Raw genomic sequence first — 783,255 nt, 5'->3', positions numbered from 1 at the left:
ATAATATATACTCTTTTTTCATAATTGGTAAATATTATAGCTAAATATTTATGAAAAAATTATCAACACAGTGAATAAATTTTAAATTTTGTGTGAAAAGAATGATAATTTAAGTGAATATTTATAAAAGATTGACGATTATACCACACTTTAAACATGTGAATAAAGTGATTTAACCATAAGTGAAAAGATGAATAGATAATTTTTATGTGATGAATAAAAGGTGAATAAGTAGTGAAAATATTAGGAATAGATCCAGGTACAAGAAACTGTGGATATGCAATAATTGAAAAAAATGGAAGAAATATCAAGCTTTTAGAAGCTGGTTTAATAAAAATAAAAACAAAGATTTTACAAGAACAAATTGTCGAAATGACAGAAGGACTTGATATGATTTTTAAAAAGTTTGATATTAATGAAGTTGCGATTGAAGATATGTTTTATGCTTTTAATCCAAAAACAGTTATAAAATTAGCACAATTTAGAGGAGCAATTTCATTAAAAGTTCTTTTAGAATTTGGAAATTTTGCAGAATATACTCCTTTGCAAGTAAAACAAGCAGTAACAGGAAATGGTAAAGCTGCAAAAGAGCAAGTTGCATTTATGGTAAAAAGGTTATTAGGTATAAAAAAAGAGATAAAGCCATTAGATATTACTGATGCAATTGCAATAGCAATTACTCACTCACAAAGAATAAAATAATTTTAATGGTTTACATCTTAAAGTTTTTTTATTATAATCTCAAATTTATTTAAGGTAGGCTATGAAAAAAATAGGAATTCTTTCATCTCATAATGGTAGTGGTTTTGATTATATTCAAAAAGCATGTGAAGATAAAATTTTAAATGCACAAGTTGTTGTAATTATTTCAAATAATAGTGATGCAAATGTTTTAAAAAAAGCAAGTAGTAAAAATATTCCAAATTATATAATAAATTCAAAAAAATATGATGACACTGATGAAGAAATTACAAATTTACTTAAAAAGTATAAATGTGATTATATATTTTTATCTGGATATATGAAAAAGATTGAATCAAAACTATTAAAAGAGTTTGAAAATAAGATAATAAATACACATCCATCACTTTTACCAAAGTTTGGAGGAAAAGGGATGTATGGAAGAAATGTTCATGAAGCAGTTTTAAAAGCAAATGAAAAAATTTCAGGTGTCACTTTACACTATGTAAGCAAAGATTATGATGAAGGAGAATTTATTTTACAAAACTCTTTAAAGCTTAATGAAAATGAAACTATTGAGTCACTTGAAGATAGAATTAAAGCTCTTGAAAAAAGAACTATTATTGAAGGATTGAAAAAAATAATATTATAGAATTTGACACAATTACCTAAAATACTAATTTCAAAGTTAATAAAATATAAAACAAAAGAGTAATATAATTTTTAATAATTAAGATAAACTTATATGAAATATCATAAAATTAGGAAATTACAATGATAGATATATCTTTTTTGAAAACTCTTTGTATTTTATATGTAGAGGATCATTTTTCAACGCAAGAAGAATTAGGCAAAATCTTTAAAACTTTTTTTAAAAAAGTTTATATTGCAAGTGATGGAAAAGAGGGATTAGAACTTTATTTAAATAATAAAGATGAAATAGATGTAATTATTAGTGATATAAATATGCCAAATCTTTCAGGAATTGGTATGTTAAAAGAGATTAGAAAACTAAAAATTGATGTTCCATTGATTTTTGCAACTGCTTATTCAGAATCAAAATTTTTACTTGAAGCTATCAAACTTAATACTTCTGCTTATATTTTAAAACCTTATGATGTTGAAAATATGATATTAAAAGTACAATCAATAGCAAAAGAAAAAGAAAATTCAAAGCTTGTAGAATTTCAACAAATTGAAATGCAACAGTATATTGATGTTATTGATAAAGTTGCTATTATATCAAGAACAAACCCAAAAGGAATTATTACTTTTGTAAATGATAAATTTTGTAAAACATCTGGATATGAAGAAGATGAACTACTTGGAAAAGCACATAATATAGTAAGACATCCAGATATGCCAAGTGAGATTTTTAAAGGCTTATGGAGTGATATTCAAAGTGGAAAAATTTGGCAAGGTAAAGTTAAAAATAAAGCAAAAGATGGAGAATCATATTATGTAAACTCTACAATTATACCAAGGTTCAATTCAAAAAAAGAGATTATTGAGTATATAGGAATTAGATTTTTAATAACAGATGAAGAAAATGAAAAAAGAAAGTTTAAAAAAAATATATTAACTAATATAAAAGAATCAAGAAAAAAAGAGAGTCAATATCTAACAGAGATAAGAGAGCTTGAAAAAAAAGTTAAAAATTTAGAAGATGGCTTGATTTTAAAAAATGAAGTATTAAGTAATGAAAAACAAAAAAGTGCAAAGCAACATTCACAATTACTTTATTATGAAGATGAAATAAAAAGTTTAAATACACAAATGGAAAATATAAAAGTAGAAAGTTATAAAAAAGTTTTAGAAGCAGTAACTAAAATGAAAAAATTTAAAATTACAAATGATGATTTAAAACAAAAAAATGAAACTTTAGAAAATGAAGTAAATTTAAGAAAAGATGAGTTTATAAAATTGAATGAGCAAGTAAGTGAACAAGCAAAAATTATTATTAATTTAAAGGATGTAATAGAGCATAGAGAAAGTCAACTAAAACAATATACAAAATAGATTATAGTCTTGGTAATTGCCATTTTTTGTAATAAGCTAATAATCTTAAACTAACACCAAAAATAAAAACTATAATAAGAGTAAAAAGATTCATTAGATTAAATAAATTTAATGTATAAATTATCAAGCCAACAATAATCGCAACTGTTGCATAAAACTCAGATACAAGTATAAAAGGAACTTTATTTATTAAAATATCTCTTGTTGTTCCTCCTCCAACTGCTGTTAAAAAAGCAAGTATTAAAACACCTAAAAAGTTAAAATTATTTTCAATTGCTATTAAAGATCCAGTAATTGCAAAAGAGGCTAGTCCAATTGCATCTGAGACTATAAATGCAGTCTTTCCTTCTATGTTATTAATATTGTGAAGTTTAAATATAAAAGAGAGAAAAATAGTACTTACTACTAAAATAATAGGAGTGGTATTAGTAAAAATAAATGGAGTTTCATTTGAGATTACATCTCTTATCATCCCACCTCCCAAAGCTGTTAAAAAAGAAGAAATTAAAACACCTAAAATATCAAGTTTATAATGAACTGCAATTAAAAAACCACTAAGAGCAAAAGATATAATACCTATAAAATCAGCTAATTGCAGTGCACTCATTTTAATCCTTATTTATGTTTAATAAAAATTATACATAAATTGTACTTAACTAGATAAGGATATTATAAAGTTAACTTTTTCGTTTTTATATTTATATGATATTTTAAAATTATGTTTTTTTAAAATTTTTTGAACAATACTAAGACCTAATCCAAAACCATCCCTTTGTGATAGTTCTTGAGTAAAGGGCTTAAAATAATATTCTAGATTTTTAGTTAATTGTTTTGCATTATTAATTATATGGATTTCTTTATTTATAACTTTTATTTCTATTGGATAAGAAATAGCATATTTTAAAGCATTATCAATTAAATTTTTAAGAGCCATTGATAAGTAATATAAATCACCTTCTATTAAAAAGTTTTCTTGAATATCAATAGAAATTAGATTTTCATTCTCTATATAAAGTTTATTCAAAGCTTGTATAATCAAAGTTTCAATATCAAAAGTTGAATGTTCTAACTCTTTAGAGTTTAGCTTTTCTAACTCTATTAATTCATTTGTAAGTAGTTCTAAATCATTAAAAATTGTTTTTAAAAGCTCCTTTTTAGAAAAATCTTCAATTTTTTCGATTGCAAACTTTCCTTTTGCTATAGGAGTTCTTAACTCATGCCCAATATCTTTTAAAAGTTCTTGTCTTGTTTTAATAAGTTCTTCAAGAGTTGAGGCCATTTTATTAAATGCAATACTTAATTGACCAATTTCATCTTTTGATTTTACATTTAATCTTCTAGTTAAATCTCCATTTGCAAATTTACTTATTTCTAAACTTATATTTTTTAAAGGCATTAATAACTTGATTAGATATAAAAAAATCAATACTAATACAAATATATCTAAAAAAACCAATCCATTTAAAATCATTTTATCTTTTAAATTATCTTCATCTTGAGTCTTTAATAAATATTTTTCATCTAAATAGTTTATTTCTACTATAAATTCATCTTCAAAACTTTTTTTTGCAATTAAAATATGACCAAAAGTAAACTCTTTGAAATAAAGAGTTTGAGTGTTTTTGGGTTTTTCTTTTATTTTTTTAAGATTATGATTTTTTAAAATTTTATCAATTTTTGCCTTGTTATCATAATTTTCTAATATATTATTTGCAACTTTTACATATTTTTCTTTTATTAATTTATCTATTCTTTTTGAGTTTATATTATCAGTCCAAATACCAATAATTATCATAAGTGTTAAACTTATAAGAAATAATATAGAGATTTTTTTTAAAATAGACATATTAACCTACAAACTTATATCCAATACCCCATATAGATTTTATATATATAGGGAATTTTGAATCATCACCAATTTTTTGTCTAATATTTGAAATATGCATATCAATAGTTCTATTTTTAGTATTAATATTTAAAGAAGTTGCATTAACTATTTGTTCTCTTGAAGAAACTTTATTTATATTCTCACATAAAAAAAGAAATATTTCATACTCTATTTTTGTTAAATCAATAGGATACTCTTCTAAGAAAACCTCTTTATTGATTTTATCAATAATAAAATCAGAAATGAAATGTTTTTCATTTAAACTTTTTTTTAAAATGTTTTCAATTCTTAAAACAAGCTCTCTTGGTTCATAAGGCTTTGCTAAATAGTCATTAGCACCAAGCTCAAAACCATGTATTTTATTTCCTATATCTGCTCTTGCAGAAGAGATAATTATAGGAATATTAGAAATTTTTTGGATTTGTTTAAATAAGTCAAACCCATCCATCTCGGGCAACATTAAATCTAGTATGATTAGATTGAATTTTTTAGATTCTAATAATTTTAAAGCTTTTTTAGGATGAGAAATAGCAGTACAATCAAAATTATAATCTTTTAAGTATTCTACTATTAAACTCTGCATTTGAATATCATCTTCAATTAATAAAATTTTTTTATTCAACTTTCCACTCCTGTAGATAATGTGAAAATTTTTTTCTTTGTTCTTTTGTCAATATTTTATGTATTTTTTTTAATGTTTTAACTTCAAGCTCTACTGCTTCTTCTTCTATCTCTTCTGCAATATCTTCATATTTATCTTCATCAAAATAATCTTTTTTTATTAACTCTTGAAGCTTTTTTTCTTCATGTTGTCTATAATAATAAAACTTTTCATACCTTTTTTTATGAGAAATTAAAATTTTTTTTAATTTATGTTGTTGTGACTTATTAAGATTTAAAAAATCAAGATTTTTATAAATGTGGTTACTATCTTTTGCAAATAAAGTAAGACTATTTAATATTACTAAAATTATGAATACTCTTAATATCTTCATCTTCAATTAGTCCTTTTTCTATATTTTTATGACAAGCATTACAATTTGCTTTGGATTTAACTAAACTATTTAAAAAAATTGCTTTTCCTATATTTCTATGTTTTTCTTTCCAATAAATAGTATCTGTAATAGCTATTATATCTTTATTTTTTAAAGAATCCAAAATCATTACACTAGCTTCTTTTGTAGAAGTTTCAGCACTATTTTGTTCTAAAAACTTTAAAATTATATTATGCGTTTTTTTATCAACAGTTGCATCATCTCCAAAATGATTTTCTAAATTATTCATTAAATTATTCCATGAGTCTTTAGGTAAAAGAAAGGGAGGGATAAAGAGTATGACATGAAGCACACTCTTCGACAAAAAGCTCATTTTGTACTTTATAATTAATTGGCTTGTTAATTGAAGCTACTAAAATATTTTTTGGATTTATTAGATTAAATATTAAAAATGAAATTAATAATATAAACATAAGAGCTGCAAAAAGTTTTTGAAAAATATTTAGTTTTATACTTTTATTTTCTTTACTATTTTTATAGCCAGTAAAAATTGATTTTAAAGTTTCTACTTCTTTATGTAAAAATTTATCAAGTATAATACCAACTAGATGTAGAACAATTAAAAATATAAAGAAGTTTGCAAAAAACTCATGTAAGTCATCCATACTTTTCATATTTTTAAAAAAAGTCTCATTTAAAAAACTTAAGATACCTTTTCCTTCTTGTATCCCATATGTTAATACTCCTGTTAAAATGATAAGTAAAGTACAAACTAGCATAGTAATCATTACATATGAGGCTGCTGGATTATGACCTATATATTTTGACTCTTTTTTTAAGATATTTGAAGAGTATTCTTTTATCTTTTTTGTTGGAAAGTCTTTAAATTTTGAATATTTAGGTCCAAAAAATCCCCATAAAATTCTAAAAACTAAAAGAATTAATACAGCATAACCAACTATTGCATGATAGTTTAACAAATGGTCATCATCTGTTAAAAAAGCTATTAAAATTCCTACTACAAAAAGCCAGTGAAAGGCTCTTGTAGGAAGTGACCAAATATATGATTTATTCATTTTAATCCTCCCATTTTCCATAGTTTGGAATATCTACGTCATCATCATTAAAAATAGCTTTTTTTGCACCTTGATGACAAGCAGTACAATTAAATAAACCTTTTACTTCTTTTTGAGTAATTAGATGTTTTTTAATTTCTTTATGTTTTTTATGAATATATGGTGTTTTTGAAATAGCAATATAAATTTTATTTTTTGGAATACTTTGTACTATCTTTCTACTTCTTTTATAATTCATATTTTTTTCAGCACTATTTTCCTTTAAAAACTTTGATAGAGTTTGAAATGTTTTTTTATCAATTGTTGCATCATCTCCAAAATGATTTTCTAAATCAGACATTAATTTTTCCCAAGAATTTTGAGGTAAAAGTCCAGGAAAATATGCAAAATGACAAGCTCCACACTCATTTATATATAAGTCATTTGATACTAGTGGAACATCTTTTTTTATATTATTACTAAATAAAGATAAGTTTATAAAAATTAATAAAATTAAAGTTTTCATTTTTATCCTTACTTATTTAAAATATAAACTAGTACATCACCTTTTTCTTGTGCTGTACCAACTCTATTATATACATCTTTGAAATTTCTTCTTAGCCATTTTTTCACTTTTTTTACATCAGTTAATCTTGTAGGGTTTACTTTTTTTGATAAAGGTTCTATCTCTTTTGCTGTAAAATAGTTTTCACTTTTTTTTGTTAAATCTATACCATGGCATGAAGTACATGCAATCTTTTTCCCTTTTTTCCCAATATGTTTAGAAGTAAAGATTCCTTCACCTCTTTTAATATTAAACTCTTTAAAGTTTGGATTTTCTTTTGTTGCTTCTTTTTTTAAATTGCTTAAATAAGTATTTAGTTCACTACTAAAAGAGAAAGTAGCAAAGATAAATATTAGAAGTAAATTTTTCATCTTAATTCCTTTGTATTTCGTATTATTTTGAAAGTATAAAGGAATAGTTTAAATTTTTTATGTAGAGTTTCTTGACAATTTCTTTACATTTAAAAGATTGATAGTTTAGTTTTTGATGTAAATAGTTCTAAAGCTTTTGTTCCAGCGTGTGAATTTCCTTTTGCATTTAATCTTGGTGAGTAAACACAAATTGACATTTTTTTAGGAACCACTGCTACTATTCCACCTCCAACGCCACTTTTACCAGGAAGTCCCACATGAAAAGCAAAATCTCCTGATGCATCATAGTGACCACAAGTTAACATTAAAGAGTTAACTCTTTTTGCTCTTGATGAGTTTATATAAATCTCTTTTGTTATTGGATCTTCTCCATGATTTGCTAAATATAACATTGATTTTGCTAATTGTTCGCAGTTCATCATCAAAGAACACTGTTTAAAATAAGTATCTAAAGTATTTTCTATTGGATTTTTTATATTGTTAAAACTTTTCATTAAACTTGCTAAAGCTTGATTTCTATATCCATGTTTTAACTCAGAATCAAATATTTTTTCATCATATGTGATATTTTCTTTGCAAAGAGTGTTTATAAAGTTATTAATTGCTTTAAAGGCTTTTTCTTTTGTTTTATAGTATGAAAGTAAAGTATCTGTTGTAACTATTGCACCTGCATTAATAAATGGGTTTCTTGGTATACCTTTTTCATACTCTAATTGAATAAGTGAGTTAAAAGGGTTACCTGATGGTTCATGCCATACTCTTTTATAAAGTTTAGTTGAGTAAAGTTCTAAAGCCATACTAAAAGTAAAAACTTTTGAAATACTTTGAATGGAAAATTTTTTATTATATGAGCCAATATTATAAGATCTACCATCTAGTAAATGAATACTCATGGCAAAATCATCTGCATCTACTTGTTTAAGTGCTGGAATATAACTAGCAACTTTTCCTTTTGTAAGTTCTGGTTGTATTTGTTCATAAATTTCTTCAAGAATAGTTTGATAGTTCATTTTAATCCTTTAGAGGTATTATACCTCTAAAAAGACTATTTTCTAATTACGTATTTAATAGTTGGACCACTACTATCTACTTCTAAAACTTCATATCCATGATTTTTTGCATCTGCTGGAATATTATTGATACTTTGTGGACAATCACTAATTACCTCTAATATTTCACCTTTTTTTAAATCTTTCATTGTTTCAAGTGCATTTACTGCTGGATATGGGCAAGGTTCCCCTTGCATATCAAGTCTATAATCTGGAACAATTTCATCTTTTTTCATTTTAATTCCTTATTTATCTATTTATTGATTTCTTTAAATATCTTTTTTCTAATACTAAAATAAGTATAAAAAGAAGAACTAATAGGCCATAATTTAAGAATAATCCACCATAATTACCAAATGATTCAAGTAAATTAATTTTTGGCCAGCTTGTAGCTAATTGTAATGATAAATCATCCCAAACAAAAGCTAGTAGTGTTGAACCTATAACATTTCCAATTCCAACTACCCAAAAATGAACTTGTCCTTCAACAGCTCTATACATCCAACCACATTCGCAACCACCAGCTAAAACAATACCAAATCCAAATAAAACACCGCCAATAATTGCATTTGGTCCTGCCCACATGATTTTTGCAGGTTGTCCCATTGTAATATATGAAAATACACCAATTGTTGCAACTACCATACCAATAACAATTGCTTTTGCCATTTGGCTTCTACCTGTTGTAAAAATATCTCTAAATGCAGATGTAAAACATATTTGAGCTTTTGCAATTGCTAAACCAAAAGCACTACCAAATAACATTGCCATTCCAAGTTTTGTACTACCTTGAACAAAAATTAGATAAACTGCCCATAAAAGAACTGCAATAAATACTATGCTTCCTAATTTAAAAAGATTATTTACTCTTTTTTTATCAGTATGTAACTCTTTTGAGCACGATACTTTTTTTAGTTTAATTTTTGATTGGAAAAATGGAAGTAGTGAAAATTTAGCACCTAAATATACCCCTAAAATCATAGCAAGAGTAAACATCCAAGCATGAAATGAAAATTGTGGAATACCAGTAAAGAAACTTGCAAGGTTACAACCCATACCAAGTCTTGCTCCAAAACCTGCAATAATACCACCTATTAAAGCTTGATAAACTCTAGTACTACTTACAGGCATTCTAAGTTTTACATTATTTCCCCAAAATGCAGCAGCAATACAACCTGCAAACATACCAATAATCATAACACCATCAATTCTTGTAAAAATATTACCATCCATATTCATGATTTTGTAATATCCCCAAGTAGATAAATCCACACCAAAGGCTTCAAGAATATGTCCACCCCATCTAGTAAATTCACCAGTTACAGCCCAATAAGTTCCAGTAATACCAAAGTAATAAGCCGATAAAATTCCAAGTGCAATAACAGCAGGAATAGGTGCCCAAAACTTAACTAAAAAATCTCTTTTGAAATTTTGCCAAAAGTTCATATATACTCCTAAGAGTTAAAAAATAATAATTTTAAAAATAGTAATGAAAAGAAGAAATAAGTATTTTTACTATTTTAAAATGTAAGATAAGACAGAACTTGATAGTTTGTTCAAGATGTCAATTTGTACCACAAATCTGAACGAAATAATAACTCAAATAACTTTAATATTAATTAAAAAAAAGTAATTTTTTTTTAATTTTTAATTAAGAAAACTCCATATAATAAGAAAAAATAATATTAGAAAAATAATATCTATAAGAAAAAATAATTAACTATTTAAAAGAGTCTTTAAATGTTTCTTTGATTTTTAAAAATTCATCTAAGTGGTCAAAGAAAATATCTACTAATTTTGGATCAAAGTGTTTTCCTCTTTCTTCTTTAAAAAGTTTAAAAATCTTTTCATTTTCCCAAGCTTTTTTATAACATCTATCACTACCAAGAGCATCAAATACATCTGCTAAAGCGGTAATTCTTCCATAGATATGTATTTTGTCTTCTTTTAAATTATTTGGATAACCTGTTCCATCCCATTTTTCATGGTGTTGTAAAGCAATAATTGCAGCAGTTTTTAATAAAGGTCTATTAGAATGTTTAAGCATTTCATAACCTATTTTTGCGTGAGTATTCATGATTTCTTTTTCTTTTTCATCAAATCTACCTGGTTTATTCAAAATAGAATCAGCAATTGCAACTTTTCCTATATCATGCATTGGACTTGCTTGTTTTAATAGTTCTGCTTCTTTATAAGAAAGACCATAATGAAGTGCTAATATTTTTGAATACTCAGCAACTCTTTTTACATGATTCCCTGTTTCTTTACTTCTACTTTCTCCAATAGCACCCATAGTAAAAACAACTTCTTTTTGAGTATCTTCTATCTCTTTATTTAAGTGTTTTATGGTTTTTAATCCTTCTTGTACTTTTAATTTTATTTCATCAAAACTAAGTGCAACATTTTTATTAACTTTGTATGCTAAAAAAATTATAAAAATAATAGTTAATATTAATAATACAATAACAAATGTATATGTAGTTTGAATGAAATCAGAAGATAAAATTTCAATTTCATCTTCTATTTTTGAATTTAATAGTTTATTTTTAGTAACAATTTTTTCAATTTTTGAATCTATTAGTTTCTCTTTTTCTTTTACATTTTCTAATTCTAATATATAATTTGCAAGAGTATTAATAATATTTATATAATTTAATAGTTTTGGATTATTGTATTCATTTTTTAAAGAGTTTAATCTTTCAATTATAATTTCTAAATATTTTTTATTTTTGTGTTGAAAAAGTAATTCTTTACTATAATATTTTATGTCAGAAAACTTTGTAATTAGTTTTAAATTTTTTGTTTTTAAAATATCAATTTCAATACTTTTTCTAATTTTACTCTCTTTTGGATACTCTTTTTTAAATAAGTTTTTAAGTTCAATTTTTCTTTTTTGTAAATTAAAAATTGTATCAAACTTCTCTTCAATTTTTTTTTCAGATTTTGAAAGCAATAATAAGTGTTTAAGTATATTTGGATGTTTATGAATATCTTGAATTAAATAATCTAAAGTATCGTCTTTATCATCTATTAAAAGTTTTTTCTTAATTTTTTCAAACTTTTTTTCATTTAGAGTAAACTCTTTTTTTATTATTTTTAATTCTTTTAGGTTTTTAGATGTAATAATATCTTTTACTAAAAGATTCATATTTTCTTGCATTAATACAAGTTTAGAAATATTTTTTCTTGAAAGTTCATTCTCTTTTAATTTTTTAAGAACTATGCTATTTACTAAAAAAATTGACAAAACTAAAAAAACTATTATTATAAAACTAATTTTTACTATTTTTTTAATATTCATAGTTTAGTTCCTTTAAATAAAAAATATACTTTTGTACCAATATTTTCTTCACTTTGAATTTTTATTTTTCCTTTGTGAATTTTAACAATTTTTTCTACGATGGACATTCCAAGACCAGTCCCTCCAGAATCTTTATTTCTACTTTTATCTGTTCTATAAAATTTATCAAAAATCTTTTCTTGATCTTGTATTGAAATGCCAATTCCTTCATCTTTTATGCAAATTATAAAGGCATCTTCTTTTTTATAGTTTGATATTGTTACTGTGTTATTTTTATAGCTAAAAATAATTGCATTTTTTAAAATATTTTTAATAGCAATTTTTAGTAATTCATGGTGACCATTTATTTGTAAAGGCTCTTCAATATCACATATAAGATTGATGTTTTTTAATTTTGCAAAAGTTTGCATTTGAGTATATGCTTCAAGTACTACCTCATCTAAATAAATTATCTCTTCTGTTTGTTCTAGGACTTCGTGCTCTTTCTTAGCTAAAAATAGTAAATCATCAATTGTTTGCTGGATAGTAAGAATTTCATCTAAGCAGTTTGATAAAGTTTTTTTATATTCATTTGATGTCCTATCTTTTCTTAATGCAATTTCAATTTCTCCTCTTATTATTGTAAGGGGAGTTTTTAACTCATGTGATGCATCAGAGCTAAATTGAGAAATTTTATTAAAAGATACTTCAAGTCTTTGTAAAAGATTATTTATCTCTTGAGATAGTAAGTTTATTTCATCATTTATATTTTTTGATTCTAATCTTTTTGATAAATCACTTGCATTTATACTTTTTAAATTTAAAAGAAGTTTTTCTATAGGTAAAAAAGATTTATAAATTAAAAAGTATCCACCAGTGATAGATAAAATTAATATAATAGGAACAATAAAAATCAAAATATAGATCAAATTTTCTAAAGTAGAATTAATAGCAGAAAAATCTGTAGCAACCTCAACTATATAATCTTTATTATCTATTTGAATTTTTATTTTACTAATAATGTAATTTTTTTGGTATTCAAAATTTATTTGATTTAATTTTAGTTTTTTTAAAGTATCAATATCTATTTTTATTTCATCTGTAAATGTTGTGCTTTTGATTATTTTATATTGCTCTTGTATTTTTAATAATCTTATATAAAGAGGTTTAAACTTATACTCTTTTTCTTCATCAAAATCTCTACTATTCATCTGTTCTTTATGCTCAATAATATCATCAACAACATCAAGTAGAATTACTTTTAATGTAGACTCTAGTTTATCTTTTGCTGATATTTCTAAAGTTTTGTATAAAGAGAATGAGAAAAGAAAAAGAATAAGTATCTGTATTATGATGTTATATAATAATAGTTTTCTTTTTATTGATATATTAATCATCACTTATTTTAAATCCTAAGCCTCTAATTGTTTTGATAAGCTTTTTTTCATAAGGCTTATCTATTTTATTTCTTAGTCTATAAATATATACATTTACTACATTACTTATATTCATATCATCCATATTACTTAAAGATGAACTAATTACACTTTCTGATAGAACTTTGTTTTGATTTTTTATTAAAAACTCTAAAAGTGCAAACTCTTTAGCAGTAAGGTTTATAATATCTTCTGCTCTTTTAGCTACTTTAGTCAAAAGGTCTAATTGTAAGTCAGCAAGTTTTAAAATTGTTTGGCTTTGATTAGTAGGTCTTAATTGTACTCTTATTCTAGCAAGTAGTTCACTAAATGAAAAAGGTTTAGCTAAATAATCATTTGCTCCAATATCTAAGCCTTTTATCTTATCTTCAATAGAGTCTTTAGCCGTAAGCATTATAATTGGAGTATTTATAGAATTATTTCTAAGTATTTTACATACTTCGATGCCATTTTTAATAGGAAGCATGATATCAAGAAGTATCAAATCATAACAATTTACACTAGCTAAATAAATACCCTCATCTCCATTTAATGAGAAATCAATAGTATAAGACTCTTCTTCAAGTCCTTTTTTTAAAAAGTTTATAATTTTTTCATCATCTTCTATAATTAAAATTTTCATAAATAAATTATAGTATAAAAATATGAATATAAAATGAATACTAATTATTTATTAGTTTTAAAAGAGTTATTTCACTGTTTGCTTTATATCTAAAATCAATGCCCCAAGTTCCTAATCCTTTGTTTACATAAATACAAGTTTTCTTTTTATAAAAAACTCCTGCTAAAAAAGGTTGAAAAAGTCTTACAAAGTAGTGAAAGGGAAAGATTTGTCCTCCATGAGTATGACCACATAAAAAAAGTTTTGTATTTGAGTTTACTGCTAAATAAAAATCTTTTGGTTGATGTGCTAGTAAAATTGAATTTTCATTATTGCTTAAAAAGTCAAAGACTTTTTTTTCTTCTCTTTTTTCTCTAAAAAACTTTGAAAACCTATCACTTAAACCAGCTAAGGCTATATCTTTATTTTTATATTTTATAAAAGTTGTTTTATTATCTAAAAAAATAAAGTTATTTAAAATCATTTTTAGTGGTTTTATACCATAAAATAAGTCATGGTTACCACTTATATAAAATACTTTTTTTAAAAGGTTTAAAGTTTCAAGTTGAGGTATTATTTTGTCTACTTTGCAATCAATAATATCCCCTGTAAGAGCTAAAAAATCATACTCTAAACTATTACAAAAAGCAACAAGTTTTTCAATATCTTCTACTTTTGTTTTTTTATTTAAATGTAAATCACTTAAATGAAGAATTTGTAAGCCATATAAATTTTTACTTTTTACTTTTAAATTTTTTATTTCAAGTTTTGGAAGTTTCATAAAAAAACTTTTTCTAAATCATTTTTTCTAATAAATTCAATACTTTTTATTACACCATTTTCAAGTCTATAAAGAGTTGACATTCCCTCTTTAGCTTTAAATCTATTCTCTCTTTCATCATAAATTAGAAGAATTTCATGTTTATATTTTCTCATTTTAGGCAATGCAAACATTTTTGTAATAAACATAGGCATTCCTGATATATTTGCTATAAAAACAGCATTGTGATTTTCAAGGAAATTTGGGTTCTTTTCCTCTAAAAATTCATTTACTTCTTTTCCTGTATTTTTTTCAAATGAAACAATTAAAATATTTATGTTTGAATCAATTGTTTTTTTCTGATTAAACTGATTAGCTAAAGAAAAGCTTGAAATCTCATCATTAATACTTAATTCTTCAGAATAAGCGAAAATAATTAGACTAAAAATTAATAAAAATTTTTTCATTTTCAACCTTTTATATAATTTAGATGGTAAGAAATATCTATTTTATCTCTGACTTTTAAAAACAACAGACTAGGTGGTTGTATATTAAATGATGTTAATTTTATGAAAAAATTCCCATCTAAAACAAGTTTTTCATTTTCTTGTTTTATTTGTGCACTTGTAGTAAGTTGTTTTTCTATGCCATTTAAAGTTAAAAAACCTTTTAATTCATAACTTTTTTTAAGTTTTTTTATAGATATTATCTTAAAAAATATTCTAGGAAATTTTGAAGAATTTAAAACCTCATACATACTAAAATCTCTTTCTTGATTATTGCTATGCAAAGACAAAGTATTTAAAAGAATAATCCCCTTTAAAGAATCAATATTTTTATCTATTGATAAGTGTGAGGTGATATTTTTTGTAGATGGATTAATATTACTATCTCCAAAAATTTCCGTGTGTGCTTTGATTTCTCCATTTATAAACTTTAAATCTTGTGCATTTGCAAAAATTATAAGGCTTGTAAGTATCAAAGTAAAAACTAATTTAACCATGGTAACTCCTTTTTTTGTGATTGTTGTGTTATTAAGATTTTTATTAAACATAGTAAAAAAATTACTGGGACATAAAATGTTAGATTTTCTAAAGATACAAATAATCCTGCACCTGATGCAAGCCAACCTATAAATACCATATAAATTGTTAATGTTTTAAAATGCTTTTTAACAATTGTTTGAAGTATTACTACATTGTAAAAAGAGATTACGAAAGGATAAATAATTGATAAGATTAAGGCCTCTTGTAAAAAATAAAAAAGATAAGAAAGGGCAAAAAGTATTAGTATTAAAAGTTCTTTTTGATTTTTTTCTATTTTTATAAAAAAAGCACTTGCAACTCCAATTAAGTGAAAAATGATTATTTCAAATGTAAAACCATCTCTCCAAATAGAAACAGTTAAATCCCTTGAAAGTGTTTCAAATAAAGTAGAATCAAGAAAAACCCATAAAACCATTACAAATAGTGAGTATGAATAGTTATTATTTGTTAAATCTTTATGCTCTTTTTGATTTAAAAATAGTGAAGCTATAATAGTAATTATTGTAAAAATAATTGCAATAGAGCCTCTTTTTGAAGCATCATAAGTAAACATAAATGTTCCTACAGCATATGAGATACTAAGGGCTAATCCTAATTGTAAACTTGAAGCTTTTTTTAGTTCATTTATAAGTAATGGTGCTAAAGCTCCTACGCTAATTCCAAGTATAAACAAAAGTAGGGCATTTAAGTTTGGGTAGAAAAAACTAACCGCTAACTGAGTAAGTAAAAATAAAAATATCTTATTTTTATTTGATGTTTTAATATAATAAGATAAAATAGAACCAATAACACCTCCAATAGGAAGTGGAGCTATAACAAATATATTTGAAGAAAAGTGTTCAACAATACCAGTTTGTGCTATAAGTAAATAGTAACATAACTCAAAAGCTATGAAAAAGACTAGGGCTAATTTTTGCATAATTGCTCCTTTTTATAAAAATAAAGTAGATAAAAAATCACCATTGAAATATCAAAAGCTGATATAAATAGTGCAACAATTTCTAAAGTTCCTGCTGTATAAAGTGAGAAAAATAGTGAGCTAATAAAAACTCTAATGAAAACAGTTATTTTTGTAAGTATTGATTCATACTCTTTATACTTTAAAGCTAAGAAGTGAATAAGTCCAGTTATACTTACAAAAGCAAAAACGATATATTCATATTTCCCTTCAAAACTAAAATTTAGACTTGGGTAGATAAAACTAGCAAGAAGGATTAAAAACACTCCCCCTAAACCATCATTTAAAAAGCCAAAAAGGTTATACTTTTGTAAGTTTGTAAGTTTGAACTTCATATTTACAAAGGCTAAAACTGAAAGAAAAGCAAATATTCCAAAGATAGTTCTTGCAATCCAAAAGTTATAAATAGAAGCATTTAAAACTCCTGCTTGAACAAATCCACTAAGAGATAAAACAGTAAATATTCCTATAATACCAAAAAGATAAAAGCTATAAAATTTCAGTGTTTGAAGCTCTTTTATATGCGAAACAAACATTGAGATAACCATAAAAAAAACAGAAATTCCCATAGCAACATGAGCATGAGCTACTATTAAATCATTTCTATGAAATAACCATCTAATTTGTGGAATAAACAAAATATTTCCTTCAATATCCACAAAAAGAAATGAAGCGATAGAAATAAGAAGTGCAAGTTTTGCAAATTTTTCTATCTTTGCATCTTTATACCATCTATATAATAAAGGTATATAAAGTAGTGTAAGATATTGGAAAAACCACTCTTGGTTATAAGTTAGCTCTCCTATAAAACTTCTATAAAGAACTGAGATAATATAAAAAAATAAAGGAGTAATCCAAAAAATATTCCATCTAGCTTTAAACTCATTTTGGCTTAGAAGTTTGATGATTAAAAAGTAAATTGGAATTAAAGCAAAGCTCATCCCTAGTGTATTGTCTCCATGGGGCCCAGTAACTGTTTTTTCTACTTGCCCAATTGTAGGATTCATAAGAACTAAAAGTGTAAGGGGAGCTGCAACTACAATATATAAAGAGACTTTAACCCATAAAGGTTTAACATCATATTGCTTAATAAATTTGTACAGAGCAATGATATAAAAAACTCCAGCAAGACTTAGAATAAAGTTTAGCTCATAGGGGAAATCATAAAAAGCTAAACCTCTTGTATTTCCAAAAAGAAGTGAAGAAATCATAAATATTAAAAAGATATACCAAAAGATAGTATATAAATTTAAGTAAAAAAGCCCATCTTTGCAAAAGCCCACTTCTTTGTTTATAAGTAAAAAAGGCAAATATGAAAGCATAAGTGGAATAAAACCATAAAGCATAAGAGAAATATGTAAGCTTCTTATATTTACTGGGTTTAATGTTGCTGAATCAATAAAAACACCAAGTAAATTTACAGAGTATAAAATACCAAAAAATAGACCTAAAAAGAAAAAAACTAAAGATATTCTAAACTGTTTTTCAATAAAAATATTAAAGTTGTCCATCTTTTACCTCCACTATATTATCAGCAAGTTTTGCTAAGCTTTTATCATGAGTAGCCACTATAATAGTTACCCCTTCTTTTGATAGTTTTTTAAAGATATTAAATACATTTAATGAGTTTTTAGAGTCTAAATTTCCTGTTGGTTCATCTGCAAAAACAACACGAGGGTTATTTATTAAAGCTCTTGCTATTGCAACTCTTTGTCTTTGGCCTCCTGATATTTCATTTGGGTAAGAATTAATGAGTTTTGAGATATCTAAAAGTGAAAGTAAGTTATTTATTTCTGCAAGACTTGCTTTTTCGTTTGCAAGAAGTATATTCTCTTTTACACTTAAATAGTTTATTAAATAGTGAAACTGAAAAACAAACCCAATATTTTTTTGTCTAAATTTATCTATATTTTTAATTTTATTATAGTTTACATTTTCAAAGATAATTTCACCAGAGTTTGGTTTTAATAAAGTTGATAAGATAGATAAAAGAGTTGTCTTCCCACTACCACTTTCTCCTATAAGTGCTGTAAAAGAACCTTTTTTTATATTTAGGTTTATATTTTTTAAAACTAGTTCTTTATCATAGTTTTTACAGATGTTTTTTAAAGTAATCATATTCTATCTCCTTGTATTAAAACCATTGGATCAGTTTTTGAAGCATTTAGTGCAGGAATAATTGAGCCTAAAATAGAGATAGCTAAAGTTGTAAAAAGAATAAAAATAGCTATTTCAAAACTAATTTCACCATTTACATAACCATGTAAAAAAGAACTGTTTTTAATAAAATATAAAACCAAACTTGAGATACCAAAGGCAATGATAAAGCTAAAAATTCCTAAAATTAGAGATTCATTAATAATTTGTAAAACTATCTTATTCATAGAAATACCAAGGGCTCTTTTAATTCCAAATTCACTTTTTCTTTGGTTTATAGTTATACTTAAAATTGAAGCAATAGTTAAAAGTCCCATACAAAAAGAGATAAATGAAATCACATTTGATGAGGTTTTTATTATTTTAAATTGGTTGTAGTTCTCTACAAAGCTATTTGTAGACTTTGCTTCAATATTTTTATCTAAAAGATTTATTTTGGATACTAGCTTTTCTATATCTGTGTCTATTTTGCTATTTACCATAATCATTGAAGTACTTTTGTTAAAAATGATACTTGCATCACTGATATTTAATACGACACCACCATTTTCAAAACCTATATCACTTTGAAATACTCCAGAGATTTTGTATTTGTTATTTGAAATTAAAACTTCATTTTTGTTTTTTAGATTCTCATATATTGATTTTCCTAAAAGCACTTCATTTTGTTTTGGATATGAACCTTTGATTAATTTGTAGTTTTCAAATCTATTTTTACTAACTCCATAAACAGCAACAATTGGTAAGTCTTCTACTATGGAAGCTGCAACAATTATTGCAGATGTTTTTGTAACTTCATTTAATGTCTTAATTTTCTCAATTAGATTTATATTAACATTTGAAAAAAATGTATCTGAAATCTTTTTTTGAGTAATTATGATATCCCCATCGCTTTTTAACATTGAAGAGTACATAGAAACTATCCCATTTGATATTGAAGTGATTAAGAAAATTGAACTAATAGAAAAAACTAAACTTAAGATTATAAGTGATGTTTTTAAGCTATTTGCTTTTATTGCTTTAAAAGCGTATGGCATTTTTTTCCTTTTTTTATTATTTATGAAAATTTATCAAGTACTAATGAATAGTTTATGAATTAAATATGAATTTTTATTCATCTAAAGGTAATTTATGAAAAAGAGCTTAATTTAAGTTGGTTTTTAGTATAATCGCGGAAAATTAACTTTAAAGAGAATAAATGAGAGATATTAGAAACATTGCAGTTATTGCACACGTTGACCATGGTAAAACTACACTTGTAGATGAACTATTAAAACAATCTGGGACTTTTTCTGCACACCAAGAAGTAGATGAAAGAGTTATGGATAACAATGATATTGAAAAAGAAAGAGGAATTACTATTCTTTCTAAGAACACTGCTATTGATTATGAGGGTGTAAGAATTAATATTATTGATACTCCAGGACATGCTGATTTTGGTGGAGAAGTAGAGAGGGTTTTAAAAATGGTTGACTCTGTATTACTTCTAGTAGATGCACAAGAGGGAGTTATGCCTCAAACAAAATTTGTTGTTAAAAAAACTCTTGAATTAGGACATAGACCAATTGTTGTTGTAAATAAAATTGATAAACCAGCTGGTGAACCTGATAGAGTTGTTGATGAAGTATTTGACCTATTTGCACAAATGGATGCAACTGATGAACAACTTGAATTTCCAGTAATTTATGCAGCAGCAAGAGATGGTTATGCAATGCATGAATTAGAAGATGAGAAAAAATCTTTAACTCCTTTATTTGAAACTATTTTAAATGAAGTTCCAAAACCAAAAGGAAGTGAAGAAAACGGTCTTCAACTTCAAGTATTTACACTTGATTATGATAACTTTATTGGAAAAATTGGTATTGCAAGAATTTTTAATGGTACTATTACTCAAGGTGAAACTGTTCTTTTATGCAAAGCTGATGGAGAAAAAGTTAAGGGTAGAGTTACTAAACTTATCGGTTTTAAAGGTCTAGATAGAGTTGAAGTAAAAACAGCAGGTGCAGGTGATATTGTTGCTGTTGCAGGATTTGAAACTATTGATGTAGGTGATTCATTGTGTGATCCAAATAATCCAATGCCATTAGATCCTATGCATATTGAAGAGCCAACTCTTTCAGTTACATTTGCAGTAAATGACTCACCATTAGCAGGTACTGAGGGTAAATATGTAACTTCAAATAAAATCCAAGAAAGACTTGATTCTGAAATGAATACAAATATTGCTATGAATTATGAGCAAACAGGTGAGGGTAAATTTAAAGTTAATGGTAGAGGTGAGCTTCAAATTACAATTTTGGCTGAAAATATGAGAAGAGAAGGTTTTGAATTTTCTATTGGAAGACCAGAAGTTATTACAAAAGAAGAAAATGGTGTAATATTAGAACCATTTGAGCATTTAGTAATTGATACACCAAATGATTACACTGGAACTATTATTGAAAAATTAGGAAAAAGAAAAGCTAATATGACAAATATGGTACCAATGGGTACAGGTTCTACAAGATTAGAGTTTGAAATCCCAGCGCGTGGACTTATTGGAATTAGAACTGAATTTTTAACTGATACTAAAGGTGAGGGTGTTATGAACCATTCATTTTTAGATTTTAGACCACATTCAGGTATGGTTGAATCTAGAAAACATGGTGCATTAGTTTCAATGGAAAATGGAGAAGCTTTAGGTTATTCTATTTTTAACTTACAAGATAGAGGGGTTATGTTTATTAAACCTCAAGATAAAGTATATATTGGAATAGTAGTAGGAGAGCACGCAAAATCAAACGATTTAGATGTTAACCCAATCAAAGGAAAAGCACTTACAAATGTAAGAGCAAGTGGAAGTGATGATGCTATTAAACTTGTTCCTCCAAGAGCTTTAACATTAGAATATGCACTAGAGTGGATTGAAGATGATGAACTTGTTGAAGTTACTCCAAAATCTATTAGAATAAGAAAAAGAGATTTAGATCCAACAATTAGAAAAAGAAATGCAAAAAAAGTTAAATTTGCTGATTAAATTCATTAGATAATATTAAATCTAGGGAAAGAGTATATCTCTTTCCCTTTTTTTATAATCACTACTTAGCACTTGTATTAAAAAAGTGCTAAAAAAATATAAAATATTAGCACTAACTCTTGACAAGTGCTAAAAATATTTGATATAATTACATTTACTTGATAAAAAAACTATCAAGAAGAATAACTTTTAAAAAAGGAGTTTATAATGTTACTTACAAGATTTGACCCATTTAAAGATATTGCAGAGTTTGAAAAAAGATTTTATAATCCAACACAAAAAGAAGGTGTAAGTGGATTTGTTCCTATGGTAAATACAAGAGAAGGTGAGTTTGCTTACCATATAGATGTTGATTTACCTGGAGTTAAAAAAGAGAATATTAAAGTAGATATAAATAAAGATGTTGTAACTATTTCAGGTGAGAGAAAAACAAAAGAAGAAATTAAAGAAGAAGATTACTATAAAGTAGAGACATCTTTTGGTAAATTTACAAGAAGCTTTACTCTGCCAGAAAATGCAGATAAAGAGAATATTGATGCTAATTATAATGATGGGGTTTTGGAAGTAATAGTCCCAAAATTAGCTGAAGATAAACATAAAAAAACTATTGAAATTAAATAATACATAATTAAAAGCACATATTTTTTGAGTAGCTCAAGTAAAGATTTTCTTTACTTGAGCATTTTTTTTAACTTTGATTTTATAGAATTAAACCCTAATCTAACACCACTATATTTCATTATTTTAGCAGTCTTTTTCCATTGAGGTTTTTCATAGCAAGGATTTGGACACTTTCTACATCTTGGCTTTATTTCATGTGGGCATTCTAGCAATCTTTGAAAACAGTATTCAATATCTTCTTTACATTTGGTGCATAAATGCAAATCTATTTTAAAAATTTCATCTTTATAAACTAAATTTTTTGTAAAAGAGTTTATATCTTGATGTTTATTTTTACAATAAAGTTCAAAAAACTTTTTTAAAGTATCTATTTCTATTTTAAATTTTTCATTTGTCATTGTAACTCTTTATTTAAGTTTTTAAATTTTATATAAAATTTAAAATAAAAACAATGATGTTAATCAATAGAAGTAAGTTTTAAAAGAGTAATTTCTGAACTAGCACCTAGTCTCATAGGTGGTCCCCAAAATCCTGTACCTTTATTTACATAAATTTGAGTTGTATTATTATGTTTATATAGACCTCTTATATAAGGTTGTTGAAGTTTTACTAAAAGATTAAATGGTACTATTTGTCCACCATGTGTATGACCACTTAAAATTAAATCAATCTCTTTTGTTGATTTTAATTCCTCTACATATTTTGGTTGATGGGACAATAAAACTGTTGGAGAGTTTTGTTTATTATTTAAAGCTTTTTTTATATCAGGTTGATAAGAACCATAACTATGTCCAAAGATATCATAAACTCCAACAAGGTTAAAGCCTAAATTCTTTTCTCCAATATAAACATTTTCATTTTCAAGTACTTTTATTCCTAAAGAGTTAACATAAGTTATAATATTTTTTACTTTATGAAAATATTCATGATTCCCAACTATAAAATAATTACCATATTTTGATTTTAATTTCTTTAATTCATTTAGTGCCTCTTTTGCATAAATTAGATTAGTATCTACTAAATCTCCTGTTATTACAATGATGTCAGCATTTAAAGTGTTTATTGTTTTAACAAGAGATGATACAAATTTTTTATCAACTAAACCACCAATATGAACATCACTTATTTGTACGATACTATAAGGTTTTTTTAAATCTTTTATCTTAACATCAACTTTTTCTATTTCTATATGTTTAGCATTATACATAGCTTTTGCATTAATAGATCCTGCAATTGCAATAGAGCCAATATCTAAACTTCTTTTAAAAAAATCCCTTCTTTTTTCATCTTTTATATTTGTATTAATTAAATAAGAAAAAATATCATATATAATTGCTGTTGAAAATAATAAGAATACTATGCCAATAGGAATACTTAACAGAAAATATATTTCATTTGGGACAATAGGATATCTTCTAAATATCATATATCCTATTATTCCAAAGATATTAATAATTAAGAAATAATTTAAATAGTTTTTATATCTTTTTTTAAAATGTAATTTTTTAATGAATCTTTTTGAAATATATAAACTCATTAAAATAAACACTATTGTAAAAATTGTTGCAAATATCATAAATCTCATAAAAAATATTATATAGAAAAAAAATAACGTTTACATAAAATTTATTTAATTAAACTATTATAAGAGAATAGAAGCTATAATATTTCAGAAATAATTATAATTTAAGGGAAGTAATATGAAAAATTTTTCTATTTCAAAGAAATTTACACTGGTCTCATTAAGTGTAACAGTTTTATCAATAGTTATTGGATACTTTACTTTAAACTACTATAAAAACCAGCTAACAAATGATGTTTATAATAGTATAAAAAGTGAGTTGTCAAAAAGCTCAAAAGATAGAATTAAAGCAAAATTTGATGTTGGAATATCAAATGCAATTTCAATTGCAAATGATAGTATGATAAAAAAAGCATTAGTTACAAATGATAGAGATTTAGCAATAAAAGCTTTAGCAAAGCTATCACAAAGTATGAAAAGTAATACTCCTTTTAAAAATATTAAAGTGCATATTCATACTAAAGATAATCATTCATTTTTAAGAAGTTGGAAAGCAAATAAATTCGGTGATGATTTAAGCTCTTTTAGAAAAAGTGTAGTAAAAGTTAATAATACAAAAAAAGCTATTAATACTTTTGAGGTTGGGAAAGCTGGGCTAAGTATAAGATCAGTTGTTCCTATATTCTCACAAGAGGGTGAACATATTGGTTCTTTAGAGTTTATGCAAGGAATAAATTCAGTTGCAAAAGCTTTTGATAGTAACAAAGAGGGATTTATTTTACTTATGGATAAATCTTTAGCTGTTACAAATATAAATAATAAAGATGTTTTATGGAACAAGTATCTAATTTCACAAAAATTTATAAATAATAATTTTTTAGAAGATTTAAAAAGTATTGATTTAACTAATCTTTTATCAGAAAAATTACAAAGTAGTGAAAAATATACATATACTTATATAGATATAAAAGATTTTGAAAATAATAAAGTAGGTATTGCAATCTCTGCTAAACCTAATAGTATTGTTCATCTAGCTATAAATAAAGCAACAAGTCTTATATTTGTTGCATTAATTATATTAATTGTATCGTTAATTATTACTTTTATAATCTCATTATTTAATATGAAAGCAAATATTATATCTCCTATTAAAAATTTAAAAATGGCAATTGATAATATAAGAAGCAATAATTCAAATGCAAATCATATTGATGTAAAAAATAAAGATGAAATAGGTGATGTTGTAAATAGTTTTAATTTGTACCTTAATTCTATACAAGAGGGCATTTCAAAAGATAGAGAAGTTATCCATGAAGCAAGTGTAGTAATAGAAAAAGTTAATGCTGGTTTATTTAATGATAAAATTAATAAAGAAGCAAGTTCTAAAGAAGTTGCCTTATTAATTCATGTTATAAATGATATGATTGAAAAAACTGGAAGTAATTTAAATATCATTTCTGATACATTAGTTGAGCTTTCACATGCAAAATATGATACAGAAGTTCCATCAATAAATGGAGTTACAGGTTTAATTGCTTCACTTTTAGATGGTTTAAAAGTAACTCAATCAACTATTTCAGAAGTAATGGCACTAATTGATGATTCAAATTATAAATTAACAAGTAGTTCAAATGAACTATCAGAAGCTTCTCGAAGATTAAGTGAATCATCAAATGTTCAAGCAGCAGGACTTGAAGAAACAGCAGCTGCAGTTGAAGAGATAACATCTACTATTTATAAAAGTGGTGAAAATGCTCAAAAAATGAGTCAACATGCAAATGAAGTTACAAAGTCAAATGATGATGGTAAAAAGCTTGCTCACTTAACAGTTGATACTATGGAAGAGTTAAGTAATGAGGTTATCTCAATTCATGAAGCAATTTCAGTGATTGATCAAATAGCATTTCAAACAAATATTCTTTCATTAAATGCAGCAGTGGAAGCTGCAACTGCTGGCGAAGCTGGTAAAGGTTTTGCTGTTGTTGCACAAGAAGTAAGAAACTTAGCAAATAGAAGTGCAGAAGCTGCAAAAGAGATTAAAGAGTTAGTAGAAAGTGCTACAACAAAAGCACAACAAAGTAAAGAAGTTACTGATAAAATGCTAAATGGTTATAACCAATTAGATGAAACTATTAAAACTACAATTGATTTAATAGCAGAAGTTGCAAATGCTTCAAAAGAACAACAAACAGCTATTACACAGATTAATGATACTGTAAACTCATTGGATAAAGCAACACAAGAGAATGCTTCACTTGCAACAAATATTAGTTCAATGGCTCAAAATACACAAAACTTGGTGCAAAACTTAAATAATGTAATTAGCAGTACAACATATAATGAGGATTCAAAGAAAAGAATTTGTGACCCAGCAATGATTTTCACACTAAATAGATTAAAATCAGACCATATAGTATTTAAAAATCATAATTTTTGTAAATGTAAACTTGGGGCAGATTTTAAAGTAACGAATCATCATAACTGTAAACTTGGAAAATGGATAGATGAACATGAAAATGAACCTTATGCTAAATCAAGTGAATGGCAAGAATTATTAAAGTTACATAAAGGTATTCATGAAAAAGTTCAAGTAACAGTTGATTATTATGGACAAGGAAGAGATAATAGTGAGATTTTAAATCAAGCACAAGAAGTTGAAAATGATATAACTAGAGTTTTTGAAGTTCTAGATAAAATTAAAGAATTACACTGTGAATAAAGATAGTATCATTTGATACTATCTTTGATAGCTTGAAGTAAGTTATCTATATCCTCTTCTTCCATAGTATAATGAACTGATACTCTAACCCAACCTGGTTTATTTTCTAAATCAAGTTTCTCAATACCTAATAAATCATGTCCATATGGACCAGCACATGAGCAACCAGCTCTTGTTTGAACACCAAAAATATTTGATAGTTTTGCACATAAATCATAAGGACTTAAATCTTTTATATTAAAAGAGACAATACCTATATTTTCAGCTTCTAAATTTCCATAAATTACAATGTTTTCAATCTTTTTTAATTTATTTATAAAATAGTCTGTAAGTCTATTTTTTTTATTTTTAATATATTCAAAACCTACTTCATTTCTAAGCTGGTAAGCAAGTGAGGCTCTAATAAATTGTAAAATTCCAGGAGTTCCTGCATTTTCTCTATTTTCTACTTTTTCATCATATTTTTGAGTATCTTTATTTACATATAAAACAGTACCACCACCTGCAAAAGTAGGGCTTATTTCATTGTTTATTAGGCTTTTCCTTATTACTAAAAGGCCACAGCTTCCAGGACCACCTAATAATTTGTGTGGAGATACAAATAAAGCATCATAATATTTACATTCAACATTCATATAAGGTGAACTAGCTGCTGCATCAAAACAAACAATAGCATTATATTTTCTTAAAAGTTTAGAAATCGCTTTATAATCACTAATTATTCCTGTAACATTTGAAGCAATACAAAAGCTACCAATGATTTCTCTATTTTCATTTTCTTTAAGTACTTCTTCTAAATGTAATAAATCAACTAATCCATTTTTATCTAATTTTATTCTAATAGATTCACATAAAGCTTCTCTGTAGCTAACATCATTTGAGTGATGTTCATATGGTCCAATTATTACTAAAGGAAGTTTTGATTTATCCACATTTATATTAAATCTTTGTTTTGTTGCTGGGGGGATATAAACTCCCATTAGTTCTTGAAAATGCTTTATTGCAGCAGTTGCACCACAGCCACCTGGCAAAATAGTGAAGTTTTCATCAAGTTCAAACATTTTTTTAAGATTTTCTCTTGCTTCTTCAAAATAATTACTAGTAGTATCAGCCATTGAAGCTTCTTTTGAGTGAGTATTAGCATAGGTTTGAAGAACTTGATTTATACGAGCTTCTATTGGTTCAAATGCCAATCCAGAAGCCGTATAGTCAAAATATAAATTTTTGTGTTGACCAATAATATGTTTTTTTAAATCTTTTGAATCAATAATTTTTCTGAATAGATTTCTTTTCATTATACAACTTTTTATAAAAATTTTATTCTAAAGCTATTAAATAAAAAACTAAAAGTTTTGTTTTAACTTTTTTTCAAATTCTTGCGCATTTTTAGTAGGTACATCTAAAACAATGATATTCTCTTTTGGAGTAATTTTAATTGTTGTTGCTTTATACTCATTTAAAAGTGTATATAGCTTTTCTAAACCTTGAGCATTTATATTTTTATCTTTTAATTCAAAGCCAACAAAACTAAAACCATCTTTATTACTATTATATACACCATAATAGTTTTCAAAATCTTTTTTTGTATCTATAAAGTCATAAGACTCTTTTATTTTAAATGTAAGTTCAGATTGCAAGACATTGATAAATCTATCAATTCCCCAATCTTTTACTAAACTTGCAAGTTTTGATTGTTTTTCATTTTCTCTAAATCCATAATCTCTATAGATTTTAGCCACAGCTTTAGCTAGTGAAACAACTTGTGATGGTGCAATATATCCAATATTATAAATTTTTTCATTAACACCAACATCAACTTTAAATTGAATTTTACCATTACAACTCTTAATTGCTTTAAAGAATAGATCATTATCTTTACAATCTTCATCAACACAACCACAACCATCAACTAAAATCTTCAATTCATTTGGCAGGTTTACAAAGTTTTTATTTGCTTCAAATGCTTCATTTAAATTTTCTACAAGTTCACTAACATCTGTTGCTTGGTTTTGGTTATACCCATTTATAGGACAAGACATAATATTTGTAGGTACATGACCACTTGCATAAATTGAGTTTAAATCTACACTATTTAAAAGATTGAAAATAGCAGGAATATCAAAAATTTTAATATTATCAAACTCTAAATTTTGTCTTGCAACAAATCTTGCACTATTATTTGTAAACTCTTTAGAAATAGTTGTAATCACTTTTAATTGTTCAAGTGTTAATTTTGCATTTATTATTTTTATTTTTAAAGTAAAACTTGCATTTGAAATATCATTATTTTGTAAAGTTAATCCATACCATTTAAGTCTTTGTATATCATCTTCTTGTAAGGGTTCACCAAGGACTGCATACAAATAGATGTCCGCAAGGACATCTAACCCACTTTTTTGTTTTTTTATTCTTTCTATTTCATCAAAATCTATTTTTTTCACCATAAGAGTACCTATTTATTTAATTATTTTTGCATCCCAATGGGGAAAATGTTTTCTAACTAAAGCATTAAATTCAATCTCAAACTCTGAGTATTCTGAACTTTTTTTACCTTGTTCTTTTGATTTATCCCTTATCATACCAGCACCAACTGTATTATTTGATATTCTATCAATTATAATAAAGCTACCCATTGTTTTATTTTGATTATATTCATCAAATGCAATCTCTTGGTCTAAATCTAGCTTTGCATGGGCAATTTCATTTAGATTTAAAATATTTGTGCTTTCATCTTTGTCAAGAGTATTAACATCTGTTTTATAATAAAATTTATCAATACTTCCTGTAGTGGTTGTTGTTGCTCTTTTAATATTATATGTTTTTCCTTTTGTTAAAGGTTCATCACTCATCCAGACAATATCAACATCTAAGCTACTTGCATGGTCAGGTTGTTCAGCACTTTTAACAATAACATCACCTCTACTAATATCAATTTCATCTTCAAGTGTAAGTGTAATAGCTTGTTCAGCATAAGCATAATCTAAATTACCCTCATATGTAACTATTTGCTTAACATGAGAACTTTTTCCTGATGGTAAAACTGTAATGGCATCTCCTACTTGAATAATACCAGAAGCAATAGTCCCACAAAAACCTCTAAAATCAAGATTTGGTCTATTTACATATTGAACAGGTAATCTAAAGTGTTGTAAATCTCTATCTTTTGCTATTTCAATATGTTCTAATGTGTGCATTAAAGTATCACCTTGATACCAAGGAGAAAATTCACTTTTATTTACTACATTATCTCCATTAAGTGCAGAAATAGGTATTAATATAATATCTTCAATTCCTAAACTTTTTGCAAATTTTAAATAATCAGCTTTAATTTGTTCAAATCTATCTTCACTAAAATCAACTAAATCCATTTTATTAACTGCAACTACAATATGTTTAATTCCAAGTAGTTTTGTAATAAATGAGTGTCTTTTAGTTTGTGTTTGAACTCCATATCTAGCATCAATTAAAATAATTGCTAAATTGGCTGTACTAGCTCCTGTTGCCATATTTCTAGTATATTGCTCATGCCCTGGAGTATCTGCAATAATAAATTTTCTTTTATCTGTACTAAAATATCTATATGCAACATCAATAGTAATACCTTGTTCTCTTTCACTTTGAAGTCCATCAACAAGTAAACTTAAATCAAATTCATTATTTGTTGAATTTGTTTTTTTTGAATCATTTTTAATTGCTGCTAATTGGTCTTCAAAAATCATTTTAGAATCATGTAAAAGTCTTCCAATAAGAGTTGACTTTCCATCATCAACACTTCCACAAGTGATAAATTTTAATAACTCTTTATTTTCATGCTCTTTTAAATACTCTTGTATATTTGATGCTATTAAATCAGATTGATGTGCCATTTTAAAAATACCCCTCTATTTTTTTCTTTTCCATTGACCCAGCTTGGTCACTATCAATTACTCTTCCTTGTCTTTCACTTGTTTTAGTAAGTAACATCTCTTGAATAATTTCAGGCAGAGTTGTTGCAGTACTTTCAACTGCACCTGTTAGAGGATAACAACCTAAAGTTCTAAATCTAACAATCTCTTCTTTTATCTCTTCACCATCTTCAATTGGCATTCTGTCATCATCTACCATAATTTTCACACCATCTTTTTCTACAACAGGTCTTTTTTTAGCAAAATATAATGGAACAATAGGTATTTGCTCTAAATATATATATTGCCAAATATCAAGTTCTGTCCAATTTGAAAGAGGAAAAACTCTTATTGATTCATTTTTATGTACTCTTCCATTATAAATATTCCAAAGTTCTGGTCTTTGGTTTTTTGGATCCCATCTATGATTTTTATCTCTAAATGAGTATATTCTCTCTTTTGCTCTACTTTTTTCTTCATCTCTTCTAGCCCCACCAAATACAGCATCAAATCTATATTTATTTAGCGCTTGTTTTAAACCTTGAGTTTTCATAATATCTGTATGAACTGCACTTCCATGGGAAAATGGTCCAATTTTTTGCTCAACTCCCTCTTGGTTTACATGTACTAATAACTCAACTCCTAACTCTTTAGCTCTTTTATCTCTAAATTCAATCATCTCTTTAAACTTCCATGTTGTATCAACATGAAGTAAAGGAAATGGCAGTTTTGCAGGTGCAAATGCCTTTACAGCAAGGTGAAGCATAACAGCAGAATCTTTACCAATTGAGTAAAGCATTGCTGGGTTATTAAACTCTGCTACAACCTCTCTTATAATATGAATTGACTCAGCTTCAAGTTGTTTTAAGTGAGTTAATCTTTTTGTATCTAACATAATCTCTCCATCAAATTAAAAACTATTTAATATATTTCAAATTAAAGGTTTGAATATACCACCACTATTTTTTGTGTAAACCACACTCTTTGTGTTCAGGGTTTTCCCACCACCATCTACCAGCTCTTATATCTTCACCGTCCTTAACGGCTCTAGTACAGGGTGCACAGCCAATACTTGGATAACCTTTATCATGAAGCTTATTATATGGAACGCTATTTGCTTTTATATAATCCCATACATCTTTTTCACTCCACTTTATTAAAGGATTTACTTTTATTAGTTTAAAAGCTTCATCCCATTCTACTAATTTCATATCTTCTCTTGTAATACTTTGTGAACTTCTAAGTCCTGTAAACCAAACATCAAGATTTTTTAATGCTCTTTTTAATGGTTCAATTTTTCTAATATTACAACATTTTTTTCTATTATCTATACTTTCAAAATGGCCGTTAATACCTTGAGTTTGGTATAACTGTTCTACCTTATCAAGATTAGGAAAATAAACATCAAGTTTTACACCATATTTTAAATTTGTTGCATCCATTACATCATATGTCTCAGGATTTAATCTTCCTGTATCTAATGTAAATACTTTTGAAGATTTATCAATTTTAAAAATTATGTCTGTTAAAACTTGATCTTCAGCTCCTAAACTTGAGGCTAGGGCAACTTTACTTCTATATTGATTTAAAAAAAATTCTATTACTTCTTGTGTAGAAGAGTTTTTTAATTGTTCATTTAATTCATCTATAATATTCATAAACATACCTAAATTTGATAATCATTTTGCGTAGGTTTTATTCTACCTAATGGAATTTTATTCCATGCTCTTTCATGAAAATAGTAAAGTATCATTTTTGTAACCACTTCAATAGAGCCAATTGATGCAGCCATTACTAAATTACCTGTAATAAAGTAAGATATAATCATAGTATCTAATGTTCCAAGTGTTCTCCAAGAAACTGATTTTACAATTGATCTATAGGGCTTTTCATGCATTTTATTTCCTCATATGTTTTAAGTTCTCCATATGAGGATGAGTATTTTTACTCATCGTCATATTCATATAGTCCTGAGCTTAGGTATCTTTCTCCTGTATCGCAAAGAATTGTAACAATTGTTTTACCTTTATTTTCAGGTCTTGAAGCAACTAATTCAGCTACTTTTACATTTGCACCAGCAGATACTCCAATTAATAAACCTTCTTCTTTTGCTAATGCTCTTGAAGCTTCAATTGAGTCTTCATTTGAAATTTGAATTACTTCATCATAAACTTTTGTATTTAATATCTCTGGAACAAAACCTGCACCAATACCTTGAATTTTATGAGGGCCTGGTTTACCTCCACTTAATACAGGTGATGCTTCAGGTTCAACTGCAATAACTTGAATATTTGGATTGTGTTGTTTTAAAACTTCACCTGTTCCTGTAATAGTTCCACCTGTTCCAATTGCAGCTACTAAAATATCAATTTTCCCATCTGTTGCTTCTAAAATCTCTTTAGCTGTTGTTTGTCTATGAATTTCTGGATTTGCTTCATTTGCAAACTGTTGTGGTACAAATGAATTTTCTATTTCTTGACTTAATTCATTTGCTTTATCAACAGCACCTTTCATTCCTTTTTCTGGTTCAGTTAATACAAGTTGTGCACCTAATGCTTTTAGCAACTTTCTTCTTTCAATACTCATAGAACTTGGCATTGTAAGAACTAATTTTATTCCAAGACCTGCACAAATTGAAGCTAATGCAATACCTGTATTTCCACTTGTTGGTTCAATTACTGTTGTATTTTCATCAATTAAACCTTTTTCAAGTGCTGATTTAATCATATTTGTTCCAATTCTATCTTTAACTGAATGAGTTGGATTCATAAATTCACATTTACCTAAAACTGTTGCTTCACTTCTTTTACTTGCACCTTGAAGTTGTACTAAAGGTGTATTTCCTATTAATTCTGTAACATTTTTTGCGTATTTCATTATAAACTCCTTGTAATTTATATATTATAGTGTAAGAATTGATTATATTTTTCTTGATATTCATCTAACTTTGAAAGACTAACATCAAAATATCTTTTCATATTTGCTTTCGCATCATCAAAGAAAAGATTTAATATAGGATTTTGACTTCTTTGATCAATCATTTTTAGTTCATCTTCTAAAACTGAAAGTATTTCACCTATATTTATCTCTTCTGGCTTTTGGGCTAAAATATACCCACCTTTTGCTCCTCTAATGCTTTTAACTAATCCTGCACGTCTTAATTTACCTAGAAGTTGTTCTAGGTAATTTTGAGGAATTTGTGCATTTTTTGAAATCTCTTTAATTTGCATGGGAGTATCCTTTTTGTGTTTACTTAACTCATGCATGGCCATAAGACCATATACTCCCTTTGTTGATATTAATGGCATTTAGTTTCCTACTTATTTATCGCCTGATCTAAATCAGCGATTAAATCAGTTGTATCTTCTAAACCTATGCTTAATCTAACTGTTGCTGGATTAATTCCTGCTTCTATTAACTCTTTCTCATTCATTTGTGAGTGAGTTGTACTTGCTGGGTGTGTGATAAGTGATTTGCTATCACCTATATTTACTACAACACTAAATAGTTTTGTACTATCAATAATCTTTCTTGCTTCTTCAAAACTTTCTGCTTCAAAAGATATAAGTCCAGATGCTTTTCCACCTTTAAAATATTTTTGAGCTTTTTCATGATGCTCGTTTGATTCTAAACCTGGATAGTTCACTGCTTTAACTTTTGGATTAGACTCTAAATATTTTGCAACTTCAAGTGCATTATCAGAGTGTTTATCAACTCTTAAAGCTAAAGTCTCTAATGTTTGAATTAAAAGCCAAGAGTTATGAGGAGATTGTGTTGCTCCAATATCTCTTAATAATGCAAGTCTAATTCTTAAACAAAAGTTTGGTAATGGAACATCTGTATAAACTAATCCATGATAACTCTCATCAGGTGTTGTAAAGTGATAGTATCTTTTGTCATTTTGTTTAAAAAATTCTGCAAGTCCATCTCTTTCAACAACCATTCCACCAATTGCTGTACCTTGACCATTTACATATTTTGAAGTTGAGTGAACAACTACATCAACTCCCCATTCAATTGGATTAAATAGTGCAGGTGTAGCAACAGTATTATCACAAACTGTTAAAACTCCATTTCTTTTTGCAATCTCTACAACTTTTTCAATATCAGTTATTGCAATTTGTGGATTTGATAGTGATTCAAAGAATATAGCTTTTGTTTTTTCATCTATTTGCTCTTCTAAATTACTAGCATCTTTACTTTTAAATACTCTTGCTTCAATTCCAAATCTTTTAAGTGTATGAGCAAGTAAAGTAACAGCTCCACCATAAAGTTTATCAGAAATGATAATATTATCTCCAGCTTCTGCGACATTTACAATGGCATAAAAAATAGCTGCTTGACCGCTTGCTGTACTAATAGCAGCAGCACCACCTTCTAAAGCTGCAAATCTTTGTTCTAAAACATCCGATGTTGGATTTGTTAGTCTTCCATAAATAGGACCTAACTCTTTTAGTGCAAATAAGTTTGCAGCATGTTCTGAATCTCTAAAAGCATATGCTGTTGTTTGAGCTATTGGAACACTCATTGATCCATAGCCTTCTTTTTTATCATATCCAGCATGTAGTGCAATTGTCTCTTTTTGCATTTTCTTCCCTTTTTGATTTTTATGTTGAAATTCTATACTATTTTATTTCTAATGTCAAGTTAAATAATTGGGTTTAAGCTAAAAGCTTCTCTTAGAGCCTTGTAAATATTGCCAATTATTTTAGTCAGGTTTATTTAATGAACTTTTATAAACTTATTCTAGATGCCAAAAAATAGTATGTTTAAAAGAGTAACATAAAATAAATAAAGATGAATATGATATGAAAAATAGTATGTAATAAATTTTTAAAAAAAGTCAAAATAATAAAGTTGATTAAATTAGTATGGATTAAATATGTGGAAAATTTAGTTTAATTTGTTATAATCTTATAACAATAAAGGATAAAAATGCAAATAGAAAATTTATTTGAAAATATAAAAATTGATAAAAAAGCAGAACAGTTTATCTCTTTATTTGAAAATAAAAATATAAAAATTGAAAAAATTGTATCAAATGGACAAACAAGTGCTAAAGATTTTTGGTACGAACAAGAAGAAAATGAGTTTGTATTACTTTTAGATGGATATGCAATAATAGAGTTTGAAGATGAACAAATAGAGTTAAATAAAGGTGATTTTATAAATATAAAGTCTTATAAAAAACATAGGGTAAAATATACTTGCGAAGAAAAGCCAACGATTTGGCTAGCAATTTATTACAAGGATTGATTTGAAAATAGCAATTATTGGTGGTGGTGCAGCTGGAGTTATAGCTGCAATTACTGCAAAAAGATTAAATAGAAAAATAGATATTGATATATTTGATATAAATAAAGGAATTGGAAAAAAAATACTTGCTTCTGGAAATGGAAGATGTAATATTTCAAATACTTCTATTACACAAGATAATTATATAGGAGAGAATCCAAGTTTTATAAATCAAGCATTAAAAGAGTTTGACTTTAAAGCCTTTGAAAATTTTTGTAAAAGTATAGGTTTGATTTTAGACATAAAAAGTAGTTGTAAAGTTTATCCTTTATCAAATGAAGCTAAATCTGTTGTTAACTTACTTGAAAATGAACTAATAAATTTAGGAATAAATCAAATATTAGAAACAAAAATAGTAGATATTAAAAAGAACAATGAAAAGTTTATTTTACAATCACTTAATAAAGAGTTTAATAACTATGATAAAGTTCTTATAAGTAGTGGTTTACAAGCAGCACCACAGCTAAACTCAACAGAAGATGGTATATCAATTGCTACAAATTTTAAACATAGTTTTAATCCTACATATCCATCACTAGTTGGTTTGCATACTAATTTTGAATTTAAAAGTAAACTACAAGGAGTAAAAAAAGAATCAACTGTATCTTTATATATAGATAAACAAAAAGAAAAAGAGATTACAGGAGATGTTCTTTTTACTAAATATGGAGTATCAGGATTTGCTATTTTAGATATATCTCAATATGCAGTCTATGCTTTGAGTTTATATCAAGATGTTGCTATTTCTATTAATTTTTTTCCAAATCTTACAAAAAATGAGTTATTAGGAACTTTAGAAAATCTATTTAAAACATTAAAACATAGTGATGCATATATAGCTTTAAGTGGTATTGTATCAAGAAAATTAGCATTAGTATTACTTGAACTAAATAATATTGATAAAGAGTTAAAAGCTAAAGATATAAATGCAAAACAAATAAGAGCAATAGTTAATAGTTTAACGAACTTAAGATTTAAAATAGAAGATACTCAAGGTTTTAAACATGCAGAAGCAAGTGGTGGAGGAGTAAGAACTGATGAGATTGATAATAAAACATATGAGAGTAAGCTTTGTAAAAATCTATATTTTGCAGGAGAAGTTTTAGATATAGTTGGAAATAGAGGAGGTTATAACCTTCATTTTGCTTGGGCTAGTGGATACTTAGCTGGAAAATCACTTGTAAAACTTTAGTATTTTATCTTACAAAAAAACTATATTAAAAAACTAAACTCTTAAATATATTATTGTTATGAAAGTAGCAATTAGTGCAAGAACTATTTATCATGAATTAAAGCAAGAAGAACAAAGAAGTTTTGAAAGTGAATCTTCATATTGGATATATTTTGAATTATTGTGGAGAGATTTTTTTCATTTAGTTATGTATTATTCAAAAAATGCACTATTTTTAAAAAAAGCTTTGCAAGATAAAGATTATAATTTTAAAACAACTAAAAGTTTAATAAATAATTTTATTAATGCAAATACTTGTATTGATATAATAGATGCAAGTATCGTGGAGTTAAAATCAACAGCTTGGTTAAGTAATAGAAACAGATAGCTTGTAGCTAGTTATCTTATTAAAAATCTGGGAATAGATTTTAGGATTGTTGCAGCATTTTTTGAAAGCTATTTAATTGATTATAATCCTGCTTCAAATTATGGAAATATTGCATATCAAGCATTTGTTGGAAACGATAAAACTTATAGAGTTTTTGATGTAATTAAACAATCTAAACAATATGGTGGAAGAGTTTATACAAACAAATGGCTAAACAAGAACCAAATTTTGATTATAAGAAAATGGATGATGAGGTTAAACAAACAGTTTATTATATTGAAAATAGTTCCCAATAATAACTTACAGTTAGATTATAATTATAAAAATAACTTTATTATAATAGAGTAATAATATAAGTTTAAATTATATTATTAGTGTTTAAAAATAAATTTTAACTAAAAATATCCTTAAATTTATCTGCAACACAGTTGCATTTAAGTATAATTCGCGAAAATTTTTAGGATGTGTTATGGCAGGAAGAGTTTTAAATCAAAAACAAGTTGAAGAGATAAAAGTTTTATTAGTTCAAAATAAAGAAAAAATAGAAAAAACATTAAGAACTATGGATACAGAACATGAGACATTAAATACTATGGATTTAAATGATGATGCAGACTTTGCAGCAGCTAGTAGAGATTACTCAACAGATATTCATATAAAACAACAACAACTAAAAGAGTTAGAATTAATTAACAAATCATTGAAGAAAATAGAAAAAGGCGAGTATACAGGTCTTTGTGATATGTGTGATAGTGAGATTACAATAAAAAGATTAAGAGTTAAGCCCCATGCAAGATATTGTATTGATTGTAGAAGTTATATAGATAATGAAAATTAATTTGTAAAAGTTAATTTTACTATTAATATATAAAGCTTTTAATTATATTTCTTGTATATAATTATAAGATTACTTGTAGCTTAAGGGAGAAATAATGAATATAGAAAAAGAGAACTTTGAAATTTCAAGTGAACCTATAACCAAAAGTGAAAAAAAATTAGTACAACAACAATTTAATACAAATGTAGCTTTTTATGTACACTTAAAAGAGTATAATAGTAGCGTAAGAGAAGAGCTTATTAGAAGAATTGAAGAGGTATTCTTCTTTGCAAAAGGTATTGACTGGAAGTTTGATAGTTTTGGTATTGAAAAAGCAGGTTCTAGAGGAACTAATATTCTTGGCTACTTTATATTTAGAAGTGCAGATGCGAAAAAATTACAAGACTTTTTTATACAAGAATTCAAAGATTATAATAATGCATTAAAAATTACTTGCTCTATTGCTAAATATGAAAAAGTAGATGAGAAGTTTTTTCAAATAGGAGTAGAATAAGTTTTAAGTAAAGAGAATAAACTCTTTACTTAACTTTATATGTACTAATAATTAAATAAGCAACTAATGAAATAGTTGCGATACTAGCTCCAATTGGCATTAATGTTTGAGTGTGAAACATCAAAGCAATTGAAGAAATCAATGCTCCTAATCCAAACTGCAATACTCCAATAACAGATGATGCAACTCCTGCATTTTTGGAAAAATGCTCCATTGCAAGGGCTGTTGAATTACCAAAAATAAATGCCATCATACTCATGTATATAGCAATTAAGATAACTGTAGTAACAATTGATATTCCTTGGGCAAAAATCATCAATAATATTCCAGCGACTATTTGAATAATTATTGTATATTTAATCAAATCTAATTGTGTAAAGTTTTTTAACAGCATAACATTTACTCTAATCATTGCCATTAATACCAAAAAGTTAATTCCAAAGAAAAATGGAAAATAATCAGTTGAGATATTAAAGTATTCAATATATATAAATGAAGATTTTGCAACTAAAATAAAAAAACCTGAAAAACAAATTGCTAAAGTAAGCATAGCTTTCATTGCCATTTTATTTTTTAGAACAGCTTTGTATGATTCGATTACTTTTTGATTAGTATAAGTAAAAGTTTCATTTAAATCTTTATAAACCCATAAAGCAACTAAAAGAGAGTATACACATAAAAATACAAATACTGCTTTCCATGAATAAAAATGTATGATAAATGAGCCAATTGCAGGAGCTGCAAGGGGAGCAATACTTCTTACTGTTCCAATTAATGAAAATATCTTAGCAGCTTCTTTACCATGGAATAAGTCTCTTACAACAGCATTTGCATTTACAACTACAAAACCGCCAAAAAATGCTTCAAAAAATCTAAATATCCATAATTCGTATACTGATGAACTTAAAATTATTAAAAAACTAAAAAAACTAAATCCTATAAGGCCTATAATTGAAGATTTTCTTCTTCCTATTCTATCTGAAAAAGTTCCTCCAAAAACTTGACCAATTGAAAAACCTATTAAAAATATTGATAATGTTAATTCTATTTTTTCTATACTTACGTTAAAGTCAGTTGCTATTGTTGGTATTGATGGTATGTATGTATCTATTGCAATAGGTGCAACTGAAGATAAAACGGCTAATAAAATAATTAAATATATATGACCTATTGATTTTCTCAAAAATCCTCCTTGATAGTATTTGATACTTTATTTAAAAGCTCAAATAATTTGTTTATTTCTTTTTCTTCTAAATTAGAGTTTATTCTTTTTCTAAACTCAGATACACAGGTTTGACTTGCTTGAAGTACATCTTTGCCTTTTTGTGTAAGTTTAATTATATTTACTCTTTTATCTTTTATTTGACAATCTCTTATTATTAAACCTTTTTTTTCTAGTGAGTTTAATGATCTGCAAATTGTAGTTTTATTTTTTCCTAATATTGATGCAATTTTTGTTTGACTAACTTCATTATCCTTGCTTATTATTTCAAGTGTTGCTCTTTGTTCTGGAGCAATCTCATATTGTGATAGTAATTGAACAAATTGATAATTTAGTCTATTTGCTGTTTGACTTATTTTAAAGCCAAGTGAGTTTTCAAGTTTATCATGCATTTTTAACTCCTTATGTTGCATTTGCAACTATTGCATATGCAACCTTTTAAAGAGTTTAAAGTTTTTTGTTAAGTATTATCAAATAGTTTTATTTGATAATACTTAAAATATCTAAAGGCTCTTTTACAATATATTTAGCACCATATTGTCTTAGTTCTTCCTCATCTCTAAATCCCCAAAGTACACCAATACTTATCATATTTGCATTGTTTGCAGTTTGCATATCTACTTTTGTATCTCCTACAAAATAAGTGTCTTGGCAGGGTACGTTAAAACTTTTTGCTATATTTATAGCAGCAGTTGGATCGGGTTTTTTAGGAATATGTCCTTTTTGTCCATGAACTTCTTTTAGATTGAATTCTTTAAATATTTTTTCAACATAACCTTGAGTAAATTTATGAGGTTTATTTGATAAAACCCCTATGTTGAAATTTTGATTTTGAAGCTCTTGTAGTAATTCACAAACTCCTTCATAAGCCTTTGTATTAGAGTGCAAAGTAGTTTCATAAACTGCTTGAAATTTTTCGCTAACTGTTTGTCTTAACTCTTCTGATGGATTTTTTAAGACATTATTTACTAATACATCAATCCCTCCACCTAAAAAGTAATTGTATTCCTCTATTTCATAACTTTTAAGATTTAACTCTTTTAACACTTCGTTCATACATAATGCAATATCTAATACAGAATCAATAAGTGTTCCATCTAAATCAAATATAATTGCTTTATTATTTTTCATAATTCTCTTACCTCATTGCTAAGTTCATTTATATCATTATCTTGAATTGGAAATTTATTTATTAGAGTTTTAGAGCATGAATTAATTGCTTTTAGATAGCCTTTTGATAGTTCATTGTTTTTAACATCTTTTATAAAATCATTTATAATATCTTCCCAATACTTATTATCTATTTTTTCTTTTATTTGTTTATCTGTTATTATTTCAACATATTTTTCATCTATTGATACAAAAAACATTATACCTTGTTTTGTTTTTGTGTTTCTTATCCCAAGATTTTGAAACTCTTTATTTGCTTTATATGAAGCTTTTTGATGTTTATATTTTTTTGGAATAAAATATAAAATTAAATCTTCAAAATAATAAAATAGACTATAAATAAGAGTAAAAACTACAAGTTGCAATTGAAAAAAGATAATAGTGCTTATGCTAAAAAACAGTGCAATAATTGAAACTATTGTTGTAATTGCTAAAGCTGTTAATACTTTTTCATATTTATACATTGATGAGTTTTTAGTAATAACTGCGACTAATTCTACTGAACTTTTCTTTTCTAGATTCTCAATCTCTTGAGAAATTAACTTCTTTTCATTTTCATTTAAATACATTACCAACTCCCACTGGCTCCACCGCCACCAAAACTACCTCCACCGCCACTAAAGCTACTTGAAGAACTACTAAAACTTGAAGAACTGCTAAAACTTGATCCACTATTGAAGCTACTATAAGAAGAGCTATTTGAAAAAGAAGCATTTTTAAATTTTATAAATAATGTAATAGATACAATTAGAAAAACTATAAAAAATACAATACCACTACTTGTTATAAGTAGTGCAAAAATACCACTTAAAAAACCAAATAATAAAGAAAACCCTATTAATCTTATTATTCTTGGTAAGAAAACAAAAATAAATAGAGTAATAAATCCTAAAAACTCAAAAGGCATAAGTGAGATAAAAGATTCATCTTTATAAGTTTGAGGTAAACTATTTTTTTTATATTCACCTTTTATACTTTTTATAATAGCTGTTGCACCTTTTGAAATTCCTTGATAATATTCACCTTTTTTAAATTCTGGTTTAATAGTATACTCTATTATTTCATGGGAAATTTTATCAGTTAATACGCCCTCCAGACCATATCCAACTTCAATTCTTAATTTTCTATCATCTAAAGAAACAAGTAGTAAAACACCATTGTTTTTATCTTTTTGACCAAGTTCCCAATATCTAGCAAGTTGGTAACCATAATCTGCAATTTCATAACCATCAAGATTTTTTAAAGTTAAAATAACTATTTGATTTGATGTTTGCTCTTCATGCTTTTTTAATATAGTAGTTAAATTTTTTATTTGTGAAGTAGTTAATATTTTTGCATTATCAACTACTCTTCCTGTAAGAGAGGGAAAATTAGCTTGTGCTAATAAATTACTAGTAAAAATAAAAAATGCTAAGATAAAACAATAAATAAAGTTCTTCATTTAAAATTCTACTTTTGGTACTTCTTGTTCATTTGGTGTTGCTGTGAATGTTTGTTTTATCTTTGCTTCTGGATATAAAATTGCAGCAACAAACTTACCTGGATAAGTTCTAAGTTCTGTATTGTACTCTTTTACTGTTTGTATATAATCTCTTCTTGCAACAGAAATTCTATTTTCTGTTCCCTCAAGTTGTGATTGAAGAGCTAAAAAGTTTTTATTTGCTTTTAAATTAGGATACTTTTCTACTACTAACATTAATCTTGAAAGAGCTGAACTTAGACTACTTTGTACTTTTTGAAACTGTTCAAATAGTTGTGGATTTGATAGCATATCTTCAGAAATATTAAGTTTTCCCACATTTGATCTTGCTTTTGTAACTTCTTGTAAAGTTGATTTTTCATGGCTTGCATAAGCTTTTACTGTTGATACTAAGTTTGGGATTAAATCAGCTCTTCTTTTATATTGATTTTGTACTTGAGACCAAGATGCTTTTACATTCTCATCTAGTTTTGGAATATTGTTAACATTTGTTGCAATTATTATAAAAATAGCTAATAAAATTACTCCAATTGCTATAAAAAATGATTTCATTTTAAACCTTCGTTTTTTTTAATTATGATATAGTATTTAAATTATTATTAATAAAGAATGAATAGTTATTGTTAAGGAGAAAAATGAACTCTTGGAAAGAAATAATTGATGATGAAATGAGTAAAGATTATTATAAAAAGTTAGAAGAACAAATAGATAAAAGGTATAAAACAACAATAGTTTTTCCAGAAAAAAAGAATATATTCAAAGCTTTTTCTCTAACAAATTTTGATGATTTAAAAGTAGTAATTTTGGGACAAGACCCATATCATGGAGAAAAACAAGCACAAGGTTTAGCTTTTTCAACTCCAAGTAATATTAAAAATCCTCCTTCAATGGTAAATATACTAAAAGAGATTAAAGAAGATTTACAAAATGATTCAATTTGTAAAGATGGAGATTTAACTTCTTGGGCAAAACAAGGAGTATTACTTTTAAATACAATTTTAACAGTTGAAAAGTCAAAACCAAAATCACATCATAAATTAGGCTGGGAGATTTTTACAGATAATATTATTAAATATATAAATGAGAATTGTAAAGATGTTATATTTTTACTTTGGGGAGCACCTGCTATTTCAAAAAGTAAATTAATTGATACTTCAAAGCATTATATATTAACTGCTCCACATCCAAGTCCCTTGTCTGCATACAGAGGTTTTTTTGGATGTAAGCACTTTAGTAAAGCAAATGAGATATTAAAAAGTAAAAATAAACAAACTATTTTATGGTAAATAATGAATATTATTTACTTAATTCTTCTAAGAATTTAGTATAGTTTCTTGTATGAATTCTATGTATTTGAAGATAAATATAAGCAACAATAATTACATTTAAGTGAATTAAAGTCTCTTCAAAAGAAAAAAGTAAAAATAGTATAGCACCAATTGTTATAAATATAGGGAATAATAATCTAGTTAATCCCTCAACCTTAACTAGTTTTTCACTGTATTCTTTTAAATTTAAATCAATATACTCTTTATCTTCTTTTGTTAGCTTAAGCATATCTTTTCTTCTATCCATCTCTTTTAGAACATCTAACTTCTGTTTGTATTGAAAAACTTTTATGAATATAGCTATAACTATTATTATAGAAAGTCCCGCTGATAAAAGTTCTAGTGGCAATTTCATTTCATCCATTCACTCTCCTTAAAATTTATATTTATATAATACATAATTTTGGCTAAATTATAAAATAATAAAGTATAATCAATACTTTAAATTTAAAAAGGATAAAAAATAGATTTAGTATATATAATATTTATTAGCATTATGACAATACCAGTTACATACTATACACTTGAGTTAATATTTTCAAATACACTTTATAAAAAACCAAATAAGGATAAAGATAAAATTAAACATAAAAGAAAACTTTAGTGATAATTTTTTATATTATTATGATATAATAAAATTTATTATTTTTATAAAGGGGAAATTATGAAAAAAATATTTTTAGGTTTATTGTTATCATTTGCTTTTTTATTAGCAAATATTGATTTTAATACTGCAAGTAAGCAAGAACTAATGGCTATTAAAGGAATTGGTGAGAAAAAAGCACAAGCAGTTATTGATTATAGAAAATCAAATAAAATCAATAAAATTGAAGACTTAAAAAAGATTAGAGGATTTGGAGATAAACTTGTTTTTAAAATAAAAAATAGCAAGGAATATAACTCAAAATAAAATTCAAGTTATATAAAAGTGATTTTACTTTTATATAACTTTTATAATTTAAATAACTTGTGATAGAATAATGTTTATATTAATTCACAAGGATACCTTTGAAAATATCGATAAATTCTAAATGCATATGTGGAAGTGATAAAAAATATAAGAAGTGCTGTAAAGAGCTTCATGATGGTAAACCTGCAAAAACTGCATTGGAACTAATGCGTTCACGATATAGTGCTTTTGCTTTATGTAAAATTGACTATATTATTGATACTACTCATTTTAACAACCCTGAATTTACTCAAAATAGAAAAAGATGGCAAAACGATATTTTAAATTTTTGTTCATATACTGATTTTCAAAATTGTGAAATTTTAGAAAGTATTGATGGTAAAGAAGAGAGTTTTGTCACTTTTAAAGCTACTTTATATCAAAATAATCTAGATGCTTCCTTTACTGAAAAAAGTAGGTTCTTAAAAGTAGATGGCAAATGGTATTATGTAGATGGAATATTTTTATAAAAGGGAAATTAATTGAAAATACTTTTAGCCCCAGCTGAAACTAAAAACCCAAATGGAGATTCAAAACCATATTGTGAAGAAAACTTTTTTTTAAAAGAATTATTTTCTAAAAGAGAAGAGATATTTGAACTTTATGAAAATCATATAAAAAGTTTAGATTTACAAGAGTTGTCAAAATGGTTTGGATTAAAAAAAATTGAAGAAGTAAAAAGGTATAAACAATCACTTAAAAATAAGCCCACAATGAAAGCTATTCAAAGATATAATGGAGTAGCTTTTGATGCATTAGCTTATGATAGTTTAGACAATAAGCAAAAAGCTTATATAGATGATAATGTAGTTTTATTTTCTAATCTTTTTGGTCCAATTAAAGCTTCTGATTTGATACCTGATTATAAATATAAGCAAGGTGCAAAACTACCTAATATAAATGTAGAAAAGTTTTATTTAGAAAACTTTAGTTTAGCTCTTGATGATTATTTAGGTGAAGAGATAATAGATTTAAGAGCAGGGCATTATGAAAAATTCTATAAAGTTAAAAAAGCAAATGTATTAACTTTTAAATTTCTAAAAGATAATAAAGTAGTTAGTCATTGGGCAAAACATTACAGGGGTATTTTATTAAAGCATTTAGCAACTAATAACATAAGTTCAATTGCTGAATTTTTAGCTTCAAATATTGAGGGTTTAAAGTTAGTTGAAATACAAGAGAAAAAGAATATTAAACTATTAGTTATGCAAATAGAGTAATCTTTATTTTCTATTGATAATTACTAAAAATGCAAGTGCTGAAAATATAGCACTATATAAAAATAGATTTGCTCCATATAACCAACCTGCTATTAAAGCACCTAAAAAACCTCCAAGTCCATATGCAACTCCATACATGAATTGTTGTGCAAGTTTTTTATTTTCGTATAAAGAGTAAAGGTATATTATTACAGCACTATGAAATAGTCCAAATGAAAAAGCATGTAAGCTTTGCGATAAGAATGTTATCATTAGTGAATCAGGATACAAATATAATAGTAACCATCTAAAAGTTGTTAGTAGTAAACAAAATTTGATTATTTTTATAAGATTTCTTTTTAACAAAGGTCCTTGAAAATAAAGCATTAAAATCTCACATATAACACCAAATGACCAAAGATATGATGTCATTTCTAGACTGATTCCATGTGCTGTTTCATAAATAGTGAAAAAATTATAAAAACCACCAAAACTTATTTGCATTAAAAATAAGCATACCCAAAATGTCCAATGCTTGGTAAAAGAAAAATTTTCATATGTATCTTGATTTTGAGTTTCATGTGAAACATCAAAACGAAGTAATATTAAAGAGAATATAACCATCATACTTATTACAAATAGATAAAAATCCAATGCAATTTTTGGCTGTGTTAGAAATCTTGCCAATATTAAAGAAATTAACATAAATCCAATTGAACCAAAAAGTCTTGATTTTCCATATTTATCTTTACCTAAATCTTTTATTGCCAAGATTTCAAGATAAGGTAAAATTAGGCTAAGACAAGCTCCTAAAATTGCATTATTAAACATAAATGCATAAAAATTATTTAGTGTAAAGTAAAAAAGTATTGCACAGAATATTGATGTAAATAAAGCAATTTTAAAAACCGTTTGATTTAAGTTTATATGTTTTAAGAATAAAAAAGGAGTTGCAAATCTCATTAAAGGAGCAAGTGCAAGTATAAAACCTATATCAAGAGCATCATATCCTACATCTTGTAATACCTTTGGTAAAAATATAACATAAATACCAACTGCTGCAAAGTAAAAAAAATAAAATGCAGATATACTAAAAAAAAGCATTGAGATTATTCATCAATTATAATTGTTCTTGATATCAAATCCTGAAAACTCTTTTTTTGTTTATGTAAAAAAGGTAAAAACATTAAGAAAATAGAAATAATTGAAACTAATGTAGCAATATATCTTAAGGCTGCTTGTAAAAAAGTTATTTTCTGATACTTTAAAGTTACAATTTTTAAAGAGTAAGCTTTCATTCCTGGTGTTTGTTGTTTCACATACCAAAAAAATAAAATTATAACTGCACTAATACCAAGAATCAGACTCCACCCATAAGCTCTATTTTGGGCAAAATCTTCTCCTCCGTTTAAAACTAAGTATATTACTAAGTAAGTAATAGGAGTAGTTATTAAAAATGAATCAGTTAGAAAGGATTTAAATCTAGAAAAAAGAGATGCACAAGGGTTTGAATTATCTTCTTTGATAATTGTCTCTTGTTTATTAGTTTTATTATGTTTTACATCTCTCCATCTCATAAACTTAGTTTCCTCTACTTCCTGGCTTGTATGCTACACTTCCTTCTTTACACATTGGACACTCTTCTGGAGAATATATCTCAAATGTAAAATCTTCAAGTGCAAAAAGTGGTTTATCAAGTGGTAATTTACAGTTTTCTTTTGCTTTAATATTACTTCCTTGTCTTGAACAAAAACCTCTATTTGCAAGAGCTGCATACGCAACAACATTTCCACCATTGTTTTCTATTTGTTTTGCGGCTTCAAGAGCTGAACCACCTGTTGTTATAATATCTTCACAGATAATATAATTTTCACCTTCTTGTACCTCAAAACCTCTTCTAATAGTCATCTCTTTTTCAACACGTTCTGCAAAGATAAATCTTACATCAAGTGCAGTTGCTAATGCAAAACCTGCTACAAGACCACCTAGTGCTGGAGAACATACTGCATCAATTTTGATGTTACTATCTTTTATTTGTTTTGCTAAAGCTTGTGCTAAAACCTTTGCAGTTTTAGGATCTTCTAAAACTTTTGCTGATTGTAAATAAAATTTTGAGTGGTTACCACTACTTAATTTAAAGTGACCTTCTAACAATGCTTGTGAGTCTTTATATATTTGTTCTACATTCATTCAATTATACCGTTAAAATTTCTTGTTCTTTATTTTTAAATGTATCATCTGCTTTTGTTACATATGAATCAGTAATTTTTTGAATTTCATCTAATGCTTTTTTATTTTCATCATCAGTTATTTCTTTATCTTTATGTAATACTTTTACTTTATCATTCGCATGTTTTCTTACATTTCTAATTGCAACTTTTGCATTATCTGTCATACCTTTTGCTTGTTTTGCAGCTTCATGTCTTTGCTCAACAGTCATAGGAGGGAAATACAACTTAACTGCTTCTCCATCATTATTTGGATTTACTCCAATATTAGCTTCATTTATAGCTTTTTCAATATCTTGAACAAGATTTTTTTCCCATGGTGATATAACTATTGTTGTTGCATCTGGTGATAGTACAGAAGCAACTTGGTTTAATTCAGTTGGTGTTCCATAATAACTAACTTTAATTCCATCTAATATTGAAGTTGATACTTTTCCCGTTCTTAAACTTTTGTAGTCTCTTCTTAAAGCTTCAATAGACTTTTCCATATGCTCTTTTGTTTCAGTATAAATTTCTTCTAACATTTTGTTCTCCTTTTAAATATTAATCTTTAATTATAATCTTGTTTGCAACTGTAAAGTAATCAGGACTTAATATAACTCTTGTTCTTGAGTTTTTTAACTTAAGATCTAATTTTACATCAATTATGCCATTATTTACTTTTACATCTTGCCATCCAAAACCTGTAATATATAGTTTTATAGTTTTTATCTTTGAATCAACTCTTGCATGAACTCTTTTAAGTACACCATCTTTAGGATATTTTAATGGTTCTAGCCATTGAGCTTCTAAAGTTTTATATCTTAATTTTTGTTCTAAGTTAACTTTCCCTACAAGAGCTATTCTGTTTATATCATAAACATCAGAATTTTTATTTATAGTTCCTATGCTTTGATTTAATATATAATCAAATTTAAACTCTTTTAATGTATTTTTGATTTGTTCATTATACTCTCCATAAGGATATGCATATGATTTAGGTTTAAAACCTAATTTTTCTTCAAATACTTCAAAAGATTTTTTTGTATCATTAAAAACTTTTTGTTTTGAGATTTTAGTAAGATGAGGGTGAGAATAAGAGTGTAAACCAATTTCTCCATATTTAGAAGCATCTTTTAACTCATCCCAAGTCATAAAATCTCCATAGCCTTTTTGAGTTGCTTCAACATATACATATAAAGAAAATGGATAGTTGTATTTTTTGAAAATTGGCAAACCATTTTTATAAAAACTTTTATAAGAGTCATCAATAGTTAATGCTACCCAGTTATCTGGTATTTCCTCTTTATTTTTAACTTTTTCAATAATTTGTGATAGTTTTACAACTTCATACCCATTGTCTTTAAAATACGTAAACTCTTTTTCTAGTTCTTTAAGTGTTGTATTTGTACTTGCATGTTTACTATCACCAAATCTATGATAAACGAATACATGCGCGTTAGCACTTAAATAGTAGTAAGATATTATAAGAAGTAGTAGATATTTCATACTTCTACTTCTTATTTTTATTTAGTTGCAGGAACACTAGGTGCAGTAGGTGCAGCTGGTGCTGACTGTTCATTTTTTTGTTCTGGTTTGTTAGGAATTAAAGTGTTGATTTTTACATTATCAATAGCACTTTTATTTCTTTGTTCATTGTACATATACCCAAGAACTAAGGTATTAATAACAAAAATTAATCCTATTGCCATTGTGGCTTTTGATAAAAAACTACCAGGTCCTTTTGCACCAAATAGTGAATCGTTACTTCCACTATAAGCACCAAGTCCAATACTAGAGCTTTTTTGAAGTAAAATTGTTATTGTTAATATAATAGCTAATACAAATTGAACTATTAATAGTGTAGAGGTCATATTTGTTGTCCTTTTTTAAAAATGCTGTTTATTTTATCTAAAACTTATTAAGATATAGCTAAAATGCAAAAAAATCTAAATAATAAACTTTAAAAGAGATAAAATTTTATATGTCTGTACAAAATGAATTTACAAAACATGCAAAAAATTATAATAACAATAATATTATTCAACAAATCATTGCAAAAGCATTAATTAGAGATATAAACAGTATGCCTAAAACTATTTTAGAGTTAGGTTGTGGTTCAGGCCAAGTTTATAAAAATATTGATTGGGAAGTGGATTTTTATTGTGCAGTTGACTTTGCTTCTTCAATGTGCAAGCTTCATCCACGAAATAAAAAAGTAAAAGTTGAGTGTTTTGATTTTGATACTGATGAATTTTTTGATTTTTTAAAAAATTATAAGTTTGATACAGTTGTATCTGCATCTGCTTTACAATGGTCAAAAAATCTACCAAAACTTGTATCAAAACTTGCAGAATCTACAAATAATATAAATGCAGTACTTTTTACTTCAAATACTTTTAAAAGCATTCAAAAAATAACAAATAAAAAATCACCAATATTAAATGAAGAGAGTATAAAAAAGGCATTTTTAAATAGTTTTGATTGTGAATTTGAGAAATATACTTATAATTTAGAGTTTGATAATAAAAAAGAGATGTTTGATTATATTAAAAATTCAGGAGTAAGTGGAGATAGCTCTTTATCTTTTAAAGATGCAAAAAAATTGTATAAAGAGTATAATTTAAACTACTTAGAGTTTGAAGTAATATTTGTTAGAACAATCTCTAAGTCATAAAGTTCATATCTAATATATTTAAAGTTTTCACTATCTTTACTAGAAACTAATTTACAAAACTCTTCTAATACTCTAGCGCTCTCTTGTGCACGCTTAAAATTTGCAATAAGTATTGATTCTAGGTTTTTTCTATTTTGTTCACTGTTTGTTGATTTTTTTAAAACATCATTTTTAATATCACGAGACTGAAGTAAATCTTTATAATTATCAATTCTACTTTGATGTCTTAACTCTTTTAATTTAGAAGCAGTTATTTTATCATCATAGATATATCGAAAGATATCTTCTACAACTCTAATACCCTCTCTTAATCTATTTAGATTAGCATCAATAAGTCTTAGATTATTTTTTTTCATAATTTATATATAGTAGTATAATACTAACTCCAAAAGGAGTTAGTATCTAGTCATCACTATTCATAATACCTAAAATCTGTAGTAAAGATATAAACAGATTAAAGAAATCTAAATATAGTGACAATGCAGCTTCAACAGGTGAATCATATCCACCTCTTATGATATTTTGTGTATCATAAAGAATGAATGCTGAGAAAAGAAGTGCTCCTGCACTTGCAATTACTAATTGAAACATTGATGATTGAATGAAGATATTAGAAATACCAGCAACAATCATTATAATTAATGCAATAAATAAAAATTTACCCATTGAAGAGAAATCTCTTCTTGTTGTCATTGCAAACATTGAAATCCCACCAAAAGCTACTGATGTCATTAAAAATGCTTGACCAACAATTGATGCACCACCTGGCATTGCAAATATTGCAGTTAATAATGGAGCGATTGTTAACCCAGTAATAAATGTAAATGCAAATAGTACTGCTAAGTTTACACCTGGAGTGTGTTTAACTCTAGGAATAACAAAGAAAATTAATCCTAATTCAATTGCAAATAATATCCACATTACTGGTCCGGCAATTATTGAAACTATATCAAGTCCAATATATGCTCCAGCAGTTGCTGCTAAAAGTGATCCCGCAAATAATTGATATGTAGCTTTTAAAAAGCTCATTATCTCAACTCTTGATGAGTCTTGAGCTGTATTTTTTTGAGATTGTTCTAGATAATCTCTATTATACATCTTTAATCCTTTGTTTAATTCTTATATTATGTAGTAATGAAATTCTAATATGTTATGCTTAATATTATCTTTAAATAACATACTATTACATTACACTATTGATATAATACATAATAAATGTAAATGAAATATTAACAATTAAAGAAAATAAAACTATCATACTATAAATAAACCCCATAAAATATAGAGAAAGCAAAAAATATAGGTAAAACCTCAAAAATTTAAGCCAAAATTAAGACTAAACCCTTGACAAAGGGAAAGAATTTGTCTATAATTCCCGTCCAAATTCGCTGAGGCAAACAAGAGATTGAGAGCTGAAGAAGGGATTGAGTTCTTTAACACAAAGTAAGTTTGTAAGAGAAGTAACTTTTATAAACTGAATATATATATGACAAGAAAAAAAAGAAGAATACAAATTCTTCGTCTATAATATCATACAAAAAAGTATGATAAAACAATGAGTAATTAATTTTGTATAGAAATACATAATTAGTCAGAGAACAAACACTTTATGGAGAGTTTGATCCTGGCTCAGAGTGAACGCTGGCGGCGTGCTTAACACATGCAAGTCGAACGAGAACGGGATTAGCTTGCTAATCTGTCAGCTAAGTGGCGCACGGGTGAGTAATATATAGGTAACGTGCCTTCAAGAGGGGGATAACAGATGGAAACGTCTGCTAAGACCCCATATGCCTTTAATACAAAAGTATGAAAGGGAAATATTTATAGCTTGAAGATCGGCCTGTACAGTATCAGATAGTTGGTGAGGTAATGGCTCACCAAGTCAATGACGCTTAACTGGTTTGAGAGGATGATCAGTCACACTGGAACTGAGACACGGTCCAGACTCCTACGGGAGGCAGCAGTGGGGAATATTGCACAATGGGGGAAACCCTGATGCAGCAACGCCGCGTGGAGGATGACACATTTCGGTGCGTAAACTCCTTTTATATAAGAAGATAATGACGGTATTATATGAATAAGCACCGGCTAACTCCGTGCCAGCAGCCGCGGTAATACGGAGGGTGCAAGCGTTACTCGGAATCACTGGGCGTAAAGAGCGTGTAGGCGGATAGATAAGTCAGAAGTGAAATCCAATAGCTTAACTATTGAACTGCTTTTGAAACTGTCTATCTAGAGTATGGGAGAGGTAGATGGAATTTCTGGTGTAGGGGTAAAATCCGTAGAGATCAGAAGGAATACCGATTGCGAAGGCGATCTACTGGAACATAACTGACGCTGAGACGCGAAAGCGTGGGGAGCAAACAGGATTAGATACCCTGGTAGTCCACGCCCTAAACGATGTACACTAGTTGTTGCTATGCTCGACATAGCAGTAATGCAGTTAACACATTAAGTGTACCGCCTGGGGAGTACGGTCGCAAGATTAAAACTCAAAGGAATAGACGGGGACCCGCACAAGCGGTGGAGCATGTGGTTTAATTCGACGATACGCGAAGAACCTTACCTGGTCTTGACATAGTAAGAACCATTTAGAGATAGATGGGTGTCTGCTTGCAGAAACTTATATACAGGTGCTGCACGGCTGTCGTCAGCTCGTGTCGTGAGATGTTGGGTTAAGTCCCGCAACGAGCGCAACCCTCGTCATTAGTTGCTAACACTTCGGGTGAGAACTCTAATGAGACTGCCTACGCAAGTAGGAGGAAGGTGAGGACGACGTCAAGTCATCATGGCCCTTACGACCAGGGCTACACACGTGCTACAATGGGGTATACAAAGAGCAGCGATACAGTGATGTGGAGCAAATCTAAAAAATACCTCCCAGTTCGGATTGTAGTCTGCAACTCGACTACATGAAGTTGGAATCGCTAGTAATCGTAGATCAGCAATGCTACGGTGAATACGTTCCCGGGTCTTGTACTCACCGCCCGTCACACCATGGGAGTTGATTTCACTCGAAGCGGGGATGCTAAGATAGCTACCCTCCACAGTGGAATTAGCGACTGGGGTGAAGTCGTAACAAGGTAACCGTAGGAGAACCTGCGGTTGGATCACCTCCTTTCAGAGAAAAGATTAAGAGAGTCAAAACTCTTAATCAAAAAGTCAATATATATTCAGTTTATAAAGGTTATTTAAAAGATAGGTGAGAGGGCCTATAGCTCAGCTGGCTAGAGCGCTCGACTGATAATCGTGAGGTCCCAGGTTCAAGTCCTGGTAGGCCCACCATGATTAAATAATCTTAAAAGAAGAGATTAAAAAGTTGGGGAATTAGCTCAGCTGGGAGAGCGCCTGCCTTGCACGCAGGAGGTCAGCGGTTCGATCCCGCTATTCTCCACCAACAAATAAGAAGAAGTTAAATATAAGTTCAATGAAGATTGAATTTATATTTAATTTTTTCAGAGATGAGAAGATTAAAGAGTTATTTAAAAATATAATGTTAAAGTCAAAAATTTTTCTAAGAAAAGAAAGCAATTTCAAGAAAAGAAGAAGAACACAACTATTTTATTAAATTTAATAAGATAGTAGCCAAGGAATAATTATCAAAAAAGGTTAGAGTAAGATCTAATTAAAAAAATAAGCTATTAAGGGCTAATGGTGGATGCCTAGACTGTAAGAGGCGAAGAAGGACGTACTAGACTGCGAAAAGTCACGAGGAGCTGTCAAGAAGCATTGATTCGTGAATATCCGAATGGGACAACCCAGTATATAGAGATATATATTACCCAGCAATGGGGGCTAACGTGGTGAAGTGAAACATCTCAGTAACCATAGGAAGAGAAATCAAAAGAGATTCCCAAAGTAGCGGCGAGCGAAATGGGAGCAGGGCAAACCCTATGCTTGCATAGGGGGTTGAAGGACCATAATATGAGACTAAAGATAATAGTAGAGATATCTGGAAAGGTATAGCAAAGAAGGTGAAACTCCTGTATACAAAATTATCAATAGCTCTAATGGTATCCTGAGTAGGACGGAACACGTGATATTTTGTCTGAATCCGGGGGGACCACCCTCCAACCCTAAATACTACTTACAGATCGATAGTGAACAAGTACCGTGAGGGAAAGGTGAAAAGTACTCCAGCGAGGAGAGTGAAATAGAACCTGAAACCATTAGCTTACAATCATTCAGAGCCCTATGTGAATTTATTCACAGGGTGATGGACTGCCTTTTGCATAATGAGCCTGCGAGTTGTGGTATCTGGCAAGGTTAAGTCAAGTACGAAGCCGTAGCGAAAGCGAGTCTTAAAAGGCGAAATAGTCAGATGCTGCAGACCCGAAACGAAGTGATCTATCCATGGGCAGGTTGAAGCTGGTGTAAGAGCCAGTGGAGGACCGAACCGATGGGCGTTGAAAAGCCCCCGGATGACCTGTGGATAGGGGTGAAAGGCCAATCAAACTTCGTGATAGCTGGTTCTCTCCGAAATATATTTAGGTATAGCCTCTAGTAGTAGCATGTAGGGGTAGAGCACTGAATGGGCTAGGGCTGCTTACCGCGGTACCAAACCCTATCAAACTTCGAATACTACATGTGCAAGCTAGGGAGTCAGGCGTAGGGTGATAAAATCCTATGTCGAGAGGGGAACAACCCAGACTAACAGCTAAGGTCCCAAAGTTACATCTAAGTGGAAAACGATGTGGAGTTACTGTGACAACCAGGAGGTTGGCTTAGAAGCAGCCATCCTTTAAAGAAAGCGTAACAGCTCACTGGTCTAGTGATTCTGCGCGGAAAATATAACGGGGCTAAGATGTACACCGAAGCTTTAGATTCATAATTTATTATGAGTGGTAGGAGAGCGTTCTATTCAGCGTCGAAGCTGTACCGGTAAGGAGCAGTGGAGCGGATAGAAGTGAGCATGCAGGCATGAGTAGCGATAATTAAGGTGAGAATCCTTAACGCCGAAAACCCAAGGTTTCCTACGCGATGCTCGTCATCGTAGGGTTAGTCGGGTCCTAAGTCGAGTCCGAAAGGGGTAGACGATGGAAAATTGGTTAATATTCCAATACCAACAATTAAGCGCGATGTGGGGACGCATAGAGTTAATCGAGCTCACTGATGGAATAGTGGGTCGAAGGACGTAGGTTGATACTTAGGTAAATCCGGGTATCACGAGACCGAGATCTAACAGGCTGAACAATCTCTTCGGAGAGCGTTTAGAATCGATGATACTGTCGTGCCAAGAAAAGCCACTAAGTATATTAATTGTTGCCCGTACCGCAAACCGACACAGGTAGGTGGGATGAGTATTCTAAGGCGCGTGGAAGAACCCTGGTTAAGGAACTCTGCAAACTAGCACCGTATCTTCGGTATAAGGTGTGCCTACTTTGGTATAGAGATTTACTCTCAAAAGCTAAAGAGGTTGCAACAAAGAGTCCCTCCCGACTGTTTACCAAAAACACAGCACTTTGCTAACACGTAAGTGGATGTATAAGGTGTGACGCCTGCCCGGTGCTCGAAGGTTAATTGATGATGTAAGCGTAAGCGAAGCATTTGATCGAAGCCCGAGTAAACGGCGGCCGTAACTATAACGGTCCTAAGGTAGCGAAATTCCTTGTCGGTTAAATACCGACCTGCATGAATGGCGTAACGAGATGGGAGCTGTCTCAACCAGGGATCCAGTGAAATTGTAGTGGAGGTGAAAATTCCTCCTACCCGCGGAAAGACGGAAAGACCCCGTGCACCTTTACTACAGCTTGACACTGTAGCTTGGATATTCATGTGCAGGATAGGTGGGAGGCTTTGATTACTAGACGCAAGTAGAGTATGAGCCACCCTTGAGATACCACCCTTGAATATTTGAGTTACTAACTGCGTACAATAAACTTGTATCAGGACAATGTCTGGTGGGTAGTTTGACTGGGGCGGTCGCCTCCTAAAAAGTAACGGAGGCTTACAAAGGTTAGTTCAAGGCGGATGGAAATCGCCTGATGAGTATAATGGCATAAACTAGCTTGACTGTGAGAGAGACAACTCGAGCAGAGACGAAAGTCGGTCATAGTGATCCGGTGGTTCTGAGTGGAAGGGCCATCGCTCAAAGGATAAAAGGTACGCCGGGGATAACAGGCTGATCTCCCCCAAGAGCTCACATCGACGGGGAGGTTTGGCACCTCGATGTCGGCTCATCGCATCCTGGGGCTGGAGCAGGTCCCAAGGGTATGGCTGTTCGCCATTTAAAGCGGTACGCGAGCTGGGTTCAGAACGTCGTGAGACAGTTCGGTCCCTATCTTCCGTGGGCGTAGGAAAGTTGAGAAGATTTGTCCCTAGTACGAGAGGACCGGGATGAACGTACCACTGGTGTACCAATTGTTCTGCCAAGAGCATCGTTGGGTAGCTACGTACGGATGAGATAAGAGCTGAAAGCATCTAAGCTCGAAGCCAACTTCAAGATGAACTTTCCCTGAAGATCCCAGTAAGACTAACTGGTTGATAGGCTAGATGTGTAAGCATAGAAATATGTTTAGCTGACTAGTACTAATAGATCGTTCGGCTTATTATTATACTTGGTTTACTATCTTATTAAGTTTACTAAAGTTGTGTTCAAAGAGACTTTAACATTAATATACTCAAAATATGAGTATAGAGTGAATAATAAAATTCATTGTATACTCATATTGCTGGTGGATATAGCGAAGTGGAAATACCCAGATCCATACCGAACCTGGAAGTCAAGCACTTCTGCGCTGATAATACTGCACCTTTCAGGTGTGGAAACGTAGGCCTCTGCCAGCTCTTGAGTTTTTTTAAGCCCTTATCTATTTTAACTTTTTTCAGTTATCTTAGTTATGGGCTTTTTTTTTACCCGCTTTTTTTATCCTATATTTTTTACTTTATATTTTCCTTACTAGTTTACCTTTCTTTTTTATTTATTGTTTCTTTTTTGCTATACTATTATTTAATTTATAATTGAGGTTGCTTTTTTGGAAAATGATTTTTTAAATCTTTTAGATAATATAAATGATAAACAAATAGATATTGTTGATAAACTTAGTTTAATTGTGAATTTTATTAGACCAAGTAAGTTTAATGAAATAGATGATAGTTTACATAAAATAGATATGATAATAGATTTTTTTAAAAAAAGTGATAATCTTGCTTTAACAATATCTAATGAAATAAATTTATTGTTAATAGAATCAAAAGTTTCTACAAATATTGTTAATTTAGGTATTCTTTCTAAAAATGGATTTAGTTATGAAATAAGAAATAGATTTTATAATAAGTTTTTACCTAATCCTCCTAAGAAGGGAGATTTTAGATATATTTTTGCAACGTTATTTAATAAAAAGAATGATTATAAATGGGTGAATAAAATAGATAATGAAAAATGGACAGAGTTTTTTTCTTCTATATTAATAAGTCATAAGTATACTGAAAGACTAAAAAATCATATTTATTGGGAATTGATTTATGCAGCTGAGATTTTATCTATATGGATTGCATCAGAAGAGTTTGATGATAATTTTCTTCGTTTGGATAAAAAACTTTTAAATAGAGACTCTGTATTTATCTCATTACAAAGGGATTTAAGTGATTTAATACATAAGTTACAACTTGAAAATGTAAATATAAACTCTATTAAAAAAGATTTTGAACATATAGATGTATTAATTGAACAATGTAATAAGCAAGTTTTATTGTTTAAGAAAAAATCTATTAATCATGGTATCTCAATTGATTTAACATATGAACTAGAAAGATTGACTCAAATAATAAGAAGATTGGATTATATTTTAGGTTTAATAAAAAGTTTTGATACAAATAAATTTCATATTTCTCTTGTGGAATTATTTAAAGAGTCTATAATAAAAAATGCTACAAAAAACTCATTGTATGAACTTTATGAGCAAAGTATAAAAATTATATCAAAAAGTATTACAAATAATACAAGTGAACATGGAGAGCATTATATTACAAATAATGTTAAGGATTATATAAAAATGTTTTTAAAAGCTAGTGGTGCTGGAATAATTATTGCAATAATGGCACTAATTAAAATAAATATTATGCAAAGTAATTTTTCTTATTCTTTTGAAACATTTTTTATTAGTTTAAATTATGGCTTAGGATTTGTAATTATACATTTATTTGGGTTTACTGTTGCAACAAAGCAACCTGCTATGACTGCATCTACTTTTGCAGAAGCCATAGACAAAGATGATGGAAGAAAGGCAAATCAAAATAAACTTGTTTCACTTATTTTTCAAGTAATTCGTTCACAATTTGCAGCTGTTGCTGGAAATGTAACTTTTGCTTTATTGTTAGCTTTTCTTATATCTTTTTACTTTATTAGCAATAATAGTGTAGTTTTAGATGCAAATGAAGTTGAATACTACTTAGATGGTCTAAAACCCTTTTCTGCTTTTTTCTTTGCAGCAATTGCAGGAGTTTGGCTTTTTTGTTCAGGTTTAATTTCTGGATATTTTGATAATCGTGCTGATTTATTGGAGTTAAAATCTAGATATTATCATCATCCATTACTTAAAAAACTACTTAAAAATAAAAAAAGAGAAAAGTTTGCAAATTATTTACATAATCATCATGGTGCAATTGCAGGAAACTTCTTTTTTGGAGTTCTTTTAGGAATTACACCTTTTCTTGGGTATATATTTAACTTGCCATTAGATATACGTCATGTTGCCTTTTCTACTGCATATTTAGGATATGCTTCAATGCATATCGATATTTCAATTAGTGAATTTTTATTCTATTTTATTTGTGTACTTATGATTGGATTTGTAAATTTAACTATTAGTTTTTCATTAGCTTTAAAAGTATCTTTACTTTCAAGGGAAGCATATTTTGGTAATTTATTTTCTTTTTTTAAACTATTAGTTATTGAAATATTTAAAAAACCACATCATTTGATTTTTCCTATTAAAGACAAAAAAAACTAAGTCTTGAGTTTTTTGTCTTTATAAGAAGTATTTGAAATGTGAGATTTTATATAAATATTTATTAATCCAACACAAAGGCTTAAAATTGCAGGGGCAATGATAATACCCCATCCTCCAAATACTCCAATACCAGCTAACATGGCTAATAATATAAATAGTTCAGTTAATGAATAATGCAATGAAAACTTTTTATTGATATATTTCATGAAAACAAGACGTAAAAGGTTATCAATTAATCCAGACATAATAACTATTGTAAATAGAACAATAATGATTGAAAAAAGATAATTTTGATTAAGTAATTCAACAATTGCAATAGGAAAAGCTATTAAATATGTTCCTACAATAGGTATAGCTGTCATAAAACCAGCTGCCATTCCAAAGTAAAAAGCATCATAATCTGTAGTAATATATAAAAATAATCCAAAAGCTATACCTTGTGTAATCATGCTAAATATTGTTCCAAAAAATACTGATGAAATTGTATTACTTAATTCATTGAAAAGAGTTCTTTTAAATTTTTTTATCATAGGAAGTAATCTAGTTGCTAATATAAAAAGTTTATAACCATAAATATTAAAAAGAAAATAAAAAAATAAAATCAAGAAGAATTGATATATTATGCCATTAATCTTCCAAAAAAATTGTGCAATATTATTTAATAATGATTTAACCATAGTAATATCTACATTTAATATATCAAATTCACCTAATATTGCATTGATAGATTCTTGAAAAATATCAAAAGGTTCAGGAAGACTTTTTAAATATCCAACTAAATTTTTTATATATTGCATAGATTGATCTGCATTAATACTAGGAATAAATTGGTATGAAAGTCCTACAAAGTAAATAAGAGGTAAAAATACAAATAAGAATAGGCACAATGTTAAAAAAATTGAGATTAGACTTTTTTTATAAGAAAAATTTGATTTTCTCATTAATATATCATAAATGGGTCGTGTAGCAATTGCTAAAATTCCTCCAACTATTATTCCCATTAAATAGTTTTGAAAAATATATCCAATGAAAAAGAAGCTTGCAATTAACGCAAATAATATAAAGTTTTTTGATATCATAAATTTATCCAATAATTTTTCTTTTAGTATATACATATGTCTCTTAATTTAGCTTAATAGTAATGTTTTTTTTCTATCTTGTAAAGATTTGTTTTAATTTTATAAATTATTACATTTTTATAAGCTTTATATTATATAATCATTTTTTACATTTTAAGGATTATATATATAATGTTAGGCAAACAGTTCCAACTTCGTAAAATTAATTTTTCAATTAAACATGCAGTTAGTAGATTTTTAATATCTTTTTTAGTTTCATTTTTAATAGCATATGTTCCTTCATATGAAGCTTTAAGTAGTGAAGCATGTTCAATGTTGTTTATCTTGTCATTTTCGGCTTTTTTGTGGATTACAGGTGCAATACCATCATTTGCAGTATCTTTTTTGATTATAGCTTTAGAAATACTTTTATTGGGATATCCTGATTTAAATTTTGATTCTAATTCAAAAGAGTGGTTATACTATTTAAAACCATGGTCTTCACCTTTGATATTTTTATTTTTAGCTGGATTTATTTTAGCAATAGCAGCAAGTAAAACAAAACTTGATTTGTGGCTTGCAAAAAAAGTACTATTATTCTTTGGAAATTCTCCCAATAGTGTATTAACAGGCTTAATGCTTACAACATTTGTTTTGTCAATGTTTATTTCAAATACTGCAACAGCAGCTATGATGATGACTATGCTTGTACCAATATTAAAAAATATGAAAGAGAATAATCCTTTTCAAAAAGGAATTATATTAGCTATTGTAGTTGCTGCAAATCTTGGAGGTATGGGAACAATTATAGGAACACCCCCAAATGCAATTGCAGTTGGTATCTTAGGTGATAATGCACCGTCATTTTTAGAATGGATGGTTATGGCTTTACCTCCTGGGATATTAATTCTTTTAATTCTTAGATGGGTAATATTAAAAAAGTATGCATCAACAGAAAAAATAATTAATATTGATAAAATTAAAAAAATATCACATTATGATGACTCTACAACAGATTTTTCCAAAATTCCAACAATTCCTAGTTGGAAAAAAAGTTTAGTAATATTAGTATTTATAATTACAATTTTATTATGGTTAACTGGGCCTTTGCATCTTGTCCCTACTACTGTTGTTGCTTTGTTCCCAATTGTAATTTTTACAATTTTTGGGATTATTACTAGTGATGATATTAAAGAGATTCGTTGGGATGTTATTATTTTAATTATTGGTGGTTTAGCTTTAGGTTCTGGGGTAGTTAAAACAGGTCTTGATGAATGGCTAGGATTACAAATAAATTTACAAAATCTAAATCTTTTTTTAATTGTCTGTTTATTTTCAATGATAGTAATTTGGGTTTCTAATTTTATGAGTAACACAGCTGCAACTAATATTATGCTTCCGTTAATTGTGGCTTTAGTTAGTTCAATGGGAGAAAGTATAGTATCTTATGTGGTTATTTCTGTTGCATTATGTGCTTCTTGTGCTATGATACTTCCTGTATCAACTCCACCAAATGCAATAGCTTTTTCAACTGGAAAGTTAAATTCAAAGGATTTTATTTTTATAGGTTTGGTCGCTGCTATTGTAGGACCAGTTTTTATATTATCTTTACTTAGTTTTTATACATAAAAAAAAGGCCAGTTAAAATAACTGACCTTTTTTTATTCGGAAATAGCGAAATACTACAGCCTAGATTCGTATCTTCTAAGCATGTATAATCTCTTAAGCATTTTCTTTCTAGCGTTAATTTTTTGTTTTTTTCTGATCTCTGTCATTGGTTCAAAAAATCTTCTAGCTCTAGTTTCAGTAACAATAAGATTTCTATCACATTGTTTCTTAAACCTTCTGTATGCTTCGTCAAATGATTCACTATCTTTAACTTTAATGCCTGGCACTAAAATCACCCACTTTCTTTTTAAATTTTGAATCGTGATTATATTTAAAGTTTACTTAATTCCTATTTAATTAATTTAAGATATAATCATAAATTAAAAAAAAGAGGCTAATATTTTGAACTTAACACATTTAGATGATAAAAATAGACCTAAAATGGTAGATGTATCAAATAAAAATGATACTACAAGAGTTGCTATTGCTTCTGGACAAATTTCGATGAGCCAAGAAGCTTTTGATGCAATAATACAAAATAGTACAAAAAAAGGTCCAGTATTACAAACTGCTGTAGTTGCAGCTATTCAAGGAGTAAAGAAGACATCGGATTTAATTCCTATGTGTCATCCTTTACTTTTAAGTGGAATAAATTGTGATATTGAAGAAATGCCAACATTACCAGGATTTAAATTATATGTAACAGCAAAGCTTACAGGACAAACAGGTGTTGAAATGGAAGCTTTAACAGGTGTTAGTGTAGGCTTATTAACTATTTATGATATGGTAAAAGCTATCGATAAATCAATGATTATTTCAAACGTACAACTTGAACATAAAAGTGGTGGGAAAAGTGGTGTTTTTGAAAGAGATAATTTATAATAGGAGTTATATTTGATTGATTTAAGTAAAGAGACATTAAAGCTTGATTATCCATGTAATTGGATATATAAGTTAGTATGCCATCATGATAAAGATATCAAAGAAATTATGAAAGATGTTTTGCAAGATAGAGAACATAGTGTAAAACAATCAAAAGTTAGTAGTAAGGGTAAATATAAAAGCTATGCTCTTGAATTATTAGTTCACAATGAAGATGATAGAAAAGAACTTTATAGACTTTTAGGTGAACATAAACATATAAAAATGATAGTGTAATTATTATGAATAGAAGAAGCTTTTTAAACTCTTGTAAAGTAGCTGCATTTAGTTCAGTTGCTTATCCTATAATATCAAGTGCAAGTAAAGATTTTGCAGTTGATTCTTTAGTTCTTGCAGATTCTGTTATTAAAAAAAGTGATTTATATATAGAAAAAAGTGACTTTGCACAATTTGAATCAGTGAGAAAAAAACTTTATCAAGTACAAAGATATGTTGGATATGGTAATTTTAATATATTAAGTTTTGATTTGATGCTAAAATATGCAAAATATTCTAATAGTATTCAAAATTTTACGCAAAAAGAGTTGGACTTTTTAGAAAAGATTTTTTATATTAATCCAACTCCTTATGGCTTTTATGGGAAAAAAGTTTCAGAAAAAATTACAAAAGCTATAAATAATAGAGAAGTTATAAAAGTTTCTGGTACAGGACATTATTTATTTAAAGGTAAGCCTGAACAAACATATAATGAGATGAAAAAAGATATTGGAGATACACTTACATTAACTTCTGGTGTAAGAAGTATTGTAAAGCAAATGAAATTGTATCTTGATAAGATAGATAGAACTGATGGCAATATTACTAAAGCTTCAAAGTCATTAGCTCCTCCTGCATATACTTATCATTCAATTGCAGATTTTGATGTAGGTAAAAAAGGTTTAGGTTATGATAATTTTACTGCAAGATTTGCCTTAACAAAAGAGTTTTCTCAAATGAGAAAATTAAAATATATTGAGATGAGATATACAATAAATAATAAGGATGGAGTAAGATATGAACCTTGGCATATTAAGGTTATTTAGTTTAATTTTAGTATTTACATCACTAATAAGTGCAAATACTGGAAAATTTGATTTTACTTTGATAAAAAAAGGTCAAGAAAATCAGAATACTTTTCTTATTATTGGAGGAATACAAGGGGATGAACCAGGTGGCTTTATGGCTGCTTCTTTAATCGCTACTCATTATGAGATAAAAAAAGGTTCTGTTTGGATTGTTCCTAATTTAAATTTTTATTCAATTATAAAAAGAAGTAGAGGACCTTTTGGAGATATGAATAGAAAGTTTGCTAATCTATCACAAAATGATCCAGACTTTGGTGCTGTAAAAAGAATAAAAGAGTATATTACTGATAATAAAGTCAAATTGATATTGAATCTTCATGATGGGAGTGGATTTTATAGAAAAAAGAGTATAAATAGCAACTATTCTCAAAATAAATGGGGACAAAGCTCAATAATTGACCAAAATAAATTAACTATATCTAATTATGGCAATCTAGAAGAGATATCAAGTAAAGTTTGTAATCATATAAATAGTAATTTGATTAGAAAACGAGATATTTATCATGTAAAAAATACCAAAACACGACTTGGTGATAAACAAATGGAAAAAACTCTTACATATTTTGCTATAAACAAAGGTAAAGCAGCTTTTGGAAATGAAGCTAGTAAGAAACTTCCCTTACATGAAAGAACATATTATCATCTTCTAGCAATAGAAAAATATATGGATATTATGGGAATAGAGTATAAAAGATCTTTTAACTTAAAACCATTAGAATTAAAAAGTGTAATTGATAATGATATTTCTATATCTTTTTATAATAATAAAATCAATCTACCTTTAGAGGGTATTAGAGATTTTGTAGGATATTTCCCAACAAGTAAAGATGAAATACAAAATTTTAAAGTAAGTAATCCTTTAATGACTGTAATAAAAAAAGAAAATTTATATAGTATTCGTTATGGAAATAGAAGAGTTGCTAGATTATTACCTGATTATTTTGATATCGAAAAAGATATGAATAGTGCAAAGATATTAATTGATGGAAAAGAATCACTAATAAATATGGGGTCAGTTATAAATGTAAAAAATGACTTTTTAGTAAAATCTCAAAAAGATATTAGAGTAAATATAATTGGATATGTAAATAAATCTAAGAAAAATGAGTCTGAATTGCTTGTTTCAAAAAATGAAATAATGCAAAAATTTTCACTTGATAAAAAAGGAAAAGTTTATAGAGTTGAATTCTATAAAAAAAATAAATTTGCTGGTATGGTTTTAGTAAATTTTGGAAGTAAAAATCTATTTTTAGCTAAAAATGGTTATTAGTTAGTATCTAGTTTATAGATACTAACTCTTTTTTGAATAACTCTTGATTTAATTTTTTGCAAGCAGTTTTGTATATCTCTTCAATTCTTTCTTCATCATCTTTCATGCTTCTCTTTAAATCTTCAATACTTTGACCTGATTCAATCGCTACAAATACTTTAAACTCTTTTTTTGTAAATTTTCTTTTTAAAACTTCTTGTAGTTCATCTTCTGATTTTAAAGTACCAACAAGTTTGTCAATATTGTTTGTAATTGATTTTGTAAAATTCATAATACTCCTTTTGAATTCATGATTATATATAAATAGACTTTATATTTAGCTATTTATCCAATTATTTAAGTTATTTATATCTTCATATGATGTCATGTCAAGTTTTATTGGACTAATTGATATGTAGTTTGCACTTACTGCTTCAAAATCACAATCTTTATTTTCGCTACTTTTCCAAATAAGTGGATGTAAACCTATCCAATAATACTCTTCTCCTCTTGGATTTAAATGTCTTGATGTATCATTTCCATACTCTCTATATCCAGCTTTTGTAATTTTTATTCCATTACATTCTTCTATTGAAATAGGAGGAATATTTACATTTAAAAATTTTCTTTCTTCAAGTGGAAATTCTGAGTTTAATATTTTTTTTGCAAGCTTAACTATAGTATCTTTTGCCAATGCAAAATCCCAACCGTTTTTTATGTCATGGCATCTATCTTTACAAACTTGAGATATTGCAATAGCTGGAACTTTATGTAAAACAGCTTCCATTGCAGCAGCAGCTGTACCACTATATGTAATATCTTCTCCCATATTTGCACCAATATTTATACCACTGATTACTAAATCAGGTTTGTATCCTTCTTTAAAAAGATTATGAATTGATATAAACATACAATCAGTTGGGCTTCCATCATCAATTTTATAAAAATCATCTTTTACATTTTGCATTCTTAGTGGTTTATCTAATGTTAAAGAGTGACCACATGCTGATTTGTTTTTAGCTGGAGCTACAACTGTTAGTTTTGCAATAGGTGATAAGGCTTTTATTAAAGCTTTTAATCCTATTGCATCAAATCCATCATCATTTGTTAATAATATTTGTTTCATTAGTCTATTTTATAAACTCCCTCAATATTTTGAATTAAATTTTCTACATTATTTGCAACTTTAAAACCACTTTCTAACTCAATATCTCCAAGTTTTGATTTAACTATTATTCTTAAATCTCTTTTACCTTGATTATGAGCAATAACATCAAAAAGTTTATACATAAGCTCTTCACTATTTGAGTAAGGAACAGCAATTGTTAATGGTGGTTCTATCTTTTGGGCTTTTTTAACTTTTTGTTTATCTTTTTTTGCATCATTTAAGTTCTCTATTTTTCTTAAACTCATTCTTGTAAATTGATCATCTTTGGAAATTTTTACTTTAAAAGCTAAAGGTTCATCTTCATATTTAAAATCATTTTTAAGCTCATTTAACTTATCTTCAAACATCATAAGTTCAATATTTCCATGTAAATCCATAAGATTTAAAATTGCAAATTTATTACCTTTTTTTGATATCTTTTCAGTGATTGTTTCTACTTTACCTACAAATAAAACTTCACTTCCATCATTTATTTCATCAATTTCTGAACTTAAAGTGTAAGTGATTTTATCAAGTTGATCTCTATAATCATCAAGAGGGTGACCTGATACATAAAAACCTAAAGTATTTTTTTCAAATTCTAAAATCTCTTTTGAATCATATTCAGGTAAATGCTCAAGTTCAACAGTTACAGTTGTTAGTTCTTCATCATCACCAAAAAGTGAACCTGTTGCCATCTTTTTAGCTTGCATTGCTTTTCCAGCGCCTTCAACTATTTGTTCAATTTGATCTAGCATGGCTTTTCTACTATATTCAAAAGAGTCTAAAGCACCAGCTTTTACTAGAGATTCTATAACTCTTTTATTTACTTTACTTGCATCAATTCTTGAAATAAAATCACTTAAGTCCTTAAACTCACCACCTTCATTTCTTGCTTTTAAAATGGATTTTATGGCTACATCTCCAGCACCTTTAATAGCACCCATTCCAAACATAACTACTTCTTTACCATCAATTTTCTTTGCAGAAAATACTAAATCTGATTTATTAATATCAGGTGGAAATAGATCTAATCCTAACCTTTTTACTTCATCTACATATCTTACAACTTTATCAGTATTGTCTTTTTCAAGTGTAAGAAGTGCAGCCATAAACTCTGCTGGATAATAACACTTTAAGTATGAAGTATAAAATGTTACTAGTGCATATGCTGCTGAGTGAGATTTATTAAATCCATATCCAGCAAACTTAACAATTAAATCAAACAGTTCTTCGCAATGGTCTTTGTTATAGCCTTTTTCTACTCCACCTTGTGCAAACTGTACTTTAAGTTTGTCCATCTCTTCTTTAATTTTTTTACCCATTGCCCGTCTAACTAAATCGGCACCACCAAGGCTGAACCCACCGATTGTTTGAACAATTTGCATAACTTGCTCTTGGTAAACAATAACCCCATATGTTGTTTCAAGAATAGGTCTTAATGGTGCATCAAACTCATCATAAAAATAGTTTATTTGAGCTCTTCCATGTTTTCTATCAATAAAATCATCAAGCATTCCTGATTCCATTGGACCTGGTCTATAAAGTGCTAAAACGGCAATAATATCTTCAAAATTTGATGGGGCTAATCTTTTACAAAGATCTTGCATACCATCTGATTCTATTTGAAATAAGCCTATAGTATTTCCTGTTTGAATTAAATCATAAACTCCTTTATCATTTACATCTGTTTTAATAAAGTCAATTCTTTTTCCATGTCTTTTTTCAATAAGCTTATTTGCTTCTTCAATTACAGTCAATGTTTTAAGACCCAAGAAGTCAAATTTGATCAAGTCAACATCTTCAACATATTTTCCATTATATTGAGTAGCAAGTGTATCAAGACCACTTGGTTTAAAAAGAGGTGTTTTTTTCCATAAAGGTTCATTTGATATTACAACACCAGCTGCGTGAGTTCCTGCATTTCTATTTAATCCCTCTAAAGCTAATGCAAACTCCCAAACTCTTTTTGCTTGAGGATCTATATCGCATAGTTCTTTTATTTTTGGCTCTTTGTCCCAAGAGTCTTTTAAATTTATTCCTAATTCATCTGGGATTAGTTTTGCCATGGCATCAGCTTTTGCATAAGGCATATCTAAAACTCTAGCAACATCTCTAATTACACCTTTTGCTAATAATTTACCAAAAGTAATAATTTGTGCAACATTGGCTCTTCCATATTGTTTAATTACATAATCAATAATCTCACCTCTTCTTGTTTGACAAAAGTCCATATCAATATCGGGCATTGATACCCTTTCTGGATTAAGGAATCTCTCAAAAAGTAAGCCATAAGGCATGGGATCAATATCTGTAATATATAGACTATATGCTACCAAGCTTCCTGCTGCTGAACCTCTTCCTGGACCTACTGGAATTCCCATTTGTTTAGCAACAATAACAAAGTCCCAAACAATAAGCATATATCCAGGGAATTTCATATTATTTATAATATCAATCTCTACTTGTAGTCTCTCTTTGTATTCTTGATGTTTTGATGAATCTACTATTTTTAGTCTATCTTCTAAACCTTTCCAACATTCATGAATAAATAGTGCTTTATCATTTTCTAAAGAGTACTCTTCTTCTGGATAAGGAATTGGTAAATTTGATTCTTCAAGTTTTTGTCTAGTAAATTTAAAATTTGGAGGAGTAGGGTTTCCTAGTTTTATCTCAAGATTACATTTATCTGATATCTCTTGTGTTGCTTCAATAGCTTCTGGAATATCTGCATAAAGTTTTGCAATTTGTTCTGGTGATTTTAAATAAAACTCATGAACAGAGTGTCTAAGTCTATTTGGATCATCATAAAGTTTATTCATTGCAATACACATAAATGCTTCATGGGGACCAGCATCTTTTTGTTCTAAGTAGTGTGTATCATTTGTTGCAACAAGTTTTATACCTGTTTCATGGGCTATTTTAAGAATCATATCGTCAACAAAAAGCTGATCAGGAATACCATGTCGCATAATTTCTAAATAAAAATCATCTCCAAAAATTTCTTGATATTCTAGTGCAATCTCTTTTGCTCTTTCATAACCTTTTGCACCATTTCTAACATTTCTTTCGTTATTTGTATTTAGATGCCAATTGATTTCACCTTGTAAACAAGCAGCAGAACATACAATTCCCTCAGAGTTTTCTCTTAAAAGTTTTTTATTAATCCTTGGATAATAATAAAAACCATACATATAAGCTTGTGAACTTAAGTACATAAGATTTTTATATCCCACATCATTTTTGGCATATAAACATAGATGAAATCTTTGTTTTGTCGTTTTATCATCTACTTCTTCATTGTTATGAATATAAGCTTCCATTCCTATGATAGGTTTGATTCCCTCAGCTCTCATGGCATTATAAAAATCAATAGCTCCAAACATATTACCATGATCAGTCATGGCAACACTTTTCATACCCATCTCTTTTACTTTTTTTGCTAAAGGTTTTATCTTATTAGCACCATCTAAAAGTGAATATTCTGTGTGTAAATGTAAATGTGTAAATTTTGGTATATCGGACATGTTTAAATCTCTATTTAATTAAGTTTTTTTAAGTATATCCAAAAAATGATTTTGAGCCTCTTTAAAACCAAGATTAAAACAATCATCAAGCTCTTTGAAAGTAAATAGAGAAAAACTCCTTATATGAGTACTTCCAAGATAAAAATTTGCATTGGAAATTGAGTAAGAGTGATTTTTATATAAAGTTTTAAAGAAATTTCTTTTAAAAGATGTAAGAAGTGAGGTTTTTTTCTTTTTGTTTGATTTTCTTTTAGGAAATAAATCAATTGCATAAATATCATATCCTTTATCTTCTAAAGGTTTAATAGGGACATTATCAAATAAACCTCCATCTATTAAATACATATTTTTATATTTTATTGGTTTAAAAAGTGGGATTAAGGCACTAGAAGCCATACATAAAGTAACCACATCACCACTACTAAAATAATGAAGTTTTTTCTTTTTTATATCATAAGCATTAACATAAACAGGTTTTGGTAATTCTTCAAGTTTTTTTATGGGAAAAAGTTCATTTATAATTTTATTTGAATAATCAATTTTAAAAAGACCATTTTTAAAATAATTAAATTTTATAGCTTTTTTTAAATCATTTGAAGCAAAAATTTTTAGTTGCTCCTTAGCACTTATTCCACTAGCATGAGATGCACTAATAATACTTCCAATAGACGAACCACTATAAGCTTTTATATCTATTTTATTTTTTTCTAAAAAATGTAAAGCACCTAAGTGAAATGCTCCTCTTGCAGCACCTCCACCTAAGGCTAGGGCTAAGTTTGTTTTCACTTATCTAACCAATCAATAATAATAAATTCACCTTCATAAGTCTCAGCTATTGCAGTACATGATTCTACCCAGTCACCACAATTTAAGTATTCAATACTACCGATTTTCCTGATTTCTGCTTTATGAATATGTCCACAAATAATACCATCATAACCTTTATTCTTTGCATGATTTGATAAAACTATTTCAAAATCATTTATAAATGAGACTGAAGACTTTACACTATCTTTTACATATTTTGATAATGACCAATATTTTTTAACTCCAACTTCTTTTCTAAAAAAATTTAAAAATGCGTTTAAATATAGAAGTAAATCATATCCATAATCGCCTAATATTGCAATCCATTTTTTTGTCATAGTAATAGAATCAAAAAAATCTCCATGGGTAATATAGTATTTCTTACCATTTATAGAATTGTATTCTAATTCATTTGTTATATTTAAAGAGTTACCTAAAATTAAAGGAACAAAGGGTCTTAAAAACTCATCATGATTACCTGTAATAAATGTAACATTGCAACCTTTCCTAGCTTTTTTTAGAATTTTCTGGATTACATCTGAGTGAGTTTGGGGCCATATAAGTTTTCTTTTTATTGCCCAACCATCTATAATATCACCTACTAAGATGAGGTTTTCACAATTGTTATGTTTTAAAAAACTAAGAAGATTTTTAGCTTTTGAAAAGCGTGTTCCAAGATGAATATCTGATATAAATATACTTTTGTATTTCATTTGTACAGTTTAAATTATAATGGTTACATTTAAACGACAAATGAAAATGCAATATTAGCCTAAGCTAATATTGCATTTTTAACATTTGAATAAATTTCATCACCTTTTAATGCTCTTACAATTTCAAGTGCAAATTGTGTTGCTGTTGCTGGACCTCTTGATGTTATTACATTATCATCAATTACAACATTATCATCTTTATGGTAACCATCTAGTCTTATTTTTTCTTCAAAACTTGGATAACAAGTATAGTTTTGATTTAGTACATCTGCTTTGTGTAAAGCATAAGGTGCTGCACAAATTGCAGCAATTAGTTTATTTTCTTGCTTCATTTCTTTTAAAATTTTTTGTACAAAATTATCTTCTGCTAGTGTAAATGCATTTGGTAATCCTCCTGATAAAACAATCATATCAAAGTCACCGTTTACATCTTCAAGTTTGCAATCTGCTGTAATTGTAATATTATGCGCACCTACTGTTTCTAACTCTTCAACAGCAGCTATTGTAACTTCAATTTCTGCACGTCTGCATATATCAATTATTGAAACAGTTTCAATCTCTTCAAACCCATTTGATATTGGTAGTAAAACTCTTGTCATATGGTCTCCTTTTTTTATATATATTTATAAATTATAATAAAAAAAGCTTGATATTTTCTCAAAGTTTGAAAAATTTCTTAAAAAGTTTTCAAAAGGGCTATTTCTTGGGTCTTCTAGCATCTCTTTTCAAGAGTTTATAAGTTTGATTTAAATAAAATTTAACTAATTATAAAAAGGGGAATACATGCTTAAATCTTTTATCAAGACTACTTTAGGTGCAATAGCTATAATTTTAATAGCTACAGGATGCGCATATACGCAAAATTCTGTTAATTCTAAACAAGATTCAAACTTACAAATAGAAAATCGAAAAGTTCAAGTAACAAAAGAGTATTTAAAAGTTGCACAAGATAAACAATTTCATGTGACTACACAAAGAACACTTGAGGGAACAATTGATTCTTTGGCTACTCAAATTATGAGAAATACTAAAATACCTACAAATAAACCTGTACTTTTTACTTCATTTGTTAGACTTGATAATCTTAAAAAAACTACAGAGTTTGGTAGAGTTATTAGCGAAAGTTTAATAAATGAATTATCAAATAGAGGTTTTAATGTAATTGAATTTAGAGGTCAATTAAATGTTTCTATTGATGAAGATGGTGAATATTTTATTTCAAGAGATATTAGTAAATTAAAAGAGAAAATTCCTAATACTTATGTTGTTGTTGGAACATACTCAAGACAATTTGGAAAGATTGTTTTAAATGCTAGAGTTGTAGATAATATTTCAGGAAGAATTATTTCAAGTTCAAGAGCAATTTATCAACACAATAAAAGAAATGATTGTGTAATTTTCAAAGATTGTAAACCTCCAAGAACAGTTAAAATTATAAAAGAAAAAAAGTAAGCATTTAGATGAAACACCCTTATTTTAAGATAATAAAGCAATTTTTTGCTTTATTATTTTTAGCTACAATTTTAACATCATGTGTTTATAAAAATATTGATGGTTCTAATAATTTTCACTCTTTTGTAAACTCATTGGTAGAAAAATCAGTAAAAAAATTAAATGAAAATTTATATCTTACAGATACAGTTTTAGTTTCTGATTTTGTAAATATAGATAGATTAGAAAATAGATCAAAATTAGGATTTTTATTATCTTCAACACTTAAAGATAGACTTCTTGCAAATGATATTACTGTAAAAGAGATTGAGTTACGAAAACATTTTACAATTGGCTCAAATGGTTTTAACTTATTAAGTAGAGAAGTAAATGATATAAATAGAAAAATCACAGATACAAGATATGCTTTTGTAGGTACTTATACATTAACTACAAAGAACTTAATTGTATTTATAAAGATGATTGATTTAACTACAGGAAATATTCTAAGTTCTTCTCAAGGAAGCATTATGATTGATGAAGAGATTATTCAATTAGAAAAAAAATCAGATATAACTCAAGTTTATGCACCTATGGTATTATAAAACTATATCCTCTATTAAAAACTGTGCATTTACCTCACCCCTAAATTCGTTTTTATTAATAGAAACTATAATATCAATAAACTCTTTGTTTATTGGTTTATTATAGTGAAATTTTAAAGCTTCAAAAATATTCCCATTGCTACTAAGTAAAAGCTTTAAATGATTTTTATCTTTTCCTATAAATTCAGATTTTAAAACCTTTGCATTGCTTATTTGAAAAATAGGTTTTTTATTTTCTAATCCATATGGTTCAAATTTTTCAATAATTGATAAGAACTCTAAATCAACACTTGATACATCAAGTTCTCCTAAACACTCATACTCTATATGTAAATCTTCTTGTTCAATATCAATTACAAGTGAGTTTATTTTTTCTTGAAAAGTTTGTAAATTCTTTTCTTCTAAAGATAATCCAGCAGCATTTTTATGACCACCAAAACCTTTTAAAAGTGATGAACATTGAGTAATTAGAGTATGTAGATTTATCTTAGCATTTGCTCTTGCACTTCCTTTTGCAATACCATTTTTAACAGAAAATACAAAAGCTGGTTTTTTAAAAGTATTTGAAAGTTTTGAAGCAACTATTCCTATAACACCCTCATGCCAATTTTCACCCCATACAACAATTACATTGTGTTCATGGTTTATTGCTTGTGTAGCTTTATTTGATATCTCTTCTTGCAAGCTTTTTCTATAATTATTTAATTCATCAAGTAAACTTAAAGAGTCATTTGCTTCGTACTCATTTTTTGATAATAAAAAAGATAGTGCAATCGAAGCATCATCCATTCTTCCTGCACTATTAATTTTAGGAGCAATCATAAAACCTATATCATCAGAAACATAAAACTTTTTAGCTAATACTTCATCAAGTTTTTTTAGTGAGGCTCTATTTGATTGCTTAAGTCTTTTAAGTCCATGCCTTACTATTGTATAATTTAGACTAGTCATAGGCATAATATCTGCAATTACAGCAATACACAATAAATCTAAAAAATCTGCCATATTTATTTGTAAGTTTAATTCACTTTTTATTGCAGCACATAAATACCACGCAACTTGTGCTCCACAAATCTCTTTAAAAGGAAAGGTACAATCATCTTGTTTTGGATTTACAATTGCAAGGGCAGTTGGAAGAGTGTCTCCTACAGTGTGATGATCTGTAATAATTAAATCAATCCCTTTTTGCATAAGCTCTTTTGAGGCTTGTACAGCACTAATTCCATTATCAACAGTGATAACTAAACCACTATCAATTAATTTAACAATCTTAGGAGATAAACCATATCCATGTTCAAATCTATTTGGAATTATGTGATTAACTTTATATCCTACTTTATTAAAAAAATCAATCATTATTGCAGTAGATACAACGCCATCAACGTCATAATCACCTACAATTGTAATAGTTTCATTATTTAAAATTGCAGTTTTAATTCTTTTTACTGCTATTTTGATATCTTTTAATAAAAAAGGATTAGGTATGTCACTTAGCTTTGCATAAGGATTATCCTTATGTCTAGCTAATAGAAGTTCAAAAAGTATCTGTTTTGTTACTTTTTGCATTAGTTAATATTTTTTGTTGCTTGTTTTACAAACTCTAATATAATTGGATTAGGTGTTTCTAAATGTGAAGTAAACTCTGGATGAAATTGTACTCCAACAAACCATGGATGATCTTTTATTTCAACTGCTTCAATAAGACCATTTGATTCACCAGATATAATCATTCCTGCATTTTCTAAAGCTTCTTTATATTTTGGATTTGCTTCATATCTATGTCTATGTCTTTCATAATAAATATCTTCATTTCCATAAGCTTTTTTAAGCTTTGTTCCCTCTTTTGGTTCAAATGGATACTCTCCAAGTCTCATTGTTCCACCCATTGGTGATTCATGAGTTCTTAACTGCTTTTCACCACTTTGATCAATGAATTCATCAATTAAGTATATTACTGGATTTTTAGAATCTGCATCAAACTCAATTGAGTTTGCATCTTCTATTTCTAATACATTTCTGCAATACTCAACAATAGCTAATTGCATACCTAAGCAAATACCTAAGTAAGGAACTTTATTTTCTCTTGCATATTTTATTGCTTCAAGTTTTCCTTTTACCCCTCTGTGTCCAAAACCACCAGCAACTAAAATCGCATCAGAATTTTGTATAACTTCATATGCTCCTACATCTTCAATTCTTTCACTATCACACCAATTAATATTTATTCTAGTATTTAAATGTGCTCCAGCATGAACTAGTGCTTCGATTAAAGACTTGTAAGACTCTTTTAAATCTAAATATTTACCTACAAATGCTATTGAAACTTCATGTTGAGGAAGAATAATATGTTTTACTAATGTACTCCATTTATCCATATTTGGTTTTAATTTTATATTAAAATGATTAGATAAAGGATTTAGTATTCCTTCTTTTATAAAATTTAAAGGAACTTGATAAATTGAGGCTGCATCACCACACTCTATTACTGCATCATATTCAACATCACATGACATTGCAAGTTTTCTTTTTAAATCTTTAGGAAGATCTTGTTCTGTTCTACATACTAAAACATGAGGAGTTATACCAATTCTTCTTAATTCTTGAACAGAGTGTTGTGAAGGTTTTGTTTTTAGTTCACCAGCTGCTGCTATATATGGGATTAGAGTAACATGCATATTCATAGTATTTGTTTTTGGTAAGTCATGTCTTAATTCTCTTATTGCTTCCATAAATGGTAAGCCCTCAATATCTCCTACTGTTCCACCAAGCTCAACAATTAAAAAGTCATGCCCTTCACCTGCATTTAGAATTCTATTTTTAATCTCATCAACTACATGAGGAATTACTTGAATAGTTTTACCTAAATATCCACCTTCTCTTTCTCTTTTTATAACTGATTGATATACTTGTCCAGTTGTAAAATTGTTTTTTGCACTTAAAGTAGCATCTATAAATCTTTCGTAATGTCCAAGATCAAGGTCAGTTTCTGCACCATCTGCAGTAACAAAAACTTCTCCATGTTCTAATGGACTCATAGTCCCTGGATCAACATTTAAGTAAGGGTCAATTTTAAGCATACTTACTTTAAGTCCAGATTGTTTTAATATTGTTGCAATTGAAGCTGAAGTGATCCCTTTACCTAAAGAACTTAGAACTCCACCCGTTACAAAAATGAATTTTGTCATTAATAACTCCATAAAAAATTGATAATAATAATTTCGCGATTATATCGTAATCTGAATTAAGAAGAAGTTAAGCAAAAGAGAGTTTTTCTCTTTTACTTAATTATTTAAATTTGTCTGCTCTTGGATAAATAAATACAGCTTCTCTAATAACGCTGATTTTTTTAGGGTCATCTTTTGCAAATGCTCTTATTGTAATAGTAATTGGAGTATCTTTTGAGTTATCAGTAACTAATCTTTTTTTAGTACTTAATACAACAACTTTTTTTCTTAATTTATTTGGTGCAAGAGAAAAAGGTTTAAATCTTTCAATTACAATGTCATCATTTCCTACTACTTCTAAATCATATGTATGTCTTTTTGAATCAGTATTTTGGAATAAAAATAAGAAGTTATTTGCAACTTCATTATCTTCTTTTATTTTATATAATTCAGTAGTTTTATTAATATTTAAAAGCATATGCTCTTTTTTTCCACCCATTATAAATAATAAAGCAACTACAACTAATAAAGCAACTGTGTACATAATAGTTGATTTTCTAACAATCTTTGTTTCATTATTATGCTTAATCTCATTTGTACTTGACCATTGAACAAGTGAAGGCTTCCCAAGTTTACCCATAACAGTTGTACATGCATCAACACATTCTAAACAGTTAATACATTCAAGTTGTAAACCTTTTCTAATATCAATATGTGTAGGACAAACAGTTACACACGCTTCACATGTGGTACACTCATTTTTTTCATCTGGTAAATCTTTTTGTTTGAAAATAACTTTATCATTTTTATCATTGTAAATATTACCACCTCTATTAGTAGAGTAAATTGCTTGGTATGTATTGTTATCATATAGTACAGATTGAACTCTTGAGTAAGGACACACATAAACACAGAAATCTTCTTTTAAGAAGATAACATCATAGATTAAAAAAGCAGCAATTGCTAAAACAAAACCAATTAAAAACATATGATCCATAGGGTTTTGTAAGTATGCAAAAAAATCTTCAGGAGGAACAAAATACCATAAAAAATCAGCAGCTGCAACTAAAGCTAAAACAGACCATATTAATATGGCAAGTAATCTTTTTGAAGCATTTTCAGCTTTTCTCCAATTTGGTTCTTTTTGTTTATTTTTTATTCTTCTAAGACCTAAAAGTTTTGTTTCAATTAAATCTCTGTAAATAACCCTAAAAATTGTTTGTGGACAGGCCCACCCACACCATGCTCTTCCCCCAATTGAAGTAGCAGCAAAAATTCCTAAAAATAGTAGCATTAATAAAAATGGCATTAAGTAAAGCTCTTGCATATCAAATGCTACACCTAATAAATGCAATTGTTTTTTGTCAAATGATAATAAAAAAATGTGATTACCATCAATTTTTATAAAAGGTACAACTAAAGCAACAATTGTTGCTAAAACATATGCATAATATCTTTTAATTCTATAAGGAGTCTTTTTTAAGTATTCATTTTTTTCTTGACTCATAATCTTTTCCTTTAATATAGTAACAGTATTGTTACAAATATTGTATATAAAACAACCTTATAATAAACATAAGTAAACATAAGCTTAACTTATAATAAATGCTTATATTGGATTAATTTGTTTTTTTAAGAAAAAATATGAAGAAAGAAAGTCTAAAAACTTTCCCAATCTTCATTTTTATTTGAGTTGATTATTTTTTGTTTTTTTAAAGGATTATTATCTTTTTTACTTTTTGTATCTATTATAGAGTTTTCTATTTTTTTTGCTTTTGTACTTTCTTTTCCTAAAAACTCTTTTTTATTTGTTTCTTCAACAATCTCATTTGCAATTATTTGTGTTTGATTAGCAATATCTTTTGTATCATTGGCAATTGATGCATTTTGTTGTGTTTGTCTATCTAGCATATTTACAGCATCATTAATTTGAGTTATTCCTGTACTTTGTTCTTTACTTGCATTTGAGATATCATCGATTAATTCTAAGGTTTTTGCTACATTTTCATTTAAATTTTTGTATCCATGAATCATTTTATCTGAAATATCTTTACCATTATTTGCTTTTACAGTAGCATTTTCAACTATGGATTTAATCTCTTTAGCAGCTTGCGCACTTCTACTAGCAAGGTTTCTTACTTCACCTGCAACAACAGCAAAGCCTTTCCCTAATTCACCAGCAGTTGCAGCTTCAACTGCTGCATTTAGTGATAATATATTTGTTTGGAAAGCGATTTGATCAATTACTGTTATCGCATCATTTATTGATGTTACTTGTGTATTTATTTCATCCATTGCAATAGTTGTTTGTGAAGCTAAAGTTTCACCCTCAGTTGCTGAATTTTTTAAAGTATTTGCATTTTGAGCCATTTTCAATACATTTTCATTATTATGTTTAATATTTGCTGTTATTTCTTCAATAGCCGCAGCTGTTTCTTCAATACTAGCAGCCGCTTCGTTTGAAGATTGACTTAAAGTACCAACATTTGATAATAAAATATTAGCACTATCTTGTAAAGTTAAACCATTTGTTTTATTCTCTATTAACATTTCATTTATTATATTTGCAAGTGCATTAAAACCATCTACCGTTTTTCCACTTGCATCTTTAATTCTATATGTAAAGTCAAGTTTTTGATATTTGCTTAGTGCTTCTTCTATTTTGTTTAAATCATCAGATATATTAGTAGAAATAGCTTCTATCATTTCATTAAATATTACTTTTAATTCTTCTAAACTTTGATTTTGTGTTGAGGTATTAATTCTATGTTTTAAATGTCCATTTTTTACTTGTGTAACCACTTCTTTAACATTTTGAATTAATTTATTATCTTGTTCAATTAATTCTTGTGTTTGATTTATATTGTCATTTATCATTTTTGACATTTTGCCAAATTCATCATTTGAGTTAATTTCTATTTTTGTATGCTCTTTATTCTCTTTATTTAAGTATTTAAAAAATGATTCTAATCCATTAGTAATTGTAGTAAGATTTTTACTTAGTGTTCTTGTTCCAATTAATATAACAAAAGCAACAACTATAAAACTAACAATACCAATTATTATAGAAAACAGTTGCATATCATTTGCATCTTTTAAATATTCATCTTTTGGCATTGTAAGACCAAGTGCCCATTTTACATCACTTTTCCCTAATTCAAAAGGTTCTATATGGTAGTAAGAGTAAGTGTTTGTTGTAGGTGTTTTTCTTTCATAATTAAAAGCTTTATTCTCATTTATCGATTTTATTATATCTTCTGCTTGTTTATAATCTTTGTTGTCAGATATATTTTTTGTTAATACAGTTTTATCTGGATGGCCTACAATTGTTCCTTTATCAGATAATAAAAATCCATATCCAGTCTCAAAAATCTTAATTTTTCCAATTTTCTTAACTAAACTATCTAAAGAAATATCAATTGTTGTAGCTCCTAAGAATTTATTTTTTGATGTAATAATTGGAGCTGAAACAGTAACCATTAATATATTTTTCCCATCAACTTCATAATTATATGGTTCTGTTACATAAACTTTTTGTGTTTGTCTTGGAACATCTACCCACTCTCTACCCTCAGATACAGTAGTAAGTCCCTCTAGTATGATTTTAGAGTTTGATTTGTATAAATAAGGAGCAAATCTACCTTCTTTATCATGACCATTTGTACTAGCTGATGATAAGTCATTTTCAAAAAGTATATTAGAATCTAAATCAACTGCCATTGCAAGGGCAAAATCAGCATTTACTAACATATCTTTTGTAATACTAGTAATTAGCTCTTTTGAATAACTATTGTTTTCATACATTTGTTTTATAACACTAGCTAATGAACTAACTGATGTTAATGCTTTTTCTAAATCCTGCTTTGACTCAAAGGCATATTTATTCGCAAGAGTGTCTATGTATTTTTTAGAAGATTTTTCTGATGAGCTATATGTATTCGATGAGATTAAAAAAATACTAATGACAGAAGATAGTAGTACAACTGATAATACACTAAGTAAAAGTTTTTTCGCAAACGTCCAATTTGAAAACATAAATTCTCCCTCTTTTGTTTCAATATTTACAAGAATTGTATCATTTTTAGAAAGAAAATCCAATAATTGAATTTAAAAAAGTAAGGTGAAATATTATCTGTATTTTAATCTTGCCATTTTGAGGTCCACTGTTTTTGTTCCTCTTTTGTAAGAAAAGTCCAAATGACAATTCTACTTATTTTTTGTCCTTGTTCCATCTTTATAGTTTCATACTCTATTGGTTTTATATAATCCAATGTATCATAGATAAATTTTAAATTATCTTTTTTTGATACGATTGTACTAAACCAAAAACAGTTCTTAGAATAGAGCTTACTTTGTTTTATCATAGTTTTTATAAAGGCTACTTCTCCACCTTTACACCAAAGTTCATTACTTTTTCCACCAAAATTTAAAGAAGCTTTTTTTACTACTTGTTTTGTAAGGTTTTGGACTTTTCTTTTGCTTCCCTCTTGCGCTTGGGCTTTTGATTTATGAAAAGGAGGATTACATAAAGTAAAATCGAATCTATCATTTTCTTTAATAATGCCTGTAAATATACTATCATGGCTTGTTTGTATCCTACACTGAACATTGCCTTTTAAAGAATTATTTGACTCTATGATTTTTTGAGATGATTTTATAGACTCTTTTTCAATATCGCTACCAACAAAAGACCAACCATAAACACTATTACCAATTATTGGATAAATACAATTAGCACCAATACCAATATCAAGACCTTTAATATTAGAACCTTTTGGTATTTTACTATTATTAGATTTTGCTAAAACATCAGCAATATAGTGAAGATAATCAGCTCGTCCTGGAATTGGAGGACATAAGTAACCATCTGGTATTGACCACTCTTTTATATTATAAAAATGTGAAAGCAGTGCTTTATTTAAAGTTAAAACAGCTTTTGCATTTGAAAAATCAATTGATAATTCATCATATTTATTTTTAAATACATAGTTTTTAAGTGTTGGTAAACTTTTTAATAGTTGTGGAAAATCATATCTATTATTGTGAAGATTTCTTGGATGTAAACTTTTTTTATGCTCTTTATATGCCATTTTATTTATCTTATAATTTTATTTTTTTGTATTGTACTTGTTTCTTCTTAGAATAAAATTTTATATTTTATACTTTTATATAAGACTTTTTTTAATGTGAGATGGCTAAAAGTTTACATCTTATACTTTTATAGTTTCATCCAATTTATAATGTTCTTATCATTTAGGATTATTAATTAGTAATTAATAATCCAAATGATGTAAGATTAAAATTTATATGAAATTGTTGCGTTAAGTTGATCTAAATCAGTGTAACTTGAATCTTCATCCATATTCATTCTAGTATATCCTAGAGTAAATGCAATGTTTTCATTGAAATTATAACCTAGCCAAATATCAAGTTCATCTGAGTCATATTTCCCATGTTCCATTAAACCGTATAAAGCAGTAATATTAGTTTTACCAAAACTTTTACTTACTTGTAAATATGTAGTTTTTGCATCTGCATCATAAGAAGGATCACCTTCTTCAAAAGGAACAATAGTTTCTCCAGTTTTAGCAATAGCTCCATAAAGATCACTATCTTTACCTGTCTCATAATAACCTAAAGTAGTAGTATAGCCCTCATAAGTCGCATATGCTTTAATCTCACTAAGCTCTTCGTCTTCATTTGGTAAGTCATCTTTAGAAGCCTCTATATATTGAACTTGAAGACCTGTTTTAACTTCTCCTATTTTAGTATCAAAGTTAATTTTTCCTCCTGTCATATCGTAAGCATCTGGTGCATCGAAATAGTATGCTTTTGCTTTGAAATTTTCATTGAATTTATATGCAAGGGCAACTTTATAAAGACCTTTATTTTCATTAATATCTTCTACAGGTCTAATATTTTTAATATCAGCTCTTCCTCTACCCTCTACATAAATTAAATCAAAATTCATATTCTCAAGTGGAGTTGTTCTTACTGTAATACCATCAAATAAGTGAGTTAATCCCATTTCATAAAGTTTCTGTCTACCAATTTTAACACTAACTTTATCAATATCATAAGCTAAATAAGTATCAGTTAAAAGTGAATGTCCATCATAATCGTAGAATCTTTCAGTTGAATCACCTTTACCATGTCCAGTATCAAAATTTTTATCATCTTCAAAAATACTAGTAAATGCTCTCATACCTATATTTAAACTAAAATTTTTGTATGAAGCAGTTTTATAGTATAATCCAATTGAACTAACAGCATATTCTGTGTCTGAGTAGTAAGTTGATGTCTCTTTATCTTGATTTCTTACCTCATAAGCTAAAGAGATGTCACCTGATGTTGTTCCATTTTTAAATGCCTCAATTAAACTATCAGCATTAACTGCACTACAGCTTCCAACAAGTAGGATTGTTGCTAAACTAAGTTTTACTTTTTTCATTTTGTTCTCCTTTTAAAGAATAATCCAAATTATGTGTATGGACTATTAAAGCTTTATAGCTTTTTCAAAGGCTATATATAATAAATTATAACCCTTGGAAGAACCATAATAAACAGTAACACTATTTAGGTGTTACTGTTTTAGGGTTAACCAAGTCTATATTCAACTCCAAAAGTTCCATTAGGGTATTCCCATTTTTTTAGGATTGTATCTTTACAAAGGATTCTACAAGTTCCACACTCTAAGCATCCAGCGTAATCAAAATGTATATTTCCACTTTCATCTTTTTTGTATAATCCAGCAGGACAAGCAAGTTCTAGTTTTTTAAACTCTTTCTCATCTGGATTATCAATTAATTCAATATGTGCTTCACCTTCATCAACAAAAAACTTATTTACACCTAGTTTTACATCTACATTTACTAACTTTTTCATATTGATTTTACTCCTTTAAATCCATCTTTAAGTAAGTTCATAAAACCTACTTTTTTAAGATGAGGCATAATCATTTTTCTCATAGGTACACTAGGACCATTAATTGTGAACATATCTTTCATAATTCCTGATACCATGTCAGGATAATCATTAAACATTCTTTCATTATCTAAAAATTGAGGAAGCTCTTTATAAAGTTTTAAATCTTTCATAACGAAGCTATCTTCTAAATTTTGTACATATTTATTTAAAGTGTTTTTAGAAAAGTCACTTTTTTTATTAGCTTCAATAATTGCATTTGCCGCTGCTTCTCCCGAAGCAATAGCTAAATCCATCCCTCTTACTGTATATCCTACATTCAAACAAAGTCCTGCTGCATCACCAACAATTACTACTCCATCTCTTACCATTTCTGGAAGCATATGTAATCCACCTTCTGGAACTACATGAGCTGAGTACTCTAATATTTCTCCACCTTCAACTAAAGGTTTAATAGTTGGATGGTTTTTAAAGTCTTCTAACATTTGAGGGATACTTTTGCTCGCTTTTTCAATATTATGAAGTCCAAATACAACACCTAAAGAGATACTTTCTTCATTTGTGTAAATAAATCCTCCACCCATATATCCATCAGATGGCATTCCTGCAAAAAGCCAAGCAGTTCCCTCTTTATCTGTACAAGCAAATCTATCATTGATTTGTTGTTTTGATAGTTTGATTACTTCTTTCGCACCTACTGCACAGTGATGAGGTGTTACTTTAGAAACCATACCTATCTTTTCTCCTAAAATAGAGTTAACTCCATCTGCAAGAATAACTACATCAGCTTCCATTTCTTCGCCACCTGCGATTACACCACAAACTTTATTATCTCTTACAATTAGGTCATCTACTCTAATCCCTGGGATTATTCCAACACCTGCTTCTTCGGCTTTTTGTGCTAACCATTCATCAAATTTTGCTCTTAAAACAGTATAAGATTTATCTTCATTATTAGAAGCTTCTTTAGTAGAGTAATCCATAGTTACACAACTATCATCATTCATAAAAGATATTTTTTCATGAACAATAGATCTCTCAATTGGTGCTTCATTAGCAAAATCAGGGAAGATTTTCTCAATACTATGAGCATATAATCTTCCTCCTGTCATATTTTTAGAACCAGAGAAGTTCCCTTTTTCAATTAAAAGAGTCTCTAATCCAGCATTAGCAAGCATGTATGCTGTGATACAACCTGCTAATCCTCCTCCTACAATTATCGCGTCAAATTTATCTTCAGACATAAATCACCTCAAATATTTTTTTTATTACCCTTTAAGTGCTTTTGTTACTGCAGGTAAAACAGTATATAAATCTCCAACTATTCCATAGTCTGCATAATCAAAAATAGGAGCATTTTTATCTTTGTTAATAGCAATGATAGTTTGTGAATCTTTTGCACCAACCATATGTTGAATTTGTCCAGAAATACCAATTGCTACATAAATTTCGGGTTTTGCCATAACACTTGAGATACCAATATATCTTTCATGTTCCATCCATTTTTCACCCTCAGCAATAGGTCTTGAACAACCAAGTTCTGCATCCATAACTTTACATAACTCTTCTGCTAATGAAATATCTTCTTGTTTTGAAATACCTCTACCAATAGCAACTATGCTTTTCGCTTTATTTAAATCAACACTACTTCCTTCTTTTGAAGTTTTTTCAATGCATTTTATTGAGTTTTTATTCTCTACAAAATCAACTTTTTGAGCTTCTCCTGTTTTACTTTCATCTTTTTGTATATTTTCAAAAGTACCACTAGCGATTACTGCAATAGAAGCTTCACTTGTAATAGTTTCTAAGCCATTTGCTAAACCACCATAAACCATATGTCTACAATTTATGTTATTATTCTCAATATTAATCTCAGATACTTCAGTTACTAGACCTGCTTCTAATTCAATACTTAATAAAGATGCCAATGATTTGCATCTTTTTGTTCCTGGCATTAAAATTAAAGATTTTCCTTCATTCATAATTACTTTAGCAATTGATTTTGAGTAGTTCTCAACAATATTCTTTGAGTCACTATTCTCAATTAAAAATACTTCATTTGCTCCATAAGCAAATGCTTCTTTACTCTCATCCTCAGTAAGAACAATCGCTTTTACATTTTCACCTAATTCTAATCCACCAGATATAACTTCTGCTAATCTTGAATAAGTATCACTAAAAACCCATACATTAGATAACTTGCTCATAAAAATTCCTTTACTTAAATAATTTTTCTTAAATTGTTTACAAATTCAGCGATTTGATCTTCACTATCACCTTCAATAATAATATGTGCTCTTTCTTTTTTCTTAGGAGCTTTAATCTCAACTAAATCAACTAAAGCTGAATCTTCAACTACAACTTCTTTAACATTTACAGGTTTTTTCCCTGCTGCTAAGATAGCTTTCATTCCAGGAATTGAAGGTTCATTAATATCAGCAGATACACAAATAACTGCTGGAAGAGGAACTTCTAGTACTTCTACTTCATTTTCTAAAGCTCTTTTTGCAATTATTTTATTTTCATCAATTGAAACAATTTCACTAATTCCATTTACAGTAGGAACATCTAATAATGCACCAAGTTTTATACCTGTTTGTTGTGCATATAAATCACCTGAACCATCTCCACATATTATTAAATCAAAACCTTGTTCTTTTGCTACTTCACTTAAGATTTTTGATGTTTGATGTGGTAATATATTTTCGTATTTTTCATTAGTAACCACTACAAGTTCATCTAAACCTCTAGAAAGCATATCTTTTCTAACTTTTACATTTTCAAGTTTTTTACCACCAACACTTAATGCAGTAATTGTTGCATTAGCATTCTCTTTTTTTATATCTACTGCTGTTTGAATAGCATTTAAATCAAACTGACTAATTTTTGGAGCAGCTTTGCTCGTATCTAAAGTTCCATCATTTTGAACCACAATATCTTGATCTTCTGGTACTAATTTGCAACCAACTAAAATTTTCATTTATTCTCCTTTATTTTTTAAATTATTTCCACTCAGCAAGAGCGAAGTTAAAATAGATCATGTCTGGGTCATTAGCATCAATAACTCTAAATCTAATAGAGTTATCATCCCATTTCCAGATTTGAGTTTTAACAGTACAACCAGGGAAAAGAGGTTTAGTAATTCTTGTTTTGAATCTTGTTAATCTATCACTATCACCATCTAAAATAGTATCAATGATATGTCTACAAGCAACACCAGCAGTACTAACAGCATGGCAATTAGGTTTAGGATAACCAACTTCTTGGGCATAATCCCAATCAACATGTTGAGGATGAGTATCACCAGAAAGTCTATAAATTAAAGCTCTATTTTCAGCAATTTTTTCAGTAACTTCAAAATCAGGTTTTCTCTCAGGGATTTCAACAATATCTTTAGGAGCTTTAGGACCATCCCAACCACCATCAAATATACAACAATCCCAACTTTCACAAGTGAAAAGTAAAGTGCCATCATCATCATAAGTTTCACCAATATGTTGAGCTAGAGTACCTCTACCTTCACCTCTGTCATATAAACCTTTTAATAAAACTTTAGTACTTAATTTACCTTCAAGCTTTTTCATAGGATTATGAAATTTAACATCAAAACTCCAGTGTAAAGAACCAGAATAATCATAACCCCAATCAATAGTTTTAGTAACTTCAGCATCAACAATAGGCATTGCACCAAAAGTAGGAAGCATTTTCATATTTTTTTCATAAACATATTTTAATCCAGTTTTACCATCAAATGCTGCACCACTTCCAAGTGCAAATAAACTTAATGATTTCCAGTCATAATCTCTTTGGAAAGGACCAAATGTTTGTCCTACCATCTCTGTTTTTATTGCCATCTTCTTTCTCCTTTTATTATTTAAAAGTCAATCTTATAATTTCATATAAAATATAATCAATAATTATAATCATGATTTTTTTATAATCAAAATAATACAATAATCATGATTTATTGTCAAGAACTTTTATAAAAAAATTAATTTTTAAAATAAAGTTTTTTTAAGAATAGCAAGGAAATAGTCATTTTAGAGCATTTTTATAATTATAAAAAATGCCCTAAAGATTCTTTTTTTATTTCTAAATAGTTTTGATTGTGTTTATTTGTAGGTGTAATTGAAGGAATTCTTTGTAAAATTTCAAAATTTTTTAAAGAATTTATTTTATTTGGATTGTTAGTTATCAAATTAATTTTTTTTATTTTATAGTAGTTTAATATATATTCAACAATTTTATAGTCTCTTAAATCAGTTTCAAATCCTAATTGATGATTAGCTTCAATTGTATTAAATCCTCTATCTTGAAGTTCATAAGCATTAACTTTATTAAATAAACCTATGCCTCTGCCTTCTTGTCTTAAATATATTACCATTCCATTTTCTTTTGAAATTAATTGTAATGCATGATGAAGCTGTGCTTGGCAATCACATTTTAAGGAACCAAGAGCATCTCCAGTTAGGCATTCACTATGAATACGAAGTAAAGTATTATCCAAAATGGGTTCTTTAAATATTACTAAATGCTCTTTATCTTTATCTTTAAAAGATTGAATCTTGAAGTCTCCATATTTTGAAGGAAGTTTTGCTATATTTGATATTTTAATATTCATCTTGAGTCCTTTATTGATTATTTTTAAAAAAATTTGCACTATTTTTTAAAGCTTTATTTGCTTCTGGCATAATTTTTGTATAGTGTAAAAAAGCATGCATAACTCCTTTAAATATTTGAAGTTCACAAGTAGTTCCATTTAACTCTAAGATCTCTTTCAATGTTATACTATCATCTAATAAAGGGTCAAGGTTTCCCACACACATGTAAGTTGGTGGAATCGAATAAGATAAATCAGCATTTAAACAATCATAATATTTTTTCTGTATTTCATCATCTTTAAAGTAACAAGCTTCATAAAATTCAATATCCTCTTTTGTTAAAGAGTCATGTTTATTTCCTAATAGTCTTCTTGAGGTAGAGTCGTTAAGCCCATAAATTCCATAATATAAAATCATTGTTTTTATATATGAATTATCTTTATATTCATCTCTTAAATAAAGATTTGTATTAAAAGCAATATTAGCACCAGCAGAATCACCCATAAGTGATATACTATTTTTATTTATATTAAATTCTTGTGCATTTTTATGTAAATAGTTTGCAATAAATGCACACTCTTGTATTGCTATTGGATATTTATACTCAGGAGATAGTTTATAGTCAATTGCTACAACTATGCTTTTACTATGTTTAGAAAAATATTTTATCATTCTTTCATGTGTTTTAGGGCTACCAACTATAAAGCCACCACCATGTATAAATAAAGTACAGTTTAGATTATTATTGTTATTTGGATAATAAATATGTAAAGTTATATCTCCATATTCTCCTTGAATAACTCTTTTTTCTTCTTTTAACTCAAGATTGTTTTCATTCCAGTATGCTCTTTCTTTTATATAGTTTTCTCTTCCTTCTTCAATACTATTTGAAATAGAGGGATTATTTTTAGCAAACTCTTCTTGATAGTCAAGAACTTCTTTCATCTGTTTTGTAATGTAATTGTTAATGTTGATTTTATTCATTATTCTAACCTATAATCATGATTTTATTTTTTGTATGTATTATATAATTATCATGATTACTTGTCAACAAAGAATTAGATTAGTTAGTTTAAATTAAATGACTATTTTACTTTTTCATTAATTTCTTATAATAATCTTCTAATATATGCTTATATTTTGGTTTTAAGTAGAAGCCAAAAAGTTGATAATAATACTTCATTGTTATTTGAATTGCTTCAGCTTTTGTCATATTGTCTTTTTTTACATCTTCTATTATGGTTTTTGTAAATCTTAAACAAATATCATTAAAATCATTTGCATTTTCTTCATTTAAATATCCATCTTTAATACAGTTGTCAAGCATTGTAAAACTTCTTGAATAGATATTATTTAAATGATACATTGTATTTAAAAATTGTGGAGTCTCTTTCTCTTTACTTGGATATAATTCATAATATTGATTAGTGTACTCTTCAAATTTTTCTCTATCTTGGGAAAAGAATAGTAATTCAAATATGTCAGGTTCACTATATGCATGTTCACTAAAGCATAAACATACTGACATATATACTTCAATAGAATTTTTACAATTAGCTACACTTTTATATAGATGTTTGTTATAATTTTCAAGATGGTTCATAGTTGCTAAAAAAATAAGGTGTGTTAGATTATCAAAATAGTTATATAAGGTAGCACTTGTATACCCCGCTAAGTCAGCAGTTTTTCTAATTGTAACAGATTCAATTCCTTCTTTTTGGATTATCTCTTCTGCTGATTCTATGAAATATTTCATTATTCTTTCTTGCTTAATTTTTACTCTTTTTTCTTTTTGTTCCAAAGTTTTCAATCTCCTTTAAAATTTAATTAATGATAATTTTTTTTACTTATATAAAATATAATCATGATTATAAATCAATTCATATTTTATATTGCTGAATAAAAGTGATTAACTTTTCATTGATAGTTTAAGATTTATTGCGTCTTCATAAGCAAAAGCCCAATAATTTATAAGTAAAATAGAGATAATAATTCCACTAATAATTATTATCCATGCAAATATCTTATCTTTTTTATAGTCTAATATATTGCTTTCTTTTTTAGGTAAAATGTGAAGAAATATTTGAAATTTTATTTCTTCTTTTGTTTTCATTTGATTTTGAGAACCTAAAATACCAGATAAAATACTTACAAATGTTGCAATAAAAAATGGATGTAAAAAATTCTCCAAAGGAATATCAAAATATTCTTTTAAAAATCTTGCAATAATAAATGTTAAAAAACCACTAATCATTGCATAATAAGCACCTCTTTCAGTGAGTTTTTTACTCCATACACTAGCAAATGCTACATATCCCCATGAAGCAGCAATTATTGTACTTGCAAACCATGCTAAAACTCTAATTGAAAGAATATTATAATGTGCAATAATTAGTATAATAATACTAAAAATAAAGAGAACTATTCTTGTAAAATTTAATTGTTTTTTTTCATTTTTGAATTTTATATCAAGAATGTCACTTGAAATACTAAAACTAACAACTGATAAGAATGTAGAAGCAGAAGAGAGTCCAGCTGCCATTATACCTGTAAGAAGAAGCATTCCTACAATCTCAGGCATTGCTTTATATGCAGCCCATATAATTACTTCTTCAGGTTTTTGCATATTTGGATTAATTTGGATAATACTAATTGCAATTAAATATAAATAAAAAAGGAACAAAACTGTTATCAATGCTGTTAAAACACCAGATCTAAAGATTACATGTTCATTTTTTGCCATAAGGTTTCTACCTGCTTGCCAAGGACTTACACTAACTGTAATCATCCAAATAATACCCATAGTAACTGCATAAAATAGTGAATTGTTATCAATCCCTTTATAGCTTAACATGCCATCAGGAGCTAAAGGATTATTTACTAAGTTTGTAACTAAGTTTGCAATTCCTCCAGTAGAGTTAAATACATAGCTTCCTGCAACAATTGTTACAGATAAAAAGAAAATACACATTATTGTATCAGTTAAAATTACACCCTTTGAACCAGAATAGAGTGTAAAAATCATAATACATCCCCAAGAAATCAAAAGAGCACTAGTTTCATTAAAGCCTGTAAGTGATTGCATTAAGATTGAAGTACCTTTTATAACACTTAGAAAGTATGCACTTAATGATATAACTGTTACAATTCCTGCAAAACGCTTAATTCTTAAGCTATTAAATCTTTTAAAAAAGTATGAAGGCATAGTATTAACTTTTGCTCTTCTAATGAAGCGACCAAAAAGAAGTGGACCAATTACATAGCCAGATGCACATATTGTATTAATTAAAACAATAGAAGTAATATATCCACTATATGCATAAGCTGTATCACCCATAAAGCCATTTATGCTAAGCATTGAGGCAAACATTGTTCCTGTGATTAAAAAAGTACTTGCATTTCTTCCTGAAACATAATAATCTTCAACATTTTTTACTTTTCTTCCAGCATAAAATCCTACTAGTAAATATATCAGTATACTAGTAATTACTCCCCATAAATAAATATTCATTAAGAGCCTAAAGTTTTTTCTGTTTAGAAGTTACTTTTTCTTGTTCTTTATTAAGGTTTAGAGTTAAAATTAAACCTGATAATGTTATGCAACTTCCAATCAAAATTGAATATAAAATCTCATTCATATCTATCCCTATCCTTAACTATTTTTCTTTAAGCTCTAGAGATGATTATATAGAAATCATGATTTTTTGTCAATTAATTTAACTTTAAATACTAAAATAAAATATTAAAATTAATTTAAGTAAATGAACTTATATTTCATTTACTATTGATGCAATATCATTATTTTCATTTACTAATACAACAGTTGGTTTATAAGTATCTAATTCAATTTCACTATATGAGGCATAAGCAATAACTATTATTTGATCGCCAATCTCTACCTTTCTAGCAGCAGCTCCATTTAAGCACATATCTTTACTTCCTGCTTTACCTTTAATTATGTATGTAGAAAATCTCTCTCCATTGTTGATATTGACAATATCAACTTTTTGTCCTAGCTTAAATTTTGCAGCTTTCATTAGCTCTTCATCAATTGTAATTGAACCTACATAATTCAAATTTGCATCAGTTACTGTTGCTCTGTGTATTTTACTATATAGCATAGAAAAATTCATTTTTATCCTTTATTTAAATATAGATGTTCCAAGGGCTTCATTATATGGAATTGCCCAGTATTTAATTAGAAAACTACTAATAACAAAACCTGCAAGTATTAGTGTCCACCCAAATATTCTATCTTTTTTATATTCATTTATTATACTTTCAGAACTAGGTATTTTGTGTAGATTATTAAAAAAATCCACTTCAGTTTTTGTTCTTCGTTCTTTATATGAGCCAAGTATTCCCAACGTAGCACTACCAAAAATAGCAAGGAAAAATGGGTCAAAAATATTATCAAGTGGTAAATTAAACATCTCTTTTAATATTTTTGTGATGAAAAATATTAAAAATCCACCAACCATTGAGTAGTAAGCACCTTTTTCTGTAAGTTTTTTACTCCATACACTAGCAAATGCTACATATCCCCATGAAGCAGCAATTATAGTACTTGCAAACCAAGCAATTATTCTAATTGAAGAAAGGTCAAGATATGCTAAGCCTAAAGCAATTAAGCTAACTATAAAAACAATAAGTCTAGTAAAATTAATTTTTGAACTATCTTTTTTGAACTTCACATCTAAAATATCACTTGAAGTACAAAAGCTAACAACAGATAAAAATGTTGAAGCAGATGAGAGTCCTGCTGCCATAATTCCTGTTAGAAGTAAAACACCAATCAATTCTGGCATTACTTCAAATGCAGCCCAAATAATAACTCTTTCAGGTTCTTGCATATTTGGATTAATTTGAATAACACTAATTGCCATTAGATATAAATAAAGTAAAAAAAATACACTTAATAAAACACCTATAGTTCCAGCACGAAAAATAATATGTTCATTTTTAACCATTAAATTTCTACCTGCTTGCCAAGGACTAACTGCAACAGTAATCATCCAAATTATCCCCATAGTAAAACCATAAAATAGTATATCAAAAATACTTTTGCCATTAGTATTTCCATGAAAACTTAGTAAACCATCAGGAGTATTTGGATTATTTACCAAATTTGTAATTAGATTCGATATTCCTCCAGAGGCATTAAATATATATTGACCAGCAACAATAGTTGCAATAAGAAAGAATATACACATTATTGTATCTGTAATTAAAACACCTTTTGAACCAGAGTAAAGAGTAAAAAATACAATACATGACCAAGCAAGTAACAAGCAAGTTTCCTTACTAAAACCTGTCATACATACCATTAAAATTGCTGTACCTTGTAAAACACTTAATAAATATGCACTTAGTGAGACTACAGTAATTATTCCTGCAAACTTTCTAATTCTTATGCTATTAAATCTTTGCCAAAAATATGTGGGCATAGTATTAGCTTTTGACCTTCTAATATATCGTCCAAAATACAAACCTCCAATAATATATCCACAAGCACAAATAGTATTTAATAAAACTAAAGTTGTAATATTTCCATTGTATGCATAGGCAGTATCGCCCATAAATCCATTTGTACTAAGCATAGAAGCAAACATAGTACCACTAATAAATATTGTAGTGGCATTTCTTCCTGAAACATAGTAGTCATTTATGTTTTTAACTTTTCGTCCAACATAAACTCCTACTACTAAATAGACTAACATACTAAGTAATACACCTATAATATAGCTGTTCATATTTTCTGTCTTTTTTTATTGATAGTTGTTGATAAGTTTTTTTGTTCTTTTAATAAATGATAGTTTAATAAAGAACCAACAAAGACTAAACAGCCTCCAATGAATAAAGAAAATACTATTTCACCCATAACTTTACCTTTATTATGAAAAAAATAGAGTTGGTTTTTACCAACTCTATATATAATTAAAAGTAGAGGTTTCTACTTAAGCCTTAAATTATTTCCACTCAGCAAGAGCGAAGTTAAAATAGATCATGTCTGGGTCATTAGCATCAATAACTCTAAATCTAATAGAGTTATCATCCCATTTCCAGATTTGAGTTTTAACAGTACAACCAGGGAAAAGAGGTTTAGTAATTCTTGTTTTGAATCTTGTTAATCTATCACTATCACCATCTAAAATAGTATCAATGATATGTCTACAAGCAACACCAGCAGTACTAACAGCATGGCAATTAGGTTTAGGATAACCAACTTCTTGGGCATAATCCCAATCAACATGTTGAGGATGAGTATCACCAGAAAGTCTATAAATTAAAGCTCTATTTTCAGCAATTTTTTCAGTAACTTCAAAATCAGGTTTTCTCTCAGGGATTTCAACAATATCTTTAGGAGCTTTAGGACCATCCCAACCACCATCAAATATACAACAATCCCAACTTTCACAAGTGAAAAGTAAAGTGCCATCATCATCATAAGTTTCACCAATATGTTGAGCTAGAGTACCTCTACCTTCACCTCTGTCATATAAACCTTTTAATAAAACTTTAGTACTTAATTTACCTTCAAGCTTTTTCATAGGATTATGAAATTTAACATCAAAACTCCAGTGTAAAGAACCAGAATAATCATAACCCCAATCAATAGTTTTAGTAACTTCAGCATCAACAATAGGCATTGCACCAAAAGTAGGAAGCATTTTCATATTTTTTTCATAAACATATTTTAATCCAGTTTTACCATCAAATGCTGCACCACTTCCAAGTGCAAATAAACTTAATGATTTCCAGTCATAATCTCTTTGGAAAGGACCAAATGTTTGTCCTACCATCTCTGTTTTTATTGCCATCTTCTTTCTCCTTTTAACAACAAGATTGTCTTAATACATCTTTTTTTAGTTTTCCTAAACATGTTTTAGGAAGACTATCGCAGATTTCAACTTTACTAGGGATCTTAAAATCTGCTAGATATTTTTGACAATAATCTATAATTTCATTTTCTGTTAAAACTTCACTATTTTTTAACACAACAAATGCTTTGATTAATTCACAGCATATTTTATCAGTGACTCCAATTACTGCACTTTCGAGTATTTTAGGATGGGAAGATAAAAGGGTTTCGATTTCACTAGCCGAAACATTCTCTCCAGCGCTTTTTATAAGGTTTGACTTTCTATCTACAAAATAAAAATAACCTTCTTCATCGACATATCCTGTATCACCAGTATGAAACCATCCATTGTTATTTAAAACTTTTTTTGTTTCATTTTCATCTTGATAGTATCCATTAAAAATAGTCTTTCCTGGTATACCTTTTATATAAATTTCGCCAATAGTATTAGGAGTTACTTCTTCATTGTTTTCATTTATAATTTTCACTTCATATGAAAAACCTACTTTTCCAATTGATGGCCATTTTCTTTTATCGTGGGGACGATCTCCAATAAGACCAACTATTGTTTCAGTCATTCCATATGATGTTAATAGTTTTACGTTAAATCTATCGATGAATGCATCTTTGTCTTTTGTAGGTAATGTTAAATAATAAAATACTTCTCTTAAGCAATGGTTTCTTTCCCATGCTTTTTTAGGCTGAAGAAGTAAAGTACAAATAATTTTTGGAATACATTCAGTGATTGTAGCTTTATAACTACATACTTGATTCCAAAATTTTCTTGCACTATATTTTTCTAACAATACAAGTGTTGCACCTGAGCTAAATGTTGGCATAGCAGCAGTACATTGGAAGTCAATATGCCATGCAGGCATAACTGTCATATAAATATCATTTTCTGATAGTTGACATTGCCATGATGTATAATGTCCAGCAAATAATAGATTGTAGTGGCTAATTACTACACCTTTTGGTAATGATGTCGTTCCAGAAGTAAATAAAATTTCTGTTGTATCTTGATTATTAATTTCAACTTTATTAAGTAGGGAAGTACTTTGTTTTTTATACGAATTGTTAAAATTGATGAAATTATCAAAACTCTTATCTTCTACTCTTGCAATTAAAATATTTTCTATAGTACATTTTGAATCTTTAATTATTCGTTTGTAAACATCTAAAAATATTTCTTCTGTAACAACAATTTTTGGTTTACATTTATTTATTATGTATGATGTCTCATTATATAAATAGTGTGCATTAATAGGAACCATAATGGCTCCTATTTTACAAAGGGCAAACCAACTGAACAAAAGTTCTGGACAATTATTAATATGTAATGCAACTCTATCTCCTTTTCTTACTCCTAAGCTAAGGAATAGATTTGCTGTTTTGTTTATGTTCTCATTCATTTTTAAGTATGAATATTTATATGTATTTGCGTTTATATCCTCAAAAATTAAAGCAGTTTTTAAACCATATTGCTTTGCTAAATGATCCCATAATTGTCCTACACTTTTTTGTTCAATAATATCCATTGAAATACCTCTTTACTAAATTTATCCTATATTAATAATTTTATTCTTTGCTAATTCATTAATGCTATCTTCTGAGTAACCAAGCTCATTTAAAATACCTTTAGTATCCATTCCGTAAGATGGTTTTGCTCTCCAGATTTTCCCTGGGTTATTTTTAAACTTAGGCATTACATTAGGACCTGTTACTTTTTTACCTTCCATTGATTCCCATTGAGTAAATGAATCTCTTGCAATATATTGTGGATTTGATTGAAGTTCATGAGCATCAAGAACTTTTGCTCCAGCAATTTTATATTTTGCAAGTAAGGCTAATGCTTCTTCAATTGTTAGTGCTTCAAAGTACTCATCTAATTTATCTTCAAAAAGTTGTGATGCTGACATCTTTCTTGAAATAAGTTGAGTACCTTCTGGAATTTCTTCTGTACCAATGTATTCTGAAATACCAAGTAGATTAAAAATCTCTTTAACTTGATTTCCTCCAACTACTTCAAATACGATATATCCGTCATTACATTTATATAATCCACAACCAGCGTATAGAGGGTCTTTCCCTTTAATCATTCTAGGACACATTTCACCACCGTTTAAGTAGTCCATCATGTAATATTGACCAACTCTTAACATTACTTCATACATAGCAACATCAATACTTTCACCAATACCTGTTTTTTCTGCATTATAAACTGCAGCTAAAACAGAACTAGTTACAGCAAATCCTGCCATATAATCAGCTGTATATGGAAATGCTGGCATTGGCTGATCAACATCTCCATTTTGCATTAAATAACCACTAAAAGCTTGAGCAATTGTATTATATGCTGCTAAATGTGTGTACTCTTCTGTACCGTATTGACCAAAACCAGATAAGTGCCCAATTACTAATTTTTTATTTTTTTCCCATAAAAGTTCATCTGTAATACCTCTTTTAGCAAAAGCAGGACCTTTACTAGCTTCAATAAATACATCAGCATCTTCTATTAGTTTTAAAAATACTTCTCTTCCTTCTTCTGAAAATACATTCAAAGATAATGCATGAAGATTTCTTCTTGATAACTCAGGATAATTTTCTTGCACTCTAATCGTATCAGGATACGCAGAATGTTCAATCCAAATCACTTCTGCTCCCCACTCAGCAAACATTTGTGCTGAAAAGGGACCTGCAATCTCAATTGCAGAAAAAACCACTTTCATTCCAGAAAGTGGACCAAATTTAGGTGTTTGTATTTTATTTGACATAATTTTCCTTGCTTATCTATATTTTTTTAGAACTTGTCGTCCTAATGTTAAGATTTGCATTTCATCAGAACCACCAGAAAGTCTATCAATTCTTAAGTCTCTCCAAAATCTTCCAACTCTATGACCTGTTACTCCAATACCACCAAGAACTTGCATTGATGTATCAATAACTTCAAATGCTGCATTCGCACAATAGTATTTGCACATTGCAGAATCACCTGAAGTTGCTATTCCTTCATCAGTTTTCCATGCAGTTTCAAAAATCATATTTTTCATTGAGTTAAGTTTAATTGCCATATTTGCAAATTTTTCTTGGATTAATTGAGTTCTACCAATTGCTTCTCCAAATTGAACTCTTTGGTTTGCATATTTTGCAGCATCTTCAAATGCACATAATGCAACACCATAGTTTGTGCAAGCAACTAAAAATCTCTCATCATCAAATTCAGCTTTAACTCTATTGAAACCTTCACCCTCAGCTCCAAACATATCTTTTTCTTCTAATTCAACATTATTAAAAACAACTTCACAACAACTATCCATTCTAAGACCTAGTTTTTCTAAAGGAGTTAATTTAATGCCTGCTTTTTTCATATCAATAAACCATTCAGAGAAAATAGGTTTTTCACTATTTGCATCTTTTGCCATAACAATTAAATATGGAGTATGTAAACTACTTGTAATAAAGCATTTTTGACCGTTTAAATAAACCTTTCCATTCTCTCTTTTATAAGTTGTTTGTAAACTTCCAACATCTGACCCTGCACTTGGTTCTGTAATTGCAGAGTTAAACATTTGTTCACCCGTTCCTCTAAATTCAAAGATTTTATCAATTTGTTCTTGCGTACCATGTCTTAAAATAGTACTAAATCCTGGCAACTGATATAAGATATAAGTAGGTGCACCATGTCTTCCTAACTCTTCCCAAATAGCAGCAAGTGTAACCATAGATTCACCCATTCCTCCATGCTCTTCTGGTAAAAGCATAGTATCAATACCAAGTTCGGCTAACTCTTTTACCCATTTAATTGGATATTCATGCTTCTCATCACATTGGGCAAAATAAGCTTCCCAATTTTCTCTTTCCATTAATTCTTTTACACCATCAACAAAAAGTTCTTGTTCATCAGTTAATTTAAAACTAATCATATTTATGTTCCTTTTTAAAATTTATTTTTTATTTTAATACCATTTATTTTTCTTGGAATCTTTAAAGAAAGAGACTAAAATCAAGATATTTACAAAGAATAGTGGACAACCACCAGCAATAATTGCAGTTTGAAGTGGTTTTAATCCTCCAAGTGCTAAAAGTGTAACACCAATAATTCCAACGATTAATGACCAACCAATTCTTACCCATAACGGAGGTTCACTATAACCTGAGGCTTCTTTACAAGTAGACATTGCAAGAGTATATGAACAAGCATTAATTAATGTAACTGTTGCAATAAAGCAAAGAATAAAAAATCCCCAAATAGTGATTGTTGCAAATGGAAGCGAAGCCCATGTTTCAATAATAGCTCTTGGAATACCTTCAGTTTTAGCAATTTCAGGTAAATTTGCTAAACCTTTAATCATTACATTAACTGTATTACTTCCTAAAATTGTCCACATTGCCCATGTAGTAAGAGTAAGTCCAGCAACCATATTTAAACAAATTTCTCTAACTGTTCTACCTCTTGAAATTCTTGCAAGGAAGATGCACATTTGGATTCCAAAAGTTACCCACCATGCCCAATAAAATACTGTCCAACCTTGAGGAAATCCACCTTCTCTAATAGGATCAGTATAAAAAAGCATTCTGCTTAAACTATCTAACATAACACCAACAGAATCTGTAAAATAATTAACTGTAAATGTAGAAGCCCCTACAATAAGTACCCAACCAAGCATAATAATTGTTAAATAACTTCTTATATCACTTGCAGCTTTAATACCTTTATTTAAACCAAAAGCAACACAAATTGCATTAAAAACTACCCATGCTGAGATAATCATTGTATCAAGTTGTAAAGTTCTTTCAATCCCAAATAACCATTCCATACACTCAGTTACAAGTGGAGTTGCTAAACCTAAACTTGTACCCATTGCTAGAATAAGAGCGACAATATAAAAATTATCAATAATTGTTCCTAACCAGCCATTTGCAAGTTTTTTCCCAACAGTTGCTTCAATACAACCACTTGGTCTCATTACATTGATTTTTTTTACCCAAATAAAGTAACCAAAAGCAACAGTCAATACAGCATAACCAGCCCAAGGTAATGGACCCCAATGGAATAAACTATATGCCAATCCAAACTCTTTTGCAGCAGGAGAAAATGCCTCATTTGCAAAAGGAGGGTAAGCTATATAATAGTAAGCTTCAATTGTTCCCCAGTAAAGTACTGCTGCTGAAGTACAAGAAGCAAACATTAAGAAAATCCAACTGAATGTACTAAATTCAGGTTTCTCATCACCTAAAGTATTGTTTTTCATTGGACCAAAAACTAACCAAGCCCAAATAATTCCAAATACAACCATATACCATTCAAAAGCCCAACCCCAGCTATTAGTAATGTAACTAAAAACTTTACTAATCATTGCATTTGAAGCATCTAAGTCTTGAACTACTAAATAACCAAGAATAACAACTACAATTAATGAGGGAAAAAAAATCTTAGGCTCAATACCTACTTTTTTTGTCTCCATTTTTAAACCTCCGTTTAAAATAAATTTTTCTTGCAAATAATTAATAAAATATATTTGAAAGAAAAAAAGAATTAAAACCATAAATTTAATCACGATATTAGAAATATCGTGATGTTTAAATAATCATGATTTGTTAATGAAAATGATACACTAATCATGATTTATTGTCAAGAACTTAAATATAAAAATTAATAAAAAAAATTAAATAAATAACTATTAAGATGTATTAATTTGTAAAAGTATTGTTAAGCGATAAATTTTCTTTTGAATAGATAGAAATATTTAAAATTAATAAAAAAATAAAATTAATTCTATGTGGTATAAAGTTTTGAATATTAATAAAAAAAGATATAAGATATGTATGAAGCAAATGCTACATACATAACTATTATTATTCTGAGAATTTGTTTTTTACATTCATATACATATGTAAAACATCAATTGCAGCAGGTGTTACTCCTGAGATTTCACTTGCATTGAATAGTGTAGGTGGTTTTGCTTTTTGAAGTTTTTCTATTACTTCATTTGATAATCCAGGAATTTCATTGTAGTTAAAATCTTCGGGAATTTTTAATTTAAGCATTTTTTGCATTTTTTCTATCTGTTTTTCTTGTTTTTTTACATATCTGTAATATTTTGCTTCAATAATGATTTGTTCTTTTAAGTATGGTTCAACATCTTTAAGTGATGGCACTAATTCGTCAAATTTTTCAGATGTTACTGTATTTCTTCCTACAATATCAATCAATAAAGCTCGGTCTTTAATTTTATCTTCACCTAATTTTGATAAAAGTTCAAGATTCTCTTTTTTTGAAGTAAACCATTCATTTTCCATAAAAGAGATTGCATTATTTATTACTTCTCTTTTATTCTCTATTTTTGACATAGTTTTATCATCAATAAGTCCAAGTTCATATCCATATTTACTTAGCCTTAAATCAGCTGTTTCTTCTCTTAAAAGTAATCTATATTCTGCTCTACTTGTAAACATTCTATAAGGTTCATTTGTTCCTTTAGTTACTAAATCATCGATTAAAACTCCAATATACGCTTCATCTCGTCTTAGTATTAAAGGTTCTTTATTATCAATTGATAAACATGCATTTATACTTGCCATTAGTCCTTGAGAAGCAGCTTCTTCATATCCAGTTGTTGCATTGATTTGTCCAGCAAGATATAAATTATTTACTTTTTTTGTTTCTAATGTATGTTTTAATTCTGTTGGATCAACATAATCATACTCAATTGCATATCCATATCTTATAATTTTTGCGTTTTCTAAACCTTTGATTGAATGTACCATTTGTTTTTGAACATCAATAGGTAAAGAAGTACTAAGTCCATTGATATAATATTCTGTACACATCGCAGTTTGAGGTTCTAAAAATAGTTGATGTCTGTCTCTTTCACTAAATCTATTTACTTTATCTTCAATACTTGGGCAATATCTTGGTCCATTACCTTTGATTTGTCCTGTAAATAAAGGAGCTCTATCAAAGTTTGAACTAATTGTTGAGTGAGTTCCCATATTTGTGTATGTAATATAGCATGGATATTGAGTAGGATTAAATTTACTTTTATCTGTTCTAAATGAGAAAGGTGTAGGTTTCTCATCACCTCCATGCTTTTCCATAACAGAAAAATCAATAGAATTTGAATCAATTCTTGAAGGTGTTCCTGTTTTTAGTCTTCCTACATTTAATCCCATCTCTTTTAATTGCGTAGATAGTGTTGTTGATGGAAGTTCCCAAGCTCTTCCTGCTTCATACTGGTTTTGTCCTATATGAATAAGACCTTTCATAAAAGTACCAGTTGTAAGAATAACTTTTTTTGCTAAGAATTCTTCTGTTAATTTTGTTTTTACTCCAATAACATCATTATTTTTATCTAATATAAGTGAAGTTACTTCGTCTTGATAAATTTCTAAATTATCAGTTTTGTGGCATACTTCTCTCATGTAATATCTATATTTATCCATGTCAATTTGTGCACGACTTCCTTGTACTGCTGCACCTTTTGAAGCATTTAAAACTCTAAATTGAATTCCAGTTGCATCTGTACAAAGTCCCATCTCTCCACCAATTGCATCTAGTTCTCTTACTAAATGCCCTTTGGCAAGTCCTCCAATTGCTGGATTACATGAAGCTGCTCCGATTTGTTCAACTAGCATAGTGATTAAAAGAGTTTTTTTACCCATTCTTGCACTAGCTAGTGAAGCTTCTATTCCAGCGTGTCCGCCTCCAACGACGATAATGTCATAGTTCATTTTGTCTCCGTAAAATTTCTGTTAAGTTTATTGAAAAACAGTATTATTGAGTCTAAATTATCTGTTTTCGTAAAGTTTTCTAGGTTTTGAAGCATTTTTGAATAGTTGTTAATTGTAATAAAAATAAGCTTCCAAATATTTTTTGTATAATACCAAAAAAATGAAATTATTCAAAATATTTTTAATAAAAAAAAGCTAATTTTTTAAATTTGTAGAAGGAAAGCTTTTAAAAGCTTTCCCATTCATTAGATTTTTCTATTTTTTTATCATGTTTCTTATGTAATTTTTCTATATCTTGGGTGTTTTGAATAGTATTACTTTTAATTTTTTGTGCTTTAACTTCAGTTTTCCCAATAAACTCTTTTGAGTTAGTATCTTTAATAATTTGTCGAGCAATAATATGAGTTTGGCTCGCTATATTTTGTGTTTGACTTGCAATATTTGCATTCTCTTGTGTTTGTTTATCTAAATGAGTAATAGCATCATTAATTTGAGTTATTCCACTTTCTTGTTCTTTACTTGCATTTGTAATCTCTTTTATTCTATTTGTTGCATCATTGATATTTACTAATAGTTCTTCATAACCTTTTATCATTTGAGTACTAATATCTTTACCATGATTTGCTTTTGTAGTTGCATTTTCTACAATAGTCTTTATTTCATTTGCTGCATCAGCACTTCTATTGGCTAAATTTCTAACTTCTTGTGCAACAACTGCGAAACCTTTTCCTGCTTCTCCTGCAGTTGCAGCCTCTACTGCTGCATTTAAACTTAAGATATTTGTTTGAAAAGCAATTTGATCAATTACTGAAATTGATTCATTAATTAAAGATACTTGTGCCGTAATCTCATCCATAGAATCAGTAGTATTTTTTGCATTATCTTGTCCTTCTTTAGCAGAAACCACAAGTTTATTAGCTGCTATACTCATTTTAGAAACATTTTCATTATTGTGTACAATAGCACTCGTGATTTCTTCTAAACTGGCAGCTGTTTCTTCCAAACTTGTGGCAGTTTCATTTGATGCTTTATTTAAAAAGTTTACATTATTATTTAATTCATCAGAAGCATTTCCTAAGGTTAAACCAACTTCTAAAGATTGTTGTAATAAGTTTGAAACTTCCTTACCTAAGTTATTGATACTTTGTTCAATTTGTGCATTTGCATTTGGAATAGCTTTTGTAAAATCATATTCTGAAAACTTATTTAATACTTCTAGAATAGTATTTATATTTTTTCCCACTTTTTTTTCTAATGTATTTAGCATATCATTGAAATTTTGAGTTAGTTTAATTAGTTCAGGAGTTGAAGCAGTTGCATCAATTCTTTTTGTAAGGTCACCATCATTAATATTTGAAACGACTTTAATAACATCTTCAACTGCCTTTTGGTCTTTAATTAGGCTAGTTTCAATTTTATCAATATTATTATTAATATCTTTTGCCATTTTTCCAAATTCATCTTGAGTTTTTAAATCTATTCTTTTTACATTACTTGTTTGTTTATTTAAATAATTAAAGAAATTTGATAATCCTAATGTAATCGTATTTAGATTTTTATTTAATATTCTTGTATTATAGATAATTATTAATGATACTACTAAAAAGCCAAGGATACTTCCAAAAATTGATATCATTCTGATATTGGTTGCTTCTTGAAGATACTCATTTTTAGGAGCATTTATTAATAAAGCCCAATTTACACCTGTGTTTGAGATTTCAAATGGTTCTAAATAAAAATGAGAAATTAAATTAGCATCATTTTTTTTATCAAATGTATAAGACTCATTATTTGAAATTTTCTCTGGAAGAGATTTCTCTTGTTTGTTTGAAGATATTTTTTTAATATTTTTCATAAGAAATTCTTTATTAGGGTGTCCTAGTATATTACCTTTTTCAGATAGTAAAATAGCATACCCAGTATCATAAAGTTTTATTTTAGAAATATCTTCTGCAATTTTCTCTAAAGATATATCAATTCCTACAGCTCCAATAAATTCCTTATTATTATAAATAGGTACTGAAATTGTAGTCATAAGTAGAGTTTGTCCATCTACATTGTACATATAAGGTTCAGTAATATACTCTTTACCACTTTTATATGGTCCAAAAATCCAAGGTTTCTTCTCTTTGGGACCAACTGTACCTGGAGTTACTTTAATATGTCCATTATTAGATTTAGTAAAAAACGGGCAATACTTACCATCTGTGTTGTAATATTTTTTTTCAGATATTCTTGTAAAGTCAAGTGAAAAAATCTTACCAGGTTCAGGTCCAATCCATGCACCAATAGCATAAGGATTTTTTTCTAAAGTGTTATACACCATTTTTGCAATTGAATCTTCTGAGTATACACCAGTTTGAATAACGGCTTCAATAGATGCAGCTAAACTATAAGCTGCAACTACAGCTTTCTCGGGAACTTGTTTTACTTTTTGTAAATCAACATTTGCTTGATTTATTAATAATTCTTCAGAAATATTTTCTGCACTATCAAACGATTTCGTTGTTATTACTAAAGTCGTAAGTAGATAAGATAGAAAAACAACACTTAAAACACTAAATAAGAGTTTTTTTGAAAAGCTCATTTTTTTTAACATAATATGCTCCATTTGTAAAATTATCATGATTTTTTATTGAAGTAGTATAATACAACTATCATGATTTTTTGTCAAGATATAAAATTACAAAATTAGTATAATTTTTTAAATATACTTATATTTTTGATTTTAAGACTATTTAAAAAGAATAATCTTATAATCACAAGGTATACAATTATTTATAAAATAAAAAGGAATATAGTGTTTACAGGATTAATTAGAGAAATGGCTGATGTTTTAAGCTTAAAAAATGGTTTTTTGACATTAAAAGCAGAGTATAAACCAAAAATAGGTGATTCAATTGCTGTAAATGGTGCTTGTTTAACGGTTGTAAGAGTTGCAACTGGCACTTTTACTGTTGAATTATCTTTAGAATCACAAAGAATCTTAGCAATGGAAAACTATAGAGGAAAGGTTCATATTGAGCCTGCAATGATGATGGGTGATAGATTTGAGGGACATATTGTTCAAGGGCATATTGATTGCTTGGGAACTGTTAGTTCAATAAAGAAAAATGGAACATCAACAGATTTTATTATAAGTTTGCCAAAAGATTATTCTAAATATATAATTCCAAAAGGAAGTATTTCTATTGATGGAGTTTCTCTTACTGTAAATGATGTCTATGATAAAAGTTTTAGGCTTACTATTATTCCACACACTATAGAAAATACTTTGTTTAAAACTTATAAAGTTGGAACAAAAGTAAATTTAGAAACAGATATGTTTGCAAGATATATTTTCAATATGTTCAAAAGTAATGAAAAGAAATTATCTTGGGATGATGTTGATAGTATTATGGCTAGTTATTAATGCACAGAAGAGTATTTTTAGTAAATAGTTCACTTTTTAGTGCAACAGCTTTGCTAAATGCAAAAGGGCTATTTGATGCTAAAAATTCTCTTTTATGGTCAGTGATTGAAGAGGTTTTGGAAATAGTTTTTCCAAAAACTAAACATATGCCAAGTGCAAGTGAATTTGGCGCAGTTGATTATTTATTGAAAAATATAAATCATAAAACTTTTGATAAAGATGATTTAAACTATTTACTACAAGGTGCAAAAGATTTTAACTCATCTTTTCCTAAATTTTTAAAAGCTTCACTTGAAGAAAAAAATAGAATTATTAAGCAAGTTTCACAAAACTCATATGGTCAAAACTGGTTATCTTATTTAATATATTATGGTATAGAAGCAATGCTTAGTGATCCTATATATGGTGGAAATAAAAATCAAATAGCATATGAATCTTTGAAATTTCAAGCAGGAGAGCCAAGACCTAAAGTTAAATATGGAAAAACTGATGGTTTATGATATTTGTATTATAGGAAGTGGTGCAGGAGCAGCACCTATTGCTTATGAACTTAGCAAAGCAGGTAAAAAAGTTGTAATTTTAGAAAAAGGTTCTATTTATACTGAAAATGATTTCTCAAAAGATGAATTAGCTTTTGTTCGAAAAAGTGTATTAACTCCAAATTTAAAAGAGCAATACCATACAATAGAAGAGTTTGTAAATAAAAAATGGGTCAAATTCCCCACTTATGAAACAGCTTGGAATTGGTGGAATGGAAGTTTACTTGGCGGTTCTTCAAATCTAATGAGTGGCTACTTTCATAGATTAAAACCAAAAGATTTTAAGTTAAAAAGTGTTTATGGAAAAATTAAAAATTCAAATATAGTAGATTGGCCAATATCATATGATGATTTAGAAAAGTATTACACAAAAGTTGAGGAAGTTGTAGGTGTTTCAGGAGAAGTTACAAACTATAAACATCAAGAACCAAGAAGTAAACAAAACTATGCTTTTAAACCTTTACAAGAACATCCTATCACAAAACTTTTTGATAATGCTTGTGAAGAGTTAGGTTATACCCCTTACAAGGTTCCAAGAGCAATTATAAGTGAAGATAAAAATCATAGAAAATCTTGTTATTACTCAAATTTTTGTGGAAGCTATGGCTGTAGTAGTGGTGCAAAATCAAGTGCAAGGGCTTCACTTTTAGTTGATGCTTTGAAAACAAATAATTTAACTATAAAAGCAAATGCCTTTGTTTATAAACTAAATAGTAATAAATCAAAAGTTACAAAAGCTTACTATTATACAAAAAATAAAAAAACACAAACAATTCAAGCAAAAATATTTGTTTTGGCTGCCCAAGCTGTAGAAACTTCAAGACTTTTACTAAATTCAAAAAATAGTTTTTATCCTGATGGTCTTGCAAATAGTTCAAAACAAGTTGGCAAAAATATGATTTTTACAGGTGGAGGAATAGGAAGTGCAGAGTTTAGTGAGAATGAGAAGTTAAATCATGAAGAGCTTTTTACTCAAGGTTTATTTGTAAATAGGGCATTAAAAGATTGGTATTATACTTCAAAATTTAAAGGTGGAACTATTGATTTTTTATTTGACCATGCAAATCCTATAAGAAAAGCAAACCTTTATAAAAAAGATGGTGAAGATAATTTTTTATTTGGTGAAGCTTTACAAGAGAATATTTATAAGAATTTTACTCAAAAAAGAGTTTTAAACTTTGAAATTTTTACAGACTGGACACCAAATGATAACTGTTTTGTAAGTGTTGATGAAAAATATAAAGATAAGTATGGAATACCCGTTGCAAATATTAGAATTGGTGCACATAAACAAGATTTAGAAGCTGCAAATTTTTTAGCTTTAAAAGCAAAAAAAGTATTAGTAAAGATGGGTGGAAAAAATATTAAAGTCAATATGAGTGCTTTAGCCTCTCAAAATCTTCAAGCAGGTGGTTGTAGATTTGGAAATAATAAAAAAAGTTCGGTTTTAAATAAATATTGTCAAAGTCATGATTTAAAAAACTTATTTGTAAGTGATGGAAGTTTTATGCCAACAGGAGGAAGTGTACCTCATACTTGGACTATTTATGCTAACTCTTTTAGGATAGCTGATTATATAAAAGCTATTGTTTCTTAATCTTTTTTTGTTCTTTTTTAAGATTTATAGTCTCATTTTCATTTTTTTGTTCTTTTTGTAGAAGTTTAGAAGTATAAATATAAAAAAATCTTCTTTTTAAGACTTTTGCATAAGGTTCAATAACGGCTTCTTGCATATCAGGCATTTTATTTATAGATACAACTTTTCCAACTTTTAAGCCTTTGAAAAAAATATTATCCATTCCTGATGTTGTTACTTCATCTCCTACATTTATATCAATCCAAATAGGAATATACTTTGCAACAATATATTTACTTTTTTTGATACTATGTGTAATTCCAGGGGCTTTATTTTTACCTATGTATACAGCATAATTTGATTTTTCATTTCCATTTAGTAATGCAAGTGCTTTATCATTTTTTTTAACTACTATTCCAGCTGCATAATCATCAATTACTAAACCTGAGATTTGATCATTTAATTTTTCTTTATCTAACCAAACTTTTGTAAAATCATCAAACTCAACATATGATAAAACTCTTGTTTGAATAAGCTTTTCATCTATTGGTTTTAATTTCTTTATACTATTTACTAAATCAGTTAGTTTTTGATTTTTACTTTCATAAAGAAGTCTAAACTCTTTTAGTTTTTCATTCTCTTGTTTTAGTTCTTCAATTGTACTTGCTTGATAAAAGTATTTTTCTGTGAAGTTAGTTATTTTTACTACTTTATGAATATAAAACTCTTTTATATTATTAAATAAAGTAAATTTTTCACCTAAAAGCTTGTTTACATCTAAGATGTATAACAAACTTATGGCTAGAAAAAGAATAAAGAAGATTAATTTATTCATTAGTTATCAGTTTTAATAGCTCCGATTGATTAAGTACATTACTTGTCCCATAAGCTACTGCTAGAAGTGGCTCATCGGCAACTTTAACTGGAAGCTTAATAATATCTGCTAAATATGTATCTAGACCTTTTATTAGTGCTCCACCACCAGTTAGGATAACTCCATTGTCAACAATATCACTTGCTAAATCAGGTGGCATGTCCTCTAGTACACTTTTCACTGCTGAAACAATCTCTTTTAGTGGCTCTTTAATTGCAGTTCTAACACCTTCACTTCCTAATTCAATTGTAGAAAGTAATCCAGAGTTATCTCTACCTTTTACTTTGATTTTTAACTCTTTTTCAAGTTTTATTGCAGTACCAATTTCTATTTTGATACTCTCAGCTGTTCTTTCACCAATATAAAGATTATAGTTTTGTCTTACATAATCCATAATTGCTTTATCAAATCTATCTCCTGCAACTTTGATTGATTTGCAAAGAACTAAACCACCAAGTGAAGTTACACCAATTTCAGTTGTACCTCCACCAATATCAACTACAACATATCCAGATGGGTCAGATACTGGAATTCCTGCTCCAATTGCAGCTGCCATTGGTTCTTCAACTAAGAATACTTCTCTAGCTCCTGCACTAATTGCAGACTCTTTTACAGCTTTTTTCTCAACTTGAGTAATTCCAAATGGGATACAAATAATAATTCTAGGTCTAATAAATGATTTTCTTGAGTGAGCTTTTTCAATGAAGTATCTAATCATTCTTTCAGTCATCTCAAAATCAGCTATTACCCCATCTTTCATAGGCCTTACAGCTTGGATATTTAATGGGGTTTTACCAATCATCTGTTTGGCTTCTTGACCAACAGCTAATATTTTATCTTTTCCATATCTATCATGCTGAACAGCAACAACAGAAGGTTCATTTATAATAATACCTTTCCCTCTAATAGAAACAACAGTATTTGCAGTTCCTAAATCTATAGCCATATCATTTGAAAATAGACCTATTAATTTATTTAACATTGTTATCCTTTATGCTACTTCTACTTCTTTTTCTTTTAATACTACATCTTTAGTAATTGTAATTTTTTTATCTTTGTATAAAGGTAAATCATACATAATATCTAACATAATATCTTCAAGAATTGATCTAAGACCTCTAGCCCCTGTTTTTCTCTCAATTGCTTTTTTCGCTACTTCTTTTAATGCATCTTCTTCAAAGCACAGCTCAACTTCATCCATTTTAAATAGTTTGATATATTGTTTTACTAAGGCATTTTTTGGTTCAGTTAAGATATGAACCATATCATCTTCACTTATTTCATTTAAAGTTGCAATCATATGAAGTCGTCCAATAAGTTCAGGGATTAATCCATATTTAACTAAGTCATGTGCTTCTACATCAGATATTATATCTTGTTTATCTTTAGTACTTTTCTTTTCTTGATTAAATCCAAGTACATTTGCACCTTGTTTTTTCTTAATAATCTCTTCAAGCCCATCAAAAGCGCCCCCGCAGATAAATAAAATATTTGTTGTATCTACTTGAATTGCATCTTGTCCAGGATGTTTTCTTCCACCTTTTGGAGGAACATTTATTGAAGAACCCTCAACAATTTTAAGAAGTGCTTGTTGTACACCCTCACCAGATACATCTCTTGTAATAGATCTATTTTCACTCATTCTTGCAACTTTATCAACTTCATCAATAAAGATAATACCTTTTTCAGCTTTCTTTACATCACCATTTGCAGCTTGTAAAAGTCTAGTAATTACATTTTCAACATCATCACCTACATAACCAGCTTCTGTTAAAGATGTAGCATCTGCTATTGCTAAAGGAACATCAAGATGTTTTGCTATTGTTTGTGCAAGTAGTGTTTTCCCACTTCCTGTTGGACCAATTAATAAAACATTTGATTTATTAATTTCTGTATCATCTTCATCATCTAAGTCTTTTCTAAAAATTCTTTTATAATGATTATATACTGCAACAGATAAGACTTTTTTAGCTCTATTTTGTCCAACTACATAGTCATCTAAAATCTCTTTTAACTCAGCAGGAGTTCTAAGCTTTACTTCTTCTTTTGCTTCTTCTAGTTCTTCTTCAGATAGATTATTATCTTGTGGTTCATTTCCATTTAGGATATCATGTGCAGCAGTTACACAACCCTTACAAATATATCCATTTTCACCTGCAATTATTGGATTATCTTTTGATTCCGTTACTCCACAAAAGTCACACTTTATTTTACTCATATTTTATCAACTCTCCACTATTTTCTATTAAAAGGTATTCCTCTTTTTGTATCAACAACAAATTGAGCTAACTCTTTTACATATTTGTTATTACTCTCTTCAAGTAATCTTTTTGCAACATCTGAAATAGACTCTTTTGATTGAAATATTGCTTTGTAAGCTTTTTTTATTTCATCTATATCTTCTCTATTATCAAGTCTTCTTCTTAAACCAGTTAGATTTAAACCTCTTAATACAGCACGATTACCCTCAGCTAAACAATATGGAGGAATGTCTTGTGTTACTACAGACCCTCCACCAACCATAGAATAGCTTCCTAGTTTACAAAATTGATGGACAGGAGTTAAACCACCAACAACAACTGAATCACCACACTCTACATGACCAGCTAATGTTGCTACATTTGCAAAAATACAATCATTACCTATGATACAATCATGGGCAACATGTGTGTATCCCATAAATAGATTGTTATTACCAATAACTGTTTTACTACCACCACCAATTGTTCCAGGATTAAATAATGTATATTCTCTAATTTTATTATTGTCTCCAATAATTAACTCTACATCCTCACCATTGAATTTTAAATCTTGAGGAATAGAACCTAATGTTACATGAGAAAAAATTTCATTATTTTTACCTATTGTAGTTTTGCCCTCAATTAGTGAATGTGAACCAATTTTTGTACCATCGCCAATTTTTGTATCTTTTCCTATAATTGTATAAGCACCAATAGTTATATTATCTCCTATTTGTGCTCCATCTTCAATTATAACTGTCTTATGAATGTTGTTCATATCAAACCTAAATTTATTTATCTACAACCATAGCTTTTAACTCAGCCTCAGCAACTAGCTTATCATCAACATAAGCTTTTCCATCAAGTACAATTAATGTACCTCTTAATTTTAAAATTTCAATTTTATATTCTAGTTTGTCTCCTGGTTTAACAGGAGTTCTAAATTTTGCTTTATCTATACTCATAAAGTAAATAACTTTATTTTTAAGTTCTTCTGCTGAAAGGTCATTGCTTTTTAATGCTAAAACTCCACCAGCTTGTGCCATACCTTCAAGAATTAATACTCCAGGGTAAATTGGATGACCTGGAAAGTGTCCCATAAAAGCAGGTTCACTAATTGATATATTTTTATATCCAGTGATACTTTTTCTTTTTTCCATATCAGTGATTCTATCAACTAATAAAAAGGGATACCTATGAGGTAATATCTCTTGAATTTCCATAACATCTAACATTCTTATTATCCTAATATTGTGTGTTTAAAATAGTCACATATTTTAGCTAAAAAAAAATTAGTTTTGTATTATTTGAGCAACATTTTTTGAACTACCATTTTTTAAATATTCTCTTAACACTTTTGAATTATCTAAAAATCTATTTTTGTTCATATTTGTGTATTCATCTAAAAGATTTTTACTAGTAACTTCTTCTTGAAAAAATTCTTTATGAATTGCATTTTTCCCCATTTTGTCAAAAAAGATATTTGCTAAACCAATATATGGAAGTTTTACAAACATTCTTCCTAAAAAATAGTCAAATTTTTTAGCTACATAGGACATGACAAAAGGAGTTCCAATTAAACTTGCTTCAAGTGTTGCTGTTCCTGAACAAATAAAACCAAACTCTGCATCTATTAAACTTTGATGAGCATCATTTGAAACAACAAAATCACTTATATCTCCATAAGTTTTTTTGATGTATGCATCATCAAATTTTGAAGGAATAATTAATATGTGTTGTTTATTTGGAATGGATCTTGCAATTTGCCTAAATACTGACATGTGATTTATTATTTCTGTTTTTCTACTACCTGGCATAAAAACAATTTTATCTGTTTTTTCATATGAGTGTTTAAATTGTGTTATCTCATCTAAAAGTGGATGTCCAACATAACTTATCATCTTTTTATTTGAGTATAATTCTTGCTCAAAAGGAATAATTGAACAAAGTTTTGTGCAGTATTGTTGAAGTTTTTCAACTCTTTTTTTCTTCCATGCCCAAGCTTGAGGTAATATATAGTAAATAATCTCTTTATTTGGATAAGTTTGTTTTAATTTTTTTGCTAAAGGAAGGTTAAACCCTGAGCTATCCATAAGTAAAACTTTATCGCAATCTTTTGCAAGTTCTACTAACTCATCTCTTAATTTAAAAAAAAATTTTAATTTTTTTAATGCATCTATAAATCCCATAATTGCAAGGGCAGTTAGATCATAAATAGGATTTCCTAACTCTTTATCAAATACACCAACAAGTTCAATATCTTCATTAAGATGTTTCTTTAACTCTTTTAAGTGAATATTTGATGAAGTCTCTAATGCACTTACTAAAATTTTCATATAATCTCTTCCTTTACATCATCATAAGTTTGTGTGTTTAGTTCTATTTCAAATTTACCTTCAATTATCTCATCAAGTACAATAACTGCACTTAAATCATATGCATTATTTAATATCTTATTCCTAACTTCTAATTCTTCTTGAAAGTTTAAAGGATTGTAGATTAACTCTTTTACATTTTTGTATGAACTTTTTGTTAAGGTATTAAATGTATCTAGTGTTATGACTTTAATTTCTTCTCTATTTAAATAATGAATACCATCTTTACAATACTCAACTCTTCCATTTGTTTTTGTTCTATTTATAGTTGAATAGCATAAAAAATAAGATGGAACAGTCTTTTTATTTATATCAACTTTTCCATTAAATAAACGATAATTTAAAAATCTTTGTTTTATTATCTTATATTCTTGATTTTTTTCTTCAAGTTCATTTCTTTTTTTATAAAGTTCAAGTCTTTGCTCAATTGATTCTGGAAGTATTTGATTTGAGATAGGATTAAACATCTCATCCATCACTTTTTTCTGTGCTTCTCTTTGTGGAGTTAATCCAAATAAACAACCACAATAATTTTGTCTATAAAGTGAGTGTTGTTTTACTACTTGTCCTTGAACTTGGGTACCATTTCCTGCTCTATAATCTTTGAATATAAACTCTAATCCTGTCTCATCTTGTAGCTTTGCACCTATTTTTTCAAGTTTTTCTTGTGATTTTTTAGGAGATATTAATAGTGTTGTTGTAAATTTATCATGACCTAACTCTATAGCTTTTTTTACACTATTTTCTAATCTATCATCATAACAAACTGTGCATCTATCACCTTTTTCAGGAAGATGTTCCATACCTTTTACTTTTTTTAACCATTGTTCTAAATTATATGGACCCTCAAGAAGTTTAATACCTAATTTTTTACATGAATACTCTACATCTAAATATCTTAATCTATACTCACCATATGGATGAATATTTGGGTCATAAAAATATCCAATTAACTCTTCATTTGGGTACTCTTCTTGAATCTTTTCTAAAAAGTAGTGACTATCTACTGAACAACAAATATGAACTAACAAAACAAACCTTTAATCTTATTTTTTCGCAATTATAGTAAAATAATCCAAAACAAAAGGAAAAGCTATAAATAAGTATATTTTTTTAATCATTACTTTACTTTTTAGTGCATGTGCAGTAAAACAACCAGTTAAAAGTAGCAGTGCTACAATTCTTATAAAAACTCCAACTATGAGATTTTATGATACTGGATTTATAAATAAATATCAAGATTTTACACAAGTTCAAATTTTTACTGCTGGTAAGAGTATATTAAATCTAAAAATGTATAAAAATCAAATATGTAGTGATACTTTTAGTTGCTTAGATTATAAAAGTTTTAATAAACAATATTTAAGTAGTACTTATAAAAAAGATTTTATCAAAAAACTTTTTGAAAAAGATGATAAAAATATCATCTTTAGAGATAGACAAAATAGTATTTTGATAAAAGTTAGAAAGAATTAGTTTAAACAATAGTGATGATTCTCACTTTGTTTTCACTAACTTCTTCTTTTATTAAACTTTTTAATTTTTAGATTTCCTCCAACCAAACTGAGATTTTGGTTTGAGTTTATCTTTCATATTTACATAAGTAGCTTCACCTGTTTGAGAATCAATACTTACTCCTGAAAGTTTTACTTCTGGAATCTTTGGATTATAATATGGAGTAAAAATATATTTATCATTTATAATAAAAAATAGAGGAGAACCAATAACTTTTTCTTCATTTTCTTCATAATATTTCAATTGTAAGTCCCAAGCTTTTTCTAAATTAATCGGAGCTTTTTTAACAAATTCTTCAAATTCTGGTGTCCCATATGCGATTATTTTCATTTTATCTTCCCCTTTAGTACAAGATGATAGTAGTAAAACTATTAATATTATAGCTAAATAGCTTTTTAATTTTATGGATTCCAATCTTCTGCCTCCTTTTTAATAAGTGTTATTATAGCTTTTTCATTTTTATGTTGGAATGATGTACTTTTTATCTCTGTTTGTAAATCTTCAAGAATTCCATCAGGAGTTAAAGTATCCCAATCAATATTATTAATACCCCCGTAAGCTAAAGCTTTTTTAACTGTTGTTGTACATTGTTCTCCTGTCCAAGGTTTAATACTATATATTTTTAAATGTTTATATCTATCTTTCCACCATTCAAGTATTCTATTTGATTGAGATTTTTTTATATAAAACTCTATTTTATATACTGTTCCATACACATTATTATTCCTCCAATTTGAGGATATAAAACTTAATACTTGAGATAAAGTTACATTTTTGGGTTCTTTTGAAATCATTTCAGCCCACCAAGGACGACCTGGAGCAAAATAGAATCCAGCATTTGGTATATCATCAATTTTTACATTATCTTCCATATCACCATCTTGATTTAAATCTGCTTGATATATTTCTTCATTAAATATTTTGTTGTTACTATAATCAGGCCCATAATCAAAAAAACGATTTCCAATTGCCATTGCTGTATGTCCAGCTAAACCTTTTGCTCCCCATCCTGTTTCTTTTGAATGGGGAAGTTCAACTATAATAGTAATTTTTTCTTCACCTTCAATTACTTCTATCCAAACTTCTTTTTCATACTCTCTTGTTATCTCTCCATCATCATCTGCATCAATCCATCCTGAAACATATTTAACTTTTGAGGAGTCTATATTTAACTCATTTGATAAGCTTAAGATTGTAAATCTTTTTTCTACGTTTGTATTTTCTTGTACTTTTTCTTTATACTCTTTTTGTTTTAATATTTTTTTATTTTCATCATAAAGTTTTAGGATTACTTTTACTTCTTGTCCTATTTGTACATTTACTGTTCTTGCTGTCAGTTTTATTTTATCATCTAATTTTTTACTTGTCATCTTTAAATCCTAAGTTACTTATATAATTAATTACATTGTTATATGTAAGTCTAATTTTAAAGGTATACTTATTTTTAATTCACTAATAGTGATATTGTCTTTGAGCTTAAAGTATCTTTTAAAAGTAATAGAAAATATTATCTAATAATAAGTTATAAAATTATTAATAAAGTTGGAAAGAATTAGTTAGCTACTAGTCTAAACTAGTAGGTTCACCAAAGTAGTATCCTTGAGAGTAATGTATTCCTATCTCTTTTACTTTTTCATATACATTTTTTGAGTGAATAAATTCTGCTATTGTTTCTATTCCCATTTTATTAGCAAAATCTATAATTGTTTCAGTTACCATTTGAGAATTTCTATTTGTGTCAATATCTCTTATCATTGAGGCATCTATTTTTATATAATCAACTTTTAATTTCATTAAATATTCAAAGTTTGAGTATCCTGTACCAAAATCATCAATAGAGATTTGGCAACCATAGTGCTTAACATCTTCAATAAAATTAAGTACTTCATCAAAGTTTTCAATTCCTTCTGATTCAATAAGTTCAAATACAACTCTTTGTCCAGAATTCGAAACTTTTAAGTGTTTGATTATGTAGTCATAAACTTCTTTATTTAAAATATCATCAACATTTAAATTTATAGATATTTTTTTGTCTATTTTACTTAATACTTCAAATGTTTTTTTAATCATTATCATTGTTAGCTGAGGATAAAGTTTATTTTTCTTAGCTAAATTTAAAAAATGAATAGGCGATATAAGTTCACCGTTTTTATCAACCATTCTTATTAATGATTCATATTTTACTACTTCTTGAGTTTTTGTATCAACAATTGGTTGGAACAATGGAATAAATCTATCTTCTTTTATTGCATCTTTAATTTTTTTACCCCATTTAAGATTTTGTTCATATTCATGCTCTATTTTCATAGAAGAATCATAAAGGATAAATTTTTGTCTTTTTCTCTTTGCAATTTTTAATGCTATATCTGCATTTGTAAGTAAAGCTTCATTGCCTAAGGCAATACCAATAGATACATTTACATGGGCTTCATTGTCTTCTTTTACTACAAATGCATTTTTTTCTATGCTTTCTATTAGATATAAGGCTAAACTTTTTAACTCTTCTAAAGATAGATCTTGTTCATAATATAGTGCATATTCATCAGCGTGAAGTTTAAATAATGTTGAAGATTTTGGTGAGTTTTCTTCTAATATATTTGAAATATAAACTAATAGTTCATTCCCAACTTCATCACCATATAAATCATTTATTTCTTGAAATTTATCTATATTTATAAGCATTAACGAAGCATATTTATCTCCATTTACTATTTCAAGAAGTTTTTTTCTATTTGGAAGGTCAGTTAATTCATCATTGTAAAATTGATATTCTAAAGAGTCTAGCATATTGTTAAATACTTTTTGCATAGAAGTTATTTCTTTGATTTTATTATCTATTTTTACTCTTTGTTTTATATCTTTATTTTCAGAAATATCATTTATTTTATCTACAAATATTTTTATAGGTTTTACTAAGTATTTGTCAAATTCAAAGTATAAAGATAAAAACACAATAAGAGAAAACATAACAATAAACAAAGCAAAAAAGTTTATCATTGTAGATAGTGATATTTTTAAATCATTTATTGGGTAAGAGATATCTATAACTCCAAGAACATCATCTTCTTTGGCATTTGTATGGCACTTAAGACATTGTTGTTCTGCGATAATTGGATAAAAGAATTGAATCATACTATCATCTATGATGTTTAAAACTTCTTCACTTTTCAAAGCTTGTTTTACAAAAGGATTTGCTTTTCTTGCTTTTGCATCTGATTTTATATCTCCATAAACTTCTGCAACAATTGGGCTTCTATAAACATTTACAATCATCTCATCATCAATTGTATTTATTCTATCAATAATATTTTTTAAGTCTTCTTTTGTCCAGCCTTTTTCCATCGCTGAATATAGAGATTGAAATACTAGTTTGCTGGTTTTTTTAGCATCAATCTTAGTTAGTTTTTCAATAGCATCTCTTTTTAAATACTCTCCATAAATAAAAGCTACTGAAAGTGTAATCACGAGTGTAAGAAGAATAATTTTTGTGATAAGATTCTTATATGTTATTGCTTTTTCCATTAGTGCCCAAAATTATTTTATTTACTAGTATTGTATACATTTGTTACTTAAGGTATTATTTTATTATAAAATAGCCCAGTTAGGCTATTTAATGCTGAAACTTTCTAAATCTGCTATAGCCTATATTAATAAGTTTAAGTAAAGGTCTTCTATATGAATGGAAAACAAATTTTTTAATGTAATATGCAAGTTTACCCTTTACATGAATAAGTCCAAAAAGATTTCCTGCTGCATATTCACCACCAAGTGCAATAAGTATTCCATCAAGTTTAGGATTAGTTTTAACTAGAGGTTTATTTTCAAGTGATTTTAAAACATTTTTTCCTGCTAATGAACCACTAATTCTAGCAATAGTAACATTTGGAGGCATTATTTCATCATCATTATTTCTAATTTCTGCAATATCTCCTATTGCATAGATATTTTCGTGCTCAAGTACTTGCATATGTTCATTTACAATAACTTGCCCTTTTTGGTTTGTTTTTATATCTAACTCAGAAGTAAGAGGAGAAGCTTCTACCCCACCAGTAAAAATAACAAAAGAGTGATTTATTCTTGTACCATTTGATAAAAAACAGTAACCATCTTCTACTTTTTCAAGTTTTGTATTAGTTATTATATTTATTCCTAAAGATTTTAATCTTTCTTGTGAAATATTTATAAGTTGTTGGCTAAGTCCTGGTAATATACTAGCTGAACTACTTACTAAAGATATCTTTAGATTCTCACAAGAGAAATTTCCTCTTTTAAAAAATTTATTTGAAAAGTATGCCATCTCTGCTGCAATTTCAACCCCTGATAAACCAGCGCCAACTACAAGAATACGCGTGTCTGCACACTGTTTTGCTTCATTCTTAATTTTTTCAAATAGTTGTTTCTCAAAACTTTGTTTAAAAACAATTGCTCTGTGAAGTTTTTTTATATCATCAGCGTGATTTAATCCAGATACTTGTGGAGGGAAAAAAGTCCTTGTTCCAGCTGCTAATATTAGATAATCAAACTCAACAATCTCTTTTTCTTCAGTGTAGATTTTTTTATCTTTTTTATCTATTTTTCTTACTTTTAAATTCTTAAATTCTAGGTGGTTGTGATCAAATCCCATACATAAGGTAGTTAAATCAATCGTAACATCTGCAAAATTTGATTTATTTGCGATTAGATCATAAACTTCTGGTTGTAAATTGTGATATGTATGTTTATCAATAAGTGTTATTTTGATATTTTTATTTTTAACCAATTCTCTTAATGCATAAATTCCTGCATATCCACCACCAATGATTACTATTTTTTTCATTAATGTTGCCCTTTTATCTTTTTTATATAACTCTTAATTTTAAAACAAATAGTAATTAAGAGTTAAAATATATTAATTAATTGCTTTGATTAAAACATGTTTTACATAAAAAGGAGTTGTCAAGTAAGATATAGTTTAAATACTTCAAATAATTTAAACTTTCATATAGTTTGTGAAATTTTATAGTTTTAAAACTATATTTTCTTTAAAGAAGCATTTTTGTATTATATTTTTAAAAATAGGAAATATAATGAAATATGTTGGAGCTCATGTAAGTGCAAGTGGTGGAGTTTATAATGCACCAATAAATGCAAAAGAGTTAGGATGTAAAGCTTTTGCTTTATTTGTAAAAAACCAAAGACAATGGAGAGCAAAAGATTTTGATACAAAAACTTTAGATAAGTGGTTTGAAGAGTTAGAAAAAAGTGGTGTTCAAACAAAACATATCTTACCTCATGATAGTTATTTAATCAATCTTGGACATCCAGAAGAAGAAAAAAGACAAAAATCACTTGATGGTTTTTTGCATGAAATACAAAGATGTGAAATATTAAAACTTGATAGATTAAACTTTCATCCAGGAAGTCACTTAAGAAAAATAAGTGAAGATGAGTGTTTAGATAGAATTGCACTATCTTTAAATCAAGCAATAGATGAGACAAATGATGTAAAACTTGTTATTGAAAATACAGCAGGTCAAGGAAGTAACTTAGGGTATAAATTTGAACATTTGGCATACTTAATTGATAAAATTGAAGATAAAAGTAGAATTGGTGTATGTATTGATACATGTCATATGTTTACAGCTGGATATGATATAAGAACTAAAGAAGCTTATGATAAAACATGGAAAGAGTTTGATGAAATAGTAGGCTCAAAATATCTTATGGGAATGCATATAAATGATTCAAAACCAGAACTTGGAAGTAGAGTGGATAGACACCATAGCCTTGGAATGGGACAAATAGGTTGGGATGCCTTTAAGTTTATTATGAATGATGAAAGAATGGATGATATCCCTTTAGTTCTTGAAACAATTGATGAAACAATTTGGAAAGAAGAGATACAATCACTTTATGATTTGGTTGAGAAGTAAAGATTTAGAATAAATTAATAGGAACTCTATGAAAATTAATGAAAAGTATTTAGAATCATTAAAAAGTTTTGATGATTATGTAACTGTTTCAGAGTGGGCAGAAGAAGTTGTTAAAAAATATCCAGAAATTCTAAAAAAAGCTGAAAAGAATGTTATTAATCATAAAGTACCTACAAGTGCACTACAGCAAGTTACTCGTCAAATAAGTTCTGAAATCACTAGAGGTAAATATGCCGAGTACATTAAAATAGATGATACAGAACGACCTCGTAGAGTAAAATATATTTCAAAAGAGGAATTAGATGAGAATACTACTCAGGATATTGAAGAAGATTTAGAGCCTTTAAATAGAAAAGAGATAGAAAAATATTCTGAAGATAAAATGGCTTTAAAAGAGTTATATCGCCTTGATGAGTTTAGAAATATCCAAAAGGCTTTTAAAACATTTTTTAAACTTGATTTTGAACTTGACCATGCAAAAGCACTTTTAAATAAGCAAGATGCAGGAGAACATCATCCTGATAACTTTCAACTTATTCTAAAATATCACAATGGTAAAAAATCAAATAATAATTGGAAAAGATTTACTATAAAAGAGCAAATAGAATATATAGAAAAAGCGATTGAATTACAAAGTTTGTTAGCTTCAAGATTGGATATAGTAATTGATAAAGCTATCTTAGATTCAATTCTTTCAAGATTAAAAGCAGTTTATTAAAATCAAAGTCGTAAAAGCACCATTTAGATAGAATATGATTTCTATTGATAAAAACAATAAATACAATAATATGAAAAAGAATATTTAAATGATACAACTATCAAATATAACAAAAAAATTTGGAACAAAAGAGCTTTTTTCTGATTTGAGTTTTAGATTAAACTCAGGAAATAGGGTAGGTTTAGTAGGTAGAAATGGTTCTGGTAAATCTACTTTATTTAAACTTATTTTGCAAGAAGAGTCTTGTGATGCGGGGGAGATATTAATTCCTAAAGGCTATAAGATTGGTGCTTTGAAACAACATCTTGAGTTTACCAAAAAGAGTTTAAGAGATGAGACTGCACTTGCTTTAAGTGAAGAGGATAAATATAGTATTTACAAAGTTGAAAAGATACTTTTTGGTTTGGGTTTTTCAAAAGAGGATTTAGAAAAAGATCCTTTATCTTTTTCAGGTGGTTATCAAATAAGAATTAATTTAGCAAAGCTATTGATTACTGAACCAAATCTTTTACTTTTAGATGAGCCTACTAACTACTTGGATATTTTATCTTTAAGATGGTTGAAAAACTTCTTAAAAAATTTTGATGGTGAAGTTATTCTTATTACCCATGATAGGGATTTCATGGATGCTATTACTACTCATACTATGGGAATTATTAGAAAAAGTCTATTTATTTTAGAGGGTAATACTCATAAGTTTTATGAACAAATTGAAGCAAATGATGAACACCATGAAAAGCAAAAGATTGCACAAGATAAAAAAAGAAAAGAGCTAGAGGAGTTTATTGCCAAAAACAAAGCAAGAGCTTCAACAGCAGCCCAAGCACAATCTAAAGTAAAACTATTAGAAAAGATGGATGAGATGGAGGATATAGTGCATGAAGCAACTATTGATTTTGATTTCAATTTTAAAAATACACCTGCAAAAGTATTATTAGATGTAAAAGATTTAAGCTTTGGATATACAAAAGATAATATTTTATTTAAAAATATCTCTTTTTCTTTAAATAAGTCAGAAACCTTGGGAATTATAGGTAAAAATGGTAAGGGTAAATCAACTTTATTAAATACTATTGCACAAGAGCTAAAACAAATAGATGGAACGGTAACTTATCATACTTCTACTTCATTTGCTCACTTTGGTCAAACAAATATCTCACATTTAAATCCAAAAAATACAATTATGGATGAGGTGTATCTTGGTAATTCAAAGTTACCAGAATCTACTGTTAGAAGTATTTGTGGTTCTATGATGTTTAGTGGAGATGATGTAAAGAAAAAAATATCATTACTTTCAGGTGGAGAAAAAAGTAGAGTTATGTTGGCTCAAATTTTAGCAAGAGATGTAAATCTTCTATTTTTAGATGAGCCTACAAACCACTTAGATATGCAATCAATAGACTCTTTGACAAAAGCTATTAAAAATTTTGAGGGTTCTTGTATTATTGTTACTCATAGTGAAGAACTATTGCGTCAAGTGTGTGATAGATTGATTGTGTTTGCAAAAGATGAAGCTATTTATTTTGATGGAACATATGATGAGTTTTTAGAAAAAATTGGTTGGGAAGACGAAGAAGTTGAAGAAAAAGTAAAAAAAGCTCCCAAGGTAAATAAAAAAGAGAATAAAAAAATAAGAGCTGCACTTATTCAAGAAAGAAATAAACAAACAAACCCTTTGAAAAAAGAAGTTGATAAATATGAGCAAAGAATCATACAGTTAGAAGATTTGATACAAAAAGAACAAGCAGAACTTATTCAAGCTTCAAATGCAGGAGATAATAGTAAGATAATTGAACTATCTCAAATAATTCTAAATTATGAAAAAGAAGTTGAAGAGAAGTTTGAAAAGCTTGAAGAAACTCAATTAAACCTTGATGCCATAATTCATGAATATGATGTAAAATTAGAAGAGATTTAATTTTTTAATCTTATGAAAAATTAAATTTTATTTATAAGAATATAGCTTAATTAAAAATATAAATAAAGGTTGTATAATCAACTTTTATTTTACAATTAATTGCTGTAGGAGAGTTTATGCAAACTATTGTAGTGGCACTTTTGCCTATATTTTTTCTTATACTACTTGGATATACTTTCAAAAAAATAGAGTTTCCAAGTTTAGAGTTTTGGCAGTATGCAGATAAATTTACTTATTATGCTCTTTTCCCTGCTTTATTAATATACAAACTATCAACTGCCTCTTTAGATGATATTAATGGAGTATCTTTTGTCTCAACAGGCTTGGTAACACTTGTTGTTTTAAGTATCTTTTTAATGTTTCTTTCAAAATATGTTTTTCTTTTTGAAGGTAAGGCTTTTACTTCTGTATATCAAGGTGCAATAAGATTTAATAGTTATGTTTTTTTAGCTTTAACAGATGCACTTTTTGGTGATAGTGGTTTAGTCTTAGCAGCTCTTCTTATGACTTTTATGATACCTGCTATAAATATACTTTGCATAGCAATCTTTTCAATATATGCTTCAAATAATAAGATAAATATAAAATCCTTTACTAAATCAATTTTAAAGAATCCTTTGATTTTAGGGTGTGTTATTGGTGGATTATTAAACTATTTTGGCATAAGTTTATTTACTCCTATTGAAAATACTCTTGGTATATTAAGTTCAGCAGCCTTACCATTAGGGCTTTTATCTGTTGGAGTTGGACTTCATATAAAGCATATAAAAGAGGTAAAATTAGAACTATTTAGTTCTTTATTTTTAAAACTAGCAATTTTCCCTGTAGTTATATTTTTTATTGGAACAAATTTTGGTATTACAGGTCAAGCTTTAACTATTTTAGTTTTATTTGGTTCGATGCCAACAGCTTCTAGTGCTTATATTCTTGCAAGGGAATTAGGGGGAGATTTGAAACTAATGTCTGCAATTATTACAACACAAACATTAGTTTCCATTTTTACAATTTCAACAATCTTGATGCTATTTCAAGACTATTTTTAAAGTAAGTAAGAAGTTCTTACTTACTTGATTAATTTTAGTTGAGTTTTAGCCTTTTTATAATTTGAAACTTTTAAGTAAGCTTTTGCTTTTTTCAAATCTTTTTCTATTTCACCTTTACCATATTGATAAATAATACCTATATTGTATGCAGCAATACCTTTTTGAGTTTTATCATCACTATTTCTAAAAGCTTTTTCATAGTATTTTAAAGCAGTTTTCACATCTTTTTTACCTAATAAACCTTTTTCATAAATAATCCCAAGTTCAATACTAGCACTAGCATATCCTCTTTCATCAGAAATTTTATAATATTTTACTGCTTCTTTATAATCTTTTTTATCATTGTAATATTCACCTAAATGAAAAGAAGCATATTTGTCATATCTATAAATTATTTTGAAAAGAGCTACTGCTTTTTCCATATCTTTTTTTACTGCATATCCCTTTTTATAAAAAACTCCAAGAAGATTTATAGAAGCGCTATTTCTTTCTTTTGCTCCTAGCTCTAAATACTCTTTTGCTTTTTCATAATTAAGTTCAATTATTTGCCCTTTATAGTCATCATTTTTGTAATATAACCAAGCAAGATTATAGTACGCTGATGTATAACCTTTTTTTGCAGCTTTTTCATAATACTCTTTAGCTTTTAATAAATCTATATCAACACCTTTTCCATAGTGATATGACCAAGCAATATTTGCATAATCTCTAGCTGAACCTCTTTTTTCTAAAAGTAGTTTAGAGTATTTAAAGCCTTTTTTATAGTTGACAATAGAGTCACTATCTTTACAACTTCCACAAAGGTAAAGATTTACAAGTCTATTAATTGAGTCTATATTTCCTTTTGAAGCTAAATCTTCATAAATTGCAAGACCTTTTTCAGGCTCTTTTTTGAAATCTTTAAGGTAATACGGAGGTTTTATATATAATTCTGCAAGCAGTCTTGTAGCTTCTAGGTCACCTCTTTTATGAAGATCTTCATACACTTTAATAGCTTCATTATATTTTTGTTGTTTTGAACTAAGATAAAATCTAGCAAGATTTTTTGCACTTTTTACATCACCTGCTGCTACACCCTTTTTGTAATATTCAAGCGCAATCTCAGGTTTTCTATATTTATTATATAAAGCTGATTTTCTAAGTTCTAAGATATCTGTTTTTTCATTTGTTGGAAGATCTTTTAATTTCTCTTTTGTTTCATTGAAGTAATTTCTATAGCTATATGAAGAAGTTAATTTTTTCTCTAACTCTTTTTTTAGTTCAATATCATCACTTTTTAAAATATAATCTTGCCATTTAAGAGTTAGTTTGTACTCTTCTGGATTGAAGTTATATTTTGATGGTTTTTTAGTAGCAAGTTCTAAAATTGCTTCTTTGTTTCCATCTTTTGCTAATTCATTATATATAGCATTTGCTTTTTGGTCAAATCTTTTTTTATCATAATATTTAGCAACAAATAGTTTACCTTCATTTGATTCTTCTAATTTTGATTTTATCTCAAAGAATTTGTTCATTAATTCTGGTTTTTCAGAGTAATATTTTAATAACTCTGCTGCTGCTTCTTTGTGTTTTAAAAGTGCTGCTTTTTCTAAGTATTTTGAAGCTTCATCTTTATTTCTTTTTAGTTTTTGTTTATAGTTGCCTTTTTTATACATTCTTGCAATTTCATAATATGCTTGTGCATTTGTATTATCTATTTTAAGACCAGCTTTATATGCTCTAATCGCTTCTTTATATTTATAATATCTTTGTAATTTATTTGCAAGAAGAAAAATCTTTTCTGAATCTTTTGTGTCAATCGTTTCATTAATAAAGCTATTTACTTCATTTGTCTTATTTTTGTATGCAGCACTTCTTAGATTTTTAATTGCAACTTCAAATGGCTCTTTGTAACCTTTTTTATCCATAACTTCTTTAATAGTAGCTAATTGATTTCTCTTATATTTGTTATTATAAAAAATATATAAATCAGCTAATTGTTTTTCTGATAGCTCATCAATTACTTTTTCTTGTAAAACTTTTGCTTTTTCATATTTGTAGTTTTTAGTATAATACTTAATAAGCTCAACAGTTGCATCTTTACTATTAAGTTCTATGGCTTTTTCATAAAGCTTTACAGTTTTAGCTTTACCATTTATGAACATATCATTATATTCTTCATAAATTTTTGCAATTTCTGTTAAATTTTCTGAACTTTTTACATTTAAAAGTTGTTTGTACCATTTGTTAAAATAGTATAATCCCTCTTTTGTTTTAGGGAAATTATAGTTTTTTGCTAATGAAAGAATCGCTTTTGTATCCCCATCATTTGCATCTTCAATTAATTCTTGTTTTGGCTTTACTTTACTTGTATCTAATCCAAGGTTCGCACACCCTGTAAAAAGTAATAAAGCAATAACTATTGATGATAAAAATTTCATATATCTCCTATCCTTTTTTGGTTTTTTTGAGTATAAATACCACCTAAGTTAGATTAACTAACTTCTTTGAATACTAAAATTTATAAGATATAAAACTATTAATTCTTCTTTAATTCTATAAATAAATATATAGTATATTTATAAGAAATAGAATTAAAAAGTTTGGTTTTAAAACTTATTGATAATAAAAATCAAATAATATGAAAACTAATCTTAAATTAAGATATAAGCCTATAAATATTTATATTTTAAAGCTCATAGATAGTTAAGAGATATTAATGTATTATCTTAAATTAATTAAAAAGAGGTGCTATGATTTTTATATTTTTTTTTAGTTTTATCGTTGTTTTATTAGTGGGTTTAAATATATACGATAATATGAATCTTAATAAACTAAAAGAGTACATTAAAAAGCAAGATTGTCAAATGTATATTTATTCAAAAGGTTCATATAAAGCTATTTGTCAAAACAAAGTTTTGGTTTTAAAGAATAGTTTTGAAATTGATTTGGATAAAAATAAAGTAGAGATTTTATACAAAAATATAAAAGAGACAAAGATTGAACAAAATAGTATTTTTATTAATGATACTAAGCTAGATTTTAGAGAAAAGAATAGTTTAGAAAAATTTTACAATTTATTACAGGATAAGTTAAACAATGAATGAAATAATCGAGTTTATTAAAGCAAAAGATGTAAGTAAAACAGCATTTTTTGCACAACTAAAATGTACTATTGAAGAAGCAAAAATACTTCAATTTCTTACAAAAGAGTATATTATTGGAAGAGATTCTTTAGTTGTTGTAGATGTTTTAAGTGAATTTTATGATGTAAAAAGTTTCGAGCATCTTTATAAAGTAGAAGAGATTAAATCACTTTTAGAACTTGGTTGGTTAGTTCACAATAGTTTTGAACATGTAAAAATTAGTGATATTTCAAAATTAGAGTTGTTAAATTCAAATATTTCTTTATCAACTGCATTTCTAAAACTTTTAGAAGAGGGGTCTTTAGAGTTTGTATTGCCAGAGATAAAAAAATATAGTGACCATTTAGAGTATCTGCAAGATCAATTTTTTAAAATTGATTTAGCAAAACAATTAAACATGGTAAAAAGAAATTTTGATGAGAATTCACCTAATAGAAATAGATTAAAATCAAAACTATTAATGCTTGAAAATAGAATAAAAGAGAGAGTTAAAGTTACAGAAAAAGATATTATGCTTGAAGATTTTTTTAAAGAGCACTCTTTAGAAGAACAAGAGCAAACAATATTTTTAGCACTTTTAAAAGAAGAATATTCAGGTGGTGATGGAACAATTAGAGATATGAACTCTTTAATTGAACTAATCTCAAGTGATGATTATGAAAAAATAAAATATAGAAGTTTGCTAGAAGAGAGTTCAAAATTAGTTTCAAAAAATTTAATTGATTATGATGAAGTTTTAACTCCTTTTGGAGGAATAAATAGAAACTTTTTTATTCCAGATGAGATTTTATATAAAATCTCTCATCCAACAAAGAAAAAGTCAAGAAGATCGAAATTAAAATTAAATACTGTTATAAAAGAACAAGACATGTTTGAGCTTATCTCAACTACTAAAACTTTAGAAGATGTAGTTTTAAATGATAAGACTAAAGAGACATTAAATTCACTTTTAAAGCAAGTAGATAAAAATGTTTTAAATAAGTTAAAACAGTGGGGCATAAAAGAGAAAAGAAGAGGAATTGATGCAAGGATTATTTTTTATGGTTTTGCAGGGACAGGAAAGACCCTAACAGCACTTGCTTTAGCAAAATCATTAAAAAGAGAAGTATTAAGTTTTGACTGTAGTAAGATATTATCTATGTATGTGGGTGAGAGTGAAAAAAATGTTAGAAGTATTTTTGATACATATAAAGATTTAGTAGAAAAAACAAAATCAGAACCAGTTTTACTTTTAAATGAAGCAGATCAATTTTTAAGTGCAAGAAGTAGTGGTTCAAATAGTGGAAGTGAAAAAATGCATAATCAAATGCAAAATATTTTCTTAGAACAAATTGAAAGATTTGATGGTATTTTAATAGCAACAACAAACCTTTTAGAGTCAATTGATACTGCATTCTCAAGAAGATTTAATTATAAAATTGAATTTAAAAAACCAACTTTAAAGCAAAGAGAAGAGCTTTGGAAAAAACTATTACCTGAAAAACTACCTTTAAGTGATGATTTTGATTTAGAGCAATTATTATCATATGAACTTACAGGTGGTCAAATAGAATTAGTTATAAAAAATACTGCTTATAAAGTCGCTTTAGATGAAGAGCCTATTTTTACAGTTGAGGCTTTTAAAGACCAAATTGAAAAAGAGTTAAAAGGTAATTTTGATAGTGAAAATAAAATGGGATTTATGAGCTAAAATATTTATAAGTTAAAGTAATCTTTATCTTAAGTTAATATAATTTAAAGTTTAAGTGATTGATTTCTTTGGTTTTAAAAATAGTTTAAAAAAATTTATTTAATTTAAGCAAAAAGCCCATAGTAGCATAAGTATAGCTTTAGTAGATATTAGATAGGATTAAAAAAATAATTAATCAACTTTTAAGTGTAAAAATTAGATCTTAAGGATATATGATGTCACATATGGAGTTTTCCCATCCGTATTTTGGTGTATTTGTTATGTTTGTTTTAACATTCACTGCTTTTATCTTAACTGTATATCTTGCAAGAGTAATAAGTAGAAAGATTGCAAGATTAAATACTGAAAAATTAAAAGTATCCTTATATGAGTGTGGACCTGAGGTTACTAAACAACCCAATACAATATCAGTACAATTTTATCTAATGGCATTATTATTTATTCTTTTTGATATTGAAATAATATTTATGTTTCCTTGGGCAATTAACTTTCAAATATTAGGTTGGTTTGGTTTTGTTGAAATGATATTATTTATTTTACTTTTAACAATTGGTTTTATATATGCATGGAAAAAAGGAGCCTTAGAATGGCACAGCATAAAGTAAACTATTTAGCTGATGGAGGAGCTCCTATTGCTCTAACAACAGTAGATAAACTTGTAAACTGGGGTAGAAGTAACTCTTTATGGCCTTTGACTTATGGACTTGCATGTTGTGCAATTGAGATGATGGCAACAGGTGCTTCAAGATATGATTTTGATAGATTTGGGACAATTTTTAGAGCAAGTCCTAGACAAGCTGATGTTATTGTAATAGCTGGAACATTAACTAAGAAACATGCTGAATTTATGAGAAGACTTTATGACCAAATGCCTGATCCAAAGTGGGTTATATCTATGGGTTCATGTGCAAATACAGGAGGTATGTTTAATACATATGCAACTGTTCAAGGTGCAGATAGAATAGTTCCTGTTGATATATATTTACCTGGATGTGCACCACGACCTGAAAGTTTGCAATACGCACTTATGATGCTTCAAAAAAAGATTAGAAAAGAATCAATCTTTAGATCAATCAAGAAAAAGAGGTTAGTATGAGAGAATACAAACCAAAAGATGATGTACAAAATAAATCATATTTTAGTGATAGGTTTTATATTACTCCATCAATTCCTAAAGTTGATGTTTGTCAAGATAAAATCTTTTTAGATGATGTAGAATTACTCTCTTCAAAAGTAAAAATACTTGATAAGTATATACAAAAAGAGCATTTGGTTATTTACATAAATCCAAAAGAGAATATAAATGCAATTGAGATTTTAAAAAATGAACTTCAATACGATATGCTTATTGATATTTCTGCTATTGATTATATTTCATCAAAGGGTGGCTTTGAAATTTTTTATGAATTTTTATCAATGAGTAAGCATAAAAGATTAAGACTTAAGTGTTTCATAGAAGAAAAAGAAGAGTTAAACTCTGTTTATTCACTTTTTAAAATGGCAAATTGGTCAGAAAGGGAGATGTATGATATGTATGGAGTAAAAATCATAAATCATCCAAATATGAAAAGAATACTAATGCCAAATGATTGGCATGATCATCCTTTGAGAAAAACATATCCTTTACATGGTGATGAAGCTGCATCGTGGTATGAAGTAGATAAGATTTTTGGAAAAGAAGCAAGGGAAATAATAGGTCCAGAAATTAGAGATGCTGCTGCTATTGATAGATATGATACTACAAGATTTGCAAGATTAGGTCATGAGGTTCCTTATGGCACAGATATTACTGATGGAAAAGAGCCAGAGCATACACCACTTGCTTATCAAGAAGAAGGTGGAGTTAAACTTATCAAAAAATTCAAAGAAGAAGATTCTGTGACTTTAAAAGAAAGAAGGTAAATAATGCAACAACAAACACCTAATAGATTAAAACCTTTTTTTGAAAATATTAACTTTGAAAGAGAAGATAATACAATGGTGGTTAATTTTGGACCACAACATCCATCTGCACATGGTCAAATGAGACTTATTTTAGAACTTCAAGGAGAAGAAGTAGTAAAAGCTAGACCTGATATTGGTTATTTGCATAGAGGTATGGAAAAAATGGCTGAAAACATGATTTACAATGAGTTCTTGCCTACTACTGATAGAATGGATTATATTGCTTCTACTTCAAATAATTATGGCTTTGCATTAGCTATTGAAAAACTTTTAGGAATTGAAGCACCAAGACGTGCTGAGATAATTAGAACAATACTTTTGGAATTAAATAGAGTAATTTCCCATCTTTTTTGGTTAGCAACACATGCGCTTGATGTTGGAGCTATGAGTGTATTTTTATATACATTTAGAGAAAGAGAATTTGCCATGGATCTTATTGAGGATTATTGTGGTGCAAGACTTACACATAGTGCAGTTAGAATTGGAGGAGTTCCTTTAGATTTACCAAATAATTGGTGCAAAGATTTAGAAAAATTCTTAAAAGTATTAGAAGTTGAAGTTGAAAAATATGAGGGCTTACTAACTGAGAATAGAGTTTGGAGAATGAGACTTGAAAATGTAGGTATCATAACTCCTGAACTAGCAAAATCTTGGGGAGTAACTGGAGTTGCTTTAAGAGCAACTGGTACAAAATGGGATTTAAGAAAAGAGATGCCTTATGGAATCTATTCTGAACTTGATTTTGATATTCCTATTGCAACTACATGTGATGCATATGGAAGATATAAATGTTATATGCAAGAAATGAGAGAATCAGTCAAAATATTAAGACAACTTATTCCAATGTATGAAGAAAGTAAATGTGAACTTATGGCTCATGCTCCTGATTATATTTCAGCACCAAAAGAGCAAATCATGACTCAAAACTATTCACTTATGCAACATTTTGTTTTAGTAACACAAGGAATGAAACCTCCAAAAGGTGAGGTTTATGTAGCAACAGAATCACCAAAAGGTGAATTGGGATATATGGTTGTAAGTGATGGAACACCATATGCTTATAAATTAAAAGTTAGAGCACCAAGCTTTTTTCATACAGGTCTTTTAGAAGATTTATTACCAGGGCACCAATTGGCTGATGTGGTTACTTTAATTGGTAACCTTAATTTGGTATTTGGCGAAATTGATAGATAGGGCTAGATTATGAAAAGATTTGACTTAAGATTACTAAAAGATAACTTTTATGACAGAATGTTAGAACTAATGAAAAATGATATAAAAGATGGAGAAAATGCTATTTTCTTATTTGAAATAGGAGATTTCTCAGCTGTTCAAAAAAGTGCAGATTTAATATATGAAAATGGCTATACACTTATGAATTCTATTAAGTTTAATGAAGTTGATTGGACAATAGTAGTAAAAAAAGTGCAACCTGAAAAAAAAGAGATAGAAACCAAAGAAGAAGAGTAAAAGTATGAAAAATTTAGATATTTTAAAAAAGAGTGATTATATTTTATGTTTTGGAGAGTTCTTAGCTAATACAAATGAACAAGTTGTAGATGCTATAAATGAAGCAAAAAAGAGTAATAACGCAGAAGTTATTTATATGCATGCAGTTGATAGTTTGGCTTTAAAAGATTTTTATACACAATTTATTAAGTATGAAGCTGGAAGTGAAGAGGGAATTAGTGCATTGTTATTGGATACTTTTACAAAAGATGTAAGTTCAAATATACAAGCTTATATAGATGATTTAGATATTGGTTATATTTCAGCAGAGTCAAGTGCAGGGGAAGAAGAGTTTGAAGAGGCTTTATTAAAAGCTTCTAAAAAGAGTTCTAAAACCATACTAGTTGGTGATGATATTTTTTCTCATGAAAGAGTTGATAATATTGTGAAAATCTTAAGTGCCATTGAAAAGTATAGTGATTTTAATATAGTTTCATCAAGACAAATCGATAATGAAGATGAAAACTTAGAAGAAGTAGCAGAGCTTTTACCTTATAATGGAACAGTTATTTACTCTTATGTAGATAGCTCAAAAGATTCAAATATAGTTTATGCAAGTGCATCTTTTGCAAGAATTGCAAAGGCTGAAGATGGTGCAAAAATAAAACTAATTTCAAAAGAGGGTGAAGTTTCAAAACTATTAGTAGTTGATGATACACTACAAAATACAATTGCAATTTGTGCTACAAATAAGAAAGGAAATGATTTCTTATCATGTGGTTATATTTATAAACCCGTAAAAATAGAAAGGCTGGAAGAGTGAGTGATTTAATATCTTTAGACATTGATGGGAAACTTTGTAAGGCAAAAGAGGGAGAGAGTTTATTAAATATTGCAAGGGCAAATGGAATATTTGTTCCAGCAATTTGTTATTTAACTAGGTGTTCTCCTACCCTTGCTTGTAGATTATGTCTAGTTGAGGCTGATGGAAAACAAGTATATGCTTGTAATGCAAAAGCTAAAGATGGAATGCAAGTAAAAACAACTACTGAAAATATTGCTAAAGAAAGAAGAGCAGTAATGGAAGTATATGATGTAAATCACCCTTTACAGTGTGGGGTATGTGACCAAAGTGGAGAGTGTGAACTACAAAATTATACTTTATATATGAAAGTTGATTCTCAAAGTTATTCTATTAAAGATGTGCCAAGACCAACTCAACATTGGGGAGTTATGAATTATGATCCAGGATTATGTATAGTTTGCGAAAAATGCGTAACTGTATGTAAGGATATGATTGGTTCAAGTGCTTTAAGTACTGTAAAAAGGGGTTCTGATGCAATCTCAAAAACTTTTAAAGATAGTATGCCAAAAGATGCATACTCAATGTGGAATAAGTTAAATAAATCTCTTATTGGCTTTGATGAAAGTTCATGTACAGATTGTGGAGAGTGTATCTCTGTTTGTCCAGTTGGAGCACTTGTATCAAATGATTTCCAATACAAATCAAATGCATGGGAGCTTACTAAAATTCCTGCTTCAAATCCTCACTCAAGTGATTGTGCTTTGATGTATTATGAAAGAAAGCATGAGTCTGTGCAAAACCATGATAAGTTAAAAATTTATAGAGTTACAAATGACCATCATTATGTGACATTAAATGGAGCGGCAAGATTTGCATATGATTTTGAAAATGAAATAAAACAAAAAGATGAAAAAGCTTTTATTGAAGCACTTGATGCATTTAAAAAAGCAAAAACTATAAAATTTAACTCATTTATTACAAATGAAGAAGCATTGATTTTACAAAAGTTAAAAGAAGAGTATAACTTTAAGTTAGTAAATGATGATGCTTTTAAATATCAAAGATTTTTAAAAGAGTATAGTTTAGTAAGTGGAAAGTCTTTATACGGTTCAACACTAAAAGATGTTCATGATTCAAATTTTGTAGTATCTATTGGTTCATTTTTAAAACATGACTTGCCACATGCAAGATATGCTTTTAATAACTCTATTATATTAAATAAAGGTTCAGGATTATATTTTCATCCAATTGCTGATCCAATTATGGAAAAGATTGGTAAAAAAGGTAAAACAACAGAGTTTATATATCATCAACCTTTAAAAGAAGAGGCTGTTTTATATCTTCTTTTAGACATCTTTGCAGATGAAAATTTACCTGAAGATATTAAGAAATACATTGAATCTTTAAAAGAAAAAAGAGTTAAAACTATTGTTGAAACAAAAAAAGAACAAGTAATAGAAAAAGTCTTAGATGAAGATAGTGGTGAAGAAAAAGAGCTTAAAAAGTTAGTAACAAAAAAAGAAGAAAAAGAAGTAGAGTATATCTACTCAAAACTTCTAGATGAAGTAGGGCTTGATGAAAACTTTTATGATTTAATTGATTCTATGCTTGTTAAAAAAGATAAGTTTTCACTAATTATTGGAGAAGATATAATAACTCATCCAAATTATAAAACTTTAGCAAAACTTTGTGCAATGATTGAAAAATATACTAAGTTTGAAATTGTAATTATCCCTACTAAAACAAATACCTTAGGTGTTAGTTTAATTTGTCAATTAGATGAAAAACAAGAGGGCTTTACTATTGGATACAATGAAAAAGCCGATTATCAATTAAGTGCTTTAGGTGATGGTAATTTAGATATGCCAGCACTAAATCAACAAGAGGGAACATTTGTAAATATTGATAAAAGAGTTATTTCTACAAATGCTGCTTTACCTTATAATGGTTATGTATTAAATGATATTGCAAATGAGTTGTTAGGAATTAAACAAGAAAATACAATTGATTACACTGTAAAACTTCCACTTTCAAGCGGATTTAAACAAGTAGAGTTTGATTCTTTAACAAACTATTTTTCAAATGATGCAAATGAGCATAGAGGTTATGAATTGCAAAATTTAGATACCAAGGTAAATGATATATTTGAAAGAACAGAGATTTTAGATGTACAAGTTCATGATGATGAATTTATTATTTATAAAGCAAATCCTATGAATTTATTTAATGAATTTGTAGCAAAATCCCATGAGTTTAAGCAAAAAGCAAAAACTGGTATTTATGTATCTCAAAAACTCTTTGATAGATTAAACTTACAAGTAAATGAGAAAGTAAGAGTTCTAACAAAAAATAAAACTTTTGATTTAGATGTTTTTGTTGATGAGCAAATTGATGGTGAAATAGCATATGTTTCTACATTTGATAAATCTTATGGAACTAAAGAGTTATTTGACTCATATAGATTTATTAGAGCTTCCCTAACAAAGGCTTAAAATGGAAACTAGTATTATAATTGAAACAATAATAAAAGCAATTGTTGTATTAGCAGTATTTTCTGCATTGGCAGGTTTTACTACATATATAGAAAGAAAAGTATTAGCTTATATGCAAAGAAGATTAGGTCCATCAAATGTTGGACCATATGGTCTTTTACAATTAGTTGCTGATGGAATAAAGCTATTTACAAAAGAGGATTTTATTCCTCAAAATGCAGCAAGACCTGTATTTATGATAGCTCCAATAATTACAGCAGCTACAGCTTTTATTGCAATGAGTGCGGTTCCTTTTTTTCCTGAATTTGAGTTATTTGGCTATGTAGTAAGACCAATTATTGCAGATGTTAATGTTGGTGTTTTATTTGTTTTAGGAGTTGCTTCTGTTGGTCTTTATGGACCACTTTTAGCAGGTATGAGTAGTGCAAATAAGTGGTCACTTTTAGGTGGGGCTAGAACTGCTATTCAACTTTTATCTTATGAGGTTGTTTCAGGACTTGCTCTTTTAGCTCCTTTGATGTTAGTTGGAAGTTTATCTTTAATAGATATTAATAACTATCAAGCAGGAGGATTTACTTCATGGTTAATTTGGTCACAACCTTTAGCTTTTATTCTTTTTGTAATTGCAGGTTTTGCAGAGACAAATAGAACACCTTTTGATTTATTAGAGCATGAAGCTGAGATTGTAGCAGGTTATGCTACTGAGTATTCAGGTCTTAGATGGGGAATGTTTTTTATTGGTGAGTATGCAAACCTTTTTACAGTTTGTTTTTTAGTTTCACTAATTTTTCTTGGTGGTTTCAATGATTTATGGTTTATTCCTGGTGGATTGGCAATTGTTTTAAAAGTAATGTTTTTAATCTTTTTCTTTTTATGGACAAGGGCTTCATGGCCACATATTAGACCTGATCAACTTATGTGGTTATGTTGGAAAATACTAATGCCATTAGCAGTAATAAATATTCTTATTACTGGTTTTGTGATGATGTTTTAGGAGAGTATGATGGGTTTAGAAGAGTTTAAAGATAGAAATATTGGTGTAAAAAACTATATAACTGTTCAAGATGATAACTATCCTAAAACTAATGGTGAAGTTTTCAAACAAATAGTTAAAAGAAGTTTAAAAGGTGAGCTTTTTACTGGGCTTAAAATCACATTTAATATGATGAGAGAAGCTTTATTTAAAGGTAAGATGCATACTGTTCAATACCCAGCAGAAAAGTTACCAATAGGACCTAGATATAGAGCTGTACATAAGTTATTGGCACTTTTAGAATCAGGAGAAAATAGATGTATTGGATGTGGACTTTGTGAAAAAATTTGTATCTCAAACTGTATTAAAATGGATACAAAAATAGATGAAAATTCAAGAAAAGAGGTCTTAGAATACACAATTAATATGGGAAGATGTATTTTTTGTGGATATTGTGCTGAGGTTTGTCCTGAACTTGCTATTGTTCATGGTCAAAGATATGAAAATGCAAGTGAACAAAGAGCTCATTTTGCATTAAAAGAAGACTTATTAACTCCGCTTGATAAGTTACATTTACAAAAAGAGTATGAAGGTTTTGGAGCAGTATCTCCTGATGCTGATGAAAAAATCCAAAAAACTCCACTTCAATATTAGGAGAAAAAATGTTGTTTGAAGTAGTAGCATTTTACTTATTTGCAAGCTTAACAGTTGTTATGTTTTTAATAACAGTATTTACAAACAATGCCCTTTATGCCTTAAGTGCTTTAGCAGCTGGAATGATATTTATTTCAGCATTTTTCTTTTTATTAGATGCTGAATTTTTAGGCGCAGTACAAATAGTTGTTTATACAGGTGCTGTTGTTGCGCTTTATGCCTTTGGAATGATGTTTTTTGACTCTTTATCCACAGTAAAAGAGAGTATTAAAAATCCAAGATTAGTATTTTTATTAAGTGGACTTATTGCTTTATTTATTGTAATTATTTTCACTTCACCTATAATTGGTCAAAATGTAGAAGCAAATCTTCCAATGCACCCAGAGTGGGGAAATGCACAAGATGTTGGAATTGTACTATTTACTAAATACTTAGTTCCATTTGAAATTGCTGCTGTTATGTTACTTGTTGCAATGATTGGTGGAATTATTTTAGCTGGTAAAAAGATGGATACCTCATATTCACAATTAAGTGAAAAAGAGATTGATGAGTTAAAGGAGGAGAAATGAGTTTAAATGCATATTTAATCCTTTCAACTTTGATTTTTTGTATTGGCTTATTAGGAGTAATTAGAAGAAAAAATCTTCTTATGCTATTTTTCTCAACAGAGATAATGTTAAATTCTGTAAATATAGGTTTAGCAGCTGTTTCAAAGTTTCATGCAGACTTAACAGGACAAATGTTTGCATTTTTTATAATTGCAATTGCTGCAAGTGAAGTGGCTATTGGTTTAGGTCTTCTTATATTATGGTATAAAAAAACTGGTACTATTAACTTAGATAGTATGCAAAGATTAAAAGGCTAATGATGGAAAAATATCTATATATAGCACTATTTGCTCCTTTAATTGGTTCTTTAGTTGCTGCACTTTTTGCAATGAGTAAAAAAAATCTTTTTACAGGTATTTTTACATCATTTATGTTAGCAGTTTCTACTATTGCTACATTGAATTTATTATATTTTGTATATAAAACAAATGAGATTATACATGTAAGAATGCTTGATTGGATTGTTGTTGGAAATATTGATATTCCTTTTGGTTTTGTTGTTGATCATGTAAGTGTAATAATGATGAGTGTTGTAACAATTGTTTCTACAATGGTACATATTCACTCAATAGGTTATATGGAACATGATAAAGGCTTTAATCGATACTTCTCTTACTTAAGTGCTTTTGTTTTTTCAATGCTTGTTTTAGTAATGTCTGATAACTTTGCTGGATTATTTATAGGTTGGGAAGGTGTAGGTCTTTGTTCTTGGTTATTAATTGGGTTTTGGTACCACAAGAACTCAGCTGCTTGGGCTGCAAATGAAGCTTTTATTATGAATAGAATTGCTGATTTAGGGATGTTAGTAGCTATCTTTTTAATATATTGGAATATTGGAAGTTTACAATATGATATTGTATTTTCAAATATTGATTCATTAAGTACTTTTATGATTACTGTTATAGGGATTTTTTTATTTATTGGAGCAATGGGAAAATCAGCACAATTTCCTTTTCATACATGGCTTGCTGATGCAATGGAGGGACCAACCCCTGTATCTGCACTAATTCATGCAGCAACAATGGTAACAGCTGGTGTTTACTTAATAGTAAGAGCAAATGAGATTTATACAACGGTTCCTAATCTTGGATATTTTATAGCTTGTTTAGGAGCATTTGTTGCTATTTTTGCTGCAACTATGGCATTGGTAAATAATGATATGAAAAAGATTATTGCTTATTCGACTTTATCACAACTTGGGTATATGTTTGTTGCTGCTGGACTTGGAGCTTATTGGGTCGCACTTTTTCATTTAGTAACTCATGCTTTTTTCAAATCAGTATTATTCTTGGGTGCAGGAAATGTTATGCATGCAATGAGCAATGAGCTTGATATTAGGAAAATGGGTGGATTGTATGAAAAGATGAAGCCAACTGCAATTATTATGATAATTGCATCAGTTGCGCTTGCTGGTATCTTTCCTCTTGCTGGATTTTATTCAAAAGATAAAATTTTAGAAGCAGCCTTTAATGCAGATGCAATATTTTTATGGGTGATTTTATGGATAACTGCTGGACTAACTGCTTTTTATTCATTTAGGCTTATTATGCAAGTGTTTTTTACAAAACCTAAATATGAAGAGTTTGGTTACCATCCACATGAAACATACCCTTTTGTTATTGCAGCTATGATTCCTCTTGCATTATTAGCAATCATTGCAGGATGGTTTGAACATACATTTGTAAATATGGTAACTTATATTTTACCTACATGGGAAGCTTCAAATATTAGTCATTCAACTGCTTATATACTTATATCAATCACAAGTGCAATGGCACTATTTGGTATAGTATTTGCAGTAATTAAATATAAAAATGGTGGCTTTTCTAATAAATGGGAAAATAGTTTTGTTTATAAGTTATTGATAAATCAATACTATATTCCTCAATTTTACGACAAAGTAATATGTAAGTCTTATTTTTGTTTATCAAAATTTGCTTATAGAATTATTGATATGAAAATTATTGATGCCACAGTTGACTTAATTGGTAAAACTGTTTATAAAACTGGAGTTCATTCATCTCCAATTCAATCAGGAAACTTGTCTCATACTTTAAAAATTATGGCATTTGGTGTAGCATTTATACTATTTTTAAGTGTAACACTTGCATTTATAAATTAAAAGGTTTAGTTATATGGATTATATTTTATCAATATTGATATTTTTCCCACTACTTGCAGCTTTAGTAGGGTTTTTAGTAAAAGATGACTCTATAAAAGCATATGGAATTTTAGCAACTGCATTGGAGTTTATTATAAGTATAATACTTTGGATAAATTTTGATGTTTCAAATCCTAATATGCAATTCTTACAGCAAGTATTAGTTATTCCTACATATGGAATAAATTATGTAGTAGGAGTTGATGGAATTTCACTATTTTTAGTGATTATGACTACTTTTATGACAATGATATCACTAGTTGCTCTTAGTGAAAAAAAAGCGCTTAAGAATTTGATTATTACAGTTTTATTTTTAGAAATGACAATGGTTGGAGTATTTTTAGCATTGGATGCAATAATATTTTATCTATTCTGGGAACTTTCGCTTGTACCAATGCTTTATATTATTGGTGCTTGGGGTGGAAAGCTAAGAATATATGCAGCTATTAAATTCTTTTTATATACATTTTTAGGTTCATTGGTTATGTTAATTGGTATGCTTTATTTAGGGTATATTTATTATCAAACTACTGGAAATTGGAGTTTTAATATTCTTGATTGGAATATGTTATTACTGCCTTTTGATATGCAACTTATGCTATTTCTTGCCTTTTTTGCAGGTTTTGCTATTAAAGTTCCAATGTTTCCATTTCACACTTGGCTTCCATATGCCCATGGACAAGCACCAACTATTGGTTCTGTAATACTTGCCGCAGTTTTATTGAAAATGGGAACATATGGCTTTGTAAGATTTTCTTTACCTTTATTTCCTGATGCAAGTGTTTATATGATAATACCAATGGCTATATTAGCACTAATAGCTATTGTTTACACTGCCATGGTTGCTTTTGCTCAAGAAGATATGAAGCAAGTTATAGCTTACTCTTCAGTATCACATATGGGAGTTATAATCTTAGGTATTTTTGCTTTAAATGTTGAGGGTATTTCTGGTGCAATTTTTCTTATGATTTCACATGGTATTGTTTCAGGTGCATTATTTATGCTTGTAGGAGTTATATATGAAAGAAGACATACAAAACAAATTAGTGAATTTGGTGGTTTAGCACAAGTGATGCCAAAATATGCAACTATTTTTGCAATTATGTTGATGGCTTCTATTGGACTTCCTTTGACTATTGGCTTTGTAGGGGAGTTTTTATCATTACTTGGATTTTTTAAAGTATCACCTTTTTTAACAATAATTGCTGGACTTACAATAATTTTAGGTGCTATTTATATGCTTGTGATGTATAAAAAATCTTTTTTTGGAGAGCTTACAAAAGATGAAAATAAAAAACTGCTTGATTTAAATAAAAAAGAGCTAAGTGCGCTTATTCCATTAGTTGCCTTGGTTATTATTTTAGGTGTTTATCCAAAACCAATTTTAGAACCTGTAAATAATAGTGTTTCTAAAATGATAGAAGTTATGAATGCTAAAACAGTTACGAAAGAAGCTCAAGCGAAGATTATTGATTTAAATAGTATCTCAGGAGTAGAAAAATGAATGATATACCAAAAATAGTTATTGACTTTGCAAGTTTAAACTTTAGTACTATTACTCCTATGATAATTGCTATTGTTGCAGCATTATTAATACTTTGTATAGATTTAGCAACAAAAAAACTTGATAAATCTTTTTATTTAACTTTGACAGTTTTAGCTTTAGTAATTGATTTGGGTTTTGTTCTTGGATTTAACTCTGATGTTAGAGGTTTTTTTGATTTATTGTTAATTGATGGTATCTCTATTTTAGCACAAGCTATAATAGTTATTGCTTCTACTCTTTTTGCACTTTTAGGTTTTGCAAAACTTAGATTTCAAGAGTTTAGATACCCTGAATATTTTGCACTATATCTTTTTATGATTGCTGGATTTCAGTTTATGGCAAGTTCAGATAGTTTAATACTTATTTTTGTAGCTTTAGAAACTTCTTCGTTGGCTTTATACACACTAATTGCGATGCATAATAGATTAAATGCAATTGAAGCAGCTATTAAATATTTTACAATGGGAGCTTTAACAGCTGCTTTTTTTGCCTTTGGGTCTATGATTTTATATGCACAAACTGGAAGTGTAGAGCTTGGACAAATTTCACAAGTATTAACTCAATCAGGATTTGAAAACTATTTTGTAATTTTAATAGCAGCTACATTTATAATAGCAGCTTTAGCATTTAAACTTTCACTTTTCCCTTTTCATTTATGGGTTGCAGATGTTTATGAGGGTTCAACTGCTGCTTTAGCAGGATTTATATCAGTTGTTCCTAAAATTGCTGCATTTGTAGTTGCTTTAAGATTTTTTGAGATATTTATAGTAAGTAATGATTTATTTATACAAACTATTTTATATACAATAGTTATTTTAACAATGACAATACCAAATCTTATTGCACTTTTACAAAATGATATAAAAAGAATGCTTGCATATTCATCTATATCAAATGCAGGTTTCGCAATGGGTGCTATTTTAATAGGCACGAATCAAGCAACACAAGCACTATTTTTATATTGGATTATGTTTTTTATAACAAACCTTGGTGGATTTACAATGCTTTGGTTAAATAGAACAAAAGATTATAGTAAAGAAAGTGACCATAGTATGCAAAAGTATGCAGGTTTAATAAAAACTTCTCCAAAAGTTGCAGTATTAATGTCTCTTTTTATGTTAACACTAGCAGGGCTTCCTCCTTTTGCTCTATTTTGGGGTAAATTATATTTAATCGGAAGTGCTGTAAATGCTGGTTTTATGTTTTTAGCTTTTATGATGATAATAAATTCAGCAATAGCAGCTTATTATTATTTGAAACCAGTTGTTTTTATGTTTTTAAAAGAGCCAGAAAGTGATATAACTTATCTTCAAAATACAACACCAATTATGAAGTATTTAGCTATTTTTTGTGCTATTTTGACAATTGGTTCAATTTTTACAATAGAACCACTTCTTCAAATAATTACTTATTACACGCAAATTTCAGGTTTTTAACAATCAAAATATCAATAAAATAACTTTTATTGATATTTTGATACACTATTATTTAAAATACACACAATAGGAAATCTTATGAAAAGAAATTATCTTATATCAATGAGTATAATTGTCTTACTTATGTTTGGATACTTTTACCAACTCCAAAATAAACAAGTAAAACAATTAAAGCAAGAAATTGTAAAATTAAACGAAAGAATAGATACTTTAGAAAAAAGTGAAGAGAGTTTAAAAGCAAAACTTGATGAAGCTTTAGAAAAAAGTAAACCAAAACCAATTCCTGTATCTGTAAAGAAAAAAAGATTTATTGATATGATGGTGCCTGCTTTAAATGAAGTATATGATGAGTTAAAGCAAGAGTTCTTTCAAGTTCAAGAAAATATAAAACAAAATAAAGAAACAGAAAAATTAAAAAAGCTAAAAGAGTTTTATAAAGTAGATACAAACCAAGAGCTTTTATATGCACTAAAACCACATCCCAAATCAATTGCATTAGCTCAAGGGGCGATGGAAAGTGCTTGGGGACAATCAAGATTTTTTAAAGAAGCAAATAATATTTTTGGTGTTTGGTCTTTTAATAAAAATGAACCAAGAATCGCAGCAAGTGGGAAAAGAGGTTCAAAAACTATTTGGCTTAAAAAGTATTCAAGTGTAAAAGAAGCAATTAAAGATTATTATATTACTTTATCAAGAAGTAGCGCTTTTAAACAGTTTAGAAAAACAAACTTTGAAAATCCAGACCCCTTTGTACTTGTTACAAAACTTGATAGATATTCTGAAAAGAAAGCTGCATATGGAAAAGAGTTAGCTGCAATGATAAAATATAATAACTTTACAAAATATGATGATAAAGAGTTTATAGTACAAAAAGAACAAAAACAATTAACAAAAGAAGATGCTAAAAAAGAAGAAGAGCTTGAAAAAAACGCAATAGAAAATAGTAATGATGAAGTTACAACTTCAAATGAGATTGAAGAAAGTACAAAAGAAGAAACAACAAATGATATGAATATAGAAAATGAAGAAGAAAAGAGTGATAATAAAGTTGTTGAAAAAAAAGAAGAAAAGAGTACTGAAATAAAAAAAGAAGAACAAGAAGTAGAAAATAAAGAAACTCCTATTAAAGCTAGTCAAAAAGAAGAACAAACAAAGTAGTTAAAACTACTTTGTTTATATCTAACCAAATAATAATTCATAAAGTGATACAATCTTTCTTTAATTAATTACTAAAAACTATAATATTAAGGACAAGTTTTGAAAACAATAACTGTTGCACATTCTCCAGATGCAGATGATATATTTATGTACTATGCTATTAAATTTGGTTGGGTTGGTGCAAAAGATGCCAAATTTGAAAATATAGCAGCTGATATAGAAACATTAAATCAGGCTACTTTAAAAGGTGAATATGATATTTGTGCTATATCATTTGCTTTGTACCCTTTTGTTAAAGATGATTATGCATTATTAAAAACTGCTGTATCATTTGGACAAGGTTATGGACCAAAATTAGTAAAAAGAAAAGATAAAAAACTCAAGAAAAACTTTAAAGTAGCTCTTAGTGGAGAGTTTACAACAAATGCATTACTTTTTAAAATAGCTTATCCAGAAGCTAGAATTACTTACATGAACTTTTTAGATATTGAAAAAGCTGTGATTGAAGGAACAGTTGATGCTGGTGTTTTAATTCATGAGTCAATTTTAAATTATAATGATGAACTTGAAGTCGAAAAAGAGATGTGGGATATTTGGGAAGATTTAAGTGGTGGAGGTTTACCCTTACCACTTGGAGGAATGTGTTTAAGAAGATCAATTCCTCTTCATAGTGCAATTGATTATGAAAATACTTTAATAAAAGCTGTTGATGTTGCGAATAAAAATAGAAAAGTTCTAGCTACAATGTTACTTGAAAAAGGTCTTATTAGAGTTGATGCTTCTACATTAGATAAATATTTAGATTTATATGCAAATGATGAATCAGTAAATTTAAGTGAAGTTCAGTATAAAGCACTTGATAAACTTTTTGAACTTGGATACAAACATGGATTTTATGAAAATTTAATCAAAGCAAAAGATTTTTTAATTCCAAGTGAGTATGAGGATTTAAGAAACAAGTGATTAAGCAAATAGATTTTTCAAAATACTCTTCAATTAAAATAGGGCCAATAGCTGATATAAAACTAATTGAAGAGATTGGTGATTATGATGATTATACAATAATAGGAAAAGCAAATAATATTTTAGTTTCAAATAATCATCCAAAGTTTGCTATACTTGGAAAAAATTTTGATTATATAAAACAAGAGAATAATAGACTTTATGTAGGTTGTGCAACAAGTTCTGGCAAGTTATTAAGTTATTGTAGAAAAAATGATATAGGACATTTAGAATTTTTAGCAAAATTGCCTGGAACAATGGGCGGTGTTGTAAAAATGAATGCGGGATTAAAATCATGGGAAATTTTTAATCACATTATTTGTATTAAAACAAAAGATGGATATATAAATAAAGAAGATATACAATACACTTATAGAAGTACAAAAATTAATACAATAGTTTATGAAGTAGTTTTAGAAGTACAAAGTGGATTTTGTAAAGATAGATTAAAGCAATTTAATAAAATGAGAGATAATCAACCTCAAATGGCAAGTGCTGGGTCATGTTTTAAAAACCCAAAAGGAGATTTTGCAGGAAGGTTAATCGAAGAAGTTGGATTAAAAGGTATGCAAAAAGGCTCAATGTCTTTTTCAAAAGAGCATGCAAATTTTTTAGTAAATAGTGGTAATGGAACTTTTGAAGATGCAGTTTATTTAATAAATTTAGCCCAAAAAAGAGTTAAAGAAAAATTTGATATAAATTTAGAAGAAGAGGTGATTATTTATTAAGCTTAATTATCTATTAATTAATTTATGATACACTTTCCACTTTAAAAAATAGCGTAAGGGTTGAAAAGTTTGAAGAATTTAGTAATAGTTGAGTCACCTGCAAAAGCAAAAACAATTTCAAAGTTTCTTGATAAAAGTTACACAGTTATGGCCTCTATGGGGCATGTTAGAGATTTACCAAAATCAAAATTAGGCTTTGATCCACAAAATAATTTTAAGCCTCAGTATTTGATTTCAACAGATAAAAGAAAAGTAATAGCAGATTTGAAAAAGCATATTACAAAAGATACAGTAATATACCTAGCTGCCGATGAGGATAGAGAGGGAGAAGCCATTGCCTGGCACTTGATTCCTGCTTTGAAAGTTGAAAAAAACCCTATAAAAAGAATTGTTTTTCATGAAATTACTAAAGATGCAATCTTAAAAGCTATTAAAAACCCCCGTGATGTTGATCAAAACTTAGTTGATGCACAACAAGCAAGAAGAATTTTAGACAGAGCAGTTGGATATGAATTATCTCCACTACTTTGGAAAAAAGTAAGATATGGACTTAGTGCTGGTAGAGTTCAATCTGTTGCTGTTAGAATTATTGTAGATAGAGAGAATGAGATTAGAGAGTTTAAGCCAGAAGAGTATTGGAAAATAAAAGCTGATTTTATTAATCCAAATTTAAAAGCAGAACTTGCAAAAATCAATTCAAAATCAAAAAAAGTAACAAATGAAGAAGAAGCAAAACAGATTGAGGCTTCTATTAATCAAGGAATTTTTGAACTTGTAGATATAGAAGAGAAAGAATCAAATAGAAATCCAGCAGCTCCTTTTACAACTTCAACACTACAACAAGAAGCAAGTAGAAAACTTGGCTTTTCTGTTAAACAAACAATGGTTATAGCACAACAACTATATGAAGGAAATGTTGGTAATATTCCAAATCATACAGGTGGTTTAATCACTTATATGAGAACTGACTCTTTAAACCTTTCAAAAGTAGCAACAAGTGCAGCAAAAGAAGTAATTGAGCAAGAGTATGGGAAAGATTATTCACTTAATAAGCCAAGACTTTATAAATCAAAAGCAAAAGGTGCACAAGAAGCCCATGAAGCAATTAGACCTGTTAATTTAGCACTAAAACCAAGTGATATAAAAGCTTATGTTGATAATGCACAATTTAAACTTTATTCACTTATTTGGAAAAGAACACTAGCAACACAAATGGCTCCTGCTAAAATGGCAAATACAACATATAAAATTGAAGCTGGAAAAGATAAAGAGTATGAGTTTCAATCAAAGGGACAAAGAATTATTTTTGCAGGATTTATGAAAGCATACACTGAGGGAAGTGATAATCCTGAAAGTGCACTTGATAGTAGTGAAAAAATCTTACCAACAATAAAAAAAGGAACTGTATTAGATTTAGAAAAACTAGATTTAGAACAGTTATTTACAAAACCACCTGCAAGATATACAGAAGCTAGTTTAGTAAAAAAACTTGAAAGTGAAGGAATTGGAAGACCATCAACTTATGCACCAACAATCTCAACAATACAACAAAGAGAGTATGTGGTAAAAACAGAAGATAAGAAATTAGCTCCTACTGCAACAGGTGAAATTGTAAATTCATTTTTAACAGACCATTTTGCTGAGATATTGGACTTGGGATTTACTGCAAAAATAGAAGAAGAGTTTGATAATATTGCTGAGGGTAAAATTGCTTGGGAACAAGTAATGCAAGATTTTTATGGTGATTTCAAAAAAAGAATTGAAGAAAAAGAGAGTAGTGTAAATAAAGAAGATTATTTACAAATAAGAGAAATAGGAATAGACCCAGAATCTAAAAAACCTGTAAGTGCAAGAGTTGGAAGATTTGGTCCTTTTATTCAAATTGGAACAAAAGATGATGAAGAAAAGCCAAAATTTGTTGCAATTCCTGATCATTTAAATATGGATACTATTACACTTGATGAAGCACTTTATTTATTTACTTTACCAAGAGTTGTTGGAAAAAATGATAAAGGTGAAGATATTATTGCTAATATAGGACGGTTTGGTCCATATTTACAAATTGATAGTAGATTTTATTCTCTTAAAACAGATGACCCATATAAAATAGAGTTACCAAGAGCTTTAGAAGTAATCAAAGAGCTTGATGAAGCAAAAGCAAAAGCAACAATTAAGATATTTGAAAAAGAAAAAATACAAATATTAAATGGTAGATATGGTGCTTATATTAAACAAGGAAGAAAAAACTTTAAAATTCCTAAAGGTAAAGTTGCAGAAGATTTAACTTTAGAAGAGTGTGAAGAGATAATCAAAAAAGACCCAAAATCAAAAACAACTAAAAAAACAACAACTAAGAAAGCACCTGCAAAAAAAACAACTACAAAAAAAGCACCTGCAAAAAAAACAACAACAAAGAAAAGTAGTACAAGTACTACAAAAAAATAAAATGAAAATAGGAATATTATCAGATAGTCACACAAAAAGTGACTATACTGAACTTGCAATAAACCACTTAAAACAAAAAGGTGCAAACTATTTAATACATGCAGGTGACTTATGTATTGAAGATAATTTAAAATTATTACAAAATTCAAAGTTAGTGTATGTTACTGTTTTTGGCAATAATGACAGGAGTTTATTATCTTTGTCAAATGAGTATAATATTCAAAAAGAACCATATTATTTTAAGATTAAAGATATAAAATTTAAGCTTATGCATCTTCCTTATTATTTAAATGCAGATAGTGATATTGTTATTTTTGGACATACTCATAAGTTTGAGTGTAGTTATAATAATGGTACTTTATTTATTAATCCAGGAGAAATATGTGCACGTGAAAAACCTTTGATTGAGTGTGCCTTGCTTGAAATTAATAAAAATGAGTATATAATTACTTACTATTATAAAGATATAAATACAAATAATTTTATGAAAGAAGAGTTTAGATATGAACGATAATAAAGAGATATTTTTATGTGCTATTTGTAATATTGAAAGTGGTACATGTAATGAAGACTGTAAGTTCTGTACACAAAGTGTTAAATATAAAGCTGATATTCAAAGATATAAGAAAAAAGCTATTGAGCAAATCGTAAAAGAGGCAAAAATGGCAAAAGAAAATAATGCAAATGGTTTTTGTTTAGTTACAGCTGGAAAAGGTTTAACTGATAAAAGATTGGCTTTTGTATGTGAAGCAGCACAAGCCGTTAAAAAAGAGAATCTAGGACTTATTTTAATTGCATGTAATGGAACAGCTTCAGTTGAACAGTTAGAAACACTTAAAGAAGCAGGAGTTGATGCTTATAACCACAATCTTGAAACTGCACAAGATTTTTATAAAGAGATTGTTACAACTCATACTTGGGAAGAGAGATATGAAACTTGTAAAAATGTAAAAGAAGTTGGTTTAAGATTAATATGTGGAGGAATTTTTGGATTAGGTGAAACACAAGAGCAAAGAGTATCAATGCTTGAGTCAATCGCTTCATTGGAACCTATGAATGTACCCTTAAACTTTTTTCACCCAAATGAGGCTTTACCTCTTGTAGAAAACTCTGTGAGTAAAGAAGAAGCTTTTGAATTAATTACATTAGCTAGAAAAATGGTTCCAAATGCAAAGAAAATAATGGTTGCAGGTGGAAGAGAGTTGATGTTTGGTGATGAGCAATATAAAATTTTTGAAAAAGGTGCAAATGCCTTTGTTATTGGTGATTATTTAACAACACAAGGAAAATCACCAAAAGATGATATGCATGAACTTGAGAAATTAGGTTTTAAAGTAGCAAGAGAAAGAAACTAAAGGTTTAATATGAGTGATGAAATTTTAATTATAGTAACAATATCCGTAATTATATTTACATCACCTCTACTTTCAAGAGTATTAAAAATACCAACAATTCCTATTGAAATTATGCTTGGTGCTTTTGCTGTATATTTTTCTTTATTAGTGGAACATCCACTATTAGAGCTTGTTGCTGAACTTGGCTTTTTATATTTGATGTTTTTAGCTGGACTTGAAGTTGATTTAAGAAAGTTAATAAATATCCCCTCAGTTATATTAAAAAAATCACTTTTTTACAATGTAATACTTTTTTCTTTATCTGCTGCTATTACTATGTATTTTAAACTCGGAAATATTTTTATTGTGACTTTACCTTTAATTTCCATTGGTATCTTAGCTGCATTAAAAAAAGAGTATGGTGATGTAGAATGGATAAGAATGGCAATTGTTGTGGGATTAATTGGTGAGATTGTATCGATTTTTGCACTTACAACAGTATCAGCGATTCTTGAGTTTGGTTTAACTTGGGAGTTTTACAAAACTATGCTTTTATTTATAGTTTTTATGATTTTAATGACTATATTGTATAAACTATTTAATAATGTAGTTTGGTGGTATCCTGAAATAAAAACATATTTAATGCCAACAGAAGATAACCAAGAACAAGATATACGAGTATCTATGGCTATTTTCTTTGTTATGATTGCAGTTATGATTTATTTGAAACTTGAAGTTGCATTTGGTGCATTTATTGCAGGTACTTTTATTACAACATTCTTTGAACATAATAAACAGCTACCACATAAATTGGAGCACTTTGGTTTTGGTTGGTTAGTTCCTATATTTTTCATTTATGTTGGCTCGTCATTTGAACTTGAAGAGCTTTTTCATGATGGACTTATAGTAACTGCCTTTTTAATTGTTTTTGCTATGATATTTATTAGATTAGTTGCTTCGTTGCTTTTTATAAAAGAGATGGGAGTAAACAAGTTTTTTATGTTAGGTTTATCTCACTCAATGCCACTTACACTATTAATTGCAGTAACTACACTTGCTTATCAAAGCCATGCGATTACACAATTTTACTATTACGCATTTATTTTAGCATCGATTTTAGAAGTTTTAATAGTAATGATAGTAATTAGGATTTTAACAAATTATTTAGGAATAAAAAAGGTAAAAGCTTCTTAAAGCAGATGTTTTACATCTGCTCTAATCTAAAAATTGTTACTTGACCATTTGTGTAAGTAACTTCATAATTATCAGGAGTGTCAGTTAACTCTACAACAACTCTAAAAAATTTATCTTTTTTATGATTGCCTACAGTTATTCTTGTAAAGTTTGTTGAGTTTAAGTCTTCTCTTTTTGTATAAAAATTCTCTTTTGCATGAAAATCTAAGATTATTTTATTTTGATTTGGTAATGTGAATTTCTTAAATACATTATATTTTGTATTTATTTGAAGTTTAACATTAGTATATTCAAACTTTAAAAACGGTAGTAACTCTTTTTCAAAAGATACATCTGTTCTAGGTTTTACATAAATAATCTCTTCTTTTTCTTGCTTTTTTAGCTCCTGTACAAACTTTTTAGTTTCATTTACAGTCTTTTCTTGAGCTTGAGTAATCAGTTTTTTGATTTTATCTTCTGTTAATTCAGAAGCTTTTATCTTTGCTTTTTTCTCTACATTTTTAGTATCTTTATTTATACTATTAGCTTTCATCTTTTCTTGAATTTCTTCTATGTAGATCTTTTCTTGATTTTCAAACTCATCAGGATAACTCTCTTTTATTTCCATAAGTCTTGCTACTTCTTCATTGTAAGCTTGTGTTGTTTCAAAAGGATTTTCCCTTGCACTTAAGCTTGATGATAGAATTAATAATGCTATAAATAAAGATATTTTTTTCATTGTTCTGGCTCCAAGTTTTTTAATTCAAAATACTCTTTTTGTAAGTGGGCATTCTCTTCTTGTAATCTTTTTATTTCATTGACTAAATATACCCTTTTATCTTTTAAAGAACTATAAACATCCAATGAATTACTTCCAAATAAAAGTATTGCTGCATGATAACTAAGAAAAAGTGTAATAACAACTGAGACAATTGCTATTACACTAAATTTTTTTAGCTCATGAATTTTTTGCTTCATCTAATTATTTAACAAAAGGAGTTTTCCCTAAATATTCAGCATAAGCAACTTCTGCACCGATTTCCAATAATCTATTGTACTTAGCGTTTCTTTCACCTCTTGAAGTTGCACCTGTTTTAATTTGACCACAATTTAATGCAACTGCAAAGTCTGCTATAAATGCATCTTCTGATTCACCTGATCTATGTGACATTACGCAATTATAGTTGTTTCTTTGTGCTAATCTAATAGTAAGCATTGTTTCACTAATACTTCCAATTTGATTTGGTTTTATTAATATTGAGTTTGCAATTTTTTTAGAGATACCTTCATTTAGTATTGATGCATTTGTAACAAATAAATCATCACCAACTAATTGAACTTTATCTCCTAATTTTTGCGTTAATATTTTCCAACCATCCCAGTCATCTTCACTTAGTCCATCTTCAATTGAAACAATTGGATATTTTGAACATAAATCTGCATAGTATTCTACTAATTCATCAGAAGTTAACTCTTTATTCTCAGATTTAAGAACATATTTTCCCTCATCATTGATTAATTCAGAAGCTGCAACATCTAAAGCAATAGCTATTTGCTCACCAATTTTATAACCAGCTTTTTCAACAGCTTTTATAATAACTTGAATAGGTTCTTCGTTTGATTTTAAATTTGGAGCAAATCCACCTTCATCACCAACAGCAGTACTTTCACCCATCTCATCAATGATTTTTTTAAGATTATGATAAACTTCTGATGCTGCTCTTAATCCATCATTGAAGTTTTCAAATCCAATTGGCATAATCATATACTCTTGAAAATCAACAGAGTTATTAGCATGCTCTCCACCATTTATGATATTAAACATAGGTACAGGCATAGTCATAGCATTTGCTCCGCCTAAATATCTATAAAGAGGCATATTTAAAGAAGCTGCTGCTGCTCTTGCATTTGCCATAGAAACTCCAAGAACTGCATTTGCTCCTAGTTTAGAGTAGTTATTTGTTCCATCAATATCTTTCATTGTTGCATCAACTTCTGCTTGGTTAAATGGGCTTAAACCAATAAGTTCATCAGCAATTAATGTATTTACATTTTCAACAGCTTTTAAAACACCTTTTCCTAAAAATCTATCATCACCATCTCTTAACTCTAAGGCTTCTCTTTTTCCTGTACTAGCTCCACTTGGAACAATTGCACTTTGTTTTGTTCCATCGCTTAAGATTACTGTCGCTCTTACTGTAGGATTTCCTCTTGAGTCTAAAACTTCATCAGCATAAACATTATCAATATATACCACTGTTTCTCCTATTTAAGTTACAAAATTTTTAAATATTATACAAAAAAGTTAATTGGTAATTGCTTTTATAAGATGTTTTAAGTTAGGTTTTATGAAAGAAAATATCAAAAAAGATTATCTTTTTTGATATTTAAAATTTAGTAAAGTTCTATTTTTCTTCTTCTGTAGTTTCAATTTCATGCATATTACTATCTAATCCCATAGCTTGTAGAATTTTTGCTTCAATTTCTGCTGCAATTTCAGGATTGTCTTTTAAGAACTGTTTTGAATTCTCTTTTCCTTGACCTATTTTTGAATCTCCATAACTAAACCAAGCTCCTGCTTTATCAACAATATCAAGTTTAACACCATAGTCAATAAGCTCACCCATTTTAGAAATACCCTCTCCAAACATAATATCAAATTCAGCTATTTTAAATGGAGGTGCAACTTTATTTTTTACAACTTTAACTTTAGCTCTATTTCCTATACTCTCTTCTGCTTGTTTAAGTGTTGCAATTCTTCTAATATCTAATCTTACAGAAGAGTAGAATTTAAGTGCATTTCCACCAGTTGTAGTTTCAGGACTTCCATATCCTGTCATTCCAATTTTCATTCTAATTTGGTTAATAAAAATTACTGTTGTTCCCATTTTGTTCATTATACTAGTAATTTTTCTTAAAGCTTTACTCATAAGTCTTGCTTGAACACCTACTTGTTGGTCGTCCATATCTCCATCAATCTCTACTTTTGGAGTAAGAGCTGCTACTGAGTCAATTACTACTAGATTAACAGCACCACTTCTTACAACTGTTTCTAAAATCTCTAAAGCTTGTTCTCCATAATCAGGTTGTGAAACAAGTAAGTTATCAATATCAACTCCAAGATTTCTTGCATATATTGTATCTAGTGCATGTTCTGCATCAATAAAGGCACAAACTCCACCTGCTTTTTGGCACTCTGCTATTGCATGTAAAGTTAGAGTTGTTTTACCTGAACTTTCAGGTCCATAGATTTCAATTACTCTACCTTTTGGAAGTCCTCCTACACCTAATGCTAAATCAAGTCCAAGTGAACCAGTTGAAATCGCTTCTGTTGGTACGACTTCTTTATCTCCAAGTCTAATTAAAGTACCTTTTCCAAAAGCTTTATCAATTTGCTTAATTGCTAAATCAAGTGACTTTTTTTGATTATCATCCATTATTTATCCTAATTTTAGAGTTTCGTTTTATTTATATGTGATTTTAGCAAAAAAAAAATAAATTACATATTTTTATTGCAAATTGTAAGATTTTTTATTGAATTTATTTAATTTTAATAATTGGATAGTAGATTAACTATAATAAAGAAAATATTAAGTAAAATAGAGTAAAAAATTAAGGTTTGTATTATGTTTAATGGAAAAAATATTTTAATAACAGGCGGAACTGGAAGTTTTGGTAAAAAATACACAAAAACTATTTTGGAAAAGTATAAACCTAATAAGATTATAATCTATTCTCGTGATGAACTTAAGCAGTATGAAATGGAACAAGAATTCAATGATAAATGTATGCGTTATTTTATTGGTGATGTTCGAGATTCAGATAGATTAAAAAAAGCATTTAAAGATGTTGATTATGTGATACACGCAGCAGCACTTAAGCATGTGCCAATTGCAGAATATAATCCAATGGAGTGTATTAAAACAAATATAAATGGTGCACAAAATGTAATTGATGCAGCAATTGAAAATAAAGTAAAAAAAGTTATTGCACTATCTACTGATAAAGCAGCTAATCCTGTGAATTTATATGGTGCAACAAAACTTGCAAGTGATAAACTTTTTGTAGCAGCAAATAATTTAGTTGGCGAGCAAGATACAAAATTTTCAGTTGTAAGATATGGAAATGTTGTTTGCAGTCGTGGTTCTGTTATTCCTTATTTTCAAAAACTTATTAATTCAAATGCAAAAGAGCTTCCAATTACAGATGAAAGAATGACAAGGTTTATAATTACACTACAAAATGGAGTGAACTTCGTACTTAAAAACTTTGAAAGAATGCATGGTGGAGAGATTTTTGTACCTAAAATTCCATCAATTAAGATAGTTGATTTAGCTAAATACTTAGCACCTACTTTACCTCATAAAATAGTAGGAATTAGACCAGGTGAAAAACTTCATGAAATAATGTGTCCAGCTGATGATTCCCATTTAACATATGAGTTTGATGACCATTATGTAATAACTCCAACAATAAAATTTACAAATGTTACAAACTTTAGTGAAAATAAATTAGGAGAAGTTGGAACGCATGTTAGCCAAGGTTTTGAATATAATTCAGGAAATAATGATAAATGGCTTAATAAAGAAGAGTTTTTAAATTTGATTAAAAATGTATAGGTTTTAAAATGAAAATTGCAATTTTTGGAAGTACAGGCTTATTGGGTTCTACTTTATGTGAACTGTATAAAAATCATGACATTAAATCTTTTTCTCGAGTTTTTTCTAAAAAAGAAGCAAATAATTATGTAATTGATTATTCTAAACTAGAAGAAGAAGTAAACTGTCATTTTGATAACTGGAAACCTGATATAGTAATAAATTGCATTGCTTTAGTAAATCTTGAAAATTGTGAAAATGATATTTCTTTAGCTAGATTATCAAATTATGATATTGCTATAAGTTTAGCAAATATAGCAAAAAAATATAACTCTTATTATATACATATATCTACTGATCACTATTTTAATGATAATAAAAAACTGCATACAGAAGAAGATAGTGTACAAATAATGAATAATTATGCTTTAACAAAATATGAAGCAGAAAAAGAGATACCTAAAATTTATTCTAATAGTTTAATAGTAAGAACAAATATTTTGGGATTTAGAGGGAAAAAAACAAAAACATTTTTTGAATGGTTACTTTATGGTTTACTAAATAAAGAGAGTATTCATTTGTATTCAAACTTTTATACTTCACCTATTTGTACTAATTTACTGGGTAATATTTTATTGAAATGTTATGATAATAATTTAATTGGAGTTTATAATATAACATCTTCTGAGCATATAAATAAGTATGATTTTGGATTAAAAACTGCAAAAAAATTTAATCTTGATTTTAAGTATGTAAAAAAAAGTCAAATAGATAATAATAATGTTTCAGTAAAAAGAGCATTAACCTTAGGGCTAGATGTTTCCAAAATTGAAAACGACTTAAAAATGAAAATGCCAAGTATAGATGATACTTTAAACTCTTTGTATCAAGATTTCTTAAAAGGAAAATTAAATGAATAATAATAGATTTAAAATTGGAGAAAATGAAATCTCTCATAATTCTAAAACATATTTTATAGCTGATATTGCAGCAAATCATGATGGAGATTTAGAAAAAGCAAAAGAGTTAATTTACATGGCTAAAGAAGCTGGTGCAGATGCTGCAAAATTTCAACACTTTAAAGCAAAAACTATTGTAAGTGATTATGGTTTTAAAAATTTAGGTTCAAAATCAAGCCATCAAAAAACTTGGAAAAAATCAGTTTATGATGTTTATAAAGATGCAGAAGTTCCTTTATCTTGGACACAAACGCTATATGAGACTTGCCAAAAAGCTAATATTGATTTTTTCACTTCTCCTTATGATATAAAAGAGATTGAAGATATTAATAAATATGTTCCTGCTTATAAAGTTGGCTCAGGGGATATAACTTTTCATGATATAGTTATGAAAATGGCACAATATCAAAAACCTATTCTTGTAGCCACTGGAGCTTCAAAAATAGATGAAGTAATCAATTTAATGGCTAAAATAAAACAGATAAATAAAAATATAGTTTTAATGCAATGTAATACTAACTACACAGCAAATAATGAAAACTTTAAGTATATTCAACTTAATGTATTAAAGGCATATGCACAAATGTTTCCTAATGCTATATTGGGCTTATCTGATCATACTTTAGGTCATACAACAGTTTTAGGAGCTGTGGCACTTGGGGCAAAGGTAATAGAAAAGCATTTTACAGATAATAATAATCTTGAAGGACCTGATCATAAATTTTCTATGAATCCAAAAACTTGGAAAGAGATGGTTGACAGAACAAGAGAGCTTGAATATGCACTTGGTGATTCAATAAAAAAAGTAGAAGATAATGAAAAAGAGACTCATATCTTGCAAAGAAGATGTTTAAGAGCAAGTAAAGATTTAAAAGCTGGCGAAACTATAACAGAAGATATGATTGAAGCTTTAAGACCTGCACCTAAAGGTGCAATATTACCATGTGATATTTATGAGATATTAGGAAAAACTTTAAATAATGATTTGATATTAGGATCAGAATTAAAATGGAGTGATATTAAAAATGCTTAAAGGAAACCATGTTGGATTAAGAGCCATTGAAAAAGAAGATCTTCCAAAACTTATGCAATGGAGAAACAATCCAGAATTAAGAAAATTTTTTAGAGAAACAAATGAGATTAATAGTATCAATCAGCAAAAGTGGTATGAATCTATTATTGATAAAAACTCTGCTCATAAAATGTTTTCTATTATTAATTTAGAAACAAATGAGCTTATGGGAGCTTGTGGATTATGTTATATTGACTGGGTAAATAGAAGTGCTGATTTTTCTATTTATTTAGGATATGATAACCTTTATATTGATAAGGTTTATGCCATTGATTCTGCTAAAATTATGCAAGAGTATGCTTTTTCAGTTTTAAATCTTCATAGACTTTGGGCTGAAATATATAGTATTGATAATGCAAAAAAAGAGTTTTTTAATACTTTAGGATTTACCTTTGAGGGTGAGTTTAGAGAGACTTACTGGTATGATAATAAATGGCATAACTCTTTATTTTATTCTTTATTGAGTAGTGATGAAAAATAATTTATTTATTATAATTCAAGCAAGAATGACATCTACAAGATTGCCTAAAAAAGTATTATTACCTTTATGTGGAAAAACAGTTTTAGAAGTTGTTATTGAGCGTTTAAATAAGTATAAAGATAATATAATTATTGCTACTACTGATGATGGAAGTGAAACCCCAATCCTTGAATTATGTAAAAAAATTGATGTTAAAGTTTCAAAAGGAAGTGTTAATAATGTCCTTTCAAGATACTATCATAGTGCAAAAGAGTTTGCAGCTACAAAAAAAGATATTATTGTTAGAATTACTTCTGATTGTCCACTAATTGATTGTACTATGATGGAAAAAGTGATTGATATGTATATTAATGGAGATTATGATTATGTTTCTAATAGAATCAATCGTACTGTTCCTGTTGGTTTAGATGTGGAAGTTTTTAGTTTTGAATTATTAGAATATATGTATATAAATGCAAAAGAAGATTTTGAAAAAGAGCATGTAACTCCTTATATTTATTTATCACATAAAGATAGTTATAAAATAGGAAGCTTTGAAGAGAATAAAGATAATTCAACATATAGATTAACTCTTGATGAACAAAAAGATTATGAAGCTATACAAGAGGTGTATAAAAAGTTTAATAATCAAACAGATTTTAGCTACAAAGATTTAATTACTATGTTGGAAAAAAATAGTTATATATCAAAAATAAATGAATCAGTAAAACAAAAACAAGTAAAAGAATAAAAGGAGCAGTATGAATTATAAAACTGAACAAGAAAACTTTTGGGCTTCTTCTGAGTGGGGGAAAGAGTATATTCAAAGAAATGGAAAAGAATTAATAAAAAACAATATTAATTTTTTTAGTAATATTATAAGAAAATGCTCAAATATTACCTCTATTATAGAGTTTGGTGCAAATATAGGCTTAAATTTACATGCCCTTGATAAACTTTTTAATAAAATTGATATTAATGCAATAGAGATTAATAATCAAGCAGTAGAAGAATTAAAAAAACTAGATTTTGTAAATAATATCTATCATGAATCCATCTTAGAGTTTGAAACTTCTAAAACATGGGATCTTGTTTTGATTAAAACAGTTCTTATTCATATTAATCCAAAGTATTTAGATATGGTATATGAGAAACTTTATAAAGCTTCAAATAGATATATTTTAATAGCAGAGTATTATAATCCTACTCCTGTTGAGGTTAATTATAGAGGGCATGAGGGAAAATTATTTAAAAGAGATTTTGCAGGAGAATTACTTGATAAGTATGAAAATTTGCACTTAGTTGATTATGGTTTTACATATCATAGAGACAATAATTTTCAACAAGATGATATCTCATGGTTTCTGTTGGAAAAAAGATAAAAAATATTAAGGTTTATATTATGTTTATAGGAAGAAATTTCTTGATAAGAAATAAAGTTAATAGTTTAAAAAAGTTTCATAAAGATATATAATGAAAAAAATTTATTACGGAAAACAAACAATCCAAAAAGATGATATAAAAGAGGTAGTAAAAGTATTAAAAAGTGATTTTTTAACTACTGGACCAAAAGTAAAAGAGTTTGAAAAAGCACTATGTTCTTATACAAACTCAAAATATTGTGTTTGTGTCTCAAATGCTACTGCTGCTTTACATATAAGCTCTTTACTTTTATTAAATGAAAATGACTTAGTATTAACTACTCCAAACTCATTTTTAGCAACTTCAAATGCAATACTTTATGCAAAAGCAAAGCCCGTGTTTGTAGATATTTGTGAAGATGGGAATATAAACTTAGATTTATGTGAAAAACTTCTTTTAGAAAATAAAAATATAAAAGCTATATATGTAGTTCACTTTTCAGGAAATCCCGTAAATCAAAAGAAATTAGCTTTTTTAAGAGAAAAATATGATATTAAAATTTTAGAAGATTGTGCCCATTCAATTGGTGCTGTTAACAATAATATAAAAGCTGGGAGCTGTAAAAATAGCGATATTTCTGTTTTTTCATTTCATCCTGTAAAACAGTTAACAACTGGTGAGGGTGGAGCTATCTTGACAAATGATAAAAAGATTTATGAAATGGCTTTACAGTTAAGAAATCATGGAATAGAATTAAAATCTGATATAGCACCATGGCATTATGAGATGAATAGTTTAGGGTACAACTACAAACTTACTGATATTGCTTGTGCATTGGGTTTATCTCAATTGAAAAAAATTGAAAAATTTATAAACAAAAGAAGAAAAATTGCAAATAGATATGAAAAATTTTTTAAAAAATTTGAATTTATAAAGCCTTTATATGAGTTTACTTTTGATAGTTCTTATCATCTTTATGTAGTTTTAATTGATTTTGAAAAGTATAAAATTTCTAAGAAAGATTTATTTTTAAAATTAAGAGAAAAAGGAATCTTTTTACAATATCACTATATTCCAATAAACCAACAAGCATACTATAAAAACTTAGGTTATGGAAATGAAAATACTCCTTTTATGGATGATTATTATAAAAAAGCAATTTCTTTGCCAATTTATCCAAAACTAAGTAAAAAAGAACAAAATTTTGTACAAGATTCAATAATAGAAATTTTAGAAAAAGGCTAAATATGACTTGGTTTTTATTGGAAAAAAATGAGTTTTAAAATAGTTATTCAAGCAAGGACTACAAGTACAAGACTTCCTAAAAAAGTTCTATTACCACTTGCAAATAAAACAGTATTAGAAGTAATGTTAAAAAGGCTTGAAAAGTTTAAAGAAAATATTATTATTGCAACTACAAATGATGGAACACAAAAAGAGATTGTAAAAATATGTGAAAAACACAATATAAAATATTATGAGGGTGATACAAATAATGTATTAAGTAGATATTATGAGGCTTGCAAAAAGTTTAATTTAAAAAGTGATGATATTGTAATTAGATGTACAAGTGATTGTCCTTTTATTGATACAAATTTAATAGAACAAGCAATAAAACTATATAAAACTTCAAAGGCTGATTATGTAAGTTTAGGAGCACATAGTGGTTTCCCAAGAGGTTTAGATAGTGAAGTATTCTCTTTTTTATTATTAAAAAATGCATTTTTTAATGCAAAAACAGATTATGAAAAAGAACATGTTACACCATATTTACATACAACAATAAAAAACAAATTAAAAATAAAATATTTAATAAATAAAAATAATGATTCAAAATATCGAATAACTTTAGATGAAATAGATGATTATAAAGCAATAGTGCAATTGTATGAGAAACTAGGCAATAATGAAAACTTTTCTTATGAAAAATTGATTTTAACATTAAAAAATAATCCTTATATTTTTGAAATAAATAAACATGTAGAACAAAAAAAGAGCTAATATGAAAAAGGTATTAATAAGAGCAGACTCTTCATCTTCTATAGGACATGGTCATATTATGCGATGTTTGGTTTTAGCAAAACAGTACTTAAATAAAGGCTATGATGTAAGTTTTGCAACTTTAAATTTAAAAGGCAATTTAAATAAAAAGATTTTGAAAAATTCTTATGATGTACATATTTTAAAATCAAATAATAATGAAGAGTTGATAAAAAAGATTAAAGAATTAAAAATTGATTTATTAATTATTGATAGTTATGATATAAAATATAAATCACAAAAGAGCATAAAATTAAAAACAGATGTTGAAATTTTGTGTTTAGATGATACTTATGAAAAACATTATTGTGATATTTTATTAAATCATAATATAGGCGCAAATAAAAAAAAGTATAAAAGCTTAGTTCCAAATTTTTGTGAAGTAAGATGTGGAGTAAAATATACTTTACTAAGAGATGAGTTTTATAAATACAAAAATATGAATTTAAAGCAAAATAATAAAACAAAAGTTTTTTTAGCAATAGGCGGAACAGATCATAGTAATATCAATATTAAAATACTCAAGGTTTTGTCAAAATTTAAAAATATCAAAGTTAATTTAGTAACAACAAGTGCAAATAGCAACTTGGATATATTAAAACAGTATTGTAAAGAAAAAGATTTTATTAAACTTTATATCGATACAAATAATATAGCAAAGCTAATGAAAGAGAGCAGTTTTGCAATAGTTAGTGCAAGTGTAATCTTAAATGAAGTATATTTTATGCAATTACCTTTTATTGCTATTAAAACAGCAAGCAATCAAAAGAATATATATAAGTATTTAAAAAAGAAAAAGTATCTTGTGATGAAAAAATTTAATAAAAAAAGATTAAAAAAATTAATAAAAAAGATGTAAATAATAGTATAATAAAAAAATAATTAATAATATTTTTAGAGGTCTATATGAAAATAAAAGATATAAAAGGTTTAAAGTATCCAGATGAATACTTTATAAAATACTTTTTTAAAAATAGTTTTTCTAGTAAAGAAAATCTTCTTTTTGCAGAGTTTGGCTGTGGAAATGGAAATAATTTGACTCTTGCTTATGAGTATGGATTTGAAGTATTGGGAGTTGATATAAATGAAAGTGCTATTGAAGATGCAAACTATAATTTCAATAAAATAAAAACAGATACAAAATTTGAATTTTATTTATGTGAAATGATTGATTTTGCAAAAAAAAATAAAGATTTACAAATTGATGTATTGCTTTTACCAAATGTTGTAAATTACATAAAAAAAGAGCAACTTCTTGAGTTTTTTAATATAATGCTTTTAAATAACAATATAAAAAAAGGTGCTTCTTTTTTTATAAGATGTAGAGAACTAAAAGATTTTAGACTTGGAATAGGAGAAAACTTAGGAGAAAATACATATTTAATGCCAAAAGATTATGATATTACTTCAGAAGCCTCTTGTGTAAATAAATTTTATAGTGAATATGAACTGATTGAAATGCTAAAAAAGAGTTTAAATTTGAAAGAGTATTTTATTTTTCATAATGAGTTTCAAAATTTACAAAAAGATAATACTTTAGTTTTTAATTCAGATATTATTTTGTGGGGAGTGATAAATTGAAATTAGCAATAATGCAACCCACTTTTAATCCATGGCTTGGATATTTTGACTTAATTGATTATGTTGATGAGTTTGTTTTTTTAGATACAGTTCAATTAGCAAGAAGAAGTTGGCAAGTTAGAAATAAACTGAAAGTAAATAATAAAGAGTATATGTTTTCTTTACCTATTAAAAAAGAGAAATCAAGAGATGAAACAATCTTAAAAGATACAAGAATAAGTTTTGAAAACTATGATTTTATTTCAAAAATAAATACTCTTCTTTTAAAAAACTATAAAAAAACAAAATATTTTAATGAATTACAAGAGAAAATTTTGAATATACTCTCTTATAAAACTGAATATTTATGTGAGTATAATATCAATTTTATAAAGGAAGTTTCAAAGCTTTTAGATATAAATACTTCTTTTAGTAAATCATCAAATTTAGAAAATCTAGAGGGTAATAAAGGTGATTTGATATTAAATATTTGTTTAAATAAATCTTGCAAAGAGTACATCTCAGCTTTGGGTTCAAAAGAGTATTTAAATAAATATTTAGAAAAATTTAAAAAGAATAATATAGACATTTTTTATCAAGATTATAAGCATCCTCCTTACAATCAAATAGGAGAGAATTTTATTTCTCAACTTGGAATACTTGATTTACTATTTAATGAGGGATTAGAAGCTTCAAAGCAGATAATATTAAAAGGAAGATATTTTGTCAATAATTAAAGCAAAATCTTTTCTTCATGAATATAAAATAAGAGCAAAAGATAAGGATATAAACTCTTTATCAGGTAGGCAAGGAAGAGCTGACTTAACATATTTTGTAAATATGAATATTTTCAATAGTTTAAATATTCAAGAGAATGAAGCAATTTTAGATATTGGTTGTGGTGATTTGACTTTTTTTAAAATCGTTGAAAAAAACTTTAATAATTGTACTTTAGAAGGTATTTTACCAACAAATGAAGAGATAGAAAAAGTAAATAAAGAGATTAATTTTAAAGAGTATAAAAATAAGACTCAGATTTCAAAAGCGTTTTCTTTTAAACTTCCTTTTTGTGATAATAAATTTGATAAAGTTGTTATAAATGGAGTTTTATTATTACTTAGCAAAGAAGAAGTTGATAAAACTTTAAACGAAATAAGTAGAGTTTCAAAAAATAATGCAACTATTTATATTGGTGAATTGCCTTTTGTTGATGAGTTTAAAGATAAATCATATGGAAATTCAATAATTAAATGGTTATTTTATGGTTTAAAAAATAGAGGATTTAGATATTTTTTTAATAGTTTAAAAACAGTATTTATTTCATTGTTTTCTAAAAAGCAAATGATTTTAGGAGTAAAAGAGCACTATTTTATAAATAAAGAGGATTTTATAAAAAAAGCAAAAAAGTATGATTTGCTACTAAAAGAGTGTTTTTTTAATAAACAAATTGATGTTAATAAAAATATCATAAACTCTTCTACAAGGTATGATTATATTTTTAAAATAGAGAAAAAAAGAGATTAATATGAAAATTGGAAACTTTAATTTAAAAGAAGATGGAACATTTATTATTGCTGAATTAAGTGCAAATCATAATGGTAGTTTACAAAATGCACTTGATACTATAAAAGCAGCAAAAGAGGTTGGGGCAAATGCAATTAAACTTCAAACATATACAGCTGATACTTTAACATTAAATTCAAATAGAGAGGATTTTGTGATTAAAGGTGGTACTTTATGGGATAATAAAACTTTGTATGAACTTTATGAAGAGGCATATACTCCATGGGAATGGCATAAAGAACTATTTGAGTATGCAAGAAGTTTAGATCTTGATATTTTTTCAACTCCCTTTGATAAAAGTGCAGTAGATTTTTTAAAACAGTTTAATCCAAGTGCATACAAAATAGCTTCTTTTGAAATAACAGATTATGCATTAATAGAATATACTGCAAAACAAAAAAAACCAATAATAATTTCAACAGGTATTGCCACATTGCAAGAGATACAAGATGTTGTTGATATTTGTAGAAGTGTAGGAAATGAAGAGATAATCTTATTAAAGTGTACAAGTGCTTATCCTGCTGCTTTAGAAGATGCAAATTTGAAGACAATTGCAAACTTAGCAGAAACTTTTGGTGTAATTTCTGGTTTTTCTGATCATACAATAGGTTCAACAGCACCAGTTGTTGCTGTAACATTGGGTGCAAAAGTTATTGAGAAACATTTTATTTTAGATAAAAGTATTGGTGGACCTGATTTAGAGTTTTCAATGGATAAAGAAGAGTTTAAACACATGGTTAAGTGTATAAAAGATACTGAAAAATTACTTGGAAAAGTAAGTTATGAAATGACAGAAAAAAAGATTAAAAATAGAGTTTTTTCAAGAAGTTTATATGTTTCAAAAGATATAAAAAAAGGTGATGAATTTACCCTAGAGAATATTAAAAGCGTAAGACCTGGTTTTGGTTTGCATCCTAAGTATTTAAAAGATTTACTTGGACAAAAATCAACAAAAGATTATAAGTTTGCAGATAGAGTTAAGCTAGATTTATAAGCTTTTAAAATATAGATTTAATTATTAGGAATACTTTATGGAAAAAAACTTTCAAAGACAAACTTGGGAAGATGAGTTTGGTAAAGAGTATCTTCAAAGAAATATTTATACTCCAAAACACTTAGATGAGTTTTATGAAAATAGATATACACTTTCAAGAACAGATTTAAATAATAGATTTTTAAAAAATATAAATAAAGATGCGAAAATCTTAGAAGTAGGTACAAATATTGGTAATCAATTATTGCATCTACAAAGTATGGGATTTAAAAATCTTTATGGAATAGAGATTCAAGAAAGAGCTATAAATTTTGCAAAAAAAAGAGCAGATAATTTAAATATAATAAAAGGTGATGCATTAGATATACCTTTTAAAGATGCTTATTTTGATTTAGTTTTTACAAGTGGAGTTTTGATTCATATCTCTCCTGATAATATAAATTTTGCAATTGATGAGATATATAGAGTAACAAACTCTTATATTTGGGGATTTGAGTATTATGCAAAGGAATATACTGATTTGATGTACCAAGGTAATAAAAATTTGATGTGGAAAGCAGATTTTATGAAACTTTATAAAGAAAGAAAAAAAGATTTAGTAAAATTAGATGAATTAAAAGTTTCATATACTGATGATAAAAATTTAATTGATCAAATGTTTTTATTACAAAAATAAAGGGCTATTATGAATATTAATGTATCTATTGAAGCTAGAATGACATCTTCAAGATTACCAAAAAAAGTTTTAAAACCTCTTGGAAATAGTACAGTGTTAGAAGTAATGATAAATAGAGTTTTAAAATGTAAACTTGTAAATAAAATAATTGTTGCAACTACAATTAATAAAGAAGATGATGGAATAATAAATCTTTGTGAAAAGAAAAATGTTGAATATTTTAGAGGAAGTGAAAATAATGTTTTCCAAAGAGTTTTACAAGCCCATGAAAAATTTGAAACAGATATAATTGTTGAGTTAACAGGAGATTGCCCTTTTATTGAACCAAGACTTATTGATGAGGCTATTGAGTTTTATTTAAACAATGACTATGATTATGTAAGTAATAGCATAAAAAGTACATTTCCTGTTGGGATGTCTATTCAAGTTTACTCTTTAAAAGCATTGCAAGAAGTATCAAAAAAAGAGTTAACTTCTATGGATATAGAGCATGTAACTCCTGAGTTTTATACTACAAAGCGATTTAAAACTTATAATATTGAAGCACCAAAAAATTTATATTTCCCCGAGTTATCTGTAACTTTAGATACAAAAGAAGATTATGAAATAATAACTAAGATAATGAATCATTTTAAAAATGATTATTTTACTATTGAAGAGATGATATCTTATGTAAGAAAGAACCCTAAGTTATTACAAATAAATAGTAGTATAAAAAGAAAAGGACTAAGTTAATGTTGAATGTTGCAGTGATTGGACTTGGTAATATCTCTTTACTTTTTGATTATGATAAAAACTCTAAAACTGCATATTCACATATAAAAGCTATATATTTACATAAAGAGTTTGAATTAAAATATGTAGTAGATATAGATGAAAAAAATTTATCAAAAGTAAAAGAGTTTTACAATGATGTTATTTTTTATAATGATTATGAAAAATTAATTGATAAGAAAGATATTGATATTTTAGTTGTTGCTACACCTACTAATACTCACTTTAAAATATTAAATAGTTTTAAAAATCATAAAAGTATAAAAAAGTTTTTGATGGAAAAGCCTCTTTTTTCAAATAAAAAAGAGTATGAGATTTTAGATGATTTTTTCAAAGATAAAATAGTTGTAAATTATACTAGAAGATTCCAAGAGCCAATAAAAAGATTAAAAGATAGTATTGAAAATAGAAGTTTAGAAAATTTACAAAAAATCAATTTAAATTATGTGAAAGGTTTAAAAAATAATGGTTCACATTTTATTGATTTGATTAACTATTTATTCTCTAATCCAAAACTATTAGATATAAAAATACTTGATGAAACAATTGGTTTTAATGATGAAGATAAATCCTATGATGTCTTTTTTAAGATTAAATATGATGAGAAGATTATTCCTGTATATTTTATTGCTTTAGATCATACAAAATACAATATTATTGAATTAACTCTTTATTTTGATAATCAAGTTGTAAATTATATAAATAGTGAACAAACAATTTATTATAAAAAAATTGTAGATAGCATAGAGTATAAAGGATATAAGTTTATAGATAAAGAAGCTTACAAAAAAGAAAAAATCTCAGAAAAACTAATCTATAATGTTTATGATGAAATATTTTTACAAATAAAACAAAATAGACAAAACTGCGCTTCTTTTAAAAAAGAACTAAAAAACTTAGAATTTATAACAAATATTCTAAATAGTAAGGAAAATAGATGCCAAAATTAGCTATTAATGGTGGAACTAAAATAAGAACAAAGTTGTTTCCTAGATATAATAATATAAATGAAAATGAAATTGATGAAGTTGTAAAAGTTATGAAAAAAGGTATTTTATCAAAATACTTAGGTGCTTGGCATGAAGATTTTTATGGGGGAGAAAAAGTTCAAGAGTTTGAAAAAGCTTGGAGTGAATATTTTAATATTAAACATAGTATCTCTGTAAATTCAAATACTTCTGGCTTAATAACAGCCTTAGGTGCTTGTGGAATTGGTCTTGGTGATGAGGTCATTGTTTCACCATACTCAATGTCAATTTCCGCAAGTGCTCCTTTATTTTGGAATGCAACTCCTGTATTTTGTGATTTAGAAGCTAATACTTACTCTTTTTGTATTAAATCCTTAAAAAAAGCTATTACAAAAAATACTAAGGCAATAGTTGTTGTACATATTTTTGGTTGTCCTTCTAATATGAAAGAGATACTAGAAGTTGCAAAAGAGCATAATTTATATGTAATTGAAGATTGTGCACAAGCTCCAGGAGCAAAATATGATGAAAAGTATGTTGGAACTCTTGGTGATATTGGAGTTTTTAGTCTAAATTATCATAAACATATTCATACAGGTGAGGGTGGAGTTTGTGTTACAAATAGTGATGATTTAGCTAATAAAATGCAACTAATTAGAAATCATGCAGAATCAGTTGTAGAAAATAAAGGTGAAACACAACTTTCAAATATGCTAGGCTTTAATTTTAGATTGACTGAAATTCAAGCAGCCATTGGAATAGAGCAGTTAAAAAAACTACAAAGTGAGTTAGAAGTAAGACAAAAGTATGCAAAAATGTATGATGAGGCTTTAGGAAAATATCCTTTTATAAAGACAACAAAATTAGAAAATAGAACACACTCTTATTATGTGCAAGCATTTGAGTTTTTAGAAGATATTGCAAAAGTTTCAAGAGATAAATTTATTATGGCTGTAAAAGCAGAACTAGAACCAGTGCAAGATAGAGAAAATGAAGGTGTACCAATAGGACAAGGTTATGTAAAACCTATCTATTTACTTCCTATGTTTCAAAATAAAATTGCATATAATAAACAAAACTTTGCTTTTAAAGATGAAATTTCATATGAAAAAGGAATTTGTCCAAATGTAGAAAAATTTCATTATAAAACTTTGTGGACACATGATTTTACTAGAAGTCCTTTAAGCAAAGAAGATGTAAAAGATGTAATTAATGCTTATGTAAAAGTTTGTGAAAATTTAGATGAACTCAAATAGTGAAATAAAAGTCTTTTCCTATGATGCAGGAGGAGCTAATTTGACCATGGCTTATGCATATTATATGCATGAAAAAGGTTACATTGTAAAGTGTTATCCTAAAGGTCCTGCTTTAAAAATATTTAAAAGACATATTTCTTTTTTGATTGATGAAAATGAAAATATTTTTAAAAAAGATGATATTGTTATTATTGGAACATCTGGTATTCACTCTGATTATGAAATAGAAAAATTAATAGAGGCAAAAAAACTAGGATTAAAAGTAAAATGTTTTTTAGATTCAATTTTAAACTTAAATATAAGATTTTCTATTAATAATAAATTTATAGATAGAAAGTATTTACCTGATATTATTTATTATGATAATAAAGTAGAATTAATCAATGAAGATATTAAGCAAAGAATACAATTTCATGAAAATTTGTATTTAAAATATATAAAAGAGGTCTTTTATGCTAAAAAATTAAAAACATCAAATAATTTAATACTTGAAAATAGAGGTAAATACGCACTTTTTTTATCAGAATATATATATGAACTATATGGAGATAAGTTTGGCTTTACAGAGTATGATAGTATAATTAATCTTTTAGATGCAATATCTAGTGTAGACTTAGATATTATACTTTTTATTAAATTTCATCCTGCAGAAGATATGAAAAAGTTTGATAAAATATTAAAAAAATACTCTTTTGTTAAAATATATAAAGGTGGATTTGATATACATGAAGTTTTATACAATAGTAAAATAGTATTTGGTATAGACTCTTCTGTATTTAAGGAATCTTTATTGTTAAATAAACAAACATATAGTTTGCAAATTGATGCAAAAGAAAGAATTGATGTAATTGAAAATGTTGATATTTTAGAAACAAAAGCACAATTAGAAACCATATTAAGGAATACATATGAAAAGTAAATTTTTAGAATCGCAAAGATTATATTTAAGACCACTTTGTATAGAAGATGCAAATACAAATTATGTAAATTGGCTAAATGATGAGGAAGTATGTAAGTTTAATGCACATCATAGATTTGTAAATACTAAGGAAAAAACACAAGAGTATATACAAAAGATTAATTCCTCAAATAATAATCTTGTTCTTGCTATTTGTTTAAAAGATAACAATCAACATATTGGTAATGTAAGTATTCAAAATATAAACTTTATTGATTCTAATGCAGAGTTTGCAATTATCATGGGAGAAAAGAAGTATCATGGAAAAGGTTTTGCTTATGAATCATCAAAGTTGATTATAGAACATGCTTTTAATAGTTTAAATTTACATAGAATTTATTGTGGAACAAGTCAAGAAAATATTTCAATGCAAAAACTTGCAAAAAAACTTCATATGAAAGAAGAAGGTATTTTAAAACAAGCAATATTTAAAAATGGAAAGTACTTAGATATAAAATTGTATGCAATAATAAAAAATCAAGAATAACTATTCTTGATTTATTATTACTTTTAGATCTTTTAATACTAAAATAGTAGAATCACACCAGTATCTTTTAACTTCAGATAAATTCTTTTGAGTATATAGTTGGTTTTGTTTTAAGTTTAAAAAGAAGTTTACATAAATATCTACTAACTCAATATATTTTAAAAATACATTTGCAAACATAGCGTTACTCATATGTTTTTTTTGCTGTAAAATCCAAATCATAATATCTAGTTTTTTTTGTAAGAAATCATCTCTTGAAGAGATTTTTGTTTTTTTAAATTTATTAACTTTAGTTATTATTCCACTTAATACTTTTGCATCATCTTCAAAATCAATATTTTCTACAGTACAACTTATATTATCTAAAATCTCTTTTACATTAAAATCTTTTTTTTCTAGGGTTTGTAGGTCAATATCTTTTATATCTAAAGGTATAAGACCTTCCATAAATGCACCATCTGATAGATTATAAGCTTTTAAAGTTTTTTTTGTTTCTTCATCTAAACTATGGATAAATAACTCATAGTCTCTTTTAAAAGTCAAAAGAGTTCTATTTGATTTTATTTTTTCTCTTAAATTTCCTTTTACTTCTAAAATATCATAATCAGAAACTATATTATCATCAATTATATGTTTTTCTTCTATAAGATCAGATATTTCATGTGAGCTATCACTTGCATATCTATCTCCTGTTTCTTGATTAAATGCTGCATCATTTCCAACTAAATATAGTTCATTTGCTTTTAAAAATACAGACATGGCAAATGAGAAAGTACCAACATTTGGAAGAGAAAAAGAGTATCCTAACTCTTCACATACAGGATATACTTGTGAAAAATAATAATTTAAATGCTCTACTTTTTTTAATACACTCTCTTCTTGTTGAGAAAGGAAGATAATAGCACTATTTTTTAAGAAGTTCTTATCCTCTGTTTTAAGAAATTTTCCACATTCAGGTGAGGGGTCAATAGAGACTACTATATCAGGTACAATACTATTTTTTTCTAATTTTTTTAAGATCACATCAACACAAACAATTACAAATCTATCTTGATATTTTTTTATCCATTCTAAATGATTATCAACAGATGGACCAGCACTTATTATTAGTACTTTTTTATTTTTTAAGGGCAATGTATCTTTTATTAATTGCTTTTTTATGAACTTCTCTTTATCTTTCATAAATCTAATAGTTCTATAAAGAACTTTTAAAACTACTCCAAAAGGAAAAGATGCAGGATGGTTAGTTGAGTAATAACTAATAAGTTCATCTAAAATATATTTATAATCTATCCAAAAAAGATGGTGCTTGATGTTATAGTTCATATAGTTGTGATGATGGGTGAACTCTTCAATGGTTTTTTCTCTTTGTATTGGTGTTTCACAAATTGATAGAAATAACTTTTTATTTCCTTGTTCAAAAACTGTATAATCAGTAGTAAATAAAGTAAGTCTAAAAAGTTCAAGTTCAGGCTCAATTATCAAAGTATTCATAGAGTTTACTTTTTTATAAACTTCATTTAAGTGAACTCCAGCACCAACACCAATAAAGATAAATTTATATATTTTTGAGAAAGTAACATTTGTAAAATCAACTTTATGATTTATATAATTAGCCAATGTTGCTACAATTCCTAAAGAGTGCATAATGGCTAGTTTTTTATTTCGTGGATCAATTCTTAATAAATCTAAAGAGTTATCTTTTGTAAAATTAGTTAACTCAGCTCTTTTATCTGCTTCTTCATAGCTATTAAAATCATAAAGAAATTTATCTTTTGTGTGGTCAAAAATATCAAAATAACCACCTTCTTTTATATACTCTAAAGTATATCTTTCTTTATGATTTTGTTCTTCAATATCTTTTGATAGTTTTTGTACTTTTTTATAAGTATTAGGATGTTTTTTTTCTAAAAATTCCATATTCTTTAAATATAAATTAAAAAGTGTTTGAGTTAAATTATCTAGTTCTTCTTGCATATAAAGCCTTATTGTAAGATAGTTTAATTTTACATTAAAATAACAAAACTTATTCTTAGGCTTATTATTTTAAAGGGAACTAGAATAAAATCTAGCCCTTTAAAAATTTGATAAAAGTTACAATTTTATTATAGACTACTGAAGTAATCTAAGTACATTTTGTTGAGAAGCATTAGCTTGACTCATAGCATAAGTACCAGCTTGTGCAATTATGTTCTGTTTATTAAAATTAGAACTTTCAGCAGCATAGTCAACATCTCTAATAACTGATTCAGCAGATTTAATATTTGTTTGCTGAGTCATTTGGTTTCTAATAGCTGATTCTAATTGATTTTGAGTAGAACCGAAGTCTGCTCTCCATCCATTTAGCGTGTTAATAGCACTATCAACTGTTGTCATAAAACCTCTAGCCCCAGCTGCATCAAATCCACCAGCAGATGTACCAGCACCAGCTGCAGATCTTAATCCACTAACTCCAAGTCCAATAGCATTTGCTTGAACACCAGCTGTTGTTTTAATAGTATCAGCTAACTTCTCACCCATTTGAAATGTAAGTGATGTTGCTGAACCTGTACCAGCAGCAGATGCTTGCAATAGTGTTGTACCATTGTAGTTAGTTTGCTTAGCAATATTATCTAACTGATCTAGTAATTTTTTTACATCTTTACCAATTGCTGCTCTACCTTCTTGTGAAGTTGTATCAGTTGCAGCTTGAACTAGCTTTGTTTTCACAATATCTAAAATATTAGATTGCTCTGACATAGCTTTATCAGCAATTTGTGTTAAAGAAACTGCTGAGTTACCATTTGAAATTGATTGACCAATTGAACTTGCTTGTGTTCTTAGTTTATCAGCAATTGCTAAACCAGAAGCATCATCACTTGCTTTATTGATTCTTAAACCAGTACTTAGTTTTTCTAACGAACTACTTACATTTTTTGTTGTGTTTGCAGCTGCTTCTTGAGCTATCAATGAAGCTGCATTTGTATTAATTCTCATAATAAATCCTTTTTATTATAAAAGATTTACCCATGATACGGGAGCCTAAAACATTCTTGTTTTACCAAGCATAGAGTCTAACTCTTCGGAATCCATTGACCCCTATATTGTTTATATGACCCACTTACAACAAAATACACCATACATATATTCCTAATATTAAAATTAAAAATAGTGTATTATTAAGAATAAATGCTTTAAAGGGAACTAGAAAAATCTAGCCCTTTAAAAATCTATTAATTATCTAATGTAACTTTTATCAGTACTAAATATTATAGACTACTGAAGTAATCTAAGTACATTTTGTTGAGAAGCATTAGCTTGACTCATCGCATAAGTACCTGCTTGCGCAATAATATTTTGTTTGTTAAAGTTAGAACTTTCTTGTGCATAATCCACATCTCTAATTACTGATTCAGCAGCTTTAATATTTGTTTGCTGAGTCATTTGGTTTCTAATAGCTGATTCTAATTGATTTTGAGTAGAACCGAAGTCTGCTCTCCATCCATTTAGTGTGTTAATAGCTGTATCAACACTTGCCATTAAACTTCTAGCACTTCCAGCAGAAGCAAATCCTGCATCAGCAGAAGCTTTAAGTCCATCAAGTGATAATCCACTTAAGTTTGCTCTAACACCAGCTGTTGTTTGAATAGTATCAGCAGCTTTTTCACCCATTTGGAATGTTAATTGTGCTGCAGCAGAAGCAGATGTTGCTCCTTGCAATACTGTTGTACCATTGTAATTAGTTTGACTAGCAATATTATTTAATTGATTTAGTAATTTACTAACATCTTTTCCAATTGCTTTTCTACCCTCATCTGATGTTGTATCAGTTGAAGCTTGAACTAACTTTGTTTTAAGAACATCTAAAATATTAGATTGCTCTGACATAGCTTTATCAGCAATTTGTGTTAAAGAAACTGCTGAGTTACCATTTGAAATTGATTGACCAATTGAGCTTGCTTGAGTTCTTAGTTTATCAGCAATTGCTAAACCAGAAGCATCATCACTTGCTTTATTGATTCTTAAACCAGTACTTAGTTTTTCTAACGAACTACTTACATTTTTTGTTGTGTTTGCAGCTGCTTCTTGAGCTATCAATGAAGCTGCATTTGTATTAATTCTCATAATAAATCCTTTTTATTATAAAAGATTTACCCATGATACGGGAGCCTAAAACATTCTTGTTTTACCAAGCATAGAGTCTAACTCTTCGGAATCCATTGACCCCTATATTGTTTTAATCCCAAGTTTAATCAATACAAAATAACTACAACAAAATATTACTTTAATATATCATTCGTATTTATTGTAATAATCTAGTAACGTTTTGTTGAATTGCATTAGCTTGACTCATAGCATAAGTACCAGCTTGCGCAATAATATTTTGTTTGTTAAAGTTAGCACTTTCTTGTGCATAATCAACATCTCTAATAACTGATTCAGCAGATTTAATATTTGTTTGCTGAGTCATTTGGTTTCTAATAGCTGATTCTAATTGGTTTTGAGTAGAACCAAAGTCTGCTCTCCATCCATTTAGCGTGTTTATAGCTGTATCAACTGTTGCCATTAAACTTCTTGCACTTCCAGCAGAAGCAAATCCTGCATCAGAAGAAGCTTTAAGACCATCTAGCGTTAATCCTGATACATTTGCTCTAACACCTGAATTAGTTTGAATAGTATCAGCAGCTTTTTCACCCATTTGGAATGTTAATTGATCAGCAGCTGCACCTCCAGAAGCACCTTGTAATAGTGTTGTACCATTATAATTAGTTTGGCTAGCAATATTATTTAATTGATCTAATAGTTTACTAACATCTTTTCCAATTGCTTTTCTACCATCATCTGATGTTGTGTCAGTCGAAGCTTGAACTAATTTTGTTTTAATAATATCTAAAATATTAGATTGCTCAGCCATAGCTTTATCAGCGATTTGTGTTAAAGAAACTGCTGAATTACCATTTGAGATTGATTGACCAATTGAGCTTGCTTGTGTTCTTAGTTTATCAGCAATTGCTAAACCAGAAGCATCATCACTTGCTTTATTGATTCTAAGACCAGTACTTAATTTTTCTAATGAAGAACTTAAATTTTTATTTGTGTTTGTTGCTGCTTCTTGTGCTACAAGTGAAGCTGCATTTGTATTTATTCTCATAATAAATCCTTTATATGATAAAAAGATTTACCCATGACACGGGAGCCTATAAACAATTCTTGTTTTACCAAGCATAGAGTCTAACTCTTCGGTATCCATTGATACCTATACATAAGTTCATAAATATTATGACACACCAATTCTTAATATTAGTTTAAATTAATATTAAGAATAGATGTTTATTCTAAATAATCAAGAGTATACCTCTTGATTATAATGCTACTAGTTATTGTAATAATCTAGTAACGTTTTCACAGAAACATCACTCGTTGCTTTGCAACTTCACCGATTATTGTAATAATCTAGTAACGTTTTGTTGAATTGCATTAGCTTGACTCATAGCATAAGTACCAGCTTGTGCAATAATATTTTGTTTGTTAAAGTTAGCACTTTCTTGTGCATAATCAACATCTCTAATAACTGATTCAGCAGCTTTGATATTTGTTTGCTGAGTCATTTGGTTTCTAATAGCTGATTCTAATTGGTTTTGAGTAGAACCGAAGTCTGCTCTCCATCCATTTAGCGTGTTAATAGCACTATCAACTGTTGTCATAAAACCTCTAGCCCCAGCTGCATCAAATCCACCAGCAGATGTACCAGCCCCAGCTGCAGATCTTAATCCACTAACTCCAAGTCCAATAGCATTTGCTTGAACACCAGCTGTTGTTACAATTGTATCAGCTGCTTTTTCACCCATTTGGAATGTAAGTGCTGTTGCTGAACCTGTACCAGCACCAGATGCTTGTAAAAGTGTTGTTCCATTGTAGTTAGTTTGACTAGCAATATTATCTAATTGGTCTAGTAATTTTTTTACATCTTTACCAATTGCTGCTCTACCTTCTTGCGAAGTTGTATCAGTTGCAGCTTGAACTAGCTTTGTTTTCACAATATCTAAAATATTAGATTGCTCAGCCATAGCTTTATCAGCGATTTGTGTTAAAGAAACTGCTGAATTACCATTTGAAATTGATTGACCAATTGAACTTGCTTGAGTTCTTAGTTTATCAGCAATTGCAAGTCCTGACGCATCATCACTTGCTTTATTGATTCTTAAACCAGTACTTAATTTTTCTAATGAAGAACTTAAATTTTTATTTGTGTTTGTTGCTGCTTCTTGTGCTACAAGTGAAGCTGCATTTGTATTTATTCTCATAATAAATCCTTTATATGATAAAAAGATTTACCCCAGTATTTGGGTGCCTATAGAACTTCTTGTTTTACCAAGCATAGAGTCTAACTCTTTGGCATCCATTGATACCTATACATTTATAAAATTATGACACACCAATTCTTAAAATTAGTTTAAATCGATTTTAAGAATAGATGTTTATTCTAAATAACCAAGAGTATACCTCTTGATTATAATGCTACTAATTATTGTAATAATCTAGTAACGTTTTCACAGAAACATCACTCGTTGCTTTGCAACTTCACCGATTATTGTAATAATCTAGTAACGTTTTGTTGAATTGCATTAGCTTGACTCATAGCATAAGTACCAGCTTGTGCAATAATATTTTGTTTGTTAAAGTTAGAACTTTCTTGTGCATAATCCACATCTCTAATTACTGATTCAGCAGCTTTAATATTTGTTTGCTGAGTCATTTGGTTTCTAATAGCTGATTCTAATTGATTTTGAGTAGAACCGAAGTCTGCTCTCCATCCATTTAGCGTGTTAATAGCTGTATCAATATCATCCAATAAGTTTCTAGCTCCTAATGCAGAACTAAATCCAGCACCAGCAGAAGATTTAACATCAGATAAAACTAAACCTGATACATTTGCTCTAACACCAGCTGTTGTAGCAATAGTATCAGCAGCTTTTTCACCCATTTGGAATGTTAATTGTGCTGCTGCTGAAGCAGATGTTGCACCTTGTAATAGTGTTGTACCATTATAATTAGTTTGTTTAGCAATATTATCTAACTGATCTAATAATTTAGTAACATCTTTTCCAATTGCTGTTCTACCATCATCTGATGTTGTATCAGTTGCAGCTTGAACAAGTTTTGTTTTGATGATATCTAAAATATTTGATTGCTCAGCCATAGCTTTATCAGCGATTTGTGTTAAAGAAACTGCTGAATTACCATTTGAGATTGATTGACCAATTGAGCTTGCTTGTGTTCTTAGTTTATCAGCAATTGCTAAACCAGAAGCATCATCACTTGCTTTATTGATTCTAAGACCAGTACTTAATTTTTCTAATGAAGAACTTAAATTTTTATTTGTGTTTGTTGCTGCTTCTTGTGCTACAAGTGAAGCTGCATTTGTATTTATTCTCATAATAAATCCTTTATATGATAAAAAGATTTACCCCAGTATTTGGGTGCCTATAGAACTTCTTGTTTTACCAAGCATAGAGTCTAACTCTTTGGCATCCATTGATACCTATACATTTTATTAATTTTTTTGACTACTAATTTTTGCAATAGCCTCTATTGTTTTGATATTACTATTAACTCTTTTTTTCATATTATTTTTTTTAATATGCTTTTGTAATATCTTGCTATACTTTTTATAGTTTCTTGAACCTTTATCAAAAGTACATAACTTCTTTTGGATCTTTAAAATGTTTTCTGGTATTGAATTTGTTGATTGCATTTTTAAATTCTCCTTTTCAAGTTATAAAAGTATTATGACACACCAATTCTTAAAATTAGCTTAATATGAAAGAAGTTATAAAAAAAGCCCGGAGTAGTTTCCGAGCCTATAAAATGGTAGTTTTAGAGTACTAACAGGGTGTTGAAAAAATAAAAATAAAAAATTATTGCAACAATCTTAGAACATTTTGTTGAACATTATTAGCTTGACTCATAGCATAAGTACCAGCTTGTGCAATGATATTTTGTTTATTAAATGTTGCACTTTCTTGTGCATAATCAACATCTCTAATTACAGATTCTGCAGCTTTAATATTTGTTTGTTGAGTCATTTGGTTTCTTACTGCTGATTCTAATTGGTTTTGAGTAGAACCAAAATCTGCTCTCCATCCATTTAGTGTATTTAGTGCACTATCTATATCATCCAAGAAACCTCTTGAATCACCTGCATCAAACACAGCTGATGTACCAGAAGCAGCTGCTGATTTTAAAGCATCTAATGTTAAACCAGACACATTTGCTCTAACTCCAGCTGTTGTAGAGATTGTATCATTTACATTCTCACCCATTTGAAAAGTTAATTGAACTGCAGCCGCACCACCAGAAGCACCTTGTAATAGTGATGTACCATTATAGTTTGTTTGTTTTGAAATATTATCTAATTGAACTAATAATTTATCAATATCTTTACCAATAGATTTTCTACCTTCTTGAGACGTAGTATCAGTTGATGCTTGAATAAGTTTAGTTTTAATAATATCTAAAATATTTGATTGCTCAGCCATGGCTTTATCTGCAATTTGTGTTAAAGAAATTGCTGAGTTTCCATTTGAAATTGATTGTCCTAGTGAACTAGCTTGTGTTCTTAATTTATCAGCAATTGCAAGTCCTGATGCATCATCACTTGCTTTATTGATTCTAAGCCCTGTACTTAGCTTCTCTAAAGAGTTAGTTAATGCTTTATTTGTATTGCTATTTGCTTCTTGTGCCATAAGTGAAGCAGTGTTTGTATTAATTCTCATATTTTACCCTTTGTTAATACTTTCATAATTACTTAAATTTTAGCTAAGCTAAAGTTAAAATTTGTTTAATACAACTGCGCTTTCTATATGCTTTGTATAAGAAAACTGGTCAAATAAAGCAAAATTATCAATTTTATGTGTTTTTGTAAGCTCTATTAAATCCCTATGTAATGTTTCTGGATTACATGAAATATAGATTATCTTTTCAAAATTTGATACTAATTTTCTAGTTGTTTCATCAAGTCCTGCTCTTGGTGGATCAACAAAAATAGTTGAAAAATTATAAGATTTTAAATCAATGTCTTTTAGTCTTCTAAACTCTCTTTTTTCTTCTAAAGCTTCTACGAACTCTTCACTACTCATTCTAATAAAATCGATATTTGATATAGAGTTTAATTGACAATTTTTCAAAGCTGATTTTATTGATGTTTTTGAAATTTCTGTTGCTAAAACATTTTTAAATTTAGTAGATAGAGGTATTGTAAAGTTTCCCCCTCCACAGTAAAGCTCACACAAATCTTTATTGCTTACTTCAAGTTTATCTAATACCCATTCAATCATTTTTATATTTACATGACTATTTGGTTGTGTAAATCCACCCTCTTTATATTCAAAAAAGAAGTTTTTATTATTTATTTTCAATTCTTCCTCAATATAATCTTTACTTAAAACAACTTTTTGTTTTCTACTTCTTCCAATAATTTTTATATTTAATTTTTTTTCTAAAAGTTTTGCTTTACTAATCCATTCATCTTCTAACTTTTTATGATAGATTAAAGTAATAAGCGTATCACCTTTTGTTGAGTTTAAAAATTCACATGCAAAAAGTTTATATTTAAGTGTTTCATCTTTTTGTAACTCATCTAATAGTTTTGGCATAAGCTTTGAAATATCTTCACTTACGATTTCACATGATTTTATTTCTAATGTATTTTTATCAAAATCATTCATAGCATAGTTTATTGTTATAGCTTCTTTATCTTTAAAATTTTTCCAAATTCTAAATTCTGCTCTATTTCTAAAGTTTTTATCTTGACTTTTTATAACATCAAATTCAATATTAGTTAAATCTTTAAATCTTTGTTTTTCTATATTAACTTTATATTGAAGTTGTTCCTCATATGATTTGTCATACAAAGTACAACTAGCACATTTTCCAAAATATATACAATTCATTAAATTACCTTATAATTTTTAATACTATATTATATAAAAATCAATATAATACGCCCATGAAAGATATACTCCAAAAACAGTTACAAAACTTATTAAATTGTGATTTAAAATCTCAGTTTCCTTTAGCAAGAAGTTTAAATAGAAAATTAAAATTTTTTGTTGGCCCTACTAATTCTGGTAAAACATACAGTGCAATGCAAGAGTTAAAACAATCAAATAGTGGTCTTTATCTTGCACCTTTAAGGCTTTTAGCACTTGAGGGTTATGAGGATTTAAAATCTTCAAATCTTGAAGCTTCTTTAATCACAGGAGAAGAACAAATTTTTGATGAAGATGCTTCTCATGTTTGTTCAACAATTGAGATGATTGATTTTGATTTGGATGTAGATTTAGCAATTATTGATGAAGTTCAAATGCTAGATGATGATGAAAGAGGTTGGGCATGGGTAAATGCTATTATTGGATGTCCCGCAAAACAGATTGTTATGACAGGTTCAGTTAATGCTTTAGATGCAGTAAAAAAGATTGCACAATATTTAAATGAAGATTTAGAAATAGTAAAATTTAAAAGAAAAAATGAACTTCATTTAATGGAAAAACAAACTTTATTAAAAGAGCTTGAACCTCAAACAGCTTTAATTGCATTTAGCAGAAATGATGTACTTAAATTAAAGCAAAAACTACAAAAATATCATAAGGTTTCAGTTATATATGGAAACTTATCTCCCGAAGTTAGACGTGATGAAGCACGAAGATTTAGAGAAAAACAAAGTGATATTTTAATTGCAACAGATGCAATAGCAATGGGATTAAATTTACCTATTAAGACTATACTTTTTACAAATCATAAAAAATTTGATGGAATATCAAGAAGAGGAATAAATGTAAATGAAATCGTTCAAATAGCAGGAAGAGCAGGTAGATATGGACATCATGAAGAAGGATTTATAGGTGCTACTTCAAGAGAAACTTTAAAACATTTACACAAAGAGTATGTAAAACCTGTTAAAACTATAAAACCACCTTTTAAAGTAAAAATCAGTGCACAACAACTTGAGGGATTAAGTGCTCATATTAAAACAAAATCTTTACAAAAAATATTAAAATTTTTCCTTGATAATATGTATTTTGATGGTCCTTTTATTGCATCAAATATTGGTTCAATGCTTACTACATCAAAAATTTTAGATCAAAAAAATAATTTAAAATTGGAAGATAAATATATGCTTTCACAAGCGCCTGTTACTGTAAAATCTCCAATTATTTTACAAGCTTATGATGCATATATTGCAGCTGTAATTAAAAATAAAGTAGTAAGATATAAACCCTCAATTACATTGCCTAAAAAAGCTATTACACAGCGAGATTTACTTTTAGTTGAAGATGAAGTAAAGAAAATATCGCTTTATTTATGGCTCTCATATAAGTTTCCAAAACTTTTTCCAGATAGTGTTAAAGCTAGTATTTCAAGAGCCAGTTTTAATAGTTTTATAGAAAAATCATTAAAACTAAATTTAAAAGACGAAAGAGAAAATAATAATAAAAAGTTTCCAAGTAAATTTCCACCAAGACGTAGAAAAAGATTTTAATGAATAATTTGTTAAAATATCTAAATGATTATAATAATCAAAGGATTTAAGCTTAATGTTGAACTTATTTAAACAAGATGTAACTGAAAACTTTCAAAAAGAGCTACTTAAAAACTATTTAAATGTAGAAAAAGTTCAAAAATTAATAGACAATGGTGCAGATATCCATAGATTAAATGATAAAGAACAAACATTATTATTCCCTTTAGTAAAGAAAAAAAGAATTGAAGCTATAAGAATTTTACTTAAAAATAAGATTGACATTAACCATGAAGATATGTATGGAAAAACAGTTTTAAGTGAAGCTGTTGAACGTGGTGATGGAGTAATGATTAGATTTTTGCTTGATAATGGCGCTTCAATAGATTATATAAACTCTTCTGGAAGAACAATTTTACAAGATGTTGCTTTAGAGGGAAATCATAGAGTATTTGAGATTTTACTAGCACATAAACCAAATTTAAATATTAAAGATACATATGGAAGAACAGTGCTTTTTGATGCTGTTGAGGGTGAAAATTTAAAGATTATAAGAGAAGTTTTAAATAATATAGAAAATCCAAATGCTGTTGATGAAAATGAACAAACAGCACTATTTTTAGCTGTTTTAAAAGAAAAACCAGAAGTAGCTAAATTTTTAATTGTAAATGGTGTAGATATACATGTAACTGATGAAAATAGAGAAAATGTACTTTTTAATGCTGTTGTTATGGGTGCTTCAAATATTGATGTTATAGAATTGCTTTTAGAAAAAGGCATAAAATTAAATATTAAAAATATAAATAATGAGACAATTTTAGATGAAATATTAAAAATATTAGAAATATTAAAAAACCCTAAAGAAAAAATTGAAGGAAAATATAAACTTGCAAACAAAAAAAGAAACTATTTAAAACTTACTTCTGTTTTAATTGAAAATGGCTTAGCCGTAAATAGAGTTGATAGTCAAGGTAAAACTGTTTTATATAAAGAAGTATTAAGAAAAAATTATAGTACGATCGATTTTTTATTAGCCTCAGGAGCTGATATAAATTCAGAAGATAAAAATGGAAGAACCGTTTTATTTGAAGCTATTTTTGATGGAATGAAAAATATTGAAATGGTTGAATATTTATTGACAAAGGGTGCTGATATTGACCATAGAGATATTTTAGAAAGAACAGTTGTTGATGAACTTTGTGAAATAATTTTGGTTCAACACAATAATAAAAAGCCTATTTCAAGAAGATATTTAGATATTGATGATGAAGAAGATTATTTTACACTTTTAAAAAGAGTTATAAGTTATAGACCAAAATTAAACAAACAAAGATCAACTGGAAAAACTACCATATTTGATTTAATTGTACAAAATAATCTTTCTTTGATTAAACTTCTTTTTAATTCAGGGGCAAATGCTAATATTATGGATGATAATGGAGATACTCCTTTAACTTTATTAGTTGATCATGGTTTAAAAGTAAAAAGTATTAGAAATAAAGAGCAATTTTTAGAAAAGTTAGTTTTTCTATTAAAATTTAGAATTGATGTTAATATTAGAGATAAAGATGGAAGAACTGTTTATCATAAAGCAGTTATTGCAGATGATATTGAAGTTGTAGAAAAACTTTTATCAAAAAAAGCAGATTTAAATATAAAAGATAGACAAGGAAGAACTGCACTGCATCATACCCAATGGAAAGGAAACTTTAAAATTGCAAGACTTTTAATTGCAGCAGGTGCGGATATAAATGCAGTTGATTATGCAGGATTTACTATTTTAAATTATGCTGCAATTTTGGGGCATACAAAATTAGTTGTTATTTTAATAGCTTCTGGTGTATTTATGTATAATCATAATAAAAAAAGCCGTTCTGTTGCACAATTTTTTAAAGAAAGAGAAAAAAATTTAGCAAAACTTTTAAATGGGAATATAACAGATCCTAAAATGCTTAGTGCAATAAAACAAGTAATAAAAAATCTAAGAGCAGAAATTGACGAAGCTTTAAAGTAAGGAAAAATATGAATAATTTATCAATAATAATACTTGCAGCTGGTGCTGGAACAAGAATGAAATCTGAAAAACCTAAGGTTTTACATGAAATTTCAGGAAAGCCAATGCTTTATTACTCAATTAAAGAAGCATTAAAATTAAGTGATGATATTACAGTGGTTTTATATCATCAGGCTTTAAAAGTACAGCAAACTATTGAAAAATATTTTGATAATATAAATTTTGTTATTCAAGATCATGAAAACTATCCAGGAACTGGTGGAGCTGTTATGAATATAGAACCTAAGTATGAGAAGACTTTGGTTTTAAATGGTGATATGCCATTAATACAAGCAAGTGAGTTAAAAAAATTTGATTTAAATGCAACAATTGTTATGTCAGTATTAGATTTAGAAGATGCAACAGGATATGGAAGAGTAATTTTAAAAAATGAAAAAGTTGTAAAGATTGTTGAACAAAAAGATGCAAATGAAGAAGAGTTAAAAGTAACAACTGCAAATGCTGGAATTTATCAGTTTCAAACATCATTTTTAAAACAATATTTACCACTTTTATCAAATAATAATGCACAAAAAGAGTATTATATTACTGATTTAATAGAACTTGCAATAAAAGATAATAAAACACTAAAACCATTAGTTGTAAGTGAAGAGAACTTTAAAGGTGTTAACTCAAAATATGAGTTGGCAAAAGCTGAAATAATACATCAAAATAGAATCAAAAAACAGTTTATGCAAAATGGTGTTATTATGAGACTTCCTGATACTATTTATATAGAAGAAACAGTTCAAATTGAGGGTGAATCTATAATTGAAAATGGAGTTTGTTTATTAGGTAATACAAAAATTATAAACTCAATTGTTAAAACAAACTCAATAGTTGAAGACTCAATATTAGAAAATTCTGATATTGGACCAATGGCAAGAATAAGACCTAAAAGTCATTTAAAAGATACTCATATTGGAAATTTTGTAGAGACAAAGAAAGCCATTTTAAATGGTGTTAAAGCAGGTCATCTATCTTATTTGGGTGATTGTGAAATGGACACGGGAACAAATGTAGGTGCTGGAACAATTACTTGTAATTATGATGGAGTTAATAAACACAAAACAAAAGTAGGAAAAAATGTCTTTATAGGTTCAGATACTCAATTAGTAGCTCCTGTAACTATAGAAGATGATGTTATTTTAGCAGCTGGAGCTTGTATTACAAAAGATGTGCCAAAAGGTTCTCTTGCTATTACAAGAGCTCCAATGAAAATAATCAAAAACTACTTTTATAAATTTTTTAAGAAGTAAATCATGTTATTAAAAGATAAAAATATATTAGTTGCAGTTACAGGATCAATTGCAATTTATAAAGCTTTAGAGTTAATAAGATTGTATATTAAAGCTGGTGCAAATGTAAAAGTTATTATGACAAAAGAAGCAAAAAGGTTTATAAATCCAATAACTTTTGAAGCTATCTCTCAACATAAAATCTTAGATGAGAATAACGAGTCTTGGGATAAAAATAGTTTGAGTAATCATATAGATACTGGAAAGTGGGCAGATGCTTTTGTAATAGCTCCTGCTAGTGTAAATACAATCAATAAATTAAGTAATGGAATTGCTGATAATTTATTAACTCAAACAGCAATTGCATATACTAAAGATAAGATTTTGTGTCCCGCTGCAAATACAAATATGGTACAAAATCCTATTACTATAGAAAGTATTAGAAAATTAAAACTTTGTAATTATGAAGTGATTCAAACACAAACTAAAGAGTTAGCATGCAAGGATGTAGGCGATGGTGCTATGGCTGATCCAGAAGAGATTTTTTATGCAACTTCACGATTGATTTTAAAAGATGAATATTGGAATAATAGAAAAGTTATTTTAAGTGGTGGTGGAACTATTGAAAAAATTGATGATGTAAGATATATTTCAAATTTTTCTTCTGGGAAAATGGCATCATCTTTAGCTCTTGCTTTATATTTAAAAGGTGCGGATGTGTCTTTAGTAAGTACAAGAGGACATGAAGCTTTACCAAATGCAATTGAAGTAATTGAAGTTAAAAGTAGTTTTGAAATGTATGAAAATTTAGTTGATTGTATAAATAGTGCAAAAAAAGGCAAAGTTTTAAAATCAAGTTTATTAAATAGTGGTGAAGAAAAAAAAGTTTTTAAAAAGCCTTTTTTATTTATGGCTGCTGCTGTTAGTGATTATGTACCAAACTCTTTCCAAGAGGGAAAATTAAAAAAAGAGTTACTTGGAACTACTTGGGATTTGAAATTAAAGCAAAATATGGATATTTTAAGTTCATTAAATAAAAATGATATTGTGTCAATTGGATTTAAAGCAGAAATGGATGAAACTGTAGCAAATGAAAATGCAAAAAACATGTTACATAATAAATCTCTTGATGGTGTTTGCTTAAATGTTTTAAGTAGTGATAATATGTTTGGTTCAAACAATAATAGTATTGAACTTATTTTAAAAGAGAAATCATACTCATTTTCTGCTTCTAAATTTGATGTATCAATGAAGCTTTTAAATTGTCTAGAAAAAGAGTTTGATGAATACAAGTAATAAAAAAGAGTTACCAAAGCATATTGCTATAATAATGGATGGCAATGGAAGATGGGCTAGTGAAAGAGGTTTAAAAAGAACTGCTGGACACGAAGAAGGTGCTAAAGTTGTAAGAAAAATTACAAATCATTGTAACAATATAGGTATAAAATATCTTACTTTATATGCTTTTTCAACTGAAAATTGGAGTAGACCAAAACTTGAAATCGAGTTTTTAATGAAGCTTTTGGAAAAGTATTTAAAAAATGAACTTCATATATATTTAGATAATAATGTAAGATTTAAAGCAATTGGTGATATCTCAAGATTTTCAAAATCACTACAAGAGATTATAAAAAAAACTGAGAATGCAACTAAAAATGCAAGTGGATTAACTCAAATTTTAGCATTAAATTATGGTTCTCAAGATGAAATTTTAAGAGCTATAAAAAGATTAAATGAGCAAAACTTAGAAGTAACAAAACAAAACTTTGAAAACTGTTTAGATACTTCTGGAATAGTTGATGTTGATGTTCTTATAAGAACAAGTGGAGAGATAAGATTATCAAACTATTTACTTTGGCAAAATGCATATGCAGAGATGTTTTTTGTAAATACATTTTGGCCAGAATTTACAACAAATGAGCTTGATGATATTATAAGTGATTATCAAAATAGAGAGAGAAGATTTGGAGGTATTTAGTTTTGTTTTTGGAGTGCTATTTGGTTCATTTTTAAATGTACTAATTTATAGACTGCCTAAACAAATATCCATTTTAAAGCCATCTTTTTGTCCAAATTGCGGAAGCAAAATAAAATATTTTGAAAATATTCCTTTAATTTCATATATATTTTTAAAAGCTAAATGTGGTTCTTGTAAAGATAAAATTCCTTTTAGGTATTTTCTTGTTGAGTTAATAACGGGTTTTTTGACTCTTTTTTTATTTTTACAAGTATCATTAAGTTTTGAATTTTTTTATTTGATAATACTTTTTTATACACTAATAGTATTATCTTTTATTGATATAAAATATAAAGCTGTACCTGATTATTTAATTTTAATTGCATTAATTATTGCCTTTTTTGCAACAAAAGATGAATTTTTGGTAAGTTTAGAAAATGCTTGTATTTTTGCAGGTTTTTTTGTTTTATTAGAGTTTATTATTACATTTTATATTCAAAATATAAAATCTAAACTAATAAAAGATGATACTTTACGTAATACAAAAGCTTTAGGGGAGGGCGATATTCCAATAATTGCAATAATTGGAGCAGTTTTAGGAATAAAAGCAGGAGTTATAGCTATATTTTTAGCAGGAATTTTTGCTATAATACCATCTATTTTGAATACTCTTTTAAAAAAAGATAGTCAAATTCCCTTTATTCCATTTTTAGTAATGGGATTTTTATTTGAATTTTTTATAAATATATCATCAAAGGTTTTTACTTGAAAATAAAAAGTTATCTTTATTCACAACTTTCAATCTCATTTCTTCCTATTTTTTTAGGATTATATTTTATTACTTCTATTATATTTTTAGTAAAGATTGCTTCCTTGACATCAGTTATCACAATTGATGCATTTGAGTTATTTAAATTGTATGGATATTCAGTTCCAAAAATAATATTTTTTACTGTTCCTATTTCATTTTTTATTTCACTTGTTATAACATTAGCAAAGCTATCAAGTGAATATGAGCTTATAGTAATTACTTCTTTTGGATTTAATCCTATGAAGATTTTAAAAATATTTTTTCCAAGTACTTTTTTATTATCTATTGCTTTATTAATAATCTCTGTTGGTTTAATTCCGAAAACTGATTATTTGATGAGTACCTTTTTAGATAAAAAGAAAAAAGAAGCAAATTTCAATATTAAAGCATCTGAGTTTGGTCAAAAGTTTGGTGATTGGTTAATATATATTGATAAAAAAGATGGAAAAAATTATGAAAATGTTAGATTATTTAAAACACAAGAGGGCTTAGATCAGTTTATTTTAGCAAATAAAGCAGTTTTAAATAATAAAGATGGAGAATTGAATTTTACATTAATTGATGGGAAAGCATTTTATATAGGAGATGAAGAGTTAAATCAGATTGATTATAGAACTATGGATATAAATGATTCTATTGTAAATAAAAAAGATTTTATTTTTACAGACTCGTATAATTATTGGAAATACTCTTTACAAAATAATTCAGACATAGATGATTTTACTTTTTTTATTTTAACGTCACTTTTTCCTTTAATTTCTCTTTTCTTAGTTATTACTTTTGGGTACTATAATCCAAGATATGAAAAAAATAGAGCTATTGGTTTATCTTTGATTGCAGTTGTTATTTATTATGTAATTACAAAATATCTTACAAAAAATATTGAATTGCACTCTTTATATGTAGCTCCAAGTATTTGGATTATGGGAACTTATTATTTATATATAAAAACAACAAAAAAACTCTATTAAGATGAATACTAAATTTACTATTTCATATGATGGCACACTATATCAAGGTTCTCAAATTCAGCCAAATGGTAAGAGTGTTGAGAACAAATTACAAGAGGCTTTTTTATCTTTAAATATAAAAACAAAAATAATTTTAAGTGGACGAACAGATAAGAATGTACATGCTACGGGACAAGTTTTTAATTGTATTTTACCTTCTTATTGGGAAGATTTAAAGAGATTAAAAGATATTTTAAATAGGCACTTACCATTATCAATTCGAGTTAACAAAATTAGTTTTGTAAGTGATGAATTTCATTCAAGATTCCATGCAAAAAAAAGAGTTTATCGATATCTTATTACACCAAAACCACTTACAGCTTTTAATTCAAAATATATATTACATGTCCCAAATATAGATGAACAAAAGATTAAAGAAGCAATTAAACTATATATTGGAGTTCATGATTTTGAGTACTTTCATAAAAAAGGTAGTGATAAAGAAAAATTTATAAAAGAGATTTTTGATACTTGTTTTTATAAATATAAAGATATATATGTATTTAAATTTATAGCAAATTCATATTTGCGTTCACAAATTAGACTTATGGTGGGATTTTTAATTAAAATTAATGAGGGTAAGTTAACAAAAGAAGATTTACTTTTACAACTAAATAAACAAAAGCATATCTATAAAACTCCAGCTAGTCCTTATGGACTCTATTTAGCAAAGGTATTTTATTGATGTTTTTAAAAAAGAAAAGATTTAATACTTTAAGCGATATAAAAAAGCATATTATATTAACACCTTTAGCTTTCGTTTTAATAATCGCAACCTTATCAATAGTGGTAGTCACACTTGTATTAGATTATAAAAAAAGTAATCAAATTGAATTATTAATACAAAAAGACAAATATAAAAAAAGAAATATTTTAAAATCATATATTAGCGATGTGAAGTATAACTCAAGTGCAAGTTTTGATGATATTGAAGATAAGTTAAATAGAAGTGTTTTTGAAATAAATGGACATATAAAAGCTTTACAATCAAATAACCATGAAGTAAAATTTGATGATATTAAAAATGCATTAAATAGTTTAGAAATACAAAGGGAAATTGATTTTGTTGTATTTAATTCAAATAGTTTTGAGATATTAAAGGGTGCAGATTTAATTTCATATTTGCAAACTTTAACAAATTCAAAAATGAAAACAGACTATTTTAAAAAACAGATGTTAAGAAATATTATTTATATGGGAGATGAAAACCTAATTTATTGGTTAGATAATCAAAAACGAGATATAAGACTTAGTTATTTTCAAAAAATTGAATCTAAAAACTGGATAATTGGGGCATTTTCAAAGATTGATGATATGCAAGCATTAACTAGAAAAACAATTGAAAACTCTATTGTCTCTAAAAGTAAAGCATATGAAAATACTTATTTATGGTTTTATGATTATGAAAATGGATATACTTATAATTATTATAATAAAGCTCATAAAATTGATGAAGAAAATCTTTTAGAAGAAGATAGAGTTAATTTTACAAAGTATATTAAAAAAGATTTTGAGCAATTAGAAGATGAAATTTATAATTTTAGAAAATATCAGTTTTTAGTAACAGTGAAAAGTTTTGAAATATATAAACAAATAAAACAGATAAATAAGCAATATCATACAAAACTTGCAGTTTCTATTACAGTTATAATTCTAATTGCATTATTTATGGTCTTTTTATCTGTTGCTTTTGCAAAGTTTGTAAATACACTATTTAATAGATATAACAAAAGATTAGAAACTAAAAACTCTTTGTATAAAAAATGGAAAGAAAGATATGAATTAGCAATTATTGCATCAAATGATGGTTTATGGGATATAAACCTTGATACAAAAGAGATATTCTTTTCAAATAGATGGCTTGAAATGTTTGGTTATAAAAGAGGAAGAGTTGAAAACTTTGATGAGTGGTTAGAGTTGATTCATGTTGATGATAGACCAAAAGTAAACTATCGTTTTAATGAACATCTAATAGGTAGAACAGAACATTTTTTATGTGAATATAGACTAAGGACTTTTGATAATAATTATAAGTGGGTTTTTGTAAGAGGAAAAGCTTTTAATACAAGTACAAAAAAATCAAATCGAATGCTTATGATGTCTATGGATATAGATCAAAGCAAGAAATTAACTAATGAATTACAAAATGTTGAACTACTTGTTGAGATGGGAAAAATAGTTATTTTTAAATGGAATAATGATGACAATTTAAGTGTTGATTATGTTTCTAAAAGTATTAACTCTTATGGCTATGAAACACAAGAGTTTAATTATAGTATTAATTATATCGATGTAATTCATGAAGATGATATAAAACCTTTAAAACAAAGAATAAAAAAAGCAATTGAAAAAGATGATTACTTTTTTACAATTATTTATAGAGTAAAAGATAAAAAAGGTAATACAAAATGGGTATTTAATAGAACAATTTTATTAAAAGATCATTTTGGAAAAGTAACTCATCTTTATGGATATATTAATGATATTACAAAAATGAAGATGACAGAAGAAGAGCTTAAACAAAAAATTGAAGATGAGGTTGAAAAGAATGTTGAAAAAGATAGACTTTTAGCACATCAAAGTAAACTAGCTTCTATGGGTGAAGTTCTTGGAAGTATTGCACATCAATGGAGGCAACCTTTAAATAATATCAATCTTTTAGTTCATTTTATTAGAGATAATTATGGAAACTTTACTAAAGATGAATTAAATGATTCAATTAAAAGTGCAAAGGTTCAAATTGATTATATGTCACAAACAATTGACGATTTTAGAAATTTTTATAAACCCACAAAAGATAAAGAAATTTTTGATATTAAAAAATCAATAGAAGCTTGTATCAAAATAGTTAAAGGGCAACTTGAAAAAGCAAATGCAACTATTGAATTAATTGGTGATGATGTAAAAATACATGGTTATCAAAGTGAATTTCAACAAGTTGTAGTAAATATATTAAATAATGCAAGTGAAGCAGCAATTATAAAACTTGAACAAGAGAAATTTAATCCAATAATACAAGTAAGAGTAACAAAAATAGAGAATAATGTAAAAGTCACTTTAAAAAATAATTGTGGAGAAGTTGAACAAGAGATATTAGAAAGAATGTTTGAGCCATATTTTACAACAAAGTTTGAAGACCAAGGAACAGGTATTGGACTTTATATGGCAAAAACAATTATAGAAAAGAATATGAATGGGAAAATTGAGGTGACAAATATAGATAAAGGGGTAAAATTTAGAATAATTTTACCAATTTAAAGAGCAAATTTGTTATTATAAAGTTTAACTATAAATAGGAATAGAAAATGGAAGCTTTTAATACAAGAGTTTTATTAGTAGAAGATGAAGAGTTAGCTAGAAAGACTTTGTCTTTTTATTTAAATACGATATTTGATGAGGTAGTTGTTGCTTGTGATGGGGAAGATGGTAGTCAAAAGTTTCAAGAAAACTATGCATTAAATAAATCTTTTGATTTAGTACTAACAGATATAAAAATGCCAAATAAAAATGGTATTGAAATGATTGATGATATATTGAAATTAGTTAATGATCAAAGGTTTATTATAGTAAGTGCCCATAAGAATGAAGATGATTTATTAAAACTTATTAACTTAAGAGTTTTAGGATATTTTGTAAAACCATTAAATATTGATAATATGATGGAAATGCTTCAAAAAGCAAAAGATGAAGTACTTGCAGATAGAAAAATAGAAGTAAATGAAGAACTTATAACAATTAATAAAACTTATACTTATAATAAATCAACAAATAAACTATATAACCAAGAAACAATAGTTAAGCTATCAAAAAAAGAAGCAGAAATTTTAAGTGTGCTTATTAATAATTTTGGCGAAGTTGTATCTGTTGAAACATTTAAAAAGCATGTTTGGAATGATATTAATACAAATGATTCAGCTTTTAGAACAGTAATGAAAAGATTGAAAGATAAAGTTAAAAATGATGATTTTATTATATCTCATAAAGGTTATGGATACATAATTGAAAAGCCTTTTATAAAATAGAAAAAAGAGTTCAATCTCTTTTTTCATTTCCTTTTTCATCCCAATCTTTCCAACCATAAAATTTTAAAGGTTCAACTTTATGTAAATTTTTAAGATGTGAAGACCAATCTTTTAAATTTTTTTCTAAATCTATTTTGAACTGTTCTTCACTTTTATATGTGAAATCTTTATTTTGAATCTCTGTTGACAAAAAAGTTGGATAAACGGTAAATCCCATATAGTGTAAAGAGAAAGTAATAGACCTAAGAATAGACTCTATTTCACCTCCACCTCTTCCATTTTGTGTAAAAGTAGATAAAGGGGCTCCTGAAGTAACAGAACAGATTGCTTTTTTCCCTTTGAAGTATCCTTGATCATATCTCATTTTACTAGTATAAAGACCACCAGCAACAAAAACTCTATCAAACCATCCTTTAAGCATTGCTGGTTGTTGATGCCACCATAAAGGAAATTGTAAAATAAGTAAATCGCACTTTTTTATTTTCTCTATCTCTTCTTTTACATCTTTTGCTAAAGTATCTGTTTTGTATGCATTTCTTTGTTCTGATAACACATCAAATCTAGAACTATTAACTCTATTTTTATAGTGTTCAGCTTTTTCAACAGGATCAAAATTTATTGCATACAAATCTGATATTTCTACACTATGACCTTGTTTTGTTAATGTATCTTTTGCTTTATTTGTTAAAGATGCGTTAAAAGATTTTTTTTCTGGATGAGAGTGAACTATTAATATATTCATAAGAAGTACTCCTTTTTTTAGATAAAGAGATAATTAATAGTTAATTATAATAAAGTATCCTAAATGGATACTTTATTTATAATTCTACTTCATATTTTGATGTATTATTTGCTTTTAATTTTGCTTTTTGGAAAAGATACAATAATACAAAAATTGCTAAACCAATTAAATATGAAATATAGTGACTTGGTAAGGCAAGTTTTGCTTCTACTATTTTTGGTAAAAACATAAATGGAACAATACCTAAAAATATAAATCTTTCTATAACATTTGTCCATGTTAAAAAATATCCTTGAGTAAAACAAGAGAATGCTAACATACCAATAAGTGCTGTTACAAATATAATTACTACTTGTAGTGGGTCTGTTATCCAAATCCATCCACTTGGATCTGATGGGTTAAATGAATCAACTCCTGAAATTAATAATAACTCTGGATTAAAAAAGAACATAAAAGGTAAAATTGCTGTTCTAATATCATATTTGAACCCTTGAATACCTGTTTTAATTGGATCAGATTTTGCAATACCTGCAGCTGCATATGCTGCAAGACCAACAGGAGGTGTATCATCTGCTAGGATACCAAAGTAAAATACAAATAAATGCGCAGCAATTGCAGGAATTAAGTATCCATTATCTTGTGCAAGTGTTAAAATAACTGGTGCAGTTAATGATGCCATAACAATATAATTAGCAGTTGTTGGTAAACCCATACCTAAAATAAGTGATACGATAGCTGCTAAAATAAGAATAATAAATATATTTCCACCTGAAATTGTTTCAATAACTTCTAGTAATACTTGTCCAAGACCTGTTAGTGTAATAGAACCTACTACAATACCAGCAAGCGCAGTTGCAACAGCAATTGGAACCATATTTTTAGCTCCACTTATAAATCCAGCTAAAATATCAATAAAACCACTAACCCAAACTTCTTTAGTAATTTTTTGTTTATAAAGAATTGCTCTAAATGGATGTTGAACAACCATTAGTAGCATTAAAAGAGAAATTGCATTAAAAGCAGCACTTGCAGCACTCTCTCTTAAAATCATTAAAGTATAAAGTAAAAAGAAAATTGGAACTAAATAGTGAATACCTCTTAAAAATGTTTGTAGTTTTGGAGGTAAATCTTCTGGATTTGCACCTTTTAAACCTAATTTTAATGCTTCTAAATGAACTATATAAAATAGTGCAAAATAAGAAACAAAAGCAGGAATAAAAGCAGCATAAATTACATCAGTATAACTTAATGCTAAAAACTCTGCAATAATAAAAGCAGCTGCACCCATAACAGGAGGCATAAGTTGACCATTTGTAGATGCTGCAACTTCAACCGCACCAGCTTGTTCTGGCCTAAATCCTGTTTTTTTCATCAATGGAATTGTAAATGTACCAGTTGTTACTGTATTTGCTATTGATGAACCACTCATAATACCTGTAAATCCAGATGCCACAACTGATGCTTTAGCTGGACCACCTCTAAATCTTCCTAGTAATGCAAATGCTAAATTAATAAAATATTCACCTGCACCTGCTTTATCTAAAAGTGAACCAAAAAGTACAAATAGAAATACAAAACCAGTTGAAACACCTAAAGGAACACCAAAAATACCCTCTGTTGTTAAAAACATATGTCCTGCAAGTTTATTAAAACTAGCACCTTTATGAATAATCAGCTCAGGCATATAAGGCCCAAGTACATCATAAGCTAAGAAAATAATTGCTATTAAACTTAATGCAAATCCTAATACTCTTCTTCCTGCTTCTATTAAAATTACAATACCTAAAAGAGCAACAGAAATATCAACCATTGTATAATCACCTGGTCTTAATGCTAAATCATTGTAAAAAAATGCTATATATCCAGCTGTACAAAGTCCTAATGTTGCAAATGTGTAACCAAACCATCTAACTTTTTTTAGAAAATACTCTTTTCTAAACATAGGATAGATTAAAAATGATAATACCAATGCAAATGTTAAATGTATTGATCTTGCAATTGTAGAGTTTAGTGGTTCTATTACAATATAAAGTTGAAATAGTGTCCATCCTAAAGCTATTGCAGAAATTAGCCAAAACTCAAAGTGTTGTGTTCCAAACACTCTTTGTCCTTCTAAATCATTAACTATATTCTCCGTTTCTTTTGCCTGTTCGACTTCAAGCTCATCAAGAGTGTGATGTTTGTCTCGTTCTATCATAGTAATACCTTAAGTAAATTAGAGTTATTGCCATACTTCATGTAAAAATAAACAAAAATGTGAATTAAATGAAATATGACAATATTGTTTCGAAAGCATAATGCTTTCGAAAACTTTATTGTAAAATACCTGCTTCTTTGAAGTATTTTTTAGCACCTTCATGTAAAGGAGCACTTAAACCATCAAGTAATGATTTTTTTGTAATATTTGCATATGCAGGATGTAGTTTTTTGAATTTTTCGAAATTTTCTAAAATTGCTTTAACTACTGTATATACAGCTTTTTCACTTACGTCATCACTAGTTACAAGTACCGCTTTTACACCAAATGTAGGAGTCCCATCTGGGTTACCCTTATAAATTCCACCAGGAACATCTGCTTTTGCAAAATAAGGATTTTCTTTGATTAATTTATCAACATTATTTCCCTCTAAAGGAACAATTTTTACATCAACAGAATTTGAAGCATCTTTAATATTAGCTGTTGGATGTCCAACCATATAAAAATAACCATCAATTTTGTTATCTCTTAATGCATCAGGCATTTCAGAAGCTTTTAAAGCACCAGCAAACGCTAAATCAGATTTTTTGATTCCACTTACTTTAAATAAGTTTAAAGCAGTAGCTTCATTTCCAGAACCTGGATTACCTAAGTTAATTCTTTTTCCTTTAACATCTGCTAAAGAGTTTATGTTTGCATCTTTTCTTGATACTAAAGTTAATAATTCAGGATAAATTGCCATTACTGACTTTAATTTTTTAACTGCATCACCTTGATATCTTCCTGTACCTTTTGATGCTTGATAAACAACGTCAGATTGCACAATACCAAAATCTAGTTCACCATTTTTAATAGTGTTTACATTGTAAACTGAACCACCTGTTGATTCTACTGAACATCTAATTTTAGTCTCTTTTTTGTATTGATTTACAAGTCTACAAATAGCACCACCTGTTGGGTAATAAGTTCCAGTAACTCCACCTGTACCAATTGTAATAAACTCAGCAGCAAATGCTGGAAGAGTTAATGCTCCTACTAAAGCAGCTGTAGCAAGCTTCTTCATATGTTCTCCTTTTTGATTTTTGTATGTTTGCAATGACATAATCACAACACAATTATTATATCATAAATGTATTATAATATATTTATGATAAATAATAGTATTAAAATTGTATATTAATTGCACAATAGTTGCAATAATTATAAAAATGTAACATATGTAAAATTTATGCAAACTTAAATAAAATTTTTACTTATGGTATAATCTAAAAATGAAAAATCAACAACTTATGATAATTATATATGTAATTTTAGTAGTATTCTCCATTATGTATGCAACCCAGCCATTACAGCCTTTGCTAGCTAAAGAGTTTGATATTAATATGATACAAGCATCACAATTTACTGCTGTAATTATGTTCTCACTTGCAATTGCACCTATTATTTATGGATATGTTTTAGAATCAATATGTCCTAAAAAAATGCTTTTTATTGCTTCAGTGATACTACTTGTAACAAATTTTATTTTATCTTACTCAAATAGTTATGAAATGTTTTTGACAATTAGAGTTATAGAATCACTTGTAATTCCAGCTATAATAACTTCTTGTATGAGTATTTTAGCAAATAGTGATAAAAAAAATGTGAAGTATAATATGGCAATTTATGTTGCAGCAACTGTATTTGGTGGAATGGTAGGGCGTGTAGTATCAGGATTTATTGCAACAGAGTTTGGATGGAGAGCTGTATTTATGTCTTTATCTATTGCACTATTTTTTGCACTATTTTTTATAAGAAAATTATCTTTTGAAGGAGATACTAATCTTACTAAAGCAAAATTAAGTGATGTAGTAGAAATTTTAAAAGATAGAAGGTTCGTTTTAATTTATTCCTTGATGTTTACAACTTTTTTTGTATTTGCAGGACTACTTAATATTTTGCCATTTAGAATGAAAGAGTTAATTCCAAATGCAACAGAATCTCAAATTGGATTACTCTATTTAGGTTATGGAATGGGTATTGTTGTCTCATTATTATCAAAAAAAATTATCAAAATTTTAAAAAATGAATCAAATACCATACTTGTTGGAGCTTTAATTTTTACATTAGTTAACTTTTCTTTTTTTAGTGATAATATGATTTTTGTCTTTTTTATGTTATTTATTTTTTGTATAGGAATGTTTACTATTCATAGTGTAAGCACAGGAATTGCAAACTCAATAAAAGAGTCACAAAAATCTTTAACTTCTGGTATGTACTTGACTTTTTATTATATTGGTGGAGCAGTGGGTTCTGTAGTTCCTGCAATGTTTTATCAATTAGTTGGATGGAATTTTACAATTATTTTATTTATTAGTGTACTAATTCTTATTTATAGTCTGTTTTTTATTTATAAAGATGATTTTTAAATAGATGAATAAACTTATTGTAAATAATAAAACAGATAATTTTTATAACTGTTTAACAACTCTTTTTAACTCTTGTAAAAGTTTTTATATTAATGTAGCTTTTATAAATTATAGTGGATTACAACTTTTACTTGATAGTTTAAAAAAGTGTGAACAAAAAGCAGTTAAAGGAAAAGTTTTAACATCAACATATTTAAATTTTACAGAAGTAAAAGCACTTAAAAAACTTCAAGAGTTTACTAATATACAATTAAAAGTCTTTGATAGTAGTGATGTGGGGTTTCATAGTAAAGCTTATATTTTTGAGTATGAAGAAGATTATAAAATAGTTGTAGGCTCTTCAAATATAACTGCAAGTGCATTTAAATCAAATGTAGAGTGGAATTTAAAAATAGGAAGTAAAAAACAAGATAGTTTTACTCTTGATGTTTTAAATGAGTTTGATTCTTTATTTAAGCAAGCATATTATGTAGATGAAGATTTTTTAAATTCATATGAAAAATTTTTAAAGCAGAAATTTGTAAAAGTAGATAAAAAATTTATTTTTGAAAAAAAGATAAAAGCCAATAGTATGCAAATTCATGCTCTTAAAAACTTAAAAGATTTAAGAAAAAACAATCAAAAAAAAGCAATAGCAATTTGTGCAACAGGAACAGGCAAAACATATCTTAGTGCTTTTGATGTAAAAGAGTTTGAAGCTAAAAAGGTTTTATTTTTAGCTCATAGGGAAAATATTTTGATTTCATCAAAATTTAGTTTTGAAAAAATTATAAAATCAAAAAGTTTTGGATTTTTTACAGGAAATAAAAAAGAGCTTGATAATGATTATATTTTTGCTACTATTCAAACAATAAGTAAAAATTTAAAACTTTTTAAAAAAGATGAGTTTGATTATATTATTTATGATGAAGCTCATCATATAGCAAGTGAATCTTTTCAAAAAGTTTTTTTATATTTTAATTCTAAATTTACTTTAGGCTTAACGGCAACTCCAAATAGAAGTGATAAACAAAATATTTATGAAGTTTTTGATGATAATGTTGCAATTGATTTAAGATTAAATGAGGCATTAGAACAGAAACTAATTGCACCTTTTCACTATTTTGGAATAAGTGATATTGTAATAGATTATGAAAATACAAACTTAGATGATCTTTCAAAGTTAGCAAAACTATTAAGTGTAAATAAAAGAGTTGAATTTATAATTGAAAAAATGAAATTTTATGCTCATGATAATAAAAAAAGAAAAGCTTTAGCTTTTTGTGTAAATAAAGAGCATGCAAAATATATGAATGATGAGTTTAATAAAGCAGGTATATATTCAACTACTCTTTTTGGAAGCGATTGTGTTGAAAAAAGAGAATTAACCATTGAACAACTTGAAAATGAAGATGAGAGTTTAGAAGTTATTTTTAGTGTAGACATTTTTAATGAAGGAGTTGATATACCAAAAGTTAATACTATTTTGATGTTAAGACCTACAAGCTCATCAACAGTATTTATTCAACAACTTGGACGTGGTCTTAGAAAAACACAAGATAAAGAGTATTTAACAGTATTAGATTTTATTGGAAATCACAATAGAGCTTATTTAATAGCCTTTGCACTTTTAGGAAATAAAGCAATTGATAAAGATAGTATAAAACTTGCTTTAAATAATAGCTTTGCAACAATATCTAATAATACATTTATATATATGGATGAAATCTCAAAAAAAAGAGTTTTAAAACAACTTGATGAAGAGAACTTTAATAGTTTTAGATATTTAAAACAGCAGTTTATTGAGTTTAAAAATGATATTAAAAAAGTTCCAACTCTTATTGATTTTATAGCTTATGAAACAACACTTAATCCTAAAGATTTTATTGATGAGAGTAAATCTTATATTGAATTTGTATTAAAAGTACAAAAACAAGAAAATGAATTTTCATTGAGTTTTTTAAAGATTATTAGATTTATTGATTCTCATATAAAACTAAAAAGAGTTCATGAGTTTGCAATATTAAAGTATCTTTTAAATCATGATTATATTGATTTAAAAACTGCACAAAATGAAGTTTTAAAGTATCAAGAAAAAGTTGATTTACAAACAGTAAAACATAGTTTTAGATATTTAAATCAAGAGTTTTTTGATAGCGCACAAATAAAAAGATATGAAAAAGTTGTATATTTAGAAGATGAAGTTTTAAAAGTTACTCAAGTTTTTAAAAAATGCTTAGAAATAAAAAAGCAAAAAGAGCTTATAAAAAGTAGTTTAGAGTATGGAGTTTTATTGTATGAAAAAGAGTTTGAAAGAGTTTATTATGGTTTACCATTTTTAAAACTATATGAAAAGTATAATATGAAAAATATAGCATTACTTTGTAGCTTAGATAAGATTCATAGCTCTTTTAGAGGAAGTGGTCAGTTAAAGCATAAGAATGATTATTTTTTATTTATAAACTTAGATAAACAAAATGCAATAAAAAGTAGAAGGTATAGTAATGTATTTTTTACAAATGATACTTTTTCTTGGCAAACAAAACCAAATGCAACTATTAACAAAGGTGATGGAGAAAAATTAATAGAAAATATCAAGCATAAAGTTAAACTTCATATTTTTGTAAGAAAATATATAACAGTTGATAAGAAGACTCAAAACTTTATATATTTAGGCTTAGCAAATACTATTAAATTTGAGGGTGAAAAACCCATCAACTTAACTTTAAAGTTAGAAAAGAAACTTCCTAAGTATTTATATGATGAGTTTACACTAAGTGTTTAAGCAGCTTCATCTATTATTTTGAAAATAGTTTTTTCTACTCTTTGCATTACTTCTTTTAAATCTTTATTTAGTTGAGGAAATATGAATGATGGCTTAACAACACATATATTTGTTTTCCCTTCATCTTCATATATAGAGATGCTACATGGTAAGATTGAACTAACACTTGGATCAATATCTAAAATTTCTTTAGCAATATGTGGTTGGCAAATATCTAAAATAAGACATCTTCTTCCAAGTTCAACCTCTTTGGCTTTAAGTTTTTCATGTACATTATGAGTATGTTGAAGTCCAAATTTATTTTCACTGATAGATTTTTGAAGTGCATCATAAGTCTCTTCTAAAGTCTTAGAAGTGCTAACTTGGTATTTCATAAATTTTCCTTATAATTAATTTTTAAGAATTTTATCAAAACTATTATTATATAAAGGTTTTGAAAGATATTTTAATTAATAAATATAAGTAATTATTTATAAAAATATATAAGTAAATATTATATAAATAGAAAAGAAAAGATGAAATATATTTTGTATAAAAGGTAAAAATAGGTATTTAAAAACTTTTATAAAAAAAGACTCAAAAAGTACTTGACAAATATACACTCAATAAGTTATAATACTTTAGCAGTTCAAGATAATGAGTGCTAAAATTCAAAAGATTGGTTTTTAATGATTGATAAAAAAGAGTTTTTATTACAGTCTATTATCAAAGCATATATTGAACACTGTGAACCTATTGGTTCTAGTCAGTTAAAATCAATGTATGATATTGCTTACTCACCTGCTACTATTAGAGGTTACTTTAAAAAGTTAGGTGATGAGGGTTATTTAGCTCAAGCACATGCAAGTAGTGGAAGAACTCCAACTACAGAAGCTTTAAAGCAATATTGGTATAGCAAATTAAATTTTAAACTATCTTTTGTTGATTTAAGAACTATTGAGTATTTGGCTCAAAATATTGGTATTACTGTGTTTATAAAAGAACTTAAAAATGATAAATTGGTAAATATTATTAATATTCAAGATAAATATATGATTTTAGAATTTGATAATTTTCCAATTACAATTAAGTTCTCATCAGCACTTTACAGATTTTTACAAGATATGATTGGTTTAGAAATCAATCATATAATAAAAATTTCAAAAGATGTAGGTGCTTATGAACTTTATGAACAAATTTCACAATTTGTGAAAAAAAGAGATCTTTCAATTTACAATACAAAAGAGTTTTTAAGATTAGCTCTTAGTTATGACTTTGATGAGACTATTATTAATTCATTTTTAAATGGAGAAGTTATAGATAGATGTGAAGAAGGATTATATTTTGAAGAGTTGTTGCCAATTGGTTACACTGCAATTTGTCATGAGTGTAATATCAAAGGATATAATTCTAAAATGCTAATAGTTGGCGAATTATCAAAAGATTATGAATATTTTTATAATCAAATTAGTATGTCTTAGGAGTAAAAATTGAGCGAAGAAAAAAAAGAAGAAATACAACAAGAAGTGGTAGAGAATCAAGAAGAACAAACTTGTGAAGACAATGCTACTAGTGAGGTTAAAGAAGAGACTGTAGAAAGTGTAAAAGCTGAACTTGAAGAGAAGTTAAAAGAAGCAGAAGATAAGTACTTAAGAGTTCATGCAGATTTTGAAAATATAAAAAAACGATTAGAAAAAGAGAAGTATCAAGCAATTGATTATGCAAGTGAAAAATTTGCAAAAGATTTATTAACACCAATTGATACTTTAGAAATGGCATTAGCAGCAGAAGAGTCTGCAAGTGATTTAAAAGCAGAAGAGTTACTTAAAAAATTAAAAGAAGGTGTTGAATTAACAATCAAAAACTTCTATACAGTTTTTGAAAAACATGAAATTAGTGTTATTGATACAAGTGGAGAGTTTGATCCAAATTTCCATGATGCAGTAATGCAAGTTGATAGTTCTGAACATGAAGATGGACAAATAGTTCAACAACTACAAAAAGGTTATAAGTATAAAGAGAGATTACTAAGACCTTCAATGGTTTCTATTTGTAAAAAATAGATAAGTTTGACCGAAATGTCATAAAACTAAATAAATTAGAAAAATTATTAAAAATAAAATTAAACTTGATAAGGAAATAAAATGAGTAAAGTAATTGGAATTGACTTAGGTACAACAAACTCTTGTATGGCAGTTTACGAAGGTGGAGAAGCGAAAGTAATTGCAAATAAAGAAGGTAAAAATACAACACCATCAATTGTAGCATTTACAGATAAAGGAGAGGTTTTAGTAGGAGATCCTGCAAAAAGACAAGCTATTACAAACCCTGAAAAAACAATTTATTCTATCAAAAGAATCATGGGCCTTATGATGGAAGAAGAAAATGCTAAAGAAGCACAAGAAAAAGTTGGATATAAAATTGTAAATAGAAATGGCGCAACAGCAGTTGAGATTGGAGATAAAGTATATACTCCTCAAGAAATTTCTGCAAAAATTTTAGGAAAATTAAAAGCTGATGCAGAAGAGTATTTAGGAACGACTGTAACTGATGCAGTTATTACAGTACCAGCATACTTTAATGATGCACAAAGAAAAGCAACTCAAGAAGCAGGAACAATTGCAGGTCTTAATGTACTAAGAATTATCAATGAGCCAACAGCTGCATCATTAGCTTATGGTTTAGATAAAAAAGGTGAAGAAAAAGTTCTTGTATATGATTTAGGTGGTGGTACATTTGATGTTACAGTTCTTGAAATTGGTGATGGAACATTTGAAGTACTTTCAACTGATGGTAATGCATTCTTAGGTGGAGATGACTTTGATAATAGAATTATAGATTGGTTAGCAAAAGAGTTTAAAGATGAAAATGGTTTTGACATTAAAAATGACAAAATGGCATTACAAAGATTAAAAGATGCAGCTGAAAATGCTAAAAAAGAGTTAAGTTCAGCAGAATCAACAGAAATTAACTTACCATTTATTTCAATGGGTAATGCAGGACCAGTTCACTTAGTAAAATCTTTAACAAGAGCTAAATTTGAGTCTATGACAGAAGATTTAATTAATGAAACTTTATCTCATATTAAAACTGCTTTAGATGATGCAGGATTAAATAAAAATGAAATTCAAGAAATTATCATGGTTGGTGGTTCTACAAGATTACCAAAAGCAAATGAAATTGTTAAAAATTACTTTGAAAAAGATTTAAACAAAGGTGTTAACCCTGATGAAGTAGTTGCAAAAGGTGCTGCTGTTCAAGCTGGTGTATTAAAAGGAGATGTAAAAGATGTATTATTATTAGATGTAACTCCTTTATCATTAGGTATTGAAACTTTAGGTGGAGTTATGACTAAATTAATTGAGAAAGGTACAACTATTCCTGTTAAAAAATCTCAAGTATTTAGTACAGCAGAAGATAACCAACCAGCAGTATCAATTCATGTAACTCAAGGTGAAAGAGAGTTTGCAAAAGATAACAAATCTTTAGGTATGTTTGAACTTTCAGATATTCCAGCAGCTCCAAGAGGTGTGCCTCAAATTGAAGTAACATTTGACATTGATGCAAATGGTGTATTAAATGTAAGTGCTAAAGATAAAGGTACTGGAAAAGAGAATAAAATTACAATCTCTGGTTCATCTGGATTAAGTGATGAAGAAATTGAAAAAATGGTACAAGAAGCAGAATCAAATAAAGAAGCTGATGCAAAAAGAAAAGAAGTAATTGAAGTTAGAAATCAAGCTGACTCTTTATTACATTCAACTAAAAAAACTTTAGAAGAGAATGAAAGTGCAGTATCAGAAGAAGAAAAACAAAAAATCGTAGATGCAGCAGCAGCTTTAGAAGAAGTTTTAAAAGATGAAAATGCAACAAAAGAGCAAATTGAAGAGAAAGTTAAAGCTTTAACTGAAGTTAGTCATAAATTAGCAGAAGCTATGTATGCTAAAGAGCAACAAGCTCAAGGTGGACAAGCAGGTGGCGCACAAGCAAATAAAAAAGCTAAAAAAGATGACGATGATGTAATTGATGCTGAGGTTGAATAATCTTGCATTTTAATTTTACATTTGCAAAGGGAAGGTAACTTCCCTTATGCAAACACTAATATTCCTACTACTTACTTTTTTATTAGTAATATTCTCTGTATTACTTTACTTTAAAACTAAACATAAACGAGTATCAAAGTTAAACTCAGGTGAGTGCCCAAATTGTGGGGAAAAATCAAGAACATTCTTTGATGAGAAAACTAATACTACTTTTAAAAATGAAGCTATTACAAAAAGAGTTTTGAAAAATCATGGCTGCCAAGGAGTTATAGAGTTTGAATATAGATGCAAACACTGTGGCTTAAAAGAAGTTCATCCTCAAGGTCAATAATTCTTTGTAATAAAACATTTACTTTAAGATGTTAAAATACTGCAAAATTAAAGGAGCAGTTTTGAGACAACTACTAATTTTTATAATTACTATTTATATATTTACTGGGTGTTCTGTAAAAGAGTATCAAAAGTATGATGATATCTCAAAGGCATCTTTAGAAAAAGTCAATTTTTATGATATTGAAGACTTTTATAATGATGATTTAGATTATGCATTTGAAGTATTTAAAAAAGCTTGTACACGTTCAAAAAGATATGAAATGTTTAAAGAAGTTTGTTTAAAAGCAGATGATGAAAATAATGCAAGAGACTTTTTTATCTCAAATTTTGAAGCTTATAAACTAATAGATAATAAAGGAAGTGATGAGGGTGTAATAACTGGTTATTATGAGCCATTACTTCATGGAAGTTTAACAAAAGATGATACTTATAAATATCCAATTTATAAAACTCCAAAAGATATGATCACAGTTGATTTAAGTAATGTTTACCCAGAACTTAAAAAGTATAGATTAAGAGGTAAATTAAAAGGAAATAAATTAGTTCCATATGAAGATAGAGCCCAACTTGAAAAGCATGCAAATGAGAACTTAGAACCTATTTGTTATGTTGATGATAAATTTGCACTTTTTTTACTTCATATACAAGGTTCTGGCAAAGTAAAATTAACAGATGGCACAATTTTAAATGTAGGTTATGCAAACCAAAATGGAAGAAGATATAAATCTGTTGGAAAGTATATGTTAAAAAATGGATTTATTGATAGAAATAGTGCTTCTATTCAAGGAATGAAAGCATATTTTGATAAAAACCCAGACAAAATAGATGAAATTTTAAATCATAATGAAAGTTATGTATTTTTTAGAGAGTCAAAACAAGGTGCAACAGGAGCATTAGGTGTTGAACTTACTTCAAAAAGAAATCTTGCTGTTGATAGAAGTTATATTCCTTTAGGTATGCCAGTATTCATTTCAACTTCAAACCCTGTTACAAAAGAGGATATAAACAAATTAATGGTTGCTGCTGATGTTGGTGGAGCAATTAAAGGGGAAATTAGAGCTGACTTTTTTTGGGGATTTGGTGATAAAGCATTTGAATATGCAGGTAAAATGAAAGAAAAGGGTAAACTATATATTCTTATTCCAAAGCAAGTATTAAATTAAATACTTTGCTTTGTAGTTTTAGAATATTTTTTATCAAAGAAATATAACATTGCATAAGAAATAATTATTGCAGCTACTGTTCTAATAGCAATTATAATAGTAAAATCAGCTCCAAAAATTACAAACAATAAAGTATCTTCAATAATAGCATGACAAATCATTAAAAAAGTACCAATAAAGAAGATGTCTTTTTTACTTAAACTTGTACCTTTTGCTTCTTCTATTAATATACCTGCTCCATATGTTATTCCTAAAAATACACCAACTAAGATTGAAAAACTTTTACTAATATTTTTCCCACTTTTTTGTATAAAATCTCTTGTTTTTATAAAATCCATTATAAAAATTAAAGCAGTAATTAAAGCAATAATTTTCAATGACAAAATAAAGGCATTATATGCTGAAATTTGAAGTAAAGATATTAAACTATCATAACTTTTTTCTTCAAAAGCTTCAATATTTATATTTGACATAAAATAACTAGCAGGAATAAAGGTAGTTAGATATGCAACTATTAATCCTGCAAAAAATCTTAAAAGATAAGAGTAAGTGTTTGATAAACCAATTTTTTTCATAATCACACTTTCAACTACTAAAGAGTGACAAATACCTAAAAACACTGCTAGAACAGTCCATTGTTGTGGGCTCATATCAAGTGGAGCTGCAAAAGCAACTGCTGCGTAAAGATTCAAAAACATTCCACTAATTATTGATAATGCTGCTTCTTTTGGTAAACCTAATATAGAAGTAAATGGTTCAACTAAAAATGATACATATGCTAAAGTATTATAATAAAACAGTATTTCAGCAAGTATATAAATTGGTATAACAAGTTTTAGTATAATCCAAATACTTTTTATTGAGGAGTTTAAAGTTTTTTTTAAATTCATAAAGACTCTTTTTTGATTTTTATAATTTTATCTAAATTTGTAAGATTTTATACAAAGTTGAGATGGAAGTTGTTAGCTACAACATCCATCTCCGCAACATGAAGATTTTTTAGGAGTAAAAAATGAAATAACAAAATTATTTTGCATCTCTTCAACTTGAAACTCATGTTTTCCACAGAACTCTTCATTCATTTTTTCTTTCATTTGTATTGCTTTTAAAAGAGCATCATCTTTTGAAGTAAAACTGATATTATTCTCAAGGTCACTTCTTTTAAAACAACCACATTGATTTGCTACTACGATTTTATGCATATAACTTTTCCTTATATATAATTTGTTTATTTAAGTAATGCAATATTAACTTAAAGATACACTAAATTATCTTACATTAGAAATTTATATTAATATTTTAAAAATCAAGTGATATTTTGATAGAATAGTTAATTAAAATGAATTATTAAGGAAAATAATGCACATTACAAACTTGATCTCGCAATATTTTGGAAAGTTTGCCAAGAAAGAGTTCCCCTCATTTTTTCAAAAATTTATTAACAATACATATGTTAAAATTTTTAAAATTGATATGAGCGAATTTAGAAATGCTAAGTATTATAAGTCTTTAACTGATTTATTTACAAGAGAATTGGCAATCCCAAGAGAAATTAATGAAGATGAAAATAGTTTTATCTCTCCTTCTGATAGTTTTATTACACAATCAGGGAGTTTACATAAAGAGACTCTTTTTCAAATAAAAGGTATGGAATATTCTGTTGAAGATTTACTTACTTATTATTGTACTGATACTTTCCCTATGGTAAAAGATGGAAAATATATGAATTTTTATCTTGCTCCAAGTGATTATCATAGGTATCATGCACCTATTGATTGTGAAATTAAAAAACTTATTCATGTTCCAGGAAAGCTTTATCCTGTTAATTTAAAATACTTAAATAAAGAACTTGATTTATTTGTTCAAAATGAAAGAGTGATTTTAGAGTGTTTTTCAGATAATAAAATTTTTTATATGGTTTTTGTTGGAGCTTTAAATGTAGGGCAAATGGTATTTGATTTTGAACCAAGTGTAGAAACAAATACTAATGCAAAAGATATAAAAGTAATTAAATATGACGATTTAAAAGTAAAAAAAGGTCAAACATTGGGTTACTTTAAAATGGGATCAACTGTTGTTATGGTTTGGGAAAAAGATAGTGTTGAATTAGAAGAATTACTAAATCAAAAAGTAAAATATGGACAAAAAATAGGAACACTAAAATAAAAATACTTTAATAAATACCTTTGAAGTATTTAAGCCTAAAGAAATTTAATTTAATTAAAAGTTAAGTTTTGTCAAAATGAAGAAAACAAAAAGGAATAGATATGTCAACAACTACGGAAATTGCAACACTTCAATTATCAGGAACAAAAAAAGGTAAGATAATTATTTCAAATATTACTGAGCCATATGGAAAAGAGACTTCAGATGTGGTAAGTATTGGTATTGCTTTAAATGGCAAAGATATTGAATGGAAATCTCATATTCCTTATGGAAGTCTTGATGAAGTAATTGAAGTATTACAAAAAGTAAGTCAAGAGAAAAAAGCATAAAACGCTTAAGTTTTAAGAGATAATAAAAATATTATCTCTTATTTATAATATTTTTTGTTATAATTTAACAACAAAGGATATACAATGAAATTACTTATTTTACTACTTACTTTTATTCCTCTTTTTGCAAATAGTGCAAAATCAATTGATGCTACTACTTTAGAAAAATATATTTCTAAAAGAGCGATTATTATAGATATAAGAACAAAAACAGAACAAAATCAAGAAGGTACAATTCCTAGTTCATATACGATTACTTATAAAAATAGCAGTGATTTAGAAATGAAAAGATGGAAATTTAAACTTTTAAAAGTTATAAAAAGTCCAAATCAAAGTTTTGCTCTTATAGATAAAGATGGTAAAAAATCAAAAAATTTAGCAAACAAGCTTAAAAAAGCAGGCTTTAAAAAAGTATTTTATTTAGAAGGTGGTTTTAATGCTTGGGTAAAAGAAGAAAAAAGAGTAATAAATTAATTAAAAACTGTTTCTCTTCTCTCATCAATCCATTGAGCAATACCTCCATGTAAATGAGCACAATTTTTATATCCTAAACTAATAAGATAATTACCTACGGTTCTTGTTCTATTTGCATGGGCACAAATAAGAATAAAAGTTTGGTTTTTATTTGTAACTAATTCTTCAAATTTTTTCATCCAGTTATCTAAATCATAATTTCCATAAATATCAAAAAATGTAAGTTTATGTGAGTTTTTTATAATGCCTGTTTGTTTAAACTCAATATCAGTTCTAATATCAATTAAAACTATATTGTCTTTATTCATTAAATCAACTTTTCTAGGAATTAAATCTATTACTTCATCTTGCATATTTTAGCCTTTTAAAAAAGAAAATTTTAACAAGAAAATATTAATAAATCTTATAAATTAAAAGTTAGTTTTATAAATACAAGTTTTTATTAACAAACTCTTTACAATTATTTACTATAATACTAAAAAATTTAAAGGTTAATGTATGAAAAGAGTAGTTTTAATTCTATTGTTTAGTTTTATTTCATCGTTTGCAGCGGAACATTTAACAGCTCAAAATATGGATGAAAAACTTCAAAATAAGAATGCAATTGTTGACTTTTATGCCACTTGGTGTCCTCCATGTAAGATAATGTCTAAAAATTTGAAAGAGTTTGAAAATTCAAACAATAGTGATGTAGTAATTTATAAAGTTGATGTAGATAAACAACCACAATTAGCACAAAAATTTGGAGTAAGAACAATTCCTACTACTGTTTATTTTAAAAATGGAGTATTTTTAAAAAAAGAAGTTGGTGTAAAAACAGTATCTCAACTACACTTAAATGTTAAAAACTATTTTTAGGAAAAGTTGATGATAAAAAGAGTTCTTTTAATATTTTTTTTAACTTTTAACTTTTTATTTGCAATTTCAAATGATGATTTTTTAACTCCTGAAGAAGCTTTTCAAACAAAATTTGATGTAAATAATGAAAATATATCTTTTAAAATAGAGCTTGGAAAAGATATATATTTATATGATAATATGTTAAAGGTTTTTATAAATAAACCTGAAAAAATAGAGATTACAAAAGAATTGAATATTCCTAAACCTGTTGAATATGATGGATTTATAGTTCATTTTGGAAATCAAAATATAGAAATCCCTTTGAATCTTTTAGAGTCTAAATTAAAAGCAGATAGCTATGAAGTTGAAGTTCAATTTCAAGGTTGTTCAAAAGCTGGCCTTTGTTATGCTCCTATGAGTGAAACATATACTTATTCAAAAACAGTTTCAAAAGCTCAAGAAGTAAAACCTTTAGAAAATAAACAAGCTCTAAGTGAGACTGATTCTATTGCAAATACCCTAGCAAGTGGAAATTTTCTTTTAGTATTAGCAACATTTTTTGGTTTTGGATTACTGCTTTCATTAACACCTTGTGTTTTTCCAATGATTCCTATCCTTTCATCAATAATTGTAAAAGCTAGTAACAATGAAAGATTAACACCACTTAAAGGTTTCTTCTTATCTTTTGTATATGTTTTCTTTATGGCAATTGCATATACTATTGCAGGAGTAGTTGCAGGCTTGTTTGGTGCAAACTTACAAGTAGCACTTCAAAATCCTTATGTTTTAGTTGTTTTTGCATTAATATTTGTAGCTTTAGCTTTTTCTATGTTTGGATACTTTAAATTAGAATTGCCTCAATCTATTCAAAACAGAATCAACAAAACAACAGAGGGAAAAGAGAAACAAGGAGTATTAGGAATTGCTATTATGGGATTTTTATCTGCTTTAATAGTAGGTCCTTGTGTTGCTCCACCATTAGCAGGTGCTTTAGTTTATATAGGTCAAACAGGAGATGCACTTCTTGGTGGTTTAGCTTTATTTGTACTTAGCTTTGGAATGGGACTTCCTTTATTATTAATAGGTGTAGGTGCTGGTAAGTTTATGCCAAAACCAGGTGGTTGGATGGATAGTGTTTCTAAAATCTTTGGTATTGTAATGCTTGGTATTGCAATTTGGATGTTAGAGCGAGTAATACCACAATATACTATGTATTTATGGGCATTTTTACTAATTGGGGCATCTTTATATTTACAAATATATAAACATATCTTAATAAGAACATTTACAATTGTTTTATTAGTTTATGGTGTTATTGCTTTTGTTGGGGCAATAAGTGGTGCAAATGATATATTAAAACCTCTTAATAAACTTAGTTTATCAACTTCAAAAGTAAGTAGTGAAAATGATATCAAATGGAAATATGTTAAAAATTTAGATGAATTAGATATGGCTATAAAAGAGTCTTCAAAACCTGTTATGCTTGATTTTTACGCTGATTGGTGTGTGGCTTGTAAAGAGTTAGAAGAGATAACTTTTACAGATGAAAAAGTAAAGCAAAAACTTCAAGAGTTTACTCTTTTAAAAGCAGATGTTACTAAAAATAGTGCTGATGATAAATTGATGCAAAAAAAATATGGTATTTTTGGACCTCCTGGATTAATCTTTTGGGATGAAAATAATAAAGAGATTAAAGAGGCTAAAATCGTTGGATTTAAAACTGCTAAAGAGTTTTTAGAAATTGTAAACAGAAGTTTTTAAAAAGGATTTTATCCCTTTTATTTAATCTTTATGCTCAATAAATTGATTTGTTAAAAAATCATATTTTAAATAGTGAGTTTTTAAGACTTCTTTTTCATCTATTGAAAAATCATATACTTCTATGTTAAGTATATTTTTTTCCCAATTTAAATGAGAGTCTAAAAAATCAATCTTTAACTCTTTATTAAACTCTTTAAAATATTTATCTTTGATTAGATCTCTCATTTTTACACCTAAATCAATATCTATATTTTGAGATCTTTTATAAAGATTTTCAACATGAGCACCTAATGCATAACCTCTTGCTTGTGACATTTGATTATCTTTATGTATTAAATAACTATTTACTACTCTATGTTCCATATCTTCATAAGTTTCATAAGAGATTTTAAAATAAGTTCTAAAAAGTATTGAGTTTAAAGTATCAGATGAATAGATAACTTCTTCTTTTTTTGATTTATCTAAATCTTTTATAAGGTCTGTTTTTTCATGTTGTGAGTAATAGTTTTTTGATATTTGTTCTTTAAAATATTTTGTATATTTTTTGGGCATTATTTCTATAATATCTTTTTGATTATCTTTTAAATAATTTTGTATTTTGTTAAACTCTTTTATTGCATATGTATTATCAAAATCTTTAATATCTAAAAAAGTAATAAATACATTTTTACTATAAGTTTCATCATAAATAATAAAAAACTCTTTATTATAATATTTTTTAAAAACTTTTGCTTTTTCTTTGAGATTGTCTATATACTTGATTTGATCTTCTATACTCTTTTTTATTTTCTCTATGATATCTTCTCTTGAATCTTTTTTTTTGCCTCTAAAGTCATGTGCAATTGTAAAATAAAAATCCTCTTTTTTATCATATAATATTACAAATTTAAAATCTTGAGGTAAAGGAACAATTGATGGAGCATACACTGTTTTGTATGAGATTAAATCTATTTTATTAGCAAACTCTTTTTTAAGAATATTTTTTATTTTATTTTTATTTATAAAGCTAGAAAAACCATAGTTTGTTTCATTTAATATTAGTAATAAAGCTATTATAGTAAGAATCTTCATAAGTAACCTTTTTGTAAATCTTTGAGATTTTACGGAACTTTTTCTAATACTATTCTTAATATATCAATTTTACAATCTTAAAATAAGCAAAGAAAAATATATTAAAATCCTATTTTTATCCCATATTTATTGTTATAATTTTTTATAGATATATTAATCTAATAATTGTCGCTTTTAAAAAGTCAATCATCTAATATATAAATAAAAAGGTTTAATATGAATACTATAAAAGAGCAAGATATAATAGACAGTATCGCCGGAGCCTGTCAATATATATCATATTATCATCCAGAAGATTTTGTAAAAGGAATGGTAGAAGCATATGAAAAAGAGGAGTCAGAAGCAGCAAAAAATGCGATAGCACAGATTCTAATTAATTCAAAGATGTGTGCAATGGGACATAGACCATTGTGCCAAGATACAGGGTCAGTAAATATTTTTATCAAAGTAGGTTTAAATGCAAAACTAGAGTTGTCAAAAGAGCTAGAAGAAGTATTAAATGAGGGAGTAGCAAAAGGATATACAGACCCAGATAATACATTAAGATACTCAGTAGTAAGTGACCCAGCAGGAGAGAGAAAGAATACAAAAAATAATACTCCAGCAGTAATACATTATAGTGTAGATAACTCAGATAAAGTAGAGATAACAGTTGCAGCAAAAGGTGGAGGAAGTGAGAATAAATCTAAGTTTACAGTGCTAAATCCATCAGATTCAATATATGATTGGGTAATGGAGAATGTAAGACAAATGGGAGCAGGATGGTGTCCACCAGGAATACTAGGAATAGGAATTGGAGGAAACCCAGAGAAATCAATGCTACTAGCAAAAGAGTCTTTAATGGATCATGTAGATATACATGAATTAAAGAAAAGAGGAGCAAAGAATGCAGTTGAAGAGTTAAGATTAAGACTGTATGAAGATATCAATAAAATAGGTATAGGAGCACAAGGACTTGGAGGCTTAACAACAGTATTAGATGTAAAGATATTAGATTATCCATGTCATGCAGCTTCAAAACCCGTAGCAATGATACCAAACTGTGCAGCAACAAGACATATACATTTTGAACTAGATGGAAAAGGTGCAGCAAAATTCGAGAAACCAGATTTGGATATATGGCCAGATTTAGAGATACCAATGGATAGTGTAAAAAGAGTAAATATAGAAGATTTAACAAAAGAGAATTTGTCACAGTTTAAATCAGGGGATACATTACTATTGTCAGGGAAGATTTTAACAGCAAGAGATGCAGCACATAAAAAAATTGTAGAGTATAAAGCAGCAGGGAAAGCATTACCAAATAATTTAGATTTAAAAGATAGATTTATATATTATGTAGGACCAGTAGATCCAGTAAGAGATGAGAAAGTAGGACCAGCAGGACCAACAACATCAACAAGAATGGATAAATTCACAAAAGAGATGATGGAAATAGGAATATTAGGGATGATAGGGAAAGCTGAAAGAAAGCAACCAACAATAGATTTAATAAAAGAGTATAAATCAACATACCTAATAGCAACAGGTGGAGCTGCATATTTAATATCACAATCAATAAAAGATGCGAAAGTAGTAGCATTTGAAGAGATGGGTATGGAAGCAATATATGAGTTTGAAGTCAAAGATATGCCAGTAACAGTCGCTGTTGACACTGAGGGTGTATCTATTCATACAACTGGACCACAAAAATGGAATAGTATTTAGTTTTTCTTGAAGACTTTTTTTATAAAAAAGTCTTCAATAATTAAGTTTATATGCTTTTAAATCTAAAAGAGGATAAAATAAAAAAAAGAAAAAAGATAATATATGTTATATAAATTGATTTTATTATTACTATTTCCTGTTTTTATATTTGCAAATTCACAAAAAGATATTTTGCTTTTACACTCTTATAATATTGGTTTAAAATGGACTGATAATATAACAAAAGGTGTAAAAGGTGTTTTTGAAAACCATCCTAAGTATGAACTTACTATTGAGTGTATGGATAGTAAAAAAACAACCTCAAAAAAATATTTTGAAACGCTCACAAAATTATATGAAGAAAAATTCTCATCAAGACACTATGAAGTAATACTTGTAGCAGATAATTATGCATTAAACTTCGTAATAAATAATCATGAAAAAATATTTAATAATTCTCCAATTGTATTTTGTGGAGTTGAAAACTTTGAAGATATAAAAATTCCTAAAAAAATAAAAGAGAAAATGACAGGAATAATTGAATATAAACAAATAACAAAAAATATACAAGTTGTCTCAAAAATAATACCAAACCTAGATACACTATATATTATAAGTGATGACACCTTATCCTCTTTGGCAATAAAGAATCAAATTATTCAAGAGTCAAAAAAGTTTGCAGATAGATTTAATATAATATACGATAATAAAATAGATATAAAAACAATAGTTAATAAAGTTAACAAACTACCAGATAATAGTGCAGTTTTATTTACAAGTTTATATAGGGATATAAAAGGAAAATATGTAACTTATAACAAATTAAGAGAGTTATTTAACAAATCAAAATATCCAGTTTTTGCAATAAATAAAATTCATTTAGGTGAGGGAATAATCGGAGGTGTTGTTGTTGATCCAGAAGAACAAGGCAAACTAGCAGCACAAAAAGCCTTTGAACTAGTAAAAGGAAAAGAGATTCAAAACATTCCAATAGATATACCTTCATCAAAGTACTATTTTGATTACAATATATTAGAAAAATTTAATATTGATTCTTCTTCTTTGCCTGAAAATTCAAATATTATAAATATACCAAAAACTTTTTTTGAAAAGCATAGAAAAATTATTGATAATACTTTTTTACTTATGCCAATATTTGTATTTTTGATTATGGGACTTATTGTAAATATAATAAAAAAGATAAAATTAGAAAATAGATTATTAGAACAAAGTAAGCTAGATAAAGTATTATTAAATAATATCCAAAGTATTGTGTATTGGGAGAGTACAGATAGCAAGCTTTTAGGTTGTAATGATGCTTTATGTACTTTTTTAGATTTCAAAAAAAATGAAATAATTGAAAAAGAAATAGGATATATTCTTCCTGAGGTAAATGATTTGTTTTATAAAAATGAAGACTTTATAGAAGAACTTGAAACTCAAATAAAATTAGGAACAAAAGAGTTTGATGCTTTAATAAGAAGAAAGAAGTATTTTAATAAAGATAATATAGAAGCAGGGGTTGTAACAATTATAAGTGATGTTACAAAAATTAAAAAATTGGAAAATCAAAGAAAAAAGAACGAACAGTTCTTAATTCATCGTTCAAAACTATCTGAAATGGGTGAGATGATAACATCAATAGCACACCAATGGAAAACTCCTTTAATAGAAATTTCAACAATAGCTCAAGAACTTTTATATAAAAGAAAAAAAATTTCAACAATTGAAGATACTAAGCAAACAGTTGATGATATAATGACACAAGTTAGATATATGACAGAAACAATTGATGATTTTAGAGACTTTGTAAAACCATCTGCAAAAAAAAGTAAATTTGAAATAAATGCAGCAATTTTTGAACTTTTAAAAGTTGTAGAGCATAATATAAAATATAACTACATAGATGTTAATTTAAATTTTAATAATAAATCATTTAAAGTTTATGGTTATCCAAATGAGTTTAAGCAGTGTATCTTAAGTGTGATAAACAATTCAAGAGATAGTATATTAAAAAGAAAAAAAGTAGAAGAAGATTTAGAAGCAGTGATAAATATTGATGTTGTTGATGAAGATAATTATACTTGTATTTATATAAAAGATAATGGCATTGGAATAAAAGAAAAGAATTTAGAAAGGATTTTTGAACCTTTTTTTACAAGCAAAAAAGAAGGTGATGGTTTTGGACTTTATATGGTTAAATTAATAATAGAGGATAAAATGGATGGAAAAATAGAAGCATTGAAATCTCAAGAGGGAGCAAAAATAAAAATTAGTATAAACAAGTAAAATTTGTAAAGGGAGATTATTTGAAAATATTACTACTAGAAGATAACAAGAGGTTATCAGAACTTATTATTGAAGCATTAGAGCAAAAAAATTATAAGGTAGATTGGTTCGAAAATGGTAAAGATGCAATAAATGCAATCTATGATGGGTATGATTGTTTTATTTTAGATATAAATGTTCCAGGAATTGATGGACTTACTTTATTAAAAGATATTAGAAGTATGGATGAAAATACACCTGCTATTATTATTAGTGCAAATGTTGAATTGGACACTATTAAAAATGCATACTCTAAAGGTTGTGATGAGTATATTAAAAAACCTTTTTACATATATGAATTAGAAACAAAATTAAAGAAATTATGTGTGCAGGATAAATCAGATATCTCTTTACCTGAAAATTATACTTATAATATAATAAATGAAACTTTATATGATGATAAAAATCAATTTATAAAATTAGCAAAAAAAGAGATTCTTCTTATGACTTTATTTGTTAAAAATTTAGATAAAGTAGTTACCTTTGATCATATAGAACAGTATGTTTGGCAAGGTGATTTAACTACAAATGAAAATATAAGAGCTTTAGTAAAAAGACTTAGAAAAAAACTTCCTAAAAATACAATTGTTTCTCAAGGTGGCATGGGTTATAAACTAAATATCAATTAAATATTTGTTATACTTTTGCAAACTTTATAAGAAAGGTTCTATATGAACTTTAATACTATTTTAGGTACAAAAGATTTTTTAGAGTATTTAAGAGGTAAACAAGCCTCTTTTTTACTAGCATGTTCTGTTACAAATACAGCTCAAATCAAGGGTATTTCACAAGCTGGTATTCCAGGAAAAATGTATTTAACTCCTACTTTAGATGCAGAGTTTCTAGCTACAAAAGAAGTACGTTCTTTAGATAATATTGCTACAACTACTAAAGGTATTCCAACACCTGCACTTATTACAAGAGCAGTTCACGAATTAAAAGCTTTCTCAAACTTAGAGTTTTTAAATTTAGGTTTTGAAATTTTGCCTAAATTTGAGTACTTTAAAATTCATGATTTTGATATAACCGCAAGTGAAAATATAAAAACAGGTGCAAATATTGATGCAATGGAAGTTTTTGAAAAAGGAGTTGAGTTTGGACAAAATTATAAGACTTCTAGTGAGTATACAATCTTAGCTGAAACTATTCCTGCTGGAACTACAACAGCAATGGCAACAGCGCTTGCATTAGGATATGATTGTAAAGAGTTATTCTCAAGCTCTTTTAAAAATAGCCCAAATAGTATAAAAGATGAGGTGTTAAAAAAAGCACTTGAAAATATAAAACCTAATATGGATATTTTTGAAAGATTATCATGTGTAAGTGATAATATGATAATTTTTAATGCTGGGTTTATTTTAGGTATTCAAGCAACAAAACATAAGTTAATACTTGCAGGTGGAACTCAAATGGCAGCAGTTTTATTGACTGTTAATTCAATACTTAAAACAATGGGTGGAGAAATTGATAGTTCAAAACTTGCACTTTGTACAACAAAATGGCTTTTTGAAGATGAAAGTTCAGATATAAAAGCACTTTTAGAGTTATTGGATTTTAAAATAAATGCATATAATTCGCAATTTGATTTCTCAACTAGTAAAAGTAAAGTCTTAAAACTTTATGATAAAGGTGAAGCAAAAGAGGGTGTAGGGGCAGGAGCAGCACTTGTCTATGCAAGTATAAATGGTATAAAAAAAGAAGATATTATTAATAAAGTAGAAGAGTTTTTAGGAGAGTAAATTGGAGTTTAGTTCGTATTTTATATCAATATATTTAAAAATGTTTTTTATTATGACACCATTTTTTGTTTTGTCTGTTTTTTTAACAGTTACAAATGAAAGTACAATAAAACAAAGACATGCACTTGCTATTAAAATTACAATTTCAGTTATTATTATGTCTTTAGTTTTACTATTTTTTGGTCAACATATTTTTGCAGTATTTGGAATTACTTTAGATGCTTTTAAAATAGGAGCAGGTGCCTTACTTTTTTTAACAGCTGTTGAACTTATAAATGGAAACAAAGATAGGCAAGAAATAAACAATAAGTCGGTTTTAGATTTAGCAGTTGTTCCTTTGGCGATTCCTGTGACTATGGGGCCTGGAACAATAGGGGTTTTACTTGTAATGGGTGCTGAGTTTAATACTTTTGCAAAATTAATGATTGGAAGTTTAGCTTTAGTTATGGCTATTTTTACAATTGGTGTGATGTTATATTTATCAAGCCATATTGAAAAAATTGTTGGAAAACAAGGACTTATGGTCATTTCTAAAATTACAGGACTTTTTCTTGCTGCTTTATCTGCACAAATTATTTTTAGTGGAATTAAAAGCTTTTTAAATTTAGGATAAGAATGAAATCATTTTACTTTGGTGGACAAAAATCAGGAAAGAGTTCATGCGCTAGCAAAAAAGCACTTATGCTTGCTAGTTCAAAACCATACTATATTGCAACTTATGATAATTCATATGAAGATAAAGCTATGCAAGATAGAGTTAATAGGCATATAAAACAAAGAGCTGAAGAGTTTATTACTATTGAAGAGCCAAAAGATTTAACTAAAGTAATAAAAGAAAAGCAGACTTATTTAATAGATTGTATGACTATGTATATACTAAATAATCTTGAAAATGGTTATGAGTTTATGGAAAAACAGCTTGAAAAGCTTTTTAAAATTGATTGTAATATTATTTTTATTTTAAATGACATAAACAATGGAGTAATTCCTATTGATAAATATAGTAGAGAGTTCGTAGATATTTCAGGTTTAATTGGGCAGTTTTTAGCAAAAAATTGTGATGAAGTTATAGAAGTGAAATATTCATTAGAAAGAAGATTAAAATGAGAGAGATTTTTAATGCTTTTGCTTTTAGTCTATCATATTTTACAGTTTTTCCCGTATTTGTAAAAGAGATGACAATTGATAAAAATACTTTTAAATATAGTTTGTTTTTTTTACCATTAATTGGAAGTTTAATAGCAATTGTTACTATCTTGGTATTTATGTTTTTAAGTAGTTTTTTTCATCCTTTGTATGCAAGTGTTGTAAGTGCTGTAATATCTTTTGTTTTATATGGTTATTTACATACAGAAGCAATTACTGATGTTGTTGATGCTTGGTTTGCAAGTTATTCTGGAAAAGATGCTTATAAGATTATGAAAGAGTCAACTATTGGTGCAATTGGTGCAATTGCTACTTTTAGTTTTGTACTTTTAAAAGTATCAATTATTGCTTATTTACTTTATGAAAAAAAGTATGAAATTATCTTAATAGTTTTTATGTTTTCAAGACTTAGTTTAACATATATTTTACCATTTTTTAAATTCAATAAAGACAGCTTTATGAGTCAAGCTTTTGAAGCAAATGGAGTTAATAAAGTTAGATTTGCTGTTTTAATTTTTTTAGTTTTTGCAATATATTTAAAAATAAGTGCATTTTTACTTTTTATTTTGGCATTACTGTTTTTATATTTAAATTTAAAGATTTTAAATAAAAGATTTGGTTTTGTAAATGGAGATTGCTTAGGATGTTCTATTGAAATAACAGAGTTACTTCTTTTAAATATAGGATTTTTTCTTTGAAAACTTTTGAGCATGGAGGTGATGTGCAAAGTTTTGCAAAAAGTATAAATTGTAAGCTTGAAGAAGTTATAGATTTATCTTCAAATATAAACTTTGTAAAGCCAGAAATAGCTTGTGATTTCAATAGTCTAGAAATATCTGCATATCCAAAATATGAAAAATTATATAGTAAAATAGCAAAAAATTACAAAGTAAAAGAGTTTGAATTAGAACTATATAATGGTGGAAGTAGTGCTATTTTTACACTTTTTAGGCACTTAGATTTAAATCACTGTACTATTTATTCGCCTGCTTATTTAGAGTATAAAAAAGCTTGTCATATTTATAAGTATGATTATAATCTTATAAATAGACTTGAAAGAGTTGATGTACCAATTGAAAAAAACACTCTTGTAGTCTTTGTAAACCCATCAACTCCTGATGGGACATATTATGAACTTGAAAAGTTTTTAAACTATTGGCAAAAACAAAATGCAACAGTTTTAATTGATGAGAGTTTTTTAGATTTTACAGATAAAAACTCTGCTGTAAAATATATACATAGATATGAAAAATTATATGTATTAAAATCAATGACAAAGTTTTATAGCAGTGCAGGAGTTAGAGTAGGTTCTATTATTTCTAATAAATTAAATATTGATGAGTTAAAGAAATTTGAACCTATGTGGAAGCTTTCTGCTTTTGATAGTGAATATTTACAAAAAGCCTTAGAAGATGAAAAATTTAAAAAAGTAGCAAAAGCAATAAATGTAAAAAATAAAATCTACTTAGAAAAAATCTTACAAAATAGTAATTTAGTCGAGTTTATATTTAATAGTAGTGCAAATTTTGTTTTAGCAAGACTTAAAAATCATACAGCAAAACAGTTACAAGAAAAGTTAAAAGAGTATAAAATAATGATACGAGATTGTAGTAATTTTGATTTTTTAGATGAGAAATTTATACGAGTTGCTGTAAAGTCTCAAAATGATTTAGATGCTTTTAAAAAGGCTTTAGATGCTATTTCAAAATAAGTTTATTTACTATATCTCTTTGATTATATCAATAGTATTTATAATAGTTGTATTTTATATGATATTTACATCTTTTAAGATTGTTGATAGACAGTTTTTAGATATAGATGATAAAACATATGTAAATCAAGTGAAAATTGATGAGTTTACTCACTCTTTAGCAAAAAAATTAACACTACATTGTAAAAATGATAAAATTTGTGAAGTTCAAAGTATGCTTGATTTTACTACAAATATTCCTTATAAAGTAAATGAAAGTATTGCAAGAAGTGCAAGAAAAGTAGTAAGCCAAAACTTTGGAGATTGTGATGATAAATCAAATCTTCTTATTTCATTACTTCATGTAAAAGGTTATGAAGCATATTTTGTCCTTGTGCCTAAGCATATTTTTGTAATAGTGCATTTAGATGTAAATCAAAGTTTGAATAAAAAAGCTTTATATGTAAATGGTAAAGCTTTTTATAAACTTGAAACAACTGCAACTAATTCAAAAATAGGCTTTCCTTTAAAGTATAGCTTTGAGCAAATAGAAGCAATAATAGATCCTTTTGAAAATAAAAAATTAGTAGTAAACTCTTTAACTTATAAGTGAAATGAGTATATGATATCTCTATTTTAATATTATAAAAATAAGGAAAGAACATATGAAAAGTATAAAAAAATTAGCTGTTTTGATTATACCTTTATATTTATTTGCAGGCTTACTATATGCAGAGATTAAGCACAATGGACTTACATACGGTACTATAAAATCACCTATTACAGGAAAAGTTTGGCTTGATAGAAACTTAGGTGCTTCACAAGCTTGTACATCTTTTGATGATAAGGCTTGTTATGGAGACTATTATCAGTGGGGAAGAGCAGCAGATGGTCATGAAAAAACAAATAGTAAAGTAGTTTCTACTCAAGCAAAATCCTCATCAAATGTAGGTCATGGAGACTTTATAAAGTCACCTTTTAGTGGTGAAAGATATGACTGGGCATACGAGGTGGATAAGGATGGCTCTATTAGAGAAGCAAACTGGAATCCATGCCCCAAAGGGTATAAAGTACCAACATCAGGTGAATTAATAGCTGAAAGGTATGGCATATATAATAAAGATGATGCTTATAATAAGTTAAAACTTCCATTAGCAGGTTATCGTAGTAGTCACTTAGGCTCTTTTAATAATCAAGGTTCACATGGATATTTATGGTCAAGCTCAGCTAAAGACTTTGATGCATATTATATTGATTTTGATAGTTCAAAAGTAGCATTGTATGATAACGACAGAGCTCTTGGATTATCAATTCGTTGTATAGAAGATTAAACTTTAATAATTTTAGGAAGGAAGTAAAATGATAGCAGTAGTTCAAAGAGTTAATTCTTCAAGTGTTACAGTTGATAATGAAGTTGTAGGTAAGATAAGCAATGGACTTAATATATTACTTGGTGTTAAAAAAGGTGATAAAAAAGAAGATATAACTAAACTTGTAAACAAAATAGTAAACCTAAGAATTTTCCAAGATGAAAATGACAAAATGAACCTATCACTTTTAGATATTAAAGGTGAGGCTTTGATTATCTCTCAATTTACCCTAGCAGCAAATGTAAAAAAAGGAAGACGCCCAAGTTTTGATAGTAGTGAAAAGCCTGACATAGCAAAAGAGATGTATGAACAGTTTGTAAAAGAGTTTGAGTTCTTAGGAGTTCATACTCAAACAGGTATTTTTGGAGCACATATGGATGTAAATATTCAAAATGATGGACCAGTTACTTTTATTGTTGATAGTAATGAATTAAATTAAATAAAAAAATTTAGGAATAAGATGAAAAATATCTCAATCTTTGGTACAAGTAGTGATGCTGGAAAATCTACTTTAACTTTTGTAATAGGAAAAATTTTACAAGAAGAGGGCTTTAGTGTTGCAGCATTTAAAGCACAAAATGTATCAAATAATTCAAAAGTTTGTGATGATGGAAGTGAGATTGCAATTGCTCAATATTTTCAAAGTGAGGTTTTAGGTGTTCCTACTTCATATCACCTAAATCCAATACTTTTAAAATCAGGAAGGGGAAGTAGTGCTTCACTTATAGTTGAGGGAAAAGTAGTTACAAACAAAGATGTGAGAGAATACTATAGGGATTTAGACCTTTTAAAACCAGCTGTAAAAAGATGTTATGAGTATTTAGATGAAAAGTATGATTGTATAGTAAGTGAGGGTGCTGGAAGTCCTGTTGAACTTAACTTGATGGATAAAGATTTATCAAATATTTTTATTGCAGATTATTATAATACAAAAATTATATTAGTAGCTAATATTGAAAAAGGTGGTGTTTTTGCTTCAATTTATGGGTGCTATCACTTGTTACCTAAGAAGTTAAGGCAGAATGTAATTGGAGTAATTATAAACAAATTTAGAGGAGATATCTCTTTATTTGATGAGGGTATAAGAATCATAGAAGAAGATTTTAAAATTCCAGTATTGGGAGTATTGCCTTATAGTGCATTTAATTTAGGATTTGAAGATAGCGAAAGTTTACAAAATTTTATTCAAATAAAGAAAAACTATAAAGTAAATGTAGGTGTGATTTCATATCCTACTATGAGTAACTACAATGATATAGAACCACTAATTGCTGATGAAGAGGTTTTTGTAGAGTTTATAAGTTCAAATATCTCTTTAGATAAGTTTGATTTGATAATACTTCCTGGTTCTAAGCTTGTAATAAAAGATTTAAAATGGCTAAGAGATACAGGACTTTTTGGAAATATTAAAGGGTTCAAAAAAAATATTTTTACAATTTGTGGTGGCTATGAGATGATGTTTGAAAGCTTAAATGATAAATACGCTTTAGAAAATGAAAGTGAAACAATAGAAAAAGGACTTGCTTTTATCGATGATAATATTATCTTTGAAAAAGAGAAAATACTAAAAAAGAGTAGTTATAAACTATTTGGCTTTGATGTAAGTGGATTTGAAATACACCATGGAGTCTCAAAAAAATATCCTTTAGAGTATGAAAATAAAAATCTAAAAGGGACATTTATTCATGGTATTTTTGACAATGATGAGTTTAGAACAAGCTATTTTAAATCTATTTGTCATGATTATGAAGGTTTTAGCTTTAAAGAGTATAAGAAAAGTAAAGTTGATGAATTTGTAAATAAGATGAAAAGTAAACTTGATGTAAAAAGGATACTTAAAAGTGTTTTATAGTCTTGCATTAATTGCATTTATAATAGATAAATTTTTTGGAGAGTTTGCTAAACTAAAAATTAAACATCCTATTATTTATATTGGTGATGTGATAAAATTTTTTGAGAATAAATTTTATAAAGATACAATTTTACGAGGATTTTTATTAGTTATCTTTACTTTAAGTATAGTTTTTATTGTTGTTTATTGTATAAGTTTTATTGAAAATATTTTTTTTCAAGGCTTTTTAGCTTCATTTACTCTTTCTTCAAAGATGTTATATGATTGTGTAAAAGATGTAGTTGAAAGTAAAAATATTGAAGATAAAAGAGAAAAGATATCAATGCTTGTAAGTAGAGATACAAAAGATATGACAAGTAGTGATATAAATAAAGCAAGTATTGAAACTTATGCTGAGAACTTAAGTGATGGAGTAATAGCTCCACTTTTTTATTTGATATGTTTTGGGCTTATTGGAGCATATTTATATAAAGCTATTAATACACTTGATTCTATGGTTGCATATAGAAATAAAAAATATGAAAAGTTTGGTAAAGTAAGCGCTAGATTAGATGATATTGCTAATTTTATACCAAGTAGAATTACAGCAATTTTAATAGCTTTATTATTTAAAAGTAAAAAAGCATTTAAAGAATTTAACAAATATGGAAGTAAACATGAAAGTATAAATGCAGGTCTTCCAATAGCCTCAATGGCTTTAGCAACTAATTTAAAACTAGGTGGAGATACTTCATATTTTGGCAAAGTTAAGCAAAAACCATATTTTGGTGGAGAAAAAGAGATAATTGAAGATAGTGATGTACATAAAGCACTTAGTATAAAAACATCACTTGATATGTTTATAATTATAGTATTGGGAGTATTATATGTCTTATATTGATTGGTTTGAAGCCCATGGAGAAAAACATGCAAAGATTATGGAAAAATTAAAGCATAAAAGTGATGATGAGGTTATAGAGTATTTTAGATTTGAAAATATGGTAAAAAATGAGCCAGATTTCTGTCCTTTGTATAAAGATAATAAAAAGTGCCATGATTATGAAAAACTAAACTGTTATTTATGTGCTTGTCCTAATTTTAGATTTAATGATGATGGCTTTGAAAAACAAGAAAATAAAACTTTATACTCATATTGTGGGATTGATTCAAAAGATGGAAGTCAATTTATTGGAGATACTTATATTCATCAAAATTGTGCAGGCTGTATAGTGCCTCACAAAGAAAAATATATTAAAAAGAACTTTTCAAGAAATTGGTTTGAAATAATGAATAAAGTTAAGCCTAAAATTTAGAGAAACTTAACATTTTTATTTAAAGAGTAACCAATTCCTTTAATTATTGTAATACTATCTTTAGGAAGCTTTTTCCTTAGTCTTTTTATCATAGAACGAATATTTGCCAAGGTTGTATATTCACCTTCCCATACATACTCTTCTATGTTTTCATAAGTAGCTACAAAATGAATATTTCTAGAAAAAAACTCTAAAAATAAAATCTCTTTTTTTGTTAATTCTATCTCTTCTTCATCTTTATAGAGTCTATGATCAATAAAACTATATCGATAAGACTCATCAAATATTAAATATTCTCCCTTATCTCCGCACAATTTTTTTACTTTTTGTAAAAGTTCAATAATATAAAAAGGTTTTTTTAAATAATCGTCACAGCCCTTTTCATAAGACTCTTTTACTTTATCTAATTCATGATTTGAACTTATTATTAAAACAGGTGTTTTTGCATGATTTAATCTTACATATTCTAAAATTGATATTCCATCGGTATTTGGAACATTAATATCTAAAATAAAACAAGAATATCCATTTCCTATAAACTCTAATGCATCATCACCATCAGAGAAACAATCGACTCTATACCCTTCATCTAGTAATGCATATTTCATAACATTTGATAATCTCTCATTATCTTCTAGCAATAGTATTTTCATCTATTTTGTACCAACCTTATAGTAAACATAGCTCCCCCTTCTACATTTTCAACCAAAATTTTCCCCTTCATTTTATCTTCTATTATAACTTTTGTCATATATAAACCTATTCCATGACCTTTCTTTTTTGTTGTGTAATAAGGTTCAAAAATTTTATCTATATTTTTAATTCCTTGTGCATTATCTTTTATTTTTATTATTAAATCTGAATTTTCATTAAAAATAGATATTTCTATATTCCTATTTTTGTAATGATTATTTAATAAAGCATCTCTTGCATTATTAATTATATTTAAAATTGATTGCATTACTTCATTTTTATAGCCATTTACCGTTAAATTTGTCTGTTCTTCTATATTTAAATGTATATTTATATTATTATATTTTAAATTATGATTAACTATTTCAAGCATTGATTTTATTGCATCTTGTATATTAAAATCAACTTTTGCATTAGATGGCATAATGAACTTTTGAAATTCATTTATGGTATCTGTCATATATGTTACTTGTTGCATAATATCTTTTACAAAACTACTGTCTTCATTGACATTTTTTGATCTTCTTGTATAAAAAAGTTCTTGTGCAATTGCTGTAATTTCTATTAAAGGAGTTTTCCATTGATGTGCAATAGATGAAAATATTTCCCCAATTTCTGCTAGTTTACTTTGTTGAATAACAAATTGTCTATTTTTTTGTTTTTCTAAAATAATTTCACGTTCTTTTGTTATATCTGTAAATATAGTAACATATCCTTCATATTTTATTTTTTCTTCTTTGAATTTTGCTTGTTTTATTAAATATGTTCTTTCTATTGAATTACTAGTTATAAATGTAAATTCATTATTATCTTTGTCAAGATTATAGTTATTCATAATTTCTATAATTTGTTTTGCATTATTGTTTTTATTTAAATCACTTAGTTTTTGACCATATAAAGAATCAAATGGTAACTTTAGTAGATTACAAAATCTATTATTTGAATCAACAATCTTTCCATTTGCATCTTGCCAAAAAATTGGACTATCAATGGCATTTAACATAGTTGCATCAAATTCAATTCTTTTTCTTAAATCTTTTTCTAAAATTTTTCTTTTATAAATATTATGTATTAATCCCAAAATTAAAAAAATGAAGAAAGGTGAAATGATAAATACAAAATCAATAAAATTTCTATAATTATCAAAAAAAGTTTTTTTCTTGTGAATCATTTTATAGGGTTCATCTAAATTAACAATTGTAAGTAAAAACTCATTTAACTTTTGATAATCAAAAAAATATTCAAACTCTTTATATAAAATAATTTTTGCTTTTTCTTGATTTAATATATCTAATGCCATCTCCCCAGCATTTTCACCTAGTTTGTATAAGTTAACTATTTTACCACCAGTTGCTCCTTTATCCATAAATAAAGAGTCTGTAACAAATATTGGAATTTTTGCATTTTTTACAAAATGTGAAATTTCACTATTTTTATTTAAATCACCATTTTTATTTTTATAAAATCTAATAAATAAAGCAGCACTATGATCTTCAAAAGGATAAACTTGCAAAGAGGATAAATCATCTTCTTTTAGATAAATTAATTCCAGACGACTTTTATAATTATGAATTAAATTGAAGATTAATGGTTCTGTGTGAAGTCCATTTAAACTTTTGTCATTTATTATATAAAGTTTTTTAATTTTATAGAAATTTTTTTCAATTATTTCTACATTTCCCTTTAAGTCTCTTTTTTCTAAAATTGCGGAGACTCTATTTTCAAGGGAAAGTTTTTTTAGTTTTTCATGGGAAAATTTTTCAATACCTACAGCTAAAACGCGTTTTTTTGTAAACAGTTCAGAATAGTTATTTATTACAAAATCATAAGCGAATCTATCAATAGGAATAATTAAATCATATTTTCTATTTTTTAATTGTATTTTATAAAGCTTTTTTAAACTATCAAAGTACTCTTTTGAGGATACTCTTTTTGAATCCATATACAAAATATTGAAATCAACATTATCTTTTTTAATTAAAACATCTTCTAAGCCTTTTATAACTTGATCACTCCATTGGTAACCTTTATGATAAGAATTGATAATTAAAACAGAATATGCAAAAACTTCTAAATTGATAAATATTAAAAATAAAAATACTTTTTTCATATATTTATTATACTAAATTGTATATTAATAACCACAAATCTTAAAATATATTTAAAAATTAAATTAAGTATATATTTTTATATATTCTTTACTTTGTCATATTAATGACATATTGAGTTATTACAATTCCAGTATGAATAACCATTCATATATGGAAAAAAAGGACAAATTATGGAATTTACAATTCAATTAATCATTGTTTTGGCTGTATTATTTCTAGGTGCTAGAAAAGGTGGATTAGCACTAGGATTATTCGGTGGTATTGGTGTTGTTATATTAATCTTTGGATTTGGAATGGAACCTGGGAATCCTCCAATTAAAGTAATGCTTGTTATGTTAGCAGTAATTACTGCTGGTGCAACACTTCAAGCTTCTGGAGGTTTAGATGTTATGCTTCAATTAGCAGAAAAGTTGTTAAGAAAACATCCTAAACACATTACATTTTTAGCTCCATTGACTACATTAACATTAACATTTTTATGTGGTACTGGACATGTTGTATATACAATGTTACCTATTATTTATGACATTGCAGTTAGAAAAGGTGTTAGACCTGAAAGACCAATGGCAGCAAGTACAATTGCAGCACAAATGGGTATTGTAACTTCTCCTGTATCAGTTGCTGTTGTTTCATTAGTAGCAATGTTATCAGGTCATGCTATGATCAATGGAAAAGAGTTAGATTTAGTTCAATTATTATCAATAACTATTCCTGGTGCAATTTGTGGTGTTTTAGTTGTTGGTTTTTGGAGTATGTTTAGAGGTAAAAATCTAGAAGATGATGCTGAGTTCCAAGAAAAATTGAAAGATCCAGAAATGAAAAAATACATTTATGGTGAGGACAAAACATTATTAAATAATAAATTGCCTCAAACTCAATGGAATGCAATGTGGATATTCTTAGGTGCAATTGCAGTTGTGGCAATTTTAGGTGCTTTCCCTGAGCTTAGACCTATAATAAATGGAAAACCTTTATCAATGGTTTATGTTATTCAAATGTTCATGTTATCAGCAGGTGCTATAATATTTGTTGTAGCAAAAGTTAAACCTTCTGATATTTCTAGTAATGAAGTGTTTAAATCAGGTATGGTTGCACTTATTGCGGTTTATGGTGTTGCTTGGATGACTAAAACAATGTTTGGTGCACATATTGGTGATATCAAAGAAGTACTTGGTGGAATTGTTGCTCAATATCCATGGGCATATGCAATAGTATTAATATTAGTATCTAAACTTGTTAATTCACAAGGTGCTGCATTAGCTGCAATTGTTCCAATTGCACTATCTGTAGGTGTTGATCCTGGTGTAATTGCTGCATTTGCTGCTGCTTGTTATGGATATTATATCTTACCAACATACCCAAGTGATTTAGCTGCAATTAGTTTCGATAGATCAGGAACTACAAGAATTGGTAAATATGTAATAAACCATAGTTTTATTGTTCCAGGGATACTTGGAGTAGGTACTGCATCAACTGTAGGATTTATTTTAGCAAAAATATATGGATTAATTTAATAAAGTCTTAAAAAGTTTAAAGAGAAATCTTATTCTCTTTATTCTTTTGTGAAATTTAGGCTGTTATGATTGAAAAGTAATTATAACCGTCTTTATATGAGTAGTTTAGTTTATATTTATGCATATTTACAATAGTTTTTACTATGTAAAGGCCAAGTCCAAAGCCATCTGCTCTTTTTTCTTCTTGTGAAAAAGGTTCAGTATAATAATCAAGCTTATATTTTAGTTTGCAACCTTTAGAGATTACATCAATTCTTTTCTTATCTACTATTACACTTACTTTTTTATCTGTTGAAAATTTAATCCCATTATCAATCAAATTTTTAAGAGCTACGCTAAAAAGACTTATATCAACTTCAAAAGTAAAATCATTTATCTTTGAAGAGATATTTGATGATTCTATCATCATAATTTCAAGAGTTTTTTTATAAATATTAAAAAAAGAGGTAACTTCTTTATATATTACAGATGTTTTAGACGTGATTCTTTCAACTGTAGCAAGCTCTTTAATAATATCATCCATTCTTTTAAAAGCTTTTTGAAGCATCATTTTACTTCTTTCATCTTCTAAAGTTTCTGCAATGAACATAGCCTTTGTAATTGGAGTTTTTAGTTCATGCATCATATTTCTCATAAAAAGATTTTTTGATTCTGTTTGATTATTTATAAGTGTTATTGCCGCATCAAAGTTTTTTGCAATTTCACCAATTTCATCATTTGATTTTGGTTTAATTTTTATATCTAAGTTACCTTTTGAAAATTTTGTTATCTCACAATTTAACTCTTTAAGTGGTTTTAGTTTTCTTTTTAGAATGATATATAAAAATAAAATAGTTGATAAAGATAAAACTAATATCAAAATAATTACTGCAATATTATATTTATTTGAATGTAAATCTTTTAACATTAAATTATATCCAAGTTGTTGTGCATATAAATAGTATTCAGAATCATATAAATATATTCTGTAAGTTCCCAAATAAGTTTTTTTTATTGAGAGTGCATATCCATAATTTAGTATATTTAACTTCTCTTCTCTACTTTTTACTTGTTTTACTTTAAATTGTTCATAAAGTTTATCTAATTGACTTTTTGAGGGTTTTTTATTGAAAACGGAAAGAAAGTTTTCTGCTATAATTTCATATCTATTTTTTTGCATTATTTGATGTTTTTGCATATCAAGATTTATAAATAGTGCAAAAGTAATTAAAATAGCAACAACTGCAATTGTAAAAATAGCATTAATAAAACTAGAAATAGATATGTTTTTAATCATATAAGTTGATATCCAATTCCTCTAACAGCTTTAATATAAGTTTTAGAATCATCTATTTTAGAGATTTTATTTCTAATTCTTGAAATTATTACATCAATATTTTTTAAACTACTATCATCTTCAATATGTTCACTTGCATAAATGAAATCTTCTCTTGCAACAACTGCACCATTTCTTTGAATAAGTAATTTTAAAATATCAAACTCTGCTAGTGTTAAACTAAGTGTTTGCTGTTTTAAACTAATTTGCATATCATCACTTTTTATCGTAAATGCAGTATTATTTGTAGTTTGTTCAACAGGTTCTTTTTGTGTAGAGATTCTTTTCAAAATAGCTTTTATTCTTGCTTGAAGCTCTCTTGGATTATATGGTTTTGGCAAATAATCATCGGCACCTCTTTCAAGCCCCATAACTTTATCTAGTATATCATCCCTTGCACTTGAGATAATAATAGGAATATCAGAAACCTTTCTGATTTTTGGTATTAATTCAAGACCATCTATTTCAGGAAGTGTTAAATCTAAAATTAATAGTTCAAAATCTTTTTGTATTTCTAGTGTTGATAGCCCAAGGTAAGGGCTATCAAAATTTGTTACTTCAATATCAAATGATTTTAAGTAATCACTGATGATTTGAGCTAATTCTAAATCATCTTCAATCATTAGTACTTTTATTATGACATATCCTTTATTTTATAACTAATAAAATAGTTTGCCCGTATCTATTTACGTAAACTCTTTTATGTTTATTATTATACTTTCTGATTGCTTGTTGCATGTTTACAAAAGATTCAATTTCCATATCTTCTATTTGAACAATTACATCACCTGGTTGAAAACCAACTTTTTCAGCTCTTGATTTTGGTTCAACTTCTGTGATTAGTACACCTTTTATATTTCTGTTGATTCTAAATTTTGCCATCATATTTGTATCAAGTTCTGCTAATCTTAATCCACCTAAGAACTTACCATTGTTTGCAGTTGATACTATAAGCCCATCTCTATTTCCTAAAACAATATTAAATGTATAGTTTTTCTTGTCTCTTTCTATTTGTAAAGTTATTTTTTGATTTGGCTTAAAAGATGCAATTATATTTTGTAAATCAGCTCTGTCTTTTACAGATTTTTTATCTATTGAATAAATTAAGTCACCTCTTTTTAATCCGTACTTTTCAGCTGGTGTATCAGGTGAAATATCTAAAATTAATGCACCTTTTTTGTGATTATATATTCTTGTTAGTTTTTTATCTAAATCACCAATAACTACACCTAGGTAACCTCTTGTAACTTTTCCATCTTTTATTAGTTTTTCAACTACATCTTTTACCATTGCAACAGGAATTGCAAAACCAATACCATCATTTCCTCCACCTTTAGAAATAATAGCACTATTTATACCAATCAATGCACCTCTGCTATCAATTAATGCCCCACCTGAGTTTCCAGGATTTATAGAAGCATCTGTTTGAATAAAGTTTTCATATCTATTGATTCCAACTTTATTTTTATTTAATGCTGAGATTATACCTTGAGTTACAGTACTTCCAATTCCAAAAGGATTACCCAAAGCAAAAATTATATCACCAATTTTTAGATTATTTGAGTAGCCTATTTTTATTGGTTGAAAGTTGTTACCCTCTATTTTAATAACAGCAACATCGCTATCAGCATCTTTCCCAATTACTTTTGCATTGTATTCTGTAGGATCATCACCTATTGTTACTATAATCTCTTCTGCGTTTTCTATTACATGATTGTTTGTAACAACATAACCATCTTTTGATAATATTACTCCAGAACCAAGAGATCTTTGAATTCTACTTTGTTGGAATTGATTTCCAAATTGATCACCAAAAAATCTTTTAAAAATAGGATCATTAAACATTTGTAATGGAAAGTTTTCCATTGCATTTACATGTCTTTTTGCAGAGATATTAACTACTGATTTCATTGCATCTTTAACGCTTGAATTAAAAGATAACAACTCTGTTGATGAAGTAGGAGATACTCTTTTAGTATCTTTTTGAGCCATATTAAAATCAATAGAGTTTGCAAATATATTAGTAGCTATTAGTGTTGAAATTATAAATAGTTTTGATTTCATATTTGTTCCTTTTTTTATTTTATTGTAAAAGTATAAGCTTTTAGTGTAAACTAATTTACAATCAAAGGTTAACAAAGAGTTAATAAAAGTAAAGAAAGGAAGTTTTCCTTTCTTTTTTAATTATAAGTCAGATTTTAAAATTGCTCCAGAACTTGCGTTTGTAACTAAACTTCTATATTGTCCTAACCATCTTGAGTTAAGAGGTTTTTTAAGTGGAGTAAACTCAGCTTTTCTTTTTGCTATCTCTTCATCTGATAAGTTTACTTCTAAGATATATTTATCAACATCAATATGAATTTCATCACCATCTTTTAATAATCCAATCATGCCACCCTCAGCAGCTTCTGGACTTACGTGACCAATTGAAGCACCTCTTGTAGCACCACTAAATCTACCATCAGTAATAAGTGCAACTTTATCTCCAAGTCCCATTCCCATTATTAATGAAGTAGGGGCAAGCATCTCTTGCATACCTGGACCACCTTTTGGCCCTTCATATCTAATAACAACAACATCTCCAGCTTTTACTTTCCCCTCAACAATACCTTTTATAGCTTCAGGTTGTCCATCAAAACATACAGCCTTTCCTGTTAATGCTCTATCTCCTGTAATTCCAGCAGTTTTAATAACAGCTCCTTCTTTTGCAAGGTTACCATATAAAATTGCAAGTCCACCAACTTTGCTATAAGGGTTATCAATTGTGTGAATGATATTTGTATCTTTAATATCTGCATCAGAGATTCTTTCTAGTATTGATTCTCCTGTGATTGTAAGATTATCAAGTAAGATATTGTCACCTCTTTTACTCATCTCTTTCATAACAGCATTTACTCCACCAGCTTTGTTTATATCTTCCATATGAACAGTACTTAAAGATGGAGAAATTTTTGCAATATGAGAAACTCTTTTTGAAATTTCATTGATATTTTCAAGATTGAAATTAACATCTGCTTCTTTTGCAATTGCTAGCATGTGTAAAACTGTATTTGAACTTCCACCCATTGCCATATCAACTGCAAAGGCATTTTTAACAGCATTTTCATTTAAAATATTTTTTAATTTAAATTTTTCTGTTTTTTGTTTATCTTTTGCTATTTCACAAATTCTTCTTGCTGCTTTTTTATACAGCTCTTCTCTTTGAGGTGTTAAAGCTAAAATAGTTCCATTTCCAGGTAAGGCAATACCCATAGCTTCCATAAGTGTATTCATAGAGTTAGCTGTAAACATACCTGAACATGAACCACCACTTGGACATGCATTGCACTCAATATCTTTTAACTCTTCCTCGTTCATATCCCCTTTTTCATATTTACCAACTGCTTCAAATGCTGTTGCTAAATCAATAGGGTTTCCATCTTTTGTGTAACCTTTTGCCATAGGACCACCAGAAACAAATACAGTAGGAACATCAACTCTTAATGCACCCATAATCATACCTGGTACAATCTTATCACAGTTTGGAATTGCAATCATTGCATCAAGTTTGTGTGCATTCATAACTGTTTCAATTGAGTTTGCAATTAATTCTCTTGATGGAAGTGAAAATAGCATACCATCATGTCCCATTGCTATACCATCATCAACACCAATTGTATTAAATTCAAATGGTATGCAGCCATTTGCTCTAATCTCTTTTTTTATAATTTCTGCTACTTTATTTAAAAAGAAATGTCCTGGAATTATCTCAATAAATGAGTTTGCAACTCCAATAAATGGTTTATCAAAATCTTCATCTTTTAATCCTGTAGCTCTTAATAGTGATCTGTGGGGAGTTCTCTCAAATCCTTTTTTTACTTCATCACTTCTCATATTTATCCTTTAGTGTAACTATAATTATTATAATTGAGATTATACTAATTTTGGTGTTTTATTTAGATAAAATATAAAAAAAAAGAAATTTTTTAATTTTTTTAAAAAAACTCTTGACAAATAAAAAATTTTCTATTATAATTCCAGTCCAATTTAAGAATAACAACTTTTAAAGATGTTAAAACTTAAGTTTAAAATGTGCGAGTGTGGCGGAATAGGTAGACGCGTGGGACTTAAAATCCCATTCCGGTTTCGGAGTGTGAGTTCGATTCTCACCATTCGCACCATTATAATAGTGTAGAGAGTTGACAGAGTTGGTCGAATGTACCGGTTTTGAAAACCGGCGAGGTTAACGCCTCCGGGGGTTCGAATCCCCCACTCTCTGCCACTTTTATTACTTAAGATCTCCCCTTTTTTTACTTTATAAAATATTATTTATACTTTGATTTTAAAATAAGCTACTTTAATTATAATACACCTCATGAAAACAGATATATTACAACAATCAAAAAGTGTAAATAAAGGTATGTTATTTATGCTATTAGCTGTTTTGCTTCTTCCTTTTACGGATGCAATCGCAAAATACTTATCAACATCACTTAGCCCAACTCAAATTGCATGGATTAGATTTTTTATGCAAGTAGTATTTATTTTTTTAATTAGCCTTTTTATAAAACAAAAAATTGAAAAATTTAGACTTTCTTATATTTTCTTAGGGCTTTTTGTTTCACTAACTATAATACTTCTTTTTTGGGGGCTTAGATATTTGCCCTTAGCAAATAATATAGCTTTATTTTTTATTGAACCAATGGTACTTACAATTTTATCAGTAATATTTTTAAAAGAGAAAATCTTTTATAATCATATAATTGCTGTATTAATAGGTCTAGTTGGAACTTTTATAATTATAAGACCAAATTTTGCTTTATATGGGATAGCTTCATTTTTACCTATTGCTTCTGCTATATGTTATGCTTTGTATCTAATGTCTATTAGAATGGCTTCAAATTTAGGAAATAGTATTAGTTTACAGTTTTGGGTAGGTGTTGTAGCTACTTTTTTCTTATCAATTGTAATATTATTTGGTGAGAGCTTTAATATTGAAGTTTTTAGTTTTCATAAAATTGATAGTTCAATTTGGTGGATTTTACTAATTTTAGGTATAGGAACAACAATAGTACAACTTCTTGTTTCAAGTGCATTTTTTCATGCAAAAGCTTCAACACTTGCATCATTTCAATACTTAGAAATAATAAGTGCTACTATTTTAGGATGGCTGATGTTTAATGAAATTCCTGATAGGTTTACAGTTCTAGGAGCAATGATTGTAATTTTTGCTGGAATATATTTAGTAAGACACGAAAGAAAGGCAAATAAAGCCCAAAATTTAAATCAAAATTAAGAAATCTTTGCTATAATTCTATTCCACTTTTTTGGAGGTATAGCAAAGTTGGTAATGCCCGGGATTGCAAATCCTGTATGCGTCGGTTCGAGTCCGGCTACCTCCTCCACTAATTTCAATAAAAATCCCAAAATACTTTTTACAATTAAATCAAAAAATAAATTATTATTTTATATACATATCTTCCCTAATCCTACATAATTTTAAATTTTACTATAATTCTCAGTTTTATATATTAAATTTAAGTAAAAATTTAAATTTACAAGTTTTCCAATTTTTATCCTAGCTTTTTTTGTTAACATTTTTTATCACAAAAAAGGAGTGAGAAATGTTTAAGAAAGGTATTGTGTTAATACTATTTGCCATACCTACTATGCTTTTTTCAAAGGAGTATGCTTCTAAAAATTTAGAAATACTTTCTATGAAGAATGAACCTGTAGGAGTACTTTATAAAGGTGCTAAAGTTAATGAGAATAAAGGTGATTTTACTTTATCTGGCTGGGTAATGGATGGAAATGAATATATTATTTTTTATTCAAGCAAAGATAGAATTAAATTGGCACGTCTTGAAGATGAGTTTACAAAAAACATGAAAGTTAGTGAAACAAAAGAAGATGTTTATGGTGTAAAATGGAAAAAAATTGATATTGATTTTAAACTAAAAAACTCAAAAGCATTAGTTACTAATGAAAATGAACTATGGAATAAAGAGGAAGAATTATACCAAAGATGTGGTTCTTGCCATAAGACATTTGAAGCTTACGAATACACACCAAATCAATGGCCATCAATCATGAAAACAATGAAAACTAATGCAGGCTTTTCGAAAAAAGAAACAAAAGCTGTTAGTGTTTATCTTCAATACGAATCATTAAAGGGGAAATAAGATGAAAACTTCAAGAAGAAATTTTATTAAAACTACTGGTATTTTAGGACTTTCAGCTCCACTAATGGGAGCAAACATGTCTTTACTTGAGAAAAGTAAAAAAGTTGTAACTGCTACACATTGGGGAACTAGTTTAGTTACTATAAGAAATGGTGTAATTACAGATAGTAAACCTTTAGATGTAGACGCACAACCTTCAATTATGGAAAAAGCATTAAAAAGTAGAACATATAATCAAACAAGAGTTGAGTATCCATATATAAGAGAAGGTTTTTTAAAAAATAGACATAAAAGTGATACGACAAAAAGAGGTAAAGAAAGATTTGTAAGAGTTTCATGGGAAGAAGCAAATCAAATTGTTTACGAAGAGTTATTACGAGTTCAAAAAGATTATGGAAAAGATTCAATTTATGCAGGAAGTTATGGTTGGTTTGGAGTTGGGAAATTAAATAACCCTCAAACACTTCTTAAAAGAATGCTAAATACTTGTGGAGTAAACTTTGTCGATTCAAAAGGAACATATTCAACTGGGGCTGTTAATGTAATTGCACCTTATGTTATTGGAACAAATCACCACCACAGACATACTTCTTTAGATTTAGTTGCAAAACATACTGATAATATTATCTTAATTGGTAATGATATGGTTAATACAAATGCAATTGATTGGAATGCTCCTGCACATAAAGCTTATTTAAAATATGAAAAAATTAAAGAAGCTTCTAAAAAAAGAAAAATGAATATTATTTCAATCGATCCACAAATTACAGATACTTCAAAATATTTTAATGCACAAAATATTCAAATTATTCCAAATACTGATGTTGCTTTATTTATTGGTATTGCAAACTACTTATATAAAAATAATTTACATGATAAAACCTTTCTAAAAAGATATACTGTAGGTTTTGATCAGTTTAGTGAATATATAGTAGGGAAAAAAGATAATATAGATAAAACTCCTAAATGGGCATCTAAAATAACTGGTATAAAAGAAGATGAGATAATAAATCTTGCAGAAACAATGGTTAATGGAAGAACAATGTTAATGATTGGTTGGGCACTTCAAAGAGGTGATCATGGGGAACAAACACATTGGATTGTTTATACTTTAGCTGCAATGTTAGGACAACTTGGTAAAGATGGAGGAGGATTTGGTTCATCATATCAATATTCTAATAATGGAGCAACTTTATATAACTCACCAGGTGTTCCAGGTATTACAGCTGGAAAAGCTAAGTCATTAGGTACTGGTTCTTATAATACTTCATTTTCTACTAAAGCTATACCTGTTGCAAAAGTTTCAGATATGCTATTAAATCCAGGGAAAAAGATTGAGTTTAATGGAGAAGAAGTTGAATTTGCTGATATCAAATTAGTTTATTGGGCAGGTGGAAATCCAATGCATCATCAACAAGATAGAAATAAAATGGTAAAAGCTTGGCAAAAACCTGAAGTAATAATTAATCAAGACCCATATTGGACAGCAAGTTCTAGAATGGCTGATATAATTCTTCCTGCTACAACAGAAATTGAAAGAGATGATATTGTAGCAATTGGAAGTAAAAGTGGGGCTGGAATTGTTGCAATTAAAAAAGGAATAGAACCAATTGAAGAATCTAAAAGTGATTATGATATTTTTAGAGATATTTGTAAAAAATTTGGTAGAGAAAAAGAGTTTACTGAAGGAAGAGATCAATTAGGTTGGGTAAAACATTTTTATGAAAGTTCTATAAGACAAGCAAAAGCAAGAAATATCAAACTTCCATCATTTGAAGAATTCTGGGAAAAAGGTTATGTAGAATTTAAAGAAAAAACATCTCAAGCAGATACTTTTAATTATATGGAAGATTTTATTGAAGATCCTTTAGAAAACCCTTTAGGTACACCTTCAGGAAGAATAGAAATATTCTCTAGAAAAATTGCATCATACAAATATGATGATTGTTTAGGACATCCTGCTTGGTATGAACCAGCAGAATATTTAGGAAATAGTACTAAAGATTATCCTTATCATTTAGTATCTCCTCACCCAAAATTTAGACTTCATTCTCAACTTAATAATACAATATTGAGAAATGTTTATGAAATTAAAGGTAGAGAACCTATTTATATTCATCCAAAAGATGCTAAGAAAAAAGGCATAAAAGATGGTGATATTGTTTTAGTTTCTAGTAAAAGAGGTAAAATATTAGCAGGAGCAATAATTACAAAAGATATTCGAGAAAAAACAGTATTAATTTTTGAGGGTGCTTGGTATGATCCAAAGTATATAGAAGGTTTAGGTACTATTTGTGTTCATGGTGATGTAAATGTATTAACTTTAGATAAAGGTACTTCAAGATTAGCGCAAGGTAATATTGCACATACGACTTTGGTTACTTTTGAAAAATATACAGGAAAAATCCCTCCAGTAACAGTATTTTCAAAACCAGAGATTATTTAAAATTTAAAAGACTCTAGTCTAACTAGAGTCTTTCATTTAATATTTTGATGCAATAGTCTATAATAGTTGATTGAAAAAGGAGAGATTATAGAAACAATAGCATTAGAAAAAATAAAAAAAATATCCGTTCTTTATGTCGAGGATGAAAAATATATTAGAGAGAAAGTAGCAGATACTCTTAAGTATTATGTAAAAAATATATATGTATCAAAAGATGGGCAAGAAGGCTATAAAACTTATCAAGAAAAATCTCCTGATGTAATTCTTTGTGATATTATGATGCCTATTACAAATGGTATTGAAATGATAAAAAGAATTAGAGAAATTGATTCTAAAACTCCCGTTGTTATGATAACTGCACATACAGATAAAAAGTATCTTCTTGATGCTGTTAAACTCCATTTGGAAAATTATATTGTAAAACCAGTCACTCTAAAAGATTTGTTAAATGCTTTATCTTTATGTGTAAATAAAATTCATCAAATGAATTCAGAAATATACTCTTTGTTAAATGGCTATAGATTTGACTTAGACCACAAAGTATTAACATATAAAGATGAGTCTATAAAACTAAATAAAAAAGAGTATATGTTTTTAGAGCTTTTATATAAAAATAGACATAGGGTTGTATATTATGAAGAACTTCAAGAAAATGTGTGGGGTGATAGTGTTATGACTGACAATGCTATTCGTTCAGTTGTTAGTAGTTTACGAAAAAAATTACCTAAAAATCTTATTATAAATCTTTCTGGTATTGGATATAGGCTAGATTATGATATATAAAATTTTATTTTATCTATTTTTTATTAATATAGCTTTATTAAGTGATACAAGGTATAGGGAAGATGATGCACATAAAATCTCTCTAGCAAAACAAATTAAAGGTTCACATATAAAAGTTTTTATACCTACTATGCCATATTTATATTTGTCAAAACTTATAAATGGAACACTAATCCGTTCTGCTGATAATGAAAATGGGTGGGAGTTTATGTTAGCAACGAATTTAAAAAGAGTTGGCGATTTAGAGTATATATTTACTTTAAGAGATGATGTGAAGTTTCAAGATGGTACAAAATTTGATGCAAAGTCAGTAATTGATAATTTTGAAGAGTTTATGAAAGGTTCAATGCTTTATAAACCTCTTCGTAGTAGATTGGAAAAAATTGAAAAATTAGCATCTAATAAAATAAAATTTACTCTAAATAAGCCTTACGAATTGTTTTTAGATAGATTAACTAGGTTTAATTTTTTTTCTTCTGTATATTTAAAGAAATTTGGATGGGGTATTGGAAATATTGACACTGCTGTAAATACTTTAGAACCTGGGAAATATGGTCTTGGTCCATACATCCTTGAAGAAGGATATGCTACAGGAAGAGAGCAAACTGCTATTATTAAAATTAGAGCCAATCCTTATTATTATGAAAAAAACAAACCTTATATTGAAAAAATAACTATATATACGGAATTATCAAATGAAGAAGTATTAAATATGGCATTAAAAGAAGAGGGTGGATTAGATATTTCCCCAATACCTTTTAATAAAAAAGTTGAAACAATTCTTTCTTCATATTCAAAACTAGTTACCTCAAAATCAAAACACAATATATCTATATTATTTAACTTACTAAAAAAAGACACATCTTTAAAAGATAAAAGAGTTAGAATAGCTTTAAATGAAGCAATTGATCAAGAAAAGTTATTGAAATTTGTTTACAAAGGAGAAGGACAAAAATCTCCTACTGCTGCAAACACAAATTACTATTCTGTTAATTTAGCTACTAAAGATTTACTTACACATCATGAAAAGATGATAAATGAAAAAAATGAAACAAAAAAATATCTAAAATCAATACTAAATGGTTTAGAATTAAATGTTTATACTATGGATAGATATATGTTTTTATGGAAAGGAATAGAGTTCCAACTGCTACAATATGGTGTAAAATTAAACTATATAATTACAAAAAGTGAAAAAGAGTTATTCTCTCAACTTTTTTCAAATATTAAAAATCCTAAAAAATGGGATATGATAACTTTAGGTACAGAATCTTGGTCAAGTAATAATCCTTGGACAGTTTTTTTTCATTATAGAATAAACAATATTTGGTCAGCAATTGATAAAGATGAATATTTATCAGAGTTGATCAATAAATACTCAGAAGTTAAGTTTAACAGTGAAGAGTTTTTAGATGTTGTTGATAATATAATACATAGAGTTTATGAAAAAGCATATACCTTAGCTGTACCTTCTCCAAATATAGTTTTGGCAGTGAATAAAGAAGTTGATTATGTTCCTCCTAAAGTATTAATTATGCCTTTGTGGAATACTAAGATTACACCTTTTCATCATTCAATAAGAAAAACTAAATATAGTAAAGATAGGATGCTACCAATTTTACCAAAGGTTATAAATGAAAAAACAACTAAAGATTAGAACAAAATTCATTTTTTTAGGAATTGTTGGTACGATAGCTTTGATTATCAATGTTTTTATGGCAATTGATATTAGTAAGTTAGGATTAAAAAGTGTTAATGATGTATTTAAAGATTCAACTGAAGTTCAAAAAATACAGCAAGAGTTAATTGCTCCAATGTATTATTTAAGAGAACTATCTTTATCTTTAGTAATTGCTCCAAATGATAATATTCGAGATAATATCAATATAAAATTAGAAAAAGTATTAAATAAATTAGATGAAAAATTTAAATTAGAAAATAAGCAAATAAAAAATGAGTGGTTTTCTTATAAAAAAAGACTTGAAGTTACAAGAGGATATATAAAAAAAGGTTTTGAAGAGGGAGCTTATATAAATGTAAATGATGATGAAAGAAAACAGTTTTTTATTTTAATAAGAAAGCTTTTAAATAAACAATCAAAAGAGTTACAAAAGTCATCTCGTACTTTTGAACAAGCAAAAGAAAATATAACAACAAGTAGGTTTGTCATTATTTTGGTATCTTTAATTTTAGGTATCTTTATTCTTTTTTGGGGATGGTTTGTTATTGTAAAAATTGCAAAATCAATAGAACAATTAAAAAAAGGTCATATTAAGTTTTTCAAGTTCTTAAAAGATAAAAATAGCGAAGATAATATCGGAATTATTTTAGATAGTGATGATGAATTAGGTGATATGGCTAGAATTATCAATAAAGAGATGGAAGAAGCAAAAGATGCTTTACATAAAGATTTAGAATTAATCGAGTCTGCAACAAAAATGTTAGAAGAGTTAAAACAAGGTAATTTGAATAGAAGAATTTTTGCAAATGCAAAGTCAAAAGAATTGAATTTATTAAAAAGAGTAATAAATGAAATGGTTGATAATTTAGAAAATAAAATACAACAAGAAATTAACCAAAGAATGCAACAAGAAAAATTATTGACCCAACAATCAAAGCTTGCTTCAATGGGAGAAATGATAGGAAATATTGCACATCAGTGGAGACAACCTTTAAGTGAATTAAATGCTATATTAATGAATGTTGAAACAAGATATAAATTTGGTGATTTTGATGATAAATTTATTGAAAATAGTGTTTTTGAGTGTAATGAGATTACAAGTTATATGTCAAATACCATAAGTGATTTCCAAAATTTCTTTAAACCTTCAAAAACAAAAGTAAACTTCAATATTACAAAAGCATGCAATAAAGCAATTGGTATTTTACAATCATCATTAAAACATCATAATATTAAATATAAAGGTAGTTGTGAACAAGATATATTAGTTTATGGATATCCAAATGAATTTTCTCAAGCAATTTTAAATATTTTATCAAATGCAAAAGATGTATTAATTCAAAGAAATGTTGAAAACCCATACATTCATATTGATGTAACTATTGGCAAAAAATATACTTTGATTCATATAAAAGATAATGGAAGAGGAATAGAAGAAAAATATTTAGATAGAATTTTTGAACCTTATTTTACTACAAAACATGCTAAACAAGGAACGGGTATAGGTCTTTATATGTCTAAACAAATAATTGAAGGAAATATGGATGGAATTTTAAAAGTAAGAAATAATAAAAAAGGAGCTTGTTTTACAATAAAATTGAAAAATAGTAATGACAATTATAAAGAGTAGTTAAACTCTTCAATTATAAAATATTAAAGAGTTATTGTTTTGTATTTTCTAATTCTTCATTTAAATTTAATTTAATTGTAAAAACTGCACCTTTGTACTCTTTATCTTTATATATAAAGGTTTCATTTTTATGACTTAATGTACCTCCCATATGTTTTTCAATTATTTGTTTAGACATATAAAGACCTATACCCGTTCCTTTATCTTCATCTTTTGTTGTAAAATAAGCATCATAAAGCTTTTCTTCAATTTCTTTACTTATCCCTCCAGCATTATCTTTAATTTGAATAATAACACTATCTTTATCTTTTTTGCTATTAATAAATATAAACTTCTCATTAGATTCTAGTTTTAATAATTCATCTCTTGCATTATTTAAAATATTCAAAATAACTTGTGTAAATTCATTTTCCAAGTTCAATATTGTTGTATCTTCTATCTCTTTTACAATTTGAATACTTTTATTTGTAAATTGTGCACTTACTAATTTTAAAGCTTTATTTATTATAAATTCAAGTGTAAAATTTGTTTTTACTTTATATGGTTTGAAAAAATTTCTAAAATCATCAATTGTTTTAGATAAATATTGTGCTGAATTATTAATTTGAGTTAATCCATTAATTAACTCATCATCTTTTAGGATATGCATCTCTTTTTGAATTTTCATACCTGTTGAGGCTGTTGTAATATTTGATAATGGTTGTCTCCATTGGTGCGCAATATTTCCTATCATTTCTCCCATTAAAGCCATTTTTGATTGCTGCGCTAAAATTTGTTCTGTTTTAATTCTTGAATTTACTTCTTCTTCAACTTTTTTATTTAATTGAGTATTTAATTCTTGAATTTCTGTTATATCTATTGCTATACATAAAAGATAAGTTCGTTTAAAAATATTGTAAAATGGTATTTTAACTCTTATCATTTCAAAATAGTACTTTTTTTCAGTATCAATATAAAATTTCTCTATGGTTTTTAATTTACCTTTTTCTAAGGCAAGTTCATCTTTGTCTTTTGAGTTTAAAGAGATAGGATTTAATATATTATATGAATCTTTTCCTATTAGTTGTTCTTTTCTTTTAAGATTATAAAGGTTAAGCATCTCTTGATTTACTATTATAAACTTTCCATTATTATCTTTTATAAAGAATGGATGGGGAATAGAATTTACTATATAATCAAGTAAAATAACATGTCTTGATTGGATATATGCAATTATAAGAGTAAAAGGAAAACCTATTAATGCTACTAAGAAAAACAGTGATAGTATATCTTTTTTTGTTTCTTTTATTGATGCATTATAAAATTTTTTCTTTATTGATAATATAATAAAAAAATTATGATCTGTTAAGTTGATTTTTTCTACATAATAGTTATTTTCTAAATCAAGTGTATTTTTTTTAATCAATGAGTCAATATTTTTAATTTCATCTTCTACTTTATAGTTAGTACTTAATTGGGTACTCCATGATTTATGACTATTTGGATGAATGAGAAATCTTTTTTCTTTATCCATATAATAAATATCGAAAAGTTTACTTTTTGTGATTTTATCAATTAAAACTTGTGCATTAAAATTTATAATAAATATACCTTCAAATCTTTTTTTCAATATTATAGGAGTTGAAACTCTTATTGTTGGTCTAAAAGGTTTTTCTATTTTCTTATTTTCAATATTTAAGTCTAAATTTGAAATATAAAACTCATTATGATTTAAATTTTTTGTTTTTTGAAAATAATATCTATTACTTTTATTTTGTAATTTCTTAGGTTCAATGATTTTATTATTAATATTTCTATCTATTCTAATAATCTCTTGACCTATTCTATTTATGTATCTTATTTGAAAAATTGAATGGTTTGCTTTTATAAGAATATCCATTTGTTTTTTTAAAGATTTTATATCTTTATTTTGATTTTGTTCTTGTATAGACTCAACTAGTGCACTTAGAGTATTTTTATATCTTTGAATAGTTTTTTCAATAGTTAATTTATTTTCTTTTATCTCATAATTAGCAAATTGTAGATTTTTTTTATAAATTTCTTCTTTTTGATAAGAAATTAAAAATAAATATAAAAAATATGAAATTATAGCACCAATAATTAAGATGCCAGCCATTGAAGTAAGTACATGTTTAAAATAATTGTTTTTTAACATGGTTAGCCTTTTATATTCCAAACTACTAACATCTTATAAAAATAAAAGTTAAATTAAATTAAAATATTTTTATTAAACTATAATTTGAAGTTTGTATTTTTTTAAATTAATAGATAATTTGTAAAAATTTGATAAAATAAAAATAAAATAAAAAGAGTTATATGTGAATTATAAAAATGAAAAAATATTAACAAAAATTATTAGATATAGTTTACCTTTATTGACAATAGTTTTGTCATTAGTAATTACATTGCTTTTATACTTAGAAAATAAAAGAACATATGAAAAAGAAAAAAATATATTAAATAGAACATATATAAAAAAGAATAAAAAATTAATTCAAGAAGAAGTACATAGAATTTATGATTATATTACGCATATGCAAAGATCTACAGAAAAAGATTTAAAAGAGTCAATAAAATCAAGGGTTTATGAAGCTCATGCTGTTGCAACTAATTTATACAATAAATACAAAGATAAAAAATCAAAAGATGAAATCTTTGAAATAATAAAAGAGACTTTAGGCTCAATGGTTTTTAATAATGGAAGAGGTTATTACTTTATAGATGATAAAACAGGAACAAAAAAGCTTCAATCTTTAAATAAGAAGTATGAAGGAAAAAACTTATCAAATTTTGAGGATGCAAAAGGTTATAAGTTTGTAAAAACAATAATAAAAACAATAAAAGAAAAAAGTGAAAGATTTGATACATATTATTGGTATAAACCCAATGATAAAAAACCATACAAAAAAATAAGCTTTTATAAATATTTTGAACCTTATGATGTTGTTATTGGTACAGGTGAGTATATAAAAGATTTTGAGAAAGAAGTAAAAAAAAGAGTTTTAGAGTATGTTAATTTAGTAAGATATTCAGATTTTGGATATATATTTATAATTGATTATGATTTTAATTATTTGAGCCATATTAGAAAAGATAACATAGGAGAAAATGTATTAAATATTGAAGATGGAAAAAATATCCATAGAGTACTCAAAGATATGAAGATTATTGCTCAAAATGGTGAGGGATATTACTCTTATATTCAATATAAAAAGCCAAAAACAAATCTACCAACTAGAAAAATTAGCTTTGTTAAAGGTTTGAATAATTGGGATTGGATGATTGGAACAGGGTTTTATCAAGATGATATAGAACAAAGTTTAATGAAAAAAGAAGAAGAATTAAATGAGAAGTTTTTTTCATATATTACTAATGTAATCATTGTTTCAAGTGCATTGTCTTTACTGTTTTTAGTAATTTCAATATATATATCTAAACTTTTAGAAGATAAATTTAAATCATATAAAAAAGAGATTGAAAATCAACAAAATGTTTTAGCTCAACAATCAAAAATGGCAAGTATGGGAGAGATGATTGCTAATATAGCACATCAATGGAGACAACCTTTATCTATTATTTCAACAGCAGCAACAGGAATTAGTTTTCAAAAAGAATTAGATAATTTAACGGATAAAGAGTTTTATGAAGCAACAGCAAAGATAAATGATTCAGCACAATATCTATCTAAAACAATTGATGATTTTAAAAACTTTTTTAGTCCTACAAAAACAGAAGTAGATTCAAATATAAAAGAGTTATTTAATAAAACTTTTAAACTTTTAGAAGCACAGTTTAAAACAAAAAGTATTTATATAATACAAGATATTGAAGATATAAATTTTAAAACTTTAGAAAACGAATTTTTACAAGTATTGATAAATATTTTAAATAATGCAAGAGATGAACTTATAAAATATGAGCATGAAAGATATATATTTATAAATGCAAAAAAAATAGAAGAAAATCTTAATATAGAAATTTACGATAATGCTGGTGGAATTAATAAAAAGTTTATTTCAAAAGTATTTGAACCATATTTTTCAACAAAAGATAAAAGTATTGGAACAGGAATAGGTCTTTATATGAGTCATGAAATAATTTCTAAGCATTTACATGGTACATTAACAGCAGAAAATACTAAGTATGAGTATAAAGATGAACTGTATAAAGGTGCAAAGTTTACAATACAAATACCAATTTATTAATTTAGGACAAAAATGTTAGAAAAAACAAATTTGAAATATTATTTTTTTTATATAGCAACTTCGGTTATTATAGTAGCTGGATTTAAAGCTGCATCAGAAGTTATTATTATACTTTTATTAGCAATATTTATTGCTTCAATTTTATCAGCTTTTTTAAATTTTTTAACTGCAAAAAAAATTCCAAAACTTTTAGCATATATGATTTTGATCTCTGTATTAGCAGTATTAATATTACTTTTAACTTATATGTTGAATTCTTCTTTAACAAATTTTGCAACCAATCTACCCGATTATGAACAAAAAATAAAAGATTCAATTGTTTTACTGATAAACTATGCTCAAGAGTTTGGCTTTACAGTAAATAAAGATGAAATTTTAAAAGCTATAAATTTCAGTTATTTTTTTAAATTTACTACAGATATAATTGGAAATATAGGCTCTATTTTTTCAAAAGCTTTATTGGTTTTCATAGGAGTTGCTTTTATTTTATCAGAAACAAAAGTTTTTGAAAAAAAGTTAAAAGTTATATTTAATAAAGATAAAACAAGATTATTAAATTTTAGATTATTCTCTCAAAATCTTCAAAAATATTTTACTGTTAAAACTTTTACTAGTTTTTTGACGGGTAGTTTTATTTTTATCACATTATTTTTCTTTAATATTGATTATCCAATACTTTGGGCAGTTGTTGCCTTTTTGTTTAACTTTATTCCTGTTGTAGGCTCAATAGTTGCAGCAATTCCAGCTGTTTTATTATCACTTGTTGCAGGAGATTTTGAAGTTACTATTTGGTTAATTGTTATTTATATGATTGTAAATATAACAATTAGTAATGTTTTAGAGCCTAAATTTATGGGTAAAGAACTTGGTCTTTCTCCTATGATAATCTTCTTTTCTCTTATTTTTTGGGGGTGGATACTGGGAATTGTAGGAATGTTTTTAGCTGTTCCAATTACTATGACTTTAAAAATTGCCTTTGAATCAGCTAATAATACAAGATGGATTGGAGTATTACTCTCAGATTTAAGTAGAAGAAATTCTAGAATTTAATCTTTGATATTTAATCTATATCCTATTTTAGAAATATTTACAATAGAGTCTTTGCTTATTTTATTTCTTAATTTATTTATTAAGTTTTTAAAAGCAGACTCTGTTACTTCATAAGAGTTTTCCCAAATTTGATTTTTTATCTCTTCATAAGTAACTATTTTATTTTTATTCTTTATAAAAAGATTTAGTAATTTTAACTCTTTTGGTGTTAATGGTATTTTTTCCTTATCAATAGTTAGTAACTCTTTATTTAATACATTAAAAAATAATTTTTCATTTATTTTTATCATATAATTACCGTTATTTATCAAATCTTTTGTAGCTTTTAAAAGTGCTTGAATCAATGTTTCATAATCAATAGGTTTTGGTAAATATTCAACAACTTTATATTTTATTGCATCAAATAAATATTGTGTTTCAATATAAGCTGTAAGCAAAATGATAGGTATTTTTTCATCTTTTTCTCTTATTTTTTTTATTAATTCAATTCCATTCATGTTGGGAAGATTGATATCTGTGATTATTATATGCACAGAATTTTTTTCATAATAATTAAGTAATTCCTCAGCAGATTGGAAATCTATACAGTTATTACAAAGAAGATTTAGTGTTTTGCTCATATTTTCTCTAATATTTTTTTCATCTTCTACGTATGCAATAGTAAGGCTATTGAGAATTTCATTAATTTCTTGATTTTTCAAGCATATCCTTTATCTTCATAGAATAACGTTTTTTATTATATAATATATTAATTTAAGTTAGTTTAAATACAAAATCTGAAATAATTTTGAATATTATTCAAAAAATATAAAGGTAAGACATGAAAAAATTATTATTAACTTACTGTATTTTTATCTTATTAGGTACATCATCTTATGGCTTTAGTTTAAAAGATTCAGTTCAAAAAACTTTGGTTTCTAATCCTGATGTAATAGCTGAGAGAAAAAACCAAGAAGCTTATAGATATTATGTTGATGAAAAACAAAGCAAATATTTACCAACTTTAGATTTTAATGCATATTTAGAAAAGTCAAGAGTCAAAGATAAATATGATGATAGAGAACACACTGATAATAGGAAAGATGGATATAATGCAGCACTTGTTTTAAGACAACTTATTTATGATGGTGGCTTAACCCCTAGTGAAATAAGTGAGATGAAACATCAAGATTTGGCAAATAAATATAGAAGTTTAAATGCAATAGAAAATATAGTTTTAGAAACTACAAAAGCCTATACTACTTTAGTAAAATATGATGAATTAATTGCATTATCAGATGGTATGATTAAAACAAATCAAAATAACTTAACTATTGCAAAAGAGAAAGAACAAATAAGTGGAGAGGTTCTTGAAACATATCAAGTTTCATCAAAATTGCATTTTGCAACAGATAAGTTTTATGAAGAGCAAAGTAACAGACAAGATCAATTAAATGCTTTGAAAAAGTATGTTGGGGTTGATATAACTCAAAAAGTTTGTAGACCAGCTATTGATGAAAGTGTACTTCCTTCAAATATGGAAACTTTACTAAAAAAAGCAGTTCTTAGTAATTATCAAATTAAAGAGCAAATTGAAAAAATAAAAGTTCAAAGGGAAAAAATAGCACAAAATAAAGCCTCTTTTTTACCAACAATTAGTTTTGAACTTCGAACAAGTATTGATGATGATTTAGAATTAGATGAAAATGGTAGAGAAGATGAAACATATGCAAGGCTTAATTTTGATTGGAATTTATACAATGGTGGTGTAAATAATATAAAAGATAAGCAAGAAAGAGTTTTTTTACAAGAGCAAAAAAAGAGTTTAGATGTAATAACAGATAAAATTGTAGAAGAGATAAAGAACCAGTATTTAAAATATCAAAATAATAAAAAAAGAGTTGATACACTTAAAAAATATATTGATGCAAATGCAAATATAGTTGAAGTATATAAAAATGAGTTTGAAGCAGGAACTAGAACATTTGTTGATATTTTAAATGCTCAAACAGAACTTTATCAATCAATTCAAAGTTTAATTCAAAGAGAATATGCTTTATATGATAACTATTATGACTTACTTTATAATTTGTCAATATTAGGAGATACAGTTTTAAAATCAAAAAATCAAAACTGTAAAAATATAAAAGCAAAAGTTTATAAAATTTCACCTGATAGGAAAAAAGAAGAGTTTTCTGATGAGTTAAAAGAACTTCTTGAATCATAATTTGGGTCTTATAAAAGAGATGAAATTATACCTTTATAAATTTAATTGTATAATAAATTTAATTTAAATTTAAAAAGGTAGGCTTTTGAGTACACCAGATATTAATACAAATCAAGATGAGCAAAGCTTAAAAAATTTAAAAGATAGAAGAGAAGTTGATAGTTTACTTGAGTGTTTGATTTTTTTATCAAAATATCACAAAAGAGAAACATCAGCTGAATCTTTAACTTTTGGACTACCTATTCATAAATCTTCAATGAATGTTGATATGTTTTTACAAGCTTCCCAAAGAATAGGCTTTACAACAAAAGTTGTAAAAAGGGATATTCCAAATATTACAAAATTAGCATTGCCTTCTGTTTTATTACTTGAAAAAGATAGATCTTGTGTTTTACTTGATTATGATATAAACAATGGTGAAGCACAAGTTATCTTACCAGGACTTAGTAAGGGTGTAACAACTATGAGTATGGAGAAGTTACAGTCTGAATATACTGGAAGTTTGATTATTATTAAACCTGAATTCTCTTTTAATAACAAAGTTGAAAAAGAGGTTGTTATTGATCAACCCAAAGATTGGTTTTGGGGAACATTAAAGCGTAATAGGGGAATTTATAAGCAAGTAATTATTGTATCTCTTTTTATAAATCTTTTTATTCTTGCAACACCTTTATTTACTATGAATGTTTATGATAGAGTTTTGCCAAATAATGCATTAGAAACACTTTGGGTTTTATTTATTGGAATATCTTTAGTAATGCTTTTTGATTTTATTTTAAAAATGTTAAGGTCATACTTTTTAGGAGTTGCAAGTAAAAGAGCAGATACTGTTATTTCAAATAGAATATTTAATCAACTACTAAATATCAAAATCAATGCAAAACCAGCTTCTACAGGACAATTTGTAAGTAGATTACAATCTTTTGAAAGTGTAAGAGAGTTTTTTACAAGCGCTACTATTGCTGCTGCTGTTGATCTCCCTTTTGTTATTATTTTTATCATAGTGATTTTTTATATTGGTGGACCCTTAGGTTATATTACAATTGCTACAGTTGTAATTTCTATGTTGGTTTCTTGGTATATGCAAAGACCTTTAAAAGAGATAATTGAAAAGTCAGTAAAAGAAGAACAAATAAAACATACAACTTTAATTGAAACTGTAACAGGTTTAGAGATTATAAAAAGTATTAGAGCCCAAAATAGAATGAGAACACATTGGGATCAATCAGTTAATAAAACAATCCATTATGCAGACAAGGGACAATTTTTATCTCAAACGATTACTTTTTTCACTGCTTTTATTTCACAGTTTTCAAATATATTAATTGTAGCAGCTGGTGTTTATCTTGCAAGTGAGGGAGAGATGACAATGGGTGCTATTATTGCAGCAATGATATTAAATGGTAGAGTTATCTCACCTGTTTCACAACTTGTTGGAATGATAATAAAATATGACAAAACAATGCTTTCTTTAGAAAATCTTGATGAAGTTATGAAAATGCCAGTTGAAAAAGAGAATAAAACTTATATAAGCAGACCAAATTTATCAGGAACTATTGAGTTTAAAGATGTTCAGTTTGCCTATAAAGATCAAAATCATCAAACCTTAAAAGATATAAATCTAAAAATAAAACAAGGCGAAAGAGTAGCTGTTTTAGGAAAAATTGGTTCAGGTAAATCAACACTGTTAAAATTAATTATGAGTTTATATGAACCAAATAAAGGTTCCGTTTTAATTGATAGTGTAGATATTAGACAAATAGATCCAGTTGATTTAAGGCAAGCAATAGGTGCAGTTCCTCAAGAACCATTTTTATTTATGGGTACAATTAAAGATAATATTACAATTGGAGAGCAGTATGTTTCTGATGAAGAGCTATTAAGAGCTTCAAAAGTTGCTGGTTTAAATGAGTTTTTAGGTAAACATGAAGCTGGATATGATTTAATTGTAGGAGAAAGAGGTGAGGGCTTAAGTGGTGGTGAAAGACAAGCTGTTACACTTGCAAGGGCACTTATTTCTAATCCAAATATTTTAATGCTAGATGAACCTACAAACTCTATGGATAGGCAAACAGAAAAAATGTTTATAGATAGAATAAAAAATATTATTGAAGATAAAACTTTAATAGTAGTTACTCATAAAACTTCATTGTTGCAATTAGTTGATAGGGTGATAATTGTAGAAGATGGTAAAATAATACTTGATGGACCAAAAGAAGAAGTATTTAATAAGTTAGGTAAATAATCATGGAAGAACAAGAAGATATTAAAAAGATTATTAATGAGGGGCAAAATAGTTCAATCCCTCAATCTAAAAAAGAGAATTTTGAAAATAAAAAAAATGATAGTTTAAAAAATAGATTCAAATCTATATTTGGATTAGAAGATTCATCTAATGATGATATGAACTTTGTATATACAAGCTATAGTTATGCAAATGAAGAACCTACAAATATCTCAAAAATAGTATTTATAATGATTACATTAATTTTTACAGCTTTTGTTATTTGGGCTTCCTTTTCACAAATTGATGAATTAGCAAGAGGTGAGGGTAAAGTTATCCCATCAGACAAGATTCAACAAGTACAATCATTTGATGGTGGTGTTATTTCTGATATTTTAATTAAACAAGGTCAAATGGTTCAAAAAGGTGACCCTTTAATAAAAATTGATACAACTAGGTTTCAAGCTTCTTTTGAAGAGAATAAACAAGCATATTTAGGTCTTTTAGCAGTTAGGGTTAGACTTGAAGTTGAATCTAAATTAGATATAACAAAAAAAATTCCAAAATTAAATTTTCCAGAAGAAATTTTAGAAATTGCACCTGAATACGCAGCTTCTGAAAGGCAACTTTTTAAAAGTAGAGTAAGAGAACTAAAATCATCTGTTAAAGTATTGCAAAATCAATTAGAACAAAAAAAACAAGAATTAAAAGAGATTGAAAATACAGTTACAAATTTAAAGAAAAGTTATAGAATTATAAAAGAGCAAAGAAAGACAATACAAAGACTTGCACAAAGAGGTGCAAAGTCTACTTATGATGTATTGGATATTGAGAAAGAGTACAATAAAGTAAGTGGTGATTTAGAAGCTGCATTATTATCAATTCCTCGTTCAAAATCAGCAATTGAAGAGATTAATTTTAAAATTGATGAAAAAATAAATATTTTTAAAAGTGAAGCTTCTGATTTATTACAAAAAACTTTAGGTGAATTAAATAAATTTAAAGCAAAGCTAGTTTCAGATAGAGATAAAGTTGCAAAAACAGTTTTAACATCACCTGTAGATGGAACTGTAAAACAAATATATCTTAATACAATAGGTGGAGTTGTACAATCAGGGATGGATTTAATTGAGATTGTTCCAAGTAGTGAAGCATTACTTGTAGAAGCAAAAATAGATCCAAAAGATATTGCTTTTATTCATCCAAAATTAAAAGTTATTGTAAAAATTACAGCTTATGATTTTTCTATATATGGTGGTTTAGATGGAAAAATTGTAGATATTTCAGCTGACAGTATAATGGATAAAGAATCAAAAGATGAAAAAAGTTATTATAGGGTTGTTGTAAGAACGGATAAAAACTTTTTAGAAAGAAATGGAGAAAAACTTCCAATTATTCCTGGGATGGTAGCAACTGTAGATATTGTAACTGGTAAAAAAACTATTTTGGATTTTATTTTAAAACCAATATTAAAAGTTAAACAAAATGCATTAACAGAGAGGTAGAGTTTATGAAAATATTTGTGGCAATTTTTATTATAGGGATATTTTTTAATGGTTGTATGAATGTTGAAAAAAACAAACAATTGACACTTAAAGATAATCTTTTAAAAACTGATGAACTGGGTGTTTTAAAAGAAATGAGTATATATGATGCAGCAAGAATCAATGATATAGAATTATTGAACTTTTTATTGTTACAAAATAAGTTAGACATAAACAAAAAAGATAGATATGGATATACCCCACTTCACTTGGCATCTAGATTTAATCATTTAGAAATTGCAAACATATTAATTGAAAATGGAGCTTTAGTTAATAGTATTGATAAATTTGGTGATACTCCATTGTTAGATTCTACTAGAAATGCTTATACAAAAATGTCAAAATTATTACTATGCAATAAAGCAAAAAGTGATATTAAAGATAAGTATGGCTTTAAAGCTTTTGATTATGCTGTTAAAACAAATGATCAATTAATAATAAAAATGTTAGAGAGTGAAAATATAAATAGCTTTTGTGAAAATAAAGCTAAAGCTAATGATGTAGATAAAAATATAAATGATATTGATACTGTAAGTCTTGTTGAAAACTTATTGCTTCCAAAAAGTTTAATTAAAATAAATGAGTATTATATTATCAATGACAGTACTCCAAAAATTTGTGGGAAAATATTGGGAAATCAAATTGATGAAGTTAATTTATATCTAAATGATATGGAGTTTAAAGGCAAAGTTAAAAATGATACATGGTGTGTAAACATTGATAAATATTTAAAAAATGGTGATTATAAAATAAAAGTAGTAGGAAAAAATGAAAATTTTATAGATGAAAAAAGTAGTACTTTTTCTATTCATGTTTTAAATTCACTTTATGAAGCACTTTATGAAGAGTTTGAAGATGATTTAGAAAATTGGAATGCACAACTTGATAAACAAACTTTAACATTTAGATTTCTAAATCCACAAGCAATGTTTTCATATGGAAGTTTAGACTTAAATGAAAAGTATAAAGGAATCTTAGAATCTTTTATACCAAGGTATATTGAAACTTTATATAAATACAAAGATCAAATAGTAAATGTTTTAATTCAAGGGCACACATCATCAGAATATAGTAGTGCAAAAAGTGAAGAAGAAAAGTTTGAAAAAAATATGCAATTATCCCAAAAAAGAGCACAAAATGTTTATAGTTTTATAAAAAGTATTGATGATAAAAGAGTTAAGGATAATATGATTTGGATAGAAAAGAACTTTTTTCCAGAAGGAAAGTCTTCTTTAGAAACTATTAAAAATAAAGATGGCTTAGAAAACTCAGAATTATCAAGAAGAGTAGAGTTCAAAATACAAACTGTACCAAAATAATAAGGAAACTTTATATGAAAAGAAGTCTAATTATATCTATTTTTATTTCTATATTTTTTCTTGCTTGTAGCTCAAAAGATAATTTGATAATAACAAGTAAAAATGAAAAATATGGAGTTTTTAGTAGTAAAGAAAACAAGTTTATAATAAAACCAATTTTTAATCAACTATCTTTTATTGATGGTATAAATACTAATAATGCAAATGAATATTTATTATATGAGTATAATAACTATTTTGGGATTATTTCTTTAGATAAAGTGATTTTTAAACCTGTTTTTAAAAAAGTTTCGAAGTTTTATAATAAATTTGCTGTTGTTCAAGAAAATGAAAAATTTGGTTATATTGATGAAAAGTTAAATTTAGTTCAAAAACCTATTTTTAAGGATGCAAGAGACTTTTTATTTGATGTTAGTTTTGTTCAGTCTTTTTCAAATAATAAATATGCTTGTATAGATAAAAATATGAATTTAATAACAGATTTTTCATATGATGAAATATACTCTTTTAGTAATGGTTTTGTAAGATTTAAAAAAGATAATAAATGGGGTTTTTTAAATAGAAAATGCGAAGAAGTTGTTTTAGCAAAATATGATTTTGTGTATGATTTTATTGATGGGGTAGCTAAAGTTATTGATGGTGAAAAAATATATTTTTTAAAACAAGATAATTTAAAGTAGGCATAAAATGAGACAAACAAAGCTTGATGAGTTCATAGAACTTGAAGAACAAAATAGAGAGTTAGAAGAAAAAATTCAAAAAGAAATAGAAAAAAATAGACAAAAGGAACAAATACTTTTTCATCAAAGTAAATTAGCTTCAATGGGAGAGATGCTATCTTCAATCTCTCATCAATGGAGACAACCACTTATGGAAATAAACTCTTTATTTTTACCAATTGAAATTAAATTAAGAGGTAATAAGAGTATTGATAATGATGAGGTTTTAGAAGCGATTTCTAAATTAAATGAAATTACTAAATATATGTCAAATACAATAAATGATTTTAAGAATTTTTTTTCCACAAATAAACAGTCTGTGAAATTTAGTCTTTCAACACAAATAAACTCTGCAATCAATATTTTAAGTACAAGTTTAAAAGATAATAATATTAATCTTGAGATTATTGTGAAAAAAAATCCAGAAGTTTTTGGAGTAAAAAGTGAATATTCACAAGTATTAATTAATATAATTAACAATGCCAAAGAGATGTTAATCTATAGAAAAATAAAAAATCCACTAATAAAAATAACAATTGATAAAAAAGAAGATATTGCAATTATTAAAATAGAAGATAATGCAGGCGGAATAAAACTTAAAAATATTGATGATGTGTTTAAACCTTTTTATACAAATGAAAAAAAAGATGGCTCAGGAATAGGACTTTTTATGTCGAAACTTATTATAGAAAAAAACATGGCAGGAATGCTAAGTGCTGATAATACAAATAATGGAGCACTTTTTACAATACAAACACCACAAAATATCATAAAATAAATAATTTCTTAATTTTTTTATAAAAAGAAACTTTATAGAGACTTTTTTTTACTATTATGATTATAGTAGAAAATTATAGGAGTCTATTATGTTAAAGTTAATGATTAAAGAGTTAAATGGTGAAGTTAAAAGTTTAGATGTTACTGAGAATTTAGTAATTACTCCAAAAGCTGGTCAACAGTTCTATTTTAATAATCTTGATGGGCATAAATACACAATGAATCTTCAAGATTCTGAAAAATCGGTTGTTTTAAATATGGATTTAGGAACAACAAAAGTAAAAATTGTATTTAAAAACATAGTAGATTTAATCCTTGAAGAAAATGTAGAAGATAAAAATATTTTAGGTATTATTAAAGATGAAGAAGGCCTTGAAGAATTAAATCAAACAGTATTAAATAATGATTTTAAAGGTGATGATGTAATTAAATCTTTAAAAGACTTATTGGCTCAATCATCTATAAATCCAGAAGAAACAAATGGAGTTATAATAGATGACTTTGGTTCTTTAACAAGTATGCTTGATGCTGCAGCTGCTGGTGGGGCTGAAGGTGATACTTCAACTTTTAGACCTATTAACTTTAATGATGCAGATGATGTAAATATATTAGGTGGAAGAAGTAGACTTGATACTCAATTAGATGGATTAGACTCAAATATTCCTGATAGAGACGGTACTCCTGGAGATGGTGCAGGGGATACAGAAGTAACTATAACATTAAGTGCAACATCACAAATTACAGAAGATGATAACTCAATAACATATACAGCCAATCTTTCTACTCCTGCATTAACAGATATGACTATTACATTAAGTAATGGTGCAATAATTAATATTCCTGCTGGATCAACTACAGGAAGTGTAGTTGCAAGTATTACTCCAGATCCTGATGTGTATAAAGAAGAAGATATCACAATTGAAGCAACAGTTTCTGGAACAGATGGCGGAGGCTTTGACATTGTAAATAGTGATACAACAGCTAGTACAACAGTAATTGATACAATAGATACAACAACAGTAAGTATAAGTGGAAATGATGTAAATGAAGATGCCGATTCAGTAACATTTACAATCCAAACATCAAATGCACCAGATGCAGGGACAAGTGCAACAGCAACAGTAGTAGTTGGTGGAGTAGAACATACAGTAACATTAGATGCAAATGGTGAAGGTACATTAACAATAGATACAAAAGATTCAGATGTATATAATGATGCTTCAACATTAACAGCAGAAGTAACAGCAATCAATGGTGGAAACTTCGAAGATGTAAGTGTAGATGGAGCAAGTAAAACAATAAATATCACAGATACAATAGATGAGACAACAGTAAGTTTAAGTGCAACAGATACAAATGAGGCAGCAGGAACAGTAACATTTACAGCTACATTATCAAACCCAGTATTAGCAGGTGATGATCCAGTTATAGTACATACAGAGTTAGGTGATATCACAATTACAAGTGGAACAACAGGAACACTAGAAGTAACAAACCCAAATACAGAAGATGTATATAATGATGCAAGTACATTAGATAATTCAATTACAAGTGTAGAGGGTGGAAACTTTGAACAATTAACACCATCTACAGATACAGTAACAGCAAATATAGCTGATACAATAGATGCTACAAAAGTAACACTTACAGCAACAGACAGTGTAGAAGCAGGTGAAGATATAACATATACTGCAAGTGTAGATAATACACCAGAGACAGATTTAGTAATCACATTAAGTAATGGAGCAGAGATTACAATCGAAGCTGGAAAAACTACTGGAAGTGTAACAGTAGCAAGTTCTGATGATGTATATGGACAAACAGATGGAACAACAGAGAACGTATCAATCACAGGAACTACTGGTGGAAATTATGAAAGCCTAGATACAAGTGATACAGCAACAACAACTGTAACAGAGCCAACAGCTGATGAGACAACAGTAAGTTTAAGTGCAACAGATACAAATGAGGCAGCAGGAACAGTAACATTTACAGCTACATTATCAAACCCAGTATTAGCAGGTGATGATCCAGTTATAGTACATACAGAGTTAGGTGATATCACAATTACAAGTGGAACAACAGGAACACTAGAAGTAACAAACCCAAATACAGAAGATGTATATAATGATGCAAGTACATTAGATAATTCAATTACAAGTGTAGAGGGTGGAAACTTTGAACAATTAACACCATCTACAGATACAGTAACAGCAAATATAGCTGATACAATAGATGCTACAAAAGTAACACTTACAGCAACAGACAGTGTAGAAGCAGGTGAAGATATAACATATACTGCAAGTGTAGATAATACACCAGAGACAGATTTAGTAATCACATTAAGTAATGGAGCAGAGATTACAATCGAAGCTGGAAAAACTACTGGAAGTGTAACAGTAGCAAGTTCTGATGATGTATATGGACAAACAGATGGAACAACAGAGAACGTATCAATCACAGGAACTACTGGTGGAAATTATGAAAGCCTAGATACAAGTGATACAGCAACAACAACTGTAACAGAGCCAACAGCTGATGAGACAACAGTAAGTTTAAGTGCAACAGATACAAATGAGGCAGCAGGAACAGTAACATTTACAGCTACATTATCAAACCCAGTATTAGCAGGTGATGATCCAGTTATAGTACATACAGAGTTAGGTGATATCACAATTACAAGTGGAACAACAGGAACACTAGAAGTAACAAACCCAAATACAGAAGATGTATATAATGATGCAAGTACATTAGATAATTCAATTACAAGTGTAGAGGGTGGAAACTTTGAACAATTAACACCATCTACAGATACAGTAACAGCAAATATAGCTGATACAATAGATGCTACAAAAGTAACACTTACAGCAACAGACAGTGTAGAAGCAGGTGAAGATATAACATATACTGCAAGTGTAGATAATACACCAGAGACAGATTTAGTAATCACATTAAGTAATGGAGCAGAGATTACAATCGAAGCTGGAAAAACTACTGGAAGTGTAACAGTAGCAAGTTCTGATGATGTATATGGACAAACAGATGGAACAACAGAGAACGTATCAATCACAGGAACTACTGGTGGAAATTATGAAAGCCTAGATACAAGTGATACAGCAACAACAACTGTAACAGAGCCAACAGCTGATGAGACAACAGTAAGTTTAAGTGCAACAGATACAAATGAGGCAGCAGGAACAGTAACATTTACAGCTACATTATCAAACCCAGTATTAGCAGGTGATGATCCAGTTATAGTACATACAGAGTTAGGTGATATCACAATTACAAGTGGAACAACAGGAACACTAGAAGTAACAAACCCAAATACAGAAGATGTATATAATGATGCAAGTACATTAGATAATTCAATTACAAGTGTAGAGGGTGGAAACTTTGAACAATTAACACCATCTACAGATACAGTAACAGCAAATATAGCTGATACAATAGATGCTACAAAAGTAACACTTACAGCAACAGACAGTGTAGAAGCAGGTGAAGATATAACATATACTGCAAGTGTAGATAATACACCAGAGACAGATTTAGTAATCACATTAAGTAATGGAGCAGAGATTACAATCGAAGCTGGAAAAACTACTGGAAGTGTAACAGTAGCAAGTTCTGATGATGTATATGGACAAACAGATGGAACAACAGAGAACGTATCAATCACAGGAACTACTGGTGGAAATTATGAAAGCCTAGATACAAGTGATACAGCAACAACAACTGTAACAGAGCCAACAGCTGATGAGACAACAGTAAGTTTAAGTGCAACAGATACAAATGAGGCAGCAGGAACAGTAACATTTACAGCTACATTATCAAACCCAGTATTAGCAGGTGATGATCCAGTTATAGTACATACAGAGTTAGGTGATATCACAATTACAAGTGGAACAACAGGAACACTAGAAGTAACAAACCCAAATACAGAAGATGTATATAATGATGCAAGTACATTAGATAATTCAATTACAAGTGTAGAGGGTGGAAACTTTGAACAATTAACACCATCTACAGATACAGTAACAGCAAATATAGCTGATACAATAGATGCTACAAAAGTAACACTTACAGCAACAGACAGTGTAGAAGCAGGTGAAGATATAACATATACTGCAAGTGTAGATAATACACCAGAGACAGATTTAGTAATCACATTAAGTAATGGAGCAGAGATTACAATCGAAGCTGGAAAAACTACTGGAAGTGTAACAGTAGCAAGTTCTGATGATGTATATGGACAAACAGATGGAACAACAGAGAACGTATCAATCACAGGAACTACTGGTGGAAATTATGAAAGCCTAGATACAAGTGATACAGCAACAACAACTGTAACAGAGCCAACAGCTGATGAGACAACAGTAAGTTTAAGTGCAACAGATACAAATGAGGCAGCAGGAACAGTAACATTTACAGCTACATTATCAAACCCAGTATTAGCAGGTGATGATCCAGTTATAGTACATACAGAGTTAGGTGATATCACAATTACAAGTGGAACAACAGGAACACTAGAAGTAACAAACCCAAATACAGAAGATGTATATAATGATGCAAGTACATTAGATAATTCAATTACAAGTGTAGAGGGTGGAAACTTTGAACAATTAACACCATCTACAGATACAGTAACAGCAAATATAGCTGATACAATAGATGCTACAAAAGTAACACTTACAGCAACAGACAGTGTAGAAGCAGGTGAAGATATAACATATACTGCAAGTGTAGATAATACACCAGAGACAGATTTAGTAATCACATTAAGTAATGGAGCAGAGATTACAATCGAAGCTGGAAAAACTACTGGAAGTGTAACAGTAGCAAGTTCTGATGATGTATATGGACAAACAGATGGAACAACAGAGAACGTATCAATCACAGGAACTACTGGTGGAAATTATGAAAGCCTAGATACAAGTGATACAGCAACAACAACTGTAACAGAGCCAACAGCTGATGAGACAACAGTAAGTTTAAGTGCAACAGATACAAATGAGGCAGCAGGAACAGTAACATTTACAGCTACATTATCAAACCCAGTATTAGCAGGTGATGATCCAGTTATAGTACATACAGAGTTAGGTGATATCACAATTACAAGTGGAACAACAGGAACACTAGAAGTAACAAACCCAAATACAGAAGATGTATATAATGATGCAAGTACATTAGATAATTCAATTACAAGTGTAGAGGGTGGAAACTTTGAACAATTAACACCATCTACAGATACAGTAACAGCAAATATAGCTGATACAATAGATGCTACAAAAGTAACACTTACAGCAACAGACAGTGTAGAAGCAGGTGAAGATATAACATATACTGCAAGTGTAGATAATACACCAGAGACAGATTTAGTAATCACATTAAGTAATGGAGCAGAGATTACAATCGAAGCTGGAAAAACTACTGGAAGTGTAACAGTAGCAAGTTCTGATGATGTATATGGACAAACAGATGGAACAACAGAGAACGTATCAATCACAGGAACTACTGGTGGAAATTATGAAAGCCTAGATACAAGTGATACAGCAACAACAACTGTAACAGAGCCAACAGCTGATGAGACAACAGTAAGTTTAAGTGCAACAGATACAAATGAGGCAGCAGGAACAGTAACATTTACAGCTACATTATCAAACCCAGTATTAGCAGGTGATGATCCAGTTATAGTACATACAGAGTTAGGTGATATCACAATTACAAGTGGAACAACAGGAACACTAGAAGTAACAAACCCAAATACAGAAGATGTATATAATGATGCAAGTACATTAGATAATTCAATTACAAGTGTAGAGGGTGGAAACTTTGAACAATTAACACCATCTACAGATACAGTAACAGCAAATATAGCTGATACAATAGATGCTACAAAAGTAACACTTACAGCAACAGACAGTGTAGAAGCAGGTGAAGATATAACATATACTGCAAGTGTAGATAATACACCAGAGACAGATTTAGTAATCACATTAAGTAATGGAGCAGAGATTACAATCGAAGCTGGAAAAACTACTGGAAGTGTAACAGTAGCAAGTTCTGATGATGTATATGGACAAACAGATGGAACAACAGAGAACGTATCAATCACAGGAACTACTGGTGGAAATTATGAAAGCCTAGATACAAGTGATACAGCAACAACAACTGTAACAGAGCCAACAGCTGATGAGACAACAGTAAGTTTAAGTGCAACAGATACAAATGAGGCAGCAGGAACAGTAACATTTACAGCTACATTATCAAACCCAGTATTAGCAGGTGATGATCCAGTTATAGTACATACAGAGTTAGGTGATATCACAATTACAAGTGGAACAACAGGAACACTAGAAGTAACAAACCCAAATACAGAAGATGTATATAATGATGCAAGTACATTAGATAATTCAATTACAAGTGTAGAGGGTGGAAACTTTGAACAATTAACACCATCTACAGATACAGTAACAGCAAATATAGCTGATACAATAGATGCTACAAAAGTAACACTTACAGCAACAGACAGTGTAGAAGCAGGTGAAGATATAACATATACTGCAAGTGTAGATAATACACCAGAGACAGATTTAGTAATCACATTAAGTAATGGAGCAGAGATTACAATCGAAGCTGGAAAAACTACTGGAAGTGTAACAGTAGCAAGTTCTGATGATGTATATGGACAAACAGATGGAACAACAGAGAACGTATCAATCACAGGAACTACTGGTGGAAATTATGAAAGCCTAGATACAAGTGATACAGCAACAACAACTGTAACAGAGCCAACAGCTGATGAGACAACAGTAAGTTTAAGTGCAACAGATACAAATGAGGCAGCAGGAACAGTAACATTTACAGCTACATTATCAAACCCAGTATTAGCAGGTGATGATCCAGTTATAGTACATACAGAGTTAGGTGATATCACAATTACAAGTGGAACAACAGGAACACTAGAAGTAACAAACCCAAATACAGAAGATGTATATAATGATGCAAGTACATTAGATAATTCAATTACAAGTGTAGAGGGTGGAAACTTTGAACAATTAACACCATCTACAGATACAGTAACAGCAAATATAGCTGATACAATAGATGCTACAAAAGTAACACTTACAGCAACAGACAGTGTAGAAGCAGGTGAAGATATAACATATACTGCAAGTGTAGATAATACACCAGAGACAGATTTAGTAATCACATTAAGTAATGGAGCAGAGATTACAATCGAAGCTGGAAAAACTACTGGAAGTGTAACAGTAGCAAGTTCTGATGATGTATATGGACAAACAGATGGAACAACAGAGAACGTATCAATCACAGGAACTACTGGTGGAAATTATGAAAGCCTAGATACAAGTGATACAGCAACAACAACTGTAACAGAGCCAACAGCTGATGAGACAACAGTAAGTTTAAGTGCAACAGATACAAATGAGGCAGCAGGAACAGTAACATTTACAGCTACATTATCAAACCCAGTATTAGCAGGTGATGATCCAGTTATAGTACATACAGAGTTAGGTGATATCACAATTACAAGTGGAACAACAGGAACACTAGAAGTAACAAACCCAAATACAGAAGATGTATATAATGATGCAAGTACATTAGATAATTCAATTACAAGTGTAGAGGGTGGAAACTTTGAACAATTAACACCATCTACAGATACAGTAACAGCAAATATAGCTGATACAATTACACCTATTGACGTGACAGTAACAGCAGTTGCAACTGCTCCAAAAGTTATTGATGTTGATACTGAGTTTGGTGAAGCTACGGGTATTAATGTAACTGCTTATGATGTATATGGCAATGAAGGGAACTTAGCAATTGTTAAAGGAACAAACCATGATGGTTTTGGTGTTCAAGGAAATACATCAGGTTCAGGAGCAAGTTCAGAGTTAGGTCATGGATATAATGGAGTTAGTGAAAAAATAGTTTTTGATTTTACTAATGATGCTGATTCATTAGATGTAGCTTTTGCTTGGAGACATAACGGTGAAACTGCTAAAGTTACATTTTTTAATGATACAGAAGAGTTAGGGTATGCAGAAGTTACTGGAGGTGGTTCTAGTACAGATGCGACTGTTAATTATTATGATGTAAATGGTAACTTGATTAAATCTGTTCAAGCTCAAGGTGGAACTGATAGAGTTGATTTATCTTATACTTTTGAATTTCCAGATGCAAATGGTGAACCAACAGCATTTGATAAAGTTGAGTTTAGTGCACCAGGACATGATGATGATTATTTAATAAATGAAATTTCATATACAGAAGTTATTGATCCTGAAATTACAGATATTAATACATCTGAAGGTAAAGTTACATTTAATATTCAAGTAGATGAAAACTATCCACCTCAAGGACAAGCAAAAGCTATTGTTGAAGTAAATGGTCAAGAGTATGAGGTTGATTTAAATGCTACTGGAAGAGGTGCTTTAACTGTTGATGCAAAAGATTTTGATGATTTATCTGATATTAATATTGTTGTAAAAGAGATTGTTGGTGGAAATTATGAAAAAGTAAATGGAACTGATAGTTCATTTGATTTAAGTGACTCTTTCAAAGATGATTTAAGTTCAACAAATGATAATATTGTTGTAACAGAAGATACAACATATGTATTAACAGAGACAGATTTTGGTGAGCTTGGAAAAGATGTAAGAGAGTTTAAAATAACACAAGTTCCTGAAAATGGAACTTTATACTATAAAGTAACAAGTGGACAAACTGTAATAGATAAAGAGGGTAATACTTATGTGGTTACAGAAGATACAACTATTGAAATTGCAGAAAATCAAGTTATCTCTCTAGCTGATATTGCTTCTGGAAAAGTTATTTTTGAACCTGATTCAAATAGTGATGAAGATGGTAGTTTTAAATTTGAAGTTTCAGATGGAACTACATGGCATGATGAAGAGTACACAACATCAGTTGAAGTAAAAGCAGTAGCAGATGCGCCAACTGCTTCAATCAATGTTAGTAATGCAACTGTAATAATTGATAATTCAGACTTTGATTATGACAATTATGTACAAGAGTTGAAAGATAATTCTGATACATATATTGAAGGTACTGAATCACATGGTGATAATTTATCAGCAGGTAGATTTAACAATACTGATGATTTTATTGATGGAAAAGACTTATCTGATAATATGATAGGTTATGATGGGGATGATGTATTCTTAGGACAAGAAGGAGATGACTCTATTTATGGAGGACATGAAGGAGCATTACCTTCTGTTTCAGATGGAACAGATACTGTAATATATAGAGGTAATTTTGATGATTATAATATTACATTTATTACTGAGGGTTCAAATGTTAGAATAAATGTAATTGATACTAGATATGATGCATCAAAAGGTTGGTCTCATCCTGACAATCAAGGTTTAGATACTTATGAAATGGGTGATAATTTATATAGTATTGAAAAATTAGTATTTAAAGATGGTGTTTATGATGTTATTGATGGAGAACTTGTAAAAGAGGGAACAAAAACATTTGAGTATGATGTAGATATTAGTGCTGCATTAACTGATACAGATGGAAGTGAAACATTAAGTGTAAAAATTGATGGAGTTCCTGAGGGTGCAACACTTGAAAGTATAGATGATACTTATACTATTACAAAAAATAGTGATGGTTCATATAGTGTAGAAGTTCCAGCAGATTCAACATCTATAAGTGACAATTTAAAATTAAAAGTTCCTGAAGATAGTGCAGGTGATTTTAATCTAACTATTACAGCAAGAGCAAGTGAATCAAATGATAATGAAGATGGAACAAACTATAAAGAAACAACAAACAGTGATGCAGTTCCTTTTGCACAAGATGAATCACAAGTATTGGATTTTGGAGATACATATAGTAAAACAGATGAAAATATTGTAATTGTTTTAGATATTTCAGGAAGTATGGATGATTATGTTCAACAAGAAGACGGTTCATGGATAACTAGATTACAATTAGCAAAAGATGCTTTACAAAATATGATAGATACATATAAAGAGTTCTCTAATGTAAAAATTAATTTAACTTCTTTTGCAAGAACTGCAGATGATTTAGATGATTCAACATATGTAGATGGTGAGTGGGTATCTCCTATTGATGGTTGGTATAGTCCAGAAGATGCATTAAAAGTTATAAATAAATTTGATGCAGGTGGTGGTACAAACTATGAAGATGCACTAGAAGAGACATATTCAAACTATACTCCTCCTACAAATGGAGAAAAAGCAACAGTTTATTTCATCTCTGATGGTAAACCAAGTGTTGAAAATAATGATGGTTGGTATGATGAATATGGAATTATTGATAGTAAATACTTAGAAAACTGGAAAGACTTTTTAGAAAACAATGCTAAAGAGTTAAATGTAATAGGAATAGGTAAAGGTATTACAGATACTACTTATTTAGATAAAGTTGCACAAGATGTTGGTAATGTAAAAACAAATGTGACAATCATAGAAGATGAAAATGATTTAAAAGATAGACTTGTTGAGAATGTTTATAAAAAAATTGAAGGAAATATTTTAGATAATATATCTGGAGGTGATGGTGAAATTTCTGTTGAGTCAATTGTTGTAGATGGAAATAGCTATACAATAGATGATGCATCAAATAATATTGTTACAATTTTAACTAGTTCAGGAGCTACTTTAGATTTTAATTTTCAAACAGGGGATTATAGCTTTGGTGGAAAATTTAATGATATAAAAGAGTTTACAGAAAGCTTTGTAGTAAATACTCAAGATGAAGATGGAGATAAAGCAAGTGTAAAAGTAAACATTAATATTGAAAATAATATTGATGATACTGTAACTACTCCAAGATTAGATTTTAGTGTAGAAGATAATGGTAGTCAAGTAATTAGTCATGATTATGATGTTACAAAAGATAATAGTGATTATTATGGAGAAAGATATACAAATGAGGCTGAGTATATAAAATATAATGATGATGTAAAAGGTACAGTTCAAACATTTGGTGGAGATGATGTTGTTTATGTTGGAGATGACATTAAAAGTAGAGGTGCTATATATCTAGGTAATGGAGATGACTTTATTACAGTTGAAGATAAAGTTTCTGGTTATGTATTTGGTGGAGAAGGTAATGATTCAATATATTTAAAAGATTATACATATAGTGATTATTATTACAATAAAGATTATATTCAAAATCATATTAAAGATTTTGAAAACATTAAATTTAAAGATGGTCATATCATAGGTGATTCAAATGCATTTAATAGTTCACCAATGAGTACAACTATTTATAATTATACTATTGTATTAGCAGCTGTATTAGCTGACAAAGATGGAAGTGAAACATTGTCAAATATTACAATTGAAAATTTACCTTCATCAATTACTAGTATAAAAGATAGTAGTGGAAATGAGTATACTGTTTCTAATGGAACAGTATCTTTACCATCAAATGAAGGTACACAACAAGAATACACGGTTGTATCATCAACAGAATTATCTAGTACAGAAATTAATTCAATGAAAGCAAGTGTAACTTCAACAGAGTCTTTTGATGGCGAAGAAAAAACTACTTCAACAACTGCAAAACTTGAAGTAGAAGAGTCTTCAAATATGATTGGAACTGATGCGGATGAAAAATTTGATTCTCATGGTTCAAATGCAAATATTAATGCAGGCGCAGGAGATGATGAAATTGTTTATCATGAGGGTGATATTATTGATGCAGGTGAGGGTGAAGATACTTTAAAAGTACTAACTGATGAAGATATAGATCTTTCAAATATAGCACCAAAAGTTGATAATATTGAAGCCATTGATTTAACAAATGATTTAGCAAATCATATTATTGTTGATGAACAAAGTATTGAAGATTTAACTGATGATGAAAATATCTTGAAAATATTTGGTGATGAGTCTGGTGAAGATAGTGTTAGGCTTGAGGGGAATTGGACAAAATCAGATGGGCAAATTTCAGATGATGATGGTAATACATTCAATGTTTATGAGGGAACTACAAGTGGAACTTCAAATATCAAAATTCTAATTGATGAGGATGTTTCAGTTGATCCTGATATTTAAAAAAGAAGAAGTTTAAACTTCTTCTTTTGATTTTTTAAGTTTAATTGCTTCATATTTTTTTTAAAGCTTTTTAGATATAATTGGCACTACTTTAAAAAAACTCCAACAATATAGGAAAATTATGTCGAAAGAACTACTCCAAAAACAAGCTAATACAATTAGATTTCTAGCTGCTGATATGGTTCAGCAAGCAAACTCAGGGCATCCAGGTGCACCAATGGGACTTGCTGATATTGCAACAGTATTAAGTAATCACTTAAATATTAATCCTTCAAATGACAAATGGTTAAATAGAGATAGATTAGTATTTAGTGGTGGTCATGCAACAGGACTTGTGTATTCACTTCTTCACTTATGGGGATTTGATGTAAGTATTTCAGATATTAAGAATTTTAGACAGCATAACTCTAAAACACCAGGTCATCCAGAGTATGGACATACACATGGTATTGAGATTACAACTGGTCCTTTAGGTCAAGGTATTGCAAATGCTGTTGGTTTTTCTATGGCTTCAAAATATGCACAAAATATTTTAGGAAAAGATGTTATAAATCATAAAGTTTATTGCTTATGTGGAGATGGGGATTTACAAGAGGGTATTTCTTATGAAGCATGTGCAACTGCTGGGCATTTAAACTTAGATAACTTAGTAGTTATTTATGACTCAAACTCTATTACAATTGAGGGAGATACTTCTATTTCATGGAGTGAAAATGTTAAAAAAAGATTTGATGCTATTAATTTTGATGTAATTGAGATTGATGGACATAACTTTACTCAAATTGACAATGCAATAACAAAAGCAAAAGAAGCAACTAAACCTGTTCTAATTATTGCAAAAACTGCTATTGGAAAAGGTGCTGCAACTTTAGAGGGAAGTCACCATACACATGGGGCACCTTTAGGTGAAGATGAGATAAGAGCTTCTAAAGAAAAAGCAGGATTTAATCCAGATGAAAAATTTGTTGTTCCTTATGATATTAAAGGTGCATTTGATAAATTAATCAAAGGTGTTGAAGCTGAAAATGCTTGGAATGAGTCTTTAAGTGAAGAGATAAAAACAAAAATAGAAGAGCTTAAAAATCCAAATTTTGATAATATTGAGTATCCAAAGTTTGAAGAGGGTTCAAGTGTAGCGACAAGAGGTTCAAATCATAAAATTTTAAATGCAATTGCAAAAGCAATTCCAGGATTTTTAGGTGGAAGTGCAGATTTAGCTCCATCAAATAAAACTGAACTTTTAGATATGGGTGATTTTCCAACTGGAAGAAATATACATTTTGGAATAAAAGAGCATGCCATGGCATCAATTTGTAATGCAATGAACTTATATGGTTTATTTAGAGTTTACAGTGCAACATTTTTTGTATTTTCTGATTATTTAAAACCAGCTGCAAGAATTGCTGCACTTGCAAGTATTCCTCAACATTTTATTTGGACACATGATTCTATTGGAGTTGGTGAAGATGGTCCAACACATCAACCAATTGAACATTTATCACAATTTAGAGCTTTACCAAATTTTTATGTATTTAGACCTGCTGATGCTAATGAAAATATTGATTGTTGGAAAATAGCATTGAAATTAAAAGCACCAAGTGCTTTTGTTTGTTCAAGACAAAATTTAGAAGTATTAAAATCAAAAAAAGAGTTTGGTGATGTATCAAACGGTGGATACTTACTTAAAAAAAGAGAAGGTGCAACTGTTACTATTATGGCTAGTGGTAGTGAAGTAATGCTTGCTCTTAAAACAGGTTGTGCTTTAGAAAAAGATGGTATTTTAGCAAATATTGTTTCTGTTCCTTGTTTTGATTTACTTCTTGAGCAAGATAAAGAGTATATTTCAAATATTATTGATAAAAATACAAAAGTATTTGCCGTAGAAGCAGCAAGAGGCTTAGAATACTACAAATATGCAGATGTAGTTTATGGCATGGATACATTTGGTGCAAGTGCTCCTGCAAATAAGTTATTTGAAGATTTTGGTTTTACAATTGATTCATTAACACAAAAGATTAAAAAAGACTTATAAAATAATATAAGGTAGTAAAAAATCTTTTTACTACCTTAATTTAAATTAAACAGACTTATTTCTACTTTTTTCCACTTTTTACTCTAAAATATCAAAATTAATTAAAATTTTTAAAAAAACTTACAAAAAAACGCAAAAAATACCTTTTATGTCATACTTTTCTTATAAAATTACTTAATTTAAAAAAATAAGTACTTTATAAGGTTACTTGGAGGTAATTATGGAAAAGGTAATTGAAGCATATACAGGTGTAACTACTCAAGGTAAAAAGAGTAGAACTCCTGCAAAAATGGATGTGTGGTTGACTGCTACTGGTGTAGTTTTAGCACTTTTTATGATGGGGCATATGTTGTTTGTATCAACAATACTTCTTGGAAAAGATGTAATGCACGCAGTAACAAAGGCTTTCGAGTTAGATTTTATATTTGAAGGTGGAATTCCTGCTGTTGTAAGTTTTTTTGTATTAGCTATAACAATTGTATTTATAATACATGCAATTTTAGGGTTAAGAAAATTTCCTACTAGTTATAAAACATATATCAAAATAAAAGAACATGCAAAAATGATGAAACACAATGATACATCAATGTGGATGTTTCAATGGGTAAGTGGATTAATCATGATGTTTGCAGCAATGATTCACTTATTTATTATGTTTACTCAACCTCAAAATATTGGTCCATTTGGATCAGCATATAGAGTTGTTGAAGATCATATGTGGTTACTTTATGTTGTTTTATTAATCTGTGTTGAGATTCATGGTTCTGTTGGATTATACAGAGCTGCTATGAAATGGGGTTGGTTTGATGGCGAAAACCCAAAAGCAACAAGAGCTAAAATGTTAAAAGTTAAAAAATTATTAAGTGTTGTATTTTTAACTTTAGGAGTTGTAACTTTACTTGCATATATTAAAATTGGATTAGAAAATGATATTGCACCAGGACAAAAGTATCAACCAACAAATAGTTCAAAAATTATAAACAATTAAAGGTTAGATTATGAAGATTAAATATTGTGATGCATTAGTAGTTGGTGGAGGTTTAGCAGGTCTTAGGGCTGCTGTTGCTGCTGCTGATAAGGGATTAAGTACGACAGTATTAAGTTTAGTTCCTGTAAAAAGATCTCATAGTGCTGCTGCACAAGGTGGTATGCAAGCTAGTTTAGGTAATGCAAAAATGAGTGAAGGTGATAATGAAGATGTTCACTTTTCTGATACTGTAAAAGGTAGTGACTGGGGATGTGATCAAGAAGTTGCAAGAATGTTTGTAACAACTGCACCAAAAGCAATTAGAGAATTAGCATCTTGGGGTGTGCCTTGGACAAGAATTAGAAAAGGTAACCATGAAGCAGTTATTAATACTAAAAAAACAAACATTTTTGAAGATGATAATAAACATGGTTTAATTAACTCAAGAGACTTTGGTGGAACAAAAAAATGGAGAACATGTTATACAGCTGATGCAACTGGGCATACAATGCTTTTTGCTGTTGCAAATGAAGCTTTAAAAAATGATGTTAATATTGAAGATAGAAAAGAAGCAATTGGACTTATTCATAAAAATAATAGATGTTATGGAGCAATTGTTAGAGATTTAATTACAGGTGATGTTGTAGCATATGTTTCAAAAGGAACATTAATAGCAACAGGTGGATATGGTAGAGTTTATGAAATTACTACTAATGCAGTAATCTGTGAAGGGATTGGTACTGCTATTGCACTAGAAACTGGAGTTGCAAAACTTGGAAATATGGAAGCTGTACAATTTCACCCAACACCATTATTCCCATCAGGTATTTTATTAACTGAAGGTTGTAGAGGTGATGGAGGTGTTCTAAGAGATGTTGATGGACACAGATTTATGCCAGATTATGAACCTGAGAAAAAAGATCTTGCAAGTAGAGATGTTGTTTCTAGAAGAATGATGGAACACATTAGAAAAGGAAAAGGTGTTGATTCACCTTATGGAAAACACTTATGGTTAGATATCTCTATTTTAGGAAGAGATCATATTGAAAGAAACCTAAGAGATGTACAAGAAATTTGTGAATATTTTGCAGGAATTGATCCAGCTGATGAGGGACAAAAAGGTTGGGCACCAGTTCATCCAATGCAACACTACTCAATGGGTGGTATTAGAACAAAACCAACAGGAGAATCTCCTACATTAAAAGGTCTTTTTAGTGCAGGTGAAGCAGCATGTTGGGATATGCATGGATTTAATAGACTTGGAGGAAACTCTGTATCTGAAACTGTTGTTGCAGGTATGATTGTAGGTAACTACTTTGCAGATTTTTGTAAAGATAATGAGATAGATATTGATACAAAAACTATTGAAGATGCAGTTGCTAAAAAAGAGAACTATATTAAACAATTAGTATCTTTAAATGGAACAGAAAATATTTTTAAAATTAAAAATAGAATGAAGAAAATAATGCAAGATTATGTTGGTATTTTTAGAGATGGAAATGGTTTAGAAAAAGCAGTTAAAGAGTTAGAAGAGCTTTATATTAAATCAAGAAATATCTCTGTTGAAAATAAACAACTAACTGCAAACCCTGAGTTAGAAGAAGCATATAGAGTTCCAATGATGCTTAAAGTTGCACTTTGTGTAGCAAAAGGTGCACTTGATAGAACTGAAAGTAGAGGGGCACATACAAGAGAAGATTATCCAAAAAGAGATGATGCAAATTGGTTAAAAAGAACTCTAACTTCATGGGAAGAGGGTAATACAATGCCAACTGTTGAATATGAAGAGTTAGATATTATGAAAATGGAAATACCTCCTGGATTTAGAGGGTATGGTGCTAAGGGTATGATTATAGAAAATGAATTATCAGCAGTAAGACAAGCACAAGTTGATGAGTTAACTGACAAATTAGAATCTGATGGTAAAGATAGATATCAAATTCAAGATGCTCTTATGCCTTTTCCTTTACAAGAAGAGTATAAAAGAAAAAATAAAAGATTAGGAGTTAAGTAATGGCACGGCAATTAACAATTAGGGTATTAAGATATGACCCACAAAGTGGAGATAGTAAACCATATTTCAAAGATTATAAGATTGAAGAAACAGATAGTATGACTATTTATTTAGCTTTAACATATATAAGAGAAAATATGGATGCAGGTTTGAGTTTTGATTTTGTTTGTCGTGCTGGTATTTGTGGTAGTTGTGCCATGATGATCAATGGAAGACCAAAATTAGGGTGTAGATCATTAACAAAAGATTTTGAAGATGTAATTACTCTTTTACCTCTTCCTACATTTAAACTAATCAAAGATTTATCTGTAAATACAGGTGAGTGGATGGATGGTATGAGTAAAAGAGTAGAATCTTGGATTCATACATCAAAAGAGTTTGATATCTCTAATCTTGAAGAGAGAATTGAACCAGATGTTGCAGATGAAGTATTTGAACTTGATAGATGTATTGAGTGCGGATGTTGTGTTGCAGGTTGTGGAACAAAACTTATTAAAGAAGATTTTGTTGGTGCAGTTGGTCTTAATAGAGTTGCAAGATTTGAATGTGACCCTCATGATGAAAGAACAATTGATGATTATTATGAATTAGTTGGTGATGATAATGGAATATTTGGATGTATGACTCTTCTTGGTTGTGAGGATACTTGTCCAAAACATCTTCCTTTACAAAATAAAATAGCATATATGAGAAGAAAGCTAGCTACTATAAAAGAGTAGAAGACAACCAGCATAGAAAAGCTTATCCCATCAAGCTTTTCTATTTTAATAATTTTGGATGTATAGCTCCTGGCTGTGAGTTTGCTTATCCAATAGTAACCTTGATATTTTTACGGGAAATGATAGGTTTATTAGTAAAATGACTATTTTTATAAAATAGTCGCCATCCTGAACTTATAAAAACTAATGTTTAATTAACGTAGTAGTAATATTAACTAGTATAACGCTCTAATAATACTAGACCTTAAATAATAATGCTCATTCATTTACTATAAAAAAGCACAAAACAGCCCAGACTCTCATTTTTTATCCTTATATTTAAAAAAAGTAAAAAAAAAGTAAATAAAATGAATGCTTATTCATAAAAAATCACTTTTAGTTCATTTTGGACTTATAGAATTACATTAAGTAAAAAATTAAAGCCTATTTTAAAGTATATGATGACAGACTTTAATTTTCAAATTAATTTAAAGGACATATTATGAGTAAAAGAATGGAGCACGATTTAATCGGTGAACGAGAAATAGATAATGAGTTTTATTATGGAGTACAAACAGCAAGAGCTCAAGATAACTTTCATATTACAGGTGTAACATTATCTCAATTCCCTACATTTATTATTTCACTTGCACAAGTGAAAAAAGCTTGCGCATTAGCAAACTATAATTTAAAACTATTAGAAGAGAACAAAAAAAATGCAATATGTGAAGCTTGCGATGAGATTATAAATGGTTCTTTACATGAACACTTTGTTGTTGATGTTATTCAAGGTGGAGCGGGAACTTCTACTAATATGAATGCAAATGAAGTAATTGCAAATAGAGCTTTAGAAATTTTAGGACATGAAAAAGGTGAATATGATTTCTTACATCCAAATAATGATGTAAATAAATCACAATCAACAAATGATGCTTATCCAACAGCTTTTAGAATTGCACTTTTTGAAAAACTATATGAACTAGTAGATTCAATGAAAGTTTTAAGAAAATCTTGCATGAAAAAAGCAGATGAATTTAAAGATGTTATTAAAATGGGAAGAACACAACTTCAAGATGCTGTTCCTATGACATTAGGACAAGAGTTTCATACATATGTAACTATGATTGATGAAGATATTGAAAGATTAATTGGAGCACAACAACTTGTAAGAGAGATGAATTTAGGTGCAACTGCAATTGGTACTGGTATTAACTCTCACCCAGAATATGCACATGAAGTAGAACAAAGATTACAAGAAGTAACTGGAAGACCATTTGTAACAGCAAAAGATTTAGTTGAAGCAACACAAGATACAGGTGCTTATGTACAAATCTCTGGAGTATTAAAAAGAGTTGCTATTAAAATTTCTAAAATTTGTAACGATTTAAGACTTTTAAGTAGTGGACCAAGAACTGGAATTAATGAGATTAACCTTCCTGCAATGCAACCTGGTTCATCAATTATGCCAGGTAAAGTAAATCCAGTTATCCCTGAAGTTGTAAATCAAGTTGCATTCCAAGTAATTGGAGCAGATGTTACTATTACAATGGCAAGTGAGGGTGGACAACTACAACTTAATGTATTTGAACCTGTAATCGCATATAACTTATTTAATTCAATTAATATGATGAAAAATGCATTTGAAACATTATCAGAAAAATGTGTTGATGGAATTACTGCAAATGAAGAGCATTGCAAAAATTTAGTTCTAAATAGTATTGGTTTAGTAACTGCACTTAATCCTTATATTGGATATGAAAATTCAACAAATGTTGCAAAAGAAGCTTTAGAATCTGGAAGATCAGTTTATGATATTGTATTAGAAAAACAACTTTTAACGCAAAGTGAACTTGAAGAGATTATTAGACCAGAAAATATGATTAAACCAAGAATTAAATAATTATTTACAGTATCAAATAACTCACAAGGAGGACGTTATGTTATTTTTAGAAATATTAGTAGTGTTAGGCGCTATTTATATGGGGGCTAGAATAGGTGGAATTGGAATTGGGTATGCAGGTGGACTTGGAGTATTAATCCTTTGTCTTTTCTTTGGTTTAGAACCAGGTAGTATACCAATCGATGTTATTTTAATTATCATGTCAGTTATTGCAGCAATTGCAGCAATGCAAATTGCAGGTGGGTTAGATTATATGGTAAAAATTGCAGAGGATATTTTGAGAAAAAATCCTAAGCATATTACTTATTTAGCGCCAGCAGTTACTTATTTTATGACATTACTTGCAGGTACAGGACATACAGCATATTCAACGCTTCCTGTAATTGCAGAAGTTGCAAAAGAACAAGGTATCAGACCATCAAGACCTTTAGGTATTGCAGTTGTGGCATCACAAATTGCGATTACTGCTTCTCCAATTTCAGCAGCAGTAGTATTTTTTAGTGGAATTATTGAGCCTTTAGGAGTTGGATATATTGAGTTATTAGCGATTGTTATTCCTACAACATTTGCAGCTTGTATGATTACAGCTTTTGTAAGTAACTTTTTAGGAAAAGACTTAAAAGACGATCCTGTTTATCAAGATAGAATGAAAAAAGGTTTAGTTAAATTAAGAGGTGAAACAAAAGTAGAGATTAAAAAAGGTGCAAAACTATCAGTTGGTATCTTTATTCTTACAATTATCTCTGTTGTAACTTATGCTACTTTAATTAGTAATAAAGTTGGAATTATTCAAGATCCATCACTTCCAAGAAATGCCGCTATTATGGTATTTATGTTAACTTGTGCTGCTATTATTACAATGGCTTGTAAAGTTGATTCTGGAAAAGTTATTACTGCATCAACATTCCAATCAGGTATGAGTGCTTGTATTTGTGTACTTGGTGTTGCTTGGTTAGGGACTACATTTGTAGGAGCTCATATTGATGAGATTAAAGGTTTTGCAGGTAATTTATTAAATAATTATCCTTGGATGTTAGCAATTACTTTATTCTTCGCAAGTATGCTTTTATATTCTCAAGGTGCAACAACAAAAGCATTAATGCCAGCAGCATTAGCTTTAGGTGTTGATCCTGTTACTGCAATTGCATCATTTGCAGCAGTTAGTGCATTATTTGTATTACCAACTTATCCAACGCTACTTGCAGCTGTTGAGATGGATGACACAGGTTCAACTAGAATTGGTAATTTAGTATTCAACCACCCATTTATGATACCAGGAGTTGTAGCTATTGCTCTTAGTGTTATATTTGGATTTATCTTCGCTGGAATAATTATCTAAGCAAAATATCTTCAATGCATACAAGATCGGTTCTTGTATGCATTTTTTTTAAGTATCATGTTAACTTTTTAAAGTTTATTATCCAATTACAATCAAATAAAAGGAGATTGTCATGAAGAAATTATTAAAATCAGTTGCGTTATTTGCCTTTGTAGGTACATCAGTACTTTTAGCTAAACCAAATATTACTATCTTAGCTACAGGTGGAACTATTGCAGGAGCAGGTGAGTCTTCTACAAAAAGTTCATATTCAGCAGGTGCAGTTACAGTTGATAAGTTAATCTCAGCTGTTCCTTCAATTAAAGAATTAGCAAATATAAAAGGTGAGCAAATATCAAATATTGGTTCACAAGAGATGAATGATAAAGTGTGGATTAAACTTGCAAAAAGAGTTAACACATTACTTAAAAAAGATGATGTTGATGGTGTTGTAATTACTCATGGTACAGATACTATGGAAGCAACATCTTATTTTCTTGATTTAACTGTAAAAAGTAAAAAACCAATCGTTTTTGTTGGAGCTATGAGATCAGGTTCATCTATGAGTGCTGATGGTCCAATGAATATTTTCAATGCTGTTAATGTAGCAATCGATAAACAAACAGCTGGTAAAGGTGTTGTTGTTGTAATGAATGATGAAATTCATAGTGCAAGAGAAGTTACAAAAGTTAATACATCAAGAGTAAATGCTTTTGCTTCACCAAATACTGGAAAAATTGGTACTGTTTATTATGGAAATGTTCATTATTATATGAATCCAACTAGAAAACATACATATAATTCAGAATTTAATATTGAAAAAATCAATTCTTTACCAAGAGTTGAGATTTTATATGCACACTCTAATGATAGTGATATTTTTGTAAATGCAGCAGTAAAAGCAGGTGCAAAAGGTATTATTCATGCAGGTATGGGTAATGGTAACTTATATCCAAGTACTCAAGAAGCTTTAGGTAAAGCTGTAAAAAAAGGTATTGTTGTTGCAAGAACTTCAAGAGTAGGTAGTGGTAGAACAAACTTACATGGTGAAGTAAATGATGAAAAATATGGTTTTATTGCAACAGATAATTTAAATGCACAAAAAGCAAGAATTTTATTAATGCTTGGACTTACTAAAACAAATGATAAAAAAGAATTACAAAAAACTTTTTTTGAATATTAAGATAAACAAAGAGATTTTTCTCTTTGTTTACTGTCATGATAATATTTTAATGTTATAATTTAAAATATTAAAAAAAAGGCTTAATATTGAGAAAATCTATATTTATACTACTAAGTACTTTTCTACTACTAAATACTTTAACTACTACATTATTTGCAAAAGAGATTAAAAATGTTTTGATAATAAATTCTTATCACAAAGGCTTTGAATGGAGTGATAGAGTAATTATGGGTATGGAAGACTTTTTTTATACTACAAATATTGATGCAAATGTTTTGTATATGGATTCAAAAAGAATCGCCTCAGAAAATTACTTTGACAAACTAACAGAACTTTACGATCTTCAATTAAAAAAACACAAATATGACTTAGTTGTTGCAGTTGATAAATTTGCATATGCTTTTATCTTGCAAAATATTAAAGAATTAGATATTACTCAACCTATATATTTTATAGGATTAGAACAATACTCAAAAAAAGAAATAAAAGATTATAATCTTGAAAAACAAGTTAGTGGAATGCTTGAAAAAAGAGAGATTAAAACAAACATAAAAATTATAAAAAGAGTATACCCTTCTTTAAAAAAATTATATATCTTAAACGATCAAAGTGCAAATGGTGATGATTCAAATAAATTCATTAAAGAAGCCATAAAAGAAATAAAAGGTAAGTTTGAAATTGAATATATTAGAAAAATCGAGTTTGATGCTTTAATAAATAAATTTTCAAAATATAAAGAGAATGAAGCACTATTTTTTGTAAGATTTTACAATGATAGTACTGGAAAATTATATCCAAATTATGAAATTGCTTCATTTATAAAAAATGCAAAGATTCCAGTATTTATCACTGATGATTTGTTTATAAAAAAAGGTGCAATTGGAGGTAAACTAGTTGATATAAAACAACTAGGAAGAAACTCTGCAAAAGAGATAAAAAAGATTATGGAAAATAAAAATAATATTGTAAGTATTAAAACTGATGATAGTTATAACTATATTTTTGATTATGAAAAAGTAAAAGAGTTTAATATAAATCCAAATTTGCTAAATGAAAAAATCAAATATGTAAATGAACCTTTGTCTTTTTTTGAAAAAAATCGGCTTTTTATTGATTTTGTTTTTATAATCTCTCCTTTTTTAGTTTTTCTAATCTTAGGCTTAATTCATAACTTATACTTAAGAATAAAAAGTTCAAAAAAGTTAAAACAAAGAATGCAATTTGATAAGGTTTTATTAGACTCAATAAAAAGTCCTATTGTATGGGAAGATGATAAGGGATTTATTGTTGATTCAAATGCAAAATTTGACGAACTTTTAGAAATGAGTACAAATATAATTGAAGGAAAACAATTAAAAGATTTTATAGAAAATAGAAATGTTAAAAAACTTTTAAATTTATTAAAAACATTTGTAGATAAAAACTGTTTTGAAAGTAATGCAATAGTTTTAAAATCAAAAGATAATAAAGAACATATTTATATGATTGATCAAACAGATTATACAGAAGATATTTATAGAACAAGTGGTACAGTAGTTGTATTTACTGATGTTACAAAAGAAAAACTTGCATTAAGAGAGAAAATAAAGAATCAAGAGTTTATGATACAACAATCAAAGTTAGCAGAGATAGGAGAGATATTTTCATCAATTGCGCACCAATGGAAGACACCACTTTTAGAGATAACAACAATAGCACAAGAACAAATATATTCAACAGATAAAAAGATAATAGATGAAGAGAATAATGCATTTGTAAATGATATCATGGTACAAGTTAGATATATGGGTGAAACAATAAGTGATTTTCAAAACTTTATAATGCCCTCAACAAGAAAAGTCACATTTAATATATCAGAAGCAGTTACAAAGATGTTAGAAATAATAAATCATAATATAAAATATAATTATATAAAGACAAATGTACAAGTACAAGAAGATGCAAATTTAAATATTTTAGGTTATAAAAATGAACTTATGCAAATACTGTTAAATATAGTAAATAATGCAAAAGATTCAATAGTAAAAAGAAGAAAAGAGAAAAGAATAAAAGAAGGAATAATAAATATAGATATAAAAAATATCCAAAATGATGTATTAATTCAAATAGAAGATAATGGCGGAGGAATACCAAAAGAACATATTAATAATATATTTAAACCTTACTATACAACAAAGGAGAATGGACATGGTATAGGGCTATATATGGCAAAACTTATAATTGAAGATAAAATGGATGGCACAATTGAAGTTGAAAATACTAATAATGGAGCTATGTTTAGTATTAAGTTAGGAGCAAATTATGAAAATACTACTATTAGAAGATAATGAAAGGCTTGCTACATTAGTAGCCAATGCCTTAAAAAGTGAAAATTATATTGTTGATATATTTACAGATGGGGAGGAAGCACTTGATAATTGTACAAATGGTTATCAATGCTTAATTTTGGATATAAATGTTCCATCACTTGATGGAATTTCTGTTTTGGAATCTTTTAGATTATATAATTTAACAGTTCCTGTTATAATTATTAGTTCAAACTATGAACTTGATAAGATTCAAACTTCTTATGAGATGGGATGTGATGATTATTTAAAGAAGCCTTTTTTTATGTATGAATTAATTCATAAAATTAAAAAACTTTGCCATAATGAAGCAAAACTATTAAAATTTAAAGATAATGCAGTATTTGATTATATAAAACACTCTTTAGTAAGAGATGATGAAGATATAAAATTAGCAAAAAAAGAGATTTTATTTTTAGAACTTTTAGGAAAAGATATAAATAGAGTATTTAGTTTTGATGAAATTGAAGAGTATGTATGGGAAGGGGAACCAACTACTTTAACAAATATTAGAGCCTTAGTTAAAAGATTAAGAAAAAAAATCCCAGAAGGATCTATAAAAATAGTAAAAGGATTAGGTTATTCTTTAGATCCAAATGAAGTTAAAATAGTACAAAAGTTAGATTAAAGTTTATTTCCTAGCACTTTTATAGTGCTAGGAAATTATTATTTCTCAATAAATCTTTTTTCTTCAACATCTTCTAAAATTGTTGTTGCAATTTTTTCTGTTTCTATAGCTATATCATTTGTTTGACTTGCTACACTTGCATTTTTTTGTGTTTGTTGGTCTAGTTGTGTTACTGCATCATTTATTTGAGTGATTCCTGATTCTTGTTCTTTACTAGCTGTTGTTATCTCATTAATCATTTCTGTTGATTTTCTGATATTTTCCAATAAATTATCATAACCTTTAATCATTTCTGAGCTTATGCTTTTACCTTCATTTGCTTTACTTGTCGCATTTTCTACTATTCTTTTTATTTCATTTGCAGCTTCTGCACTTCTACTTGCAAGGTTTCTTACTTCTGCTGCTACAACTGCAAAACCTTTTCCAGCTTCACCTGCTGTTGCTGCTTCTACTGCTGCGTTTAAACTTAAGATATTTGTTTGAAATGCTATTTGATCAATTACTGTTATTGCTTCTGCAACTGCTTGTGTTTGTTCATTCATCTCATCCATGGCAGTTGTAGTATCATTTGCCAAATTTTGTCCTGTTTTTGCAGAAGTTGATAACTCTTTTGCGTAATTACTCATTTTTGCTACATTTTCTGAGTTATTTATTATTGTACTTGTTATCTCTTCTAGTGCTGCTGCTGTTTCTTCTAAGTTTGAAGCAGATTCATTTGAAGAAGTACTTAAAATAGTTACTGTTTCTAGAAGACTTTTAGAGTTTTCTCTTAAGTTTATACCATTAGTTTTATTTTTAACTAACATTTCATTTATAGTATCAGCTAAAGAGTTAAGAGCAATAGCAACTTCACCTTTTGGATTTGAAATTCTATGTGTAAAGTTCATCTGTTTAAACTCTACTAAGGATTTATCTATTTCTATAAAGTTATTGTTTATTTTTGAAGAGATAGAATCAAGCATTTCATTTAGGTTTTGTTTTAAGTCCTCTAAACTTTTATTCTCTGTTTTTATAGTAACTCTATTTTCTAAATTCCCTGCATTTACTTCTGAAACAATATGTTTTACATTGTCGATTAATTTATAATCTTGGTCTAATAACTTATTTGTTTTTTCGATATTTTCATTTACAATAGTTGCCATTTGTCCTATTTCATCTTTTGTAATAATATCGATTCTTTCAGTATTGTCTTTTTCTTTATTTATATATTTGAAAAAATCCAATAAGCCATTTTGAAACTTATTTAAAGGTTTATTAATTTGATTATTTATAAAGAAAATAACAAATAGGGCTATAAGTACTGAAATAATAAAGGCAATTAAAACAATCCCAAAAACAATAGATAAAATTTTATCTGATGCTTCTTCTTCCATTGTTTTAATATGACCTTCAATTTTATCTGTATATACTCCTGTTCCTATCATCCATTGCCATGGATCAAAACCTGTGGCATAGCCTAATTTTTCTGACTCTTCATTACTTCCTGGTTTTGGGAAATCATATCTTACAATTGACCCACCTTCTTTAGCTGCATTTACTAACTCTTTTATAAAATAAATACCTTTTTTACTTTTTAGATTTATTATATTTTTACCTACTAACTCAGGTTTTGCTGGATGCATTAAGTTAGTACCTTCATAATCATAAATAAAGAAATATCCATTTTCACCAAACTTTAATTCAGATATTTCTTCTAAAGCTTTTTTCTTTAATGATTCAGATATATCATCTATATATGCACCTGTACCTATTATCCAATTAAAAGGTTTGAACATTCTTACATAAGATACTTTTTGTCTTGGTGGTTTATTAGGAACTGTTTGTTCATATGAAACTAGACCTTCGCCATTTTCAATTGCTAATTTAATAAAGTTTAGAATATGAGGTTTTGGATATCTTTTCCCCTCTTTTGTAGGATTTATTGGATGCTTTAAAACTATTGCATTTTCATTATAGACGAAAAAATAATCTTGATTTACTCCATATCTAGCTCCTGCAATAGCATCTAATAAAATTTTCTTTAATTCTTTATCTGGGACTTTACCACTTAATTCACTATAAAGCTTTTCTAAAATCTTAAATAAAAAATCTGTTTGTTTATCAAGGTTATTTTTTATATTTTCTTTTATTTTTTCAACATCAGATTGTTTATAATAGTTCTCAAGAATATTTTTTGCAAAGTTTGTATAAGAAGCTAAAGTTTCCTCTTCTACATTATAAGCAGTTTTCCTATAGTCTGCTATATTCTCTTTTGTTAAACTATTTAAAGAATGAATAGATTTTATTGCAATCATTGTTGCTACTGAAATTATAGTAAAAACTATAATTAGTATAAGCTTAGTTCTAATTGTCATGTTTTTCATGTTAAGTCCTTTTTGGCTTTATGCTTATAATTATACATTTTTTTTGCATAAATTCATAATTATACAGCTAGATTAGGACATTTTTAAGACTTTTATAGATGAGCTATTTTTTATTGATAGGAATAGTGAATTATTTCTCTTTTAACCATTTATAAATAGTGGCTCTTGATATATTTAATATATCGCATAAATATGATATTACATTTCTAATTGAAAAAATACCTTCACTATTTAAATACAAAATCAACTCTTTTTTTTCTTTTATTTTTAAATTTTTTAAATTTTTATTGTTAGTTTTTAAATAGTTATTTATTATTGTATTTGTGTGACTTTTCCAATCTTGTGTAAATAATAGATTTGGTTTTTCTTCACTGTTTTCTATATTTAAAAAATTCTTTAGTGAATGAAATATATTTTCAAATGTATTAATGTCAAAATTTATACACATTATTCCAATTACTTCATTATCTTCATCTCTTATTATAGAAGAAACTGTTTTTAATTTTTTACCATCTAAATTTACTTTTTCATAAGGACCTACAATATCTGATTTTAAAGATTTTATATCTTTTACATCATTTAGCATCTTATCGCCTACTTCTCTTTTTGAAAAGGCATTGCTAATATGAACTAGTTTCTCTTCATTTGTATCATGTAATACAACTTCAACATTTGGATAAAATAGTTTTGCAATTGCATCACAAGTTGTTTTATGTGTTTGTAGTTTTTTATTCATAAATGCATAATACTATAAAAGATACTTAAAATACAAAAAGTCTATATTATATTTATAAATTGACAAAATGTATATAAAAAAGTATAATTTTATTTTTTAAAGGATGGTAAATGTTAAAAGGAATAATTGTTTTACTTCTATTTCAATTTTTAGGTGAGTGCATAACTAAGTTATTTTCACTCCTTATTCCAGGCCCAGTAATAGGAATGATACTTTTACTTTTATTTTTAATGATAAGAAAAAGTAGTTTTAAAAGTTTAGATAATGCAGTATTTATTCATTTAAAATATCTTCCAATGCTTTTTATTCCAGCAGCAATGGGAATAATAACTCAAGCAGATATTTTGCAAAAAGAGTTTTGGGCAATATTGATTTCACTTGTTTTAGGAACAATTATAGCATTAGCTTTTAGTGCAAAACTTATGGATTATTTGACAGAAAAAAGAGCAAAAAATGAACTTTGATGCAGTAATACAATATATTCATACAACACCACTAACATGGCTTATTTTGACACTGGCTTCTTTTAAAATTGGAATTATTGTTTATGAAAAATTTAATAAAAATACTTTACTTCAACCAATAATAATAGCCTATGCTATTATTATGAGTGTGATTTTATTAACTAATACTTCTTATAAAGAGTATTTTGAAGGTGTTAAAATTATTCACTTTTTCTTAGGACCTGCTACTGTTGCTTTGGCTCTTCCTTTGTTTAATAATTTAAAGTATATTAAGTCTTTGTTTATTCCAATAATTGCCACACTTATTATTGCAGGAGTATTTTCTATTGCAATTGCAGTTGGATTACTTTGGGTTTTAGATGCAAAACTTGCAACAATTTTATCAATGACAACAAAATCAATAACAGCTCCAATTGCAATTATTACTTCTGAACAAATAGGAGCAATTCCTTCTTTAGCTGTTGGCTTTGTTATTATTACAGGAATTATTGGTGCACTATTAGGGACAATTATTTTTAAAGTCCTTAAAATTGAAAATGAAACTTCAAAAGGTTTTGCTCTTGGTTTAATTTCACATGGAATAGGAACAGCAAGAGCAATAGAAATAGGACAAAAAGCAGCTGCATTTTCTGCTCTTGCTATGGGTCTTAGTGGCATATTTACAGCAATTTTTTTGCCAATTGTTATTTCTTTTTTCAAATAAAGATAAAAGTAATTAATTTTTTACTCTATATATAGTATGCTTTGATATTAGATTTTACATAGGAAAAAAAATGTATCAAACCCGTAAGCGTACAAATAAAGGGCTAAGATGACCCTTCTTATTGTATATTTACTAATAGCAATATTAGTATCATTTTTATGTTCTGTTTTAGAAGCAGTTTTACTTTCAAGTACGAGTAGTTATATAGAATCTTTATCAAAAAAAGATGATTCAAAAGCAATAAAAATTTTAAAAAAATTAAAATCAGATATTGATAAACCAATCTCTTCAATTCTGATTTTAAATACATTTGCCCATACAATGGGTGCAGCAGGTGTTGGAGCTCAAGCACAAAATCTTTTTGGAGATGAATGGCAAACATTAATAGCTTTTGTTTTAACTTTAATGATTTTATATTTTTCTGAAATTATTCCCAAAACAATAGGGGCTATTTATTGGAAAAAACTATTAATTCCATCAGCTTATATAATCTCTTTTTTGATTAAAGTGTCTTACCCTTTAGTTTGGATATCAACTTTTATTACAAATTATATTTCAAAAAATAAAGATTGTAGTAACAATATTTCAAGAGATGAAATTATGACAATTATTGCAATGGGAGAAAAAGAAGGATCAATTTTATCAAAAGAGAGTACTCTTATTGCAAACTTATTTAAACTAAAAAATGTAAAAGCCAAAGATGTTATGACACCAAGAAGTGTAGTTTTTGCTTTTGATGAAAATACTACTATTAAAGAAGCTCTTGATAGTGATAAAATTTATATTTATTCTAGAATACCTGTTTATAAAGATACTATTGATGATATTGTAGGAATAGTTTTAAATCAATCAATATTAGAAGAGAGTATTGAAAATAGAGATAACAAAAAAGTAAAAGATATTGCTATGAATGTTTATAAAGTATCTGAAAATATCCCTGTTTCTAATTTGATTGATCTATTTGTAAAGAGAAAAACACATCTTTTTGTTGTAACTGATCAATATGGACAAACAAGCGGTATTGTAACACTTGAAGATGTTATAGAAGCACTTTTAGGAGTAGAAATAGTTGATGAACTAGATGAAGTGGAAGATATGCAAATATTTGCAAAAAATAGAAATAGAATTATTCAAAGCAAAATGATGATTCAAAAAAGGAAAAATAATTCATGAGTGAAACACTTTTTGTATATGGAACCTTAATGCCAAACTGTCCAAATGCACATGTACTAGAAAATATTGTAGGTAAGTTTGTTCCTGCAACAGTTAAAGGAAAACTAATAGATGCAGGTTGGAGTGCAGGAATGGGATATCCTGGAATAAGACTTGAATCAGGAGAAGATACAGTTCATGGTTTTTTGTTTTATTCAAATAATCTTTTAAATCATTGGGATAATTTAGATGAGTTTGAGGGTGCTGAATTTATAAGACAAGAAGTAACTGTTGAAAGATATGATGAATTAGATATTGATACATATATTTATGTATTAAAAGATGAAATTGAAGAAGAGTACTAAATAGAATTTGAAAAAATAGAAAGAATAAACTATATTTTTTAATAAGTTCTTTTTTTCTCACTTTTAGCTATAGTTTCAAAAAATTATAAAAAGATATTATCGTGAGTGAAAAAAAATTAGGATTATTATATGCACTTTGTGCTTTTCTTTTTTGGGGTTTAACTCCAATGTACTACAAGCAAATTACTATGGTTCCTCCATTTGAGATTTTAGCTCATAGGGTTGTTTTTTCTGTTGTAGTGCTTGTATTTTTACTATTTATTAGTAAACAATTTAATACTTTAAAGCCGATTTTTAAAAGTCTTGCAAAGATGAAGTATTTGATTTTTGCATCAATTTTAATATCAATTAATTGGTTTACATTTATATATTCAATTTCTGTAAATAAAATAGTTGAAGCAAGCTTGGGATATTTTATTACACCTTTAGTAACTGTTGCTTTAGGATTTTTGATTTTTCAAGAAAGGGTAAATAAAGCACAAGGTATTGCAATTGTTTTAGCAATAATTGCAGTTGTTTATCAGCTTGCAACACTAGGAACAATTCCTATAATTGCACTGACTTTAGCCTTTTCATTTGGATTTTATGGAATGGTTAGAAAAAAAATTGCAATTTCATCTATTCCTGGGCTTTTTATAGAAACAATAGTTATTTTACCAATAGCTTTGATATACTTAAACTTTTTAGTACAAAATGAGCAAAGTGTATTTAATACTTTAAGCTCTTATGATATGACAATACTATCTTTAAGCGGACTTGTAACAGTAGTTCCTCTTTTATGGTTCAATGCAGCTGCTACTAGAATGAGTTTAACAGCTTTAGGGTTTATTCAGTATATAGGACCAACCGTTGCATTTTTAGTTGCAGTATTTGTTTATGATGAGGTTTTAAATGTAAACAAACTTATTACATTTACACTTATTTGGATAGCTTTATTAATCTTTTCATTTGATGGTTTAAAAAGAAGAAAAGCTTAATCTTTTCTTCTTATCTAAATAAAAGCAAAGGTTTTTTCATCTTTGAAAGAACTTTTGATGTAAAGCTTCCAAAAATGAACTCTTTTACCCTTGAGTGTCCAAATGCACCCATTGCTAAAATATCACAACTATTTTCATTAAAATAGTTTATAAGTAAATCTTCACTTGTTCCATCTAAAGTCTTTGTTTCTACTTCATAATCTTTTTTAGAATAAATCTCTTTTGCTTCTTGTAGAAGTGTTGCTGATTCTATTTTATTGGTATTAAGATTTACTATATCTCTTTTTACATCTTTAAATAGTGGGTTACTTGATGTTTGTTGTAAAAGTTTTTTTGATTCACTTGAACCATTATATGCTACAAGGAGTTTTTTAGGCTCTACATAATCACTATTTACTAAAAGTACAGGTTTATGTATATTTCTAATAATCTCTTTTACATTATCTCCAATTTCATGCTCTTCTTTGCTTTTAATACCTATTACTAAAGCTTCAATTTCATCTTCAAGCTCTAAAATATTATCAATAACCTCTCCATGAATTTGAGATATAATTACTTCATTGTTACAAGTTTGTGAAGCTCTTTGTTTAAGTTCATTTAAAATCTCTTTTCCTGATTTAATTGCAGATTTACTTTGCTCTTCTTCTTCTTTTGCAAGTTCTTGTAATATATCATCTCTTTCTCCAAGAACTATACTTCCAGATAAATCAACTTTACTAGAGTAGTGATTGTGAACAACTATATTTAAAAACTTCAAAGGAAGATTCATATTATTTGAAATCTTAACTGCATAATCACAAGCAGAATAAGAGTAGTTTTTACCATCTACACAACATAATACATAAGCCATCTTAATGCCCTCCCATTACTTTATCAATCTCTTCTGGTCTATCATGTACACCAAATCTATCTATAATAGTTTTACTTGCTTCATTTTGTCCTATTACTACAACTTCTGTTCCCTCACGTCTTAGTTTTATAACTGCTTTATCTAATGCATAAACAGCAGATACATCCCAAAAGTGAGCTCTTGATAAATCTATTACAACTTTATCTAATACTTCTTTAAAATCAAATGTTTCATAGAACTTATCAGCACTATTGAAAAATACTTGTCCCACAAACTCATATGTTTTAATCTCTTTATTTTCATCGTAGCTAGTGTTACAATACATAAAGTGCGAGATTTTATTAGCAAAAAATAGTGAAGCAAGTAGTACACCTGCAACTACACCATGGGCTAAGTTATGAGTATAAACTGTAACTATTACAGTTACAATCATAACAATATTTGTAGATAATGGTAATGTCTTCAAGTTTTTAATTGAACCCCAATCAAATGTTCCAATTGATACCATAATCATAACAGCAACAAGGGCAGCCATTGGTATAATTGATATTATATCACTTAAAAATACAACCATAATAAGAAGTAAAAAACCTGCAATAAATGTTGATAATCTTCCTCTACCACCTGATTTGATGTTAATTACTGATTGTCCAATCATAGCACAACCTGCCATACCACCAAAAAAGCCAGAAACAATATTTGCAATACCTTGTCCCTTACACTCTTTATTTTTATCACTAGTAGTATCTGTTAAATCATCAACTATAGTTGCAGTCATCAAAGATTCAAGTAAACCAACTACAGCTAGTGAAACTGAATAAGGAAAAATTATTTGTAAAGTTTCAAAGTTAAATGGTACATCTGGAATTAAAAATATAGGTAAAGTATCAGGTAGTTTTCCCATATCCTCAACAGTTCTTATGTCAATTCCCATAAAATATACTATTAATGTTAAAATAATAATAGTTACTAAAGGTGAGGGTAAAATAGTTCCAATTTTAGGAATATAAGGAAATAGATAAATAATTGCTAATCCAAGAGCAGTTAATGCATATACATGCCATGTTACATCTATAAGTTCTGGAAGTTGAGCCATAAAAATTAAAATTGCAAGTGCATTTACAAACCCTACAACAACAGCTCTTGGAACAAAACTCATAAATCTTCCAAGCTTAAAATAGCCTGCAATAATTTGAATTAATCCTGTTAATAAAGTCGCAACAAGTAAATATTGAAGACCGTAATCTTTTACTAAGTCAACCATAAGTAAAGCCATAGCACCAGTTGCTGCACTAATCATACCAGGACGTCCACCAACAAAAGATATTACAACTGCAATACAAAATGAAGCATAAAGTCCTACTTTTGGATCAACACCTGCAATAATTGAAAATGCAATTGCTTCTGGAATAAGTGCAAGTGCAACAACAATACCAGCTAAGGAATCATTCTTTATGTTTCCAAACCATTCTTCTTTTTTAAAGTACCTTTTTACCATCTAGTTCCTTATTTTTGTTTTATTAAATTGATGTTTAAATAGACTAATTTGTAATGCAATAAATATTATTATGGATTTTTATTAAAATATTTTAAAATTGAGTGTTCTTAAAGTAGCCTTAAGATTTTTCGCAATTATATCTAAAAAAACTTTTATATAGGTTAGATTTTACATCCAACCTTTCTTTTTGAAAATATACAAAGGCGTTATAACTGATAGAGCCATTAATCCAAGGGAAAATAAATATCCATATTCCCATTTTAATTCAGGCATAAGTGCAAAGTTCATACCATATATACTTGCTATTAGTGTAGGAGGAAGAAAGACAACATTTACTATTGTAAAAATTTTTACAACTTTTGTTTGCTCAATACTTAAAACGCCAACGAAAACATTTTGTAAGTATTCTAATCTTTCAAAATTAAATTGAGTATAATCAACAAGTGAGCGAATATCTTTAAGCATAATAGAGATATCTTCTTTTATATCTTGTTTGCAAAGATGAGATTTTAGTAGTGAAGCTAAAATTCTTTGTTTATCTTTTAAGTTTTCTATTATTAGCATATTTAGTTCTTCAAGTTTTGATATCTTTCCTAAAATATCTTCATCTTTATTTTTATAATCTGTTAATACAAGTCTTCTTAGTTTTGTAATCTCTTTTGAAAGATCTTCTACAATATCAGCAACAGAATCAATTCTTATATCAAGTATGGCATTTAAAATATCATCACCACTTTTAAAAATCTTAAATCCAGATGAGGCTATTTTCCTAGAAATATCATCAAAAGTTTTTAATTGTGTATATCTAATTGAGATTAGAAGTTCATTTTTTAAAATAAATGAAACAGTTTCATTTTTTGCATAATCTTCTTTAAAGAGTAAAAAGAAACTATTTATTTCTATGCTTTCATTTTCTTCCCAATACCTTGAACTTATTTCAATTTCTTGACTCTCTTGTTTTGTTGGAAATTTTATATCAAAATTATTTTCTACTAATTTTAATACATCTAAAGCTGGAGAAACCATATCAATCCAATAAACATCTTTTAAGTTTTCTAAATCTGATAAGGCTTCAATCCCTAATGGCTGTCTTTTGTCTTTAATATAAAATTTTATCATAAGTAAAGCCTTTTGAACTATTTATTTTAGTAATTCTACAATGAATATAGTTATACTTACTTAAGAATATAAATTTTAAGAAGAACTATTCATTAAAGATATAACTTCTTGTTCATTTAAAAGTTTACCATTTGATTTTACTTTTCCATCAATTACAAGTGCTGGTGTACTCATAACATTGAAACTCATAATTTCTACAAGATCTTCAACTTTTTCAACTTCATGAAAACCACCAACTTTTGAAACTGCTTTTTTTACAGTTTCTTCTAAAGCTTTGCATTTAGGACAACCTGTTCCAAGTATTTGTAATTTCATTTTTTATCCTTTTTTGATTTATAATTTTTAATAAAGTTTTATAAAATCGCGTTAAATAAGTACCCAGTTAAAAGTATGGCACTTCCTACAATACCAAAAAATATTGATATTAACTTTATACTTAAAACCCTTTTTAAAATCATAGCTTCTGGAAGACTTAAAGCAACAACAGCCATCATAAAAGATAAGGCAGTTCCTAGAAGCATTCCTTTTTGTGTTAATACTTCTACAAGGGGTAAAATCCCAGCTGCATTACTATACATAGGAATTCCCATAATTACACCAACTATTGGAGCATACCAAGCATTTCCACCTGCATATTTTGTTATAAAATCAGCTGGAATATAGCCATGTATAAATGCACCAATACCAACACCTATAATTACATATAAATATATTTTTCTAAATATATCATCAGTATTTATCCATGCTTCTTTAAGTTTATAAGAAAAAGGTTCTTTCTCTTCTTGATATTGTGCATCAATAGGCTTTACTTCAATTAAAACCTCTTTGTCTAAATTCATACTTCCAATAATTAATCCAGCTACAATAGCAATAAGTACTCCAATACCAACATAAAGTAAAGCAATTTTCCAACCAAATAGTGAAAACAGTAAAGCAATAACAACAGCATCACTAAGTGGAGCTGAGATTAAATATGAAAAAGTAACTCCTAAAGGTATTCTAGCTTGTAAAAAACCTAAAAATAAAGGAATTGCACTACAAGAACAAAAAGGGGTGATAACTCCAAAAATTGCAGCTAAAAAATGACCAACAATCTTGTTTTTACCACTAATATACTCTCTTGCTTTTTCAATAGGAAAATAACTTCTTAAAAGTGTAACAATATAAATAATAGTAATTAAAAGTATAAAAATTTTTATAGTGTCATAAATAAAAAAATGTAAAGCTTCACCTAAATGGCTACCTCTTTCAAGATTTAAAGTGTCAAATACAAATATTGCACTTAAATTTACGAGCCAATCAAACATAAAATCTCCTAATGTAAAGTTTATTTATCAAGATGTATTGATAAATTAAAATAATAGTTTTTATAAAAGTGCATGTTTTACTTTAGGAAGTAATATTTCTTCTATTTCTATATATGTTTTTTTAAATGCTTCAAAATCTTTTCCATCTGGATCTTCAAATCCCACATGAATAACTTTAGTCTTTTTGGGAAACATAGGGCAAGTTTCATTTGCATTATCACACACAGTTACTATTAAATCGTATTCATTATCTATTACTGTATCAATTGTTTTTGAATGATATTTCTCTTGCCAAATTCCTTTATCTTCAAGAATTTTTTTAGCATTAGCGTTTACTTTTCCACTAGCTTTTACTCCACTAGAATCAGCACTTATACCATCACATTTTGCATTTATTAAAGCCTCTGCTATGATACTTCTACAAGAGTTTCCTGTGCATAAAATTAAAACTTTTTTTTCCATTTTTTACCCTTTTAAATTAATGTAAGTAGTACTATTAATAGTACTGGTGGTGTTATTATCATCCCAAATTTACTATATTGGGCAAAAGAGATATTTACACCTTTTTTTGCTAAGACATGAAGCCATAATAGCGTGGCTAAACTACCAAATGGAGTCATTTTTGGTCCTAAGTTACATCCTACTATATTTGCGTAAATCATAGCTTGATTTCCAATATCTTCTAAAGCTATATCCATAATCATAATTGTTGGCATATTATTCATAATAGCACTTAAAAATGCTGCAATAAAACCTGTACTTATAACTGCAATTGCATCACCTCTTAAGCTTAAATCTTTTAAAACTATTGTCAAATAATCAGTTAATCCTGCATTTTTAAGTCCATAAACAACTATATAAAGTCCAATACTAAACCATACAACTTGCCATGGTGCATCTTTTATAATAGTTTTTGGATTTACTGTTTTTGCTATACTTGCAATTATTAAGAAGATTATACCTCCACCTAAAGCAAATAAACTAACAGGCAATCCATAAATATCTCCAATAAAATAACCTACAAGTAAAACTGCTAAAAATAGCCATGAAAAATAGAATAGTTTCATATCTTTAATAGCAGTTTTTGGCTCTTTTAAAAGTGATATATCAACACTTTTTGGAATATCTTTTCTTAAAATTAGCCATAAGAAAAATATTGATGCTATTACACTTATAATATAAGGAATAAACATATCAAAGAAATATTGAGCAAATCCTATATTAAAGTAATTAGCAGTAACTATATTTGTAAGATTTGAGAATACAAAAGGTAAAGATGCACTATCACTTATAAATCCACCAGCAAGTAAAAATGCAATAATAGTTTTTAAATTTAGTTTTAATATTCTCATTTTTGCAAGTAAAATAGGAGTTAGTATAAGTGCTGCTCCATCATTTGCAAAAAGTGCTGAAACAAAAGCACCCAATAAGATAGAGTAAACAAACATTTTCAAACCATTTCCATTTGAAAATCTTGCCATTTTAAGTGCAGCCCACTCAAAAAAACCAATTTCGTCAAGTACTAAAGAAAGAATAATAATACCTATAAATGCTAAAGTTGCATCCCATACTATACTTGTAACAATTTGTACATCACTAAAACTTACAACACCTGCTATTAAAGCAATTATTGCTCCAATTACTGCTGTTGTTCCTATTTGTAAACCTTTTGGTTGCCAAATAACAAAAATAAGAGTTAGTAGAAAAATCCCACTTGCTAATATCATATAGTTGCTCCATCTTTTTCATTTGAGCAACTTTTTTTAAGTATAGGTATATTTAACTCAAGATAACTAATCTCTTTTAAAATAGATTGTCTAAATTCATCCATTGGAGTTCTTATATCATAATAAGCCCATCTTCCTTTTCTTTCAACACTTAAAAAACCAGCTTCTTTTAATATTTTTAAGTGTCTTGAAACTCTTGATTGAATCATATCAAAAGAGTTTTCTATATCACAAACACAAACTTGTTTATTAATGTCAATAAAGTTTAAAATTCGTAATCTTGTCTCATCATTTACTGCGCTTATTGTTTTTAAAAAAGTTTCCATTATTTAGACTCCTTGCAAAATTATAACATATTAATATTTATATATCAAGATATGTTGATGTATTTTTTAAATACAGTTTTAGTAAAATTAAAGAATATTTAATTAAAATCTTGTTTATTTTGTGACTATTAAGGTAAATATGAAAAATTATTCTAAAATTAAAATGGCATTTTTATTTGTTGTTTTTTGTAATGTATTCGTGGATATTTCCCATAAGATTATTCTTCAAAATATCGCATTTAAGGTTTTTGATGGCTCTACTCAAGTTTTTTGGATATCTATAATAAATCTTTTAATCATTATCCCTTTTATATTATTGTTTTCTTTTAGTGGATACTTAAGTGATAGATTTAATAAGCGAGATATTTTAATATATGGAGCATTTTCTTCTTTTAGTTTAAGCTTATTGATACTTCTTGCATATATGTTTTCAAGTTTTTACTTAGCAATGTTTTTTCTTTTTTGTTTAGCTATTCAAAGTGCTATTTATTCACCTGCAAAGTTTGGAATAATAATAGATATTTATGGTAAAAATAATATTGCTTTAGGAAATTCTCATTTGCAAGCTATTTCTATTATTGCAATTTTATTTACTATGGCTGTTTTTTCTTATATTTTTGAAACTTTTTATACTACATATAATTTAAGTATTCTTACAAATCAAAATGAATTATTAAATAGTGTAATGCCACTTGCTTTTTGTATTATTCCTATTGCTTTTTTAGAGCTTACAGTATCATTTTTAGTATTGAAAAAATTAAAAATAAACAAAAAAAGAAAAGCTTATGCTTTTGATTTAAAAAGATATATCAAAGGTGACTTACTTGCAAAAAATATAAAACACATTACATCAAATCATATAATATTTTTATCAATTATAGGTCTTAGTGTTTTTTGGGCTGTTTCACAAGGTATGCTTGCAGTATTTCCATCTTATGCAAAACAGTATTTAAATATACAAGATGTATTTATAATAAATATAATTTTAGCCTCAAGTGGAATAGGAATTGCATTGGGAGCATTTTTTTATTCAAAGTATTCAAGACATTATATTGAAGTAGGAACCATTCCTATTGCAGCCATATTTATGGCAACAACAATTTTCACTTCTACTTTACTACAAACGCCAACACAACTAATAATAAATTTTATATTTTTTGGTTTCTTTGGAGGCTTGTTTATTGTTCCTTTAAATTCATTGATTCAATTTAATAGTAAAAGAGTAAAACTTGGGACTATTTTAGCAGGAAGCAATTGGCTTCAATCAATTTTCATGTTTGCAATTTTAGTTATGACAACTATTGTTTCGTATTATAATTTAGATACTTTATATACAATTTATATTTTACTTGCAATTACTATTATTGGTGCTTTTTATACAGTTATATCAATTCCTCAATCTATGATACTATTTTTTTTAAAATTTATTGTTGGTTTAAAGTATAAGCTTGAAGTTAGTGGAGTTGATAATATTGATTCAAATAAAGGAGTTTTACTTTTAGGAAATCATGTTTCATGGATTGATTGGGCAATAATTTATATGGCAACTCCAAGAGATATTAAGTTTGTAATGGAAAAATCAATTTATGAAAAGTGGTATTTAAACTGGCTTTTGAAGTTTTTTAATGCCATATCTATTTCTAGTTATTCAAGCAAAAAAAGCTTTTCAATAATTGCAAATGAACTTGATAAGAAAAATGTAGTAGTGATTTTTCCAGAAGGAGCAATTACAAGAAATGGACACTTAGGAGAGTTTAAAAAAGGTTTTGAAAGAATTTTATCTTTAACTACACAAGATGTAGATGTGGTAGCTTTTTATATAAGAGGTTTATGGGAGAGTATGTTCTCAAGAGCAAATAAAAAATTTATTCAAAATAGAAGAACAAATTTAGTTACAGTTTCCTTTTCAAAACCAATAAAAAAAGATAAAGCAAATGCAAATAGAATCAAAAATGAGGTTTTAGATTTATCTACTACAGCTTGGGTAGAGCATATAAAAAATATGCAAACTGTTCCTTGTGAAATTTTTGATAGATTAAAGCAAGTAAAAACAAAAACTATAATTACAGATTCAACAGGACTTACATTAAGTGCATACAAATTTTTAACTGTTTCAATACTTTTTAAAAATCTTTTAAAAAAGTATGAAGAGAGTAGTATCGCTGTTATGCTTCCTGCAAGTGCTGCTGGAAGCTTTATAAATACAGCTTTATTAATGCTTGGAAAAAAAGTAATAAATGTAAATTATACAAGCTCTTTTAAAGTAGTTGTAAATTCACTTAAAAAAGCAGAAGCAAAAAGAGTAATAACTTCTAAAAAGTTTTTAGAAAAATTAAAAGATAAGGGAATAAATCTTGATGAATTAGAAAATAATTTTGAACTTATTATTTTAGAAGAGGAAAAGAAAAAGTTATCAAAATTAAAAGGATTAATAACTTTATTAAGTGTAGTTACCCTTCCAAGTTTTATATTGAAAACTTTTCATATAAAAAAAATAAAAAAAGATTCAACTGCACTTATTATGTTTAGTAGTGGAAGTGAAGATACTCCAAAAGCAATTGAATTAAGCCATGATAATATTGTTGGAAACTGTTCACAAATTGCAAATGTATTAAATGTAAATGATGAAGATATTATTTTAGGTTCATTACCCCTTTTTCATGCTTTTGGAACAGTTGTAACAACTTTTTTACCTTTAATGGAAGGAGTTTTCGCAGTTTGTAGTGCAGACCCAACTGATGGCCAGACTATTGCAAAACAAGTTAGTAAGTATAAGGTTACTATTATGTGTGGAACTTCTACTTTTTTTAGACTTTATACAAAAAATAGGAAAATAAATCCTTTAATGTTTGAATCTTTAAGGTTTGTAATAGCAGGTGCAGAAAAATTAAGTGAAAAAGTTGCAAATGAGTTTTATAAAAAGTTTAATAAGCAGATTTTAGAAGGTTATGGGACAACTGAAACTTCACCTGTTGCAGCTTGTAATTTACCTAATATTGTTGCTTCTGATTTTAGTATTCAAAAAGGAACATTAAAAGGAAGCGTTGGTATGCCAATACCTGGAACTATGATAAAAATAGTTAATCCTGAAACCTTTGAGCCTTTAGAAGTTGAAGAAGAAGGAATGGTTTTAATTAGTGGTATTCAGGTTATGAAAGGCTATTTAAATGATAAAGAAAAAACAAAAAGTGTATTAAAACAAATAGATGGTAGAACTTGGTATATCACAGGTGATAAAGGAAAAATAAATAGTGAAGGATTTTTGAGCATTGTTGATAGATATTCAAGATTTGCAAAGCTTGGTGGAGAGATGATAAGCCTATCTTTTATAGAAAGAAAAATTGAAAAACTTATTGATGATGATATTGAAATTGTGGCAAGTGTTATGAAAGATGAAAAAAAAGGAGAGAAAATAGTTTTACTTTTAAGTAATATCTCTTCTTTAAAACTTCAAGAGTTAAAGCAAAAAATTAAAAACTCTTTTGATAATAAACTTTTAATTCCAAGTGAATATAAAGTTGTAGAACAAATACCAAGACTTGGTAGTGGAAAGATGGATTTTAAAGCTGTATCTAAATTGGCTTCAAATGAAGATTAATCTTCATTTGAGCAAATAAGATTGATAATTTCATCTTGTTTCCCACAAAAAGTTCCATTTTTCTCAATCAAAATTAAATCTCTTGTGTAATTTTTAGTACTAGCAAGTTTAGCACTTTCAATTTCGATATTAAAATCATCAAATATTTTTGCAATATAAGCAAAAAGTCCCTTTTGATCTTTTGTTTTTACTTGAAGCGAAGCTAGATATGGACTATGGTTACAGTTTGCAATAACTTCATTTTTTTTGATAACAGGTTTTCTAGTTTTTGTTATCTTGCTCATATCAAATGAACTTTCAATTATTTGTTTAACAAGCTCAATATCTCCTTGGTCAACTTTTTCACTAAAAGTAATCTCAAAAGCTTTTTTCTCATCATAAAGTTTAAAAATATTCATACTAAAAATATTTAGAAACTCTAATTTTCCAAGTAAAAAACCTAAATTTAAAGGAATTTTTCTAATTATTCTAATAACCAATTGTTGATTATTTGTGATTTTATATATATAGCTATTTACATCTTTTGCTTTTATTGCAATATCTAAAATATCTTCAGCTTTTAATCTTAAGAAAATTTGATTTGATGAGATATACTTTATTTTTCTTTTCATAAGATTAGATAACTCTTTGTATCTTTTTAAATTTTTAATTGTATTGATTTTTGCAACCCTTCTTGAGCTTTCTTTTAATAACTCAAGATTCTCAAAAGCTGGAAGTGATTGAAAATAGAGTTCTTTTAAAAGTGAAGCCGTTGAGCTATTAAACACATTTTTACCAACTGCTGAGATATCAGCATAAGTTACAATATAAAGCATTTTTAACATTTGTCTTGATTTTACAATACCTGTAAATGCTAAGATTATTCTTTCAGAGTATATATCTTCATTTTTAGCATAAGCACTCATTTTATTATGATATCTTACTAATTGACTTCCCATTTGCACTTGTTTGCTATCAAAATCTAAAGAAAGCATGAAATTCTTAGAGAGTTTTTCTCCTGCTATATGATGATCTCCAGTTCTTCCTTTTCCTACATCGTGTAAAAGTGCAGCAAGTTTTGTGACTGATTTTTCACTAGGAGTTAGTGAATCATAAATCTCTTTGATAAATGTATCTTCAATATTTTCAATCTTTTTTAAGGTTTTTATTGAGTGTATATCAACTGGGTGTTGATGATATCCATCAAATTGAGGTTGATTTATTATTTTTTTTGTAATAGGTATTATTGCTTTAAATAAATTTGAATTATATAAAAGTTTTATTATTGGATATAAAGATGTTTTTAATAGCAAAGTTTTAATGTTTTTCTTTAATTCATTTGTTTGTTTTGTAGGAACTTTGATTTTACTTGCATAATAAATATAAGATCTATCAAAAGATTTAACTTCTTTTGGTAAAGAAATTAATTCTTTTAAAAATAGATTTAAACTTATAGGTTTTCTATGAAAAGATGTATAAACTTTTCCCTCAAATAAATAAAGGTTCTTTTTAAGTCTTGTACTTTTTAATAGTTTTAATTCAGTATTTTGTTTTAATAAAACTCTTGCAAACTTTTTTACCATTACAGTAGAAAAGAAATGAATATTATGCAATGAATACAAAAGCTTTGACATGCATTGTCTCTCTTTTGTATATCTTGGTTTATTTATAAAACCAAGTTTTGAGCTAAGCTCTGGTAATACATCAAAGTTTACAACATCTAATTTTCTTTTTGATATATTATGAAGTGCATTTCTAACTTGAAAAATATACTCTAAAGAACTTCTATATATTTTATGTTCTTCTTCTGTTATCTCTTTGCCTATTAAATCTTTAGTATTTTGTGTACCATAAAGAATATAAGACATCCAAGAAATCATATTTGATTCTCTAAGCCCTCCATATCCATCTTTTATATTTGGCTCCATTTTTAGTGGATATTTTAATAGTCTTTGTTTATGTTCTTCAAGTTTTTCAATTACAAAATCTTCTATATCTGTTTTTCTGATATTATTTAAAGTATTTTCATAAGCAAACCAAAGATATTTTGAACCACAAATTACTCTTGATTCAATGATTGAAGTTTTTATTGTAATATCTTCTTTCACTGCATCTTCTATTTCATTTAGTTCATGAACTCTTGAACCCAATTTTAATCCACAATCCCAAGCAAGAGTAATAAAGTCTTCCATAATCTCTTTTAAATTATAACCTTTAATATCCTCATAAAGTATCATCAAATCAATATCAGAATAGATACAAAGTTGTTCTCTTCCATAACTTCCAAGGGCAACTAAAGTAATAGGAATAGCTGTACTCATAGGTTGATATGAACCAAAATGTTTTCTTAGAATATATTTATATAAAGAAGTTAAAAATTTATCTGTATGTTTTGTATTTTTTACAAAAAAATCTTTTCCACCAGTAGTATCAAGTACAATATCTATTGATTTCTTGTACTCTTTTATGTGATTTTTAAATACTTTTGATATTTCAAAATCACTTGCATTATTTGATATTAACTCTTCTACTTTTAGATTTACTTTATTTAAATTAAATTCATTTATCATAATAACTCTTTGTGTGTATCTAGTTTTTTTCTTAGGGTAATTCTATTTAATCCTAAATATTTTGCCATTTGAACTTGCGACTTATATTTTTTCTTGGCTGCTTTTAATAAAGGTACTTCAAAAAGATACAAGAAATCTTTATAAGAGTTCTCTCCTTGTAAGTTTGTAAACATATAGTTTTCTAAAAACATAAGAATTTCATCTTCGCCTACTGTTTCAAAAAGATAAGAAAAATATATAGACTTTCTTAAACTATGGGCATTTTTATTTGTATTTAGCATAAGTTTTGAAGGAAGTATCTTCTCTGTTCTTAAAACTTTACTTGCTTCATTTGAAAACTTTTGAGTTAGTAGTTTTAAATCATCTTCTCTTTGGTTTAAAGGTGGAATTGAAAGGGTAATAGAGAAAAAATCATTTAATTTTTGATTTAGTTTTTTTGCTTGTGTTGTTGCAATTATTCTAATCTCATTCTCTTCTATCCAAGATAAAAGAAGATCAATATTGGTTAGTTCTTCTATTTTTTCTATAATAATAGTTTGTTTATTGATATCTAAAACTTTTTGAGAAATATCTTTTTGTAGTTCATAGCATGTAAATACTTTTGCATCAGGAGTAATAAACTTTGCTAAAGTTTTTTTCCCTACTCCTGTTTCTCCATATATTAAAGCATGAATATTTACAGCTTGTAAAAGTTTGGCTGAATTTAAAATCTCTTTAGAGTTTGATGATGCGGCTATAAACTCTTGCATTTCTTATCCTTTATTTTTTCTTTTTATCTAAATAAACAAATATTGCTAAAGCAACTAATATTATTGATACACCAGAGATTAAATATAATGCATTAATCATCTCTTCATATCCATCAATAGCTATTTTAAATACAACAATTAGGGCTTCAATTGATAAAGCAATAATAATAGTAATCAAAAATTTTGTTATCATTTTTGTTTCAACTCTTGAGCTTTTTGCATAGGATTTGAAAAATACCTCTTGTTCTAAAATGGTTTTTGCTAAATCAAAAATAGCCATACCTAAAGTAAGTGCTATTATTGGTTTAAACATAAACTCTAATTTAATATCTTGGTTTTGGAATAAATATAGTATAAAATCATACAATGAAAATAAGATTGTAATTACTGCTAGGGTAATCATTGAAAAACCTACAAAAAGATAAAAACTTCTTGTCATAGCATGAAAAGGCTTATGTAACTCAATCAAGTTTAATTTTTCAAGTAAGATATCTAATCTAAAATCTAAAAATATAATTTCATCATTTTCTTTAATTGATAGTGTAATACAATTATTTCTAGTGGCACTACTTATATAAGGTTTTGAAAAAGCTATATGATTATTTTTCAATTCAAGTTTTGAAATTAAATGTGATCTATCTTTATCTTTACCTCTATTGTCAGTCTTATTCTTATAAATATCATCTGAAGTTTGATGTTTTGTATTTTTATCTACAATATATACTAACTCAAGTGAAGGAAAAAGATTAAATAGTTGTGCAAAATTTATTTTTTTATGTGAAGATAATTTTCCTATATTTCTTAAACTCTCTTGTAAAAAATAATCAACTTTCTCTTGGTTCTCTTCATATACTTCTAAAAACTCTCTCATTAGTACTCCTTTTAATACTTTAATAATACTAAAATTAAAACCTATTTATATTATAAATTATGTATAAAAACTATTCAATTGTATATAAATTAATTTTATTTGTAAAGGTGTTAAATAAAAGATTTAAAACTAAATGAATAAAAAATATATAATATATTGTATATAAAATATACATAATATGTGTTTACAATCTAAAATTTATATTTTATACTGAAAGCATAAAAACCAAAAGGAGACTTATGGAAAATTTTGCTGATGTAAAATATATCTTAGATGGGTTCTTGTTTGTATTTGCAGGAATTCTTGTTATGTGGATGGCAGCTGGGTTTGCTATGTTAGAGGCTGGTCTTACTAGAACAAAAAATAATGCAACTGTACTTACGAAAAATATTGCACTTTTTGCAATATCTTGTATTATGTTCTATTTTGTAGGATATAACTTTATGTATGGAGATGGTTCATCATTTATTGGAAGTGGAGCAATGCTTTCAGGTAAAACAAATGAAGCTATGGGATATCCAGTTATGGCTGATTTCTTTTTTCAAGTTGTATTTGTAGCAACAGCAGCTTCTGTTATTTCAGGAACAATTGCAGAAAGAATGAAACTATGGCCATTTCTTATATTTGTAGTTGTATTAAGTGGTGTAATTTATCCAATTCAGGGTCACTGGACATGGGGTGGAAGTGAATTAGGTGGAATTCTTGCAGGATTTTCTGACTTTGCTGGTTCTACAATTGTACACTCTGTTGGTGGTTGGGCTGCACTTGCTGGAGTTTTAATTCTTGGAGCAAGAAAAGGCAAGTATGGTAAAAATGGTAATGTAAGACCAATTCCTGGTTCAAACTTAACATTAGCAACACTTGGTACATTTATTTTATGGATGGGTTGGTTTGGATTTAATGGTGGTTCACAATTAGCTTTAGGAAGTAAAGCAGATATTGATGGTATTGCTTTAGTTATTGCAGATACAAATATGGCTGCTTGTGCTGGTGCAATAGCAGCAGCAATATTAACACAATTAATTTACAAAAAAGTGGATTTAACAATGGTGTTAAATGGTGCTTTAGCAGGACTTGTTTCTGTAACAGCAGGACCTGATTTGGGAATGGTTATTTCTTTTATTGAAGGTATTGTAGGTGGAGTTTTAGTTGTAATTGCAGTTCCTTTATGGGATAAATTAAAAATTGATGATCCAGTTGGTGCACTTTCTGTTCACTTAGTTGCAGGTATTTGGGGAACATTAGCAGTTGGTATTTTTAATCCAGATGTTTCATTTTTTGCACAGATTAAAGGTGTAGTTGTAATTGGTATTTTTGTATTTGTTTCATCATTTATTGTATGGAAAGTTCTTGATTTAGTAATTGGATTAAGAGTTGATGAGGAGACAGAAATTAATGGTCTTGATATTCATGAAACAGGTTTAGAAGCTTATCCTGAATTTAAAAGATCATAATTATATAAAGGATTGACAAATGAAAAAAATTGAAGCAATTATTAAACCTTTTAAACTTGATGATGTGAAAGAAGCATTAGTTGAAATAGGAATTACTGGTATGACAGTATCTGATGTAAAAGGTTATGGAAGACAACAAGGACATTCTGAACTTTATAGAGGAGCTGAATATATTGTTGACTTTCTTGCAAAAGTAAAAATAGAAGTAGTTGTAAATGATGAAGATGTTGAGCAAACAATAAACGCAATCATTGAATCTTCTAAAACAGGGAAAATCGGTGATGGTAAAATCTTTGTTACACCCTTAGATGAGGTTGTAAGAATTAGAACAGAACAAAGAGGTTCTGAAGCCGTATAAAAAAGGGGCATGATGCCTCTTTTTAAACAAATGTATAAAATATATACAAAAAAAATAGTTCTACTTTTAAATTTCTTATTATAATTATTCTATATAAAAATCATTTAGAGGATAATTTATGGAGATTGAATCAATATCTTATGTGCTAGATACCTTCTTTGCTATTTTTGCAATGGTATTAATCATTTTTATGGTACCAGGTTTTGCTATGCTTGAAGCAGGACTTGTAAGAACAAAAAATGTTACAGCAGTCTTAACAATCAATACTTTAATTTATGCAGTTGCTTCTTTGGCCTTTTTACTTTTTGGGTACTCAATTGCATTTGGTGATTTTGGAAGTGATAGTATGAGTAAGTGGGCAGCTTTTCTTTTCCAAATGGCATTTGTAGGAAAAGTAGTAAATATTATGAGTGGAGGAGTTAGTGAAAGAGCAAAGGTTATTCCTTTAGCATTTTTTACAGTATTAATGGCATCTGTTATTTATCCTCTTGTAGTAAATGTTACTTGGGGTGCAAACTTTTTAGAAAATACAACATTAAATTTAAGTATGTATGATTTAGCTGGTTCAACTGTAATTCATAGTACAGGAGGTTGGGCATTATTAGCTGCAATTTTAATTATTGGAAACAGAAAAGGAAGATATCCTAAAACTGGAGGAGTTAGAGTAATTCCAGCTTCAAATATTCCTTTAGTTACTTTAGGTGCAATGTTATTATGGATTGGTTGGTTTGGATTTAATGGTGGAAGTGTTGGCTCAATTGCTAGTAAAGAGAGTGCAAATGCAGTTGCTCTTACTATTTTAAATACAAATACAGCAGGACTTGCTGGAGCTATAATGGTATCTATTATAATGTATATAAAATATTCAAAGTTAGATATAACAATGATATTAAATGGAGCTTTAGGTGGATTAGTTGCAATTACTGCTGGACCTGATTTATATAATATTTATACTCCAATATTAATTGGTGCAATTGGTGGAACATTAGTTGTATTTGCAGTATCATTTTTTGATAAACTAAGAATTGATGATCCAGTTGGTGCCCTTTCTGTTCATTTAGTAAATGGTATTTGGGGTACTTTAGCTGTTGGTATATTTGCTAGTAATGGTCAAGATATTACATTTTTTGGACAATTAAAAGGTGTACTTGTTATTGGTATATTTGCTTTTGTTGTTTCATATGTAGTTTTATTTATGTTAAATAAAATTGTAGCTCTTAGAGCGCATAATGAAGAAGAGATGCAAGGCTTAGATGTAGAAGAGTGCGGTCTTGAAGCATATCCAGAGTTTAAAAGAGCATTTTAATGCTTCTTTTGTATACTAAAATTTAAGATAATATTAATTTAAACAATTTTTGTTAAAATAGAAGAACTAAAAAAAGGAAAAATAGTGAAGAAAATAGAAGCAATTATTAAACCATTTAAATTAGAAGATGTAAAAGATTCATTAAGTGAAGCTGGTATTACAGGTATGACAGTTTCTGATGTAAAAGGTTATGGAAGACAACAAGGTCACTCTGAACTTTATAGAGGTGCTGAGTATGTTGTAGATTTTTTACCAAAGATTAAATTAGAGCTTATTGTTGCTGAAGATCAAGTAGATAATACAATCTCTATAATTACAGAATCAGCAAAAACAGGAAAAATCGGTGATGGTAAGATTTTTGTTAGTAGCATTGAAAAAGTTGTAAGAATTAGAACAGGAGAAGAAGACGAGGAAGCTATTTAAGAAATTTAAAGCTTCTTCTAAATCTATTTTGAAAATTAAATATAAAAATTAAACAAAACATAAATCTAAAATTATATTGCTAAGTTATAAATATAAAAGAATATACTTTTAAAGTACAAGTATCAATTGAAAAATCAAATAAAATAACAACGTATAAATTAATATATTTTTATAAGAAAAGTAAAATGGATGTATAGCAAGATTATCTATTTAAACTTAAAATGAAACTAATTTTCATATAAAAAATTATAAATAATAAATATTTTATTAAGATTAAAATAGTTATAATTATCAGTTTGCAAAAAAATAAGGGTTGTTTATGGATATAGTTTATAATAAGAAAGATCTTATCGGATTAAGAGAGTTGTCTAAAGAAGAAATTTTATATTTTTTAGATTCAGCACAGCAGTTTAAAGACTTAAACAATTCAGAAATAAAAAAAGATAAATTACTACATGGAAAAACAGTAATAAATGCTTTTTTTGAAAACTCTACTAGAACAAGAGTGTCATTTGAAACTGCTGCAAAAAGGTTAGCTGCAGATGCTATTAACTTCAGTTCTTCTTCAAGTAGTGTCTCTAAAGGTGAAACTTTAGTTGATACAATTAAAAATATGCAATCAATGAAAACAGATATTTTCGTATTAAGACATAGTGCATCAGGTGCCGCAAGTTTTGTTGCTAATAATATAGATGCCTCAGTAGTAAATGCAGGCGATGGAGCAAATGAACATCCAACTCAAGCATTACTTGATTTGTTTACTATTAAAGAACATAAAGGAACATTAGAAGGATTAAATGTTTCAATTATAGGAGATATTTTACATAGTAGAGTTGCTAGATCTAACATCTGGGCAATGAACAAGTTAGGAATGAATGTTAGGATTTTTGGTCCAGCAACTATGATTCCAAAATACTCTGAAGTATTTAATTGTAAAGTATGTAAAACTATGGAAGAGGCTGTTGAAGGAAGTGATGTAATTATTATGATGAGAATTCAATTAGAAAGACAAAATGAGTCTTTAGTTCCTTCAATTAGAGAGTATTCAAAGTTTTTTGGACTTAATAAAGAGCGTATCAAATTATCAAATAAAGATGCAATAATTATGCATCCTGGGCCTATAAATAGGGGAGTAGAGATAAATTCAGATGTGGCAGACTCACAAAGGTCAGTAATTTTAGACCAAGTTGAAAATGGAGTTGCTATAAGAATGGCAGTATTAAATATTTTGAATCAAAATAGAAAAGGGTAATTTAAATATGCGTTTACTAATAAAAAATGGAACAATAGTAAATAATGACAATACGCAAAAAGCAAATGTACTTATTGAAAATGATAAGATTATTGATATTATTAATCATGAAGATGTAACTGTTGATGAAACAATAAATGCAGAAGGTATGCTAATCGTTCCTGGATTAATTGATATGCATGTTCATTTTAGAGATCCAGGATATGAATATAAAGATGATTTAGAATCAGGAAGTAAAGCTGCTGTTGCAGGTGGTGTAACTACATGCTTACCTATGGCAAATACTAATCCATTAAATGACAATCGTTCTATTACAGAAGCAATGATAGCAAAATCTAAAAATATAGGCTTAATTGATTTACTCCCTATTGGAGCAATCTCTAAAGGATTTAAAGGAGAATCAATTGTTGAAATGGGAGATATGATTGAAGCAGGTGCTGTTGCATTCTCAGATGATGGATTACCTGTTACAGATAGTTCAGTAATGAGAAGTGCTTTAGAGTACGCTTCAAGTTTTAACTCATTTGTAATTTCTCACTCAGAGGATTGTTGCTTAGCACACAGAGGAGTTATGAATGAAGGTGAAATTTCAACAATACTTGGGTTAAAAGGTATGCCAAGTGAAAAAGAAGAAATTATGGTTGCAAGAGATATGCTTTTAGCAAAATTAACTGGCGGTCATATTCATATTGCACATGTAAGTTCAGAGTGGTCTTTAAAGTTGATTGCACTTGCAAAAAAAGAGGGAATAAATGTTACTTGTGAAGTTGCTCCACACCACTTCTCATTTACTGATAAAAAATTACTTACTTATGATACAAACTACAAAATGTCTCCACCTCTAAGAAGCCAAAGAGATATGGAAGCTATGAGAGAAGGATTAAAAAATGGACTTGTTGATGTTATTGCAACAGACCATGCTCCACACCATAGTGATGAAAAATTTGTAGAGTTTGAAAAAGCACCATTTGGTATTTTAGGATTACAAACATTAGTTCCATTAACTCTTAAATTAGTTGAAGATAATGTAATTTCTTTAAATAAAATGGTTGAATTAACATCTTATAAACCAGCTAAATTACTAAAACTAGAAAACAAAGGGAAAATTGATAAAGGTATGTTAGCAGATATAGCTATACTTGATCCAAATTTAGAATATATTTATGATGATAATTTAAATAAATCAAAATCTAAAAATTCACCTTTATTATATGAAAAGCTCAAAGGTGCTGCTGTTTATACTATAAAAAATGGGAATGTAGTTTATAAATTTCCAGAGTGCATAACAAAATAATTAAAAGTAACAGTTAATCTGTTACTTTTAATTTAACTAACTATTATTTCTCATTTGCAAGACTTAATAAAGAGTTTGCAAGAACATTTGTAGCTTGATAAATATCTTCTAAATTTATCTCTTCTTTTACATTATGACTTATTCCCTCTTTACATGGAACAAATATCATACCAGTATATTTTGATACTTTAGGCATATGCATTGCATCATGTCCAGCACCACTAGGCATTCTTAAAGATTTTATAGATAATTTATTTGCTTCATTTTCTAATAGTTGTACTATTTTATCATCAAGTTTTGTTGGAGTATCCTTACATAGTTGTGTTAGTTCATAAGTTAATCCATCTTCTGTAATAACATCTTTTATTAATTCATTTACTAATTTATCAACTTCAAATAATGAGTCTTTATCAATATCTCTAATATCAATGCCAAGTTTAACTTCTCCTGGAATTACATTTAATACCCCAGGAACTGCATTTGCATAACCAATAGTAGCTACTACTGTATCACTACCTTTATTTTGTGCAATATCTTGAACACCAATAATAATTTTACTTGCTGTAACAAGAGCATCTTTTCTCATACTCATAGGAGTTGCTCCTGAGTGGTCTGCTCTTCCTTTAATAACTAATTCATATCTAATAGGTGAAGCAATTCCTGTAACAATACCTACTGGAATTTGATGATTTTCAAGAACTGGACCTTGTTCTATATGTAACTCAATATATGAATGCATTGTATTTTCTTCTAAAACAGCTTTATTAAGTTCATCTACACTACAACCAAAATCTTTAGCTGCATCATAAACTGAAATACCTGTTTTATCTTTTAATCTTTTTAAATCATCAAGATTTAATTTTCCAGTTATAACTTTACTACCTAAAGTAGCCATATTAAATCTACTTGATTCTTCACATGAAAAAACAATTAACTGAATTGGTCTTAGATGTTTACAATCATTTTCTTTAATAGTTCTAATTGCTTCAAGTGCACACATAACACCCAGTGTTCCATCATAGCATCCACCAAGAGGAACACTGTCTAAGTGTGAACCAGAAATAACAGGTTCTAAATTTTCAGAACCTGTTAATGTTGCATAGATATTTCCTATTGCATCTTCTTCTATCTTTAAATCAATTTCAAGCATTAGTTTTTTTAAATACTCTCTAGCATTTTTTTCTTCAATAGAAAATGCAAGCCTTGTAATTCCTCCACCATCTAATTTACCAAACTCACTTATTTCAGCAAGTTCAGACTTTAATCTTTGTTCATTAATTAACATACTTTTTCCTATTTATTACATAACAACAAGTACAACATATGCTGTAATTAAAGCTAAGATCATTCCTAAAGATGTTCTTTTAACAACATCAATAGTAGAAACTTTTGCAAAGCCTGCACATACAATAGCTGCTCCTGCTAATGGTGACATTGTTCTACCGATTGCTCCACTTAATGCAGCAAGAGAACCCATATTTTCTATACTCATTCCTAAACTTTCAGCATGAGGTGTTACAACTTCATTAAATGCAAATGCTGCAGCATCTCCTGAACCTACAACAATTGCAAGTAAAAATGGACCAACCGTTGCCCCAATTCCTGCTAAACTCGGATTATTGATTAAGATTTGAATAAATGCATCAACAGCACCTAAAGCTTTAAGACCAGAAACAAAAACAGTAGCAGTAATGATAATACCTAAAATATTTGCATATGCTCCACCCATCCCATCAAAGAATTTTTTAGAAACTTCTGAAGGGCTTGTTCTTGTAATTATCACAGCTATAAATGCACCAATTAACATAGCTTGAGCAACACCCATTTTTAATGCAGGTACAGCTCCTGTAAATCCTAATATTAATATTACAAGAGGTACTATATTTACTAATGCAAATATTGGATTTACTTTAAACTCTGTATCTACTTTAAAATCTTCATCTGTACTTACATATCCTTTATGTTCTTTTAAATATATAGCTACTATTGCTAAAGTAATTGCAGCTACAACAATACTTGATATTGTTGCCATTTTATGAGCATTAATTACTTCTAATACTGGAACATTTGCTAATTTTGCTACAAAAGGGTTATGTGATAAACCTGGATTTAGCATACTTCCATAAGTTCCACTAAAAACTGCTGCTGCAGCCATAACTGGTCTTACACCAGAATAAATTAGTAAAGGAATGAAGATTGAACCAACAGCTGCAGCACATCCAGCAGCAGAAGGTAAGGCAATATTGATTGAAAAAGTTAAAAGTGTAGCTACAGGAACTAAGAAAATACCTGTTCTTTTTAAAACACCTGCTAACATATTAATCATATGTTTATCACAACCTGTAATTTTCATAACTGCTGCAAAACCTAAAACAGAACATATTGCTTGAATGAGACCACCCGTTGTCATTCTTTTTGCAAATGCATCAAATGCTGTCATTGGCTCTAATGCAACTAATGCCATAAAAACACCAGCAACTAATAAAACTAATTTAGTATCATATTTTTTTATTAAAAAATATACTACTGCAATAATTGTCGCAATGGCGATTAGAATTTTTAAAGTTTCCATGAATGTATCCTTGATTTTTTTTCTACAAATGTAGACTTAAAAAAAAGTTAAACTTTTTTATTAACTCCCTTTTATAAAATATTATAGTTTTAAAGTGAACTAAACGTGACTTTTAAAGTTTTAAGATATTGTTTAACTAGTTAATTTTAGTTAGGATACATTAATAGTATAAGAGGCAAATAAATTTGCCTCCTTTTTATTATTTTCTATTTAATTTAAAAGCTAATCTGTAGAATATATCAAGTCCAGATACAAGGCAGTTTTCATCAAAATCAAAAGCTTCATTGTGGTGTCCAGCTGCTAATTTTGTTCCAATCATTGCATAACCACTTTCTCCTCCATTTTTTTGTACAGTTCTCATAAAGTGTGCAAAATCTTCACAAGCTCCAAAATCAAACTCTTCTACAATTAAGTCATCTTCAATAAAAGGTGATTCTAAAGCAGCTTCTTTAAATAATTTTGTAATTTCTTTACTACTATCACCTCCAGCTGTACCACCAGTTTCAACTAATTTGTATTTAACTGAATGTATTTTTGAAACACCTTCTAAAATATCAATACATTTTTGTTTCATAAAATTATTTAACTCAGTAGTTACACCTCTTGTTTCGCATGCCATAAATGCATTAGGGGCAATTACATTTCTTCCTTCTCCTGCTTTTAAGACTCCAACATTGATTCTTGTTACTCCATCAGCATGTCTTGTAATTGCATGCATTTGAATTGCAGCTTCACTAGCAGCAAGTAATGCATTGCAACCTTCTTGAGGTGCTCCTGCTGCATGAGCAGATGTCCCTGTAAAATAAACATCAAATTTTGAAGTTGATAAAAATTTATTTATTCCACAAATAATACCTTTATTTTCTTTTGCTTGGAAACCAATATGAGCTCCAATAAGATAATCAACATCATTTAAAATTCCTGTAGGTTCCATTCCTACTGCACCTCTACAACCCTCTTCTCCTGGTTGAAATATAAAAATAAATTTTCCTTTAAATTTATCTTTATTTTCACTAATAAGTTTTGCAAGGCCTAAACCAATAGTAGTATGTCCATCATGTCCACAAGCATGAGTAATTCCTTCAATATCTGAAGAGAACCCTTCTTTAAATGGAATATGTGTATCATCTTTGCTTTCTGTTACATCAACACCATCAATGTCAAATCTAAAAGCTGTAGTTGGACCTTCTATATTTGTATCAATTGAAGCAACAACACCAGTTAGACCATCTTTCATTTCATCTACTAAGTGATGTAAATCATCATTTAATAAGCTCTTAGCTCTTTTTTTTGCTTGCTCAATTTGCTCTTTATTTCCAAGACCAAGTTGGTGTTGCACAGATACAATTTCATCTGCCATCTTTAAATCATATCCTAATTTTTTTAACTTATCTATAATAGTAGCTGTAGTAAAAAAAGTAAGCCAACCTGTTTCTGGGTGAGAATGGAAAAATCTTCTTGTTTCAACAAGCTCTTTTTCAAGAACTTTAACCTCTTCATGAATATTGCTCATTTGATACTCCTTAATATAATATAGTATTAAAAAAATTTTAACCGCTCAGAGTGAACTAAAAGTGACTTTTTATATAGCTAATATAATATAAACGGTAATTAAAGCTAGGACCATTCCAAAAGATGTTCTTTTAACAACATCAATTGTAGAAACTTTTGCAAAGCCTGCACATATAATAGCTGCTCCTGCTAATGGTGACATTGTTCTACCAATTGCACCACTTAGAACAATTAAAGAACCCATATTTTCAATACTCATACCAAAAGTGTTTGCATGAAAAGTAATAATTTCATTAAAAGTAAAAGAAGCAGCATCTCCAGAACCTGTCATTATGGATAGAAAAAAAGGCCCAAGAGTTGCACCAATTCCTGCTAAGCTTGGATTAGAGATAATAATATCAATGAATATATCTATTAATCCTAAAGCTTTAAGACCAGAAACAAAAACAGTAGCAGTAATGATAATACCTAAAATATTTGCATATGCTCCACCCATCCCATCAAAGAATTTTTTAGAAACTTCTGAAGGGCTTGTTCTTGTAATTATCACAGCTATAAATGCACCAATTAACATAGCTTGAGCAACACCCATTTTTAATGCAGGTACAGCTCCTGTAAATCCTAATATTAATATTACAAGAGGTACTATATTTACTAATGCAAATATTGGATTTACTTTAAACTCTGTATCTACTTTAAAATCTTCATCTGTACTTACATACCCTTTATGTTCTTTTAAATATATAGCTACTATACCTAATGTAATTGCAGCTACAACAATACTTGATATTGTTGCCATTTTATGTGCATTAATTACTTCTAACACTGGTATATTTGCTAATTTTGCTACGAATATATTATGAGATAATCCAGGACTTAATATACTTCCATAAGTTCCACTAAAAACTGCTGCTGCAGCCATAACTGGACTTACGCCAGAGTGGATTAATAAAGGAATAAAAATAGCTCCAATAGCTGCAGCACAACCAGAAGCAGAGGGAACAGCAATATTAATTGTAAAAGTTAAAAGTGTAGCTACAGGAACTAAGAAAATACCTGTTCTTTTTAAAATACCTGCTAACATATTAATCATATGTTTATCACAACCTGTAATTTTCACAACTGCGGCAAAACCTAAAACAGAACATATTGCTTGAATGAGTCCATTTGTAGCCATTCTATTTGCAAATGCATTAAATGCTGTCATTGGCTCTAACGCAACTAATGCCATAAAAACACCAGCAACTAGTAAAACTAGTTTAGTATCATACTTTTTTACTAAAAAGTAAACAACTGCGACACTAGTCATTAAAGCTAATAAAATTTTAAATATTTCCATTGTTATTTTACTTTTCTCATATTATATTTAAATATTATTAGAAAACTCTTTATAAAAGATAATATTAGAATTAATTATTTTTTTAATAAATTGTTTTTAACTTAATACTAAACATAGCTCCATTATTAGTATTTTCAACTTCAATTGTGCCATCCATTTTATCTTCAATTATAAGTTTTGCCATATATAACCCTATACCATGTCCACTCTCCTTTGTTGTATAGTAAGGTTTAAATATATTATTAATATGTTCTTTTGGTATTCCTCCACCATTATCTTCTATTTGAATTAATACATCATTTTGGATATTTTTTATATCTATATTTATTATTCCTTCTTTTATTCTTTTCTCTTTTCTTCTTTTTACTATTGAATCTTTTGCATTATTTACTATATTTAACAGTATTTGCATAAGTTCATTTTTATAACCTAAAATATTTAAATTTGCATCTTCTTGTACTTGTACATTTGTCTTTATATAATTATATTTTATATTATGATTTATTATTTCTAACATCTTTGTAACTGCTTCTGATATATTAAATGTGACTTTTCTTGTTGAGGGCATTATAAAGTTTTGAAAATCACTTATTGTTTCACCCATATATCTAACTTGTACCATGATATCATTTACAAATGCATTATTCTCTTCATCTATTATCTTTTTATCTGTTGAATATATTTGTTCTTGTGCTATTGTTGTTATCTCTAAAAGTGGTGTCTTCCATTGGTGCGCAATTGATGAAAATATCTCTCCTATCTCTGCTAACTTTGATTGTTGTATCATAAACTCTTGATTCTTTATTTTCTCTTCTAATGTTAGCCTCTCTTTTGTTATATCAGCAAAAACTGTAAATTTACCTTTTGTGTTAAATATACCTTCATAATATTCAGTTTCATTAATAAAATATATTTTATAAGTATTATCACTTATTAATGCTATTTCATCAGGATTATTCTTATATTTATTATATGTTCTTAATTTTTCTAATAGTAAGTTAAAATTATTATTTTTTAAGAATTCTTTTAGCGTTGTTTTTTTTAAGAAAGTAAGTTCTAGAAATTCTGAGAACTCAGAATTTGAATTTATTATTTCACCTTTGTCATTTTGCCATACAACAGGAGTCTTTATTGCATCTAATAAAACTTTGTCTACTTTAAGCCTTTGTTCGATTATTTTTTTATTTTTAATTTTAAAAAAAAGAATATATAAAAGTAAAAAAATCACTATTAATAAAAAAGGAGATATTATAAAAACAAAATTTATTAGAATATTGTCTTTTTCAAAAATTGATAAATAAGAATTTACATAAGTAAAAGGTTTATGCAATATTAAAGGGTTTACATTAAATTCTTTTACTTTTTCATAATCAAAAATATATATATAATCTTTATTAAATGTAATTTTTTCTTCTATTTTTTTATTATTTAATATTTTAATAAGAAGTGAAGATATCTGTTCTCCTATACTTCCTATATCAATTAGTTTACCTCCAATTGGACTTTGCCCACTATATATTGTATCAGTTATAAATATAGGTATTTTAAAAGAATTTAAGATTTTTTTAATATGATTGAAAAGCAATAATTCATTATTTTCATCTTTTTGTAACTTAATAAACAAAACTGCTTCATCTTTTTTAAATTTATTAAATCTGTATTTTAAAGAGTTGAGATTATCATACAATTGAAAGATAACTTTAATTTCTTTATTATTTATATTGAAAATTTTGTAGTTACTATTTTGTGTAGATGTTAAATTATTATTAATTATGTGTATTTTTTTTATATCAGGAAAAAATTTTTGTATTAAAGACACATTTCCTAATATATCCACATCTTTTATAATTCCATATGTTTTGTCAAAAAATGTATTTTCAGGATTACTTATTTTATTCCCTACAAAAACTATTTTCTGATTTTCTTTTGGTTTTTTATAATTTCTTTTTAAGAATTCATAAGCAGCATCATCAATGGCAACTAATATATCATAATTAATAGTATCTAACTCAATTAAAAATAACTTTTTTATTAGTTCTTCATACTTTTTTTTGTTTTTTCTTAAAGAATTTAAATAAATTATATTTGAATGAATATTATTCTTATTTAAATTCTTTAATATAGGATTAGTGATCTTATCACTTAGAGTGTTCCCTTTAGTATATGAACTTATAATTAATATATTATTTTTTGCATGGGATTCAACAAAGCAAATACAAAGTAAAGTAAATATCAAAAAAGAATTAAAATTGAATTTCATATTTATATTATATCAGATAATAATAAAACTAATCCTTTCAAATTGATATTTTAAATGAGTAATTTATAAATCAAAAAGTAATTTAAAATTTAGTTAAATCTATTATTTTAAAAGTATTATAAAGTAAGCCTTTGCTTACTTTTAATAAATACCTTTTTCTGCTAGTAAACGCTTGATATTTGCATTTGTTTCTTTTGCTTTTTGTTCTCTATCTTCTCTCATTATTCTTAATATATCTAGAGTTTCTTGTTTTTCATGATCAATATTTGCCTCAATTTGAACAGCTTTTCTATTATTTGAAATTCCAGAAAGTCCAACAAATTTTTCTTTGTTATTAATATAAAGTTTTGAAGATGAAGAAGTTGCATTTTTATTAAATACAATTACATCACCTTTTTTAAGGTTTAATATATCTTCAACATTCATCTCTGTTTCTGCCATAATTGCTTGAATGTGCATTTTTGCACCTGAAATAAGTGTTGTTATATCTCTTCTTCTACTGATTTTTCTATTTTTCCCCTCAGAGAAAATTCTTTCAACAATTTTATTTAAAAGTTGTTCAATATAAGAAATAGGGTAACAAATAGACAAAAAACCTGATTCTTCATCAATAGTAATTTCAAGCACAACAAGTAAGACAATTTCATGATCAGAAATAATTTGAATTGCATTGGCATTTGTATCTCTTGATTCTATTTTGAAATTTAAAGTAGTTACTTCATCCCAAGCTCTATACATATGTTTTACAAACATTTTATAAAAGTGGTCAAAAATTTCTACTTCAATCTCTGTTAATTCCCTATCTAAATTATCACTTGCAGCAACTGCTCCACTTCCTAGAAGTTCTGCAATTATTTTATGTGAAATTCCAGGGTTACACTCAATTACTATTCTTCCTTCAAGGGGTTTAATTGATAATGTATTAAGTGAAGTTAATTGAGGAATTGAAAGAATAAATTCTCCATAAGTCATTTGCTCAATTGAATAAAGTTTTATATCTACAATTTTTCTAAGCATTGCTGAAAGATCAGTAATTAAATCTCTTAGCATCTTATCATGTAAAGTAGAAAAAGCTTTAAATTGCTCATTTGAAATTCTATTTGGTTTTTTAAAATCATAAATTGAATAGTTTTTTTCTTTAGATATAGGTTTTTCTTCGACAGTTGTGTCGATATCTTCACCTTGTTCGGCAATATCTAAAAGGGCATCAATCTCATCTTGACTTAAAAATTCAGCCATTCTTATCCTCTTATTTCAACTTCAGCATCTATTGAACCTAAGTCTTTAATTAATTTTATAGTTTCAATTATATCTGTAATAGGTAATTTCATTACTTTCATTGCTCTCATTAAATCAGAAATTGTTGGAGCACTTTTTGTGTTAATTAAGGCATTATCTATATTTACTTCTGCTGGGTTATTTCCAACTTTTACATCATCACCAATGTCAACACCTCTATTTATAGCTCTATCATTCCAATCTTCTTCATTTAAGTTGGATTTTTTTACTCTTAAAGTAAAGTTATCTCTACTTATTGTAACGGGGTCAATTTTGATATCAGCACCCGCAATTATAATCTCTCTGTTCATGTCAATTATGATTTTTCTTTTAAATGAATCATCAAGTTCAATATTTTGAACAATTGATAAAAACTTAACAATAGACATTGTTGGTGGCTTTTTTATTTTAATAGTTCTTGTGTCAATTGCTTTTGCAAGTCTTTTACCAAATCTATCATTAACTTTTTTTTCAATTGCATCAGCATGTTTTGCGCTATTTTTAAATAAACTTAAAGTTATTTCTTCTTCACTTCCTAGTTTAAAATCAACTTCATTTTCTATTGTAGCACCATTATATATAAAACCAGTTGTTAAGTTTTTTAAATCAGCTACAACTGTACCTTGACCTAAAGCATATACATTTCCATCAACACCTTTTAATTGTGTTAATAAAAGTTGTCCATGGTCAATTGATTTTGCATCACCAATTGCAGAAACTTTAATTTTTATTTTATCCCCTTGTCTTGCAAAAGCAGGAAGTTTTGATGTTACCATAACTGCTGCAATATTTTTTGACTTTATTGAAGATGTTGGGATTTTTATGTATGAATTTCTAAGAAGATTTTGCAGTGATTGCATTGTAAATTGACTTTTATCACCTGTTCCTGCAAGACCAACAACTAAACCATAACCTATTAATTGGTTATCTCTAATTCCAACTACATTTGAGATATCTTTAATTGTTTGTGCAAAAATTGATGATGTTAATAATAATAAAATAGCTAATATATTTCTCAATGAAACACCCTTGTACAATTTCATTCAATTTTATCTAAAATTTTATAAAATAAAGGTATAATCTACATAAAAATTATTTTAGGGTACTTTTTGAATATATATATTTACGGAAATGACGACTTTAAAGAAGAGATAGATAATCTTCTTTCTCATGCAAATGTTAAATTCAGACTTGATGAAAACAGCTCTATTATTGAGCTAAAAGACATTGATGAACTTAAAGATGCAATAGAAGAAAATCCTGAAGATATATATTTAATTGATGATTCAAAAATTATAAAAAAGAAATCAATAAATTCAAAATTTAAATTTTTAAGACCTAAAGATGGAATAGAACAAGAGTATTTACTTGATCATGGAATAGGTGACATGTCCGTTGATTCTTTAGATGAATTAACAAAACATATTATTTATAAACTTGATAATGAACAAAATAGTATGGTTGAAGATGGTGTTGAAGAATCAATTAGAGATATAGTAGATGAGGCTTATGAAGTTAGTGATGAAGATTATCCTGAGCTTGATGATGAATTAAGCTCATTATTGACTCATATTGATCCAAATGACGATGATGATATGCAAGATTTTTTTGAAAAAAGTCCTAAACTAGATGATGATATAATTGCCACTTCATCTAAAGATTATTTTGAAGATTATATAAATGAAGAACAAAAACCTCAAACTTATGAAGATGTGAAGACTCATTTGGAAGAAAATAATTTAGATACACAAGGTTTAGATGAAGATGAATTCTTAAATGCTTTAGATGAACATGAAACTACTGAAGCGGATTTAAGTGATCTTGATGAGCTTATGAATCTTCCAGAAGAAGAGATTCAAAGTGATATAAAAGATGATATAATTAGTAAAGATGAAATTGAAAATATTAAAGAAAATATATCTTTAAAAGGAGAAAGTATGGCAAATGAGTTTTCAGAATTAGACAATTTAAATGAAAATGATGTTTTATCAGCACTTGAAGGCTTGAGTGATAATATTGAGCCAACAAACTCAATGCCAAGTATTGAAGAAGTAAAAAGTTCGCAAAATAAAACAGAAGATAATAATACAATAAAGCTTGATAGTAGTAACAGTGAAGATATTGTTGCTTTAATTCAACAATTATTAAATAATAAAACTTTGGAGATTACTGTAAAGATTAAAGATTAGTTATGGGAATGGATTTAATTGGTATTGCAGAAAATACTGTAAAGATTATTTTGATACTTGGAATGCCCTCACTTATTGTAAGTATGGTAATTGGGCTTTTGATTTCTATCTTTCAAGCAGTTACCCAAGTTTCAGATGCATCTTTAGCTTTTGTTCCAAAGATGATTTTTGTTTCTGTATTTGTACTTATATCATTACCTTGGATGGGAGATCATATAACTACATATACAAAAGAACTTTGGGATATTATGTTGATTTTTGGGAAATAAAATGATAGAAAAATTATATGATTTAAAAAAAACTCAAATTGATAGAAAATTAGTAGAAAAAGGTCGTTTGATGCAAGAAATAGCAGCAATTGAAGCTGAACTTACAATTACACAAACAAAAATCAATACGACTGGAGTTCAGCCTCATGGTGCAATTTCAGATTTTGCAATTTTACAAATGCATAAAAATAGTATGAAAAAACATATGTTTAATTTAGAAATAAGAAGAAAAAATTTAGATAGAAAGCATCAACTTGTGGTTGATGAATTAATTGAATTGCAAAAAGAGAGTGAACAATTTAATTATATATTACAAGAAGAGAAAAAAGAAAAAATAAGATTAGCATTAAAAGCAGAAGAAGAAGCTTCATCTGAATATATGCAAAGTAAATATATAAGGCTAAAAGGATAAATATTGTTTAAAATACTATTTTCAATCGTTGTTTTAAGTTCAACTTTACTGTTTAGTGCAGAAGATACAACTTCAAAATTTATAAAACAAAGAATTGAAATTAGGGAATTAAAAAAAGAGTTAAATGAGTTTTATAATACAAAAGAAACAGAATACAAACAAAGAAAAAAAGAGTTAGAGGATTTACTTTCAAAAATAGAAAAAGAGAAAAATAATATACAAAAATTAAGAGATCAAAATTTAGAAATACTTCAAGACATAAAAGGCGAAGTAAAAACAAAAACTGCAAAAATTTATAACAATATGAAACCAAAAGTTTCAGCAGAGATATTCAATAAAATGATTGATGAGGGTAATATAAATGAAGTTTTTGATATTATCTTGAAGCTTAAAGAGAAAAAAGTTACTCTAATAATGCGTTATTTAAGTATTAAAAATGCTTCACAATTAACTTTAATGTTAAAACAATTTAATGATAATAAGACTAAAGGATAAGTATGGCAGAAGAGAACGAATCAACAGAAAAAAGTGGAAAAGGTTTAATGGTTGTATTAATAATACTAATTGTAGTTTTATTATTAGCTGTTGGTGGAATGGCATATTTCCTTTTTTCAAAAGGTGCTTTACCAAACAATAATGCAAATGGACAAGAGCAAACAGAAGAAAGCACTGATAAAGCCGATAGTTATAAAACTGCAATAAATGATTTAGTTTTAAATATTACAAATTCAAGAGGTAGAGAAAAGCTTATGAAGCTATCTTTTACTTTAAAAAGTACAGAAGAAAAAATCGAATCAATAGTTGAAAATTATAAACCAGAAATAGTAGATATTGTTATTTCTCAAATAAGTGCAAGAAGTTCAGAAGAACTTTTAACTGTTGGTGGGAAAGCCCTTTTAAAAGAAGAGCTAATTGATGAAATAAACTCTGTTTTAAATGAAGTTACAGCTTCAAATGAAGATATACAAAAAGATAGTATTAAAAATTTGTATTTTACAACTTTTGTAATTAAATAGATTTAATTAAAGGTATTAAGATGATTATTGCAGTAAAAAGAGCTTCAAAAAAAAGAATGATTATAAAGATTATTTCTATTATTGCAGTAATAATTATGTTTATTGCTTACTATTTTCATTTAAGTGAAAAATTCGCAAAAGAAGAAAAACAAATAGAATTAGCACAAATTCAAAATGACAAAAAACTTGAAGAAAAAAGAAGAAAAGCAAAAATAGAAAAAATCATTTATAGAGAAGTAGAAAGTGCAGTTGATTTAATAGGCCAACTAAATGTAAGAAATGTAAAAATTATTTCAAATAAAATATTAATTGTTTGTGATCCAAATACAAATATTGATGCATTAGTAGTAAGATATGGTACTTTAGCTTTAGTAAAAAGAACTATTGAAGATATAAAAATAGCAATTGATTTAAAATATATAGTTGAGAGTAAGTTTAATGAAGAATAATTATAAAAATGTAATTCTTATAAGTTTAGTATTAGTTTTATTTAGTGCTTGTGTTACTACTGAAGAAAAATTAGACTTTACAAAACCAAAAATGCAAATTCCAAAACCTACGAAAGTTATTGAGAAGAAAAAAGGTTCTTTATATACGAGAAAAGGTCCTTCTTTATTTGCAGATAAAAAAGATTTACAAATTGGTGATATTATTCAAGTTAGAATTGATGAATCATTAACTTCTGATACAAATAATAAAAGAGAATTAACAAGAACAGATGAAACAAATCTTGGTGGTGGACTTTTGACTCCAATGGGTGGAAACACATTAGGAGGAACTGTTGATAAGTATGCAAATAAATTTAATAAAGTTGCAGGAGTTAATTTTAATACACAAAGTAATAGTTCAAATGAGGGTGAAGTTAAAACTACTTTAGATGAGTCTTTTTCAACTACAGTTTCAGTAATAATAGAACAAACATATCAAAATGGTAACTATTTTATAAAAGGTAATAAGCAACTATTAATTGATGGACAAAGACAAGAATTAATAATCACAGGAGTAATTAGACCTTATGATATTACACCTGAAAACTCTGTATTATCCTCGCAAGTTGCAAACTTAAAAATCTTATATAAAAAAGATGGGGCAGAAAAAGATGCGTTGAAAACACCATGGGGAACAAAGTTATTAAGAAAGATTTGGCCTTTTTAAACTAGTTTTAAGAAATGTAATGTGATAATTGGTAAAGTTATCGTAAAAAGGAGTATTTATGCTAAATTCATTGAATGTTGCCCAATCTGGCCTATATGCCTCTAAAGTGGCTGTTGAAAACGTTTCTAATAATATAGCTAACGAAAATACTCCTGGATATAAGAAAAGAGTAATTGATCAAAGAGAGCTAGAACATTCAGATTCAAGATTTTATGGTCGTGGAGTAGAAGCAAGTTCTGCTTATAGAATTACATCTATTTATATGTCTCAAAACTTAATACGAGAGACAACAAGAGAAAACTATTTTATACAAAAATCAGAAATGCTTGGTAATATTGAAACAGCATTTAAAGAGACAGAAGATAGTGGATTATCTAAAGATATAAATAGATACTTGCAAGCAGTTGAAAATCTAAGAACAAGTCCAACATCAGAAATATATAAATCTGACTTAATTACACATGGTAGTTTGCTAGTTGAAAATATGCAAACAATTTATGGAGATATAGAAAAAGCAGAAGAACTTACAAAAGCATCAATGCAAGAAAACATTGATAAAGTAAATGGGATTCTAAAAGAGATTGGAAAAATCAATCAGCAATTAGGTAAAAGCCAAATGGCTTCAAATGATTTACTTGATAGAAGAGATCAATTAGAATTACAATTATCAAAATATGTAGATATAAGTTCAGAAGAGTTTGCTGGAACTTATACTTTAAAAATTGGTGATATTGTAGCAATTGGTAATAATACAATTATTAGAGATATTACTGTTGAAGATACTTATTCTCCACAAGTTGATAGATTTCTAAAAGATGATGGTAAAACTAGTTCAATTTTAGATGGTGTTACATTTGATAATGATGATACTATTACTTATAAACTAAATAATGAAAATGAAGTATCAATTAAATTTGGTGAAGCAATTGATACAGATGGTGATGGTAATCCTGATTTTACTGTTGATGAAACTAACTATGTAAGAGGTTTAGTTAGCAAGATAAACAATGACCCAGAGTTATCAAAAACTGTTGTTGCTTATAATGGTACATATAGTGAAAAACCAGATGGTTCTAAAGTTACAAAGGATACACAAGATAACTTTTTATTAATAGAAGCTGCAAATCCTGGTGAAAAAGGTAAGTTTGAGGGAAGATTAACTGTAACTGAGCAAACAGATATAAATGATCCTACTAGTGTAACTTCAAAAAATACTGTATTTAGAGATGAATATCAAAGTAAAGATGGTGAAAATAGTGTACAGATTTTTGCATTTGATGCACCAATAGAGTTAAGATCTGGAATTTTAAAAGCACAAAGTGAAAATTTAACAACAAGTTCTCCTTCAAATAAATTTACAATTTATAAAGATAAATTAGATGCATTAGCACAAACTTTAAGTGACATAACTAGTAAGTTTGTAAAAACAGGTGATACTACATATATTGAAGGTGGAATATCAACTGATAGATATACAGGCAATCAAGATGATATTGTTGATATCAATCTTTTTTCTGGATCAAGTGTTAATACATTGAAATTTAATTCAAAAGAAGTAAATAATCTTGACCAAACAAAGTTAGATTATTTGGCTACTTTACAATGGAAAACAAATATCTCTTTTGAAGGAAAAGGACAAGATACTCCTGGATTAGAAGCTACATCTATTTCTGAGTATTTTCAAGAAGTTAGAATTAATGTGTCTTCTGATAAAGAAACAAGTGATTTTTTACTTAAAACTCAAAAATCTGTTAAACAATCAGTTGAGAGTAGTTACGACAACTTAGTAAAAGTAGATAAAGATGAAGAGATGTTGAACTTAATAAAGTTTAAATCTGCTTATACAGCAAATGCTAAAATAGTTACAGTAGTTGATGAAATGTTACAAACTATTTTAGGATTAAGATAGAAGGAGTTTATTATGGCTGAGGGAATTTTAGGACTAGGAAGTGGACAAGGTGCTTCGTTAAATCAAGAGTTAATTGATAAGTTAAAATCAGCAGAAAGAAAAGCTCAAGTAGAACCAATTGAAAAAAGTTTAGAAACTTGGGATTTAGAAAAAGAGAAGTTTGGAGAAATTCAAACAAAATTAAATGAATTACTTGAAGCTGTAAAACCTTTTGACTTATTTGTTAGTACAGGAACAGATGCTTTTGAACAAAAGATGGCTTCGACATCTGGTGATTCAGTGATTTTTGATGCACCTGATGCATCTAAACTTAATAATGGTGTTACAACAGTTAATGTTACACAATTAGCACAAAAAGATGTTTTTCAATCTAATAATGTTACAGAAGCTATAAAAGATGCAGCAATAAGTGCAGGTGATCTAGAGATTACTGTAGGGGGCGTTACAAGCACTTTTGATACAACAGATAAAACTTATGATGAACTTGCTGCAGAAATTAGCAAAAAAGAGGGAATGACTGCCTCTGTTGAGCAAGTAGGAAGTGATTCTTATAGATTGGTAATTAAAAGTGGTGATACAGGACTTGAGAACTCTTTGAGTATAACAGGTGATGCAAGTGCAGTTTTAGGATACACAACTGATGGTACAGTTGAAAATGCAGCAAATCATATATTAGAAGCAAAAAATATGAAAGCAACTGTTGATGGAATTGATTATGAAACAGCAACAAATAACTTATCAGTTGATGGTGGGCTAAAAATTACTGCTTTAAAACTTGGAGAATCATCAATTAATGTAAATGATGATACAGCACAAATTAATACGCAAATAACAGATTTTGTTGCAAAGTATAATGAGTTTGTAACAATGATAGATGATGAACTTGCAAACCAAGATACTCCAATTTCAGATAAATCTGCTTTAAGAGCTCTTCAAACAGGAATTAAAGATAAGATTTTTGGGACATATGGAACTGGTGATGATAAATCACTTTTTAATTATGGTTTTGAAGTTGATAAAGAAGGAAGACTAGCTGTAGATACAGCAAAATTTCAAGATGCAATTGATAATGACTTTGAGGGATTAAGAGAGTTATTTATTGGTAAAGCAGAAGCTAAAGGCTTAGGAACTCAATTAAAAGAGTATTTAACTGATTCAACACTATCAACGGGATTAGTTGGAAGATATGATACTTATCTTACAGATAGAAAAGAAACTTTAACAGAAGATAAAGATAAAGCAGTTAAAAGCTTGGATAGCAAATATAATCAATTAGCATTACAATTTGCTGAGTATGGTGCAATTATAAATCAAATGGAAGCTTCTTTTGCAGGACTAAAGCAAATGATACTTCAATCTACATCTCAAAATTAATAGGTAAAAATTTTACCTATTAATTATTCATAACTTCTTTTAAGTTAATATATAATATACTAAAATATCAAAGAACTAGACTTTTGGAGTTACTTAATGGGAATTGAAGCATACCAACAACAAAGTGCTATATCAGATGATCCTTATGTATTAATACTTAAACTTTATGAGGGATTATTAAAATATTTATCTTTTGTAAGAAGTGCAATGGAAAATGAAGATATAGAACAAAAATTTACATACATAAATAAATCAATAGCAATTTTTGATGAGTTAAGAAATGTATTGGATTTTGATGGTGGTGACGTTGCATACTACTTAGATGGATTGTATTTATATCAAATAGAAACATTATTTTCAGCAGGGATTGATGATAATGTTAATTCTGTAAACCAGGTTATGAAAGTAACTCAAGGTTTGATTGACGCATGGAAAGACGAGACTGGTCTTTAAAAGCCTTAAGTGAGTTAGTTTATATTGACTCACTTGATTCTTATGATAAAGCTCAAGCTTTAGTAAGATGGAACAAGGATTATTTAACTTCTTATAAAATTACTGACTTTGATTTGCCACTGGAAGATTTAGAAAAACTTTCAGAACTTTTTTTTAAAAATATAGATTTTTTAAAAGAGTATAGAAAAGAGACACAAGATGAATTAAAACAGACTCAAAAGTTAAAAGAGTTCGCTAAGAATAAATAGTTTTAACAATCTCTTTTTCATCTATTTTTCTATTAAAAATATAGGCTCTTGCTAATTTTGGTATTTTGTTTATTCTACAAAATTCTTTAAATTTCTTATTCATAGTTTTTATAACATATGGACAAATCCAAATAAACTCATCACTAATACATACTGAAACTTGATTTGATATTACTGTTTGTTGTTGTTTTAATATCTCATCTCTTTGAGCCTTTGATAGTAAAAAACCCTCTTTTTTTAAGTGCTTATCAATTACTTTAATATTTAGATTTTCATCATGTAAGTTTTTAAAAATAGTAAGACTTTTCTCTTTAAATATAGGAGTATAATTTATATTTAAAGATTTTAAATCTTTTTGTAAAAAATCAAAGCTTTTTGAGACACCATTTTCAAACTCACTTAAAAATCTATTTGAAAATTCGTGTCTAAAGTAGTTTCTTCTATATTTATCTTCAAAGTTTGATTTATCGACAAAGTATTTGATACTATTTTCTTTTAAAAACTCTTCAAGTTTTTGTTTTGAAGTATGAAGAAGTGGTCTTATAATCTTGTAGTTTTCTTTATCTATATACTCTTGTAATCCAAGAAGCTCTACTAAACCAGCTCCTTTTGAAAGTTGCATTAAGAACCATTCTAATTTATCATTTAGTTGATGTGCAGTAATTAGATTATCATAGTCGTTTTCCGTGATAATTTCTTCAAAGAAGTTGTATCTTATATCCCTTGCATTTTTTTCAATATTGCTTCCTGTTAATGTAACTTCTTTTATGAATATTTGTTTATCATATTTTTTTGCTAAACTCTTTGCATACTCTAATTCTTCTTTTGATTCTTCTCTTAAGTTATAGTTCACAATTGCAATATCAAACTTTATTTCATCTTTTAGTAAAAGAAAAAACAAAGCAGTAGAGTCAACACCAGCTGAAAATGCTAGTAAATTTTTCTTTGATGTTAACTCAGATAAATTTAATTGCATTTTTCTACTACTGTTGCTAGAATTTTATCACCTGCAAGTTGTGTTGCTTTAACTTTATAAATTTTTCCAAACTCTATTTGTTCTTCTAGCTCGTTGTCATTTATGAATACTTCTCCATCAATATCAGGAGCCCAAATTGTTTTTCTTGCACTTAATAGATATTCGTGCTCATCACTTTCTCCATCTACATAAACTTCAAACTCTTTTCCTATTTCCTTTTCAAGGGAGTCAAAAGTTGTATTTGTGATAATCTCTCCTAACTCTTGTGCTCTTGAATCAATAAGATCTTGTTCGATCTTTTCATTGCTTTTGCAAGCTGTTGTTCCCTCTTCATCTGAATAAGAAAATACATTTGCTCTATCAAACTTAAACTCTTCAACATAATCACAAAGCTCTTGAAAATCTTCTTGTGTTTCTCCTGGGTGACCTGCTATAAAAGTTGTTCTTACAAAAGAGTTTGGCTTTGATTTCATATGAGACATAAGTTCTCTTAATTTCTCAACACCTTTTCCTCTTTTCATAATCTTTAGCATAGAAGCACTGATATGTTGTAAAGGCATATCAAAGTAGTTTACAAATATTTTTGAATCTGCAATTTTGTCAATTAACTCTAATGATGTAGTTGATGGATATAAATATAATATTCTAGCTGTTTTTACACCCTTGATTTTTTCAATTTCATTAATTAGTGAAATAAGTCCATCTTTATAACCTAAGTCTCTTAGAAATGATGAAGAGTCTTGAGATACAAAAGAAAAATCAATATAGCCTTTGTTTACCAAAGATTTTACTTCTTTTACAAGTGATTCTAAAGTTCTTGAGTGAAGTTTCCCTTTAAAGCTAGGAATTGCACAGAATGAACAAGATTGGTTGCAACCCTCACTTAGCTTTACATAAGCGTGATAGTTTGAACCTGTAATTACTCTTTCATTAGTATCATTTACTAAAAACACTTCATCTTTAAAGTTTGATTGTTTTTGTTGTACTAGCTCATCAATTCTATCATAATCTCCAACACCTGTAAAAACATCAATTTCTGGTAACTCTTTTTGTAAATCCTCTTTATATCTTTCACTTAAACAACCAGCCATTACTAAAACTGAATCTTTTTTTCTTTGTTCATGAAGATTTAAAATTGTGTTTATACTCTCTTCTTTTGCACTATCAATAAATCCACATGTATTTACAATAATAACATCAGCTTTATCATTGTCATTTGTTAATTTGTATTGATTTAATTTTCCAAGCATAACCTCTGAATCAACAAGGTTTTTAGTACAGCCTAAACTTACTAAGTGTAAAGTTTTTGTAGGTTTTGTTTCGCTAAATTTCATTATTTTTTATCTTTGTTTAATTTTTTGCGAATTCTAGCATAATCTTAATTTTTTGTAAATATTAATCATCAAGTTGTTTATACTGTTTTTTAGTACATTTAGATAAAATAGAGATATTAAGAGTTAAAAGCTTTAATTTTTAAATCAAATTATTTCATAATGAAAGGATAAATCCTACTCCTTAAGGTAAATAATATATAATACACTTTCAAAATAAATTAAAAGGAGTGATTTTGAAAAATAAAATTGTTTTTTCATTATTTTTCATTGTAACTGTTTTTTTTACAGCTTGTAGTAATATAACTATTCAAAATGAATCTATAAAAGCAAATGTTTCATTTACAAATACATATTTTAAAGCTTTAATTTTAAATGATAAAAAAGTAGTGGTTTTCAATAAAGAACCACATATAAAGTTTCAAGAAAATGGAAAAGTTGTTGGATCTTTAGGTTGCAATAATTTTTTTGGAAGCTATAAAAAAGAAAAAAATACAATAAGTTTTCAAGCAATAGCTAGTACTAAGATGATGTGTCCAAATATCAAGACAGAAGATGCTTTTTCTAAAGTACTTCAAAATGTAAAAACATATGAAATAAAAGGTGAGTTTATGAGTTTTTTTGATAAAAACAAAAAAGAAATAGCGAAATTTAAAGCAGTATACTTTTAAAAGTATAGCTTATATTCACCCAAGAAAATGATAAAAACAGGAGGATAAAAAATGAGTAGAGCGAATTTAAAAATTTTATATGTAGATGATAGTACAACTATATTAGATATGTTATCTAGTTCGTTAATTGAATTAGGTTATCTTGATACAAAATCAGCAGAAGATGGAATAGAAGCTTTAGCTCTTTGTGAAGATGAAGAGTTTGATTTAATTATTACAGATATTAATATGCCAAATATGAATGGCTTTGAGTTTATTGAAAACCTAAGAAATAAATATAATTATATGAGTACACCTATTTTAGTTTTAACAACTGAGAGCAGTGATGAAATGAAAGAAAAGGGTTATCAAGTTGGGGCAACATCATGGATGGTAAAACCTTTTACCACAACTCTTTTAGATGCTTCTATTGAAAAGACAATTGAAAAAACTGAGCAACTAGATAGCTATTAGAAAGTTTTTTCTATAAATACAATTTCTATTTCATTGTCATTTTTGATAGGAAAATTTAAAGTGGTGTACTTTAAAAGTACACCTAAAAAGTATTAAATCCAAATATTATCAAGTAATCTTGTATTCCCAAATCTTGCAACTACTAATATTATTGTATTTTTTAATTCAATTTCTTCACTTTGAATAAAATCTCTATTTACAATTGCTATATATTCCACATCTAAATCTTTCATTATTTCATACATTTTAGCTTTTAAAACTTTTGATTTTCTTTCTTTTTTTCCTACTAGTGATGCAGCTTGATATAAAGATTTTGAAATTAAAAGTGCATCTTTTCTTTGTTTTTCATTTAAATATATATTTCTAGAACTAAGCGCTAAACCATCTTTTTCTCTTACAATCTCACATGGAACAATATTAATATCCAAAAATAGATTTTTAACCATTTGTTGAATAAGTGTTAATTGTTGGGCATCTTTTTTGCCAAAGTATGCATTTGTAGGTTTTGTAAGGTTAAATAGTTTTAATACTACTTGTAAAACACCATCAAAGTGACCTGGTCTAGTTTTACCTTCTAAAACATAGCTTTTACTTGGAGCTTTTATTAAGACTTCATCTTCTTCATACATTGTTGATATTTCAGGCATGAAAATATAATCAACTTTGCAAATTTCACAAATTTTTTTATCTGCTTCATCTTTTTTTGGATATTTATCTAAATCTTCTCCTGGTAAAAACTGAGTTGGATTTACAAAAATAGATACTATTACTATATCATTTTCTTCTCTTGCTTTTTTTATAAGTGAGATATGCCCATCATGCAATGCTCCCATTGTTGGTACAAGTCCTACACTTGCAGTTATATTTTTTCGTATATTTCTTAATTGTTCAATAGTTGTTAAAATTTCCAATTCTTTTTCCTTATTCATTATTATAATTTGGATTTAGTTTTAAAAGAACTAAATCAGCTAAAATATTTCCTAATAGCGTTAAAAATGCACCAATAATAAGTATTCCCATAATTACAGGATAGTCATGTGCAAGTGCACTTTTGTAAAATAAAAGTCCCATTCCATCAATAGAAAAAATTGATTCTAAAATAACACTTCCTCCAATAATTGCTGGAAGTGAAAGTCCTAGAAGTGTTATTACTGGTGGATACAGATTTGGTAAAATATAGTATCTTAAAAGTTGTTTTTTACTTAAACCTCTTGCTTTTGCAAAAAAAATATAATCAGATTTTAATATTTCAATTACAAGAGATCTTACATAAAGTGTTAAGCTTCCAATTCCTGCAAATACTATTACAAATATAGGCATGATTAAATGCCAAAGAAAATCTAAGTAGTAATTTAAGCTTCCATCATTTGCAACTGAATGTAATCCTGCTATTGGAAAAAGTTCTAAGTTTACAGAAAATACCAAGATTAAAATAAGTGCTAAATAAAAAGATGGCATAGAAAAACTCAATAGTGAAAGTTGTGTTGTAAACTTATCAAAGAGCTTTGATTTGCTAAAAGCTGCTTTTATTCCAAGATAAAGTGATAAAACAAAAATAAGAACCATTGAACTTATATTTAAAATAAGTGTAATTGGTAATCTTGTAATAATTTCATTTTTTACCATTGTTCCACTTGCAAAAGATATTCCAAAATCTAGTTGCAAAATAGCACTTAACCAAGAAAAATATTGTAAATATAAAGGTTTATCTAGACCATAAACAGCTTTTAGTTGCTCTATTGATTCTTTTGTTATATTAGGATTTAGCTCTCCACTTGCAAAAAATGAGTTTGGAGCTAAATTTATAGCAAAAAAAGATATAAGGCTTATAATAATAAGCATAACAATTAGGTATAATAGTTTTTTAAATACAATATTCATAAAAGTATTATACAAAAGATAGGTTTAATTATGATAGGAATTGATGTAGCTTCTATAAATAGAATAAAAAAAATGCATGATAGGTTTGGAATAAAAGCTTATGAAAAGTTTTTAAGTGATAAAGAAATTTTATTAGTTAAAAAAGTTGAAACTGCTGCTGGATTTTGGGCTGCAAAAGAGGCTGCTAGTAAAGCTTTGGGAACTGGTATTGGAAAAGAGTGTTCTTTTCATGATATAAAAATAAAAAAAAGTAAATTAGGTGCTCCAAAATTAAAATATAAAAAACATATAAGAAAGAAATTTAAAATAAAAAAATCTTACCTTTCTATAACTCATGATGAAGGATTTGCAATTGCAGTTGTTAACAACATTAAAAAATAGTTTAAAAGCATATAATTCTAATCGTATTTGTAATATGAGTACAACTGAGAGTTATTTAAGAATTCTCGTAGGAGTTGTATTATTTATTTTATCTTTAATAAATAATTGGAATGGGATACTTATATTTTCTGTTATTTTTGCATATACAGGAGTTATTAGATATTGTACTTTTTATAGAGTTTTTAATTTAAACAAAAAGATTGTTTTAGAATCTCTTTATTTAAAATATCTTCCAAAATATAATCCAAATCCTATTTTGATGTTAGATAAAATTGGGAATATTGTTTTTAGAAACAATCCTGCAAAAAAAGAGCTTGGTTTAGATGATTTATTAAAATTTTTCAAAGATGAACCTATAACAATAATAAAAGAAAATAAATCAGTTGATATAAAATATAAAACTGAAACTGGGAAGTATTTTTTAATTAATCTTCAAGGTGTTTCTAAAATAAATTATATTTTAGCTTATGCTACAGATATCACAGAAGTTGTAAAAGCAGAAGAAGAGATTATAAATACCCAAAAAGATATTGTGTATACTATGGGAGCTATTGGAGAAACAAGAAGTAACGAAACAGGAAATCATGTAAAAAGAGTTGCTTTATATTCTGAGATTTTAGCTTTGAAATATGGTTTAAGTAAAGAAGAAGCAGAGCTTTTAAAACTTGCTAGTCCCATGCATGATATAGGAAAAGTGGGTATTAAAGATGAGATTTTAAATAAACCTGGAAAATTAACACCTAAAGAGTTTTCAATTATGAAAACGCACTCAAAGCTGGGATTTAATATGCTTAAAAATTCAGATAAAAAAATACTCAAAACCGCTGCAATCGTTGCTTATGAACATCATGAAAAATGGGATGGTACAGGTTATCCTAGAAAATTAAAAGGTAAAGATATTCATATTTATGGAAGAATTACCGCAGTTGCAGATGTATTTGATGCATTAGGAAGTAAACGAGTATATAAAGATGCTTGGTCTTTAGATGAGATATTTAAGTTATTTAAAGAACAAAGGGGCAAACATTTTGACCCTTTATTAGTCGATATCTTTTTTGAAAATTTTGATGAATTTGATGAAATTAGAAAAAAATATATAGATAAATAAGTTATTTATTCAAATATCTTTCTAATATGATTTTTGCTGCAAGGGAGTCTACTCTTCCATCTCTTTTGTATTTTATTTGACCTTTCATCATATCCTCAGCTTCAATTGAGCTCATATTCTCTTCACAATACTCAATAGGAATATCAATATCAAGAAGAGTTACAAAGTGCTTTATTCTTCTTTGCATTTCTTCACTTGCGCTTGGAAAACCTACAATTAACTTATCTATCTCCCACTCTTTTAAAAAAGCTTTCACTTCATTTGCTGCTTGATTTCTGTTTTTTCTTAAAATGGCATTTTGTGGTGTCACAATATCAGAAGCAATATTAATTGCAACACCAATTCTTTTTAGCCCAATATCAATACTTGCTAGTTTCAAGCTAAAATCTCATCTGCTAAATCAAATTTGTTTGCAGTCATTAAATGAATTTTTGGATGAAGTTTTTTAATCTCGTAAAAAAGATCTTTACTTAATTGCATACCTACTTTATACTCTTCTTCTTCAGATATTTGATTTGCAAGTTCAAGTTTATCAACCCAATCTTGTGGAACATGAATTCCTGGAACTTGCGCAGATAAAAATAGTGCAGTTCTTAGTTTTGTTATTGGGAAAATTCCAAAAATTAGTTGTGCTTTTTTCTTATTGCCAACTACATCTTCTTTTGCATTTTCAAAAATTTCTAAAAGTTTTTTTGCATTGTTTACATCAAATACAGGTTGAGTGATTATTCCCATAGCTCCATTTTGTATTTTGTTGTGCATCTTTTTTTCTAAAGATGTAAAGCTTCTTGCATATGAGTTAGTAACTGCAAATGGATATATTTGTTTTGGTTCAATTTTAAAAGGTCTTCCTGCAATATCCATGCCATAATTGAAAGATTTAATCATTTTTAAAAGCATTGAAGAGTTTGATTCAAATACTCCTTTTGAGTGTGGTTGATCACTCATTTTAGCAGGATCACCTGTTAAGGCTAAAATAGCTCTTACATCAAACTCATTTGCACCTAATAAATCAGATTGAAGTGCAATTTTATTTCTATCTCTCATACTCATTGTTGCAATTACAGGTTTTTTAAACTCTTGTTGTAATCTTAAACTTGCAAAAAGTGCATTGTATTTTAATTTTGCAAGTGGATTGTCTGTTGCAGAAAATCCATCAACTCTATTTTGAAGATCAAATTTTTTAACTTTTTCTATAATATTGTGCATAATTGGTTCATGCTGAGGTGTTGTTTCTAGGGTTAAATACTTGTCTTCTTGTAACTTTTGAATAAGTGTTTCAAACATTAAAAAACTATCCTTTTAGTATATTTTAGATATTATTATACCCTTTAAAGTATAAAAGTATTAAAGCAATTAGGGAAAAATATGAAATTAGCGGTATTTGATTTTGATTCAACACTTATGGATGGAGAGACTATTGACTTTTTAGCAAAGCCTTTAGGACTTGAAGAAAAAGTAGCAAAAATCACAGAAGAAGCAATGGCTGGAAGACTTGATTTTTTTGAGTCATTAATTCAAAGAGTATCTTTATTAAAAGGGCTTGAATATAATAAAGCAGTTGAAATTTGTAAAGATTTACCTTTAATGCCAGGAGCTTATGAAACAGTAAGTGAATTAAAAAAGATGGGTTATAAAGTAATATGTTTTTCTGGTGGATTTAGAATAGGAACATCTCCTGCAAAGGAAAAACTTGGTCTTAATGCAGATTTTTCAAATATTTTACACGAAAAAGATGGAGTTTTAACAGGACTTGTAGGTGGAGATATGATGTTTGGATTTTCAAAAGGTGATATGATTCAAAGAGTTCAATCAATGCTTGGTGTATCAGTTGAAAATACACTAGTTGTTGGTGATGGAGCAAATGATGTTAGTATGTTTAAATATGCATCAAAAAAAGTAGCTTTTTGTGCAAAAGATGTATTAAAAAAAGAAGCAAATATAATTGTCGATAAAAAAGATTTAACACAAATCTTAAAAAGTATTTAAGGAGAGAGCAATGAGTTTAAAAGAAGATATTAATTTTTCACTTTGGTGTGATTTTATTGAAAGAGAGTTTTTAGAAAATAGATTTCAAGAAATGATTGAAGAAAAGACTATTTATGGTGCAACTTCAAATCCTGCAATATTTGAATCATCAATTACAAGTTCACTTGCTTATAAACAACAACTTGACATGTTAAAAGCAAATGATGCAAAAACTATATATGAAGATTTAGCAGTAAGAGATATAAAAAGAGCAGCTGAACTTTTAAAGCCTTTATATGAAAATAATACAAATGATGGTTTTGTTTCATTAGAAGTTGATCCTACATTATGTGATGATACACAAGGTACAATTGAAGAGGGAATTAGATTAAATTCAATGATAAATTGTGATAATTTAATGATCAAAGTTCCTGCAACAAAAGCTGGATATGTTGCTATGAAAGAGTTAACTAGTCAAGGTATAAATGTAAATGCAACTTTAATATTTTCAGTGGAGCAAGCAATTGAGTGTGCTAAAGCTTTAAATGAAGGTATTAATGAATCAAATATTGATACAAAAGCAGTTATTTCAATTTTTGTTTCTAGATTTGATAGACTTTGTGATGAAGAATTAGTTGCAAAAGGGCTTAAAAAATCAAAACTAGGAATAATGAACGCAACTAAATGTTATCATGAAATCAATAAGTTTGAAAATGAAAATATTAGAACACTTTTTGCAAGTACAGGAGTTAAAGGTGATGAGTTAACAGCAAGTTATTATGTCGATAACTTACTTTATCCAAATTCAGTAAATACTGCTCCTTTGGCAACAATTGAGGATTGGATAGTTGATGGAAGTAAAGAAGCTTCAAAAATTCCAAGTGAAGAAAAATGTGATAAATATTTTGCTGAGCTTGAAAAAGTTGGAATAAACATGGATGATGTTTATTCAAAACTTTTAACTGATGGCTTAGAAGCATTTAAAGTGTCATTTAGCGATTTATTAGCTAAGTTGACAAAATAGCCTATAAAAAGGCTATTTTCTTAAGAAAGTTTTTGCTAAACTTTACTTACACTAGAATAAGATAAAGGGTTTATAATGAATAACTGGAGTTCAAATAGTTGGAGAGATTTTCCTATAAAGCAACAACCAAACTATAATGACTTAGAAAAATTAGCTAAGGTTGAGGCTGAATTATCTTCATATCCTCCACTTATTTTTGCAGGGGAAGCAAGAAGATTAAAAAGTAAATTAGCAGATGTTGTAAATGGTAAGTCATTTTTACTACAAGGTGGAGACTGTGCTGAGTCATTTAATGCCTTTAATGCAAATAATATTAAAGATTTATTTAAAGTAATGATGCAAATGGCAATTGTTTTAACTTTTTCAGGTGGTTGTCCTGTTGTAAAAGTTGGAAGAGTAGCAGGTCAGTTTGCAAAACCAAGAAGTTCTGATTTTGAAGAGATAAATGGTATTTCACTTCCTTCATATAGAGGTGATATTGTAAATGGAATTGACTTTAATGAAGAAGCTAGAAATCCAAGTCCAAAAAAACTTTTAAAAGCGTATAATCAAAGTGCATCAACACTAAATCTTTTAAGAGCATTTGCAAGAGGTGGTATGGCAGATTTAAATAAAGTGCATTCATGGAATTTAGATTTTGTTAAAGGTAATACTTTAGGAGAAAAGTATGAACAATTAGCAGATAAAATTTCTGAAACATTAAATTTTATGAAGTCTTGTGGAATTACATCTGAGAATACACATCAACTAAGTGAAACAACACTATATACTTCACATGAGGCATTATTATTAAATTATGAACAAGCCTTGACAAGAAAAGATTCACTAACAGGTGATTGGTACGATTGTAGTGCTCATATGTTATGGATTGGTGATAGAACAAGAGGACTTGATGATGCACATATTGAGTACTTTAGAGGAATTAAAAATCCAATAGGTTGTAAAGTTGGACCTTCAATGCAAGAAGATGAGTTAATTAAGCTTATTGATAAGTTAAATCCAGAAAATGAAGCTGGTAGATTAAACTTAATCGTTAGAATGGGTGCAGAAAAAATTGCAGATCATTTTCCTAAACTTTTAGCTAAAGTTAAAGCTGAGGGTAAAAATGTTTTATGGTCAAGTGATCCAATGCATGGAAATACTATTAAAGCTGATAATGGATTTAAAACAAGAGATTTTGAATCAATCTTATCAGAAGTAAAACAGTTCTTCCAAATTCATAGGGCTGAGGGAACATATGCAGGTGGTATTCACTTAGAGATGACAGGACAAAATGTAACTGAGTGTACAGGTTCTTGTTCTTCTGCTATTACTCAAGAGGGATTATCTAGTAGATATCATACTCAATGTGATCCAAGATTAAATGCAGACCAAGCATTAGAGTTATCTTTTATGATAGCAGATACATTAAAAGAAGCTAGAAAAGATTTAGTAATATAAAAAAGAGGTTTTCCTCTTTTTTATTTATAAGAAAATATCTTTATACTCTTGCTCATTAAAACCTACAATTACTTTATTGTTATACTCAATTACAGGTCTTTTTAAAAGCATAGATTCTTTTTTTAACCACTTTTTTTTACCCTCATCATCAAGGTTTAAATCTTTTAATTTTAGATTTCTATAAGTAGCACCTCTATTATTAAATAGTTTGTCAATTGATGAGTTTTTAACCCAATAATCAATCATATTTGATGATACTTCTTCTTTTTTAAAGTCAAAAAAATCATAATCTATTAAGTTTTCTTTAAAAAACTTAAGAGCTTTCCTTACTGTATCACAATTTTTTATACCGTGAACTTTTATCATAATATTACTCTATAATCTTTGGTACTATAAAGTATCCATCTTCAGATTTTGGAGCATTTTCAATAATTTGTTTAGCTCTTTGTAAATCTTGTGTTGAGACGTCTTCTCTTAAAGGAGTTCCTCCCTCAACTGTGTTAAATGTAGCATCGATATTGCTTACATCAATTTCATTTAAATTCTCAACAAAATTGATAATATCTCCTAACTCAGATTTTAAACTCTCTTTTTTTTGTTCATCAATTTCTAAGCTAGAAAGCTTTGCTAATTTTTCTATTAGTTTATCATCAACTGTCATTTTATTCCTTTTAAATTTGTAAACTTTATTATTAAATTTAAATATTATAACAAAAAAGAGTTTTTAATGTTATAAAATAATTTAATCTATTTTTTAGCTCTTTTTTCATAAAAATTTTCTCTAAACTCTTCCCATTTATTCTCTAAAATCGCCTCTCTTGCTTTTCTCATAAGAGTTAAATAGTAGTTTATATTGTGTATTGAAGCAAGTCTAAAGTATGTTATTTCACCAGCTCTATATAGATGGCTTAAATATGCTTTTGTGAAGTTTTTACAAGTGTAGCAGTCGCACTCTTCATCAATTGGTAAAGCATCTTCTTTATACATAGCTTTTTTGATATTTACTCTTCCAAAGCTTGTAAATAAAGTTCCATTTCTTGCATTTCTAGTTGGCATTACACAATCGAACATATCTACGCCTCTGTGAATATTTTCTATTAAATCCTCAGGTGTTCCAACTCCCATTAGATATCTTGGTTTATTTTCAGGCATAAATGTTGTAGTCCACTCAACTGTATCATACATATCTTGGTTTGGTTCACCAACACTTAATCCTCCAATTGCATATCCATCAAAATCTTCTAATGCGCAAAGTTGTTGGGCACTCATTTTTCTAAACTCTTTATCTGTTCCACCTTGGATAATCGCAAAAATATTTTGATTAACTCCAATACCTTTTTCTTGTTGTTGCTTGTGATAAGTTATGGCTTCTTTTGCCCACTTTGTAGTTCTTTCAATAGATTTTTTAATTCGCTCTTTTGTATTTGGTAGGGCAACTAAATCATCTAAAATCATCATAATATCACTACCTAAATCATATTGAGTATCTAAAACACTTTGTGGTGTAAAATAGTGTTTACTTCCATCAATGTGAGATCTAAACATAATTCCATTTTCATCAGGTTTTGAATTATCACTAAGTGAAAATGCTTGAAAACCACCAGAGTCAGTTAAAAAAGAGTTTGGAAATTTTGAAAAACCATGAAGTCCACCAAACTTTTTAATTAATTTGCTCCCTGGTCTTAAGTATAAATGATAAGTATTACCAAGTATGATTTTTGCACCCATACTTAAAAGATCATTTGCATCAAGTGCTTTTACAGTTGCTTGAGTTCCAACGGGCATAAATACTGGTGTTTGTATTGTACTGTGAGCTGTTTTTATTGTACAAGCTCTTGCTTTATTTTGTGTTGCATCTATAGTAAATTGCATATAAAAAAAATCCTTATAAAATCTTCTTGTGATTGTATCAAAAAATTGGTAAAGAAAATGATTAGAGATAAAAAGATATAATATCTACTATGAAAAAGATACTTATTATATTAGATGGAATTGTCGCTAAAAACTTAATGCAAAGAATAGTTGAAACTAATACGGGTGAAAACTATTATGATATTGTTTATGTAAATGATGCAATAGTTCCTGATCAAAAATTGTCAAATGTTACATTTTACAAGTTCGATCCAACTTCTAAATCAAAACTTGCAATGGTTTTAGATAAGAATATTCATACAGAAGTACTTGTGGTACTTAATTCAAAAGATGAGATGTTAAGTGTTATTGAAAATATCAAATCACACAAGCATAATCTTCAACTGAATATTTTAGATTATTGGAATTTAGAACTTGATGATCCATATGTAAATGTCTATAAAGGTATTGAAGTTTTAGCAAATGGGATGGTAGAAAGACTACCAAATATTCCTGTAGTTGCTCAAAATATTGGATTGAAACATGGCGAAATAATGGAGATTAGAATTCCTTTTGGTAGTTCATATGCTTATAGATATATAGGTTCAATTGAACAAAAAAATTGGAGAATTTTTGCCTTATATAGAAATGAAAAACTCGAAGATTTAAAACCTTCTTTGATTTTAAAACCAAATGATACTATTTTAGTAATTGGTGAGCCAAAAGTTTTAATGCAAGTTTATAGTGCTATTGGTAAAACAAGAGGACAATTTCCTATGCCATTTGGACATAATTTGTATTTATATTTAGATTTATACTTAATGAAAAAGCATAGAGTTGAAAAAGCTGTTCATGAAGCAAAATATCTACATAAGTATTTAAAAAATAAAAAACTTGTTATTAGAATTACTAGACCAACAACAGTTGGTATAATGAATTTTATAAAAGAGCAATTTAGAGATGATGAATCAGTTATTATAAATATAGATTATCATAATTTAGGCTTTAGAAAAATCAGAAAAATGGATTTTAAAAAGCTTGATATAGGAATGATAATATTATCAAGTGAAATGTTTAAAAATAAAGAAATAGCTATAGAACTAGCAAATACAAAAGTTCCTTTATTTAAACTTGGGAAAGAACCAGTTGGTGCAACTAAAAATACTCTTATTGTTTTAAATGATACAAAATCATATGAACAAATTTCACCAATTGTATTTGACGTATCAAGTCAAATAAAAACAAAAACAAAAATTTTTGATATGGATCCTAATGGATTCGATGATAAATCGAAATTACTTGATCACTTTGAAAATCTTTCAAAAATATTTAGTCAAAAAATAGAGATTATTTCATGTGATAAAAATCCAATTAGACAACTTCGAAAAGAACAAAATATTTTACAAATTTTGCCACTTAAAAAAAGTATGTTTCAAAAAAGATTTTCTTGGAGTTTTATTTATACAAACTCAGATTTGATATCTTTTGATATGGCAAAATATAATCAATTACTTATACCTATTATAGAAGATTAAAGGAAATAAATGAAATTTGAGGCTTATCCCTTTGAAAAATTAAATAAACTATTATGTGATGTTATTCCAACATCAAAATATGAATTGTCATCACTTACAATAGGAGAACCACAGTTTGAAACTCCACAATTTATTCAAGATGAATTGAAAAATAGTTCTGAACTTTTAAAGAAATATCCAGCAAGTGCTGGACTTCCAAAATTAAAAGAGGCAATGATAAATTTTGTATCAAAAAGATTTAATATTTCTTTAGAAAATGAGCAGATTATTCCAACCTTTGGAACAAGAGAAGTTTTGTTTAACTTCCCACAATTTGCATTATTTGATAAACAAAATCCAGTTATGGCATTTACTAATCCCTTTTACCAAATATATGAAGGTGCAGCAGTAGCTAGTAAAGCTGAAGTTATTCATATAGACTTAACAAAACATAATGATTTTAAAGCAAATTTGAGTGATGAAAATTTAAAAAAATGTGATTTAGTAATTTTGAATTATCCAAATAATCCAACCTCTTCTAATATAAGTATTGAGGAACTTGAAACTTGGGTAAAAAAAGCTATAGAGTTTGATTTTATATTAATAAATGATGAATGTTATAGTGAAATATATTTTGATGAAAGTGATAAGCCAGTATCACTTCTAGAAGCTAGTATTAAAGCTGGAAATGAAAATTTTAAAAATGTATTAGTTATGAATTCTATTTCAAAAAGAAGTAGTGCACCAGGACTTAGAAGTGGTTTTATTGCAGGTGATTCAACAATTTTAAAAGAGTATATGAAATATAGAACTTATATAGGTTGTGCTAGTCCTGTTCCTTTACAAAATGCAGCAGCTATTGCATGGAATGATGAAAAACATGTCCAAAATTTTAGAGAAATTTATAAAAAAAATTTCCAACTTGCAAAAGAGATTTTAGATATAAATCCACCTAAAGCTACTTTTTATATTTGGCTAGAAGTTGAAGATGAATTAGAATTTACAAAAAAACTATATGAAAAAAAACATATAAAAGTTCTTCCTGGAAGTTTTTTAGGAAGAGAAGGCATTGGAAAAGGTTATGTAAGAATAGCCTTGGTTGAAAATGTAAATAAAACAAGAGAGGTATTAAATAGATTGAAGGATTTTATTAATGAATAAGCAAGAGTTAAATGAAGCTAGGACAAACCCGGATTTTATAAAGTATTTAGAAGAAACAAGAATTGATGCTTTAAATACTCAAAATATTTCGGCACTTTATGAAGTTCTTGACTCAATGCTTATCTTAGATTTAGATGAAAAAAAGATAAATGAAGTTTATGAAGAGATTTTAAAGATATCTTTTTTTGAAGTTGAAAAAATAGTAAATGATGGTAAAAAGTTAAAACTTAAAGAGAATGAACTTTATTATATAAGATCTTTTTATGAGCATGCTATTGAAAAGTGGAGTTTTCAAAATATCGATGGAGCAAAACAACTGTTTTTTGTACTTTATAATATTATTGATGATGAACTATTAGAAGATGCTTTGAAAATTCATGTAATTGCACTTTCAGAAGCTATGGATTTAGATACATTTTATGAGAAAAAAGTTGATGAAAATAGTGTATTAGAAGATGATTCACATGGATATTTTATAGTTAACTTTAAATTTGATATAAAAAATTTTTTAAAAGAAAATAGTACTGTTTTAGAAAAAGAGTATGAAAACTTAAAATATTTATTGGATTAATATATGAATATACATTTTATTGGAATTGGTGGAATAGGGCTATCAGCCCTTGGTAGGTTTTTAAAACATGATGGTCATTATGTAAGTGGTTCGGATATTAAAAGTTCTCCTATTACAAAACAGCTTGAATGTGAAGGAATTAAAGTAATTACTCCTCATAATGCTTCAATTATAAATAACCAAGATATAGTAATACATTCAGCAGCTGTAAAACCAAACAATGTTGAAATTTTACAAGCAGTTGAAAATGGAATAAAGACTATTCCACGAAAAGAGGCTTTGCCAATAGTTTTAGGTGATAAGAAAAACTATTGTGTTGCAGGAGCTCATGGGAAAAGTACAACAACTGCTATTTTAGCTTCAATATTAAAAAGCTCAACCTTAATTGGCGCAATTTCAAAAGAGTTTGATTCAAACTTTAGATATGTTGATAACTTAGTTGCTTTTGAAGCAGATGAGAGTGATGGGAGTTTTTTACTTTCAAATCCTTATTGTGCAATAGTAACAAATGCAGAACCAGAACATATGGAGTATTATAACTATGATTTAAAAAGGTTTTATCAAGCTTATGAATCATTTTTGAAAATTGCAAAAGTAAGAGTTATAAATGCAGAAGATGAATTCTTAGGAAGTTTAGATATAGAAGCTATAAAACTTCATCCAAGTATTGATATAACAGAAGTTTCATATACACTTAAAAATGGAGAACCCTATACAAAGTTTCACTTAAAAGATTTAGGTGAATTTGAAGTTTGGGGCTTTGGGTATCATATAGCAATTGATGCTTCTTTAGCAATTTTGGCAGCTTTAAATGAAATTCCTTTAGTTGAAATAAAAGATAATATTAAAAATTACAAAGGAATTAAAAAAAGATTTGATATTGTTCAAAAAAGTGAACAATTTGTAGTAATTGATGATTATGCACATCATCCAACAGAAATAGCTGCAACAATGAAATCTGTTAGCTTATATTCAAATTTAAAAAATATGGAAAAGATTGTTGTAGTTTGGCAACCTCATAAATATAGTAGAACAGTTAATAATCTTGAAGAGTTTAAAAAATGCTTCAATGGCTGTGATGCACTTGTAATTTTACCTGTTTATAGTGCTGGTGAAGAGATTGAAGAGATTGACTTTGAAAAAGAATTTTCTTCTTATAATCCAATATTTGCAGATAAAATTAAAACAAGCGATAATAAAATAGAACTTATTAAAGATGATAAAATAGTTTACACATATACAGATGGAATTGTTTTAGGCGTTGGCGCTGGAGACATAACTTACCAATTAAGAGTTAAATAATAATTTTAAACTCCTTCTTTTAAGCCCTTTTTAGGGCTTTTTCTCTTAAAAAATTAAATTTACATAAAATTTATACTTTAATATTACTATTTCAGTATATAAGAAATTATGTAAAGGATAACAAATGAGTAGTAATTATACAAGAAGAGATTTTCTTAAAGTTACTTCATGCTCGACTGCTATTGCTGGGATATCTTGTATGACAGGAACTCTTGGGAGTTTAGGTGCTCAAACTATAAGTGGAAGCACTAAATTTGTCAAAAGTTACTGCGAGATGTGTACTAGTAGATGTCAAATTGAAGGTAAAGTAGTTGATGGTAAAAGTGTATTCATCCAAGGAAACCAATATTCAAAAGGAATGGGTACATCAGTATGTGCAAGGGGTGCAGCAGGACACTCACAACTTTATGATCCACAAAGATTAGTTAAACCACTAATTCGAGTAGGAAAAAGAGGTGAGGGAAAATGGAAAGAAGCAACTTATGAAGAAGCATTAAATTTAATTGCTAAAAAAATGATGAATATCAAAGAAGAGTATGGTCCTCAAGCAGTTTTATTTTCTGCAAAAACAGGTGAACATTTTTCTCATTTGAGTACATTTTCAAAAGCATTTGAAAGTCCAAACTTATTTTCACATCATAGTCACTGTCCAATAGCATATAAAGTTGCTTTTAAACATACATATGGAACAGGTTTAAAAAGAGACTTTTCTAAATCAAAATATATTCTAAATTTTGGGCATAATTTATTTGAGGGTATTAATGTAAGCTCTACAAAAAAATTAGCAAAAGCTGCTGCAAGTGAGAAAACAAAACTTGTAGTTTTAGAACCTAGATTTTCAATAGTTGCAGCAAAAGCAGATGAGTGGCATAGTGTAAAACCTGGAACTGATTTAGCTTTTGTATTATCTTTAATGCATGTTTGGTTAAGAGATGGAAAATATGATAAAGAGTTTGTACAAAGATATACAGTAGGTATTGAACATTTAATTGAAAGTACTAAAACTACAACTCCTCAATGGCAAGAGAAAATTACAGGTATTAAAGCTGATGTTGCAGAAAGAGTTGCAAATGAATTATATAAAGCAGCTCCAAATTGTATTATTGATTGGGGACATAAAACAACAACTGGTCAAAGTGAGTATCAAAGAACAAGAGCTATTTTAATAGCAAATGCATTGATGGGTAATATAGAAAAAGAGGGTGGATTATTTTTTAAGAAAAAAGCAAAAACATGTAATAAACTTGCAGGTATTGATATTGCGCCAACTATAACAAACCCTGATAAACATTTCCAAACTCCTAAAACATTAAGAGTTGATAGAGCTTCACAAAAAGGTAGTGACAATGCTTTTATAGCTCGAAATCAAGGTGTATTAATGGATATACCAAAAGCAATTTTAAATAAAGACCCTTACGAAGTAAAAGGGTGGTTTATGATAAGAACAAATCCATTAATCACAGTTGCTGATCCTAAAACAATGAAAGAAGCTATGAATAAATTGGATTTTATTGTTGTAACTGATATTTATATGTCAGAAACTGCATTAATGGCAGATGTAGTTTTACCAGAAGCAACTTATCTTGAAAGAGATGAAGGAATTATGGATAAAAGTTCATCTAAACCAACATATATGATAAGAAATAAAATTGTTGATCCTATTAACAATACTTTAGCAGGTCATGAGATTTTTAGAACATTAGCTAAAAAAATGGGAATTGATAAAGACTATAAATGGGATAATATTTTACAATATAGAGTACAACAAGCAAAAGGTAATGATAAATTACTAAAAGAGCTTATGTCAAAAGGATATGTATCATACTCTATTCCAACTTTATATTATAGAGAAGAGAAATATATAAAAGATTTTGTAAATAAATATCCAAATGCTAAAAAATATTTAGATGAAGATGGATTAATGGGAAGTATGTTAGATAACTTAAAAACTCCAAGTGGAAAAATTGAGATTTTCTCACAACAAGTAGAAGAAGAGTTTAAAGGTTATGGTGTACCAAGAGATGATAATAATATGGATGTAACTAGAGGTTACCCTTATATTTTAACATCAGGAAAAAGTGCAATTCATACAAATGGTCATACACATAATGTACCTTACTTACATATGTTAATGAGTGATAACCCTGTTTGGATAAATCCTCAAACAGCTAAAAAAGAGAATTTGAAAAATGGAGATAAAATCTATTTAGAAAATGATATAGGAAAAGAGAAAGGTACAGTTTTTATAACTGAAGGAATTAGACCAGATACATTTTTTGTTTATATGGGATTTGGTAGAGAGTCAAGTGATTTAAAAAGAGCTAATGGTGTTGGAACAAATCAATCTAAACTATTACCATTAATTAAAGGTCCTGTTTGTTCAACAATGGTTACAAATGTGGGCGTAAAAATCACTAAAGCTTAAGGGGTAAGTTATGAGTAAAAAATATAGAATGATTCATGATGAAAATTTATGTATAGGTTGCCAAGCTTGTAGTGTTGCATGTAGAAGTGAAAACGATGTTCCAGATGATATTTTTAGACTACAAGTAAGAGTTGAAACAAAAGGAACTTTTCCAAATTTAAAAATGGATATGAGAAGACAATCATGTGTTATGTGTGAAGATGCACCATGTGTTGAGGTTTGTCCAACAAAAGCATCATTTCAGACAAATGATGGAGTTGTGCATATTGATGAAAGCACATGTGTATCTTGTAAATACTGTATTGTTGCTTGTCCTTATAATGCAAGATTTATGAATCCTGTTACTAAAGCAGTGGATAAATGTACTTTTTGTTATTCAAATAGAGTAAAAAAAGGTTTAGATCCAGCATGTGTAACAGTTTGTCCAACAGATGCATTAGTATTTGGAGATATAAGTGATACAAGTTCTGAAGTTTATAAAAAAGCAAATGAGAATAATTTATTGTATCCAAAAGCACATTTAGGAACTAAACCTAAAGTAGCCTTTGTTCCTAATAAAAGAGGAGTAAGTTATGAATAATATGTGGGGAAGCACAGCTCAATATGAGGTTATAAGTTGGCCTTGGCCAATTGCAGTATATCTATTTTTAGCAGGACTTAGTGCAGGTTCTATAATCATTGCACTTCTTGTAAAATGGAATAGACATGAAAAAGATAGTTCATCTATTTGGGATGCTATGGTTAAAGCTGGTGCGATAATCTCTCCTCTTACTATTTGTGTTGGATTATTGCTTTTAATTGTTGATTTAGGGAAACCTTTATCTTTTTATTGGTTATTAATAAGTTATAACTTTACATCAGTTATGACACTTGGTGTAATAGCTTTATTTATCTATACACCTTTAGCATTTGTTTTTATGGGATTGATTTTTGAAGATACGATTAAAGAAAATAAACTTTTATCTATTTTTTCACCAATAATTTCATATATTAAAAGTTTTGAAGTTTATGCAAAAAGAATTGAGTATGTATTGTTTGGATTGGCCTTAATAGTAGGAGCTTATACAGGGTTCTTATTATCAGCTAATATGACATATCCATTGTGGAATTCACCTGTACTACCTATTTTATTCTTAGCTTCTGGTATAAGTGCAGGTATTGCAGGAAATATTTTGGTTGGTATGCTTTTCTTTAAAAGTAGTATCAATAAAGAGAGTATTAAATATTTGTTGATTTTAGATTTAAGAGTTATTTTATTAGAAATACCTCTATTAATTATACTATTTGTTGGTATGCTTTATGCAGGTGGAAATGCTGAAGTTGCAGCAATTCAAGCATTAACTGTTGGAAAATGGGCTTCTATTTTCTGGTTTGGAGTTATTGGTTTTGGATTGATTTCACCTTTATTAATAGCATTTACTGCATTAAGAAACCATGCTTATAAAATTGGATTTATATTAATAAACTCAATGATTGTATTAGCAGGTGTTATACTACTTAGATTTTATGTGGTATATGCTGGACAATTGTTTACAGGAGCATAACTACTAGAGAGGTTTTTAACCTTTCTAGTTATATAATAACATATGAAAATATTACTTTTAGAAGATGATTATAATTATAATGAAAGTATTACTGAATACTTAGAGGATTTAGGGTTTCAAGTTGATAGCTTTTATGATGGGGAAGAAGCATTAGATGCTATTGTAGAAAATAGTTACTACTTGTTGATTTTGGATATTAAAGTTCCAAAATTGAATGGTCACGAATTAATCAAATATATAAATGAAATGGGAAATAAAACACCAATACTTATAATGACTTCTTTGGTTGATATTGATAATATGACTATTGGATATGAGTTAGGTTGTGATGATTATTTAAAAAAACCATTTGAATTAAAAGAGTTAGAGTTAAGAGTAAATCAATTAATTAGAAGTAAATATAATACAGATAAAAACTCAACATATAAACTAAAAGATGGTTATACTTTTGAGTTTATTTCAGGAATATTAAGAAAAGATGATATTGAAATAGAATTAACATCAAAAGAGATAGAGTTAGTAAGGTTTTTAATTAAAAATGCAAACTGTTACTGTGAAATTGAAAATTTAAGAGAGAATGTTTGGGAAGGAAAAGAGATACATTATGCAGATATTAGAATGTATATTAGTAAAATTAGAGTTAAAACTAGTAAAGAGTTCATAGTATCTTCACGAGGATTGGGATATAAAATTGAAATACCAAGTTAATGAAAAAAAAGTAGCCTATTTTTATACTTTTTTAGTGATGGTACTTTTTTCAATACCTACATATTTTGCAGTTGTTTTCTCTTTTGAAAAAGAGCTTATTTTAAAAGAGTTAGCCCTTGAAAAATTTACAAATGATTTAGAAAGAAAGATATATTCTGAAAATATGGATTTGTCAAGAAGTGTAAAAATAAAGTTTGCACTTTTTGATGAAAATATGCAATTAATCTCTTCAAATTTATCTAAAGAAATAGTCTATTATGATTTTAAGACATATATTGACTATCCTTACATGTATTACAAGCAAGAAATAGAATATAAAAATAAATATAATGCAAGATATATAATTAGTGAAGTACAAATAAATTATGCAAAAATGATTTTTATTGCAAGTTTGCTTTTTTTGGTAATACTTGCAAATATATATATTCTAAATAAAGTTATAATAAAAAGTACAGCAAGACCTTATGAGTTAATGCAAAAGTATACTAACTCTTTTTTTAATGATACTATGCATGAATTAAAAACTCCCTTGGGTGTAATTAATATAAATTTAGATTTACTTGTTCAAAAAAGTGAAGCAAATAAATATACAAGAAGAATGAAAACTGCATTAAAGCAAATACAAATCACCTATGAAGATATAGAATATCATATAAAAAATAAAAAAGTAAAATATATAAAAGAAAAACTTAATATATCAAATTTATTGCATTCAAGAATAGACTTTTTTGAGGATCTTGCAAATTCAAAAGCTATCTATTTTGATGTAAATATTGACAATGAATGTTATGTATTTATGAACTCTTTAGAGTTTCAACGAATAATTGATAATACATTAAGTAATGCAATAAAGTACTCAAATCCAAAAAATAAAATCGAAATAAAATTAGAAAATAAAAATGATATATCAAAACTTAGTATTAGAGATTATGGACATGGTATCAAAAATATTAAGTCAGCTTTTAATAGATTTGATAGACAAGATGAGGTTCAAGGAGGATTTGGACTTGGGTTAAATATTATAAAAAATATTACAAATAAAAATGGAATAAAAATAGATGTTGAGACAAAAGTAGATGAGGGTAGTACCTTTATATATGAATTTAGAAATTATAAAAAGAAGTTTTTAGATGGAGTTGAAGATGACAATTAATAAGAATTTTGTTTTTCTAATACTATTCGTTGCAATTAGTTCGTTTTTTCTATTTTGGGCATTTAATAATTATATGATTTATGAACAAAAAAGCAGTAATGAAGATACAATGGATGTATATCTTAATGATTTAGCAAAAGAGATAAAAAAAAATAAAGAGTTAGTATTAACTTCTGCTGTTTTAATTTCAAAAAATGATGATATAAAAAGGTGTTTAAAAACTAATAATAAACAAGACTGTATTAAATATTTACAAAAATCAAAACGAAGTTTAGTTAGTACTTCATTGTTTAAAGATATAAAAATTCATTTGCATAGAAAAGATTTAAAAAGTTTTTTTAGATTATGGGATTTAAAAAATAGTAAAAATGATTCATTAAAAGATTTTAGATACTGTTTGAAAATAGTAAAAAATGAAAAAAAAGCAAAATCCTGTATTGAAATTGGTCGTTTTTCCATGTTAATTAGAGGAGTTAGTCCTGTAGTTGATAATGGAGAATATTTAGGATCAATTGAAGCAATTATAGATTTTAGTTCAATTATTGAACATTTTAAAGAAAAAGATATCAAACTTTATGTACTTATGAATAAAGATTATTTATCTATACCTACAAAAGTTAAATTTAAAAAAGAACAAATTTTAAATAATTATGTCATATTAAACAATAAAATAGAAAATTTTTCTTTCTTGGATAATAAAAGATTTGAACATACAGGATATATAAAAAAATCAAATTATTATTTATTATATACTCCAATATACAATATTAGCAAGGAACAAATTGGTACATATGTATTAAAAATATATATATGATTAAAGAAGTACACAAACTCCATTTTCTACTTTGAAAATGCAGTTTAATTCATATTCAAAGATTTTATCATTGTATTTTATTAGTGCTTCTTCATATGTAGGTTTCGTTTTTAGATAATTTATTACTTCATCTTCTTGTTTAGAATTTTGATGTTTAAAGCTATTTACAAACTCATCAATATCATAAATTACTTCAACGAAACCTTTTTTAATATATTTGATAAGCCCTTTATTATCTTCAATCCTATGGGCGATTGTATATACTTTTTTATTCATTTTTAGAGCATACTCTAAGCTTCTAATACTTCCTGAGTTCTCATCTGCTTGCATTATAATTAATATATCACCTAAAGCTACTACTACTTCATTTCTATGTACAAAGGTGTATCTAGTAGCTTTAAAATCATCTTTATAAGTACTTAAAAGTAAACCTTGTTTTTCAATGGAGTTTAAAATATTTTTATTTACTTTGGGATATTTTATATTAAGTCCATTTGCCAATACACATATGGTATTATCAAAGCCTGCTCCTTGGTGAGCTATGGCATCAACTCCCATTGCTCCACCACTTATAATGCAAACTCCTCTTTGAGATAGTTTTGATGATAATTCATAACATAACTGTTTAGTATAGTTTATAGGTCTTCTTGTGCCAACTATTGAGATACTAGGTTTATCTAATAAATTTATATCTCCTCTAAAAAAGAGTTCATTTGGATATTTCTTTAATGAGTCTAATTTCTTTATATGAAAATCTAAAATTTCAGTCATAAAACCTCGATAATAATAATTTATATTATTATATCAAGGTTTTGGTAAAAATGGAAGTTCACTTAAATATATTAGTTCTAAATCTTTTAAAAGTGGTTTAGACTCTTTTAGTACTTTTAATGTAATACTATAAGGATGTCCAATGGCAATTGAATAACCACTTTTTTTAGAGATTCTAATAGCTTTTTTTAATTGATTTTGAATGTAATTAAAATCTTTTTTATTATCAATAAATATATTTCTTGCAATATATGGCATATCATATTTCTTTGCATATTTTTTTGCTACTGTTTTAGCTGTTGTTCTACTATCTACAAAAACTAAGTTATGTTTTTTTAATGCTTTAAATAAGTAATCCATACTTTTTTCATCTGAAGTAAATTTACTTCCTGTATGATTGTTTGTATAAACAGCGTCTGGATATGCTTGCTTTAGTTCTTTAACTCTTGCTTCAATTTTTTTATATGAGTCACCAACATGTAAGGTATTTTCTTCTTCAAACTTAAAAGATTGAGCTTGCATAGGAAAATGTATCATATAAAAAGGTAAGCCTTTTGCAACTTTTGATGAGTGTGGATGTTGTTTTGTTGGAGGTAAAAAAGACATTGTAACTTTATATCCAATATCTAAAATACTATCAACTTGTCTTTGAAGTGTAACATCATCAATTATAATAACAAGTTTAGATTTTTTATCTTTTTTTGGTTCTTTTTTTATTGTTTTTGAAACTTCATTTTTAATTTCTTTTTTTTCTAAATTTTTTGCTTTTTTGTGTATATACTCTTTGTCAAACTCTTTTGTATACTCTTCATATTTTACTTTATTTGATTCATCCATAAAATATTTTTCAATTTTTTTATCTGTATAATTATTTAAATCTAAATCTTTTTTAATTTCGACTTTTATTGTATTTTTGAGTTCTTTGTTATCTTTTTTTAATAAAAAGAAATAACTTAATACTGATGTAACTAGTGCTAATATAAGTATTAATAAAATTAGGTTTATTGTTTTTAGTTTATTATTGTTTTTTTGAGTCTTCTTTTTTCTATTTTTAGGTGAAGTGTTTTTTCTTGGGTTATTTTTTCTTGGTTTTCTTTTTGTCATATATATCAGTTAACATAAAAGTAAGGGGAACCTTACTTTTATTAGTTTTTCTCTTGGTCTACAATTTTATTTGCTTTAATCCAAGGCATCATATCTCTTAATCTTCTACCAGTTACTTCTAGTGGATGATTAAATAAGTTATTTCTTTCAGCTGTCATTCTTGGATAACCTGATTGTCCTTCTAAAATGAAATCTTTTGCAAATTTACCATTTTGAATTTCAGTTAAAATATCTTTCATTGCTTTTTTAGACTCTTCATTAATAACTCTTGGTCCAGAAACCATATCACCATATTCAGCAGTATTTGAAATAGAGTATCTCATATCATGAACTCCACCCTCAAACATTAAATCAACAATTAATTTTAATTCGTGTAAACACTCAAAATATGCCATCTCAGCAGGATATCCAGCATCTGTTAATGTTTCAAATCCAGCTTGAACTAATGCTGAAACACCACCACAAAGTACAGCTTGCTCACCAAATAAATCAGTTTCAGTTTCATCTTTGAAAGTTGTTTCAATAATACCTGTTCTTCCTCCACCAATTGCACTTGCATAAGATAATGCTATATCTTTAGTGTTTTGTGATGGATCTTGATGAATTGCAATTAAATCTGGAATTCCTCCACCTTTTTGAAATTCAGATCTTACAGTATGTCCTGGTGCTTTTGGAGCAACCATCATTACATTGATATTTTTAGCAGGAGCAATTCTTCCATAGTGAATGTTAAACCCATGTCCAAATGCAATAGTTGCACCATCTTTTAAGTTTGCTTCAATTTCACTTTTATAAATATCAGCTTGATTTTCATCTGGTAATAAAATCATTACAATATCACTTTGTGCAGTTGCTTCAGCTATAGTTTTTACAGTAAAACCTTTAGCCTCTGCTTTTGCCCAAGATGAACCACCTTTTCTTAATCCAACAATTACTTCAACACCTGAATCTCTTAAGTTTTCAGCGTGTGCATGACCTTGTGAACCAAATCCAATCATTGCTACTTTTTTTGACTTTATTAAATCAATATTACAATCTTTATCATAGTAAACATTTAATGCCATAGTTTTCCCTCTGTATTTTTAGTTTGCGTGCATTATACTCAAAAGAATCTAAAGTTTTGGTAATAAGATAGTAAAACAAGCACCTTTGTAAGTAGTGTTATTAACTGTTATTATCCTATTTTCAACATTTAATAAACCATTCATATGTTTTTGTATAATTTCTTTACTCATATATAAACCAATTCCAGTACCTTGTGTTTGATGTTTTGTTGTAAAGTAAGGGTCAAAGATTTTTTCAATATTTTTTATATCAATTCCTCCTGCATTATCAATTATTTCAATGATATTATATGCATCTTTTTCAAAAATATTTATGGTAACTTGTGGGGTTTTTATTTTGTTGTTTGTAAAAGCATCTTTTGCATTACTTAAAATATTCAAAAAAACTTGTGAAAGCTCATTTGGGAATCCAAAAGTGATATTTATATCTTCTTTGAAGTTTGTTAGTACATCAATATTTCTATCTTTATATGATGCTGCTGTTATGCTAAGACTATTTTTAAGTATTTTTTGTATATCAAACTCACTTTTTTCTTTATCTTCTTTAAAAAAGTTTCTAAAGTCTTCTATTGTTTGAGTCAAAAACTCGACATATGTAATTATAGATTCATAGGATTTTTCAATATCTTCTTTTTGATTAATGCCAAGTTCCATTTGAAGTTGCATTGATGAAGCTGTTGAAGATATAGCTGATAAAGGTTGTCTCCATTGATGAGCAATATTTCCTATCATTTCTCCAAGGGCTGCAAATCTTGATTGTTGAATCATTTTTTTATCTTTTGCTCTATTTTTTTCTAACTCTTCTTGAACTTTCTTTTCTAAGGTTTCATTTAAGTCTTGAAGTTGTTTTGTTTTTGAATCAACAATATTTTCTAAATTATCATTTAGTTTTGCTAATTGCTCTTGCACCTTTATCTCTTTTGAAATATCATTTAGTGATATTATGATTATAAAATTCTTATCATTTAAGAGTTTCTTTTTTGCTACTATTGAAAAATAGTGTAAGCCATTTAGATTTTTCATAGCTACTTTATGAAGTTTATTTGGATTTTGTAAAATATATTCATACCACATTAAGCCATCATAATCAATATCTAATATAAAGTCTTTTCTATTTATATCTTGAAAAAAATCACAAATGCATGCATGCTCATCTTTAAAATCATCAAATGTATTATAGCCATTGAAAAAATCTACTAAAGCACTATTCGCATCAAGCATCTCTTCGCCATTACTTACAACTACTATATTAGGTTGTCCATCTAATATACCTCTTGTTGCAGCTTCTTGCATTTTTAATTCTTGCATTTTTTTTTCTAATTGTGTATTTAAATCAAAAAGAGTTTTTGCATTTTTATTTATTTGTTTTACTATAAAATAAGTAAGTATTAAAACAATAAATATAATTGAAGCAATAAGAATTAGCTCTAATTTTTGATATTGCATTTTCTCTTTTTTAATTTGATTTTGTAATTTTTGAAGTGTAATCTCACCTTCATATTGCAATCTTCTTGTATTTTCTGTAATTCTAATAAAAAATGCAGGAGTTAATTTATAAAATCTTGTAATTTTTTTTGTTAATTTCTCAAACTCTTTATGATTTTTTGAAGATCTGTAAAGTTCTGCTTTATTTAAAAGTAGTTTTAATTGATTTGTCATATTAATAAGTTGTTCTAATTTTGGTCTTAAATCAATTGATTCTAAAGAGACAATACTTTTATTCTCTTTTATATAATTTATTTTTTTTATTGTATTATTGTGACCAACAATATTAAGTCTAAGTACTCTTTTTAATTCTCCACCATTTTCTAAAATGTCAAGGGCGTTTTTTATTGTTTTTACTCTTTGTTTTAATCTATTTAAAATTAACTCTCTACTTCTTTTATTTGTTGTGGTTGTTGCAATTTCATAAAAATCTGAACGGATTTTATATAAATCATTTACTATATATTCACCAATTTGTATTTTTGCTTCTTGATTTTTTGTTTTATCATCTAAGTTTTCTAATAAATTTAAAAAGAAAAAGTGAAGTACTATTAAACTTATAATTCCTATTAAAAATATACTAACTAATAAAATTAGTTTTGAAAGGGTATTTTGTTTATTTGCAAGTGATAGTTTTATCAAAATTTATCCTAATTTAAAATCCATATTCTTTCATTATTTGTTGACCTTGTTTACTTTTTGCAAACTCCATAAAAGCTTTTGCAATCTTTTTATTTTTTGAAAAACTTAAAAGATTTATTTCAAGTCTTTTTTTAGGAGCATATTTTTCATCAATTTCAATTACATCTATATGTTTTGAGTTTTCATTCCACATTGCAGTTGCTTTCCAATTAATAGTTATATTTGTTCTTTTTTCAATAAGAGATCTGTTTAAATTCCTTGAATCAGTTCCAATCTCAATTGCATTGTCGTAGGCTTCATTGAAAAAATCTTCACCTTTGTATGCAAGAAATATTTTTTTTGTCATTTTTCCAATACTACCTGAATTGGGATTACATAAAATAGAAGAGTTCATAGAATTTACAAATGCATCTAAATCTTTTATTTTTAAAGGATTGTTTTTTTCTACAAAAATAGCTGCTTGGTTATATCCTATAAAAGCACTATCAATTATAAGTGAATCTTTTTTATTTTTGATTCTATATGAATCACTTCCAGGAAGATATAAATCACCTTTTTTTGAATATTTCAATGCATCATATAAATCTTTTGACCCACCTTGTGAGATTTTGATATTACAATTGTATTTTTCTTCAATAATTTTAGCCATTTGTTTAATTGGTTTAACCATTGTTATTCCACAATAAAAAATTAAAGTTGGTTTTTGCTTTGCCATTAGTGTTGAGTTAATTATAAAAGTAGTAAATATTAAAATAAAAAATTGTTTAAACATTACAATAAGCCTTAAAAGGATTTTAGATAAGATACTATCATAACATACTTAAGGAAAAAAATTGTATAAACAACTATTTGAAAAGATAATAAATTCTAATAATACTTTCAATAAAGAAGAACAAAAAGTAGTTGATAAGCTATTAAAAGATTCAATTTTAACAAAACAAGAAGATAAATTTGAAATAAATTCAAAATTTAAAATTGCAAAAGTTAAATTTGAAAAAAATTATGCATTATTAGAAGATATAAGTAACGAACACAAAAATATAAAGCTAGAGTTTGATCTTTTAAATGGAGCATACGAAGGTGATTTTGTAGTAGCAAAAAGAATTTTTAATCCAAGAAGTAAAATTAAAGCAAAAATAGTACATGTTTTCTCTTCAAAAGTAAAAGAGCTTTTAGTTTATGTACAAGAAAATAGTTTATTTACAGTAAAAGAGAGCATAGAGTTAGATTTTAAAGTAAACAAAAAATATCAAGATGGGCAAATACTCCTAGTAAATAGTAAAGATTTTGAAACTATAAAAAATATAGGACATATAGATGATCCTAAAGTTGATGAGTTTATCTCTTTGTATTTATATCATGAATTAATAAGATTAGAGTCTGAACTTGAGATTGATGCAAAAATGAATGATACTAATAAAAGAGTGGATTTAACACATTTGAATTTTTGTACAATAGATCCAGCAAGTGCAAAAGATCATGATGATGCAATCTATTATGATGAAAAAAAACAAATAATATATGTAGCAATTGCTGATGTTTCATATTTTGTAAAAGAGAATTCACAACTTGATAAACTAGCATATATGAAATCAAGCTCTATTTATCTTCCCTCAAAAGTTTTACCAATGCTTCCAAGAAAGCTAAGTGAAGATATGTGTTCTTTAAGAGAAAATGAGAAAAGATATGCATATGTCTTTGAAATACATTTAGATACAAAAAATTTAGAAATAAAAAGCTCAAAACTATACGAAGCAATAATTGAATCAAAAAGAAAGTTCTCATATGGAAGAATTGATAGGGTTTTAGATGGCAAACTTGATAAATATACAACATTAGAAAAGCAAATATTTGACTCTGTTGTTAAATTATATGATGTGACTAAAGCATATAGAGCAAAAAGGCTAGAAAAAGGTTATGAATTTAGATCAAGCGAATTAAGATTGAAATTAAATCATAATAGTGAACTTGAATCTATTGAAGAAGAAAACTCAACTGCATCACATCAATTAGTTGAAGAGTGTATGCTTTTTGCAAATATTGAAGCTAGTAAGAAAGTTAATAGTGTAGGTATATATAGGATTCATGAAGAACCACCTTTTAAAGCTATTACAAAACTTGTTGATGAAGTAAATAGTTTAGGTGTAAATGTAAAGTTACAATCTACAATTCATGAAACAATTAATCATATACAAAATAAAGCAAAGCATACTACTTTATCAAAAGAGATTGATGAACTTATAATTCATGCTCAAACACAAGCAAAATACTCTTCAAGGAATTTAGGACATTTTGGTTTAGGATTTAGCTCATATTCTCATTTTACAAGTCCAATTAGAAGATATTCAGATTTAGTTTTACACAGAATGTTAAAAAGCAATCAAACACCTGATAATATAGAAGATATATGTGATTATATCTCTATTCAAGAAAGAAAAATTGATCAACTTGTTTGGGATTTTGAAGATAGAAAATATGCTAGATTTGCAAAAAAACATATTAAAGATGAGTTTAGAGTCTATATTACTGATAGTGAAAGAGGTTTAGCAAAAACATATGATAAAATGCCTGGAATGAGACTTATATTAGATAATTATAAAGGACAAGTAATATACTCAAAGTTAAAAGTTATTATAAAATCTGTAAATATAATTACAAAACAAATTGTGGCTTCTATTAAATACTAAGTTCTGACATTGTAGTAAAAAAAGAAGTTGATTTTTTTATAATATATTGTCCTAGAAGTTTTTTATCTTCATTTATAACTACTGGTGCAGTTAAGTTAACAACTGAATTTGCAACTGGATTATTTATAACAATAGAAAAATAAAAAGAAATTTTTGTATCTTCATCAATTTGCATTTTTTTTAAGAAACTCTCATCAAACTCAATATCAAAACTTTTTATTGAGTTTGATGAAATCATATGCATATTAGTATTGTCTTTTTCATCAATTTGTAAAATAGAAAAATCTTTGTCTAGTTTTTCTATATTCATGTATTTAATTTTATCAAAACCTAAAATAGGAACTTTTACTTCATACAACTTTATGCCTTTTTGATTTTAAGCTTAAGGATTTTATTAAAAAATAACTTAATCTTAGATATTATATCTTTATGTATAAAAATGAATTTGATAACTTATTAAAGCAAAATAAAAAGTTTGATGCGTATATGTTTTATGGGCAATCTACTTTCTTAATTGATTATTATAGTAATTTAGTTGCACAAAGTATTGCACATGAAAGTGATATTCAAAGAATATACTTTGATGAGTATGACTTTAAATTTATAAAAGAGCAACTTTTACAGTCATCACTTTTTTCATCTACTAATTTAATAATTATCAAAACAGAAAAAAAGATACAAAAAAAAGAACTTACAGAATTAATAAATGCATGCAATATTAATCCTGACTCTACACTTATTTTTTCTTGCCTAGGAGATATTGAGTTTAAGACAATGAGTAGTTCATTTAGTGCAAAAACAAATTCAGTTAGTGTTAGAATGTTTGCACCTTATATAAATGAGGCTTTAAAGCTTTTAGAAAAAGAAGCTAGAGCAATAGGTTTAGATTATGAAATGTCTGCTTTAAATCACTTATATTTTATGCATAGGCATGATTTGAGTTTGTGTATAAATGACTTGAAAAAATTAGTTATACTAGATAAAAAAATCAATACTAACCTTATAAATTCTCATTGTTTTGGTATTGGAAATGTATCTTTTGAAGATTTTTTAAATGATTTAATATTAGGAAACGACATCTCAGAAGAGTTACAACTTTTATTAGAAGAGGGAATGAATGAAATTTATTTATTAAATCAAATTACATCATTTGTTCAACAATTATTTATGATAAGCGCTTACACAAGAGCATTTGGTACTCCAAATGCAAAAGAGATTTTAGGATATGTTCCTCCTAAAAATATTTGGGAAAAAAAGAGTAAATTAGCAATTTCAATAAAACCAGAAGTATTTCAAGAAATGTTTGAATTTCTACTTGATTTAGAGTTAAAACTAAAATCTACAAAAATTAATAAAGAAAATCTATTTTTACAGGCAAGTCTAAGAAAATTTACAGTTATGTTTAGATAAAATCACGAACTTTACAAAAAATCCTTGCTGATATTTATGTAAAGATACCGGCACAAACTATAAGGAGCAATTAAATGTCAAAATTAAAGCATTATGAAACAATGTTTATTATTAAGCCAACTCTTACTGATGAAGAGACTGTGGCAGAAATCGAAAAAGTTAAAGCTAACATCGAAAAAAATGGTGGTGAAATCGTATCTTGTGATGATATGGGTTCTAAACAATTAGCTTATGAAATTGAAAAAAACAAAAGAGGTTATTACTTCGTAATTTACTTTAAATCACCTGCAAATGCTATTTTGGAGTTAGAAAGAACTTACAGAATCAATGAGCAAATCTTAAGATTTTTATTTATTAAATATGAAAACAAAAAAGAGATTACAGCTTGGACAAAAATGAGTGACGAGGCAGCTAAAAAAGCTAACTAATAACACATAAGGACCTTCAAATGTATAATAAAATAGTAATGGTAGGAAATCTTACAAGAGATATTGAGCTTAGATATTTACCAAGTGGTGCAGCAATAGCAAAATCAGCAATTGCGACTAGTTATAAGTATAAAACATCAAGTGGTGAGCAAAAAGATGAAGTTTGTTTTTTAGACTTTAATATCTTTGGAAGATCTGCAGAAGTTGCTAATCAATATTTAAGAAAAGGTTCAAAAGTACTATTAGAAGGAAGACTTGTATTAGAACAGTGGACTGCTCAAGATGGAACAAACAGAAGTAAACACTCATTAAGAGTTGATACTATGAAAATGTTAGATTCAAAAAGTGATAGTCAACAACAACAAGGTGGTATGGATAATGGTTATAATAACTATAATGCAAATGCATCAAATCCACAGCCTCAACAAAACCAATACAACCCTTCAAGTACTCAAAATGATTATGGACAAAAGAATAATTATGGTGGTATGAACTCGGCACAAAATAGTGCTCCTGAGCATAAAATACCTGAAATCGATATTGATGAAGATGAAATACCTTTCTAGAAAACAAGGATAAATAATGGCAGAAAAAAGAAAATACGGAAAAAAATATTGTAAATATACTGAAATGAAAATTGATTTCATTGATTATAAAAACACTAACTTATTAAAGTTATCAATGAGTGAAAGAGGTAAAATTATGCCTAGAAGACTTACAGGTAACTCTAAAAATGCTCAAGAAATGGTAGAAAAAGCTATTAAAAGAGCTAGACATATGGCATTAGTTCCATATATTGTTGATACTAAAAAAGTTACTGAACCAGCACACATTAGCTACAAATAAGTAATTTTAAAAGAAAGAAGTAAAACTTCTTTCTTTTTTTATGATTTAAAAACTATACCTTTTCCCAAACAACACCATTTGATGTATCCATTATTGATATATTAAAGCTACTTAATTCATCTCTAATTTTATCGGCTTGTTCAAAGTCTTTATTTTTTTTAGCTTCTACTCTTTTTAATATTAATTCTTCAATTTTATTAATTTGTTCTTTTGAAATACCAAATTGAAAATATTTAAAAGCATCATTTGAAGCAACACCTAAAACTTCTTCTATAAATTCAAAGTTTGCAACAAGCTCTTTTTTAAAGGCTTTGTTTTTAGGCTCTTTATCTAGTGTGTCATTTGCATTTGAAACCATTTCATCAACAATTGAAATAGCTTTTGATGTATTTAAATCATCATTCAAAGCATCAAGTAAATTCTCTTTAAATTGTTTATTTACAGAAGATTTTCCTATGCCATAAACTCTTTTTTTAACTCTATAAAGTTTATCAAGTCTTTTTTTGCTTACAATTAAATCTTCTTCATTAAAGTTAAAATCAGCTCTATAATGGGCACTTAAAAGATAATACCTTACCGCTTCACCAAAATATGATTTAAGTATATCTTTTAAGAAAAATGAGTTTCCAAGTGATTTACTCATTTTTTCACCATCAATATTTACAAAGCCATTATGCATCCAGTATTTAGCAAGATGTTGATTAGAAGAACATCTAGTTTGCGCAGCTTCATTTTCATGATGAGGGAAAATTAAATCAGCTCCTCCACCATGAATATCAATAGCAAACTTTTCATTTTTATATGCTAAATGTTTATCAATCATAGCTGAACATTCAATATGCCAACCAGGTCTTCCTCTTCCAAAAGAAGCAGGGTATGAGATCTCATTTGCATCTTTTTGAAATTTCCATAAAGCAAAATCTTTAGAATTTCTTTTTTCACTATTTGTTTCTACTCTTGCTTGTGAATTTTCATCACTTGCTCTATGGCTGATGTTGCCATAATCATTATCTTTTGATGTATCAAAATAAACACCATCGCTAATGATATATGCAATATCTTTTTTTTGCAGATCCTCAATCATTTCAATCATGATATCAAGATTTTGTGTGGCTTTTGGTTCTAATGTATTTTCTAAGATATTTAGTTTATTCATATCACTTTTGTATGAATTTATATAATATTGCGTAATTTCTTCAAGGGTTTGTTTTGTTTCTTTCATTTTTTTGATGATTTTGTCATCAATATCTGTAAAGTTTTTTGTCATTGTTACGTTGTAGTTATTTGCTTTTAAGACTCTATGTAGCAAATCAAATGCAATAGCACTACGTGCATGACCTAAATGTGCATCATCATACACAGTAGGCCCACACACGTAAACTTTTACATCATTATTTAAAATTGGTTCAAAAAGGATTTTTTCTTTTTTTACAGAGTCAAATAGATGTAATTTTTTCATTATTTAAATAGTGCCTCCAAATCAACTGGACTAGATGATTTTTTATTGTGTTCACCATCATTGGCAAAACCAGAAAGTGTATTTGTAGATTCAATTTCTTTTAATTCAATATCTGTTTTTGTAAGCATTGAAGCTAATCTAATATTTAGTCCAACTCTTCCAATAGCTTTTGATTTTTGATCACTTGGTATTGTTACAACAGCTTTTGAATTTTTTCCTGGAATTGCGCTTTTTTCAATAACTACGCTTGATATAATAGCAGGTGATAGTGCTCTTGATAAAAACATCTCTGGAACAGTAGAGTATTCAACACAATCTATACTTTCTCCATTTAATTCTTTACTTATAGAAGAGATTCTAACACCTTTTACCCCAACAACTGAACCAATAGGATCTATATTTGGCTCTATTGTTGAAAGTGCGATTTTTGCTCTGCTTCCTGGTATTCTAGCACTTGCTTCAATTGTAATTCTGTTATCTTTAACTTCTGGAACTTCTAATGCTATTAATGCTTCTAAAAACTTTGGTGAAGTTCTTGAAATTTCAATAATTAATCCTAATGATTTATCTATTTTTACAGCTTTTACAACAGCTTTTAAGTGATCACCAACTTTAAATATTTCACCTTTTATTCTATTCTTTCTTGGTAAAATTGCTTTAACTTCACCAATTTCAATAAATGTATTTTCAGCTCTATCAACTCTTGTTACTGAACCATTTACAATTTTTCCAATTTTATTTTTAAACTTTGTTACAAGATTTTCTTCTATAAATCTTTGTATTTTATATTCAAAATTATTATGAAGAATTGTTGCTGCATTTCTTCCCATATTTTCAAATTCTAAGTCGTAATCAACAGAGTCACCAACTTCTAAATCTGAATCGATTTTTTTTGCTTCATCAATACTGATGAAATTTTCAGGGTTAATTAAGTTGTCATATTGATCCAATGAATTACCAAGTAATCTTTCATCTTCATTTTCAACAACTTCTAACTTTTGAAAAAGCTCAAGTTTTTTATTTACTTTATCTATTTGCGAATCAAAATTTAATGATGGGTCAACCATCTTTTGAGCAGTTTTTATTAGTGCCTCTTTTAATGCCTGCTCTACATCTTCAACTTTTAGACCTTTTTCATAGGCAATTGAGTCCAAAATATCAATAATCTTATCCATTAAAACCCTTTGTTTGTTGACATTGAAATGAATGTTTTGATTTTCAATGTTGTTGTTAGAGTCATATTATATCTAAAAGTTCTTTTATAGAAATTAAAGCCATTTTAAGCTAAAATATATAGCTAATTTAAAAGATAAAAAAGGTTTAGTTATATGGAATTATTATTTGCAAGAAATGAGTTAAATGAAAAACCAAAAAAAGTGCAATTAGACAAAATTAAAGATGAGTTACAAAAATCTGGTGAAAAAATATTTTATTTTGATAGAGATAACTCTCATAAAGATATGATGGCTTTGGTTGATGCTTTAGAAGATGAAGGATTTAATGTTTATTTTAGAGAAGTAAAATATGGGTTAGCCGATGATGAGTATATGTATGAGGTACATGCACTTTTAATTAAGTAGGCAAATAAATGAGTAAAGAAGAATCAAAAAAGTTATTTATACAAACATTAGGTTGTCAGATGAATGATACTGACAGCCAACATATAGCTGCAGAATTAAAAAAATACAAAGATTATGATAAAACTGAGAATATAGAAGATGCAGATTTAATTATTATCAATACATGTTCAGTAAGAGAAAAACCAGTACAAAAACTTTTTTCTGAAATTGGACAATTTAATACTAAGAAAAAAGATGGTGCAAAAATTGGAGTATGTGGATGTACTGCAAGTCATTTAGGAAAAGATATTATTAAAAGAGCTCCTTATGTTGATTTTGTCGTTGGAGCTAGAAATATTTCAAAAATAAAAGATGTTGTTGATGTAAAAGGTGCAATTGAAATTTCAATTGACAATGATGAATCAACATATGAATTTGCTCCTGCAAAAACAAATAAATATAGAGCTAGTGTGAATATCTCTATTGGTTGTGATAAAAAATGTACTTATTGTATTGTTCCTAATACAAGAGGTGAAGAGATATCTATTCCTCCTGAAATGATTGTAGAACAAGTGAAAAAAGCAGTTGATGATGGAGCTATTGAAGTTATGCTTTTAGGACAAAATGTAAACTCTTATGGAAGAAGATTTTCTGATAAAAGAGAAAAATATAGTTTTACAAAACTTCTACAAGATGTTTCAAAAGTTGATGGATTAGAAAGAATTAGATTTACTTCTCCACATCCATTGCATATGGATGATGAATTTATTCAAGAGTTTGCAAAAAATCCAAAAATTTCAAAATGTATTCATATGCCATTACAAAGTGGTTCAACTGCTATTTTAAAAGCTATGAAAAGAGGATATACAAAAGATTGGTTTTTAAATAGAGCTAAGAAATTAAGAGACTTGGTTCCTAGTTTGAGAATTACAACAGATATCATTGTAGCATTTCCTGGTGAAACACAAGAGGATTTTGAAGATACATTAGATGTTGTAAATCAAGTTAAATTTGATCAAATCTTTAACTTTAAATACTCTCCTAGACCAGAAACAGAAGCTTTAAATTTTGAACATTTAGAAATAGATGATAAGATAGGTAGTCAAAGATTAACAACTTTAATTGATCTTCATAAAAGATATTTAGAAGAGCAAATGCCAAAATTTGTTGGAAGTACTGTAACTATACTAGTTGAAGCATTAAAACCAAATGGTGAGATTTCTGGATATACAGATAACTATTTGCAAGTATTTGCAAAAGGTAGTGATGAGTATTTAGGAAAATTTGTTAAAGTAAAAGTACTTAATGCTACAAGAACAGCATTAAAAGGTGAGATAATAAAATAAATATGAAAAAAAGAATCAAAACTTTTATCTCAATAAAAGTTATACCTTTTATTATGCAATTACTTGTAAGGTTTATTTATCTTACAAATAAAAAAGTTTTTCACCATGCTGATATCAAAGCAGATGAACCTATAATTGTCGCTTTTTGGCATGGTGAGCTATTAATGCAACCCTTTAACTATCAAAAGTTAAGACCCTCATCACTTGTAAAAGCAATGATTAGCCAACACAAAGATGGTGAAGCAATAACAAGAACTGTGCAATATTTAGGTATTGGTTCAATTAGAGGGTCTTCTTCAAAAGGTGGAGCTAAAGCATTAATTAGTACAATTAAAGAGTTAAAAGCTAAAAATGACATTGCTATCACTCCTGATGGTCCAAGAGGTCCAAGGTTTAGCATTGCAGATGGAATAGTTGCAATTGCAAAGAAAAGTGCTTGCAAAATCGTTATTTTTAATTGTAAACCAAGTAAATATTGGCAAATGAAATCATGGGATAAATTTGTAGTTCCAAAACCTTTTGGAACTATTGAGTTTTTTATTCAAGAGCCTTTAGATGTGACAGATTTAGATACTGAACAAGCAAAAGCATTAATAAAAGAAAAAATGCTTATTAATGCAGTAGTGTAGGAATAGAAATGTTTAATAAACACTCTTTATATATAAATGCTATTAAAAATAATAACTCTTTAAAACTTAACTTTAAAAAGTTAGAAAAAGCGGAAATAATAGATTCAAGTCAATCAGTATTTTTATCTAAAGATGAAATTTTACCAAGAGATGCTAGCCATAAAATAAATGCGCTACAAAATGAAATAGACAAAACATATATTTCAGCACTTTTACTTAGTGATGATACAAAGCTAGTTAAAAGAAATATTTCTAAAAGACTAAAAGAGTATGCAACCACAAATTTAAATAACGAATATGATGTTGCTGTTTTAAAAAATAAACTTTTTGAAACAAGACACTATTTTGAATCTACTGGTATTGATTATGTTTATTCAATTTTTCATGTGCTAAATCTTTTTATTGAAAAAAACCCTTATACAAACTCTTTAATATCACTATTTTTTAATAATAAAGCATATATTGTAATACTTAACTCAAAAGGTGAAATTGTTTTCGCAAAAGTTGTTGAATTTACATCTTTTGAAGATGTGAAAAATAGCAAGTTTTATGAAAGCGATGTTATTGGTCAAAAACTATTTGATGAAATTCATTTTTTTGAAGTTTTAGATAATATACATGCAATAATAAATGAATTTTATACAAATACAAATGATATTTTTATAGAAGAAATTAGATTATTATACACTGTAAAACAGTTTGATGATGAGCAAATAAAACAGATAAAAGATCAATTGATGCTTGATGTTTTTTATCATCCAATTTCAATAAATGAAGAGTTATTTGAACTAGTAAAAGATAAACACCAACATAAAAGTTTTATTGTGCCACGAAAAAAACCTAGTAAAAATAGTTCAAAAATTTGGCTTACAATATTATCAATTATTGCTATAGGTCTAATTGCTTATTTAACTATTCCAATAAATGACTTATTAAATGAAAATAGAAAAAAAATCCAAGAACAAACAGTTGAAGTTAAAAAGAAATTTAAACTACCAAATCATATTGAAAAAAATTTAATAGCAAAAAAAAGAGTTCAAGATATATTTGATATTATACCTTTTGATGTAGTTTTAAAAGATTTAGAAATAAGAAAAAATGGTTCTTCATTTCATGCAAATTTTTTAAGTGATGATACATATATAAAAGCTATGCAACCACAATTTTTAAAACTTTACAATAAGTCTTCGGTTGAATTTGTTGAAAATAAGAATGTAGTTTATGAAGGAATTGTAGAAAATATTGGGACTAAACCCATATCTACTTCGATGAAAATTTATAAAGAAACATATATAACTGATGAGTTTATACCTATTATTAGAGTAACAGAACAATTAAAAACACTATTTCCAAAAAACGCTAGAATCAATTTTAAATCAAGTTTTAAATCTGATGTTGTTACTTTTAATTATTTAATAAATATGACAGTTACTAGCCCAATGGCATTTTATGATATTGTTGATATGCTAAATAATGAGTTGTACTCTATTCATATCTCATATCCAATTAATTTTGTAAAAACAGAAGCTGGAATTGAGATGGACTTTATTTTACAATTTCATCAACCAAAGTAAATTTAAATTAGTTTGCTAGAATTTGAAATAAATTCTAGCAAACTAGTTACCAAACTTTTAGTTCGTTATAAATTGAGTCTCTTTCAACTGGAGTAAAGCCAGAATTTTTAATCAAATCAACAAATTGTTGAACTTGTACTCCATGAGCACTTTGAGCACCTGCTGCACTTTGTATTGATTCTTTTTCTATTGTTCCATCTAAATCATTTGCACCAAACTCTTGAGCTATTAAAGCAAGTTTTACTGTTGAAGTTGCCCAATAAGCTTTGATATTTGGAATATTATCAAGCAAAATTCTAGCAATAGCATATGTTTTTAATATCTCTTGTCCTGTAATTGGCTCTTTAACTTTTAAATAGTTATTTTTAGTTTGAAAAACAAGAGGAATAAAAGCATTGAATCCACCTGTTTCATCTTGTAATTCTCTTAATCTTAATATATGATCTACTCTATGTTCTCTTGATTCAATATGTCCAAATAACATAGTTGCATTACTTTTCTTTCCACTTTTATGCCAAAGTCTATGAATTTCAAGCCATTGTTGTGAAGTAACTTTTCCACCACAAATTCTTTTTCTTACCTTTTCATCAAATATTTCAGCTCCACCACCTGGCATTGAATCAACACCATGTTCAAGCATTTTATTTATAATATCTTCATAACTTAGGTTATATTCTGTTGCTAAAAAGTGAATTTCAGCTGCTGTTAATGCTTTTATATGAATATTTGGAAAATTATTTTTTATCTTTTTAAATACATCTAAGTACCATTGTAACCCTGTATCTGGATTATGAGCTGATACTATATGAACTTCTTTTATTCCATTTTTTGATGAATTATCAACTACATTCAAAATTTCTTCATGACTCATAGTATATGGACTAGGATTTTTCCTACTTGCACTATATGCACAGAATTGACAAACATCTTTACAGATATTTGTTGGATTTATATGTCTATTTATATTAAAATATGTTTTTTTACCATGTTTTTCTTCTCTTCTTTTATTTGCATAAAAAGAAAGATCAAAAAAATCTAAATCGTAAAGTTTCAATGCATCTTCGTAATCTAATCTTTCATTATTTTCTAATTTTTCTAATATTTTCATTTATACCTACTATTTACAATCAAAGTCTTCGTAATATTGATTTGAATTATCTTTATGTAAAAAACCAATACACTCTTGATTTGTTTTATCATTATAAAAAAGGATTTTATAAACTGAACCCTTTCTTCTTGTCTCTTTGTTCTCAACACTTAATTTATTTATTACTGTTACATTACTAATTTGTTTATAGCCAAGAGAGTTTAAAATCCCTGTTACTTTTAATTCTTTTAAGTAAGTTAACAATAAAAAGCATATAATAGCAATTAGAGCTAAAATTAAGATTATGATTTTACTTTTTTTGGGTATTCTTCTGACTTCATTTTCCATTTATACACTCTTCTAAATTTTTAAATTTTTGAGTTTCTTGATCATAACAATCAATTGAACCATCTTCTAATTTATAATACCATCCATGTATTTGTAAACTTCCATTATCAACCCTTCTTTTTACATCAGGATATGTTAATAAGTTCTTTAATTGATAAGTTACAGATATTTTTTCAGTTAGTCTATAAAGCTTTTCTTTGTCATTTGGGTCTTTAATCAAGCTTAATGTTCTCTCTTTTGCTTTTGAACCTAGCTCTAGCCATTTTTTAACATGAACAACTTTCTCTTTTTCTAAAGGAATTTCAGTGTATAAACTTTGACACGCACCACAATGAGAATGACCACAAACTATTATGTGTTTAACTTCTAAAACTGAAACAGCATATTCAATAGCAGCAGCACTACCATGATAATCTTCATCACACTTAAAAGGAGGTACAAAATTACCGACATTTCTTAAAATAAACATATCACCTGGATTAACATCAAGCATTATATCAGGAGTAACTCTACTATCTGAACATCCAATAAATAAAACTTCAGGTTTTTGACCATCTTTTACTAGTTTTTCAACATTTTCTTTTAATTCTGGGAACTTATCTTCTCTAAATCTTTTATTCCCTTTTATTAACTCTTGCATTTTAGTCTCTTTTTTTTATTATAATTTTGCTGTCTTGTTTTGTTAAAACAGTTATCTTTTTTATATTATCTTCATCATCTCTTCTTGCTTCTTTAGTTTGAACTATATAATCAAGTTTATGACAAGAAACTAAAGTTGTAAAATTTGAAAGTTTTACAATCTCACATTTTTTAGGTTGTATTATATTGTCTTTAGCATAAGTGAAAAGTGTGATAAAACAAAGTAAAACTATTTTTTTCATCTATTCTCCTTTAAAAAGTTACATACAAACTTTAAATTTTTCTCATTAATATCAATTTTTGCAATAAGTCTAATAATTGCACTTTTTACTGTAGGTTGACGTATCGCACCAACTAAGAAACCATGTTTTTTAAGTTCTTCTTGAATTTCTAAAACTTTTTTATTATCACCAATATCAATTGGAATAATTAAACTCTTTGAGTTTATATTTAATACATCTTTTACAATATTAAGTCTTGCTTTTATAGAAGATTTTAAATTTACTTTATTATTTAAAATATATTTTAAAGATTGCAAAGCTAAGCTAATATCAAATAGTGAGGGAGCAGTTGTGTAAATAATGGCTTTTGCTCTATTTTGCAAGTACTCAATTATATGAAAGCTTCCTAAAATATAAGCACCATAACTTCCATAAGCTTTTCCAAGAGTTCCCATTTTTATATGATTTTCTTTTGGCTGAATTTTATAGTAATCAAAAATACCTAGTAAGTTTTCTCCTATTACTCCACTTGAATGAGCCTCATCTACAATAAGTAAAGCTTTTACTTCATCAGCAAAATCAAAAATCTCTTTAGGGGCTAAATCTCCTTGCATAGAGTAAACACCTTCAATTGCTATAATATTTCTAGAGTCTGAAAATTCTTTGAATTTTTGTTTTAAATCATCAATATCATTGTGTTTAAAAGTTATTACTTGATTTTTATTTAGAAGTTTAGTTGCAAGTATTCCACTTGCATGATATTGTTCATCTATAAAAAGTCTATCTTTTTTTCTAACTAGTGCCTCAATAAGTGAAATATTAGCTAAAAAACCAGAACCAACTGTAATTGCACTTTCAAATTTATTTGCTTTGCAAAGTAGGGTTTCAAACTCTTTATGAATTTTATTATAGCCATTTACTAATTGAGAAGCTTTTGGTGCTGTGTAGTTTTCTTCTAAAACTCTTTCATAAGCTTTTTGAAAAAGTAGTTTATTCGTAGTAAGACCTAAATAATCATTTGAAGCTAAATCAATTAGACTTTCATCAAAAATCTCTCTTGTTCTAAAACGATTAGATTTTTTGATAGATTTAAGTTCTTTAGAATACAAGGCATCTCCTAAAAGTTTTAGTATTATATTTAAAAATATCTAAATTTTACTTAAAATTTTCATGTGCTACTGTTTTGCTATAGTGCAAAGTTATAATAATTTTGTACTAATTTTAGTACTCCTCCTCATATTAAAGTAGCTAGATATTCTAGCTACTTTATCTTTCTACATTTAGTAAATCAAACATTACAATTAGTGTCAAATTAAAACTTTAAGAGTATTTTAGAATAAAAAGCATATTACTAAATATTTTATAAAGTTAAGAAGTTTATGAATTTTCTTATTAAATGAATGAAAAGTGTATTTATTATAAAAAAATACTCATAAAATTATAGTTGATTTAAAATAATACTTTTCTATTACCATGAAATGATATAGTTTCATAATGAATAAAAAAAGGATTCAAAATGTTTAAAAATATAAATATAAAAACAAAACTTACAATTGCAACTGTGATTGCATTGATTTTTTTAGGTACTTTGATTACAGTAATATCTGTAAATAAATCAACTGAGGCTTTATTAGATGCTGAATTTAATAAGTTAATGACACTAAATACTGTAAAGAAAAAAGAAGTGTCCGATTATTTTATATCTTTAAAATCTCTTTTAGTTTCTCTTGCTAATTCTGAAACTACAAAAAAATCTTTTTTAGAGTTTGAAGATGGTTTTTATAAATTAGAAGAAGAGATAAATTTAGATATTTTTGAAGTGAAAAATCAATTAAAAAAAGATTTTTCAAAAAATTATTTAAATTCTGTAAATTATGATGTTCCAAATTCACAATCAAAAAAATCAATTGGAAACTATTTACCTACTTTAAATAGTGCTTTAATTGCACAATATATATTTATTACAGATAATAAAGAGAGTTTGGGTGAAAAGAACTCTTTGGTTTATAATAGTAAATATGATTCTTCTTATATGAGTGCGCATAAAAAATATCATAAAAGTTTTGATAAGTTTTTAACAGAATTTGGATTATATGATATTTTCATGGTGGATTTAAATGGAAATCTAATCTATACAGATTTTAAAGAAAAAGATTTTGCAACAAACTTAAAAACAGGAGTATATAATAATACTGGAATTTCAAAAGTATATAAAAAGGCATTAAATTTAAATAAAGATGAATTAGCTTTTGAAGATTTTGCTCCTTATGAACCAAGTTATAATTTGGCAGCTTCTTTTATTGCAACACCTATATATATAAATAATGAAAAAAAAGGTGTACTTATTTTTCAAATGCCAGTAGATAGAATTAATGCAATAATGGCTTTAGAGGGGAAATATAAAGATGCAGGTTTAGGTGAAAGTGGAGAAGTTTATTTAGTTGGTAGTGATTATAAGATGAGAAATAACTCAAGATTTATAAAATCAATTGATGATAAAATAGTACAAGAATTAAATTCTACAATTGGTGTTTGGGAAATAAAAACAACTTCAACTAAAAATGCTTTAAATAGTTTAGATAACAATAGAACTTTTAAAGAAATAATTAAAGATTACCGAGGTATTGATGTTTTAAGTATATCTAGTAAAATAGATATTTTTTCAACTACTTCTTGGACAATTATTGCAGAAATTGATAAATCAGAAGCTTTATCACCAGCATATGATTTAAGAAATTTAATAGCAATTATATCTATTGTAATAATAATTTTAGTATCAGCTGTTATACTATTTTTTATTAATAAAATAATAGTAAAACCTCTTAAAAGTTTTCAAGTATCACTTTTAGGCTTTTTTAAATATTTAAATAAACAAGCAGATGATATTGAAGAATTGAAAATCTCATCAAATGATGAAATTGGAATGATGGCAAAAGAAGTAAATAATAATATCCAAAAAGTAAAAATAGGATTAGAAGAAGAAAAAGCACTAATTAGTGATGCAAGTAGTGTAATTAATATTGTAAACTCAGGTGTATTAACAAATAGAATAAGTCTTGATTCAAATAATCAAGGTTTAAATGAGTTAAAAAATCTTATAAATAGTATGCTTGATAATTTAGAAGGAAATTTTGAAAATATTTTGAGTGTGTTAAATGAGTACTCAAACTATAACTACTTAAATAGTGTTGATAAAAAAGAGTTAAAAGGTGAATTGGCACAATTAATTGGTGGAATAAACAATTTAGGAGATTCGATAACTTCTATGCTTGTAGAAAATAAAAGTAGTGGAGAAAGTTTAAAAAATAGTTCTAATTTACTATTATCTAATGTAGATACTTTAAGTACTAGTGCAAATGAAGCAGCTGCAAGTTTGGAAGAAACAGCAGCCGCATTAGAAGAGATAACAAGTACAGTAATTAATAATTCAAATAATGTACAAAAAATGAATGACAATGCAAAGATGCTAACTACTTCTGTAAATGCAGGTGAAAAAATGGCTTCTGAAACAACTAAATCAATGGATGAAATAAATGAGCAAACACAACTAATTGCTCAAGCAATTACAGTAATTGACCAAATAGCATTTCAAACAAATATTTTAAGTTTAAATGCAGCAGTAGAAGCAGCAACAGCAGGTGAAGCTGGAAAAGGTTTTGCAGTTGTAGCAGCAGAAGTGAGAAATCTAGCAAGTAGAAGTGCAGAAGCTGCAACTGAGATTAAAAGTATAGTTGAAAGTGCAACACTTAAAGCAAATGAAGGTAAAGAAATTTCGACAAAAATGATTGAAGGGTATAAATCATTAAATGAAAATATAAATGAAACAATAGAGTTAATTGATGAAGTTAATGCCGCTTCAAAAGAGCAAAAAAGTGGAATTGAACAGATAAATGATGCTGTGACAATGCTAGATCAACAAACACAAAAAAATGCTTCAATAGCAACACAAACACAAGAAATTGCTATGGAAACAGATGGAGTTGCTACGAAAATTGTAGAAGAAACAAATGAAAAAGAGTTTAAAGGTAAAAATTAAAAGTATAAAGCTTTGCTTTATACTTAAAAAGTAATATTTTCTAAATGAGTAATTTGTTCATCAATAACAATAATTGCATCTAAAGTGTAAGCTGTGTTTAGATTTTTAATTTGTAAGTAGTAGTCTATGCTTCTTGTAAGTTTAGAAATTTTGCTTTTACTTATATTATTAATAGCAGTTTCATAATCATTTGCTGATTTTACTTCACAAAAATGATATATATTGTTTTTTTTTGCAATTATATCAATTTCACCAAGTTTTTTGGCATAAAAGTTTTTTTCAATTATTTTAAAGTCTTGTGATATTAAAAATTCACAAGCTTTATTTTCAGCTATATTTCCTTTGTTTTTACTCAAAGTTTTGCCTATCATCCACCACCAACAAACTGAAGTAACTCTAATTTGTCTTCGTTATTTAAAGTATAACTATTCCACTGATCTTTTTTTACAATCTCCATATTAACAGCAGCAGCCATAACTTTATCTTCAACTTGTAAAGATTTTATTATTTCAATTAGAGTGATATCTTCATTAAACTCTTTTGTTTCTCCATTAATTATAATTGTCATTTTAAACCTTTTGATAATTTACATAAAATTTTAGCTAATTAATCTTTATTGTCAATCAAAAAAATTTGCTAAATAATTTTCTAATTTGGTCTTTCTACCATATATCCAACACCTCTAACATTTATTATAAAATCTTCTTTTAGAACTTTTTTTACTCTATTTACTTCTGCTCTAATTGTACCTATATCTACATCATCATCTTCATATGCATATGTTCTAAACATATCATAATTTACAACTAAACTTCTATTTTTTGCAAGTAAAGCGATTATTAGAAGTTGTCTTTTAGGTAAAATATGAGGTTCATTGTTAAAGTATAAAGTCATCGTTTCTAAATCAAAACTATAATAATTTGATAATCTTTTATGTTGTAAAGGAATAACTTTATTTTGTAAAAGTCTATTAATTCTTAGATGTAACTCTTTTAAATGAAAAGGTTTTTTTAAATAGTCATTGCATCCTATATTAAAAGCTTTTGATATATCTTCAATATCTATTAATGCAGATATATAAATAGTTGGAACTGCTTTTTTCTTTTCATGTAATACTTCAAGAATAGTAAGTCCATCAATATTGGGAACATTTATATCTAAAATAAGTAAATCAAACTTCTTTTTCTCTACTATTTCAAGACACTCTCTTCCATCTCTTGTAGAAACTATTGCATGACCTACTGATTCTAAATACTGTTTTATTGCATTATTAAGCATAATGTCATCTTCTAATAATAAGATTTTCACTAGCTTCTCCTTTAAAAGTATATGTAAAACAAGTATTATTCTTGTCTGAAATAACATCAATTTGAATATTTTCTTCTTGACAAACTTTTTTTACTAAGTTTAAACCTAAACCCAAACCTTTTTTAGTTTTTTCTTCTCTATAATACTCTTCAAAAATTTTTTTAGGATCTTGAATCACACAAGAGTGGCTTGATATACTTAATATATAATTATTGTCTTCATTTTTTAAATCAATATAGATATTTTCATTTTCATAAGTATATTTAATTGCATTTGTTAGGTTGTTATCAATAATTCTTTGTAGTTTTGATTCACTAAAAAATATTGGCATTGTTTCTTGATTTGTATTTAAAATAAAATTGGACTTCACTTGCAGTGCAACTTGTGAAAAGAAATCAATTCTGCTTCTAATATAATCAACTAAATCAATTTGAATTTTATTATACACTAATTGGTCTTTTTTTATTAAAAAACTAAGGTCATCATAAATAGAAGAGATGTTTTTCATGGCAACTTCGATATTTGAAATATATTCATTTTTACCATTAATCATCTCATAAAGCTCAATATTCCCCATAATTACTGATAAAGGAGTATTTGTTTCATGTATTGCATGCCTTAAAAATTGTCTTTGTGATGCTAAGAGTCTATTTGAATATGCTTTTTGTTTATGTAATTTCTTTGTTTGTACATCATAATCTTGTGAAGATTGTTCTATTAAATGTGCAAGTGCTTTTATTGTTCTTGCATATTTAGTATCACTTTTATTATCAGTCTCTTTAATTTTTATTTTTTCATTATTGATATTTTCACTTAATGCAATGATAGTAAGGGTTTGATTTAAAAGTTCATTATGCCCTTTATTGTGAAAAAATTCTGCATATGTAAAAAATCCACTTGTTGAAGTTATATTTGAAAAAGGTTCAATCTCTACATTTATAAAGTTTGGCATAAATCTTCTTCTTGCCATGCATGAGTATAAAAAAAAGCTTTCTGGTTTAAACTCTTCAAGTAGATTTTTTAACTCATTTATTGGGTTTTGCATAATCATCTCTGCATTTCCAAAACCTAGTTTTACAATATCACCTTCTTTGAAATTTCCAGAAAAACTAAGACTTTTATCTTCGTGTTTTTTCAAAACTGCTCTTGCAGTTTTTAGTGAGCCATTCTCAATAATTAATGGAAACTCAATACCTGTACTTGGAAGCTCTTTTGCAACTTCATGCCCTAAATACTTTGCATAAAAATCTGTTGGTTTCATACCTGAGATACTATAAACTCTATTATCTTTTACTTTATCAATAGTATGTCCAACTCCAATTGTTGACCAGTTAAACCTATAATCATTATATACTTTTAATATTTTTGAATTTAAAGCAACTGCAACAGATCCTCTTTTAAATATTTTTTCATTACAAGAGATATATGTTTGAATAAATTCACTATTATCTCCTGCCATTCCACCACAAATAATAACTTTGTTATTTATAGATTCAATTCCTTTTAAAAACTCTTCTGCATTTGTAATTGTTCCATCTGTGAAAGTAATAAGAAGTTTTGTATCTTCTGATATTAGTTTTCTTGCTAAATCTTGACCATTTTTAAAAGAGTCTTTTATTGTGCTGTAATTGGTTTTAATAGATGTATCTTCAAATATTGAAATGCTTATGATAGTGTTGTTTGTTGTAACTTTGTTTTCAATGATTTCACCATCTGTTGTTGCACCAATACATTTTGCATTTGGTAGGTTTTTTAAAATTTCATTTGTGTAATATTGAAGTTTGGAGTCTCCACAAAATATTTGTACTAAAATATTTTCATATATTTTAAATTTTGAAAAGTTGATTATATTGTTTATATTTTGATTATCAATACTAAAATTATATGTTTTCATAGATAGATTTTAGCATAAAAATAAAAGTTTTTAATAAATCTTTTTAAAAGACATTGCCAAAGAGCCTTTAAATAGGCATTTATAGAACGCTATTTTCTTGCTATTTTAAAGCTAAACTCATGCTATACTTTTCTTGTAGAATTTCCTTTACAAAAAAATTTAAAGGACAAATATGGCATATTCAAAACCAACATTTAAAGAACAATATGAAAATTTTATTGGTGGAGAGTGGGTTGCTCCAAAAAGTGGGGAATATTTTGATAATACTTCACCTGTAGATGGAGAAGTACTTACAAGAATTCCTAGATCAAATGAAGAGGATGTTGAGCTTGCTGTAAGTGCTGCAAAAAAAGCTTTTGAAACTTATAAAAATACTTCAGTTATAGAAAAAAGTACAATGTTAAATAAAGTTGCAGATGCAATTGAAGCAAATTTAGAAAGACTTGCTGTTGCAGAAACTTTAGATAATGGTAAAACAGTTAGAGAAACATTAAATGCAGATCTTCCTTTAGTAGTTGATCACTTTAGATATTTTGCTTCTGTTATTAGAGGTGAATCTGGAAGTGTATCTGATTTAGACCAAGATACTGTATCTCAAGAGATTACTGAACCATATGGAGTTGTTGCACAAATTATTCCATGGAATTTCCCATTATTAATGGCAGCGTGGAAATTAGCACCTGCATTAGCTGCTGGAAATTGTATTGTAATGAAGCCAGCAAGTGCTACACCAATGTCAATTTTATTACTTATGGAAGTAATTCAAGATGTATTACCAAAAGGTGCAATTAATATTATAAATGGTGCAGGTGGAAAAATTGGAAAAGCTCTTTCTACTCATCCAGATGTTAAAAAAGTTGGCTTTACTGGTGAAACTACAACTGGTCAATTAATTATGCAATACGCAACTGAAAATATTATTCCTTCAACATTGGAATTAGGTGGAAAATCACCAAATATTTTCTTTGAATCAATCATGGATGCAGATGATGAATTTTTTGATAAAGCAATTGAAGGTTTAGTTTTATTTGCATTTAATAGTGGTGAAGTTTGTACTTGTCCATCAAGAGCATTAATTCAAGAATCAATTTATGAACCATTTATGAAAAGAGTTCTTGAAAGAGTAGAAAAAATCACTCAAGATAATCCATTAGATCCAAATAATATGATGGGTGCACAAGCTTCTGTTTCTCAAAAAGAGAAAATTTTAGAGTATATTAAAATTGGTAAAGAAGAGGGTGCAGAGTTATTAATTGGTGGTGAAGAGTATAGTAGTAAAACATTCCCTAATGGAAACTATATTAAACCAACAATCTTTAAAGGTCACAATAAAATGAGAATCTTCCAAGAAGAGATTTTTGGACCTGTATTAGCTGTAACTACATTTAAAGATGAAGAGGAAGCTTTAGAGATTGCAAATGATACAGTTTATGGATTGGGGTCAGGTGTTTGGTCAAGAGATGCGCACCAATTACATAAAGCAAGTAGAGGAATTCAAGCTGGTAGAGTTTGGGTAAATTGTTATCATATGTATCCATCACATGCTTCATTTGGTGGATATAAAAAATCAGGTATTGGTAGAGAAACACATATGATGATGTTAAATTCATATAGACATACAAAAAATATCTTAACTTCTTATAGCAAAAACGCAATGGGATTCTTTTAATAGATATTATTCATAGGGGCTTTATCCCTATGAAATAAAGGAGAGATCATGGAAGTAAAAAGAGTTGATGTAACTCCTGAAGCTTGTGAGATTATTGAAAAACTTAAAAAAGAGCATGGAGAACTTTTATTTAATCAAAGTGGTGGATGTTGTGATGGAACAGCACCTATGTGTTATGCAAAAGATGATTTTTATGTTCCAAGTAGAAATGTAAAACTTGGTGAAATTTGTGGGTGTGAATTTTTTATAGATAAAGATCAGTTTGAATACTTTAAACATTCACATATAACTATTGATGTGAAAAAAGAGACAGCTTTTGGTAACTCTTTTTCTTTAGAAATAGATTTAGGTTATCAGTTTTTAACCATATCAAGAATTTTTACAGATGAAGAATATAGAAATTTAGAAGATGCTAAATAGTCTTTATTTTTTTATAAATAAAGACTTAAATCTATCTCCCATACCTGTTGGTTGAATTAGTAACTTAACCTTTTGAACTTCTTTTAAATAAGTCTCATTTGAAACATGCTGCTTTAAAATCTCTAAAAGTTTTGTAATATCAAAATCTATTAATCTATTTGCTTGTGTATTAAAATCAACATTTTCACAACTACTAAATAAATCACTTAAATAGTTAAAATGAACATCATATGTTATATCGCTATTTTTATATAAGGATTTTAAATGTAAATCTTGCTCAAAGATAGGAAAAACTTTGTGGTTTTTATATACTCTACAAGAAAAGTCATTTCTTACAAGTTTATCTCCATAATCAAAAGTTAGAAAATAAAAATCATCTATATTTTTCATAATTGAATCTACAAAAGTTTTATATTCTAAACAGACTTCGCCTTTTTGTATATTATATCTTTTACAATGGCTTAATATCTTTTCATCTGTACACGTTTCAAATATAATCTTATCTTTTTTTATAAAAGCTTGTTGCAAAGTATTATTTTTTGTATATACTAAGTCACAAGCAAAAGCATCAAAAATCTCATTTGCAACAATAAATGCTTCTTTTAATCTTACTTCCTCAATACTTTGATAAAAGCTTAAGTTTATTTCATCACCAAAACAGTCTTGCAAATACTCTTTTTGTATCTTTTGTAAAGACTCAAATCTTTCAACAATTATAAAATTTAGAGTTTTTAAAAGCTTTGAATCAAGAGTATATATAAACTGTATTATATCAGCAAGTAAATATCCATGATGCGCTCCAATCTCTACAATTGATGTACTTTTGTCTAATTTTTTTTCTTTTATTAAAGATACTATTTTATTTGCTATTGCTCCACCAAAAAAGCTACTTGTAGATACAGAAGTAAAGAAATCTCCTTGCTTTCCTATTTGTTTGTATTTTGCATAATAACCATTTTTTTCATAAAGCCATGAGTTCATATAATCATTGAATTTTTTCATTTTAAGATTTTATCTAAAACTATGTTAGATTGTTTTTATTATCATTAATTACAGTGTTACTTCAATGTAATAGATTTTAGGTATAATGCTACAAAGAAAACAAATTATTAAAGGAGAAGCCCATGATAAAAAGAACTAAAATTTTAGCAACTTTAGGGCCAGCAAGTGATAGCGTTGAGGTAATTGAAGGGCTTATGAAAGCTGGTGCTAATATGTTTAGATTAAACTTTTCACATGGTGATCACAAGTATCACTTACAAACATTGAAAAATATAAAAACAGCTATGAAGAATTTAGATAAAACAGTAGGTATATTACAAGATATTTCTGGACCAAAAGTAAGAATTGGAGATATAAAAGAACCTTTTGAACTTCATCGTGGAGATATAATAACTTTTCTAAAAGAAGATATCTTAGGATATAAAGAGAGTAATAAAAGTTATGTTGTATCTATAAATTATCCAGAATTACTTGATAAAGTAAAAGAGGGTGAATATATTTACTTATATGATGGAACTATTAGAGCTAAAGTTATTGAAACAGGAATTGAGATAAAAGCTAAAGTAGAAAATCATGGAGTTTTAAGTTCAAGAAAAGGTGTGAACTTCCCTAATACTGTAATTGATATTGATGTAATTACGAAAAAAGATGAAGAAGATATAAAATGGGGAGTAGAAAATAAAGTTGATTATTTTGCTATTTCATTTGTACAAAATAAAAATGATATGGAAAATGCTAGAAAACTTCTTGGAAATTATAAAGGAAAATTAATTGCAAAAATTGAAAAATTTGATGCTGTTGAAAATATTGATGAAATCTTAGAAGCAAGTGATGGACTTATGGTTGCAAGGGGAGATTTAGGTATTGAAGTTCCTTATTATGAAGTACCTACAATTCAAAAAAATCTTATTCATAAAGCAAATCTTGCTTGTAAACCAGTAATTACTGCAACACAAATGCTTTTATCAATGACACAAAATGAAAGAGCAACAAGAGCAGAAATTTCTGATGTGGCAAATGCAGTTTTAGATGGAACTGATGTTGTTATGTTAAGTGAAGAGAGTGCAGTTGGAGAAGACCCAATAAATGTTGTAAAAACAATGAAAAATATTATTTCTAAAACAGAAGAGATTTATGCTTTTGATAAACAATCAAAAATGCATTATATTGATGAGTTTGATGTTATACAAGCAACTGTTACAAAGTTAGCTGATGATATAAATGCAAAAGGTATTTTAGCATTAACAAGCTCAGGACAATCTGCTATTAGAATGTCAAGATATAGACCAAAAACTAAAATTTATACTTTTGCACATAAAAAAAGAATATTAAGTTCATTAACTGCTGTATGGGGTATTTATCCAATTGGTACAATTAAAGAGTCTCAAGCTTCTAAAATGTTTCAAAAAATGCTTAAGACACTTGATGAAAAAGGTTTACTTGACAAAACAGGACCTTATGTTGCAACTGTAGGATATCCAGTAGGAACACCAGGAAGCACAAATACGATTAAAATTTTAACACAAAGTGAAATTAAATATTATTTAAGTTTACCAAGTAAAAAATTATAATTTAAACTCTACTTTTTAACCTACCTTGAATTATATTTTAATAAAGGTAGGTTATAAATCAAAATCTTTATATAAATAATTTATTATATTATTTTAGCTACTATGTTATACTATATTAATACAAAAACAAATAAACAGGAAAAATAGTATGCAAAATATAATAAAAACCCTACTAATAATATGTATAACAACAGTAGTATTAAATGCACAAGAATTAAAAAAAAGTGAATATGATATAAACCAATGCATAAAAATAGAATATACAAAAGAAGATATAAAAAAATATAAAAAACTAATACAAGAGGGTGAACTACAAGGATATAGTTGTGCAGGTATATACTATGCAAGACAAGGTAACTTTGATGAAGCAATAGATTACTTTAATAAAGGAAAAGAAAAAGGAAGTATAGAATCATATGCACAATTAGGAAGTCTATATTTAAGTTTTTTACATGATAATAAAAAAGCAGTTAAAAACTTTAAAGTAGCAGCAAATGCAGGACATGGAAAATCAGCACATAATTTAGGTGTGTATTATTATAAAAACTTTAAATATGATGAAGCATATAAATGGTTTATGAAATCATATGAAATGGGTGATATTAACTCACTAATTTCTATTGGACTGATGTATATAGACCAAAAAAAATATGATGAAGCAATAAGTACTTTTAAAAAAGTTGGAGAATTAGGTGAGCCAAGAGGTTATTATGAACTGGGGACTTTTTACCAATTAAATAAAGATATGCAAGATAAAGAAAAAGGAATAAATTATTATAAAAAATGTTATGAGATGGGATATGGAAAATGTGCCTCAGCAATAGGAGAGTATTATGAAGAAGACGAAAAAGATTACAAAAAAGCAATTGAGTGGTATAAAAAAGGTGTTAAACTTCAATATAGAGGTTCTCTTCAAAAATTAGGTCTTTTATATGCAACAATATTAAAAGATTTTAATAAGTCAATTTATTGGTATAAGAAATGTTATGAAGAATTTAAATATTCAGGATGTGCAGCTGATATAGGATATACATATCAAATAGATTTAAAAGATTATAAAAAAGCTGAAAAGTGGTATAAAATAGGATACAAATTAGGAAGTGGAAAAGCTGCAAATAATTTAGGATATATTTACAATTATACATATAAAGATGAAAAAAATGCAATTATATGGTATAAAAAAGCTGCTAAATTAGGACATAAAAAAGCTATTAATAAACTAAATGATTTAGGAGTATCATATGAGTAATGATATAACTAAAGGAAATGCATTTCATAAAGAGGGTGAAGTAGTACACTTAAATGAATTTTGTACCAAAGAGAATGAAGCAATAGAAGAAGATATAAAAACTAGAATCGCTTATATGGTTATATCAAATGAAGATATAAAAGAGTTATTGAATTCAACTGATGATAAACAAATAATCTTAGATAAAGTAATAGAAGAATATAAACCTTATTTGATAAAAGCTGTAGAAAAAGAGAGTACTAAAAATAATAAACCCTTAATTTTTGATGATTTACGTGGTATAACTGAACAAATAGTTGATAAAAAATTGGTAAAACTTTGTACCTCTCAATTGTATAACTCAAAATCTTATGGAAGTGTATTAAAAGCAAAAAAGTATCATCATGCATATAAAAAAGTACTGCAAAAAAATCTAAAAGAAAATCTTGAAAAAAAAAGTACTTCTGCTTTGACTTTTACTAAAGATAGTTGTAATGAAATTATAAAAAAAGAAGTAAATAAAACTTCAAAAAAACCAAATAAAGATGAACAGGCATATATAGTACTATCTATGCCATATGTTTATAATATAAAAGATGATTCTAAAACAAAAGAGTTAGAACTAATGTCTTATGAAGATAAAATAATAGCATCATTTATGCCTGAGTTAATAGTCGAATATGGAGTGTTTTTTGATGGAACAAATAATAATATATATAATATAGATTTTTATAAAAACTTTAAAAAGTTTTTAAAAGAGCCAGCAAAAGATATAGAAGATGGCTTAAATGGAAATGATGAATTAGAAGACAGAGAAAAACTAAAAGATAGAAAACAAGGAACAATTGAAGAATACATCCTTTCAATAGATAACCCAGAGTTTACAAAAAAAACAAAAAAAATGATTATAAATCAAATGAATAATGCTTCAATAAGATATTTTGATAGTAAATTAGTTCTTAAATTAGATCATGATGAAATTATAACTACTAAAAAAGCAGAAAAAGATTCAAAAAAAGTATTTGATTATTTACTTGATGTAAAAAATAGTAAAAAAGATGCCCAAGAAAAAACTATTTCTGATTATATAATAAAAGAAATACTTCCAGATGATAATGAAGATAGTAGCTTTACAAATGGTGAAACAAACATAAGTAGATTATATGAATTATATGATGGAGATGATGTAAAGAAAAACAAAGATGCTCTTCCAAATACTAGATTTAAACTTTATGAAAGTGGTTCTGGAACTTTTAATCCTTTTATACAAAAAGATTATGAAGATGACTCTGTAGTTGGACTGGGTCTTGGAATGGGAGAGAGTGGAGTAATAGCACATTGTTTATACTCTTGTATAAAAATGGTTGAATAATTAAGAAAAGATTCAATAACACATATAGATGAACTAGTTTTAGATGTATTTGGATTTAGTAGAGGTTCTACTAGTGCAAGACATTTTATTTGTACACTTTTGAAAAATACACAATTGGTAAAAAATGAAAAAAGAGAATATACAATAAAAACAAAAGATAGTAAAGATATTTTTTATGAATTTTTTGGAAGTAATGGTTATGTAAGAATTGGAAGTAAGACTATTTTTAATCCACTTAGAACAGATATAGAGTATATTAATCCAAATAACAATAATCATAGAGTTTATAATCCTTTTTATAAAGAAAAAGAGATAACAATTGAATCAATCTCTTTTAGATTTGCAGGATTGTTTGATACAGTAACACATTATGGAATTATGCAATCAAATGATTCTGATGATTTAAATATAAACTTTTTTGAAAATGATAATAATAAAAAAGTAGGGCATGTAGTTCATCTAATGGCAGATGATGAGTTTAGATATAACTTTGAAGCATACTCTATCTTTACAAATATAAATAAGCACTATTATAAAGAAAGTACAGAAAAAAGAGAAGATGGTGGTGCAAGATTTGAAGAGTTTTATGTTCCTGGAGCACATGCAGATGTAGGAGGGGGATATAATGAAGAAAATGAATTGGTTTATCTTGGTGATTTTATAATAGAAGAAAAAAAACTACCTGATTACTTAAGAAAAAATATACAAAAGTGGAATAATAAATATAATTGGTTAAAAAATAATGCATTAATACAAAAAGATTCAAAAAAAGAAATAAAAGAAATGAAAGAAAAACAAAAAGAAAGAGAAAGTGAAATAGAGAAATTAAAAAAAGAACTAGAAAAAGAAAATAAATCAAAAAATGAGAAAGAGAAACTAAAAGATGATATTGAAAAATTGGAAAATAAAGAAGGTTTTTATTACTATATAAAAAATGTATATAATTTAAATACAAGAGAAGATATTTGGGGAAACTCTTCAAATTGGGAATATCATTTACATTTATATATGTATAAACCAAAAGTATCAAATAAATATGAACATGTAGCTATGAGATTAATGTATGATAAAGCTATATATGTAGATTCAAAAACACAAAAAAATAGAAAAGATGAGTTTGAGATGGTTCCTTTTGGTAAATTTGATCATAGTTTTAAAGATGATGAAACTTTAAAAGAAACATATAAAGCACTTAAAGAGCACAAAGTTTTAAAAAAAGAGAATACAAAAATATATAAAGAGTTAAAAAACAACTATTTACACCACTCTTCACAAGTTGGAAACTTTGTAAATAAACCTTCAAATGAGAAAAAAGATGAATATGAGCTATATGGAAAGAGAGTTATTTATTCTACTGAGGGCAAAGAGTTTACTAGAGGGTGATAAGTATTTATTAAAATAATATCACAGTGTATCTTTTGCTACTTATTTTACACTTTGTTGAACTTATTTTATCCTAATTACTTAGAATAATTTAATTTATCTTAATAAAATAGTTTTTATTTCTTTTAAGCCTATAAATGAACCCAAACCAAATAAAATTGAGCCTGAAACTCTTTCTTGAATAACTTGTGCTTTTTTACTTTTATTGATTAAAGAAGCAACTTTACTAGAGAAAATAGCAACTGAAGTATCAATAGGAATTGCAGAAACAACAACTATAATTCCAAAAATAAATAATTGAAATGATATAGAACCAATTTCAGGATTAACAAACTGAGGTAAAAATGCGATAAAAAATAGTGCAGTTTTAGGATTTGTAATTTCTATTAAAACACTTTCATAAAAAATTCTTGAAAGAGGTTTATACTTTGATTTTTTTACTTTTATATCTTCATCACTAGAGTTTGTTTTAAAATATTTTATACCTAAATAAATCAAATAAACAGCACCCAAAAGTTTTACAGCAGTATATAAAGTAGGTGAGTGTTTGAAAATTGTGGCTAAGCCTAGTACTGTTGCAAGAACATGAAAAAGACCTCCTACAGCTAAGCCAATTGCAGCAGCAATTCCTCCCGATACTCCTTGTGAAATTGATCTGGCCATTACATATAAATTTGATGGTCCTGGTGAAATATGCATAATCAATGTAGCTAAAGTAAAAGTAAGAAGTATTTCTATTGATGGCATTTATAAATCCTAAATATTAATTTTGTAATTTTATCATATTTTAGTTTTAACACTATTTCTAAATAAATTCTTTGAAACTTCTCAAAATTTGTAAACAATGTTTTAACTGTTCTTTTTTAAAATTATTGTAAATTCTGCACCTTTATAAGATTTATTTTTATACTCAAAAATTTTATTTGCTGCATTTAATTCTCCATTCATATGATTTGCAATTATTATTTGTGACATATATAATCCAATTCCTGTACCTTGTGATTTGAATTTTGTTGTAAAGTATGGTTCAAAAATTTTATCTATTATTCTCTCATTAATTCCACCTGCATTATCTTTTATTTTTATAATTACTTGAGTATTGTTTTCTTCTTGTGAAATAAAAATATATTTCTCTTTTAAATTATCATTTTCTAATAATGCATCTTTTGCGTTATTGATAATATTTAAAAGTGCTTGGATTAATTCATTTTCTAGATTATAAATTTTACATTGTTTTGTTACATTTATTATTTCAATGTTTTTATTTTTTAAATTTGCGCTTATAAGTTTTAATACTTTATCTATTGACTTATTTATATCAAATACTATTTTTACTTTATCTTTTTTAAAAAAATTACTAAAATCATCAATTGTATTTGAAAGAAGTTTTGTATTTGAGATAATAGCATCTAAAGAGTCATTCATAATATCTTTTTTTAGAATATTCATTTCATCATGTAATTTTATTCCAGATGCAGCTGTACTAATTGCACTTAGTGGTTGTCTCCATTGATGAGCAATATTTCCTATCATTTCACCCATAGAAGCAAGTTTTGATTGATGATGAAGTATTTGGTCTTTTTCTAGGTTTTTTTGAGTTTGCTCATAAACTTTTTTTTCTAAATTTTCATTTAGTTCTTTTAGTTTTTGATTTTTTTGATGTAACTCTTTTTCATATTCTAAAATTTTTGATTGTATCTTTCTTGCAATTAAGGTCATGATTAAAATTAAAATAATAGTTATTATTGTAGCTACTAATATTATTGAGTTGATTGTATTATTGAGTTTTTCTATTAATAAAAGTTTTTTTTGTTTTATTTGCTTGTCTATTTTTGTTGTATATTGTCCTGTCCCAATTATCCACTTTAATGAAGGTATTATTGATACATAAGATATTTTTTTTGAAATATTTTCTTTCAAGTTATAGCTAGTAGGTGTATAATATATGAAACCACTATTATTTTTTTTAGCTTCTAATATAATGTTCTTTATAATTTTTTGTTCAATTTTAGATAAATTAGAAAATGGTATATTTATAAAATCTTTATTTATATGTGATATTGTAACTCCATTTTGTTTCAAAGCAAAAAGATATTCATCTTTGCCATATCTAATTGAATTTATAATCTTTAAAGCATCTTTTTCTATTTTGTTATTAATATCTTCTTCATATCTTGCCGTACCTATATAAATATTTAAAGGTTCAAAAACTTTTATGAAACCGATTTTCTTTTTATGCTTATTCTCTTTTGGTTTAGTCCAATACCAAGTGCTAAATCCTTCTTTCTTTGATTTTGCAATATTTGTCAACTCTTTTATAAAAAACTTTCCTTTAATATCTTGAATATCATCTAATTTTAACTCTTCATGTTCTTTAACTTGTGGTTGCATTATTACAGTATTATTTAAATCAATAATAAAAAAATATCCACTTTGATTATTATAAAATCTATGGTGTTCTAATTGCTTTTTTATTTCATTTAGTATTTGTTCTTTTGATAAACTATTTTTGTATCTTTCAAAGGTTTTTATTATTGTTTCATGTGCTATATTTACTATATTTTTTAAGTTCTCTTTTTCTTCATTTCTAGTTATTTCAATATTTGTTTCAATTATTTTTATTACTCTTTGGATACGTTTTTTTGTTCTTTCTTTAATCTCTTTTGTATAGTTTTTTTCAAGTTGTTTATTTTCTTGTTCGAATTTTACTTTTTCATATTTTATAAATTTGTAAGTAAATAAAAAAGAGGTGATAAAGATAGTAATAATTGGAAGAATTATAATCCAATAAGTTAATAATAATCTACTATTGAACATAAATCCTCCTACGTTAATAGTTATTCTATTTTAGCATAAAGTTTTAATAATTCTATTTGTTTTTCTAATTCATAAACTTTAAGTTCAATTTTTTTTACCATAGATGAGTTTAATAATGTATCAACATCACTTTTTGTTTTTAATCCAGCTAAAAATTAATTTGATACTTGTTCTTTCTAATTATATCAATTTGTGTATTTTTTGCAATATAAATTGTTTTTTTATTTTAAGCTCAATTTTATTTATATTAAATATCTATAATTCTTATTGCAATAATAAGATTTTAAATTATTTTTAACTATGATATGAAAAAATTATTAGGAAAATCATGAGTGATGAATATAATGAGTGTAAAAAAAATCTTTTCATTAAGAAATTTTTTTTTGATATAAGATTAGAAGAGAACCTTAAATCATTAGAGTATTATAAAAATGATACAAAAGTAATTTTATGGTATGAAAAAGCCTATACTCAAGGCAGTCAAGACTCACTAAATATTACAGGGCTTATTTATGAATTACAATTAAAGATACCAGGGTTTCCAGTAAGACATAAAGGTAGGATTTAATAATGGAATGTCCACATTGTAAAGAAGAAGGTCTGTCTTTTTTTGATGTCAATACTTTTAGTAGTAAAGAAAAAATATTAACTTGCAGAATATGTAATAAACAATCTTACTATCCAAATTTAAAATTCAATGAAGAAAATCCTATTATATTTATTGTTGTCTCTGTTTTGTTTTTCGTAAGTTATCTTTTAGCTCCTCCATTAAAAATAACAGTACTTATAATAATGTTATTTATAATTTTTAATATGTTATTTACTAGAAAAGTTTATGCTTTTAATACGCAAGAAGAATTAGAACTTCTAAAAAAATCTTTTTTACCTCAAGAAGAGATTATTGATGATAGATTAAAGGATTATCCTGAAGCATTAGAATATTATGAAAATAATAATGCTTTTAAATTAGCAATATTTTATGAAGAAATATTAAAAGATTATGAAAAAGCAATTTTATGGTATGAAAAAGCTTATATGCAAGGTAATGAAAATTCACTAAATATTATAGGACTTATTTATAAAAATAAATTAAATGATAATGATAAAGCAAAAGAGTTTTTCATAGAATCAGTAAAAATAGGAAATCTTGATTCTATGCAAAATTTAGCACTTTTTTATCATACGATTTTAAATGATAATGTAAGAGCAAGTGCTTATTATATAGCATTAATTGATATAAAATATTCAAAAGATGAAGTTTTAAAAATCTTAAGAGAAGATCTTAACATTGATGATGAAACAATAAAAAAAGGCTACGAACTACAACTAACAATGCCAAGACTTCCAAGAAGATATAAAGGAAAACTTAATTTAAAAATAAATATAAGTGAAGATAGTAGTTTAGAAAAAAAAGATAAAAAAACTATTAAAAATAAACCTAATAAATATAAATTAGATGGAAAAAAAACAATACCTTTCTTACTACTTCTAGTAATAGTAGTACTAGGTTTTATCTTATATATATATCCTTATGGATATGATGAAGAGTTAGAAAATTACCCACATGCAAAATTGTTATATGAAAATAGAGATGATGCTAATTCAACTTTTGAATTAGCATTATTTTATCTTAACCATGGCAAAAAAGAAAAAGCTATATATTGGTTCAAAAAATCAGTAGATCAAGAAAATCCAATGGCTGCAATAAGATTAGCATATACTGAAGAAAATAAAAAAGAGTATTGGTTTAATGAAGCTTATAAGCTAGGTTTTGATCCATTTAGTTTATATAAATTAGATAGAAGAAATTCTAAAAAATGGTTAAATATTGCTTATGAGAATGGTAATTGCGAAGCTGTAAAAATCAAAATTAAAGAATATAAAAAAGCATATATACGTGATGTTAATAATAATTTTAATCCTATTTCACTTGCTTATGCAGAAAAAGAATTTGGTGAAAAACTAGCTTCTTATAGAAGATTTTATTTCTCAGGTTGTAAAGAACTTGCTTATAATATTGGTGAACTTTATTTTATAAATCAGACTAGTTATTTAAGAACTTTACCTCTAAGTGGAGGAAGTACTATGATGTATCTAGATAAAATTGATAATAATATTAAATCTTCAACAAGAGAAAATATAAAAGAAGCTAAAAAATGGTTTAGAAAAGGAGTTGAGAACGGAGACCTAGCATCAAAAAAAATACTAGGTATTTTAAATAAAGATAAGACACTAAAAAAAACTACAAATATCAATAATGTAAATACTATAAAAAAAGTTGAAAAACCTATTTCAAATAATAATTCTAATGTAGATTATTATGGGATTACAGATAAAGACGTAACTGATTATTATAATAAAATAAGAGGGAATAATCCTTATTTAGATAAGTCTTCAGATCTTTATGATTCAACACAAGATCCAAAATCCAGATTTTATAATAATAAATTTGTAAAAAAATATATTTACTTTAAAAGAAAATATAAAAATAATCCAAAAGAAAAAGTTGATGAAATTGGTTATTCTGAGCTTATGAATGCAATTGATGATAAAAAATATATTAGAGTAAAAGTCCTTTTGGAAAATGGAGCAAATATTAATCATTATTCTCCAGATGGAAGAACACCATTAATTAGAGCTATATTTAGTAAAGATTTAAAAATATTTAATTTACTACTAAAGTACAAACCTGAATTAAATTTAGTAACAAGTAATATTATGAAAGAACCTATTTTTGTTGCACTTGGCTTTGGTCAATATAGTATGGTAAAAAGATTAATTGATGCAGGAGCAGATATTAATGTTACTGATGAGTTTAATAATTCATTATTACATTTATGTGTTAATCGTTATTCCCAGACATCAAAAAGTATCTTTTTAGATATTGCTAAAAGATTAATAAATAAAAAAATTGATTTTACTATTAAAAATGATAATGGCTATACAGCTTTAGAAGTTGCTAAATTAAGGAAGAATGAATCGTTTATCAAAATATTAGATAACAATAAATCTAAAATAAATAATGCAGGATTATAAAATGAATGTAAAAAATATACTTATGGTAGTAATGATTATTTCAACAATTTTAATTATAGGATTAATATTTCTTGATAATTTCCATCATTTTTTATTGGCAGAATATTTTAAATATTATATATTGCAGACTTTAGTTTTTTTTATGATTATTGCTCAGGCCTTATTAATATTTTATTTTTCTAAAGTACCGCAATATAATATAAAATTATTTCGTAACTTATCTTTAATAGCTTTGATTTTTACTGGATTAGTATTTTTAATGGATATAAGCCTTCTTATTGCTACTTATTCAAGTGAGACAGAACTATCTACTCAATTGAGCGATTTAGAATATCAGCTTGGATTTGTTTATATAAGGTATATATTTTATCAACTACCTTTTATTATTTTAATTCTTGGATTTTTTATTAAAACTCACTTTAATTTTGTAAATAAAAAAATTTATTTTTTAATTTTAATTTTATCAAGTTTCCCATTTTTATTTGCTATAAGTCTTTATATTAGTTTGAGTAATACAAATCTTTATATCTTAAATAATTTATTTGACATATTTAAACATTTAAACGAAATTATAAATCATTCATTTTTTATAACTATCTTTATATTTAGTTTTTCATTATATAAACAACTTAAAAATTAAGAGAAAAAGAGAAAATTTAAAAAAATAGATTTAAAATAGAATATATGACTATATATTTTAAGTATATAAATAATAATATATATTATATAAATTTAAAAGGAGTATGTAAATTATGAGTTTGTTTTTTTATACTATTATATTTGTAATAGGGTTGATATTATATAGAAGTTATTCTAACATAATATCAAATAAAAATTTTGGTGATGCAGCATATGCAAATATTGATGTTCAATTAAAAAAGAGGTATGACCTAATTCCAAATATTTTAACAATTGCAAAAAAATACATGGACCATGAAAAGAACGTATTAGTTGATATTACAAATATACGTACAAAACTTGAAAGAAACTACAAAGAAAATGATAATAATAAAAATATACAAGAGAGATTTAAATTAGAAGATGAGTTAGATTTAAAGATGAAAGAATTAAATATTTCTTTGGAGAATTATCCTGACTTATATTCTCATAAATTGTTAATAGAAGCTCAACAATCTTATAGTGAAGTAGAAAGAAATATATCTGCTGCAAGAAGAAACTATAATCAATCTATTGCATATTTAAAAAATAGTATTGAAATATATCCTGGAAAATTCATAAATGATGCTTTTTTAAAAGTAAAATCAAAACCAATGTTTGAGATAAAAGATGAAGAAAAGAAAGAGATAAAAGCAGAAGACTATTTATGATAAAATTTGATGATGAAGTGGTGATATTAGAAAAGTTAAGAAAAAAGCTAAAAATAAATCAAATAATTGATAAGTTTGTAGGATTTTTATTTTCAATATCATTTTTCATGATAATTATTAGTTACTTAGCAAATAATGTAGGAATTGGACTTCTAGGCGTATTACTTTTAGGTATATCTTTTATAATATTATTTAATAGTAAAACATATAAGCTTTATAGTGAATATCGTAAGCTATTAGTAAAACCCTTTTTAGTAAAAAAATTTAATGGCTTTTTTAGAGATAATAAAGATGAAGAATATAAAGAACTATTTTCTCAATTAGTTGATTTTGATTTTGATAAAGAAAAAGAATTTTCATATTATTCAAATAATATTTTTGATCTTAAATATAAAGGTTTTAGTTCTTTATTAGCTTATTCACATTTAACAATAGGTAAAGATAAATATAAAAGTACATTATTTGATGGAACTCTTTTTATTATGAGATTGCCTTTTTCTATAGATGATCTTATTATTATAAGAAAAGCAAAATATTTTGAGAATTCAATTAATTTTAGTAATAAAGATTTTATGAATAATTTTTATGTAAATGGAAGTGATGCAACTACTATAAACTTTATCCTAAGCCCAATAGTTATGGATAATTTAGTTAAATTAATAAATAAAAATATGAATAAAGAATTTGAAATTAATATATTTTCTAATAAATTAATTATACATTTTAAAAACTATAATATTTTTTCTATAAAAAAGGATTTATTTGAAACAGAAATTAATTCTCAAAATATTAATGAAAACTTAAAAGATATAGAAGAAAGAATATTTTTTATTTTTAAGTTAATTGATTGTTTTGAATTTACGTTATCATCTATAAAAAAGAGTTCTTATAATGAAACTTTAAAAATTGAAAAAAACAATATTTCTAATTTATTATTAAAAGAAAAAGATAAACAAATAGATGTTGATTTGAATGAAACAAAAAATAAAGAAAATACATCTTTAAATAAAATAAGTAAACTATCACAAGAAGATAAATTAAGCTTTAATATAAGTACAAATGTACCATCAAGAGATTCATATTTTAATTTATTCTTTGCTAATACAAATAGTCCATATGTTGGTGGTAGATTTATTTTTATTGCGATATGCCTTTGTGTTTTTACAATGATAAATTTTAATTTAATAAAAGAAAAGAGTTTTATTGATTCCGTTGATGAAAGACTTACATTGCTTTTCTATACACAGCCAAAAGTGATTACTAAATTCAAAGATTTAAAGAAAACATCAAGTTTTGAAGTTAATAAATTGTCTTTTAATGCCTTATGTACAAAGTTTAGTATACTAGAAAGATTTGCTAAATGTGAAGAAATAAGTTTATTAAAAGATAAAAAGAAATATGACTTATTAAAAAAACAGATATACAAATATAAGAATCTTTTTGAAGAATATTATAAGTTTATAGAGTCTTCATGGTATTTATTAGATGAAGGTAAAAATGTTCCCGGTAGTTTCTATAATAAAAATACAATATGGAATCTTAAAATAACTAATGTTACTAATAAGCTAACTAATGATTTAGAAAAATCACTTGAAGAGTTTGATGGTATAGAATTTGATAGAATAAATTACATTTTTTATAATTTATATTTTGGGAATAGATTTGATGCTTCAGATTCAATAAAAAGATGGGCAAAAAGTAAAAATAATATTAAGATGCTTGTTTATAGATATGATGAAATATCAGAATCAAAGAAAGATTACTTTAATGAAAGATTAAAAGAAGAATTGCAGTATATTTTTAAAGATGTTCAAAATAATCTTATAGAAAAATATAAAATAAATTATATTTTAGTCCCATATAAGAATATTAGACTTGATTTATTTAAAAAAAATATACCTATTGAAAAATCTAAAGATTTAAAAGACATGTCTTTATTAGTAGAGAATATTAAGCATCAAGAAAATAAAAATTATGTACTTGTTAACTCTATTGATTTAAAATATTCATTAGGAAATATATTTTCTATATTTTTATTATTTCTTATTTATACTAGTTTTATAGGAATAATTTTAAAGATCTATTTTGCTACTAAAGAAGATACTTTATGATTCAAGTATTTATCAGATTGATAATAATATCTATTTTATTTAAATATATAGCCAAGAAGCAGATGATGCAATAAAAATATAAAAAGCATGAGTTATAATTAAAAATATCAGGACTTCCAAAAAGAGACAAATGAGAACAATCTCATTTGTATATAAAATTTTGACTAAGGTAATTGGAAGAATTATAATCCAATAAGTTAATAATAATCTACTATTGAACATAAATCCTCCTACGTTAATAGTTATTCTATTTTAGCATAAAGTTTTAATAATTCTATTTGTTTTTCTAATTCATAAACTTTAAGTTCAATTTTTTTTACCATAGATGAGTTTAATAATGTATCAACATCACTTTTTGTTTTTAATCCAGCATTTTTTTCTTCAACTATTGTATCAAGTAATGAGTTGTAAAGTTTATAGTCATCTTTTGTTATTTCTATTTTTCTCTCTATTGTTTTTATCTTTTCAAGTTTTGTTTTGAAAAAATTTTGTTCTTCTAAAATCTTATTTTTTAAAGATAGTTTAGCTTTTAAATAATCAATTTGTGTTGATTCTATATCATTGAATGTTCTAACATCAAGTGGCATTGATATTGATATTCCTACATTATGTACAGAATCATCATCTATATTTGTATTTGTAGGACTAAACTTATGGTTTTTTGTATAATCAAAAGTTGCGCTTACTGTTGGCAAATATTTAGATAAAGTCATACCTTTATATTCATATTTAGTTTGTATATCTGCTTTTGCCTTTGATAATTCAAGGTTTTTATTTAAAAACTTTTTTTTACTTACAAGCTCAAAAGTAGGAAGAGAAAAAAGTTTATAGTCTTTACTTGCAAGATTATTAAAACTATTGATTAGCTCACTTTTTTGATATTTTAAATCTATTAGATTCTTTTTAGCAGTATTTGCATCTAAAATTGCATTATCTAAAAAAGAAGTATCTAAAAATCCATTTAATACTTGTTCTTTTTTTCTTATTACATCAATTTGTGCATTTTTAACAACATAATTTGCTTTTTTTATTTCAAACTCAATTTTATTTATATTAAAAAGAGTTTCATAGGCATCTTTTATTAGATTTTTTCTTTGTACATCTATATCCAAATTTGAATATTTTTCACTTGCATTGGCATATTTAATAGCTTTATAAATTCCACCACTTTTAAAGATTGGTTGATCAACTCTAATTACACTTTTTTCTGAGTCTGTATATTCTCCATCGATTTTTGTGTATGATAATGTAATAGGATTAATCCAGTCTTTTTTTAACTTGCTACTATCTTCAATTACCTTTTTTTCACTTAATTCAAACTGCTTTAGCCTATCTTGTGATAATATATTTTCATCTGTATTTGCATTTAAAAACATAGGTAAAAGACTACTAAGAAGTAGTCCTTTTCTAAGAGATTTCTTCAAGGGCATCACCTAACCTTTTAAAACCTTCATCAATTTCTTCTTTAGAAATTGTAAGCACAGGTAGAAGTCTTAAAGTATTTTTTCCAGCTTTTAATACTAAAACACCATTCTCAAAAGCTTTTGATACAATAGAAGCTAAAGTTTGTTCATCTCTTACTCTAAGTCCTCTCATTAAACCTAATCCAACACTTTCTAAAAATAGATTTGAATATTTTTTATATAAAGTATCTAATTTCTCTTCAAAGTATATTATTGCTTCATCTAATTTTCCACTTACTTTATAATCTTCTAAAATATTTAAAACTTCTAATCCAGTTGCTGTACTTAAGTAATTTCCTCCAAAAGTTGAACCATGATCTCCTGGTTCTAAAATATCTTTATGTTTAGTAATAACTGCTCCAATAGGAACTCCTCCACCTAAACCTTTAGCTAAAGTTATAATATCTGGCTGTATTTCATAAAGGTTTGAAGCTAGAAACTCTCCTGTTCTATAAACTCCTGTTTGTACTTCATCTACTATTAATAATATTTTATTATCATTTAAAAATTTTGCTAATTCTTGAATATCTTTTTTATCAAAAGGCTGAACTCCACCTTCTCCTTGAACTAACTCAATCATAACTGCAACTGTTTCATCATCAATTGAATTGTAAATATCGTCAATTGTATTATCATAAGAAAAACCATCTGGGTATGGAGCAAAATGCGGAGCATGAAACTTGTCTTGTCCTGTTGCTTTAACTGTAGTAATAGTTCTTCCATGAAATGAGTGCTTTAGTGTAATTACTTTGTATCTTTTTTTCTCAAAGTTTTTTTCGCCATATTTTCTTGCGATTTTAATTGCACCTTCATTGGCTTCAGCACCACTATTGGCAAAAAAAGTCCCAACTTCATATCCTGCAAGTTTTGTTATTTGTTGGGCTAATTTTATTTGAGGTTCAATCATATAAAGATTTGAAGTATGAGTAATATTGCTTACTTGTTTATATATTGTATCTGCTACTTGTTTATTCCCATGTCCTACTGATACTACTCCAATACCTGAAGTGAAATCTACATAGTCCTTGCCACTATCATCAAATAATGTAGCATTAATACCACTTTTAAAATTTGTATAATTTTTTGAATATGTGTTTAAAACATATTTTTTATCAATGTTTTTTAACTCTTCTGACATTTTTTTTCCTGTTAATGTTAATTTTAACTTTAAAATAGATTATATCTAATTTTATTGAACAAATTGTTAATCAAGAAAAATCATTTTTTTTGATTTTATGTTTTTATGTATTCTACTTTTCAATTGCTTTTAGATATAATCAAAACTAAAATTAAAGGAAGAAAATGCAACACTTGACATCTATTTCAGACTTTTCTAATGAAGAGATTTTAAAGTCATTATATCAAAGATTAGTAAATAGAAATATTGATATTAGTGATGAAATGTTGCAAGATTCAAGAAGTAAAGTTTTAGAGCAAGTTAGAAATGGAGTTGCTATTAGAATGGCAATTTTAAAGAAATTAATAAAGTAAGTTTTATTTGAGAAAAGAAATTATTAGACAAGAACTAAATAAAAATGGCTCATTAAATGAGCCATTTTTTTTTATGATATCATATGATTTATCAAGATATGAAATTTATAAACTAAATGAATTACCAAATGATATTAAATTTGAATTATCAAAAAATAGTAATTTTAAAAGCCTTGAAAAAATTGCTTTATCAAAATTTCCAATAGATTATAGTGCTTATAAAAAAGCTTTTACTTCCATACAAAATCATATAAAAGAAGGAAATTCTTATTTATTAAATCTTACTTTTAAAACTAAGATTGATACTTCTTTGAGTTTAGATGAGATTTATAAAAAAGCTCAGGCTTTATTTAAATTAAAATATAAAGATGAATTCGTATGTTTTTCTCCTGAAAAATTTATTGAAATAAAAAAAGATAAAATTTATACATATCCTATGAAAGGTACTATTGATGCAAAAGTTCCTAATGCCCAAGCAAAAATTCTTAGGGATACTAAAGAGATGGCTGAGCATACAATGGTTGTTGATTTGTTAAGAAATGACTTATCAATTGTCTCTTCAAAAGTAAGAGTTGATAAGTTTAGATATTGTGATAAAATAAATGCAGGAGAAAAAGAGCTTTTACAAATAAGTTCTAAAATATCTGGTGAATTAAAAAAAGATTGGCATAAAAATATTGGAGATATTTTAACTTCACTTTTACCTGCTGGCTCAATAACTGGAACTCCTAAGAAAAAAACTGTACAAATTCTTGATGAAATTGAAAACTATAAAAGAGATTATTATACTGGTATAGCAGGTATTTATGATGGAACTTCACTTTATAGTTTTGTTCTTATTAGGTTTATAGAAAAAATAGAAGATATCTATTATTACAAAAGTGGAGGTGGAATTACTTGTGATTCAAATATAAATTTAGAGTATGAAGAATTACAAGACAAAATCTATATTCCTTCTTAAATCTGTAATTATTCTGTAACTGTTATATTATAAACTCACTGTAATTTATAATTAAGCATTAAATATGTTACAGGAGACATATATGAGAACTAAAGTTTTTATCATTGAATACGCAGTTGGAAGTGACAAAGGTTTTGATGGATTTAGACCTGATACTAAGCCTATATTGAAAGAAATTCAAAATAATACTTCATATGACACAGAAGTGGTTTTTTATATTCCCAATAAAAAGCATAAGCTTTTTGATTATTTAAAAAAACATGCAGTTGCAGTTATTAGCAGAATAAATCCAGGTAATTTAAAAGAAATCGATGAATATTTTCAATTTTTAAATAAACTTAGTCAAGAAAATATTCATGTTCATACTCACCCTGATGTTATGATTAACCTTGACTTTAAAGATATTCTTTATAAACTTAAGGATACTTACTTAGGTGAAAAAAGCACTATGTTTTATCAAAAATTTGATGATTTTCAAAGAAGCTTCCCTTATGAATTAAAAAAAGAAAAGATAAGAGTTCTAAAAACTAACTATGGCTCAACAGGTGAGGGTGTTTATTTAGTTTGTTTAAATGAAGATAATAGTGTAACTTCTACAGAAGCTGTTAATAATGAAAAAATACACTTTAAAACATTAGATGATTTTATAACTGATTTTTCTTGGAAATTTGAAGAAGAGAATGAAAGTGCAGTATATTTTAAAGAAAAAAAAGGTTTTGTTTCTTGTAAATATTTAAAAAGAATAAAAGAAGGAGAAATTAGAGTTTTATTAGTAAATAATGAACCTATTTCTGTTGTGCATAAAAAACCACAAGATGGTGAGTTTTCTGCAACTCTTTTTTCAGGAGCACAATATAATTATGAATCGCCAAGAGAAGCAAAATGGAAAGATGTAATTGATTTAACATTAAAAGGTTTAAAGGATATTAAGCCATATTGCCAAGGACATGATTTTCCACTTTTATGGACAATGGATTATATTTTAGATTATGATGAAAATCAAAATGATATTTATGTTTTAAGTGAAACAAATTGTTCTTGTGTTGGTATAACAACCCATTTAGAGTATGCAAAAGAAGTAGCTAAAATTTTTAAAAAAGATATAATCATAGAAGATTTAGATAATATTTTAATTTCACAAGCAGTAAGTTAAATTACTTGCTAGTGTGAAATTTTAAGAAATTGACAACTTCTGGAATTGTATATTTATTTTCAATTACATTATGTTTTGTTTTAGGAAGTAAAACTACTTTTGCATTTTTAAATTCAAGTAGTGCCATTGCACAATGACCATTATTGTTATTCTCTTCATATGGAGAATATTTTCCAAAATATTGGTCGTGCGTACCTATTATATTTAAAAAAGGGTCTTTTTTTCGTGCACCTATTTTAAAGTCACGACTGTAATATCCATTTTCACATGCATATGCTGCAACAATTCTTCCTTTAAAGTCTTTTCCTTTGTATTGTGCAGCTGCTAATGCTCCCTCGCTACTTCCCATTAAAAAAATATTTTTTAAATCCAAAAAATCAAACTCTTTTAATCTTTTAATATTGTAAAAAACCTCTGCCACTCTTACTTTATGAACTTGTTCATAGTTTTGAATTTTAGTAGGTGTTTTATATGTTGGTCTATCTTTTAATTTATATGAGTTTGGGGCAAAGAAAATAAAATTCTCTTTTAAAACAGCATCTTTGTATTTTTTTCCATATGCAAGTCCTACTGAGCCGTGCATATAAAATAAAACTGGATATTTTTTCTTATTTTTAAGTGATTTAAATTTTTTTTTAAACTCTTTAATAGTTAAAAATATTGGTTCTTTTATTCCCTCAAATCCCTTTGGTAAACCAATATAACCTTGTTTATAAGTGTCTTCAAAATTGTCATATTTTTTAATTGTTTTTTTTATCTCTACCACTTTTAGTTATCCTAAAATTTTTTTTGTTATTATAACAAAACTAAAAAAAGTAAGGATTAAATAAAAACTATATGAATGGAACAATAAATTATTTTGAAACAATAAAATGTGAGGATTATGAAGTTTTTAATTTATCATATCACAATAAAAGAATCGCAAAAACAATTGCAAGAAATTTTGATTTAAGTGAATATATATCTCCTTTAAATGAAAAGTTATTAAGATGTAAAGTAATTTATAACAGTGATGAAATTATAGATATTAAATATTTTGAGTATAAAAAGAAAGAGATAAAAAATTTTAAAATAATAAAAAATGACAAGATAGAGTATTCAAAAAAATATTTAAATAGAGATTCCTTAAATAAGCTTTTTGAACAAAAAGAATCATGTGATGAAATAATGATATTTAAAAACTCTTTATTAACTGATACTTCAATTGCAAATATTGCAATTTTTTATGATAATAGTTGGATTACTCCAAAAAAACCTTTATTAAATGGAACAACAAGGCAAAGATATATAAATAGTGGTTTTATAAAAGAAGCAGATATTACATTAGCGATGTTGAAAAATGCAAAAAAAATTGCACTTTTAAATGCTATGATAGATTTTGATATTTTAGAAGATTATTCATTGTTTTCATAAACTCTTTTTAAAATATTTTCCCATTTATTCTCTTTCCCCCAGTCAACTTTTACTTTTTTATGAATCTTTTTATTTTTTAAAATAAAAGATTCTTTTTCATTAAAAATAAATTTTACTTTTAATTTAGGTCTTTTATTTAAAGGCACTACTTTAAAACTTAAGTTATCTAAAACTAAAGGCATAGAGTTTTTATTTTCAATATATAATAAAATCATGTGATAATTTGTAGCATTTTTAACTTTAACAACTGCAAGAAATAGTTTATTTTCTTTTATTCCTAAGCTTAGTAGTGTGAAGTATTTTGCTATTGCATAATCTTCGCAATCACCTCTTCCTTCAATCAAAAACTCTTTTGGTGTAGCCCAGTAATCATCAACTTGATATTTGGTTTCATCATTTATTGGTAGAATTTTATTGTAAAAACTATTTGTATATGATAATTTTTTTATTGTTGAAAAGTCTTTTGCTTTAGAAAGTAGTCTTTTATATTTTACTAATCTTGCTGATATTTGTGAAGCATTTTGCATTTTTAAGATATTGTTATACTCTTCTTGTGAAAGAGTAATGTTTTTTGCTTCAAGTATAAAAAAAGGTATTAAAATAAGTAAGATTATCTGTTTCATAAGTTATAATAACAAGTTAATTTATAAAAAAGGATAAATCTTAATGATTAGCAATATTATAGAACAAGATAGTTATAAAGAGTTAATAAATTCACAAATAAAAGATATTATTGATTACTTACTTGAAAACAATGAAGAGTTTGCAATAACTGCAAATATAGAAGCAATGGAGTTTACACCAGAATTGCCTAAAAATATAAAATCTCAATTGTCAAAATTTTCATTGTATATATTAGCAAATTATACATATACAACAATAGAGATTAATGATAAAAATATTATGAGTTTTGAAGCAGGATTTGGAAGTGAAAATTTTGGTTCTAAAGTACAATTACCACTTCATTCAATTTTTCAAATAATTATTGATGATGCAATTTTATATCTAAACCCTTTAGCAACTGTGGATAAGTTTAACTCAAATCCTAAAGAAAAATCACTTAATGTTTTTAAAAACAATCCAAAAAATAAAAATCTTATTAATTAATGAAATACGAAAAAGAGCTTAAAAAAGCTTTTTCTATTTCTATTCCTGTATTAATGGGATATATAGTTTTAGGATTTGCTTTTGGTTTATTATTAACAAGTTTTGATTATCCTTGGTATTTAGCACCAATTATGTCAATTTTTATTTATGCGGGAGCTTTACAGTTTGTTGCAATTAATTTTTTTAATGCAAAAGCTGGACTTATTGATATTGCAATTGCTTCTTGGTTTATAAATATTAGACAATCTTTTTATGGCTTGTCTTTGCTTAAAAGATTTAAAAATAGTGGAAAATTAAAACCCTTTTTAATCTTTAGTTTAACTGATGAAACATATGCTTTATTAACCACAATAAAAGATGATGAAACTTTAAATAAAAAGTATTATTATTTATTTTTAGGATTATTAAATCAATTTTATTGGATTATAGGATGTACAAGTGGGGCAGTTATTGGCTCATATGTAGATTTTAATACAGCAGGTTTAGAGTTTTCTTTAACAGCATTATTTGTTGTTTTATGTATAGAGCAATATAAAAGTTTGAAAAATATTTATCCTTTTTTAATAGGAGCTATTTCTTCAATCTTTGCATTGATTTTTATACCAAGTGATAAGATGTTAATTGTATCTATTATTATAGCTTTAATAATGATGTTTTTCTTTAGAAAAAGGATTGAAAAGTGACGGGTATAGAGATATATTTAGCAATTGGGGTTATGGCCTTAGTGAACTATTTTACAAGGGTTTTTCCTTTTATCTTTTTTATAAGAAAAGATCCTCCCTCTTCAATTATATTTATTGAGAGATTTTTTCCTGCAATTATTATGGTGATTTTAATTGTTTATACTTTAAAAGATATTGAGTTTGCAGTTTATCCTTATGGATTAAAAGAAGTATCATCAGTAATATTTACGGCATTTTTGCATTTAAGTATTAAAAATTATTTAATCTCAATTTTTGGTGGAACAATTTTTTATATGGCTTTAATTCAATATATTAATTAATCTTCTTCGACTTCTTCATCCCAAAGTATTGATACTCCATACTCTTCATGGGGTATTGCATATTTAAAATACTCTTTTGTTCCTTTTCTTCCATGTAATCTTATAACTACTTGTTCATCTTTTAATAGTCTTTTCATTTCATTTTCAGAAAAACTTCTTTTATTCCATTTTAAAAAGACATTTGAATATACTCTAAATCTACATGTTGAATCAGCTGTAAATACATATGAATCACTTTCATCATACTCTTTTTTTGAATTTTCACAAGTATAAAGCTTGATTTTTTTGCCTTGTGCAGTTATTTTTTTTGAAATTACATTTCCTTTACAATATGGACATGTGCCTAATATCATATTAACTCCTTAAAAAAGAATTGTACAAAAAATTTTAATAGATTGATTATTTTATTACAAAGTGTAAGATTAGTAAGGGCAAAGCCCTTTTACTAACTTTTTGGTGAGAATTTAAATAGTGCACTTCCCCATGTAAGTCCAGCACCAAAGGCATCAAAAAGTATTGTATCGCCTTTTTTAATTTTACCTTCTTCAAAAGCATAATTCATTGCCATTGGAATTGAAGCAGCTGATGTATTAGCATACTTATCAACTGTAACTACAATTTTTTCTTCTTCTAAGCCTAAAGCATCACCAACAGCTTTTATAATTCTATAGTTTGCTTGATGAGGAATAAAGTGAGTGATATCATTATTTGTTAAGTTATGTTTTTCAAGTAAAGTTTTAACATCTGATGTAAGTGTTTTTACAGCAAGTTTGAAAGTTTCATTTCCTTTCATTTTAATACAAGCCATTTTATTGTCTAATACTTCTTGTGAACAAGGATGTTTACTTCCTCCACCTGGAGTTTTTATTAAATCATCATAGTTTCCATCACTTGAACAACTAACTTCAGTTATAGCTTCATTTTTATCTTCTGTAGCAGATATAATAGCTGCTCCAGCACCATCTCCAAATATAAAACAAGTTCCTCTATCTGTATAATCTAAAATTGAAGAGTATGTTTCTGCCCCAATAATTAGAACATTTTTTTTCATTCCAGATTCAATAAATGCTTTTGCAATAGAAAGTGCATATACAAAACCAGTACAAGCTGCACTAATATCATAAGCCATTACAGGAGGTAAATCTAATTTTGATGCAATTAAACATGCAGTTGAGGGCATACATAAATAATCAGGTGTTACAGTTGCACAGATTACTAAATCAATATCTTCTTTTGCAATTCCCGCTCTATCAATAGCAACTTGAGCTGCTCTTGCACCTAAATCAGAAGAAGCTTCATTCTCTTCAGATAATCTTCTTTCTTTTATTCCTGTTCTTTTAGTGATCCATTCATCACTTGTATCAATGATTTTTTCAAAGTCTTGGTTTGTCATAATCTTTGGCGGAATATATGCACCAATAGATCTAAAAGCTGCGTAAGCCATTTACAAAATCCTTAATTGTTATTTATACTTATTTATTCTATCTTCTATATTATAACTCAAATTAGAACTTGCTGCAGTAATAGCTTGGAAAATTGCATTTTTAACTGCTTTTGCATTAGATTTACCATGTGCAATAATAACAGGAGCTTTTACACCTAATAGTGGAGCACCACCATATTCAGCATAATCAACTCTTACTTTTAAGTTTCTAAATACTTTTCGCATTAATACAGCACCGGCAATAGAAATAAGTGATCGTTTAAGATTTTTCTTTATAATTGTTCCAATGGTATCTGCAACACCTTCTGCAGTTTTAAGTAATATATTACCTATAAATCCATCACAAACAACAACATCTACTGAACCTTTAAAGATATCGCTTCCCTCTACATTTCCTGCAAAGTTAGGAATTTTTCTTATTAATTGGTAAGCTTCTTTACTAACTTCATTTCCTTTGCTTTCTTCTTCTCCATTGCTTAGTAATCCAACAATAGGTTCATCAAGTTTTAATACATCTTGTGCATAAACTTGACCCATGACAGCAAATTCATAAAGGTTTTTAGCATCACAATCTACATTTGCACCAACATCTAAAACTAAAGTGTTTTGATTTTCACTTGTTGGCATTAAAGTTGCAATTGCAGGTCTTGATATACCTTTGATTCTTCCTATTCTAAGAGTTGCAAGTGACATTGAAGCACCTGAATGACCTGCTGAAACAACAGCATCAGCTTCTTCATTTCTAACTAATTCAATTGCTTTATATATTGTAGAATCTTTTCTTTTTAAAGCATCAGTAGCACTATCTGTCATAGATATAACATCATCAGTATCAACTATTTCTATTCTGCTTAAAAAGTTACTAGGTATAAGGTTAAGTAGTTCTTCTTTTTTTCCTACAGCTATAGCTGTAAAATTAGTGTTGCTTCTAAGTGCTGCAACTAGTCCATCAACAATGGGTTCAGGACCAAAGTCCCCGCCCATCGCGTCAATAGCTATTTTAATCATTAGCTTTTATATTCACCCGTATTTGGGTTAACAGTATGAGGCATTTTCCAAGTTCCATCACTATCTTTAACTGGTCTTTTTAAAGCCACCTTATAATGAGTTCTTCTTTTCGCTGCTCTTGAATGAGATACTCTTCTCTTTGGTACTGCCATAATTTATCTCCTTAAAATTCTTTTTCTATTTTTTCGTTGTCCTCTAAACAACTTTTACAAATATGGTAATCACTTTCAAGTGATGAAAGTTCACTTTCACAAATTTGGTCAAAGTCAATTATACCATCTTCTACTTCTATAATTAAATCTTTTGATTCATTATTATAAATACCATCACTTAGTAGAAAAAATAAATTTTCATCTAAATTAATATTTTCTTCTTCACCACATCTTATACACAAAACAGAGCTTTGTCCTGTTAGTGTTGCATCAACTTTGATTAGAGTTGGCGACATTTTACAAAAAGTCCCCTCTAATTTTACTGAAGCAAAATTATTAGTAAACTCTTTTGGTGTTGTTGGTACTTTTCTAAACTCTATTTTCATAGATTAATTTTAATTTCTTAACAGATTTCTCTATCAGAGAAGAAAAATTTAATTTCATTAGCTGCATTTTCTAATGAATCAGAACCATGTACTGCATTTGCATCAATTGATTCAGCAAAATCAGCTCTGATTGTTCCCTCTGCAGCTTCTTTTGGGTTTGTTGCTCCCATTAATTCTCTATTTTTAGCCATAGCATTTTCACCTTCTAAAACAGTAACAACAACTGGTCCAGAAATCATGAATTCTACTAACTCTCCAAAGAAAGGTCTTTCAGCGTGAACAGCATAAAAAGCTTCAGCGTCAGCTTTGCTTAATTGTATTTTTCTTGTTGCTGCTATTTTTAGTCCAGCAGATTCAAATCTATCTAAGATTTTTCCAACAACGTTCTTTGCCACTGCATCAGGTTTGATGATTGATAATGTTTGTTCCATAAAGTATATTCCTCTACTAATTTTATTAAGTCGCGGATTATACCTAAAAAATAAAAAAAAGGCAAGTAGAGTTTAATCCACTTGCCTTTTTCTATATAAATATGTGTAATTTTTATCTGAAAATTAGTCTTCTACAACTGGTGTTCCAGCTTCACCTCTATCTGGGCTTTCAACAGAACCTGCACCTGGTGCATCCCAAACAATACATCCTTCTGTAGGACATGCATCTGCACATGCAGGAGAATCATGATGATCTACACATTCAACACATTTGTCAGAATATACATAATATATATCCTCACCTGTTGGGTTCTCATCATTGTCTACAATTGCTTCTACTGGACACTCATCTAAACAAGCATCACAACTAATACAGATGTCAGTAATTTTAACTGCCATATTAATCTCCTTGGAAAATTTTAGAAACTTTATCACACTCTTAATAAATCTATGTTTAAATATTGCTTATAAGTCTTAGCATATTGATAAATATATTTAATGAGTATTATTATAAGATTAGCTTATGATATTGGAAAAGTTTTATTATGAAGTAAGAATTTTCTTAATTATAAAAGCTAATTATAAACTAATGTTTTTTTTAGAAAAATTCAATATAATAAGTGTTAATTTAAATTAAAAAGGAAATCACATGTTAGTAACTAAAAAAGCTCCAGATTTTACAGCTAATGCTGTACTTGCAGACGGACAAATTGTTGAAGATTTTAATCTTTATGAAAACATTGGAGAAAATGGTTCAGTATTGTTCTTTTATCCATTAGATTTTACATTTGTTTGTCCATCAGAAATCATTGCATTTTCTAAAAGAGTTGATGAGTTTAAAGAAAGAGGTATCAATGTTATTGGTGTTTCTGTCGATTCTCAATTTTCTCATTTTGCTTGGAGAGAAACAGCTGTTGAAAACGGTGGAATAGGAAGAGTTAAATATCCACTAGTAGCTGATTTAAGCAAGCAAATTTCAAAAGATTATGATGTTTTATTTGATGAATCTGTAGCATTAAGAGGATCTTTTTTAATTGATAAAGATGGAACAATAAGACATGCAGTTATTAATGATTTACCATTAGGAAGAAACATTGACGAAATGATTAGAATGGTTGATACAATGTTATTTACTAATGAACATGGTGAAGTTTGTCCAGCAGGATGGAATAAAGGTGATGAGGGAATGAAACCTGATACAAATGGTGTTGCTGATTATCTTGCAAAAAATGAAAATAATTTATAATTTTTAATAAAAAAATTCTTAGAAGTACCTTTTAAAGGTACTTCTTCCGTTTAATTGACTTTTTAAAAAATAAAGACTACAATTACACAACTTAAAATTTTAAACTAAACTTCAAAAACTACATAACTTTATGTATATCGAAATTAAAAGGTTAAATAAACTTATGGAAGAGTCAAAAACTCAATCTAAAACAAAAAGTCCCAAAACAAATGGGAATTCTAGTAGAAAAACTAGAACTCATATTCCTGTTGAAGGGCACACAATTGAAAAATTAAGAGAATATCCTTTACAGGACCTTCTTAAAATAGCAAAAGAGCTAAGAGTTGAAAACCCACAAGAGCTAAAAAGACAAGACTTGATGTTCTCGATTTTGAAAAATCAAATCGATGCAGGGGGATTTGTCTTATTCACAGGTATTTTAGAAATAAAAGAGGGTGGATTTGGTTTTTTAAGGGCAATTGATGGAAACTTCTCTGATACTTCAAGTGATTCTTATGTATCAGCAACTCAAATTAGAAAATTTGCATTAAGAACTGGTGATATCGTAACTGGACAAGTAAGACCTCCAAACAAAGAGAGTGAAAAATATTATGCTTTATTAAAAATTGAAGCTATAAACTACTTACCTGTAAATGAATCAAAAAATAGACCTTTATTTGATAACTTAACTCCTTTATACTCAACTGATAAATTCAAATTTGAATATAATTCAAATAAAATGACAGGTAGAATACTTGATCTTTTTGCTCCAATGGGTAAAGGACAAAGAAGTTTAATAGTTGCTCCTCCAAAAACTGGTAAAACAGAGTTATTAAAAGAGTTAGCTCATGGTATTACAAAAAATCATCCTGAAACAAATTTAATGGTTTTATTAATTGATGAAAGACCAGAAGAAGTAACTGATATGCAAAGAAGTGTAAAAGGGGAAGTTTATTCTTCTACTTTTGATTTACCTGCTCATAATCATGTAAGAGTTGCTGAAATTGTAATTGAAAAAGCAAAAAGACTTGTTGAAATGAAAAAAGATGTAGTAATTTTACTTGATTCTATTACAAGACTAGCTCGTGCTTATAATACTGTAACACCAAGTTCTGGAAAAGTACTTTCAGGTGGTGTGGATGCAAATGCATTACATAAACCAAAAAGATTTTTTGGAGCTGCTAGAAATATAGAAGAGGGTGGCTCTTTAACTATTATATCAACTGCACTTATTGAAACTGGTTCGAAAATGGATGAAGTAATTTTTGAAGAGTTTAAAGGAACTGGTAATAGTGAAGTTGTATTAAGTAGAAATGCTTCAAATAGAAGAGTTTATCCAGCTTTAGATATTATTAAATCTGGAACTAGAAAAGAAGAGTTACTATTAACTCCTGAAGTTCTTCAAAGAACATGGATATTAAGAAATGCAATTTCACAAATGGATGAAGTTGAAGCTTTAAAATTCTTATATTCAAAAATGCAAAGAACAAAAGATAACGAAGAGTTTTTTAACTCTATGAATGAGTAGTAAACTTTTAATTTTAAACAAATAGACCTTTAAAGGTCTATTTGTTACTTAAGGCAATTAATCCATTTGCCAAATATATTTTCCATGCAAAATAGTCATGACCTCCAATAAACTCTTCATATGTTAAATCATAATTTTTTGCCACTAATACAGTTCTAAAATGTCTATTTGTTTCTAAAATATCTAAAGGTAAAAAGCCTGTTTCATAAGTTCCAGCATTTAAATAAAACTTAATATCTTTTTTCTTAACTTTTGAAAACTCTTTTGTTAGCCATTGTGCTTCATCTTTATTTTTAGGTGCCCACCAGTATGAACCTGATTGACTTAATACTTTTCCAAAAAAATCAGGATATAAAAATGCTATATATGATGAAGCTAATCCTCCATAGCTAGAACCTGTTATAATTGTATTTGAAGATTTATGAGTAAATTTAACTTTTGTTTTTATAAAAGGAAATAACTCTTTTACCATAAATTTTGCGAACTCTTTATTTGGAGGTAACTCTTTACTTCTTGACTTTTTTGAAGCATTATTAATAAAAATAGCAATTGTAGGTTTTATTTTATTGTTTGCAATTAAGTTATCTAAAATTAATGTAGTATTGATTTTATTTTGATAATTTTTTCCATCAAAAACAAAGAGTATATCATGCTCTTTTTTATAATTGTAATTGTGTGGCTTATAAATAGTAATATCTCTACTATTATTTAATATTTTGCTTTTAAGATTATATGTACTAGTTTCACCTTTTTTGTTTCCTTCTTCTACGCCCCAATCTTTAATTTTATCATCTTTTATAAAAAAAGTTGACAAAGCATGGTATTTATCTATATTTTTTTCTTTAGTATAAATATAAGGAGTTTTATTAAAAGGATCAGCTGTTGCATTTGATATTAAAGCCATTTTTTGAGTAAATCTTGGGGCATTAAGTTTAGGAATATCTGTGGCAATTTGATATGACATTCTAATTCCCTTTTTTACTATAAAACTTTTATACCATATTTCACTATTTTTATATCTAATAAAATCTGTATAATCAGCTGTAGGTCCACCTAGTAATTTAACATTGTAGTTTAATCCTTTGTGTAAAAAAGTCAAAATATATTCATCTGCTTTTAAATGCTCTATTAATGGAGTTCCTCTTTTTTTAACTTTTTCCCAAAAGGCTTTACTGCTTTTTGTTTTTTCTATATTTTTCAGTTCTTGTTTTAAAAAAGCACTTATAATTTTATTTTGAGGTTTTATCTCTTTTTGGTGATGAAAAATCTTGTCTATTTTTAGTTTAAGTCTACTTTGTTTATTTCTATTTTTTACTTTTAAATAATATTTTCCTGTGTAGTTAGCCACAAAGTAAAAATTACCTTGTGGCTTCTTATTTATTAGTAATGATTTTATAAAAACTCTATTTTTATCTAAAAGTTCAAGAGTCTCAAAACTTGATGTGGCTTTAAAACTTCCTGTTATAAAACTTCTTTTTTGTAGATTTAATTGATACAATTTTTCACTATTATGATTTAATATTTCATCTACTTCAAAAGAGTTTGCAAAAGAAAAACTATATAAAAAAATAGAAAAAAGCTTAAAAAGAGTTTTAAAATTTATACTCAAGTGCAGCTCCTATTACTCTTGGAGAACCAACTGTTGTTCTATTTGTTTCAGCTTTATAGATTACTTCTTCATCAGTAAGATTATTTACATATGTTCTAAATGTAAAATCTTTATATGTATAGCTTGCATGTAAATTAACTAATGTATATCCATCTAACTTTTGAGTATTTTCATTATCTGAGTAATAATCATCTGTAAAACTTACATTACCACCCCATTCAAGATTATTATGTATTTTATGAGTAAAGCCTAAGTTTGCACTATAAGTAGGTGTTGTTGATAGTTCATTTCCTTCTAACTCTTTCGCTTCTTTTACACTATTACTTATTTTTGTTTTTAAAAGCCCAATAGCAGCAAAGATATTAAATTTGTCTGTTATTTGTGCATCTATTTGAGTTTCTAAACCATAACTTTCAACTTTTGAAAGATTTCTAAATCTATTTGCAGCATCTGCTTGGAAGCCATCAAAATCATTATAAAATATATTTGAACTTAAATTGATTTTTTTATCATTTAGATAAGTTCTATAAGTTAATTCATATGAATTAACTTCTTCTTTATCATATTCATAATATTTTAAATCATCCCAATCTAATGAACCACCACCTTGGTTATATCCTTTTTGTGCAACTAAACTAATCATAGATTCAGTTGAAGGTTTATATGCTAAGCCGATTTTTGGCAAAAATATTGTTTCATCAATATCTTTTTTTAAATTTGCACCCCAAGATACTGAATCTCTTTTTTGATTCTCTTTTTCTAATCTTGCACCTAATAATAAATCAAAACTATTATTTAAAGCAATAGTATTATCTGTATAAAATGAGATAGATTTAATTTCATCATTACCTAAATGTAAAGGAAAGTATGATGGTTTTGGTAAGTGTGCATCTATATCTTGGTCTCTATCATAATAGTAAACTCCTGCAACACCTTTTATAAATGGTTTTTTGTATATTAATTTACTTTCAAATGTTTTACTTTTCTCATCAACAAAAACTTTTAAAGGACTTGGTACTTGTGTTATTTCACTATTATAATCTTTAAATGAAAGTTGCGTTTGTAAGCTTATGTCATCATTTATAATATAATCAATATTTGTAATATATGTTTTATCTTTTGAATCGTGATATCTTGAGTTTGTTCTATTTGCTTTACTTGCTTCAAATACATAATCTTTTGGATTTGTTACAAAGTTTAAATATCCACCTTCTGCTTCTCTATGATTTAAGGTAAATTTTAAAGATAAATTTTCCATTGATTTTGGAAGATAAAGTAGTTTTGCTCTAAGGTTTGTATTTGTTGATTCATTTAATCTATCATTATTTTTAAAATTTTTATATTTAATATATCCATCACCACTATTTCTATCAACTGCTAATCTAAAAGCTAATTGATCTTCAATTAATGGTCCAGAAATTACTGCAGCTAATTGATTTTTATTCTCTTGGTTTTCAAAAGCAGTTTTAATTTTACCTTCAAAATCAAAAGTTGGATCTTTTGTTTTCATTATTATAGAACCACCAATTGAATTTCTTCCTTGAGTAGTAGATTGAGTACCTTTTAAAACTTCAATTTGTTCTAAATCCCATAATTCCCCACTAATATAATTAACTCCAATCCATGTATTATTAACTCCATCTATTATTGTATTTACTCTTGGTCTTGCACCTGCCATTAAACTTTTTGTTCCCTTTGAAACTCCAGTAGAGTCTATACCTCTAATATTTGGAACACCTAAATCACTTAAAACTACATTTGGTAATTGTTCAACGATATTCTCAATTTTTTTATAATTACCTATATTTATTGTTTTTTCATCAAAAACTGATATAGCAGTTGTAGTTTCAAGAAGTGTTTTATCTATCTTTTCACCAGTTACTGTTATTTCTCCATAAGAGATTTCTTCTTTTGGCTCTATTTTTTCTTTTGCATATATATTGCTTGTTAATAAAGTAATAGCACAAAAAGACAAAATAATTTTTTTATTTTGATTCATTTAACTCTCCTTTAAAATGATATTGAGTATCATAACTGAAAAGAATGATAATAAAATTACGAGAATAGAAAAATGACAAAAATTCCAAATATTTTAAAAAAAGATATAGAAATTTTAATTGTAGAAGATGAAACAATATTAGCAATGGGTATAAAACTTACTTTAAATGAGTTTGGTTATAGTGTTTGTGGTATAGAAACAAGTGCAGATGATGCAATACAGCATGTAAAAAAACAAAAACCAGATTTAATTTTTATGGATATTCATCTAAAAGATAACTCTTCAGGAATAAAAGCAGCTAAGTATATTTGGCAATACTATAAAATTCCAATTATCTTTTTAACTTCTTATACAGATGATAAAACAATCAAAGAAGCAATGCAAAGTGAACCATATGGCTATTTAGTTAAACCATATAAAGATAAAGAGTTAGAAGTAACAATTCAAACTGCACTAAATAAACATAACTATTTTTTTAAACATAAAAGTAATTTAGATAAAGAAAAAAAACATATTTTTAAATTTGAAAATGAAATTATTTATGATAAAACAAATTCAGTTGTAACTAAACAAAGTAACTATTTAAAATTAACAGGAAATGAGACAAGACTTTTAGAGATTTTAAGTGATACTCCTACTCAACCAGTACCTTTTGAAAAAATACAGAACTATATTTATAGGGATGAAATTAATGATATAGGTAGATTAAGAGCATTAATATATAGACTTAAACAAAAATTTGAAATTAATTTCATAGAGAATGTATTTGATTTAGGTTACAAATTAAAACTATTAGATGATTAAAATAAACTCTTTAAACTCAAAAATTTTCTTAAGCTTTTTTATTTTAGGTATTTTTTTATTGTCTTTATTTTTCTTGCAAGTTATTCCTCAAATGAATAAAGAGGAAAAAAAGCATACAATAAAGCAAATAGAGAATATGATATATCTAACTAATCAACAAATAAAACTTGTTATGCGTTCAAAAAAGAATAATGGAGAAATAAGAAAAGAAGAGTTGAAATCTATAATTGAACATGAAGCAATTAGAATCACAAATAGATTAAATTTAGATAATTCAATATATAAAATAAAAGATAAATCATATCAGTTTAGTTCAAAAAAGATTAGTTGTAATACTTCTATTTTAAATAGTAATAAACATACTCTTTTTCAATTAAAAGATGAGAGTTTCAAAGAGTTTAAAGATGAATTAAAAGATTCAACTTTTTTAAGAAGAGATATAAAAAATAAATATATATGTTCAACTGGAATAAGAAAATTATACTATACAAAAAAGATTAAAAAACATAATAAATTTTTAGTTATCTCTTGTGATATAGATAATTTTTCTACAAAAGGTGAAGAGTTTGAATTAAAATTAAAAAAAGAGATACAAAAGAGCTTTTCATTGCTTGATAGTTTTCATAAAGGTAAAGCGTACTTAATGTGGCTTAATCCAAATATAAAAGATGATAAACCTTTATATAGTAAAGAAGATAAATATTTAAATGAAAAATATTGTTTGAGCAAAATATCAAATTTTACATTTCCCAAAACAGGAGATTTGACACCTAAAGAGATTATTCAAGCTATTGATAAAGAACCAATAAATCATTTACTAAATGGAAAAAAGAGTTTAACATGGGTAAAAAGTATTAATTTAAATGAAAATGAATATTTTTTATATCTTGTAACAATTTATGAAAAAGATTTTTTAAAACATGTAGGTTTAGCTTATCTGAGTATAATTCCTGCTGCAATTATCTCCTTTTTTATCGCAATAGTTGTTGCCCTTATTATATTTAATAGACTTTTTAAAAGTATAAATATTTTAAAAGATGTTGCATTTAAAGTTAATAAAGGAGAAAAAAATATAAGAAGTAATATAAAAGGTAAAGATGATATTGCAGTACTTGCAAAAGCTTTTGATAATATGCTGGACTCTATAGAAGAGAATATTTCACTTTTAGATAAAAAAGTTGAAATTAAAACAAAACTTTTAAGTGATTCTTTGAAAGAAAAAGAGACTTTACTAAAAGAGATACATCATAGAGTAAAAAATAATTTAGCAATTACAATAGATTTAATTAAATTAGAAAAATCAAAAATCAAAGATAAAAAGACAAAAGATACTTTAACAAATATACAAGAGAAAATTTTTGTAATGGAACTACTTCATAGAAAATTATATGAATCTAAAGATTTAAATCTTATTCCTTTGAAAAATTTTATTGAAGACATTTGCCAAGATTTAACTGCTAGCTATTTTGTTGAAGAAAAAATATCTATTAATACGGATATTGAGCAAGTACATATGAATATTGATTATGCATTACCTTTAGGTCTTATAATAACTGAGCTAATAACAAATAGTTTTAAATATGCTTTTAAAGATAAAGGAGAAATATTTGTAAGTTTAAAAAAAAGTGCTAAAAAGTATATTTTGGAAGTAAAAGATAATGGAAAAGGTCTTAATGAAAATATAGATGTTAATAATACTAAAACTTTAGGTTTTCAAATAATTTCAAATATTACAAAAGGACAATTATCTAGTAAACTTGAATATTTCTATGAAAAAGGAGCTAACTTTCAAATCATTTTTGAGATTAAAAGATAGCTTCTAATCCTTTTACTATTTTTCCTTAACAAAAACCCCTACAATCCAACTAAATATTGCAAATGATATAAGAGCAAATACAATAAATAGAAATATCTCTAATATTAACATCTTCCTGCCTTTAATTAAATGAACGCTCATTCACTTATTAATAACTAATTTTATGCCTTTTTTCATTAGAGATGAATTAACTGATTATGTAAAAGCTAACTTATATTCATCTACTCTAAAATCAAATGTAGAATAATTAGGATTTATTTTTTTTCTTTCTTTGTAAAAAGTGTTTGCACCAATTGATCGATTTGCAGCATTTGATGGAGATGTTAGGCTAAAAAGTTTAATGCTTCTATTATCAAAATATAATATTTGCTCTTTAATTTGTTTATTATTGCTTGTTTGAATATTTAAACAATGCTTTTTTATTAGTTGCTTGAAAAAATATTCTGGACCATTTTTACTACTTTTGCCAGTAAATACTATTTTATTTATATTTTTATATTTTTTTAAATAAAAAATTAAATCTCTTAATATTACATCTTTCATACCTAAATCACTTGCATTGATTTTTTCTCTTTTACAAGAATCAACAATATCGCATATACCTATATTATTCAAGATTAAAAAATCTTTTCTCATTTTTACTGCTTCTTGGGAATTGTCAAATAGCAAATTAAGTTTAAATATTTTATTAAGAACTTGCCAAAGAAGATTATCTTGCGAACCATAACAAAAATCAACATCTTTAGATTTGAAATCTTTTTTGCAAAATCTTGGAGGAGGCAAAGTTCCAATTATTAAAGTATTAGTATCTTCAAATATAAAAGGTTTATATGGATGAAAATGATTAAACATGATGTGCCTTTAAACTAGTATTTATAGATTTTACTTTTAATGTAATTATTTTAACAAAGTAGTTATCAATTTTTTGTTATAATCAGCCAAAATTGATATAAGGCAAAAGTTGAAAATTGGGGTTTTTGATTCTGGACTTGGCGGATTAACAGTAGTAAAAGCTATAAATAAATATTTTAAAGGTGCAGATATTTTATATATTGCAGATACTATTTTTGCTCCATATGGAAATAAAACCCATGAAGCTATAAAAAATAGATGCATCTTAATAAGTGAGTTTTTAATTAAGAATCACAATATTGAAGCTTTGATTGTTGCTTGTAATACTGCAACATCAGCTGCAATAAAAGAGTTAAGAAACTTATATCCAAATTTAATAGTAATTGGTACAGAACCAGGAATTAAGCCAGCAATTGAATTAACAAAAACTTTAAACATTGGTGTTTTAGCAACAGCTGCCACACTAAAAGGTGAAAAGTATCAACTATTAGTAAATCAGCTTTCAAAGCAAAAGCCTATTAAACTTTATGAACAAGCTTGTATTGGTTTAGTTGAGCAGATTGAAAAAGGTGAAATCAACTCTTTCAAAACCAATGAAATGTTAAAAAAATGGCTTAAGCCAATGATTGAAAATAGTGTTGATACAATTGTTTTAGGATGTACACACTATCCAATAGTTAGTGATAATATAAAAAATATAATGGGTGAAAACATCAATTTAATTGAAACTGGACAAGCAATAGCAAACAGGTTAGAATATTTGTGTAAAATAAAAGGACACTGTAATTTTGATCCTATTAAAATATCAATTTTACACACAGGAAATATAAATAAAAATATGATAAAGAAAATTTTTGAAAATAATAAAAATATAGATGAGATTAAAGTAAGGAAGTGTGAGATATGAGTGAATTAGATATTGAAAAAAAAGTATTAGCATTAAAATATAGACCAAAAAGATTTGAAGACTTAGTAGGACAAAGTACTATTTCACAAACTCTATCACTTGCTTTAGATTCAAATAGATTATCCCATGCATATCTTTTTAGTGGTCTAAGAGGTAGTGGAAAAACAAGTACAGCTAGAATCATGGCAAAAGCGCTTTTATGTACAAATGGTCCAACATCAAAACCTTGTGAAGTTTGTGAAAATTGTCAAAGTGCAAACTCAAATAGACACTTAGATATTATTGAAATGGATGCAGCTAGTAATAGAGGTATTGATGATATTAAAGATTTAATTGAGCATACAAAATATAAACCAAGTAGTGCAAGATTTAAAGTGTTTATAATCGATGAAGTTCATATGTTAACAACTCAAGCTTTTAATGCTTTACTTAAAACACTAGAAGAACCTCCAGGTTTTGTTAAGTTTATTCTTGCAACTACTGACCCTTTAAAACTTCCAGCTACAATTTTAAGTAGAACTCAACACTTTAGATTTAATAAAATATCAAATGCAGATGTAATACATCATTTATCACATATTTTAAATGAAGAAAATATTGATTATGAAACAGAAGCTTTAGAGATACTTTCAAGAAGTGGGCAAGGAAGTTTAAGAGATACTTTAACGCTACTTGATCAAGCAATTATTTTTTCAAAAGGAAAAGTAAATACAATATCTGTTGTAGAGATGTTAGGTTTGATTGAACCAAAAGTAATGGATGAAATTTTTGATATTGTTTTAAATAAAAAAGATATTACAAATTTAGTTAAAGAGTTAGAAAACTATGAAATTTCACAAGTTTGTGATGAAATAACTATTTATTTAAGACAAAAAATGCTTGAAAAAGATGCTAAATTTGATCTTTTATTATTTGATAGATTCTTTAGAGTTTTAGGTGATGCAAAACATCTTTTAGCTTTAAATTCTGATGCTAGTTTTGTTTTGATTTTAACACTTCTAAAAATGCAAGAAGCTACAAATTTAAAAAGTATTCAAGATATTATAAATCAAGTTGAACAAATTGAAGTTCAACCAGCAGTAAAAGATGCAATATCTAAACAAAAAGTTTTAGAGCATGCACAAAATGATACTGAACATGTTTATGAAGAAGCAAAAGAGAAAGACACTAGCGTAAATGAGATTGAACAGCAAACTAAAAATGAAGCAATATCAAATGTAGAGCAAACACTTCAGTCAAATATAGATACTAAACAAGAAACAAAAATAGTACAAGAAGAAAATCACAATGTTTTTGAAGAAACAAAAATACAAGAGCCAAATCTTGCAGATACTGCAATGTTTAGTGAAAACACTATTCCTTTAGATAGCATTGATGCAATTCCTTTTGAAACACCATTTGATGATGATATTGATGAAATTATAAATAATAATACTTCAATTGGTAAACCAAAAGAAGAGCAAATAGTTCCTAATACTACTACGGAAAGTATTTCAAATAATGAAAATAGTTCTTTAGAAGAAATGCAAGAGCCAACTTTAAATGAAAATGTAAAAGAAGATAATTTAGATGCTTTAGATGAAGCAATTAGTTCAAGATTAAATCAAGAAAGTGATCCAAATGAGAAGCTTTATGATCAAGTAATAAATAGAGTTTATGATAGAGATGTAAGACTTGGAGAATGCTTTGAAGATAACTTTGTATTTAAAAGTTTTGAAGCTAATAAACTAGAGATTATTTCATATGCAAAAGGTGAAGAAAGAAAATTTTTATTTAAACATTTTGGAATTTTAAAAACATTTATTTATGATGTTTTTGGAGATGAAACTGAATTGGATTTTATAAAAGATGAATCTGAAGTAGAAAGTCAAAAAAAAAAATCTAAAATAGAAAACCAAGAGAAACAAACAAATCAAGAGATTGAAAAAGAACAAATAGTTGAACCACAAGCAATTGAAGAAGATTTAGCTGGTGGTTCAGGTTGTGTTGCAACTATGCATAATAGTGCTAAACCAGAACCCTCACAACAAGAATTACAAATCAATGATATATTAAATTCAAAGATGTTAAATAAAGCAAAAGAACTTTTTGACATAAAAAAAATAACAGTAAAGACTAAAACTTAAAAAATGCTCTTTACTAATTGCATTTAAGTCATCTTTGAATATAATAATTCGAAATTTAAATAAGGAGATTTTATGTCTTTTATTTCAAAAATATTATTCATAAGTTTATTTTTAATTACTAGTATTTCTGCAAATAGTATTGATGATAAAATATTAGAGTTTGAAAAAAATAGGTTTTCAAATAATAAACGAGTTGAGATTAAAAACTTATCAATTAACTTTAAAAAATCCCTATCTGTAAAAAATTGGTATGGTTATATTATTGATATTGATGCTAAAATAGCTGATAAAAATGTAAAAGCTAAAGATATTGTATTCTCTAATGGAACAGTTGTTTCACCAGATTTATTTGATATTAAAACTGGTAATTCTTTAAAAGAGATGATGACATTACCTTTAACAAGCAAGTATTATGATAAAAAAAGATTAATTGCTGGTAATCATAATGCAAAAGATAAAATAGTGATATTTTCTGATCCTTTATGTCCATTTTGTTTAGATTATGTGCCAGATATTATTAAATTTGTAAATAAAAATAGCCAAAATATTGCTTTATACTATTATCACTTTCCTTTACTTCAAATACATAAAGCTGCAAATGCTTTATCAAAAGCTATGTTAGTTGCTTCTAATAAAGGCGTAAAAGATGTTACTTTAAAAGTTTATGAAGCAGATTTTGATCCATATTTTAACTCTAATGAGACAGATGAAAAAAAGATTTTAAATGCTTTTAATAAAGTTTTAAAAACTAATATTAAACTTGATGAAATTCAAAGTAAAGAGATTCAAAAAGAGATTGAAACTGATATACTTATGGGTGAATATGTTATGGTTGAGGGTACACCAACAATTTTTGTAAATGGTGAACAAGATAAAACAAAAAATAAATACAAACAATTAGGAAGGTAATATGAAAAAATTAGTAATAGCAACAAGAAAAAGTAAATTAGCTTTATGGCAAAGTGAATATATAAAAGAACAACTACTTAAGCATTATCCAGATATGCAAATTGAGTTAGAAACATTTTCAACAAAAGCTGATAAGATTTTAGATGTACCTTTAGCTAAAATTGGGGGAAAGGGTTTATTTACTAAAGAGTTAGAGATTGCACTTTCAAATAAACAAGCAGATATTGCAGTTCATAGTTTAAAAGATGTTCCAGTAGAGTTTGAAGATGGTTTTAAACTTGCAGCAGTTACAAAAAGATTTGACCCAAGGGATGCATTTTTAAGTCAAAACTATGATAGTATTGAAAACTTACCACAAAATGCAGTAGTTGGAACAACTAGTCTTAGAAGAAGAATGGAAATAAAAATGCTAAGACCAGATGTTGTGCTAAAAGATTTAAGAGGAAATATTAATACTAGAATTGCAAAACTAAAAGCAGGTGAGTATGATGCTATTATTTTAGCAGCAACTGGGGTACAAAAACTTCAAATTGAAGATGAAGTTAATTATTTTGTTCCAGTTTCAACAGAAGATATGACTCCATCAATGGGACAAGCAACACTTGGAATTGAAACTTTAGACAATAAAGAATTAATTGAATTATTATCTGTTTTACATGATGATGATGCTCATATTGAATCTACAATTGAAAGAGATTTTGTTAGAGTTTTAGAAGGTGGATGTCAAGTTCCTATTGGAATAAAAGCTACTTTAAGTGAAGATAAAAAAAGTATAAAAGTTGATGCAATCGTTGGAATGCCAGATGCAAGTGAATATATTCAAGATAGTATGACAGTAGATGTAAGTAAATATGAAACAGTTGGTAAAGAAATGGCACAAAAATTCATACAAAAAGGTGCAAAAGAGTTATTACTTAAAGCAGAAAAGGTTGCTTTTCAATAATTTGTGTATAATTAATGTCAATCTTAGATAAATTAGGAGTGACAATGAGAATAAATGTTGAACAGAGTCTATTTTGTTTAGTTGATGTGCAAGAGCGACTTTTCCCTCATATGAGAGACAATGAGCAGTTAGAAAAGCATCTTGTTACATTAATAAAAGGTCTTAAAATATTAGAAGTTCCTTTTATAGTTAATGAACAGTATAAAAAAGGAATTGGTGAAACTATTCCTAGTTTAAGAGAGTTTGTTGATGAAGATCCTCATTTTGAGAAAACAACATTTTCTTGTTGTAAAAATGAAACAACATTAGAAGCAATAAAAGCACAAAATAAAAAGTTTGTAATTGTTGCTGGTATAGAATCTCATGTTTGTGTCTTACAAACTTGTATAGATTTACTTGAAGCTGGATTACAACCTGTAATAGTAACTGATTGTATAAGTTCAAGAAAAGAGCATGATACAAAAGTAGCTTTAGATAGATTAATTCAAGCTGGAGTAGTTCCTACAACTTATGAGTCATTACTTTTTGAATTAACAGTAAATGCTAAAAATCCAGTATTTAAAGAGATTTCTTCATTGATAAAATAAAAGGTCTTGAATAATCAAGACCTTTTTATTAAAAAATATTAATCCATTGTTCCAGCAGGAACATATACATTACCATCCATAATAATTCTTGCACTTCTACTCATACTTGCTTTTTCTACAATATACTTTCCATCTTTTTGTGATAATGTTGCACCAACTTTAATAGTACCACTTGGATGACCAAAAGTAACTGTATTTTTTTCTCCACCACCACTAGCTAAATTAACTAATGTTCCTGGAATACAAGCAGCAACACCAATTGCAACTGAAGCTGTACCCATCATTGCATGGTGTAGTTGTTGCATAGATAAAGCTCTAACATGCAAATCCATTTCATCTGCTTTTAGTTCTTTTCCTGAAGATGTAGTAAAATCTTGCGCAGGAGATACAAATGCAATTTTTGGTGTATGTTGTTTAGTTAAGGCTTCTTTAGCATCAGAAATTAGTCCCATTTTAAGTGCCCCTGCAATTCTAATTTTCTCAAATTTCTCTAAAGCTTTAGTATCAGAGTTAATATCACCTTGAAGTTCAGTTCCTTTGTATCCAATCTCATCAGCATTTACAAATACAGTTGGAATACCAGCTGTAATCATAGTAGCTTTAAAAGTACCAACACCTTCAACTTCTAAGTCATCTACTAAATTACCAGTTGGAAATAACTCTTCGCTTGGATCAACTGGCTCAACAAACTCTAACTTAATCTCTTCTGCAGGAAAGGCAACACCATCAATTTCATAATCACCCATTTCTTTTACCATTCCATTTTCCATTGTTACATAACATAGAATAGTTTTTTTAATATTTGCTTGCCAAATTCTTACACAACAAACACCATTTTGAGGTACATTATCCACTAAACCTTCTTTTATGGCAAAAGGTCCAACTGCACTTGATAAGTTTCCACAGTTTCCACTCATATCTACAAAATCTTTATCAATTGCAACTTGACAAAAGTAATAATCTACATCATGATTTGGAACATCAGATTTTCCAACTAAAATAGCTTTAGATGTAGATGAAGAAGCTCCACCCATACCATCCATTTGTTTTTTATAAATATCTGGACTTCCTACGATTCTTTGAAGTAACTTATCTCTTTTTTTTGAATCTTCTAATGCTTCTTTTGGAAGGTCTTCAATATTAAAGAAAGTGCCTTTTGAAGTTCCACCTCTCATATAAGTAGCTTTTACTTTAAACTGTGGTTTATAAGCCATAATATATTTCCTTATTATTAGTCTTGTAATATCTTTTTGAATATGAACAATATTCACACTAAAAAAGATAAATTAAAGGGAATAAACCCTTTAATTTTTCTTATTTGTTTGCAACAACTTCTTTTGCAAATTTTTGTAAAATTCCACCAGCTTTATAAACTTCAACTTCTGCAGTTGTATCTAATCTGCAAGTTACTGGAATATCTATCTTTTCCCCATTTTCTCTTGTCATAACTACTGTTAAGTCACATCTTGGAGTTATCTTACCAATTACTTCATAAGTTTCACTTCCATCGATATTATATGTGTGTCTTGTGTCCCCATCTTTAAATTGAAGTGGTAATACACCCATACCAACTAAGTTAGTTCTGTGAATTCTTTCAATTGATTCAGCTATAAGTACTTCAACACCTGCAAGTCTTACACCTTTTGCTGCCCAATCTCTTGAACTCCCTTGACCATAGTTAGTTCCAGCAATAATAATAAGACCTTGACCTCTTTGTCTATATGTCTCAATTGCTTCCCACATTCTTGATTCAGTACCCTCAGGCATAACTTTTGTCAAAGAACCTTGTTTTACATTTCCATCTTTATCTTTTACCATTTCATTAAATAGTTTTGGATTTGCCAATGTTGCTCTTGAAGCTGTATGGTGATCCCCTCTATGTGTTGCATATGAGTTTAAATCTTCTACTGGTAATCCCATTTTTAAACAATATTCCCCTGAAGCAGAATCTGGTAAGATTGCATTTGAAGGAGAAAGGTGATCTGTTGTAATATTGTCAGGGAATACTCCTAAAGGTCTTAAATCTTTAAGTGCAGGCATTCCCATAAACTCATCTTCCCAATATGGTGGTTTTTGAATATATGTAGAGTTTGGATTCCAGCTATAAAATGGCTCAACTTTAATAGCACTCAAACCATCTCTATTGAACATTGGCTCATAAATATCATTGAACATTTGAGGTTTTACACATGATTTTTCAACTGAATCAATCTCTTCATCTGATGGCCATAAATCTTTTAATGTAATATCATTTCCGTCTTTATCTTTTCCTAATGAATCATTTTCAATATCAAATCTAATTGAACCTGCTAATGCATAAGCAATTACAAGTGCTGGACTTGCTAAAAATGCCTCTTTTACATAAGGGTGAATTCTTCCATCAAAGTTTCTATTTCCAGATAATACAGCAGTTGAATAAATATCTCTATCTATAACTTCTTGTTGGATTTTTGGATCAAGTGCTCCACTCATACCATTACAAGTAGTACATGCAAAACCAACTACACCAAATCCAAGTTTTTCCATCTCACTTAATAATCCTGCTTCTTTTAAGTAAACTTCAATTACTTTTGAACCAGGTGCTAATGAAGATTTAACCCATGGTTTTCTTGTAAGTCCAAGCTCATTTGCTTTTTTAGCTAATAATCCTGCAGCGATAACATTTCTTGGATTTGAAGTATTTGTACATGAAGTAATAGCAGCAATTAAAATTGCACCATCTGGCATCTTATCACCTTCTTGTACAAAATCTTTTACAATACCTTCTTCTTTTAAAGTTGTTGTAGGCACTAGTTTATGAGGTTTAGATGGCCCTGCTAAACTTCTAGTAACTTTTGATAAATCAAATTCAATAGTTCTTGCATATGTAGCATTTTCTAATTGACTTGCCCATAAACCATTTGCTTTTGCATACGCTTCTACAAGTTCAACTTGTTTTTGCTCACGTCCTGTTACTTTTAAATAATCAATAGTTTGTTCATCAATAGCAAACATACCTGCACTTGCACCATATTCAGGAGTCATATTAGCTATTGTTGCTCTATCTCCTAAATTAAGATATTTGATTCCATCACCAAAGAACTCTAAGTATGCAGAAATTACATCATTTTCTCTTAAAAATGAAGTCATAGCAAGGGCAATATCAGTTGCAGTTATACCAGGTGCTCTTTTTCCTGTTATTTTAACTCCAACAATATCAGGAACTCTCATATAAGATGGATTTCCAAGCATTACATTTTCAGCTTCTAAACCACCAACACCAACAGCAATTACACCAAGTGCATCAACATGAGGAGTATGTGAATCAGTTCCAACTAAAGTATCAGGACTTGCAATCCCCTCATTTAAATGAACAACTGGAGACATTTTTTCTAAGTTAATTTGGTGCATGATACCATTTCCAGGAGGAATAACATCTACATTATTAAAAGCTTCTTTTGTCCAGTTTATAAAGTGAAATCTATCTGCATTTCTTCTATCTTCAATATCTCTATTTTTTTGGAATGCATCTGGATCAAATCCACCACATTCAACTGCTAATGAGTGGTCAACGATTAGTTGAGTAGGTACAACTGGATTAACTTTATCTGGATCTCCTCCATCTCTTGCTACTGCTTCTCTAAGACCTGCTAAGTCAACAAAAGCAGTTAAACCTAAAATATCATGGCAGATAACTCTACTTGGATACCAAGGAAAATCTTTATCAGTTCTTTTTTCGATTAATTGAATAAGTGAATCTTCTAATTTTTCACTTGGGCATTTTCTAATTAAGTTTTCTGCTAATACTCTTGATGTGTAGTTTAGTTTTTCAAATGAACCAGGAGTAATCTCTTCAACAGCAGTTTTTACATCATAATATTTAACATCTAATTTATCTAATTGTTTAAGATATTTTTCATTTGTCATTTTATATCCATTTAGTTTGTATTTAAAAGGATAAGTTTTACTTACCCTTTTAGTATTTTTAAGTAGTGCACCATATAAGGTACTAAAGTTTTATCTCTCTTCTAAAGGAACGAATTTTAAATTTTCAGGACCAGTATAGTTAGCTGATGGTCTAATAATCTTTCCATCTTCTCTTTGTTCAATTACGTGTGCTCCCCATCCTGTAACTCTTGAGATTACAAAAATTGGTGTAAACATATCTGTTGGAATTCCCATTTGATTATATGAAACTGCTGAGAACCAGTCAAGATTTGGGAACATTTTCTTTTGTTCCCACATAATTGTTTCAATTCTTTCAGCTACATCATACATAAGCATGTCATTATTTTCTTCAGATAAATCTTTTGCAACTTTTTTGATAACAACATTTCTTGGGTCACTTGTAGTATATACAGGATGTCCAAATCCTATGATGATTTCTTTTCTTGCCATTCTTTCTTTGATGTCTTTTTCTGCTTCATCAGCAGAACTATATCTTTCTTGAATTCTAAAGGCAACTTCGTTTGCTCCACCATGTTTTGGACCTCTTAATGCACCAATTGATCCAGTTATACATGAGAACATATCTGAATTTGTTCCAGAAATTACTCTTGATGTAAATGTAGAAGCATTAAATTCATGTTCAGCATATAAAATCAAAGATACATGCATAGCTTTAACCCAAGATTCACTTGGTTTCTCACCATGTAATAAGTGTAAAAAGTGTCCACCAATAGTATCATCATCTGTTACAACATCAATTCTTTTTCCATTGAATGCATAGTGATACCAATATGTAAGCATAGAACCAAATGAAGCCATTAGTTTGTCAACGATATTTTGTGCTTCATCTTTTGGATGAGCTTCATCTTCTGACATAATTGCACCAAGAACTGAACAACCTGTTCTCATTACATCCATTGGATGAGAAGTTTTTGGTAATTGTTCTAATGCAACTTTAACACCATCTGGTAAATCTCTCATACCTCTTAATTTTTCTTTATAAGCTTTTAACTCTTCTTTATTTGGTAGTTTTTCATGTACAATTAAATGTGCAATTTCTTCAAATTCAGCTTTATCAGCAAACTCTAAAATATCATAACCTCTATAATGCAAATCATTACCAGTAACACCAACTGTACAAATAGCTGTATTTCCAGCAGCAGTACCTGAAAGTGCAACAGATTTTTTTGGTTTAAATCCTGTAGTTGTAGTACTCATAATTTTCCCTTTTCTATTTGATTTTTTTAATTTATTTTAGTTTGATTTGCTTTTTGCAAAAAGTTCATCCATTTTTTGTTCATACTCGTGGTAACCTAACATATCATAAAGTTCCATTCTTGTTTGCATTGTATCAAGAACACTTTCTTGTGTCCCTTTTTCTCTTAGTTCTTGATATACATTTAGCGCAGCTTTATTCATAGCTCTAAATGCTGATAATGGATAAAGTACCATATCAATACCAACTGAACCTAACTCATCAGTTGTAAACATTGGAGTTGCACCAAATTCTGTAATATTTGCTAATACAGGAATATCAATAGCGCTAGTAAACTCTTTATACTCTTTTAAAGTGTGAATTGCTTCTGCAAATATTGCATCAGCTCCAGCTTCAACATAAGCTTTTGCTCTAGTTATTGCAGCTTCTTGACCTTCACTTGCATGAGCATCAGTTCTTGCAATAATATAAAAATCAGGATCTAAATCTTTTTTAGCATCCACAGCAGCTCTTATTCTATCGCACATCTCTTCTATTGAAACTAACTCTTTATTTGGTCTATGTCCACATCTTTTAGCAGCAACTTGATCTTCTATATGAAGTCCAGCAGCTCCAGCTCTAATGAACTCTTTAACAGTTCTTGCAACATTAAAAGCATGTCCCCAACCAGTATCTGCATCAACAATTAATGGAGTATCACAAATTGATGTTACTCTTCTAATATCAATACATACATCCTCAATCATTGTCATACCTAAATCTGGTAAACCATATGATGCATTTGCAATTCCACCACCTGATAAATAAATAGCTTTAAATCCTACTTTTGTAGCTTGTAAAGCTTGGTAAGCATTAATTGTTCCTACAATTTGTAAAGGAGTTTCTTCCTTAAGTGCTTCTCTAAATTTTTTCCCTGCGCTCATAATAAAAGTTCCTTCATATTAAATTTATAAAACTATTATACACCATTCAAGAAACAAAAGATTGTATAATTATTGTATAGCAAAACTCAACTTTCTTGCGTAATAGTATATTATGTACAAAATTTGTTTTTATGTTTAAAAGTAGTACAATATGTGATAAAAATTGTTTAAGGATTTTAGTATGTCATATAAAACAGGAATAGAAAAAATTATTGAAATATATAAAAGATCTCATTTAAGTATATCAAAATTTTCATCATTAATTCAAAAAGATAGAAGAACTGTAACATCTTGGGTTGATGGATTAACAGACGTTGAACCAAATGATGAAGTTAAGAAAAAAATCTGTTCTCTTTTTAGGTACCCTGATTATATATGGGAAGATGGCTGTATGGATGAAGAATTTTTAAAATCAATTACTCAAATACCACAAAAAGAGGTTCGAATAATAGATGAAGATTATCAAGGTAGATTAAAATATATAATGGACATCGAAAAAAATAGAAGATTTGTAATCCAAGGACAATTTCCTGGACCTATGTATAGAGATACAGCAGTTCAAAGAGTATATAGAACAAGAACAGATAAAAACATAGAAGAGCTTAAACAAAATAGAATTGATCAAATGCTTAGATATGATTATGATACAACTGAGTGGTATTCAATCAAATCAATACTTAGTTTTTGTTATGCTGAAATTGGTAATTTCTTTACAAAAGAAGAAAAAATAAAAATATTAGAATTGATTTATGAACTTTTTAACAATAACTATAATAAAAAATTGTTTCTTTTTGACTCATTTTCAAGAAAAATTTATGGAATGGAAACTACATATATCTCTATAAATGTAAAACAAAAAATCTTATTTTTTAAATCACCAATTGAATCAGTTTTTATTGAAATTAGAAATAAAAACTTAGTAGAAAGAATGCATAGATATTACTCTTCACCAATTGAAGCGCCAAGTCATGTAAACTTTTTAGAATCAGTTAAAATTATTAAGATTTTACAAGATGCTTTAAAATATAATAACTCTTTAGCTCAAGCTTATGAAAATATAAATAGAACTACTGATTATGGAGAACTGTTTTTTAATAATCTATCTATAGATTTACAAAGACAAGTTAGTGCTCCAAAACAAGGACAAAGAAGAAATTAATGCAATATTTAGACCAATTTTTATTAATAGCAGTTGCACATATAATAGCACTTATGTCTCCTGGACCTGATTTTGCAATTATATTAAAACAAAGTATTACCCATGGAAGAGAAAAATCTTTATGGACTAGCTTTGGAATTAGTATAGGAATTTTGGTACATGTAAGTTATACAGTATTAGGAATAGGTTTGATTATTTCAAAGTCTATAATTATTTATACTATTATAAAATACTTAGCAGCTTTATATTTAATATACTTAGGAATTAAAGCTTTAAAATCAAACTCTTTTAAACTAGACAAGTTTGAAAAAGGTAAAACACAAAAAGAGATAACAAAATTTAAAGCATTTAGTATAGGATTTTTTACAAATGCACTAAATCCAAAAGCAACACTATTTTTTTTATCTTTATTTACTGTTATTGTGGATATAAATACTCCTTTATATATCCAAGGTTTTTATGCAATCTTTTTTGTAATATCTACTTTTTTATGGTTTGGTTTTTTATCATTTGTTTTAACAGGGAAAAAAGTAAGAGGTTTTTTTAACTCTTTTGGAAAGATATTTGATAAAGTAATAGGAGTGATATTAATTGCTTTAGGTATAAAAGTAGCGATGAGTGAAATGTGATAAGTAATCTATATTTTTCTCTTGAAGAACTTATTCTTCGTTTTCTTACTTTTTAATTGTAAAAAGTAAGACAAAAAGCAACCAGACAAGTTGATGAAGGCAAAGCTACCTTACAGTTATATATTTATTTTTGCCCTGCAAAACTCGCTAAAGAGTGCATTTAGCACTCTTTTTTACGCTCAAACAGTTTCGGGCTTTACCAAAATAAATATATAACTTCCAGCTTCATCAAAGTCTGGGAAGAAGAGAGTTTGAGCTATCATATGTAAATTTACAAAAGTGAAGAGTTAAGGTTTAGATATTGTTTAAAGAACAAATGTTCTATAAACAATTTATAATATTTTTTTACTAGGTCGCTTAGTTGCTAATTCAAGAATATAGCATGGAAAACCATCTGGATCTCTTACTCCAAATACTTTTCCAAAAGGAACCTCTTGTATTGCTAGACAAATTTCAGCTTTTTGTGAAAGAAAATCAAACACATTATCTATATCATTTACAAGCCAATATATTTCTTGTTTTGTTTCTGCACCCATTGGTTCATCTGTAGCAATAGCAAAAGTATCAAACTGTATATAATTTGGATGTTCTCTTTGGATATCAAGATTCATAGTTTCAACATAAAATTTTTTTGCTATATTTATATCTTTTACATACTCAACAACAAAGCCAAATTTTGGTTTTTCATTCATTTTAACTCCATAATATAAATTTGTATTATTATATTAAAATTTATTTAGTAAGTAAAAAAATATGGCAATATGCAATATTAATATCATACCTTTTAGCTTTCTTACTTTTTAATTGTAAAAAGTAAGACAAAAAGCAACCAGACAAGTTGATGAAGGCAAAGCTACCTTACAGTTATATATTTATTTTTGCCCTGCACAAAACTCGCTAAAGAGTGCATTTGGCACTCTTTTTTACGCTCAAACAGTTTCGGGCTTTACCAAAACAAATATTTAACTTCCAGCTTCATCAAAGTCTGGGGAGAAGAGAATTTAAGCTATCATATCAAGTCCAATTCCTCACTAATATCTTTTATAAGTTTTGAAAGAGGTCGTTTGTGCAAATCTTCATCTTTTTTATAATTACCAAGTAAATATCTATAAATCTCATCTTCACTAAAGTCAAAACCTTTTAATTCTTCTATATAGCTTTTTGGATAATAAGCTTTTTTTATCAAAAGCTCTAGAACAATATCTTTATGTTGTTTGTATAACTCTTTTAGTTTAAATGTTTCTATATTTTTATTTGTTGATACAAAATCTATTTCAAAACTATCATAATTGTATTTTTCTTTTTCTATATTAAAGAAATCAATATCATTTGGTATGTAAGTTAGTTTAAAATCATTTTCTTTTATTTCATATGGATTAAGTAAGTCTAAATTTACTTTATCTTTTTTTGTATGGTTACAAATAGAACAACTTGGTATAAGATTATAAAAACTCATTGCTAAAAAAGGATAAATTGACTTTGGATAAAAGTGGTCTATCTCTGGTCTTAACTTTCCATTTTTTTCATCTACTACAAAAGTATAATTTCTATTACAATAAGGACAAGATTTTAAATCCAAATCTTGAACAAATTTATATGCCCCATATTCTGTTCTTTTTGTCCAATTGACATACTCTTTTTCAAAAATATCTTTTCTTAGTATTTTATATATTCTTTTCCAGTTTTTTTCTTTTGTATTTATTTTTCCAATACTATTAGGAAAATTGTTTTTAAAATATTTTATAAATTCTTTCATTTTAGAGTTATTAGCTTCTAAAATATCTTTTAAATTATCTTTTATATAACTTAAACACTCTTTTTCTTTTTGCTCTAGATTTTTCATCAATTGTTTTTCAATAGACTTTTTTATTGATTTAGATATTTCTTTGATATGCGTATCAAAAAGTGTTTTATTAAATTTAATTTGAAGCATTTTTTAATCTTTTTATTTCATTTTCTAATTCTTTTATTTTTGCTTCATTACATTTTGGAAATTTAATTTCATACATTTTTAAAAGCTTTTCTTTTAAAAACTCTTCTCCAATAAACTCAATAATAGGTTTTAAATTTTTTTCAAAAAAGTTATTTTGTATTTTTAATGGAGGTAAAATTTTAACTTCTAAATCGATAAATTTATTTTCCTCACTTAAAAATTTTAATATTTTTGAAATTTTATTTTTTGCAAATTCACCCATAAGTCCATCTTTCATAAAAAAGCCATGTGAAAGTAATGTATGAATATTTGCTCCAAATGGATTTATATTAATAAACTTACTTACATTTAGACAATTTCCTTTTTCTAGTTTTTCAATATTAATTGAAGGATATTTGTCTTTTGTATTTTCATCTACTTTATCTAAAAATATTATATTTTTTTTTGGTAAGTCTGAAAGTAAAAAAGGTGAATGTGTAACAAAAATAAAATGAATGTGATTAAATTCAAACAATTGTAATAAACTATTTATATATTGTTTTTGCCATTGTGGATGTAAAAATAATTCTATTTCATCTAATAATATAATTTTATTACCTTCTTGAAATTTAGAATATATTTCTAAGTTTGATAGGAATAAGTTTTTTTCCCCTTCGCTAAAGCTGTTAAAAGATACTTCTCTATTATCGAAAAAATCAAAATTTAAGAGCTCTTTAAATTTATTAATTATTTCAATTTTTACATTAGATAATTGTATGTTTTTATAAAGATAGTTTTGTTCTAAATCAAAATAATCTTTACAGTCATTATAAAAAGTTTGATATCTTTGTTTGATAAATTTACTTTCAACTAATTCATCTAAAAAATCCTCTATAGAATTTATTCTTCTGACATTTCTAAAAAGATAATATATTCTTTGGTCTTTTATAAAATTTGTAAAAGGATTAATAGGTTTCTTTGAATTATTTTTTAAAGATATCAGTAAATTTATTAAATAATCTAAAAAATCTTTATAAAATTCATTCTGTTTTAATTTTGTTCTTAATGTTTTTTGTTGAATTTCATCATAAATTTCTGGGCTTTCTATATATTCATATTCATCACACAAAAAATTTATGTAAGTTTCATTATTAAAGTTTTCATTTATCAAGTTTAACACAAAAATATTTATTTTTAATAATTCTTTTTTTTGAATATTTTTGTTTTTTATATTTTTTAAAAGTTCTTCAATAATTTGTGATTTTTTTTCTTTATTTTCTGTGATTAAAATTGATTTTGGATTAAAATAAATATTTTCTACTTTTTCAAATATTGAAACAAAAAATTTAAATATATTATTTATATCATAACTTTTAGCATTTATTATTGTATTTTTAAAATTATAATTATTATTTGTAAAATAAAATTTATTAAGAGTGTTAAAGTTTGTAGGAGACATTTTCAAGTTAGATTTATAATACCTTATATTGTTTTCTATATATAAAAATAAAAAAGAATTTTTATTTTTAATATCTATAGATGTATTTATAAAGTCTATTAAAGAAGTCTTTCCAGTTCCATTCTCACCAACTATTGCAGTGAGGTTTATATTCTCAGGAAAAATACTTACATACTCTTTGTTTTCATCAATAGTTAATTCATTTGTTTTTTCATCATACTCACACTTAAATCTAGGAGAAAAGTTAAAACCTTGTTTTTTTATATTTTTATACTCTTCTACCCATAAATAAACCAATTCCATCATAACTCTTTAAATATAATTTTTTAAATATATTACAAGAATATTATTTAAAAGTTGAAATCTCTTATCATCTTCTTTATTCTCACAATCTTTCATACACCCATAACCCAAGCTATGATAAAATCTTCAAATGAATAATAAACACAAAATACTAAAAGATATATTTGGTCATGAATACTTTAGAAGTTTCCAAGAAGAAGTTGTAGATAGTATTATCCAAAAAAAAGATGTTTTAACTATCTTGCCAACTGGTGGCGGTAAGTCACTTTGCTATCAATTACCAACTTTGCTTATGGATGGAGTAACAGTAGTAATCTCTCCACTTATTGCACTTATGCAAGACCAAATAAAAGCACTAAATGATTTAAATATAAAAGCAGAGATGATAAGCTCTTCTCAAACAAATGATGAAAATAGTTTTACAATGCAAAAGCTTTTAGAAGGTAAACTAAAATTTATCTATGTAGCACCTGAAAGATTTACTTCAAATGAGTTTGTAGGAGTATTACAGCGAATCAATATTAACTATTTTGTTATAGATGAAGCCCATTGTGTAAGTGCTTGGGGACATGAGTTTAGAGCAGAGTATAGAAATCTTGATAAGCTAAAAAGATTTTTCCCAGATACTTGTATTGCTGCATTTACTGCAACTGCAACTAAAAAAGTAGAAGCTGATATTGCTTCAAGTTTAAAACTCAATGATGCTAAACATTTTCGTGCTAAAACACATAGAAACAATCTTGATATAAAAGTAGAACCACGAATTACAAATGGTAGAAAGCAAATACTAAATTTTCTTAAAACTCACAAAGGCTTATGTGGAATTATTTATACTTTTACAAGAAAAGAAGCAGAATCAACAGCGCAGTTTTTGTGTGAAAATGGCTACTCTTCAAAGGCATATCATGCTGGATTAAACCCAAGTATTAAAGATGAGGTTTATGATGATTTTGTATATGAAAAGATTGATATTGTAGTAGCTACTATTGCTTTTGGTATGGGTATTGATAAGTCAAATATTAGATTTGTAATACATACAAGTTTACCTAAAACCTTAGAGAACTATTATCAAGAAATAGGTCGTGCAGGTCGTGATGGTGATATGTCTTATGTTTATTTACTTTATTCAAAAGCTGATGAGGTAAAAAGAAAAATACAAATAGAAGATGCAATTGATACAGGCTATAAACAAACTGGACTTGATAAACTTGAAGCTATGTATAGATATTGTGTATCAAATAATTGTCGCCATAAGATTATTGCTTCTTATTTTGAAGATGAGATTGATGATTGTAAAACTTTGTGTGATAACTGTACAAAAGGTGAGATTGAACAAGTTGATGTAAGTGTTGATGCACAAAAGTTTTTAAGTGCAGTTTATAGAAGCGAACAGCGTTTTGGAACAAATCATATTATTGATATTTTAAGAGGCTCAAAAAATCAAAAACTTCTTGAGTTTGGACATGACAGACTAAATGTTTATGGCTTGGGAAGTGATAAAAGTAAAAATGAATGGATAGCAATTGCTGATAAACTAATAGATATAAAAGCAGTTAACTTAGGTGAATTTAGAGTCTTAAAAATAAGTGGTTTAGGAATGCAAATCCTTAAAGGCAAAGAAAAACTTCTAATAGATAGTGATAAGTTAGGTATTGCCCAAAAATTTGAAGAAGAGAATACACAGTTAAGTTTTGATGAAAAGTTATATGAAAAGTTTAAAAGCTTAAGAAGAGAGTTAGCACAAGAGCATGAAGTACCAGCTTATGTTATATTTGGAGATAAAACTTTAAAAGAGTTAGCTTCAAAACTACCTCTTACAAAAGAAGATATGCTTGATATAAATGGCGTTGGTCTTGTAAAATATGAAAAATATGGCAAGAATTTTTTAAGCTTATGTAAAAGTATAAAAGAAGAGTTTGGTGAAAAGTTAGAAGATAAAATTCCTTTAAAAAAACTTACAAAAACATACTTAGAAACTTTTGAATTAATACAAGATGAAAAAACAGTAGAAGAAATATCACAAATTAGAGATTTAGCAATAACTTCTATTCTTTCTCATATCTCACTTTTATTTGAACATGGTAAAATATCAAAAGAGAAAAAAGCACAACTTTTAGAACCTTTAACTATTCCAAGTGAAATTCAAAGATGGATTCAAACTGGATTAGAGCATGAAAGTTTAAAAGAATTAAGAAAATACTTGTATTTATATGAGTATTTAAATAAGGAAAACAATTGAAACAGTATTTAGATTTATTACAACATATTTTAGATAATGGAATAAAAAAAGAAGATAGAACTGGAACTGGTACAAGTTCTGTTTTTGGATATCAAATGAGATTTGATTTAAGTGAAGGCTTTCCTTTAGTTACTACAAAAAAGACACATTTAAAAGCAATTATTAGTGAGCTTTTATGGTTTATTGAAGGAAGTACAGATGAAAGAAGACTTGCAGAAATTCATTTTGATGACAAAAGAGAAAATCTAATAGATAAAAAAACAGTATGGACTGCAAATGCCAATAAACAAGGTAAAGATTTAGGTTATATAAATACTGATACCATAAAAGAGTTAGGCCCAGTTTACGGAAGTCAATGGAGAAGTTGGGAAGGTGCAAATGGTAAAAAAGTTGATCAACTTGCAGATGTAATTAATCAAATTAAAACAAACCCAGATAGTAGAAGAATCATTTTAAATGCATGGAATGCAGCAGAAATTGAGAATATGGCATTACCACCTTGCCATACTTTTTTTCAGTTTTATGTAGCTAATAATAAACTATCTTGTCAGTTATATCAAAGAAGTGCAGATGTATTTTTAGGTGTTCCTTTTAATATCGCTTCATATGCACTTTTAACTATGATGATAGCTCAAGTTTGTAAGTTAGAAGTAGGGGATTTTGTACATACTTTTGGTGATGTACATATTTATTCAAATCATATGGAACAAGTAAAACTACAACTTACAAGAACGCCATATGAAAAACCAACAATGAAAATAAATAAAGATATAGAAAATATAAATGATTTTAAAATGAGTGATTTTGAACTTGTAAATTACAAGTGTCATGAAGCAATTAAAGGGGAGATGGCAGTATAATGAAAATTTCAATGATAGTTGCATATGGTAAAAATTGGGAGATTGGTTTAGACAATAAAATGCTTTGGCATATCTCAGAGGATTTTAAAAACTTTAAAAAGATTACTTCAGGACATCATCTTTTAATGGGAAGAAAAACTTTTGAAAGTATTGGAAAACCTCTTCCAAATAGAACTTCATTAGTATTAAGTAAAACTGGCTTTAGCCATGAGGGTGTACATGCTTTTAGTGAAGTTCAAGATGCTTTTGATTTTGCAAGAGCAAATGGTGAAGAAGAACTTTTTATAATAGGTGGAGCAAATATCTATGAAACACTATTTCCTTACGTTGATAAAATGTATTTAAGCGAGGTTGACTTTGAAGGTAAAGCAGATGCTTATCTTAAAGAGATTGATTTTTCTTCTTGGGATTTAATTGAGCAAAAAGATTATGAAGCTATTTTAGAAGAAGATAGAATTAAAAGCCCAGCTTGGAGTTTTAAAGTCTATACAAAAAAAGATTAAGAATTTAGTATGAATACCACAAGAGAAAAACTTCTAACAGTAGCCTTTGATGAGATATATCATAATGGCTACTCTGCAACTTCTGTTGATAAGATTTTAAAAAAAGCAAATATGAACAAAGGAAGTATGTATCACTTTTTTAAGTCTAAAAAAGAGTTAGCTCTTGCTGTTATAAATGAAAAAGTAAATGCTTATATTGATGATAAGTATTGTGTATTATTAGATTATGAAGAAAATATCTGTGATGAGATGATGCAGATGATAAAAAAAAGAGATAACTTTGATTTTACATCTGGATGTAAACTAAATAATCTTATGCAAGAATTATCTCCTATTGACAAGGATTTTAAAGTAGCTTTAGAGATTGTTTATAAAAAATTTGAAAATATTTTTGAAAAAGTATTAGATAAAGCAATAGCAAAAAATGAAATCTCTCACAATGACACAAAAGCACTCTCTATGTATATAGTAGCTTCAATTGAAGGGTGTATAGGCACTGCAAAGAAGTCTCAAGATGCAAGTTGTTTTACAACTTGTATTTCTCAACTAGAACTTTTTTTAAACACACTTAAAAAATAAATTTTAAAAATCTTGACTAATCAGTCAAGACTTTGCTATACTTTTATTTGACTAAATAGTCAAGGAGAAAAATGTTTTTAAAATTAAAATCTTTTATAGTACCACTAGCTTTTATTACTCTTTCTGGTGCTGGTTTTGTATTTATTCAAATGGGTTTAACTTATGCAAGTAGTATGGCTTTTTTAGAGTTGAGATATTTATTTGCATTTATTGTATTGCTATTTGTTGTATTTGTATTTAAATTAAAATTTCCAAATAGCTTAATCGAAATATTTCATATTGGTATTGCTGGAATCTTATCTGTAGGAGTTTTTTCTATTGCATGTTTTAATTCAATTGATTATGGCTTATCACCTGCTTTTTGTTTATTGATTATCTCTTTACAGCCTATTGTTGTTTCATTTCTTGCAATGAGATTTTTAGGTGAATCTGTAAGTATTAAAGCATGGTTTGGATTATTATTTGGATTAGTTGGAGTAATTCTTGTATTGGGATTTGATAGTGAAATTAACAAAAACGAATTAATTGGTTTTTTATTTGCTGTATTAGGATTACTAGGTATGAGTTTTGGAAGTCTTTATCAAAAAAAATATTGCTCAAATATGAATTTGATTACAGGTGGAGTTATTCAGACTTTTGTTTCTGCAATTGTTGTATTGCCTTTATTATATTTTGAAGATATAAGGGTTTCATTTAATGGAGAATTTATAATTGCTTTATTTTATATGTCTGTGATTGCTAGTATTGGAGTTATGTCTTTGTTATATTATATGATTAGACATGGTGAAGTATCAAAAGTATCTTCATTATTTTATTTATTACCAGTAGTTTCAGTTCTTGTAGCTTATTTTGTTTTAGATAATAAAATAGAGTCAAATGTATTTATAGGAATTATTATTGTTCTTATTTCAATGGGATTAATAAACAAAAATTATTCTAAAAAACTTGTAATAAAGAAAGCTTAATTATGTATTTTTATATAAAAAGATCAATTTTGCCATTTTTCTTTATGTTTTTATATGGAAGTGGTTTTATCTTTTGTGAATATGGCTTAAAAAATTCATCTGCAATGGCTTTTTTAGAATTGCGATTTTTTATTGCTTTTTGTATATTATTTTTGATTACTATTGTTTTTAAAATACCTTTTCCAAAAACAAAAAAAGAGTTTTTTCAAATTGCATTTGCAGGTAGTTTGACAGTTGGAATATTTTCAATAGGAGGATTCTTATCTATTAGTTATGGAATCTCTGGTGCTACAAATGCCTTAATAATAGCTTTACAACCAATAATAGTAACTTTTTTGGCGTTAAAACTTTTAGATGAAGATGTAAATAAAAAAGTTTGCTTGGGTTTGATTATAGGTTTTGTTGGGGTTGGATTTGTTGTATATACAAAAATTGATTTTTCTTCAACAACTTTGCTTGGATTGTTTTGGTCATTTGTTTCTTTAATGGGTTTGAGTATTGGAAGTTTATATCAAAAAAAGTATTGTTCTCATATGAACCTTTACTCAGGTGGTACAATACAAACTTTAAGTTCAACTATTTTAGTAATACCATTTTTACTTTACGAAGATAGTCATATTAATTGGAATTTAGATTTTACTATTGCTTTATTATATATGACAGTGGGGGTTAGTATTGGTGCCTTGTCACTTTTATATGTAATGATAAAGAATGGTGAAATTTCAAAAGTTTCATCGATTTTTTATTTAGTGCCAGTAAGTGCAGTTGTTGTTTCTTTTTTCTTATTAGAAGAAAAAATAGAAGCTAATCAAATTATAGGAATTATTACAATAATAATAGGAATAATTTTAATCAATAAAAGGAAAATTTATGAATAAAGCATTATTAATTATAGATATTCAAAATGATTATTTTGAAAAAGGAAAAAATCCATTAGTGAACTCTAATGAAGCTAGTTTAAAAGCAAAAGAGATTTTAACGCACTTTAGAAAAAATAAATTACCAGTTTTTCACATTCAACATATAAATACAAAAAAAGATGCAACTTTTTTTGTTTGTGATACAAAAGGAGTAAATATACATGAAAATGTTGCTCCTTTATCAAGTGAGATTGTAATAAAGAAAAATTTTCCAAATAGTTTTTTAAAAACAAAACTACAAGAAGAACTTGAAAAAAAAGATATAAAAGAGTTGGTTATTTGTGGTATGATGAGTCATATGTGTATTGATTCTACAACAAGAGCAGCTTTTGATTTATCTTATAAATGCACAGTTTTAAGTGATGCTTGTGCTACAAAAGATTTAGAGTTTTTAGGTGAGAAAATTCCTGCAAAAACAGTTCATAACTCTTATATGTCAGCATTAAAAACTATTTTTTCACAAGTAATTAGCGTAAAAGAGTATATAAAAGAAGAATAAAAGCAAGATTATACAAGAAAGTTTAAACCTTTTTTTGTAAAATATGGAAAAAATTTGGATAGATGATGATTAAAAAAATTTCAATATTATTTCCTTTATGGGCAATTTTAGTATCAATTTTTGCATATTTTCAGCCTGAGGCTGTAGTTGGTTTTAAAAGTTGGATTATTCCACTTTTAGTTTTTATTATGTTTTGTATGGGTATTACTTTAAAGGTTGAGGATTTTAAAAGAGTTTTAACAAAACCAAAAATAATTGCAATTACTATACTTTTACAGTTTTTGCTTATGCCTTTGGCTGCTTTTGTTATTTCAAGGTTATTGAATTTTTCTACAGAGTTATTAGTAGGAATGATTTTAGTTGGTGCCGTTTCAGGTGGAACAGCTTCAAATGTAATTGCTTTTTTAGCAAAAGCTGATGTAGCTTTATCTATAACAATGACAGTAGTTTCAACACTTTTATCAATTGTAATAACTCCATATTTGACACTACTTTATGTGGGACAAACTGTACCTGTACCAGTATTTAGCATGCTTTTAAGTACTATGAAGATAGTTCTTTTACCTGTACTTTTAGGTCTTGTGTTAAATCATTTTTTTCATAAACATATTGCAAAAAGAGAAGAATTATTTGCACTTTTATCAATAGGTTCTATTATTTTTATAATTGCAATTGTAATTGGTTTAAATCAAGAAAGAATAAGTAGTATTGCAATTTCAATGTTTGTTGGAATAATTTTACATAATTTAATTGGACTTTCTGGAGGATACTATATTTCAAAACTTTTAGGATATGAGCATAAAGTATGCAAAACAGTTGCAATTGAAGTTGGTATGCAAAACTCAGGTTTAGCTGTTGCTCTTGCTACAAAGTACTTTACACCATTAAGTGCTTTACCAGGAGCTATATTTAGTATTTGGCATAATATCTCAGGTTCAATTATTGCAGGATATTGGTCAAAAAAAGCACAATAAGGATTTTTCGTGAAGTATGAAGATATAGATTTCAATGAGTTATATAAAAAACAAAAAGAGCTTACAACTTTTAAACCAAAAGCAAAAGAGGCTTGGGATGAAAAAGCTAGTTCTATGAATCAAAGAGTTCACAAATCAGTATATAATGAACAATTTATTCAAAGATTAGACTTACAAGAAATTGAGACAGTTTTAGATGTGGGATGTGGAGTTGGAAATCTATCATTAAAATTAGCACCAAAATTAAAAAAAGTTTATAGTTTAGACTATTCAACAAAGATGTTAGAACTATTAAATGAAAATGCAAAAAATAATGATATAACAAATATTAAAACAATCAATAAGTCTTGGTATGATGATTGGAGTGATGTTCCAAATGCAGATTTAGTTATTGCTTCAAGATCAATGGAAGTAAAAGATATGAAAGAAGCTTTGATAAAATTAAATGACAAAGCAAATAAAAAAGTTGTTATTTCATATAAAAAAGGTGGTTCTTTTGTAAGTGATGAAATCTTAGATGTATTAAACAAAGATATTATAAAAAAACCTGATTATATTTATGTGGTAAATATTTTGTATTCACTAGGAATTAAAGCAGAAGTTAACTTTATTGATAGTGAGGGAAGAAATACTATTTATAAATCAAAACAGAAGTTTGTTGATTCTATTTCTTGGAGTTTAGATTCTTTAAACGACGAAGAGATAAAACGTTTAGAACAACACTATGATTCATTAGATTTAACAAAAAAACAAGAACAAGACTATGTACAGTGGGCACTTATTTCGTGGAATAAGAAGGATTAAATCCTTCTTATAATAAATCTAATTCTAAAGCAAAATTTTTAGATATTTTTTCATAGTTTCTTACTTCAAGTAATCTTTTTTGTCCATTTATTCCTATTTGTGCTACTTCTTCTTTAGATAAACTAATAATCTCTTCAAGTTTTTCTTTTATTGATGTTTCATCAAATTTACAAAACCAAGCTTCATTATCACTTTTAAATAGCTCTTGATTATTTGTACTATTTGTCATAATACAAGGAATACCACTAGAATAGTAATCAAGAATTTTAACAGGTGTTGAACTATTAAATAGTGCAATATCAGGTAAGATAGATAATCCTACGTCAGCTTTTGCTATTAGTTGTAAAAGTTCACTCTTTGTTCTTGCATTATAAATTTCTACGCAGTTTTTTAAATTAGGAAACCTTGAAAGCATTTCTTCTGCATATTTTGGATCTTTAGTAGAGATTGAAAGTTTAAATTGATTGCTATTTATTTGGCTAAATGCTTTTAATATTGTTTCAAAATCTCTAAGTTTATCTAGTGTTCCCGCATAAAAAAATCTTTTGAAATCTTCTACATGCTGGATATTCTCATGTAAAACTTCTGGATCAATTGCAGGAGGAATTGTAAAAGTTTTTATTTTTATGTTTGGGAAAAACTCTTTTTTTATATGTTCAGAAGTAGGGATAAATATATCACTTTCATTTATAAGATTTGTTTCACTTATTGTTTTTATACTATTTCCTATAACATCAAAAATACTTTTTTTATTACTTACTTCATCTTCTTGTAGTTTTACAATTCTTTTTGAAAAAGATAATCTAAATCCAACTTTATAATTATGTTTGATTTTTCTTTTTAATATATGCTTTAAAGTGTCAAAATCATTTCTTACTACAATATAATCATATGAATCTATATCTATACCATTTTTTGATAACTCATCTAGTAAATCTTTTTTTAATTTTAATGGTAGTATAAATCTTTGTTCATCTTTTCTTTCAAAATCTGATTTAAATTCAGAAAAATAAAGAATATTTGTATCAAAATATTTACCTAGATATTTTTCAAAAAAGGCACCAATAAAACTATGATCAGTATATTCGTCTTGATCTGTTATATATAGAAACTTTTTCATAAGACTTCCTTTTTTTAAATTAAGTAATTATTATATAACTAAATAGTTGCATTAAAGAAGCATTTTTAAAAATGATAAATAATCCTTTTAGTCATATAAAAATTATCTATTAATTTGCCTTTAAATGACTATACAGTAAAATAATAGCTTCTATTTTTCAAAAAAGAGAGCTAATGGATAATAATGAAATAATAAAGATGAATAAAATCAATAAATATTTTGATGATTTTCATGTACTTAAAGATATAGATTTCTCAGTAAAACAAGGTGAAATTGTAGTTATTTGTGGACCTAGTGGTTCTGGTAAATCTACATTAATTAGATGTATTAATGGTCTTGAAGAAGTTGATGATGGTGAAATTACAGTTGATGATTTACATATTCATAATAGTAAAAAAAATTTAAAAGCTATAAGAAGTGAAGTTGGAATGGTATTCCAACATTTTAATCTTTTCCCACATTTAACAATTTTAGAAAATATCACAATAGCTCCAACTCTAGTTAAGAATATTTCAAAAAAAGATGCACATGAAATAGCAATGGAACTTTTAAAAAAAGTAAAACTAGAAGATAAAGCAAATGCATATCCAGCTGATTTAAGTGGTGGACAAAAACAAAGAGTTGCAATTGCACGAAGTTTAGCAATGAAGCCAAAAGTAATACTTTTTGATGAACCTACATCTGCACTTGATCCAGAAACAATAGGAGATGTGCTTTCAGTTATGAAAGATTTAGCAAAAGAGAATTATACATTAGTTTGCGTTACTCATGAAATGGGATTTGCTAAAGAAGTAGGAGATAGAATTGTATTTATGGATAATGGTGCAATTGTAGAAGAAAATACTCCCTTAGAATTTTTTAATAACCCAAAAAGTCAAAGAGCAAAAAAATTCTTAAAAGAAATATTAGTACATTAATACACAAGGAAAAATAATGAAAAAAATACTTTTAATAATGTTAGTTTTTTTAACTTCAACATTATGTGCAGGTGATTTGAATTTATGGAAAAATTCAACACTAAATAAAATTGTACAAAGAGGTGAGCTAAGAGTAGGGCTAGACCCTGGATATATGCCTTTTGAAATGAAAGATAAAAAAGGTAGACTTATTGGTTATGATATTGATATTGCAAGAATAATGGCAAGAGAAATGGGTGTAAAACTAAAAATAGTTCCTACTGGATTTGGAGGAATTATTGCAGGACTTTTAACTGATAAGTTTGATATTATAATTGCTGGTATGACTATAACTCAAAAAAGAAACTTAAAAGTTAATTTTTCAGATTCATATCTAGTAATTGGTCAAACTGTATTAATAAATAATAAATTTGCAAATGAAATTAAAGATGCAAAACAATTAGATGATAAAAAATATATAATTACAGCAAAACTTGGACAAACAGGTGAAATTGTTGCTAGAAAATTTTTTAAAAATGCAAAAATAAATACTTTTGATACAGAAGTAGAAGCTGTTTCTGAAGTGTTAAATGGAAATGCAACTGCATTTGTAAATGATAAACCTTATAACTCAATATTTATGGCTAGTAAAGGAAAAGGAAGATTAGTTCATTTGGATAAACCTTTAACATATGAACCTTTAGCATTCGCTATTAAAAAAGGCGACCCTGATTTTCTTAATTGGTTAAATAACTTCTTGAAACAAATTAAAGAAGATAAATTAGTAGATACTTATGATAAATTATATAAAAAATGGTTTGTTAATACAAATTGGTTAAAAAGAGTTCAGTAAATAATGAGTAAAAAACAGTCTTTAGCACAAAATAAAACACTAGGGCATATTATTGCTTTAGCGTTTTATATGGCAGTTGGATATTTTTTATTTACTGCTGCATCAAATATGAATTATGAGTGGAAGTGGACTTCTATTCCAAAGTATTTCGTTTATGAACAAACTCAAAGTGTAACTGCACCAGTTGGTGGTGTTTTGATAGAAGATAAAGGGAAGTACTACTTAGAAAATGATGATGGGAAAACCCTTTTAAATATTGATAGTAGTTATACATTTGAATATGAAATTGGTGCGGATATTTATGAATTTGATAATATTGCTTCTAGAACAACAACTAAAATTGGTCCTGTTTTAAAAGGCTTTTGGATAACTATCAAAATATCCTTTTTTGCAGCAATATTGACATATTTATTAGGTATTATAACTGCATTGATGAAATTATCTACTTTTGTATTTTTACGGGATATTGCAACAGTTTATATTACTCTTGTTAGAGGAACTCCTTTATTAGTTCAGATTTTTTTATTTTATTTTATAATTGCGAATATTTTTGGATTAGATAGATTTGTTGCAGGGGTATTATCTCTTGGTATATTTTTTGGTGCATATATGGCTGAAATATTAAGAGGTGCAATTCAATCAATAGATAAAGGCCAACTTGAAGCTGCAAATTCATTAGGAATTTCTCATTTTCAAGCCTTAAGACATATTATTTTTCCTCAAGCTTTGAAAAGAGCTTTACCTACACTTGTAGGAGAAATGATAGCACTTGTAAAAGATTCTTCATTAGTTTCTGTTATTGCAATTACAGATTTAACAAAGGTTGGAAGAGAAATAGTTGCAAATACATTTTCTCCTTTTGAAACATGGATTGTCATTGCTTTAGTTTATTTAAGTATAACATTTTCATTAAGTTATCTAGGGCATTTACTAGAAAAGAAATATAATGCAAAAGGTGGGATGTCATAAGTGGAAGATTACTTAGCTAATTTTCTGCAAGAAGCAATTACTTTTTTTGCTATTATGGATCCTATTGGAATTAGTGCTGTTGCTTTATCAATATTAAGTCCAAATATAACAAAAACCGAGATTAACAAAGTAGCTTATAAAACAACTTATACAATAGTTATCTCTTTTTTTGTTGTTATTATTGCTGGTGAGTTTGTATTAAAAGTATTTGGATTAGATATAAATTCATTGAAAGTAATGGGTGGATTAGTATTATTACTTATGGCACTTTCTATGATAAGTGGAAATATAAAAGTAAAATCAAATGATGAAGATAAATTAAATGAAGAATTAGCAATTATTCCAATTGCAATACCTATTGTATTTGGAACGGGACTATTTTCTACAATTATTATTTTTAAACATGAAGCAGATGGTTTTATAGATTTAGCTTCTATTAGTATTGCTTATTGTTTAAATGCTATTATATTCTATTTTATTTTTAAAAATTCTATTCATATTAAAAGATATCTTGGTCAAACTGGACAAAATGTTATTACAAAACTTATGGGTTTAATTGTAGGAGCTTTAGCAATACAGTTTATAATTAGTGGTGTTGTTACTTTGGCTAAAAGCTACTTAAATTGATTTAATCTCACTTAAAAAGGTCTATTTATGAGTGATTATATTGAAACTATTGGCTGCTTTGATATTGTTTTAGATCCATATAATGGAATTACAGTAGAAAAAAATACAATGCCAAATAACAGTATAGAGTTTGAAAAAAATCTACTACAATTAATAAATTACTGTTTAAAAAAACAAAGAAGACTCATATGGATAACTATTGATATAACAAAAAGTAGTTTTATACCAATTGCAGTAAAACATGGATTTGAGTTTCATACATGTGAGCATAATTATGTATTTATGGTAAAACAATTAGTGAAAAATGCCATAATACCAACTGCTGTAAATCATACTTTAGGTGTAGGGGTTGTTGTCATAAATGAAAATGAAGAACTTCTTGTAATAAAAGAAAAAATATCAAAAATAGGCTATAAACTTCCTGGTGGTCACATAGATAATGGTGAACTAATTTCAACTGCTGTGGCAAGGGAAACATATGAAGAAACAGGTATAAAAGTTGAATTTGAATCAATCATTAGTTTAGGACATTTTTATCCCCATCAATTTGAACAATCTAATTTATATATTTTATGTTCTGCAAAAGCACTTTCATATAATATAAATATTAATGATACTGATGAAATAGAAGATGCAAAGTGGGTAAATGTATATGAATACTTATGTGATGAAAATGTTTTTGAATATAATAAAGTTATTATAAATGCAGTTTTAAATAAAAATGGTTTCATCAGTAAAAACTTAGAGAGTTTTAAAAATATACCAAAAGATTATGAATTATTTTTTCCAAAAAAATAGTTCACTTTTATCTACTATTTACTATATAATTGTTATAAATACGCAATAAAAAAAGAGGTTAAATAAATATGGAATATGGAACACAAAGATTAGTTATGTATCCTCATTTAAATGCAGCGGGAATTTTATTTGGAGGACAAGCTTTAGCATGGATTGATGAAGAGGTTATCATCTTTGCAGCTAATAAACTTGGAACTACAAGACTTGCTTTAGTAAAAATGAGTGAGGTTAGATTTAAAAACCCTGCAAATATTGGGGATATTTTAGTTATTGGAACAGAACTTGTAAAAACAGGTAGAACTTCTATTACAGTTAGGTGTGAGCTTAGAAATAAAACTACAGATAAGGTTATTGTAAATGTAGATGAAGTTATTATGGTTGCACTTGATTATAATAAACAACCAACTCCACATGGCCTTCCAGAACCTGATTAAAGAGAAAATCTCTTTAATCTTCTAAAACTACTTCTTTAAAATCACTTCTAGTATTTTTAATAAAATTATTAGCTTTTGCTTTTACTGTATAAACAAATGATATTTTAGGTTTTTTTGTATTATTTTTATGTGCATGATGTAATGTTTTACAATGAAATAAAACAATATCACCTTTATTTAGATTATAATGAACTGCATTATTAATTAGCTCTTTATTCTCTTTTATATTATCTTTGAAATTTATTCTTTCATCAAATTGTTCTTTTTTTAAATTTAATTTATGAGATTTTGGAATAAACTCTAATAAACCATTATCTAAATACTCATCATCTAAACTTAACCAAATACTAATTAAGTCATCATTTTCAAAGTTCCAATACCTTCTATCTTGATGCCAAGTTGTTCTTGAACTATCTTTTGGCATTTTTGTCATAATTGAATTATGATGTGCAAGGGTTAAAACAGGCGTATCATTTAAAAGTTGCTTTAAAATAGGTCTTATTTTAGTATCTGTCATCCACTCTTTAAAAACATCTTCTCTATCATAAACTTGTCTTAATCTTCTAACCGTAATATTTCCTTCATTAATTTTTAAATACTCTTGTTCACTTTCAATTGGTTGGATTTTATTATCCAAATGGTAATTTGCTTTTTCTAAGATTTTATTACAAAGTTCTTCACTTGCAAAATTTCTAATTAGTAAAAAACCATTTTCATTAAACTCTTCTATTTGTTCATTTGTTAGTTTCATTTTTTATTTACTTCTAATAGTGCATCTTTTATATGTGTAATTGTTTTTACTGTTGTAACACCTGCTGCTTCTAAAGCTTTGTATTTATCTTCAGCTTTTCCACTTCCCCCATCAATGATTGCTCCTGCATGACCCATTCTTTTTCCTTTTGGTGCAGTAACACCAGCTATATAAGAAACAATAGGTTTAGTAATATGTTTTTTTATATATTCAGCCGCTTGTTCTTCTTTTGTTCCACCAATTTCACCAATCATTACAATTGATTTTGTTTGTTCATCTTCTTGGAAAAGTTTAAGCATATCAATAAAATCACTTCCAGGAATTGGATCGCCTCCAATACCTACACAAGTACTTTGCCCAAGTCCTGCAAGTGTTGATTGATTTACTGCTTCATAAGTTAGTGTACCTGATCTTGATACAATTCCTACACTTCCAACTTCATGAATTTGAGCTGGCATAATTCCCATTTTCCCAATTCCAGGAGTTATAACACCTGGACAATTTGGACCAATTAATCTTGCACCATTTGCATCAACTGCTGCTTTTGCTTCAAGCATATCTTTTACAGGAACACCCTCAGTAATACAAACAATAAGTTCGATTCCATTTTCAGCAGCTTCAATAATTGAATCTTTACAAAATGGAGCAGGAACATAAATAATACTTGCATTAGCTCCTGTTAAATCAATCCCACATCTAACACTATTATACATAGGCAATCCAAGATGTGTTAAACCTCTTTTTTTAGGAACAACACCACAAACCATATTTGTACCATATTCAAGTGCCTTTTGAGTATGAAATGTACCTTGTGTTCCAGTCATACCTTGACACATTATTTTTGTATTTTTATCAAGTAAGATAGACATTATTAATTCCCTTTTGTTAATTCTATTATTTTTTTAGTTGCTTTATCTAAATCTTGCTCTTCTTTTATATTTAATCCAGAATTTCTAATTAGTTCTAAGCCTTCTTTTGCATTTGTTCCCTCAAGTCTAACTACTAATGGAATATTCATATTCATTTTTTCAACTGCTGCAATTATCCCATTTGCTATTACATCACATCTTACAATTCCACCAAAAATATTTATAAGTATTCCATTTACTTTTTTATCTGATAAAATAATTCTAAAAGCTTCAATAACTCTTTGTTCATTTGTACTTCCACCAACATCTAAGAAGTTTGCAGGCTCACCTCCATATGTTTTAATCAAATCCATTGTTGCCATAGCAAGTCCTGCTCCATTTACCATGCAACCAATATTCCCATCTAATGAAACATAATTTAACTGCATTTTCTCAGCTTGTAATTCCCTTGCATCTTCTTGTGTTTCATCTCTAATTTCATTTAGTTTTTTATGTCTAAATAGTGCAGAATTATCAACTTGGATTTTCCCATCTAAACATACTAAATCTCCTTGTTTTGTAATAACTAAAGGATTTACTTCAATTAATGATAAGTCATTTTCCAAAAACATTTTATACATGTTTTGTAATAAAGGAATCATTTGTTTTACTTGATGGTCATCTAATCCTAAATCAAATGCAATTTCTCTACATTGATAAGGCATGATTCCAACAACTGGGTTTATTTTATTTTTTTTAATTTTTTTAGGGTCATTTTTTGCTACTTCTTCTATTTCTACTCCACCTTCACTTGAAGTCATAATAGTTATTCTTTGGCTACTTCTATCTACAAGAAAAGCTAAATATAGTTGTTTGTCAAATTCGCAAGGTTTTTCAATATATAGTGAGTTTATAGGTTGACCCTCTTTTGATGTTTGATAAGTTACTAATCTACTTCCAAGTAACCTATTTGTTACTTCTTTTGCTTCTTTTTTATTTTTTGTTAAAACAACTCCACCAGCTTTTCCTCTTCCGCCTGTATGAACTTGCGCTTTTATTACTAAGTTTTCTTCACCTAATGTATCTAATATATCATCTAATTGTGAAGAGTGAGTAAGTAGCTTTCCCTTTGTTGTAGGGATACCATATTTTTTAAATAGATTTTTTGCTTGATATTCGTGTAAATTCATTATTATTTTACTCCATAATTTTAAAGTATATAAATCATATATTTAAGTAAAGTTACTTCTTTAAATAAAATTTTTCTATAAACTCTTGAGTACTTCTTACATATAAACTTTTGTCATCAGCTTCATAAATTACAGCATCAATCCAAATATCATCTTTTTGAATTTTACAATAATTTATTGGTATGTAGGTCATAAGGTTTTTATAGTGTGTATATTCGTGATATAACTTTAGATTTTTCTCTTTCATTTGCTAATAATAACAAAAAAAAGATTAATAACTATCTAGATGAAGTATCTAAAGTAAGATAGATAATTTGTTTAGTAGATAAAAAGACACAAAGGAGTACTTTGTGTCTTTTAAATTATAATACTGGTGATTTAATAACCATCATTTTTTCGTTTGACATCTCTTCCATAGAGTGGTGAATTCCTCCAAGACCAAGTCCTGAGGCTTTTGCTCCACCAAATGGCATCCAATCAACTCTAAATGCAGTATGATCATTTACCATTACAGCAGTACCATTTAATCTTTTAACAGCATTTAAAGCTGTGTCAATATTTTTAGTAAATACAGCAGCTTGGAAAGATACTTCAAGCCCATTAGCTCTATTGATTGCTTCATCAATATCTGAATAAGAGTAAATGATTACAACAGGTCCAAATACTTCTTTTGTAGAAACAAGTGCATCATCAGCTGGATTTAAAATAACTGTTGGTTCATAGCAAGAAGCTGAAATTCTTTTTCCACCAGTTAAAATTTTTCCACCTTTTTGTACTGCTTCGTTAACCCACTCTTCAACTCTATCTACTTCATTATTATTAATTAGTGGACCAACTTCTGTTTTTGGATCCATTTGATCTCCAACAACTAAGTTTGAAGCATAGTTTGTTAGTTTAGTAGCTACTTCATCACAAATTGATTCATGAACATAAACTCTTTGAACTGATACACAAACTTGTCCAGCATGATAAAAACCACCTTTTCCTAAATCAGGAATCATTGCATCAATATCTGCATCTGGCTCAACAATTACAGGTGCAACACCACCATGTTCTAGTGCAACTCTTGTTCCATTTGATACTTTTGAGTTTAAGTACCAACCAACAGCACCTGAACCAATAAATGTTAAGAAGTCAACTTTAGGAGATGTTGCAAGTAATTCACCAGCATCTCTTCCACAAACTACAGCTTGTGCCCAACCTTTAGGTAGTCCAGCTTCTTCTAAAATTTCTACTAATTTAATAGCACTCATTGGAGTTTGAGTTGCAGGTTTAATAATAACTGGACAACCAACCGCAATTGCAGGAATTACTTGGTGTACTGCTAAATTGAAAGGGTGATTAAAAGCTGAAATTGCTGCAACTACCCCAATTGGTTCTTTAAATGTATAAGCCATTCTATTTGCACTTGATGGAGTATGACCCATAGCTATTTCTTTACCTTCAAAAGCACCTAAGTGCTCAATAGCAAGTTGTACACCATTGATTGCTCTATTTACTTCAACTTTAGAATCCATGTAAGGTTTACCACCTTCACTAGCACAAAGCTTTGTTAGCTCTTCTACTTGTGAAGACATAATTTTCATTACATTTTCTAAAATTTCAATTCTTTTAAATTTTGGTAAAGCATTTTTGTGGTCTAAAAAAGTATTTTGTGCTAGATCAATAGCTGCCTCTACTTCTTCTGTTGTACTAAATGGAACTTCTCCAACTACTTTACCATCAAATGGTGATGTAACTTCTATTTTTTTACTCATTATCTACTCCTTCTTCTAATAATGTTTCAGCATTTTTCACAAGGTCATTTAAAATTGCGTGGTTTAAAGAATAATCAACAGCTAAGTCAATTATATGAACACCTTTAGAATTAACACATTTATCTAAAGTTTCTGTAAACTCTTCACAAGATTGAGGTCTATGACCAATTGCACCATAAGCATCTGCATATTTTACAAAGTCTGGATTGTTATAATCTAAACCATAAGTATCAAATCCCATACCTGTTTGCTTCCATTTAATCATTCCATATGCATCATCATTTAATATTACAACAGTTAAATCTAATCCTAATCTTACTGCTGTTTCTACTTCTTGTGAATTCATCATAAATCCACCATCACCACAAACTGCAACAACTTTTTTATCTGGATTTACCATTTTTGCAGCCATTGCTGATGGAAGACCAGCTCCCATAGTTGCAAGAGCATTATCTAATATTAGTGTGTTTGGCATTGCACATTTATAGTTTCTTGCAAACCAGATTTTATAAACACCGTTATCTAATGTTACTATATCCTCAGGAGCTAAAATATCTCTAATTGTTTTAACAGCTCTTTGAGGTAAAATTGGGAATCTCATATCACCAAAATATTTTGTTAATCTTTTATTTATTGTTTTAATTATTAATTTATAAAAGTCAAAATCCCAGTGAGCTTGTGGAGATAAAGCTCTGTTTAAGTATTCAATACTTCCTGCAATATCACCAATTACATCTAAATGAGGGAAATATGTTGGATCAACTTCTGATGGGAAGAAGTTAAAGTGAATTACTTTAGTTGCTTCTGCACCTTCATGCATGAAAAAAGGTGGTTTTTCAATAACATCATGACCTACATTGATAATTAAATCAGCTTTAACTATTGCTCCATGTATAAAGTCATCATCAGATAATGCAGCTGTTCCTAAACATAATTTATGATTATCATCAATTACACCTTTACCCATTTGTGTAGTAAAAAATGGAATTCCAGTATCATTAACTAATTCAGTTAAAGCATTGCCAATTCTATTTCTATTTGCACCTGCTCCAATTAAGATTAAAGGACTTTTTGCTTGTTCAATCATTCTAACAGCATCTAAAATAGCAGTTTTATCAGCTCTTGGGTATCTTACTTCTCTTACTGGATATACAGTATCATCAGTTTCTTCTTCTGCAATATCTTCAGGAAGTTCGATATGTACAGCTCCTGGTCTTTCAGCAGTTGCAATTTTAAATGCATCTCGTACCATTGAAGAGATATTATTCCCATTAACAACTTGTTTTGCATATTTAGTCATAGGTCTCATCATATCAACAATATCTATGATTTGAAATCTACCTTGCTTTGATTTTTTGATTGGTTTTTGTCCAGTGATCATCATCATTGGCATACCACCAAGCTGTGCATAAGCAGCACTAGTTGCAAAGTTAGTAGCACCAGGGCCTAAAGTTGATAAACATACACCAACTTTTCCTGTTAACCTTCCATAAGTTGCCGCCATAAAACCTGCACCTTGTTCATGTCTTGTTAGTATTAATTTAATTGGTGATTGCCTTAGTGACTCAAGTAAGTCTAGGTTCTCTTCACCAGGAATACCAAAAATATATTCTACACCTTCGTTTTCTAAAGCTTTGATAAATAAATCAGATGCTTTCATCTTATCTCCAAATTATTGATTTAAAATTTAATTTGTGTTAGTTTCACACAAAATGTTTTAAATTGAAATTAAACTTATAATATACTTTATATTCGTAATACTATTTGAATGCAAATGACTATTTTTTAGCCATAAATGTAGTAATTACTATATAAAAAATATACAATAATTTGTTATTATAGCATAATATATGTAATTAAAACTACCAACAGCCCATAAAATGGCTCTTTTGTGTTTAAAAATTAGAAAAAAAAAGTGATTGTTACTTTTCTATACAAAATATGAGAATATAATTGTTTATATATATTTAAAATCAAATAAATTTATATAATTTATAGTTTTACTAAATAGATTTGTTTCTTTACTATAAGTAAAATTTTTTTATAATATCAATTACTTATAATAAAAATAAATTTATTTTATATAAAATATATAAGTATTAATGTAAAATATTAAAAAGTAGTAATTAAATAGGATTTAAAATGGAAAAAGAATTATCAAAACTTGAACAATTAAAAGCATCTAGAAATCCCTTGAGAGTTATAGATGATATTTATAAAGAAGCCAATGAGGGTGTACCTTTAAGTGAAGATTATATTGGTTTGCTTAAGTGGTATGGAATGTATCCTCATATAAATCATGACGATTTAGAAGACAAGAAGTATTTTATGAAAAGAGTAAAGTTAGTTGATGCTTCTATGAATCTTGAACAATTAAAAGTAATGGCTAAAATAGGAAAAAAATATGCACAAGGTTTAGTTGATTTTACAACAAGAGAAAATGTACAGTTTCATTATATACAAATAAAAGATTTACCTGAAATATTTAATATGTTAGAGTCTGTTGGTTTAACATCAAGAATGGCTTCAGGTGATGGACCAAGACCAATTGTTACATGTCCAGTTAGTGGATTAGATAATAATGAGATTATTGATGTAACAAAAATAGTAAAAGAGATTGATACTTATTTTGATACAAATGAAGATCAATTTTGTAATTTCCCTAGAAAATATAAATTATCTGTTAGTGGATGTGCATGTCATTGTTGTGGGCATGAAATACAAGATATTGCATTTACAGCTTTTGAAGAAAAAGATGAAATATTATTTGATTTGACAATTGGTGGAGGATTATCAAAATCAAAACAAATTGCATATAGAGCAAATAGATATGTAAAAGAAGAACAGATAAAAGATGTATCAATTGCCGTTGCAGAAATTTTTAGAGATAATGGAAATAGACATAATAGAAATAAAGCAAGAATTAGACACCTAATTAATGATTGGGGAGTTGAAAAATTTGTAGATGAAATTGAAAATAAAATTGGATATAAACTTCAAGTAGGTTTAGAAGAACCAGAAATTACACCAATTGAAAAAAGAAATCATTTTGGAATAAATAAATCTAAAGTTGAGGGTGAAAGTTTTATTGGATTTGCAACAATAGCAGGAAGAGTTCCAGGTGATGATTTTGAAAAATTTGCTACTATTTTAGAAAAGTATGATGCAAAAGGAATAAGACTTACAACTAGACAAAACTTTATTGTATATGGAGTGAAAGATGAAGTTGCAAAGCAGTTAGCTGATGAGTTTGATGCTTTAGGATATCCTTATGAACCAAATACATTTAGAGGTATAATACAAAGTTGTACGGGAAGAGAGTTTTGTAAGTTTGGAATTACTGAAACAAAAAACTATACAAATTCATTGATAAAATATCTTGAAGATAAATGTGCTGATTTTGATGAGTATATTAAAATATCTGTATCAGGTTGTGGAAATGCATGTTCTCATTCTCAAATTTCTGATATTGGATTAATTGGTTGTAAAACAAGAGTTGATGGTCAAAGAGTTGAGGCTTATGATATTCAATTAGGAGGACATTTACAAGGAACAATTAAGAGTAAATTTGCTCAATCTTCAAAATTGAAAATACCAGCAGATGAAGTACCAAGTTTTATTGAAAAATTAATCAATGATTATAAAAAAGATAACTTAAATAGTAAAAGTTTTAAAGAGTATTTAACAAAAATTGATTTAAATAACTAGAATACAAAAGAGTTAATCCTCTTTTGTATGTCTTATTATATTTTTAAGTCTTCTTCTCATCTTTACAATTTTTTCTTTACTTTTTGAAGATAAGTCTATATCGTTATTATCAAAATCTTTTCCAAATTCAATACTTAACATATCGGACTTTTTCATTTTTAATATTTGTGAGAAAAATATACTTCTATGTCCAGTAATTAAAAAACTAATAACAGCACTTATTGCTGCATAATGGGCTATTTCTACCCCAAAGAGTTCAACTGCCATAATAGTAGCTGCAATTGGAGCATTAGCTGCACCTGCTAATACACTTGTAAATCCTAAAGCTGCAAATAATGCAAGGTTATCACCAAAAAGTCCACCTAAAAAGTGTCCACTTGTGGCTCCAATATAGAATATAGGAGTAATTACTCCTCCACTACCACCAGCAGAAAGTGTTATGGAGGTGAATATGGTTTTCATAATAAATGCATACCATGGGACGTCTTCTGCTATACTTGGATCTGAATAAAGAACATCTGATATTGTATTAAGACCTAATCCAAAATATCTATCTCCTACAAAAAAAGATAAAACTACTAAAATTGATCCACCTAAAAAAGCTTTTGTATATATATTGATATCAATTCTTTTTATATAGTATTCAGATTTTTTAAAAGCTGTAATTAAAAAGTCAGAAACAATACCAAAAAATAATCCTGCAATTATAACTTGAAAAACTAAAGTTAAATCTATAGGAATTGCTTGAGAAAAATGTAAATTAAAATATGTATAGTTTACACCAAGCATTTTTGCGGTTGTATATGCAGCAAAACCAGAGATAAATGAAGGAAGAAGTACATCATACATAATGATACCTACAATTAATACTTCAACTCCAAAAATTGCTCCAGAAATAGGAGTTCCAAATACAGAAGCAAAACCTGCACTAATACCACAAATAACAAGTTTTTTCCTATCTTTTTTTGAAAATTTAAAAAGGTCAGATAAAAAAGAAGCACTGCCTGCACCAATTTGTGCACCAGGACCTTCTTTTCCAGCTGAACCACCAGCAAAAAGAGTTATTATTGTTGCAAGTAGTTTGATAGGAATAACTGCAACTTCAATTTTACCATCTCTTTTATGTACAGCTTCTATTACTTTTTCTGTTCCATGTCCTTTTGCATTTGGAGCAAATTTTCTAACAAGGTAAACACTAAGCATCAAGGCAAAAGGCAATAAATAATAATAATCAAAAGGAAGAAAATCTCTACTTACTTCTGCTTGGTGAATAGTATTTAAAAAAAATGCAATAATAAAGCCAATTGTTACACCTATAAAAGATGATAATAAAACCCATTTTGTAACACTAAAAAATATAACTGATTGTTCTATAATATGTTTTTTCATGAAAGTACTTAATAATTGGTTTTCTTTTAATTCTAACTAATTTAATATGAATTTAAGATTAGAAAAAAGAAAAATTTTAATATTTTGAGCCTATATTTTGGGACTTTGTTTTGAAAAAACAAAAAAAAATAAAAATCAATCACAAAAATCCTTAAATTTTGCTATAATATATGTAATTACTAAAATAAAGGGTAAGAGTGGAGAATTTAGCAAAAGAAATTTCTGAAGTTATAGTTTCAAGTAGAATAACAAATATTACAGATAATATGGATGATGTTATAGATATATTACAAAAAGATGAGGATTTATTTTATAAGGTAGAAAATCTATTAACAAAAGATGATATTGTTTGGGTAAACAAAAATAATAATAAAATATTCTTTGAAGTATCTTTTGATAATGACTATCCAAAATCTGTAAATAGTAAAATTTTAGATTTAGATACAGAAGTTAAGTGGATTGAAAATCAGATATGTAAAGAAGAAGAGTCTATAAATTGGGAAAACGTAAAATATAGATATAAAAGAGCTTTAAAAGAGTTAGGTTTTAAAAATGTAACTTACTATCAAAAAGTAAGAGAAGTAATAAAACTTGAAAAACCTACAAAGTGGAGATTTTTAAACAATAACTAAAATCATTAGCATATGCATATTCTAAGATTATTTAGAGTAAATTTACATATATAATTTACTTAGGAATATTTATGCAAGAAATAAAACTAGAATCAATTGAAACTAAGCTTTTTAAAGCTACATGGAGCCTTTATGAAGGCTCTTTTCCTTCAAATGAGAAACGGCAACTTACTACACAAGAAAAAATCTTTAAAAATCAAAATTATACTGCATTATGTTATATAAACAGTAAAAATGAATTAATTGCATTATTATTTTATTGGAAGTTTGATAACTTTTATTTTGTAGAACATTTTGCTGTCAATCCAGAGTATAGAGGACAATCTTACGGAACAAAAATATTAAATGATTTTTTAAAAGATAAAAATAATGTAGTTTTAGAAATTGAACCTGTATGTGATGAACAAACAAAAAAGAGATTAGAATTTTATAAAAGACTTAATTTTATAGAAAATAGTTATAAACACTTTCAAATACCTTTAAAAAAAGAGGATAAATCAATTATCTTAACTTTATTATCTTATGAAAAAGCAATCAATAATAAAGAGTATAGTAAACTTCATGAAATGATGCAAGAAAATCTTGCAATTTATTAGGAGATATTATGAATATATTGATTGCGAGTGATTCATTTAAGGATTCTTTAACTTCAATGCAAGTTGCCAATTCAATACAAAAGGGCTTTTCAAAAGTTTTCAATGATGCAAAATACAATAAGTTTTTTTTAGCAGATGGAGGAGAGGGTACTTTAGAATCAATTTGCACACAAACAGCAAATTGTGAAGAGATACAAGTTGAAGTATTAAATCCAATTGATGAAAAAATCACAGCTAAATATGCTTTCATAGATGAAAAAACTGCTGTTATAGAAATGGCACAAGCAAGTGGCTTAGAAATTGTTAAAAAAGAAAAAAGAGATATTATAAATTCTACAAGTTTTGGTTTTGGTCAATTGATTGCAGATTCAATAAAAAATGGAGCAAAAAAACTTATTTTAGCAATTGGTGGAAGTGCTACAAATGATGTTGGAATTGGAATGCTTCAAGCATTAGGTGTAAAATTTTATGATGAGCATAATGAAGAGATATCTGCTATGAAAATCTTGACTGCAAAAGATATATTTAAAATTGAAAATTTTGATATTAGTGCCTTGAGTGCTTTTAAAGATATTGAAATAATAATTGCTAGTGATGTTACAAATCCTTTGTGTGGAAAAAATGGAGCTACTCATATATTTGGAAAACAAAAAGGAGCAACTTCAAAGCACATAGAATTTCTAGAAGAGAGTATATTTAAATTTTCAAAAATCTGTGAGAAAAAGTTAGCAAAAAAAACAAAAGATGAGCAAGGCGCTGGAGCTGCTGGTGGAGTAGGCTTTGCACTAAATACATTTTTAAATGCAAGGTTTAAAAGTGGAATTGATACTGTAATTAAGTTAATAAATTTTGAAGAGAAAGTTAAGAATGCAGATTTAATAATTACAGGTGAGGGTAGAGTTGATGAGCAGACTATTTATGGAAAAACTATTACTGGAGTTTTAAAACTTTCAAAGCATTATAATAAGCCTGCAATTATTATAGCAGGAAGTTTAGATGAAGGGTATGAGAAACTCTATACTTTGGGAGCAACAGCAATTTTTGATATTACACCTGCTCCACTTAATATTGAAGATCTTTTGTCTCAAGCTGATAAAAATCTAAGTAGAATTGCATATTCAATTGCAAGTTTATTACAATTAGGACAAACTAATCTAAAGGTATAAACAAATCAGTTTTTGTTCTTCCATAAAGTAAGTTATTAAAATTGTTATGGTGAACTTGAAACGTTGGTTTTAAACTTATTTGAAAGTCATTTAAATGATAAAAAGTCTCATATATACAATAAAAAAATGAGTCTAATTCATTTAAATTACCTTCAAATTCAAATTTTGCATATCTACCACCTTCAACTGTTTTTCTTAAAAGCCTATTTTTAAATTTTTGATGTTTTTCTTCTTCATATAAAAGACAAGCTTCGTATCTAAGTTTGGAGTATTTTTTAGATATAGTTGGTTCATCATAACAAATACTAACATACTGAGGATTATTGTTAATTAAACTTGTATAGTTATTACTTAGTATTTTCCATGCTAAAGGTTCTGAAGTTTTGTAATTTCCAAATACTCTAATAAAAAATACATCAAATGGTTCAACTTCAATAATTTTATAAGTTGGAGTATCATTACAAAGAAACTTATCTTTATAAAAGCCTTTAAACTCCAAAGGAGAAATGTTATAATATCTTTTAAATGCTCTAGTAAAAGAAGTATTGCTATTAAAACCAGTTCTAATAGCAACTGTTGATATTCTTTCATATTGGTATTTGAGCATAAAAGCACCTTTTTCTATTCGAAGTCTTTTAATATAACTTCCAATGTTCTCTCCTGTGTACTCTTTAAATAATCTTTGAAAGTGAAATGGCGAGTATCCACTTATATTTGCAAGCTGTTCTATATATAAATTTTCATCTAATGATTTTTCTATTTTGCTTAGAGCTTTTTCTATATTGTAGTTATAATTAGGATAAATAATGTTACTCATATTTCCTCCTTTTCATAATGAATTATATTCTCTTCTTTTATAAATTAGTTTTAAAAATTTATCAAATGTTAAATAATAGCATTTATTGTAAAGCTAATTTTTTCAGAAAACCCTAGAATTTTAAAAATGAATGGCCATTCATAATAAAAATAAGGATTTACAATGGGACATGAAATTCACTGGGGTATTTTAGTTGCCTTATATCTGTTTTTTGCAGGAGCAGGAGCAGGAGCAATTTTTGTTAGTGCATATTATGTATTAGATAAAAAAATAGAAAAACCTAATTACTTTAGATTGGCAAAATATAGCAGTATTATAGGAACAGCTGTTTTGATTTTTGGTATTGCTATGATTGTTTTTGATTTAACTACTTTTAGAGATGGACTAAGTAGTTTTAATATGGATAAGCTATTAAGATTTCATAAATTATTTATGGTTTTTGTACCTAGTTCAATTATGAGTTGGGGAACATGGCTTTTAGCTTTAAGTGTTCCTTTTGCAGTTTTATTTATTTTTTCTTTTACCTCTATGTATAATTTAGGAAAATATAGAAAACTATTAGCAAGAGTAAATATGGTTTTGGCAATAGGTATTTGTACATATACTGCTTTTTTACTTGGCGATGTAATGCACAATATTATATGGAATAACAGTGCTTTAGTAGTACTTTTTATGGTTTCTGCTTTATCTTCTGGAGTTGCATTGGTAGTATTTTTAAAAGTATTTTTCTTTAAAAAAGATGATTTTAATGATGCAAAAACTTTCTCAAAAGTTGATGCTTCAATTTTAACTTTTGAACTTATTTGTGTAGTTATTTTTGCATATACAGTTATGATTATTTCAAAGTCATTTGATATTACTTATATTTTTACACTTAATAGTGTAGTTGGTCAGATTTGGTGGATTGGTGCAGTTGGTATAGGTTTATTACTTCCATTACTTATAAATATATATGTATTAGCAGGAAATAGAAAACTTAACCATGTAAGTGAATATATTTTAATTACTTCATTATTAGGTGGAGCTTTTTGTCTTAGATATTCAGTATTACTTGCTGGTCAAATGTATTAGGAGTTAATTATGCAAAGAAGAGAAATATTTAAATTAGCAGCAACAGCTTCTACTTTGGCATTAGTACCAGCTATTAGTGCTATTAGTAAAGTTAGAAAAGAAAATAAAAAACATCTAATAATGGTTATTGATTTATCAAAATGTAATGGATGCAAAGCATGTACTATTTCATGTGGAGTAGAGAATGGCAATAGTGCTTATGAGCATAGAACAGAAGTACATCAAAGTTCTATAAATGTATCAAATAAGCAGTATGTTTTTAACTTTCCAATGTTATGTAATCAGTGTGAGGAACCTTCATGTGTAAGTGTTTGTCCTACAAATGCAACATATAAAAGACAAGAAGATGGAATTATCGTAGTAGATAGTAAAACATGTATTGGTTGTAATTATTGTATTAAAGCTTGTCCTTATGAGGGAGTAAGATTTGAAAATACACAAACAGATACAGTTGATAAGTGTAACTTCTGTGTACATAGAACATCAAAAGGTATGCTTCCTGCTTGTGTAGAAACATGCATTGGAGAAGCAAGAGAGTTTGGAGATTTAAATGATAAAAATAGCAAAGTTTCAAAACTATTAGATAACTCATACCCTATGGTCTTACAAGCTCATATAGGGACAAAGCCAAATGTGTTTTATATAGGACTTCCTCAAGATAAAAGTAATCAACGATACAGTTTACATAACAATATTCAATGGCAAAGATAAGGATAAAAGATGAATAGAAGAAATTTTTTAAAAGCAAGTGCAGTTTCAACTGCAGCTTTTGCTACAACAACTTTAAATGCAAAAGAGAGCTTAAGTGATGAAGAGTTAAAAGCTATTTCTCCCACATCTTTAGAGGCTGAATTTAGTGTAACAGAAAATGGAAATTTAGAAATAAATAAGAATCAAAGATTGGCTTTTTCAAGATGTTTTGGATGTTTTGATACTTGTGGAGTAAGGGTTAGAATTGATAATAAAACTAATAGTGTCTTAAAAGTTTGTGGAAATCCTTATTCTCCTGCAACACAAGATAAGCCAATGGATTTAAATACTCCTGTAAAGGAAGCTTTTTTAAAATTAAGTGCTAAAAATGATGAGGGCTTAACAACAAGAGCAACTGTTTGTGGTAGAGGGAATGCAGTTTTAGATGCAATAAATGATCCACATAGAGTTACAAAATGTTTAAAAAGAGTTGGAAAAAGAGGTGAAAAAAAATGGAAAACTATCTCTTATGAGCAACTAGTAAAAGAGGTTTGTGAAGGTGGAGATTTATTTAATGAAGGTTATGTTGAGGGCTTAAAAGATATTAGAGATTTAGAAACTATAGCCAATAAAAATTATCCAGATTTTGGAAGTAAAGCAAATCAATTATTTGTTTCTGCAAACTCTGAACAAGCTGCTAGATGGAGTTTTATGACAAGATTTGCCCATAGTATTTGGGGAACTGTTAATATTGGATGCAAAGATGCATATTGTGGTCATCAACAAGTTGCAGGTTGTGGAATGGGATCATTTGATGGAACATCAGAAATGGCACTACCAAGTATTGATTATGAAGAGTGTAAATTTGCAATTTTTATTGGAACAAACCCTGGTTTGTCAGGAGTTAGTTTAAATGCAGTTGGTAGAAGATTAGCAAAAGCAAAACAAAGAGATGATTTTAAATATGTAGTTGTTGACCCAATATTAAGATCTCTTACAAATGAACCAACAAAAACTAATGGTGAGTGGATTCCTGTAAAGTCAGGAACTGATACAGCTTTTATTTTTGCACTTTTAAATTATATTATTAATAATAGACTATATTTTAAAAACTATTTAAAAACTCCATCTCAAGAAGCTGCTAATAAAATTGGACAAAAAAACTTTACAAATGCAACATATCTAGTGGTTAAAGAAAAATCTCACCCTTTATATAATAAGTTTTTAACAGCTGATAAGTTAGGAGTTGGCTCAAGTGAAGAAAAAGTTGTTGTAGATGAAAAGACAAATAATTATGTTTCTAGTTCATCTAAATCTCTTGCAAAGCTTTATGTAGATGATTTTGTTATGCTTAATGATGGAACAAAGGTTAAGGTTGTTTCTGCTTTTTCTTTACTTAAAAAAAGAGTAAATGAACAAACATTAGAAAGCTATTCTAAGTATTGCAATATTCCAGTATCAAAAATTATTCAGGTTGCAAAAGAGTTTACTAGTCATGGACAAAAAGTAGGAATTGAAACAAATACAGGTTGTAATGCAAGTGATGGAAGCCATTTTGCTTATGCTACAACTATATTAAATAGTTTGGTTGGAGCACATAATGCTAAGGGTGGTTTGCACCATATGGGTGGAGTTGGATTTGCATCTATGTATGATACAAGTAAAGAACCACTTTATAATTTGATGGCTTTTGAACATGCACACACAAGTGGTTTCCCTGCTGAACGATCAGGAGATTATGAACAAAGTTATGAATATAAACAAAAAGTTGCAAAGGGAATTGATCCTTATCCTGCAAATGAAGCTTGGACTACAACATACACTCAAGAAAATAGTGGTGAAGCTTTAATTGCACATGCTAATGGAAGTCCATTTAATTTTAAGGCTTGGATTTCTTGGTCAACAAATCCTTTATATAATTGTTCTGGCTTAAAACCACAAGTTATTGAATCAATTAAAGATGTGAAAAAGTTACCTTTATTTATTGCAATTGATCCTTATATTAATGAAACAAATATTTATGCAGATTATATTATTCCTGATACAGTGCAGTATGAAGAGTGGGCAAATGCAAGAATGTGGGGAAGTGAATATATAGCAGATGTTGCATGTGTGCCTGTTGTAGAACCTAAAACTATGAAAAATGAAAAAAATCAACATGTATGTATGGAACAATTTTTAATTGATGTTAGTAAAAACTTAAAACTTTCAGGATTAGGGAAAAATGCTGCAAAAGACAAATATGGTAATTTTATAGATATTCATACTCCAGAGGATTATTATATAAGATTGTTTGCTAATGTTGCTCATACAAATGAAGTCTTGCCTAATCCAACAAAAGAAGACCTTATTTATTCAAGTGTTCATAGAGTTCTTCCTTTATTAAATAGTAAATTAAAAGATAATGAAGTTGGTCCAACTGCTTTTATGTTAACAAGAGGTGGAAGATATGAAGATTTTGGTCAAAGGTATGAGGGTGAGTTTTTAACAAGTGCAATTAGAATGGATACACAGTTTCAAATATATAATGAAGGCTTAGCTAGTAAAAAAGACTCTTACCATGGAGAATATTTTGATGGACAGCCTATATTTGATGTTGATAGATTTTGGGATGGAACTAGATTAGATGAGTTATATGATAAAAAAGAGTATCCGTTTAGTTTTTCTACTTTTAAAAGTCAATTAAGAAGTCCATATTCTGTAGTTTTACCAAGAATTGTAGCTTTAACACCAACAAATTTTATACAAATGAATATAGAAGATGCAAGACTTCTTGGATTAATTAATGGTGATACTGCAAGAGTTATATCTGTACAAGGAAGATTCATTGAGGGGATTATCCAAGCAGATAATACAGTAGCAAGATATACAATTGTTATTCCAACTGGATATGGACATAGTGCTTTTGGTGTAGATGATACATATATTGATGGCAAAGTAATAAAAGGAATAAAACAAAGAGCTGGTGGAATTAGTGTAAATGAGTTTAATATTATAGATCCTAGTAGAAAAGGTGCTAGCTTATATAGAGATAAAATATTTGGCTGTACAGCAAGACATGGTGTACCAGTAAAAATAGCAAAAATATAAGGCCAAAAAATGAATAAATATATAATAAGTCTGTTTGCGACTACAATTTTAGTTAGTTCTTTAAATGCAAATAATAAAAAAGTTAATAGTTTAGATGAATATTTAAAAAGTATCGAAATTAGTGGTGATTTAAGATTAGGGTATTTGTCTTATGATTATAATAATGAAAAGGCATTAGGTGAAAAGAACTCTTATGAAACAGCAATAGGTGGAGTAGTTAGGTTTAATTTTCCTATATACAAAGATAATATAAGTATGACTTTAAGCCCATATTTTTCAAAATCTTTTAGTGAACTAAGTAATGATAACCTATTAAGTGATTATAAAACTTTTGCTTCTATAGATAGTGATTTTATGTTTTTAGGTGAGGCTAGTTTAAATTTAAGTTATGAAGATATTTCTTTTGTTTTAGGTAGGCAAATAATTAATACACCTTTAATGGGTGATGATGATATGAGATTAACTCCTCAAACTTTTCAAGGAGCTATGTTAAATTATAAGGTAAATGATTTCTCTTTTTATGTTGGATATTTTGATAAATGGCAAGGATATGATGCTGGATTATTAAGCGTGGAGAATAAAAATTTTAATGAATTCCAAAAAATGGGAACAAAAGATTCAAGTGGTACTGCACTATTTGGTACAGAGTTTAAAAAAGAGCTTAGTTTCTCAAATATTTTTAGTAGAGCATATTATTATGATATAGATAAATACTCAAAAGTTTTCTATTTAGATACAAACTTTAATAATCAAATAAATAATGATTTATCAACAGATATTTCTTTTCAATATTCAAATCAAAGTGAGGATAGAAATTCTGGTGTTGATGGATTTTTATATGGAACAATGTTATCCCTTACTTATAAAGATTTATATGTAGCAGCTGCATACACAAAAAGTTCTTTAGACAAAGAGAAATCTTTATTTACAGGCTTTGGAGGGGAGTTTTTTTATACAGCTATGAATGAATGGTCTATGGGGAATTTAAGTAGTGGTTATGATGAAGATGCTTTAGGTTTATACACTTCTTATGATATAACTAATAAATTGAACTTCTCTTTTTATACAACCACTTATGAAACAGATGTTGATGAGGTAAAAGAGAATGATTATATGATTAGTTATAGTTTTAATGAGAATTTAAATATTGAAGCTATGTATTTTGATATTAATGATGAAAAAGATAGTGATAATTCATATGACATCTTTTTAAGTAGATTAATTTATAAATTTTAAGATAAAAGAGAGTTAAATACTCTCTTTTATCTCATATAGCTTTTTAATTTTATTATTATATATATCTTTCTTTGATTCAACAAATTTTATTCTATCTTCATTTATCTCTAAATATTGTTGTTTAGAGTATTTTATAATTTTAAATAAATAGTTTCTTTTTGATGTTAGAAAATCTTCAATTTTTTCAAATCCAAAATTAACTTTTAATTTTGTAAGTATTTCATCTTCTCTTGGATGAACTACATTGAATTTTGTAGGTTCTTTTTTGTGTAATTCTTCTGATTCTTGTATTTGTTGTTCAAAGTGTGCTATAGTTGCTTGGGTTGTTTGTATATAAGAGTATGACAAAGCTCCATTAAAGTAAGCAAACTTTTTTCTAAGTGCAGAAATATTTTCTAATATAGTTCTATGATAATCAGATAATACATTTTCATATACTTTTGCAGCAAAGTGTCTAGTATTTGAAAACTCTAAATCTGATGCAATCTCTCTATGTTTTTTGATTTTCTCATATGCTTCTTGCCATTTATGAATTTCTGATTTTAATATTCTATAAACAGCTCTAAATGCTTCGTCTGTTTGTAATTCATTGTTTTTTAGCATTTTAATTGAACGTTTAAACATTTTGTCTACTGTTTGATCATCATAAAATAAGTTTTTATATACATTGTCACTATCTATCCAATAGCTAGTAAACTCTACTTTTTCTATTTTTTTTGATGATAAAAAACTACCTTTATTTTCTTGATATCTATAATCTGTAATTCTTTTCACATTTTTAAATGTTTCATTTGCAATTTTATCCATAATAGATTCTAATGAAGTATAGATATTAAATAAATCCTTAGAGTATTTTTTATATATATTATCAAATGCTTCAATTATTTGTTCTTGTGTTGATTTTAAAATATCTATTAAAGAATCATAAGTTCCAATAATTGTTTCATACTCTTTGATTAAAATATCACAAACATTTCTTAAATCTTTTTTTATAGCAAACTCTTTTGATTCTTTTGCTTGTGGTCTAATTGTATTATCAATAAATTCTAAAACTGAATTTATGTTTGATTCTTCAAGTTGTTTCATATCAAGTGAAGTATCTTTTGATTGAATATTATTTACTTTATTTTTAAACTCATCAAAATCTTTAGAGAAAAAATCAAGGGAATTAACTTCTAAATTTTCATTTAATTTATTTTTAAACTCTTTAGTTACTTCTTCATATGCACTTTCAAGTAAAATATTTTTTTGATGTCTTCTTGAATCAAGTGCTTGTTTTGCAGATATTGGAATAACTTCAGCAAAATATTTATTAAATCTATTTTTGATATATTTTGTTGTTGTTTGGATTTGTTCATTTGTAAATTTATCTTTTTGATTTAATACACATAAAGATTTATTTTTAAAATGTTGCATATACTCTTCTAAAACTTCTGCTTCACTCATTTTTCCTGCATTATCAATAAGAGTAAGCCAAATTATTCCTCCCACATCTCTTAATACTCTTCTAGTTGTTTCTGTATCACCTTGGCTTTGTGAGTTAAGTCCAGGAGTATCAACAAAAGATATATCTTTTAAAATATCCATTGGAGCATATAGTGTTAAATACTTTACTTCTTCAAGCTCTTCTTTTCTTTGGTCTGTAAAATCAGCAATTGCATCAATACTATAATATTCTTCTGCACCTGATTTGTAAGTGATTCTTAATTTATACTCTTCCCCATAATTTATAAAATTTACTTTTGATGTAACAGGAGTTATTCCAGTTGGAAGAATATTTCTTGATAATAAAGCATTTAAAAAAGTTGACTTTCCAGCTGAAAATTGTCCTGTTATTGCAACTTCCATTGGATATCTTGCTCTTCTAATAAATTTATCTAAAATTGATTTTAATTGAACTGATGGTAAAAAATCATCATCTAAAAGTAAATCCTTTACTTTTCTTATTTCTCCTTCTATACTATTTTCATAAACTACATCTTTTTTTATGTAAGCATCTTTATACTCTATTACAAATTGTTGTAATAACTTCATTTTTTACAACCTTTTTTTATTGTTTCTAATCTTTTTAAATTTTTATGAATTTCGATTGAAATTTTATCTTTATTTTTATCATTTTCTTTAAATGAATTAATCTGTTCTTTTAATATTTGCTCATTAGTTAATAATTTAGTTTCAAAACTTTTAAGTGGTGCATTTAATGTATCAAAAAATGTATCAATTAATTGTTCTGAAACTTCTTTTGCTTTTGTTTTAATACTTTTTTCAATACTTGTAAACTCTTCTTCTAAAACTTTTTGAATTTGTAAATCTAAACTTTGTATTTTTGATGCTTTTGATTTAGAAACTAAATTAGTGATTTTTAGAATTAATATATCATTTGAAGAAGTCAAGAATCCACTTTTAAAGTCTTGTTGAAAAAAACCTCTTGCATCAAAATTATCATTATCATGTTTTAATGAAAAACCAAAATCATGATATTTTTGCTCACAAATTTCACCAATATTTTGAGATTTTTTTATAAATTTATATCTATAATCTCTTACGACATCAATTATCCCATCTTTTAATGCTGTTTGTATAATATTTATTATTCTACTTTGTAGAGGTTTTTTCTTCTCTTTTTCAAATGTATATTTTACATCACTAACGACTCTTTGTCTGATAATATTTTGTAAGTCTATTAATTCTGTACTTAAAAATGCTTCCAATGATTCTATATAATTCTTTGCATCACTTTTATAATAAGTTATATCTTCTTGCATTGCTTGAAAGATTTTTTCATTTGCAGATTTCTTTTTATTAAACTCTTTTAATTCTGCTTCTAATTCATCTTTTGATTTTGCTAATAATCTTAACTCATAATTTAATGCTGAATATTGTTTATCAATTGCTTTTATTAGTTGTGATTTAGCACCTTTAATAATAAGTTCTGTTTTTGAACTATTTTTCCCAAATAATGATTCAAAAAGATAGTTTTCAATTTCCACAATACCTGTATCTTCAAGTTTAAATCCAGCTTCTAGTGCCTCTTTTTCTTTTCCTGTTCTATGAAGTAAAGCCATTTTCCCAGAAATTGGAATAAATTTGATAGTTTTTAAAATATAGTCTAGTTGACTATCTTTATTTAAATTATGAAGTTGTCTTTTAATTGAAGTTTTTGTGTAATTTATTACTTCTTCTAACTCTTCTTTTGATACTGTATCTGCTCTTGTGATTACTATTAATAGTTTTGAAATATTTTGATATAATAATGCATCCACAATAAACTCTACATCTTTTAAAGTTGCACTTTGGCTTACATTCATTAAGTGTAACATCATATCACAATTTGATAAGTACTCTTTAGTTATCTCTTCTCTTTGAATAACTGGATCATCAAGTCCTGGAGTATCAACTATTTCTATACCATCTTTTAAAAAATTTAAATCTGATTTTAATTCTACATATTTAACTAAATTACATCTTTTCCCACTAGCTTCTGCTGATGTGAAAGAAGCTAGATTTTCAATATCAACTTTATCACTTCTTGTGTCATCTTTTATATAATTATCTAACTCATCTTTAAACAATGATTTAGTTTCATTTACAAAATCTTTAATTGATTCTATTTCATTGGCACTATTTTCTATTTTATTCCACTCTTCTTTATTCCAATAAAATACATTTGCAGATGGATCTTTATCATATTTTACAATTGTTAAGTTTGCAGTTTCTGGTACAACTGCACTTCCTAATATCTCTTTACCCATAAGTGCATTTAACATTGTAGATTTACCAGCATTCATAACCCCAGTGATTCCAATTGAGAATTTTTGAGAATTTATGTAATTTATTGTATCTTCAAGCTCTTGTTTTAAATCTTGTTTATTAAATATCTCTTTTAACTCTTCTATGATTTTTGATATTTCAGCTTTATGTTCATTAAAGTTTAAATTATCATCTATAAAAATATCAGAGTTTATCTCTTTTTTATTAATTTCACTAGGATCAAATAAAGAAATCAGTTTTTCATTGTCAGAATTAGTAATTATTTTTTCATTTTTTAGATATTCAAATGCATTGTGCAATATTGATATATTATTATTTTCATAATTGATAATTTCTTCTATTAGATTGTATTGAAGTTGATAAAGTTCATTTATATTATTTGGTGTTTTGTTAATTATTTTAGTACACAAAGAGTTAAAAGAGTTTAAAGGTAAGTATTTTTCATAATTTTTTCTATTTGCACTTAAAATTAAAGCAACTATTTCAAAGAATTCATTTTTATTTGACTTTTTAATCTCATATGAAATCTCTTTTTTTATTAAAATTCCATGGTAAAGTAAAAAGTAGTCATTCGCTAGGTTCATTATGCCTCCATATAGCATTAAATATAAAAAGATAATTACCAATTTTGGTAATTATCTTTTTATATTGTTTTAATACGAAAAGGGAGGTTAATTCTTTTCGTATTAAAGAAGTTTTATTTAATTGAAACTAATTTTCTTCTTAAATAAGCAATTTTGTTTTGTAATGGTAAATGTTTAGGGCAATGATCTTCGCATGCCATTAATGACATACATCCAAAAATACCATCATCATCACCAACTAATTCATAAAAATCCTCAGTTGTTCTATTATCATGTGGATCAACTTCAAATCTTGCTACTCTATTTAACCCAACTGGACCAACAAACTCTGGTCTCATTAATATAGTACCACAAGAAGCAACACAAATACCACACTCAATACATCTGTCAAGTTCGAAAGTTTCATCAGCAACATCTGGATCAACTCTTTCTTCAAGTTTTGAAATATCTGGTTTTTCATTTGTATGAATCCATGATTCAACTCTTTTTGACATTTTATCCATCCATTTACCTGTATTAACAGATAAATCTTTAATAAGTTCAAATGCAGGCATTGGCATTAATTTTAATGTTCCTTCTGGATAGCTTGATGTAAGTGTTCTACAAGCTAGTGCAGGTTTCCCATTTACAACCATTCCACAAGAACCACAAATACCTGCTCTACAAACAAAGTCAAAAGATAAATCAGCATCAAAATTCTCTCTAATGTAATTTAATGCTATAAAAAGAGTCATTCCTGGAGTCTCTTCAAGTTTATAATCTACAAAGTGAGGTTTTGAAACCTTACTTCTAGGATTGAATTTAAGAACTGATATAGTTATTTCTCTACCTTTTTCTACACTCATTATTTGTCTCCTACTCTTTCATTTTTCTCTTTATAATTCATTGGTAATTCAAATGGCATTAATGCATCTTGAATTTCATGTCTATCTTTCCCCTCAGCTTCAAGTTTTTCTCTAATAGAGTCAACTTCTTCTTGCCTTTTTTCAGATAGTTCATTTTCAATAATCATACCCTTAGCACCATAACCTCTAAATGCTGGTGGCATTTCCATTTTCATAACATCAAGTGGTGCATATTCAAGTGTTGGTTCAATATCATTTGGATTTGGCCAAGTAGATAAAGTTCTGTTTAACCATTTTTCATCATCTCTTTTTAGATAATCCTCTCTATAGTGTGCACCTCTTGATTCTGTTCTATCTCTTGCACCTTTAGCTACACAAAGTGCAATTTTTAACATTTTAGGAACTCTATATGCTTCTTCAAGTTCTGGATTTCCTGCTCTTTCTTTAGATTTTACAGTTATATTTTTTGTTTTTTCTAATAGTTCTTTTAACTCTTCAACAGCCTCTTCTAAATGTGGACCATCTCTAAAAATACCAACTTTTTCATCCATGATATCTTTCATTCTATTTTTAATTTTAAAAATATCTTCGCTACCATCAAGAGATAATAATTCATCTAAGTATGCATCTTCTTTATCAACAAACTTTTGAATTGTAGCAGTTGGAATAGTAAGGTCATTTTCTTTACAAAAATCTGCAAAATAGTTTCCAATAATCATACCTGCAACAACAGTTTCAGATACAGAGTTTCCTCCAAGTCTATTAAATCCATGCATATCCCAACAAGCAGCTTCACCACAAGCAAATAAACCTTTTAGTCTTGTTGATTCACCAGTTGGTTTAGTTCTAATACCACCCATTGAGTAGTGTTGCATTGGTAAAACTGGAGCCCATCCTTTTTTACCCTCATCAGCAGGATCTATACCATTAAAGATTTGACAAATCTCTTGTACATCTCTTAAGTTCTTTTCAATATGCTCTCTACCTAAAATAGAGATATCTAACCATACATGGAAACCATAAGGTGATGGTACACCTTTACCATTTCTAATATGCTCAATCATTCTTCTTGATACAACATCTCTTGAAGCAAGTTCTTTTTTCTCTGGCTCATAATCAGGCATAAATCTGTGACCGTCAACATCTCTTAAGATACCTCCATCACCTCTACAACCTTCTGTTAATAAAATTCCAGATGGAACAATTGGAGTAGGGTGGAATTGTACAGCTTCCATATTAGAAAGTGGTGCAATACCAGTTTCAAGTGCAAGTGCTGCACCAATACCCTCACAAATTACAGCATTTGTAGTTTGTTTAAATACTCTTCCATATCCACCAGTTGCGATACATGTTCCTTTTGCAACATAAGCTTCTAATTCACCCGTAATTAAATCTCTTACAACTGCTCCATAACATTTTCCATCTTCATGAATAATTGAAATAGCTTCTTTTCTATCTCTAATATCAACTTCATGTTTTAAAGCCTCATTTGCAACACCAAATAGCATAGTATGTCCAGTTGCATCAGCTGTATAACATGTTCTCCATTTTTTTGTTCCACCAAAGTCTCTTGATGTAATAAGACCATGTCTATCTGCATCTTCTGTAATAGTAGTTTTTTTAGCATTGATAACTGCTTCTCTTGAACCTTCTCTAACTCTAGTCCAAGGTACACCCCAACCAGCTAATTCTCTAATAGCTTTTGGTGCAGTATGAACAAACATTCTTGCAACTTCTTGATCACATCCCCAGTCACTACCCTTTACAGTATCTGCAAAGTGTAAATCTTCATTATCTCCATCAGACATTTTTGAGTTACCTAATGAAGCTTGCATTCCACCTTGTGCAGCAGCACTATGTGATCTTTTTACAGGAACTAATGATAAAACAATTGTACTTAGTCCTTTTTTTTGTGCGGCAACAGACGCTCTAAGTCCTGCTAATCCTCCACCTATAACTAATGCATCACAGTAATTAATTTTCATATTATGCTAGCCTCCCAGTATTGTCAATTTTCATTATTTTTGCTGTTGGCACATATCTCTCACCATAATTAGCTTTGTGTTCAAGACCAATTTTCATATATGCTGCTAATGTAGCAAAACCTAGTACAAGAAAAAATATAGTTAATGCCCATTTAACTTTTTTAAGAGTTTTTCTTGTCTCTTTTGGATTGTTCCCATCAAACCAACCCCATTTAACACATAGTCTGTAAAGACCAATTGTCCCATGAAATTCAACTGCTAATAATAAAAGGATATATAAAGGCCACATCCAATCACTAACAACTCTATCCGATGATGCATATGGTCCAATTTCTCCTGGATTACTTAACATAATATATAAGTGTACAGAACCCAAAAAGAACATTGCAAAACCTGTAAATGCTTGTATAAACCATAATTTTGTGTCATCATGACCCATACTTTTTGCATGTGCTTTTACTACTTGATATTGTTTATAGTTACCAGGTAACTTTCTCATACCTAAAGCAGCATGAACAATAAATATAACAAAAATCACAGCAACAGCTGCAGATACAAATAGTGGATGTCCTCCCTCAATTATGAAACTTCCCTCTAATGCTTTTGTTACAGTATACATAAAGTCTTTACTAACTAATATCGAAGATACTAATAGCATGTGAGCCCACATAAAAAGAGCTAAAAATAAACCCGTTGCACTTTGAATATAATCAAGCCTTGCCGGAAGCCTACTCTTTTTTCTTTCAGTTGTAGTACCAATATAACCTTCAATTAGGTCACTCATTTTACATCCTTTCTAGTGATATTACTAATGTTTTTAACGTAAAAAGATAATAGCAAAAATCATCTTCAAAAATCATTATAAAAAGAAATAGTAAGCTTGTACAAATATTGTACATAAAAAAGTAAGTTAAATAAAAAAAGCCCTATTTCTAGGGCTTTTATAAGTAGTGGTTTAAATAAGAAAAATTAAAATATTATACGTTAATTGTTACATAATAACACATACTATTTTATAAATAATGATCTAACAGTCATTTGCGAAATCTCAATTATTGTATCAATACTTGGAATTGGAATAAAAAATACAATAGCACTACCAATACCACCTAAAATAGTAATAGTAGCTAAGAATGCAATTACATATGTAGAAACTCTTTTATCATTAAATCCTACACTTTCACAAGATGCATTTGCTGGATAAAAATACATTGTTGCAATAAGTCTAAAATAATAATAAACAGATACGATTGTTGCAAATATTGCTAAAATTGCAAGTGCTGCAAATCCTGCATTAATTGCTTCTGTAAATACATAAAATTTTCCAATAAAACCTATAGTTGATGGAATACCTGCCAAGCTTAAAAGAAAAATTGTCATCATTGCTGCTAAAAATGGTCTTTCTTTTGATAAACCTTTAAAGTCATCATATGTAACTCTTACACTTGTTTCAGAAATAATATGTGAAATTAGTCCAAATGCACCAATTGCTGTAACTAAATAAGCAATAAGATAAAACATTGTTGCATATGCTGCTTCACCATTTTGTCCCAATGCAAGGAATGCCAATAATAAATATCCTGTATGTACGATTGATGATGCGGCTAACATTCTTTTTACAATTTTTTGAGTTACTGCTAACCATGTACCAAATACTAAAGTTAAAATAACTAATACATACATTATAGTATCCCAAAAATCAATAATAGAAGCAATATCTTGTAAGAAGATTCTTAAGAAAAATGAGAAAATCGCTATTTTAAATACTGATGCCATATAAGCAGTAATAATCATAGGTGCACCTCTATATACATCTAATACCCATGATTGGAATGGAAATGCTGCAATTTTAAATAAAAATGTAAATAAAATTAAAGTGATACCTATATATACTAAGTTTAATTCTGCACCACTATGTGTTGCGATATATGTTGAAATTTCACTTAAGTTTGTTGTTTGTGTTGCACCATAAATTAATACAGTACCTAATAAGTAAAAGGCTCCTATAAAAGAACCTAAAACTAAATATTTAAAAATTGCTTCAACTCTTTTATTGTCATCACTGTTATATCCTACCATCACATATACTGAAAAAGAAGCAATTTCAAGGGCTATAAATGCTGTTAAAAGCTCATTTGAGTTAGCCAGTAAAATCATTCCAAATAAAGCAAACATTAAAATAGTGAAAAATTCACCTTTGAAATACTTTCTATGTAAAAAGTAATGTTCACCAATTAATATTGTAAGCAAAGTACCTAAGATAAGTAGTATTGTAAAAAAGTTTGAAAACGAATCAAATATAAGTACATTATTGAATATATCACCATAAACTTTTATTGAATACATATCTTCAAATGAGAAAATAGAAAAACCTAAAGCTATAATTAAAAACATCGATGATATAACAATAAAATTCTTTGTAGAATATTTGTCATATACACTTAAAAGCATTAATATAACACTTGCTGATAAAACTATTAAAATTGGCATTATTAAGATTAATTGATTCATTTCATTGCTCCAATTTTTAAAATGTCATTGATATAATGAGTCACTGTTGGCTCAAATTTATCTATAAATATATCAGGATAAATACCCATTAAGAATACTAAAATAACCCATGGAGTTAAGCCAATAATTTCTTTTATTTTTAAATCTCTCATTTTTAAGCATTCACCATCTCTATTTTGTAAAATAGCTCTTTGAAACATCCACAACATATAAGAAGCTCCAATAATTACTGTAAGAGCTGAAATATAACCTAAAGTATGATTAAATTCATAAATACCAAAGATAATTAGTAATTCAGATACAAATCCATTTGTTCCTGGTAATCCTATATTTGCAAATAACATAATTGCAAATATAACTGTGAATATTGGTGCTGTTTTTGCAATACCACCTAATTGTTTAATAGATTTTGTTCCTGTTTCCTCATGAATAATACCAACAAGTAAAAATAGTGCACCTGTTGCAATTGCATGGGCAATAATTAAATATAATGCACCATTAATTCCATACTCATTCAATGAAAAAATACCAGCAGAAATAAAACTTAAATGTGAGGCAGAAGAGTATGCAAACATTCTTTTTATATCATCTTGCATAAGGGCAGCTATACCAAAGTAAACAAGCCCAAATAAACCAAATATTACAAACCACATAGAAAACTCTACATAAATATCAGGAAAAATAGGAATCATAAATCTTACAATTGCATAAACACCTAATTTTGCCATAATTGATGATAATAAAAATACTGCACCAGTTGGAGCATTTTTATATGTTTCCATAATCCAAGTATGTAAAGGAAAAATTGGAATTTTAATAGCAAATGCTGCAAGAAATGCTAGAAATAGCCAAATATTCTCTTCGTAACTTAATGTTGTTATTTTCATAAGATCATTGTATTGAAATGACCAATAACCATATTCTGAATTAAATGCAACACCAAGATATAAAATAGCTACAAACATTAATAATGAACCTGCCATTGTATAAACAGTAACTTTTATTGTTGTAAATACTTTATTGCCAAAACCATATATACCAATTAATAAAAATACAGGTAAAAGCATTACTTCCCAAAAGAAGTAAAATAGTACAACATCAAGTGCTAAAAGTGAACCTGTAACACCTGTTTGTACTAGAAGTAGATTAATCCAATAACCTTTTGTTCTTCCTTCCCATAAAAGTAAATATGAAGTTGGAATTAAAATGGCAATCATCATTAAAATTGTTAATGAAAAACCATCAACACCAATGTAATAATTGATTCCATAACTACTAATCCATGAGGCATTTGTTACAAACTGCATACCTGCACTTGGTTCAAACTCTAAATATAGCTTTAACACTAAAGCTAAAACAACTGTAGTTGCTAAAAAAGCTATATTTCTAACAGCTTCAACATTTTTAGTTGTAACCATTAATCCAAAGGCTACAACTGCTGGTAAAAATATTATAAAAGATAAAACATCTGCACTCATACTACAATCCTAACAAAATATATAAATATACAAAGATACAACTCATCCCAACTAACATAAATCCTGCATAGAATCTAACATTTGCGTTTTGAATAGTTGCAACTTTTTTTCCAAATGAAACAAACTCATTGCAAACAGTCATAATAAATCCATCAATGATTTTCTCATCAACAACTTTATCAATAAATGTACTTAATTTTTTACTTGCTTGTACAAATATTTTGTCATAGAACTCATCAACAAAGAATTTATTTGCAATAATTCCTTTTTCACTCTCTGGCTTATAAATATCAAATTTTGCATATTTTTTATATGCAACAAAGATACCAGCAACTGCTACAATAATCGAAGCTGCCATTAATATGTACTCAGTTGAGTGAGACATATGAATTACATTTGAATTTAATTGAACAAGCCATGCATCAACCATTGTTTCTCCACCAAAAATTGCGGGATAGTTTAAAAAACCTGCTGCAATTGCACCAATAGATAATACTAAAAGTGGGAATGTAATTGTTTTAGATGTATAAATATGTTGTGAAACATTTTTTGTAGGAGCCACAAAAATGATAAAATATAATCTAAACATATAAAATGCAGTTAAAAATGCGGTAAACATTCCAATTCCCCAAAGTAAATACTCACCTTCTTGAAAAGCTGCTGCTAATATTGCATCTTTTGAAAAGAAACCTGAAAATGGAGGAATACCAGAAATTGCAATTACACCAACTAAGAATGTAAAATGAATAATTGGTAATTGAGCTCTGTGTTGTGCAATTTTAAAGATATTTTGTTCATGATGAAGTGCAATAATAATACCACCAGCACCCATAAATAGCATAGCTTTAAAAAATGCATGTGTAAATACATGAAATAGCCCTGAACTATAAAAACCAAGACCAACCGCAATAAACATATATCCTAATTGAGACATAGTAGAGTATGCAAGTATTTTTTTAATATCTTGTTGTTTTGTTGCAATTATAGCTGCAAATAAAGCAGAAAATGCACCAATATAAGCAATAAACAGACCAATGTTTTCAATTCCACTATATAAAAAGTGAAATCTTGCAACCATATAAACACCAGCTGTTACCATTGTTGCTGCATGAATAAGTGCTGAAATTGGTGTTGGTCCTGCCATTGCATCAGGAAGCCATACATATAATGGAATTTGTGCTGATTTTCCCATTGCTCCAACAAATAGTAAGAAACCAGATAGTATTAATAATTCACTTGAAGCATTTGATATATTTGCTTCTATTGTAGAAAAGCTAAGTGAATCTGCACCTACTGCAAAAAATAGTGTAACAACTCCTAATAAAAATCCAAAATCTCCGACTCTATTTGCTATAAAAGCTTTATTACCTGCAATAACATTCTCTTTATCACCATAGTAAAAAGCAATAAGTAAGTAAGAACAAACTCCAACACCTTCCCAACCAATAAATAAAATAACAGGATTATCTGCTAATACTAAGATTAACATTGATGCTAAAAATAAGTTAAAATAAGCAAAAAACTTTCCAAATGCATCATCACCTTTCATATATCCAATTGCATAAATATGAATTAGCCAACCAACAAATGTAACAAACATTGACATAAAAATTGCAAGGTTATCTCCAAGAAAGCTCATTTGGATTGTTAAATCACCAATTGAAATCCAAGTGAATAAATTTTGAGTGAAAATTACACCTTCTTCTTTCATCTGTAAAAATAGATAAAGTGTAATTAAAAATGCAATTAAAGGTGTTCCTGTACCAATAATAGAAAATATTTTATCAGAAATTTTTTGCTTTTTTATATGATAAAAATAAAATCCTGCATTTAATATAGCACCTAATAAAGGAGCTAAAATTATCCAAACTAATAAAGGAGTATTCATGATTTTTCTCCTTGTGTTAGTGTAGTAAATACATCTGTATCTAATGATTTTTTTGATCTAAATAATAAAATAATTACTGATAAGAAAATTGCAGCTTCAGCAGCAGCTATCGCAATTATTAGTACTGTCATTACTTGTGCATCTAAATTAAAATGATATCTAGCAAATGTAACTAAAAATAGTGTAATACCATTTAGCATTAGCTCTATTGACATATAAATTACAAAGATATTTTTTCTTGCAATAACCCCAATAACACCTATTGAAAATAGCATCATTGAAACAAATGCATATGATGATAAACTTATCATTATTGTTCTCCTTTATTTTCTTTAGGTTTTCTTTTTTTCGCAAGAACAATTGAACCTACTAGCGCAACTAATAATAGTATTGATATAAGCTCAAATGATACTAACCAATTATTATAAAGTGCCATACCAACAGGTTTTATATCTCCAAAGTTACCATCTACTATATTTAAATCTTTTTCAGGCAGATTTGATACTGCTTTTAAAACTAAAATATTTAAAGGTAAAACTAATAATATTCCTAAAGCTACCAATGAATATTTCTTTGGTTCTTTTGGTAAATCTTCTTCTTTAATATTAAGAAACATTAAAATAAAAAGAATTAGAGTCATTATTGCCCCAGCATAAACAATTATTTGAACCATAAATAAGAAGCTTGCGCTTAATAGGGCAAATAATCCACCAATTGATAGCATAGTTATCAATAGTCCTAATGCACTATAGATTGGACTTTTACTTAGTATCATTACAATTGCACCCGCTATTGCAAATATACTTAGGGCTACGAAAACTATATCAGTCATCATTTAAATCCTTTGAACGTTCATTTGACATTAAGTAGTCTTTATCAACTACAAATTCTTCTCTTGTTGAACCTGTAAATGAAAAGATTCCTGTGTCCATTCTAATTGCATCACAAGGACAAGCTTCAACACAATACCCGCAATAAACACACTCTAAAAGGTCAATTTTGAACTGTTTTGGTCTCTTTTCAGCAACTCCATCAAATCTTTCTTGGGCATCTATAAATATACAATCAGCAGGACAAGCTGTTGCACACATATAACATGCAACACATTTTTCACTTCCATCATCCCATTTTGTAAGTCTATGTACACCTCTGTATCTCTCACTTAAGTCATCAGGCTGTACTTCTGGGTATGACATTGTTCTAAGATTTGATGTATCTTTTAAATTCTTAACAAAGTGCTTAAAAGTTGTCTTCATTCCACCTGCAATAGCTGGTAGATAAAGTTTGTCTTTTAGTGACTTTCCATGTCTTGGTACTATTTTAATTCCCATATTAACTTCCTGTAACTACAATATATGTTGCTGTTATTACAATATTTAATAATGATAAAGGTAATAACACTTTCCAACCTAACATTTGAAGTTGGTCGTATCTAAATCTTAACAGTGTCCATCTAATCCAGATAAAAACTAAAGCAACAAGAAAAAACTTAATAATAAAAGTTAAAACTTGAAGTACTGCAACTGTAATTGCTACACCATTTTGACTTAATCCAGTTGATAAAAACCAAGCAAATAAAGCAATAGTAAGAATACCAATTGTCCAAAATACTTTATTTAAAATTCCAGTCTCTTTTGCTCTTATATCACTTGCATCTTCCCAGTTATTATTTTTTTTCATCCAAGAAGTTAAAATAAATATTTTTATAGGAACTAATATCATGATAGCAATCATTACATAATCAATATTACTTTTAAGAGTTTGAGTATCTAGCCATGGAATTTGGTATCCACCAAAAAATAGTGTTACAATAATAGCACTTGCTGCACATAGTGCTGCTAATTCACCAACTTGAAAAAGTCCAAATCTCATAGCTGAATATTCAGTATGATAACCTGCAACAATTTCAGATTCACCTTCTGCTAAATCAAAAGGAGCTCTATTAGCTTCTGCAAATGCAGTAACGATAAAAATAAGTGCTGCTAAAGGTTGTAAAAAAACACCCCATGCAGGAATAAAACCAAATAATAGTTCTCCTTGTGCTACAACCATATCTCCTAAATGAATTGAACCATATGTTAATATCATAGAAATAACTGATAATGCCATAGCCGCTTCATATGATATAACTTGTGCTGTTGCTCGAATAGAACTTAAAATACCATATTTACTTCCAGATGAATATCCACCTAAAATAATTCCATAAGTTGATAAACCAGCAAATGCTAAAAACCACATAATACCAAGTCCCATAGGCAATGCTTGCATCATATGTGATTGATTGTCGATTATTAAATCATCTGCAAAAGGTATAACACCAAATGTTAAAAATATACAAAAAAATAGTAGCACTGGAGCTAATGTAAAGAAAAATTTATATCTAATATGACTAGGCATAAAATCTTCTTTAAATACTAATTTTAACATATCTGCTATACTTTGTATAAGTCCACCAAGTCTAATTGGGCCAATATTACATCTATTTGGACCAGCTCTATCTTGAATAAAACCTGCAACTCTTCTTTCCCACCATACTAAAATAGGAGTCATTCCTGTTGCTAAAATCAATGCAATATGAATATTTATAATAATAACTACTAAAGAAACTGTTGTCATATATTTCCTTTTTCAACCATACTTTTCATCTCTTCTATTAAAGAAGTGATAGATAAAGCTGGATTTTCTTTATTCATTTTAGAGATAACTTTTTGTTTTACACCATCACAATTAATATAAGTACCACTTTTTTCATAAAATGATGAAATGGCAATTGCTACATTTGATTTTTTAATTGTCATGCAATTATGTGAGAAACAACTAACTACTTTTTTATTTTCTAATAAGCTTAAATTATCATTGAAAAAGCTACTATCAAATATTACAACTAGTGAAGATTTATCTAAATTTTCTTTAAACTCTTTTTCGTCTTCACTTATTTGATACTCTTTAAATGCAGCTCTATTTGCACTTTTATCATTTTTTTTCAAATAATCATCACCAAATGATTCATCAATATAGTTTGGAGAATATCCAGTTATATTTGCTTTTACCATAGTAGCTAAAGCTTTTATATTTTGTATTTCTTCACAAGAAAGATTTGGTCCTAGTACAAAGAATGCATCTTTATTTGTAGCAATAAGCTTAAACATTGAGGCAATACTATTTTCAACTGTTGATTCTTTTGCATCTACTATTGCATTTGTAAATCTATTTTTATTCTCATTGTGATAAGATAATCTTCCTTCATCACAAATAAAATGACCATTTACTTCTTTATTTACTCTTGGTCTAAATCTGAAAATTTGGTCATCTTTATATTTCTCTTTTCTATGATCAACATGAATATTACATCCTTTTGAACAGCCATTACAAATTGCATTAAAACTTTCAAGAAACCATACTCTTTGTTGGAATCTAAAATCTTTTGATGTTAGTGCTCCAACTGGACATAAATCTACCACATTCATAGCATACGGATTAGAAAGTGGTTTTCCAGGAAATGTTCCAATTACTGAGTGATCAGCTCTGTTTATTACACCTAATTCATTTGTTCCAGTTATATCAGAACAAAATCTTACACATCTTGTACAAAGAACACATCTTTCTTGGTCAAGCATAACATTTGCACCAAGATCAACTCTTTTTCTTGCATGATTTTTACTATCAACATTCACTCTTGAGTCATAGAAACCTGATTCCATATAGTAGTCTTGTAATTTACATTCGCCTGCTTGATCACAAGTAGGACAGTCTATTGGGTGATTTATTAGTTGGAGTTCTAAGATGTCTCTTCTAACTTTTTCTATATTTTCACCCTTTGTTCTTACACTCATACCATCTTTAATAGGTGTATCACATGCAATTTGAGGTCTTTTTTGTCCCTCAATTTCTACCATGCACATTCTACAATTTCCATCTTTCCCTAGTGCTTGGTGATAGCAAAAATGAGGAATATGAATATTCTCATCTAATAAAGTATCAATTAAAAGACTACCTTTAGTAGCTTCTAATTCTTCTCCGTTTACTGATATTTTAACCATTTCACTCATGTTTTGTTATCTCCTTTAGGTAACTATTTTTTAGTTACCTGTATATAATTGTCTTGGTCTAGCTATTTTGTGAGTTGGATCTTGTTTTAACTCAGACCATTGTGAAATCCATCCTGGAATTCTTCCAATAACAAAGATTGGAGTAAACATTGCAACAGGAATTTTAAGTGCAGTTAGTATTACACCTGAATAAAAGTCAATATTTGGATATAAACCTCTATCTTTAAAATAATCATCACTTAATGCTGCTTCTTCAACTGCATGTGCAATATCTAGTAATTTAGAATCAAGATTTAATTCTTCTTTTAATTTATCTTGTAATTTTTTTAGTGTTTCAGCTCTTGGATCTCTGTTTTTATAAACTCTATGTCCAAATCCCATAAGTCTGAATGGATCATTTTTATCTTTTGCTTTTGCAATGTAAGATGGAACATTTTTAACATCACCAATTAATCTTAATTGATCCATAACTTTTTCATTTGCTCCACCATGTGCACTTCCCCATAAAGCAGCAATTCCTGATGAAATAGCAACATAAGGATGAGCTTCTGTTGAACCTACATTTCTAACAGTTGTTGTAGATGCATTTTGTTCATGGTCAGCATGAAGTGTTAAAATTGCATCAAGTGCATCAACTTCAACTTGTTTAATCTCATCATTTTTTCCACCACCAAGGTACTTCATATTTCCACCTGGATAAGCTCTTAACATATATAAAAAGTTTTCTGTGAAATATTTATTTACATCTGGGTAAATTAATGGAGTACCAATAGAGTTTCTATATGCCATAGCAGCAATTGTAGGCATTTTAGCTAAGATTCTTCTTCTCATTGTTTTAAATTCTTCTTCATCTTCTAAATGTAAATGATCTTTATAAAATGCAGATAAAGCAGTAGTTGCAGCTCCCATTGTAGCCATTGGATGAGCACCATCTGGTAAAGCATCAAATAATCTAATAATACCTTCATTTAAAAATGATCTATGTCTAATCTCTAAATCAAAATCTTCTGATTCAGCTTTTGTAGGAAGTCTTCCCATCATAAGTAAATACGATACATCAAGATATGATCTTTTTCCAGCAAGATCAGCAATATCATAGCCTCTATATCTTAATTCAGAGTTCTCACCATCAATGAATGTGATTTTAGATTCACAAGAAGCAGTTGATGTATAACCTGGATCGTAAGTAAACATTCCAGAATCCTTATAGAAACTTCTAATGTCTACAACACTTGGTCCTCTAGTACCATCAATAATATTGTACTCAAAAGACTTTCCACTTCTATTGTCAGTTAATGTCATTGTATTCTTTGCCATAATTTTCTCCTAGGTTTATTTAAATTCTTTTACAAATTCATCTTTAAATTTGATAATTATACTTTTAATAATATCTTTAACTGCAGGTGCAAAAACACATATAGTTTTACCATTCATTGTTTCACATACTTCTAAAATAGTATCTAAATCTTTTTGTGTACCTTCACCAGCTAACACTTTTGCAAGTATTTTGTCAATCCATCCACAGCCCTCTCTACAAGGAGTACATTGCCCACATGATTCATGATGATAAAACTCAATTAAGTTTTTAGCTACATCAACCATACTCATATCTTCATCAATTACAATCATCCCTCCTGTACCAAGTGTTGAACCAATATCCCACATTGATTCATAATCTAATACTGCTTTTTCTACCTCTTGAGCAGTTAAAATAGGGCAAGATGAACCTCCAGGAATTACGGCTTTTAGCTTTTTGCCTTCTTTCATCCCTCCACCAATTTTATTAATCACATCAATCATCTTATTACCAAATGCTAGTTCATAAACACCTGGATTCTTAACAGGTCCACTCATAGCAAATAGCATAGTTCCAGGTGATCTTTCAGTTCCATATGCTGTATAAGATTCATATCCTTTTTCTACAATAAAAGGAACAGTTGCAATAGTTTCTACATTATTTACTGTTGCAGGATTATCAAAAAACCATTCACACTCTTTTTGGTGTGGTTTTAATCTTGGATGTCCACGTTTTCCTTCAAGTGATTCTATTAATGCTGATTTCTCACCACAAATATATGCTCCACCACCTCTATGAACTGTTATGTCCATTCTATAATCATGACCCATAACTTTTTCACCAATGATTCCAGCTTCATATGCTTCTTTGATAGCTTCATTTAATCTATCAATAAACCATTTATATTCACCTCTTACATAAATATATGCATCATGAATATTCATTGCATAAGATGAGCATATTATTCCCTCAATTAAAAGATGCGGATCATATTGAAAAATTTGTCTATCTTTAAATGTTCCTGGTTCAGACTCATCTCCATTAACAATTAAATATGCTGGTCGTGGATCATCTTTTGGCATAAGTTTCCATTTTGGTCCACATGGTGCTCCACCACCACCTTTACCTCTTAAACCTGATTTTGTAACTTCTTCTATTACATCTTCTGGTGCCATTGTAAATAGTTTTTCGATTGAAGAGTATCTTCCATTATCTTTTGCTACTTCTAATTTATGTGAGTTAGGAATATCAAAATTTTTACTTACTACTTTTACTAGCATTTTTGCACTCCTCAATTACATTTTTTAGTGAATCTACACTTTGATTTTCGTGGTATTGTCCATTTAATGCAAACATTGGAGCTCCTCCACATGCACCTAAGCACTCAACCTCACTAAAATGAAATAATCCATCTTCACTTGTTTCTCCTGGATTTATACCAATTGTCTCTTTTATGAATTTTTTAAGTTCAGGAGCACCCATTACCATACATGACAATGTTTTGCATAATTCAATATGATATGTTCCAATAGGTTTTAAATTAAACATTGTATAAAATGTTGCAAATTCATAAACCTCAATAGGAGATTTGTTTAATTTATCAGCAACAAAAATCATTGCATCTGGGCTTACCCAACCTTCTTGTTCTTGAGCTAACCATAAAGCTGGAAGCATCATAGAGTTACTATTTGGGTATTTTTTAATTTGTTCTTGAAACTTTGTTTCATTTTCAGGTGTATATTTAAATTTACTCATTATCTATCAAACTCCCCTGCAATAAAATTCATACTTGCCATTGTAATAACAGCATCTGCTAACATTCCACCCTCAACAATTCTTGCATATGCTCCAAGAGAATAAAAGCTAGGTGGACGACATTTTACTTTATAAGGTGTACCTGTTCCATCACTTGTTACATGAAAGCCTAACTCTCCATTTGCACCCTCAGTATATCCATAGTACTCACCTTTTGGAACTTTAATACCCTCAAAAGTAAGTTTAAACTGATTCATTAATCCTTCAATATTTCCATATACATCTTTTTTATCAGGAAGTAATACTCCTTGATGATCCACATTTAATGGTCCATCTGGAAGCTCTTTCATAGCTTGTTTAATTATTCTCATTGATTGTCTAATCTCTTCAAATTTAACCATTACTCTATCATATACATCACCATGGCTTCCAATTGCTACATCAAAATCAAAATTTTCATAACCATAATAAGGAGCATCTTTTCTTAAATCAAAAGCAACACCTGATGCTCTTAAATTAGGCCCTGTAACTCCTGCACTAATTGCGAACTCATCATTTATTACACCCACATCTTGTGTTCGGTCATGAAAAATTCTATTATGCTCTACTAATGATAAAGCATCATTTATCCCATTTTCTACATCTTTTAATACTTCATTTAAATCTTCTTCAAAACCATCATACAAATCAAATTCTAAACCACCAATTCTTGTGTATGAGTTTGTTAATCTTGCACCTGTTAATTTTGATAATAAGTTATAACTTTTATCTCTTGGTGCGAATAAGTACCAAAAGTTTGTAAGTCCTCCAAGGTCAACCATATTTGCTGCATTACATACTAAATGATCAATTATTCTACTTAATTCACCAATGATAATTCTAATCATTTTTGCACGGGCAGTTATATCAATTCCTAACATATCTTCAATTGCTTTTGAATATCCAATATTATTTAAAATAGCACTACAATAGTTAAGTCTATCAGTATAAGGAATAACTTGTGAATAATTATGTGTCTCACATGATTTCTCAAATCCTCTATGTAAGTATCCAACTTCTGTTACACAAGCCTGAATTGACTCTCCTTCCATTGCTAAAAAGTTTCTAATTGTACCGTGACTTGCTGGGTGAGATGGTCCAACATTTAAAAACATCAAATCTTCATGATCTTCTTTGCTATATCCATAAGATTCAAGTAATGGAATCATTTCATCCATTAAGTCTTCTGTTTGTGTACACAATTGTCTTTTAGTTACTGGATAATCTTTTCTTAAAGGGTGACCTTTAAATTGATGGTGGTTAAGAACTCTTTTTAAGTTTTTATGACCTTTGAAAATTATTCCATATTGATCATATACTTCTCTTTCTCCCCAATCTGCACTATAATACATATCTGAAATAGAATCAACTGTTAAAGTTATATCATCAACAAAAGCTTTTACTGTTATAAATTTTTTAAATGTATGATCTCTTAAAATATATACAATAGCAAATCTACTAGGAGTTACATCTGGATATTCTAAATAATCAATAGCAGTTATATCTAATAAAAGAGGATAGCCATCTTTTTTTAATTTAGAAATTGTATTTCTTATTTCGTTTGCATTAATTAAAAGTTCATTTTTATGCATCTAAAATTCCTTTGTACTCTCTTTTCGCTCTATCTTCAAGCACTGTTTCTCTTTGAGCTTTTTCTTGAACTCTCATTACTGCATCTAATACAGCTTCTGGTCTTGGAGGACAACCTGATACATATTCATCTACAGGAATAATTTCATCAATTCCTTGAACTGTTGTATAATTGTCATAAAAACCACCAGAACATGCACATGCTCCCATAGATATAACCCATTTAGGTTCACACATTTGATCATAGATTTTTTTCAAGATAGGTGCTTGTTTATATGTAATAGTTCCAGCTACTATCATTAAATCTGCTTGTCTTGGAGAAAATCTCACAACTTCTGCACCAAATCTAGAAAGGTCATATTTTGCACCAACTACAGACATAAACTCAATACCACAACATGCAGTACCAAATACCATCGGCCACAAAGAGTATGATCTACCCCAATTTACTGCGTGATCTAACTTTGTTGTGATTATTGAATCTCCAAATGATGACTCTGCTCCTAATCCCATGATAACGCCTTTTTCTTATAAATATAAATTAATCCTGCAAATAGTAATGCCATGAACATAAACATTTCTGCTAGACCTAAAAATCCAAGTTCTCTAATATTTACTGCCCAAGGAAACATGAAAATAATTTCTACATCGAAAATCACAAAAAGAATTGCTACTAAATAGAATTTTATTGAGAATCTAAGATTTGTAGTACCTATTGGGTTTGAAACCCCACTTTCGTATACTGTGTTTTTTTGTTTGTCATCCTTATTATTAGGGCCTAAGTATCTAGTGAGTACAAATACACTCGTTAATACTAATCCCATAATGATAAAGACACTTGACGCTAAAAGTAGTTCTGTTGACATTATACTTCTTCCCATATAGTTTAATTATGTTTGGATTGTACAATATTTTGTAGTAAGTATAAAGGTATTATAAGATTATTTTACACATTCGTCAAAATAGTGAGAAAAAATGTAATACTTTAAAAATAACATTTTTTCTAACTTAAATATGTCAATTAAATTCATTATTTAAATATGAAAGTGATTTAATTAATTCATTTTTACTTAATGCTATATTTAACCTAAAATAGTATTTTCCTTCTTTTCCAAATGTTGAACCATCATTTAATACAAGATTAGCATTATGTAAAAGTCTGTCAAAAATATTTTTGTGAGAATCTTTTATTTTTGAAAAATTCAACCAAAGTAAATATGTAGCTTCTGGTTTATTGAAAGTTATACTGTTATTATTTTCTTTTAAAAAATCATCAACATAATTTATATTGTCTTTTAAGTATTGAAGTAAAAACTCTAGCCACTCTTCACCTTTATTGTATGCTGATATAATTGATTCTAGACCAAATATATTAACAGAACCAATATGATGTTTGTTAATGACACTGTTTAATCTCTTTTTTAAAGTGGAATTTTTACAAATAATATATGAACTATTTAATCCTGCTAGATTAAAAGTTTTACTAGGAGAATTTAATATAACTAGATTATTTAAATATTTATCTTCAAGATGTAAAAAAGAGGTAAATTTTTTAAAGACTAAATCAGAGTGTATTTCATCACTTATTATTGTTATATTATTTTCATAACATATTTTAGCCAATTTTAAAAGTTCTTCTTTGCTCCATACTCTGCCTACTGGATTATGTGGTGAGCATAAAATTAAAAGTTTTGTTTTTGAAGTTATTTTATTTTCTAAATCTTTAAAATCCATAGTGTAATAATCATCAGAATTTTTTAATGGATTTAATATTAGTTTTCTATTATTGTCTTTAACAACAGAGAAAAAAGGAAAATATACTGGTGTTTGAATTATTACTTCATCATTTTCATTACTAAAAGCTTCAATACAAGCACTTAGTGCTGTAACAACGCCACTTGTCAAAAGGATATCATTTTCAGTAAAATTAGATAAATCATGTCTTTTTTTATACCATGAAATTATACTATCATGTACTTTATTACTAACTATTGGATAACCAAGTATCTTTTTGTCAAAAACTTTTTTTAAATCATCTAATATAAACTTTGGTGTTTGAAAGTCCATATCTGCAACCCACATTGGTCTTGCATTTTCTACATCAAAATATTTTTTTAAACCATCATATTTAACACAATCACTATTTTTTCTATTAATATACTCATCAAAATTATAATTTTTCATTTTACCTCTACCATAAACTATTTTTTATAGATATAATGATATAAAAATAAGATTAATTACTAATAAGGTTTTATATGAAAAAAGCAATTGAATTGTTAAAAAAGCATAATTTGTTGAAAATTATTGATGATGAGTTGGATATAAACTTGGAAATTCCGCATGTTGCTTATGTAGAAGTTAAGAAAAAAGATTCAAAAGCTATACTTTTTACAAATCCAGTTGATAAAAAAAATGGAAAAAAATTTGATATTCCTGTTTTAATGAATGTATTTGGTTCGAAAAAAGCTGTTGAACTTTTTATAGGTGATGGAAATAAAATTGGGAAAGAGATAGAGTCTTTATTAAAAATGAAGCCTCCAACAACTTTTAGTGAAAAGCTTTCTACATTTGGAAAACTATTTGCACTTAAAAATACAATTCCTAAGAAAAGTAAAGGTAAAGGGGAGTGTCAAGAAGTTATTAAACTTGGAAGTGATGCAAACTTAAGTGAATTACCAATTTTAACAACTTGGGAACAAGATGGTGGTCCTTTTATTACAATGGGACAAGTTTATACAACTTCTCTAAATGGTGAAATGAAAAACTTAGGAATGTATAGACTTCAAGTTTATGAAGATAATACTTTGGGCTTACATTGGCAAATACATAAAGATTCTAATCATTTTTTTCATGAATATAAAAAAGCAGGTAAAAAAATGCCAGTATCTATTGGAATAGGTGGAGATCCTATGTATATTTGGTGTGGACAAGCACCACTTCCTATTGGTATTTTTGAATTGATGTTATATGGTTTTGTTAAGAATAAAAATGCACAACTTGTAAAATCAATAACAAATGATATTTATGTACCAAGAGATAATGATTTTATAATTGAGGGCTTTGTTGATACAAGTAAACTAAGAATTGAAGGTCCATTTGGTGATCATACTGGATATTATACTTTAGAAGAAGAGTATCCATTTATGGAAGTAACTGCAATAACACATAAAAAAGAGCCAACATATTTAGCAACAGTTGTTGGTAAACCACCTTTAGAAGATAAATATATGGGTTTTGCAACAGAGAGAATTTTCTTGCCATTACTTAAAACAACAGCACCTGATTTAATAGATTATTATATGCCTGAAAATGGTGTTTTCCATAATTTCATTATTGCTAAAATCAAAACTTTATATCCAGGTCATGCAAGTCAAATGATGCATGCATTTTGGGGAGTAGGGCAAATGAGTTTTGTTAAACATGCAATTTTTGTTAATGCTGATGCTCCTGAACTTGAAGATCATGATGCTATAACTAGATATATTCTAAATAGAATTGATATTGATGAAATGTTAATTTCAAAAGGTGTAGTTGATGCACTTGACCATTCAAGTCCAAAATTTGCAATTGGTGGAAAGTTAGGGCTTGATTGTACAAATGAAGAGATTAATGAACTTGGAATTACACTTTTAAGTGACAATGAATTACTTTTAAAAATGCAAGAAATAACAGATGAGGTAAAAGATTTAAAACAGTATTACACAGATACTAAAAATCCAGTAACAGTTATAACTGTAGATAAAAAAAGAAATCAAAAGTATCTATTTGATGATTTAAAACCACTATTTGAAAATATTAAAATATTAATAATAGTTGATGCAAAAAATCAAAATGATGTTAATAATACATATATGTTACTTTGGAGAGTAGTTAATAATATTGATTCTAATAGAGATTTATATATTCAAGATAGTACGATTTGTTTAGATGGTACAAATAAAAATGAGTTAGATAATTTTAAAAGAAGATGGCCTGATGATGTTGATTGTTCAAAAGATGTTTTAGAGTCATTAAAACAAAGAGGAATTATTGATATTGATGAAGAGTTTCAAAGAAAATATCAATTATAATAAATAAGAGTTTTTTGACTCTTATTTATCTATTATTTTAATATCTTTTTTATCTATATGCATAAATGCTTCATCATTAATATTTAAATTTTCAATACTATGAGATTTTACTATCATATCTGTATTATCATAATCAAGTAAATTTAATACAAGTTCATAATACTCTCCACAAAATGAGATATCTAAAATTTTTACTTTACAGTTTGATTTATCTTTTGATATTTTACATTCATCAATTTTTATAATTGCAACTTTATCTTCTTTTATGTTTAATCCAATATCTTTTATATATCTATTTGGAAGTTCATTAACCTCACATAAAAAGTTTGCAACATATAAACTATTTGGGTTTTCAAACATCTTCTTTGCATTATCAAATTGAATAAGTTTCTTATCGTTTATAATTCCTATTTTATCTGATATTGACAATGCTTCTTTTTTATCATGGGTAACAAGAATTGCACTTAAATTCATCTGTTTTATTAAATCTTTTAACCAAATCTTTGTTTTATATCTTAGCATCGCATCTAAGTTTGAAAAAGGCTCATCTAAAAGTAAAATTTTTGGATTATTTGCCATGGCTCTTGCAATAGCTACTCTTTGTTGTTGTCCACCTGATAGTTGGTGTATTTGTTTATATTTATGATCAACAATATTAAATTGTTCTAAAAGTTCATCTACTCTTTTTTCTTTTTTCTTTTTTGATAGTTTATATAAAGCAAATGATATATTTTCATGTACGTTTAAATGTGGAAATAATGCATAATCTTGGAATATATATCCCACCTCTCTATCTTTTTTATAAACTTTTTTAGAAGAAACACACTCATTACCTATACAAATAGTACCCTCATGCTCTTTTTGTAACCCAGCTATTGATCTTAGTATTGTTGTTTTACCACATCCACTTGAACCAAGAAGTGTTACAATTTCTCCTGGTTTAACATCAAATGAGATATTTTCTAAAATTTTTGTATCATTAAATGATATACCAAACTTTTCTATACTTACCATTATTGTGCCTTATTCATATTTTTTGCTAGTAAAATTACTGAAACCATTCCAATCAATATAATAAACATTGATGGAACAGAAGATTCGACTATTTGAGATTGTTGTGTTAATTCAAGAGCTAAAATTGGCAATGTATCATAATTAAAAGGTCTTAAAATCATTGTCAAAGGAAGTTCTTTAATTACTTCAATAAATACTATTATAAATGATGCAAATGCAGAGTTTTTTAATAGTGGAATAAAAATTTTTACAAATGTTGTTTTTTCTCCAACATCTAAAATTTTTGCAGCATCATCATATGTTTGTGGAATTCTACTAAATCCTGCTTCAAAGTTATTTATACTAATTGCTAAGAATCTAACACAATAACCAAAAATAATAGCTATTATTGTGCCACTTATAATAAAAGTAGAAGAGAATAAATCTATAACATATTTATCTAAAATTGAAAAGAAAGATAAAATTCCAACAGCAACAACTGCACCTGGAATTGAGTATCCTAATTTAACAATTTGAGTTAAAGTTGATGACGTTTTATCTTGATGTTTTCTTACATTATATACAAATAACAATGCTAATGCAGTTATTAGTGTAGCACTACTAATTGCAAGAGATAGTGTTTGATAAAGTGTTGTCATAAAATCTTCATCTATTATATCTTCATATGAAATGCTAAACCAAAAGCAAAGTTGAATAAATGGCAATAAAAATCCAAAGAAAAATGGTATAAAACATGCTATAAATGCTAAAAATGATTTAATCCCAGTAAGTTTTTCTTTCTCAATTGGTTTAAAATCTTTTCCTGAACTTTTAAATACTTTGTTTTTTCTTTGAATTCTTTCTAAAATAATTAACAAAAATACAAAGCTCATTAAAATACTTGCAAGTTTTGCTGCATCTTCAACACTTCCCATTCCAAACCAAGTTTTAAAAATACCTGTTACAAATGTATTTACTCCAAAATAATCCATAACACCAAAATCAGCAACTGCTTCCATAACTGCAAGTGTTACTCCCGCTACAATTGCAGGTCTTGAAATTGGTAAAATCACTTTTTTAAATATTTGCCATGAAGAAAGATTGAAAGTTTTTGCTGCTTCAATAATCGAAGCAGATTCAAAACTTAAATATGTTTTACAAATAAGATAGACATATGGATAAAGTACTAATGACATTACTAAAATAGCACCTTCTATTGACATAATATCAAAGAATACTACTTCACTAAGGTCTTTATCTAAAATATCAAGAATAAATGTTGTCACTGTTCCTGTTATATTAAACATTCCTCCATAAATAAATGCAACAATATAAGTAGGAATAGCAAATGGTAAAATTAGACCATAATGAAAAAATTTTGAAAAAGCAAAGTTATAAAGTGATGTTAAATATGCTGTTGTAAAACCAAAAAGTGTTGTTAAAATAGCAACTCCAACCATTATATATAAAGAGTTGAAAATATATGTAAAAAGTAAAGTCTCTTTTAGATGTTGCCAATTATCACTGTGACCTATAAAAAGATAAAGAAAAATAATTATTGCAGGAGCTGAGATAAGTAGCGTTAATATAAAGCTACTTATCTTGATTTTTGAAATCGAATTTTTCAATTAATACTACTTCCAACCAGCTAAATCAAAAGCTTTAACTGCTGCTTTATTATTTTGACCTAATGTATTTATAGAAATATGGTCATCTTCAAATGTTCCCCATGATTTTACTAAATCAGATGCTTCAACACTTTTAAGTACTGGATACTCAAAATTTGCTTTTGAAAATAACTCTTGTGCATCTTTTGAAGCTAAGAACTCAATAAATTTTATTGCATTTTCTTTATTTGGAGCATATTTAGCAACACCTGCACCACTTACATTTATATGTGTTCCACCGTTTTCAAACTTTGGAAAAAATACTTTCACTTTTTTAACTGATTCACTTTGTGATAAATCTTTATTATCAACCATTTTACCAATATAGTATGTATTAACAATTGCTATTGAACCAATTCCACTTGCTATAGCTTTTACTTGGTATCTATCATTTCCTTTTGGAGCTTTTGCCATATTTGCAACAACACCTTTTGCCCATTTAATTGCATACTCTTCTCCATGATGAGCTATCATTGCTGCCATAAGTGATTGGTTATATATATTATTTGAAGATCTAACCATTATCTGACCTTTGAATTTAGGGTCAGCTAAATCTTCATATGTTGTAAGTTTTTTGTCCATTCCTGAACCAATTTTATAAGCTGTAACTCTTGCTCTTTTAGTAAGAGCAAACCATTGATTATCTACATCTCTTAGTTGTTTTGGAATATTTTCCATTAAATAATCAGATTTAATTGATTGTAAAAGATTTTTTGATTTAGCTTGATATAATCTTCCTGCATCAACTGTTATTAAAACATCAGCAGGTGATTTTTTACCTTCACTTTCAATTCTTTTAATTAATGCACTAGCTTTTGCTTTAATTACATTTACTTTAATACCAGTTTTTTCTTCAAACATTTTGAAAAGTTTTTTATCTGTATCGTAATGTCTATGCGAATAAACGTTTACTTCTGAACTTGCAAATACTGATGAAACAAGTATTGCAGTACTTAAAGCCAATTTTTTTAACATCTTTTTCCTTTTTTTGATAATAGTTATTGGAATTATAATTTTTTGAAACTTTTAAGTCACTGAATAATAAGTACTATTATCATTTTAATACTACTTTATTCAGTTTTATTTTTTCTTTGATATAATATGCTTTTATTTAAAGGTTAATTATGATTATATTTGAAGCTACTATAAAAGAGAATGGAATTGGTGGATGGTTTTTAGAATTAAAAGATACAACTTCTCAAAGAGTTGAAAATTGTGAAGATTTAAAAGAGTTTTCTGAAACTATAGAAAAAATGGGCTTAGACTATGGTGGACATGTAGATGAAGTAAAATGGATAGTGGATGAAAATGTTCCTCAAAAACATATAGTTGAAGTAAAAGAGCAAATGGCAAAAATACAAAAGGAATTATTTAATGATTCTAATGATTGATAATTATGATTCTTTTACATATAATATTGTTCAGTATTGCAAAGAGTTAAAAGCAGATTTAAAGATAATAAGAAATGATGAATTAAATATTGAACAAATAAAAGAATTAAATCCAAAAAAGATTATAATCTCTCCAGGGCCAGCTACTCCTGATGATGCGGGAATATGTTTAGATGCCATTAAAGAGTTTGCGGGAAAAATACCAATATTTGGAATATGTTTAGGGCATCAAAGTATAGCTCAAGTTTATGGTGCAAAAGTAATTAAAGCGCCCAATATGATGCATGGAAAAACATCAGTAATAAAAAGATGTTTTGATACACCAATATTTAATAATTTGCCAAATGAATTTACGCAAACTAGATATCACTCTTTAACAGTGGATAAAAATAGTTTAACTGATGATATAATACCAACATCATATAGTTTAGATGATAATGAAATTATGTCATTAGAAATAAAAAATAAAAAAATTTACGGAGTACAATTTCATCCAGAATCTATAATGAGTGAATATGGATATGAGATGATTGAAAACTTTTTGAAACTATGATAAATACAACAAATCAATACAATAAAACTATTTATATTACTCTTGCAATTACGACAATTGTATTGATTTTTGTTTCAAATACTCTTAGTATTTCTTATAAAGAGGCATTGAACTTTTTTGAAAATAATTCTTTATTATCTTTATTAACGAATATATCAACTACAATATTTGGTCAAAATGATATTGCATTAAGATTACCTTTTTTAACTTTTTACTTTCTTAGTGTAATTTTGATATATATTAATACTCGAACATACTTTAAATACCAAAGCGATAGAGCAATATCTACTATTATTTTTATGTTTCTTCCTGGTGTATTAAGTGCTTCTCTTTTAGTCAATAGTGCAATAGTAGTTACTTTTTGTACTCTTTTATATATATATTATTATCAAAAAATGCAAAAACATAATTATGCTTTTTTAATTGCCTTTTTATTTGTTGATAACTCTTTTGCAATATTCTTTTTAGCAATATTCTTTTATTCTTTAAATAAGCGTGATAATGCAATTATATTTATTAGTCTAATTTTATTTGGATTGTCTATGGGAATATATGGTTTTGAAAGTGGAGGAAAGCCTAAAGGATTTTTTGTAGATACCTTTGCAATATATGCATCAATCTTTTCACCTTTGCTTTTTTTATACTTTTTTTATTCAATGTATAGATTAGGAGTAAAAAATCAAAGAACACTTATTTGGTATATAAGCGCAACTGCATTAGTTTTTTCAATTATTTTTTCATTTAGACAAAAAATATATATTGAAGATTATGCCCCATATGTTGTAATTGCTATTCCTTTAATGGTAAAACTATTCTTTCATTCATATAGAGTTAGATTAAAAAAGTTTAGAAAAAAACATTATTATTTTGCACTTTTAGTATTTTTAACACTATTATTGAATATTTTTATTACAATCTTTAATAAACCATTATATATATTTTTAGAAAATCCTAAAAAACACTTTGTATATAAATATCATGTGGTAAAAGAATTAAGTAGTAAACTTAATGACTTAAATATAAATCATATAAAATCAAAAGATGAAGAGTTAATATTAAGACTTAGATTTTATAAAATATATGAAGGTAATAGTTATATTATATCATTAGATAAAATCAAAAACTATAATTTTAAAATACCTATTAAATATTATGGAGTTGAAATAGCAACTGCATATATAGTTAAAGTTGATGAATAAAAAATCATATTCTTTAATAGAATTACTTTTTGTTTTAACTTTAATAAGCATTATAACTGCATCATTTTATTCCAATATCAATTTTGACAAGTTTCAAAGTAATATTGACCTTGCAACAAATAGACTAATCTTATATCTAAAACAAACCAGATACCAAGCCTTAATAGATAACAAAGCAGAACAGAACCAAACGAAATGGCATAAAAAGAGATGGACACTAAAATTTTTTGAGTGTAGAGAAAAAATTGGAGGTCTATATTATGTTATATATAGTGATAAAAATATGATGGGACATCCAAATAAACAAGAAAGTTTAAAAGATCCTTTATCTAATAAATATATATATAGTTCAAATCAATGCTCAGTAGATAATGATACTTCAAAATATGTTTTATTGACAAAAGAATTTGGCATTGAAAAAATTGATGTAAGTTGTAAAATGGATTCTTCATTAGGTAAAATATCTTTTGGTGAAGATGGGTTTGTATATAAAAAGCTTAGTAATAACAAAAATGAACACTACAAATATAAGATTAATAAACCATGTATTATAAAGCTATATGATAAAAATAATAATACAAGAGAAATTGTAATTGAGCATACTACTGGATATATCTATCAAAAACCCCATAAAATATAGAGAAAGCAAAAAATATAGGTAAAACCTCAAAAATTTAAGCCAAAATTAAGACTAAACCCTTGACAAAGGGAAAGAATTTGTCTATAATTCCCGTCCAAATTCGCTGAGGCAAACAAGAGATTGAGAGCTGAAGAAGGGATTGAGTTCTTTAACACAAAGTAAGTTTGTAAGAGAAGTAACTTTTATAAACTGAATATATATATGACAAGAAAAAAAAGAAGAATACAAATTCTTCGTCTATAATATCATACAAAAAAGTATGATAAAACAATGAGTAATTAATTTTGTATAGAAATACATAATTAGTCAGAGAACAAACACTTTATGGAGAGTTTGATCCTGGCTCAGAGTGAACGCTGGCGGCGTGCTTAACACATGCAAGTCGAACGAGAACGGGATTAGCTTGCTAATCTGTCAGCTAAGTGGCGCACGGGTGAGTAATATATAGGTAACGTGCCTTCAAGAGGGGGATAACAGATGGAAACGTCTGCTAAGACCCCATATGCCTTTAATACAAAAGTATGAAAGGGAAATATTTATAGCTTGAAGATCGGCCTGTACAGTATCAGATAGTTGGTGAGGTAATGGCTCACCAAGTCAATGACGCTTAACTGGTTTGAGAGGATGATCAGTCACACTGGAACTGAGACACGGTCCAGACTCCTACGGGAGGCAGCAGTGGGGAATATTGCACAATGGGGGAAACCCTGATGCAGCAACGCCGCGTGGAGGATGACACATTTCGGTGCGTAAACTCCTTTTATATAAGAAGATAATGACGGTATTATATGAATAAGCACCGGCTAACTCCGTGCCAGCAGCCGCGGTAATACGGAGGGTGCAAGCGTTACTCGGAATCACTGGGCGTAAAGAGCGTGTAGGCGGATAGATAAGTCAGAAGTGAAATCCAATAGCTTAACTATTGAACTGCTTTTGAAACTGTCTATCTAGAGTATGGGAGAGGTAGATGGAATTTCTGGTGTAGGGGTAAAATCCGTAGAGATCAGAAGGAATACCGATTGCGAAGGCGATCTACTGGAACATAACTGACGCTGAGACGCGAAAGCGTGGGGAGCAAACAGGATTAGATACCCTGGTAGTCCACGCCCTAAACGATGTACACTAGTTGTTGCTATGCTCGACATAGCAGTAATGCAGTTAACACATTAAGTGTACCGCCTGGGGAGTACGGTCGCAAGATTAAAACTCAAAGGAATAGACGGGGACCCGCACAAGCGGTGGAGCATGTGGTTTAATTCGACGATACGCGAAGAACCTTACCTGGTCTTGACATAGTAAGAACCATTTAGAGATAGATGGGTGTCTGCTTGCAGAAACTTATATACAGGTGCTGCACGGCTGTCGTCAGCTCGTGTCGTGAGATGTTGGGTTAAGTCCCGCAACGAGCGCAACCCTCGTCATTAGTTGCTAACACTTCGGGTGAGAACTCTAATGAGACTGCCTACGCAAGTAGGAGGAAGGTGAGGACGACGTCAAGTCATCATGGCCCTTACGACCAGGGCTACACACGTGCTACAATGGGGTATACAAAGAGCAGCGATACAGTGATGTGGAGCAAATCTAAAAAATACCTCCCAGTTCGGATTGTAGTCTGCAACTCGACTACATGAAGTTGGAATCGCTAGTAATCGTAGATCAGCAATGCTACGGTGAATACGTTCCCGGGTCTTGTACTCACCGCCCGTCACACCATGGGAGTTGATTTCACTCGAAGCGGGGATGCTAAGATAGCTACCCTCCACAGTGGAATTAGCGACTGGGGTGAAGTCGTAACAAGGTAACCGTAGGAGAACCTGCGGTTGGATCACCTCCTTTCAGAGAAAAGATTAAGAGAGTCAAAACTCTTAATCAAAAAGTCAATATATATTCAGTTTATAAAGGTTATTTAAAAGATAGGTGAGAGGGCCTATAGCTCAGCTGGCTAGAGCGCTCGACTGATAATCGTGAGGTCCCAGGTTCAAGTCCTGGTAGGCCCACCATGATTAAATAATCTTAAAAGAAGAGATTAAAAAGTTGGGGAATTAGCTCAGCTGGGAGAGCGCCTGCCTTGCACGCAGGAGGTCAGCGGTTCGATCCCGCTATTCTCCACCAACAAATAAGAAGAAGTTAAATATAAGTTCAATGAAGATTGAATTTATATTTAATTTTTTCAGAGATGAGAAGATTAAAGAGTTATTTAAAAATATAATGTTAAAGTCAAAAATTTTTCTAAGAAAAGAAAGCAATTTCAAGAAAAGAAGAAGAACACAACTATTTTATTAAATTTAATAAGATAGTAGCCAAGGAATAATTATCAAAAAAGGTTAGAGTAAGATCTAATTAAAAAAATAAGCTATTAAGGGCTAATGGTGGATGCCTAGACTGTAAGAGGCGAAGAAGGACGTACTAGACTGCGAAAAGTCACGAGGAGCTGTCAAGAAGCATTGATTCGTGAATATCCGAATGGGACAACCCAGTATATAGAGATATATATTACCCAGCAATGGGGGCTAACGTGGTGAAGTGAAACATCTCAGTAACCATAGGAAGAGAAATCAAAAGAGATTCCCAAAGTAGCGGCGAGCGAAATGGGAGCAGGGCAAACCCTATGCTTGCATAGGGGGTTGAAGGACCATAATATGAGACTAAAGATAATAGTAGAGATATCTGGAAAGGTATAGCAAAGAAGGTGAAACTCCTGTATACAAAATTATCAATAGCTCTAATGGTATCCTGAGTAGGACGGAACACGTGATATTTTGTCTGAATCCGGGGGGACCACCCTCCAACCCTAAATACTACTTACAGATCGATAGTGAACAAGTACCGTGAGGGAAAGGTGAAAAGTACTCCAGCGAGGAGAGTGAAATAGAACCTGAAACCATTAGCTTACAATCATTCAGAGCCCTATGTGAATTTATTCACAGGGTGATGGACTGCCTTTTGCATAATGAGCCTGCGAGTTGTGGTATCTGGCAAGGTTAAGTCAAGTACGAAGCCGTAGCGAAAGCGAGTCTTAAAAGGCGAAATAGTCAGATGCTGCAGACCCGAAACGAAGTGATCTATCCATGGGCAGGTTGAAGCTGGTGTAAGAGCCAGTGGAGGACCGAACCGATGGGCGTTGAAAAGCCCCCGGATGACCTGTGGATAGGGGTGAAAGGCCAATCAAACTTCGTGATAGCTGGTTCTCTCCGAAATATATTTAGGTATAGCCTCTAGTAGTAGCATGTAGGGGTAGAGCACTGAATGGGCTAGGGCTGCTTACCGCGGTACCAAACCCTATCAAACTTCGAATACTACATGTGCAAGCTAGGGAGTCAGGCGTAGGGTGATAAAATCCTATGTCGAGAGGGGAACAACCCAGACTAACAGCTAAGGTCCCAAAGTTACATCTAAGTGGAAAACGATGTGGAGTTACTGTGACAACCAGGAGGTTGGCTTAGAAGCAGCCATCCTTTAAAGAAAGCGTAACAGCTCACTGGTCTAGTGATTCTGCGCGGAAAATATAACGGGGCTAAGATGTACACCGAAGCTTTAGATTCATAATTTATTATGAGTGGTAGGAGAGCGTTCTATTCAGCGTCGAAGCTGTACCGGTAAGGAGCAGTGGAGCGGATAGAAGTGAGCATGCAGGCATGAGTAGCGATAATTAAGGTGAGAATCCTTAACGCCGAAAACCCAAGGTTTCCTACGCGATGCTCGTCATCGTAGGGTTAGTCGGGTCCTAAGTCGAGTCCGAAAGGGGTAGACGATGGAAAATTGGTTAATATTCCAATACCAACAATTAAGCGCGATGTGGGGACGCATAGAGTTAATCGAGCTCACTGATGGAATAGTGGGTCGAAGGACGTAGGTTGATACTTAGGTAAATCCGGGTATCACGAGACCGAGATCTAACAGGCTGAACAATCTCTTCGGAGAGCGTTTAGAATCGATGATACTGTCGTGCCAAGAAAAGCCACTAAGTATATTAATTGTTGCCCGTACCGCAAACCGACACAGGTAGGTGGGATGAGTATTCTAAGGCGCGTGGAAGAACCCTGGTTAAGGAACTCTGCAAACTAGCACCGTATCTTCGGTATAAGGTGTGCCTACTTTGGTATAGAGATTTACTCTCAAAAGCTAAAGAGGTTGCAACAAAGAGTCCCTCCCGACTGTTTACCAAAAACACAGCACTTTGCTAACACGTAAGTGGATGTATAAGGTGTGACGCCTGCCCGGTGCTCGAAGGTTAATTGATGATGTAAGCGTAAGCGAAGCATTTGATCGAAGCCCGAGTAAACGGCGGCCGTAACTATAACGGTCCTAAGGTAGCGAAATTCCTTGTCGGTTAAATACCGACCTGCATGAATGGCGTAACGAGATGGGAGCTGTCTCAACCAGGGATCCAGTGAAATTGTAGTGGAGGTGAAAATTCCTCCTACCCGCGGAAAGACGGAAAGACCCCGTGCACCTTTACTACAGCTTGACACTGTAGCTTGGATATTCATGTGCAGGATAGGTGGGAGGCTTTGATTACTAGACGCAAGTAGAGTATGAGCCACCCTTGAGATACCACCCTTGAATATTTGAGTTACTAACTGCGTACAATAAACTTGTATCAGGACAATGTCTGGTGGGTAGTTTGACTGGGGCGGTCGCCTCCTAAAAAGTAACGGAGGCTTACAAAGGTTAGTTCAAGGCGGATGGAAATCGCCTGATGAGTATAATGGCATAAACTAGCTTGACTGTGAGAGAGACAACTCGAGCAGAGACGAAAGTCGGTCATAGTGATCCGGTGGTTCTGAGTGGAAGGGCCATCGCTCAAAGGATAAAAGGTACGCCGGGGATAACAGGCTGATCTCCCCCAAGAGCTCACATCGACGGGGAGGTTTGGCACCTCGATGTCGGCTCATCGCATCCTGGGGCTGGAGCAGGTCCCAAGGGTATGGCTGTTCGCCATTTAAAGCGGTACGCGAGCTGGGTTCAGAACGTCGTGAGACAGTTCGGTCCCTATCTTCCGTGGGCGTAGGAAAGTTGAGAAGATTTGTCCCTAGTACGAGAGGACCGGGATGAACGTACCACTGGTGTACCAATTGTTCTGCCAAGAGCATCGTTGGGTAGCTACGTACGGATGAGATAAGAGCTGAAAGCATCTAAGCTCGAAGCCAACTTCAAGATGAACTTTCCCTGAAGATCCCAGTAAGACTAACTGGTTGATAGGCTAGATGTGTAAGCATAGAAATATGTTTAGCTGACTAGTACTAATAGATCGTTCGGCTTATTATTATACTTGGTTTACTATCTTATTAAGTTTACTAAAGTTGTGTTCAAAGAGACTTTAACATTAATATACTCAAAATATGAGTATAGAGTGAATAATAAAATTCATTGTATACTCATATTGCTGGTGGATATAGCGAAGTGGAAATACCCAGATCCATACCGAACCTGGAAGTCAAGCACTTCTGCGCTGATAATACTGCACCTTTCAGGTGTGGAAACGTAGGCCTCTGCCAGCTCTTGAGTTTTTTTAAGCCCTTATCTATTTTAACTTTTTTACAGTTATCTTAGTTATGGGCTTTTTTTTTTGCCTTCGTTTTTGCCTTTTTTATCCTATATTTTTTACCTTCTTATTTTATTGTCTATTTTCTTTTTAAATATATTATTAATATACTTGCTAATATTCCTGTCATTATTAAAATAGATATTACAAAGTAAGTTCCATTTTCAAATTTTGTAAAAGGTAAAGACGTAGTATTCATGCCAAAGAATCCTACAATAAGATTTAATGGTAAAAAAATACCTGATAGAAGTGTTAGTACATAAACTATTTTGTTCATTTGTTCACTTGTTTTACTTTGATGAAAATTATATAATACATCAAGTTTTTCAAGACATAATCCAGTAGTTCTATAGCTTCTTTGTAGATGTTCTTGTATATTAGCAAAATTACGTTCTAAATAATCTTTTTCATTTTTATAAGTATCTATTAGGTTTTCTAAAGCTTCATTTGCTTTGTAAAGTATTCTATTTACTCTTATTAGTTCATTTTTGTATTCATACCAAGTTTTATTAAAAGTATCTTGCTTTTTATTCTCATAAACACTTTCTTCCAAGTCTAAAACTTTTGAGTAGTAATCATTAGTTAATTTCATTGTTGATTTTATTGACTTGTCTAAGTATAAATAAAATTCTTTAATACTATTTAATGAAATGATTTGTTTGTTTTGATTATCAAAATAAGCATATTCTTCATTTGTAATTATAAATGAATAGTTTAGAAATTCAAGTTTATTATTTAAAAAAGAGGGCAGTCTTAAAATAAATAAATCATAGTTTTTATCAGTATAGAAAATTGAAGGATGCAATGAGTTTTCTAAATCTTCTTGATGTAAAGAATCAATATCTTTAATTTTCATTGCAAGCCTTCAATATTAGTATATATTATAATTAGTTTTTATCTTCTTTAATTTCAATAGAAATAATTTTATCATCTTGAGAAATATTATCAAGTGTTTCAAAACTTGATTCATCATTATCTTCAATTTCTCCAAACACTGTATGAACACCATTTAAATGAGGACAACTATCAAAACAAATAAAGAATTGACTTCCTCCAGTATTTGCTCCTGCGTGAGCCATAGATAAACTTCCTTTTTTATGAACTTGTTTATCTGCATTTGTTTCACAAGCAATAGCCCAATCTGGTCCACCAGTTCCTGTTCCATTTGGACAACCACCTTGTGCCATAAATCCTTTTATTACTCTATGAAAAGTTAGGTTGTTATAAAAATCATCTTTTGCAAGTGTTGCAAAGTTTGCAACTGTATTTGGTGTCTCTTGATTAAATAGTTTAAGCCAAATAGTTCCTTTTTCTGTAGAGATTTTAGCATATTTGAAACTATCCATTTCTTCTTGTGAATAGTTATACTCTTTTAGTTCTTTTGAAAAACCAAACATATATTTCCTTTAAGTTATTATTTTAGTAATTAAACAAGGAATTATATCTATTTATTTTTAAAGTTCAATAACTAAATTATTCGTTATCTTTTTTTAAATAGTTGAGGCTTACCATATTATTAATAATTTCTTTAAAAACAGGAACAGCTGATTGAGCTGCATAATAATAGTACCAATATCTACCTCTTGAATTTGGCCTAAAAACTGTAACTCCAATTGTATAAGAGTTTTTTTTATCATTTACAAAACCAAAAAAAGATGAGATATACTCCCTTTGATAATTTCCTTGTCTTGCTACTTTTGCAGTTCCTGTTTTCCCTCCAATTTCAAGACCTTCTATTTGTGCGCTTCTTCCTGTACCATGTGTCACGGTTTTAACAAGCATTCTTTTTACTTCTCTTGCTGCTTCTTTTGAAACCACTTTTTCTTTTAATATATCATCAGGTTTGTATTTACCTGAATCCATTTCTAAGTATGAAACAATTCTTGGAGTTATACTGTATCCATCATTGTTAAAAACAGTAAATGCTTTCATGATTTGCATAAAAGTAGAAGTCATACCTTGTCCATAAGATACTGTTGCTTTATAAGCATTGTCTTTATCTTTATCTTCGCCTGCTGCTAGTTTATACACAGGAGGCATTTTACCAACTTTTTCATATGGAAGATCAATACCTGTTTTTCTTGTAAATCCAAATCTTTTATATCCTTCATATATTTCTGCACCTTTTAATCTTTGTGCTAATTGTAAAGTACCAATATTTGATGAAAATATAAAAATATCATCTAATGTTAAATAATGTTTTTTAAATCTATGATCATCTTTGATATAAAATCTATCAATTTTGTATCTTCCTTTTCTGTACTCACCTTTTGAGTTTGCTTTTCCTTCATTATATGCAAAAAACAGTTCATCTTTTTTAACTCTATTTTTATCTAATACTAAAGCAATTGCCATAGGTTTAATAACAGAACCTGGTTCAAATTGATATTCTATTGCATTTACATTTAATGATGGAATATCTTCTTGTTTTATACTTTCAGGATTAAATCTATTTGATGATGCAAGTGAAAGTACTTCGCCTGTTTTATTATTCATTATTGAAACTACTATTTCTTGTGCAGTTAATTTCTTTTTGTGTCTATCAAGTATCATTTCAATATTTTTTTGAAGTTTTAAAGGAATGTTTAAAACTAGTTTTGCTCCATCTTCTCTTTTTTTTATAATTGAGTCTTTGTTAAATGATATATATGAAAGAACATCACGATTACCTTTTAAAATACCATCTTCTGTTTTGTTTAAAATGGTATTGTATTTTTTTTCTAAACCTTTAATTCCTTTAACTTTTGTTTTTGCATCATCTGTTTCAAATTTTGTTATATATCCTACAACTGGTGTTAGAGTATTTTTATATGAATAAATTCTTTTTTCACCACTTTCTATAATACTCAAGCCTCTTAAAATTCTTCCTCCATCAATTTTTATTGCTTTAAAAACTTTTAATCTTCTAAGTTTAAAACCTAACTCTTTTAGGTTTTTTGCTGTTCTTGCATCAATATTATATGATAAAACTAAATTTCCTGGTTTGTACTTTATAGATCTATCAACTTTTCTTTTTAATTTAGAATAAGAAATATCGCTATAAATAGAGAATAGTTTTAAAAATAACTCTTTTTTATCAAGATCTATAAATCTTGTATCAATTGATGCTTTATACAATTTTTTAGATGAAGCAATTTTAAAATTATCAGCACTTACTATATCTCCTCTTACTGCTAACTCTTTTTTTGAACTTTGTAAAGAAGGCAATCTTCTTTTATCTGTTATTGTGTTAGCTACAGAGAATACTAAAATTATTAGAAATAATAAGATTAATAAAAATAAAATTACAATTTTTTTTGTTTTATTAATATTTTCGATTTTTTTTGAAGTCATATTTATCCATTATATATTATAATAGGGGATGAATTTTAGCACAAATAAGATTAAACCCAAAAAACAAAGTACAAATATTCAACCAGATTATATACTTTTCTTACTAGTATCTATTTTGATTATATTAAGTATCATATTTTCATACTCTTTAACTATTTATACAGTTGAATATTTTGGATATAACCAATTTCACTTTTTTCTAAGGCAGTTACTTGTTGGAACACTTTCAATTTTTGTAATGTGGACACTCTCTTTGATACATCCAGATAAAATTGTTGGAATTGTTGGGATGTCTTTATTTATTATATTTTTTTTACTAATGGCTGTTATGCCCTTTCTTCCCTCAAGTTTAGTAACAGAAAGTGGAGGAGCTAATAGATGGATTAGACTTCCTGGTGTCTCTTTATCTCCTGTGGAGTTTTTTAAAGTTGGATTTATTTATTTTTTATCATGGTCTTTTCATAGGCGTGTTATGGTAATGCCAAAAAAAATGACTTTAAAAGATGAACTTTTTTTATTGGCTCCATATTTTGGAGCTTTTTTACTTGTGGTTTTTATTGTTGCCTTTTTACAAAAAGATTTAGGACAAGTTGTACTTTTAGGTTTAATATTAATTGTACTTTTAGTATTTGCAAATAGAAGTTTTAAAGTTTTTTTATCTTTAGGTGCTAGTGCTTTAGTAGCTTTTATTTTATTAATAGTATCAGCTCCCCATAGAATTAATAGAATTTATTCATGGTGGGCTATGAATCAAGATGGAATATTAGCAATTATGCCCCATTGGGTTGATAATTATTTAAGAATAGATGAATTACCAGAACCTTACCAAGTTTCACACTCTTTAAATGCTATACATAATGGAGGTTTTTTTGGTCAAGGTATATCATTAGGAGATATTAAATTAGGGTTTTTATCAGAAGTTCACACAGACTTTGTTTTAGCTGGCATTATGGAAGAAATAGGTTTAATAGGATTGTTATTTATTATAATAATTCTTTTTTCTATTGTATGGAGAATATTTATAATTAGTAGAAGAGTAGATAACCCAATTTATCATCTGTTTTCATTGGCTATTGCACTTATGATAGTAATTGCTTTTTTGATTAATTCATATGGTATTTCAGGAATAATTCCAATTAAAGGTATAGCAGTACCATTTTTGAGTTATGGAGGTTCCTCAATGCTTTCCATGGCAATATCAATAGGTTTAGTTTTATCAATTAGTAGAACAGTAAAAAAGGAGAGAAAAAGTAAATGAAAGGAACAGTAGTAATAACAGGTGGAGGAACAGGGGGACATCTAAAAGTTGCTAAAGCATTTGTTGATGAGTTTCATAAAAGAGGCATATCTCCAATATTTATTGGATCTACAACAGGTCAAGATGAACAATGGTTTAAAAATGAAAGAAAAGTAAAAAAAGCATTTTTTCTAGATACAAAAGGTGTCGTAGATAAAAATCTTATAGGAAAATCAAAAGCAATCTTTCAAATAGTAAAAGAAGTAAATCATTGTTTAAATATTTTTGATAAAACAGAAGTAAAAACTGTAATTTCTGTTGGAGGTTTTTCAGCAGCACCTGCGACGTTTGCTTCTATATTATCTTTTGCTTGTAAACTTTACATACATGAACAGAATTCTAAAATGGGTAAATTAAATGAAATAACAAGTAGATTTGCAACAGAAATTTTCTCTTCATATCTTGATGATTCAAAGATTAAAGATTATCCAGTATCAAGTGAATTTTTTGATAATGCAAGAGTTAGACATGAAATTGAAACAATTATATTTTTAGGTGGTTCACAAGGTGCAAGAGCAATAAATGATTTTGCTTTAAGTGTTGCTTTAAAATTAGATGAATTAGGTATTAAAATCATTCATCAAACAGGTAAAGCAGATTTCCAAAGAGTAAAAAGCAAATATGATGAACTAAATCTTGATGTTGATGTTTTTGATTTTACTGATGATATCTCAAAAAAAATGAGTTTAGCAGATTTTGCAATAAGTAGAAGTGGAGCATCTACTCTTTGGGAACTTGCAGCAAATTCATTACCCACTTTATTTGTTCCTTATCCATATGCTGCAAAAGATCACCAATATTATAATGCAAAGTTTTTAAAAGATAAAAAGTTATGTTTTGTTTGTAGAGAAAGGAATTTAAAGCCTGAAGTAATTGATAAAATTTTAAAAGCAGATATTAAATCAATGAGTAAAGGATTAATTGATTCAATAGGCTATAACGCCATTGAATCAATAGTTGATGTTATTATTGAGAATAACCAAAAGTAGTATTCCAAAAGCAATTCTATAAATACCAAAACTTACAAAGGTAAAGTTTTCTAAGAATTTTATAAATAGTTTTATTGTTAAAAAAGCAACAAAAAAAGCAACTACAAAGCCTACTATTAGGTTTAATAAGTTTGAACTTTGTAGTAGTTGTTCATGATGTTTTAATAAGTCATATGCAGTTGTTGCACACATGACAGGAAAAGCAAGTAAAAAAGAAAATTCTGCACTTGCTTTTCTATTTAGTCCTACAAGCATAGCACCTATTATACTTGCTCCTGCTCTACTTGTACCAGGGATTAATGCAAAAATTTGAGCAATTCCTATATAAAAAGCTTGCTTAAAAGATACGTCTTCAACATCAGAAACTGTATGCTTACTTTCATCATAAAATCTTTCAACAATTAAAAATATAATTCCACCTACAATAAACATATAAGCAACAATTTCAATTGTAAACATTGCTTTTACATAAGAAGAGAATAAAAACCCAATTGCAGCAATTGGAAGGAATGCAATAAATATTTTAGTCCATAGATTTATATGTTTTGTATTGAATTTATCTGGATAGTTTAATATAACTGCTAATATAGCAGCAAATTGTATTATTACTTCATATGCTTTATTTATACTATTTTGTTCTAAGTTTAAAAATTCACTTGCAACTATTAAGTGACCTGTTGAAGAAATTGGTAAGAACTCTGTAATTCCTTCTATAATACCTAAGATAATCGAATCAAAAATTGTCATTATTTAATACCTTGTTCTTTTGTTAATTTAAAAAATAGTTTTAATGCACGTTTCTCTTTTATTCCAATATTATAATCTATTTTTGTTAAATATTCTAAGATATTCTTTCTTGAAATTCCAGAACGTTTTTCATATTTTTCTAAAATATATTGAGGGATTTTAGTATGTCTTTTATTGAAATTTTTCATGGTTTTTTTTAATAATTTAGCATTTTTGTTATACGATAATCTTGCAAAAACAAAAGGAAGATTATACTTATCTTGCCATGCTTTTGCTAAGTCAATAAAACCTGATTTGTCATTTTCATGGAAAAATTTCAATGCTTTATCTCCAATAATTACTTGTCCATTCAAATTTAATACTTTTGCAAGTGCATTTGATGTATCACTTTGAAAATCTTTTGAATAAACACCTGGTACTAATAATACTGATGTAACTTCATTTCTTGCAATAATTCCATAATCTAAAGATTTTTCACCTCTTGAAGCAATTGAAGAGATAAATGCAGATTCAACTGATCTTTTTTTAAATTTTTTATTTATTGCAGAGGGATAAGATTTTTTGTATTCTATAATTGCTTTTAATTGATTTGATTTTATATTTTTTTTCATATATACAGTTACAGGTAATAAATTAATAAAATCTATCTTTGCGAACTTCATTTTCTTTTCCTAAAAATTAAATTATTTTAGATATAATATTAAAAAATTGGTAAATAAGGGGTTAAAATGGTTGAAGTAGAATTCTTAGGACCTATAAATAAAGAAAAAATAAATTTAGATATTTCAAATTTATCACAATTAAGTGAAATATTAAAAGATGATGAAAAAATTAGCTTATGGCTAGAAAAATGTGCAGTTGCTGTAAATGATACACTTGTTTCTTCAAAAGATATGACTTTGAATGATGGAGATAAAATCTCTTTATTACCTCCTGTATGTGGTGGGTGAGAAATGCAGAATTTGCAATTATTTGAGGGTAGTTTACCTGTTGAAAGTATAACAAATTCTTGGTACGATGAATTTAGAAACTCTAATTATGGAGCGATTATTACTTTTGTAGGTGTAGTAAGAGATGAAGATAATATTGAAGGTTTGTCTTTTGATATTTATGAACCAATCTTAAAATCATGGTTTGATTCATGGCAGAAAAAAGCAAGTGAAAAAAATGCAATAGTTCTTATGGCACATAGCAAGGGTGATGTTTTAAATCATACTAGTTCATATATTGCTGCTGTATGTTCTCCAAAAAGAAGAGTAGCTCTTGAAATGATTGATGAATTTGTTGAGGATTTTAAAGCAAATGCTCCTATTTGGAAATATGACATAAAAGATGGAAAAAGAGTTTATGCAGAAGATAGAAGTACTCCAATAGATGGTGCTGGTTTGTTGAATTAATTATGAAAAGAATCTTAATTATTGAAGATAGCAAATCAGTTGCAAGTAGTTTAAGTCTTATGATAAAAGAACAGTTTGGATATAAAACTGTTCTTGGTTCATCTGTAAAAGAGTGTGCAAAAATTTTACTTGAGTATAAAGGGAAATTTGATGTTGCTTTATTAGATTTAGGTTTACCAGATAGTGAAAATGGTGAAATTGTAGATTTTGTAGCAAAGTTTAATATCCCTATAATTATTCTTACAGGTTCTACACTTGTAGAAGATGAAATAAAAAATAGAAGTAAGAATATTGTTGATTATGTGGTAAAAGATGGAATGTACTCTTTTAAATATGCACTGTCAGTTATAAATAGAGTTATTAAAAATGAAAAAGCTAAAGTATTACTAGTGGATGATTCTAATACTTTTTTAGAAACAACAAAATCATTAATTGAAAAATATAGATTAAATGTTTTTACTGCTACTAATGGTTTAGAAGCACTAGAAATACTTGAAGAGAATAGAGATATTAAACTTTTACTTACTGATTATTTAATGCCATATATGAATGGTTTAGATTTAGTAAGACACATTAGAAAAAAATATAATAAAGATGAGTTGTCAATTATTGTTACATCCGCAGTAAAGGATAAAAATACTGCTTCAAAATTTTTAAAGTATGGAGCAAATGATTTTTTATATAAAGGCTTTACTCAAGAAGAACTTTTTGTAAGACTTGGAGCTAACTTAGAACTTATTGAACTTTTTGATGAATTAAGAAATAGGGCAAATAAAGATTTTTTAACAAATATGTATAATAGAAGATATCTTTTTAGTAAAGGATTAACTCTTTATGAAAAAGCTAAAGAGAAAAAAGAGAAACTTGCTATTGCATTATTAGATATTGATAAATTTAAATATATAAATGATACATATGGACATGATATAGGTGACATAGCAATAAAAGAAGTTTCAAAAATTTTAAATCAATTTTTATACAATAATGAAATGTTAGTTAGATTAGGTGGAGAAGAGTTTTGTATCTTATTTCATAAAACTGATGAAGAAGAGATATTATCAAAGCTTGAATTGATAAAAGATGAGTTTGAAAATCATACTATAGATTTAGGAATACATAAATTAACATTTACTGTATCAATTGGTTGTAGTTTTACTTTATGTAATTCTTTAGATGAAATGTTGCAAAATGCTGATAAAGAATTATATAAAGCAAAAGATGCAGGAAGAAATCAAATAAGGTATAGAAAATGAGAGTAGATTTACATAATCATACTATTTTATGTAATCATGCACAAGGAAGTGTAGAAGATTTTATAAAAAGAGCAATAGAATTAAAAATTGATTACTATGGTTTTACAGAACATGCTCCTATGAATTTTGATGAAAAGTATAGAATGAAACTTACTGAAAAAGAGTTTTATGAAACAACAATTAAATATTATAAAGAAAAATATATTAATGATATTAATATACTTCTTGGATATGAAGTTGACTTCATGCAAAGTATTCCTATTCTTGATGAAATATTAAGTTCAAAAGTTGATTATCTTATAGGTTCTGTACATTTCTTAGAATCAAAAAATGAAAATACACCTTGGGGATTTGATAATCCAGAGTTTATAGGAAAATATAAAAATAAAGATATTGATTTAATATGGATTGATTATTTTGAAGCAATAAGATTATTGGCTAAAACAGGTCATTTTGATATTGTTGGACATTTAGATTTGATTAAGGTATTTAAGTTTTTACCAACAAAAGATATAAAATTAATAGCATTAGAAGCATTAAAACAAATCAAGAAATCAAATATGACAATAGAGATAAATGCAGCAGGTTTTAGAAAACCAATTAAAGAACAATATCCATGTGTGGAGTTACTTCAATTAGCTTATGAATTAGATATTGATATTACTTTTAGTTCAGATGCACATGCAGTTGATCAAATTGGATATGCTTATGATGAGGTAGTCTTGCTTGCAAAAAGTATTGGATACACTAAATGTACAGTTTTTAGGCAAAGAGAAAAATTATTTGTAGATTTTTAAGGGTTTAAAAAATATCAAACTGTATAAAAAATATACAATTAATTTATTTTCTTTTTTCTTTATTTTGATACAATGAATATAATAATAATTAAGGAGCTATAAACATGGGTAAGTTTGTAAACAATACAGAAGAATTTTTTGATTTTTGTAAAGAAAATGAAGTAGAATTTGTTGATTTTAGATTTTCAGACATGAAAGGTATGTGGCATCACCTTACATATATGATGGATGCAGTAACAGCAGAACAATTAGAAAGTGGAATGCCTTTTGATGGTTCATCAGTTGATGCATGGCAACCAATTAATAAATCAGATATGATTTTAAAGCCAGATGTAGATACTGCATTTTTAGATCCATTTACAGCAGATCCAACAATTATTGTAATTTGTGATGTTTATGATATTTATAAAAGCCAAATGTATGAAAAATGTCCAAGATCTATTGCTAAAAAAGCATTAACTCATCTAAGTGAGTCAGGTGCTGGTGATGTAGCTTACTTTGGACCAGAAAATGAATTCTTTGTATTTGATGATGTAAAAATTAGAGATGACATTAATGAATCTTATTATAGAGTTGATACAGAAGAGGGATGTTGGTCTGATGATACAGATTACGAAGTAGGAAACACAGGTCATAGACCAAGAACAAAAGGTGGATATTTCCCAGTTCAACCAACTGATTCTATGGTTGATTTAAGAGCTGAAATGATGCAAGTATTAAAGCAAGTTGGACTTGAAGTAGTACTTGGACACCATGAAGTTGCACAAGGTCAAGGTGAAATTGGAATTGTATTTGGAGATTTAATTGAAGCAGCAGATAATGTACAAAAGTATAAATATGTTGTAAAAATGGTAGCACATTTAAATGGTAAATCTGCAACATTTATGCCAAAACCATTATTTGGTGATAATGGAAATGGAATGCATGTTCATCAATCAATTTGGAAAGATGGGAAAAACTTATTTTACAAAGAGGGTGAGTATGGTAACCTTTCAGAAATGGCTAGACATTATGTTGGGGGAATTTTTAAACATGCAAGAGCAGTTGCAGCATTTACAAACCCATCAACAAACTCTTACAAAAGATTAGTTCCAGGATTTGAAGCACCATCAATTTTAACTTATTCTTCACAAAACAGATCAGCTTCTTGTAGAATACCTTATGGAGCTGGTGAAAAAGCAACAAGAATTGAAATGAGATTCCCAGACTCAACTGCTTGTCCATATTTAGCTTTTGCTGCAATGTTATGTGCAGGTTTAGATGGTATCAAAAATAAATATGAACCTATTGGTCCAATGGATGATGATTTATATGAACTGTCTTTAGATGAAATTAGACAAAGAAAAATTCCTCAAATGCCACATACTTTAAGAGGATCACTAGAAGCGTTAATTAGAGATAATGAGTTCTTACAACCAGTATTTACTCAAGATATGATTGATATTTATCAACATTATAAATTTGAAACTCAAGTTTGGCCAGACGAAGCTAGACCAACAGCATTTGAATTTAAATCAACATACTCTTGTTAATAAAAAATAAAAAATATAAAAGATAAAAGGCTTGAAAGTTTAACTTTCAAGCCTTTTTTTTTATTAAAATTGTATCTGATTTTCTTTTGGAATATCAATTGAGTTAGTAGGCAATTTTGATGTGTTAGTATAATACTCTTTTTTACCATTAATAATAGAAGTTCTTACTCCATCAGGTTTTTCAAACTCTCTTTTTATTTCTGGATGGAGTTTTAAGTAGTTTTTATAGAAATATTTAAATGCTGGAATTGCCGCAATACCACCTGTTTCACTTCTTCTCATTGGTACATTATTGTCATTTCCAAACCATACAATTGTTTGAATAGATGGTGAAAAGCCACAAAACCAAGCGTCGATATTATTATTTGTTGTTCCAGTTTTTCCAGCAAGGTCAAGTCCTTTAACTTTTGATCTTTTCCCTGTCCCCCTTATTACTGTATCATGCATTATATCTTTTGTCAAAAATGCTTGTTCTGGGCTGATAACATATCTTTTTTCTGGTTCAAAATTAATAATTGTTCCATTTCTATTTTTTATTGAATTAATTATATAAGGTTTAACTTCTGTACCATTATTTGAAATAATTGAGTAAGCTTGTGATAATTCAAATGGAGAAATAACAAATGAGCCTAATGTTATTGTTAAATCATAAGGCATATTCTTGAATCCATAATCCTTTAAAGTATTATAAACTATATCAATTCCAATATCTGTTACTAGATTAATTGTTGCAAGGTTTCTTGAATAAAGTAATGCTTCTCTTAAGCTAATTAAACCTTTATATCTTCCTCCATAATTTTTTGGTTTCCATTTTTTTGTTTCATCTGAATCTTCAACTTTATATTCATATGTTCTACTAATATCAGCAATTTTTGTTGCAGGTGAATATCCCATATTTAAAGCAGCTTGATAGATAAATGGTTTGATTGCAGAACCTGCTTGTCTTTTACTTTGAACTACTCTATTAAAATTGGAATCTTTATAATTAAGACCTCCTACCATTGCTAATATTTTTCCTGTATTATTTTCCATTGATATAAATGAACCATTTAAATTTTTTACAAATCTATCTTCACTTAATTCATTGCCTTTTTCATCATACTCTTTTTCAATGCCTCTTTTTTTATTTAAGTTTCTAAAATATTCATCTCTTTTTAAAATCTTTTCATGTGCTTTATTAAGTCCTTCTTTTGCAATTCTTTGTGCGTCTAAATCAAGTGTTAGATTTATTTCATAACCACCTGTTTTTATATCTTTAACTTCATCTTTTAATGTTTTTAATACATAATCAACTATATATGGTGCTTTATTTTGAGTAAGTGTTTTATCATATATTTTAGGAGTACTTTTCATAGCTTCTTCATACTCTTTAGCGTTTATCCATCCTAATGTATTCATTCTTTGTATAACTTGATTTGCTCTTGCTAATGAAAATTTTAAATTTCTAGTGGGATCATAAAAGCTTGGAGCTCGTGGAAGTCCCACTAATATGGCAATCTCTTTTAAGTTTAGTTCATATAACTCTTTATTAAAATAACCTCTTGCTGCTGTTTTTATACCATAATAACCATGACCAAAATAGACTTGGTTTAAATATCTTTCTAAAATCTCTTCTTTTGAAAGAACTGTTTCAAGTTTTAAGGCAAGTAAAACCTCTTTGATTTTCCTGATTATTTTCTTTTCTCTTGTTAATATTAATGTTTTTATAAGTTGTTGTGTAAGCGTACTAGCTCCCTCAACTAATGCTCCAGCTTTAATATCTTTTATTATTGCACGACTTATTGCATCAAGATTTATTCCATTATGTTCAAAAAAATGTGTATCTTCAATAGCAACTAATCCTTCAATTACTCTTGCAGGTATTTCATCATAGTTTACATATAATCTATTCTCTTTTGAAAATAAGTTTGAAATTAATTTTCCATCTTTATCAAAAATTTGTGTTGTTAATCTTGGATTGTAATTAATCACTTTGTCAAGCTCAAATCTTATATGTGAATACAAATACAATAGCCATGCACAAATTGCAAGTCCTATTATTGTAAAAAAGCTCAAAATATATTTCATATTATTTCCTAAATTCTCTAGTTTTAAAATTAGATTCAATTAAAGTTTTTGTATATTCATTATTTGGATTTTGTAAGATTTCTTGTGTTTTTCCATCTTGTACAATCTTACCTTTTCTTATAATAATCATATTTTCACATAAATCTTTAATTGAAGCTATATCATGCGTGATAAATAGTAATGTTAAATTAAACTCTTTTGCTAATTGTTTTATTAAGTCAATTATCAATTTTTTGTTTTTTTCATCAAGTGCAGTTGTTGGTTCATCAAGAAGTAATAGTTTTATTTTTTTACTTATTGCTATTGCTATAACTACTCTTTGCAATTGTCCTCCACTTAATTGGTTTGGAAATCTTTCTAAAATCCATGAATCAAGACCAACTTTTTTTAAAGCTAAAAGCATTGATTCTTTTTTACAAAAAAATTGATTTTTTATTTTTGTCATTGGTGAAAGTGATGTAAAAGGATTTTGTGGAATAAAACCAATATTATCATAATTTAATTCAAAATCTGAAGTATAATCAAAATCTGCAGATAAGTTTTGAGGAAGAAGATTTAATATAGTTTTTAGTGTCAATGATTTTCCACTTCCACTTTCACCTATTAACGCAGTGTTATTTGTTATGTTAAAATTCAAATCTAATAATGTATCTTTTTTTAATTTTATTTTTAGTTTATTTATATTTATTATTTTAGACATCTTTATACTAATTCATTTATTTTGTTTATTAATGAAATAAAATTAATTGGTTTTGAAAATATAGCATTTACTAATTTTTTATCTTCTTCTTTTAACTCTTCTTCATATGCTGTTATAACTACTATTGGTGTTTTAGAATCTTTTTGTCTTAATTTTTTGATAAATTCATTTCCATCCATATAAGGCATTCTAATATCAGTTAAAATTAAATCAGGTTTATTTTTATCATAATGTAATAAAGCTTCACTACCATTGGAAGCTAGGTCAATATTGTTTACAACCATTTTAAAAGTTCTATGCATTATATTTATAATATCTTTACCATCTTCAACTATTAGTATATTCAACTTTTTTAAATCTGCTTTAATTTCATCTAATGCCATTTTATACCTTTAAATTAATGGAGTATCCATTTCATTTGGAATTTCTAGTTTCATAAGTTTTAAAACAGTTGGAGCAATATTATTTAATCCTCCTGTATTTACTTTAGAAACATCATTTGCTAAAACAAAACAATACACATCTCCAACAGTGTGATTTGTTAATGTTTTTCCATCTTTATCTTTCATCTCTTCACAATTTCCATGATCACTTGTCAAAATTAAATTATAACCTTTTTCTTTTGCTTTTTCAATTATTAAACCAAGCTCTTTATCAACAGCTTCCACAGCCTTTACTGCTGCATCGTATATTCCAGTATGACCAACCATATCACCATTTGCAAAATTTACAACAATAAAATCATTATTTTCATCCATTGCTTTTCTTACAGTTATTGAAACTTCTGGTGCACTCATTTCTGGCTTTAAGTCATATGTAGCTACATTTGGTGAAGGGATTAATACTCTAGTTTCATTTTCAACGGGTTCTTCAACACCTCCATTAAAAAAGAATGTAACATGAGCGTACTTTTCTGTTTCTGCTGTATGAAGTTGACTTAATCCTGCACTTGAAATTACATCTGCAAGGGTATTTTTAGGTGTTTGTTTAGGATATAAAACTGGAATGGGAGTGTTTTTATCATATTGAGTCATTGTTGCTAAATTTAAATTTAGATTTTTTCTTTCAAATTCATTAAATTCATCTTTTACAAAAACAGATGAAATCTCTCTCATTCTATCACTTCTAAAGTTACAAAAAATAATTCCATCATTATTATTGATTCCTTCAAATGACTCAAATGCAGTTGGCTCTATAAACTCATCAAAAATCTCATTTTCATAAGAGTTTGCTAAGTAATCTAAAATAGTTTTTGAAGTTTTTGGTTTTGCAAATGCCATTGCATCATAAGCTTTTTTTACTCTTTCCCATCTATTGTCTCTATCCATTGTATAATATCTTCCAGAGATTGTAGCAATTATAATATTTTCATTGCATATAGCGTTGATTTGTTTAATGTATTTTTCTGCACTATTAAAAGATACATCTCTTCCATCTGTAATTATATGAATAAAAACTTTTTTATTAAAAGAGTATGCAATCTTAGCCACTTCAATAATATGATTTATATGTGAATGAACTCCCCCATCACTTACTAAACCAAGAAGATGAATATCATTTGAAGTTTCAATAGTATTTTTTAAAATTTCATTATCTTTTAATGTATCATCTTTAATAGCTAAATTTATTTTTACTAAATCTTGATATAAAACTCTACCACTACCAATTGTCATATGACCTACTTCACTATTTCCCATTTGTCCATTGGGAAGTCCAACAAAACTTCCATGTGTGTGAATTAAAGAGTAAGGAACATTTTCAAATAAATAATCATATGTGGGAGTATTTGCATTTGCAAATGCATTATATTTATCAGAATTATTGTGTCCAATTCCATCTGTAATTACAAGAATAGTCTTTTGTGTCATTTCAAACCTTTTTTATTTTCCAAGTAAAAATTTATCTAAATATTTGGTAATATATAATATAATCGCTCGATTATATCCAAACTAAGGTTTAATTTTGTTTTACTGGTTTTATAGACACCTAGACATTAATATTTTTCAGTATATCTCTGTTCGAGCAGGAATAGGTTTTTTTATATCATTTTTTTTAACTATGTATTTTTTACCAAAATTTATTAGGTGGGCAAAAGGAAAGAAAGCATCTCAACCAATCTATGAATATGCCCCTGATTCTCATCAAACAAAAATAGGAACACCAACTATGGGTGGTTTAGTTTTTGTATTTTCTACAATTATTGCTACAGTTTTAACTATTAAGTTAAATAATTTTTATGTGGTAGGTGGATTACTTACTTTAGGTCTTTTTTCATTAATTGGAATAAAAGATGACTATGCAAAAATATCAAATATGAAAAATGATGCAGGTTTATCTGCAAGAATGAAACTATTATTGCAAATTGTTTCAGCTATTATTATAGTAGCAATTTTATATTTATATGGACACACTACTGAAACTTATACACCATTTTATAAATTGCCTTTATTTGATATTGGCTTTTATATTACATTTTTTTGGATTTTAGTTATTATTGCTGCTTCAAATGCTGTAAATTTAACTGATGGATTAGATGGTTTAGCTACGGTTCCTTCAATATTGGCTTTTTTTACATTATCTACAATTATTTATATTACAGGGCATGCAATATTATCTTCATATTTGCTATTGCCAAATATTAAATTAACAGGTGAACTTGCAATATTAGGTGCTTGTATGATTGGTTCACTTATAGCATTTTTGTGGTATAACTCGCACCCTGCACAAATTTTTATGGGAGATAGTGGTAGTTTACCAATTGGTGCTTTTATGGGCTATATGGCAATAGTTGGAAAATCTGAAATTCTTCTACTGTTAATTGGATTTATTTTTGTTTTAGAAACAGTATCTGTTATATTACAAGTTGGTTCATATAAACTAAGAAAGAAAAGAGTTTTTCTTATGGCTCCTATTCATCATCATTTTGAACAAAAAGGTTGGAAAGAGAATAAAATCATCGTAAGATTTTGGATAATATCATTTATGACTAATTTAATAGCATTAATGAGTCTTAAAATTAGATAACAAATATAGTTAAGGTAATCGTAAATGAAATCAAGTGAAAAAATAAGAGTTCTTGGAAAAGGAATTACAGCACAAGCTATTAGTGAAAAGTTTGATAATGTAACACTTTATGATGATAATAACTTTAATGACTATGATATTAATAGTAATGAAATAACAATTGTTAGTCCTGGAATACCTCCTTTTAATGAAATGGTAAAGAATTCAACTAATATAATAAGTGATTATGATTTTTTATATGAAGATATTCCCTTTTCAATATGGATTAGTGGTACAAATGGAAAAACTACTACAACACAGATGTGTCAGCATTTATTAGAAGAGTATGGAAGTGTGGCTGGTGGAAATATTGGAACACCAATTGCTAAATTGGATAAGAACTCTAAAATATGGATTTTAGAAACTTCATCTTTTACCTTACATTATACAAATAAGGCAAAACCAAATCTTTATATACTTTTGCCTATTAGTGAAGATCATATAACATGGCATGGTAGTTTTAAAGAGTATAAAAACAGTAAACTTAAACCTCTTGATTTTATGAATGAAGGGGAAATAGCAATTGTTCCTAAAGAGTTTGAAAAATATAAAACTAACGCAACTTTAATTACATATGATAACAGTGATGAACTAGCAGAAAAACTAAATATTGATAAATCAAAAGTAAATTTTAAAGAACCATTTTTATTAGATGCTATATTAGCTTTGGCATGTAAGAAGATTATTTTTGATGAATGTGATTATAAAAAAATAAATCTTTTTAAAGTTGATGAACATAAAGTAGAAGAGTTTTATGATAAAAAAAATAGGCTTTGGGTAAATGATAGTAAAGCAACAAATATTGATGCAACTATGAATGCTTTAAAGTCGTATGAAAATAAAAAAATACATTTAATCTTAGGTGGAGATGATAAAGGTGCGAACATAGAACCATTGTTTGCTTCTTTAAAAAACAAAAATATAGAAATTTATGCAATAGGAAGTAATTATAAAAGAATATTTACTCTATCACAGAAGTATTTACTTAAGTGTAACAAAACAAATAACCTTGAAAATACAGTAAAAAAAATAGATGAAAAATACCAAGAAAACGATGTTGCAATACTATCACCAGCAGCTTCATCTTTAGACCAATTTAAGTCATATGCACATAGAGGAAAACTTTTTAAAGAACTTGTATATAGTTTAAGCAAATATTAATAAACTACTGTGTATAATTTCACTCCATTTTACGAAATGGCTCGGTAGCTCAGTTGGTAGAGCAAAGGACTGAAAATCCTTGTGTCGACGGTTCGATTCCGCCCCGCGCCACCATGTAATTTAGGACGCTGGTGTAGCTCAGCTTGGCTAGAGCAGCTGATTTGTAATCAGCAGGTCGGGGGTTCGAGTCCCTTCACCAGCTCCATTTATTGTCGTGCGTAGTCTTTAAAAGATCAGCGCTTGACCAGATTAATAATTTTCAACGGTGAGGTTGGAGAGTGGTCAAATCCAGGAGACTGTAAATCTCCCGCCTATGGCTTCGAAGGTTCAAATCCTTCTCTCACCACCACGCAAATGATTGCGGGAGTAGCTCAGTTGGCTAGAGCTTCTGCCTTCCAAGCAGATTGTCGCGAGTTCGAGTCTCGTCTCCCGCTCCATTTATTTATTGATACTGGGAGCTGAGTTATAAGCACATGTATATAACTCTGAATATGTAATCTCCCTGTAATCTTTTTTTTGATATAATGCAAATTTAATTCATACAGCTTAGAAGTTCTGCCTTCTTAAGCACAATTTCTAAGCTGTATGCTATAATAAAAAATAAATATAAACCCTCTGAATAGAGAAGCCTTAGGCTTATCTACTCAGAGGGAATTTTTAAATCTTTAAGGGGAATTTCAATGGCAAAAGAAAAGTTCGAACGAAGCAAGCCGCATGTTAACATTGGTACTATTGGTCACGTTGACCACGGTAAAACTACATTAACAGCTGCAATTTCTGCAGTTTTATCAGTTAAGGGTAGTGGAGAGCTTATGGATTATGATCAAATCGATAATGCTCCAGAAGAAAGAGATAGAGGTATTACAATTGCTACTTCTCATATTGAGTATGAAACTGACAAAAGACACTATGCACACGTAGATTGTCCAGGTCACGCCGATTATGTTAAGAACATGATTACTGGTGCTGCTCAAATGGATGGTGCAATTTTAGTAATTGCTTCAACAGATGGACCAATGGCTCAAACAAGAGAGCACATTCTATTATCTAAACAAGTTGGTGTTCCATATATCGTTGTATTTATGAACAAAGAAGATCAACTAGATGAAGAAGATAGAGAAGAGATGTTAGAGCTAGTTGAAATGGAGATTAGAGAATTATTATCTGAGTATGATTTCCCAGGTGATGACACTCCAATTATCGCTGGTTCTGCATTCCAAGCTTTAGAAGAAGCAAAAGCTGGTAATGTTGGTCCATGGGGTGAAAAAATCGTTGCATTAATGGATGCAGTTGATGAATATATCCCAACTCCAGAAAGAGATATTGACCAAGATTTCTTAATGCCTGTAGAAGACGTATTCTCTATCCCAGGAAGAGGTACAGTTGTAACTGGTAGAATTGAAAAAGGTACTATCAAAGTTGGTGGTGAGATTGAAATCGTTGGGATGAAAGATACTCAAAAAACTACAGTAACTGGTGTAGAAATGTTCAGAAAAGAGATGGAACAAGGTGAAGCTGGTGATAACTGCGGTATTTTATTAAGAGGTATCAAAAAAGAAGAAGTAGAAAGAGGACAAGTTCTTGTTAAGCCAGGAACAATTACTCCACATACTAAATTCAGAGGTGAAGTGTATATCCTTTCAAAAGAAGAGGGTGGTAGACATACTCCATTTTTCAGTGGATATAGACCACAATTTTATGTAAGAACAACAGACGTGACTGGTTCAGTTTATTTACCAGAGGGTGTAGAAATGGTTATGCCTGGTGATAACGTAGAAATGACAGTTGAATTAGTTGCTCCAATTGCTCTAGAAAAAGGTACAAAGTTTGCTATTAGAGAAGGTGGTAGAACTGTAGGTGCTGGAGTTGTTGCAGAAATCATCGAATAAGGATTGATTAATGGCAGCGATTAGAATAAAAATTGGATTAAAATGCGAAGAGAGTGGAGATATTAACTACACTACTTGGAAAAACCCAAAAACTCATAGCGAGAAATTTGAGGTTAAAAAATATAGTCCAAGATTAAGAAAACATACAATACATAAAGAAATTAAGTTAAAGTCTTAGGACTTTAACTTATATCTTTATTCTTTTAGGTCAGTAGCTCCAATGGTAGAGCGCCGGATTCCAAATCCGACGGTTGGGGGTTCGAGTCCCTCCTGGCCTGCCATAATAATTAATTTTTTTGAAAGTAGTTAAAAACTTTTTTTAAAAAAATTTATAGCTTAATACATACTGGAGTCACTTGTGAATAAATTCAAAACTTATTATAAAAATGCTAAAGATGAACTGTTTAAAGTAATTTTTCCAATTAAAGAACAAATTAGATCTGCATATTTATCTGTATTTGTTGTTGTTACTGTAATAACACTATTTTTAGCACTAATTGATACAGTAATGTCATTAAGCCTATCTTCAGTAATGAATTAAGGATTAAAATGGCACATAAATGGTATGCAATTCAAACTCACTCAGGTAGTGAATTAACAGTAAAAAGAGCTTTAGAAAAACTTGCTGATGAAATGGCAAATGATAAAATAGCTGAAGTATTAGTTCCAACTGAAGATTTAATTGAAATTAAAAAAAGTAAAAAAGTAATAGTTGAAAGACCATTATATCCAGCATATGCTTTTGCAAAGATTGATTTAGATACTGCATTATGGCATAGAATTCAATCAATGCCAAAAGTTGGAAGATTCATTGGAGAATCAAAAAAACCAACTGCATTATCAGATAAAGATATTGATCTTATCTTAGAAAAAGTTAATAATAGATCTGCTGCAAAACCTAGAGTATCATTTGATGAAGGTGAAATGGTTAGAATTAATGAAGGACCATTTGCAAACTTTAATGGTATTGTTGAAGATTTTGATATGACTGCTGGAATTTTAAAACTTAATGTTTCAATTTTCGGAAGAAATACTCCAGTAGAAATCTCTTATACGCAAGTAGAAAGAGTAGTTTAAAAAAATAATTTATAGGCATTAGGCAATACAAACTTGCTTCTTTTATAGTTTTATTGCCTAATGCCTATGGTTATAACAAATTTAGAAAAGGAATTTAGATGGCTAAAAAAGTAGAAGGTACACTTAAACTTCAAATACCAGCTGGTGCTGCAAATCCATCACCACCTGTTGGACCTGCATTAGGTCAAAGAGGTATTAACATTATGGAATTTTGTAAAGCATTTAATGAAAAAACAAAAGATAAAAGTGGATTTAATATTCCAGTTGAAATCACTGTTTACTCGGACAAAAGTTTTACATTTACACTAAAACAACCACCTATGACAGACTTAATTAAAAAAACGTCTGGAATTAAAAAAGGTAGTGACAATCCACTTAAAAACAAAATTGGAAAGTTAACTAAAGAACAAGTTTTAGAAATTGTTGATATGAAAATCGCAGATTTAAACACTGATGATAAAGAACAAGCTGCAAAAATTGTTGCTGGTTCAGCAAGATCAATGGGTATTGAAGTAGAAGCATAATTTCTAATAAGTCTTACCACCAGACTTTATAACTTGGCGGTAGCAAAATAAAAAAAATTGCGGAGTAAAATATGGCAAAAGTTTCAAAAAGATATAAAGCGTTATCAGAAAAAATTGAAGATAAAAATTATGAATTAGCAGAAGCTTGTACTCATTTAAAAGAGTTAAAGTCTGCTAAATTTGATGAAAGTATTGAAATTGCATTAAACTTAAATGTAGATCCAAGACATGCTGATCAAATGATTAGAGGAGCAGTTGTTCTTCCTAATGGTACTGGTAAAACTGTAAGAGTTGCAGTATTTGCAAAAGGTGCTAAAATGGATGAAGCAAAAGCAGCTGGTGCTGATATTGTTGGTAATGATGAATTAGCAGCAGACATTCAAGCAGGGAATATTAATTTTGATGTATTAATTGCAACTCCTGATTGTATGGGAATCGTTGGTAAAGTAGGTAGAATCTTAGGACCAAAAGGTTTAATGCCAAATCCTAAAACTGGAACTGTTACTATGGATGTAACTAAAGCTGTTAGCGATGCTAAAGGTGGTAAAGTTACATATAGAGTTGACAAAAAAGGTAACATGCAAGCAGCAGTTGGAAAAGTATCTTTTTCAACAGAAGCTATTAAAGAAAATGTTGAAACGTTCTTAGGAGCTATCAACAAAGCAAAACCATCAACTGCAAAAGGAAGATATATTTCAAATGCAGCAATTTCATTAACAATGTCTCCATCTATTAAATTAGATACTACAGAATTAATGGATATCAAATAAGGGTTATTCCTTATTTGAATTAAATAATATTCAAATATGTAGATAAAAATCTATATCTTTGAGTGTTATCAAAGCACTGATATAAAACTGGAGACAGCCGGTAAAAGACACCTCCGTCTTTTGTAAGACCTGCTTAAGTTTCATGTTTTGAAAGGAGGAAAACTATTATGACTAAACAACAAAAAGCTGAAGTTATTGATTTTTTAACAGCTGAATTTAAAGAGTCTCAAGCTATCGTAGTGTGTGATTATAAAGGTCTTACTCATAAAGAGTTAGAATCTTTAAGAAAAAGCGCTAAAGAAAGTGGAGCAAAAGTTCAAGTTGCTAAAAATACACTTGTTACAGTTGCAGTTAAAAATGCTGAGTTAGGAGATGTTGAGTTAAATGGAACTAACATTTTCTTATGGTCAGAAGATCAAATCTCTGCTTGTAAAGTAGCTGACAAGTTCGCATCTGAAAATAGCGAAAAATTTGTTATTAAATCAGGTATCATTGAAGGTGAACCAGCTGATCTTGATAGAGTTAATGCATTTGCTAAATTACCATCTAGAGATGAGCTTATTGGTATGTTACTTTCTGTTTGGACAGCACCTGCAAGAAACTTTGTTACAGGGCTTGACAATCTTAGAGAAAAAAAAGAAGAAGAGGCTGCTTAATTTATAGCGGTTAAAATTAATAAATATTATAAAAATAAAAATTAGAGGAAATAAAATGGCAATTTCTAAAGAAGATGTATTAGAGTACATTTCAGGTTTATCTGTATTAGAATTATCTGAACTAGTAAAAGAATTTGAAGAAAAATTTGGTGTATCTGCACAACCAACTGTTGTTGCTGGTGGAGCTGCTGCTGGAGCTGCTGAAGCAGTTGAAGAGCAAACTGAATTTGATGTAGTTATCACTGATGCTGGTGCTAAGAAAATTAATGTAATTAAAGTTATTAGATCATTAACTGGTCTTGGACTAAAAGAAGCAAAATCTGCTGCTGAAGAAACTCCATCAACTGTTAAAGAAGGTGTTTCTAAAGAAGATGCAGAAGCTGCAAAAGCTGAATTAGAAGCTGCTGGAGCATCTGTAGAAATCAAATAATTACTTAAATTAAAGATTATTGTATGCAAAGTAGAGCCTTCTACTTTGCATAAAAGACTAGCATCACTGAGGGCTAAGTTTAGAATTTTTTTAAAGAATTTTAAACTTATCCTTTAGGATGCTTTTTGCGCTTTATAAAAAAAGCTAAAAAACTAAACCAAATTATTAAGGTCGACAATGTTAAACTCTTTAAAATCTGGTAATAGACTTAGAGTTGATTTTGCAAAAAATCCACAACAAATAGAAATTCCAAATCTACTACAATTACAACAGAACTCTTATGATAACTTTTTGATGATAGGAAAAGATGAAAGATTTGATGCTGGTATTGAAAAAGTATTTAAATCAGTATTCCCTATTCATGACGCACAAAATCGAGTTACTTTAGAGTACTTAGGTTCAGAAGTTGGTAAACCCAAATATGATGTTAGAGAGTCAATGGTTAGGGGTCTTACTTATTCAATTCCATTGAAGATTAATATTAGATTAACTTTATGGGAACTTGACGAAAAAACTGGTGAGAAAATCGGTGTTAAAGATATGAAAGAACAATCTTTATTCATCAGAGAAATTCCACTTATGACAGACAGAACTTCTTTCATCGTTAATGGTGTTGAAAGAGTTGTTGTAAACCAACTACACAGATCTCCAGGTGTTATCTTCAAAGAAGAAGAAGCAAATACTTCAGGTCACAAGTTAATCTATACTGGTCAAATTATTCCAGATAGAGGTTCTTGGTTATATTTTGAATATGATGCAAAAGATGTATTGTATGTAAGAATTAACAAAAGAAGAAAAGTACCTGTTACAATTCTTTTTAGAGCATTAGGTTACTCTAAAGAAGATATTATAAAACTTTTTTATCCAATAATTAATGTAAAAGTTAAAAATAATAAATTTTTAACAAAATTTAATCCAGATGATTATTCTGGTAGATTAGATTTTGATTTAAAAGATGAAAAAGGTAATTTAATTTTAGCTGCTGGTAAAAGACTTACAGCTAGAAAAGCAAAAGCTTTAGTTGAAGGTGGACTTGAATTAGTTGAGTATCCAGTTGAATTATTAATGGATAGATCAACAGCAAGTACTATTTTTGATCCAGAGTCTGGAGAAGTATTATTTGATGCTTTAACAAATTTAGATGAATTAAAATTAAAAAAATTATTAGATTTAGGATTTGATTCATTTGATATTGCTAATGATTTAGCAACTGGTGTTGATGATTCAATTATCAATGCATTTAAAGCAGATAGTGAGTCTTTAAAGCTATTAAAACAAACAGAACAAATTGATGATGAAAATGATTTATCAGCAATTAGAATTTATAAAGTTATGAGACCAGGTGAGCCTGTAACAAAAGAAGCTGCTAAAGAGTTTGTTAGAAAACTATTTTTTGATCCAGAAAGATATGATTTAACAAAAGTTGGTAGAATGAAAATGAACCATAAACTTGGTGTTAATGTTCCTGAGTATGTAACAGTACTAACTTACGAAGATGTAATTAAAACTGTTCAGTATTTAGTAAAAGTTAAATCAGGTCACGGACATATTGATGATAGAGATCACTTAGGTAATAGAAGAATTAGAGCAATTGGTGAACTTCTTGCAAATGAGTTACATTCTGGACTTATTAAAATGCAAAAAGCTATTAGAGATAAAATGACTACATTAAGTGGTACATTAGAAGATTTAATGCCACATGATTTAGTAAACTCTAAAATGATTACATCAACAATTACTGAATTCTTTACATCAGGGCAATTGTCACAATTTATGGATCAAACTAACCCATTATCAGAAGTTACTCATAAAAGAAGACTTTCTGCACTTGGTGAGGGTGGATTAGTTAAAGAAAGAGCTGGATTTGAAGTAAGAGATGTTCACCCAACTCATTATGGAAGAATCTGTCCAGTTGAAACTCCTGAGGGACAAAATATTGGGCTTATTAATACTTTATCAACTTATGCAAAAGTAAATGATTTAGGATTTATTGAAGCTCCATATAAAAAAGTTAAAGATGGTGTAGTAACAAATGAAATTACTTACATGACTGCAACTTTAGAAGAAGGACTTGTAATTGCACCTGGTTCAACAAAAGTTGATGATAATGGTAAGATTGTAGAGCCTTTAATTGAAGCTAGACAAAATGGTGAAATTTTACTTATGGAAAGAAGTAAAGTAAGCTATATTGATATCTCTTCACAAATGGTTATGGGTGTTGCTGCCTCACTTATTCCATTCTTAGAACATGATGATGCCAACAGAGCACTTATGGGTTCAAATATGATGAGACAAGCTGTTCCATTATTAAAACCTAATGCTCCTATTGTTGGTACAGGTTTAGAAAAAACAGTAGCAAGAGATGCTTGGGAAGCTATAAAAGCCTCTAGAGCAGGTGTTGTTGAAAAAGCAGATGCTAAAAACATCTACATCAGAGGTGAAGATGAAAGTGGTGCATTTATTGACCATTATCAAATTAGCAAGAACTCAAGAACAAATAATAATACATCATTTGGACAAAGAGTTGCAGTAAAACAAGGTCAAGAAGTTGAAAAAGGTCAAGTTATTGCTGATGGTCCTTCAATGGATAAAGGTGAATTAGCTGTTGGTGTTAATGCAATGGTTGCATTTATGCCTTGGAATGGTTATAACTATGAAGATGCTATTGTTCTTTCTCAAAGATTGATAAAAGAAGATGCATTTACATCTGTACATATTTATGAAAAAGATGTTGAATGTAGAGAACTTAAACATGGTAATGAAGAAATCACTAGAGATTTACCAGGTGTAAAAGAAGAATCAATTTCTCATTTAGATGCGTCTGGTATTATTAAAGTTGGTACTTTTGTTAAACCAGGAATGATTTTAGTTGGAAAAGTTACACCAAAAGGTGAGATTAAGCCAACTCCAGAAGAAAGACTTTTAAGAGCAATTTTTGGTGAAAAAGCTGGGCATGTTATTAATAAATCATTATATTGTCCAACATCAATGGAAGGTACTGTAGTAGATGTTAAAGTATTTACTAAAAAAGGTTATGAAAAAGACGAAAGAGCAGTAGCAGAAATTGAATCAGAAAAATCTGAACTTGATGTTAAACATCATGATAAATTATTGATGCTTGATAGAGAAGAGATTTTAAAAATTAATGATTTATTATCAAAATCAGCATTAGATAAAGATGTTGAAGTAGATGGAACAACTTACAAAAAAGGTGATAATATACCATTTGATGTACTTTCAAATGTAAATAGATTTGCTATGAAAAAAGTAGTTGCTTCATATAACAGAGATGTTCAAAATGTTTATAACAATATTAAAGAGCATTTTATCAAGCAAAAATCTACATTAAGACAAGAACATGAAGAAAAGCTTCAAGTTCTTGAGCATGATGATATTTTACCAAGTGGTGTAATTAAACAGGTAAAAGTATATATTGCAACTAAAAGAAAGATTAAAGTTGGTGATAAAATGGCTGGTAGACACGGTAACAAAGGTATCGTTTCTAATATTGTTCCTCAAGTTGACATGCCATATTTAGAAGATGGAACAACTGTTGATGTAATTCTTAACCCACTTGGGGTTCCATCAAGGATGAATATCGGTCAAATTATGGAAGTTCACTTAGGTTTAGTTGGTAAAAGACTTGGTAATCAAATCCAAGAAATATTTGAAGCTAAACGAGCAGAGTTTATAATTGAACTTAGAGAAAAAATGTCTGAAATTGCAAGTACTGCTAAGCTTATGAAAGGTAAGGAATTTATGAATTCTTTAACTGATGAAGAACTAGTTGATTATGCACAAGATTGGGCAAAAGGTGTTAGATTTGCTACTCAAGTATTTGATGGTGTTGAAGTATATGAGTTTGAAAAACTTTTTGAATTAGCAAAAATTGATACAGATGGTAAATCAGCACTTTATGATGGAAAAACTGGTGATAAGATGAAAGAAAGAGTAAATGTAGGTTATATGTATATGCTAAAACTTCATCACTTAGTTGATGAAAAAGTTCATGCAAGATCTACTGGACCATATTCACTTGTTACACAACAACCAGTTGGTGGTAAAGCACTATTTGGTGGACAAAGATTTGGTGAGATGGAAGTTTGGGCATTAGAAGCATATGGTGCTACTAGTGTTCTTAAAGAGATGCTTACAACAAAATCAGATGATGTTGAAGGTAGAACAAGAGCTTATAGAGCTATAGCAAATGGGGAAAATGTTCCAAGATCAGGTGTTCCTGAAACATTCTTCGTATTAACAAAAGAGCTTAAAGCTCTTGGTTTAGACGTTGATATTTTTGACGAGGTAGAAGAGAATGAGTAAAACTGAAAAAGTATTAAAACCTATCGAAATAAAAGAGTTAGAAAGACCACAAGATTTTTCTGCTTTTCAACTTAGACTTGCAAGTCCAGAAAAAATTCTTTCTTGGTCTTGTGGTGAAGTTAAAAAACCAGAAACAATAAACTACAGAACTTTAAAACCAGAAAGAGATGGTCTTTTTTGTGCTAAAATATTTGGTCCAATAAAAGATTATGAGTGTCTTTGTGGTAAATATAAAAAAATGAGATACAACGGAGTTGTATGTGAAAAATGTGGAGTTGAAGTAACTTCTTCAAAGGTAAGAAGACACAGAATGGGTCATATTGATCTTGTTTCTCCTGTAGCACACATTTGGATGGTGTCATCTCTTCCTACAAGAATTGGTACACTTTTAGGTGTTAAATTAAAAGATCTTGAAAGAGTACTTTATTATGAAGCATATATTGTAAGTGAGCCAGGTGAAGCTTATTATGATAATGAGAAAACAAAAAAAGTTCTTAAATACGATATATTAAATGAAGAACAATATAGAACTATTTCTGATTTATTTGAACATACAGGATTTGAAGCTAATATGGGTGGAGATATTGTAAGAAATCTTTTAGAATATCTTGACTTGTTTGAACTTTTAGAAAAATTAAAATCTGAAATGTCATCTACTAAATCTGAAGCAAAAAGAAAAACTATTATCAAAAGATTGAAAGTAGTTGAAAACTTTATTAATTCAGGAAATAGACCAGAATGGATGATGTTAACTCAGCTTCCAGTTCTTCCACCTGATTTAAGACCATTAGTATCATTAGATGGTGGTAAGTTCGCAGTTTCTGATGTAAATGACTTATATAGAAGAGTTATTAACAGAAATAACAGACTTAAAAGACTTACTGAACTTGATGCACCTGAAATTATTATTAGAAATGAAAAAAGAATGCTTCAAGAAGCAGTTGATGCTTTATTTGATAATGGAAAAACTGCAAATGCAGTTAAGGGTGCAAATAAAAGACCTTTAAAATCATTATCTGAAATTATTAAAGGTAAACAAGGTAGATTTAGACAGAACTTACTTGGTAAAAGGGTTGACTTCTCAGGTAGATCTGTTATTGTTGTAGGACCATCTTTAAATATGGATCAATGTGGTATTCCTAAAAAAATGGCTCTTGAGTTATTTAAACCACACTTAATGGCAAAACTAGAAGAAAAAGGTTATGCAACAACTTTAAAATCTTCAAAAAGATTAATTGAGAGTGAAACAAATGAAGTTTGGGAATGTTTATCTGAAATAGTAAACGAATATCCAATACTATTAAATAGAGCACCAACTCTTCATAAATTGTCAATTCAAGGTTTCCACCCTGTATTAATTGATGGTAAAGCAATTCAGTTACATCCATTAGTTTGTGCTGCATTTAATGCTGACTTTGATGGTGACCAAATGGCAGTTCACGTGCCATTGTCACAAGAAGCAATTGCTGAAGCTAAGATTTTAATGATGTCATCTATGAATATTATTTTACCTGCATCAGGTAGAGCTATTGCGGTTCCATCGCAAGATATGATTTTAGGTATTTATTATCTTTCATTATCAAAAGATGGAGTAAAAGGTCAACATAAATTATTTACAGATGTAAATGAAGTTAAAATTGCTTTAGAAATGAAGCAAGTAGATTTACATGCAAAAATTAGAACAAAATTAGATGATAAAATCATTCATACAACAGTTGGAAGACTGATTGTAAAAGAGATTTTACCTGAATTTGTACCTGAAAATTTATGGAATAAGATTTTAAAGAAAAAAGATATTGGAACATTAGTTGATTATATTTATAAACATGGTGGATATAAAGTAACTCCAAGATTTTTAGATAATCTTAAAAACTTAGGTTTTAGATATGCAACGGATGCTGGTATTTCTGTTTCAATTGCAGATATTAAAGTACCTGAATCAAAAGCAGATCATGTAGTTAAATCTAAAAAAGAAGTTATTGAAGTTCAAAAACAATTTTCTCAAGGTTTATTAACTGAGCAAGAAAGATATAATAAAATTATTGATATTTGGACTGAAATTAATAATACTCTTGGATCAGAAATGATGGAGATTATTGAAACTGATAAAAATGGTTTTAACTCTATTTATATGATGGCTGACTCTGGGGCTAGAGGTTCTGCTGCACAGATTAGACAGCTTGCAGGTATGAGGGGTCTTATGGCTAAACCTGATGGTTCAATTATTGAAACACCAATTATTTCTAACTTTAGAGAAGGTCTAAATGTACTTGAGTACTTTATTTCTACTCACGGTGCTAGAAAAGGTTTAGCAGATACAGCACTTAAAACAGCAAATGCTGGTTATTTAACAAGAAAATTAATTGATGTATCTCAAAATGTGAGAATTACTACAGATGATTGTGGAACTCATGAGGGTATTGAAATTACTGATTTATCTTCTGGTAATGAATTAATTGAAAGTTTAGAAGAAAGAATTACTGGTAGAGTGATTGCAGAAGATATAATTGATCCTATTTCTAATGAAATTTTGTTTACAGAAGGGACATTAATTACAGAAGAAAATGCAAAAGTTGTTGCTGATGCTGAAGTAAAATCTGTTGTAATTAGAACACCTTTAACTTGTAAAGTAGAAAATGGATTATGTTCAAAATGTTATGGTCTGAATCTTGGTGAGCAAAGAAAAGCAAATCCAGGTGAAGCTGTTGGTGTATTAGCAGCTCAATCAATTGGTGAGCCAGGAACACAGCTTACACTTAGAACTTTCCACGTTGGTGGTACTGCAAGTGCTACTCAAACAGAAAGAGAATTAAAAGTTGATAAAGAAGGTTTTATTAGATATTACAATATAAAAACATATATTGATAAAGCAAATAGAATCATTGTTGCAAACAGAAGAAATGCTGGTGTTTTACTTGTTGAGCCTAAAATCAATGCTCCTTTTAAAGGTAAAGTAACAGTTGAAACTATACATGAAGAAACAATTTTAACAATTTCTAATGGAAAAGAGAACAAAAAATATTACCTAAGAAAGAATGATGTTGCTAAGCCAAATGAGCTTGCGGGTGTATCTGGAAAAATTGATGGTAAATTATATCTTCCTTATTCAAATGGAGATGAAGTTGGTGAAAATGAATCAATTGTTGAGATGATAAAAGATGGATGGAATGTACCAAACAGAATCCCATTTGCTTCAATCTTAAGAGTTGAAGATGGAGATCCAATTACATCAAATGTATTATCAAACGCGAAAGGTATTGTAAAATACTATAAGCTAAAAGGTGATTATTTAGAAAGAAGACATGACATTAAAGCTGGTGATGAAGTTGTTGAAAAAGGTCTTTTCTCTGTTATTGTTGATGCAGACGATAGAGAAGCTTTAAGACACTATATTGCAAGAGGTTCTTTAGTAGAATTTAGTGATGATAGTCCAGTTGAAAAAGACTCTATCATTGCAATTCCAAAAACACAAGAACAAAATGTTATTGCTGAGTGGGATCCATATGCAAACCCAACAATTGCAGAAGAAGCTGGTACAATCGCATTTGAAGATATTATTCCAGGTGTAACAGTATCTGAGCAATATGATGAATTAACTGGTACTTCAAAACTAGTTGTAAATGAATACATTCCAGCAGGTTATAAACCTACTATTTCATTGGCAACAAGTAATAAAGAAGTATTAAGATATTCATTAGAACCAAAAACTTCATTAAATGTTAGTGAAGGTCAAAAAGTTGAAGTTGCAGATGTTTTAGGTAAAACACCAAAAGCTACTCAAAAATCAAAAGATATTACTGGAGGTCTTCCAAGAGTATCTGAATTGTTTGAGGCTAGAAGACCTAAAAATATTGCAGTACTTGCTTCATTTGATGGTATTGTTTCATTTGGTAAACCACTTAGAAATAAACAAAGAATTGTTATTACTGATGCAAATGGTGCAAAAGCAGAGTTCTTAGTAGAAAAATCTAAACAGATTTTAGTACATGAAGGTGAGTTTGTTCATGCTGGTGAAGCATTAACAGAGGGACAATTAGCATCACATGATATATTAAAAATTCTAGGTGAAAAAGCACTTCATGGATTTATTGTATCAGAAGTTCAGCAAGTATATAGATCTCAAGGGGTAAATATTGCGGATAAACATATTGAGGTTATTTTATCTCAAATGTTAAGACAAGTTTCTATTTTAGATGGTGGAGATACTAAATTCATCGTTGGTGATATGATATCTAAGAAAAGATTTAAAATAGAAAATGAAAGAATTATCAAACTTGGCGGTGAGCCAGCAATTGCTGAACCATTATTACTTGGTATTACAAGAGCTGCTGTAACATCTGATTCTATTATATCAGCTGCATCGTTCCAGGAAACTACTAAAGTTTTAACAGAAGCTGCAATTTCTGCTAAGATGGATATGTTAGAAGACTTAAAAGAAAATGTTGTTATTGGTAGAACTATTCCAGTTGGAACAGGTTTATACAAAGATAAAAAAATCAAATTTTCTTATGGAGATAAATAAAAAGTAAGGAGTAATCCTTGCTTTTTTTTAAATATGGATATAATATCTTTATTTTTTCTTTTTATTGCAATTGAACTTTTTGAATCAAATTGGCAAAAGTCAGATACTATTTATGGATTATTATCTAATAATCTAGCTATTTTCAATAAGAATATAATTCTTTACTTCCTTTTAAACTCTAGCTTTATTTACTCTATTTTTTTAAGTGTTTATCTTAATAATTATAGTTTTTTAATGTTAAGTATAGTTGGTATAAAGTTTTTTGATATCGCTTTTAAACTCTCTATAATGCAAAAGATAAATAATGGAGTTTTAATAGAAGAGATAATGCCTAATATTAAAGTTTCTTTATTACTTAGATACTTTAATGCAATAGCTTATCCTACCACTTTTTTATTCGCTACAGATTATTTTCAATATTGATACTAATTATCAAAAAATATTAAGTTGTTTTTTGTTATATTATTATTATGAATAATATAGAATTTAAACACTTAATATTAACCGCAAAATACTTTACTAAGTACGAACCAATAATTGACACAAAGACAGATGATATCTATGCTTATGAGGCTTTATCAAAGTTTGAGATTGATAATAATCTTATCTCTACTGAGGATATTTTTAGGCACTTACATCATAACAATAAATTATTTTTTGAACTTGAAAAAAGAAATAAGCAGTTACAATTTGAAAGTTTTACAGAAAATAAAAAATTATTTTTAAATTTTGATGCAGATATATTTGTATCTTGTGAACAACAATCTTATTGGGAACTTTTTTTAAATAACAAAAAAGATGATATAGTAGTAGAAATTACAGAAAATGGTAGTGATGATGAAACAAGTGCAAATATAATGCGAAATTTTTCTTCATGGTTAAATAACAAAAATATAGAAACAGCACTTGATGATTTTGGACAAGATGGTTCAATGTTCTCTTTTTATATGATGAATGGAAGTAAATATATCAAAATTGACAAATCTTTTTTACGTCAAATCGAACTAAATTATAACTATATGCACTATTTAAAAGGTATCTTAACAACAATTAGACTAAATGGACAAAAAAGTATTATTGAAGGCATTGAAACACAGCGTGATTATGATTTAGTTAAAGAGCTAGGATGTGATTATATGCAAGGATATTTTTTCGAAGAATTAATGATTATTAAATAGTGTAATTTCAATATCATCTAAATATGATATAATTTAAAAAAATAAAAGGAATAAAAATGCAATACCTAATAATTGCTTATGATAATGATAATTCACTAGATAAAAGACTAGAAGCAAGAGAGGCACATGTAGAGGGTGCAAAAAAATTAATGGCTGAAGGTAAGATTATTGAAGCTGGAGCATTAATAGAAGAAGATCAAATGGTAGGCTCAACACTTTTTGTTGATTTTGAAAATGATGATGAATTAAATGAATGGTTAGAGAGTGAACCATATGTTACAAATAATGTATGGAACATGGACGAATTCCAAATCGTTCCTGTGAAGCTACTTCCTAAAGATTAATAAACAAACTAAGCCTCTTTTTTAGAGGCTAGATACTTAAGTATATTAAAATAATGTATTAACAAATATATTTGCTTGTTTAATTAATATTTTTACTTAGATATTAAATATTATATTTGATTTCTCCTAATCCTTCAATGGTGGTAGTTGCCATCCTTTATAGTATGCTATCATTCTTATTAAAATTCCAAGGGCTAATAATGTTATGATATAAAAAATTGTATTTAATCCTACAAGATGTAAGATATAATATGTTATACCAACACCAAAACTGATGGTTCCATATAGTCCTGTTCTCATAAACCATGGTACTTCATTTAGAAGGATATCTCTTAAAATACCGCCTCCTACTCCATTGAAAAATGCAACAAATGCAACTCCAAAGATATTAAAACCAAATTCGATAGCTATCATGGCTCCAACAATAGAAAAGCAAATAAAATCAATAGCATCTGCAAATATAAAAATGAACTTTTTTTCTAATTCTCCATATCTTTTATAAACTTTTAAAAATCTAGAGATAAATAAAACGATAATTACAATAAGTACGGGCATATAGTGAGTAAAAGAGTAGATATCTCTACCAACAAGTAGATCTCTTATTATTCCGCCACCTAGTGCTGTTAAAAAAGCTGCTATAAATAATCCAAGCCAATCACAACCTTTTTTTACACCAAATAAAAAGCCACTAAGTGCAGCTGATGCAATTCCTATATATTCAATAAATAATATTATGTCCATTTTTCCTACTTTATAAATTTAGTATTTTATACCTACTATGCATAAAAAAGGATAAATTTTAAACTATTTAATTAAAAGTGATTGTTTATAATGTTAGTTATTATTATGTAAGATAAAAAAGGCACAAATTTGTGCCTTTTTTTATAAGTTTTGAAGAATTTTAGGTTTTGTAAAAGCGTTGATTGGCTTTAAACTACCTTTGTATTTTTCTATCTCAACTAATGCAGTGTGTGCAATATTACTTTGAGCTAATTTTGATGTTCCTTTATCAATAGTAAGAACATTTACATTACCATGTTGACAAAGTGTTTTATCTCCTAAATTTTCAGGAGAATACCAAGCACCTTCACATAATGTAGCAACTTCATCTATTACAGCATCAGTTACATAAACACCAGCTAAAATTTCACCTCTATCATTGAAAACTCTTGCAATGTCACCTGTTTTTAAGCCTCTTTTTTTAGCTTCTTTAGGATTTATTAAAACAGGCTCTCTTCCACTAATTTCATATAAACCTCTAATAAATGTATTATTTAATTGAGAGTGTAATCTATATTTTGAGTGTGGACTAATAATATGCATTGGATATTTTTTAGTTTGTTTTTTATCTCCTAACCACTCGATTGGTTCCATCCAAGTTGGGTGTCCTTTGCAATCATCATAATTGAATTTTGCAATTACAGGAGAGTATATCTCTATTTTACCTGATGGTGTTCCAAGTCTATGTTTATATGGGTTATCTCTAAATTCAGTATATCTAGTATAGTTTTGAGTTGATTCATCATCTTCTTGGAATCTTACATAACCTTTTTCCCAGAATTTATCAAATGATGGCATTTTCATATTCATAGCTTTTGCTTTTTGAACAGCATCTTCATAGATATATTTAACCCATTCTAATTCAGTTTTTTCTTCTGTAAATACCTCTTCATAACCCCATCTTTTACAAAGTTCTCTACAAATCCAGAAATCACTTTGACTCTCACCTGCTGGTTTAATATGAGCTTTTCTTGCAATTATATACTCTTTTGTTCCACCTGTTTGGTCTATATCTATTCTTTCAAGTTCTGTTGCTACAGGAAATACTATATCTGACATTTTAGCAGTAGAAGTCCAGTAAGGCTCAGCTGTAATTACTGTGTCAACTTTTTTCCATTGTTCTAGCATATTGTTTACATCGTGGTGTCTTGTAAGTGGTGAACCTGATGCGTTATACATTAGTCTAATATGTGGTAATTTTATTTTTTTACCATTTTGGTCTAAATTTTCTCCTGGTCTTTGAATTGCTTCTATTGATCTTGATGATGGAATAACAACATCATGATGTTTTAACCAAGGTGCATTTGGATATTTGTTATTGTATTTTTCAGGAATAGATTGGCTAATACCTGTAATTGTTGGTGCTAGTTTATCTGTTGCTCCACTTGAATTATATGCAAGTGAGAACTCAATTCCACCACCTGGTAATCCCATATGTCCTAACATAGCTGCTAGTACTGTGCACATCCAGTGAGCTTGTTCCCCATGGTCTTGTCTTTGAAGTGCTCTACCACATAATAATACTGTTCTTTCTTTTGCTAATGTTTTTGCAAATTTTGCAATAGTTTTTGCATCAACTCCACAAATTTCAGAAGCCCAGTTGATATCTTTTGCTTGACCATCTTCTTTACCTAATAGGTATTTTTTAAATTTATTAAAACCAACAGTATATTTTTTGATAAATTTTTCATCATATAGTTTTTTTGTATATAAATAGTGTGCCATACCAATCATTAGTGCAACATCTGTATTTGGTTTTACTGCTATGTGTTCTGCATCTAAGAATTTTTGTGTATCATTTTTTCTTGGATCTACACTAAATGCTTTAATTTTTCCACTAAAAACTGCAGCTTGTAATTTTTCATAATCTTTAAAGCATCTATGAAGTGGAGTTGACCATGTTATTTGATTTGTAATTAATGGATCGCAACCCCAAACTACAACATTTTTTGCATTTTCTATTATTGATTTCCATTTAGTTGGTGTATCATAAACAGAAGAACCTCCTAAAACATGAGGCATAATAACAAGACCAGCACCAGTTGAATAATCACCTGATTCAGTTACAAATCCACCTAAGATTCTCATCATTCTTCTAGATACAGTTCGTCCCCAACTTACTCTACCAGAACCACCCCACCAGTAGCACTCTCCATAAATACTTTCAGGTCCGTGTTTATCAAATGTTTCTCTCATATGTTTTGCTGCTAAATCAAGAGCAACATCCCAAGATACTCTTACAAACTCTTCTTTCCCTCTTAGGTTATTATTTGATGGTCCTTTTGCTTTTAAAAATGACTTTCTAACCATTGGGTATTCAACACGTGTTTGATTTTGCAATCTATCTGCAACTGATTTTATCATTGGACTTGGAAAATAATCACCTTTAAAAGCTTTAGTTTCTATAACTTCTCCACTTTGTATTACTGCTTCAAACATACCAAATCTATTTGAACTTAGTACTGTTTTTCTATCATCAAAGTTAGTTAGGTCTGCCCAACCAAAACTATTTGCTTTTACAGTCGTTGCTGCACCAAGAATTGAACTACATTTTAAAAAATCCCTACGTTTCATTTTGTCTCCTTTATTTTGAATCAGCTGCATGTTGTTGCAGATATTTAATAATTAGATTTTTTGTATGTGGATCTAATGTTACTTGCTCCATCATACTTTCAATTTGTTGTGGCCATTGATTTACAGTGTACGCATTTGATGCTGGTAAATGATGACACATTGAACAACTTTGCTCATATGTTTTTTTAGCTTTAAGTTTTAATTTATCTGGGTTTTTTGCAATATTTTTTAAATCAATTGTAAAAACTCCTTCAACTTCATGCCAGATTTCACCATAATCATCTTCATGTTTTTTAACTGTTTTAAAAGATTCATTTGAACTTTTTTCATCTTTAAACTCAGCATATAATTCTTTTCTTTTGATATCTCTAAGAATCATTTGTGGATAGTTTTCTAATCTATAGCCTTTTACTTTGATAGTTACTTTACCTGCTTGTTTTTTTACTACGTCAACTGGAGTTAATATAGTTATAAAACCAATATCTTTTCCATTTTTAAATAGTTTTGTTCGCTCTTTAATAACAGAGTCTTGCGCTAAGGCAAAACTTGTAACTCCTAATATGCTTAAAAGTAACAAGCTTTTTTTAAGTATTCCCATTCCTAATCTCCTATATTTTGTGTAAAGAAATATTATTGGAATAGTATAAAAAAAGTATAATCTTTAATTTTTTTTAATAAATTTAATTAATTTTATTTTAAAGTGAGTTTATATCCAATACCTTGAATATTTTGAATTAGTTCTGTATAGGTCTTTTTTCGTAGCTTATTAATAAACATTCTTATAGCATCAGCAGTAGCACCACTATCTTTCCATACAAAGTTTTCAATAAGAGAAAAAGGAACAGTATGTTCATGGTGTTTGATAAGTAGTTCTAAAAGTCTTTGCTCTTTTTTAGTAAGATTGATTGTTTCATCATCATATAAAAGTTCTTTTGCTTCAAAATTATATTTAAAACCATTTTTCAAATCAAAAAATTTAAACTCTTCTTTAAATGAAGAAATTGCTAATATCATAGATACAAGTAACTGTTTTTTATCAAATGGTTTTTTTAAAACACTTTTACTTTTTAATTGTATTGCTTCAAGCATATTTTCATCTGTATCATAAGCAGTTAAAAAAATAATTGGTACATATGAATCTATCTTTCTTATTTCACTACACATTTTCAATCCATTCATTTTTGCCATGTGAATATCTGAAATTATTAAATCAATAGAGTTGGTTTCAAAACAATTTAATCCCTCCAGACCATTTTTTGCTGTGTATACATTTGTAGCATAATCTTGTATGGATTCAACCATAATATTTAATAAACTCTCTTCATCTTCAACTATTAAAATATTTTTATTTTCAAGTAATTCTTGAATTTTATCATACATCTTTAACTCCAATTTTTATTATAAATTTTGTTGGGTTTTGTAAACTATTTAAATATAAATTTCCATTCATTCTATTTTTTACTAATAAATCACATAAATATAAACCTGTTCCTGTTCCTTGGTTTTTTGTTGTAAAAAATGGTTTAAATATTTTATCTTTATTCTCTTTTAAAATACCTCTTCCATTATCTTCTACACTTATATAAAAATGCTCTTTTTTTCTATAAAGATTGATTTTTATTTTTGCTTCATAAAGTGGTTTTTGTCTTAAAATAAATGATAGTTCATCTTTTGCATTTCCAAAAAGATTAATTAAAACTTGTTTGATGTATGATGGATAGTTAGTACACTCATAGTCTTTATCTTTATCATAATCAAACTCTAATTCAATTCCGTTCATTTGCATTTGTGGAAAACTTATTAGTATAACTTCTTTTATGATTTTTATTAGATTAAACTCTTTTTTTCCGTACTCTTCTTTATAGAAGTTTCTAAATGCATTTACAGTTTCATTCATAAGTTCAATAGTATCTCTTGATCTTAATAAGTAGTTATGAGCTTTAGTTAATGAGTTTTTTTCTACAATCTCTTCTGCATTACTTATTAGCATTAAAAGAGTACTTAAAGGCTGTCTCCATTGATGTGAAATAGCACTTACCATCTCCCCTAAAGCTGCCATTTTACTATTTTGAATAAGAATTTGTTCATGTTCACTCTCTTTTTTTTCTAAGTATTTTTCATGGCTTATGTCATTTACTGTAATAATAGTACCTTCTAATTCTTTGTGAAAATTGTTTAATAAAGGAGTCATTTGGACTCTATACGTTTTATTATTTCTTTTTAGATTATAAGACTTTACAGAAAAAAGATTTTTTTTGATATCATCAAAACAGTCATTTTTATCTATTTTTTCATTTTTTATTAACTCTTTTATAGTACTTAGTGGTTTTTCATATAAGCTTTTGCTTTTTATATTAAATATTTTTTCAAATACTTTATTTATAAATAAAATATTTCCATTCTTATCTGTTAGTAGTATTCCCCACGTAGGACTTTTAGCAAAATGTCCTAAAAGCAAATGTTTTTCATAAAGTTTTTTTTGTGTTATAGATATAAATATTATTGTTCCTAAACCTAAAAGAAAAAGTATTAAAGAAGATATCAAGTTCATAAAAAGTTGCTGATTTAAAGTTTTAAATATCTCATCTTTTTGTAATACAGAAACAAACAACCAATCACTGTTTTTAAGTCTTTCAAATGTAAATATATACTCTTGATTGTCTATTTTAAAAGTTTTGTCGCCTTTTTTATTATTTTGAAATGTTTCTAAAAATTTTAATAATTTTTTATCTTCAAAATCAATTCCAAGTTTATTTGACTGGACAATTACTTGAGAATCATTTGTCATTAAAAAAGCAAATCCTTTTTTAAAAGGAAAAAATTTTGAAATCTCTTTTTGTACAGATTTTAGTTCCAAATCACTTGACATTACAGCTAAAAGGTTTTTATTTTTATCATAAATAGGAGAAGCTATACTTATATAAAGTTTATCTTCAAATCCAGCAGAACCAACATATGGTTTAGAGATTGTTGTTTTTCCTTTATTTACTGCTTGAACATACCAAGGTCTTGTTACTGCAATATAATCATCTGTATAATACCAATCGGTTCTTCCTGATATAGTGAAGTTATCTGGATAAGATATATATACACTTTTAAATCCATCCCCCGAAATCATTGCAGTTGTAAGCATCTCTTTTATGGAATTAAAATCTTTAAATCTATCTTTTTTTATTAGTTTTTTTCCCATTGTTTCAACAATTCTTTTTAATGCAGATAGTTTCTCATCAAACTTCTCTTTATATGAATGGACTAATTTTAGTTGTGTATTTATTGTATTATTTAATAAATATGTTTTATTTGTATTATATGTTGCAAAAATTATGAAAATATATAACAAAAAAAACACTATTGAAATAAGAATATAAACTCTATTATGTTTCATTATTTACCTTAAGATAATTTGTAGATTATTTATATATAAAAAGTATAATATAAATATAAATAATTTTACAATTTAGATTTTATATTATATCTATACTCTAATTATGTTCTTAAAAAATAGTTTAGCTCACTTTTTATTATTTTTATATATTAATTCCAAAAATACATAAGAGTTTAAAAAACTTATTATCTTGTAAAAATAATACTATTATAATAATTCAAATTAAGTCTAGGAGATATAATGAGAAATTTTTTAGTTTTTTTAGCATTTGCAGTTGCTGCTAATGCACATTTTTTGACGATGATACCAACAACGGATAATGTTAAGAGTAAAAGTGAAGCTAATATAAAAATAGAGTCTATGTTTATTCATCCTTTTGAACAAACAGGGATGAAAATGGTAAAGCCAGAGGGTATTTTTTTAAATGATAAAAAAAATGCATTAAGTTTAAAACAAATCAAAAGATTTGATAATTTAGCTTGGGAAACATCATATAAAATTAGAAGACCAGGGGTTTACAAGTTTTTTACTGTTCCAAAACCATATTTTGAACCAAGTGAGGGTAAGTTTATTTCTCATGTACCAAAAATAATAGTTAGTGCTTATGGTCTTGAAGATGGATGGGATGAGCCAATAGGTTTAAAATATGAGATTGTTCCTTTGACAAAGCCTTTTGGTTTATATGCAGGTAATATTTTTACAGGAAAAGTTTTACACAATTCAAAACCAGCTTCAAATGTAGAGGTTGAAGTAGAATTATATAATGAGTTTGGTTTAAACGCACCAACAGATGCTCATATTACACAAGTTGTTAAAACAGATGAAAATGGTAATTTTTCTTTTGTGATGAACCATAAAGGTTGGTGGGGATTTGCTGCACTTATAGAAGAGGGTGAAAAAGTTAATGATGGTAAAAAGTATCCAATAGAAAACGGTGCTTTACTTTGGATAAAAGCTTATTAGAAAGAAGAAAAAATGCATATATCAGATGGAATTTTAAGTGCTGAGGTAGCAACTACCTTAGCAGTAGTTGGTGGGGCTATGTGTTTATACTCACTAAAAGAGATAAAAAATGAAAATATTGCTTTAAGTGCAGCTATGAGTGCTCTTTTTTTTATAGCATCATTTATACATATACCTTTAGGGCCTACACAAATTCATTTAATTTTAGTAGGTGTTATAGGATTATTTTTAGGAAGAGTTAGTTTTCTTCCAATTTCAATTGCTTTAGTATTACAAGCTACTATGTTAGGTTATGGTGGAGTTACATCATTGGGTGCAAACATAGTCATAATGGCTTTACCTGCATATTTAGTATATTTACTTTATCATACAAAAATCGCACATAAATTAAATGAAAAAATAAGATTTTTCTTAGTTGGATTCTTGGGAGTGTTTTTTGCCACAGTTATTCTTGCTTTAGTACTTCTTTTTGCAAAAGATGAGTATTTAATAGCTTCATATGCTGTTGTTTTAGCAAATATACCAGCTATGATTTTAGAGGGTATAATTACGCTATTTTTATTGCTATATATTAAAAAAGCAATGCCTAATTTATTAAATGAGATTAAAGTATGAAGATTTTTTTAGCACTTAGTTTACTTTGTGTTTCACTATTTGCCCATAAACTAAATCTATTTACAGATTATGAAAATCAAACTTTATATATAAGTGCATATTTTGCAAATGGTAATGGTTGCCAAAATTGCGAAGTTAAAATTAAAGATAAAGATAAAAAACTTTTGCAAAAAACTTTTACAAATAAAAAAGGTGAAGTTTCAATAGATATAAAAGAAGATAATTTTTATGTATCTGTTGATGCAAAAGGTGGGCATATAGCTACAAAAAAGATATCTTTAAGTAAAGAAGAAAAGCAAGCTATAAAAGATAATAGTTTTAAATCTATTAATAAAAGTGATTTAGAAAAAGAGAATGAAAGATTAAAAGCTAAAGTTAAAGCTTTAGAATCAAAACTTGAAAATATGAATATTTTAAAAACTATTTTTGCACTTTTGGTTATAATAGGGTTATTTTATATATTAAAAAGAGTTAAAAGATGATATTCTCCCCTGCTGTTTCTATTTTAGCAGCACTTTTTTATTCTATTGTTGTAAGTTTTTCTTCTTATGAACTTTATTATTTATTGCCAACTTTTTATATTCTATATTTTTATAAAGAATCTATAGTTAAGATTTTCAAAACCTTGGCATATTTAAATGTTTTTATAATTGTATTGGCACTTTTATTAGTTTTGCAAAAAGAGTATGATGAAGCCATAAATATTTATATTAGAACAAATATGATAATTTTATTTAATTTGTCAATATTTTATAAATCAAGGGGATACGATATAGTAAGAGGTTTTTATATTTTGAAATTTCCAAGCAGTTTTGTATCAACTAGTTATTTTACATTAAAAATGATTGATAATTTAACAAATGATTTCAAAAATATTAAGAATACTTTAAAATCAAGAGGTTTTGAAGCAAAGACAAATATGTTTACTTATAATACTTTTGGCAATATTTTAGGTATGCTTTTTGTAAAATCAATAAAAAAATCGCAAAAGTTAAAAGACTCTTTTGAAGCAAGAGGTTTTAATAAACAAATTTATTTAAATGATAAGTTTAAAACAACAAAGAAAGATATTGTTTTAATACTTCTTATATTAATTGTAATAATTTTAAAGGTAAGCTTATGAGTTGTTCTATAACATTAAAACAAATATCATATAAAAATAGTTCAAATAGACTTTTTGAAAATGTAAATTTAAATGTTGGACATGAAGAAAAAGTTGCAATTGTTGGTGCAAATGGAGTTGGTAAAAGTACATTAATAAGAATAATTGCTGGACTTGAACATTCATACGAAGGAGTTTTAGAACTTTTTCATAATAAAATAGATTCAAAAAAAGAGTATAAAAAATTTAGAAGCGATGTGGGTTATTTGCCTCAAGATGTAAATGATTATTTTTTGTGTCCTGTTGTGATTGAAGATGTTATGTTTAATTTAAGAGCTAGAGGTGTAGATAAAGAAAAAGCTTATTGTGAAGCTTTGAAAATACTTGAGAGTTTAGAAATATCACATTTAAAAGATAGAACTATTTTTGAACTAAGTGGTGGAGAGCAAAAGATTGTTGCAATAGCTTCTATTCTTAGTACAGAGCCTAAAATACTTCTTTTAGATGAACCTACAAATGCTTTAGATGTAAATGCAGAAAAAAGGATTGTAGATATTTTAAATGGTATAAAAAAATCTATGATTATAGTGTCTCATCATAAAACTTTTATAGATAAATTAGCTCCTACAGTTTATACTTTAAACTCTACTGGATTAGAATTAAATTAAAAAATATTAATAAATTACTTTTTAAGTGTAAAATATAGTTTCAAAGTTATAATTATAGATATTAAGGAGAACTCATGGAAATAGGAAAAATACTAAAAAGAATTGGTATTGATGATGAGCCTTCATCTTTAAATCCTAATCTTGAAAATTTAAAAAAACTACAAGAGTCTTACATATTAAATGTGCCATATGAAAACCTTGATTTTATTTTTAAAAAAGAGTTTTCAGTAAATATATTAAAAATCTATGAAAAAATAGTGTGCAATAACAGAGGTGGCATTTGTTATGAATCAAATACTTTATTTGTATATTTATTGAAATATTTAGGTTATGATGCAAAGATGATATTTGCAAAAGTTGAAGATACAAGCTATATAGGAGCAAATTATCCACATTTGGCTTTACTTGTGACAATTGATAACAAAGACTATTTAGTTGATGTTGCAAATGGAAGAAATGTAAGAGTTCCTTTAGCACTTGATGAAGATACAATAGTTGAAAGTGAAGATATACAATATCAAATTCAACCTTGTGCAAATGGTGAGTATGCTTTGATGTATAATTATAAATCTAAAGGTTGGCAAATAAGATATCAATTCTCAACTAAGAAAAAGAGTATTACAGATTTTTCTTCTGTATTTGAAAATAAAAAAAATTATGAACAGTTTTCAAGTTATGCACCACTTTTAGTAACAAAAGCATTAAAAGATGGAAGAATAACATTAACAAATGATATGATAACATATAAAGAAAATAGTGATAAAAGAGTTTGGGGAATAAGTTTAGAAAACAGAGCTGAGGTTTTAAGGGACTATTTTAATATTCAACTATAAAGGCTATTTATGAATAACGTTATTTATCACTATTGTAATATTGATTCATTTAAAGCGATTATTCAAAATAAAACTTTATGGCTTAGTTCCATATATAATTTAAACGATTATAAAGAGATACATTGGATAAAAGATAAAGTATCAAATAGAATAAAAGAGCTTACAACAAAGCACAACTTTAAAAAGTATGAGCTTTTTGAAGAGATGTATTTAATACAACATCCTTTAGTTTATGTAGCATCTTTTTCTCAAGGTCAAGATTTATTAAGCCAATGGCGAGCTTATGCAAATGATGGCAAAGGCATTGCTATTGGCTTTAATTCAGAATATTTTGATTATACAAACAATATAAAAATTTCAAAGGTTTTATATAGTGAAGAAGAACAAAATAGACAAATTGAAGAGATATTAGACTCTATTGAGAATTTTGATAACTCTATAATTAAAACAGATTTTGATTGCTTTAAAAAAATATGTCAAGAAACAATTACAAAAATCAATAATCTTGCTGCAAAATCAAAAAGTGAACTTTTTAAAGAAGAACAAGAAGTAAGAGTAATTCATAATCCAATAATTACAAATGACAGAAAAAATTCTCGTTATAACTTTGAAAATAGTATTTCAAATATGAAATTTAGAACTTGTCATGATAATATAATTCCCTATTTTGAACTAAAATTTGATAAAAATAAAGACGATATTTCACCAATTGTTGAGATAATTAAAGGACCTAAAAATAGAGCAATTGACAAAGAGATAAGAATGTTTATGTCAATTAATGGTTTTCATGATATGAAAATTAAAAAATCAAATGCTTCATATAGATAGTATTAATTCTTTCTTTTATATAATTTGTAAAAAATAAAGAGAGTTAATGCAAGATTTTACAAAGCAAAGCATGTTTGAAATATATCAAACTTTACAAGAACTTCTAAAAACACAAAATAGAGTCAGTTTTACTGTTTTAAATCCAGACTTTTTAGCCTCAAGTTATGCAGGAGAAATCGTAGAAATTGAAAACAAAGAGTTTATATATAGAAGTTTTAACTCTTATGTTGATCTAGCTTTACTTTTAGATTGTAAGATATTAACACCAAAATATATAGATGAAAAAAAAGTATCAATAACACTAGAAAAAATCAATAAAGGCAAAAGTTTTCATAATGAAGACTCAAATGAAGAGAAATATGGAGCTTTATCTACTTTTAATCAAATAAATAAAAATGAAGAACCAGATTTTTTGATTAATTATATTAAGTGTTTAGAAAATACGAAAATCTCATCAAGAAAAAAAGTATTAAATCTTGGAGTAAATAGTGCAGGTGAGTTTGAAGTTATAAAGCAACTTTGTGAAAATTTTAATGATATTGAATTTGTGGGAGTTGATTATAGCAGTAGTGCAATAACTCTTGCAAAGGAAAAATTTAAAGAAAATAGTAATGTAAAGTTTTTTGCACATGATATAAATAAACTAGAGCAGTTAGATTTAGGTAAGTTTGATTTGATTATTAGTATTGGAACTTTACAAAGTTCTAATATGAATTTCAATGAAACTTTTATGAATATAGTTCAAAACTATATGGAAAAAAATGCAGCTATGATAATAGGATTTCCAAATTGTAGATGGCATGATGGACAGATGATTTATGGTGCTAAAGCAAAAAATTACTCTTTTTCAGAAATGTCAGTTTTATATAAAGATGCCATGTTTTGTAAAAAATACCTACAACAAAAAAAGTTTAGAGTTACGCTTACTGGAAAAAACTATATATTTTTAACTGCAACATCAATAAGAAAGTAAAATTGCAAATTTTTAGCTATACTTTCATAAAAACAATCGGAGTAAGATGAGATTTAAAGATTTAGAAGAAGAAACAAAAGAGTATTTAAATAAAGAAGTAACAACTCTTTCAAATAGTTTAGGTGGAGTTAATTTCTTTTTACAATTAATAGAAGATATGAAAAATGAGAAAATTAATCCACTTTTAAATAAGAGTTCAACTTTTCACTATAGCAAAGGAAAAGTTTCTTGGAATAAAACTATATATAAAGATACTTTAGTTTTATTATATGAGACAATGAAACTTGAAGAAAAAGATAAAGATTTTTTTGAAAACCTAAAACCTAAAGCTAAAAAAAATACAATAAATATGATGAAAGCATTAAAACCTATAAATATAGAAGTAAGACCTAAAAATCAAGCTGATGGTGAGGGATTTGAACTTACTATAATTGATGCAACAAATAGTGATGCAATAAAAATATCACTTTTATTTAAAGTAGTATTTTTTTACAATATAAGTTTTGTAAAAGAGATATTAAATTATAAAAAAAGTTTGTAAAATGGATAATAAAAAAAGATTTGATATAAAACAAGGTATGAATGTAAATATAGTCTTAAAACAAGACCAAAGAAGTGGAAAGCTTACAAAAGGAGTTGTAAAAGATATCTTAACAAACTCTCCTTTTCATCCCCATGGAATCAAAGTTAGATTACAAGATGGGCAAGTAGGTAGAGTACAAGAGATTTTATAATGATTTTATATGTAGATGGTGATGCTTTCCCTAATCTTTTAAAACCTATTCTTTTAAGAGCAATCGAAAGATTGGCTTTGCAAACTATTGTAATAGCAAACAAAAAAATAAATATTGGTAAATCTTCAAATATAAGTTATATGATAGTAGAGCAAGGAGCAGATGAAGCAGATGATAAAATAGTTGAGCTTTTACAAAAGGGTGATTTAGTTATTACTGCTGATATTCCTCTTGCAAATAGAGTTATAGAAAAACAAGCCCATGCAATAGATCATAGAGGCTTGGAGTATACAAAAGATAATATAAAAGAGTGCCTTGCTATTAGAAATCTAATGCAAGAAATACGCGATAGCGGAGAGATTACAAAAGGACCTGCACCTTTTACTCAAAAAGATGCACAAAGCTTTGCAAATCAATTAAACAATTTTTTTCAAAAATATCAAAAATAAAACTCTTTATTTTTGATGAATTTTTTAGGAGAAATATTAAATCTTTTAAAAAAAGCAGTAGTAAAATTACTTTGGTGTTTATATCCTATAAGCTTGGATATTTCATTAATTGAGTAGTTATTTGTTTCTAAAAGCTTTTTTGCTTCTTCAAGTTTTTTATTAATAATATATGCAAAAACTGTACTGTTATACTGTAATTTAAAATTTTCTTGAAGTTTTGTTTCGTTTGTACTTGCTACTTTTGCTAACTCTTTTAAACTCATATCTTCAAATAAGTGAGTATCTATGTATAAAAGAACTTTATTTAAATACTCTTTTTCTATATTGGGAATCCCTTTTTTATCATCTTTATTTATACTGTTAAACCAGTTATATAAAAGCTCTAAAGTTTGGCTTTGAAGTAACAAATTATCAAGCTTATTATTGTATGTTGTATTAAAAATAGTATTTAATGTGTTTAACGTATCAAAAGTACAAGGAGAGTCTTTTATAAACTCAAAAAAAGGTTTTTTATTTAGATTCTCAATTATTGTATTTAAATTACTATTGTCTTCTTGCAAAATTTGATTTTTTATAAATTGATTTGTGGCAACAATATTTATAATTTTTAATGAGGAACCTTTTTTATAAAAACTTTTACCATTTTCTTGATTTAAAGCTGAAACTGCTAAATGATTTGGTTTAAAAGTTTTTTTTATTTTAAAATCTTTATTTTCATAATTTATCTCTCCATTTAGAAAAGCTGAAAAAGAAAAAAGTGTACTTTCAAACTTGTTTTCAATAATAAAATCTTCTTTTACATCAATATGAAATTTATGAAAGTATAAGCCCTTTGTTATGGGGATAATTGATATTTCACCATTTGCAAGATTCTTTGGTATTTCAAAAATATTTGAATTAATTGAGTTTTGTTGATTAATCTCTTCAATGTTTTCAAAAGTAATTGTTTTTGTCATTTATTCTCTTTTAATATTTTAAGCATAAAAAAAATTATTTTTATAATAAATACGATATTGATATGCATTATCAAATTAAATATAATACAAAAATAATTTAAAACCCCTTAAGGAGAAATTTTGAAACGAGTATATATGAATACTTTATTACTTGCAAGTTTAAGCTCTACACTTTTTGCAAATGATGTAGTAAAACTTGAAGATATAACTGTAACCGCACAAAAGAAAAAAGAGTCTAAACAAGAAATAGCTTTGAGTTTAGATATTTTAAATAGTAAAGATATTAAAGAACAAAAGATTTTAGATACAGAAGATATTGTAAATAGTACTCCAGGCCTTTTTATGATAAAAACAAATCATCATGGAACAGCAGGTTTTTTATCTTTAAGAGGTATTACTCCTACTATGGAAGGTGAACAATCAATTGGATTTTTTGTTGATGATATATATTATCCTATGTTTGACAGTGAGATTTTAGATATAAAAAGAGTAGAGGTGTTAAAAGGACCTCAAGGTACACTTTATGGAAAAAATACAGAATCAGGTGTTATTAATATAATTACAAATAAACCAGTAAATGAAAATAGTGGAAATATTGAATTTGGTTTAGCAAATAATAATACTCAAGAGTATAAAGCTTTGGTAAATACTAAACTTATTGATAATGAGGTGTTTTTAAGAGCTGCTCTTAGAAAGTATAAAAGTGATGGCTATTTTGAAAATAAATACAATAATAATAAAAAATCAGATCATACAGATGGTATTGATGGTAGAGTTGCTTTAAGATATCTTCCAACAGATAATTTAGATTTTATACTTTCATATGATAGAAATGATTATGAAAATGGATATTCAGGTTTTAATACACTTAATGAAGTATTGAAAAATCCAGGAAAAGTTAATGTTGATTTTGATGGAAAAGGTGAATTTAAAAATGATAAATTTGCATTAAAATCTATTTATGAAAATGAGAATTTGACTTTTACTTCAATTACAGCAGCTAGTAATACAAAAAATATAGATTATAATGATTTAGATTTTACTACTAATGATTTGATGAGACTTAAAACTAATAGAGATATAGATTTCTTATCTCAAGAGTTTAGAGTTAATTCTTCTTATAAAAACTTAAAATATTTAATAGGCGGGTATTTTAGTAAAGAAGACAATAAGGAATCAGTTGACTTTGAGATGCGACAAGCAAATCCTTTATACGGAATGCCAAAATTTACTAAACTTACAAGTAGTGATGATAGTACAAATAATTATGCTTTATTTTCTCAAGCAAACTATGCTTTTAACTCTTTTTTTGATGTGACACTTGGACTTAGATATGATAAAGAGCATAAAGATTATAAATATAAAGTAGGTTATGATAAAGATTTATCAATGTTTGGTATGATAAAAGATTCAATTAAAAAAAGTAAATCCTCTTCTCAAGTATTACCAAAAGTTTCATTTAACTTTAACTTTGAAAAACATCTATTATATGCAAGTTATACAAAAGGGTATAAAGCTGGTGGGTATAACTCTTTAGCACCAATTAATAATCAAGAGTTTGAAGATGAACTTTCTAATAACTTTGAAATAGGTTTAAAATCTAGATTTTTAAATGATAGATTATTTACAAATTTGGCAATATATCAAATTTATATTGATGATCAACAAGTAGAACAACAGTATTATCCAGATTCAATTACTTCAAATGCTGGAAAATCAGAGATTAAAGGTTTAGATTTAGATATAACTTATCAAGCAACAGATAAATTAGTATTATCAGCAGGTATAGGTTATAACGATTCAAAATTTGATGAATATAAAGATAATATTTTAGATGGTTCAGGAAATATAATTGGACAAAAAGATTATAGTGGTAAAAGAGCTCCTAATACTCCAAAATATACATACAATATCACCGCAAAATATAATTTTTTAGCAGATACTTATATTCTTGCAAAATTAAATGGTGTAGGAGACATATATTATAATTTAGATAATAGTGTAAAACAAAAATCTTATGAACTTGTAGATTTAAGTTTTGGTACCTCTTTTAATAATTGTGATATAAGATTATGGAGTAAAAATATTTTTGATAAAACTTATACAACAAGAGCTTTTGAGATGAATAATGAGTGGTATGCAAGAGCTGGTGAGGGTAGAACTTTTGGTTTTGAACTTGCATATAAATTTTAGTAGAGAAGCTTATGTATATTTTTTCTAAGAAATCTAGTTTTTTATTGGTGTTATATACCACGCAATTTATTCCTTTAGGATTTTTCTTTGGTGCAATTCCTGCAATACTTGCAACAAATGGTGTATCAATGGAAACTATTGGAACTATTTATATGTTAGGACTTATCTGGGTAATAAAGTTTTTATGGGCACCTTTTATAGATAAAAATAAAATTAGCTTTTTAAAAGGACATTATCGTTCTTGGTTAATAGTAGTTCAAATACTTTTATCATTAAGTATGTTCATTTGTAGTTTTTATCCAATAACATCTTCTTTTACAGTATCACTTATTTTGATACTTTTTATTAACTTTTTCTCTTCTACTCAAGATATATGTGTAGATGGATTAGTTGTAAATAGTATAAAAAAAGAGCAGTTACAATATGCAAACTCAATGCAAACAGCTGGAACTTTTTTAGGTTCATTTATTGGACTTTGTTTACCTTTATATTCTTATGAAGTTTATACGTGGAAAGTTACACTTTCAATTTTGAGTGTTTTTGTTATATCTCCAACACTTTTGTTGCTTTTTTATAAAGAAAAGATTAATGATATTAAACCTGAAAGAGTAAGTTATTTTAAAATACTTGGTTTTTTAGGAAATAAGAAAGTTTTAAAACTTCTTATTATTATGACTCCTGCATATTTTGTAGTTGAGGGAAGTTTTTCTTTAATTCAACAACTATTGATTAAAAATGAATGGACTTTAATACAAATAGCTATTTCTCAAAATATTATTGGTTCATTTTTTGGTATTTTTGCAGCTTTTTTATCTGGATATATCATGGGATTTTTAGGAAAATATAAAAGTTATTTTTTGATATCGACTTTGATTTTATTTGATATTATTGTTATGATAAATTTAGAATTATTTGTAAATAACCATATTTTAACAACACTATTCCTTTCATATAATTACTTTTGTTTAGGTCTATTTATGACTTTATACTATACTTTTATCATGGAAAATAGCTCAAGAGAGTTTGCAGGAACACAAGTAAATATTCAACATGGATTGATGCTTTTTGTATCACTTGTTTTTACAAAAATATTTTTATCTATAAGTTCTATGTATGGCTTTAAAATAGCTTTTATTTGTTTAGCTTGTATTTATTTGTTTTCATATTTTTATGCAATTTGGAGATTTAAAAATGAAAACTAAAAAAGTTCAATTATTAAGACTTCTTCAAATAGCAAAAGCTAAAAAATATTTACTTTTTATAGCTTGTCTTTTTGCAGTTTTACATGCAATATTGACTTTGGCCCCTTATATTTTAAGTTATGAAATTTTAAATCAAACTACAAGTAATGACTTGGATATTAAATTATTAAAAACCTATGTATTTTATACAATAATTACAGTTGTAATATCATATTTATGTTTATATATTGCACTTATATTTTCACATATGGCAGCATTTGAAATTCTATATAATTTTAGAGTTTTAATAGCAAAAAAACTTGCAAGCTTGTCAATAGGTTATTTACAAAATAGGGCAACAGGAGAGTTGAAAAAAATATTAGTTGATGATATTGAAAAAATAGAGAAGTTTATTGCACATAATTTAATAGATATAATAAAAGCTTCTATAATGCCAATTATTATTTTAATATATATGTTTATTATAGATTATATATTAGCTATTGCAAGTTTAATTCCTCTTATAGTTTTTTTTCTTTGGCTTCTTGTGTTATTTAAAACAAAAGCTTTGCAAGAAATAACTAAACAATACTCTAAAAGTACAAAAAAAATGGATAGTGTTATTGTTGAATATATTCGTTCAATTGCTTTAATGAAAATTTTTAATCAAGATGCAAATAGATTTAAAAACTATAAAAACACAGTTGAAGAACATACTTCTTGTGTAAAAGAGTATATTGAAAAGAATAGTGGATTTTACGCAATTATAGTTTCATTTATTAGTAATTCACTTCTTCCTATTTTAGCTTTTGGTGTATATTTTTATTTTCAAAAAGAGATAAATTTTGCTACTTTGTTACTTTTTTTAATTTTAGGGGTTGCTTATTTAAAACCTGTATTAGCAATTTCAACTTTAGCAAATAGCATATTTATAACTTATGAAGCTGTGAATGAAATTGATAATATTTTAGAAGAGAAAGAGAAATTAATACTTAATAATAAAAAAGCAAATTTTAAAAACTATGAGATTGAATATAATAATGTAAGTTTTGCATATGGTAAAAAAGAGGTTCTTAAAAACATAAATTTAAAACTTAATCAAGGTGAAATAACTGCATTTGTTGGATTAAGTGGAGCTGGAAAAACTACTTGTGCAGAACTATTAGCAAGGTTTTATGATCCTCAAAAAGGTTATATTTCAATTGGAGGAGTTGATATAAAAAGCGTTAGTTACTCTTCTTTAATTGATAAAGTTTCTTTTGTTTTTCAAGATAACTTTATGTTCAATAGTACTATATTTGAAAATATTGCAATGGGTAAAGATGTATCTTTAGAAGAAGTTATAAGTGCTTCTAGAATTGCACAAGCCCATGATTTTATCTCTAAATTAGAAAATACTTATGAAACTGTCTACTCTAAAGAAGTCTGTTTAAGTGGAGGACAAATACAACGAATACAGTTAGCAAGAGTTGTTCTAAAAGATTCACCTATTGTCATTTTAGATGAAGCAACTTCTTTTTCCGATGCAAAAAATGAGTATGAAATTCAAAAAGCATTAAGTGAAGTTATTAAAAATAAAACAGTAATTATGATTGCACATAGACTTTCAACTATTCAAAATGTACATAAAATAGTAGTTTTTAATGAAGGTAAAATACAAAGTATTGGAAAACATGAAGAGTTATTAGAAGTTTGTGATACTTATAAATTTATGTGGAATAATTATATAAATAGTAAAGAGTTTGAGTTAAAAGGAAGTGATAAATGAGTTTTATTAAAAATATACTTTTTATAATAGGTAATTTTAAACAAGAGTTTTATAAAGTGGTCGCTTTTCATATGATTCACTCTTTTTTAATATCTTCTTCAAGTGGAGTTTTAGTAGCTATTTTATGGGAGCTTCTTAAAAAAGAACCTAATAGAGTTTTTGTTTACTCTTTAGTAGGCTTATTAACTTTTTTTTTATTATTACAACTTTTTATCTCAAAAATTACATATAAAAGAGGTTCTAAACTTACTTATTCAATCTCTAAAGAGTTAAGAATGAGATTAGGAACTCATATATATGAGTTGCCATTAGGTATATTAAATAAAAAACATAGTTCTTATTATTCTTCTTGCTTATTGCAAGATATTAGAATTTTTGAGAATTTTTTTTCCCATAGCATACCAAGTACCATAACAGGAATTTTTTCTGTTTTTTTTATACTTTTGTTTTTAGCTTTTTTAGATTATAGATTAGCTTTTGTTTTAACTTTAGGAATCTTGTGTATTGTACCTTTTATATATTTTGCAAACTTAATTGTTGTTTATTTTGGAAAAAAACATATTGAAGCAAAAGAAGAGATGTCAAAGCAGTTTTTAGAGTATTGTGAAGGAATGAAATATTTAAAAAGTTTTAATTATATTGACAAAAAATATAAGTTATTAGAAAAAGTCTTGTATGATTTTAAATTAAAATCATTTAAATTAGAGATGTTTCCAGGGCCATTGATTTTATTATCATTTGTTTTTTGTGAATTGGGATTTTTGTTTATGGTATTTTATGCATTAAACTATTTTAATGATAATAGTTTAAACTTAACTTTTCTTGTGGCTTTTTTAATAATAGGATATAGATTATTTGAACCAATAAAAGTCTTTTTAGTAGATTTTTTAGAGTTAAAATATATGAATAATGCAATTATTAGGATTAAAGAAATTTTAGAACTTAAAACTATAAAAAGAATTCCTTCTTTTAAAAAATTAAAAAACAGTGAGATAAAATTTGAAAATGTAAGTTTTTCATATGATAACAAGGAGCTTTTAAAAGAGATTAACTTAACTTTTCCATCAAATGATATTAGTGTTTTAGTTGGTTTAAGCGGAGAAGGAAAAACTACAATTTTAAGTCTAATAGCAAGATTTTGGGAAGTAAAAAGTGGAGAGATTAAATTAGCAGGAGTAAATATAAAAGATATTCCAATAGAAGAGCTTTACTTAAATATAAGTCAAGTTTTTCAAGATGTATATTTGTTTGATGATACTATTTATAATAATATACAAATAGCAAAAATAAATGCTTCAAAAAATCAGATTATAGAAGCTTGTAAAAAGGCAAATTGTTTAGAGTTTATCGAAAAGCTAGAGAATGGTTTTGATACAAAAGTAGGAGAGGGAGGTACAAAATTAAGTGGTGGAGAGAAACAAAGAATTAGTATTGCAAGAGCTTTTTTAAAAGATGCACCAATTTTACTTTTAGATGAACCAACATCTTCTCTTGATAGTATAAATGAGTATTTTGTACAAGAATCAATTTATAAACTTACAAAAAATAAAACAGTTATCATGATAGCTCATAAACTAAAGATGTTAAAAGGAATTAAAAATATTTATGTAATAAATGATAAGAAAATTGCACAAAAAGGTAGTTTTGAGCTTTTATCAAAAAGTGATGGTTTATTTAAAGATATGTTAGCTTACCAAGAGAAAAGTTTAACATGGCAAGTTATAAAATCATAGAAAAATAATATCACATTAAAAGATAGTTACCTTTTATGTTATAATTACAAAAATAAAATATAAAAGGCTTTACTATTATACTAAATGATAAAACATTAATAGAACAATTTAAGATATTTTGTGAAAAGAATAAACCAAAAGATATGCAAACAGCGGTAAATTACTTTGCTGTTTTTGGTGGATTAGATGTTAAAATTGATACATCAAAACCTCTTAGAACACTTATCATAAGGCATATTTTAGATGAGTATTATGAGATTCAAGAGAGTATAGAAAAACTAACTCAAAATAATGCTCCTTATCATAAAATATTAACAGGGCTTGCACTTGGAGATAGAAGAACAACAACAGCATTTAAAAGAGCTGATGTTGACTATGATGAGGGAATAGAAACAATTTCAAACTTAGCTCATTTGGGAATATTAACAAAAGAGACACCTGTTGATTTTGTACAAAGTGAAAAAATAAGAAATGAAAAATTAAATAAACTACTATTCACAACACCATTTTTAAGATTTTGGTTTGCTTTTGTATCTCCTTTGTATAGAGGAATAGCTAGAGAAGAGTATGATGAGAGTTTTGAAAGATTTAATAACTATCAATTAGAGTTTATGCACTTAATATTTGAACAATTAAGTCATGAGTTTATTAAAAGTGCTTTTGCTGATGATGAGATTGAAAAAATCGGAAGATATTGGGATGAAGATAAAAATGATTTAGATTTAATTGCCAAAACAAAAAGTGGAAAAATCTTAATTGGAAGCTGTAAATATACAAATACAAAAGTTAAGAAAAATGAACTAAATAGATTGCATGCAATTTGTGAAAAATTAGAAATTGTACCTGATTGTACAGTACTATTTTCAAAAAGTGGATTTTCAAATGAACTAAAAGCTGAAAAAGGGAATGCTTTAAAACTATATACAGTTAAGAGTTTAAAAGCACTAATACTTTAATTTATTCATGCTAAATCTTATTGATGAAACTTACATAAATAAAAAAGATAAAGAGCTTGTAGAAGAGTTTCTTTACTCTTTTACTAAAAAGAAATTTATTCTTGGAATTAATAAATATACAAAATCTATTCAAAAACATGTACAAATTGATGGAATAATTGATGATTTTACAAGGGTGCAAAGTTCAAGAAAAAAATCAATTTATAAAATTGATGAGGTACCAAAAGATGCACTTATTCTATCTGTATCAACAGGAAGTCCTTTAGAAGTAAAAAGTGTACTTGATAAAAAAGGTTTTGAAAATATAAATTATCTTAGCTTTTATAAATATAGTAAAATAGAAAAAGAACTCTTAGCAAAACCACCTTTTATAACTGACTTTGAGGATGATTTCAAAAATAATAAAATAGAGTATGAAAAAGTTTACAATCTACTTTGTGATGAAAAGTCAAAAGAGATTTTTACAAAAGTAATAAATTTTAAGATAAGTTTTGATTTTGATTTTATGCAAGGATTTACAAATAATCACAAAGAACAATACTTTGATAAAGAGTTAGTACCAAATATCAAAGATATAGTTTTTCTTGATGGTGGTTCATATGTGGGTGATACTATTCCTCAAATTATAAGTAATTTCCCTGATTTTAAAAAGATATATTGTATTGAACCAAATAATTTGCATATAAATATAGCAAAAAAGAATTTTTCTAAATATGAAAATATTGAGTTTATAAATTGTGGATTAGGAAATAAAAAAATAGAAAATATGACAAATCAACAACTACAAAATAACTGTGCACATGATTATCAAGCATCAAATATAAATACAATAGATAATTTGATAAATGAAAAAGTTGATTTTATAAAGCTAGATATAGAAGGTGCAGAACAAGATGCTTTAATTGGAGCAAAAAATACAATAAAAGAAAACCAAGCAATCCTTGCTATTTGTATATATCATAAAGCACAAGATTGGTATAAAATTCCTCAAATTGTACTAGATATCAATCCAAATTATAAAATTTATCTAAGACATTATATGGAAGGTATTTTTGAAACGGTTATGTATTTTATACCAATTAAAAATTAACTTTTACAAAACTTCTCTACTTCACTAGCAAAATAAACAGGACACTCTATCATTGGGTAGTGTCCTGCTTCCATACACTCTATGATCTTAAAATCATTATAATACTTTTCAAACTGTTTTTTGATGGTACTTTTATTAAAAGCTGGTAAGTCATGGTGTCCTAGCATTATTTTGATTGGTATATTTATATTTTTTACTTCATTTATAAAATCAGTTGTTAAATACATATTCATATATCCAGTTCTAGCTTCTAAAGTTGAAGAAGTATATCCCATTTTGATTCTATAATCTTTCCATTGTTGGTTGTATCTTTTACTTGCACTTTGTACTACTTGCTCAATTAGCTCTTTATTATCTTTCATTTTTTCTATTAGCTTAGCTTGGGCTTGTGGTTTCATTTTTATGCCAGCAGCTGAAATTGGTGTGATTAAAATTAGTTGTTTGATTCTATTATCAATTAGGGCTACTTTTTGAGCTATCATTGTAGACATTGAATGAGCTAATAAATTTACTTCTTTTAAGTTTAATTTTGTGATTAGATTCTTAATATCATTTGAAGCTTCAGCACAAGTATAGTCACCCTTTAACTCTTTTGATAAACCATAACCTCTTAAATCAATAAAATAGTATGTGAAATCTTTTGTATTTAAATATGGAAGTATTGCTTCATAGTTTCTACAATCTCCCATAAGTTCGTGTAGGAAGAAAATTGCTTTATTTCCTGAGCCTACTTTTTTATAATTTAGATAGATTTTTTATCCTTTGAAATTATATTTTTTCAAAAATATCGTACATAAAATTGCACCAATTAAAGCCATAAATGCACCAATTAAAGCTGGGTAGTTATAATCAAATCCTAAAAATAATGGAATACCACCAAAGAAGGCACCAAGTGAATTTGCAACATTAAAAGCAGCTTGTAAAAAAGCAGCACCTAACATAGCTGAATGTTTTGCACTATTTAACATAATCATATTAATAGGCGCTCCAATAGACATGGCTAAAGCCCCGCAAATAAATGTTAATATTATAGAGACAATTTGAATTGATGAGAAGAAGAAAACTAAATTTAAAGCTATTACCATACTTGATAATAAAAATATTGCTACTTTAATTGGATTTTTCTTATCTGCTAAATTTCCTCCTAAGATATTTCCAACAACCATACCCGCACCTGCTACAATCATAAGATAAGAAACATTTCCTTCATCAAAATTTGAAACATGAATTAATAAAGGTGCGATATAACTAAACCATGCAAATAGCCCTCCAAAACCAATTGCAACGATAAGTAAAATATGCCAAGCTTTTATTGTTTTGAAAAACTCTAATTCCTCTTTTAATGTTACAGTTCTTAAATGTTTTTGTTTTGGAAGATATTTATATAAAGATATTATTGTAATTATTCCTATTAAAGAAACGATACCAAAGGCATATCTCCAATGATAATGGTGCCCTATATATGTAACAAGAGGTACCATGGCAAGATTTGCAACTGTAAGTCCTGTGAACATGGATGCAATTGCTTGAGCTGCTTTTCCTTCTTTTGCAAGTTTAGCTGCAACTACAGTTCCTACACCAAAAAAAGCACCATGGGGTAAACCACTAAAAAATCTTGATATCATTAAAGTATTATAATCAGGTGCAATAGTTGATAGAAAATTAAAAAATGTAAATAAAACCATAAAACTTATAAGTACATTTTTAGGAGTAAATTTTGCACTTAATGCAACTAAAATTGGTGCACCAACTACAACACCAAATGCATATGCAGATATTAGATGTCCAGCAACTGGTATTGTTATATTTATATCATTTGCAACATCTGGTAAAAGCCCCATTATTACGAACTCTGTTGTGCCAATTCCAAGTCCACCTAAGGCTAATGGAAATAGTTGTTTTGTCATCATAAAATATTCTTTGTATTAATTTTTGCGAATTATAGTAATAATAGTTTAAATTAAAGTAATAGTATTGTATTAAAGTGATTTAATTATTAACTAAGTACTGTTTAAGATTAAATTAAGTATAATCACGAACTTTTTTAGAAAACTTCACGTTTCCTAGAATGGTAGTATCGTTTCAACAATATGTTGATTTGCACGAGAAGCATGAGCATTGCTTTAATTGCTCAAACCAATTTAAATAAAGGGAAAAAATGCCTACTATCAATCAATTGATTAGAAAAGAGCGAAAAAAGGTGATTAAAACATCTAAATCACCAGCATTAGAAAAATGTCCACAAAGAAGAGGGGTATGTACAAGAGTATATACTACAACTCCAAAGAAACCTAACTCGGCTTTAAGAAAAGTTGCAAAAGTTAGATTAACAACAGGTTATGAAGTAATTTCATATATCGGTGGTGAAGGTCACAACTTACAAGAACACTCTATCGTATTAGTTAGAGGGGGAAGAGTTAAGGATTTACCTGGTGTTAAGTATCACGTTGTAAGAGGTGCTTTAGATACAGCTGGTGTTGCAAACAGAACTGTTGCAAGATCTAAATATGGTACTAAAAGACCTAAGAAATAAGTAGAAGGATAAGAAAATGAGAAGAAGAAAAGCTCCAGTTAGAGAAATTATGGCTGATCCTATCTACAATAGTAAAGTGATCACGAAATTCATTAATACTGTTATGTTAGATGGTAAAAAATCAGTAGCAGAAAAAATTATGTATGGTGCAATTGCAAACTTAGATACTAGAGGTGAAGAAGCTGGTATTGAACTGTTTGAAAAAGCAATTGAAAATGTTAAACCACTTTTAGAAGTTAAATCTAGAAGAGTTGGTGGAGCAACTTATCAAGTTCCTGTTGAAGTTAGATCTGTAAGAAGACAAACTTTAGCACTAAGATGGATAGTAGAAGCTTCAAGAAAAAGAAACGAAAGAACTATGGTTGAGAGATTAGCTAATGAGTTATTCGAAGCAGCGAACGAAAGAGGTGCATCATTCAAGAAGAAAGAAGACATGCATAGAATGGCAGAAGCTAACAAAGCATTTGCACACTATAGATGGTAGGAATTATTAATGGCTAGAAAAACACCACTTAGAAGAGTTAGAAATATCGGTATTGCAGCGCACATTGATGCAGGTAAAACAACAACTACTGAAAGAATTTTATTCTATACAGGAGTTTCTCACAAAATTGGTGAGGTTCATGATGGTGCTGCAACTATGGACTGGATGGAACAAGAGCAAGAAAGAGGTATTACAATTACTTCTGCTGCTACAACTTGTTTTTGGCCACACCCTAAAACAAATGAGCAACTACAAATAAACATTATTGACACTCCAGGTCACGTTGACTTTACAATTGAAGTTGAAAGATCTATGAGAGTTCTTGATGGTGCAGTTGCAGTATTTTGTTCAGTAGGTGGGGTTCAACCACAATCTGAAACTGTTTGGAGACAAGCTAATAAATATAAAGTACCAAGAATGATATTCGTTAATAAAATGGATAGAACTGGTGCAGATTTTTTTAATGTTGAAAAACAAGTAAATGAAAGACTAAAAGCTAATCCTGTTCCAATTCAAATACCAATCGGTGCAGAAGAAAACTTCCATGGTGTAGTTGATTTAGTAAAAATGAAAGCTTTAGTATGGGACGAAGATGCTGCAATGGGTTCTGCTTATTCAGTAGAAGAAATTCCAGCTGAGTTATTAGAACAAGCACAAGAGTACAGAGAAAAAATGATTGAAGCAGCTGCTGAATCTTCAGAAGAATTAATGGAAAAATATTTTGAAGAAGGTGATTTAAGCGAAGAAGAGATTATTTCTGGTCTTAAAGCTGGTTGTTTAGCTATGAATATTACTCCTATGACTTGTGGTACTGCTTTTAAAAATAAAGGTATTCAAACTTTACTTGATGCAGTTTCTACATATTTACCAGCTCCAACAGAAGTTGCAGATATTAGAGGTGAAACTCAAGATGGTGAAGCAGTAATTGTTCCATCAACTGATGAGGGTGAAGTTGCAGCCTTAGCATTTAAAATTATGACTGACCCATTTGTTGGACAGTTAACTTTCGCAAGAGTTTATAGAGGTGTTTTAGAATCTGGAACATATGTAATGAACTCAACAAAAATGAAAAAAGAAAGAATCGGAAGATTACTTAAAATGCATTCAAATAATAGAGAAGAAGTTTCTCAATTATATGCTGGTGAAATCGGTGCAGTAGTTGGTCTTAAATCAACTGTTACAGGTGATACACTAGCTTCTGATAAAGATCCAGTGATCTTAGAAAGAATGGAATTCCCTGAACCAGTTATTTCTGTTGCAGTTGAGCCAAAAACTAAAGCTGACCAAGAAAAAATGGGTATTGCATTAGGTAAATTAGCAGAAGAAGATCCATCATTTAGAGTTGCAACTGATGAAGAATCTGGACAAACTATTATTTCAGGAATGGGTGAGTTACACTTAGAAATTCTTGTAGATAGAATGAAAAGAGAATTTAAAGTTGAAGCTGAAGTTGGTGCTCCACAAGTTGCTTATAGAGAAACAATTAAAAACCAAATTAAAAATGAATTTAAATATGCAAAACAATCTGGTGGTAAAGGTCAATATGGTCACGTATATTTAGATATTAAACCATTAGTTGATTCAGAAGATAACTTTAAATTCAACAACGCAATTAAAGGTGGGGTTGTACCAAAAGAGTATATTCCAGCTGTTCAAAAAGGTTGTGAGGAAGCTATGCAAGGTGGTATCCTAGCTGGTTACCCAATGGTTAATATTGAAGTAACATTATATGATGGTTCTTACCATGATGTTGACTCATCTGAAATGGCGTTTAAATTAGCTGCATCTATGGGTTTCAAAGAAGCTTGTAGAAAAGCTGATGCTCAAGCTATAATCTTAGAACCAATGATGAAAGTTGAAATTGAAACTCCTGAAGAGTATATGGGAGATGTTATCGGTGACGTTAACAAAAGAAGAGGACAAGTTCAATCAATGGATGATAGAGCTGGTGTTAAACTAGTTACTGCAATGATTCCATTATCTGAAATGTTTGGATACTCAACTGACTTAAGATCAATGTCTCAAGGTAGAGCAACTTACTCTATGTTATTTGATGCTTATCAAGAAGTTCCAAAAAATGTTTCTGAAGAAATTATTAAAAAAAGAAATGGTTAATAACCTTAAATAAAAGTCAATTTTGACTTTTATTTCTTCTATAAAAAAGCCTACTTGAAAGAGTAGGCTTTTTTTATTCTTATATAATCCATAAAATATTACAATTTGTTAATTTAAAGCAGTTTTATTAACATTTTAGGTAGAATTAACATAAATTTAAAAGAAGCGGATATGGGTTTGAAATCAACAATTACTAAAGAAAAACTAAAATCAAAATCAAAAGCGGGAATAGTTCTAAGACCTTCTACTCCTGAAATAAAAGATGACTATATAAAAATAAAAGGATATTTTGAGAAACAAAATATTGAAATATTTTTAGAAAAAAATAGTGCTAATATGATTGATGAAGAGGGTATTGATTTAGATATTTTATGTGATACTGTAGATTTTTTAGTTTCTATTGGTGGTGATGGAACTTTAATTTCAGTTGTTAGAAGAACCTTTAGATCTGGAAAACCCGTACTTGGAATCAATCTTGGAACCTTGGGGTTTTTAACTGATGTTAGTTTAAACGAACTTGAGTCATTTTTACAAAATTTATCTGATGATGAAAACTATAGAATTGATAGTAGAATGATGATAAAAGGAAATGCAAATTTAAAAAATTTTTTTGCTTTTAATGATATTGTTATATCAAGAAATTCATTATCTTCAATGATTAAAGTAGATGCTAAAATAGATGGTAAACCTTTTAATTCTTATTATGGTGATGGAATAATTATTTCTTCTCCTACTGGCTCAACTGCTTATAATTTGTCTGTTGGTGGTCCTTTGGTTTATCCTTTAACTGATGCTTTTATTGTAACACCTGTTGCTCCACACTCATTAACTCAAAGACCATTAGTATTACCAGCAGATTTTGAAATAGAGTTTACAATTACAGACAATCAAGGAGCAATGGTAATAGTTGATGGACAAGATATATATGAAGTAGAGCAAAATCAATCAATAAAGATTCAAATTGCATCAAAAAAAGCAAAGCTTCTTCATCGAAAAGAGAGAAACTATTTTGAAGTATTAAACGAAAAATTACAATGGGGAAATTAATATAAATGATTAGTAGAATATACCTAAAAGATTTTTTATCTTTTAATGAAGTTGATTTAGAGTTTGATAAGGGTTTAGTAGTTTTTACTGGACCTAGTGGTGCTGGAAAATCAGTTTTAATGGAATCGATTTTATCATTATTTGCAATACAAGAAGCAAAAGCTAGACTTGGGGAAGTTGTTCTTAAAAGTTCAATTAAAGATGAAGATTTTGATGTTAATATTGATGATGAAATTGTAATAAAAGAGATAAAAAAAGACAAAACTAGATATTTATTAAACAATCAAACAATATCAAAAAAAAGACTTCAACTATTTTCTTCAAATCTAATCAAGCATCTTAGTTTAAAAGATAAAACTGATTTTGAAAGTAATAAATTATTGGACTTTTTAGATTTATTATCAAAAAATAAGAATAAAAATTTTACAAAATTAAAAGATGATTTTACAAAAACATATAAAGAATTAACTTTATTAAAAAAAGAGTTAAAAAAGTTAACTGATGATGAATTAAAAGTAGAAGAGTTAAAAGAGTTTGCAAAATTTGAGATTGATAAAATAGAATCAATTGATCCTAAAATTGATGAATATGATGAACTTATGGATATAAAAAAGAAACTTTCAAAAAAAGATAAAATTGAAGATGCCATTAAAAATGCTTCTGCTATATTTGAAAATTCTCATCAAGTTTCTAATGCATTAGAACTTTTAGAAATAAATAGTTCTTTTTTTGATGATGCAATAAATGAGCTTAATAATCATTTTGAAAGATTTAATGATTCACTATTTGAACTTGAAGAGTTAGATATAGAAAATGTGTTAGATAGAATTGAAAAACTATCTTCTTTACAAAAAAGATTTGGTTCTATTAAAGAAGCAATTGAGTATAAAGAACAAAAAAAGCAAGATTTACAAAAATATGAGAATTTAACTTTTGAAAAAACAAAACTTGAAAATGATATTGAAAAAATAGAGCTTAATGTAAATGAATTAGCTTTACAAATTAGTCAACATAGAAAAAAATCTGTAAAAGATTTAGAAAAACGAATAAATCACTATTTAAAGTTTTTATATCTTTCAAATGCAAAAATAATTATAAATGAAAAACAGTTAGATTCAAATGGTATAGATGAAGTTATATTTGAACTAAATGGTGTTGATTTAGACACTATTAGTAGTGGAGAATTCAACAGATTAAGACTTGCTTTGTTAACTTCAATGAGTGAGTTTCAAATAGTTAAAAATGGAGTGCTATTTTTAGATGAAATTGATGCAAATTTAAGTGGAAAAGAGAGCTCAGCAATTGCTACAGTGTTGACACAACTTGCAAAATCTTATCAAATATTTGCTATTTCTCATCAACCTCAGTTAACTTCAAGTGCAAATCAACACTTTTTAGTAGATAAAATTAATCAAAAATCAAAAGTTAAAGTTTTAAATAAAGAAGAAAGAATAAATGAAATTTCAAGAATGATTAGTGGTGAAGATATCACAAAAGAAGCTTTGGAATTTGCTAAAAATCTTTTAGAGTAAAGCTAAATTTATAGCTTTACACTAAACTCTTTGACCATATTTTCTACTAATGTTTTCATTTTTAAGTGATCTGCTGGGTTTCTTGTATTTTCTAAAAGTGGTCTTAAATTTTTATGAAATTTCTTCAAGAAGTTGAAAATATAATGTGTCTTTTTATAAGGATTATTTACATAAGATCCTGAATCAATAAGCTCAATTACTAATTCGTTATATCCTAAAAATGCTGCATAATTAATAGGTAAAACACCAAACTTGTCAGGTTTATTTATCAGGTTTTTGTTATATGAGTATAAAAGTCTAAATACTTTTACTTTATTTTGCCACATTGCATTGTGAACCATATTTCTACCTTTATTATCTACTGCATTTATATCAGCACCTGCATTTATTAAGACTTTTATAGTTTGAATATCATTATCAAGTATAGCTTTATGTAAAGTTATTCCACCATAATCATCCCTTGAGTTTACATCAGCCCCTAAAGTGATTATATTTCTAAGCATTACAAGATAGTTTTGTTGCTCAGCAACTCTTCTAAATGAGATATTTTTTGACATATAATAATAAATAATATTATAACCATCTTTATTCTTTAGATTAATATCAGCACCATATTTTACTAGCATTTTAACTAAATCAATATTTCCATATTCAACTGCATCAAAGAAATATGGATTTCCTTGTGAGTTCAGCATTGTAAGATTTACTTCACCATTTAATAAAATCTCTTCTAATACTGATTTATAGTTTTCATTTTCATTTATATTTTGCCTTGCTTTCATTTTAAGTTTTTTTCTATTTCTTAAAAATAACTCAACTTCTAAAAGTTTTTCAATGATAGTTTTTCCATTTTCATCACTAATATTAGGTCTTGCACCATAATCTAGTAATAGTGCAACTAAATCAATATTTGATTTACCTTTAATTGCAGCTAATGCTAATGCTGTTTCATTTCTATCATTTATAAAGTTTGGGTCAACTTCATACTCTAATAGTGTTTCTACTAATTTTATATTTCTGTTTTTTGTAGCAAGCATTAAGGCATTATCACCGTTATTATTGCAGTGATTATAATCAACATGCTCATCTATTAGCCAAGGAATCATATCAAGTAGATTTTTTATAGTCTCTTTTTCTCTTGGGTTGATTTTTAGTATTTCTTGAATTAATGCCAGTAAAACGTTATTTCCCTCATCATCAATATGATTTATATTTGCACCTTTTTCAATTGCAAAATTAAAAGAATCAACATTTAAAGCACCATTTTGAACTAGATAAAAAAGAGGAGTTCTTCCTTTTTCATCTGTGATGTTTAAATCTATATAATCACCAAGAAATTTTAATACATTTGTATTTAAATAAGTGTCTGGATAGAATAAAATTTTCTTATCTATAGAATTACCTTGAAGTTTTATTACATCTTTTACTAAGTCTAAATTTTGACTATGAATTGCATCAAAAATTAAAGTGTATCCTTCTTCATCAGCATTGTCTAATTTTTTAGTTCTTTCTTTTAATAATACATATGAATCTTTTTTATTAAACTTCACTGCTTCTTGTATAGCAGTTCTTCCTTTTGAATTTACAATATTTGGATCTGCTTTTAATTGAAGTAGTGTTCTCACTGTTTGTGTTGCACCTTTTCTTGCTGCACAAATTAAAGCAGTGTCACCTTCTGAATCAGTATTATTTATAGCAACTTTTTTTGATACAAGCCATTTTACAGATTCTACAAGATTTTCTTCTGCAACTATATGCAGGTATGATTTATTAAATTCGTCTTTATAATGAATATCTACATCTTTTAATATTGAATCGGCTTTTGAGTCTTTAAAGGTTGAGTTTCTTAGTTCTTCGAGTAAATCTTCTCGTGTATATTTTTTAAAAAGTTTATTAAACATTAATTGTAACCTGTACCTTTTGAGTTTTAAATCTAATTCATAACATACCTAAAGTTTTCATAAAATAAAATAAAATTTTGATGGTGAAACAAAAGTAAACAAAAAATTATTATTTTATTCTTCTAATGTCATTTTATTGACTTTTTTAAGTTTGGATAGATAGAATATAAGATTATAAAAGGAGTGTTTAATGCTAGGTAACCTTACTATAAAATCTAAGCTACTTATGTTAGCTTTTTTAACAATTGTTGGGATTGCTTTGATTGTATCTATTGAGTCAATATATTCAATTAAAGAGTTTTCAAAAAAGAATGTTGAAAAATATAAAAAAGAAGCTTATGAAAAGAAAGAGGAAGAACTCAAAAACTATGTATCATTAGCTATGAAAACAGTTAATGCTTATCATAAAAGAACATCAATAGATAAAATAAAGCTAGAAGTACAAGAGTATTTAAAAGAGCAATCTGGATTTATTTTTTCAATTTTGGATGCTGAGTATAATAAACTAAAAGGAAAAGTACCAAATAGTGAGTTAAAGAAAAGATTAAGAGAGATAATTTCTGAAACAAGATATGGTAAAACAGGTTATTTTTGGGTTAATGATACAGATGCAGTTATTGTAATGCACCCTACAAAACCACACCTTGATGGAAAAGATTTGTCTGAGTTTAAAGATGAAGGTGGGAAAAAAATATTTTCAGTATTTGCTGAAGTTGGAAAAACAAAAGGTTCTGGATTTGTAGATTATTCATGGCCAAAACCAGGTTTTGATAAGCCTCAATTAAAGGTATCTTTTGTAAAACTTTTTAAACCATTTAATTGGGTTATTGGAACAGGCTCTTATGTTGCTGATGTAACTAAAAATATTCAAGAAGAAGCTTTAGAAACTATTTCTAATATGAGATATGGTACTAACGGATATTTTTGGATTAATGATACAAAACCTAAAATGATAATGCATCCTATTAAACCATCACTAAATAATAAGAATGTAGCAAATGTTCAAGATAAAAAAGGAAAGTACTTATTTAAAGAGTTTGTTACAGTTACTAATAATAATGAAAATGGTGCATTAGTTAAGTATATGTGGCCAAAACCAAATTTTGAAGAACCTCAAGAGAAATTTTCATATGTTCAAAAATTTGGACCATGGAATTGGATTATTGGAACAGGTGCGTATATTGATGATATAAAAGCAGAAATTGCAAGTATGGAAGAAACCACAAATGAAGAGATAGCTACTATTGTTAAGTTTCTTGTAATTTCTACATTAATTGCAGTAATACTTATATATATATTATATACATTCTTAATCAAAAGAGCCATCATTAATCCATTGAGTCAATTGGATTTTGCTATTGCTAATTTAGGTTCAGATTCTAATACAAATAATTTTATAGAGAAAAATTCAAATGATGAAATTGGGAAAGTTATTGATAGTTTCAATGCTTACATCAATAAACTAAAAGATGGATTTAAACAAGATGCAAAAGTAATTGAAGAAGTTGAAGACGTAATTACTAAAGTAAATAATGGATTCTATGTTTATAAGGTTCATAGTGACTCTCCAAATCCACAAATTCAAAAGTTAAAATTATCTATTAATTCAATGATTGATAAAACAAATGAAAAACTTGAAGAGATTAATAATATTTTAGTTGAATATGGTAATTCAAATTTTGATTATAAAACAAGTAAAAATGAGCACCATAATGCAAATGGAATTGTAGGTTCTATTTCTACTAGTACATCATTTATTGGAAATACTGTTTCTGAATTTTTAGCTATGATTACAACAAGTGGTAGAAAACTTAATTCTGATACAGAAGTTTTATCAACTGAAGTATCAAAACTTGCAAAATCAGCAAATGAACAAGCTGCAAGTTTAGAAGAGACAGCTGCTGCTGTTGAGGAAATTACTTCTATTATTAAATCAAGTGCAACAAAAGTGAACAAAATGTCAGTTCTTGCAAATGATTTAAATGGCTCAGCTAAAGAGGGTGAAAATTATGCAAATATGACAACAAAAGCAATGGATGATATTGATAAACAAGTAAAATCAATAAATGAAGCCATAAGTGTAATTGATCAAATAGCATTTCAAACAAATATACTTTCATTAAATGCAGCAGTAGAAGCTGCAACTGCTGGGGAAGCTGGAAAAGGCTTTGCCGTTGTTGCCCAAGAAGTAAGAAATCTAGCAAGTAGAAGTGCACAAGCTGCAAAAGAGATTAAAGATATTGTTGAACATGCAACACAAAAAGCAAATGAAGGTAAAACTATTTCAGATAAGATGATTGGTGGTTATACTGATTTGACTTCAAAAATCAATGAAACAATTACTTTAATTGAAGATGTTTCAAGTGCTAGTAAAGAACAAGAATCAGGAATTGTACAAATTAATGATGCAATTAACTCATTAGATAGAGCAACACAAGTTAATGCAAGTTCAGCAAGTGAGATAAGTGGACTATCTGATGGAGTTACAAAACTTTCAGCAGACTTAAATGCTATTTCGCAAAGAGCAAATTTTGATAAAACAAAAGAGAAACAAATTTGTGATATTGATTTAGTATTTAAAATTTCTAAAATAAAAAATGATCATATTTTATTTAAAGATACGAATTTTGCAAAAGTTGGACAAAAAGATGTAAAAACTTGGAGTGTTACTAAACATACAGATTGTAACTTTGGTAAGTGGATGGCACAAGAAGAGTCAAAAGGTACTGAATTTACAAAAAGTTCAAATTGGGCAAAACTAAAAGAGTATCATGAGTGTGTACATCAAAGAGTACAAGATTATGTAAATGAAAATGCAAATAAAGCTGAAAATGAAGTTTTATCAAGAATTTCAAAAGAAGTAGATGATTGTACATTTAAATTATTTGAGTGTTTAGATATTATTAAAATTGAGTATTGTACTACTTATGTTGAAAAAAAGGTTGAAAAAAGTACTCCTACATTAAGTAATACTAATAATAGTTCAAAACAAATAGATAAAAATCAAAGCTTAAAAACTAAAAGTTTTGAAAAACCTGAGAAAAAAGCAGAAGTAAAAAAAGAAACACAAAAGCCTAAAGAGTTTACTTCAAATGCTAGTGATGATGAGTGGGAAAGCTTTTAAAAGCTTTCTTACTTACTAGTATTAACTTTTTTTTATATAAAAATTCTACATTTAATGTAAAATCTTATTTATAAATATTATTTGATATAATTGCCAAAAAATTTAAAATGTGCAAAAGCACAAGGATTATTGATGAAGAAAAATAACGTAGAATTATTATCACCAGCTGGAAATTTAGAAAAATTAAAAATAGCTATTGCATATGGTGCTGATGCTGTTTATGGTGGGGTTAGTCATTTTAGTTTAAGAATTAGAGCAGGAAAAGAGTTTACTTTTGAAAGTTTTAAAGAAGGTATAGATTATGCTCATGCAAGGGGTAAAAAAGTTTATGCAACTATTAATGGTTTTCCTTTTAACTCTCAAATTGAGTTATTAAAAAAGCATATTATTAAAATGGCTGAATTAGAACCTGATGCTTTTATTGTAGCTGCACCTGGTGTGGTAAAACTTTGTAGGGATATAGCTCCTCAAATACCAATTCATTTGTCAACACAAGCAAATGTATTAAACTATCTTGATGCACAAGTTTTTTGGGATATGGGTGTAAAAAGAATTATTGCAGCAAGAGAGATTTCATTGAAAGATGTAAAAGAAATAAAAAAACATCTTCCTGATATGGAAATAGAGATTTTTGTACATGGTTCAATGTGTTTTGCATATAGTGGCAGATGCCTAGTAAGTGCAGTTCAAATGGGAAGAGTACCAAATAGAGGAAGTTGTGCAAATGATTGTAGATTTGAGTATACACTTTATGCTGCAAATGAGGATCATAGCTCGTTATTTAGACTTGAAGAAGAACCAGGTGTGGGAACATATATATTTAATTCAAAAGATATGAATTTAGCTTCTCATATGCAAGAGATTCTTGATTCAAATGCAGTTGATTCAGTTAAGATTGAAGGAAGAACAAAATCACCTTATTATGCTGCTGTTACTTCTTATGCTTATAGAGAAGCAATTGATGATTATTTTGAAGATAAATTTGATGCAAAAAAATATCAAGAGGAACTTTACACTACTAAAAACAGAGGTTTTACAGATGCATATTTGATTCATAGACCATTTGATAAAAGTGATACACAAAATCATGAATATGCACTAAGTAAAGGAAGTTATGAGGTAAGTGGTTTAGTTACTGAAGATGAAGAGTATTTTATGTGTAAATATAAAACTTATCCAGGTGATGAGATTGAAATTTTTGCTCCAATTGATGCACAAATCACTGAATGTGAGAATGAAATAGGTAAAATCTATAAAAAAGAAGATGGAAAGTATTATATAAATTTTAAAAAGATTTTAACTGATACAAATAAAGAGTTAGACTCAGTTCATAGTGGAAATACGAATAAAATCAAACTTCCTTCTAAATTACCATATTTAACTATGCTTAGAATTAAAAATGAAGATGAGGCAAGTTGTAATTATTAATGGTAATATTTAGAGTTACACAAAATATCAATATTAAAACTACTGATGGAACTTTAGTTTCTTATTTTAAACTAAAGAATCCATCAAACCTTATAAATGATACTTTATATATAACTACATATGAAGACTTTCTTGATTTAAAAAGAGTTTTTAAAAGTGTTGATAAGAAATATCAACTAAAAGTTATAGAAGAAACTAGATTAACTAGTGATAAGTATTTTCCAAAAGAGTTGGGAATTTTAAATAAAAATGAATTTAATACTATTATTCAAAATAAAAAAGCCTTAGTTACAAAAAATGTAAATTTTAGTGAAAACTTAGATTATTTATCAATATTTTTAAATGCTTCAAATAATAGTTTAAAAACACAAATTTCAAATACTTTAAAACAAGATGTAAAAGTTGCAATACTAGGTAATATGGGTTTTAAAGTAGGAGAGATGGTTAATAGTATAAGTGCTTTAAGGATTTTTTATGAAGAGCTAAAAAAAACATTTAAAACAGTTACTATTGATATATATTTAAACTCTTCTGAGAATAAACAATTTACAAGAGATAAACAAATTTTTTTAAATCAAGAATTTATTAATAAAGTAACAGCATTATCAATTAGTGTAAAAAAACTTTACGAGTATGATTATTATATAGATACAAGTTTAGTAACAAAAAAACCTTATTATAGTGAACTAAATTATGTAGATTCTTGGCTTTATAAATTTGGTATTGATTATAAAAAAATAGAAAACAATAGAAAATATAATACTTTATCTTTAAATAATTATAAGCCATCAAATGCTTTAAAATCAAAGCTTAATGAGATTAAACTTAAAGGAAAAATTCTTCTTTTTCATCCTTATTCTGCAAATGTAAATAGATCAATACCAAGAGATATTGCATCAGAATTACTTAAAAAAATGATAAAAAAAATGCCAGATTATACAATAATTTCTGTTTTACAAATTGATGGTGTTAAAGATGAATCTTATGTTTGTTTAAAAGATTATTCTAAGAGTTTTTTAGATTATTCTTATATTATTTCATGGGCAAATAAAATTATTACAGTGGATACTGCTACTTACCATATAAGTGATATCTTTTTTATTCCTACTGTTGTTATTTTTACTGATGAAAAACTTATAAAAAGAGTTGATTATTATAATAATGCAAAAGCTGTTTTAGTAAAAGATAAATCAAAAAATCTATCACTTTTTAATTTTAAAGAAACAAGCTTAATAGTAAATAGATTTGAAGCTTGGAAAGAGCTTAAAATAAAACAGATTATAAAACTATTAGATTAATTTAGATAAAATGATAAATTACAAAGTTAATTAAGGTAAAAAATGAAATTTGTTTCTATTATAATTGGAAGTAACTCAGATTTTGATGTTATGAAAAAATGTACCGAGACTTTTGAAAAGTTTAATGTAAATTATGAACTAACTGTATTGTCACTTTATGATTCAATAGAAAAAATAAAAGATTATATTAAATGTGCTGAAGAAAAAGGTGCTGTTTCATTTATTGTTGCTTCAAGCATCAATGGATGTTTGGCAAGTAGTGTAGCTTCTGGTACAACAAAACCGATAATTGCAGTACCAATAAAAGATAAAAATTTTGATGGTTCAACAGCTATTCTTTCTACAATAAATAAACCTTTAGCTATGCCAGTTGCAACTGTTGCATTGGATGAAGAAGGTGCTATAAACTCAGCTTATCTAGCTGTACAAATTTTAGCATTAAATGATAATGAGTTAGCAGTTAAACTTAAAGAAGATAGAATCGTAATGTTAAATAAAGTACAAACAGCTGCAAAAAATATAGAAGTACTTTTATAAAAATTATATAATTTAAAGAATTAACACAATAACTTACAAGGATTAGGACTTAGATAAATATGACTACTTTTTCACAGATATTATTAAAATTACAAGAGTTTTGGGCAAATCAAGGTTGCAATATTGTTCAACCTTACGATATTCCAGCAGGTGCAGGTACTTTCCATCCTGCAACAATACTTAGAAGTTTAGATTCAACTCCTTGGAGTACAGCATATGTTGCACCAAGTAGAAGACCTACTGATGGAAGATATGGAGAGAATCCAAACAGATTGGGTGCATATTATCAGTTTCAAGTATTGATTAAACCAAGTCCAGATAATATTCAAGATTTATATTTACAATCATTAGAGTATTTAGGACTTGATACTTCAAAACATGATATAAGATTTGTAGAAGATAACTGGGAATCTCCAACGCTTGGAGCATGGGGACTTGGTTGGGAAGTTTGGCTTGATGGTATGGAAGTTACACAATTTACATATTTCCAACAAGTTGGTGGTTTAGCTTGTGACCCTGTTGCTGTTGAGATTACTTATGGGACAGAAAGATTAGCTATGTATTTACAAGGTGTTGATTCTGTATTTGATATTGTTTGGAATGAGAATAAATATGGAACAACTACTTATGCAGATGTTCATAAAGAGAGTGAATATGAGTTTTCTAAATATAATTTTGAAGTAGCAGATACTTCTATGTTATTTAGACATTTTGATGATGCTTTTAATGAGTGTAAATCTTGTCTTGAAGCAAAGCTTCCTTTACCTGCATATGACCAATGTATGATGGCTTCTCACGCATTTAATACACTTGATGCAAGAAAAGCAATTTCAGTTACAGAAAGACAAAATTATATTTTAAAAGTAAGAGAGCTAGCTCAAGGTTGTGCTGTTTTATATAAAGAACAAGAAGAAGAACGAACAAAAAGAGTTGGAAGCTAATCTTGAAAATTTTAGATATTTATAATATTTTAGATGAAATTTCTCCTTTTTCTTTACAAGAAAAATGGGATAACTCAGGTTTATTAGTTGGAAATTTTGAGGATAAAATAAAAAAAATATATGTAAGTATTGATTTGGATGAAGATTTTTTAAATGAAGTAGAAGAGAACTCTTTAATTATTACTCATCATCCATTGATTTTTGCACCTCTTAAAAAGATAAATTATGATAATTATTGTACAAAATTATTAAAAATCTTAATTCAAAAAAATATTGCATTAATTTCAATGCACACAAACATAGATAAAACACACTTAAATATGTATGTTGCAAAAGATATTTTAAAACTTGATATTATTGAAAAAGAGGATATAAATGATTTTATAATTTATGCAAATGTAAATAAAGATTTTGATGAGTTTGCAAAAGAGATTACTTCAAAATTAGGTATTGAATTTACAAATGTGGTAAAGTGTAATGAAAGAGTTGAGAAAGTAGGGATTGTTACTGGTGCAGGAATGTCTTTATTAAGTGAGGTGAAAGCTGATTGCTTTTTAACAGGTGATATAAAGTATCATGATGCAATGGATGCAAAAAGTAGAAATATATCACTAATAGATATAAGACATTATGAAAGCGAAAAGTACTTCAATGAGCTTTTAGTCGGTGTTTTAGAAAAAAATTTGAAAAAAAATGAATTAAAAGCTATAATATCAGCTTCGAAAAATCCATTTAAGTTTTGTATACAAGGAGAAACAGTTGAATAAATATTTAGAGGATCTAGTTAAATTATCAAAATTTGATACACAAATTAGTATGTTTGAACCTCAAATCGAGAATGAAAAAGCAAAGTTAGCTACTTTTGTTGAAACAGCAGAGGCAATAAAAGTATCAATTAATAATACATATGTTCTAATAGATGAAGTAAAATCAAAAAGAACTAAAAATAATATTCATTTAGCAGAATTAAAAACTAAATTAGATGATATTGCAAAAAAGCATAAAGAAGTGCAAAATGAAAAAGAGCTAAAAGCTTTACAACTAGAAGAAGAGATTGCAAAAGAACAAATTTCATTTGCAAATGAAGAGATAGCTAGACTTGATGAGATTACAGAAGAAAGAGAATCACAATTAAAAGAGTTTCAAGAGAAATTAGCCCAAGAAGAAGAATCAATAAAAGATATTCAAATTGCAGTTGATAATCAAATTGAAGATATAAATAAACAAAGAAATGTTGTTTATCAACAAAGAAGTGAATTATTAGAAAAAGTTGATAGTAAAATTTTAACATTTTATGAAAAAATTAGAAGATGGGCAAAAGATACAGCTGTTGTACCTGTTAAAAAACAAGCTTGTTATGGATGCCATATGAAAATAAATGACAAAACTTATGCAGAGGTTGTTAAATCAGATGAGATTATAAATTGTCCTCACTGTGGAAGAATCCTTTATAAAGAAGATGAAACTGTAGAGGCTTAATTTTTGAGCCTCTTTTATTTTATTTATTATGTATTAGCAGTTATTTTATATATAATTGCTATTCCTATACTACTACTAAAACTAAGAAATAAAAAATATCAAATTGCAATTCCCGCGAAATTTTTTTTAAGAAAAAATCCAAAGTTTGAAAATGAAAATAAAATATGGTTTCATACATGTTCAATGGGTGAAACAAAAGCGATTAGACCTTTAATAGATGAGTTTAAAGATTGTAATTTATCAGTAATAACTAATACAGGTTATGATGAAGCAATTAGTACTAGTAGAAGTACAAGATATTTGCCATATGAAATATTTTTGCCATTTTGGATAAATAGACAAAAAGCACTCGTGGTTATGGAAGCAGAATTATGGTACATCTTATTTTTATTTGCTAAAAGAAAAGGTGCAAAAACATATTTGATTAATGCAAGAATTTCAGATAAGTCTTATAACTCATATAAAAAAATGAGTTGGTTTTATAAGTATATATTTAAAAATATTGATAAAATTTATGCTCAAAGTGAAATAGATAAAAAAAGATTAGAAGAACTTGGTGGAAAGAATATTGAAGTTATAGGAAATATTAAATTAGCACAATTACCAAAAATTACAAAAGAGTATAAAAAACCAAATTCTACTTTAATCACAGCAGGAAGTAGTCATGAAAAAGAAGAAGAACTAATTTTAAAAGCTTATAAAAAAGAGCATGGAAAATTAGTAATTGTTCCTAGACATCCTGAAAGATTTGATAAAGTATATGAATTAATTGACACATATAGTAAAAAAAATAATTTATCTTGCCATAGATTTTCACAAAAAGAAAATTTTGATTCTGATATAATTTTGATTGATAAAATGGGTGAGTTAAATAATATATACGCAATATCTGATGTTGTGATTTTATGTGGTGCTTTTGAAAAAATTGGAGGTCACAATCCTGTAGAACCTGCATATTTTGGATGTAAATTAATAAGTGGGAAACATATATTTAATCAAAAGTCATTATTTGATTGTATCAATAATTATTATATAATACAAAATGACGAACTTGAAAAATATTTAAATGATATTAAAAAATTAAAAAAACCAGTTTTAGCTAAAGCTGGTTCAATAAAGCCAATACTAAAGGAATTAAAAAATGTATGAAAAGGCGTATAAGCTTCTTGCAAAGCAAGAAAAAATCTCTAATTCAAAAGCAAAAGAGTTAATTGATAGAGGACTAGTAAGAGCATCTGGTAAAAAAGTTGTTATTGCAAGAGGAGAAATTAAAACTGATACAAAATTTGTTGTAAAAAAACTTGCTAATATAAAAGTTATATTTGAAGATGATGATATCTTAGCAATAGATAAACCTGCGTATATGACAACAGATGAAGTTTCAAATAAATACCAAGATTATTTTTTATTAAATAGACTTGATAAAGAGACAAGTGGGGTTATGCTATTTGCTAAAACTGAAGAGTTTCAAACAAAAGCTATTACTGAATTTAAAAAGAATAGGGTTTATAAAGAGTATGTTGCTGTTGTTGAGGGAAAAGTTATAGAAGAAACAACAATTGATTTACCTATTTTAACTATCAAAAATAGAGGTGTGGCTAAATCTAAAATAGATATGACAAAAGGTAAACCTGCAACAACAACTATATATCCTATGCTTATTGAGGGTAATAAATCAAAAATTAAAGTTGTAATTGATACTGGAAGAACACATCAAATTAGAGTACATTTAAATCATCTTGGTTTTCCTATTATAGGTGATAGTGTATATGGAAAAACTAATCCAAATGTAAATAGAGTTTTACTTCATTCAAAAGTTACAAGAATTTTTGATTATGAATTTGAATCACAAGAGCCAAGAGAATTTAAAGTGTTTGATTTTAATTAATTTTTAAGTTTAACTTTTAAGAAGAAAAGCCTTGATATGGGTTTTTCTTAACTCACTAATATTAAATTTACCTTAAAATATATCTTCTTTAAACTATTTTAAAGTATATAAACAATATAATTGCCAAAATTTTAAATAGTTGGAGATAATTTTGTTTGATTCAATAACAGGCTCACTTAGAAATTCGATAAATAAGATAAGACATAAAGATGATGCAGCAGCTTTAAAAAAAGCTACTACAGAACTTAAGAAATCATTATTAAAATCTGATGTACATCATAAAACATCAAAAGAATTAATAACTGAAGTTGAATTAGAAACAAAGAAAAATGGAATTGGACAAGACTCTTTTATAAATGCACTAAAAAAAGAGTTAAATAAAATATTATCAACTGAAGGTAATCAAGGGTTTGTTTTTTCAAGCACACCTCCAACTACAATATTAATGACAGGACTTCAAGGTTCTGGTAAAACAACAACAACAGGTAAACTTGCAAACTATTTAAAAACTAGAAAGAAAAAAGTTTTAGTAGCAGCTTGTGACTTACAAAGATTAGCAGCAGTTGAACAATTAAAACAAATTGCCAATCAAGTTGAAGTAGATATCTATTTTGATGATAATGAAAAAGATCCTGTTGTAATTGCAAAAGCTGCACAAGAAAAAGCTAAAAAAGAATTATATGATGTTTTATTAGTTGATACAGCTGGTAGACTTGCAATTGATGAAGAGTTGATGAATCAACTTTTTGAGGTAAAAAATGCAATAAATCCTGATGAAATATTTTATGTTGCAGACTCTTTAACAGGTCATGATGCAACTAAAACAGCAATTACTTTTAAAGAAAAAATTGGAATAGATGGAGTTGTATTATCAAAATATGATGGTGATACAAAAGGTGGAGTTGCTCTATCTATCGCACATCAAGTTGGAGTTCCTTTAAGATTTATTGGTGTTGGTGAAAAGATGCCAGATTTAGAAGTATTTATTCCTGATAGAATTGTATCAAGACTTCTAGGGCTTGGAGATATGGAAGGTCTTGCAGAAAAAACTTCAGCTGTAATTGATGAGAAAAAAGCAAAAGAAGTAAGTAAAAAGATTAAAAAAGGTGAATTTAACTTTAATGACTTTTTAGAACAATTAGCAATGATGAGTAAATTAGGTTCTATGAAATCAATTATTGGAATGATTCCAGGACTTTCACAAATGGCTGGACCTATTAAAGATATGGATTTTGAGAATTCTGATGAAATTAAAAGAATAAAAGCTATGATTGGCTCTATGACTCCTAAAGAAAGAGAACAACCAAGTTTAATTAATCCAAGTAGAAAAAGAAGAATTGCAAAAGGTTCAGGATTAAATGATGTTCAAGTTAATAAAATTTTGAAGCAGTTTAAAAGTGCTTCAAAAATGGCAAAAAAACTTTCATCAAAAGGTGGTATGAAAGGTTTAAGCAGTATGTTAGGTCAAATGCAAGGACCTGGTGGTGGAATGCCAAAAATACCTAGATAAATAAAATAATAAATAGTATTGAGTTGTAAACTTAAAACTTGAGTTTAGAATTCAATACTATAATAAAACAAAGGAAAAATATATGACAACAATTAGATTAACAAGAATGGGTAGAAACAAAAAGCCATTTTACAGAATCGTTGTAACAGATTCAAGAAAAAGAAGAGATTCAGGATGGATTGAATCAATTGGTTACTTTAACCCAGTATCTGAACCAAAAGTTTTAAAACTTGATGAAGAAAGATATAACTATTGGTTAAGTGTTGGTGCAAAACCAAGTGAAAAAGTTAAAAAATTAGCTTCAAAATAATTATAGCTTTTTATTATGATAGTAAATTTTATAGAAAACTATGCCAAACTTATTGTTAGCGAACCAAATGAAGTAAAAATTTCTCAAGAAAAAATTGATGATACTTTTACTGAAATAACTGTTTATGCAAATAGTGCAGATATTGGAAAACTAATTGGTAAAAATGGTAATATGATTAATGCATTAAAAGTTATGGCAAATGGTTGTAAAGCTAAAGATGGTGTATCTTATAAGATACAAGTATTAGCAAACGATTAAAAAGATGTCTATAGATAAAATTTACGTAGCAAGATTGGGAAAAACAGTAGGATTAAAAGGAGATTTAAAAATCTTCCTTGATTCTGACTTTCCTAATCAATTTAAAACTGGTGCTACATTCACAACTAACAAGAACCTTACACTAAAAGTTATATCTTATAATAAATCAAGACAAATCATAAAATTTGAAGATTTTGAAGATATAGAACTTGCAAAAAAATTAACAAATCAAGAATTATTCACTACAAAAAATAAAACCAAAGAAAATTGTCAATTAGAAAAACATGAACATTTTTGGTTTGATATTATGGATTGTATAATTTATGAAGATAGTAAAAAATTGGGTAAGGTTATTGATATTCATAGATATCCACTTAATGACTATTTAGAAATTAAAACTGATGAAAGTTTAGTAAAAGAAGGCTTGCCTCAAGTGTTTTTACTTCCTTATATTTTAGAAACTTATATTTTAAATGTTAATATAAAAGATAAAAGTATTGAGGTTCAAAAGGCATTTGACATATTAGAAAACTCTTAAAAGTTTTCTAATAGTTACATCTTTTATTAAATTCTTCTTTTGTTAAATCAACAAGCATAGCTTTATTGAAACCACTAGATAAAAATTTATTTAGTAGATTTTTTCTAGCACTTGGCATCTCATATGGACCTACATATATCTCAATGTTATTTTTATTATCTCTACATAACAAAATGTTTTTATCTATTTTTTCTACTTTTTCTAAGTAATCTTTTGTTAACTCATTTTTTATAATAGCAACGTTTATTAAAGGTAAAAAAGTATTTGAATGCATTTGTGTAGTATTTAAGTTTGTTTGCTCTACAGCTTCTTGAATTGGCTCTTGTACTATTTTTATTTCAGTATCAACCTTTTCATTGCTACTATTTTCAACAAGTTGCTTTAATTCCTCTTTTTTCTGCTCTACTTCTTCTAATAATTGTTCTTTTAATTTTACTAACTCTTCTTTTTGAGATAGTAATTCAGTTCTTCTATCTTCTAAGGCTTGTTTTTGATTATTTAATTCTTCTTTTAACTTTTCAATCTCTTCAATACGTTTTTTTTCTTCTTCTGCTTTTAACTTTGCTTCTTCTTGTGCTTTTCTTTTTGCTTCTTCTTGTGCTCGTTTAGTTTCTAAACTTGGATCATATTTAGTTAATCTATCAAATTTTTCATTTAACTTATCTGGATCAATATCTCTTGATTTAAAGTCGAATTTCTTTTCTTCTATCTTCTTTTCTACTTTTTTCTCAATTTTAGGCTCTTCTTTTTTTTCATCAAAAAAACCTAAAAAATATAATATTAGACCAACTGATAAGGTAATAAGAAGTATAGCTGCAATTGCTGTTAATATTTTTTGAAGTTTAGTTTGTTTTTTTTGAATTGAATAATCATCTAATTCTTCATCATCAAGGGCATACTCACTTATATCTTTTTCTTCATTTGAAGATAAATCTTCATTATCTTCTGGTGTTGCTTCTAAACTTTCACTAACTGGTTCAATCTCTACTTCATCTTTATCTAATGATAGTTCACTATTATCAAGATTAGAATCTTCTACATCAAGCTTTATCTCATCAACAATCTCATTCGAATCATCTTCAATTTTTATATCTTTTTCTGCCATTATTTACTCTTTATCTTTTTGTTGTTTTCTTCTTTTTCTTTGTTTTTCTAAGATTTTATCTTTATTCTTTTGATAATATCTTCTTCTATATTCCCTTAATTCTTCTTTTTTTTCTTCTCGATACTCTTTATCATACTGCAATCTTTTATCTTTATTCTCGATATAGTATTCTCTTTTTTTACTTTTATACTCTTTTATCTTTGCTACTATTCTATCTTTTCTATCATCTACATGTTGCTTTTGTTGCCTGATTATATCTTTTATTCTTTGATTAAAGTCAATACCACCTAAATGACTTTCATAATCAAATACTTCTCTTTTAGTAGATTTTCTTTCAAGCTTTTTTTCAAGTTTACTTTTTAAGTAATACTCTCTTTTTTTCTTTTTGTGAGCTAAAAAGTTTTCTTCTCTAAGTTTTTTTAATTCTCTTAAATCCATAATTATCTAGGCTAACCTACCAATTATCTTTTTAGTCTATTAACAATATCAAGCATTTCATCTGTTGTTGTTATAGCTTTAGAGTTGGCTTCATAAGCACGTTGTGCTGTAATTAAATCAACCATTTCATTTACTAATTTTACATTTGAAAGCTCAATCATACCTTGTCTTAGATTACCCAATTGATTTTCTGTTGGATTTCCATCAAGTGCTGCTCCTGATGCTTCTGTTTCTTTAAAAAGAGATTCTCCAATTGGTGCAAGTCCTGCTGGATTAATAAAATCTGACATTGTAATTTGCCCTAAAGTAACAACTGTTTCAGTTGCTTTATCAGTAGCTGTTATTAAACCATCTTTTGCAATTGTAAGTTTTATTACATTATCAGGAATTACAATTTCAGGATCCAATTGGTAACCATTAGCATTTACTATTGCACCCTCATCATTTACTTTAAATGCTCCACTTCTAGTGTATGCAGCTTCGCCATCAGGCATAGTTATTCTAAAAAAACCATTTCCCTCAATTGCAATATCAAGGGGGTTACCTGTTGATTTTAAATCACCTTGTAAGAAGCTTTTTTGTACACCTGAAACTCTAACTCCCATTCCCACATCAATTCCAGTTGGATTTCTTGTAGTTTCAGAAGTTTGCCCCGCTGTATAGTTTAATGTTTCATACATTAAGTCTTGAAACTCAGCTCTATCTTTTTTAAAACCTAATGTATTTACATTTGCGATGTTATTTGAAGTAACATCAATTTGACTCTGCTGGGAATTCATTCCAGTTGCAGCAGTGTATAAGCCCCTAATCATAAAAAATCCTTTTTTTAGAGATATTATTAAATTATATTTAAAGAATTTTTAAAGTTAGATAAAATTTTATTAAAATATTAAGTGTAAATTTAAAACAAATTAAATATAATAGTTAACAAATTTTTGAAAATAAAATGTTTTAAAGGCTTGAATAATGAAAATTTTAATAGTTGATGATAGTTCTACAATGAGGAGAATCATTGGTAATGTTGTAATGCAGTTAGGCTTTTCAAAAGAAGATTTTGATGAAGCAGAAGATGGAGTTAAAGCGTGGAAACTTCTTTCAGAATCACATTTTGATATAATCTTAACTGATTGGAATATGCCAAATATGAATGGACTTGAATTAGTAAAAAAAGTAAGATCAGAAGGTAATCATCAAAAAACTCCAATTATTATGATTACTACAGAAGGTGGTAAATCAGAAGTTATTACAGCTTTGAAAGCGGGAGTTAATAACTATATTGTTAAACCATTTAGTGCAGATATTTTAAAAGAAAAACTTGATGGAGTGTTGAAAAACTAAGTTATGGTTTTAGCAACTTTAAATAAAAAGGTTTAAATTATGAGTATGAGTCAAGAAGAAATAGAATCACTTATGAATGGGCTAGATTTAGATGAAAATGAAAATTCTGAAGAAGTTAAAATAGAAGAGAATGACGAAAATGAAACTAATGATGTTGAAGAAAATATTGATGAGCCTAAAGTAGATGAAACTGTTAATAAGACCGATGAAGCTAATGATACAGATACAACAGATACAGATTTAGAAGAAGAATATTCTTCAACTGATGATGGATTGGATGATATATTAGCTAATATTGATGATGTAGAAGATAATGAAACTGCAAGTGATGAAGATATTGATGAGCTTTTAAAAGGGATTGATGGAGTAGATGATGATTCTAATGATTCTTACTCATCTAATGAAAGTGAAATTGATAATTCAGATCTATCTAGTGAAAATGATGAAATTAGTGAAGAAAATTATGATGATATTTTAGCGGGAATTGATGGAATTACAGATAACGAGCCAGTAGAAACAAATACAGAATCAAAAAAAGAAAAAACTCCTAAAGTCGAAGATAAAACTGAAAAAGTTCAAGAAAGAAATAATGATCATGAAGAGCATATTGTGAGTAAAATAGATGAAGGGATTTTCCCTTTTCCAGCAGAAAAAGATACTAAAGTTGTTAATCAATTAAGCCAAGTTGCAAATGATTCAGAAGAAAAAGCCTCTAAAATTTTTGATGTATTAAGTTATGTACTTGATGATAATAATGATGTTCAAAAGTCTTTAAAAACAACAGACGAATTTTTAAATAAACAAACTGCACTTTTAGAATCTTTAAATAAAAAGTTTCCAAATATATCAATTTTTGAGCAACATTTAAATGAAACTGCAAAAATAAAACAAGAGATAGCTTCTGTAAGTGGAAAACTTGATGCTGAAAATATGCAAATATTTGAAGCAATGGAGTTAATGCAATTTCATGATATTAATAGGCAAAAAATTGAAAGAGTTATGACTGTAATTAGAAAACTTTCAATTTATCTTAATAACTTATTTGAAGATGAAGGTTCTCATCAAGAGATTGCAGTTGCAAGACATATTCATGGAGATAGTACAGCTGATGTCTTAGATGACGAAGATTTAGAATCATTAATTTCAGAGTTTGGGAACTAAGGAGATAGAATGAATCAAGGAACATACCCCCTAGCAGCAGCAATGGTAAATCAACTAAATAGAGTTGATATGATTTCAAATAATCTTGCCAATGCAAATACAAGAGGTTTTAAACAAGAGGGAATGACTGAGGGTTCATTTAATCACTATTTACAAAGAGCTGAGAGTGAGGGGTTTACTCCAAATAAAGTAAATACTATTACAAATACAGTTCCTAAATTAAATGGCAAATATATAAATGAAGAAGTTGGACCTATTGTTGCAACAGGAAATGCATTAGATTTTGCATTAAAAGATTCAAACTCTTTTTTTAAAGTTTTAAATGATAATGGTGAAGTTGAATACACAAGAGATGGTTCTTTTAAAATTTTAGATAATATGTTAGTTGATTCAAAAGGTAGAAATATCCTTGATAATAACAATGAACCAATTGCTACAGAAGATGAGTATATAAATTTAATTTCTGTAGTTAAAATTGATTTTAAAGATTTAGAAAAAGTAGGGTACAACAACTATAAGACAAAAGAAGGTGCACAAATTGAGCAACTTGAGCTAAATGATGGAGAAATACTCCAAGGTTCATTAGAAAAATCAAATATTAATACAGTTTCAACAATGGTTGCTTTAATTGATGCAAATAGAAGATTTCAACAAACTCAAAAAGGTATAACTACTATTGATGAGTTAAATGCAAAAGTTATTGATAAAATAGGAAATAATACTAGATGAAACCAAGTAGCGTAACAGATACATTATTTAATCAGCTAAACTTTAGAGGTGACAGACAAAAAGTTATTTCAAGTAATATAGCAAATATTAATACACCTGGATATAAAACAAAAGAGTTAGTTTTTGAAAGTGAATTAAAAAAAGCAAGTAGTCCAAGCTTGCAAATGTATAAAACTAATCCAATGCATCTTTCATCTTCTGATAATATTTCAAACCCTAATCAAAAACATCTTGTTGAAGTAAAAGGATTAGAAGAACAAAATGATGGTAATAATGTTAACTTAGATGCACAAATGAGTGAAATGTCAAAAAACAAAGTTATTTTTGATGCGTTACAAACAGCCATTAAAAAAGATTCAAGACTATTTAGATCAGTTATAGAATCTTCTGCAAAAAATTAATAGGATATATATTATATGGATCAACTTTTTAAGTTTGTAAATAATTTAAATGCTGCACAAAGAGCCGTGATAATTGGAGGTTTTTCTTTACTTTTTGTATTATTAGTAGGGTTATTAATTTACTCAAATATAAAAGCAGAAGATAAAAAATTTAATTATATAATTGCTTCAAACTTAACAAAAAATCAAGTAATGCTTGCAAGTAATGAGTTGGAAAATTCAGGAGTACCATTCTCTGTAATTGGAAATGGCAATGATTTGACTTTAAAAACTTCAAAAGAGTTTATTAATATTGCAAAAATAAAACTTGTTACAAGTGAAGCAGCAACTAGTAAACATGTTGGATGGGAGATTTTTGAAAAATCCTCTTTAGGAACAACAAATTTTGAAAATAAAGTTAAGTATTTAAGAGCTTTAGAAGGTGAACTCTCAAGATCATTAGAGTCACTTTCAGGTATTTTAAGAGCAAGTGTTAAAATAGCAATTCCTAAAGATACAATTTTTACAGAAAGAAAGACTGAACCAACAGCATCAGCTGTTTTGACATTAAAACCAGGAGTATTTTTAACTCAAAAACAAATTGATGGAATAAAAAACTTTATTGCTTCTGCTGTATCAGATTTAAAAGATGGAAATATAAAATTAATTGACCAAGATGGAGCTTTATTAGAACACTCTAAAGATGAGATTGATAACTTACAATCATTAACACAAAATAAATATAAAAAAAAGCTTGAGTCTGATTATGAAAAGAAAATAGTATCTTTGCTAGAACCAATTGTAGGCCCAAATAGGGTTGTAGCAAGGGTAAGTGTAGATTTAAATTTTACAAAAAAACATATTCAAGAAGAGATTTTTGATCCTGAGGGTACAATTAGAAGTCAAGAAACACAAGAAAATATCTCTTCTTCACAAGGTGGACCTGGAAATAATGGTGCAGTTGCAGGTGTTGATAGTAATATTGAAGAACCTCAAAATGGCAATGGCAATAACAATAGCCAATCTTCAAATGAATCAACAAAAACCTTAACAAATTATGAAATATCAAAAAAGATTATTGAAGAACAAGACAATAACTATTCACGTATTAAAAAAATAAGTGCAGCAGTAACTTTTGATTCTACAATACTTGAAGATTCTGAAAATAAAGAAGAGTTTTTAGCTTCTGTTGAATCAATTGTTGAAGAGACAATTGGTTATGAGCAAAAAAGAGGTGATAAGATTAGTGTAAAAAGCTTTAAGTTTGTTGGACTTAAAGCACTTGGGAATGCAGCTGGACAAAGAGTGGATGAAAATGGTAATATAATCCAAGAGCAATCAGCTGATACAATTACTATGATTAAAACTTTACTTAAAGAGTTTAGTGAATATATTCAATATATAATTGCAGCAATTTTATTATTTATTTTTTATAGAAAATTTATTGTAAATCATGAAGTTGTGGTATTAGGTGATGGAACTGCAAAGAAAAAAGATCAAGATGGCAATGATATTGATTTAGTTGGAGATATGCTTCATGGATATGAGGATGAATTTAATGCTCAAAGTGCTAAAGGAAGATTAAAAGCAAAAATCAAAAGTCAAATAATGAATAATTTGACTGGATTAGATGAAGAAGGCGCAGCTAAGTATGAAATCTTAATTGAAGAACTTGATAAAGAGATAAATACTAATCCATCTGATATGGCAAAAATGATAGAGTTACTACTATCAGAGGGTAATTCAAAATTTACATCAGGTAAGAAAAAAGGTAAATAATGTCAGAAGATATAGATAGAGAAGTATTAAAAGGCATGTCAATGTCTGAAAAGATTGCCCACTTTTTTGTACTTATAGGAGAAGATGCTACTGTTAAAATTTTCCAACATTTACCAAAAGATGTTGTTGAAGAGATATCTACTGCTATTACTCAAATAAATTCTGTTGACAAAGATGTTTCTTTGGCAATATTAGATGAATTTCATCTTTATACTAGAACAAAAGGATTTATTAGTTCTGGTGGATTTGATTATGCAAAAGATATATTATATAAATCTTTAGGAAAAGGTGAAGCTGATGATGTATTAGCAAAACTATCTAGAATGAAACTTGCTTCTCAATCATTTGCTTATTTAGATGCAATAAATCCAAAGCAATTATCTGACTTTATTAAAGATGAATCTCCTCAAACTATCGCAGTTATATTATCACATATGGAAGCTCCAAGAGCAGCAGAAGTTTTGATGCAATTAGAAGAAGATATAAGAGTTAAAGTAACCATGCAAATGGCTACAATCAAAGATGTTTCTCCTGATGTAGTAAGAACAATTTCTGTTATTTTAGAGAAAAAACTAGAGTCTTTATTGTCATCTATTGTTGATGTTGGTGGTGTAAAAGTTGTTGCTGATATGTTAAATAGAGTTGGTCCAAAATCTCAAGAAATTTTAAGAAATATAAATGGGGTTGATACTTCATTAGCTACTAAGATAAAAGAGAATATGTTTGTATTTGAAGATTTATTAAATTTAGAAACAGAGTATGTTATGAAAATCTTGCAAAATGTTGATACTGCTGATGTTGCTGTTGCTATGAAAAATGCAACAGAAGAGGATTTAGAAAAAATTACATCAGCTATGTCTCAAAGAGCAAGTGATAGATTTAAAGAAGAGTTTGAGATGCTTAATAAAGTCAAAATAAAAGATATTGAAGCAGCCCAAAGAAAAATGCTTGATGTAGCACAAAAGATGATTGAAGAGGGTGTAATCGATAGAGATATGGATGAGTAAAAATGGCAAATAATAATGTTTATTCAACAGCAAAAGTTATTAGTAGTGAAGATAATGTTCAAGATTATAAATTAGGGACTTTTTTACATAATAATACATTAGATAATAGTGCTCAAAAAGAGCAAATGCAAAATATTGCAACTTTAAGTGAAAGAGAAATTCCTTTAAGTGTAGATCCACTAGTTGAAGAAATTAAAAATATTTCAGCACAAATTGCAAATTTGAACCTAAAAGTTGATACTATTGAGCAAGGTGGTGTTTCTTCAAGGGATGTTGATAGACAAGTGGTAGAAGCTATAAAAGACTTAAAACATTATGCAACTTTTTTTGAACAAGCAACTTTTCAAATGGAATCAAAACTATTAAAAACATCTGTTGCACTAGCACAAAAAATAATCTCAATTGAAGTTGGAGAAAACTCTACAAAAATTGCAAAAGAGACTATATCTCATCTATTATCAAAAATCAAAACTGCTTCACGAGTTAAAATTCATCTTAATCCAAGGGATTATGAAATACTAAGACATGAATTGAAATTGGAATCTTTTATTGAGTTAACTGATGATATAAATGTTGCTCCTGGTGGAGTTGTAATTGCAAGTGACCTTGGTAATTTTGATGGAAATATAGAAGCAAAAGTTGCTTCAATGCTTGAAACACTTGATACTGTAATTTAATAATATTAAAAATTTTTTATATATACACTTCCTTTAACTCAAAATCTAAAACTTTGTGATATAATATATGCAAAACAAGAAAAAAGATAACTCATGGAAATTAGTGAAAGAGACTATGACTTACTAGTAGATACGGAAATAGTAGTTGATGTTATATTAGGAACTACAAGCATTACTATTAAAGAATTTCTTGATTTAAGTGAAGGTGATATTTTATCTTTGGATAAACAAGCTGGAACAGGTGGAGATATTTACGTAAACTCAAGAATCATAGGAACAGGTGATATTATTGTAATTGATGAGAAACTAGCAGTTAGAGTTCAAGATGCTATGGATTCTGATAATGTTGTTAGATATTTCTTTGAAGAAAACTTACTGTAGGAGATAAATCATGTACACAGGAAATTACACAGGAACATATGACGAAAGTAAATATAATCAAATAAAAAATAGAGATAATGATGGCTATACTACAAGAACTGTAAAAACAAAGAGTGCAACTGATGCTAGTGGAAATAGTTATACAACCTCTGTTAGTAATGATAAGTTAACTAATAAAGATTTTTTAAATCTTATGATTCAAGAATTAAAACTACAAGACCCAACTAAACCTATGGATTCTCAAAGAATGATGGACTCTCAACTTCAAATGTCAACAATGGAAACAAATAGAGCTATGGCTGCATCTATGGAAAAGCTTGTTGCTACTTTTAATCAAACTTCTTTATCAAATGCTACGAATTTAATTGGGAAAAATATTGAAGATGTAAACACAGATGAAAATGGAGTTTCAAAAGCATATAGTGTATTATCTGTTGAGACACTAAATGGTGAGATGGTTGTAAAAGCTAGACAAATTTTATATTATGAAGATGTTGTAAAAGATGCTGATGGAAATAGATTAGCATATGACGCAAATGGCTTTATTTATAATGAAGAGGGTGAAAAAACAGGGCAAAAAATTGTTCTTAAAAATCCTGGTGAAATAGTAGTTAATGAAGATGGAAAACCTGTTATTTTAGATGAGAATGATGAAGAAGTTGCTGAACATGATTTTGTATATGAGGGTAATTACACACCTGTGTATTCAAGTGAAATTTCAACAATTCCTTTTGAAAATATTACAAAAGTATTTTAAAGGATAGAAAATGATTGGTGGATTATGGAATGGAATATCTGGATTGAACTCATTTGAAAAAGCATTAAGTGCAGAATCAAATAATGTTGCCAATGTTAATACAATAGGACATAAATCTGATACTGTATCATTTGAAGATTTAATGTATGATGCTGGAGGTTATGGGAAAGGTACAAATATTCAAACAGTTGAAAAAAACTTTTCTCAAGGAAACCTTAAAATTACAGGAAATGAGTATGATGTTGCAATAGATGGACGAGGTTTTTTCCTTGTAAAAGAGCAACGAACAGATGAAGTTTTTTATACAAGAGCTGGTAATTTTAAAATGGGTTCTAATGGTACTTTACAAAGTAGTAATGGAATGACTGTTCAAGGTATTCAATCTCAAGGCACAATTGCAGTTGGAACTAATCCTAATGATACACAATTTAGTGATAAATATAACCAATTTCTAGCAAGTGATACAATTGTTTATGGAGATAATATTCAAACTATCAATGCAAGATCTACTAATTTTAGGCAAACAGCAGAAGCTAGTGGTGCATCTGGACAAGGATATAAATCAGCTTCTTCAAAAATAAATGATATTCAAGCATTAAGTACAAATTATAAAGAAAAATTAGAATTATATAGCTCTAATCCAACAGCAAATCCTGTTGAATCAGTTGCTGCTGTTACACAAGTTCCATATGGTAATTTGATAAATGATTTACAAAATGAAGATGATATTATAAAAGTAACTATTGGCAATATCACAGTAAAACAAAAATTTGACACTGATATTCAAACAACAATGAATAAATTTGCAGATGAAATCTCTGAAATTCAAGGAATTAAAGGAGAAGTTGACACAAATGGTTTAGTAACAATTACATCAATGATTCCAGGAAAAGATTTAAAAGTTACATATCCATCTGTAAATGATGGTAACGCACCTTCAGTTAATGAAGTGACAAAACCAGTAGCAGGTTCAGGAATTGGTTTAGTAACTTCTGCAAGAGATGCTTTAAAAGATGCTATTGAAGCAGCAGGTGCTGAGTTTATAGATTTAACTACAAATTTGAATACTGCAAACCAAGGAAATCTTGCAACTACTGATCTTCAACTAAAGCTTGACAATTTAAATATTTCAGAAAATGGTCTTGGTGAACTTGAAATTGATAATGGAAAGATATTTGTAAAAGATGGAGATAATAAATTTATTATTGGTTCTATTTCAACTGCATACTTTAATGATGAACTTAGTTTAAACCCAGAAGGTGATAATTTGTTTTCTAAATCAAATCTTTCAGGTGATGCAATTGATGCTAGTAATGCAAATACACTTGAGGGGAAAACTTTAGAATTAAGTAATTCAAATTTAGGTGATAACTTAACTAATCTTATGGTATATCAAAGAGCATTTGAAGCAAACTCAAAATCAGTTACTACTTCTGATGATTTTTTAAAAACAGCAATACAGTTAAAAAAATAATTAACTGTATTGCTTTAGTGTTTAGATATTAGTACTTTTTAAAGTATTAATATTTGAACATTTAAAGTTTAGATGTTTAAGATTTATATAAAAAGGATAAATCATGATTGGAGCACTTTGGACAGGTATTTCAGGGTTATCATCACAACAAACAGCATTAGACAATGAGTCTAATAATATAGCCAATGTAAATACAATAGGATATAAAAGTTCAAGAATCTCTTTTGCAGATCAAATGTACCAAGATAGAATTGGTAAAGGGTCAAAAATTTTAGATGCAGAAAAACTTTATGTGCAAGGGAACTTGAAGCTAACTGGTGTAAATTATGATATGGCACTTAGTGGAGATGGATTTTTTACAGTAAAAAATAAAACCCAAGGTGGAACATCAGAATCTTTTTATACAAGAGCTGGTAACTTCAGAATGGGTGATAATGGAACTTTACAAGATGCAGCAGGAAATGAAGTTCAAGGATGGGCTATGCGGCCACTTGATACTGAAACTGATGTAATTTCAACTAATCCAAATGCAACTTTATTTACTGATGATTATTCTGAATTATTAGGTTCAAGAATTATTAGGCATGACACTTATGTAGAAACAATTACAGCAAAAGCAACTGATTATGTTACAACAACTAGAGCTGATGCAAGTGATGCCTTTTCTGGAACAGGTCTTAAAAATAAAGCAGCAAAATTAAATGATATTGAAGTACTAAAAAAAGAGTATACAAGAAGACTACAAGATTTGAAAAATACTCCTGATGGCCCTTCTGCAACTTCAATTTCACAAAAATCACAAATAAGGTTTGAAGGTGATATTCTTAGAGGTGAGGGGCATCAAATTTCAATTACTATTGATGGGACAAAAATTGCTCAAAAGTTTATAAGTACAAATGCAACAGATGACTTTATTACTTCTTTAGTGGATTTTGCAGGTGGTGATACTGGTAATTCAGTAGTTGCAGGTTCAGGAACTACAACTATTACAAATACTATTACTGCTGCTAATAATACAAGATACTCTATGACTATTGATGGAACTGAAGTTCACTATGATTCTGATACAGATGCAACAATGCAAGAGATATTAGATGGTTTAGAAAATGCTATTAATACAAATGAGACTTTAACTTCAAGTACTAATCCTCCAACAGGTATTACAAAAAATAATGGTACAGGTACAATTGCAGTTACATTTGGTTCAAATGCAACTGCTACAGAAGCAACATATGCTAGTAGTGTAACAGAAGATTATGATTTAGTAGCTAGTAAAATAGCAACTTATAAAGCTTTAGCAGATGAAATCTCTTTTAGAATTCCTGGAATGGTAGCTTATAATGTAATTGATCCAGTTACTGCAACAGCAGTTGATCAAGGAAAGTTTGAAGAAAAAGATACTTTTAATGCAACAACAAATCCTTTAGATGTATACAAAGGTATGATAGAGATAAAATCTCTTATACCTGGTCAAGATTTTATTATTAATAGTGTTCAAGAAATGAGTTCAAGCACAACTGTAAGTGGTGAAGTAAATGATACTTTAAGTAGAACAAAAGCACAATCAGGAACAGGTGTTGGTGCATTGGAAAGTATTCAAGATGCCCTTGCAAGAGCAATAACTGGTAATCAAAGAAATGTATACGCTCCAGCTGATTTAGCAACTCTTGGTACAGGTATTGACCATACTTTAGACTTTTCTATATATGATCCAACATTGAAAAAGAATATTGAGTTTTCATTGACATTAGATGGAACAAGTGGTGGGGGTGATATTACAAATGTAGATGAAATGGTAGCTGCTATTCAAAATGGTGGAAATCCTACTGATACTCCAAAACAAGTTCAATTTAATAACTATTTCAAAGTTGAAAATGTAAATGGAAACTTAGTAATATCAACTAAAGATTCAAAATATGACTTAGAATTTAGTACAACTTTAACAGATACTGTAAATAGTATAGTTAAAGATAAAAATGCTGATTATAGTGGTAGAAAAGGTGCAGGAGCAGAATTTTTAGAAATAACAAATACAATTGAGCAAACATCAACACAAAATTCACTTCAATTAAAACTAGATGCTTTAAATATTTCAAACTCTCCTTTTGGTGAGTTTAATATTGATCAATCAGGTTTAATTACTATGAAACAAGGTGGAGTAGATTTTGCTATTGGACAAGTTTCTATTGCATTGTTTAATAACCAAAGAGGACTTTTACCATCAGGAGATAACTTACTTGCAAAAACAAATGAGTCTGGTGATCCAATTTATAATACTAACAATTCAAAAACTGCAAAAATTGAAGGTAAAACATTAGAATTAAGTACAGCTGATTTGAGTGAAAGTTTAGTTAATCTAATGGTATTTCAAAGAGCCTTTGAAGCAAATGCTAAATCAATTACAACTTCAGATCAATTATTAAACACATTGATAAATCTAAAAAGATAAAATAGGGTATTCCCTATTTTATTATAAAAAGGTAAAAATTGGAAAATTTTTTATTATTGATATTATTTGGTGTTTTATTATTGTATTTTTTCTCAAGTATGAATGTTTATAAATCTTTATATAGAAAAGTAAATGAAGAAAAAAACATTATGGAAGAAGAGTATAAAAAACTAGAAGAGATTATTGAAAAATATGAAAAACAGTTAAAAATAAGCACTTCAACACTTAAAAATAATCAAGATACTTTACAAGTAGCAAGAAATGATTTACAAAAAGCAAAATTAGAAAATGCAGAATTAAGGCATAAAGTAGAAGTATTAGAAGATAGAACTGAAGAGTTATATGCTCAAGTTAATACAATGGTTTAAAAGGTAAATTTTGAAAAAAACTTTTTTTTATTTTTTCTTTATACTTTTTATTACTGATGTTTTTGCGAATAAGAATTTAATAGAATCTCAACCAGAAATAATTTTTAATTATGATAAAATAAAGCAAAAACAAGATAGTTTTTCTTTGCAGTTTGATTTTAATAAAGCTGTATTGATGATGGAAAAAGAAGAGTATAAAAAAGCAATAGAAATATTCAAACAAACTGCAACTGCAATTAAAATACCCTCATTTTTAAATATAGCAATCGCTTATTATAAATTAGGTGAGATTGAAAATGCAAAGTTATATTTTAACAATATTTATAATTATAAAAAAGCCATATATAAAAATACATTTTCATATATGTCATCTTGTTATTATTTATATCAAATTACAAAAGACACTAGATACTTAGATATTATAATAGATATTGCTAAAAAACATAAAAATTTAACAGAGCATTCAAAAAGAATGTTAGCTGATACTTTGATACTTTTAAAAGAGTATGAAAAAGCATTACAAATTTTAAATAAAATGAAATTTCCTTTAGATTTAAAAAAAGCACTATTACATTTGAAGTTAAAAAATTATGTACAAGCTGAGAAGTATCTAAAACTTGCAAAAGCAAATAGTTATAATAAAAATAGATTTGATAAAATCTTATGGATTATGGTTTATAGAGATTTAAAAGCAAATGAACTAGAAAAGCTTATGGATAATATTGATGTTATTAATAAAAGAAAAAATAGTTTTAAAGCAAATTTAGAACTGCCTTTAAAACTATTTTTTAATAAAGATAAGTATTCATCAAAAGAGTATTTAGAATTTGTTACAAGTTTTACAAAAAAAAGAGAAATTGATTATATTTTCTATTTTGCTCCTTTTGTATTTTCTGATAACCAAGAGATTATTTATGATATTTCAAAAGGTTTTATTTTTAAAAGTAAACAAAATATACAAAGCCTTGAGAAGATGGTTGAGTATAATGCAAAATTTATAGAAATAATAAAAGAAGATCCAATAATTCGAGTGAATAAGCTTAAAAGTTTGATTAATACTAAATCAAAATCTTATGTTTATTATAATCTTGCACTTTCATATGCACATATTTATGATTTTCATAATGCATATAACTATTTTGAAAAAGCATATAAATTAAATCCTGGAAATAAACTATTTTCTGTTATGACTTTAATTGCTGCAAAAAGAATAGATAAGAAAGTACCAGATATAAAATATATAAAAAGTAATATTAAATCAGACCAAGGTTTATATAAATATTTTGGACAAGCGCTTTTTTCACTTTTTTTAGAACCTGAAACTAAAGTAAAAGAAAAACCTTTATATTATGAAGATACAATTTTTTATACTGCAATACAGTTTTTAAAAAATAAAAAAGATAAAAAAGATATTTCAAGTAGTGTTTTATTTGAAGAATATAATAAAGATCCATTTGTTTATTTAATGAAACTAATACAAAAAAGAAAAAATGAAAGTAATTTTGATTATTTCTCAAGACTACAAGATAATGTTCCTTTATATATAAATGATAATTTTTTAGAAGGTCCACTTGTGGTTACTAGATATTATATTGATATTTTAAAATCATTAGGACTTTTTTATAAAGCAAACTTAGAATTAAAAGCTAAAAGTACTCCATCTTTTTTGAGAACTGAAGCATTAAAAGAGTTATATATAGGCAATTCTAAAAAAACATTAGAAATTCTTAATAGTTTACAGCAAGAGTATGGATTAGAAGATAAATATACGATGTATTTACAAGTTGCGGCTTTACTTGATCAAGGTAGAAATAACGAAGCTTCTATTCAAATATCGCTTATTAAAGCAGTTTTAAATGATCATGATGCTGATTTTCTAACGGGAGTTCAGTTAATTCAAGATTTGAAATTATCTAGTGCTAAACAGTATTTTAAGTCAAAATATTTAGATAGTATGATTGATATTAGGCTTAATGGCTTAGATGAGTTTTTAGAATCTTTATAAAAGAGTTAAAAATTTATTTGTTTTTTGATATAATCTAGGTAATACACAATTTTATAGGAGATTGCTATGGAATTAGGAAGAGTTGCAGACATTGATAATGCAAAAGTTAATCATGTAGAAAAAGCAAAAAAAGTTTCTGAAGTAGATAACAATAATAAAGTTGAATCTGATGAAAAGTATAAAAATGCACAAGGTTCTCAACAAGATTATGATAAAAATGAAGTAATTTTGGATAATGTTAGATTTGGATATAACAAAAGCTCACAAGATTTTTTTGTAAAAGTTAAAAGAGGCGATGCTGAGTATAAATACCCAACAGAAGATATGATGAGAGTAAAAGCTCAATTACTTAATGAGCTTAAACAAAAACTAGACGAGTCTAAGTAAAAGGTAATATTAATTGGCATCAGATTTATCAAATATATTAAAAGATGAGTTAACAAACACATTAGAGCAATTATTGTCAAAAAGTTCAACAATTGATAATATACAAGAGTTAGATAAAGAGAATTATGAGCCAACTCAATGTATACAAGTTGATGTTAAGTTTGATTTTAATGCTGGTACGAGTAATTGGTCATTTTTTATTCCAACTATTTCAGCTACAAAATTTGAATATTTTATGCTAGGTGGAATGGGTGATTTAAAAGAACATATAGATGATGAAATTGCTGATGCAGTTAATGAAATCACTTCTAATATTTGTGGAAGTTTTTCAACATCTGTTAATGCACAAAATTTTGATGATATAGGAAGTATTAAGTTTGAAGTATTAAACTCATCAATTGTTGAATCTTCATCTATGAAAGAAGCTGAAAATATTTATGAATTTTCTTTATCTATGGATTCTGAAAAATTACCTGTTATTATCAGTTTTGATAAACTAATACTTCCTTTTATTAGTTCAATAACAGGTAAAGATGATGTTCAGGATTTACCTTTAGCATCAGAAAATTCAAGCAATAGTGAACAAAGTAGTCCTTCAAATCAATCAAATAAAACTTCATCAAGTGATAATCTTGGTATTAGTTCTTTGTTATCTGAAAATTCTGCACATAATTTACAATTATTGTTTAATATAAAGTTAAAACTTAGTGTAAGATTAGGAACAAAAAACTTTTTATTAAAAGATATTTTGCGTTGGGATATAGGTGAAATAATAGAGCTTGACCAAATGGTAAATGAACCTTTAGAAATACTTGTAAATGGTGTTAAAATTGGTGAGGGAGAAGCAGTTATTGTTGAAGGAAAATTTGGACTTAAAGTAAAAAGTATAGGAAACGAAGCACTAAGATTAAACCAGTTAGGATTGAAGTAAATGGATAAAGGTACATTAGGCGGAATTATAGCGGGATGGTCATTTGTAATCTTAGCAATTGCACTTGGTGGTGCAGGTTTTGGTGCATATATTGACATCCCGTCATTGATAATTGTTGTAGGTGGTACATTAGCTGTTACAGCTGGTCAATTTGAAGTTAATGAATTAAAAAGAATGACGCCTGCAATTAAAGTTGCATTTAATGAAGTAAAAACTGAATCTTTACCTGAATTAGTTGAAAAAATAATATTTTATGCAACAGAAGTGAAAAAACATGGTGTTATGCATATTGAACAAAAAGTAATGCAAGAGAATAATCCTTTTTTAAAAGAGGCCTTTCAATTGATTGTTGATGGAACAAAACCAGAAGTATTAGAGCCTTTACTTGAACTAAAAATGGAACATATGGAAAAAAGACATGGCATTATGATTGGTTTGTTTGGAAATATGGGAGGAACAGCTGGTTCAATGGGTATGATTGGTACTTTAGTTGGATTGGTTGCTATGCTTGCAAACTTATCAGATCCAGCAGCAGTTGGTCCAGCAATGGCAGTTGCTTTGATTACAACTATGTATGGAGCTTTAATTGGTACTTTATTTGCAGGTGTAATTGAAAATAAACTAGCAAGAAAAAATGATATTGAGATAACAGCTTGTGAAGTTATTATTTCAGGTGCTTCTATGATTGCAGCAGAGGAGTCAATAGGTAATATTAAGATGAAACTAAATTCAATTTTAGTTGAACTTCCAGAATAGAAATAGATATGGCAAAGAAAAAATGTCCAGATTGTCCTAAATGCTTACCAGGTTGGTTAGTTCAGTTTGGTGATCTTATGTCTTTATTGCTTACTTTTTTTATTTTACTTTTATCCATGGCTGTTATGGATAAGAAAAAAGTTGAAGAGTACTTTGATATTATGAAAAAGGCAATGGGGTTTTTAGATAAAACTTCTGATGTTAGAGAACAAACAGATCAACATTCAAATAATCAAAGTAATAGTGATAGTCCTGATAGTATGACAGCAGCAGAAGAAGGAATTGAGCAAGCTTCAAATGAAATTAAAGAAATAGTTGAGATTGCAAATGACACTGCAGCAGATCAATCTCAAATTATGCAAATAACAAAAGGCAAAAATGAGTTTGTTTTAGATATTCCTTCAACTATAATGTTTAAACCAGGTGAGTATAGAATAAATGATGCTGCTTCTAAGAGGTTTATTGCTAAAATAGCAAGAGTAATAAGAACTATGCCTCAAACTTTTGCAATTGAAGTAATAGGGCATACTGATAATGCGGCTTATAAAAACAAAGATATACCAAGAGATGATTGGGATTTGTCTGCATTAAGATCAGTTGAAGTAGTAAAAGAATTAATTAAAAACAGGATTGAACCAGGACAGTTAAAAGTTTCTGCATATGGTTCATATCATCCAAAAAGTGAAGTTGCTTCTGATAATAGAAGAGTTGAAATCAGATTTTTTTCTGAAAATGATCAATCTGATATTTTAAGTGAAGAAAATTTCTTTGATAGGTTGGAATAATGATTGAACTTAGCACACCAATTGTTACTAAAAATGAATTTAGTAATAACAAATTTGAAAATATAGACGCAAAAACCTTAGATGATGATAATTTAAAAAAAGTATGTGATGATTTTGAATCTTTTTTTGCTCAACAGTTGATGGATATTTCATTAAAGAGTACTAATGTTGCAGGTGAGGGTACTGGTTCTGATATTATAAAAGGAATGTACACAGAAACTGTATCGAAAAATACAAAAGGTACTATGGGTATTAGTGATATGTTATATCAATTTTTAAGCCAAAACAATAAATAATAGATTGGATTTACGATGATTGAACAAACAGTTGAAACAATGTTAGAACTTATAGATAAAATGAAAGAATCAATAAAATTAGATATTGAAGATATAAAGCAAGCAAAACATGAAAAACTTTTGGATAGAAATAGTGAAAAAGAAGAGATGATTAATGAAATATCATCATTGAAAATAAAATTAAATGATTTAATTATTAATAAAGTAAAAGCTGGTGAGGATGTTGATATTTATAGACAAAAGGTTGATAATTTAGAAGAGGAATTACGAAATCTTTATAAACTTAATAAAGAATTAGCATCAATAGTATTACCTGTTCAACAAATGTATAAAGAAATTGTTGATGATATTACAAAAAATAATGGGGGAGCTTTACTTGATGTTAAGGCTTAGTTTTTTACTTATATTTCTTTTTGTTAGTGCAAATGCAATTGATGTACTAGTTGCTAAAAAACCAATTCATTATAAATCAATAATTGATACAAGAGATTTAATGCTTAGAAAAGTTGACAGTGTTGAAAAGTATTGCAAACCACTTAAATTAGCTGATTTAAATAATAAAAAATATGAAGCACTACACTATATTAGAAAAAATAGTGTAATTTGTACAAAAGATGTTAAGCCTTACAAAAAAGAAGCAATTGTATTTAAATTTGGTGCATTAGAAATAGAAAAAAGAGGTGAGATAATTTTTCAAAATGATGAGTATATTAGGATAAAAAGAAGTGATGGAAAAATTGAAAAAATCTATAAAGATGGAAGAGTAGAATGAATATGCTTTCATTTTTAGGAGAAACACCAACAATTGCTTTAAAAAAGGCTCAAGAAGAGTGTGGTGAAGAAGCAATTGTAATATCTACTAAAAAAATATCTAGTGCTAAAGATGGTAATAAAGATATGTATGAGGTGGTTGTTGCATTAGAAGATAGTAATACTATGAATGAACCTATAAAGAAGTCAACTTATACAAAAAAAATTGTTTCAAAAGATCCAAAAAAAGATGAAAAATTTCAAGCTTCTGTGTATGATTTTAGAGCAGAAATACTTAAAATGCAAGATGCAATTGGACAGGTTCAAAAATCAATATGGGATCCTAAAAGTCAACTGTATGATTTGACTATCCCTCCTGAATTTGCAGATATGTATAATCTTTTTGAACAAAATGAATTTGATCAAGAGATGACCTACACAATAATGAAAAAAACAATAAAACAATTGCCAGTTTCATTAAAAGCAAATCCTAAAAAAGTCAATGATTTTTTTAAATTAATTTTAAGAAGAATACTTCCTATTAAACATGAAGTACCATTAAGAAAACATCAAAGAAAAATTACGATGATGGTTGGCCCAACAGGAGTTGGTAAAACTACAACAATTGCAAAATTAGCTGCTAGATATGCATATAAATTAGGACAAAATTATAAAGTTGGAATTGTAACTTTAGATTCATTTAGAGTTGGAGCTATTGAACAATTGCAAGCTTATACAAATATTATGCGTTTACCTTTAGAAATTGTTAAAAATCCAGAGGATTTAATAGAAGCATTACTTAGATTAAAAGATTGCAATTATATATTTATAGATACTGCTGGTTCTAGTCAATATGATGTGGATAAAATAGAGTTAATAAATGAGTATCAAAATAGAATAGAAGAATTACCTATTGAAAAAATATTGGTACTTCCTGCAAATGTAAAACAAAGTGATTTAATTGATATTTATGCAAACTACTCAAGATTAAATATTGATTATTTGACTTTTACTAAGCTTGATGAAACTAGAAGTTTTGGAAATTTGATTTCTTTTGCACATAAAACAAAAAAGTCAATTACATATTTTTCTATAGGACAAAATGTTCCAGATGACTTAATCGTATCAGATGCATCTTTTTTGATTGACTGTTTTATGAATAGTTCTTGTCCAAGGAGATAAGAGTGTTTAATAGTATTTCAAATCAAGCAAGTAGATTAATCAATCTTACAAAAAATAGACAAAGAGAGTCAAAAACTAAATTACTAACAATTACATCAGGTAAGGGTGGAGTAGGTAAATCAACTTTTACTGGAAACATTGCGTATTTATTATCTTCAAGAGGTTTTAAAGTGGCAATAGTTGATGCTGATATTGGCTTAGCAAATATGCAAGTACTATTTGATATGAAACCAAGATATACACTATTTGATTATATTGAAGGAAAAGTTACTATTGATGAGGTTTTACTTCAAACAGCTTATAAAAATATTTCACTAGTTGCTGGTAAGAGTGGTTATCAATACTCAAATCACTCTAACTCTTTTGTTTTTGCAAGAATAGTTGAGGATATTATAAGTTTAAATGAATTTGATGTTGTTTTAGTTGATACAGGAGCTGGTTTAAATGAGTATGTTAAAGAATTTTTGGCAATATCTGATAATATTTTAGCAGTTACTACAACTGATCCTAGTGCATTAACTGATTTGTATGCTTTAATAAAAATGCTATCCAAAGATAAAGAACAGCTTATGTTATGTTTTAATCATACAAAAAATCATCAAATTGGAAATACAATTTCAAATTCTTTAATAAATTTGGCTAAAAAAAATAGATTAAATGATAATTTTATGGTAAAATATATAGGTAATGTATCAACTTCTGCAAATATTTCAACAACTGGCCGGTTAAGAAAATTATTTAGTTTTGAGTTTAAAAATGATGACTCAACTAAGGAACTACAAGCTATAATTGATACTTTACTTAAAAATATAAAATAAGGTTGCGTAAGGTGTCTGTATATTACAGAAAAAGTGTATTAAATATTATTGTTTTAAAGGAACTATGATACTATGGTAGTAGAAAAGTTTTCCCAAAACGTAATAAATACGGGAATCTTTAGGTTGTATATTGCAACTGGATTCTTTGCTACACTTATATTTTTTGTAGTTAATGCAGACTTATTTACTCCTTTGGAAATGCTTTTTGGAATAGTTGGTGTTACAATTGTTTTAAAAGGAGTATCTAATATGATGTTATCTTTGATCATTTTGCTTTTTAGTTTAGATAACAAAAAAGAGGAATTAGATTTTAAATATAATTCTGAAAAAATTGATGCAATGCTTGCAGAAATGAGTATTAATGATGCTAATGCAAGTGTTGATAAAAAAGAGTGAGGTAAAAAATGAATATTTCTTCAATTAAAGACTCAATTGGTTCTTTAGGACTATCGCAAGTAAAAAATGAAGTAAATTCTCCAAAAGAAAATGAATCTTTTGCTAGTATGTTAAAAGGTGCAGTAGGTGAAGTGAATCAGCATCAAATTGATGGATATAATGCTATGGAAGGTATTGCAACAGGTAAGGTTGAAAATCTTCAAGAGGCAGTTCAAAAAATTGAAGAAGCTGAACTTTCATTGAAATTAGGTTTAGAAGTTCAAAATAAAGCAATCGCTGCATATAAAGAAATTTCAAGAATGCAAGCATAATAAGGAGATTTTATGGGTTTTTTTGATGGATACAATGTAGCAACTTCTGGAATGAGTGCACAAAGAACTAGAATAAATGTAGTAAGTGCGAATATAGCAAATGCTCAAACTACAAATACAATTGGTGGTGGACCGTATAAAAAACAAGATGTTGTATTTGAGGAAATTTTATTAAATAAAGCAGAAAAATCAAATAGTAATGATATTGAACAATCAAATAGTAAAAAAAGCGCAGATGAATTAAGAGGAGTTGGTGTTAAATCAATTGTTCAAAATGATGCAGAGCCTATTATGAGATTTGAGCCAGCACATCCAGATGCAAATAAAGATGGATATGTAGCTTATCCAAATATTAATCCAGTTATTGAAATGGTTAATTTAATAGAAGCTCAAAGATCATATGAAGCAAATATTGCTGCTTTTAATACACACAAAAATATTGATACTAAAACACTTGATATTTTAAAGGCATAGTATTATGAAAGAAATGGATTTATTATCATCTTCAAAGACTAAGTCATCTTCTGAAAATAGTTTTGGTACTAAAGAAACTAAAGAAAAAAAAGAAGGGCTATCTTTATTTGATTCAATTTTAGCACAAAGCTCAAAGGGTAAAGAAGAAGTTTCTACTAAAGATAATAAATCAATTGAAAAAGAAAAAGTATTAAATACAAAAAGTGAAACTCAAAAATCTGAAAATACAAAGCAAACTGACTCTTCAAATAGTAGTGTAATAAATAAAGAAAAAACAAAAAACGATGCAGAAGTTGATAATGTTGAAAGCAATACTACTAAAGAAACAAAAAAAGATAATAATTCAATGTCTATGCTTGATAGAATGATTTTAGAAGCAAAAAAAGCAAAAAACTCTAATAAAGAAGATGCAAAAGAAAAAGATCCTGATACATCTAATACAAAAGACAAAACTACTCAAAATGATGAATCATCAAAGGATTCAAAGAACGTAGAATCAAAAGATAATAAAAAAACAGATATTAAAAGTGGTGATATTTTAAAAGAGATAGAAACACAAACTAAAAAAGATAAAAGTTTAGATGATACATCTTTGACATCAAAAACTAATAATCAAAAAGAAGAAGTAAATCCTAATATAAAAGAAGAAACAACTGAGAAAAAAGCTAATAAGTCTGAAAAAACAGATGATTTAAATAGCAATGATAATACTAAAGAAGTAAAAAAAGATAGCAATAATAAAAATATAAAAGAGTTATTGCAAAATCAACTAGATACAAAAGATATTGAAAAGTCAAAACAGAATATAAATAGCGATGAGAAAAAAGTTACTAAAGACTCTTTAGATAAAAATAGTGATAATAAGATAGAAAAAGAAGAAAAAACACAAACACAAAATAGTGAAAAATTATCAAAAAAAGATAGTGAAAAGACACCTGATTTACAATTAAAAGATACTAAAAGTGAAATTAAAGTAAATAATAACTCTTTAGAAAATATAGAAAATGATAAAAAACTTGATAGTTCTAATAGTGATAATAAAACAGAAAATACAAATTCAAAAACTAAACAAGATGGAACTGTTTTAAAAACAGAAGAGATAATTATAAATGCAAATAATGCAAAAAAAGATACTAATACAAATACAATTGAAACATCAAAACAAACAGATAATAAAGTAAAAATTAGTAAAAATGAAAATTTGAATATAGAAAATAATATAAAAGATACTAAAGTAGATAATGAAAATATTGAACAAAAACAGAATAATCTACAAAATAGTAAAGAAGTTAAAGTAGATAACTCAAAAGAATCAATAGATAATCAAAAATTAGAAATAAAAAAAGATAGTTCAAAAATACAAGAAAATATAAGTGATAATAAAAATCAAATTTTAAAAACACAAGAAAACAAAGTAAGTGAAAATTCAACAGAAGTTAATAAAAACTCATCAAGTAATACATCTTCTACAACAGAAAATAATACTAAAAATGAAAAAGTAGCACAAGAACTATCAAAACTTGATCCAAAAACTTCTACAGAGAATAAAAAAGCTGAAGTTTCTTTAGAAAATAAAAACTCATCAAAAAGCTTATTGGAAAAATTAGTTGATGACTCAAAACTTTCAAATAAAGAGATAATTGATTCAAAAAAATTAGAAGTAAATGAACCTCAAAAAGTACCATTGGGTAATAGAAATGATGTTTTAACAAATATTTATTTAAGTTCTCAAAAAAATAGTATTGCTAGTCAATCAATTATTGCGAAGCATGAGGGTGTAAAAACTGCTAAAGAAGGTAAAAGTGTTGATGATATAAAAACAAGTGCAAAACAGCTTGACTTGGGTTTACAAGAAACAAAAATCGAACTAAAAGATAATCAACAAAAAGAGATACAAAGAAATAATTTTATAGAAAAACTAACAACAAATAAAAATATTATGCAAGAAATATCAAATAGTAATATTGCAAATTCACAATCAAACTCTTCATCTTCTTCATCGGCTAATCAAGGAGCTGATGTTAATATTAATGTTCCAAATAACTTAGCCATGAGTATTCAAAGTAGAATCATAGGTGCACAACAACAAATGTCTTCAATGATGTCTGATGTTGCAAGAAATATGTATGAAAACTACAAACCACCTGTAACTGCTTTTAGAATAAATCTTTTACCAGCGCAATTAGGGTCAATTGCTATTTTAATGAAAAGTGATAAAGACTCAGGTCTTAATATTAGTTTAAATATATCAAATGCAGCAACACTTGATGCCTTTGTTAATAATGAAACAGGTTTAAGAAATGCACTTTTAAAGAATTTTGATTCTGATACTAAATTTAATCTTAATTTTGCATCTGATGATAGTACAAGTTCTGATAATCAAGGACAAGATAGCAACTCTTCAAATCACCAAGGACAACAAAATAGAAGAGAAACACCATCTTCTGCTGATATTTTAAATTCAATGAATAACTCAAATAAAAAATCTGAAGAAAGCTCAAATTATATGTAATGGAAGCCTTTTTATCCTTACTAAATGAAGCTGTAGTAATTAAATTTTTACTACTTCTTGCAAGAATATTATCTTTTGTAGCTTTTATGCCAGTTTATGGTCATAGTGCAGTTAGTCCAAAAATTAGAGTAACTTTTGCCTTTTTTGTTACTATTTTTTTATTTCCAATTATTGAAGTAAAAAATTTAGTTACTCAAGATATGTTTGTACTTTCACTAATAAGTGAAATAACATTAGGAGCAGTTGCTGCTTTTTTTGTACATATTATATTTTCTGCTGTTAGAATAATAGGGGAGTTAATTGAGTACTCAACAGCTTTATCTATGGCAAATATGTTTGATCCTGCAACAGGGACACAAGAAGGTGTTGTTAATAGATTTTTGTATATGGTTGCTTTAGTGCTTTTTTTTGAAACAGGCATGTATGAGATGACATTTGTTATTCTAGTAAAAAGTTTTTCTATAATTCATTTGGGTTATTTTGATATATTCTCATATGATGGAATACAGATTATTATTGATGAAATAAATAGGCTTTTTGCTTTTTCTTTCTCTTTTGCATTGCCTCTTTTTTTTATTGCATTTATACTTGATTTATATTATGGTTATGGTACAAGATCAATGCCTGCATTTTCTCCATTTGTTATTACGTTTCAGTTGAAATTTGCAGTTATTTTTCTATTTTTAATATTTGGAATGGAAATTTTTACACACTCGTTTACAAATTTTTTTATAAACAAGTTTCAATAAGGTTAATTTATGGCTGATGAAGATGAAAAAACCGAAGAACCCACACCCAAAAAGATTGAAGACGCCAAGAAAGAGGGTAATGTCAATAAATCTATGGAAGTTACAGGTGCTGCAATTTTATTTTTTGGATCGATTTATTTAGTATTTTTTTCAGGTCATTTTTGGACTCAAATAAAAAAATTAATGCTTTACTCTTATGGTTTTATAGGACAAGAGTTAGATGCTAATATATATTATACATTAACTTATACTATTACTATGACTATGTTATCAGCACTAGCTCCATTATTTGCTTTAGTTTTTCTTCTAACTTTAATTACAAATTGGACTCAATTTGGATTTGTTGTTACTCCTTTGAAGTTTGATTTGCAAAAGCTAGATCCAATAAAAGGTTTTGGAAATATTTTTGGTTTAAAAAAAGCCATTGAATCATTAAAACTAACAATGAAGTTAATAATTATTATGGGTGTAATGGTTGTTATTATTTTGCTAACAGGAGAAGATTATCTTGCGATGATGAATATGTCTTTGCATGCAACATTAAGCAAAATGATTGATTTAACTGTTATCTTTTTAGCAAGTATATTACTTATTATAATAATTTTTGCTATAATGGATTTTTTCTTTACAAGATTTTATTATTTAAAATCATTAAGAATGAGTAAACAAGATATAAAAGATGAATTTAAAAATATGGATGGTGATCCTCAAGTAAAGGGGCGTATTAGAAAAATACAGATGGAAATGTCTATGAAAAGAATGATGTCAGATGTTCCAGATGCGGATGTTGTTATTACAAATCCTACTCATTATGCTGTTGCTTTAAAATATGATAATCAAGTAGACACTGCTCCTAAAATGATTGCAAAAGGTATTGATTTTATTGCATTAAGAATAAAAGATGTAGCTAAAGAGAATGATATTCCAATTATTGAAAACCCTGCACTAGCTAGATCTATACATGATCAAATTGAAATATCTCAAGAAATACCAGGTGAGTTTTACAAGGCAATTGCAGAGATATTTGCATATGTATTTGAATTAAAAAAGAAAAAGAGGTAGTTGTTTGAAAAATATAATAATTTTATTTTTATTAGTATCATTTTCTTTTGCTAAAAAAGATTTTTACTATAGCTTTATAAACTCTGCAAATGAACAAATTTCTCAAGAAAGAAAGCAAGCAATTGCAGATGGTTTTGATATTATTGAAAATGTAAGAATGCTCGCAAAAAAAGGTAAGGTTGATGAAGCCTATGATCAAATAAATGATTTTAAAAATAAAAATAAAATAAAACTTTTAGAAACAGATATTTATGTATTGTATGCTGAATTATCACTCAAAAAGAAAACAAAAAGATTTATCCTAGATGCAGTAAAAGAGCTAGAAACTGCTATAAATAGTTCAAAAATAAGAGAAGACCAACTTGCAAAAGCTTATATGCTTTTAGTCGATTTAAAACTTTATTCAAACAAAACTAGTGAGGCTGAATATTTTGCAAATATTATTATTAATAGTTTTAATGACAATGTTACTAAAGCTTATGGAAAAATACATTTAGCAAAAGTATATAAATTTCAATACAAATATGATAAAGCTGCTAGAATCTTATATGAAGTTTTAACTAAAACAACAGATATTTTAGTAGCAACAATTGTAGCAGATGAACTTTTTGATGTTTATATTGCAGATAATAAATATGATGAAGCTTATGAATTAATCTCTAAAGTATTAGATAAAAATATAGAGTATTATGCAAAGGATTCTTATTTAGCTTTAGATAAAGTAGATAGATTAATAAATGCAAAAATGCCAGAGTTTGCAATTAAAATTTTAACTGAACTGATTAAACGAACAGATGATAAACAAATGATTGAAGAGTTTAAAATTAAACTTGCAAATACATATATGCTTATGTATGAGGGAACACCAAAATATTTAATAAAAGCAAGAGAATTATATGAAGATATTTTAAAGAATTATCCAAATGGTATGTATGTTGATAAAGCAAAAATGTATATTGATGAAATTTATATGAGAGAAGGAAAAATTGATCCAAATGTTGTTTCAAACAAATACAATGAATCTGCGTCAATGCAACAAAAAGTATTATTACAAGAGTTGCTAAATGAGAAAAGAGATAAAAAGTATGAAACAATATTAAGGAAAAAAAGAGTTTATAGTAAAATTTCAAATTCAATTGCTAAAAGATTTGGTTATGATAGTATGAATGCAATTTTTGATGTAGTTAATATTGAGATGATAAAACAGTATTTATCAGAAGGAAAATGTGCTTTATTAAATACTACACTAAAAACATCAAGAAGAGAAACTTTACAAAAATTAATAGATGATGAAGAAACAAAAGAAGATTTTTTCCAGTGTATGGTTCAAGAACCATATGAAAGAGCATACTTACTTATGAAAGATGCATTTAATAGAAGCAGAGATGCACAAATATATCTTTATTTGGAACAAATGGCATATAAATTAGGCTTATTAGATGAAGCAATGGGCTTTTCTGCCAAAGTAGAAATGGTAGATGATAAAGATGTTTTAGCAAAAGAGTTTTTATATAGATTTTTGATTTTAAATTCAAAAAATGAACCAATATCAATGAAAAGATTTTATTCATATGCTCAGAATAATAAAGACTATATAAAAGCAAATGAAAATAATCCTATGATTATTGACTTTTACTATCAATATTATCTTTATTTATTAGAGCAAGATAAAAAAGAAGAAGCTTATGAAATATTGACTAATTTATATAATAAACAAAAAGATATAAAAGCAAGAGTTTATTCTCCTTTTGTTGAACAAGAACTTGCAAAATATGAAAAAAATAAAAACAATACACAAAAAGCTTTAAACTATTTACTTGAGGGCTTAGATACAAATAGAAAGATTAAGCCAAATGATTTAGTAAAATCATATTATGAGGTTATAAAAGCTTATGAAACTTTAGAAAATAATCAAAAAAAAGAAGAATATGTTAAAAAGTGCAAAGAGGTTGAGGGTACACAAGATAGTTTATATAAAAAAATGTGTGATGAGATGTAATGATGGATATTGATAGTTTACTAAATAGCATAGATAGTGCAAATTTATCAATTCCTTTTGGAAGAATAAAACACATAAGTACAACAACAATTGTAGCAACAGGAATTGAAGTTGCAGTTGGAGATATTGTTAAAATTGAATCAGTTCAACACCTTTATACTGTACTTGGAATGATAGCTTCAATTGATGGACAAGATTTTACAATCGTTCCTTTTTCTTTTATTGAAGGTTTTAGAATACATGATAAAGTCTACTTGCAAAAAGAGGGCTTGAATGTTAAAACTGGATATGGTCTTTTAAATAGAGTTGTAAATGCACTTGGTGATCCTATTGATGGCAAAGGAAAGATTAGAGATACTCCTGAGAGTTCAGCAATCAATAAGCTTTCTATGCCTGCATTAGAACGAGGTATAATTAATCAAAGATTTTCAACAGGTGTTAAGGCAGTTGATTCTATGCTTACATCAGGGAAAGGTCAAAAAGTAGGTATTTTTGCTGGTTCTGGTGTTGGTAAATCAACGCTTATGGGAATGATTGTAAAAGGTTGTGAAGCTCAGATAAAAGTTGTTGCATTAATTGGTGAAAGAGGGCGTGAAATTCCTGAGTTCATTCATTATAATTTAGATGACAATTTGGAAAATACAATTATTGTAGCTGCAACCTCTGATGAGTCAGCATTGATGCGTAAATATGGTGCTTTTACAGCAATGGCTATTGCAGAATTTTTCAGAGATAAAGGTCATGATGTCCTTTTGATGATGGATTCAGTTACAAGATTTGCAATGGCACAAAGAGAAATAGGTTTAAGTACAGGTGAACCACCTGTAAGTAGAGGTTATCCACCTTCTGTTTTTGCACTTTTGCCTCAACTTATGGAAAGAGCTGGTAGCAATGCAAAAGGTTCAATAACAGCATTTTTTACTGTTTTAGTTGATGGTGATGATATGAATGATCCAATAGCAGATCAAAGTAGGTCAATTTTAGATGGTCATATTGTATTAACAAGAGATTTGACAGAGCAAGGTTTTTATCCTCCAATAAATCTTTTAAAATCAGCTTCAAGGGTAATGGATAAGGTTGTTGATGATAATCACTATAATTACTTTTTAAAGTTAAAAAGGGTATTATCTCTTATAAAAGAGAATGAGGTACTTGTTAGAGTAGGTGCATATAAAGCTGGAATGGATCCAGAACTTGATAATGCATTAGCTAAAAAAGAGAAGATAAGAGAATTTCTTACTCAAGGCACTAAAGAACAATATACCTTTGAAGATATTGTTAATATGCTTAAGGAGGTGCTACAATGATTAATAGTTTAAGTGAATCTATGTACAGATTAGATATATTAAATGAAAAGTATGAAAGAATAAATTATCAACAAAGTACTAAAAAGAAAATAGACGATGGAAGTGATGATTCTTTAGTTTTTACAAAAGAGATTTATATTGAGGATAAAGTTTCAGTTTATGAGGGAATAAAAAAACAAATTGAAATAATTGATGCTCAAAATAATTCAGCTGACTCTTCAGTTGCTGATATTAAAGATTTGATGTCAACAATTAAATCTGAAATTTTAAGAGCACTTGATGGTACTATGGATGCTGAATCAAAGAAAAGTATTGCTATTAATCTTGAGGGTATGAAAAAAAGTATTCTTTTATTTTCAAATGAACAAGCAAATGGTGAGTATTTATTTAGTGGAACAAATGGTGGTCAAGCTCCTTTTGTTGAAGATCCTGTAACTGGAAAGATTACTTATGAGGGTAATGGATATTTAAAAAAAGTTGCTGTGGAAGAAGGCTCTTATAGAGAAAGAGGTGTATCTGGCTTTGATTTGATGATGAACACTGTAGATGAAGCAGCAGTTGGAGAAAAATTAAATTTTAGTGAAAATCAAAGAATAATAGATGAATCTGGTAATGAGTGGGTTTTAAATCCAGCTGTTCCTGAAATAGTTAAGCATACTGAAATGGGTGCTACTACTGAAACTATGCCAGTTACTGAAATCTTGCCTTCAACTACACCAAAAACATATGAAACAACTAATCCTGTAGCAATTCCTGGGCAAGTTTTAGAAGCTAAAGAGAATATTTTCGATATTTTAGATACAGGTATTAATGCTTTAAGACAAGTTGATTCAACTGGTACTCCTGTAACTGAAGCTGAAGCTATGGATAAATTAAGAGAAACTTTAGAAAATGTAAATGCAGCATATGACACTATAAATGCAGCTCATACTAATTTAGGTGTTAGAAATAGAATTTTTGAAGTTTCATTAGAAAAAGTTTCATCGAAATTAACACATTATAATGTGTTGTACGAAGAAACTGCTGGAGCAAATCTTGCAAAAGTTGCAATGGAAGCAAAAGCATTAGAATTAACATATACATCACTTTATACGACGATAAATAAAGCTAATGAAATGTCATTAGTTAATTTTGTTAGATAATTTTAGGTTTAAATGAATATAAGAAAGATACTGTCAAAAGATTTATTTGTAGTAGCACTTTTTGTTGCTATACTTATGATTATTATTGTTCCTTTATCAAAAGGAGTTTTAGATTTCTTCTTGGTAGTATCTTTATCTTTGTCTTTACTTATATTATTGATTTCATTATATATTCAAAGACCATCTGATCTTACTACATTTCCCACAATTATTTTAATACTTGCACTTTTTCGATTGTCTTTAAATATTGCAACTACAAGATCAATTTTAAGTGAAGGACATAACGGTCCAGAAGCCGTAAGTTCAATAATCTCCGCCTTTGGTGATTTTGTTGTTGGTGGTAATATGGTAATTGGTATTATCATTTTTATTATTCTTGTATTAATTAACTTTATGGTTGTAACAAAAGGTGCTACCAGAGTTGCTGAGGTTACTGCGAGATTTACACTTGATTCAATGCCTGGTAAACAAATGGCAATTGATGCTGATTTAAATGCTGGGTTTATTGATGATAAAGAAGCACAAATAAGAAGAAAAGAGTTGATCTCTGATGCTAACTTTTATGGAGCTATGGATGGTTCATCAAAGTTTGTTAAAGGTGATGCTGTTGCTGGTATTATTATTACTTTAGTAAACTTAATTGGTGGACTTTTAATAGGACTATTTCAACATGATATGACTGTTTCTCAAAGTGGAGAGATTTACACTATTTTAACTATTGGAGATGGTTTAGTAGCGCAACTTCCTGCTCTTATTTTATCAACTGCAACAGCTATTATTATTACTCGTTCAAATATGGATGAGGATAGATTTGCAAATCAATCAATTTTACAATTAGTAAAAGATAGTAAAGCCTTAATGCTTGTTGGTATAGGAATGATTCTTTTTGGATTTATACCAGGATTTCCAACTGGAATATTGTCTATTATGGGACTTTTAATGATGGGTACTAGTTATACTATTTTTATGGTAGAAGAACAACAAGATAACTCAATTACAAGGTTTTTTAAACCAGATGCACCTAAAAAAGGTGATGCTAAAACATCAAAAAGTGTTGAAGAATTAAAAGAGATGAAAAAACAAAAAGGACCTGATGAAGCTCAAGCAATTGAAACTATTATGAAAATGGAAGTACTAGAACTAAAACTTGGTTTTAGACTTTTACAATTGGTTCAAGGTGATTCAGAGTTACTTGATAAAATTAAAGGAATTAGAAAAACAATTGCTGCTGATTTAGGTTTTATTATTCCTCAAATTAGAATCTCTGATGATGCAAATTTATCGCAAAATGAGTATCAATTATATTTAAAAAGAATTCCAATAGTAAAAGGGCGAGTTGAAACAGAGAAGCTTCTTGCTATGGGTGGAATTGGCAATGAAAAATTAAAAGGTTTACATGTAAAAGAACCTGTATTTAATTTAGATGCAACATGGATTTCACCTGAACTAAAAGAAGAAGCATTGATGAAAGGTTTTACTGTTGTAGATGCTCCAACAATTATTTCAACTCATATTTCAGAAACAATTAAAAATCATTCAGAAGATATTATTACAAGACAAGATATTGTGGATATTATTGAAGGCTTAAAAAAAGATTTCCCAATTGTTGTAGAAGAAGCGATGAAAGTAACATCTTATGGTTCGTTGTTAAAAGTGTGTAAAGACTTACTACATGAAAAAATTCCTATTGTTGATATGTTAACAATAGTTGAAGCAATTGCAGATATTGCAGAGTTTACAAAAGCACCTGACGTGTTACTTGAACATGTAAGAAGTAAGCTTTATAGACTTATAACACAAAGATTTAAAGACAATGATGGAACACTTCATATTATAACTATAAAGCCAGAGCTTGAACAACAATTTATAGGAAAGCTTCAAGAGCAACATGGAGTTTCTCAACTTATGCTTTCTATTTCAGAAATAAATAATTTAGTTACAAAAACAAAAGAGACAATAGAGCAAGTTGAATCAAGAGGATTTGGTAAAGTTGCAATGGTTGTTGATCCACTTTTAAGAAAAAGGGTATCTGAAATATATGAAAAATTTGGACTTCAAGTTGCAGTCTTATCACATGCTGAACTTGATTCACAAGCAAATTTTGCCATTGAGGGAACAGTAGAGTTTTAAAGATGAAAATATTTAAATTTATAATAGCTTTAGTACTTTTTTTTAATTTTGCTTATGCTAATGTAAAACTTGATGCAAAATCTTTTTTTATAAAAGGTGAAGCTTATACATTTTCAATTATTGCAACAGGTAAAGATATAACTTTCCCAAAAATTGAAAATATCAATAAAGAATCGGTAGATACTATTTCTACTCAAAACTCAATAAGTATAATTAATTCAAAAGTAGAAAAGAAAATCATTAAAAGATTTAGGTTTTTTCCTAATAAAGAGTTTATACTACCAAGTTTTGAATTTGAGATTGATGGAAAAAAGTATAAAACAAAAAGTTTAGAAGTAAAATCAAGAAAGATTGAAAAAAGTGATTTTAAATTTGCTGATTTTGAAATTAGTAGTTCTAAAAGTTCAGTTTATGTAGCACAAGAGTTTAAATTAAAAGTAAAATTTAAATATAAAGAAGATTTAAATGTGCAAGATTTAAATATATCAAATGCAAATTTTAAAGACTTTTGGTATAAGCAAACAGATAACTCAAAACACTATAAAGAAGGTGGTTTTGTTGTAAATGAGTTAGAGTTTTTACTATTTGCTCAAAAAAGTGGAAAATTAAGAATTGAACCTTTTAAAATCACTATGCAATTACTTGATATTAATTCAAGTAATTTTTTTATGAATAATAACTATATAACAAAACAGATATACTCAAATGACTTAGAAATTGATGTAAAGCCATTACCTCAAGGCATTAATCTAATGGGAGATTTTGATATAGAAACTTTTCTTGATAAAACACAAATAAATCAAGGTGATGCAGTATCTTATAAAATTAAAGTTAGTGGATATGGAAATATTGATGATATAAATGATTATACATTAGATATAAAAGATGCTCAAATCTTTGAAAATAAAGCTGATATTAGTACTGAAATTAAAGATGATAAACTCTATGGAACGTATGAAAAAAGTTTTTCTATTATTCCTAAAAATAGTATAAAACTTAAAAGCTTAGAGTTAAAATATTTTGATGCTAAGACAAAACAAATAGTTAGAAAAAAAACAGATAGTTATGAAATAAATGTAAAAAAAACTAAAGAAAAAAAATCAGAATTAATTACTCCTAAAAAAGAAAATGTGATTGTAAAAGAAGTTGTCAAAACTTCAATAAAAGATAGAATAGTATTTTTTATTTTAGGTTTTATTCTTGCATTATTAATAGTTTATTTATATAAGTATGCTATAACTAAAAGATTAAAAAAGCAAAAAGAGAGTACTCTTTTAGTAAAAATAAAAACTTCAAAAACATCAGATGAATTAATAAAAGTCTTAGCTTTTATGATTAAAAAAGATGAAAGTTTAGATGAACTAATTTTTAAGCTTCAAAAGATTGAAGATAATGAAGAATTTAAAATTTTGAAAAAAGATATATATTCACTTGTAAAGCAAATAGAAAAAGGAAAAAAATGAGATACTTATTAGTATTTTTTATTAGTGCAAACTTTGTTTTTGCTTCAGTTTTTTATGCAAAACTTGAACCAATCAATAGTTATAAAATAAAATCAAATGTGAGTGGTAAAGTAATATTTTCAAATGAAGATATTGAAGGGAAAAAAGCAAATAATTCTTTGATAATTGAACTTGATTCTTATGTTGATAGAATTGATTTAAAACAAACACAAAATAAATTAGAATCTGTAAATAGCATGATTGAAATAGAAAATAAAAATTATGGAAGAATGAAAAGGGTATCTTCAAAGTCAGATTTTGAAAAAGATAATCAAAAATTAAAAGTAATAAATTTACAAACAACAAAAGCAGATATAAAAATAAAAATTGCTAATTTAAAAGATAGTATTAAAAATAAAAAGCTAATAGAGAAAAATAATTATATTTACAATATAAATGTAAAAAAAGATGATTATGTGACTCCTGGAACACTACTTTATGAAGCAAAAGATTTAAGTAAAGGAAAACTTGAGATTTTTGTTCCCATAGATGATATTGAAAGAATTAAATCAAAAGATATATATATTGATGATAAAAAAAGTGATATAAAAATTGCTAAAATATATGATGTTGCAGATAGTGAACATATATCATCATATAAAATTGAACTTCATTTAAGTAATGTAAAAAAATTTTCAAGGCTAGTAAAAGTTGAATTCAAATAATAAAACAATCGCATGCCCACTTGATTGCTATGATACATGTGAAGCTATTGTAGTTGATGGTAAAATTAGAGGGAACAAAGGACATTTTCCAACTGATGGAAAGTTATGTTCTAATTTTATTGCATGCCTAAAAGCTGATTATTTACAAACACCTCTTTATAATAATAGAAAAATTACATTAGAAGAATCTTTAAATATCTTAGTAGAAAAACTTAAAAATGTTAATGCAAATAATAGTTTATTTTATAAAGGAAGTGGAAATTTAGGTGTTATGCAAAGTAGCTTAAAAAGTTTTTTTGCTAAATATGGTTCTACTTTAACTCAAGGAAGTTTATGTGATGGTGGTGGAGGTTTTGGTATTAAAGCCACAAGAGGTGAAGTTGTAAACCCTCCAATTGAAAAACTACTTGAAGCTGATGTTATTATTGTGTGGGGGAGAAATTTTTCTGTTACTTCTTCCCATATGTATGAGTTAGTAAAAGATAAAACATTTATAACAATAGATCCAATAAAAACACATATTGCAAAAAGATCAGAATTGCACTTATCTTTAAATCCAAAGACTGATTATGAACTTGCATTGCTTCTTACAAGATTTGCTTATATGCAAGATATGGAAGATGATGAGTTTTGTGAAAAATTTGACACAAGTGAAGATTTTTTTGATTTAGCAAAAAGCAGACCCATAATATCTTATGAAGAAGCAACTGGCGTTAGTTTAGATGATATTAATAGATTTTTTGAAATTATAGAAAATAAAAAAGTTGCATTAGTCTTGGGACTTGGAGTTCAAAAGTATTATGAAGGAGCAAATATTACAAGATGTATTGATTCTTTTGCAGCTTTTTTAGGACTTCATAATAGCTCACATCATAGTGGAGTTTGGTATTTAAGTAACTCTACATATGGCTATGAAAGTCAATTTGATACAACAAATAGTTTAATAAAAGAAGATGTGAGTGAAGTTGACTTTGCAGAATACGAGTTTGTATTTATTCAAGGTGCAAATCCCGTTGTAAGCGCTCCTAATACAAAAAGAGTTATCAATGGTTTAAAAAATAGTTTTGTTGTTTTTATGGGAACAACTTATAATGACACATGTGAATATGCAGATTTGATAATACCATCTTGTTCTTTTTTAGAAAAAGAGGATATTAGACTTTCATATGGTCACCAATATAAATCTGTTTCAAATAAAATCAATGAACCATCAAAAGATACCATTAGTGAATATGACTTAACAAAATATTTATATGAAACTTTTAATTTTGATGGTTTAAAAGATGAAAAAGAAGTTTTAGATTATTATAAGAGTTCAAAAGCAAAAGAGTATGTATTTGATAATTTTGAGTTTATTGATGATATAGAAATTGAGCATTTGTATGAACAAAAATTAGAAAATGAATACTATTTTATAACAGCAAAACAAAAAAGAAGTCTTAATTCATCTTTTAAAATTGATAATTATTTATATTTGAATCCCAAAACAAACCTAAAAGATGGGAGCAAAGTTAAACTTCGTTCAAAATATGGAGAAGCAAGTTTTGAAGTTAAATTAACACAAGATGTAAAACCTAATTGTGTTTTATGTTATGCAGGAAATAAAAAGGCAAACTATTTAACTCCATATAAAAGCGATGAGACATCTCATAGTGCTATGTATCAAGAGGTCTTAGTATCTATTGAATTACCGTAAACTTTTTAAAGAACACAAAGTAATAAGAGATTTATCTCTTGTTCAATTTATATCTTATTTTGGTGCATGGTTTTCAAATGTAGCAATTTATACAATGCTTGTGAACTTTGGTTCATCAGCTTTGGCAATCTCAGTGGTTACTGCTATGCATTTTCTTCCAGCTGTATTAATTGCACCATTTTCAGGAGCCATAATTGATAGGTTTAAAATAAAACCTTTGATGTTATTTTTGCTTATGATTGAGTTTTTAATGACATTGAGTTTTTTATTAATTGATAGTAAAGAACAAATTTGGCTTTTGCTTATTTTTATTTTTATTAGAATGAGTAGTGCTTCTATGTTTTTTTCAACAGAAATGTCACTTCTTGCAAAACTTGTCAAAGGTCCTGCTTTACAAAAAGCAAATGAAATACACTCAATAATTTGGTCTTTTTGTTATGCATTTGGAATGGCTGTAAGTGGAGTTGTTGTTAATTATATTGGTGCAAAACCTGCTATAATAATTGATTCTTTATTCTTTTTATTAGCTATTGTTGTTTTTGCAAAGATAAATTTTGTTATTAAAGACTCAATGATTACAGATAAATTTTTTACAATAATAAAAGATGGATTTATATATATAAAAAGTAATAAAATTTTAGTTCATTTGATACTTTTGCATGCAAGTGTAGGATTAACATCTTTTGATGCACTTGTAACCTTACTTGCAAAAAATGAGTACAAATATGTAATTGCTGTACCCTTATCTATTGGAATTTCAAATGCAATAAGAGCATTTGCTTTGATGATTGGACCATATTTTTTAGGACGATTTGCAAATAAGAATACATTTTTTTATATTTTAATATTTCAAGGTCTTGCTATTGCTTTATGGGCTACCTTTCAATTTAATTTTTATTATGCTCTTATAGGACTTTTTTTTACTGGATTTTTTACAACAGTTATTTGGTCATATACATATGCACTTTTGCAAGAAAATTGCGAAGAAAAATATCTAGGAAGAGTTATTTCATATAATGATATGGTTTTTATGCTTTCAAATGTTGTTACGACAATTTTTATAGGTTTAATGGCAAGTTTAACTTCTCTTGATATAATTACTTATATTATTTCATCAGTTTTTATTTTAGTTGCTTTTTACTATAAAAAGGTTTTACAATGGCTATAACTAAGCACTTTTTTTATTATGTTCCAAGAAAAAAACTTATCTAAATTAATAATATTTACTCCAATTATATTAATTATATTATTAACAACTTTAGTTACTTATACACAAGTGCGAAGTACAGAAAAAAAATTCAATGAAGATATTTCAAGATTGAAAGAAAAACTTATACTTGAAGAAAAAAACAAACTATCTCAAAAATTAACTACTATGGATGATTATATTAAGTATAAAAAAACTACTCAAAAACAAATTATGAATGAAAAAATAAAAAAAAGAGTAGAAATGGCTTATGATATTATTTTAAATAAATATAATACATATACAGGAATAGCCTCAAATAAAGAAATTAAAAAAGATTTAATACAAAGTTTAACACAAATTAGATTTGAAAATGATACATATTATTTTGTTTTAGAAGATAGAAAAAAAACTATTATTCCTTATTTATATCCAATAAACAAAAAACTTGAACATCAAAATATAATAGATATTGAAAGTAAAGAACATCAAAATTTTTTACAAAAGTATAGAAAAACTTTTCGTAAATTAAATGAGGGCTTTATTCAATATCTTTTTAAAAAGCCAAACTCTTCAATAAAATACGAAAAAATTTCTTATATAAAAAAATTTGAACCTTTTAATTGGTTTGTAGGATATGGTAAATATAAAAGTGACATTGACAAGCAAATAAAAGAAGAAGTTGTTAATAGAGTAGAGTTTATAAAAAATAGTTCAAAACAAACAATTGTAATATATAATAAAGATTTGAAAAATATAACAAGAACAAAATTAGAAAATTTTGTTCTTACTGATTTAAAGTTACATATAGAAAGAAAGTTTAATTTAAAAGATTTTGAAAAGATTAATTTTTATTGGACAAAGAATTATGAAAAATTAATTGCGTATAAATTAATAAAAGATTGGAATTGGGTTATTTTAACAAGTATTGATTTAAGAAATTTAGAAAATAGCATAATTGATGTTTTAGGTACTAAAAAAAATGAAGAAGATAAGTTTTTAAACAATAGTATAAAAATAGCTTTTTTAGTGATTTTATTTGGTTCACTTTTAACATTGCTTCTTTCAAAAAAAATTGAAATGATTTTTAAAAAATATAAAACAAATATTGAAAGTCAAAAATGTGCTTTAAAAAATATGAATGCAACACTAGAAAGCAAAGTAAATGAGAAAACAGAAGAATTAGAAAAACTAAATATGAGACTAAAAGATAAGGTTGATGAAGAGGTTTTAAAAAATAGAAAAAAAGACCAGATGTTATTTAATCAATCAAAAATGGCATCAATGGGTGAAATGATAGGAAATATAGCTCATCAATGGAGACAACCTTTAAGTACAATAAGTACAGCAGCAAGTGGAATGTCAATAAAGATTGATTATGAACTTGCAAGCAAAGAAGAGTTAAAAAAAGATTTGGAAATTATAGTTGATACTACACAATATTTATCTCATACTATTGAAGATTTTAGAAGTTTTTTTAAACCTACTAAAGAAAAAGAGAAATTCTCTTTAGTAAAACTTATAAAAAAAGATATAAATATAATGAATTCAGCTTTTAAAAATAATTTTATAGAAGTAGTTTATGAATTTGAAGATGTAGAGCTAAATACAATACAAAATGAATTAACACAAAGTATATTAAATATTTTGACAAATGCAAAAGATGCTTTAACTCAAAATAGTTCTAAAAACAGATTGATTATTATGAAAAATTTTATAAAAGGTAGTTTTGTATTTATAACTATTCAAGATAATGGTGGTGGAATAGATGAAAAAATTATGGATAAAATTTTTGAACCATATTTCACTACAAAACACCAAAGTCAAGGGACAGGAATAGGTCTTTATATGACAAGAGAAATAATTGTAAAACATCTAAATGGAACAATTAAAGTCAAAAATAAAAACTTCAAGCACAAAGAAAAAGAGTATCTTGGTGCTTGTTTTGAAATTAAACTTCCATTAGATAGTTTAACTTAGGAAAATACTCTTTTAAAAATGGTAAAGAGACTTCATTGAAACTATCTTTATCTTCATATAAATTTATGTAAAAATCAAAATCTATATTTTTTTGTTTTAAAGCATTTATACTTAATAAAGTATCATTGATACATCCAAGTTTACTAGGAGTTATAAGTATTGCATGGGCTTGAAACTTCTTTATTAAATCAATTATAAAAATATCTTTATCAATTGGAACCATAAGTCCACCTGCTCCTTCAATTATAAGTACATCACACTTTTGTTCTAGCTCTTTTTTCTTTTTTATTAAAAAATCAAAATCAAGAACAACATCTTTTTTTGCTACATATGGGGCTGCTGGAAGTTCGAACTGATATGGAACCACATCATTAATATCAAAATTAAACTCATTATTTAAGCTTTTTACTAACTCAAGCATAGCACTACCATCAAGAGGTTTATCTTTTACCCCTGTTTCAAAAGGTTTGAAGTATCCTACCTTTAGACCTAAACTGCTTAAAAACTTTGCAAATTTTTTACATGCATAAGTTTTCCCTACATCTGTATTTGTTGCACTTATAAATAAACTTTTATTTAAATAGTAATTTTTATCTTTTATCATTGTAATTTCTTTTTTGGTATAATATTTTATATTTAATATTTTATCGAAAAAAGGTTTGAAGTGGCTAATGAATTTGAAGTAGAGTTAGATAATGATATACAATTGGAAGAACCAAAGAAGTATAAAGTATTTTTATTAAATGATGATTACTCTACAATGGATTTTGTAATAGATGTTTTAGTAAAAGTTTTTAGAAAAGGTCAAGAAGAAGCAGCACAAATTATGTTAACTATACATAATAAAGGAAAAGCTTTATGTGGAGTTTATACCCATGAAATTGCTGCTACAAAAGTTGCACAAGTTACCAAAATGGCAAGAGAAAAGGGCTTTCCTTTAAAAGCTTTAATGGAAAAAGAATAGGAATTTATTATGATTAGCAATGAATTAAGAAGCATATTTGCACAAGCTGTAAGCTATGCAAAAACTAGTAGGCATGAATATTTGACATTGGAACATATTTTTTTAATGACTTTACATGATGAGGTTATTGAGAACTTATTGACAAATTTAGGATTAAATACAGATGATTTGTTTGAAAAAACAAAAAAATACATAGATGAAAATACACCTGTATTACCAGAGAATATTGAAGATGAACCAATAGAGAGTATAAGTTTGAGTCAAACAATAGAGTATATGGTTGCACACACTCAAGCAAGTGGCAAAAGAGATGCTGGAGTTGAGGATATGTTTGTTTCAATAATAAAAGATGAAAATTCATACTCATCATATCTTTTAAAATCAAATGGTGTTCAAAAAGTTGATATATTAGAAGAGATTTCACACAATAGTTCAATAGATGATTTAGAAGAAACAAGTGATGAAAAATCTTCTTCAAGTGTACTTGAAAAAAATAGTGTTGAATTAGTAGCTCTTGCAAAAAAAGGTGAGATTGACCCAGTAATTGGAAGAGAAAATGAGATTTCAAGAGTTGTTCAAGTTTTAAGTAGAAGAAAGAAAAACAATCCTATATTAGTTGGAGAACCAGGTGTTGGTAAAACTGCAATTGCAGAGGGACTTGCCCTTGAAATTGCAAATGAAAATGTACCATCAAGCCTAGATAAAGCAAAGTTATATTCACTTGATTTGGGTTCATTACTTGCAGGAACTAAATATAGAGGTGATTTTGAAAAGAAATTAAAATCACTATTAAAAGAGATTTCACAAATAGATAATGCAGTTTTATTTATAGATGAAATTCATACTATTGTTGGAGCTGGAAGTGTTGGTGGAAGTGCTATGGATGCATCAAATATCTTAAAACCAATGCTTGCAAATGGAAAACTAAGATGTATTGGAGCTACAACTTTTGCTGAGTTTAGAAATGATTTTTCAAAAGATAAAGCACTAAGTAGAAGATTTGCAAAAGTTGATATAAATGAGCCTTCAATCGAAGATGCTGTAATAATCTTAGAGGGATTAAAATCAAAATATGAAGAGTTTCATGGGGTGAAATATAGTAAACCTTCAATAGAATTAGCAGTTGAGTTAAGTAAAAAGTTTATAAATGATAGATTTTTACCTGATAGTGCTATTGACGTAATTGATGAGGTAGGTTCACTTAAAAAAATACAAAAAGAAAAAGCAAAAAAAGCTTCAAATATAACAAAAGAAGATATTGAAAATACTATTGCAAAAATGGCGCATATCCCTCCAAAATCAGCAACTAAATCTGATTTATCGTTACTTAAATCTTTAGAAAAAAATATGCAAAAAAGAGTATTTGGTCAAAATAATGCAGTTTCTTCAATTGTAAAATCAATAAAAAGAAATAAAGCTGGTTTAGGGCTTGATAAAAAACCTATTGGAAACTTCTTATTTACAGGTCCAACAGGTGTTGGTAAAACAGAAGTTGCCCGTGAATTATCAAATCAATTAGGAATTCATTTTGAAAGATTCGATATGAGTGAGTATATGGAAGCTCATACAATTTCTAGACTTATTGGTGCACCTGCTGGGTATGTTGGCTTTGAAAATGGTGGTTTATTAACAGAAGCAATTAGAAAACATCCACATTGTGTACTTTTACTTGATGAAATTGAAAAAGCTCATCCTGATTTAATGTCAGTACTTTTACAAGTTATGGACAATGCTGAGTTGACAGATAACAATGGAAATAAAGCAGATTTTCAAAATGTAATATTAATTATGACATCAAACTTAGGTTCTAGTGAAGCAAATGTTATGGGATTTGCTAAAGATGATAACCTAAATGAAGATAAAGCAATAAATAAATTTTTTGCACCTGAGTTTAGAAATAGACTTGATGCTACTATTACATTTGAAGCTTTAAGTTTAGATATTGTTGCAAAAATTGCAGGTAAATTCATAGAAGATTTAGAGGCAAAATTAGTTGAGAAAAAAGTTAAAATCACTATTAGTGCAAAAGCTAAAAAAGAACTTGCAGTATTAGGATATGATAAAACTATGGGTGCAAGACCTTTAAATAGAGTAATTAGTGAGAAAATTAAAGATAAGTTAACAGATGAAATATTATTTGGAAAACTTAAAAAAGGTGGCGAAGTTAAAATTGATTTTGTAAAAGATGATTTTACATTTAAATATTTATAGCATTAAACTAATTTTTAGAAATGGTTTTTAAACTGATTTTAATAAAATTATAGGATAATATAAACATTATTATAAAAAGAGGTTATTTTATGAAAAGTGCATTAATTAGTTCGTTTGTGGCGATTTTGTTACTTACAGGCTGTCAAGAAAAAACAGAAGAAGAGAAAACAACATCTTCAAATGTAGAAAAGACACAAAAAGAAGTAAGTAATTCAAATGATGAATTAGTAAATAAGATTAAAGATGCAAGTGCTAATATTTCAAATAAAGTTGGTGAGGCTTCTAAACAAATAGGTGAAATAATAGAAAAAACATCAAAAGAAGTTGGAGAAGATGCATCAAAAGTAACAAGTGATATTGTGAAAAAAAGTGATGAAATAACAAAACAAGTAAAAAAAGAAGTAGAAGATAAAACAGAAAAAATTGAGAAAAGTATTGATGATATAATGAAAAGTAGTAGCTCAAATCAAGGACAACAACTATTTTTAAAGTGTGCTGGATGTCATGGACAAAATGGAGAAATAAAAGCACTTGGAAAATCTGAAGTTATTCAAGGTTGGGATAAACAAAAAACTATTGATGTATTAAATGGATATAAAAATGATACTTATGGAAAAGCATTAAAAGGTGTTATGAAAAGCCAAGTTCTATCACTAAATGAAACAGAGATTGAAGCTTTAGCAGAGTATATATCTACTTTATAATACGACTAACTTAAAAAGGAGTTTGCTATGCGATTATATACAAATGTAGCTGGCTTAATTGCTTATGAAAGCTATAGTAATAATAGCAAACTCTTATCTGAATCTTTAAGAAGACTATCAACAGGACTTAGAATAAATAGTGCAAGTGATGATCCCTCTGGACTTGCAATTGCTGATAAATTAAGAACACAAGCAAGTTCAGTCCAACAAAGTATTGAAAATGCAAACTCTGCAATAGCAATGACCCAAATAGCTGATAAAGCAATGGCTGAACAATCAAATATTATTGATATTGTAAAAACAAAGCTTATGCAAGCTTCAACAGATACTACAACTGATGCAGGAAGAGAAGCTATAAGAAAAGATATTTCAAAACTTTTAGGACAATTAGATAATATTGCTTCTCAAACAAACTACAATGGAAACTATCTTTTACAAAACAATCACTCAAATACAGATATTTCCAGTGATAAAGTTTTTCAAATAGGTGAAAAAGCTGCTAATACAATAGAGCTTAAAGGTGTACAATCAAATACAATTGGTTTAGGATTGGATACCTTGAAAAATCTAGGAGCAAATAGTTTAGATATAACTGTTGCTAGAGATTGGCTTGATGATATTGATAACTCACTAACTACATTAAATACTTTTAGGTCTGAATTTGGTTCTACTCAAAATCAACTAGAGTCTTCTGTTAGATATATGATAACTTTAAAAACAAATCTAAAAGCAAGTGAATCTGTTATTCGAGATGTTGATTATGCAAAAGAAGCAGCTGAATTTAGTAGATTAAATATCTTAGTACAAGCTGGCATGTTTGCTATGGCACAAGCAAATAAAATGCAAGAGAATATATTAAGATATCTATTTAGATAGCCTTGTTATAATCACAAAAAAACAATAAGGATTTTTGTGAGAATATTTCCTTTAACTGATGATATTTATACTTTTCCAAACCCAAGATTAGCTTGCAATGAAGGTATTTTGGCATATGGTGGTGATTTATCTGCTAAAAGATTGATTAGTGCATATGCAAATGGAATTTTTCCTTGGTACAATGAAGATGAACCTATACTTTGGTGGAGTCCAAATCCAAGATTAGTAATGGAATTAGATGAATTTAAAGTATCTAAAAGTTTAGCAAAAGCAATAAAAAAAGAAAAATTTGAAGTAAAATTTGATGAGAACTTTACACAAGTAATGATAGAGTGTAAAAATATATTTAGACCTACACAAGATGGTACATGGCTTCAAGATGAATTAATACAAGCTTATACACATCTGCATGAAATTGGATATGCACACTCTTTTGAAAGTTATTATGAGGGTGAACTTGTAGGCGGTGGATATGGCTTAGTAATTGGTGATATGTTTTGTGGCGAATCAATGTTCGCAAAAAAAAGTGATGCATCAAAAGTTGCTTTATATCACTTAGTACAAAGATTAAAGCAAAAAGGTTTTAGCCTACTTGACTGCCAAACCCCAACAGAACACTTACAATCACTTGGTGCAAAATGTATCAGTAGAGATGAGTTCTTAGATAAGTTAGCAAAATCCATAGAAAACTTTCCAAAGTTTTAAAATATTATAAGTGATTTTTCAACCACAATATATAATATATAGAAAATGACCCGAATGAATTCGGGTTTCCGAAAATTGAGTTTTGATTGAAGCATGTGGTATGGAATGACTTGAATAAATTTGGGTTTTGATTAAATATAAGTTAAGAAAAACTTATAATAAGCTCTTTTAAATAGATTAAAAAAACTTTTACTTATAATACGCAAAAATTATGTATTTAAGGTAAATAATGATTAAAAAGATTGATATGAACTCTACTGAATTCCAAACTCAGTTTGAATTGACAAAGCAGTTTACAGACAAAGTTTTAGATAGGTTTGGTTTTGTTTATAATCCTGAAAATGATGTAAATGAATCTGTTCAGCAAGGGCTTAGTAGAAATAAGATGATATATGGAAAAAGATTCTGTCCTTGTTTTATGGTAATAGGTCAAACAAAGCAAGAACAAAAAGAAGCAGATAATAGACTTTGCCCATGTAAACCTGCACTTGAAGTTGAGATACCAAGGGATGGAAAGTGCCACTGTGGGATTTTTTGTACTCCTGAATTTGCTCAAAATGAGGCTGTCAAAAATGAGGTTAGCGAGGTTACTCACACTCATTCAAGAGGTCTTACTAAACAAGAGTGTGAAGTGCTTTTGAAAAAAGAACAAATTGATGCTGATGAGTTAGAATCACTTCTTGAAGCTAGAACATTAAAATATATTGATTTTAATTTAGTTGATACAAGAGAGTGGATGGAGTGGGTAGGACAAAGAATTAAAGGGTGTGATTATTTAGTTCCAACTACTTCATTTTATCAAAGTATCGAACAATTGCAAAATCAAAAAGAAAAACCTGTGATTGTTTATTGTTTAAGTGGTAGTAGAAGTGCATATTGTCAAAAAGTTATGTATGATTTAGGTTTTAAGTGTGTATCAAATTTAGATTATGGGATTATGACATATAAAGGAAGTACTATTAGTGGTGAAGATGAGTAATTAACTCATCTTTCCAATGATTGATAAAGCATATATCCACTTGCATAATTGTCTTTATTTTCATAAAGTGGATATAAAATATTATGAAACTCTAATTCTTCATTGTCTGCTGTAATGAACTTTTCATTAAATCCTACTGCTTCTTTTACTTTTAAAGCTTCTAACATTTTTTTCTGAATATTAGCTGCATTTGGTGTTATTGAGTTTATAGGTTTATTTTTTAAATCCATTAAAGAGTACTTATAAATATTGCTAAATTGGTTTGATATATTTTCTATTATTCCAAATTTATCTAGTTTTATTGATGCTATAAAATGTTCTGCTAAGAATTTATAAAAAGATACTTCTTTTTCTAATAATTCACAATTGTCTTTTAGTTGTCCATAATCTTTTTTTGTACTTAGCATCTCATTTGCTAAAGCTTTTGTTGTTTTATATAAATTTCTATTCTCTTTTGAGTTTTTAACACTTTTTAAAATTGTTGCAGTTAAATCTTGTATTTTTAAAGGTTTTGTTACATAACTATCTATATTTAATGTGATTGCTTTTATAAGTGATTCTTCATCTGTAAAAGCAGTTGTGAAAATTACTGGGATATATTTTGATACTTTATGTACTTCTTCTGCTAGTTCAAGCCCTGTCATCTTTGGCATATTTAAATCTGTAACAATCACATCTAATTCATCTTGGTGATTATTAAATAAGTTTATTCCTTGATGTCCATCTTTTCCTACATACACTTTTTTGAAGATTTTTTCAAATACAGAAAGTGTTTGTGCTCTAATAACTTCATCATCTTCAACATATAATACTGTTACTTGTTTTAATTCTTTTAAATCAATTTGCATAAACACACCACTTTTTTAAATTTTTTTGATTATAACATATCATTACTATACTTTTTTAATAATTGAACTATTGAGATAAAAAAAGTAACCATTGCAGGACCTATAATCATTCCCCAAAAGCCAAATGTTGATAATCCTGCAACAATTGAGAAGAAAATCAATAATTCATTTATTTTACTTGGAGTTTTTACTACTTTTTGATTTATATATTTTATAATTATAGGCTTAATAAATGTATCAGCTACTACTGATATGATGATTATTGAATAAGCACTAATGATTATAGCATCATAAAAATCACCTAAATATATTTCATATAAAGCTATTGGAAGCCACATTATTATACCACCAACTACTGGAACTAATGAAGCAAAACCATATAAAACACCTAATAAAAATCCATTGTAACCATATACTGATATAAAAAAGCCAAATAGCATACCCTCAAATATTGCAGTCACAAGTATTGAGTATAAAACAATACTCATTACATTTGAAGATTCATAAAATAGTGTAATTGAGTCTTCTTTTTTCAAAGGAAGAATATCTTTTATATAGTGTGAAAGACTTGTTCCATAAAGTGTAAAAAAGAAATAAAATATAAGTATCATAAACATATCTATCATAAATGAAGCAGAATTCTTACCTAAATATGCTCCAATTGAGAGTATGTTTTTTATACTTTCTGCAATATCTATTTTTTCAAGAATCAAAATTAGTTGTTGTTTAAAAAACTCATACTCTTTTGGAATATTTAATATCCAAGTTTCTATTTGTGAGTAATTTTTCATCAAAGCTTGTTGATCTAATTGATTTATGTAATTAGCAAATGAAAAAATACAGTACATAACAGGAACAAAAAATATTAGTGCAAGTATTATTGTCATAATTATTGCTGAGATAGTTTGGCTTTTTACTCTATGTGTAATAAATAAATCTAAAGTATTAGTAGCTACTGTTAAAAGTAAAGCTACAAATATTGCTTTTAAAAATGGATTGAAAAGTTGAAATAAAAAAAATAAAATAGCAATAGCAATAGCAATCAAAAAATGCTGTGGCTTCAAAACAAAGACTCCTTTTGTACCTTTTCAGTTTCTGGGTATGATAATCTAAACATTTCATATGTTTTTACACTAGCTACTCTTCCTCTTGCAGTTCTTTCTATAAAGCCATTTGCAAGTAAATATGGTTCAATTGCATCTTCAATTGTTCCCTCATCTTCACTAAGTGCAGCTGCTATTGTAGATAATCCCATAGGCTTACCTTTATTTGATACAAGAAGTTCAAGTAAATTTATATCCATTTCATCAAATCCACTATCATTTACGCCTAGTTCATCTAAAGCATAATTACATCTTTGTTTTATAATAGTTTCTTCATTCTCTACTTCTGCAAAGTCTCTTACTCTTCTTAAAAGTCTTAAGGCAACTCTTGGTGTTCCTCTACTTCTTCTTGATATTTCTAAAGCAGCATCATCTGCACAAATTTTATTTAGTTTAACAGAAGCTTTTTGAATGATTTTTGCTAATTCTTCGTTGTCATAAAACTGCATTCTAAAATGCATCCCAAATCTTTCTCTTAAAGGATTACTTAACATTCCAGCTCTTGTTGTAGCTCCAATAAGTGTAAATCTTGGTAAATCAATTTTTACAGTTTGTGCAGCTGGACCACTTCCAATAATAATATCAAGTCTATAATCTTCCATTGCTGGATACAAAATCTCTTCAACTGCTGGACTTAGTCTATGTATTTCATCAATAAATAAAATATCACCTTCTTCTAAGTTTGTTAAAATGGCAGCTAGGTCACCACTTTTTTCAATCATAGGACCTGCTGTGATTTTTATATTTGAATTCATTTCATTAGAAATAAGATAAGAAAGCGTAGTTTTACCAAGACCTGGAGGCCCATAAAAAAGTATATGATCAAGTGCTTCTTCTCTTTTTTTACTAGCTTCAATAAAAACTTTTAAATTTTTTTTAATTTTTTCTTGTCCGATGTAATCATCCCAAGAAGAGGGTCTTAAGTTTACTTCACTTTTATCTTCTTCAAATGATATTTGTTCAACTTCTACTAATCTTTCCACTATTATTTTCCTAAACTTTTAATACTCTTCATCTTTTGATGGAAATTGTGTTGTTTGTACATCATTTCTATATTGTAAAACTGCATCTTTTACAAGTGTTGCGCCATCTAAATATCTTCTAACAAATTTTGGTTTAAACTCGTTGAAAAAACCTAACATATCTGACCAAACTAAAACTTGACCATCAGTTACATTTCCAGCACCAATTCCAATAACTGGAACATTTACTGCATCTGTGATTTTTTTTGCAACACTGCTTAAAACACCCTCAACAACAATTGCAAATGCTCCTGCTTTTTCAATAGCAATAGCATCACGAATAAGTTGTTCTTCGTCTTCTTTAGTTTTACCTCTTACTTTGTATCCACCCTCACTTCTAACATATTGTGGCATAAGTCCAATATGTCCCATAACAGCAATTGAGTTTGATGTTAGATGTTTTACAATATCAGCTCTGTCTTCTCCACCTTCAACTTTTACAGCTGCTATATTTGTTTCTTGATAAATCTTAACTGCATTTTTAAGTGCTATGTCTTTATTTGTGTAAGTTCCAAAAGGCATATCTAAAATAACAAAAGCTTTTGGTGCACCTGCACAAACGGCATTTGCATGGTAAATCATCTGTTCTAGTGTTGCACTTAATGTATCAGGTTTTCCTGCAAAGCTCATATTTAAACTATCACCTACAAGTATCATATCTGCAAGTTCATCAAACAAATTTGCAAAAAGTGCGTCATAAGCTGTAATCATTGTTAGTTTTTTATTATTTTTAGTTTTTAATATTTTAGTAATTGACATTTTTTCAAAATCATTTTTAATTATACTCATATAAATCTTCCTTAAAATCAAGTTTTATTTTTTTAATATTAATCTATAACCTTGTTATAATATGTTACTATTATATCCAAATTAATTAAATATAGGATTTTATTTTGAAAAAACTTGTAGGTTATATAACAGCCAGTTATCCTGACAATAATTTTACAATAGACTTAGCATTAAATATGAAAGAATCAGGTGTTGATATATTAGAATTAGGTATTCCTTTTTCAGATCCTGTTGCAGATGGCCCTGTTATAGAAAAAGCAAATCTTTTAGCTTTGAAAAACGGATTTAAATTAAAAGACTTATTTGAAGTCTCATCAAAGATAGCCCCACAAATGGATACATTATGGATGGGATATTTAAATCCATTTTATCATTATGGAATTGAAGAGTTTTTTAAAAAAGCAAAAGAGTTTGGTATTACAGGTGAAATTATTCCTGATTTACCTTTTGAAGAGACTTTTATTTATCAAGAGTTAGCAAAAAAATATGAACAATCTATTATTACATTTGTCTCTCCAACTCATAGTAAAGAAAGAATTGCACAAGTAGTTAAAAATGCTACAAAATTTATATATATGGTAGCTTATGCAGGTATTACAGGAAGTGGTAAAAGTGAAGATTTAACACAAGTTATTAAAACTGTAAAAGAGAATACAAAAACTCCTTTATATGTTGGATTTGGTGTTGATGAAAACACATGTAAAGAGAAATCAGTTGGAGTTGATGGCGTAATCGTAGGAAGTGCTTTTGTAAAACATATAATTGATGATTCGTTGTCATATAATGAAAAAATTGATAAAATATGTAAAATTTCAAAAGAGATAAAAGAGAAAATCAACGGGTAGTTAATGCAAATTATAAATGAAGACTTAGAGTTTGTAGAAGAGAATAGAGAGTGTTCTTATTTTAATAATGAGATATCTGATATGAGATATAGGTACATAAACCACTGTACCGTTGAAGATTATCAAAATATGTTAGAGCATGGTTGGAGAAGATTTGGAAAAATGCACTTTGTTCCAGAGTGTAAAACTTGTACAAAGTGTATAAGTATGAGAATTGATGTTAAAAATTATAAATTTTCTAAATCTGAAAAAAGAGTAATAAATAAAAATAAAGATACAAAGCTTTATATACAAACACCAAGTATAAGTTTAGATCATTTGAAGCTTTATGATAAATATCATAAGTTTATGCATGATAAAAAACAATGGCCTTATTTTCCAATAAGTCCTGATGATTATTCAAGGTCTTATGTTGAGGGAAAAGATAAGTTTACAAAAGAGTTTTTATATTTTAAAGGTGAAGAGTTAGTTGCAGTTGCATTAGTTGATATTTTGCCTGAATCTATTTCTTCAATTTATTGTTTTTATGATCATGAATATGCAGATTTGTCTTTAGGTAAATTTTCTATTTTAGCACAAATAAAAATAGCAAAAGAGTTAGAAATACCTTATATTTATTTGGGGTATTGGATAAAAGATCATTTTTCAATGGGATATAAAGTTAATTATAAACCTTTTGAAATATTAAAAAATAGGGCTTCTTTAAAAGAAGATGCAATTTGGGAAAAATATGAGTTATAATGTAGTTGCATTAATAGCTATTACTATTACAGCAGTAATATCACTTTTAGCTAGTCATTATATAAGTTTATTTTTTCTTGAAGAGACTAACTCTTTATTTAAAATAGTTCAATTAATTATAGCCATAGTGTCAATGACAACATTTTATGCACCAATTAAATACTTACTTTTTAAGTATATGGATGTACAAGAAGAAAAGGAATAGATTATGAAAAAGTTTATTGTTGTATTATTTATATCTCTTTTTTCATTTGCAATTGCTAGTGAACAAGAAGAGATAGAAAACGTAGATTGCGTTATTTTAAAAGATGAAAATTCTATAATTTGTAAATATATTCAAGAAAGAGTTGAATTTGATAAAAATGTTACTTTTATTTGGATTGATCCAGATGAGGAAATATCAAGAAGTCGAGAGATGACTATACCTGCTGGGCATGGTTCAATTTATGATTTTAGGTATGTAGATGGAAGAAAAAAAGGTATTTGGACTTTTAAAGTAAAAGATCAAGATAAAGTTTATGAAACAAAATTTGAAATAAAGTAATTATACTTTTTTCAAATTTTTATTTAAACACATAACTAAATCTATTCCTTTTTTATCTACTATACATACCATGTTTTTACTACTATCATGGGCAGTTTTATCTAGATTTATTAAGTTATTTAAATAATCTTCAATTCTTTTTATTAGAATTCTATCTTCTAAAAGAAGAATTGTTTTTGCACTATACTCTTTTATATTTCTTATATTTTCATCTTTTAAGTTTTTTAAATCAATAGATAGTATCTCTTGTGATAGTTTTGCAAATGCTTCAAGCTTTGCTTGTCTTATCCATCTTTTTTGATCGATTTTATTGTTTACTTTTGAAAGAATAAATGTATCAACTACTTTAGTTGCAATGGCCCCAAATGCTGCTGTTCTAGCTACTTGACCTACTAGGGCTAAACTAATATTAAACATCTTTGCTCCTTATATTAAAGAAATATTATATTAAGTAAACTTAATTATATATTAAAACGATAATTATTATCATTAATAATTCATTAAGTATAGATTATGTAATATTATAATATTGATACTAATTATTAAGGAATATTATGAAGAAGAATTACCCAAAAGAAGGGTTTTTATATAAGAGAAACTTAAAAATACATAGAAATCTTTGGATACCATATACAGTTGCTTTGATAATTAGTATAGGAATAATAGTTATAAAAGGAATAGTATAGTGCAAAAATATGAAGAAAGTTTCGAATCTTTTTTAGAAAACTTTAAAAATACAGTTTCAAAATTGGGCTTTAAAAACTCAATACAAAAGGATTATATTTTAAAGATTTTGTATTTTAATGATGAACATTTAAGTGCAGAACAAATTGCAAATATTGCAAAAAGTGAATATAAAGTAGATATGGGGATAGCTACAGTTTATAGAACTGTTAAGTTTTTTGAAGAACTGAACATAGTTAACTCATTGGATATTGGTGATGGAGCTAAAAGGTATGAGTTAAATCTATCTTTACATCATGATCATATGATTTGTACTTCATGTAATAAAATTTTAGAATTTAATGATGAGGTAATAGAAAAACAACAAATAAAAGTTGCAAAAGATAACAACTTTTATTTAAATGATCATATTATGACAATCTATGGAGTATGTGAGAAGTGTCAATAAAAGCATAAGATTTCTCTTATGCTTTTACTTAAGTTAATAGTAATATTACATTATAAGTAATAAATGATAACACCCAAGCAGTACCTGTTGTAAATACAAATAAATATACTAAATATTTCCATCCACCAGCTTCTCTTGCAAAAACCATTGTTGCTGCAAGGCAAGGTAAATAAATCATTACAAATACAATAAATGCAATACCTGATGCAAATGGAATATTTGCTCTTATTTTTTCAACTAAACCTTTTGAGTTTTCATCATTTTCTTCACCTAAACCATATAAAATACCTAAAGTTGAAACTACAATCTCTTTTGCTGCAAGTCCAGTCTCAAGTGCTACTGACATTTTCCAATCAAATCCTAAAGGAGCAAATAATGGTTCTGAAAATTTCCCAACATAACCTAAATAAGAGTTCTCAAGATTATATAAAGCAAGTTCATTTTCTAAAGCTAGTTTTTCTTCATCACTTAAAGCTAATTCAATTTTTTGATTGTAAGTCTCTTCTACATCTAAATGTTTTGGATAATTACTAGCAACCCAAATTAGAAGTGATGCTGCAAGAATAAATGTACCTGCTTTTTTAAGATACATCATAGCTTGGTTTGAAACTGTATGCCAGATTAGTTTAAATGATGGTAATCTGTATTTTGGCATCTCCATTACAAAAGGTTCATCTTCACTTTTAAATACTAATATTTTTAAAACTTTTGCTGCAATTAATCCTAATATTGCTCCACCAATATATATTAAAAATAGAACATTACCAGCATTGCTTTCACTAAAAAATGCACCTGTAAAAAGTACATAAATAGGAAGTCTTGCTCCACAAGACATAAATCCTATAATAAATAGTGTAAGTAATCTATCTCTTTCATTTTTAAGGGTTCTTGCTGCCATATAAGCTGGAACTGAACAACCAAAACCAGTTACTAAAGGAATAAATGATTTTCCATGAAGTCCAAATTTGTGGAAGAAACCATCAAGTAAGAAAGCAACTCTACTCATGTATCCTGTTGTTTCAAGTAATGCAATACCAAAAAATAATATTACAATATTTGGAATAAATAAAACAACAGCACCAACACCTGCAATTGCACCATCTGCAATTATTGAGGATAATTGATTATCTCCTAATACTTCTTTTGTATTGTCAATTAGATTTGCAAAAAATGCATCTATGATATCCATAGGAATATTTCCTACTTCAAAAGTCAATTGAAATAATCCCCACATTAAAAATAAGAAAATAGGTAAACCAAATACTTTATGGATTAAAACTGAGTCTATTTTCTCTGTTAATGTTTTTTCCACATGAGTTTTTACTGTAACAGTTTCAGTAACAGCACCTTTTGCAAAAGAGAATTTTTCTTCATTGAAAATATCTTCTACATTTTTTGTATCATAATGAAGAGCGATATGTTCAAATGCACTATTTAAAATAGGTTGTAGTTTTGTCCATATTGGTTCATCATGAAAAAATTTATAAGTCTCTTTGTCTTCTTTTAGAAGTTTTATAGCTATTTGTCTAAAACTATTTTTACATTTAAATCCACTATCATTGAAAAAGCCAATAATATTTGCAATCTCTTCTTCTATAACATTTGAGAAAATTAATTTTGTAGATAGTTTTTCACTTTCATGTTTTTTTACTATTTCTTTGATTAGTTTATCTATACCTTGTTTTGTTGTAGCACTTGTTTTTATACAAGGTTTTCCAAGGATTTTACTTAATTGTACTTCATCAATAAATATATCTTCTTTTATTGCTTCATCATTCATATTTAAAGCGATTATCATTTTTTTATCTAATGCTAATAGTTCTGATGTTAAGTATAAGTTTCTTTCTAAATTTGTTGAATCAGTAACATTTAATATAATGTCATATTCACTATTATTTAAGAAGTTTTTTGTAACTTTTTCTTCTTGCGTATATTCATTTAAAGAGTATGAGCCTGGTAAATCAACTATTTCAATTGTATAATCTTTATATTTTAAAATTACTTGCTCTTTTGCAACTGTTACTCCTGAAAAATTACCAACTTTTAATCTTGCATTTGAAATTGAGTTGATAAGCATACTCTTACCAACATTTGGTTGTCCAACTAATGCAACTTTAATTATTTTGTTTGTGTTCATTCTCGACCTCAATTTTTTCTGCTTCTATTAATCTTATTGCAACTTTAGTATTATTTATTTTTATTTCAATAGTACTTTTTGCCATAGTTACTTCTTCAATAGTTATTTTTGAACCTTTTATTATTCCAAAAGAGTAAAATCTATTTTTTAAAGCACTATCACAATTTATATTTTTAATTGTTGCTATATCACCTTTGCTTAATTCACTTAATTTCATAAAATATCCTTATATATTAATGTGAGACAAAATTATAATAAACTTAAAATTTAATATTACTTAATAATGATAATAATTTTCAAATTTTAGATGCATGATAACTTATATAATGAGAATTATTATCATTAAGTTTTAAACTAAAACATTATATACTTCCAAAATTTATAAAAAGAGTCAAATATGAATATTACTTCAAAAATATCAATATTTTTTACACTTATATGTCTATTTTTAGCAATATGCATTTTTAGTATATTAAAGCAGAGTGAAAATAGTACAATAGAGTTTGAAGATAAACAAATAAAAAAGAGTACTGAAACTTTTTTTGAAGCACTTAAATCAAAATCTTTTTTTTTACAAAATATAGCTTATGAACACTCTATAAACGACAATATTTTAAAGATACTTGAAGAAAAAAAGAATAAAACAAATAAAATAAACTTTATCAAAGATAAATATACACATTTTTTTCTATTTGATAAAAACAAAGATTTTATTTATGGAAATGTATATGATATAAATTCAGATGAGTTTGTATCTATTCCAAATGCAGTAAAAACTTTTTTTAAAACAAAAAAAATTGATATTTACTTAGATAAAAACAGAGTAAATTTTATCACTTTAGATTATGAGAAAATACTATTTACCATTGAAAAAGTATTTAAAAATAATAAATTTCTAGGATATGTTTTTGTTGGAAGAAGCTTGGATTCTTTGTTTTTATCAGAATTAAGTAAGATAACACATCAATATATATCTTTTCTTCCTTCTCATACTTTAACTAAGAAAAAACAATTAAAGGTTGATTCAAATCTAATCTCTTATGATATTAATAGAGCAAATAATCATACCTTATTTACTTATTTAGAATTAATTGATCAATTAAATGATAGTAAATTTTATATAAGAATGAAGATGAATAGAGACTATTTTGTCCAAATTAATAAAAATAATAAAACCATATTTTATATTTTTATAGTAACTTTTATACTTCTTATTATTGCAGTATATTTTTTTATTGATAAACTTTTTGCAAAAAGAATAAAAAATATAACAAATATTATAAAAAATATCTCTAAATCAAGTAGTTTAAAGTTAAAAATAAATCTTGATTATAATGATGAAATAACATACTTATCAAAAAAGATAAACCAAATGCTATATTCAATAAATCTAAAGCAACATGAAAATTTAAAAAAACAAAGAGATTTTTTACAATCAGTTTTAGACACACAAAAGAATATTATATTAATTACTGATGGAAAAGATATTCATACTACAAATAAAAAATTTGTAGATATATTTAAATCAAAAGATGAATTTCTAACAAATATAGCACTATTGGATAATAAAACACAAGATAATTTAGTAAACATTGCGAAAAAATATGATTCATATGAAAAACCAGCAAAATTAAAAATAGAAGATGAACTTAAATATTTTACTTTTGATGTTCAAAAACTTGATATGCAAAAATATCTTATATGTATGGATGATGTTTCAAAATATAATGAAAAGATTTGTCATTTAGAACAAAAAGCTTCAATGGATGAATTAACTCAAGTTTATAACAAAAATACAATTACAACAATGCTAAATTGTTGGTTGGAGATTAAAAGTTTTTGTTTAATTATATTTGATATAGATTATTTTAAAAATATAAACGATACATATGGACATTTTATTGGAGATTGTGTTTTAAAAGATTTAACTAAACTTATAAAAAACATTCTACCTAAAAAGGACATTTTAGGTAGATTTGGAGGAAAAGAGTTTATCGTTTTAATAAATGATAATAGTAGTAATAATATAATAAATATTGCAAATAGATTAAAAGAAAAAGTAGAACATAAAAGATTTATTTATGATGATGCTTTGGTTAATCTTACTATTAGTCTTGGAACTACTTTTTGCATAAAAGGTGAGAGTTATCAAGATGTTTATAAAAGAGCAGATGAAGCACTATATGAAGCAAAAAATAGTGGAAGAAATAGAGTTTGTTTTAAATAGCCATTCTCATTTTGGGCTTAATTTTGATAATGAGTGCTGATTTACATTAAGGTAAGCTTAAATTTAATTTGGCAAAACTACAATATTAAAGGATGATTTTGATAAAAACTGAAGATATTATAAAAATAGCAAGTTATTTTACTATTGTTGCTCACTCTCCTGGAAGATTAAGAGTAAGAGTAAACCCAAAAATCAAAAATGAAAATAGTAACATATCAATAGAAGATATTGAGCAAATTCCAAATAAGATTAAAGGAATTAAAAATATAAAAGTAAATAAAGTTATTGCTTCTGTTACAATCACATATGATGCAAATATTTTTAAACCTGAGGTTTGGGAAGACTTGATAAATAAAAGAAATTTAGATGAAATTACAAAAATAATAAACAATCTTGCAAAGGAGGTGATGTAGTGGTAAATTATGATGAGGATATTTTAATATCCCAAAAAGTTGATGTAAATAGTGAACAATCTATTGAAGCACAAGTTTTAAGAATTGCTGTATATGATGAGTTTAAAGCATATGAAACGTATAGTAAAATTATTGAAAAATTTGGTGCAATACACCCTTTTGTAAATATAAAAGAAGCAGAAGCAGTTCACTATAGTGCATTGATGCCTCTTTTACAAAAATATAATGTAGAAGTACCAGTTAATGACTGGGCATTAAAAGTGCAAGTTCCAAAAACTTATATTGAGTGTTGTGAGTTAGGAGTTGCAAGTGAAATAAATAATGTTGCAATGTATGATCATTTAATTTTACATACAACACAAAGTGATATAAAAGATACACTTTATAAACTACAAGCAGCATCATATAACAATCATCTTCCTGCTTTTAGAAAATGTGTTTTAAATCACTACAATGGCATAAATCAAAGTAGTAGTTTAAATAGTGTGGAAGATATGATGTCAAAAGCAAGTGAATATCAAATGCTTTTAGAAGATATAGCTTCTGGTAATATGGATCAAAACAAACTAACTGAATTATTTTCTAAATTAAATATTTCAATGGTAAGTGGAGCAGGTTTAGGAGCAGCATTAGTTGCATTTATAAATAATTATCAAGAAAACAAGGAGTAAATTATGGCATTACCATTTATAGCTGGATTAGCAATTGGAGCAGGGGCAGTTTTTGCTTATAAAAATAGTGATAAGTTAAAAACTAAAACAAAAGAGTTACTTGGAAAATCTAAAGAGTTTACAAATTCAACAATTGAACAAGGTAAAGAAACAGCAGATGAAGTAAAAAGTACAATTGAGGCTACTAAAGAGTGTATTAAAGAGAAAAAAGAAGCAAAGAAATTAGAAGAAGCTCAAGTTGAAAAAATAGAAAAAAAGGAAAATGAATAATGCAAAATGGCTTAATTAATACAGGTGAACCAAGAAATATTATGGGTCATATTGTAAGTGGTGCAGTTGCAAGTGCAGTTGTATCTGGAACTATTAACTACAAAAAAGCAAAAGAGAAGAAATTATCTTCAAATGAAGCTATTCAAGATACTGTAAAAAAGACAGCTCAAGGTGCAATAGCAACAGGAACAGCAATAGCAACTGCAAATCATATTGGTCAACAAGGTGGATTTTTAAAAGCATTAACAGCTTTTAGTGTTGGTATGGCTGGAATTTATGCTGTTGAAGTTATTGATGATAAATTAAATAACAAATATGAACAGCTTGAAAATAGTAGTTGTGATGAAAATTTTTTAGAAGAGGGAATCAATGAATAATATGAATAATCAAATGAACAATCAAAATATGTATGATATGAATATTGAAAATAGTAGAACAAACCAACAAGGAGTAAACCTAAATCAAAATCCATACATAAATCCTAATATTCCAGTACAAAACCAAGGAATTAATACAGGATTTAATAGCGGTGATTTTGTAAAAGGTGCATTAATTGGTGCAGCTGTAACTTATCTTCTAACAAATAAAGATGCACAAGAAAATATAATGAAAGCAGTATCAAAAGGAAGTGAACTTTTTCAAGCTGGAATGGAAGAGATGAAAGAGAGAATGGAAGATGCTAAAGCTGCTATGGAAACAAATCAAGAATAAAGATAATATATGAGTAATAATAGTTTTGTAAAAGTACATGAAACACCAACTAGATTAAGATATAAATACTCTTTATTAAAAGAAGAGTATATTGATGAGAATATCTTAACTTCATATTTAAAAAATATTGATGGAGTTGAAAGTGTTCGTGTAAATAAAAAGGCTACAAGTGTAATTTTTAGTATAAGTAAAAGTGTTGCTAATGTTATAGAAAAAACATTGCAAGAACTTACACTGGATGATTTACTATCAACTAATTGTGAAAACAATGCAGTTTGTGTAAATTGTATTAGTGATGAAAAACCAAGCTTAAATGGTGTATTAAGAGCTAGTTCTGCCTTAGTTGCAGAAAGATTTATTAAAAGCAATTTTACTAAAGCAACTGTTACTACTGCTGCTGCTACACCTATGCTTATTGAGGGAACAAAAGAGTTTTTTGAACTTGGATTAACTTCAAAAGTATTAGAAAGTGCTGCTGTTGGTATTTCTGTATTTAGAAGAGATTATTTAGCTGCTAATTCAACAAATGCAATGTTAGAGCTTGGTGAATATATAGAAGAAACAACAGTTCATAAAAGTGATGATTTATTAAAAGAGCTTGCAAAGCCAAATGTAAAAGAAGCTTGGATTGAAAAAGTTAAAGATGGTAAAAAAGTTGAAGTATTAGTTAAAACAGAAGATATACAAATTGGCGATATAGTTATTGTTTCAGCAGGAAGTACGGTACCTGTTGATGGACATATTGTTAATGGTGATGCAAGTGTAAACCAAGTTTCTATGACAGGTGAAGCTGAGCCTGTGAAAAAAGCAAGAGGTGATAGAGTTATATCTGGAACAGTTTTAGAAGAGGGTAGACTTAAAATATGGGCTGAGCATGTTGGAGCTAATACAGCAACACAAAGAATAAAACACTATATTGAAAGTTCATTAAATGAAAAGTCATCAATTCAACTAAAAGCTACAAGATTAGCAGATAAATTAGTTCCTGTTACTTTAGGATTAGCTGGTTTATCATATGTAGTTACTAAAGATTTTGAAAGAGTAGCTTCAATTTTACAAGCTGATTACTCTTGTGCTTTAAAACTTGCTACTCCGGTTGCTTTTAAATCAACTATTTCTAAAGCTGGGCATGAAGGAATTATGATTAAAGGTGCTAAATCTATTGAAGCCTTATCAAATGTTGATACTTTTATTTTTGATAAAACAGGAACTTTAACTCAAGGCGATTTAGAAGTAATAGAAGTTGATCCTTATGATGAAGAGTGGACAGAAGAAGAGTTACTTAATCTTACTGCAAGTACGGAAGAACACTATTTTCATCCAGTTGCAGAAGCAGTTGTAAAAGCAGCTAAACAAAGAGGGTTTGTTCATATGCACCATGAAGAAGTTGAGTTTATAGTTGCCCATGGAGTAAAAACAGAAGTTGATGAGAAAAATGTTGTTATTGGTAGTAGACATTTTTTAGAAGATGATGAAAAAATAGATTTTTCTAAATATCAAGATAGAATAAACAAAAGTTTAGATGAAGGAAAAACTTTACTTTATGTTGGTTTTGATAATAAACTTTTAGGAACAATTGCTTTAAGTGATAAAATAAGAGATAACTCAAAACAATCAATTGAAAAGTTGAGAAAATTGGGCGTAAAGCATATGGTAATGTTAACAGGTGATGTTGATAAAAAAGCACAACAAGTTGCAAAAGAATTAGGCATTGATGAGGTTTATTCAGAACTTTTACCAACTGATAAAGCTTCAATTGTTAAGAAGATGAAAGAGCAAGGAAGAAATGTTGCTTTTGTAGGTGATGGTATAAATGATGCACCTGCATTAATCTCTGCAAATGTAGGTATTTCTATGAGTAAAGGTGCAGATATTGCAAAAGCGACTGCTGATGTTAGCTTATTAAAAGATGATATTGATGCAGTAGTTGAAGCAAAAGAGTTGGCAAATAAAACTATGAGTTTAATTAATACCAATTTTAAAGCAACAGTTGGAATAAACTCAGGAATTTTAGCAGGAGCAACTATTGGTGCATTTTCTCCTATAGTTACAGCAGTATTACATAATGGTACTACAATAGGTTTACTTTTAAATTCAATACGTGGGGTAAAAGTAAAAAGGTAAATATTTATTATGATAATTAATATCAGTTTTATTTAAAGGGAAAATAGGTAAAATATTGATAATTATTATCATAAGGAGAAATTATGCCTTTCATTTTACCTTTGGCTACTGCTTTAACAGTAGCGTTAACATACGAGACTTTAAAAGGAACAAAAAAAACAATCCAAAGAAGACAAAGACGACAAAGAAGGAAAAAAGGAAATGGAATTTGATCAAGAAGTAAAAAAAGAAGTTGCTAAAATTGGAATGACTGCGACTCTTGGGGCAACTGTTGTAACTTCTATGTTTATGAAAAATAAAGTTGCAAAAAAGACCCATATTGTTGCAGGAGCAGCCTTTTGTGGATTTGCTTTATGGCACCATCTACTTTACCAACCAGATAAAAAAAAGAAAAAACTGAAAGAAAAATAAAATTTTCTTATAAAAGTTAAGTTGAAATTTTTGTTAACTTTAGATATACTATAATTATTTATAAAATTTTAAGGGCGTATTTTAATGACAAACAATAATAATGAAGAAGTAATAGAAGAGCTTAAAAGAATAGTAAAACAAAAAGGTTTGAAATATACTGAACAAAGAGAGATTGTTTTAGATATTCTTATTAATGCAGAAGACCATTTAAGTGCTGAAGATGTTTATAATCAAATCAAAACTAAATATTCAGATTCAAATATTGGTATCGCTACAGTATATAGAGCTTTGGGATTTTTAGAAGAAGTGAATCTAATAACATCTATTGCTTTTGGAACAGAAGGTAAAAAATACGAAAGTAACGCAAAATCTCACCATGACCATTTGATTTGTACTTCATGTGGCAAAATTGTAGAGTTTTTAGATGATGAAATAGAAAAAAGACAAGATAGAATTGCAAAGAAAAATAAATTTAAAATTACAAGCCACTCAATGCAACTATATGGAACTTGTAAAGATTGTCAAGAAGAAAAATAAGTTAAACTATTAAGGAGAATAAAAACTCCTTAATATTTAAAGTATGTCTGCTTTAATTTGTTCGCTCCAATTATCAATTCTTTCATCAGTTAAATCATCTTGATTATCTTCATCAATAACTAAACCTACAAATTTATCATCTTGTACAGCAGTTGATTCCTCAAATTCATATCCATTTGTTGATGTAAACCCAATAACATTTGCACCTTGTTTTGAAACTTGTTCATACATTGTCCCAAGTGAATTTACGAAAGTATCATCATAACCTTCTTGATCACCTAATGCTACTAAAGCTACAGTTTTATTTGAAAAGTCAATTTTTTGAAACTCATCCCATGCTTCATCCCAATCATCTTGTAAATCACCATCACCCCAAGTTGAAGTAGCAATTACTACTTTATCATAATCAGCGATTTTTTTTACATCTTCTTGATTATCTGTTATGTTATATGAATCCTCTAAGCCTAATTTATCAATAATCTTACTTGCGATTTCTTCTGTATTTCCTGTGCTACTTGCATAAAATATTGCAGTTGCCATAATATATCCTTTTAATATTTTGTGAAATTATAATCACAATTTTATTAAAATAGGATAAAAATAGTCTTATTTGAAATAAGTGTCGAATTTGTTAATAAAAAATTAAGATGTAGCATGCAAAATATCTGCTTTTATCTCATCTGTCCAATTTTTTATTCTTATATTTGTTAATTCTGGTTGATTTTGTTCATCAATAACTAAACCTACAAATTTATCATCGACTACTGCTTTTGATTGATTAAATTGATATCCTTGCGTTGATGTAAAGCCAACAATAGTTGCACCACTTTTAGTCAAATCATCATAAACATATCTCATTGCATCAGCAAATTCATCAGGATATTTTTTTTGATCTCCTAAACCAAAAATTGCAACAGTTTTTCCTTTAAAATCTATATGTTTAAAATCATCCCATATTTTTTGCCAATCTTTTTGCATTTGACCATGATCCCAAGTTGGTATTCCAAAAATTATGTGCTTATAATCAGAAATATACTCACTTCCTGTAACACCTATATCAAAAACTCTTATTTCATCTAAAGCAAAAGATATTTTATTTGCCACCTCTTTTGCGTATCCACTTTTACTTGCATAGAATATTGCACATGTCATAGTAACTCCTTTGCTTTAAATAATTTAATACTATATCTTAGAATAAAAAGTTTAAAAACAGCATAAATAAATAAAGCTTTATGAAAAGTTTTATTTTGATTATGTATTATTGTAATAAATAAATAATATTGAGGTTTAAATGCAAAAAGAAGAATATCTTTTAAATTTATTATCTAACAAAAAAGTTTTATATGCAGAAGATGAAGAGGGAATACAAAAAAATGTAATACAAATATTAGAACTATTTTTTAGTGAAGTAATTAGTGTAAATGATGGACAAGAAGCTTTAGATTACTATTACTATAATAAACCAGATGTTGTTATTTTAGATATTTGTATGCCAAAATTGGATGGAATTGATGTTGTGACAAAAATTAGAGAAGATAATAAAAAGGTTCCTGTGATTATTTTAAGTGCACATACTGAGCAAGAGTACTTGTGGCGTGCTATTGAACAAAAAATTTGTAAATTTTTAATCAAACCATTTTCAAAAAAAACAATTATTGAGGGTTTGTTAAGTGCAGCATTAGAAATAAATAATTACAAAGCAAAAATTAAAATTGATAATGGAGTTTATGATCCTTTTTTAAAAACATTTGAAGTATCTGGAAAAATAAAAACACTATCAAAAAATGAGACTAAAATGTTAGAGTATTTAATAAGTAAAGTAAATGAAGTTGTTACATATGAAGAGATTTTTGATTATTTATGGAGTGAAGGAAGTATTCCAACAAAGGATGCAATAAAAGCAATAATAAAAGAGTTAAGAAAAATAATTGGAAAAGATAGCATAAAAAATATTTTTGGGGTAGGGTATAAACTTGAAATTTGATATTAATTCACTTCATGATAATACATCAACTAAAACAAAAACTATTGTTTTAGTACTTGGAATGTTTTTTATTTTATCTTTATTCTTTATATATTTACAATACTCAACAACTAAAGAGTTTATAAATGAGAGTCAACATGAGTATGAAAAAAAGTTAAATTCAATTTACAAGGAGTCTATTTATAGAATAAAAAAATTTTATAAGAATAGAGGATTAGCTAATTTAAACTCTTTTGAAATAGAAAAATCTTTAGAATTAAATAATAAGAAAAGACTTTTTGAACTATCAAAAAAACGATGGGAAATATTAAGTAATGAAAATAACTATTTAAAAACAATGGCTTTTTATGATCACAATAAAAAACTAATCACATATTTAGGAAAAAAACCATCTTTAAATATACAAATAAATAAGGATTTAAATTTTATCATAAACAATAAAAAAGATTTAAATTTTAAAGTAAGTATAGAATCAATAAATAAAAAAGGCTATTTAGTATTTTTTATTGACCCACTATTTTTTCTATCTGAAATATATCATTTAGCAAATATTGAATCTTATATTCTTTTTGATAATCAATTACTTTTTCTAGAAAAATTTAAAAATTCAAGTTTAAAAAATCATTTAAATAGAAATAAAAAGAGTTTAAAGACTAATTTTGAATTGGATAATAAGCTTTATTCAACACATAGAATATCATTATTAAAAGATAATCATAATAAAAAAATTGAAATTATATTTTTTCAAGATATAACTTCAGGGCAAGAAAGGCTTTCATTTACTGTTTTAAAAGCTTTTTTCTTACTTAGTATTTTGGGAACTATCTCTTTAATTGTTTTACATTATGGGTTTAAAGTTTTAATTGATAGATTAGAACTTAGTAATAGTAATTTAGAAAAGAGTCAAGAAGAGTTATCCTTATTAAATAAAAATTTAGAAAAAAAAGTAGAGCAAGAAGTAGCTTTAAAAATTAAAAAAGAAAATGAAGCAAAGGAAAAAGAAAGAATATTAGTTCATCAAAGTAAACTTGCTTCAATGGGAGAGATGATAGGTAGTATTGCACATCAATGGAGACAACCTTTAACTCAATTAAGTAGTCTCCTTGTTTTAGTTGAGCTAAAGTATGAAAGAGGAAAGTTAACATTAAAAGAATTAAGAGAATCAATACACCAATCCCAAGAACAAATAGAATTTATGTCTAAAACAATAGATGATTTTAGGAATTTCTTTAAACCAAATAAACAAAAAGATTTTTTTAGTCCTTATAAAAGTGTTCAAAGTGCTTTATCTTTAATCAGTTCAAGTTTTGAAAACTATAATATAAAAGTCAATCTAAAATTTGAAGATGAAGTTTTAATCAATGGTTATGAAAGTGAGTTTTCTCAAGTTATATTAAATATATTAAGTAATTCAAAAGATGCTTTTATTGAAAAACAGATAGCCAATCCCATAATTACAGTTACTATCTCTAAAGAAGATAAAAACTCAAAGATAGTTCTTTGTGATAATGCAGGAGGTATAAATTTAACTCCTATTGAAAAGGTTTTTGAACCCTATGTTACTACAAAACATGCAAGTAGTGGAACAGGAATAGGTTTATATATGAGTAAAAATATTATAGAAAAAAGTATGAATGGTTCTTTAAGTGTTTCAAATAATAAAAATGGCGTTTGTTTTGAAATAATCTTATAAAAATTTATAAATTAAATTATTCTCCCTAATCTCACACAAGTTATAGTTATAGTTCCTTACTTAGTATTTTAAGGAGCTATATTATGGACAAATCCAAAAGAGAATTTATAAAAGGTGGGTTTGCAACACTTGTTGCAGCAGGTACATCTGCAAATGCCTTTACTTTACAAAATCCCGGTCGAGATGCGAAAGATTCAAGATATATTGGAAATAAATTAAAACAATATTCAATGATTATTGATTTAAGACAATGTATTGGTTGTCAAGCTTGTACTTCTGCTTGTATGGTAGAAAATAGTGTACCAAATGGACAAAATAGAACGTTTGTTACAGAAATGGAAATTGGAGAATTTCCAAATGTAAGAAAAAGTTTTTTACCACAGTTATGTAACCATTGTGATGATCCCGCTTGTGTTCCTGTATGTCCAACAGGAGCTACTTTTAAAAGGGAAGACGGAATTGTTGTAGTAGATAGTGAAGTGTGTTGGGGATGTGGATATTGTGAAAATGCCTGCCCCTATGATAAAAGATTTATGAATAAAGAGACAAAAGTTATTGATAAGTGTACTTTTTGTGCCCATAGAGTTGACGAAGGTCTTTTACCTGCATGTGTTGAAACATGTGTTGGTGGAGCAAGGATTTTTGGTGATTTAAAAGATAAAAATTCAGAAATATCAAAATTATTAGCAAATTTTCCTACAACTGTACTTAAAAATGAACAAGGAACAAAACCACAAGTTTTTTATATAGGTTTAGATGGAAGAGTTGAGAATTTATTGAATGCAACAGTAAGTTTAGACGATATGATGAGAGAAGTTATTGGTTTAAAACCAAAAGAGTGGGCAACACAAAGAGGAGATAAATAATGGATACACTAATTACTACATTATCAGCGGTAACTCCTGATAGAGTTTGGGGTATAGATGTACCAAACTATTTTTGGTTTACAGGAAGTTCTGCGGCTGCTTTTATTATTTCAAGTTTTGCTCATGTGTTTGGTATGGAAAAATATAAACCAATTGCTGGGTTTTCACTTTTAATGGCATTAGTTTTATTAATTGCAGCACCAATGAATTTAATAGATGATTTAACTCAACCAGGAAGAGTAATGAATTTCTTTTTAAATGGCTGGGAAAACTTTCCAACTTCACCTATGAAATGGGGTGTATTGCTACTAATAGCCTATCCCATATTGATATTTTTTGAAGCATTAGTATTGTATAGACCATTTTTTGTAAAAAGGATGCATAATAGTAGTGGAATAAAGAAAAGATTCTACTTAATATTAACTTTAGGAAGAAAACAAATAAATGAAGAAGAAAGTAAAAAAGATCATCATTTAGGATTTATTTTAGGAGCAGTAGGGATACCTCTTGCACTTTGTGTTCATGGATATACTGGATATATTTTAGGTGCAGTTCATGCAAACTCTTTATGGAGTACACCACTTATGCCTATACTTTTTTTAGCTTCTGCTATGGTTTCAGGTACGGGTTTATTACTTGTGTTAATTCCTATTTTTCAAAAGTTTTTTACAGAACAAAAAAGAGTTGATGGTTCAATTATTGCAGAACTTGCAAAACTCCTAGCTTGGTTTATTGTAATTGATTTAGTAATTAGAGCATTATGGTTAAGCTTTGCAATAGCCTTTGGAAACGACCCTAAAAATTACTTAGTAGAGTTTTTTACAATACACTTTGAGATGACATTGTATGTTGAATATATATTATGCTTATTAATTCCTATGATTATTGGCTTTACTAAACTTAGAAATAATTTTCCTCTTGTATTTATTACAGGTATTGTTGTTGCAATTGGAGTTTGGTTATTTAGATGGAATACAGTAATTGGTGGACAAACGATTCCAAGAAGTACTCCTGGTTTTTTAGAATATACACCACATTTATTAGGACAGGGAAGTATAACAGCTGTTTTAGCTAATTGGATGTTATTTATTGCACTTGTATGTTTAGTGACTGCATTTTTTCCTTGGGATGAAGAGATGAGTGAACACTACAAAAATAAAGGATTAGAAAATGAATAAAAATAGAAGAAACTTTTTATTAGGTACATCAGCTGTTGCTACAACAGCAGCAGTAGCAGGATATAAAGATACCTTAAAAACAGCAGTTACAATGAGCAGAAATGGAAAAGCTGTTGATGATCCGATATATACTAATTCATTATTAACAGAAGGAAAAGTTACAAATAAATTTATAAAGAATGATAATTTTTCTATTAGAACAAGTGTTTGTAATGGTTGTACAACACATTGTGGAGTAAGAGTTAAAGTTGATAATAAAAAAGAAGAAGTAGTTAAAGTTACAGGAAATCCTTATAGCCCACTATCAAGTGATCCTTGGCTTGATTTTAATACACCATTAAGTGAAAGCTTTAAAGTATTATCAAAAGATTCAAAATTAAGTTCATTGTATAGATCAACTGCATGTGCAAGGGGAAATGTAGTCTTTGATAAAATCAATGATAAATTAAGAGTTTTAAAACCTTTAAAAAGAGTAGGAAAAAGAGGTGAAAATAAATGGATTGAAATTGAGATTGAGCAATTACTTGAGGAAGTAACAAAAGGTGGAAATCTTTTTGGTGAAGGAGAAGTTGAAGGATTATCTTCAATTAGAGATTTAAAAACGCCATTAAAACAATCAAATCCAGAAATGGGACCTAAAGCAAATCAATTATGTATTTTAGGAACAGGAGATGAAGGAAGAAAAGCCTTTATGGTACATAGATTTAGAAATGCTTTTGGAACAGTTAATTACCAAGGACATACTTCGATTTGTGGTTTATCGATGCGTTCAGGAGAAGCTGCATACTTAGGTGATTTTAAAAAATATCCACATTTAAAACCAGATTTTGAGTATTGTGAGTATTTATTAACTTTTGGAACAGCACCTGGACAAGCAGGAAATCCTTTTAAAAGACAAGCAAAACTACTTACAAAAGGAAGAGTAAATGAAAACTTAAAATGTGTTACTATAGCGCCAATGCTTACAAACTCTGATAATATAGCAGTTGGAGACAAAAGTGAATGGATTCCAATTCTTCCAGGAGGTGATTTAGCTTTTGCAATGGGACTTTTGCAAGTAATAATTAAAGAGAATCTTTATAATGAAAAATATTTAAGTATACCTTCAAAAGAGGCTCAAACTAGTTTAAAAGAAGCTTCTTTTACAAATGCTACACATTTAATTATTCAAGATAAAGATGACAATTCTAAAGTTTTAAAAATCGATAATAAAGAGTTAGTTATAGATGAAAAAGATGGAGTTTTAAAAGAGGCTTCTATTGTAAAACAAGCAAAACTTTTTGTTGATGATATAGTTTTATACAAAAATAAAACATATAAGGTTAAAAGTGCTATGACTTTATTAAAAGAGAATGCATTTGAATATGATCTAGAGTTTTTTTCAAATGAGTGTGGAATTAGTAAAGATAAGATAATTCAAACAGCAAGAGAATTCACTTCTCATGGAAGAAAGGCTGCAGTTGATTGTCATGGTGGTACAATGCACACTACAGGCTTTTACACAACATATGCAATCATGATGTTAGGTGCTATGATTGGTAACTTAAATTATAAAGGTGGCATGAGTGCTGGAGGAGGAAGATATAAAGACTTCAAAGGTTCAAAATATAATTTAATTTCATATGATGGTAAAATAAAACCAAAAGGCTATAGAATTGATAAAACAAGAGTTGCATATGAAAAAACAGCTGAGTATAAACAAAAATTGTCTCAAGGTAAAAACCCATATCCTGCAAAAGATACTTGGTATCCATTTACGAATGCATTAGAATCAGAGATAGTAGCAAATAGTGCAAATGATTATCCATATAAATTAAAAGCACTTATTAGTTGGAATGCAAACTTCATTTATGGACAAAGCGGAATGCAAAATATTAAAAAACTTTTAGAAAATCCAAAAACTTCTATTCCCTTAATTATTGCAATTGATCCTTTTATAAACGAAACATCTCAATATGCAGATTATATTGTACCTGATTCAGTTATTTATGAGACATGGGGAATTACAAGTGCATGGGCAGGTCATCAAACAAAAATTAATACATTAAGATTCCCTACAATAAAACCAAAACAAGCTACTTTTAAAAATGGAGAACCCATTTGTATGGATAGTTTTATGATAGAACTTGGAAAAAAATTAAATCTTCCTAGTTTTGGTAAAAATGCAATATTAGGAAAAGATGGAAAAAAATACCCTTTAAATGCGGCAAAAGATTTTTATATTAGAGCTTTTGAAAATATTGCATTAGATAAAAGTGGTGTTCCAAATATAAGTGATAAAGAGATATCTTTAGCAAATTTAGAACCATACGTAAAAACTTTAAAAGATATTTGTGGTGAAAATTGGAGAAAAACTGCATATATTATGGCAAGAGGTGGAAGATTTGAAAATAAAGAAGATGGATATATAAAAAATAAATTAGTTCATAAATATGAAAATATGATAAATATCTATAATCAAACAGTTGGAACTTCTTTTCACTCAATGACAGGAGAAAGATTTCATGGAACACCAAGATTTTATCTAGCCAGATTAAATAATGGTGAGTTTTTAAATAAGGTATATCCAAAACAAAAATACCCAATACTTGCTTTTAGTTATAAATCAAATGTACTTTCACAAAGTACTGCCTCAAGTACAAAAATGCAAGAGATCAGGTTTTCAACTTATATTGATATGAATCCTAAAACAGCAAAAAAGAACTCTTTAAGACATGGAGATATGGTCAAGATATCATCTGAAGATGGAGTTGTAACAGGAATGCTAAGATATAGAAATGGAATATATCCAGAATGCATAGGAATTGAACATGGATTAGGTAGAGATGCAGAAGGTGCAGTTGAAGTAAAAATAAATGATAAAACTTTTGAAGCTAGAATTGCAAGAAAAAGTGGTGTAAATATTAATAAACTTGGACTTTTAGATAAGTCTAGAAAATTAGCTACATTAAGTGATTTTGTTGTTGGTTCAAATGCTAGACAAGCAATACCTGTAAAGATATCAAAAGTTTGATTTTTTTAAGTAGTCTTGATTTTTCAAGACTACATTATAAAATATCAGCTTTTATTTTTTCAACCCAAGTTTTGATTCTTTCATCTGTTAGGTCATCTTGATTATCTTCATCAATTACTAAGCCTGCAAACTCATCATCAATTTGAGCTTTTGAGTATTCAAAATCATAATCTTGAGTTGATGTAAAACCAATAATATTTGCATTTGCTTTTTTTACTTGTTCGTACATAATACCTAAAGCATCACAAAATTCATCACCATAACCATCTTGGTCACCAAGACCAAATAAAGCTACTGTTTTACCACTTAAATCAAGTTCACAAAAATCTTCCCATATCTCATCCCAGTCATCTTGTAACTCTCCTTCACCCCACGTAGATGTACCTAAAATAATTTTATCAAATTTATTTATTTTTTGAATATCTTCATCACAAATATTAAACATTTCAATATTGCCTAAATTATCTGCGATTTTTTGTGCTACTTCTTCTGTGTTTCCTGTGCTACTTGCAAAAAATAGTGCTGTTGCCATATTTTGTTATTCTCCTTATATTATCTAATTGTTGATCTCAACGAGTATGGAATTGCTTTAATTACATACGCTTTATTTTTTAACTCATCTACATAAACTGGTATATGACGTTTAAAGTCATTTGCTTTTGGATATACTAAATAAACTTGAGAATAGTTTTCTTTTTTAATACTTTTTATTGCATATTCTAGTTCATCTTTTATATCAGGTTTGTTTTTTTGTATGTTTTTCCATGAAGTATAAATCTTTAATGCATTTACATCTTTACCTGTAATTGAAATTGAGTCTCCATGATCTTTTACTGTTTTGTCTTTATGTAATTTTTTTATTTTATGTAAAACAAATTCATGAAAAAGTAAGTTTTTATCTAAAATAAACTGCATTTTATTATTTACATAACACAAAGATATCAATTTTGCTACATCTAATATTTTTTTATTTGATGTGACAATCAAGATTGATTTCTTTATTTTATAAGAGTTTATTATTTTAGTTGAATCTTTACAAAAATTAAATCTTTTAATTTGTTTTTTATTAAAAGGTATTTTATTTGGAAGTAAAGATTTTATTTTTTGATGAAAAGCTTCTTTTAAAGAAAATTGTCTTAATCTTTTTTGTTCATATTTTGAGAATTTACATGATGTATCTAACATATTATTACAAAGTGCTAAAAATAATTGCCTATGTCTTAATGTTGATGTAAATTCGTCAAAATCTTTTGGAAGTAATTCACAGTTATCAATAAATCCTAAAAAGCTTTCATTAAAACTAAATCTATTTGTATTGCTCATTATTTAAATCCACAATTTGCATAACAATCAGCACAATTTTTTATTCCCATGATTTTAACATACTCATCATATACGCAATTTACACTTCTTTTTGCACATATAAAAGGAATATTTTTTTTCTTTGCTTCACTTTTATACTTAAGCATTGTATTGTGATTTAAAAATGATGTTAACATTATGATACAATCTGTGTCTTGAGGAACTTTTTTCTTAGGAGCAGATGATTTTTTTCTTGCATCCCAATGTTTGATTGTTTTAGCACCTAAATCTTCTAACATATTTGATATATGTGAAATCTTATCTCCGCCTATAATTAATACACTCATTTGTTCTTCCCTTTTTTAACAAGTACACCCAGTAGGTTTTATTAGTTCATCTTTATTTTTTAAAACATAAGTAGTTTTCATTTCCCATTCCTTTAATGATAATCATTATTAAAATAATACATGAGAAAATCTTAAATCTAGTTTAATATTGATAGTTATTATCAAAATATTTAAAATAAAAAAAGGGACTGAGAAAATCTCAATCCCTTTTTTAGTGTTATATTAATTTTTTAGTGAATATTAGAAACTATAAGTGATGTTTGCAACAAACTTATTGAAGTCTTCACCTTCATTTAAATCAGAGTTTTTATCAATGTTTGCATCAGAATAGATAAGTTCAGCACCAAGTTGCTCTGTAAAAGCATAAGCAGCTGCTAATGTAATCTCTTTGTCATCTACGCTTCTTGAGTCTACATTATGATCTGCATGTGTGTAAAGTGCAGAAAGCTCTAAAGCATTATATGTATAACCTACACCAAAGTAGTAAGATTTTGCATCTGTTCCATAAACTGCATCACCTAACTCTTCTGTTGGGTCAATATTATCACCTAATGAATCCATTGAACCAATTGCTCCGTCACTATCTGTTTTAATATATCCAGCTTTTAAAGTAAAAGAGTCAATATTTAATCTACCTTCTAAATTATAAATACTTCCATCTTCCATTTTTTCTACGCCACTTGGATTATCCTCATTTGAAGCTGCATAGTGAGCAGTTAAACCAAATAAATCAGTATCATAATCAGCTTTTAAACCATAATAATCAGCAATATCATCTGCTGTATAAAAGTATGGATTAAATACTAAACCTTTTAAAGGTTCAACTTTTGCATCAATTACATATGCTTCTGTATTATTACCTTTTTTATTTTCAAATCTTGAAAAATCATCATGTGTATCTAAAGTAATTTCAGCTTGTCTATTTGTGTATCCTGCAGTTAAAGTAGTGTATGGAATTGCTTTTAAGATACCAACAACACCATCATTATAATCTCCTAACCACTCTAAATCAATCTCTTGTCTACCAGCTCTTAGGGCAAAAATATCATTTTCATAGTGAAGATATGCTTCTGTTACTGAACCATCTTCTGCCATTGTATCTTCATAATCGTTATGGTTTTTTTCAGAAGTTTGTGTATTCCCTCTAAATCCTACAGCAGCAGAGAAACCTTTAAATGAGTCAGTTTCAAATTTTAATCCAACAGATGGAGTTGAAAAACTACTATCTTCTTCTCCATTATTTCTATCCCATGTTTCATAGTGTACTGATACATCTCCACTTATTTTCCCATTTTTAAAAGCTTCATCAATAGAATTTGAATCTGCATAAACAGAACTTGCACTTAAAATTGCGGCACTAGCAATTAAACTTAATTGTCTTTTCATTATTTTTCCTTATGTGTGTGTTATTAGAAGAACTAATTCGCGCGATAAAATATTACGAGAATTATTATTAATATAAGCTTATATTGATAGTTGTTATCACTATTATTTAATAATAGTTGATAGAAATAGTAGAGAATAAAAGATTAAATGCAACTTAGTTGCATTTAATCACTAATTTTATGAAGATTAACATACCAATCTTCTGTAACATCTTCTTTTTCTAAATCTTGAAGTGTTAACTCAATTTTATGGTCATTTAAAATATTTACGCCCTCAATTTTATCTTCAGGAATATCTAAAATATCAACACAATACTCAATAGCCATCTCATCATATTCTAAATGATTGCTATATTCGTCCTCGCCTAATCGTATTATAAAAAAGTCTTCCATGTAATCCCTTGTAAAAAATTTGTGTAAATTATTATCAGGTTTAAGCTTACAAGATTATTAATTAGAAGATAAATTTCATACCAGTGTAGAAAAAAGTACCAATATTTGAACCAATTACGTCATTTACTTCTTTATCGAAGATATTATCAACTCCAAAAAAGAATTCACTATTTTTGTTAATTTTATAGTTTGCACTTAAATCAAAAAGAGTGTAATTATTTGTATATTTATCTTTTTTAGTATTATTTATATTTTCTTGATAGTATTGTTTTCCTATGTGTCTACTACTTAAAATAAGAACAAAATTATCTGTAGGAAGATATTCAAAACTTAAATTGATAGTTCTCTTTGGGTTAAATTCCAAATCTTTATTTGTATCTTTATTCTTAGTTTGAAGTTCGGTGTAACTTAAAGTAGTACTTAAATTACTTAAAATATCATATGTTAAATCTAGTTCAAATCCTTTTGTTTGAGCACTACTAACATTTTCAAAAGTATAATAGCTACTAGTACCATTAGATTTTAAAACTTGTGAAATTCTATCATCAATATCATTTAAAAATATAGAACTACTATATCTTAAGTCTTTATACTCTCCAAAAATTCCTATTTCATAAGAGTTTGTAAACTCTGGTTTTAAATCATATCCAGCTACATCAGCACCTTGTTGTAAACCATTTGGTGTTTGTTTGTTAATATACATCTCTCTAATATCTGGTGTTCTATATCCTTGTGCAAAGTTAGTTCTTAAATTTAATTCTTTAGAGAAATTTTTTACAAGACCTACTTTAAATGTTGTTTTATTTTCTGCATTAGATACTTTATCATATCTAAGTCCAAGTGTCGCATTTAAAGTTTCATTTATTTTCCATTCATCTTGTAAATAAATAGCTTTATAATCTACTTTTTTTATACTCATATCAGTACTATTTGTAAATACACTAGCTTCTCTTTCTTCATCTCTTTTTTCAACTCCTGCTGTTAGTAAGTGAGAATCATTTACTATATAATTAATTAAAGCTTCATATGTGAAAATTTCAACATTTGCATTCATTCCATTACTTGCTGATTGAGATTTACTATCATATCCCATTTGTTTAAAATATTTTGCTGTTGTTGTATTTCTTTTTTCATAATAACTTCTATATGCTCTTAATTTTAAAATTAAATCTTCATTAATATTAGTTTCAAAATCAAAACCTAAATCTAATCTTTCATTTTCATCTTTTGAATTAACTGGAATATTAAAAACTGGAATTTTTTTGCCAGGTGCTGGACTTATATTTGATGGGTGAAAGTATCCCACGTATGAACCATCTCTTGTTTCATCAAAGTAATTAATATCTAAACCAACTTTTGAATTATCACTAATTAAATAATCAAATCTTCCACCAACGGTATAAGTTTGACTATCTTCTTTATATGTAACATCATGATTATATATATCATTTAGACCACTTAATGCATAAGAAGGAGTTCCTGGTGTAAGGTTTGATGGTTTTTGTTTACTTCCATGATTAGGTCCTCCTATTTGATTTACTAGTACATTTGCTTTTTCTTTTTGTGTATATGGTGTAGTGTTTGTGCTATTTGCATATATTGAATAAAGTAATTTATCTTTTTTACCTCTTAATGAAAATGATGCATTTTTATTTTTTGCATCACCATCTTTATTTTGTCCATATCTTACTGAAAAATCAACTTGAACATCTTCTGTAGGTTTTTTTGTAATAATATTAATTACTCCACCTAAAGCATCTGCTCCATAAAGTGTAGACATTGGGCCTTTTACTATCTCTATTCTTTGTATTGAACTTGCAGGAATTCTATCTAAGTCATAAGGATTTTTTACTTCTCCTGCCATTCTTCTTCCATCAATTAAAAATAAAGTACCATTTGCACTCATACCTCTAATTGATATGGAAGATTTTGATTTTGAACTAGCACTAGGGAATGTTCCATACTGAATTGTTAATCCTGATAATTTTTTTATGATATCTTTTAATGATTCAGCATTTATCCTTTTAATATCTTTTTGTGTAATTACTTGAATTGAAGCACTTACTCCATCAATTGTTCTTTGTGTTTTAGTTGCTGTTGTTACTGTAACGCTATCTATTTTTGTATTTGCATTTATACTATTTTGTAATAATAAAATAGATACAATTGAAGACAAAACTAATTTTTTTTTCATTTTATGTTACCTTTATGATATGAATTGTGATAATTATTATCAATAATTATCTAAAAAAAAAGTAGGATTACCCAGGAAGGTTATCTACTCTTTTTTTTAATAAATATGATGAATATGAAAAACTATAGATTAAAAATGCACTTGCCCAAAATATTGTGGAAATAAGATATATATTTTGACTTTCAAAAAAGACTCTTAATATAGTTGCAAATATGATTAATAAAGCCCCTAAAAAAGCTTTATTTTCAATTACTAATTCTCTTCCTGTATGAACATATGATACAACTACCATTACTAAATAAAAAGCAAGACCAAAAGCACCAGTTGTTAAAAAATGAATATAATTAGATATTTCAAAAAATTCTTGCATTAAAAAAGCATATCCAATTGAAAAGTAACCTAAGCTCATTATTAAAATAAGAGATATTAGACTAAGTATTAAATAACTTTTAAAAATAGATGGTTCTTGAATAAAGTAATCATTAAGTAAAGATAATATAGCAAAACTACAAGCAAAAGCGATCCATGTAAGAGCATAATTGTTAGGAAAAAATAAACTAACTGTTGCAAAGATTATAATAGTAAATATTGCGATATTATATCTAAATGATTTTGCTAAAAATACTTTATTAATATCTTTTTTTTCAAGTAAATTATTTACTGTTTCCATGTTCACTCTTCTTAAAACAAGTAGTATTAAAATCATAAAAAAAGATAATGAAAATTTTAATATTTCAAATGAATTTATATTTATTAAACTTGTATATGATAGAAAAAATAGTACTTGAATTAAAAATATAGTTATTATACAAATTAAAATTGAAGTATGTTTTTGATTATTATCTTTAAAAAAAGGTTTATAGACTAAATAAATAGTATAAAGAAGTAAAAAGCAGTTTAAAAAAGCAACAATATATATATGTATATAATCAATAAACCAAAAACTAACTCTTCCTAAAATCCACATAATAAAGATATATAGTAACTTCTTATCAACAACTGGTAATTCTTTTTTAAAAAATTCAGGAACAGCAGTTAATACAAATGCACATATTCCTGCACTTCCAACTCCATATAGAAACTCATAAATATGCCAGGTTAATATATCATCCATAAAGTTTAGATTTAAATAGCCAGAATAAACAAATCCCCATAAAATAATATTCAATACTATGTAATATGGTAATATTAGGAAAAAAATTCTAAATGCATATGCTAAATAAATAGGAGGATTAATATTTTTTGGATAACTTCCATAATGTTCACTTTTTTGCATAATTATCCTTTGAAAAATGTATCAATTATATATTTGTTGTTTAAAAGTTTTGCACTTGTTTTATATACAAAGTTAGTATCTCTTAAACTTTTTTGTTCATCTATTTTAAAACTTTTAACTACTCTTCCTGGATTTGGTTCTAAAACCAAAATCTCATCACTTAATTTTACAGCTTCCATTAAATCATGAGTAATAAATAATATACTGAGGTTTTCATTCTCAACTAAGTTGATTAAATACTCTTGTAACTCTTTTTTTAAACCAATATCAAGTGCAGAAAATGGTTCATCTAAAAATAGAAGTTTTGGATTTATAACTAAAGCTCTTGCAAATGAAACTCTTTGTTTCATCCCTCCACTTAAATCTTTTGGAAATTTATCAAAATCTTCTTGTTTTAATCCCATTTTAATTGCAATATTTTCTGCTTTTAATAATGCTTCTTTTTTATTTATATTTTTTGCTAATAAGCTTAAGCTAATATTGTCAATAACATTTTTCCATGGAAGCAATCTTGTATCTTGAAAAGCAAAAGAACAATATTTAAAAGAGTTATTAATCTCTCCTTGCTCAATATTTAAAATATTTGCACATAATTTCAATAAAGTACTTTTGCCTCCACCACTTGGACCAACTATTGATAAAACATGACCTTTGTTTAAAGTAAAGTTTATTTCATCTAATACTTGTGTTACTCCAAAAGAGAATGATAAATTTTTTACCTCTAGTCTCTCCATGATTCAACCTCTCTTTTAATTGGTTCTAATATGATATATTCAATAAATAAAAGTGAACCAATCATTATTATTACTAAAGCTAGAGCTGTTGGGGTATCAAGTAAACTTCTTGCAATTGCTAATTGTGCACCAATACCACTATTTGAAGATAGTAATTCAGCCATAACAACTATTTTCCAACTCATTCCTAAAGCACTAACCCAAGCAGGAAATACATAAGAGAAGATGTGTGGAAAGTATATGTCAAATAATTTCATTTTAAAAGGTAGATTAAAACTTTGTGCCATCTCTTTTAAATCTGAATCTAAAGTTCTTGTACCTTGTAAAGATCCTACAAATATAATAGGAAAAGATGCTATAACAACAGTAAAAATAACAGTTTTATCACTCATCCCAAACCAAATCATTGCAAGTACTATCCAAGCAATTGGAGGCATTCCTACTAAAATAGTAACAATTGGTCTACTCATAATAGATGCAGTTGCAAAAAAACCTGCTAATACTCCAAGTATTGTTCCAATAATTAAGGATAAAAAAAAACCATAAAATGCTCTATAAATAGTCAATTTTATTTCACCATAAATTATTTCATCATTTAAAAGCTCATATAAAGTTATGAATGTCTCTTTAGGTGAAGGTAATACTAATGTTCCATAAAGTTGATTTGTCATATCCCAAAGTGCTATAAACAAAAAAATAGATGCAATAGAGGTTAATCCACTAAATAGATATTTAGGAAAATCTTTTAATATTTTAAATATAAATTTCATATTTAATCTTTATAGTAGAAATTAGAATCTGGAAGTTTACTTCCAATTAGTTTGGGATTACTTTGCATTAAAATTTTGAAAAATTCTTCAATATCATCTTTTGAATCAATTGCTTTTTTATATTCTATATCTACATATTTAATAGAATCAGTTAAACCTTTTTCTTCAAGCATTTTTAAATTTGCAACAGTTAATTTTGAAGCTTTTTTAGGATTATTTTTATACCAGTTAAGAGATTTTATATACTCTTGTTCAAATCTTTTTATTAAATATTTATTATTTGATAGTTTCCCAAGTATAGCAATTCCTGCTTGAGGAACTTGTTCTTTTGTATTAAAAGTTTTCCCCCATTCCTCCTGTAGATTTACACTTCTATATAAATCAGGAGCAACAAGTTTTAAAGGAAAAGATTTTGTTTTTCTTAAAGCAATAGATATAGCAGGTTCTGCAAGTAGTGCATGATCAACTTGTCTTAAAATAAGCATTTGCATTGCATCAATAGGAGAACTTGCATATCTAATTTTAAAATCCTTGTGAATATCCATTCCCTGTTTTTTTATAAGCTGTTTTAATACAATATCTGGCATGTCTTGTCTAAAAGGAACAACTATTTCTTTGTTTTTAAAATCTTTTAGTGTTTTTAAATTATTATCTCTACTTATTAAACCAAGTATCCCCCAAATTGAAACTCCAAGTAGTTTTATATCTTGTTTTTTATTATATAAATTTGCAGCAACATTTGTAGGTATTGCTATAATGTCAACATTGTTATTTAATATTAAACTTCTTAGTTCATCGGGATTTTTCCAAAGTTTAAATTCTAAATTATTTGTTACATCATTTAATGCATTGGTTTTTATTATATGAAAAAATGGGTGTGAAACCGTTGCAATAGGACCTGCAATAATCAATCTATTTTCTTTTGATAAACTTATCTGAAATGATATAATGAGTAAAACAAATATTTTAAGATACATTTTTATTCCTGTGTTATAAAATTTTCAAAAGTATAACGAAAATGATTTTAATTATCATTGATATAAATCAATAAAATATAATTATTAAATTATGTAGTATAATATAAGTTTAACTTATAGATGTGATGCCTGTTCTAAAGATAAATATTATTTATCTTTAGATGGGATATATTTAAAAAAGAAGTATATGATTCCTACCATTGCTATAACAATTATGATAGAAATAAATGATAGTTCTACTTCGGCAGTTTGTCCTTTTACATAGTTTTTAGGCATAAATAAAAACATTGTAGAAAGTAGCATAAAAGATGCTGTTGCAATAGCAATTAAGTGAGCAAAAATCATATGGATTTTTGTTTTATAAAAGTCTTTTACTAACTTCCAAGTTATAAATGAAGCTGAAAATACAATTATAAGAACTACTATTTGTTCATAATTTTCCATGAATTTCCTTATTTTTTGTATAGATTCTATGTATTAAATACTTAAATAAACCTTATTTATATAGGAAGTATTATTGTAAACTTTGCTCCTGTGTAATTTTTTTCTTTATAACTAAAATCTATATTTTTTACATCTATTGAGCCATTTAAGTGTTTATTTACTATCTCTTTAGTCATATAAAGTCCTATTCCTGTTCCTTGGCTTTGATGTTTTGTAGTAAAGTATGGATCAAATATCTTAAATATTATATTTTCATTAATCCCACCAGCATTGTCACTTATTTCAATTTTTAATTTGTTTGTTAAATATTTTTCACTTTTAATAAAAATAGTTTTTTCTTCTATATCAAGTTTTTCTAAAGCATCATTTGAATTATTCAATATATTTAAAATAACATGTATTAATTCATTTTGTAATGATTTTATTTCAACACTTTGTATATCTTGTTCTATTTTGATATTTCTATTTTTAAATTTTGATGAGAGTAAAACTAGTGTTTTATTAAAAATATTTTTGATATTAAAAATTTCTTCATATTTTGTAGTTTTGAAAAAATTCCTAAAATCATCTATTGTTTGTGAAAGATGCTTTGAGGATTCTAATATGGCTTCAATAAATTCACTTAAACTTTCATCTTTTAAAATTCCAAACTCTTTTTGCATTTTTATTCCACTAGCACTTACTGTCATAGTTGAAAGGGGTTGTCTCCATTGGTGAGCTATATTCTCTATCATTTCACCCATTGCTGCCATTTTTGATTGTTGGTATATGATTTTTTCTTTTTTTTCTTTCTCTTTTTCTAATTTCATAACTTGTGTCACATCAATAACAACTCCAATTAGACCTAATACTTCACCTTTTGCATCAAAATATGCTGATTTATAAAAAACAACATCAAATCTTTTATCAATTGATTTGTTGTAAACTTCTGCTTGATATATTTGAGGACTCTCTTCAAGGGAAAATACTTTTTTATCTTCTTCAAAATAAATTTTTGCAATATCTTTAGGAGCTATATCAAAAACCGATTTTCCCAATACTTCATCTTCTTTGATTCCTGTTAATTTTTCCCAAGCTTTGTTGCAACCTAAATATTTTCCATGAATATTTTTATAAAAGATTGCTGTTGGATTGTTTTTTAGTAAAGTATTTAAAAATATTTTTTGATTTTCAATTTCAGCTATTTTTATATTTAGTTCTTTTTTTATTAAAAACTCTTTCTCTAGTTTTTCTGTTATTTCTCTTGCTATGCTTACTAAATAGTTTTTATTGTTTATTTTTTGAAGTTTATTACTTGATTCTAAGGAGTATTTATTACCTGATTTTGAAAAATATTTAGCATATGTAATACTACTTTTTGTCGTTTCTAACTCTTTTTTTAAAGTATTAAAAGGTTTGTTTTCTTTTTGCTTTCTAATATCTGAAATATCTAAATGTACTAACTCATCTTTTGTGTATTCAAATTTTTCTAAAAATAAATTATTTGCGTATACAACTTTTTTTGAATCTAAATCTGTAATAAAAATTATATCATTTGCATTAAAAATTAAACTACTTAAACAATCCAAAGAAATTTCTGTTTCTTCTATCACTTAAATTTCCTCATATTTTATAAAATCTTTTACTATTTGTTTATGGTCAAACACTAGTTTATCAAAAGGAATTTCATTTAAGCTATAAATCTTTGCACTTTTTGCATCATCTGCTGCAATTGGCTTACCATATGCTTTACAAATGTAACTGCATGAAACACAATGGAATCTTTCATCTCTTTTTGGATCTGAATATATTCCTAAAAGTTTTAAAATACTTACATCTAAGTTTACTTCTTCTTTCATCTCTCTTTTTAAAGCATCTTCGACTTTTTCACCAATGTCAACAAAACCTCCTGGTAATGCAAGTCCTAAAGGAGGATTTTTTCTTGTTATTAAAACAATACCTTTAAAATTCTCTTTATCATCGAAAATTTTAATAATTCCATCAGTAGCAATATGTGGTGTTTTTATTTTATTTTCAAAATTATTCATAATTTCTCTTAGATTGGAATATTTGATAAATCATCAAATTTTATTTTCTTTTTTAAAATAGTATAAATACCTTTTGATAGTAAAGAGTTTTTTAATCCAGCACCAATTTCATTTGCTAAAAAGAAGTTTACATTATTTTCAACAAAAAGTTTTGGTAAGGCCATACCTGGTTTTTGTTTTTGAAAAAAAACAGGATTTTCTAAACTTTTTAATAATTTATAACTTTTTTCTTTTATTTCAAAAATTAAAATATATTTTCCTTGTGATGTGTTGTTGATTAGTTTCTCTTCAACATCACTACAAATTGCAACTGTATAGTTATCTTTTTGATCATGAATATGTAGTTTTGCACCACCAATTAGACTATTTGCAACTTTATGTCTAGCATTTCTTATGATTCTTGATAAAGTAGGTCTTGATACATTCATTTTTTGTGCTGCTTCTTCTTGATAAAGTCCAAGTAAATCTATAAGATAAATTGCCTCAATCTCCTCGTGAAGCAAGGCTATTTCATTGTTGTTTTCAATTTCATTTTGCCCAAAATTTTTAAAAAGTGGTTTGAAGTTTAACTCTCTTTGATTTTTGTCTCTAGCCATTTAATTCCTTATAATTAAAAAAGATATTTTATCATAAATATAATAATTTAGCACTTTTATACTTGACATATGTTCAAAAAAGTAGTAAAATTATGAACATATGTTCAATATTGGAGATTATATGAACTATTTAAAATCGATTTACAACTTATATTATGATGGCTTTAGAAACTTAACTGTAGGAAAGAGTTTATGGAAAATAGTAATTATAAAATTGATTACTATTTTAGTTATATTAAATATCTTTGTTTATGACAAAAGTTTTAAAAGTGAATATAAAACAGAAAAACAAAAACAAAATTTTGTTTTTAAAAACATGACAAAAGGAGATTAAATGGAAGATAGTTTAGTAGATTGGTCCAGAGCCCAGTTTGCACTAACTGCAATTTATCACTTCTTGTTTGTTCCTTTAACTTTAGGTTTGTCTTTTATTATTGCAATAATGGAGACTATTTATGTTAAAACTAAACAAGAAAAGTATAAAAAAATGACTAAGTTTTGGATGACTTTATTTGCTATAAATTTTGCAATTGGAGTTGCCACTGGTATCATTATGGAGTTTGAATTTGGTACAAACTGGGCAAATTATAGTTGGTTTGTTGGAGATATTTTTGGTGCACCTTTAGCTATTGAGGGAATTTTAGCATTTTTTATGGAATCAACATTTTTTGCAGTTATGTTTTTTGGATGGAATAAAGTATCAAAAGGTTTTCATCTATTATCAACTTGGTTAGTTGCTATTGGTTCAAATTTAAGTGCTTTTTGGATTTTGGTTGCAAATGGATGGATGCAATATCCAGTTGGAATGAAATTTAACATAGATACAGTTAGAAACGAAATGGCAAATTTTTGGGATGTTGCTTTATCTCCTGTTGCAGTTAGCAAATTTTTGCATACTGTTGGAAGTGGATATGTAATTGGAGCCCTTTTTGTAGTAGGTATTAGTGCTTGGTTTTTACTTAAAAAAAGAGAAATTGCATTTGCTAAAAGTTCTATGCTAATAGCAGCTACTTTTGGACTTATAGTATCTCTTTTTTTAGCTTTAAGTGGAGATGAATCAGCACATCAAGTTGCTTTGAAACAGCCTGTAAAACTTGCAGCAATGGAAGGACTTTATGAGGGAAAAGAGGACGCTGGAATTGTTGCAATTGGTATTTTAAATAGTAAAAAAAGTGTTGATAATAATGAAGATACTTTTCATTTTGAGATGGAGATACCTTATGCACTTTCACTTTTAGGTTACCATAATCCAAATGCATTTGTTCCTGGATTAAAAGATTTGGTTTATGGAAATGAAAAATATAATATTGAAAGTGCTAAAGAGAAAATAGCAAAAGGTAAAATAGCCCTTGAAGCTTTTAAACAGTATAAAAAGTATGAAAAAGAGGGTAACACTAAAAAAGCAAATGATGCAAAACTTGTTTTAGAAAGTTATGTGAACTATTTTGGTTATGGTTACTTAGATAAACCAACTGATATTATTCCTCCTATTGCACTTACCTTTTATTCATTTCATATAATGGTAGCACTTGGTGGATGGTTTATATTACTTTTTGCAGTAATTTTATTTTTACTTTTAAAAAAAGATATTACAAAACAAAAATTTTGGTTATATGCAAGTGTTTTTTCTATTCCTTTAGGATACATAGCAGCAGAAGCTGGATGGATTGTAGCAGAAGTTGGAAGACAACCTTGGGCGATTCAAGATTTGATGCCTGTAGGAATTGCGGCAACTAATATTGCAACAACAAATGTACAGATTACTTTTTTCTTGTTTGCTTTTTTATTTACAGCTTTATTAATTGCTGAATTAAAAATTATGGCAAAACAGATAAAAATTGGTCCAAATGGAGGTCACTAATGTTTGAAAGCTTAACATATTTACAACTTCAACAGTATTGGTGGATAATAATTTCACTACTTGGTGGACTTTTTGCTTTTATGATGTTTATTCAAGGAGGACAAACTCTACTTGGAAAAATATCAAAAGATGATGAGATTTTAAAAACAATGTTAGTTAATTCACTAGGTAGAAAATGGGAATTAGGGTTTACTACTTTAGTCTTATTTGGTGGAGCTTTATTTGCTGCTTTTCCTTTATTTTATTCTACTAGTTTTGGTGGAGCATACTGGGTTTGGATGGGAATACTTTTTTGTTTTATTATTCAAGCTGTTAGTTATGAGTTTAGAACAAAACCAAATAACTTTTTTGGGCAAAAAACATATGAAACATTTTTATATATAAATGGAAGTTTAGGAGTATTTTTATTAGGCGTTGCTATTGCTACATTTTTTAGCGGTTCAGAGTTTTTTATTGATGAAAGAAACTTCTCATTTTGGCAAAACAGTTTAAGAGGTCTGGAAGCTTTAGGCAATCCTTTTAATATACTTTTAGGAATCTCACTTTTATTTTTAGTACGAATTAGTGGTGCTATGTATTTTATTAATAATATTGATAATAATTTGATTAGAAAAAGAAGTGTTAATTCTATAAAAATTGACATGATAATATTTTTAGTATTTTTCTTAAATTTTTTATATATGCTTTTTACAAGAAGTGGGTTTGCTTATGATGAAAATGGGCATGTTTTTATAGAAAAATATAAATATTTGAATAATTTTTTAGATATGCCTTTTGTAGGAATTATTTTTACATTGGGAATTATACTTGTAATTATTTCTGTTTTTAATACTGTTGAAAAGCAAAAAAGTTGTTGTATAAAAACAGGAGGAGTTGGAATAGTTTTAACAGTAATGGCACTGTTTTTAAATGTAGGTTTTAATGGAACTTCTTATTATCCATCAGTTTATAATTTACAAAGTTCATTGACTATTGAGAATAGTTCAGGAAGTGAATATACCTTACTTGTGATGAGTTATGTTTCACTTATGGTACCTTTTGTACTTGCTTATATTACATATGCATGGTATCAAATGGATAAAGTAAAAATAACAAAAAAAGAAATAACATCAAAAGATGCACACAATTACTAGGAGGTAAATATGGATTATACAAGTTCATTGATTTGGCTTAGTGTATGGCCATTTGTAATATATATAGCATATAGATTTTGTTTTAAAAACGCACAAAAATTTGACGAGGAGTTTTAAAATGTATGCATTCCCCTTAAAAACAGCAAAAGAGAACAGCGCAGTTGCTCCATCATTTTGTAAAGCAAAATATTTTGCTTTTTATGATGGAGAAAATTTAAATATCAAAAGAAACGAAAATACTTGTGGTAGAAGTGTAATGCAGTGGCTTTTAGAAAATAATGTAAAAAAATTAATTATAAAAGATATTGGAAGAAATCCATATAAACTTGCACAAAAAAACAATTTTGAGTTTTATTATGCAGGTGATAATAGAGTTGAAACTATTGAGATTTTAAATAAAATTAAAACTTCAACACTTGAAAAGTTAAGTGAACAGAAACTTCAAGAGATTATAGAAAATCACAATGGAACTCATCATTCACATGAGCATAAACACTTACATAATCATAATAATTCAAATAAAAACAAAAACTCTTTTGTTTTTGTGTAGAAGTAACCCACTTGGTTACTTTTACATTATATTCTAGACTAATAATAATTATAAAATATTAATATAATAAATAGTATTTTCGATATTATAAGTACGAAGAATTCTCCTTTTTACAATAAGTATAAATTTTATTTATACTTTAAATCATAAAATTAAGTTTAATTTAATGATATCTGTCAATGAAAAAAAAATCTTTTAAAATTATAATTCAACCATATTAGAGTTAATTAAATGTTAATTTTGAAAATAATTAATATTAGAGCTTTAATAGAATTATTATTAAGGGGATGAAATGCTATCAAAAATTCGTAAAAGCATAGTCTTTCTTTCAGTCTTTCTGATTTCATCAAGTTTTGCCGCTACAAAAGATTTGCAGCAAATAATGAAAGATAGGGGATTGACAGAAAGGGATGTACTAGCTGCTGCTAAAACGTATACTCCAACAGGGATGAAAGATGAGTATTATGTATTTAGTTCGGGAGGACAATCTGGTCAGGTACTTGTATATGGTGTACCTTCTATGAGAATTTTAAAATATATTGGAGTTTTTACTCCTGAACCTTGGCAAGGATATGGTTTTGATAATGAATCAAAAAAAATTCTTGAAAGTGGTTATATTAGAGGACAGGAAATAAAATGGGGAGATACTCATCATCCAAATTTTAGTGAAAAAAATGGAGAGTATGTTGGGGATTATTTATTTATTAATGATAAAGCAAATCCTAGAGTTGCAGTTATAAATCTGCATGACTTTGAAACTACACAAATAGTAGTAAATCCAGTGCTAAGAAGTACACATGGAGGAAGTTTTGTAACTCCAAATACAGAATATATAGTTGATGCTGCACAATATGCTGCGCCTTTTGAAAATGAGTGGGTTCCAATTGAAGCATATGAAGAAAAATACAGAGGTGGAGTTACTTTATGGAAGTTTGATTATGATAAGGGAAAGATTAATGAAAAAGATTCTTTTACATTAGAGCTACCTCCTTATATGCAAGATTTAAGTGATGCAGGTAAAGGTGTATCAATGGGTTGGGCTTTCACAAATAGTTTCAATTCAGAAATGTACACAGGTGGTATTGAAAAAGGTTTACCTCCTTTTGAAGCAGGAATGAGTAGACATGATACAGATTATATGCATGTGTATAATTGGCAACTATTAGAAAAATTAGCAAAAAATCCTAAGAATACTAAAATAATTAATAATCATAGAGTTGTAACAATTGAAGCAGCTGTAAAAGCTGGTGCCTTATTTTTAATTCCAGAACCAAAATCACCACATGGTGTTGATGTTTCACCAGATGGTAAATATATAGTTGTTGGAGGAAAACTTGATACTCATGTTTCAGTTTATGATTTTGAAAAAATTAAAAAATTGATTGATAAAAAAGAGTTTGTAGGAAAAGATCCTTTTGGAATTCCTATTTTAGATATGAAAAAAACTTTACATGGACAACTTGAGTTAGGACTTGGCCCTTTACATAACTCATATGATAAAGAAGAAGGAATAATTTATACTTCTTTATATGTAGATTCACAAATTGTTAAATGGGATTATAAAAACTTAAAAGTTTTAGATAGAGTAAATGTACATTATAATATTGGACATTTAGATACGATGGAAGGAAAATCTAGTAAACCAAAAGGTGAATATGGTATTGCATTAAATAAACTTTCAATTGATAGATTTTTGCCTGTTGGACCACTTCATCCTCAAAATCACCAATTAATTGATTTACAAGGTGATAAAATGGATTTAATTTATGATATGCCGATTGGACTTGGAGAACCACATGATGTTGTATCTATTCATGCAAGTAAAATAAATCCTAGTAAAACATATGACAAAATGGGTACTAATAGTAGAACAGGTGAAGTTCATGAAGGAGCTACGCTTGCTGGGCAAGAAAGAATTGAAAGAGATGGTAATAAAGTTAAAGTTTATATGACTGCTATTAGAAGTCATTTAAATCCAGAGCATATTACAGTAAAAAAAGGTGATGAAGTAACAATTTATGTAACAAATTTAGAAAGAGCAACTGATGAAACTCATGCTTTTGGTGTTTCAGGATTAAATGTACATGCTTCTGTTGAACCTGGCAAAACTTCTTCTGTTACATTTAAAGCTGATCAAGAAGGTGTATTTCCTTATTATTGTACAGAGTTTTGTTCTGCACTACACTTAGAAATGATGGGGTATTTGACTGTAAAAGATGATAAAAAAGAGTATCCAGACTATAAAGCCGCAAAAGTAGCAAAAATGTCTCCTGCTGAACTTAAAAAAGAGTATAAAAAAATCTTAGCTACAAATAAAGCTACTGATGCTGTTATACAAAGTGTTGTTAAGTTTTTAAAAGAAAAAGGATATGAAAAATATCCAGAAATTAAAGCATTAGTTAAAGATGCTCTAAATCAATATGGGAAAATCAAAGAAGAAAAAGCAAAAGCAAATAAAGCTTATAAAGATGGAGATTTAAATACTGCAATTCTTTGGGAAAATCAAATTTGGCAATATATGGTTAAAACTGCAGATGCAGGGTTAAGAGCTAAGAACTTATTAGTAAAAGAATTATCTACAAAAATGAGTAAAAATGCAAGAAAAGGTGAAGAAGCTTATTTAAGAGGTGGTTGTAATGGTTGCCATGTTATTGGAAAAGTAAGTTCTGGACCAGATTTAACTGGAGCATTATTAAGACATGAAAATGCAGAGGAGTTTTTATATAAATTTATTTTGAACCCTGAAGAGTATTATGATAATCCATATATGGATGCAATGATTAAAGCATTTAATTTAAGAATGCCTAATCAAAATATGAAACCGAAAGAAGTTAAAAATATTATTGAATACTTAAAGTGGATAGATGAAAATGCACATTTAAATCAATAAAATAATAAACAGTAAGAAATTTCTTACTGTTTATTTAAATTATAATATTAGGAGATATAAATGAAAAAATATCAAATTTTCACTATTTTAGCTTTAGCTTTAATAACTTTTTGTTTTACAGTTCCAGTCATTGGTTTTAATGGAGTAATGAATAAAATTAAAACTCACAATATTAATGCTATTCCTTCATATTCTTATAATGTTTGGAATCTTTATAAAGGATTTCAATATGAAAGTCCTAACTTGCCAAAAGGTGCAAATGAATCTTTAGAAAAGATGTTAGAAACAAGAGCAGAAGTAGGAGTAGCAAGTATTCCCATATGGAAAGTCTCTTTAGAAGCGCCAAATTATCCAAAAGATGCTTTTCCTGATGGAATACCTGTATTTTTTCACTTTGATGGATATAGTGGTGATGTCCAAGAAATGAACACTATAAATCACTATATTGGAATGTATCCTATGGAACATGGAGGAAAGTTTGAAAGAAAAATTGTTCCTTATTTCTTTTTAATTTTAACATTAATGATGATTGCATATTTATATACGAAAAATAAATATTCGTGGTTTTTAATGGCAATTCCTTCAGTATTACCATTTGCTTTTTTAATAGATTATGCAGGTTGGCTTTATTGGTATGGACATAATATGCAAGAATGGGGTGCATTTACTATTAAACCATTTATGCCAACAGTTTTTGGTGATGGAAAAGTTGCACAGTTTACTACCCATTCATATCCATCTATTGGATTTTATATTTTAATAATAGTTAGTATTTTAAGTATTTTAGCAATTTTTTCAAAGAAAAAAGAATTGAAAAGTAAATAATGTTATGAAACAAATAATTTTAATTTTATTACTTTTTATAACGTCTTCTTATTCTTCACCATTACAAGAAGCTATAAATGAAGCTTCAAGTGGATCAATAATTCAATTAGAAGAAGGAAATTATTATGGAAATATCGTAATTGATAAACCTTTGACAATTGATGGTCTTAATAAAAATGCAGTAATAGTAGGAGAAAGTAAAGGAACAGTTGTTTCTATTCTTAGTTCAAATGTAACTTTAAAAAATTTGACAATTAAGGCAAGTGGAAATAGTCATGAAAAAATAGATAGTGCAATTGTTGCAAAAAATGTCAATAATATAAAAATAGAAAATAATAATATTTTAGATTGTTTATTTGGAATAGATTTTCAAAAAGTAAATAGATCTTTAATTATGGATAACTATATTACTTCTAAAAAACAAGATTTAGGTTTAAGAGGTGATGGAATAAGGCTTTGGTATTCTCATGATAATCAAATCTTGTCAAATGAGTTATATAAAACAAGAGATTTTGTTGTTTGGTATTCAAGTGGTAATATTATTGAAAAAAATCATGGAAGTTATAATAGATATTCATTGCATTTTATGTATGCAGGTAGAAATTTAGTTAAAAATAATTTATTTGAATATAGTTCAGTAGGGATTTTTTTTATGTATAGTTCTGGAACAACTGCTATTGGAAATACTATAAGAAATTCTATAGGATCTTTTGGAGTAGGTGTTGGTATGAAAGATAGCTCGAATTTTACATTAATAGATAATGATATTATTTATAATGCAAGAGGAATTTATATAGATCAATCTCCTTTTCAACCTGGAACTACAAATATATATAAGAAGAATAAAATTTTATATAACTCTAGTGGAATACAATTTCAGGCTTTAAGAGAAAAAAGTATTTTTGAAAAAAATATCATTAAAGGGAATATGGAAATGATTGTTAATGATTCTCCTAGAAATAAACTAAATCTTAATATGTGGAAAAGAAATTATTGGGATGAATATGAAGGCTTTGATAGAAATAAAGATAATGTAGGAGATATACCTTTTCAACATTATGTATATGCTGATAAATTATGGTTATATAATCCTAGTGTAAAATTCTTTTATGGTTCTGTGATTATTGATTTATTGAATTTTTTAGCAAAAATTGCACCTTTTTCTGAGCCTGATTTGTTAGCAACTGATAAAGAACCTTTAATGCAATGGAGATTTAAACAAAATGAAAAATAGAAGAGATTTTGTAAAGTATGGAGTAGGAACAGTTTTTTTTAGTTCATTTTTCATAACAGGAACATATATATTACCAAAATTAGAAGCAGGAAAACTTTTTCTAAGACCTCCAGGAGCAATAAATGAAAAAGATTTTTTATCTACTTGTATAAAATGTGGACAATGTGTTCAAGTATGTCCATATCATAGTCTTTCGCTTTTAGATATTAATAATGGTAATAGTAATGGAACTCCACATATAAATGCAAGGGAAAGAGGATGCTATCTATGTGATTTACTTCCTTGTGTACTTGCTTGTCCAAGCGGTTCTTTAAATCATGATATTACGAAGGCAGAAGAAGTAGAAATGGGAATGGCTATTTTAAAAAATCCTAATAAATGTTTTGCATTATTAAATAAAAAAATTCAAAAAACAGATATTTCAAGAATTTTATCTCATTCAAATAAAAATGAGAGAGAAGCAAAAGTGCTTGAAAAATTAAAAACATATGTTGGTAAAGTATGCACAATTTGTGCAGATATGTGTCCATATCCTGAAAAAGAAAAAGCAATACAAATGAAACAAAATAATGAAGGAAAATGGTTTCCTAAAGTAATGAATGAATGTGTAGGATGTGGTGTATGCGAAGAACTTTGTCCTACAAGTGAAGAATCGGCAATAGTAATTGTACCAAGAGCAACTTATGAGGAGATTTATGGATGAAAAAAGTTTTACTAATATTTTCAACTATTTTAATTATTTTTACCGGATGTGAAGATAAAAAAGACATAGATGATAAGAAAATAAAAAATAATAATACTCCAAAAATAAAGATAATAGAAGGAAAAGATAAAATCAAAAATGAAAATCCTTTTATAACTTATGATTTAGATGGTAATAAAAAAATTAAAGTTTCACCAGATGGAGTTGAAACAGATTTAACAAAAGAAATAGGTGCATTATCTACTATTAGAAATAGTTACGAAAACTTGAATAATAGAATACTTGCAAAAACATTAAGTAAAAATTATATTGTTAAATGTTCTGCTTGCCACGATGATTATGCAAATGGGGTAATTGGTCCATCACTTATACAAAAAAGTGAAAAAGAGATTACAAATATGATTAAAGCTTATAAAAATAAAACAAAAGTCAATGAGCTTATGAAATATTTGGTTTCTCAAATGGATGATGAAGAAATTAAATCATTGGCAAAAGAAATTTCTAATTTGAACAAAGAAGTACAAAGGCAGAAAAATGAAAATTAAAAATATAATAGGTTTGGTTTTAAGTATATTAATTATCGTTTTAATGATTTTTCTTATTTCACAAGAAGAAAATGAAGTAAAAGAATCAGTTAAAGAAATACAAAAAAAAGAAAAAAACAAAGTTGTATCATATAAAAATGAAGAAGAACAGAAATTAGATGAATTAAAAAAGCAAGCAGGTGAGACTACTTTGCAAAAAGTCAGTAATCTTTATGTTATAAAGTGCTCTTCTTGTCATGGTAAATCTGGAAAAGGCACAAAAGTTGCACCAAGTATTTCAGGAAAGTCAGTTGATTATATATTGAATAAACTAAATGACTATAGAAATAATAGAGTAAAAAACTCATTAATGAAAGGCTTATTAAATAATGCAAAAAAAGAAGACTTAGAAATTCTTGCAAAAGAAATTTCAAATTTTAAATAAGGTTATATAATGGATAAATATAATACAAGAGCCACTATAGATAAAATATCTTTTTTTGATACTTTTATTACTACAAATAAAAAAGGTAAAAAAGTATTAGGCATAAGATTTTACAGATGGTTAAGTGTAATTTTTATACATTTACTTTTCTTTTTATCTTATAAAATTGATTTGCAATTTTTAGAAGGTACTCTTAGTGGCTCAAGATTTTTAGGATTTCATTTAATCGATCCTTTTATTACTTTAGAAGTTTTTTTAGCACATCATAAAATTCCTACAAATTTAATCATCGGAACAATAACAATTATAATTGTATATTTACTTATTGGCGGAAGAGCTTATTGTTCATGGGTTTGTCCATATACTATTTTAGGAGAGATAGGTGAAAAAATACATGTTTTTCTTTTAAAAAAAAGAATAATAAAGTCTTATAATTTTAACCATAAGATTAAATATATATTTTGGGCTATATTTTTATCTTTTGCATTTTTTAGTGGTTATTTAGTCTTTGAAGTTTTTAATATAGTAGGAATACTAAGTAGAGCTATTATTTATGGATGGAGTTTAGCTTTGACCTTTCTACTAATAGTTTTTTTAATAGAAGTATTTTTCTCTCAAAGAATGTGGTGTAGGTATATTTGTCCAGTTGGAACAACATATGGGTTTATTGGCTGGCCGAGTGCAACAAAAATTGTTTGGGATGATAGTTGTGATCATTGTCAAGTTTGTAGCAATGTTTGTTTAGTTCCTCATGTATTAGAAGTAACTAAAAAGAATGCAAATAAAGATAGTAAAAAAGAGATGACAATACTAAGTGGTGATTGCACTTTATGTGGTAGATGTGTAGAAGTTTGCCATATGGATGCTTTAAATTATGATACTAAATTAAAGAAGTTGATATGATAAAAATAGAAAATCTAACAAAGAAATTTTTAGAACAGAAATCTTTAAATAATATATCTTTGGAATTAGAATTAGGTGAAAAAATAATAATAATGGGACAAAATGGTGCTGGCAAGACAACTTTAATTAGAACAATTTTAGGACAATATTTACCAACAACTGGAAACATAAGAATAGAAGGAAAAGATCCTTTTAATGATAGAATAAATACTCTTTCTTTGATAGGTTTTGTTCCTCAACTACCACCTCCTATTAAATTAACAGTTGAAGAATTGATTTATTATGCAAATAAATCAAGCAATGTTGAAAAAAAATTAGTTTTAGAACTTTGTAAAGAATTAGAATTAGATTTAGATTCACATTTAAATAAAGTTTTTTTTAAGCTTTCAGGAGGAATGAAACAGAAGTTATTAATTGCAATAGCAATTGCTAAAAATCCTAAAATTTTTATTTTTGATGAGCCAACTGCAAATTTAGACCCTAAAGGAAGAAATCGTTTTTACGAACTTATAAAAAAATATAATGAAAATAAATTAATGATATTTATAAGTCATAGAATCGATGAAGTTTCTCATATAGTCAACAGAAAAATTGAAATGGACTTAGGAAAGGTAGTTTATGATGAAAAAAATTAATTATATATTTTTCACAGTATTAGTTTTATTTGTTATTGGATGTGAATTTAAAATAGATACAACACCAAAAGAAGTTAAATGGGACAGAGAGGTATGTGAAAGATGTAAAATGATAATAAGCGATAGAAAATATGCTGTTCAAATAATTAATCCAAAAAATGGTGATAGATTTTATTTTGATGATATTGGATGCACAATACTTTGGTTTGAAGAACAAAATATTGACTGGAAAAATGATGCATATATATATGTAACTGATGCAAAAACTGGAAAATGGATAGATGCAAGAAATGCTTATTGGACATATGGAGCCATTACTCCCATGGCTTTTGGATTTAGTGCCAATAAAACTAAAATTTTAAATAAAGAGAATAATGATTTAAATTACGTAATTAAAAAAGTATTGGAAACAAGAGATGAATAATTTATATTTAGTTTTTAAAATGGATATTAAAGAATCATTTAGATCTAAATGGTTTTTATTATATACAATTATTTTTGGTGGAATAGTAGCTCTTTTTTTTATAAGTGGAGTAACTGAATCAAAAGTTCAAGGCTTTAGTGGTTTAAGTAGACTTCTTTTGATATTTATTGAGATTTGTATAGTAATAGTACCTATATTTATTTTAGTGAATACTGTAAGAACAATTGCTGCTGATAGAGATAGTAATATTTTAGAATATCTACTTTCTTTTCCAATATCTTTAAAAACATATTTTTTTGGTAAATTTTTTGGTAAATTATTTACAATCACAATTCCTATTTTCGCGGCATTATTCTTAGCTTTAATTTGGAGTACTTTTAAAGGTGTAGAAATTCCATGGAAAATATTTATATATTATATATTTCTATTGTTTTCTATAAATATTAGTTTTTTGGGACTTAGCTTTTTTATTTCATCTTTAGTTAAAACTCAAGAAATAGCTCTTGCTCTTGCTTTTTTTGTTTGGATACTTCTTTTGTCATTAATAGATATTTTATTGATTTCTATTTTAGTAAAAACTACTGCAAGTGCTGAATTAATTTATAGCATTGCTTTAATCAATCCTTTGCAAGTATTTAGAATAGGTGCAATTGCATTATTTGATCCACAATTATCTGTTATTGGACCAGCAAGTTACTTTATTATTGATGAATTTGGAGCAAAGTTTTTATTAATATATTGTGTTTTATATCCGATTTTATTAGGTGCATTATTTAGTTTCTTAGGATATAAAGTTTTTAAAAGAAAGGATTTAGTATGAAGTTTTATTTAGTTATGTTTATTTTTATAAACTCTTTATTTGGACAAAATATAGAGTCATTAGTTGGGAAAAAGTATGAAGATTTAATTTTAAAACAAGAAAATTGTCCAATTAAAAAAGTTCCTATTTCTAAATATAAAAAATGGTTAGGATATGTACAATTTAAGAATTCTGTTATTGTTGCAGTAAGTTCTGCAAAATATACTTTTACGTATGCAATGCAAAATAAGAAAAATAATATTCATAAAATATATATGACTGATTATAATACTGGAAAAATTATAGAAGCTAAAAAGGCATCATATGTTTTTGGAAGTAGAATTATGTCAATTGGAGGAGATGATATTATTCCTTTTGAAAAAAAAGAAGATGCAGAAACTTTTTTGAAAAAACAAGGTGGAAAAAAAATATTTAGTATTGAAAGAATGACAAAAAATTTTATTAATTATTTAGAATTAAAATAATTTTCATAATATTGGAGTTTATATGAAAAGATATTTAAAAAACTTTTTTATTGATTTTTCAGATGATATGATTGAGAAACTTAAGAATATTTCAAAATTAGTTATTTTTCCAAAAGATAAAATTTTATTTTATGAAGGAGACAATGCAAGAAATTTATATCTTTTAGTTGAGGGTGAAGTATCAGTTTATAAAACATATGAAAATGGTTCAGTACAACTTTTAAGGTATTTTAAACCTTTGTCTTTAGTTGCAGAACTTGCAAATATTCATAAAATACCTTATCCTGCTACAGGAAAGTGTGAGGAAGAATCAAGAATAATAATAATTGACTTTAATAGATTTCAAACACTTTTTAATAATAAAGATGAATTTGTTTTATCTCAAAGTATTTTAATGAATTCAATTGCAGGAAAATTATTTTATCATATGAATTTTAATAGTTTTAGGCCTACTAAAAAACTTTCAAATTTACAACAAGTAATATATTTGATTTTAGATGATATTGATATATTAAATAAAAAAAAACATTGGAAAGTTGCACAAACTTTAAATATTTCACCAGAAAGTTTATCAAGGGCTATAAAAAAATTAAAAGAAAATAATTTAATTGATATAGATGAAAATAATAATTTGTATATTATTAATAAAGATAAAATGAAAACATTTATAGAATAAAAATTAATAAATTTATAGTTTAAAATTAGTGTATAAAAGAAGAGAATTATTTCTCTTCTTTTTCTAAATAAATCGTTTGTGTAGGGAACGCAAATTTACAATGATTTTGTTCAAGAAGTTGTGAAATTTTTATAATTACATCTTGTTTTGTATCTAGCCAATCTTCCCAGTTTGGACTTCTACTAAAACAATATACCATTATATTTATTGAGCTACTATCATATTCATCAATATAAACTAAAAGATTGTTTTTTATTCCCATTAGATCTTCTTTTTTCAATAAATATGGTTTTTTATCGATATTTAGTCTTGATGTGGCAATTTGTGGGTGTTCTTGTAACATTTCCCTTATATCATATACTAGGTTTTCAATATCACTCATTTTACTATCATAAGTTATATTTAAAGTCATATTAATTCTTCTTCCAATTACTCTTTTAGACCAGTTTAAAATAGCTAAGTTTGCTAGTTCTGCATTTGGTATAGTAATCATAGCATTTGCAAATGTTCTAATTCTTGTCGTTCTCATTCTGATATCTACTACAGTTCCCTCAACACTTCCAGCTTGAATCCAATCCCCTTGAGAAAATGAGTTATCTGTAATAATATTTAAAGAACCAAAAAAGTTTGAAAGAGTATCTTTTGCAGCAAGTGCAACAGCAATACCACCAATACCAAGTGAAGCTATAACTGCTTTTATATCAAAACCTAGTTGTACAAGTAAAAATAAAGCAACAAAAATAAGAATAACAATTTTAAAAATTCTTAAAATAAAATCAACCATCTCTTTTCGCATATTAGGATATTGACTAAATATCTTATCAGATGATTCATTTATATAGTTTGTCAAAATTCTGTAAAACATAAAACTAAATAGGGCTAAATATGTAGTGTTAAACCATGGAATTAGTTTATTTATAAGTTGTGCATCTTCTATTAAAAGAAGTAGTGAAAACTGAATTGCAAATAAGTATACAATCATAGACATGGTAAATCTAAAACTCGCAGGAATAATATCTAAAATAGATATATCTAAATTTTTTATTTTTACTGATAGCTTTTTATTAAAAAGATTTGCTAAAACTGGTAGTAATTTTCTATTTATAAGCATAAATATGAATAGTATTGCCATAAGAATAACAATTTTACCTATTGAAATATGAAAATAGTAATCTAATGTTTCAGATAAATCTTTTAAATATGTATTTGAATCAATTTTTTTGATAACATATTTTAAACTTAAATCATCAAGTATAAAATTACTTGGTCTATATTCATTCATATTAGTTTTAAGATAATTATATACAAGGAGATGAGCTTTGATTTGATTTTTAAGTCTTAGAAAAGATTCTTTAAAAGCATTTGATACAGGATCATTTTGAAGTGATATTTCATTGTATGTATCTTGAAAAGGCTTAATATCGATTCTTTTTAATCTGCTTATTTGATTATTTAAAAATGAGATAAAGTATTTTTTATCTTTAAATGAATTTTTACCATCAATTATTGAGTTTATAGTATCTGCAAAGTTTTTTTGATTTTCTAAGATAGATACTTTTAACATATCTCTTGATACAGCAAGCGAGTTGTCATATTTTGAGTTTACATTTATTTTACTATTTAAAAATCTAATCTCTTTTTGGTATTGATTTTCATTGAAAGGATAAAAAATTTCATCATTTATATTTTTTGTAATTTTTTTTATTTCACTTTCAACTTTTTCAATTTGTTTAGCTGGTTGTTTGTTAAAATCCTTGCTTTGAACAATTTTTATAATAATTCCCAAATCATAATAATGCATTGATCTTTTATCTTTTGAAGAACTTAATGATTCCTCATCAAATTGTTGTGTATTATTATCTATAAGGCTATTTTGAGTATTTGTATTATTAACTTGAGTAGCTGCTTTAATAAGTGTAGTATTAGCAAAAAGATTGATACTTATAATAGTAAGTAAAATTATTTTGAATATTTTTGTTTTGATTGTGAGTCCTTTTTGGATATATTTGTTATTATACAAAATTAAAGTTTATTATAAAGTTTAGTTTACAAATAAAAAAAGCAGATTTTTCAATCTGCTTTTTATTTAGGAAGAACAATGAATGTATCATAGATAAAGTTTCGCGCCTCTTTATCTATATATGTTAAAATTATAACCTATGGTAATTAACTAAAAAAAAACAGATGGTTAATAAAAAGTTAACATGTAAAAATCATAAAAAAAAGGAAAGAAATGCAAATTATAATCTTTGTTTTAGTACTAATTATTCTTGGTGCTGTTGTATATCAAAAGCTAAGGAGAAGGTACGCTGCAAGTCAAATTTTATTAGGTACTGCAATTATAAGTGTTTTATTTATAGGTTCAATTTATATTTTTAATATGAATGAGGGTGGTATAAAAGCTGCTTTTAAATCAAAATATAAAGAAATTTACGGAAATGAGATTTCAAAATTGAGTGCAAGTATTATGCAAAGTAAAAAAGGTTTAGAGGCAAATGAATACTTTTATAGATTTGTTTATATTACGATAAAAGACAAAAAAGAGTATGTTTGTGAAGCAAGAAATGTTTTTGTTCAACTAATAGAAGATGAATATGTTTTTAAAGAGATAAAAGAAGAGTGTAGAGAAAAGTAAAAATATTATTTTTCTCTAAAAAATATTACTAAAATAACAAAAAATAATATTATTTCAATTTATTTGGATAATTAGTTAAGCAAAAGTGATATTAAAAGATAATTATAGTTAATTTAGTGTATAATTATTTATATGTTATGTAAGGGGACTATATGCTAAATAATATTTCTACTAGAAAAAAACTTATGTTTTTTCCAACTTTATTTATTATCAATATAATAATATCTGGAATAATCTTTTCTCATTTTAATGGAAAAGTAAATCATGATGTAAAAGTTCAAATTAGTACGGAAGAATTTATTCAAGATCTTTTAAAGGGTCGAATCTCAGTTTATCAATTTTTAAGAATTTCAAATGAACAAAGAGCACAAAAAGTAAGAGATGATTTTAATAACTTAGATGAAAACGTGAAAGATCTTCGATCAAAATTACTTGATCAAAATAATATTGATTTAACAAATGAGATTTTGAAGTTATCTTCTAAATATATTGAAGATTTCAATAATTTTTCAAAAGAGAAGATACAGTCTTATAAATCTGGTCTAACTAGTGAGAGTAAAGAAGCTACAAGATTAGTTTTAGCTATGAGAGAATCTGCTACTGTTTTAGAAAAAAAATTAGATGAAATAAATAAAAAAGCAATTGAATTAAAAGAAGAAGCAAGTAATACTTTGACAACTGTATTATTGGTTTTAGCAATAATATCATCAATTATCTTTATTCTATTTTCTATTGCTTTATCATCTTTGATAGTTAATACTTTAAACCATTTTAAAGATGGATTATTATCTTTCTTCTCATTTTTAAATAGAGAATCAAAAGATGTAAAACCTTTAGAGGCAAAAGGTCGTGATGAGTTTGCTCAAATGGCAAATCTTGTAAATGAAAATATTATTAAGATAAATGAAGGTCTTAAGAAAGATAATGAAGCAGTTGAAGATGCTTTAAAAATAGTAGAAAAAGCAAAACTTGGATATTTAGATGTACAATTAACAACACAAGCAAATAATCCTCAACTATTACAATTAAGTGAAGCTTTAAATTCAATGCTTAGAAATATCAAAAGAAATACTGATTCAATTTCAACAGTGTTAAAAGAGTTTAGTAATTATAAGTTTACAAGTAAAGTAGATAGTAGTGGTGTTGAAGGAGATATGAAAGAGTTTATAGAGAATGTAAACTTCTTAACAGATGAGATATCAGGATTGTTAAAAGATTCATTAATCATAGGATTAACACTAGATGAAGCATCAGATAAATTAATAACAAATGTAGATGTATTAAATACAAGTTCAAATGAAGCAGCAGCAAGTCTAGAAGAGACAGCAGCAGCATTAGAAGAGATAACAAGTACAATAGTAAATAACTCAGAGAATGTAGCAAAAATGAGTAAGTATGCACAAGAGTTAGGAAACTCAGCAAAAACAGGGCAAAGTTTAGCAAATAAAACAACAAAATCAATGGAAGAGATAAATGAACAAGTAAGTTCAATAAATGAAGCAATCACAGTAATAGATCAAATAGCATTCCAAACAAATATACTTTCACTTAATGCAGCAGTAGAAGCAGCAACAGCAGGAGAAGCAGGGAAAGGCTTTGCAGTAGTAGCAGCAGAAGTGAGAAACTTAGCAAATAGAAGTGCAGAGGCAGCTAAATCAATAAAAGAGATAGTAGAGAATGCAACAAGTAAAGCAAATGAAGGGAAAGGTATCAGTAGTGAGATGATAAAAGGCTATGATGTCTTACTAGAGAATATTGAGAATTCAACACAAATGATAAGTGAGATAGCAGCAGCAAGTAAAGAGCAAGAATCAGGGATTACACAAATCAATGATGCTGTAACACAATTAGATCAACAAACACAAAAGAATGCATCAATAGCAACACAAACACATGATATTGCAATACAAACAGATACAATAGCAAAAGAGATAGTAAGTGATGCTGGAGCAAAAGAGTTTTTAGGAAAAGAACAAGCAAAAGTAAAAAAGATAGATGTTCCACATGAAGAAGAGCCAAAAGCTAAATATGATAAAAAAGAGGAGTATGAAGATAAACCAATAGAAAATAAAAAATCATACTCTTATGAAAAAAAACCTAAACAAGCTCAAACTTTTACTTCAAATAGCAATGACAAAGATGATGAGTGGGAGAGCTTTTAAGCTCTTTTACTCAAAATTACTATATAAAATATAAATAAAATCATTTTTTAAACTATTCTTTTATATAAAATGTTATTATATTATTAGTTTAACATTTTGTAATAGGAGAATATATGTTTGTTACAAAACATGAAGTAATTGAAAACATAGAACAAGTTAAAAAAGAGTTGCAACAAATGAAATATAAAAAAACATTAAAATATTCAAAGCCATTGCTTGATATGTTGAATAAGTTTCATATTGCTTTACAAAATGACTCAAAAGACACTGCTGAAATAATTGAAAAATATAATATTTGGTATAAAGAGTTAGAACTGAATAAACAGCTAGATAGATTAAATATCTATGAAAAAATGCAAGAGTTCAAATAAACCTTAAAAAATATAAATAATTTACATTAAATTTACCATACTACTATAAAATTGTCTTACATGAAAAGTACAACTAAGGAGTAAGTCATGGTAAATAATATAAAAGAGATTTTTTCTATCTTCACTGCTAAAGCAGTAGTGAAAAATACTTTTGCATCTTGCATTAATATAACATCAACTTTAAAAAATGAATCAAAATATTCAAGTATTGACAGCCAAAAAAAATATTTACTATATATTCACGTACCCTTTTGTGATAATTTATGTCCTTTTTGTACTTTTCATAAGTTTAAACATAACTTTGAAGACTCTAATAGATACTTTAAAATTTTAAGAGAAGAGCTAAAAGTTTTAAAAAGAAAAAATGTAAAAGTTGATTCAGTGTATGTAGGTGGAGGAACACCTCTTATAAATGAAAAACAATTAAGAATAACTATAAAACTTGTAAAAAAATTATTTGATGTAGAGGATATATCATGTGAGACTGATCCAAATCATATAGATGTAAACACAGTATATAAATTAAAAGGTCTAATAAAAAGATTATCTATTGGAGTTCAAAGTTTTGATGATGAGATATTAAAACAATTAAGTAGATATAAAAGATTTGGAAGTAGTTCTGAAATTAAAGAGAAAATATCTAAAATTGCTGGGATTTTACCTATAACAAATATTGATTTGATATTTAATATTCCAAGTCAAACCCAAGATATTTTAAGAGATGATTTACAAAGTGCAAAAGATTTAGGTATAGAGCAAATAACAACATATCCTTTAATGAGTTCAGATTTAAATTCAGGTTTTTTAAAAAGTAAAAAAATAAATACAAATGAACAAAAATTTTACAATATAATAAAAGAAGAACTAAAAGATTATACTAAAAATAATATGTGGTCATTTTCTAAAAATCTAGTAGATTTAAGTGATGAATATGTATCAACACATGATGAATATATTGGTGTGGGAAGTGGAGCATTTAGTTATCTTGATGGAAAACTTTTTATAAATGCCTTTGATTTAAAAGAGTATGAAGAAAATATTATTACAAGAAAAGATGCTCTTATGGCAAAAAGTGAATTTGAAAATATAAATAAAATTGAGTATGCAATGCTAAGCACACTTTTTGGTGGAAAATTAAATATAAAAGAGTTTAATAAACTTTATAATGTAGATTTGGAAAAACTACTTAGAAAAGAGTTATATTTAGTAAAAAAATTAGATGTAATAAGAATAGAAGAGGGCATAATATATCCAACACAGTTTGGTGAGTATTTACTTGTGATAATGATGGCAAGTTTTTATAGTGGCATGGATAAAGTAAGATCTATGTTTAGAAGATAAAGTAAATGCTAAAAATTCCATGTCAATCTGATAAAATAATATCAAGATTGACAATGGAATGAAATATTATAAAGTTCTTTCTAGTTCTTTGATATTTTTTACTCTTATTTCTTTAGAAGGATGTGAATCTCCTAAAATATCATCAATTTTTGTAGTTTTTACAGATAGTTTATTGATATTTTGAATTAATTCATTTGCATATTTTCTTTTGTTATTTTTATTTATTTTTACCATTGTTTTTAATCCGCATGCATCTGCTTCAAGTTCTTGTTCATTTGAATAGTAATTAAAGAAGCCTCTTACTAAAAGCATGGCATTTGATAAATCTGCATTTTGTACATAATCTTCGTCATTTATATTTTTTATAAACTTTACTATATCTTCAATTGATGAATATGATTTAATTAATTTATATTGTAACTCTTTTGCTGCATGTCTTTTAGATATATGTGATAACTCATGAGCTAAAATTGTTTTATAATTATTGCTTTCAATTAAATTTTGACTAATAATTAGATGACCAAAAGGCAAGGCTTCAGCAACATTTTTTTCAGTTGTAATTGCTACTTTTAAATCAAAAGGAAAATTCATGTCTTTATTGCTTTTTTTATATTGATTTAAAAAAGAATTTACTTTTTTAAATAATCTTTTGTATCTAATATTTCTATTTGTTTCTTCAATAATTTCTGCACTTTTTCTTCTTTCATTAAAAGCCAATTGACCATAGAACTTTTCAACTTCTATTGGAATCCAAAATGAATTTTTTGCTAGATCTTTTGTAAGTTCTTTTATATTTTGTTGAAGTTCATCTTTTGAAAAATCAGAGTCTTTACTTAAATAAGAAGAAATTGTACTACTATTTGAAATTGTATGTGAAGTAGCTATAGATATAGCTGATTTATAATTTACTTCATACGATTCAAACATTATTTTACATTGTTTATCTACATTAGTTGTTTGCCCAGGTTCTGCCAATGCTTTAATGCTTTTTTGTGCTACGTCTGTCACAGCAGATGTAATATCTGCAAAATCAAAAGCAAATAATGAATTTGCTAATAAAATAGTAAAGCCAAGTTTTTTAATCATTTTGTATTCCTTTTAATAAATTATTTCTATCGTAAAGTAAACCATATTGGTCATATATTATACTTTTTATATAAAGTTTTGAATTTGAGTTATTCATTTTTGATGTTAGTTTTTTAATCTCTTGAAATATTATATTTTGCTCTTTTTTACTTAATGTACTAAAGTCAAATGATTCATTATTTATCAATATTGTATATTTATTGTTATATTTAAAAAGTGAATGTTTTAATATTAGAGATTTTGATTTTAATTTTTTAGAATATATTCTTTTTCCATTTTCTAGTATTTTAATTGTAGAGTTTATATTGTCATTAAAATCTATTTTTATGTTTTGATGTGGTTTAAGAATAAAACCTTTTGGAATAGTATTGTTTGTTTCTTTTGAATTTGAAAATCTTTTAATTCCAAAACTTACCTGTTTTGATGTGTTAAAAGATAAAAGACGTGAAAACTCTATTGGTTCATCTTTTATCTTTTTTGTATCAAAGATATCATTTTTAAAAAGTTTTTTGCAGTCTAAGTTTGTGTCAATAAAATAGCAAATATTTATTTTTGTTAAAGCTTTTATCTTTTTACACTCTTTTATTTCAAATGCTGATATCTCTTCACCATCACAAATAACTTTGTTATTTGAATTACCCAAAAGCATTACTGTTGCATTTATATTCAAACTAATAAGTAACAATGCTAATATATATTTCATTTAAATCCTTTTATAAAATTTCATTTAAAAAAATGAATATAATCCTAAAATAATAAAACAACTTCTAAGAAAATAAGCAAACCAAGCTGTTTTAAAACTATCATTAAAATCTTTTTTCTCAGAATTTATTACTAAATCTATAAACATACCAAGAATAATTGGTACAGGATTAATCCATACAAAAAATTTATGGAAAAAAATACTTGAAATAGATAAAGAGATAATTATAAATAAAAAGAGTATGATAATTAATGATAGGTTATAAATAGTATTCATATTTTGAGTTTTTGCAATAGATTTTTTTCTTAAAATAAAAGATATAAAAAAACCAAATAATAAACCATTTAGTATATCAATTATACTTGTATTTAAAAGGTTTGCATATTCAATAGGATGAGTTATTGAGTAATAAATGGCATTTAAAATCTCTACACCAAATCTTTCACTATATGGTGTTTTATATATATCTGTAAACCCATATCCTCCACCTAAGAATACTGTTTTATTAGATAAGTCATATCTTTTTATTTCAGACATACTATTTAAGTAAATAGTGCTATGTGTTATTTTAGAATAGTTTACAGGTATCTCTTTTTGATTTGTAAAAAGCTTTTTATTATTAGTTAAAACTTCACTAATTGATTTTGTTTTTAAAGATTTACATATACTACTATTTTGTGTATATGCAACACGTGAAATATGGTTTTGAAAATTATTGTATTTTAAAACAAGTCCTATTTCAGAAGTAATAAAAGGAATTGCTAGTTTGATATTGCTTTTACAAATATCTTTAATCCATTTTTCTTGATTTTTTAGATTTAAGTTTGAAAAAAATGCAAAAGGTAAAACTATATTAATATCTTTTGAAATTTCTTTTAAATATTCATATAATTTAATTTCATTTTTTGTTTGTTGTAAACTATTTGGAGAAATACTAAAGTCAATAATAATTGTTTTAGGTTTTTGTTTTGTAATATTTTTTATTAAATTGTATAGTTTTTCTTTATTTAAAGGGGAAGTTGAATTAAACTCTTTTTCATAAAACTCATTTGTAATTAATAATGCAAGAGAATCAGAATTATTGTTATAAACTTTATTTTTAGTCTCTTTATCAATTGAATTATAAATGTTTCTTAGTGTCGCAGAGTGAATTATCTCTAATAAATTTAATTTATTGTCTAATAAAAATACGATACCACTTACAAAAAGAAATGAGAAAATAGAATTTTTAACTATTTTAAAATAATTCATTTAAATTGTAGCCTTATTTTTAATTAAACTAAATAATAGCAAAACAATTATAAAAAAATTATTTTAATCAAAAAAAAATTTAATAATTTTTAAAATAACACTATATAGTTATTTTAGATGATTAAAAAGTAAATTTTGAAATTATTTAATAAGGTTGTTGAAGCTTGAATAATTTTAAAAAGCATAATTATTAATATTGGGGCAGATGAAGAGTAAGGAAATATTGATGATTTTAAAAAACAAAAATTAAATTATTATAAATTGATACAAACCACACCCACCAATCACTATTGTTGTTTCTAAATATTTTTGTACCTCAATATGTACCAATGATAATTGTTGTATACTTTTTTTTTATCATCTTGTAAAAATTGATTTTTCATTGCACGTTCAATATCAATTGGGTGAGTTCCTTCTGATTCAATTTTATTTGAGTAGTAAGAGTTTATAGTCCGTAAGTTTTCTTTTATTGCATTAATTATATGAATATTTAAATTTCCTGTTAACTTAGCACTTTCAATTATAATTTGTTCTGCTTTATTAAGTATCTCTTGTTTTAAAGGAAAATGTTCTGATTGTGGTATAGTTGAAGTTGTGTACATTCGTAACTTTTTCATATAAAAAATCGTATATTATTCATGTTATTTTTAATTAGTATTTTAAACCTTTTACTAGGGTTAATTTACCATAAAAAAGCTCTATTCTAAATATTTTTATTAAAATATAATATAAATTTTTTAACTTCTTTTTTAAATAAAATAAAATAGTAATTATTTCTAAAATTTAACTAGTTTAATTTTATCCAGGCAATCAGCCTACCATTGCATTAATTCTTTTTTCTCATGTGTTATTGTTGAGAATATAATTTTAAATTCATGAGTTATGTTTATTTTGATATCCAAGTTTCTTTTTTAATATTTCAATTGCTAGTTTTGATAAAGACAAAATAAAATCTTTTTTAGTTTTCATTTTTTTACCTGATATATCTATAACTTTTTTTCAAAATTCATTTCCAATATATGGGTAAACTCCAAAGTTCATAACTTTTCTTTAGGTTTAGCAGTTTTAATATCTTTATTTGTTAGGGATTTTATAATTTTTGACATTTATACGGTATTTATTTTTGAACTTTTGCAATTACCGTAATAAACTTTAGAAAGCATAACTATTAATATTGGTGGAGATGTCCGGGATCGAACCGGAGTCTTAAAACATTTACTCTTGACGTCTACATGCTTAGTGAGGTTGAAAAATTTCACTTTCTAGCAGCTCAACCTGCAAGGCAACTAAAAAGCTAAGATTTTAAAGTGTCCTTTTAAAGTCAAATCAATCCTTTAAAAGTAATCTATCTAGGGTGAACCCGCGATAACCTACTTAGATAGAATCAGTAGTGCGAGTCTCCAAAGACTCAACCCGAAGGGAGTCTATAAGTTGTTAAACTTACGCAGCTTTTGCGTAAGCTGGAGCGTAATTTGTATTGTTTGCGTCTAAAAAAAATGAGCCGCGTAACGGCATGCTCAGGCCGACATGCAATCAAGCCTCAATGCTCTAATCGAAGCCATATCATCCCCATATTTAAGTAGTGAATTTTATCGTAATAAGCTTAAACTTAATATAAATATGAAAATCTTTATTTATCATTAGTTGATTCTGCTACTTTCAATTATAATTTACTAAAAAAAGTCTATAATTGCGGATATTTTAATTGGAGATTTTAAATGGATAAAAAAGGTATTTTAATCATTGGTGCTGGTGGAGTAAGTAGAGTTGCCACGGTAAAGTGTGCTATGAATATTGATACATTTGAAAAGATAACTTTAGCTTCAAGAACAGTTTCAAAATGTGAAGATATCGCTAAAGATATTAAACAAAGAGTTGGAGTTGATATTGATACTGCATCTATTGATGCTGATAATGTTCCTGAGCTAATAAAACTTATTGAAAAAGTAAATCCTAAGATTGTATTAAATGTAGCCTTACCTTATCAAGACTTAACTATTATGGATGCTTGTACAAAAGCAGGTGTTGATTATGTTGATACTGCGAATTATGAACATCCAGATGAGGCCAAATTTGAGTATAAAGAGCAATGGGGAAGAGATGAACAGTTTAAAAAAGCTGATGTTATGGCTTTATTAGGAAGTGGTTTTGATCCAGGTGTTACAGGTGTATTTTGTGCATATGCTCAACAAAATCTTTTTGATGAGATTCATTATATAGATATTATGGATTGTAATGCAGGTGATCATGGATATGCTTTTGCTACAAATTTTAATCCTGAGATAAATCTAAGAGAAGTATCTGCAAATGGAAGATATTGGGAAGATGGTAAATGGATTGAAACAAAACCTTTAGAAATAAGAGTTGACCATGATTATCCAGAAGTTGGAATTAAGCCCTCATATCTTTTATATCATGAAGAGTTAGAGTCTTTATCTAAAAATATTAAAGGTTTAAAAAGAATTAGATTTTTTATGACATTTGGAGATTCATATATAGCTCATATGAATTGTTTAAAAAATGTAGGTATGTTAGGAATTGAACCAGTTATGCATAAAGGTGTAGAGATTACTCCAATTGAATTTTTAACTACACTATTACCAGACCCTGCAAGTTTAGGTCCTAGAACAGTTGGTAAAACAAATATTGGATGTATTATTGAAGGTCTTAAAGATGGAGTAAAAAAGAGAGTTTATATTTATAATATATGCGACCATCAAGAGTGTTATAAAGAAACAGGAGCACAAGCTGTAAGTTATACTACTGGAGTACCTGCTATGATTGGAACAAAAATGTTATACAAAGGTATATGGAAATCAAAAGGCGTATTTAATATTGAAGAGTTTGAAGCAAAACCTTTTATGGATGAATTGATGACTCAAGGTCTTCCTTGGAAAATATTAGAATTACCTGTAGATTAGTTTTTATTTAAGTATTTATAAGTCTTAATTAAGTCATAATAAACAAAACATAAAGGAGTCTATTATGCAAAAATATATCTGTACAGTTTGTGATTATGTTTATGATCCAGAACTTGGGGATCCAGATGGTGGGATTGAGCCTGGAACATCTTTTGAAGATATTCCAGATGATTGGCAATGTCCTGACTGTGGAGTAACAAAAGAGGACTTTGAAGCAATTGAAAATGATGAAAACAGTTAATAACATAAATGAATTACCAAGTCCAAGTTTTGTTTGTGAAGAAGCTTTATTAGAAAAAAACTTAAAGCTTCTTTCTCATGTACAAAAAGAAGCTGATGTTACTATTCTTTTGGCTTTAAAAGGATTTGCTTTACAATCTACTTTTGAACTATGTGGAAAGTATTTGCAAGGTTGTTGTGCATCAGGACTTCATGAAGCTATATTGGCATCAAAAGAGTTTAAAAAAGAAGTGCATACATATTCTCCTGCTTATAAAGAAGAAGAAATTGAGCAGATTGTATCTTTATCAAATCATATAGTATTTAACTCTTTTAACCAATTAAAACAGTTTAAAGAAAAAGCTTTGGGTAAAGCTTCTATTGGTCTTAGGGTAAATCCAGAATATTCATCTGTTGAAGTTGATTTATATAATCCTTGTGGTGCTTATTCAAGATTAGGAATTACAAAGAAGAACTTTTTAGAAGATAAATTAGATGGTGTAGATGGATTACACTTTCATGCTTTGTGTGAACAAAATGTAGATGCTTTACAAGGAGCTTTGAAGAATTTTGAAGAAAAATTTGGCAAGTATTTATCTTCTATGAAGTGGGTGAATTTTGGTGGAGGACATCATATTACAAGAGAAGATTATGATGTTAAAGGACTTATTGATTTACTTAAAGATTTTAAGCAAAGATACCCTCATTTGAAAGTTTATTTAGAGCCAGGAGAAGCAGTAGGTTGGCAAACAGGGTACCTAGTGGCAACTGTTTTAGATATCGTAGAAAATGGAATGAAAATTGCTATTTTGGATACCTCTGCTGAAGCACATATGCCAGATACTTTAGCTATGCCATATAGACCTGATATAAGAAATAGTGGTTTAGCAAATGAAAAAAAATATAGATATAGATTAGGTGGGAATACTTGTTTAGCTGGTGATATTATAGGAGATTACTCTTTTGATAAGCCTCTAAAAATGGGGGATAAAATAGTTTTAGAAGATATGATACATTATACTATGGTTAAAACAACGACATTCAATGGAATTAAGTTACCATCAATTGTTATAAAAAAAGACAATAGTTGTTACCAAATTGTAAAAAATTTTGGATATAATAATTATGAGGCAAGATTATAACTAGAGGATATATTGTATGGGAAGAGATAGAAGTATTATAAATGAAGAGTTCAAAGACCAAGAAGAAATAGATACAAATAAAGATGAGAAGCATAAACCAAATAACTTTTCAAGAGAAAGAAAAGATATGAAAAAGAAAGGGAAAAAAGTTCAAATTTGGGTTAAAAAAGAGACTTTAGAGTATGAAAAAGAGTTAACAACCTTACAGATTGAACTTTTGAAATTTCAAAACTATGTAAAAGAAAAAGGTCTAAAAGTTCTTATGGTTTTTGAAGGAAGAGATGCAGCTGGAAAAGGTGGTACTATTAAAAGAATCACTGAACATTTAAACCCAAGAGGTGCAAGAGTTATTGCTTTAGAAAAACCAAGTGATATTGAAACTACTCAATGGTATTTTCAAAGATATACAAAGCATCTTCCAAGTGCTGGAGAAATAGTTTTATTTGATAGAAGTTGGTATAACAGAGCAGGAGTTGAACCTGTAATGGGATTTTGTACTACAGCAGAACATCATGAGTTTTTAAAAGAAGTTCCAGAGTTTGAACAAATGCTTGTAAAATCTGGGATTACTCTTTTGAAATTTTATTTTTCAGTTTCAAAAAAAGAACAAGCAAGAAGATTTAAAAAAAGAGAATTTGATCTTTTAAAACAGTATAAATTATCTCCTGTAGATAAAGAGTCACAAAACTTATGGGATAAATACACTGTTGCTAAATTTTCAATGCTTATGGCTTCAAATACGGATATGTCACCATGGACAATAATAAGAAGTGATAATAAGAAAAAAGCGAGAATCAATTGTATTAAACATATTTTAACGCAAGTAAAATATCCTAAGAAGATTGATTCAAAAAAAATAAAAGTAGATCCAACTATAGTAATTGATGGAACTAGAGAAATAGAATTAATGGAAAAAGAAAATAAATTTGCAAAGGCTGAATAAAGATGAACTTAAGTGATTTTGAGAAAACAAACTATAGTGGATTGTATGTATCAAAAGTTGCCCATCCGACTTTTGGAAAAAAGTATATTGCAAGATTCCAACATGAAAGAAAAAGATATGTTAAGGTTTTAGGATATACAAAAAAAGATAATCTTACAAAAAAAAGCGCTTTAAACTTGATGCAAAAGTTTAAAGATTCAATAGTTATACAAGAGAAAAAAGAAAAAATTGAAGTAAAACCAAATAATGATAATATTTGTGATAATGAAAAATTAGAAAAATTACAAGAAGAAAATAAATTTTTAAAATCATTATTAGGTGACTTTGAAACTTTAGATTCAGAAGTTATAAAAGATGGTGTTCAAAAACTATATGATGCAGAAGAGTTAAAACAGTATCAAATAGAGCTTATTAAGCTTCAAAATTATCTTGAAAATGAAAATAAAAGAATGATTATTTTATTTGAGGGTAGAGATGCATCTGGAAAAGGTGGTGCTATTAGACGAATTACAAGATATATGAATAACAAACATTATAGAGTTGTAGCTCTTGGTAAACCAACTGAAACACAAAAAAACCAATGGTTTTTGCAAAGATATATTGAACATTTTCCAACAGGTGGAGAAATAGTTTTATTTGATAGAAGTTGGTACAATAGAGCTATGGTTGAGCCAATCTTTGGATTTTGTACTGAAGAAGAGTATGAGATTTTTATGGAAGATGTTGTTAATTTTGAACAAGATTTAGTAAGACAAGGTATGGTTTTAATTAAACTTTATTTTTCTGTGTCAAAAGATGAGCAAAAAAGAAGATTTGATAGAAGAATAAATGATCCTTTAAGACAATGGAAATTTTCAGAAGTTGATATGCAAGCACAAGATTTATGGACTGAATTTTCTGACAAAAAATATGAGATGTTAAGAAGAACAAATTCAAGAAGTGCACCTTGGCATATTGTAAGAAGTGATGATAAACACAAAGCAAGATTGGAAGCTGTGAAAATTATTTTAAATTCTATTGATTATGATGGAAGAAACTATGCATTAGATTTTCAACCAAATGAGAAAATAAATATCTCTGTTCAAAAAGAGCTAATGCAAATGAGAAAATCTCAAAACTATTAAGAAAAAAGCTTTTGCTTTTTTCTTTGGAAATATATTGAAAAAAAAATACTTAATACTTCTATTTACTATTTTGCTACTATTATTAGCAATCTTATATATATCTAAACAAAATAAAAATAGTTTAATATATAGTTTTTATCACTGGGAAAATAGTTATAATATAAAAGAAAATAAAGAAAAGCTTTATATAAAAGTTCTAGATATTGATTATTCTAATAAGTTAGAAATTATAAAAACAAGATTTAATGTAAAACCTCCAAAAAACTTTATTCCCGTAATTTATATAACTAATAAAACAATGAAAACTGTAAAAGCAAATAAATTAGTTCTAAAGGTTTTAAAAGCTTTAGATAGTTATACATTTACTTATGATGAATTGCAAATAGATTGTGATTGGTCACTAAATTCAAAGGCTAACTATTTTAAATTTTTAAAGCTTTTAAAAACAAATCTTAATAAAAAACTTAGTGCAACTATAAGGTTACATCAAATTAAGTATTATAAAAAAACTGGAGTGCCTAGTGTGGATTATGGGTTATTGATGTATTATAATATGTCTTATATTGGAGATTACAATACAAAAAACTCAATTTTAGATAATACTATTGCAAAAAAATATCAATATAATTTTGATAAATATCCTTTAAAACTAAAACTTGCACTTCCTTTGTATTCTCAAGCAGTACAATTTAGATATAAAAAGCCACTTGATATTTTTGAGGGTACAGTTCAAACTGATTTTGATGAAAAATTTGAAAAGCTTAAAAATGGGTATTTTAAAGTTTTACAAAGTCACTATTTTAAAGGCAGATATGTTTATGAAGGTGATATTTTTAGGTTTGAAGATTCAAAAAAACAGGATTTAAAAATTGCATTAGAAGATTTTTTTAAAATTAGTAATAATAGATTTGATGAGGTAGTTTTTTATACAATAAAATATAAAAATAAGTATGATTTACAAAAGTTACTAAAAGGTATATAGATGATTATTCGAACGTTTTTTATGATAATACTTTTCAAAGTATTTTTATTTTCGTGTGGTGGATTTTGGTATGATGATGGAAGGTTTTTATTTTTAGAAAAAAGAGATTATCCTTTTGCAAAATATGAAGAAAACTTGGAGTTCGCTTCAACTTATAATACAATAATATATGATTATAGAAAAAGAGCAAAAGAAGCAAATTTAAACTTATGGCAAGAGCAATTACATAATAAACTCTCAAAAGAACAAATTGAAAAAATTATTTATAAGAATAAGCAAGTTGATTTGATAAAAAATGAAGATATATTAAGATATTTGGCTTTTGTAAAAAAGCAAGAGATTCATGTATCATCATCATTTTATAACTACTATTCAAAAAAAGAGAAAGAAAATGCTATAAAACCAGAGTTTTTAATAGAAGAAGCTTTGGAAAGTTTAGAAAAAGTACAATCTAATTATTTAAAGAAAAGATATTTTTTTCTGGCTTTGAGGTTGGCGCATTATAAAAACTTAAAACCTTTGGATATTTATAATACATATAGCTATCTTTTAAAAGATAAAAATAAAACTATTGTTGATGATTGGATTCTTGGAATTTATGCAGGAGCACTTATTAAAAAAGGTGAAATTGTAAAAGGAACTTATGAGTTTTCAAAATTATTCTCAAAAGATAGAATCAACTGGCATTTAGCCTTTTATAATTTTAAGCATATTAAAACTCAAAAACAGTGGGATAAGTTAGTTAATCTTAGTAAAAATAAAGATGAAATAGCAAAACTATATGCAATAAGAGGTTTAAGTAAAAATGCAAATATTATCCATGAACTTAAGAATATTGCAAAACTTGATATAAATAGCAAATATTATGAGTTGCTTTTATATAAAGCATTATTAAAATCACAAACTTTTTTTGATATTGAAAATGATCTTTATGGGAAAAATGAAAAGATTGATTATACGAACTTTATAGACTATTTAAAAACTGTAAAAAAAGATGATATGTATTTAGTAAATTTAACACTTGGTTTTTTCTCATATTATCAAAATAATATAAAACAAGCAAAACAGTATTTGAGTATTTTAAAAGAAAAATATAGTTCTTCTCATGAAGTCCAAAATCTAGATTATATACTTTTTTTAAATGATATTAAAAAAGTAAATAGTGATGTTGAGAAAAAAATATATGAAAAATTAAATCTTTTATTAGACAATAGTTGTACTTTTAAATCTGTTGAGAAATATACTTTTTATAAGTTAAAAACACTATATAAAAATAGTAATTTAAAGTTAAAATCTTATCTTATGTCACAAATGGATTATTTTGATGAAAGAAGTTTAGATTTAAATAGAGTAAATAGAATTGATGAATTAATTAATAATAAAACAAATAATAGTTTTGAAAACTATATTGTTTCAAAACTTAAAAATAAAAATATTCAAAAAACACTTGAAAATGCAAAAGTTTATGGATTGATAAACAACTTTAAATTTAAAGAAGCATTAGATACAAATAGTGAAATTTTAAATGATAAAGTAACTTTTAGTATTTTTGAAAACTCAATAAAAGGGAATAATAGAAAAGGTGAAAAGTACCAAGAAACTATTAAAGAGATTTTAGAACACTTACTTAGCCTTGAAAAAATACTTAAAAGTAATCCAAATGATGCTTTGACAAACTATAAGTACGCAACTGCTATTTATAATCTAAGTTATTTTGGAAACTCAGCGAAATTAACAACAATTTATAAAAGTAGCTATAGTTTTAAAAGTTTAAAATTAGAAAAAGAAAGAATACAAACATCAATAAATCATTATAAAAAAGCATTGCAAACTTCAAAGGATAGTGAGTTAAAAGCAAAGATTTTATACTCACTTGCAAAAAATGAGTTAGCTTTATATGATTTAAAAAATTCTAAAAAAGAGAGTTATTACAAAAATTATGATTCTTACTCATTTGATAGGTTGTATTATTTTAGTGTAAATGACTATAAAAAATATATAGTCCAAGGTTATGGAGAGTTTTTTAAAAAGCTTGAAAAAGAGTACTCTAATACTAATTATTATAAAGATTTAATTCAAGAGTGTGGTAACTTAAGATATTTTCAAAAAGTTATGCAAAGAGTAAGTGTGAATGATAGCTTTAAAAGTATAAATACAAATGAAAGAAAAGTTTTGAAATATCTAGAAAAAGATATACAAGCAAAATCAAGAAAAGCTTTAAAAGATTATGATTTAATTTATTTTTTTAAATTGACAAATAATATACCAATTAATAGTAAAACGGTTACTTTATATAATAATATTGCTTACTATTTACAAGAAAAAAGAAAAAGTGATGAAGCAATATATTTATTAAATAAGGTTTTAGAAATATATCCTAAAAGAGTAGTGGCATATTATAATTTAGGTGATGCATACTGGGATAGTTATGATAGATCTAATGCAAAAAAAGCCTATAAAAAGTATGTTGAACTTATGAAAGAAGCAAATAAACAAAACAAAATTCCACAAGTTGTAATACAAAGACTAAAAGGCTAGATTTATTCTACCATTTAGTCTTTTCATTTGATTCTTCATCTTTTTTTAGAAATACTTCAATCTCTTTTTTTTCTAATTGCCTTAGCCATTTTTTTTCTTCTCTATTTGAAATCTCTTTTTCACTTATTTTTGATATTTGAGATTTTTTTTCTTTACTGTTTATGTTGTTGTTTTCATGTTTTTGCTCATTTTTAACTTCTTTGTTTTCTTTAACTTCTTTGTTTTTTTCAGTTTCTTTATTTTTGGAATTTTTTAAAGAATTATTCTTTTCGTCTTTTTTATTTTTAGTATTTTGATTTTGATTAGAATTTTGTTTATCATTTTCTTGCTTATTCTGTTTTTTGTTTTCTTGCTTATTATCTTCATTATTTTTACTGTTTTTATTTTTATTGTTTTTATTCTTTTGCTTATTATTTTTTTTATTACTCTTTTTAGGGTCTTGTTTTTTTTGTTTTTTCAAAGCATCTTTTACAATATCTAGATTTTGTCTAGTTTGCTTATCTTCTTTGAATTTTAATGCCTTTTCATAACTTCTTATTGCTTCTTCTAGCTGATTTAGCTTGGCATAACTATTTCCCATATTATAAAGTTTTTTAAACTCTAAGCTTTCATCTGAACTTATAACCTTTTTATAGTTTTCTAATGCTTGTTTAAACTTTTTTTGTTTATAAAGTGAGTTTGCAAGATTGTAGTAAGCTTGGGGAGTTTTTGCAACTTTTTTAAACTCTTTAGCTGCTTTTTCATAATCTTTTTTTTCATAAGCTTCTTGTGCTTTGTCAATTGTTTTAAAGTCAGTAATAGAAGCTTTTAAATCATATTGTATAAATAAAATTAAAATAAAAGGTAAGAATCTACTTTTTGGCAAAGAAGAGAATGCTATTAGCAAAATTAACAGTGCTAGGGCTAAAGGATAATAAAATAGTTCAGTATAAACTTTGAATTTTTCTGATGCAGTATTTTGTTTTTTTGAGTTGTTTTCAACTATTTTCATGATGTTTTTTACATCATAATCATCAATTGTATAGTTTATATATGCTCCATTTGTATTTAAACTAAGATTTTTAATATTTTCATTTAATGCTACAGTTACAATATTTCCATTCTCATCATTTAAAAGTTTTCCATTTTCTAATCGTATTGGCGTTCTTTCTTTGCTTGCTGTTGTTATAATATAAATATTTATATTATAATCCTTTGCAAGTTTTATCTCTTTTTCAAAACTATTTTTATCTGTTCCATCAGTTAAAATTATAAGATTTTTTGTTTGCATATTTTTTAGAAGCTTTGATGCACTTTTTATAGCCACTTGCAAACTTGAACCACTATCAAAAGTATATTTTTCATCTATTCTTGAAACTATTTGTTTAAGTGAAGTTATATCTTTTGTCAATGGAGATAAAATATAAGATGAATTTGAAAAAAGAATAACTGATGCAATTTTATCTTTAGATAAATCCAATAACTTCAAAAGTTTATTTTTTGCAAAAGTTAATCTATTTGGCTTAATATCATCTGCTAGCATTGATTTTGATGTATCTAAAGCAATTGTATATGAGATTAATTCTTGTTTTATTTCTTGTTCTTTTGGTTCTATTACAGGTCTTCCCAATGCAATAAGCATCAGTATTACTGCAATAAAAAATAGAATATTTCTTGTGTTTTGATTCATAAATTTATTGTTAACTGTAAGTTTATTTAATGCCTCTTGTGTAAAGACTTTTTGTATTGATTTTTTGTTAGTTGTGATAAAAAAAGCCAATAATATTGTTGGTATTAACATGAAAAATAGTACGTTTGGATATAAAAATTGCAACTTGTTACTCCTTATGTAAAAACCAATTTTATTAAAGCTTTAGTAATAGTTAGATAAAATCGCATAAAATTATATTTTCGGAGTAGATTTAATGGAATTTAACGCACAAAAAGTTGATGAAGCTAATGCAGTAATTACTGCAACGGTATCAAAAGACTTAATTGAAAAAAACTTAGACAAGGTAGCTAAGCAAGCTGCTAAAACACTTGATATTCAAGGTTTTAGAAAAGGTAAGGTTCCTGTTGCTATTGTTAAGCAAAGATATGCTGATAAGTTAGAGCAAGATGCAGAGAGTGATGTATTAAGAGATATTTTAGCAAAATCTTTAGAAGATTTAAATATTACAAATGATGACTTAGTTGGTGAGCCAGCAGTTACAAAATTTGATAAAAAAGATAATGGTGATATTGATGTAGAAATTAAAGTTGCTTGCAAACCAGAAGTTGACTTAGGTGAATATAAAGCATTAATTCCTGAGGTTGAAGATAAAGAAATTGATGAAAAAGAGATTGCTGAAAGATTAGATGAAATGGCTAAATCTTCTGCACCATTAGAAAAAATCAAAAGAAAAAGAATGGTAAGAGATGGTGATTTTGCAGTAATTGATTTTGAAGGTTTTGTTGATGGTGTTGCATTTGAGGGTGGAAAAGCTGAAAAGTATCCATTACAAATTGGTTCAAATTCATTTATCCCAGGATTTGAAGAGCAAATTATTGGTATGAAATATGAAGAAGAAAAAGAAGTAACTGTTACATTCCCAGAAGAGTATCAATCAAATGATTTAGCTGGAAAAGAAGCGGTATTTAAAGTAACTTTACATGAAATTCAAGAAAAAGTTGCAGCAGAAATTGATGATGAATTTGCTAAGAAAATGTTACCAAATGAAGAAGATGTAACTGTTGATACTTTAAAAGAAAAAATTAAAGAGCAACTTAAAAATGCTGAAATGGCTAAATATTATAGAGAAGAGTTAAAACCTCTTTATTTAGATAAATTAGTTGAAGAATTAAACTTTGCATTACCAAATTCTGTAATTGAGCAAGAGATTAATTATGCACTTAATAATAAAGTTAGATCTATGAGTGAAGAAGAGATTAAAGCTTTACAAGAAGATGCATCAAAAGTTGAGTCTATGAGAGAAGAGTTAAAAGAAGATGCTCAAAAATCTGTAAAAGCTACATTTATTGTTGATGCTTTAGCAAAAGCTGAGGGTATTGATGTAAGTGATCAAGAAGTAACACAAGTTATTTATTATGAAGCAATGCAAATGGGACAAAATCCTCAAGATGTATTAAAACAATACCAAGAAGCTGGATACTTACCAGCAATTAAAATGTCTATGATTGAAGATAAAGTTATTACAAAATTATTAGATGAAAAATTAGGAAAATAATTTACTAGGATAAAAGATGAGTTATATACCATACGTAGTTGAAAAAAGTGGAAGAGGCGAAAGAAGTTATGATATTTATTCAAGACTTCTAAAAGACAGAATTATTATGTTAAGTGGTGAAATTAATGATCAAGTAGCATCAACAGTAGTTGCACAATTATTGTTTTTAGAAGCAGAAGATCCAGAAAAAGATATTTATATTTATATCAACTCTCCAGGTGGAGTTATTACAAGTGGTATGTCAATCTATGATACTATGAATTATATTAAACCTGATGTTTGTACTATTTGTGTAGGTCAAGCTGCTTCAATGGGAGCATTTTTATTATCTTCTGGAACACAAGGTAAAAGATACTCTTTACCTAATTCTAGAATTATGATTCACCAACCACTAGGTGGAGCACAAGGTCAAGCCACTGATATTCAAATTCAAGCTAAAGAGATTCAAAGAATGAAAGATAGCTTAAATAAGATTATTTCTGAGCAAACAGGTCAACCTTTAGAAGTTATTGAAAAAGATACAGATAGAGATAACTTTATGAGTGCTGATGAAGCTTGCACATATGGGTTAATTGATAAAGTAATTACAAGTCATAAGTAAAACAATGATTAGAGAAGTTATAACATATCCTAACAAGCTACTTCGAACAAAATCAAAAGATGTGGAGAAGTTCGACGAAGAACTTCACACTCTTTTAGATGATATGTACGAAACAATGATTTTAGAAAGTGGAGTTGGACTTGCTGCTATACAAGTTGCAGTTCCCTTAAATGTTTTGATTATAAATCTTCCTGATGAGTATGATATTCAAAATAAAGAAGATTTAATAGAAGCAATTAATCCTGTAATTGTTGAAAAAGATGGTGAACAAGTAAATGTAGAAGGTTGCTTAAGTGTTCCTGGCTTCAATGAAGAAGTAAAAAGAGCTCAACATATAGTTGTAGAGTTTTTTGATAGATTTGGTAAAAAACATAAAATCGAAGCACAAGACTTTATAGCAGTTGCATGGCAACATGAAATGGAGCATTTAACTGGACATCTTTTTATAGAAAATTTATCTATTATTAAAAGAAAGAAGTTTGAAAAAGAGTGGAAGAAAAAGCTAAAAGCTAAAAAATAGTTTTTAGCTTTTTTACTTATTAAATAGATTATAAAGCATTGTAACTAACAATGCATTTGACAATAGCCAAATACTCCAAAAGAAAATTTTCTCAAAAGTTGTAAAAAATATCTCCTTAAATCTTAAAGGTGATGACATATAAGCTAATATTACATAAACAACTGTTGCAACTGTAAGTGCAGATTTAAATGGTGATGTAAGAAGTATCATAATAAAAGAAAAAAATGGAATAATTAAGCTTAAAGCAAAAAACTTACCATATCTTTTTCTATTTTTATCTCCTTCAAAATAACTAATTGTATGACCACAACTTGGACAAATTGTTCCTATTCTTGCAAGGATTTCATGATCACATTCTGGACATTTAATTAAAGGCATAATCTTTCCTATTTTTTGTTTAAAATACTACTCTTTAAATATTTTATTAAAATTAAAAATAGAATTAATTAAAAAACTTCAACTATCAAAATAGTTTATTATTTGTATATTCTACAATTTTTTTTGCAAGTAAAGTATTATCATTTGCAATTTCATTTGTAGTTTGTGATATTATCGAATTGGTTTCAATTTCATTATTTAAGCTAGTTACTTTTTCATTTATTTTAAAGATTGTATTTTGTTGTTGTTTTGATATCGTTGTAACTTCTTTTATATAGTTTATGGTTTTATTAATATTAGTATTTAATGTTTCATATCCCTCAATCATATTATTTGAAATTGTTTTTCCTTCATTTGCTTCTATATTAGCATCTTCTACAAGTTTTTTTATTTTCTTTGCTGCTTGAGCACTTTTTGTAGCTAAGTTTCTAACTTCTTGAGCAACTACTGCAAAGCCTTTTCCTGCTTCCCCAGCTGTACTTGCTTCAACTGCTGCATTTAAACTTAAAATATTTGTTTGAAAGGCTATTTGATCGATTGTTGTAATAGCTTTATTAATATCTTTTACTTTATCATTTATTTGTTCTATTGAGTTATTTGTTTTTGAAGCTAAATCTTCACCTTTAAAAGCATATGTAGTAAGTGTATTAGCAAGATTTGACATATGCTTTGTACTATTAAAAATACTTTCTATTTGTTCTGTAACATCTTGAATATCATGACTTGTGTCTTTTATACTATTTTTTGTAAATGTTGATGTTTCATTTAGTTTGTTTACGCTACTTAGAAGTTTAGTTGAAGAGTTCATAAGTGATTGTCCATTTGTTTTATTTTCATTTAGCATCAAAACAATTGCACTTTTTAAACTATTTATTGAGTTTATCATATGCAAGAACTCACCACTATTTTCAAGGTTATCAATTTTTATATTTTTTGTATAATCATAATTTGTATATTCTATTAATTGTTTATTTATAATTTCATAATTTTCTTTTGTATTATTAATCATATCATTTACACTATTTTTAAACTCTTCTAAGAAAGGATTAGATGAACTTTTTGTGATTTTTTTTAAAAAAACTCCTTTTTTTAAACTTTCCATAACTTCTTTTGCTTCATTTATTAGTATTTTTTCTTCTGCTTGTTTTATATTTTGTTTTTTTTCTCTTAAATCAATTATCTCTTTTATTTTTGAATATTCACTTGAAAATGATGTATTTGTATCAAACTTAGTATTTGGATTATCCATATCTTTTAGAAAATTTATAAGTTTTGAAGATAATTGTTTTCCATTTTTTCTTTCATCAAATTCATGAAATATTAAAGCAATAGCAATTATTACTTGGATAGTTTGTGCGATTTTATTTTCTGTATAAAGTATTGCATTTAAAGGAAGTACAATCATACCAATATAATGTACAATTGTCATTCTAAAATATAATGATCTTAATGTTTGCATTTATAACTCCTAATTTTTAGAAGTATAATAAAATAGGATAATATTTGTCTTGATTATAATCAATAAAAAAGACAAACTATAAAGTTTGCCTTTAAATTTATTTTAGTTTTTGTAAGATTGCTATTAGATTTGAAGATACATCAACTAACTCTTTTGTTGCACTTAAAGTCTCTTTGGCTTTATCTCCACTATTGTGTGCACTATTTGAAACATTTGCCATTGATTGTGTTACTTCATTTACACCTTGACTAGCTTCAAAAGCAGTATTTGAAAGTTCATTTGAGATATCTTCTTGCTTTGACATTGATTTTGAGATATCTGTTGACATATGAGTTATTTGTTCAATTGTAGTATCAATTTTGCCAATTGAACTTAAAGAGCTTTTAACTAAATTTTGTATTAATTCAATGGCACTTGTAATCTCTTTTGCAGCATCATCAGATCTATTTGCAAGGTTTCTTACTTCTTGAGCAACTACTGCAAATCCTTTTCCAGCTTCTCCTGCTGTTGCTGCTTCTACTGCTGCATTTAAACTTAGAATATTTGTTTGAAATGCTATTTGTGTAATAAGATTGATAGTTTCTCCAATTTTCTCTGACTCTTCATTTAGTTTCATCATAGCAGATGTTGTATCTTTTGATTGTTCTTGAGCAATCTTTGTTATTTCTTCTGCTTTTGAAGAAGTACTTGATATCTCTTTTATTGATGTAAGCATTGTTTGTATCTTTAAAGATACATCATTTACAGCTTCATTGATTTGTGTAATTGATACTGATATTTCTTCTGAACCTTTTTTTGTTACTTGAGCTTCATTTGACATTGATTGAGCAGCTAAAGATAAATTGTCCAATGATTTTGTAACTTTTTGTACATTTTCATCAATATCAAAAATAAGATTTTTTCTTTCTGTTATATCTGTTGCATACTTTACAATCTTAAAAGGTTTGTTCTGTTCATCTAGTATTGGATTATATGTAGCTTGTATCCAAATTCTTTTATTATTTTTGCCAATTCTTAAATAAATACCTGAATCAAACTCTGCATTATTTAATTTATCCCAAAACTTTTTATATTCTATAGAGTTTTTATATGACTCTTCACAAAAAATACTGTGATGTTTACCTTGAATTTCACTCAAACTATAACCTAAAGTATCTAAAAAATTTTGATTTGCATTTAAAATAATACCATCTGTATTAAATTCAATAATAGCTTGAGATTTACTTATTGCTTCTATTTGTCCTGCATAATCTAATGTTTGAATTTTTCTTTTTGTTATATCTTGTGCAAATTTCACTATTTCATACACATTATTATTTTTATCTTTGATTGGAGTATATGATGCTTGTATATAAATAGCTTCACCATTTTTTTTATATCTTTTAAACTCAGATGTTTGCGTTAACCCTTCATTTAAATCTTTCCAAAATTTTTTATAATCATTACTATTTGTATAATTCTTATCACAAAAAATACTGTGGTTTTTATCTTTGATTTCTTCAAGATTATTATATCCTAAAACATTCAAAAAGTTTTTATTAGCAGTTTTTATTGTTCCATCAGTTTTAAAGCTAATAATTGCATAGTTTTCTTCTAAAGCTTTAAGTCTGGCAGAATCTTCTTTTGATGTAAAAAGTGTCATTTTAGATTTTACCTTTGTTTATTTATTTTGCATAATAATTGAAAAAACTTATAATATAAATTTTAAATATTATCTAAATTCCATAAATTATAATTTTTTAATACTAATCTTCAAATATCTTAACACTTTTTGAGTTTTAAAAAGTTGAAATTTTATGTAAAATCTAAATATAATAAATAAAATTATTATTTAGGAAATAAATGAAAATCATAAATTCAGCAACATTGCAAACTATTGAAGCAAAAAGCGTCGATGTAGAAGCATCTTTTACAAATGGCTTACCATCATTTACAATCGTAGGATTAGCATCAAATATAATTCAAGAGTCAAGGGATAGTGACAAGTTTCAAAGTTAATTGTACTTTATCAAAGTAATTTGTATAATAGTTAAATTAAAATTAATATTGTAAAATAGTCTAATTAATGCTAAAAAAATAAATTTAGGAGAATTAATGTTGGTAGCCTTCAAAAGGTATCAGATATATACATCTATTACTAGTAGTAAATTTGTAGCAATAGAACGTATAAATAATAAAAAATTAGTTATTCTTGATTTAAGCGATGAATTAAATAAAATAACTAAAATAAGATTTCAAAATCATGTTAAGTTTAATACTAAATATAAAACAAATTATTTATTAGAGGTTGAAGAAGAAATAGAAGAAAAAAATGATAAATTAGAGTATAGTGTAAAATATCTTAGAACAATCAATAAGAGTGATATTTTGTTAGACCAATGGAATAGAACAAAAAAAGTAAATGAACTTCCTATAGGCTCATATATGCATCTTACGAATGAAGAAAAATATTGGGCAGGAGAAGAGAAAGGTAACCTAACAACAAATATAATAGCATTAATTGTTTTAACTGTAGTTATAATTTTATCAATTAATTATGGTTGGGGTGCAATGCTTTTTTCTTTACCTATTTTGCCAATTATTGATTGGAATTATAAGTCTTGGAGAAAGAGCAATAAAGCAAATATTAATAAACTAAAAGAACTATTATCATATAAAAAATCCTTGATAGAAAATAAAAATGATATTTTAAATAGAACAAAATCATACTTTGAAAAACAATTGGAAAACTATGATACTTGGAAAAATTTAACTCCTGAGAAGTTTGAATATGCGGTAGCTATTTGGTTAAATAAACAAGGATATAAGTTAAAAGTAACACAATACTCTGCCGATGGAGGTATTGATTTAGTAGGGACTGATGAAGACATGAAAACCACAATTGTACAAGTAAAAAAATACATTAAAAATGTTGGTATATCGGTTATTAGAGAAATGATTGGTGTTAGACAGAATCATCCTGATAATCCTAAAACAATTGTAGTATCTTTAGTAGGATTTACTTCTGGAGCTAAAGTATTAGCTAATGCAGAAAATATTATATTAATTAATATAAAAGATGAAATTTATGAGAATTGAAATTATCATTATTATTTTATATGTTCGTTTATTATTTATATTTTAATAATTTATAGTATAAGTATATTAGTTATATCTAATGATAAATAATAATATTGTTTTTGCTATAATATGAACAATCGATAATAAAGAATTATCATGCAAGGACAATGATGACAAAACTGAATAAAAAAGATTTGAACAAAAATTTACATAAAGCAAAAGTAAATAAGGAAGATGAATTTTATACTCAATTAACAGATATAGAAAAAGAGTTAAAATATTATAAAAAACACTTTAAAAATAAAGTAGTTTATTGTAATTGTGATGATCCAAGAGTTAGTAATTTTTTTCACTATTTTTCGTATAATTTTGAGAAGTTGGGTCTTAAAAAACTTATAACAACATGTTATCAAAATCAAGATATGGATCTATTTACCAAAAGTGATTCTAAACAAGCAATTTACTTGGAATATAGTGGTGATAAAAATAATAATAGTATTCCAGATATACAAGAAATAGGAGTAAATTATTTAAAAGGAGATGGTGATTTTAGAAGTGAAGAAAGTATTGAGTTATTAAAACAAGCAGATATAGTAGTTACAAATCCTCCCTTTTCTCTATTTCGTGAATATATAGCTCAACTCATAGAATATGATAAAAAATTTTTAATTATTGGAAATCAAAATGCTGCAACAACTAAAGAGACATTTTCCTTAATTAAAGAAAATAAAATATGGTTGGGTTATAAAAGTGGAGATATGGAATTTAAAGTTCCAAGCCATTATGAAGCAAGAAAAACAAGATATCGTCAAGATGAAACTGGACAAAAATGGCGAAGTTTAGGAAATATATGTTGGTATACAAACTTAGATATAGCAAAAAGGCATGAAGATTTAATCTTATATAAACCATATAATAAAAAAGACTATGCAAATTATGAAAATTATTCTGCAATTAATGTTGATAAAGTAGCAGATATTCCAATGGATTATGATGGTGTTATGGGTGTACCTGTAACTTTTCTAAGTAAATATAATCCAAATCAATTTGAAATTTTAGGTCAAACCCATAGTGGAGATATATCTAAAGAAGTTGAATCTTTGCGAACTGATGTCAAAAAAAAACACCGGGGGATTATTGATGGAAAACAAAAATACGCAAGAATATTAGTAAGGAATAAAAGATTATGAATATTGAGCTAAAAGAAATAACTATTGAAGAACTTACAAAAGGCTACGAAGATAATGAAGAAAATGGTGTTTTTAGTTATGATAGAAAGTTAGATATTCGTCCACCATATCAAAGAGAATTTGTTTATGCAGATAAACAAAGAAATGCTGTAATAGATACTATTATAAAAAATTTTCCTTTAAATGTAATGTACTGGGCTGTTAAAGAAGATGGAAAATATGAAGTCATTGATGGACAACAACGTACTATCTCTATATGTCAATATGTGGAAGGAGATTTTTCTGTCAGTATTGGTGGTTTTTCTCAACCTCGAGCTTTTCATAATCTTCAAGAAGATGAAAAGAAAAGAATTTTAAATTATAAGCTAATGGTTTATCTGTGTAGTGGAGAAGATAGTGAAAAATTAAAGTGGTTTGAAACTATCAATATTGCTGGCGAAAAGTTATCAAATCAAGAATTAAGAAATGCAGTTTTTTCTGGGCCATGGGTTTCTGATGCAAAAAGATATTTCAGTAAAAGTAATTGTCCTGCAAAAGGAATAGCTAGTAGTTATATAAGTGGAAAAGTTAATAGACAAGAATATTTAGAAACAGCAATAAAATGGATAAATAATAACGATATTGAACAGTATATGAAAGATCATCAGCATGATCCAAATGCCAATGCTCTTTGGATATATTTTCAAAGTGTTATATCCTGGATTGAAACCACTTTTCCAAATAAAAGAGAAAAATTTATGAAAAGTGTTGATTGGGGAACATTATACAATGAATTTAAAGATACTATATATGATACTAGTAAACTTGAAAATGAAATTGCACAATTAGTTTTAGACGATGAAGTACAAAAGAAAAGTGGAATATATCCTTATATATTAACACGTAATGAAAATTATCTTTCAATACGTGTATTTTCAGATGCTGTTAAACAAAAAGTTTATGAAATCCAAAAAGGTATTTGTGTTAAATGTAATAAATATTTTCCAATTGACCAAATGGAGGGGGACCATATTACACCTTGGCATGAAGGTGGCAAAACAATAGAAGAAAACTGTCAAATGCTTTGTAAAGATTGTAACCGAGCAAAATCTGGAAAATAAAGAATCTATAAATAGTATATAATTCTTTATTATCGATTGTTCACAAGTTAATTACTTTTCTTAAAAGAGTCTATTTTTAGGGCTTACTTTATAAAAAATAAAAGAATAGAAGAAACTATAAAATTAATAATTTTGTAGTTTCTTCTCTTTATTATGGAGTAATAAAATATTAATTTAAATATAATCCCAATAAAAAAGGATTATATTTTGTTACTAACTAAATTAATAATAAATTTTGAATTTCATTGTAAGTATGAAAAGAATTTAAGTGAAAAAACACTTAATGCATATTCAATAGATTTAAATCAATTCATAGAATACAAAAATTTTAAATATTTGAAAATTTTAGAGATTGATAAACATTTAATTAAAGAGTATATTGGAAATTTATATGCTTTTAATCTTAAAGCAAAAACTATAAAAAGAAAGATTGCTGTTATAAAAGCTTTTTTTAACTATCTAGATTATGAAGATATTATAGATATTAATCCATTTAACAAATTAAAAATAGCTATTAAAGAACCTATTAGACTTCCAAAGACTATAGAATTAAGAGATGTAAAAAAGCTTCTTTCATACTTGTATAAAATTAAAATAAATTTTAAAGAAAAACAATCATATGCATACAAAGCATTAGTTAGAGATATTGTTATCATTGAATTACTTTTTAGTACAGGTGTTAGAGTATCTGAATTGTCAAATATCTTAGATCAAGATATAGACATTAATATAGGAATAATTAAAATAAAAGGTAAAGGTGATAAAGAAAGAATTATTCAAGTATGTGATTTTGAAGTAAAAAAACTTTTAAAAGAGTATTACAAATTATTTTATGAAGATATAAATAAAATTCATTTTTTTCTAGTAAATCGATTAGGAAATAAAATATCAGAACAATCAATTAGATTGATGATTAATAAATATGAAAAAACAGTATTCACAAGTAAACATCTAACTCCACATATGTTTAGGCACTCTTTTGCAACTTTACTTTTAGAAGAAGGAGTTGATATTAGATATATACAAAATATGCTAGGTCATTCTTCTATCTCTACAACAGAAATTTACACAAAAGTTAATTTAAAGCATCAACGAAAAATATTAAAATCAAAGCATCCAAGAAAAAATTTTGAATTTTTAAAGTAAAAAAGAAAATCTGGATTGTTAGATATTTCTAATAAATAGATGATACGAAGTGGTGTATTTTTGATTACACTTGACAATTATATACTCATTTTACTAAAATCTATAAAAAAGATAGACATCAATATCTACCTTTTTTATAGATAATATTTTATATAGATTTTACTATCTATAAATTTTATAGATTTAAGGAATACCCTTAAATAATCTATACTAGTAAAAGAAATATATTTAATCAGTAAATCTTCACTATTGTAGTAAGCACTCTATAAAGATACTTTATATACAATTAAATTATTTTATATTTTTAAGAGAATTTTATTCATGAATTTAAACTTAACTGATGAACAACAACAAAAGCTTACTAATAAACTAAAAGAAAAGAAACAATCTTTTTATGAATATTTAACTTCTTTAGTCCTTAAAGATATTGAAGGTAAATATGATTTAGGAAAAGGTTTTTATTATGAACTTTATTCAGATAAGTTATTTAATAAAAAAGATGAAGAAATTAAACTTACCAAAACTCAAAAAAATATAATTACTTATTTAATAAATAATAATACAGAAAAAATATCTGCTGAAGAACTTTATGAAAAATGTTGGGAAAAAAATAAATTTTCTATATTTACAGTTAGAAATGTTATAAAACAAATTAGAGATAAAACTTATTATAATATGTTAAATAATAAATCTAATGTTGGGTATACTATTTATCCTAACTAAATCAATATAATATATTTTAAAAGGCTACATATGGCATTTGTTACTAATACAGAGAAAAAACTAAAACAACTTGATATTAAAGAGAATATAATTAAAAATGTAAAGGGTATGGAAAAGTATGCTACAGAAATTAAGGTTATAAAATGAGATTACTAATAGCTTTTCTAACAATTACATTATCTTTAAATGCAGCATCTTTTTCAAAATCTAAAAAATTACTACTTAAAAAAGTTTATCATGATAATAAGATTACTTTTTATTGTGAAAATCCCTATGAAATAAAAAGAGTAAATGGTAAAGAAAAAACTCTTATAATCCAAGATAAAAAATATTACACTCCAAGAAATAAATATTATAAAAGTGGGAAAATAAATACAAGAGCTAAAAGAGTGGAATGGGAACATATAATGCCTGCTCATAACTTTGGAAAACATCTTCCTTGTTGGCGAGAGGGAGGACGAAAAGCTTGTAGAAAAGATAAAACATTTAAAGCTATGGAAGCTGATATGCATAACTTAGTTCCTGCTATTGGTGAAGTAAATGGAGATAGAAGTAATTATAGATATGGTGCTAATATACCAAAAGCTACACAATATGGTAACTGTCAATTTGAAGTTGATTTTAAAGCTAAAAGAGCATATCCAAAAGAAGATATTAGAGGTAATATTGCAAGAGTATACTTTTATATGTCTGATAAATACAATGTAAGACTATCTAAACAAGAAAGAAAGATGATGGAAGCTTGGGACAAGCAAGATCCAGTTTCTGAGTGGGAAAGAGTTAAAAATAAAAGAATTCAGAAAATTCAGGGGAATAGTAATTCTTATATTAAATAAAATAGTTTTAAAAAGCTACTAAGTTATTTTTAACTTAACAAATGTGAAAATACATAATATATCTATAATCAGAGGTTTTAATAGATTACATAAAGTTTTCTATTAAATATCTCTTCAGGGATTGTTCAGAGTTTTGTGTTAGTAACCAATAATCTTAGAACTTTAGTATCTTAAGTTTATTTAGTCAAATTGTGCCAAATATTACAGGTTCTTGAACTTATTTTTTAATTTATCTTTTTTCTGTTAACAGATTAAACTTCATGTATCAGTTGTTTTTATTTAAGATATATAAATATTAATTATCTTTTATATATAATTACTTTACTTGAAATAATTTAGGGGAGCCTCAAAAGGTCTGGAGCAACACCTTGCAGTAAAAAATCCGAAAATGTTGTATAGAAATATACCAACTAATAAATATAATAAAGGAAATATAATGCAAGACAAAAAAATACAGAAGAATTTTCAGCTCCAAAAATAAAGTCCTAACAGGAATAAAATACAACTTAGCTCTTTCTTTAGCATTAAGTCTAAATGTAAATCTAAGTACTAATGTAACAATAAACACTGCTAGGATGTTGCCATAAGTTATTTAAAATAATATCAAAAAATAAAGGGGTAGAATGAGTCAAAAAATTAATATCAATGATATTTACGATAAGAATATTAATTTCTTAATCGGCTCTGGAGCATCTTGCGGGCTTTTCCCAACTCTTGCAGTAGATCTAAAAGGTAATGCTGGCGAAGATCAAACTATTGAAACACTTGCAACACTTTTTGAACAAGGCTCAGGAGAACCAAATAAATATGCCTTACTTTTCATGCACTATTATAAGGAATGTATCGAACCAGCGATGACATTCGATATTGAATCTGTAGGTGCTGACGCAACAAAAAAAGCAGTAATCGAAAACTATAAAAAATTCATTGAGACTTTACTGACAATACTCGAACATCGAAAAAATCATGAAAAAAGTTGCAATATTTTCACTACAAATTATGATGGTTGTTTTGTCCATACTGCAGACAATATTTTACAAAGTGGAAAAATAGAATTTATAATCAATGATGGTACGAGAGGATTCAAGAGACGCTATCTACACGCCAAGAACTTCAATAGTTCCATGTATCAAAAAGGAGTTTTTGGAAACCATCGAAGCGAAATTCCTCAGATCAATTTAATCCATCTTCATGGCTCAGTATATTGGCATAAAGATGAGGAGAATATCCTAGTTGACTACACCACACCCAATGAAAACAGAATGATTAAAATCAGTAAAGGTACAACCACTAAGCTAAATAACTTTTCTAACATTTTAAAAGATCCGAGTAAAAGAGTAAATGACTTTAGTACAAGTACTATAAGAGAAAAGACAAGAACTGAATTTCTAAAGAGCTATCAAAAACTGCCAATCGTTAACCCTACAAAGTGGAAGTTTCACGAAACAGTATTTGAGGAACACTATTACCAAATGCTTAGACTCCTAAGTTATGAACTTGAAAAGCCAAAATCAGTATTCATAACATTTGGATTCTCTTTTGCCGACGAGCATATTTTGAACCTTGTTAAAAGATCACTGTCGAATCCTACGCTACAACTTTTTATTTGTTGCTACAGTGAAGCAGGCTGTTCAAACCTAAAAGAGCATTTTAAAGCATACCGGAATGTAGAATTTATCACTATAGACGGTTCATTGGACTTTACTGCATTTAATAACAAAGTTTTTACTCTTGACCCTGATAATACAGAAGAAATAGAACCGGAGCAACAACGTGTCGATTAAAATTGGTGAAGTTATCGCCGTAAATGGCGTAAAAGTTACGCTCAAAATATTTGAAGATTCCAGCAAAGACACTCTTTACTATGACGGAGACAAATATAAGGGCGTATCTATACGCGAATATATATCTATTCAACGTGGTTTTAGAAATATCATTTGTATCATTGAGGGAGAATACCTTGATGAAAACAAGGTCGAAGGAGAAGAAAATAAAAAATATTACATTCGCAAAGTAGAAGCTAAACCTATTGGCTATTATGAGCAAGAAAAATTTTACGAAGGTATAAAATTCCTTCCAATGATTAAGGATGTTGCTTTTCTTTTAAAGGAAAGCAAGATATCCGAGATTTATAGTCGTGGACAGTCTAATGGCTTTGTAATTGGAAAAATGTTGAAGGAAGATATTCCAATATCTCTTCCGTGGCAAAAGCTTTTTAACACTCATATTGGTATCTTTGGGAATACAGGTAGTGGAAAATCAAATACGTTAGCCAAACTGTATACTGTACTATTTGAGCAAAAGTTAGAATCTATAGGGGATAAGAGCAAATTCGTTATTTTGGACTTCAATGGTGAATATACAGCTGATCAATTGGCTGAAGCTAATTATAAAAACACTTTGCAATTAAACACTCAAACTGAAGGGCAAGACAAATTTCCTTTGAATGAAAACGAGTTTTGGAACTCTGAAACATTGAGTATTTTGTTTCAAGCCACAGCTAATACACAGAGACCTTTTTTAAATCGTATCATTAGCGGTAGAAAGAAGTTTATTGATAATCCTGACAGCCTTTTGAACTACATTAAAACAACATTCAAAGCAGTGTTTACTGCAGCAGCACCAAAAGCAGATACACTTGACCTATTAAGAAGCATTGTACATATTTTAAATAACACTGAGCTCAGTAGCAAGTTAAAAGAAATTACATGGATGGGGCATCCAAATAATACTTTTAAAAGCAATGGAACGTATTTTAATGCTGATGGTGCAGGTTATACAAATGTTTTTCAAAATACTGTTGACAATATCACAATTGATACATTAAATCCTTTTGATGAATTGGTCATCCGAACAAACTTACAATTAATACGAGACCTCATATACGGTTATGTTCAGTTTGAACATATTCAGCCATTATTAAAAAGGATTGAATCTTCACTTAACAGTTTAAAAAAAGTGGTCTCAATTGAAAACAATCAAACTGAAAGTAAATTACTGACAGTTGTTTCTTTGAGAAAATCTAATCAGGAAATAAAAAAAGTTTTGCCACTTCTTATCGCAAAGCATTTTTATCATCAACATAAAGATACTGTTGGAAATCCACCCGATAAGACAATGCATCTTATTATTGATGAGGCTCATAATATTTTGTCTCAACAATCTACAAGAGAGAATGAAAATTGGAAGGATTACAGATTAGAATTATTTGAAGAGATAATCAAAGAAGGTCGAAAATTCGGTATGTTTATTACTCTGTCAAGCCAAAGACCAGCAGATATTTCACCGACAATCATATCGCAGCTACATAACTTTTTTATTCACCGCTTGGTCAACGATAGAGACTTATTTCTTCTTGATAATACCATTAGCACATTAGACAATTTATCAAGAAGTTTGATTCCAAACTTGTCAAAAGGCAGTTGTATTGTTACAGGTACATCTTTCGATTTACCTATGGTACTGCAAATAGATCGTCTTGAAAGAGTAAAACAACCTGACAGTGAAGATGTAAACCTAGAGCTACTATGGCGTACAGAACTGTAACTCTTAACAAATCGTTGCACCGAACAGTAAACTGTCGGTGAAGTCAAACGTTAAGTTACTAAACCTCTTAGAATTTTTTGAACAACAAAAATTACTTTTTAAGTCATAGGTTTAGAAACTCATCTAATCTACCTTCAAACAATGTAGAGATTTGTTTTTGTTTTTATTATCAAAAGCTTTTTAATTGATTCTGTAAGTTTCAAGAAAATCTCTCTTCTTTTATATACAAAAAAAGAAAAGAAAATATACAACCATTATTATTTAAATAAGCTTCTAGTTTAGGCTTATATTTTTTAGACCAGGATGTAAAATTAGATATAGTTATCTAGAATTATTTTACTTAAGATAAAAATTCGTAATTTTATTTAATTACATTTAAAATATTATTATCTAGCTAATTTGTATAAAATTATTTTTAGTGTACAATATATTATGAAGTTTGATGATGAAGATTTTATTCCATATTGTTTTCCTTATGAACATAATTATAGAAATTATGGACAATTTCTTATATCTCATGATATAGACTTGAAAAAAAATAATTATTATATTTATTTAATTTCAAATCCTTTTCAGTACAATTACAAAAAAACTTCAAATGATTATTCCATATCTGTTGCTATTTTGGTTAAAAATAAATTAACAAAAAAACTTTCTTTTAAAATACAAAACTTTGATTTTAAATCAATACTTCAATTAAATATATTTGCAAAAATTAATAGTGTTGGCGATATATCTTTTTTTGAAAATTTCAATGAAACATTTGAAAAGAAAATATATGAAACAAAAATAAACATTAATGATTCAACGGATTGTGAAGTGCTTAGTTTAGAAGAAATAGTAGATAAATTTGGTATTTTAAAAAAAGAAAGAATATATGAATTAGATCACTTTAAAGATTTAGAATTTTATTTATATACTATTAACAATAGGAAAATTCTTATCCCTGCAATAGAAGTTCTAAAGTATTTTTATTTATATAATTATGCATATCAAAAAGAGCCCAAGAGTCATTTTTGCCAAGATATTTTGACACCAAATGGAATCTTAAATAGTTTAAATGTCAATAAATATGATTCTGTTAAAAATCATTATGATATTGAAATTAATGGTAATTATTCAATAGATGACAGGTATAAAATTTTATTTTTTTTAACTAATCCAAAAAGATTATATTTATATTCCAATATTTATAATATTTACAAAAAATCTAATGTAATTAGTGCCAGATTACCAAGAAAAAAATTGCTATTAAATTCAAGAGTTTTTGAATATAAGAAACAAAATTTATTACTTGTTTTAAATATTATTACACATGATTTAAATAATGATTTTTTAAGCGATTTTAGTTGTAACTATAGTCATGCAAAGTCACAATTTAAAGAAAAAGAGGAAGGGAAAAGAGATTCATCAAAAGATTGTAAAGTAAATATACGAAAAAATAATTCATTAAGTGTAAATGATCAATTGTATGGTAATAATCAACTTGAGTTTGATGAAGAAACAGATTCTGATTTTAAATTAAATATTAATTGTCAAAAAGCTTCAGAGCCAATTACACTTAATGCAAAAAAAATTGTTGATACTCAAAGAGAACAACAAGGTGGATATAAACAAAAAGATTATACGAATTTAAAAGAAACACCTTCAACTACAAAAAATAATAATGGTAATACAGATGAAGCAGTTTTTACTAAACAAAAATATGATGAAGAAGAAAAAGAAAAGAGTAAAAACAATTTAAATATAATTGAAATTTTAAATCATTTAAAAAAGAATAGTGATTTTTTATATTTAGGTGAAAAAGTATTTAAATTTCCTAAAGTATTAGATCATAAAGGGAAATCTTTAAAAAGAGCTTTTATGTTTCTTGATAAAAAAAATCAAATTAAACGAAAATATTTTGTTGCAAAATTACAGTATAAATCAATTAAAGATATTTATCTTATCGAACTACAGGCAAGAGCAAATGGAGAACAAAAATCATTTTTAGTAATTATAAAAAATACTGAAACTATTGAAAGTATTAATAATAAATTTATATCAAAAGAATTAATAGATATGGCAATTAATGGTAATAGAAGTTGGTTTGCTACAGGTTTATTATTAAAAAATAATGAATATATCATATTCACGCATAGAAATAAAATTGAATCAATAGAAGAAAGAATTATTACAAAAATAAATTAATATTGTTTGGATAGATTATTGAATTCATTTGTAAAAAAATCTGATTTTACTCTATCTGACAAAAAACAAAGATTTAGATATAGTTTTAAAATCTAAATTTATTATATAAGAAAGGGAAATATGGCTGACATTCAAGAATATTTTAATAAGTTAATTAATGTTTTAGGTTTCTATACAGAAAATGATTTAGAAAAATTATCTAAAAATCATAATGAAGAATTAAAAAAGATTAAAATAACTCATAATAATAAATTAGAACAAGTACAAATAGATTATGAAAATGCAATAGATGAGAATAATAAAGCTCAACAAAATAAATTAGAGAATACAGAAATAAAGTATACTAATAGAATAGATGACCTTATTTCTTCTTATGATAATAAGTTAGAAAATGCAGAATTAGATTATAAGAGTAAATTATATGAAAGAAATATGTATTATAAAAATAAATTTAAAGAACTTCAAGAGAGTTATGAAAAATCTTTAAATAAATTTACCTTAAATAGCCCCAGATTGAAATTTGTTGAGGCATTACCTAAAATAGAAAAGAAGATTAATTTTATTGTTTTTTCTAAAAAAGATGATGAAATTAAAAAATTTATTGAATTGAAAAATTTAGGAAATCCAACTGACGAACAATGGAAAATTATCTTATGTAAAAATAGTACTCAGTTAGTTGCTGCGGCGGCGGGTTCTGGTAAATCTACTACAATGCTTTTGAGAATTATAGTTCTTATTAAATTTGCTAATGTGAACCCTAATGAATTAGTAGTATTTTCGTTTACAAAAAAATCTTGTAAAGAACTTCGTGATAAACTTGTAAGCCTTTTTAAAAAAGCAAAATTAGATATTGATAAGTCAATCATTGAAAAAATGATTAGAACTTTCCACTCAAAGGTTTATGAAGTAGCAAAAGATTCAGGTTATTTAGGTTCATATAAATTATTTGAATTTATTAAAGATAAGGATAATGGAGATAATAATTATGAATTAGATGCAGAAATTGACAATACATTTAATAGCACATTAAATTATGCACAATCTAGTATATTAAAAGAAATTTATGCTATTTCATATAGTAAATGCAATTACTTTAAAAAATTAATACATAAAATATTTTTGAAAAGTAATTTTAATAAGTTATTATTAAAGCAAGATGAAAAGAAAGGTATTTCACAAATAAAATATGCTCTCAATTTTTCTGAAGAATTGTGTAATGTATTCAAAGATGTTTTTAAAACTACTTTAGATACTAATATCAAAGAAAAAACTTTTTCTAAAGTAGTAGATACATCTTTTTACTATCATTTATATTTGGATAAATTAGATGTATATTTAATTTTTAGTCCTGAAAATGATATTTTAAAAAAAACTGAATTTAAAGATATTCTAATAGAAAATCGTTTAAATAAAAAACAATTTAAATTGTTAGGGGCTAGAAATATACATAAAAAAGTTTTTAGTTATTGTGATTCAAAGGTTGTTTTTGTAGAAACTCAGCAAGAACTGAATAATATACTTTTAATTAATGACTTTTCTGATGATTCTGAAAAAAATGATACTCCCATAATTTTTGATATAAAAATAAGTACATTATCTCGAAAAAAATTAATTTATGAGTTTTTCTATATCCTTATAAACTTTATAGAGAGTACTGGAATTTCTTTTGAACAGTTAAACTCTTTAAAAGATAAAATACTTAATGATTCTACTTTTGATGAAGAACACAAAGATATATATAATGCCATGATGATTTATTGGGAGTTTATGAATAAATATTTTAAAGAAAATGAGATATGGCAATTCTCAAATTTATTAAAATTTTTTTCAGTAAATAACATTAATCATTTTGATTATACATCAACTTCAATTAAAAGTATGAAAAACATATTAATAGATGAATTTCAAGATATATCACCTGAAATTGTGTCATTCATTAAAGGTGCTCAAAAATATTTGTATAAAGAAGAGAAAGAAACAACTTTAATGTGTATAGGAGATGATTGGCAAAGTATTTATGGATGGAGAGGTAGTACACCTTCATATCTAATAAAGTTTAAAGAGCATTTTAATTGTGAGCATAATGAATTAGTTATGTCATATAATTTTAGGTCTTCACAAAATATTTTATCTAAAGCAGGAGAAATTTTAAATAAAGTAGATATGAAATTAGATAAAGAGGTAATTGCCTTTAATAAGCATATAGATAGTGAGTTTAAGAAAATTAATATAGAAAATAAATCTAATAAGATGGATATAAAAAAAGTAACAGAAGATATTAACAAAAGAATTATTGAGATAAAAAATGAATGGCCTGATGCAAGTATTTATGTTTTATGTCGACAAAATTCAAAAGACTTTAATGGGATAATTGGTGCAGATGATATTATGACTTTTCACTCTTCTAAAGGTTTGGAGGCTGATGTATGTTTTTTAATAGGAGATTGTTACTATAAAGAAAAGGATATTATCAGAAATTTAATATATCGTCTTGCAAAATATAATCAAACATATGATGAAAGTCAGCGAGATGAACAATTAAGATTAGCATATGTGGCTGCAACAAGAGCAAAAAAGTATGCATATTGGTATGGGTTAGAGGAATCAGATTTTGGTTATATATTTGAATAGATTGATTGTTATTTTTATTCTAAATAAGATATTTCTTCTCTAAAATTTTCCAATGTCGAATGTAAAATAGAAACTTCTAGAATAGATTTAGGTTCACATAAAAAACCAGGATATAAATCATATTTACAATCAGTTATTTTAGTTTCTATATTAACCATACAGTCTTTTAAAGTATTTTTTAATTCAATAATATTAATACATTCAAATAAACAATATTTAGATGATTCTATCTCACAATAATATTCATATATAAATTCATTTTTATCTTCATCTGAAATAAATTCTTTATCCTCTTTTTTGATTTCATTAATACATGTTTTTAATTGAAAAATGTAATCTAAATATTTTAGGGCTAATTCTTTTATTTGCACATCTATTGTATTCTTTTTTAAAAGTTTTTTCTTTAATTTATCATAATTCTCTTCATTAAGCATAATAGTTAATAACTTTTCTGCCATATTAAAGCCACCTTGTAGAAATAGTGTTGTAATAAATACTTGATAAATACCAGTTGGGAATATTTAGTTTTTTATTACGATACTTATCAAGAATAGTATGTAGATTTAAAAGTTTATTTTTTTTATAGTACTTATTAAGTCTATGAGGAAAATTTTCTAGCAATATTAAAGAAAAAGAGATAAAATATGATAATTCTTTAGGTTTTAAATTATCAATATAATACTCTGTTTTTTTATTTACTCTCATTACATTTTTAATTAATAATCTCAATAAATAAAATAATCCAATCGAGTAGTAATATCTATTATTTAATTTATAGTATCCATAATTTAGTATATTTAAAAGAATATTCTGAACTTTTAGATGAATTGATTCTTTTTTTATCGTTTCCGTTGTTGATGTTCTCAAATCAAATCCGCAATAATAACAATTAAAAATTTCTTGTTCATAGTGAGAATTTGGGTACTTAATATTTTTATTACAATTTGGACAACTATTTAATAAAAAGCAATTATGCTTTTGACAAACATTTACTATTAATAGCCTCCAGTATTGTCTTAAGTAAGGGCTTTCTTTAATGCAATGTGGACAGAATCTTATTCCATAGAACTTTAAATCATTTTTTTTATTGTGAAAATGTGTAATCCATCTTTTTCTACCATTGAAATTAAAATTTTCTTCAATATAGCCAATATATTTTAATAATTGATATTTTCTAATATTTTTTATATTGAGAAGTTTATTAATTGATAGTAATTCATCTTTAGAAAAATTATATAAATCAATATCTTTTAAGTATAAACCTTTAGTTTTAAAAATATAGTTAGTGATATTAGATACACTTGTGTAATTTGCTCTAGATATTCTAAAAATTAAAGAACTTAAAAGTTCATCTTTATATGGATAACATTTATTCATTATTTTTTTCTCAAAGAAGGTTTTGTAAAATTTATTGAGTTAAGAACATCAATATCGATTTTTTCTTTTCCATTTCTAAGTGCAAATATTGAAGCTTTTTGTAATATGCGCGCAACTTCTCCAATTAAACCTTCGCTCATATTATAAATTAATTTAAAAATATCTTTTTCATGAAGATTGGATGCTTCTTTTAAAGGTAATGTACTCTCAAAACTAACTAGCAATTTTGCAAAATTAATATCGGGATTCCATTTTTTTATTTCAATTGGCTCAAATCTATTAGCGAGTTGAGGATCTGCTGTTATAACACTTTGTACTTCCCAAACTCCAACTCCTATAATTGGTATTTGCACATCTGTACTTAAATGTTTTATAGCTGCTAAGAATTTCTTTTGTTGTCTCATGTCTCCATGAAAAATATCTTGAAGTTCATCTATAATAACCATTTTAGTTTCAACATCTCTCATAACTTTTTTTATTTGAGTCTCTTTTCTAGAAGCTGAATCACTTGTAGAGTAAGGTATGTAATATGCATCTAAAAGTTTTTCATATAATGCATTATGACTTGGGGCAATAGGTGCAGAAATTTTTATTATAGGTATTTTATTAGTTATATTTAAATATCTTGGATGTTTATCCATAAATCTATTAATAATAGTAGTTTTCCCATTATTTGTATCTCCTACAATTAATAATCCAGGGATCCTTTCTTTATCAGGGTAATCAAAAAGATCTTCTAATTCATCTAAAATATTATTTGCTTGAGGATATGGAATCCATACTTGTTCTTTACATTTTTTTATTCGTTCTTCAATTGATTTATTTAGAAATGTTCTTGAAATTTTAGTAAGTTTATCATAGTGTTTTATTTTTGACATACTAGTCCTTAAAAGTTTGAATCATCTAATTTTTGAATTTCTTGATTTTTTTTGTTAAAAGAATTATCATCAATACCTTCAAATGGTACTAACTCATCCATATCAAACCAATCTTCATCCTTGAGTTCTATATTATTTTTATCATCTTCTTTTTTTAATGGTTTTTCATAATTTAGATTAGTACTAGTAAATTTATTAAGTTTTGAAATTCTATCAATATTTTTTCTATGAGCTTTTGTTTTTATTTTAGATTCATTTGCTATTTCTCTTAGCCTTATTAATGCTTCAAATATCTCATCTTCATTGTATTCTTTATTATTTTCTTTTTTTAAATATTTTTGTGCAGCATTAAATTCCCAAATTGATGTTTTAGGTAGTCTGTGATTTCTATATGGAATTTGATAATATTTTTTTACATTTGGTTCATAAAACCAAATTTTACTTATATCTCTAGGATCTCTTCTTATAATAAATTTCTTTTTATGCTTTTTCCCTCGTATCATTTCAAAAGATTCAATCCACATATTTAATACTTCGCTATAGTAATTAATTGTATCGAGTTGTATCCCATATTTTTGAATTGTTCTATCAAATTTTGGAAGCAAATTTATTTGCAGTAGTTGTTCATCTTCTACTCTTTTGGGTAATCCTCTGGGTGGTTGAGATTTAGTACCAAAAATTCCTTCTTGATATTTTTGAATCGGTGTCATATTGATTTGGCTATGGATGTCTTTATGGTATTTTTCTGTGATTAGTATAGTTAGCCATTTTTCAAATTCTTCAAGTGTCATATTTGCATGTTTTTGTGAATCATAATTTCTACGTTTTAAGATATTTGATTTTGTTGTACCATCTAAAGCATGAATATGATTACTTAATGTACCCAAAAGTCTTTCAATATGTGCACCAAATTGTGGTCTCCCTACAGGTCTCCATATTATATCTATTCCATATTCTTCACATGTAAGTTGTAAATCAATACCTCTAAATTCTTTTGCATTATCCATATGCAAAGTAGTTGGTATCCCCCATACATTCCATTCAGAATTAATATTATATTTTTCTATTATTGAATCTTTGGGTATTATTGCATTATACAATGCTTGTCCCGTACCAAAATATCCAGGACTTTCAAATGAAATATAAAAACCAGCAACCATTCTTGAATAAACATCTATTGCCATTGTAATCCAAGGTCTTCCTAACTCTTGTCTATATTCATCATCTACTAAAATAATATCAACTAATGTGTGATCTATTTGTAAAATGTGTAATGGATATAAACCATCTGGATATTCTTTTTGATTGAGTTCTAAGGTGTGTGCATCATTTTTGCTTTCACGTCTCTTTAGTACAAGTTTTTCAGATAAAGCATTAACTCTTCTTCTTACTGTGATTTCAGAAGGTATTTGAATATTTGCATTTTTACATTTTATAGCAACTTCTTCATATGTTCTTGCAACTGTTGGTTTTAAATTTGTAAGATAGTAATCCTTTAAAACAATATCAATGATATCATCTTGTTCTTTAGTAAGCCGACTTTTACCTTTCCCTCCTTTTATTTTTAATTGAACTAAAGAACTTAGTTGTCGTGTTGAATTATAATCACGTAGCCAATTATATAAAGTAGTGGGTGAAACTTTTAAATCTTTTGCTCTTTTTTCAACTTCTTTTCTTGAGTTTACATCAATAAGAGATTTTATTGCATTATATCTTTTTCTTGCCTCTTCAAGCTTTTTGGGAGGTACTAAAGATAAGTCTTCACATATATTAGGTTCTTGCTTTTCAAGAAGAGTAGATGATAAGTCTTTAATTTTTAGTCGTTCTGTTTCATATGTTGTGGTGTTTTTTGCAAAAACATAATTAAAGTCAATGATACTTGTAATAATATATTCTTTATTTAATTTATAAACTTTTGTTCCTTCTTTTATTTCTAAACTCATAATAAATATCCTCCTGAAACTCTTCCTTGTAAATGTGCTTGATAGACTTTTTCATCGTAATTTTTAAGTTGTAACAGTCTGCTATTAAGTGTTAATTTTTCATACATATCGACTGTAAGTATTTTTCTTCTTATCATGCACCAAATAGTATTAATTAATTCTAGTTGTTTGAATTTTTCTTTTGTATATAAGTTCAATAGTTCCTGTATAGTTATTTGAGGTACATATAAATCTACTATTATTTGAAAGTTTTTTTTGTCAATTACATTGTAATTTAAAAGAAAGTTTATATTAAATTTATATTCATCTGATTTAATATATGTACAACGGTTTGTTAAAAATATAAAATCTATATCTTTATTATTTAAATATTTAATTGTTGCTTTGTACTTGGCATTTTCTTTTTTATTTGATAAGAGTTTTTTTAACTCATCATAATATTTAACTTCAACAATGATATTCTTATGATTTATAGGAGTCTCTAAGTAGAAGTCAGGTGTATACGAATATTCTTTATTTTCAAAAACATAATTAATTTTAATAGGTTGTTCTATAATATTTAAAATGAAGTTTTCATATTCAAATAAATATAAAAAATCTCTTTCAAGTTTTGATTCAAAGCTTATAAGTTTATTTGTTTTCATACTAGATATTTTACCTGTTATATTTCTATAGTTTTTTGGAATTTTTCGTGAAGATTTATTGATGAACAAGAGTATCCTTTATTAGATTTTATACAATTTATTTAGATAAGTATAAATCTAATAAACTGTATTTTGAAATATTGTACATTTATCTATGATAAAAAACTATATAATATTTTGAAATATTGGTTAAATTATACAATTTTTTAAGATAAATGTCAGATAGAGTAAAGTCTGCTTTATTATCAAATGAGTTTAAATTTCCTGCAAAAAAAATAACAATAAATCTATCTCCTTCTGAAATTCAAAAAAGTGGTACACATTTTGATTTGGCAATTGCACTTTTAATAGCTTTATATGAAACAAATATTGAGTTTAATGATTTTTATGTATTTGGAGAGCTAAGTTTAGATGGAAAAATAAAAGATAGTAGTAGTATTTTTCCTATAGTTTTATCTTTAACAAAACAAAAACTTGTAAAAAATGTTTTGGTATCAAAGGAAAGCGCAAAAAAACTTTCTAAAATTCCAAATATAAATATCTATTGTGTAGATAATTTAGATATGGCTATGCAGTTTTTTAAGTTTGACAATAAAGAAAAATTTAAATACACATCTACAAATTTTGAGTGTGAGAGTTTTTCTATTTTAAATAAATCATACTATTTTTTAAAAGATTATGAACTAGATTTCAATGAAGTAAAAGGGCAAAAATATGCTATTGAGGCTTCATTAATTGCAGCTGCTGGAAGTCATAATATACTATTTGAAGGAAGTGCTGGTTGCGGTAAAAGTATGATTAGTAAAAGATTAAAGTTTATTATGCCACCTATGAGTTTAGAAGAGATACTAGAAAAAGCGAAACTTCAATCAATTGATTTAAAACCCATAGACTTTTCTCCAATAAGAGTTTTTAGAGCTCCACATCATAGCTCAACAAAATCTTCAATATTTGGAGGTGGTAGTGGAAATAGTGCAAAGATTGGAGAGATTGCATTATCAAATAATGGCATATTGTTTTTTGATGAACTTCCTCATTTTTCAAAAAGTACTTTAGAAGCTTTAAGAGAACCACTTGAAGATTTTAAAGTTTTAATTAGTCGAGTAAACTCAAAAGTTCTTTATGATACGAAGTTTTTATTTATAAGTGCAATGAATCCTTGTCCTTGTGGAAACTTACTTTCAACTAGCAAAGATTGTAGATGTAGTGATTTAGAAGTTCAAAGATATAAAAACCGTCTTTCAGAACCATTGTTAGATAGAATTGATTTATATGTAGTGATGAATGAACCAAGTGTTAATGAAAAAGTTTATTATAATTCAATGCAACTGCATGAAAGGGTTATTTGTGCATTTAAAAAACAAAAACAAAGAGCACAAAATGATTTAAATGGAAAATTAAGTGATAAAGAGATTAAAAAATTTTGTAAATTAGATGATAGTTCAAATGAATTACTTAATAAAGCAATAGTAAATTATAAACTATCTTTTAGAAGTATTAACAAGATTTTAAAAGTATCAAGAACAATTGCTGATTTGAATAATAATGAAAATATAACAAAAGAAGATTTAATGAAAGCATTAAGTTATAGAAAAAGATAACAAAGTAAGACATAATATAAAAATGATTAGTTTACACCTTTGTAATAACAAAAATGGTATTATACAAAATTAATAAATAAGCTTTTAAAGCTTAAGGAGAATCAATGACAAAATGCGGTTATGTATCTGTAGTTGGAAGACCAAATGCAGGTAAAAGCTCATTATTAAATTGGCTTGTTGGTGAAAAACTTGCAATGGTTTCACACAAAGCTAATGCTACAAGAAAAAGATCAAATATAATAGTTATGCATGAAGATGATCAAATTATATTTGTGGATACACCAGGACTTCATGAAACTGAAAAACTATTAAATCAATTTATGCTAGATGAAGCTTTAAAGGCTATGGGTGATTGTGATTTGATTTTATTTTTAGCACCTGTTACGGATAAACTTACTCATTATGAGGACTTTTTACAAAAAAATAAGAAAAATACAAATCATATACTTTTATTAACAAAAATTGATAATATAAGTAATGATGAAGTTTTAGCTAAGATGAAAGAGTATGAAAAGCATAGTGATAAATATCAAGCTGTAATTCCTGTATCAATAAAAAAAGCAACAACTCATGCAGATATTTTAGATGAGGTTGTAAAACACTTACCTGAACACCCTTATCTTTATGATCCTGAAATAATGACTACTGAAACTTTAAGAGATATCTTTAAAGAGTTCATTAGAGAATCAATTTTTGAAAATATCTCTGATGAGATACCTTATGAAACAGATGTTGTTGTAGAAAAAGTTGAAGAAAAAGATCATATTGATGTTATTAAAGCAACAATAGTTGTACAAAAAAGTACTCAAAAAGGTATGATTATAGGAAAAGGTGCTACTGCTATTAAAAGAATAGGTAAAGATGCTAGAGTTAAAATAGAAAAACTAACAGGTAAAAAGTGTTATTTAGAACTTTTTGTTTCAATAAGAAAAAATTGGACAAAAGATAAAAAAGGCCTAAAAGACCTAGGATATGATGTAACATTATAAAAAGTATAAGTTTACCTTGCTTTTTAAAGAAAGTTTATTTTATAATTTGTAGTTTATTCGTTTGGTGTATCTAAAGTTTTAAGATACGTCGCTTTACAAAACTGTAAAGCAGTTATGATTGTGTATTTACTTTAAGAGGGAAACCGTGCAATTATCAATTATTTATGAATTAAGAGCAAATAACGTAGAAGAAGAGCATATTGAATTAATTATGCAAAAAGTTAAAAATAGGCTTTCTGAAAAGAATATTGATGCAGAACTTGAAAAATTAGGTTACTCTAAGATCTTTACTGTTGATTATGATTCATATGATGCTGATTATACTTATGATGATGAAGAAGATTACTAAAACTAAAATCAATATCCTCAAGGGTATTGATTTTACTAATAAATAAACTAATAGCAAATATATTATTAACTAACAAATTTTAACTACAATACTTCACTATTTAAGATTATAATGTAAAAAATTAGTGGAGCAAATAATATGAAAAAAGCCATACTATTACTTAATATGGGTGGACCAAATAATTTAGATGAAGTAAAAGTTTTTTTAAAAAATATGTTTAATGATAAAAGAATAATTTCAGCACCAAAACTAATTAGAAAATTAATTGCATTTATAATCATAAAAAGTAGATTAAAAGAAGCAAGAAATAATTATAAACAATTAGGTGGAAAATCACCAATAATTGGCTATACAAAAGAACTTGTAAATATTTTAAATAATGAACTTGATGCAGATATTTTTTATGTGATGAGATATACACCTCCTTTTGCAAAAGATGTATTACCAAATATTAAAGATTATGATAAAGTTTATGCTATTCCTTTATATCCACATTATTCAACTACAACAACTGCTTCTTCTTTTGATGATTTGTTTATAGAAGCAAAAAAATATAAAATGGAAAATAAAATCCAAACTGTACATAAATACTACTCAAATGAAAACTATAATAAAGCCATTGTTCAAAGAATCAAAGAAGCATTAAAAGATAAAAATCCAAATGAATATGAACTTGTTTTTTCAGCCCATGGTTTAACTCAAAAAATAATTGACAATGGAGATATTTATCAAAAAAATATTAAACAAAATGTTTACTATGCAAGAAAAGAGTTAGCAAAACAAGGTATAAATTTTCATAAGACACATTTAGCTTATCAATCAAGGGTAGGACCAATGCAATGGATAAAGCCATACTTAGAAGATAAATTAGCTTCTTTAAAGTTGAAAAAGGTAATTATTTATCCAATCGCTTTTACTATTGATAACTCTGAAACAGAGTTTGAGCTTGATGTTGAATACAAAGAGTTAGCATATGAATTAGGATTTAAAGAATATATTGTAGCAAAAGCTCCTAATATACTAATGAGTGAAGTAATCAAAGATTTATATAATAAGATGGGAACATAATATGAAAGATTTTGCAGTAATTGGAGCAGGTATTGGTGGAACTTCTACTGCTTTAGCATTAAATAAAGATTTTGATGTAACGCTATTTGAAAAAGAACAATATTTAGGTGGATGCTCTTCTACTTATAAAAGAGGAAAATATTATTATAATGCAGGGGCAACTACTTTTGCAGGTTACCAAGATGGAACTTTTTTATATGATTTTTTTAAAAAGAATGAGGTTACTTTTAAAAAACAATTACTTGACTCATCTTTAACTGTTTTAATTGGAAATAAAAAAATAAGAAGATTAAGAGATCTAGATGCTTTTGTTGATGAGATTAATAGTGTATTTTATCATGAAAAGAATAAGGAGTTTTATGAATTGATTTTTTCTATAACAAATAGATTTTTTCAAATTGATGATTATTATTACTCAAATAAAAATCTTTTTTCTAAAGCTAAGTCTTTATATTCATTTAAAAATCTTTTTTTTGAGTTCTCATCGCTTCTATTTACAAAAGCAGATAAATTTATAGATAAGTTTTTTAATGGCATTTCAAAAGAGTATTTAGATTATATAAATAACCAAGTATTAATTGTATCTCAAGCAAAAACAAATGAGATAAACTTTTTAACTTGTGCTTTAGCTTTGGGTTATCAGTTTATGAATAATTACTATATTTATGGTGGAATGGGAAGTCTATTTGATTCAATGGCTTTTAAAATAGATGATGTAAGAACAAATGAGTTTATACAAAATATTGAAAAAACAACTAATGGGTATATTGTTCATAGTAAAAATGAGTCTTTACATTTTAAAAATGTAGTTTTAAATAGTTCACTTTTTGATAGTGCTCATTTATTTGAAGATAAAAGTATTAAAGATTATATTAATAAATACAAAAAATTTGATTTTGGTCTATCAGCATTTATGGTTTATATGAAGCTTGATACAAATAAAACTTTTGACCATCACTATCAAATTATCTTGCCAAATAGATTAAAAAACACAGTCTCAAACTCTATGTTTGTCTCTTTTTCCAATAATGATGATGAGAAAATGAAAGGAAGTGTTACTATTTCTATGCATACAAATAGTGCATTTTTTACTACACAAACAAAAGAAAAAAAACAAGAGTTACTAGATATAATTAAAAAAATTGTATGTGAAAAGTTAAATATACAAGAAGATGAGATTATAAAATGTTTTGCAGCAACTCCTCAAACATTTAAAAAATATATTAATAGAACAAGCTTAGGTGGAATTGCAGTAAAATATGAAAACTTAGTTTATAAACTTCCATCAAATGATACTCCAATAAAAGGTTTATACAATGTGGGTGATACTACATTTGCAGCTCAAGGTTGGCCAGGAGTTATGCTAGGAGTTAGAAATTTACAAAGGTTAATATGCAAAATATAGAGTTACAAATAAGATTGAAAGATTGGTTTTTTATTTTTTTAATAGCAATATTTTTTTCAATTGTTTTATCAGTATATAGTTACTTTTTAATTGATGAAGAACTTAAAAATGCAGTTATTTTTGGTGCATTATTGGGTTTTGATATCTTTATTTTTTCAATGACATTTATTACATATTTAAATAATTATATATTGCCAAAACTTTCAAGAAAATATTGGATTTTCTTAGCTGTTATTTTTTCTTTTTTATCAGGTTTTTTAGGTACTCTTTTGACTTATTATTTGTGTAATATTTTAGATGTTTATTTACTTGAAAAGTTTAGAAATAGTTATATGATTTTTGCACTTTTTATAGGATTTTTAACATATTTTGTTGCTGCACTTTTGTATCAATTTGTAAAAATGAGTAATAAAAAAGAGTATAGTGAAAGACTTTTATTAGATAGTAGATTAAAATCACTTCAAAGACAACTAAATCCGCATTTTTTATTTAATTCATTAAATTCACTAGTTGAATTGCTTCATGAAGATATTAATAAAGCAGAAGATAATTTGATGCAACTTTCAAAATTCTTAAGACAAAGTATGAAAGAGAGTGCTTTAAATAGTTTAAAAGATGAATTAGATAACCTTAAAAGATATGTTGCATTGGAGAATGTAAGATTTTCAAATAAAATAGTTTTAAATATTGATATAAATAAAGAGTTTTTAAAAAGACAAGTTCCAAAATTTTCAATACAATTACTTGTAGAAAATGCTATAAAACATGGTTTTGATAAATCAAATAAAGAGTTAATAATTGATATTTATGCAAAAGAAAATGAAAAAGATTTTGAAATTTACGTAAAAAATAATGGAAAAGCAGTAAACACAAATAGATTTGGAATAGGCCTTACAAACTTAAAAGAGAGATTACAAATTTTATGTAAGGGAAAAATTTCTTTAGAAAATAGTCAAATACCAACTTATAAAATCACAATAGGAAGATGCAATGAAAATATTAGTAATGGATGATGAAGAACTAGCAATAAAAAGATTAGTTAGATTACTTGATGAGCTTAAATATGATTATAAAGTAGCAAACAATAAAGAAGAGTTTGATTCTTTAGATAAAGAGCATAATTTTGATATTTATATTTTAGATATTAATATGCCTGAAATAAGTGGACTAGAACTTGCACAAGAAATATTTGCATTGAATGCTCAAGCTTTTGTTATTTTTCAAACAGCATATGAAGAACATGCTTTAAAAGCTTTTGAAATTGGTGCTATTGATTATTTATTGAAGCCTTTTACAAAAGAGGATTTACAAAAAAGTATAAATAGAGCAATTTCTTATAAAAAAGAAGAAAAAGGCACTAAGTTCTTAACTAAAAATGGAGATGAAGCGTATTTATTAAAGCCTGAAGATATTGTTTATATTCAAGCTGATTTAAATGAAGTAATTTTTAGAACAAAAGAGGGCTTTTCATATTATGCAAAAAAGATATCTGATATGGAAAATTTGTTAAAATCATCAAATTTCTTTAGAATACATCGTTCATATATAATAAACCTTGATTATGTAAAAAGTATGAAAACTCAAGAACAAAGTAAGATTGAGTTTTTCTTTACAAATATAAAAGATAGCATTACTTCAAGTAAAGATGGAGCAAAAAAATTTAGAGAGTTTATTGAAAAATAAGGAGTAAGTATGCAAAGTGTTTTAACAATTGCAGGTTCAGATTCTTGTGGCGGAGCAGGAATACAAGCAGATTTAAAAACTTTCGAGGCTTTTGGTGTTTATGGAGCTTCTGTTGTTACAGTTTTAACTGCACAAAATACAACAGGTGTAAAAGATATTTTTGAAGTTGATGCCAAATTTGTAAAAGCACAAATTGATTCAATTTTAGATGATTTTGATATTAAAGTGATAAAAGTAGGTATGCTTTTTAACAAAAAAATAATTAAAACAGTAAAAGATGCAATTAAAGATTTAGATATTCCTATTGTTTTAGATCCTGTATTTGTATCAAAAGCTGGTTCAGCTTTATTAGAAACAGAAGCTATAAAAGAGTTAAAAGATTTTTGTCAATACGCAAAAGTAATAACACCAAATTTATATGAAGCTAAACAACTTTTTGATTACAATGAAAATGAAGAACATGATTTAGCTAAGATTAGAGATTATAAAACAAATGTTTTAATAAAAAAACATAAAAAAGAGATAAATGATATTTTATATAGTATAGATTATTTATATACAAAAACTGATATCAAATCTTTTTATACTCCATATATTAGAACAAAAAATGTCCATGGTACAGGTTGTACTTTATCTTCTTCAATTGCTGCAAATTTAGCATTGGGTAAAGATTTGGAAGAAGCAATAAGAGTATCAAAAGAGTATGTTTATGAAGCTATTTTAAAAGCTCCAAACTTAGGTAAAGGCTCTGGGGTAATTAATCATAAAGTTTAATTTCAAAGAGGTTAAAACCTCTTTGAAAAGTTCTAATGCTCAACAGCTGTATTTGCACCAAAACCTGTATTTGCTCTAATATTTTGAGCTCTAAATTTCTCTTTTTCATCTTTTCCTCTTTGAGAATTATCAGTAATTGAAAAAAACCAAATTGAAATAAATGCAATTGTTACAGAGAATAGTGCAGGGTGTTTATATGGAAAAATAGCCTCTTCATTTCCAAGAATTTGAACCCAAACAATTGGTCCTACTACAACTAATGCAACAGCAGTAATTAAACCAATGAATCCTCCAATAAAAGCACCTCTTGTAGTAAGTTTTCTCCAATAAATTGATAGAAATAAAATTGGAAAATTTGCAGATGCAGCAATACCAAATGCAAGACCTACCATATATGCAATGTTTTGTTGTTCAAATGCAATACCTAAAATAACACCAATTATTCCAACTGCAATTACAGTTATTTTTGAAATCTTAACAACTTTTTCATCACTTGCTTGTGGATTAATAACATTTGCATAAATATCATGTGAAATAGCACTAGCACCAGCTAGAGTAAGACCAGAAACAACTGCTAAAATAGTAGCAAAAGCAACTGCTGAAATGAATCCTAAAAATGCATTTCCACCTAGCATATGTGATAAATGAATAGATGCCATATTATTTCCACCAAATAGCTTCCCATCAACAAAATATTGTGCACCATCTGCTGAATTTAAAAAAGCAATTGCTCCAAATCCAACAATTGTTATAATAATCCAAAAATAACCAACAAATCCAGTGGCATAAACAACAGACTTTCTAGCCTCTTTTGCATTTCCAACAGTAAAGAATCTCATAAGAACATGAGGAAGCCCAGCAGTACCTAACATAAGAGCCATTCCAAGTGAGATAGCTGAAATTGGATCAGATATAAATCCACCAGGAGCTAAAATTGACTCACCATCTTTATGATTTTGCACTGCATTAACTGCTAAAGTTTCAAAATTAAAATCAAAATGATATAAAACCATAATAGCCATAAAAGATACACCTGTTAATAAAAGACATGCTTTTATTATTTGAACCCAAGTCGTTGCTAACATGCCACCAAAAGTAACATATATTATCATCATAACACCAACTAAAATAACAGCAAATTCATACTCCATTCCAAATAGAACTTGTATAAGTTTTCCTGCCCCCACCATTTGAGCAATAAGATATAAAATCACAACAGAAAGAGAACCAAAAGCAGCCAAAGTTCTAATCTCTTTTTGTCCTAGCCTATAAGCAGCAATATCTGCAAATGTAAATTTTCCTAAGTTTCTTAATTTTTCTGCCATAAAAAATAGAATAATTGGCCAACCAACTAAAAATGAAACAGCATAAATAACTCCATCATAACCTTTTAAGTAAATAAGTCCAGAAACACCTAAAAATGCTGCTGCTGACATATAATCTCCAGCAATTGCCATACCATTTTGGAATCCGCTAATTCCACCACCAGCTGTATAAAAATCACTTGCAGATTTTGTTTTTTTTGCCGCCCAGTATGTAATACCTAATGTTCCTACAATAAATATAAAAAACATAATAATGGCTGGAATATTTAAATCTCTTTTAGTTGCCTCAAAGTTTGCATCTCCCGCTGCAAAAACTGAAACACAAAAGATTGAAAGTAATGCTAGTAATCTAATCATTATAACTCATCCTTTACATCATCTTTTACTTTATTGATTAAGTCTTCAAACTCACCATTAGCTCTTATTACGTAAATAATTGTAGTTATAAAACTAATTACTAAAATTGCTAGGGCTATTGGAAAAGCTATTGTTGTTAATCCATCGCCTATTTTCGTAGCCAAAATCTCTTTGTTAAATGCAATTGTTAAGATATATGCATAAAACATAACTAAAACAAAAACTCCAAGCCTAATACTAAAACTTCTTCTTTTATTAACAAGTTCTTGGTATTGTGGATGGTTTTCTATCTTTTCTACTAATTTTTCGTTCATCCTCTCTCTCCTGTTTATATTTACACATTTTTAATTTTAATGTTTCAAAATGAAACTATAAATTATGTATAAAATATGTAAATTTGTTGGGAGTGTGAATTCTACACATTAAAATTATCCAATAGTCTTAATTAATTTTATTAATATATTTTTATAAGTTTTTTTAAATAAAATTACCTATATTGTGTTACATATAGTATCAAAAAGCTTACTTATTATCCTTTATTATATAAATTATAATAAAAACATATAGTAAAAAGTTGTCATCAATGAACATATTTTGTGTATTAAAGAACAACTATTGATGATATAATTAAAAAATGAAATTAAATTGAGGATTATTTATGTTATTAGCTGTATCAAGTTGTTTATTGGGAAATAATGTACGATATGATGGTTCAAATCAAATGAATAAATTTGTTCTTAAAACACTATCTGAATATGCACAGTTTGTGTCTTTTTGTCCTGAACATTTAGCAATGGGAACACCAAGAGAGACAATTAGAATAATTAGTGAAAAAGAAAAAGATTTAGAACTTAAAACAGTTTTTTCAAAAGAAGATGTTACAACTAAAGTATTAGAAGCTTCGAAAAAAGAGATAGATAACCTCAAAAAACAAGAAATCTGTGGAATAATATTAAAATCAAAATCTCCAAGCTGTGGATTAGGTAGTACAAAATATTATGAAAATGGAATGCCTCAAGGTAAAAAAGATGGTGTATTTGCTGCTATGTGTAAAGAGAAGTTTAAATATCTTCCAATAGAAGAAGAAGCAAGACTTAATGATGCTTGGTTAAGAGAAAACTTTATTATGCAAATTTTTGCATATAGTGATGTGGAAGAGTTAAGTAAAGATATTACAAAGTTTAAAGAATTAGTTGAATTTCATACATCTTATAAATATTTACTCCAATCAAAAAATGAAGTTTTATATAGAGAACTTGGAAATATAGTGGCAAATCATGAAAAAAAGAGTTTACAAGAGGTAATGGGTGAATATAAAGAGTTATTTAAACAAACTATTGCAACTAAGAGTAAAATAAGTAAAACAGTAAATGTTTTAGAACATATGGTTGGATTTTTTAAAAAAGATTTAACTTCACAAGAAAAAATAGAATTAAAAGATTTAATAGCTCAATACAAAGAAAAAATTATTCCTTTAATTACAGTAATTGCACTTATTAAAATGTTTAGTGTAAAGTATGAAAAAGAGTTTTTGTTAAAACAAAAGTTTTTACATCCTTATCCTGATAAATTAGCATTGAGAAGTGATATTAATAGTGGAAAATAAAAAAACAGTTTTATGGTTTAGGAGAGATTTAAGAGTTGATGACTCTATGCTTTTATCAATAAAAGCAAATGAAGTTTTGCCTATATTTATTTTTGATAAAGAGATTTTGCTTGAACTAAGTAGTGATGATAAAAGAGTTGATTATATTTTTAAAAAAGTAATACAATTAAAAGATGAGTTAAAAAAATATGATTTAGATTTAGCAATATTTTATGCAGATGTTATTGATGTATTTAAGTATTTAAAATCAAAAGCTTATGATGAAGTTTACGCAAGTGTTGATTATGACAAATATGCCAGAAAAAGAGATGAAGAAGTATCTAAAATAATTAATTTTATACCTTTATATGATTGTTATATTTATGAACCAAGGGAGATTTTGAAAAAAGATTCTTCACCTTATGTTGTCTTTTCTCCATATTATAAAGAAGCAAAACAAGTTTATACAAAAGAGCACTCTTTAAAATATGAACTTGAAACAAATAAATTAAGTAATTTTGAATTTTTTGATTATATAAATGAGTTTAAAGAAAATAAGCTTGTTCAAAAAACACTTAGTATTGATACAATTGGATTTAAACAAAATAGTATAAAATACGAATCACCTTTAAAAAAATTAAAACAATTAAAATCTAAACTTATAAGCTATAAAGATTTAAGAGATTATTTAAACGAAGATGCAACTTCTAATTTAAGTGTTGATCTAAGATTTGGAACAATAAGCATAAGAAGTATATTAAGAGAGTTAATAACTTTAAAAAAACAAGGTTTTGATACAGAAGGATTTTTTAGACAACTTGTTTTTAGAGATTTTTATGCTTCACTTTTATATCACTTTCCTAAACTTCATACCCAAGATTTTAGAAGCTATGCTCCTTATAGTTTCAAGAAAGACTATTATGAAAAATTTATAAGTGCAAAAACAGGAGTTCCTATTATTGATGCGGGTGTTAGTGAATTACTTACTACTGGGTATATGCACAATAGAGTACGTATGATTGTAGCTTCATTTTTTTGTAAACATCTAATGCTTCCATGGCAAAAAGGAGAAGCTTTTTTTGCAAAACACCTTATGGATTACGATGCAGCTTCAAATATACTTTCTTGGCAGTGGAGTTCAAGTACAGGAATAGATGCACAACCATATTTTAGAGTTTTTAATCCATATTTACAAGCAAAAAAGTTCGATAAAGATGCATTGTATATCAAAAAGCATTTAAAAGTTTTAAATAATATAAAAGCAAAAGATATTCATGATGAAGATTTTCTTTTTTCAAATACTATAAAAGGATATACAAAACCTATAATAAAACATAAATTTGCAAGGGAACATTTTTTAAGTGAAGCAAAAAAGTTTATAAATAATTAATTTTATTATTTTTATGCTAAACTTTCTTTATGGAAAAGTTTAGCATTTTAAATAATTACTTTTTTACTATTTTAATACATGTAAATGAGCAAATAGATGATAAATATATCAAAGAGTTTATTTGTTCAAATTTGCAATTAAAGAATATATCTTATAAACATAAGTATATTTATTATAGTTATGTAGAACAACTAAACTCTTATCAAGTTTTTGTATTTGAAAAAAATGATTTTGTTTTACTCTTTTTAGATAATATAAATGGTGATGGCTTATATACTTTACTTTTTTATGATTCTTATTTAATACTTTTAAAAAATAAAAAACTCTACTACTTTTTGAATTTAAAATATAAACTAAGTGAAAATGAAATAATACAGCTAATAAAAAATAAACTCAATATTGAAATCTCAACTATAATGAACCTTGATAATAAAAGCTTTGAAAAACTTATAGGTAAAAGTCAGAAAAATAAATATAATATAATTGATTTTTCTTCAAACAACTATCTTTATGCTTTTATGTTAAATTGTATTTTTTGTATGATTTTTTTATCAAATTACTATTTTTATACTCAAAATAAAACAAAGGATAGTGAAAAAAATAAAGTCTTACTCACTAAAGAAAAAAAAGATTTAAAAACAAAAAAGTTAATTGATATTTTAAATAACTCCTTTACATATAATCTAAAGTTTAAAAATTTAGTTATAAAAGAAAATAAAATAGACTTACTTGTAACTTCTAATAAAGTAGTAAATATAGAAAATTTTTCTAAAAAAATAGGTGCTAAGGTGAATTTTTTAGAACATAACAAACAAAGTAATAAATATGAAGCAAAGTTATTTATACAAGAAAATAGATAAGAAAATAAAAAAGTTTACTCTTTTAAATAAAATAGAACTATTTTTATTACCAATATTTTTCACTCTAATAATAATATTTTTAGTTGAGAATTTTAATAAAAACAAAGAATTTAAAAATGCCAATAGTTCTTTAGTAGTAAAAATAAAAGAGAAGAAAATAAATGAAGAAAAACTCTTTTTATTGCTTAGTAATTATTTTGAAAAAGAGAAAATAAAAATAAACTCTTTAATTAAAAAACAAAATAACATAGAGTTCAAAATAGAGACTTCACTGCTAAAACTAATTTATACAACACAATTTATTGAAACAATAAGTTCAAACACAAATATAAAGAATCTAATAATAAAGAATAAATCAAATATTGTAAGAGGGCATTTTTTTGTTGAACTTTCAAAAAATTATGAATTTATCAATAAAGATATTATCAAAGAAAATGAATTGAAATTTTTAAAAAACAAAGGTGATTATTTAGTAAAAAACATAGACTCAATTGTCTTTGATTATGTGTTAATAGATAATAAATGGGAAAAAAGGATTAGTAGTGAATAAAATTAAAGAGTTTGTTATTGATTATGAGTTAATTAAAAAGTTTGATATAAATGCTTTGCAAAAGAGTTTAATATTGCCTATTTATGAAGATGATGTATATTCTTACTGTGCAGTTTGTAAAAAAAGTGATATAACTTTTGCGAAAAAATGTTTTTTTAATTTGACAAGTTTTATAAATATCAAAGAAGAAGAGGTACTTTTTTATTTAAGTGATTTTGATACAAGATATGAATTGTATTTATTATATAAAAAAAGTTTAGAAAATCTAAAAGAGAATTCCCAAAATCATATAGATAAATTTTTTAAACTCTTACTTGAATTTAGTATTGAAAAAAGAGCAAGTGATATACATATTGAAACAAATGAAAAACATCTTTTTATAAGGTTTAGAATTGATGGAAAGCTAAAACATATAATTAGTTTTGAGTTGGTTTTTTATAAAGTAATTAGCTCAATTATAAAGTTAAAAGCAAAGTTGGATATTACTCAATATAGAAAAGCTTTAGATGGAAGAATAAATGAAAAATTAAATGAAAATAGTTATGATTTTAGAGTCTCGATTTTACCAACTATATCAGGTGAATCAATTGTTCTTAGAATTTTAGATAATAAAAGTATAAAAAAAGATTTAAAATATTTAGAGTTTTCTAAATCAATTTATAACTCTTTGAGTAATATATCTAATTTAACACAAGGTTTAGTTTTAGTTTGTGGACCAACAGGAAGTGGAAAAACAACTACACTGTATTCAATATTAAAAAGTTTTGATTTAGATAACAAAAAAATTATCACAGTAGAAGATCCTGTTGAATATAAACTTGATGGAATAACGCAAATAAATGTAAATGATAAATTAGATGTTAGTTTCTCATCAGTTTTAAAAAATATATTAAGGCAAGATCCTGATATTATATTTATTGGAGAAATTAGAGATAAGTTATCCTTGCAAATAGCTATTCAAGCTTCATTAACTGGTCATTTGGTTTTATCAACAATACATTCAAATAGTGCATTAAACTCAATAAGCAGACTTCTTGATTTGAATTCGCAAAGTTATTTATTATCTTCAACTTTAAAATCGATTTTTTATCAAAGACTTGTTTTGAAAGTTTGTCCAGATTGTGGTTTTAAAGGATGTAAAAACTGTAATTATACAAAATATCAAGGAAGAACTGCTATTTGTGAACATATAAAAATAGATGAAAAGATGAGCTCACTAATTGCAAAAAATAGTTCAAACTGTGAGTATAAAACATATTTAGATTCTAAAGATTATGAAGATATATATTTTGATGCAAAAAATAAAGTGAAAAAAGGTTTAACAACTTTAGATGAGGTTTATAAAGTACTAGGCTTTGAAGATGAAATATAAAGTATATTACCAAGAAAACTCAAGACTTTGTTCTAAAATTATAATTTGTGATAGTTTAGATGATATTCAACTACCTAAAAATACAATAAAAATAAAAAAAGAAGTAAAAACAAAGTTTAAAAAAACTAAATATAGTTTTGATACAAAAGAGATATATCAAATTTTTTATGAACTTGATTTGATGTTGGACTCTAATATTGATGTTACAACTTCTTTAAATATTTTAAGAAATAATAGAAAAAATAAAAAACATAAAGAGTTTTTAAAAGATTTGTCAAATAATATTAAAAATGCAAAAGGCTTAAATTATGATGAACAAAAATTTAAAGTTGATTATATTGTTAAAAGTTTTTTTAAGATTGTAAATAAAAATGGTGATTTAAACCTAGCTATAAAAGCTTTGAGTAAACTTTTGAAGTTTCAATTAGAAGTAAAAAATAGTTTTAAAAAAGCTTTTTTTTACCCTTTTGTATTGTTATTAACCTTGATATTTTCTATACTAGCAATATTTTATTTTGTATTACCTGCTTTTGAACCTTTGATTAATAGTAGTGCAATAAAAGCAAATAATGCAACTGTTTTACTTTATGCCTTAAAAGAGTTTTTACATATGTACATTTTTTATATAATATTATTTTTTTCAATGATTCTTTTATCTTTATATATTTTTTATAAAACAAGTGATAACTTTAAATATGTAGTGTCTAAAATAGTAATTACTAAGATACCTTTGTTTAGCAAAATAGTTTTAGAATTTGAACTTTATAAAATATTTATAATTTTGAATATTTTACAAAAAGCAAATTATGAGTTTTTTGATACTTTAAGTAGTCTTCGTTATTTAATTAAAAACAAATATCTTTTAGATAAAATATCGCTCATTGAAACTTTGATAAAAAGTGGTAAAAGTATATCTTTTGCTTTTGAGATTACAAATTTATTTGATGGTTTTGTGTTAAATTTAATTAATACAGGAGAAAAATCAAATAATTTATCAAAAGTCACTTTTGAAATAGAAAAAGTTTATAAAATAAGTTTTGAAAATAAAGTAAAGTCACTCTCTTTTTGGATTCAACCTATTGTATTTTTATTAATAATGGGATTGATTCTTTGGATTATATATGCAATATTTATTCCAATGTGGAGTATGAGTGATATGATAAAGTTTTAAAGGAAAAAAATGGGTAAAGAACAAGAGTTTGAAGACTCAATACGAAATATTTTAGAGTACATTGGTGAAGATGTGACACGAGAAGGTTTAGAAAAAACTCCAAGTAGAGTTAGAAAAGCTTTTGAATTTATTTGTGGTGGATATAAAGAGAATCCAGAAGATATCTTGAAATCTGCACTATTTACAAGTACAAATGATGAAATGGTTGTTATTAAAGATATTGAATTTTATAGTCAATGTGAACATCATATGTTACCAATTATTGGGAAAGCTCATGTTGCATATATCCCAAATGGAAAAGTTGTAGGTCTTAGTAAAATACCAAGAGTTGTAAATGTATTTGCTAGAAGATTACAAATTCAAGAACAAATGACTGAACAAATTTGTGATGCATTAAATGATACTTTAAAACCAAAAGGTGTTGCTGTTATGATTGATGCAAGACATATGTGTATGGAGATGAGAGGTGTTGAAAAAATATGCTCTACTACTGTTACTTCAGCGCTTAGAGGTTTGTTTAAACAAAATAAAAAAACAAAAGATGAATTTTTAACTATCGTTTCTTCTTCTTTGCAAAAGTAAAGTAGCAATTGCTACTTTACTTTTTTATTTACCTTTTTCTTGTTCTTTTAATGAATCAAGATGTTTTAATTCGCTATTTAATCCTTTATAAAGACTAAAACACATAACTAATAAGATAATTGTAAATGGTAATGCTGTGGTAATTGAACCTGCTTGAAGTGCTGATAATGCTTCTTTTCCACCCATATATAAAAGTGATATAGCAACCGCACCTTCAACAACTGCCCAAAAAACTCTTTGTGTTGTTGGAGCATCTAGTTTTCCACCTGCTGTGATACTATCAATTACTAATGAACCTGAATCAGAAGATGTTACAAAAAACACAATTACTAAAAATATTGCTAAAAATGAAGTAATTGAAGATAAAGGAAGATTTTCTAACATTTGAAACATTGCCAATGACTTATTTGTTAGTCCATTTGCTAAAGCACCTGTTTCATTTATTACTTGATCAATTCCAGTTGTTCCAAAAGCACTCATCCAAACAGCTGTAATTAGTGTTGGGATTAATAAAACAGCAATAATAAACTCTCTTACTGTTCTACCTTTTGAAACTCTTGCTATAAACATACCAACAAAAGGTGACCATGCAATCCACCATGCCCAATAAAATATTGTCCAGCCATGAAACCATTCTTGATCTTCTCTTCCTACAAAATTAGCTAAATCAAGCATATTTATAGCATAAGCGCCAACTGTATCTAAAAAACCATTGAAGATGCCAATTGTTGGACCAACAATGATTAAAAACATAATCAATAAAAAAGCCAAAATGATATTTAAATTACTTAATATTTTAACACCACCTTCTAAACCTCTTACAACAGATACAATTGCAATAGCTGTAATACACACAATAATAATGATTTGTGTGCCAACTCCATTTGAAACATCAAATAAAAAGTGCAATCCAGATGCCACTTGTTGTGCTCCAAGTCCTAAAGAAGTTGCAAGTCCAAATATAGTTGCAAATACTGCTAAAATATCAATTACATGACCTGGCCAACCCCAAATTTTATCACCTAAAATTGGATAAAAAGCTGATCTCATAGTAAGTGGTAATTTTTTGCTATATGAAAAGAAAGCCAATGATAAGCCAACAATTGCATAAATTGCCCAAGGATGTAATCCCCAGTGAAACATTGTAGCACCCATTGCTAATTCTCTTGCTTGAGGTGTATTGGCTTCAACATTTAAAGGTGTATGCCACCAATCTGTATAATATGCTACTGGTTCAGCAACAGACCAATACATCAATCCTATACCCATTCCTGCTGCAAATAGCATTGAGAACCAAGACATTTTAGAAAAATCAGGTTTTGCATTTTCTCCACCAATTCTTATTTTACCTACTGGTAAAAAAATAAGAAATAGACAAAATATAACAAAGATATTACTTGAAGACATAAATAACCAATCAAAATTATTAATTGCCCACCATTTTGCACCATCTAATGTTTCATTTGCTGTTGATGGGAAAATTGCAGTAACTATAACAAATGCTAAAACAATTAAAGCACTTATTATAAATACAGGATTATGAATGTCTAATCCGAATTTTTGTAAGTTGTCCTGACCTATCTCATAGTCAGTTGAATATTTTTTACTCATGTTACTCCTATTGTTACATATTTTATGTAATAAAAAAACAATTTGTATGTACATTAATTACATATTAGTAGTAAAATATAGTAAAATAGCTTAAAAGCTTATTATTTAAACAATGTGAGAATATAACTTAAAAATAAAAAAGGGGAACAAGAAATATACTCTTGTTCCCCTTTTTTTATTTATAAAATATACTAGTTATTTGAAATTATCAATATCTTCTACGTCATTTGTTGATATCTTTTCTAATTTACTTTCAACTATATCTAAAAATTCATTTCTATTTTTCTCATCCATATTAGTATGAAGCATTTCTAGAATATACTTTATTCCATTTGCATTTATTTTTTTTACACTTGCAAGATAATGTACAAATGCAATAAATCTAACATCAGTAATTGAGTAAAGTTTCTTTGTTTGATTCTGTTTTTTAGGAAATAATCCTTTTTCTTCATACATTTTTAAAGTTCTTGATTTTGTAGTTAGTAGTTCTGCTATACTACTTAAAGGTAAAATACACTTTTCATTATTCAATAAAGCCATCCTTAAATTTTCCTTTACCAGTTTTAATTTTGGGCATTTTATAAAAGAATTACTTTAGCTAACATTAAGAAACTAAAGAAGCCCACTATATCAGTAACTGTAGTAAGTAAAACTGTGCTTCCAACAGCTGGATCAATATTGAATTTTTTTAATAATAAGGGAATTGAAGCTCCAAAAAAACCTGCACTAAAAAGATTAATTACCATAGATAAAGCAATAACCAAGCCAAGAAGTTTCTCATCAAACCAAAGCCATGCAATAAATCCCATAATTATAGCAAATAGCACACCATTAACTAAAGAGATAAATACTTCTTTTCTTACTGCATTTTTTGCATTTTCAAGTTCAATATCTCCAAGTGCTAATTGTCTTACCATAACAGCTAATGTTTGTGTTCCTGCATTTCCACCCATTGATGCTACAATTGGCATCAAAATTGCCAATGCAACATATGCTTGTATTGTTTGATCAAATAAACCAATAACTAGTGAAGCTAAAATCGCTGTTCCTAAGTTTAAAAATAACCAAATTGCTCTTTTTTTTGCAGTAGTAATAAGATTGTCTTCATGTTCAAAATCTTCATGTACACCTGCTAATTGATACATTTGTTCTGTTGCATTTTGTTCAATTACATCTAAAATATCATCACTTGTAATTCTTCCCATTAGCATATCTTGATAACCAACAACAGCAACAACATTTAAATCATACTGTTCAAAATGTTTTGCAACTTCATCAATATGTGTATTGTCACTTACTTTAAAGGGTCTATATTTATACTCATCTGCTTCATTTAAAATATCTTCATAGGTTTTATCAAAATCAAAGATTATTAAATCTTCAAGTGAAACTGAAGCTATAAGTGACTTTTCATCATTTACTACAAAAACTTGATGAATATTTACTAATTCATCATTTGCTTTTGCATTTTTAAGTCTGTTTATTGATTCTCCAATAGTTTCACTTAATTTTGCAGAGAATAGCTCAGTTTGCATATATGCACCAGCTTCATCCTCTTCATATCTTTTAAGCCATTCAATATCTTTTTTATCTTCTTCTTCTAATCCCTCATAGATATCTTTTGCTTTTTGTTTATCAATCTCTTCTATTTCTTGGATAATATCTGTTGCATCATCTGATTCAAGTAAATCAACAGCATCTGTAAGTCTTTGGATTGATAACTCTTCATAAGCAGAGTCTCGTAGATTATCAGGAAGTTCTAAAAGAACTTCCCCTAAAAGTTCATCTGGGATAGTTTTTAAAATATAAAAAAAGTCTTCTATACTTTCATTTTCAATTTTTCTCAATGAGTAAGCAATATCTGAGGGGTGCAGATTATCTATTTTTTCTAAAAGCTCATTTGGGTCTTTTATAATATTATCATTTTGCATTTAAACTCCTTGAGTTTTATTGTAACACTGTATAACTCTCTTTTCTTGCAAATTTTGTAGGAAGTTCTCTATTTTGGTCACTAACTACTAAATCAAGCTCTTGAACATAATCTTTTGTATTTGCTATAAATGTTGCTTTTTGTTTTCCTGAAAGCTTTACTTCTTTTCCTCTTGTTATTACTTTTAAAGGATTAATAGCTCTTCCATTTTTATATAATCCAAGGTGCAAGTGAGGTCCAGAACTAAGACCTGTACTTCCTACATATCCTATGTGAGTACCTTTTCTTACATAACTTCCAACTCTAAGACCACTTTTAAATCTACTTTGGTGAGCATAAAGTGTTCTATATCCATTTGAGTGTCTTATGATTATGGTATTACCATATCCTCCTCTTCTTCCTTTAAAGATAACTTTTCCATCACCAGCTGCATATATTCTTCTTCCTCTAGGGGCTGCAAAATCTGTTCCTAGATGGGCTCTATATCTTTTTAATACAGGGTGCCATCTTTTTCTTGTAAATTGGCTTGAAATTCTTTTGTAAGTTAAAGGAATTTGGAAAAAATAAGTTTTTGAGTAACCATTTCCTTTTTCATCATAATATTTTTCATTGTGTCTATTTTTTAATCTATAATTTCTTTTTCCGTTTACTTCTACCATAGCAGCAATTAATTCAGGGTTTCCAAAGTATTTACCCATTCTAACTTTTTGTTTATATTTTAGTGCTACAAAATCACCTTTTTGAATACCTCTAAAGTTAACACTTCTTCCATAAACTCTCATAACTTCATTTGCTAAGGCTAAGTTTTCTGTTGCATCAAATATATCTTTAAATGGTGATCTTTGAATTTCAATTGCTATTGTTTCATCAATTTCTTCATATGCAATTGGTATTGCTTCAAATATATATTTACCTTTTTTTGCTTCATAAATATGTAGTTGCATCTCTTCTGAAACTGGTATTAAAACTTGCTTTAAGCTACCATCTTCATTTAACATTAGGTTATAATCAATACCTGCAATAATTTCTGAACAAAGCTCTTTATCTTCTTTTTCTAAACTAAAATAGAGATTTTGAGAGATATTATACTTATCTAGAAAGGTTAAAAAACTTTCACCTTTTGGCCATGTTAATTCTTGAACTTGTAATCCAAAAACAGATGTTAAAAATATGATTAATGTAAATATTATTTTCATGAGACTACTTTTATATAAAAATTAGGGGTAATATTATACAATTGCAAAACTTAAAAAAAAATATTTGGAGTGTTTAAATGCGTATTTTGGCTTTGTTCGCCTTTTGTGTGACTTTTTTATTTGCAGATTTAATCGATGTTTATAGAACACAAGGAATTGATGCTGTAAAAGAGAAACTTGAAAAACAACTACAAGAAAAGAGTTACTGGAATAACTTTTTAGAAAAAAAAGATGTAACATATGGTTATTATGAATCTACGAAATTTTTAATTTTAGTAGAAAAAGGTACAAAAGAGTTAAAAGTTTTAAAAAATATAAATAATCTTTTTTCACAAGTAGTTCAAGATGATGTAATAGTTGGAGAAAAATCAGGAGATAAGCAAGTTGAAGGTGATTTGAAAACTCCTGAGGGAGTATATGAATTAACTTCTAAACTTACAAAACTTGACTCATTTTATGGGCCACTTGCACTTGTGACTTCTTATCCAAATACTTTTGACAAAGCAATGAATAAAAAAGGTCATGGAATTTGGATTCATGGAATGCCCTTAGATGAAAAAAGAGAAGAGTTTACTCAAGGATGTATTGCTTTGGATAATCCAAACTTAATGAATTTGGATAAAAATATTAGCTTAAATGATGCTCTTGTTTTAATATCAGAAGCTAAAATTGAAAAAGTAAAAAAAGATGATATTAGTTCAATTTTATCATTTATTTATAAATGGAAAGACGCATGGAGAAAATCTGATATTGAAAGATACTTATCTTTTTATTCAAATGACTTTAAACGATATGATGGTTTGGATTTAGATGGTTTTTCACAATATAAAAAAAGAATTTTTTCAAGAAAAGAAGACAAAACTATTATTTTTTCAAATATAAATATTATACCTTATCCTAATTCACTAAATAAAAAAATGTATAAAGTTTTGATGGATGAAAAATATAGAACAAGAAATCATAAATTTGATGGTAAAAAAGAACTTTTTATTGAATTAAAAGATAATACGATAAAAATTCTAACTGAGGGATAAAAGTTTTTTTAACCCCTTTTTTGATATAATCGCACATTAACTATTAAATAACTTTTAAGGTAACAGATGCAAGAAAAAGAGATGAATATTGAAGAGATTGCACTAGCGCACTCTTTAACACTTGAGGAATTAGGTCAAATTAGAGATATTTTAAAAAGAGAACCAAATCACGTTGAAATTGGTGTCTTTTCTGCTATGTGGAGTGAGCATTGCTCATATAAATCAAGTAAAAAACACCTAAATGGTTTCCCTACAAAAGCTCCATGGGTTATTCAAGGGCCAGGTGAAAATGCTGGTGTTATTGATATTGGAGATGGCTATGCTGCTGTTTTTAAAATGGAATCACATAATCATCCTTCATTTATTGAACCTTATCAAGGTGCAGCTACTGGTGTTGGTGGTATCTTAAGAGATGTATTTACAATGGGTGCTAGACCAGTTGCAAATATGAACTCTATTAGATTTGCTGGAATTGAAGGTAATAGTGAAACTGCACAAAAACATAGATACTTATTAAGAGGTGTTGTTGCTGGTATTGGTGGATATGGTAACTGTATGGGAGTACCAACAATAGGTGGTGAAACAACTTTTGAAGAGTGCTATGCTGGAAATAACCTTGTAAATGCATTTACTTTAGGACTTGCAAAAGCTGATGAGATTTTTTTAGGAATTGCTGAGGGTGTTGGAAATCCAGTTATGTATGTGGGAAGTAAAACAGGAAGAGATGGACTTGGTGGAGCTGTTATGTCAAGTGCATCATTTGATGAAGATAGTGAATCAAAAAGACCAACTGTTCAAGTTGGTGATCCTTTTACTGAAAAACTACTTTTAGAAGCTTGCTTAGAGTTATTTAAAGAAGATTTAATTATTGGTATTCAAGATATGGGTGCTGCTGGACTTACTTCATCTTCATTTGAGATGGCAGGAAGAAGTAATAGTGGTATGATTATGCATCTTGACAAAGTTCCAGCAAGAGAAACTGGAATGACTCCTTATGATTTTATGCTTAGTGAGTCTCAAGAAAGAATGCTTATTTGTGCAAAAAAAGGTTGTGAGCAAAAAATTATTGATATTTTTGAAAAGTGGGAATTAGATGTTGCTGTTATTGGTGAAGTAACAAATACTGGAAATATGGAACTATTTTGGCATGGAGAAAAATGTGCTGAAGTACCTGTTCAACCAGTAAGTGAGCAAGCTCCTGTTTTAGATAGACCTGTAAAAGAGCCAGAATACTTAAAAGATATAAAAAATATATCACTAGATAAAAATATTTCAAATCAAGAAGCCTTTGATGTAATGTTTAGTGATATGGAAATTGTTGATAAATCTTGGGTATATGACCAATATGATTCAATGGTACAAACAAATACAGTTAAAGGACCAGGAAAATTAGATGGTTCTTCAATTAGAGTAAAAGAGACTGGAAAAGCTCTTTCTATGAGTGCTGATTGTAATACAAGATTTTGTTATATTGATCCAAAATTAGGTGCAAGTGCAGCGGTTATGGAATCAGGAAGAAATGTAGCAATGACAGGTGCAATGCCAAAAGCAATCACAGATTGTCTAAACTTTGGTAATCCTGAAAATCCAGAAGTTATGTGGCAGTTTGCACAAGCTTGCGAGGGTATTAAAGATGCTTGTAGAGAACTAATTACTCCTGTAGTTGGTGGAAATGTTTCACTTTATAATGAAACAAATGGTGTTGGAGTTTTCCCAACACCTTCAATTGCAATGGTTGGTGTAAATGATGATGCAAATAAAGTTTTACCATCAAGCTTACAAAATGAAGGAAACTTAATCTACTTACTTGGAGATACAAAATCTGAGTTTGGTGGAAGTTTATATATGAAAAAAATGTATGACAAAGTTGCTGGAGCTCATCCAGAAGTTGACTTTGAAAAAGAGTTAAAACTTTGGAATACAGTTATTGAAGCAAATAAACAATCACTTTTAGTATCTGCAAAAGATGTAAATGTTGGTGGTATTGCTGTTTCATTATCAAAGATGGCAGTTGTTGGAGATAAAGGAGTTGAGGTAAATGTTAAGCTTGATGATTCAAAAGATATTTTTTCTGAATCTTTAAGTAGAGCATTGGTGGAAGTAAAAACATCTAACAAAGAGGCATTTGAAGCAGTAGCAAAAGAGAATGAAATCTCTTTTGAACAAATAGGTGTGGTAAAAGGTAAATCAATTATTATCAATGATATACAAGTTGAGTTATCAAAAGCTAGTGATATATACTTTAATAAGTTCAAACAAGTTATTGAACAAGACTTGTAAGAACAAATCTTGCTAAAGCCAAACTCAAAATTGAGTTTGGCTTTTTTATTTTCTAAAATTTTATAGGGAGAACATTTTAATGAGAGCATTAATCAGTGTTAGTGATAAAAGTGGTGTTGAAAATTTCGCACGAGAGTTAGTAGGTTTAGGTTATGAAATAATTAGTACAGGTGGTACTTATAAAAAACTTCAAGAAGCAGGAATAGCTGTAATAGAAGCAGATGAAGTTACAAAATTTCCTGAGTGTTTTGAAGGAAGAGTTAAAACTTTAAACCCATATATCCATGGTGGAATTTTATATAGAAGAGATAAAGACTCACACAAAACACAAGCAAAAGAGCTTGGTGTTGAGGGTATTGATTTAGTGTGTGTAAATTTATATCCTTTTAAAGCCACTATTGAAAAAACAGATGATTTTGAACAAATTATTGAAAACATTGATATTGGTGGACCAGCTATGGTTAGAAGTGCTGCAAAGAACTTCGATAGTGTTATAATTGTAACTGATGTAGCTGATTATGATACTGTATTAAATAACCTTAAAAATGATACAAATACAGTTGAGTTTAGAAGAGATATGATGATTAAAGCATATGAGCACACAGCTGCCTATGACTCTATGATTGCAAACTATATGAACAAAAGATTCAACAATGGAATGGGTGCAAAACAATTTATCGTTGGTGAGAAAGTATTTGATACAAGATACGGTGAAAATCCACATCAAAAAGGTGCTTTATATGAGTTTGATAAACACCTATCAAATAAATTTATCACTTTAAAAGGTGAAGCTAGTTTCAATAACATGGGAGATATCTCAGGTGCTGCTAGAATAGCAAGTGCATTTGGTCATGAAAATGCAGTATGTATTGTAAAACATGGAAATCCATGTGGCTTTGCTATTAAAGATACACTACTAGAATCATACACACAAGCACTAAAATGTGACCCAATCTCTGCATTTGGTGGAGTTGTTGCAGTAAATGGAATAGTTGATTTAGACCTTGCAGTTAAAATGAATGAAATCTTTTTAGAAGTAGTTTTTGCAGCTGATTTTACACCTGAAGCTGAACAAGAACTAAATAAAAAGAAAAGAATCAAACTATTTAAACAAGGTACAAAAAAACTAGAACTTTCAAATGATGATTTTAACTTCAAAATTGTTGATGGTGGTTTTGTATATCAAGATGCTGATAAAGTAGAAGATGATGAAGTTAAAAATAGTGAACTAAAATCAAAAAGAGAAGCAACACAACAAGAAATAAAAGATATGGAAATAGCATATAAAGTAGCAAGTTTGACAAAATCAAACTGCGTAGTATATGTGAAAAACTCTGCAATGGTAGCTGTTGGTATGGGTATGACAAGTAGAGTAGATGCAGCAAAAGCAGCTTTAAGAAAAGCAGAAGATTTAGGACTTGATGTAAGTGGTTCAGTACTAGCAAGTGAAGCATTTTTCCCATTTAGAGATAGTATCGATGCAGCTCAAGAAGCTGGTGTAAAATGTGTAATCGAACCAGGTGGAAGTATAAGAGATGATGAGATTATACAAGCAGCCAATGAGTTCGAAATGGCACTTTATTTTTCAGGAAAAAGACACTTCTTGCACTAAAAAGAATGAAAGATTGTTTTTAGAAACAATCTTTCTTCGTAATCACTTTAAAAATTAAACTTTCTTTTATAATATAGTTTTTAAGATATCCTAACTTTTGAACTAATATACGATTAATAAAATAATATTTATTGTGTCATTATTAAATTCATAAAAATAACTAGGTAGCAACTAACCCCTTAAGTGATGTATATTAGTTGTTGATTTTAGGGTGTATTTTATATAATGTATCTTTAATAAATAGTTGAATGACAAAGCAATACTACAACTAGATTAAGCTAAAATCACATATTGAATTAAGAGGGCAAAAATGAAAATAAGTGAAATATTAAAAGATACAAACTATAAATTAACACAATTTAAATCTGAATACATAGAAGAAATAGAAACTTTAATTTTTGAAAAAGAGCTAAAAGGACATCAGGCTTATTATATAAACTGTTTAGTTAGAAAAAAAGATATAAAACTAACACCAGAAGAGATTGTAAGACAACTTTTTTTGCTATCACTTCACAAAGATTATGATTATCCTTATAATCGTATGCAAATAGAATTTTCAGTACATTTTGGAAGAGAAGTTAAAAGAGCTGATATAGTTATCATGGATAAGGTACAACCTACAGTTCCTTATATAGTAATAGAAGTAAAAAAACCAAAATTAAAAGATGGTAAAGAGCAGTTAAAAAGTTATTGTAACTCTACAGGTGCTACTATGGCTATATGGTCAAATGGTGAACAAACTGTATATTATCATAGAAAAGACCCAAATTATTTTGAACCAATTCCTGACATACCATCTTCTCATCAAAGTTTAAAAGATGTATTAAAAGAAGAGTTTAATATCCAAGACTTGATTAAAAAAGATATACTAAAAACTCAAAGAAGAAGCCTAAAAAATATAGTTTTGGATATGGAGGATGAAGTTTTAGCAAATGCAGGAGTTGATGTTTTTGAAGAAGTTTTTAAACTGATATTTATAAAACTTTTTGATGAACTTCAAAATACTAGAGGTTTTACAAAAAATCTTGAATTTAGAAATTATGGTGAGAGCGATAGAGAGTTAAAAGAAAAGATTGTAAATCTTTTCAGTCAAGCAAAAGAGCAATGGGGTGGAATATTTAAAGATGATGAAACAATAGATTTAACACCTTCTCATCTATCAGTTTGTGTTAGTTCTTTACAAGATGTAAAGCTATTCAACTCAAATCTTGATGTAATTGATGATGCTTTTGAATATCTAGTAAACAAAAATGCAAAAGGAGAAAAAGGGCAATACTTTACACCTAGATATGCTATTGATATGTGTGTAAGGATGTTAAATCCACAAGAGCATGAATATATGATTGACACAGCAGCAGGTAGTTGTGGTTTCCCTATCCATGCAGTTTTTGATGTATGGAGAAAAATATATAAAGAATTAGGTATTCCACTATCACATCTTTTAACAGCAGAAGAAAAACATCCTAGAGCTTTAAAATACGTAAAAGAAAAAGTATTTGGAATTGATTTTGATAAAAAGACTGTAAGAGTAGCTAGAATGTTAAATATCATTGCAGGAGATGGTCACACAAATGTTTTAAATATGAACTCATTAGATTTTGAAAGATGGGATGAAAATACAAAAGATGAAGAGTGGCAAGATACATATTTTGAGGGTTGGAAAAGACTTAAAAAACTAAGAGCAATAAAAAACGAAAATAAAGAATTTAACTTTGACATAGTAATGGCAAACCCACCTTTTGCAGGAGATATAAAAGAGAGTCGTATTTTACATAGATATGAACTAGGTAAAAAATCAAATGGAAAATACCAAACAAAAGTAGGAAGAGATATACTTTTTATAGAAAGAAATCTTGATATGCTTAAAAGTGGTGGTCGTATGGCTGTTGTTTTACCACAAGGAAGATTTAATAACTCTAGCGATAAACATATTAGAGATTATATAGCTGAACGATGTAGAATACTAGCAGTTGTTGGACTTCATGGAAATGTTTTTAAACCACATACAGGGACTAAGACAAGTGTCTTGATAGTTCAAAAATGGGATGATGAAATTTGTCCTAAAAAAGATGATTACAATATCTTTTTTGCAACTATGCAAAGTCCAAGTAAAGATAACAGTGGTGAGAAACTTTATGTAAAACAAAAATATGTTTCAATTTTTGAAAACCATAAGCTAATAAAATATACAAAAGAAGATTTTATAAATAAATACGGAAGTATTGATGAAGCTACAAAATATAAAATCAAAGATTCAGGTGAAATAATAAATGGAATAGAGTTTAAAAGAAGTGCTCTTACAAAAGATGATGTAATAAACTGGGTAAATCCTACAGAAGAGATAAATTTAGTTTTAGATAGTCACGATCATTTAATAGTTGACCACGATTTATTTAATCATGATGAATTTACACAAGATGGTATTGCAGAAGCTTTTAATGAGTTTGCTAAAAAGGAGAATCTAAGCTTTTCGGGAAAGTAAATAGCCCTTTTGATGAAGCTAAATATAAAGCTTTATTGGATGGGCTTGAAGTTGTTGAACTTAAACTTAGTAAGGTTTTAGAAGTTGATACTTTCAGATTAGATAGTGATTATGTACAAAAAAAGTATTTACACATAATGAATAATATTAAATCTAAAATTCACTTATTTAGTTCATTTTCAGATTTAAGTATAAAAGTAGACGCAAGTGCTTTTTATCCATCTCTTGAACCCTTTTATAATAAAGGAAATATTCCTTTTTTAAGAGTGGCTGATGTTGATACTCATATTAATTATGATAATTGTGTAAAAATACCGAAAGAAATTATTGAAGATGACAGTTTTAAAACATTGAAGGTAATTCATAAAGGTGATATTGTTATTACTAAAGGTGGTAGTATTGCGAGAGTTGGATTAATTGAACAAAATACTGCTGTTACTAGGGATTTGATTTTCTTAAACTCATCACAGTTATCTGAAGTAGACTATAAGTTTTTATATTTATACTTGCTATCCAATACAAGTTATAATCTAATGATTCGTTCTTCTTCTATGACTGCTCAACCTCACTTAACAATTGGACTTACAAGGGAACTACCTGTATTTAATCCTAATAATTCATTTAAACTAAAAGTTGTTGACATTTATAATTTATCAAAAGAAAAACTAGAACAAAGTAAAACTCTTTATAAACAAGCAGAAGAACTACTTTTAAAAGAACTTGATTTATTAGATTTTAAACCATCAAAAGAGCAAGTATCTATCAAATCATTTAGCGAAAGTTTTGGAACTAGTGGGCGACTTGATAGTGAGTATTATCAACCAAAATATGATGATGTTATTGAAAAAGTAACATCTAGTAAATATGATACATTAGGAAATATTGTAAATATACTTAAATCTGTTGAACCAGGAAGTGAAGCATATCAAGATAGTGGTATACCATTTGTAAGAGTTTCTAATCTTACAAAGTTTGGATTATCTAGTCCTGATATCCATTTATCAGAAAATTTATTCGATAATGAAACATTAGAAAAACTACAACCTAAGAGAAATACTATTTTATTATCAAAAGATGGAACAGTTGGAATAGCTTATAATATTAAAGATGATACAAATATTGTAACTTCTGGTGCATTACTGCATCTTACTCTAAAAAAAGATGATGTGTTACCTGAATATCTAACATTAGTTTTAAATAGTATTATCGTACAAATGCAGAGTGAAAGAGATGCAGGAGGTTCTATAATTAAACATTGGAAACCATCTGAAATAGCAGAGGTTTTAATCCCAATAATAGATATAAATATACAAACTCAAATAGAAGAAAAAATAAAAGAATCTTTTAAATTAAAAGAAGAATCAAAACAACTTTTAGAAGTATCAAAAAGAGCTGTTGAGATTGCTATTGAAGATGGGGAAAATGTATCTATGGAGTTTATTAATGCAAAAGTTTAAAATTTATAGAGATTCAATAGATATAGATTATTATGTATATTTTACAAAAGCTTATTTTGCATTTAATGCTTATCTTAAAGCTAAACATCCAACATTAACTGATTTAGATAAGATTCGAGAGATGGAAAATAGGGGTCGAAAAAATAGAAAAATAGGGGTCGGATGATAACGATAACTTAGTTTATATAAACAAAAGAATTATTAATATTCTTTAATTTCCAATTCTTAAGTTAATGCAAAAATGAATTTTAATTTACTGAAATTTTAGAATAATATCAAAAAGAATCAATCATCTATCAATTTACTTAAGTTTGCATCTAATAAATAGTTATAAACTTTAATATCAATATACTAAAAGAACATTCACAGTGTACAACTGCTAAAATTATGGGGTTATTACAAAGAAATAAGTAGTAGTATAAAACATACAATTCTTACAAACCTTAGATGAGGTAGTTATGTTAAAACTAACTTTATATGCTAGTAGTTTGCCATCAAGTTATAGTGGCATTAAAATCAATCAATCTTCTTATGGAAATATTCATGACTTATAAGCTTTGCAAGAACTTCAAAAAATTGCTTTTAGTCATCATGATAAGGTTTATTATTATAAGGATTTTAAATGGAAAAAATAATTATAGTTTATTCAACAACAGATAATTATACAATAAAGATTTGTAATAAAATTAAAGATGTTATTGAACAAAAAAGTAATAGTGTTACATTATTATCAATTGATAGTGAAAAAATCAATTTAAATCAATTTGATAAAATCATTATTGGCGCAAGTATTAGATATGGTAAACATAATAAAAAAGTATATGAATTTATAAAGAAAAACCAAGAGATTTTAGAAGAGAAAAAAAATGCCTTTTTCTCTGTAAATATTGTTGCAAGAAAACCAAATAAAAATACACCCGAAACGAATCCATATTTAGTTAAGTTTTTAAAACAGATATCATGGAAACCAAAAAATTTAGCTGTTTTTGGTGGAAAACTTGATTATCAAAAATATGGAGTTTTTAACAGACAAATGATAAGATTTATTATGTGGCTAACAAAAGGTGATACTGATCCTAAAAGTGTAATCGAATATACAAACTGGGATGAAGTAGATAGTTTTGCAAATTTAATTTGTAAGATGTAAGATACTTTACTCTTGACAATAGGGATTAAATTACATATATTCTATTTAGTAAAGGAGTTTTTGTGGAAAACTATTTTGATAAAGAGTTTGAATTAAGATTTTTTGAGATGAATAGATTAGGGGAAGCTTCGCCTATTGCTCTTTTGACTTTGCTTCAAGAAGCTGCTGCTGAGCATTGTCATTATGCTGGGCATAATCTTTTATCTTTGATGTCAGAAAATCTTGGATGGGTATTGTTATCTGGCGTGATGCAAATGCAACGCTATCCTTTGTATAAAGAAAAAATCATTATTAGAACTTGGATATCAAAATATCATGCTATTAGAGGGCTTAGAGAAAATATTATTTATGATGAAGACTACAATATCATAGGAAGAGCTAGAGGTTTATGGCTTTTTTATGATATAAAAAAAAGAAGACCTAAAAGAATACATCCAGACTTTTTAAAAAGGTGGTCATCATATAAATCAATATCTCTTGAACATGATATAAGTGATAAGATTGAAGCCCTTGACTCTTTTGAGTATAGAAAAGAGTTTAAAGTAAATATGTACGATACTGATACAAATAAACATGTTAATAATCTTAGATATTTACAATGGCTAATTGAATCAATACCTGATGAGGTACTAAATAACTACTATTTGTATTTTATTGATGGACGTTTTATCTCAGAAGCTCAATATGGTGATGTGATTTTATCTTCAACAAAAAAAGATAGTTCAGAAAACTCTTTTGTTCATACTATAAAAATCAAAGGCACAAATAAAGTTTGTGCCACGGGTAAAACCATATGGAAAAAAATAGATAAATAAGCTTTCTTTTGATTTTTCTAACTTTTAAATAATGAAAATTTGGATAAAATAATCAAAATTTATTTCTCAGGGCAAGGTGAGATTCCTTACTGGTGGTAACTATACAATATAGAAGTCCACGAGCGCTTTATTTTATAAAGGTCAGCAGATTTGGTGTAAATCCAAAACCAACAGTTAAAGTCTGGATGGAAGAGAAAATAATATATATCTTTTTTATTGTTAAAGTATAAGGATAGTATTTTTAAGTATTAGCCCTGATTCAATAAGTTTTACTTAAAACTAAAGGTATAACTAAAATGAATCAAAAAATTATGAATAATGATTTTAAATCAAAAATTGATGGTGCAATTAAAACCTTGCAAGAAGGCAAAGGTGTTATAGTTGTAGATGATTATGATAGAGAAAATGAAGCAGATATGATTTTTTCTGCACAAAATCTAACAAAAGAGCAAATGGCACTTTTAATAAAAGAGTGTAGTGGGATAGTTTGCTTGTGTTTAACAAAAGAAAAAGTTGATAAACTTAACTTACCAATGATGGTTCAAAATAATAACTCAAAATTTCAAACTCCATTTACTGTCTCAATAGAATCAAAAGATAATGTTACTACAGGTGTTTCTGCACAAGATAGAGTTACAACAATAAAGTCAGCTATTTCTAGTGATGGAGTATCTAAGATTGTTTCTCCTGGACATATATTTCCTTTAAGAGCAAATGAAAAAGGTGTTCTAGGACGTGCAGGACATACAGAAGCTAGTGTTGATTTGATGAAGTTATCTAATTTATCACCATATGCAGTTTTATGTGAAATTACAAATTCAGATGGAACAATGGCAAAAGCAGATGATATTCAAAAAGTTTCCAAAAAATATTCTATGCCTATTCTTAGTGTTGAAGATATAATTAATTATCGAAAAGAAATTGCAAGATAAATAGTTGAGCCTTTTAGGCCAACTATTTACTTATACAGACTTTAGTAGTTAAAACTCTGCACTTTCAACCCAGTTGTCTGGTTCTTGAATAAAATGAATAATCTCTTCTAAAATAGCTTTGTGTTTTACTTCTTCTTTTGCAATATTTATAAAAGCTGTTTTTTCATCTTCATTTTCTAGTTCTTGGGCTTTATCAATATAAAATTGGTATGAATCTTCTTCTCTTTTTATAGCATCTTCATAAAACTTAATTTGGTCTGCATCAAAACTTACATTTGCTCTTTGGGCATTTAAAGTTTCAAATATTGTTTTTGTATCTGTTGAAATATCAATTGCTTTGAAATCTGAGCCATCTTTATCTCTCATACTTTTAAAAACATTGTAGTGACTTACTTCTGCTTCTGCTAAAATATGAAATACTTTTTTCAAACCTTTATTTGGTGCTTTTGAAGCTAAGTGATTATAGTAAGCTTCACCATCTTTTTCAACTTTCATTGCATATTCATAAACATTCATAATAGTTCCCCTCTTATTAACTTAATCTTAGCTAAGATTATTCATGTTGTCAATATATTTATTTAATAATTTAAAGTAAAATAAAATAAAATGTGATTATAAAACATTGTTTGTTTTATGAAAAAGCCCTAGAATATATTATTAAGTTTTATATTTTAGAATTTATTATATACTTAAGTAGATCATTTAAGGATTTCTTTACAAGATGAAAACTATTATTTTATTACTAATATTTTTAATATTTCAAGTTTCATCTTTTGCTACAAATAAGTATTCTTTAAATAATAATATAAAATCAAATATAGACACACTAGCTAATCAATTAAAATATTTAACTTCAAATTATGATAAAAATAAAAAAGAGATTAGTGATTTATTAAGATTATATTATGATAACTATGAAAATATCATAGGTTTTGAAATAAAAAAAGATAAAAAATACTTGTTTAGTTCTTCAAGAAATGATGAGACTATAACTCTGCTTACAAATAAATCCTTTGATAAAACTTTATATAAAACTCCACAATTTTATAAAAAAGATATTATAAATAATAAAGATGAAAAAATAGGCGAACTTATTGTTTATTTTAAAGAAATTATCAAGTTTACAAGTGAAGAATTAAAATATTTAGAAAATAAAACAGTATTAAAAATACAAAATGATTCAAATTTACCTCCTTATAACTTCAATGAAGATGGCCTTGCAAAAGGTTATTCTATTGATTATATGAATCTTATTGCAAATAAACTTGCTATTGAAATAAAATATGTTCAAGGTAATTGGGATGATTTTATGAATATGCTAGAAAAAAATGAGATTGATTTGATGGTAAATATTTTAAAATCAAAAAAAAGAGAAGAGAGATTTCTTTTTACTAGTGATTCATATGTAAGCTCTCCCCTTGCAATTCTTACAAGAATTAATCATAAAGAAGTTCATACTTTCAAAGAACTTGAGGGTAAAACAGTGGCTTTAGTAAAGGGCTATCATAGTTATGATAGGGTTAAAAGTACTTATCCTAAAATCAATATTTATCCAACAAAAAATACATATGAGATGATAAATGCAGTAGCAAGCAATAAAGCAGATGCTTCATATGGCTTAAAAAGTGTATTGGATTATAATATAAATAAACATCTATTTACAAACTTAAAGACCATGAAAAACACTGATGATAAAGAGTTTGGCTTTTATTTTGCATTTAATAAAGATAATTATATATTAAAAAATATTATTGAAAAAGCACAAAAACAAATTAGCAAAGAAGAGCTAAACAATTTAAATTTAAAATGGTTTAAAAAAGTAAAAGTAACAAAGATAAAGAGTAAAGATTATTTATTTACTAAAGAAGAGATTGATTATTTAAATAAAGCCAAAAAAATAAAAATGTGTGTTGATCCAAATTATTTACCTTATGAATATATAAATCATGAGGGAAAATATGTTGGTATCATAGCAAATTTTATAACAAAACTTTCAAAAAATAGTGGAATTAATTTTGAGCTTATAAATACATCTTCATGGAGTAAATCATTAGAAGCAATAAAAGAGGGTAAATGTGATGTTTTACCAAATACAGGACAAACAATAAGTAGAAAAAAATATTTAAATTTTACACAAGACTATTTTAATTTTTCAAATGTAATAGCAACTAAAGATAATAAGATTTTTATAGATTCAATTGAGAAGTTAAAAGATAAGAAAATTGGTGTTATTAAAAACTACTCAATAGCAGAACGATTAAGATATCGATATCCTGATTTTAATTTTATTAATGTTGAAAATACACTAGATGGATTAAAAAAATTAAAAGACAATAAGATTTATGCTTTTGTAGATACTTTTCCATCACTTGCATATAATATGCAAAACTCTTCAATAACTGGTATAAAAATTTCTGGAAAAATAAGCATTAGTAGTAGTTCAAAAATAGCAATTAGAAAAGATAATATTATACTTCAAAAGATAATGAATAAAGCTATAAATTCAGTTAAGCCTCATGAAAAAGAGGAGCTTTTAAATAGATGGCTAACTGTAATAAAAGAAGAAAAAATAAATACAGAACTTCTAATAAAAATAGTTTCAATTATTGTATTAATATCTTTACTTATAATCTTATTTATTATTTATAAATCAAATAGAAAACTAAGCACACTAAATAAAAAATTAGAGAAAATATCACAAACTGATAAATTAACTTCTTTATATAACAGAACTAAATTAGATATGATTTTAGAGTTTGAATTTAAAAACAAAAAAAGATATAAAAAACCTTTATCTATTATTATAATTGATATAGACCATTTTAAACAAATAAATGATACCTATGGTCACTTAGTAGGAGATAAGATTTTAATTGAATTTTCAAATATATTAAAAGCAAATATAAGAGAGACTGATTTTATTGGAAGATGGGGAGGAGAAGAGTTTTTAGTAGTGCTTCCCTTTTCAAAAGAAGAAGATGCTTATAATTTAGCTTCAAAACTAAGAAAATTAATTGCTAAAAAACCTTTATATAAAAATATAAATGTTACAGCTAGTTTTGGAGTGGTTGAGTGTAAAGATTCAGATTGCAATAAAGCTTTATTAAATGCTGATAAAGCTTTATATGAAGCTAAGAATTCAAATAGAAATTGTGTGAAAGTATTTGTTGATTAAAATCTATTTTTGATACACTGCAAAAAAGTGTGGAATACTTGGAGTTTGATTATCATCATAGGCTAAAAAACTTTTCTCTTTTAATTTATATGTAATTTTAAATTCATCAATTTCACTTTTTAAAAGTGGTTTTGGAATTTCATCTTTTTTTTCATCTTCTTCTTTTGAACTTCTACATGAAACTAAGATATATCCATCTTTTGCTACTAAAGAACACATTGCTTTTTTTGCTTCTTTTCTATAGTTTCCTAAAAGAACTTGTATTGTATTACATTCATAAACTACATCAAAGTTTTCAAACCAGTCTTTTGGAAAATCAAATAAATTAGCAACTGTAAAATCTACTTTACTATTTGGATATCTATTTTTACATAAATCAATAGCTTTCTTTGAAATATCAAAGGCAATAACATCAAAACCAAAATCACTTAAAGCTTGTGCATCATCTCCAACGCCACAGCCAATTACACATGCTTTTTTATTAGTTTTTTTAATATGATTTTGTTTTAGCCATTTTATTAAATAAGCACTTGGTTCCAAATCAGCCCAGAAAACTTTTGTGTAATCACCTTTTGCACTTTCATAGACTTTATCAAACCAACCTGTTGGGTCATCTTTTTCTTGATATGATTTGACCATTTGTTTATATTTTTTTGGTGAAAAAAAGTCTTTATGTAAAAACTCTAACTCTTTCATATCTTACCTTTATTTTTAAAATGATTTTAACAGTAACTATCTTAATTTTTATATTGACTTATAGATATTACTAAGGTATGATGTTTTAATAAAGGAGTTTATTATGCGATTGCTTTTTCTCTTTTTCATTTTAAGTATTTCACTTTTTGCTTCAAATATAACGCATTTTGCTTATGATGGGGCTATCAATCCTGCCAGTAATGCTTTTGTCAAAAAGTCAATTTCATATGCAAAAAAACAAAACTCTCAACTTATAATTTTTGAGCTTAATACTCCTGGTGGATTACTATCTTCCACAAGAGATATAGTTTCACAAATTCTTAATTCAAAAATTCCAATTGTTGTTTATGTATCTCCAAAAGGTGCAAGAGCTGCAAGTGCTGGTACTTATATTTTATATGCTTCTCATATTGCAGCAATGACACAAGGTAGTAATGTAGGCGCTGCTACTCCTGTACAAATGAGTATGAAAGATGATGATAAAAAACCATCTGCTATAAAAACAAAAGCTATAAATGATGCAAGTGCTTATATTGAAAGCTTGGCAAAACTTAGAGGCAAAAATATTCAATGGGCAAAGAAAAGTGTAACTAAAGGTGCTAGTATTGACTCACAAAAAGCATTAGAATTAGGTGTTATAGATTTTGTGGCTGATGATTTAAATACACTTTTAAAAAAACTAGATGGCTTTGAAGTGAAAATTGATGATAAAAAAATTAAATTAAATACACAAAACAGCACATTGCAAACAGTAGAAGAGGGTTTTAAAATCAAGTTACTCTCTTATCTTTCCAATCCAAATATCGCTTATGGTTTAATGCTTTTAGCAATTTATGGGATTTTCTTTGAATTAATAAGTCCAGGTGCAATTTTTCCAGGTGTTACAGGTTTAGTAAGTGGTGCTTTAGCTTTATATGCATTTAATATTTTACCTTTTGATTATGCTGGTTTATTATTGATTTTTATTGGTGTATTTTTAATGACCATGGAAATTTTTATTGTTAGTTTTGGAGTATTTGCAATAGGAGGAGTTATTGCATTTGTATTTGGTTCTTTGATACTTTTTGATGAAAAAACATTGGGTGTAGATATATCTTTATCACTTATTGTAGCTTTTGTTTTAGTCAGTATTGCTATTTTTATTTACTTGCTTAAAATTATAATTGAACAAAAAGATCAAAAGGTAAAAACAGGAATAGATCAAATGAAATCAGCTACAGCAAAAGTTGTGAAAAAACAAGGTAATACTTACAAAGTTTCAATTCATTCAGAAATTTGGAATGCCATAAGTAAAGAAGAGATTAATGAAGGCGATGAAGTTATTGTCGAATCTATGGAAGGTTTGACACTTCATATAAAATCAAAGGAGTAAAAAATGTTTATGAGTATTATATATATTGTTTTTATTGTTGTTGCAATTTTAGCAGCATCGATTAGGATTTTAAAAGAGTATGAAAGAGGAGTTATTTTTACATTGGGTAGATTTACAGGAATTAAAGGTCCAGGTTTAATTATTATAATTCCTTTTATTCAAAAGATGGAAAAAGTAGATTTAAGAACAGTTGTACTTGATGTACCATCACAAGATGTTATTTCCCATGATAATGTTTCAGTAAATGTAAATGCGGTGGTTTATTTTAGAGTTATAGATCCTGAAAAAGCCATTATTCAAGTTGAGAGTTTTCATGATGCAACTTCACAACTTGCTCAAACTACTCTAAGATCAGTTTTAGGTGGACATGAACTTGATGAAATGTTAGCAGAAAGGGAAAAATTAAATGAAGATATTCAAGATATACTTGATAAACAAACTGATGCTTGGGGAATTAAAATCTCAAATGTTGAGATAAAACATATTGATTTAGATGAAAGTATGATAAGAGCTATTGCAAAACAAGCAGAAGCAGAACGTCAAAGAAGAGCAAAAGTTATTAACTCAAAAGGTGAACTTGAAGCAAGTCAAAATTTACTAGAAGCTGCAAATATTTTAGCTCAAAATCCTCAAGGTTTACAACTAAGATATTTACAAACATTAAGTGATATTTCAAGTGATAAAACAAATACAATTGTTTTTCCTTTTGGAAGTGAATTAGGTAAATTTTTTACACCAAAGAGTTAATTTAAAAACTCAAATCTAAGAAATAGAATATATTAAATTAATATATTCTATTTTACTTATAAATAAAAAAAGCTTCTTCGTAGTATAATTTCATGAAATTAACATATCTTTATAAAATAAAGCTTCATAAATAAGCTTTCTTACTTAACTTCTAGTTTATGTATTACAAAAGTTATATTAAATCATTATTTCAAAATTAAAAGAAGATAAATATGATATTGCAAAAAGAAAAAATTACAAACTTAATAATAAGAGTTCTTGTTTTTATAATAGGGCTTTTTATTATGGCATTAGGTGTATCCTTATCTGTAAAAGCTGACATTGGTGTATCTCCTATTTCTTGTGTTCCTTATATATATAGCTTGAAGTTTTCTTTAACTATAGGTGAATTAACAATTATTTTAAATGCTTTATTTATTTTAGTTCAAATGATAATATTGCGTAAAAAGTATAATATCTTTCAATTAGTACAACTTCCTGCTGTTATAGTTTTTGGATATTGTATTGATATGACTATGGTATTGATTGAAAACTTGTATCCTTCAAACTATGTAGAGCAATTATTATTGTGCTTATTTGCTTGTGTTGTTTTGGCATTTGGAATATTTCTTGTTGTAAAAACTAGACTTACTTATTTGCCTTTAGAAGGCTTGGTTATTGTTATTTCTCAAACATTCAAAAAAGAGTTTGGTAAAATAAAAATTTCTATGGATAGCTTGATGGTTGTTATAGGTTTGATAAGTTCATATGTATTTTTGTATAAATTAGAAGGAATAAGAGAGGGTAGTGTTATTGCTGCTTTATTAATTGGAACTTTAATCAAATTTTATAGTCATAAAATGCCAATATTTGAAAAATGGTTTGCAAATAAATCACCAAAAGAAACAGTTGTTAATAACCAAGATAATAAATATAATGATACTTTAGTAATAACTATTTCTCGTGAATTTGGTAGTGGAGGTCATGAGATTGGAAAATATATAGCAAAACACTTAGGTATTTCTTTTATTGATAAGCAATTGATTCGTTTAAGTGCAGAACAAACAGGTTATACAAAAGAGTATATACAAGAGAATGAACAAAAACTTACAAACTCACTAATTTATGACTTATATGAACAAAATTATGCTTATGTAAATGATGAACTACCACCAGAAGATGCAATATTTTTGGTTCAAAGTAAAATCATAAGAGAACTTTGTGCTAAAAAATCTTGTGTAATAGTAGGGCGTTGTGCTAATTTTATATTAAAAGATCATCCAAATTGTATTAATATTTTTATTCATGCAAATGATGAATATAGAATAGAAAAAATAAATAAAGATTATGGTGTAAAACCACCTTTTACAAAACATGATTTAGTTGTTTCTGATGAACAAAGAGCCAACTACTCTATACACTTTACAAATAAAGATTGGAGAGATGTTAGAAACTATCATTTTGCAATTGATAGTTCATTATATGGTTCAAAACAAAGTGCAAAAAAACTTATTAAACTTATAAATGGGGATATTAAATAAAAAATTTTATTATTTAGTTTAATTGTAACTTTACAATCTATAATTAATCTATATTAAAAACAATGTGATTATAATGAGCATATGTCAACTATAATATAAAGGATTTTTTATGAATGACAATATTTCAATGTATTTCGCAAAACTTTTAGAAAAAGTAGGTATAAAAAGAATATGGGGAATCACTGGTGATTCTTTAAATGGATTAAGTGATAGTTTAGAAAAATTAAATAAGATTGAGTGGATAGGTACAAGGCATGAAGAAACAGCAGCTTTTGCAGCAGGAGCTGATGCTAAAGTAAGTGGAGATATTGCTGTATGTGCTGGTTCTTGTGGACCTGGGAATTTGCATCTTATAAATGGTCTTTATGATTGTCAAAGAAAAGGTGTTCCTATTTTAGCAATTGCTTCACATATTCCTTCAAGTGAGATTGGAAGTGGATATTTTCAAGAAACACATCCCCAAGATTTATTTAAAGAGTGTAGTATATTTTGTGAATTGGTTTCAAACCCTGAACAAATGCCAAATATTTTAGAAACAGCAATAAGACAAGCGATTTTAAAACAAGGTGTAAGTGTAATAGTTATTCCAGGTGATGTTATGTTAAATCCAATGCCTGAAAACTCAAAGTTATTATTAAGTAAGCCTAGTTTGCCAAAAGTATTACCTGATGAGCATGATATAATAAAACTAGCAAAAATATTAAATGAAAATGAAAAGATTACTTTTTTATGTGGGGCAGGGTGTAAAAATGCACATGATGAAGTAATTAAAGTTGCACAATTACTAAATGCGCCAGTTGTTCATGCATTAGGAGGAAAAGAGCATATAGAATGGGAAAATCCAAATAGTGTTGGAATGACAGGACTTATTGGATATGAATCAGGTTATTATGCAATGGATAATTCTGATGTAGTACTTGTCTTAGGTTCTACCTTTCCTTATAAAGCATTTTACCCTCAAGATGCAAGAATTATTCAAATAGATATAAAACCAGAATCATTAGGACGACACTGCCAACTTGATTTAGCATTAATAGGTGATATAAAATCATCTCTTGAAATGTTAATACCAAAAATCGATAAAAAAGAGAATAATATATTTTTAAAGAGTGCATTAAAACATTATAAAAATACAGTTGAGAAATTTGATAAATTAGCAAGTGAAAATAGTAAAGTAGGTTTGATTCATCCTCAATATTTAACAAAACTAATTAATAAATATGCAAGTGATGACGCAATATTTAGCTGTGATGTTGGAACTCCTACTGTTTGGGCAGCAAGATATTTAGATATGAATGGTAAACGAAAACTGATTGGGTCATTTAATCATGGCTCAATGGCAAATGCACTTCCTCAAGCAATTGGAGCAAAAGTTAGTAGTCCTAATAAAGAAGTGATTGCTTTATGTGGAGATGGTGGTTTTGCTATGCTAATGGGAGATTTTCTAACACTTATTCAGCATAAAATTAAAGCTAAAATAGTAATTTATAATAATAGTTCTTTAGGTTTTGTAGCAATTGAGATGAAAGCTGGTGGGTATTTATATGAAAATACAGATTTAACAAATCCTGATTTTTCAGCAATTGCAAATGCTGCTGGAGTAAAAGGTTATAAGGTTGAGAAACCAGAAGAGTTAGAAAGTACAATAAAAGATTTTCTTAAATACGATGGTGCTGCTTTACTTGATGTAACAACAGCAAAACAAGAACTTACAATGCCTCCAAAGATTACTTTTGAAAGTGCTAAAGGATTTGGTATTTATATGTTAAGAACTATTATAAATGGAAAAGGGGATGAATTAGTAGAAGTTGCAAAAGAAAATCTATTAAGATAGAGTTATTTGAATAATTTTACTTAGGATAATTTTTATCTTCTAATAAAATTTATTAATATTGTTTTAAAATTATATATGTATAATTCTTTCATAAAAAAAATAAATAATAAAAAAAAGGAAATAAAATGATAGTAACAAAAAAAGCTCCAGATTTTACAGCTACAGCTGTACTTGCAGATGGTCAAATTGTAGAAGATTTTAATTTATATAATAATATTGGTGAAAAAGGTGCAGTATTATTTTTCTGGCCTTTAGATTTTACATTTGTTTGTCCTTCTGAGATTATTGCTTTTTCAAAAAGAGTTGAAGAGTTTAAAGAAAGAGGAATTCAAGTGATTGGTTGTTCAATTGATTCTGAATTTTCACACTTTGCATGGAGAGAAACACCAGTTGAACAAGGTGGTATTGGAAGAGTTAATTTCCCAATGGTTGCAGATATAACAAAACAAATTGCAAAAAATTATGATGTATTATTTAATGAATCTGTTGCACTTAGAGGTTCATTTTTAATTGATAAAGATGGAACAGTAAGACATGCAGTAATCAATGACTTACCTCTTGGAAGAAATATTGATGAAATGGTAAGAATGGTAGATACTATGATTTTTACAAATGAAAATGGTGAAGTTTGTCCAGCAGGATGGAATAAAGGTGATGAGGGTATGAAAGCAGACAAAGAAGGTGTTGCTGAATACTTAGGTAAAAATGAAGATAAATTATAGGAAATAAAAATGTCAAAATATATAGAATTAAATCAAGATAATATGGAAGAAACAGTAAAAGAGGGTGTGTCATTAGTTGACTTTTGGGCACCATGGTGCGGACCTTGTAGAATGCTAGCTCCTACTATTGATCAATTAGCACAAGAGTTTGATGGTAAAGCAAAAATATGTAAAGTTAATACAGAAGTTGAGCAAGAGTTAACTGCACAATATCAAATAAGATCAATTCCTACTATTCTTTTCTTTAAAGATGGAAAAATAGTTGACCAATTAATTGGAGCAACTACAAAAGGTGCATTAGAAGATAAATTGAACGAATTATTATAAGATAAAAAGAAGACAATAATTTTTGTCTTCTTATTTATTAAAGATTATTTTGGTGGATTATTATATAAAGTACACCAAGCCTCAGGACTTATTGAACCCTCTACTACTTTGCATTTATTTTTATCTGGTAAAAAGTGAATACAGTCTTTACAGGCTTCTCCATTTTTAGGTGTTTCTTGATATTTAAATTGTTTTTTTGAACCTTTTGCTTCTAACCGAGTTGTTGTAAAAGTTACTAAACTAAGAAAAGCCATACTTTTAAAAAAACTTCTTCTTGTAAGTAGTTTACTTAAGTTATTGTTATTATCTTTAGATTCATGTATCATTGAATATCCTTTCCTTTGCTACATTGATTCATTTTGATTATACTAACAGCTTACTTCTAAACTAGTATATACTTACAAATTCATCCTTAATTGATAATAATATATTATATTTAAATAAAATTATTTTTGTTATTAATATGTAATATGTAGTTTATATTAGTTAATTTTTTAAAATAGAAGTATAATTTTATTTATTAGGCTATAATATAAAAAATAAACAAAGGAATTACATGGCTAAGGGAAAAGATACACAAAAAACAGTTAAAACAGCAGCAACAAAAACATTAAAAGAAAAAAGAGCTGAAAAGAAAGCAAAAAAAGCTTCAAAATAATCTAAATAGCGTCTTTAATTGATAAGATATATAAAGTATCTTTTCATTTGAAGATAAATCAAATAAATTCTTAAACAAAAAATCGCCACTTTCTAATTTTTAAACTCCAATTTTATTAAGCTTAAATATATTTAAAATATTAACTTTATTCCTATTACATTAAGAAAAAAGAAGATAAAATAATTTTTAAAAGTAAATTTAAAAATTTATGTTTTTGTATTCTTTTTATATTCACAAGGAGATTTGATTATGTTGGTATTTATTTTATTAGTTGCTGTAGCTTTTATAGTTATAGCTACTAGTAAGTTAAAGTTACATCCATTTATTGCATTACTTATTGCAGCTTATGGTATAGCTATAAGTGTTGGTATGGCTTACATGGAGATTGCAAGTACGATTACTAAAGGTTTTGGTGGAATACTTGCTTATATTGGAGTTGTTATTGTTCTTGGTACTATTATAGGTGTTATACTTGAAAAAAGTGGAGCGGCTATAAAAATGGCAGATGTTATACTTAAAGTAGTAGGAAAAAAACGACCTGTACTTGCAATGTCAGTTATAGGTTATATTGTTTCAGTTCCAGTTTTTTGTGATAGTGGTTTTGTTATTTTAAATGCATTAAAACGTTCAATGGTTAGACAACTAAAAGTTTCTGGTGTTGCTATGAGTGTGGCTTTAGCAACAGGGCTTTTTGCTACTCATACATTAGTTCCCCCAACACCAGGTCCAATTGCTGCTGCTGGTAACTTAATGGTTGATAATTTAGGGCTTGTTATTATATTTGGTATATCAATATCTATTATTACAATGCTTGCTGGTTATTTTTGGGCAGTTCGTTCAGGTAAAATTTATACAAGTGGTGAAGATTCACTTGTTGATTTAGAAAAAGATACTGAAGTATTAGAAAAATACGGAGAATTACCAAGTGCATTTAAATCATTTGCTCCTATTTTCATTCCTATTTTACTTATGGCTACTGCTAGTATTGTTAAATTATCTTTTGGGCATATGAGTGATAGTGCTTTTTATAAGTTGTTTATATTTTTAGGAAATCCAACAAATGCACTATTTATAGGATTATTATTTGCAACTATGCTTTTACCAAAATTTGATGAAGAAAGACTTTCAGGCTGGATTGGTGAGGGTATAAAAAATGCTGGTGAAATACTTATTATTACAGGTGCTGGTGGTGCACTTGGTGCAGTATTAAAAGCTAGTGGAATTGGTACATATTTAGGTGATGCTTTACAAACATTAAGTCTTGGTATTTTCGTTCCTTTTATTATTTCTGCTGCATTAAAATCAGCACAAGGTTCATCAACTACTGCTCTTGTTGTAACTTCAACTATTATGTATCCTCTTCTTGCAAATTTAGGATTAGATAGTGAAATGGGTAAAGTTCTAACAGTTATGGCAATTGGAGCTGGTGCAATGACTGTAAGTCATGCAAATGATAGTTTCTTCTGGGTTGTTTCAAGATTTAGTCAAATGGATGTTGCAACTGCATACAAATCATATACAATGGCAACTTTAGTTCAAGGTTTAGTAACAATTCTTATTGTGTATATCTTAGCAGGAATATTACTATAACAATAAAAAGTGCTAGTTAAAATGATAGCTAGCACTTTTAAATTTCTAATAAGTCTTTTATATTTGAAACTAAACCTTTACTTTTAAACTTTGGTAAAAGATTTATTAAAGCCTCTTGTCCATTAATTAAAATATGCTCTTTTATTAAATCTGTTTTTATATCAGAGTTTAAAATTAACTCTTCAACTTTTGTTGCATTACTTGATTTAACTGCTTGTTGTAGTTGTATTGATAGTGGAATAAAAGTCATTGTCATCCTTTTGTAAAATGTGATGGAATAATGACACTTATTTACTTAAGTTAAATTTATTGTGGTGTTACCAAATTGTAACTTTAAAAAAGGCTAGTGTTTTTTAGTCACTAGTCTTTTGATTTATTTACTATATTTTTTATATTTTCTATTGCTTCTTGATGTCCGCTTATTGCTTTATCATAGGCATCGTATCTTTTTGTGTAAATTGGTTCAAGGTATAAAACTTTGTTTTTTTCTTTTTTAAAAATCATAGTCTCATAAACGTATACGTTGTCGTGTTGATTAAGCCAAGTATGTCTTACGTGCATTTTAATAGTAGATATAAAATATCTTTTATCATCCACACTAGCAATATGTTTCAATTCTAGGTCATGATATTGCATACTAACTCCTAATTTTATTATATTTTGCTATAAGTATATAGCAATATAAATTATCATAAATTTGTTTAAAAGTAGTTATAAAACAAGTTTTGATAAAATGAAAATAAAAAGGATAATTTTGCACTGGATAGAAATTGACAAAGAACATGTTTGGCAT

727 protein-coding genes, 12 tRNA genes, 6 rRNA genes, 1 other RNA gene, 4 pseudogenes and 1 riboswitch (1 of these 751 only partly in view) are annotated in these 783,255 nt (G+C 27.4%); of the genes and pseudogenes, 455 read left to right on the top strand and 295 right to left on the bottom strand.

What is annotated here, in order from left to right:
* The first annotated feature begins 234 nt into the window (after positions 1-234).
* The 3 genes from ruvC (at position 235) to AMRN_RS14090 (ending at position 2,700) form a co-directional block, all read left to right on the top strand.
* Entirely contained in the window at positions 235-702 is a 468-nt protein-coding gene (gene ruvC / locus AMRN_RS14100) for a crossover junction endodeoxyribonuclease RuvC (protein WP_079578165.1), read from the top strand.
* Between the two features lie 61 nt (positions 703-763).
* Positions 764-1,333 carry a phosphoribosylglycinamide formyltransferase gene (purN, locus tag AMRN_RS14095; protein ID WP_099310669.1) on the top strand — a complete coding sequence of 190 codons (570 nt, stop codon included), beginning with the start codon at positions 764-766 and terminating at the stop codon, positions 1,331-1,333.
* Positions 1,334-1,455: 122 nt separating this feature from the next.
* Entirely contained in the window at positions 1,456-2,700 is a 1,245-nt protein-coding gene (locus tag AMRN_RS14090; RefSeq protein ID WP_099310670.1) for a response regulator, read from the top strand.
* 1 nt (position 2,701) lies between these two features.
* On the opposite strand, the gene AMRN_RS14085 is transcribed toward AMRN_RS14090, so the two are convergent.
* From AMRN_RS14085 to AMRN_RS13985, 21 genes are all read right to left on the bottom strand, one after another.
* Positions 2,702-3,307, bottom strand: a complete 606-nt coding sequence (locus tag AMRN_RS14085; RefSeq protein WP_099310671.1) for a trimeric intracellular cation channel family protein — start codon at positions 3,305-3,307, stop codon at positions 2,702-2,704.
* Positions 3,308-3,352: 45 nt separating this feature from the next.
* The gene (locus AMRN_RS14080; RefSeq protein ID WP_099310672.1) at positions 3,353-4,546 is read right to left on the bottom strand and encodes an ArsS family sensor histidine kinase; all 1,194 of its coding nucleotides are present in this window, start codon (positions 4,544-4,546) and stop codon (positions 3,353-3,355) included.
* A 1-nt stretch (position 4,547) separates the two neighbouring features.
* Entirely contained in the window at positions 4,548-5,210 is a 663-nt protein-coding gene (locus AMRN_RS14075) for a response regulator transcription factor (RefSeq protein ID WP_079578170.1), read from the bottom strand.
* Positions 5,203-5,583: a Spy/CpxP family protein refolding chaperone gene (locus AMRN_RS14070; RefSeq protein ID WP_099310673.1), complete on the bottom strand. Its 381-nt coding sequence runs from the start codon at positions 5,581-5,583 to the stop codon at positions 5,203-5,205. The genes AMRN_RS14075 and AMRN_RS14070 overlap by 8 nt, the downstream gene beginning before the upstream one ends.
* Positions 5,540-5,872: a diheme cytochrome c gene (locus tag AMRN_RS14065; RefSeq protein ID WP_237673288.1), complete on the bottom strand. Its 333-nt coding sequence runs from the start codon at positions 5,870-5,872 to the stop codon at positions 5,540-5,542. The genes AMRN_RS14070 and AMRN_RS14065 overlap by 44 nt, the downstream gene beginning before the upstream one ends.
* 19 nt (positions 5,873-5,891) lie before the next feature.
* Positions 5,892-6,659: a cytochrome b/b6 domain-containing protein gene (locus AMRN_RS14060; RefSeq protein ID WP_079578173.1), complete on the bottom strand. Its 768-nt coding sequence runs from the start codon at positions 6,657-6,659 to the stop codon at positions 5,892-5,894.
* 1 nt (position 6,660) lies between these two features.
* Entirely contained in the window at positions 6,661-7,164 is a 504-nt protein-coding gene (locus tag AMRN_RS14055) for a cytochrome C (protein WP_079578174.1), read from the bottom strand.
* Positions 7,165-7,172: 8 nt separating this feature from the next.
* A complete protein-coding gene (locus AMRN_RS14050) occupies positions 7,173-7,574 on the bottom strand; it encodes a DUF1924 domain-containing protein (RefSeq protein ID WP_079578175.1) in 402 nt (133 codons plus the stop codon).
* An 89-nt stretch (positions 7,575-7,663) separates the two neighbouring features.
* The gene (locus AMRN_RS14045) at positions 7,664-8,584 is read right to left on the bottom strand and encodes a glutaminase (protein ID WP_099310675.1); all 921 of its coding nucleotides are present in this window, start codon (positions 8,582-8,584) and stop codon (positions 7,664-7,666) included.
* Positions 8,585-8,619: 35 nt separating this feature from the next.
* Positions 8,620-8,859, bottom strand: a complete 240-nt coding sequence (yedF, locus tag AMRN_RS14040; RefSeq protein WP_079578177.1) for a sulfurtransferase-like selenium metabolism protein YedF — start codon at positions 8,857-8,859, stop codon at positions 8,620-8,622.
* 13 nt (positions 8,860-8,872) lie between these two features.
* On the bottom strand, positions 8,873-10,069 hold the full coding sequence (gene yedE, locus AMRN_RS14035; protein ID WP_079578178.1) for a selenium metabolism membrane protein YedE/FdhT: 1,197 nt from the start codon (positions 10,067-10,069) through the stop codon (positions 8,873-8,875).
* A gap of 274 nt (positions 10,070-10,343) precedes the next feature.
* On the bottom strand, positions 10,344-11,924 hold the full coding sequence (locus AMRN_RS14030; protein WP_118897481.1) for an HD-GYP domain-containing protein: 1,581 nt from the start codon (positions 11,922-11,924) through the stop codon (positions 10,344-10,346).
* The gene (locus AMRN_RS14025) at positions 11,921-13,300 is read right to left on the bottom strand and encodes a sensor histidine kinase (RefSeq protein WP_228150777.1); all 1,380 of its coding nucleotides are present in this window, start codon (positions 13,298-13,300) and stop codon (positions 11,921-11,923) included. Before AMRN_RS14025 ends, AMRN_RS14030 begins: the two co-directional genes overlap by 4 nt.
* Entirely contained in the window at positions 13,293-13,961 is a 669-nt protein-coding gene (locus tag AMRN_RS14020) for a response regulator transcription factor (RefSeq protein ID WP_099309904.1), read from the bottom strand. The genes AMRN_RS14025 and AMRN_RS14020 overlap by 8 nt, the downstream gene beginning before the upstream one ends.
* Positions 13,962-14,001: 40 nt before the next feature.
* On the bottom strand, positions 14,002-14,721 hold the full coding sequence (locus AMRN_RS14015; RefSeq protein WP_099309905.1) for a metallophosphoesterase: 720 nt from the start codon (positions 14,719-14,721) through the stop codon (positions 14,002-14,004).
* Positions 14,718-15,167: a hypothetical protein gene (locus tag AMRN_RS14010; RefSeq protein WP_099309906.1), complete on the bottom strand. Its 450-nt coding sequence runs from the start codon at positions 15,165-15,167 to the stop codon at positions 14,718-14,720. Before AMRN_RS14010 ends, AMRN_RS14015 begins: the two co-directional genes overlap by 4 nt.
* A gap of 2 nt (positions 15,168-15,169) precedes the next feature.
* Complete coding sequence (locus AMRN_RS14005; protein ID WP_165375168.1) at positions 15,170-15,703, bottom strand: YceI family protein; 534 nt, start codon at positions 15,701-15,703, stop codon at positions 15,170-15,172.
* Positions 15,691-16,665 carry a hypothetical protein gene (locus AMRN_RS14000; protein WP_099309908.1) on the bottom strand — a complete coding sequence of 325 codons (975 nt, stop codon included), beginning with the start codon at positions 16,663-16,665 and terminating at the stop codon, positions 15,691-15,693. Before AMRN_RS14000 ends, AMRN_RS14005 begins: the two co-directional genes overlap by 13 nt.
* Entirely contained in the window at positions 16,653-18,215 is a 1,563-nt protein-coding gene (locus tag AMRN_RS13995) for a hypothetical protein (protein ID WP_099309909.1), read from the bottom strand. The genes AMRN_RS14000 and AMRN_RS13995 overlap by 13 nt, the downstream gene beginning before the upstream one ends.
* Positions 18,202-18,822, bottom strand: coding sequence for an ABC transporter ATP-binding protein (locus AMRN_RS13990; protein WP_099309910.1), 621 nt, complete (start codon positions 18,820-18,822; stop codon positions 18,202-18,204). The genes AMRN_RS13995 and AMRN_RS13990 overlap by 14 nt, the downstream gene beginning before the upstream one ends.
* The gene (locus AMRN_RS13985; RefSeq protein WP_099309911.1) at positions 18,819-19,898 is read right to left on the bottom strand and encodes an ABC transporter permease; all 1,080 of its coding nucleotides are present in this window, start codon (positions 19,896-19,898) and stop codon (positions 18,819-18,821) included. Before AMRN_RS13985 ends, AMRN_RS13990 begins: the two co-directional genes overlap by 4 nt.
* Before the next feature lie 161 nt (positions 19,899-20,059).
* Between AMRN_RS13985 and typA the strand changes: the two genes are divergently transcribed.
* Positions 20,060-21,877 (top strand): translational GTPase TypA, encoded by a 1,818-nt coding sequence (gene typA / locus AMRN_RS13980; RefSeq protein WP_099309912.1) that lies wholly within the window; start codon positions 20,060-20,062, stop codon positions 21,875-21,877.
* Positions 21,878-22,084: 207 nt separating this feature from the next.
* Positions 22,085-22,498, top strand: coding sequence for an Hsp20/alpha crystallin family protein (locus tag AMRN_RS13975; protein ID WP_099309913.1), 414 nt, complete (start codon positions 22,085-22,087; stop codon positions 22,496-22,498).
* Between the two features lie 50 nt (positions 22,499-22,548).
* Here the strand turns inward: AMRN_RS13975 and AMRN_RS13970 are convergent, their stop codons facing one another.
* Complete coding sequence (locus AMRN_RS13970) at positions 22,549-22,896, bottom strand: nitrous oxide-stimulated promoter family protein (RefSeq protein ID WP_099309914.1); 348 nt, start codon at positions 22,894-22,896, stop codon at positions 22,549-22,551.
* Positions 22,897-22,955: 59 nt separating this feature from the next.
* The gene (locus AMRN_RS13965) at positions 22,956-24,083 is read right to left on the bottom strand and encodes a metallophosphoesterase (protein ID WP_099309915.1); all 1,128 of its coding nucleotides are present in this window, start codon (positions 24,081-24,083) and stop codon (positions 22,956-22,958) included.
* Positions 24,084-24,198: 115 nt separating this feature from the next.
* Between AMRN_RS13965 and AMRN_RS13960 the strand changes: the two genes are divergently transcribed.
* Complete coding sequence (locus AMRN_RS13960; RefSeq protein WP_099309916.1) at positions 24,199-26,739, top strand: methyl-accepting chemotaxis protein; 2,541 nt, start codon at positions 24,199-24,201, stop codon at positions 26,737-26,739.
* An 8-nt stretch (positions 26,740-26,747) separates the two neighbouring features.
* Here AMRN_RS13960 and AMRN_RS13955 read toward each other — a convergent pair whose 3' ends face one another.
* From AMRN_RS13955 to AMRN_RS13915, 9 genes are all read right to left on the bottom strand, one after another.
* The gene (locus tag AMRN_RS13955; RefSeq protein ID WP_191282207.1) at positions 26,748-28,007 is read right to left on the bottom strand and encodes an aminotransferase class V-fold PLP-dependent enzyme; all 1,260 of its coding nucleotides are present in this window, start codon (positions 28,005-28,007) and stop codon (positions 26,748-26,750) included.
* A 75-nt stretch (positions 28,008-28,082) separates the two neighbouring features.
* Positions 28,083-29,183, bottom strand: coding sequence for a sulfite reductase (locus AMRN_RS13950; RefSeq protein WP_099309918.1), 1,101 nt, complete (start codon positions 29,181-29,183; stop codon positions 28,083-28,085).
* A 12-nt stretch (positions 29,184-29,195) separates the two neighbouring features.
* Positions 29,196-30,605, bottom strand: a complete 1,410-nt coding sequence (gene cysN / locus AMRN_RS13945) for a sulfate adenylyltransferase subunit CysN (protein ID WP_099309919.1) — start codon at positions 30,603-30,605, stop codon at positions 29,196-29,198.
* Between the two features lies 1 nt (position 30,606).
* Positions 30,607-31,518: a sulfate adenylyltransferase subunit CysD gene (gene cysD, locus AMRN_RS13940; protein ID WP_099309920.1), complete on the bottom strand. Its 912-nt coding sequence runs from the start codon at positions 31,516-31,518 to the stop codon at positions 30,607-30,609.
* Positions 31,519-31,582: 64 nt separating this feature from the next.
* Positions 31,583-32,281, bottom strand: coding sequence for a phosphoadenylyl-sulfate reductase (locus tag AMRN_RS13935; protein WP_099309921.1), 699 nt, complete (start codon positions 32,279-32,281; stop codon positions 31,583-31,585).
* Positions 32,282-32,289: 8 nt separating this feature from the next.
* Positions 32,290-32,520, bottom strand: a complete 231-nt coding sequence (locus AMRN_RS13930; RefSeq protein ID WP_099309922.1) for a DUF2061 domain-containing protein — start codon at positions 32,518-32,520, stop codon at positions 32,290-32,292.
* A 47-nt stretch (positions 32,521-32,567) separates the two neighbouring features.
* A complete protein-coding gene (gene cysK / locus AMRN_RS13925; RefSeq protein ID WP_099309923.1) occupies positions 32,568-33,500 on the bottom strand; it encodes a cysteine synthase A in 933 nt (310 codons plus the stop codon).
* A gap of 17 nt (positions 33,501-33,517) precedes the next feature.
* Positions 33,518-33,931: an RrF2 family transcriptional regulator gene (locus tag AMRN_RS13920; protein ID WP_099309924.1), complete on the bottom strand. Its 414-nt coding sequence runs from the start codon at positions 33,929-33,931 to the stop codon at positions 33,518-33,520.
* An 8-nt stretch (positions 33,932-33,939) separates the two neighbouring features.
* Positions 33,940-35,211: an O-acetylhomoserine aminocarboxypropyltransferase/cysteine synthase family protein gene (locus AMRN_RS13915; RefSeq protein WP_099309925.1), complete on the bottom strand. Its 1,272-nt coding sequence runs from the start codon at positions 35,209-35,211 to the stop codon at positions 33,940-33,942.
* 347 nt (positions 35,212-35,558) lie between these two features.
* Between AMRN_RS13915 and AMRN_RS13910 the strand changes: the two genes are divergently transcribed.
* The 5 genes and pseudogenes from AMRN_RS13910 (at position 35,559) to AMRN_RS13885 (ending at position 38,808) form a co-directional block, all read left to right on the top strand.
* Positions 35,559-35,879, top strand: coding sequence for a cupin domain-containing protein (locus AMRN_RS13910; protein WP_099309926.1), 321 nt, complete (start codon positions 35,559-35,561; stop codon positions 35,877-35,879).
* Position 35,880: 1 nt separating this feature from the next.
* Complete coding sequence (locus tag AMRN_RS13905) at positions 35,881-37,110, top strand: BaiN/RdsA family NAD(P)/FAD-dependent oxidoreductase (protein ID WP_099309927.1); 1,230 nt, start codon at positions 35,881-35,883, stop codon at positions 37,108-37,110.
* 58 nt (positions 37,111-37,168) lie between these two features.
* A pseudogene (locus tag AMRN_RS13900) lies at positions 37,169-37,636 on the top strand (FAD-binding domain-containing protein); the annotation flags it as partial.
* 310 nt (positions 37,637-37,946) lie between these two features.
* Positions 37,947-38,315, top strand: a complete 369-nt coding sequence (dksA, locus tag AMRN_RS13890) for an RNA polymerase-binding protein DksA (protein ID WP_099309929.1) — start codon at positions 37,947-37,949, stop codon at positions 38,313-38,315.
* Positions 38,316-38,409: 94 nt separating this feature from the next.
* A complete protein-coding gene (locus AMRN_RS13885; RefSeq protein ID WP_099309930.1) occupies positions 38,410-38,808 on the top strand; it encodes a hypothetical protein in 399 nt (132 codons plus the stop codon).
* A gap of 25 nt (positions 38,809-38,833) precedes the next feature.
* Here AMRN_RS13885 and AMRN_RS13880 read toward each other — a convergent pair whose 3' ends face one another.
* From AMRN_RS13880 to AMRN_RS13855, 6 genes are all read right to left on the bottom strand, one after another.
* The gene (locus AMRN_RS13880) at positions 38,834-39,991 is read right to left on the bottom strand and encodes a multidrug effflux MFS transporter (protein WP_099309931.1); all 1,158 of its coding nucleotides are present in this window, start codon (positions 39,989-39,991) and stop codon (positions 38,834-38,836) included.
* Complete coding sequence (locus tag AMRN_RS13875; RefSeq protein WP_165375150.1) at positions 39,988-40,422, bottom strand: MarR family winged helix-turn-helix transcriptional regulator; 435 nt, start codon at positions 40,420-40,422, stop codon at positions 39,988-39,990. The genes AMRN_RS13880 and AMRN_RS13875 overlap by 4 nt, the downstream gene beginning before the upstream one ends.
* 88 nt (positions 40,423-40,510) lie before the next feature.
* Positions 40,511-41,161, bottom strand: a complete 651-nt coding sequence (locus AMRN_RS13870; protein WP_099309933.1) for an HAD family hydrolase — start codon at positions 41,159-41,161, stop codon at positions 40,511-40,513.
* Positions 41,158-41,769: a TPM domain-containing protein gene (locus AMRN_RS13865; protein ID WP_099309934.1), complete on the bottom strand. Its 612-nt coding sequence runs from the start codon at positions 41,767-41,769 to the stop codon at positions 41,158-41,160. Before AMRN_RS13865 ends, AMRN_RS13870 begins: the two co-directional genes overlap by 4 nt.
* Positions 41,769-42,641, bottom strand: coding sequence for a TPM domain-containing protein (locus tag AMRN_RS13860; protein ID WP_099309935.1), 873 nt, complete (start codon positions 42,639-42,641; stop codon positions 41,769-41,771). Before AMRN_RS13860 ends, AMRN_RS13865 begins: the two co-directional genes overlap by 1 nt.
* Positions 42,642-43,232 carry a LemA family protein gene (locus tag AMRN_RS13855; RefSeq protein WP_099309936.1) on the bottom strand — a complete coding sequence of 197 codons (591 nt, stop codon included), beginning with the start codon at positions 43,230-43,232 and terminating at the stop codon, positions 42,642-42,644. It abuts the gene before it with no gap.
* 83 nt (positions 43,233-43,315) lie between these two features.
* Here AMRN_RS13855 and ung point away from each other — a divergent pair, with 83 nt between their 5' ends.
* Positions 43,316-43,966, top strand: a complete 651-nt coding sequence (ung, locus tag AMRN_RS13850) for a uracil-DNA glycosylase (protein WP_099309937.1) — start codon at positions 43,316-43,318, stop codon at positions 43,964-43,966.
* Positions 43,967-43,976: 10 nt separating this feature from the next.
* Here the strand turns inward: ung and AMRN_RS13845 are convergent, their stop codons facing one another.
* A complete protein-coding gene (locus AMRN_RS13845) occupies positions 43,977-44,372 on the bottom strand; it encodes a hypothetical protein (RefSeq protein ID WP_099309938.1) in 396 nt (131 codons plus the stop codon).
* A 300-nt stretch (positions 44,373-44,672) separates the two neighbouring features.
* Between AMRN_RS13845 and AMRN_RS13840 the strand changes: the two genes are divergently transcribed.
* From AMRN_RS13840 to AMRN_RS13830, 3 genes are all read left to right on the top strand, one after another.
* The gene (locus AMRN_RS13840) at positions 44,673-44,918 is read left to right on the top strand and encodes a ComEA family DNA-binding protein (protein ID WP_099309939.1); all 246 of its coding nucleotides are present in this window, start codon (positions 44,673-44,675) and stop codon (positions 44,916-44,918) included.
* A gap of 98 nt (positions 44,919-45,016) precedes the next feature.
* Positions 45,017-45,427, top strand: coding sequence for a YchJ family protein (locus tag AMRN_RS13835; RefSeq protein WP_079578229.1), 411 nt, complete (start codon positions 45,017-45,019; stop codon positions 45,425-45,427).
* A 12-nt stretch (positions 45,428-45,439) separates the two neighbouring features.
* Complete coding sequence (locus tag AMRN_RS13830) at positions 45,440-46,177, top strand: YaaA family protein (protein WP_099309940.1); 738 nt, start codon at positions 45,440-45,442, stop codon at positions 46,175-46,177.
* Between the two features lie 3 nt (positions 46,178-46,180).
* Here the strand turns inward: AMRN_RS13830 and AMRN_RS13825 are convergent, their stop codons facing one another.
* Genes AMRN_RS13825 through secG form a run of 6 tightly spaced genes read right to left on the bottom strand, consistent with a single transcriptional unit; the run spans position 46,181 to position 50,237 of the window.
* Positions 46,181-47,260: an MFS transporter gene (locus AMRN_RS13825; RefSeq protein WP_099309941.1), complete on the bottom strand. Its 1,080-nt coding sequence runs from the start codon at positions 47,258-47,260 to the stop codon at positions 46,181-46,183.
* A gap of 5 nt (positions 47,261-47,265) precedes the next feature.
* Positions 47,266-47,733: an RDD family protein gene (locus AMRN_RS13820; protein ID WP_079580360.1), complete on the bottom strand. Its 468-nt coding sequence runs from the start codon at positions 47,731-47,733 to the stop codon at positions 47,266-47,268.
* A 4-nt stretch (positions 47,734-47,737) separates the two neighbouring features.
* Positions 47,738-48,346 (bottom strand): orotate phosphoribosyltransferase, encoded by a 609-nt coding sequence (gene pyrE, locus AMRN_RS13815; RefSeq protein ID WP_099309942.1) that lies wholly within the window; start codon positions 48,344-48,346, stop codon positions 47,738-47,740.
* A gap of 4 nt (positions 48,347-48,350) precedes the next feature.
* Positions 48,351-48,908 (bottom strand): ribosome recycling factor, encoded by a 558-nt coding sequence (gene frr / locus AMRN_RS13810; protein ID WP_099309943.1) that lies wholly within the window; start codon positions 48,906-48,908, stop codon positions 48,351-48,353.
* A 19-nt stretch (positions 48,909-48,927) separates the two neighbouring features.
* Positions 48,928-49,872: a polysaccharide deacetylase family protein gene (locus AMRN_RS13805; RefSeq protein WP_099309944.1), complete on the bottom strand. Its 945-nt coding sequence runs from the start codon at positions 49,870-49,872 to the stop codon at positions 48,928-48,930.
* A gap of 17 nt (positions 49,873-49,889) precedes the next feature.
* On the bottom strand, positions 49,890-50,237 hold the full coding sequence (gene secG, locus AMRN_RS13800; RefSeq protein WP_079580364.1) for a preprotein translocase subunit SecG: 348 nt from the start codon (positions 50,235-50,237) through the stop codon (positions 49,890-49,892).
* Between the two features lie 110 nt (positions 50,238-50,347).
* On the opposite strand from secG, the gene AMRN_RS13795 reads away from it, so the two are divergent.
* Complete coding sequence (locus AMRN_RS13795) at positions 50,348-51,040, top strand: methyltransferase (protein WP_099309945.1); 693 nt, start codon at positions 50,348-50,350, stop codon at positions 51,038-51,040.
* Here the strand turns inward: AMRN_RS13795 and AMRN_RS13790 are convergent.
* Both AMRN_RS13790 and AMRN_RS13785 read right to left on the bottom strand, forming a co-directional pair.
* Entirely contained in the window at positions 50,992-51,396 is a 405-nt protein-coding gene (locus AMRN_RS13790) for a thiamine-phosphate pyrophosphorylase (RefSeq protein WP_191282142.1), read from the bottom strand. The genes AMRN_RS13795 and AMRN_RS13790 overlap by 49 nt on opposite strands.
* A 46-nt stretch (positions 51,397-51,442) precedes the next feature.
* Entirely contained in the window at positions 51,443-52,138 is a 696-nt protein-coding gene (locus AMRN_RS13785) for a Bax inhibitor-1/YccA family protein (protein ID WP_099309947.1), read from the bottom strand.
* Between the two features lie 508 nt (positions 52,139-52,646).
* On the opposite strand from AMRN_RS13785, the gene AMRN_RS13780 reads away from it, so the two are divergent.
* From AMRN_RS13780 to AMRN_RS13755, 6 genes are all read left to right on the top strand, one after another.
* A 16S ribosomal RNA gene (locus tag AMRN_RS13780) occupies positions 52,647-54,161 on the top strand.
* An 87-nt stretch (positions 54,162-54,248) separates the two neighbouring features.
* Positions 54,249-54,325: transfer RNA gene (locus AMRN_RS13775), tRNA-Ile, on the top strand.
* A gap of 36 nt (positions 54,326-54,361) precedes the next feature.
* Positions 54,362-54,437, top strand: a tRNA-Ala gene (locus AMRN_RS13770).
* Between the two features lie 234 nt (positions 54,438-54,671).
* Positions 54,672-57,593, top strand: a 23S ribosomal RNA gene (locus tag AMRN_RS13765).
* Between the two features lie 117 nt (positions 57,594-57,710).
* Positions 57,711-57,826: ribosomal RNA gene (gene rrf, locus AMRN_RS13760) — 5S ribosomal RNA — on the top strand.
* Together the 16S, 23S and 5S rRNA genes with 2 tRNA genes alongside form the textbook arrangement of a ribosomal RNA operon.
* A 188-nt stretch (positions 57,827-58,014) precedes the next feature.
* Positions 58,015-59,991 (top strand): site-specific recombinase, encoded by a 1,977-nt coding sequence (locus tag AMRN_RS13755; RefSeq protein WP_165772859.1) that lies wholly within the window; start codon positions 58,015-58,017, stop codon positions 59,989-59,991.
* Here the strand turns inward: AMRN_RS13755 and AMRN_RS13750 are convergent.
* Positions 59,988-61,106 (bottom strand): AI-2E family transporter, encoded by a 1,119-nt coding sequence (locus AMRN_RS13750; RefSeq protein WP_099312212.1) that lies wholly within the window; start codon positions 61,104-61,106, stop codon positions 59,988-59,990. The two genes, AMRN_RS13755 and AMRN_RS13750, sit on opposite strands and share 4 nt — an antisense overlap.
* A gap of 135 nt (positions 61,107-61,241) precedes the next feature.
* On the opposite strand from AMRN_RS13750, the gene AMRN_RS13745 reads away from it, so the two are divergent.
* The gene (locus AMRN_RS13745; protein ID WP_079577625.1) at positions 61,242-62,678 is read left to right on the top strand and encodes an SLC13 family permease; all 1,437 of its coding nucleotides are present in this window, start codon (positions 61,242-61,244) and stop codon (positions 62,676-62,678) included.
* Positions 62,679-62,731: 53 nt separating this feature from the next.
* On the opposite strand, the gene rpsU is transcribed toward AMRN_RS13745, so the two are convergent.
* Complete coding sequence (rpsU, locus tag AMRN_RS13740) at positions 62,732-62,944, bottom strand: 30S ribosomal protein S21 (RefSeq protein ID WP_071628030.1); 213 nt, start codon at positions 62,942-62,944, stop codon at positions 62,732-62,734.
* A gap of 115 nt (positions 62,945-63,059) precedes the next feature.
* Here rpsU and moaC point away from each other — a divergent pair, with 115 nt between their 5' ends.
* From moaC to AMRN_RS13720, 4 genes are read left to right on the top strand one after another with little or no spacing between them, the layout of a single operon-like run.
* Positions 63,060-63,539, top strand: coding sequence for a cyclic pyranopterin monophosphate synthase MoaC (moaC, locus tag AMRN_RS13735; RefSeq protein ID WP_079577624.1), 480 nt, complete (start codon positions 63,060-63,062; stop codon positions 63,537-63,539).
* Between the two features lie 12 nt (positions 63,540-63,551).
* Complete coding sequence (locus tag AMRN_RS13730; RefSeq protein ID WP_079577623.1) at positions 63,552-63,815, top strand: HP0495 family protein; 264 nt, start codon at positions 63,552-63,554, stop codon at positions 63,813-63,815.
* A 5-nt stretch (positions 63,816-63,820) separates the two neighbouring features.
* Positions 63,821-64,621: a M15 family metallopeptidase gene (locus tag AMRN_RS13725; RefSeq protein WP_099312214.1), complete on the top strand. Its 801-nt coding sequence runs from the start codon at positions 63,821-63,823 to the stop codon at positions 64,619-64,621.
* A complete protein-coding gene (locus AMRN_RS13720; protein WP_099312216.1) occupies positions 64,593-65,933 on the top strand; it encodes a M99 family carboxypeptidase catalytic domain-containing protein in 1,341 nt (446 codons plus the stop codon). The genes AMRN_RS13725 and AMRN_RS13720 overlap by 29 nt, the downstream gene beginning before the upstream one ends.
* 7 nt (positions 65,934-65,940) lie before the next feature.
* Here AMRN_RS13720 and AMRN_RS13715 read toward each other — a convergent pair whose 3' ends face one another.
* The 6 genes from AMRN_RS13715 to AMRN_RS13690 are packed head-to-tail and all read right to left on the bottom strand — an operon-like array spanning position 65,941 to position 72,705.
* Entirely contained in the window at positions 65,941-66,204 is a 264-nt protein-coding gene (locus AMRN_RS13715) for a hypothetical protein (protein ID WP_099312219.1), read from the bottom strand.
* 45 nt (positions 66,205-66,249) lie between these two features.
* Positions 66,250-67,038, bottom strand: coding sequence for a 5'/3'-nucleotidase SurE (surE, locus tag AMRN_RS13710; protein ID WP_079577619.1), 789 nt, complete (start codon positions 67,036-67,038; stop codon positions 66,250-66,252).
* A complete protein-coding gene (gene dnaE, locus AMRN_RS13705) occupies positions 67,038-70,586 on the bottom strand; it encodes a DNA polymerase III subunit alpha (RefSeq protein ID WP_099312220.1) in 3,549 nt (1,182 codons plus the stop codon). The genes surE and dnaE overlap by 1 nt, the downstream gene beginning before the upstream one ends.
* An 18-nt stretch (positions 70,587-70,604) precedes the next feature.
* A complete protein-coding gene (locus AMRN_RS13700; protein WP_079577617.1) occupies positions 70,605-71,372 on the bottom strand; it encodes a patatin-like phospholipase family protein in 768 nt (255 codons plus the stop codon).
* Positions 71,369-72,106 (bottom strand): UDP-2,3-diacylglucosamine diphosphatase, encoded by a 738-nt coding sequence (locus AMRN_RS13695; RefSeq protein ID WP_099312222.1) that lies wholly within the window; start codon positions 72,104-72,106, stop codon positions 71,369-71,371. Before AMRN_RS13695 ends, AMRN_RS13700 begins: the two co-directional genes overlap by 4 nt.
* A 59-nt stretch (positions 72,107-72,165) precedes the next feature.
* Complete coding sequence (locus AMRN_RS13690) at positions 72,166-72,705, bottom strand: DJ-1 family glyoxalase III (RefSeq protein ID WP_079577615.1); 540 nt, start codon at positions 72,703-72,705, stop codon at positions 72,166-72,168.
* A gap of 184 nt (positions 72,706-72,889) precedes the next feature.
* Here AMRN_RS13690 and AMRN_RS13685 point away from each other — a divergent pair, with 184 nt between their 5' ends.
* Both AMRN_RS13685 and AMRN_RS13680 read left to right on the top strand, forming a co-directional pair.
* Positions 72,890-73,558: a FlgO family outer membrane protein gene (locus tag AMRN_RS13685; RefSeq protein WP_165772860.1), complete on the top strand. Its 669-nt coding sequence runs from the start codon at positions 72,890-72,892 to the stop codon at positions 73,556-73,558.
* An 8-nt stretch (positions 73,559-73,566) separates the two neighbouring features.
* On the top strand, positions 73,567-74,142 hold the full coding sequence (locus tag AMRN_RS13680; protein WP_159445718.1) for a FlgO family outer membrane protein: 576 nt from the start codon (positions 73,567-73,569) through the stop codon (positions 74,140-74,142).
* Here AMRN_RS13680 and recJ read toward each other — a convergent pair.
* The 25 genes from recJ to AMRN_RS13560 all read right to left on the bottom strand — a co-directional run bounded on the left by recJ (position 74,137) and on the right by AMRN_RS13560 (position 106,023).
* A complete protein-coding gene (gene recJ, locus AMRN_RS13675; RefSeq protein ID WP_099312224.1) occupies positions 74,137-75,708 on the bottom strand; it encodes a single-stranded-DNA-specific exonuclease RecJ in 1,572 nt (523 codons plus the stop codon). The genes AMRN_RS13680 and recJ overlap by 6 nt on opposite strands.
* Entirely contained in the window at positions 75,708-77,327 is a 1,620-nt protein-coding gene (locus AMRN_RS13670; RefSeq protein WP_099312226.1) for a CTP synthase, read from the bottom strand. The genes recJ and AMRN_RS13670 overlap by 1 nt, the downstream gene beginning before the upstream one ends.
* Before the next feature lie 100 nt (positions 77,328-77,427).
* Positions 77,428-78,813 (bottom strand): cytochrome c oxidase accessory protein CcoG, encoded by a 1,386-nt coding sequence (gene ccoG / locus AMRN_RS13665; protein ID WP_099312228.1) that lies wholly within the window; start codon positions 78,811-78,813, stop codon positions 77,428-77,430.
* A 152-nt stretch (positions 78,814-78,965) separates the two neighbouring features.
* A complete protein-coding gene (locus AMRN_RS13660) occupies positions 78,966-81,404 on the bottom strand; it encodes a methyl-accepting chemotaxis protein (protein ID WP_099312230.1) in 2,439 nt (812 codons plus the stop codon).
* Positions 81,405-81,445: 41 nt separating this feature from the next.
* On the bottom strand, positions 81,446-82,396 hold the full coding sequence (gene rlmF / locus AMRN_RS13655) for a 23S rRNA (adenine(1618)-N(6))-methyltransferase RlmF (protein WP_099312232.1): 951 nt from the start codon (positions 82,394-82,396) through the stop codon (positions 81,446-81,448).
* A 206-nt stretch (positions 82,397-82,602) separates the two neighbouring features.
* Positions 82,603-83,757 carry an Opr family porin gene (locus AMRN_RS13650; protein WP_099312234.1) on the bottom strand — a complete coding sequence of 385 codons (1,155 nt, stop codon included), beginning with the start codon at positions 83,755-83,757 and terminating at the stop codon, positions 82,603-82,605.
* 146 nt (positions 83,758-83,903) lie between these two features.
* Positions 83,904-84,191 carry a ferredoxin family protein gene (locus tag AMRN_RS13645; RefSeq protein ID WP_099312236.1) on the bottom strand — a complete coding sequence of 96 codons (288 nt, stop codon included), beginning with the start codon at positions 84,189-84,191 and terminating at the stop codon, positions 83,904-83,906.
* Positions 84,188-85,474, bottom strand: coding sequence for an FAD-dependent oxidoreductase (locus AMRN_RS13640; protein WP_099312238.1), 1,287 nt, complete (start codon positions 85,472-85,474; stop codon positions 84,188-84,190). Before AMRN_RS13640 ends, AMRN_RS13645 begins: the two co-directional genes overlap by 4 nt.
* 24 nt (positions 85,475-85,498) lie before the next feature.
* Entirely contained in the window at positions 85,499-86,437 is a 939-nt protein-coding gene (locus tag AMRN_RS13635) for an FAD-binding protein (RefSeq protein ID WP_099312240.1), read from the bottom strand.
* A gap of 14 nt (positions 86,438-86,451) precedes the next feature.
* Positions 86,452-87,210, bottom strand: coding sequence for a putative electron transfer flavoprotein FixA (gene fixA / locus AMRN_RS13630; protein ID WP_099312242.1), 759 nt, complete (start codon positions 87,208-87,210; stop codon positions 86,452-86,454).
* 22 nt (positions 87,211-87,232) lie between these two features.
* Positions 87,233-88,084 carry a MaoC/PaaZ C-terminal domain-containing protein gene (locus AMRN_RS13625; RefSeq protein ID WP_099312714.1) on the bottom strand — a complete coding sequence of 284 codons (852 nt, stop codon included), beginning with the start codon at positions 88,082-88,084 and terminating at the stop codon, positions 87,233-87,235.
* A 203-nt stretch (positions 88,085-88,287) separates the two neighbouring features.
* Positions 88,288-88,851: a GTP cyclohydrolase II gene (gene ribA / locus AMRN_RS13620; RefSeq protein WP_099312590.1), complete on the bottom strand. Its 564-nt coding sequence runs from the start codon at positions 88,849-88,851 to the stop codon at positions 88,288-88,290.
* A gap of 10 nt (positions 88,852-88,861) precedes the next feature.
* On the bottom strand, positions 88,862-89,815 hold the full coding sequence (locus AMRN_RS13615; protein ID WP_099312588.1) for an alpha/beta hydrolase fold domain-containing protein: 954 nt from the start codon (positions 89,813-89,815) through the stop codon (positions 88,862-88,864).
* Positions 89,816-89,921: 106 nt separating this feature from the next.
* Positions 89,922-90,632 carry a TetR/AcrR family transcriptional regulator gene (locus AMRN_RS13610; RefSeq protein WP_099312586.1) on the bottom strand — a complete coding sequence of 237 codons (711 nt, stop codon included), beginning with the start codon at positions 90,630-90,632 and terminating at the stop codon, positions 89,922-89,924.
* Between the two features lie 108 nt (positions 90,633-90,740).
* On the bottom strand, positions 90,741-92,342 hold the full coding sequence (locus AMRN_RS13605; protein WP_099312584.1) for a sodium:solute symporter family protein: 1,602 nt from the start codon (positions 92,340-92,342) through the stop codon (positions 90,741-90,743).
* Positions 92,343-92,598: 256 nt separating this feature from the next.
* Positions 92,599-92,964: an aspartate 1-decarboxylase gene (panD, locus tag AMRN_RS13600; RefSeq protein WP_099312583.1), complete on the bottom strand. Its 366-nt coding sequence runs from the start codon at positions 92,962-92,964 to the stop codon at positions 92,599-92,601.
* A gap of 9 nt (positions 92,965-92,973) precedes the next feature.
* Positions 92,974-94,584: a sodium:solute symporter family protein gene (locus AMRN_RS13595; RefSeq protein WP_099312581.1), complete on the bottom strand. Its 1,611-nt coding sequence runs from the start codon at positions 94,582-94,584 to the stop codon at positions 92,974-92,976.
* A complete protein-coding gene (locus AMRN_RS14370; protein ID WP_265734380.1) occupies positions 94,581-94,712 on the bottom strand; it encodes a hypothetical protein in 132 nt (43 codons plus the stop codon). The genes AMRN_RS13595 and AMRN_RS14370 overlap by 4 nt, the downstream gene beginning before the upstream one ends.
* Positions 94,713-94,800: 88 nt before the next feature.
* Complete coding sequence (locus AMRN_RS13590) at positions 94,801-95,652, bottom strand: MaoC/PaaZ C-terminal domain-containing protein (protein ID WP_099312714.1); 852 nt, start codon at positions 95,650-95,652, stop codon at positions 94,801-94,803.
* Between the two features lie 13 nt (positions 95,653-95,665).
* The gene (caiC, locus tag AMRN_RS13585; RefSeq protein ID WP_099309900.1) at positions 95,666-97,231 is read right to left on the bottom strand and encodes a crotonobetaine/carnitine-CoA ligase; all 1,566 of its coding nucleotides are present in this window, start codon (positions 97,229-97,231) and stop codon (positions 95,666-95,668) included.
* 21 nt (positions 97,232-97,252) lie between these two features.
* Positions 97,253-98,467 carry an L-carnitine CoA-transferase gene (gene caiB, locus AMRN_RS13580; RefSeq protein ID WP_099309899.1) on the bottom strand — a complete coding sequence of 405 codons (1,215 nt, stop codon included), beginning with the start codon at positions 98,465-98,467 and terminating at the stop codon, positions 97,253-97,255.
* Positions 98,468-98,479: 12 nt separating this feature from the next.
* Positions 98,480-99,616: a crotonobetainyl-CoA dehydrogenase gene (caiA, locus tag AMRN_RS13575; protein ID WP_228150776.1), complete on the bottom strand. Its 1,137-nt coding sequence runs from the start codon at positions 99,614-99,616 to the stop codon at positions 98,480-98,482.
* A gap of 33 nt (positions 99,617-99,649) precedes the next feature.
* The gene (gene caiT / locus AMRN_RS13570; RefSeq protein WP_099309898.1) at positions 99,650-101,158 is read right to left on the bottom strand and encodes an L-carnitine/gamma-butyrobetaine antiporter; all 1,509 of its coding nucleotides are present in this window, start codon (positions 101,156-101,158) and stop codon (positions 99,650-99,652) included.
* 391 nt (positions 101,159-101,549) lie between these two features.
* A complete protein-coding gene (gene mnmG / locus AMRN_RS13565; protein ID WP_099309897.1) occupies positions 101,550-103,424 on the bottom strand; it encodes a tRNA uridine-5-carboxymethylaminomethyl(34) synthesis enzyme MnmG in 1,875 nt (624 codons plus the stop codon).
* A gap of 226 nt (positions 103,425-103,650) precedes the next feature.
* Entirely contained in the window at positions 103,651-106,023 is a 2,373-nt protein-coding gene (locus AMRN_RS13560) for a methyl-accepting chemotaxis protein (protein WP_165772819.1), read from the bottom strand.
* A gap of 201 nt (positions 106,024-106,224) precedes the next feature.
* Here AMRN_RS13560 and AMRN_RS13555 point away from each other — a divergent pair, with 201 nt between their 5' ends.
* From AMRN_RS13555 to AMRN_RS13545, 3 genes are read left to right on the top strand one after another with little or no spacing between them, the layout of a single operon-like run.
* Positions 106,225-106,836 carry a riboflavin synthase gene (locus AMRN_RS13555; protein ID WP_099309895.1) on the top strand — a complete coding sequence of 204 codons (612 nt, stop codon included), beginning with the start codon at positions 106,225-106,227 and terminating at the stop codon, positions 106,834-106,836.
* Positions 106,836-107,336: a gluconate 2-dehydrogenase subunit 3 family protein gene (locus AMRN_RS13550; protein ID WP_099309894.1), complete on the top strand. Its 501-nt coding sequence runs from the start codon at positions 106,836-106,838 to the stop codon at positions 107,334-107,336. Before AMRN_RS13555 ends, AMRN_RS13550 begins: the two co-directional genes overlap by 1 nt.
* On the top strand, positions 107,314-108,972 hold the full coding sequence (locus AMRN_RS13545; RefSeq protein WP_228150775.1) for a GMC family oxidoreductase: 1,659 nt from the start codon (positions 107,314-107,316) through the stop codon (positions 108,970-108,972). Before AMRN_RS13550 ends, AMRN_RS13545 begins: the two co-directional genes overlap by 23 nt.
* On the opposite strand, the gene mreC is transcribed toward AMRN_RS13545, so the two are convergent.
* From mreC to AMRN_RS13510, 7 genes are read right to left on the bottom strand one after another with little or no spacing between them, the layout of a single operon-like run.
* A complete protein-coding gene (gene mreC, locus AMRN_RS13540) occupies positions 108,959-109,786 on the bottom strand; it encodes a rod shape-determining protein MreC (protein WP_099309892.1) in 828 nt (275 codons plus the stop codon). The genes AMRN_RS13545 and mreC overlap by 14 nt on opposite strands.
* On the bottom strand, positions 109,779-110,807 hold the full coding sequence (locus tag AMRN_RS13535; RefSeq protein ID WP_079577604.1) for a rod shape-determining protein: 1,029 nt from the start codon (positions 110,805-110,807) through the stop codon (positions 109,779-109,781). Before AMRN_RS13535 ends, mreC begins: the two co-directional genes overlap by 8 nt.
* Before the next feature lie 9 nt (positions 110,808-110,816).
* Positions 110,817-112,043: an ATP-dependent protease ATP-binding subunit ClpX gene (gene clpX / locus AMRN_RS13530; RefSeq protein ID WP_099309891.1), complete on the bottom strand. Its 1,227-nt coding sequence runs from the start codon at positions 112,041-112,043 to the stop codon at positions 110,817-110,819.
* Positions 112,044-112,060: 17 nt separating this feature from the next.
* Positions 112,061-112,843 carry an acyl-ACP--UDP-N-acetylglucosamine O-acyltransferase gene (gene lpxA, locus AMRN_RS13525; RefSeq protein WP_099309890.1) on the bottom strand — a complete coding sequence of 261 codons (783 nt, stop codon included), beginning with the start codon at positions 112,841-112,843 and terminating at the stop codon, positions 112,061-112,063.
* A gap of 13 nt (positions 112,844-112,856) precedes the next feature.
* Positions 112,857-113,300, bottom strand: a complete 444-nt coding sequence (fabZ, locus tag AMRN_RS13520; RefSeq protein ID WP_079577600.1) for a 3-hydroxyacyl-ACP dehydratase FabZ — start codon at positions 113,298-113,300, stop codon at positions 112,857-112,859.
* A gap of 57 nt (positions 113,301-113,357) precedes the next feature.
* Complete coding sequence (lpxB, locus tag AMRN_RS13515; protein WP_099309889.1) at positions 113,358-114,401, bottom strand: lipid-A-disaccharide synthase; 1,044 nt, start codon at positions 114,399-114,401, stop codon at positions 113,358-113,360.
* Positions 114,398-115,471 (bottom strand): epoxyqueuosine reductase QueH, encoded by a 1,074-nt coding sequence (locus AMRN_RS13510; protein ID WP_099309888.1) that lies wholly within the window; start codon positions 115,469-115,471, stop codon positions 114,398-114,400. Before AMRN_RS13510 ends, lpxB begins: the two co-directional genes overlap by 4 nt.
* A 169-nt stretch (positions 115,472-115,640) precedes the next feature.
* Between AMRN_RS13510 and AMRN_RS13505 the strand changes: the two genes are divergently transcribed.
* The gene (locus tag AMRN_RS13505; RefSeq protein WP_079577595.1) at positions 115,641-115,916 is read left to right on the top strand and encodes a hypothetical protein; all 276 of its coding nucleotides are present in this window, start codon (positions 115,641-115,643) and stop codon (positions 115,914-115,916) included.
* Positions 115,917-115,976: 60 nt separating this feature from the next.
* On the opposite strand, the gene AMRN_RS13500 is transcribed toward AMRN_RS13505, so the two are convergent.
* The 4 genes from AMRN_RS13500 to AMRN_RS13485 all read right to left on the bottom strand — a co-directional run bounded on the left by AMRN_RS13500 (position 115,977) and on the right by AMRN_RS13485 (position 120,771).
* Complete coding sequence (locus AMRN_RS13500; RefSeq protein ID WP_129501787.1) at positions 115,977-116,285, bottom strand: hypothetical protein; 309 nt, start codon at positions 116,283-116,285, stop codon at positions 115,977-115,979.
* Between the two features lie 71 nt (positions 116,286-116,356).
* The gene (locus tag AMRN_RS13495) at positions 116,357-117,325 is read right to left on the bottom strand and encodes a hypothetical protein (protein WP_099309886.1); all 969 of its coding nucleotides are present in this window, start codon (positions 117,323-117,325) and stop codon (positions 116,357-116,359) included.
* Positions 117,326-117,518: 193 nt separating this feature from the next.
* Positions 117,519-119,477: an EAL domain-containing protein gene (locus tag AMRN_RS13490; protein WP_099309885.1), complete on the bottom strand. Its 1,959-nt coding sequence runs from the start codon at positions 119,475-119,477 to the stop codon at positions 117,519-117,521.
* An 88-nt stretch (positions 119,478-119,565) separates the two neighbouring features.
* Complete coding sequence (locus tag AMRN_RS13485) at positions 119,566-120,771, bottom strand: NAD(P)/FAD-dependent oxidoreductase (protein ID WP_099309884.1); 1,206 nt, start codon at positions 120,769-120,771, stop codon at positions 119,566-119,568.
* A gap of 250 nt (positions 120,772-121,021) precedes the next feature.
* On the opposite strand from AMRN_RS13485, the gene nfo reads away from it, so the two are divergent.
* From nfo to AMRN_RS13465, 4 genes are all read left to right on the top strand, one after another.
* Positions 121,022-121,867, top strand: a complete 846-nt coding sequence (gene nfo / locus AMRN_RS13480) for a deoxyribonuclease IV (protein WP_099309883.1) — start codon at positions 121,022-121,024, stop codon at positions 121,865-121,867.
* A gap of 28 nt (positions 121,868-121,895) precedes the next feature.
* The gene (locus AMRN_RS13475) at positions 121,896-122,585 is read left to right on the top strand and encodes an HNH endonuclease (protein ID WP_099309882.1); all 690 of its coding nucleotides are present in this window, start codon (positions 121,896-121,898) and stop codon (positions 122,583-122,585) included.
* Positions 122,586-122,673: 88 nt separating this feature from the next.
* A complete protein-coding gene (locus tag AMRN_RS13470) occupies positions 122,674-124,503 on the top strand; it encodes an ABC-F family ATP-binding cassette domain-containing protein (RefSeq protein ID WP_099309881.1) in 1,830 nt (609 codons plus the stop codon).
* Between the two features lie 116 nt (positions 124,504-124,619).
* Positions 124,620-125,546, top strand: a complete 927-nt coding sequence (locus AMRN_RS13465) for an AEC family transporter (protein ID WP_099309880.1) — start codon at positions 124,620-124,622, stop codon at positions 125,544-125,546.
* A 20-nt stretch (positions 125,547-125,566) separates the two neighbouring features.
* Here the strand turns inward: AMRN_RS13465 and AMRN_RS13460 are convergent, their stop codons facing one another.
* Positions 125,567-127,966, bottom strand: coding sequence for an SEL1-like repeat protein (locus AMRN_RS13460; protein WP_099309879.1), 2,400 nt, complete (start codon positions 127,964-127,966; stop codon positions 125,567-125,569).
* Positions 127,967-128,278: 312 nt separating this feature from the next.
* On the opposite strand from AMRN_RS13460, the gene AMRN_RS13455 reads away from it, so the two are divergent.
* The 23 genes from AMRN_RS13455 to AMRN_RS13345 all read left to right on the top strand — a co-directional run bounded on the left by AMRN_RS13455 (position 128,279) and on the right by AMRN_RS13345 (position 152,290).
* Positions 128,279-128,632 carry a hypothetical protein gene (locus tag AMRN_RS13455; protein WP_099309878.1) on the top strand — a complete coding sequence of 118 codons (354 nt, stop codon included), beginning with the start codon at positions 128,279-128,281 and terminating at the stop codon, positions 128,630-128,632.
* The gene (locus AMRN_RS13450; protein WP_099309877.1) at positions 128,625-130,361 is read left to right on the top strand and encodes an ATP-binding protein; all 1,737 of its coding nucleotides are present in this window, start codon (positions 128,625-128,627) and stop codon (positions 130,359-130,361) included. Before AMRN_RS13455 ends, AMRN_RS13450 begins: the two co-directional genes overlap by 8 nt.
* Positions 130,362-130,576: 215 nt before the next feature.
* Positions 130,577-130,966, top strand: coding sequence for an NAD(P)H-quinone oxidoreductase subunit 3 (locus tag AMRN_RS13445; protein WP_079577576.1), 390 nt, complete (start codon positions 130,577-130,579; stop codon positions 130,964-130,966).
* Positions 130,948-131,457 carry a NuoB/complex I 20 kDa subunit family protein gene (locus tag AMRN_RS13440; protein ID WP_079577575.1) on the top strand — a complete coding sequence of 170 codons (510 nt, stop codon included), beginning with the start codon at positions 130,948-130,950 and terminating at the stop codon, positions 131,455-131,457. The genes AMRN_RS13445 and AMRN_RS13440 overlap by 19 nt, the downstream gene beginning before the upstream one ends.
* On the top strand, positions 131,454-132,263 hold the full coding sequence (locus tag AMRN_RS13435; protein WP_099309876.1) for an NADH-quinone oxidoreductase subunit C: 810 nt from the start codon (positions 131,454-131,456) through the stop codon (positions 132,261-132,263). Before AMRN_RS13440 ends, AMRN_RS13435 begins: the two co-directional genes overlap by 4 nt.
* 3 nt (positions 132,264-132,266) lie before the next feature.
* Positions 132,267-133,499: an NADH dehydrogenase (quinone) subunit D gene (nuoD, locus tag AMRN_RS13430; protein WP_099309875.1), complete on the top strand. Its 1,233-nt coding sequence runs from the start codon at positions 132,267-132,269 to the stop codon at positions 133,497-133,499.
* A gap of 9 nt (positions 133,500-133,508) precedes the next feature.
* On the top strand, positions 133,509-133,775 hold the full coding sequence (locus AMRN_RS13425; protein ID WP_099309874.1) for an NADH-ubiquinone oxidoreductase subunit E family protein: 267 nt from the start codon (positions 133,509-133,511) through the stop codon (positions 133,773-133,775).
* A 4-nt stretch (positions 133,776-133,779) separates the two neighbouring features.
* Complete coding sequence (locus AMRN_RS13420) at positions 133,780-134,577, top strand: hypothetical protein (RefSeq protein ID WP_099309873.1); 798 nt, start codon at positions 133,780-133,782, stop codon at positions 134,575-134,577.
* Entirely contained in the window at positions 134,574-137,051 is a 2,478-nt protein-coding gene (locus AMRN_RS13415; RefSeq protein WP_099309872.1) for an NADH-quinone oxidoreductase subunit G, read from the top strand. The genes AMRN_RS13420 and AMRN_RS13415 overlap by 4 nt, the downstream gene beginning before the upstream one ends.
* A 1-nt stretch (position 137,052) precedes the next feature.
* Positions 137,053-138,045 carry an NADH-quinone oxidoreductase subunit NuoH gene (nuoH, locus tag AMRN_RS13410; RefSeq protein WP_099309871.1) on the top strand — a complete coding sequence of 331 codons (993 nt, stop codon included), beginning with the start codon at positions 137,053-137,055 and terminating at the stop codon, positions 138,043-138,045.
* A 9-nt stretch (positions 138,046-138,054) separates the two neighbouring features.
* The gene (gene nuoI / locus AMRN_RS13405; RefSeq protein WP_099309870.1) at positions 138,055-138,678 is read left to right on the top strand and encodes an NADH-quinone oxidoreductase subunit NuoI; all 624 of its coding nucleotides are present in this window, start codon (positions 138,055-138,057) and stop codon (positions 138,676-138,678) included.
* Between the two features lie 11 nt (positions 138,679-138,689).
* Positions 138,690-139,247: an NADH-quinone oxidoreductase subunit J gene (locus tag AMRN_RS13400; protein WP_099309901.1), complete on the top strand. Its 558-nt coding sequence runs from the start codon at positions 138,690-138,692 to the stop codon at positions 139,245-139,247.
* The gene (nuoK, locus tag AMRN_RS13395) at positions 139,244-139,543 is read left to right on the top strand and encodes an NADH-quinone oxidoreductase subunit NuoK (protein ID WP_079577566.1); all 300 of its coding nucleotides are present in this window, start codon (positions 139,244-139,246) and stop codon (positions 139,541-139,543) included. The genes AMRN_RS13400 and nuoK (AMRN_RS13395) overlap by 4 nt, the downstream gene beginning before the upstream one ends.
* Positions 139,544-139,545: 2 nt before the next feature.
* Positions 139,546-141,408 carry an NADH-quinone oxidoreductase subunit L gene (gene nuoL, locus AMRN_RS13390; protein ID WP_099309869.1) on the top strand — a complete coding sequence of 621 codons (1,863 nt, stop codon included), beginning with the start codon at positions 139,546-139,548 and terminating at the stop codon, positions 141,406-141,408.
* 13 nt (positions 141,409-141,421) lie between these two features.
* Positions 141,422-142,951, top strand: a complete 1,530-nt coding sequence (locus AMRN_RS13385) for an NADH-quinone oxidoreductase subunit M (RefSeq protein WP_099309868.1) — start codon at positions 141,422-141,424, stop codon at positions 142,949-142,951.
* On the top strand, positions 142,948-144,429 hold the full coding sequence (gene nuoN / locus AMRN_RS13380) for an NADH-quinone oxidoreductase subunit NuoN (protein WP_099309867.1): 1,482 nt from the start codon (positions 142,948-142,950) through the stop codon (positions 144,427-144,429). The genes AMRN_RS13385 and nuoN overlap by 4 nt, the downstream gene beginning before the upstream one ends.
* Positions 144,430-144,507: 78 nt before the next feature.
* On the top strand, positions 144,508-145,587 hold the full coding sequence (locus AMRN_RS13375; protein WP_099309866.1) for a glucosaminidase domain-containing protein: 1,080 nt from the start codon (positions 144,508-144,510) through the stop codon (positions 145,585-145,587).
* A 99-nt stretch (positions 145,588-145,686) separates the two neighbouring features.
* A complete protein-coding gene (locus tag AMRN_RS13370) occupies positions 145,687-146,550 on the top strand; it encodes a menaquinone biosynthesis family protein (protein WP_099309865.1) in 864 nt (287 codons plus the stop codon).
* Complete coding sequence (locus AMRN_RS13365) at positions 146,547-147,317, top strand: UDP-N-acetylmuramate dehydrogenase (RefSeq protein ID WP_099309864.1); 771 nt, start codon at positions 146,547-146,549, stop codon at positions 147,315-147,317. The genes AMRN_RS13370 and AMRN_RS13365 overlap by 4 nt, the downstream gene beginning before the upstream one ends.
* Positions 147,318-147,386: 69 nt before the next feature.
* Positions 147,387-149,762, top strand: coding sequence for a type I DNA topoisomerase (gene topA / locus AMRN_RS13360; protein WP_099309863.1), 2,376 nt, complete (start codon positions 147,387-147,389; stop codon positions 149,760-149,762).
* A gap of 1 nt (position 149,763) precedes the next feature.
* Positions 149,764-150,276 (top strand): YfcE family phosphodiesterase, encoded by a 513-nt coding sequence (locus AMRN_RS13355; protein WP_099309862.1) that lies wholly within the window; start codon positions 149,764-149,766, stop codon positions 150,274-150,276.
* Positions 150,266-151,117, top strand: a complete 852-nt coding sequence (locus AMRN_RS13350) for a biotin synthase (RefSeq protein ID WP_099309861.1) — start codon at positions 150,266-150,268, stop codon at positions 151,115-151,117. Before AMRN_RS13355 ends, AMRN_RS13350 begins: the two co-directional genes overlap by 11 nt.
* 9 nt (positions 151,118-151,126) lie before the next feature.
* The gene (locus tag AMRN_RS13345; protein WP_099309860.1) at positions 151,127-152,290 is read left to right on the top strand and encodes a cation:proton antiporter; all 1,164 of its coding nucleotides are present in this window, start codon (positions 151,127-151,129) and stop codon (positions 152,288-152,290) included.
* 10 nt (positions 152,291-152,300) lie between these two features.
* On the opposite strand, the gene AMRN_RS13340 is transcribed toward AMRN_RS13345, so the two are convergent.
* The 4 genes from AMRN_RS13340 to recA form a co-directional block, all read right to left on the bottom strand.
* A complete protein-coding gene (locus tag AMRN_RS13340; RefSeq protein ID WP_099309859.1) occupies positions 152,301-153,008 on the bottom strand; it encodes an AMIN domain-containing protein in 708 nt (235 codons plus the stop codon).
* The gene (locus AMRN_RS13335) at positions 153,005-153,247 is read right to left on the bottom strand and encodes a septum formation initiator (protein WP_099309858.1); all 243 of its coding nucleotides are present in this window, start codon (positions 153,245-153,247) and stop codon (positions 153,005-153,007) included. Before AMRN_RS13335 ends, AMRN_RS13340 begins: the two co-directional genes overlap by 4 nt.
* Before the next feature lie 4 nt (positions 153,248-153,251).
* Positions 153,252-154,526, bottom strand: a complete 1,275-nt coding sequence (eno, locus tag AMRN_RS13330; RefSeq protein ID WP_099309857.1) for a phosphopyruvate hydratase — start codon at positions 154,524-154,526, stop codon at positions 153,252-153,254.
* Positions 154,527-154,674: 148 nt separating this feature from the next.
* Complete coding sequence (gene recA / locus AMRN_RS13325) at positions 154,675-155,706, bottom strand: recombinase RecA (RefSeq protein ID WP_099309856.1); 1,032 nt, start codon at positions 155,704-155,706, stop codon at positions 154,675-154,677.
* Between the two features lie 189 nt (positions 155,707-155,895).
* On the opposite strand from recA, the gene pseB reads away from it, so the two are divergent.
* The 19 genes from pseB (at position 155,896) to AMRN_RS13230 (ending at position 171,996) form a co-directional block, all read left to right on the top strand.
* Positions 155,896-156,888: a UDP-N-acetylglucosamine 4,6-dehydratase (inverting) gene (gene pseB / locus AMRN_RS13320; RefSeq protein WP_099309855.1), complete on the top strand. Its 993-nt coding sequence runs from the start codon at positions 155,896-155,898 to the stop codon at positions 156,886-156,888.
* An 8-nt stretch (positions 156,889-156,896) separates the two neighbouring features.
* Positions 156,897-157,787: a dTDP-4-dehydrorhamnose reductase family protein gene (locus tag AMRN_RS13315; protein WP_099309854.1), complete on the top strand. Its 891-nt coding sequence runs from the start codon at positions 156,897-156,899 to the stop codon at positions 157,785-157,787.
* Positions 157,780-158,859: an N-acetylneuraminate synthase family protein gene (locus AMRN_RS13310; protein ID WP_099309853.1), complete on the top strand. Its 1,080-nt coding sequence runs from the start codon at positions 157,780-157,782 to the stop codon at positions 158,857-158,859. Before AMRN_RS13315 ends, AMRN_RS13310 begins: the two co-directional genes overlap by 8 nt.
* Complete coding sequence (locus AMRN_RS13305; protein ID WP_099309852.1) at positions 158,852-159,379, top strand: GNAT family N-acetyltransferase; 528 nt, start codon at positions 158,852-158,854, stop codon at positions 159,377-159,379. The genes AMRN_RS13310 and AMRN_RS13305 overlap by 8 nt, the downstream gene beginning before the upstream one ends.
* Positions 159,369-160,109: a cytidylyltransferase domain-containing protein gene (locus tag AMRN_RS13300; protein WP_099309851.1), complete on the top strand. Its 741-nt coding sequence runs from the start codon at positions 159,369-159,371 to the stop codon at positions 160,107-160,109. Before AMRN_RS13305 ends, AMRN_RS13300 begins: the two co-directional genes overlap by 11 nt.
* Positions 160,110-160,119: 10 nt before the next feature.
* Positions 160,120-160,740 carry a pseudaminic acid biosynthesis-associated methylase gene (locus tag AMRN_RS13295; protein WP_099309850.1) on the top strand — a complete coding sequence of 207 codons (621 nt, stop codon included), beginning with the start codon at positions 160,120-160,122 and terminating at the stop codon, positions 160,738-160,740.
* A gap of 91 nt (positions 160,741-160,831) precedes the next feature.
* Entirely contained in the window at positions 160,832-161,965 is a 1,134-nt protein-coding gene (gene pseC / locus AMRN_RS13290) for a UDP-4-amino-4,6-dideoxy-N-acetyl-beta-L-altrosamine transaminase (RefSeq protein WP_099309849.1), read from the top strand.
* 27 nt (positions 161,966-161,992) lie between these two features.
* Positions 161,993-162,721, top strand: coding sequence for a cytidylyltransferase domain-containing protein (locus AMRN_RS13285; RefSeq protein WP_099309848.1), 729 nt, complete (start codon positions 161,993-161,995; stop codon positions 162,719-162,721).
* A 1-nt stretch (position 162,722) separates the two neighbouring features.
* Positions 162,723-163,619 carry a UDP-2,4-diacetamido-2,4,6-trideoxy-beta-L-altropyranose hydrolase gene (pseG, locus tag AMRN_RS13280; protein WP_099309847.1) on the top strand — a complete coding sequence of 299 codons (897 nt, stop codon included), beginning with the start codon at positions 162,723-162,725 and terminating at the stop codon, positions 163,617-163,619.
* 47 nt (positions 163,620-163,666) lie between these two features.
* The gene (locus AMRN_RS13275; protein WP_099309846.1) at positions 163,667-164,341 is read left to right on the top strand and encodes a class I SAM-dependent methyltransferase; all 675 of its coding nucleotides are present in this window, start codon (positions 163,667-163,669) and stop codon (positions 164,339-164,341) included.
* Entirely contained in the window at positions 164,338-165,057 is a 720-nt protein-coding gene (locus AMRN_RS13270) for a WbqC family protein (RefSeq protein WP_099309845.1), read from the top strand. Before AMRN_RS13275 ends, AMRN_RS13270 begins: the two co-directional genes overlap by 4 nt.
* Positions 165,044-165,844, top strand: coding sequence for a class I SAM-dependent methyltransferase (locus AMRN_RS13265; protein WP_099309844.1), 801 nt, complete (start codon positions 165,044-165,046; stop codon positions 165,842-165,844). Before AMRN_RS13270 ends, AMRN_RS13265 begins: the two co-directional genes overlap by 14 nt.
* A 1-nt stretch (position 165,845) precedes the next feature.
* The gene (gene pseI, locus AMRN_RS13260) at positions 165,846-166,877 is read left to right on the top strand and encodes a pseudaminic acid synthase (RefSeq protein ID WP_099309843.1); all 1,032 of its coding nucleotides are present in this window, start codon (positions 165,846-165,848) and stop codon (positions 166,875-166,877) included.
* A 37-nt stretch (positions 166,878-166,914) separates the two neighbouring features.
* Positions 166,915-167,553 (top strand): pseudaminic acid biosynthesis-associated methylase, encoded by a 639-nt coding sequence (locus tag AMRN_RS13255; RefSeq protein ID WP_099309842.1) that lies wholly within the window; start codon positions 166,915-166,917, stop codon positions 167,551-167,553.
* Between the two features lie 9 nt (positions 167,554-167,562).
* Positions 167,563-168,288 (top strand): cytidylyltransferase domain-containing protein, encoded by a 726-nt coding sequence (locus AMRN_RS13250; protein WP_099309841.1) that lies wholly within the window; start codon positions 167,563-167,565, stop codon positions 168,286-168,288.
* Complete coding sequence (locus AMRN_RS13245) at positions 168,288-169,277, top strand: Gfo/Idh/MocA family protein (protein WP_099309840.1); 990 nt, start codon at positions 168,288-168,290, stop codon at positions 169,275-169,277. Before AMRN_RS13250 ends, AMRN_RS13245 begins: the two co-directional genes overlap by 1 nt.
* Entirely contained in the window at positions 169,265-170,551 is a 1,287-nt protein-coding gene (locus AMRN_RS13240) for a DegT/DnrJ/EryC1/StrS family aminotransferase (RefSeq protein ID WP_099309839.1), read from the top strand. The genes AMRN_RS13245 and AMRN_RS13240 overlap by 13 nt, the downstream gene beginning before the upstream one ends.
* A complete protein-coding gene (locus AMRN_RS13235; RefSeq protein WP_152031938.1) occupies positions 170,538-171,470 on the top strand; it encodes a hypothetical protein in 933 nt (310 codons plus the stop codon). The genes AMRN_RS13240 and AMRN_RS13235 overlap by 14 nt, the downstream gene beginning before the upstream one ends.
* Positions 171,460-171,996, top strand: a complete 537-nt coding sequence (locus AMRN_RS13230) for a GNAT family N-acetyltransferase (RefSeq protein WP_099312724.1) — start codon at positions 171,460-171,462, stop codon at positions 171,994-171,996. Before AMRN_RS13235 ends, AMRN_RS13230 begins: the two co-directional genes overlap by 11 nt.
* Here AMRN_RS13230 and AMRN_RS13225 read toward each other — a convergent pair whose 3' ends face one another.
* From AMRN_RS13225 to trmA, 9 genes are all read right to left on the bottom strand, one after another.
* On the bottom strand, positions 171,997-173,973 hold the full coding sequence (locus AMRN_RS13225; RefSeq protein WP_099312722.1) for a motility associated factor glycosyltransferase family protein: 1,977 nt from the start codon (positions 173,971-173,973) through the stop codon (positions 171,997-171,999).
* 135 nt (positions 173,974-174,108) lie between these two features.
* Positions 174,109-174,972, bottom strand: a complete 864-nt coding sequence (locus tag AMRN_RS13220; RefSeq protein WP_118897476.1) for a flagellin — start codon at positions 174,970-174,972, stop codon at positions 174,109-174,111.
* Between the two features lie 279 nt (positions 174,973-175,251).
* Positions 175,252-176,100, bottom strand: a complete 849-nt coding sequence (locus tag AMRN_RS13215; protein ID WP_118897474.1) for a flagellin — start codon at positions 176,098-176,100, stop codon at positions 175,252-175,254.
* A gap of 178 nt (positions 176,101-176,278) precedes the next feature.
* Entirely contained in the window at positions 176,279-177,127 is an 849-nt protein-coding gene (locus tag AMRN_RS13210) for a flagellin (RefSeq protein WP_118897472.1), read from the bottom strand.
* Positions 177,128-177,416: 289 nt separating this feature from the next.
* Positions 177,417-178,280 (bottom strand): flagellin, encoded by an 864-nt coding sequence (locus AMRN_RS13205; protein WP_118897470.1) that lies wholly within the window; start codon positions 178,278-178,280, stop codon positions 177,417-177,419.
* Between the two features lie 284 nt (positions 178,281-178,564).
* Entirely contained in the window at positions 178,565-179,413 is an 849-nt protein-coding gene (locus AMRN_RS13200) for a flagellin (RefSeq protein WP_118897468.1), read from the bottom strand.
* Between the two features lie 117 nt (positions 179,414-179,530).
* Positions 179,531-179,731, bottom strand: coding sequence for a hypothetical protein (locus AMRN_RS13195; RefSeq protein WP_099310766.1), 201 nt, complete (start codon positions 179,729-179,731; stop codon positions 179,531-179,533).
* A 163-nt stretch (positions 179,732-179,894) separates the two neighbouring features.
* On the bottom strand, positions 179,895-180,752 hold the full coding sequence (locus AMRN_RS13190; RefSeq protein WP_099310767.1) for a flagellin N-terminal helical domain-containing protein: 858 nt from the start codon (positions 180,750-180,752) through the stop codon (positions 179,895-179,897).
* A 54-nt stretch (positions 180,753-180,806) separates the two neighbouring features.
* A complete protein-coding gene (trmA, locus tag AMRN_RS13185; protein WP_099310768.1) occupies positions 180,807-181,928 on the bottom strand; it encodes a tRNA (uridine(54)-C5)-methyltransferase TrmA in 1,122 nt (373 codons plus the stop codon).
* A 56-nt stretch (positions 181,929-181,984) separates the two neighbouring features.
* Between trmA and AMRN_RS13180 the strand changes: the two genes are divergently transcribed.
* From AMRN_RS13180 to AMRN_RS13135, 10 genes are read left to right on the top strand one after another with little or no spacing between them, the layout of a single operon-like run.
* A complete protein-coding gene (locus AMRN_RS13180) occupies positions 181,985-183,517 on the top strand; it encodes a helicase-related protein (protein WP_099310769.1) in 1,533 nt (510 codons plus the stop codon).
* Between the two features lie 55 nt (positions 183,518-183,572).
* Entirely contained in the window at positions 183,573-185,510 is a 1,938-nt protein-coding gene (locus AMRN_RS13175) for an ankyrin repeat domain-containing protein (protein ID WP_099310770.1), read from the top strand.
* Between the two features lie 8 nt (positions 185,511-185,518).
* Entirely contained in the window at positions 185,519-186,808 is a 1,290-nt protein-coding gene (gene glmU / locus AMRN_RS13170) for a bifunctional UDP-N-acetylglucosamine diphosphorylase/glucosamine-1-phosphate N-acetyltransferase GlmU (protein ID WP_099310771.1), read from the top strand.
* A 3-nt stretch (positions 186,809-186,811) separates the two neighbouring features.
* Positions 186,812-188,083, top strand: coding sequence for a bifunctional phosphopantothenoylcysteine decarboxylase/phosphopantothenate--cysteine ligase CoaBC (gene coaBC / locus AMRN_RS13165; protein ID WP_099310772.1), 1,272 nt, complete (start codon positions 186,812-186,814; stop codon positions 188,081-188,083).
* Positions 188,070-188,765, top strand: a complete 696-nt coding sequence (locus AMRN_RS13160; protein ID WP_099310773.1) for a di-trans,poly-cis-decaprenylcistransferase — start codon at positions 188,070-188,072, stop codon at positions 188,763-188,765. The genes coaBC and AMRN_RS13160 overlap by 14 nt, the downstream gene beginning before the upstream one ends.
* Positions 188,752-189,513, top strand: a complete 762-nt coding sequence (locus AMRN_RS13155) for a prepilin peptidase (RefSeq protein WP_099310774.1) — start codon at positions 188,752-188,754, stop codon at positions 189,511-189,513. Before AMRN_RS13160 ends, AMRN_RS13155 begins: the two co-directional genes overlap by 14 nt.
* Positions 189,510-190,526: an LptF/LptG family permease gene (locus AMRN_RS13150; RefSeq protein WP_099310775.1), complete on the top strand. Its 1,017-nt coding sequence runs from the start codon at positions 189,510-189,512 to the stop codon at positions 190,524-190,526. The genes AMRN_RS13155 and AMRN_RS13150 overlap by 4 nt, the downstream gene beginning before the upstream one ends.
* 1 nt (position 190,527) lies before the next feature.
* Positions 190,528-191,250, top strand: a complete 723-nt coding sequence (gene truA, locus AMRN_RS13145) for a tRNA pseudouridine(38-40) synthase TruA (RefSeq protein WP_099310776.1) — start codon at positions 190,528-190,530, stop codon at positions 191,248-191,250.
* Positions 191,250-193,823, top strand: a complete 2,574-nt coding sequence (locus tag AMRN_RS13140) for a PAS domain-containing sensor histidine kinase (RefSeq protein WP_099310777.1) — start codon at positions 191,250-191,252, stop codon at positions 193,821-193,823. Before truA ends, AMRN_RS13140 begins: the two co-directional genes overlap by 1 nt.
* 47 nt (positions 193,824-193,870) lie before the next feature.
* Complete coding sequence (locus tag AMRN_RS13135; protein ID WP_099310778.1) at positions 193,871-194,587, top strand: response regulator transcription factor; 717 nt, start codon at positions 193,871-193,873, stop codon at positions 194,585-194,587.
* A gap of 10 nt (positions 194,588-194,597) precedes the next feature.
* Here the strand turns inward: AMRN_RS13135 and AMRN_RS13130 are convergent, their stop codons facing one another.
* The 3 genes from AMRN_RS13130 to AMRN_RS13120 all read right to left on the bottom strand — a co-directional run bounded on the left by AMRN_RS13130 (position 194,598) and on the right by AMRN_RS13120 (position 198,589).
* Positions 194,598-195,329: an NAD(P)H-dependent oxidoreductase gene (locus AMRN_RS13130; protein ID WP_099310779.1), complete on the bottom strand. Its 732-nt coding sequence runs from the start codon at positions 195,327-195,329 to the stop codon at positions 194,598-194,600.
* A 76-nt stretch (positions 195,330-195,405) separates the two neighbouring features.
* Positions 195,406-197,526: a TRAP transporter permease gene (locus AMRN_RS13125; protein ID WP_099310780.1), complete on the bottom strand. Its 2,121-nt coding sequence runs from the start codon at positions 197,524-197,526 to the stop codon at positions 195,406-195,408.
* A gap of 115 nt (positions 197,527-197,641) precedes the next feature.
* Positions 197,642-198,589 (bottom strand): TAXI family TRAP transporter solute-binding subunit, encoded by a 948-nt coding sequence (locus AMRN_RS13120; RefSeq protein WP_099310781.1) that lies wholly within the window; start codon positions 198,587-198,589, stop codon positions 197,642-197,644.
* A 208-nt stretch (positions 198,590-198,797) separates the two neighbouring features.
* Between AMRN_RS13120 and AMRN_RS13115 the strand changes: the two genes are divergently transcribed.
* Together AMRN_RS13115 and AMRN_RS13110 are read left to right on the top strand one after the other, a co-directional pair.
* Complete coding sequence (locus AMRN_RS13115; RefSeq protein ID WP_228150809.1) at positions 198,798-199,934, top strand: MFS transporter; 1,137 nt, start codon at positions 198,798-198,800, stop codon at positions 199,932-199,934.
* A 4-nt stretch (positions 199,935-199,938) separates the two neighbouring features.
* Entirely contained in the window at positions 199,939-202,698 is a 2,760-nt protein-coding gene (locus AMRN_RS13110; protein ID WP_099310782.1) for a DEAD/DEAH box helicase, read from the top strand.
* Here AMRN_RS13110 and AMRN_RS13105 read toward each other — a convergent pair.
* Positions 202,695-203,072, bottom strand: a complete 378-nt coding sequence (locus tag AMRN_RS13105; RefSeq protein ID WP_099310783.1) for a DUF302 domain-containing protein — start codon at positions 203,070-203,072, stop codon at positions 202,695-202,697. The genes AMRN_RS13110 and AMRN_RS13105 overlap by 4 nt on opposite strands.
* Positions 203,073-203,366: 294 nt before the next feature.
* On the opposite strand from AMRN_RS13105, the gene AMRN_RS13100 reads away from it, so the two are divergent.
* The 5 genes from AMRN_RS13100 to mltA all read left to right on the top strand — a co-directional run bounded on the left by AMRN_RS13100 (position 203,367) and on the right by mltA (position 208,216).
* The gene (locus AMRN_RS13100) at positions 203,367-204,158 is read left to right on the top strand and encodes a heat-shock protein (RefSeq protein ID WP_099310784.1); all 792 of its coding nucleotides are present in this window, start codon (positions 203,367-203,369) and stop codon (positions 204,156-204,158) included.
* Positions 204,159-204,167: 9 nt separating this feature from the next.
* The gene (gene grpE, locus AMRN_RS13095) at positions 204,168-204,740 is read left to right on the top strand and encodes a nucleotide exchange factor GrpE (protein ID WP_099310785.1); all 573 of its coding nucleotides are present in this window, start codon (positions 204,168-204,170) and stop codon (positions 204,738-204,740) included.
* A gap of 81 nt (positions 204,741-204,821) precedes the next feature.
* The gene (dnaK, locus tag AMRN_RS13090) at positions 204,822-206,720 is read left to right on the top strand and encodes a molecular chaperone DnaK (RefSeq protein ID WP_099310786.1); all 1,899 of its coding nucleotides are present in this window, start codon (positions 204,822-204,824) and stop codon (positions 206,718-206,720) included.
* Positions 206,721-206,766: 46 nt separating this feature from the next.
* Positions 206,767-207,051 (top strand): hypothetical protein, encoded by a 285-nt coding sequence (locus tag AMRN_RS13085; protein WP_099310787.1) that lies wholly within the window; start codon positions 206,767-206,769, stop codon positions 207,049-207,051.
* A gap of 61 nt (positions 207,052-207,112) precedes the next feature.
* Positions 207,113-208,216 carry a murein transglycosylase A gene (gene mltA, locus AMRN_RS13080; protein ID WP_099310788.1) on the top strand — a complete coding sequence of 368 codons (1,104 nt, stop codon included), beginning with the start codon at positions 207,113-207,115 and terminating at the stop codon, positions 208,214-208,216.
* Here the strand turns inward: mltA and AMRN_RS13075 are convergent.
* Together AMRN_RS13075 and AMRN_RS13070 are read right to left on the bottom strand one after the other, a co-directional pair.
* Positions 208,213-209,106, bottom strand: coding sequence for a nucleoside recognition domain-containing protein (locus AMRN_RS13075; RefSeq protein WP_099310789.1), 894 nt, complete (start codon positions 209,104-209,106; stop codon positions 208,213-208,215). The two genes, mltA and AMRN_RS13075, sit on opposite strands and share 4 nt — an antisense overlap.
* Positions 209,107-209,178: 72 nt before the next feature.
* Positions 209,179-209,418, bottom strand: a complete 240-nt coding sequence (locus AMRN_RS13070) for a hypothetical protein (RefSeq protein ID WP_099310790.1) — start codon at positions 209,416-209,418, stop codon at positions 209,179-209,181.
* Positions 209,419-209,575: 157 nt separating this feature from the next.
* Here AMRN_RS13070 and AMRN_RS13065 point away from each other — a divergent pair, with 157 nt between their 5' ends.
* The 3 genes from AMRN_RS13065 to AMRN_RS13055 all read left to right on the top strand — a co-directional run bounded on the left by AMRN_RS13065 (position 209,576) and on the right by AMRN_RS13055 (position 211,185).
* Positions 209,576-210,382: a phosphatidylserine decarboxylase gene (locus AMRN_RS13065; RefSeq protein WP_099310791.1), complete on the top strand. Its 807-nt coding sequence runs from the start codon at positions 209,576-209,578 to the stop codon at positions 210,380-210,382.
* A 101-nt stretch (positions 210,383-210,483) separates the two neighbouring features.
* Complete coding sequence (locus tag AMRN_RS13060; protein WP_099310792.1) at positions 210,484-210,711, top strand: hypothetical protein; 228 nt, start codon at positions 210,484-210,486, stop codon at positions 210,709-210,711.
* An 84-nt stretch (positions 210,712-210,795) separates the two neighbouring features.
* Positions 210,796-211,185 carry a rhodanese-like domain-containing protein gene (locus tag AMRN_RS13055; protein ID WP_099310793.1) on the top strand — a complete coding sequence of 130 codons (390 nt, stop codon included), beginning with the start codon at positions 210,796-210,798 and terminating at the stop codon, positions 211,183-211,185.
* Here AMRN_RS13055 and AMRN_RS13050 read toward each other — a convergent pair.
* The gene (locus AMRN_RS13050; RefSeq protein ID WP_099310794.1) at positions 211,182-211,538 is read right to left on the bottom strand and encodes a rhodanese-like domain-containing protein; all 357 of its coding nucleotides are present in this window, start codon (positions 211,536-211,538) and stop codon (positions 211,182-211,184) included. The genes AMRN_RS13055 and AMRN_RS13050 overlap by 4 nt on opposite strands.
* Positions 211,539-211,683: 145 nt before the next feature.
* Here AMRN_RS13050 and AMRN_RS13045 point away from each other — a divergent pair, with 145 nt between their 5' ends.
* Together AMRN_RS13045 and dsbD are read left to right on the top strand one after the other, a co-directional pair.
* Complete coding sequence (locus AMRN_RS13045; RefSeq protein ID WP_099310795.1) at positions 211,684-212,043, top strand: thioredoxin family protein; 360 nt, start codon at positions 211,684-211,686, stop codon at positions 212,041-212,043.
* 9 nt (positions 212,044-212,052) lie between these two features.
* Positions 212,053-213,786, top strand: a complete 1,734-nt coding sequence (gene dsbD, locus AMRN_RS13040; RefSeq protein ID WP_099310796.1) for a protein-disulfide reductase DsbD — start codon at positions 212,053-212,055, stop codon at positions 213,784-213,786.
* Positions 213,787-213,807: 21 nt separating this feature from the next.
* Here dsbD and AMRN_RS13035 read toward each other — a convergent pair whose 3' ends face one another.
* Entirely contained in the window at positions 213,808-214,857 is a 1,050-nt protein-coding gene (locus AMRN_RS13035; protein WP_099310797.1) for a hypothetical protein, read from the bottom strand.
* 216 nt (positions 214,858-215,073) lie between these two features.
* Here AMRN_RS13035 and AMRN_RS13030 point away from each other — a divergent pair, with 216 nt between their 5' ends.
* From AMRN_RS13030 to AMRN_RS12965, 14 genes are all read left to right on the top strand, one after another.
* Positions 215,074-216,564: a fumarate hydratase gene (locus tag AMRN_RS13030; protein WP_118897466.1), complete on the top strand. Its 1,491-nt coding sequence runs from the start codon at positions 215,074-215,076 to the stop codon at positions 216,562-216,564.
* Between the two features lie 102 nt (positions 216,565-216,666).
* Positions 216,667-218,832 carry a sensor histidine kinase gene (locus tag AMRN_RS13025; protein ID WP_099311807.1) on the top strand — a complete coding sequence of 722 codons (2,166 nt, stop codon included), beginning with the start codon at positions 216,667-216,669 and terminating at the stop codon, positions 218,830-218,832.
* Positions 218,833-218,852: 20 nt separating this feature from the next.
* Entirely contained in the window at positions 218,853-219,500 is a 648-nt protein-coding gene (locus AMRN_RS13020; RefSeq protein WP_099311809.1) for a response regulator transcription factor, read from the top strand.
* 42 nt (positions 219,501-219,542) lie between these two features.
* Positions 219,543-220,610 (top strand): nicotinate mononucleotide-dependent phosphoribosyltransferase CobT, encoded by a 1,068-nt coding sequence (gene cobT, locus AMRN_RS13015; RefSeq protein WP_099311811.1) that lies wholly within the window; start codon positions 219,543-219,545, stop codon positions 220,608-220,610.
* Position 220,611: 1 nt separating this feature from the next.
* Entirely contained in the window at positions 220,612-221,223 is a 612-nt protein-coding gene (locus AMRN_RS13010; protein ID WP_099311813.1) for a MarC family protein, read from the top strand.
* Between the two features lie 2 nt (positions 221,224-221,225).
* On the top strand, positions 221,226-221,717 hold the full coding sequence (locus AMRN_RS13005; protein ID WP_079578385.1) for a bifunctional adenosylcobinamide kinase/adenosylcobinamide-phosphate guanylyltransferase: 492 nt from the start codon (positions 221,226-221,228) through the stop codon (positions 221,715-221,717).
* Positions 221,714-222,454: an adenosylcobinamide-GDP ribazoletransferase gene (locus AMRN_RS13000; RefSeq protein ID WP_099311815.1), complete on the top strand. Its 741-nt coding sequence runs from the start codon at positions 221,714-221,716 to the stop codon at positions 222,452-222,454. The genes AMRN_RS13005 and AMRN_RS13000 overlap by 4 nt, the downstream gene beginning before the upstream one ends.
* The gene (locus AMRN_RS12995; protein WP_099311817.1) at positions 222,451-223,467 is read left to right on the top strand and encodes an aminotransferase class I/II-fold pyridoxal phosphate-dependent enzyme; all 1,017 of its coding nucleotides are present in this window, start codon (positions 222,451-222,453) and stop codon (positions 223,465-223,467) included. Before AMRN_RS13000 ends, AMRN_RS12995 begins: the two co-directional genes overlap by 4 nt.
* Positions 223,451-224,059, top strand: a complete 609-nt coding sequence (locus AMRN_RS12990; RefSeq protein WP_099311819.1) for a transglutaminase-like domain-containing protein — start codon at positions 223,451-223,453, stop codon at positions 224,057-224,059. The genes AMRN_RS12995 and AMRN_RS12990 overlap by 17 nt, the downstream gene beginning before the upstream one ends.
* Positions 224,060-224,111: 52 nt before the next feature.
* The gene (locus AMRN_RS12985) at positions 224,112-224,777 is read left to right on the top strand and encodes a fibrobacter succinogenes major paralogous domain-containing protein (protein WP_099311821.1); all 666 of its coding nucleotides are present in this window, start codon (positions 224,112-224,114) and stop codon (positions 224,775-224,777) included.
* A 28-nt stretch (positions 224,778-224,805) separates the two neighbouring features.
* Entirely contained in the window at positions 224,806-225,255 is a 450-nt protein-coding gene (dtd, locus tag AMRN_RS12980) for a D-aminoacyl-tRNA deacylase (protein WP_099311823.1), read from the top strand.
* A 21-nt stretch (positions 225,256-225,276) separates the two neighbouring features.
* Positions 225,277-226,668, top strand: coding sequence for a cobyric acid synthase (locus tag AMRN_RS12975; protein ID WP_099311825.1), 1,392 nt, complete (start codon positions 225,277-225,279; stop codon positions 226,666-226,668).
* Positions 226,658-227,548, top strand: a complete 891-nt coding sequence (gene cbiB / locus AMRN_RS12970) for an adenosylcobinamide-phosphate synthase CbiB (protein WP_099311827.1) — start codon at positions 226,658-226,660, stop codon at positions 227,546-227,548. Before AMRN_RS12975 ends, cbiB begins: the two co-directional genes overlap by 11 nt.
* Positions 227,535-227,960: a hypothetical protein gene (locus AMRN_RS12965; protein ID WP_099311829.1), complete on the top strand. Its 426-nt coding sequence runs from the start codon at positions 227,535-227,537 to the stop codon at positions 227,958-227,960. Before cbiB ends, AMRN_RS12965 begins: the two co-directional genes overlap by 14 nt.
* Here the strand turns inward: AMRN_RS12965 and AMRN_RS12960 are convergent.
* Together AMRN_RS12960 and AMRN_RS12955 are read right to left on the bottom strand one after the other, a co-directional pair.
* Positions 227,957-228,613: a response regulator transcription factor gene (locus AMRN_RS12960; protein ID WP_099311831.1), complete on the bottom strand. Its 657-nt coding sequence runs from the start codon at positions 228,611-228,613 to the stop codon at positions 227,957-227,959. The genes AMRN_RS12965 and AMRN_RS12960 overlap by 4 nt on opposite strands.
* Positions 228,610-230,763 carry a sensor histidine kinase gene (locus AMRN_RS12955; protein WP_099311833.1) on the bottom strand — a complete coding sequence of 718 codons (2,154 nt, stop codon included), beginning with the start codon at positions 230,761-230,763 and terminating at the stop codon, positions 228,610-228,612. The genes AMRN_RS12960 and AMRN_RS12955 overlap by 4 nt, the downstream gene beginning before the upstream one ends.
* A gap of 171 nt (positions 230,764-230,934) precedes the next feature.
* Between AMRN_RS12955 and AMRN_RS12950 the strand changes: the two genes are divergently transcribed.
* The gene (locus tag AMRN_RS12950) at positions 230,935-232,278 is read left to right on the top strand and encodes an anaerobic C4-dicarboxylate transporter (RefSeq protein ID WP_099311835.1); all 1,344 of its coding nucleotides are present in this window, start codon (positions 230,935-230,937) and stop codon (positions 232,276-232,278) included.
* 55 nt (positions 232,279-232,333) lie between these two features.
* Here AMRN_RS12950 and AMRN_RS12945 read toward each other — a convergent pair whose 3' ends face one another.
* The 4 genes from AMRN_RS12945 to ilvD all read right to left on the bottom strand — a co-directional run bounded on the left by AMRN_RS12945 (position 232,334) and on the right by ilvD (position 237,466).
* On the bottom strand, positions 232,334-233,554 hold the full coding sequence (locus AMRN_RS12945) for an ArsS family sensor histidine kinase (protein ID WP_099311837.1): 1,221 nt from the start codon (positions 233,552-233,554) through the stop codon (positions 232,334-232,336).
* Positions 233,551-234,231, bottom strand: coding sequence for a response regulator transcription factor (locus AMRN_RS12940; RefSeq protein WP_191282205.1), 681 nt, complete (start codon positions 234,229-234,231; stop codon positions 233,551-233,553). Before AMRN_RS12940 ends, AMRN_RS12945 begins: the two co-directional genes overlap by 4 nt.
* A 10-nt stretch (positions 234,232-234,241) precedes the next feature.
* Positions 234,242-235,657 carry a Do family serine endopeptidase gene (locus AMRN_RS12935; RefSeq protein WP_099311839.1) on the bottom strand — a complete coding sequence of 472 codons (1,416 nt, stop codon included), beginning with the start codon at positions 235,655-235,657 and terminating at the stop codon, positions 234,242-234,244.
* 120 nt (positions 235,658-235,777) lie between these two features.
* Positions 235,778-237,466, bottom strand: coding sequence for a dihydroxy-acid dehydratase (ilvD, locus tag AMRN_RS12930; protein WP_099311841.1), 1,689 nt, complete (start codon positions 237,464-237,466; stop codon positions 235,778-235,780).
* Positions 237,467-237,666: 200 nt separating this feature from the next.
* Here ilvD and AMRN_RS12925 point away from each other — a divergent pair.
* From AMRN_RS12925 to AMRN_RS12885, 9 genes are all read left to right on the top strand, one after another.
* A tRNA-Leu gene (locus tag AMRN_RS12925) sits at positions 237,667-237,753 on the top strand.
* Between the two features lie 12 nt (positions 237,754-237,765).
* Positions 237,766-237,854: transfer RNA gene (locus tag AMRN_RS12920), tRNA-Ser, on the top strand.
* A 93-nt stretch (positions 237,855-237,947) separates the two neighbouring features.
* Positions 237,948-238,868: a DMT family transporter gene (locus AMRN_RS12915; RefSeq protein ID WP_099311843.1), complete on the top strand. Its 921-nt coding sequence runs from the start codon at positions 237,948-237,950 to the stop codon at positions 238,866-238,868.
* A 33-nt stretch (positions 238,869-238,901) separates the two neighbouring features.
* Positions 238,902-238,977, top strand: a tRNA-Cys gene (locus tag AMRN_RS12910).
* 219 nt (positions 238,978-239,196) lie between these two features.
* Entirely contained in the window at positions 239,197-239,754 is a 558-nt protein-coding gene (locus AMRN_RS12905) for a hypothetical protein (protein ID WP_099311845.1), read from the top strand.
* Between the two features lies 1 nt (position 239,755).
* A complete protein-coding gene (locus tag AMRN_RS12900; protein WP_099311847.1) occupies positions 239,756-242,200 on the top strand; it encodes a molybdopterin-dependent oxidoreductase in 2,445 nt (814 codons plus the stop codon).
* 66 nt (positions 242,201-242,266) lie between these two features.
* Positions 242,267-242,983: a response regulator transcription factor gene (locus tag AMRN_RS12895; protein ID WP_099311849.1), complete on the top strand. Its 717-nt coding sequence runs from the start codon at positions 242,267-242,269 to the stop codon at positions 242,981-242,983.
* Complete coding sequence (locus AMRN_RS12890) at positions 242,973-244,640, top strand: ABC transporter substrate-binding protein (protein ID WP_099311851.1); 1,668 nt, start codon at positions 242,973-242,975, stop codon at positions 244,638-244,640. The genes AMRN_RS12895 and AMRN_RS12890 overlap by 11 nt, the downstream gene beginning before the upstream one ends.
* The gene (locus AMRN_RS12885; RefSeq protein ID WP_099311853.1) at positions 244,618-246,294 is read left to right on the top strand and encodes a sensor histidine kinase; all 1,677 of its coding nucleotides are present in this window, start codon (positions 244,618-244,620) and stop codon (positions 246,292-246,294) included. The genes AMRN_RS12890 and AMRN_RS12885 overlap by 23 nt, the downstream gene beginning before the upstream one ends.
* A gap of 31 nt (positions 246,295-246,325) precedes the next feature.
* On the opposite strand, the gene AMRN_RS12880 is transcribed toward AMRN_RS12885, so the two are convergent.
* Positions 246,326-248,449, bottom strand: coding sequence for a sensor histidine kinase (locus AMRN_RS12880; RefSeq protein WP_099311855.1), 2,124 nt, complete (start codon positions 248,447-248,449; stop codon positions 246,326-246,328).
* Between the two features lie 163 nt (positions 248,450-248,612).
* Here AMRN_RS12880 and AMRN_RS12875 point away from each other — a divergent pair, with 163 nt between their 5' ends.
* Complete coding sequence (locus AMRN_RS12875) at positions 248,613-250,499, top strand: sensor histidine kinase (RefSeq protein WP_099312604.1); 1,887 nt, start codon at positions 248,613-248,615, stop codon at positions 250,497-250,499.
* 12 nt (positions 250,500-250,511) lie between these two features.
* Positions 250,512-251,549, top strand: coding sequence for an AI-2E family transporter (locus AMRN_RS12870; RefSeq protein ID WP_099312605.1), 1,038 nt, complete (start codon positions 250,512-250,514; stop codon positions 251,547-251,549).
* Here AMRN_RS12870 and AMRN_RS12865 read toward each other — a convergent pair.
* On the bottom strand, positions 251,546-252,250 hold the full coding sequence (locus AMRN_RS12865; protein WP_099312606.1) for a response regulator transcription factor: 705 nt from the start codon (positions 252,248-252,250) through the stop codon (positions 251,546-251,548). The genes AMRN_RS12870 and AMRN_RS12865 overlap by 4 nt on opposite strands.
* Positions 252,251-252,369: 119 nt before the next feature.
* Between AMRN_RS12865 and AMRN_RS12860 the strand changes: the two genes are divergently transcribed.
* The 16 genes from AMRN_RS12860 (at position 252,370) to AMRN_RS12785 (ending at position 285,515) form a co-directional block, all read left to right on the top strand.
* Positions 252,370-253,755, top strand: a complete 1,386-nt coding sequence (locus AMRN_RS12860; RefSeq protein WP_099312607.1) for a TolC family protein — start codon at positions 252,370-252,372, stop codon at positions 253,753-253,755.
* A gap of 85 nt (positions 253,756-253,840) precedes the next feature.
* Positions 253,841-256,000: a type I secretion system permease/ATPase gene (locus tag AMRN_RS12855; protein ID WP_228150860.1), complete on the top strand. Its 2,160-nt coding sequence runs from the start codon at positions 253,841-253,843 to the stop codon at positions 255,998-256,000.
* Positions 256,001-256,002: 2 nt separating this feature from the next.
* A complete protein-coding gene (locus tag AMRN_RS12850; protein ID WP_099312608.1) occupies positions 256,003-257,484 on the top strand; it encodes an HlyD family type I secretion periplasmic adaptor subunit in 1,482 nt (493 codons plus the stop codon).
* Between the two features lie 5 nt (positions 257,485-257,489).
* On the top strand, positions 257,490-258,842 hold the full coding sequence (locus AMRN_RS12845) for an ankyrin repeat domain-containing protein (protein ID WP_099312609.1): 1,353 nt from the start codon (positions 257,490-257,492) through the stop codon (positions 258,840-258,842).
* A 14-nt stretch (positions 258,843-258,856) separates the two neighbouring features.
* A complete protein-coding gene (locus tag AMRN_RS12840; RefSeq protein ID WP_099312610.1) occupies positions 258,857-259,522 on the top strand; it encodes a WG repeat-containing protein in 666 nt (221 codons plus the stop codon).
* Positions 259,523-259,529: 7 nt separating this feature from the next.
* The gene (locus tag AMRN_RS12835) at positions 259,530-260,339 is read left to right on the top strand and encodes a sensor histidine kinase (RefSeq protein WP_099312611.1); all 810 of its coding nucleotides are present in this window, start codon (positions 259,530-259,532) and stop codon (positions 260,337-260,339) included.
* Positions 260,340-260,427: 88 nt separating this feature from the next.
* Positions 260,428-272,430 carry an immunoglobulin-like domain-containing protein gene (locus AMRN_RS12830; protein ID WP_118897464.1) on the top strand — a complete coding sequence of 4,001 codons (12,003 nt, stop codon included), beginning with the start codon at positions 260,428-260,430 and terminating at the stop codon, positions 272,428-272,430.
* Between the two features lie 79 nt (positions 272,431-272,509).
* A complete protein-coding gene (gene tkt, locus AMRN_RS12825; RefSeq protein ID WP_228150780.1) occupies positions 272,510-274,462 on the top strand; it encodes a transketolase in 1,953 nt (650 codons plus the stop codon).
* Between the two features lie 220 nt (positions 274,463-274,682).
* On the top strand, positions 274,683-275,450 hold the full coding sequence (locus AMRN_RS12820; protein WP_099310116.1) for a fumarate reductase cytochrome b subunit: 768 nt from the start codon (positions 274,683-274,685) through the stop codon (positions 275,448-275,450).
* Between the two features lie 10 nt (positions 275,451-275,460).
* Positions 275,461-277,443, top strand: coding sequence for a fumarate reductase flavoprotein subunit (locus AMRN_RS12815; RefSeq protein ID WP_099310115.1), 1,983 nt, complete (start codon positions 275,461-275,463; stop codon positions 277,441-277,443).
* On the top strand, positions 277,443-278,162 hold the full coding sequence (locus AMRN_RS12810) for a fumarate reductase iron-sulfur subunit (RefSeq protein WP_099310114.1): 720 nt from the start codon (positions 277,443-277,445) through the stop codon (positions 278,160-278,162). The genes AMRN_RS12815 and AMRN_RS12810 overlap by 1 nt, the downstream gene beginning before the upstream one ends.
* Before the next feature lie 481 nt (positions 278,163-278,643).
* Positions 278,644-280,041 (top strand): aspartate ammonia-lyase, encoded by a 1,398-nt coding sequence (gene aspA, locus AMRN_RS12805; protein WP_099310113.1) that lies wholly within the window; start codon positions 278,644-278,646, stop codon positions 280,039-280,041.
* Between the two features lie 37 nt (positions 280,042-280,078).
* On the top strand, positions 280,079-281,380 hold the full coding sequence (locus AMRN_RS12800; protein ID WP_099310112.1) for an anaerobic C4-dicarboxylate transporter: 1,302 nt from the start codon (positions 280,079-280,081) through the stop codon (positions 281,378-281,380).
* A 112-nt stretch (positions 281,381-281,492) separates the two neighbouring features.
* The gene (locus AMRN_RS12795) at positions 281,493-282,542 is read left to right on the top strand and encodes a type II asparaginase (protein WP_099310111.1); all 1,050 of its coding nucleotides are present in this window, start codon (positions 281,493-281,495) and stop codon (positions 282,540-282,542) included.
* A gap of 86 nt (positions 282,543-282,628) precedes the next feature.
* Positions 282,629-284,869: a sensor histidine kinase gene (locus AMRN_RS14305; protein ID WP_228199129.1), complete on the top strand. Its 2,241-nt coding sequence runs from the start codon at positions 282,629-282,631 to the stop codon at positions 284,867-284,869.
* Positions 284,844-285,515, top strand: coding sequence for a response regulator transcription factor (locus AMRN_RS12785; RefSeq protein ID WP_079578311.1), 672 nt, complete (start codon positions 284,844-284,846; stop codon positions 285,513-285,515). The genes AMRN_RS14305 and AMRN_RS12785 overlap by 26 nt, the downstream gene beginning before the upstream one ends.
* 38 nt (positions 285,516-285,553) lie before the next feature.
* On the opposite strand, the gene AMRN_RS12780 is transcribed toward AMRN_RS12785, so the two are convergent.
* Together AMRN_RS12780 and AMRN_RS12775 are read right to left on the bottom strand one after the other, a co-directional pair.
* Positions 285,554-287,878 (bottom strand): methyl-accepting chemotaxis protein, encoded by a 2,325-nt coding sequence (locus AMRN_RS12780; protein WP_099311249.1) that lies wholly within the window; start codon positions 287,876-287,878, stop codon positions 285,554-285,556.
* A 130-nt stretch (positions 287,879-288,008) separates the two neighbouring features.
* Positions 288,009-288,614, bottom strand: a complete 606-nt coding sequence (locus AMRN_RS12775; RefSeq protein ID WP_099311250.1) for a helix-turn-helix transcriptional regulator — start codon at positions 288,612-288,614, stop codon at positions 288,009-288,011.
* Between the two features lie 110 nt (positions 288,615-288,724).
* Here AMRN_RS12775 and AMRN_RS12770 point away from each other — a divergent pair, with 110 nt between their 5' ends.
* The 5 genes from AMRN_RS12770 to rarD all read left to right on the top strand — a co-directional run bounded on the left by AMRN_RS12770 (position 288,725) and on the right by rarD (position 292,275).
* Positions 288,725-289,078: a CidA/LrgA family protein gene (locus AMRN_RS12770; protein ID WP_099311251.1), complete on the top strand. Its 354-nt coding sequence runs from the start codon at positions 288,725-288,727 to the stop codon at positions 289,076-289,078.
* Complete coding sequence (locus tag AMRN_RS12765) at positions 289,068-289,781, top strand: LrgB family protein (RefSeq protein WP_099311252.1); 714 nt, start codon at positions 289,068-289,070, stop codon at positions 289,779-289,781. Before AMRN_RS12770 ends, AMRN_RS12765 begins: the two co-directional genes overlap by 11 nt.
* Before the next feature lie 108 nt (positions 289,782-289,889).
* Positions 289,890-290,954 (top strand): CNNM domain-containing protein, encoded by a 1,065-nt coding sequence (locus AMRN_RS12760; protein WP_099311253.1) that lies wholly within the window; start codon positions 289,890-289,892, stop codon positions 290,952-290,954.
* Entirely contained in the window at positions 290,951-291,298 is a 348-nt protein-coding gene (locus AMRN_RS12755; protein ID WP_099311254.1) for a gamma-glutamylcyclotransferase family protein, read from the top strand. The genes AMRN_RS12760 and AMRN_RS12755 overlap by 4 nt, the downstream gene beginning before the upstream one ends.
* Positions 291,299-291,399: 101 nt before the next feature.
* Positions 291,400-292,275, top strand: coding sequence for an EamA family transporter RarD (rarD, locus tag AMRN_RS12750; RefSeq protein WP_099311255.1), 876 nt, complete (start codon positions 291,400-291,402; stop codon positions 292,273-292,275).
* A gap of 10 nt (positions 292,276-292,285) precedes the next feature.
* On the opposite strand, the gene AMRN_RS12745 is transcribed toward rarD, so the two are convergent.
* The 8 genes from AMRN_RS12745 to AMRN_RS12710 all read right to left on the bottom strand — a co-directional run bounded on the left by AMRN_RS12745 (position 292,286) and on the right by AMRN_RS12710 (position 299,102).
* Positions 292,286-293,125 (bottom strand): universal stress protein, encoded by an 840-nt coding sequence (locus tag AMRN_RS12745; protein ID WP_099311256.1) that lies wholly within the window; start codon positions 293,123-293,125, stop codon positions 292,286-292,288.
* A gap of 1 nt (position 293,126) precedes the next feature.
* Positions 293,127-294,623 (bottom strand): SulP family inorganic anion transporter, encoded by a 1,497-nt coding sequence (locus tag AMRN_RS12740; protein ID WP_099311257.1) that lies wholly within the window; start codon positions 294,621-294,623, stop codon positions 293,127-293,129.
* Positions 294,624-294,791: 168 nt separating this feature from the next.
* Positions 294,792-295,742 (bottom strand): magnesium/cobalt transporter CorA, encoded by a 951-nt coding sequence (gene corA, locus AMRN_RS12735; RefSeq protein ID WP_099311258.1) that lies wholly within the window; start codon positions 295,740-295,742, stop codon positions 294,792-294,794.
* A gap of 75 nt (positions 295,743-295,817) precedes the next feature.
* Entirely contained in the window at positions 295,818-296,057 is a 240-nt protein-coding gene (locus tag AMRN_RS12730) for a thioredoxin family protein (protein ID WP_099311259.1), read from the bottom strand.
* 38 nt (positions 296,058-296,095) lie between these two features.
* Positions 296,096-297,049 carry a permease gene (locus AMRN_RS12725; RefSeq protein ID WP_099311260.1) on the bottom strand — a complete coding sequence of 318 codons (954 nt, stop codon included), beginning with the start codon at positions 297,047-297,049 and terminating at the stop codon, positions 296,096-296,098.
* A 60-nt stretch (positions 297,050-297,109) separates the two neighbouring features.
* Complete coding sequence (locus AMRN_RS12720) at positions 297,110-297,511, bottom strand: arsenate reductase ArsC (RefSeq protein WP_099311261.1); 402 nt, start codon at positions 297,509-297,511, stop codon at positions 297,110-297,112.
* 11 nt (positions 297,512-297,522) lie between these two features.
* Complete coding sequence (locus tag AMRN_RS12715) at positions 297,523-298,776, bottom strand: arsenic transporter (RefSeq protein WP_099311262.1); 1,254 nt, start codon at positions 298,774-298,776, stop codon at positions 297,523-297,525.
* Entirely contained in the window at positions 298,773-299,102 is a 330-nt protein-coding gene (locus AMRN_RS12710) for an ArsR/SmtB family transcription factor (protein WP_099311263.1), read from the bottom strand. The genes AMRN_RS12715 and AMRN_RS12710 overlap by 4 nt, the downstream gene beginning before the upstream one ends.
* A gap of 139 nt (positions 299,103-299,241) precedes the next feature.
* On the opposite strand from AMRN_RS12710, the gene AMRN_RS12705 reads away from it, so the two are divergent.
* Complete coding sequence (locus AMRN_RS12705) at positions 299,242-302,700, top strand: acyl-[ACP]--phospholipid O-acyltransferase (RefSeq protein ID WP_099311264.1); 3,459 nt, start codon at positions 299,242-299,244, stop codon at positions 302,698-302,700.
* On the opposite strand, the gene AMRN_RS12700 is transcribed toward AMRN_RS12705, so the two are convergent.
* The 3 genes from AMRN_RS12700 to AMRN_RS12690 are packed head-to-tail and all read right to left on the bottom strand — an operon-like array spanning position 302,697 to position 306,869.
* On the bottom strand, positions 302,697-305,249 hold the full coding sequence (locus tag AMRN_RS12700; protein ID WP_099311265.1) for a [protein-PII] uridylyltransferase family protein: 2,553 nt from the start codon (positions 305,247-305,249) through the stop codon (positions 302,697-302,699). The genes AMRN_RS12705 and AMRN_RS12700 overlap by 4 nt on opposite strands.
* Positions 305,246-305,998 carry a sigma 54-interacting transcriptional regulator gene (locus AMRN_RS12695; protein ID WP_099311266.1) on the bottom strand — a complete coding sequence of 251 codons (753 nt, stop codon included), beginning with the start codon at positions 305,996-305,998 and terminating at the stop codon, positions 305,246-305,248. The genes AMRN_RS12700 and AMRN_RS12695 overlap by 4 nt, the downstream gene beginning before the upstream one ends.
* Positions 305,999-306,008: 10 nt before the next feature.
* Complete coding sequence (locus tag AMRN_RS12690) at positions 306,009-306,869, bottom strand: hypothetical protein (RefSeq protein ID WP_099311267.1); 861 nt, start codon at positions 306,867-306,869, stop codon at positions 306,009-306,011.
* Between the two features lie 239 nt (positions 306,870-307,108).
* On the opposite strand from AMRN_RS12690, the gene AMRN_RS12685 reads away from it, so the two are divergent.
* The 6 genes from AMRN_RS12685 (at position 307,109) to AMRN_RS12660 (ending at position 312,956) form a co-directional block, all read left to right on the top strand.
* Entirely contained in the window at positions 307,109-308,323 is a 1,215-nt protein-coding gene (locus AMRN_RS12685; protein WP_099311268.1) for an ammonium transporter family protein, read from the top strand.
* 19 nt (positions 308,324-308,342) lie between these two features.
* Complete coding sequence (locus AMRN_RS12680; RefSeq protein ID WP_099311269.1) at positions 308,343-308,681, top strand: P-II family nitrogen regulator; 339 nt, start codon at positions 308,343-308,345, stop codon at positions 308,679-308,681.
* A 118-nt stretch (positions 308,682-308,799) separates the two neighbouring features.
* Positions 308,800-309,987, top strand: coding sequence for an ammonium transporter family protein (locus tag AMRN_RS12675; RefSeq protein WP_099311270.1), 1,188 nt, complete (start codon positions 308,800-308,802; stop codon positions 309,985-309,987).
* 84 nt (positions 309,988-310,071) lie between these two features.
* Positions 310,072-310,410 (top strand): P-II family nitrogen regulator, encoded by a 339-nt coding sequence (locus tag AMRN_RS12670; RefSeq protein WP_099311271.1) that lies wholly within the window; start codon positions 310,072-310,074, stop codon positions 310,408-310,410.
* Positions 310,411-310,735: 325 nt separating this feature from the next.
* Positions 310,736-311,662, top strand: coding sequence for an aspartate carbamoyltransferase catalytic subunit (locus AMRN_RS12665; RefSeq protein WP_099311274.1), 927 nt, complete (start codon positions 310,736-310,738; stop codon positions 311,660-311,662).
* A gap of 7 nt (positions 311,663-311,669) precedes the next feature.
* A complete protein-coding gene (locus tag AMRN_RS12660) occupies positions 311,670-312,956 on the top strand; it encodes a dihydroorotase (RefSeq protein WP_099311272.1) in 1,287 nt (428 codons plus the stop codon).
* 43 nt (positions 312,957-312,999) lie between these two features.
* Here AMRN_RS12660 and AMRN_RS12655 read toward each other — a convergent pair whose 3' ends face one another.
* The 7 genes from AMRN_RS12655 to AMRN_RS12625 form a co-directional block, all read right to left on the bottom strand.
* A complete protein-coding gene (locus AMRN_RS12655) occupies positions 313,000-314,241 on the bottom strand; it encodes a M20 family metallo-hydrolase (protein ID WP_099311273.1) in 1,242 nt (413 codons plus the stop codon).
* Between the two features lie 15 nt (positions 314,242-314,256).
* Positions 314,257-315,528: a C4-dicarboxylate transporter DcuC gene (gene dcuC / locus AMRN_RS12650; RefSeq protein WP_118897462.1), complete on the bottom strand. Its 1,272-nt coding sequence runs from the start codon at positions 315,526-315,528 to the stop codon at positions 314,257-314,259.
* Positions 315,529-315,727: 199 nt separating this feature from the next.
* Positions 315,728-317,041, bottom strand: a complete 1,314-nt coding sequence (locus AMRN_RS12645) for an amidohydrolase (protein WP_099312121.1) — start codon at positions 317,039-317,041, stop codon at positions 315,728-315,730.
* Positions 317,042-317,110: 69 nt separating this feature from the next.
* Complete coding sequence (gene dcuC / locus AMRN_RS12640; protein WP_118897460.1) at positions 317,111-318,379, bottom strand: C4-dicarboxylate transporter DcuC; 1,269 nt, start codon at positions 318,377-318,379, stop codon at positions 317,111-317,113.
* Between the two features lie 82 nt (positions 318,380-318,461).
* Positions 318,462-320,639, bottom strand: a complete 2,178-nt coding sequence (locus AMRN_RS14300) for a sensor histidine kinase (protein ID WP_228199127.1) — start codon at positions 320,637-320,639, stop codon at positions 318,462-318,464.
* 141 nt (positions 320,640-320,780) lie between these two features.
* On the bottom strand, positions 320,781-321,878 hold the full coding sequence (gene fliM / locus AMRN_RS12630; RefSeq protein WP_079577698.1) for a flagellar motor switch protein FliM: 1,098 nt from the start codon (positions 321,876-321,878) through the stop codon (positions 320,781-320,783).
* Positions 321,879-321,880: 2 nt separating this feature from the next.
* Complete coding sequence (locus AMRN_RS12625) at positions 321,881-322,936, bottom strand: flagellar basal body P-ring protein FlgI (protein ID WP_228150807.1); 1,056 nt, start codon at positions 322,934-322,936, stop codon at positions 321,881-321,883.
* A gap of 90 nt (positions 322,937-323,026) precedes the next feature.
* On the opposite strand from AMRN_RS12625, the gene AMRN_RS12620 reads away from it, so the two are divergent.
* The 11 genes from AMRN_RS12620 (at position 323,027) to AMRN_RS12570 (ending at position 330,942) form a co-directional block, all read left to right on the top strand.
* A complete protein-coding gene (locus AMRN_RS12620; protein WP_099310709.1) occupies positions 323,027-324,106 on the top strand; it encodes a hypothetical protein in 1,080 nt (359 codons plus the stop codon).
* A 2-nt stretch (positions 324,107-324,108) separates the two neighbouring features.
* A complete protein-coding gene (locus tag AMRN_RS12615; RefSeq protein ID WP_228150806.1) occupies positions 324,109-324,375 on the top strand; it encodes a flagellar biosynthetic protein FliQ in 267 nt (88 codons plus the stop codon).
* Position 324,376: 1 nt separating this feature from the next.
* Positions 324,377-324,787, top strand: coding sequence for a hypothetical protein (locus AMRN_RS12610; RefSeq protein WP_099310708.1), 411 nt, complete (start codon positions 324,377-324,379; stop codon positions 324,785-324,787).
* 3 nt (positions 324,788-324,790) lie between these two features.
* Entirely contained in the window at positions 324,791-325,282 is a 492-nt protein-coding gene (locus AMRN_RS12605) for a MotE family protein (protein WP_228150805.1), read from the top strand.
* Positions 325,283-325,284: 2 nt separating this feature from the next.
* Entirely contained in the window at positions 325,285-325,803 is a 519-nt protein-coding gene (locus AMRN_RS12600; protein ID WP_099310707.1) for a flagellar basal body-associated FliL family protein, read from the top strand.
* Between the two features lie 20 nt (positions 325,804-325,823).
* Positions 325,824-326,252 carry a hypothetical protein gene (locus AMRN_RS12595; protein ID WP_099310706.1) on the top strand — a complete coding sequence of 143 codons (429 nt, stop codon included), beginning with the start codon at positions 325,824-325,826 and terminating at the stop codon, positions 326,250-326,252.
* Positions 326,242-326,958, top strand: coding sequence for a flagellar basal body L-ring protein FlgH (locus AMRN_RS12590; RefSeq protein ID WP_099310705.1), 717 nt, complete (start codon positions 326,242-326,244; stop codon positions 326,956-326,958). Before AMRN_RS12595 ends, AMRN_RS12590 begins: the two co-directional genes overlap by 11 nt.
* A 58-nt stretch (positions 326,959-327,016) precedes the next feature.
* On the top strand, positions 327,017-328,867 hold the full coding sequence (locus AMRN_RS12585; protein WP_099310704.1) for a FlgK family flagellar hook-associated protein: 1,851 nt from the start codon (positions 327,017-327,019) through the stop codon (positions 328,865-328,867).
* A gap of 12 nt (positions 328,868-328,879) precedes the next feature.
* Positions 328,880-330,241, top strand: coding sequence for a flagellar filament capping protein FliD (fliD, locus tag AMRN_RS12580; protein ID WP_099310703.1), 1,362 nt, complete (start codon positions 328,880-328,882; stop codon positions 330,239-330,241).
* A 96-nt stretch (positions 330,242-330,337) separates the two neighbouring features.
* Positions 330,338-330,694, top strand: a complete 357-nt coding sequence (gene fliS, locus AMRN_RS12575; RefSeq protein ID WP_099310702.1) for a flagellar export chaperone FliS — start codon at positions 330,338-330,340, stop codon at positions 330,692-330,694.
* Positions 330,670-330,942, top strand: coding sequence for a hypothetical protein (locus AMRN_RS12570; protein ID WP_099310701.1), 273 nt, complete (start codon positions 330,670-330,672; stop codon positions 330,940-330,942). The genes fliS and AMRN_RS12570 overlap by 25 nt, the downstream gene beginning before the upstream one ends.
* On the opposite strand, the gene tilS is transcribed toward AMRN_RS12570, so the two are convergent.
* Both tilS and rimO read right to left on the bottom strand, forming a co-directional pair.
* A complete protein-coding gene (tilS, locus tag AMRN_RS12565; protein WP_099310700.1) occupies positions 330,929-331,918 on the bottom strand; it encodes a tRNA lysidine(34) synthetase TilS in 990 nt (329 codons plus the stop codon). The genes AMRN_RS12570 and tilS overlap by 14 nt on opposite strands.
* Positions 331,909-333,252, bottom strand: a complete 1,344-nt coding sequence (gene rimO, locus AMRN_RS12560; RefSeq protein WP_099310699.1) for a 30S ribosomal protein S12 methylthiotransferase RimO — start codon at positions 333,250-333,252, stop codon at positions 331,909-331,911. The genes tilS and rimO overlap by 10 nt, the downstream gene beginning before the upstream one ends.
* A gap of 233 nt (positions 333,253-333,485) precedes the next feature.
* Between rimO and AMRN_RS12555 the strand changes: the two genes are divergently transcribed.
* Both AMRN_RS12555 and AMRN_RS12550 read left to right on the top strand, forming a co-directional pair.
* Positions 333,486-333,920 (top strand): META domain-containing protein, encoded by a 435-nt coding sequence (locus tag AMRN_RS12555; RefSeq protein ID WP_165772836.1) that lies wholly within the window; start codon positions 333,486-333,488, stop codon positions 333,918-333,920.
* A gap of 51 nt (positions 333,921-333,971) precedes the next feature.
* Positions 333,972-334,373 carry a response regulator gene (locus tag AMRN_RS12550; RefSeq protein ID WP_099310697.1) on the top strand — a complete coding sequence of 134 codons (402 nt, stop codon included), beginning with the start codon at positions 333,972-333,974 and terminating at the stop codon, positions 334,371-334,373.
* A 92-nt stretch (positions 334,374-334,465) separates the two neighbouring features.
* Here the strand turns inward: AMRN_RS12550 and panC are convergent, their stop codons facing one another.
* A complete protein-coding gene (gene panC / locus AMRN_RS12545; protein ID WP_099310696.1) occupies positions 334,466-335,284 on the bottom strand; it encodes a pantoate--beta-alanine ligase in 819 nt (272 codons plus the stop codon).
* 10 nt (positions 335,285-335,294) lie between these two features.
* On the bottom strand, positions 335,295-336,254 hold the full coding sequence (locus AMRN_RS12540) for an ABC transporter permease (protein ID WP_099310695.1): 960 nt from the start codon (positions 336,252-336,254) through the stop codon (positions 335,295-335,297).
* A 30-nt stretch (positions 336,255-336,284) separates the two neighbouring features.
* Between AMRN_RS12540 and acpS the strand changes: the two genes are divergently transcribed.
* Both acpS and AMRN_RS14405 read left to right on the top strand, forming a co-directional pair.
* Positions 336,285-336,635, top strand: a complete 351-nt coding sequence (gene acpS, locus AMRN_RS12535; RefSeq protein WP_099310694.1) for a holo-ACP synthase — start codon at positions 336,285-336,287, stop codon at positions 336,633-336,635.
* A complete protein-coding gene (locus AMRN_RS14405) occupies positions 336,607-337,743 on the top strand; it encodes an HD domain-containing phosphohydrolase (protein WP_196777495.1) in 1,137 nt (378 codons plus the stop codon). The genes acpS and AMRN_RS14405 overlap by 29 nt, the downstream gene beginning before the upstream one ends.
* Before the next feature lies 1 nt (position 337,744).
* Here AMRN_RS14405 and ruvX read toward each other — a convergent pair whose 3' ends face one another.
* On the bottom strand, positions 337,745-338,122 hold the full coding sequence (gene ruvX / locus AMRN_RS12525; RefSeq protein ID WP_079577680.1) for a Holliday junction resolvase RuvX: 378 nt from the start codon (positions 338,120-338,122) through the stop codon (positions 337,745-337,747).
* A complete protein-coding gene (locus tag AMRN_RS12520) occupies positions 338,119-339,030 on the bottom strand; it encodes a methylenetetrahydrofolate reductase (protein ID WP_099310693.1) in 912 nt (303 codons plus the stop codon). Before AMRN_RS12520 ends, ruvX begins: the two co-directional genes overlap by 4 nt.
* Before the next feature lie 51 nt (positions 339,031-339,081).
* On the opposite strand from AMRN_RS12520, the gene serB reads away from it, so the two are divergent.
* From serB to AMRN_RS12505, 3 genes are all read left to right on the top strand, one after another.
* Positions 339,082-339,732, top strand: coding sequence for a phosphoserine phosphatase SerB (gene serB / locus AMRN_RS12515; protein ID WP_228150808.1), 651 nt, complete (start codon positions 339,082-339,084; stop codon positions 339,730-339,732).
* 10 nt (positions 339,733-339,742) lie between these two features.
* Positions 339,743-340,735: a transaldolase gene (locus AMRN_RS12510; RefSeq protein WP_099310691.1), complete on the top strand. Its 993-nt coding sequence runs from the start codon at positions 339,743-339,745 to the stop codon at positions 340,733-340,735.
* A gap of 75 nt (positions 340,736-340,810) precedes the next feature.
* Positions 340,811-342,175 (top strand): class II 3-deoxy-7-phosphoheptulonate synthase, encoded by a 1,365-nt coding sequence (locus AMRN_RS12505; RefSeq protein WP_099310690.1) that lies wholly within the window; start codon positions 340,811-340,813, stop codon positions 342,173-342,175.
* A gap of 24 nt (positions 342,176-342,199) precedes the next feature.
* Here AMRN_RS12505 and AMRN_RS12500 read toward each other — a convergent pair whose 3' ends face one another.
* The 3 genes from AMRN_RS12500 to tgt form a co-directional block, all read right to left on the bottom strand.
* On the bottom strand, positions 342,200-342,541 hold the full coding sequence (locus tag AMRN_RS12500; protein ID WP_099310689.1) for an arsenate reductase family protein: 342 nt from the start codon (positions 342,539-342,541) through the stop codon (positions 342,200-342,202).
* Between the two features lie 4 nt (positions 342,542-342,545).
* On the bottom strand, positions 342,546-342,836 hold the full coding sequence (gatC, locus tag AMRN_RS12495; protein WP_099310688.1) for an Asp-tRNA(Asn)/Glu-tRNA(Gln) amidotransferase subunit GatC: 291 nt from the start codon (positions 342,834-342,836) through the stop codon (positions 342,546-342,548).
* An 86-nt stretch (positions 342,837-342,922) separates the two neighbouring features.
* Positions 342,923-344,047 carry a tRNA guanosine(34) transglycosylase Tgt gene (gene tgt / locus AMRN_RS12490; protein WP_099310687.1) on the bottom strand — a complete coding sequence of 375 codons (1,125 nt, stop codon included), beginning with the start codon at positions 344,045-344,047 and terminating at the stop codon, positions 342,923-342,925.
* 89 nt (positions 344,048-344,136) lie between these two features.
* Between tgt and AMRN_RS12485 the strand changes: the two genes are divergently transcribed.
* The 10 genes from AMRN_RS12485 to AMRN_RS12440 all read left to right on the top strand — a co-directional run bounded on the left by AMRN_RS12485 (position 344,137) and on the right by AMRN_RS12440 (position 355,218).
* Positions 344,137-345,561, top strand: a complete 1,425-nt coding sequence (locus AMRN_RS12485; protein WP_099310686.1) for a COG3400 family protein — start codon at positions 344,137-344,139, stop codon at positions 345,559-345,561.
* Between the two features lie 9 nt (positions 345,562-345,570).
* Positions 345,571-346,701 carry a succinyldiaminopimelate transaminase gene (locus tag AMRN_RS12480; RefSeq protein ID WP_099310685.1) on the top strand — a complete coding sequence of 377 codons (1,131 nt, stop codon included), beginning with the start codon at positions 345,571-345,573 and terminating at the stop codon, positions 346,699-346,701.
* Positions 346,694-347,272 carry a hypothetical protein gene (locus AMRN_RS12475; protein ID WP_099310684.1) on the top strand — a complete coding sequence of 193 codons (579 nt, stop codon included), beginning with the start codon at positions 346,694-346,696 and terminating at the stop codon, positions 347,270-347,272. Before AMRN_RS12480 ends, AMRN_RS12475 begins: the two co-directional genes overlap by 8 nt.
* 3 nt (positions 347,273-347,275) lie before the next feature.
* Entirely contained in the window at positions 347,276-348,574 is a 1,299-nt protein-coding gene (gene murC / locus AMRN_RS12470; RefSeq protein WP_099310683.1) for a UDP-N-acetylmuramate--L-alanine ligase, read from the top strand.
* A gap of 124 nt (positions 348,575-348,698) precedes the next feature.
* Entirely contained in the window at positions 348,699-350,999 is a 2,301-nt protein-coding gene (gene phsA, locus AMRN_RS12465; RefSeq protein ID WP_099310682.1) for a thiosulfate reductase PhsA, read from the top strand.
* A 10-nt stretch (positions 351,000-351,009) separates the two neighbouring features.
* Positions 351,010-351,579, top strand: coding sequence for a 4Fe-4S dicluster domain-containing protein (locus AMRN_RS12460; RefSeq protein WP_079577667.1), 570 nt, complete (start codon positions 351,010-351,012; stop codon positions 351,577-351,579).
* Complete coding sequence (gene nrfD / locus AMRN_RS12455) at positions 351,572-352,543, top strand: NrfD/PsrC family molybdoenzyme membrane anchor subunit (RefSeq protein ID WP_099310681.1); 972 nt, start codon at positions 351,572-351,574, stop codon at positions 352,541-352,543. Before AMRN_RS12460 ends, nrfD (AMRN_RS12455) begins: the two co-directional genes overlap by 8 nt.
* Before the next feature lie 42 nt (positions 352,544-352,585).
* A complete protein-coding gene (locus tag AMRN_RS12450; RefSeq protein ID WP_099310680.1) occupies positions 352,586-353,251 on the top strand; it encodes a response regulator transcription factor in 666 nt (221 codons plus the stop codon).
* Positions 353,235-354,404, top strand: a complete 1,170-nt coding sequence (locus AMRN_RS12445; protein ID WP_099310679.1) for a sensor histidine kinase — start codon at positions 353,235-353,237, stop codon at positions 354,402-354,404. The genes AMRN_RS12450 and AMRN_RS12445 overlap by 17 nt, the downstream gene beginning before the upstream one ends.
* Positions 354,394-355,218: a cache domain-containing protein gene (locus tag AMRN_RS12440; RefSeq protein WP_165375082.1), complete on the top strand. Its 825-nt coding sequence runs from the start codon at positions 354,394-354,396 to the stop codon at positions 355,216-355,218. Before AMRN_RS12445 ends, AMRN_RS12440 begins: the two co-directional genes overlap by 11 nt.
* On the opposite strand, the gene AMRN_RS12435 is transcribed toward AMRN_RS12440, so the two are convergent.
* From AMRN_RS12435 to AMRN_RS12415, 5 genes are read right to left on the bottom strand one after another with little or no spacing between them, the layout of a single operon-like run.
* A complete protein-coding gene (locus AMRN_RS12435) occupies positions 355,219-355,989 on the bottom strand; it encodes a DNA-processing protein DprA (RefSeq protein ID WP_099311306.1) in 771 nt (256 codons plus the stop codon).
* A 33-nt stretch (positions 355,990-356,022) separates the two neighbouring features.
* Complete coding sequence (locus AMRN_RS12430; RefSeq protein WP_191282139.1) at positions 356,023-357,093, bottom strand: divergent polysaccharide deacetylase family protein; 1,071 nt, start codon at positions 357,091-357,093, stop codon at positions 356,023-356,025.
* A 41-nt stretch (positions 357,094-357,134) separates the two neighbouring features.
* On the bottom strand, positions 357,135-358,157 hold the full coding sequence (gene ilvC / locus AMRN_RS12425) for a ketol-acid reductoisomerase (RefSeq protein ID WP_099311307.1): 1,023 nt from the start codon (positions 358,155-358,157) through the stop codon (positions 357,135-357,137).
* 48 nt (positions 358,158-358,205) lie between these two features.
* Entirely contained in the window at positions 358,206-360,284 is a 2,079-nt protein-coding gene (locus AMRN_RS12420; protein WP_099311308.1) for a sensor histidine kinase, read from the bottom strand.
* Between the two features lie 13 nt (positions 360,285-360,297).
* Positions 360,298-361,056, bottom strand: coding sequence for a substrate-binding domain-containing protein (locus tag AMRN_RS12415; RefSeq protein ID WP_099311309.1), 759 nt, complete (start codon positions 361,054-361,056; stop codon positions 360,298-360,300).
* A 61-nt stretch (positions 361,057-361,117) separates the two neighbouring features.
* On the opposite strand from AMRN_RS12415, the gene AMRN_RS12410 reads away from it, so the two are divergent.
* Positions 361,118-362,971: an RNB domain-containing ribonuclease gene (locus AMRN_RS12410; protein WP_099311310.1), complete on the top strand. Its 1,854-nt coding sequence runs from the start codon at positions 361,118-361,120 to the stop codon at positions 362,969-362,971.
* Here the strand turns inward: AMRN_RS12410 and fliW are convergent.
* Positions 362,961-363,329 (bottom strand): flagellar assembly protein FliW, encoded by a 369-nt coding sequence (gene fliW / locus AMRN_RS12405; protein ID WP_099311311.1) that lies wholly within the window; start codon positions 363,327-363,329, stop codon positions 362,961-362,963. The genes AMRN_RS12410 and fliW overlap by 11 nt on opposite strands.
* A gap of 71 nt (positions 363,330-363,400) precedes the next feature.
* Between fliW and holA the strand changes: the two genes are divergently transcribed.
* The 4 genes from holA (at position 363,401) to rpsR (ending at position 365,655) form a co-directional block, all read left to right on the top strand.
* Complete coding sequence (holA, locus tag AMRN_RS12400; RefSeq protein ID WP_099311312.1) at positions 363,401-364,381, top strand: DNA polymerase III subunit delta; 981 nt, start codon at positions 363,401-363,403, stop codon at positions 364,379-364,381.
* Between the two features lie 74 nt (positions 364,382-364,455).
* Positions 364,456-364,809 carry a 30S ribosomal protein S6 gene (gene rpsF / locus AMRN_RS12395; RefSeq protein ID WP_099311313.1) on the top strand — a complete coding sequence of 118 codons (354 nt, stop codon included), beginning with the start codon at positions 364,456-364,458 and terminating at the stop codon, positions 364,807-364,809.
* 20 nt (positions 364,810-364,829) lie between these two features.
* Positions 364,830-365,375 (top strand): single-stranded DNA-binding protein, encoded by a 546-nt coding sequence (locus AMRN_RS12390; RefSeq protein ID WP_099311314.1) that lies wholly within the window; start codon positions 364,830-364,832, stop codon positions 365,373-365,375.
* A gap of 16 nt (positions 365,376-365,391) precedes the next feature.
* Positions 365,392-365,655, top strand: a complete 264-nt coding sequence (gene rpsR / locus AMRN_RS12385) for a 30S ribosomal protein S18 (RefSeq protein ID WP_079577653.1) — start codon at positions 365,392-365,394, stop codon at positions 365,653-365,655.
* A 52-nt stretch (positions 365,656-365,707) separates the two neighbouring features.
* Here the strand turns inward: rpsR and cysS are convergent, their stop codons facing one another.
* Complete coding sequence (cysS, locus tag AMRN_RS12380) at positions 365,708-367,114, bottom strand: cysteine--tRNA ligase (RefSeq protein ID WP_099311315.1); 1,407 nt, start codon at positions 367,112-367,114, stop codon at positions 365,708-365,710.
* A complete protein-coding gene (gene nusA / locus AMRN_RS12375; RefSeq protein WP_099311316.1) occupies positions 367,114-368,289 on the bottom strand; it encodes a transcription termination factor NusA in 1,176 nt (391 codons plus the stop codon). Before nusA ends, cysS begins: the two co-directional genes overlap by 1 nt.
* Positions 368,290-368,442: 153 nt before the next feature.
* Between nusA and AMRN_RS12370 the strand changes: the two genes are divergently transcribed.
* The 4 genes from AMRN_RS12370 to AMRN_RS12355 are packed head-to-tail and all read left to right on the top strand — an operon-like array spanning position 368,443 to position 372,222.
* Positions 368,443-368,694 carry an HP0268 family nuclease gene (locus AMRN_RS12370; protein WP_099311317.1) on the top strand — a complete coding sequence of 84 codons (252 nt, stop codon included), beginning with the start codon at positions 368,443-368,445 and terminating at the stop codon, positions 368,692-368,694.
* An 8-nt stretch (positions 368,695-368,702) separates the two neighbouring features.
* Positions 368,703-370,019 (top strand): tRNA (N6-isopentenyl adenosine(37)-C2)-methylthiotransferase MiaB, encoded by a 1,317-nt coding sequence (gene miaB / locus AMRN_RS12365; protein WP_099311318.1) that lies wholly within the window; start codon positions 368,703-368,705, stop codon positions 370,017-370,019.
* Positions 370,020-370,021: 2 nt separating this feature from the next.
* On the top strand, positions 370,022-370,648 hold the full coding sequence (locus AMRN_RS12360) for a lysophospholipid acyltransferase family protein (RefSeq protein WP_099311319.1): 627 nt from the start codon (positions 370,022-370,024) through the stop codon (positions 370,646-370,648).
* A gap of 8 nt (positions 370,649-370,656) precedes the next feature.
* Complete coding sequence (locus AMRN_RS12355; RefSeq protein WP_099311320.1) at positions 370,657-372,222, top strand: hypothetical protein; 1,566 nt, start codon at positions 370,657-370,659, stop codon at positions 372,220-372,222.
* 46 nt (positions 372,223-372,268) lie between these two features.
* Here the strand turns inward: AMRN_RS12355 and mqnE are convergent, their stop codons facing one another.
* From mqnE to AMRN_RS12330, 5 genes are read right to left on the bottom strand one after another with little or no spacing between them, the layout of a single operon-like run.
* Positions 372,269-373,330: an aminofutalosine synthase MqnE gene (mqnE, locus tag AMRN_RS12350; protein WP_099311321.1), complete on the bottom strand. Its 1,062-nt coding sequence runs from the start codon at positions 373,328-373,330 to the stop codon at positions 372,269-372,271.
* A 9-nt stretch (positions 373,331-373,339) separates the two neighbouring features.
* The gene (locus AMRN_RS12345) at positions 373,340-373,657 is read right to left on the bottom strand and encodes a hypothetical protein (RefSeq protein WP_099311322.1); all 318 of its coding nucleotides are present in this window, start codon (positions 373,655-373,657) and stop codon (positions 373,340-373,342) included.
* A complete protein-coding gene (locus AMRN_RS12340) occupies positions 373,647-374,297 on the bottom strand; it encodes a carbonic anhydrase (protein ID WP_099311323.1) in 651 nt (216 codons plus the stop codon). Before AMRN_RS12340 ends, AMRN_RS12345 begins: the two co-directional genes overlap by 11 nt.
* A 1-nt stretch (position 374,298) precedes the next feature.
* Positions 374,299-374,538, bottom strand: a complete 240-nt coding sequence (locus AMRN_RS12335; RefSeq protein ID WP_099311324.1) for a hypothetical protein — start codon at positions 374,536-374,538, stop codon at positions 374,299-374,301.
* Positions 374,535-375,626, bottom strand: a complete 1,092-nt coding sequence (locus AMRN_RS12330) for an aminotransferase class I/II-fold pyridoxal phosphate-dependent enzyme (RefSeq protein WP_099311325.1) — start codon at positions 375,624-375,626, stop codon at positions 374,535-374,537. The genes AMRN_RS12335 and AMRN_RS12330 overlap by 4 nt, the downstream gene beginning before the upstream one ends.
* Before the next feature lie 407 nt (positions 375,627-376,033).
* Here AMRN_RS12330 and AMRN_RS12325 point away from each other — a divergent pair, with 407 nt between their 5' ends.
* Positions 376,034-378,553, top strand: a complete 2,520-nt coding sequence (locus tag AMRN_RS12325) for a methyl-accepting chemotaxis protein (protein ID WP_228150830.1) — start codon at positions 376,034-376,036, stop codon at positions 378,551-378,553.
* Between the two features lie 23 nt (positions 378,554-378,576).
* On the opposite strand, the gene AMRN_RS12320 is transcribed toward AMRN_RS12325, so the two are convergent.
* The 4 genes from AMRN_RS12320 to AMRN_RS12305 all read right to left on the bottom strand — a co-directional run bounded on the left by AMRN_RS12320 (position 378,577) and on the right by AMRN_RS12305 (position 381,755).
* A complete protein-coding gene (locus AMRN_RS12320) occupies positions 378,577-378,909 on the bottom strand; it encodes a YraN family protein (RefSeq protein WP_099311335.1) in 333 nt (110 codons plus the stop codon).
* An 11-nt stretch (positions 378,910-378,920) separates the two neighbouring features.
* A complete protein-coding gene (gene thiS, locus AMRN_RS12315; RefSeq protein WP_099311326.1) occupies positions 378,921-379,121 on the bottom strand; it encodes a sulfur carrier protein ThiS in 201 nt (66 codons plus the stop codon).
* A gap of 80 nt (positions 379,122-379,201) precedes the next feature.
* Positions 379,202-379,861: a response regulator transcription factor gene (locus AMRN_RS12310; RefSeq protein WP_099311327.1), complete on the bottom strand. Its 660-nt coding sequence runs from the start codon at positions 379,859-379,861 to the stop codon at positions 379,202-379,204.
* Positions 379,836-381,755, bottom strand: a complete 1,920-nt coding sequence (locus tag AMRN_RS12305; protein WP_099311328.1) for an FIST N-terminal domain-containing protein — start codon at positions 381,753-381,755, stop codon at positions 379,836-379,838. The genes AMRN_RS12310 and AMRN_RS12305 overlap by 26 nt, the downstream gene beginning before the upstream one ends.
* Before the next feature lie 172 nt (positions 381,756-381,927).
* On the opposite strand from AMRN_RS12305, the gene AMRN_RS12300 reads away from it, so the two are divergent.
* Positions 381,928-383,424: an aldehyde dehydrogenase family protein gene (locus AMRN_RS12300; protein WP_079577635.1), complete on the top strand. Its 1,497-nt coding sequence runs from the start codon at positions 381,928-381,930 to the stop codon at positions 383,422-383,424.
* A gap of 48 nt (positions 383,425-383,472) precedes the next feature.
* Positions 383,473-383,844 (top strand): DUF779 domain-containing protein, encoded by a 372-nt coding sequence (locus AMRN_RS12295; protein ID WP_099311330.1) that lies wholly within the window; start codon positions 383,473-383,475, stop codon positions 383,842-383,844.
* A 3-nt stretch (positions 383,845-383,847) separates the two neighbouring features.
* Here AMRN_RS12295 and AMRN_RS12290 read toward each other — a convergent pair whose 3' ends face one another.
* Positions 383,848-384,846 carry an SAM-dependent methyltransferase gene (locus tag AMRN_RS12290; RefSeq protein WP_099311331.1) on the bottom strand — a complete coding sequence of 333 codons (999 nt, stop codon included), beginning with the start codon at positions 384,844-384,846 and terminating at the stop codon, positions 383,848-383,850.
* 122 nt (positions 384,847-384,968) lie between these two features.
* Between AMRN_RS12290 and pyk the strand changes: the two genes are divergently transcribed.
* The 4 genes from pyk to AMRN_RS14130 all read left to right on the top strand — a co-directional run bounded on the left by pyk (position 384,969) and on the right by AMRN_RS14130 (position 390,400).
* Positions 384,969-386,417, top strand: a complete 1,449-nt coding sequence (pyk, locus tag AMRN_RS12285) for a pyruvate kinase (protein WP_099311332.1) — start codon at positions 384,969-384,971, stop codon at positions 386,415-386,417.
* A 148-nt stretch (positions 386,418-386,565) separates the two neighbouring features.
* Complete coding sequence (locus tag AMRN_RS12280; protein WP_118897344.1) at positions 386,566-387,666, top strand: tetratricopeptide repeat protein; 1,101 nt, start codon at positions 386,566-386,568, stop codon at positions 387,664-387,666.
* Positions 387,659-389,017 (top strand): hypothetical protein, encoded by a 1,359-nt coding sequence (locus tag AMRN_RS12275; protein ID WP_118897458.1) that lies wholly within the window; start codon positions 387,659-387,661, stop codon positions 389,015-389,017. Before AMRN_RS12280 ends, AMRN_RS12275 begins: the two co-directional genes overlap by 8 nt.
* 15 nt (positions 389,018-389,032) lie before the next feature.
* Positions 389,033-390,400 carry a phospholipase effector Tle1 domain-containing protein gene (locus tag AMRN_RS14130; RefSeq protein WP_191282203.1) on the top strand — a complete coding sequence of 456 codons (1,368 nt, stop codon included), beginning with the start codon at positions 389,033-389,035 and terminating at the stop codon, positions 390,398-390,400.
* Positions 390,401-390,496: 96 nt separating this feature from the next.
* On the opposite strand, the gene AMRN_RS12265 is transcribed toward AMRN_RS14130, so the two are convergent.
* Positions 390,497-391,147 (bottom strand): LysE family translocator, encoded by a 651-nt coding sequence (locus AMRN_RS12265; RefSeq protein ID WP_099312776.1) that lies wholly within the window; start codon positions 391,145-391,147, stop codon positions 390,497-390,499.
* A gap of 102 nt (positions 391,148-391,249) precedes the next feature.
* Positions 391,250-393,217, bottom strand: coding sequence for a sensor histidine kinase (locus tag AMRN_RS12260; RefSeq protein ID WP_118897456.1), 1,968 nt, complete (start codon positions 393,215-393,217; stop codon positions 391,250-391,252).
* A 328-nt stretch (positions 393,218-393,545) separates the two neighbouring features.
* Here AMRN_RS12260 and AMRN_RS12255 point away from each other — a divergent pair, with 328 nt between their 5' ends.
* From AMRN_RS12255 to AMRN_RS12235, 5 genes are all read left to right on the top strand, one after another.
* Entirely contained in the window at positions 393,546-393,785 is a 240-nt protein-coding gene (locus AMRN_RS12255) for a hypothetical protein (RefSeq protein WP_099312768.1), read from the top strand.
* 2 nt (positions 393,786-393,787) lie between these two features.
* Entirely contained in the window at positions 393,788-396,253 is a 2,466-nt protein-coding gene (locus AMRN_RS12250; RefSeq protein ID WP_099312770.1) for an ankyrin repeat domain-containing protein, read from the top strand.
* 1 nt (position 396,254) lies between these two features.
* Entirely contained in the window at positions 396,255-396,893 is a 639-nt protein-coding gene (locus AMRN_RS12245; RefSeq protein ID WP_099312772.1) for a hypothetical protein, read from the top strand.
* A gap of 112 nt (positions 396,894-397,005) precedes the next feature.
* Complete coding sequence (locus tag AMRN_RS12240; protein ID WP_099312774.1) at positions 397,006-397,581, top strand: LemA family protein; 576 nt, start codon at positions 397,006-397,008, stop codon at positions 397,579-397,581.
* Positions 397,578-399,692, top strand: coding sequence for a DUF3137 domain-containing protein (locus AMRN_RS12235; RefSeq protein ID WP_118897454.1), 2,115 nt, complete (start codon positions 397,578-397,580; stop codon positions 399,690-399,692). Before AMRN_RS12240 ends, AMRN_RS12235 begins: the two co-directional genes overlap by 4 nt.
* Positions 399,693-399,934: 242 nt before the next feature.
* On the opposite strand, the gene AMRN_RS12230 is transcribed toward AMRN_RS12235, so the two are convergent.
* Together AMRN_RS12230 and AMRN_RS12225 are read right to left on the bottom strand one after the other, a co-directional pair.
* Complete coding sequence (locus tag AMRN_RS12230) at positions 399,935-401,116, bottom strand: TolC family protein (RefSeq protein ID WP_191282137.1); 1,182 nt, start codon at positions 401,114-401,116, stop codon at positions 399,935-399,937.
* Positions 401,100-402,293, bottom strand: a complete 1,194-nt coding sequence (locus tag AMRN_RS12225) for an aspartate aminotransferase family protein (RefSeq protein ID WP_099310055.1) — start codon at positions 402,291-402,293, stop codon at positions 401,100-401,102. The genes AMRN_RS12230 and AMRN_RS12225 overlap by 17 nt, the downstream gene beginning before the upstream one ends.
* A 233-nt stretch (positions 402,294-402,526) precedes the next feature.
* Between AMRN_RS12225 and AMRN_RS12220 the strand changes: the two are divergent.
* From AMRN_RS12220 to AMRN_RS12210, 3 genes and pseudogenes are all read left to right on the top strand, one after another.
* Positions 402,527-402,646: pseudogene (locus AMRN_RS12220) on the top strand (aspartate carbamoyltransferase); the annotation flags it as partial.
* Positions 402,647-402,653: 7 nt separating this feature from the next.
* Positions 402,654-403,607, top strand: coding sequence for an aminodeoxychorismate synthase component I (locus tag AMRN_RS12215; protein ID WP_099310054.1), 954 nt, complete (start codon positions 402,654-402,656; stop codon positions 403,605-403,607).
* 82 nt (positions 403,608-403,689) lie between these two features.
* Positions 403,690-404,760, top strand: coding sequence for a Cj0069 family protein (locus AMRN_RS12210; RefSeq protein ID WP_165772821.1), 1,071 nt, complete (start codon positions 403,690-403,692; stop codon positions 404,758-404,760).
* Position 404,761: 1 nt separating this feature from the next.
* Here AMRN_RS12210 and AMRN_RS12205 read toward each other — a convergent pair whose 3' ends face one another.
* Entirely contained in the window at positions 404,762-405,526 is a 765-nt protein-coding gene (locus tag AMRN_RS12205) for a hypothetical protein (RefSeq protein WP_079578000.1), read from the bottom strand.
* Between the two features lie 71 nt (positions 405,527-405,597).
* Between AMRN_RS12205 and AMRN_RS12200 the strand changes: the two genes are divergently transcribed.
* On the top strand, positions 405,598-406,173 hold the full coding sequence (locus tag AMRN_RS12200) for an aminotransferase class IV family protein (RefSeq protein ID WP_099310052.1): 576 nt from the start codon (positions 405,598-405,600) through the stop codon (positions 406,171-406,173).
* Here the strand turns inward: AMRN_RS12200 and AMRN_RS12195 are convergent.
* Entirely contained in the window at positions 406,155-406,796 is a 642-nt protein-coding gene (locus AMRN_RS12195; protein ID WP_099310051.1) for a transglutaminase-like cysteine peptidase, read from the bottom strand. The genes AMRN_RS12200 and AMRN_RS12195 overlap by 19 nt on opposite strands.
* Positions 406,797-406,839: 43 nt before the next feature.
* On the opposite strand from AMRN_RS12195, the gene AMRN_RS12190 reads away from it, so the two are divergent.
* From AMRN_RS12190 to AMRN_RS12180, 3 genes are read left to right on the top strand one after another with little or no spacing between them, the layout of a single operon-like run.
* On the top strand, positions 406,840-407,280 hold the full coding sequence (locus tag AMRN_RS12190; RefSeq protein ID WP_099310050.1) for a hypothetical protein: 441 nt from the start codon (positions 406,840-406,842) through the stop codon (positions 407,278-407,280).
* The gene (locus AMRN_RS12185; RefSeq protein WP_099310049.1) at positions 407,280-407,963 is read left to right on the top strand and encodes an AzlC family ABC transporter permease; all 684 of its coding nucleotides are present in this window, start codon (positions 407,280-407,282) and stop codon (positions 407,961-407,963) included. Before AMRN_RS12190 ends, AMRN_RS12185 begins: the two co-directional genes overlap by 1 nt.
* Positions 407,960-408,283, top strand: coding sequence for a branched-chain amino acid transporter permease (locus AMRN_RS12180; protein ID WP_099310048.1), 324 nt, complete (start codon positions 407,960-407,962; stop codon positions 408,281-408,283). The genes AMRN_RS12185 and AMRN_RS12180 overlap by 4 nt, the downstream gene beginning before the upstream one ends.
* Here the strand turns inward: AMRN_RS12180 and AMRN_RS12175 are convergent.
* The 7 genes from AMRN_RS12175 to AMRN_RS12145 all read right to left on the bottom strand — a co-directional run bounded on the left by AMRN_RS12175 (position 408,280) and on the right by AMRN_RS12145 (position 412,103).
* On the bottom strand, positions 408,280-408,636 hold the full coding sequence (locus tag AMRN_RS12175) for a hypothetical protein (protein WP_099310047.1): 357 nt from the start codon (positions 408,634-408,636) through the stop codon (positions 408,280-408,282). The genes AMRN_RS12180 and AMRN_RS12175 overlap by 4 nt on opposite strands.
* Before the next feature lie 92 nt (positions 408,637-408,728).
* Entirely contained in the window at positions 408,729-409,727 is a 999-nt protein-coding gene (locus tag AMRN_RS12170; RefSeq protein WP_099310046.1) for a beta-ketoacyl-ACP synthase III, read from the bottom strand.
* An 18-nt stretch (positions 409,728-409,745) separates the two neighbouring features.
* Positions 409,746-410,735 (bottom strand): phosphate acyltransferase PlsX, encoded by a 990-nt coding sequence (gene plsX / locus AMRN_RS12165; protein WP_099310045.1) that lies wholly within the window; start codon positions 410,733-410,735, stop codon positions 409,746-409,748.
* Positions 410,735-410,887: a 50S ribosomal protein L32 gene (gene rpmF, locus AMRN_RS12160; RefSeq protein WP_079577991.1), complete on the bottom strand. Its 153-nt coding sequence runs from the start codon at positions 410,885-410,887 to the stop codon at positions 410,735-410,737. Before rpmF ends, plsX begins: the two co-directional genes overlap by 1 nt.
* Before the next feature lie 11 nt (positions 410,888-410,898).
* Positions 410,899-411,273, bottom strand: coding sequence for a DUF177 domain-containing protein (locus tag AMRN_RS12155; RefSeq protein WP_099310044.1), 375 nt, complete (start codon positions 411,271-411,273; stop codon positions 410,899-410,901).
* A gap of 17 nt (positions 411,274-411,290) precedes the next feature.
* Positions 411,291-411,704, bottom strand: coding sequence for a nucleoside-diphosphate kinase (gene ndk / locus AMRN_RS12150; protein ID WP_099310043.1), 414 nt, complete (start codon positions 411,702-411,704; stop codon positions 411,291-411,293).
* Between the two features lie 123 nt (positions 411,705-411,827).
* A complete protein-coding gene (locus tag AMRN_RS12145) occupies positions 411,828-412,103 on the bottom strand; it encodes an NADH-quinone oxidoreductase subunit I (protein WP_099310042.1) in 276 nt (91 codons plus the stop codon).
* A gap of 250 nt (positions 412,104-412,353) precedes the next feature.
* On the opposite strand from AMRN_RS12145, the gene AMRN_RS12140 reads away from it, so the two are divergent.
* Complete coding sequence (locus tag AMRN_RS12140) at positions 412,354-412,950, top strand: peroxiredoxin (protein ID WP_099310041.1); 597 nt, start codon at positions 412,354-412,356, stop codon at positions 412,948-412,950.
* Positions 412,951-413,113: 163 nt separating this feature from the next.
* Complete coding sequence (rho, locus tag AMRN_RS12135; protein WP_099310040.1) at positions 413,114-414,457, top strand: transcription termination factor Rho; 1,344 nt, start codon at positions 413,114-413,116, stop codon at positions 414,455-414,457.
* 37 nt (positions 414,458-414,494) lie between these two features.
* On the opposite strand, the gene AMRN_RS12130 is transcribed toward rho, so the two are convergent.
* Together AMRN_RS12130 and AMRN_RS12125 are read right to left on the bottom strand one after the other, a co-directional pair.
* The gene (locus AMRN_RS12130; RefSeq protein ID WP_099310039.1) at positions 414,495-416,066 is read right to left on the bottom strand and encodes an alpha/beta hydrolase; all 1,572 of its coding nucleotides are present in this window, start codon (positions 416,064-416,066) and stop codon (positions 414,495-414,497) included.
* Positions 416,050-418,065, bottom strand: a complete 2,016-nt coding sequence (locus AMRN_RS12125) for a TonB-dependent receptor (protein WP_099310038.1) — start codon at positions 418,063-418,065, stop codon at positions 416,050-416,052. Before AMRN_RS12125 ends, AMRN_RS12130 begins: the two co-directional genes overlap by 17 nt.
* 72 nt (positions 418,066-418,137) lie before the next feature.
* Here AMRN_RS12125 and AMRN_RS12120 point away from each other — a divergent pair, with 72 nt between their 5' ends.
* Both AMRN_RS12120 and AMRN_RS12115 read left to right on the top strand, forming a co-directional pair.
* Positions 418,138-418,869: a response regulator gene (locus AMRN_RS12120; RefSeq protein WP_079577984.1), complete on the top strand. Its 732-nt coding sequence runs from the start codon at positions 418,138-418,140 to the stop codon at positions 418,867-418,869.
* Positions 418,862-420,685, top strand: coding sequence for a sensor histidine kinase (locus AMRN_RS12115; RefSeq protein ID WP_099310037.1), 1,824 nt, complete (start codon positions 418,862-418,864; stop codon positions 420,683-420,685). Before AMRN_RS12120 ends, AMRN_RS12115 begins: the two co-directional genes overlap by 8 nt.
* Positions 420,686-420,880: 195 nt before the next feature.
* Here the strand turns inward: AMRN_RS12115 and AMRN_RS12110 are convergent, their stop codons facing one another.
* Positions 420,881-421,537, bottom strand: a complete 657-nt coding sequence (locus AMRN_RS12110) for a uracil-DNA glycosylase family protein (RefSeq protein ID WP_099310036.1) — start codon at positions 421,535-421,537, stop codon at positions 420,881-420,883.
* Positions 421,538-421,646: 109 nt separating this feature from the next.
* On the opposite strand from AMRN_RS12110, the gene murI reads away from it, so the two are divergent.
* The 5 genes from murI to AMRN_RS12085 all read left to right on the top strand — a co-directional run bounded on the left by murI (position 421,647) and on the right by AMRN_RS12085 (position 427,009).
* Positions 421,647-422,444, top strand: a complete 798-nt coding sequence (gene murI / locus AMRN_RS12105) for a glutamate racemase (RefSeq protein ID WP_099310035.1) — start codon at positions 421,647-421,649, stop codon at positions 422,442-422,444.
* The gene (locus AMRN_RS12100) at positions 422,441-424,570 is read left to right on the top strand and encodes a DNA polymerase III subunit gamma/tau (protein WP_099310034.1); all 2,130 of its coding nucleotides are present in this window, start codon (positions 422,441-422,443) and stop codon (positions 424,568-424,570) included. The genes murI and AMRN_RS12100 overlap by 4 nt, the downstream gene beginning before the upstream one ends.
* Positions 424,571-424,642: 72 nt before the next feature.
* Complete coding sequence (locus tag AMRN_RS12095; protein ID WP_099310033.1) at positions 424,643-425,479, top strand: DsbA family protein; 837 nt, start codon at positions 424,643-424,645, stop codon at positions 425,477-425,479.
* A 1-nt stretch (position 425,480) separates the two neighbouring features.
* Positions 425,481-426,422 (top strand): hydroxymethylbilane synthase, encoded by a 942-nt coding sequence (gene hemC / locus AMRN_RS12090; RefSeq protein ID WP_099310032.1) that lies wholly within the window; start codon positions 425,481-425,483, stop codon positions 426,420-426,422.
* A 44-nt stretch (positions 426,423-426,466) separates the two neighbouring features.
* The gene (locus AMRN_RS12085; protein ID WP_099310031.1) at positions 426,467-427,009 is read left to right on the top strand and encodes a hydrolase; all 543 of its coding nucleotides are present in this window, start codon (positions 426,467-426,469) and stop codon (positions 427,007-427,009) included.
* A 38-nt stretch (positions 427,010-427,047) separates the two neighbouring features.
* On the opposite strand, the gene prpF is transcribed toward AMRN_RS12085, so the two are convergent.
* The 4 genes from prpF to prpB all read right to left on the bottom strand — a co-directional run bounded on the left by prpF (position 427,048) and on the right by prpB (position 433,075).
* The gene (gene prpF / locus AMRN_RS12080) at positions 427,048-428,223 is read right to left on the bottom strand and encodes a 2-methylaconitate cis-trans isomerase PrpF (RefSeq protein WP_099310030.1); all 1,176 of its coding nucleotides are present in this window, start codon (positions 428,221-428,223) and stop codon (positions 427,048-427,050) included.
* Between the two features lie 100 nt (positions 428,224-428,323).
* The gene (gene acnD / locus AMRN_RS12075) at positions 428,324-430,915 is read right to left on the bottom strand and encodes a Fe/S-dependent 2-methylisocitrate dehydratase AcnD (protein WP_099310029.1); all 2,592 of its coding nucleotides are present in this window, start codon (positions 430,913-430,915) and stop codon (positions 428,324-428,326) included.
* Positions 430,916-431,005: 90 nt separating this feature from the next.
* A complete protein-coding gene (gene prpC, locus AMRN_RS12070; RefSeq protein WP_079577975.1) occupies positions 431,006-432,154 on the bottom strand; it encodes a bifunctional 2-methylcitrate synthase/citrate synthase in 1,149 nt (382 codons plus the stop codon).
* Positions 432,155-432,190: 36 nt separating this feature from the next.
* Positions 432,191-433,075, bottom strand: a complete 885-nt coding sequence (gene prpB, locus AMRN_RS12065) for a methylisocitrate lyase (protein ID WP_079577974.1) — start codon at positions 433,073-433,075, stop codon at positions 432,191-432,193.
* A 181-nt stretch (positions 433,076-433,256) separates the two neighbouring features.
* Between prpB and AMRN_RS12060 the strand changes: the two genes are divergently transcribed.
* The gene (locus tag AMRN_RS12060) at positions 433,257-434,234 is read left to right on the top strand and encodes a hypothetical protein (RefSeq protein ID WP_079577973.1); all 978 of its coding nucleotides are present in this window, start codon (positions 433,257-433,259) and stop codon (positions 434,232-434,234) included.
* Positions 434,234-434,863: a LysE family translocator gene (locus tag AMRN_RS12055; protein WP_099310028.1), complete on the top strand. Its 630-nt coding sequence runs from the start codon at positions 434,234-434,236 to the stop codon at positions 434,861-434,863. Before AMRN_RS12060 ends, AMRN_RS12055 begins: the two co-directional genes overlap by 1 nt.
* A 332-nt stretch (positions 434,864-435,195) precedes the next feature.
* On the opposite strand, the gene AMRN_RS12050 is transcribed toward AMRN_RS12055, so the two are convergent.
* The 3 genes from AMRN_RS12050 to AMRN_RS12040 all read right to left on the bottom strand — a co-directional run bounded on the left by AMRN_RS12050 (position 435,196) and on the right by AMRN_RS12040 (position 438,537).
* On the bottom strand, positions 435,196-435,555 hold the full coding sequence (locus AMRN_RS12050) for a VOC family protein (RefSeq protein WP_099312592.1): 360 nt from the start codon (positions 435,553-435,555) through the stop codon (positions 435,196-435,198).
* Between the two features lie 317 nt (positions 435,556-435,872).
* Positions 435,873-436,796, bottom strand: coding sequence for an HNH endonuclease family protein (locus tag AMRN_RS12045; protein WP_099312784.1), 924 nt, complete (start codon positions 436,794-436,796; stop codon positions 435,873-435,875).
* Positions 436,783-438,537: an AAA family ATPase gene (locus AMRN_RS12040; protein WP_118897452.1), complete on the bottom strand. Its 1,755-nt coding sequence runs from the start codon at positions 438,535-438,537 to the stop codon at positions 436,783-436,785. Before AMRN_RS12040 ends, AMRN_RS12045 begins: the two co-directional genes overlap by 14 nt.
* Positions 438,538-438,667: 130 nt before the next feature.
* Between AMRN_RS12040 and recQ the strand changes: the two genes are divergently transcribed.
* The 9 genes from recQ (at position 438,668) to AMRN_RS11995 (ending at position 446,880) form a co-directional block, all read left to right on the top strand.
* Positions 438,668-440,776 carry a DNA helicase RecQ gene (gene recQ, locus AMRN_RS12035; protein ID WP_099310854.1) on the top strand — a complete coding sequence of 703 codons (2,109 nt, stop codon included), beginning with the start codon at positions 438,668-438,670 and terminating at the stop codon, positions 440,774-440,776.
* Positions 440,773-441,636, top strand: coding sequence for a thymidylate synthase (locus AMRN_RS12030; RefSeq protein WP_099310853.1), 864 nt, complete (start codon positions 440,773-440,775; stop codon positions 441,634-441,636). Before recQ ends, AMRN_RS12030 begins: the two co-directional genes overlap by 4 nt.
* Complete coding sequence (locus AMRN_RS12025) at positions 441,636-442,139, top strand: dihydrofolate reductase (protein WP_099310852.1); 504 nt, start codon at positions 441,636-441,638, stop codon at positions 442,137-442,139. Before AMRN_RS12030 ends, AMRN_RS12025 begins: the two co-directional genes overlap by 1 nt.
* 9 nt (positions 442,140-442,148) lie before the next feature.
* Positions 442,149-442,718, top strand: a complete 570-nt coding sequence (locus AMRN_RS12020; RefSeq protein WP_099310851.1) for a TetR/AcrR family transcriptional regulator — start codon at positions 442,149-442,151, stop codon at positions 442,716-442,718.
* A 71-nt stretch (positions 442,719-442,789) separates the two neighbouring features.
* The gene (locus AMRN_RS12015; RefSeq protein ID WP_099310850.1) at positions 442,790-443,683 is read left to right on the top strand and encodes a DMT family transporter; all 894 of its coding nucleotides are present in this window, start codon (positions 442,790-442,792) and stop codon (positions 443,681-443,683) included.
* A 2-nt stretch (positions 443,684-443,685) separates the two neighbouring features.
* Positions 443,686-444,561 (top strand): DMT family transporter, encoded by an 876-nt coding sequence (locus AMRN_RS12010; protein WP_099310849.1) that lies wholly within the window; start codon positions 443,686-443,688, stop codon positions 444,559-444,561.
* Positions 444,554-445,102 carry a cysteine hydrolase family protein gene (locus AMRN_RS12005; protein WP_099310848.1) on the top strand — a complete coding sequence of 183 codons (549 nt, stop codon included), beginning with the start codon at positions 444,554-444,556 and terminating at the stop codon, positions 445,100-445,102. Before AMRN_RS12010 ends, AMRN_RS12005 begins: the two co-directional genes overlap by 8 nt.
* 65 nt (positions 445,103-445,167) lie before the next feature.
* The gene (locus tag AMRN_RS12000; protein WP_099310847.1) at positions 445,168-446,076 is read left to right on the top strand and encodes a bile acid:sodium symporter family protein; all 909 of its coding nucleotides are present in this window, start codon (positions 445,168-445,170) and stop codon (positions 446,074-446,076) included.
* Positions 446,077-446,085: 9 nt separating this feature from the next.
* The gene (locus AMRN_RS11995) at positions 446,086-446,880 is read left to right on the top strand and encodes a class I SAM-dependent methyltransferase (RefSeq protein ID WP_099310846.1); all 795 of its coding nucleotides are present in this window, start codon (positions 446,086-446,088) and stop codon (positions 446,878-446,880) included.
* A gap of 7 nt (positions 446,881-446,887) precedes the next feature.
* Here AMRN_RS11995 and AMRN_RS11990 read toward each other — a convergent pair whose 3' ends face one another.
* Complete coding sequence (locus tag AMRN_RS11990; protein WP_099310845.1) at positions 446,888-448,000, bottom strand: glycosyltransferase; 1,113 nt, start codon at positions 447,998-448,000, stop codon at positions 446,888-446,890.
* Between the two features lie 188 nt (positions 448,001-448,188).
* Here AMRN_RS11990 and AMRN_RS11985 point away from each other — a divergent pair, with 188 nt between their 5' ends.
* The 6 genes from AMRN_RS11985 (at position 448,189) to AMRN_RS11960 (ending at position 452,577) form a co-directional block, all read left to right on the top strand.
* Complete coding sequence (locus AMRN_RS11985; RefSeq protein ID WP_099310857.1) at positions 448,189-448,917, top strand: amino acid ABC transporter ATP-binding protein; 729 nt, start codon at positions 448,189-448,191, stop codon at positions 448,915-448,917.
* Between the two features lie 16 nt (positions 448,918-448,933).
* Positions 448,934-449,749 (top strand): transporter substrate-binding domain-containing protein, encoded by an 816-nt coding sequence (locus AMRN_RS11980; protein WP_099310844.1) that lies wholly within the window; start codon positions 448,934-448,936, stop codon positions 449,747-449,749.
* A 3-nt stretch (positions 449,750-449,752) separates the two neighbouring features.
* Complete coding sequence (locus AMRN_RS11975) at positions 449,753-450,718, top strand: amino acid ABC transporter permease (protein WP_099310843.1); 966 nt, start codon at positions 449,753-449,755, stop codon at positions 450,716-450,718.
* Entirely contained in the window at positions 450,719-451,345 is a 627-nt protein-coding gene (locus tag AMRN_RS11970; protein ID WP_228150811.1) for a MarC family protein, read from the top strand.
* A gap of 27 nt (positions 451,346-451,372) precedes the next feature.
* Positions 451,373-452,143 carry an NUDIX domain-containing protein gene (locus AMRN_RS11965; protein WP_099310842.1) on the top strand — a complete coding sequence of 257 codons (771 nt, stop codon included), beginning with the start codon at positions 451,373-451,375 and terminating at the stop codon, positions 452,141-452,143.
* A 68-nt stretch (positions 452,144-452,211) separates the two neighbouring features.
* Entirely contained in the window at positions 452,212-452,577 is a 366-nt protein-coding gene (locus tag AMRN_RS11960; protein WP_099310841.1) for an acyl-CoA thioesterase, read from the top strand.
* Positions 452,578-452,590: 13 nt separating this feature from the next.
* Here the strand turns inward: AMRN_RS11960 and AMRN_RS11955 are convergent, their stop codons facing one another.
* The 6 genes from AMRN_RS11955 to AMRN_RS11930 form a co-directional block, all read right to left on the bottom strand.
* Positions 452,591-453,328, bottom strand: a complete 738-nt coding sequence (locus AMRN_RS11955) for a phytanoyl-CoA dioxygenase family protein (protein WP_099310840.1) — start codon at positions 453,326-453,328, stop codon at positions 452,591-452,593.
* Positions 453,325-454,197, bottom strand: a complete 873-nt coding sequence (sucD, locus tag AMRN_RS11950; protein WP_099310839.1) for a succinate--CoA ligase subunit alpha — start codon at positions 454,195-454,197, stop codon at positions 453,325-453,327. The genes AMRN_RS11955 and sucD overlap by 4 nt, the downstream gene beginning before the upstream one ends.
* A gap of 2 nt (positions 454,198-454,199) precedes the next feature.
* The gene (gene sucC, locus AMRN_RS11945; protein ID WP_099310838.1) at positions 454,200-455,366 is read right to left on the bottom strand and encodes an ADP-forming succinate--CoA ligase subunit beta; all 1,167 of its coding nucleotides are present in this window, start codon (positions 455,364-455,366) and stop codon (positions 454,200-454,202) included.
* A gap of 52 nt (positions 455,367-455,418) precedes the next feature.
* Entirely contained in the window at positions 455,419-455,559 is a 141-nt protein-coding gene (locus tag AMRN_RS11940; protein ID WP_196777493.1) for a hypothetical protein, read from the bottom strand.
* A 169-nt stretch (positions 455,560-455,728) separates the two neighbouring features.
* Positions 455,729-457,123: an aldehyde dehydrogenase family protein gene (locus AMRN_RS11935; protein ID WP_099310836.1), complete on the bottom strand. Its 1,395-nt coding sequence runs from the start codon at positions 457,121-457,123 to the stop codon at positions 455,729-455,731.
* Complete coding sequence (locus tag AMRN_RS11930; protein ID WP_099310835.1) at positions 457,116-458,783, bottom strand: acetolactate synthase large subunit; 1,668 nt, start codon at positions 458,781-458,783, stop codon at positions 457,116-457,118. Before AMRN_RS11930 ends, AMRN_RS11935 begins: the two co-directional genes overlap by 8 nt.
* A gap of 482 nt (positions 458,784-459,265) precedes the next feature.
* Between AMRN_RS11930 and AMRN_RS11925 the strand changes: the two genes are divergently transcribed.
* A complete protein-coding gene (locus tag AMRN_RS11925; RefSeq protein WP_099310834.1) occupies positions 459,266-460,831 on the top strand; it encodes a nitrite/sulfite reductase in 1,566 nt (521 codons plus the stop codon).
* A gap of 12 nt (positions 460,832-460,843) precedes the next feature.
* Here AMRN_RS11925 and AMRN_RS11920 read toward each other — a convergent pair whose 3' ends face one another.
* Positions 460,844-462,220, bottom strand: a complete 1,377-nt coding sequence (locus AMRN_RS11920) for a chloride channel protein (RefSeq protein ID WP_099310833.1) — start codon at positions 462,218-462,220, stop codon at positions 460,844-460,846.
* A 197-nt stretch (positions 462,221-462,417) separates the two neighbouring features.
* Here AMRN_RS11920 and AMRN_RS11915 point away from each other — a divergent pair, with 197 nt between their 5' ends.
* From AMRN_RS11915 to AMRN_RS11905, 3 genes are all read left to right on the top strand, one after another.
* The gene (locus AMRN_RS11915; RefSeq protein ID WP_099310832.1) at positions 462,418-462,852 is read left to right on the top strand and encodes a hypothetical protein; all 435 of its coding nucleotides are present in this window, start codon (positions 462,418-462,420) and stop codon (positions 462,850-462,852) included.
* A gap of 71 nt (positions 462,853-462,923) precedes the next feature.
* Positions 462,924-463,448, top strand: a complete 525-nt coding sequence (locus AMRN_RS11910; protein WP_099310831.1) for a GNAT family N-acetyltransferase — start codon at positions 462,924-462,926, stop codon at positions 463,446-463,448.
* 8 nt (positions 463,449-463,456) lie between these two features.
* On the top strand, positions 463,457-464,614 hold the full coding sequence (locus AMRN_RS11905; protein ID WP_099310830.1) for a glycerate kinase: 1,158 nt from the start codon (positions 463,457-463,459) through the stop codon (positions 464,612-464,614).
* Here AMRN_RS11905 and AMRN_RS11900 read toward each other — a convergent pair.
* Entirely contained in the window at positions 464,598-465,431 is an 834-nt protein-coding gene (locus AMRN_RS11900; protein WP_099310829.1) for an AraC family transcriptional regulator, read from the bottom strand. The two genes, AMRN_RS11905 and AMRN_RS11900, sit on opposite strands and share 17 nt — an antisense overlap.
* 162 nt (positions 465,432-465,593) lie before the next feature.
* Between AMRN_RS11900 and nrfD (AMRN_RS11895) the strand changes: the two genes are divergently transcribed.
* Genes nrfD (AMRN_RS11895) through AMRN_RS11880 form a run of 4 tightly spaced genes read left to right on the top strand, consistent with a single transcriptional unit; the run spans position 465,594 to position 471,518 of the window.
* Positions 465,594-466,502: an NrfD/PsrC family molybdoenzyme membrane anchor subunit gene (gene nrfD, locus AMRN_RS11895; RefSeq protein WP_099310828.1), complete on the top strand. Its 909-nt coding sequence runs from the start codon at positions 465,594-465,596 to the stop codon at positions 466,500-466,502.
* 9 nt (positions 466,503-466,511) lie between these two features.
* A complete protein-coding gene (locus AMRN_RS11890) occupies positions 466,512-467,213 on the top strand; it encodes a 4Fe-4S dicluster domain-containing protein (protein ID WP_191282133.1) in 702 nt (233 codons plus the stop codon).
* 9 nt (positions 467,214-467,222) lie between these two features.
* The gene (locus AMRN_RS11885) at positions 467,223-470,282 is read left to right on the top strand and encodes a molybdopterin-dependent oxidoreductase (RefSeq protein WP_099310826.1); all 3,060 of its coding nucleotides are present in this window, start codon (positions 467,223-467,225) and stop codon (positions 470,280-470,282) included.
* A gap of 9 nt (positions 470,283-470,291) precedes the next feature.
* On the top strand, positions 470,292-471,518 hold the full coding sequence (locus AMRN_RS11880; RefSeq protein WP_099310825.1) for an OprD family outer membrane porin: 1,227 nt from the start codon (positions 470,292-470,294) through the stop codon (positions 471,516-471,518).
* A 12-nt stretch (positions 471,519-471,530) separates the two neighbouring features.
* Here AMRN_RS11880 and AMRN_RS11875 read toward each other — a convergent pair whose 3' ends face one another.
* The 20 genes from AMRN_RS11875 to AMRN_RS11780 form a co-directional block, all read right to left on the bottom strand.
* On the bottom strand, positions 471,531-473,552 hold the full coding sequence (locus tag AMRN_RS11875; RefSeq protein ID WP_099310824.1) for a dynamin family protein: 2,022 nt from the start codon (positions 473,550-473,552) through the stop codon (positions 471,531-471,533).
* Positions 473,549-475,873, bottom strand: coding sequence for a dynamin family protein (locus AMRN_RS11870; RefSeq protein WP_099310823.1), 2,325 nt, complete (start codon positions 475,871-475,873; stop codon positions 473,549-473,551). The genes AMRN_RS11875 and AMRN_RS11870 overlap by 4 nt, the downstream gene beginning before the upstream one ends.
* A gap of 113 nt (positions 475,874-475,986) precedes the next feature.
* Entirely contained in the window at positions 475,987-476,718 is a 732-nt protein-coding gene (locus AMRN_RS11865; protein ID WP_099310822.1) for a fumarate reductase iron-sulfur subunit, read from the bottom strand.
* The gene (locus AMRN_RS11860; protein WP_099310821.1) at positions 476,718-478,703 is read right to left on the bottom strand and encodes a fumarate reductase flavoprotein subunit; all 1,986 of its coding nucleotides are present in this window, start codon (positions 478,701-478,703) and stop codon (positions 476,718-476,720) included. The genes AMRN_RS11865 and AMRN_RS11860 overlap by 1 nt, the downstream gene beginning before the upstream one ends.
* Before the next feature lies 1 nt (position 478,704).
* A complete protein-coding gene (locus tag AMRN_RS11855; RefSeq protein ID WP_099310820.1) occupies positions 478,705-479,487 on the bottom strand; it encodes a fumarate reductase cytochrome b subunit in 783 nt (260 codons plus the stop codon).
* A 224-nt stretch (positions 479,488-479,711) separates the two neighbouring features.
* The gene (locus tag AMRN_RS11850; protein ID WP_099310819.1) at positions 479,712-481,214 is read right to left on the bottom strand and encodes an NADH-quinone oxidoreductase subunit N; all 1,503 of its coding nucleotides are present in this window, start codon (positions 481,212-481,214) and stop codon (positions 479,712-479,714) included.
* A complete protein-coding gene (locus tag AMRN_RS11845; RefSeq protein ID WP_099310818.1) occupies positions 481,211-482,692 on the bottom strand; it encodes a complex I subunit 4 family protein in 1,482 nt (493 codons plus the stop codon). Before AMRN_RS11845 ends, AMRN_RS11850 begins: the two co-directional genes overlap by 4 nt.
* Before the next feature lies 1 nt (position 482,693).
* A complete protein-coding gene (nuoL, locus tag AMRN_RS11840) occupies positions 482,694-484,580 on the bottom strand; it encodes an NADH-quinone oxidoreductase subunit L (RefSeq protein WP_099310817.1) in 1,887 nt (628 codons plus the stop codon).
* Positions 484,577-484,891 (bottom strand): NADH-quinone oxidoreductase subunit NuoK, encoded by a 315-nt coding sequence (gene nuoK, locus AMRN_RS11835; protein WP_099310816.1) that lies wholly within the window; start codon positions 484,889-484,891, stop codon positions 484,577-484,579. Before nuoK (AMRN_RS11835) ends, nuoL (AMRN_RS11840) begins: the two co-directional genes overlap by 4 nt.
* Positions 484,891-485,412: an NADH-quinone oxidoreductase subunit J family protein gene (locus AMRN_RS11830; RefSeq protein ID WP_099310855.1), complete on the bottom strand. Its 522-nt coding sequence runs from the start codon at positions 485,410-485,412 to the stop codon at positions 484,891-484,893. The genes nuoK (AMRN_RS11835) and AMRN_RS11830 overlap by 1 nt, the downstream gene beginning before the upstream one ends.
* Positions 485,405-485,911, bottom strand: a complete 507-nt coding sequence (locus tag AMRN_RS11825; protein WP_099310815.1) for a NuoI/complex I 23 kDa subunit family protein — start codon at positions 485,909-485,911, stop codon at positions 485,405-485,407. Before AMRN_RS11825 ends, AMRN_RS11830 begins: the two co-directional genes overlap by 8 nt.
* Position 485,912: 1 nt before the next feature.
* On the bottom strand, positions 485,913-487,196 hold the full coding sequence (locus AMRN_RS11820) for a complex I subunit 1/NuoH family protein (RefSeq protein ID WP_118897450.1): 1,284 nt from the start codon (positions 487,194-487,196) through the stop codon (positions 485,913-485,915).
* On the bottom strand, positions 487,193-488,629 hold the full coding sequence (locus tag AMRN_RS11815) for an NADH-quinone oxidoreductase subunit G (protein WP_099310813.1): 1,437 nt from the start codon (positions 488,627-488,629) through the stop codon (positions 487,193-487,195). Before AMRN_RS11815 ends, AMRN_RS11820 begins: the two co-directional genes overlap by 4 nt.
* Before the next feature lie 30 nt (positions 488,630-488,659).
* Entirely contained in the window at positions 488,660-489,946 is a 1,287-nt protein-coding gene (locus tag AMRN_RS11810; RefSeq protein ID WP_099310812.1) for a citrate synthase, read from the bottom strand.
* 15 nt (positions 489,947-489,961) lie between these two features.
* A complete protein-coding gene (gene nuoF / locus AMRN_RS11805) occupies positions 489,962-491,206 on the bottom strand; it encodes an NADH-quinone oxidoreductase subunit NuoF (RefSeq protein ID WP_099310811.1) in 1,245 nt (414 codons plus the stop codon).
* Positions 491,184-491,681 (bottom strand): NADH-quinone oxidoreductase subunit NuoE family protein, encoded by a 498-nt coding sequence (locus AMRN_RS11800; RefSeq protein WP_099310810.1) that lies wholly within the window; start codon positions 491,679-491,681, stop codon positions 491,184-491,186. Before AMRN_RS11800 ends, nuoF begins: the two co-directional genes overlap by 23 nt.
* Positions 491,681-493,312, bottom strand: a complete 1,632-nt coding sequence (locus AMRN_RS11795; protein WP_099310809.1) for an NADH-quinone oxidoreductase subunit D — start codon at positions 493,310-493,312, stop codon at positions 491,681-491,683. Before AMRN_RS11795 ends, AMRN_RS11800 begins: the two co-directional genes overlap by 1 nt.
* Complete coding sequence (locus AMRN_RS11790) at positions 493,305-493,823, bottom strand: NADH-quinone oxidoreductase subunit B (protein WP_099310808.1); 519 nt, start codon at positions 493,821-493,823, stop codon at positions 493,305-493,307. The genes AMRN_RS11795 and AMRN_RS11790 overlap by 8 nt, the downstream gene beginning before the upstream one ends.
* Positions 493,814-494,176, bottom strand: coding sequence for an NADH-quinone oxidoreductase subunit A (locus tag AMRN_RS11785; RefSeq protein ID WP_099310807.1), 363 nt, complete (start codon positions 494,174-494,176; stop codon positions 493,814-493,816). Before AMRN_RS11785 ends, AMRN_RS11790 begins: the two co-directional genes overlap by 10 nt.
* A 151-nt stretch (positions 494,177-494,327) precedes the next feature.
* Entirely contained in the window at positions 494,328-495,494 is a 1,167-nt protein-coding gene (locus AMRN_RS11780; RefSeq protein ID WP_099310806.1) for a MalY/PatB family protein, read from the bottom strand.
* A gap of 74 nt (positions 495,495-495,568) precedes the next feature.
* Between AMRN_RS11780 and AMRN_RS11775 the strand changes: the two genes are divergently transcribed.
* A complete protein-coding gene (locus AMRN_RS11775) occupies positions 495,569-497,383 on the top strand; it encodes a menaquinone biosynthesis decarboxylase (protein WP_099310805.1) in 1,815 nt (604 codons plus the stop codon).
* A 21-nt stretch (positions 497,384-497,404) separates the two neighbouring features.
* On the opposite strand, the gene AMRN_RS11770 is transcribed toward AMRN_RS11775, so the two are convergent.
* Genes AMRN_RS11770 through AMRN_RS11760 form a run of 3 tightly spaced genes read right to left on the bottom strand, consistent with a single transcriptional unit; the run spans position 497,405 to position 501,018 of the window.
* The gene (locus AMRN_RS11770) at positions 497,405-498,397 is read right to left on the bottom strand and encodes an ABC transporter ATP-binding protein (RefSeq protein WP_099310804.1); all 993 of its coding nucleotides are present in this window, start codon (positions 498,395-498,397) and stop codon (positions 497,405-497,407) included.
* Positions 498,397-500,004 carry an ABC transporter permease gene (locus AMRN_RS11765; RefSeq protein WP_099310803.1) on the bottom strand — a complete coding sequence of 536 codons (1,608 nt, stop codon included), beginning with the start codon at positions 500,002-500,004 and terminating at the stop codon, positions 498,397-498,399. The genes AMRN_RS11770 and AMRN_RS11765 overlap by 1 nt, the downstream gene beginning before the upstream one ends.
* A gap of 6 nt (positions 500,005-500,010) precedes the next feature.
* On the bottom strand, positions 500,011-501,018 hold the full coding sequence (locus tag AMRN_RS11760) for a Fe(3+) ABC transporter substrate-binding protein (protein WP_079579954.1): 1,008 nt from the start codon (positions 501,016-501,018) through the stop codon (positions 500,011-500,013).
* 149 nt (positions 501,019-501,167) lie between these two features.
* On the opposite strand from AMRN_RS11760, the gene AMRN_RS11755 reads away from it, so the two are divergent.
* The 9 genes from AMRN_RS11755 to rrf (AMRN_RS11715) all read left to right on the top strand — a co-directional run bounded on the left by AMRN_RS11755 (position 501,168) and on the right by rrf (AMRN_RS11715) (position 509,327).
* Positions 501,168-501,434 carry a hypothetical protein gene (locus AMRN_RS11755; protein WP_099310802.1) on the top strand — a complete coding sequence of 89 codons (267 nt, stop codon included), beginning with the start codon at positions 501,168-501,170 and terminating at the stop codon, positions 501,432-501,434.
* Positions 501,418-501,987 carry an anthranilate synthase component II gene (locus tag AMRN_RS11750; protein ID WP_099310801.1) on the top strand — a complete coding sequence of 190 codons (570 nt, stop codon included), beginning with the start codon at positions 501,418-501,420 and terminating at the stop codon, positions 501,985-501,987. Before AMRN_RS11755 ends, AMRN_RS11750 begins: the two co-directional genes overlap by 17 nt.
* Positions 501,984-503,186: a glycosyltransferase family 39 protein gene (locus tag AMRN_RS11745; protein ID WP_099310800.1), complete on the top strand. Its 1,203-nt coding sequence runs from the start codon at positions 501,984-501,986 to the stop codon at positions 503,184-503,186. The genes AMRN_RS11750 and AMRN_RS11745 overlap by 4 nt, the downstream gene beginning before the upstream one ends.
* Positions 503,179-503,826 (top strand): pilus assembly FimT family protein, encoded by a 648-nt coding sequence (locus tag AMRN_RS11740; RefSeq protein WP_099310799.1) that lies wholly within the window; start codon positions 503,179-503,181, stop codon positions 503,824-503,826. The genes AMRN_RS11745 and AMRN_RS11740 overlap by 8 nt, the downstream gene beginning before the upstream one ends.
* Before the next feature lie 321 nt (positions 503,827-504,147).
* Positions 504,148-505,662: ribosomal RNA gene (locus tag AMRN_RS11735) — 16S ribosomal RNA — on the top strand.
* Between the two features lie 87 nt (positions 505,663-505,749).
* A tRNA-Ile gene (locus AMRN_RS11730) sits at positions 505,750-505,826 on the top strand.
* Positions 505,827-505,862: 36 nt separating this feature from the next.
* Positions 505,863-505,938, top strand: a tRNA-Ala gene (locus AMRN_RS11725).
* A 234-nt stretch (positions 505,939-506,172) separates the two neighbouring features.
* A 23S ribosomal RNA gene (locus tag AMRN_RS11720) occupies positions 506,173-509,094 on the top strand.
* 117 nt (positions 509,095-509,211) lie between these two features.
* Positions 509,212-509,327 (top strand): 5S ribosomal RNA (gene rrf / locus AMRN_RS11715).
* Positions 509,328-509,450: 123 nt separating this feature from the next.
* Here the strand turns inward: rrf (AMRN_RS11715) and AMRN_RS11710 are convergent.
* The 3 genes from AMRN_RS11710 to AMRN_RS11700 all read right to left on the bottom strand — a co-directional run bounded on the left by AMRN_RS11710 (position 509,451) and on the right by AMRN_RS11700 (position 512,704).
* On the bottom strand, positions 509,451-510,227 hold the full coding sequence (locus AMRN_RS11710; protein WP_099310485.1) for a magnesium transporter CorA family protein: 777 nt from the start codon (positions 510,225-510,227) through the stop codon (positions 509,451-509,453).
* Between the two features lie 31 nt (positions 510,228-510,258).
* Positions 510,259-510,768 carry a peptidylprolyl isomerase gene (locus tag AMRN_RS11705; protein ID WP_099310484.1) on the bottom strand — a complete coding sequence of 170 codons (510 nt, stop codon included), beginning with the start codon at positions 510,766-510,768 and terminating at the stop codon, positions 510,259-510,261.
* A 76-nt stretch (positions 510,769-510,844) separates the two neighbouring features.
* Complete coding sequence (locus tag AMRN_RS11700; RefSeq protein ID WP_099310483.1) at positions 510,845-512,704, bottom strand: peptidoglycan D,D-transpeptidase FtsI family protein; 1,860 nt, start codon at positions 512,702-512,704, stop codon at positions 510,845-510,847.
* 28 nt (positions 512,705-512,732) lie between these two features.
* On the opposite strand from AMRN_RS11700, the gene AMRN_RS11695 reads away from it, so the two are divergent.
* Positions 512,733-513,962, top strand: a complete 1,230-nt coding sequence (locus AMRN_RS11695) for an FtsW/RodA/SpoVE family cell cycle protein (protein WP_099310482.1) — start codon at positions 512,733-512,735, stop codon at positions 513,960-513,962.
* On the top strand, positions 513,959-514,990 hold the full coding sequence (locus AMRN_RS11690) for a UDP-N-acetylglucosamine--N-acetylmuramyl-(pentapeptide) pyrophosphoryl-undecaprenol N-acetylglucosamine transferase (RefSeq protein WP_099310481.1): 1,032 nt from the start codon (positions 513,959-513,961) through the stop codon (positions 514,988-514,990). The genes AMRN_RS11695 and AMRN_RS11690 overlap by 4 nt, the downstream gene beginning before the upstream one ends.
* Here AMRN_RS11690 and AMRN_RS11685 read toward each other — a convergent pair.
* Both AMRN_RS11685 and AMRN_RS11680 read right to left on the bottom strand, forming a co-directional pair.
* Positions 514,952-515,737: an undecaprenyl-diphosphate phosphatase gene (locus AMRN_RS11685; RefSeq protein ID WP_099310480.1), complete on the bottom strand. Its 786-nt coding sequence runs from the start codon at positions 515,735-515,737 to the stop codon at positions 514,952-514,954. The genes AMRN_RS11690 and AMRN_RS11685 overlap by 39 nt on opposite strands.
* The gene (locus AMRN_RS11680; RefSeq protein ID WP_099310479.1) at positions 515,737-516,399 is read right to left on the bottom strand and encodes an MqnA/MqnD/SBP family protein; all 663 of its coding nucleotides are present in this window, start codon (positions 516,397-516,399) and stop codon (positions 515,737-515,739) included. The genes AMRN_RS11685 and AMRN_RS11680 overlap by 1 nt, the downstream gene beginning before the upstream one ends.
* A 66-nt stretch (positions 516,400-516,465) precedes the next feature.
* Between AMRN_RS11680 and AMRN_RS11675 the strand changes: the two genes are divergently transcribed.
* The 5 genes from AMRN_RS11675 to glnA all read left to right on the top strand — a co-directional run bounded on the left by AMRN_RS11675 (position 516,466) and on the right by glnA (position 520,716).
* Entirely contained in the window at positions 516,466-516,687 is a 222-nt protein-coding gene (locus AMRN_RS11675) for a MoaD/ThiS family protein (protein ID WP_099310478.1), read from the top strand.
* Between the two features lie 3 nt (positions 516,688-516,690).
* Positions 516,691-517,134 (top strand): molybdopterin synthase catalytic subunit, encoded by a 444-nt coding sequence (locus AMRN_RS11670; protein ID WP_099310477.1) that lies wholly within the window; start codon positions 516,691-516,693, stop codon positions 517,132-517,134.
* Between the two features lie 2 nt (positions 517,135-517,136).
* Positions 517,137-518,387 (top strand): GGDEF domain-containing response regulator, encoded by a 1,251-nt coding sequence (locus tag AMRN_RS11665; RefSeq protein ID WP_099310476.1) that lies wholly within the window; start codon positions 517,137-517,139, stop codon positions 518,385-518,387.
* Positions 518,384-519,184: a histidinol-phosphatase gene (locus AMRN_RS11660; protein WP_099310475.1), complete on the top strand. Its 801-nt coding sequence runs from the start codon at positions 518,384-518,386 to the stop codon at positions 519,182-519,184. The genes AMRN_RS11665 and AMRN_RS11660 overlap by 4 nt, the downstream gene beginning before the upstream one ends.
* Positions 519,185-519,288: 104 nt before the next feature.
* Entirely contained in the window at positions 519,289-520,716 is a 1,428-nt protein-coding gene (gene glnA / locus AMRN_RS11655; RefSeq protein ID WP_099310474.1) for a type I glutamate--ammonia ligase, read from the top strand.
* 63 nt (positions 520,717-520,779) lie between these two features.
* Here glnA and AMRN_RS11650 read toward each other — a convergent pair whose 3' ends face one another.
* From AMRN_RS11650 to gpmI, 4 genes are read right to left on the bottom strand one after another with little or no spacing between them, the layout of a single operon-like run.
* Entirely contained in the window at positions 520,780-522,783 is a 2,004-nt protein-coding gene (locus AMRN_RS11650; RefSeq protein WP_099310473.1) for a penicillin-binding protein 1A, read from the bottom strand.
* A 1-nt stretch (position 522,784) separates the two neighbouring features.
* Positions 522,785-523,483, bottom strand: coding sequence for an ATP-binding cassette domain-containing protein (locus AMRN_RS11645; protein ID WP_191282131.1), 699 nt, complete (start codon positions 523,481-523,483; stop codon positions 522,785-522,787).
* Positions 523,484-523,485: 2 nt separating this feature from the next.
* Positions 523,486-523,866 (bottom strand): response regulator, encoded by a 381-nt coding sequence (locus AMRN_RS11640; RefSeq protein WP_099310472.1) that lies wholly within the window; start codon positions 523,864-523,866, stop codon positions 523,486-523,488.
* A 9-nt stretch (positions 523,867-523,875) separates the two neighbouring features.
* A complete protein-coding gene (gene gpmI, locus AMRN_RS11635) occupies positions 523,876-525,351 on the bottom strand; it encodes a 2,3-bisphosphoglycerate-independent phosphoglycerate mutase (protein WP_099310471.1) in 1,476 nt (491 codons plus the stop codon).
* Positions 525,352-525,445: 94 nt separating this feature from the next.
* Between gpmI and mraY the strand changes: the two genes are divergently transcribed.
* The 20 genes from mraY (at position 525,446) to AMRN_RS11535 (ending at position 543,420) form a co-directional block, all read left to right on the top strand.
* Positions 525,446-526,507 carry a phospho-N-acetylmuramoyl-pentapeptide-transferase gene (gene mraY, locus AMRN_RS11630; protein ID WP_099310470.1) on the top strand — a complete coding sequence of 354 codons (1,062 nt, stop codon included), beginning with the start codon at positions 525,446-525,448 and terminating at the stop codon, positions 526,505-526,507.
* A 24-nt stretch (positions 526,508-526,531) separates the two neighbouring features.
* A complete protein-coding gene (murD, locus tag AMRN_RS11625; protein ID WP_099310469.1) occupies positions 526,532-527,707 on the top strand; it encodes a UDP-N-acetylmuramoyl-L-alanine--D-glutamate ligase in 1,176 nt (391 codons plus the stop codon).
* Positions 527,708-527,745: 38 nt separating this feature from the next.
* Positions 527,746-527,821, top strand: a tRNA-Phe gene (locus AMRN_RS11620).
* A 13-nt stretch (positions 527,822-527,834) separates the two neighbouring features.
* Positions 527,835-527,912: transfer RNA gene (locus tag AMRN_RS11615), tRNA-Thr, on the top strand.
* Positions 527,913-527,971: 59 nt separating this feature from the next.
* A tRNA-Tyr gene (locus AMRN_RS11610) sits at positions 527,972-528,056 on the top strand.
* Positions 528,057-528,067: 11 nt separating this feature from the next.
* Positions 528,068-528,144, top strand: a tRNA-Gly gene (locus AMRN_RS11605).
* Positions 528,145-528,387: 243 nt separating this feature from the next.
* Positions 528,388-529,596 (top strand): elongation factor Tu, encoded by a 1,209-nt coding sequence (tuf, locus tag AMRN_RS11600; RefSeq protein ID WP_099310468.1) that lies wholly within the window; start codon positions 528,388-528,390, stop codon positions 529,594-529,596.
* A gap of 10 nt (positions 529,597-529,606) precedes the next feature.
* Positions 529,607-529,774, top strand: coding sequence for a 50S ribosomal protein L33 (rpmG, locus tag AMRN_RS11595; RefSeq protein WP_079576821.1), 168 nt, complete (start codon positions 529,607-529,609; stop codon positions 529,772-529,774).
* A gap of 27 nt (positions 529,775-529,801) precedes the next feature.
* Positions 529,802-529,877, top strand: a tRNA-Trp gene (locus AMRN_RS11590).
* Positions 529,878-529,954: 77 nt separating this feature from the next.
* On the top strand, positions 529,955-530,137 hold the full coding sequence (secE, locus tag AMRN_RS11585) for a preprotein translocase subunit SecE (RefSeq protein ID WP_079576822.1): 183 nt from the start codon (positions 529,955-529,957) through the stop codon (positions 530,135-530,137).
* An 8-nt stretch (positions 530,138-530,145) separates the two neighbouring features.
* Positions 530,146-530,673, top strand: coding sequence for a transcription termination/antitermination protein NusG (gene nusG / locus AMRN_RS11580; protein ID WP_099310467.1), 528 nt, complete (start codon positions 530,146-530,148; stop codon positions 530,671-530,673).
* Positions 530,674-530,771: 98 nt separating this feature from the next.
* On the top strand, positions 530,772-531,197 hold the full coding sequence (gene rplK, locus AMRN_RS11575; protein WP_099310466.1) for a 50S ribosomal protein L11: 426 nt from the start codon (positions 530,772-530,774) through the stop codon (positions 531,195-531,197).
* Between the two features lie 71 nt (positions 531,198-531,268).
* Positions 531,269-531,967, top strand: a complete 699-nt coding sequence (rplA, locus tag AMRN_RS11570) for a 50S ribosomal protein L1 (RefSeq protein WP_099310465.1) — start codon at positions 531,269-531,271, stop codon at positions 531,965-531,967.
* 167 nt (positions 531,968-532,134) lie between these two features.
* Complete coding sequence (gene rplJ / locus AMRN_RS11565; protein ID WP_099310464.1) at positions 532,135-532,623, top strand: 50S ribosomal protein L10; 489 nt, start codon at positions 532,135-532,137, stop codon at positions 532,621-532,623.
* Positions 532,624-532,678: 55 nt separating this feature from the next.
* Positions 532,679-533,053 carry a 50S ribosomal protein L7/L12 gene (gene rplL / locus AMRN_RS11560; protein ID WP_079576827.1) on the top strand — a complete coding sequence of 125 codons (375 nt, stop codon included), beginning with the start codon at positions 532,679-532,681 and terminating at the stop codon, positions 533,051-533,053.
* A 177-nt stretch (positions 533,054-533,230) separates the two neighbouring features.
* Positions 533,231-537,376, top strand: a complete 4,146-nt coding sequence (rpoB, locus tag AMRN_RS11555; RefSeq protein ID WP_099310463.1) for a DNA-directed RNA polymerase subunit beta — start codon at positions 533,231-533,233, stop codon at positions 537,374-537,376.
* The gene (rpoC, locus tag AMRN_RS11550) at positions 537,369-541,898 is read left to right on the top strand and encodes a DNA-directed RNA polymerase subunit beta' (RefSeq protein WP_099310462.1); all 4,530 of its coding nucleotides are present in this window, start codon (positions 537,369-537,371) and stop codon (positions 541,896-541,898) included. Before rpoB ends, rpoC begins: the two co-directional genes overlap by 8 nt.
* Before the next feature lie 234 nt (positions 541,899-542,132).
* Positions 542,133-542,321, top strand: coding sequence for a hypothetical protein (locus tag AMRN_RS14285; RefSeq protein WP_228199126.1), 189 nt, complete (start codon positions 542,133-542,135; stop codon positions 542,319-542,321).
* Between the two features lie 47 nt (positions 542,322-542,368).
* Positions 542,369-543,076: an EAL domain-containing protein gene (locus tag AMRN_RS11540; protein ID WP_099310460.1), complete on the top strand. Its 708-nt coding sequence runs from the start codon at positions 542,369-542,371 to the stop codon at positions 543,074-543,076.
* Between the two features lie 56 nt (positions 543,077-543,132).
* On the top strand, positions 543,133-543,420 hold the full coding sequence (locus AMRN_RS11535; protein WP_099310459.1) for a YciI family protein: 288 nt from the start codon (positions 543,133-543,135) through the stop codon (positions 543,418-543,420).
* A 126-nt stretch (positions 543,421-543,546) separates the two neighbouring features.
* Here the strand turns inward: AMRN_RS11535 and AMRN_RS11530 are convergent, their stop codons facing one another.
* The 5 genes from AMRN_RS11530 to AMRN_RS11510 form a co-directional block, all read right to left on the bottom strand.
* Positions 543,547-544,161 (bottom strand): trimeric intracellular cation channel family protein, encoded by a 615-nt coding sequence (locus AMRN_RS11530; RefSeq protein WP_079576835.1) that lies wholly within the window; start codon positions 544,159-544,161, stop codon positions 543,547-543,549.
* Between the two features lie 141 nt (positions 544,162-544,302).
* Positions 544,303-546,774, bottom strand: a complete 2,472-nt coding sequence (locus tag AMRN_RS11525) for a molybdopterin-dependent oxidoreductase (protein WP_099310458.1) — start codon at positions 546,772-546,774, stop codon at positions 544,303-544,305.
* Positions 546,775-546,784: 10 nt separating this feature from the next.
* Entirely contained in the window at positions 546,785-547,372 is a 588-nt protein-coding gene (locus tag AMRN_RS11520; RefSeq protein ID WP_099310457.1) for a hypothetical protein, read from the bottom strand.
* 92 nt (positions 547,373-547,464) lie between these two features.
* Entirely contained in the window at positions 547,465-548,154 is a 690-nt protein-coding gene (locus AMRN_RS11515; RefSeq protein WP_099310456.1) for a response regulator transcription factor, read from the bottom strand.
* Entirely contained in the window at positions 548,147-550,159 is a 2,013-nt protein-coding gene (locus tag AMRN_RS11510) for an ATP-binding protein (RefSeq protein WP_099310455.1), read from the bottom strand. The genes AMRN_RS11515 and AMRN_RS11510 overlap by 8 nt, the downstream gene beginning before the upstream one ends.
* A 240-nt stretch (positions 550,160-550,399) precedes the next feature.
* Here AMRN_RS11510 and AMRN_RS11505 point away from each other — a divergent pair, with 240 nt between their 5' ends.
* From AMRN_RS11505 to AMRN_RS11455, 11 genes are all read left to right on the top strand, one after another.
* The gene (locus tag AMRN_RS11505) at positions 550,400-551,122 is read left to right on the top strand and encodes a DUF4198 domain-containing protein (protein ID WP_099310454.1); all 723 of its coding nucleotides are present in this window, start codon (positions 550,400-550,402) and stop codon (positions 551,120-551,122) included.
* Positions 551,123-551,134: 12 nt separating this feature from the next.
* Positions 551,135-551,737 (top strand): cobalt transporter CbiM, encoded by a 603-nt coding sequence (gene cbiM, locus AMRN_RS11500; RefSeq protein WP_079576841.1) that lies wholly within the window; start codon positions 551,135-551,137, stop codon positions 551,735-551,737.
* The gene (locus AMRN_RS11495) at positions 551,734-552,219 is read left to right on the top strand and encodes a hypothetical protein (RefSeq protein WP_099310453.1); all 486 of its coding nucleotides are present in this window, start codon (positions 551,734-551,736) and stop codon (positions 552,217-552,219) included. Before cbiM ends, AMRN_RS11495 begins: the two co-directional genes overlap by 4 nt.
* The gene (locus AMRN_RS11490; protein WP_099310452.1) at positions 552,216-552,860 is read left to right on the top strand and encodes an energy-coupling factor transporter transmembrane component T; all 645 of its coding nucleotides are present in this window, start codon (positions 552,216-552,218) and stop codon (positions 552,858-552,860) included. Before AMRN_RS11495 ends, AMRN_RS11490 begins: the two co-directional genes overlap by 4 nt.
* Positions 552,857-553,507: an energy-coupling factor ABC transporter ATP-binding protein gene (locus AMRN_RS11485; RefSeq protein WP_099310451.1), complete on the top strand. Its 651-nt coding sequence runs from the start codon at positions 552,857-552,859 to the stop codon at positions 553,505-553,507. The genes AMRN_RS11490 and AMRN_RS11485 overlap by 4 nt, the downstream gene beginning before the upstream one ends.
* A gap of 74 nt (positions 553,508-553,581) precedes the next feature.
* The gene (locus tag AMRN_RS11480; RefSeq protein WP_099310450.1) at positions 553,582-554,340 is read left to right on the top strand and encodes an arylamine N-acetyltransferase family protein; all 759 of its coding nucleotides are present in this window, start codon (positions 553,582-553,584) and stop codon (positions 554,338-554,340) included.
* Between the two features lie 9 nt (positions 554,341-554,349).
* Complete coding sequence (locus tag AMRN_RS11475) at positions 554,350-555,168, top strand: DUF2971 domain-containing protein (RefSeq protein ID WP_099310449.1); 819 nt, start codon at positions 554,350-554,352, stop codon at positions 555,166-555,168.
* A 46-nt stretch (positions 555,169-555,214) separates the two neighbouring features.
* On the top strand, positions 555,215-556,141 hold the full coding sequence (locus tag AMRN_RS11470; protein ID WP_099310448.1) for a class I SAM-dependent methyltransferase: 927 nt from the start codon (positions 555,215-555,217) through the stop codon (positions 556,139-556,141).
* Positions 556,142-556,187: 46 nt separating this feature from the next.
* Complete coding sequence (locus tag AMRN_RS11465) at positions 556,188-556,682, top strand: hypothetical protein (protein WP_099310447.1); 495 nt, start codon at positions 556,188-556,190, stop codon at positions 556,680-556,682.
* A gap of 1 nt (position 556,683) precedes the next feature.
* On the top strand, positions 556,684-556,875 hold the full coding sequence (locus AMRN_RS11460; protein ID WP_079576849.1) for a YwbE family protein: 192 nt from the start codon (positions 556,684-556,686) through the stop codon (positions 556,873-556,875).
* Positions 556,875-557,324, top strand: a complete 450-nt coding sequence (locus AMRN_RS11455; protein WP_191282129.1) for a YaiI/YqxD family protein — start codon at positions 556,875-556,877, stop codon at positions 557,322-557,324. The genes AMRN_RS11460 and AMRN_RS11455 overlap by 1 nt, the downstream gene beginning before the upstream one ends.
* Here the strand turns inward: AMRN_RS11455 and AMRN_RS11450 are convergent.
* Positions 557,315-558,280: a helix-turn-helix domain-containing protein gene (locus AMRN_RS11450; RefSeq protein ID WP_099310445.1), complete on the bottom strand. Its 966-nt coding sequence runs from the start codon at positions 558,278-558,280 to the stop codon at positions 557,315-557,317. The genes AMRN_RS11455 and AMRN_RS11450 overlap by 10 nt on opposite strands.
* Before the next feature lie 120 nt (positions 558,281-558,400).
* Between AMRN_RS11450 and AMRN_RS11445 the strand changes: the two genes are divergently transcribed.
* The 6 genes from AMRN_RS11445 to AMRN_RS11420 all read left to right on the top strand — a co-directional run bounded on the left by AMRN_RS11445 (position 558,401) and on the right by AMRN_RS11420 (position 567,201).
* The gene (locus AMRN_RS11445; protein WP_133116757.1) at positions 558,401-560,473 is read left to right on the top strand and encodes a TonB-dependent receptor; all 2,073 of its coding nucleotides are present in this window, start codon (positions 558,401-558,403) and stop codon (positions 560,471-560,473) included.
* 47 nt (positions 560,474-560,520) lie between these two features.
* Positions 560,521-561,675 carry an MFS transporter gene (locus AMRN_RS11440; protein WP_165772833.1) on the top strand — a complete coding sequence of 385 codons (1,155 nt, stop codon included), beginning with the start codon at positions 560,521-560,523 and terminating at the stop codon, positions 561,673-561,675.
* Positions 561,665-563,422: an ABC transporter ATP-binding protein gene (locus tag AMRN_RS11435; RefSeq protein WP_165772832.1), complete on the top strand. Its 1,758-nt coding sequence runs from the start codon at positions 561,665-561,667 to the stop codon at positions 563,420-563,422. Before AMRN_RS11440 ends, AMRN_RS11435 begins: the two co-directional genes overlap by 11 nt.
* Entirely contained in the window at positions 563,419-565,155 is a 1,737-nt protein-coding gene (locus tag AMRN_RS11430; RefSeq protein ID WP_099310441.1) for an ABC transporter ATP-binding protein, read from the top strand. The genes AMRN_RS11435 and AMRN_RS11430 overlap by 4 nt, the downstream gene beginning before the upstream one ends.
* Before the next feature lie 143 nt (positions 565,156-565,298).
* Positions 565,299-566,111 carry a DUF234 domain-containing protein gene (locus AMRN_RS11425; RefSeq protein ID WP_099310440.1) on the top strand — a complete coding sequence of 271 codons (813 nt, stop codon included), beginning with the start codon at positions 565,299-565,301 and terminating at the stop codon, positions 566,109-566,111.
* A 7-nt stretch (positions 566,112-566,118) separates the two neighbouring features.
* Positions 566,119-567,201 carry an FkbM family methyltransferase gene (locus AMRN_RS11420; RefSeq protein WP_099310439.1) on the top strand — a complete coding sequence of 361 codons (1,083 nt, stop codon included), beginning with the start codon at positions 566,119-566,121 and terminating at the stop codon, positions 567,199-567,201.
* Here the strand turns inward: AMRN_RS11420 and AMRN_RS11415 are convergent.
* The gene (locus AMRN_RS11415) at positions 567,198-567,911 is read right to left on the bottom strand and encodes an alpha/beta fold hydrolase (protein WP_228150796.1); all 714 of its coding nucleotides are present in this window, start codon (positions 567,909-567,911) and stop codon (positions 567,198-567,200) included. The two genes, AMRN_RS11420 and AMRN_RS11415, sit on opposite strands and share 4 nt — an antisense overlap.
* A 45-nt stretch (positions 567,912-567,956) precedes the next feature.
* Positions 567,957-569,111, bottom strand: a complete 1,155-nt coding sequence (locus tag AMRN_RS11410) for an MFS transporter (RefSeq protein WP_228150795.1) — start codon at positions 569,109-569,111, stop codon at positions 567,957-567,959.
* Positions 569,112-569,359: 248 nt separating this feature from the next.
* On the opposite strand from AMRN_RS11410, the gene rpsL reads away from it, so the two are divergent.
* The 5 genes from rpsL (at position 569,360) to AMRN_RS11385 (ending at position 574,912) form a co-directional block, all read left to right on the top strand.
* The gene (gene rpsL / locus AMRN_RS11405) at positions 569,360-569,734 is read left to right on the top strand and encodes a 30S ribosomal protein S12 (RefSeq protein WP_099310437.1); all 375 of its coding nucleotides are present in this window, start codon (positions 569,360-569,362) and stop codon (positions 569,732-569,734) included.
* A gap of 16 nt (positions 569,735-569,750) precedes the next feature.
* Positions 569,751-570,218, top strand: coding sequence for a 30S ribosomal protein S7 (gene rpsG / locus AMRN_RS11400; protein ID WP_099310436.1), 468 nt, complete (start codon positions 569,751-569,753; stop codon positions 570,216-570,218).
* 9 nt (positions 570,219-570,227) lie between these two features.
* Positions 570,228-572,333, top strand: a complete 2,106-nt coding sequence (gene fusA / locus AMRN_RS11395; RefSeq protein WP_099310435.1) for an elongation factor G — start codon at positions 570,228-570,230, stop codon at positions 572,331-572,333.
* 171 nt (positions 572,334-572,504) lie between these two features.
* Positions 572,505-573,380 (top strand): NAD(+)/NADH kinase, encoded by an 876-nt coding sequence (locus AMRN_RS11390; RefSeq protein WP_099310434.1) that lies wholly within the window; start codon positions 572,505-572,507, stop codon positions 573,378-573,380.
* Between the two features lie 5 nt (positions 573,381-573,385).
* Positions 573,386-574,912 (top strand): AAA family ATPase, encoded by a 1,527-nt coding sequence (locus AMRN_RS11385; RefSeq protein WP_099310433.1) that lies wholly within the window; start codon positions 573,386-573,388, stop codon positions 574,910-574,912.
* Positions 574,913-574,920: 8 nt separating this feature from the next.
* On the opposite strand, the gene AMRN_RS11380 is transcribed toward AMRN_RS11385, so the two are convergent.
* Complete coding sequence (locus AMRN_RS11380) at positions 574,921-576,813, bottom strand: ankyrin repeat domain-containing protein (RefSeq protein ID WP_099310432.1); 1,893 nt, start codon at positions 576,811-576,813, stop codon at positions 574,921-574,923.
* Positions 576,814-577,003: 190 nt separating this feature from the next.
* Between AMRN_RS11380 and AMRN_RS11375 the strand changes: the two genes are divergently transcribed.
* The 13 genes from AMRN_RS11375 (at position 577,004) to rimM (ending at position 590,124) form a co-directional block, all read left to right on the top strand.
* A complete protein-coding gene (locus AMRN_RS11375; RefSeq protein WP_099310431.1) occupies positions 577,004-579,937 on the top strand; it encodes a methyl-accepting chemotaxis protein in 2,934 nt (977 codons plus the stop codon).
* A 132-nt stretch (positions 579,938-580,069) separates the two neighbouring features.
* Entirely contained in the window at positions 580,070-581,365 is a 1,296-nt protein-coding gene (locus tag AMRN_RS11370) for a peptidase U32 family protein (protein WP_099310430.1), read from the top strand.
* Positions 581,365-582,663, top strand: a complete 1,299-nt coding sequence (locus tag AMRN_RS11365) for a glycosyltransferase family 9 protein (protein ID WP_099310429.1) — start codon at positions 581,365-581,367, stop codon at positions 582,661-582,663. The genes AMRN_RS11370 and AMRN_RS11365 overlap by 1 nt, the downstream gene beginning before the upstream one ends.
* A gap of 42 nt (positions 582,664-582,705) precedes the next feature.
* Positions 582,706-583,200 carry an AIR carboxylase family protein gene (locus AMRN_RS11360; RefSeq protein ID WP_099310428.1) on the top strand — a complete coding sequence of 165 codons (495 nt, stop codon included), beginning with the start codon at positions 582,706-582,708 and terminating at the stop codon, positions 583,198-583,200.
* A gap of 59 nt (positions 583,201-583,259) precedes the next feature.
* A complete protein-coding gene (glyQ, locus tag AMRN_RS11355) occupies positions 583,260-584,141 on the top strand; it encodes a glycine--tRNA ligase subunit alpha (RefSeq protein ID WP_099310427.1) in 882 nt (293 codons plus the stop codon).
* 2 nt (positions 584,142-584,143) lie between these two features.
* Positions 584,144-584,908 (top strand): Nif3-like dinuclear metal center hexameric protein, encoded by a 765-nt coding sequence (locus AMRN_RS11350; protein WP_099310426.1) that lies wholly within the window; start codon positions 584,144-584,146, stop codon positions 584,906-584,908.
* Positions 584,901-585,620: a zinc ribbon domain-containing protein gene (locus AMRN_RS11345; protein WP_079576866.1), complete on the top strand. Its 720-nt coding sequence runs from the start codon at positions 584,901-584,903 to the stop codon at positions 585,618-585,620. The genes AMRN_RS11350 and AMRN_RS11345 overlap by 8 nt, the downstream gene beginning before the upstream one ends.
* Before the next feature lie 3 nt (positions 585,621-585,623).
* The gene (gene waaA / locus AMRN_RS11340; RefSeq protein ID WP_099310425.1) at positions 585,624-586,769 is read left to right on the top strand and encodes a lipid IV(A) 3-deoxy-D-manno-octulosonic acid transferase; all 1,146 of its coding nucleotides are present in this window, start codon (positions 585,624-585,626) and stop codon (positions 586,767-586,769) included.
* Complete coding sequence (locus AMRN_RS11335; RefSeq protein ID WP_099310424.1) at positions 586,762-587,508, top strand: pseudouridine synthase family protein; 747 nt, start codon at positions 586,762-586,764, stop codon at positions 587,506-587,508. Before waaA ends, AMRN_RS11335 begins: the two co-directional genes overlap by 8 nt.
* Before the next feature lie 151 nt (positions 587,509-587,659).
* Positions 587,660-589,018, top strand: coding sequence for a signal recognition particle protein (ffh, locus tag AMRN_RS11330; protein ID WP_099310423.1), 1,359 nt, complete (start codon positions 587,660-587,662; stop codon positions 589,016-589,018).
* Between the two features lie 82 nt (positions 589,019-589,100).
* Positions 589,101-589,328 (top strand): 30S ribosomal protein S16, encoded by a 228-nt coding sequence (gene rpsP / locus AMRN_RS11325; protein WP_079576870.1) that lies wholly within the window; start codon positions 589,101-589,103, stop codon positions 589,326-589,328.
* 15 nt (positions 589,329-589,343) lie between these two features.
* Positions 589,344-589,586 (top strand): KH domain-containing protein, encoded by a 243-nt coding sequence (locus AMRN_RS11320; RefSeq protein ID WP_099310422.1) that lies wholly within the window; start codon positions 589,344-589,346, stop codon positions 589,584-589,586.
* A 4-nt stretch (positions 589,587-589,590) separates the two neighbouring features.
* Positions 589,591-590,124, top strand: coding sequence for a ribosome maturation factor RimM (gene rimM / locus AMRN_RS11315; RefSeq protein WP_099310421.1), 534 nt, complete (start codon positions 589,591-589,593; stop codon positions 590,122-590,124).
* Positions 590,125-590,131: 7 nt separating this feature from the next.
* On the opposite strand, the gene AMRN_RS11310 is transcribed toward rimM, so the two are convergent.
* The 3 genes from AMRN_RS11310 to flgG are packed head-to-tail and all read right to left on the bottom strand — an operon-like array spanning position 590,132 to position 592,479.
* Positions 590,132-591,229: a hypothetical protein gene (locus AMRN_RS11310; protein ID WP_099310420.1), complete on the bottom strand. Its 1,098-nt coding sequence runs from the start codon at positions 591,227-591,229 to the stop codon at positions 590,132-590,134.
* A 3-nt stretch (positions 591,230-591,232) separates the two neighbouring features.
* A complete protein-coding gene (locus tag AMRN_RS11305; protein ID WP_099310419.1) occupies positions 591,233-591,667 on the bottom strand; it encodes a hypothetical protein in 435 nt (144 codons plus the stop codon).
* Positions 591,668-591,690: 23 nt separating this feature from the next.
* A complete protein-coding gene (gene flgG / locus AMRN_RS11300; RefSeq protein ID WP_099310418.1) occupies positions 591,691-592,479 on the bottom strand; it encodes a flagellar basal-body rod protein FlgG in 789 nt (262 codons plus the stop codon).
* Positions 592,480-592,633: 154 nt separating this feature from the next.
* Between flgG and AMRN_RS11295 the strand changes: the two genes are divergently transcribed.
* The 37 genes from AMRN_RS11295 (at position 592,634) to AMRN_RS11115 (ending at position 631,188) form a co-directional block, all read left to right on the top strand.
* Positions 592,634-593,005: a response regulator gene (locus AMRN_RS11295; protein ID WP_079576876.1), complete on the top strand. Its 372-nt coding sequence runs from the start codon at positions 592,634-592,636 to the stop codon at positions 593,003-593,005.
* A 39-nt stretch (positions 593,006-593,044) separates the two neighbouring features.
* A complete protein-coding gene (locus AMRN_RS11290; protein ID WP_099310417.1) occupies positions 593,045-594,166 on the top strand; it encodes a hypothetical protein in 1,122 nt (373 codons plus the stop codon).
* A 9-nt stretch (positions 594,167-594,175) separates the two neighbouring features.
* Complete coding sequence (locus tag AMRN_RS11285) at positions 594,176-594,895, top strand: flagellar hook-basal body protein (protein WP_099310416.1); 720 nt, start codon at positions 594,176-594,178, stop codon at positions 594,893-594,895.
* A complete protein-coding gene (flgB, locus tag AMRN_RS11280) occupies positions 594,892-595,296 on the top strand; it encodes a flagellar basal body rod protein FlgB (protein WP_099310415.1) in 405 nt (134 codons plus the stop codon). The genes AMRN_RS11285 and flgB overlap by 4 nt, the downstream gene beginning before the upstream one ends.
* Before the next feature lie 15 nt (positions 595,297-595,311).
* Positions 595,312-597,054, top strand: coding sequence for a flagellar basal-body MS-ring/collar protein FliF (fliF, locus tag AMRN_RS11275; RefSeq protein WP_099310414.1), 1,743 nt, complete (start codon positions 595,312-595,314; stop codon positions 597,052-597,054).
* Entirely contained in the window at positions 597,054-598,061 is a 1,008-nt protein-coding gene (gene fliG, locus AMRN_RS11270) for a flagellar motor switch protein FliG (RefSeq protein ID WP_099310413.1), read from the top strand. The genes fliF and fliG overlap by 1 nt, the downstream gene beginning before the upstream one ends.
* A 2-nt stretch (positions 598,062-598,063) precedes the next feature.
* A complete protein-coding gene (locus AMRN_RS11265; RefSeq protein ID WP_099310412.1) occupies positions 598,064-598,738 on the top strand; it encodes a FliH/SctL family protein in 675 nt (224 codons plus the stop codon).
* Between the two features lie 93 nt (positions 598,739-598,831).
* On the top strand, positions 598,832-599,119 hold the full coding sequence (locus AMRN_RS11260; protein WP_079576883.1) for a FliM/FliN family flagellar motor switch protein: 288 nt from the start codon (positions 598,832-598,834) through the stop codon (positions 599,117-599,119).
* Between the two features lie 10 nt (positions 599,120-599,129).
* Entirely contained in the window at positions 599,130-599,876 is a 747-nt protein-coding gene (locus tag AMRN_RS11255; protein ID WP_099310411.1) for a flagellar hook assembly protein FlgD, read from the top strand.
* Between the two features lie 10 nt (positions 599,877-599,886).
* The gene (locus AMRN_RS11250) at positions 599,887-601,350 is read left to right on the top strand and encodes a flagellar hook-basal body complex protein (RefSeq protein ID WP_099310410.1); all 1,464 of its coding nucleotides are present in this window, start codon (positions 599,887-599,889) and stop codon (positions 601,348-601,350) included.
* 103 nt (positions 601,351-601,453) lie between these two features.
* Positions 601,454-603,799, top strand: coding sequence for a flagellar hook-basal body complex protein (locus AMRN_RS11245; protein ID WP_099310409.1), 2,346 nt, complete (start codon positions 601,454-601,456; stop codon positions 603,797-603,799).
* A gap of 38 nt (positions 603,800-603,837) precedes the next feature.
* On the top strand, positions 603,838-604,167 hold the full coding sequence (locus AMRN_RS11240) for a hypothetical protein (protein WP_228150794.1): 330 nt from the start codon (positions 603,838-603,840) through the stop codon (positions 604,165-604,167).
* Between the two features lie 10 nt (positions 604,168-604,177).
* A complete protein-coding gene (locus AMRN_RS11235; protein ID WP_228150793.1) occupies positions 604,178-606,172 on the top strand; it encodes a hypothetical protein in 1,995 nt (664 codons plus the stop codon).
* A 66-nt stretch (positions 606,173-606,238) separates the two neighbouring features.
* A complete protein-coding gene (locus tag AMRN_RS11230; RefSeq protein WP_099310408.1) occupies positions 606,239-606,559 on the top strand; it encodes a flagellin in 321 nt (106 codons plus the stop codon).
* A gap of 13 nt (positions 606,560-606,572) precedes the next feature.
* Complete coding sequence (locus tag AMRN_RS11225; protein WP_099310407.1) at positions 606,573-607,490, top strand: FliM/FliN family flagellar motor switch protein; 918 nt, start codon at positions 606,573-606,575, stop codon at positions 607,488-607,490.
* Entirely contained in the window at positions 607,491-608,246 is a 756-nt protein-coding gene (locus tag AMRN_RS11220) for a motility protein A (protein WP_099310406.1), read from the top strand.
* Between the two features lie 8 nt (positions 608,247-608,254).
* The gene (locus tag AMRN_RS11215; protein WP_099310405.1) at positions 608,255-609,031 is read left to right on the top strand and encodes a flagellar motor protein MotB; all 777 of its coding nucleotides are present in this window, start codon (positions 608,255-608,257) and stop codon (positions 609,029-609,031) included.
* Positions 609,031-609,327: a hypothetical protein gene (locus AMRN_RS11210; RefSeq protein WP_228150792.1), complete on the top strand. Its 297-nt coding sequence runs from the start codon at positions 609,031-609,033 to the stop codon at positions 609,325-609,327. Before AMRN_RS11215 ends, AMRN_RS11210 begins: the two co-directional genes overlap by 1 nt.
* Positions 609,328-609,342: 15 nt before the next feature.
* Positions 609,343-609,720, top strand: coding sequence for a hypothetical protein (locus AMRN_RS11205; RefSeq protein WP_099310404.1), 378 nt, complete (start codon positions 609,343-609,345; stop codon positions 609,718-609,720).
* On the top strand, positions 609,707-610,099 hold the full coding sequence (locus AMRN_RS11200) for a hypothetical protein (protein ID WP_099310403.1): 393 nt from the start codon (positions 609,707-609,709) through the stop codon (positions 610,097-610,099). Before AMRN_RS11205 ends, AMRN_RS11200 begins: the two co-directional genes overlap by 14 nt.
* On the top strand, positions 610,096-611,259 hold the full coding sequence (flhF, locus tag AMRN_RS11195; RefSeq protein ID WP_099310402.1) for a flagellar biosynthesis GTPase FlhF: 1,164 nt from the start codon (positions 610,096-610,098) through the stop codon (positions 611,257-611,259). Before AMRN_RS11200 ends, flhF begins: the two co-directional genes overlap by 4 nt.
* 2 nt (positions 611,260-611,261) lie before the next feature.
* Entirely contained in the window at positions 611,262-612,077 is an 816-nt protein-coding gene (locus AMRN_RS11190) for an AAA family ATPase (protein WP_099310401.1), read from the top strand.
* Between the two features lie 72 nt (positions 612,078-612,149).
* Positions 612,150-612,473, top strand: coding sequence for a hypothetical protein (locus tag AMRN_RS11185; protein WP_099310400.1), 324 nt, complete (start codon positions 612,150-612,152; stop codon positions 612,471-612,473).
* Between the two features lie 8 nt (positions 612,474-612,481).
* Positions 612,482-612,784, top strand: a complete 303-nt coding sequence (gene fliE, locus AMRN_RS11180; RefSeq protein WP_191282127.1) for a flagellar hook-basal body complex protein FliE — start codon at positions 612,482-612,484, stop codon at positions 612,782-612,784.
* A 12-nt stretch (positions 612,785-612,796) separates the two neighbouring features.
* Positions 612,797-613,258 (top strand): flagellar basal body rod protein FlgC, encoded by a 462-nt coding sequence (flgC, locus tag AMRN_RS11175; RefSeq protein WP_099310399.1) that lies wholly within the window; start codon positions 612,797-612,799, stop codon positions 613,256-613,258.
* Between the two features lie 4 nt (positions 613,259-613,262).
* Positions 613,263-615,770, top strand: a complete 2,508-nt coding sequence (locus AMRN_RS11170; RefSeq protein WP_099310398.1) for a flagellar hook-length control protein FliK — start codon at positions 613,263-613,265, stop codon at positions 615,768-615,770.
* Positions 615,770-616,519, top strand: coding sequence for a flagellar biosynthetic protein FliR (locus AMRN_RS11165; protein ID WP_099310397.1), 750 nt, complete (start codon positions 615,770-615,772; stop codon positions 616,517-616,519). Before AMRN_RS11170 ends, AMRN_RS11165 begins: the two co-directional genes overlap by 1 nt.
* Positions 616,520-616,528: 9 nt before the next feature.
* Positions 616,529-617,581, top strand: coding sequence for a flagellar biosynthesis protein FlhB (gene flhB / locus AMRN_RS11160; RefSeq protein WP_099310396.1), 1,053 nt, complete (start codon positions 616,529-616,531; stop codon positions 617,579-617,581).
* Positions 617,582-617,585: 4 nt separating this feature from the next.
* Positions 617,586-619,580: a tetratricopeptide repeat protein gene (locus AMRN_RS11155; protein WP_099310395.1), complete on the top strand. Its 1,995-nt coding sequence runs from the start codon at positions 617,586-617,588 to the stop codon at positions 619,578-619,580.
* Between the two features lie 2 nt (positions 619,581-619,582).
* Positions 619,583-620,887 carry a flagellar protein export ATPase FliI gene (fliI, locus tag AMRN_RS11150; protein ID WP_409454889.1) on the top strand — a complete coding sequence of 435 codons (1,305 nt, stop codon included), beginning with the start codon at positions 619,583-619,585 and terminating at the stop codon, positions 620,885-620,887.
* Positions 620,884-622,029 (top strand): flagellar hook-associated protein 3, encoded by a 1,146-nt coding sequence (locus AMRN_RS11145; protein WP_099310393.1) that lies wholly within the window; start codon positions 620,884-620,886, stop codon positions 622,027-622,029. Before fliI ends, AMRN_RS11145 begins: the two co-directional genes overlap by 4 nt.
* A 12-nt stretch (positions 622,030-622,041) precedes the next feature.
* Positions 622,042-624,159, top strand: coding sequence for a flagellar biosynthesis protein FlhA (flhA, locus tag AMRN_RS11140; protein ID WP_099310392.1), 2,118 nt, complete (start codon positions 622,042-622,044; stop codon positions 624,157-624,159).
* 2 nt (positions 624,160-624,161) lie between these two features.
* The gene (locus AMRN_RS11135; protein WP_099310391.1) at positions 624,162-625,622 is read left to right on the top strand and encodes a BatD family protein; all 1,461 of its coding nucleotides are present in this window, start codon (positions 624,162-624,164) and stop codon (positions 625,620-625,622) included.
* Entirely contained in the window at positions 625,619-626,326 is a 708-nt protein-coding gene (locus AMRN_RS11130) for an efflux RND transporter periplasmic adaptor subunit (protein WP_099310390.1), read from the top strand. Before AMRN_RS11135 ends, AMRN_RS11130 begins: the two co-directional genes overlap by 4 nt.
* Positions 626,313-628,022 (top strand): molybdopterin-dependent oxidoreductase, encoded by a 1,710-nt coding sequence (locus AMRN_RS11125; protein ID WP_099310389.1) that lies wholly within the window; start codon positions 626,313-626,315, stop codon positions 628,020-628,022. The genes AMRN_RS11130 and AMRN_RS11125 overlap by 14 nt, the downstream gene beginning before the upstream one ends.
* Positions 628,009-629,190: an MFS transporter gene (locus tag AMRN_RS11120; RefSeq protein WP_099310388.1), complete on the top strand. Its 1,182-nt coding sequence runs from the start codon at positions 628,009-628,011 to the stop codon at positions 629,188-629,190. The genes AMRN_RS11125 and AMRN_RS11120 overlap by 14 nt, the downstream gene beginning before the upstream one ends.
* Before the next feature lie 18 nt (positions 629,191-629,208).
* Positions 629,209-631,188 (top strand): sensor histidine kinase, encoded by a 1,980-nt coding sequence (locus AMRN_RS11115; RefSeq protein WP_099310387.1) that lies wholly within the window; start codon positions 629,209-629,211, stop codon positions 631,186-631,188.
* Here the strand turns inward: AMRN_RS11115 and bioD are convergent.
* Positions 631,160-631,792, bottom strand: a complete 633-nt coding sequence (bioD, locus tag AMRN_RS11110; protein ID WP_099310386.1) for a dethiobiotin synthase — start codon at positions 631,790-631,792, stop codon at positions 631,160-631,162. The genes AMRN_RS11115 and bioD overlap by 29 nt on opposite strands.
* Before the next feature lie 60 nt (positions 631,793-631,852).
* On the opposite strand from bioD, the gene clpS reads away from it, so the two are divergent.
* The 6 genes from clpS (at position 631,853) to AMRN_RS11080 (ending at position 637,627) form a co-directional block, all read left to right on the top strand.
* On the top strand, positions 631,853-632,152 hold the full coding sequence (clpS, locus tag AMRN_RS11105) for an ATP-dependent Clp protease adapter ClpS (protein ID WP_099310385.1): 300 nt from the start codon (positions 631,853-631,855) through the stop codon (positions 632,150-632,152).
* Between the two features lie 9 nt (positions 632,153-632,161).
* Positions 632,162-634,363, top strand: a complete 2,202-nt coding sequence (clpA, locus tag AMRN_RS11100; RefSeq protein ID WP_099310384.1) for an ATP-dependent Clp protease ATP-binding subunit ClpA — start codon at positions 632,162-632,164, stop codon at positions 634,361-634,363.
* 89 nt (positions 634,364-634,452) lie between these two features.
* Positions 634,453-635,067 carry a c-type cytochrome gene (locus AMRN_RS14280; protein WP_228150791.1) on the top strand — a complete coding sequence of 205 codons (615 nt, stop codon included), beginning with the start codon at positions 634,453-634,455 and terminating at the stop codon, positions 635,065-635,067.
* A 27-nt stretch (positions 635,068-635,094) separates the two neighbouring features.
* Positions 635,095-635,943, top strand: a complete 849-nt coding sequence (locus AMRN_RS11090) for a flagellin (protein WP_079576914.1) — start codon at positions 635,095-635,097, stop codon at positions 635,941-635,943.
* Between the two features lie 36 nt (positions 635,944-635,979).
* Positions 635,980-636,648, top strand: a complete 669-nt coding sequence (aat, locus tag AMRN_RS11085; RefSeq protein WP_099310383.1) for a leucyl/phenylalanyl-tRNA--protein transferase — start codon at positions 635,980-635,982, stop codon at positions 636,646-636,648.
* Between the two features lie 229 nt (positions 636,649-636,877).
* Positions 636,878-637,627 carry a ferredoxin-thioredoxin reductase catalytic domain-containing protein gene (locus AMRN_RS11080; protein WP_099310382.1) on the top strand — a complete coding sequence of 250 codons (750 nt, stop codon included), beginning with the start codon at positions 636,878-636,880 and terminating at the stop codon, positions 637,625-637,627.
* 5 nt (positions 637,628-637,632) lie between these two features.
* Here the strand turns inward: AMRN_RS11080 and AMRN_RS11075 are convergent, their stop codons facing one another.
* From AMRN_RS11075 to panB, 4 genes are read right to left on the bottom strand one after another with little or no spacing between them, the layout of a single operon-like run.
* Positions 637,633-638,475: a response regulator gene (locus AMRN_RS11075; protein ID WP_099310381.1), complete on the bottom strand. Its 843-nt coding sequence runs from the start codon at positions 638,473-638,475 to the stop codon at positions 637,633-637,635.
* 29 nt (positions 638,476-638,504) lie between these two features.
* The gene (locus AMRN_RS11070) at positions 638,505-639,539 is read right to left on the bottom strand and encodes an AI-2E family transporter (protein WP_099310380.1); all 1,035 of its coding nucleotides are present in this window, start codon (positions 639,537-639,539) and stop codon (positions 638,505-638,507) included.
* Positions 639,536-640,561 (bottom strand): Holliday junction branch migration DNA helicase RuvB, encoded by a 1,026-nt coding sequence (gene ruvB / locus AMRN_RS11065; RefSeq protein WP_099310379.1) that lies wholly within the window; start codon positions 640,559-640,561, stop codon positions 639,536-639,538. The genes AMRN_RS11070 and ruvB overlap by 4 nt, the downstream gene beginning before the upstream one ends.
* Positions 640,562-640,579: 18 nt before the next feature.
* Positions 640,580-641,389: a 3-methyl-2-oxobutanoate hydroxymethyltransferase gene (panB, locus tag AMRN_RS11060; protein WP_099310378.1), complete on the bottom strand. Its 810-nt coding sequence runs from the start codon at positions 641,387-641,389 to the stop codon at positions 640,580-640,582.
* Positions 641,390-641,493: 104 nt separating this feature from the next.
* Between panB and trpA the strand changes: the two genes are divergently transcribed.
* Genes trpA through AMRN_RS11040 form a run of 4 tightly spaced genes read left to right on the top strand, consistent with a single transcriptional unit; the run spans position 641,494 to position 643,519 of the window.
* Positions 641,494-642,234, top strand: coding sequence for a tryptophan synthase subunit alpha (gene trpA / locus AMRN_RS11055; protein WP_099310377.1), 741 nt, complete (start codon positions 641,494-641,496; stop codon positions 642,232-642,234).
* A 3-nt stretch (positions 642,235-642,237) separates the two neighbouring features.
* Positions 642,238-642,975, top strand: a complete 738-nt coding sequence (locus tag AMRN_RS11050) for an arginyltransferase (RefSeq protein ID WP_099310376.1) — start codon at positions 642,238-642,240, stop codon at positions 642,973-642,975.
* A complete protein-coding gene (locus tag AMRN_RS11045) occupies positions 642,965-643,180 on the top strand; it encodes a hypothetical protein (protein ID WP_099310375.1) in 216 nt (71 codons plus the stop codon). The genes AMRN_RS11050 and AMRN_RS11045 overlap by 11 nt, the downstream gene beginning before the upstream one ends.
* Before the next feature lie 3 nt (positions 643,181-643,183).
* Positions 643,184-643,519, top strand: coding sequence for a hypothetical protein (locus tag AMRN_RS11040; protein WP_099310374.1), 336 nt, complete (start codon positions 643,184-643,186; stop codon positions 643,517-643,519).
* On the opposite strand, the gene AMRN_RS11035 is transcribed toward AMRN_RS11040, so the two are convergent.
* Positions 643,520-643,936, bottom strand: a complete 417-nt coding sequence (locus AMRN_RS11035) for a hypothetical protein (RefSeq protein ID WP_099310373.1) — start codon at positions 643,934-643,936, stop codon at positions 643,520-643,522.
* Between the two features lie 137 nt (positions 643,937-644,073).
* Between AMRN_RS11035 and AMRN_RS14365 the strand changes: the two genes are divergently transcribed.
* Positions 644,074-644,205, top strand: coding sequence for a hypothetical protein (locus tag AMRN_RS14365; protein WP_265734373.1), 132 nt, complete (start codon positions 644,074-644,076; stop codon positions 644,203-644,205).
* Positions 644,205-644,651: a Fur family transcriptional regulator gene (locus AMRN_RS11030; RefSeq protein WP_228150790.1), complete on the top strand. Its 447-nt coding sequence runs from the start codon at positions 644,205-644,207 to the stop codon at positions 644,649-644,651. The genes AMRN_RS14365 and AMRN_RS11030 overlap by 1 nt, the downstream gene beginning before the upstream one ends.
* 28 nt (positions 644,652-644,679) lie before the next feature.
* Here AMRN_RS11030 and feoB read toward each other — a convergent pair whose 3' ends face one another.
* A complete protein-coding gene (gene feoB / locus AMRN_RS11025; RefSeq protein ID WP_099310371.1) occupies positions 644,680-646,788 on the bottom strand; it encodes a ferrous iron transport protein B in 2,109 nt (702 codons plus the stop codon).
* Entirely contained in the window at positions 646,766-647,005 is a 240-nt protein-coding gene (locus AMRN_RS11020) for a FeoA family protein (protein WP_099310370.1), read from the bottom strand. Before AMRN_RS11020 ends, feoB begins: the two co-directional genes overlap by 23 nt.
* A 180-nt stretch (positions 647,006-647,185) precedes the next feature.
* On the opposite strand from AMRN_RS11020, the gene AMRN_RS11015 reads away from it, so the two are divergent.
* The 10 genes from AMRN_RS11015 (at position 647,186) to AMRN_RS10975 (ending at position 654,152) form a co-directional block, all read left to right on the top strand.
* Complete coding sequence (locus AMRN_RS11015) at positions 647,186-649,015, top strand: sensor domain-containing diguanylate cyclase (protein WP_118897448.1); 1,830 nt, start codon at positions 647,186-647,188, stop codon at positions 649,013-649,015.
* A 98-nt stretch (positions 649,016-649,113) separates the two neighbouring features.
* The gene (locus tag AMRN_RS11010; RefSeq protein WP_099312623.1) at positions 649,114-649,428 is read left to right on the top strand and encodes an HMA2 domain-containing protein; all 315 of its coding nucleotides are present in this window, start codon (positions 649,114-649,116) and stop codon (positions 649,426-649,428) included.
* Positions 649,428-650,099 carry a ferritin-like domain-containing protein gene (locus AMRN_RS11005; protein ID WP_099312625.1) on the top strand — a complete coding sequence of 224 codons (672 nt, stop codon included), beginning with the start codon at positions 649,428-649,430 and terminating at the stop codon, positions 650,097-650,099. Before AMRN_RS11010 ends, AMRN_RS11005 begins: the two co-directional genes overlap by 1 nt.
* A 3-nt stretch (positions 650,100-650,102) precedes the next feature.
* On the top strand, positions 650,103-650,369 hold the full coding sequence (locus AMRN_RS11000) for a hypothetical protein (protein ID WP_099312627.1): 267 nt from the start codon (positions 650,103-650,105) through the stop codon (positions 650,367-650,369).
* The gene (locus AMRN_RS10995; RefSeq protein ID WP_099312629.1) at positions 650,369-650,746 is read left to right on the top strand and encodes a magnetosome protein MamC family protein; all 378 of its coding nucleotides are present in this window, start codon (positions 650,369-650,371) and stop codon (positions 650,744-650,746) included. The genes AMRN_RS11000 and AMRN_RS10995 overlap by 1 nt, the downstream gene beginning before the upstream one ends.
* On the top strand, positions 650,739-651,080 hold the full coding sequence (locus AMRN_RS10990) for a YtxH domain-containing protein (RefSeq protein WP_228150862.1): 342 nt from the start codon (positions 650,739-650,741) through the stop codon (positions 651,078-651,080). Before AMRN_RS10995 ends, AMRN_RS10990 begins: the two co-directional genes overlap by 8 nt.
* A 9-nt stretch (positions 651,081-651,089) precedes the next feature.
* On the top strand, positions 651,090-653,204 hold the full coding sequence (locus tag AMRN_RS10985; RefSeq protein ID WP_099312631.1) for a heavy metal translocating P-type ATPase: 2,115 nt from the start codon (positions 651,090-651,092) through the stop codon (positions 653,202-653,204).
* Between the two features lie 83 nt (positions 653,205-653,287).
* Positions 653,288-653,416 (top strand): hypothetical protein, encoded by a 129-nt coding sequence (locus tag AMRN_RS14360; RefSeq protein WP_265734381.1) that lies wholly within the window; start codon positions 653,288-653,290, stop codon positions 653,414-653,416.
* A complete protein-coding gene (locus tag AMRN_RS10980) occupies positions 653,406-653,615 on the top strand; it encodes a hypothetical protein (RefSeq protein ID WP_079576945.1) in 210 nt (69 codons plus the stop codon). Before AMRN_RS14360 ends, AMRN_RS10980 begins: the two co-directional genes overlap by 11 nt.
* 84 nt (positions 653,616-653,699) lie before the next feature.
* Positions 653,700-654,152 (top strand): Fur family transcriptional regulator, encoded by a 453-nt coding sequence (locus AMRN_RS10975; RefSeq protein WP_079576946.1) that lies wholly within the window; start codon positions 653,700-653,702, stop codon positions 654,150-654,152.
* Between the two features lie 36 nt (positions 654,153-654,188).
* Here the strand turns inward: AMRN_RS10975 and AMRN_RS10970 are convergent, their stop codons facing one another.
* Together AMRN_RS10970 and AMRN_RS10965 are read right to left on the bottom strand one after the other, a co-directional pair.
* Complete coding sequence (locus tag AMRN_RS10970) at positions 654,189-654,692, bottom strand: flavodoxin (protein ID WP_099312633.1); 504 nt, start codon at positions 654,690-654,692, stop codon at positions 654,189-654,191.
* Positions 654,693-654,794: 102 nt separating this feature from the next.
* The gene (locus tag AMRN_RS10965) at positions 654,795-655,304 is read right to left on the bottom strand and encodes a flavodoxin (RefSeq protein WP_099312634.1); all 510 of its coding nucleotides are present in this window, start codon (positions 655,302-655,304) and stop codon (positions 654,795-654,797) included.
* 139 nt (positions 655,305-655,443) lie between these two features.
* Here AMRN_RS10965 and AMRN_RS10960 point away from each other — a divergent pair, with 139 nt between their 5' ends.
* The 5 genes from AMRN_RS10960 to AMRN_RS10940 all read left to right on the top strand — a co-directional run bounded on the left by AMRN_RS10960 (position 655,444) and on the right by AMRN_RS10940 (position 662,886).
* A complete protein-coding gene (locus AMRN_RS10960) occupies positions 655,444-656,136 on the top strand; it encodes a response regulator transcription factor (protein WP_099312635.1) in 693 nt (230 codons plus the stop codon).
* Positions 656,126-657,829, top strand: a complete 1,704-nt coding sequence (locus AMRN_RS10955) for a sensor histidine kinase (RefSeq protein WP_118897446.1) — start codon at positions 656,126-656,128, stop codon at positions 657,827-657,829. The genes AMRN_RS10960 and AMRN_RS10955 overlap by 11 nt, the downstream gene beginning before the upstream one ends.
* 83 nt (positions 657,830-657,912) lie before the next feature.
* A complete protein-coding gene (gene dsrO, locus AMRN_RS10950; RefSeq protein ID WP_099311012.1) occupies positions 657,913-658,695 on the top strand; it encodes a sulfate reduction electron transfer complex DsrMKJOP subunit DsrO in 783 nt (260 codons plus the stop codon).
* Positions 658,695-659,873, top strand: coding sequence for an NrfD/PsrC family molybdoenzyme membrane anchor subunit (nrfD, locus tag AMRN_RS10945; RefSeq protein WP_099311013.1), 1,179 nt, complete (start codon positions 658,695-658,697; stop codon positions 659,871-659,873). Before dsrO ends, nrfD (AMRN_RS10945) begins: the two co-directional genes overlap by 1 nt.
* Positions 659,866-662,886, top strand: a complete 3,021-nt coding sequence (locus AMRN_RS10940; protein ID WP_099311014.1) for a molybdopterin-dependent oxidoreductase — start codon at positions 659,866-659,868, stop codon at positions 662,884-662,886. The genes nrfD (AMRN_RS10945) and AMRN_RS10940 overlap by 8 nt, the downstream gene beginning before the upstream one ends.
* A gap of 34 nt (positions 662,887-662,920) precedes the next feature.
* On the opposite strand, the gene AMRN_RS10935 is transcribed toward AMRN_RS10940, so the two are convergent.
* From AMRN_RS10935 to AMRN_RS10870, 14 genes are all read right to left on the bottom strand, one after another.
* Positions 662,921-663,418 carry a flavodoxin gene (locus AMRN_RS10935; RefSeq protein ID WP_099311015.1) on the bottom strand — a complete coding sequence of 166 codons (498 nt, stop codon included), beginning with the start codon at positions 663,416-663,418 and terminating at the stop codon, positions 662,921-662,923.
* 20 nt (positions 663,419-663,438) lie between these two features.
* A complete protein-coding gene (locus AMRN_RS10930) occupies positions 663,439-664,209 on the bottom strand; it encodes a hypothetical protein (RefSeq protein WP_099311016.1) in 771 nt (256 codons plus the stop codon).
* A complete protein-coding gene (locus AMRN_RS10925) occupies positions 664,209-664,535 on the bottom strand; it encodes a DUF2325 domain-containing protein (protein ID WP_099311017.1) in 327 nt (108 codons plus the stop codon). Before AMRN_RS10925 ends, AMRN_RS10930 begins: the two co-directional genes overlap by 1 nt.
* 240 nt (positions 664,536-664,775) lie before the next feature.
* Complete coding sequence (locus AMRN_RS10920) at positions 664,776-665,921, bottom strand: Opr family porin (protein WP_099311018.1); 1,146 nt, start codon at positions 665,919-665,921, stop codon at positions 664,776-664,778.
* A 164-nt stretch (positions 665,922-666,085) separates the two neighbouring features.
* Positions 666,086-666,313: a hypothetical protein gene (locus tag AMRN_RS10915; RefSeq protein ID WP_099311019.1), complete on the bottom strand. Its 228-nt coding sequence runs from the start codon at positions 666,311-666,313 to the stop codon at positions 666,086-666,088.
* A gap of 61 nt (positions 666,314-666,374) precedes the next feature.
* The gene (locus AMRN_RS10910; protein ID WP_099311020.1) at positions 666,375-668,507 is read right to left on the bottom strand and encodes a TonB-dependent receptor plug domain-containing protein; all 2,133 of its coding nucleotides are present in this window, start codon (positions 668,505-668,507) and stop codon (positions 666,375-666,377) included.
* Positions 668,508-668,574: 67 nt separating this feature from the next.
* Positions 668,575-669,783, bottom strand: a complete 1,209-nt coding sequence (locus tag AMRN_RS10905) for an NnrS family protein (RefSeq protein ID WP_099311021.1) — start codon at positions 669,781-669,783, stop codon at positions 668,575-668,577.
* Between the two features lie 2 nt (positions 669,784-669,785).
* Complete coding sequence (locus tag AMRN_RS10900) at positions 669,786-670,517, bottom strand: ATP-binding cassette domain-containing protein (protein ID WP_099311022.1); 732 nt, start codon at positions 670,515-670,517, stop codon at positions 669,786-669,788.
* Complete coding sequence (locus AMRN_RS10895; protein ID WP_099311023.1) at positions 670,505-671,287, bottom strand: ABC transporter permease; 783 nt, start codon at positions 671,285-671,287, stop codon at positions 670,505-670,507. The genes AMRN_RS10900 and AMRN_RS10895 overlap by 13 nt, the downstream gene beginning before the upstream one ends.
* Positions 671,288-671,289: 2 nt before the next feature.
* Positions 671,290-672,264, bottom strand: a complete 975-nt coding sequence (locus AMRN_RS10890) for an ABC transporter substrate-binding protein (protein WP_099311024.1) — start codon at positions 672,262-672,264, stop codon at positions 671,290-671,292.
* 147 nt (positions 672,265-672,411) lie between these two features.
* The gene (locus AMRN_RS10885) at positions 672,412-672,708 is read right to left on the bottom strand and encodes a hypothetical protein (RefSeq protein WP_099311025.1); all 297 of its coding nucleotides are present in this window, start codon (positions 672,706-672,708) and stop codon (positions 672,412-672,414) included.
* 56 nt (positions 672,709-672,764) lie between these two features.
* Positions 672,765-674,300: a sensor histidine kinase gene (locus AMRN_RS10880; protein WP_099311026.1), complete on the bottom strand. Its 1,536-nt coding sequence runs from the start codon at positions 674,298-674,300 to the stop codon at positions 672,765-672,767.
* On the bottom strand, positions 674,301-674,735 hold the full coding sequence (locus tag AMRN_RS10875) for an NUDIX domain-containing protein (RefSeq protein ID WP_099311027.1): 435 nt from the start codon (positions 674,733-674,735) through the stop codon (positions 674,301-674,303). It abuts the gene before it with no gap.
* Positions 674,736-674,743: 8 nt separating this feature from the next.
* Complete coding sequence (locus AMRN_RS10870; protein WP_079576962.1) at positions 674,744-675,331, bottom strand: DUF134 domain-containing protein; 588 nt, start codon at positions 675,329-675,331, stop codon at positions 674,744-674,746.
* A gap of 121 nt (positions 675,332-675,452) precedes the next feature.
* On the opposite strand from AMRN_RS10870, the gene AMRN_RS10865 reads away from it, so the two are divergent.
* From AMRN_RS10865 to AMRN_RS10790, 16 genes are all read left to right on the top strand, one after another.
* On the top strand, positions 675,453-675,665 hold the full coding sequence (locus AMRN_RS10865; protein ID WP_079576963.1) for a DUF4492 domain-containing protein: 213 nt from the start codon (positions 675,453-675,455) through the stop codon (positions 675,663-675,665).
* Positions 675,666-677,192 (top strand): cytochrome ubiquinol oxidase subunit I, encoded by a 1,527-nt coding sequence (locus AMRN_RS10860; RefSeq protein ID WP_099311028.1) that lies wholly within the window; start codon positions 675,666-675,668, stop codon positions 677,190-677,192. It abuts the gene before it with no gap.
* Positions 677,192-678,325 carry a cytochrome d ubiquinol oxidase subunit II gene (gene cydB / locus AMRN_RS10855; RefSeq protein WP_099311029.1) on the top strand — a complete coding sequence of 378 codons (1,134 nt, stop codon included), beginning with the start codon at positions 677,192-677,194 and terminating at the stop codon, positions 678,323-678,325. Before AMRN_RS10860 ends, cydB begins: the two co-directional genes overlap by 1 nt.
* 118 nt (positions 678,326-678,443) lie before the next feature.
* Complete coding sequence (locus AMRN_RS10850) at positions 678,444-678,875, top strand: NifB/NifX family molybdenum-iron cluster-binding protein (protein WP_099311030.1); 432 nt, start codon at positions 678,444-678,446, stop codon at positions 678,873-678,875.
* A gap of 292 nt (positions 678,876-679,167) precedes the next feature.
* A complete protein-coding gene (gene nosZ / locus AMRN_RS10845; RefSeq protein WP_099311031.1) occupies positions 679,168-681,765 on the top strand; it encodes a Sec-dependent nitrous-oxide reductase in 2,598 nt (865 codons plus the stop codon).
* A 60-nt stretch (positions 681,766-681,825) separates the two neighbouring features.
* Complete coding sequence (locus tag AMRN_RS10840; RefSeq protein WP_099311032.1) at positions 681,826-682,590, top strand: cytochrome C; 765 nt, start codon at positions 681,826-681,828, stop codon at positions 682,588-682,590.
* 4 nt (positions 682,591-682,594) lie between these two features.
* Positions 682,595-683,824: a nitrous oxide reductase family maturation protein NosD gene (gene nosD, locus AMRN_RS10835; RefSeq protein WP_099311033.1), complete on the top strand. Its 1,230-nt coding sequence runs from the start codon at positions 682,595-682,597 to the stop codon at positions 683,822-683,824.
* A complete protein-coding gene (locus AMRN_RS10830; protein WP_099311034.1) occupies positions 683,814-684,527 on the top strand; it encodes a 4Fe-4S dicluster domain-containing protein in 714 nt (237 codons plus the stop codon). The genes nosD and AMRN_RS10830 overlap by 11 nt, the downstream gene beginning before the upstream one ends.
* Positions 684,524-685,072, top strand: coding sequence for a c-type cytochrome (locus tag AMRN_RS10825; RefSeq protein ID WP_099311035.1), 549 nt, complete (start codon positions 684,524-684,526; stop codon positions 685,070-685,072). Before AMRN_RS10830 ends, AMRN_RS10825 begins: the two co-directional genes overlap by 4 nt.
* A complete protein-coding gene (locus tag AMRN_RS10820) occupies positions 685,062-685,496 on the top strand; it encodes a c-type cytochrome (RefSeq protein ID WP_099311036.1) in 435 nt (144 codons plus the stop codon). Before AMRN_RS10825 ends, AMRN_RS10820 begins: the two co-directional genes overlap by 11 nt.
* Positions 685,497-685,505: 9 nt before the next feature.
* Entirely contained in the window at positions 685,506-686,399 is an 894-nt protein-coding gene (locus AMRN_RS10815; protein ID WP_099311037.1) for a NapH/MauN family ferredoxin-type protein, read from the top strand.
* The gene (locus AMRN_RS10810; RefSeq protein WP_099311038.1) at positions 686,396-687,034 is read left to right on the top strand and encodes an ABC transporter ATP-binding protein; all 639 of its coding nucleotides are present in this window, start codon (positions 686,396-686,398) and stop codon (positions 687,032-687,034) included. Before AMRN_RS10815 ends, AMRN_RS10810 begins: the two co-directional genes overlap by 4 nt.
* Positions 687,018-687,458, top strand: coding sequence for a nitrous oxide reductase accessory protein NosL (locus tag AMRN_RS10805; protein ID WP_099311039.1), 441 nt, complete (start codon positions 687,018-687,020; stop codon positions 687,456-687,458). The genes AMRN_RS10810 and AMRN_RS10805 overlap by 17 nt, the downstream gene beginning before the upstream one ends.
* The gene (locus AMRN_RS10800; RefSeq protein ID WP_099311040.1) at positions 687,451-688,278 is read left to right on the top strand and encodes an ABC transporter permease; all 828 of its coding nucleotides are present in this window, start codon (positions 687,451-687,453) and stop codon (positions 688,276-688,278) included. The genes AMRN_RS10805 and AMRN_RS10800 overlap by 8 nt, the downstream gene beginning before the upstream one ends.
* Complete coding sequence (locus AMRN_RS10795) at positions 688,275-688,742, top strand: nitrous oxide reductase accessory protein NosL (protein ID WP_099311041.1); 468 nt, start codon at positions 688,275-688,277, stop codon at positions 688,740-688,742. The genes AMRN_RS10800 and AMRN_RS10795 overlap by 4 nt, the downstream gene beginning before the upstream one ends.
* Positions 688,743-688,764: 22 nt before the next feature.
* Complete coding sequence (locus tag AMRN_RS10790) at positions 688,765-689,418, top strand: Crp/Fnr family transcriptional regulator (RefSeq protein WP_099311042.1); 654 nt, start codon at positions 688,765-688,767, stop codon at positions 689,416-689,418.
* Between the two features lie 46 nt (positions 689,419-689,464).
* On the opposite strand, the gene AMRN_RS10785 is transcribed toward AMRN_RS10790, so the two are convergent.
* Positions 689,465-691,438, bottom strand: coding sequence for a mechanosensitive ion channel family protein (locus tag AMRN_RS10785; protein WP_099311043.1), 1,974 nt, complete (start codon positions 691,436-691,438; stop codon positions 689,465-689,467).
* Between the two features lie 213 nt (positions 691,439-691,651).
* Between AMRN_RS10785 and AMRN_RS10780 the strand changes: the two genes are divergently transcribed.
* From AMRN_RS10780 to AMRN_RS10765, 4 genes are all read left to right on the top strand, one after another.
* Complete coding sequence (locus AMRN_RS10780; RefSeq protein ID WP_099311044.1) at positions 691,652-692,053, top strand: hypothetical protein; 402 nt, start codon at positions 691,652-691,654, stop codon at positions 692,051-692,053.
* 152 nt (positions 692,054-692,205) lie between these two features.
* A complete protein-coding gene (locus AMRN_RS10775) occupies positions 692,206-694,215 on the top strand; it encodes a methyl-accepting chemotaxis protein (RefSeq protein ID WP_118897444.1) in 2,010 nt (669 codons plus the stop codon).
* 113 nt (positions 694,216-694,328) lie between these two features.
* Positions 694,329-694,586, top strand: a complete 258-nt coding sequence (locus tag AMRN_RS10770; protein WP_099312343.1) for a hypothetical protein — start codon at positions 694,329-694,331, stop codon at positions 694,584-694,586.
* A gap of 87 nt (positions 694,587-694,673) precedes the next feature.
* Entirely contained in the window at positions 694,674-695,927 is a 1,254-nt protein-coding gene (locus tag AMRN_RS10765) for a coproporphyrinogen III oxidase family protein (RefSeq protein ID WP_099312341.1), read from the top strand.
* Between the two features lie 66 nt (positions 695,928-695,993).
* Here AMRN_RS10765 and AMRN_RS10760 read toward each other — a convergent pair whose 3' ends face one another.
* The 5 genes from AMRN_RS10760 to ssrA all read right to left on the bottom strand — a co-directional run bounded on the left by AMRN_RS10760 (position 695,994) and on the right by ssrA (position 700,538).
* On the bottom strand, positions 695,994-697,013 hold the full coding sequence (locus AMRN_RS10760) for a M48 family metalloprotease (RefSeq protein WP_099312339.1): 1,020 nt from the start codon (positions 697,011-697,013) through the stop codon (positions 695,994-695,996).
* The gene (locus AMRN_RS10755; RefSeq protein WP_099312337.1) at positions 697,006-697,716 is read right to left on the bottom strand and encodes a hypothetical protein; all 711 of its coding nucleotides are present in this window, start codon (positions 697,714-697,716) and stop codon (positions 697,006-697,008) included. The genes AMRN_RS10760 and AMRN_RS10755 overlap by 8 nt, the downstream gene beginning before the upstream one ends.
* Before the next feature lie 24 nt (positions 697,717-697,740).
* Positions 697,741-698,967, bottom strand: a complete 1,227-nt coding sequence (locus AMRN_RS10750; protein ID WP_099312335.1) for a CHASE2 domain-containing protein — start codon at positions 698,965-698,967, stop codon at positions 697,741-697,743.
* A 299-nt stretch (positions 698,968-699,266) separates the two neighbouring features.
* Positions 699,267-699,569: a hypothetical protein gene (locus AMRN_RS10745; RefSeq protein ID WP_099312333.1), complete on the bottom strand. Its 303-nt coding sequence runs from the start codon at positions 699,567-699,569 to the stop codon at positions 699,267-699,269.
* Between the two features lie 573 nt (positions 699,570-700,142).
* Positions 700,143-700,538: a transfer-messenger RNA gene (ssrA, locus tag AMRN_RS10740) on the bottom strand.
* Between the two features lie 147 nt (positions 700,539-700,685).
* Between ssrA and AMRN_RS10735 the strand changes: the two genes are divergently transcribed.
* From AMRN_RS10735 to AMRN_RS10705, 7 genes are all read left to right on the top strand, one after another.
* Positions 700,686-701,888: a saccharopine dehydrogenase family protein gene (locus tag AMRN_RS10735; RefSeq protein WP_099312331.1), complete on the top strand. Its 1,203-nt coding sequence runs from the start codon at positions 700,686-700,688 to the stop codon at positions 701,886-701,888.
* 64 nt (positions 701,889-701,952) lie between these two features.
* The gene (rd, locus tag AMRN_RS10730; RefSeq protein ID WP_099312330.1) at positions 701,953-702,129 is read left to right on the top strand and encodes a rubredoxin; all 177 of its coding nucleotides are present in this window, start codon (positions 701,953-701,955) and stop codon (positions 702,127-702,129) included.
* A complete protein-coding gene (nspC, locus tag AMRN_RS10725; RefSeq protein WP_099312328.1) occupies positions 702,113-703,249 on the top strand; it encodes a carboxynorspermidine decarboxylase in 1,137 nt (378 codons plus the stop codon). Before rd ends, nspC begins: the two co-directional genes overlap by 17 nt.
* Before the next feature lie 16 nt (positions 703,250-703,265).
* Positions 703,266-704,192, top strand: coding sequence for a polyphosphate kinase 2 (ppk2, locus tag AMRN_RS10720; RefSeq protein WP_099312326.1), 927 nt, complete (start codon positions 703,266-703,268; stop codon positions 704,190-704,192).
* Positions 704,193-704,194: 2 nt separating this feature from the next.
* Positions 704,195-705,316 carry a polyphosphate kinase 2 gene (gene ppk2 / locus AMRN_RS10715; protein ID WP_099312324.1) on the top strand — a complete coding sequence of 374 codons (1,122 nt, stop codon included), beginning with the start codon at positions 704,195-704,197 and terminating at the stop codon, positions 705,314-705,316.
* 34 nt (positions 705,317-705,350) lie between these two features.
* Positions 705,351-706,298 carry a hypothetical protein gene (locus AMRN_RS10710; protein ID WP_099312323.1) on the top strand — a complete coding sequence of 316 codons (948 nt, stop codon included), beginning with the start codon at positions 705,351-705,353 and terminating at the stop codon, positions 706,296-706,298.
* Positions 706,299-708,836 (top strand): tetratricopeptide repeat protein, encoded by a 2,538-nt coding sequence (locus AMRN_RS10705; RefSeq protein ID WP_118897442.1) that lies wholly within the window; start codon positions 706,299-706,301, stop codon positions 708,834-708,836.
* Between the two features lie 7 nt (positions 708,837-708,843).
* On the opposite strand, the gene AMRN_RS10700 is transcribed toward AMRN_RS10705, so the two are convergent.
* A complete protein-coding gene (locus AMRN_RS10700; protein ID WP_099310366.1) occupies positions 708,844-710,649 on the bottom strand; it encodes a vWA domain-containing protein in 1,806 nt (601 codons plus the stop codon).
* 91 nt (positions 710,650-710,740) lie between these two features.
* Between AMRN_RS10700 and tig the strand changes: the two genes are divergently transcribed.
* The 3 genes from tig to def are packed head-to-tail and all read left to right on the top strand — an operon-like array spanning position 710,741 to position 713,163.
* Positions 710,741-712,042, top strand: coding sequence for a trigger factor (tig, locus tag AMRN_RS10695; RefSeq protein WP_099310365.1), 1,302 nt, complete (start codon positions 710,741-710,743; stop codon positions 712,040-712,042).
* Between the two features lie 16 nt (positions 712,043-712,058).
* Complete coding sequence (gene clpP / locus AMRN_RS10690; RefSeq protein ID WP_099310364.1) at positions 712,059-712,643, top strand: ATP-dependent Clp endopeptidase proteolytic subunit ClpP; 585 nt, start codon at positions 712,059-712,061, stop codon at positions 712,641-712,643.
* Between the two features lie 4 nt (positions 712,644-712,647).
* Positions 712,648-713,163 (top strand): peptide deformylase, encoded by a 516-nt coding sequence (gene def / locus AMRN_RS10685; RefSeq protein ID WP_099310363.1) that lies wholly within the window; start codon positions 712,648-712,650, stop codon positions 713,161-713,163.
* A gap of 12 nt (positions 713,164-713,175) precedes the next feature.
* On the opposite strand, the gene AMRN_RS10680 is transcribed toward def, so the two are convergent.
* From AMRN_RS10680 to AMRN_RS14395, 4 genes and pseudogenes are all read right to left on the bottom strand, one after another.
* The gene (locus AMRN_RS10680; protein WP_191282125.1) at positions 713,176-713,541 is read right to left on the bottom strand and encodes an FmdB family zinc ribbon protein; all 366 of its coding nucleotides are present in this window, start codon (positions 713,539-713,541) and stop codon (positions 713,176-713,178) included.
* A gap of 85 nt (positions 713,542-713,626) precedes the next feature.
* Entirely contained in the window at positions 713,627-715,000 is a 1,374-nt protein-coding gene (locus AMRN_RS10675) for a methyl-accepting chemotaxis protein (RefSeq protein WP_099310361.1), read from the bottom strand.
* Positions 715,001-715,097: 97 nt separating this feature from the next.
* Positions 715,098-715,631 (bottom strand): annotated as a pseudogene (locus AMRN_RS14400) (methyl-accepting chemotaxis protein); the annotation flags it as partial.
* A 276-nt stretch (positions 715,632-715,907) separates the two neighbouring features.
* A pseudogene (locus AMRN_RS14395) lies at positions 715,908-716,642 on the bottom strand (PAS domain-containing protein); the annotation flags it as partial.
* 200 nt (positions 716,643-716,842) lie between these two features.
* Here AMRN_RS14395 and AMRN_RS14250 point away from each other — a divergent pair.
* The 11 genes from AMRN_RS14250 (at position 716,843) to AMRN_RS10620 (ending at position 731,422) form a co-directional block, all read left to right on the top strand.
* Positions 716,843-716,998, top strand: a complete 156-nt coding sequence (locus tag AMRN_RS14250) for a hypothetical protein (protein WP_165772831.1) — start codon at positions 716,843-716,845, stop codon at positions 716,996-716,998.
* A gap of 96 nt (positions 716,999-717,094) precedes the next feature.
* Positions 717,095-718,078, top strand: coding sequence for a restriction endonuclease (locus tag AMRN_RS10665; RefSeq protein ID WP_099310359.1), 984 nt, complete (start codon positions 717,095-717,097; stop codon positions 718,076-718,078).
* 161 nt (positions 718,079-718,239) lie between these two features.
* The gene (locus AMRN_RS10660) at positions 718,240-719,250 is read left to right on the top strand and encodes an adenine-specific methyltransferase EcoRI family protein (protein WP_409454888.1); all 1,011 of its coding nucleotides are present in this window, start codon (positions 718,240-718,242) and stop codon (positions 719,248-719,250) included.
* Positions 719,247-720,350: an HNH endonuclease family protein gene (locus AMRN_RS10655; RefSeq protein ID WP_099310358.1), complete on the top strand. Its 1,104-nt coding sequence runs from the start codon at positions 719,247-719,249 to the stop codon at positions 720,348-720,350. Before AMRN_RS10660 ends, AMRN_RS10655 begins: the two co-directional genes overlap by 4 nt.
* 207 nt (positions 720,351-720,557) lie before the next feature.
* Complete coding sequence (locus tag AMRN_RS10650; protein WP_099310357.1) at positions 720,558-721,496, top strand: tyrosine-type recombinase/integrase; 939 nt, start codon at positions 720,558-720,560, stop codon at positions 721,494-721,496.
* 321 nt (positions 721,497-721,817) lie between these two features.
* Positions 721,818-722,219: a winged helix-turn-helix domain-containing protein gene (locus AMRN_RS10645; protein WP_099310356.1), complete on the top strand. Its 402-nt coding sequence runs from the start codon at positions 721,818-721,820 to the stop codon at positions 722,217-722,219.
* A 143-nt stretch (positions 722,220-722,362) separates the two neighbouring features.
* A complete protein-coding gene (locus AMRN_RS10640; RefSeq protein WP_099310355.1) occupies positions 722,363-723,055 on the top strand; it encodes an endonuclease in 693 nt (230 codons plus the stop codon).
* A gap of 623 nt (positions 723,056-723,678) precedes the next feature.
* A complete protein-coding gene (locus tag AMRN_RS10635) occupies positions 723,679-724,839 on the top strand; it encodes an SIR2 family protein (RefSeq protein WP_099310354.1) in 1,161 nt (386 codons plus the stop codon).
* Positions 724,829-726,601: an ATP-binding protein gene (locus tag AMRN_RS10630; RefSeq protein WP_099310353.1), complete on the top strand. Its 1,773-nt coding sequence runs from the start codon at positions 724,829-724,831 to the stop codon at positions 726,599-726,601. The genes AMRN_RS10635 and AMRN_RS10630 overlap by 11 nt, the downstream gene beginning before the upstream one ends.
* A 432-nt stretch (positions 726,602-727,033) precedes the next feature.
* Positions 727,034-728,791 (top strand): hypothetical protein, encoded by a 1,758-nt coding sequence (locus tag AMRN_RS10625; protein ID WP_099310352.1) that lies wholly within the window; start codon positions 727,034-727,036, stop codon positions 728,789-728,791.
* Positions 728,792-728,911: 120 nt separating this feature from the next.
* Positions 728,912-731,422 carry a UvrD-helicase domain-containing protein gene (locus tag AMRN_RS10620; protein ID WP_099310351.1) on the top strand — a complete coding sequence of 837 codons (2,511 nt, stop codon included), beginning with the start codon at positions 728,912-728,914 and terminating at the stop codon, positions 731,420-731,422.
* 14 nt (positions 731,423-731,436) lie between these two features.
* On the opposite strand, the gene AMRN_RS10615 is transcribed toward AMRN_RS10620, so the two are convergent.
* The 5 genes from AMRN_RS10615 to AMRN_RS10595 are packed head-to-tail and all read right to left on the bottom strand — an operon-like array spanning position 731,437 to position 736,333.
* The gene (locus AMRN_RS10615; protein ID WP_099310350.1) at positions 731,437-731,880 is read right to left on the bottom strand and encodes a hypothetical protein; all 444 of its coding nucleotides are present in this window, start codon (positions 731,878-731,880) and stop codon (positions 731,437-731,439) included.
* 1 nt (position 731,881) lies between these two features.
* Positions 731,882-732,799, bottom strand: a complete 918-nt coding sequence (locus AMRN_RS10610; RefSeq protein WP_099310349.1) for a TniQ family protein — start codon at positions 732,797-732,799, stop codon at positions 731,882-731,884.
* Positions 732,799-733,677, bottom strand: coding sequence for a TniB family NTP-binding protein (locus AMRN_RS10605; protein WP_099310348.1), 879 nt, complete (start codon positions 733,675-733,677; stop codon positions 732,799-732,801). Before AMRN_RS10605 ends, AMRN_RS10610 begins: the two co-directional genes overlap by 1 nt.
* Before the next feature lie 8 nt (positions 733,678-733,685).
* The gene (locus AMRN_RS10600; RefSeq protein ID WP_099310347.1) at positions 733,686-735,620 is read right to left on the bottom strand and encodes a Mu transposase C-terminal domain-containing protein; all 1,935 of its coding nucleotides are present in this window, start codon (positions 735,618-735,620) and stop codon (positions 733,686-733,688) included.
* Positions 735,617-736,333 (bottom strand): TnsA endonuclease N-terminal domain-containing protein, encoded by a 717-nt coding sequence (locus AMRN_RS10595; protein ID WP_099310346.1) that lies wholly within the window; start codon positions 736,331-736,333, stop codon positions 735,617-735,619. The genes AMRN_RS10600 and AMRN_RS10595 overlap by 4 nt, the downstream gene beginning before the upstream one ends.
* 146 nt (positions 736,334-736,479) lie before the next feature.
* Between AMRN_RS10595 and AMRN_RS10590 the strand changes: the two genes are divergently transcribed.
* The 8 genes from AMRN_RS10590 (at position 736,480) to thiD (ending at position 744,133) form a co-directional block, all read left to right on the top strand.
* The gene (locus tag AMRN_RS10590) at positions 736,480-737,865 is read left to right on the top strand and encodes a YifB family Mg chelatase-like AAA ATPase (protein WP_099310345.1); all 1,386 of its coding nucleotides are present in this window, start codon (positions 736,480-736,482) and stop codon (positions 737,863-737,865) included.
* A gap of 104 nt (positions 737,866-737,969) precedes the next feature.
* A complete protein-coding gene (gene era / locus AMRN_RS10585; RefSeq protein ID WP_099310344.1) occupies positions 737,970-738,854 on the top strand; it encodes a GTPase Era in 885 nt (294 codons plus the stop codon).
* Between the two features lie 145 nt (positions 738,855-738,999).
* Entirely contained in the window at positions 739,000-739,203 is a 204-nt protein-coding gene (locus AMRN_RS10580) for a hypothetical protein (RefSeq protein WP_099310343.1), read from the top strand.
* 138 nt (positions 739,204-739,341) lie between these two features.
* The gene (gene hemH / locus AMRN_RS10575; protein WP_099310342.1) at positions 739,342-740,271 is read left to right on the top strand and encodes a ferrochelatase; all 930 of its coding nucleotides are present in this window, start codon (positions 739,342-739,344) and stop codon (positions 740,269-740,271) included.
* Position 740,272: 1 nt separating this feature from the next.
* Entirely contained in the window at positions 740,273-741,676 is a 1,404-nt protein-coding gene (locus AMRN_RS10570; protein WP_099310341.1) for a phytoene desaturase family protein, read from the top strand.
* Positions 741,664-742,689, top strand: coding sequence for a sensor histidine kinase (locus AMRN_RS10565; protein WP_099310340.1), 1,026 nt, complete (start codon positions 741,664-741,666; stop codon positions 742,687-742,689). The genes AMRN_RS10570 and AMRN_RS10565 overlap by 13 nt, the downstream gene beginning before the upstream one ends.
* Complete coding sequence (locus tag AMRN_RS10560) at positions 742,667-743,359, top strand: LytR/AlgR family response regulator transcription factor (RefSeq protein ID WP_099310339.1); 693 nt, start codon at positions 742,667-742,669, stop codon at positions 743,357-743,359. Before AMRN_RS10565 ends, AMRN_RS10560 begins: the two co-directional genes overlap by 23 nt.
* A gap of 9 nt (positions 743,360-743,368) precedes the next feature.
* The gene (gene thiD, locus AMRN_RS10555; RefSeq protein WP_099310338.1) at positions 743,369-744,133 is read left to right on the top strand and encodes a bifunctional hydroxymethylpyrimidine kinase/phosphomethylpyrimidine kinase; all 765 of its coding nucleotides are present in this window, start codon (positions 743,369-743,371) and stop codon (positions 744,131-744,133) included.
* Between the two features lie 32 nt (positions 744,134-744,165).
* Here the strand turns inward: thiD and AMRN_RS10550 are convergent, their stop codons facing one another.
* A complete protein-coding gene (locus AMRN_RS10550; RefSeq protein WP_099310337.1) occupies positions 744,166-745,815 on the bottom strand; it encodes a cation acetate symporter in 1,650 nt (549 codons plus the stop codon).
* Positions 745,815-746,129 carry a DUF485 domain-containing protein gene (locus AMRN_RS10545; RefSeq protein WP_099310336.1) on the bottom strand — a complete coding sequence of 105 codons (315 nt, stop codon included), beginning with the start codon at positions 746,127-746,129 and terminating at the stop codon, positions 745,815-745,817. Before AMRN_RS10545 ends, AMRN_RS10550 begins: the two co-directional genes overlap by 1 nt.
* 344 nt (positions 746,130-746,473) lie before the next feature.
* On the opposite strand from AMRN_RS10545, the gene AMRN_RS10540 reads away from it, so the two are divergent.
* Genes AMRN_RS10540 through folE form a run of 7 tightly spaced genes read left to right on the top strand, consistent with a single transcriptional unit; the run spans position 746,474 to position 753,325 of the window.
* Complete coding sequence (locus AMRN_RS10540; RefSeq protein ID WP_099310335.1) at positions 746,474-747,421, top strand: YbgA family protein; 948 nt, start codon at positions 746,474-746,476, stop codon at positions 747,419-747,421.
* Positions 747,411-748,790: a cryptochrome/photolyase family protein gene (locus AMRN_RS10535; protein WP_228150789.1), complete on the top strand. Its 1,380-nt coding sequence runs from the start codon at positions 747,411-747,413 to the stop codon at positions 748,788-748,790. Before AMRN_RS10540 ends, AMRN_RS10535 begins: the two co-directional genes overlap by 11 nt.
* 29 nt (positions 748,791-748,819) lie before the next feature.
* Positions 748,820-749,650 carry a hypothetical protein gene (locus tag AMRN_RS10530; RefSeq protein WP_118897440.1) on the top strand — a complete coding sequence of 277 codons (831 nt, stop codon included), beginning with the start codon at positions 748,820-748,822 and terminating at the stop codon, positions 749,648-749,650.
* Positions 749,616-750,200 (top strand): hypothetical protein, encoded by a 585-nt coding sequence (locus AMRN_RS10525; protein ID WP_118897438.1) that lies wholly within the window; start codon positions 749,616-749,618, stop codon positions 750,198-750,200. The genes AMRN_RS10530 and AMRN_RS10525 overlap by 35 nt, the downstream gene beginning before the upstream one ends.
* Entirely contained in the window at positions 750,193-751,572 is a 1,380-nt protein-coding gene (locus tag AMRN_RS10520; protein ID WP_099309949.1) for a GspE/PulE family protein, read from the top strand. Before AMRN_RS10525 ends, AMRN_RS10520 begins: the two co-directional genes overlap by 8 nt.
* The gene (locus AMRN_RS10515) at positions 751,562-752,743 is read left to right on the top strand and encodes a type II secretion system F family protein (RefSeq protein ID WP_099309950.1); all 1,182 of its coding nucleotides are present in this window, start codon (positions 751,562-751,564) and stop codon (positions 752,741-752,743) included. Before AMRN_RS10520 ends, AMRN_RS10515 begins: the two co-directional genes overlap by 11 nt.
* A gap of 9 nt (positions 752,744-752,752) precedes the next feature.
* Positions 752,753-753,325 carry a GTP cyclohydrolase I FolE gene (folE, locus tag AMRN_RS10510; protein ID WP_079579029.1) on the top strand — a complete coding sequence of 191 codons (573 nt, stop codon included), beginning with the start codon at positions 752,753-752,755 and terminating at the stop codon, positions 753,323-753,325.
* A gap of 24 nt (positions 753,326-753,349) precedes the next feature.
* Here folE and AMRN_RS10505 read toward each other — a convergent pair whose 3' ends face one another.
* From AMRN_RS10505 to AMRN_RS10490, 4 genes are all read right to left on the bottom strand, one after another.
* A complete protein-coding gene (locus tag AMRN_RS10505; protein WP_099309951.1) occupies positions 753,350-754,936 on the bottom strand; it encodes a BCCT family transporter in 1,587 nt (528 codons plus the stop codon).
* 195 nt (positions 754,937-755,131) lie between these two features.
* Positions 755,132-755,476: a MerR family transcriptional regulator gene (locus AMRN_RS10500; protein WP_099309952.1), complete on the bottom strand. Its 345-nt coding sequence runs from the start codon at positions 755,474-755,476 to the stop codon at positions 755,132-755,134.
* 38 nt (positions 755,477-755,514) lie between these two features.
* Complete coding sequence (gene mgtE, locus AMRN_RS10495) at positions 755,515-756,867, bottom strand: magnesium transporter (protein ID WP_099309953.1); 1,353 nt, start codon at positions 756,865-756,867, stop codon at positions 755,515-755,517.
* A gap of 16 nt (positions 756,868-756,883) precedes the next feature.
* On the bottom strand, positions 756,884-758,062 hold the full coding sequence (locus AMRN_RS10490; protein WP_099309954.1) for a peptidoglycan DD-metalloendopeptidase family protein: 1,179 nt from the start codon (positions 758,060-758,062) through the stop codon (positions 756,884-756,886).
* A 77-nt stretch (positions 758,063-758,139) separates the two neighbouring features.
* Here AMRN_RS10490 and AMRN_RS10485 point away from each other — a divergent pair, with 77 nt between their 5' ends.
* The 9 genes from AMRN_RS10485 (at position 758,140) to ribB (ending at position 769,821) form a co-directional block, all read left to right on the top strand.
* Positions 758,140-759,096, top strand: a complete 957-nt coding sequence (locus tag AMRN_RS10485; protein WP_099309955.1) for a L,D-transpeptidase family protein — start codon at positions 758,140-758,142, stop codon at positions 759,094-759,096.
* Between the two features lie 66 nt (positions 759,097-759,162).
* Complete coding sequence (gene purL / locus AMRN_RS10480) at positions 759,163-761,376, top strand: phosphoribosylformylglycinamidine synthase subunit PurL (RefSeq protein ID WP_099309956.1); 2,214 nt, start codon at positions 759,163-759,165, stop codon at positions 761,374-761,376.
* 79 nt (positions 761,377-761,455) lie between these two features.
* Positions 761,456-762,988: a bifunctional phosphoribosylaminoimidazolecarboxamide formyltransferase/IMP cyclohydrolase gene (gene purH, locus AMRN_RS10475; RefSeq protein WP_099309957.1), complete on the top strand. Its 1,533-nt coding sequence runs from the start codon at positions 761,456-761,458 to the stop codon at positions 762,986-762,988.
* 310 nt (positions 762,989-763,298) lie between these two features.
* Positions 763,299-765,470, top strand: a complete 2,172-nt coding sequence (locus AMRN_RS10470) for a type I restriction-modification system subunit M (RefSeq protein WP_099309958.1) — start codon at positions 763,299-763,301, stop codon at positions 765,468-765,470.
* Between the two features lie 35 nt (positions 765,471-765,505).
* Positions 765,506-766,927 carry a restriction endonuclease subunit S gene (locus AMRN_RS14245; protein ID WP_099309959.1) on the top strand — a complete coding sequence of 474 codons (1,422 nt, stop codon included), beginning with the start codon at positions 765,506-765,508 and terminating at the stop codon, positions 766,925-766,927.
* Positions 766,914-767,093 (top strand): hypothetical protein, encoded by a 180-nt coding sequence (locus AMRN_RS10460; RefSeq protein WP_099309960.1) that lies wholly within the window; start codon positions 766,914-766,916, stop codon positions 767,091-767,093. The genes AMRN_RS14245 and AMRN_RS10460 overlap by 14 nt, the downstream gene beginning before the upstream one ends.
* Positions 767,094-767,549: 456 nt before the next feature.
* A complete protein-coding gene (gene hemG / locus AMRN_RS10455; protein WP_099309961.1) occupies positions 767,550-768,074 on the top strand; it encodes a menaquinone-dependent protoporphyrinogen IX dehydrogenase in 525 nt (174 codons plus the stop codon).
* A 62-nt stretch (positions 768,075-768,136) separates the two neighbouring features.
* A complete protein-coding gene (locus AMRN_RS10450; RefSeq protein WP_099309962.1) occupies positions 768,137-768,889 on the top strand; it encodes an acyl-[acyl-carrier-protein] thioesterase in 753 nt (250 codons plus the stop codon).
* A 58-nt stretch (positions 768,890-768,947) separates the two neighbouring features.
* Positions 768,948-769,090: riboswitch (FMN riboswitch) on the top strand.
* A gap of 95 nt (positions 769,091-769,185) precedes the next feature.
* Positions 769,186-769,821, top strand: a complete 636-nt coding sequence (gene ribB / locus AMRN_RS10445) for a 3,4-dihydroxy-2-butanone-4-phosphate synthase (RefSeq protein WP_228150778.1) — start codon at positions 769,186-769,188, stop codon at positions 769,819-769,821.
* Positions 769,822-769,869: 48 nt separating this feature from the next.
* Here the strand turns inward: ribB and AMRN_RS10440 are convergent, their stop codons facing one another.
* Positions 769,870-770,337, bottom strand: coding sequence for a ferritin family protein (locus AMRN_RS10440; protein ID WP_099309963.1), 468 nt, complete (start codon positions 770,335-770,337; stop codon positions 769,870-769,872).
* Positions 770,338-770,542: 205 nt separating this feature from the next.
* On the opposite strand from AMRN_RS10440, the gene AMRN_RS10435 reads away from it, so the two are divergent.
* A complete protein-coding gene (locus AMRN_RS10435; protein WP_099309964.1) occupies positions 770,543-772,996 on the top strand; it encodes a transporter substrate-binding domain-containing diguanylate cyclase in 2,454 nt (817 codons plus the stop codon).
* Between the two features lie 3 nt (positions 772,997-772,999).
* On the opposite strand, the gene AMRN_RS10430 is transcribed toward AMRN_RS10435, so the two are convergent.
* Positions 773,000-773,692: a class I SAM-dependent methyltransferase gene (locus tag AMRN_RS10430; RefSeq protein WP_099309965.1), complete on the bottom strand. Its 693-nt coding sequence runs from the start codon at positions 773,690-773,692 to the stop codon at positions 773,000-773,002.
* Positions 773,693-773,795: 103 nt separating this feature from the next.
* Here AMRN_RS10430 and AMRN_RS10425 point away from each other — a divergent pair, with 103 nt between their 5' ends.
* The 6 genes from AMRN_RS10425 to trxA all read left to right on the top strand — a co-directional run bounded on the left by AMRN_RS10425 (position 773,796) and on the right by trxA (position 780,214).
* Positions 773,796-775,064, top strand: coding sequence for an NfeD family protein (locus tag AMRN_RS10425; protein WP_099309966.1), 1,269 nt, complete (start codon positions 773,796-773,798; stop codon positions 775,062-775,064).
* 3 nt (positions 775,065-775,067) lie between these two features.
* Complete coding sequence (locus tag AMRN_RS10420; protein ID WP_099309967.1) at positions 775,068-775,811, top strand: slipin family protein; 744 nt, start codon at positions 775,068-775,070, stop codon at positions 775,809-775,811.
* Positions 775,812-776,023: 212 nt separating this feature from the next.
* Positions 776,024-777,331: a cytidylate kinase family protein gene (locus AMRN_RS10415; protein ID WP_196778508.1), complete on the top strand. Its 1,308-nt coding sequence runs from the start codon at positions 776,024-776,026 to the stop codon at positions 777,329-777,331.
* A 109-nt stretch (positions 777,332-777,440) separates the two neighbouring features.
* Entirely contained in the window at positions 777,441-779,165 is a 1,725-nt protein-coding gene (poxB, locus tag AMRN_RS10410) for a ubiquinone-dependent pyruvate dehydrogenase (protein ID WP_099309968.1), read from the top strand.
* Positions 779,166-779,290: 125 nt separating this feature from the next.
* Complete coding sequence (locus tag AMRN_RS10405) at positions 779,291-779,887, top strand: peroxiredoxin (RefSeq protein WP_099309969.1); 597 nt, start codon at positions 779,291-779,293, stop codon at positions 779,885-779,887.
* Between the two features lie 9 nt (positions 779,888-779,896).
* Positions 779,897-780,214 (top strand): thioredoxin, encoded by a 318-nt coding sequence (trxA, locus tag AMRN_RS10400; RefSeq protein WP_099309970.1) that lies wholly within the window; start codon positions 779,897-779,899, stop codon positions 780,212-780,214.
* 44 nt (positions 780,215-780,258) lie between these two features.
* Here trxA and AMRN_RS10395 read toward each other — a convergent pair whose 3' ends face one another.
* Positions 780,259-780,540, bottom strand: coding sequence for an iron oxidase oxidoreductase (locus tag AMRN_RS10395; RefSeq protein ID WP_099309971.1), 282 nt, complete (start codon positions 780,538-780,540; stop codon positions 780,259-780,261).
* A gap of 581 nt (positions 780,541-781,121) precedes the next feature.
* Between AMRN_RS10395 and AMRN_RS10390 the strand changes: the two genes are divergently transcribed.
* Positions 781,122-782,462, top strand: coding sequence for a GntP family permease (locus tag AMRN_RS10390; RefSeq protein WP_196778509.1), 1,341 nt, complete (start codon positions 781,122-781,124; stop codon positions 782,460-782,462).
* Positions 782,463-782,499: 37 nt separating this feature from the next.
* Here the strand turns inward: AMRN_RS10390 and AMRN_RS10385 are convergent, their stop codons facing one another.
* The gene (locus tag AMRN_RS10385; RefSeq protein WP_099309972.1) at positions 782,500-782,712 is read right to left on the bottom strand and encodes a hypothetical protein; all 213 of its coding nucleotides are present in this window, start codon (positions 782,710-782,712) and stop codon (positions 782,500-782,502) included.
* Positions 782,713-782,822: 110 nt separating this feature from the next.
* A complete protein-coding gene (locus tag AMRN_RS10380) occupies positions 782,823-783,098 on the bottom strand; it encodes a hypothetical protein (RefSeq protein ID WP_079579078.1) in 276 nt (91 codons plus the stop codon).
* Positions 783,099-783,216: 118 nt separating this feature from the next.
* On the opposite strand from AMRN_RS10380, the gene bioA reads away from it, so the two are divergent.
* Positions 783,217-783,255: the 5' portion of an adenosylmethionine--8-amino-7-oxononanoate transaminase gene (bioA, locus tag AMRN_RS10375; RefSeq protein WP_099309973.1), read on the top strand. Its footprint extends 1,227 nt past the window's final position; only the first 39 of its 1,266 coding nucleotides appear in the window; it begins with the start codon at positions 783,217-783,219; its stop codon lies off the right edge, out of view.

The organism is Malaciobacter marinus (assembly GCF_003544855.1).
GTDB lineage: Bacteria > Campylobacterota > Campylobacteria > Campylobacterales > Arcobacteraceae > Malaciobacter > Malaciobacter marinus.
Note: the sequence above shows the minus strand (reverse complement) of the source record. Positions and strands in the feature narration are given on the sequence as shown.

Bases quoted from the DNA above. Each gene is read 5' to 3' on its own strand.
- AMRN_RS10500 (WP_099309952.1), bottom strand. From the start codon at position 755,476: ATGGCTTTATTGAATAATGAAAAGTGTATTTTACCTTTAAGTAGTATA.
- AMRN_RS11860 (WP_099310821.1), bottom strand. From the start codon at position 478,703: ATGAAAATTAATTACTGTGATGCATTAGTTATAGGTGGAGGATTAGCA.
- AMRN_RS11215 (WP_099310405.1), top strand. From the start codon at position 608,255: ATGGCAAAGAAAAAATGTCCAGATTGTCCTAAATGCTTACCAGGTTGG.
- AMRN_RS11380 (WP_099310432.1), bottom strand. From the start codon at position 576,813: ATGTTTAATAAACTTTTTAAAAAATATACACGAGAAGATTTACTCGAA.
- fliM (WP_079577698.1), bottom strand. From the start codon at position 321,878: ATGGCTGAATTTTTAAGTCAAGATGAGATTGATGCCCTTTTAGATATT.
- AMRN_RS12190 (WP_099310050.1), top strand. From the start codon at position 406,840: ATGATTAGCAATATTATAGAACAAGATAGTTATAAAGAGTTAATAAAT.
- AMRN_RS12095 (WP_099310033.1), top strand. From the start codon at position 424,643: ATGTCTTTTATTTCAAAAATATTATTCATAAGTTTATTTTTAATTACT.
- AMRN_RS10735 (WP_099312331.1), top strand. From the start codon at position 700,686: ATGGATAAAAAAGGTATTTTAATCATTGGTGCTGGTGGAGTAAGTAGA.
- acnD (WP_099310029.1), bottom strand. From the start codon at position 430,915: ATGACAAATGAAAAATATCTTAAACAATTAGATAAATTAGATGTTAAA.
- AMRN_RS12845 (WP_099312609.1), top strand. From the start codon at position 257,490: ATGAAAATATTTGTGGCAATTTTTATTATAGGGATATTTTTTAATGGT.
- AMRN_RS11795 (WP_099310809.1), bottom strand. From the start codon at position 493,312: ATGCATAAAAATGAACTTTTAATTAATGCAAACGAAATAAGAAATACA.
- AMRN_RS14055 (WP_079578174.1), bottom strand. From the start codon at position 7,164: ATGAAAACTTTAATTTTATTAATTTTTATAAACTTATCTTTATTTAGT.
- tig (WP_099310365.1), top strand. From the start codon at position 710,741: ATGGAATTTAACGCACAAAAAGTTGATGAAGCTAATGCAGTAATTACT.
- AMRN_RS12260 (WP_118897456.1), bottom strand. From the start codon at position 393,217: ATGTTCAATAGTAGATTATTATTAACTTATTGGATTATAATTCTTCCA.
- AMRN_RS12730 (WP_099311259.1), bottom strand. From the start codon at position 296,057: ATGAAATTACAAATACTTGGAACAGGTTGTCCTAAATGCAAAGCTTTA.
- AMRN_RS12550 (WP_099310697.1), top strand. From the start codon at position 333,972: ATGAGTAGAGCGAATTTAAAAATTTTATATGTAGATGATAGTACAACT.
- AMRN_RS11875 (WP_099310824.1), bottom strand. From the start codon at position 473,552: ATGAAGTTATTACAACAATTTGTAATAGAGTATAAAGATGCTTACATA.
- AMRN_RS12275 (WP_118897458.1), top strand. From the start codon at position 387,659: ATGAGTAATGATATAACTAAAGGAAATGCATTTCATAAAGAGGGTGAA.
- AMRN_RS12770 (WP_099311251.1), top strand. From the start codon at position 288,725: ATGTTAAAAGGAATAATTGTTTTACTTCTATTTCAATTTTTAGGTGAG.
- acpS (WP_099310694.1), top strand. From the start codon at position 336,285: ATGATAGGAATTGATGTAGCTTCTATAAATAGAATAAAAAAAATGCAT.
- folE (WP_079579029.1), top strand. From the start codon at position 752,753: ATGGGTAAAGAACAAGAGTTTGAAGACTCAATACGAAATATTTTAGAG.
- AMRN_RS11955 (WP_099310840.1), bottom strand. From the start codon at position 453,328: ATGAAACTAACAAATGAACAAATAGAAGAGTTTAATGAAAATGGTTTT.
- AMRN_RS11885 (WP_099310826.1), top strand. From the start codon at position 467,223: ATGAATAGAAGAAATTTTTTAAAAGCAAGTGCAGTTTCAACTGCAGCT.
- ung (WP_099309937.1), top strand. From the start codon at position 43,316: ATGAACTCTTGGAAAGAAATAATTGATGATGAAATGAGTAAAGATTAT.
- AMRN_RS11760 (WP_079579954.1), bottom strand. From the start codon at position 501,018: ATGTTAAAAAAATTGGCTTTAAGTACTGCAATACTTGTTTCATCAGTA.
- rpsG (WP_099310436.1), top strand. From the start codon at position 569,751: ATGAGAAGAAGAAAAGCTCCAGTTAGAGAAATTATGGCTGATCCTATC.
- pyrE (WP_099309942.1), bottom strand. From the start codon at position 48,346: ATGAATGTAGAACAAATATATAAAGACTCACAAGCATTGTTAGAAGGT.
- clpP (WP_099310364.1), top strand. From the start codon at position 712,059: ATGAGTTATATACCATACGTAGTTGAAAAAAGTGGAAGAGGCGAAAGA.
- AMRN_RS10420 (WP_099309967.1), top strand. From the start codon at position 775,068: ATGTTTATGAGTATTATATATATTGTTTTTATTGTTGTTGCAATTTTA.
- AMRN_RS12585 (WP_099310704.1), top strand. From the start codon at position 327,017: ATGCTAAATTCATTGAATGTTGCCCAATCTGGCCTATATGCCTCTAAA.
- AMRN_RS10430 (WP_099309965.1), bottom strand. From the start codon at position 773,692: ATGAAAGAGTTAGAGTTTTTACATAAAGACTTTTTTTCACCAAAAAAA.
- AMRN_RS11975 (WP_099310843.1), top strand. From the start codon at position 449,753: ATGAGTAAAAAACAGTCTTTAGCACAAAATAAAACACTAGGGCATATT.
- AMRN_RS13200 (WP_118897468.1), bottom strand. From the start codon at position 179,413: ATGAGAATAAATACAAATGCAGCTTCACTTGTAGCACAAGAAGCAGCA.
- AMRN_RS12000 (WP_099310847.1), top strand. From the start codon at position 445,168: ATGATTAAAAAAATTTCAATATTATTTCCTTTATGGGCAATTTTAGTA.
- AMRN_RS13340 (WP_099309859.1), bottom strand. From the start codon at position 153,008: ATGAAAAAAATATCTTTATTTATAGCATTATTAATTCTATCATCAAGC.
- AMRN_RS13645 (WP_099312236.1), bottom strand. From the start codon at position 84,191: ATGAAAAAGTTAGTAAATGTAGATGTAAAACTAGGTGTAAATAAGTTT.
- AMRN_RS12950 (WP_099311835.1), top strand. From the start codon at position 230,935: ATGGAATTTACAATTCAATTAATCATTGTTTTGGCTGTATTATTTCTA.
- AMRN_RS13805 (WP_099309944.1), bottom strand. From the start codon at position 49,872: ATGAAATATCTACTACTTCTTATAATATCTTACTACTATTTAAGTGCT.
- AMRN_RS12500 (WP_099310689.1), bottom strand. From the start codon at position 342,541: ATGATAAAAGTTCACGGTATAAAAAATTGTGATACAGTAAGGAAAGCT.
- fliE (WP_191282127.1), top strand. From the start codon at position 612,482: ATGAATATTTCTTCAATTAAAGACTCAATTGGTTCTTTAGGACTATCG.
- murD (WP_099310469.1), top strand. From the start codon at position 526,532: ATGAAATCAAGTGAAAAAATAAGAGTTCTTGGAAAAGGAATTACAGCA.
- AMRN_RS14050 (WP_079578175.1), bottom strand. From the start codon at position 7,574: ATGAAAAATTTACTTCTAATATTTATCTTTGCTACTTTCTCTTTTAGT.
- AMRN_RS12955 (WP_099311833.1), bottom strand. From the start codon at position 230,763: ATGAAAAAAGTATTTTTATTTTTAATATTTATCAATTTAGAAGTTTTT.
- AMRN_RS11670 (WP_099310477.1), top strand. From the start codon at position 516,691: ATGCAGAATTTGCAATTATTTGAGGGTAGTTTACCTGTTGAAAGTATA.
- AMRN_RS12835 (WP_099312611.1), top strand. From the start codon at position 259,530: ATGAGACAAACAAAGCTTGATGAGTTCATAGAACTTGAAGAACAAAAT.
- ppk2 (WP_099312324.1), top strand. From the start codon at position 704,195: ATGAACTTAAGTGATTTTGAGAAAACAAACTATAGTGGATTGTATGTA.
- AMRN_RS12225 (WP_099310055.1), bottom strand. From the start codon at position 402,293: ATGTCAGAAGAGTTAAAAAACATTGATAAAAAATATGTTTTAAACACA.
- AMRN_RS12345 (WP_099311322.1), bottom strand. From the start codon at position 373,657: ATGGAAAATGAAGTCAGAAGAATACCCAAAAAAAGTAAAATCATAATC.
- truA (WP_099310776.1), top strand. From the start codon at position 190,528: ATGAATACTAAATTTACTATTTCATATGATGGCACACTATATCAAGGT.
- AMRN_RS12850 (WP_099312608.1), top strand. From the start codon at position 256,003: ATGGAAGAACAAGAAGATATTAAAAAGATTATTAATGAGGGGCAAAAT.
- AMRN_RS10965 (WP_099312634.1), bottom strand. From the start codon at position 655,304: ATGACATGTGCAATATTCTATGCAAGTAAAAGTGGATACGCAAAAGAG.
- AMRN_RS13485 (WP_099309884.1), bottom strand. From the start codon at position 120,771: ATGAAAAAAATAGTAATCATTGGTGGTGGATATGCAGGAATTTATGCA.
- AMRN_RS11305 (WP_099310419.1), bottom strand. From the start codon at position 591,667: ATGGATTTAAGAGAATTAAAAAAACTTAGAGAAGAAAACTTTTTAGCT.
- AMRN_RS10960 (WP_099312635.1), top strand. From the start codon at position 655,444: ATGCAAAAAGAAGAATATCTTTTAAATTTATTATCTAACAAAAAAGTT.
- AMRN_RS13045 (WP_099310795.1), top strand. From the start codon at position 211,684: ATGAAAAGAGTAGTTTTAATTCTATTGTTTAGTTTTATTTCATCGTTT.
- gpmI (WP_099310471.1), bottom strand. From the start codon at position 525,351: ATGACACAAAAGACTATTCTTGTAATTACAGATGGAATTGGACACAAT.
- AMRN_RS12485 (WP_099310686.1), top strand. From the start codon at position 344,137: ATGAAAAAGATACTTATTATATTAGATGGAATTGTCGCTAAAAACTTA.
- AMRN_RS10655 (WP_099310358.1), top strand. From the start codon at position 719,247: ATGAATATTGAGCTAAAAGAAATAACTATTGAAGAACTTACAAAAGGC.
- AMRN_RS11420 (WP_099310439.1), top strand. From the start codon at position 566,119: ATGCTAAATCTTATTGATGAAACTTACATAAATAAAAAAGATAAAGAG.
- AMRN_RS11035 (WP_099310373.1), bottom strand. From the start codon at position 643,936: ATGTTTAATATTAGTTTAGCCCTAGTAGGTCAAGTAGCTAGAACAGCA.
- ppk2 (WP_099312326.1), top strand. From the start codon at position 703,266: ATGGGAAGAGATAGAAGTATTATAAATGAAGAGTTCAAAGACCAAGAA.
- AMRN_RS12280 (WP_118897344.1), top strand. From the start codon at position 386,566: ATGCAAAATATAATAAAAACCCTACTAATAATATGTATAACAACAGTA.
- nrfD (WP_099310681.1), top strand. From the start codon at position 351,572: ATGAATAATATGTGGGGAAGCACAGCTCAATATGAGGTTATAAGTTGG.
- AMRN_RS11385 (WP_099310433.1), top strand. From the start codon at position 573,386: ATGATTAGTAGAATATACCTAAAAGATTTTTTATCTTTTAATGAAGTT.
- AMRN_RS10765 (WP_099312341.1), top strand. From the start codon at position 694,674: ATGGTAAATAATATAAAAGAGATTTTTTCTATCTTCACTGCTAAAGCA.
- cobT (WP_099311811.1), top strand. From the start codon at position 219,543: ATGAACTTTAATACTATTTTAGGTACAAAAGATTTTTTAGAGTATTTA.
- AMRN_RS13680 (WP_159445718.1), top strand. From the start codon at position 73,567: ATGAAACACCCTTATTTTAAGATAATAAAGCAATTTTTTGCTTTATTA.
- AMRN_RS11665 (WP_099310476.1), top strand. From the start codon at position 517,137: ATGAAAAGAATCTTAATTATTGAAGATAGCAAATCAGTTGCAAGTAGT.
- AMRN_RS12830 (WP_118897464.1), top strand. From the start codon at position 260,428: ATGTTAAAGTTAATGATTAAAGAGTTAAATGGTGAAGTTAAAAGTTTA.
- AMRN_RS11360 (WP_099310428.1), top strand. From the start codon at position 582,706: ATGAAATTTGTTTCTATTATAATTGGAAGTAACTCAGATTTTGATGTT.
- AMRN_RS12720 (WP_099311261.1), bottom strand. From the start codon at position 297,511: ATGGAAAAAAAAGTTTTAATTTTATGCACAGGAAACTCTTGTAGAAGT.
- AMRN_RS12985 (WP_099311821.1), top strand. From the start codon at position 224,112: ATGAAAAGTATAAAAAAATTAGCTGTTTTGATTATACCTTTATATTTA.
- AMRN_RS13100 (WP_099310784.1), top strand. From the start codon at position 203,367: ATGATTGATAAAAAAGAGTTTTTATTACAGTCTATTATCAAAGCATAT.
- sucD (WP_099310839.1), bottom strand. From the start codon at position 454,197: ATGTCTATCTTACTTGATAAAAATACAAAAATAATGTGTCAAGGTATG.
- ccoG (WP_099312228.1), bottom strand. From the start codon at position 78,813: ATGAGTCAAGAAAAAAATGAATACTTAAAAAAGACTCCTTATAGAATT.
- AMRN_RS12305 (WP_099311328.1), bottom strand. From the start codon at position 381,755: ATGAAAACATATAATTTTAGTATTGATAATCAAAATATAAACAATATA.
- AMRN_RS12785 (WP_079578311.1), top strand. From the start codon at position 284,844: ATGAAAATACTACTATTAGAAGATAATGAAAGGCTTGCTACATTAGTA.
- nuoI (WP_099309870.1), top strand. From the start codon at position 138,055: ATGGGTTTAGAAGAGTTTAAAGATAGAAATATTGGTGTAAAAAACTAT.
- AMRN_RS12700 (WP_099311265.1), bottom strand. From the start codon at position 305,249: ATGATAAATGAATTTAATTTAAATAAAGTAAATCTAAAAGTAGAAGAG.
- AMRN_RS11780 (WP_099310806.1), bottom strand. From the start codon at position 495,494: ATGAAAAATTATAATTTTGATGAGTATATTAATAGAAAAAATAGTGAT.
- AMRN_RS13190 (WP_099310767.1), bottom strand. From the start codon at position 180,752: ATGAGAATTAATACAAACACTGCTTCACTTATGGCACAAGAAGCAAAT.
- AMRN_RS12890 (WP_099311851.1), top strand. From the start codon at position 242,973: ATGATATATAAAATTTTATTTTATCTATTTTTTATTAATATAGCTTTA.
- AMRN_RS11650 (WP_099310473.1), bottom strand. From the start codon at position 522,783: ATGAAATATATTTTGAGCTTTTTTACAATAATAGGACTTGCAATTTGT.
- flhB (WP_099310396.1), top strand. From the start codon at position 616,529: ATGGCTGATGAAGATGAAAAAACCGAAGAACCCACACCCAAAAAGATT.
- fliD (WP_099310703.1), top strand. From the start codon at position 328,880: ATGGCTGAGGGAATTTTAGGACTAGGAAGTGGACAAGGTGCTTCGTTA.
- AMRN_RS13695 (WP_099312222.1), bottom strand. From the start codon at position 72,106: ATGAAATACAAAAGTATATTTATATCAGATATTCATCTTGGAACACGC.
- AMRN_RS12120 (WP_079577984.1), top strand. From the start codon at position 418,138: ATGACAAAAATTCCAAATATTTTAAAAAAAGATATAGAAATTTTAATT.
- nusG (WP_099310467.1), top strand. From the start codon at position 530,146: ATGGCACATAAATGGTATGCAATTCAAACTCACTCAGGTAGTGAATTA.
- AMRN_RS13175 (WP_099310770.1), top strand. From the start codon at position 183,573: ATGTTGAACTTATTTAAACAAGATGTAACTGAAAACTTTCAAAAAGAG.
- AMRN_RS14250 (WP_165772831.1), top strand. From the start codon at position 716,843: ATGAAAATCATAAATTCAGCAACATTGCAAACTATTGAAGCAAAAAGC.
- flhA (WP_099310392.1), top strand. From the start codon at position 622,042: ATGAATATAAGAAAGATACTGTCAAAAGATTTATTTGTAGTAGCACTT.
- pseI (WP_099309843.1), top strand. From the start codon at position 165,846: ATGAAAATTGGAAACTTTAATTTAAAAGAAGATGGAACATTTATTATT.
- AMRN_RS10640 (WP_099310355.1), top strand. From the start codon at position 722,363: ATGAGATTACTAATAGCTTTTCTAACAATTACATTATCTTTAAATGCA.
- AMRN_RS13425 (WP_099309874.1), top strand. From the start codon at position 133,509: ATGAAAAGATTTGACTTAAGATTACTAAAAGATAACTTTTATGACAGA.
- AMRN_RS10380 (WP_079579078.1), bottom strand. From the start codon at position 783,098: ATGCAATATCATGACCTAGAATTGAAACATATTGCTAGTGTGGATGAT.
- AMRN_RS12615 (WP_228150806.1), top strand. From the start codon at position 324,109: ATGGGAATGGATTTAATTGGTATTGCAGAAAATACTGTAAAGATTATT.
- AMRN_RS12435 (WP_099311306.1), bottom strand. From the start codon at position 355,989: ATGACTGAAATTTTAGATTTTCATATAAAGAAATTAGACTCATTAAAG.
- AMRN_RS13060 (WP_099310792.1), top strand. From the start codon at position 210,484: ATGTCAACAACTACGGAAATTGCAACACTTCAATTATCAGGAACAAAA.
- AMRN_RS11465 (WP_099310447.1), top strand. From the start codon at position 556,188: ATGAGATTTAAAGATTTAGAAGAAGAAACAAAAGAGTATTTAAATAAA.
- miaB (WP_099311318.1), top strand. From the start codon at position 368,703: ATGAGTAAAGAAGAATCAAAAAAGTTATTTATACAAACATTAGGTTGT.
- AMRN_RS11050 (WP_099310376.1), top strand. From the start codon at position 642,238: ATGCAAATTATAAATGAAGACTTAGAGTTTGTAGAAGAGAATAGAGAG.
- AMRN_RS10440 (WP_099309963.1), bottom strand. From the start codon at position 770,337: ATGAATGTTTATGAATATGCAATGAAAGTTGAAAAAGATGGTGAAGCT.
- rplA (WP_099310465.1), top strand. From the start codon at position 531,269: ATGGCAAAAGTTTCAAAAAGATATAAAGCGTTATCAGAAAAAATTGAA.
- AMRN_RS11660 (WP_099310475.1), top strand. From the start codon at position 518,384: ATGAGAGTAGATTTACATAATCATACTATTTTATGTAATCATGCACAA.
- AMRN_RS10405 (WP_099309969.1), top strand. From the start codon at position 779,291: ATGATAGTAACAAAAAAAGCTCCAGATTTTACAGCTACAGCTGTACTT.
- fliI (WP_409454889.1), top strand. From the start codon at position 619,583: ATGGATATTGATAGTTTACTAAATAGCATAGATAGTGCAAATTTATCA.
- hemH (WP_099310342.1), top strand. From the start codon at position 739,342: ATGAAAAAAGCCATACTATTACTTAATATGGGTGGACCAAATAATTTA.
- AMRN_RS10675 (WP_099310361.1), bottom strand. From the start codon at position 715,000: ATGCAAACATTAAGATCATTATATTTTAGAATGACAATTGTACATTAT.
- nosZ (WP_099311031.1), top strand. From the start codon at position 679,168: ATGCTATCAAAAATTCGTAAAAGCATAGTCTTTCTTTCAGTCTTTCTG.
- AMRN_RS10980 (WP_079576945.1), top strand. From the start codon at position 653,406: ATGGAATTTGATCAAGAAGTAAAAAAAGAAGTTGCTAAAATTGGAATG.
- holA (WP_099311312.1), top strand. From the start codon at position 363,401: ATGTATAAAAATGAATTTGATAACTTATTAAAGCAAAATAAAAAGTTT.
- nrfD (WP_099310828.1), top strand. From the start codon at position 465,594: ATGGGACATGAAATTCACTGGGGTATTTTAGTTGCCTTATATCTGTTT.
- AMRN_RS11290 (WP_099310417.1), top strand. From the start codon at position 593,045: ATGAGTATGAGTCAAGAAGAAATAGAATCACTTATGAATGGGCTAGAT.
- AMRN_RS13885 (WP_099309930.1), top strand. From the start codon at position 38,410: ATGAATATAGAAAAAGAGAACTTTGAAATTTCAAGTGAACCTATAACC.
- AMRN_RS13605 (WP_099312584.1), bottom strand. From the start codon at position 92,342: ATGAATATTTATTTATGGGGAGTAATTACTAGTATACTGATATATTTA.
- AMRN_RS13125 (WP_099310780.1), bottom strand. From the start codon at position 197,526: ATGATAGAACGAGACAAACATCACACTCTTGATGAGCTTGAAGTCGAA.
- cysS (WP_099311315.1), bottom strand. From the start codon at position 367,114: ATGAAAAAATTACATCTATTTGACTCTGTAAAAAAAGAAAAAATCCTT.
- AMRN_RS12195 (WP_099310051.1), bottom strand. From the start codon at position 406,796: ATGAAACAGATAATCTTACTTATTTTAATACCTTTTTTTATACTTGAA.
- AMRN_RS11710 (WP_099310485.1), bottom strand. From the start codon at position 510,227: ATGAAAATTAAAGATATTGATTCTTTACATCAAGAAGATTTAGAAAAC.
- AMRN_RS11185 (WP_099310400.1), top strand. From the start codon at position 612,150: ATGGTAGTAGAAAAGTTTTCCCAAAACGTAATAAATACGGGAATCTTT.
- fliS (WP_099310702.1), top strand. From the start codon at position 330,338: ATGGGAATTGAAGCATACCAACAACAAAGTGCTATATCAGATGATCCT.
- AMRN_RS10900 (WP_099311022.1), bottom strand. From the start codon at position 670,517: ATGGAGAGACTAGAGGTAAAAAATTTATCATTCTCTTTTGGAGTAACA.
- AMRN_RS10840 (WP_099311032.1), top strand. From the start codon at position 681,826: ATGAAAAAATATCAAATTTTCACTATTTTAGCTTTAGCTTTAATAACT.
- AMRN_RS13670 (WP_099312226.1), bottom strand. From the start codon at position 77,327: ATGACAAAATTCATTTTTGTAACGGGTGGAGTTCTAAGTTCTTTAGGT.
- AMRN_RS13210 (WP_118897472.1), bottom strand. From the start codon at position 177,127: ATGAGAATAAATACAAATGCAGCTTCACTTGTAGCACAAGAAGCAGCA.
- AMRN_RS10620 (WP_099310351.1), top strand. From the start codon at position 728,912: ATGGCTGACATTCAAGAATATTTTAATAAGTTAATTAATGTTTTAGGT.
- AMRN_RS12760 (WP_099311253.1), top strand. From the start codon at position 289,890: ATGACCCTTCTTATTGTATATTTACTAATAGCAATATTAGTATCATTT.
- cysD (WP_099309920.1), bottom strand. From the start codon at position 31,518: ATGTTAGATACAAAAAGATTAACTCACTTAAAACAACTTGAAGCTGAG.
- AMRN_RS12440 (WP_165375082.1), top strand. From the start codon at position 354,394: ATGACAATTAATAAGAATTTTGTTTTTCTAATACTATTCGTTGCAATT.
- AMRN_RS13130 (WP_099310779.1), bottom strand. From the start codon at position 195,329: ATGAATATATTAATAGTTCACTCTCATCCAGAAAAAAAATCTTTTAAC.
- AMRN_RS11505 (WP_099310454.1), top strand. From the start codon at position 550,400: ATGAGAAATTTTTTAGTTTTTTTAGCATTTGCAGTTGCTGCTAATGCA.
- AMRN_RS12115 (WP_099310037.1), top strand. From the start codon at position 418,862: ATGATTAAAATAAACTCTTTAAACTCAAAAATTTTCTTAAGCTTTTTT.
- flgB (WP_099310415.1), top strand. From the start codon at position 594,892: ATGAAACCAAGTAGCGTAACAGATACATTATTTAATCAGCTAAACTTT.
- dtd (WP_099311823.1), top strand. From the start codon at position 224,806: ATGATAGCAGTAGTTCAAAGAGTTAATTCTTCAAGTGTTACAGTTGAT.
- AMRN_RS13985 (WP_099309911.1), bottom strand. From the start codon at position 19,898: ATGCCATACGCTTTTAAAGCAATAAAAGCAAATAGCTTAAAAACATCA.
- ribA (WP_099312590.1), bottom strand. From the start codon at position 88,851: ATGAATATTAAAATATCAAATATAGCAAAACTTCCTTCAAAATATGGA.
- AMRN_RS11245 (WP_099310409.1), top strand. From the start codon at position 601,454: ATGATTGGAGCACTTTGGACAGGTATTTCAGGGTTATCATCACAACAA.
- AMRN_RS10605 (WP_099310348.1), bottom strand. From the start codon at position 733,677: ATGTCAAAAATAAAACACTATGATAAACTTACTAAAATTTCAAGAACA.
- AMRN_RS13920 (WP_099309924.1), bottom strand. From the start codon at position 33,931: ATGCCATTAATATCAACAAAGGGAGTATATGGTCTTATGGCCATGCAT.
- AMRN_RS12145 (WP_099310042.1), bottom strand. From the start codon at position 412,103: ATGGCAGTTAAAATTACTGACATCTGTATTAGTTGTGATGCTTGTTTA.
- AMRN_RS11470 (WP_099310448.1), top strand. From the start codon at position 555,215: ATGCAAGATTTTACAAAGCAAAGCATGTTTGAAATATATCAAACTTTA.
- corA (WP_099311258.1), bottom strand. From the start codon at position 295,742: ATGATAAAATTTTATATTAAAGACAAAAGACAGCCATTAGGGATTGAA.
- trmA (WP_099310768.1), bottom strand. From the start codon at position 181,928: ATGAATTGTATATATTTTGGAAAATGTGCTAGTTGTACTTTGTATGAC.
- AMRN_RS12175 (WP_099310047.1), bottom strand. From the start codon at position 408,636: ATGATATTAGGCACATGTCCATATTGTAAAGGAAATGTAATTTCAAAA.
- AMRN_RS11490 (WP_099310452.1), top strand. From the start codon at position 552,216: ATGATATTCTCCCCTGCTGTTTCTATTTTAGCAGCACTTTTTTATTCT.
- AMRN_RS13355 (WP_099309862.1), top strand. From the start codon at position 149,764: ATGAAAATAGGAATATTATCAGATAGTCACACAAAAAGTGACTATACT.
- ndk (WP_099310043.1), bottom strand. From the start codon at position 411,704: ATGGAACAAACATTATCAATCATCAAACCTGATGCAGTGGCAAAGAAC.
- AMRN_RS14025 (WP_228150777.1), bottom strand. From the start codon at position 13,300: ATGATTAATATATCAATAAAAAGAAAACTATTATTATATAACATCATA.
- AMRN_RS10485 (WP_099309955.1), top strand. From the start codon at position 758,140: ATGCGTATTTTGGCTTTGTTCGCCTTTTGTGTGACTTTTTTATTTGCA.
- AMRN_RS13590 (WP_099312714.1), bottom strand. From the start codon at position 95,652: ATGGCAATAAAAACAGAGATGGTAGGACAAACATTTGGTCCTTTCCAA.
- AMRN_RS11255 (WP_099310411.1), top strand. From the start codon at position 599,130: ATGTACACAGGAAATTACACAGGAACATATGACGAAAGTAAATATAAT.
- AMRN_RS10590 (WP_099310345.1), top strand. From the start codon at position 736,480: ATGTCAGATAGAGTAAAGTCTGCTTTATTATCAAATGAGTTTAAATTT.
- caiB (WP_099309899.1), bottom strand. From the start codon at position 98,467: ATGTCAAATAAAATACAAACACCTAAATTTGGTCCACTTTCTGGAATG.
- AMRN_RS13420 (WP_099309873.1), top strand. From the start codon at position 133,780: ATGAAAAATTTAGATATTTTAAAAAAGAGTGATTATATTTTATGTTTT.
- flgC (WP_099310399.1), top strand. From the start codon at position 612,797: ATGGGTTTTTTTGATGGATACAATGTAGCAACTTCTGGAATGAGTGCA.
- rplL (WP_079576827.1), top strand. From the start codon at position 532,679: ATGGCAATTTCTAAAGAAGATGTATTAGAGTACATTTCAGGTTTATCT.
- AMRN_RS12710 (WP_099311263.1), bottom strand. From the start codon at position 299,102: ATGGAAACTTTTTTAAAAACAATAAGCGCAGTAAATGATGAGACAAGA.
- AMRN_RS11075 (WP_099310381.1), bottom strand. From the start codon at position 638,475: ATGCAAATTGATTTAAAAGAATTAAAACAAGTAACAGTATTATATGTT.
- AMRN_RS13560 (WP_165772819.1), bottom strand. From the start codon at position 106,023: ATGTTAAAAAAAATGAGCTTTTCAAAAAAACTCTTATTTAGTGTTTTA.
- AMRN_RS13440 (WP_079577575.1), top strand. From the start codon at position 130,948: ATGGCACAGCATAAAGTAAACTATTTAGCTGATGGAGGAGCTCCTATT.
- AMRN_RS11285 (WP_099310416.1), top strand. From the start codon at position 594,176: ATGAATCAAGGAACATACCCCCTAGCAGCAGCAATGGTAAATCAACTA.
- AMRN_RS11045 (WP_099310375.1), top strand. From the start codon at position 642,965: ATGAGTTATAATGTAGTTGCATTAATAGCTATTACTATTACAGCAGTA.
- AMRN_RS11515 (WP_099310456.1), bottom strand. From the start codon at position 548,154: ATGTATGATAAAATTCAAGAATTACTTGAAAATAAAAATATTTTAATA.
- bioD (WP_099310386.1), bottom strand. From the start codon at position 631,792: ATGATAAAAGATAAAAATTACTATTTAAATAAAAGTTTATTTATAAGT.
- AMRN_RS10565 (WP_099310340.1), top strand. From the start codon at position 741,664: ATGCAAAATATAGAGTTACAAATAAGATTGAAAGATTGGTTTTTTATT.
- AMRN_RS10795 (WP_099311041.1), top strand. From the start codon at position 688,275: ATGAAGTTTTATTTAGTTATGTTTATTTTTATAAACTCTTTATTTGGA.
- AMRN_RS12880 (WP_099311855.1), bottom strand. From the start codon at position 248,449: ATGTTAAAAAACAATTATTTTAAACATGTACTTACTTCAATGGCTGGC.
- AMRN_RS13135 (WP_099310778.1), top strand. From the start codon at position 193,871: ATGGAAGCTTTTAATACAAGAGTTTTATTAGTAGAAGATGAAGAGTTA.
- AMRN_RS13820 (WP_079580360.1), bottom strand. From the start codon at position 47,733: ATGAGATGGAGAGATGTAAAACATAATAAAACTAATAAACAAGAGACA.
- AMRN_RS13220 (WP_118897476.1), bottom strand. From the start codon at position 174,972: ATGAGAATTAATACAAATGCAGCTTCATTGATAGCTCAAGAAGCAGCT.
- AMRN_RS12655 (WP_099311273.1), bottom strand. From the start codon at position 314,241: ATGTTAATTAATGAACAAAGATTAAAGTCTGAACTTGCTGAAATAAGT.
- AMRN_RS12200 (WP_099310052.1), top strand. From the start codon at position 405,598: ATGAATGGAACAATAAATTATTTTGAAACAATAAAATGTGAGGATTAT.
- AMRN_RS13445 (WP_079577576.1), top strand. From the start codon at position 130,577: ATGTCACATATGGAGTTTTCCCATCCGTATTTTGGTGTATTTGTTATG.
- prpC (WP_079577975.1), bottom strand. From the start codon at position 432,154: ATGAGTACTACAACTACAGGATTTAAACCAAAAAAATCTGTTGCACTT.
- AMRN_RS13490 (WP_099309885.1), bottom strand. From the start codon at position 119,477: ATGGAAAAAGCAATAACATATAAGAATCTTATCACAAAAATTATTCTT.
- AMRN_RS12775 (WP_099311250.1), bottom strand. From the start codon at position 288,614: ATGAATAAAAAACTACAAACACATAAAACAACTTGTGATGCAATTGCA.
- AMRN_RS13240 (WP_099309839.1), top strand. From the start codon at position 169,265: ATGCCAAAATTAGCTATTAATGGTGGAACTAAAATAAGAACAAAGTTG.
- AMRN_RS11460 (WP_079576849.1), top strand. From the start codon at position 556,684: ATGGATAATAAAAAAAGATTTGATATAAAACAAGGTATGAATGTAAAT.
- AMRN_RS13845 (WP_099309938.1), bottom strand. From the start codon at position 44,372: ATGGATGAAATGAAATTGCCACTAGAACTTTTATCAGCGGGACTTTCT.
- AMRN_RS12745 (WP_099311256.1), bottom strand. From the start codon at position 293,125: ATGGCTTATGTATTATGTTGTGTAGATGGTAAAAACTACTCTTATTCT.
- AMRN_RS11390 (WP_099310434.1), top strand. From the start codon at position 572,505: ATGGGTTTGAAATCAACAATTACTAAAGAAAAACTAAAATCAAAATCA.
- AMRN_RS12110 (WP_099310036.1), bottom strand. From the start codon at position 421,537: ATGTTTAATCATTTTCATCCATATAAACCTTTTATATTTGAAGATACT.
- AMRN_RS11790 (WP_099310808.1), bottom strand. From the start codon at position 493,823: ATGGGATTAGGAGCAGAGTCATCATTTGGAGATTCAATAATCACAACA.
- AMRN_RS11135 (WP_099310391.1), top strand. From the start codon at position 624,162: ATGAAAATATTTAAATTTATAATAGCTTTAGTACTTTTTTTTAATTTT.
- AMRN_RS12780 (WP_099311249.1), bottom strand. From the start codon at position 287,878: ATGAAAAACATGACAATTAGAACTAAGCTTATACTAATTATAGTTTTT.
- AMRN_RS13910 (WP_099309926.1), top strand. From the start codon at position 35,559: ATGCAAATAGAAAATTTATTTGAAAATATAAAAATTGATAAAAAAGCA.
- AMRN_RS12290 (WP_099311331.1), bottom strand. From the start codon at position 384,846: ATGAAAAAATTCAATGATTATATGAACTCATGGCTTTATGAAAAAAAT.
- AMRN_RS13105 (WP_099310783.1), bottom strand. From the start codon at position 203,072: ATGAAATACCAAGTTAGCACTTCTAAGACTTTAGAAGAGACTTATGAT.
- AMRN_RS12965 (WP_099311829.1), top strand. From the start codon at position 227,535: ATGTCTTATATTGATTGGTTTGAAGCCCATGGAGAAAAACATGCAAAG.
- AMRN_RS14015 (WP_099309905.1), bottom strand. From the start codon at position 14,721: ATGAAACTTCCAAAACTTGAAATAAAAAATTTAAAAGTAAAAAGTAAA.
- AMRN_RS11680 (WP_099310479.1), bottom strand. From the start codon at position 516,399: ATGAAGTTCGCAAAGATAGATTTTATTAATTTATTACCTGTAACTGTA.
- AMRN_RS11900 (WP_099310829.1), bottom strand. From the start codon at position 465,431: ATGAGTAACATTATTTATCCTAATTATAACTACAATATAGAAAAAGCT.
- AMRN_RS10385 (WP_099309972.1), bottom strand. From the start codon at position 782,712: ATGACTTTTATTCCACTATCAATACAACTACAACAAGCAGTTAAATCA.
- rpsP (WP_079576870.1), top strand. From the start codon at position 589,101: ATGACAACAATTAGATTAACAAGAATGGGTAGAAACAAAAAGCCATTT.
- AMRN_RS12740 (WP_099311257.1), bottom strand. From the start codon at position 294,623: ATGGTAAAAAGGTACTTTAAAAAAGAAGAATGGTTTGGAAACATAAAG.
- AMRN_RS12040 (WP_118897452.1), bottom strand. From the start codon at position 438,537: ATGGAATTGGTTTATTTATGGGTAGAAGAGTATAAAAATATAAAAAAA.
- AMRN_RS13990 (WP_099309910.1), bottom strand. From the start codon at position 18,822: ATGATTACTTTAAAAAACATCTGTAAAAACTATGATAAAGAACTAGTT.
- fliG (WP_099310413.1), top strand. From the start codon at position 597,054: ATGTCAGAAGATATAGATAGAGAAGTATTAAAAGGCATGTCAATGTCT.
- AMRN_RS10550 (WP_099310337.1), bottom strand. From the start codon at position 745,815: ATGATTAGATTACTAGCATTACTTTCAATCTTTTGTGTTTCAGTTTTT.
- AMRN_RS12815 (WP_099310115.1), top strand. From the start codon at position 275,461: ATGAAGATTAAATATTGTGATGCATTAGTAGTTGGTGGAGGTTTAGCA.
- AMRN_RS11165 (WP_099310397.1), top strand. From the start codon at position 615,770: ATGGAAGCCTTTTTATCCTTACTAAATGAAGCTGTAGTAATTAAATTT.
- AMRN_RS12460 (WP_079577667.1), top strand. From the start codon at position 351,010: ATGAGTAAAAAATATAGAATGATTCATGATGAAAATTTATGTATAGGT.
- AMRN_RS14030 (WP_118897481.1), bottom strand. From the start codon at position 11,924: ATGAATATTAAAAAAATAGTAAAAATTAGTTTTATAATAATAGTTTTT.
- AMRN_RS11910 (WP_099310831.1), top strand. From the start codon at position 462,924: ATGCAAGAAATAAAACTAGAATCAATTGAAACTAAGCTTTTTAAAGCT.
- dnaK (WP_099310786.1), top strand. From the start codon at position 204,822: ATGAGTAAAGTAATTGGAATTGACTTAGGTACAACAAACTCTTGTATG.
- AMRN_RS13975 (WP_099309913.1), top strand. From the start codon at position 22,085: ATGTTACTTACAAGATTTGACCCATTTAAAGATATTGCAGAGTTTGAA.
- AMRN_RS10775 (WP_118897444.1), top strand. From the start codon at position 692,206: ATGCTAAATAATATTTCTACTAGAAAAAAACTTATGTTTTTTCCAACT.
- AMRN_RS11850 (WP_099310819.1), bottom strand. From the start codon at position 481,214: ATGAATCAATTAATCTTAATAATGCCAATTTTAATAGTTTTATCAGCA.
- AMRN_RS12155 (WP_099310044.1), bottom strand. From the start codon at position 411,273: ATGAAAATAGAGTTTAGAAAAGTACCAACAACACCAAAAGAGTTTACT.
- AMRN_RS12475 (WP_099310684.1), top strand. From the start codon at position 346,694: ATGAATAAGCAAGAGTTAAATGAAGCTAGGACAAACCCGGATTTTATA.
- AMRN_RS11700 (WP_099310483.1), bottom strand. From the start codon at position 512,704: ATGACTTCAAAAAAAATCGAAAATATTAATAAAACAAAAAAAATTGTA.
- cbiM (WP_079576841.1), top strand. From the start codon at position 551,135: ATGCATATATCAGATGGAATTTTAAGTGCTGAGGTAGCAACTACCTTA.
- AMRN_RS10780 (WP_099311044.1), top strand. From the start codon at position 691,652: ATGCAAATTATAATCTTTGTTTTAGTACTAATTATTCTTGGTGCTGTT.
- AMRN_RS14060 (WP_079578173.1), bottom strand. From the start codon at position 6,659: ATGAATAAATCATATATTTGGTCACTTCCTACAAGAGCCTTTCACTGG.
- AMRN_RS13205 (WP_118897470.1), bottom strand. From the start codon at position 178,280: ATGAGAATAAATACAAATGCAGCTTCACTTGTAGCACAAGAAGCAGCA.
- AMRN_RS10975 (WP_079576946.1), top strand. From the start codon at position 653,700: ATGACAAACAATAATAATGAAGAAGTAATAGAAGAGCTTAAAAGAATA.
- AMRN_RS13075 (WP_099310789.1), bottom strand. From the start codon at position 209,106: ATGAATTTAAAAAAAACTTTAAACTCCTCAATAAAAAGTATTTGGATT.
- AMRN_RS12245 (WP_099312772.1), top strand. From the start codon at position 396,255: ATGAATGTAAAAAATATACTTATGGTAGTAATGATTATTTCAACAATT.
- AMRN_RS11130 (WP_099310390.1), top strand. From the start codon at position 625,619: ATGAGATACTTATTAGTATTTTTTATTAGTGCAAACTTTGTTTTTGCT.
- AMRN_RS10645 (WP_099310356.1), top strand. From the start codon at position 721,818: ATGAATTTAAACTTAACTGATGAACAACAACAAAAGCTTACTAATAAA.
- AMRN_RS14280 (WP_228150791.1), top strand. From the start codon at position 634,453: ATGAAAAGTGCATTAATTAGTTCGTTTGTGGCGATTTTGTTACTTACA.
- AMRN_RS12675 (WP_099311270.1), top strand. From the start codon at position 308,800: ATGGAGATTGAATCAATATCTTATGTGCTAGATACCTTCTTTGCTATT.
- AMRN_RS14090 (WP_099310670.1), top strand. From the start codon at position 1,456: ATGATAGATATATCTTTTTTGAAAACTCTTTGTATTTTATATGTAGAG.
- AMRN_RS14370 (WP_265734380.1), bottom strand. From the start codon at position 94,712: ATGGGTGAAATAGTATTTTCTTTATTCATTGGAGGCTGTTTAGTCTTT.
- AMRN_RS12250 (WP_099312770.1), top strand. From the start codon at position 393,788: ATGGAATGTCCACATTGTAAAGAAGAAGGTCTGTCTTTTTTTGATGTC.
- AMRN_RS12520 (WP_099310693.1), bottom strand. From the start codon at position 339,030: ATGTTTGAAACACTTATTCAAAAGTTACAAGAAGACAAGTATTTAACC.
- AMRN_RS11145 (WP_099310393.1), top strand. From the start codon at position 620,884: ATGATTAATAGTTTAAGTGAATCTATGTACAGATTAGATATATTAAAT.
- AMRN_RS12595 (WP_099310706.1), top strand. From the start codon at position 325,824: ATGATTATTGCAGTAAAAAGAGCTTCAAAAAAAAGAATGATTATAAAG.
- AMRN_RS11935 (WP_099310836.1), bottom strand. From the start codon at position 457,123: ATGAGTAAAAAAATAGAAGTTACATCACCATTTGATGGTAAAGTAGTT.
- AMRN_RS12100 (WP_099310034.1), top strand. From the start codon at position 422,441: ATGAGTGAATTAGATATTGAAAAAAAAGTATTAGCATTAAAATATAGA.
- gatC (WP_099310688.1), bottom strand. From the start codon at position 342,836: ATGACAGTTGATGATAAACTAATAGAAAAATTAGCAAAGCTTTCTAGC.
- AMRN_RS11540 (WP_099310460.1), top strand. From the start codon at position 542,369: ATGAATAATATAGAATTTAAACACTTAATATTAACCGCAAAATACTTT.
- nrfD (WP_099311013.1), top strand. From the start codon at position 658,695: ATGGATACACTAATTACTACATTATCAGCGGTAACTCCTGATAGAGTT.
- AMRN_RS10625 (WP_099310352.1), top strand. From the start codon at position 727,034: ATGAAGTTTGATGATGAAGATTTTATTCCATATTGTTTTCCTTATGAA.
- AMRN_RS13160 (WP_099310773.1), top strand. From the start codon at position 188,070: ATGAATACAAGTAATAAAAAAGAGTTACCAAAGCATATTGCTATAATA.
- feoB (WP_099310371.1), bottom strand. From the start codon at position 646,788: ATGAACACAAACAAAATAATTAAAGTTGCATTAGTTGGACAACCAAAT.
- AMRN_RS11785 (WP_099310807.1), bottom strand. From the start codon at position 494,176: ATGTCAACAGAACTACTTTTAGCGTCAAGTGTCTTTATCATTATGGGA.
- AMRN_RS12045 (WP_099312784.1), bottom strand. From the start codon at position 436,796: ATGCTTCAAATTAAATTTAATAAAACACTTTTTGATACGCATATCAAA.
- AMRN_RS12360 (WP_099311319.1), top strand. From the start codon at position 370,022: ATGAAAAAAAGAATCAAAACTTTTATCTCAATAAAAGTTATACCTTTT.
- AMRN_RS13375 (WP_099309866.1), top strand. From the start codon at position 144,508: ATGAAAAGAAATTATCTTATATCAATGAGTATAATTGTCTTACTTATG.
- AMRN_RS12795 (WP_099310111.1), top strand. From the start codon at position 281,493: ATGAAGAAATTATTAAAATCAGTTGCGTTATTTGCCTTTGTAGGTACA.
- AMRN_RS11090 (WP_079576914.1), top strand. From the start codon at position 635,095: ATGCGATTATATACAAATGTAGCTGGCTTAATTGCTTATGAAAGCTAT.
- AMRN_RS13085 (WP_099310787.1), top strand. From the start codon at position 206,767: ATGCAAACACTAATATTCCTACTACTTACTTTTTTATTAGTAATATTC.
- AMRN_RS13505 (WP_079577595.1), top strand. From the start codon at position 115,641: ATGAGATTTTATGATACTGGATTTATAAATAAATATCAAGATTTTACA.
- rlmF (WP_099312232.1), bottom strand. From the start codon at position 82,396: ATGGCATATAAAGAGCATAAAAAAAGTTTACATCCAAGAAATCTTCAC.
- AMRN_RS12430 (WP_191282139.1), bottom strand. From the start codon at position 357,093: ATGACAAAAAGAAAACCAAGAAAAAATAACCCAAGAAAAAACACTTCA.
- AMRN_RS11370 (WP_099310430.1), top strand. From the start codon at position 580,070: ATGAAGAAAAATAACGTAGAATTATTATCACCAGCTGGAAATTTAGAA.
- pyk (WP_099311332.1), top strand. From the start codon at position 384,969: ATGATAAAAAGAACTAAAATTTTAGCAACTTTAGGGCCAGCAAGTGAT.
- AMRN_RS10665 (WP_099310359.1), top strand. From the start codon at position 717,095: ATGTTGGTAGCCTTCAAAAGGTATCAGATATATACATCTATTACTAGT.
- AMRN_RS10815 (WP_099311037.1), top strand. From the start codon at position 685,506: ATGGATAAATATAATACAAGAGCCACTATAGATAAAATATCTTTTTTT.
- AMRN_RS13915 (WP_099309925.1), bottom strand. From the start codon at position 35,211: ATGCAAAAAGAGACAATTGCACTACATGCTGGATATGATAAAAAAGAA.
- AMRN_RS13215 (WP_118897474.1), bottom strand. From the start codon at position 176,100: ATGAGAATTAATACAAATGCAGCTTCATTGATAGCTCAAGAAGCAGCT.
- typA (WP_099309912.1), top strand. From the start codon at position 20,060: ATGAGAGATATTAGAAACATTGCAGTTATTGCACACGTTGACCATGGT.
- AMRN_RS13000 (WP_099311815.1), top strand. From the start codon at position 221,714: ATGAGAGAGATTTTTAATGCTTTTGCTTTTAGTCTATCATATTTTACA.
- AMRN_RS12960 (WP_099311831.1), bottom strand. From the start codon at position 228,613: ATGAAAATACTATTGCTAGAAGATAATGAGAGATTATCAAATGTTATG.
- AMRN_RS11810 (WP_099310812.1), bottom strand. From the start codon at position 489,946: ATGGCAAAGAATACAATGACATTAACTGACAATAGAAGTGGAAAGTCT.
- recJ (WP_099312224.1), bottom strand. From the start codon at position 75,708: ATGCAAAAAGTAACAAAACAGATACTTTTTGAACTTCTATTAGCTAGA.
- AMRN_RS12265 (WP_099312776.1), bottom strand. From the start codon at position 391,147: ATGCCATCAATAGAAATACTTCTTACTTTTACTTTAGCTACATTGATT.
- AMRN_RS10820 (WP_099311036.1), top strand. From the start codon at position 685,062: ATGAAAATTAAAAATATAATAGGTTTGGTTTTAAGTATATTAATTATC.
- AMRN_RS14010 (WP_099309906.1), bottom strand. From the start codon at position 15,167: ATGAAAAAATTTTTATTAATTTTTAGTCTAATTATTTTCGCTTATTCT.
- AMRN_RS13255 (WP_099309842.1), top strand. From the start codon at position 166,915: ATGGAAAAAAACTTTCAAAGACAAACTTGGGAAGATGAGTTTGGTAAA.
- rimO (WP_099310699.1), bottom strand. From the start codon at position 333,252: ATGAAATTTAGCGAAACAAAACCTACAAAAACTTTACACTTAGTAAGT.
- AMRN_RS11260 (WP_079576883.1), top strand. From the start codon at position 598,832: ATGGAAATTAGTGAAAGAGACTATGACTTACTAGTAGATACGGAAATA.
- AMRN_RS10530 (WP_118897440.1), top strand. From the start codon at position 748,820: ATGGAAAAGTTTAGCATTTTAAATAATTACTTTTTTACTATTTTAATA.
- caiT (WP_099309898.1), bottom strand. From the start codon at position 101,158: ATGGAGACAAAAAAAGTAGGTATTGAGCCTAAGATTTTTTTTCCCTCA.
- clpA (WP_099310384.1), top strand. From the start codon at position 632,162: ATGATTAGCAATGAATTAAGAAGCATATTTGCACAAGCTGTAAGCTAT.
- yedF (WP_079578177.1), bottom strand. From the start codon at position 8,859: ATGAAAAAAGATGAAATTGTTCCAGATTATAGACTTGATATGCAAGGG.
- AMRN_RS12945 (WP_099311837.1), bottom strand. From the start codon at position 233,554: ATGATTAAAAACATATCTATTTCTAGTTTTATTAATGCTATTTTTACA.
- purL (WP_099309956.1), top strand. From the start codon at position 759,163: ATGCAAGAAAAAGAGATGAATATTGAAGAGATTGCACTAGCGCACTCT.
- AMRN_RS10895 (WP_099311023.1), bottom strand. From the start codon at position 671,287: ATGAAATTTATATTTAAAATATTAAAAGATTTTCCTAAATATCTATTT.
- AMRN_RS12590 (WP_099310705.1), top strand. From the start codon at position 326,242: ATGAAGAATAATTATAAAAATGTAATTCTTATAAGTTTAGTATTAGTT.
- AMRN_RS13455 (WP_099309878.1), top strand. From the start codon at position 128,279: ATGATTTTTATATTTTTTTTTAGTTTTATCGTTGTTTTATTAGTGGGT.
- AMRN_RS13650 (WP_099312234.1), bottom strand. From the start codon at position 83,757: ATGAAAAAAGTAAAACTTAGTTTAGCAACAATCCTACTTGTTGGAAGC.
- panB (WP_099310378.1), bottom strand. From the start codon at position 641,389: ATGAGTATAATTAAAAATGATTTTGAAAAAATGTCAATTACTAAAATA.
- AMRN_RS11205 (WP_099310404.1), top strand. From the start codon at position 609,343: ATGATTGAACAAACAGTTGAAACAATGTTAGAACTTATAGATAAAATG.
- AMRN_RS10395 (WP_099309971.1), bottom strand. From the start codon at position 780,540: ATGATACATGAATCTAAAGATAATAACAATAACTTAAGTAAACTACTT.
- AMRN_RS11535 (WP_099310459.1), top strand. From the start codon at position 543,133: ATGCAATACCTAATAATTGCTTATGATAATGATAATTCACTAGATAAA.
- AMRN_RS13860 (WP_099309935.1), bottom strand. From the start codon at position 42,641: ATGAAGAACTTTATTTATTGTTTTATCTTAGCATTTTTTATTTTTACT.
- panD (WP_099312583.1), bottom strand. From the start codon at position 92,964: ATGAATTTTTCTATGCTATATAGTAAAATACACAGAGCAACAGTAACT.
- nuoK (WP_099310816.1), bottom strand. From the start codon at position 484,891: ATGATAAGTTTATCATCATATGCATTTGTTTCAATGATGCTATTTTCA.
- rpoB (WP_099310463.1), top strand. From the start codon at position 533,231: ATGTTAAACTCTTTAAAATCTGGTAATAGACTTAGAGTTGATTTTGCA.
- AMRN_RS14080 (WP_099310672.1), bottom strand. From the start codon at position 4,546: ATGTCTATTTTAAAAAAAATCTCTATATTATTTCTTATAAGTTTAACA.
- nuoD (WP_099309875.1), top strand. From the start codon at position 132,267: ATGCAACAACAAACACCTAATAGATTAAAACCTTTTTTTGAAAATATT.
- AMRN_RS10885 (WP_099311025.1), bottom strand. From the start codon at position 672,708: ATGGAAAATTATGAACAAATAGTAGTTCTTATAATTGTATTTTCAGCT.
- pseG (WP_099309847.1), top strand. From the start codon at position 162,723: ATGAAAAAGGTATTAATAAGAGCAGACTCTTCATCTTCTATAGGACAT.
- AMRN_RS11675 (WP_099310478.1), top strand. From the start codon at position 516,466: ATGGTTGAAGTAGAATTCTTAGGACCTATAAATAAAGAAAAAATAAAT.
- AMRN_RS12885 (WP_099311853.1), top strand. From the start codon at position 244,618: ATGAAAAAACAACTAAAGATTAGAACAAAATTCATTTTTTTAGGAATT.
- AMRN_RS10915 (WP_099311019.1), bottom strand. From the start codon at position 666,313: ATGGAAGACTTTTTTATAATACGATTAGGCGAGGACGAATATAGCAAT.
- AMRN_RS12695 (WP_099311266.1), bottom strand. From the start codon at position 305,998: ATGCAAGAGTTTATAGCCGCATCATCAAACTCTAAAGAGATTTTAAAT.
- AMRN_RS14300 (WP_228199127.1), bottom strand. From the start codon at position 320,639: ATGAAATTCAATTTTAATTCTTTTTTGATATTTACTTTACTTTGTATT.
- AMRN_RS11365 (WP_099310429.1), top strand. From the start codon at position 581,365: ATGGTAATATTTAGAGTTACACAAAATATCAATATTAAAACTACTGAT.
- AMRN_RS12660 (WP_099311272.1), top strand. From the start codon at position 311,670: ATGCGTTTACTAATAAAAAATGGAACAATAGTAAATAATGACAATACG.
- AMRN_RS11755 (WP_099310802.1), top strand. From the start codon at position 501,168: ATGATTATATTTGAAGCTACTATAAAAGAGAATGGAATTGGTGGATGG.
- rpmG (WP_079576821.1), top strand. From the start codon at position 529,607: ATGGCAGCGATTAGAATAAAAATTGGATTAAAATGCGAAGAGAGTGGA.
- AMRN_RS12975 (WP_099311825.1), top strand. From the start codon at position 225,277: ATGAAAAATATCTCAATCTTTGGTACAAGTAGTGATGCTGGAAAATCT.
- AMRN_RS12840 (WP_099312610.1), top strand. From the start codon at position 258,857: ATGAAAAGAAGTCTAATTATATCTATTTTTATTTCTATATTTTTTCTT.
- nuoF (WP_099310811.1), bottom strand. From the start codon at position 491,206: ATGCTAGTAAAAGTAGTAAGTAAAAATTTTGATATTCCTAACTCACAT.
- ribB (WP_228150778.1), top strand. From the start codon at position 769,186: ATGAATCAAAAAATTATGAATAATGATTTTAAATCAAAAATTGATGGT.
- AMRN_RS11640 (WP_099310472.1), bottom strand. From the start codon at position 523,866: ATGGCATTAGATGAAATTAAAGCAGATTTAAAAAAGTTGAATATACTA.
- aspA (WP_099310113.1), top strand. From the start codon at position 278,644: ATGAGTAAAAGAATGGAGCACGATTTAATCGGTGAACGAGAAATAGAT.
- AMRN_RS11825 (WP_099310815.1), bottom strand. From the start codon at position 485,911: ATGGGAATTAAAATAGTACCAAGACATGGAAAGTCACTAAAAGACAAA.
- nusA (WP_099311316.1), bottom strand. From the start codon at position 368,289: ATGGATAAGATTATTGATATTTTGGACTCAATTGCCTATGAAAAAGGT.
- AMRN_RS10985 (WP_099312631.1), top strand. From the start codon at position 651,090: ATGAGTAATAATAGTTTTGTAAAAGTACATGAAACACCAACTAGATTA.
- AMRN_RS12255 (WP_099312768.1), top strand. From the start codon at position 393,546: ATGAGTGATGAATATAATGAGTGTAAAAAAAATCTTTTCATTAAGAAA.
- tgt (WP_099310687.1), bottom strand. From the start codon at position 344,047: ATGCAATTTACTATAGATGCAACACAAAATAAAGCAAGAGCTTGTACA.
- AMRN_RS12915 (WP_099311843.1), top strand. From the start codon at position 237,948: ATGAAAACAGATATATTACAACAATCAAAAAGTGTAAATAAAGGTATG.
- AMRN_RS10635 (WP_099310354.1), top strand. From the start codon at position 723,679: ATGAGTCAAAAAATTAATATCAATGATATTTACGATAAGAATATTAAT.
- AMRN_RS10750 (WP_099312335.1), bottom strand. From the start codon at position 698,967: ATGAATTATTTTAAAATAGTTAAAAATTCTATTTTCTCATTTCTTTTT.
- AMRN_RS13335 (WP_099309858.1), bottom strand. From the start codon at position 153,247: ATGAAGCAAAAAATTCATGAGCTAAAAAAATTTAGTGTAATAGCAATT.
- rpsR (WP_079577653.1), top strand. From the start codon at position 365,392: ATGGCAGAAAAAAGAAAATACGGAAAAAAATATTGTAAATATACTGAA.
- AMRN_RS12390 (WP_099311314.1), top strand. From the start codon at position 364,830: ATGTATAATAAAATAGTAATGGTAGGAAATCTTACAAGAGATATTGAG.
- nuoK (WP_079577566.1), top strand. From the start codon at position 139,244: ATGAGTTTAAATGCATATTTAATCCTTTCAACTTTGATTTTTTGTATT.
- AMRN_RS13500 (WP_129501787.1), bottom strand. From the start codon at position 116,285: ATGAAAATAATCGCATATGGGACACCAGAATTTGAAGAATTTGTTAAA.
- lpxB (WP_099309889.1), bottom strand. From the start codon at position 114,401: ATGAAAATTTTAGTAAGTGCATTAGAGACTTCATCAAATATTCACTTA.
- AMRN_RS11455 (WP_191282129.1), top strand. From the start codon at position 556,875: ATGATTTTATATGTAGATGGTGATGCTTTCCCTAATCTTTTAAAACCT.
- flhF (WP_099310402.1), top strand. From the start codon at position 610,096: ATGAATATGCTTTCATTTTTAGGAGAAACACCAACAATTGCTTTAAAA.
- AMRN_RS11020 (WP_099310370.1), bottom strand. From the start codon at position 647,005: ATGAAATTAAGTGAATTAAGCAAAGGTGATATAGCAACAATTAAAAAT.
- AMRN_RS13870 (WP_099309933.1), bottom strand. From the start codon at position 41,161: ATGAAAAATAATAAAGCAATTATATTTGATTTAGATGGAACACTTATT.
- AMRN_RS11690 (WP_099310481.1), top strand. From the start codon at position 513,959: ATGAAAGGAACAGTAGTAATAACAGGTGGAGGAACAGGGGGACATCTA.
- AMRN_RS13685 (WP_165772860.1), top strand. From the start codon at position 72,890: ATGCTTAAATCTTTTATCAAGACTACTTTAGGTGCAATAGCTATAATT.
- AMRN_RS11820 (WP_118897450.1), bottom strand. From the start codon at position 487,196: ATGACAACAGTTTCTTTAGTAGTTATTATTATAAATATTCATATTGCA.
- rpmF (WP_079577991.1), bottom strand. From the start codon at position 410,887: ATGGCAGTACCAAAGAGAAGAGTATCTCATTCAAGAGCAGCGAAAAGA.
- AMRN_RS12800 (WP_099310112.1), top strand. From the start codon at position 280,079: ATGTTATTTTTAGAAATATTAGTAGTGTTAGGCGCTATTTATATGGGG.
- tuf (WP_099310468.1), top strand. From the start codon at position 528,388: ATGGCAAAAGAAAAGTTCGAACGAAGCAAGCCGCATGTTAACATTGGT.
- AMRN_RS11775 (WP_099310805.1), top strand. From the start codon at position 495,569: ATGAAAAAAGCAATTGAATTGTTAAAAAAGCATAATTTGTTGAAAATT.
- thiS (WP_099311326.1), bottom strand. From the start codon at position 379,121: ATGACAATTATAATTAATGGAGAAACAAAAGAGTTTAATGAAGATATC.
- AMRN_RS10745 (WP_099312333.1), bottom strand. From the start codon at position 699,569: ATGTACACAACTTCAACTATACCACAATCAGAACATTTTCCTTTAAAA.
- AMRN_RS10680 (WP_191282125.1), bottom strand. From the start codon at position 713,541: ATGCCTTTAATTAAATGTCCAGAATGTGATCATGAAATCCTTGCAAGA.
- AMRN_RS10865 (WP_079576963.1), top strand. From the start codon at position 675,453: ATGAACTATTTAAAATCGATTTACAACTTATATTATGATGGCTTTAGA.
- AMRN_RS10755 (WP_099312337.1), bottom strand. From the start codon at position 697,716: ATGAAATATATATTAGCATTGTTACTTATTAGTTTGAATATAAATGCA.
- AMRN_RS13225 (WP_099312722.1), bottom strand. From the start codon at position 173,973: ATGCAAGAAGAACTAGATAATTTAACTCAAACACTTTTTAATTTATAT.
- AMRN_RS12480 (WP_099310685.1), top strand. From the start codon at position 345,571: ATGAAATTTGAGGCTTATCCCTTTGAAAAATTAAATAAACTATTATGT.
- AMRN_RS13635 (WP_099312240.1), bottom strand. From the start codon at position 86,437: ATGAGCAAGTTATCTAATGTATGGGTTTTTAGTGATACTTATTCAAGA.
- AMRN_RS13625 (WP_099312714.1), bottom strand. From the start codon at position 88,084: ATGGCAATAAAAACAGAGATGGTAGGACAAACATTTGGTCCTTTCCAA.
- AMRN_RS11230 (WP_099310408.1), top strand. From the start codon at position 606,239: ATGGAATTAGGAAGAGTTGCAGACATTGATAATGCAAAAGTTAATCAT.
- hemG (WP_099309961.1), top strand. From the start codon at position 767,550: ATGGAAAAAATAATTATAGTTTATTCAACAACAGATAATTATACAATA.
- AMRN_RS11685 (WP_099310480.1), bottom strand. From the start codon at position 515,737: ATGACAATTTTTGATTCGATTATCTTAGGTATTATAGAAGGAATTACA.
- nuoL (WP_099310817.1), bottom strand. From the start codon at position 484,580: ATGAATACTCCTTTATTAGTTTGGATAATTTTAGCTCCTTTATTAGGT.
- AMRN_RS11320 (WP_099310422.1), top strand. From the start codon at position 589,344: ATGATAGTAAATTTTATAGAAAACTATGCCAAACTTATTGTTAGCGAA.
- AMRN_RS13595 (WP_099312581.1), bottom strand. From the start codon at position 94,584: ATGAACAGCTATATTATAGGTGTATTACTTAGTATGTTAGTCTATTTA.
- AMRN_RS12540 (WP_099310695.1), bottom strand. From the start codon at position 336,254: ATGAATATTGTATTTAAAAAACTATTATACCTAATTGTTATGCTTATT.
- AMRN_RS10940 (WP_099311014.1), top strand. From the start codon at position 659,866: ATGAATAAAAATAGAAGAAACTTTTTATTAGGTACATCAGCTGTTGCT.
- prpB (WP_079577974.1), bottom strand. From the start codon at position 433,075: ATGAGCGCAGGGAAAAAATTTAGAGAAGCACTTAAGGAAGAAACTCCT.
- AMRN_RS13840 (WP_099309939.1), top strand. From the start codon at position 44,673: ATGAAAAAAATATTTTTAGGTTTATTGTTATCATTTGCTTTTTTATTA.
- AMRN_RS14065 (WP_237673288.1), bottom strand. From the start codon at position 5,872: ATGAATAATTTAGAAAATCATTTTGGAGATGATGCAACTGTTGATAAA.
- AMRN_RS12905 (WP_099311845.1), top strand. From the start codon at position 239,197: ATGTTTAAGAAAGGTATTGTGTTAATACTATTTGCCATACCTACTATG.
- dksA (WP_099309929.1), top strand. From the start codon at position 37,947: ATGGCAGGAAGAGTTTTAAATCAAAAACAAGTTGAAGAGATAAAAGTT.
- AMRN_RS11830 (WP_099310855.1), bottom strand. From the start codon at position 485,412: ATGACTGATATAGTTTTCGTAGCCCTAAGTATATTTGCAATAGCGGGT.
- AMRN_RS13725 (WP_099312214.1), top strand. From the start codon at position 63,821: ATGAATAGAAGAAGCTTTTTAAACTCTTGTAAAGTAGCTGCATTTAGT.
- AMRN_RS13855 (WP_099309936.1), bottom strand. From the start codon at position 43,232: ATGAAATCATTTTTTATAGCAATTGGAGTAATTTTATTAGCTATTTTT.
- AMRN_RS12025 (WP_099310852.1), top strand. From the start codon at position 441,636: ATGAAAATTTCAATGATAGTTGCATATGGTAAAAATTGGGAGATTGGT.
- AMRN_RS13465 (WP_099309880.1), top strand. From the start codon at position 124,620: ATGCAAACTATTGTAGTGGCACTTTTGCCTATATTTTTTCTTATACTA.
- AMRN_RS13475 (WP_099309882.1), top strand. From the start codon at position 121,896: ATGAAAATTAATGAAAAGTATTTAGAATCATTAAAAAGTTTTGATGAT.
- AMRN_RS11115 (WP_099310387.1), top strand. From the start codon at position 629,209: ATGTTCCAAGAAAAAAACTTATCTAAATTAATAATATTTACTCCAATT.
- AMRN_RS13995 (WP_099309909.1), bottom strand. From the start codon at position 18,215: ATGGACAACTTTAATATTTTTATTGAAAAACAGTTTAGAATATCTTTA.
- AMRN_RS12900 (WP_099311847.1), top strand. From the start codon at position 239,756: ATGAAAACTTCAAGAAGAAATTTTATTAAAACTACTGGTATTTTAGGA.
- AMRN_RS12505 (WP_099310690.1), top strand. From the start codon at position 340,811: ATGAATAACTGGAGTTCAAATAGTTGGAGAGATTTTCCTATAAAGCAA.
- AMRN_RS11480 (WP_099310450.1), top strand. From the start codon at position 553,582: ATGGAAATAGGAAAAATACTAAAAAGAATTGGTATTGATGATGAGCCT.
- AMRN_RS11990 (WP_099310845.1), bottom strand. From the start codon at position 448,000: ATGAAAAAGTTTCTATATATAACAGATCAAGACGAATATACTGATCAT.
- AMRN_RS10615 (WP_099310350.1), bottom strand. From the start codon at position 731,880: ATGGCAGAAAAGTTATTAACTATTATGCTTAATGAAGAGAATTATGAT.
- AMRN_RS12010 (WP_099310849.1), top strand. From the start codon at position 443,686: ATGTATTTTTATATAAAAAGATCAATTTTGCCATTTTTCTTTATGTTT.
- rho (WP_099310040.1), top strand. From the start codon at position 413,114: ATGGAAGAGTCAAAAACTCAATCTAAAACAAAAAGTCCCAAAACAAAT.
- nuoN (WP_099309867.1), top strand. From the start codon at position 142,948: ATGAATGATATACCAAAAATAGTTATTGACTTTGCAAGTTTAAACTTT.
- yedE (WP_079578178.1), bottom strand. From the start codon at position 10,069: ATGAACTTTTGGCAAAATTTCAAAAGAGATTTTTTAGTTAAGTTTTGG.
- AMRN_RS11080 (WP_099310382.1), top strand. From the start codon at position 636,878: ATGATTAAAAAGATTGATATGAACTCTACTGAATTCCAAACTCAGTTT.
- nosD (WP_099311033.1), top strand. From the start codon at position 682,595: ATGAAACAAATAATTTTAATTTTATTACTTTTTATAACGTCTTCTTAT.
- AMRN_RS11495 (WP_099310453.1), top strand. From the start codon at position 551,734: ATGAAGATTTTTTTAGCACTTAGTTTACTTTGTGTTTCACTATTTGCC.
- AMRN_RS10570 (WP_099310341.1), top strand. From the start codon at position 740,273: ATGAAAGATTTTGCAGTAATTGGAGCAGGTATTGGTGGAACTTCTACT.
- glyQ (WP_099310427.1), top strand. From the start codon at position 583,260: ATGACTACTTTTTCACAGATATTATTAAAATTACAAGAGTTTTGGGCA.
- AMRN_RS14020 (WP_099309904.1), bottom strand. From the start codon at position 13,961: ATGAAAATTTTAATTATAGAAGATGATGAAAAAATTATAAACTTTTTA.
- poxB (WP_099309968.1), top strand. From the start codon at position 777,441: ATGAATGACAATATTTCAATGTATTTCGCAAAACTTTTAGAAAAAGTA.
- AMRN_RS11525 (WP_099310458.1), bottom strand. From the start codon at position 546,774: ATGAAACGTAGGGATTTTTTAAAATGTAGTTCAATTCTTGGTGCAGCA.
- AMRN_RS12645 (WP_099312121.1), bottom strand. From the start codon at position 317,041: ATGAGCAATATTCATGAAGAGGTTAAAGTTCTTGAAAAAGAGCTTGTT.
- AMRN_RS10935 (WP_099311015.1), bottom strand. From the start codon at position 663,418: ATGGCAACAGCACTATTTTTTGCAAGTAGCACAGGAAACACAGAAGAA.
- AMRN_RS12810 (WP_099310114.1), top strand. From the start codon at position 277,443: ATGGCACGGCAATTAACAATTAGGGTATTAAGATATGACCCACAAAGT.
- AMRN_RS12935 (WP_099311839.1), bottom strand. From the start codon at position 235,657: ATGAAATCAAAACTATTTATAATTTCAACACTAATAGCTACTAATATA.
- glmU (WP_099310771.1), top strand. From the start codon at position 185,519: ATGAATAATTTATCAATAATAATACTTGCAGCTGGTGCTGGAACAAGA.
- AMRN_RS11645 (WP_191282131.1), bottom strand. From the start codon at position 523,483: ATGTCTAAAATAATAAATATAAATAAACTAAAAATAAAATTAAAAAAA.
- AMRN_RS13550 (WP_099309894.1), top strand. From the start codon at position 106,836: ATGCACAGAAGAGTATTTTTAGTAAATAGTTCACTTTTTAGTGCAACA.
- AMRN_RS13025 (WP_099311807.1), top strand. From the start codon at position 216,667: ATGTTATATAAATTGATTTTATTATTACTATTTCCTGTTTTTATATTT.
- AMRN_RS13875 (WP_165375150.1), bottom strand. From the start codon at position 40,422: ATGCATGATAAACTTGAAAACTCACTTGGCTTTAAAATAAGTCAAACA.
- prpF (WP_099310030.1), bottom strand. From the start codon at position 428,223: ATGGCTTATAAACCACAGTTTAAAGTAAAAGCTACTTATATGAGAGGT.
- rplK (WP_099310466.1), top strand. From the start codon at position 530,772: ATGGCTAAAAAAGTAGAAGGTACACTTAAACTTCAAATACCAGCTGGT.
- AMRN_RS13305 (WP_099309852.1), top strand. From the start codon at position 158,852: ATGCTTAAAGGAAACCATGTTGGATTAAGAGCCATTGAAAAAGAAGAT.
- AMRN_RS10600 (WP_099310347.1), bottom strand. From the start codon at position 735,620: ATGAGTTTAGAAATAAAAGAAGGAACAAAAGTTTATAAATTAAATAAA.
- AMRN_RS13825 (WP_099309941.1), bottom strand. From the start codon at position 47,260: ATGCTTTTTTTTAGTATATCTGCATTTTATTTTTTTTACTTTGCAGCA.
- pseB (WP_099309855.1), top strand. From the start codon at position 155,896: ATGTTTAATGGAAAAAATATTTTAATAACAGGCGGAACTGGAAGTTTT.
- AMRN_RS10790 (WP_099311042.1), top strand. From the start codon at position 688,765: ATGAAAAGATATTTAAAAAACTTTTTTATTGATTTTTCAGATGATATG.
- AMRN_RS12355 (WP_099311320.1), top strand. From the start codon at position 370,657: ATGTTTAATAAACACTCTTTATATATAAATGCTATTAAAAATAATAAC.
- AMRN_RS11930 (WP_099310835.1), bottom strand. From the start codon at position 458,783: ATGAAAGCATCTGATTTATTTATCAAAGCTTTAGAAAACGAAGGTGTA.
- AMRN_RS10810 (WP_099311038.1), top strand. From the start codon at position 686,396: ATGATAAAAATAGAAAATCTAACAAAGAAATTTTTAGAACAGAAATCT.
- AMRN_RS10435 (WP_099309964.1), top strand. From the start codon at position 770,543: ATGAAAACTATTATTTTATTACTAATATTTTTAATATTTCAAGTTTCA.
- nfo (WP_099309883.1), top strand. From the start codon at position 121,022: ATGAAATATGTTGGAGCTCATGTAAGTGCAAGTGGTGGAGTTTATAAT.
- AMRN_RS11040 (WP_099310374.1), top strand. From the start codon at position 643,184: ATGAAAAAGTTTATTGTTGTATTATTTATATCTCTTTTTTCATTTGCA.
- AMRN_RS12235 (WP_118897454.1), top strand. From the start codon at position 397,578: ATGATAAAATTTGATGATGAAGTGGTGATATTAGAAAAGTTAAGAAAA.
- AMRN_RS13115 (WP_228150809.1), top strand. From the start codon at position 198,798: ATGAAAAATCAACAACTTATGATAATTATATATGTAATTTTAGTAGTA.
- nspC (WP_099312328.1), top strand. From the start codon at position 702,113: ATGATGAAAACAGTTAATAACATAAATGAATTACCAAGTCCAAGTTTT.
- AMRN_RS12600 (WP_099310707.1), top strand. From the start codon at position 325,285: ATGGCAGAAGAGAACGAATCAACAGAAAAAAGTGGAAAAGGTTTAATG.
- AMRN_RS13050 (WP_099310794.1), bottom strand. From the start codon at position 211,538: ATGCAAGATGAAGTAATAGATTTAATTCCTAGAAAAGTTGATTTAATG.
- AMRN_RS12570 (WP_099310701.1), top strand. From the start codon at position 330,670: ATGGAAAGACGAGACTGGTCTTTAAAAGCCTTAAGTGAGTTAGTTTAT.
- AMRN_RS13795 (WP_099309945.1), top strand. From the start codon at position 50,348: ATGTCTGTACAAAATGAATTTACAAAACATGCAAAAAATTATAATAAC.
- AMRN_RS13865 (WP_099309934.1), bottom strand. From the start codon at position 41,769: ATGTATTTAAATGAAAATGAAAAGAAGTTAATTTCTCAAGAGATTGAG.
- AMRN_RS11475 (WP_099310449.1), top strand. From the start codon at position 554,350: ATGAATAACGTTATTTATCACTATTGTAATATTGATTCATTTAAAGCG.
- thiD (WP_099310338.1), top strand. From the start codon at position 743,369: ATGCAAAGTGTTTTAACAATTGCAGGTTCAGATTCTTGTGGCGGAGCA.
- AMRN_RS13950 (WP_099309918.1), bottom strand. From the start codon at position 29,183: ATGGTGAAAAAAATAGATTTTGATGAAATAGAAAGAATAAAAAAACAA.
- tilS (WP_099310700.1), bottom strand. From the start codon at position 331,918: ATGCAATTAAATTTATCTGAGTTAACATCAAAGAAAAATTTACTAGCA.
- AMRN_RS12685 (WP_099311268.1), top strand. From the start codon at position 307,109: ATGGAAAATTTTGCTGATGTAAAATATATCTTAGATGGGTTCTTGTTT.
- mnmG (WP_099309897.1), bottom strand. From the start codon at position 103,424: ATGAACTATGACATTATCGTCGTTGGAGGCGGACACGCTGGAATAGAA.
- caiA (WP_228150776.1), bottom strand. From the start codon at position 99,616: ATGATTAGTTTTAAATTAACTGATGAACAAGAACTTTTTGTTGATGGT.
- caiC (WP_099309900.1), bottom strand. From the start codon at position 97,231: ATGGATATTATTGAACAAAAAAGTGTAGGACAATTATGGGATCATTTA.
- AMRN_RS13295 (WP_099309850.1), top strand. From the start codon at position 160,120: ATGAATTATAAAACTGAACAAGAAAACTTTTGGGCTTCTTCTGAGTGG.
- AMRN_RS13960 (WP_099309916.1), top strand. From the start codon at position 24,199: ATGAAAAATTTTTCTATTTCAAAGAAATTTACACTGGTCTCATTAAGT.
- AMRN_RS12755 (WP_099311254.1), top strand. From the start codon at position 290,951: ATGAGTGAAACACTTTTTGTATATGGAACCTTAATGCCAAACTGTCCA.
- AMRN_RS11265 (WP_099310412.1), top strand. From the start codon at position 598,064: ATGGCAAATAATAATGTTTATTCAACAGCAAAAGTTATTAGTAGTGAA.
- AMRN_RS13300 (WP_099309851.1), top strand. From the start codon at position 159,369: ATGAAAAATAATTTATTTATTATAATTCAAGCAAGAATGACATCTACA.
- AMRN_RS13965 (WP_099309915.1), bottom strand. From the start codon at position 24,083: ATGAGATTTATGATATTTGCAACAATTTTTACAATAGTGTTTATTTTA.
- AMRN_RS13640 (WP_099312238.1), bottom strand. From the start codon at position 85,474: ATGTCTGAAGATAAATTTGACGCGATAATTGTAGGAGGAGGATTAGCA.
- coaBC (WP_099310772.1), top strand. From the start codon at position 186,812: ATGTTATTAAAAGATAAAAATATATTAGTTGCAGTTACAGGATCAATT.
- rpsL (WP_099310437.1), top strand. From the start codon at position 569,360: ATGCCTACTATCAATCAATTGATTAGAAAAGAGCGAAAAAAGGTGATT.
- AMRN_RS10545 (WP_099310336.1), bottom strand. From the start codon at position 746,129: ATGAACGAAAAATTAGTAGAAAAGATAGAAAACCATCCACAATACCAA.
- AMRN_RS14360 (WP_265734381.1), top strand. From the start codon at position 653,288: ATGCCTTTCATTTTACCTTTGGCTACTGCTTTAACAGTAGCGTTAACA.
- AMRN_RS12680 (WP_099311269.1), top strand. From the start codon at position 308,343: ATGAAAAAAATTGAAGCAATTATTAAACCTTTTAAACTTGATGATGTG.
- dsrO (WP_099311012.1), top strand. From the start codon at position 657,913: ATGGACAAATCCAAAAGAGAATTTATAAAAGGTGGGTTTGCAACACTT.
- dcuC (WP_118897460.1), bottom strand. From the start codon at position 318,379: ATGGAAATATTTAAAATTTTATTAGCTTTAATGACTAGTGTCGCAGTT.
- AMRN_RS13315 (WP_099309854.1), top strand. From the start codon at position 156,897: ATGAAAATTGCAATTTTTGGAAGTACAGGCTTATTGGGTTCTACTTTA.
- AMRN_RS13790 (WP_191282142.1), bottom strand. From the start codon at position 51,396: ATGAAAAAAAATAATCTAAGACTTATTGATGCTAATCTAAATAGATTA.
- AMRN_RS12300 (WP_079577635.1), top strand. From the start codon at position 381,928: ATGGCATATTCAAAACCAACATTTAAAGAACAATATGAAAATTTTATT.
- purN (WP_099310669.1), top strand. From the start codon at position 764: ATGAAAAAAATAGGAATTCTTTCATCTCATAATGGTAGTGGTTTTGAT.
- AMRN_RS10470 (WP_099309958.1), top strand. From the start codon at position 763,299: ATGAAAATAAGTGAAATATTAAAAGATACAAACTATAAATTAACACAA.
- AMRN_RS11745 (WP_099310800.1), top strand. From the start codon at position 501,984: ATGATAAATACAACAAATCAATACAATAAAACTATTTATATTACTCTT.
- AMRN_RS10970 (WP_099312633.1), bottom strand. From the start codon at position 654,692: ATGGCAACTGCAATATTTTATGCAAGTAGCACAGGAAATACAGAAGAA.
- AMRN_RS12015 (WP_099310850.1), top strand. From the start codon at position 442,790: ATGTTTTTAAAATTAAAATCTTTTATAGTACCACTAGCTTTTATTACT.
- flgG (WP_099310418.1), bottom strand. From the start codon at position 592,479: ATGATTAGGGGCTTATACACTGCTGCAACTGGAATGAATTCCCAGCAG.
- AMRN_RS12170 (WP_099310046.1), bottom strand. From the start codon at position 409,727: ATGGCTTACGCAGCTTTTAGATCTATTGGTGCATATATTCCGCCAAAG.
- AMRN_RS11965 (WP_099310842.1), top strand. From the start codon at position 451,373: ATGAGTGATTATATTGAAACTATTGGCTGCTTTGATATTGTTTTAGAT.
- AMRN_RS11980 (WP_099310844.1), top strand. From the start codon at position 448,934: ATGAAAAAAATACTTTTAATAATGTTAGTTTTTTTAACTTCAACATTA.
- AMRN_RS12370 (WP_099311317.1), top strand. From the start codon at position 368,443: ATGGAATTATTATTTGCAAGAAATGAGTTAAATGAAAAACCAAAAAAA.
- purH (WP_099309957.1), top strand. From the start codon at position 761,456: ATGAGAGCATTAATCAGTGTTAGTGATAAAAGTGGTGTTGAAAATTTC.
- AMRN_RS12060 (WP_079577973.1), top strand. From the start codon at position 433,257: ATGTCATATAAAACAGGAATAGAAAAAATTATTGAAATATATAAAAGA.
- AMRN_RS11800 (WP_099310810.1), bottom strand. From the start codon at position 491,681: ATGAGTAAATTTAAATATACACCTGAAAATGAAACAAAGTTTCAAGAA.
- AMRN_RS10830 (WP_099311034.1), top strand. From the start codon at position 683,814: ATGAAAAATAGAAGAGATTTTGTAAAGTATGGAGTAGGAACAGTTTTT.
- glnA (WP_099310474.1), top strand. From the start codon at position 519,289: ATGGGTAAGTTTGTAAACAATACAGAAGAATTTTTTGATTTTTGTAAA.
- AMRN_RS10560 (WP_099310339.1), top strand. From the start codon at position 742,667: ATGAAAATATTAGTAATGGATGATGAAGAACTAGCAATAAAAAGATTA.
- AMRN_RS13235 (WP_152031938.1), top strand. From the start codon at position 170,538: ATGAACTCAAATAGTGAAATAAAAGTCTTTTCCTATGATGCAGGAGGA.
- AMRN_RS10800 (WP_099311040.1), top strand. From the start codon at position 687,451: ATGAATAATTTATATTTAGTTTTTAAAATGGATATTAAAGAATCATTT.
- AMRN_RS12820 (WP_099310116.1), top strand. From the start codon at position 274,683: ATGGAAAAGGTAATTGAAGCATATACAGGTGTAACTACTCAAGGTAAA.
- AMRN_RS12340 (WP_099311323.1), bottom strand. From the start codon at position 374,297: ATGCAAGAGTTAATAAAAGGGAATAAAAGATTTAGAGAAGATAAGTTC.
- AMRN_RS13970 (WP_099309914.1), bottom strand. From the start codon at position 22,896: ATGACAAATGAAAAATTTAAAATAGAAATAGATACTTTAAAAAAGTTT.
- AMRN_RS10415 (WP_196778508.1), top strand. From the start codon at position 776,024: ATGATATTGCAAAAAGAAAAAATTACAAACTTAATAATAAGAGTTCTT.
- AMRN_RS10875 (WP_099311027.1), bottom strand. From the start codon at position 674,735: ATGAATAATTTTGAAAATAAAATAAAAACACCACATATTGCTACTGAT.
- AMRN_RS13720 (WP_099312216.1), top strand. From the start codon at position 64,593: ATGAACCTTGGCATATTAAGGTTATTTAGTTTAATTTTAGTATTTACA.
- AMRN_RS13535 (WP_079577604.1), bottom strand. From the start codon at position 110,807: ATGTTAAATAAATTAATAGGTCTATTTTCAAATGATATGGCTATAGAT.
- AMRN_RS10425 (WP_099309966.1), top strand. From the start codon at position 773,796: ATGCGATTGCTTTTTCTCTTTTTCATTTTAAGTATTTCACTTTTTGCT.
- AMRN_RS13180 (WP_099310769.1), top strand. From the start codon at position 181,985: ATGAAAGATATACTCCAAAAACAGTTACAAAACTTATTAAATTGTGAT.
- AMRN_RS12325 (WP_228150830.1), top strand. From the start codon at position 376,034: ATGTTTAAAAATATAAATATAAAAACAAAACTTACAATTGCAACTGTG.
- era (WP_099310344.1), top strand. From the start codon at position 737,970: ATGACAAAATGCGGTTATGTATCTGTAGTTGGAAGACCAAATGCAGGT.
- AMRN_RS13140 (WP_099310777.1), top strand. From the start codon at position 191,250: ATGTTTTTAAAAAAGAAAAGATTTAATACTTTAAGCGATATAAAAAAG.
- AMRN_RS14000 (WP_099309908.1), bottom strand. From the start codon at position 16,665: ATGCAAAAATTAGCCCTAGTCTTTTTCATAGCTTTTGAGTTATGTTAC.
- AMRN_RS13750 (WP_099312212.1), bottom strand. From the start codon at position 61,106: ATGTATATACTAAAAGAAAAATTATTGGATAAATTTATGATATCAAAA.
- AMRN_RS10540 (WP_099310335.1), top strand. From the start codon at position 746,474: ATGTTATTAGCTGTATCAAGTTGTTTATTGGGAAATAATGTACGATAT.
- AMRN_RS10515 (WP_099309950.1), top strand. From the start codon at position 751,562: ATGAAATATAAAGTATATTACCAAGAAAACTCAAGACTTTGTTCTAAA.
- AMRN_RS10890 (WP_099311024.1), bottom strand. From the start codon at position 672,264: ATGTATCTTAAAATATTTGTTTTACTCATTATATCATTTCAGATAAGT.
- AMRN_RS12450 (WP_099310680.1), top strand. From the start codon at position 352,586: ATGAAAATATTACTTTTAGAAGATGATTATAATTATAATGAAAGTATT.
- AMRN_RS10610 (WP_099310349.1), bottom strand. From the start codon at position 732,799: ATGAATAAATGTTATCCATATAAAGATGAACTTTTAAGTTCTTTAATT.
- AMRN_RS12185 (WP_099310049.1), top strand. From the start codon at position 407,280: ATGAAATACGAAAAAGAGCTTAAAAAAGCTTTTTCTATTTCTATTCCT.
- AMRN_RS10525 (WP_118897438.1), top strand. From the start codon at position 749,616: ATGAAGCAAAGTTATTTATACAAGAAAATAGATAAGAAAATAAAAAAG.
- AMRN_RS11940 (WP_196777493.1), bottom strand. From the start codon at position 455,559: ATGACCTACATACCAATAAATTATTGTAAAATTCAAAAAGATGATATT.
- AMRN_RS13495 (WP_099309886.1), bottom strand. From the start codon at position 117,325: ATGACAAGTAAAAAATTAGATGATAAAATAAAACTGACAGCAAGAACA.
- AMRN_RS12210 (WP_165772821.1), top strand. From the start codon at position 403,690: ATGAGAACTAAAGTTTTTATCATTGAATACGCAGTTGGAAGTGACAAA.
- AMRN_RS12725 (WP_099311260.1), bottom strand. From the start codon at position 297,049: ATGTTTGATTGGCTCGTAAATTTAAGTGCAATATTTGTATTTGACACT.
- AMRN_RS11430 (WP_099310441.1), top strand. From the start codon at position 563,419: ATGAGTTTTATTAAAAATATACTTTTTATAATAGGTAATTTTAAACAA.
- AMRN_RS11770 (WP_099310804.1), bottom strand. From the start codon at position 498,397: ATGGTAAGTATAGAAAAGTTTGGTATATCATTTAATGATACAAAAATT.
- sucC (WP_099310838.1), bottom strand. From the start codon at position 455,366: ATGAATTTACACGAATATCAAGCAAAAAATCTATTTAAAAAATATGGT.
- AMRN_RS10805 (WP_099311039.1), top strand. From the start codon at position 687,018: ATGATGAAAAAAATTAATTATATATTTTTCACAGTATTAGTTTTATTT.
- AMRN_RS12085 (WP_099310031.1), top strand. From the start codon at position 426,467: ATGAGAATAAATGTTGAACAGAGTCTATTTTGTTTAGTTGATGTGCAA.
- AMRN_RS11250 (WP_099310410.1), top strand. From the start codon at position 599,887: ATGATTGGTGGATTATGGAATGGAATATCTGGATTGAACTCATTTGAA.
- AMRN_RS13690 (WP_079577615.1), bottom strand. From the start codon at position 72,705: ATGACAAGAGTTTTACTACCAATATCAAATGGGTTTGAAGAGATTGAA.
- AMRN_RS13110 (WP_099310782.1), top strand. From the start codon at position 199,939: ATGAATAAACTTATTGTAAATAATAAAACAGATAATTTTTATAACTGT.
- AMRN_RS11485 (WP_099310451.1), top strand. From the start codon at position 552,857: ATGAGTTGTTCTATAACATTAAAACAAATATCATATAAAAATAGTTCA.
- AMRN_RS10995 (WP_099312629.1), top strand. From the start codon at position 650,369: ATGCAAAATGGCTTAATTAATACAGGTGAACCAAGAAATATTATGGGT.
- def (WP_099310363.1), top strand. From the start codon at position 712,648: ATGATTAGAGAAGTTATAACATATCCTAACAAGCTACTTCGAACAAAA.
- AMRN_RS12005 (WP_099310848.1), top strand. From the start codon at position 444,554: ATGAATAAAGCATTATTAATTATAGATATTCAAAATGATTATTTTGAA.
- AMRN_RS12415 (WP_099311309.1), bottom strand. From the start codon at position 361,056: ATGTTTAAACAATTTTTTATTTTAATATTTACTACTTTTATAATTAAC.
- AMRN_RS12240 (WP_099312774.1), top strand. From the start codon at position 397,006: ATGAGTTTGTTTTTTTATACTATTATATTTGTAATAGGGTTGATATTA.
- fabZ (WP_079577600.1), bottom strand. From the start codon at position 113,300: ATGTTAGATGTTATGGAAATTCAAGAGATATTACCTCATAGGTATCCC.
- AMRN_RS11295 (WP_079576876.1), top strand. From the start codon at position 592,634: ATGAAAATTTTAATAGTTGATGATAGTTCTACAATGAGGAGAATCATT.
- mqnE (WP_099311321.1), bottom strand. From the start codon at position 373,330: ATGAAAATATTAGAAAAATTAGAAAATAATGAAAGATTAGATTACGAA.
- AMRN_RS11200 (WP_099310403.1), top strand. From the start codon at position 609,707: ATGTTAAGGCTTAGTTTTTTACTTATATTTCTTTTTGTTAGTGCAAAT.
- pseC (WP_099309849.1), top strand. From the start codon at position 160,832: ATGAAAAAAATTTATTACGGAAAACAAACAATCCAAAAAGATGATATA.
- AMRN_RS12690 (WP_099311267.1), bottom strand. From the start codon at position 306,869: ATGAGAGAGTTTTTAGAAGTATATGAAGAGAACCAAGAGAAAGTTGAT.
- fliF (WP_099310414.1), top strand. From the start codon at position 595,312: ATGGATCAACTTTTTAAGTTTGTAAATAATTTAAATGCTGCACAAAGA.
- AMRN_RS12705 (WP_099311264.1), top strand. From the start codon at position 299,242: ATGAAAAATTATTCTAAAATTAAAATGGCATTTTTATTTGTTGTTTTT.
- AMRN_RS10930 (WP_099311016.1), bottom strand. From the start codon at position 664,209: ATGAGCAATACAAATAGATTTAGTTTTAATGAAAGCTTTTTAGGATTT.
- AMRN_RS11890 (WP_191282133.1), top strand. From the start codon at position 466,512: ATGCAAAGAAGAGAAATATTTAAATTAGCAGCAACAGCTTCTACTTTG.
- AMRN_RS11310 (WP_099310420.1), bottom strand. From the start codon at position 591,229: ATGGCAGAAAAAGATATAAAAATTGAAGATGATTCGAATGAGATTGTT.
- AMRN_RS13195 (WP_099310766.1), bottom strand. From the start codon at position 179,731: ATGCAATCAACAAATTCAATACCAGAAAACATTTTAAAGATCCAAAAG.
- clpX (WP_099309891.1), bottom strand. From the start codon at position 112,043: ATGAGTAAAATAAAGTGTGACTTTTGTGGAGTAACGGAATCAAAAGAT.
- rplJ (WP_099310464.1), top strand. From the start codon at position 532,135: ATGACTAAACAACAAAAAGCTGAAGTTATTGATTTTTTAACAGCTGAA.
- AMRN_RS13715 (WP_099312219.1), bottom strand. From the start codon at position 66,204: ATGAATTTTACAAAATCAATTACAAACAATATTGACAAACTTGTTGGT.
- AMRN_RS13350 (WP_099309861.1), top strand. From the start codon at position 150,266: ATGAACGATAATAAAGAGATATTTTTATGTGCTATTTGTAATATTGAA.
- fusA (WP_099310435.1), top strand. From the start codon at position 570,228: ATGGCTAGAAAAACACCACTTAGAAGAGTTAGAAATATCGGTATTGCA.
- AMRN_RS11960 (WP_099310841.1), top strand. From the start codon at position 452,212: ATGGAATATGGAACACAAAGATTAGTTATGTATCCTCATTTAAATGCA.
- AMRN_RS12715 (WP_099311262.1), bottom strand. From the start codon at position 298,776: ATGATATTAGCAAGTGGGATTTTTCTACTAACTCTTATTTTTGTTATT.
- AMRN_RS10870 (WP_079576962.1), bottom strand. From the start codon at position 675,331: ATGGCTAGAGACAAAAATCAAAGAGAGTTAAACTTCAAACCACTTTTT.
- AMRN_RS13460 (WP_099309879.1), bottom strand. From the start codon at position 127,966: ATGAAATTTTTATCATCAATAGTTATTGCTTTATTACTTTTTACAGGG.
- AMRN_RS13450 (WP_099309877.1), top strand. From the start codon at position 128,625: ATGAATGAAATAATCGAGTTTATTAAAGCAAAAGATGTAAGTAAAACA.
- AMRN_RS11845 (WP_099310818.1), bottom strand. From the start codon at position 482,692: ATGAGTGCAGATGTTTTATCTTTTATAATATTTTTACCAGCAGTTGTA.
- AMRN_RS13120 (WP_099310781.1), bottom strand. From the start codon at position 198,589: ATGAAGAAGCTTGCTACAGCTGCTTTAGTAGGAGCATTAACTCTTCCA.
- AMRN_RS11740 (WP_099310799.1), top strand. From the start codon at position 503,179: ATGAATAAAAAATCATATTCTTTAATAGAATTACTTTTTGTTTTAACT.
- secG (WP_079580364.1), bottom strand. From the start codon at position 50,237: ATGACCTCTACACTATTAATAGTTCAATTTGTATTAGCTATTATATTA.
- AMRN_RS10860 (WP_099311028.1), top strand. From the start codon at position 675,666: ATGGAAGATAGTTTAGTAGATTGGTCCAGAGCCCAGTTTGCACTAACT.
- AMRN_RS11335 (WP_099310424.1), top strand. From the start codon at position 586,762: ATGTATGAAAAGGCGTATAAGCTTCTTGCAAAGCAAGAAAAAATCTCT.
- hemC (WP_099310032.1), top strand. From the start codon at position 425,481: ATGAAAAAATTAGTAATAGCAACAAGAAAAAGTAAATTAGCTTTATGG.
- AMRN_RS12860 (WP_099312607.1), top strand. From the start codon at position 252,370: ATGAAAAAATTATTATTAACTTACTGTATTTTTATCTTATTAGGTACA.
- AMRN_RS12990 (WP_099311819.1), top strand. From the start codon at position 223,451: ATGCTATTTCAAAATAAGTTTATTTACTATATCTCTTTGATTATATCA.
- AMRN_RS10910 (WP_099311020.1), bottom strand. From the start codon at position 668,507: ATGAAAAAAAAATTAGTTTTGTCTTCAATTGTATCTATTTTATTATTA.
- AMRN_RS13935 (WP_099309921.1), bottom strand. From the start codon at position 32,281: ATGAATATTATAGATGAATTAAATGAACAATTAAAAAACTCTTCTACA.
- AMRN_RS12870 (WP_099312605.1), top strand. From the start codon at position 250,512: ATGTTAGAAAAAACAAATTTGAAATATTATTTTTTTTATATAGCAACT.
- AMRN_RS10850 (WP_099311030.1), top strand. From the start codon at position 678,444: ATGTATGCATTCCCCTTAAAAACAGCAAAAGAGAACAGCGCAGTTGCT.
- lpxA (WP_099309890.1), bottom strand. From the start codon at position 112,843: ATGAACAACATTCATAAGACAGTTATAATTGAAGATGGAGCACAAATA.
- AMRN_RS11510 (WP_099310455.1), bottom strand. From the start codon at position 550,159: ATGAAACATAATAGAGTTTATATTCTTATTTCAATAGTGTTTTTTTTG.
- AMRN_RS11015 (WP_118897448.1), top strand. From the start codon at position 647,186: ATGAATATTACTTCAAAAATATCAATATTTTTTACACTTATATGTCTA.
- cysN (WP_099309919.1), bottom strand. From the start codon at position 30,605: ATGGCACATCAATCTGATTTAATAGCATCAAATATACAAGAGTATTTA.
- AMRN_RS12050 (WP_099312592.1), bottom strand. From the start codon at position 435,555: ATGAATGAAAAACCAAAATTTGGCTTTGTTGTTGAGTATGTAAAAGAT.
- AMRN_RS10490 (WP_099309954.1), bottom strand. From the start codon at position 758,062: ATGAAAATAATATTTACATTAATCATATTTTTAACATCTGTTTTTGGA.
- murC (WP_099310683.1), top strand. From the start codon at position 347,276: ATGAATATACATTTTATTGGAATTGGTGGAATAGGGCTATCAGCCCTT.
- AMRN_RS10990 (WP_228150862.1), top strand. From the start codon at position 650,739: ATGAATAATATGAATAATCAAATGAACAATCAAAATATGTATGATATG.
- nuoL (WP_099309869.1), top strand. From the start codon at position 139,546: ATGGAAAAATATCTATATATAGCACTATTTGCTCCTTTAATTGGTTCT.
- AMRN_RS11905 (WP_099310830.1), top strand. From the start codon at position 463,457: ATGAATATATTGATTGCGAGTGATTCATTTAAGGATTCTTTAACTTCA.
- AMRN_RS13785 (WP_099309947.1), bottom strand. From the start codon at position 52,138: ATGTATAATAGAGATTATCTAGAACAATCTCAAAAAAATACAGCTCAA.
- ilvD (WP_099311841.1), bottom strand. From the start codon at position 237,466: ATGAGAAGTGATGAAGTAAAAAAAGGATTTGAGAGAACTCCCCACAGA.
- AMRN_RS12140 (WP_099310041.1), top strand. From the start codon at position 412,354: ATGTTAGTAACTAAAAAAGCTCCAGATTTTACAGCTAATGCTGTACTT.
- AMRN_RS11000 (WP_099312627.1), top strand. From the start codon at position 650,103: ATGGCATTACCATTTATAGCTGGATTAGCAATTGGAGCAGGGGCAGTT.
- recA (WP_099309856.1), bottom strand. From the start codon at position 155,706: ATGGATGATAATCAAAAAAAGTCACTTGATTTAGCAATTAAGCAAATT.
- surE (WP_079577619.1), bottom strand. From the start codon at position 67,038: ATGAAACAAATATTATTAACAAATGATGATGGATTTGATGCAATAGGA.
- AMRN_RS14070 (WP_099310673.1), bottom strand. From the start codon at position 5,583: ATGAAGATATTAAGAGTATTCATAATTTTAGTAATATTAAATAGTCTT.
- AMRN_RS10825 (WP_099311035.1), top strand. From the start codon at position 684,524: ATGAAAAAAGTTTTACTAATATTTTCAACTATTTTAATTATTTTTACC.
- AMRN_RS12125 (WP_099310038.1), bottom strand. From the start codon at position 418,065: ATGAATCAAAATAAAAAAATTATTTTGTCTTTTTGTGCTATTACTTTA.
- AMRN_RS13005 (WP_079578385.1), top strand. From the start codon at position 221,226: ATGAAATCATTTTACTTTGGTGGACAAAAATCAGGAAAGAGTTCATGC.
- AMRN_RS10505 (WP_099309951.1), bottom strand. From the start codon at position 754,936: ATGAGTAAAAAATATTCAACTGACTATGAGATAGGTCAGGACAACTTA.
- fixA (WP_099312242.1), bottom strand. From the start codon at position 87,210: ATGAAAATTTTAGTTGGTTGCAAATTAGTACCAGAAGATCAAGATATT.
- AMRN_RS13345 (WP_099309860.1), top strand. From the start codon at position 151,127: ATGAGTGATGAAATTTTAATTATAGTAACAATATCCGTAATTATATTT.
- AMRN_RS13035 (WP_099310797.1), bottom strand. From the start codon at position 214,857: ATGAAGATTCTTACTATAATAGCTTTATTACTAATATTAAATGAAACA.
- AMRN_RS11695 (WP_099310482.1), top strand. From the start codon at position 512,733: ATGAATTTTAGCACAAATAAGATTAAACCCAAAAAACAAAGTACAAAT.
- AMRN_RS13030 (WP_118897466.1), top strand. From the start codon at position 215,074: ATGAATACTATAAAAGAGCAAGATATAATAGACAGTATCGCCGGAGCC.
- recQ (WP_099310854.1), top strand. From the start codon at position 438,668: ATGAATAATAAACACAAAATACTAAAAGATATATTTGGTCATGAATAC.
- AMRN_RS14085 (WP_099310671.1), bottom strand. From the start codon at position 3,307: ATGAGTGCACTGCAATTAGCTGATTTTATAGGTATTATATCTTTTGCT.
- AMRN_RS13435 (WP_099309876.1), top strand. From the start codon at position 131,454: ATGAGAGAATACAAACCAAAAGATGATGTACAAAATAAATCATATTTT.
- ilvC (WP_099311307.1), bottom strand. From the start codon at position 358,157: ATGGCATTAAATGTTTACTATGATAAAGATTGTAATATTGATTTAATA.
- AMRN_RS10925 (WP_099311017.1), bottom strand. From the start codon at position 664,535: ATGAGTGTATTAATTATAGGCGGAGATAAGATTTCACATATATCAAAT.
- mgtE (WP_099309953.1), bottom strand. From the start codon at position 756,867: ATGCAAAATGATAATATTATAAAAGACCCAAATGAGCTTTTAGAAAAA.
- AMRN_RS11815 (WP_099310813.1), bottom strand. From the start codon at position 488,629: ATGAGTGAAATGGTTAAAATATCAGTAAACGGAGAAGAATTAGAAGCT.
- AMRN_RS11450 (WP_099310445.1), bottom strand. From the start codon at position 558,280: ATGACAAAAACAATTACTTTTGAAAACATTGAAGAGATTAATCAACAA.
- AMRN_RS13385 (WP_099309868.1), top strand. From the start codon at position 141,422: ATGGATTATATTTTATCAATATTGATATTTTTCCCACTACTTGCAGCT.
- AMRN_RS14045 (WP_099310675.1), bottom strand. From the start codon at position 8,584: ATGAACTATCAAACTATTCTTGAAGAAATTTATGAACAAATACAACCA.
- cydB (WP_099311029.1), top strand. From the start codon at position 677,192: ATGTTTGAAAGCTTAACATATTTACAACTTCAACAGTATTGGTGGATA.
- trxA (WP_099309970.1), top strand. From the start codon at position 779,897: ATGTCAAAATATATAGAATTAAATCAAGATAATATGGAAGAAACAGTA.
- AMRN_RS14285 (WP_228199126.1), top strand. From the start codon at position 542,133: ATGTTAAGTATAGTTGGTATAAAGTTTTTTGATATCGCTTTTAAACTC.
- AMRN_RS10705 (WP_118897442.1), top strand. From the start codon at position 706,299: ATGATTATTCGAACGTTTTTTATGATAATACTTTTCAAAGTATTTTTA.
- plsX (WP_099310045.1), bottom strand. From the start codon at position 410,735: ATGATTAAAATAGCTATTGACGCGATGGGCGGGGACTTTGGTCCTGAA.
- AMRN_RS13065 (WP_099310791.1), top strand. From the start codon at position 209,576: ATGCACATTACAAACTTGATCTCGCAATATTTTGGAAAGTTTGCCAAG.
- AMRN_RS11865 (WP_099310822.1), bottom strand. From the start codon at position 476,718: ATGAGTGTAGAAAAAGGTAGAGAAATAACTATATCAGTTCTTAAATTC.
- AMRN_RS11425 (WP_099310440.1), top strand. From the start codon at position 565,299: ATGCAAACAGCGGTAAATTACTTTGCTGTTTTTGGTGGATTAGATGTT.
- AMRN_RS10905 (WP_099311021.1), bottom strand. From the start codon at position 669,783: ATGCAAAAAAGTGAACATTATGGAAGTTATCCAAAAAATATTAATCCT.
- AMRN_RS10770 (WP_099312343.1), top strand. From the start codon at position 694,329: ATGTTTGTTACAAAACATGAAGTAATTGAAAACATAGAACAAGTTAAA.
- AMRN_RS11410 (WP_228150795.1), bottom strand. From the start codon at position 569,111: ATGATGACAAAACAACTATTTCCATTAGCCTTAGGTGGACTTGGAATT.
- AMRN_RS13310 (WP_099309853.1), top strand. From the start codon at position 157,780: ATGAATAATAATAGATTTAAAATTGGAGAAAATGAAATCTCTCATAAT.
- phsA (WP_099310682.1), top strand. From the start codon at position 348,699: ATGAGTAGTAATTATACAAGAAGAGATTTTCTTAAAGTTACTTCATGC.
- AMRN_RS11880 (WP_099310825.1), top strand. From the start codon at position 470,292: ATGAATAAATATATAATAAGTCTGTTTGCGACTACAATTTTAGTTAGT.
- AMRN_RS11220 (WP_099310406.1), top strand. From the start codon at position 607,491: ATGGATAAAGGTACATTAGGCGGAATTATAGCGGGATGGTCATTTGTA.
- AMRN_RS14365 (WP_265734373.1), top strand. From the start codon at position 644,074: ATGAAGAAGAATTACCCAAAAGAAGGGTTTTTATATAAGAGAAACTTA.
- AMRN_RS11435 (WP_165772832.1), top strand. From the start codon at position 561,665: ATGAAAACTAAAAAAGTTCAATTATTAAGACTTCTTCAAATAGCAAAA.
- AMRN_RS13070 (WP_099310790.1), bottom strand. From the start codon at position 209,418: ATGCATAAAATCGTAGTAGCAAATCAATGTGGTTGTTTTAAAAGAAGT.
- AMRN_RS13055 (WP_099310793.1), top strand. From the start codon at position 210,796: ATGAAATTACTTATTTTACTACTTACTTTTATTCCTCTTTTTGCAAAT.
- AMRN_RS14005 (WP_165375168.1), bottom strand. From the start codon at position 15,703: ATGGTTAAATTAGTTTTTACTTTGATACTTACAAGCCTTATAATTTTT.
- rimM (WP_099310421.1), top strand. From the start codon at position 589,591: ATGTCTATAGATAAAATTTACGTAGCAAGATTGGGAAAAACAGTAGGA.
- AMRN_RS11855 (WP_099310820.1), bottom strand. From the start codon at position 479,487: ATGAGTGACCTAATTGAAGGTTATATTGGTACTACAACTGAAAGAAAA.
- AMRN_RS11920 (WP_099310833.1), bottom strand. From the start codon at position 462,220: ATGAAAAAACATATTATAGAACAATCAGTTATATTTTTTAGTGTTACA.
- rd (WP_099312330.1), top strand. From the start codon at position 701,953: ATGCAAAAATATATCTGTACAGTTTGTGATTATGTTTATGATCCAGAA.
- cysK (WP_099309923.1), bottom strand. From the start codon at position 33,500: ATGAAATACGCAAAAAATGTTACAGAATTAATAGGAAATACACCTTTA.
- AMRN_RS10390 (WP_196778509.1), top strand. From the start codon at position 781,122: ATGTTGGTATTTATTTTATTAGTTGCTGTAGCTTTTATAGTTATAGCT.
- rpsF (WP_099311313.1), top strand. From the start codon at position 364,456: ATGTCAAAATTAAAGCATTATGAAACAATGTTTATTATTAAGCCAACT.
- dsbD (WP_099310796.1), top strand. From the start codon at position 212,053: ATGATAAAAAGAGTTCTTTTAATATTTTTTTTAACTTTTAACTTTTTA.
- AMRN_RS13615 (WP_099312588.1), bottom strand. From the start codon at position 89,815: ATGAATAAAATCAACATTAACAATTACATTACAAAACAGATGAAAGAA.
- AMRN_RS11870 (WP_099310823.1), bottom strand. From the start codon at position 475,873: ATGAACCTAGCGAATGACTACTTTTTACTTTACCATGGAATTTTAATA.
- AMRN_RS12610 (WP_099310708.1), top strand. From the start codon at position 324,377: ATGATAGAAAAATTATATGATTTAAAAAAAACTCAAATTGATAGAAAA.
- AMRN_RS12020 (WP_099310851.1), top strand. From the start codon at position 442,149: ATGAATACCACAAGAGAAAAACTTCTAACAGTAGCCTTTGATGAGATA.
- AMRN_RS11210 (WP_228150792.1), top strand. From the start codon at position 609,031: ATGATTGAACTTAGCACACCAATTGTTACTAAAAATGAATTTAGTAAT.
- AMRN_RS13930 (WP_099309922.1), bottom strand. From the start codon at position 32,520: ATGCATGAAAAGCCCTATAGATCAATTGTAAAATCAGTTTCTTGGAGA.
- AMRN_RS12510 (WP_099310691.1), top strand. From the start codon at position 339,743: ATGAGTTTAAAAGAAGATATTAATTTTTCACTTTGGTGTGATTTTATT.
- dcuC (WP_118897462.1), bottom strand. From the start codon at position 315,528: ATGGAAACTTTAAAAATTCTAATCGCCATTGCGACAATTATTGCAGTA.
- AMRN_RS13470 (WP_099309881.1), top strand. From the start codon at position 122,674: ATGATACAACTATCAAATATAACAAAAAAATTTGGAACAAAAGAGCTT.
- nuoH (WP_099309871.1), top strand. From the start codon at position 137,053: ATGGAAACTAGTATTATAATTGAAACAATAATAAAAGCAATTGTTGTA.
- AMRN_RS12765 (WP_099311252.1), top strand. From the start codon at position 289,068: ATGAACTTTGATGCAGTAATACAATATATTCATACAACACCACTAACA.
- AMRN_RS13250 (WP_099309841.1), top strand. From the start codon at position 167,563: ATGAATATTAATGTATCTATTGAAGCTAGAATGACATCTTCAAGATTA.
- AMRN_RS10760 (WP_099312339.1), bottom strand. From the start codon at position 697,013: ATGATTAAAAAACTTGGCTTTACTATTTTATTAGCAAATTCATTATTT.
- AMRN_RS13745 (WP_079577625.1), top strand. From the start codon at position 61,242: ATGTTAGGCAAACAGTTCCAACTTCGTAAAATTAATTTTTCAATTAAA.
- frr (WP_099309943.1), bottom strand. From the start codon at position 48,908: ATGTTAGAAGAAATTTATACTGAAACAAAAGAGCATATGGAAAAGTCT.
- mreC (WP_099309892.1), bottom strand. From the start codon at position 109,786: ATGAATAAATTAATCTTCTTTATTCTTTTTCTAGCCATAAGTTTGTTA.
- AMRN_RS12295 (WP_099311330.1), top strand. From the start codon at position 383,473: ATGGAAGTAAAAAGAGTTGATGTAACTCCTGAAGCTTGTGAGATTATT.
- AMRN_RS13275 (WP_099309846.1), top strand. From the start codon at position 163,667: ATGAAAATAAAAGATATAAAAGGTTTAAAGTATCCAGATGAATACTTT.
- AMRN_RS11530 (WP_079576835.1), bottom strand. From the start codon at position 544,161: ATGGACATAATATTATTTATTGAATATATAGGAATTGCATCAGCTGCA.
- AMRN_RS11925 (WP_099310834.1), top strand. From the start codon at position 459,266: ATGGAAAAAGAATTATCAAAACTTGAACAATTAAAAGCATCTAGAAAT.
- AMRN_RS13285 (WP_099309848.1), top strand. From the start codon at position 161,993: ATGAGTTTTAAAATAGTTATTCAAGCAAGGACTACAAGTACAAGACTT.
- dnaE (WP_099312220.1), bottom strand. From the start codon at position 70,586: ATGTCCGATATACCAAAATTTACACATTTACATTTACACACAGAATAT.
- rpoC (WP_099310462.1), top strand. From the start codon at position 537,369: ATGAGTAAAACTGAAAAAGTATTAAAACCTATCGAAATAAAAGAGTTA.
- AMRN_RS11750 (WP_099310801.1), top strand. From the start codon at position 501,418: ATGATTCTAATGATTGATAATTATGATTCTTTTACATATAATATTGTT.
- AMRN_RS11375 (WP_099310431.1), top strand. From the start codon at position 577,004: ATGCTAGGTAACCTTACTATAAAATCTAAGCTACTTATGTTAGCTTTT.
- AMRN_RS10460 (WP_099309960.1), top strand. From the start codon at position 766,914: ATGCAAAAGTTTAAAATTTATAGAGATTCAATAGATATAGATTATTAT.
- AMRN_RS13245 (WP_099309840.1), top strand. From the start codon at position 168,288: ATGTTGAATGTTGCAGTGATTGGACTTGGTAATATCTCTTTACTTTTT.
- AMRN_RS13230 (WP_099312724.1), top strand. From the start codon at position 171,460: ATGAAAAGTAAATTTTTAGAATCGCAAAGATTATATTTAAGACCACTT.
- AMRN_RS13545 (WP_228150775.1), top strand. From the start codon at position 107,314: ATGGAAAAACTGATGGTTTATGATATTTGTATTATAGGAAGTGGTGCA.
- AMRN_RS12055 (WP_099310028.1), top strand. From the start codon at position 434,234: ATGCAATATTTAGACCAATTTTTATTAATAGCAGTTGCACATATAATA.
- AMRN_RS11520 (WP_099310457.1), bottom strand. From the start codon at position 547,372: ATGGGAATACTTAAAAAAAGCTTGTTACTTTTAAGCATATTAGGAGTT.
- AMRN_RS12335 (WP_099311324.1), bottom strand. From the start codon at position 374,538: ATGAAAAAAATAGTTTTACTTTGTTTTATCACACTTTTCACTTATGCT.
- AMRN_RS10920 (WP_099311018.1), bottom strand. From the start codon at position 665,921: ATGAAAAGACAATTAAGTTTAATTGCTAGTGCCGCAATTTTAAGTGCA.
- AMRN_RS11170 (WP_099310398.1), top strand. From the start codon at position 613,263: ATGAAAGAAATGGATTTATTATCATCTTCAAAGACTAAGTCATCTTCT.
- AMRN_RS11705 (WP_099310484.1), bottom strand. From the start codon at position 510,768: ATGTTTGGTTTTTCAAAAGAACTAAAAGAGTATAACTATTCACAAGAA.